The 922,746-nt window shown below is 35.3% G+C and carries 886 protein-coding genes, 29 tRNA genes, 3 rRNA genes, 2 other RNA genes, 6 pseudogenes, 1 CRISPR repeat array and 3 riboswitches (1 of these 930 only partly in view); of the genes and pseudogenes, 357 read left to right on the top strand and 569 right to left on the bottom strand.

The genetic code is table 11. From position 1 onward, the window contains the following. On the bottom strand, window positions 1-144 hold the start of the coding sequence (locus CSE_RS04550; protein WP_014453468.1) for a phospholipase D-like domain-containing protein. 894 nt of this gene lie to the left of the window's left edge; only the first 144 of its 1,038 coding nucleotides appear in the window; the start codon lies at window positions 142-144; the stop codon falls past the left edge of the window. 70 nt (window positions 145-214) lie between these two features. Between CSE_RS04550 and CSE_RS04545 the strand changes: the two genes are divergently transcribed. The 11 genes from CSE_RS04545 to CSE_RS04495 are packed head-to-tail and all read left to right on the top strand — an operon-like array spanning window position 215 to window position 9,730. Then, the gene (locus CSE_RS04545; protein ID WP_014453467.1) at window positions 215-520 is read left to right on the top strand and encodes a TIGR04076 family protein; all 306 of its coding nucleotides are present in this window, start codon (window positions 215-217) and stop codon (window positions 518-520) included. Between the two features lie 3 nt (window positions 521-523). Continuing rightward, window positions 524-2,221, top strand: coding sequence for an ABC transporter permease (locus CSE_RS04540; protein WP_014453466.1), 1,698 nt, complete (start codon window positions 524-526; stop codon window positions 2,219-2,221). Further along, entirely contained in the window at window positions 2,221-3,012 is a 792-nt protein-coding gene (locus CSE_RS04535; protein WP_014453465.1) for an ABC transporter ATP-binding protein, read from the top strand. The genes CSE_RS04540 and CSE_RS04535 overlap by 1 nt, the downstream gene beginning before the upstream one ends. Continuing rightward, a complete protein-coding gene (locus CSE_RS04530; RefSeq protein ID WP_014453464.1) occupies window positions 3,012-3,503 on the top strand; it encodes an AAA-associated domain-containing protein in 492 nt (163 codons plus the stop codon). Before CSE_RS04535 ends, CSE_RS04530 begins: the two co-directional genes overlap by 1 nt. Further along, on the top strand, window positions 3,500-3,901 hold the full coding sequence (gene ndk / locus CSE_RS04525) for a nucleoside-diphosphate kinase (RefSeq protein ID WP_014453463.1): 402 nt from the start codon (window positions 3,500-3,502) through the stop codon (window positions 3,899-3,901). Before CSE_RS04530 ends, ndk begins: the two co-directional genes overlap by 4 nt. Window positions 3,902-3,904: 3 nt before the next feature. Then, the gene (locus tag CSE_RS04520; RefSeq protein ID WP_014453462.1) at window positions 3,905-4,939 is read left to right on the top strand and encodes a M28 family peptidase; all 1,035 of its coding nucleotides are present in this window, start codon (window positions 3,905-3,907) and stop codon (window positions 4,937-4,939) included. Then, entirely contained in the window at window positions 4,926-5,942 is a 1,017-nt protein-coding gene (locus CSE_RS04515; RefSeq protein WP_014453461.1) for a M42 family metallopeptidase, read from the top strand. The genes CSE_RS04520 and CSE_RS04515 overlap by 14 nt, the downstream gene beginning before the upstream one ends. 11 nt (window positions 5,943-5,953) lie before the next feature. Then, the gene (locus CSE_RS04510) at window positions 5,954-6,946 is read left to right on the top strand and encodes a M42 family metallopeptidase (RefSeq protein WP_014453460.1); all 993 of its coding nucleotides are present in this window, start codon (window positions 5,954-5,956) and stop codon (window positions 6,944-6,946) included. Window positions 6,947-6,963: 17 nt separating this feature from the next. Further along, complete coding sequence (locus CSE_RS04505; protein ID WP_014453459.1) at window positions 6,964-8,850, top strand: aldehyde ferredoxin oxidoreductase family protein; 1,887 nt, start codon at window positions 6,964-6,966, stop codon at window positions 8,848-8,850. Between the two features lies 1 nt (window position 8,851). Further along, window positions 8,852-9,328 carry a metallophosphoesterase family protein gene (locus tag CSE_RS04500; RefSeq protein ID WP_014453458.1) on the top strand — a complete coding sequence of 159 codons (477 nt, stop codon included), beginning with the start codon at window positions 8,852-8,854 and terminating at the stop codon, window positions 9,326-9,328. Window positions 9,329-9,358: 30 nt separating this feature from the next. Beyond that, window positions 9,359-9,730 (top strand): roadblock/LC7 domain-containing protein, encoded by a 372-nt coding sequence (locus tag CSE_RS04495; protein WP_014453457.1) that lies wholly within the window; start codon window positions 9,359-9,361, stop codon window positions 9,728-9,730. A gap of 41 nt (window positions 9,731-9,771) precedes the next feature. Here CSE_RS04495 and CSE_RS04490 read toward each other — a convergent pair whose 3' ends face one another. The 8 genes from CSE_RS04490 to CSE_RS04455 all read right to left on the bottom strand — a co-directional run bounded on the left by CSE_RS04490 (window position 9,772) and on the right by CSE_RS04455 (window position 16,796). Continuing rightward, complete coding sequence (locus CSE_RS04490) at window positions 9,772-10,593, bottom strand: NAD+ synthase (protein WP_014453456.1); 822 nt, start codon at window positions 10,591-10,593, stop codon at window positions 9,772-9,774. Continuing rightward, a complete protein-coding gene (locus CSE_RS04485; protein WP_014453455.1) occupies window positions 10,586-11,434 on the bottom strand; it encodes a nitrilase-related carbon-nitrogen hydrolase in 849 nt (282 codons plus the stop codon). The genes CSE_RS04490 and CSE_RS04485 overlap by 8 nt, the downstream gene beginning before the upstream one ends. Continuing rightward, window positions 11,431-11,970: a QueT transporter family protein gene (locus tag CSE_RS04480; RefSeq protein WP_014453454.1), complete on the bottom strand. Its 540-nt coding sequence runs from the start codon at window positions 11,968-11,970 to the stop codon at window positions 11,431-11,433. The genes CSE_RS04485 and CSE_RS04480 overlap by 4 nt, the downstream gene beginning before the upstream one ends. Next, entirely contained in the window at window positions 11,967-12,263 is a 297-nt protein-coding gene (locus tag CSE_RS04475; protein ID WP_014453453.1) for a lipopolysaccharide assembly protein LapA domain-containing protein, read from the bottom strand. Before CSE_RS04475 ends, CSE_RS04480 begins: the two co-directional genes overlap by 4 nt. A gap of 66 nt (window positions 12,264-12,329) precedes the next feature. Continuing rightward, window positions 12,330-13,214 (bottom strand): ABC transporter permease, encoded by an 885-nt coding sequence (locus CSE_RS04470; RefSeq protein ID WP_014453452.1) that lies wholly within the window; start codon window positions 13,212-13,214, stop codon window positions 12,330-12,332. A gap of 9 nt (window positions 13,215-13,223) precedes the next feature. Then, window positions 13,224-14,225, bottom strand: coding sequence for an ABC transporter permease (locus tag CSE_RS04465; protein WP_014453451.1), 1,002 nt, complete (start codon window positions 14,223-14,225; stop codon window positions 13,224-13,226). A gap of 55 nt (window positions 14,226-14,280) precedes the next feature. Next, entirely contained in the window at window positions 14,281-15,864 is a 1,584-nt protein-coding gene (locus CSE_RS04460) for an ABC transporter substrate-binding protein (RefSeq protein ID WP_014453450.1), read from the bottom strand. Window positions 15,865-15,938: 74 nt separating this feature from the next. Beyond that, window positions 15,939-16,796, bottom strand: a complete 858-nt coding sequence (locus CSE_RS04455; RefSeq protein ID WP_014453449.1) for a damage-control phosphatase ARMT1 family protein — start codon at window positions 16,794-16,796, stop codon at window positions 15,939-15,941. A gap of 90 nt (window positions 16,797-16,886) precedes the next feature. Here CSE_RS04455 and CSE_RS04450 point away from each other — a divergent pair, with 90 nt between their 5' ends. Together CSE_RS04450 and CSE_RS04445 are read left to right on the top strand one after the other, a co-directional pair. After that, window positions 16,887-17,771: a dihydrodipicolinate synthase family protein gene (locus CSE_RS04450; RefSeq protein WP_014453448.1), complete on the top strand. Its 885-nt coding sequence runs from the start codon at window positions 16,887-16,889 to the stop codon at window positions 17,769-17,771. After that, entirely contained in the window at window positions 17,768-18,064 is a 297-nt protein-coding gene (locus CSE_RS04445) for an iron-sulfur cluster assembly protein (RefSeq protein WP_014453447.1), read from the top strand. Before CSE_RS04450 ends, CSE_RS04445 begins: the two co-directional genes overlap by 4 nt. Here CSE_RS04445 and CSE_RS04440 read toward each other — a convergent pair. Beyond that, a complete protein-coding gene (locus CSE_RS04440) occupies window positions 18,061-18,828 on the bottom strand; it encodes a Gmad2 immunoglobulin-like domain-containing protein (protein WP_014453446.1) in 768 nt (255 codons plus the stop codon). The genes CSE_RS04445 and CSE_RS04440 overlap by 4 nt on opposite strands. Before the next feature lie 33 nt (window positions 18,829-18,861). Next, a complete protein-coding gene (locus CSE_RS04435; protein WP_014453445.1) occupies window positions 18,862-20,061 on the bottom strand; it encodes an iron-containing alcohol dehydrogenase in 1,200 nt (399 codons plus the stop codon). Window positions 20,062-20,113: 52 nt separating this feature from the next. Between CSE_RS04435 and polA the strand changes: the two genes are divergently transcribed. From polA to CSE_RS04420, 3 genes are read left to right on the top strand one after another with little or no spacing between them, the layout of a single operon-like run. Beyond that, window positions 20,114-22,672 carry a DNA polymerase I gene (gene polA, locus CSE_RS04430; RefSeq protein WP_014453444.1) on the top strand — a complete coding sequence of 853 codons (2,559 nt, stop codon included), beginning with the start codon at window positions 20,114-20,116 and terminating at the stop codon, window positions 22,670-22,672. Continuing rightward, on the top strand, window positions 22,669-23,271 hold the full coding sequence (gene coaE / locus CSE_RS04425; protein WP_014453443.1) for a dephospho-CoA kinase: 603 nt from the start codon (window positions 22,669-22,671) through the stop codon (window positions 23,269-23,271). Before polA ends, coaE begins: the two co-directional genes overlap by 4 nt. Continuing rightward, entirely contained in the window at window positions 23,244-24,011 is a 768-nt protein-coding gene (locus CSE_RS04420; protein ID WP_014453442.1) for a RecB family exonuclease, read from the top strand. Before coaE ends, CSE_RS04420 begins: the two co-directional genes overlap by 28 nt. Here CSE_RS04420 and gmk read toward each other — a convergent pair. From gmk to CSE_RS04385, 7 genes are read right to left on the bottom strand one after another with little or no spacing between them, the layout of a single operon-like run. Next, window positions 23,956-24,519 carry a guanylate kinase gene (gmk, locus tag CSE_RS04415; protein WP_014453441.1) on the bottom strand — a complete coding sequence of 188 codons (564 nt, stop codon included), beginning with the start codon at window positions 24,517-24,519 and terminating at the stop codon, window positions 23,956-23,958. The two genes, CSE_RS04420 and gmk, sit on opposite strands and share 56 nt — an antisense overlap. Beyond that, entirely contained in the window at window positions 24,516-25,637 is a 1,122-nt protein-coding gene (locus tag CSE_RS04410) for a S41 family peptidase (protein WP_014453440.1), read from the bottom strand. The genes gmk and CSE_RS04410 overlap by 4 nt, the downstream gene beginning before the upstream one ends. 10 nt (window positions 25,638-25,647) lie before the next feature. Beyond that, entirely contained in the window at window positions 25,648-27,015 is a 1,368-nt protein-coding gene (locus CSE_RS04405; RefSeq protein ID WP_014453439.1) for a hypothetical protein, read from the bottom strand. Next, a complete protein-coding gene (locus CSE_RS04400) occupies window positions 27,005-28,435 on the bottom strand; it encodes a phosphoglucomutase/phosphomannomutase family protein (RefSeq protein WP_014453438.1) in 1,431 nt (476 codons plus the stop codon). The genes CSE_RS04405 and CSE_RS04400 overlap by 11 nt, the downstream gene beginning before the upstream one ends. Next, entirely contained in the window at window positions 28,425-29,852 is a 1,428-nt protein-coding gene (gene glgA, locus CSE_RS04395) for a glycogen synthase GlgA (RefSeq protein WP_014453437.1), read from the bottom strand. The genes CSE_RS04400 and glgA overlap by 11 nt, the downstream gene beginning before the upstream one ends. Continuing rightward, window positions 29,849-30,862 carry a galactose-1-phosphate uridylyltransferase gene (gene galT, locus CSE_RS04390; RefSeq protein WP_014453436.1) on the bottom strand — a complete coding sequence of 338 codons (1,014 nt, stop codon included), beginning with the start codon at window positions 30,860-30,862 and terminating at the stop codon, window positions 29,849-29,851. Before galT ends, glgA begins: the two co-directional genes overlap by 4 nt. A gap of 10 nt (window positions 30,863-30,872) precedes the next feature. Further along, on the bottom strand, window positions 30,873-32,312 hold the full coding sequence (locus CSE_RS04385; RefSeq protein WP_014453435.1) for a glycoside hydrolase: 1,440 nt from the start codon (window positions 32,310-32,312) through the stop codon (window positions 30,873-30,875). Between the two features lie 102 nt (window positions 32,313-32,414). On the opposite strand from CSE_RS04385, the gene CSE_RS04380 reads away from it, so the two are divergent. Genes CSE_RS04380 through allB form a run of 5 tightly spaced genes read left to right on the top strand, consistent with a single transcriptional unit; the run spans window position 32,415 to window position 38,260 of the window. After that, a complete protein-coding gene (locus CSE_RS04380) occupies window positions 32,415-33,527 on the top strand; it encodes an ABC transporter ATP-binding protein (RefSeq protein WP_014453434.1) in 1,113 nt (370 codons plus the stop codon). After that, window positions 33,527-33,805, top strand: coding sequence for a DUF503 domain-containing protein (locus CSE_RS04375; RefSeq protein WP_014453433.1), 279 nt, complete (start codon window positions 33,527-33,529; stop codon window positions 33,803-33,805). Before CSE_RS04380 ends, CSE_RS04375 begins: the two co-directional genes overlap by 1 nt. Window positions 33,806-33,818: 13 nt before the next feature. After that, window positions 33,819-35,144, top strand: coding sequence for a putative aminohydrolase SsnA (gene ssnA / locus CSE_RS04370; protein WP_014453432.1), 1,326 nt, complete (start codon window positions 33,819-33,821; stop codon window positions 35,142-35,144). A gap of 2 nt (window positions 35,145-35,146) precedes the next feature. Continuing rightward, complete coding sequence (ade, locus tag CSE_RS04365) at window positions 35,147-36,874, top strand: adenine deaminase (protein ID WP_014453431.1); 1,728 nt, start codon at window positions 35,147-35,149, stop codon at window positions 36,872-36,874. A 9-nt stretch (window positions 36,875-36,883) separates the two neighbouring features. After that, on the top strand, window positions 36,884-38,260 hold the full coding sequence (gene allB, locus CSE_RS04360; RefSeq protein ID WP_014453430.1) for an allantoinase AllB: 1,377 nt from the start codon (window positions 36,884-36,886) through the stop codon (window positions 38,258-38,260). A gap of 44 nt (window positions 38,261-38,304) precedes the next feature. Here allB and CSE_RS04355 read toward each other — a convergent pair whose 3' ends face one another. From CSE_RS04355 to CSE_RS04340, 4 genes are all read right to left on the bottom strand, one after another. Then, a complete protein-coding gene (locus tag CSE_RS04355) occupies window positions 38,305-39,225 on the bottom strand; it encodes an ABC transporter permease (protein ID WP_014453429.1) in 921 nt (306 codons plus the stop codon). 4 nt (window positions 39,226-39,229) lie between these two features. Then, on the bottom strand, window positions 39,230-40,297 hold the full coding sequence (locus CSE_RS04350) for an ABC transporter permease (RefSeq protein WP_014453428.1): 1,068 nt from the start codon (window positions 40,295-40,297) through the stop codon (window positions 39,230-39,232). Then, window positions 40,281-41,834, bottom strand: a complete 1,554-nt coding sequence (locus CSE_RS04345) for an ABC transporter ATP-binding protein (protein WP_014453427.1) — start codon at window positions 41,832-41,834, stop codon at window positions 40,281-40,283. Before CSE_RS04345 ends, CSE_RS04350 begins: the two co-directional genes overlap by 17 nt. Window positions 41,835-41,904: 70 nt before the next feature. Further along, window positions 41,905-43,107: a BMP family ABC transporter substrate-binding protein gene (locus CSE_RS04340; RefSeq protein WP_014453426.1), complete on the bottom strand. Its 1,203-nt coding sequence runs from the start codon at window positions 43,105-43,107 to the stop codon at window positions 41,905-41,907. A gap of 108 nt (window positions 43,108-43,215) precedes the next feature. Between CSE_RS04340 and CSE_RS04335 the strand changes: the two genes are divergently transcribed. Next, a complete protein-coding gene (locus CSE_RS04335) occupies window positions 43,216-44,472 on the top strand; it encodes a threonine synthase (RefSeq protein WP_014453425.1) in 1,257 nt (418 codons plus the stop codon). Here the strand turns inward: CSE_RS04335 and CSE_RS04330 are convergent. Both CSE_RS04330 and rpsU read right to left on the bottom strand, forming a co-directional pair. Then, a complete protein-coding gene (locus CSE_RS04330; protein WP_014453424.1) occupies window positions 44,455-44,709 on the bottom strand; it encodes a hypothetical protein in 255 nt (84 codons plus the stop codon). The two genes, CSE_RS04335 and CSE_RS04330, sit on opposite strands and share 18 nt — an antisense overlap. 52 nt (window positions 44,710-44,761) lie before the next feature. After that, the gene (gene rpsU, locus CSE_RS04325) at window positions 44,762-44,923 is read right to left on the bottom strand and encodes a 30S ribosomal protein S21 (protein ID WP_014453423.1); all 162 of its coding nucleotides are present in this window, start codon (window positions 44,921-44,923) and stop codon (window positions 44,762-44,764) included. Window positions 44,924-45,098: 175 nt separating this feature from the next. Here rpsU and CSE_RS04320 point away from each other — a divergent pair, with 175 nt between their 5' ends. From CSE_RS04320 to ssrA, 18 genes are all read left to right on the top strand, one after another. Then, on the top strand, window positions 45,099-46,337 hold the full coding sequence (locus CSE_RS04320; protein ID WP_014453422.1) for a DUF438 domain-containing protein: 1,239 nt from the start codon (window positions 45,099-45,101) through the stop codon (window positions 46,335-46,337). A 10-nt stretch (window positions 46,338-46,347) separates the two neighbouring features. Then, window positions 46,348-46,653: a metal-sulfur cluster assembly factor gene (locus CSE_RS04315; RefSeq protein ID WP_014453421.1), complete on the top strand. Its 306-nt coding sequence runs from the start codon at window positions 46,348-46,350 to the stop codon at window positions 46,651-46,653. Further along, the gene (locus CSE_RS04310; protein ID WP_014453420.1) at window positions 46,650-47,804 is read left to right on the top strand and encodes a cysteine desulfurase family protein; all 1,155 of its coding nucleotides are present in this window, start codon (window positions 46,650-46,652) and stop codon (window positions 47,802-47,804) included. Before CSE_RS04315 ends, CSE_RS04310 begins: the two co-directional genes overlap by 4 nt. A 1-nt stretch (window position 47,805) precedes the next feature. Continuing rightward, complete coding sequence (locus CSE_RS04305) at window positions 47,806-48,441, top strand: iron-sulfur cluster assembly scaffold protein (RefSeq protein ID WP_014453419.1); 636 nt, start codon at window positions 47,806-47,808, stop codon at window positions 48,439-48,441. A 3-nt stretch (window positions 48,442-48,444) separates the two neighbouring features. Beyond that, window positions 48,445-48,669, top strand: a complete 225-nt coding sequence (locus CSE_RS04300) for a MoaD/ThiS family protein (protein WP_014453418.1) — start codon at window positions 48,445-48,447, stop codon at window positions 48,667-48,669. Further along, window positions 48,670-48,843, top strand: coding sequence for a YHS domain-containing protein (locus CSE_RS08140; RefSeq protein ID WP_014453417.1), 174 nt, complete (start codon window positions 48,670-48,672; stop codon window positions 48,841-48,843). After that, complete coding sequence (locus tag CSE_RS04295; RefSeq protein ID WP_014453416.1) at window positions 48,844-49,608, top strand: HesA/MoeB/ThiF family protein; 765 nt, start codon at window positions 48,844-48,846, stop codon at window positions 49,606-49,608. It abuts the gene before it with no gap. A 57-nt stretch (window positions 49,609-49,665) separates the two neighbouring features. Beyond that, window positions 49,666-50,169 carry a rubrerythrin family protein gene (locus CSE_RS04290; protein ID WP_014453415.1) on the top strand — a complete coding sequence of 168 codons (504 nt, stop codon included), beginning with the start codon at window positions 49,666-49,668 and terminating at the stop codon, window positions 50,167-50,169. 16 nt (window positions 50,170-50,185) lie between these two features. Next, window positions 50,186-50,344, top strand: coding sequence for a rubredoxin (gene rd, locus CSE_RS04285; protein WP_014453414.1), 159 nt, complete (start codon window positions 50,186-50,188; stop codon window positions 50,342-50,344). A gap of 1 nt (window position 50,345) precedes the next feature. Beyond that, the gene (locus tag CSE_RS04280) at window positions 50,346-50,759 is read left to right on the top strand and encodes a ferritin family protein (protein WP_014453413.1); all 414 of its coding nucleotides are present in this window, start codon (window positions 50,346-50,348) and stop codon (window positions 50,757-50,759) included. A gap of 130 nt (window positions 50,760-50,889) precedes the next feature. Then, window positions 50,890-52,560: an IS1634 family transposase gene (locus CSE_RS04275; protein WP_014452655.1), complete on the top strand. Its 1,671-nt coding sequence runs from the start codon at window positions 50,890-50,892 to the stop codon at window positions 52,558-52,560. Window positions 52,561-52,639: 79 nt separating this feature from the next. After that, complete coding sequence (locus CSE_RS08300) at window positions 52,640-52,735, top strand: rubredoxin (protein WP_083836372.1); 96 nt, start codon at window positions 52,640-52,642, stop codon at window positions 52,733-52,735. A 1-nt stretch (window position 52,736) separates the two neighbouring features. After that, a complete protein-coding gene (locus tag CSE_RS04270) occupies window positions 52,737-53,225 on the top strand; it encodes a ferritin family protein (RefSeq protein ID WP_014453412.1) in 489 nt (162 codons plus the stop codon). Between the two features lie 18 nt (window positions 53,226-53,243). Then, window positions 53,244-54,458, top strand: a complete 1,215-nt coding sequence (locus CSE_RS04265; protein WP_014453411.1) for an NAD(P)/FAD-dependent oxidoreductase — start codon at window positions 53,244-53,246, stop codon at window positions 54,456-54,458. Window positions 54,459-54,522: 64 nt separating this feature from the next. Next, window positions 54,523-55,707: an iron-containing alcohol dehydrogenase gene (locus tag CSE_RS04260; RefSeq protein WP_014453410.1), complete on the top strand. Its 1,185-nt coding sequence runs from the start codon at window positions 54,523-54,525 to the stop codon at window positions 55,705-55,707. A gap of 58 nt (window positions 55,708-55,765) precedes the next feature. Continuing rightward, window positions 55,766-55,842 (top strand) — tRNA-Ile (locus CSE_RS04255). Between the two features lie 5 nt (window positions 55,843-55,847). After that, window positions 55,848-55,922, top strand: a tRNA-Ala gene (locus CSE_RS04250). A 563-nt stretch (window positions 55,923-56,485) separates the two neighbouring features. Beyond that, window positions 56,486-56,837: a transfer-messenger RNA gene (gene ssrA, locus CSE_RS08100) on the top strand. 5 nt (window positions 56,838-56,842) lie between these two features. Here the strand turns inward: ssrA and CSE_RS04245 are convergent. Further along, window positions 56,843-57,244 carry a hypothetical protein gene (locus CSE_RS04245; RefSeq protein ID WP_014453409.1) on the bottom strand — a complete coding sequence of 134 codons (402 nt, stop codon included), beginning with the start codon at window positions 57,242-57,244 and terminating at the stop codon, window positions 56,843-56,845. A gap of 22 nt (window positions 57,245-57,266) precedes the next feature. Next, a complete protein-coding gene (locus CSE_RS04240; RefSeq protein ID WP_014453408.1) occupies window positions 57,267-57,902 on the bottom strand; it encodes an HAD family hydrolase in 636 nt (211 codons plus the stop codon). 54 nt (window positions 57,903-57,956) lie between these two features. Here CSE_RS04240 and CSE_RS04235 point away from each other — a divergent pair, with 54 nt between their 5' ends. Both CSE_RS04235 and CSE_RS08295 read left to right on the top strand, forming a co-directional pair. Further along, the gene (locus CSE_RS04235; protein WP_083836371.1) at window positions 57,957-60,944 is read left to right on the top strand and encodes a S8 family serine peptidase; all 2,988 of its coding nucleotides are present in this window, start codon (window positions 57,957-57,959) and stop codon (window positions 60,942-60,944) included. A 9-nt stretch (window positions 60,945-60,953) separates the two neighbouring features. After that, complete coding sequence (locus tag CSE_RS08295) at window positions 60,954-64,142, top strand: stalk domain-containing protein (RefSeq protein ID WP_014453406.1); 3,189 nt, start codon at window positions 60,954-60,956, stop codon at window positions 64,140-64,142. A gap of 3 nt (window positions 64,143-64,145) precedes the next feature. Here CSE_RS08295 and CSE_RS04225 read toward each other — a convergent pair whose 3' ends face one another. The 3 genes from CSE_RS04225 to CSE_RS04215 are packed head-to-tail and all read right to left on the bottom strand — an operon-like array spanning window position 64,146 to window position 65,588. Beyond that, on the bottom strand, window positions 64,146-64,544 hold the full coding sequence (locus tag CSE_RS04225) for a ribonuclease HI family protein (RefSeq protein ID WP_014453405.1): 399 nt from the start codon (window positions 64,542-64,544) through the stop codon (window positions 64,146-64,148). Further along, window positions 64,537-65,085 carry a macro domain-containing protein gene (locus tag CSE_RS04220; protein WP_014453404.1) on the bottom strand — a complete coding sequence of 183 codons (549 nt, stop codon included), beginning with the start codon at window positions 65,083-65,085 and terminating at the stop codon, window positions 64,537-64,539. Before CSE_RS04220 ends, CSE_RS04225 begins: the two co-directional genes overlap by 8 nt. Then, window positions 65,082-65,588: a type 1 glutamine amidotransferase domain-containing protein gene (locus tag CSE_RS04215; protein WP_014453403.1), complete on the bottom strand. Its 507-nt coding sequence runs from the start codon at window positions 65,586-65,588 to the stop codon at window positions 65,082-65,084. The genes CSE_RS04220 and CSE_RS04215 overlap by 4 nt, the downstream gene beginning before the upstream one ends. 78 nt (window positions 65,589-65,666) lie before the next feature. Between CSE_RS04215 and CSE_RS04210 the strand changes: the two genes are divergently transcribed. Together CSE_RS04210 and CSE_RS04205 are read left to right on the top strand one after the other, a co-directional pair. Next, window positions 65,667-66,473, top strand: coding sequence for an undecaprenyl-diphosphate phosphatase (locus CSE_RS04210; RefSeq protein ID WP_014453402.1), 807 nt, complete (start codon window positions 65,667-65,669; stop codon window positions 66,471-66,473). Window positions 66,474-66,482: 9 nt separating this feature from the next. Further along, window positions 66,483-66,902, top strand: coding sequence for a universal stress protein (locus tag CSE_RS04205; RefSeq protein ID WP_014453401.1), 420 nt, complete (start codon window positions 66,483-66,485; stop codon window positions 66,900-66,902). Here the strand turns inward: CSE_RS04205 and CSE_RS04200 are convergent. Both CSE_RS04200 and era read right to left on the bottom strand, forming a co-directional pair. Next, a complete protein-coding gene (locus CSE_RS04200; protein ID WP_014453400.1) occupies window positions 66,894-67,352 on the bottom strand; it encodes a RidA family protein in 459 nt (152 codons plus the stop codon). The genes CSE_RS04205 and CSE_RS04200 overlap by 9 nt on opposite strands. Before the next feature lie 24 nt (window positions 67,353-67,376). After that, entirely contained in the window at window positions 67,377-68,261 is an 885-nt protein-coding gene (gene era, locus CSE_RS04195; protein WP_014453399.1) for a GTPase Era, read from the bottom strand. Window positions 68,262-68,371: 110 nt separating this feature from the next. On the opposite strand from era, the gene CSE_RS04190 reads away from it, so the two are divergent. Beyond that, the gene (locus tag CSE_RS04190) at window positions 68,372-69,172 is read left to right on the top strand and encodes a universal stress protein (RefSeq protein ID WP_014453398.1); all 801 of its coding nucleotides are present in this window, start codon (window positions 68,372-68,374) and stop codon (window positions 69,170-69,172) included. 13 nt (window positions 69,173-69,185) lie between these two features. Next, the gene (locus CSE_RS04185; protein WP_014453397.1) at window positions 69,186-70,460 is read left to right on the top strand and encodes an ArsB/NhaD family transporter; all 1,275 of its coding nucleotides are present in this window, start codon (window positions 69,186-69,188) and stop codon (window positions 70,458-70,460) included. A 19-nt stretch (window positions 70,461-70,479) separates the two neighbouring features. Here CSE_RS04185 and CSE_RS04180 read toward each other — a convergent pair whose 3' ends face one another. The 5 genes from CSE_RS04180 to tilS are packed head-to-tail and all read right to left on the bottom strand — an operon-like array spanning window position 70,480 to window position 76,000. Next, window positions 70,480-71,568, bottom strand: a complete 1,089-nt coding sequence (locus CSE_RS04180; RefSeq protein WP_014453396.1) for a DUF362 domain-containing protein — start codon at window positions 71,566-71,568, stop codon at window positions 70,480-70,482. Then, the gene (locus CSE_RS04175) at window positions 71,546-72,214 is read right to left on the bottom strand and encodes an endonuclease III domain-containing protein (protein WP_231837270.1); all 669 of its coding nucleotides are present in this window, start codon (window positions 72,212-72,214) and stop codon (window positions 71,546-71,548) included. Before CSE_RS04175 ends, CSE_RS04180 begins: the two co-directional genes overlap by 23 nt. After that, complete coding sequence (gene ftsH / locus CSE_RS04170; protein ID WP_014453394.1) at window positions 72,207-74,081, bottom strand: ATP-dependent zinc metalloprotease FtsH; 1,875 nt, start codon at window positions 74,079-74,081, stop codon at window positions 72,207-72,209. The genes CSE_RS04175 and ftsH overlap by 8 nt, the downstream gene beginning before the upstream one ends. After that, window positions 74,081-74,632, bottom strand: coding sequence for a hypoxanthine phosphoribosyltransferase (gene hpt / locus CSE_RS04165; protein WP_014453393.1), 552 nt, complete (start codon window positions 74,630-74,632; stop codon window positions 74,081-74,083). The genes ftsH and hpt overlap by 1 nt, the downstream gene beginning before the upstream one ends. Before the next feature lie 12 nt (window positions 74,633-74,644). Further along, window positions 74,645-76,000: a tRNA lysidine(34) synthetase TilS gene (gene tilS / locus CSE_RS04160; RefSeq protein WP_014453392.1), complete on the bottom strand. Its 1,356-nt coding sequence runs from the start codon at window positions 75,998-76,000 to the stop codon at window positions 74,645-74,647. A gap of 137 nt (window positions 76,001-76,137) precedes the next feature. On the opposite strand from tilS, the gene CSE_RS04155 reads away from it, so the two are divergent. The 12 genes from CSE_RS04155 to CSE_RS04100 are packed head-to-tail and all read left to right on the top strand — an operon-like array spanning window position 76,138 to window position 85,928. Beyond that, the gene (locus CSE_RS04155) at window positions 76,138-76,755 is read left to right on the top strand and encodes a cyclodeaminase/cyclohydrolase family protein (RefSeq protein WP_014453391.1); all 618 of its coding nucleotides are present in this window, start codon (window positions 76,138-76,140) and stop codon (window positions 76,753-76,755) included. 15 nt (window positions 76,756-76,770) lie between these two features. Continuing rightward, on the top strand, window positions 76,771-78,234 hold the full coding sequence (gene rho, locus CSE_RS04150; RefSeq protein ID WP_014453390.1) for a transcription termination factor Rho: 1,464 nt from the start codon (window positions 76,771-76,773) through the stop codon (window positions 78,232-78,234). Further along, entirely contained in the window at window positions 78,224-78,805 is a 582-nt protein-coding gene (locus tag CSE_RS04145) for a thymidine kinase (protein WP_014453389.1), read from the top strand. Before rho ends, CSE_RS04145 begins: the two co-directional genes overlap by 11 nt. Next, entirely contained in the window at window positions 78,798-79,871 is a 1,074-nt protein-coding gene (gene prfA / locus CSE_RS04140) for a peptide chain release factor 1 (RefSeq protein WP_014453388.1), read from the top strand. The genes CSE_RS04145 and prfA overlap by 8 nt, the downstream gene beginning before the upstream one ends. Beyond that, the gene (prmC, locus tag CSE_RS04135) at window positions 79,868-80,731 is read left to right on the top strand and encodes a peptide chain release factor N(5)-glutamine methyltransferase (protein WP_014453387.1); all 864 of its coding nucleotides are present in this window, start codon (window positions 79,868-79,870) and stop codon (window positions 80,729-80,731) included. Before prfA ends, prmC begins: the two co-directional genes overlap by 4 nt. Continuing rightward, entirely contained in the window at window positions 80,721-81,122 is a 402-nt protein-coding gene (locus tag CSE_RS04130) for a hypothetical protein (protein ID WP_014453386.1), read from the top strand. The genes prmC and CSE_RS04130 overlap by 11 nt, the downstream gene beginning before the upstream one ends. Beyond that, the gene (locus CSE_RS04125) at window positions 81,119-81,694 is read left to right on the top strand and encodes an L-threonylcarbamoyladenylate synthase (protein ID WP_014453385.1); all 576 of its coding nucleotides are present in this window, start codon (window positions 81,119-81,121) and stop codon (window positions 81,692-81,694) included. Before CSE_RS04130 ends, CSE_RS04125 begins: the two co-directional genes overlap by 4 nt. After that, on the top strand, window positions 81,691-82,200 hold the full coding sequence (gene def, locus CSE_RS04120) for a peptide deformylase (protein WP_014453384.1): 510 nt from the start codon (window positions 81,691-81,693) through the stop codon (window positions 82,198-82,200). Before CSE_RS04125 ends, def begins: the two co-directional genes overlap by 4 nt. Then, a complete protein-coding gene (gene fmt, locus CSE_RS04115) occupies window positions 82,197-83,108 on the top strand; it encodes a methionyl-tRNA formyltransferase (RefSeq protein WP_014453383.1) in 912 nt (303 codons plus the stop codon). The genes def and fmt overlap by 4 nt, the downstream gene beginning before the upstream one ends. Further along, window positions 83,105-83,872: an electron transfer flavoprotein subunit beta/FixA family protein gene (locus CSE_RS04110; protein ID WP_014453382.1), complete on the top strand. Its 768-nt coding sequence runs from the start codon at window positions 83,105-83,107 to the stop codon at window positions 83,870-83,872. The genes fmt and CSE_RS04110 overlap by 4 nt, the downstream gene beginning before the upstream one ends. Next, window positions 83,869-84,723, top strand: coding sequence for an electron transfer flavoprotein subunit alpha/FixB family protein (locus tag CSE_RS07915; RefSeq protein ID WP_014453381.1), 855 nt, complete (start codon window positions 83,869-83,871; stop codon window positions 84,721-84,723). Before CSE_RS04110 ends, CSE_RS07915 begins: the two co-directional genes overlap by 4 nt. Further along, window positions 84,705-85,928 (top strand): molybdopterin molybdotransferase MoeA, encoded by a 1,224-nt coding sequence (locus CSE_RS04100; protein WP_014453380.1) that lies wholly within the window; start codon window positions 84,705-84,707, stop codon window positions 85,926-85,928. The genes CSE_RS07915 and CSE_RS04100 overlap by 19 nt, the downstream gene beginning before the upstream one ends. 5 nt (window positions 85,929-85,933) lie before the next feature. On the opposite strand, the gene CSE_RS04095 is transcribed toward CSE_RS04100, so the two are convergent. From CSE_RS04095 to CSE_RS04080, 4 genes are all read right to left on the bottom strand, one after another. Beyond that, window positions 85,934-86,581 (bottom strand): hypothetical protein, encoded by a 648-nt coding sequence (locus CSE_RS04095; RefSeq protein WP_014453379.1) that lies wholly within the window; start codon window positions 86,579-86,581, stop codon window positions 85,934-85,936. Beyond that, on the bottom strand, window positions 86,578-87,438 hold the full coding sequence (locus tag CSE_RS04090; protein ID WP_156785895.1) for a KaiC domain-containing protein: 861 nt from the start codon (window positions 87,436-87,438) through the stop codon (window positions 86,578-86,580). The genes CSE_RS04095 and CSE_RS04090 overlap by 4 nt, the downstream gene beginning before the upstream one ends. A 448-nt stretch (window positions 87,439-87,886) precedes the next feature. Next, entirely contained in the window at window positions 87,887-88,996 is a 1,110-nt protein-coding gene (locus tag CSE_RS04085) for an amidohydrolase family protein (RefSeq protein WP_014453377.1), read from the bottom strand. Next, window positions 88,989-90,155 carry an amidohydrolase gene (locus CSE_RS04080; protein ID WP_014453376.1) on the bottom strand — a complete coding sequence of 389 codons (1,167 nt, stop codon included), beginning with the start codon at window positions 90,153-90,155 and terminating at the stop codon, window positions 88,989-88,991. Before CSE_RS04080 ends, CSE_RS04085 begins: the two co-directional genes overlap by 8 nt. 105 nt (window positions 90,156-90,260) lie before the next feature. Here CSE_RS04080 and CSE_RS04075 point away from each other — a divergent pair, with 105 nt between their 5' ends. Then, a complete protein-coding gene (locus CSE_RS04075) occupies window positions 90,261-90,617 on the top strand; it encodes an iron-sulfur cluster assembly scaffold protein (protein ID WP_014453375.1) in 357 nt (118 codons plus the stop codon). On the opposite strand, the gene CSE_RS04070 is transcribed toward CSE_RS04075, so the two are convergent. From CSE_RS04070 to dnaX, 7 genes are read right to left on the bottom strand one after another with little or no spacing between them, the layout of a single operon-like run. After that, window positions 90,604-92,430 carry a ComEC/Rec2 family competence protein gene (locus CSE_RS04070; RefSeq protein WP_014453374.1) on the bottom strand — a complete coding sequence of 609 codons (1,827 nt, stop codon included), beginning with the start codon at window positions 92,428-92,430 and terminating at the stop codon, window positions 90,604-90,606. The two genes, CSE_RS04075 and CSE_RS04070, sit on opposite strands and share 14 nt — an antisense overlap. Next, complete coding sequence (locus tag CSE_RS04065; protein ID WP_014453373.1) at window positions 92,430-93,017, bottom strand: helix-hairpin-helix domain-containing protein; 588 nt, start codon at window positions 93,015-93,017, stop codon at window positions 92,430-92,432. Before CSE_RS04065 ends, CSE_RS04070 begins: the two co-directional genes overlap by 1 nt. A gap of 3 nt (window positions 93,018-93,020) precedes the next feature. After that, window positions 93,021-93,839, bottom strand: a complete 819-nt coding sequence (locus CSE_RS04060; protein WP_014453372.1) for an Fpg/Nei family DNA glycosylase — start codon at window positions 93,837-93,839, stop codon at window positions 93,021-93,023. A 1-nt stretch (window position 93,840) separates the two neighbouring features. Further along, a complete protein-coding gene (gene eno, locus CSE_RS04055; RefSeq protein ID WP_014453371.1) occupies window positions 93,841-95,121 on the bottom strand; it encodes a phosphopyruvate hydratase in 1,281 nt (426 codons plus the stop codon). A gap of 15 nt (window positions 95,122-95,136) precedes the next feature. Further along, entirely contained in the window at window positions 95,137-95,745 is a 609-nt protein-coding gene (recR, locus tag CSE_RS04050) for a recombination mediator RecR (protein ID WP_014453370.1), read from the bottom strand. Then, window positions 95,732-96,055, bottom strand: a complete 324-nt coding sequence (locus CSE_RS04045; protein WP_014453369.1) for a YbaB/EbfC family nucleoid-associated protein — start codon at window positions 96,053-96,055, stop codon at window positions 95,732-95,734. Before CSE_RS04045 ends, recR begins: the two co-directional genes overlap by 14 nt. Next, window positions 96,052-97,647 (bottom strand): DNA polymerase III subunit gamma/tau, encoded by a 1,596-nt coding sequence (gene dnaX, locus CSE_RS07910; RefSeq protein ID WP_014453368.1) that lies wholly within the window; start codon window positions 97,645-97,647, stop codon window positions 96,052-96,054. The genes CSE_RS04045 and dnaX overlap by 4 nt, the downstream gene beginning before the upstream one ends. Window positions 97,648-98,223: 576 nt before the next feature. On the opposite strand from dnaX, the gene deoC reads away from it, so the two are divergent. From deoC to CSE_RS04000, 8 genes are all read left to right on the top strand, one after another. Further along, a complete protein-coding gene (gene deoC, locus CSE_RS04035) occupies window positions 98,224-98,880 on the top strand; it encodes a deoxyribose-phosphate aldolase (protein WP_014453367.1) in 657 nt (218 codons plus the stop codon). Further along, window positions 98,880-99,587 (top strand): DNA repair protein RecO, encoded by a 708-nt coding sequence (gene recO / locus CSE_RS04030; protein ID WP_014453366.1) that lies wholly within the window; start codon window positions 98,880-98,882, stop codon window positions 99,585-99,587. The genes deoC and recO overlap by 1 nt, the downstream gene beginning before the upstream one ends. 3 nt (window positions 99,588-99,590) lie before the next feature. Beyond that, window positions 99,591-100,454, top strand: a complete 864-nt coding sequence (locus CSE_RS04025; RefSeq protein ID WP_014453365.1) for a glycine--tRNA ligase subunit alpha — start codon at window positions 99,591-99,593, stop codon at window positions 100,452-100,454. Next, window positions 100,435-102,519: a glycine--tRNA ligase subunit beta gene (gene glyS / locus CSE_RS04020; protein WP_014453364.1), complete on the top strand. Its 2,085-nt coding sequence runs from the start codon at window positions 100,435-100,437 to the stop codon at window positions 102,517-102,519. Before CSE_RS04025 ends, glyS begins: the two co-directional genes overlap by 20 nt. A 62-nt stretch (window positions 102,520-102,581) precedes the next feature. Then, window positions 102,582-105,242 carry a pyruvate, phosphate dikinase gene (gene ppdK, locus CSE_RS04015; RefSeq protein ID WP_014453363.1) on the top strand — a complete coding sequence of 887 codons (2,661 nt, stop codon included), beginning with the start codon at window positions 102,582-102,584 and terminating at the stop codon, window positions 105,240-105,242. Continuing rightward, a complete protein-coding gene (locus tag CSE_RS04010; protein ID WP_014453362.1) occupies window positions 105,239-106,342 on the top strand; it encodes a deoxyguanosinetriphosphate triphosphohydrolase in 1,104 nt (367 codons plus the stop codon). Before ppdK ends, CSE_RS04010 begins: the two co-directional genes overlap by 4 nt. Before the next feature lie 67 nt (window positions 106,343-106,409). Beyond that, a complete protein-coding gene (dnaG, locus tag CSE_RS07905; RefSeq protein WP_014453361.1) occupies window positions 106,410-108,134 on the top strand; it encodes a DNA primase in 1,725 nt (574 codons plus the stop codon). A gap of 4 nt (window positions 108,135-108,138) precedes the next feature. After that, a complete protein-coding gene (locus CSE_RS04000; protein ID WP_014453360.1) occupies window positions 108,139-109,317 on the top strand; it encodes a sigma-70 family RNA polymerase sigma factor in 1,179 nt (392 codons plus the stop codon). A 1-nt stretch (window position 109,318) separates the two neighbouring features. Here CSE_RS04000 and pepT read toward each other — a convergent pair whose 3' ends face one another. Next, window positions 109,319-110,542: a peptidase T gene (gene pepT / locus CSE_RS03995; protein ID WP_014453359.1), complete on the bottom strand. Its 1,224-nt coding sequence runs from the start codon at window positions 110,540-110,542 to the stop codon at window positions 109,319-109,321. A gap of 71 nt (window positions 110,543-110,613) precedes the next feature. Between pepT and CSE_RS03990 the strand changes: the two genes are divergently transcribed. The 13 genes from CSE_RS03990 to CSE_RS03930 all read left to right on the top strand — a co-directional run bounded on the left by CSE_RS03990 (window position 110,614) and on the right by CSE_RS03930 (window position 123,187). Next, the gene (locus tag CSE_RS03990; RefSeq protein WP_014453358.1) at window positions 110,614-111,345 is read left to right on the top strand and encodes a nucleoside phosphorylase; all 732 of its coding nucleotides are present in this window, start codon (window positions 110,614-110,616) and stop codon (window positions 111,343-111,345) included. Next, window positions 111,342-112,244: a pseudouridine-5'-phosphate glycosidase gene (locus tag CSE_RS03985; RefSeq protein WP_014453357.1), complete on the top strand. Its 903-nt coding sequence runs from the start codon at window positions 111,342-111,344 to the stop codon at window positions 112,242-112,244. The genes CSE_RS03990 and CSE_RS03985 overlap by 4 nt, the downstream gene beginning before the upstream one ends. A gap of 22 nt (window positions 112,245-112,266) precedes the next feature. Beyond that, a complete protein-coding gene (locus CSE_RS03980) occupies window positions 112,267-112,962 on the top strand; it encodes a class I SAM-dependent methyltransferase (protein ID WP_172633862.1) in 696 nt (231 codons plus the stop codon). Between the two features lie 68 nt (window positions 112,963-113,030). Continuing rightward, window positions 113,031-113,468: an RrF2 family transcriptional regulator gene (locus tag CSE_RS03975; RefSeq protein WP_014453355.1), complete on the top strand. Its 438-nt coding sequence runs from the start codon at window positions 113,031-113,033 to the stop codon at window positions 113,466-113,468. Then, window positions 113,440-114,444 carry an Mrp/NBP35 family ATP-binding protein gene (locus CSE_RS03970; protein WP_014453354.1) on the top strand — a complete coding sequence of 335 codons (1,005 nt, stop codon included), beginning with the start codon at window positions 113,440-113,442 and terminating at the stop codon, window positions 114,442-114,444. Before CSE_RS03975 ends, CSE_RS03970 begins: the two co-directional genes overlap by 29 nt. Before the next feature lie 42 nt (window positions 114,445-114,486). Next, window positions 114,487-115,461 (top strand): PhoH family protein, encoded by a 975-nt coding sequence (locus CSE_RS03965; RefSeq protein WP_014453353.1) that lies wholly within the window; start codon window positions 114,487-114,489, stop codon window positions 115,459-115,461. Window positions 115,462-115,567: 106 nt separating this feature from the next. Next, window positions 115,568-117,472 (top strand): HD family phosphohydrolase, encoded by a 1,905-nt coding sequence (locus CSE_RS07900; RefSeq protein ID WP_172633861.1) that lies wholly within the window; start codon window positions 115,568-115,570, stop codon window positions 117,470-117,472. Continuing rightward, window positions 117,462-117,935, top strand: a complete 474-nt coding sequence (gene ybeY / locus CSE_RS03955; RefSeq protein WP_014453351.1) for an rRNA maturation RNase YbeY — start codon at window positions 117,462-117,464, stop codon at window positions 117,933-117,935. Before CSE_RS07900 ends, ybeY begins: the two co-directional genes overlap by 11 nt. Then, complete coding sequence (locus CSE_RS03950; protein WP_014453350.1) at window positions 117,923-119,212, top strand: hemolysin family protein; 1,290 nt, start codon at window positions 117,923-117,925, stop codon at window positions 119,210-119,212. Before ybeY ends, CSE_RS03950 begins: the two co-directional genes overlap by 13 nt. Continuing rightward, entirely contained in the window at window positions 119,205-119,603 is a 399-nt protein-coding gene (gene cdd, locus CSE_RS03945) for a cytidine deaminase (protein WP_014453349.1), read from the top strand. Before CSE_RS03950 ends, cdd begins: the two co-directional genes overlap by 8 nt. Before the next feature lie 2 nt (window positions 119,604-119,605). Then, window positions 119,606-120,364: a triose-phosphate isomerase gene (tpiA, locus tag CSE_RS03940; RefSeq protein ID WP_014453348.1), complete on the top strand. Its 759-nt coding sequence runs from the start codon at window positions 119,606-119,608 to the stop codon at window positions 120,362-120,364. A 1-nt stretch (window position 120,365) separates the two neighbouring features. Further along, window positions 120,366-122,606, top strand: coding sequence for a DEAD/DEAH box helicase (locus CSE_RS03935; RefSeq protein ID WP_014453347.1), 2,241 nt, complete (start codon window positions 120,366-120,368; stop codon window positions 122,604-122,606). Next, window positions 122,603-123,187, top strand: a complete 585-nt coding sequence (locus CSE_RS03930; RefSeq protein ID WP_014453346.1) for a lipoprotein intramolecular transacylase Lit — start codon at window positions 122,603-122,605, stop codon at window positions 123,185-123,187. Before CSE_RS03935 ends, CSE_RS03930 begins: the two co-directional genes overlap by 4 nt. Here the strand turns inward: CSE_RS03930 and folE2 are convergent. From folE2 to CSE_RS03910, 4 genes are all read right to left on the bottom strand, one after another. Next, window positions 123,155-123,937 carry a GTP cyclohydrolase FolE2 gene (folE2, locus tag CSE_RS03925; RefSeq protein ID WP_014453345.1) on the bottom strand — a complete coding sequence of 261 codons (783 nt, stop codon included), beginning with the start codon at window positions 123,935-123,937 and terminating at the stop codon, window positions 123,155-123,157. The genes CSE_RS03930 and folE2 overlap by 33 nt on opposite strands. Continuing rightward, window positions 123,934-124,287, bottom strand: a complete 354-nt coding sequence (gene queD / locus CSE_RS03920; RefSeq protein WP_014453344.1) for a 6-carboxytetrahydropterin synthase QueD — start codon at window positions 124,285-124,287, stop codon at window positions 123,934-123,936. Before queD ends, folE2 begins: the two co-directional genes overlap by 4 nt. A 14-nt stretch (window positions 124,288-124,301) precedes the next feature. After that, a tRNA-Ser gene (locus CSE_RS03915) sits at window positions 124,302-124,392 on the bottom strand. Window positions 124,393-124,429: 37 nt separating this feature from the next. Next, window positions 124,430-125,650 carry a DUF401 family protein gene (locus CSE_RS03910; protein WP_014453343.1) on the bottom strand — a complete coding sequence of 407 codons (1,221 nt, stop codon included), beginning with the start codon at window positions 125,648-125,650 and terminating at the stop codon, window positions 124,430-124,432. Between the two features lie 55 nt (window positions 125,651-125,705). Here CSE_RS03910 and CSE_RS03900 point away from each other — a divergent pair, with 55 nt between their 5' ends. Continuing rightward, window positions 125,706-126,803 (top strand): DNA double-strand break repair nuclease NurA, encoded by a 1,098-nt coding sequence (locus tag CSE_RS03900; protein ID WP_041726064.1) that lies wholly within the window; start codon window positions 125,706-125,708, stop codon window positions 126,801-126,803. Here the strand turns inward: CSE_RS03900 and ispG are convergent. The 15 genes from ispG to CSE_RS03825 form a co-directional block, all read right to left on the bottom strand. After that, window positions 126,800-127,843 (bottom strand): flavodoxin-dependent (E)-4-hydroxy-3-methylbut-2-enyl-diphosphate synthase, encoded by a 1,044-nt coding sequence (gene ispG / locus CSE_RS03895; RefSeq protein WP_014453341.1) that lies wholly within the window; start codon window positions 127,841-127,843, stop codon window positions 126,800-126,802. The two genes, CSE_RS03900 and ispG, sit on opposite strands and share 4 nt — an antisense overlap. Beyond that, complete coding sequence (rseP, locus tag CSE_RS03890) at window positions 127,840-128,874, bottom strand: RIP metalloprotease RseP (RefSeq protein ID WP_014453340.1); 1,035 nt, start codon at window positions 128,872-128,874, stop codon at window positions 127,840-127,842. The genes ispG and rseP overlap by 4 nt, the downstream gene beginning before the upstream one ends. After that, window positions 128,871-130,013 carry a 1-deoxy-D-xylulose-5-phosphate reductoisomerase gene (locus CSE_RS03885; RefSeq protein ID WP_014453339.1) on the bottom strand — a complete coding sequence of 381 codons (1,143 nt, stop codon included), beginning with the start codon at window positions 130,011-130,013 and terminating at the stop codon, window positions 128,871-128,873. Before CSE_RS03885 ends, rseP begins: the two co-directional genes overlap by 4 nt. Further along, entirely contained in the window at window positions 130,003-130,692 is a 690-nt protein-coding gene (locus CSE_RS03880) for an isoprenyl transferase (protein ID WP_014453338.1), read from the bottom strand. The genes CSE_RS03885 and CSE_RS03880 overlap by 11 nt, the downstream gene beginning before the upstream one ends. Continuing rightward, entirely contained in the window at window positions 130,692-131,261 is a 570-nt protein-coding gene (gene frr, locus CSE_RS03875; protein ID WP_014453337.1) for a ribosome recycling factor, read from the bottom strand. Before frr ends, CSE_RS03880 begins: the two co-directional genes overlap by 1 nt. 3 nt (window positions 131,262-131,264) lie before the next feature. Next, window positions 131,265-131,978 carry a UMP kinase gene (gene pyrH, locus CSE_RS03870; RefSeq protein ID WP_014453336.1) on the bottom strand — a complete coding sequence of 238 codons (714 nt, stop codon included), beginning with the start codon at window positions 131,976-131,978 and terminating at the stop codon, window positions 131,265-131,267. Between the two features lie 2 nt (window positions 131,979-131,980). Further along, a complete protein-coding gene (gene tsf / locus CSE_RS03865) occupies window positions 131,981-132,568 on the bottom strand; it encodes a translation elongation factor Ts (protein WP_014453335.1) in 588 nt (195 codons plus the stop codon). 20 nt (window positions 132,569-132,588) lie between these two features. Further along, window positions 132,589-133,365, bottom strand: coding sequence for a 30S ribosomal protein S2 (gene rpsB / locus CSE_RS03860; protein WP_014453334.1), 777 nt, complete (start codon window positions 133,363-133,365; stop codon window positions 132,589-132,591). 346 nt (window positions 133,366-133,711) lie between these two features. Continuing rightward, entirely contained in the window at window positions 133,712-134,869 is a 1,158-nt protein-coding gene (locus CSE_RS03855) for a WG repeat-containing protein (protein WP_014453333.1), read from the bottom strand. 138 nt (window positions 134,870-135,007) lie between these two features. Further along, a complete protein-coding gene (locus tag CSE_RS03850) occupies window positions 135,008-136,189 on the bottom strand; it encodes a M20 metallopeptidase family protein (protein WP_014453332.1) in 1,182 nt (393 codons plus the stop codon). After that, on the bottom strand, window positions 136,167-137,579 hold the full coding sequence (locus tag CSE_RS03845) for a sigma-54-dependent transcriptional regulator (RefSeq protein WP_014453331.1): 1,413 nt from the start codon (window positions 137,577-137,579) through the stop codon (window positions 136,167-136,169). Before CSE_RS03845 ends, CSE_RS03850 begins: the two co-directional genes overlap by 23 nt. After that, window positions 137,576-138,958, bottom strand: a complete 1,383-nt coding sequence (locus tag CSE_RS07895) for an ATP-binding protein (RefSeq protein ID WP_014453330.1) — start codon at window positions 138,956-138,958, stop codon at window positions 137,576-137,578. The genes CSE_RS03845 and CSE_RS07895 overlap by 4 nt, the downstream gene beginning before the upstream one ends. Then, the gene (gene pfkA / locus CSE_RS03835) at window positions 138,958-139,920 is read right to left on the bottom strand and encodes a 6-phosphofructokinase (protein ID WP_014453329.1); all 963 of its coding nucleotides are present in this window, start codon (window positions 139,918-139,920) and stop codon (window positions 138,958-138,960) included. The genes CSE_RS07895 and pfkA overlap by 1 nt, the downstream gene beginning before the upstream one ends. Next, a complete protein-coding gene (locus tag CSE_RS03830; RefSeq protein ID WP_014453328.1) occupies window positions 139,917-140,933 on the bottom strand; it encodes a 6-phosphofructokinase in 1,017 nt (338 codons plus the stop codon). Before CSE_RS03830 ends, pfkA begins: the two co-directional genes overlap by 4 nt. Window positions 140,934-140,938: 5 nt before the next feature. After that, entirely contained in the window at window positions 140,939-141,400 is a 462-nt protein-coding gene (locus CSE_RS03825) for a CinA family protein (protein WP_050981327.1), read from the bottom strand. 90 nt (window positions 141,401-141,490) lie between these two features. Between CSE_RS03825 and CSE_RS03820 the strand changes: the two genes are divergently transcribed. After that, complete coding sequence (locus tag CSE_RS03820) at window positions 141,491-143,197, top strand: proline--tRNA ligase (protein WP_014453326.1); 1,707 nt, start codon at window positions 141,491-141,493, stop codon at window positions 143,195-143,197. Between the two features lie 35 nt (window positions 143,198-143,232). On the opposite strand, the gene CSE_RS03815 is transcribed toward CSE_RS03820, so the two are convergent. The 15 genes from CSE_RS03815 to CSE_RS07890 are packed head-to-tail and all read right to left on the bottom strand — an operon-like array spanning window position 143,233 to window position 155,369. Next, window positions 143,233-143,475 (bottom strand): acyl carrier protein, encoded by a 243-nt coding sequence (locus CSE_RS03815; RefSeq protein ID WP_041726059.1) that lies wholly within the window; start codon window positions 143,473-143,475, stop codon window positions 143,233-143,235. A 13-nt stretch (window positions 143,476-143,488) separates the two neighbouring features. Next, window positions 143,489-143,932 (bottom strand): 3-hydroxyacyl-ACP dehydratase FabZ, encoded by a 444-nt coding sequence (gene fabZ, locus CSE_RS03810; RefSeq protein WP_014453324.1) that lies wholly within the window; start codon window positions 143,930-143,932, stop codon window positions 143,489-143,491. Further along, window positions 143,904-145,157, bottom strand: a complete 1,254-nt coding sequence (locus tag CSE_RS03805) for a 30S ribosomal protein S1 (protein ID WP_014453323.1) — start codon at window positions 145,155-145,157, stop codon at window positions 143,904-143,906. The genes fabZ (CSE_RS03810) and CSE_RS03805 overlap by 29 nt, the downstream gene beginning before the upstream one ends. A gap of 17 nt (window positions 145,158-145,174) precedes the next feature. Beyond that, window positions 145,175-146,089 carry a bifunctional enoyl-CoA hydratase/phosphate acetyltransferase gene (locus CSE_RS03800; RefSeq protein WP_014453322.1) on the bottom strand — a complete coding sequence of 305 codons (915 nt, stop codon included), beginning with the start codon at window positions 146,087-146,089 and terminating at the stop codon, window positions 145,175-145,177. Between the two features lie 49 nt (window positions 146,090-146,138). Then, window positions 146,139-147,203 carry a butyrate kinase gene (buk, locus tag CSE_RS03795; RefSeq protein WP_014453321.1) on the bottom strand — a complete coding sequence of 355 codons (1,065 nt, stop codon included), beginning with the start codon at window positions 147,201-147,203 and terminating at the stop codon, window positions 146,139-146,141. Then, the gene (gene recN, locus CSE_RS03790; RefSeq protein WP_014453320.1) at window positions 147,184-148,905 is read right to left on the bottom strand and encodes a DNA repair protein RecN; all 1,722 of its coding nucleotides are present in this window, start codon (window positions 148,903-148,905) and stop codon (window positions 147,184-147,186) included. Before recN ends, buk (CSE_RS03795) begins: the two co-directional genes overlap by 20 nt. Before the next feature lies 1 nt (window position 148,906). Further along, a complete protein-coding gene (locus CSE_RS03785; protein WP_014453319.1) occupies window positions 148,907-149,728 on the bottom strand; it encodes an NAD(+)/NADH kinase in 822 nt (273 codons plus the stop codon). Then, a complete protein-coding gene (locus tag CSE_RS03780) occupies window positions 149,710-150,498 on the bottom strand; it encodes a TlyA family RNA methyltransferase (protein ID WP_014453318.1) in 789 nt (262 codons plus the stop codon). The genes CSE_RS03785 and CSE_RS03780 overlap by 19 nt, the downstream gene beginning before the upstream one ends. After that, a complete protein-coding gene (gene dxs, locus CSE_RS03775) occupies window positions 150,482-152,299 on the bottom strand; it encodes a 1-deoxy-D-xylulose-5-phosphate synthase (RefSeq protein WP_014453317.1) in 1,818 nt (605 codons plus the stop codon). Before dxs ends, CSE_RS03780 begins: the two co-directional genes overlap by 17 nt. Window position 152,300: 1 nt before the next feature. Beyond that, window positions 152,301-153,197, bottom strand: a complete 897-nt coding sequence (locus CSE_RS03770) for a polyprenyl synthetase family protein (RefSeq protein WP_014453316.1) — start codon at window positions 153,195-153,197, stop codon at window positions 152,301-152,303. After that, the gene (locus tag CSE_RS03765) at window positions 153,197-153,472 is read right to left on the bottom strand and encodes an acylphosphatase (protein ID WP_014453315.1); all 276 of its coding nucleotides are present in this window, start codon (window positions 153,470-153,472) and stop codon (window positions 153,197-153,199) included. Before CSE_RS03765 ends, CSE_RS03770 begins: the two co-directional genes overlap by 1 nt. Further along, window positions 153,453-153,863 carry a transcription antitermination factor NusB gene (nusB, locus tag CSE_RS03760; protein WP_014453314.1) on the bottom strand — a complete coding sequence of 137 codons (411 nt, stop codon included), beginning with the start codon at window positions 153,861-153,863 and terminating at the stop codon, window positions 153,453-153,455. Before nusB ends, CSE_RS03765 begins: the two co-directional genes overlap by 20 nt. Further along, window positions 153,853-154,137: a hypothetical protein gene (locus tag CSE_RS03755; protein ID WP_014453313.1), complete on the bottom strand. Its 285-nt coding sequence runs from the start codon at window positions 154,135-154,137 to the stop codon at window positions 153,853-153,855. The genes nusB and CSE_RS03755 overlap by 11 nt, the downstream gene beginning before the upstream one ends. Then, complete coding sequence (gene efp, locus CSE_RS03750; protein WP_014453312.1) at window positions 154,134-154,697, bottom strand: elongation factor P; 564 nt, start codon at window positions 154,695-154,697, stop codon at window positions 154,134-154,136. Before efp ends, CSE_RS03755 begins: the two co-directional genes overlap by 4 nt. A gap of 54 nt (window positions 154,698-154,751) precedes the next feature. Next, complete coding sequence (locus CSE_RS07890; RefSeq protein ID WP_014453311.1) at window positions 154,752-155,369, bottom strand: glycerol-3-phosphate acyltransferase; 618 nt, start codon at window positions 155,367-155,369, stop codon at window positions 154,752-154,754. Window positions 155,370-155,440: 71 nt separating this feature from the next. Between CSE_RS07890 and CSE_RS03740 the strand changes: the two genes are divergently transcribed. Then, window positions 155,441-156,118: a response regulator transcription factor gene (locus CSE_RS03740; protein ID WP_014453310.1), complete on the top strand. Its 678-nt coding sequence runs from the start codon at window positions 155,441-155,443 to the stop codon at window positions 156,116-156,118. Continuing rightward, window positions 156,115-157,188: a sensor histidine kinase gene (locus CSE_RS03735; protein WP_014453309.1), complete on the top strand. Its 1,074-nt coding sequence runs from the start codon at window positions 156,115-156,117 to the stop codon at window positions 157,186-157,188. The genes CSE_RS03740 and CSE_RS03735 overlap by 4 nt, the downstream gene beginning before the upstream one ends. Here the strand turns inward: CSE_RS03735 and CSE_RS03730 are convergent. The 3 genes from CSE_RS03730 to CSE_RS03720 form a co-directional block, all read right to left on the bottom strand. After that, the gene (locus CSE_RS03730) at window positions 157,160-158,569 is read right to left on the bottom strand and encodes a hypothetical protein (RefSeq protein WP_014453308.1); all 1,410 of its coding nucleotides are present in this window, start codon (window positions 158,567-158,569) and stop codon (window positions 157,160-157,162) included. The genes CSE_RS03735 and CSE_RS03730 overlap by 29 nt on opposite strands. Next, window positions 158,570-159,664 (bottom strand): DUF58 domain-containing protein, encoded by a 1,095-nt coding sequence (locus tag CSE_RS03725; RefSeq protein ID WP_172633860.1) that lies wholly within the window; start codon window positions 159,662-159,664, stop codon window positions 158,570-158,572. Window positions 159,665-159,761: 97 nt separating this feature from the next. Further along, window positions 159,762-160,712 carry an AAA family ATPase gene (locus CSE_RS03720; RefSeq protein WP_014453306.1) on the bottom strand — a complete coding sequence of 317 codons (951 nt, stop codon included), beginning with the start codon at window positions 160,710-160,712 and terminating at the stop codon, window positions 159,762-159,764. Between the two features lie 116 nt (window positions 160,713-160,828). On the opposite strand from CSE_RS03720, the gene CSE_RS03715 reads away from it, so the two are divergent. Continuing rightward, the gene (locus CSE_RS03715) at window positions 160,829-161,995 is read left to right on the top strand and encodes a cation:proton antiporter domain-containing protein (protein ID WP_014453305.1); all 1,167 of its coding nucleotides are present in this window, start codon (window positions 160,829-160,831) and stop codon (window positions 161,993-161,995) included. On the opposite strand, the gene CSE_RS03710 is transcribed toward CSE_RS03715, so the two are convergent. The 5 genes from CSE_RS03710 to CSE_RS03685 form a co-directional block, all read right to left on the bottom strand. Then, window positions 161,972-163,120 carry an MFS transporter gene (locus CSE_RS03710; RefSeq protein WP_014453304.1) on the bottom strand — a complete coding sequence of 383 codons (1,149 nt, stop codon included), beginning with the start codon at window positions 163,118-163,120 and terminating at the stop codon, window positions 161,972-161,974. The two genes, CSE_RS03715 and CSE_RS03710, sit on opposite strands and share 24 nt — an antisense overlap. A gap of 4 nt (window positions 163,121-163,124) precedes the next feature. Further along, window positions 163,125-165,035 (bottom strand): molybdopterin biosynthesis protein, encoded by a 1,911-nt coding sequence (locus CSE_RS03705; protein ID WP_014453303.1) that lies wholly within the window; start codon window positions 165,033-165,035, stop codon window positions 163,125-163,127. 398 nt (window positions 165,036-165,433) lie between these two features. Then, window positions 165,434-165,994 carry a 16S rRNA (guanine(966)-N(2))-methyltransferase RsmD gene (gene rsmD / locus CSE_RS03695; protein ID WP_014453301.1) on the bottom strand — a complete coding sequence of 187 codons (561 nt, stop codon included), beginning with the start codon at window positions 165,992-165,994 and terminating at the stop codon, window positions 165,434-165,436. Beyond that, window positions 165,995-168,367 carry an ATP-dependent DNA helicase RecG gene (gene recG, locus CSE_RS03690; RefSeq protein WP_014453300.1) on the bottom strand — a complete coding sequence of 791 codons (2,373 nt, stop codon included), beginning with the start codon at window positions 168,365-168,367 and terminating at the stop codon, window positions 165,995-165,997. Then, window positions 168,364-169,533: a phosphopentomutase gene (locus CSE_RS03685; protein ID WP_014453299.1), complete on the bottom strand. Its 1,170-nt coding sequence runs from the start codon at window positions 169,531-169,533 to the stop codon at window positions 168,364-168,366. The genes recG and CSE_RS03685 overlap by 4 nt, the downstream gene beginning before the upstream one ends. 111 nt (window positions 169,534-169,644) lie before the next feature. On the opposite strand from CSE_RS03685, the gene CSE_RS03680 reads away from it, so the two are divergent. From CSE_RS03680 to hutU, 13 genes are all read left to right on the top strand, one after another. Next, the gene (locus CSE_RS03680) at window positions 169,645-170,445 is read left to right on the top strand and encodes a lipoate--protein ligase family protein (RefSeq protein WP_014453298.1); all 801 of its coding nucleotides are present in this window, start codon (window positions 169,645-169,647) and stop codon (window positions 170,443-170,445) included. A gap of 13 nt (window positions 170,446-170,458) precedes the next feature. Then, on the top strand, window positions 170,459-172,078 hold the full coding sequence (locus tag CSE_RS03675; RefSeq protein ID WP_014453297.1) for a peptidylprolyl isomerase: 1,620 nt from the start codon (window positions 170,459-170,461) through the stop codon (window positions 172,076-172,078). Window positions 172,079-172,080: 2 nt separating this feature from the next. Beyond that, window positions 172,081-172,932 (top strand): SurA N-terminal domain-containing protein, encoded by an 852-nt coding sequence (locus CSE_RS03670; RefSeq protein WP_014453296.1) that lies wholly within the window; start codon window positions 172,081-172,083, stop codon window positions 172,930-172,932. Continuing rightward, the gene (locus CSE_RS03665; RefSeq protein ID WP_156785893.1) at window positions 172,929-173,723 is read left to right on the top strand and encodes a hypothetical protein; all 795 of its coding nucleotides are present in this window, start codon (window positions 172,929-172,931) and stop codon (window positions 173,721-173,723) included. Before CSE_RS03670 ends, CSE_RS03665 begins: the two co-directional genes overlap by 4 nt. After that, entirely contained in the window at window positions 173,713-175,233 is a 1,521-nt protein-coding gene (locus tag CSE_RS03660) for a hypothetical protein (RefSeq protein ID WP_014453294.1), read from the top strand. The genes CSE_RS03665 and CSE_RS03660 overlap by 11 nt, the downstream gene beginning before the upstream one ends. Beyond that, a complete protein-coding gene (locus tag CSE_RS03655) occupies window positions 175,230-175,856 on the top strand; it encodes a deoxynucleoside kinase (RefSeq protein WP_014453293.1) in 627 nt (208 codons plus the stop codon). Before CSE_RS03660 ends, CSE_RS03655 begins: the two co-directional genes overlap by 4 nt. Continuing rightward, a complete protein-coding gene (locus tag CSE_RS03650; protein WP_014453292.1) occupies window positions 175,837-177,327 on the top strand; it encodes an AAA family ATPase in 1,491 nt (496 codons plus the stop codon). Before CSE_RS03655 ends, CSE_RS03650 begins: the two co-directional genes overlap by 20 nt. Next, complete coding sequence (gene tmk, locus CSE_RS03645; protein ID WP_014453291.1) at window positions 177,327-177,917, top strand: dTMP kinase; 591 nt, start codon at window positions 177,327-177,329, stop codon at window positions 177,915-177,917. The genes CSE_RS03650 and tmk overlap by 1 nt, the downstream gene beginning before the upstream one ends. Then, window positions 177,914-178,846: a PEGA domain-containing protein gene (locus tag CSE_RS03640; RefSeq protein WP_014453290.1), complete on the top strand. Its 933-nt coding sequence runs from the start codon at window positions 177,914-177,916 to the stop codon at window positions 178,844-178,846. Before tmk ends, CSE_RS03640 begins: the two co-directional genes overlap by 4 nt. A gap of 20 nt (window positions 178,847-178,866) precedes the next feature. Further along, window positions 178,867-179,132: signal recognition particle sRNA large type (gene ffs, locus CSE_RS03635), an RNA gene on the top strand. Between the two features lie 38 nt (window positions 179,133-179,170). After that, the gene (locus CSE_RS03630; protein WP_014453289.1) at window positions 179,171-179,458 is read left to right on the top strand and encodes a MoaD/ThiS family protein; all 288 of its coding nucleotides are present in this window, start codon (window positions 179,171-179,173) and stop codon (window positions 179,456-179,458) included. 19 nt (window positions 179,459-179,477) lie between these two features. Continuing rightward, entirely contained in the window at window positions 179,478-182,006 is a 2,529-nt protein-coding gene (locus CSE_RS03625) for a cation-translocating P-type ATPase (RefSeq protein ID WP_014453288.1), read from the top strand. 9 nt (window positions 182,007-182,015) lie between these two features. After that, window positions 182,016-183,668 (top strand): urocanate hydratase, encoded by a 1,653-nt coding sequence (hutU, locus tag CSE_RS03620; RefSeq protein ID WP_014453287.1) that lies wholly within the window; start codon window positions 182,016-182,018, stop codon window positions 183,666-183,668. Window positions 183,669-183,671: 3 nt separating this feature from the next. Here hutU and CSE_RS03615 read toward each other — a convergent pair. Then, window positions 183,672-183,748 (bottom strand) — tRNA-Arg (locus CSE_RS03615). Window positions 183,749-183,862: 114 nt separating this feature from the next. Between CSE_RS03615 and CSE_RS03610 the strand changes: the two genes are divergently transcribed. The 13 genes from CSE_RS03610 to CSE_RS03545 all read left to right on the top strand — a co-directional run bounded on the left by CSE_RS03610 (window position 183,863) and on the right by CSE_RS03545 (window position 196,996). Continuing rightward, the gene (locus tag CSE_RS03610) at window positions 183,863-185,155 is read left to right on the top strand and encodes a nucleotide sugar dehydrogenase (protein ID WP_014453286.1); all 1,293 of its coding nucleotides are present in this window, start codon (window positions 183,863-183,865) and stop codon (window positions 185,153-185,155) included. Continuing rightward, window positions 185,152-186,591, top strand: a complete 1,440-nt coding sequence (locus tag CSE_RS08290; RefSeq protein ID WP_014453285.1) for a WecB/TagA/CpsF family glycosyltransferase — start codon at window positions 185,152-185,154, stop codon at window positions 186,589-186,591. The genes CSE_RS03610 and CSE_RS08290 overlap by 4 nt, the downstream gene beginning before the upstream one ends. Then, window positions 186,588-187,601: a polysaccharide pyruvyl transferase CsaB gene (csaB, locus tag CSE_RS07880; RefSeq protein ID WP_014453284.1), complete on the top strand. Its 1,014-nt coding sequence runs from the start codon at window positions 186,588-186,590 to the stop codon at window positions 187,599-187,601. Before CSE_RS08290 ends, csaB begins: the two co-directional genes overlap by 4 nt. A 175-nt stretch (window positions 187,602-187,776) precedes the next feature. Then, complete coding sequence (locus CSE_RS03590) at window positions 187,777-188,226, top strand: ComF family protein (RefSeq protein ID WP_156785892.1); 450 nt, start codon at window positions 187,777-187,779, stop codon at window positions 188,224-188,226. 33 nt (window positions 188,227-188,259) lie between these two features. After that, window positions 188,260-189,486, top strand: coding sequence for a serine hydroxymethyltransferase (locus tag CSE_RS03585; RefSeq protein WP_041726397.1), 1,227 nt, complete (start codon window positions 188,260-188,262; stop codon window positions 189,484-189,486). A 10-nt stretch (window positions 189,487-189,496) separates the two neighbouring features. Continuing rightward, entirely contained in the window at window positions 189,497-190,123 is a 627-nt protein-coding gene (gene upp / locus CSE_RS03580; protein ID WP_014453281.1) for a uracil phosphoribosyltransferase, read from the top strand. Further along, window positions 190,120-191,094, top strand: a complete 975-nt coding sequence (locus CSE_RS03575) for a glycosyltransferase family 4 protein (protein WP_014453280.1) — start codon at window positions 190,120-190,122, stop codon at window positions 191,092-191,094. The genes upp and CSE_RS03575 overlap by 4 nt, the downstream gene beginning before the upstream one ends. Then, complete coding sequence (wecB, locus tag CSE_RS03570) at window positions 191,094-192,221, top strand: non-hydrolyzing UDP-N-acetylglucosamine 2-epimerase (RefSeq protein ID WP_014453279.1); 1,128 nt, start codon at window positions 191,094-191,096, stop codon at window positions 192,219-192,221. Before CSE_RS03575 ends, wecB begins: the two co-directional genes overlap by 1 nt. Beyond that, window positions 192,208-193,467, top strand: a complete 1,260-nt coding sequence (gene murA / locus CSE_RS03565; protein ID WP_014453278.1) for a UDP-N-acetylglucosamine 1-carboxyvinyltransferase — start codon at window positions 192,208-192,210, stop codon at window positions 193,465-193,467. The genes wecB and murA overlap by 14 nt, the downstream gene beginning before the upstream one ends. Next, window positions 193,445-194,260, top strand: a complete 816-nt coding sequence (gene dapF, locus CSE_RS03560; protein ID WP_014453277.1) for a diaminopimelate epimerase — start codon at window positions 193,445-193,447, stop codon at window positions 194,258-194,260. The genes murA and dapF overlap by 23 nt, the downstream gene beginning before the upstream one ends. After that, window positions 194,257-195,357 (top strand): alanyl-tRNA editing protein, encoded by a 1,101-nt coding sequence (locus tag CSE_RS03555; protein WP_014453276.1) that lies wholly within the window; start codon window positions 194,257-194,259, stop codon window positions 195,355-195,357. The genes dapF and CSE_RS03555 overlap by 4 nt, the downstream gene beginning before the upstream one ends. Window positions 195,358-195,368: 11 nt before the next feature. Next, window positions 195,369-195,680 carry a lipopolysaccharide assembly protein LapA domain-containing protein gene (locus CSE_RS03550; RefSeq protein WP_014453275.1) on the top strand — a complete coding sequence of 104 codons (312 nt, stop codon included), beginning with the start codon at window positions 195,369-195,371 and terminating at the stop codon, window positions 195,678-195,680. 65 nt (window positions 195,681-195,745) lie between these two features. After that, window positions 195,746-196,996 carry an MFS transporter gene (locus CSE_RS03545; RefSeq protein WP_331370603.1) on the top strand — a complete coding sequence of 417 codons (1,251 nt, stop codon included), beginning with the start codon at window positions 195,746-195,748 and terminating at the stop codon, window positions 196,994-196,996. Here CSE_RS03545 and CSE_RS03540 read toward each other — a convergent pair. Together CSE_RS03540 and CSE_RS03535 are read right to left on the bottom strand one after the other, a co-directional pair. Next, window positions 196,983-197,714, bottom strand: a complete 732-nt coding sequence (locus tag CSE_RS03540) for a tetratricopeptide repeat protein (protein WP_014453273.1) — start codon at window positions 197,712-197,714, stop codon at window positions 196,983-196,985. The genes CSE_RS03545 and CSE_RS03540 overlap by 14 nt on opposite strands. Before the next feature lie 17 nt (window positions 197,715-197,731). Further along, window positions 197,732-198,586, bottom strand: coding sequence for a VIT1/CCC1 transporter family protein (locus CSE_RS03535; protein WP_014453272.1), 855 nt, complete (start codon window positions 198,584-198,586; stop codon window positions 197,732-197,734). Between the two features lie 87 nt (window positions 198,587-198,673). Between CSE_RS03535 and hisS the strand changes: the two genes are divergently transcribed. The 3 genes from hisS to CSE_RS03520 are packed head-to-tail and all read left to right on the top strand — an operon-like array spanning window position 198,674 to window position 202,224. Next, window positions 198,674-199,927 (top strand): histidine--tRNA ligase, encoded by a 1,254-nt coding sequence (gene hisS / locus CSE_RS03530; RefSeq protein WP_014453271.1) that lies wholly within the window; start codon window positions 198,674-198,676, stop codon window positions 199,925-199,927. Next, a complete protein-coding gene (gene aspS / locus CSE_RS03525; RefSeq protein WP_014453270.1) occupies window positions 199,920-201,668 on the top strand; it encodes an aspartate--tRNA ligase in 1,749 nt (582 codons plus the stop codon). Before hisS ends, aspS begins: the two co-directional genes overlap by 8 nt. Beyond that, a complete protein-coding gene (locus CSE_RS03520; RefSeq protein ID WP_014453269.1) occupies window positions 201,661-202,224 on the top strand; it encodes a hypothetical protein in 564 nt (187 codons plus the stop codon). Before aspS ends, CSE_RS03520 begins: the two co-directional genes overlap by 8 nt. Here CSE_RS03520 and CSE_RS03515 read toward each other — a convergent pair. From CSE_RS03515 to CSE_RS03350, 34 genes are all read right to left on the bottom strand, one after another. Then, window positions 202,208-203,380 (bottom strand): ROK family transcriptional regulator, encoded by a 1,173-nt coding sequence (locus CSE_RS03515; protein WP_014453268.1) that lies wholly within the window; start codon window positions 203,378-203,380, stop codon window positions 202,208-202,210. The two genes, CSE_RS03520 and CSE_RS03515, sit on opposite strands and share 17 nt — an antisense overlap. Window positions 203,381-203,434: 54 nt before the next feature. Further along, window positions 203,435-207,103, bottom strand: coding sequence for a glucodextranase DOMON-like domain-containing protein (locus CSE_RS03510; RefSeq protein WP_014453267.1), 3,669 nt, complete (start codon window positions 207,101-207,103; stop codon window positions 203,435-203,437). Window positions 207,104-207,176: 73 nt separating this feature from the next. Further along, entirely contained in the window at window positions 207,177-208,304 is a 1,128-nt protein-coding gene (gene tgt / locus CSE_RS03505; RefSeq protein WP_014453266.1) for a tRNA guanosine(34) transglycosylase Tgt, read from the bottom strand. An 8-nt stretch (window positions 208,305-208,312) separates the two neighbouring features. After that, on the bottom strand, window positions 208,313-209,338 hold the full coding sequence (gene queA, locus CSE_RS03500; protein ID WP_014453265.1) for a tRNA preQ1(34) S-adenosylmethionine ribosyltransferase-isomerase QueA: 1,026 nt from the start codon (window positions 209,336-209,338) through the stop codon (window positions 208,313-208,315). Window position 209,339: 1 nt separating this feature from the next. Then, window positions 209,340-210,047 (bottom strand): CvpA family protein, encoded by a 708-nt coding sequence (locus CSE_RS03495; protein WP_014453264.1) that lies wholly within the window; start codon window positions 210,045-210,047, stop codon window positions 209,340-209,342. A gap of 32 nt (window positions 210,048-210,079) precedes the next feature. Further along, window positions 210,080-211,345: a GTPase HflX gene (gene hflX, locus CSE_RS03490; protein WP_014453263.1), complete on the bottom strand. Its 1,266-nt coding sequence runs from the start codon at window positions 211,343-211,345 to the stop codon at window positions 210,080-210,082. Beyond that, window positions 211,329-211,682, bottom strand: a complete 354-nt coding sequence (locus tag CSE_RS03485; RefSeq protein WP_014453262.1) for a phage holin family protein — start codon at window positions 211,680-211,682, stop codon at window positions 211,329-211,331. Before CSE_RS03485 ends, hflX begins: the two co-directional genes overlap by 17 nt. Continuing rightward, complete coding sequence (uvrC, locus tag CSE_RS03480) at window positions 211,672-213,309, bottom strand: excinuclease ABC subunit UvrC (RefSeq protein WP_050981321.1); 1,638 nt, start codon at window positions 213,307-213,309, stop codon at window positions 211,672-211,674. Before uvrC ends, CSE_RS03485 begins: the two co-directional genes overlap by 11 nt. Next, on the bottom strand, window positions 213,299-214,846 hold the full coding sequence (gene rny, locus CSE_RS03475) for a ribonuclease Y (RefSeq protein ID WP_014453260.1): 1,548 nt from the start codon (window positions 214,844-214,846) through the stop codon (window positions 213,299-213,301). The genes uvrC and rny overlap by 11 nt, the downstream gene beginning before the upstream one ends. A gap of 5 nt (window positions 214,847-214,851) precedes the next feature. Continuing rightward, complete coding sequence (locus CSE_RS03470) at window positions 214,852-215,295, bottom strand: regulatory protein RecX (RefSeq protein WP_014453259.1); 444 nt, start codon at window positions 215,293-215,295, stop codon at window positions 214,852-214,854. Continuing rightward, window positions 215,258-216,274, bottom strand: a complete 1,017-nt coding sequence (recA, locus tag CSE_RS03465) for a recombinase RecA (protein WP_014453258.1) — start codon at window positions 216,272-216,274, stop codon at window positions 215,258-215,260. Before recA ends, CSE_RS03470 begins: the two co-directional genes overlap by 38 nt. A 35-nt stretch (window positions 216,275-216,309) precedes the next feature. Next, on the bottom strand, window positions 216,310-216,852 hold the full coding sequence (gene thpR / locus CSE_RS03460; protein ID WP_014453257.1) for an RNA 2',3'-cyclic phosphodiesterase: 543 nt from the start codon (window positions 216,850-216,852) through the stop codon (window positions 216,310-216,312). Beyond that, on the bottom strand, window positions 216,849-218,138 hold the full coding sequence (rimO, locus tag CSE_RS03455) for a 30S ribosomal protein S12 methylthiotransferase RimO (RefSeq protein WP_014453256.1): 1,290 nt from the start codon (window positions 218,136-218,138) through the stop codon (window positions 216,849-216,851). The genes thpR and rimO overlap by 4 nt, the downstream gene beginning before the upstream one ends. After that, window positions 218,135-218,866: a helix-turn-helix domain-containing protein gene (locus CSE_RS03450; RefSeq protein WP_014453255.1), complete on the bottom strand. Its 732-nt coding sequence runs from the start codon at window positions 218,864-218,866 to the stop codon at window positions 218,135-218,137. Before CSE_RS03450 ends, rimO begins: the two co-directional genes overlap by 4 nt. Further along, window positions 218,844-221,183: an endopeptidase La gene (lon, locus tag CSE_RS03445; RefSeq protein ID WP_014453254.1), complete on the bottom strand. Its 2,340-nt coding sequence runs from the start codon at window positions 221,181-221,183 to the stop codon at window positions 218,844-218,846. The genes CSE_RS03450 and lon overlap by 23 nt, the downstream gene beginning before the upstream one ends. Before the next feature lie 15 nt (window positions 221,184-221,198). Further along, window positions 221,199-222,410, bottom strand: coding sequence for an ATP-dependent Clp protease ATP-binding subunit ClpX (gene clpX, locus CSE_RS03440; RefSeq protein ID WP_014453253.1), 1,212 nt, complete (start codon window positions 222,408-222,410; stop codon window positions 221,199-221,201). Window positions 222,411-222,417: 7 nt separating this feature from the next. After that, window positions 222,418-223,005, bottom strand: coding sequence for an ATP-dependent Clp endopeptidase proteolytic subunit ClpP (clpP, locus tag CSE_RS03435; RefSeq protein ID WP_014453252.1), 588 nt, complete (start codon window positions 223,003-223,005; stop codon window positions 222,418-222,420). Between the two features lies 1 nt (window position 223,006). Next, window positions 223,007-224,227, bottom strand: a complete 1,221-nt coding sequence (tig, locus tag CSE_RS03430) for a trigger factor (protein WP_014453251.1) — start codon at window positions 224,225-224,227, stop codon at window positions 223,007-223,009. A 59-nt stretch (window positions 224,228-224,286) separates the two neighbouring features. Then, a tRNA-Leu gene (locus CSE_RS03425) sits at window positions 224,287-224,371 on the bottom strand. Window positions 224,372-224,394: 23 nt separating this feature from the next. Beyond that, a tRNA-Lys gene (locus tag CSE_RS03420) sits at window positions 224,395-224,470 on the bottom strand. A gap of 13 nt (window positions 224,471-224,483) precedes the next feature. Beyond that, window positions 224,484-224,560 (bottom strand) — tRNA-Arg (locus CSE_RS03415). A 3-nt stretch (window positions 224,561-224,563) separates the two neighbouring features. Next, window positions 224,564-224,640, bottom strand: a tRNA-Arg gene (locus CSE_RS03410). A 2-nt stretch (window positions 224,641-224,642) separates the two neighbouring features. After that, a tRNA-His gene (locus tag CSE_RS03405) sits at window positions 224,643-224,719 on the bottom strand. A 6-nt stretch (window positions 224,720-224,725) separates the two neighbouring features. Further along, a tRNA-Arg gene (locus tag CSE_RS03400) sits at window positions 224,726-224,802 on the bottom strand. A 6-nt stretch (window positions 224,803-224,808) separates the two neighbouring features. Then, window positions 224,809-224,886 (bottom strand) — tRNA-Pro (locus tag CSE_RS03395). Window positions 224,887-225,016: 130 nt separating this feature from the next. Continuing rightward, window positions 225,017-226,411 carry a uracil-xanthine permease family protein gene (locus tag CSE_RS03390; protein WP_014453250.1) on the bottom strand — a complete coding sequence of 465 codons (1,395 nt, stop codon included), beginning with the start codon at window positions 226,409-226,411 and terminating at the stop codon, window positions 225,017-225,019. A gap of 154 nt (window positions 226,412-226,565) precedes the next feature. Next, window positions 226,566-228,908 carry a xanthine dehydrogenase family protein molybdopterin-binding subunit gene (locus tag CSE_RS03385; RefSeq protein ID WP_014453249.1) on the bottom strand — a complete coding sequence of 781 codons (2,343 nt, stop codon included), beginning with the start codon at window positions 228,906-228,908 and terminating at the stop codon, window positions 226,566-226,568. Window positions 228,909-228,917: 9 nt separating this feature from the next. Beyond that, window positions 228,918-229,382, bottom strand: a complete 465-nt coding sequence (locus tag CSE_RS03380) for a (2Fe-2S)-binding protein (RefSeq protein WP_014453248.1) — start codon at window positions 229,380-229,382, stop codon at window positions 228,918-228,920. Between the two features lie 9 nt (window positions 229,383-229,391). Further along, the gene (locus CSE_RS03375; RefSeq protein ID WP_014453247.1) at window positions 229,392-230,273 is read right to left on the bottom strand and encodes an FAD binding domain-containing protein; all 882 of its coding nucleotides are present in this window, start codon (window positions 230,271-230,273) and stop codon (window positions 229,392-229,394) included. 13 nt (window positions 230,274-230,286) lie between these two features. Continuing rightward, a complete protein-coding gene (locus CSE_RS03370) occupies window positions 230,287-231,102 on the bottom strand; it encodes a cyclase family protein (RefSeq protein ID WP_014453246.1) in 816 nt (271 codons plus the stop codon). 18 nt (window positions 231,103-231,120) lie between these two features. Continuing rightward, the gene (locus CSE_RS03365) at window positions 231,121-232,548 is read right to left on the bottom strand and encodes a YlbE family protein (RefSeq protein WP_014453245.1); all 1,428 of its coding nucleotides are present in this window, start codon (window positions 232,546-232,548) and stop codon (window positions 231,121-231,123) included. A gap of 2 nt (window positions 232,549-232,550) precedes the next feature. Next, complete coding sequence (gene fdrA / locus CSE_RS03360) at window positions 232,551-234,104, bottom strand: acyl-CoA synthetase FdrA (protein WP_014453244.1); 1,554 nt, start codon at window positions 234,102-234,104, stop codon at window positions 232,551-232,553. Then, on the bottom strand, window positions 234,095-234,910 hold the full coding sequence (locus CSE_RS03355) for an oxamate carbamoyltransferase subunit AllH family protein (protein ID WP_014453243.1): 816 nt from the start codon (window positions 234,908-234,910) through the stop codon (window positions 234,095-234,097). The genes fdrA and CSE_RS03355 overlap by 10 nt, the downstream gene beginning before the upstream one ends. Window positions 234,911-234,977: 67 nt before the next feature. Then, a complete protein-coding gene (locus CSE_RS03350) occupies window positions 234,978-235,703 on the bottom strand; it encodes a hypothetical protein (protein WP_014453242.1) in 726 nt (241 codons plus the stop codon). Window positions 235,704-235,913: 210 nt separating this feature from the next. On the opposite strand from CSE_RS03350, the gene rlmN reads away from it, so the two are divergent. After that, entirely contained in the window at window positions 235,914-236,963 is a 1,050-nt protein-coding gene (gene rlmN, locus CSE_RS03345) for a 23S rRNA (adenine(2503)-C(2))-methyltransferase RlmN (RefSeq protein ID WP_014453241.1), read from the top strand. Here rlmN and CSE_RS03340 read toward each other — a convergent pair. Genes CSE_RS03340 through CSE_RS03330 form a run of 3 tightly spaced genes read right to left on the bottom strand, consistent with a single transcriptional unit; the run spans window position 236,960 to window position 239,896 of the window. Then, window positions 236,960-237,631 carry a YggS family pyridoxal phosphate-dependent enzyme gene (locus CSE_RS03340; RefSeq protein WP_014453240.1) on the bottom strand — a complete coding sequence of 224 codons (672 nt, stop codon included), beginning with the start codon at window positions 237,629-237,631 and terminating at the stop codon, window positions 236,960-236,962. The genes rlmN and CSE_RS03340 overlap by 4 nt on opposite strands. Then, window positions 237,606-238,469 carry a deoxyribonuclease IV gene (locus tag CSE_RS03335; RefSeq protein WP_014453239.1) on the bottom strand — a complete coding sequence of 288 codons (864 nt, stop codon included), beginning with the start codon at window positions 238,467-238,469 and terminating at the stop codon, window positions 237,606-237,608. The genes CSE_RS03340 and CSE_RS03335 overlap by 26 nt, the downstream gene beginning before the upstream one ends. Further along, entirely contained in the window at window positions 238,466-239,896 is a 1,431-nt protein-coding gene (locus tag CSE_RS03330; RefSeq protein ID WP_014453238.1) for an RtcB family protein, read from the bottom strand. The genes CSE_RS03335 and CSE_RS03330 overlap by 4 nt, the downstream gene beginning before the upstream one ends. Before the next feature lie 287 nt (window positions 239,897-240,183). Between CSE_RS03330 and CSE_RS03325 the strand changes: the two genes are divergently transcribed. The 4 genes from CSE_RS03325 (at window position 240,184) to CSE_RS03310 (ending at window position 243,969) form a co-directional block, all read left to right on the top strand. Continuing rightward, a complete protein-coding gene (locus CSE_RS03325; protein WP_014453237.1) occupies window positions 240,184-241,023 on the top strand; it encodes a DegV family protein in 840 nt (279 codons plus the stop codon). A gap of 2 nt (window positions 241,024-241,025) precedes the next feature. Further along, window positions 241,026-242,021: a phosphate acyltransferase PlsX gene (gene plsX / locus CSE_RS03320; protein ID WP_014453236.1), complete on the top strand. Its 996-nt coding sequence runs from the start codon at window positions 241,026-241,028 to the stop codon at window positions 242,019-242,021. Next, window positions 242,018-242,677, top strand: a complete 660-nt coding sequence (locus CSE_RS03315; protein WP_014453235.1) for a molybdopterin-dependent oxidoreductase — start codon at window positions 242,018-242,020, stop codon at window positions 242,675-242,677. Before plsX ends, CSE_RS03315 begins: the two co-directional genes overlap by 4 nt. An 86-nt stretch (window positions 242,678-242,763) precedes the next feature. Further along, window positions 242,764-243,969 (top strand): aminotransferase-like domain-containing protein, encoded by a 1,206-nt coding sequence (locus tag CSE_RS03310; RefSeq protein WP_050981318.1) that lies wholly within the window; start codon window positions 242,764-242,766, stop codon window positions 243,967-243,969. A 25-nt stretch (window positions 243,970-243,994) separates the two neighbouring features. Here CSE_RS03310 and CSE_RS03305 read toward each other — a convergent pair whose 3' ends face one another. The 22 genes from CSE_RS03305 to CSE_RS03200 all read right to left on the bottom strand — a co-directional run bounded on the left by CSE_RS03305 (window position 243,995) and on the right by CSE_RS03200 (window position 265,189). Beyond that, window positions 243,995-244,786 carry a patatin-like phospholipase family protein gene (locus CSE_RS03305; RefSeq protein WP_014453233.1) on the bottom strand — a complete coding sequence of 264 codons (792 nt, stop codon included), beginning with the start codon at window positions 244,784-244,786 and terminating at the stop codon, window positions 243,995-243,997. After that, window positions 244,783-246,783: an excinuclease ABC subunit UvrB gene (gene uvrB, locus CSE_RS03300; RefSeq protein WP_014453232.1), complete on the bottom strand. Its 2,001-nt coding sequence runs from the start codon at window positions 246,781-246,783 to the stop codon at window positions 244,783-244,785. The genes CSE_RS03305 and uvrB overlap by 4 nt, the downstream gene beginning before the upstream one ends. A 1-nt stretch (window position 246,784) precedes the next feature. After that, on the bottom strand, window positions 246,785-247,648 hold the full coding sequence (locus tag CSE_RS03295; RefSeq protein WP_014453231.1) for a carbohydrate kinase family protein: 864 nt from the start codon (window positions 247,646-247,648) through the stop codon (window positions 246,785-246,787). After that, on the bottom strand, window positions 247,645-249,369 hold the full coding sequence (polX, locus tag CSE_RS03290) for a DNA polymerase/3'-5' exonuclease PolX (protein ID WP_014453230.1): 1,725 nt from the start codon (window positions 249,367-249,369) through the stop codon (window positions 247,645-247,647). The genes CSE_RS03295 and polX overlap by 4 nt, the downstream gene beginning before the upstream one ends. Then, on the bottom strand, window positions 249,366-250,007 hold the full coding sequence (locus CSE_RS03285; protein ID WP_014453229.1) for an HD domain-containing protein: 642 nt from the start codon (window positions 250,005-250,007) through the stop codon (window positions 249,366-249,368). Before CSE_RS03285 ends, polX begins: the two co-directional genes overlap by 4 nt. 80 nt (window positions 250,008-250,087) lie before the next feature. After that, window positions 250,088-251,509: an MATE family efflux transporter gene (locus CSE_RS03280; protein WP_014453228.1), complete on the bottom strand. Its 1,422-nt coding sequence runs from the start codon at window positions 251,507-251,509 to the stop codon at window positions 250,088-250,090. 15 nt (window positions 251,510-251,524) lie between these two features. Continuing rightward, window positions 251,525-251,908, bottom strand: a complete 384-nt coding sequence (locus CSE_RS03275; protein WP_014453227.1) for a hypothetical protein — start codon at window positions 251,906-251,908, stop codon at window positions 251,525-251,527. After that, the gene (locus tag CSE_RS03270; RefSeq protein ID WP_014453226.1) at window positions 251,905-253,212 is read right to left on the bottom strand and encodes an MFS transporter; all 1,308 of its coding nucleotides are present in this window, start codon (window positions 253,210-253,212) and stop codon (window positions 251,905-251,907) included. Before CSE_RS03270 ends, CSE_RS03275 begins: the two co-directional genes overlap by 4 nt. Next, window positions 253,190-254,014, bottom strand: coding sequence for a DUF4097 family beta strand repeat-containing protein (locus tag CSE_RS03265; protein WP_014453225.1), 825 nt, complete (start codon window positions 254,012-254,014; stop codon window positions 253,190-253,192). The genes CSE_RS03270 and CSE_RS03265 overlap by 23 nt, the downstream gene beginning before the upstream one ends. Continuing rightward, window positions 254,007-254,384, bottom strand: a complete 378-nt coding sequence (locus CSE_RS03260) for a DUF2089 domain-containing protein (RefSeq protein ID WP_014453224.1) — start codon at window positions 254,382-254,384, stop codon at window positions 254,007-254,009. The genes CSE_RS03265 and CSE_RS03260 overlap by 8 nt, the downstream gene beginning before the upstream one ends. A 137-nt stretch (window positions 254,385-254,521) precedes the next feature. Beyond that, window positions 254,522-255,955 carry a pyruvate kinase gene (gene pyk, locus CSE_RS03255; RefSeq protein WP_014453223.1) on the bottom strand — a complete coding sequence of 478 codons (1,434 nt, stop codon included), beginning with the start codon at window positions 255,953-255,955 and terminating at the stop codon, window positions 254,522-254,524. Continuing rightward, on the bottom strand, window positions 255,930-257,024 hold the full coding sequence (gene dnaJ, locus CSE_RS03250; RefSeq protein ID WP_014453222.1) for a molecular chaperone DnaJ: 1,095 nt from the start codon (window positions 257,022-257,024) through the stop codon (window positions 255,930-255,932). The genes pyk and dnaJ overlap by 26 nt, the downstream gene beginning before the upstream one ends. 17 nt (window positions 257,025-257,041) lie before the next feature. After that, window positions 257,042-258,820 (bottom strand): molecular chaperone DnaK, encoded by a 1,779-nt coding sequence (gene dnaK / locus CSE_RS03245; RefSeq protein ID WP_014453221.1) that lies wholly within the window; start codon window positions 258,818-258,820, stop codon window positions 257,042-257,044. An 11-nt stretch (window positions 258,821-258,831) separates the two neighbouring features. Then, window positions 258,832-259,440: a nucleotide exchange factor GrpE gene (locus CSE_RS03240; protein ID WP_014453220.1), complete on the bottom strand. Its 609-nt coding sequence runs from the start codon at window positions 259,438-259,440 to the stop codon at window positions 258,832-258,834. Window positions 259,441-259,540: 100 nt separating this feature from the next. Beyond that, window positions 259,541-260,338 carry a hypothetical protein gene (locus tag CSE_RS03235; protein WP_014453219.1) on the bottom strand — a complete coding sequence of 266 codons (798 nt, stop codon included), beginning with the start codon at window positions 260,336-260,338 and terminating at the stop codon, window positions 259,541-259,543. Next, window positions 260,301-260,999 (bottom strand): rhomboid family intramembrane serine protease, encoded by a 699-nt coding sequence (locus CSE_RS03230; RefSeq protein WP_014453218.1) that lies wholly within the window; start codon window positions 260,997-260,999, stop codon window positions 260,301-260,303. The genes CSE_RS03235 and CSE_RS03230 overlap by 38 nt, the downstream gene beginning before the upstream one ends. Before the next feature lie 5 nt (window positions 261,000-261,004). After that, a complete protein-coding gene (locus CSE_RS03225; protein WP_014453217.1) occupies window positions 261,005-261,814 on the bottom strand; it encodes an S-methyl-5'-thioadenosine phosphorylase in 810 nt (269 codons plus the stop codon). Between the two features lie 102 nt (window positions 261,815-261,916). Continuing rightward, window positions 261,917-262,849: a thiamine pyrophosphate-dependent enzyme gene (locus CSE_RS03220; protein ID WP_014453216.1), complete on the bottom strand. Its 933-nt coding sequence runs from the start codon at window positions 262,847-262,849 to the stop codon at window positions 261,917-261,919. A 10-nt stretch (window positions 262,850-262,859) separates the two neighbouring features. Beyond that, entirely contained in the window at window positions 262,860-264,029 is a 1,170-nt protein-coding gene (gene porA, locus CSE_RS03215) for a 2-ketoisovalerate ferredoxin oxidoreductase subunit alpha (RefSeq protein ID WP_014453215.1), read from the bottom strand. A gap of 9 nt (window positions 264,030-264,038) precedes the next feature. Continuing rightward, window positions 264,039-264,362, bottom strand: coding sequence for a 4Fe-4S binding protein (locus CSE_RS03210; protein ID WP_014453214.1), 324 nt, complete (start codon window positions 264,360-264,362; stop codon window positions 264,039-264,041). Then, window positions 264,355-264,942, bottom strand: coding sequence for a 2-oxoacid:acceptor oxidoreductase family protein (locus tag CSE_RS03205; RefSeq protein ID WP_014453213.1), 588 nt, complete (start codon window positions 264,940-264,942; stop codon window positions 264,355-264,357). The genes CSE_RS03210 and CSE_RS03205 overlap by 8 nt, the downstream gene beginning before the upstream one ends. Window positions 264,943-264,991: 49 nt before the next feature. Beyond that, on the bottom strand, window positions 264,992-265,189 hold the full coding sequence (locus CSE_RS03200) for a ferredoxin (protein WP_014453212.1): 198 nt from the start codon (window positions 265,187-265,189) through the stop codon (window positions 264,992-264,994). Between the two features lie 133 nt (window positions 265,190-265,322). Between CSE_RS03200 and CSE_RS03195 the strand changes: the two genes are divergently transcribed. From CSE_RS03195 to CSE_RS03190, 3 genes are all read left to right on the top strand, one after another. Then, window positions 265,323-265,667 (top strand): FtsB family cell division protein, encoded by a 345-nt coding sequence (locus tag CSE_RS03195; protein WP_014453210.1) that lies wholly within the window; start codon window positions 265,323-265,325, stop codon window positions 265,665-265,667. 17 nt (window positions 265,668-265,684) lie between these two features. Next, window positions 265,685-266,041 carry a S1 RNA-binding domain-containing protein gene (locus CSE_RS08130; RefSeq protein WP_014453209.1) on the top strand — a complete coding sequence of 119 codons (357 nt, stop codon included), beginning with the start codon at window positions 265,685-265,687 and terminating at the stop codon, window positions 266,039-266,041. Beyond that, window positions 266,032-266,107 (top strand) — tRNA-Met (locus CSE_RS03190). Before CSE_RS08130 ends, CSE_RS03190 begins: the two co-directional genes overlap by 10 nt. 4 nt (window positions 266,108-266,111) lie before the next feature. On the opposite strand, the gene CSE_RS03185 is transcribed toward CSE_RS03190, so the two are convergent. Next, complete coding sequence (locus CSE_RS03185; protein ID WP_014453208.1) at window positions 266,112-267,254, bottom strand: ABC transporter substrate-binding protein; 1,143 nt, start codon at window positions 267,252-267,254, stop codon at window positions 266,112-266,114. A gap of 56 nt (window positions 267,255-267,310) precedes the next feature. On the opposite strand from CSE_RS03185, the gene CSE_RS03180 reads away from it, so the two are divergent. From CSE_RS03180 to CSE_RS03170, 3 genes are read left to right on the top strand one after another with little or no spacing between them, the layout of a single operon-like run. Further along, window positions 267,311-268,153 (top strand): FAD binding domain-containing protein, encoded by an 843-nt coding sequence (locus CSE_RS03180; RefSeq protein ID WP_014453207.1) that lies wholly within the window; start codon window positions 267,311-267,313, stop codon window positions 268,151-268,153. A 2-nt stretch (window positions 268,154-268,155) separates the two neighbouring features. After that, a complete protein-coding gene (locus CSE_RS03175) occupies window positions 268,156-268,623 on the top strand; it encodes a (2Fe-2S)-binding protein (RefSeq protein WP_014453206.1) in 468 nt (155 codons plus the stop codon). Beyond that, complete coding sequence (locus CSE_RS03170) at window positions 268,623-270,932, top strand: xanthine dehydrogenase family protein molybdopterin-binding subunit (protein ID WP_014453205.1); 2,310 nt, start codon at window positions 268,623-268,625, stop codon at window positions 270,930-270,932. The genes CSE_RS03175 and CSE_RS03170 overlap by 1 nt, the downstream gene beginning before the upstream one ends. 30 nt (window positions 270,933-270,962) lie before the next feature. Here the strand turns inward: CSE_RS03170 and CSE_RS03165 are convergent, their stop codons facing one another. After that, window positions 270,963-271,376 (bottom strand): arsenate reductase ArsC, encoded by a 414-nt coding sequence (locus CSE_RS03165; RefSeq protein ID WP_014453204.1) that lies wholly within the window; start codon window positions 271,374-271,376, stop codon window positions 270,963-270,965. A gap of 101 nt (window positions 271,377-271,477) precedes the next feature. Between CSE_RS03165 and CSE_RS03160 the strand changes: the two genes are divergently transcribed. After that, window positions 271,478-273,970 (top strand): DUF3160 domain-containing protein, encoded by a 2,493-nt coding sequence (locus CSE_RS03160; RefSeq protein WP_014453203.1) that lies wholly within the window; start codon window positions 271,478-271,480, stop codon window positions 273,968-273,970. Then, window positions 273,946-275,667, top strand: a complete 1,722-nt coding sequence (amrB, locus tag CSE_RS03155) for an AmmeMemoRadiSam system protein B (RefSeq protein WP_014453202.1) — start codon at window positions 273,946-273,948, stop codon at window positions 275,665-275,667. Before CSE_RS03160 ends, amrB begins: the two co-directional genes overlap by 25 nt. 39 nt (window positions 275,668-275,706) lie before the next feature. On the opposite strand, the gene CSE_RS03150 is transcribed toward amrB, so the two are convergent. Further along, entirely contained in the window at window positions 275,707-277,581 is a 1,875-nt protein-coding gene (locus CSE_RS03150) for a phosphoenolpyruvate carboxykinase (GTP) (RefSeq protein WP_014453201.1), read from the bottom strand. 388 nt (window positions 277,582-277,969) lie between these two features. Here CSE_RS03150 and CSE_RS03145 point away from each other — a divergent pair, with 388 nt between their 5' ends. Beyond that, a complete protein-coding gene (locus CSE_RS03145) occupies window positions 277,970-280,225 on the top strand; it encodes a bifunctional alpha,alpha-trehalose-phosphate synthase (UDP-forming)/trehalose-phosphatase (RefSeq protein WP_014453200.1) in 2,256 nt (751 codons plus the stop codon). Window positions 280,226-280,318: 93 nt separating this feature from the next. Beyond that, entirely contained in the window at window positions 280,319-281,203 is an 885-nt protein-coding gene (locus CSE_RS03140; RefSeq protein ID WP_014453199.1) for a caspase family protein, read from the top strand. Window positions 281,204-281,562: 359 nt separating this feature from the next. Here CSE_RS03140 and CSE_RS03135 read toward each other — a convergent pair whose 3' ends face one another. Both CSE_RS03135 and CSE_RS03130 read right to left on the bottom strand, forming a co-directional pair. After that, window positions 281,563-282,783, bottom strand: a complete 1,221-nt coding sequence (locus CSE_RS03135) for a glycosyltransferase (RefSeq protein WP_014453198.1) — start codon at window positions 282,781-282,783, stop codon at window positions 281,563-281,565. Then, window positions 282,776-283,420: a DUF5752 family protein gene (locus tag CSE_RS03130; RefSeq protein WP_014453197.1), complete on the bottom strand. Its 645-nt coding sequence runs from the start codon at window positions 283,418-283,420 to the stop codon at window positions 282,776-282,778. Before CSE_RS03130 ends, CSE_RS03135 begins: the two co-directional genes overlap by 8 nt. Window positions 283,421-283,551: 131 nt before the next feature. Between CSE_RS03130 and CSE_RS03125 the strand changes: the two genes are divergently transcribed. The 7 genes from CSE_RS03125 (at window position 283,552) to CSE_RS03095 (ending at window position 290,780) form a co-directional block, all read left to right on the top strand. Next, window positions 283,552-283,989: a hypothetical protein gene (locus tag CSE_RS03125; protein WP_014453196.1), complete on the top strand. Its 438-nt coding sequence runs from the start codon at window positions 283,552-283,554 to the stop codon at window positions 283,987-283,989. 228 nt (window positions 283,990-284,217) lie between these two features. Then, window positions 284,218-284,817, top strand: coding sequence for a hypothetical protein (locus CSE_RS03120; protein WP_014453195.1), 600 nt, complete (start codon window positions 284,218-284,220; stop codon window positions 284,815-284,817). A 152-nt stretch (window positions 284,818-284,969) separates the two neighbouring features. Further along, on the top strand, window positions 284,970-285,200 hold the full coding sequence (locus tag CSE_RS03115) for an adenine nucleotide alpha hydrolase family protein (RefSeq protein ID WP_014453194.1): 231 nt from the start codon (window positions 284,970-284,972) through the stop codon (window positions 285,198-285,200). A gap of 43 nt (window positions 285,201-285,243) precedes the next feature. After that, window positions 285,244-285,429 (top strand): hypothetical protein, encoded by a 186-nt coding sequence (locus CSE_RS03110; protein WP_014453193.1) that lies wholly within the window; start codon window positions 285,244-285,246, stop codon window positions 285,427-285,429. Between the two features lie 322 nt (window positions 285,430-285,751). Next, window positions 285,752-289,963 carry a CARDB domain-containing protein gene (locus tag CSE_RS03105; RefSeq protein ID WP_014453192.1) on the top strand — a complete coding sequence of 1,404 codons (4,212 nt, stop codon included), beginning with the start codon at window positions 285,752-285,754 and terminating at the stop codon, window positions 289,961-289,963. A 324-nt stretch (window positions 289,964-290,287) separates the two neighbouring features. Beyond that, entirely contained in the window at window positions 290,288-290,560 is a 273-nt protein-coding gene (locus CSE_RS03100; RefSeq protein WP_014453191.1) for a hypothetical protein, read from the top strand. After that, window positions 290,523-290,780 (top strand): hypothetical protein, encoded by a 258-nt coding sequence (locus tag CSE_RS03095; RefSeq protein ID WP_014453190.1) that lies wholly within the window; start codon window positions 290,523-290,525, stop codon window positions 290,778-290,780. Before CSE_RS03100 ends, CSE_RS03095 begins: the two co-directional genes overlap by 38 nt. A gap of 71 nt (window positions 290,781-290,851) precedes the next feature. Here the strand turns inward: CSE_RS03095 and CSE_RS08555 are convergent. From CSE_RS08555 to CSE_RS08505, 3 genes and pseudogenes are all read right to left on the bottom strand, one after another. Then, window positions 290,852-291,234 (bottom strand): annotated as a pseudogene (locus tag CSE_RS08555) (chromate transporter). 55 nt (window positions 291,235-291,289) lie between these two features. Continuing rightward, window positions 291,290-291,841, bottom strand: coding sequence for a chromate transporter (locus tag CSE_RS03085; RefSeq protein ID WP_014453186.1), 552 nt, complete (start codon window positions 291,839-291,841; stop codon window positions 291,290-291,292). Between the two features lie 83 nt (window positions 291,842-291,924). After that, window positions 291,925-293,076: pseudogene (locus CSE_RS08505) on the bottom strand (MFS transporter). Between the two features lie 138 nt (window positions 293,077-293,214). Here CSE_RS08505 and CSE_RS08645 point away from each other — a divergent pair. Then, complete coding sequence (locus tag CSE_RS08645) at window positions 293,215-293,460, top strand: recombinase family protein (RefSeq protein ID WP_083836400.1); 246 nt, start codon at window positions 293,215-293,217, stop codon at window positions 293,458-293,460. 670 nt (window positions 293,461-294,130) lie between these two features. Here the strand turns inward: CSE_RS08645 and CSE_RS03075 are convergent. The 11 genes from CSE_RS03075 to rapZ all read right to left on the bottom strand — a co-directional run bounded on the left by CSE_RS03075 (window position 294,131) and on the right by rapZ (window position 301,925). Then, window positions 294,131-294,206: transfer RNA gene (locus CSE_RS03075), tRNA-Phe, on the bottom strand. A gap of 3 nt (window positions 294,207-294,209) precedes the next feature. Further along, window positions 294,210-294,284, bottom strand: a tRNA-Val gene (locus tag CSE_RS03070). Between the two features lie 3 nt (window positions 294,285-294,287). Beyond that, a tRNA-Leu gene (locus tag CSE_RS03065) sits at window positions 294,288-294,372 on the bottom strand. A 10-nt stretch (window positions 294,373-294,382) separates the two neighbouring features. After that, window positions 294,383-294,616: a preprotein translocase subunit SecG gene (gene secG, locus CSE_RS03060; protein ID WP_172633859.1), complete on the bottom strand. Its 234-nt coding sequence runs from the start codon at window positions 294,614-294,616 to the stop codon at window positions 294,383-294,385. 75 nt (window positions 294,617-294,691) lie between these two features. Continuing rightward, window positions 294,692-295,321 (bottom strand): copper amine oxidase N-terminal domain-containing protein, encoded by a 630-nt coding sequence (locus tag CSE_RS03055; protein ID WP_014453180.1) that lies wholly within the window; start codon window positions 295,319-295,321, stop codon window positions 294,692-294,694. Window positions 295,322-295,366: 45 nt separating this feature from the next. Then, entirely contained in the window at window positions 295,367-296,557 is a 1,191-nt protein-coding gene (locus CSE_RS03050) for a phosphoglycerate kinase (RefSeq protein WP_014453179.1), read from the bottom strand. Between the two features lie 15 nt (window positions 296,558-296,572). Further along, the gene (gene gap / locus CSE_RS03045) at window positions 296,573-297,583 is read right to left on the bottom strand and encodes a type I glyceraldehyde-3-phosphate dehydrogenase (RefSeq protein ID WP_014453178.1); all 1,011 of its coding nucleotides are present in this window, start codon (window positions 297,581-297,583) and stop codon (window positions 296,573-296,575) included. A 120-nt stretch (window positions 297,584-297,703) separates the two neighbouring features. After that, complete coding sequence (gene rpoN, locus CSE_RS03040) at window positions 297,704-298,942, bottom strand: RNA polymerase factor sigma-54 (protein ID WP_014453177.1); 1,239 nt, start codon at window positions 298,940-298,942, stop codon at window positions 297,704-297,706. Beyond that, window positions 298,932-299,729 (bottom strand): DNA-binding protein WhiA, encoded by a 798-nt coding sequence (whiA, locus tag CSE_RS03035; RefSeq protein ID WP_014453176.1) that lies wholly within the window; start codon window positions 299,727-299,729, stop codon window positions 298,932-298,934. Before whiA ends, rpoN begins: the two co-directional genes overlap by 11 nt. 29 nt (window positions 299,730-299,758) lie before the next feature. Beyond that, on the bottom strand, window positions 299,759-301,069 hold the full coding sequence (locus tag CSE_RS03030; RefSeq protein WP_014453175.1) for a gluconeogenesis factor YvcK family protein: 1,311 nt from the start codon (window positions 301,067-301,069) through the stop codon (window positions 299,759-299,761). Further along, window positions 301,050-301,925, bottom strand: coding sequence for an RNase adapter RapZ (gene rapZ, locus CSE_RS03025; RefSeq protein WP_041726370.1), 876 nt, complete (start codon window positions 301,923-301,925; stop codon window positions 301,050-301,052). Before rapZ ends, CSE_RS03030 begins: the two co-directional genes overlap by 20 nt. A gap of 98 nt (window positions 301,926-302,023) precedes the next feature. On the opposite strand from rapZ, the gene CSE_RS03020 reads away from it, so the two are divergent. Beyond that, on the top strand, window positions 302,024-302,788 hold the full coding sequence (locus CSE_RS03020) for a DUF4388 domain-containing protein (protein ID WP_014453173.1): 765 nt from the start codon (window positions 302,024-302,026) through the stop codon (window positions 302,786-302,788). On the opposite strand, the gene hemW is transcribed toward CSE_RS03020, so the two are convergent. From hemW to CSE_RS03005, 3 genes are read right to left on the bottom strand one after another with little or no spacing between them, the layout of a single operon-like run. Further along, window positions 302,781-303,941: a radical SAM family heme chaperone HemW gene (hemW, locus tag CSE_RS03015; protein ID WP_014453172.1), complete on the bottom strand. Its 1,161-nt coding sequence runs from the start codon at window positions 303,939-303,941 to the stop codon at window positions 302,781-302,783. The two genes, CSE_RS03020 and hemW, sit on opposite strands and share 8 nt — an antisense overlap. Continuing rightward, window positions 303,922-305,718, bottom strand: coding sequence for a translation elongation factor 4 (lepA, locus tag CSE_RS03010; protein ID WP_014453171.1), 1,797 nt, complete (start codon window positions 305,716-305,718; stop codon window positions 303,922-303,924). The genes hemW and lepA overlap by 20 nt, the downstream gene beginning before the upstream one ends. Then, the gene (locus CSE_RS03005) at window positions 305,711-308,155 is read right to left on the bottom strand and encodes an ATP-dependent Clp protease ATP-binding subunit (RefSeq protein WP_014453170.1); all 2,445 of its coding nucleotides are present in this window, start codon (window positions 308,153-308,155) and stop codon (window positions 305,711-305,713) included. The genes lepA and CSE_RS03005 overlap by 8 nt, the downstream gene beginning before the upstream one ends. Before the next feature lie 191 nt (window positions 308,156-308,346). Between CSE_RS03005 and gyrB the strand changes: the two genes are divergently transcribed. The 3 genes from gyrB to CSE_RS02990 are packed head-to-tail and all read left to right on the top strand — an operon-like array spanning window position 308,347 to window position 313,758. Then, window positions 308,347-310,296: a DNA topoisomerase (ATP-hydrolyzing) subunit B gene (gene gyrB / locus CSE_RS03000; protein WP_014453169.1), complete on the top strand. Its 1,950-nt coding sequence runs from the start codon at window positions 308,347-308,349 to the stop codon at window positions 310,294-310,296. A gap of 8 nt (window positions 310,297-310,304) precedes the next feature. Continuing rightward, a complete protein-coding gene (gyrA, locus tag CSE_RS02995; RefSeq protein ID WP_014453168.1) occupies window positions 310,305-312,740 on the top strand; it encodes a DNA gyrase subunit A in 2,436 nt (811 codons plus the stop codon). 1 nt (window position 312,741) lies between these two features. Continuing rightward, the gene (locus CSE_RS02990; RefSeq protein ID WP_014453167.1) at window positions 312,742-313,758 is read left to right on the top strand and encodes an AI-2E family transporter; all 1,017 of its coding nucleotides are present in this window, start codon (window positions 312,742-312,744) and stop codon (window positions 313,756-313,758) included. A gap of 6 nt (window positions 313,759-313,764) precedes the next feature. On the opposite strand, the gene CSE_RS02985 is transcribed toward CSE_RS02990, so the two are convergent. Continuing rightward, the gene (locus CSE_RS02985) at window positions 313,765-314,769 is read right to left on the bottom strand and encodes a DUF5666 domain-containing protein (RefSeq protein ID WP_014453166.1); all 1,005 of its coding nucleotides are present in this window, start codon (window positions 314,767-314,769) and stop codon (window positions 313,765-313,767) included. A 288-nt stretch (window positions 314,770-315,057) separates the two neighbouring features. Between CSE_RS02985 and CSE_RS02980 the strand changes: the two genes are divergently transcribed. From CSE_RS02980 to surE, 4 genes are read left to right on the top strand one after another with little or no spacing between them, the layout of a single operon-like run. Then, the gene (locus CSE_RS02980; protein WP_014453165.1) at window positions 315,058-315,939 is read left to right on the top strand and encodes an asparagine synthetase A; all 882 of its coding nucleotides are present in this window, start codon (window positions 315,058-315,060) and stop codon (window positions 315,937-315,939) included. Between the two features lie 52 nt (window positions 315,940-315,991). After that, window positions 315,992-317,317 carry a glutamine synthetase family protein gene (locus CSE_RS02975; RefSeq protein WP_014453164.1) on the top strand — a complete coding sequence of 442 codons (1,326 nt, stop codon included), beginning with the start codon at window positions 315,992-315,994 and terminating at the stop codon, window positions 317,315-317,317. A gap of 39 nt (window positions 317,318-317,356) precedes the next feature. Further along, window positions 317,357-318,076: a glycosyltransferase gene (locus CSE_RS02970; protein ID WP_014453163.1), complete on the top strand. Its 720-nt coding sequence runs from the start codon at window positions 317,357-317,359 to the stop codon at window positions 318,074-318,076. Then, window positions 318,073-318,852, top strand: coding sequence for a 5'/3'-nucleotidase SurE (gene surE / locus CSE_RS02965; protein WP_014453162.1), 780 nt, complete (start codon window positions 318,073-318,075; stop codon window positions 318,850-318,852). The genes CSE_RS02970 and surE overlap by 4 nt, the downstream gene beginning before the upstream one ends. A 64-nt stretch (window positions 318,853-318,916) precedes the next feature. On the opposite strand, the gene htpX is transcribed toward surE, so the two are convergent. From htpX to CSE_RS02925, 8 genes are read right to left on the bottom strand one after another with little or no spacing between them, the layout of a single operon-like run. Further along, entirely contained in the window at window positions 318,917-319,816 is a 900-nt protein-coding gene (gene htpX, locus CSE_RS02960; protein WP_041726044.1) for a zinc metalloprotease HtpX, read from the bottom strand. Between the two features lie 25 nt (window positions 319,817-319,841). Next, entirely contained in the window at window positions 319,842-320,390 is a 549-nt protein-coding gene (locus CSE_RS02955) for a LemA family protein (RefSeq protein WP_014453160.1), read from the bottom strand. A gap of 41 nt (window positions 320,391-320,431) precedes the next feature. Beyond that, window positions 320,432-320,944: a nitroreductase family protein gene (locus CSE_RS02950; protein ID WP_014453159.1), complete on the bottom strand. Its 513-nt coding sequence runs from the start codon at window positions 320,942-320,944 to the stop codon at window positions 320,432-320,434. Further along, complete coding sequence (gene gatB, locus CSE_RS02945; RefSeq protein ID WP_014453158.1) at window positions 320,941-322,392, bottom strand: Asp-tRNA(Asn)/Glu-tRNA(Gln) amidotransferase subunit GatB; 1,452 nt, start codon at window positions 322,390-322,392, stop codon at window positions 320,941-320,943. The genes CSE_RS02950 and gatB overlap by 4 nt, the downstream gene beginning before the upstream one ends. Continuing rightward, entirely contained in the window at window positions 322,385-323,812 is a 1,428-nt protein-coding gene (gene gatA, locus CSE_RS02940) for an Asp-tRNA(Asn)/Glu-tRNA(Gln) amidotransferase subunit GatA (protein WP_014453157.1), read from the bottom strand. The genes gatB and gatA overlap by 8 nt, the downstream gene beginning before the upstream one ends. A gap of 1 nt (window position 323,813) precedes the next feature. After that, window positions 323,814-324,095, bottom strand: coding sequence for an Asp-tRNA(Asn)/Glu-tRNA(Gln) amidotransferase subunit GatC (gatC, locus tag CSE_RS02935; RefSeq protein WP_014453156.1), 282 nt, complete (start codon window positions 324,093-324,095; stop codon window positions 323,814-323,816). Window positions 324,096-324,097: 2 nt separating this feature from the next. After that, window positions 324,098-326,134, bottom strand: a complete 2,037-nt coding sequence (gene ligA / locus CSE_RS02930) for an NAD-dependent DNA ligase LigA (RefSeq protein WP_014453155.1) — start codon at window positions 326,132-326,134, stop codon at window positions 324,098-324,100. 13 nt (window positions 326,135-326,147) lie between these two features. After that, a complete protein-coding gene (locus CSE_RS02925; RefSeq protein ID WP_014453154.1) occupies window positions 326,148-327,323 on the bottom strand; it encodes a hypothetical protein in 1,176 nt (391 codons plus the stop codon). A 134-nt stretch (window positions 327,324-327,457) separates the two neighbouring features. Between CSE_RS02925 and CSE_RS02920 the strand changes: the two genes are divergently transcribed. The 7 genes from CSE_RS02920 to CSE_RS02890 are packed head-to-tail and all read left to right on the top strand — an operon-like array spanning window position 327,458 to window position 334,366. Beyond that, the gene (locus tag CSE_RS02920) at window positions 327,458-329,029 is read left to right on the top strand and encodes an OPT/YSL family transporter (RefSeq protein WP_014453153.1); all 1,572 of its coding nucleotides are present in this window, start codon (window positions 327,458-327,460) and stop codon (window positions 329,027-329,029) included. Next, window positions 329,029-329,979, top strand: coding sequence for a P1 family peptidase (locus tag CSE_RS02915; RefSeq protein WP_014453152.1), 951 nt, complete (start codon window positions 329,029-329,031; stop codon window positions 329,977-329,979). Before CSE_RS02920 ends, CSE_RS02915 begins: the two co-directional genes overlap by 1 nt. A 23-nt stretch (window positions 329,980-330,002) precedes the next feature. Further along, a complete protein-coding gene (gene bcp, locus CSE_RS02910) occupies window positions 330,003-330,476 on the top strand; it encodes a thioredoxin-dependent thiol peroxidase (protein WP_014453151.1) in 474 nt (157 codons plus the stop codon). Then, complete coding sequence (locus tag CSE_RS02905; protein ID WP_014453150.1) at window positions 330,473-330,985, top strand: cysteine hydrolase family protein; 513 nt, start codon at window positions 330,473-330,475, stop codon at window positions 330,983-330,985. The genes bcp and CSE_RS02905 overlap by 4 nt, the downstream gene beginning before the upstream one ends. Window positions 330,986-330,994: 9 nt before the next feature. Next, window positions 330,995-331,669 (top strand): hypothetical protein, encoded by a 675-nt coding sequence (locus CSE_RS02900; protein WP_014453149.1) that lies wholly within the window; start codon window positions 330,995-330,997, stop codon window positions 331,667-331,669. After that, entirely contained in the window at window positions 331,648-333,606 is a 1,959-nt protein-coding gene (locus CSE_RS02895) for an NB-ARC domain-containing protein (RefSeq protein ID WP_014453148.1), read from the top strand. Before CSE_RS02900 ends, CSE_RS02895 begins: the two co-directional genes overlap by 22 nt. Beyond that, window positions 333,572-334,366, top strand: a complete 795-nt coding sequence (locus tag CSE_RS02890) for a RecB family exonuclease (protein WP_041726040.1) — start codon at window positions 333,572-333,574, stop codon at window positions 334,364-334,366. Before CSE_RS02895 ends, CSE_RS02890 begins: the two co-directional genes overlap by 35 nt. On the opposite strand, the gene lexA is transcribed toward CSE_RS02890, so the two are convergent. Next, window positions 334,359-334,952, bottom strand: a complete 594-nt coding sequence (gene lexA / locus CSE_RS02885) for a transcriptional repressor LexA (protein WP_014453146.1) — start codon at window positions 334,950-334,952, stop codon at window positions 334,359-334,361. The genes CSE_RS02890 and lexA overlap by 8 nt on opposite strands. A 95-nt stretch (window positions 334,953-335,047) precedes the next feature. On the opposite strand from lexA, the gene CSE_RS02880 reads away from it, so the two are divergent. After that, window positions 335,048-335,848 (top strand): metallophosphoesterase, encoded by an 801-nt coding sequence (locus tag CSE_RS02880; RefSeq protein ID WP_014453145.1) that lies wholly within the window; start codon window positions 335,048-335,050, stop codon window positions 335,846-335,848. A 2-nt stretch (window positions 335,849-335,850) separates the two neighbouring features. On the opposite strand, the gene CSE_RS02875 is transcribed toward CSE_RS02880, so the two are convergent. Continuing rightward, window positions 335,851-335,934: transfer RNA gene (locus CSE_RS02875), tRNA-Leu, on the bottom strand. A 3-nt stretch (window positions 335,935-335,937) separates the two neighbouring features. After that, entirely contained in the window at window positions 335,938-337,602 is a 1,665-nt protein-coding gene (locus CSE_RS02870) for a ribonuclease J (protein ID WP_014453144.1), read from the bottom strand. Window positions 337,603-337,643: 41 nt separating this feature from the next. Between CSE_RS02870 and CSE_RS02865 the strand changes: the two genes are divergently transcribed. Further along, window positions 337,644-337,718: transfer RNA gene (locus CSE_RS02865), tRNA-Gln, on the top strand. Here the strand turns inward: CSE_RS02865 and CSE_RS02860 are convergent. Genes CSE_RS02860 through rplS form a run of 4 tightly spaced genes read right to left on the bottom strand, consistent with a single transcriptional unit; the run spans window position 337,719 to window position 339,559 of the window. Then, window positions 337,719-338,045, bottom strand: coding sequence for a YraN family protein (locus CSE_RS02860; protein ID WP_172633858.1), 327 nt, complete (start codon window positions 338,043-338,045; stop codon window positions 337,719-337,721). It abuts the tRNA gene before it with no gap. Continuing rightward, window positions 338,038-338,646, bottom strand: coding sequence for a ribonuclease HII (locus tag CSE_RS02855; RefSeq protein ID WP_014453142.1), 609 nt, complete (start codon window positions 338,644-338,646; stop codon window positions 338,038-338,040). Before CSE_RS02855 ends, CSE_RS02860 begins: the two co-directional genes overlap by 8 nt. Beyond that, window positions 338,630-339,163, bottom strand: a complete 534-nt coding sequence (lepB, locus tag CSE_RS02850; RefSeq protein ID WP_014453141.1) for a signal peptidase I — start codon at window positions 339,161-339,163, stop codon at window positions 338,630-338,632. Before lepB ends, CSE_RS02855 begins: the two co-directional genes overlap by 17 nt. Continuing rightward, entirely contained in the window at window positions 339,164-339,559 is a 396-nt protein-coding gene (rplS, locus tag CSE_RS02845) for a 50S ribosomal protein L19 (RefSeq protein WP_014453140.1), read from the bottom strand. Window positions 339,560-339,676: 117 nt separating this feature from the next. On the opposite strand from rplS, the gene CSE_RS02840 reads away from it, so the two are divergent. Further along, window positions 339,677-340,570: a DMT family transporter gene (locus CSE_RS02840; protein ID WP_014453139.1), complete on the top strand. Its 894-nt coding sequence runs from the start codon at window positions 339,677-339,679 to the stop codon at window positions 340,568-340,570. Here CSE_RS02840 and CSE_RS02835 read toward each other — a convergent pair. The 7 genes from CSE_RS02835 to CSE_RS02805 form a co-directional block, all read right to left on the bottom strand. Further along, window positions 340,542-341,126 (bottom strand): RNA methyltransferase, encoded by a 585-nt coding sequence (locus CSE_RS02835; RefSeq protein ID WP_014453138.1) that lies wholly within the window; start codon window positions 341,124-341,126, stop codon window positions 340,542-340,544. The two genes, CSE_RS02840 and CSE_RS02835, sit on opposite strands and share 29 nt — an antisense overlap. After that, complete coding sequence (trmD, locus tag CSE_RS02830; RefSeq protein WP_014453137.1) at window positions 341,123-341,875, bottom strand: tRNA (guanosine(37)-N1)-methyltransferase TrmD; 753 nt, start codon at window positions 341,873-341,875, stop codon at window positions 341,123-341,125. Before trmD ends, CSE_RS02835 begins: the two co-directional genes overlap by 4 nt. A gap of 18 nt (window positions 341,876-341,893) precedes the next feature. Then, window positions 341,894-342,313, bottom strand: coding sequence for a YlqD family protein (locus CSE_RS02825; RefSeq protein WP_014453136.1), 420 nt, complete (start codon window positions 342,311-342,313; stop codon window positions 341,894-341,896). A gap of 17 nt (window positions 342,314-342,330) precedes the next feature. Continuing rightward, window positions 342,331-342,576, bottom strand: coding sequence for a KH domain-containing protein (locus tag CSE_RS02820; RefSeq protein ID WP_041726039.1), 246 nt, complete (start codon window positions 342,574-342,576; stop codon window positions 342,331-342,333). Beyond that, complete coding sequence (rpsP, locus tag CSE_RS02815) at window positions 342,576-342,848, bottom strand: 30S ribosomal protein S16 (protein WP_014453134.1); 273 nt, start codon at window positions 342,846-342,848, stop codon at window positions 342,576-342,578. Before rpsP ends, CSE_RS02820 begins: the two co-directional genes overlap by 1 nt. Before the next feature lie 68 nt (window positions 342,849-342,916). Then, window positions 342,917-343,507 (bottom strand): IMPACT family protein, encoded by a 591-nt coding sequence (locus tag CSE_RS02810; RefSeq protein WP_014453133.1) that lies wholly within the window; start codon window positions 343,505-343,507, stop codon window positions 342,917-342,919. Continuing rightward, window positions 343,504-344,568 carry a DUF763 domain-containing protein gene (locus CSE_RS02805; protein ID WP_014453132.1) on the bottom strand — a complete coding sequence of 355 codons (1,065 nt, stop codon included), beginning with the start codon at window positions 344,566-344,568 and terminating at the stop codon, window positions 343,504-343,506. Before CSE_RS02805 ends, CSE_RS02810 begins: the two co-directional genes overlap by 4 nt. Before the next feature lie 55 nt (window positions 344,569-344,623). On the opposite strand from CSE_RS02805, the gene CSE_RS02800 reads away from it, so the two are divergent. The 7 genes from CSE_RS02800 to phoU all read left to right on the top strand — a co-directional run bounded on the left by CSE_RS02800 (window position 344,624) and on the right by phoU (window position 350,651). After that, complete coding sequence (locus CSE_RS02800) at window positions 344,624-345,292, top strand: response regulator transcription factor (RefSeq protein ID WP_014453131.1); 669 nt, start codon at window positions 344,624-344,626, stop codon at window positions 345,290-345,292. 119 nt (window positions 345,293-345,411) lie between these two features. Beyond that, a complete protein-coding gene (locus CSE_RS02795; RefSeq protein ID WP_156785888.1) occupies window positions 345,412-346,572 on the top strand; it encodes a sensor histidine kinase in 1,161 nt (386 codons plus the stop codon). 89 nt (window positions 346,573-346,661) lie between these two features. Beyond that, window positions 346,662-347,513 (top strand): PstS family phosphate ABC transporter substrate-binding protein, encoded by an 852-nt coding sequence (locus CSE_RS02790; RefSeq protein ID WP_014453129.1) that lies wholly within the window; start codon window positions 346,662-346,664, stop codon window positions 347,511-347,513. A gap of 1 nt (window position 347,514) precedes the next feature. Then, complete coding sequence (gene pstC, locus CSE_RS02785; protein ID WP_014453128.1) at window positions 347,515-348,384, top strand: phosphate ABC transporter permease subunit PstC; 870 nt, start codon at window positions 347,515-347,517, stop codon at window positions 348,382-348,384. Further along, on the top strand, window positions 348,377-349,228 hold the full coding sequence (gene pstA, locus CSE_RS02780; RefSeq protein ID WP_014453127.1) for a phosphate ABC transporter permease PstA: 852 nt from the start codon (window positions 348,377-348,379) through the stop codon (window positions 349,226-349,228). Before pstC ends, pstA begins: the two co-directional genes overlap by 8 nt. Beyond that, window positions 349,222-349,974 carry a phosphate ABC transporter ATP-binding protein PstB gene (gene pstB / locus CSE_RS02775; RefSeq protein WP_014453126.1) on the top strand — a complete coding sequence of 251 codons (753 nt, stop codon included), beginning with the start codon at window positions 349,222-349,224 and terminating at the stop codon, window positions 349,972-349,974. The genes pstA and pstB overlap by 7 nt, the downstream gene beginning before the upstream one ends. 8 nt (window positions 349,975-349,982) lie before the next feature. Then, window positions 349,983-350,651, top strand: coding sequence for a phosphate signaling complex protein PhoU (phoU, locus tag CSE_RS02770; RefSeq protein WP_014453125.1), 669 nt, complete (start codon window positions 349,983-349,985; stop codon window positions 350,649-350,651). On the opposite strand, the gene CSE_RS07870 is transcribed toward phoU, so the two are convergent. Next, entirely contained in the window at window positions 350,648-351,613 is a 966-nt protein-coding gene (locus tag CSE_RS07870; protein WP_014453124.1) for a phospholipase C/P1 nuclease family protein, read from the bottom strand. The genes phoU and CSE_RS07870 overlap by 4 nt on opposite strands. Window positions 351,614-351,633: 20 nt before the next feature. Next, window positions 351,634-352,479 carry an isoaspartyl peptidase/L-asparaginase family protein gene (locus tag CSE_RS02760; protein WP_014453123.1) on the bottom strand — a complete coding sequence of 282 codons (846 nt, stop codon included), beginning with the start codon at window positions 352,477-352,479 and terminating at the stop codon, window positions 351,634-351,636. A 110-nt stretch (window positions 352,480-352,589) separates the two neighbouring features. Here CSE_RS02760 and CSE_RS02755 point away from each other — a divergent pair, with 110 nt between their 5' ends. Then, the gene (locus tag CSE_RS02755; RefSeq protein WP_014453122.1) at window positions 352,590-353,510 is read left to right on the top strand and encodes a 7-cyano-7-deazaguanine synthase; all 921 of its coding nucleotides are present in this window, start codon (window positions 352,590-352,592) and stop codon (window positions 353,508-353,510) included. A gap of 31 nt (window positions 353,511-353,541) precedes the next feature. Here CSE_RS02755 and CSE_RS02750 read toward each other — a convergent pair whose 3' ends face one another. Both CSE_RS02750 and CSE_RS02745 read right to left on the bottom strand, forming a co-directional pair. Further along, window positions 353,542-354,849, bottom strand: coding sequence for an aspartate aminotransferase family protein (locus CSE_RS02750; protein WP_014453121.1), 1,308 nt, complete (start codon window positions 354,847-354,849; stop codon window positions 353,542-353,544). Between the two features lie 122 nt (window positions 354,850-354,971). Further along, window positions 354,972-355,313, bottom strand: a complete 342-nt coding sequence (locus tag CSE_RS02745; protein ID WP_014453120.1) for a hypothetical protein — start codon at window positions 355,311-355,313, stop codon at window positions 354,972-354,974. Window positions 355,314-355,432: 119 nt separating this feature from the next. On the opposite strand from CSE_RS02745, the gene CSE_RS02740 reads away from it, so the two are divergent. The 3 genes from CSE_RS02740 to CSE_RS02730 are packed head-to-tail and all read left to right on the top strand — an operon-like array spanning window position 355,433 to window position 358,874. Continuing rightward, a complete protein-coding gene (locus CSE_RS02740; RefSeq protein WP_014453119.1) occupies window positions 355,433-357,028 on the top strand; it encodes an APC family permease in 1,596 nt (531 codons plus the stop codon). A gap of 58 nt (window positions 357,029-357,086) precedes the next feature. Beyond that, on the top strand, window positions 357,087-358,034 hold the full coding sequence (locus CSE_RS02735) for a metallophosphoesterase family protein (protein ID WP_014453118.1): 948 nt from the start codon (window positions 357,087-357,089) through the stop codon (window positions 358,032-358,034). 9 nt (window positions 358,035-358,043) lie between these two features. Further along, on the top strand, window positions 358,044-358,874 hold the full coding sequence (locus tag CSE_RS02730) for a hypothetical protein (RefSeq protein WP_014453117.1): 831 nt from the start codon (window positions 358,044-358,046) through the stop codon (window positions 358,872-358,874). Window positions 358,875-358,877: 3 nt separating this feature from the next. On the opposite strand, the gene CSE_RS02725 is transcribed toward CSE_RS02730, so the two are convergent. From CSE_RS02725 to CSE_RS02700, 6 genes are all read right to left on the bottom strand, one after another. Then, entirely contained in the window at window positions 358,878-359,549 is a 672-nt protein-coding gene (locus CSE_RS02725; protein WP_014453116.1) for a hypothetical protein, read from the bottom strand. 30 nt (window positions 359,550-359,579) lie between these two features. Beyond that, entirely contained in the window at window positions 359,580-360,530 is a 951-nt protein-coding gene (locus CSE_RS02720) for an ArsA family ATPase (RefSeq protein ID WP_014453115.1), read from the bottom strand. An 8-nt stretch (window positions 360,531-360,538) separates the two neighbouring features. Then, window positions 360,539-360,817 carry a hypothetical protein gene (locus CSE_RS02715; protein ID WP_014453114.1) on the bottom strand — a complete coding sequence of 93 codons (279 nt, stop codon included), beginning with the start codon at window positions 360,815-360,817 and terminating at the stop codon, window positions 360,539-360,541. Between the two features lie 6 nt (window positions 360,818-360,823). Beyond that, window positions 360,824-362,620: a carbon starvation CstA family protein gene (locus tag CSE_RS02710; RefSeq protein ID WP_014453113.1), complete on the bottom strand. Its 1,797-nt coding sequence runs from the start codon at window positions 362,618-362,620 to the stop codon at window positions 360,824-360,826. 149 nt (window positions 362,621-362,769) lie between these two features. Beyond that, window positions 362,770-363,483, bottom strand: coding sequence for a LytR/AlgR family response regulator transcription factor (locus CSE_RS02705; RefSeq protein ID WP_014453112.1), 714 nt, complete (start codon window positions 363,481-363,483; stop codon window positions 362,770-362,772). Continuing rightward, window positions 363,429-365,183: a LytS/YhcK type 5TM receptor domain-containing protein gene (locus tag CSE_RS02700; RefSeq protein WP_014453111.1), complete on the bottom strand. Its 1,755-nt coding sequence runs from the start codon at window positions 365,181-365,183 to the stop codon at window positions 363,429-363,431. The genes CSE_RS02705 and CSE_RS02700 overlap by 55 nt, the downstream gene beginning before the upstream one ends. A gap of 36 nt (window positions 365,184-365,219) precedes the next feature. Between CSE_RS02700 and CSE_RS02695 the strand changes: the two genes are divergently transcribed. The 11 genes from CSE_RS02695 (at window position 365,220) to CSE_RS02645 (ending at window position 375,540) form a co-directional block, all read left to right on the top strand. Continuing rightward, complete coding sequence (locus tag CSE_RS02695) at window positions 365,220-365,864, top strand: MBL fold metallo-hydrolase (RefSeq protein WP_014453110.1); 645 nt, start codon at window positions 365,220-365,222, stop codon at window positions 365,862-365,864. 37 nt (window positions 365,865-365,901) lie between these two features. After that, window positions 365,902-367,209, top strand: a complete 1,308-nt coding sequence (glmM, locus tag CSE_RS02690; protein WP_014453109.1) for a phosphoglucosamine mutase — start codon at window positions 365,902-365,904, stop codon at window positions 367,207-367,209. Window position 367,210: 1 nt separating this feature from the next. Next, a complete protein-coding gene (gene glmS, locus CSE_RS02685; RefSeq protein ID WP_014453108.1) occupies window positions 367,211-369,031 on the top strand; it encodes a glutamine--fructose-6-phosphate transaminase (isomerizing) in 1,821 nt (606 codons plus the stop codon). 28 nt (window positions 369,032-369,059) lie between these two features. Further along, on the top strand, window positions 369,060-369,470 hold the full coding sequence (locus CSE_RS02680) for a hypothetical protein (protein ID WP_014453107.1): 411 nt from the start codon (window positions 369,060-369,062) through the stop codon (window positions 369,468-369,470). A 74-nt stretch (window positions 369,471-369,544) separates the two neighbouring features. Then, window positions 369,545-369,620, top strand: a tRNA-Ala gene (locus CSE_RS02675). A 26-nt stretch (window positions 369,621-369,646) separates the two neighbouring features. Continuing rightward, complete coding sequence (gene leuS, locus CSE_RS02670; RefSeq protein ID WP_014453106.1) at window positions 369,647-372,106, top strand: leucine--tRNA ligase; 2,460 nt, start codon at window positions 369,647-369,649, stop codon at window positions 372,104-372,106. A 9-nt stretch (window positions 372,107-372,115) separates the two neighbouring features. After that, window positions 372,116-372,304, top strand: a complete 189-nt coding sequence (gene rpmF / locus CSE_RS02665) for a 50S ribosomal protein L32 (RefSeq protein ID WP_014453105.1) — start codon at window positions 372,116-372,118, stop codon at window positions 372,302-372,304. Window positions 372,305-372,317: 13 nt separating this feature from the next. After that, a complete protein-coding gene (gene rnc / locus CSE_RS02660; protein WP_014453104.1) occupies window positions 372,318-373,058 on the top strand; it encodes a ribonuclease III in 741 nt (246 codons plus the stop codon). Continuing rightward, window positions 373,021-373,854: a zeta toxin family protein gene (locus CSE_RS02655; protein WP_014453103.1), complete on the top strand. Its 834-nt coding sequence runs from the start codon at window positions 373,021-373,023 to the stop codon at window positions 373,852-373,854. The genes rnc and CSE_RS02655 overlap by 38 nt, the downstream gene beginning before the upstream one ends. Then, window positions 373,851-374,219, top strand: coding sequence for a sigma factor-like helix-turn-helix DNA-binding protein (locus CSE_RS02650; RefSeq protein WP_014453102.1), 369 nt, complete (start codon window positions 373,851-373,853; stop codon window positions 374,217-374,219). Before CSE_RS02655 ends, CSE_RS02650 begins: the two co-directional genes overlap by 4 nt. Before the next feature lie 10 nt (window positions 374,220-374,229). After that, window positions 374,230-375,540 (top strand): signal recognition particle protein, encoded by a 1,311-nt coding sequence (locus tag CSE_RS02645; protein ID WP_041726035.1) that lies wholly within the window; start codon window positions 374,230-374,232, stop codon window positions 375,538-375,540. Here CSE_RS02645 and CSE_RS02640 read toward each other — a convergent pair. The 5 genes from CSE_RS02640 to CSE_RS02620 form a co-directional block, all read right to left on the bottom strand. Continuing rightward, window positions 375,537-376,436 (bottom strand): DMT family transporter, encoded by a 900-nt coding sequence (locus CSE_RS02640; RefSeq protein ID WP_014453100.1) that lies wholly within the window; start codon window positions 376,434-376,436, stop codon window positions 375,537-375,539. The two genes, CSE_RS02645 and CSE_RS02640, sit on opposite strands and share 4 nt — an antisense overlap. 51 nt (window positions 376,437-376,487) lie before the next feature. Next, window positions 376,488-376,604, bottom strand: a 5S ribosomal RNA gene (rrf, locus tag CSE_RS02635). Window positions 376,605-376,637: 33 nt separating this feature from the next. After that, window positions 376,638-379,663, bottom strand: a 23S ribosomal RNA gene (locus CSE_RS02630). A 139-nt stretch (window positions 379,664-379,802) separates the two neighbouring features. After that, a 16S ribosomal RNA gene (locus CSE_RS02625) occupies window positions 379,803-381,358 on the bottom strand. Together the 16S, 23S and 5S rRNA genes form the textbook arrangement of a ribosomal RNA operon. 461 nt (window positions 381,359-381,819) lie before the next feature. Beyond that, window positions 381,820-382,446 carry an epoxyqueuosine reductase QueH gene (locus tag CSE_RS02620; RefSeq protein ID WP_014453098.1) on the bottom strand — a complete coding sequence of 209 codons (627 nt, stop codon included), beginning with the start codon at window positions 382,444-382,446 and terminating at the stop codon, window positions 381,820-381,822. 14 nt (window positions 382,447-382,460) lie between these two features. Between CSE_RS02620 and CSE_RS02615 the strand changes: the two genes are divergently transcribed. Beyond that, window positions 382,461-382,928 (top strand): divergent PAP2 family protein, encoded by a 468-nt coding sequence (locus CSE_RS02615; RefSeq protein ID WP_014453097.1) that lies wholly within the window; start codon window positions 382,461-382,463, stop codon window positions 382,926-382,928. Between the two features lie 6 nt (window positions 382,929-382,934). Here the strand turns inward: CSE_RS02615 and CSE_RS02610 are convergent, their stop codons facing one another. Both CSE_RS02610 and CSE_RS02605 read right to left on the bottom strand, forming a co-directional pair. Then, window positions 382,935-384,455: a YifB family Mg chelatase-like AAA ATPase gene (locus CSE_RS02610; protein WP_014453096.1), complete on the bottom strand. Its 1,521-nt coding sequence runs from the start codon at window positions 384,453-384,455 to the stop codon at window positions 382,935-382,937. Next, complete coding sequence (locus CSE_RS02605) at window positions 384,455-385,480, bottom strand: bis-aminopropyl spermidine synthase family protein (RefSeq protein ID WP_050981308.1); 1,026 nt, start codon at window positions 385,478-385,480, stop codon at window positions 384,455-384,457. Before CSE_RS02605 ends, CSE_RS02610 begins: the two co-directional genes overlap by 1 nt. 90 nt (window positions 385,481-385,570) lie before the next feature. Between CSE_RS02605 and acpS the strand changes: the two genes are divergently transcribed. From acpS to CSE_RS02590, 3 genes are read left to right on the top strand one after another with little or no spacing between them, the layout of a single operon-like run. Continuing rightward, window positions 385,571-385,903, top strand: coding sequence for a holo-ACP synthase (gene acpS, locus CSE_RS02600; protein WP_014453094.1), 333 nt, complete (start codon window positions 385,571-385,573; stop codon window positions 385,901-385,903). Then, on the top strand, window positions 385,900-387,456 hold the full coding sequence (locus CSE_RS02595; protein ID WP_014453093.1) for a bifunctional ADP-dependent NAD(P)H-hydrate dehydratase/NAD(P)H-hydrate epimerase: 1,557 nt from the start codon (window positions 385,900-385,902) through the stop codon (window positions 387,454-387,456). The genes acpS and CSE_RS02595 overlap by 4 nt, the downstream gene beginning before the upstream one ends. Continuing rightward, window positions 387,443-388,582 carry a tetratricopeptide repeat protein gene (locus tag CSE_RS02590; protein WP_014453092.1) on the top strand — a complete coding sequence of 380 codons (1,140 nt, stop codon included), beginning with the start codon at window positions 387,443-387,445 and terminating at the stop codon, window positions 388,580-388,582. Before CSE_RS02595 ends, CSE_RS02590 begins: the two co-directional genes overlap by 14 nt. On the opposite strand, the gene CSE_RS02585 is transcribed toward CSE_RS02590, so the two are convergent. Genes CSE_RS02585 through CSE_RS02570 form a run of 4 tightly spaced genes read right to left on the bottom strand, consistent with a single transcriptional unit; the run spans window position 388,544 to window position 392,008 of the window. Then, complete coding sequence (locus CSE_RS02585) at window positions 388,544-388,972, bottom strand: metal-dependent hydrolase (protein ID WP_014453091.1); 429 nt, start codon at window positions 388,970-388,972, stop codon at window positions 388,544-388,546. The two genes, CSE_RS02590 and CSE_RS02585, sit on opposite strands and share 39 nt — an antisense overlap. 38 nt (window positions 388,973-389,010) lie before the next feature. Next, window positions 389,011-389,319, bottom strand: coding sequence for a hypothetical protein (locus CSE_RS02580; protein ID WP_014453090.1), 309 nt, complete (start codon window positions 389,317-389,319; stop codon window positions 389,011-389,013). Between the two features lie 10 nt (window positions 389,320-389,329). After that, the gene (locus CSE_RS07865) at window positions 389,330-391,621 is read right to left on the bottom strand and encodes a copper amine oxidase N-terminal domain-containing protein (protein ID WP_014453089.1); all 2,292 of its coding nucleotides are present in this window, start codon (window positions 391,619-391,621) and stop codon (window positions 389,330-389,332) included. Window positions 391,622-391,669: 48 nt separating this feature from the next. Beyond that, the gene (locus CSE_RS02570; RefSeq protein WP_156785886.1) at window positions 391,670-392,008 is read right to left on the bottom strand and encodes a hypothetical protein; all 339 of its coding nucleotides are present in this window, start codon (window positions 392,006-392,008) and stop codon (window positions 391,670-391,672) included. A 183-nt stretch (window positions 392,009-392,191) separates the two neighbouring features. On the opposite strand from CSE_RS02570, the gene CSE_RS02565 reads away from it, so the two are divergent. Further along, the gene (locus tag CSE_RS02565) at window positions 392,192-392,821 is read left to right on the top strand and encodes an MBL fold metallo-hydrolase (protein WP_014453087.1); all 630 of its coding nucleotides are present in this window, start codon (window positions 392,192-392,194) and stop codon (window positions 392,819-392,821) included. On the opposite strand, the gene lgt is transcribed toward CSE_RS02565, so the two are convergent. From lgt to CSE_RS02550, 3 genes are read right to left on the bottom strand one after another with little or no spacing between them, the layout of a single operon-like run. Further along, on the bottom strand, window positions 392,796-393,599 hold the full coding sequence (gene lgt, locus CSE_RS02560) for a prolipoprotein diacylglyceryl transferase (protein ID WP_014453086.1): 804 nt from the start codon (window positions 393,597-393,599) through the stop codon (window positions 392,796-392,798). The genes CSE_RS02565 and lgt overlap by 26 nt on opposite strands. Window positions 393,600-393,614: 15 nt before the next feature. After that, on the bottom strand, window positions 393,615-395,174 hold the full coding sequence (locus tag CSE_RS02555) for an ATP-binding protein (RefSeq protein WP_014453085.1): 1,560 nt from the start codon (window positions 395,172-395,174) through the stop codon (window positions 393,615-393,617). After that, on the bottom strand, window positions 395,167-395,754 hold the full coding sequence (locus CSE_RS02550) for a hypothetical protein (RefSeq protein ID WP_014453084.1): 588 nt from the start codon (window positions 395,752-395,754) through the stop codon (window positions 395,167-395,169). Before CSE_RS02550 ends, CSE_RS02555 begins: the two co-directional genes overlap by 8 nt. A 73-nt stretch (window positions 395,755-395,827) precedes the next feature. On the opposite strand from CSE_RS02550, the gene CSE_RS02545 reads away from it, so the two are divergent. From CSE_RS02545 to galU, 6 genes are read left to right on the top strand one after another with little or no spacing between them, the layout of a single operon-like run. Continuing rightward, entirely contained in the window at window positions 395,828-396,670 is an 843-nt protein-coding gene (locus CSE_RS02545) for a bifunctional methylenetetrahydrofolate dehydrogenase/methenyltetrahydrofolate cyclohydrolase (RefSeq protein ID WP_014453083.1), read from the top strand. 10 nt (window positions 396,671-396,680) lie between these two features. After that, window positions 396,681-397,889: an adenosylhomocysteinase gene (locus CSE_RS02540; protein WP_014453082.1), complete on the top strand. Its 1,209-nt coding sequence runs from the start codon at window positions 396,681-396,683 to the stop codon at window positions 397,887-397,889. A gap of 10 nt (window positions 397,890-397,899) precedes the next feature. After that, window positions 397,900-398,052 carry a hypothetical protein gene (locus CSE_RS08405; protein WP_014453081.1) on the top strand — a complete coding sequence of 51 codons (153 nt, stop codon included), beginning with the start codon at window positions 397,900-397,902 and terminating at the stop codon, window positions 398,050-398,052. A gap of 26 nt (window positions 398,053-398,078) precedes the next feature. Further along, window positions 398,079-398,807: a hypothetical protein gene (locus CSE_RS02535; RefSeq protein ID WP_014453080.1), complete on the top strand. Its 729-nt coding sequence runs from the start codon at window positions 398,079-398,081 to the stop codon at window positions 398,805-398,807. Then, window positions 398,807-399,586 (top strand): metallophosphoesterase, encoded by a 780-nt coding sequence (locus CSE_RS02530; RefSeq protein WP_014453079.1) that lies wholly within the window; start codon window positions 398,807-398,809, stop codon window positions 399,584-399,586. Before CSE_RS02535 ends, CSE_RS02530 begins: the two co-directional genes overlap by 1 nt. 25 nt (window positions 399,587-399,611) lie before the next feature. Beyond that, on the top strand, window positions 399,612-400,484 hold the full coding sequence (gene galU, locus CSE_RS02525; protein ID WP_014453078.1) for a UTP--glucose-1-phosphate uridylyltransferase GalU: 873 nt from the start codon (window positions 399,612-399,614) through the stop codon (window positions 400,482-400,484). Here galU and mtaB read toward each other — a convergent pair. Together mtaB and hrcA are read right to left on the bottom strand one after the other, a co-directional pair. After that, window positions 400,467-401,711 carry a tRNA (N(6)-L-threonylcarbamoyladenosine(37)-C(2))-methylthiotransferase MtaB gene (gene mtaB / locus CSE_RS02520; protein WP_014453077.1) on the bottom strand — a complete coding sequence of 415 codons (1,245 nt, stop codon included), beginning with the start codon at window positions 401,709-401,711 and terminating at the stop codon, window positions 400,467-400,469. The genes galU and mtaB overlap by 18 nt on opposite strands. Beyond that, window positions 401,708-402,736, bottom strand: a complete 1,029-nt coding sequence (gene hrcA, locus CSE_RS02515; protein ID WP_014453076.1) for a heat-inducible transcriptional repressor HrcA — start codon at window positions 402,734-402,736, stop codon at window positions 401,708-401,710. Before hrcA ends, mtaB begins: the two co-directional genes overlap by 4 nt. Window positions 402,737-402,840: 104 nt before the next feature. Between hrcA and CSE_RS02510 the strand changes: the two genes are divergently transcribed. Next, on the top strand, window positions 402,841-404,109 hold the full coding sequence (locus CSE_RS02510; RefSeq protein WP_014453075.1) for an N-acetyltransferase: 1,269 nt from the start codon (window positions 402,841-402,843) through the stop codon (window positions 404,107-404,109). On the opposite strand, the gene CSE_RS02505 is transcribed toward CSE_RS02510, so the two are convergent. The 10 genes from CSE_RS02505 to CSE_RS07860 all read right to left on the bottom strand — a co-directional run bounded on the left by CSE_RS02505 (window position 404,106) and on the right by CSE_RS07860 (window position 414,556). After that, window positions 404,106-404,951: a metal ABC transporter permease gene (locus tag CSE_RS02505; RefSeq protein ID WP_083836362.1), complete on the bottom strand. Its 846-nt coding sequence runs from the start codon at window positions 404,949-404,951 to the stop codon at window positions 404,106-404,108. The genes CSE_RS02510 and CSE_RS02505 overlap by 4 nt on opposite strands. Continuing rightward, window positions 404,869-405,651, bottom strand: coding sequence for a metal ABC transporter ATP-binding protein (locus CSE_RS02500; RefSeq protein WP_014453073.1), 783 nt, complete (start codon window positions 405,649-405,651; stop codon window positions 404,869-404,871). Before CSE_RS02500 ends, CSE_RS02505 begins: the two co-directional genes overlap by 83 nt. Then, entirely contained in the window at window positions 405,651-406,508 is an 858-nt protein-coding gene (locus CSE_RS02495; RefSeq protein WP_014453072.1) for a metal ABC transporter substrate-binding protein, read from the bottom strand. The genes CSE_RS02500 and CSE_RS02495 overlap by 1 nt, the downstream gene beginning before the upstream one ends. Before the next feature lie 143 nt (window positions 406,509-406,651). Continuing rightward, window positions 406,652-406,783, bottom strand: a complete 132-nt coding sequence (locus CSE_RS08595; protein WP_014453071.1) for a hypothetical protein — start codon at window positions 406,781-406,783, stop codon at window positions 406,652-406,654. A 53-nt stretch (window positions 406,784-406,836) separates the two neighbouring features. Beyond that, window positions 406,837-408,036, bottom strand: a complete 1,200-nt coding sequence (locus CSE_RS02490) for a MalY/PatB family protein (RefSeq protein ID WP_014453070.1) — start codon at window positions 408,034-408,036, stop codon at window positions 406,837-406,839. A gap of 33 nt (window positions 408,037-408,069) precedes the next feature. Then, window positions 408,070-409,095, bottom strand: a complete 1,026-nt coding sequence (locus CSE_RS02485) for a hypothetical protein (RefSeq protein WP_014453069.1) — start codon at window positions 409,093-409,095, stop codon at window positions 408,070-408,072. After that, window positions 409,092-410,117: an aspartate-semialdehyde dehydrogenase gene (gene asd, locus CSE_RS02480; protein ID WP_014453068.1), complete on the bottom strand. Its 1,026-nt coding sequence runs from the start codon at window positions 410,115-410,117 to the stop codon at window positions 409,092-409,094. The genes CSE_RS02485 and asd overlap by 4 nt, the downstream gene beginning before the upstream one ends. Beyond that, window positions 410,114-412,492 carry an aspartate kinase gene (locus CSE_RS02475; RefSeq protein ID WP_014453067.1) on the bottom strand — a complete coding sequence of 793 codons (2,379 nt, stop codon included), beginning with the start codon at window positions 412,490-412,492 and terminating at the stop codon, window positions 410,114-410,116. The genes asd and CSE_RS02475 overlap by 4 nt, the downstream gene beginning before the upstream one ends. 1 nt (window position 412,493) lies before the next feature. Then, a complete protein-coding gene (thrC, locus tag CSE_RS02470; RefSeq protein ID WP_231837267.1) occupies window positions 412,494-413,675 on the bottom strand; it encodes a threonine synthase in 1,182 nt (393 codons plus the stop codon). A gap of 173 nt (window positions 413,676-413,848) precedes the next feature. Next, window positions 413,849-414,556, bottom strand: coding sequence for an SIMPL domain-containing protein (locus tag CSE_RS07860; RefSeq protein ID WP_014453065.1), 708 nt, complete (start codon window positions 414,554-414,556; stop codon window positions 413,849-413,851). A gap of 127 nt (window positions 414,557-414,683) precedes the next feature. Between CSE_RS07860 and CSE_RS02460 the strand changes: the two genes are divergently transcribed. Both CSE_RS02460 and CSE_RS02455 read left to right on the top strand, forming a co-directional pair. After that, window positions 414,684-415,016: a hypothetical protein gene (locus CSE_RS02460; protein ID WP_014453064.1), complete on the top strand. Its 333-nt coding sequence runs from the start codon at window positions 414,684-414,686 to the stop codon at window positions 415,014-415,016. A 13-nt stretch (window positions 415,017-415,029) separates the two neighbouring features. After that, entirely contained in the window at window positions 415,030-415,896 is an 867-nt protein-coding gene (locus CSE_RS02455) for an SDR family oxidoreductase (RefSeq protein WP_014453063.1), read from the top strand. A gap of 59 nt (window positions 415,897-415,955) precedes the next feature. On the opposite strand, the gene CSE_RS02450 is transcribed toward CSE_RS02455, so the two are convergent. The 4 genes from CSE_RS02450 to CSE_RS02435 all read right to left on the bottom strand — a co-directional run bounded on the left by CSE_RS02450 (window position 415,956) and on the right by CSE_RS02435 (window position 423,168). Then, window positions 415,956-417,416, bottom strand: coding sequence for a radical SAM protein (locus CSE_RS02450; protein WP_014453062.1), 1,461 nt, complete (start codon window positions 417,414-417,416; stop codon window positions 415,956-415,958). An 859-nt stretch (window positions 417,417-418,275) separates the two neighbouring features. Then, window positions 418,276-420,654, bottom strand: a complete 2,379-nt coding sequence (locus tag CSE_RS02445; RefSeq protein WP_014453059.1) for an ABC transporter ATP-binding protein — start codon at window positions 420,652-420,654, stop codon at window positions 418,276-418,278. Beyond that, on the bottom strand, window positions 420,651-422,405 hold the full coding sequence (locus CSE_RS02440) for an ABC transporter ATP-binding protein (RefSeq protein ID WP_014453058.1): 1,755 nt from the start codon (window positions 422,403-422,405) through the stop codon (window positions 420,651-420,653). The genes CSE_RS02445 and CSE_RS02440 overlap by 4 nt, the downstream gene beginning before the upstream one ends. A gap of 100 nt (window positions 422,406-422,505) precedes the next feature. Next, the gene (locus CSE_RS02435) at window positions 422,506-423,168 is read right to left on the bottom strand and encodes a glycerophosphodiester phosphodiesterase (RefSeq protein ID WP_014453057.1); all 663 of its coding nucleotides are present in this window, start codon (window positions 423,166-423,168) and stop codon (window positions 422,506-422,508) included. An 81-nt stretch (window positions 423,169-423,249) separates the two neighbouring features. Between CSE_RS02435 and CSE_RS02430 the strand changes: the two genes are divergently transcribed. Continuing rightward, entirely contained in the window at window positions 423,250-424,512 is a 1,263-nt protein-coding gene (locus CSE_RS02430) for a DUF2334 domain-containing protein (protein WP_014453056.1), read from the top strand. On the opposite strand, the gene CSE_RS02425 is transcribed toward CSE_RS02430, so the two are convergent. After that, window positions 424,509-425,465: a DNA recombination protein RmuC gene (locus CSE_RS02425; protein ID WP_014453055.1), complete on the bottom strand. Its 957-nt coding sequence runs from the start codon at window positions 425,463-425,465 to the stop codon at window positions 424,509-424,511. The two genes, CSE_RS02430 and CSE_RS02425, sit on opposite strands and share 4 nt — an antisense overlap. Before the next feature lie 776 nt (window positions 425,466-426,241). Here CSE_RS02425 and CSE_RS02420 point away from each other — a divergent pair. From CSE_RS02420 to CSE_RS02400, 5 genes are all read left to right on the top strand, one after another. Next, window positions 426,242-427,912 (top strand): IS1634 family transposase, encoded by a 1,671-nt coding sequence (locus CSE_RS02420; protein ID WP_014452655.1) that lies wholly within the window; start codon window positions 426,242-426,244, stop codon window positions 427,910-427,912. Window positions 427,913-428,298: 386 nt separating this feature from the next. Beyond that, window positions 428,299-428,874, top strand: coding sequence for a hypothetical protein (locus CSE_RS02415; RefSeq protein ID WP_014453054.1), 576 nt, complete (start codon window positions 428,299-428,301; stop codon window positions 428,872-428,874). A 19-nt stretch (window positions 428,875-428,893) separates the two neighbouring features. Beyond that, window positions 428,894-429,463, top strand: coding sequence for a hypothetical protein (locus tag CSE_RS02410; protein ID WP_014453052.1), 570 nt, complete (start codon window positions 428,894-428,896; stop codon window positions 429,461-429,463). A 592-nt stretch (window positions 429,464-430,055) separates the two neighbouring features. After that, window positions 430,056-430,652: a hypothetical protein gene (locus CSE_RS02405; protein WP_156785885.1), complete on the top strand. Its 597-nt coding sequence runs from the start codon at window positions 430,056-430,058 to the stop codon at window positions 430,650-430,652. Window positions 430,653-430,711: 59 nt separating this feature from the next. Then, a complete protein-coding gene (locus CSE_RS02400; RefSeq protein ID WP_014453048.1) occupies window positions 430,712-431,341 on the top strand; it encodes a WG repeat-containing protein in 630 nt (209 codons plus the stop codon). Here CSE_RS02400 and CSE_RS07855 read toward each other — a convergent pair. Further along, window positions 431,338-432,516 (bottom strand): glycerol-3-phosphate acyltransferase, encoded by a 1,179-nt coding sequence (locus CSE_RS07855; protein ID WP_014453047.1) that lies wholly within the window; start codon window positions 432,514-432,516, stop codon window positions 431,338-431,340. The two genes, CSE_RS02400 and CSE_RS07855, sit on opposite strands and share 4 nt — an antisense overlap. 100 nt (window positions 432,517-432,616) lie before the next feature. Between CSE_RS07855 and CSE_RS02390 the strand changes: the two genes are divergently transcribed. The 6 genes from CSE_RS02390 (at window position 432,617) to CSE_RS02365 (ending at window position 439,009) form a co-directional block, all read left to right on the top strand. Continuing rightward, entirely contained in the window at window positions 432,617-433,459 is an 843-nt protein-coding gene (locus tag CSE_RS02390; protein ID WP_014453046.1) for a DegV family protein, read from the top strand. Then, on the top strand, window positions 433,456-434,091 hold the full coding sequence (locus tag CSE_RS02385) for a phosphatase PAP2 family protein (RefSeq protein ID WP_014453045.1): 636 nt from the start codon (window positions 433,456-433,458) through the stop codon (window positions 434,089-434,091). The genes CSE_RS02390 and CSE_RS02385 overlap by 4 nt, the downstream gene beginning before the upstream one ends. 283 nt (window positions 434,092-434,374) lie before the next feature. After that, window positions 434,375-435,391 (top strand): beta-sandwich domain-containing protein, encoded by a 1,017-nt coding sequence (locus CSE_RS02380; RefSeq protein WP_014453044.1) that lies wholly within the window; start codon window positions 434,375-434,377, stop codon window positions 435,389-435,391. Window positions 435,392-435,403: 12 nt separating this feature from the next. Then, window positions 435,404-436,060 carry an amino acid ABC transporter permease gene (locus CSE_RS02375; protein WP_014453043.1) on the top strand — a complete coding sequence of 219 codons (657 nt, stop codon included), beginning with the start codon at window positions 435,404-435,406 and terminating at the stop codon, window positions 436,058-436,060. Further along, window positions 436,053-436,787 carry an amino acid ABC transporter ATP-binding protein gene (locus CSE_RS02370; RefSeq protein ID WP_014453042.1) on the top strand — a complete coding sequence of 245 codons (735 nt, stop codon included), beginning with the start codon at window positions 436,053-436,055 and terminating at the stop codon, window positions 436,785-436,787. The genes CSE_RS02375 and CSE_RS02370 overlap by 8 nt, the downstream gene beginning before the upstream one ends. 803 nt (window positions 436,788-437,590) lie before the next feature. Beyond that, window positions 437,591-439,009, top strand: coding sequence for an IS110 family transposase (locus CSE_RS02365; protein ID WP_014452577.1), 1,419 nt, complete (start codon window positions 437,591-437,593; stop codon window positions 439,007-439,009). A 710-nt stretch (window positions 439,010-439,719) separates the two neighbouring features. On the opposite strand, the gene sdaAA is transcribed toward CSE_RS02365, so the two are convergent. Beyond that, window positions 439,720-440,610 carry an L-serine ammonia-lyase, iron-sulfur-dependent, subunit alpha gene (sdaAA, locus tag CSE_RS02360; RefSeq protein WP_014453040.1) on the bottom strand — a complete coding sequence of 297 codons (891 nt, stop codon included), beginning with the start codon at window positions 440,608-440,610 and terminating at the stop codon, window positions 439,720-439,722. A gap of 9 nt (window positions 440,611-440,619) precedes the next feature. Further along, on the bottom strand, window positions 440,620-441,294 hold the full coding sequence (gene sdaAB / locus CSE_RS02355; RefSeq protein WP_014453039.1) for an L-serine ammonia-lyase, iron-sulfur-dependent subunit beta: 675 nt from the start codon (window positions 441,292-441,294) through the stop codon (window positions 440,620-440,622). An 80-nt stretch (window positions 441,295-441,374) separates the two neighbouring features. On the opposite strand from sdaAB, the gene CSE_RS02350 reads away from it, so the two are divergent. The 3 genes from CSE_RS02350 to CSE_RS02340 are packed head-to-tail and all read left to right on the top strand — an operon-like array spanning window position 441,375 to window position 443,088. Further along, window positions 441,375-442,304: an SPFH domain-containing protein gene (locus tag CSE_RS02350; RefSeq protein ID WP_014453038.1), complete on the top strand. Its 930-nt coding sequence runs from the start codon at window positions 441,375-441,377 to the stop codon at window positions 442,302-442,304. Between the two features lie 21 nt (window positions 442,305-442,325). Continuing rightward, window positions 442,326-442,778, top strand: a complete 453-nt coding sequence (locus CSE_RS02345; RefSeq protein WP_014453037.1) for an NfeD family protein — start codon at window positions 442,326-442,328, stop codon at window positions 442,776-442,778. A 25-nt stretch (window positions 442,779-442,803) separates the two neighbouring features. Beyond that, window positions 442,804-443,088, top strand: a complete 285-nt coding sequence (locus tag CSE_RS02340; protein WP_014453036.1) for an MTH1187 family thiamine-binding protein — start codon at window positions 442,804-442,806, stop codon at window positions 443,086-443,088. Here the strand turns inward: CSE_RS02340 and CSE_RS02335 are convergent, their stop codons facing one another. From CSE_RS02335 to CSE_RS02310, 6 genes are all read right to left on the bottom strand, one after another. After that, window positions 443,089-443,700, bottom strand: a complete 612-nt coding sequence (locus tag CSE_RS02335) for a class I SAM-dependent methyltransferase (RefSeq protein ID WP_014453035.1) — start codon at window positions 443,698-443,700, stop codon at window positions 443,089-443,091. An 80-nt stretch (window positions 443,701-443,780) separates the two neighbouring features. Further along, on the bottom strand, window positions 443,781-444,431 hold the full coding sequence (gene trhA, locus CSE_RS02330; RefSeq protein ID WP_014453034.1) for a PAQR family membrane homeostasis protein TrhA: 651 nt from the start codon (window positions 444,429-444,431) through the stop codon (window positions 443,781-443,783). 100 nt (window positions 444,432-444,531) lie between these two features. Beyond that, the gene (locus tag CSE_RS02325) at window positions 444,532-446,838 is read right to left on the bottom strand and encodes a transketolase-like TK C-terminal-containing protein (protein WP_014453033.1); all 2,307 of its coding nucleotides are present in this window, start codon (window positions 446,836-446,838) and stop codon (window positions 444,532-444,534) included. Window positions 446,839-446,840: 2 nt separating this feature from the next. Further along, entirely contained in the window at window positions 446,841-447,662 is an 822-nt protein-coding gene (locus CSE_RS02320) for a transaldolase family protein (protein ID WP_014453032.1), read from the bottom strand. Next, window positions 447,659-447,907, bottom strand: coding sequence for a hypothetical protein (locus tag CSE_RS02315; RefSeq protein WP_014453031.1), 249 nt, complete (start codon window positions 447,905-447,907; stop codon window positions 447,659-447,661). Before CSE_RS02315 ends, CSE_RS02320 begins: the two co-directional genes overlap by 4 nt. An 82-nt stretch (window positions 447,908-447,989) precedes the next feature. After that, complete coding sequence (locus tag CSE_RS02310; RefSeq protein ID WP_014453030.1) at window positions 447,990-449,456, bottom strand: bifunctional metallophosphatase/5'-nucleotidase; 1,467 nt, start codon at window positions 449,454-449,456, stop codon at window positions 447,990-447,992. Window positions 449,457-449,770: 314 nt separating this feature from the next. Between CSE_RS02310 and CSE_RS02305 the strand changes: the two genes are divergently transcribed. Beyond that, window positions 449,771-450,400 carry a thiamine diphosphokinase gene (locus CSE_RS02305; RefSeq protein WP_041726030.1) on the top strand — a complete coding sequence of 210 codons (630 nt, stop codon included), beginning with the start codon at window positions 449,771-449,773 and terminating at the stop codon, window positions 450,398-450,400. On the opposite strand, the gene CSE_RS02300 is transcribed toward CSE_RS02305, so the two are convergent. The 5 genes from CSE_RS02300 to miaA all read right to left on the bottom strand — a co-directional run bounded on the left by CSE_RS02300 (window position 450,401) and on the right by miaA (window position 455,429). Then, complete coding sequence (locus tag CSE_RS02300) at window positions 450,401-451,678, bottom strand: amidohydrolase (protein WP_014453028.1); 1,278 nt, start codon at window positions 451,676-451,678, stop codon at window positions 450,401-450,403. Continuing rightward, window positions 451,675-452,607, bottom strand: a complete 933-nt coding sequence (locus CSE_RS02295) for a fused MFS/spermidine synthase (RefSeq protein WP_014453027.1) — start codon at window positions 452,605-452,607, stop codon at window positions 451,675-451,677. The genes CSE_RS02300 and CSE_RS02295 overlap by 4 nt, the downstream gene beginning before the upstream one ends. Then, on the bottom strand, window positions 452,579-452,998 hold the full coding sequence (speD, locus tag CSE_RS02290; protein ID WP_014453026.1) for an adenosylmethionine decarboxylase: 420 nt from the start codon (window positions 452,996-452,998) through the stop codon (window positions 452,579-452,581). The genes CSE_RS02295 and speD overlap by 29 nt, the downstream gene beginning before the upstream one ends. 312 nt (window positions 452,999-453,310) lie before the next feature. Further along, window positions 453,311-454,531 (bottom strand): methionine gamma-lyase family protein, encoded by a 1,221-nt coding sequence (locus tag CSE_RS02285; RefSeq protein WP_014453025.1) that lies wholly within the window; start codon window positions 454,529-454,531, stop codon window positions 453,311-453,313. Then, entirely contained in the window at window positions 454,521-455,429 is a 909-nt protein-coding gene (gene miaA / locus CSE_RS02280) for a tRNA (adenosine(37)-N6)-dimethylallyltransferase MiaA (protein WP_014453024.1), read from the bottom strand. The genes CSE_RS02285 and miaA overlap by 11 nt, the downstream gene beginning before the upstream one ends. Before the next feature lie 111 nt (window positions 455,430-455,540). Between miaA and CSE_RS02275 the strand changes: the two genes are divergently transcribed. The 4 genes from CSE_RS02275 to scpB are packed head-to-tail and all read left to right on the top strand — an operon-like array spanning window position 455,541 to window position 458,258. Continuing rightward, window positions 455,541-456,182 carry a site-2 protease family protein gene (locus CSE_RS02275; RefSeq protein WP_014453023.1) on the top strand — a complete coding sequence of 214 codons (642 nt, stop codon included), beginning with the start codon at window positions 455,541-455,543 and terminating at the stop codon, window positions 456,180-456,182. 15 nt (window positions 456,183-456,197) lie between these two features. Then, window positions 456,198-457,175: a tryptophan--tRNA ligase gene (gene trpS, locus CSE_RS02270; RefSeq protein ID WP_014453022.1), complete on the top strand. Its 978-nt coding sequence runs from the start codon at window positions 456,198-456,200 to the stop codon at window positions 457,173-457,175. After that, a complete protein-coding gene (locus tag CSE_RS02265) occupies window positions 457,172-457,798 on the top strand; it encodes a segregation/condensation protein A (protein ID WP_014453021.1) in 627 nt (208 codons plus the stop codon). Before trpS ends, CSE_RS02265 begins: the two co-directional genes overlap by 4 nt. Next, entirely contained in the window at window positions 457,767-458,258 is a 492-nt protein-coding gene (gene scpB, locus CSE_RS02260) for an SMC-Scp complex subunit ScpB (RefSeq protein WP_014453020.1), read from the top strand. Before CSE_RS02265 ends, scpB begins: the two co-directional genes overlap by 32 nt. 596 nt (window positions 458,259-458,854) lie before the next feature. Here scpB and miaB read toward each other — a convergent pair. The 14 genes from miaB to alaS all read right to left on the bottom strand — a co-directional run bounded on the left by miaB (window position 458,855) and on the right by alaS (window position 472,284). Further along, a complete protein-coding gene (miaB, locus tag CSE_RS02255) occupies window positions 458,855-460,096 on the bottom strand; it encodes a tRNA (N6-isopentenyl adenosine(37)-C2)-methylthiotransferase MiaB (RefSeq protein ID WP_172633857.1) in 1,242 nt (413 codons plus the stop codon). Window positions 460,097-460,109: 13 nt separating this feature from the next. Then, a complete protein-coding gene (locus CSE_RS07850; protein ID WP_014453017.1) occupies window positions 460,110-461,192 on the bottom strand; it encodes a tRNA nucleotidyltransferase/poly(A) polymerase family protein in 1,083 nt (360 codons plus the stop codon). Then, window positions 461,177-461,953: a TIGR00282 family metallophosphoesterase gene (locus CSE_RS02245; RefSeq protein ID WP_014453016.1), complete on the bottom strand. Its 777-nt coding sequence runs from the start codon at window positions 461,951-461,953 to the stop codon at window positions 461,177-461,179. The genes CSE_RS07850 and CSE_RS02245 overlap by 16 nt, the downstream gene beginning before the upstream one ends. 66 nt (window positions 461,954-462,019) lie before the next feature. Next, on the bottom strand, window positions 462,020-462,688 hold the full coding sequence (locus tag CSE_RS02240; protein ID WP_014453015.1) for a 50S ribosomal protein L25/general stress protein Ctc: 669 nt from the start codon (window positions 462,686-462,688) through the stop codon (window positions 462,020-462,022). 47 nt (window positions 462,689-462,735) lie between these two features. After that, window positions 462,736-463,701 carry a ribose-phosphate diphosphokinase gene (locus CSE_RS02235; RefSeq protein ID WP_014453014.1) on the bottom strand — a complete coding sequence of 322 codons (966 nt, stop codon included), beginning with the start codon at window positions 463,699-463,701 and terminating at the stop codon, window positions 462,736-462,738. Beyond that, window positions 463,694-465,055 carry a bifunctional UDP-N-acetylglucosamine diphosphorylase/glucosamine-1-phosphate N-acetyltransferase GlmU gene (gene glmU / locus CSE_RS02230; protein WP_014453013.1) on the bottom strand — a complete coding sequence of 454 codons (1,362 nt, stop codon included), beginning with the start codon at window positions 465,053-465,055 and terminating at the stop codon, window positions 463,694-463,696. The genes CSE_RS02235 and glmU overlap by 8 nt, the downstream gene beginning before the upstream one ends. Continuing rightward, complete coding sequence (locus tag CSE_RS02225; RefSeq protein WP_014453012.1) at window positions 465,052-466,233, bottom strand: glycine C-acetyltransferase; 1,182 nt, start codon at window positions 466,231-466,233, stop codon at window positions 465,052-465,054. Before CSE_RS02225 ends, glmU begins: the two co-directional genes overlap by 4 nt. 17 nt (window positions 466,234-466,250) lie before the next feature. Next, window positions 466,251-467,279, bottom strand: a complete 1,029-nt coding sequence (gene tdh, locus CSE_RS02220) for an L-threonine 3-dehydrogenase (protein WP_014453011.1) — start codon at window positions 467,277-467,279, stop codon at window positions 466,251-466,253. Between the two features lie 87 nt (window positions 467,280-467,366). Next, complete coding sequence (locus CSE_RS08400; RefSeq protein ID WP_014453010.1) at window positions 467,367-467,537, bottom strand: hypothetical protein; 171 nt, start codon at window positions 467,535-467,537, stop codon at window positions 467,367-467,369. 254 nt (window positions 467,538-467,791) lie between these two features. Next, window positions 467,792-468,091 (bottom strand): radical SAM family protein, encoded by a 300-nt coding sequence (locus CSE_RS02215; RefSeq protein WP_014453007.1) that lies wholly within the window; start codon window positions 468,089-468,091, stop codon window positions 467,792-467,794. A 1-nt stretch (window position 468,092) separates the two neighbouring features. Beyond that, the gene (locus CSE_RS02210) at window positions 468,093-468,317 is read right to left on the bottom strand and encodes a hypothetical protein (RefSeq protein WP_014453006.1); all 225 of its coding nucleotides are present in this window, start codon (window positions 468,315-468,317) and stop codon (window positions 468,093-468,095) included. Continuing rightward, window positions 468,318-469,244, bottom strand: a complete 927-nt coding sequence (mltG, locus tag CSE_RS02205; protein WP_269446126.1) for an endolytic transglycosylase MltG — start codon at window positions 469,242-469,244, stop codon at window positions 468,318-468,320. It abuts the gene before it with no gap. Between the two features lie 11 nt (window positions 469,245-469,255). Further along, window positions 469,256-469,699 carry a Holliday junction resolvase RuvX gene (gene ruvX / locus CSE_RS02200; protein ID WP_014453004.1) on the bottom strand — a complete coding sequence of 148 codons (444 nt, stop codon included), beginning with the start codon at window positions 469,697-469,699 and terminating at the stop codon, window positions 469,256-469,258. 2 nt (window positions 469,700-469,701) lie between these two features. Beyond that, the gene (alaS, locus tag CSE_RS02195; RefSeq protein ID WP_014453003.1) at window positions 469,702-472,284 is read right to left on the bottom strand and encodes an alanine--tRNA ligase; all 2,583 of its coding nucleotides are present in this window, start codon (window positions 472,282-472,284) and stop codon (window positions 469,702-469,704) included. A gap of 128 nt (window positions 472,285-472,412) precedes the next feature. Here alaS and CSE_RS02190 point away from each other — a divergent pair, with 128 nt between their 5' ends. From CSE_RS02190 to CSE_RS02165, 6 genes are all read left to right on the top strand, one after another. After that, window positions 472,413-473,495 carry a carbamate kinase gene (locus tag CSE_RS02190; protein WP_014453002.1) on the top strand — a complete coding sequence of 361 codons (1,083 nt, stop codon included), beginning with the start codon at window positions 472,413-472,415 and terminating at the stop codon, window positions 473,493-473,495. Between the two features lie 4 nt (window positions 473,496-473,499). Next, window positions 473,500-474,696: a YgeY family selenium metabolism-linked hydrolase gene (locus CSE_RS02185; protein ID WP_014453001.1), complete on the top strand. Its 1,197-nt coding sequence runs from the start codon at window positions 473,500-473,502 to the stop codon at window positions 474,694-474,696. Between the two features lie 9 nt (window positions 474,697-474,705). Next, complete coding sequence (locus tag CSE_RS02180) at window positions 474,706-475,689, top strand: ornithine carbamoyltransferase (protein ID WP_014453000.1); 984 nt, start codon at window positions 474,706-474,708, stop codon at window positions 475,687-475,689. 105 nt (window positions 475,690-475,794) lie between these two features. Beyond that, window positions 475,795-476,700 carry a DUF4349 domain-containing protein gene (locus CSE_RS02175; protein ID WP_014452999.1) on the top strand — a complete coding sequence of 302 codons (906 nt, stop codon included), beginning with the start codon at window positions 475,795-475,797 and terminating at the stop codon, window positions 476,698-476,700. Window positions 476,701-476,878: 178 nt separating this feature from the next. Beyond that, window positions 476,879-477,067 carry a type I restriction-modification system subunit M N-terminal domain-containing protein gene (locus tag CSE_RS02170; RefSeq protein ID WP_014452997.1) on the top strand — a complete coding sequence of 63 codons (189 nt, stop codon included), beginning with the start codon at window positions 476,879-476,881 and terminating at the stop codon, window positions 477,065-477,067. Window positions 477,068-477,183: 116 nt separating this feature from the next. Further along, window positions 477,184-478,974: a GmrSD restriction endonuclease domain-containing protein gene (locus tag CSE_RS02165; RefSeq protein ID WP_014452995.1), complete on the top strand. Its 1,791-nt coding sequence runs from the start codon at window positions 477,184-477,186 to the stop codon at window positions 478,972-478,974. Between the two features lie 394 nt (window positions 478,975-479,368). Here the strand turns inward: CSE_RS02165 and CSE_RS02160 are convergent, their stop codons facing one another. From CSE_RS02160 to cdaA, 6 genes are read right to left on the bottom strand one after another with little or no spacing between them, the layout of a single operon-like run. Then, entirely contained in the window at window positions 479,369-480,121 is a 753-nt protein-coding gene (locus CSE_RS02160; RefSeq protein ID WP_014452994.1) for a hypothetical protein, read from the bottom strand. Between the two features lie 56 nt (window positions 480,122-480,177). Continuing rightward, complete coding sequence (locus CSE_RS02155; RefSeq protein WP_014452993.1) at window positions 480,178-481,116, bottom strand: bifunctional riboflavin kinase/FAD synthetase; 939 nt, start codon at window positions 481,114-481,116, stop codon at window positions 480,178-480,180. Next, a complete protein-coding gene (truB, locus tag CSE_RS02150; protein WP_014452992.1) occupies window positions 481,094-481,945 on the bottom strand; it encodes a tRNA pseudouridine(55) synthase TruB in 852 nt (283 codons plus the stop codon). Before truB ends, CSE_RS02155 begins: the two co-directional genes overlap by 23 nt. Next, complete coding sequence (locus CSE_RS02145) at window positions 481,908-482,381, bottom strand: MGMT family protein (RefSeq protein WP_014452991.1); 474 nt, start codon at window positions 482,379-482,381, stop codon at window positions 481,908-481,910. The genes truB and CSE_RS02145 overlap by 38 nt, the downstream gene beginning before the upstream one ends. Continuing rightward, a complete protein-coding gene (locus CSE_RS02140) occupies window positions 482,381-483,565 on the bottom strand; it encodes a CdaR family protein (protein ID WP_014452990.1) in 1,185 nt (394 codons plus the stop codon). The genes CSE_RS02145 and CSE_RS02140 overlap by 1 nt, the downstream gene beginning before the upstream one ends. Further along, window positions 483,562-484,401: a diadenylate cyclase CdaA gene (cdaA, locus tag CSE_RS02135; RefSeq protein ID WP_050981376.1), complete on the bottom strand. Its 840-nt coding sequence runs from the start codon at window positions 484,399-484,401 to the stop codon at window positions 483,562-483,564. The genes CSE_RS02140 and cdaA overlap by 4 nt, the downstream gene beginning before the upstream one ends. Window positions 484,402-485,111: 710 nt before the next feature. Between cdaA and murJ (CSE_RS02130) the strand changes: the two genes are divergently transcribed. Together murJ (CSE_RS02130) and CSE_RS02125 are read left to right on the top strand one after the other, a co-directional pair. Then, window positions 485,112-486,653: a murein biosynthesis integral membrane protein MurJ gene (gene murJ / locus CSE_RS02130; protein WP_014452987.1), complete on the top strand. Its 1,542-nt coding sequence runs from the start codon at window positions 485,112-485,114 to the stop codon at window positions 486,651-486,653. Between the two features lie 31 nt (window positions 486,654-486,684). Further along, window positions 486,685-487,008, top strand: a complete 324-nt coding sequence (locus CSE_RS02125; protein ID WP_014452986.1) for a hypothetical protein — start codon at window positions 486,685-486,687, stop codon at window positions 487,006-487,008. Here CSE_RS02125 and CSE_RS02120 read toward each other — a convergent pair. From CSE_RS02120 to modA, 6 genes are all read right to left on the bottom strand, one after another. Then, the gene (locus tag CSE_RS02120; RefSeq protein WP_014452985.1) at window positions 487,005-487,361 is read right to left on the bottom strand and encodes a Lin0512 family protein; all 357 of its coding nucleotides are present in this window, start codon (window positions 487,359-487,361) and stop codon (window positions 487,005-487,007) included. The genes CSE_RS02125 and CSE_RS02120 overlap by 4 nt on opposite strands. Before the next feature lie 123 nt (window positions 487,362-487,484). Beyond that, a complete protein-coding gene (locus CSE_RS02115) occupies window positions 487,485-488,216 on the bottom strand; it encodes a Rossmann-like domain-containing protein (RefSeq protein WP_014452984.1) in 732 nt (243 codons plus the stop codon). A gap of 18 nt (window positions 488,217-488,234) precedes the next feature. Continuing rightward, window positions 488,235-489,233, bottom strand: coding sequence for a molybdopterin-binding protein (locus CSE_RS02110; protein ID WP_014452983.1), 999 nt, complete (start codon window positions 489,231-489,233; stop codon window positions 488,235-488,237). A gap of 2 nt (window positions 489,234-489,235) precedes the next feature. Then, window positions 489,236-490,027 (bottom strand): ATP-binding cassette domain-containing protein, encoded by a 792-nt coding sequence (locus CSE_RS02105; protein ID WP_014452982.1) that lies wholly within the window; start codon window positions 490,025-490,027, stop codon window positions 489,236-489,238. Next, window positions 490,014-490,793: an ABC transporter permease gene (locus CSE_RS02100; protein WP_014452981.1), complete on the bottom strand. Its 780-nt coding sequence runs from the start codon at window positions 490,791-490,793 to the stop codon at window positions 490,014-490,016. Before CSE_RS02100 ends, CSE_RS02105 begins: the two co-directional genes overlap by 14 nt. Next, on the bottom strand, window positions 490,790-491,551 hold the full coding sequence (modA, locus tag CSE_RS02095) for a molybdate ABC transporter substrate-binding protein (protein WP_014452980.1): 762 nt from the start codon (window positions 491,549-491,551) through the stop codon (window positions 490,790-490,792). Before modA ends, CSE_RS02100 begins: the two co-directional genes overlap by 4 nt. A gap of 236 nt (window positions 491,552-491,787) precedes the next feature. Between modA and CSE_RS08590 the strand changes: the two genes are divergently transcribed. Next, window positions 491,788-491,916: a hypothetical protein gene (locus tag CSE_RS08590; RefSeq protein ID WP_014452979.1), complete on the top strand. Its 129-nt coding sequence runs from the start codon at window positions 491,788-491,790 to the stop codon at window positions 491,914-491,916. Between the two features lie 311 nt (window positions 491,917-492,227). On the opposite strand, the gene feoB is transcribed toward CSE_RS08590, so the two are convergent. The 4 genes from feoB to CSE_RS02075 are packed head-to-tail and all read right to left on the bottom strand — an operon-like array spanning window position 492,228 to window position 495,339. Next, the gene (gene feoB / locus CSE_RS02090) at window positions 492,228-494,246 is read right to left on the bottom strand and encodes a ferrous iron transport protein B (RefSeq protein WP_014452978.1); all 2,019 of its coding nucleotides are present in this window, start codon (window positions 494,244-494,246) and stop codon (window positions 492,228-492,230) included. A 16-nt stretch (window positions 494,247-494,262) separates the two neighbouring features. After that, a complete protein-coding gene (locus CSE_RS02085) occupies window positions 494,263-494,484 on the bottom strand; it encodes a FeoA family protein (RefSeq protein WP_014452977.1) in 222 nt (73 codons plus the stop codon). Beyond that, window positions 494,481-495,116, bottom strand: a complete 636-nt coding sequence (locus CSE_RS02080) for a metal-dependent transcriptional regulator (protein WP_014452976.1) — start codon at window positions 495,114-495,116, stop codon at window positions 494,481-494,483. Before CSE_RS02080 ends, CSE_RS02085 begins: the two co-directional genes overlap by 4 nt. After that, the gene (locus tag CSE_RS02075; RefSeq protein WP_014452975.1) at window positions 495,097-495,339 is read right to left on the bottom strand and encodes a hypothetical protein; all 243 of its coding nucleotides are present in this window, start codon (window positions 495,337-495,339) and stop codon (window positions 495,097-495,099) included. Before CSE_RS02075 ends, CSE_RS02080 begins: the two co-directional genes overlap by 20 nt. Window positions 495,340-495,466: 127 nt before the next feature. On the opposite strand from CSE_RS02075, the gene CSE_RS02070 reads away from it, so the two are divergent. Both CSE_RS02070 and CSE_RS02065 read left to right on the top strand, forming a co-directional pair. Next, window positions 495,467-496,597, top strand: a complete 1,131-nt coding sequence (locus tag CSE_RS02070; RefSeq protein ID WP_014452974.1) for an aldo/keto reductase — start codon at window positions 495,467-495,469, stop codon at window positions 496,595-496,597. Further along, window positions 496,594-497,049 (top strand): DUF1893 domain-containing protein, encoded by a 456-nt coding sequence (locus CSE_RS02065; RefSeq protein ID WP_014452973.1) that lies wholly within the window; start codon window positions 496,594-496,596, stop codon window positions 497,047-497,049. The genes CSE_RS02070 and CSE_RS02065 overlap by 4 nt, the downstream gene beginning before the upstream one ends. 8 nt (window positions 497,050-497,057) lie before the next feature. Here the strand turns inward: CSE_RS02065 and ispH are convergent, their stop codons facing one another. From ispH to CSE_RS01985, 16 genes are all read right to left on the bottom strand, one after another. Beyond that, complete coding sequence (gene ispH, locus CSE_RS02060) at window positions 497,058-497,912, bottom strand: 4-hydroxy-3-methylbut-2-enyl diphosphate reductase (RefSeq protein WP_014452972.1); 855 nt, start codon at window positions 497,910-497,912, stop codon at window positions 497,058-497,060. After that, window positions 497,882-498,490 carry a lysophospholipid acyltransferase family protein gene (locus tag CSE_RS02055; protein ID WP_014452971.1) on the bottom strand — a complete coding sequence of 203 codons (609 nt, stop codon included), beginning with the start codon at window positions 498,488-498,490 and terminating at the stop codon, window positions 497,882-497,884. Before CSE_RS02055 ends, ispH begins: the two co-directional genes overlap by 31 nt. Continuing rightward, the gene (cmk, locus tag CSE_RS02050; RefSeq protein ID WP_014452970.1) at window positions 498,447-499,139 is read right to left on the bottom strand and encodes a (d)CMP kinase; all 693 of its coding nucleotides are present in this window, start codon (window positions 499,137-499,139) and stop codon (window positions 498,447-498,449) included. The genes CSE_RS02055 and cmk overlap by 44 nt, the downstream gene beginning before the upstream one ends. Then, window positions 499,126-499,566, bottom strand: a complete 441-nt coding sequence (gene rpiB, locus CSE_RS02045; RefSeq protein WP_014452969.1) for a ribose 5-phosphate isomerase B — start codon at window positions 499,564-499,566, stop codon at window positions 499,126-499,128. The genes cmk and rpiB overlap by 14 nt, the downstream gene beginning before the upstream one ends. Before the next feature lie 2 nt (window positions 499,567-499,568). Further along, entirely contained in the window at window positions 499,569-501,158 is a 1,590-nt protein-coding gene (murJ, locus tag CSE_RS02040) for a murein biosynthesis integral membrane protein MurJ (protein ID WP_014452968.1), read from the bottom strand. Next, window positions 501,151-502,281 (bottom strand): glycosyltransferase, encoded by a 1,131-nt coding sequence (locus CSE_RS02035; RefSeq protein WP_014452967.1) that lies wholly within the window; start codon window positions 502,279-502,281, stop codon window positions 501,151-501,153. The genes murJ (CSE_RS02040) and CSE_RS02035 overlap by 8 nt, the downstream gene beginning before the upstream one ends. Continuing rightward, entirely contained in the window at window positions 502,274-503,476 is a 1,203-nt protein-coding gene (locus CSE_RS02030; RefSeq protein WP_014452966.1) for an O-antigen ligase family protein, read from the bottom strand. Before CSE_RS02030 ends, CSE_RS02035 begins: the two co-directional genes overlap by 8 nt. 1 nt (window position 503,477) lies before the next feature. After that, a complete protein-coding gene (locus CSE_RS02025; protein ID WP_014452965.1) occupies window positions 503,478-503,939 on the bottom strand; it encodes a DUF4330 family protein in 462 nt (153 codons plus the stop codon). Continuing rightward, a complete protein-coding gene (locus CSE_RS02020; protein ID WP_014452964.1) occupies window positions 503,932-504,846 on the bottom strand; it encodes a glycosyltransferase in 915 nt (304 codons plus the stop codon). The genes CSE_RS02025 and CSE_RS02020 overlap by 8 nt, the downstream gene beginning before the upstream one ends. Then, window positions 504,847-506,586 carry an arginine--tRNA ligase gene (gene argS / locus CSE_RS02015; protein WP_014452963.1) on the bottom strand — a complete coding sequence of 580 codons (1,740 nt, stop codon included), beginning with the start codon at window positions 506,584-506,586 and terminating at the stop codon, window positions 504,847-504,849. Further along, the gene (gcvPB, locus tag CSE_RS02010) at window positions 506,583-508,028 is read right to left on the bottom strand and encodes an aminomethyl-transferring glycine dehydrogenase subunit GcvPB (RefSeq protein WP_014452962.1); all 1,446 of its coding nucleotides are present in this window, start codon (window positions 508,026-508,028) and stop codon (window positions 506,583-506,585) included. The genes argS and gcvPB overlap by 4 nt, the downstream gene beginning before the upstream one ends. A gap of 4 nt (window positions 508,029-508,032) precedes the next feature. Continuing rightward, a complete protein-coding gene (gene gcvPA / locus CSE_RS02005; RefSeq protein ID WP_014452961.1) occupies window positions 508,033-509,367 on the bottom strand; it encodes an aminomethyl-transferring glycine dehydrogenase subunit GcvPA in 1,335 nt (444 codons plus the stop codon). A 3-nt stretch (window positions 509,368-509,370) separates the two neighbouring features. Next, window positions 509,371-509,757, bottom strand: coding sequence for a glycine cleavage system protein GcvH (gene gcvH, locus CSE_RS02000; protein ID WP_014452960.1), 387 nt, complete (start codon window positions 509,755-509,757; stop codon window positions 509,371-509,373). 86 nt (window positions 509,758-509,843) lie between these two features. Further along, on the bottom strand, window positions 509,844-510,653 hold the full coding sequence (gene rsmA, locus CSE_RS01995) for a 16S rRNA (adenine(1518)-N(6)/adenine(1519)-N(6))-dimethyltransferase RsmA (RefSeq protein ID WP_014452959.1): 810 nt from the start codon (window positions 510,651-510,653) through the stop codon (window positions 509,844-509,846). Continuing rightward, window positions 510,623-511,603: a 3D domain-containing protein gene (locus CSE_RS08585; RefSeq protein ID WP_172633856.1), complete on the bottom strand. Its 981-nt coding sequence runs from the start codon at window positions 511,601-511,603 to the stop codon at window positions 510,623-510,625. Before CSE_RS08585 ends, rsmA begins: the two co-directional genes overlap by 31 nt. Further along, complete coding sequence (locus tag CSE_RS01985) at window positions 511,587-512,249, bottom strand: hypothetical protein (RefSeq protein ID WP_014452957.1); 663 nt, start codon at window positions 512,247-512,249, stop codon at window positions 511,587-511,589. Before CSE_RS01985 ends, CSE_RS08585 begins: the two co-directional genes overlap by 17 nt. A gap of 680 nt (window positions 512,250-512,929) precedes the next feature. Between CSE_RS01985 and CSE_RS01980 the strand changes: the two genes are divergently transcribed. Further along, window positions 512,930-513,763: a DegV family protein gene (locus tag CSE_RS01980; RefSeq protein ID WP_014452956.1), complete on the top strand. Its 834-nt coding sequence runs from the start codon at window positions 512,930-512,932 to the stop codon at window positions 513,761-513,763. Here CSE_RS01980 and CSE_RS01975 read toward each other — a convergent pair. From CSE_RS01975 to folP, 5 genes are read right to left on the bottom strand one after another with little or no spacing between them, the layout of a single operon-like run. Then, window positions 513,760-514,524 carry an inositol monophosphatase family protein gene (locus CSE_RS01975; RefSeq protein WP_014452955.1) on the bottom strand — a complete coding sequence of 255 codons (765 nt, stop codon included), beginning with the start codon at window positions 514,522-514,524 and terminating at the stop codon, window positions 513,760-513,762. The two genes, CSE_RS01980 and CSE_RS01975, sit on opposite strands and share 4 nt — an antisense overlap. Window positions 514,525-514,538: 14 nt before the next feature. Then, complete coding sequence (gene xth / locus CSE_RS01970) at window positions 514,539-515,300, bottom strand: exodeoxyribonuclease III (RefSeq protein WP_014452954.1); 762 nt, start codon at window positions 515,298-515,300, stop codon at window positions 514,539-514,541. Next, a complete protein-coding gene (folK, locus tag CSE_RS01965) occupies window positions 515,300-515,779 on the bottom strand; it encodes a 2-amino-4-hydroxy-6-hydroxymethyldihydropteridine diphosphokinase (RefSeq protein ID WP_014452953.1) in 480 nt (159 codons plus the stop codon). Before folK ends, xth begins: the two co-directional genes overlap by 1 nt. Beyond that, window positions 515,763-517,571 (bottom strand): DUF2207 domain-containing protein, encoded by a 1,809-nt coding sequence (locus CSE_RS01960; protein ID WP_014452952.1) that lies wholly within the window; start codon window positions 517,569-517,571, stop codon window positions 515,763-515,765. Before CSE_RS01960 ends, folK begins: the two co-directional genes overlap by 17 nt. A 16-nt stretch (window positions 517,572-517,587) precedes the next feature. Next, window positions 517,588-518,778, bottom strand: coding sequence for a dihydropteroate synthase (gene folP, locus CSE_RS01955; RefSeq protein ID WP_014452951.1), 1,191 nt, complete (start codon window positions 518,776-518,778; stop codon window positions 517,588-517,590). Between the two features lie 44 nt (window positions 518,779-518,822). On the opposite strand from folP, the gene CSE_RS01950 reads away from it, so the two are divergent. After that, window positions 518,823-519,242, top strand: coding sequence for a 23S rRNA (pseudouridine(1915)-N(3))-methyltransferase RlmH (locus tag CSE_RS01950; protein ID WP_014452950.1), 420 nt, complete (start codon window positions 518,823-518,825; stop codon window positions 519,240-519,242). 51 nt (window positions 519,243-519,293) lie between these two features. Here CSE_RS01950 and CSE_RS01945 read toward each other — a convergent pair whose 3' ends face one another. From CSE_RS01945 to CSE_RS01880, 14 genes are read right to left on the bottom strand one after another with little or no spacing between them, the layout of a single operon-like run. Beyond that, window positions 519,294-519,851, bottom strand: a complete 558-nt coding sequence (locus tag CSE_RS01945) for a Hint domain-containing protein (protein ID WP_014452949.1) — start codon at window positions 519,849-519,851, stop codon at window positions 519,294-519,296. Further along, window positions 519,848-521,677: an FAD-dependent oxidoreductase gene (locus CSE_RS01940; RefSeq protein ID WP_014452948.1), complete on the bottom strand. Its 1,830-nt coding sequence runs from the start codon at window positions 521,675-521,677 to the stop codon at window positions 519,848-519,850. Before CSE_RS01940 ends, CSE_RS01945 begins: the two co-directional genes overlap by 4 nt. A gap of 11 nt (window positions 521,678-521,688) precedes the next feature. After that, complete coding sequence (locus tag CSE_RS01935) at window positions 521,689-522,789, bottom strand: NADH-quinone oxidoreductase subunit D (protein WP_014452947.1); 1,101 nt, start codon at window positions 522,787-522,789, stop codon at window positions 521,689-521,691. Further along, the gene (locus CSE_RS01930; RefSeq protein ID WP_014452946.1) at window positions 522,782-523,255 is read right to left on the bottom strand and encodes an NADH-quinone oxidoreductase subunit C; all 474 of its coding nucleotides are present in this window, start codon (window positions 523,253-523,255) and stop codon (window positions 522,782-522,784) included. Before CSE_RS01930 ends, CSE_RS01935 begins: the two co-directional genes overlap by 8 nt. Further along, window positions 523,249-523,770, bottom strand: coding sequence for an NADH-quinone oxidoreductase subunit B (locus CSE_RS01925; RefSeq protein ID WP_014452945.1), 522 nt, complete (start codon window positions 523,768-523,770; stop codon window positions 523,249-523,251). Before CSE_RS01925 ends, CSE_RS01930 begins: the two co-directional genes overlap by 7 nt. Before the next feature lies 1 nt (window position 523,771). After that, window positions 523,772-524,659, bottom strand: coding sequence for a respiratory chain complex I subunit 1 family protein (locus tag CSE_RS01920; protein WP_014452944.1), 888 nt, complete (start codon window positions 524,657-524,659; stop codon window positions 523,772-523,774). Next, window positions 524,653-526,533 carry a proton-conducting transporter transmembrane domain-containing protein gene (locus tag CSE_RS01915; RefSeq protein ID WP_014452943.1) on the bottom strand — a complete coding sequence of 627 codons (1,881 nt, stop codon included), beginning with the start codon at window positions 526,531-526,533 and terminating at the stop codon, window positions 524,653-524,655. Before CSE_RS01915 ends, CSE_RS01920 begins: the two co-directional genes overlap by 7 nt. Continuing rightward, entirely contained in the window at window positions 526,530-528,011 is a 1,482-nt protein-coding gene (locus CSE_RS01910) for a complex I subunit 5 family protein (RefSeq protein WP_014452942.1), read from the bottom strand. The genes CSE_RS01915 and CSE_RS01910 overlap by 4 nt, the downstream gene beginning before the upstream one ends. Then, the gene (locus CSE_RS01905; RefSeq protein WP_014452941.1) at window positions 528,005-528,346 is read right to left on the bottom strand and encodes an NADH-quinone oxidoreductase subunit K; all 342 of its coding nucleotides are present in this window, start codon (window positions 528,344-528,346) and stop codon (window positions 528,005-528,007) included. Before CSE_RS01905 ends, CSE_RS01910 begins: the two co-directional genes overlap by 7 nt. Then, window positions 528,343-529,053 carry a Na(+)/H(+) antiporter subunit B gene (locus CSE_RS01900; protein WP_014452940.1) on the bottom strand — a complete coding sequence of 237 codons (711 nt, stop codon included), beginning with the start codon at window positions 529,051-529,053 and terminating at the stop codon, window positions 528,343-528,345. Before CSE_RS01900 ends, CSE_RS01905 begins: the two co-directional genes overlap by 4 nt. Further along, window positions 529,046-529,303 carry a hydrogenase subunit MbhD domain-containing protein gene (locus CSE_RS01895; RefSeq protein WP_014452939.1) on the bottom strand — a complete coding sequence of 86 codons (258 nt, stop codon included), beginning with the start codon at window positions 529,301-529,303 and terminating at the stop codon, window positions 529,046-529,048. Before CSE_RS01895 ends, CSE_RS01900 begins: the two co-directional genes overlap by 8 nt. Before the next feature lie 2 nt (window positions 529,304-529,305). Beyond that, window positions 529,306-529,635, bottom strand: coding sequence for a monovalent cation/H(+) antiporter subunit G (gene mnhG / locus CSE_RS01890; protein WP_014452938.1), 330 nt, complete (start codon window positions 529,633-529,635; stop codon window positions 529,306-529,308). Between the two features lies 1 nt (window position 529,636). Further along, window positions 529,637-529,894 carry a monovalent cation/H+ antiporter complex subunit F gene (locus CSE_RS01885; protein ID WP_014452937.1) on the bottom strand — a complete coding sequence of 86 codons (258 nt, stop codon included), beginning with the start codon at window positions 529,892-529,894 and terminating at the stop codon, window positions 529,637-529,639. Next, on the bottom strand, window positions 529,891-530,397 hold the full coding sequence (locus CSE_RS01880; protein WP_014452936.1) for a Na+/H+ antiporter subunit E: 507 nt from the start codon (window positions 530,395-530,397) through the stop codon (window positions 529,891-529,893). Before CSE_RS01880 ends, CSE_RS01885 begins: the two co-directional genes overlap by 4 nt. A gap of 421 nt (window positions 530,398-530,818) precedes the next feature. On the opposite strand from CSE_RS01880, the gene CSE_RS01875 reads away from it, so the two are divergent. From CSE_RS01875 to lpdA, 7 genes are all read left to right on the top strand, one after another. Next, window positions 530,819-531,157 (top strand): carboxymuconolactone decarboxylase family protein, encoded by a 339-nt coding sequence (locus CSE_RS01875; RefSeq protein WP_014452934.1) that lies wholly within the window; start codon window positions 530,819-530,821, stop codon window positions 531,155-531,157. A gap of 73 nt (window positions 531,158-531,230) precedes the next feature. After that, a complete protein-coding gene (locus CSE_RS01870; protein ID WP_014452933.1) occupies window positions 531,231-531,470 on the top strand; it encodes a sulfurtransferase TusA family protein in 240 nt (79 codons plus the stop codon). Window positions 531,471-531,496: 26 nt separating this feature from the next. Next, window positions 531,497-532,513 (top strand): YeeE/YedE family protein, encoded by a 1,017-nt coding sequence (locus tag CSE_RS01865; RefSeq protein ID WP_014452932.1) that lies wholly within the window; start codon window positions 531,497-531,499, stop codon window positions 532,511-532,513. A 61-nt stretch (window positions 532,514-532,574) separates the two neighbouring features. Continuing rightward, window positions 532,575-532,928, top strand: coding sequence for a DsrE/DsrF/TusD sulfur relay family protein (locus tag CSE_RS01860; RefSeq protein ID WP_014452931.1), 354 nt, complete (start codon window positions 532,575-532,577; stop codon window positions 532,926-532,928). Between the two features lie 10 nt (window positions 532,929-532,938). Then, window positions 532,939-533,298: a DsrE family protein gene (locus CSE_RS01855; protein ID WP_014452930.1), complete on the top strand. Its 360-nt coding sequence runs from the start codon at window positions 532,939-532,941 to the stop codon at window positions 533,296-533,298. Window positions 533,299-533,307: 9 nt separating this feature from the next. After that, the gene (gene tusB, locus CSE_RS01850) at window positions 533,308-533,586 is read left to right on the top strand and encodes a sulfurtransferase complex subunit TusB (protein WP_014452929.1); all 279 of its coding nucleotides are present in this window, start codon (window positions 533,308-533,310) and stop codon (window positions 533,584-533,586) included. A gap of 55 nt (window positions 533,587-533,641) precedes the next feature. Then, on the top strand, window positions 533,642-535,033 hold the full coding sequence (lpdA, locus tag CSE_RS01845) for a dihydrolipoyl dehydrogenase (protein ID WP_014452928.1): 1,392 nt from the start codon (window positions 533,642-533,644) through the stop codon (window positions 535,031-535,033). Window positions 535,034-535,086: 53 nt separating this feature from the next. On the opposite strand, the gene CSE_RS01840 is transcribed toward lpdA, so the two are convergent. Continuing rightward, window positions 535,087-536,439 carry an acetate kinase gene (locus CSE_RS01840; protein ID WP_014452927.1) on the bottom strand — a complete coding sequence of 451 codons (1,353 nt, stop codon included), beginning with the start codon at window positions 536,437-536,439 and terminating at the stop codon, window positions 535,087-535,089. Beyond that, window positions 536,440-537,072: a redox-sensing transcriptional repressor Rex gene (locus CSE_RS01835; protein ID WP_014452926.1), complete on the bottom strand. Its 633-nt coding sequence runs from the start codon at window positions 537,070-537,072 to the stop codon at window positions 536,440-536,442. Between the two features lie 118 nt (window positions 537,073-537,190). On the opposite strand from CSE_RS01835, the gene mnmA reads away from it, so the two are divergent. The 6 genes from mnmA to CSE_RS07840 are packed head-to-tail and all read left to right on the top strand — an operon-like array spanning window position 537,191 to window position 544,614. Next, window positions 537,191-538,207 (top strand): tRNA 2-thiouridine(34) synthase MnmA, encoded by a 1,017-nt coding sequence (gene mnmA, locus CSE_RS01830; protein WP_014452925.1) that lies wholly within the window; start codon window positions 537,191-537,193, stop codon window positions 538,205-538,207. Between the two features lie 23 nt (window positions 538,208-538,230). Beyond that, window positions 538,231-539,286, top strand: a complete 1,056-nt coding sequence (locus CSE_RS01825) for a hypothetical protein (protein WP_014452924.1) — start codon at window positions 538,231-538,233, stop codon at window positions 539,284-539,286. A 4-nt stretch (window positions 539,287-539,290) separates the two neighbouring features. After that, window positions 539,291-540,265 (top strand): DNA polymerase III subunit, encoded by a 975-nt coding sequence (locus tag CSE_RS01820; RefSeq protein WP_014452923.1) that lies wholly within the window; start codon window positions 539,291-539,293, stop codon window positions 540,263-540,265. Next, window positions 540,262-541,005, top strand: a complete 744-nt coding sequence (ricT, locus tag CSE_RS01815) for a regulatory iron-sulfur-containing complex subunit RicT (protein ID WP_014452922.1) — start codon at window positions 540,262-540,264, stop codon at window positions 541,003-541,005. Before CSE_RS01820 ends, ricT begins: the two co-directional genes overlap by 4 nt. Then, window positions 540,992-541,534, top strand: coding sequence for a TIGR00725 family protein (locus CSE_RS01810; protein ID WP_014452921.1), 543 nt, complete (start codon window positions 540,992-540,994; stop codon window positions 541,532-541,534). Before ricT ends, CSE_RS01810 begins: the two co-directional genes overlap by 14 nt. Further along, window positions 541,531-544,614, top strand: a complete 3,084-nt coding sequence (locus tag CSE_RS07840; protein ID WP_014452920.1) for an AAA family ATPase — start codon at window positions 541,531-541,533, stop codon at window positions 544,612-544,614. Before CSE_RS01810 ends, CSE_RS07840 begins: the two co-directional genes overlap by 4 nt. Window positions 544,615-544,618: 4 nt before the next feature. Here CSE_RS07840 and CSE_RS01800 read toward each other — a convergent pair whose 3' ends face one another. From CSE_RS01800 to ileS, 8 genes are all read right to left on the bottom strand, one after another. Then, complete coding sequence (locus CSE_RS01800; protein WP_014452919.1) at window positions 544,619-545,476, bottom strand: sugar ABC transporter permease; 858 nt, start codon at window positions 545,474-545,476, stop codon at window positions 544,619-544,621. After that, window positions 545,473-546,441: a carbohydrate ABC transporter permease gene (locus tag CSE_RS01795; protein ID WP_014452918.1), complete on the bottom strand. Its 969-nt coding sequence runs from the start codon at window positions 546,439-546,441 to the stop codon at window positions 545,473-545,475. Before CSE_RS01795 ends, CSE_RS01800 begins: the two co-directional genes overlap by 4 nt. 54 nt (window positions 546,442-546,495) lie before the next feature. After that, window positions 546,496-547,704: a sugar ABC transporter substrate-binding protein gene (locus tag CSE_RS07835; protein WP_014452917.1), complete on the bottom strand. Its 1,209-nt coding sequence runs from the start codon at window positions 547,702-547,704 to the stop codon at window positions 546,496-546,498. Between the two features lie 1,143 nt (window positions 547,705-548,847). Next, complete coding sequence (hutH, locus tag CSE_RS01785) at window positions 548,848-550,350, bottom strand: histidine ammonia-lyase (RefSeq protein WP_014452916.1); 1,503 nt, start codon at window positions 550,348-550,350, stop codon at window positions 548,848-548,850. After that, window positions 550,334-551,053 carry an HAD family hydrolase gene (locus CSE_RS07830; RefSeq protein WP_014452915.1) on the bottom strand — a complete coding sequence of 240 codons (720 nt, stop codon included), beginning with the start codon at window positions 551,051-551,053 and terminating at the stop codon, window positions 550,334-550,336. The genes hutH and CSE_RS07830 overlap by 17 nt, the downstream gene beginning before the upstream one ends. After that, complete coding sequence (locus CSE_RS01775; protein WP_014452914.1) at window positions 551,050-551,709, bottom strand: potassium channel family protein; 660 nt, start codon at window positions 551,707-551,709, stop codon at window positions 551,050-551,052. The genes CSE_RS07830 and CSE_RS01775 overlap by 4 nt, the downstream gene beginning before the upstream one ends. A gap of 10 nt (window positions 551,710-551,719) precedes the next feature. Beyond that, on the bottom strand, window positions 551,720-553,075 hold the full coding sequence (locus tag CSE_RS01770; RefSeq protein ID WP_014452913.1) for a TrkH family potassium uptake protein: 1,356 nt from the start codon (window positions 553,073-553,075) through the stop codon (window positions 551,720-551,722). Continuing rightward, window positions 553,072-556,218, bottom strand: a complete 3,147-nt coding sequence (ileS, locus tag CSE_RS01765) for an isoleucine--tRNA ligase (RefSeq protein ID WP_014452912.1) — start codon at window positions 556,216-556,218, stop codon at window positions 553,072-553,074. The genes CSE_RS01770 and ileS overlap by 4 nt, the downstream gene beginning before the upstream one ends. Window positions 556,219-556,328: 110 nt before the next feature. On the opposite strand from ileS, the gene CSE_RS01760 reads away from it, so the two are divergent. Further along, a complete protein-coding gene (locus CSE_RS01760) occupies window positions 556,329-557,210 on the top strand; it encodes an MBL fold metallo-hydrolase (RefSeq protein WP_014452911.1) in 882 nt (293 codons plus the stop codon). A gap of 52 nt (window positions 557,211-557,262) precedes the next feature. On the opposite strand, the gene CSE_RS01755 is transcribed toward CSE_RS01760, so the two are convergent. The 5 genes from CSE_RS01755 to CSE_RS01735 all read right to left on the bottom strand — a co-directional run bounded on the left by CSE_RS01755 (window position 557,263) and on the right by CSE_RS01735 (window position 560,632). Then, window positions 557,263-557,685, bottom strand: coding sequence for an OsmC family protein (locus tag CSE_RS01755; protein WP_014452910.1), 423 nt, complete (start codon window positions 557,683-557,685; stop codon window positions 557,263-557,265). Window positions 557,686-557,765: 80 nt separating this feature from the next. Further along, window positions 557,766-559,241: a pyridoxal-phosphate dependent enzyme gene (locus CSE_RS01750; RefSeq protein ID WP_014452909.1), complete on the bottom strand. Its 1,476-nt coding sequence runs from the start codon at window positions 559,239-559,241 to the stop codon at window positions 557,766-557,768. Between the two features lie 10 nt (window positions 559,242-559,251). Further along, the gene (locus tag CSE_RS01745) at window positions 559,252-560,079 is read right to left on the bottom strand and encodes a histidinol-phosphatase HisJ family protein (RefSeq protein ID WP_014452908.1); all 828 of its coding nucleotides are present in this window, start codon (window positions 560,077-560,079) and stop codon (window positions 559,252-559,254) included. A gap of 11 nt (window positions 560,080-560,090) precedes the next feature. Next, window positions 560,091-560,369 carry a hypothetical protein gene (locus tag CSE_RS01740; RefSeq protein ID WP_014452907.1) on the bottom strand — a complete coding sequence of 93 codons (279 nt, stop codon included), beginning with the start codon at window positions 560,367-560,369 and terminating at the stop codon, window positions 560,091-560,093. Next, entirely contained in the window at window positions 560,366-560,632 is a 267-nt protein-coding gene (locus CSE_RS01735) for a sigma factor (protein ID WP_014452906.1), read from the bottom strand. The genes CSE_RS01740 and CSE_RS01735 overlap by 4 nt, the downstream gene beginning before the upstream one ends. Window positions 560,633-560,744: 112 nt before the next feature. Here CSE_RS01735 and pepV point away from each other — a divergent pair, with 112 nt between their 5' ends. The 10 genes from pepV (at window position 560,745) to CSE_RS01685 (ending at window position 568,799) form a co-directional block, all read left to right on the top strand. Further along, on the top strand, window positions 560,745-562,073 hold the full coding sequence (pepV, locus tag CSE_RS01730) for a dipeptidase PepV (RefSeq protein ID WP_014452905.1): 1,329 nt from the start codon (window positions 560,745-560,747) through the stop codon (window positions 562,071-562,073). After that, window positions 562,042-562,911: a DNA-3-methyladenine glycosylase 2 gene (locus CSE_RS01725; protein WP_014452904.1), complete on the top strand. Its 870-nt coding sequence runs from the start codon at window positions 562,042-562,044 to the stop codon at window positions 562,909-562,911. Before pepV ends, CSE_RS01725 begins: the two co-directional genes overlap by 32 nt. A 226-nt stretch (window positions 562,912-563,137) precedes the next feature. After that, window positions 563,138-563,536, top strand: coding sequence for a DUF948 domain-containing protein (locus CSE_RS01720; protein WP_014452903.1), 399 nt, complete (start codon window positions 563,138-563,140; stop codon window positions 563,534-563,536). Continuing rightward, complete coding sequence (locus tag CSE_RS01715; RefSeq protein WP_014452902.1) at window positions 563,523-563,792, top strand: YtxH domain-containing protein; 270 nt, start codon at window positions 563,523-563,525, stop codon at window positions 563,790-563,792. The genes CSE_RS01720 and CSE_RS01715 overlap by 14 nt, the downstream gene beginning before the upstream one ends. Before the next feature lie 53 nt (window positions 563,793-563,845). Beyond that, window positions 563,846-563,919: transfer RNA gene (locus tag CSE_RS01710), tRNA-Gln, on the top strand. A gap of 3 nt (window positions 563,920-563,922) precedes the next feature. Further along, window positions 563,923-563,997 (top strand) — tRNA-Glu (locus tag CSE_RS01705). Window positions 563,998-564,040: 43 nt separating this feature from the next. Next, window positions 564,041-565,081 (top strand): DUF933 domain-containing protein, encoded by a 1,041-nt coding sequence (locus tag CSE_RS01700; RefSeq protein WP_014452901.1) that lies wholly within the window; start codon window positions 564,041-564,043, stop codon window positions 565,079-565,081. Beyond that, complete coding sequence (locus tag CSE_RS07825) at window positions 565,078-566,301, top strand: HD domain-containing phosphohydrolase (RefSeq protein WP_014452900.1); 1,224 nt, start codon at window positions 565,078-565,080, stop codon at window positions 566,299-566,301. The genes CSE_RS01700 and CSE_RS07825 overlap by 4 nt, the downstream gene beginning before the upstream one ends. Next, window positions 566,273-567,835: a sensor domain-containing diguanylate cyclase gene (locus CSE_RS07820; RefSeq protein ID WP_014452899.1), complete on the top strand. Its 1,563-nt coding sequence runs from the start codon at window positions 566,273-566,275 to the stop codon at window positions 567,833-567,835. Before CSE_RS07825 ends, CSE_RS07820 begins: the two co-directional genes overlap by 29 nt. After that, complete coding sequence (locus CSE_RS01685; RefSeq protein ID WP_014452898.1) at window positions 567,825-568,799, top strand: sensor domain-containing diguanylate cyclase; 975 nt, start codon at window positions 567,825-567,827, stop codon at window positions 568,797-568,799. Before CSE_RS07820 ends, CSE_RS01685 begins: the two co-directional genes overlap by 11 nt. Here the strand turns inward: CSE_RS01685 and CSE_RS07815 are convergent. Genes CSE_RS07815 through CSE_RS01670 form a run of 3 tightly spaced genes read right to left on the bottom strand, consistent with a single transcriptional unit; the run spans window position 568,796 to window position 572,433 of the window. Continuing rightward, on the bottom strand, window positions 568,796-570,439 hold the full coding sequence (locus CSE_RS07815; protein WP_014452897.1) for a stalk domain-containing protein: 1,644 nt from the start codon (window positions 570,437-570,439) through the stop codon (window positions 568,796-568,798). The two genes, CSE_RS01685 and CSE_RS07815, sit on opposite strands and share 4 nt — an antisense overlap. Next, the gene (locus CSE_RS01675) at window positions 570,440-571,717 is read right to left on the bottom strand and encodes an ABC transporter permease (RefSeq protein ID WP_014452896.1); all 1,278 of its coding nucleotides are present in this window, start codon (window positions 571,715-571,717) and stop codon (window positions 570,440-570,442) included. Next, window positions 571,714-572,433, bottom strand: a complete 720-nt coding sequence (locus CSE_RS01670) for an ABC transporter ATP-binding protein (protein ID WP_014452895.1) — start codon at window positions 572,431-572,433, stop codon at window positions 571,714-571,716. The genes CSE_RS01675 and CSE_RS01670 overlap by 4 nt, the downstream gene beginning before the upstream one ends. 70 nt (window positions 572,434-572,503) lie before the next feature. Here CSE_RS01670 and CSE_RS01665 point away from each other — a divergent pair, with 70 nt between their 5' ends. Genes CSE_RS01665 through CSE_RS01645 form a run of 5 tightly spaced genes read left to right on the top strand, consistent with a single transcriptional unit; the run spans window position 572,504 to window position 576,672 of the window. After that, window positions 572,504-573,235, top strand: a complete 732-nt coding sequence (locus CSE_RS01665) for a hypothetical protein (RefSeq protein ID WP_014452894.1) — start codon at window positions 572,504-572,506, stop codon at window positions 573,233-573,235. Continuing rightward, window positions 573,229-574,482, top strand: a complete 1,254-nt coding sequence (locus tag CSE_RS01660; protein WP_014452893.1) for a glycosyltransferase — start codon at window positions 573,229-573,231, stop codon at window positions 574,480-574,482. The genes CSE_RS01665 and CSE_RS01660 overlap by 7 nt, the downstream gene beginning before the upstream one ends. Then, the gene (locus CSE_RS01655) at window positions 574,479-574,661 is read left to right on the top strand and encodes a hypothetical protein (protein ID WP_014452892.1); all 183 of its coding nucleotides are present in this window, start codon (window positions 574,479-574,481) and stop codon (window positions 574,659-574,661) included. Before CSE_RS01660 ends, CSE_RS01655 begins: the two co-directional genes overlap by 4 nt. Window positions 574,662-574,693: 32 nt before the next feature. Next, window positions 574,694-575,356 (top strand): bactofilin family protein, encoded by a 663-nt coding sequence (locus CSE_RS01650; protein ID WP_041726023.1) that lies wholly within the window; start codon window positions 574,694-574,696, stop codon window positions 575,354-575,356. Continuing rightward, entirely contained in the window at window positions 575,353-576,672 is a 1,320-nt protein-coding gene (locus tag CSE_RS01645) for a polysaccharide deacetylase family protein (protein WP_014452890.1), read from the top strand. The genes CSE_RS01650 and CSE_RS01645 overlap by 4 nt, the downstream gene beginning before the upstream one ends. A gap of 90 nt (window positions 576,673-576,762) precedes the next feature. On the opposite strand, the gene CSE_RS01640 is transcribed toward CSE_RS01645, so the two are convergent. Next, the gene (locus CSE_RS01640) at window positions 576,763-578,433 is read right to left on the bottom strand and encodes an IS1634 family transposase (RefSeq protein WP_014452655.1); all 1,671 of its coding nucleotides are present in this window, start codon (window positions 578,431-578,433) and stop codon (window positions 576,763-576,765) included. 147 nt (window positions 578,434-578,580) lie between these two features. On the opposite strand from CSE_RS01640, the gene CSE_RS01635 reads away from it, so the two are divergent. Together CSE_RS01635 and CSE_RS01630 are read left to right on the top strand one after the other, a co-directional pair. Then, the gene (locus CSE_RS01635; RefSeq protein WP_014452889.1) at window positions 578,581-579,291 is read left to right on the top strand and encodes a polysaccharide deacetylase family protein; all 711 of its coding nucleotides are present in this window, start codon (window positions 578,581-578,583) and stop codon (window positions 579,289-579,291) included. 45 nt (window positions 579,292-579,336) lie between these two features. Next, on the top strand, window positions 579,337-580,539 hold the full coding sequence (locus CSE_RS01630) for an aminotransferase class I/II-fold pyridoxal phosphate-dependent enzyme (RefSeq protein WP_041726021.1): 1,203 nt from the start codon (window positions 579,337-579,339) through the stop codon (window positions 580,537-580,539). A 430-nt stretch (window positions 580,540-580,969) separates the two neighbouring features. On the opposite strand, the gene CSE_RS01625 is transcribed toward CSE_RS01630, so the two are convergent. Beyond that, the gene (locus CSE_RS01625; protein ID WP_014452887.1) at window positions 580,970-581,179 is read right to left on the bottom strand and encodes a cold-shock protein; all 210 of its coding nucleotides are present in this window, start codon (window positions 581,177-581,179) and stop codon (window positions 580,970-580,972) included. 204 nt (window positions 581,180-581,383) lie between these two features. Here CSE_RS01625 and CSE_RS01620 point away from each other — a divergent pair, with 204 nt between their 5' ends. Next, window positions 581,384-582,616, top strand: coding sequence for an SLC13 family permease (locus CSE_RS01620; protein ID WP_014452886.1), 1,233 nt, complete (start codon window positions 581,384-581,386; stop codon window positions 582,614-582,616). 45 nt (window positions 582,617-582,661) lie between these two features. Here the strand turns inward: CSE_RS01620 and fba are convergent, their stop codons facing one another. Together fba and CSE_RS01610 are read right to left on the bottom strand one after the other, a co-directional pair. Beyond that, on the bottom strand, window positions 582,662-583,585 hold the full coding sequence (gene fba / locus CSE_RS01615; RefSeq protein ID WP_014452885.1) for a class II fructose-1,6-bisphosphate aldolase: 924 nt from the start codon (window positions 583,583-583,585) through the stop codon (window positions 582,662-582,664). A gap of 21 nt (window positions 583,586-583,606) precedes the next feature. Further along, window positions 583,607-584,260, bottom strand: coding sequence for an SdpI family protein (locus CSE_RS01610; RefSeq protein ID WP_014452884.1), 654 nt, complete (start codon window positions 584,258-584,260; stop codon window positions 583,607-583,609). Window positions 584,261-584,340: 80 nt separating this feature from the next. Here CSE_RS01610 and CSE_RS01605 point away from each other — a divergent pair, with 80 nt between their 5' ends. Genes CSE_RS01605 through CSE_RS01595 form a run of 3 tightly spaced genes read left to right on the top strand, consistent with a single transcriptional unit; the run spans window position 584,341 to window position 585,402 of the window. Further along, window positions 584,341-584,577 (top strand): MoaD/ThiS family protein, encoded by a 237-nt coding sequence (locus CSE_RS01605; protein ID WP_014452883.1) that lies wholly within the window; start codon window positions 584,341-584,343, stop codon window positions 584,575-584,577. Further along, entirely contained in the window at window positions 584,577-584,972 is a 396-nt protein-coding gene (locus tag CSE_RS01600; protein ID WP_014452882.1) for a molybdenum cofactor biosynthesis protein MoaE, read from the top strand. The genes CSE_RS01605 and CSE_RS01600 overlap by 1 nt, the downstream gene beginning before the upstream one ends. Further along, window positions 584,950-585,402: a SoxR reducing system RseC family protein gene (locus CSE_RS01595; protein ID WP_014452881.1), complete on the top strand. Its 453-nt coding sequence runs from the start codon at window positions 584,950-584,952 to the stop codon at window positions 585,400-585,402. Before CSE_RS01600 ends, CSE_RS01595 begins: the two co-directional genes overlap by 23 nt. Here CSE_RS01595 and CSE_RS08495 read toward each other — a convergent pair. The 3 genes from CSE_RS08495 to CSE_RS01585 are packed head-to-tail and all read right to left on the bottom strand — an operon-like array spanning window position 585,394 to window position 587,007. Next, window positions 585,394-585,897 (bottom strand): JAB domain-containing protein, encoded by a 504-nt coding sequence (locus CSE_RS08495; protein ID WP_014452880.1) that lies wholly within the window; start codon window positions 585,895-585,897, stop codon window positions 585,394-585,396. The two genes, CSE_RS01595 and CSE_RS08495, sit on opposite strands and share 9 nt — an antisense overlap. Beyond that, entirely contained in the window at window positions 585,897-586,322 is a 426-nt protein-coding gene (locus CSE_RS08490; protein ID WP_197535277.1) for a UPF0758 domain-containing protein, read from the bottom strand. The genes CSE_RS08495 and CSE_RS08490 overlap by 1 nt, the downstream gene beginning before the upstream one ends. A gap of 13 nt (window positions 586,323-586,335) precedes the next feature. Continuing rightward, window positions 586,336-587,007, bottom strand: a complete 672-nt coding sequence (locus tag CSE_RS01585) for a M48 family metallopeptidase (protein ID WP_014452878.1) — start codon at window positions 587,005-587,007, stop codon at window positions 586,336-586,338. Between the two features lie 126 nt (window positions 587,008-587,133). Here CSE_RS01585 and mnmG point away from each other — a divergent pair, with 126 nt between their 5' ends. Together mnmG and gpmA are read left to right on the top strand one after the other, a co-directional pair. Continuing rightward, on the top strand, window positions 587,134-589,017 hold the full coding sequence (gene mnmG, locus CSE_RS01580; RefSeq protein WP_014452877.1) for a tRNA uridine-5-carboxymethylaminomethyl(34) synthesis enzyme MnmG: 1,884 nt from the start codon (window positions 587,134-587,136) through the stop codon (window positions 589,015-589,017). Beyond that, window positions 589,010-589,762 carry a 2,3-diphosphoglycerate-dependent phosphoglycerate mutase gene (gene gpmA, locus CSE_RS01575; RefSeq protein WP_014452876.1) on the top strand — a complete coding sequence of 251 codons (753 nt, stop codon included), beginning with the start codon at window positions 589,010-589,012 and terminating at the stop codon, window positions 589,760-589,762. Before mnmG ends, gpmA begins: the two co-directional genes overlap by 8 nt. Window positions 589,763-590,581: 819 nt before the next feature. On the opposite strand, the gene CSE_RS01570 is transcribed toward gpmA, so the two are convergent. Next, on the bottom strand, window positions 590,582-591,265 hold the full coding sequence (locus CSE_RS01570) for a DUF554 domain-containing protein (protein WP_014452874.1): 684 nt from the start codon (window positions 591,263-591,265) through the stop codon (window positions 590,582-590,584). A 199-nt stretch (window positions 591,266-591,464) separates the two neighbouring features. Here CSE_RS01570 and CSE_RS01565 point away from each other — a divergent pair, with 199 nt between their 5' ends. Beyond that, complete coding sequence (locus CSE_RS01565; protein ID WP_041726019.1) at window positions 591,465-592,004, top strand: XylR N-terminal domain-containing protein; 540 nt, start codon at window positions 591,465-591,467, stop codon at window positions 592,002-592,004. Window positions 592,005-592,068: 64 nt separating this feature from the next. Here CSE_RS01565 and CSE_RS01560 read toward each other — a convergent pair whose 3' ends face one another. After that, a complete protein-coding gene (locus CSE_RS01560; RefSeq protein ID WP_014452872.1) occupies window positions 592,069-592,581 on the bottom strand; it encodes a gamma carbonic anhydrase family protein in 513 nt (170 codons plus the stop codon). 15 nt (window positions 592,582-592,596) lie between these two features. Then, entirely contained in the window at window positions 592,597-593,139 is a 543-nt protein-coding gene (locus tag CSE_RS01555; protein ID WP_014452871.1) for a L,D-transpeptidase, read from the bottom strand. A 501-nt stretch (window positions 593,140-593,640) separates the two neighbouring features. Here CSE_RS01555 and rpsF point away from each other — a divergent pair. The 13 genes from rpsF (at window position 593,641) to CSE_RS01490 (ending at window position 600,129) form a co-directional block, all read left to right on the top strand. Further along, a complete protein-coding gene (gene rpsF, locus CSE_RS01550; protein ID WP_014452870.1) occupies window positions 593,641-594,009 on the top strand; it encodes a 30S ribosomal protein S6 in 369 nt (122 codons plus the stop codon). Next, window positions 594,002-594,400 (top strand): single-stranded DNA-binding protein, encoded by a 399-nt coding sequence (locus CSE_RS01545; RefSeq protein WP_014452869.1) that lies wholly within the window; start codon window positions 594,002-594,004, stop codon window positions 594,398-594,400. Before rpsF ends, CSE_RS01545 begins: the two co-directional genes overlap by 8 nt. Before the next feature lie 12 nt (window positions 594,401-594,412). Beyond that, window positions 594,413-594,661 (top strand): 30S ribosomal protein S18, encoded by a 249-nt coding sequence (rpsR, locus tag CSE_RS01540; protein WP_014452868.1) that lies wholly within the window; start codon window positions 594,413-594,415, stop codon window positions 594,659-594,661. Window positions 594,662-594,665: 4 nt separating this feature from the next. After that, entirely contained in the window at window positions 594,666-595,109 is a 444-nt protein-coding gene (rplI, locus tag CSE_RS01535) for a 50S ribosomal protein L9 (protein ID WP_014452867.1), read from the top strand. Then, entirely contained in the window at window positions 595,109-596,425 is a 1,317-nt protein-coding gene (gene dnaB, locus CSE_RS01530; RefSeq protein WP_014452866.1) for a replicative DNA helicase, read from the top strand. The genes rplI and dnaB overlap by 1 nt, the downstream gene beginning before the upstream one ends. Before the next feature lie 58 nt (window positions 596,426-596,483). Then, window positions 596,484-596,559: transfer RNA gene (locus CSE_RS01525), tRNA-Lys, on the top strand. A gap of 4 nt (window positions 596,560-596,563) precedes the next feature. Beyond that, window positions 596,564-596,638: transfer RNA gene (locus CSE_RS01520), tRNA-Glu, on the top strand. A 19-nt stretch (window positions 596,639-596,657) separates the two neighbouring features. Next, window positions 596,658-596,732, top strand: a tRNA-Val gene (locus tag CSE_RS01515). 46 nt (window positions 596,733-596,778) lie between these two features. Continuing rightward, a tRNA-Asp gene (locus tag CSE_RS01510) sits at window positions 596,779-596,855 on the top strand. A gap of 23 nt (window positions 596,856-596,878) precedes the next feature. Beyond that, window positions 596,879-596,953 (top strand) — tRNA-Gly (locus CSE_RS01505). Window positions 596,954-596,979: 26 nt separating this feature from the next. After that, a tRNA-Thr gene (locus CSE_RS01500) sits at window positions 596,980-597,054 on the top strand. A gap of 26 nt (window positions 597,055-597,080) precedes the next feature. Further along, window positions 597,081-599,081: a sodium-translocating pyrophosphatase gene (locus tag CSE_RS01495; protein ID WP_014452865.1), complete on the top strand. Its 2,001-nt coding sequence runs from the start codon at window positions 597,081-597,083 to the stop codon at window positions 599,079-599,081. A gap of 100 nt (window positions 599,082-599,181) precedes the next feature. Then, entirely contained in the window at window positions 599,182-600,129 is a 948-nt protein-coding gene (locus CSE_RS01490; protein WP_014452864.1) for an LCP family protein, read from the top strand. A 771-nt stretch (window positions 600,130-600,900) separates the two neighbouring features. On the opposite strand, the gene CSE_RS01480 is transcribed toward CSE_RS01490, so the two are convergent. From CSE_RS01480 to CSE_RS01465, 4 genes are all read right to left on the bottom strand, one after another. Continuing rightward, the gene (locus CSE_RS01480) at window positions 600,901-602,061 is read right to left on the bottom strand and encodes an HD domain-containing phosphohydrolase (RefSeq protein WP_014452862.1); all 1,161 of its coding nucleotides are present in this window, start codon (window positions 602,059-602,061) and stop codon (window positions 600,901-600,903) included. A gap of 624 nt (window positions 602,062-602,685) precedes the next feature. Then, a tRNA-Leu gene (locus CSE_RS01475) sits at window positions 602,686-602,772 on the bottom strand. 8 nt (window positions 602,773-602,780) lie between these two features. Beyond that, a tRNA-Cys gene (locus CSE_RS01470) sits at window positions 602,781-602,855 on the bottom strand. Window position 602,856: 1 nt separating this feature from the next. Then, window positions 602,857-602,931, bottom strand: a tRNA-Gly gene (locus tag CSE_RS01465). Window positions 602,932-603,311: 380 nt separating this feature from the next. Between CSE_RS01465 and CSE_RS01460 the strand changes: the two genes are divergently transcribed. Both CSE_RS01460 and CSE_RS01455 read left to right on the top strand, forming a co-directional pair. Then, complete coding sequence (locus tag CSE_RS01460; RefSeq protein WP_197535276.1) at window positions 603,312-604,649, top strand: MurT ligase domain-containing protein; 1,338 nt, start codon at window positions 603,312-603,314, stop codon at window positions 604,647-604,649. Beyond that, the gene (locus CSE_RS01455; RefSeq protein WP_041726018.1) at window positions 604,649-605,389 is read left to right on the top strand and encodes a type 1 glutamine amidotransferase; all 741 of its coding nucleotides are present in this window, start codon (window positions 604,649-604,651) and stop codon (window positions 605,387-605,389) included. The genes CSE_RS01460 and CSE_RS01455 overlap by 1 nt, the downstream gene beginning before the upstream one ends. A 3-nt stretch (window positions 605,390-605,392) precedes the next feature. Here CSE_RS01455 and dtd read toward each other — a convergent pair whose 3' ends face one another. Genes dtd through rpsO form a run of 9 tightly spaced genes read right to left on the bottom strand, consistent with a single transcriptional unit; the run spans window position 605,393 to window position 614,932 of the window. Beyond that, window positions 605,393-605,857: a D-aminoacyl-tRNA deacylase gene (gene dtd / locus CSE_RS01450; protein ID WP_014452859.1), complete on the bottom strand. Its 465-nt coding sequence runs from the start codon at window positions 605,855-605,857 to the stop codon at window positions 605,393-605,395. Next, complete coding sequence (locus CSE_RS01445; RefSeq protein ID WP_156785883.1) at window positions 605,808-607,790, bottom strand: RelA/SpoT family protein; 1,983 nt, start codon at window positions 607,788-607,790, stop codon at window positions 605,808-605,810. The genes dtd and CSE_RS01445 overlap by 50 nt, the downstream gene beginning before the upstream one ends. 58 nt (window positions 607,791-607,848) lie before the next feature. After that, window positions 607,849-608,364, bottom strand: a complete 516-nt coding sequence (locus CSE_RS01440; RefSeq protein ID WP_014452857.1) for an adenine phosphoribosyltransferase — start codon at window positions 608,362-608,364, stop codon at window positions 607,849-607,851. Between the two features lie 26 nt (window positions 608,365-608,390). Then, window positions 608,391-609,455 carry a protein translocase subunit SecF gene (gene secF / locus CSE_RS01435; protein WP_014452856.1) on the bottom strand — a complete coding sequence of 355 codons (1,065 nt, stop codon included), beginning with the start codon at window positions 609,453-609,455 and terminating at the stop codon, window positions 608,391-608,393. 10 nt (window positions 609,456-609,465) lie between these two features. Further along, the gene (gene secD / locus CSE_RS01430) at window positions 609,466-610,737 is read right to left on the bottom strand and encodes a protein translocase subunit SecD (protein ID WP_014452855.1); all 1,272 of its coding nucleotides are present in this window, start codon (window positions 610,735-610,737) and stop codon (window positions 609,466-609,468) included. After that, on the bottom strand, window positions 610,738-611,316 hold the full coding sequence (locus CSE_RS01425; protein WP_014452854.1) for a uracil-DNA glycosylase: 579 nt from the start codon (window positions 611,314-611,316) through the stop codon (window positions 610,738-610,740). Beyond that, window positions 611,309-612,538, bottom strand: coding sequence for a M16 family metallopeptidase (locus CSE_RS01420; RefSeq protein ID WP_014452853.1), 1,230 nt, complete (start codon window positions 612,536-612,538; stop codon window positions 611,309-611,311). Before CSE_RS01420 ends, CSE_RS01425 begins: the two co-directional genes overlap by 8 nt. Continuing rightward, window positions 612,535-614,661 carry a polyribonucleotide nucleotidyltransferase gene (locus CSE_RS01415; RefSeq protein WP_014452852.1) on the bottom strand — a complete coding sequence of 709 codons (2,127 nt, stop codon included), beginning with the start codon at window positions 614,659-614,661 and terminating at the stop codon, window positions 612,535-612,537. The genes CSE_RS01420 and CSE_RS01415 overlap by 4 nt, the downstream gene beginning before the upstream one ends. A 4-nt stretch (window positions 614,662-614,665) precedes the next feature. Then, window positions 614,666-614,932, bottom strand: a complete 267-nt coding sequence (gene rpsO / locus CSE_RS01410; RefSeq protein WP_014452851.1) for a 30S ribosomal protein S15 — start codon at window positions 614,930-614,932, stop codon at window positions 614,666-614,668. A gap of 168 nt (window positions 614,933-615,100) precedes the next feature. Between rpsO and CSE_RS01405 the strand changes: the two genes are divergently transcribed. Further along, on the top strand, window positions 615,101-616,039 hold the full coding sequence (locus CSE_RS01405) for a bile acid:sodium symporter family protein (RefSeq protein ID WP_014452850.1): 939 nt from the start codon (window positions 615,101-615,103) through the stop codon (window positions 616,037-616,039). A gap of 15 nt (window positions 616,040-616,054) precedes the next feature. On the opposite strand, the gene CSE_RS01400 is transcribed toward CSE_RS01405, so the two are convergent. Both CSE_RS01400 and CSE_RS01395 read right to left on the bottom strand, forming a co-directional pair. Then, window positions 616,055-616,531, bottom strand: coding sequence for an Hsp20/alpha crystallin family protein (locus tag CSE_RS01400; protein WP_014452849.1), 477 nt, complete (start codon window positions 616,529-616,531; stop codon window positions 616,055-616,057). A gap of 90 nt (window positions 616,532-616,621) precedes the next feature. Then, entirely contained in the window at window positions 616,622-617,527 is a 906-nt protein-coding gene (locus CSE_RS01395) for a cation diffusion facilitator family transporter (RefSeq protein ID WP_014452848.1), read from the bottom strand. A gap of 67 nt (window positions 617,528-617,594) precedes the next feature. Between CSE_RS01395 and CSE_RS01390 the strand changes: the two genes are divergently transcribed. From CSE_RS01390 to CSE_RS01380, 3 genes are all read left to right on the top strand, one after another. Next, window positions 617,595-617,996, top strand: a complete 402-nt coding sequence (locus tag CSE_RS01390; protein WP_014452846.1) for a diguanylate cyclase domain-containing protein — start codon at window positions 617,595-617,597, stop codon at window positions 617,994-617,996. Between the two features lie 58 nt (window positions 617,997-618,054). Beyond that, window positions 618,055-618,714 carry a DUF996 domain-containing protein gene (locus tag CSE_RS01385; RefSeq protein ID WP_172633853.1) on the top strand — a complete coding sequence of 220 codons (660 nt, stop codon included), beginning with the start codon at window positions 618,055-618,057 and terminating at the stop codon, window positions 618,712-618,714. Window positions 618,715-618,804: 90 nt separating this feature from the next. Next, entirely contained in the window at window positions 618,805-619,710 is a 906-nt protein-coding gene (locus CSE_RS01380; RefSeq protein ID WP_014452844.1) for a diguanylate cyclase domain-containing protein, read from the top strand. 8 nt (window positions 619,711-619,718) lie between these two features. Here the strand turns inward: CSE_RS01380 and CSE_RS01375 are convergent, their stop codons facing one another. Beyond that, entirely contained in the window at window positions 619,719-620,396 is a 678-nt protein-coding gene (locus tag CSE_RS01375) for a TIGR03936 family radical SAM-associated protein (protein WP_014452843.1), read from the bottom strand. Window positions 620,397-620,547: 151 nt separating this feature from the next. On the opposite strand from CSE_RS01375, the gene CSE_RS01370 reads away from it, so the two are divergent. Both CSE_RS01370 and CSE_RS01365 read left to right on the top strand, forming a co-directional pair. Further along, window positions 620,548-621,300 carry an ATP-binding cassette domain-containing protein gene (locus CSE_RS01370; RefSeq protein ID WP_014452842.1) on the top strand — a complete coding sequence of 251 codons (753 nt, stop codon included), beginning with the start codon at window positions 620,548-620,550 and terminating at the stop codon, window positions 621,298-621,300. Next, window positions 621,297-622,250 (top strand): SufB/SufD family protein, encoded by a 954-nt coding sequence (locus CSE_RS01365; protein ID WP_014452841.1) that lies wholly within the window; start codon window positions 621,297-621,299, stop codon window positions 622,248-622,250. Before CSE_RS01370 ends, CSE_RS01365 begins: the two co-directional genes overlap by 4 nt. A 47-nt stretch (window positions 622,251-622,297) precedes the next feature. On the opposite strand, the gene CSE_RS01360 is transcribed toward CSE_RS01365, so the two are convergent. The 15 genes from CSE_RS01360 to CSE_RS01290 are packed head-to-tail and all read right to left on the bottom strand — an operon-like array spanning window position 622,298 to window position 637,713. Beyond that, window positions 622,298-623,047 carry an oxygen-binding di-iron domain-containing protein gene (locus CSE_RS01360; RefSeq protein WP_014452840.1) on the bottom strand — a complete coding sequence of 250 codons (750 nt, stop codon included), beginning with the start codon at window positions 623,045-623,047 and terminating at the stop codon, window positions 622,298-622,300. Window positions 623,048-623,096: 49 nt separating this feature from the next. Continuing rightward, window positions 623,097-623,768, bottom strand: a complete 672-nt coding sequence (locus CSE_RS01355) for a carotenoid biosynthesis protein (RefSeq protein WP_014452839.1) — start codon at window positions 623,766-623,768, stop codon at window positions 623,097-623,099. Continuing rightward, window positions 623,758-624,891 (bottom strand): N-acetylglucosamine-6-phosphate deacetylase, encoded by a 1,134-nt coding sequence (gene nagA, locus CSE_RS01350; RefSeq protein WP_014452838.1) that lies wholly within the window; start codon window positions 624,889-624,891, stop codon window positions 623,758-623,760. Before nagA ends, CSE_RS01355 begins: the two co-directional genes overlap by 11 nt. Next, window positions 624,881-625,903, bottom strand: a complete 1,023-nt coding sequence (locus tag CSE_RS01345) for an SIS domain-containing protein (protein ID WP_041726013.1) — start codon at window positions 625,901-625,903, stop codon at window positions 624,881-624,883. Before CSE_RS01345 ends, nagA begins: the two co-directional genes overlap by 11 nt. Continuing rightward, window positions 625,893-626,990, bottom strand: coding sequence for an anhydro-N-acetylmuramic acid kinase (locus CSE_RS01340; RefSeq protein ID WP_014452836.1), 1,098 nt, complete (start codon window positions 626,988-626,990; stop codon window positions 625,893-625,895). Before CSE_RS01340 ends, CSE_RS01345 begins: the two co-directional genes overlap by 11 nt. After that, a complete protein-coding gene (locus CSE_RS01335; protein ID WP_014452835.1) occupies window positions 626,987-628,036 on the bottom strand; it encodes a serine hydrolase domain-containing protein in 1,050 nt (349 codons plus the stop codon). The genes CSE_RS01340 and CSE_RS01335 overlap by 4 nt, the downstream gene beginning before the upstream one ends. After that, a complete protein-coding gene (locus tag CSE_RS01330) occupies window positions 628,033-629,388 on the bottom strand; it encodes a glycoside hydrolase family 3 N-terminal domain-containing protein (RefSeq protein WP_014452834.1) in 1,356 nt (451 codons plus the stop codon). Before CSE_RS01330 ends, CSE_RS01335 begins: the two co-directional genes overlap by 4 nt. Then, on the bottom strand, window positions 629,381-630,106 hold the full coding sequence (locus CSE_RS01325) for a TIM barrel protein (protein WP_014452833.1): 726 nt from the start codon (window positions 630,104-630,106) through the stop codon (window positions 629,381-629,383). Before CSE_RS01325 ends, CSE_RS01330 begins: the two co-directional genes overlap by 8 nt. Beyond that, a complete protein-coding gene (locus tag CSE_RS01320; RefSeq protein WP_014452832.1) occupies window positions 630,103-630,990 on the bottom strand; it encodes an ABC transporter permease in 888 nt (295 codons plus the stop codon). Before CSE_RS01320 ends, CSE_RS01325 begins: the two co-directional genes overlap by 4 nt. 8 nt (window positions 630,991-630,998) lie before the next feature. After that, a complete protein-coding gene (locus CSE_RS01315; RefSeq protein WP_014452831.1) occupies window positions 630,999-631,964 on the bottom strand; it encodes an ABC transporter permease in 966 nt (321 codons plus the stop codon). 54 nt (window positions 631,965-632,018) lie between these two features. After that, window positions 632,019-634,217, bottom strand: coding sequence for an ABC transporter substrate-binding protein (locus tag CSE_RS01310; RefSeq protein WP_014452830.1), 2,199 nt, complete (start codon window positions 634,215-634,217; stop codon window positions 632,019-632,021). Window positions 634,218-634,232: 15 nt separating this feature from the next. After that, window positions 634,233-635,288, bottom strand: coding sequence for an exo-beta-N-acetylmuramidase NamZ domain-containing protein (locus tag CSE_RS01305; protein WP_014452829.1), 1,056 nt, complete (start codon window positions 635,286-635,288; stop codon window positions 634,233-634,235). After that, entirely contained in the window at window positions 635,281-636,123 is an 843-nt protein-coding gene (locus CSE_RS01300) for an N-acetylmuramic acid 6-phosphate etherase (RefSeq protein WP_014452828.1), read from the bottom strand. Before CSE_RS01300 ends, CSE_RS01305 begins: the two co-directional genes overlap by 8 nt. After that, a complete protein-coding gene (locus CSE_RS01295; RefSeq protein ID WP_014452827.1) occupies window positions 636,116-636,973 on the bottom strand; it encodes a BadF/BadG/BcrA/BcrD ATPase family protein in 858 nt (285 codons plus the stop codon). Before CSE_RS01295 ends, CSE_RS01300 begins: the two co-directional genes overlap by 8 nt. Next, the gene (locus CSE_RS01290) at window positions 636,970-637,713 is read right to left on the bottom strand and encodes a GntR family transcriptional regulator (protein ID WP_014452826.1); all 744 of its coding nucleotides are present in this window, start codon (window positions 637,711-637,713) and stop codon (window positions 636,970-636,972) included. Before CSE_RS01290 ends, CSE_RS01295 begins: the two co-directional genes overlap by 4 nt. A 159-nt stretch (window positions 637,714-637,872) precedes the next feature. Between CSE_RS01290 and CSE_RS01285 the strand changes: the two genes are divergently transcribed. Next, window positions 637,873-638,904: an L-Ala-D/L-Glu epimerase gene (locus CSE_RS01285; protein ID WP_014452825.1), complete on the top strand. Its 1,032-nt coding sequence runs from the start codon at window positions 637,873-637,875 to the stop codon at window positions 638,902-638,904. Here CSE_RS01285 and lysA read toward each other — a convergent pair. From lysA to CSE_RS01110, 37 genes are all read right to left on the bottom strand, one after another. Further along, window positions 638,901-640,187, bottom strand: a complete 1,287-nt coding sequence (lysA, locus tag CSE_RS01280) for a diaminopimelate decarboxylase (RefSeq protein WP_014452824.1) — start codon at window positions 640,185-640,187, stop codon at window positions 638,901-638,903. The two genes, CSE_RS01285 and lysA, sit on opposite strands and share 4 nt — an antisense overlap. Continuing rightward, complete coding sequence (locus CSE_RS01275) at window positions 640,184-641,098, bottom strand: S66 peptidase family protein (protein WP_014452823.1); 915 nt, start codon at window positions 641,096-641,098, stop codon at window positions 640,184-640,186. The genes lysA and CSE_RS01275 overlap by 4 nt, the downstream gene beginning before the upstream one ends. Continuing rightward, the gene (locus CSE_RS01270) at window positions 641,092-641,886 is read right to left on the bottom strand and encodes a C40 family peptidase (RefSeq protein WP_014452822.1); all 795 of its coding nucleotides are present in this window, start codon (window positions 641,884-641,886) and stop codon (window positions 641,092-641,094) included. The genes CSE_RS01275 and CSE_RS01270 overlap by 7 nt, the downstream gene beginning before the upstream one ends. Window positions 641,887-642,293: 407 nt before the next feature. Continuing rightward, complete coding sequence (locus CSE_RS01265) at window positions 642,294-642,974, bottom strand: P-loop NTPase (protein ID WP_014452820.1); 681 nt, start codon at window positions 642,972-642,974, stop codon at window positions 642,294-642,296. Next, window positions 642,934-643,158 carry a nucleotide-binding protein gene (locus CSE_RS08485; RefSeq protein ID WP_014452819.1) on the bottom strand — a complete coding sequence of 75 codons (225 nt, stop codon included), beginning with the start codon at window positions 643,156-643,158 and terminating at the stop codon, window positions 642,934-642,936. Before CSE_RS08485 ends, CSE_RS01265 begins: the two co-directional genes overlap by 41 nt. Window positions 643,159-643,168: 10 nt before the next feature. Continuing rightward, complete coding sequence (locus CSE_RS08540) at window positions 643,169-643,546, bottom strand: DUF362 domain-containing protein (RefSeq protein WP_014452818.1); 378 nt, start codon at window positions 643,544-643,546, stop codon at window positions 643,169-643,171. Between the two features lie 35 nt (window positions 643,547-643,581). Continuing rightward, entirely contained in the window at window positions 643,582-643,863 is a 282-nt protein-coding gene (locus CSE_RS01255) for a NifB/NifX family molybdenum-iron cluster-binding protein (protein ID WP_014452817.1), read from the bottom strand. A gap of 49 nt (window positions 643,864-643,912) precedes the next feature. Beyond that, window positions 643,913-644,173 (bottom strand): DUF5320 domain-containing protein, encoded by a 261-nt coding sequence (locus CSE_RS01250; RefSeq protein WP_014452816.1) that lies wholly within the window; start codon window positions 644,171-644,173, stop codon window positions 643,913-643,915. 1 nt (window position 644,174) lies between these two features. Next, entirely contained in the window at window positions 644,175-644,636 is a 462-nt protein-coding gene (locus tag CSE_RS01245) for a DUF134 domain-containing protein (RefSeq protein ID WP_014452815.1), read from the bottom strand. 90 nt (window positions 644,637-644,726) lie between these two features. Continuing rightward, complete coding sequence (locus tag CSE_RS01240) at window positions 644,727-647,780, bottom strand: S-layer homology domain-containing protein (RefSeq protein WP_041726010.1); 3,054 nt, start codon at window positions 647,778-647,780, stop codon at window positions 644,727-644,729. Window positions 647,781-648,147: 367 nt separating this feature from the next. Further along, window positions 648,148-649,341: an argininosuccinate lyase gene (argH, locus tag CSE_RS01235; protein WP_014452812.1), complete on the bottom strand. Its 1,194-nt coding sequence runs from the start codon at window positions 649,339-649,341 to the stop codon at window positions 648,148-648,150. Continuing rightward, window positions 649,310-650,590 carry an argininosuccinate synthase gene (locus CSE_RS01230; RefSeq protein WP_014452811.1) on the bottom strand — a complete coding sequence of 427 codons (1,281 nt, stop codon included), beginning with the start codon at window positions 650,588-650,590 and terminating at the stop codon, window positions 649,310-649,312. The genes argH and CSE_RS01230 overlap by 32 nt, the downstream gene beginning before the upstream one ends. Window positions 650,591-650,606: 16 nt before the next feature. After that, the gene (argR, locus tag CSE_RS01225; RefSeq protein ID WP_014452810.1) at window positions 650,607-651,062 is read right to left on the bottom strand and encodes an arginine repressor; all 456 of its coding nucleotides are present in this window, start codon (window positions 651,060-651,062) and stop codon (window positions 650,607-650,609) included. Between the two features lie 292 nt (window positions 651,063-651,354). After that, entirely contained in the window at window positions 651,355-651,600 is a 246-nt protein-coding gene (locus CSE_RS01220) for a hypothetical protein (RefSeq protein ID WP_014452809.1), read from the bottom strand. Window positions 651,601-651,665: 65 nt separating this feature from the next. Beyond that, window positions 651,666-653,124: direct repeats of the CRISPR family, unit length 29 nt; unit sequence CTTTATATCCCACATGGTTCAGATAAAAC. A gap of 233 nt (window positions 653,125-653,357) precedes the next feature. Continuing rightward, window positions 653,358-653,624, bottom strand: a complete 267-nt coding sequence (cas2, locus tag CSE_RS01215; protein ID WP_014452808.1) for a CRISPR-associated endonuclease Cas2 — start codon at window positions 653,622-653,624, stop codon at window positions 653,358-653,360. A 2-nt stretch (window positions 653,625-653,626) separates the two neighbouring features. After that, on the bottom strand, window positions 653,627-654,607 hold the full coding sequence (gene cas1b / locus CSE_RS01210; RefSeq protein ID WP_014452807.1) for a type I-B CRISPR-associated endonuclease Cas1b: 981 nt from the start codon (window positions 654,605-654,607) through the stop codon (window positions 653,627-653,629). 2 nt (window positions 654,608-654,609) lie between these two features. Further along, window positions 654,610-655,119, bottom strand: coding sequence for a CRISPR-associated protein Cas4 (gene cas4 / locus CSE_RS01205; RefSeq protein ID WP_014452806.1), 510 nt, complete (start codon window positions 655,117-655,119; stop codon window positions 654,610-654,612). Then, window positions 655,119-657,365, bottom strand: a complete 2,247-nt coding sequence (locus tag CSE_RS01200; protein ID WP_014452805.1) for a CRISPR-associated helicase/endonuclease Cas3 — start codon at window positions 657,363-657,365, stop codon at window positions 655,119-655,121. Before CSE_RS01200 ends, cas4 begins: the two co-directional genes overlap by 1 nt. After that, window positions 657,352-658,071: a type I-B CRISPR-associated protein Cas5b gene (cas5b, locus tag CSE_RS01195; RefSeq protein WP_014452804.1), complete on the bottom strand. Its 720-nt coding sequence runs from the start codon at window positions 658,069-658,071 to the stop codon at window positions 657,352-657,354. Before cas5b ends, CSE_RS01200 begins: the two co-directional genes overlap by 14 nt. Further along, on the bottom strand, window positions 658,068-658,985 hold the full coding sequence (cas7i, locus tag CSE_RS01190; RefSeq protein ID WP_014452803.1) for a type I-B CRISPR-associated protein Cas7/Cst2/DevR: 918 nt from the start codon (window positions 658,983-658,985) through the stop codon (window positions 658,068-658,070). Before cas7i ends, cas5b begins: the two co-directional genes overlap by 4 nt. Next, window positions 658,978-660,633, bottom strand: coding sequence for a type I-B CRISPR-associated protein Cas8b1/Cst1 (gene cas8a1 / locus CSE_RS01185; protein ID WP_014452802.1), 1,656 nt, complete (start codon window positions 660,631-660,633; stop codon window positions 658,978-658,980). The genes cas7i and cas8a1 overlap by 8 nt, the downstream gene beginning before the upstream one ends. After that, complete coding sequence (gene cas6, locus CSE_RS01180) at window positions 660,630-661,448, bottom strand: CRISPR-associated endoribonuclease Cas6 (RefSeq protein ID WP_014452801.1); 819 nt, start codon at window positions 661,446-661,448, stop codon at window positions 660,630-660,632. Before cas6 (CSE_RS01180) ends, cas8a1 begins: the two co-directional genes overlap by 4 nt. 28 nt (window positions 661,449-661,476) lie before the next feature. Next, the gene (locus CSE_RS08580) at window positions 661,477-661,602 is read right to left on the bottom strand and encodes a hypothetical protein (protein WP_269446121.1); all 126 of its coding nucleotides are present in this window, start codon (window positions 661,600-661,602) and stop codon (window positions 661,477-661,479) included. Window positions 661,603-661,643: 41 nt separating this feature from the next. Beyond that, window positions 661,644-662,414 (bottom strand): CRISPR-associated endoribonuclease Cas6, encoded by a 771-nt coding sequence (cas6, locus tag CSE_RS01175; protein WP_014452800.1) that lies wholly within the window; start codon window positions 662,412-662,414, stop codon window positions 661,644-661,646. An 898-nt stretch (window positions 662,415-663,312) separates the two neighbouring features. Continuing rightward, the gene (locus tag CSE_RS01170; protein WP_014452799.1) at window positions 663,313-664,695 is read right to left on the bottom strand and encodes an ATP-binding protein; all 1,383 of its coding nucleotides are present in this window, start codon (window positions 664,693-664,695) and stop codon (window positions 663,313-663,315) included. Window positions 664,696-665,878: 1,183 nt separating this feature from the next. Beyond that, window positions 665,879-667,843: an ATP-binding protein gene (locus CSE_RS01165; RefSeq protein WP_014452796.1), complete on the bottom strand. Its 1,965-nt coding sequence runs from the start codon at window positions 667,841-667,843 to the stop codon at window positions 665,879-665,881. Continuing rightward, a complete protein-coding gene (locus CSE_RS01160) occupies window positions 667,840-668,439 on the bottom strand; it encodes a helix-turn-helix domain-containing protein (RefSeq protein WP_014452795.1) in 600 nt (199 codons plus the stop codon). The genes CSE_RS01165 and CSE_RS01160 overlap by 4 nt, the downstream gene beginning before the upstream one ends. Before the next feature lie 111 nt (window positions 668,440-668,550). Continuing rightward, the gene (locus tag CSE_RS07805) at window positions 668,551-671,160 is read right to left on the bottom strand and encodes a stalk domain-containing protein (RefSeq protein ID WP_014452794.1); all 2,610 of its coding nucleotides are present in this window, start codon (window positions 671,158-671,160) and stop codon (window positions 668,551-668,553) included. A gap of 194 nt (window positions 671,161-671,354) precedes the next feature. Then, a complete protein-coding gene (gene cas6, locus CSE_RS01150) occupies window positions 671,355-672,125 on the bottom strand; it encodes a CRISPR-associated endoribonuclease Cas6 (protein ID WP_014452793.1) in 771 nt (256 codons plus the stop codon). A gap of 49 nt (window positions 672,126-672,174) precedes the next feature. After that, window positions 672,175-672,975 (bottom strand): tRNA (adenine-N1)-methyltransferase, encoded by an 801-nt coding sequence (locus CSE_RS01145; RefSeq protein ID WP_014452792.1) that lies wholly within the window; start codon window positions 672,973-672,975, stop codon window positions 672,175-672,177. Next, window positions 672,968-673,882 (bottom strand): ATP-binding protein, encoded by a 915-nt coding sequence (locus CSE_RS01140; RefSeq protein WP_014452791.1) that lies wholly within the window; start codon window positions 673,880-673,882, stop codon window positions 672,968-672,970. Before CSE_RS01140 ends, CSE_RS01145 begins: the two co-directional genes overlap by 8 nt. 6 nt (window positions 673,883-673,888) lie before the next feature. Continuing rightward, a complete protein-coding gene (locus tag CSE_RS01135; RefSeq protein ID WP_014452790.1) occupies window positions 673,889-674,458 on the bottom strand; it encodes a cysteine hydrolase family protein in 570 nt (189 codons plus the stop codon). Then, entirely contained in the window at window positions 674,458-675,012 is a 555-nt protein-coding gene (locus tag CSE_RS01130; protein ID WP_014452789.1) for a nitroreductase family protein, read from the bottom strand. Before CSE_RS01130 ends, CSE_RS01135 begins: the two co-directional genes overlap by 1 nt. Window positions 675,013-675,018: 6 nt before the next feature. Continuing rightward, on the bottom strand, window positions 675,019-675,474 hold the full coding sequence (locus CSE_RS01125) for a redoxin domain-containing protein (RefSeq protein WP_014452788.1): 456 nt from the start codon (window positions 675,472-675,474) through the stop codon (window positions 675,019-675,021). A 429-nt stretch (window positions 675,475-675,903) separates the two neighbouring features. Beyond that, window positions 675,904-676,293, bottom strand: a complete 390-nt coding sequence (locus tag CSE_RS01120) for a hypothetical protein (RefSeq protein WP_014452787.1) — start codon at window positions 676,291-676,293, stop codon at window positions 675,904-675,906. 42 nt (window positions 676,294-676,335) lie between these two features. Then, window positions 676,336-676,752 carry a hypothetical protein gene (locus CSE_RS01115; RefSeq protein ID WP_014452786.1) on the bottom strand — a complete coding sequence of 139 codons (417 nt, stop codon included), beginning with the start codon at window positions 676,750-676,752 and terminating at the stop codon, window positions 676,336-676,338. Continuing rightward, a complete protein-coding gene (locus tag CSE_RS01110) occupies window positions 676,749-677,765 on the bottom strand; it encodes a hypothetical protein (protein ID WP_014452785.1) in 1,017 nt (338 codons plus the stop codon). Before CSE_RS01110 ends, CSE_RS01115 begins: the two co-directional genes overlap by 4 nt. Before the next feature lie 520 nt (window positions 677,766-678,285). Here CSE_RS01110 and CSE_RS01100 point away from each other — a divergent pair. Continuing rightward, window positions 678,286-678,957, top strand: coding sequence for a hypothetical protein (locus CSE_RS01100; protein ID WP_041726007.1), 672 nt, complete (start codon window positions 678,286-678,288; stop codon window positions 678,955-678,957). Window positions 678,958-679,294: 337 nt separating this feature from the next. Here CSE_RS01100 and CSE_RS01095 read toward each other — a convergent pair whose 3' ends face one another. The 12 genes and pseudogenes from CSE_RS01095 to CSE_RS01040 form a co-directional block, all read right to left on the bottom strand. Next, window positions 679,295-679,540, bottom strand: a complete 246-nt coding sequence (locus CSE_RS01095; protein ID WP_156785882.1) for a beta propeller repeat protein — start codon at window positions 679,538-679,540, stop codon at window positions 679,295-679,297. 247 nt (window positions 679,541-679,787) lie between these two features. Next, window positions 679,788-680,780: a hypothetical protein gene (locus tag CSE_RS07800; RefSeq protein WP_050981294.1), complete on the bottom strand. Its 993-nt coding sequence runs from the start codon at window positions 680,778-680,780 to the stop codon at window positions 679,788-679,790. A gap of 130 nt (window positions 680,781-680,910) precedes the next feature. Beyond that, a pseudogene (locus CSE_RS08640) lies at window positions 680,911-681,060 on the bottom strand (alpha/beta fold hydrolase); the annotation flags it as partial. Between the two features lie 26 nt (window positions 681,061-681,086). Then, window positions 681,087-681,449 (bottom strand): alpha/beta fold hydrolase, encoded by a 363-nt coding sequence (locus CSE_RS01080; RefSeq protein WP_014452778.1) that lies wholly within the window; start codon window positions 681,447-681,449, stop codon window positions 681,087-681,089. A gap of 56 nt (window positions 681,450-681,505) precedes the next feature. Continuing rightward, window positions 681,506-681,901, bottom strand: a complete 396-nt coding sequence (locus CSE_RS01075) for a hypothetical protein (protein ID WP_014452777.1) — start codon at window positions 681,899-681,901, stop codon at window positions 681,506-681,508. A gap of 121 nt (window positions 681,902-682,022) precedes the next feature. Further along, on the bottom strand, window positions 682,023-682,376 hold the full coding sequence (locus CSE_RS01070; RefSeq protein ID WP_269446132.1) for a putative zinc-binding protein: 354 nt from the start codon (window positions 682,374-682,376) through the stop codon (window positions 682,023-682,025). Window positions 682,377-682,475: 99 nt separating this feature from the next. Beyond that, entirely contained in the window at window positions 682,476-682,859 is a 384-nt protein-coding gene (locus tag CSE_RS07795) for an ArsR/SmtB family transcription factor (protein WP_014452775.1), read from the bottom strand. A gap of 99 nt (window positions 682,860-682,958) precedes the next feature. Then, a complete protein-coding gene (locus tag CSE_RS08385) occupies window positions 682,959-695,285 on the bottom strand; it encodes a DUF7619 domain-containing protein (RefSeq protein ID WP_014452774.1) in 12,327 nt (4,108 codons plus the stop codon). Window positions 695,286-695,350: 65 nt separating this feature from the next. Further along, entirely contained in the window at window positions 695,351-696,415 is a 1,065-nt protein-coding gene (buk, locus tag CSE_RS01055) for a butyrate kinase (RefSeq protein ID WP_014452773.1), read from the bottom strand. An 84-nt stretch (window positions 696,416-696,499) separates the two neighbouring features. Then, window positions 696,500-697,000 (bottom strand): hypothetical protein, encoded by a 501-nt coding sequence (locus CSE_RS01050; protein ID WP_014452772.1) that lies wholly within the window; start codon window positions 696,998-697,000, stop codon window positions 696,500-696,502. 388 nt (window positions 697,001-697,388) lie between these two features. Next, window positions 697,389-699,938, bottom strand: a complete 2,550-nt coding sequence (locus CSE_RS08380) for a stalk domain-containing protein (protein ID WP_014452771.1) — start codon at window positions 699,936-699,938, stop codon at window positions 697,389-697,391. A 55-nt stretch (window positions 699,939-699,993) separates the two neighbouring features. Next, a complete protein-coding gene (locus CSE_RS01040; RefSeq protein WP_014452770.1) occupies window positions 699,994-703,050 on the bottom strand; it encodes a fibronectin type III domain-containing protein in 3,057 nt (1,018 codons plus the stop codon). 62 nt (window positions 703,051-703,112) lie between these two features. Here CSE_RS01040 and CSE_RS01035 point away from each other — a divergent pair, with 62 nt between their 5' ends. The 3 genes from CSE_RS01035 to CSE_RS01025 all read left to right on the top strand — a co-directional run bounded on the left by CSE_RS01035 (window position 703,113) and on the right by CSE_RS01025 (window position 706,617). Further along, a complete protein-coding gene (locus tag CSE_RS01035) occupies window positions 703,113-703,967 on the top strand; it encodes a hypothetical protein (protein WP_014452769.1) in 855 nt (284 codons plus the stop codon). Window positions 703,968-704,245: 278 nt separating this feature from the next. Beyond that, a complete protein-coding gene (locus CSE_RS01030; protein ID WP_156785881.1) occupies window positions 704,246-705,400 on the top strand; it encodes an MSCRAMM family protein in 1,155 nt (384 codons plus the stop codon). A 164-nt stretch (window positions 705,401-705,564) separates the two neighbouring features. After that, a complete protein-coding gene (locus CSE_RS01025) occupies window positions 705,565-706,617 on the top strand; it encodes a hypothetical protein (protein WP_014452767.1) in 1,053 nt (350 codons plus the stop codon). A 472-nt stretch (window positions 706,618-707,089) separates the two neighbouring features. Here the strand turns inward: CSE_RS01025 and CSE_RS01020 are convergent, their stop codons facing one another. From CSE_RS01020 to buk (CSE_RS00915), 22 genes are all read right to left on the bottom strand, one after another. After that, on the bottom strand, window positions 707,090-707,917 hold the full coding sequence (locus CSE_RS01020; RefSeq protein WP_014452765.1) for an ABC transporter permease: 828 nt from the start codon (window positions 707,915-707,917) through the stop codon (window positions 707,090-707,092). Further along, window positions 707,908-708,726, bottom strand: a complete 819-nt coding sequence (locus tag CSE_RS01015; protein ID WP_014452764.1) for an ABC transporter permease — start codon at window positions 708,724-708,726, stop codon at window positions 707,908-707,910. Before CSE_RS01015 ends, CSE_RS01020 begins: the two co-directional genes overlap by 10 nt. After that, window positions 708,710-709,702: an ABC transporter ATP-binding protein gene (locus CSE_RS01010; RefSeq protein ID WP_014452763.1), complete on the bottom strand. Its 993-nt coding sequence runs from the start codon at window positions 709,700-709,702 to the stop codon at window positions 708,710-708,712. Before CSE_RS01010 ends, CSE_RS01015 begins: the two co-directional genes overlap by 17 nt. A 145-nt stretch (window positions 709,703-709,847) precedes the next feature. Then, complete coding sequence (locus CSE_RS01005; RefSeq protein ID WP_014452762.1) at window positions 709,848-711,212, bottom strand: 8-oxoguanine deaminase; 1,365 nt, start codon at window positions 711,210-711,212, stop codon at window positions 709,848-709,850. Continuing rightward, entirely contained in the window at window positions 711,196-713,484 is a 2,289-nt protein-coding gene (locus CSE_RS01000) for a xanthine dehydrogenase family protein molybdopterin-binding subunit (RefSeq protein WP_014452761.1), read from the bottom strand. The genes CSE_RS01005 and CSE_RS01000 overlap by 17 nt, the downstream gene beginning before the upstream one ends. 3 nt (window positions 713,485-713,487) lie before the next feature. Then, the gene (locus CSE_RS00995; protein WP_014452760.1) at window positions 713,488-714,363 is read right to left on the bottom strand and encodes an FAD binding domain-containing protein; all 876 of its coding nucleotides are present in this window, start codon (window positions 714,361-714,363) and stop codon (window positions 713,488-713,490) included. After that, the gene (locus tag CSE_RS00990; RefSeq protein WP_014452759.1) at window positions 714,350-715,174 is read right to left on the bottom strand and encodes an XdhC family protein; all 825 of its coding nucleotides are present in this window, start codon (window positions 715,172-715,174) and stop codon (window positions 714,350-714,352) included. Before CSE_RS00990 ends, CSE_RS00995 begins: the two co-directional genes overlap by 14 nt. After that, the gene (locus CSE_RS00985; protein ID WP_014452758.1) at window positions 715,171-715,773 is read right to left on the bottom strand and encodes a nucleotidyltransferase family protein; all 603 of its coding nucleotides are present in this window, start codon (window positions 715,771-715,773) and stop codon (window positions 715,171-715,173) included. Before CSE_RS00985 ends, CSE_RS00990 begins: the two co-directional genes overlap by 4 nt. Continuing rightward, window positions 715,766-716,239, bottom strand: coding sequence for a (2Fe-2S)-binding protein (locus CSE_RS00980; protein ID WP_014452757.1), 474 nt, complete (start codon window positions 716,237-716,239; stop codon window positions 715,766-715,768). The genes CSE_RS00985 and CSE_RS00980 overlap by 8 nt, the downstream gene beginning before the upstream one ends. 4 nt (window positions 716,240-716,243) lie before the next feature. After that, complete coding sequence (gene preA / locus CSE_RS00975) at window positions 716,244-717,479, bottom strand: NAD-dependent dihydropyrimidine dehydrogenase subunit PreA (protein ID WP_014452756.1); 1,236 nt, start codon at window positions 717,477-717,479, stop codon at window positions 716,244-716,246. Beyond that, the gene (locus tag CSE_RS00970) at window positions 717,472-718,734 is read right to left on the bottom strand and encodes an FAD-dependent oxidoreductase (protein ID WP_014452755.1); all 1,263 of its coding nucleotides are present in this window, start codon (window positions 718,732-718,734) and stop codon (window positions 717,472-717,474) included. Before CSE_RS00970 ends, preA begins: the two co-directional genes overlap by 8 nt. A gap of 907 nt (window positions 718,735-719,641) precedes the next feature. Next, entirely contained in the window at window positions 719,642-720,619 is a 978-nt protein-coding gene (locus CSE_RS00965) for a molybdopterin-binding protein (protein WP_014452753.1), read from the bottom strand. Window positions 720,620-720,628: 9 nt separating this feature from the next. Continuing rightward, window positions 720,629-723,505, bottom strand: coding sequence for a stalk domain-containing protein (locus tag CSE_RS07790; RefSeq protein WP_014452752.1), 2,877 nt, complete (start codon window positions 723,503-723,505; stop codon window positions 720,629-720,631). Beyond that, on the bottom strand, window positions 723,498-724,658 hold the full coding sequence (locus tag CSE_RS00955) for a metallophosphoesterase family protein (RefSeq protein ID WP_014452751.1): 1,161 nt from the start codon (window positions 724,656-724,658) through the stop codon (window positions 723,498-723,500). The genes CSE_RS07790 and CSE_RS00955 overlap by 8 nt, the downstream gene beginning before the upstream one ends. After that, window positions 724,655-725,380, bottom strand: coding sequence for an SDR family NAD(P)-dependent oxidoreductase (locus tag CSE_RS00950; protein WP_041726004.1), 726 nt, complete (start codon window positions 725,378-725,380; stop codon window positions 724,655-724,657). The genes CSE_RS00955 and CSE_RS00950 overlap by 4 nt, the downstream gene beginning before the upstream one ends. Window positions 725,381-725,390: 10 nt before the next feature. Continuing rightward, window positions 725,391-725,741 (bottom strand): cupin domain-containing protein, encoded by a 351-nt coding sequence (locus CSE_RS00945; RefSeq protein WP_014452749.1) that lies wholly within the window; start codon window positions 725,739-725,741, stop codon window positions 725,391-725,393. A gap of 1 nt (window position 725,742) precedes the next feature. After that, window positions 725,743-726,294 carry a 2-oxoacid:acceptor oxidoreductase family protein gene (locus CSE_RS00940; RefSeq protein WP_014452748.1) on the bottom strand — a complete coding sequence of 184 codons (552 nt, stop codon included), beginning with the start codon at window positions 726,292-726,294 and terminating at the stop codon, window positions 725,743-725,745. 1 nt (window position 726,295) lies between these two features. Next, on the bottom strand, window positions 726,296-727,042 hold the full coding sequence (locus tag CSE_RS00935) for a thiamine pyrophosphate-dependent enzyme (protein ID WP_014452747.1): 747 nt from the start codon (window positions 727,040-727,042) through the stop codon (window positions 726,296-726,298). Continuing rightward, window positions 727,042-728,103, bottom strand: coding sequence for a 3-methyl-2-oxobutanoate dehydrogenase subunit VorB (locus CSE_RS00930; protein WP_014452746.1), 1,062 nt, complete (start codon window positions 728,101-728,103; stop codon window positions 727,042-727,044). Before CSE_RS00930 ends, CSE_RS00935 begins: the two co-directional genes overlap by 1 nt. Before the next feature lie 11 nt (window positions 728,104-728,114). Continuing rightward, on the bottom strand, window positions 728,115-728,342 hold the full coding sequence (locus CSE_RS00925; protein ID WP_014452745.1) for an ATP-binding protein: 228 nt from the start codon (window positions 728,340-728,342) through the stop codon (window positions 728,115-728,117). 13 nt (window positions 728,343-728,355) lie between these two features. Further along, window positions 728,356-729,042 (bottom strand): nucleotide-binding protein, encoded by a 687-nt coding sequence (locus CSE_RS00920; protein WP_014452744.1) that lies wholly within the window; start codon window positions 729,040-729,042, stop codon window positions 728,356-728,358. Beyond that, window positions 729,029-730,099 (bottom strand): butyrate kinase, encoded by a 1,071-nt coding sequence (buk, locus tag CSE_RS00915; protein ID WP_014452743.1) that lies wholly within the window; start codon window positions 730,097-730,099, stop codon window positions 729,029-729,031. The genes CSE_RS00920 and buk (CSE_RS00915) overlap by 14 nt, the downstream gene beginning before the upstream one ends. 201 nt (window positions 730,100-730,300) lie before the next feature. On the opposite strand from buk (CSE_RS00915), the gene CSE_RS00910 reads away from it, so the two are divergent. Further along, window positions 730,301-730,753, top strand: a complete 453-nt coding sequence (locus CSE_RS00910; protein WP_014452742.1) for a GatB/YqeY domain-containing protein — start codon at window positions 730,301-730,303, stop codon at window positions 730,751-730,753. Between the two features lie 47 nt (window positions 730,754-730,800). On the opposite strand, the gene CSE_RS00905 is transcribed toward CSE_RS00910, so the two are convergent. From CSE_RS00905 to CSE_RS00880, 6 genes are all read right to left on the bottom strand, one after another. Next, the gene (locus tag CSE_RS00905; protein WP_014452741.1) at window positions 730,801-731,505 is read right to left on the bottom strand and encodes an ABC transporter ATP-binding protein; all 705 of its coding nucleotides are present in this window, start codon (window positions 731,503-731,505) and stop codon (window positions 730,801-730,803) included. Beyond that, entirely contained in the window at window positions 731,492-732,274 is a 783-nt protein-coding gene (locus CSE_RS00900) for an ABC transporter ATP-binding protein (RefSeq protein ID WP_014452740.1), read from the bottom strand. Before CSE_RS00900 ends, CSE_RS00905 begins: the two co-directional genes overlap by 14 nt. Then, window positions 732,255-733,295, bottom strand: coding sequence for a branched-chain amino acid ABC transporter permease (locus CSE_RS00895; RefSeq protein ID WP_014452739.1), 1,041 nt, complete (start codon window positions 733,293-733,295; stop codon window positions 732,255-732,257). Before CSE_RS00895 ends, CSE_RS00900 begins: the two co-directional genes overlap by 20 nt. Window position 733,296: 1 nt before the next feature. Beyond that, entirely contained in the window at window positions 733,297-734,205 is a 909-nt protein-coding gene (locus tag CSE_RS00890) for a branched-chain amino acid ABC transporter permease (RefSeq protein ID WP_014452738.1), read from the bottom strand. 56 nt (window positions 734,206-734,261) lie between these two features. After that, window positions 734,262-735,398, bottom strand: coding sequence for an ABC transporter substrate-binding protein (locus tag CSE_RS00885; RefSeq protein WP_014452737.1), 1,137 nt, complete (start codon window positions 735,396-735,398; stop codon window positions 734,262-734,264). A 209-nt stretch (window positions 735,399-735,607) separates the two neighbouring features. After that, complete coding sequence (locus CSE_RS00880) at window positions 735,608-735,883, bottom strand: HU family DNA-binding protein (RefSeq protein WP_014452736.1); 276 nt, start codon at window positions 735,881-735,883, stop codon at window positions 735,608-735,610. Between the two features lie 304 nt (window positions 735,884-736,187). Between CSE_RS00880 and CSE_RS00875 the strand changes: the two genes are divergently transcribed. Both CSE_RS00875 and thyX read left to right on the top strand, forming a co-directional pair. Beyond that, a complete protein-coding gene (locus CSE_RS00875; protein ID WP_014452735.1) occupies window positions 736,188-738,251 on the top strand; it encodes a ribonucleoside triphosphate reductase in 2,064 nt (687 codons plus the stop codon). 157 nt (window positions 738,252-738,408) lie between these two features. Beyond that, window positions 738,409-739,035, top strand: coding sequence for an FAD-dependent thymidylate synthase (thyX, locus tag CSE_RS00870; protein WP_014452734.1), 627 nt, complete (start codon window positions 738,409-738,411; stop codon window positions 739,033-739,035). Between the two features lie 74 nt (window positions 739,036-739,109). On the opposite strand, the gene CSE_RS00865 is transcribed toward thyX, so the two are convergent. Further along, window positions 739,110-741,194, bottom strand: a complete 2,085-nt coding sequence (locus CSE_RS00865; protein ID WP_014452733.1) for a 5'-nucleotidase C-terminal domain-containing protein — start codon at window positions 741,192-741,194, stop codon at window positions 739,110-739,112. A gap of 161 nt (window positions 741,195-741,355) precedes the next feature. On the opposite strand from CSE_RS00865, the gene nrdD reads away from it, so the two are divergent. Then, the gene (gene nrdD / locus CSE_RS00860) at window positions 741,356-741,547 is read left to right on the top strand and encodes an anaerobic ribonucleoside-triphosphate reductase (RefSeq protein WP_014452731.1); all 192 of its coding nucleotides are present in this window, start codon (window positions 741,356-741,358) and stop codon (window positions 741,545-741,547) included. 18 nt (window positions 741,548-741,565) lie between these two features. Further along, on the top strand, window positions 741,566-742,102 hold the full coding sequence (locus CSE_RS00855) for a DUF4388 domain-containing protein (protein ID WP_014452730.1): 537 nt from the start codon (window positions 741,566-741,568) through the stop codon (window positions 742,100-742,102). 31 nt (window positions 742,103-742,133) lie between these two features. Here CSE_RS00855 and CSE_RS00850 read toward each other — a convergent pair whose 3' ends face one another. From CSE_RS00850 to CSE_RS08475, 3 genes are read right to left on the bottom strand one after another with little or no spacing between them, the layout of a single operon-like run. Then, window positions 742,134-742,862 carry an SIMPL domain-containing protein gene (locus CSE_RS00850; protein WP_014452729.1) on the bottom strand — a complete coding sequence of 243 codons (729 nt, stop codon included), beginning with the start codon at window positions 742,860-742,862 and terminating at the stop codon, window positions 742,134-742,136. Between the two features lie 28 nt (window positions 742,863-742,890). Then, a complete protein-coding gene (locus CSE_RS00845) occupies window positions 742,891-743,862 on the bottom strand; it encodes an amidohydrolase family protein (protein ID WP_197535275.1) in 972 nt (323 codons plus the stop codon). A gap of 35 nt (window positions 743,863-743,897) precedes the next feature. Beyond that, entirely contained in the window at window positions 743,898-744,086 is a 189-nt protein-coding gene (locus CSE_RS08475) for a putative hydrolase (protein WP_014452727.1), read from the bottom strand. A gap of 233 nt (window positions 744,087-744,319) precedes the next feature. Between CSE_RS08475 and CSE_RS00840 the strand changes: the two genes are divergently transcribed. From CSE_RS00840 to CSE_RS00825, 4 genes are read left to right on the top strand one after another with little or no spacing between them, the layout of a single operon-like run. After that, on the top strand, window positions 744,320-744,595 hold the full coding sequence (locus CSE_RS00840; protein WP_014452726.1) for an SHOCT domain-containing protein: 276 nt from the start codon (window positions 744,320-744,322) through the stop codon (window positions 744,593-744,595). Between the two features lie 19 nt (window positions 744,596-744,614). After that, on the top strand, window positions 744,615-744,938 hold the full coding sequence (locus CSE_RS00835) for a metal-sensing transcriptional repressor (RefSeq protein ID WP_197535274.1): 324 nt from the start codon (window positions 744,615-744,617) through the stop codon (window positions 744,936-744,938). Between the two features lie 2 nt (window positions 744,939-744,940). Next, entirely contained in the window at window positions 744,941-747,118 is a 2,178-nt protein-coding gene (locus CSE_RS00830; RefSeq protein ID WP_014452724.1) for a heavy metal translocating P-type ATPase, read from the top strand. A gap of 9 nt (window positions 747,119-747,127) precedes the next feature. Beyond that, window positions 747,128-747,322: a YHS domain-containing protein gene (locus CSE_RS00825; RefSeq protein WP_014452723.1), complete on the top strand. Its 195-nt coding sequence runs from the start codon at window positions 747,128-747,130 to the stop codon at window positions 747,320-747,322. A gap of 98 nt (window positions 747,323-747,420) precedes the next feature. On the opposite strand, the gene CSE_RS00820 is transcribed toward CSE_RS00825, so the two are convergent. The 19 genes from CSE_RS00820 to CSE_RS00735 form a co-directional block, all read right to left on the bottom strand. Further along, window positions 747,421-747,723, bottom strand: a complete 303-nt coding sequence (locus tag CSE_RS00820; RefSeq protein ID WP_014452722.1) for a DUF4405 domain-containing protein — start codon at window positions 747,721-747,723, stop codon at window positions 747,421-747,423. Beyond that, window positions 747,723-747,902 carry a DUF2202 domain-containing protein gene (locus tag CSE_RS08575; protein WP_014452721.1) on the bottom strand — a complete coding sequence of 60 codons (180 nt, stop codon included), beginning with the start codon at window positions 747,900-747,902 and terminating at the stop codon, window positions 747,723-747,725. The genes CSE_RS00820 and CSE_RS08575 overlap by 1 nt, the downstream gene beginning before the upstream one ends. Further along, window positions 747,899-748,435 (bottom strand): DUF2202 domain-containing protein, encoded by a 537-nt coding sequence (locus tag CSE_RS08570; RefSeq protein ID WP_014452720.1) that lies wholly within the window; start codon window positions 748,433-748,435, stop codon window positions 747,899-747,901. The genes CSE_RS08575 and CSE_RS08570 overlap by 4 nt, the downstream gene beginning before the upstream one ends. Window positions 748,436-748,596: 161 nt before the next feature. Beyond that, entirely contained in the window at window positions 748,597-749,445 is an 849-nt protein-coding gene (locus tag CSE_RS00810) for a thiamine pyrophosphate-dependent enzyme (RefSeq protein WP_014452719.1), read from the bottom strand. Then, window positions 749,442-751,136, bottom strand: a complete 1,695-nt coding sequence (locus CSE_RS00805) for a 2-oxoacid:acceptor oxidoreductase subunit alpha (RefSeq protein WP_407919058.1) — start codon at window positions 751,134-751,136, stop codon at window positions 749,442-749,444. The genes CSE_RS00810 and CSE_RS00805 overlap by 4 nt, the downstream gene beginning before the upstream one ends. Window positions 751,137-751,252: 116 nt before the next feature. Then, window positions 751,253-752,497: a beta-ketoacyl-ACP synthase II gene (gene fabF, locus CSE_RS00800; protein ID WP_014452717.1), complete on the bottom strand. Its 1,245-nt coding sequence runs from the start codon at window positions 752,495-752,497 to the stop codon at window positions 751,253-751,255. 1 nt (window position 752,498) lies between these two features. Beyond that, a complete protein-coding gene (acpP, locus tag CSE_RS00795; RefSeq protein WP_014452716.1) occupies window positions 752,499-752,741 on the bottom strand; it encodes an acyl carrier protein in 243 nt (80 codons plus the stop codon). 26 nt (window positions 752,742-752,767) lie between these two features. Beyond that, on the bottom strand, window positions 752,768-753,514 hold the full coding sequence (gene fabG / locus CSE_RS00790) for a 3-oxoacyl-[acyl-carrier-protein] reductase (protein WP_041726218.1): 747 nt from the start codon (window positions 753,512-753,514) through the stop codon (window positions 752,768-752,770). Between the two features lies 1 nt (window position 753,515). Further along, entirely contained in the window at window positions 753,516-754,415 is a 900-nt protein-coding gene (gene fabD / locus CSE_RS00785) for an ACP S-malonyltransferase (RefSeq protein ID WP_014452714.1), read from the bottom strand. 3 nt (window positions 754,416-754,418) lie between these two features. Next, window positions 754,419-755,399: a beta-ketoacyl-ACP synthase III gene (locus CSE_RS00780; RefSeq protein WP_014452713.1), complete on the bottom strand. Its 981-nt coding sequence runs from the start codon at window positions 755,397-755,399 to the stop codon at window positions 754,419-754,421. Next, on the bottom strand, window positions 755,396-755,854 hold the full coding sequence (gene fabZ, locus CSE_RS00775) for a 3-hydroxyacyl-ACP dehydratase FabZ (protein ID WP_014452712.1): 459 nt from the start codon (window positions 755,852-755,854) through the stop codon (window positions 755,396-755,398). Before fabZ (CSE_RS00775) ends, CSE_RS00780 begins: the two co-directional genes overlap by 4 nt. 144 nt (window positions 755,855-755,998) lie before the next feature. Then, window positions 755,999-757,291, bottom strand: coding sequence for a TRAP transporter large permease (locus tag CSE_RS00770; protein WP_014452711.1), 1,293 nt, complete (start codon window positions 757,289-757,291; stop codon window positions 755,999-756,001). Next, a complete protein-coding gene (locus tag CSE_RS00765) occupies window positions 757,288-757,764 on the bottom strand; it encodes a TRAP transporter small permease (protein WP_014452710.1) in 477 nt (158 codons plus the stop codon). Before CSE_RS00765 ends, CSE_RS00770 begins: the two co-directional genes overlap by 4 nt. A gap of 48 nt (window positions 757,765-757,812) precedes the next feature. Then, a complete protein-coding gene (locus tag CSE_RS00760) occupies window positions 757,813-759,276 on the bottom strand; it encodes a DctP family TRAP transporter solute-binding subunit (protein ID WP_014452709.1) in 1,464 nt (487 codons plus the stop codon). 17 nt (window positions 759,277-759,293) lie between these two features. Then, on the bottom strand, window positions 759,294-760,454 hold the full coding sequence (locus CSE_RS00755; protein WP_014452708.1) for a dihydrolipoamide acetyltransferase family protein: 1,161 nt from the start codon (window positions 760,452-760,454) through the stop codon (window positions 759,294-759,296). After that, window positions 760,454-761,422, bottom strand: a complete 969-nt coding sequence (locus CSE_RS00750; protein WP_014452707.1) for an alpha-ketoacid dehydrogenase subunit beta — start codon at window positions 761,420-761,422, stop codon at window positions 760,454-760,456. Before CSE_RS00750 ends, CSE_RS00755 begins: the two co-directional genes overlap by 1 nt. Window positions 761,423-761,434: 12 nt before the next feature. Then, on the bottom strand, window positions 761,435-762,415 hold the full coding sequence (locus CSE_RS00745; protein ID WP_014452706.1) for a thiamine pyrophosphate-dependent dehydrogenase E1 component subunit alpha: 981 nt from the start codon (window positions 762,413-762,415) through the stop codon (window positions 761,435-761,437). A gap of 26 nt (window positions 762,416-762,441) precedes the next feature. Further along, window positions 762,442-762,723 carry a PCC domain-containing protein gene (locus CSE_RS00740; RefSeq protein WP_014452705.1) on the bottom strand — a complete coding sequence of 94 codons (282 nt, stop codon included), beginning with the start codon at window positions 762,721-762,723 and terminating at the stop codon, window positions 762,442-762,444. Window positions 762,724-762,857: 134 nt separating this feature from the next. Further along, on the bottom strand, window positions 762,858-764,669 hold the full coding sequence (locus CSE_RS00735) for a sigma-54-dependent Fis family transcriptional regulator (protein WP_014452704.1): 1,812 nt from the start codon (window positions 764,667-764,669) through the stop codon (window positions 762,858-762,860). A gap of 63 nt (window positions 764,670-764,732) precedes the next feature. On the opposite strand from CSE_RS00735, the gene CSE_RS00730 reads away from it, so the two are divergent. Together CSE_RS00730 and CSE_RS00725 are read left to right on the top strand one after the other, a co-directional pair. Further along, window positions 764,733-765,722 carry a diacylglycerol kinase family protein gene (locus CSE_RS00730; protein ID WP_041726208.1) on the top strand — a complete coding sequence of 330 codons (990 nt, stop codon included), beginning with the start codon at window positions 764,733-764,735 and terminating at the stop codon, window positions 765,720-765,722. Between the two features lie 4 nt (window positions 765,723-765,726). Continuing rightward, the gene (locus CSE_RS00725) at window positions 765,727-766,398 is read left to right on the top strand and encodes a lipoate--protein ligase family protein (RefSeq protein WP_014452702.1); all 672 of its coding nucleotides are present in this window, start codon (window positions 765,727-765,729) and stop codon (window positions 766,396-766,398) included. Between the two features lie 262 nt (window positions 766,399-766,660). On the opposite strand, the gene CSE_RS00720 is transcribed toward CSE_RS00725, so the two are convergent. From CSE_RS00720 to CSE_RS00710, 3 genes are read right to left on the bottom strand one after another with little or no spacing between them, the layout of a single operon-like run. Next, window positions 766,661-767,185 carry a chromate transporter gene (locus tag CSE_RS00720; RefSeq protein ID WP_014452701.1) on the bottom strand — a complete coding sequence of 175 codons (525 nt, stop codon included), beginning with the start codon at window positions 767,183-767,185 and terminating at the stop codon, window positions 766,661-766,663. Beyond that, window positions 767,169-767,723 (bottom strand): chromate transporter, encoded by a 555-nt coding sequence (locus CSE_RS00715; protein ID WP_014452700.1) that lies wholly within the window; start codon window positions 767,721-767,723, stop codon window positions 767,169-767,171. Before CSE_RS00715 ends, CSE_RS00720 begins: the two co-directional genes overlap by 17 nt. Then, complete coding sequence (locus CSE_RS00710) at window positions 767,720-769,045, bottom strand: MFS transporter (protein ID WP_014452699.1); 1,326 nt, start codon at window positions 769,043-769,045, stop codon at window positions 767,720-767,722. The genes CSE_RS00715 and CSE_RS00710 overlap by 4 nt, the downstream gene beginning before the upstream one ends. Window positions 769,046-769,262: 217 nt before the next feature. Here CSE_RS00710 and CSE_RS00705 point away from each other — a divergent pair, with 217 nt between their 5' ends. After that, window positions 769,263-770,045 (top strand): radical SAM protein, encoded by a 783-nt coding sequence (locus CSE_RS00705; RefSeq protein ID WP_014452698.1) that lies wholly within the window; start codon window positions 769,263-769,265, stop codon window positions 770,043-770,045. Here the strand turns inward: CSE_RS00705 and CSE_RS00700 are convergent. From CSE_RS00700 to CSE_RS00650, 11 genes are all read right to left on the bottom strand, one after another. Further along, window positions 770,042-771,217, bottom strand: a complete 1,176-nt coding sequence (locus tag CSE_RS00700) for a cytochrome c biogenesis CcdA family protein (protein WP_014452697.1) — start codon at window positions 771,215-771,217, stop codon at window positions 770,042-770,044. The genes CSE_RS00705 and CSE_RS00700 overlap by 4 nt on opposite strands. 15 nt (window positions 771,218-771,232) lie before the next feature. Next, a complete protein-coding gene (locus CSE_RS07785) occupies window positions 771,233-773,257 on the bottom strand; it encodes a copper amine oxidase N-terminal domain-containing protein (protein WP_014452696.1) in 2,025 nt (674 codons plus the stop codon). Window positions 773,258-773,266: 9 nt separating this feature from the next. After that, the gene (locus tag CSE_RS00690; protein WP_014452695.1) at window positions 773,267-774,346 is read right to left on the bottom strand and encodes a TlpA family protein disulfide reductase; all 1,080 of its coding nucleotides are present in this window, start codon (window positions 774,344-774,346) and stop codon (window positions 773,267-773,269) included. Window positions 774,347-774,374: 28 nt separating this feature from the next. Then, entirely contained in the window at window positions 774,375-775,964 is a 1,590-nt protein-coding gene (locus tag CSE_RS00685) for a copper amine oxidase N-terminal domain-containing protein (protein ID WP_172633852.1), read from the bottom strand. Window positions 775,965-776,042: 78 nt separating this feature from the next. Continuing rightward, complete coding sequence (gene mscL / locus CSE_RS00680) at window positions 776,043-776,354, bottom strand: large conductance mechanosensitive channel protein MscL (protein ID WP_014452693.1); 312 nt, start codon at window positions 776,352-776,354, stop codon at window positions 776,043-776,045. 154 nt (window positions 776,355-776,508) lie between these two features. Next, a complete protein-coding gene (locus CSE_RS00675) occupies window positions 776,509-777,726 on the bottom strand; it encodes a PIG-L deacetylase family protein (RefSeq protein ID WP_014452692.1) in 1,218 nt (405 codons plus the stop codon). Window positions 777,727-777,830: 104 nt separating this feature from the next. Then, window positions 777,831-781,406 (bottom strand): stalk domain-containing protein, encoded by a 3,576-nt coding sequence (locus CSE_RS08465; RefSeq protein WP_197535273.1) that lies wholly within the window; start codon window positions 781,404-781,406, stop codon window positions 777,831-777,833. Between the two features lie 65 nt (window positions 781,407-781,471). Beyond that, a complete protein-coding gene (locus tag CSE_RS00665; protein WP_014452690.1) occupies window positions 781,472-782,197 on the bottom strand; it encodes an ABC transporter ATP-binding protein in 726 nt (241 codons plus the stop codon). Beyond that, window positions 782,185-783,183 carry an ABC transporter substrate-binding protein gene (locus CSE_RS00660; RefSeq protein ID WP_014452689.1) on the bottom strand — a complete coding sequence of 333 codons (999 nt, stop codon included), beginning with the start codon at window positions 783,181-783,183 and terminating at the stop codon, window positions 782,185-782,187. Before CSE_RS00660 ends, CSE_RS00665 begins: the two co-directional genes overlap by 13 nt. Continuing rightward, window positions 783,180-784,055 carry an ABC transporter permease gene (locus CSE_RS00655; RefSeq protein ID WP_041726001.1) on the bottom strand — a complete coding sequence of 292 codons (876 nt, stop codon included), beginning with the start codon at window positions 784,053-784,055 and terminating at the stop codon, window positions 783,180-783,182. The genes CSE_RS00660 and CSE_RS00655 overlap by 4 nt, the downstream gene beginning before the upstream one ends. Window positions 784,056-784,091: 36 nt before the next feature. Next, window positions 784,092-784,199, bottom strand: a riboswitch (TPP riboswitch). Between the two features lie 217 nt (window positions 784,200-784,416). Continuing rightward, window positions 784,417-785,559, bottom strand: coding sequence for a glycosyltransferase (locus CSE_RS00650; RefSeq protein WP_014452687.1), 1,143 nt, complete (start codon window positions 785,557-785,559; stop codon window positions 784,417-784,419). A gap of 119 nt (window positions 785,560-785,678) precedes the next feature. Between CSE_RS00650 and CSE_RS00645 the strand changes: the two genes are divergently transcribed. Beyond that, the gene (locus CSE_RS00645) at window positions 785,679-786,188 is read left to right on the top strand and encodes an NTPase (protein WP_014452686.1); all 510 of its coding nucleotides are present in this window, start codon (window positions 785,679-785,681) and stop codon (window positions 786,186-786,188) included. A 606-nt stretch (window positions 786,189-786,794) separates the two neighbouring features. Here CSE_RS00645 and CSE_RS00640 read toward each other — a convergent pair. Further along, window positions 786,795-788,081, bottom strand: coding sequence for a hypothetical protein (locus CSE_RS00640; RefSeq protein ID WP_014452685.1), 1,287 nt, complete (start codon window positions 788,079-788,081; stop codon window positions 786,795-786,797). Further along, entirely contained in the window at window positions 788,078-789,358 is a 1,281-nt protein-coding gene (locus CSE_RS00635) for a hypothetical protein (RefSeq protein WP_014452684.1), read from the bottom strand. Before CSE_RS00635 ends, CSE_RS00640 begins: the two co-directional genes overlap by 4 nt. A 577-nt stretch (window positions 789,359-789,935) precedes the next feature. On the opposite strand from CSE_RS00635, the gene CSE_RS00630 reads away from it, so the two are divergent. The 10 genes from CSE_RS00630 (at window position 789,936) to CSE_RS00590 (ending at window position 798,444) form a co-directional block, all read left to right on the top strand. Further along, window positions 789,936-790,466: a hypothetical protein gene (locus tag CSE_RS00630; protein ID WP_014452682.1), complete on the top strand. Its 531-nt coding sequence runs from the start codon at window positions 789,936-789,938 to the stop codon at window positions 790,464-790,466. 2 nt (window positions 790,467-790,468) lie between these two features. Then, on the top strand, window positions 790,469-790,681 hold the full coding sequence (locus CSE_RS07780) for a hypothetical protein (protein WP_014452681.1): 213 nt from the start codon (window positions 790,469-790,471) through the stop codon (window positions 790,679-790,681). A gap of 144 nt (window positions 790,682-790,825) precedes the next feature. Continuing rightward, a complete protein-coding gene (locus tag CSE_RS07775) occupies window positions 790,826-791,116 on the top strand; it encodes a hypothetical protein (protein ID WP_014452680.1) in 291 nt (96 codons plus the stop codon). Window positions 791,117-791,651: 535 nt separating this feature from the next. After that, window positions 791,652-792,200 carry a PepSY domain-containing protein gene (locus CSE_RS00620; protein ID WP_014452679.1) on the top strand — a complete coding sequence of 183 codons (549 nt, stop codon included), beginning with the start codon at window positions 791,652-791,654 and terminating at the stop codon, window positions 792,198-792,200. 80 nt (window positions 792,201-792,280) lie between these two features. Then, window positions 792,281-792,823: an undecaprenyl-diphosphatase gene (locus tag CSE_RS00615; RefSeq protein ID WP_014452678.1), complete on the top strand. Its 543-nt coding sequence runs from the start codon at window positions 792,281-792,283 to the stop codon at window positions 792,821-792,823. Window positions 792,824-792,832: 9 nt separating this feature from the next. Beyond that, window positions 792,833-793,297: a COG2426 family protein gene (locus CSE_RS00610; RefSeq protein ID WP_014452677.1), complete on the top strand. Its 465-nt coding sequence runs from the start codon at window positions 792,833-792,835 to the stop codon at window positions 793,295-793,297. An 8-nt stretch (window positions 793,298-793,305) separates the two neighbouring features. Continuing rightward, window positions 793,306-793,974 (top strand): response regulator transcription factor, encoded by a 669-nt coding sequence (locus CSE_RS00605; protein WP_014452676.1) that lies wholly within the window; start codon window positions 793,306-793,308, stop codon window positions 793,972-793,974. Next, window positions 793,961-795,223 carry a sensor histidine kinase gene (locus tag CSE_RS07770; protein ID WP_014452675.1) on the top strand — a complete coding sequence of 421 codons (1,263 nt, stop codon included), beginning with the start codon at window positions 793,961-793,963 and terminating at the stop codon, window positions 795,221-795,223. The genes CSE_RS00605 and CSE_RS07770 overlap by 14 nt, the downstream gene beginning before the upstream one ends. Beyond that, entirely contained in the window at window positions 795,224-797,542 is a 2,319-nt protein-coding gene (locus tag CSE_RS00595) for a plasma-membrane proton-efflux P-type ATPase (RefSeq protein WP_014452674.1), read from the top strand. A 2-nt stretch (window positions 797,543-797,544) separates the two neighbouring features. Then, the gene (locus tag CSE_RS00590; RefSeq protein WP_014452673.1) at window positions 797,545-798,444 is read left to right on the top strand and encodes a polysaccharide deacetylase family protein; all 900 of its coding nucleotides are present in this window, start codon (window positions 797,545-797,547) and stop codon (window positions 798,442-798,444) included. Here CSE_RS00590 and CSE_RS00585 read toward each other — a convergent pair. Continuing rightward, window positions 798,441-799,955 (bottom strand): MBL fold metallo-hydrolase, encoded by a 1,515-nt coding sequence (locus CSE_RS00585; RefSeq protein ID WP_014452672.1) that lies wholly within the window; start codon window positions 799,953-799,955, stop codon window positions 798,441-798,443. The two genes, CSE_RS00590 and CSE_RS00585, sit on opposite strands and share 4 nt — an antisense overlap. A 436-nt stretch (window positions 799,956-800,391) precedes the next feature. On the opposite strand from CSE_RS00585, the gene CSE_RS00580 reads away from it, so the two are divergent. The 3 genes from CSE_RS00580 (at window position 800,392) to CSE_RS00570 (ending at window position 804,633) form a co-directional block, all read left to right on the top strand. Beyond that, window positions 800,392-800,715, top strand: a complete 324-nt coding sequence (locus CSE_RS00580; RefSeq protein WP_041726187.1) for a PAS domain-containing protein — start codon at window positions 800,392-800,394, stop codon at window positions 800,713-800,715. 19 nt (window positions 800,716-800,734) lie between these two features. Continuing rightward, window positions 800,735-800,856: riboswitch (molybdenum cofactor riboswitch) on the top strand. After that, window positions 800,847-802,211 (top strand): extracellular solute-binding protein, encoded by a 1,365-nt coding sequence (locus tag CSE_RS07765; RefSeq protein ID WP_014452670.1) that lies wholly within the window; start codon window positions 800,847-800,849, stop codon window positions 802,209-802,211. (Overlaps the previous riboswitch by 10 nt.) A gap of 82 nt (window positions 802,212-802,293) precedes the next feature. Next, a complete protein-coding gene (locus CSE_RS00570; protein WP_014452669.1) occupies window positions 802,294-804,633 on the top strand; it encodes a stalk domain-containing protein in 2,340 nt (779 codons plus the stop codon). Window positions 804,634-804,977: 344 nt separating this feature from the next. Here the strand turns inward: CSE_RS00570 and CSE_RS00565 are convergent, their stop codons facing one another. The 12 genes from CSE_RS00565 to CSE_RS00515 all read right to left on the bottom strand — a co-directional run bounded on the left by CSE_RS00565 (window position 804,978) and on the right by CSE_RS00515 (window position 813,940). Next, window positions 804,978-806,717: an ABC transporter ATP-binding protein gene (locus tag CSE_RS00565; protein WP_014452667.1), complete on the bottom strand. Its 1,740-nt coding sequence runs from the start codon at window positions 806,715-806,717 to the stop codon at window positions 804,978-804,980. Between the two features lie 37 nt (window positions 806,718-806,754). Then, entirely contained in the window at window positions 806,755-807,405 is a 651-nt protein-coding gene (locus CSE_RS00560; RefSeq protein WP_014452666.1) for an SdpI family protein, read from the bottom strand. Between the two features lie 45 nt (window positions 807,406-807,450). Then, the gene (locus tag CSE_RS00555; RefSeq protein ID WP_014452665.1) at window positions 807,451-807,663 is read right to left on the bottom strand and encodes a hypothetical protein; all 213 of its coding nucleotides are present in this window, start codon (window positions 807,661-807,663) and stop codon (window positions 807,451-807,453) included. A 112-nt stretch (window positions 807,664-807,775) separates the two neighbouring features. Then, on the bottom strand, window positions 807,776-808,531 hold the full coding sequence (locus tag CSE_RS00550) for a YhfC family intramembrane metalloprotease (protein WP_014452664.1): 756 nt from the start codon (window positions 808,529-808,531) through the stop codon (window positions 807,776-807,778). A gap of 26 nt (window positions 808,532-808,557) precedes the next feature. Then, on the bottom strand, window positions 808,558-808,989 hold the full coding sequence (locus CSE_RS00545) for a DUF3887 domain-containing protein (protein WP_014452663.1): 432 nt from the start codon (window positions 808,987-808,989) through the stop codon (window positions 808,558-808,560). A 23-nt stretch (window positions 808,990-809,012) separates the two neighbouring features. Then, window positions 809,013-809,777 (bottom strand): SdpI family protein, encoded by a 765-nt coding sequence (locus CSE_RS00540; protein WP_014452662.1) that lies wholly within the window; start codon window positions 809,775-809,777, stop codon window positions 809,013-809,015. Beyond that, on the bottom strand, window positions 809,770-810,048 hold the full coding sequence (locus CSE_RS00535) for an autorepressor SdpR family transcription factor (RefSeq protein WP_014452661.1): 279 nt from the start codon (window positions 810,046-810,048) through the stop codon (window positions 809,770-809,772). The genes CSE_RS00540 and CSE_RS00535 overlap by 8 nt, the downstream gene beginning before the upstream one ends. Before the next feature lie 100 nt (window positions 810,049-810,148). Further along, entirely contained in the window at window positions 810,149-811,360 is a 1,212-nt protein-coding gene (locus CSE_RS00530; RefSeq protein ID WP_041726000.1) for an MFS transporter, read from the bottom strand. An 18-nt stretch (window positions 811,361-811,378) separates the two neighbouring features. Next, complete coding sequence (locus CSE_RS08530) at window positions 811,379-811,579, bottom strand: hypothetical protein (protein ID WP_231837266.1); 201 nt, start codon at window positions 811,577-811,579, stop codon at window positions 811,379-811,381. Between the two features lie 185 nt (window positions 811,580-811,764). Beyond that, entirely contained in the window at window positions 811,765-812,700 is a 936-nt protein-coding gene (locus CSE_RS00520) for a radical SAM protein (protein ID WP_014452658.1), read from the bottom strand. Between the two features lie 72 nt (window positions 812,701-812,772). Then, a complete protein-coding gene (locus CSE_RS08375) occupies window positions 812,773-812,928 on the bottom strand; it encodes a hypothetical protein (protein WP_014452657.1) in 156 nt (51 codons plus the stop codon). Between the two features lie 421 nt (window positions 812,929-813,349). Beyond that, window positions 813,350-813,940: a transposase gene (locus CSE_RS00515; protein WP_014452656.1), complete on the bottom strand. Its 591-nt coding sequence runs from the start codon at window positions 813,938-813,940 to the stop codon at window positions 813,350-813,352. A gap of 147 nt (window positions 813,941-814,087) precedes the next feature. On the opposite strand from CSE_RS00515, the gene CSE_RS00510 reads away from it, so the two are divergent. Further along, a complete protein-coding gene (locus CSE_RS00510) occupies window positions 814,088-815,758 on the top strand; it encodes an IS1634 family transposase (RefSeq protein WP_014452655.1) in 1,671 nt (556 codons plus the stop codon). Between the two features lie 90 nt (window positions 815,759-815,848). Here the strand turns inward: CSE_RS00510 and CSE_RS00505 are convergent, their stop codons facing one another. The 23 genes from CSE_RS00505 to CSE_RS08455 form a co-directional block, all read right to left on the bottom strand. Continuing rightward, the gene (locus tag CSE_RS00505; RefSeq protein ID WP_172633851.1) at window positions 815,849-816,727 is read right to left on the bottom strand and encodes a transposase; all 879 of its coding nucleotides are present in this window, start codon (window positions 816,725-816,727) and stop codon (window positions 815,849-815,851) included. Then, window positions 816,666-817,013 carry a transposase gene (locus tag CSE_RS00500; RefSeq protein WP_014452653.1) on the bottom strand — a complete coding sequence of 116 codons (348 nt, stop codon included), beginning with the start codon at window positions 817,011-817,013 and terminating at the stop codon, window positions 816,666-816,668. The genes CSE_RS00505 and CSE_RS00500 overlap by 62 nt, the downstream gene beginning before the upstream one ends. 112 nt (window positions 817,014-817,125) lie before the next feature. Continuing rightward, window positions 817,126-817,527, bottom strand: a complete 402-nt coding sequence (locus CSE_RS00495; protein WP_014452652.1) for an integrase core domain-containing protein — start codon at window positions 817,525-817,527, stop codon at window positions 817,126-817,128. Between the two features lie 198 nt (window positions 817,528-817,725). Beyond that, complete coding sequence (locus CSE_RS00490; RefSeq protein WP_014452651.1) at window positions 817,726-818,433, bottom strand: CPBP family intramembrane glutamic endopeptidase; 708 nt, start codon at window positions 818,431-818,433, stop codon at window positions 817,726-817,728. 522 nt (window positions 818,434-818,955) lie between these two features. Beyond that, entirely contained in the window at window positions 818,956-819,393 is a 438-nt protein-coding gene (locus CSE_RS00480; protein ID WP_014452649.1) for a M50 family metallopeptidase, read from the bottom strand. Beyond that, window positions 819,394-820,146: an ABC transporter permease gene (locus tag CSE_RS00475; RefSeq protein WP_014452648.1), complete on the bottom strand. Its 753-nt coding sequence runs from the start codon at window positions 820,144-820,146 to the stop codon at window positions 819,394-819,396. Beyond that, window positions 820,136-821,062 carry an ABC transporter ATP-binding protein gene (locus tag CSE_RS00470; RefSeq protein ID WP_014452647.1) on the bottom strand — a complete coding sequence of 309 codons (927 nt, stop codon included), beginning with the start codon at window positions 821,060-821,062 and terminating at the stop codon, window positions 820,136-820,138. Before CSE_RS00470 ends, CSE_RS00475 begins: the two co-directional genes overlap by 11 nt. A gap of 10 nt (window positions 821,063-821,072) precedes the next feature. Beyond that, entirely contained in the window at window positions 821,073-821,894 is an 822-nt protein-coding gene (locus CSE_RS00465) for a SagB/ThcOx family dehydrogenase (protein WP_014452646.1), read from the bottom strand. Further along, a complete protein-coding gene (locus CSE_RS00460; protein ID WP_156785878.1) occupies window positions 821,884-822,654 on the bottom strand; it encodes a nitroreductase family protein in 771 nt (256 codons plus the stop codon). Before CSE_RS00460 ends, CSE_RS00465 begins: the two co-directional genes overlap by 11 nt. Before the next feature lie 13 nt (window positions 822,655-822,667). Beyond that, entirely contained in the window at window positions 822,668-823,639 is a 972-nt protein-coding gene (locus CSE_RS00455; protein WP_014452644.1) for a hypothetical protein, read from the bottom strand. A gap of 325 nt (window positions 823,640-823,964) precedes the next feature. Beyond that, window positions 823,965-825,416, bottom strand: a complete 1,452-nt coding sequence (locus tag CSE_RS00450) for a YcaO-like family protein (RefSeq protein ID WP_014452643.1) — start codon at window positions 825,414-825,416, stop codon at window positions 823,965-823,967. A gap of 389 nt (window positions 825,417-825,805) precedes the next feature. Further along, entirely contained in the window at window positions 825,806-826,780 is a 975-nt protein-coding gene (locus CSE_RS00445; RefSeq protein WP_014452642.1) for an IS3 family transposase, read from the bottom strand. A gap of 92 nt (window positions 826,781-826,872) precedes the next feature. After that, the gene (locus CSE_RS00440) at window positions 826,873-827,757 is read right to left on the bottom strand and encodes a radical SAM protein (protein WP_014452641.1); all 885 of its coding nucleotides are present in this window, start codon (window positions 827,755-827,757) and stop codon (window positions 826,873-826,875) included. Window positions 827,758-827,911: 154 nt separating this feature from the next. Then, window positions 827,912-828,100: a hypothetical protein gene (locus tag CSE_RS00435; RefSeq protein ID WP_014452640.1), complete on the bottom strand. Its 189-nt coding sequence runs from the start codon at window positions 828,098-828,100 to the stop codon at window positions 827,912-827,914. A 5-nt stretch (window positions 828,101-828,105) separates the two neighbouring features. Next, window positions 828,106-828,273, bottom strand: a complete 168-nt coding sequence (locus CSE_RS08460) for a hypothetical protein (protein WP_014452632.1) — start codon at window positions 828,271-828,273, stop codon at window positions 828,106-828,108. A 754-nt stretch (window positions 828,274-829,027) separates the two neighbouring features. Beyond that, window positions 829,028-830,272: an MFS transporter gene (locus CSE_RS00430; RefSeq protein ID WP_014452639.1), complete on the bottom strand. Its 1,245-nt coding sequence runs from the start codon at window positions 830,270-830,272 to the stop codon at window positions 829,028-829,030. Further along, window positions 830,269-831,630, bottom strand: a complete 1,362-nt coding sequence (locus tag CSE_RS00425) for a radical SAM protein (RefSeq protein ID WP_014452638.1) — start codon at window positions 831,628-831,630, stop codon at window positions 830,269-830,271. Before CSE_RS00425 ends, CSE_RS00430 begins: the two co-directional genes overlap by 4 nt. A 169-nt stretch (window positions 831,631-831,799) precedes the next feature. Continuing rightward, window positions 831,800-831,967 (bottom strand): hypothetical protein, encoded by a 168-nt coding sequence (locus CSE_RS08365; RefSeq protein ID WP_014452637.1) that lies wholly within the window; start codon window positions 831,965-831,967, stop codon window positions 831,800-831,802. A gap of 250 nt (window positions 831,968-832,217) precedes the next feature. Continuing rightward, on the bottom strand, window positions 832,218-832,568 hold the full coding sequence (locus CSE_RS08635) for an ABC transporter permease (protein ID WP_407919063.1): 351 nt from the start codon (window positions 832,566-832,568) through the stop codon (window positions 832,218-832,220). A 21-nt stretch (window positions 832,569-832,589) separates the two neighbouring features. Continuing rightward, a complete protein-coding gene (locus CSE_RS00420; protein ID WP_014452635.1) occupies window positions 832,590-832,961 on the bottom strand; it encodes a hypothetical protein in 372 nt (123 codons plus the stop codon). Then, window positions 832,948-833,874: an ABC transporter ATP-binding protein gene (locus CSE_RS00415; RefSeq protein WP_014452634.1), complete on the bottom strand. Its 927-nt coding sequence runs from the start codon at window positions 833,872-833,874 to the stop codon at window positions 832,948-832,950. Before CSE_RS00415 ends, CSE_RS00420 begins: the two co-directional genes overlap by 14 nt. Continuing rightward, a complete protein-coding gene (locus tag CSE_RS00410; RefSeq protein ID WP_156785876.1) occupies window positions 833,859-835,217 on the bottom strand; it encodes a radical SAM/SPASM domain-containing protein in 1,359 nt (452 codons plus the stop codon). The genes CSE_RS00415 and CSE_RS00410 overlap by 16 nt, the downstream gene beginning before the upstream one ends. Window positions 835,218-835,380: 163 nt before the next feature. Beyond that, window positions 835,381-835,548: a hypothetical protein gene (locus CSE_RS08455; RefSeq protein ID WP_014452632.1), complete on the bottom strand. Its 168-nt coding sequence runs from the start codon at window positions 835,546-835,548 to the stop codon at window positions 835,381-835,383. 449 nt (window positions 835,549-835,997) lie between these two features. Between CSE_RS08455 and CSE_RS00405 the strand changes: the two genes are divergently transcribed. Beyond that, complete coding sequence (locus CSE_RS00405) at window positions 835,998-836,774, top strand: ABC transporter permease (RefSeq protein ID WP_014452631.1); 777 nt, start codon at window positions 835,998-836,000, stop codon at window positions 836,772-836,774. Next, window positions 836,771-837,838: an ABC transporter ATP-binding protein gene (locus CSE_RS00400; protein WP_014452630.1), complete on the top strand. Its 1,068-nt coding sequence runs from the start codon at window positions 836,771-836,773 to the stop codon at window positions 837,836-837,838. Before CSE_RS00405 ends, CSE_RS00400 begins: the two co-directional genes overlap by 4 nt. Here the strand turns inward: CSE_RS00400 and CSE_RS00395 are convergent. The 5 genes from CSE_RS00395 to CSE_RS00375 form a co-directional block, all read right to left on the bottom strand. Then, complete coding sequence (locus CSE_RS00395; RefSeq protein ID WP_014452629.1) at window positions 837,807-838,820, bottom strand: SDR family oxidoreductase; 1,014 nt, start codon at window positions 838,818-838,820, stop codon at window positions 837,807-837,809. The genes CSE_RS00400 and CSE_RS00395 overlap by 32 nt on opposite strands. After that, window positions 838,817-839,374 carry a TetR/AcrR family transcriptional regulator gene (locus CSE_RS07760; protein WP_014452628.1) on the bottom strand — a complete coding sequence of 186 codons (558 nt, stop codon included), beginning with the start codon at window positions 839,372-839,374 and terminating at the stop codon, window positions 838,817-838,819. The genes CSE_RS00395 and CSE_RS07760 overlap by 4 nt, the downstream gene beginning before the upstream one ends. Window positions 839,375-839,636: 262 nt before the next feature. Continuing rightward, window positions 839,637-840,836 (bottom strand): ABC transporter permease, encoded by a 1,200-nt coding sequence (locus tag CSE_RS00385; protein ID WP_014452627.1) that lies wholly within the window; start codon window positions 840,834-840,836, stop codon window positions 839,637-839,639. Next, on the bottom strand, window positions 840,829-842,040 hold the full coding sequence (locus CSE_RS00380; RefSeq protein WP_014452626.1) for an ABC transporter permease: 1,212 nt from the start codon (window positions 842,038-842,040) through the stop codon (window positions 840,829-840,831). Before CSE_RS00380 ends, CSE_RS00385 begins: the two co-directional genes overlap by 8 nt. Continuing rightward, window positions 842,037-842,969, bottom strand: a complete 933-nt coding sequence (locus CSE_RS00375) for an ABC transporter ATP-binding protein (RefSeq protein WP_014452625.1) — start codon at window positions 842,967-842,969, stop codon at window positions 842,037-842,039. Before CSE_RS00375 ends, CSE_RS00380 begins: the two co-directional genes overlap by 4 nt. A 592-nt stretch (window positions 842,970-843,561) precedes the next feature. Between CSE_RS00375 and CSE_RS00370 the strand changes: the two genes are divergently transcribed. From CSE_RS00370 to CSE_RS00325, 10 genes are all read left to right on the top strand, one after another. After that, complete coding sequence (locus tag CSE_RS00370; RefSeq protein ID WP_014452624.1) at window positions 843,562-844,215, top strand: hypothetical protein; 654 nt, start codon at window positions 843,562-843,564, stop codon at window positions 844,213-844,215. A gap of 48 nt (window positions 844,216-844,263) precedes the next feature. Beyond that, the gene (locus CSE_RS00365) at window positions 844,264-845,154 is read left to right on the top strand and encodes a hypothetical protein (RefSeq protein WP_156785875.1); all 891 of its coding nucleotides are present in this window, start codon (window positions 844,264-844,266) and stop codon (window positions 845,152-845,154) included. A gap of 641 nt (window positions 845,155-845,795) precedes the next feature. Beyond that, on the top strand, window positions 845,796-846,224 hold the full coding sequence (locus CSE_RS00360; RefSeq protein WP_041725995.1) for a hypothetical protein: 429 nt from the start codon (window positions 845,796-845,798) through the stop codon (window positions 846,222-846,224). A gap of 172 nt (window positions 846,225-846,396) precedes the next feature. Further along, window positions 846,397-846,597, top strand: coding sequence for a hypothetical protein (locus tag CSE_RS00355; RefSeq protein WP_014452621.1), 201 nt, complete (start codon window positions 846,397-846,399; stop codon window positions 846,595-846,597). 54 nt (window positions 846,598-846,651) lie between these two features. Further along, on the top strand, window positions 846,652-847,611 hold the full coding sequence (locus tag CSE_RS00350; RefSeq protein ID WP_014452620.1) for a hypothetical protein: 960 nt from the start codon (window positions 846,652-846,654) through the stop codon (window positions 847,609-847,611). 444 nt (window positions 847,612-848,055) lie between these two features. After that, window positions 848,056-848,592, top strand: a complete 537-nt coding sequence (locus CSE_RS00345) for a hypothetical protein (protein WP_014452618.1) — start codon at window positions 848,056-848,058, stop codon at window positions 848,590-848,592. 286 nt (window positions 848,593-848,878) lie between these two features. Then, the gene (locus CSE_RS00340; RefSeq protein WP_014452617.1) at window positions 848,879-849,538 is read left to right on the top strand and encodes a hypothetical protein; all 660 of its coding nucleotides are present in this window, start codon (window positions 848,879-848,881) and stop codon (window positions 849,536-849,538) included. 334 nt (window positions 849,539-849,872) lie between these two features. Then, window positions 849,873-850,484 (top strand): hypothetical protein, encoded by a 612-nt coding sequence (locus tag CSE_RS00335; protein ID WP_156785874.1) that lies wholly within the window; start codon window positions 849,873-849,875, stop codon window positions 850,482-850,484. Between the two features lie 10 nt (window positions 850,485-850,494). After that, window positions 850,495-851,754: an NHL repeat-containing protein gene (locus CSE_RS00330; RefSeq protein WP_014452615.1), complete on the top strand. Its 1,260-nt coding sequence runs from the start codon at window positions 850,495-850,497 to the stop codon at window positions 851,752-851,754. Between the two features lie 11 nt (window positions 851,755-851,765). After that, window positions 851,766-852,074 carry a hypothetical protein gene (locus tag CSE_RS00325; protein WP_014452614.1) on the top strand — a complete coding sequence of 103 codons (309 nt, stop codon included), beginning with the start codon at window positions 851,766-851,768 and terminating at the stop codon, window positions 852,072-852,074. 646 nt (window positions 852,075-852,720) lie between these two features. On the opposite strand, the gene CSE_RS00320 is transcribed toward CSE_RS00325, so the two are convergent. Beyond that, a complete protein-coding gene (locus CSE_RS00320) occupies window positions 852,721-852,996 on the bottom strand; it encodes a hypothetical protein (protein ID WP_014452599.1) in 276 nt (91 codons plus the stop codon). A 434-nt stretch (window positions 852,997-853,430) separates the two neighbouring features. Between CSE_RS00320 and CSE_RS08625 the strand changes: the two are divergent. The 4 genes and pseudogenes from CSE_RS08625 to CSE_RS00305 all read left to right on the top strand — a co-directional run. After that, window positions 853,431-853,877, top strand: a pseudogene (locus CSE_RS08625) (RepB family plasmid replication initiator protein); the annotation flags it as partial. Further along, window positions 853,854-854,330 (top strand): replication initiation protein, encoded by a 477-nt coding sequence (locus CSE_RS08620; protein ID WP_331370604.1) that lies wholly within the window; start codon window positions 853,854-853,856, stop codon window positions 854,328-854,330. The pseudogene CSE_RS08625 and the gene CSE_RS08620, both read left to right, overlap by 24 nt. A 20-nt stretch (window positions 854,331-854,350) precedes the next feature. Then, complete coding sequence (locus tag CSE_RS00310) at window positions 854,351-854,650, top strand: hypothetical protein (RefSeq protein WP_156785873.1); 300 nt, start codon at window positions 854,351-854,353, stop codon at window positions 854,648-854,650. A gap of 104 nt (window positions 854,651-854,754) precedes the next feature. Further along, entirely contained in the window at window positions 854,755-854,991 is a 237-nt protein-coding gene (locus CSE_RS00305; RefSeq protein ID WP_014452610.1) for an HU family DNA-binding protein, read from the top strand. Window positions 854,992-855,311: 320 nt separating this feature from the next. Here CSE_RS00305 and CSE_RS00300 read toward each other — a convergent pair whose 3' ends face one another. Further along, window positions 855,312-855,626, bottom strand: a complete 315-nt coding sequence (locus CSE_RS00300) for a hypothetical protein (protein ID WP_014452609.1) — start codon at window positions 855,624-855,626, stop codon at window positions 855,312-855,314. Then, window positions 855,622-856,347 (bottom strand): annotated as a pseudogene (locus tag CSE_RS00295) (AAA family ATPase); the annotation flags it as partial. The pseudogene CSE_RS00295 and the gene CSE_RS00300, both read right to left, overlap by 5 nt. Window positions 856,348-856,624: 277 nt before the next feature. Between CSE_RS00295 and CSE_RS00290 the strand changes: the two are divergent. Next, a complete protein-coding gene (locus CSE_RS00290; protein WP_014452606.1) occupies window positions 856,625-856,897 on the top strand; it encodes an HU family DNA-binding protein in 273 nt (90 codons plus the stop codon). 385 nt (window positions 856,898-857,282) lie between these two features. Here the strand turns inward: CSE_RS00290 and CSE_RS00285 are convergent, their stop codons facing one another. From CSE_RS00285 to CSE_RS00265, 6 genes are all read right to left on the bottom strand, one after another. Continuing rightward, window positions 857,283-857,483, bottom strand: a complete 201-nt coding sequence (locus CSE_RS00285) for a hypothetical protein (RefSeq protein WP_014452604.1) — start codon at window positions 857,481-857,483, stop codon at window positions 857,283-857,285. Between the two features lie 189 nt (window positions 857,484-857,672). Beyond that, window positions 857,673-858,938 carry a hypothetical protein gene (locus CSE_RS00280; protein WP_014452602.1) on the bottom strand — a complete coding sequence of 422 codons (1,266 nt, stop codon included), beginning with the start codon at window positions 858,936-858,938 and terminating at the stop codon, window positions 857,673-857,675. 20 nt (window positions 858,939-858,958) lie between these two features. Next, window positions 858,959-859,606: a C39 family peptidase gene (locus CSE_RS00275; protein WP_014452601.1), complete on the bottom strand. Its 648-nt coding sequence runs from the start codon at window positions 859,604-859,606 to the stop codon at window positions 858,959-858,961. Between the two features lie 11 nt (window positions 859,607-859,617). Beyond that, window positions 859,618-859,944 carry a hypothetical protein gene (locus CSE_RS00270; RefSeq protein WP_014452600.1) on the bottom strand — a complete coding sequence of 109 codons (327 nt, stop codon included), beginning with the start codon at window positions 859,942-859,944 and terminating at the stop codon, window positions 859,618-859,620. A 52-nt stretch (window positions 859,945-859,996) separates the two neighbouring features. Beyond that, a complete protein-coding gene (locus tag CSE_RS08630; protein WP_407919062.1) occupies window positions 859,997-860,296 on the bottom strand; it encodes an integrase core domain-containing protein in 300 nt (99 codons plus the stop codon). A gap of 135 nt (window positions 860,297-860,431) precedes the next feature. Continuing rightward, window positions 860,432-860,707, bottom strand: a complete 276-nt coding sequence (locus CSE_RS00265; RefSeq protein WP_014452599.1) for a hypothetical protein — start codon at window positions 860,705-860,707, stop codon at window positions 860,432-860,434. 641 nt (window positions 860,708-861,348) lie between these two features. Here CSE_RS00265 and CSE_RS00260 point away from each other — a divergent pair. The 5 genes from CSE_RS00260 to CSE_RS00235 all read left to right on the top strand — a co-directional run bounded on the left by CSE_RS00260 (window position 861,349) and on the right by CSE_RS00235 (window position 867,075). Continuing rightward, a complete protein-coding gene (locus CSE_RS00260) occupies window positions 861,349-862,026 on the top strand; it encodes a hypothetical protein (RefSeq protein WP_014452597.1) in 678 nt (225 codons plus the stop codon). 147 nt (window positions 862,027-862,173) lie between these two features. After that, complete coding sequence (locus CSE_RS00255; protein ID WP_014452596.1) at window positions 862,174-862,707, top strand: RNA polymerase sigma factor; 534 nt, start codon at window positions 862,174-862,176, stop codon at window positions 862,705-862,707. A gap of 30 nt (window positions 862,708-862,737) precedes the next feature. Beyond that, window positions 862,738-863,439 carry a hypothetical protein gene (locus tag CSE_RS00250; RefSeq protein WP_014452595.1) on the top strand — a complete coding sequence of 234 codons (702 nt, stop codon included), beginning with the start codon at window positions 862,738-862,740 and terminating at the stop codon, window positions 863,437-863,439. Window positions 863,440-864,030: 591 nt separating this feature from the next. Further along, window positions 864,031-865,284, top strand: a complete 1,254-nt coding sequence (locus CSE_RS00240) for an amidase domain-containing protein (RefSeq protein WP_172633850.1) — start codon at window positions 864,031-864,033, stop codon at window positions 865,282-865,284. Between the two features lie 12 nt (window positions 865,285-865,296). Continuing rightward, window positions 865,297-867,075 (top strand): WD40/YVTN/BNR-like repeat-containing protein, encoded by a 1,779-nt coding sequence (locus CSE_RS00235; protein ID WP_172633849.1) that lies wholly within the window; start codon window positions 865,297-865,299, stop codon window positions 867,073-867,075. A 608-nt stretch (window positions 867,076-867,683) separates the two neighbouring features. On the opposite strand, the gene CSE_RS00230 is transcribed toward CSE_RS00235, so the two are convergent. Then, window positions 867,684-869,102, bottom strand: a complete 1,419-nt coding sequence (locus CSE_RS00230) for an IS110 family transposase (RefSeq protein WP_014452577.1) — start codon at window positions 869,100-869,102, stop codon at window positions 867,684-867,686. Between the two features lie 446 nt (window positions 869,103-869,548). On the opposite strand from CSE_RS00230, the gene CSE_RS00225 reads away from it, so the two are divergent. From CSE_RS00225 to CSE_RS08350, 8 genes are all read left to right on the top strand, one after another. Continuing rightward, window positions 869,549-870,115 carry a hypothetical protein gene (locus CSE_RS00225; protein WP_014452590.1) on the top strand — a complete coding sequence of 189 codons (567 nt, stop codon included), beginning with the start codon at window positions 869,549-869,551 and terminating at the stop codon, window positions 870,113-870,115. 57 nt (window positions 870,116-870,172) lie between these two features. Further along, window positions 870,173-870,568: a hypothetical protein gene (locus CSE_RS00220; protein ID WP_014452589.1), complete on the top strand. Its 396-nt coding sequence runs from the start codon at window positions 870,173-870,175 to the stop codon at window positions 870,566-870,568. Window positions 870,569-870,803: 235 nt separating this feature from the next. Further along, window positions 870,804-871,379 (top strand): hypothetical protein, encoded by a 576-nt coding sequence (locus tag CSE_RS00215; RefSeq protein WP_014452588.1) that lies wholly within the window; start codon window positions 870,804-870,806, stop codon window positions 871,377-871,379. Window positions 871,380-871,972: 593 nt separating this feature from the next. Then, window positions 871,973-872,272 (top strand): hypothetical protein, encoded by a 300-nt coding sequence (locus CSE_RS00210; protein WP_014452587.1) that lies wholly within the window; start codon window positions 871,973-871,975, stop codon window positions 872,270-872,272. A gap of 413 nt (window positions 872,273-872,685) precedes the next feature. Continuing rightward, window positions 872,686-873,582, top strand: a complete 897-nt coding sequence (locus tag CSE_RS00205) for an amidase domain-containing protein (protein ID WP_014452585.1) — start codon at window positions 872,686-872,688, stop codon at window positions 873,580-873,582. Between the two features lie 116 nt (window positions 873,583-873,698). Further along, entirely contained in the window at window positions 873,699-874,157 is a 459-nt protein-coding gene (locus CSE_RS00200) for a hypothetical protein (RefSeq protein WP_083836344.1), read from the top strand. Between the two features lie 728 nt (window positions 874,158-874,885). Continuing rightward, window positions 874,886-875,044 (top strand): hypothetical protein, encoded by a 159-nt coding sequence (locus tag CSE_RS08355; protein ID WP_156785870.1) that lies wholly within the window; start codon window positions 874,886-874,888, stop codon window positions 875,042-875,044. A 146-nt stretch (window positions 875,045-875,190) separates the two neighbouring features. Continuing rightward, complete coding sequence (locus CSE_RS08350; RefSeq protein WP_014452580.1) at window positions 875,191-875,340, top strand: hypothetical protein; 150 nt, start codon at window positions 875,191-875,193, stop codon at window positions 875,338-875,340. Window positions 875,341-876,679: 1,339 nt separating this feature from the next. Here the strand turns inward: CSE_RS08350 and CSE_RS00190 are convergent. From CSE_RS00190 to CSE_RS00155, 8 genes are all read right to left on the bottom strand, one after another. Continuing rightward, window positions 876,680-878,098, bottom strand: a complete 1,419-nt coding sequence (locus CSE_RS00190; protein ID WP_014452577.1) for an IS110 family transposase — start codon at window positions 878,096-878,098, stop codon at window positions 876,680-876,682. An 828-nt stretch (window positions 878,099-878,926) separates the two neighbouring features. Next, window positions 878,927-880,126 (bottom strand): MFS transporter, encoded by a 1,200-nt coding sequence (locus CSE_RS00185; RefSeq protein ID WP_014452576.1) that lies wholly within the window; start codon window positions 880,124-880,126, stop codon window positions 878,927-878,929. A gap of 16 nt (window positions 880,127-880,142) precedes the next feature. After that, window positions 880,143-880,583 carry a chromate resistance protein ChrB domain-containing protein gene (locus tag CSE_RS00180; RefSeq protein WP_014452575.1) on the bottom strand — a complete coding sequence of 147 codons (441 nt, stop codon included), beginning with the start codon at window positions 880,581-880,583 and terminating at the stop codon, window positions 880,143-880,145. A gap of 1,453 nt (window positions 880,584-882,036) precedes the next feature. Next, a complete protein-coding gene (locus CSE_RS00175) occupies window positions 882,037-883,041 on the bottom strand; it encodes a FecCD family ABC transporter permease (protein WP_014452574.1) in 1,005 nt (334 codons plus the stop codon). Further along, on the bottom strand, window positions 883,031-883,789 hold the full coding sequence (locus CSE_RS00170) for an ABC transporter ATP-binding protein (RefSeq protein ID WP_014452573.1): 759 nt from the start codon (window positions 883,787-883,789) through the stop codon (window positions 883,031-883,033). The genes CSE_RS00175 and CSE_RS00170 overlap by 11 nt, the downstream gene beginning before the upstream one ends. Window position 883,790: 1 nt before the next feature. Further along, window positions 883,791-885,161, bottom strand: a complete 1,371-nt coding sequence (locus tag CSE_RS00165; RefSeq protein ID WP_014452572.1) for an ABC transporter substrate-binding protein — start codon at window positions 885,159-885,161, stop codon at window positions 883,791-883,793. After that, window positions 885,161-885,880 (bottom strand): DUF364 domain-containing protein, encoded by a 720-nt coding sequence (locus CSE_RS00160; protein ID WP_014452571.1) that lies wholly within the window; start codon window positions 885,878-885,880, stop codon window positions 885,161-885,163. Before CSE_RS00160 ends, CSE_RS00165 begins: the two co-directional genes overlap by 1 nt. Beyond that, window positions 885,847-886,434 carry a nucleoside-triphosphatase gene (locus tag CSE_RS00155; protein WP_014452570.1) on the bottom strand — a complete coding sequence of 196 codons (588 nt, stop codon included), beginning with the start codon at window positions 886,432-886,434 and terminating at the stop codon, window positions 885,847-885,849. Before CSE_RS00155 ends, CSE_RS00160 begins: the two co-directional genes overlap by 34 nt. A gap of 112 nt (window positions 886,435-886,546) precedes the next feature. On the opposite strand from CSE_RS00155, the gene CSE_RS00150 reads away from it, so the two are divergent. After that, the gene (locus tag CSE_RS00150) at window positions 886,547-887,827 is read left to right on the top strand and encodes an MFS transporter (RefSeq protein WP_014452569.1); all 1,281 of its coding nucleotides are present in this window, start codon (window positions 886,547-886,549) and stop codon (window positions 887,825-887,827) included. Then, a complete protein-coding gene (locus tag CSE_RS00145; RefSeq protein ID WP_014452568.1) occupies window positions 887,824-888,330 on the top strand; it encodes a transcription repressor NadR in 507 nt (168 codons plus the stop codon). The genes CSE_RS00150 and CSE_RS00145 overlap by 4 nt, the downstream gene beginning before the upstream one ends. Before the next feature lie 164 nt (window positions 888,331-888,494). Here the strand turns inward: CSE_RS00145 and CSE_RS00140 are convergent, their stop codons facing one another. After that, complete coding sequence (locus CSE_RS00140; RefSeq protein WP_172633848.1) at window positions 888,495-890,918, bottom strand: cation-translocating P-type ATPase; 2,424 nt, start codon at window positions 890,916-890,918, stop codon at window positions 888,495-888,497. 649 nt (window positions 890,919-891,567) lie between these two features. Between CSE_RS00140 and CSE_RS00135 the strand changes: the two genes are divergently transcribed. Further along, window positions 891,568-892,839, top strand: a complete 1,272-nt coding sequence (locus CSE_RS00135) for an ATP-binding protein (protein WP_014452566.1) — start codon at window positions 891,568-891,570, stop codon at window positions 892,837-892,839. Window positions 892,840-893,112: 273 nt separating this feature from the next. Here CSE_RS00135 and nadE read toward each other — a convergent pair whose 3' ends face one another. The 4 genes from nadE to CSE_RS00115 all read right to left on the bottom strand — a co-directional run bounded on the left by nadE (window position 893,113) and on the right by CSE_RS00115 (window position 898,095). Further along, a complete protein-coding gene (nadE, locus tag CSE_RS00130; protein WP_014452565.1) occupies window positions 893,113-894,039 on the bottom strand; it encodes an NAD(+) synthase in 927 nt (308 codons plus the stop codon). Between the two features lie 15 nt (window positions 894,040-894,054). Continuing rightward, window positions 894,055-895,152 (bottom strand): tungsten cofactor oxidoreductase radical SAM maturase, encoded by a 1,098-nt coding sequence (locus tag CSE_RS00125; RefSeq protein ID WP_014452564.1) that lies wholly within the window; start codon window positions 895,150-895,152, stop codon window positions 894,055-894,057. Between the two features lie 62 nt (window positions 895,153-895,214). Further along, window positions 895,215-897,023 carry an aldehyde ferredoxin oxidoreductase family protein gene (locus CSE_RS00120; protein ID WP_014452563.1) on the bottom strand — a complete coding sequence of 603 codons (1,809 nt, stop codon included), beginning with the start codon at window positions 897,021-897,023 and terminating at the stop codon, window positions 895,215-895,217. A gap of 37 nt (window positions 897,024-897,060) precedes the next feature. Further along, a riboswitch (molybdenum cofactor riboswitch) is annotated at window positions 897,061-897,170 on the bottom strand. Between the two features lie 58 nt (window positions 897,171-897,228). After that, window positions 897,229-898,095, bottom strand: a complete 867-nt coding sequence (locus tag CSE_RS00115; RefSeq protein WP_014452562.1) for a cation diffusion facilitator family transporter — start codon at window positions 898,093-898,095, stop codon at window positions 897,229-897,231. Window positions 898,096-898,205: 110 nt separating this feature from the next. On the opposite strand from CSE_RS00115, the gene CSE_RS00110 reads away from it, so the two are divergent. Continuing rightward, the gene (locus tag CSE_RS00110) at window positions 898,206-899,078 is read left to right on the top strand and encodes a hypothetical protein (protein WP_014452561.1); all 873 of its coding nucleotides are present in this window, start codon (window positions 898,206-898,208) and stop codon (window positions 899,076-899,078) included. A 65-nt stretch (window positions 899,079-899,143) separates the two neighbouring features. On the opposite strand, the gene CSE_RS00105 is transcribed toward CSE_RS00110, so the two are convergent. From CSE_RS00105 to CSE_RS08110, 3 genes are all read right to left on the bottom strand, one after another. Next, entirely contained in the window at window positions 899,144-899,677 is a 534-nt protein-coding gene (locus CSE_RS00105; protein WP_014452560.1) for a hypothetical protein, read from the bottom strand. A 132-nt stretch (window positions 899,678-899,809) separates the two neighbouring features. Continuing rightward, the gene (locus CSE_RS00100; protein WP_407919061.1) at window positions 899,810-900,679 is read right to left on the bottom strand and encodes a carboxypeptidase regulatory-like domain-containing protein; all 870 of its coding nucleotides are present in this window, start codon (window positions 900,677-900,679) and stop codon (window positions 899,810-899,812) included. Window positions 900,680-900,912: 233 nt separating this feature from the next. Further along, the gene (locus CSE_RS08110) at window positions 900,913-903,456 is read right to left on the bottom strand and encodes a stalk domain-containing protein (RefSeq protein ID WP_070104775.1); all 2,544 of its coding nucleotides are present in this window, start codon (window positions 903,454-903,456) and stop codon (window positions 900,913-900,915) included. 411 nt (window positions 903,457-903,867) lie between these two features. Here CSE_RS08110 and CSE_RS00090 point away from each other — a divergent pair, with 411 nt between their 5' ends. The 3 genes and pseudogenes from CSE_RS00090 to CSE_RS08175 all read left to right on the top strand — a co-directional run. Continuing rightward, the gene (locus CSE_RS00090; protein WP_014452557.1) at window positions 903,868-904,377 is read left to right on the top strand and encodes a hypothetical protein; all 510 of its coding nucleotides are present in this window, start codon (window positions 903,868-903,870) and stop codon (window positions 904,375-904,377) included. A gap of 80 nt (window positions 904,378-904,457) precedes the next feature. Further along, on the top strand, window positions 904,458-905,057 hold the full coding sequence (locus CSE_RS00085) for a GNAT family N-acetyltransferase (protein ID WP_050981286.1): 600 nt from the start codon (window positions 904,458-904,460) through the stop codon (window positions 905,055-905,057). 271 nt (window positions 905,058-905,328) lie between these two features. After that, window positions 905,329-905,505: pseudogene (locus CSE_RS08175) on the top strand (cation transporter dimerization domain-containing protein); the annotation flags it as partial. On the opposite strand, the gene iorA reads toward CSE_RS08175, so the two are convergent. Then, a complete protein-coding gene (gene iorA / locus CSE_RS00075) occupies window positions 905,502-907,340 on the bottom strand; it encodes an indolepyruvate ferredoxin oxidoreductase subunit alpha (RefSeq protein ID WP_014452554.1) in 1,839 nt (612 codons plus the stop codon). The pseudogene CSE_RS08175 and the gene iorA overlap by 4 nt on opposite strands. Before the next feature lie 110 nt (window positions 907,341-907,450). Further along, entirely contained in the window at window positions 907,451-907,660 is a 210-nt protein-coding gene (locus CSE_RS00070) for a YgaP family membrane protein (protein WP_014452553.1), read from the bottom strand. A 560-nt stretch (window positions 907,661-908,220) separates the two neighbouring features. Between CSE_RS00070 and CSE_RS00065 the strand changes: the two genes are divergently transcribed. Beyond that, on the top strand, window positions 908,221-908,637 hold the full coding sequence (locus tag CSE_RS00065; RefSeq protein WP_014452552.1) for a HEPN domain-containing protein: 417 nt from the start codon (window positions 908,221-908,223) through the stop codon (window positions 908,635-908,637). Between the two features lie 4 nt (window positions 908,638-908,641). Then, entirely contained in the window at window positions 908,642-908,977 is a 336-nt protein-coding gene (locus CSE_RS00060; RefSeq protein WP_172633847.1) for a nucleotidyltransferase domain-containing protein, read from the top strand. Between the two features lie 494 nt (window positions 908,978-909,471). On the opposite strand, the gene CSE_RS00055 is transcribed toward CSE_RS00060, so the two are convergent. From CSE_RS00055 to CSE_RS00040, 4 genes are read right to left on the bottom strand one after another with little or no spacing between them, the layout of a single operon-like run. After that, window positions 909,472-911,250 carry a hypothetical protein gene (locus CSE_RS00055; protein ID WP_014452550.1) on the bottom strand — a complete coding sequence of 593 codons (1,779 nt, stop codon included), beginning with the start codon at window positions 911,248-911,250 and terminating at the stop codon, window positions 909,472-909,474. Next, window positions 911,232-911,924, bottom strand: coding sequence for a 16S rRNA (guanine(527)-N(7))-methyltransferase RsmG (rsmG, locus tag CSE_RS00050; protein WP_231837265.1), 693 nt, complete (start codon window positions 911,922-911,924; stop codon window positions 911,232-911,234). Before rsmG ends, CSE_RS00055 begins: the two co-directional genes overlap by 19 nt. Before the next feature lie 29 nt (window positions 911,925-911,953). Continuing rightward, window positions 911,954-914,560: an ATP-dependent chaperone ClpB gene (gene clpB / locus CSE_RS00045; protein ID WP_014452548.1), complete on the bottom strand. Its 2,607-nt coding sequence runs from the start codon at window positions 914,558-914,560 to the stop codon at window positions 911,954-911,956. Beyond that, window positions 914,547-916,103 carry a diguanylate cyclase domain-containing protein gene (locus CSE_RS00040; protein ID WP_014452547.1) on the bottom strand — a complete coding sequence of 519 codons (1,557 nt, stop codon included), beginning with the start codon at window positions 916,101-916,103 and terminating at the stop codon, window positions 914,547-914,549. The genes clpB and CSE_RS00040 overlap by 14 nt, the downstream gene beginning before the upstream one ends. A 246-nt stretch (window positions 916,104-916,349) precedes the next feature. Between CSE_RS00040 and CSE_RS00035 the strand changes: the two genes are divergently transcribed. The 3 genes from CSE_RS00035 to CSE_RS00025 all read left to right on the top strand — a co-directional run bounded on the left by CSE_RS00035 (window position 916,350) and on the right by CSE_RS00025 (window position 918,223). Then, window positions 916,350-916,589, top strand: coding sequence for a hypothetical protein (locus CSE_RS00035; RefSeq protein WP_014452545.1), 240 nt, complete (start codon window positions 916,350-916,352; stop codon window positions 916,587-916,589). Between the two features lie 13 nt (window positions 916,590-916,602). After that, complete coding sequence (locus CSE_RS00030; protein WP_014452544.1) at window positions 916,603-917,526, top strand: branched-chain amino acid transaminase; 924 nt, start codon at window positions 916,603-916,605, stop codon at window positions 917,524-917,526. 130 nt (window positions 917,527-917,656) lie between these two features. Next, complete coding sequence (locus CSE_RS00025; protein ID WP_014452543.1) at window positions 917,657-918,223, top strand: biotin transporter BioY; 567 nt, start codon at window positions 917,657-917,659, stop codon at window positions 918,221-918,223. A 246-nt stretch (window positions 918,224-918,469) separates the two neighbouring features. On the opposite strand, the gene CSE_RS00020 is transcribed toward CSE_RS00025, so the two are convergent. From CSE_RS00020 to dnaA, 4 genes are all read right to left on the bottom strand, one after another. Beyond that, complete coding sequence (locus tag CSE_RS00020) at window positions 918,470-919,039, bottom strand: DUF721 domain-containing protein (RefSeq protein ID WP_014452542.1); 570 nt, start codon at window positions 919,037-919,039, stop codon at window positions 918,470-918,472. After that, window positions 919,026-920,099: a DNA replication/repair protein RecF gene (gene recF / locus CSE_RS00015; RefSeq protein ID WP_014452541.1), complete on the bottom strand. Its 1,074-nt coding sequence runs from the start codon at window positions 920,097-920,099 to the stop codon at window positions 919,026-919,028. Before recF ends, CSE_RS00020 begins: the two co-directional genes overlap by 14 nt. Continuing rightward, a complete protein-coding gene (gene dnaN / locus CSE_RS00010) occupies window positions 920,096-921,199 on the bottom strand; it encodes a DNA polymerase III subunit beta (RefSeq protein ID WP_014452540.1) in 1,104 nt (367 codons plus the stop codon). Before dnaN ends, recF begins: the two co-directional genes overlap by 4 nt. 242 nt (window positions 921,200-921,441) lie before the next feature. Beyond that, a complete protein-coding gene (dnaA, locus tag CSE_RS00005; protein WP_014452538.1) occupies window positions 921,442-922,746 on the bottom strand; it encodes a chromosomal replication initiator protein DnaA in 1,305 nt (434 codons plus the stop codon).

Here is a 922,746-nt window from a genome sequence, read left to right as displayed (position 1 = left end):
TGCTGGTGTACTTTGCTGCGGGATTAACTTGTAATATACAAAAAGAAGGACAATGAACAAAACCGAAATAATTACATTATAGACATAAGCCTTTTTGCCAAGAACCTTTTCTTTGATACTTCTATCAATTTTCTCTTTTCCCATACTTGAATTATACACAAAATGTTCCTATTTGTATTTGGAAAAATACATATTTTTAATAAAATGAAATGATATGGCCATATACAGGATAAAGATAAGAGTTGTTGAAGTAAGAGGAACATGCTCTGCCAATTTAAAAGTTGGAGATGAGTTTGAAATAAATGAAAACGGCCAACCAGTTCCAATTAATTTCTGTGGCTGGGCCTTTGTTTCCTTGTGGCCTTTTATAACGCCGCTCCGCTATGGTGGAAGGTTACCATGGGAAAAAGACGAAAACAAGACGTATGTTTCTTGTCCGGATCCTTATAATACTGTTGTATTTGAAATTATAAGAGAAAAAGAAGATGAAATAAATGAGGAAAATCCACCCGCTTTTTAGAAGATGAAAGAGAAAAGGATACTAACACAAATAATTTCCCAATTGCTTATAATAATACTTCTTATTGGAGTTGTTTATGCCTTTTATAAAAAACAAATTAACATTGCAAGTTATGTCGAAGATTTAAGGGTTTCATCGCTTCCGTATTATATCTTTCGGTCCCTTATAAGAATGTTTACAGCATATGTTATATCTCTTCTATTTGCTTTTACCTATGGATACCTTGCAGCAACAAGTGAAAGAAGAGAAGCCTTAATGATACCAATACTTGATATCCTTCAGTCTGTGCCAATTTTAGGGTTCTTTCCTGTTGCAATTGCTTTCTTTATTTCTCTTTTTCCAAATTCAATTCTTGGTGTTGAACTTGCGTCAATATTTCTTATTTTTACTTCTCAATCGTGGAATATTGCGTTTGGTGTTTACGAAAGCATTAAAGCAATACCAAAGGATATTAAAGAAGCCTATGAATTTTTTGACCCAGTTTGTAATCTTAAACTCAGAAGGCTCTATATACCTGCATCCGTTCCAAAAATCATTTATAATAGCATTGTAAGTTGGTCCAATGGTTGGTATTTTCTCGTTGCATCTGAAATATTTGCTGTGGGAGAAAAATCTTTCAGACTTCCCGGTATTGGAAGTTTTATACTTGTTTCTGCGACTGAAAACAAAATTGGTTTAGTTCTTTTGGGAATTCTTAGCCTTGGTGTAACAATATTTTTCCTTGACATGTTTATGTGGCGACCACTGTTACAGTGGTCAAGGAAATTTAGATACTCGATAAGCCCGGGTGAAGAGGAGGAAAGAGAAGTCCTTGATATTGTAATTATCTTTTGGGAATTCGTTGGCAGTATCATTAACGCAATTAAAAAGCCTTTTGATAAAATCGAATTCGAGCGTCTTAATCTAAAAAACGTTTTCAGATTCAAAGTATTTGAGATTGTAGAGAGAATAATAAAGTATGGTTTGCTTGCGGCTTCTGTAATTGCTGTAATATACATAGTGTTCTATACGGTCAAAGGTATATATAGCATTGCGTTGTCATTTAAGCTCTCCTATATTTTGATTGTTTTGAGATCTCTATTATTTTCAACCTTACGAGTTCTTTCCTCGTATGTGTTTGCTGTATTGTGGACGGTGCCTTTTGCAATTTTTCTCTACAATAGAAAAAAGATAGCAAATTTTATTTTGCCTGTTTTTCAAATACTTTCATCAATCCCTGCTATTTCATTCTTTCCTTTACTTCTTTATTTTCTTTTGCCCTTCAAGTTTGGACTAGAGTTATCTTCAATAATACTAATTCTTACGGGAATGCAGTGGTATATTTTCTTCCTTGTTTTGGGAGGTTTAAAGGCAATACCCAATGATCTTCTTGAAGTAGTTGACTCTTACGGCGTTAAAGGAAATTTAAGACTAAGGAGATTGTTAATTCCTTCGATATTACCTTCATTTCTTACTGGCACGATTACTGCAATGGGTGGTGCCTGGAATGCTTTAGTTGTTGCAGAATACATAGACATAAAAGGACAGCCGTTTTCAGTTGAAGGTATCGGAGCACTTTTAAATACATCTTTGGCTCAGAATGAAAAAGCTCTTTTTACACTTGCTCTTGTGTCACTTGTTTTTATGGTCTACTCAATCAATCATTTTGTTTATAGACCTCTTTATGATAAAATCCTTGATAGGTATAGGATGGAGGCATAATGGACTTTTTAAGTGTTAAAAGCGTATACCAAACATTTCCTCTCAAAAATAAAGAGGTTGTGATACTTGAAGATGTAAGTTTTGATATTCAAGAAAACGAATTTGTTAGTCTTGTTGGGCCATCAGGATGCGGAAAGAGCACGCTTTTAAGAATCATTGCAGGTCTTTTAAAACCAACGTCTGGAAGCGTATTTTTTAGAGGACAAGAGATAAAAGGAATTAACCCATTTACAAGCATGGTTTTCCAGACGTTTGGACTACTTCCATGGCTTGATGTAACCGAAAACATAACACTTGGTTTGGAGGCAAGAGGGGTTCCTCTAAAGGAGCGCCTTAAGAAGGCTTTTAAATATATTGATATGGTAGGCCTTGAAGGTTTTGAAGAGGCATATCCACGGGAACTATCTGGTGGTATGAAACAAAGAGTTGGTATCGCAAGAGCTTTGGTTATGGAACCGGAACTTCTTCTAATGGACGAGCCTTTTTCTGCACTTGATGCTTTGACTGCCGAAAACTTGAGGTCTGAGATAATAGACCTATGGGAATCAAGGAAACTCTCTTTAAAGTCTATTCTTCTTGTAACGCATAATATCGAGGAAGCAGTTTATCTTTCAGACAGGATTATTATCCTTTCAACTCATCCCGGAAAAATTATTGCCGATGAAAGGATTGATTTACCTCGACCTCGTGATAGAGAAAGCAAGGAATTTTACAAAATTTATGATAAAATATATTCAATGATACTTGGTTCAAGTTTAAGTAAGGAGGTGAATCCCGGTAAGGGGAAATAATGGATGACATATCGCCATTGCCGTACGTAGAAGTTGGCAAGCTTATTGGTTTGCTTGTTTATCTTGAAGATTCAGATGGAAAAGTTGACATTTACATGATTCCCGAGGACATTGAAATCGAAGCTGATGAATTAATTTCACTTTTGCGTCTTGCCCAAATGCTCGGTTTCGTTGAAGTTAGAGAAGGAGATGTTTTTATCACAGATATTGGACGTGAACTTGTTGATGGTGATGAAAATAAGAGGAAACTCATTTTTAAGGAGTCGTTAAAAAAACTTCCCATTTTTAAGAAGGTAATAAATATTCTTATCAAAGCAACAGAAAACTCAATTGACAAAGATGACCTTCTTGAACTCCTTCAGGAAGAGATGTCAGATGTCGAAGCAGAAGAGACACTCAAAAGCATCATTGAACTTGGAAGATATGCTGAATTAATTGGTTACAACCCTGAAGACAAGGAAGTTTATCTTGATAAACTGGAGGAGATATGATAGAAGAAACTTTTGTAATGATAAAGCCGGATGGCGTTAAAAGAGGATTGATAGGCGAGATAATTTCCAGGTTTGAGCGAAAATTAATGTCAATTACTGAACTCAGAATGCTTACTCTAACAAGGGAGTTGGCAGAAGAACTTTATGCTGAACATAAAGGAAGAGACTACTTCGAAAAACTCATTAACTATAGTATATCTGGACCTGTTGTTGTAATGAAAATCGTGGGAGAAAATGCAATTATGAACTGTAGGATTCTTGTTGGAGATACCTATCCTGAAAAAAGAGTTCCTGGAAGTATTAGAGGAGATTTTTCACCGTATCTCACCGAGAATGTTGTGCATGCATCTTCAAGTAAGGAAGATGCTGAACGTGAACTTAGGATCTTTTTCGGGTGATGTATGGACGAGAATCTTTTACGAAATCTTACTGAAAACTTTGCGCCAACCGGAAGTGAAAGGTCCATTTTTCCTGTTATTGAAAGTGCGTTAAAGGGTTACATAGATGAAATTAAAGTTCATGAGCCAAGTAATTCTCTCATAGGTTTTAAAAAAGGAACAGGAAAGTGTGCCTTGATGCTTGAAGCACACGTAGATGAAGTAGTTATGGTTGTTAGCAACTTAGAGAAAAATGGTTTTTTAAAAGTTACCTCAAGATCAATTGACCCTAAAATTTTGCCAGGTTCAGAAGTCATTATTCATGGGAAGAAAAGAATAAAGGGAGTTATTGGAGTAAAACCTTATCACCTTGTGAAAGAAGGCGATGAGAATGTCGCGTATGATTTTAATAAACTATTTGTTGATACTGGTCTTTCTGAAAGCGAAATAAGAGATTTAGTTTCCGTTGGTGATTACGTGACATTTGCTCCAAACTTTGATAAAATTGGAAATTATTTCGTAAATAAGTCTTTTGATAACAGGCTTGGTGTGTATGTGCTGATTGAAACAGCGCGGGTTCTGAAAAATATTAGGCACGATGTAAATGTGTATTTTCTCTTCTCTTCGCAGGAAGAATTTACAGGGCTTGGTGCAATAACTGCTACTTTTTCGATTTTCCCGAGTGCTTCTGTTGTAATTGATGTAACATTTGGAACTCAGTACAGAATAACTTCTTCTGATGGTTTTGAATTAGGAAAAGGACCTGCGATATTTTATGGTATATCCGTGAACAGAGATTTGACAGATAAACTTTCTTCGGTTGCAAATAAGTACGGAATTCCTTATCAAAAAGAGGTGGGAGTACTTTCATCAACTGATGCAGACAAAATTTCTCTTGTAAGATCAGGAATTCCTGTTACGCTTATAAGCATACCGATAAGATACATGCATACTCCTATTGAAATGTTTGATCCTTTTGATGTAGACAAAACTGTGCAAATATTGAAACTTTTTATTGAAGAATTCAAACCTTTAGAGGATAAAAATGGCGAATATTGAACTTATAAAGAAATTGAGCAATTCGTTTGGAATTTCGGGGTTTGAGGATGAAGTAATTGAAATTTTGAAAAGTGAAGTAAGAGGTTATGTTGATAGTTTTGAAGTTGACCCACTTAAAAACTTTATTGCGGTCAAATCTCTTGAATTGGCAAAGCCTATAGTAATGCTCAATGCGCACATGGACGAAGTTGGTCTTATTGTAAAGGGATTTACTTCTGAGGGATATCTAAAGTTTAGTAAAGTTGGTGGAATTGATGATAGAGTACTTTTAGGCAAAAGAGTTGTCATCGGAAAAAACAGAGTAAAAGGAGTTATAGCAACAGTTCCGATTCATCTTCAAGAACAAAGTGAACGCAACCGTGTTGAAAAAGCAAAGGACATGGTTATTGATATCGGAGTAAAATCAAAAGAGGAAGCGGAAAAACTTGTAAGTTTAGGCGATTTTGTTGGTTTTGATGTAAAATTTGAGCAATTATCAGAGAATACCTTTGTTGGAAAAGCGCTTGACGATAGACTTGGATGTGCCCTTATAACAGAAATTTTAAAGGAAAAATTTAATTTTCCTATTGTTGCACTTTTTTCCTCACAAGAAGAAATTGGTTTGCGTGGTGCAACGGTTGGAGCCTTTAAGTATACACCGCAAATATCAATCACTATTGAGGGAACAATATCTGCAGACTTTCCAGATGTAAGCGATCACGAGAAGTGCACTACTGTGGGTAATGGCCCAGTAATTACGATTAAAGATAATTCTGTTATTACCGATCACGAGTTGAGAGGTAAACTTGTTAAGATAGCAGAAAAACTTAAAGTTCCTTATCAATTTAAACAAGTTTTTGTAGGTGGCACTGACTCTTCAAGAATTCAACTTACCAAAGCTGGAGTAAAAGTACTTGTTGTAGCAGTTCCAGTAAGGTATATTCACTCACCAATTTCTCTCTTCAATATAAATGATTATGAAAACACAAAAAAACTTATTATTGAGTTTTTGAAGTCTCTATAAAGGGGGTAATAATGGAAGAGTTAATAGAAAAATTGGTTAAGGTTTTTGGGCCTTCGTCAAGAGAAGATAAAGTTAAAAACCTAATAAAGGAAGAACTTAAAAAGTGTGAGTGCGAAATTTCGATTGATAAGTTTGGAAATCTTATTGCGCATATTCCTCAAAATGGGCCGAAACTAATGCTTGCTTCTCATCTTGACACGATTGGCTTCATAATAACTGATGTTGATAAAAACGGTTTAATAAGGTTTACTTCGATTGGTGGATTGAGGACTTCTTTTTTATTGGGTAGTCGTGTACTTTTTGAGAATGGCATTTTGGGTACAATTTATTACGATGATAGAGAAAATCTTTGGGAGCCCAAAGAGTTTAAAATTGAGAAATATTTTATAGACATAGGTGCAAAAAGCAAGAAGGATGCCTTAAATCTTGTAAGTATTGGAATGGAAGGTATTTTTTATCCGCAATTTTTTTTAAACGGTGATAGGATAATTTCACCTTCACTTGACGACAGGTCTGGCTGTGCTGTTCTTGTTGAACTTCTGAAGAACGTAAAGAAAAAAAGTCTAAAATATGACTTGTACGCGGTCTTTACCGTGCAAGAAGAAGTTGGCGTTAAAGGAGCAAGAACTTCTACTTATGAAATTACGCCAGATTTTGGAATTGCAGTTGATGTAACAACTGCGGGTGATTTTTTAGATCCCCATATTAATGCACTCGAGTTAGGAAAAGGACCTGCAATAAAGGTTATGGACGGTGGAATGATAACAAATACTGATTTGAGAAACGAACTAGTCAATATTGCAAGAAAAAATAATATTCCTTACCAGCTTGAAGTAATAACTGGTGGAACAACTGATGCGTTTGCAATGCAAATTACAAAGGAAGGTGTAAAGACTGCTGCTATTTCAATTCCAACTCGTTATGTTCATACACAAGGCGAACTGGCTGATATTAATGACATTAAAAATACAGTGGCTTTGTTAAAGAACTTCATTGAAAAATAAAAGGAGGTGATTATCGTATGCATGGAGTTTTTGGAAAGTATTTAGAAGTTGATCTTACAAAAGGAAGTTATGAAGTAAAAAATCTTCCAGAAGAAATTTTGTTAAAGTATCTTGGAGGGCTTGGGCTTGCAACAAGATTACTTTTTGATTACACAGATCCTCATGTTGATCCCCTGTCAGAAGGGAATGTTCTTATAGTAGCATCTGGCCTGCTTGTCGGAACTGGGCTTCCAACTGCATCAAAAACTGCTCTTACTTTTAAATCTCCTTTAACGAATGGTTTTGGACGAAGTGTAGCAGGCGCTTATCTTGGTGTTGCACTTAAAAAGGCAGGTTTTGACGCACTTGTGATAAAAGGTAAAAGTTCAAGGCCAGTTTACCTTTTAATTGACGATGACAAAGTTGAGATTCGTGATGCAACAAATCTCTGGGGAAAAGATGCTATTGAAACTCAGGAAATTTTAAAAAATGAGCATAGTGGTGTAAATACATGTGCGATCGGTTATTCTGGAGAAATGCTTTCGAAGATAGCTGGGATTGATTTTGAAGAGCGCCAGGCAGCCCGTGCAGGCGGTGGTGCAGTAATGGGAAGCAAACTGCTTAAGGCAATTGCCATAAAAGGCACAAAGGAAATCCCTGTTGCAAGTAATGAAAAGCTGAAAGAAGCAATCAAGAAATGGAATGGAAAAATTATTGGAAGTGAAGTTGCAAAACTTGATATGGCTTATGGCTCTGGAGAGTTCTATGAGTGGGTAAATAAAGAAATTGGCGTGTTTCCAGTTAAAAACTGGCAACAAAGTTATTTTGAGGATAGTTTTAAGGCACACCCTGATGGAAAATCACATCTCGATCCATATTATTGGTCTCCCATTTACACTGAAAAGTTACACCCATGCCCAAATTGCAATAAGCCATGTGGGAGGCATATAGTCATTAAAGAAGGTAAATATGCTGGTCTTCGTGTTGAAGGCGTTGAATATGAACTTCTGTATTCCTTAGGTGGAGTTCTCGGGATTGAGGATATAGAGGTTACAGCAAAATTGAACTCCATCTGTGATAGAGCTGGACTTGACGGGATTTCCGCAGGTGTAACTTTAGCATGGGCAATGGAAGCATATGAAAAGGGCTTGTTAACTAAAGAAGACACAGATGGCCTTGATCTCAGGTTTGGAAATGGCGATGCTGCAGTCCAGGCTATGGAAAAACTCGCAAGACGAGAAGGTAAACTTGGAGAGTTATTGTTTAACGGGGTAAAAGAAGCATCTCAAAAACTTGGCAAAGGCTCCGATAAATTTGCTCTTGAAGTAAAAGGCCTTGAGCCACCTGCTTATGATGTAAGAGGTCTTAAGGGAATGGCACTTGCAATTGCGGTATCCGTAAGAGGTGCTTGTCACCTAACAGGTGGAATCTATGCGCCAGAGTTAACTGGTAAGTTCTGGAGACTTTCAAACGTTGATAGACTTTCAACTAACTGGAAAGGTTATGAGGTAAAGACTGGTGAAGACTTCATGACTGTTTATGATACAATCGGGATGTGCAAATTCTCAAGAAGTCTTTTCTGGCTGGAAGATGAAATACGAGAAGGGATCGAGGCAGTTACTGGTGTAAAATTCGGTGTTGATTGGTTAATGACAATTGGTGAACGTATTTATAACTTACAGAAGTTGTTTAACATTCGTGAAGGCTTTGGAAGAAAAGACGACTATTTGCCTTATAGGGTAACTCACGAGCCAATTTCAAACGGCGTAAGTAAAGGACATTATGTAAATGAGGAAGAATTACAAAAGATGCTTGATGAATATTATATGGCAAGAGGTTGGTCAAAAGATGGTATTCCGACTAAAATGCACTTAAAGAGACTGGGACTTGATAAGGAATCAGAGGATTACGGCGCACCTATTTAACATGATTAAGATACTTGTTGTTTCTGATATACATTATCCCGATAGGATCTCAGTAATACCTGATTTGAGTGCTTTTGTGAGAGATGTTGATGCTATTTTTGCACTTGGGGATTTTACGTCTATTGATGTGCTAAACTATCTTAACTCATTTAAAAAAGCAGTTTATGCAGTATTTGGTAACATGGACGAGCTTATAATTAGAGAACATTTGAAGGACAAAATAATGGTTAATATTGGAGGCTTGAAAGTTTGTTTAACTCATGGGAGTGGCGGACCGAAAGGAATAGAAGAAAGAATCAGAGCTTCTTTTGAGACGAAATGCGATGCGTATGTTTTTGGTCATACACATCAGCCTATGAATAGGTATATTGATGAGATACTTTTGTTTAACCCAGGTTCACTTGCCATCCAAAATGCAAGTTTGGGGTATTTGTATGCGGAAGATAAGAATATCTGGGGTGATATTGTTTATTTGTAGATTTAATTATACAAAAATAAGGAGGCGAAAATGGTTGAAGGAAAACCAGCACAAATCGTTGAGGTTTTAAGGCAGCTAAAACAGGAAAATCCTGATGTTGAAGCACTTTCAGTGGTAAGTCTTGATGGTCTTCCAATTGCAAGTTTGTTACCACCAGATGCAGAAGAGGACAGAGTAGCTGCAATGTCCGCTGCAATTCTTGCATTGGGAGAAAGAGCGCTTGATGAACTTAAGAAAGGAACTTTGGAACAGGCTTATGTAAAAGGTGAATTCGGTTATGTTATTACAACTGGTATTAAAAACCTTGCTGCGCTAATGGTTGTTACCAATAGAGAAGCAAAACTTGGAATGGTAATGCTTACAATTAAGAAAGGGGTTGAAGAACTATCTAAATTGATCTAATTATTTTAAATACTTGTTTACCGGGCTCTTGCCCGGTATTTTTATTTGAATACATCGTGCGGGTAAAGGAAATCGTGTCCAAAAGTACGTAACGAAATTTTGCATACAGGTGGTAAAGTTCTTTTAAATTGAGTTGAGAACATCCTGTTCAAGACATTTTCTACATGCTCTTTTTTAAAGCCCATTTCCATTATCTCATCTTTTGTTTTTCTTTCTTCAAGATAGAGGTATAGAATTTGGTCAATTTCAGAATATGGAGTTCCAATTTCGTCCTCATCAGTTTGTCCTGGCCACAGATCTGCTGAGGGCTTTTTATTAAGTATACTTTCCGGCACACCTATATATTTGGAAAGACCAAAAACCTGAGTTTTATACAAATCCCCTATAGGATAAATGCCTGCAGCCATGTCCCCATACCATGTTGTGTATCCTAAAAGTATTTCACTTTTGTTACTTGTGCCAAGAACTATTGAGTCAAATTCTCTTGCTTTATCAAATATTATACTCATGCGGATACGTGCAAGAAAATTACCAATTCTAAATTTATCTTGAATCTTTTCTCTTTCAAAGTAGCAATCAGCGATGTCTGTGATTTCAATGACTTCATGTTCTATACCTAAATCTTTTACGACTTTTAGTCCGTCTTCAATTGACTCTTTTGAACTTAATTTATACGGAAGAAGAACTCCAAAAACATTTTCTTTTCCAAGCGCCTCTACTGCAAGATACGCAACAAGAGCCGAATCAATGCCACCAGAAATTCCGATTAATGCGTGCTCGAAGTTATTACTTTTTAATTCTTCCTGTATAAACTTAACTATAAATTTCTTTGTTAGTTCATAATTAAGCGAGAGGTCAATCATCGCTTCCTCCAATTATTTTTCGAAGATTTTCTTCAAAAACTTGCTTGTTTTCTTCTTTAATAAGTGGAAATGACGTCCTCTTTTTGTAAATGTCTTCCGTATCTACGGTTCCAGTAACAATTTCCTCCTCAAAAAGTCCTGCTCTAACAATTTTTTTTCCAGTAGGTGACTGTACAAAACTTCCTCCGTAAAAGCCAAGCCCATCATCAAAACCAACCCTATTTACGTAAACGATAAAAAAACTAAAGAAATTAGTATATACTGATGAAGCGTTTTCAACGGTTTCTTGGATTTGTGGTTTTTCGCCTTTAAGTCCTCTAAGTGGCATATTACTAATAGCAAAAACAAAATCCACATTATCAAAATAAGCAAGACTTAGAAGCGGTGGATGAAAGAAGTCCCTGCATATTATTACACTTATTTTTCCATAGTCAGTTTTTATTGATTTATATGTTTCTCCTCTTCCAAAGAATCTTAACTCTTCAAACATTCCGTGTGTTGGAGGAAACATTTTTCTATACAGTAATTTTATTTCTCCTTTAGAGAGATACAGTGCTGAGTTGTAGATAATTTTATCTTCACCTTTTTCCGCAAACCCAAGTACAATATCAATGTTTTTACTCATTTCTTTGATAGGTTTGAAAAAGTCTGAATTTGAAGGAAGCGCAACTTCATATGTGAGGTCTCTTAATAGATATCCTGTGATACTTAGTTCTGGAAACACTATAACTCTTGCACCTTCTAAAATTGCCTTTTCTGCAAATTCAAGATGTTTTACAAGATTTTTTTCAAGATTTCCAAGCGTTGGATTAATTTGTGCAAGAGAAATTTTGAATTTCATCTATTAAATCTCCTTTCCAATGCATATAATAGTGGCAATCCTAAAAGATATGTTGCAATTGCTTCACCTATGCCTATTGTAAGTACTCCAAATAAATATGGTTTCAAGGCAAAGTGTTTAAATGAGTATTTGAATGCGTCAATAAGTCCAAGTTTTGTATTTAAAGTTGCAAGCGTTACTACATAAGAACTAACTCCTAATGCATTAAAGATAATTGGTGGAAGTGGTGCAAAGTATTTTTTAAGTTTTTTCTTTCCAATAAAGTAGGTTAAGAGAGCAGAGATTAAGGTCAAGAATGTTCCAAAAATCCAATCAATAGGTCCAAAAGGTGAAAATAAATTCGAAAGAAAGCATCCAATTGTAACACCCAATATTGCCTCAGGGAAACTATATGGGAGCACAACTAATGCCTCAGATATCCTAACTTGAATTACACCAAATGAAATTGGTGCTAATATTGTTGTTAAGGCGAAGTAGAGCCCAGCGATGATCGCAGATCTTAAAAGAATAATTAAATCATCTCTTTCTGTTTTCATTTCCCTTCTTTATGTTCTTCCTCCCTATTAGAAGGTTGTCGTTCAATCTTTGCTTTTTGGATTTGCTCCTTAAGTTGTTGTATTTCAATGCTGTATGCAATGAATGAAATGAGCCATATTATGATTCCACCGATGATGAAAGACACAAGAACCAATGCGCCCGAAGAAACATTTTCAATCAAATAACCAAAGAGATTGATTGATGTAAAGTAACTTATATTTAGAAGTATAAACCATGTTGCAAATCCAGAGAGCAAAAGCAAAATTATAAGCAAGGCACCAATTTTTTTCATTTAAACCTCCAACTTTTATATTTGCTTTTAATTTTACAATACTTTTGGGGAATTTCAAAGAAAAATTTAGAGTTTTTTTCTGAGTCTTGGGTCAATTGCATCCCTTAAACCATCACCAAACAAATTAAAACCGAGAACAGATATAAGGATTGCAAGTCCTGGGAATGTTGCAAGCCACCAATACCCACCTGTAATATAGTGATTTGAATTGGCAAGCATTGCACCCCATTCAGGTGTGGGAGGCTGAGCACCTAACCCCAAAAAACCAAGTGCCGCTGCATCAAGAATAGCACTTCCGATACTTAACGTAGTATAAACTATTATTACAGAGAGGACATTTGGCAATACATGCACTCTTAATGTCCTTAAATTTGGTGATCCAATTGCTTTTGCTGCCTCAATGTATTCGCTATTTCTTACAACAATTGTCTCTGATCTTACAACTCTTGCAATTTGCGGTGCATATGTAATTCCAATTGCAATCATGGCTTTTGATAATCCTCTTCCTAAGACAGAAACAATAACAATAGCAAGCAAGATTGAAGGCAGTGCAAACATTATATCTGTAAGTCTCATAAGAAGATTATCAATCCACCCACCGTAAAATCCTGAAAAAATACCTGCAATACCTCCAAGGAAAACCCCAATTATAACTGCGATTACACCTACCGAAAGAGATACTCGAGCACCATATATAATTCTGCTTAAAATATCTCTACCAAATTCGTCTGTTCCCAAAATGTTTTTTGTATTTCCTGCCCAAATACCCGGTTTAAGATTGTTGTAGAGGTTTTGTTCTATGGGATCATTTGGTGATATTATTGGTGCTAAAATTGAAGTTACAATAAGGATTGAAACAATTATCAAACCAAGAATTGCGGATTTATTTTTCTTCAAACTTTTTAGCGAATCGCTTAAGAATGTCTCATGTATTTGAATTTCTTCATTCATAATCTCACCTTAGTAATGAATTCTTGGATCAATATAGGCATATAAAACATCGACAATTAAATTTACTATCGCAACAACGAACGCAACAAAAATCACTGCACCTTGAATTGCAGGATAATCTCTTGCGTTTACTGCTTGCACTATATATGTACCCAATCCAGGCCAGTAGAAAATTGTTTCAGTCAATACAGCTCCTCCCATTAGCATTGCAAACTCTGTACCGGCTGATGTAAGAATTGGAATTAGAGCGTTTCTTAATGCGTGCTTAACGATTACAGTTCTTTCGGGAAGTCCTTTTGCTCTTGCTGTTCTTATATAATCCTGGCTTATTACGTTTAGCATACTTGAACGAGTTATCCTTGCGATGAACGCCATTGGAATTGTTCCAAGGGCAATGGAAGGGAGAATTAAGTGTTTCAGTGCATCGAAGAAAGCGCCAAAATTTAGTGTTAAAAGGCTATCAATGAGATATAGATGAGTTATTGGTTTTATTGAATAGAAGACCGAAAGCCTTCCACCAGTTGGAAGTAAGTTCAGTTTAATACTAAAAAGTAGTACAAGCATTATTGCAAGCCAAAATATAGGCATTGAAACACCAAAAAGTGCCAAGAACATCGTGATATAATCAAAAAGCGTGTATCTTTTAATTGCAGAGATTATTCCTGCTGTTATTCCAAAAATACTTGCAAAAAGCATTGCAAATATTGAAAGCTCCAAAGTATTAGGAAACCTAAGTGTTATCTCTGTTAGAACACTTTCGTGTGTTAGAATTGACCTTCCAAAATCTCCTCGAATCGCATATTTGAGCCATATAAGGTATTGCTCCCAAATTGGTTTATCAAGTCCCCATTTTTTTCGCATTTCTTCAAGGATCTCTTTTGATGCATGTTCACCTGCCATTGTTCTTGCAGGATCTCCAGGAATAAAGCGGACAAGTAAGAAAATAATGATCGAAACTGCAAAAAGCATCACCAAGATGTTTATAAACCTTTTAATTATATAATTTCTCACTTTTCACACCTCTGTTTTAAGTTAAGGGGGCTTTCGCCCCCTACATAAATTCAATCTATTTGGTGATACTTACTGTTTCAAAGTGGTAATCACCCGTGGGGTATAGCACAAATCCTTGCACGTTCTTACTGAAAACCAATATCTGTTTTGCGTGTGCAAGTGGCACCCAAGGTGCATCATTATGAACTATCTCTTGGACTTGTTTGTAAAGTTCTGCTCTTTTTGCTTGGTCTGTTTCTCTTTGTGCCTTAATATTTAACTCATGCACCTTCGGATTTCTGTAAAATGCAATATTTCCTGCGCTTCCAACTGTTGCAGAATCTGAGTCAAGCAAGACATACAAAAAGTCGTCTGGATCTGCATAATCTGCTGTCCATCCAAGAAGTGCCATTGGGTGTTCTCCATTTTCTGTCTTTTGTAAGTATGTTCCCCAATCATAGGTTACGATTTCAGCGTCAATTCCAACTGCCTTTAGATCTGCCTGGATTGCTGTTGCAATCTTTTGGGGATCAAACATGTAAGGTCTTGAAACAGGCATTGCCCAAAGTTGCGTTTTAAATCCATTTGGATAACCTGCTTCTTTTAGAAGTTCTTTTGCTTTTGTTGGATTATATTCATAATCTTGAATTGAATCATTGTAACCCCAAAGTGTTGGTGGAATAGGATTCTTTGCAACGACAGCAGTTCCTTTGTAGAGCTGGTCAACAATCGCCTTCTTATTTATTGCATAGTTAATTGCCTGTCTAACCCTAACATCTGCAAATGGTTTTTGGAAACCGGGTGTATCTTCACCCATATTCATTGCAAGATAACCAACATTCAAACCTGGTTCGCTTAAAATTTGGAGATTGCTATCCTGAGAGATTTTTTGTAGGTCATCTGGGTTTGGAAATTCCATTCCTTGCACTTCACCTTTTTGTAATGAAAGAAGTCTTTGAGATGCGTCTGGGATAACCTTAAAAATGAGTTTATCAATTTTTGCTTTCTCTCCCCAATAGTCAGGATTTTTCTCAAGCGTTATGTGGTCACCTTTTATCCATTCTACGAATTTAAATGGGCCAGTACCAACTGGGTGTGCAAACCACTGATCTCCCCATTTCTCACAGTTTGTAGGGCTTACAATATAAGCAGTGAACATCGCCATAGTACTGAGGAATGGTGCAAATGGATGGTTAAGTGTAATTTTTACAGTATAGTCGTCAACCTTCTCAGTCTTGCTAATTTCACTAAAGCACCATTGCCAGTATTCCCACTTTCCATACTTGTGGAACGGGTGGTTTGGATCCCTTTGACGCTCGAAGGAGAAGACCACGGCATCCGCATTAAATGGTGTTCCGTCATGGAATTTTACGCCTTGCCTTAGGTGAAATGTCCATATAAGTCCATCGCTTGATACATCCCAACTTGTTGCAAGCCATGGTTCTACCTCAGTTGTGCCTGGCTTGTAACGGACAAGACCTTCAAAGATGTTGTTCATAACAGTTATAGATTCTCCATCTGTTACATCTGCTGGATCTAGTTCAACTGCATCTCCTGCTTTTGCAAAAACAAGGGTTGTAGGTTGTGCTGCTTGTTTACATCCCGCAAATAGGCTTACTACCATAAATACGGTAATAAGCAACACCAACACTTTCTTCATACTTTCGCCTCCTTTGGTTTAAATTTTTCTTTTCATTGTGCTTTGAGGTAATTATATGAAAAAAGTTTTTGTAGTCAAGATTTTAATTTATATTTTTTTGATTTTAGTAAAATATTCGTACCAATATTATATCCGATTGATCTTGATATTGGGGCGCATTTTATTTTGAGAAGAAAGAATATTGGCAGTTCTTCGTCAGATAGTGTTTCATAATTGGCTTGTCCTTTTGCAATAATTAGTTGAGTATTTTTTAAGATTTGAATAAAGTCTTCGCTTAATTTATACAATACAGTTCCTGCCATTTGTGAGCCTGTTTCGACAACATTTTGTATTCCAGATTTTAGTGCATCTTCCTTTGTTGCGTCATTTATTATTGCCTTACTTTTTACTGCATACTTAACTTCTTTTCCAAGGTCTAACAGAGTTTCAATTAACACTCTATCAAAAACGGTTTCGCCAGCATTATCGCCAATGAAAAGAATTTTTTTGGATCTTTCTATTGCCTTTTTAAATTCTATATAATCATTTAATTCAAAATTGTCGGTTAAAAACTTTTCAAAATCTATTTCAATCTTATCGAATGTGCTTCCAAGATCTATTGCATTACCCATCATTGCAACTTTTGTGCTTTCTAAAAGTCTATCAGACCCTTTTTCAACAAATTCTTTGAGTTTTGGGTATAGGGTAAGTGCAATTTTTATATGTTCGTCTTTTATGTTTTTATATGGATCGTCGTTTTTAGTTATTTTGTATACCAATTTGTAAAGTGGTTGTGCAAGTTCAGGTGGAGTAAGATTAAGGTTTGCATTACCAAGGTATTTTGCGCTTTCCTTTAATATAATTTCAATATCACTGCTACTTTCTGTTGCAACCTTTGAAATGCGAAGTATCTGATTATATACGCAGGTAAGGCATTCAATTTCTGATTTCATACAAAATTTTATAAGAAGTTGCAACTTTTTACAAGTTAAAGTACCTTGCAGGATATGAAATATTAAGTTAAAATGTATTAGGAGGAAAAAATGGATATAAAAAATATAGTTGCATTAATAACACCATTTAAGGAAGATGGTGCAATTGACTACCAAGGATTCGAAAAATTTTTGGATTATCTTACAACTAAGTCCCCCGATGGTCTTTTTGCAAACGCAACTACAGGTGAATTTACAAATTTAAGTTTGCAGGAAAAGAAAAATGTTGCACTTTTTGTAAAGAAAAATTCCAAAGACATTCCTGTATATGTGAATGTGCACTCGACGGTTTTTGAAGAGACTCTTGAAATGTGTGAATTTGCAAAAGAAGGAAACTTCTATGCGATAGTCTCCCCACCACCGTTTTTCCTTGTGCCTTCACAAAGGGGCTTATATGATTATTTTATTAAAATCGCAGAAACTTCTGAGTTACCTACGTTTATCTATAACATCCCAGCACTCACTGGTTACTCTCTATCGGTAGATTTAATTAAGGAACTTGCAAAGCATCCCTTAATAAAAGGTATCAAGGTAACATATGATAACATGGGATACCTTGTTAGGCTTGTGAATGAAGTAAAGGCAGTAAAAAGTGACTTTGAAATTTTTACAGGAACTGAGCAACTCTATGTGCCACTAATCGTAACAGGTGGAGATGGAGGAGTAATGGCTCTTGCAAATATAGCGCTCGATATTTTTAATGAGGTTAAGGCTGCATTTATCAGAAGAGATTTAGAAAAGGTAGTAGAGTTGCACAAAAAAATTACAAGGCTAACGTATATTTATAATCTTACAACTTCTTTTGGTTATGCGATTAAAGTTGCACTTGGTTTTATGAACATCCCTATTGAAAGGTATGTAAGAAGACCTCTTATGGAAGATTCTTTTAACGAAGAGGAGTTTAGAAATATACTTAAAGGGGTAGGTTTAATATGAATGAACTTGAAAGAAAAATAATTGAAGCATTAAAAAAGGTGAAAGACCCTGAAACAGGAAATGACATAATATCAGAAAACCTTGTTTATGGATTTACACCAAAGGAACAATACATAAAGGTTTTTGTTTCCTTCGAGGGTTCAACTCCCACTTGTAATTTTTGTAAGGCAATTTCCTGGACAATAATAGACAAAATTTCATCTGAGATCATTTCTGCTTTAAAGGAAATTGGATTTGAAACGGTTGAGGTTGTTGAAGAGTTGAACCCAAAACTTATATACAAAGCAGGTTAAGGCTGGAGCACCTCTTCCGTATTGCCATTTGCAGAAATTATAACCTCGTATCCAGGATAAAATTGCTCGAGAGTTTTAGTTATTTCTGCCCTTATTGCTGCTACTCGGCAAGAGCCACCTGCAATGACTAATAGCTCTTTACCAAAATCAATTTGCACCTTGTTGCTTGTTATTTTTTCAATTTTGTTTATCGTTAGGTTTTTCGGGGTTGTCATTAAATAGCCTTCGGATTCTTCATTTTTGGTTGGTCCCAAAAGGAATATCTTCATTGTGTCTATTGGTATATCTTGAGAGCTTGAAGCTATACGCCTCTCAACTGGGAATACCTTGGTGCAGTCAAGCATTTCAGGATTTTTCTTTGTATTACCGTAAAAAACTAAAACTGTTTTGTAGGGCATTCCATAGTTAATACTTTTTTCGTCGGAACTTGTGATTGTACCATCCTTTGGCGAAGCAATATACGCTACAACTTTGATCTTATCGGTTTGCGGAAATACTTTCAATTTTATGTCTTCTTTAAAATTTCCGAATTGACCCATATCTTTTGCATCTGTTATTGTAGAGCCCTGAAACAGAATAAAATCATTACCATCGACTACCTTAATACCAATAGTGTTTTCAAATGCGCGACCTCTGCCTTCGATACGAATTGAGCCATCGCCATTTACACTTACTTTTGACAGTGAAACTTCCCTTTCCTTAAAAATACTACAACCAGATAAAAACATTAAAACAACCAGAAACACTACCAAAATTTTTTTCATATATACCTCCTCTTTAATTAGATACTATCGGTCTTAAAAAAGTTCCAAAATTTTCTTTTCAATTTCTGAGTAATCGTATGCAAGTTCGTAAATTTTCATAATTTCATCTTTGTAAATCGGTTTCTTCGCTCTTATAAAGTCTTGGTTTCCGTCATCTCTTAAGGCAGATTCAACAAATGCTTTGAAAGATTCTTTTTTCACTCCAAGGTCTTTTAAACCATTAAGTGCGTTAATTTGCCTGAGCCAATCAACTATTCGTAAGATAGTTTCTCTTGGGTTGGTTATGCCAAAGACCATCTCCCCAAAAAGTGCAAGTCTATCTTTGTGAAGGTCATATGTGAAAATTAAGTATGCTGGAATAATTGCCGATAGCCCTCTTCCATGTGCAATACCATAGATACCAGAAATTGGATGCTCCAATCTGTGCATTGGATGAGGGCCTTTCCTTCCTGCATTCGGTATTCCAGATAGCGCAAGTGCCGCAATCCATGAAAGTGCCTCTCTTGCCTCGATGTTTTGAGGATCATGAAAAACTACTTCACCCGCTTTCATACATTCCTTTAAGAGACCTTCAGAAATTCTGTCTGAAACAGGTGCGTGTGCATTAGATGAAAGATAGCTTTCGAAGATATGAGTGAACATATCAACTACACCATCTATTGTAGACCTTTGAGGAACTGAGAGTGTAAGAAGTGGGTCGATTATTGAGATTGAGGGAAATAACTCGGGATGGAAAAGCCCTCTTTTGTCTCTTGTCTCCGAATTTGTTACAACTGCTGCGTTGTCAAGTTCTGAGCCTGTTGCTGCAAATGTTACGATAGTAAGGAGAGGGAGAGTTTTATCTTGAATAGTTTCTTTTGGTGGTCTTTCAAAGTAATCCCAACAAGACTTCTCTGTTTTTGCTATTACCTTAATAATTTTTGCTGCATCTATTACGCTTCCACCACCTATTGCAATGATAAAATCAACATTTTCATTTCTTGCAACTTCACCGCCTTTATCAACTGTCTTTGATTCTGGATTTGGTTCTATTTCTGAATACACAACATATTTAATACCTACTTCATCTAATTGTTTAAGTGCTTTATCAAGTAATCCAGACTCTTTTGCAAAACGTCTTCCCGTAACAACAAGTGCCTTCGTTCCGAGTTCTCTTGCATACTTTCCTAACGAGTTAAATTCACCTTTTCCAAATACTACTTTTGTTGGTATATGTAATACAAAGTTATCCATATTTTACCTCCTTCATTTAATTATAACCCAAAAACGTATATAATAATTGTGAATGAAGAAAATAATATTGGTTGATGGAAGTAGCGTAATTTTTAGGGCTTATTATGCCTTGCCTAAGTTTACGACCTCAAATGGTATTCCAACTTCTGCAGTTTATGGATTCCTGAGGATGCTTTTGAGAATCCTTAAAGATGAAAAACCTGAATATATTGCTGTTGCTTTTGATAAAAAAGCACCCACTTTTAGGCACATAGAGTATAAAGAATATAAATCTCAAAGACCGAAAATGCCAGACGAACTATCAGTTCAGTTTGATATAGTAAAGGAAATTCTTGATGCAATTGGGATAAGGTATTACGAGCTTGAAGGCTTTGAGGCAGATGATATAATAGCAACGTTTGTAGAGAAACTTAAAAAATTCGAACTTGAAATTTTAATACTATCTTCTGATTTTGATCTTGCCCAACTTATTCAAAAGAATGTTAAACTACTTATTACTAGAAAAGGTGTAACAAAGATTGAGGTTTACGACGAGGAAAGATTCGTCAAGGAATTTGGTTTTGAGCCCACACATCTTGTTGACTACAAGGCACTATTGGGCGATGTTTCAGATAATATTGAAGGAGTTAAGGGGATAGGAGAAAAAACTGCAAGCAAACTAATAAGTGAATTTAAAAATGTTGAAGATATACTTAAAAATGAGGAAGTTGCACTAAAATTTAGATTAAAAGATGAAGAAGAGAAGATACTTAAAAATAAATCACTTTGTATGCTTGTTAAAGATGTCCCAGTTAAATTTGAAATTGATGACCTAAAAGTACCAGATTTTAAAACGGAGAATACCCATAAGGCACTCAAAAAATATGAATTTAACTCGATATCAAAAGAATTTGGATTTAAAGAAGGAGATTTAGTTAATGATTCGCTTTTTGGAAATGCTAATAAAGAGGAGTTAAAGTCTACAAATTTAAAAATAGAAGATAGAGGGGACTCTGCTGAAAAAGCAGTTCTATATGTTTCATCTAATGAAAAGCGATTAGAGAATGTTATACTTGTATATAATGAATCTATTTATGAGTTTGATTTTGAAAACAAGCTTTTCCTTGATCACAGACATCTTCCAATTCTGAAAGATGTTCTTTTAAATGCAAATTTGGAAAAGTATACGAACAATTTGAAAATGCTTTATAAAGTTGCAGACTATATTGGAGTGCCCTTAAACAATGTTTTGCTTGATTCATCACTTGCTCTATACCTTATAGACCCAGACGGAGAAGATTTTTCTATAAAGAATTTTAAACGTTACTTAAATGCAGAAATAGAAATTGCTAATTTACATGATGAATTAAACTTTCTAAAGAACTACGGACATCATATTTTAGAGTATCTAAAGAAGGAAGGTTTGGAATTCGTATTTAGAAATATTGAATTACCGCTCGCGAAGGTCCTTTACAACATGGAAAAATTAGGTATAGCAATTGATGTAGAATATTTTGAAAGACTGAACGATGAAATTGATGCAAGAATTCAGGAGCTTGAACAGAAAATTTATAAATTAGCAGGTATCTCATTCAACATATTATCTTCAAAGCAATTGTCTTCTGTTTTGTATGAAGTATTGGGAATTGAATTTCCAAAAGGTTATTCTGGTGGCACAGGAAGTAGTATTTTAACTGAAATAAGCAATTCTCATCCGATAATCCCTCTCATTATTGAATATAGACACCTTGTAAAATTAAAAAATACATATATTGAACCAATACCACATCTTGTTTCAAAAGAAACAGGGAGATTGCATACTATATATCATCAGATTGGAACCTCAACAGGAAGATTAAGAAGCACAAATCCTAATCTACAAAACTTACCAGTGAAAGATGAATGGGGGAATAAGATCCAAAGAGGTTTTATAGCCCAAGGAGAAAATAACGTGCTTGTAAGTGCAGATTATTCTCAAATAGAACTACGCATACTTGCACATCTATCAAAGGATAAAAATCTTATTGAATCTTTCTTAAATAAAGAAGATATCCACAAAAGAACCGCAATGGAAATATTTAACTTAAAAGAAAGTGAAGTTACCAAGGAGAAACGAAATCTCGCAAAGGCTATAAATTTCGGAATTATTTACGGAATTTCTCCTTATGGCCTTTCGAAGCAGATTGGTATCTCAAAGGATGAGGCTAAAGAGTATATTGAGCGTTATTTTAATCGTTATCCAATGGTAAGAGAATATATTGAAAAAGAGATTGTCTTAGCAAAAGAAAAAGGAGAAACTCGAACGATATTTGGAAGAAGACGGTTTATACATGGGCTCGACGACAAAAATGGTGTTATAAGAGAGAGTGCAAAAAGAATTGCAATAAATAGTCCTATTCAAGGAAGCGCTGCAGATATAATAAAACTTGCAATGGTCGAGATAGAAAACAAAATAAAAGATATAAGAATTTTACTGCAGATCCACGATGAACTTGTGTTTGAGATAAAGCGAGATGCACTCATTGAAAAATTACCCTTAATTAAAAATACAATGGAAAATATTTGTAAGCTGAGTGTGCCACTTGAAGTTGATATTTCTTATGGTAGAAACCTTGGGGAGGCACGTACGTGAAGGTAATTGGGCTTACTGGAAATATAGCCTCAGGAAAAAGTTCAGTTTCAAAAATATTAAGAGACTTAGGTGCAAAAATTATTGATATGGATAGTATTGCAAAAGAAATTCAAAACACTAACTATAAGGGTGTAGTCGATAAAATTAGAGAAACTTTTGGCGTAAGCGTTTTTCAAAATGGGAAGCAGCTTGACAGACGTGCATTGGGAAACATCGTCTTTAGCGATAAAAAGATGCTTGAGAAATTGAACAACATCATGATACCTGTAATGACTGAAAGACTTTTGGAAGAATTAGAAAAAGCAAAAAATGAAAATGTCGATGTTGTTGTTGTGGATGCTGCGATTCTTATTGAGGCAAATTGGGATAGATTTACAGATGAAGTTTGGGTTGTATATACTCCTAAAGAACTACAAGTAAAAAGATTAATTGAAAGGGAGAATATAGATAAAGAGTTAGCTTTAGAAAGAGTGAATTCCCAAATGAGAATTGAGGAAAAAATGAAGCGTGCTAATGTAATTATTGACAATAGTGGAGATTTTGAAGATTTAAAGCAGAAGGTATTGGAATTATGGCGGAAAATGAAAAGTTCTACTTGAGTTATTCAAAAATCGCAACATATGTAAAATGTCCGTTAAGATATAAGTTTATTTATATTGATAATTTGGAGACAGAGATAAAACCTTATTTTAGCCTTGGGAATTCTATTCACAAAGTCCTTGAGAAATTCTATAGTCCCAATGAAAACTTTAAAGTTCTTAAGAAAGATCCTTATAAGTATCTCATTGAACTTCTCGATAAGCACTGGATAAGCGCTGGTTATAAAAACGAAATAGAAGAAATAAAAGCGAAAAATGAAGCCAAAGAAATGCTTACTGCTTATTATAGAGAAAACATTTTTGGATTTACTCCTGCTTTTGAGGTTGAATCTGAATTTTCAATTCCGTTTTTGGGGTTGGAGTTGAGAGGACGTCTTGACCGAGTTGATAGTGTAGGAAAAGATTTTGTAATAATTGATTATAAAACCAACAACTTTCTTTCAGATTCATTCAGAGAAGAGGAAATTTTACAACCAGTAATTTATAAAATTGCAGGCAATTATAAATACGGGAAAAGTATTAAAGAAATCAGTTTTCATTATCTAAGGAAAGGGAAAAAAATTAACTTTGATATTGGACTTTATCTTATTGAAAAAAGTAAAAAGAGAATTACAGAAATTACAGAGAATATATTTAAAGGGAAATTTCCACCCAATGTTAATGGAAGTTGTAACTCCTGCGAGTTTAAAGACCGATGCGAAGCTTACGCTCTTTTAAAATTATCTCGTAAATCTCTTTAACTGTATTCTCCAAGATATCGTTTACAACGACATAGTCATACAGGTATCTTTCTTCAATCTCTTCTTTGGCTCTTTTTGTTCTTTTTTCTATCTCAGATAAATTTTCGGTTCCTCTTTTGTTAAGTCTTTCGATGAGCGCTTCTATGCTTGGTGGCATTAAAAATATTAAAAGTGCTTCATCATATTTATTTTTAATTTTTTTTGCTCCTTGTACATCAATTTGAAAGATAACATCCTTTTCGTTATTTAAACCTAAGTCGACGAATCTTTGTGGTATACCATAAAGATTCCCATGGACAATAGAATACTCTGCTAATTCCCCTTCTTCTATCATTTTTCTGAAGGATTCTTCGCTTACAAAAAAATAATCTATACCATCAATTTCGTTTTCTCTTGGATGCCTTGTTGTGCAAGTTATTGCAATTTCAAAACGTGGATCAAGTTTAACAAGTTCTTTACTAACCGCACCTTTTCCAACACCTGATGGACCTGATATAACTATAATCATGGTTTTAAAAGTTCCAAGGCTTTATCTAATTGTTCATCCTGTGTAGTTTTTGGGTCATCTTGAACTTCAATGTCTGGTTTAATGCCAATTCCATTAATACTTGATTTGTCAGGAAGAAGATACTCCTCTACCGTTATCTTAAGAGAATATGACTGAGGAAGAGGGAAAATTTGCTGTATAACGCCTTTACCAAATGTTTTTTCGCCAATAATTTTTGCAACTTTATAGTATTTCAACGCGCCTGTTAAAATTTCTGAAGCACTTGCAGTGCCACCATCGACAAGAACAACCATTGGAATACTAAGTTTTTTACCACTTATATTAATTGGTGTTAGTTTTCCGCTTCTATCTTTTGTGTAAAGTAAAACTCCACTTGGAATAAACTGACTGGCAACATTTTCACATTCAGACAAAAGTCCACCGGGATTACCTCTTAAATCTAAAATGATTCCTCGTACATTTTTCTCTTTAAATTCGTTTAATGCTTTTTCAACATCTTTTCCTGCTCCTTCAGAAAACATAAAAATGCTCAAATAGCCAATCCTACCATTGTCAAGATACTTTATCTCAGTTAAAGGTATGTTTATGGTCGCTCTAATTATGTTAAATGTAAGTTCCGTGCTATTTCTTTTTATCTTTAATGTTACCTGTGTTCCAACCTTACCTTTTACCATTGATGCAACTTCATCTAAGGTGAGGCCGTATGTAGATTTTCCGTTTACCTCGACTATAATATCCCCTTTTATCAATCCACTTTTTTCAGCAGGGGAATCTTTAAAAACAGTTACAATTTCCGGGTAATTTAATTCTTTGTTTTTGTTTATAACAACTCCAATTCCAGCATATTCTCCTTTTACCTCTTCCTGAAGTGCTTTTGTTTCTTCTGGATTCATGAAAACTGTATAAGGATCATTCAAAGAGTTAACCATTCCTTTTATGAGTTCTTCTTCAGTAATGGGTTTATAGAAATTTGAAAGAAGGTAATCTGCGGTTCTCGTAAGAAGCAAGTGAGAGCTTGTTTTACTAACTCCTATTGGATATCTGAACCCTACAAAATAACCAGCGACAAACGAAACTATTAAAAGCAAAATTACTGTAAGTATGGTGTTTCTCTTCATTTATATCTCCTTAATCAAGGATTAGTTTATCAACATTTCCTAATTTTTCAAGAGTTTTAAGGTATTCAGAGTAATTTTTATCTCCCATCAAGGCGTGTGTAAATTTTTTACCAATTTCAACAGATGGTTGATCAATTGGATTTATATTTAGAATCTCTCCCAAAGCAAGCACTTCGAGTTCTAAAAAGTAAATTAATTCACCCAAGGTTTCTTCGTTTATTTTTTCGATTTCTATCGAAACGTTTGGTCTACCGTTCTGAGTTAAGGCCATCTTGGTTGCAATATATTCGTTTAATAGTAATTCTGAATAATATTTTCCACTTAAGAAGTTAATTTCATCGTGTTCTAAGCTTTTCTTAATTTCTATGTCTTTTCTAAATTTGTTTGGTGCAACGAAAATAATTAACTTGTCATACGGACCTTCCATGAAAAGTTGGAGTGTTGAATGCTGATGGTACGGTCCCCTTGCGACAACAGGTGTAATACCTGAATGAATTTCTTGTCCATCTCTTGTAAACTTTTTACCAATGCTTTCTGCAAGGAGTTGTTCATAAAACTTGCCTAAATATTCAAGACCGTCAGAATATGAGAACAAAACGTTTATGTTAACACCCTTTTCTCTAAAAAATTTGTATTGAATCAAAGCAAAAACCATCGCACTATCTTCAATTGGTTTCTTAGACAAAAATTTTTCTTTCCTTTTTTTTGCAGAAAGTAAGAGTTTTTCAATATTAACATCCTCAAACGCAGCAGAAAATAGGCCAACATGCGATAAAACAGAATATCTACCGCCCACTTTCGGATGAATAGGATATGTCTTAATCGCAAGTTCCTCTGAAAGTTTCCTTAGAAAGCCTTTTTCCGGGTCAGTTGTGAAAAGAAAATGGTCTTTCGGATTGAGCCCCTCTTTCTTAAAAAGGTCGATCAGTAAAAGTAAATTTAACAATGTCTCACTTGTTGACCCAGATTTTGTTATGATATTGAAAAACGTTTTCTTAAGGTCAAGACTTCTAAGAAGTGTAATATTTGTCTCTGGATCAATATTATCGATGAAATAGATTTTCTTAGATTTTTCTAAATTTGAATATACACCGTTAATTGAATAATGAAGAAGTTCATTACCGAGAATTGAGCCACCCATTCCAATTACTACAAGATTGTCGAATCTTTCTTTTATATTTGAAGCGTAGTCTTTAATTTCACGAACCTCATTGAGCATTGCATCTGGAAGATTTAGGGGATAGTAGTCATCATTAATTCGTGACAGTATTCTATTTTTAACGGTTTTAAGTAAATCTTCTTCTTTTAAAATTTCAGCTTTTTGTATCCCACGAATGCCTATATTTTCACTCAATATATTCGAATAATCAATTTTCACTTAATCCACCTGCCTTGTTAAGAATTTGAATCGCAAAATGCGATAATTTATTTAGTTTTTCTTCTGAATATGCTTCGAGATAAATTCTCATTTTTGGCTCTGTTCCAGAGAGTCTAAAAAGAATCGTGCTTTGATCTTCGAGGGTAATTTGCAAACCATCAAGTTCATTGATATTAGTTACAGCAAGTAGCTCTTTGTTTTGAATGATGTACTCTTTGAGGAGACCCATTAACTTAGACTGTAATTCTTTAGAAAATGAGAAGTCTATCCTTTTATTATGTACCGTGCCGTATCTTTCGAACAAATTGTTCATTAATTGCCTAAGGCTTTTCCCGTAGTGAGAGATTATTTCGAGCACAAGAGTGTCAATTAATATACCGTCTTTTTCTTGAAGCCATCCCTGTAACGAAGCACCACCACTTTCTTCTCCTCCAAAAATTGCTTTTTTCTCAAAAAGTGCTTCTCCTATGTACTTAAAACCAACAGGTGTAACAATTGCTTCAAAACCATGTGCATGGGCGATTCTATCAAGTAGTGTTGTCGTTGAAATTGTTCTAACAACATTCCCTTTAAGTTTTCTTACATCAAGAAGGTAATGGTAAATAATTGATAGGATAATATTTGGGGGAACGAAGCTACCGTCTGAATCTATAAAGCCGAAACGGTCTGCATCGCCATCTGTAGAGATTCCAATATTTGCTTGTTTTTTAAGAACGGCTTCTTGCAAAGGTTTAAGGTTTTCTTCTATCGGTTCTGGATGGAGTTTTCCAAAAAGTGGATCACGCACTCCGTGAATCATTTCAAAATCAGTAATATCTTGAATCAATGGCGGAAGAAATCTTCTTCCTGTTCCGAAAAATGGTTCATAAACAACTCTAAGACGTTTTTCTCTAATTTTTTCAAAGTCGACCATTTTTCGTAAGTTATCAAAGTAGTTTGTTTTATCAAAAATGTGAATTAAACCTTTCGAAACTGCCTCATCAAAGTTAGTTATCTGAATTTTTTCTTTATTTTCTTTTATTTGGTTGGTTATTTCCTCGATTCTCTTTGTTTCTTCTGGAAGAGCAGGTCCACCTGTTTTATTCGAAAATTTAAGGCCATTATACATGTAATCGTTATGAGACGCTGTAATATTAATTCCTCCGTCTGCATTTTTATCTAATATTTCGAAGGCAACGACAGGAGTTGGTATATCGTATTGGGAAAAATAAACTTCAATTCCGTATGCAGCAACAACCGATGCTGAAGTTTTTGCAAAATCCTCAGACATGAAACGTGTATCGTATCCTACAATAATTGATCTTGCACCAATTTCCTTAAGGTAGTAGGCTATACCCGCTGAAGCAAGCCTAACATTTTCAAAAGTAAAGTCGTCTGCAATTATTCCTCTCCAGCCTGATGTACCAAATTTAATTGGCATTTAATAGCTCCTTATAAATCTCTAAATATTTCATTGCTGATTGTTCCCATGAAAAGTTACAGCTCATGCCAATCCTAATTAATTTTAACATTAAATCTTTGTTTTTGAAAATAGAAAGCGCTCTGTTTATTGCTGAAGTTAACTCATCGCTTGAATATTCTTCGAAAGAAAAACCATTTCCACATTGTGTTATATCTGAATAGTTATCAACTGTATCCTTTAATCCACCCACTTCATGGACGATTGGAAGTGTTCCATATCTTAATGCAATCATCTGCCCTAACCCGCAAGGTTCATATTTTGAAGGCATGAGGAAGAAGTCAGATGAAGCATATATCTTATGAGCAAGCGCTTCGTCAAACGTTAAAAATAATTTGAATTTTTCTGGATAAAGGTCTGAAAGTGCCTTTAATTTTTCTTCAAGAGGTTTTTCCCCAGTTCCAAGAATTACTACATTTGCATCTTCTTTCAAAATCTCTTTTAGAGACTCTGAAAGTATATCTAAACCCTTTTGTGATGCAATTCTTGATACCATTCCAAGAAGTGGTGCATCTATACTTTTTAACCCAAGTTCTTTTACGAACTCAATTTTGTTTTCTCTTTTACCCTGTAAATTGTCTAAATCAAACTTTTTATAAATTAGTGTGTCTGTTTGCGGATTCCAAATTTCGTAATCAATACCGTTTAGTATTCCTATAAGATTGTTTTTTCTCGATTTTAAAATTCCTTCCATTCTTTCACCAAACTCCTCAGTAAGAATTTCCTTTGCATAGGTCGGACTTACAGTGCTTATTTTATCAGAGTATACAATGCCTGCCTTCATGAAACTCACTTTTCCATAAAATTCAACGCCATCAATTGAGTAATATTTTTCATCAATTTCTAATAACTTTAAAAAGTCATAGTCAAAATTTCCTTGATATGCAAGGTTGTGAATTGTATAAAGGGTTTTATATGGTAGTTGTTTATCCTTAACAAAAAGAGAAATAAGTCCTGTTTGCCAGTCGTTTAGATGTAGCACATCTACTTTGAGGTTTAAAACCTTTAAAGTTTCAAGAACAGCCTTATCAAAAAATCCGAATCTTAAAGGATTATCGGGATAATCTACCCCTTTTTCCCCGTATAGACTATCTCTGTTAAAATACTCGTTCTGTTCTATTAAGACAGCGATTCCGTTTTTGTAAAATTCAACTACATTTGCAATCCCTTCAACATCTTTTCCATAAATTTTAACTTTGAATGGAATTCTTTTTTCAAATTGTTTGAATAGTTCTTTAGTTTTCTTATAGTAAGGAGTAAACAGGTAAACTGTTTCTCCCATACTTGAAAGCACTTTAAACAATGCTCCTGCAACATCTGCAAGTCCTCCTGTTTTCGAAAATGGCACTGCTTCGCTTGAAACTATTCCTATATTCATGCCTGTTTTTCCTCCTTAGCATTTCTTAAGAATTGTGCTGCCTGTTCTGGAATCATTGGATTAATATAAAAACCTGATCCCCATTCAAACCCAGCAAGTTGTGTAAGCCTCGGGACTATGTGGATATGGAAGTGGTAGTATGAGATATTCAGATTATCAAGGGGTGATGTGTGAATATAGAAATTATAGGGAACATTTGGTACTGCTTTTTCAAGCATTTTCAAAGAATTCTGAAGAATTTCTGCAAGTTTTATAATTTCATTTGCTTTTATCTGTCCAAAGTCTGAAATGTGTTCTTTTGGAAGAATCATTATTTCAAAAGGAACGGCTGCTGCAAATGGAACAATTGAAATAAACTTTTCATTTTCGTCAATCAGTCTTTCCTTCTCTTCAAGTTCTTGCTGAACGATATCGCAGTAAATACATCTTTCCTTATACTGGTAGTATCTTAAGGCCATATCAAGTTCAAGCTTGACAACATCTGGTAAAACAGGCGTTGCAATTAACTGACAATGCGGGTGCTCTAATGATGCGCCTGCCCTTCTTCCTTTGTTCTTAAAGACGAGAATATATTTAAGTCTTACGTCCTTTCTTAAATCAAGCATCCTTTCTCTAAACATCCAAATTACTTTTTCAACTTGGTCAAGTGGAAGAGATTCAAGAGATTTATAATGATCGCCTGATTCAATAATCACTTCATGGGCTCCTATACCATTCATAACATCGTAGATGCCTTTTCCATGACGATTTAGTTCTCCTTCCACCTTTAATGCCGGAAACTTGTTTGGTACTACACGTACATCCCACCCTGGACCATTTGGAAATGATCCATCTTCTCTTATTGCAGTAATTTCAGGGGGGGTCATTGATTCATGTCCGACACAAAATGGACAGTTTTCAGGACCTTTTAAAACCTCTTCTTCGCTTTTAAAATCAGTTGGTCTTAATGCTCTTTCTGTAGCGATAATAACCCATTTTCCTGTTGTTGGATCTCTTCTTAGTTCTGGCATTTAAACCTCCTTATGGGAAACTTTTAATTGGGTAATACAAATATGGTTTGACATCGATTTTATTTTCCAAAAGTGCTTTAATTAAATGTCCTCTAAAAAGATAATCAAAATCAAAGTTAATTTCATTCTTGTGAAAATCACTGTACCACCAGAAGTGATCACTTGCTTGTGCTTTCAAAATGAATTCTTTTGCGGTATCATTGTTGACGAATTTGCGTGTCTCAATTAGGTAAGTCCAAGCAGTATTAGTTTCTTCATCTCCAATCCATGTGTCAAAATGTCCGTTTATCCAAGAGCCAGGTACAAAATAATTAATTTCTTTTATTGGTTCTGCTTCACTTCCAAGAAGAGTTTCCTTTCCACTGAAGGATTTAAATAATTCTTCCATGAAGTTTGCACCATAATTTTCAAAATACTCCCATGGATTTTCTCCATCAAGGATAAGGATAAGATTACCGTTTTTTTCAAGTTCATGTTTCAGGTCGGCTACTGCATCGCTAGGTTTCATTTTATTGTACATAAAGCCAATTTTATCAGAAACAGAATGATTTCTCAGGAATAAGGTAACATCTTTATAGTTGTAAACCCCCTGTCCTAAACCAAGTGATCTTACAAGGGTTTCGTCACTTCCGATCCATTTAATTTTTGAGTTTTTAAATAAGATGACTGTTTCTTCAGATATACTTCCCTCTGCAGGCCACATTCCATTAATTTGTATGTTAAAGGTGTCAAAACCTATACTTAGAGCCTTGTCTATGTGTATTTTTGCATCTTCATATAAATTTGATTGCAAATTAGGGATTTTTGCATCTTTTTTGCTTTTAACTGCAGAATTTAAGTCAAGAAGAAGCGGAATTATTGGATGATAATATGGTGTAACCGTTATTTCAATTTGGTTTCTTTTAATTAATTCCTTGTAAATATCGAAAAGGCTATGTATAATCTTCTTTTCAAGATTGATAAGAACTTCTTTATCTTGTTTTGTAAAATTCATACCTTTATTCCTCAATTCGATTATTTCCTCATCAATTTGAGCGAAAGCAGATAACTTAAAAATAACTTGAAAATCAAGAATTTCTTGGGATGATAATTTTTCTCCTTTAGAAAATTTTTCTTTTAAGTAATCGAAACGCTTGTTTTTAAAAGAATAAGGTGTTTTAAATCTCCTGAATATAAAATTTATTTCACTTTCACTTAAACTTTCAGGTTCTGCATCTTCATAAACTTGGTAAACGTCTTTCTCGCCATCTTGGTATTGTTTTATTTGCTCTATAAGAATTCCTGAAAAATTAATGTTTGCCTTAAACTCACTTTTTAGAAGCATTGATGGAACAGAATAATAGCCATTAAGTGCATGTCTTCTAACCCAAGGTAGAATAATTTTTCCTGTTAAGGAATCTAAATAATCTGGTTGGTGCATGTGAAGCCATAAAAATAGTTTATTTTGCATTTTTAACCTCAATTTATTTTGTATTTTTAATAAAAATATACTATAATAGTATACATAACATTGCATTTATTACAAAATGTAAAAAATAGGAGAGGTGAAACAATGGCTGACGTAAAATTGGTTAACGTTACAAAAAAATTTGGCAACGTAGTCGCAGTTGACAATGTAAACATTGATGTAAAAGATGGAGAATTCTTAGTGCTACTTGGACCTTCGGGATGTGGAAAAACAACCACACTTAGAATTGTTGCAGGACTTGAGGAAGTTACGTCCGGAGAAGTCTATATAGGAGGTAAATTAGTCAATGATATTCCACCGAAGGATCGTGACATTGCAATGGTTTTCCAAAATTATGCTCTTTATCCTCATATGAACGTGTATAGAAATATATCTTTTGGACTTGAATTGAGGAGAGTTCCAAGAGATGTAATTGACAAAAAAGTAAAAGAAGTTGCACAAATGTTAGGTCTTGAGAATCTTCTTGAAAGAAAACCTAAGGAACTTTCAGGTGGTCAGAGACAGAGGGTTGCACTTGCCCGAGCGATTGTAAGAGACCCAAAAGTTTACCTTATGGACGAGCCTCTTTCAAACCTGGATGCAAAACTCAGAGTGCAAACAAGGGGTGAACTTATCAAGTTACATGAGAGACTTGGTGTTACGACAATTTATGTGACGCACGACCAAGTTGAGGCAATGACTCTCGGCGACAGAGTTGTAGTAATGAATAAAGGAAAAGTGCAACAGATAGGGACACCTAAGGAAGTTTTCGATAAGCCAGCAAACAAATTTGTTGCAGGGTTTGTAGGCACACCTCCTATGAATTTCTTTAACGTAACTGTCGAAAAAGAGGGCGAAGACCTTATATTAAAAGGTTCTGATTTTAAACTTAAACTCTTAAAAGATCATGCAAAACTATTGGAATCTGCAAATCTAAGAAGACGTGAAGTTATCCTTGGAATAAGACCAAAAGATATTTTCCCCAAGGAGGAATTGCTCGAGAATATGAAACCTTTTGTTGAACATTTAAAGGCACCAATTGATTTTGTTGAACTTATGGGATCTGAAACTTTCTTACACTTTAAATTGAATGGTACTCTTGCAATCGCACGTGCATCTGCAAACGCAGACTATACGATGGGCGATATTGTTGAGTTATATGTTGATCTAAGAAACATTCACGTTTTTGATAAAGAGACAGAATCTGCCTATTTCTAATGCAGGTTGGTATTTGTAATATTAAGTTTGTAGTTCCTGATTCTTTTTCACTTAAAGATAAAAGGCAAGTAACTCAAAGCCTATTTAAAAAATTACGTAACAATTTTAACGTATCTATTGCAGAAGAAAGTGTTGACTCCTGGAAGGATGTTTATATAACAGTTGTTAGTGTAAACACGGAAAGGTCACATCTTTTTAGCACACTATCAAAGGTAGTGGAATTTATTAAAAGTGAGCCAAGAGTAGTACTTGAGGACTATCACATAGAAATCATATAAGGAGGAGGATTAAATGAAGGTTCTTTACAACGGAAAAATTATAACTTTAGACAAAGACCGACCATATATTGAAAATGGTGCTATCGCAATTGACGATGGTGTAATTTTCGATGTGGGAACAACCCAGCAGATCACTTCTAAGTATAAAGATGCAGAACTATACGACCTTGAAAATAGATATGTAATTCCAGGTTTTATAAACACTCACATGCACCTTTATAGCACTTTTGCACGAGGTTTCGGATTTGGCGGAGCGAGTCCCTATTCATTTAAAGAAATTCTTGAGCAGATTTGGTGGAAACTTGATAAACTCCTAATTTCTGAAGAGGAAATCTATTATAGTGCTTTAATGCCTGCAATTGAAGGACTGAAATCTGGCACGACCACTATTATTGACCATCATGCCTCATTTGGACTTATAGATGGTTCTCTTGATATTGTAGAAAATGCTTTAAGAGATGTCGGTATAAGAGGAGTGCTTGCATTCGAAACCTCAGATCGATGGGGTAAAGAATTATCTGAGCAGTCAATAAGGGAAAATGAAAGATACATTAAAAAGGAAAAAGATAGAGATTTCTTCAATGCGCTTTTTGGATTACACGCTTCCTTTACGCTTTCAGATGAAACACTTGAGAGAGTCTCAAGTATAGCAAACTCTCTAAATGTTGGGTTTCATATTCATGTTGCGGAAGGTATTGAAGATGTAGAAAGCGCCTTAAAAGTTTCAAATAAGAGAACCGTAGAAAGATTGAAAGATTTCGGAATACTTAAAAAAGATACACTCGCAATTCACTGTATTAATATAAATGATGTTGAAATTGATATTTTAAATGAAACTCATACAACTGTTATTCATAATCCAGAGTCTAATATGAACAATGGAGTAGGTGTTGCTCCAATTCTTGAAATGGATAGGAAAGGTATTTTAATAGGACTTGGAACTGATGGTTACACGCCTTCAATGATAGAATCAGTAAAAGTTGCGTATATATTGCCTAAACTTCACTATAAAGACCCGAGAGTAGGAAGTGATCTTGCAAGAAGAATGCTGTTTGAAAATAATGCTTCGGTTGCAAATCGTTTCTTTAATAAAATTGTGGGTGTCATAAAAGAAGGAGCATATGCGGATCTTGTTGTGCTTGACTACAATCCTCCAACTCCGCTAAATGAAGACAATTTCTTCTTCCATCTTATTTTCGGCATTAGGGAAAACTCTGTAAGAGACGTTTTCGTTCATGGTAGGTTATTGGTAAAAGACCAAAAACTTACACACATTGACGAGATTGAGGTATCAAGAAAATCACAAGAAATTGCAAAGAATTTCTGGAGGCGGTTTTAGTCATGGAACTTGATAGAAGAAAACTTTCAAATATTATTGATGTTGCAAGGAGAAGGAAAGCGGCAGATATACTAATTAAGAATGCAAAAATAGTGAATGTATTTAACGAAACAATTGTTGAAGGAAATGTTGCAATCGCTGAAGGAGTAATTGCCGGTATAGGTGGATACGATGAGGCTAACACCGTTTTTGATGTTGATGGTGCTTTTGTTTCCCCTTCTTTTATTGATTCTCATATGCATATTGAAAGCACCATGCTTATACCAACAGAGTTTGCAAAGGCTGTTGTGCCACTTGGGACAACCACTGCAATAGTTGACCCACATGAAATTGCAAATGTTGCTGGAATTCCAGGAATTCAATTTATGATAAATGCTTCAAAGAATTTACCAATGGATATTTATTTTATGCTTTCAAGTTGTGTGCCTGCAACAAATCTTGAAACGTCAGGAGCAACTTTATATGCCGAGGACCTTGCAGTATTAAAAAATCATGAAAAAGTGCTGGGTCTTGCAGAAATGATGAATTATCCTGGAGTTATCAATAAAGACCCAGAGATTTTGGACAAAATTTTGCTTTTTAGAAATGGAGTTATAGATGGACACTCTCCAACCCTTTCAGGATATGATTTAAATGCTTATCTTTCAGCCGGTATACTTGCAGATCACGAGTGCACAACCAAAGAGGAAGCGCTTGAAAAATTATCTAAAGGTATGTGGATAATGATGCGTGAAGGATCGGTTACAAGAGATGCAAAAAACTTGCTCCCAGTTTTAAATGATAGCACGAAACACCGTTTCTTACTTTGCACTGACGATAAACATCCCGAGGATCTTATTTCAGAAGGACACATAAACTTTGCAATTAGACTTCTTGTAGAAAATGGAATACCTTTGCCTACTGCTGTTAGACTTGCCACTCTTAACCCATCACTTTTCTTTGGATTTAGAAGAAAAGGTGGTATTGCCCCTGGCTATATTGCGGATATTGTTGTTTTTGAGAGTTTGAAAAAAATGGATCTTGTGTTCAAGGATGGACAACTTGTTGCGAAGGACGGAGTTCCTCTTTTCGATGTTGAAGAGCCACGTCACGATGATGCTGTAAAGAACACAATAAACCTCAAGACTGCAACATTTGAGAAATTAAAAGTTCCCGTAAAAGGTAAAAAAATTAGGGTAATAGGATTGCGAAATGATTCAATAGTTACGGATGAACTTGTAGTAGAACCAAAGATAGTTAACGGGTTTGTTGTATCTGATACTGTGAACGACATAATAAAAATTGCTGTTTTTGAAAGACACAAAGCAACGGGGAAAGTTGCGGTTGGATTTATCCATGGGCTTGGTCTCAAAAATGGTGCTTTTGCAACATCAATTGCTCATGATTCTCACAACATAATTGTTGCAGGGGAAAATGATAAAGATATGCTACTTTCGGTAAGTCAATTAGAGGCTATGGGTGGTGGAATTGCTCTTGCAAAAAATGGGGTTGTACTTGATTATCTTGCTTTACCTTATGGTGGGCTCATGACTAATAGATCAGTATACGAAGTTGCAGAAATATTAAAAAGGTTACATAAAGTTGCACATGAAAGCCTTGGCGTGACCTATCCTGATCCATTTATGGCTCTTGCGTTTATGCACCTTGCGGTTATTCCAAAACTTAAAATTACGGATTCTGGTCTTGTAGATGTGGAGAAATTTAGTTTTGTTGATCTGTTTGTTGAATAGGAGGATAGTGTGTTTCTAAAAAATGCAAACATTGTTACAAATGGAAATAATCTTAGAAGAGTTAATATTTTTATTGAAGATGGAAAAATAAAGGACATTTTCGAAGGCAATCTTTCCGACAATGTAAATGATAGTGAAACAATAGATTGTACAAACTATATTGTGTTTCCTGGTTTTATCGATGCACATGTTCATTTTGATGACCCTGGATATACTGAAAGAGAGGATTTTTTTACAGGCACTCAAAGTGCCGCAAAAGGTGGAGTAACTACAGTAATAGATATGCCCTGCACTTCAATTCCTGAAGTTACAACAAAGGAAAACCTTTTATACAAACTTGAAATAGTTTCTAAGAAGGCATTTGTAGATTTTGCTTTTTGGGGTGGAGTTACCCCAATGCAACTACACTCGGGCGAGTATAAAAAGACAATCAAAGATTTAAAGAAGGAAGGTGTTGTTGGCCTTAAACTTTATACAATTTCAGGAATGAAGACATACCCAAGAGTTAATACCGAAGAGATGGCATCTATTTTCGAGTATATAAAAGAATTAGGGCTTGTTGCAGGAATTCACGCTGAAGATTTTGAACTTGTTGACTACTTTTCAAGAAGGGAACAGAATTTAAATCATATCTCCCCTTTGGCGTGGACTAAAGGAAGAAATTATGAAGCAGAGGCTGTTGCAATTTTGAGAAGTATAGCGCTTGCAAGAGAATTTAAAAACAAAGTTCATATAGTTCATCTTTCAACTAAACTTGGCCTTATGATGATAGAAATGGCAAAAAGTGATGGTGTAGATATTACAGCCGAGACGTGTCCACATTATCTTATATTTAATGAGGAGGATCTCAATAGGATTGGTGCAATTCTAAAAACAGCGCCGCCTGTTCGTAAAAAAGAGGATTCTGAATATCTTTGGAACGGACTTAAAACTGGAAGTATAGATTTTATAACAACTGATCATGCAGGCGGCGTTTATCCTGAAGAAAAGAGTAGAGAAAGTATTTGGGATAACTATGCAGGAATTCCTGGTGTTCAAACACGTTTCTATATGTTGTTTACGTTTGGCTACTCGAAGGGTCGGCTTACACTTGAAGATTTAAAGCGCGTTCTTTCGGAAAATGTAGCAAAGAGGTTTGGTTTGAAAAACAAGGGACGAATAGAAGTTGGTTTTGATGCAGATTTCGTGCTTGTTAATCCTTTCCAGGATTTTAAGTTTAATGCAAAAGAAGATCTTCTTTGTAAGAATAAATACTCTCCGTTTGACGGTTTCACATTCAATGGCATTATCGAAAAAACGATTCTTAGAGGAAAAGTTGTTTATGATAAGAAAGAGGGAATACTTGCAAATCAAGGATTTGGAAAGTTCATCAAAAGTGAATATTGATATAAGTTTATTCAGTTAATAAATGGGGGCGAAAGCCCCCTATTTTATTTTTCACCTTTAACAAAAGGTTCACCCAAGGCGTTAGGTGCTCCTAAATGTTTTCTAATTACTTCTCTTGCAGTTATAAGAAGTATTATAATTGTGACAATATATGGTGTCATTTTGAGAATCGGTACAGGTATCCCAAGAGGTTGCAAAATGTACTGTAAAACATCAACACCACCAAAAATATACGCTCCAAGAATTGCACGCAATGGATTCCATTGAGCAAAAATTGTAAGTGCAATAACAATCCACCCACGTCCGCCAGTCATTCCTTCAATCCAGTTTGGCATATATGCAAGTGTAAGATATGCACCTGCAAAACCCGCAAAACAGCCACCGATAAACGTAGAGATATATCTAATTAGGCCAACATTAACTCCAAGTGCATCTGCTGCTTTTGGATTTTCTCCAACTGACCTTATGTTTATTCCCCAGCGTGTTTTAAAAAGTAAGAACCAAAAGAAAACAGCTAATATAATGCCAATGTAAAAAAGAGGGTCTCTATTAAATAGTATAGGTCCAATAAAAGGAATATTGGATAATCCCGGAATGGCTATTTCAGAAAATTTAGAAGGAAGAGCAACACCAATGTAACTTTTACCAAGCATACCCGCTAATCCTGATCCAATCATCGCAATGGCAAGACCAGATAAAGTTTGATTTCCCTTAATAGTTATTGAAACAAACGCATGAATAAGAGATAGAACTCCTCCTGCTAAAATGCCTGCAACTACACCGATAACTGGATTTTTTGTTACATAAGTGATGCTAAAGCCAACAATTGCACCTAATGCCATCATTCCTTCTATACCGAGGTTTAGGATTCCAGATCGTTCAGCAAGAATTTCTCCTACTGTTCCTAGAAGAAGTGGAGTTCCTGCAACCATTGTTCTTTGAAGAATTGAAATAATTAGGTTCATATTATCACCTTCTAATTTTAATTTTATATTCAGTAAAGAAATTGCCAACCATTACAAATATCAATATAAACCCGTTAAATGCATTGATTGTAGAAAAAGGAAAACCGAGAGATGTCTGTATTATATCTCCACCGACTAAAATTCCGCCAAAGAAAAATGCAGAAATTATTGCAAGAATCGGATTAAGTTGCGCAAGCCATGCGACAATTATGGCTGTATACCCATATCCAGAGGAAACCTGCGAAGGATAAGTTAGGTGTTTATGAATGCCTGCAACCTCTCCAACACCTGCAATTCCTGCAAGCCCACCTGAAATTAACATCATTATTATTGTTATCTTTACAAAGTTTATGCCAGAATACTTTGCTGCATGTGGATTTTCTCCTGTAACTTTTATCTCAAATCCGTATTTAGTTTTTTCTATAAAAAAGTAAATTAAAATCGCAGAGATCAATGCAACTATTAAGGTCACATAACTTATTCTTGTTCCTGGAATCTGTGCTAATGTTGCACTTGAAGGGAAGTTGTCTGTGTAGGGAAATCCATACTGAGTTTTACCTTTCCAAGGACCGTATACCAAATACTCAACAAAGTCCTCTGCTATATAGTTAAACATAAGAGTTATTATGATTTCATTAATGCCTAATTTAACTTTCATAAGCGCCGGTATAAGTCCGTATAATGCACCACCTATAAACCCTACAAGGAACATAAGAAGAAGTGTTGGAATTGTTGAGTTGGTTGGACCAAAATTCAATGCTACCCAAGTCGATAATGTTGCCCCAATTAGAAGTTGACCGTTTGCACCAATATTCCAGAATTTACCTTTAAAGGCTACAATTAGTCCTTCTGCAATAAGTAGTAACGGTATAGCCTTGGTTATCGTTTCCTTAATGCCATAAAGAGATCCGAAAGAACCTTGAAAGATTTTATAAAAAGCGTAGAATGGATTTACCCCTCTAAAGAGAAATATAAAACTTGAGACTATTACCGCGAAGAATATTGATGAAATATATATTGCAGTTGAGAAATTTTTTGATACATATCCTCTTTTTTCAATTGAGATGTGCATTATTCTCCTCCTGCTTCCTCAGTGACCCAGCCATCATCAAACCGATTTCTTCAATTGAAACTTTTTTAGGATCAACTATACCCATAAATTCTCCCATAAACATAACTGCAATTCTATCGCTTAGTTGTAGGATTTCTTCTAAATCTTCTGATACAAGAAGTATTGCTGAGCCTTCTTTTCTTTTCTTCAACAATAATTTTCGTATATATTCAGTTGCTGCGATGTCAAGACCGTAAGTTGGATGTGCTGCAACAATGAAGTCTGACTTTGTGGTGGTTTCGCGAGCAAGAATTAATTTTTGTATGTTTCCACCAGATAAAAGTTTTGTTTTGGTTTCGATAGAAGGCGTTGCAATAGAAAAATCTTTTACCAGTTTTATTGCAAAATCTTTAATTGATTTGTAGTTTAAAATGCCTTTATTCGAAAATGGTTCTTTATAATAATCTCTTAGAACTGCATTTTCGTAAACTGGAAGGTTAGGTACAATTCCGTATTTAATTCTTTCTTCTGGAATATGAGCAACTCCCATTTCACCGATTTCTCTTGCCCCACTATTTTGTATTTCTTTGCCATTTATAATGATCTTTCCTTTTTCTACGTGTCTAAGGCCCGTAAGCGCCTCAACGAGCTCTTTTTGCCCATTTCCTGAAACACCTGCAATTCCTAAAATTTCACCCGAACGCACCTCAAAGGACAAATTCTTAACAGCTTTTATTCCTTTATCGCTTAAAACTTCAAGATTTTCAACTTTAACAATAACTTTCCCTTGAGGGACTACTTCCTTCTCAAAATTGAAAATAATTTCTCTTCCAACCATCATTTTTGCAAGTTCTTCTTTTGTTGCATGCTTTGTTGTGGTGGTGCCAACTACTTTACCTTGTCGCAAAACTGTTACTATCCCACCTAGTTCGTAGACTTCCTCAAGCTTATGTGTAATGAAAATTACCGAATGTCCTTGGTTAACAAGTTTTTTAATTGTTTTAAAAAGTTCGCCTGCTTCTTGTGGTGTTAACACTGATGTGGGTTCATCAAGTATCAAAAGTTTTGCACCACGCATTAATGCTTTTAAAATTTCTACTCTCTGTTGCTCTCCTGCTGAAAGTTGCCAGATTTTTGCATCAGGATTTACATGTAAACCAATTTCGCTACTATATCTTTCTATTTCTTTTGCAATATCCTTTGTTGGATTAAAAAATTTTGCTTCTTTAAGTCCAAGGGCAACATTTTCAGCGACTGAATGATTCTCGACGAGCATAAAGTGTTGGTGAACCATTCCAATTCCATAGTTCATTGCTGTTCGTGGGGAGTCAATAAAAACTTTTTTTCCGTTTATAAATATTTCTCCTTCATCAGGTTGATAAATTCCGTAAATAATGTTCATAAGTGTTGTCTTTCCTGCACCATTTTCTCCTAAAAGCGCATGTATTTCTCCTGCATTAATTTTTAAAGAGATTCCGTTGTTTGCAACAACTCCTGGAAATTCTTTATATATATCTTTTAGTTCGATTGACTTGAATTCAATTTCTTTTCCATCCAAGGTTTCACCTCACTTAATTTAATTGAAGGGGGGAATAAATCCCCCCAAGTTGTTTACTTGTTATTTCTATTTATTTCGGGATTTCTCCTACAACGTTATCAACAAACCAATCGATACTCCAAAGAGTATCGTGTGATGCTCTTTCTCCTGGTTTAAGCCTTAAAGTTCCCTTTTGATCATAGATTGGGCCTGTAAACGGATCGAATAGTACTGTAGGTTCGCTCATTTGTTCTTTTCTCTTCATAACGAGGTCATAGATACTAATTTTTCCAAAGATCGGATCGTTTACGAATTTTGCTTTAAGTGCATCTACAAATTTCGGATTAATTGGTGTATTCATATCTGCACCAACTATGCATGATCCTTCTTTCATTAGCCACCAGTAATCTTGGTTGGTCCAAGTATTCGTGTAAACTCTTCTTATAATATCTTCATAGATTGGTTCCCAGTCTGCAAGTTGTCCAGAAACAACTGTATCAGGACCATATTGAAGCATTGGGCTATAGTGTGAGAATGTGTAAATTTGTTGTCCCTTCTTCGTATGTTCCTCTCCAACATCGATAACAGCTGTCGAGTCTTCAGTAAAGGCTAACGCATCAACACCTTCGGAAATTAGTGATTCTGCTGCTTCCTTTGCCTTTGCAGGATCATACCAAGAGAAAAGCCACCTAACATATACCTTAGCTTTGGGATTTGCTTCTTTTACGCCAATTGCGAATGCGTTAATGTGTCTTACAACCTCAGGTATTGGATGGGCAGCAACGTAACCTACTTTATTGCTTTTTGTTAACGCACCAGCCATAAGACCTGTTAAGTAGTATGCTTGGTAGAGTTCTGAGAAGTATGTTCCAAGATTAGTATCTCTTTTGTAACCTGAGCAGTGTTCAAATATTACATTCGGGTATTTCTTTGCTGCTTCTGCAGTTGCATCCATGTAACCAAAACTGGTTGTGAAGATGATGTTGCACTTTTCCTCATTTACCAACCTGTCAATGTAACGTCCCGCATCAGTTTCTGGAACTGATTCAATGTAGACAGTTTTAAGCCATGGGAATTTCTTTTCAAGTTGTTTCCTTGCTTCGTCATGTGCGGCAGTCCATCCATAGTCTCCCGTAGGTCCGACATAGATGAAACCAGCCTTAATAGTCTTCTCTTGAGTTTGAGTTTGTGTAGTTGTTTGAGATGTTTGTTGAGGCTGACATGAGACAGCAGTAAATACAAGCATTAGCATAACTAATGCAACAACTAGTGTTTTTAATTTGTTTTTTAACATACTTCACCTCCTTTAATGTATTTTATTAAAATTGCTTAAAAATTGCAATAGATTTATGAAGAATTTTTAAGATTGAATATAATAAGAAAAAGAGAAAGGAGCGTTGATATGGGTCATGTTAAAAGACTTAAGTGTTTAGTTTGCGGGACAGAATACGATGAAAACGAGGTAATGTACACTTGTCCCAAGTGTGGAGATAATGGATTGCTTGAAGTTGAATATGACTACGAATCTATAAAAAGAGAATTTACTAAAGAGTATCTTTCAAATAATAAAAGTTACTCATTATGGCGATATTTGCCTCTACTTCCAATTAATGATCCTTCAAAAATTGCGCCTCTCCAAGTTGGATTTACCCCTCTTTATCAGGTTCCCAGAATTCGGGAGGATTTAGGAGTTTCAAACCTTTTCGTTAAAGATGATGGCAGAAACCCTACCGCCTCTTTGAAGGATAGAGCTTCTGCAATAGTAGTTAGCAAGGCTCAAGAATTAGGCAAAACTGAAATTACTTGTGCATCTACCGGAAATGCTGCTTCTTCTCTTGCAGGAGCAACTGCGTCGCTTGGATTGAAGTCTTATATTTTTGTTCCTAAAAATGCTCCAAAAGCCAAATTAACTCAACTTTTAGTGTTCGGAGCAACTGTCTTTGCAGTTAATGGCACTTATGATGAAGCATTTGATCTTTCAATAAAAGCAACGAGAGAATTTGGATGGTACAATAGAAACACAGGTTTTAATCCATATACTGTTGAAGGTAAGAAAACCGTTGCACTTGAAATTGCAGAGCAGTTAAGTTTCGATGTTCCAAATTATGTTTTTGTATCCGTTGGGGATGGGAATATTATTTCAGGAGTTTATAAAGGATTTTTTGATTTGTTGAACCTTGGCTTTATAGATAGGATGCCTAAGATAGTTGCAGTCCAGGCGGAAGGTTGTTCTCCAGTTGTAGATGCTGTAAATGGGGATGGTATAATAAAACCTGTTGTGCCAAACACGATTGCAGATAGTATATCAGTTGGTATTCCTCGATCTGGAATCATGGCTGTTAAATACATTAAAAACTCGAATGGATTTGGAATAAAAGTTAGTGACGAAGAAATTCTAAAAGCAATAAAATATCTTGGAACTATGAGTGGTATTTTTGCTGAACCTGCCGCTTCTACTTCATTTGCAGGGTATTTAAAAGCTCTTAAGGAAGGTCTTATCAAAGGAAGTGATAAAGTAGTTGTTATTATCACCGGCAACGGCTTAAAGGATATTGATAGTGCCATGAAATCTGTCAAAGAACCGATTTATATCGATCCAACTATTGAAGATGTAAAGAGAAAAGTAATGGAAATAAACGAATTATTCCGAAGAAGGTGATATCACTACAATCATCTCTTTTTTGATTAGAATAAAATCTCTTTTTTCGACTATTTGATTAGAGTTAATGGCACGAATTTCAGCGTTAACTACAGGCAAAAATTGTATATCTTTTAAAAACTTATTCAACGCATCAGAAAAGCGCATGTTAGCAGGGACATAAATGAAACCTTTAATAACAAATGCATCTGTTAATATTGTAACTTCGGTTTTTTTAGTGTTTGGATTAATCGCCATTTTTATCCCCCAAAACAAATAAAGGCAGGGTAAAGCCTGCCTTTAAGTTTTTTTACTTTTTCTTTGCTTCTTTTTGTTTTTTTCTTACGCTTGGCGGAACATAATAGCGTCTTTTTTTAATTTCCGCGTAAATTCCATCCTTTGCGCATTCCCTTCTAAATCTTTTTAGCATGTCCTCTAGGGACTCATTTTGTCTTCTGTGTACTTCTGCCACTGGTTTTCTCCTAACAAATCGTTAGGATAATCGCCTCCTTTCACAATTTTCTCATTACAAGTTTACAGAATTTTGAATTATTGTCAAGAATTTTTACTAAAATTTCTAAAAATTCTTTGAATTTTCTCTTGCAAAATATTACTTTAATGGTTATAATTTATCAGAGGTGAGAAGAATGAGTGAGTTTATACAAAACAATTTAAGTAGAGAGGAAAGACTAAATTTAATGAGGAATCTTCTTATTGATATGGATAAAGGTTTAATTTCCCCTCAAGAGGTGAAAGAACGTTTTAAAAAAATTCTTGAAAATGTGCATCCTGCAGAAATAGCGATAATAGAGAATACACTTATTGTCCAAGATCATTTTCCACAAGAGAAAATCCATAAGCTATGTGATGTTCATATAGATATATTTAGGGAATCTCTTGAAAACGAAGAAATAAAAGTTCAGCCAGGGCATCCACTGTATATTCTATATGATGAGCACAAAAAAATATCGTTCGTTTTAGGAAAAGTTATGAGTATTGCGTCCAAGATTGAAAGCCTGAATAATAAAGAAGAAGTAATAAAAGTATTACTAGAAAATTTTGAAGTGTTTGATGCCTTATTAGATCTTGAAAACCACATGGTTAGGGAAGAAAATGCACTATTTCCGTTTTTGGAAAGGCATGATGTTGTTCAGCCTCCTCAGATTCTCTGGAATGAACATGATTCAGTTCGTGCAAGACTTAAAGATTTGAAAAAATACTTAGAGAAGGCCAGCAATTTGGAAGAGGCAGATTTAAAAGAAATACCGAATCTTTTGAAATACATTGTGGATCTCAAAACATCTCACATCTATAAGGAAAACAAAATTTTATTTCCAACTGCAATCGACAGACTTAATGAAGAAGAATGGAATAAAGTTTTAGAAAGTATGAGCGAGATAGGATATGCAAAGTTTACAGACAGAAATCTTATTCCGGAAGTTATTGAGTCTCAGGATAGATATGGTAAGCAAGAGGATAGGTATGTTTATCTTGGTTCTGGAAAATTCACACTAGATGAATTAAATGCATTTTTTGAGGCGCTCCCGTTCGAAGTTACATTTATCAATAAAGATGATATAGTTCAATTCTTTAATAGAGGTGAAAAAAGGATTTTTGTACGCACAAAGTCAGTATTGGGAAGAAGCGTACAAAATTGCCACCCACCTAAAAGCGTACATATAGTAAATAAGATTTTAGAGGATTTTAAAAGTGGGAAGCGTGATCTTGCAGAATTTTGGATAAATTTGCAAGGACGACTAATATATATTAGGTATTTTGCGGTGCGTGATACAAACGGAAATTATCTTGGAACACTTGAAGTAACGCAAGATGTTACTGATATTAAAAAATTAGAAGGAGAGAAAAGAATTTACTCGGAAGAGTAAGGAGGAAAAAATGGTTTCAAGAGAAGAAATAATTAATGCATTAAAAAATGTTTATGATCCTGAGATTCCCATTAACATTGTTGATCTCGGACTTATCTACAAACTTGATGTAGACGAAGAAAATGGAATTGTAAAGGTTCTAATGACAATGACTGCTCCTGGATGCCCTATGGGAAATTACATAATGAATGATGTTGAAATGGTTTTAAGATCTCTTGATGGGGTGAAAGACGTCCAAATTGAACTTACATATGATCCACCGTGGACACCTGACATGATGAGCGAAGAAGCTAAAAAGGAGTTAGGTTATTTATGATTTATTTTGATAATGCGAGTTCCACAAAGCCCGATCCTGCTGTAGTGGATGAAATGTGTGAATTTACAAGCGAGTATTATGCAATTCCTTCTTCAATTTTTTCACACACTTTGGGTTTACAAGTTGCCGATAAAATTCAAGAAGCAAGAGATTATATAGCACATAAGTTAGGCGTTTCGGGAAATGAAATTATTTTTACTTCTTCTGGAACAAAAGCAAACAACCTTGCCATAAAAGGCTATGCCTTTGCAAATAAAGATAAAGGTAAGCATATTATTGCTTCAAAGATTGAGCACATTTCGGTTTTAGAAACTGTTAAAAAACTTGCCTTATCTGGTTTTAATGTTTCATATGTTGGTGTTGATGAAAAAGGTTTTGTTGATATTGATGAATTAAGAAAGGCAATACGTAATGACACTATTTTAGTTTCAATTCAACTTGCAAATCACGAAGTTGGAACTATCCAAAACATTGAAGAAATTGCAAAAATTGTAAAAGAAAAGGGTATTATTCTGCATGTTGATGCTGCAATTGCAGTTCCATATGTTCCTGTTGATTTATCCAAATGTCAGATTGATATGCTAACTATATCTCCTCATAAGTTCTATGGTCCAAAGGGCATAGGAATTTTATTCGTAAGAAATGGAACAAAGCTTGAAAAACTAATTGATGGTGGATTTAACGAATTTAATATAAGGGCAGGACACGAAAATACACCTGCAATAATTGGCGCAAAGAAAGCCTTTGAATTGTGGAGCGAGAATATTACTGACTATCTAAGAGATCTAAAAGTTTACTTGTACGAGAAATTGATGCACGAAATTTCAGATGTTCAACTTAATGGAACTCTTGATAACTCGCTTCCGCATATTTTGAATGTTACATTTAAATATATTGAAGGTGAATCTATTGCTTTAAGGCTTGACTTTGAAGGTATTGGTGTAACAACAGGATCTGCTTGCTACAGCAGAAATTTGCAAGCAAGTCATGTGCTACTTTCGATGGGCAAAAGTCATGAAGATTCTCATGGTTCAATAAGATTCTCGTTATCTAAATATAACACAAAAGAAGAAATAGATTATACAGTTGTAAAGCTAAAGGAGATTGTAGAAGACTTACGAAGAATAAGTCCACTCTTAGGAGGAAATTAAAATGCCAATTCCATATACAAAATTAGTTATCGAACACTTTAAAAATCCGCACAATGTTGGAGAAATCCCTGATGCGGATGTAAAAGTCACCGAAGGAAGTCCTGCATGTGGTGACATGATTACACTTTATCTTAAAATTGACCCTGAAACTCAAAGAATTGTTGATGTAAAATTTAAATCTTATGGTTGTGCTTCGAATATTGCAACTGCCTCAATTATTACAGATTTAGTCAAAGGAAAAACAGTCGAGGAAGCAAAAAAAATAACATGGAAAGATGCAGCAGAGGCTTTAGGTGGACTTCCTCCAGTAAAGGTTCACTGCTCAGTTCTTGCAGCAGATGCATTGCACTCTGCAGTGGAACTCTATCTTGAAAAAAATGGTTTGATTAAAGAAAATGAACCTACAACAGTTGATAAGGTATACGAACGCTTATCTCATGTTATGAATCCTGAAACTGGCATTGATGTTGTTAAGTCGAAAATTGTAAAGTCCGTGGTTGTGGATTCCGGTATTGTTGAAATAACGTTAAATATTCCTAAAACTTCTCAGTTTGCAGATAATATAAAAGAAGAAATAGAAGAAAGACTTCAATATCTTTGGGACATTAGGGAGGTAAGAATCTTGTTTAAGGAGTAGGTTATGACTGTCAAGGTTAAACTTTATGGTGATTATTTAAAGTACGGTCCTGAAGAAACTTATATAAATATAGAGGATAACTCAACAGTTGAGGATGTTTTAAACAAATTTGGCATAGAAGAAAGAAAATATATTATAGTTTTAGTTAATCTTAAAAGAGCGTGGTTTGATGATAAGTTGAACGAAGGTGATGTAGTAAGTGTATTTTCACCAGTAGGAGGTGGGTAAATGGTGCAAGATCCTGTTTGTAAAATGATTATGGAGAAAAACGAAGCGCGTCAAAAAGTTGAATATAAAGGCGAGATTTACTATTTTTGTTCGGAGGAATGCAAAGAAGAGTTTTTAAAAAATCCAGAAAAATATCTTAAGAGACCTAATAGGATAGAAAATTCGGGGTGTTAAGTGTTATCAAAGGAAGAATTAGAAAGATACGATAGGCACATAAGAATTGATAAAATTGGCCTTGAAGGACAAAAAAAACTTAGAGACTCTAATGTGTTGGTTGTAGGTGCTGGAGGTCTTGGGAGTCCAATACTTATGTATCTTGCATCTATTGGGGTTGGAAGAGTTGGAATTGTTGATGGTGATATTGTTACGTTGAGCAACCTTAACAGACAAATTTTATATAACACCGATGACTTGGGAAAGAAAAAAGCACTTATTGCTATGGAAAAAATAAAAAAGTTAAACCCGTATCTAGTTATTGAGGCATACGATACTTGGCTTACGGATGAAAGTATTACAAGAAGAATTTTTAAAAAATACGACGCAGTAATTGATGCAACTGATAACTATGAAACTCGTTATTTAATAAATAAAATTGCGGTTGAGTTAAACAAACCTCTTTTTATAGGAGCTGTAGGAAGATTTGTAGGACAGGTTATGGTTGTCATTCCTTACGAAACTGCATGTTTCAATTGCATTTTCCCTGAAAGAGACAAGGAAATTCTGTTCAAACTAACTGTAGAAAACCGTAACCAAGGTATTATTGGAACAACTGTGGGCATTACTGGAACTTTGGTTGCAAATGAATTCATTAAGTATATATTGGGTATTGGCAGTGTATTGAAGAATAAATTACTTTTAATTGATGGGTTAACTAACGAATTTTCAATAATAAATTTAGAAAAGGATCCGAATTGTAAGATTTGTAGTAAAAAAGAATAATAAATTTATGCTATAATATAATAGCTAAATTTTAATCATTTGAAAGGAGGAACGATTATGAGACAAATGACTGAAAGAAGTTTACGAGAGGCTTTTGCAGGTGAGTCACAAGCACACATGAGGTATCTAATCTTCGCAGAACAAGCAGAAAAGGAAGGGCTACACGATGTAGCAAGGCTATTTAGGGCAATTGCATTTGCTGAGCAGGTACATGCTACAAATCACTTCAAAGCTTTGATGGATCTTAAAAAAACCTCCGAGAACCTTCAAACAGCATGGGGTGGAGAAAACTTTGAAATTGAAGAGATGTATCCGGCGTATAATGCTATAGCAACATTACAAGATGAGAAAGAAGCAGAAAGATCGATCCATTTTGCATTGTCTGCTGAAAAAATCCACAGAGAGCTTTATGCAAATACCAAGGAAATGATTGATAAGGGTGAAGAAGTTAAATTTGATAAAATCTATATTTGTCCCGTTTGTGGATACACTGTTATTGGCGAAGCGCCAGAACAGTGCCCAATTTGTGGTGCACCGAAGAGTGCTTTTAAAGAATTTTAAAAAATAGGAGGCAAAAATGAAAAAGTACAAATGTATGGTTTGTGGGTACATTTATGACCCGACAGTAGGTGATGACACTCAGGACATTCCTCCAGGAACGCCTTTTGAAGACTTACCTGAAGATTGGACTTGCCCGGTGTGTGGTGCAACAAAAGATCAATTTGAGGAGATGTAATATGAGTGATGTTTTGGAAGTGCTTAAAGCCGCAATGGAAGTTGAACTTAATGGCATAAATTTGTATAAAGTTGCAGCAGAGAAAACGGATGATAAGCAGGCAAGAGAGGTATTTCTCTTTCTTGCAAGTGAGGAAGGGAAACATTACAAATACCTGAAAGATTTGCACGATGCAATAAAAGACAAAAAAGAAATTGAAGTTAATATCCCAAAACCAAGCATATCTTTTAGAAGAATTTTTTCTGAGGATTTTTTAAACAATCTAAAGGGTAAGAATTTTGAATTTTCAGCTATTTCAACGGGAATGATTTTGGAGAAGAATTCAATTCTCTTTTATAAAGAGCAAGCAGAAAAAGCTAATGATGCAAAGGTTAGATATCTTTTCCTGACTTTATCACTTACTCTTCATTTTTGAGTATTTTTATCTAAAGAATGTAGTATTTATGTAGCTGTAATTTTTTGTTTTTTAAAATTGTAGTAGCAATATTTTATCATTTATTTCTTGTTTTTGCTTGCATTTTTTAATATTTATGATACAATAGGATATGTTTGTAAAAGTTACTAAGTCTGGAAAGCATAAGTATGTCTCCATAGTCTCGGCATACAGAGACAAAGAAAAAAGTATCATAAAGCACAAGGTGATCCTTAACCTTGGTAGATTAGATATGATTGAGAACAACCCAATGTTTGGAAGATTAGGCCTTCGCCTTGCAGAACTATCAAAGTTTAAGGATATGATTGACCTGAATACGGTAAAAGGTGGAAATGTCGTTAATACTGGCTATGCTGTCTACAAGAAACTCTGGGATAACTATGGATTAAATAAACTGCTTAATGATATGAGAGAGAAAACAAATATCCAGTTTGACTTAAACACTTCTATCTTCTTAATGGCAGCAGAACACCTTATGAATCCAAAGAGTAAGCTTGGAACATACAACAATCAACTGCACTATGCTAATCTTCCTTCTGTAGGATTAAACCACCTCTATCGTTCCCTTGACATACTATCAGAGCATAAAGAAACAATTGAAGATTACCTTTTTAACAAACAGAAGAGCCTATTCAATATGAATGTTGATGTTGTCTTCTATGATGCAACAACATTCAGGTTTGAAAGCGTAAAGAAGGATACATTAAGAGACTTTGGATTCAGCAAAGAAAATAGGGTTAATGAAGTGCAGGTTGTCTTAGGACTGCTCATTGATATGGTTGGTCGGCCAATAGGATATGAACTCTTTCCTGGCAATACCTTTGAAGGTAAGACACTTGAGTCGTCCCTTGATAAACTCAGTGGAAGGTTTGGCATACGCAGGGTAATCATCGTTGCAGACAGAGGGCTAAATTCAAAGCTCAACTTAAAGAAAATCAAAGATAAAGGGTATGATTACATTGTTTCATCACGCATAAAGAGCATGAAGAAGGATGTGCAGGAAAGTATCCTGAATGAAGAGGGGTACGTCACAATAAAAGGGAAAGATACCCTTAACCTCAATTCAGCCGATTCAAGCCAAGATGAAGAAACCTTCAGATACAAGCTGCTTGATTATGTAAATACTGTAAGAGATACAGATAACAAACTGTATGACCTCAAAGAGAAGCTCCTTGTAACTTATTCTCCCTTGAGAGCTCAAAAGGATAGAGAGGATAGGCAGAGGTTGATTGATAAAGGAGTAAAATTTCTTGATAACCCTTCTGCTATCAGTGGAAGCTTGAAGCGTGGAGGAAGAAAATACCTCAAGGAGACAAACAAGCTGAACTGGGAATTGGATAAAAATGCAATGTCAAGGGATGAGATGTTTGATGGATACTATGCAATAGAGGTAAGCAAGACTGATATGAATGTAAATGACATTCTTGATGCACACCATGCTCTATGGAAGATAGAAGAATCATTCAGGATAATGAAGAGTACGTTGGAGGTTAGGCCAATCTTCCACTGGACCGAAAAAAGAATCAAAGGCCACTTTGTTGTTTGTTTCCTCTCTTTCCTTCTTGAAAGAACGCTTGAACTAACACTTAAAGAGAATAATATCAAAGCATCACCTGAAAGAATCAAAGAAGCACTCAACTTAATGAATCTTACAGAATTTAGTGCAGAAGGACATTCATTCTATCTTAAAACAAAGTGGGATGAGCTTGGTAACAAGATTCTTAAAATACTTCATATTAAACCTCCAAAAAACATTACTCCCTTTGAAGAGTTAAGAATCTAATCAGAACAAAAAGATCAAACAGAAGTTTGTAGTAGCAAAATGAAGGTTTTTAAAAATTAATTCTTAGGATTTATGCGGGTTGGTTCAAGGTCAACTGATAAAGTCGGGAGACTTACCTGAAGATTGGACTTGCCCGGTGTGTGGTGCAACAAAAGATCAATTTGAGGAGATGTAATATGAGTGATGTTTTGGAAGTGCTTAAAGCCGCAATGGAAGTTGAACTTAATGGCATAAATTTGTATAAAGTTGCAGCAGAGAAAACGGATGATAAGCAGGCAAGAGAGGTATTTCTCTTTCTTGCAAGTGAGGAAGGGAAACATTACAAATACCTGAAAGATTTGCACGATGCAATAAAAGACAAAAAAGAAATTGAAGTTAATATCCCAAAACCAAGCATATCTTTTAGAAGAATTTTTTCTGAGGATTTTTTAAACAATCTAAAGGGTAAGAATTTTGAATTTTCAGCTATTTCAACGGGAATGATTTTGGAGAAGAATTCAATTCTCTTTTATAAAGAGCAAGCAGAAAAAGCTAATGATGCAAAGGTTAGATATCTTTTTGAAGAACTTATGAAGTGGGAAGAAGAACATTTGAACATGCTCACAAACGAATATAACGATTTGAAAGAAAGATTCTGGCAGGTAAATGATTTCTCGCCTTTTTAAACTGGAAGGTGATAGAACGTGATTTATGCAATTATAGGTTTAGGAGTTGCTGGGATTACTGCAGCAAAGACAATCAGACAACTTGATCCTAAAGGTGAAATACATATTTTTTCCGAAGAACAAACTCTTTACTATCCAAGACCTAAACTCTTTGAGGTTATTAGAGAAGAGATCAAAGCTAGGGATCTTTACTTCTATGATTCAATGTGGTACGAGGAGAGAGATTTGAAACTCCATCTCGGAGTTAAAGTAAGAAAAATCGATCCAAAGGAACATCTCCTTCTTCTTGACATGGGTGGAAGTGTAGCCTATGATAAGCTATTGATTGCTAATGGAGCCTCTTGTTTTGTACCTCAAATAGAAGGCGTGTACAATGAAGGTGTATTTACTTTAAGGAATCTTAACGATGCGTTTAAAATAAGGAGACATTCTTTTATTATAGGTAATGGAAAACCAGTTGTAGTTATTGGTGGTGGAGTTTTGGGATTGGAGGCGGCCTATTCTTTTCTTAAAAATAAGTTAAAACCAGTAGTAATTGAGGGTGGTCCCTACCTCCTTCCAAGGCAACTTGATGAGGAAGGTGCAAAAATTCTCAAAGGTATATTGATGAGTTGGGGAATAGGTATTTTAGAAAATGCAAAAACAGAAAGAATTATAGGAAATGGAAACGTAGAAAAAGTAATTTTGGCTGACGGCACCGTTGTCCCTGCAGAAATGGTTCTTCTTTCAACAGGTGTTAAACCAAATACTTCACTTCTTGAGCTTTCGAACCTCCCATTCAATAGAGGTGCTCTTGTTAACTCTTACATGCAGGTTTCTGAGGATATCTTTGCAGCGGGTGATATTGCAGAATTTAACGGTATAGTATATGGAATAATTCCACCTGCGATTGAACAAGCAACAATCGCTGCAACAAATATGGTTAAAGATGGGTCAATAGAGTATAAAGGGTCCGTTCCCTCTAATACTTTGAAGGTTGTTGGACTTGATCTTACTTCGGTAGGTCTTGTAAATCCTAAAGAAGAAGGTTTTGAAGTTATAAGGGCAAGCGATGAATCTTCGGGAAAATATCGGAAGATTGTCCTTAAAGATAACAAAGTTGTGGGAGTAATTATTCTTGGTATTAAAGAAGCAAACATCGCAACTAAACTTGTTTCAAAGCAAGTTGATGTCACCCAGTATAAAAATAAACTAAGTGATATCAACTTTTCCCTTAAAGAAATTAGTGCGTAATAAAATTTGCAATTTTCAATAAAGGGGGCTAATAGCCCCCTCAATCTTTTACAGGAGGTAAAATATGGATAACTTTGTATTACATATACCAACAAAAGTAGTATTTGGAAAAGGTGAATTTAACTCGTTAGGAAAGTATGCAAGAGAACTCGGAACGAAGGCACTTGTTGTTACGGGAAGACGTTTTGCAAAAGAGTCTGGATTACTTGATAAAGCACTTAAACAATTAGATGAAGTAGGTATTAAATATGTTGTGTATTCAGAAATAGAACCAAATCCAGAATCAAAGACAGTTGATAAAGGCGGTGAAGTTGCAAGAAATGAAAATGTTGATTTTATCATTGCAATAGGTGGTGGAAGCGTAATAGATGCAGCAAAAGGAATTGCCATTGTTGCAAAAACTGGTAATGGAATTTGGGATTATCTTGAAAGACCACCAAAAAAGAGAGTAATGAGTGATGTGCTGCCGATTTTGTCTGTGGTTACTGTTGCAGCTACAGGATCAGAACTTGATGGTGCTGCAGTTATAACAAATACAGACACAAGACACAAAAGAGGAATAATGTCTCCTTTCTTATACCCAAAAATTTCAATTGTTGACCCACTTCTTACAATTTCTATACCTCAAAAGCAAACTATTGATGGTGTTGTGGATATGTTTACTCATATTCTTGAAGGTTATTTATCCTCAAAAGTATATGCACCCGTTTCAGATGCAATTTCAGAAGCATTAATGAAGGAAGCAATACATTTTGGCGAGATAGCTTACGAAAACCCAAATGATGTCAATGCAAGAGAATCTCTTTCCTGGATATCATCACTTGCTCTTTCTCAAATTCCTTCTGCGGGACGATCAGGCCCTTTCCCAATACATAGACTTGAGCATCCTATTTCAGGACTTTATGGAATATCTCATGGCCGTGGCCTTGCAATTTTGCTTCCAGCATTCCTGTATATAACAAAAGATATTCACGAAGAAAGACTAAAGAAGCTTGGGAAAGCCATATTTTCAACAGACTCACCAACTAAAACAATCGAAAGAATTGTTCATTATCTTAAAAAAGTTGATGCTTTTGAATCACTTAAAAAATATGCTGTTAGAAGAGAAGATCTCGATAAATTTGCAAAAATGGCTTTTGAAGATGAAGGAAAAGACGTTATTCTCGCACGTGCGCCGCTAACTACGGACGTTGTTTTAAAAATTTATGAACTTGCTTATGATTACAAAGATTTATTTAAAAATGCTTAACAAGAATAATGCAAACTCTTGACAAAAAAGAATAAATTTATTAGAATATACATCGTAAGGGCTTCTAGCTCAGTAGGTTAGAGCGCGTCCCTGATAAGGACGAGGTCTCTGGTTCGAGTCCAGAGAAGCCCACCATCGGTGGGGATGTAGCTCAGCGGTAGAGCACATGGTTTGCATCCATGGGGTCAGGGGTTCAAATCCCCTCATCTCCACCAGTTTATTTTAATAGAATTTCTGTTCGTAAGTTAATCCTCTCAACAGTATTTATACAAAGAATTAAAACGCTACTTATTATATCAATATCAATTCCTCTACACCGCTTTTGATAAAACTGAAAAATATGTTAAAGAAAAAACTACAAAGAGAATTAATCAGTGGTCTTAGTTTTCTTTGAAATACAAAACAAAATCACCTCAAAATACCTTTCCGTATAAAGAAAAGTAGTTTGTCAAATAAAAATTCTTAGGAGAGTTTTATGAACATCATAAAAAGAAACATATCAAATAAAAAGAATCATAACTTTATTTATCCAAAATCTCGAAGAACTTTTTAATTACTAAAAACCAAATTCTTTTTAGAAGAAGTTATAGTGAATCTCTAATCAGGAAATGAAATATTATAAGAAAAATTCATAGACCTAAATCTCCTACTTATTACCACATACAAGTTTAAAAAGTTTGAAACAATGGATTATATTTTAAAAGTGTTAAATGCATGGAAATCATGCAAGTACTACAAAAAAGTTAAAATTTGTTATAATATAATAGGCGTTTAAAATGGGGGCGCTGGGGCTCGACGGATAGGTAAGGTATACTGGAGCAGGCGGAGGATAGCGGTTGGCCTCCTAAAAAATCCGCTAAAAAATAAACGCCGATTACAGTTATGCATTAGCAGCATAAGATAATGCTGCCGTCTTGCAAGATCTTTGCTCATGGGATTTGCAAGACGTCGGGACATGAGCCCCTTGTGTTAGGTTGTCCGAGCCTAATTCAAGGGTAATAACTCGGACTATGCGCTCTGAGTCCTGCCATTTGGAAGCAGAGCGTGAAAAACAAAAAAATGGCTAAGCCTGTAGCTGCCAGTATAGATTACCTACTCGGACGCGGGTTCGACTCCCGCCGCCTCCACCAATTTTTTAGATAATTTTTTCGATTTTCCGTTTCTCTTCGATAGCCTTTTTCTCTTCTTCTAAGGATGGTGCAAGACCAACAAAATCAATAACTGGAACAACAAACATAATTCCAGTCCCAGGCTCTTTAAAATCATTTAATTCTTCTTTTACAACACGTTGTGCTTCTCTAAGAGTTTTTTCCTCTTTTATTACAGTAAAAATTGTTTTGTTTTCTGGATATCTACCACTTCCAACGTTAAAAATTTCAAGAAGAGTCGAAAAAGTTGAGACTTCAGGTTCAAGTGTTCTTCCCATTCCGATTGAGTCAATAATTGTTGCTCCTCTTACATCGACTTCGATAAACCTCTCAAGAATACGATTAATCTTTTCTGTTTTGTTAAGTACAACTACTAGAAGATAAGCCATTTTTTTAACCTCCTTTAGTATTCTAATTTTTTTCTAATAATTTTTCAAGTTCGAAATAATTACTAAATTTCGTGTATGGATAATCAACAGTAATTTTCTTTGAAGGAATTATATAGCATTTTATTTTGGCGTTTTTGGCTGTTAGTACATCTTGGTCTGCATCGCCAATCAACGCAACTTCATCTCTTTTTGTTCCGGTTTCTTGTAAAATGATACTTACAGTTCCTGGATCTGGTTTAAAATAAGGCAAACTATCGAATCCGTAAATTTTTTCAAATTTTTCTTTTATATTAAATCTCTCAAGCACTTTTAACATCGGCTTTAAATTTTTGTTTGAAAGAATTATCTTTCTGTGTGTATCTTTTTCAATAAATGCTAAAACATCGTCAATTGGCTTAGAAAATTCACCTGAATGTTCCTCATAATATTTAAGAACATTCAGATATACAGTAGAAGTTTCTTCATCCTTTAATTCAGGAAATGACCTTATTACAGTATTTAGAAGTCCGTCCCCAGTGTAATTCCATATTACTTCTTTATCTAATATTTCCATTCCAAGTTTTCTTCTAACATGGTTAATTGCATTTGCTATGTCTAAAGACGTATCAAAAAGAGTTCCATCAAAGTCAAAAATTAATAGATTTATTTTATTTTTCATTTCAACATATTATAATTTGCTTTGGCTTACCTGTCAAAAGGTATATAATAGAATATGAAGAAATTGGATATGTCGTTAAAAAAATTATTTTCGATTATTCTAATAATTTGTTTATTGTTTGGTGTTTTTGGAAAAGCGCAAGCAAATAACACTGTTGTCACTAAAAAACACTTTGATGAAAATAGGTTTTATAACGCAATTATTGTTTTTAAAGATCCTACAGTTCTTGACTATCAAAACAGTTTTTCTTATAAACTACTCTCGTTCCTTAAAATTGATGCACTCACAAGTTTTGAAAACTCGGTAAATAGTAAACATGAAAATTACAAAAGAGCTTTTGAAAGATTGGGACTAAAACCGTCTTACGATTTTTCTTACGTTCTTAATGGGATTAGCGTTAAAGGAAGCGGTAAATTGCTTAATGAGGTTTTAAATTACGACTTTATAAAAAATATATATGAAGAAAAAACATATTCATTAGAAAGAGAGATAACCAGTAAAGTTATTAAAGCAGATCTTGTAAGTAGTAAGAAGGATCAGCTAGGAAATTATATAACTGGGAATAACATAAAAATTGGGATAATAGATACAGGTGTTGATTATACCCACAAAGAATTAGGTGGCGGAAAATTTCCCAATTTAAAAGTTGTTGGAGGCTATGATTTTGCGGACAATGACCCGGATCCTATGGATTATGATGGGCATGGTACCCATGTTGCAGGAATTGCAGCAGGTTCTGAAAAGGGAATAGCGAAAAATGCAAAGATTTATGCATATAAGGTTTTTTCTAAAAATAGTACGACGACAACAAGTTCTCTCATAATTAAGGCTCTCGATCAAGCAGTGAAAGATAAGTGTAATGTTGTTAACATTTCTATTGGTATTCAAAATGGAGGGGCCACTTCTGATGATCCAGAATCTGATGCTGTACGAAGGGCAGTTGGTTCTGGAGTAGTGGTCGTTGCTGCGGCCGGAAACAACGGCGTTCCGGGAGAGTTTTTTGACTATCCAATAAGCTCTCCTGGATCAGTTGATCTTGCTATAGGAGTTGGTGCTACTTCCGACGGAATTACTGGAGTAATAAATTGCAGCGGTAAAAGTATACTTGCTCAATATCCAAACGAATCTCCAGATTTTAAAGAGGGCACATACCAGATGGTTTATTGCGGTTTAGGAAGAAAAGAAGATTTTCAAGGTGTCGATGTTAAAGGAAAAATTGCTTTGATTGAAAGAGGGCAAATTTATTTTGGTGATAAGGATCTTAATGCAAAAGATGCAGGAGCAATTGGCGTGATTGTTTACAATAACGTAAGCGGTATGCCTAAAATCACTTTAGTCTCCCAGAATAATCCTTCAAGAAATGATTTTATACCTTTCCTTTTTGTGTCATTTACTGACGGAAAATTTTTGAAAGACCACACTAATGAAAACATAAATATTACTAACGAGTACGGACTCGGGTTAATTGCTGAATTTTCTTCTTCTGGTCCTACTAATGATTTTTATCTAAAACCCGATTTGGTTGCACCAGGTGTAAACCTAACTTCTACATATTTAAACAATTCCTATATGGAAATGAGTGGAACTTCTATGGCATCTCCCGTGGTTGCAGGATCAGTCGCGTTGGTAAAACAGGCAAAGCCAAATCTTACTCCTCAAGACATAAAATCACTGATAATGAACACTTCTGATATTTTATATAATCCTGCCTCATCACGACCTTTTCCACCAACATTGCAAGGTGCAGGAAGAGTCAATGTTTTCAATGCAGTTAATTCAAATGCCATTGTTTATCCTTCTTCTTTAATATTCGGTAATGGAGTCCAAACAAAAACTTTTAACTTAACTATACAGAATTTTTCAGATACTACAAAAACCTTTTCCACAAGTATCTTAAACGCATCAAATGATACAATCAGTATTAATATACCTTCTACAATAACTGTTAGTGGGAATTCGAGAGTTACCTTTGATATAACATTAACAGCTTCTTCAGATGTTGTGAGTGCTTATGGTTTTGTTTTCTTCGATAGTGGTTTTGAAAAGTTGCATGTCCCTTATATGTTTCTTAAAGATAATAAGCCTAAAGACCCACTTTATAATGTTAAAATAACGAACAACAATTTATCGGCAAATGGAAGTACTACCATTTATTTTTCTGTTGGAGTTGGAAGTATAGGAACTGGTGAAAATTACAAATTTAGAGAAAATATTGCAGAAGAGGTAAAAGTTTCGATTATCGATTCTAAGGGTAATTTAATTAAGAACCTTTTTGATATTGCTCCTATTTATGTAGGTGATTATTCAGTGTCGTTTTCTCCATTTAATCCTTTGCAAGGTACATATATACTTGCTAATGGTATGTATTTTTATAAAGTTTCATACATTGAAGCAAATGATAATGAAAAAGGCAAAATTGTATATCCTGTTGTTGAAACCTATTCAAAAAGCGATAAATTTAAAGTTTCTAATGTAAATGTAACTTCTTCAATTACTCTGGTCTTACCGGATAACTATGCACCGCTTATGAACAAGGGCGATATGTTAACTGTCAATTTAAATGTGTCTGTAACTAAACCATTTAAAAATTTAAGTTTGGAATTGTATTTTGATTCTACTAAAATAAGTTTATTAGATGTGAGCTCTTCTTTTGATAACGTGACTGTTGATTTTAATAGAGAGAATCCTTCAAAGATTAGAATTACTTCTAATATCTCCTTAAACAACGCGAGCTTTACGCTCACATTTAAAGCAGTGGAAAACGGCAGTGGTTTCATAGAAATTTATAATCCTATTGCAGATTCAGGTGATATTTTTTATGCTAATAGTTTAAACTTTTTGGTTTCAGATTATGCAAAAATTGCCGATTTTAATGGTGACAAACGTGTTAATTCTTTAGATCTTTCTATTTTTAAGGCAACATTTGGGTTGAAGAGTGATGACCCAAAATTTGATTCACGTTGTGATTTAAACTTTGATGGGAGTGTTGATGAAAATGACTTTTTCATTTTTGCAAAACATTATGGAGAAGTTTATCCGTAAGGAGGATTAATGAAAAGAATTATTGCTGTGTTGGTAACTATTTCAATTATAATTTCGTTATTAACAGTGAGTAACGCAAAGGCATCAGTTATCGATGCAATTGTTCCCATACAAACTATAGGAATTCCGCAGGATGATTTTATAGGGAGTGCTACGTTAGCTGAAGTAAACTTTTTTGAGAATGATTTTGATACAAGATTCCTATTTCCCATGCAGGGAATGTCTGTAACAGATGACGGTTTGATTGCAGTGATTGATAATGCTTATGGAAGAATTCATGTTTTGACTCCTTTACTTCAAGAAAAGTTTTCTTTTGGCTCTCTTAAAGAATTTACATATCCAACTGATATTGCATACGCAAATAATTGTTTCTATATCGTAGATCCATTTAGAAGGGAATTAAGGCTTTACAATAAAGATGGGATTTTCTTAAAGAGCATAAAAAATGCGCAGTTTTCTTCTCCTATTGGAATTGCTGTAACGTCTTCAAATATTTTTGTATCTGACTATTTTTCGAATTCTATACTTAAGCTTGATATGAGCGGAAAAATAATAAGTTCTACAAATGTCCAAACTCCTTTAGGTTTAACATTAGATAAGGTTGGTAACATATGTGCAGTTTCAGGCAAGGATAGAAAAATTTATGTTTTTGATTCTTCTTTTAAACTTTTGAATGCATTTGGGGACGATGTGCTTTTATTTCCATCGGACCTTGCCGTGGATTCGAAGGGCTATATTTATGTTGTAGACAGGGGATTAGATAGTGGAGGAACAAACAGACCAAAAGTCGTGGTTTTCGATAATAATTACAAACTTGTTAATACATTTGGTAGCTTTTCAAGTAGTTTAACCTCAATTCCAGATGGTGCTTTTTTAACACCTTCTGGCATTGTTGTAAGTTCAACGAATTCAGTATATGTTTTTGATTCCGGTTATTTCTTTTATTTACAATCAAATTCTGATGCGCCTTTTGGGTATCCATTAGTTACAAGGCTTTCTGTATTTAATACTTCAGGCTATTTCATAAATAAAAAAGACTTTGTAAGAGATTCTAGCAAAGGGATTCTATTGAATCCGGTTGCCGCTTCCCTTGATGAGAATGGATATACGTGGGTATTGAATAAAGGAAACTTGGATCAAAGCGAAATTGTAAGATTTAGCCCAGATGGTAGTTTATCGCTTAGAATTACCAAGATAGGTTCTCAAATGCTACCATCTTTAACTTCTATATACGCCGACAAAAGAGGGAATTTGATCGTAATTGGTAATAATCAAATAATTCTCTATAGTACATCTGGGAGTTTCAAACAAAATGTCATTAATGCAAATTTTGGTTTACTTAAGAGAATTATTTTCAGTAATGGATATTATTGGGTTACATCTCAGGACAAAAATCTTGTTTTTAAACTTGATACAAACTTTAAAGTTGTTGGAAGTTTTGGTGTATGTAACAGTCCCTCAGGGATTGCTTTTAATTCAAAAGGTTATGCTTTTATTACCTCTTTAGAAGATAATAAGGTCCATGTATATGATGCAAATTTTAAAGAGATTTCATCGTTTGGGGGTCCTGGAAAGTCTAGCTTTAAATTGTATATTCCTGAGGATGTTGGGATAGATAAAGAAGGGAATGTGTATGTTACAAACACTGAAAATGGAAGGATTTCAGTTTTTACAAATTCTTTTGCGCCTCTTTTTGAAACTGATTCAAATTATTTAGGTTTGACCTCAATTGAAATAGTAGATTCGCATATCATTACATGCGATGCCTTTCATAATGTTGTGTGGATTTTTGAGGTAAAAAAACAATATCCTGATTACTCGTTTGCCTTGGGAGTTTCTCCGGAAGTAGCAGTTATTTCTCCCAAGGATTTTGTTAACATCTATTTTACAGTTTCGAATACAGGACTAAAAGCAGATTCTTATTCTTATACTGTGAGTCTAACAAATACCAATTCTTTTAAGTTTTCTTTAGTTGATTCAAATAGTAATTTTAGTCTGGCGCCGAATTCATCAAAGAGGATAAGGGTATTTATCGAAAGCAAAGAAACCGCAATAGAAGGCGATTCAACTCAAATTATTATTAAAGTTAACTCTACAAACGAAAAAATTTCAATCTCCTCTAATGCAACTGTTAAAATTGCAACAAATCTTAAGCCTTCTATATTTATTGATGATGTAAGCTCTAAGTTGGGAGAGAATGTTTCTGTTCCAGTTTATATAAAGAACGCTCAGGGCATAAGAGGAGTATCTTTTGATCTAAATTTTGATAAAAACAAAGTGGTATTTAATGGTTTTAATCTATCAGAAAGATTAACAAATTCGGTATTGCTCACAAACGCAAACGCTTTTGGAATTTCTGTTTTGATAGAATTTCCGAAAGATAGTTTCCTTTACAATTCAACACTTATAGGCTATCTTAGTTTCAAGAGTTTAGAAATAGGAAGTACTGTGCTCCAAATTTTGAATCCAAAATATGCAACAGTTACTGATGAAATTCAGGAATTTGATTTAATTTACCCCGGTGGAATTACTATAACGCCTAGCCTTTCTGTCAATATTCCTGACAACTTTACAACTCCAAATCAAACAATAATAATTTCTGGAAAAACAACACCTGACTGTGAAGTTTTCTTAAATGGTATATCAATAAGTGTTGCCTCAGATGGAAGTTTCTCATATAAATTAACGCTTTCAAGTTATACTCAGACTCTCATTATAACATCAAAGGCAAAAACAGGGGAAGAAACAACCTTGGTAAGAATTGTTAAATTTACTGGCAAATTGAAAATAACACTTGTCCTACAAATTAATAACCCCATTATGTATGTAAATGGAATACCTGAAGAAATTGATCCGGGAAGGGGAACAAGTCCTATTATCATTTCTGGATGGAATAGAACTGTTGTCCCAATTAGGGCTATTGTGGAGAAAATTGGAGGATCTGTCTTATGGGATGCAACAAACAAGAGAGTTTTGATTTCTGTAAATAATAAAGAAATAGATCTTCAAATCGGAAATAACGTTGCAAAGGTAGACGGAAAAGAAATTCAAATTGATCCATTTAACCCACTTGTAAAACCTTTAATTATAAACGATAGAACGATGGTACCACTGAGATTTGTAGCGGAACAAATCGGTTGTACGGTTACATGGGACGAGAAGGAAAAGAAAATAACCATAGAATATATAATGCCTTAAAACTTATTTAGGGCCTAAAATAAGTGTGCATAGATAGTCGGCAATCTTTATAAATTTTGTTTCACGAGCAACATGGACAAATGATACCGACTCAAATTCTTTCTCTAAGTTTTTAACTTCCTCATAGAGAGTAAACAAATCTTTAGACTTTACCTTATAGATTCCATTCAATTGAGATACTACAAGAAGAGAATCTGAGAAAAAACTTACAGATTTGAAATTTCTTCGTCTTGCTTCCTCCATACTTTTTAGGATTGCTTTATACTCGGCAACATTGTTAGTTGCAATTCCAATACTCTCACTCATTACGTAAATAATTTTCGCGTCAAGTACAAATACAGAGGAAATCGCTGATTCTCCAGGATTTCCCCTACTTGCTCCATCTGTATAGATTTCAAGCATTTAATAAAGCCTCTTTGAAAAGTTCAGGAATTTCTTTATCAATTCCAATCAGATGAATCTCACTAAATGTGCCTTTATTTTCTTTCAAGAATTTTAATATTTCATCAACGATAATTTTTGTACCCTTGTCTTTTGGAAAACCGAAAGTCCCACAACTAATTGCTGGCAGTGAAATTGTTGTAATTCCTTTTTCTTTTGCAATAGTAAGTGCGCTTTTCACTGCGCTTCGAAGTTTAGACTCTTCGTCTCCTTCTCCCCATTGAGGTCCGACTACATGAATTACATATTTTGCCTTTAATCTGTATCCTTTTGTTATTGCTGCACTTCCTACAGGAATTGGGCCATTCTTTCTAATAATTTCATTGCTTTCTTCTTGGATTTCTATACCACCTTTTTTCACTATAGCAAGGGCAACCCCACCACCGTGTGATAGATAAGAATTTGCAGCATTAACTATTGCATCGACGTTCTCTTCTGTAATATCACCTTGAATAACTTTTATAAAGGTACTTTCAAAGGAGGTAGAAAATATCTCCTTCATTTTTTCAAAAACTTTATTATCTCCTTCATGAAATCTGGCAAGTCATTTGGCCCTCTTGAAGTTATTAAATTATTGTCAACTACTACGCTTTGATCGACATATTTTGCACCTGCGTTTTTAACGTCATCCTTTATTGAATAAAAACAAGTCATTGTTACACCATTTACAATCTTGGCTGAGATAAGTACCCAACCAGCATGGCAAATTGCCCCAACTAATTTGTTTGACTCAAACATTTTCCTTACAAATGAAAGGATTTTTTCATTTCTTCTGAGTAGATCTGGAGCATAACCTCCTGGAATAACAACTCCGTCAAATTCATCAAAGTTTATTTCATCAATTGAGAAATCTGCTTTCATTTCCAGTCCAACTTTCGAGTGATAAACTTTTGCTTGAGGTCCGACAAGAATTGATTCAAATCCTTCTTCCTTTAGCCTGTAGTAAGGATAGATTAATTCGAACTCGTTAAAATTGTCTTCAATAAGAACCGCGATTTTTTTCATGGTTTCACCTCCACTAATATTATACTCTTGTGCTTCTTTTTTTAAAAGTTTTATGATAAAATTCGAATGGAGGTAAGCATGAATGGATTAAAAGAAGCAGTAATCCTTGGTATCATACAAGGCGCAACTGAATTTCTACCAGTAAGCTCTTCCGGCCATCTTGTTGTAATCCCTGCTCTTTTTCATTTACAAATGCCGAATCTTCCTTTTACAATGGGACTTCATGCAGGGACTTTGCTTGCATTAATTGTTTATTTTTATAGAGAGGTTTTGGGACTTTTTAAAGGATTTTTTGCCATTTTTAAGGTAAAAAGAAATTCTGAAGAAGAATTTTATTTGAAACTTTTACTTATGATTGTTGTTGCCGTAATTCCCGCAGGTATTGCAGGAGTACTGCTCTCTAAGAAAGTGGATCAGTTATTCTCAAACCCAAAAGCCGTTTCTTATATGTTTTTAATTACAGGAATATTTCTTGTCATTTCAAGTGTTTTTTCCGATAAAGCGAGGAAATCAATTAAAGAAATGGGTATTACCGATGCACTTATTGTTGGGATATTTCAAATCTTTGCACTTCCACCAGGTGTTTCTAGATCTGGTTCCACAATTACAGGCGGTATTATCTCGGAATTAAATAGAGAAAGTGCCTCAAAGTTTTCCTTTCTCGTTGCAATACCAGTAATTTTAGGTGCTGCACTGTTAGAGGTTAGGAGCAGTAGTCTTATTGGCTTTACGTTTAAAGATCTTGCTGTTGGATTTATAGTATCATTTATTGTTGGGCTTTTATCGTTGCTTGCATTCTTTCCTTTAATAAAGAAAACGAAGTTTTATGTTTTTGCGGTGTATTGCTTTGTTATTGGAATTATTGGCATATTTATTTTTAAATAGGAGGAATATATGATTGGTAAAGTAGTTTTTCCATTTGATTTTTCTAAGTTTAGCGAACAAGTTATTCCTTATATTTCCAAATTGAAAAATTTTGGCTTAAAAGAAGTTGTAGTTGTAAATGTCTTAGAATATGAAGAATTTACTTCAAGGAGTTCGTCAAAACTTGAAATCGAGGAATACAGAAAAAGAAATTTTGAAAGATTGAAATATGTAAAAGAAAACTTGGAAAAAGAAGGCTTTAAAGTAACTTTAAGAGTTGAGTTCGGAATCCCTTCAAAAGTTATTGTAACAACTTCCGAAGAAGAAAAAGCCAACTTAATAATAATAGCCTCAACTGGTGCTGGATTTACTCCAACGTTAATTGGAAGCACGGTTCAAAACGTAATAAGGTTATCAAAAATTCCGGTTCTGGTAATACCTTCAGTTTAATTCAATTATTCCCGCAACTTCAAGGCACGCACCCATTGGCAAAGAATTTACGGAAATGGCAATGCGTGTATGTTTACCTTTTTCTCCAAAAATACTTACAAGTAAATTTGAGACCTCATTCATTACTTTTGGTTGTTCTTCAAAATCCTCGGTAGAATTTACATAACCTTCAATTTTTACTATTTGTTTTATGCGTGAAAAATTTTGAGTTATTTCTTTTATATTTGCAAGTATTGAAAGGACGATTAGTTGGGCAGGTTTTTTAGCGTCTTCTAATTTTAAATCCTTGCCAAACTTTCCTTTTATTACAATTCCATTTTCTACTGGGATGACTCCTGAGAAAAAAAGCAGTTTAGAGTCAGTTGTAATAACTGGTACATAACTTCCAAGAGTCTTTAATGGCTTTGGTAACTCTAAACCAAGAGACTTTAAATTGTCTTCAATGCCCATAAAATACCTCCCTTAATTAATTTTTTACTCTATAATATAGCCTAATTTTTTTAATTTTCCTTCCAGTTTTGGCCAATCCTCTTCAACCCTAACTTGCAAGTCAAGATATACTGGTTTTTTGAGAATTTCTTGTAGTTCAAGTCGCGTTGCAGTTCCAATTTTTTTTATCATTGAACCATTTGCGCCAATCACTATTCCTTTTTGGGTCTCTTTTGCAACATGTATAATAGCATTTATGTAGAGAACTCCATTTTCCCTCTCTTTTATCTCTTCAACAGTTACAGCAGTCTCATACGGTAATTCCTGTTTAAGTAGCAAGTATAATTTTTCTCTAATTAGTTCTGCAACCTGTAAATTAAAAGGTAAATCTGTTATTTCTCCCTCTCCGAAATATGCAGGTCCTTCAGGTAAATACTCAACCGTTTTTTCAATTAGTGAGTCAACGTTTTTACCTGTAAGAGCAGAAATCTTGAAAACCTCTTTGAAATCATAGAGACTTCTAAAAATTTCTTCTGTCTTTAATATGTCCTCTTCCTTATACATGTCTATTTTGTTTATTACCAAAAATACTGGAATCGTTAACCCTTTCAAATGTTTTAAAAGTTCTGGATACTCTTCTCCTATATAATCATTAACTTCTACCATTAGATAAACAAGATCTGCTCCATCAAGGCTCTTTAAAGCGACATTCACCATATATTTATTCAACGCACTTTTTGCCAAATGAAAGCCAGGAGTATCAGCGAATACTATTTGAGCATCCTTTAGGTTTTTTACGCCCAAAATTCTAAACCTTGTTGTTTGCGGTTTTGGTGTGACTATAGATATTTTTCTTTGAACTAAGTAGTTAAGTAACGTTGACTTGCCAACATTTGGTCTACCTAAAATTGTTACAATACCGCTTTTCATCTTCACCTCGTTTTAAAGATTTCGTTAATATATTATAACGGGTTTTCACAAAAATTTTGTAAAAATTCAAATAGTTGTTAAAATATTTCACGTAAGGAGGTTAAAAAGGAATGTATAAAAAGATTTTAATTCTTGTTGATAATTCCCAAGTTATGAGTAAGGTTGTGGAATATACTTATAGCCTCTTTCCAGAAGCAACGCTTTATCTTCTAAGCGTAATTAATCTGGGACCGTTTGCAGGATACTATACAAAAACAGTTTTTAGAGAAATGAAGTCTTTAGCAGAGGAAACATTGAATAGACTTGAACTTTTACTTGAAGAGAAGAAGGGGAAATTTCAGACAGAGGTTCTTGAGGGTGAGCCAGTTAATGTACTTTTAAGTTATGCAAAAAAGAAAAACATAGACCTTATAGTTTTACAAACACATGCCGGACTTAGCGTGAATAAAATAAAAATTGGAAGTACGACCTATAAACTTTTAATTAATTCTCATGTTCCAGTCCTACTTTTAAACGAAGACATAGAAGTTAAAAATTCTCCTAAGATTTTGCATCCGACATCGGGTAGTAAATACTCTGAAATCGCAACGGTCGAGGTTGGCAAACTTGCTTCTTATTGGGATTCCGAAGTTGAAGCTTTGATCTTAAGAGAACCGAAAGAAAAAATTGCAGAAAGAGTTAGAGAACTTTTAAGAAATTTTCATGTGGAATCTACGATTACTTATGCTGATGAAAGCGAAATAAACTCTATCCTTAAAAGAGCGCCTTTTTCAGACATAATCATAGGTTCAAGAGGTTCTCCAAGGCCATCTTACAAACTACACAATATTTTTAAACCTTTTTCATTAGATCCTACTTTGAAATTGCTCGTTGCATTTTTGCCAAAGCCATTACTACTAATCTGTGATTAAAGTGGAGGTAACTATGAATAGTCAGGCGCTTACTTCAGTATTAATATTTGTTTTTGTCTATGCATTGATCATTGTTGACCTTTTGCCAAGGTCAATTGTAACCTTAGGTGGTGCTGTTGTTCTTTTTATCCTCGGGATTCTAAAGGATACTCAGGTTGTTTCCCTTATAAACTGGGAAGCTATGGGTCTTATTTTGGGAATGTTTATTCTTGTTCGTGTCCTTGTAGAGAGCGGATTTTTTGATGTATTGGGTTCTTACGTTATTAAAATTTCAAAAGGAAAACCATCTATCATCTTTATGAGTTTAGCAGTTACTACGGGAATTATGGCGGCATTCATGGATAGTATTACTGTTATGCTTTTTATGGCATCGCTAAGTATGCAGGTTGCAAAACAACTTGATATGGATCCTATACCTTTTGTTCTCTCTCAAATAGCTTCTTCAAATCTTGGCGGTAGTGCAACACTTATGGGTAATCCACCGAATGTTATTCTTGGAACAGGTTTAGGAGTAACACTTGCACAATATGTAATTTATTTAGGACCAACTGTAATTTTACTCCTTATTCTTAATGCATATCTTTTTTATCTTACGAACCGAGAAAGTTTTAAGAAGGCAAAAGAGCTTAATAGTTTATACATTTCATCGATAAAGCCCTTCGAAAATGTAAAGAATCCTTATATGTTTTATTCTGGGCTTTTTAGTTTCCTTTTAACAATAGTTCTCCTCATTGTCCACGAAAAAATCGGGATAACGGTTGGCCATGTTGGAATTATTGGTGCAACAATTGCTTTGCTTCTTAATGGTCATAGGGTTTCTGACATATGGGAAAAAATAGATTGGGAAGTAATAGTATTTTTTGCAACACTTTTCATAATAATTGGTGCACTTGAGGTAACCGGAGTTATTCAAGTCCTTGCTGGTATGATTATTTCCTTTGCTAAGGGCAGTGCATTGATTACTAAAAATGTACTTCTATGGGTATCGAGCATACTCTCAGGATTTGTAGATAACGTACCTTTTGCAGCATCAATGGTTCCTCTCATTAAGTCAATTACTGGAAAAGTTCCTGTAAGTCTTATGAGTATGGGATTAATTACAACCTTTGGAACTGATGTTGGCGGAAATTTAACCCCAATAGGTGCTTCGCCCAATGTGGTTGGACTTTCAATTTTAAGAAATGCAGGTATCGAAGTTAGTTGGAAAGAATATATAAAGAAAGTTGCTCCAATTACTTTGTTTGAAATTTTAATTGCAGATGTTGTCTTTATACTCTTATATCACTGATTTTCTAAATTCGCAAAGCTTATGAACCAAAAATTTCAGGCGATAGCTCAACGCAGAAATTACAGTTGATACACTTAGATTTATCTATTTTATATTGAGAGTCTTCTTTTATGATTGCACCAGTTGGACAGAATAAACTTATAGTATCAAGTTCCTTGGTTTGTTCTAAAATTGAAGGTGTTACTTTCTTGCCGAAGAATTTGCTAAACTTCAGTTTTTTGGTTAGCTCTTTTCTGAGCTTTAGAAAATCTGCACCATCAATTACAATTTCTTTTAAAAGACCATGGCCTAAATCGTAGACTGAGCCTAATTTATTTGATTCGATATCTGAGGAGCGGAAGCCTACAAGAACAGAAATTACCGAGTCCAATGCCAATAAGTCGTTGGATGATAATAATAAACCAAAATTGTCTTCTTCTGTGTGAGTTAAATCTCCATTTACCGCGTCAACTAACCCAAAAAGTACAGACTTCTTAATTACACCATAGACGTCTAATAAGGAGTCAGCAAATTTCATTGAAAGATTTTTTAAAAGTATTTCTGAGCGTATATTCGTAGGAACAATGTAAAGAAGTGAGTTTATAAATCCGCCAATCTTGCCTACGGGAGAATCTTTTATCTTAATGATTGGTATTATATAGTCACTGTTTGCAATTGCCTCCGGTATATAAACTTTTTTTAATGTCCTTACTTTGAAAATGTCTGAATTTTCAAAAGCTTTTTCTGCTTGATATTGGGCAGGCGATAGCATCTTATATCCAAAATAGTGTTCATTTTTTTTACTTTTTAAATCAACGGCAAATTCTTCATAAGGTTCGTTCCGAAAATCATGTACAGTAATTCCGTTCTCTAATAAGTTCGATATCAACTCCCTTTGTTTGTGTGTCAAAATTGAAGTGCCAAATTCAACTTTCGCAACGCCCTTTTCTTTTAGAAAATTTTTTAATTCATAAATTACTAAATTATCAGGTGTCGGAAAGTCAAAAAAAACTAAAATATTTTTGTCTTTTATTTCGTCAAAATTTACCCAATCCAATACTTCGATTAGTTTTTTTCTCAACGATTCTTTATTATATTGAACTTCTTCAACTATTCTTACTGTACTCATTTTCTACTCCCTTCTTTAAACATAAGTTTCCTAAAGGGCAAGCACTGCAGTTTGGTTCCTTCTTACAGAAGTTTTTACCTAATTCTACAATTAAAGCATGCATTTCTTTAAATCTTATAAGTGTTTCTTTTTCATTTTCGCTTTTTAGTGCATCCTCAAACAATAATCTGATTTCGTCGTAGCTCGACATATTTTCTAAAATGCCAAAACGCACTGCAAATCGTTTGGTGTAATTATCAACTACAAAGATGGGTTTCTCCAGCGCATAAAGAATTATTGAGTCTGCTGTTTCCTTCCCAACACCTTTAATATTTAATAATTCGTTTCTAAGGTTTTCTATTTCAATATGTGTTAGATCCAGCAGCTCAAAGTTATATTTTTTAAAAAAATCCAGAAAATTTTTTAATCTTTGTGCTTTCAGTCTGTAGAAGCCAGACTCTTTTATGTAATTTGAAAGTTCTTGAATATCTAAATTATAAAGAGTACGGGGCTCAAGCAACCCATGCTCTTTTAGTCTCAAAATAACTTTTTCGACGTTTTTCCATGAGGTTTGTTGTGTCAAAATTGCACCTACAATTACTTCAAAAGGAGTTTCTGCAGGCCACCAATTTTGCTTTCCAAAATAACCGTAAAGTGTATTATACACTTTCAAGATTAAGTTCTTCTTCTTTTTTGACTCTCGATAGGTAGTTTTTGAGTTCATCACCTTGAAGAGTTTCTTTCTGCTTTAGGACGTCAACTATTTCAAATATCAATTCTTTATTTGCTTCTAATACTTTTTTTGCTTTTTCATAAGCAAGTTCAACAAAACGCTTAACTTCAGCATCAATTAGATCTGCAGTCTTTTCACTATAATTCCTTTGTTCTCCTAATTCTTTACCTAAGAAAATAAGTTCTTCTTGTTTTCCAAATGTAAGAGGTCCCAACTTTTCTGACATTCCGTATGCTCTTACCATTTTGCGAGCGATATCAGTTGCTCTCTCAAGATCATTTGCTGCGCCTGTTGAGACCTCTCCTATAAATATTTCTTCTGAAGCCCGTCCACCTAAAAGTGCTGCAATTTTATTAATAAGTTCGCTCTTTTTCTGTAAGTACTTATCTTTTTCTGGTAGTTGAACATTATAGCCTAACGCAAGGCCTCTTGAAACAACAGAAATTCTATGAACCACATCTCCTGAAGGTAGTGCAGTTGTTACTATAGCGTGCCCTGTTTCGTGGAAGCAGACGATCTTTTTTTCTTCCTCTGAAAGGACGAGTGACTTTTTTTCGGGTCCTGCAATTATTTTGTCAATTGCTTCTTCTATTTCTTTTTGTGTTATCTTTTCTTGCCCTTTTCTTACAGCAATTAGTGCTGCTTCATTCAAAAGATTTTCAAGGTCTGCCCCTGTAAAACCTGCTGTTTGCTGTGCAATGGCTGTAAGATTTACATCCTCTGAAATAGGTTTTCCTCTTGCATGCAATTTAAGAATTTCTTCTCTCTCTTTTGTATCTGGCAATCCAACAACAATTCTTCTATCAAATCTTCCCGGCCTTAAAAGTGCTGGGTCAAGAATGTCCGGTCTATTGGTTGCTGCAATGACAATGATACCAGTGTGGGGATCAAATCCATCCATTTCTACAAGAAGTTGGTTTAAAGTTTGTTCTCTCTCATCATGTCCACCACCAATTCCTGCGCCTCTGTATCTACCAACAGCATCAATTTCATCAATAAAAACTATACACGGAGCATATTTTCTTGCTTGGTCAAATAGGTCCCTAACACGTGAGGCTCCTACTCCCACAAACATCTCAACAAATTCTGATCCAGAAACAGAGAAAAACGGTACATCTGCTTCGCCTGCTATCGCCTTTGCTATAAGTGTTTTACCACACCCTGGAGGTCCAACCAACAAAACACCTTTTGGAATTTTTGCACCATATTTTGTAAACTTACGTGGATTTTTCAAAAACTCAATGATTTCTTTAACCTCTTCTTTAACTTCATCTGCTCCTGCAACATCTTTAAATGTTATTTGTGGCTTGTTTTCAAGGAATAACTTTGCCTTACTTTTCCCAAAACTGAAAGCTTGATTTGAAGAGGATGATGCTCCACCTAACATTCTTTGCATTAAGAACCACCAAAGTCCTATCATTATAATCCATGGAACTATATTCCACAGAAGGTTTACGAATGTTGAGTTTGTCTGCTGAACATCATAAGTCGTACCTGATTGCCTTAGTGTATCCTCAAGAACTGAAGAATAAGGTAGAGTTTTTGCCTGAACTTGTCTTCCATCTTTTAGAGTGCCTATCACTAAGGTCATTACATTATCCTGTGTTTTTATAACAACGTTAGTAAATTCTTTTTGTTCTATGTAGTTTAAAAATTGTGAAAACGGAATTGTCTCAACAGTAGTATTACTATTTCCAAATAGAAACTTAGAAGCGAAAAATAATACAATTATTAAAAGTATCCATCCAATTACTTCTCTTATCATTAAATTTTTAAGATTATTGTTATTTTTTGGTGCCATTAATTATTCGAACCTCCCTTATAAACTTTTTCTTTTAAGATGCCTATATAAGGCAAATTTCTGTATTTTTCTTCATAATCAAGACCATAACCAACAACAAAACTATTAGGTATTCTAAACCCATAGTAATCAACCTTAATATTTATAATTCTTCTATCAACTTTGTCCAATAATGTGCAAATTTTTATACTTTTTGGCTTTCTTGTTTTTAATAATCTTGTTACTGCATCCATCGTAAGTCCAGTATCAACAATGTCCTCCACTATTAAAACGTGCCTATCTTCAATTGGTGTATCAAGATCTTTTAATATCTTTACTTGTCCACTAGACTCAGTTTTACCACCATAACTTGAAATCGCCATGAAATCAACGGATATGGGAACATGGACTTCCCTTACTAAATCAGCAAGAAATACAAAAGCACCTCTTAGAATGCAAACAAAAAGAGGAAATTTGTCCTTGTAATCCCTTGAAATTTCCTCTCCTAATTCTTTAACTCTCTTTTTAATCTCTTCTTGCGATACGAGGATTTTTTCAATATCTTCATGCATACAGCAATTATATCACAAATTTTGAGTTAATGGAACTATCTTTAAAAAAAGAACTTTTCTTGTGTCTTTTCCGATCTTTGCAATTGTGCTTCTTCTTACACCGCACACCCAAAGTATTTTATCATCATTATCTACTACAATGGGTACTTTGTGTCTAATGTCTCTCCTAACTTTTAAGTCGACAAATAAGTCTTGCAGTTTCTTCTTTCCGTTTTCAATCTCGATTATATCACCCTCTTTTCTGAACCTAACGGAAATTGGGAATTTAAGGAAATTAAGATCAAATACGGCACTAGTCTTATCATTTAAATCGAATTCTTTTTTTGACTCTAATATTTCCGAAATTATTTTTACTTCTGCTTCAGGTATTGTAGTAATTCCCGGAATTTTTAATATATAGGACCTTTCAATGGTAAATGGGGTGCCATGTTCAATATAAAATGAATTTCCTGTTTTTGCAACGTATATATCTTTCCCTATGCTAAACTTTTTTTTGTTGCTTTCTATGAATTCTATAATCATATTTACACGTTCATAATTTGCATTCTCCCCCAATAATTCTTTTATAATGCGTCTCTTAATTGAAAGAGAAAGTGGTTTAAAAAGATTTATTGAATATTCGTTGTTTTGTCTTTTAATTCCTTCAAGTTCTATTGCGGTAATTTTATCTAATAAATTTTCGTCATTAAGTGCAATATCAGAAAAATTTAGAACATGATCCATAAAATTCGGGTATGAAGATTTGATAAGTGGTAAAATCTGGTATCTTAATCTGTTTCTTTCGTAGGAAAGGTTGTAATTACTTAAGTCTATAATATATGGAATTCCTTCATTCTTTGCATAGTTTTCGATTTCCTCACGTGTTACTCCAACTAATGGCCTAATCAAATCTTCCTCTATAGCCAACATACTTGTAATACCTTTTAATCCTGATCCTTTAAGGAGGTGCATAAAAAAAGTTTCAACGAAATCGTTTTTGTTATGAGCAAGTGCAATTTTATTGAAACTATTAGCCTCTTTTACCTCTCTTAAAAACTTTAGTCTCTGTTCCCTTGCAACATCCTCAAGATTCCTTTTTGTTTTTAGATGAACCTTTAAGGCGTTTCCTACGCCGAAAAAGAAAGGAACCTGCAACTTTTTAGAATATTCTTCGACAATCTTTATCTCGTCTTTGCTTTCACTTCTTATTCCATGGTCAAAAGTTGCAACTCCTATTTCGACCTGGATTATATCCTTTATTTTATGGAAAATTGAAAGCATTGTCATCGAGTCTATACCACCAGAGACAGCGAGTAGTACTTTTTCATTTTTTTGAATTAATTTATACTTTTCTATGGTTTTTAAAACTTTTTCTAAAATTTCTTCCATCGTAATATTTTATTCGAAAATTTAGTTTTTTTGTATCATACTTTTGGTTCTTGACTAAATTTCAATTTGTTATATTATATAAAGGAAATTCAAGGAGTTTTGTTATTTTCGTAATGTGACTCAAGGTGAGGTGGTTTATGTTTTCTGATTTACCCTTAGAAAAATTTATTGAAGAATTATCATCTTCTAACCCTACGCCTGGTGGTGGGGCTGCATCATCTCTAGTTGGTGCATTTGGTTTTGCACTTGTTTCAATGGTGCTATCTATTTACCAAAAGAAAAATCCAGAATCTTCTTTGGAACCGCTTATTGAACAAACAAAAGAAAAGTCTGATCTTCTTCTTAGGCTATCTTCAAAAGATGCTGAGGTTTTTGAGCGGTTTATAGAAGCAGTGCAACTTCCAAAAGACACTGAGGAACAAAAAGAAATAAGAAAACAAAAAATGCAAAAAGCACTTATAGATTCCACTCTTGTCCCTTTTGAAGTTATAAATATTTTGTATGATGGAAGTAAAGTTTTAGACCAAGCAAAAGCATTTTGTCCGAAATCTGCAATTTCTGATCTGTATACAGCTTTAAGTTTTTTTGAAGCTGCATTTGATGGAGCAAAAGCAAATGTTTTAATAAATCTAAAGTCGGTGAAAGATGAAAAATTCGTTACGGATACAAAGTCAAGACTCTTACACATTGAAAATGAATTTAAAAATTACATTCTTAAATTAAAAGAAGAAATACAAAATAATTTAACAATATAAGGAGGCATTAGGTAAATGGATGAAATCTTAAACTTAACTGAAAACGATTTAAATGCAATGACTGCAAGAGAACTTTATAAAATTTCTCAAATCGTTAAATTAAAGAACTATTCTCATTATAGAAAAGATGAACTTGTAAAAGAATTGTATAAGCAAATACAGAGTTTAAAACAGTCCTCAAGCAACAAAAGAGAGACTGCAAAAGAACCAACAAAGGAGACTAAAACACAAACTAAAAGAGGAACAACTGAATTCCAAGAGCAAAAGACAAAAGAGGAAAAAGTTGAAAAACAGGAAAGTCTTCAAGAGTTTCTTGATACTTCCAAAGGAACACCTGAAACTGCCTACGTGAGAGTTGACAATGAGCCACAACTTTACTTTAAGGGACTTTTTGAAGCCCATCCTGACGGATACGGATTTTTAAGAGCAAATTATTTTCCATCATTCACTGATATTTATGTCTCACCCCCGTTAATTCGTAAATTTGGACTTAGAACAGGTGATGTTGTTTCTGGTCCTGTCCAAAGACCACAAAAGGAGGGGGAAAGATATCCTGCTCTCGTTAACGTTGATACAATCAATGGAATAAAAGTTACAGGATATTTAAAGAGGCCTATATTTGAAAATCTTACACCGTATTATCCAACAGAAAGAATTATTCTTGAAACACCCGGGTGTAATATTGCCTTAAGAGTTATTGATCTCATTGCACCACTTGGAAAGGGTCAGAGAGGACTAATTGTTTCTGCACCTAAAGCTGGAAAAACAACGCTTATGAAAGAAATTGCAAAAAGTGTTGTAAAGAACCATCCAGAAATTTACCTTATGATTCTTCTCATTGATGAGCGTCCAGAAGAGGTTACAGATATGAAGAATTCAGTTGCGGCAGAAGTTGTAAGTTCGACTTTTGACCAACCTCCAGAAAATCACATAAGAGTTGTTGAACTTGCCTTAGAAAAGGCAAAGAGACTTGTCGAGATAGGAAAAGATGTGATGATACTGCTTGATGGAATAACAAGACTTACACGCGCTTATAACCTTCTAAGTTCTACAAGTGGAAAAACACTTTCCGGAGGCCTTGATCCTGCTGCAATAAGAGGACCAAAGAAGTTTTTAGGTGCTGCAAGAAGTATACTGAATGGCGGTAGTCTTACAATTCTTGCAACAGCGCTAATAGATACTGGATCAAAATTGGACCAGGTAATTTACGAAGAGTTCAAGGGGACTGGAAACATGGAGATAGTCCTTGACAGAGAATTAGCAGAAGAACGAATTTTCCCTGCGATTGATATTAAAAAGACGGGGACAAGAAGAGAGGAACTTCTGTATAATGAAGATGAATATCGAAGAATTTTGACTTTGAGAAAATTCATAGGTTCTCTTGAGCCAGGTGAAGCACTTGAAAGACTCATTGAAATGCTTAAGCAAACAAGGTCAAATGAAGAACTTTTAAGGAGTATAGTGCCAGATGAAAGGTAAAATTGGTAAAATTGAAGTAATAACTGGCTGTATGTTTTCTGGCAAAAGTGAAGAGTTAATAAGAAGAATTAAACGGGCAAAAATTGCAAGGCAAAAAGTGCAAGTTTTCAAGCCTTCAATTGATACCAGATATTCAGTTGTTGAGGTTGTCTCACATGCAGGCGAAAAGGTTGAGGCTATACCTGTATCGGGAACGAAAGAACTTTTAGAAAAAGTCGAAGAAGATACTGCAGTAGTTGGAATTGACGAAGCACAGTTCTTTGATAAGGATATAACTGATGCATTGCGAAGACTTTCAAAGTTAGGAAAGAGGGTTATTGTTGCTGGTTTGGACATGGACTTTCGAGGAGAGCCATTTGGACCAATGCCATTTATTATGGCTATTGCAGATGAAGTGTTGAAACTGCATGCAATTTGTACTGTTTGTGGTGAAGAAGCAACAATGACGCAGAGACTTATAAATGGAGAACCTGCGAAATACGATGACCCTATAATTATGATAGGTGCAAGCGAATCATATGAAGCACGTTGTAAATTGCATCACTACGTAAAGGGTGGTAAGGATGATTGACCGACTCGAGAAAACCGTTGAAAGGTATAACGAACTTTCGAGACTATTATCAGATTCTTCTGTAATCTCAAATCCTGAACTTTTTAAGAAGTATTCTATAGAATATAAGGAACTTGAACCTATAGTAAATCTTTACATTAAATACAAAAAGGTTGAGTTAGAAATAAAAGGTGTTCAGGAACTTCTTGAAACTGAAGATCCAGAATTACAAGAACTATCTCAAACAGAGTTGGAACATCTTGAAGAAGAGAAAGAACGTATTTTGAATGAAATTAAGATACTTCTAATTCCAAAGGATCCTTACGAAGGAAAAAATATAATCATGGAAATTAGAGCAGGTGTTGGTGGGGAAGAGGCAGCGCTTTTTGCTAAAGACCTGTACAAAATGTATTTAGGCTATGCCGATAAAATGGGATGGAGAGTTGAAATTCTTGATTCTCATGAAACTGATCTTGGCGGTTTTAAAGAAGTTATTTTTTCGGTTTCAGGAAAAGATGTTTATAAGCATTTGAAATACGAAAGTGGAGTTCATAGAGTTCAGCGAGTACCTGAAACAGAGGCGTCAGGAAGAATCCATACGTCCACTGCAACGGTTGCAGTATTACCCGAAGCAGAAGAAGTTGATGTGCAAATTAATCCTGATGATTTGCGCATTGATATATTCCATGCAAGTGGACACGGTGGGCAGAACGTCCAAAAGGTTGCAACAGCAATTCGAATTATTCACAAACCGACTGGAATTATGGTTACATGTCAAGACGAGCGTTCGCAACTCCAAAATAAGATAAAAGCAATGAGAATTTTACGGGCGAGACTTCTCGACTTATACGAGCAGCAAAAAGAACAAGAAATTACAAGTACACGCCGTGCTCAGATTGGTCGGGGAAATAGAAATGAGAGAATTAGAACCTATAATTTTCCGCAAGGAAGAGTAACTGATCATCGAATAAATCTTTCTCTTTATAATCTTCCTGAAATTATGGAAGGAAATTTAGATGAACTAGTAAACGCCCTTATGGAAAATGAAAGAGCACAGCTTCTTGAGGAATACTTTGGAAAGTCATGACGGTAAAAGAAGCATTCTTAGAATCAATTCGGTCATTAAGAGAAGTAAGCGAAGAATACTATCTTGAAACTCTTGTCTTGCTCTCTTATATTCTTAAAATAGAGAAGGAAAAGGTTTATTTAAAAGAAAATGAAGTTCTTTCTGACCATCAAATTAAACTTTTTAAAAGTTCTCTTGAAAAATTGAGAAATAAATATCCCTTAGCATATCTTACTAGACATAAAGAGTTCATGGGGTTGGATTTTTATATTGATGAAGGAGTATTAATTCCAAGACCAGAAACTGAAACTCTTGCGGAGCTTGCAATAAAATATGGATGCAAAAAACAGCGTTTTTTAGATATCGGTTGTGGATCTGGGGTAATTGTTTTATCAATCTTACACTACTGTAAAGAAATTACTGGTAATGCTATAGACATTTCAGAAAATGCAATTAGGATTACCAAATTAAATGCAGAACGATTAAATTTACTCGAAAGACTCGAATTAGCTTTGACAGATTTCAGAAATTACAATCCGGGTTATAAGTTTGATTTTATAGTTTCTAATCCTCCTTACGTTAGGAGTATTGATGTAAGGAATCTTCCGTTTGAGCCAGAAATAGCGCTTGACGGAGGAGTTGATGGATTTGAAATTTATCCTGCATTAATTAAAAAGGCATTCGAGTTACTGAAGGATGATGGCTTTGTAATTTTTGAAATAGATCCTTCGATACAAGATAAGGTTAAAAAAGAGATGAAAAAATATTTCAGAAAAGTTGATATAATTAAAGACCTAGCGCAATTAGACCGATTTGCTTTTGGGAGGCTAAAAACAGTTAATAAAACTGTTTTAATTAAGGATATTAAATATGAGGAATAGAGAGTTGTTAAACGTGCAAAACTTAAACAAGATTTATGGAATAATTAGAAAATTCTCAAGCACTCTAAAGCTCCAAGAACTTATAGATCTAAGAAAAGAAAAGATTAGGGAAGAGTTAAAACACTCTTTAAAACTTAGGAAAGTTATTAAGGTAGCCTTTGGTATCCCTATCTTTGGGAGGTCATTTATTAGGGACTTCTCTCCGTTAAAAACACTCTTAACGGATTGGGCAAGGTTACCAAATAGGTTAGTCCCTGTGCTTGGTGCAGGGACTATGGTTAGCCAAATTCCGCCTGTAGGCTATATGGCTAACCTGAATTGGCGGATTAAAAACAAGCCTACCAAAAGCTATCCAATTTCGGATAGTTTTTGGAACCAGGATAAAATATGAAAGAAATTTATGAAAAAGCACTTAGACATCTTAATAATAATGGTATTATAGCGTTTAAGACTGATACGGTTATGGGGCTTGGAGTAAATGGTCTTAGTAATATAGCAGTTAAAAATTTGTTTGATTTAAAGGGTAGATCCTACGATAAGCCTCTTTATCTTCTTGCATATTCAGTTGAACAAATATACGATTATGTTTACGGTATTACTGATGAGGCACTTGACCTAATGAAAAAATACTTTCCTGGAGCTCTTGCAATTATATTTAGGTCGCAAAAAAAACTTTACACGAAACCTGATGAAAAAGGAGAAACATTAGGTGTAAGAATTCCAAAATATCCTGATCTTTTAGAATTTCTTGCGTTTATCAAGATGCCGCTTCTTAATACAAGCGCAAACATCTCAGATATGCCACCTTTGGAAACAAAGGAAAGCATATTAGAAACTTTTGGATATAAAGTTCTTTACATTGAATTCGAACATGATATTGAAATGCTTGGATTACCATCTACAATTGTAGAGTTTACTTCTGGAAAACCTGTTATAATTAGGAAGGGAGCGGTTGAAATATGAAGATATATACATATGGTCATCCTGTTTTAAGGAAAACGGCAAAAAAATTGACGAAAGTTAATAAGGACATAGAGAAAATTATAAATGAGATGTTTAGGACAATGCGACAAAATACACCAAGAGGTATTGGACTTGCTGCAACTCAAGTTGGGGTTACCTATTCTTTTTTTGTCTATGAACTTGAAGATGACAAAGGGGTCGTTGTAAACCCAGAAATTTTAGAAAGAAGAAAAGAAACCGAAAAAGAAGAGGAGGGGTGTCTTTCAGTCCCAGGTGTTTATGGAATCGTTGAGAGACCTCAAGAAATTGTCGTAAGATACATGGACCTTGACGGTTCGGTCCATGAGGAAATATTAAACGGTTTGAAGGCGAGAGTTTTCCAACATGAAATTGACCACTTAAACGGAATAATTTTTACAGACTACATTGATAGTATTGAAAAATTAGAAGTTGAAGAAGGTTACGAAATACCTAAAGAGCTTATCGAAAGATACTTGAAGAAATGAGAATCGCATTTTTCAGTGGTTCTGAAATTTCAATTCCATTTGCAGAGAATTTACTCGGAGAAATTGTTTTATTCGTTACTCTTTCACCAAAAATAAGGGGACGTGGAAACAAAGTGTCTCCAAATCCTGTGAAATTATTTGCAGATGAGTACAATAAGGCTGTTTTAGAGATTGAAAACTTTTCTCAACAAATTGTAAATGAAATCTTAAGCTATAAACCTGATGCGTTGGTAGTTTTTTCTTTTGGAAAAATTATTCCCAAAAGCATACTTGAATTAACAAAATGTCCTTTAAACATTCATCCATCTGACCTTCCTATGTATAGAGGCGCAAGTCCGATTGAGAGACAACTTATGGACGGGGTAAGTAAATCTGCCGTTACAATTATAAAGATGAATGAAGAAATTGATAAAGGTGAGATACTATTAAAAAAACACTTTGATGTTTCAGTGTATGATGACTATTTTTCTTTCCTCAAAAAGGTTTATGATGTTGGAATTCCTCTTTTAAGAGAAGCGCTTGAATGCTGTCTTAAAGGTATGTGCTCTCCTGTGCCTCAGGTTGGAGAGGGAAGTTATGCAAAAAAGATAAGAAAAGAAGAAGAAAAAATTAATTGGAAAGAGGATGCATTTAGAATTCACAACAGAGTTCGCGCACTGACAAGAATTGGTGCCTATACAATTTTTAGAGAAAAAAAGTTAAAGATATTCAAAACCGATTTTTTAAATGAGTTTTTTAATAATTCTACACCCGGAACGATAGTTTATGTCCATAACGAGTACTTTCTTGTTTCTTCTTTAAAAGGATGTGTTAAAATACTTAGGGTTCAACCAGAAGGAAAAAAAATAATGGATGTAAAAGATTTTATAAATGGCTACAAACCAAAAATTGGTGAGGTGATGTTATGAAGATTGTTGTGCTTGTAAAAGTTATTCCAAAAAATATAGAATTTGATAAGCAGTTGAAACGAATAAAACGTTCATCAGAGTCCGTAATAAACCCTACCGATTTTATCACATTAAGTGCAGCAATAGAATTAAAAAATAAGTTTGGTTTTTATGTTGACGTTGTAAGTATGGCGCCTTTGAGTGCAAAGGACGTCTTAAGTAAACTTTTCGATTACGGTGTGGATAGAGTATTTCTTCTTTCTCACATGCTTTTTGCAAATTCTGATGTTTATGCAACTTCAAATGTGATTTCTAAATTTATACAAAATTTCGATAATGATTATGACTATGTGTTTGCACATAATTTTTCTTCTGACGGGCTTACTGGAGTTTTACCAGGGGAGGTTGCATCAAAACTGTCAATTTTATATATTTCGAATGTTTTACAGGTAGATTACGAGAGTAATTTTCTTGTAGTTGATAAACTCGATAAAGATGAAATAAATCGATTTAGGATAAAAAATAAGGCACTAGTGAGTTTTTCGAACGAATCAAAGAAAAAAGCTCTTCCAAGTTTGTATTATGCCTTTAATCCGAATGAAAAAACAGTGGAAATATTTTCAAACGATGTTCTAAAACTTGACGGAAGTGAAGTTGGAAGCGATGGCTCTAAAACAATAGTTAAAGATATATTTGACTTAAGATCTAATTTTCAGAGTGACCTAATAACAGAAAATGGTGATAAAATAATTGCTGAAATTTTGTCTAAAGAGGTGCAACAATGAAGGCGCTAATAGTATACGAAACAAATTTACCAAACTTAAATGATTTACACAATATTTTCGACAATATAAGAATTGCAAGCGTAAGAAATGATCGCGACGCAGACTACATCCCTTCATTTTTGATTAGGGTAAGTTCTGAAGGGCTTGAATTTCTTTCTAAGATTGAAGAAATAAATGACTTTGATGTAATAATTTTTTCAAATGAAGTATTGCCCAGAGAAATTGCTTCGTTATTTGCTGGAAAAAACGGATTTGGTATTGTCTCGCACGTTAGTGAAATAAGGGCAGAAAAAAATAACCTTTCGTTTATTGTTTATGGTTGGAAAAACCTTGGTGTTGAAATAATTTCTAAAACAAAACCTACCGTTTGTATTATAAATAACGGAGTTTACAAGGATAAGTATAATCCTTTAAATAGGGAAATAATTGAGATTTCAAAAGATCAATCGGTAGAAATAGTTGAGTCATTTCCGCAATCTATCGACGAAAAAATAAAGTCTAAAATTGTAATAGGTGTTGGCCTTGGGGTATCAAAGGATTTGTATCAACAAATATTCTTTATTGCTGAAAAGATTGGTGCAAAAGTTGTTTGTACCCGTCCTGTAGCGGATTTAGGCTACTTTCCTTACGACAGTGTAGTAGGTGATACAGGAATAGAAATAGAAACCGATATTTATATTGCATTAGGAATTTCAGGATCAATTCAGCATCTAAGTGGAATAAGTGCAAAAACAATTATTGCTGTTAACTCAGATTCGAATGCACCTATATTTTCAAAAGCACACATTAAGGTAAATGAAAATGTGGAAAAAGTTGTAGGAGGGTTATTTGAATGGGTGAAAGGTTTTTAACAGTTTATTCTCCTGAAGAAGTTATCGAGAAAATATTTGATCTTTTTGATATAGATATAAATGTTATTTCGATACCGACAGAGCACTCTTTCGGATATTATATAGCGGAAGACATTAGATCTAAGATTGATTTACCACCTTTTAGAAAATCTCTTGTCGATGGCTATGCGGTTAAATCTACGGATATAAAAGGCGCAAGTTATGAAAATCCGGTTTTTTTGAAAAATTTAGGTGAAGTAAAAATAGGTACAAAACCTGCAGTATCAATAAAAGATGGATCAACCTGTTATGTTCCTACTGGGGGAGTAGTTCCAGATGGAGCAGATGCTGTTGTAATGGTTGAAGATACGGAGATAAAGGGTGATACAGTCTTTATTTTTAAAGATGTTCAGGCAACCCAAAATATTTTTGAGAAAGGAGCTGAGCTCGTTAAAGAATCCGTTGTCTTAACAAAGGGTGTAAGAATTAATGAACTTAACATAGGACTACTAAATTTTACTGGTGTGGAATTCGTTCAAGTAATATCACCTTTAAAGGTTGGATTAATTTCTACGGGTGATGAAGTAACAGATGAGCATCCTTTACCATACGGAAAAATTTTTGACTATAACGGGATTACTTTGAAACACTTATTATTAAAAGATGGTTTTATTCCTTCATTTTACGGGGTTGTAAAAGACAATGCCGAAAGTATAAAGGAGGCGTTAAAGATTGCACTAAAAGAGAACGATTTTGTAATAATGACGGGTGGAACAAGCAAAGGAAACTTTGATTTTACTGTAAATACAATTAACTCCTTGGGCAAACCAGGAGTTATAGTGCATGGTTTGAATGCATCTCCAGGGAAACCAACAATATTCGGAATTGTTAACAGAAAATTAGTAGTGGGTCTATCGGGTAATCCGCTTGCATCAGTTATGATTTATTCAATTGTGATAAGAAACTTAATATCAAAAAAATTGAAAATTATAATTCCGGAAAAGAAGATCATTGGCAAACTGTCAAATCAAGTAAGTTCCAGAAAAGGTAGAACAGAGTTTGTTTTGGGAAGGCTAAAAATAGAAAATAATGAAAATATAATTGAACCGTTGCTTTCTGATTCATCATTTACCTTTGTATTAAATGAGTCACATGGATTTATAAAAATACCACAGGAAAAAGAAGGTTTATTAGCAAATGAATCTGTAGAGTTTTTCCTGTGGTAAATTTTTTATTCCTTCATTTTTAAATGCTCTTTAATTTCCTTTATTAATTGCGCCGGTGTACTTATTGGGTATTGTAAGTTTGGTAATAGTTCAGTCAATTTAATATCTTGGGAGACAATGTCTGACAATCTTTCCTGTAAAACTTCATATGAACTTATTGGAAAATCAATTCCTTTTATTCTTTTCAAAACCATGTATGCCCAAGGGATATCCAACGTTTTCATTATGTCTTCAAGTACGGCAGAGCTAAAATTAACCAGTACCTTTGCGTCCACTCCATCTTTTACAAGTTTATATGCTAATTTTGCAATCCCTCCTGCCGTATGGGTTTTAAGATTCTTAGACTCTTCTTTTGTGAGTTCTTCAATTTTTTGCATTTTATCAAGTGCAAGCTTCGGATCGGCTCTTACAATATTCCTTACGGTGTTTTTAGTAATCCCTACTTTGTGTGCAATCTCCTCCTCAGACCTTAGATATTCTTCTTTAAGGACAATTGCAATGGTAGCTCTAGCAAGTGAAGGAAGCCACGTTAGAGTTTTATATTCAGCAAGTTTTACAATTCCACCCAATAGATCTATTGACTTTGAGAAAACACGAGCCACAAGATCTTCAAACTCTACCTGAGGCACTTCACGGCTATTTACGATAATCATATTTCTTCACCTCCTGAAATCGGTTCCTTAATTTTTACTAAGCCAGATTCTGTTATCTCCAAAAAATGTGTTTTTGTGTCGTGTCCAGAAAGTCTACATCCATCAATTCTGAATAACCTTACAATGTCACCCAAAGGCTTCTTATATATTTTCGATTTATATTGAGAATCGATAAGTTCTTTTGCAAGAACAATCGTCCCGTCAACTATGTGACCTACAGCATATCCTCCCGCAGCTTCCGCCGTTAGCTCTTCATGGCCACTTCTTTTTTGCGAAACGATAATCGAAGTTTGGTACCAAGATTTCATAAAGTTAAACAGTCTTCTGACAATTGCTCTTGCAAACATTTCTTTACTTTCAAAGAGTCCAGTTACAGAATCAATTACTGTAAATCTAGCCTTATAAGTAGAAATAACATAAGCAAGAGTTGCAAGAAGATCAGGAATATTTTCTCTAAGGTTGTATGAAGAAGCAGCATCAATAAGAATGAAATTATCCTCAAAATCTTTAAAGTTATATCCCATTGCAGTTGCCCTAATTTGAAGAGATGCTGCGACAAAATTAGCAGGTGATTCAACTGTAACAAAGACCACTTTAGATCCTTTGTGTGCTTGTTCAATTGCAAATTGCTCTGCCATTAAGGATTTTCCAGTATCGTTTACTCCAGTTATGTTAATAACTGAATAGGCGGGAAGACCTCCCAGAGTTTTTTTAATGAGCTTTCCTTTCTCTTCTTTTACAATAAAAAACAAGTCGTCAAGTCCTTCAATTCCGGTTTGAATTCCATAAATTTTTGGTGCTTTCTCAAGTGCCTGGCTTCCGGTATATATATTTTTAAAATCTACTTTTGGTTGAATTCCTTTTTCTTCCTCGTTTTAAAGGTCTTTTTCCTCCATTTTTACCTCCTAATATATTTTATCAAGTACCAATTCTTAAACAAATATCTTATAGGTATCTAAATTTTTATTCTCGACATATTAAGCAATATGCACATATTGCTTAATAAAGCATATTGAATTTTAAAAAATTGGTTTCTATGTGACTAAACGAGCTTTAACGCAATTCAACAAAAGAGGGCTCAAATTTACGTCAAATAAAATAAAGTTATAAAAGGCATTAAGAAAGGAAATATTTTTAAGTATGAACTTAAAATTATTTTTTTTAATTAGAAACCAAAATTTAAAATTTGTTTTTAAAATTCAGCTTAAAGTATTTTACACATTTATAAGATAAAGTTAATAAGAGTTTTGTTTAAAAAAATGGCAGGGATAACACCCTGCCAACTTGAGATTATTTTATTCTTTTTTAGACTACTCGCACACCTTTAAGAAAGACATGACTTGTTACAGCATTTGTATCATACGGAACGTTATCGAAGGCAACAATGTTTGATAGACCATCTTTTTCAAGTTTTCCAAGGTGAACATTTCCTAAAATTTTAGCTGGGTTTAAGGTTATTGTTTTTAAAGCTTCAACTTCATTAAGGCCTTCTCGTACAAGAAGCCCTGCATTCAGTCTTAGATATTTACTTGGAAACATTGGATGTCCTGATGTAAGAGCTGTTAAAATTCCATTACTAATAAGTTCAACAGGAACTTTTGGAGAAAGACCCTTTAGTTCAATTGACCAGCGTGGGAACATCACGGGGCCGTATATAACTGGGACGTTACTTTCCTTAATCAAATCTTTAACCAAGTTTGCCTGCGCACCGTAAAGAATTGCAGAATTTAAGTTAAATTCCTTGGTAATTCTCAAAGAAGTTGCAATATCATCCGCCCTCAAACTTGCAAAAAGCGCAAGATCTTTTTGTGAAATTAAATCTTGTAATGACTCGTAAGAAAGATTTGGCTCTTTGTGTTCCTTTTTATATTCAATTGCTTTGTAAAGTGTGTCTCTAATAACATAGGCAATTCCCATCCTTGTAGATGGAGTCTTGTTCTTTGGTCCATATACTGACTTTGGTTCTGTATTAATTGAAAATTTTACTCCATATGAGTTCTGAATTACCATATCAAGAGCATGCTTTCCTTTGTTGTATATAAGTGTGCCTCGTCCTCCAATAGGATTTGTATTTCCCGGTAAGACCAAGCTTATAAGTGTTCCTCCTTTAATGGCTTTGTCAAAAGCTTCGTCGTAAGGGTTTATTCCATCGAGAGCAAAGAGTTCTGGTGTAACAGGATTGGTTGCTTCATTTAAATCATCACCTTCAACTCGACCAAGCGATTCTTCTTTGAGTCCAATCCCAGAACCAAGATCTATAATTGGAGGCATGACAAAATTTGCAGTATAAGTTTCTTTAACGGGTTCGTTGATATCTTCTCCAATGTGATAAATTTTATTTTCATCAAAGAAAATTACTATATCTTCTAAAATTTGTTCTCCGGTAAAGAGTTTTCTTGCGTAAAGTTTATACATATTTTCCTCCCTCAATAATGACGTTTCCTTCAAGAATGACAGTGTTAGCCTTTGCAGTTACTGAAAAAGGATTTTTGTCAAAAATAACAAGGTTTGCAATTTTCCCTTCTTCTATACTTCCATAATCGTTATCTATTTTCAAAATCTGTGCAGGATTTATTGTAATAAGCCTAAGAGTTTCGTCAAATCCCAATCCTCCTTCGTAAGCAACAAGTCCTGCCTGAATTAACGCGTAGCCAATAGATACAACTGGATGGTCAGTCATAAGGGCAACTTTTACACCAGCATCGACCAATTTCTTAGGATTTTCAAATGAATTAGATCTTGTTTCAACCTTAGGGGAAACATCAAGAATAGGTCCAAGAATTACAGGAACGTTTTCCTTTGCAAGAAAATCCCTGATTCTTGCTGAATCTGTTCCATGCTCTATTACTACCTCAAGTCCAAATTCATGCTTGGCAATTCTTATTGCTGTTATAATATCGTCAGCTCTATGAGAGTGAATTCTGAGAGGAATTTGGTGATCAAAAACAAGATAAAGACTTTCCATATTTAAATCAAAGTCAACCTTCTCGCCACTCTTTTTCTTTTCGTAATAATTTTTTCCTTTATAAAGTGTTTCTCTAAACACTTTTGCTGTGCCCATTCGAGTTGTAGGAAGTTGATTTTTTGAAGAATAAACTCTCTTTGGATTTTCGCCAAAGGCGCATTTGAGTCCAGCAGGATTTTTAATTATCATTTCGTCTACAATATTACCGTAAGTTTTAATAACAGTACTTAGTCCTCCAATTACATTACCTGAGCCAGCACCAGTAAACACAATTTCAAAGCCTGATTCAAATGCTTCTTTGAACGCAGGATCATAAGGATTTATTGAATCAATTGCTCTTAATCCAGGAGTTGCAGGATTAGTCATTTCATTGCCATCCTCATCCATTTCTGTTCCTTCAAGAGCAAACGTACCAAGATGAGTGTGAGCATCAATAAATGAAGGGAAAAGCAAGTTCCCTTGTGCGTCAATAACTTTAGTCGAATTTTCATCAACGTCAATTTTTTCTGAACTGACTTTTTTAATTCTGTTACCTTCTACGAGCACATTTCCATTTTCTAAGATGCCTTGCGTTACAGTGTAAACTTTTGCATTTTTTATTAAAAGCATTTTTTGCCTCCTTCTTTTGGTATTCTAATATATAATGGCTAATTTTTAAAGAGTTTTTCTATTTTAAGAAAAAAAGTGATATAATGGAAATGCAAGAGGTGAAAATTGTATCCAAAGATAGTTGTTGATCATTTTATGAAACCAAGGAACGTTGGAACTATTATAAATCCAACGGCGGTAGGAAGTTCAAAATCTGAAGGAGGTGGTAAGGCAATAATTTATTTGCATGTTGAAAATGGAGTAATTCTTGATTTCAAATATCAAGTTGATGGATGTCCCTTTGCAATTGCAAGTGCGTCTATACTTTCGGAAAATATAAAAGGAAAGAAACTTGAACAGATTGAACCAATTGATTACAATTTTTTTACAATTTTTTTCGACATTCCAAAAGATAAAATCAAATGTGTAGAACTTGTCGTTAACGCATTCAACGATGCATTAAGTAAGATTAAGGATAAATAGACTTCCCACCTATAAAAATTTCGAGATCGTTATTTCTACATGCGATTTTTATTTTCCCTTCTTTTAAGGTAAAGTTTTTAGGAAGTACTTCGTAACTCTGAAAGTTCAAAGCAAGGTAGTCTTTATCGACTGATTCATCTGCAAAAATACTTTTTATTGGAATCCTCTTCTCATAAAGCTCGTTAATTTGCACTCCTTCTTGAATGGTTGGATTCTTAAGAAGAATTATAGTATCTATAGAATTGATCCCATTGCCTTTGATAATGTTATAAAGTTTGTTAAATGAGTATTTTCCAGAATTACTTATAATTAAAATATTCTTAAAAGAATTCTTCACTATTATTACTTGCGAATTTTGAAAGTTCTCTATTACAATATCTGTTAAAGATGCGTTATAAAAGACAAAAGAAAACATCAAAATTATCACTATTAATGTTATAGATACCTTAAATTTTTTAGGAATATTCCCGACAAGTAGAAATGTCGATATAAGTAAGGCAAGCTCTAAAAAGAAAAACTGGGTTAAAGAAAGTGTTCCAAAAATAGAAGCACTTGGGAGCTTAGATGAGAAATTAACAAGTGAAATTAAAAGACCGTAGAAGAAATTAATCAAAGAAGAAAAAATAGAAGCAAACTTAATCGAAAAAAGAGAAATAAATGTATATAGTAAACCTATTAGAAGAAGAAAAGACATGTATGGAATAACAAACAGATTTAATGGAATAGATATTATTGGTATTGAATTAAATACAAATAAAACAAGTGGAGTCTCATATAGATTAACAAAGATAGATACATTGAGCAAATTAAAAATTTTTTGTTTAAAGTCAAATTTTAACGCTACAACAATTCCAAGAATTGCAAAACAAGACAAATAGAAACTTATTGAAAATAGTGATTGAGGAAAAGCTATAAGTATTAGAGAGATTGCAACGATAAGTGAATTTAAAAGATTTTTCCCTCTCCCAAGATAATTTCCCAAGACTAATATCGATAGCATCAAAAAGGCTCTAATTGCAGAAAACTTTAGTCCAATGAATACAATAAATAAAAAAGTTACAAAAAGTGAAAAAATCTGAACAAAAGGAATAAAAAAATTTAATAGTATGGTAAAAAATGAGTAAATTATACCGATATGCAATCCGGAAATCGCAAATATATGAGCGATACCAGACAGTTGAAAATCAGATTTTGTACTACTTTCTAATGCATTAGTTCCTATGAGAGTTGAAATAAGGAGATTACCCTCCTCACTTTTGAGAGTAGATCTTATGTTGTGTATAATTTTTGACCTTAAATTAGAAAGAAAGGTATAAAAAATCTGACTTTTAATAATTTTTACACTTTTAGGAAAAAGAGTTAATGTATCTTCAAAATTGATTAACTTTGAGGTGTTTTTATGTAATTCTCCTTGTATTTGGACTGTCGATTTTTTTGGTGGTGGCATTTCTTTCGAGTAAACTTTGACAATAATATCTTCTAAATGGTTGTCAATAGATGACACTTTTAAATAGTATATAAATTTTTCGCCACTTATTTCATAAAAATCCGTGACGATGCCACAAACTTTGACAATTGTATCCTGAACATTGTAATTTATTGTGTTGAAAACTGTTTTAAAAGAGTAATATCCACTTAAAGTTGATAGTAGGAACAAAAAAATGATACCAAATCTATAATTTTTTCTTGAAATAAGTACAATAACAATAAGGGTTAAAAAATAAGTTGGGAGTAATAAAATATTTCTTGTTTGAAAGGATATTGATATTCCTAAGCCTATTAGAGTTGAAAGAAGAACCAAAAATGAGAGCATTACACTGTAATTAGATCCTGAATTTTCTCAAACGTTTTTTCGCCTATTCCTGAGACATTTACTATATCGTGTATAGTTTTAAAAGGTCCGTTCTTTGTTCTATAATCAATTATAGCCTGTGCCTTTGCTTCTCCGATTCCGGGAAGTGTCATTAACTCTTCTTTTGTTGCTTTATTTATGTTTACTTTGTTGGTTTTAGGAGTTGTAGCTAAGGATGTAGAGTTGTTTGAATTAAGCAATGAGTTATCTTTTGAAGGAACAATTACTTCTTCACCATCCGTAAGTTTTTTTGCAAGATTAATTGAAATCAAATCTGCATTTTCTGTGACACCACCAGCAAGAGAAATTGCATCCTTAACTATTGCGTTTTCTTCTAATTCGTATACATCTGGATGTTTGACTTCTCCTGTTACGTAAACCTTAATTTTTTGTTGAGAGGAATTACCTACATTTTGGACAATCACAGGTTGCTCTTGTGCTTTATTGTTTGATAAGTATGTTTTTCCGACATATAAGCCAATCCCGAACGAAATGAAAATAAGTAAGATTAAAATTATGATTATCTTTTTCGTGTCAAGTGTATCCACGGGTCACCTCTGACATTTTGGGCAGAAGTACGATGTTCTTCCCCCTATTTTTGTTGTTTCAATCGGAGTTCCGCAAATTGGACACTTTTCTCCTTCACGCTTATGAACTAAAAAATGTTCATGGAAATGGCCTTTTGAGCCGTCAAGATGAACAAAGGAAAGCTCACTTGCACCACCGTATTTCTTTGACTTCTCCAAGACGAAAAAAATATTTTTGTATATACTTTCAATTTCATCTTCTGACAAATATCCCCCTTTTCTTTTGGGATTTACTTTTGATACAAAAAGAATTTCATCAGAATATGCGTTGCCAAGACCGGCAATAATACTCTGATCAAGAAGGATGTCCTTTATCCTTTTAGTCCCGTTTTTTAGTATAATTTTCTTAAAATTTTCAAGTGTAAATTTTTCATCAAGAACGTCTATCCCGAGTTCTTTTATTTCATCTAAATTATTAATGTTTTTAGTTTCATGTAAATGAATGAATCCATTTGACATAATACCAAAGATACCAATGGACTTACCATTATCGAACTTTAAATATGCTTGTGCTTTTTCCTTTTCCGAGTCATCTATTAACCGCAGGTATCCGGTGAGTAGAAAATGAATAAGAAGGTATTTATAGTTTGAGAATTTCAAAATTAACACTTTGCCGTGTCTTGCAACGTCTTTGAGGACCTCATCCTTTAATTCTTTTTCAAATTCATTCTTGCAGACGTTTGAAATCTTTTCATTATTTAAGATTGCCTCTACAACTTTTTTTCCGATAAAAGTAGAGGCAATCTCATCTTTTAAAAAATTAACTTCAATAACCTCTGGCATATTATTTTAGAAATTTTTTGAAGACATTAATTCCTGCAAATCGAGCGTTTTCGCCTAATTCTTCCTCAATTCTAATTAGTTCGTTATATTTTTCAACTCTTTCCATTCTTGCTGGTGCACCACTTTTAATTTGACCAGTTGTCATTCCTACTACAAGATGAGAGATAAATGCATCCGCAGTTTCTCCGGACCTATGTGAGACAATTGCGTTAAATCCATTAAATCTTGCAAACTGAATTACCTTAAGAGTTTCCGAGAGTGTCCCAATTTGGTTTAGTTTAATAAGTATTGAATTGGTTGCTTTGAGTTCAACACCCTTAGAAAATCTTTCAATATTTGTTACATACAAGTCATCGCCAATAATTTGGATTTTATCACCTAATCGTTTAGTAAATTCAATCCAGCCGTCCCAATCCTCTTCAGCAAGCCCATCTTCAATGGAGATAATGGGGAACTTACTTAAAAGATTTTCATAAAAATCAATCATTTCTTTCGATGTTAATTTTGCACCTTCGAAATTGTAGTAGCCATCTTTAAAGAATCCCGAAGAAGCAGAATCAATACCAAGGAAAATATCTTTTCCTGCAATATAATTTGCATTGGTTATCGCTTCCACAATCAAACTCAGTGCTTCTTCTGTATTTTTTACTTTAGGTGCAAAACCACCTTCATCTCCTATACCGACTGAGTATCCTTTCTTTTTTAGAATAGACTCAAGGCTTCTGTAAATTTCTGCGCCTGCTCTAATTGCTTCTTTGAATGAAGTGAAGTTTACAGGGAGGATAAGAAATTCTTGAATGTCCAAACCAGAATCTGCATGTGCACCGCCATTCAAAATGTTTAGTTGTGGTACTGGAAGAAGATTTGCATTCAATCCTCCAAGGTATTTATATAAAGATATTCCAAGTTCATTTGCCTGTGCTCGTGCAACAGCAAGGGAAACACTTAATATTGCGTTAGCCCCAAGTTTACTTTTATTTGGTGTACCGTCCAAATCAATCATCGTTTTATCGATAAGATACTGGTCTTGTGCTTCCATTCCGATTATATTTTCCGCAATTACTTCATTCACGTTCCTTACTGCATTTAAAACACCTTTACCGTTAAACCTTGACTTGTCTCCGTCTCTTAATTCAACTGCTTCAAATTTTCCAGTTGATTTGCCAGATGGTACTGCTGCAACACCAACTGCACCACTCTCAAGAACAACTTCGGTCTCAATAGTTGGGTTTCCTCTTGAATCTAAGATTTCTCTTGCTTTTACAAAAATAATCTCGCTCATTTTAACCTCCTAAATTTATTTGTATTCCTTTCTTTCTTTAATTGCCATAGACAAAGTTAAAGTATCTGCAAGTCCAATTTCTGCTTCCTTTGGTAAACCGACAGCAATTCTTGTAATCCTAATATCCATTTTAATCGAATTAATAAGTTTTGCAATGTAAGTTGCAGTCATATCACCACTAAAATCAGGATTTGTAGCAAGAATAACTTCTTTTATGTGTGAATTTTTGATTCTATCAAGCAATTCTTTCAATTTAATTTGGTCTGGTCCTTTATGGTTTATAGGATCGATATCCCCATGAAGAACATGATAAACTCCTTTGTAGGAACCCGTCTTTTCAATTGCAAGTAAATCGTTAACTTCCTCTACAACGCAAATTGATGACCTATCTCTTGATTCATCGCTGCAAATCTCGCAAATTTCTTTATCAGTAATATTAAAACAAATGGGGCATAAATGTAAATTTGCCCTTGCATCAGTTAAGGTATCTAAGAATTTTTTTATTTCTTGCTCTTCCAAAGATAAAAGGTAAAGGGCAATTCTTTCCGCAGTTTTTGGTCCAATAGAGGGTAGTTTTTCAATTTCCTCAATTAAAGATTTAAGCTTACTATTAATTGATTCCATTTGGAAAATTGGGTAATAATCCTCCTAACGCACCTAAAGAGGCAAATTTCTCTTGGGCAATGAGTTTTGCCTTGTTTTGAGCATCCTTTATTGCAACTACCACTAGATCTTCAAGCATCTCTTTATCTATATCTTCTAAATTTTCCTTTAAAATTTGAATAGAAATAATCTCAAGTTTTCCGTTAACAACTGCTTTAACTATATTCTGGGCTGTTGCCCCAATCTCCATTTGCTCGAGTTCCAAGTTTATTTGTTCTAGTTTCTTTTGCAGTTCTTGGGCCTGCCTTAGAATGTCGTTAAAATTTCTCATTTTTTATCCTCCTTAATATCAGTTATTGTTCCCTCGAATAGATCCAGTATTTCTCTAATTTCTTTTTTGTTCTCTATTTCTTTAATTCTTTCCTCTTTACTTATTTTAGGTTCTATCTTTGGTTCAATATAAACTACCTTAAACGATTTACCAGTTATTTTCTTTAAAGCTTCTTCCAAAATTTCTATGTTATCTTTTGATTTTAAAACATTTAAAGCAAAAGGTTTGTCAGGGATAATTTCAATTACGCCATCTTTTACAGAAACCGGCGCTGACTTCAAAAGCATTGTCGAGGCTGGGATGCTTTTTTGTTTTACTTCATTAACAATTGTTTCCCATAAGTATTTAATTCTTTCGATATCTATTTCCTGAGTTTGTGTTTCAGGCTCTTCTATTTTTTCAGATGATTTTTTTTCTTGAGCAAGTATAATTTTATCAACTTTTTCCTTAGAAATAAATTGAGACGCATCCTCTCTTCCAACACTTTGTTTTCCACTTAAATTATCTTCAAAATTTCCTAAGTTATCAAGAAACTCTACAAGCAATGCAAAGTAGAGATCTTTATAAATTTTTACTTTATTCAAGGCTTCTAAAAGTACTTTTGAAACTTCGATAAGTTTTCTTAAAGTTGCTACTTTTATGATCTCCTTCATATCTGAGAAAGTAGTTGCATCTCTTTTTTCTTCTACGGTATCACTTGCGCCTAGCTTAAGAGTAATTAGGTCTTCAAAGAATTCAGTCATTTCATTTATGAAGATTTTAGGATCTAATCCTGAAACTTCAAGTTGACGAATTCCATCGAATATAAAATCTACGTTACCTTGAATAAGGGCCTTTGCAAAATTAAGTACAAAATTTTCGTCGGGTATATCGAGGATATTTCTTACAATATTTTCGTCAATATTGTTTGAAACAGTTATTACCTGTTCAAGTAAACTTAAGGCATTTCGAAGTGACCCAGAAGAAGCTCTTGCAATTAATTCCGATGCAGCATCAGTTATTTGAACGTCTTCACTTTGTGCAACCTCTTTTATTTTCTTACTTAGCCTTTTTATACTGATAGGTTTGAAGTAAAGTCTTTCACACCTTGAAGAGATCGTTGGTGGAATCTTATCTGCCTCGGTTGTTGCAAGAATAAACACTACGTTCTGCGGAGGTTCTTCCAGTGTTTTCAAAAGTGCATTGAACGCTTGGGGTGTAAGCATATGCGCTTCGTCTATTATGTAGACTTTATATTTAGAATTTACTGGTACATACTGCACATGTTCCTTCAAACTTCTAATTTCATCAATACCTCTGTTTGATGCGGCATCTATCTCAATAACATCTAAACTCGTGCCATTTGTAATTGCAATACAATTATCACATTTAAGACAAGGTGTGTCGGTTGGACCATTTACACAGTTAAGACCCTTTGCGAAGATTCTTGCAATTGTAGTCTTACCAGACCCCTTCGGTCCTGCAAATAGATATGCATGAGATACTTTCTTCTGTTTCAATTCTGCCCTCAGCACTTTTACAACCGCATCTTGTTCAACTACTTCGTCAAAGGTCTGGGGCCTGTATTTCCTGTAAAGTGCAATATATTCCATACTTAAATTATAACATTAAAATTAATGTTTTACAACTGAAGGCATTAATTCCATACATTTGACACTTTGAAAGAAATATAATCCATCGTTTCAAAATTTTTGAACTTGTATGTGGTAAAAAGTAGGAGATTTAAATCTTTGAATTTTTCTTATGACATTGTGTTTCTTAATTTGAGATTAACTATAACCCTTATAAAAAAGAATTTGGTTTTTAAGTAATTAAAAAGTTCTTTGATATTTTGGATAAATTAAGTAATGTTTCTTATTTTATATGTTTCCTTCTTATGAACTCTCCAAAGGATTTAGAAATTAAAATCTTTTTTAATAACTCAATACCATCCTTTATTGGATAGACTGTTTTTCTTTATAAAGAAATACATATTGAGGTGATTTTACTTTGTATTTCAAAGAAAACTAAGAAGCACTGATTAGTTCTCTTTGTAGGTTTTTTCTTTAACATATTTTTCACTTTTATCAAAAGTTGGTGTAGAGAGTTTCATATTGATATGAAATTAGACAATAAACTGTTCTTGATTAATTGTTATAAATTCATAAAATATGTAAGAGGTGATATACATGGATGAAATTTCTAAAGATTATTTAAGAAGTATTATTGACCACACGCTTTTAAAACCAGATGCCACTCCCACAGATATTGAAAAACTTTGTAAAGAAGCAATCGAAAACAATTTTTTCGCAGTTTGCGTTAATTCCTCCTATGTTGAGTTAGCGAAGAGTTTTTTAAAAGGAACTAATATAAAGATCGCTTCGGTTGTTGGATTTCCTCTTGGTGCTTCATCAACTTACGCAAAGGTGTCAGAATCGGAAAAGGCAATTAAAGACGGTGCAGACGAGATCGACATGGTAATTCATATTGGCCTTTTAAAGGCGAAGGAATATGCAAAAGTTGAAAGTGACATAAGAGAAGTGGTTAAGACTGCAGCAAACAGAACTGTAAAAGTTATCATCGAAACATGTCTTCTTACCCAAGAGGAAAAAATAATTGCATCAACAATTTCCGTTTCAGCTGGCGCTCATTTTGTAAAAACTTCAACAGGATTTAGCACGGGAGGCGCAACAGTTGAAGATGTTCAACTGATAAGGTCTGTTGTGCCGAATTATATTGGTGTAAAAGCCTCAGGTGGTATTAGAGACTTTGAAACTGCAGTTAAATTGGTTAAGGCTGGTGCGACAAGAATAGGTGCAAGTAAGAGTGTTGAAATAGTTTCTTAATGGGCTACATAAATATTAACGGACTTACAATAACTTCGTTTGATACAAAGGAAACCGACAGGTATGTAGTGATGCTTACTGATAAATTAGGTAAAATAAATGTTAAATTTAAATCCGTTAGAACATCAACTTCAAAACGCTCAGGTTATACTGATTCGTTTGTATATGAAAAGGTTCAGTTATACAAGAAAGGAAATACTTACATTGCAACGGAAATAGAAATGCTTGATGACTTTAGAGACGCGAAAAATGATCTTTCAAAAATGGTTGTTCTTTTGTATATAAAGGAATTACTTTTGCTTTTGCTCCCTTATGAGGAAGAAAATATGGAGATTTTAGATCTTACCCTAAAAACCCTTTCTTTCTTAAGTTCTGTTGAACCCGTGTACTCGAAAGTTGCTTTGCTCTATTATATGTTTCACTTTATGAAATTGCTGGGAAGTCCGATTAATTTTCTACAAGAGCATCCAAAGGTAATTTATTTTTCTTTTGAGAACAACGGATTTAATGAAAACTCGGGTTTTACAGTTGACGCAGTTGTGTATGAAGAGTCCTTACTTTTAAATAAGATGGCTTATCCAGAGAAATTAAATATTGTTAAGTTTAACGAAATACTGGATCTATTAAACTACTATATAATCCAAAAATTTGAACTTGATGAATATAAAAAATTTTTAGAAAGTGTGAAAACTTTGAGCGTGAGGTGATGAATGTACTTTCAAGATTTAATTTTTAAATTAGAACATTTTTGGCAAAAACAAGGTTGTGTAATTTTACCACCGTTTGACCAAGAAGTTGGTGCAGGAACTTTAAGTCCTTATACATTTTTAAAAGTTTTAGGTAAAAAACCGTGGATGGTTGCTTATGTTCAACCTTCAAGACGTCCTGCCGACGGACGTTACGGTGAAAATCCTAATAGACTGTACATGCACCACCAATTTCAAGTTATCATAAAACCACCACTTGAAAACATTAAAGATATTTATCTTGAAAGCTTGAAGTATCTTGGCTTGAAACTTGCAAAACATGAGATAAAGTTTTTAGAGGACAATTGGGAAACAGCAGTACTTGGTGCACAGGGTGTTGGTTGGGAAGTGCGACTTGACGGTCTTGAAATAACTCAGTTTACGTATTTTCAACTTGCTGCAGGTATCAATCTCGATCCTGTATCTGTAGAAATTACTTACGGCCTTGAGAGACTTGCAATGTTTTTGCAGGACAAGGATAATATTTTCGATATTCAGTGGAATGAAACTACAACTTATGGTGAACTAAGAAAGCAAGAGGAAAAAGAAGAGTGCATATACGCGTTTGACGAGAGCGATATAGATTTACTATTTGATCTTTTTAACAAGTTTGAGTCTGAAGCAAAAAGAATTTTGGAACAAGGGATTCTTATGCCTGGTTATATGTATCTCTTAAAGTGCTCACATACCTTCAACTTACTTGATGCAAGAGGTGTTATAAGTGCCTCCGAAAGACAGAATATGATTGGAAGAATGAGACATCTTGCAGAACTTTCAGCAAAAATAGTCTTAGAAAGAGAGGTAGAACATGAGGGACTTTCTATTTGAGATATACACTGAGGAAATGCCTGCAAGACTACTTAATGGGGTTACTCTCCAACTAAAGGAATTAGCAGAAAAAAATTTAAGCGAGAGTACTCTTAAGCACGGAGAGATTAAAGCCTTTTCAACACCAAGAAGATTAGTTCTTTTCGTTAAGAATGTAGAAGAAAAGGAAGAAGATAGAGTCTTAGAAATAAAGGGACCGTCACACAAAATTGCTTATGATGAACAAGGAAACGCAACGCTCGTGCTTAAGAAATTTTTGGAAGCTAATAACTTAAAAGAAGATGAGATCAAAATTAAAGAGATTAAGGACAGCAAATATGTTTTTGGTTATAAAAGAATTGAAGGGAGAAATGCGAAAGATGTCCTTCGAGAAGTTGTGTTAAGTTCACTTAAAAGCTTAACATTTCCTAGAGGAATGAGATGGAATAATTCTAACGTCGTTTTTTTAAGACCGATAAGAAATTTTCTTTCACTTTTTGGAGATGAAATAGTAAATGTTGAATATGCTGGAATCAAATCGTCAAATAAATCCTTTGGTTTTTACTTTGATTCGCCGTTTGAGTTTAATTGTGAAAGCCCGGTTGATTATTTTACAAAAGTTAGAGAGCGCTATATAGTTCTTGATTACAAAGAAAGGGAAAACATTATTAGAAAAGGAGTTGAGAAAATCTCAGCCTCCGTTGGAGGAAAAGTTAAATTTGAGGAAGAGTTTTTGGAGGAAGTTGTAAATTTAACAGAGTTTCCAACGCCATTTCTGTGTGAACTTAAACTTGAGAAATTTGATATACCTGATTGCATTATAGAAAGCGTTATAAAGGATCATTTAAAGTCGTTTCCGATTTACTCTAAAGATTTTAAAAAAGTCCTGCCATATTTTATTGGTATTAGAAACGGAACTTCTGATTTTATTGAGAATGTAAAAAAAGGATATGAGAAAGTTGCAACAGCAAGGCTTTATGATGGTGCATTCTTCTTCGAAGAAGATAAGAAAGAAAGACTCGAAACAAGAGTTCCAAAGTTGAAGGACATAGTGTTCATTTCTGGTTTAGGCACACTTTTCGACAAGACAGAAAGACTTGTTAGAATTGCTGATTATCTTGGTGAATTGCTTAGGTTAGATCCAAATGAAGTGGCGCTCTTAAAAAGAGCATGTTTTCTTTCCAAGGCTGATATAACAACTCAAGTAGTAAAAGAATTCCCAGAACTTCAGGGTACAATGGGTGGTATTTACGCAAAAATACAAGGTGAAAGAGAAGAAGTTGCAAATGCAATTTCAGAGCAGTATCTTCCAAAATTTTCAGGCGATGAACTTCCGATTACTAAACTCGGAAAATACCTGAGCATTATAGATAAATTGGATACGCTTGTATTAAGCATTGGAAAGGGTATTGAATTTACAAGCTCCAAAGATCCGTTTGGATTGAGGAGAAGTGCTCTTGGAATAGTGCAAATTGCTTTTACTCTTGACGAAAATGTTTTTCCAATTTCTGATCTTATCAACTTTATACTGAGTTTGAACGCGTTTAATAAAGAAAATAGTTCAATTCAAAGCGAAGTTTTAAGTCTTATAAGGGAAAGGGCAAACTACTTAATAAGATCTAACAATATAAGTTACGATATTGCAAATGCAGTCACTACGCTTCCAATTGATTTAATGCCAACGTTTTTAGAGAGAGCGAAAACTCTTGAAAAATACTCAAAGGATGAAAAATTTAAAGAAATTGTGACTGTGCACAAAAGAATAAGAAATATATTACAAAAAGCAACTGTTGAAAGTGAATTTATTTCAGAGAATCTTTTGATTGAAGAGGCAGAAAAGGAATTATACACTGTTACAAACGAAAGCGAGAAACTTTTAAACGAAATGCTAAAATCAAGAGATTATGATGCAGTTATTCATCTTTTATACCTATATGTTCCAAGCGTAAATAAGTTTTTTGACAAAGTTCTCGTTATGGATAAAGATGAAAGAATAAGAAACAATAGACTTGCACAACTTTCAAAGGTCCTCAAACTTTTTGAAAACTTTGCTATGTTTTCGGAAGTTGTTATTGAGAAATATTAATTTCGTTCTTTTTGTGGTAAAATATAAAACTAAGGAATTTAAATTTTAAGATGGAGGTAATTATGGCTAAATGGGTTTATGATTTTGAAGAAGGTAGTGAACAAATGAGAAACCTTCTTGGTGGCAAGGGAGCTGGCTTGTCAGAAATGACACGAATAGGCTTGCCTGTACCACCAGGTTTTACAATTACAACTGAAGCGTGCAAAGATTATCAAAAAAGAGGCTATATAAGCGAAGAAATAAAGCAAGAGACCTTAGAACATCTAAGAAAATTAGAAGAAAAGACTGCGAAAAAATTTGGAGATCCTGAAAATCCTCTCCTTGTTTCAGTTAGATCTGGTGCGCCTGTCTCGATGCCTGGAATGATGGATACAATTCTTAACCTTGGATTAAACGATGAGGCAGTTGAGGGTTTAAAGAAACTTACCCAAAATGGAAGATTTGCTTATGACAGTTACCGTAGATTCATTCAGATGTTTGGAGATGTGGTTATGGGAGTTCCTCATGAGGAGTTTGAGAAAATTCTCTCATATCACAAAGAAAAGAACGGCTTTAAATCTGACGTTGAACTTACTGAAGAAGTTCTAAAAGAAGTAATAGCAGATTACAAGAAGCTTTATAGAGAACATACAGGTAAGGATTTTCCACAAGATCCAATGGAGCAACTTTTCCTTGCAATTGAAGCAGTATTTAAATCCTGGAACAATCCAAGAGCAATTACCTACAGAATGCTGAATAAAATTCCTGATGATTTGGGAACAGCAGTAAACATAGTGATGATGGTTTTTGGAAACATGGGTAATGACTCTGCAACGGGTGTAGCATTCACGAGGAATCCATCTACGGGTGAGAAAAAGTTATATGGAGAGTACCTAGTAAATGCACAAGGTGAAGATGTTGTAGCTGGTATTAGGACACCAAAACAAATTGACGAACTTAAAAACGAGATGCCTGAAACTTATAATGAACTTTTAAGGGTTGCTAATATTCTTGAGCATCACTATAGAGATATGCAAGATATGGAATTCACAATAGAGCGTGGTAAACTCTATATGCTTCAAACCCGTTCTGGTAAAAGAACCGCCCGTGCCGCCGTAAAAATCGCCGTTGATATGGTAAAAGAGGGCCTAATAACAAAGGAAGAAGCTGTTTTGAGAGTATCAACAGAACAAATTGATCAACTTTTGCATAAAATGATAGATCCAAAAGCAGAGGTTAAAGTGATCGCAAAGGGATTACCCGCATCTCCAGGTGCTGCATCTGGTAAAGTAGTCTTCGATGTAAAGGAGGCAGCCCAAAGAGGCAAAATTGGTGAGGCAGTAATTCTTGTAAGACCAGAAACAACTCCGGAAGATCTCGAAGGAATGGCACACTCTCAGGGTATTCTTACCACTCGTGGGGGAATGACAGCACATGCAGCAGTAGTTGCAAGAGGAATGGGAATTCCATGTATAGTAGGTGCAGAATCTATCAAACTTGACCTTGAAAATAAGACTTTTGTAGTAAACGGTGTTACCGTAAGAGAAAACGATATCATAACCATTGACGGAACAACAGGAAACGTAATACTTGGTGAAGTACCAATGGTTGAACCAGAATTATCTGGTGAATTTGAGGAATTCTTAAAAATTGCTGATGAATTACGTAAACTTGGCGTTAAAGCAAATGCAAATACTCCCGAAGAAGCACGTAGAGCAAGAAGTTACGGAGCAGAAGGTATTGGACTTTGTAGAACAGAGAGAATGTTTTTACAGCCAGACAGACTTCCAGTAATGCAGGACATGATAATCGCAGAGACGCCAGAAGAAAGAAGGGAACATTTGAGTAAACTTGAGCCACTTCAGAAAAAAGATTTCTATGAAATTCTTAAGGAAATGGATGGGTTTCCAGTAATAATAAGATTGCTCGATCCTCCTCTCCATGAGTTCTTACCGCAAAGAGAAAGGTTAGAGAAAGAAATCGAGGAATTAAGACAAACAGATTTTGATTCTGAGCTTCTCAAAAAGAAAGAACGTCAACTGAAAAGGTCTAAAGAACTTTCAGAATTTAATCCAATGATTGGTTTTAGGGGTTGCCGTGTTGGAATTATTTATCCCGAAATTTATGAAATGCAAACTCAAGCAATTGTAGATGCTGCAATCCAATTAAAGAAAGAGGGATTTAATCCAAAACCAAAAATTATGTTACCACTTATTGGACATGTTAACGAGATGAGAACTTTACGTGAAAAAGTTGAAAAAATTGTTAAAGATAAGTTAAATGAGGCAGGAATGAATTTAAAAATTGAAATTGGTACAATGGTAGAAGTACCGAGAGCAGCACTTACAGCTGATCAAATAGCTCAATATGCAGATTTCTTCTCCTATGGAACAAACGATTTAACGCAGACTACTTTTGCGTATAGTAGAGACGACGCAGAGGGAACTTTCTTACCATATTATCTTGAACATAAAATTCTTGAAAAAGATCCTTTTATGACGATTGATAGAGATGGGGTTGGAAAACTTGTAAGAATCGGCGTTGTCTTAGGAAGACATGCAAATCCATCACTTGAAATTGGAGTTTGCGGAGAACATGGTGGAGATCCTGAATCGATAGAGTTTTTCCACTATGCGGGCCTTGACTATGTGAGTTGTTCTCCATTCAGAGTTCCTATTGCAAGACTTGCTGCTGCTCAAGTTTCAGTAAAAGAAAAAGGAAAAACAGTTTTTGTAGATAAGTGATAAGAGAAGAATACGAGCATTTAGAAGAAAGATTGCTCTCTCCACTTGCTTGCCTTAGCAAGAACTCGGTGGGGAGAGCAATTCCTGAAAAAAAAGACCCTTATAGAACTGACTTTCAAAGGGATGTAGATAGGATAATATATTCAAAAGCATTCAGGCGTCTTCAATACAAAACACAGGTTTTCATTGCACCTAAGGGAGATCACTATAGAAATAGGCTCACGCATACTCTTGAGGTAATGGCTATTGCAAGATCAATATCGAGAGCACTTCGTTTAAATCCCGATTTAACTGAAGCAATAGCGGTTGGACACGACTTAGGACATTCTCCTTTTGGTCATGCAGGAGAAGAAGTATTAAATGAAAAAGTAAAAGAGTATTTTGAAGACATGCAATTCGTTCATACCGAGCAAAGTTTAAGAGTGGTAGACTTACTTGAAAAACGTTTGAAGTCTGATGGGACAGAGGTGTTCGGTTTAAATCTAACACATGAAGTTCGTGAAGGTATTGCAAAACATAGCAAAGGTTTGAAAGATTTAAAAGATTTCTCGGACAGTGCACTTCCTTCTACCCTTGAAGGGCAAGTTGTGAGAATTTCTGATAGAATTGCCTATTTGCACCACGACCTTGATGATGCGATAAGAGCAAAAATTATTAAGGAAAGCGATGTACCAGAAAAGGTTAAAAAAATTCTTGGGGACAATAACAGCAAGAGACTTTCTACCATAATTTTAAACGTAATAGAGGAAAGTAGGAACAAGGATAAGATTACTGTTTCAACTGATATTGAAATGGCAATGGATGAATGGAAAAATTTTCTTATGGAAAAAGTTTATATTGGTTCAGAGCCAAAAAAGGAGGAAGAAAAAGTAAAAATCATTTTAGGATTCCTTTTTGATTATTATATGAATAATATAGAGAAGCTCAGAGATTATCTCCATTCACATCCGATCATTATACATCACAAAGACCCTGTCTCATATCTCAAGGAAGATAAAAGAGAGAGGGTTAGAGCAATTGCAGACTATATTTCGTCAATGACTGATAGATTTGCTATAGAATTAGTACAATCGATAATGTTCCCAAGTCCAATATCGTAAATTGACCTATTCATAAAATTTCTATTTTAAAAAGGAAATTCACGGTAAATTTTCGTATTTATATTTGATGAGAGATTTAAGGGAAATTGTAGAAGAAATACATTCTAAAATAGATATTGTAGATTTTATTGGCAAATATGTAAAACTTAAAAAACAGGGTTCAAATTATGTAGGTTTATGTCCATTCCACCAGGAAAAAACCCCGTCATTTGTTGTAAGTCCTACAAAGCAACTGTACCATTGCTTTGGTTGTGGAGCAAGCGGGGATATTGTTACATTTTTAATGAAAATCGAGAATATGTCATTCAAGGATGCACTTAAGCAACTCGGTGATATTGCTGGAATTGAAATACCCAATAATTTACCAAAGGAAAACTTTGATAGGGAAATCCTTTATGCTATTAACGAAGAGACAAAAAATTATTTTGTTGAAAATTTAAAAGGAAAGCCTTTTGAGTACTTAGTAAAACGTGGATTAAGTGATCAAAGCATAAAGACTTATCAATTGGGGTTTATAGGAGAAGACAACAGAGGAATTTACGATTATTTACTTTCAAAAGGTTTTAAAAGAGAGGATATTTTAAAAACTGGAAATTTCAGGGTAGATAATTCTGGAAATGTTGTTTCTTATTTCTATAACAGAATTATGATTCCGATATTTGATCTAAACGGAAAAATTATTGGCTTTAGCGGGAGAAGTTTTGCGGATCAAGAACCAAAATATTTAAACTCTATTGATTCACCAATATTCAAAAAAGGCGAAGTTCTTTACCTTATGAATTTTTCAAAAGATTATATACGAGAAAAAAAAGAAGCAATTATTGTGGAAGGATATTTTGATGCTATTATTCTTTTTGAAAATGGTATCAAGAATGTTGTTTCAACTATGGGTACTGCTTTTACAGAACAACACGCAAAACTTATTAAAAGATTTGCTTCTAAGGTTTATTTCTTTTTTGACAACGATATTGGAGGACGTAACGGTGCAGAAAGAGCTGTGGAAATTTGCAATAAATTTGATCTTACATCTTTAATTGTCATAGCCGAGAACAATCTTGACCCAGACGAAATAATTTTGCATGAAGGAACTGGGGCTGTTATGAATTTGATAAAAGACGCGAAGGATCCCGTGTTTTTTATCCTTGACTTCGAATTATCAAAATCAGACGGTACCTTGCAAACAAAAAACTCAGCAATTCAAAAGGTGATAGAGGCACTTTCTAAAATAGACAGTAAAACACTTGTCTATGAATACATCAAAGAAATTTCTCTTAAAACTAAAATTGAAGAAAGATTCTTAATAGACGCATATAACAAAATAGCAGGCAAAAACAAAAGTAGCAACCCAAGCAAAGACTTGGTAAACCTCACGTCTAGGATCCGAAATAAAATTTATCAAATACAGGAGGTTTTTACTCAAGCAATTTTACAGAATTCACCACTTATAAATGAGATTTTAAAAGTTTGTCCTATAGCCGAATTCGATGAGCCCTTTAGAAAAATTGTAACCACGGCGCTTAAGGATATGGAGGATGGAAGTGTTGTCAATCCCCCAAACTGGTTTGAACTAGATCAAGAAACCTACAACAAGGCAGTAGAACTTTATATGAGAGACGAATTCCTTGTAAGGGAAGAATCTATAGAGGAGCATATTGAATCTTACAAAGATATTAAGATTTATGAAGCAAAATTAAACGCATTATATAATGAGATTCAAAATCTTGAGGGAGAGGAAAAAATCGAAAAAATGAGAGAATTCAATATACTTTTAAAACAATACAAAGGAAGGTGATACAATGCAAGAAAAAGATACATCACTACAACTAATTAAAAACTATCTTAAAAAGTTAAAGGAGCTGAATAAGGACGAAAGGGAGGTCGTAAGAAAACTTATCGAACGTGGAAGAGTAACAGGCTTCCTTTCATATGAAGAAATTGCTTCCGCTCTTGAGAGGATGCCTTTAACAGCCGATGAAATAGATGAAATGTTTATGCTTTTACAGAAACTTAGAGTAAAGTTTGGTGATAAGGAACGACTTGAGAAAATAAAAGGAAAACTAAGTAGAAAGGCAGTAGAGGAAGTTGAAATTACTGAGCTCAAAAATCCGATACAATCTTATCTTGCAACAATTGGCTCGGTAGATTTACTTACTCCTGAGGAAGAAATGGAACTTGCTAAGAAAATTGCACATGGAAGTGAAGAAGAGAAAAAATGGGCAAAAGAGAAGTTGTTAAGGGCAAATTTAAGGCTTGTTGTTAGTATTGCAAAGAGATATACAGGTCACGGCCTTTCTTTTCTTGATTTGATTCAAGAAGGTAATCTCGGCCTTATTAGAGCTGCAGAAAAGTTTGACTATAGGAAAGGTTTCAGGTTTTCGACATATGCTACCTGGTGGATTAGACAAGCAATAACAAGAGCACTTGCAGATCAGTCAAGATTAATTAGAGTTCCTGTGCACATGGTCGATAGTATCAATAAGATTGAAAAGGCGTCTAAAGAGTTAATACAAGAACTTGGTAGGGAGCCCACTTATAAAGAACTTGCGGAAAGGACCGGTATTTCTGAAAAAAAGATCAGTAAATACCTAAGACTTGCTCAACAACCACTATCACTTGAAATGCCAGTTGGCGATGAGGAAGAGAGTAGGCTCGAAAACTTCATTGAAGATAATAGACACTTAACACCAGAAGGAGAAAGCCTGAACCAGTACTACAAAGAGCAGATAGAGAAAGTTTTAAATAAACTCACACCACGTGAGAGAGAGATTCTAAAATACAGAATGGGGCTTGATGGCGAATATCCACACACACTTGAAGAAGTAGGAACGATTTTTGGTGTAACAAGGGAAAGAATTAGACAAGTCGAAGCGAAAGCAAAACGAAAACTCTCCCAATACTTAAAGCAGTTGGAAAAAGAAGAAGGGACATTAGAGGAAGAAAGCGTAGAAGAGGAAAACGAAGACTTGCCAGATTAACTTACCCTTTTTGCGTTGCTAATAAAATAATGTTTTTAACAACTTCTTTGGCTTTTTCCATTGCTTGAACTGAAACAAACTCGTATATGCTATGATAGTTATAGCCACCAGAGAAAATGTTTGGCGTAGGAATTCCCATATATGTTAATCTTGCTCCGTCAGTTCCTCCTCTTATCGGTTTTGACTTGAATTCAAGTCCTGTCCTTTCAAATGCCCTCTTTGCTAAATCAAGCACTTCTTGGTGTTTTTCAATAATTTCTCTCATGTTATAGTATTGGTCCTTTATTTCTATTGAGACTGTGCCTTCTCCATACTTATCGTTTAGAAAATTTGCTATATTTTCTGCAAAGTATTTTCTAAGTTGGAATTTTGTTTTGTCGTGATCTCTTATAATCGCTTTTAAATTAACTTCTTCTACGCCACCGTTAATTTCATAAAAATGGTAGAACCCTTCGTATCCTTGGGTTGCCTCAGGAGTTTCTAAAGGAGGAAATAAAAACATTAGTTCTTGAGAAATTTTAATTGCATTCTTCATTGCACCTTTTGCAGTCCCTGGATGTGTATTTATACCATGGATTTTATATTTAAGCAATGCCGCATTAAAGTTTTCGTATTCAAAAATGCCATAGCCTTCTCCATCAAGAGTATAAGCAAAATCTGGTTTAAAAATAGATAAGTCTATCTTGTCGACACCATGTCCTACTTCTTCGTCTGGAGTGAATGCTATGTATATATCACCGTGTGGTAGATTTTCGATTTTTATTTCTTTAATTGCTTGAATAATTTCAACAACTCCTGCTTTATCGTCTGCTCCCAGAAGAGTTGTTCCATCTGTTACAATAAGATCATTCCCAATAAACTCTTTAAGAATTGGAAATTTTTGAGGGGATAAAGTTATGTTTTTTTCCGGATTGAGCACAACATCATTCCCATCATATTTTTCAACTAATTTAGGATTAACTTTTTGTGCTGTAACCTCAGGAGAAGTATCCAGATGTGCAAGGAAACCAATTTTAGGAGAGTCTGCATCAATATTCTTAGGAATGAATACATAGACATATCCATGTTCACTCACTGATGCATCAAATCCCATTCCAATTAAATCTTCTTTTATTATATTTGCAAGCTCAAGTTGTCCGGGAGTACTTGGAAAAGTTTCAGAATCTTCCTTCGATTGGGTATTTACTTTTACGTACTTAATAAATCTTTCTATCATCTCATTCATATGGCACCTCTTAGAAATTATACCAAAAGTTGTATAATATAGAAATAAATTTGTATTGGAGGCTAAATAATATGGCACAGTTTCATATTAGATGTGAAAGCGAAGATATTTCGCCTTACGTAATCCTTGTGGGAAATCCACAAAGAGCGGAAAAGATGTCTAAACTTTTGGACAATGCAAAACTTGTTAATGAGTATAGGCTTCTTTATGTCTATACCGGACTTTACAAAGGAGAGAGGATTACTATTGCAACAACAGGTATGGGAGCTCCTTCAACTGCAATAGTATTAGAAGAACTTATCAATCTTGGAGGAAAAGTTTTCATTCGTGTTGGTTCTGCTGGTGGAATAGACCCGCAATTGAATGTGGGAGACGTTGTTATAGCGACAGGAAGCATTAGGGACGATGGAACAACACCAAATTATTTAAGACCAACATTCCCTGCTATCGCTGATTTTGATGTAACTAAAACTCTCATTGACGTAGGAAAAGAAACTAAAAGTAATATTACCTATGGTGTTGTAATTTCACAAGATGCTTTCTATGTCCCTTATCCGGATGAAGAAATGGAAAAATTTGTTAAAGCAAAGGTAAAAGCAGTCGAAATGGAAAGTGGTTGTGTTTTTATTGTTAGTCAATATCGTGGTGTAAGAGCCGGTGCCCTGTTTGCGCTTGACGGTAATGTTTATCTAAAAAAGATGAAGCCATTTGACGCAGAAGAATTATTCAAGCGTGCAGAAGAAGATGCAATAAACATAGGTCTTGAGGCAATTTATAGGTTGTCAAAGGCAGGCTTAAAATGAGAATTTCAAGCAAAGTAATAAAAGCCCTCGAGAATGGAGATCCTATTGTTGCGCTAGAGACAACTATTATAACACATGGAATGCCATATCCTCAAAACGTTGAGACGGCACTTGAAGTCGAAAGTGTAGTTAATGAATATGGTTCAATTCCTGCAACAATAGGAATCCTCGATGGGGAAATTATTATTGGATTATCGCAGGATGAAATAGAAACTCTCGGAAAAAAGAAGGATGTCTTAAAAGTCTCCACAAGAGAAATATCTGTTGCTGTTGCAAAAGGGTTATCGGCAGGAACAACAGTTTCAGCGACATCTTTCCTTGCAGAGAAAGCAAATATTAAAGTCTTTGCAACGGGAGGAATAGGGGGAGTTCACAGAGAAGTGAATGAAACATTTGATATCTCAAGAGACCTCGAAGAACTTGCTGAAAGAAATATTATAGTTGTATCAAGCGGAGTTAAGTCAATCCTTGATGTAGAAAAAACGGTTGAATATTTAGAGACTAAAGGCGTTTTGATTTTAGGATACAAGATTGATGAATTCCCTACTTTTTATTCAAGAAAAAGTGGCATAAAAATTAATCCTGTTACTGAAAATGAGGTGGCAAAAATTTTCAGAACTAAGAAATTACTTAAAGTTCCAGGTGCAATTTTAGTAGCAAATCCAATACCAGAAGAATTTGAAATAGATTACAACACTATGGAAATTTGGATTAATGAAGCACTGCAAGAAATGAAAGAAAAAGGAATAACCGGAAAAGGTGTTACTCCGTTCTTGTTGTCAAGAATTTTCGAAATAAGCAAAGGGAAATCGCTTGAAGCAAATATTGCCCTTATAAAAGATAACGCAAGAGTTGCATCCCTTATAGCGCGAGAAATTGCATCAAATGGATTGGACTAAGAATTATTTTGATGATGTCTACTTGAAATATTTCCTCCTTTCTCAGAAAGAGGAAAGAACGAAAGTACAAGTAGATTTTGTTGAAAAATTTTTAAAAAAAGGGTCTTATATTCTTGATACTGGTTGTGGTATCGGTAGGCACTCTATCGAGCTTGCAAAACGTGGATACAAATCTCTTGGAATAGATTCAAATCCTCTTTATGTAAATATAGCAAGAGAGACTAAAAACCGATTGCAACTTGAGAACGTTGAGTTCGAAGTAATGGATATGCGAGAAATTCCTTTTGAAAATACATTTGATGCAATAATAAATATGTGGTCTTCTTTTGGTTATTTTGATGATGCGACCAATGAAAATATAATATTACTTTTTTATAAAGCACTAAAAAAGGGCGGTTTTCTACTTATTGATATCGAAAATAGAGATTATATATTGAAATATTTTATACGGGAGACATTCAAAGAAAAAGAGGACGGGGTGTTTATACTCGAGAGACGTAAATTCGACCCCATAACATCAGTTGTTTCAACACATAGATACATTTTAGGACCCAATATTAGAAAGGATTATTTGAGACATATTAGGATATATTCACTTACAGAAATGATAAACATATTTAAGAGAGCTGGTTTCAATAGGTTAGAGTACTTTGGAAACTACAATTTTGAGAAATTTCATGTCGATTCCGAGAGAATTCTAATCATTGGCTTTAAGTAAACCAACTTGATTTTTTTTAGGATTGCAATATAATATTACTGCTTTAGTAATAATTGAAAGAAGGTAAAATGATTCTTACAACACTTGAAGGTTATGCTATAAAATCTTTGATTTACATTGCAAATAAAAAAGATAGGCGCGCAACAGTAAGTGAAATTGCGCAAAATAATAACGTTTCTTTTCCTTATATCTTGAGAATATGTTCAATGCTTAGAGAGCATCATATCCTTGAAAGCGAAAAGGGAAGAAGTGGCGGTTATATATTGGTTAGAGATCCAAAGGATATAAGTGTACTCGAAATTATTGAAGCGGTAAAGAGAAGTAGCATTGAGGTTAAATGTGAATTTGGGTTAAAGGATTTAAAGTGTAAACCATCAGAATGTATTTCGATGCAATCTCTCGAATATTTAAAAAATAGGTTGGACGATTTTCTACGCAAAATAACACTAAAAGATTTATTGGAAAGGAGTTTAAATTATGCCAATTTTACAAACACAAGTAATTGATGTTTTAAAGACGACATATGTCCCAAAACTTAAAAAGTTGCTTTTGAATATCGGAAGCATTGACGGAGTAGAGGTTATTGGAAACAAAGTCAATGTTGCGCTTAGATTAAATCCACTAGATGAGGAAACACTTGAACAGCTTAAGCAAATTATAATCCAGCGACTTACTCGACTTGGTGCGGAAGTTGTTGATTTTGAAATTACATTTAAAGAAACACCTAAGATAAAGCATATTATTGCAATTGGATCAGGAAAAGGTGGTGTTGGAAAATCGACTGTAACAACAAATCTGGCCGTTGCCCTTGCAAATCTTAGCTACAAGGTCGGGATAATGGATGCTGACATTTATGGACCTAACATTCCCAAAATGTTTGGCGCAGAGCAGGAACTTCCAAAGGTAACCGAAACAAGAAAAATGATACCTATTGAAAAATTTGGTGTTAAACTTATTTCAATCGGATTTTTGATTGAAGATCCTTCTACTCCTGTAATATGGAGAGGACCATTGGTTACGAAAGCACTTGAACAACTCTATGAAGATGTGGAGTGGGGAGAACTTGATTTTCTTTTTGTTGATTTACCCCCTGGAACTGGTGACGTAGCACTAACAATTGCTCAAACTCTTCCTACACAATATGGTATTATAGTAACGACACCCCAAAGTGTTTCTGTACTTGATGCCTCAAAAGCATTAAACATGTTTAAACAAATGAATATAGAAGTCTTAGGAATAATTGAAAATATGGCTTACTTCAAATGTCCTCATTGCGGTGTAAAAACAGAAATCTTCGGTGCAGGTGGGGGAAAGAAACTCGCTGAAAATAATGATGTGCCATTCTTGGGAAGTGTTCCTTTAGAGGTACAAGTTCGTGAAGGTGGAGACAACGGTATCCCGTCATTTTTTATTGAGGGAAACAGCGAAGTAAAAGATGCCTTTACAAAAATATCAAATGAAATCTTAAAATTTATCAAATGACACTTTGAGAATAATCACATTTTTGCTATTCTATATTAGATAATGGGAGAAGAAACCGAAGTAGTAAAACTTAAAAATCCGAAGAATATAATTAAAATAACTGGAGTACTTGATGAAAATTTTAGGGTAATTGAAAAAAATTTAAACGTAAAGATTACCCTAAGAGAGGAAAAATTATACGTAAGCGGAAAAAAAGAAAATGTACAGATAGCAAAAAAAATCCTAAAAGAAATTGAGCAACTCGCAGAGAAGAAATATCCTTTTTCAATTGAAGAAGTAATCTACTCAACTAAAATTAAAGATGGTAACTTTTTAAAAGAACTACCTGAAACAGTAATAATTGAGGATATTAAGGGCAGAGGAATTATACCCAAAACCTTAGGTCAGAAAAAGTTTGTAGAAGCCATAAACAACAACGATATTACATTTGTAATTGGACCAGCAGGAACGGGAAAGACTTATTTATCGGTTGCAGTAGCAGTGAAATATCTCTTATCAAATAAAGTGTCACGAATTATATTAACGAGACCTGTAGTCGAAGTGGGCGAAAAAATAGGGTATCTGCCGGGCGATATTCAACAAAAGGTAGATCCATATTTTAGACCCATATATGATGCCTTATTCGAATTTTTGGGTCAGGAAAAGACACAAAGGCTCATTAACAACAAAACAATTGAAATTGCACCGCTTGCCTTTATGAGAGGACGAACTCTTAATGATGCCTTCATTATTATGGATGAAGCTCAAAACACGACTTTCTCACAAATGAAAATGTTTCTTACAAGACTTGGGATTGGATCAAAAATGGTTGTTACAGGCGACTTAACTCAGAGCGATTTGCTTGCAGCCCAGGGCAAAAACGGGTTAGAACTATCAGTTGAAATTTTAAGAGATGTTGACGGAATCGAGTTTGTTTACTTAGATGTTAGCGACATCGTAAGACATTCATTAGTTCAAAAAATTATAAACGCATATGAAAAATTTGAAAATAAATCAAAAGATAAAAATAGATCTTAAATTTGTTTTTAGTAACTTTAAAAAAGAGATTAAACTTTTTGCTCTTATTTTTGCTTTATTGCTCATATTAAATTACACACTTCTTTTTCTCACTTTAAGGAACCAAATGAAGATTGTTGTTAATAAGCCTGCTCCTCAAGACATAGTTGTACCAGCAACAATTTCTTATATCGATGAAGCAAAAACTGAAGAGGCTATTGCAAATGCTAAGAATTCAGTAAAACCATTGTATAGATATGATTCTAATGTAGAGATAGAGGTACAAAGTAACATTGCAAACTTTATAAACAGCATTTTATCTATAAAAGAAGATTCAACAATTACAAATAATAAAAAATTGGAATTAATAAAAGAAAGATGTAATGATGACCCAGAGATTTCCAATATTTTAATGGAAATTAAAACTGATCGATTAAATGTACTAAAAAATTTTCTCACAAATGAATTAAATAGCCTATACAAAAAAGGAATAAGAGATAGCGAAGTTAGTGATGCAATTAAGTCAATACAAAGAGACGCAGAATCATTAGGTTTAACGGGCAATGATGAAGTTCTCGCTTTATGGATTTCTCAGAAGTTTGTAAAACCAAACTTTGTTTTTGATGCTGAGGCTACAAATAAAGCGATACAGGACGCTATTAAAAACGTAAAGCCAGTTCAAGTAGTTTTGCAAGAAGGGACGAAAATTATCGAAAAGGGGCACATAGTAACAGAGGATGATATCAAAATGTTACAAAAAATCGGAATCTATAAAGCATTTAATTATGCTACCGTTGGTCTTCTGTTTTTTCTATCGCTAATAGAATCTGCTCTTGCTTTTTCTATTATAGATGAGAAAAAAAAGAAATTTCAGAAAATACTTGAATATTTTGCACTTCTTACCTTAGTTCTTCTTTCCTCTTACTTTCTTGGTAATGTCTCCATTTACCTTATTCCGGTTTTATTGTTCTTAATAGTTATGAATGAATTTTTCTCATTCAAAGATGTGCTTATATCTATTATAATATTTATCTTGCTTCTTTTGCCATTCTTAACACAACCTCTCCTTTTTTTGATTCTCTTTTCTGCAATTTCAGTTCCAATTGTTTATTACATAAATATGACAAAAAAGATTTCAAGTTATTTTATTTCAGGTATCATTGGAGGAATATCAGTTACATTTACCGTATTTTTTGTTAATAAAAATTTTTATTTACCCAATCAACTGTCTTTTTCAAATTCATTTTATTCCTTTTTAAATTTCGCGTTTTCACCAATAATAGCAATAGCAGTTGTATATATTTTTGAACACATTTTCAATGAGGCAACGCTTTTAAGACTGCTTGAATTAAACGATTTAAATACCCCTCTTCTTAAAGAAATGTCTATAAAAGCACCAGGTACTTTTGCACATAGCCTTTTTGTTGCAAATATTTCATCACAAGCGGCGGAAGCCATTAATGCAAATTCAATTTTAACAAGAGTTGGTGCATTGTATCACGACATAGGCAAATTACTTTATCCTTTTTACTTTACCGAAAATCAGGCTGATGTCCCAAATATTCATAATACAATTGCTCCGAGTTTGAGTAAAGTAATTATACTCAACCATGTCAAAGACGGAATAGAACTCGCAAAGAGGTATAGGCTCCCGGACGACATAATTCACTTCATAGAAACACATCACGGTAAAAGTGTAATGATGTATTTCTATCTTAAGGCAAAAGAATCTGACACAAATGTGTCAATGGAGGATTTTAGATATCCTGGCCCTCTTCCAGATACAAAGGAAACGGTTATTGTTTCCCTTGCAGATGCAGTTGAAGCTGCCTCAAAAAGTCTTGATAAAGAAGATATAGATTACAGGAAAATTGAAGAACTTGTTAATAGGTTAATAGACGATAGAATAAAACAAGGCGAACTCTCCAATGCTGAAATTACTTTTTCTGAACTTGAAAAAGTGAAAGTGTCGTTTGTAAAAAGCCTACTTTCTATATATCATAAAAGGGAGAGATATCCAAATGGGAAATAGCGTTACTGTTGATGTATTAAGTAAAGTTAGAAAATATAAAGTTAATAAATGTGCGTTAAAGAATATTATAAGAACTATTTTTGAAGAATTGCACGTAAAAGAAAGAGGGTACATAAGCATTGCACTACTTTCTAAAAATGCGATAAGGGAATTAAATAAAAAATACAGAAATAAAGACAAACCAACAAATGTTCTTTCATTTCAAATAGATTACAAAAAAGGTAAAGATTTATATGGTGAGATTTTAATTTCCCCAGAGGTTGCTCATGAAGAGGCCAAAAAGCTTGGTAATAACTTTAACGACTATTTTATCTTCCTTATAATACATGGAGTTCTTCACCTATTAGGCTATGATCACGAAAAAGAAGAAGAAAAAGTACTTATGGAAGAAGTTGAAGAAAAGCTTTTACAAGTTATTTTGCAAGGAGAAAAAAGGCAGGTGATTGAACTTTGTCTTCGTTAGGTTTAAGCACGGTAGCGGTAATTATTTTGCTTCTTTTTTCTGCGGTTTTTACAATGCTTGAATCTGCAATGTTTAATTCGTCTTTAATACGTATTCAAACTCTTTCTAAGAAGAACTTCATATACAAACTTCTATTGGAACACAAAAAGAGACCCGAAAATTTTATAAGTGCTGTTGTAATTGGGAATAATTTTGTAAATTTCCTTATTTCAGCCGTTATTACAAATATTGCAGTTATATATTCTAATAAATATGGGCTTTCAAACGAAATAGTGGTACTCATTGCAACGATTATAACAACGCTCCTGGTAGTTATTTTTGGTGAGACTATTCCAAAGACAATAGGCAGTGCACTACCTGAAAGAAGCTTAGGACCAACATTCTCGGTATTTCTTCCTTTTTACTTTATCTTAAGACCTTTGGCCTACGTCCTTTCAAAAATTTCTCAATTTTTGCTTTTTGTTTTAGGAATCAAAACATCAGAAAAGAAGTTTTTTGAGTCAGAAGAAGAGGTGATGTCAATGATTGAATTAGGCAAAAAGGAAGGTTTAATAGAACGCGAGGAAGAAAAGATGATTTATTCCATCTTTGAATTTGGCGATACAATAGTTAAGGATATAATGACACCCCGTGTAGATATCGTTGCAATCGATATTGAGAGTAATCTTGATGAGATCCTTGATTTAATAACTAAAAGTGCACATTCGCGGTTTCCAGTTTATGAAGAAAAGATTGATAACGTAATAGGAATTCTATATGTGAAAGATTTATTGAAAGTGATAGCTAAAAAAGAAAAACCGGATATAAAAAAGATTTTACGAGCACCATTTTTTGTGCCGGAAACAAAACGTGTTGATGAACTTTTCAAAGAAATGCAGAAGAACAAAATCCAGATCGCGCTTGTTTTCGACGAGTATGGTGGAATTTCTGGATTAGTTACAATTGAAGATATACTTGAAGAGATTGTGGGAGAAATCCAAGACGAATTCGATATAGAAGAAAAGCCAGTTCAGAGACTCAGCGACCACGCTTATCTTGTTTCCGGAACCTTTAACATTGATGATTTCAATGAAATGTTTAATGTGCAACTTACAGGTGAAGAAGCATCTACAATTGGTGGGTTACTCCTGGAGCATTTTGGAAGATTGCCGAATCCTGGAGAGGAAGTTATGATTGAGAATATAAAATTCATAATAAGTAAAGTGAGAAATAGAAGGATAGTGCAGGTAAAAGCTATTTTTATAAAGGATATGAAAGAAGGTGAATCAGATGAATAGGAATGAAATAATTAAAAAAGCAATTGAGGCAATGGACAGTGCGTATGCTCCATATTCAAAATTCAAAGTGGGGGCTGCTCTTCTAACAAAAAGTGGTAAAATTTTTACTGGCTGCAATGTTGAAAATTCGAGTTATGGGGCAAGTATATGCGCAGAAAGAGTTGCAATCTTTAAAGCAATAAGTGAAGGAGAACGTGAATTTGAATTATTGATTGTTGCAACAAAAACAGAAGAACCTTCTCCTCCTTGTGGAATCTGTAGGCAAGTGATTTCGGAATTTTCAAATGATCTCCCAATTTTTCTTGTAAATGAGAAGGGAACAATCATTGAGACAAATATAAGAGAACTCTTACCATTTCCTTTTTTAAAAGAAAAACTTGAGGAGGGGTAAACATGAAAAAATATTTCCTTTTTGGTAATTGGAAGATGCACAAAACCATAAAAGAGACATTAGAATATGCAGACTGTCTAAAAGGTTATGTTGAGTATAATGAAAAATTTGAAATTGGAGTATTTCCTCCATTTACAGCGTTGGAAAGTTTTGCGAAAACTGTAAGATCTATGCCCATAACGGTAGGAGCACAGAATATGCACTATGAAGAAAAAGGCGCTTTCACAGGAGAAATTTCACCACTTATGCTTAAGGAAATTGGAGTCAAGTATGTTCTTATTGGACATTCAGAAAGACGGCATATTTTTAAGGAAGATAACGGTCTTATAAACAAGAAAGTTTTATCGGCGATAAACCACGAATTAGTACCAGTACTTTGCATAGGTGAGACATTAGAGGAAAGAAAATCAAATAAAACTGAAAGCGTTATAAAGGAGCAGATAGAACAGGGATTAAATGGAGTTAATTCGAATAATTTTATAATTGCATACGAACCTGTTTGGGCAATTGGAACAGGGGTGAATGCAACTCCGGAACAGGCAAGGGAAGTACACAAGTTTATACGGGAATTGCTATTTCATAAATTTGGAGAAAGTTCTAACGATATTTCAATACTTTATGGTGGAAGTATTAAAGTTGATAATTTTGGAAGTCTCGCAGAAGTTGAAAATATAGATGGTGGACTTGTTGGTGGTGCAAGTCTTGACTGTTCAACATTTATTGAACTTTACGAAATACTTAAAAGTAAGAAATTAAAATAAAGTGATCGATTACATCCTTAGGGAAATAAAGTATAGTGGAGAGTACAAAGGTCAAATTGTTAAAACATTTAATATTGAAAGAGAAAGCTACGAGATTTTTGACTTTCCTTCGGAAATAGACAAAGAAATAAAACAAAAACTTAAGAAAAAAGGAATATTAGGGTTCTACAAACATCAACTTGAAGCATTTAATCTTTTGAAGAAAGGCTTCAACATAATTATCACTTCTTCAACTGCTTCAGGGAAAACCCTTTCTTTTAATATTCCAATAGTTTCCGAACTTAGTAAGAATGAAATTGCAACCGCTTTATATCTTTATCCTACTAAAGCACTAGCACAAGACCAGTTAGAAAAAATATCAGAACTCACAAACATTTCGGCGTTCACTTATGATGGAGATACTGCACCACAAGACCGACAATACATTAGAAAACATGGTAGAATCGTAATAGCAAATCCGGATATACTTCACGTAGGATTGCTTCCAAATCATACATTATGGAGTAGATTTTTGATTAATCTGAAATTTGTAGTTATAGACGAAGCGCATTACTACTCAGGAGTACTTGGATCGCATTTCTCAATGGTGTTAAGAAGATTGAGAAGACTTTTGGCATATTATGGAAGCTACCCGCAATTCATTTTATCTTCTGCAACACTTGAAAATCCACTTGAATATTCAAGCAAACTTGTTGGCGAAAAATTTGAATTAATCAAAGGCCCTCTCAATCCACCATTTGGGAAACTATTTGTGATATACAACCCTCCAATTGTGAATGAAGCACTAAACCTGAGGAAGAACATCATACAAGAGGCTGTAAATTTGATCGAGGTACTATTAAAAAACAACCAAACGGTCATTGCTTTTGTTAAATCTCGTCAAGGTGTTGAGATTTTGACAAAACTTCTCCAAGAAAGAATAGGAAATACTTTTTCAGTCTCTCCATATAGGGCTGGGTACTCGAAAGAGTTAAGAAGAACCATTGAAAGAAAGCTCAAAAGTGGTGAGATAAAGTGTGTAGTTGCAACAAATGCACTTGAACTTGGAATAGATATAGGTGAATTAGACGCAACTGTTATAGTTGGGTATCCTGGAAGTATTTCTAGTCTTTTCCAACAGTCGGGAAGATCCGGAAGAACTCATGAGTCAATTACTTTTTTCCTTACAAGTAGCAATCCATTAGACCAATATTTTACAAAAGACCCAGAATACCTCTTTCGAGGAAAATTTGAAAGTCTGAATATAGATTTGAGTAACCCTTATATACTCAATCCTCATATATTATGTGCCTCGTATGAACTTCCAATCCAATGGGACGTAGACAAAGAATACTTTGGAGACAATTTAAAATGGACTCTACAAGAATTAGAAAGAGGAGGTTTACTTGTAAGAAAGGGCGACAAATATTTCTTAAACGGTCGGAAATCACCTGCTTCACAAGTAAGTCTTAGAAGTAGTGGAGAGGATAACATTAGACTTATTGATGTTGAGACAAATACAGTTATTGAAAGAATTTCAAAAAACCGTGCACTCGAAGAGGCATTTGTAGGTGCAGTATACATGCATTTAGGTGAAACATATGTCGTAAAGAATATGGATCTTGAAAATAGAGAAATTTACCTACAAAAAGAAGTAACAGATTATTACACAGATTCTCTTTCAATTGAAACAATTTGGGTAGATAACATATTAAAGGAAAAGGATGTTTTCAAAGTAAAGGCATATTTCGGAGAAGTTACAGTTGAGGAAGTAATTAGAGGATTTGTTAAGAAGCAATTTTTCACGGATAGAAAAATAGAAACCTTGCCGTTAGAATTACCGAAAATTACATTTAAAACAAAGGCATTGTGGATAACAATTGACGACAAGATAACCGACAAAATAAAAAAAGTTGAAGATTTCCTAGGAGCAATTCACGCAGCAGAACATGCTATGGTAGGTGTAACACCACTTGTAGTTCAGTGTGATCGAAACGATATAGGAGGTGTTTCGCATCCGCTTCATCCTGATACGGGAATGACAACAATTTTCTTGTACGACGGAATAGAAGGTGGTATTGGTATAACAGAAAAGGCTTATGATCGGATAGAGGATTTACTTGAAAAAGCGTTAAGGAGCGTATCTTCATGTCCTTGTAAAGATGGGTGCCCCTCGTGCATTTACTCTCCAAAATGTGGAAACGAGAATAACCCATTAAGTAAAAACGGAGCAATAATGCTTTTATATGAGATATTATCATGATTAAAAAAACAATTCTTATATCCATAACTCTTATCTTAATTCTCTTACCTTTATTTTGGATACTTTTTTTAAACCAACCAATATTTTCCCTTCTGTATGACACGTTGCATCTAAAGGATTATAATAATATGGAGAAAGAAGATTATCTAAGTAAAGTTTCTATTATTATTCATTACTTTTTTAACACAAAGCCTCTATTGGAAATAAAAGAAATGTCTGAGATAGAAAAAATTCATATGAAAGACGTAAAATTTTTGATTCTTCTTGCCTTACTTATTCTTGTCTTTGCGTTAGTTACGGTTTTGGTCTTTAGAAGAGAGCTCAAAAAAATAATTATAAGAGAGGCAGGTATTGTAACACTGGGAATTGTTGCGATAATTGTTATATTTAGTTTGATTAACTTCGATTTTGCTTTTATAATTTTTCACAGAATACTTTTTACAAACAATTTTTGGCTTTTAGATCCGTCTACTCTTCTTATTAAACTTTTTCCAGAGAAAGTTTTTATGGTCCTTGCATATATCTGGTTTGGAATAACATTATTTTTATCACTTATTATAACTGTTTTTGTCTCTGTGTAAATAAGCATACGCACTGTGGTTGTGTATGCTTTCATAACTTATTGCCTCAATTTCATAGTAAGTGATTCTTTCGTCTTTATCAAAAAGAATTGAAACATCTCTTACGATGTCTTCTACAAATTTTGGATTCATGTATGCCTTTTCAGTTATGTATTTTTCGTCAGGACGTTTAAGCAATGCATAAAGTGGAGCACTTGCAGAATTTTCAACCATCTCTACAATCTCTTCGATCCAAACAAGCCTGTCCATTTTAACTTTTACACGTATATTTGCTCGCTGATTATGTGCCCCAAAATCCGATATTTCCTTTGAACATGGGCACAAAAGATGAACTGGCACATTTACTTCAAGCACAAAATCGAACTTTTCATTTTTTGAAGCAATAAATGCACATTCGTAGTCCATGAAACTTTCCTCTTTTGTAATTGGTGCCTTCTTAAGAATGAAGTATGGAAATCTTAACACTATATGTGCAACTTTTGCCCTTAATTGCTGTTTGGTGTCATCAAGGATCTTTTCCAGGTTTGACAGTGACATGTTGTTTCTATGTTTGTTAAGAATTTCCACAAATCTACTCATGTGTGTACCTCTATATTCAGAAGGTAGGTCTACGTAAATATCCACAAGTGCAACTGTATTTTGAAAGCCATTCTGCTTATCCATAATGCGTATGGGATACTTTATAGAAGAAACACCAACTTTTTCTATGAATATATTTCTTTTATCCTTCTCGCTTTGCACATCCTTCATCTTATACTCACTCTATTATTATCTCCTTCGAAAAGTATAATCTCATAGACCTTGCAATTATATTCTTTAAAAGCATTATCTAAGGTCTTAAATATCCATTGTGCAACTATTTCTGTTGTAGGATTTTCAAAAACATCATTTAGGTATTTATGGTCGAGGAACACGATAACTTTCTCTTGAACTACTTTTTTTAAGATAGAAAAATCAAGAACCATACCATCCTCTTTTAAATCACCTGTTATGGTAACAATAAGATGATATGTGTGACCGTGTAACTTCTCACACTTGCCATTGTAGTCAATTACCCGATGTGCCGCATCAAACGAAAACTCTCTTGAAAGAAAAAACATTTAACCCCCAAAAATGGCGGAGAGGGTGGGATTTGAACCCACGGCAGGCTTTTGACCCGCACACGCTCTCCAGGCGTGCACCTTAAGCCACTCGGTCACCTCTCCAAATGCATATAAATAATATCAAATTTCACTAAAAAAATCAAGGTTTAAATTTTAGGAACAAAAACCAAGATAATGTTATTATAAGTAATAGTAAAAAGGGTTTGATCATTAATTTGTAGACCTTGCCAAACTCGGTTTTAAAGTAATCTACGCTTAGAGAAAGGCAAAGGTGCATGGGTGTAAATAGTAAAGCAGTCCAAACACCGAGATATGCAATAAGCACATTTGAAGAAACAAGCACATTATGTACCTTTAAAAGGGGCATTAAAAGTGGGTATGCAATACCTATTGAAGCAGAAGAAATGCCTGCAAGGAAGCCAATTGAGAATGGTAGAGCAAACAATATTAAATGCTCAGGCGCTCCTAATTGCTGAAGTTCGATGAAAACACTCTGTGCGAAATTTGTCGATGTAACAATTTCTCTAAGAAAGAAAATCGAATAAATGAGAAACGCATACTCAAAAACCTTCTTATACTTAAAAGATACTTTTAGCGTGTGAAGCGGAACCTTTCTCAATATCACTAAGTACAAAAGGCCAAATAACATTGCAATAAAACTTGGTAATTTTTTGAAAATTAATAGCATTACGAAAATCAAAATAATTGTTGATAAATTTTTCGCTATATCCAACGCAAGGAACAAACTTATTCGATCCTTAGGTTTTGTATCACTTTTGATCAATGGTATGATGAATACAATGCCGGAAAGAAGCATGCCTAAAGAAATTGGCCACTGAATTGAAATTACTTTACCGATTGTTGTACCAAGAATAGAAACACCTAATAAGAATTCTGGATAAAGAGGCGAAATTGGTTCCCAAACATGTCTGAACCAAAAATTTAACAACGCTTTTTCATTCGGATAAATTTCAACATCGCTTGCTCCTTCTTCGACCATCGGTGCAGAAACAAGCGCACCACCTGGCATTGGCAATAGTCCTACCACAAGGGAAAACAGTGGAAGAAAAGCCTTTGGTGAGAGTATTTTCTTGAAATCAGAGGTAATGTCCGATAATAAGTAAGAGGTCTTTAAAAGTTCCCCAAGGTAAGTAACAATGATTATAACAAAAATCATGTTTATAGTATCAACGTGCATTAAGGTCTTCAACATGAGATGTAAAACTGCGAAAAAGCCCAAACCTTTAAATAGAGATGTAATAATTGCTGTAAGGAAAATAGAAATTGCAATGTTAATCTTTAACCGGACAAAAATGCCTACTAAAACAAGCGCAAAAATCAGAAAAACTAAGTCTTTCATACAAAACGATTATATCAATTTTTGATTCTTTTGAAAAGAAATGTATAATGTGAATATGAAGTTTAATAGCCAATTTTTAAAACAGATTAGAAGTGCCGCAGAAAATTATGTAGAACAAAACAACAAAAAGAAAAAATTATTGGAAAGGCTAAGTGAGGAAATTTTCAACATAGATTTTTCTTTGCTTGATTTAATTTCATCTCCACCGGAATATAACTATGCGAAATTTGAGGAAAAATTTTCTTTGTACACCTTTAATTCTAACTTTGTAAAAGATTATTCTATACTTGCAACTGATGGTTCAAGAATTACTATAGATGAAGGTCTTCCGTTTCCTTTTTATATAATAAATGTTGCATCAGTTTTTGAAAAAGTTGGCAAATCTTCAAGTCACAAAGTAAATAGCAAGTCCGAATTTTATTTTAATAAGAATGATCTTTATGATGAAAAAGGAGATTTTTTAGCCGAGCAAGATATTAATCTAAAGATGCTTTTGAAGGAAGCAGAATTTCTTTCTGAAAGTATTGAGATGTATAATCCAGATATTGCTCTTTTTGATGGTTCTCTAATATTATGGGGCTTGAAACAGTCTAAAAAAATTGAAACAAAAAAAGCAATAAATCTATACGAAAAACCTATATTTACAGCTTTCACACTTAAAAAGCCTATTGCAGGATACATAAGCGGCACAAGATCTAAGGAAGTTATAAAAACATTGATATTATACCTTAAAAGAAAAGGTAATAACGATATTAGTAATGAGTTATTGCTAAGTTTAAATGATTCGGACTTAATGAATAGTATTATGAAAGACAATCAACGAACTTCAATTTTCTCTTCAACAGAAAAACTTCTATCGAATTATTCTCATAAAATCTATTTCTTCTTTCTAAAAATTGGTCAAGAAGTAGTAAGAGTAGAAATTCCAGACTTTGTATACGAAAGCAAAGAGATTCTTGACAGACTTATTCATTTACTGTTTACAGAAATTGAAAGAGGTAAAGGTTATCCTCTGATTCTCAAATTAGCCCATTTTGAAGCCGTGATCAACGAAAAAGATAAAAAATTCATAGAAAATATTTTACGGTCTAAAATCAAAGAATCCTCGAGTTACTCTGAAAAGTTTTTATCTAAAATTTCAAGGAGAATTTAATTCTCATTTAAAATGTTTTCAATTTCATCTTTTAGCGCAGGGTATATTTCGTTTTCTTTTAAAATTTTTTTTATTTTTCCTTTTTTAAACAATACTCCTGAGTCCTTTCCACAGGCAACTCCTACATCTGCATCTTTTGCTTCCCCTGGACCATTTACAACGCATCCCATTACTGCAACTTTGATACTCTTATTCACATTTCCGAAATCTACGTTCAGTTTTTTTACTATTTCCTCGATTTCAACTTCTGCTCTTCCGCATGTAGGACATGAAATAATTTCAATTCCGTGCTTTCTTAAACCAAGAGCCTTTAGTATGTTATACCCTGCTATCACTTCCTCTACCGGATCTCCGGTGATGGACACCCTCAAAGTATCTCCAATACCTTCATTTAGAAGAATTCCTAAACCAACACTACTTTTTACAAGAGAGTCTCTTAATGGTCCTGCCTCTGTTATTCCTATGTGAATCGGATAATCAAAAAGTTCATTTATAATTCGATTAACTTCGACTGTTAGAAGAACATCAGATGTCTTTGCAGAGATAACTATATTATCAAAATCTACAGAATTGAGTATTCTAATTTCATTTTTAACACTATTAACCAAGGCTTCAACTAAATTTTTGGGTCTTTCCTTAAATGAGCCAAGGTTAGCGCCAATTCTAATAGGTATTCCTCTCTCTTTGCAAAGCATTGCTATTTTTTTGATCCAATCTCTGTCAGTAATATTTGATGGATTTAGCCTTATTTTATCTGCGCCGTTAATAACTGATTCAATAGCAACACGAGGGTCAAAGTGAATATCCGCAATGAGCGGAATATGAATTTTTTTCTTTATTTCTTTAATTTTGGCAGCTGCTTCAAGGTCTTTTACTGCTACACGTATAAGTTCACATCCATAATCTTCAAGCATTAGGATTTGGTTTACTGTTGCCTCGACATCTCTTGTGTCAGTCTTTGACATCGATTGAACACGTATTGGGTTATTCCCACCAATTAGAATGTCTCCAATACGAACTTCTTTTTTAATCTTTCTCATTTATTGATTAATTTTAATATATCGTTAATGCTTACAACAAACATGAGAATAAGCATAAAAATAAGAGCGATACTTTGAATTTTCGCTGTAAGATCCTTAGGAATTTTTCTACCGGAAACTCCTTCTGCTATAATTATTATAAGCCAACTTCCGTCAAGCGGTGGAATTGGTAGCAAGTTAGTAAAGGCAAGAGCAATACTAATGTAGGCAATAAAGAAAAGTAAATTAAGAAAACCAGCACTTGCAGCCTCTCCAGTCATCGAAATAATTCCAATAGGCCCAGTGATAGATGTGACACCTGCTCTTGTGAAAAGCTTTGGAAGAAATGTAAACATTTGGAATAAAGTTGAGAATGTCCATTTCATGCCTTCAATGAAGGATTTACCAGTACTATAAACCTCGCCTTTTGGAGAAATACCTATCATCCATTTTTTCTGTGTGGGATCAAACTTTGGCACAACCTGAATCTTAAGTATCTCATTTTCTCTTTTAATTTCAATAGTTGCAATATTTTCCTTATTTTCTTGAATGGCATTTACCAATTCGCTCCAAGTACGAATTTTTAAATCATTTACTTTAAGAATTGTATCACCTGGTTTTAAACCTGCAATTTCTGCAGGACTACCTTTAACTACGCTTGCAATAGTTGTTGTTGGTGATAAAGGATTACCAAACGATCCAAAAACAATGCCAAAAATTATTATTGCAACTACTAAATTCATAAGTGGTCCACCTAAAATAGTAAAAAACTTTGCAAAAAAACCTCTGTTATAAAAACTTTCCGGATCATCATAATTATCTTCCATCCCCTTTATCTTAACATACCCTAATATAGGAAAAAGACCAATTTTAAACTTCATTCCATTTGTTTCTTTTGGTTTATGCTCGTAAATTGTAGGACCAAAGCCAATTGCGAATTCCTCTACAGGAATGTTTGAAATTCTTGCAATTAAAAAATGCCCAAATTCATGTGCTAAGGCAAGAAAACTGATTATTAAAATCCCATACGTTGCATAAATAATACCACTCATGTTCTTCTCCTTAATAGTTCACTAATTTTATTTTTTGACTCAAAATATACATATTCAACTTCATCAAAACTTTCAATCTTTTTATATTTTACAGTACTAAGAAATTCTATAAGGAACTTTTCAATATCAAGAAAAGAAATTTCACCTTCAATAAACTTCTCAACCAAAACCTCATCCGCTGCTACAATTGAAGGCAAGTAATTTCCACCAAGCATAGCATAATTTAATACTATATCAAAAAGCGGAAAAGTTTTCCTATCTATTTCGAAGAACGTTAACTTTCCCAATGATACCAAATCAGTTTTTTGCAATCTTGATATTGCTCTTTCGGGATAGGTTAAAGCATATTGAATGGGCAAAGACATATCTGGCTTACTTAAAAGACCTTTGATTTCCCCATCTATAAACTCAACCATTGCATGGATTACACTTTCGCGCTGGACTAATGCATCGATTTTAGAATATGGGACATTGAATAAAAAATGAGTTTCTATAATTTCGAATGCTTTATTTATAAGATTCGCAGAATCAACGGTAATCTTTTTTCCCATTTTCCAATTCGGATGTCTTAGCACATTACTTACAGTTACATTTTTCAAGTAGTCTCTGCTATATCCAAAGAAAGGTCCGCCTGACGCAGTGATATGAATTTTTTCTATGAAATTCTTTTCCTCGCCTAATAATAGCTGAAAAACGGCATTTGTTTCAGAATCAATTGGTATAATTTGATTGCTGAATTCCTTGTTTTCGAAAAGGATTTCACCAAACGCAATTATACTTTCTTTGTTTGCTATCCCGATTCTTACTCCATTATCAAGACAAACTTTTATAGATTTGGCGGAAGAAATACCTGCTGCAAGGAAAAGGACAATGTCGGGATTGGACTCAAGCACACATTCGTGAACATTTTCAAAACTACATACTTTAGTGGCGGTAGGTTCAACCTTTTCTATAAACTGGGTATCCAATGAAACAAATAAAGGTTTAGCGATTTGTATCTGTTTATTAATCTCTTCAAAATTTTTTAGAGCAGTAAGACCAACAATTGTATATCCAAGTTTTGTTGCTAAATCAAAAGCCTTTTTCCCAAGTATACCTGTAGATCCAAAAATAACAACTCTTTTATCTTTAGACTCCACCAAATCTTCTCTCCCTTTTATTATAGTCTTTAAGAATATTAAAAAATTCTTCTTTTGTAAAATCTGGCCAAAGAGTTTTCGTAAAGTAAAGTTCTGTATATGCTATCTGAAAAAGAAGAAAATTACTTAATCGCATTTCTCCGCTTGTCCTTATTAACAGATCAGGATCAGGTAAATTCCAAGTATAAAGATACTTAGAAAAATTTATTTCATTTATATCTTCTCCGCTACTGCAAATTTGTTTACAGGCTTCAATGATCTCATGTCTACCGCCATAATTTATTGCCACTGTTAAAAGAAGTTTCGTGCCTTTTTCTGTTTCTTTAAGTGCGTAATCCATTGCTTTTCTTAAAGGCATTGGAAGTGGAGAAAAATCACCAATAAAATTTAACTTTACTGAATTTTCTTTCAATTCAGGGATATAATTCTGAATTGCATCAACAAACAGATTCAGCAAAAAAGATACCTCCTCAGGACTTCTTTTCCAGTTTTCCGTGGAAAATGCAAAGAGCGTTAAATACTTTATTCCTACTTCTACTGAAGCCTCAACTATTTTTTTTACTACCTTGACACCTTCTTTATGTCCTTCAGTTCTTTTTAAACCTCTTTCAATAGCCCATCTCCCATTCCCATCCATTATTATCACAACGTGTTTAGGAACAGGAGATATTTCATCCATCAAACCTCCAGTATCTCCTTTTCTTTCTTTTCAAGTCTATCATCAATTATATCAATGTATTTCTCTGTAAGTTGTTGTATTTTTTCCTGCAATCTAAATTTATCGTCTTCAGAAATTTCTTTGTTCTTTTCCATTGTCTTTATCTTTTCTATTTCATCGCGCCTTATTGCTCTCACTTCTTCTCTGAATTCTTCTGCAAGCTTCTTTACCTGTACAACAAATCTCTGCCTTTCTTCCTCCGTTAGTTTAGGGAATGGAAGAGTAATTGTTGTTCCATCACTTTGAGGTGTAACTCCCAAATTTGCTTTTAAAATTGCTCGTTCAATTTCCTTTAAAAGTGACTTATCCCAAGGCTCAACAACCAATAACCTCGGCTTTGGTGAAACAACAGTTGCAACTTGTTTCAATGGCATCAAAGTCCCGTATGCTTCCACCTTTACAGGGTCAAGGATTTCTGGGGTAACACGGGTTGCCATAATTTTTGCAAATTCACGCTCCATCACTTCGACTGCTTTCTTCATTTTTTCTTCTGTTTCACTTAAAATTTTCTTCTCTAATTCTGCATTCATCCTTTATCCCTCCTTTATCACAGTTCCTACTTTTCCATCTATTACTGCCTTTATTAACGTATCTTTGCCTTTTATACTAAAAAGAACTATTGGTAACTTAAAGTCCCTACACAAGGAAACCGCAGTTGCATCCATTACTTTCAAATTCTTCAACAAAAATTCAGTATAAGTAATTGTCTCATACCTTACTGCTTTTTCATTTTTCATGGGATCATCGGAATAAACAGCATCGACCTTAGTTGCTTTGAAAATTGCTTCTGCCTTTAATTCAAGTGCCCTGAGTGCAGCAGTAGTATCAGTGCTAAAGAAGGGGAGACCTGTGCCTCCCCCAAAAATAATCACTCTTCTTTTTGAAAAATGAGAAAGTGCTTTTGCAAGTATATACGGCTCTGCAACCTCCGGTATAGTAAAACTTGACATTACTCTTGCGTCAATATCTCTTCTTAATAGTGCATTTTGGAGAGCAAGGGCATTAATAATTGTTGCAAGCATTCCCATATAGTCCCCAGTTGCTCTGTCAATACCCAATTTTTCAGCTTCTGCACCTCTAAGGATATTCCCACCACCGATTACTATGCCAATTTCGATCCCTTGCTGATGCAAGTACGCAATTTGTTCTGCAAGGTCATCGAGAGTATTTTTGCTTATTCCAACACCATCTATATCCGCTAATGCTTCGCCACTTAACTTTAGTATAATCCTTTTATACTGTGGCAAATCTATTCACCTACCTTGAAACGTACAAATCTTCTTACAGTTATATTTTCTCCAAACTTTGAAATATGTTCCTTAATCAATTGTTCAATAGTGATGCTTTCGTCTCTAAGATACGGCTGCTCAAGAAGGCAGTGTTCCTTATAGAAGGTTTCAATCTTTCCTTCAATAATTCTATCGATAACGTTTGCAGGTTTGCCTTCTTCTTCCAACTGCTTTCTATATATTTCTTTTTCTTTTTCAATAACATCTTCAGGTACTTCTTCGCGAGAGACATAATCTGGTGAGGAAGCAGCAATTTGGAGCGCAATTTCATCGGCCAATTTTTTAAATTCATCAGTTCTTGCAACAAAATCAGTTTCGCAGTTTACTTCTACAAGGACTCCCAGTTGATTTCCAGGATGAATATAAGAAGCAACAACACCTTCATTAGTTACTCGCCCTGCTTTTTTAACAGCCTTTGCAATTCCCTTTTCTCTTAAAATATCTATTGCCTTTTCTATATCACCATTTGCTTCCTCTAAAGCCTTTTTGCAATCTGCAATTCCTGCGCCTGTTCTTGAACGCAATTCTTTAATTAAATCTAAGCCCATATAAAATCACCCCTTTTCCATTATTTTTTATAGTCTTCGAATTCTTCAAAATCAAACTCTTTCGTGAGGAGTTCTTCTTCAGTGACTTCCTCTTGTGTCTCTTCTCTCTCAACTTTTCCTTCTCTTCCTTCAATAACTGCATTCGCAATTATAGATGTTATAAGCCTAAGAGAACGTATTGCATCATCGTTCCCTGGAATCGGATAGTCTATTTCTTCAGGATTTGAGTTAGTATCACAAATACCAATAATTGGGATTTTAATCTTTCTTGCTTCCAATATTGCACTTCTTTCTTTGTGAGTATCAGTTACAAAAATCGCCCATGGCAACGTAATCATATCCTTCAGACCACCATAGAGTTTCCTTAACTTTGCCAATTCTCTTTCAAGTTTTACTCGTTCTTTTACAGAAATAGTATCAAAGTAACCTTCTGTTTCAAGCTTTTCAAGTTCCTTTAATCTATTTATACTCTTTCTAACAGTCTGGAAGTTGGTTAATAGTCCTCCAACCCAACGTTCATTTACGTAAGGCATTCCGCATCTTTCTGCCTCTTCCTTAACGATGTCTTGAGCAGCCTTTTTTGTTCCGACGAAAATAATTTTTCCACCTTGTTTTGTAATGTCCACAACAAAGTTATAGGCTTCCTCAATTTTTTGAACGGTAAGTCTAAGGTCAAAGATATGGATCCCATTTCTCTCTGTAAAGATAAACTCTTTCATTCTGGGATCCCATCTCTTAGTCTGATGTCCAAAATGGACACCCGCTTCAAGTAGTTCTTTCATTGAAACTACACCCATAATTTAACCTCCTAATTTAGTTTTTTTCCTCCCATCCTTCATCTTTTCGGAGGCAGTTAAATTACTGCACTTTCCGAAAATCCAGATGGTGTGTAATCATTATATTTTAAGGATTTAAGCAAAAAAATCAAGTAACTTAAATTTAACTTTAACAGGCTTAAGTAATTTTACTATAGCAAAATTTACATGTCTTTACAAAAAGGTTAAATAAATTAATAAAAAACTTAATAAATGGTTTTTTATGAAATTGTCCTTTATTTTATAAGCAACTTATTTATTAAGCAATAGGTTCCTATTGCTTAAAATGAAAAACTTCAAGTTAAAATAAACATATTAATTATCGATATTATTCCTGCCAAAACTGCCTACCTGTTTTGTCTATATATACCCAATCTTTATATAATAAAACAAGCGCAATGCCTTCGTTAAAATTATTGGCAAAGTCAAAAATGTTTGGAATCACAAGGTTGCCTTTTTTATCAACGTAGCCATATTTACCATTTAGTGAAATAACGGCAAGGTCGTCGTTGAAAGAATTGGCAATGTCATATTTTGGAGAAATTACAAAAGTACCTTTACCATCAATATATCCCCACCTACTACCAACCATAATTGGTGCAAGACCTTCTCTAAATTCACCTGCCTTCTCAAATTGTGGAGCTATCGCCATATTACCTTTTGTATCGATATATCCCCATTTTCCTTTAACATTAACAGCAGCTAATCCATCGCTAAAGTTGCATGCAGCATTAAATACTTTTCCAAATAATTTTTCTCCTTTGGTGTTTATAAAAGTCCAACCATCTTCAACCTGAACACAAGCGATCCCTTTAACAAATTGATTTGCCCATTTGAATTTAGCAGGAATTACTAAATTGCCAGTTTTATTTAAAAATCCATATTGAGTTTTAGGATATTGACCAAATCCTACAACAGCATACCCTTCTTTAAAGGGATGAGCGTCATCAAAAATCTTACCAAATACATTTTTACCATCTTTATCAATATAAACCCAACTTTCGTTCCAACAAACCGCTGCCAATCCCTCGCGAAATGGGTAAACCGAAGTAAATTGTATTGGGATAACTAGGGTTCCTTTTTCATCAACATATCCCCATTTGTAGTTCTTTTCAACAGCAGCAAGTCCATCTGAAAAAGGCAGAACTTTATCATAGGACGCCGGTATCACTATGTTTTTGTTTTTGTCACAAAAACCCCAAAGTTCATTTTTTCTAATTGGAATTAGTTTTGCAGTAATTTGAGATATTTCTTTTTGTTCAGTTCCAGACTGTTCAGTAGATGTTTGTCCCTTATTAGATGTTGTCTCGTTAGTTGTTCTTGAACAAGAAAATGTCGTGGCTACAAAAGCAAAAACCAAAATGGTAATTACTACTCTTACGAACTTAGAAAAACTAAAGTAATTGTTAAAATTTTTTTTCGGAAATAAAAACTTTAGAAATTTTTGAGAAAATTTAATGAAAGATTCAAAACCCTCTGTATTCATTCCACACCTCCTCATTAAATTATATGCAGTGTGAAATTTTGTCAAGTAATATTTGCTAATATCCGAGGTACGTGAGCAAAATTATTCCTTAAAAATATAAATTAAACTTCCTTGTAAAACTTGTAAAATGATAAGTTTCTATTTGTATAGCTTCTCTAAGTTTAAAACTGTTGCAACATGCATTTTTACTCCTGTCGGAAGAATGTCCTCATCAATGTCAAATTTTGGTGAATGGTTAGGATATATTATACCTTTTTCCTCATTTAACGCACCCAACCAATAAAATGCACCAGGCCTTTCCCTTAAGAAATAAGCCATATCTTCGCCACCCATAGATATTGGTGCTTCATGAATGTTGTTTTCACCAACAATTTCTTTTGCAATACCTTTTATAAAATGTACTGATTTTTTGTCATTGACTAATGGAGGATATCCAAAATTGTACTCTAAAATAGCACTTGCTCTAAATAAATGTGCCGTGTGAATTGTTATCTGCTCTATCCTTTCTTTGATGAATTTGGAAACGTCCTCCTTTAAGGTTCTTACCGTTCCCTGAAGTTCTGCAGTTTCTGGTATAACATTAAACACATCGCCAGAAAAAATTTTCCCGAAAGATAATACCGCTGGTTCGAGAGGATCAACCTCTCTTGAAATAATTGATTGGAGGGCAAGTACAATATGTGAAGAAATCATAATTGGGTCTACTGCTTTGTGGGGATATGCTCCATGACCACCCGATCCTTTTACTTTAATTTTAAAACTGTCTGCTTCGGCCATCATTATGCCTTCTTTAACAAAGATTGTATTCGCTTTGTAAAAACCTGCGACATGTAGACCAAAAGCAAAATCTACATGAGGATTTTCGAGCACCCCTTCTCTTATCATACCAATCGCTCCTCCAGGGTCTCTCTCTTCCGAAGGTTGGAAAATAAACCTTACATTAAACTGTAAACTATCTTTTAGAAGTGTTAAAACTTTTGCTGCAACAAGAAGCATTGCAGTATGTGAGTCGTGACCACAGGCGTGCATCTTTCCATCTATTTTTGATTTATACTTAACATTATTCTCTTCTTGAATGGGCAAAGCGTCCATATCTGCCCTCAGGAGTACCGTTCCCAAGGCACTCTCAACCTTTAAGTCTGCTACAACTCCTGTTTTATTTACACCTTTTTTAACATCAAGACCAAGTTTTGAAAGATAATTGAAGACAAGATCAGAAGTCCTATACTCTTCGAATGCTGTTTCTGGATACATGTGGATTTCTCTTCGCAATTCAATTACTTCGTCCTTTAGATCATCAACTATCTTCAGATTTTCCATTTTCTTCTCCCTCTTTGATTAAATTATAATACCTTAACTTATTAAAAAGAGATTTTCTCGAAATTCCTAAAATTTGGGCAGCCTTTGTTTTATTTCCTTGTGCTCTTTCAAGTGCCTTAATAATAGCCTCTTTTTCAATTTTTTCTATGAGTTGTGGTAAATTCAAATTTTCCTCATCAATTTGCGCCTTATTTTCTTCTTTTTTTTGAATCTTACTTTGTAATGTCTGAGGTAAATCTTCTAACAAAATCAAGGGAGCAGAGGTTACAATAACCCCTCTTGCAATTGCATTCTCTAATTCCCTTACGTTTCCTGGCCAATCATATTCCATGAAAAGTTCAAGTACTTCTTTAGAAACACCACGAACGTTTTTCTTGTATTTTTCAGAATATTTACTAACAAAATAATCTACAAGCAATGGAATGTCTTCCTTTCTTTCTCTAAGAGGAGGAAGCCAAATTGTAACAACATTTAATCTATAAAATAAGTCTTCTCTAAACTCACCAGACTCAACCAGTTTCTCAAGATCTCTGTTAGTTGCAGCAAGAACTCTTGCTGTTGTAGTTATTGTTTCATTTCCGCCAACACGGTTAAAAGTCTTCTCTTGGAGAACTCGTAGAAGTTTCGCTTGTAAGTTTAAACTCATGTCACCAATTTCATCTAAAAAAATCGTTCCTTCGTTTGCTTGTTCAAACTTGCCAATTCTTTTGGTATAAGCGTCAGTAAACGCCCCTTTTTCGTGTCCAAACAATTCTGATTCTAAAAGACTTTCAGGTATTGCTGCACAGTTAACTACAACAAAAGGTTTGTTTCTTCTTGTACTGTGATGGTGTATTGCTTTTGCTACGAGTTCTTTGCCAGTTCCACTTTCTCCTCTTATCAAAACAGTTGCATCGGATTCGGCGATCTTTCCTATCTCTTTGAAAACTTCTTGCATTTTGGAAGAATTTCCAACAATTTCGTCCGATGCATATCTATTTTCTTCTTTTTCAAAACTTGGTACGTTTTCTGTAAGTTCTTTAAGTTCAATTGCCTTTCTTACCTTAATCTTCAATTCTTCAATATCAAACGGTTTTGTAAGGTAATCATATGCGCCTTTTTTCATTGCCTTAATCGCAAGATCAGAACTTCCGTACGCAGTTAAAAAAATTACGGGAAGACTATTATTTATTTCCCGTATTTTTAAAAATGCCTCCATTCCGTCTAAAACTGGCATTCTTACATCCATTAAAACGCAATCAAAATCATTTGTTTTTACTTGTTCGACGGCATCTTTCCCGTTATCAACCTCAACAACTTCATAACTTTCATCTTTTAAAGTCTCACCTAAAAGCATTCTAATATTTTCTTCGTCATCTGCAACAAGAATTTTATATTTTTTAATCTTCATTGTAGATCCCTCGTCGGTAGTACTATTATGAATTTTGTTCCAACACCTAATTTACTTTCAACAAAAATTTCACCACCATGTTCTTCTACAATTCTATGAACAATGGCAAGTCCTAGCCCTGTTCCATGCTCTTTTGTTGTATAAAAAGGTACAAATATATTCTTTAGTGTATCTTCAGTCATTCCAGATCCATTGTCCTGAACAATTATCTTTATATTTTTACCCTCACTAATACATTCTATTTCAATTATGCCTTCTTCTTTATCAATTGCTTGAATTGCATTAATAACAAGATTCAAGAATAGTTCTTCGAGTTTTCTTTCATCTGCAACTATTGTTAAATCTTCACATTTTAGGTCAAATTTAATATTTTTATTTGATTCATATTGCTTTGCAAGTTCTAAAATATGGTTGAAAAATAGTCTCAGATTAAATTTAACAAGTGTCAAAGGAGTTGGTTTTCCATACTTGAGTAGGTCATCTACAATTCGTCCAAGTCTTTCTGTTTCAGTGAGAATTGGTTTTACAAATCTTTCTTCGTCTTTTCCTTGAAGTTTTTGAGAGAGAATAGTAGCAAAACCTTTAATTGAAGTTAATGGGTTCCTTACTTCATGTACAATTCCAGCAGTAAATAATCCAAGGGACTTTAGGGCCTCGGCTTTTTGCATTTCTTCAACATTTCTTTTCAAATTTTCTGCCATAATGTTTATTGAGGTTGCAATATCGCCAATTTCTCCACCGTAATTCGGAAACCTAAAATCAAGATTTTTTTCAAGGTTTTTCAGTCCTTTGCGAATTTGGAGAATTCTCACACTAAAGAAAGAAGTAATGATAAGAACAATTAGCATGGTAATTAACGCAAGATAAAATATTATCCGGTTTATAGAATAAATAACGGCATTAACATTGTCTTTTATTATGAATTGGGGAATTGCTGAAAAAATATAACCTCCACCATATTTTTCGGGAATTGCAACCATTACAATAATTTTTTTGATTAAATTTCCTTTTGATGACTGGACGTTTACAGGATTGTTAAATATTGGTAGATAATACCCAATCTCTACATCAGAATAAGCTGAAGATATTGTTGAAAAGTAGTTATCAAACGCTGGTTTCAAAAATACATTAATATAAAGATTACGTTCCTTTTGGGAAATATGATCGTATCCTCGAAGGAGAGATTCTGCGGTGTACATCTTTTCAAAGCGTTCTTCTATCTGCTTACTTATCACTGTAAGTCTCTTAGTTTCGCTTGAAATCTCATTTTGCTCAAGATACTGGGAAATGCTTGATGAAATAGTGAAAAATGTAAATATAATAAATATCACAAGAACGAATATCAATTGAAACCTAATAGACGTAAATATTCTTCTCATTACACGGACACTTCCTCTATTATATCGTATAACTTATAGTTTATCTCCTTGAATTTCTTTACTGCGTCCTCAAAAGGAATATGGACAATACGGTTATCTTTAATACCAACCACAAATCCCGGATTTCCCTGAATAAGTAAATCAACTGCTTCAGCGCCAAACATTGTCGCTATAATTCTATCAAAACGTGTAGGTGCTCCACCCCGTTGTATATAACCGAGTACAGAATATTTTACATCAAGCTCGGGTAGTTTTTCTTTTATCCTTGTCTGAAGGTCTTGAGCACGTATCGCGCCTTCTGCCGTTACAATCATATGGTGCTTTTTCTTCTTTTCAAGTCCTCTTTGTATATTTTCAACTATCTTTTCAATATCAAATCTCCTTTCAGGAACAAGCACTATATCAGCGCCACTTGCAAGTCCTGCTTCAAGTGCTATAAAGCCTCTATTCCTACCCATTACTTCGACAATAAAGGTTCTTGAGTGTGACGTTGCGGTATCTCTAATTTTATCAATCGCTTCTATTGCAGTATTCACGGCAGTATCAAATCCAATTGTGTAGTCAGTTCCCCAAAGGTCATTGTCGATGGTTGATGCTACTCCAACTACCGGAAAGCCTTTATTGAAAAGTGAAAGACTCCCAGATTGTGAGCCGTTTCCGCCGATAACTACGAGTCCTTCAATCCCCTCTTCCTTCATATTCTTAATTGTGATTTCCTGTATTGAATCGTCCTTAAATTCCTCAGCTCTTGAGGATAAAAGAAAGGTTCCACCTTCTTCAAGTAATCCGCTTACATCACGTGGAAGAAGTTTTTTAAATTCCTTTTTAATTAATCCTTTGTATCCTTCATAAACACCGATAACCTCAACACCCCTTGAAAAGCCAATTCTTGCTACGCTTCTTATTGCAGCATTCATTCCGGGGGCATCTCCCCCGGATGTTAAAACTGCTATTCTCTTCATTTTTCAAAAACTTTCATAAATTTAATCCATTCCTCATCAACGAGTTTTTGTTTACCCGCTGCATCTTCAAGAGGAACTGCAATGACTTTGTTTCCAGAAATCGCAGCCATCTTTCCAAAGTCGCCTTCATGTACCATTTCTACAGCCTTTACACCAACACGTGTAGCAAGAATACGATCGAATACCGTCGGAGGACCTCCTCTTTGTATATGTCCTATGATTGCGCTACGCGTAGAGATTCCAAGTTTTTTAGATATTAAGTCGGCAACATATTCATGAACACCTCTCTTCTGGAGAAGTGCGTGTCCAAATTCATCTACTTCGGTAGTTGTTTCGGTTGGAATTTCAATACCCTCGGATACCACAACAAGAGCATAACCTTTTTCCTCATACTTCTTCTTTAGATGCTCACACATCTTATCGTAATCTGGCTTTTCTTCTGGAATCAAAATCCAATCGGCAGCACCAGCAATTCCTGTAAAAAGTGCAACCCAACCTGCTTCTCTTCCCATTACCTCAAGAACAATAATTCTCTTATGAGATTTTGCTGTATCTCTTAACCTATTAAGAGCATCCACCGCAACTTCAACGGAAGTAAAGAACCCAAAGGTGTAGTCGGTCTGTGATAGATCATTATCCATAGTTTTTGGAACTCCTACAACCTTAACCCCTAGTTTGTGAAGTTTTAGTGCAACAGAAAGAGTATCGTCTCCACCTATTGCAATTAATGCATCAATATTGTTTTTCTTTAGAGTTTCAATTACCTTTTCCGGACCGTGTTCTTCCTTGAAAGGATTTGTTCTTGATGTATAAAGAATCGTACCGCCGTAATTTATAATTTCCTCTACATCTTTTATGGAAAGTTGCCTTTTCTTGTCTTCAATAAGGCCTTTCCAGCCCTCTTCAAAACCAATGACTTCATCTCCAAAATCAAATGCCCTATAAACCACGCCTCTAATTGCAGGATTTAACCCTGGACAATCGCCACCACCCGTTAGAACACCAATCCTCATAGTTATCAACCTCCTTGTAAAATTTCAATTAATTTATTAATTAAAAACTCAGTGATATACTCTCTTATTATAGCACGATCACCTTCAAATTTATTTTCAAAAACAAAATTTTCATCCTTTATTACAATTCCTACGTAGCAAAGGCCAACTTGTTTTCCCTCAATTGAATCTGGTCCGGCAATCCCCGTAGTTGAAACTCCAACATCAGCTCCAAAAATTCCCTTAACGTTTCTGGCCATTATTTCCGCAATTAAAGGATCAACTGTTCCTAATTTTTTAATCAATGTTTCGTCAATCTTTAATATATTGACTTTTGCATTTGGGGAATATGCAATAATCCCGCCTAAAAATACTTTAGAACTGCCAGGGACATCGGTTATTGATTTAGCAACAAGTCCACCTGTAACTGATTCAGCAGTTGCAATAGTTAAATTTCTTTCTTTTAGAGTATTTACTAATTTTTGCAATAAATCTCTCATACTGTGTAAATTTTACACTATTTTAAAGAATATGCAAGATATATATAATATGGAAATTAAAATGAAAGGAGTTAACTTATGAGAATAAAAGACTTTTTTCTTCCTACATTACGAGAAGATCCGCAAGATGCGGAAATAGAAAGCCATAAGTTAATGATAAAAGCTGGTCTTATACGAAAAATGGCAGCAGGTGTATATTCATATCTTCCTTTTGGGTATATTGCTTTAAAGAATGTTGAGAAAATAATAAGAGAAGAAATGAATAACGCAGGTGCACTTGAACTTCTTTTCCCTGCAATTATGCCAAAGGAACTGTGGGATGAAACAGGTAGATGGGAGATTTACGGAGATGAGATGTTTAAATTAAAAGATAGAAAAGGAAGATTCTTTTGTCTTGGACCCACTCATGAGGAAGCAGTAGTTGACCTTGCAAGAAAAGAATTACGATCATATAAAGATTTACCAAAAATATTTTATCAGATACAAACTAAATACAGAGATGAAATTAGACCACGTTTCGGATTAATGAGAGCAAGAGAGTTCCTTATGAAGGATGCATATTCTTTTGATACATCAGAAGAGAACCTAGAAATAAGTTATAAAAAGATGTATGATGCCTATATTAAAATTTTCAAAAGGTGTCATCTTGATGTTATTCCTATTGAGGCAGACTCCGGAGCAATTGGGGGTAAAGTTTCACATGAATTTGTTGTGATTTCTGAGTTGGGAGGGGAAAGTGAATTTGTAATGTGTCCCAAATGTGGATATGCTGCCAACATAGAAGCAGCAAAATCTTTGGACTCGGAAACTTTGGAGACAGAAGACGAAGAGCCTCTCGAAAAAATAAACACTTTTGATAATAAAACAATTGAAGAAGTTTCAGATTTCCTAAAGGTACCCAGGCATAAGCTTGCAAAATCTCTTGTCTACAAGATAGATCACAAATATGTACTTGCGGTTATTCGTGGAGATGATGAGTTAAATGAAGTAAAGTTAAAGAACTTCTTTAATGCAAAGTCTTTGGAGTTAGCAACTGACGAAGAGGTATTGAGCATTTTTAAAGCACATACAGGTGCAATAGGTCCAGTAAATTCGCCAATTGAAACTATAGTAGATAAAAAAGTTTTGAAAATGAAGAACTTTATATGTGGGGCAAATGAAGATGGATTCCACTTAAAAAATGTTAATCTATATCGAGATTTTACGCCAAACTATGTAGAAGATATTCGAGTTGTAAAAGAAGGCGATTTCTGTCCCAAATGTGGCACACCTTTAAAAAAATACAACGGAATAGAGTTAGGGCATACATTTAAATTGGGAACAAAATATTCCGAGAAAATGAATGCCACATTCCTTGATGCAGATGGTAAAGAAAAACACTTCATCATGGGTTGCTATGGTATTGGCGTTGGAAGAACATTGCAAGCAATAATTGAAAAATTTCATGACGATAAAGGGATAATTTGGCCAATGAATATTGCACCATTTAAAGTGGAAATTCTACCTATTAACACAAGTGATGAAGAAATAAACAATGCAAGCAATCGATTGCATGAAAGTTTAGTTAAAGAAGGGATAGAAGTTCTTTTAGATGATAGAGATGATTTAAGTGCAGGGGAAAAATTTAATGATGCGGATTTAATTGGAATTCCACTTCAAGTAATTGTAGGTAGAGCATTCAAGAAAGAAGGAAAGTTTGAAATAAAAATTAGAAAAACCGGAGAACGAAAAACAATGGATTTTAATGAGATAGTAAACTTTATTAAAGAAGCGATAAAAGAATAAAAAGAGGGCCTTATGGCCCTCTAAATTTTACATTTCTACTTTAAGTGTTCTTTAATATACTGGATAGTACTTCCAACAGTAGTAATTTTCTCAATGTCTTCGTCAGGAATTTTCATTCCAAATTCATCTTCAAGAGCCATAGCAATGTCAACTAGAGCAAGAGAATCAGCACCAAGGTCTTCAACATACTTTGCTTCATCTTTAATTTTATCTTCTTCTAATCCTAACTTTTCTATAATTACCTTTTTAACTTTTTCTCTAATTTCCGTCTCTTCCATCATATACCTCCTATTATTCAACAATTTTTATTGAGATAGTCCCTTTAGCAACTAAATTGTCGTTTACAAACGCCTCTACGTAACTTTTTGCAATACCAAATTTAACATTAACCATATTTGCAATAACTTTAACCGTATCGCCTGGGCCTACTTTTTTAATAAATTTAAAATCGTCAACTCCTACAAGAAATCCAAAGGAATTTCTAAATTTATCGACCGTTAAAAGTATAAATGCAGAAACTTGGGCACACATCTCAACAAGAATAACGCCAGGTACTATTGGAAAATTTGGAAAGTGCCCTCTAAAAATTTCTTCGTCTTCTTTAAATCTCTTTAAACCTATAGCACTATTCCCTGGTGTTACTTCTATAATCTCGTCAACAAATAAAAATGGCTCTCTATGGGGAAGAAATTGTTTTATTTCCTCCTTATTTATTCTGATTTTCTCCTTGTTCATTTTCCAATATCGCCCTTCTACTCAATTTCATTTTTCTGTTTTCTTTATCAATAGACATTACCTTTGCTTGTAATTTATCTCCTATTTTCACAAAGTTTTCGATCTTATCTATTCTTTTTGTATCTAATTGAGAAATATGAATAAGACCTGTGATACCCTCATCAAGTTCAAGAACAACACCAAATGGATGTATCCTAAGAACTGTACCTTCTACAATGCTTCCAATTGGATATTTCTCTTCTACAATCTCCCATGGATGAGGTTTAGTTTGTCGTAAACTTAAGGAAACTTTCTCGTTATCAAGATTAACCGATAAAACTCTCACCTTTATTTTTTCCCCGACTTTAACTACCTCGTGCGGGTCCTTCCTTCTTCCCCACGTTAGTTCGTTAATTCTAATAAGTCCTTCTACTCCATTTCCAATATCTACAAATACTCCAAAATCTTGAATTGCTTTTACTGTGCCTTCATAAATTTCACCCTTTTTTAGATTAACGAGAGTTTGTTTTCTTAATTGTTCCTTTTCCTCTTGCAATACTTTTAATCGTGAAGCGATAACTCTCTTGACTTTTGGATCAACTTCAATAAGGTAAACTTCAATCTCCTTTCCTATGGATGAATCTAGGGATTCTCCTTTTTTTAACCCTACTTGTGATTGTGGCAAAAATGCAGAAACTCCATCAATATCAAGAAGAAGACCGCCTTTTATAAGCTTTTCTACTTTTGCTTTTACCTTCTCTTCATTTTCCATCTTCTTCTTTAAATCCTCATACTTCTTTATATTATCCGCCAATTTTTTAGATAGAACTAAATTTGGACCATCTCTTAAGACCATTACATTGATTTTATCTCCAACCCTAACAACATCTGAAGCAGAATTTACTTGCTTATTCGTAAGTCCTTTCAAAGGAATAAATACATCTTCTTTAGTGCCAGCATTAACATAAGCACCATTTGCATCGACCTTTACGACAGTTACTGTTATTATATCGCCTTTTTTAAACGACTTCATTAAAAAGGTTTCGTTTTGATTGTGATTTTGTTTTTGGACGTTATTATTTACATTTTCGTTAAAATTAATTTTTTCAGGTTTTTCTTCTTTTATGGTTTCTTCTCTTCTGACTTCTTCTTTAACACTTTGGGGTAATTTTTCTGAAGCTGCCTTGGTTAAAATTGACTCTATATCATTTGGGTTAACATTTTCATAAAAATTCTTCTCTTCCATGGTTCACCTCTTTAACTTTATTTTTCAGCGATGAGCGCTGCTAAAGCAATTGAATATAATTTCGATTTTTCGCTATCTCCACGAGATGTCAGTACAGCAGGTGCCATTGCTCCAGTTACAACTGCTGCAATTTCAGCGTTTCCAAGTTTTGTTAGTGCTTTGAAAAATGCATTTCCTGCTTCAATATTAGGCATAATTAAAATATCTGCATCACCAGCAACCTCTGACTTTACTTTTTTGATCTCTGCAGACTCTTTTGAAAGTGCAAGGTCAGTAGCAAGAGGCCCATCGACAATACAATCTTTGATTTGTCCTCGCTTATTCATAACCGATAGCAACGCAGCATCGACCGTTGCTTGCATTTTAGGCGAGACGGTTTCTACTGCCGCAATAACTGCAACTTTAGGTCTTTCAATGCCAAGCCTTTTTGCTATTTGTACGTCGTAATTTATCATCGCCTCTTTCATTGTTAAATCTGGTTGTGGAATGACAGCAACATCGGAAACAATTAAAAGTTTGTGATAATTTGGCGACTCTATCAAAGCGGCATGAGAAAGAACTTTTCCCTCGGGAAGCAAACCTTCCTGCTTATCAAGAATTCCTCTCATGTATGTTGCGCTTTGACAAAGTCCTTTCATTATGAAGTCCGCTTTCTTTTCTCTTACAAGCCTCACAGCTTGTCTTACTGCTTCCTTTTCGTCCTTTACGTCTACTACTTCAAACATTGACATATCAATATTGTTTGCCTCACACACACGTCTTACTTCTTCTTTGTCTGCAAAAATAATTGCGTTCACAATACCCTCTTTTATTGCATTAGAAACTGCCTGAAGCGTGTGAAGATCCTGGCCGTAAGCAACAGAGACAGTCCTTTTCTCTTTTAATGACCTTACTGCTTGTAGTAAATCTTCAAGTTTTTTTATAGTCTCCATATTTCCTCCTCAAAACAAATTTAACTCAATTTATTTTATTATATCACATTTATGTGTAAATTTTTGCATCTTCCTCTCTCTTTAAAACCCTAAGAGCAGCAAAAGCAAGTGCTTCCATCTCAAATTCTCCAGGATAAGAAACTACTTTCGCAATAAATGAAACTCTTTTTGTAATTTCCTGGATTACCTCTTCGTTATACGCAATACCGCCAGTGATAATTATTGCTTCAACATCACCCTTTAATACAGTTGCCATTCCTCCTATTTCTTTAGCAATTTGATAACACATTGCATCAAAAACTTCTTTTGCAACTTTGTCACCATTTTTTACTCTTTCTATAACTTCCTTTATATTATTTGTGCCAAGATATGAGTAAACACCACCCTCTTTTGTGAATAATCTCAGAAGGTCACTTCTTGTATATTTGCCTGAATATGACATGTTAACGACGTCAATTGATGGCAGAGATCCTGTTCTCTCCGGAGAGAAAGGTCCTCCCTCATTTGCATTGTTTACATCTACTATCCTTCCTTTCTTTATTGCTGCAACAGTAATTCCACCACCAAGGTGTGCAACTATGAGATTTAGATCATTAACGTTTTTGCCTTCCGACTCTGCGTATTTATACATACTTGCCCTTACATTCAACGCATGAAGAAGGGATTTTCTTCTTATTTCCTTTAAGCCTGAAATTCTTGCAATTTCTTCAAATTCATCTACACACACAGGATCAGCAATAAAAGCAGGCTTTCCTATTGCATTTGCAATTTCATAGGCAATAAGACCACCAAGAGTAGATGGATGTTCTTGTTCTTTTGAATAGACTTTTAAATCATTAATAAGTGCTTCATTAACAATGTACGTACCTGCTTCTATAGGTTTTACAATACCTCCTCTTCCTATGACAGCATCAAGTTCATTTAACGAAACTCCTTTCTGTTCAAGTAAGTCTAAGATTGCAAATTTCCTGTAATCTAACTGTTCGATAACTGTATTAAATTTTGAAAGTTCAGTCTTATCGTGTCTTATTGTTTCTTCAATAATAGGACTTTTATCCTCAAAAACTCCAATTTTTGTTGAAGTTGAACCAGGATTAATTACAAGAATTTTCACTTTTCCACCTCCCTATTAGTTCTTTTGCTTGCTTAATCGTTGTGTCGGTTATATTTGTACCAGAAATCATTCTTGCAATTTCATTAATTCGCTCAAATTCGTTTAGTTTTTTGACAGTCAGTACTGTCTCGTCGCCTCTTACAACTTTTTCAACTACAAAATGCTCAGAAGGTAGCGATGCAATTTGCGGAAGATGAGTAATACATATAACTTGCCTATACTTTGAAATTTCAAACAATTTTTCGGCAACTTTTTCTCCTGTTTTTCCACCAATACCTGCATCAACCTCATCAAATGCAAGAACTGGAATATCATCAACTTTTGCGATCACGTACTTAATTGCAAGCATCACCCTAGATAGTTCTCCGCCAGAGGCGATACTTACAAGGGGCTTAAAATCATGTGGGGGGTTAGGACTTATAAGAAACTCGCATACATCTATACCATCAGAAAACAATTTATAAGATTTCTCATTTATTGTAAGACCTTCGGGATCTTCAATCTGATTTAACTTTACCATAAATTTTGCATTTTCCATCGCAAGGTCTTTCAATTCATTTTCTACTTGTTTTTCAAATTCTTTTGCGGCTTCTTGTCTTAACTTTGAAAGTTCGACTACTTCGGCTTTAAGTTTTTCGACGAGAATCTCTTTCCTTTTTTTAAGTTCTTCAATCTCCTCAGAAACTTCGTTAAAACTTTTAACGGAATTTTTAAGTTCTGAAAGATAAGCTATTAATTCTTTTACTGACTTTTTGTATTTTAGTTTTAATTTACTAATTTCATCAAGTCTACCTTCAAGATAACTAAGCCTATCAGGATCTACAACTATGCTACTATAGAAATTTGCGATATCACGAGAAGTTTCCTTTATATCAATTAAAGTGCTCTCAAGTCTTTCCTTAAAACCCTTAATGTCTGTTGAATAATCACTTACCTTTTGTAAAAGCAAAATTACGGAATTTAGCATTTTTGAAACCGAAAAATCACCCGAGGATAAAGACTCCTGAACGCTTTCAAGAGTATTAATTAGTTCTTTTGCATTACTAAGTAATTTGTATTCGGCCTCTAATTCCTCTTCTTCTCCTTCCTTAAGATTTGCTTTTTCAAGTTCCGTTATCTCATAATTTATAAAATCTCTTTCTTGCCTAAATTTATTATCCTGATCAATCAGTTCTTTTATTTTTTGGTCTAATTTTTTATACTCTGCAATATCTGAAATAACAGTTTCTCTCAACTTTGAAATTTTTTCACCGCTAAATTTATCAAGGTAGGTAAGATGTGTTGACTTATCGAGAAGACTTTGAATTTCATGTTGCCCATGCATATCGATGAGATTTTTTCCAATTTCTGCAAGTTGTTTTAACGAAATAAGATGACCATTAACAATTACTTTGCTCCTTGTTTTTGAGATTGTTCTTGAAATTACTAAAACATCTTCACCTTCATAAATAGAATATTCCTCAAGAAGTGATTTAATTTTTTGATTTTCTCCAATAAAAAAACTTGTCTCTACCGTAGCACTTTCCTCACCTGTTCGGATTATATTTGTACTTGCGTTTCCACCACACGCATAGGCAATCGCATTCATTATTATTGTTTTTCCAGCTCCAGTTTCGCCAGTTATAATGATAAGATTATTGTCAAAAGATAGTTCAATGTCTTTTGCAATTGCCAAATTTTTTATAATAAGTCCTAATAGCATATTAATATCCCCATCCGAATTTTTTATTTAGCACATCAAAGAAATTTTTTCCCTTAAGATGAACTATTTTTAAGTTTCTTCGATTTTTCTTGAATTCCAATCTATCAAATCTTTTAATGTTCCCCACTTTAAGGCCATCTCTTAAAAATGTGTAGTAACCGTCACTTTCTATTTCAATTTCAAGAATATCACTCTCTGCTAATATAAGGGGACGCGCAGAAAGTTTATGCGGTGCAATATGATTTAACTCGAATACCTGTGCTTGAGGTACTATTATAGGACCTCCAACTGAAAGGGCATATGCAGTAGACCCGGTTGATGTTGAGACAACTATGCCATCGCTTCGAAATCTGCCTGCCTTTATTCCATTTACAGCAACTTCGTATTGTAAAATTTTGTCCTCTGCACCTTTTAACACCACAAAATCATTTACGCTACAAAAAGTATTTTCTTCGTTCCCGTTTATCTCACAGGAAAGAGTCATTCTTTCTTCAATGAAGTATTCTCCTCGTAATAATTTCTCTATTGCGATAAAAACATCCATTCCTTCAACGTCAGTCAAAAAACCAAAATTTCCTAAATTAATACCTAAAACTGATGCATTAAGTTGAATTGCTATACGCGAAGCGCCTAAAAAGGTTCCGTCTCCTCCAAGGCTCAATATAACTAATGACTCATCTTCTTTGAGATTTCCAAAATCGCTGTTCTTAAAAACATCAATATTTTTTCGCTTTAAAAATGATTCAAGTTCTCTCGCTATTTCAATCAAATAGGGATCATCTTTGTAGAATATACCAATTTTTTTCACGTTGTCTTTTCCCATGCCTCCTCTACAATTTTATCAATAATTTCTTCTTTAACAAATATCCCTTTTTTTTTAATATGGAAAAAGAACTCTATATTTCCTTTTCCACCTCTTATTGGCGAGTAAGTAATATTTTGTACTGTAAATCCTATACTCTCAACCTTTTTTAAAAGTTCTTTTAAGATTGTAATATGTATACTTTTTTCCTTAACTATGCCCTTTTTAAGATACTTTGGTTCTCCCTCAAACTGAGGCTTTATTAGTGATACAATTTCTCCTTCGTCTTTTAATATTGATAAAAGGTTTGGAAGTATTTTTATGATTGATATAAATGATACGTCAATAGTAATAAAATCTACGGGTTCATTTATTATTTCTTTTGAAAGGAAACGTGCATTAAATTCCTCAATTAGGACTACTTTTGGGTTTTGCTTTAGAGTCGGATCAAGCAAGTTTTTTCCGACATCAACTGCATAAACTTTTTTTGCACCATGTTTAAGTAAGCAATCAGTAAATCCCCCCGTTGAAGAACCAATATCTATACAGACTTTATCGGAAACATCAACCCCAAATTGTTCCAATGCAAATTCTAACTTAAAACCACCTCGACTTACATATTTCTTTTCTTCAATTATCTCTATATTATCGCTATCATTAACCAATTCACTCGGTTTTATTGCTTTCCTTGCGTTAACAAGAACTTTTCCCTCAAGAATGAAAGTTTTTGCAAGTGTTCTACTTTCGAGTAATCCTCTTTTTACAATTTCTTCATCAAGCCTTCTTTTCAATCAATCTTACCCCAACTTTTACTATGTTTTCGCTACTGATGCCATATTTTTTAAGAAGATCTTCTCTTTTTCCTTGCTCAGGCATAAAGTCATCAATTGCAATATTTGTGACTTCTACACCAAAGTCGGATAAATAGGCCTTTAAATTCTCACCGAACCCTCCTCTTTTTATTCCATCCTCTACCGTAAGTACTCTCTTGCTTCTTAAAGCTTCTTTAAGTATCAGCTCTTTGTCAAATGGTTTTGCAAAAATTGCATTTATAAGTCCAACACTGTAACCACTCTTTTCAAAATATTCCAACGCTTTAAGCGCTTCGTAAAATACAGGACCGAGCGTAACTATAGTAAGTTCTGTTCCACTTTTTATAATTTCTCCTTTTCCAATTTCAAGGAAAAATCTTTTACTGAAACCATCTTGTGCGATATCTTTTGGGTATCGAAGTGCAAATGGCACATCACTGTCAAGAGCAAGACTCATTAACCCTTTTAGTTCAAAAGCATCCTTTGGGGCAGCAATGACAAAGTTCGGAATCATGGATAAGTATGCTATATCAAATATACCTTGATGTGTAGGTCCATCGTCGGAGACTATGCCTGCTCTGTCAATTGCAAAAACTACTGGTAAAGAAAGAATAGAAACGTCGTGTATCAATTGATCAAGTGCCCTTTGCAAAAACGTAGAGTATATTGCAACAAAAGGCTTGAAGCCTTCTTTTGCAAGGGATGCACCTGTCGTAACTGCACACTGCTCAGCAATTCCAACATCAATAAACCGCTCTGGGAATCTTTCCCTTATATAACTTGTTTTTGTTCCATCAGGCATCGCGGCAGTTATAGCGACTATACGCTTATCTTTTTCTGCTAATTCAACGAGTGTTTTCCCAAAAACATCTGAAAAAGTTACATGATCCTTAGAGACTCCTTTTCCATTTTCAAAATCAAAAGGTTCGGCACTGTGGAATTTGTCAGGCTTTTCCTCAGACAGTTTGTAGCCGTAACCTTTTTTGGTAACTACGTGAACAACAACAGGACCATTTAAATTTTTAACTCTTTCAAATGTATCAATGAGTTCGGTTAAGTCGTGTCCTTCAACAGGACCAATGTATGTAAAACCGAATTCCTCAAAGAGTATATTAGGCAGCAATAATTCCTTTAAAGCAAGTTTAAATTTACGTGCAAAATTTTTTCCAAGCATTTTTTTCAGCATCACATATGACTTTGACGTTCTAAGTCTTGCAAGGTATTTCGATATTGCACCAACATTTCTCGAAATTGACATCCCATTGTCATTTAAAACAATAATAACCTTTTCTCCTAAATGCCCTAGATTGTTTAATCCCTCATATGCTTCGCCACCAGTAAGTGCACCATCTCCAATTAGCGCAACAACATCATAATCTTCATTTTTAAGTTTCCTAGCAATTACAAACCCAAGAGCAAGAGCAAGTGAAGTAGATGCGTGTCCTGCAATAAATGCATCATATGGGCTTTCTAATGGATTGGCGTAACCACTTATACCCTCAAAGGTTCTAAGAGTCTGAAAGGAATCTTTTCTGCCTGTAATTATTTTGTGGGTATACGCCTGATGGGAAACATCAAAGATTAACTTATCTCTGCTAAAATCAAACACGTAATGCAAAGCAAGGGTAAGTTCAACTACGCCTAAATTTGATGATAAATGTCCACCGTTTTTAGAAACAACATCAATTATCAATTCACGAATTTCTTCCGAAAGTTCTTTTAATTCATTAATACGAAGGCTTTTTACATCCTTCGGTGAATTAATATTTTCAAGAATCATTTTATTTGATCCTTTCTAAAGTAAATTTTGCGATGTTTTCAAGTAATTTATACTTTCCAGAATAAGCTATTAGATAACTATTTGCTTTTTCTATATACTCTTTTGCAAGTACTTTTGAACGATCCAAACCATAAAGTGAAACAAACGTTGCTTTTTTGTTTTTTCTATCCTGATGAACATCCTTTCCTAACTCTTCTACAGTTGAAGTCTCATCAAGAATGTCATCCTGAATTTGATAACTTATGCCAAAATTTTCCGCAAATTTGGTTAAATTAGCAAGCTCGTCTTCCGAAACACCTGAAAGAATTGCCCCAACTCTTACCGAAAGTATAAACAAAGATGCGGTTTTCCTTTTTTCAATATATAGTATGAGATTTTCATCTATTTCATCCATATCCATAGTAACCATATCCATCACCTGACCGCCAACTAAACCCTTAGCACCGCTTAATTCGGCAAAATCATGAACAATCCTAAGCAAAAATTTCGCTTCAAAATGCTCGAGTAACTTTCTGCTCGAGATTATTTCAAACGCAAGCGAGATAAGGGCATCACCTGCAAGCAAAGCCATATCACTACCATAAATCTTGTGGCATGTTGGCTTACCACGTCTGTAATCACTATTGTCCAAAATTGGAAGATCATCGTGGATAAGTGAATAAGTGTGTATCATTTCGACTGATGCTGCAAATGGCAAAACAACTTCATAGTCCTCAAAATTCGACTCATATGTTGCAATGAGCATTATTGGTCTGAGTCTTTTGCCACCTGCCATAAGACTGTAATTAATTGCTGCATAGAGTGGAGAGTCTTCTCTAATTTTTTCAAGTGCGATATTCAAATAATTGTCTATTACGCTTTTTCTTTCCTCAAGATACTCCTTTATACTTTCTTCCATCAGTACACCTCAAAATCTGTAAATTCTCCCTTATATTCGCTCAAGGTATATGTAACTTTATCGACACGCGCAGAACGTGGGCCTCTTTTTAGATACTCAACGAGTTTCTCCAGATTTTCTTTTTCACCTTCTGCAATAACGTGCACAGAACCGTCCCAAACGTTTTCAACATATCCAGTTATACCAAGCTTGCGTGCATTTGTGAGAACAAAGTATCTAAACCCGACACCTTGAACTATTCCGTATATAAAAGCCTCAAGTCGTAACTTCTTCATTTCTTAATCGTAGGAAACTTCTGAGTATCCCATTTACAAAATCCCCAGAGTTAAGATCGCCATACTTTTTTGCAAGTTCTACTGCCTCAAAAACTATTATTCCATAGTCCTCACCAACAACATTTTCAATTTCATAAATTGCAAGCCTCAGAATCTCCTTATCAACTGCGTTGAGTCTTTCAAAAGACCAGTTTTTCAAAAGAGACTTTATCTTTTCATCAATATCTGAAAGATTTTCAATTGTTCCTTGAACCAATTTCAATGCATATTCGAGAGAAACAGGAGACTCATACTTAAATGGCAAAAATGCATCTGGAACAGAATTTTTACCCAAGTCAACAGCAAAAAGAACACTAAGTGCAATTTCTCTTCCTTTTGTTTTAGGATTCATAAGAAATATCACCAAATATCACTATTATTTCACTCACTTTAAACGGTGTTATATTTTCGACTTCTAACTTTACAGTTTCTGCGATTAAATTGCCTAAATTTCTCAAGTCATAATCAAATCTCGCGACAACATTTACCTCAACATTAATAATTGAATCCTCAAAAACGCATTTTACAGGACTCTTGCCGTAAAGCCCTTTTACTCCTTCAATGTTTAATACTACATTTTCGATAATAGATGATAAAGCATCAATCGTTAGTATTATTTTACTCATTTATTCACCCTTTCAAGGTATTCGCCTGTTCTTGTGTCAACTCTAATTATATCCCCCTCGTTCACAAATAGAGGAACTTGCAACTTGTAGCCAGTTTCAAGTATTGCAGGTTTCATCGCAGAAGTCGCTGTATCTCCTTTTACTCCTGGCTCAGTTTGTACTACTTTAAGTTCAACAAAGTTAGGCAATTCAACAGACACTGGTTTATTTTTGTAAAATACGATTTGAATTTCTAAGTTTTCTTTTAGAAAATTTGCGCTATCTCCAACATCCTCTTCTGAAAGATAAAATTGCTCATACGTCTCTAAATCCATAAAAACAAAATTATTTCCTTCCTTATAAAGATATTGCATAGGTTTTCTTTCAAGAAATGCTTTTTTAAACTTCTCTTCTGGTCTAAAAGTTCTTTCAATTATATTGCCGGATTCAAGACTTTTCATTTTTACTCTCACAAAAGGGGAACCTTTCCCAGGCTTTATGTGCTGGTAAGATATTACTACAAATAATTCTCCGTCAAGTTCAAATGTTACGCCACTTCTTAATTCATTTGCAGAAACCATTTTTACCTCCTCTCAAAAATTTCAATAATTATAATACCAAAAAAATAATTTTAATCAACTTTTTAAAACCCTTATTTTACTTAATACATATAGTGCCTTTTGAAAGTGCCTATAAATAATTATAGCAAGCGACAAGAAAAAATATTCTTTTAAAAGAGTATTTCGTGACGACAAGATAAGAAAAATCGCAACAACAAATGTTAAGGCTTCACTTTCTTCTAAAGGTTTGAAATTAAATAAACGTATGTCGGAAAACGAAAAGAAAACAAATAATAAAGCAAACACTACAAACAGAACCACTGCAAGATTACTATTTATTGCAAAAATACCGCCAAGAAGAGAAGTAATACCGGTTCCCCCCTTCAAGCCAAATAAAACTGGGAAATCATGACCAAGAATCTCGGCTGCACCTCCCAAAGCGACAATACCGTTACCTTGATTTAACTTGATCCCAATGTATATAGGCAACACACCTTTCAAAAAATCGATTATGAATACAATCATTGCAAGAAATCGATTGATATTTTCGAACACGTTTGTAGTACCAGCATTTCCGTCACCAAATTTGCGGATATCTTTCTTATAAAAAACAAACGTAAGTATGTAAGCAGAATTTAAAGCACCTAACGAATATGAAAACAACAAATACATCAATATTTCTAATAATTTCATTACTCTATTTTACTTATGAAGTCAAAAAATTCATAATTCCTTCACAAATTATTCATATAATTTATCAGGTGATGAAAGTGAAAAAAATATTAGTTGTAGAAGATGATGAAAACATAAGAAAATTAGTAAAAATGTATTTTGAAAAATCAGAATTTCAAGTTGTTGAAGCAAAAGATGGAAGAGAAGCACTTGCAAAATTTTCCGAAGAAAAGCCCCAATTAATAATACTCGACCTAATGATTCCGTTTAAGAGTGGCGAAGAAGTTGCAAGAGAAATTCGAAAAGTTTCAAATATTCCAATTTTAATGTTAACGGCAAAGGCTGATGAGGAAAATAGAGTCCAGGGGCTTGAAATTGGTGCAGATGACTATGTTACAAAACCTTTTAGTCCTAGAGAATTAGTTCTAAGAGTGAAAAACATTTTAAGAAGAACTTATCCCGACGAACATGAAATTAAGATAAAAGACCTTGAAATAATACCCAAAGAAATGCGTGTGATTCAGAATGGGAAAGAGATTGAGCTCACGACAAAGGAATTTAAAGTCTTATATACACTTGCAAAAAAATCTCCGCTTGTCCTAAGCAGAGAAGAGTTAATGAATGAAGTTTACGATGAGTATGATGAAGTTGTTTATGATAGGACAATTGACGCTTACATAAAAAATATAAGAAAGAAACTCAACGATGATCCCAAAAATCCTAAGTACATTGAATCAGTTTATGGGGCAGGATATAGGATGCTCAAATGAAATTTAAAGAGAAATTAGTTTTAAGTCATATTATAGTAAGTATTATTTCTGTTGTTACATCAATAATACTTATAGACCAACTTGTAAGATACTTCTTTATTCGAATAATGATTGGCAGAGGTGTTTCAATTGTTATTCCTGCATCAGCTTCACGATTTCTGAACTCTGTAAGAATTGCTATTTTAATCTCAGGAGGAATATCTATAGTGGTAAGCATTTTCGTAGCGCTTTTCGTATCAAGATATATAATAAAACCAGTCATAGAAATGAAGAATTTTGCTCGCAAAATTTCGCAGGGGAATTTCGAGGCAAGAATTAATGAAGAAAGCGATGATGAAATTGGAGAACTTGCGGAATCTCTAAATTACATGGCGTTTAGACTTGGAGAAACTGAAAAATTAAGAACAAAATTAATGCAGAATGTCTCTCATGATTTAAGAACACCTCTTGCATCAATTAAAGGGTATCTTGAAGTTTTAAAAGACGAAAGTTTTTCCAAGGAGGAAAAAGAAGAAGCTTTCAAGATTATAGAGAATGAAATTGAGAGGCTTGGTAAAATGGCAAAAGACTTAACTAAACTATCCTCAGCAGATAGTAAAACCTTACCTATAGAACTTGAAAGGATAAATGTTGTCGAAATTGTCAAAGATACATTTGATAGCTTTTTAATTAAGATAAAAGAAAAAGGACTAAATCCGGTCTTAGAGATACCAAATAAACCAATATTCATAATGGGAGATTCGCTTAAACTGAGAGAAATCTTCTCAAACCTTATTGATAACTCAATTAAATTTACCAATGAAGGTTATGTTAAAATATCTTTAATCGAAGAAAAAGATAAAGTTAAAGTTATTGTAGAAGATAGCGGACAGGGTATTCACGAAAAGGATATCCCACATGTTTTCGAAAGATTTTATAAAGGCGAAAATAACAAAGGTGGCAATGAAGGAATGGGATTAGGCCTTTCAATCGTAAAAGAATATGTATATGCACATAATGGTGAGATTCACGTTGAAAGTGAGGTAGGAAAAGGAACAAAGTTTAGTGTTCAGTTTCCAAAAGTCCCTTAGGTTCCCCTATCAAAAGGATTTCATTTAATAAATCTTTTGAATTGTTCTTAATCATTTCAAACAATTCGTGATTGATTTGTTCGCTTGAATACTCTACAATGTAAAACGCGTCCGTTAAAGAAGCAAACGAATTGCTTTTTAAGAATGGCTTAACCTTTTTTAAAAATTCTTTTGGAGTCATTCCTTCACTAAGTTTAAACCCAACCTTACTGAAATTTATAAGCGATAAAAAATAAAGGTAAATTACAAATTCTCTTGGGTCATTTATAATATTTAGGTAGTCTTCTCCAAACTTTGTATAATTTTCTACCAATTTTTTTGGCTCTTTAAATATTTCATTATTTTCGAAAATAGCAATTTCTCTTCTTAGAGAAAAAACATAGAAGTATATTAGTATAAGAAACGCAATTATTGAAAGTGAAATAAACGATATTGCTGATCTTTCTCCTGACAAGATAATTACAGTTAAACCAGCGATAAGCAAGACAAAACATACTGAAAGTAAGATCATTAAGCTCCTCGGAGCTATGTAAAACTCTCTTTGGTCTTGCCTTAAGATGTATTGCCTGGAAATTCGATAAATTGTAACGATAATGGAAAAATACATGACAAGCAAAAACAAACCTTTCCATACATTCGTTGTTAATTGTACAGAAGTATTATCGTTGATATACTTAAATGATATAAATATCATTAGAAAAGACGTTATTGAAAGTAACAATGCAAGAGAAATAACCCTTTGATATTTTTTATTTTTGTAATTTTTGTGCGCCACTTCTGTTTTAAGAATTAAAATAAAAAGAAAAATGAGAATTATTAAAATAGCAAAGGAAACAAACAAGGCAAGAGTATTTGCAAAACCGAGAAAACGAACATCTGCTGGTGCTTTTTCGTTTATGATATTCTGAATACTATTGAAAATTTTGCTTGAAGTTGTGTTTTGATAATTATTAGAACTAACCTCGTTAAAAAACAAGAAAGATATTACTTCCTTTATTAAAGTTGAAACATGTTTCAGAAAAATAGTAGGGGGATTTTTGGGTATTAATCCCAAAAGAACAATCCATGCAAGCAAGAAATACAATTTTTTACTGAAAATCTCATTTTCTTTCGTTTTATCAATAATATAAAAGTAAAGAACCCCAAATGATAGTAAGTTGAACAAATTACTTGTCTTTGTTAAAAATGTTCCTAAGATAAACGAGAGGATAACAATGAATAGTTTTGAAACTTCCATTTTGTACATAAAATAAAACATAATTATGGCAAAAATAATTATAAAATAATATAAAAGAAAGCCAAAGTTAAGCGATTTTGTAATCTTTTGTATTAATAAATATCCTGCTATTACTACTTGAAAAGAAAAAATTAAATATTCCATTTATCTCTCCAACACGGTTAGATATTCATTACCAAAAATAGGGTAGAAATATATACTCTCTCTTCTTAAAACATCTTCAACAGACGCAATCCTCTTTACGTACGCTGGTTCCATAAAATAATAACTGGGAGGTTTTTCATTAGGTTTAACAAAAGTATCATCAACCAAAAGTATAATATTAATCTTAGAAAAATTTTTCTTTATTTTGAGTATTTCTTCCAGTGCATCTAAATTCATATCCTTGTCTATATAGAAAAGTTCACTTCCAAAATCTACATTATCACTAATTTTCTGAATGAATTCAAGCGTTTCAAAAGATTCATCAATTGATATGGAAAGCAATTTGAAATTTTCAAGCATATGATACTCACCTGTCTTTGGCAGACTAACAATGAGTGGTTTGCTATTAACAATAATTGCATTTGGTAGATGAAATTTGTTTGCATAGTAAATTACTGATGCTGCAATCGAAGTTGCATTGTCTTGGAAACGCTTCGATTTTTTGTGTAGATTTAACGCAACATAAATTTTTTTTGAGGCACTAAAATCAAATTCTTTTACCATAAGTTTGCCTCTATGAGCAGTTTGTTTCCAGTGAATCATTGAAACAGGATCAAACGGATTATATTCACGGACACCTGCAACATAAGAATAATCAAAATTTATTCTATATTTTGCTTTTTGCCCTTCAAAAGGGTCCGAAAGCAGTATTTTTAATTTTTCAAGCGGCACAATATTTGGAAAGACAAAAATAGTTTTTAAATTATCTGATTTTATTATTCTGTTGAAAAGAGCCAAAGGGTCAGATATTCTAAACTCAATCTCACCAACATTATATGTCCCTCTTCTGTTACCTCTACACCTGATAGTGTTTTCGACACTTATATTTCTACCAAAAAATTTACCCTTGTTTCCACTTGAAATTGGAATAAGATAATATGGCAGAAGAACCTCATATGAGATCTTTATTGGTAAAACTGAATTTCCACTAACAAAATATTTTAGGTCAAAACTACTTCCAAGCGTAAGGGTATAAGTAGAGACATCAGTAAAACTTTCAATGCTTACTTTATTAATAAAAACAGCATATAGCACGATATATATCAAACTAATAAATAACAGTGTATAAAGGGCCCCTCCGAAAATAAGTGAGAGGATAATAACTGCGAGTAAAAAAATTTTACTTCCTTTTTTAAGATACTTCATTCTTGAAATCGATATCCGTTGGAACCTTTGTAGACTTTAAAATGTCTTCAATAACATCTGTAACTCTTTTACCTCTAAGCTTAGCATCAGCTTTTAAAATTAGCCTATGATTAACAACATCTGGAAACGCTAATTTTATGTCGTCTGGTATAACAAAAGCCCTTCCGTCAATCTTTGCATATGCCTGAGAAACTTTCATTAAATGAATTGTTGCTCTTGGACTAAGCCCAAGATATACATCTCTATGTGACCTTGTAGCATTTGATAAATCTACCAAGTAATCAACCAATTTAGGATGAACATAAACGCGCCTTGTTTCTTCCTGTAACTTTAACAGATCTTCTCGTGTTGCTACAACTTTAATTTCTTCAAGAGGATCATGCACCTTTTCAACGTTAAGTATTTGCTTCTCAAATTCCTTATCTGGATAACCAATAGAGAATTTCATTAAAAATCTATCAAGTTGAGCCTCTGGTAATGGAAAAGTGCCTTCGTACTCAATAGGGTTCTGAGTTGCAAAAACAATAAAAGGTTTTTCAATATTATGTCGGACACCATCAATTGTTACGCTATACTCGGCCATTGCTTCAAGAAGTGCTGATTGAGCCTTAGGAGTGGCTCTGTTGATTTCATCTGCAAGCAATATATTAGTAAATATTGGGCCAAAACGAACATTAAAAGATTTTTTGTCCAGGTCATACACTGTTATACCAGTAATATCTGAAGGTAAGACATCAGGGGTAAATTGGATTCTTTTGAAGTCCATATTAAATGACAATGCAACAGCCTTTGCAAGGGTAGTTTTACCCGTGCCCGGTACATCTTCAAGAAGTATATGACCCGAAGCAAGAAGCCCTGCAATAACTTTGTCAATCACTTCACTTTTTCCAAGGATAACACTATTCAGATTTTTTCTTATTAAATCTATTGTGCTCATATCATTCTCCTAATAAATTTTTCTTATTATAACACATCTTCTTTTTTAAAGAAAAATTAAGCGTAAATTTGTCGATTTTCTCTTGACACGTGAGAGTTGTTTTTGTTTAATAAATTATGGGTGCACTAATAATTTTTATTTCATTGTCCATTATTGGTGGGCTTATCGCATCTTACCTTGTTTCAAAGTCAGATTTCCCAACAATAACTGGCCTAATCATTGTTGGACTTTTTGTAACGATACTACCATTTACAAAAAATCTCATATTATCATTTAGTCCAATTTTTCAGTTAATTCTCGAAATCGCCGTTACTTTGCTTCTTTTTGAAACTGGCCTCGAAGTTGTTTATCTAAAAAGAAATAAGAAGATAATATTTGCAGCATCTATTCAATCAATTTTTACGTTTATTATAGTTTTTGCGATTTCAACCTTTATTTTTAAATTGAACTTTATCGAAGGAATAGTAATTGCAACTATCTGGATGGTAACTGGATCTGATATTTCAATTACTCTTCTTAAAAAAATGGATACAAGCCCTGAACTCAAAGTTCAACTTGGCACAATGGTTGTTATTGATGACCTTCTAACTGAAATCTTCTTCTTTGCGTTTTTCCCAATTCTTAAATTTAATAAATTATTTCAAAGCAATTCTTTCAGTGTTATTTTAAGTACCATTGAAGAAGTTACACTTTCACTGATACTTGGAGTAATCATTGGACTTATCATTGATAAATTTGAGAAATACGGATATAAAAAATTCCCCCAGGTAATCGCATCCTTTGCATTCATAACGCTTATAGTGGGATTGCAATATTCTTTAAAAATCCATGCTGTTATGGTTTCTCTTGTTGCTGGTATGACTTTTACCATTACTTCGAAATTTGAAGTTGTTCGTACAGTAAGACTTGCATTAAGAGAGATTGACCAACTATTTTACACGCTTTTTGTTGTATTTTCTATCAGTTATGTTGGATTCCCAAAAATAGAGAAATACCTTCTATTGGGTCTTTTAATTTTAATTATAAGGTTGTTTGGAAAATTAGCCGGAGCAATTATAATTAAGCATCTTAAACTCGTAGAATCATCCTCGATTTTTGATATTTTAATTCCAATGCTTCCTCAATCGATTTTAAGTGCATACTTTGCTTATTTAGCCCGTGATTACTTTTCAATCTTTGGTGGCTCAGTTTTTGCTATTGTAATTGCGAGTATCATTCTCTTCGAAACCCTAGGTTATTTTCTTACTCAAAAACTTACTTTAAACAACAAGCAACAAAAGTGATGCAATAATAGCAAGTATTCCGCCAAAGTAGAAAGGCATGCTTGGAGCAATAAACTGATAAAGAATACCTGCAACCAAAGATGCAGGAAATGCCATTATGCCTACTGCAAAATTGTATATTCCAAATGCAGTGCCTCTTACCTCATTATCCGTTACTAAATCCGAAACAAATGCCTTTTGAATACCTTCAGACATTGCATAATAGACACCGTAAAGGCTAAAAACGAACCAAAGAAAATTTCCACTCTTTGTTAGTGCAAAAAATAAATAACTTATTCCATAAATTGCCATTCCAATTATCAAGGTTGTTTTTCTTCCAATTTTATCCGATAAAGTTCCCAATGGCGTTGATAAGAATGCATATATCAAACTGTGAAGTGTCCACATTAGTAGTATTGTAGTTGATGCAACTCCCAAACTGCTTGAATACATTGTAATAAAAGCATCTGAGCTGTTTCCAAGCGTAAAAATGAGAATTGCAACTAAAAACAAGTAAAACCTTTTACCAAGTTTTGCCTTCGCAAAAAATCCACTACTTTTTTTCAAATCAACAATAACCTTTTTTTCTTGAACGAAAAAGAGAATGATAACTGCAACAACTGCTGGGATCAGTGCAAATTTAAAAATTTCTCTGTAATTTGTCCGTCCAAATTTCTCGAGTACCCAGAAACCTAAAAGTGGACCAAGTGCTGCACCAAGTGTATCAAGGGCTCTGTGAAATCCAAAATAAAATCCTCTATTTGTTTCATCTGTGTAAGATGCAATTAGCGCATCACGTGGAGCAGTTCTAATGCCTTTACCAATTCGTTCGAGTGCTCTTACAATAAGAACTCCAACCGGAGTATTTACAATAAGAAGAAAAGCTTTGGCAATTGTAGATTCTGCATATCCTAAAATCGTAAGCCATTTTCTATTTCTAAATTTATCAGAAATATAGCCAGAGAAGACCTTCAAAAGAGATGCAATTGTTTCAGCGAGTCCCTCTATAACGCCGATAAATGCACCACCTGCTCCAATTGATTCCAAAAACAACGGCAAAATTTTTGTAATCATTTCGGTAGAAATATCAGTAAAGAAACTAGCAAGTCCTAAAATTATTACATTTGGATTAAGTCTTTTTTTCATTTTTTTATACCTCCCTTACTTTATTAACCCATTTGTAGCCTTCGAAACTTTTCATAAGAACTTCGAGATTTAGTGCATTAAATTGCTTCAGGACAAAATTGATTCGGTGGTCCTCAAGAAAATTCTTGCTTATTATAATTTCATACTCCTCTTCTCCCAACTTTATAAAATCAAGATCAAAAAGTCTTGCAACATATTCGATTCCCATTCCACAGTCAACAATACCTTCCTTCACCGCATTAGCAACACCCAGATGAGTTGTTTCCTCTAAATCGTAGCCTTTTACTTTTTCCTTTTCGATGCCATTTTGAGAAAGAAGGTAATCGAAATAAATTCTTGTTCCCGATCCTTTTTGTCTATTTATAAATTTCAAATCTTCTCTTTCTAAATCTTTAAGCGACCTAATATTTTTGGGATTTCCTTTTTGAACAACTAAGCCCTGATTTCTGTTAAATAGATGAATTCGTAAATACGAATTTTCTTCAAGGTACTTTTTGAGATATGGCGTATTGTAAGTTTGCGTCTCACTATCAAACAAGTGAATCGATGTAATAATAGTTTCACCTCTCGCAAGTGACAAAAGTCCTCCTAAGCTTCCAACATTTATTATACCAAATTTAAATTGAGGATTTTCTTTTCGAATCATGTTTAAAATGTATTCAAGAAGTGGATCGTTACTTCCAATAAATAAAAGTTGTGAAAGAATATCATACTCGCTTTTTAAAAGTTCAATTTCTACCTTTGAACCTGCAATAATTCCTTCACTATTTTCCTCTATTCTTAATAGCCCATCTCCCTTTACTACGCTCGTAAGGTTCGCTGCACCTCTCTTTAAGGGTACACAAATCACTTCGCCATTAATATCATTTAACTTTACTCTTACAAATTCTTCCACGCCTAAAGAAGAGGGAATATCCCTTTTAATAGTTGCTATAATTTTTCTTTTCAAATCCAAAGAAATACCAGTAAATTCTTCAATTGCAACTTTAAGAAAAATCTTTGCATCTATATAAGATGAGACCGGAAAACCTGGGGATCCAACAAGGGGAACATCACCGTAAAAACCAATCACAAGCGGTTTACCTGGTTGTATTGTAAGCCCATGGAAGAGAACTTCGGAAAAACTTTCGAAAACATCCGATATCAGGTCTTTTCTTCCCTTTGCTGATCCTCCAATTACGATAATCATGTGATAGTTCTGTGATGCTTTTTCTATTTCATTTTTAAGTACCTCAAAATTATTTGGAAGTACCTTCTCCAAAATATATGGGTCTGCTCCATACTCTTTTAATATAGAAGAAATCATGTAGGAATTTGAATCAATAACATCTCCAACTTTAAGATCTTCCCCTAATCTTTTAACTTCCTCACCTGTGGCCATAATGAGAACTTTGGGTTTTTCAAATACATAGACTTTTTCGTTGTACGAGGATATTAAGACTCCAATATGAGCAGGTGTAATTTTTTCATAAATTGGTATAACAATCTCACCTTTTGCAAAATCTTCACCAATTACTCGAACATTTTCGTATATATGCAAGGGAGAAAAAATTTTTACAAAGTCGCCATTTACTTCGACATCTTCAATCATTGCAACACAATCAAATGGAAAATTTATTGGGTCACCAGTATTTACAGGAATCGCATCGAGACCAATCTTGAAAATTTTCGGATTATTTATGGTTGAATTGGCAGTTTCATGAGATTTAAGTGCAAAACCGTCAACTGCGGAAGCATTAAAAAACGGATTGGAAATTTTTGCAATAACAGGCCTTGAAGTAATTCTTCCAAGACTTTCATAGACTGATATTTCTTCCTCTTTCAATTTCTTAAAAACCTTTTTGTTTCTTAGTGAATCTTTAAAAAGTTTTAGTGCATTTTTAAGTGTTTCTTTTTTTAAATAAATCTCACCCATATTCCTTCCTTGAAAATTAAACTATTAGAAGTATAATATATTTTGATGATTAAACAAATATTTCGGATCGTATTTTTGAGTTTTTTGGTTGCAGTCACTACAACCTCAATAACGATTCCTTTTGTATACGCTGTCAGTAGATTTAACCTTATAAACTTACTAAACATTTATTTTATGGAGGGAAGCGTTTTTATAATTGCAAGCGCCGCCCTTACTTTTGGCAATTTAGGTAGTTTAAGCCACATTTCAGGGCTCTATTCAAAAATTTTCTATTTTCTCACAAAAGGCAAAAAAGAAATACCAGAAATGAACGCTTCGTCCTTACTTTTTACAACCGGTATTTTCATTTACTTAATTATGATTTTACTGCATTTACTATTTCGGCCAACCCTTTGAAATTACGCCCTTATAAAATAAGAAACCACTATTTTGCCGTATCTTTTTTCTTTAAACTTACTTAAGAGAACTTTACCAACATATGCTTCACTTAAAAATTCTTCTTCTGAGTGTTCAGCAATGATAATTGAACCCTTTTTTACAATAGATGAATTCTTTAAAGTCTCAAGAGTTTCGCTTGCAAAGTGCGTCTTATATGGTGGATCAAGAAAAATAAAATCTACCTCTCTTTCTAATTGAGGATCAGAAAGAAATTTAAACACATCCCGAACTAAAATTTTACACTGCTCTCTTATTCCAAACTTTGCAATGTTTTTCTTTATCACATCAACTGCTTTTTTATTATTTTCTACAAAATAAACAAATTTTGCTCCTTCGCTTACTGCCTCTATACCAACGGCTCCAGATCCAGCAAACAAATCGAGAAAAACTTTATCAGTAATATCAAATCGAATAACATCAAAAATTGCTTCTCTTACTCTATCACTTGTTGGTCTAAGTTCAAGATTTCTTGGAGGTGAAATAATTTCCATTCCCTTGAATTTTCCTGATACAATTCTCATTTACGCAACCTCAATAAAGGGTATTTTTTCCTTATAGTTTATTTGAATTAACCTATGAAATTCTTGTAGTTTTTCGGGATCGTATTTTGTTTTCCCTTTTAGTAAATTAATTGCTTCTTCTCTTGCCATTTCAAGTATTCTCATATCAGTTTCCCCAATGAGCGTTGTCAATTTAAAGTCTGGTAGCCCAGATTGTCTTTTACCAAGAATTTCACCTGGACCACGTAGTTTCAGATCATACTCGGCAACTTCAAACCCATTATTTGTTTTTTCAAGAACATTCAATCTTTCAATAGCATCCTTAGATGGATTACGTGTTATAAGAAGACAATAAGATTGTAGATTACTTCTTCCCACTCTTCCTCTTAGTTGATGTAATGTTGCAAGACCAAATCGATCTGCATCTTCTACTACTATCACTGTCGCATCTTTTACGTCCACGCCAACTTCAACCACTGTCGTTGAAACAAGTACTTGCAGATCCCCATTCTTAAAATTTTCCATAATCTCCGCCTTTTCTATTGAAGACATTCCTCCATGGAGCTTTCCTATTTTGTAACCTTTAAGATGTGTTTGAGAAAGAGTTTCAAAGACAGTTTCAACTGATTGCGCATCAAGGCTTTCTGAGTCCTCAATCAAAGGACATACTACATAAGCCTTATGTCCTTTATCTAATTCCTCTCTTACAAGTTTATATGCAATATCTTCGTTCCTATAGAAAACTTTTGTTATAATTGGCAATCTTCCTTTTGGTAACTCTTTTATGGAACTAACATCAAGGTCACCATACAGTGTTAGTGCTAATGTCCTTGGAATTGGTGTTGCACTCATTACTAGTGTATGAGGTATAATTGCTTTGTCCTTCAATAAACTTCTCTGTATTACACCAAAACGGTGCTGTTCGTCTACTACAACGAGTCCGAGTTTTTTAAACTGGACACCCTCCTCAATAAGGGCATGGGTGCCGAAAATCACGTCTATATCATGGTTTATAAGTCCTTGAAGAATCTTCTTTCTTGCACTATTTTTAGTGCTCGAAGTCAATAGGGCAATCCTTATAGGAGTTCCTTTAAAAAGTGATTCAGCAGTTTTATATGTTTGTTCCGCAAGAATCTCCGTCGGACTCATCATGGCAGATTGAAAACCATTCTTATAAGAAATAAACATTGAGAAAAGTGCTACTATAGTTTTTCCAGATCCAACATCACCATGCAACAATCTATTCATTGGGTGCGAGGATTTAAGGTCGTTTAGAATCTCTCCCATAACCTTCTTTTGGTCGCTTGTAAGTTCGAATGGGAGAAGTTTATAAAATTCAGAAACATATTCCTCTTTTACATCAAAAACATAACCATCACTTTCTTCTATTACATGTTTCCTTTTACTTAATATATACTGAAGTCCAAATAATTCATCAAAAATAATCCTTTCTTTTGCTTTCTTTAATGCGTCAAAACTTTCCGGAAAGTGTACGTTTGAAATAGCATAATCTAAAGATACTAAATTTCTTCTTTTAATAATCTCCTCATCTAAATAATCAAAAATTTTCTTCCCAACATTTTCAATTAGATTAAGTGTTTTATTGCGCAATATTTTTTGGCTTAGTCCTTCTGTTAAGGGGTAAAGAGGGGTGATCCTGAGGGTATGCACAAGTTCTTTTCCATCTTGAGGAATTTCATACTCAGGTGATGGCATCTCCCATTTGCCATATGCAAATTGCACTTTTCCAAACAAAAAAACCTCCATCCCCTCTTTAAAAATATTCTTAAGATATGGCTGATTGAACCATGTTGCAGTAATGTATCCAGTTCCGTCAGTCCCTAAAACAGAAAAAATATTTAGTTTTCCTTTTCTCTCCTGGATAGAAATAATTTTAACCTTCAATAAGACAGTTTCACCATTTTTTAGAGAAAAAATTTTCCTAATGTTTCTTAGATCAAGGTATGCCTTTGGGAAATAATAAAGAAAATCATAGACAGTTTCAACTCCTATCTTCTTCAGTTTCTTAGCAAGTTCTGGACCAATGCCTTTTACAAACTGAACTGGAGTAAACAATTCAGAAAGTTTTATCCGAGTTTCATTTTTACCTGCTAAAGATTTAACTTTTTGAATCTCAGTTTGGCTTGGCTCATCTATAACTGCCATTTCATTATCATCTAAAATTTTTAAGGCACGTTCAATTATAACCTTTCTTTCCTCAGGAGTTTTCTCTCCATAATCTTTGAATAAATAAGCTAATTGTTCGTCTCCTTTTTCGAAAACTTTATTAATATAATCGATTACAAACCTGTCAAACCCACCAATTACGGAATCATTTTTATAACCTCTTCTCCCTTCAAGATAGAGAAGTTTTTTTAATTTATCAACATTCATTTATAAATAAGATTAATGAAACTTGTTCCGTTAATACGTTCAACATTGAAAATCTCTGATATAGTTGCAGAGATATCAGAGATACTTTGTCTCAAACCGAGATTAATATTTGGTCTAATGTGTTCACCGTATACAATTAGCGGAGTAAATTCTCGTGTATGGTCGGTATGCGCTTTGAAAGTTGGATCGCATCCATGATCTGCTGTAATTATTAACATATCATAAGGTTTCATTGTATTTATAATTTGTGGAAGTCTATCATCTACATCCTTTAAACCTTTTCCATAAGCCTTGAAGTCTCTCCTGTGACCCCAATTTGCATCGAACTCGACAAGATTTGTAAATATGATACCATTGTAATCTTTAGAAATCTCTTGGATTGTCTTTTCGAGACCATCTATATTATTTTCGGTGTGGATACTTTCTGTGAGTCCTACACCTGCAAAGAGATCATGAATCTTTCCGATACCAACTACATTCAATCCTTTCTCCTTTACAAGGTCAAGAACCGTTTTATTTGGTGGTTTAACTGCATAGTCTCTTCTCTCTGATGTCCTTACAAAACCAGTTTCAGGCGTTCCAATAAACGGTCTTGCAATAACTCTCGCAACCTCATGTTCTCCAACACAAACCTCATATCTTGCTATTTCGCACATCCTATATAGTTCGTCAAGTGGAATCACGTCTTTATGGGCAGCAATTTGAAAAACTGAATCTGCTGAAGTATAAACTATTGGATTTCCAGTTCTTCTGTGTTCCTCGTAATATTCTTTTATTATTTCCGTACCAGAAGCAGGCTTATTCCCAAGGGCTTTTTTACCTGTAAGTCTTTCAAACTTTTCTATTACATTCTTAGGAAAACCATTTGGATAAGTTGGAAACGCCTTTTTCAAGATTACACCAGCCATCTCCCAATGACCACTTATAGAGTCTTTCCCTTTAGAATTTTCTCTTAGTCGTCCATAAGAACCAATATAGTTTCCATCCTCATTAAAGATAACACCTCTTAAACCGAGTTTTTCGAGATTTGGCAATTGTATATCAGGATTGTATTGAAGCGTATGTAAAAGGGTATTTGCGCCCCAATCTCCATATTCAATTGCATCTTCTGCTTCTCCTGCTCCTACACTATCAAGCACTAAAATAATTACTCTTTTAATTTCCATTCTTTACCTCCATAATTAACCCAATTTTATAATATTTTAATCTAAAAAGGACTTCTTAACAACTTTTTCAAAACTTGCGTTAAATGTTAAATTCTGATAAAATTTTAAAGTATGTATAGATTTATAAACACAGGTAAAAATAACGGTGCCATGAATATGGCGATAGATGAAGCACTTCTAATTGCACAAGCAACATTTGGTACACCACCCGTTTTAAGAGTTTATGAATTTTATCCACCAACACTTTCAATAGGATATTTCCAAAGTGCAGAGAAAGAGGTTGATTTCGAAAACCTTAAAACGTTAGGATTTGACTTCGTAAGAAGACCAACGGGAGGAAGGGCGGTTCTACATGACAAGGAGCTTACCTATAGCATTACTATTGCCTATCCAAATAAAATTCTTGAAATGAATTTGCTTGAATCATTTCGTTTTCTTTCTAAAGGAATAATCAATGCAATTAAAATTCTTGGAGGAGATGCAGATTTTTCTAAAAGCGAAGACAGAGAAATATCAAGTCCTTCATGCTTTGCGTCTCCAACATTCTCTGATATATTGATGAATGGGAAAAAAGTAGTGGGTTCTGCTCAGATGAGAAATAAATTTGGCTTATTACAGCACGGCTCTATTTTATATAAAGTTAACATTGATGAAATTTTCAGATGCTTTAGATTAAGTGAAGAAGCACGTAGAAAACTTACTGAAGTTGGAAAATTAAAAATTTCGTCGCTTTCTGATGAATTAAAAAGAGAAGTAGGCTTCAATGAAATTAAGGAGGCACTTAAAAAAGGCATGGAGGAAGTTCTGGAAGAAGAAATAATTGAAAGTACATTAACAGACGATGAGTTAAAAATTGCATCCGATTTATACAAAAATAAATATAATACAGTAGATTGGAATTTTAGAAAATGAGAGGTGAAGATAAATGGGTAGACAAGGTAAAATTAGAAAATTAAGACGTGAAGGAAAACTTCCAAGAGTTGAACGCGAAAGACCTACGCCGGTTTGGGTAAAAGTTTTAGTTACGATCCTTATAGTTGTCTTTGTCTTAGGAGGTGCATCTGCCGTTTGGGGATATGCTGAGAGAAATATGGCAGCGAAAGTTGGAAGAGAAACTATTACAATTGATCAAGTAAATAACCAGCTGGATTATTACAGAAATTTGTACAGTCAATTTGGCATGACTTTGACATCTCAACAGGAAGCGCAACTTAAGGATAACATTCTTCAAAATTTAATTGAAGAATCCCTTCTTGTTCAATATGCAAAAGACCACAATTTAAAAATTGATGAAGCAGAGTATAAGAAAAAACTTGAGGACCAAATTAATCAAACTATAGAACAAGGCAAAAAAAACAATGGAGAGAAAACATTTCTTGACCTTGTAAATGCTCAGTATGGCTCGTTGGACGCTTACAAGCAACACCTTGAAAAAATCTATGGTCCATTTGTAGAAAGGCCACTTCTTGCGCAAGCGGCACTTGATGAGAAATATAAAGATATTAAGATAACCGATGAAGAAATTAAACAGTATTTTAGCTCTGTAAAACAAATTTCCGCAGAGCATATCCTCGCTATTCTTCCTAACAACCCAAGCAAAAAGGATATAGATAATGCAAAAAAACTTGCTGAAGATATATTAAAGGAAATAAATGAAAAGAAGACCTCTGATAAGAATTTCAATTTTGCAACATACGCACAGGCAAAAGTAAAAGAAATTAACGGAAAAAATAATGGAAAAGAGGTCTTGAAATACGAAAATTTGGGGTATTTCTCCAAAGGCACAATGGTTAAAGAATTTGAAAATGCTTGTTTTGATCCAAACGTTAAAGTTGGAGACATTATAGGACCTGTAAAAACACAATATGGGTACCATATAATTCACATTTTAGGAAAGAAAACTGTTCAAGAAACCTACGATGAGCCAGAAAAAGTTAATGTTAGAATAGTGCAATTTAACTTTAATGCTAACGATGAAAAATCAAAACAGAGCGCTTATACGTCAGCGAAAAGCATTTCTATACAAACAAGAAACGGTATGAGTTTTATCGAGGCAGTCAAGAGATTCTCACAAGATGAGACAACAAAGTCAAAAGACGGAGAAACTGGGTTTTTCTCAAGAGACGAAAAACCGCAAATATTTGATGCAGTAATAAATCTTAAAAAAGGTGGAATAACTGACCCAATACTTGTAGGTAATTCATACATTGTAGCCCAGCTAATAGATAAGCAACCAGCAAAGAAAGCAACCCTTACCGACAAAGATACTTACAATAAAGTTAAAGAGGAACTTACGAATAATAAAAAAGATGAAATAAAAAAACAATTCATCGAAGAACTTAAAAAGATCTATCACGTAAGAACGACAAATCCCGGTAGAATTCTTGCTAATTTCTTTAATATGTATATTGCAACACCATTTAATAATTTCAATAACTGGATTAGCAATCTTTCGAAACCATCAACAACAAATACTCAGCAAGACCAGAATAAAAATACTCCAACTCAACCACTTGAACCCGTAAATCCATCATCTGGAAGTTAAGTATGGAAAGAAAAAAGATTTTAAAGAAAAAGAATAAAACTGCAAAAAGTATAAAAAAACCCCTCATTGTAGGGGCAATATCAGTGTTTGTTATAATTCTTGTTCTCATCTTTATCTATGCGGGCATATTTCTCCCCTGGAAAGATGTATACTTAAAAGTTGGCGACAATAAAATTACTTACGATGAAATGAATTACCAAGTATACCTTGCAGCAAAAACGTTAAACTCTCCATTGCCTAACATTCAGTCTAATGATCCAAAATCACTTGCAGCAGCAAGAAATGTGCTTCAGCTTGCATACATTAATGCAATTTCTGATGCAGTGCTTTATAACAAGGCGAAAAACGACGGTCTATCAATAAGTGATAATGAAGTTGATTCATATATTTCAAATCTAACAGAAAGCGTTTCCTCTGGGTTCAACAACAAAGAACTTGCATTAGAAGACTTTCTTAATACGATCGGTGTAAAAAAATCATCTCTCAAAAATGTTATTTATAAAAAACTTCTTGCAGATAGAGAGGTGGACCTTTTAACAAGCCATATAACTGTTTCTGAAAACGAGATAAGAGATTTCTACAATGAATTTCTAAGCGCTTACGTAAAAAATGAAAATGAAAAAGAAAAATACTTTAAGGAGAATTACAATAAGATAAAAGAAGATTGCCTAAAGAACAAAAAAGACCAATACGTTGCAACAACACTTCGACGAAATCTAATAAATGAGGAAATAAATAATATTACTGTAGACAATCCCTATAAAAGGTTGATGAGGTTTTGGTACGGGACATTTCTTGGCACAGATATACCAGAAATGTATAAGAATGTTTCAGTCCAAGATTTGCTAACATGAAGAAATACTTGATTACAATTTTTGTATTTCTAATTTTAGTTGCACTCTTATTTAACATTACGGAGGTACAAGTTTTTGATGAAACACTAAATGTTCCTATAAGCGGGGTAAAAGTTAACAATTTTCTTACAAACGAACAAGGAGTTTCAAAGTTCTTGGACATATCTTTTAACCAGTTTATTACACTTGAAAGAATTGGTTATCAAACAACCAAAGTAAAAATAGGGATAAAGCCACTGTATAGAGTAGCTAAAGTAAATCTTTCAGAAGCAGATTCTAATTATATAAGAGAGCAAATTAATAATTGGGAAAACGGAATTTCGAACTACCGATACGAATTAACCACGTCTAAAACAGACTACTCCTATACTTTCATCCAAGTTATAAATGGAGATGACAAATACACTAAAACAATAACTAATCAAAACGGACAAATTACAGAAACCGAAATTTTCGTAATTTCAGGAAGAGTATATATAAGGGAAAACGGAGGACAGATTCAGGAAATTACTGAGAACAAAGAGGATTTTATTTCAAATAATCTCATTCTAATTCCACTTGCCGATGTAATAAATGAATTTTTCTCTGCAATTAACGGAAATGTTGTATTCGAAAGTCCTTCGAAATTGATTTTCGCAAGTAACAATGCACAAAGTGTACTTACCCTAATCCTTTCAAATGAGGGAACGCCTTCGAAATTTATACTTGAAAATTCAAATCAGAACTCAAAAGAGGTCATTACACTTACAATTGACCTTAGCAGCACAGAGGTGAGTTTCAGTGAAAAATGAAAACGACCTTGACTTACTCGTAGAAAATTTTTTTGATGAATACTATTATTACTTTTCTTCTTTTGCAACTCTCAGAGGAATTCATAGGTATGATTATAAACTTTCAGCATACGATAGAAATGAGTTAAACAACTTAAGAAACTTAATAAACGATACAACGATCTCTTTAAAGAGCTTTGAGGAGCGAAACAAAAATCAAAGGACTCACGACTTAAAGACATTCAAAAAAATATTGGAAAATACGTTAGGATTCATAGACGAAGGCTTTTTTGGTAATGCTCAGTTTTTTGTGTTTGATGCATTTTTGGGAATTGTTTCAGTTGCACTAACTCAAGCAAAACCAATGAGTATAAGAAGTAGAAATTTTGCAGAGAGACTTGGAACACTTAAACATATTAACGATTATATAAGGACGTATGTTATCAATATAACAGATGCAGAAAGAAAAGCAGTACTAAAAGAGATCGATTACCTCGAATATTTTATTAATCAATTTTCAACTTACTTACTAACCAAGAGCGACACTGATAAGAAGGAAAATCTAAAAGTCGAAAAAACAAATGCAATTGAAACCTTAACCGAGCTAAGGAAATTAATTAAATCAATTAAAACTTGCACTGAAATAAAATTAAAAGGATTTCTTGATTTCCATAATCTCGACAATAGCTTCGTAGATCTAAAAAGAATCCTGGAAGACACTTTAACTTCGACGTCTGAAAACTTAATAAGAAAGGCAAGAGAAATAAAAATAGCAAACCCATATAAAGAAACAATAAAAGAAATAATCTCAACCAAGGAGCAATTCGACGAAACAAGGGTCAATGATATTATAAATTCTGTAGAAAACACCTTAAGAATCCCGATTCTTCCTGAAAAAATTGAGTTCGAAAGAAGGATTTTTATAGATTCAAGCGAGTTTCCCGATATTCTTTCAAGCCTGATGGGTCATGCAATTCCTTCTGGAGAATTTGATTTAAAGAAAAATGTCCTTTTTATTATTCGAAACGAAGAAAACTATCATATGTTAGTTTATAAGATATTATCAAATTTACTCCTTGGAAAACCATTTGTCAATTTCTATAGGGTTGGAATAAAAGGAAAGAAAAAATATTTTCTGAATTACTTACTCTACAATGGACTACCGGTTTATCTTAGAAGGACAATTTTTGATGAAATAAAATCTCAGTTTGGAAGGGCTTTTGAGCTAATTTATTATTATGAAGAGTATGTTTCAACGTTAAAAGCGTACATCCAAAACGAAATTTACTTTAGAAACTGGGATATTCTTAACATTGAAAATTTTATTAACGAGGATAAAATATTAATTGATAAAGAAAGGTTTATGGAGGAATTTATATACGATATGGGTAGAAGTTTTCTTACTGCGCAGGGACTTAACGCTATTGTTGAACTCAAGAAGGAAAAAAGATTAAGGCCTAACGAATTTATCATAAAACTCTTACAGAATATGCACTATCCATTTTCTATAATAAGACAATTAATAAAATGAAGCCTAAATTTATAGTAGCAGTAGCAGGAAACATAGGCTCTGGAAAATCAACACTATCTAAATATTTAAGTGAGAAATGGGGATTTGATAGACTTGAAGAACCAGAGGCAAAAAATCCTTTCATAAAAAAATTCTACAAGGACCCAGAAAGATGGGCTTTCCACTCCCAACTTTTCTTTCTTACTGAAAGAGCAAATCTCCAATTAAAAATAGAAAAAAACTCATCAAATATTATTCTTGACAGAACAATTTATGAGGATGCAGAGATATTTGCAAAAATTCTCTTAAGCGAAAGCGAATACAAAATATACAAGAAAGTTTATGAGCAATATCTCGAAATAATTACACCTCCTAATTTTATAATATATCTGAGAACCTCTGTTGATACTCTTATGGAAAGGATAAAAATAAGGGGAAGAGGCTACGAGAAAACCATAAAGAGAAGCTATATTAAAAAACTAAACGACAGGTATGAAGAGTGGGTTGAAAACTTTAAAATTTCTCCGGTATTGACAATTGACACTGATAAATATGAAATTTATAGTTTATTTGGAGATATAGAAGAGGTAAGGAAGAATATTGAAGAATTCTTCTGGAGGATGAATGAGAGACGAACAAACTGAATTTGAAAGGCAAGCATTTTTAGAAATATTACCCAAAAATATAAAAGAAAAACTGGAAGACATTGGAGACTTTGATAACCTCATAGAAGTTGTATTAGACCTTGGTAGAAAACCTGAAGCAAGATTTACAAACAGGACAGTCTACTTGAGAGAAGATCCCGTTACAAAAGATGAAATTAATGAAACTCTTCAAAAAATTGGAGTCTTTGATAGAGACCACAGAGCTGGTATAGAAAAAACATTACACAGAATTTCAGGAGTTTTTAATAGAAGAGGAGAAGTTATTGGACTTACATGCAGAGTTGGTAGAGCAGTATATGGAACAGTTGATATCCTAAAAGATATTGTAACAAGCGACAGAAATTTACTCCTTCTTGGAAGACCCGGGGTTGGAAAAACAACTCTTTTGAGAGAAGCAGCAAGAGTCCTAAGTACAGAACTTGGAAAGCGAGTAATAGTCATAGATACTTCAAACGAAATCGGAGGAGACGGGGATATACCTCATCCAGGAATTGGCAATGCACGAAGAATGCAAGTACCATTTGGCACCGCACAAGAAGAAGTAATGATTGAGGCAGTAGAGAACCATTTTCCAGAAGTAATAATTATTGATGAAATAGGCCGTGCAGAGGAAGCAAAGGCATGTAGAACAATTGCAGAAAGAGGAGTAAGGCTTATTGCAACTGCTCATGGAACAAGTATAGAAAATTTACTTGTAAATCCAACACTCCAAGACTTGATTGGAGGAATTACTTCTGTTACATTAAGTGACGAGGAAGCTGCACGAAGAGGAACCCAAAAAACTGTCCTTGAAAGAAAATCACCTCCCACATTTGATACACTTATCGAGATAAGGGAAAGGGGAGTTTTTGCAATTTATCACGACGTTGCAGAAACGGTTGATGCGTTGCTTAGAGGATTTCCCGTATTTCCAGAAATAAGAAAGTCCGGTGAGAGTTTAAAATTTGAACAAGAAAAATTAAGAGAAGAAAAAGGAAGCACTGAACAGAAAGAGATTCATGAATTAAGAATTTTTCCCCTTGGAATAAATGCAAGTTACATAGAACGTGCACTTCACTCGATACGTCTAAAGGGTAAAACAGTGAAAAATATAGAACAATCAAATCTAATCATTTGCGACAAGAAATCACTTGAAAAGAGAAAAGAAATTCTTGAGTATGCATCAACTCTTCAGATTCCGATAAGAATAGTCGAGAGGAATTCTCTTGGAGGAATAAAAGACCTAATAAAAGAATTAAAAAATAAAGGCAAGCCAAGAACCTCTATTGATTTCAAAGAGGTAGAAAACATTGTCGAGGAAGTATTGGAGTTAGGTGTTCCTAAAGAGATTGAGGGAAATCTTGAAGAACTTCAAGAAACGGCAGATCTCATAGAAAAATATGGCCTTGTTACAGAACTTGTCGGCTTAAAACCTCACATTAGGCTCATCATTTATCCAAGGAGAAGATAATGTTTATTTCTTTTGAAGGAATTGACGGTTCTGGGAAAACAACACAAGCAAAACTTCTAAAGGTTAATCTTGAAAAACTCGGTTTTAATGTTATCTTGACAAAAGAACCAGGTGGAACAGAATTGGGAAGTTATATACGAAAAATATTGCTAAACGTTGAAATGGATCCGGTTTCCGAATTTCTGCTTTTTGCTTCTGACAGAAAAACACACGTTAAAGAAGTCATTAAACCTTTCTTATCCAAAGGATTTACTGTAATTTCTGATAGATTTCATGATAGTTCAGTTGCGTACCAAGGCTATGGAAGAGGAGTTCCACTTGATTTCATTTATTATGTCCATAATTTCATTTTAGAAGGAATTATTCCAAACATCACAGTTCTTGTGGATATAGACGAAAATCTAAGTTTTGAAAGAATTAAAGATGCTGATCGAATAGAAAGATTAGGTATCGATTTTCTTAGGAATGTAAGAAAAGGATATCTAAAAATTGCAAAAAACGAAGATAGGTTTTTTGTGATTGATGGAAGCAAAACCGTTGAAGAATTAGAAGAAATAATACTTAACAAGGTTTTGGAGAAACTAAAATGAAAAGGCTAATGCTTTTAGTAATTTTTCTTGGGATTTTTGTAATTGGTTTTGTACTGTTTAAAGTATTATCAAAAGAAACTGGTAGTATATCTATTAACTCTTATCCACAAAAAGCTTCGGTTTACATAAATGGCGAACTAAAAGGAGAAACACCCCTTACTGTGAATTCCCTTCCTTTTGGAACTTATGAAATTCTGGTAAGGCTTGAAGGATACAGAGAGTATAAAGAAGAAGTAAAACTCTCAAGTTCAAATCCAAATGCTTTAGTTAATCCAATCTTAGAACATGCTGTTTTCACGCTAAGTGTAGATTCCTCACCAACAAATTCTGATGTTTATGTTGACGGTGTTTTGAAAGGTAAAACACCGATAGTAATCGCAGATTTAATTGCAAATCAAAGCCATCTAATCGAAGTGAAGCATGAGAATTATAGAGATTGGAAACAAACAATTTCTGTTAAAGCAAATGATTCATTAAATTTATTCGCACAACTTGAACCTATTACGACAGAACTTATTGTTAGTTCTGTTCCCGATAAAGCAACTGTCTTTCTTAATAAATCTGAAGTTGGAAAAACCCCGCTTGATTTAAAAGATATACCCGAAGGCAAATATACCTTGACAGTAAGCTTATTACAATATGAAACCTATACAGAAGATATTGAAATAAAAAAAGGAGTAATTGTAAAACGTGATGTTGTCCTCAGAAAGACAAAATATTACATCTCTATCTTGAGCAACCCATCTGGAGCAAAAGTATTAATAGATGGGATTGAAGTCGGTACCACACCATATAACACATCGTCCATAACAGAAGGAAAGCATAAAATTCACGTTGAATTAGACGGTTATCTCCCATACGAAACTGAAGTTATAGTTGTCCAAAACCAACCAACTGTTATTTCAATTAATCTTTTAAAATTACCCTAAAGTTCCTATAATATATAAGGCTGTGCTAAAGCGGGGAGATAGCGGTGCCCTGTAACCCTGAACCCGCTATACAGGGGCTGATAATCTGCTGGAAGGCATGCTGTTGTAAACCGAGGCAGATTGAAAGGGCTATGAAGGCAGGACCTCAAGCAATACTTACTCTTGAACCCCGCGAGCTCCGGAAGGAAGCAACGGTAAAAGAGTCAGGTATTTGGCTTGAGAAAATCTTGCTGGAGCCTCGTAAATCTGTACAGTTTGTAACAACATGTCAACCGCAGATGCACAGCCTTAAATTTAAATGTGCATAAATAGGAGGTTCTCTTAATGGCAAGAGTTACAATCTTTTTGCACGGCGACCTAAGAGAAAAGTTAGGAATTGAAAGATTATATTTAAAAGCGGATACTGTGAAAGATTTGATAGAGCAACTCAAGGATAAATTTCCCAATCTTGAAGATGACGTTAAATTCGGAAGACTAATAATTCTCATAAATGGTAGAAATATTGAAACACTCTTAAAAGAAGCGACACAACTTGAAGATTTTGATCTAGTAAGTCTAACCCTAAAAGATGGTGGTATGATTGATTTCTTCCCACCAGACGGTGGCGGCTAAAAGATAATTGGAGGAGAAAATGATTGACCTAAAAACCATTAAGAGGGAATTGTTTGAAAAAGGACTAACAAGCGAAGAAGTAGAAGAAAGACTCAAGAAATTTGGAAAAAATGAATTGCCCGAAGGAAAAAAAGAGACTCTAATTCAAAAATTCATTAATCAATTTACGAATTTTCTTATTATTATTTTAATTTTTGCAAGTATTGTTTCGGCAGTTTTTGGTGAATTAATTGATTCTATTGTTATTCTTGCAATTGTAATATTAAACGCAATCCTTGGAGTTGTACAGGAGCGAAGAGCAGAGAATGCACTTGAAAAAGTCAAAAAACTTACAACTCCTACAAGCACAGTTTTAAGAGATGGGAAAGTCTTAAAAATTCCATCAAGTGAAATTGTGCCACTGGACATTTTACTTTTAGAAGCAGGAGACAAAATACAGGCGGACGGAATTGTAATAAAAGAAGTAAGCCTTTTTGTTGATGAATCAATGCTTACAGGCGAGTCAGTTCCTGTTAAGAAGAGTGTCTGCACCAGTGAACCTACGGAAGACTGCAAAGTTTACATGGGTACAACTGTCGTAAAAGGTAAGGCAAAAGTTCTCGTTACAGAAACGGGCATAAATACAGAACTTGGAAAAATCGCAGAGAAAATAAGTGAAACAAAAAAAGAAAAAACACCGCTTGAAGTGCAACTTGATAACATAGGTAAACTATTAGGTATACTCTTCCTTATTGTAAGTGCCGTTGTATTTTTGTTAGGTTGGATAAGAGGCGGAAAAATTTTAGATATGCTTCTTACCAGTGTTTCACTTGCAGTGGCAGCAATTCCCGAAGGGCTTCCAGCAGTTGTTACCATAGTTCTTGCGATCGGTGTTTATGAGATGGCAAAAAGAAACGCAGTTATAAGAAACCTTCCAGCTGTCGAGACCTTAGGTGCCGTTACATACATCTGCTCAGATAAGACAGGAACATTAACACAAAATAAAATGCAAATTATTGCGGTTTTTGAGGATGGAAAGATTGGTAACGATTTAAATATAAGTGAAAGATTAAAGCAGGCAATGATTCTCTGTAACGACGCAGAAAAATATAGGGGAGATCCAACAGAAATAGCCCTTATTGATTTTGTTGACGACGATTTAATTAAAGAAACAAGGGAAAAATTTGAAAGAATATCAGAAATTCCCTTTACCTCCGAAAGCAAAAGAATGACTACTATTCACAAGTTTGGAGAAAATTTCCTTGTTGTTTCTAAAGGTGCAGCTGAGGTCATTTTAGAACTGTCAAAATTTGAGAAGGTAAATTCAATAGTTTCTGAGCTCTCTTCAAAAAGAAAACAAGAACTTCTGAACATTGTAGAGGAAAATGCAGCCAAAGGGCTTAGAATCCTTGCATTTGCAGATAAGGTAATATCCAATCTAAACGAAGCAATAGAACAAGATCTTGTCTTTTTAGGATTTGTTATGATGAAAGATCCGCTACGTAGTGAAGTTAAAGAAGCAATAGACAAATGTAGAAGTGCCGGTATAAGACCCGTAATGATTACAGGAGACCACCCAATTACAGCGTACGCAATTGCAAAAGAGCTTGACTTCCCTGAGGGTGTTGTTTTAACAAGCAAAGAACTTGAAAGTATTTCAGATGAAGAACTAACAAAAATTGTTGAAAATGTTACAATTTTTGCACGAATAAATCCACTTGATAAATTAAGAATTGTCGAGGCGCTGCAAAGGAAGAACGAAGTTGTTGCAATGACTGGAGATGGTGTTAATGATGCACCTGCTCTTAAAAAGGCTGACATTGGCGTTTCAATGGGACTTACAGGAACTGAAGTTGCAAAAGAAGCATCTGATATGGTGCTTTTGGATGATAATTTTGCAACATTAGTATCAGCAGTATTCCAAGGCAGAACTATATTTGAGAATATAAGAAAATTCATCGTATACCTACTTTCATGCAACATTGCAGAAGTTATGGTAATGTTTTTTGCCCTACTTTTGGGATACCCTCCACCTCTTCTTCCGTTGCATCTTCTATGGTTAAACCTCGTAACTGACAGTTTTCCTGCACTTGCGTTAGGAATGGAAAAAGGCGAAGAAGATTTAATGAAAAGACCTCCTCGCGGTAAAAAAGAGTCAATACTTACGAAATATCACTATAGTATTATAATCACCCAGAGCATTGCAATAACAATTGCTACATTACTTGGTTTTATTCTGAGTTATAAAAGAACAGGTAATCTTAACGAGGCAAGAACAATTGCATATATGGTTCTTGTTATCTCCGAACTTTTAAGAGCATATTCTGGACGTTCTTTTGAAGGATATCTATTTAAAATTGGAATTTTCTCAAACAGTTTTATGAACTTTTCCTTTATCTTTGGAATAGTACTGTTATTTGCAACAATATACGTGCCACAGCTAAGGTTCATTTTTAAAAATACTGTCCCAACCATTATAGAGAGCTTAGATATACTTCTTCTTGCTACCCTTCCACTTGTAATATCAGAATTTTCCAAGATAATAAGAAAGGACGAATACGGTAGATAGGAGGTAGGTATGGAAAGAGTAATAAGAGCACCAAGAGGAACAGCATTAACATGTAAGAGTTGGCAAACAGAAGCACCACTACGTATGCTTATGAACAACCTTGATCCAGAAGTTGCAAAAGATCCTGCAAATCTAATCGTGTACGGTGGAACTGGTAAGGCAGCACGAAATTGGGAATGCTTTGATGCGATAATTGAGTCACTCAAGGAATTAGAAAATGATGAGACGCTTCTTATACAGTCTGGAAAACCGGTTGCTGTATTCAAGACAAACGAATGGGCTCCAAGAGTCCTAATTTCAAATTCAATGCTTGTACCAAAATGGGCAACATGGGAATATTTTAGAGAACTTGAAGAACGCGGACTAATAATGTATGGGCAGATGACCGCGGGAAGTTGGATTTACATAGGCACTCAAGGTATCCTTCAGGGCACCTATGAAACATTTTATGCAGTTGCAAAAAAATACTTTGGAAACACTTTGAGGGGAAGAATCGTTGTAACGGCAGGTTTGGGAGAAATGGGTGGTGCACAACCACTTGCAGTGACTCTCAATGACGGTGTTGTAATTGCAGTTGAAGTTGATAAAAGAATGATAGACAGACGCTTAAAAACGGGCTATCTTGATACGTGGACTGATAGCTATGAAGAGGCAATCAATATTGCGTTAACGCACAAAAAGAGAAATGAACCAATTTCAATAGGTCTTCTAGGAAACATTGTGGACGTTTTACCACGTATGCTTAAAGAAGGGTTTATACCTGATGTTATAACCGATCAAACCGCTGCACATGATCCTCTCAATGGGTATATTCCAAAGGGATTCACGGTTGAAACAGCAAACGCATTGCGTAAAGAAAAACCTAATGAATATCTTAAGAGAGTTTATGACTCCATGGTTGAACATGTAGATGCAATGGTTGAAATGCAAAAGCAAGGTGCAAAGGTATTTGAATATGGAAACAATCTCAGAAGGAATGCCTTTGACCATGGCGCTAAAGATGCTTTTGAAATAGTTGGATATGTCCCAGAATACATAAGGCCACTTTTCTCTGAAGGAAAAGGTCCATTTAGGTGGGTTGCCTTGTCTGGAGATCCTGAAGATATCTATCTTACTGACCAGGTTGTTTTAAACCTTTTCCCGAAAGACGAACATCTAAGAAAATGGATCGATCTTGCACACAAAAAGGTTCATTTCCAGGGATTACCAGCAAGAATTTGTTGGTTAGGGCAAGGTGAAAGAGAAGCCTTTGGTCTTGAGATAAACAAATTAGTTAGAGACGGAAAAATAAAAGCGCCGATTGTAATAGGAAGAGACCACCATGATACAGGATCAGTTGCATCTCCCTATAGAGAGACAGAAAAAATGCTTGATGGATCAGACGCAATTGCGGATTGGCCAATTCTTAATGCATTACTTAATGCTTCTTCAGGTGCAACATGGGTTTCTGTACATCATGGTGGAGGTGTAGGCATTGGTTATTCAATTCATGCAGGTTTCGTAATTGTAGCAGATGGAACAGACTTGGCACAACAAAAACTTGCAAGAGTACTCCATAACGACCCTGCAAGTGGTGTTGTAAGACATGCAGATGCAGGATATGAGATTGCAATTGAAACTGCAAAAAAACATAACATAAAAATGCCAATGCTTAAGAAATAATAATGGCGCGCCCAGCAGGAGTCGAACCCGCAACCGACGGTTCCGTAGACCGTTGCTCTATCCAGTTGAGCTATGGGCGCGTCTTTTAAATTATATAACGCGCTTGTATTTTTTGCAACACTCATTCCATCATTTTGCAAAATACAAGTTTTAATATAAAATACCCTTTGGAAGTTAATTTTTGGGAGGTTAAAATGGAAAAGATTGCAGTTATAGGTTTAGGGTTTGTTGGCTTACCATTATCGCTTACATACGCTCTTCATGGAGTAAAAGTTGTTGGTATCGATATAAATAAAGATTATATTGAACGACTTAAAAAAGGTCAAACACATGTTTATGAAGAATACAACGGAAAACACATTGAGACTATTCTTAAGGAAAGTCTGGAAAATGGCCTTTTTGAACCCACAGACTCTTATGAGGAAGGTTTAAGGGACGTAAAAGAAATCATTGTCACAGTTGGAATCCCAATAGAAAACGACAAAGTCAATATGAGTGTTTTTGAAAATGCAATGAAGTCAATTGGTAAAAACTTAAAAAAGGATTCAATCGTGCTTATTCGCTCAACAGTCCCTCCACTTACTACAAAAAATATTGCTAAACCCCTCATTGAAGAGACAAGTGGATTAAAAGAAGGAAAAGATTTTTACCTTGCATATTCATCGGAAAGGATCGCTGAAGGTAGAGCATTTGAAGAATTTCAGACAATGCCAGTTGCAGTTTCTGGATTAAGCATTGAGGGAACAAAGCGAGCAAAAAGACTGCTTGAACTTATAAACCCAAATGTAATCGAAGCAAGTTCACCAGAAGTAGTAGAAATTTCAAAACTCATAGAAAATGCATCAAGAGATGTTAATATTGCAATTGTAAACGAACTTGCAAACTTAACTAAGGCTTTGGGTGTTGATACAATGGAAGTCATAAAGGTTGCAAATACACACAAAAGGGTTAAGCTCCTGACACCCGGAATTGGTGTAGGCGGTCATTGCATTCCTTTTGCTTCAAAATATATTTTTTATCTAAGCGATAAGATTGGACTTGAGATGCCATTGCTACATGCAGCAAGATCCGTAAACGATAGAAGACCAAAAGACATTGCAGAAATTATTGAGAATGCGCTTCAAAAGGTTGGGAAAAATATTAATAATTCAAAAATTGGTTTCCTTGGAATTGCAATGAAGGATAATTCATCTGATATTTCTGAAAGTCCTGCAATAATGCTCAAGGAAATACTAAAGGCAAAAGGCGCGCAAGTCTCCTTCTTTGACCCTAAAGTTAAAGGCAATTTCGATGATGATGAAAGACATTTTGAGGCGTTACTAAGTGCAAAAGATGTTATAGTAATACCAATTATTCACAATGAGATTTCATACGACATTGATACATGGAAGAGCCTTCTAATGAAAGATGCAATAATTTTTGATGCAAAAGGTGTATTCAACAAGGAAAAAGTAACTAACTTAGGATTTCATTACTATACGATATGAGAATTGAAATTTTTGACATACCAGTAGACAACCTCACAAAAGAAGAAGCAATTAAATATATAGAAAATCTTCTCGAAGAGGATAAGCCTCACTTTGCCGTTGCAATTAATCCTGAGAAAGCTATGAAGGCCTACAATGATAATGAACTGCATGATATTTTAAAAAATTCTCACTTAAATTTTATTGATGGTGTGGGAATTATATTTGCCGCAAAATTATTTAAAGGCATAAAAATAAAGGAAAGGTTAACTGGTATAGATCTTTTTACAGAATTATTAAAAGTTTCTGAAGAGAAAGGTTACAAAGTCTACTTTCTTGGCACAAAAGAGGAAAGCATAAAAAAGGCAATTGAAAATATTAAAAATAGTTTTCCGAATTTGAAAATTGCAGGTTTTCATAACGGATACTTTGAAGATGAAGAAAAAATTGTCGAAACTATTGCAAAAAGTGACGCTGACATTCTTTTTGTTGGAATGGGATCTCCAAAACAAGAAAAATTTATATACAAGAACCTTGGCAAACTGAATGTTAAGTTTGCAATGGGAGTAGGCGGTACATTTAACGTATATGCAAATGAGTTTAGAAGAGCGCCACATATCATTCAAAAACTTGGATTCGAATGGCTTTATAGATTTGTACTTGACCCAAAAAGACTACCTCGCATTTTAAGTCTACCTACTTTCCTTAAAGAAGCATTTAAAAGAAGATTTACTCCAAAGAAAGTCATCGAATTTTTGGGAATAAAGGTTTCAAATAGAACTATTGAAGAGAATCTCGAGATTGTAGAACAATTCATCAAAGAAAAGAAATTTCACCTTATTGTAACGATAAATGGCGAAATGCTTTCAAGAGCAATAAGCGAAAAGGATTTTCTAAACATACTTAAAGGAGCAGATCTTGTAATACCTGATGGAATTGGAGTTGTGCTTGGTGCAAAAAGATTTGGAGAAAGAATCACACAGAGAATTCCAGGAATTGAATTTGCATGGGAGTTATTAAATCTTGCAGAAAAAAGGCAATATAAGGTATTTTTCTTAGGAGCAAAAGAAGATATACTGCAATCTGCCATAAAAACGATAAAAGAAAATTTTCCTAATTTACAAATCGTTGGCAGTCATAATGGGTATTTTACAAATGATAGAGAGATAAGAGACATAATTAGAAATTCTAAACCAGATATACTTTTTGTAGGAATGGGTGGAATAAAACAAGAGAAATGGATTGTTCAAAATAAAGATTTGGACGTCCCAGTAAATATTGGAATAGGTGGATCGTTTGATGTATGGAGCGGGAAAGTAAAGAGAGCCCCTTCTTGGGTAAGGAAACTTGGAATTGAGTGGCTCTATCGAACAGTTACTCAACCTGAGCGGATATTTAGACTTAAAAATCTAATCGTCCTTTCTTTTAAATTAATCACAGGGAGGATCGAAGATTGAGAGCAATCATTTCAGGATACTTTGGGTTTGGTAATTTAGGCGATGAAGCAATAAAAAACGTCATTGAAAAAGAACTTACGAGACTAAATATTGAACCTATTTTTTTAACAAAATCTAAAAATAAAGAAAACGAGATTATAAGAACAAATTTATTTGAAATATTGAATGAAATTAAAGTGTCAGAAATTTTTATCTCTGGTGGAGGTGGATTACTTCAAGATAAAACAAGTTCAAGAAGCCTTTATTATTACCTTTCGCTTTTGACAATTCCAAAATTCTTTAAGAAATATAGCATTGTCTTTGCTCAAGGCATTGGTCCAATCACAAAAAATATCGATAAAAAATTGCTAAAAAGTGTTCTCGAAAAAGTAGACCTCATTACAGTTAGAGACAACGAGTCTAAGGACCTTCTTAAAAGCATAGGAGTAAAAAAAGAAATACATGTAACACAGGATCTTGCATTTCTATATGAACCGCAAATTTACAAAAAATTTACATTCGATGAACCTTACAATGTGTTTCAGATAAAAGGAAATGAGCGCTTTGATGTCGAAGAACTTGCAGATATCGTACGTTTCATGCACTACAAAACAGAGTGTGAAACAATTTTAGTTCCTTTTTATAAAGACGTTGACCTTGATATAGCAAAAAAAGTAGAAGAAAAAACAAAATTTAAAGTAGTAATTCCTGAAAATATCGACGATGTATTTTCAATTTTTAGCGGTGCTCAATCCATTGTGGGGATGCGATACCACTCAGTAGTATTTTCTCTCTTACTTAAAAAACCTGTCCTTCCAATCTTTTACGACGAGAAGGTGCAAAATATCTCAAATTATTTTGAGATTGAAGGAATAGATTTGAGAGATCTAAAATTGTCAAATTTTTCAAGGATTTTTACAAAATTCCTAAAAGAAAAAGATAATTTTGAATCGAAAATTAAGGATAAGGTAATCAAAGCAAAAGAAGATGCAAAAAGAAATTTTGAACTCCTTTTACAACTCATACATTAAAGAGTTTTTCCTTGAATTGTTCGCACCAGCGCATTGTACTGTGTGCGGAAAAAAATTGTATGAAAGTAAATTTGTATGCGATGATTGTGTAAAAAATATTAAATTTAATGAATATCCTCTGATTTTACACGAAGAAATGGTATACTATTATGGAATGACTCGTTATGAAGGAGTAATGGAAGAACTGATAAAAAAGTTTAAATTTGAAGGTTATAAGGTTTTATCAAAATTTTTTTCACCTCTAATTCTCAACTTTATTGAATTAAACAATATAAAATTTGACTTCGTAAGTTTTGTACCAATGTCAAAAAAAGAATTTAGAGCACGAGGCTATAACCAGACATATCTTCTTGCAAAAGATATTTCGCTCAAAACCAAAAAACCTATTATTGAAAATCTTTATAAGATTAGGGAAACAAAAAAGCAAACAAATCTCTCCAAGAAGGAACGAATTGAAAACTTAAAAAATGCCTTTATTGTAGAAGGAGAATACTCTGGAAACATTTTAATATTTGACGATGTTTACACAACAGGAAGTACTGCAAAAGAAGTTACAAAGGCTTTTAAAAAAAGTATAAAAAACGGAAATATTTATTTTGTTGCACTATCTCAAACTTTTAATTAAGGAGGTAAAAAAGTGAAGATTAGAGATGTAGACATGGAATTAGCACAAGCGATGCAAAATGAACTTGAAAGACAAAGAACGAAACTCGAACTTATTGCATCTGAAAATTATGTTATGGAGCCTGTTCTTGAAGCTCAAGGATCCGTCTTAACAAACAAATACGCTGAAGGATATCCAAAGAGAAGGTATTATGGTGGCTGTGAGTATATTGATGTTGTAGAAACTCTTGCTATAGAAAGAGCAAAAGAACTCTTCAAAGCAGAAGGAGCAAACGTGCAACCGCACTCTGGAACTCAAGCAAATTTTGCAGTCTATTTTGCTACAATGAACCCAGGTGATACATTACTTGGCATGGATCTTTCGGCAGGCGGACATCTAAGCCACGGGAGTCCAGTAAGTGTTACTGGTAAGTACTTCAATGCTGTGCACTACGGAGTAGATAAAGAGACAGAGCTTATCGATTACAATCAGGTTGAGGACCTTGCAAAACAATACAAACCAAAAGTTATAGTTGCTGGAGCAAGTGCATATCCAAGGTTTATCGACTTTGAAAAATTTGCAACGATTGCAAAAAGTGTTGGGGCGTATCTTATGGTTGACATGGCTCATATTGCAGGCTTGGTTGCGGCAGGAGTTCATCCCTCTCCTATTCCTTATGCCGACTTTGTAACCACAACGACCCATAAAACTCTTCGAGGTCCAAGAGGTGGCATGATCCTGTTTAAAAAGGAACATGAAAAAATACTCAACAAAGCTGTCTTTCCTGGAATTCAAGGTGGCCCACTCGAGCATGTAATTGCGGCAAAGGCTGTTGCACTAAAATTAGCAATGACTGATGAATTTAAAGAATACCAAAAACAAGTCGTAGTCAACGCAAAGGCACTTGCAAATGCATTAATGAAACGTGGTTTCAGACTCATAACAAACGGAACTGACAATCATTTGCTTTCAATAGATTTAAGGTCTAAAAACATTACTGGCAAGGAAGCAGAAAGGCTTTTGGATTCCGTTTATATAACAACTAATAAAGAGTCTATTCCATTTGATCCTCTTCCACCAACAGAAACAAGTGGTTTAAGATTAGGTACCCCTGCTCTTACAACTCGAGGAATGAAAGAAACCGAAATGGAATACATAGCAGAACTCATAGACAGAGCAATCGAATCAAGAAACGACGAAAAGAAATTAGAATTAATTAGAAACGAAGTGTTAGAACTAACAAAAAAGTTTCCTATTTATCCCAACATATCGTATATATAAAGGAGGAGAAATGGAGAATGTAAATTTGATAAGACACCCACTTATACAGCACAAACTTACTTATCTTAGAAAAAAAGAAACAAATCCAAAAGAGTTTCGAGAGTTAGTAAAGGAACTTTCGGCTTTGATGGTGTATGAAATTTTTAGAGACACAAAACTTAAAGAAGTTGAAATAGAAACTCCAATTGAAAAAACAAAAAGTTATGTCATTGACGAGGATATTGCAATTGTTCCAATACTCCGTGCAGGAATTGTAATGGCAGAAGGTATTCTTGATTTAATTCCACAAGCACGTGTTGGTTACATTGGAATTTACAGAGATCCTCAGACACTTGAACCTGTTGAATACTACAGTAAATTACCTACAAACATTGAAAATTCTTCAGTTTTTGTGGTGGATCCAATGCTTGCAACGGGAGGCTCTGCCTCAAAGGCAATAACAGTTGTGAAAGAAGCACATGCAAAAAAGATTTTCTTTGTTTGTCTTATTTCTGCACCAGAAGGAATTAAAAAGATAGAGCTCGACCATCCCGATGTTAAGATCTACACAATAGCAATCGACGAAAAATTGAATTCCCACGGTTATATTGTGCCCGGTTTGGGAGATGCAGGAGACAGACTTTTTGGAACAAAATGAAAGAAATAATTGGTTTTATAAATAAAAACTTTTTTAACATTTCTTACTATTTCCTAATCGGATTTTTTGTATCCTCGTTTTCTACACCGCTTGCAATTTTTTTGGGAAATAAATTTAAGATAATAGACTTACCAAAAGCAAGTGATAGAAAAAAGATACACAAAGAGCCAGTCCCCAGGTCAGGTGGTATATCGATTTACATCTCGATTGTTATATTATTTCTTATCATTCAAAAATTTAATAAGCAGTTTCTCGGTATTATTTTAGGCGCTACAATTTTATTCTTTGGCCTTTTAATGGATGATAAATATGGATTAACTGTTAGACAAAAATTCTCCGTGCAATTTCTTTCTGCATTCATAGCAATTTTTACTGGAACTCAGTTTACTCAATTATCAATCCCATTTACTGATACCGTCATTAAAATTGGATTTCTGGGAAGCATTTTAACTGCGCTTTGGATTGTTGGGCTTATAAACGCAATAAATATTATAGATGGACTTGATGGACTAGCTTCAGGTGTCTCTGCTATTGCTTCATTCTTTCTTGCTATAACTGCTATGTATAAAGGACATTTAAATCTTGCTCTAATTCTTATAGGACTCTGCGGAAGTCTTGTTGCGTTCCTCATTTATAATTTTCATCCTGCCCGAGTATTCTTGGGCGATTCTGGAGCAGGACTTTTAGGATATATGCTATCTATCATTTCAATAGTAGGCGCCTATAAGACAACAACGCTTCTTTCAGTTGCTCTTCCAATATTTGTCCTTGGCATTCCAATAGCGGAGGTTTTTACATCCATAATAAGAAGAATTATGCACGGCGGTTCCCCTTTCAAATATGACACTGAGCATATACACTACAGGCTACTCAAGAAGGGGCTTTCGCAAAGAAAAATAGCTTTAATCTACTATATAATAACATTAGTTCTCTCAGTAACCGGAGTTATACTTACATTTGGAGTAAAATGATGAAAAAGAAAGTTTTTCTCATTTTTGGAACAAGACCAGAAGCAATAAAAATGTATCCCGTTTATAAGGCTTTGAAAGAATTTAAAGAAATTGAAACAAAGGTTATTATAACAAGTCAGCACCAAGAAATGCTACGACAAGTAATTGAACTTTTCAATATTAATGTTGATTATGACCTTAAAGTAATGGAAGAAAAGCAAACACTAACGAAGATTACAAATAAAGTTTTAACCGGGCTGAAAGACATATTTGATAGTGATCACCCTGATATTCTTCTTGTTCACGGAGACACTACTACTACGTTTGCATCAGCGCTTGCAGCGTTCTACGAAAAGATTCCTGTAGGTCATGTTGAATCAGGACTAAGAACCTATAATAAATATTCTCCTTTCCCAGAAGAAATGAACAGAAAATTAACCGATGCACTAACTGATCTGTACTTCGCGCCTACCGAAAAGGCGAAAGAAAACCTTCTAAGAGAAGGCGTGAATGAAAGTTCAATTTATGTAACGGGCAATACTGTTGTAGATGCACTAATGGAAATTATTCAAAAGAACATAAAAATTGATTTGCCAGTAAACTCAAACGAGAAATACATAGTAGTAACTGCTCATAGAAGAGAAAATTGGGGAAAGCCTATGGAAGAGATCTGCAATGCAATAAAATCTATAGCAGAAGAATTTGGAAATGAGTTTAAAATTGTGTTTTCAGTCCATAAAAACCCAATAGTGAGAGAAACCGTAAAAAGAATTTTAAGCGATACACAGAACATAATTCTCGTTGAACCTATGGACTATCTTTCTTTTGTAAAACTTCTATCAAGAGCAGATCTAATCCTTACTGACTCAGGTGGAATCCAAGAAGAGGCACCGACATTACGGAAACCAGTACTTCTAATGAGAGACACAACAGAAAGACCAGAGGCAATAGAAAGTGGAGTAGTAAGACTTGTTGGAACTAACAAAGAAAGAATTATTTCCGAAGTAGAGAAAATTCTAAAAAATAAAGAAGAATATGAGAAAATGATTTCAAACAAAAATCCATTTGGAGATGGTAAGGCAGGAATTAGAATAGCAAAAATTGTTTTTGATTATCTTTTGAACGGAGGAAACGATGGAATATCTTGAAGTAAATGGTGGTAAGGTTCTTAAAGGTGAAGTTGAGATTTCTGGATCAAAAAACGCTGCCTTTCCAGTTTTATCAGCTTGTTTACTTATTGAGGGAAAGTGCCATATAAACAATATTCCGAATATCTTGGATGTCAAAAAATTTCTCTTTCAACTTAAAAAGATTGGAGTAAATGTCTTAGAAGGAGATCATGAAGTTGAAATAGATGCAACCTCTTCCTATAAACCAGAAATTCCACCTGAAGAAACAGAAAATATACGAGGCACTCAAACTCTTTTAGGCGCTTTTATCGCAAAGCACAGAAAAGCTTCAATTGCTGGCTTAGGTGGATGTAATATTGGTAAACGTCCTATAGACCAACACATAAAAGGACTTGAGAGTCTTGGAGTTGAATTTAATTGGGACAAGGGTATCTTAAAGGCAAACTCGCCAAAAGGACTTAAAGGTAACAAGATATTTTTAGACATGCCAAGCGTAGGCGCAACCGAAAACATTATTCTGGCATCAGTGTTTGCTGAAGGAGATACAATTATTGAAAATGCGGCAAGAGAACCTGAAATAAGAGACCTAATTAATTTTCTCAAACTTGCAGGAGCAAATATAGAGGTAAATGGAACTGGAAGTACAATTATAGTCCATGGGGTAAAAAAATTAAGACCTATAGAATACTCAATAATCCCAGACCGAATTGAATCTGCAACTTACTTAATACTCTCGGGTTTAACAAAAGGAAAAATAAAAGTAAAAAAAACTATCCCAGAGCATCTTGAGGCAGTAATAATGAAATTAAAAGAAATTGGTCTTGACATTTCTGTTAAAGAAAACGAAATTGTAGCAAAATATACAGGAAAAATGTCACCAACAACGGTTAAAACTCTACCTTACCCAGGCTTTCCAACAGACGCACAATCTCAAATTTTGACCCTACTTACACTTGCTGATGGAGCAAGTGTCGTAACGGAAACTGTTTTTGAAAATAGGTTTAGAATTGTTGACGACCTCATAAAAATGGGTGCAAATATTAAAGTTGAAGGTATCTCTGCTTTCATTACCGGAGTAAAAGAACTGAAACCTTCAGTTGTGGTAGCAAAAGACCTAAGAGGAGGAATGTCGCTTCTACTTGCAACTTTATCTGCAAAAGGAATAAGTAAAGTTTTAGACCCTATACATATTGATAGAGGTTATGAAAATTACATAGAGAAAATACAAAGGCTTGGTGGAGATGTCGAAAGGAAAAATTCTTGAATTCTACAAATTCGAAGGAGCGCTTAACGATTTTGTTATTATTGACGGACGTTCCAATAAGTTAGAATATCCGTTAGAAGTAGCGAGGATGCTACTTGATAGACACGCATCAATTGGTGGTGATTCTCTTTTATATCTTGAAGAAAGCAACGTTGCAGATATCAAAATGAGAGTTCTTGAAAAAGATGGTAGCGAATCTCAAATGTGTGGAAATGGGGCTCGTTGTGTTGGATTGTATTTCGACAAATTTTTTGGTAAAAGAAGTATAAAGATTGAAACACTATCCGGTTTAAAAGAAGTTAAAAAAGTAGCCGATGGTAGATTTGTGGTATCTATGGGACCAGTCCAAAAACTTGGAAATTTTGTTATAGGTTTTAAAGAAGATTACCAAACAACACTAGACTTATTTTCTTTAAAACTATATATTGTAAATTCATCAGAACCTCACGCAGTAATCCCAATGATGAATATTAATAAAATTCCAAAAGCAAAAGGCGTCAAGATTGCAAAAAACTTCAAACTTTTCCCTTATGGAATTAATGTTGACTTTATTGAAATTGTTAATAAAAACACAATAAAAATTAGGACAATTGAGCGCGGTGTTTACGAAGAAACGCTTGCTTGTGGAACAGGTGCAGTTGCTTCTGCATACGTATTGCATGAGTTCTTCGGTGGAAATAATGTAATATCCGTAAAAGCCCTGGGAGGCGATCTTACAGTAATTATCAAAGAGTCAGAAAACCTTTTAGAAGGAGATGCACGATTTGTATTCAAAGGAGAAATTGAATTATGATAGACTACGATATATTTGAATTTAAAGGAAAAGTAAAAGACAAATTTGAAAATAATGGAAAATTTTTTGTTGAACTTGAACAAACCAATTTTTATCCTGATGGAAAAGGTGGACAGCTCGGAGATAGAAGCTACATTGGAAAAGCTAAAATACTTTCTGTAAAAGAAGGGGACTCGCGAATAATTCATGAGGTTGATACCTTAGACGTTGAAGAAAACCCTATCTGCATTATCGACAGAGAAAGAAGACTCGAAATTTCAAGAGAACACACGGCTCAGCATATTCTTTCACAAGCGTTTTTAAAATTATATAACATAGAAACAGTGAGTTTCCATATGGGCGAATATTATTCAACAATTGATTTGAACTCAATTGAAATAGATGATAAAAAAATTTATGAGGCTGAGCTTCTTGCAAACAAGATAGTTTTGGAAAATCGGGAAGTAAAAAAATATTACGTAAGTAGTCAAGATCTTGAGAAGTTGAATTTGCGAAAAAAGATTGATGTTGAAGGATCAATAAGGATAGTTGAGGTTAATGGTTTTGATATTTCAATGTGCAGTGGAACACATGTTGAAAGAACTGGTGAAATAGGAATAATTAAGGTTATCAAGGCCGAAAAGACAAAAAAAGAGTTAACACGGATCTACTTTGCATCGGGAATAAGAGCGCTTAAAATGTTCCAAGAAAAAACAAAAATAATTGAACAAATATCACAGATGCTTACGACAGGCGAATCAGAACTCATATCAAAAATTAACAAAACAATTAACGTTAATAAAATGCTTTCAAATATTAATCGAAGTCTTGAGGAGAAACTCTTGGATGAGGTTATAAAAAGGTTAAGTAGTGAAAAGATAATAAAGGAAGTATTCGAAAACATCTCAAGAAAAGGTTTCGAGGCAATGGCTCATAAGTTGAAAAATTTAGGAAAAAGTGGTTTTATTGTGTTGATGGAAAAAGAGAAATTCGTAGTTGCAACTTTTAATAGCGTTGTTACTTTGCAAGTTAAAGGTTACGATATAAATGGAGTAATTTTTTACACTTTTGATCTTAATAAAAAAGAGGAAGTATTAAGGGAATTACTTGAAAAATAGGAGGGAAGATTATGAAGAAGTTAAACGTATTTCTTGTTTTTATTCTTTTAGTTTCTCTTGCAACTGTGCTTTTAATTGCACAAAACTACAATCCAACAGTTATTAACTTTTTTACATTTAAGTTCAACACAACAGTTGGGCTATTTGGAATCATAATGCTGTTTGCGGGAGTTGTCATAATGTGGTTAATTTCCTTGATAGTGCATTACCGAGAAATTTCGGAATTAAAGCGGAAATTGTCTGATTGCGAGTCAAAGATAAGCAAAATTACTAAAGAAAACAATACAACAGAACAAACAAGAACGAACATAACTGAAAACTAAATCTTAAACTATTTTATTCGGGATTAGTTTTGATTGCAATTTAAATAAAATTTTATTATAATATTTTGTTATATAATTCATTTCGAAAAGTTGGAGGTGCGTTTATGATAAGAAAAGTTTTACTTGAAAATAAAAATGCAAGATGTTATATTTTAGCAAGTTTTATAATCTCTATAGGGACTGGAATATTTTTTCTCACTTTGAATCTATATTTGAAAAGCTTAGGAGTAAAAAATGAATTTATAGGATTTATCAATGGTATTTATTACTTAGGTATTGCAGTGCTTGCTTTACTTTCTGGATTAATTTCAAACATTGCAGGTCATAAAAGAAGTTTTGCAATAGGGACTATGCTTCAGTTTTTAGGTGAAATTGGTATGGTTTTATCTAAAAATGGATTTGCATTGATTATTTTTATATTTTTAATAGGTTTTGGTTCCTCGCTTTTCCTTGTCAACGAAGCACCATTCCTTTCAAGAAACAGTACTTCCTATGAGCAAACTCATTTATTTGGTTTAAGTTTTGGTAGTGTTGTTCTTGGAAATTTTATTGGAGAAATTTTGGGTAGTTTTTTACCAAAGATATTAAACGGCGATCAAGCCTTCGCATTGAGAAGCGCTATTATTATTGCAGCAACCTTAACAATATTAGGACTTCTATTTATTATCAGGATTGATGAGGAATGGGTTATAGAGGAAAGTGAAAGTATAATTTCTAAAATAAAAGATCCGCTAATTAAACTATTCAACTATAAGAAAAATTTTAAAATTATCGGAATTTTCGCAATAAGTGAGTTTCTAATGGGTATAGGAGCAGGTGTTATGGTTCCTTTCTTTAACCTTTACTTCATCGAGTATCAAGGTATTGGATACGAAAAACTTGGAATTATATTTGGTGCACAAAGCATTTTAATAGCACTTGCATCATTTTTTATACCATATGTAGTTAAAAAATTTAAAAAATTCTATTCCGTAATTACTCTTGAAAGCCTTTCCCTTCCATTCATCATATTACTTCTCTCAAAAAACAAAACGTTGTCTATAATTTCCTATCTTTTAAGAGGTATTTTTATAAACGCATCGATTCCAGTCTATACTTCATACTACATGGATTTAATGGAAGATGAAATAAAAGCAATCGCTTCGAGTGTGAAAGAAATATCATGGAATCTTGCATGGTTTATTGGTTCTTTGCTTTTTGCGTTTATGGGTGGGGATTACAAATCGGCAATTGTTACCTTTTTCTTATTCTATACCCTCGGGATTTTATCTTTTTCTTTTCTCACGAAGAAAAATGCAAAAATTATGATTCTTTAGAGTCATTTTCTAATAACTTTAAAATTTGTGATACGTTTCCAAATGTTGAGTTTCTTAATTCAACTCGTTCGAGATACTCTTTTGCCTTTTGTCGATCTCCTTTTTGTAAGTAGGATATGCCTAAGCCATATACAACTGCAAGCTCATCTTCATTCATTGGGGTGTATGGCGGATCATACAAAGACAAATATTTGATAGCATTATCAAAGTCTTTAAGATCATAAAACACCGAACCCAGCAATCTTACCATCTTTATTGTCAATTTATCAGTATCAATACTGACAAGCAATCTCTTTGCTTTCTCAAGATCTCCTGAAATATATTCAAGCATTGAACCAATAAATCGCAAATAAGGTGTATCATGATCCTTTATGTTATCGTAAATGAGGTTCGCAACTTTCCTAACTGTTTCCTTGAATTTTGTTTTATTGTAGAACAACTTGTAAAGCTCTTCTTCGTTTTCGTAAAGTCTTGCTGCCTTAAGAATCTCATCATATGCGTTATTTGGCATATTTTTTTCAATATATTTCGAAGCAAGCGAAAGATGTCTTGAAGATTTATACTCATTAGACATCAAAAGTATAATGTGTAGAATTGCTGCAACAACAAACGACAACAACCCAACAATTCTTTTTGTCGGATCAAATAGTGAAAAGAAGGCAAAAATATAGCCAAGAATAATTAACGAAATAAAAATTTTTGGAACTCTCTTAATCATATTCCTATTCACCTCGTCTAAATATTTACATTGAATAATTTTCTTGCAATATAACCCAAAAAGAATGTGATTACAACAACACCAATAACTACAAAAAACATTTCAGAAAAAGTTCTCTTAAACTCTGTATCATGAATAATAGAAACGTAGAAAGAAAACACTACTACTATTAAGAAGCCAAATATTATTGAAAAAATAAAACCAATTACAAAATTATTTACAAAGAAAAATGGTAAAACAAGTCCAAGGACAACAAGGAAATACGCAACAAAAGTATAAACTGCAGCTTTAAGTGGATTTCTTTGTGACAATAAATCGGTTTTTTTTGAAATATATTCTGACGCAGCCATCGATAAGGAGGCAGCAACACCTGTAATAAGTGCAGCAACTCCAATAGTTCTTGCATTTTGAAGGGCAGAGGATAAACCAGATATTGTTCCCGTAATTTCAACAAGCGCATCATTCAACCCAAGAACAACAGAACTTACGTAATATACTCTTTCCTCTTCGATTAACCCAATCAATTCCTCTTCGTGTCGTTCCTCATCTTCAAGAACAGACAAAAACTCACTATCCTTATTTGATAGTTCCTTATATAGCCTTACTGCGTCGCTTTCGCTTCTCTCCATCAATTTAACTACAAATACCACCCCAAATACATAATATAGAATTTTATAAAGTATTAATTGTAGAAAGTCCTCTTTAACATCTACTTTAGTGATCTTCTTAAGTAGCAGATAATGATTAAATTCATCTTTTGAAATTTCTTTGATTAACTCTCTGTTTTTTCCTTTTAGTTTCTCTGATAAAAATCCGTATATTTTTGCACCTGTTATTTCACTTACTTGGGCCTCTATAAATTTGTGGTTCATATCTCAATTATATTTAAAACCAACACAAATCCCAAAAACTTGATTTTTAGATAAAATTATGTAAAATTCACTATATAGGAGAGCAGAATGGAAATTAAAACAGTAAAAGGCTTCAAAGATATTTTAGGAATAGACGCAATCCTTTTTAATGAAATTCAAAAACTAAGCTATAACATTGCAAACGCCTTTGGATATAAACTGATAGTTCTTCCAACAGTAGAGTATGCCGAACTCTTTGATAGGTCTGTGGGAAATACAACAGATATAGTAGAAAAAGAAATGTTCACATTTGACGACAAAGGTGGAAGAACTCTTTCACTTAGACCAGAGATGACTGCTTCCGTTGCTCGATCTTTCATCGAGCATCACATGGAAACAAACCCAATGCCCCTTAAGTTTTTCTATTTTGGTCAATGTTTTAGATACGAAAATCCGCAGAAAGGTCGATACAGAGAATTTTATCAACTAGGTATTGAAGCACTGGGTGATATTTCACCAATACTTGATGTTGAAGTAATACAAATTGCACTTAAGATAATAGAACACTTCAACATTAAAAATCTAAAAGTTAAAATTAACAGTATCGGATGTAGAGTCTGTAGACCTAAGTATAAAGAAACGCTTACGGAAGCACTTAAGCCACATTATAATGAACTTTGTTCTGACTGCCAAAGAAGACTTTATACAAATCCTCTAAGGGTTCTTGACTGCAAAAAAGAAAAAGACTCTTTGAAAGAAAGTCTTCCAAAGATAACTGATTATCTTTGCGATGAATGTATGGAGCATTTTGAAGAAGTAAAAAAATTACTCACAGAGTTAAAAATTCCCTTTGAGGTTGATAACACTCTTGTGAGAGGCCTTGACTATTACACAAAGACTGTCTTTGAGGTAGTTTCGGAAGACCTTGGAGCACAAAATGCCTTACTTGGTGGGGGAAGATATGACTATCTTATAGAGGACCTCGGCGGAAGGAAAACTCCAGGTGTTGGTTTCGCATTGGGTGTTGAGCGGTTTATTGAAATCCTTAAAGCAAGAAATTATAAAATTCCTGACAATAAAAAAATCTATATTGCATATGATAAAAAGTTTAGCAGTACTGCATTTAAAATAAGAGATTCACTAATTCCGGATTTTATTGTGGAAATTGATCCAAAAGGAGATTCTATTAAAAAACAGATAGAAAGAGCAAGTAGAAGAGAGATAAACTTTGTATGTATTCTTGGAGAAGATGAATTTTCCGAAAATAGTGTAAGCATTAAGGATATGGAAAAAGGAAATCAAATAAAAGTGAAAATTGATGAACTTAAAGAATCGATAAAGGAGTTGATAAATAATGCTTAAAAGAACAGTTGGTGCAGGTGAAATAGATGAAAATCTAATAGGTAATGTTGTTATAGTAAACGGGTGGCTTCATAGAAAAAGAAATCTTGGTGGAATTTTATTTTTAGATGTAAGAGACCGCTCTGGCATCGTCCAGGTAGTAGTTAACCCAAACGATATTCCAAAGGAAAAATTCGAAACTATTGAAAATCTCAAGGTTGAGTCAGTTTTGGCTGTTAAAGGAACAGTAAAAAGACGTGAAACGCCAAACCCGAAATTAAAAACAGGTTTTATTGAAATACAACTTTCAGATTTTGAAATATTTTCAAAAGCTGAAGATCTTCCTTTTAATCCTTTTGTACCGCAAGATGTAGATGAGATTGTCCGCCTTAAATATAGATACCTTGACCTTAGACGTGAGGAAATGCGAAATATCTTTGAATTTAGAGCACAAATTACGCAATGCATAAGAAATTATCTTTCATCAAAGGGCTTTATTGAAGTTGAAACTCCATATTTAACAAAAAGTACCCCGGAAGGCGCAAGAGACTTTTTGGTTCCTTCAAGACTTAATAGGGGAAAATTCTACGCATTGCCTCAATCACCACAACTTTTTAAACAAATTCTTATGATAAGCGGTTTTGAAAAGTATTTTCAAATTGCAAGATGTTTTAGAGACGAAGATTTAAGGCTTGATAGACAACCAGAATTTACTCAAATTGATATGGAGATGTCATTCGTTGAACAGGACGATATAATAGCTCTTGTTGAAGATATGTATAAAACACTTTTTAAGGAAGTTATGGAAATTGAAATTCAAACTCCCTTCCCAAGAATTGATTATAAAGATGCAATAAGGTTCTATGGCTCCGATAAACCAGATACAAGATTTGATATGAAGATTATTGACTTTACAGATACATTTAAAGATACTCAAATAAAAGTTTTTCAAAACGATGGCTCTAAATTAATCTTAGGCTTAGCAATAGATGGAGTAAATAACACTTCAAGAAGTGAGGTAGACAAGTTAAAAGAACAAGTTAAGCAATTTGGTGTAAACGGTTTTATTGATTTTAAAATTAACGGAGAAGAAATTTCTTCTCAATTTAGCAAATTTTTAACCGAAAAAGAGAGAAAAGATATTTTGAAATACACTAAAGACGATTCATTAGTTACTATCTTTGTAGTTGATAAAAAGGGCGGATTTGAAAAAATCGGAAGAATTAGATTGTTTTTTGGTGAAAGATTTAATAAAATTGACAAAGAAAAATTTAATTTCCTTTGGGTTGTAAACTTCCCATTCTTCTCATATAGCGAAGAGGAAGGGAGATTTGTTGCAGAGCATCATCCGTTTACAATGCCTAATCCGGAGGATCTTGACAAGCTTGAAACTGACAAAGAAAACGTTCGAGCAATTGCATACGACCTTGTTCTCAATGGAAACGAACTCGGAGGAGGGAGTATAAGAATACATGACTCTGAATTACAAAAAAGAGTTTTTAGGGCAATCGGTTTAAGTGATGAAGAAATAGAATCAAGGTTTGGATTTCTTGTAAAAGCATTTAGATTTGGCGCACCACCTCATGGAGGAATTGCCTTTGGCCTTGATAGGCTTGTATGGATTTTGAGCAAGGCGAATAGTCTTCGTGATGTAATTGCATTCCCAAAAACTACTTCTGGCACTTGTCCATTAACAGATGCCCCAAGTGAAGTAGATAAAAAACAACTCGATGAGTTAGGTATAGATATTAAAAATGGATAGGATGCCAAAAGAGTATAAAATCGCAGTTTATATACTCTTCATAAGCCTTTCCTATTTTGTGCTGTTTTCTGCAACTCTTTTCTTTAGATTCAAAGTTGTTGAAAGTACGCTTAGTAAACCTATCCTTATGTTGTGTGCTATTGTGTTCTTAGTTTATTTAATTCCTTCAATCCTTTTACTTTTAAGAAAAGAAATTTCAAGAAAATTTTTGACAGCAATTATAACTCTCAATATATTGGTCAACATCATAATAACTTTTTTAATGCTTAATTTCAAATCTTTTGCCGCCTTCCTAATGAATAAATACAAAGTTAACGCTTTTACGCCTTATCTTGTCCTCGGCATTGCAAGACTCACACCAGAAAAAATTATTGCCATCCTTCTAATTCAAATTCCATGGCTTGTATATCTCATCTATCTTTTACTACACAGAGAAACCAAAGAATACTTAAAGAAAAAAGAATATCCACTTGTAAATAATCAGCGCTACACGTTAGGTGTAATTATCCTTCTTTTTATAACAATCACAATAGTAAGTATTATTTTTGGGCTATAAACTCATAGGGATGCTCTAAAAACTCATTCAGTACAACTGACATTGCACCAATTAGTCCTGTGTTTTCTTTCAAAGCAGAAGAAACAACTTCGATATTCTCTCCAAACCCATAGAAGGAACGTTTTTTCAAAGTCTCTTTAATTTGTGGAATAATAAAATCTGAAATCTTTACCACAGGACCTGCAATGATAATTCTTTGAGGAGCAAGTATATCTGCAACACTTACAAGCACATTTCCTACCATTCTGCTTCTTTCTTGAATTATGCTAAGTGCTATCTTATCTTTCTTTTTAAGCAGTTCGTAAAGTTTATCTAACGTAAGATTTTCTGCTTTCAACTGTTTTTGAACTGCTTTTAGCATTGCATTTGCACTCGAATACAGTTCAATACAGCCTTTATTGCCACAATCGCATTCAATTCCAAAGTCCATATCAACTGAAATATGGCCAATTTCTCCAGATACACCAAAATTTCCGTTATAAAGTTTCCTATTTAAAACAATCCCACCACCAATACCAAAGCCAATGTGCACAAGTAAGAAATCATTCACATCACGACCATATCCAAAAAACATTTCAGCAAGGGCTTCAGCATTTGCATCATTCATAACAAAAACTGGCTTATCAACTACTTTTGCTACTTCATAGACTGAGAAGTTCGAAAGATTTTTAAGATTTGGAATACTAATTATTTTCCCTTCCTTAGGATCAACTCGTCCTGGTGCAGAGATTCCTACTGCAAAAATTCTACCAAACTTATCAGCAAACTTCTTATAATGTTTAACGATCAATTCAAGAAGTTCTTTATTTGAGATATCAGTAGATGTTTCAATAGTTTCAACATGGTAAATTTTTCCATCGAAATCAATGAGAGCAAACTTTACTTGTGTGTATGACATCTCAACTGCAAAAACTCGAAAATTGTTTCCGTTAAATTTAAGATAATATGGTTTTCTTCCAACTTTACTTGACTCTCCGGGGGTTTCAGAGACAACGCCTTGTTCCAGAAGAAAACCTATAATTCTTGAAACAGTTGGAGGTGTTAGGTCAGTTTTTCTCACAACAGATATTCTTGAAATACCTGGATTATCTTTTACTAATTTAAGTACCGTTGAGGTATTTTCTTCTTTTAGATCTCTTTGATTTTTGCCTTTCAATTTTTGCCTCCTTTAAATGTTCAAGAGTGAAGGAGATTCTCCTTCACTCTAAATCTATGGGAGGTAGTAGAGATTTGCAGTTTTATTTACACTGTCTATATTATACTTAAATTTGAACGCATATGCAAGTGCTTTTATAGGGAATTTCAAGATACCGTTCTCTACGTAACTCCTTATATTCTGTTCTCCTTGAACTAATGGTATTGCACTACCATTAAGAAGTGCTTTGTTTTGCCCTACCCAGTGTTCATATTTATTATCCATAAATACAAGAGTAAGCTTGTTACCATCAAAAGAATAACTTATACCCAAAGCATTGCAAAGGTCTTCAAGAGAAGTTGTTGCATCATTAAATCTCTCTGAAAATTCAGTTTTAATATTCGCATTTTTGAATTGAATATTTGAACCATTTCTTACAAGATAATTTTTATCAAAAGGTAGACAAATTTCCAATTTATAACTCGTGTAAAAGTAAAATTCAAAAGCTGAGGATGTAGAATTTTTCCCTAATCCATCTCCATTAAAACTCAGAATACCTTTAAAGTTCTCTTTATATGCATTAGGAACGTTGCTTGCCAAACCAAAAGTAATCTTAACCTTTTCAACTTCTCCTTTTTTAACACTTCCATTGAAGGCAATTACTTTACCATTGATAACGCTTTTAAACGAACTTGTTTCTATTTTCCTAACTTTGACAAAATCAGGGATATACAATGTTAGCTCATTACCTTCAAGATCATCTTGATCACCTTTACCAATATTTTTAATCTGAATATCAAGAGAAAATTCCGAATTAGGAGGAGTAATTTCTCCAATGTTTAATTTGTAAGAAGAGATAAGATTAGGTACTTCTTTTGCTTTTTCAAGGGGAAGCATAGGAATAATTGCAAGTTTTTTACTGTTCACATCGTAAGAGGTTAGGATTTCTTTTTGAGTCTTATCCTTAGGTGTAAAGATATCCATTACTTTCGGGAGTACTCCTGCATTAAGTGCCTCAGGATCTCCCCCTCCACAGGTCCATTCGCTTGCAGTTTGCGTGATTGCCCTGAAATACCCGGCTCCGTATCCGTCTTGACTTCCCGAAATGATGCACACATAAGGAGTATAATTGGAATTAATTGAAAGATACTTTTTAGGTACTACAACGTTTATTGTATTCTTTTCATTGTCAACTGAAATTCCAAGTTCTCCTTGTGCAACTTCACCTTTTGAATTTTGTATATAGTTGCCATATGACCACCCTGCAATACGAATTGCAACATCCCAAGGATGCTTATCATCAAGCAAAGCATTTGGACCATTAACATCAATAGGCTCGGTCATTCCACCATCAATAACATCAAAGTATGTTTCAATAATTTGAAAAGAAAAACCATTAGGTCCATTCCAAGGATTTCCACCTATGGAACCCATTTCATACTGAAGTATATAATTCTCTCCTGCATCATACATCTTAAAGGAAATTAAATCAAAAAGATGACCCTTATTTTTAAACACATCGTTAAGAGGATAGGTATAAGTTCCAGGCCCGCTATCATCATTTGCTTGATCGTAAAGTTCACCTATAAGGGTTCCTCCAATGTTTAGCGGGAATTTTAATTTAATAGGTTGTGTTTCTACCTTTATATTCCCGTTTTTAACACCTACTATTACGATATATAACTTGTTCAAGTTGAGACCATTTAGATCCAAAGAATATACACTATCTTTCCCGTAAATCTCAAAATCAACGGGCATTCCAATACTTTCGTTTGTATATGGGAAATTGCTCATATTAAAGTTTCTGGGTTTTGTCTGTTCGCTTAAAAATGAATTTAAAGATTTTCCGTTATATACTGCAACAATGAAATCTTGAGAATTGAGTTTTAAAGTTAGCAAATTTTTCTTTTTGCTATAAACCATTTCCCCTATTTTCATATTCGAAAGATTACTAACAGAAACAACCTCATCATCCTTTAAGGATATTTCAGTTGATACATAAGGTTCCCCATCTGGGAAATAATTTCCATAAAGATAATCTGGAATATCACTTCCAATTTTTTTGTAAATTTCTCCCAAATGTATTTTATATAATCTATCAAATGCAGGGTCATTTCCTGAACTTTGATCACTTCCATACCACCAAAACCAATCAGATCCCTCTGCAATCATCAAATCTCGCCTAACTTCAGTTTGAATACTCAAACTGAGAGAATTTTCTTTTTCTTTGTATTTTTTATATGCGTCAATTAACCACATCCACGCAATATTTTCTTGAGGTTCACCAATCCATGTATCAAGCGTTGGATTCACCCAACTTGATTCTCCAAAATACCCATCATACTCTCTCTTTGGAAGATTTGAATAAGAGTTAATATTAGATATATCTTTATTCTCAAGATAAAGTGCTGATACTTTATGTAAAGTCACCTCATGGCCTTTAAACTTCGAAAGATATTCAGACGGTGTTACTACTTTTATAATTCCCTTCTTTTGAAGTTCCGAAAGTTTACCATAAAACGCGTTTAAGAAATCGTTTCCGTCATTTTCATAGTATTCCCACGCATTCTCTCCATCAAGAGCAATTGTATAAACAAGATCACCTGCCGTATTGAGTTTTTGTAAATTCGTAAGCGTTGTTTCAACATCAGTTATTGCCTCATTAACAGATTTTCCTGAGTATCTAAAACTAATTCCATCAGATAAATATTTGTCTCTAAAAAATACTGTAACCCCGTTAATAGTATATGGAAGATGCGCTTTTATAGGATCATTTTTGTCTATCCCGAGTTGAGGAAGGTTATCGATATCGGAGATGGTCCACTTTAAATTAAATTCGCTAAATATTTTCAAAACATCGTCGTTAAGAGCACATTCCGAAGCCCAAATTCCTGCTGGTGTTGAGCCAAACGTTTCATTAAAAAGCTTGTTAGAAGCATCCAATTGTTCTTTTAATTCAGTTGATAAACCAAAATCTACAAGAAGTGGAGAAATTGGATGCGCAAATGGCGTTGAAACAATTTCGATGAGTTTCTCATCCATTAACTTCTTGTATTCAGGCAGAATCATTGACATTATTTCCATCTGTTTTCTTAAGACAAGATTTCTTTCCTCTATAGTGAAATTTTCTTTCTTATATGCCTTATCTAAAAGAGGTGCCAATTCAGGATCGCTTTTTATGTAATTTACATCAAGCCAAAAGAGGTTAAAGAGTGTTTGTAAATTTAAATAATCTTGACTTGAATAAGCATTAACCAATTTATCTTTATCCTCTATTGAATACTGTTTGAAAATGTCTTGTCTTTTATTTAATAAATCTGTGTATAGAGGAACTTTCTTTATAATGTGATCCCAATTGATATCAAAGAACCCACCAGGGATAGATAGCATGAAAAACTTTTGGTCAATTGTAAGTTTATCTGGGTCAACTCTGGAAACAATATGATATTTATCTTCTACTCCGCTTAGATAGTCTTTTATTTGATCAATAAGGCTCCCGGAAAGATCATACGTTATGTGTATATCCTTGAATTGAGATGAAAGATAAGGCATCCTATAGTAATCTTTAGCCCCGTGAAGCCTTACCCAAGGTAGAATATATGTATTAGACTCGGGATCTTTATAAAAAGGCTGATGATTGTGAAACATTACAATGACGTTAAGTGGTTTTGCCTTTGGAGCACATCCTGCAAAAAATGGCGTAAGAATCAAAATTAGCACTAACACCGCCAATACTTTCTTCATACCTACCTCCTTTATTATTTACAATACGTAATAAATTATACAGAAAATTTCGTTATCTCAAATTCGGATTAAATTATTCTGAATTATTCCCCTCTTTATACTTACTTTTAAATTCTTGGTAAAAGTCCTTAAAATACCCTTCCTTAATTGATTTTCTTATTTCTTGTATTAACCAGTTCATGAAATAGAGATTATGAATGGTTGCAAGACGACCTGCAAGATGCTCCTTTGCTTTAAAAAGATGATTTAAATATGCCTTTGTATAATGTTTACAGGTATAACATCCACAATCATTTTCTATAGGAGTAAAATCCTCTTTATATATTGCTTTTGTTATTTTTATTGTACCAGTTTTTGTAAAAAGAGTTCTATTTCTTGCAATTCTTGTTGGAAGGACACAATCAAACATATCAACTCCAAGCCGTACATATTCAAGTATGCTTATCGGATCTCCAACTCCCATAAAGTATCTTGGTTTATATTTTGGCAAGAGAGACACCGTGTAGTCAACCATCTCGGCTGTAAGTTCTTTTTCTTCTCCAATACTTAATCCACCAAGTGTAACGCCAGGAAAATCCAATTCTAAAATTCTTTCAACAGCCTCTTTTCGGAGGTCTTTATAAAATCCTCCTTGAATTACACCAAAAAGAATTTGATCTTCTCTTTTGTGTGCTTTTAAACTTCTTTTTGCCCATTCAACTGTTATATCAAGTTCCCTTTTCGTTTCAGAGTGCGGACTTGGGTATGTTCCACATATATCGAGTGGAATTGCAATGTCAGATCCAATTTTTTCTTGTGTCTCAATTACAAGTTCAGGAGTGAAAAAGTGTTTTGACCCATCAATAAATGACTTAAATTCCACGCCATCTGAGTTAATCTTCCTCAAATCTTTCAAAGATAACACCTGGAAGCCACCGCTATCTGTAAGCACTGCTCCATCCCAATCCATAAATTTGTGGATGCCACCCGCTTTTTCAATGATTGAAGCACCTGGTTGTAAATATAGATGGTATGTGTTTGAAAGTATAATCTTAAAGCCAATTTCTCTAATTTCATCAGATGTAAGCGTCTTAACGGTTGCCTGTGTTCCAACAGGCATAAAAACAGGTGTCTCAATGGTGCCATGTGGCGTTTCGAACTGTGTAATTCGAGCCCTTGACCAACTATCTTCTGCTAAAACTTTGAACTTTATATCAAACATGTATCACCTCATAGGATAAGCATTGCATCGCCAAAACTATAAAATCTATATCTTTCTTTTACGGCAATATTATACGCCTTCAAAGTTAATTCAGTTGAAGCAAAGGCACAAACCAAAGCAAGGAGTGTAGTTTTTGGAAAATGAAAGTTTGTAATAAGTGCATCAACCATCTTAAATGGATATCCAGGTTTAATAAATAGGCGTGTCGAGCCTGAATATGGTTTCAAAATGTGGTTTCTTGTCGATGCTGTTTCAAGAGCCCTTACAACTGTTGTTCCAACAGCAATTATTCTTCCACCATTTGCTTTTACTTCATTCACAGTTTTTGCGGTGTCTTTTGAAATAAAGAATTCCTCTTCATGCATTTTGTGTTTATTTAAATCATCTTCCTTGATTGGTTTAAATGTCCCAAGGCCAACATGTAGTGTAATATATTTAACACAAACACCCATTTCTTCAATTTGCTTTAAAAGTTCTTTCGTAAAATGAAGCCCTGCAGTAGGCGATGCAACGGATCCTAAAAGATTCGCATAGACTGTTTGATATTCCTCCAAATTCACCTTTGCCTTTATATAAGGTGGAAGAGGAACTTCTCCATATTTTAAAACCTCTTCCATCTCAAGAGCACTTTCAAATTCAACTGTATTCTCTCCAAATTCGCCTTTTAATAATACCCTAACTTTGACTTCTGGATCTTTACTAACAAGTATCTCATCTCCAACATGAACTCTATCATTTGGCGATGTTAAAGCAAGCCATTTTTTATAAGATAGGTATTTTAAAAGAAAAATCTCTCTTTTGCCACCTGTTCTAATATTTGTTCCCAAAAATCGAGCCTTCAAAACCTTGCTATTATTTAAGACAAGACAATCACCTTTCTTCAAATATTCCACAATGTTGTAAAATTTCCTATGCTCAATTTCGCCTGTATCTCTGTGAACAACCATAAGACGTGCATGATCTCTTGGATAGATCGGATGTTGCGCAATAAGTTCTTTGTCAAGGTTGTAGTCAAGAAAATCTAAATTTGCCATATCATTTAAAATTCGCAATAATGGAAGTTAGGTAATTTGAGATCAATTGAAAATAAGTTTCCGAAATGTAATATGTTCTCGAACTTATGAGCATCTTGAAAAACTCGCTTTGCGATAGATCAAGATATGAGAAAACGAACCCCAGCATATGTATCACAACTGCAATTATGGTAAGTGATAATGCAACACGCAAAACGCCGCCAAGGATTATATCAATCCACCTTAAGAAAGGACTTACTCTCAAGGTTTGCCTAATTATTAACGCAACAATTCTAACTATCAAAATTACGATAACAAAAACAAGTACGTAAGAAATCGCATTTACAAGAAATTGAGATAAACGCAGAGTTATAAAATCTTTCACGCTCAAATAAGGCTCTGTTCCATTTGCGAGGATAAAATTTTCAAGCGTTTTAGGAAGATGCATATTCGTTATAGTCTTAGAAACATTTTCAAAAGTTGCTCCAAGACTTGAAAAACCTCCAGGAATATTTACAAGATTTTGAATTTTTTCAGCAATACTTTTATCAAGATGAAAACTATGATTTAGAAAAAGCGATAACTTAGGCGCAAGCAAGTTTGACAAAAAAACTCCTAAGACTATCCCAATAATATCAAATATAAAAAGAATTGCACCTCTATTTATCCCAACGAAAAACTCAGTCAACAATAAAGCAAATACAAAAATATCAACGTAGTTCGTATTCATACTAATGATTTTACCAATTTTTCAAGTATTTTTCAAGCAGTCCTTTGGGAAGAAAAATAATTTTTGAATTTACCTAAATTTGAGTAGTAGCCTTCGACGTACAATATGATATTTTCTTCTGTATCTTTTCTTGAAATGACATTCGCTACAGTGTAAATCTCATCAAGAAGATGAGCGTCTTTATAAGGCAAAACTATTTTTACTCTTACTATCAATTCGCTAAGCATGTTTGCAAGACGTTCTTTTAACTGGTCGATACCAATACTCTCCTTGGCTGAGATAAAAATGGCATCTTTGTAAATTGATTGTAGATATTTGAGAGGCTCTTCACCGATTTTGTCAATCTTATTAAATACTGTAATAATTGGAATATTAGATGCTCCTAAATCTTTAAGTGTACAAAGAACAACCTCCATTTTATCCCTAAAAAGAGGGTCTGATGCATCAACAAGATGTATAATTATCCACGAATCAAGAATTTCTTCAAGAGTTGAGTGAAATGCATAGATAAGTTGTGGCGGTAAATCTCTTATAAAACCTATTGTATCAACAAAAATAGCAGAGATATTTTGTTTTATCTCACCCACCCTCGAAAGACTGTCAAGCGTTGCAAAAAGTTTATCCTCCACATAAGCTTCACTTTGAGTCAATGTATTTAAAAGAGTTGACTTGCCTGCATTAGTATATCCTACTATTGAAATTATAGGAATACTACTTTTTGTCCTTCGTTTTCTAATTTCAACTCTGTGTTTTTTAATTTCTTCCAGTTTTTTCTCAAGTATTTGAATCCTTTTTGCAATATATCGCCTCTTTAACTCAGTTTTTCTTTCACCTGGTCCTTTTAATCCCATTTCAGAACCTGTCTGTTGATCTAAATCTACGTCTTCATGAACAATTTCAGGAAGACGCATCTTGAGTTGTGATAATTCTACCTGAAGTTTTGCTTCAGTTGTCCGTGCTCGCATAGAAAATATCATAAGAATAAGATGTGGTCTATCAACAACGGGAACGCCAAGTTCCTTAGAAAGATTTCTTAACTGGAGGAATGTTAAAGTAGTATCAATAAAAACAATTTTAGCATCTGTAAGTTGTGCAAGTTTTTTTAATTCCTCGATTTTTCCTGTTCCAAGAAAAGTTGAATAACGCGGTTCTCTCAGTGAATATGTTGTTTCTGCAACAATTTCATAGGAAAGAGTTTCTACAAGAAGTCTAAATTCTTCAAGATACTCTTCTCTTAGCTCTTTATTTTCCTTACTTATGATATGTACAAGGATTGCCTTTCTATCGATTTTTTCCAAATAAAACCCCCTTCAAAACCACCGAAATTACTGACAAAAGAAGAGATGCAAATACCGCATCCCAGAAAGAGTAGACATGAAAGCCGGGAACAAGAAGCGAAACGATTTTAAGCATTAATCCGTTAATTATAAACATAAATAGACCTAAGGTAAGAAATATTAGTGGAAGCGATAAGAACATAAAGAAAGGTCTTATGACTGAGTTCACAATACCAAAAATTAGGCTTGCAACAAGAATACTTAATGTGTTATCAAAAGATATCCCGGGAACAATTAAACTTACTAAGTAAAGGGCAATTGCGTTAACAATGAAACTCACCAAAATTTTATTCTTCATTTCCGTCCTCCGTAATTATCTTAGAATGCAACTCCTTAAAGTATGCCTTTGCAAATCTATGTGATTCATCCCTTACCTGTTGTAATAACTTAAGAACAGGTGAGTCTCTTTCAAGTCTTATCGGTTCGTTACTCTTCTCAGTAAAAACAAGTTCTTCTTTTTTTGCAAGTGAAATAAAATCAACATCAAGGTTCAATATCTCTTTTACTTTTTTCCCAACTTCAAGTTGACCTAAACCTCCGTCAATAAGGACAAGATTAGGAAGTTCTTTTGAAAAGCCTTCTTCATTATGCATAAATCTCCTTAAAAGTACCTCATAAAGCATTGCATAATCATTTGGACCTTCCACAAATTTTATTCTAAATCTACGATATTCATCTTTATCTTTTTTCCCACGAGTAAACACAACCATTGATCCCACTGCGAATTTCCCTTGTATATTTGAAATATCATAGCCTTCAATTCTTATAGGAATATGCTTTAAGGAAAGTATCTCTTTCATTTGGACAAGGACTTTTGGTGTTTCATTTTCTTTTCTTTTTAGATAATTCTCAAGGTGTAATTTTGCATTTTCTTTTGCAAATTCTAAAACTTTTTTGGAAGCTTTCCCTTTAGCTTTTACAATTTGCACTTTATGTCCTGTTTTTTCTTTCAGAAATTTTTCAAGTGCTTCTTTGTTCTCCAAAGAACAATCAACATATATCTTTTCAGATGTCGCATGTTGTGAATACGAAATCAAAAATTGCTCGATAAGCGTTGGTTTATCTTCTAAAGATTCCAAAATAAATGGATAAAGGCTTACAACCCTCCCGTTTCTTATAGTTACTTTCACAACACAACTCTTATCACCTTTTATCTCGCCTGTAATTAGGTCGAAATTCACATTTTCTTCGGTAATAACACGTTGCGAGGAGAAAATCGCATTAAGCCCATTAATTGCATCACGATATATGATTGCTCTCTCAAATTGTAATTCTCTTTTTGCTTTTTCCATTTCATTTGCAAGAGTGTTAATAATTGATTTGTCTTCGCTTCTTAAAAAAGTCTTCAAATTTTCAACTGTTTTTATATAATCTACTTTGCTTATAAGATGTGCACATGGTGCAGAGCAAAGTCCAATTTGATAAAGCATGCAGGGCTGATACTTTTTTTCTTCACTTATTTTTAGATTACACGAACGAATTGGAAATATCTTACGAAGAGTCTTAATTGTTGTATCTACTGCCTTTCCATGAGGGAATGGGCCAAAATAATTTCCCTTTTCGCCTCTAATCCTGTAGACTTTTTGAATTTTTGGATACTCTTCATCAGTTATCTTTATATATGGATAGTTCTCGTCATCTACAAGTCTTACATTGAAAGGCGGCTTGAATTTTTTAATAAGATTGTTTTCAAGAAGAAGGGCTTCATCTGGGTTTTCTGTTATGATAAATTCAATAGTTCTTATTCTTGAAAAAAGCGCTTTACCTTTTGTATCTTTAGGATTTTTGTATGAACTTACTCTCTTTTTAAGTGATTTTGCCTTTCCTACATAAATGACTTTATTTTCTTTATCTTTTAAAATATACACACCGGAAGAGTCAGGTAAAAACTCCAACTCCTCCGGAAATTTAAGACTATTTTGCATACTCTACATATCGAGTTTCTCTTACGACAGTAACCTTAATAATGCCTGGATATACCAAAGACTCTTCAATCGTCCTTGCAACATCTCTTGCAATCTTCTGCGAAGTTTCTTCGTCAACTTCCTCAGGATTTACAAGAATTCTAACTTCACGTCCCGCTTGGACTACAAACGCCTTTTTAACACCAGTTACAGAGCTTGCAATTCGCTCGAGTTCCTCCATTCTCTTTATGTAGTTTTCAAGGTCTTCTCTTCTTGCACCAGGCCTTGTTGCAGATAACGTATCAGCCACCTGGACTATAACGTCCAGAGCAGTTTCTTGTTTTATATCACCATGGTGTGACTGAACAGCATGAATAACTAATTCGTTTTCACCAAATTTTCTCAAAAGTTCCCCTCCAGTAAGCGCATGAGGGCCTTCATACTCCTGAGAAATAACTTTCCCTATGTCATGCAAAAATCCCGCCCTTTTTGCAAGTACAACGTTTTCACCAATTTCTTGAGCAATGATTCCAGCAATTGTTGCAACTTCAAGAGAATGTTTTAGAAGGTTTTGACCGTAACTTGTCCTATATTTCATTTCACCAATTATCTTCTTTAATTCAATTGGGAAGCCATACAACGAAATACTCATTAGGGCATCCTCTGCATCCTTTATTAGACTTTCTTCGAATTGTGCCTCTGCTTCGCTTACAAATTCTTCAATTCTTGCAGGATGTATTCTTCCATCAATGATCAATTTTTCAAGTGCTCGTCGTGCAATTTCCCTTCTTATTGGGTCAAAACAAGACAATGTTACTGCTTCAGGTGTATCATCAATTAAGAGGTCAACACCTGTTAGAGTTTCAAAGGTTCTAATGTTTCTTCCTTCACGACCAATAATCCTTCCCTTTAACTCATCAGAAGGAAGCGGCACTACCGATACTGTGGTTTCTGCAACATAATCAATTGCACAACTTTCCATTGCTTCGGATAATATTACTTTTGCTTTCTCTTTTGCAATTGATCTTATCTCCTCCTCAGCCTCAGAAACCTTTCTTGCTATATCTTTCTTTAAACTCTCCTCAACCTCCTTCAGAATGATCTGCCTTGCTTCCTCTCTTGTTAAGGATGCAATTTTAAAGAGCTCTGCTTCGATACTTTTCGCTTTTTCCTCGATTTGTTTATTTAAAGTTAAAATATCTTCCTCTTTTTTTAGGAGGTCTTTTTCCTTTTTATCAAGAAATTGTGCACGTCTATCAACAATTTCTTCCTTTTTTAAAAGTCTATTCTCAATTTCCTGAAGTTCTCTCTGTCTTTCCTTGTATTTGCTTTCTAACTCCTGTATCTTTCTCTCTAATTCTTCCTTCGAATGAATCTTTAATTCACGTTCCTGAACTTCTAATTTCCTTTCCAACTCTTCCTGCTTCTTCTTAACATACTCGTCGAATGAACCTATCTTAGACTTATAGATATAACCTTGAACTACCCATCCTATTATTGCACCAATAGCAAACATAAAAATAGTAACAAGGACATACAAAATGTACGGTACCGACATTATCCTCACCTCCCTAAATTATTTTTTTCGGCGAGGACTTCCTGAACGATATGAGGCCTGAAACCTTTCTGAATTAAATAGGCATAGAGTTTTTCTTTTGGTTTTTTGTGTAAAAAGTATTTTATATTTTCTTTTTCTAAATCATCCGTATATAAATTAGATAAAATATCGTTAAATTCCCTCAACCCGCGCTTTTCAAGTTCCACTTTTATTTTTAAAAAACCATATTTTTTCTTAATATATCTATCTATTAGCCTCAAAGCATATCGTTCATCTGAAAGAAGTCCTCTTTCCTTTAATTTAAATATAACTTCTTCAATACCACTATCAAAATAAGTACTTAGTTTTCCTCTTAATTCATACTCAGAATAATCTTTTCGAGAGAGTAAATTCAACGCATAGTTTAAAATACTACTGGGCTTCTTCTTTCTTTGCAAAGAGTTTTTCATCTAATTCTTTCTTTATCTTATTGAGTAGTTCTTCATTCGACTGCAACAATTTTATCGCATTATCTCTTCCTTGTCCAAGTTTGATGTCACCATATGAGAAGAAAGATCCACTTTTTTTGACAATAGCATTTTCTACTGCAACATCAAATAAATCTCCAAGTCGCGAAATACCTTCACCGAATATAAGATCAACAATTGCTTCTTTATAAGGCGGCGCAACTTTATTTTTTACAACCTTAATTCTAATTCTATTACCTTTGTCGGCACCATCGCCAGAAATTGATTCAACACGTCTTACATCAAGTCTAACTGAAGCATAGAATTTAAGCGCACGTCCACCTGGGGTTACTTCAGGATTACCAAACACAACTCCGATTTTCTCACGCAACTGGTTAATAAAAATCATGCAAGTTTTCGATTTGTTTATTGTGCCTGCAAGTTTTCTCAATGCTTGAGACATAAGTCTTGCTTGTACTCCCATAAAGGAGTCTCCCATGTCTCCCTCTAACTCCGCTTTGGGTACTAAGGCAGCAACAGAATCAAGTACTACAATGTCAACAGCACCAGACCTTACAAAAATGTCTATAATATCAAGTGCCTGTTCTGCATAATCAGGTTGCGAAACGATAAGATCGTCTATATTTACGCCAAGACTTTTCGCATATTCAGGAGAAAACGCATGTTCTACATCCACAAATAACGCCTTTCCGCCCATTCTCTGGGCATTTGCAATCGCCTCGAGAGCAAGAGTGGTTTTTCCACTTCCCTCTGGTCCAAAAATTTCAATGATACGGCCCCTCGGGAAGCCTCCTACACCTAAGGCAAGGTCAAGAGAATAAATACCGGTTGGAATTACCTCTATACTTAAACTGGCTTTTTTATCGCCAAGTCTCATTACTGAACCTTTTCCATACTCCTTCTCAACTTGCATCATTGCAAGTTTAAGGGCTTGTTCCTTGTCGTTTTCAGTATTTGCCATACGCATCAACCTCTCTTTTTTATTTATTATACTGATTAATCTTTAAAATTAAAAGTCTCAATTTCTTTGTAAATAGGGCCATTGCTCATCAATATACTTTCATATACTGTAAGCCCTAAGGCGTTTACAACAAAATCAAAATCCTCAAACTTATATTCGTTAAGATTTATATAGTTTCTCCTGCATCTTCCAAAAGTAATGTGAGGCACATAGGATTCTTCTCTTTTAAAATGATACTTTTCGAAATCTTTATCAAGTATTTTCATTATGTTTTCTATGTTTTTGTCGAAGTCGACTATTGAAAAGAATAGAACTCTTGCAAAATCCTTCTTCGGGAAGCCAGAGATCCCTTTAATTTCAAATGAAAAAGGTTTGCTAATTTTTACAGTTTCTTTAACAATTCTAAAAATTTCTTGAAGAAATGACTCCTCTACTTCCCCAAGGAACTTTGTTGTAACATGAAGGTTATCTTTAGAAACCCACTTTATATCTCCTCTAATCTTCTTCTTGAGATCACATAGAATTTTGAAAAGTTCGTCTTCATAAGGAGTTGTTTTTAAAGATATGAAAATTCTCATTTTTTTATTTCAACCACCCACTCATAAGGGTTCGCCTCTTTTACAATTCCTCTATAAATTTCACCTTGTTTTAGTTTTCCCTGTGCAATAACTACATTATCAATATCCGGAGCATCGTAAATGGATCGCCCAAATGATTTCTTTAATCTTGAATCATAAAAATCAACTATAAAAGAAATTTCCTTTCCAAGGAATGACTTGCTTCTCTTTATTGCAAGTCTTTCCTTTAATTCATTTAATCTTTTAAACCTTTCTTCTTTTGTATCTTCATCGACTTGTTCCAATGTGTAACTTTCTGTTCCAAATTCATTTGAATACTTAAAAATACCAATATGGTCGACTCCATACTTCTCTATGAATTCTTCAAGTTCCTTAAAATCATCCTCACCTTCGGTTGGAAATCCCACGATAACAGAAGTCCTAAAGGCAATGTCTGATTCCTTAATTTTAGAAACTATGCTTTCAAGTTCTTTTTTGGAATATGCACGAAGCATTGCTTTGAGTATTTTATCCGAAGCGTGTTGTATTGGCATGTCGATATATGGCACAATTTTTTTAGACTTTTGAATATATTCAATAAGCAATTGCATATAAGGATGAGGATATGTATAAAGAATTCTTATCCATTCAAGATTATCTATTTTTTCCAATTCTTTTAAAAGTTCGATAAGTTTAATTTCCTTATACAAATCTATGCCATACTGGGTGGTATCTTGCGCAATTAAAACGAGTTCTTTAACACCATTTTCCGAAAGTGCCTTCGCTTCTCTAACAAGAAAATCTATATCGTAACTGTGGGTGTTGCCTTTTATCTTTGGTATAAGGCAAAAGGCACATCTATGCGAGCAACCATCTGCAATTTTTAAATAACTGTAGTGAGGTAAGGTAACTTGGAGTCGTGGCAAATCTGCATACTCAGGTGTTTTATCGACAAAAACACCGCCATTTTCTATTGCCTTTAAAACACTTCTAAGATTGTTTGTTCCAACAAAACCATCAACAGATGGAAATTTCCTTTTAAGTCCCTCTACATCTAAAGACGGATAACATCCAAGGACAAGTAATTTGTCAATTTTACCCTTTTGCTTCTTTTCAACAAATTCACTTATTACTTCTTCAGATTCAGCTCTTGATTCTTTAAGAAAAGCACATGTATTAATTAAGACAATATCGGCATTATCAGTATCAAAAGTTATCGAATACTTCGTTGCAAGTTCACCAAGAACACGCTCAGAATCAACGAGGTTTTTAGGACAACCTAAACTAATTATTGAAACTTTTTTCATGGGAAATTAACCTTTTCTACCCCGCTCGTGGTATACCTGAGTTCAACAACGGTTTCACTACTACTTACTGGTCCAAGATCCTTGCCGTTATAGATTACCGTAACAACCTTTGCGTTTCCAAAACGAATTTGAATATAGTTTTTTGCATGTAATTCAAGTGTCTCATTTTGGTTAATAAATCTTTGTGAATAATTACCATCAATTGTCATTCCGAGCCAGCATCTCCCATTACTTTTCAAAACGAGTATAACAGGGTAGTTAGGAGACTGTTCTTGTAAGTTGTTCTGAGGTTGTGATGGGGTTTGTTCTTGAGGTGTTTGGATGGGAATTTCGGACTCCTTCGGGGAAGTTTCTGTCTGGCTAATACTCTCATTTATTGTAACTTGAGTTCCACTTTTGAATTTTCCAAGAGAAAAAACAAATCCAACAATAAAAAGCAAAATAAAAATTAAAGCTATAAATTTAAGTTTTTTATTTGTACTCCGCTTAATAACCTTTGTTTCCTTGAACAGTTCCTTATACTCGGTTAAAAGTGGCTGTGCATCAATTTCTAAAAACTCTGCATACTTCTTAATATAGGAAAGCACAAAACCATCAAACTCATTACCAAAATCATCAGCTTCAATTTTTTCAAGATAATATTCTCTTATAAGGGTCCCTTTCGAGACATCCTCGAGGGTTAAATTTCTTTTTTCACGTTCTTCCTTAAGTACTTTCCCTATGCTCATTTTCAAGTGCAATATTCAGCGCCTCTTCTACATTTTCTATAAAGTAAAACCTTATGTTATTGCGAACTCCTTCTGGTATATCTTCAATATCAATCTCGTTTGCCTTTGGAAGAATTATTGTCCTGATGTTCGCTCTATATGCACCAAGTACTTTCTCTTTAATTCCGCCAACTGGAAGCACTCTACCTCTTAGAGTAATTTCCCCGGTCATAGCGACATCCTTGTTAACAGGAACGCCTTTCAACACAGAAACAAGAGCTACAAACATTGTAATTCCAGCAGACGGCCCCTCTTTAGGCACCGCACCTTCAGGCACATGAATGTGTATATCGTACTTATCGTAAAAATCTGGTTGAACTCCAAGTTTTTCAGCATTAGCTCTTATATAACTCAATGCAGCCTGGGCAGATTCCTTCATCACCTCACCTAACTGTCCTGTAAGAATAAGGCTACCTTTACCTGGCATTTTGGTTGCCTCTATATAAACAATGTCTCCGCCTGCAAGAGTCACAACCATTCCGCAAGCAACACCAACAAGGCTCTTCTTTTCTTGGGACTCCCTTTCAAATTCTGGCTTTCCAAGATATTTGCGAAGGTTTTCTTCTGTAATTCTTCTTCGAATTTTCCCTCGTTCAGCCTTTTCTTTTGCAACCTTTCTTATTATTTTGGTAATCGATCTCTCGAGATTTCTTAGGCCTGCTTCTCTTGTATATTCATTAATAATTTTAAGAATAGCTTTGTCGGAAATCACCAAATCTTGAGACTCAAGTCCATGGGCTACAAGTTGCTTTGGAATTATAAATTTCTTTGCAATTTGTAGCTTTTCTTCATCAATGTAACCTGGCAGTGTAAGAACTTCCATTCTATCAAGTAGTGCAGGTGGAATTGTATCGACAACATTTGCGGTAGTTATGAAAAGCACTTCGGAGAGATCAAAAGGAAGTTCAATATAATGATCCGAAAACGCATTATTTTGCTCTGGATCAAGTGCTTCAAGAAGTGCTGCTGTTGGATCACCTCTAAAATCTGCTCCAACCTTGTCTATTTCATCAAGAAGGAATACTGGGTTTTTAACTCCTGCTTGCTTTATTCCCTGAATAATTCTCCCAGGTAGTGCACCGACATAGGTTCTTCTATGTCCCCTTATTTCTGCTTCATCCCTAATTCCGCCTAAAGAAACTCTTACAAATTTTCTTCCAAGCGCTTCAGCAATGGATTTTCCTAAGGAAGTTTTACCAACCCCCGGAGGACCAACAAAGCAGAGAATTGGCCCTTTAACATCACTTTTAAGTTTTTTAACTGCAATGAGTTCAAGAATTCTTTCTTTAACATCTTTTAAGTCATAATGGTTCTTATCGAGAATTTCCTGTGCTTTTTTAACGTCAATTGTATCAACAGTAGATTTATCCCAAGGTAACGCAAGAAGCCAATCAATATAATTTTGAATCACCCCACTTTCAGGACTCATTGGCGGAATTTTCTTAAGTTTTTCAAGCTCCTCGTTAATCTTATCAATTACATATTTGGGAAGTTTTCTTCCCTTCATCTTATTTTTTATTTCTGAGATTGTTCCTGCGCCTTCTCCTTCTTCACCAAGTTCTCTTTCGATCTCTTTTAATTTTTCTCTTAAAAAGTACTCTTTTTGGCTTTTCTCAATCCTGTTTCTTACTTCCTCGTCTATCTTTCTTGATATTTCAAGAATCGTGTTTTCCCTTTCAAGAATTTCATGAAGATATTTTAACTGTTCCTTTACATCGGTCGTCTCAAGAATTTTTTGTTTTTCTTCTACCGATACAAAAAGATTTGATATAACAACCATAATAAGTCGATCTGGTGAGTCAATATTTGTTAAACTGAGAATCGCATCCTGAGGAACTTTTTTGTTAAGTTCCGAATAGAGTGCAAATTTATCCGATACAAGCCTCATCAGGGCTTCTGTTTCAGTTGATGGCTCGTATACGCTTTTCAAAGGCTCAACATGTGCATGCCATATCGTAGGCGATAAATCAAATTGTTTTATTTTAACTCTTTCGATACCTTCAACAATTATTCTATATGTGCCATCAGGAAGTCTCAATACTTGAATAATTTCGCATCCAACACCAACATCATATACATCCTTTGGTTCCGGCTCCTCAATGAGGCCGTTTTTTTGCGTTGAAACTACTATTAACTTATCTGTAGAAAGGGCTTCTTCTATTGCGTTTATCGATTTTGGTCGACCAACTATTAATGGCACAACCATATGTGGAAATATTACTATCCCTCTTAGGGGAAAGTATGGTGCATAACTTTTTTGAAAGTTCCTTTCGTTCATTAGTTTACCTCCGCTTTACGCTGCCTCTTTAAGATTAATTCGTTCATTCTTTGTATTTAAAAGGATTGGTTCAACAGCATCTTCAAGGAAAGCCTTGGTAATAATACATCTTTTTATGGATTTATTCTGAGGTATCTTATACATGAGCTCAATCATAGATTGCTCAATTACAGCACGCAAGCCACGAGCACCAATATTCAATTCTAATGCTTTATCTGCAATATATTCAAGAGCGTCCTTTTCGAATTCAAGTGAGACTCCATCAATTTCGAACATTTTTTGATACTGCTTCACGAGTGCATTCTTTGGCTCGACCAAAATTCTAACGAGTTCTTCCTTGGAAAGCCTATTGAGCCTTGCAATTACTGGAAATCTCCCAACAAACTCTGGAATCATGCCGAACTTAATTAAGTCTTGTGGAAGGATTCTCAAATTATCATCGTTTGTAATCTCTTGTGCAAAGCCAATTTTCCTCTTCTTATTTCTCTCCTCAATAATTTTTTCGATGCCTTCAAAGGTACCTCCACCAATAAATAGTATATCCTTTGTATTCACTTTAATAAATTCCTGCAAAGGATGTTTTCTTCCACCCTGTGGTGGTACATTCGCAACGGTGCCTTCAAGTATTTTAAGCAGTCCTTGTTGAACACCTTCACCTGATACATCTCTTGTTATTGATGGATTCTCGCCTTTTCTTGCAATCTTATCAATCTCGTCTATGTAAGCAATTCCTTTTTCCGCTTTAGATACATCAAAATCAGAAGCAATAAGAAGCCTCTGGATAATGCTTTCTACATCCTCTCCAACGTAACCTGCCTCTGTGATGCTTGTTGCATCAGATATTGCAAGTGGGACATCAAGAACTTTAGATAGTACTTTTGCAATAAAAGTTTTACCAGATCCGGTTGGTCCAATTAGTAGAATATTGCTTTTTTCTATTTCAACTTCTTCATTTTGTTGAAAAATCCTTTTATAGTGATTATAAGCCGCAACTGAAATTACAAGTTTTGCTTCCTCTTGACCAATTATATACTCATCAAGAAACGCTTTTATTTCGCTTGGAAGAGGTATGTTTTTCCTCGACTGTTTTTTCTTTCCCTCATGCATTAAGAGATTATATGCTTTTAAAACGCACTCATTACAAATATACACACCATCTGGGCCTGTTATTAATTTGTCAACTTCACTATAAGATTTTCCACAAAAAGAACATCTTGGTTCTTCCATATAGTTCCTAAGGCTCCCTTATGGAGATAATTTGATCGATTAAACCGTATTCTTTTGCCTCTTCTGGAGACATAAAGTAGTCTCTTTCGGTATCCCTTTGTATTTTTTCAACAGGTTGTCCAGTGTGTTTTGAAAGTATTTCGTTTATCATCCTTTTTATTCTTATAAGTTCTTTTGCTTGTATTTCAATATCAGTTGCCTGTCCCTGTGCACCACCCCAAGGTTGGTGAATTAAAATCCTCGAATGAGGAAGTGCATACCGCTTTCCCTTTCTTCCTGCAGCAAGAATTACTGCAGCAAGAGATGCAGCCTGCCCTAAACATATCGTTGCAACAGGTGCTTTAATGTATTGCATTGTATCATAAATAGCCATTCCGGGAATTACCTCACCACCAGGGCTATTTATGTATAGATATATATCCTGAGTTGAGTCCAGAGATTCAAGATAGAGAAGTTCTGCAACAATCAAATCAGCATGTACGGTTTCAATCTCACCAGTTAAAAATATTATTCTGTCTTTTAAAAGTCTTGAATAAATGTCAAAACTTACTTCTCCTCTTCCTGTTGTTTCAACAACGCTTGGAATAATTGGCAACTTACTCACCTCCAAACATTATTATAGTATTTTCTTTCAATATTGAAATAGCCTTGTTTTTCAATATTTCGTTTCTTATATATCTTTCAATTTCCTCGTTCATTTTAACACTGCCCTTTTCTATATGCTCATCTTGAAGAATTCTTTCAAATTCTTTTTCAATTTCATCTTTAGAAGCCATTAAGCCCTTCTTCTTTATAATTTCTCTTAATATAAGCGTTTCTTTTAATTCTTGAATTACATCTTTTTTAATTTCCTCTTTAAATTGATCAACAGTTTTTCCTTCTTTTTCAAGTAAAGATTCAAGTTTTAGCCCGTGCTTTAGATATTCAGTTTCATACTCCTTGTAACGAGACTCTACTTCACCTTCAATATATTTCTTAGGGAGTTCAACATTTAAATCTTTAGCAACTTCATACAACGCTTCTCTTCCTCTATTCTCTTCCAATTGAAGTTTTTTATTTTCGTAAATTTCAGACTTTATTTTTTCCCTAAGCGCTTCAAGAGACTCCGATCCAATTTCCTTTGCAAAGTCATCATTAATTTCTGGGACCTTTTTTGTTTTAATAGAAATTACTCTAAATTTAACAACAGTATTTTGAGTTTCAACTTCAAACTCTTCACCTATATTCTTTCCCAAGACCAATTCATTAAAATTACCAACAACCTTGTCCTTCCCAACTTCAACAGTGATAGTCTGTTCATCTTTATCCCCAATTCTATATGCAACCTCAATTATGTCGCCATTTTCAACAGGAGAATTTTTGGGTTCAAGTTCGGTAAAAGTTTCCTGAAGTTCCTTTAGTTTTTCTTCTATTTCGCTTTCTTTCACTTCAATCGTCCTTTTTATTTCCAACTTTTTTTCAGGGTCAAATTCAATTTGCGGGAGAAACTCTACAGTAACTTCGTAAACAATCTTATCGTGAGAAAACTCTTTTACATCAACCGAAGGCTTCGTAAAAGGTTCTATATTTTCTTTTTCAAAGAATTCAACTAATGATTTATCAAGAAGCAACTCAAAGGCTTCTTCAAGCAAACGCTCAGAGCCAATATACGCAGAACCTATCTCGTAAGGCGCTTTTCCTAATCTAAATCCAGGGATTTTAATTTTTTTAGAAAGATTAGAATAAGCCTCTTTTTTAGCGTGCTCAATTTCGTCTTTAGTGTGAGCAATTTCTGCTAAAATCTTTGATTGAGTTCTCTCTTTTACTGTATAATCCATTTTTCACCTCTCTTTAAAATAATCCAACATATTTTAATGAAAACTTTAAAAATAAAAAATGGTGCGAAGGGCGGGAGTTGAACCCGCATGAGTTTCCTCACTGGATCCTAAGTCCAGCGCGTCTGCCAGTTCCGCCACCCTCGCACTTTTATCGTCCAAAATAAAAATGGTGGGTTCTGCGGGGCTCGAACCCGCAACCTACGGATTAAGAGTCCGTTGCTCTACCAGTTGAGCTAAGAACCCACATATATATAAATGGCGCGCCTAGCAGGAGTCGAACCCGCAACCAACGGATCCGAAGTCCGTTGCTCTATCCAGTTGAGCTATAGGCGCACGTGGTGCGCCCAACAGGATTCGAACCTGTGGCCTGCGGATTAGGAATCCACCGCTCTATCCTTCTGAGCTATGGGCGCCTTGGGGTGGGTGAGGAGACTCGAACTCCCAACGGCCGGATCCACAGTCCGGTACTCTAACCAGTTGAGCTACACCCACCATAAATGGCGCGCCCAGCCGGATTTGAACCAGCGACCGACGGATTAGAAATCCGTTGCTCTATCCTGCTGAGCTATGGGCGCACCTAATGGTCGGGGCGGAAGGATTTGAACCTTCGACCTTTTGGTCCCAAACCAAACGCTCTACCCAAGCTGAGCCACGCCCCGATCAGGCAATATATTGTATTGAGTTTGCAAAAAAAATCAAGAGGTAAAATCACTTATTAAGCCTAAAAAATGCAAAAAGGGGAAGCTTATGCTTCCCCTTTAAAATTAAATGATAATTTACTTGCAATAATTACCTTACGCCAATTCCTCTTTCTTTGTCTGTTCCAGGAATTATGTTGTCAAGAATACCTGCCGTAACACCACCAACTGCCATACTGGTGTGGAAAATACCATTGAGAATGTTTGCAAGCCACGTTGCACCAGGTATTGTAATAGGATGTGCAGAAATGACAGATGGCAACCCAAGACCAAAAAGGAATGCAAACCCAAGAATCATAAGATTCCTTGTTGATGTTACATCTGCACGTGCAAATACCTGAACACCAAGAGCACCAATGAGACCAAAAAGCGAGAGGTATGCTGCGCCAATTATCGGTGAAGGCATGGTTCCAATGATTGTCCCAAGCTTCCAAAGGAAGCCAAGAACAATAAGGATGACAGCGCCAGTCCTAATAACTCTTCGTGAAGCAATTCCCGTAAGGGCAACGACACCAATGTTTTCTGTGTATGATGTTGTTCCAACACCGCCAAGGATACCTGAAATGATACAGCCAAGTCCTTCTGCTCCAATTCCTTTTGATATCATTTGGGATGTTGGATCAGGAAGACCTGATGCATAAGAAACACTGTGATAATCTCCAAATGACTCAATCATTGAGGATGTATATGCAGCAAGAATTGCAGCAAATCCAAATGAGTCAAATTTGAAGATATTTCCATACCTTAATGGCTTTGGCCAAACAATCCAAGGTGCATCTGCTATTGCCTTAAAGTTAATAAACATTGGGTGTCCTTCAGGGAATAGTTTTATCGCAGTTCCAAGAACAGCAAAAAGATACAGAATTGCAACTGCAAGGAAAACTGGGAAAGAGTTAATTTTACTATTCTTTACAACAAGCGCAAATATAAAGATAAGGATAACGCCTACAATAGAAACTGGCCAATAACTTGAAGCAGTATTGACTGCAACAGACGCAAGGCTAAATCCAATAAGCATAATTGTAGGGCCAATTACAACAGGAGTAATGACTTTCTTAAGAAGCCCTATTAAACCTGAATAACCTACAACTAATTCATAGATACCACCATAGAAAAGAGCACTTCCAAGTGCTGTCATCATCTCATTTATTCCACCGCCGCCCTTTTTCACATTCTCAAAGATTGCCGTTGCAGCGGGTATGAATGAGAACGACGAGCCTTGGACAATTGGAAGTCCTGACCCAATTCTTGAATCACACTGTAAAAGTGTTGCTATACCCATTACCATGTAAACTGTAGCAATAAGGATTCCGGTTTGTTGTGGGCTCATTCCCATCGCTTGTGAGAAGAGAATTGGTACAAGAGTTGTTGCACCAAAAAGTGTAAGTACATGCTGCAAACCTGCAACAAAAGAGAATCCCCACGATGGATAAGAATCCACTGGCCATGGTACCACTCTTGTTGCTTTAAATTGTTCTTCTGCCATCTTAAACCTCCTTTTTAAATTTTTTTTAATAAACAGTCTTTTCGCTTACTGTAAGATTTAAGAACTTTTCAAACATTTTTTAAACTCTTACCACCTCCTCCTTGCTTATGTGGGTGCCTAACATAGCACCCACATTTTTAACATTATACACAAATTAACTGTTTTTTTCATTAAGAGCCTTTATAATTTTTTCTGCAGTAATAGGTGGATTCTTAATCCTTATTCCAAGTGCATTTTCAACAGCATTTGCAACAGCAGGCATTACGGGAATCATAGTATGTTCCGCAATACCTCTTGCTCCAAATGGACCATCTGGTTGAGGAACTTCAACGATAATTGGGTGCATCTCTCTTGGCACATCAAGTGCAGTTGGGATTTTATAATCTGTAAAATTAGGATTGAGAATTCTTCCATCTTCTGCGAATTTTACCTCTTCCCAAAGTGCTGTTCCTAATCCTTGAACAAAACCACCTTCGATTTGTTGCTTTACAATATCAGGATTTATAGCCTTACCTGCATCGAAAGCTTCTGCCATTCTTATAACTCGTATTCTTCCTGTTTCGGTATCAATTTCAATTTCCACAGCACCTGCACCAGTAGTATAGTGCACATTGGGATGTCCTCCTTGACCGGTTTCTGGATTCACCTTTGCCGAAGTAAATTCTGGCATGAATGATCCACGTCCAAGAATAGGCCCTCCTCGATATGTTCCGTCAGGCATTTGTACTCCATCAATGACAAAACTTTCAAATGGAACCTCGAAGTCAGGTTTAGTGTAGCATTTAACTTTTCCATTTTCAAGATAGAGATTTGCTTTTTCGATATAGTACGCTCTTGAGATAACATCAAGAATCTGTTCTTTTGCATCGATTGCTGCACGTCTCACTGCATTTCCACATGACCAAGTGACATGAGATGCAACAGTTTGCCACTCATAAGGGTTCCTGTCAGTGTCAGGAAGTTCAACTCTAATTTTTTCAAGAGGAAGCGAAAGTTCTTCTGCTGCAATTTTCGCCATTGCAGTTAAGAATCCCTGCCCAAGTTCCATTCCTGATACGAGGACGTTTATACTTCCATCTTCGGAGAACTTAATGAAAGCGGCAGAAGATTCGTTTGCAGGCATTGCTGGTGCTTTCCAAACAGCAGCAAACCCTTTTGCTCTAACTTTGTGAGACTCCTTTGGCTGCTCTGATGGTTTTCCCCATTCTATTGCCTTTGCAACTTCATCAATGCATTGAAGTATTCCTGTTGGACCCATCTCAACACCATAAGCAACCGTATCACCTTCTTGAATTGCATTTTTCTTTCTAAATTCAACTGGGTCTATACCAAGTGCCTTTGCAACCCTATCCATGTGGCTTTCAAGTCCAAAGTGAAATTCTGAGTAGCCAAAGCCTCTATATGCTCCACAAGGAGGTCTATTTGTATAAATCGCAAAGGAATCAATCCACACATTTGGAATTCTATACGGTCCAATGGCTGAAAATCCTGTTGCGTTAACAACGTTTGAACCGTATTCAGCAGAAGCACCAACGTCCCAATAGAGTTGATGCTTTAATGCCACAATTGTTCCATCCTTCTTTACACCCATCTTAATATACGCATGAAGTTCCTGACGCATTGAGGTATCATAGAATTCTTCTTTTCTCGTATACCTAATTTTCACAGGGTGACCAGGAACCTTTAATGCACATGCCGCAGCAACAACTTCCATGTTCACGCCTGCTTTTCCGCCAAATCCACCACCAACATAAGGAGCAATAACTCTTATATCCTTATGTTTCAATTTAAAGGAACGGGCGATAATGTTACGCTGAGTATGTGGAGATTGAGACGAATTCCACATTGTTAATCTTCCATCCGGTGTATAAAGAGCAGCTGAAACATGTGTTTCAATAGGGGCATGTACTACATGCGGAACTATATACCAATCTTCTAATATGTAATCTGCTTCTTTAAAGGCTTCCTCGACATTTCCCTTTCGAATTTTCCTTACATGAGCAATATTTGTGCCAGGTTGAGGATAAAGCCATGGGACAACTTCATAGTTTCCAAGTTCAGGATGAATTAATGGTGCATCTTCTTTAATTGCAACAAGAGGATCTTGGATAACAGGAAGTGGTTCATACTCAATTTCAATGAGTTTTACTGCTTCATCAGCAATTTCCTGGGTCGCCGCGATTACTGCCGCAACGTGTTGTCCAACGTATCGAACTCTGTCAAGAGGGAAAACATAATTATCCTTAAGATAAAGACCGTATCGATAAGGAAAATCTTTTCCCGTAACTACTGCATAGACACCATCAAGGGCCTCGGCCTTAGAAGTATCAATTTTCTTGATTGTTGCATGCGCATAAGGGCTTCTTAAAATTGATACATACAGAGTTGCAGGTCCAAGGTCAATGTCGTCTACGTATTTCGCAGTTCCTGTAATTTTTTCGAGGCCATCAAGTCTCGTCGCTTCATGACCAACATATTTAAGTTCTAATTCTTTCATAAGCCCCTCCTATCCCTTTTTTGCAACATCCAAAATTGCTTCGACTATTGGATTATAACCTGTACATCTGCAGAGGTTTCCTGCAATATACTCTCTAATTTCTTCTTCATCTGGGTGAGGGTTTTCATTTAAAAGTTCTGTTGCTTGAATTATCATGCCTGGTGCACAAAATCCGCATTGGAATGAGTTATGTGCAAGAAAAGATTTCTGAAGCGGTGTAAGACCATTAGCTTGGAGCCCTTCAACTGTTGTAACTTCATGCCCGTCTACCTCAATAGCATAAACTATGCAAGACCTGATTGCCTTACCATCTAATAATACGGAACAAGCACCACACTCTCCCCTTCCACAGCCATATTTAGGACTCTTTACTCCAAGTTTATCTCTTAACACATCAAGTAATTTTTCATAAGGTTTTACTTCAACCCAGACCTTTTTGCCGTTTAATATAAAGGTTATCTCTTTTTTCTGCATGTTACCCTCCTAAACCAAATTAGTTCCATAAACAGGACCACTTCCGTGGAGTCTTTCATACGATGCTTTTAAGGACCTCTTGAAAAGAACTCCACTTACATGCATTCTGTATTCTTTGCTTGCCCTCACATCTGAAATTGGAGATATAGATTTAAGTGCAATTGGAATAGCCTCCTGAATAAGGGAATCACTCAACTCTTTACCTTTTAGGAACTCTTCTACTTCAAAAGCTCTAACTGGCGTAGGAGCAACTGCACCAAATGCAATACGATATTCAAGGTCCTCAGAGATAAATGTTGCAACACCAACTTGTGCAAGATCTTCACCATCGTAACGACCCAATTTTATATAGTTTGCACCATATTTCCTCACTTCAAGGGGAATTCTAATTCCCGTGACAATCTCCGAAACTTGAAGAACAGTCTTTCTTGGACCTGTAAAAAATTCTCTAATAGGAACAAGTTTATCGCTGTCTCCTTTTATCTCAACGAGAGCGTCAAGTATAAGAAGTGTTGGTGCTGAATCAGCGGAGGGTACTGCAGAACAAATATTACCAACAAGAGTTGCCCGATTCCTTACACCAACTGAGGCGACAGTTTTTGATGCTTCAAAAAGCACAGGAAAGTGCTTTTTCACCAAATCTGAATGAATTATTTCAGAGAAAGTTGTAAGCGCACCAATCCAAAGATAGTTGTTTTCCCTAATCTCAATTCCTTTTAAGAAATCAAGTCCTTTAAGATCAATAACATAATCTGGCGCAAGCATTCCGTCATCAACCATTACTGCAACATCTGTTCCGCCTGCAAGCAATTTTGCTTTGTCGCCAAATTGTTTTAGCAATTGAAGAGTTTCGTCTACTGTCGATGGTTTAAAGTACTCAAAGGTCTTCATAAAAACCTCCCCTTTATGGAGCCCAGGCAACTATACGCGTCCAGGCCGACTCCATTTCTATTCCTTTAACGTTAAACGCTCCAACATAAACTCTCTTATTACTGAGTTTATCAATATCTCCACCAAGGTTCTCTGCGTGAACTAATCCCTTTGGGAAAAGTTTTAGATGCATAATTTGATAGAACTCTTCAGGTGGGAACATCTCATCCCAAGATTTACCATATTTTTCTTTTAACTTCTTTTCAGCCTCAAGGAATAGTTTCGGGTGCCAATTCCTAAGAATTGTATTCATTGGATGGTCGGCACTGCCACAATCTACACCAATCCACTTAAATTGCATCTTCAGAGCCCAATCAGGAAAATCTGGACTTGGCCCAGGATGCTTTACCATGTAACGCACTTCATCTGCTTCCTTTTCATACCATGCATACCTATGATAGCCAGTATTTATAATGAGAATATCCCCAGGTCTTATGTCTGCTTTTTTCATAAGCATCTCTGGGGTATAAAGGTCGTAATCACCAACTTCATCAGAAATATCAACAACAACTCCAGGACCGACCCACTCTTCGAGTGGAACAGCACCAATTGCTCTTCCTGCTCCGTAGAAATGGATCTCACCATCCATGTGAGTACCTACATGGTTGCTTGAAGTAATAATCTGTCCATTAGCGCCTTGACCTCTATCTGCGCCTGCAATTCTTTTGAAATATTGAATGCCAAGTGGCATATAACTCGGCCAAGGTGGTGTGTGAACGCTAAGCGGTTGAGTTAAGTCGTACATTTTAATTTCTTTAGTCATTAAATTAATAAATTCTTCTGTTGTCATGATGTTTTGCCTCCCTTTTTATGAATATTTTTTTACAAAAGCAATTAATGCCTTCTTAAATACTTCCATTGGTGCATCAACGAGTCCTGCACCAACCTGTCCAATTCCAGGCATCTTGTGAGCAATACCCGTGTCAATAAAAGGAGGGATTCCTTTCTCAACCACGGCCTTCACATCAATGCCCGTAGGTGTGCCTCTAAAATTAAGATAAGGAACTTGATATGTAGTGTTTTCACCAATTGTTATTTCATACATCATCTTTGTCTTGTTAATTGCTTCTTGAGGTGTACCGCCAGTGAATTGAACAATTGCAGGTGCTGCAGCAATTGCAAAGCCACCCCACCCTGCTGTTTCTGTTATAGAACTATCACCAATATCTGGATTTGCATCTTCCTTGGTAAATCCAGGGAAGTATAGTGCATTAGGTGGAACTTCTGCAGGTGCAGTAAACCATTCGTCCCCTAAGCCAGAAACCTGAATACCAAAATCTGTTCCATTCCTTGCCATTACGACAACCATTGTGGAACCTTCAATATTCCTTGCAGCGTCAAGACTTGCCTTCGCTGTTGCCATAGATAAATTGAGGAAGAAATGATCATTTCCGTCAATGAATTTAAGAACACGTTCTACAACATCTGTATCGGACGTTGTTTTCACAATTGCAGGTGCAAGTTGCCTAAATAAAATAGACGTTGCTGCCCTGTTTCTATTATGTCCTTCGTCACCCATATGAAGGGCTTGGGCAAGAATATTTTTAAGGTCAATTCCGCCAAGGTACTCGATTGCCCTTGATAAGGTTGGATATAGGACCGATTCCATCCACTTTAATCTTTCAATTACTTCTTTTGAATAAGCGCCCATTCTAAGAACTTTTCCAAGTCCTTCATTCATGTTTGTATAGGCTTTATTGCCGTAGGTCTCATTAACAATTTCAAAAACCGGCATTGAGGGGGAAACAACACCCGCCATTGGACCAACAGCCTGATGATGATGACATGGTGAAAATTCAATTTTTCCAGATTGAGCAAGCTTTTCAGCGTCTTCAAGGTTTTCTGCCCATCCTTCGTATAAAATCGCACCAAGGACTGCTCCTTTCATTGGACCGCACATTCTATCCCATGTAACAGGGGGACCAGCATGTAATAACATATTACTCTTCATGCCAGGTATAAGATCAAGAGCCTTGCCCATCCTTACAAGTTTTGGTCTTGCAGAAACAAGCCTTTTAAAAGCCTCTTCATTTGCTTTTTCTATATCCACTTTTTTAGATATTACTATTTCGTTAAATTTGTCGAGTGCCTCTCTTACATCCTCACCAAAAGCTGGTGGAGACCAGTCAACGTGGACAACTTTATAGCCCGTTGCTCTTAGGCTGTCAGCAAATGCAGTTAGTCCAATATTTATAACCTTAAGTTCACTTTTAAATAGTTCGTTCACCTTGCTCATAATTAACCTCCAATTTCCTTTATTACGTAACCTGCTACTTTAGATGCATAGGCATTTCTTTCATAGACATGTGCAGACGCATTTTTTAATGCAGTAATAAGTGCTCTTTTGTTCTGAGGATCCTTATCTGTCCCGGTAACATTAACAATTACAATTGCATCACTTGTCTTCTTAACTTCCTCAATCACAGGCACGAGGTCTTCAATGGGATGCATATTAGTTCCATAACCAATTACCACATCAAGATAAATCACAGCTACCTCTTTATCCTTTGCTTCTTCAAGAATTCTTTTATTTCTCAGCTGGAAATCAATTTGGGGGTGAGGTCTGCCTACCGTAAACTCATCTTCTCCAAGGTCAACGATTGTGTGTTTTTCGCTCTTCCAAGAATCCTTAAGTTTAAATTCAGGTCTAAGTGGAACATTAGAATACACCTCTCCTATCATATCGGTTAGTATTAGTTCCGTTTCATAAGCCAGTGTTCCGCCCTGAAAAAGCCCTCTAAAATACTTCTGACCATGTTTGAGTTGTTTTGCAAGTTCATGTGCTTCTTTCTTAATTACCTCTTCTCTTTCTTCAATTTCCTTCTTGAAAGAGTCAAAGGAAGTTCCTTTTGAAAGGCTTACTGCAAGAAGTGCCGCTTCTTCAAGAGTTGAGACAGGATACGCACCAAGATTTTCAACTAATTCATTTGGTGCACCAAGAAAACATCCAACAACAGGTTTCTTGTTATTCTTTAGAACTTCTTTGAGTTTCTGGAGGACACTTTCATGTGGCGGTTTTGAGATAAGAACAATTACCTTTGTATCTATATCTTCAATTAAGGCTTTAAGACCGGTAAGGAACGACAATCCACCATAATATTCCTTCATGTCTATTCCGCCTGTTCCGATTGCTTGGGATATGCCTCCACCAACATTTGAAATGATTGAAGAAACTTCCTGAAGACCAGTTCCCGCTGCAGATACAATCCCTATATCGCCTCTCTCAACTACGTTTGCAAATCCAAGAGGTGCACCATTTATAATTGCGGTTCCACAGTCTGGTCCCATAACGAGAAGACCTTTTTCGTAACCAATTTTCTTTGCAAGAAGTGCTTTTTCTTTTGGCACATTGTCGGAAAATATCATTACATGCAAGTCTTTTGAAAGTGCCTTAATTGCCTCATCTCCAGCGTATTTGCCTGCAACAGATATAAGCACTAAATTCGCATCTCCCATTACCTTTAAAGCACCATCCAAACTCCTTGGCACATAATCCTGAGTCTCTTCAGACTTCGATCTACTTTTCTTAAGTATTTTTTCCACTTCAGAGAGTGCCTTATTTACAGTTTCTTCATCTTTGCCCTTAATGACTATCAAAAGGTCAGAATCGGTTGCGCTTTTAAATTCTTCAAGTAACATTCCTGAATTCTCAAGAATTGATTTATTTTGTAACGTTCCCATCACAATGGCGGCATCTTCAACTCCAGGGATATTTAAAGCGTCTTTTTGAACAAGCATCAATGTTACTGAATCATAGTATTCGCCTTTTTTCAACATGCCTTTTACTGCCATAATTTTTTGCCTCCTTCTAAAAGTTTTTCAAACCCTTTAACAAAACCTGTGAGAATATCCGCACCAGAGGTTTCGCCAAAGGATAACATCTTCAAAACACTCTGCTCTAAATTTTGCCCAGTAAAAAGAGATAATAGAACATTTTTGAATCTCTCATAGAAAAATCCGAGTGATGTGAAATAAAGAAAGGTGTTAGAAACCTCATTCTGCGTTTGTGCAAGAATAAATATAGTGTTGCGAATTTCAGAAAGATCTATTTCAAACAACCTTTCATACAAATACATCGCAGACAAAAATCCCTCGATTAGGTCATCTCCTTGCGGTGTAAAACCATAGCCTAACCCTTTTAGAATATGAATCGAACTAAAATCAAAGTTTATTAAACGGTTGAAATAATTCTCTAATTTATCTACTAAATTCAAATTAAATGATCCCTTAAAATAAATCTTTCTTGACGGATCGATAAGAAAAGCTGAACTTAAAGGCTGAGAATATTGTTTTAAAATGTTTTTGACTTTAACGATGTTTTTCAGTATAAAATCAATATCTTTATGCGGTAATGAAAAAGTTGAATCATATATAACGGGGCTATGATGCAATAGTGCTTCCTTCAATTCGTTAATAAAAATCTCTTCAATTGTGTCGCTTTGAACAACAACTGAATTAGGACCAGCACCGATATCTTCTGAAACCAAAAAAACCAATCCACTATCAGTATAAAGATTGATAGCATGCGCAAATGAGGAATGGATACCTAAAATCTTAAATTCTAAATCTATTTTGTCGCCCACTGAGATTACCTTCATTCCTACCTTTTTGTAAAAAGTAATATTTTCCCCCAAGAATCCTCTTGGGGGAGCCACAATATTCCCTTTATTCCTCTAAGGTTTCTGGAACTTCAAATTTTTCAGCTGCTTTTAAAAGATCTTCGGGAACTGGTGCCTGCAATTTTGCACCAATCATATCTTCAAGATACCTTTTTACTGTTGTTTGCCAATATTCTTTTGTAATGTAGTAAACCCTTGCTCCACCTAATTCATGCTGTACATCTGGCCAAGGGTAAGATGGCTGGGCCATTCCAACGCCCCATCTCTTCCATCCGTTGTAACTTTCATAAGTTGCCCAAAACTCTCTTTGTCCAAGAATTTCAAAGGTATAATAGGCCTTCGCATAGTACATTACAGCACCAGCCTTCATTCCACGCATGAAAGCCATTGTATGTAAACTTATGTTGATATCCCTGTTCATTAATCTTCCATTACAAAACGCTGCAAGCTTTCCATCGACAATACCGACCATTTGATAAGGATCTTTTAATCTATTTCTAAGCCATCCAAGTAGTTCAGCATAAACTCTTACACCAACGATGTCGTAGAAATCGTGATCTGTGTCGATCAATTTCTTCAAAAGAGGGAAAAGAAGCGGTGCTTCATCCTTCCTCATTTCTCTAATAACCATTGTTCTTCCATTAGGAAGGGTGATATACATCGGCTCCCAACGTGGAAGATCCATTGCAGGACCACTTAACAGTGGCTCAATCTCTTCTACCTTAAAAATTACCTCATTCTGCGATACCTTCTCTGGTACCTCTTTTTTCATCTCACTACCTCCCTTTATTCAAAGATTTTTAAAAAAGATATTAAATTTTAACAAAAACAATTTTCTTTGTCAAGAGGGAGAAAAACATTTTTCTAAAATTTATGCCTATTATCAAAGTTAAAAAAGTAACTAACATAATAACTTTTATTAAATTTTCCAAAATATGCAAAATATTATTGCAAATTTTTAAATAGAGATTAAAATGGAAACATGAAAAAAGATATAAAAAACTTAACACTCAAAGAACTGGAGGGATTCTTTTCATCTTTAAATGAAAAAAAATATAGAGCAAAAGAGGTATTTAATGCAATCTATAAGGAAAAAAGAGAAAATTTTTCAGAGATCACAACACTAAGCAAGGAACTTCGTAAAACTCTTGATAATATTTTTTATATTACGACGTTCAAAGAAGTATCAAGGAAAACTTCGAAAGATGATGCAACAAAGTTTGTTTTCGAGTTAAGTGACAAAAGACTCATAGAAAGCGTTTTAATTAAAAATACGAATAACATTGGTCGCACATGGTTTACTGCATGTTTATCAACACAAGTTGGCTGTTCTATGGCTTGTCAATTCTGCGCAACAGGAAAAATGGGACTTATCAGGAATCTTGAAGCAGGAGAAATTGTTGAGCAGTTTTTACAGCTTGAGAAAATAAGTCCGGTTTCAAATATCGTTTTTATGGGAATGGGAGAGCCACTCCTCAATTACGAGAACGTAAAAAAGGCAATCGAAATTTTAACCGATGAAAACGGAAGAGAACTGGGAAAAAGACGAATAACAATTTCAACTTCAGGTATCACACCAATGATTTATAAACTTGCAGACGAAATTCCATCAGTAAAACTTGCAATATCATTACATGCAGCGATTCAAAGAAAAAGAGATTCTCTAATGCCCGGACTTAAAAATTATCCCCTGAATAAATTAAAGGAAGCGCTAATTTACTATAACGAAAGGACCGGAAATACTGTAACCTTGGAATATCTTCTAATAGATAATGTAAATGACACAAAGTCTGATGCAGAAGCACTCTTAAAATTTTCAAGGGATCTAAAATTTGTTAAAGTAAATCTCATTCACTATAACGAAATCCCTTCTATTTCCTTCAAGCCTTCAAAAAAAGAAATTGAGTTTCAAAAATTCCTTTTATCAAATGGGTTACGAACAACTTTGAGGCTTTCAAAAGGAACGGATGTTTCCGCCGCTTGCGGTCAACTTGCAACAAACTCAAAAGAAAGTCTTCAGTTTAAGATTTAAATAACTTTCTTTTTTCGCTCACCAAATACAAGAGTCCCAATTCTTACAAGATTTGCACCTTCTTCAATTGCAACTTTATACGAACTTGACATACCCATCGAAAGAATTGGTTCATCTACATCAAAAAGGCCTAAACTTTTCAGTTCCTCAAAAAGTTCGTAAGTTAAACGAAAATAAGGCCTAAGATCTTCTGGATTCGGAAGATTTGGGCCCATTGTCATAAGGCCTACAAGTCTTATATTTTTTAATTCTTTTATCGCCTTTGAAACATTTAATACATCGTCAGGCATAACACCACTCTTTTGAGGCTCTTTTCCAGAATTCACTTCTATAAGAACGGGCATTATCTTACCGTATTCTTTAGAAAACTTGTCTATAATTTTCGCAACCTCAATTGAGTCAACGCTTTCAATCACATCAAAAAGTTCTACGATCTTCTTTATTTTTCTTTTTTGAATCGAACCTATAAAATGCCATTCCACAGAATGACCTATTTGCTTTATTTTTTCCTCCGCCTCTTGCAAGTAGTTTTCTCCAAAGATTCTTGCACCTGCTTCAATAGCTTGCTGAATTTCCTGAACTGTTCTTTCTTTTGTTGCTAGCAATAATTTAGCCTTGCCCTCAAGTTCCTGAAGTAATGATTTAACGTTCGTGTAAATTGTGCCCACTTATTAACCTCCGTAAAGTAATTAAATTTCTTTTATACCCCTCTATATTTCCTGGGATTTCAAGAATACCCCCTAAATCTTTAAAAAGAGGATTATTAACAAGAAATCTAAATGCTTCAAGTCCAATTTTCCCAAGCCCAATTTCTTCATGACGGTCAACTCTTGCACCTAAATCTTTCTTTGAATCATTTAGATGAAATAGCTTAAGATATTTAAGCCCAATAACTTCATCAAATGTATGAAGCACTTTTCTAAAACTTTCTTCTGTCCTTATGTCGTATCCTGCCTGAAACACATGGCACGTATCAAAGCAAACACCAAGTCTATCTATAAAGTTTTGAGTAACATCAAAAATATCTCTAATATGTTCGAATCTATAACAAAGGTGAGTTCCTTCGCCTGCAGTTGTCTCAATAAGAAGAGTGCTCTCTTTGGAATTAGAGGTTTCGAAAACTTCTTTAATTGATTCTGCAATTGTTTTAAGTCCTTTCTCTTCACCGCTTCCAAGGTGAGCGCCAGGATGAAAGACAACATACTTTATATGAAGTAAATCTGCTCTTTCTAATTCATGAGCAAGATCTTTTATCGACTTTTTCCTTATGTTATTATCTGGGCTTGCAAGGTTAAGAAGATACGAAGCATGAATCGATATTGCCTCAATTTTTTTAGATTTTGAATTTTTAATAAATTTTTCGGCAACAAATTCACTAATAGGCGGTATAACCCATTGCATCTGGTTCTTTGAAAATATTTGAATGACATCGCAAGTTGCTTCCTCTCCGTAGAGTGGGGCCTTATCTATTCCACCGCTTATTGAAACGTGTGCACCTAATTTCATCCTTTTATCACGATAAGTGGTTTGGAACGTGCAACAAGATTTGCAAGTCCTTCATTTACAATTGGCTCAACGACAAGATCAATACTTTTGTATGCAAGAGGCGCTTCTTCTCTTGCAACAACTTTATCATTTGTATAAAGTAAAATTCCTTCTCTTTGAAGTTCTTTTTGGACGTCTTCAAAAGTAATTTGTTTTACCGCTTGGTGTCTGCTTAAAACCCTTCCTGCACCATGTGCAACGCTCCCGAATGTCTCTTTTATGGATTTTTCACTCCCAACTAGAATGTAAGAGCCTCTTTTCATGTCGCCAGGGAGAAGGACCGGTTGCCCTGTTTCTTTAAATTTGCCTTTTAATTTTGGATGCCCTTTGGGAAATGATCGAGTTGCTCCTTTTCGATGTACAAGTAATGTTTCCAACTTTCCGTTTACTTCATATTGCTCCTGTTTTGCAATATTATGCGCAACATCATAAAGTATCTCCATGCCAAGTTTCTCATAGTCCATTCCAAAAACTTTACTGAAAGCCTTCCTAACAAAATATGTAAGAACCTGTCTATTTACCCAAGCAAAATTTGCCGCACTACCCATTGCAAGAAGATACCTTTGAGATAAGTCTTCTTGAATTGGAAAATACACTGAATCTCTATCGACCAACTTAAATCCAAACTTCTCCATCTTTGGCCGCATCAAATCAAGGTAGTCGGTTGCAATTTGATGTCCAAGACCACGTGAACCCGTATGCATCCAAACAACAATTTGACCCTCATACAAGCCCCACGCATTTGCAAGATCTTTATCGTATATTTCCACCACCTTGTCCACTTCAAGGAAATGATTTCCTGCACCAAGCGTCCCAAACTCTTCACGTCCACGCTCTATTGCATGCCTGCTTACACAATCGGGATCCGCCTCGAGCCTTCCATTATCTTCAATGTTCTCAATGTCTTCTTCTTTTGCAAAACCCTTTTCAACAGCCCATTCAAGCCCTAATTTCATCGCTCTTTTTGATTCTTCTATGCTAAATGTATAGTCAGAAGTTGAGCCTAAACCTGCAGGAATCATCTTAAATAATGTTTTTCCAAGTTCTTCTAGTGAATCCTTAATGTAATCGTATTTTAAGTTCGTTTTTATGACTCTCACTCCACAATTAATATCGAAACCAACCCCACCAGGCGAAACAACTCCTCCATCATAAAAAAACGCACCAACGCCTCCAATAGGAAAAGCATATCCTTGATGAATATCAGGCATACCAATTGAATATTTAACAATACCAGGTAAAGTTGCAACCCAGAGAAGTTGTTCAAGCGCCTTATCCTTTTCCACATACTGAATTAACTTATCCGAAGAAATGAGAAGCGCATCAACCCTCATGTTTCCGTGCTTTTCAACAACAAACTTGTAAGGGCTTACTCTTTTAAATTCCATTTTTTCACCCCTAATATAATTATAAGCCTTTTTTACAATTCCTTTAACCAAACATAATAAAGATTACGAAATTTAAAGCAATACAAAAACTTGATTTTTACAATAGTTTATTTATAGCATAAATGAAAGATATCGAAATTAAAATGTAGAATTGTAAAATTTTTGATATGAAAGGGATATAACATACAAACAAATTTTTCCTTTGAACATTGGAAGGCATTTTTTATTTTGTGAAAAAAGTTATAACAGTTATAATAGATTGGATAAAAATTTTAACGGAGGAAAAAATGATTAAAATTGTAACCGATTCAACAGCATACCCCACAGAACAAGAAATTAGAGAAATGGATTTAACAATTGTTCCTCTTTATGTAACATCAAACAAAGGCATCTACAAAGAAAGGGTTAATATCTCTGATGAAGAATTCTATAAAAGGTTAAAAGATGGCGAGGAGTTTTCTCGCTCACAACCATCAACAAATGACTTTGTCGAGGCATACAAACCACTTATTGAACAAGGGCATGAAATTGTTTCGATTCACATATCTTCAATTTTATCAGGAACTGTAAATGCGGCAAATGCAGCAAAAGAAATCTTAGGTACAGACAAGATAACTGTTATTGACTCTAAATCTTCTTCGGTAGATTTACTCTATAAGGTAATGAAGGCTCACGAACTCATTAAAAATGGGGCAACGCGAGAACAAATTAAAGATGAAATTGAAAAAATGCATCCAAAAGTTCATGGTTTTTTCCTTCCAATGAACATAGATCTTCTGATAAAAGGTGGTCGCATATCGCACCTTCAAGGAACAATAACAACCGCTCTAAGACTTTATTTTATTTTATATCTTAATGAAGGACGTATTGAACTCTACAAGTTTGGCCGAACAAGAAATGGCTCAAAAGAAGAATTGATAAAAATCGTTAAAGATATCACTCAGAAGCGTGGAGGAATAGAGCGCATCGACACAATATTTAGCGCAAATGACGAAGAAGGTGAAGAATTTAGAAAAAGAGTAGAAGAAGAATTTAAATTACCGACAAAAAAATACAGAATTGGTCCTGTTCTTGGTACACACCTTGGACTTGAATCCCTTGGGATTGCATTCATTACAAAGGAGTAATCATGGTAAAGATTGCAGTTGATGGAATGGGTGGCGATTTTGCACCAAAAGAAATTGTAGAAGGTGTAAGACTTGCAATAAACGATTTCTCTGACTTATCAATTTTACTCGTCGGAAGAAGTGACGAGTTAAAAAAGGAACTTCAGGGCTTCACAAAAAATATCGAAATAGTGCACGCAGATGAAGTAATCACAATGAACGATAAGCCAAGAGAAGCGCTTCTTAAAAAGAAAGGTTCATCAATGCATAAAGCGGTTGAACTTGTAAGAGAAAGGATTGCAGATGGTTTTGTTACGGCAGGCAATACAGGTGCCTACATGGCAATATCGTTGTTTACTCTTGGAAGATTAAAAGATGTGAATCGTCCTGGTATTGGAGTTGTAATACCCTTTAAAGATGGGGATTTTGGTGTTATTATTGATGTAGGTGCAAGTGTAGACATTATGCCTCGGGATTATCTTATTCTTGCAATTCTCGGAAAGACATTTCTATATACACTTACCAAAAATGAAAATCTAACTGTAGGACTTCTAAACATTGGGGAAGAGGAAGAAAAGGGAACAAAACTTGTAAAAGAAGCCTATAAAGTCTTAAAAGAAAATCTAAAAGAGTTTAAGGGTAATATTGAGCCTCACGAGATCCTGTATCATAAGGCAGACGTTATCGTAACTGATGGTTTTACAGGTAATATTCTTGAAAAATCCTATGAAGGTGCACTTGAGTTTACAGTAGATATGCTTAAGGAAGAAATAACTAAGTCAATAGTATATAAAATAGGTGCACTCCTTTTAAAACCTGCTCTTAAAAACGCCTTTAACAAATTGAACTATGAAAATTTTGGTGGATCGCCCCTTCTGGGAGTTGATGGAATTTCTGTAAAGGCACATGGAAGGTCAAAAAGATTTGCAATAAAAAACGCTATCAAGGCTGCATATGAACTTGCAAAAAATAATCTCATTGAAAACTTTAAACAAGAATTAGAGAAGATTCCACAATGAAAAACAAAATTGTCTTGTTACTCTTTATAATTGCAAGCATACTTTCGCTATCATATATTTCTACTCTCCCAAAAGTTCACAAAGTTGAAACCCTAAATGAAGTTGAAGTAACAGAGTATAAAGGAGAAAAACTTACACCTTTGTCTGAGACTCCCGCACTTGGCATTAAGGGAAAACCAAGTGTCGATATTACAAATTACAAACTCAGTGTTTACGGTCTCGTTGAAAATCCTCTGAATCTAACATATAAAGAGGTTTTGTCAAAATACAAACGCTATGAGAAAGTTGTGAAATTAAATTGTGTTGAGGGGTGGAGTTCAAAATTACTTTTTGAAGGAGTTTTAATTGACGATATTTTAAAAGATGCAAAGATAAAAGATGAAGCAAATACAATTATCTTCCACTGTGTTGATGGTTATACCACCTCACTTCCCCTGACATATATTAGAGATGAAAAAATTTTATTGGCGTACAAAGTAAATGGAATTGTGCTACCAAAAGACTACGGATTTCCCTTTAGGGTAGTTGCAGAAGCAAAGTACGGCTACAAATGGGCAAAGTGGGTTGTAGGCATTGAAGTTTCAGAAGATACGAATTATAAAGGCTACTGGGAATCACGAGGTTTTTCAAATGAGGCCGATATTGAACATCCTTAAATTACAGAGATTTATTAAGTTTTGTAAATAAATGGAAGTTTATATAATATAATGGCATGAATAAGAAAGGAGGTCAAAACCTTAAAATGTGGGAAGAAAAATTTTCTTCAAGAAGTAAAACAATGAAGGCTTCCGCAATTAGAGAACTTCTCAAACTTGTTGAATCACCAGACATTATTTCTTTTGCGGGGGGTATGCCGGATCCAAACCTTTTCCCAAAAGAGATCTTAGGAGAAATTGCAAAAGAGGTTTTTGTGAATCACGGAGGTAAGGCGCTTCAGTATGGCCCAACAGAAGGCGTAAAACCTCTTCGTGAAACGATTGTAAAAATGATGCAAGAAGAGGGAATCAAAAACGTTGGACTTGAAAATGTCCTTGTTACCACTGCGTCACAACAGGCACTTGATTTAATAGCCAAAGTTTTTGTAGATCCAGGAGACACAGTAATTGTCGAAGCACCATCATACGTTGGCGGCCTTCAAGCCTTGCAAGCATTCCAAGCAAATTTTGTCACAGTGCCTCTTGATGAGGAAGGGATAAAAACTGACATCTTAGAAGAAAAAATTAAAGAACTTCAAGGAAAAGGCGTAAACATCAAACTTATTTATGTTATTCCAAATTTCCAAAACCCTGCTGGGGTAACGCTGAGCCTTGAAAGAAGAAAAGAACTTTTGAGAATCTCTCATACCTACGAAATCCCAATAATTGAAGATGACCCATACGGAGAAATAAGATTTGAAGGAGAAAAATTTCCATCGCTTCTTGAACTTGACCAAATTGGAAATGTAATCGGCTTAAGAACATTTAGTAAAATTTTAGCACCTGGATTTAGATTAGGATGGATTATTGCAAATGCTACTGCAATCTCTAAGCTTGCACTTGCAAAGCAAGCAGCGGATCTTTGCTCTCCATCATCCACACAGTATATTGCAGACAAATTTATAAGAGATGGGTATATGAATGATTACCTTGATAAGGTACGCAAAGTCTACAAAGAGAAAAAAGACACCATGTTGAATGCAATGGAAAAGTATTTCCCTAAGGAAGTTACGTGGACTAAGCCTCACGGCGGTATGTTTGTTTGGGTAGAAACACCAGAATATATTGATACTGACGCCCTTTTCATTGAAGCAGTAAAGGAAAAGAAAGTCGCTTATGTAATAGGAAGCGCTTTCTATCCATACGGCGAAGACAAAAGGCACATGAGACTTAATTTCACACTTTCAACTCTTGAGCAAATTGATGAAGGTATTAAACGTTTAGGGGAACTTCTACAAAGTAAAATTAGATAATTTAGGGGGGTAATACCCCCCTAAATTATTTTAAAGCATTTAACTTCTTCTTAATTTCAGGAAGTTTTTCTAAAGCAATTTTTTCTCCTCTTTCAATCACTTCCGAAGGTTTCCAAAAATAATCCCAACCTATATCTTGAACGTCAGGTGCAATTACAATATCTGCGTCTCTACAGTTCTCTCTTGCAAGATTATATTGAAGGATATCTATTGAATTTGAAAAGATTCTATAAAAATTAACTCTGCTAATTTTTCTGTATGGAGTTTCGGAAAGTTTTCCGTATAAGTTTACCGCAATTACAAAGTCTGCACCTTTTTCCTTCGCTGTGCGTACTGGTACCTGTTGAGACAAACCACCATCCATGAGCAACAAGCCATTATGCCTTACTGGTTCAAAGAAAATTGGGACTGAAATGCTTGCACGAATTCCCGTAACAAGGCTTCCTCTTTCAAATACGTATGGCTCTCCATTATTAAAATTGGTTGCAACAGGAAAAAACTTCGGTACAAGCGTTGAAATTTCTGCATCTCCTATGTTTTTTTCAATAAAATCAACCACTTTCTTTCCTCTTACCAAACCCATCTTTAATGTAGGATCGAAAAGAACTGTTAAAACAGTTTTCATATCATAAGACTTTGCAATTTTTTCAACTTCCTCAATATCTCCAAGTTTTGCATATGCCCCACCGATAAGTGCACCAATGCTTGAGCCCGTTATTATTGAAGGCAAAATTCCTTCATTCAATAAAACTTTTATGATACCAATATGCGCAAGACCTTTTGGGCCACCACTCCCCAAAGCAAGACCTATTCTCATTTTTTTCTCCTTAGATTTGGATATATTTTCTTGTACTCCTCAAGTAATTTGTTTATCTTGTCTCTAATCTTTATTGCCTCCTCGAAGTCAAGAACCTCTGCTTTAAGATGCATCTCCTCTTCAAGTTCAGTAATAAGCGCAATAAACTCTTCATAAGTAAGAGACTCAACTTTAATAACTTCTTCAAGTTCACTTTCCTTTTTCCAAGGTAGATCTATAAGATCAGTTATTGCCTTTCTTATTGTTTGAGGAGTAATACCATGCTCTTCGTTGTATTTAAGTTGTTTCTCTCGCCTCCTATTCGTCTCTTGTATTGCTTTTTTCATTGCATCTGATACCACATCTGCATACATGATAACCTTACCAGAAACATTTCGCGCAGCTCTTCCCATGAGTTGAATAAGAGAGGTTTCGCTTCTTAAAAAACCTTCCTTATCTGCATCAAGAATTGCAACAAGTGAAACTTCAGGTAAATCAAGGCCTTCGCGAAGAAGATTTACTCCAACAATACAATCAAATTCTCCGGATCTAAACCCTTTCAGTAACTCAACTCTCTCCAGTGTCTTTATATCCGAGTGAAGATATTTTGCCTTTATGCCTTTTTCAACAAGATAATTAGTCAAATCTTCTGCAAACTTTTTAGTAAGAGTGTTAACAATTACTCGCTCTCCTATTTCCGCCCTTAATTTTACCTCATTAATAAGGTCTTCAATTTGATTCTTTTGAGGTCTTACCTCAACTTCCGGGTCAACAAGACCAGTTGGTCTAATTAACTGTTCAACAACTTGTTCACTTACTGAAAGTTCGTATTCTGATGGTGTTGCTGAAACAAAAATACACTGATTTATATGTCCTAAAAATTCTTCAAATCTCAAAGGTCTATTATCCAATGCCGAAGGCAATCTAAACCCATATTTCACAAGAGTTAGTTTTCTATCATGATCCCCACGATACATACCTCGCAATTGTGGTACTGTTATATGGGATTCATCAATAAAAAGTAGATAATCCTCTGGGAAGAAATTTAAAAGTGTGTACGGTTCTTCGCCAGGTTTTCTTCCAGAGAAATACCTTGAGTAGTTTTCAATCCCTGTACAATACCCTGTATTGAGGAGCATCTCAATATCGTATTTTGTTCGTTCTTCAAGGCGCTCTGCTTCAACAAACTTGCCACGTGATTTGAAAAACTCTACTCGCATTTCAAGTTCTTTCAATATTTCATCAACATACTTTCGTATACGCTCTTGTGTTGTTATAAATTGTTGAGCAGGGAAGAATGTAAAAGAAGAATATCTTCTTATAAGTTCGTTTGTGAGGGGATCAAATTCTACTATTGAATCAACTTCATCACCAAACAGTTCGATTCTTATCGCTGTTTCAGATTCCTTAGGAAAAACATCAATAATGTCTCCACGCATTCTAAAGGTGCCACTTTTGAAGTTTATATCGTTCCTCTCGTATTGAAGTCTTGCAAGGTTCATTGCAATGTTGAGCCTGTTAATTTTCTCCCCAATTTTTATTGTAAAGAGTTGTTCCTTATACTCCTCTGGTGAGTCCCAACCATAGATGCAGGAAACAGATGCAACTACTATAACATCTCGTCTCTCAAGAAGAGCCCTTACTGTTGCATGCCTCAAGCGAGCTATATCCTCGTTTACGTCAGCATTTTTTGCAATATAAAGGTCAATTTGTGGCACATAAGCCTCCGGTTGATAAAAATCATAGTAACTCACGAAATAGTGAACTGCATTTTCGGGGAAGAATCTCCGAAATTCAGAATAAAGTTGTGCAGCAAGTGTTTTATTATGGGAGATAACAAGTGTAGGTTTTTGAACTCTTGCGATAACATTTGCCATTGTGAAAGTCTTTCCAGATCCTGTTACACCAAGAAGGGTTTGAAACCTAAATCCTTTCTTAATCCCCCAAACAAGTTTATCTATTGCCTCTGGCTGGTCACCTGTAGGTTTAAAATCCGATACGAGTTTAAATTCTTCCATACTATGAAAACCCTTTTTCTACATATCTTGTTGCAAATTCATTTGCAAATTCAAGAGATTCATTTAAACGATTCGTATTGATAAAAGACTTAATAAATGCTGCATTAAATACATCGCCAGCACCAACTACATTTACACTCTTCAAACTTACTCCTTTAACCTCATGTTCCCTGACATTTGTGATAAGTTTCGCGCCTTCCTTCCCTCTTTTTACAACTAAAACGCCTCCTCTTTCAAGGAAGTTTTCTAAAAGATCTTTCCCAAAAACAGAAATCTCCTTTTCATTTGCAAGCACAATATCTGAAAGAGGAATAATTTCCTCGCAAGTTTCAATAAAACCTGGAAGATCTTTGCCAATGCGTACTTGTGGGTCAAAGAATATAGCACGCCCCATTTCTTTAATATGCTTTATTATTTTGAAACTTTCAATTTGAGGATTTCTTTCAGTTAATAGACCTCCTGAAACATAAACATAGTCATAATGAAGATTTGCATTTAGAAAGACATTGAAAGTGATGTCAACATATGCAGTTCCTTTAATATTTGCAATCGTTATCCTTTTATCTTTCGAAATAATACTCACAACAACAGGAGTTGGCTTTTCTGAACTATAATCAAAATAGTATATGTTGTTTTGCTCCAAAAATTGTCGAATGCTTTTTCCAAAGGCATCCAAAGATATAGGAGTAAAATAGACTGGTGTTTCGGAGAGAACCTTTAACGCAAACGAAAAATTTATTCCAGTCCCTCCAAAATTTATTGAAGTCTCTTCTGGAATATGATTTTCGTCATCGGAAAGTATAAGGTCGTCAAGCCTTATTTTAACATCAACAGCATTTTCTCCTAAAACAAGAACTCTTCTCATACTTCCCTCAAAAATTCCTCAAATTCTTTCAAAGATTTTGTGTTTATAATATCCTCTTTCCGTAACCAAGCCCTTCTTGCTACACCAACGCCAAAGCGCATATTATTCATTGATTCGGTTGAGTGAGCATCAGTTCCTATAGCAATTTTAAGCCCATATTCATAAACTGCTTTTCTTGCATTGACGTCGCTTAGGTCAAGCCGTTCAAACGAAGCATTTATCTCAAAAATTTTGTTGTACTTTTTTGCCTCCCTAAAAATTTCATCAATGTTTACACTATATTCTGAACGCCCATTTATAATTCTTCCGGTAGGATGAACTATAATTTTAACCTTTGGGATTTGTAAAACCTTCTTAATTCTTTCAGTTATTGCGCTTTCACTCTGATTCATTCCGGTATGAATTCCTGCAAGACATAAATCAAAAATGTCAAGATCCTTTTCATCAAAATCAATAGAGCCATCTGAAAGGATATTCAATTCAACACCGAGAAATATCTTAAAAGGATAAAATTTTCTATTTAATCTATTAATTTCTTCTTTTTCTTTTTTAAATTCCTCTATTGAAAGACCGTGAGCAACACCAAGCGCTTTTGCGTGCTCAGTTACGACTATGTATTCATAACCAAGTGAGATAGCCTTACGTGCCATCTCTTCTATTGTATTAGCACCATCTGAATACTTCGTGTGCATATGCAAATCGCCTTTTATATCCTTGTAGTCAACAATAGTAGGAAGTTTGTGTTGCATCGCAAGTTCAATTTCACCTGTATCTTCTCGCATTTCGGGAGGAATCCAATCAAGATCAAGTGCCTCATACACATCAGTTTCCTTAACACCTGCAATTATTGCATTATCATCAAGCCTAAAAACTCCGTATTCGTTCAATTTCAAATTCTTTTTAATAGCAATTTCTCTAAGACGCACGTTATGATTTTTTGATCCCGTAAAATATTGAATCGCTGCGCCAAAAGAGTCATTCTCAACAACTCGTAAATCAACTTGAATTCCTTCCTGCGTTATAATTGAAGATTTTGTATCACCTTTTGCAAGGACTTCTTTTACAAATGGTATCTGAACAAAATAGTCCATCACAAATGATGGATTTTTAGAAGTAACAAGAATATCAATGTCGCCAATCGTATCTTTCATTCTCCTTAAACTTCCACAAATCATATGTTTTTCAATTGGCGTATTCTTGCTAAGAAGATTTACAATAGATTCAGCAATTGGAAGCGCTATACCTATCAAAAATCTATCTGTTCTTTTGTCTCTCAATGATTTGATTCCTTCAAGTATTTTTTGCTCAGTCTTTTCGCCAAAGCCTTCAAGATCCCTTATTTTATGTTCTTTTGCAGCTTTTTCAAGGTCTTCAAGATTCTTGATTCCGAGTTTTTCATATAGAATCTTCACTCTTTTTGCTCCTAATCCTTTCACCTTCTCGAGTTCAAGAAGACCTTCGGGCACAACCTTTTTTAACTCTTCAAGTTTCGTAATTTTACCTGTTTCAAGGTACTCCTTGATTTTTTCAGCAATGCTTTTACCTACGCCTTTTATTCCATCAAGTTTGTCCTCTTTTGCAAGGTCTTCAATGGGAATTGTGAGGTTTTCAATGACACGCGCCGCCTCAAGATATGCCTTCACTTTAAATGGGTTTTCACCTGCAAGTTCTGCAACTTCCGCAAGCTCATAAAATTTTTCTGCAACCTCCTTGTTTCTCATAATTCCCCCCTTACCTCTCTTTTGAGCCTTTCAAAGAATTCTTCCATGTATCTCAATCTATCTTCAGCAATTTCTTTTGCATAATCCGTATAAAGCCTATCTTTTATATAACGCAATTTTACAAGATACTCAATATTTGGAGAGTGTTCTTTAAAGTTATTAATTCTTTTAGCCTCTTTGAAATTATCTTCATTAACTTCAACATAAAGCCTTTCTCCATATTCACCTGCGATTATAAACGCACGAGCAACCCCAATTGCACCGATTGCATCGAGTTTATCTGCATCAGAAAGTATTTTTGCTTCGATGGTTTCTGGTAAAATTTTACCTCTAAAGCGATGCGCTCTTATTGCGTGAGAAACCTTTGAAATAAAATCATCCTTATATCCAAGACTTTTCAAAATTTCCTTACTCATTTCTGCGCCAAGTTCTGCATGATCAATGGTATGCGTTGGATCAGCGTCTTCTCTTACTCTTGCGATATCATGAAGAATACAACTTACCTTTAAAACTTCTAAATCTACTTCAGGATAATGCTCTACAATTTTTAAAGCAAGATTTAATACTCTCAATGTATGGTCAAAATCATGTGAAGAAGAGTTCAGTTCCTTCTTTACAATCTCAATTAAAGTTTTCATCTAAATATTATACAACCGAAATTAAAAATGGGGAAAGCGTTTTGCCTTCCCCATAAACCAAAAGAAGGAGGATAAAGTTTTTACTCACTCCCTGTGATAATTGCACTCTCCTCAATAAAAATTTCCTCTTTCTTGATAATCGGGACTTTCCACTTGCCAAAGGTATAGAAAACGTAAAGAACCACCGCTGCGATGATATTGCTTAAAGTCATTCCCCACCAAATCCCTGACGAGCCCCAAAATCTACTGAGTAAATAGGATAACGGAAGCCTTAACCCCCAAAGTCTTAAAAGATCGCCGATCATGGGTTCGACATTGTGTCCAGACCCTCTAAAGACCCCTGAAACTGCCGAGAAAAGACCAAAGAAAGGAAGCCCTAAAATAAATATGGTTAGAAATTTACTTCCTTCTTGAATGACTGCCATATTACCTGGAATAAAAACTTTGTATATTGCGTTTCGTATTACAAATATGAATGCACTTTCAATAAGCGTTATTACAAATTCAAGTTTAATTCCTTCTTTTGAGATTTTTTCTGCCCGTTCAATAAGCCCTGCTCCAAGATTCTGTCCAATCATCGTAACAATTGCAGCACCAATTCCTTCAACGACAACAAAAATTATATGAATCGCTCTATCTCCAATACCATAGGCAGAAAGTGCAATTTCTGCATTTGGAAGACGTCCAATGAGAGCCGTGAGAACAACAAACCCAAGTGATGTTCCAGAATTTCCAACCGCTGCAGGAAAACCGATCTTAAAAATCCGTAAAAACCAAGATAACTCAATCTTTAAATCACTTAAAGAAACTTTAATACCTTTTGTTCCTTTGAAAAGAAAATAAACAGCAATTATTGCTGCAACTCCCTCAGTTATAACGGTCGCAACTGCTGCTCCAACTACTGTAAGCCTTGGAAATATCCACCAACCGAAAATGAGAAAAGGATCAAGTATTATATTCATTACATTGGTTACTAACGATATCTGCATCGGAGTTACATTATCACCCTTTGCTGATAGAATATTTTGGAAGGCTGCACTTACAAATAGAAAAGGAATCCCTATAACGTAAACTTTCATATATTTTATTGCAGTAGCTGATACATTTGCTACATTCGTTATTAGATGTGCAATAATGGGCATAACAAAATAACCAAAAATAGCAACAAGAATTCCTGCAATTGTCAAGAATGAGAGCACCTGAGAGGCGGCATGATTCGCATTTTTGTGATCGTTTGCACCAGTATACTGTGAAACCAAAGCAACTCCAGCAAAACCAAAGCCCAGCGTAAATGATATAAGAAACCAAACAATGGGAAATGCAACTTGCAATCCTGCAACTGCGCTTCCAGATTCTGCCGAAGGTAAATGTCCAAGCCAAAAAGTGTCCGCCATGTTGTAAAAGGTAAAAAGTATTTGAGAAATCATAATTGGCAAACCAAGTTGAAACATAATTTTCACAGGATTTCCGCTAAGTATCTCTTCTCTTGAAACTTTTCGCATTGTGCACCTCGTAATCTACAATACCTCGATTATTACCTTCGTATTTTTACCATCCGGTTCACCATTAGCATCTACACTCATAATAGGACCTCTAAAATTAGAATCGTTTAGAATGCTTTCTAACTCTTCTATGTCAATCGGAATTCTTTCGTTCTCTATTTCAATGTAATTTCTATTTAGCAACTTAGCCGTCTTTGTAAGAAACCGTAAAATACTTAATGGCATATTAACAGAAACTTTTTTCTCTCCGTTTTCTACCACCTCAATTCTAATTTTTCGGGTTTTGGATTGATTACTCTCATCTTTCGATTCATAAAGCGCTTCAATCAAACGCATCGCCTCATCCTTTCCGATTCGACCTTCTTGGAACAAATTAAGAATTTTTTCTAATTCTTTCATGTAAGCGCCTCCTTTACTTCATAATTTTGTGCTAAATCTTCTACGCTCATAACATAAGTATTTCTAACTGCCCAAATTACAACAAATACAGACAATATTCCTGATAAAAATGCAAGAAAGCCAATTGACGCACCTTTACCAATTCCAAAAGTCTTTGAGAGTAAGTTATTACTATTAAAATACTTTGACAAAACATTATCAACGAGAGGACCGGAAACAAGCATTGGAATTGCAGATGCAAATTGTGCAATAAATTTTCTTGCTGAAAAAACTCTTCCTTGAAGATTCAATGGAACTATACTCTGCCAAATCGACTGAGAGGATGCATTTGCAAAGATGTTAGCGATACCCATAAGGAGTCCAAATAACGAAAGTACTGTGACTGAATATGATAGACCAATAAAAATTTCAGATATGCCTCCAACAAAAATCCCAAGAAGCAAAGTTTTAATCTTTTTCTTTGCTCCTCCCCAAACACTCATAATAATCCCACCTAAGATTCCACCAACGCCAAAAATCGTTTCGACTGTTCCCAAGATAACGCTACTTCCATTAAATTTACCTAAGATCATTGGAGTGAAAAGAGTATTCCAAAATCCACCAAAGAAATTTGTAAGAAGAAACACCATAAGAAGATAAAGAAGTGATCTTTTATAAAATATGTACCTAAACCCAAACACAGCATCTCTTAAAATGCTTTCACGTTTCTCTTCGATGTGTACTTGTGGGATTTCAACGAGAAAAACCATACTAATTGCAATAATAAAGGTAATTATATCTATAAGCATTATTCCATGAAGACCAATGATTGAATATAAGAATCCTGAAGCAATTGGAGATATAAGTGCAGGTGCGCTTTCCGTAAGAGAAAATAGACCATTTGCACGCCCATATTCTTCCTTCGATAGCATTGAACTTATGGTAACAGAGTAGGCAGGCCATTGAAATGTATTAAATGCACCAGAAACGAAGGATGCAATATAAAGAAAAGGCAAGTTCAACTTGTTTAGTAAAAATAGAATAAGAGTAATAATTGTAACAATACCTGCTGATAAATCGGGCAAGACTAAGGATATCTTTCTTGGTAATCTATCGACAAGGGCACCTGCAACAGTGGAAAATATCATATTAGGCACAAAAAATGCAAATGTAATAATACTAAAAGGTGTTGCATTGTGAGTTGTTTTCCAGATCCATATCCCGAGTCCAAACTGTGTCATACCAGAACCCGCAAAACTGAGAATTTGTCCGATTGTTAAAAATGTAAAACCCTTAAAGCCTTTAGGCCTTTTTATAAGACTCATCCTCTATATCTATATCTCCAAATTTTGTCTCTACTTTAAGTTCATTATCAACATTACGAGAATTTAAACGGTAGTTGCTTGATACACTACCCATGGATGAAAAGGCGTTTATCAAAACATCACCTGCAACCCCGACTGAAACATCCCCAAAATACGTGTTAATCGCACACTTATTTAAGAAACGGCTTTTTCTTAAGGTTATGTCGCCGTTAAATGTATTAAAGCGTGAATTTTTAAATTCAACAATCGATGCAATTATATCCCCAGAGTAGGTTTTTAGAATTCCTTCTATCTTACTTTCATTAATTCTTATATCCCCCGACTTTGTTGTAATGTCTAATCTGCCATAAGCATTTGTAATTTCAACGTCACCTGAAATTAAAGAGACTATAACTCTATCTGAAACGTTTTGTATTAAAACATCGGAACTTACAGATTGAATTTGTAGAAACCCTAATATTGAGGAAACAGATATATTAGAACTAACAGATTTTATGAGAATGTTGCTTTTGTATGGAACTAAAATCTTCGCAAAATCTTTTGAAACAAGGCTATCTTCAAGATATAAAGTATTGCCGTTTTTGACCATTTTAAGTGACCCTTGTCCAAATTGAGGATAATGTATATCTTCTTTTCCAACGATTTCAAGATCAGTTGCTCTTATGTTTATATTAATTTGAGAAATTTGTTCAACGTTTTTTTCCTTATCCTCTAAGGCCTTTAAAAGTGCGTTTTTTTCTTCCTCAGTAATTCTTCCCGATAAATACAGTTCTTCAATCTTTTTATAGAGGTTTTCACTCATCCTTTGCCTCCCTAAGAAGCTCTATTGCTTCATCAACAGTTATCTCACCTCTTTCCAATTTTGAAAGCACCTCACTTTTTGTAAATCTTTCCTTGGTTTCATCCTCAAACAAATCCAGGTTTTTGAGAAGTTTATCAAGCCTTGCTTTTGCAGTAGGATATGAAATATCAAGTCTTGCCTGGACTTCCTTAATATTTCCACGAGATCTTAAAAATTCAATGAGAAATTCTCTATCTTCGTCATCAAGGAGCATAAATCTGTCAAATTCAAAATTTCCTTGAATCACAGTTCCACAGTTATTGCATTTTAATTCAGTTATTGTTAGAGGACCACCGCAAACTGGACAGATACTTACAATTTTCTTTCTCATCTAAAATCACCTCTAATTAATTTTAATGTATTTTTTAATTTTGTCAAGTTGCACTTAAATAATATTAAACAATTATTTAAAAAAAATATATAAAGGCTACCTGTCGGTAGCCTGGAAACTTGTTTGATAGAAAAAAATTATACTACATCAACTTTTATGAGATTTGTTGTCCCTGAAACTCCTGTATGTGTCCCGCAAACAATGATATATCTATCACCCTTAGAAAGGAGTCCAAGAGTTGTCGCAATTGTTGGCGCTTCATTTAATATCTCATCAACGCTTGAATAATTTCTTACTTTGTATGCAAACACACCCCACTTCAAATTCAAAAATCTTAGTGTTTCATCTTTCGGAGTTAAAGCAAGGATAGGCACTTGTGGTTTATATTTTGACACAAGCGTTGCGGTTTTTCCGCTCTCAGTTGCAACAATTATAAGTTTTATATCCAAAAGTTCCGAGATATCTTTTATTGATTTTGAAAGAACTTCGGGCACATTAATTTCAAGAATTTGAGAATTTAATTTCCTTAAGTTATCTTTGAAAAGAACACTTTCTTCTATTTCTTTTATGATGCTTCTCATCATTTTTAAAGATAACGTAGGATTTTTACCTGCCGCCGTTTCGTTCGAAAGCATGAGGGCATCACTTCCATCAAAAATCGCATTTGCAACATCTGTTACTTCCGCCCTTGTTGGGAACTGCTCTTCCACCATTGAACCGAGCATTTGAGTTGCAGTAATTACAGGCTTTCCCAGATTGTTTGTAATTCTTATAATTTCTTTTTGTATTAGGGGGATTTTCTCGATAGGTAGTTCAACACCAAGATCTCCCCTTGCGACCATTACTGCTTGCGATTCTTCTACAATTGATTGAAGATTTTCCACCGCTTCCCATTTTTCAATTTTTGAAATTATTGGAACAACTCTACCAAATTTACCCATGTATGATTTGAGTTTAAGAACATCCTCTTTCGTTTTTACAAAAGATAGCGCAACCATATCAACTCCATTTTGAAGACCAAACCGAAGGTCATCGATGTCTTTTTCGGTGAGAGGATCAATAGTTAGTTTGGTTGTAGGGAAATTAACACCCTTGTGATCAGAAACTGGACCTCCCTGAATAACCTGAGTTTCAATTTCGTCATTTGCTTTTCCTGTAACCTTTAATTTGATTAGCCCATCGTTTATGTATATAAAATCACCAATATTTACTTCGTCAATTACTTCTTTATAAGTAATGGTGGAGATTCGCTCGTCACCTAAAACTTCTTTCTTAGTTATAATAAAAGAGTCTCCTTCTTTTAAGATAACTTCTCCACTCTTAAAGGTTCCAAGGCGGATTTTTGGTCCTTGAAGATCTTGAAGTATAGAAGCAGAATATCCAAATTCAGACTCAATTTCTCTTATTATTTTAATCCTTCTTAAATGATCCTCATGCGTTCCATGTGAAAAATTTAGCCTAAAAATATCAACACCTAAATTAAAAAATTCCCTTACTATTTCGGGACTTTCGCTTGAAGGCCCTATTGTTACAACAACTTTTGTTTTACCTTTTTCTATTCTTTGTTTCATAAATCTCCTTTAACTTCTCGTAATAGAATGCTTCCTCGCTTGTAAGAGTTGTGGGAATATCAATAACTATTTTAATAACATAATCGTATGGCCTTCTTACGCCAAATTTTCTTCTTAACTTAATTTCAGTCCCATGTTGCGTTCCTGGAGGAATTTTAACAACCTCCTCGCCACCTTCAATAAGAGGAACTTTTATTTCAGTTCCTAAAACAGCTTCGGGAACAGAAATATGAGCTACATAATAAATCTTATTGCCTTCTTTTATAAACCGAGGGTCCTTTTCCACTTTAACTCTTACATACAAATCACCTACAATACCGCCATGGGGTGCTGCATTACCCTCTCCTCTAATTCTTATAACTGTACCATCTTCAATGCCTGCAGGAATAGTTACTGTAACCTTTGAAAGTTTTTCAACAACACCTGTTCCACCACAATTATGACACTTTTCTTTGATGATTTTTCCTGTTCCATGGCACGTAGGGCACGTAGTCTGCACAACAAATTCACCAAACGGGGTTCTTTGCCTCTTTGTTGCAAATCCTGTGCCATTACATGTAGGGCATATTGTATATCCTGTCCCAGGTTCAGCGCCAGTTCCTTTACAAACAGGACATGTTTCCTTCTTTCTTATAGGTATCTCTTTTTCAGTACCAAGGACAGCATCCTTAAATGGTATCGTAACTTCAACCTCTATATCTTCACCACGTTCGACTCTCTCACGTGCCCCTGTTCCAAAACCAAATCCTCCAAATCCAAAATCCCTCAGGATTTCGCCAATATCTGAAAAGATATCACCTGAAAAATCGTATGAGGGACCGTAGCCCCTCTCAAATCCTCCAACATTTGGACCTACGGTCCCAAATTTATCGTACTGTGCTCTTTTCTCTGGATCGCTTAAAACTTCGTATGCTTCATTTATCTCTGCCATTTTTTTGGCAGCCTCTGGGTCATCCTTATGCAAGTCAGGATGATACTTCATTACAAGTTCTCTATACTTCTTCTTAATCTCCTCTTGACTTGCGTTTCTCGAAACCCCGAGGATTTCGTAATAGTCTTTATTTGCCATAGCCTAATTATACCACATTAACTTGGATTTTGACCGCCTGTTGTTCCTCCACCTTGTTTATACATATCCTGTCCAATCTTAGACATTAACTGGTTAACGGATTCTATTTTTGTCTTAATCATCTCAACATTTCCTTCTTTGACATATTTTTCAAGTTCATTAAGTTCATTTTCGAGCGCACTCTTATCGGTCGGATTAATCTTATCACCATACTCTCTTAAGAATTTCCTTCCAGAATAAACAAGAGCATCTCCGTCGTTCTTAATTTGAATTTCTTCTGCACGTTTTCTGTCTGCTTCAGCGTACATTTCAGCCTCTTTTTTCATCCTTTCAATTTCTTCTTTGGAAAGTTTATTAGAGTTGGTCACAGTTACTTTTTGTTCTTTACCTGTTGCAAGGTCTTTTGCAGTAACATGTAAAATACCGTTTTCATCAACAGCGTAGGTAACTTCAATTTGAGGAACTCCACGTGGCGCAGGTGGAATGCCGTCAAGGATAAATCTTCCTAATGAGAGATTGTCCTTTGCAAGAGGTCGTTCACCTTGTAAAATGTGTATCTCAACACTTGTTTGGTTGTCTGCTGCAGTTGTAAATATTTGTGTTTTGGATGTTGGAATTGGGGTATTCCTTTCGATCATCTTGGTAAATATGCCACCAAGCGTTTCAATACCCAAAGATATTGGCACAACATCAACAAGAACAACATTTTTTACTTCACCCTCGATGATACCTGCTTGAATTGCTGCACCCATAGCAACACATTCCATCGGGTCAATACCTCTTTCAGGCTGTTTACCAATGTAGTCTGCAACAAATTTTTGGACAATCGGCATTTTGGTTGGGCCACCAACAAGAATTATCTTATCAATCTGTTGGGGAGTAAGCCCAGCATCCTTAATTGCTTGTTCAAGAGGTCCCGCACATCTTTTAACAATTGGTTCAACAAGAGACTCAAGTTTTGCACGTGTAATATTCATTACAAGATGCTTTGGCCCTGTTGCATCAGCAGTGATAAAAGGTAGGTTAATTTGTGTTTCAAGGACAGACGAAAGTTCTATCTTCGCCTTTTCTGCCGCTTCACGAATACGGACCATTGCCATTTTGTCGTTTCTAAGATCAATGCCTGTATCTCTCTTGAATTCTTCAAGAATATAGTTTACCAATGCTTCATCCATATCACGGCCACCAAGTTGTGTATCGCCAGCAGTTGCTTTGACTTGGAAGACACCACCACCAAAGTCCATTATTGTAACATCAAGTGTGCCACCACCAAAGTCGAATACGAGGATCTTTAATTCTTTATCGGATCTATCAAGCCCGTAAGCAAATGCAGCAGCAGTCGGCTCATTTACAAGACGGACAACTTCAAGACCTGCAATTTCTCCTGCATTTTTCGTTGCTTGTCTCTGGTCATCGTTAAAGTATGCAGGAACTGTAATAACTGCCTTTTCAACCTTTTCACCTAAAAATGCTTCTGCGTCTTTCTTGATTTTTTGTAAGATAAACGCTGCTATCTGCTCTGGTGTATATTCTTTATCAAAAACTTTTACTTTTTCTTTCGTTCCCATTTTTCTTTTGATACCTGTAATGGTACCTTCAGGGTTAATTGTCGCTTGTCTTCTTGCTGGTTCTCCAACAAGAATTTGTCCATCTTTTGTAAAAGCAACAACAGATGGAACAGTTTTACCTGCAACGCTTGGTCCCTCTGCCGCAGGGATAATAGTAGGCTTACCACCAATCATAACTGCCGCAGCAGAGTTACTTGTTCCAAGGTCAATTCCAATAATTCTTCCCATAGTTTCACCTCCTAATTGTTATTTTGATTTGAAGTATTTTCGGTTGATTCTTTTGAAACGGCAACAACTGCCGTCCTTAAAACATCATCTCCAATATAATAACCTTTTCGAAGAATCTTAACCACCATATTAGGCTCGTGGTCCTTTGTTGCCACCACTTCGCCAATCTCTGCGATATTTGGATCGTAAGGCTTATTTAATAAGTCCATTTCCTTTATGCCGTATGAGGAAAGGAACTTCATAAGCTGCTCTTTTATTAACATTATTCCTTTTGAGTGAACCGAATCATCATTAATACTTTCAAAGGCTCTTTCGAAATTATCTAATACCTCAAGGAATTCCTTAAAAATTTCTATTCTTTCCTTGAGGAGTTTTCTTTTTAATTCCTTTTCGTAAATGTCGGAAGCCTGTCTCAAACTCTCTTTCAGTTTAATATTTTCAACCTTTAAATCAAAAATTTCGGATTCCTTTTTCTTCAATTCTTCTTCCATTTCTTTAAGTTTCTCCTCTAATGTTTTTTCCTGATTTTTACTAGATTCGTCCAAAGAAGACCTCTTTTCTTCATTTAGGTCTTCTTTAACTTCTGGTGTAGTTTTCTTTTCTTCCTCATTATTAGCCACTGTTTACCTCCTAATTAGCAATTACATCGTCCATCTGCTAATAATTTACCAAAAATTTAATTTTAGTCAAGATGTTTTAAACTGCAAAAAATAAAAAATTTTATAGAATGATTTTCTCAATCACAAATAAAACATTTGAAACTAAATCTCTCTTGGCTGTTACTATAAATGCATTTTCAAATACCTGGTAAACACCTTCTCGAATTCTTTTAGGATTAACTTCAAATAGTTTCAAAATGTTGTCAATTATGTTTCTCTTTATTGAAAGTGTGGTATCAAGAACAAAAATAAAAAGATCGGGGAAAATACTTTTGAACCTGTCAAACGTTAATTTTAAATCAGTAAGCGAAATATTATTTGGGGGACTTTCCTTCAATTCAATCATTACAAGTTCAAGTTTCCATTTCGCAAGAATATCAATGTCTCCGCCTTTTGAGAGTTCTTTGAGTTTCACATTGAGGATTGCATCAAAATCAAATTTCTTCTTTATGTTATAAGCAATGAAAGACTCAATAAGAAATGAGAAATCATGAATTTTAGGATTTCTAACAAACTTATTAGAATCTTCAACTAATATTCCTGTATTTAATAAATCATCGATAAAAGTTTTTTTAATATTCCACTTTCCCGTTAGCCTATCTAACTCTTCCTCATCAAGATTTTCATATAGGAAAAGATCTCCCAAAAATCTCCTTATGTAATATTTTGAAAGCATATTAAATAATTTAGAGCCGCCAAAGTCTAACGGCTCTAAATAAGTAAACTCTCTGAAACCACGAACTGCAAGTAAATCCGAAAAACTTACTTCTTCTTTTAAATTTTTTTCAAGCAGTTTAAATTTTCTTTCAAGGCGTTTTAATTCAGACGTAGTATAAGTATCGCCTTTTTCTTCCTGCATGTTTTCCTATAAGTAATGCATAAAAAAGTCCGAACAAAAATCCTCCAACATGAGCAAAAAATGCAACCCCTGTTGCAACTCCGAAATTCGTAAGTCCTTCAAAAAGTTGAGATAAAAACCAGATTAGAAGATACACAGGCGCAGGAACTTCTATAATGGTTATGAAAAAGAAAATAAAGACAAGCGTTCTAATTCTTGAGCGTGGAAAAAGTAAAAAGTATGCACCCATTGTCCCCGCTATTGCACCACTTGCACCAATTACCGGAACAGAACTTACGCCCATTGTTGAAAGCTGAATTAAGGAAGCAAAGATTCCCGAAAGCAAGTAAAACAATAAGAAATGTAAATGTCCAAGGTAATCCTCAACATTATTTCCAAAGATCCATAAGAATAGCATATTAAATATAAGGTGTGACCAACTCCCATGGAGAAAAATGGAAGTGATGAAGGTTAGATATTCCGAACTAAAAAAGGGTGCGGTTATTATTTTTTTGGGGACTAAGCCATATTTTAGATAAATACTTGCAAAATATGTGTCGGGGTTTGGCATTTCTAAGGCGGTAAAATACATATAGACAAATATAATGCTATTAACGATAATAAGAAAAACCGTTACAAATGGAAAAGTTTCAATTTCTTCAGTATCTCTTAATGGAAGCATTTTACTTATTCTCCAACACGGGCATCTTTAAGTGCTTCACCACACTTGCAGTGTCTTTCAGGTGGAGTATGCTCGATAATATATTTTACAACTTCCTTGAGGGTGCCGATATTCTCGTTGAATTTCTTGATTACCATTTCCTGAGTTACAGGTTGAACATTTCCTTCCGAAACAATGCCAACATCGTAATCAGTAACCACAGCAATGTTTACATAGCACATTTCAAGCTCTCTTGCAAGGACAACTTCGGGATACTGAGTCATATTGATGATGTGAAAACCCATCCTTGTAAAGAACAAACTTTCAGCCTTAGTTGAAAATCTCGGTCCTTGAATTACAACAACAGTCCCAGTCCTGTGAAATCTAACACCAAGTTTTTCAAGCGCTTCTATAGCAATTCCCCGAAGCTCCGGGCAATACGGTTCAGCCATACTTATGTGTGTTGTTATGGGACCTTCGTAAAAGGTGCATTCTCTACCTCTCGTAAAATCCACGAATTGATCTGTCACAACAAAATCACCTACTTTATATTCAGATTGAAGGCTTCCTACAGCAGTCGGTGCAATAATTCGCTTTACTCCAAGCTTCTTAAAAGCCCAGATGTTTGCTCTGTACGGAATTTTATGTGGAGGAAGTTGGTGGAGTTTACCATGTCTTGGTAAGAAAGCAACACTTCTCCCTTTGTATTCACCAATTGCAATAACGTCGGACGGTGGTCCATAAGGAGTTTCTACTTTTATTTCTTTTACATTTTCAAGAAACGAATAAAAGCCAGATCCACCAAAAACACCAAATTCTGCAGTATATTGTTCCATTTTACCTCCTTTGAAATTTTTTCTTTGTTTAATTATACTATCGCTAAGTAAAAATAAAAATAGCCCCCAAGTTTAAAGGGGGCCAAAAGAAAACAATCTTAATTAAAGTTGAACGCCTGATTCCTCAAGTTTCAAAAGTCTTTCCCACTCTTCATCAACCATCTTCTGCATTTCCTCAATTACATGTTTATTCTCCGGCTTAAAGAGATGCCTAAATCTACCCTGACCTTTCAAGAACTCTTCAATTGGCTTTCTTTCTTTAGGTTTATAATTTATTTTTACTTTGCCGTTTTCAATTTCATAAAGTGGCCAGAAGTTTGTTTCGGCGGCAAGTTTAGAATATTGTATTGTAAGAGAAGGATCATAATGCCAGTTTGTTGTGCATGGCTGGAATACCGCAAGGAATGAAGGTCCATCTACCTCAAAACCCTTCTTTGCTTTATTGTAGAGATCCAGCAAATTGTGAACTGCTGCCTGTGCAGCATAGGGAACCCTGTGTGCTGCAACAATCTCTACGATATTTTTTCTCCATTGTGGTTTTCCAATACTAACCCTACCAGAAGGAACTGTTGTTGTGCTAGCACCGAATGGAGTCGCACCGCTTCTCTGATTACCAGTATTCATATAGCCTTGGTTGTCGTAGACAACATACATGAATTTATGTCTTCTTTCAAGTGCTCCAGAGAGCGCCTGAAAACCAATATCGTAAGTTCCACCATCTCCGCCAATAGCAATTATATTTACATCAGTATCAATCTTGCCTTGCTTCCTAAATGCCCTCAAAGCAGTTTCAATACCCGCTGCAACTGCAGCAGCATTTTCGAATGTTAAATGAATCCACGGAACATTCCATGCAGTAAAAGGATATATAGTAGACGTAACTTCAAGACAACCAGTTGCATTTGCAATAACAACAGGCTTATCTGAGGCAGAAATTATTGTATTTACAATTGGTGGAATTCCACATCCTGCACACATTCTATGCCCTGAAACTAAAGGCTTTTCTTTGGATACGATCTCTTGAATAGTTGCCATATTTACCCCCTTATTCCCTTAAACCAATGTATCTCTGTGTTTGAGAGTCAACATTTCCACTTAGAAGTTCCTCAAACACCTTCTTTATGTCAGTCTTAAATATGTCTCTTCCACCTAATCCATATATATAACTCTGGAGTTTAGGTTTCTTATCAGATTCATACAATGCGTTTCTTATCTCAGAATAAACTGGTGCATATGCACCAAATGCAATGGATCTATCAAGAACACCTACAACTTTAAACCTCTCGAGTGTTTCTCTCATTTCTTTATATGGGAAAGGTCTGAAGAGTTTTGGCTTTATAAGTCCAACTTTATAACCTTGCTCTCTCATTTCATCTACAGCATCCTTTGCAGTGCCTGCGGTTGATGAAAGTGCAACAATAACTGCTTCTGCATCTTCAGTCCGATATTCTTCAAACAATGGATACTTATTTCCTGTAAGTTTCGAAAGTTCCTCACCTACTTCAAGATAAACATCTTTTGCATTATATATTGCTACTTCTTGCTGCCTCTTCACTTCAAAGTAGTAATCAGGAAGCGCAAGCGGGCCAACTGTATAAGGATTCTTTACATTAAGAAGATACCTATCAGGTTTTCTTTCGGAAATGAATTTTTTCACTTCTTCATCTTCAAGTACCTTTACGACCTCAACACCATGGCTTGTGATAAATCCATCCTGCATAACCATCACAGGAAGCAATACATTTGGATGTTCTGCAATTCTCAAAGCAAGCAGCATGTTTTCATACGCCTCTTGAGCATTCTCAGAATATATTTGTACCCAGCCAAGCGTTAACGTTCCCATTGTGTCTGAGTGATCACAGTGAATATTAATTGGTGCAGATAACGCCCTATTTACAACAGGCATAACAATTGGAAGTCTCAAGCCTGGTGCTGCTGCGACAATTTCCCACATAAGAGCAAGTCCTTGCGAAGAGGTTGCACACATTGCTCTTGCACCTGCAGCAGATGCTCCAACAACTGCTGAAAGGGCTGAGTGTTCAGATTCAATTGGAACCATTTCTGTATCTACAACGCCATCAGCAACAAACTGAGCAAAAAATTCAACAATTGGTGTTTGAGGTGTTATTGGATACGCAACAACAACATCTGGGTTTATCTGACGCATCGCCTCGGCTGTTGCCTGGGCTCCAGTTAAAGGTTTAAGCTTTGCCATAATTTCCTCCTACTCTTCCCTTACCATCGTGATACATTTTGTTGGGCACTCTACCGCACAAATTCCACAACCTTTGCAGTAGTCAAAATTTGTCTCAAGTCTTATTGTACCCTTATACACTCTTCCGTTTTTTCCGATTACCCCTTCTTCACTTTTGGTTATTGGAATCGCCATATCTGGACAGTAGGATACACAAATCATACAGTGTATGCAATTTGACGGATCCCAGACAGGTCGGAGACTTCTCCATGAGCCTGTTTTATTTTCAAGTGCAGTTGCAGGTGGTAAGTCTCCTCCACGCATTAATTCTTTCCAACCCTTTTTCTCAGCCATTTTTTGCCTCCTCAAAGCCTCTTTTAAGACCAATTATGTTTTTCTGGACTTTTTCTTCACCAATTTTGTCTAAAAATTCTTCTCTAATTACATCTTCAAGTGTTTCTAATTTGACAATGTTAGTCGCTCTTACAAGTGCACCGAGCATTGGGACATTTGGTGCATCCATCTTAAGCAAATCTAAGGAAATCCCAGTTGCATCCACCGTGTAAATCTTTCCTTTAAATCCGGTTATTTGCCTTATTTCCTCTGGAGTCTTTGTAGTGTTCACAATCAGAACCCCGTTTTCCTCGTCAAGACCTGCTGTGACCGGAATGTTTTTTGCAAGGCCAAAGTCAAATACAAGCACTGCGTCCGGTTGCACTATTGGTTCATGAGTACGGATTTCTTTATCGGAAATTCTTGTATAAGCAACAGTTGGAGCTCCACGTCGCTCAGAACCATATTCTGGGAAAGCCTGTATTGATTTACCTTCTTTGAATGCAGCAAGGGCAAGCATCTGAGAGCCAGATTTTGCACCTTGTCCTGCTCTTCCATGAAATCTTACTTCATAAACACCTTTTTTTGTTTGAACTGCCATCTTTTAACCTCCTTCATAAATTAGGGGGTGGCTTCTGCCACCCTTTACCTTAACCTACCTCCTCAACAGTGATGCTCTGAGTGGGGCAGTTTTCAGCAGCATCCTTGTTGCAATCCGCATCGGAAATTTCAGATATGAAATTTGCTTTTCCATCATCTTCCATCTTCCAGTTTTCCGGACAAATGGAAGCGCAAACTCCACAACCAATGCAGGTGTCTTTGTTAATTGCAACTTTGTACTTTGCCATGTTTCACCTCCACAGTGTAATTATAACATCGTTTGTAAAAAATAGATACATTTTTGTAATGGTTTTAACAAATTTAAGAAAATTTAAAAAATTTAAATTTTATATAGGTTGAAACTATTGTATAATAAATAAAATGAAAAAGAAAATAAATATCGTAAAAATTGCAGTTGTAATTCTTGTATTGTACTTTTTTGTTGAATCGATTTTAAATGCCTTTTATTTTGTAAATAATTATGTCTTACTTCAGAAAAAGAAGCAAGAATTAGAAAGGCTCAAACAGGCGCAACAAGAACTTAAACAAAAAATTGAATATGCAAAAACAGACGAGTTCATAGAAAAGTATGCGCGTGAAAATCTTGGCCTTGCAAAACCCAACGAAACCGTCATTTATTTTAAATTGAGTGATGATTCAAAGGAACAAACGCAAAATTTTTCTAAAAATTTCTTCGAAAACCTCTTGAATCTTTTTAAAAATTAGTTATTATATATAAGCGTATGGGGAACACGGAAGCAACCGGAAGAGTTATAAAAGTGATGCCCTATGGTGCCTTCGTAAAACTCGACGAAGGAAAGGTTGGGTTAATCCATGTTTCTCAACTTACAGAATTAGATGGGACTGCCTTAGACGACCCAATTAAAGAAGGCGACAGAGTTTTAGTAAAGGTAAACGGCAAAGATAAAAGCGGCAAACTTAACTTGATTTTTATAAGAAAGGTTAGCGAGCAGCCTAAAAAAGAAGAGCAGAAGAAAACAGATTTTGAGCATTTATTGAAAAAGTTCCTTAAGGAGTCTCAAGAATCACTTGTAGCACAAAAAAGGCGTATCAAAAGACATAGAGGAGAGGCGGCGTAGCCCAGTGGTTAGAGCATCCGGCTCATACCCGGAGTGTCGAGGGTTCGAATCCCCCCGCCGCCACCATTTTTCAATCAATTTTATCGGGGATATATTCCCACACTTTTACAGGGGTAAAATTAGAAAATCCATAAACATAAACTGGCTTTACTGGATCATTCTTGTTTTTAAACTCTATTCTTCCAGTAATTCCATCATATGAGAGATTTTTTAAGGCATCTTTAATTAGATCTTTATTAAAGGAATTTGCCTTTTTAATTGCCTCAAGAAATAACCCCATTGCATCATAAGCAAGATACGCTTCAATGTTTGGCTCAGTTTTATACATTTCATTGTATTTATTGTAAAATCTAATCCAACATTGATTATCCATTGAATAGTGACTCATATAAAATGCGTTGTATGGCCTATTTACTCTTGCCAAAAATTGTGGTGCATCAACACCATCGCCAAAGATAACAGGACCTACAAAATTTTGCTTTCTTAATTCCATATAAATCATGGACGCATCAACATACAAATCCGGATTAAAAACAAATTGCACTTTCTGTTCAAGCATCTTTTGAATTGGAAATTCAACAGTCACCGGACTTTGGGGATGCGGGTAGAAAGCTACAATTTTTCCTCCTAACTTTTTAAATTCAGTTGCAAACTTCCCCGCAAGATATGATGAATATGGGTCCGAAATATCGTAGAAAACTCCACCAATTCTTAAACCAAGATAGTCATACACAAAATGTGCTGCGGCAATCCCTTGAATGTCATCTGTAAAACAAGACCTAAAAGAGTACTCTTTATTCTTGGTAACCTTAGGGTTCGTTGCAACAGAAGTAATAAATGGTATTTTCATATCCTCGCAAACTTCACTAACAGGAATTGCAATTCGACTAAAAGGAGCACCAACGACACCTATGAAATTATTTCTTAATAAGATTGACCTCAAATCGTGACTAACCGTATCAGGATCCCCTCTATCATCAACCACGTAAATTCTAATTTTTTTACCTAAAATTCCACCACTTTTATTTACTTCCTCACTTTTCATTTTTATTGCATTTACCGTACTTATTCCAAATTCGCTTAAATCAGAACTAATTGGTGCAACAACAACAACTTTTACATAACCGATACATGAAGTAAGAAAGAATACGATAATCCACATGAAAAATACTATTATGGCAATTTTTGAAAATTTCTTTACATTCACCCTCATCTTATTTCTCTCCTTTTTGCTATAATAATTATAGTGTAAATTAAGGAGGTTAAAAAATGTTAAAACTTAAAAATGTTGCAGAATGCTTTTACCCAAAAACTATTGATGATGCAGTAAGCATTTTAAAAGAAAAAGGCGATAAAGCAAAGGTAGTAGGTGGTGGGTTGCATCTTACGGTGTTTCCGAATCCGCAAATTGAGTATCTCATTTTTCTTGACAATCTTGATTTGAATTATGTAAGGGATGAGGGAAAGTATATTTCTATAGGTGCTACAACAACCATCACAGATGCTGCAAATTCGAAAACATTAAATGAGCTTTTTGATGGGAAGTTATCACAATCTCTATCCCTTATTGCATCAGAACTTTTAAGAAATCAAATCACTTTTGGCGGGTCTGTTGCACAGCGTGAGCCTTATTCTGATATTGCTACAATTCTTTTATCACTTGATGCAGATGTAGTTTATTTTGATGGAAGCACACATACAGAAAATCTCAACGACTTTTACAAAAGCGACTTTAGAGAAAAACTAAAGACTGGAATCATAACAGAAGTAAGGATTAAAAAGTTTGATAAGTTATACAAGTTTGGGATAGAGAGACATGTAAGAAACGCAACAGATATTTCCCTGTTAAACATGGCGATGCTTGGAAAAATAGAAGATAATGTCATCGAAGAGATTATTGTTAGTTATGGTTCAAGACCAATGCCAGCAGAACGATTTAGCGCTTTGGAGGATTTTTTAAGAGGGAAAAAATTAGATGAAGTAATCACACAGGTTTACAACTTTGCAAAAGAGCATGCAGACGTAAAAGGCGATGTAAGAAAAGACGAAGCATATAGAAGAGAACTAACTGGAATCTTTGCAAAGAGATTGTTAGAATCGTTTGGGAGGTAGAAATGAAAGTCCACTACAAAATCAACGGAAAAGACTACGAATTTGACATTCATCCGGGAAAAGTACTTTTAGATGTTTTAAGAGAAAATGGCTTCACAGAAGTTAAGGGAAATTGCTATATGGGAACATGTGGAGCATGCACAGTTTTAATAAATGGCACACCAAAAACAAGCTGTACAATATTGGCAGCAAAGATAAATGGAGCAGAAATTACAACAATTAAGGGCATAGGGGACATTCTTAATCCGCATCCACTTCAGAAGGCTTTTGTTGAGAAAGGTGCAGTGCAATGTGGGTATTGCACACCCGGAACTATACTTTCTGCTTACGCTCTTTTAAAGCAAAACCCTAACCCAACTGATGAAGACATAAAAAAGGCAATCGACGGGAACCTCTGTAGATGCACAGGATACGTCCAGCAAATCGAAGCAATAAAATATGCAATCGCACTTTTAAAGGAGGGTAGATAATGGAAAGACAAATTATAGGAAAAAACGTTGAAAAAATAGATGCACTTGCCCTTGCAACAGGACAACCAGTATTCACCGATGATATTAACCTTCCTAATACTCTTCACATAAAATTCCTTTATTCACCTCATGCAAATGCAATCATTGAAGACATTGATACAAGTGAAGCAGAGAAATTGAGAGGGGTTCACATGGTCTTGACATACAAAAATACCCCACAGGTTTACCACACGACAGCAGGACAAGGATGGCCTGAACCATCTCCATATGATACATGTATGTTTAATCAGCATGTGAGGTTTGTTGGGGATAGAGTTGCAGCAGTTGCAGCAGACTCTGAGGAAATTGCGACAGAGGCATTGAAACTTATTAAGGTAAAATATAATGTTCTTCCTGCTGTTTTTACCCCGGAAGAAGCAATGAAGGAAGGGGCACCAATTCTTCACGAAGAAAACCCGCAAGGAGTTTATGACTACAAGAAGAACCTTGTTGCACATATCGAAGTAAAAGCAGGCGATATTGAAAAAGGTTTTAAAGAAGCAGACGTTGTTGTTGAACACACCTTTGAAACACAATTTGCACAGCACTCTCCCATAGAAACCCATGCAACAATCTCATATCTTGACGAGAATGGGAGAATTGTGATAAGGTCTTCAACGCAAGTGCCATTTCATGTAAGAAGAATAGTTGCACAGGTTTTAGGTATCCCTGTATCACAAATAAGAGTAATAAAACCAAGAATTGGTGGTGGCTTTGGAAGTAAGCAGGAAATTATCCTTGAAGAAGTCTGTGCATTTGTAACAATGAAAACAGGACGCCCCGCAAGAGCGGTATATTCAAGGGAAGAAGAATTCATCTCTTCAAGAACTCGACACCCAATGAAAATTACAGTTAAAATTGGTGCAAAGAAAGATGGAAAGTTTACCGCAATAAGAATGTATGCTTTAAGCAATACAGGGGCATATGGAACACACGGACTTACTGTTGCGTCAAATACAGGGTCAAAAACTCTTCCTCTATATAACAAAGCACCTAATGTTGAATTTGTTGCAGATGTAGTTTATACAAATTTACCCGTGCCAGGAGCATACCGTGGGTATGGTGCAACCCAAGGTTACGCTTGTCTTGAGCAAACAGTTGATATGGTTGCAGAAAAACTTGGTTTAGACCCTATTGCAATAAGGAAAATAAATCACATAAGAAAAGGTGAAACTTCTCCCATATTTGAGGCCCTTGGCGAAGGAAGAGAAGGCGTAGTCCAATATATTGAAAGTGAAGCAATTGATAAACTTCTTGAATTAGGTGCAAAAGAGATTGGCTTCTATGAAAAGTGGGGTAAGAAAATAAGAAATGGCTCAAAGGTTCGTGGTGTTGGAATGTCATTACATATGCAAGGCTCAGGAATACCAAAAATTGATATGGGTTCTGCAACAATGAAGTTAAACGAAGACGGTTCTGTTAACGTGTTATACGGTGGGACTGATATTGGAACAGGTCTTGACACAGTTGTTGCTCAAATTGTAGGAGAAGTACTTAGTATTGACCCCAAAAAGGTCATCGTATATCCTTCGGATACAGACATAACACCATTCGATAAAGGCGCATACGCATCATCTGGAACATTTATCTCAGGAAGTGCAGTATATAACACTGCCTTAAAACTTCGAGATCAAATTCTCGAGGTAGCAAAAGAGATGTTTGGTGAACAAGATAGCAAGGATTACATTTTAAAAGATGGATTTGTGATTTCTGAAAGAAGTGGCAAGCGTGTAAGCCTTTCGGAGATGGCATATGATACATTCTATGTAAAGAAACAAAAACAAATTATGGCAGTCGGTTCTTTTGTCTCTGAGTCGTCGCCTCCACCATTTGCAGCACATTTCGTAGAAGTTGAAGTTGACGAAGAAACGGGTATTGTAACACCAATTAAATATGTTGCAGCAGTTGATTGTGGAATTGTTATAAACCCCGAACTTACAAAAGGACAGATTATTGGTGCTATCGTAAATGGCATTGGGTATGCACTTACTGAAGAATACAAATTCGGTGAAAATGGTAAGGTGTTAAATCCAAACTTTATGGAATACAGAATTCCTTCCTCACGTGACATCCCAGAAATCGTGCCAATTCTTGTTGAAACATACGAGCCAACAGGACCGCTTGGTGCAAAATCTGTTTCTGAAATTAACATCAATGGAGCAATCCCTGCAATAGGAAATGCAATCTATGATGCAATCGGTGTAAGAATCGGAAGTTCTCCATACACTCCAGAAAAAGTTTTAAAAGCCCTAAAAGAAAAGAATAAATAAAAAAGGGGGCTTTAAGCCCCCCTAAATCCTTTATATCTTTCTAAATGTTTCCATTACCCACTGCTCAATTTCATCACGTAGTTTTCGAACACGCTCCATTATTTCCTCATCGGAGCCTGTAAATGTACTTGGATCTTCAAATCCTTTATGAATGTATTGGAGTGCCCCTGGAAAGTATGGGCATTCTTCTTTTGCTTGATCGCAAACAGTCACAACATAGTCAAATCTTTTTCCTTTAAACTCCGTAACAGACTTTGTCTTGTTATTTGATAAGTCAATCCCAATTTCTTTCATTGCTCTAACTACATATGGGTTAAGAGTACCTGGATGAGTGCCCGCTGAAAATGCCTCAAATCTTTCGCCATAAAGTGCATTCAAAAACGCCTCTGCCATTTGCGATCGTGCAGAATTGTGTGTACAAACAAAAAGTACTTTTAGTTTCATTCTTTAACCTCCCAAAAGATTTTAACAAACGTGGAACAAATCTCAAATAAAATTATCTAATATTCATAAAAATTAATAAAATATATATGGGGAGGCGTAAAATGAAAAAAGTCATAGTCTTTGCAATTATCATTACGCTTGTTTTAACAAGTTTGGTGGTCTTTTTTTATTTTACATTACAAGGGAAGAAACAAGGCACATCAAACAATGGGGGAGTAAATCAAACAGGAGAAACCAGTGAGCAAAAAATTGAATTTTTGATGGCAAAATCCTTTGAAACAGAAGAAGTAGCCATTGAGTTCCCAATAAATGCACAGGCTAAACAATACGAACTCCCACTTGATCTTACGAAGATTCAAAACCTAAAGACAATTTCAGGAAAAATTACAATACCCGAAAGTGCAATTGCCTTACTTAAAAAGAATGGTTTTGTTGTGATAGACACACCAAAAGAGATTGCAGATTTAAAACTATCTACGAGATACATTCAGTATCCAGAAACAATTTCACCAAAGGAGGACTTTTATTCATATTATCTTGCACTTGAAACAAAAGAGCTCCCTAAATATATTACGGCAGATTCGATTCTTCATTTTTACCATATTTTCTTTGAAAAAACCCTAAAGGATTTTGAGAACAATGTATTTAACCAATATATCAAAGATTTAACTCACTATTTTTACAACGAAAATTTAAAAAGATACAACAGCACTTCTGATCCAATAATTAAAGATGTTGCAAAAAGGAATCTCGCATTCTTTGGTGTTGCAGAACTTCTTCAAGATGAAAATTTCAAAGTTGATGAAAGTGTAAAAGACCAAGTTAAGCAAGAATTACAGTTAATAAATGCTCACAGAGGTTTTGACTATTCCAAAATATTCTTTTATAAGGAAGATTACTCTCAATACGTGCCAAGAGGACATTACACCGAAAACGAAGCTCTTAAATCATATTTTAAGACACTTATGTGGTATGGGAGAATGACTTTTCTTTTGAATGGCTCACGGTACATCGAACCTGGTCAATCGGAGTGCGGACCATACGATGCAATCATATCCGAATATGATGCAAAAATTCAAACCCTCCAAGGATTAATTATTGCTTACGATTTTCTAAGGTCAAACGAAGCGCAGAATAAATGGTCAACCATGTATGAAATTACATCATTCCTTGTTGGATTTTCTGATGATATTACACCTTACGAATATGCAAGCGTTTTAAACAAATTTCTTACTGAAAACTCAAAAGAAAGTGATATATTAACGAAATTTGATGAAATAAAAGGAGAACTTCAAAAATTAAAAGATCCAATGATTTATAGCGGTCTCGGTGAATGCACTATGTCTACGCCTTGCCCTCCTCTAAGTAAAGATGACTTAGACAAATTAAAAGAAATAAATTTAAGACTCCTTAAAGAAACAAAGGGAATGAGATTTCTTGGGCAGAGAAATACTATCGATTCGTATTTATTTTCAAGAATCGTATCGCCTTTTTCGGGAGAATATACAGGTCCAAAAACGCCACTTCCAACAAAAGATCTACCTTTTACCTATACGTGGTTTGATAAGTACAACGATGCAACTGAAAATCGCCCTTTTACTTGGGTAAAAACATATATTGAGTTTTGCAATAGTGGAAGAGAAGTGAAAGCCTTCCCAAGAGGCCTCGATCTTATGGCACTTCTGGGCTCAGATAGAGCTTATGAAATCTTGAAAAAAGAGGGTGACACAAATTATTCGGATTATAATAAGATGTTTAATGAACTTAAAACCTATGTCCAAAATTTACCCAAAGATGAATGGAATAAAACGCTCTACAATAAATGGCTTTCAGTTCTTACAACCCTTTTTTTAAATAACACACAAGGGCTCCCAACGTTTATGAAAACAAGCGCCTACTCTGATAAACTCCTTCAAACTGCCCTCTCCTCTTGGACAGAGCTAAGACATGATACAGTTCTCTACGTAAAACAGAGTTATACAATGGCAGAAAAAGGAGAAGGTGGTCCGGAAGAGAAACCATATCCCGGATACGTTGAGCCTATACCTGAATTTTATGTAAAACTTCTTGAATTAACCCGCCTTACAAAGAATGGGCTTATAAGAATTCAAGCACAAACAAATGACCAAAATTTAATAGATACAATAGAGCGAAAGAAATATTCTCTTGAACAATTAGACTCACTTCTCCAAAGGCTTCTTTCAGTTGTAAAGAAAGAACTTGAAAATACACCTCTTGATGATACCGATTACTACACAATTAAAGGTATTGGAGAATACTTCGATTCGTCCATGCAAATGCTTTTTTCTGGAGAAACAGATATTGACCTTATAAAGCCAACCATTGTAACTGATGTTCATACTGATGGAAATACAAAACTTGCAGTTGAGGAAGGACTTGGCTATGTTAATACAATTATCGTTGCATGTCCCGACGACAAAGGCAACATCTACCTATCAATTGGACCTGTTTTTTCTTATTACGAATTTAAGTATCCAATAGAAAATAGGCTTACAGACGAAGAATGGAGGACAATGCTTAAGAATGGGAATGTCCCTCCAAAGCCAAAATGGGTAAGCAACTTTTCAAATTAATTGTAATTTTAACAATTCTATGGGTTTTGGTTGTTGCACTAAACCCATCTAATGCTATTGCACCAGAAATTAAAGAGCCTGTTATAATAGGCGGTGTTGTTCCACACCATCTGGTTGCAGAAGATGTAATGATTGACTTCTACAAAAATGTTTCAACCAAGGTAAAGCCCGATGTAATAGTTTTACTTTCCCCAGACCACTTTGGAAAATGTGCCTCAATGGGTGCTTCTTTTATCACTGCTAACTCACAATTTCTTGAGCTAAATATAGCAACTGATAAAATTAACAAATTGAGGAGTCATTTTAATATAATTGAAGATAATGCTTCAATTTACCTTGATCATGGCATTGAAAATCACATACCTTTTTTAAATAAGTATTTCAGAAATAGCAATGTTTTGCCAATTCTTGTAAGCCAAAACGTTACATTGAATATTGCAAAAGAATTTTCCGATATTCTAAATAAGATCCTTCCATATAATTCACTTATCATCGCAAGTGTAGATTTTTCGCATTATCTTCCAAAATCAATAGAGAATGTGCACGACCAAAAAAGTTTAAGGGTACTTTTAGACTTTGAAGAAAACGAATTTCCAAAAATCGATGTTGACTCATGGCAAAGTCTCTATATTTTAAGGAGTTTTTCATTAAAAAGAGGCTATGGAAAATATGAGATTCTTTCCCACAAAAATACACAGGACTACTCAAATGATTACCTTGCAAGTTCAACCTCATACGTAAGTTGTATCTTTGAAAAAGGGGAAATTCCCACTCAAAATGATAAACCCCTAACACTTTCATTTGTGGGAGATATCATGCTTGATAGAGGTGTGTATCAAAAAATCCTATCAAATTCGTATTTTTATCCATTTTATCATATTGAACAGGCATTTCGAGGATTGGATTACGTGGTAGGCAATCTTGAAGGACCAATTACATACAAAAAGGTAAATTTTCCAAGGGATTCTCTCCGTTTTTGTTTTGATAAAGGTGCATTACAAACACTTCTTTACGCACACTTCAACGTTGTATCATTATCAAATAATCACACAGACAATATGGGAAACAAAGGCCTCCAAGAAACAAAAGAAATTTTAGAAAGCGGAAATATCGAATACTTTGGCGAGCCGTGGGATTTTAAAAATTCAAAAATTTTTAAAGGAAATGGAATTGTCATTGTTGGATTTAATGCAACATATCCATTTAAAATTGGCGAAGTTAAGGATTGGATAAGAAACACCAAAGAAACACACAAAAATGACTTCTTAATCCTGTTTATGCACTTTGGCGAAGAATATATCCAAAAGAGTACTTCTTATGACTCTTACCTTGCACATACACTTGTAGACGCAGGTGCAGACCTCATAATAGGAAGCCACCCACATGTGGTAAAGGATATTGAACTTTACACCTCGGAAAAGCGGAAAATAAAAACACTTATTTTTTACTCACTTGGCAATTTTATATTTGACCAGTACTTCTCATATGAAACACAAGTTGGCTTGATGCTCTTTATAACAAAAATAGGTAAAAATTTTCAATTTGTGTTGGAGCCTATTACACTATATCAATCACAACCAAAATTAATGAGCGAAAAAGAAAGAACAACTTTCCTTACGGAACTTGCAAATATGTCGAGTAAAGATCTCAAAGAATCAATTAAGAATGGAATTATTAATTTAACAATTAATTATTGAATCCTTGTCAAATTTAGGGGGCTTTTGCCCCCTATTAAACTATACCACCTCAAATTTGTAAGGTTCTATGTAGTTTCCGAATTTTGATTGTGCTTCTTTTAGCCTTTTTTCTTCCTCGTCATAGAGTTCAAAAACACGGGCAGGCACAAATTTTAAGTCAGAATAAATTTTTCTAAGTCTTTCAATCTTCGATAGGTTTTCATTTACTCTCAAGGTAAATTGTTTTACATACTCATCTTCGGTATAATCCTTACCAAGATATTGTTTAAAAAGCACTTTTAAGTCCTCATAAAGCGGCATAAAGCCAACAGGTGTTTTAAGCACACGAACTTCACCGTGAACTCTTTTTTCCATCCACTTTAACCACACCTTTTTATCATTCTTATCGTTGAGGAATCGCCCGTTTTCATCTTTCAAGAAGTAATTAACCCCGAAAATCTTAGGCACCTTTTTAAGCTTTTTTCCGAATTCAAGGTTAATTTCAATGTACTTTCCAATCGGGATTGAAAGAAAATCAAGGTTTGACATAGGATTAAATTCCCTTACACCAACTTTCCCTAAGGTTGCAGCGGTTGTTTCCGATTCAATCGAAGCACCTTTAAGCACAATTCCATGTTCCCAATCAAACGCTTCGCAAACAGGATTCCATGTGTCGGAATCTCTTCCACCGTAGATAATCCCCGAAACTTCAACGCCATTGGGATTGTGTAAGTTTTCATCGACATTCTCAAGGATTTCAAGATGAAGGGTAAATCTTGCATTCGGGTGCGATGGTGGAATTTCATTTCCTTTCTCATCTTTCTTTCCCCTAAACCATTCTCCAGAGTGGTTTATTCCTCTTTCAGGAATAGAGCCATCGTGCGCTACCCAATAAACAGATCCTTCATCATAAACTAAAACATTCGAGAAAATTATTTCATTTGGTGTGTGAAGCGCTTTCCATTGGATTGGATCATCCTTCGAATTTATACCCTGAATTATGCCGAACATTCCTTTTTCGACATTAACTGCCTTTGCAACACCGTTAATTTCTCTTATGTAGGAAATATCATCACCAACAATACGCTCCCCTTTAAGCATCGCAGTAGAAGTTTTACCACACATAGAGGGAAATGCACCTGCAAAGTAAGAAACCCTTCCGTTTGGACCATTTACTCCCATAAGGAGCATATGTTCTGTAAGCCATCCTTCAAGTGATGCTCTTTTTATTGCAAGACGCATTGCCAATTTTTTAAGGCCAATTGTATTGCCACCATACTGCGTATTACATGAATAGACAATTTCGTCTTTTAGGTCAATGTAGACTCTCCTTTTGTCAAGATTTTTTGAAGTCTTCCTCTCATCAAGTTCGCCTTCAGAGTGGACAAATTTAAAAAATCGCGTTAAACTTCTTCCCTTCCTTAGAAATTCATTATAGCCTTGTCTATAGAGGATATTCTCGGAGTGTGCAACATATGGTGAGTCAGTAAGTTGTATGGCAGGGATAGTAAAGGGCGAGTTTTCAGGTCCAAGTACATAAAAGAGAACATACATTGTCCTACCAAACATAATGTTTCTCAAAATCTTGTGCACTTCTTCTGTAAGAAGTTTTCTATCCCCAGTTTCAATAACTGGGTCAAGATACTCTCCTTCATCTAACAAAATCTTTGTGTTCCTTTTGTCTCTTCCCTGATCGTAATAGGAATCAAAATGAACCGTGTGCCCTTTAATTTTTAAAGGCATCTCTTCCCCATCTTCAAGTGCCTTTTTCCTAATAAAGTTAATGTCCTCAGGACTTCCATCTGAAACAAAAATGCTTTTCGGATTACATAAAGAAACATACTTTGAAATAAATTCAAGAACCGTTGGATTTTCAATTGCTTCTAACTTTTTAAGGCTTACTTCGTCTAATTTTTCCTTTAAAATGTTTTCCATCCTACCTCCTTACAGGATATTTTAGCATAAACTTACCAAATTAAAAATTTAAAAATTTAAAATAAGTCTAAAGCACTTAGTTTTAATATGCCTTCTTTAAAAATAAAATCATATTTAAGCGTAGATAAGCGAATTTTTGTTCTAAGTAGTTTAACCCATTTTAGTTTTTTTTAACGCTCTAAATCGATTAAAATGCACGGTATTAATCAAGCAATAGTGCGGCCTTAACGATACTTCCTTGATTCTTTTGCTTTCATTCCTTAGATAACTTCTGCATAAATACTTGGTTTGTTAGAGGTCCACTTTTTACAAAGACCTAAAATTTTACTTAGAAAAGTTAAAATCTATAATATTTTTCGATATTTCTTGAAATAGTGTAAAATAAAATATGAAACTTATAATTGCATCAAACAGGTTGCCAGTTTACGCAGTAAAAGAGGGTGATTCTTTAATTTTCAAGCAAAGCCCAGGTGGGCTTGTTCAAGGTCTTTCTGCTTCAATCGGCACAATCCTTGAGATTACAGAAAGTAAAGATTATTTTTGGATTGGTTGGCCTGGAGAAACAATCGAAGAAGTTAACCAAGAGCGTGTCTACGAATATCTTTTAAAAACCCTCAACGCTATACCCGTTTTTCTTTCAAAAGAAGAAATGGAAAAATTTTACCTTGGATTCTGTAATAGCACCCTATGGCCCATTTTCCACTCATTCCCGAGCTTCGCAAAATTTAAACGGGATGAATTTGAAAGATACATTGAAGTTAACAAAAAATTTGCAGAAACAGCCCTAAAAATTCTTGACGACGATGATTTACTTTGGATACACGATTACCATTTGATGCTTCTCCCATCATTCATTAAAAAGGAAAAACCAAATGTATTAGTGGGTTTTTTCTTACATATCCCTTTTCCTCCTTATGAAATATTTAAACTCATGCCCAAAAATATGAGAGAAACAATTCTTGAAGGCGTATTAAATGCAGACCTTATAGGCTTTCACACGTATCAATATCAGCAAAATTTCATAAAAACAGTTAGAAGCATTTTCTCCATAGAGCATGATATAAAAAATATCTACATAGACGGAAGACGGATTCGAACTGACGTTTTCCCGATAAGTATCGACTTTGATAAATACAACAAGGCAGAAGAACTGCCTGAAATAAAGAAAAGAGTTGCAGAACTTAAAAATCTATCACACAACTCAAAAGTTGTCCTTTCTATAGACAGACTTGATTATTCAAAAGGCATAGTAAACAGGCTCTTTGCAGTTGAACGATTCCTCGAAAAATATCCCGAGTTTCATAAAAATGTTTTATTTATCGTAGTTGTAGTACCGTCACGGATTGGTGTTGAAAAATACAATGAGACTAAGGAATATATTGATTCGCTAATAGGAAAAATAAATGGAAGGTTTAGCACTATCGATTGGTCACCAATTCAGTACTTATTTAAAAACCTTCCTTTTGAAGAACTTGTCCCGCTTTATATACTTGGAGATGCCCTTCTTGTAACTTCTCTTGCAGATGGTATGAATCTGGTTTCAAAAGAATACATTGCAGCAAATCCAAAAGGAGCACTTATCCTAAGCGAATTAACTGGTGCAGCTGAAGACCTGAGAAGAGCATTTATCATAAACCCAAACGATATTGAAGGCATTGCTGATACTTTGAAAGAAGCACTCTCTTTAAGTAAAGATGAACTTTTCGAGAGAAATAAGATTATGGTTGAATATCTTAAGAAAAACGATATAAAAAAATGGACGACAAGTTTTCTCGAAGAACTATCGCAATGTACCCCCACAAAAAAGCCCATCTACCTTGATGAGAAAAATATAGAGGAACTAAAAAATCAGTTTTTACATGCAAAAAGAAAAGCAATAATTCTCGATTACGATGGAACTCTTGTAGGTTTCGATGTTGACAGATCAAAAACATTGCCATCAAAAGAAGTTTTAGACCTTTTAGACGGAGCTTCTCGTAAGGGTATATTCGTTGCAATTTCAAGCGGAAGAACAAAAACAGACCTTGATAAATTCTTTCCTAAGGGAAATTTCACTCTCATCGCAGAGCGCGGCGCATTCATAAAAGAAAAGGATAAAGATTGGGAGAAGACCTTTGAATGGGTTGACGCATCTTTCAAAAAAGATGTTTTAAAAATCTTAACTCTATATAAAGATAGAATTCCCAACTCGTCAATTGAAGAAAAAGAATTTTCGATAGTTTTTCATGTAAGAGCATCTCCAACAGATACAGCAGAACTTGCATTGAGAGAAATGCTTGACATACTCATCCAACTTACCGCTCAGACAAACGCTTATGTAACAAAGATAAACAAAGGCATAGAAATAAAAGCACAAGAGTTAAACAAAGGTATCTTTGTTTCACGCATTGCAAAAGAGGGCTACGACTTTGCAATTATTGCAGGCGATGATTATGTTGACGAAGAAGCATTCAAGGTTGGCAACAAATATGGATATTTTACATTAAAAGTGGGAAGTGCGGTATATACCAAAGCAAAATATTTTGTAAACTCACCTGAGGAATTATTAAAAATCCTCAAATTACTTTCAAAATCGCTTGAAGAAAAACCAAAAGAGCACAAACTCTCCTTTATCGATTACATAAAAAGTCTTTTCAAAATATAGGATTTAAGGGCTTCTCAATTTTTTATTTAATCTTTCATCTTGTAAATGTTTTTTTTAAAAAAAGTGGTAAAATAAAATGAGGGGGTGATAAAAATGAAAAAATTGTTAGCCTATTTTTTGTTAATTTTGTTTATTTTTATTACAACATTCCCAACACTTGCAATAAGCTCAAACGGAGGAAAGCAAGAATTTTCAGCAACTGACATTGAGATCGTAAAGAAGTTAGAAGTTAAAGGAAAGCCTACTTCAGGAAAACCTGCAACAGCCGTTGCAACAGGTATAATTGGTGAACCTTGTGCAGGTAATAAATACGCAATAGTCATTGGCATAAATGATTACCCTGGGACATCGAATGACCTCAACTTTTGTGTTGCAGATGCGCTTAGCATGAAAGAAGCACTCACCACAAAATATGGCTATGAAACAACGAACATCTATTTAATAACTGATAGTGATGCAAATAGAACAAACATTACAAATGCAATAACTTCACTAAGATACACCGTCCAAAACAATGATGAGGTGTTCTTCTTCTTTAGCGGGCACGGAGCAAAAGGCAAGGCAAACGACGGCGATAAAGAGAATATTGATGAATCCATTGTTATTTGGGGAGATAATGGTAATTTTGACTACCTATGGGATGGGGAATTAAAAGACTTATTCAACGGTTTTAAAACTAATAGAATCATTTTTGCATTTGACTCATGCCTTTCAGGCGGAATGACCGATCTTGCAAGTGGAGGCAGGATAATCAATATGGCTTGTTCTGAATCAGGCGTAAGTTACGAATTTTCAGACCTCGGACATGGACAATTCACATATTATTTTGTAGTTCAAGGGATGCTCAACGGATTGGCGGATACCAATAAAGCCGATGGCAGTGTTACTGTTGAAGAAGCATTTGATTACACGGCTTCGAATTGCATTTATCAAAAGCCAACAATTTCAGACCAATTCACAAACGATCTACTTCCGTAATTAAAGAGCCCTGCTAAATTCAGCAGGGCTAAAAACATTTTTAAGAGAGGTATTTTAACAATCGAAATAGAGTTCAATCTCATATGAATAAGGATGTCCATTTAAATCTGCTACATCCTTAGTTTTGCTTTTGATCCACGTATTGAGAAACTAAACCCCTAAAATTCCATCTTTTATGAGGTGATTGTTATCCTTTGATATGTTTGAAAGTGCTTATTCAAGAGATCTTAGAAGTAGTATTGCACTTTCCTTGTTGTCGAGATTCCTTATTGTCGAGATTTTTTGTCGTAAGGCGCGTTATAATAGACAGACATTACGATGTGTTTATATATTGGGGTGAAATAAGTCAAAAGAAAATTCTACAATCTGACTACTTCACCTTTGGTTATAAGCGAAAGGAAGGTGAGCATGTAATCTCTTAAATGCCTTGTGATAAGGAAGTTATTTCTTATGTGTTCTCTGCCATTTCTTCCAAGATTATAGGCAAATTCTGGTGCCTGGATAAGTTGTTTTATCCAATAAGCGGTGCCTTCGACAGTTAAAGTTAGAATTCCTGAATACTTATGCGTTATTTGGAGGGGAATCCCACCAACAGCAGAGGCAATAACAGGTTTTGCTTTCCAAAGCGCCTCTGCAACTGTAAGGCCAAAACCTTCCCTTAACGATTTTTGTAGAACTACCGTTGATCCTCTTTGAAGTGCATTTATTTCAATATCCGATCCTGGTGGAAGAAGAAGCACATGTATGTCGGGATCAGAAGATGCCCTATCCATTACCTCATTTAGAACCTTCTCCCCCTCTGGGTCGTCATTTGCTCCACCTCCTGCAAGAATCAATTGGCAATCAACATGTTTCTTTACAAGTTTATATGCTTCTATTACACCAACAGGATCCTTCAAATAATCAAACCGTGAGATTTGAGTTATTATTGGCCTACTTCGGTCAATTTTAAATCGTTCAAAAACCTCATTAATTTCGTTTCCTGTTAATTCCCTATTCTTATCGCTTAGAGGATCAATCGAAGGTGAAATTAAAACTTGCGGAATTGATAGGCTTCTTGCAAAGGCAGGCGCTGAAAACACCGCTAAATCATAATTTTCAATATAATTTTTCAAAAATTGCCACACATTTTCCTTTGGATTTGAAAAGTCTATATGACATCGCCAAAGCCACTTGCTTTTAAACTCTTTCCTTTTCTCAACAAGAGCAACAGGCTGTGGATCATGGACAAATATGATGTGAGCATTACCATCCAAAATTGAAAAATTTTCCCTGTCAACTTCAAGAAAATATTCAAACTCTTCTTTGGTTATTTCTATATCTACTCCGTGTAGGGCATTATGCATTTTCTTCGTTATCGTGAAAAACCTGTCATTTCCTTTAATTACATCCCACAACGCATTTATGCCAAGCTCTTTTAAAAGTGGAACCATTCTTGTCAGGATCTCCGCAACACCGCCACCAACTGCTGTTGAATTGATATTTTGAATCACCTTCCCTTGAAGATGTTTCGAGATAGAGTATAGTTCATCCACAACCTCATTAGAAACTACGCTTCTATAATCGTCTATTTTAGCCATATACATACTCCGAAACCAATCTTATCAATTTATTTCGCAATCCTTCAAGTGTGTAGGTGTAAGGGTCAATTCTCGAAATCTCGTCTGCAAGTTCTTTTTGCCCTAAACTTTCTCTCAGCCATATTGAAAAATCGTTTTCTCCTTTTCCAAGCATAAGGCGAGACTGGAACATATGAAAGTAAACTGATCGAATGGGTATAACTCGGAGAATTTCAACAAACTCTTTAAGGTTTGATGCTTTCTTGCCTGAATTTGTGATAAATATGTGTGAATACATAAAGTGAAATTCCATTCCTGGAGGGCATGTCCTCGAATTGTTTCTACTCATGTTTTCTTCTATTACTCTAATGATTTTCTCTTTTATTTCACGAATAGACTTACACTCTATAAGGTCAATCGCCGCAAGTTTTTCGGAAACAAGTCTATCAAGTAGAATATTTGAAACCCAGTAAGCAAAATCATTTGGAGGTTCTGGAGAAATATATTGGTGTTGGATAAGGAATCTATGAGTATGATAGAAAATTGTTGCATCACTTGATGCCTTAATACCTTCAAGAAGTTCTGAAAGGTTCTTGGCCCTTCTTCCCGTAAGAAAAACAAGCTCGCTACTTGTTAAAAATTCAAAATATTCACCCATATGTTTACCTAAAAATAGTATAGCAAGAAATTTTAAATTGAGGAAAAGTCGCCTTATCTAAAAATTTTAAAAATATTTGAAAATTGTAAAATATCAATCAAAAAATTAAAAGAAAGGAGGTCCTTTACGCAATGTTCTTTTGGAAAAGAAACACTCTAACAGAAAAGGAAAAATTGGAGTATGAAACATTGGTTAGAAATAGAGAGCATGCAATTGAACAAGGAAATAACAGAATGAATTTTTTGTGGTTAATTTTAGGCGGTGCGATATATATTTTTGCAACGACATTGATAGAGTTTACTAAACAACTTAAAGAAGCAAATCCTTATTTGTTTTTTCTTGGCCTCTTACTTGTTGTCTCATCAGGAATTGCCTACTTAGTTTCAACTGACATGGATAATACAAGAAGGACAAGTCGTGCAATGAAAAATTTTTGGGAAAGCAAGCTTAACGAATTTGAAGCAAAACATTCAATCAATGCATTTTCAGATATACCTGAATTAAAATTTTCTTCAAAAATTGAAACTTATAAAAAGTATGGGATTAATGTTCCAATTAAAGATTTTTAAATTTTGTGGGGATTGAGCTCATTGTCATTTATTTTACTGGTTGCCTTTCTAGTTTCTGTGATTGGTACTTTCAAATTTATGACATTAAAACTAAAAACAACCTTTAATTTCAATTTTTTAAAAGGTTTTAATTTATATTTTTTCAAGATTTTCGAGATAGATCGTCAAACAGGTGTGAGTTATATTATAATTTTCGTTCTCGCTCATTATATTAGGAATTTACTCCATATGAATTTATCTAAAAAAATAGAATTTTTTTATGTTGGAATAGTATTACTTATCTTGCGTGCTTGTGTATATTCTTTAATATATAGTTCTCTAAATTTTCTTTTATTAGATTTTCTTGCACTTTTATTTTTTGTCTCCCAATTCCTCTCGCTCTTAGAATATAAAAAAGAAGAGGGTTTTGCACACGGAAAAATAGAAGAATACTTGAAGGATTCCATTCGATTAGAAAACTATGGTTTCAAAAACGGCACCATTACGGAAGAAAAGCCTTTTAACAGAGATGCATACTGTATCGCACAAATTGGAAATTCATGTCCCTACTTATTTGATAACCTTAAGATAACAGTAAATTTTACGAATGATGTTTTAGATCCTGAAAAAATTGCTATAATAGACTCGCAAATTGAAAAACTATTTAGAATAACAAAAATTTCATCTAATAAATTAACTATTTTAACAAATTTAGCACCTTTTGAACACAGAAGAAAAATTTTCGTCCCTAAGAATATATTCAAAGATCCCTTAAATGAGAAAGAATTAATTGAAAGTATAGAAGTAGAATACTATGATTACAAAATTAAACTATACTCCGATCTTTAGAAGGATCGGCATTTACAAATTCGAACCGCCACCTTCTATTTTTCCCACGCTCGTTTCAGGAAAAATACGTGCCTAATAAGTATAAACATTTCCAGGATGAATAGACGACCTTTTTAAAGTCGCAAAAGGGAGGAGAAGGAAGCACTGAACTTATGAGAGGAATTGACTTCCTTAGGATAAAGCACAAGCTAAGAATTATAATGTGGTATTACTATGCTGAGTTGAAAAATTATTTTGTCCTTGGCTACTGTAATAAGACTGAAAAACTAACGGGCTACTTTGGAAAATATGGAGATTCAGGTTCTGATATTGACACGATTGCTGGACTTTATAAAACTCAAGTGAGAGAAATTGAAGATTTGTTGTTGTCCCATATGAAATAATAAGCAAATCTCTTGCCCCCTGACATTATGCCAGGAATGACTGATGAATTTGCGCTTCAAATGTCTTATAAAAAATGATACTATTCTCTATGCCCTTAAAAACCAAATTGAAGAAGATAGATTGATTAAAGAAGGAATAAAAAAAGAGGAAATTGACTATATCAAGACTCTTTTTCATGTTGCGAAGCCCAGGAGAGAAATTCCGCCATTTCATTCGGTTGATACTTAATGGTTTTAAAGAGAATTTGAAAATTCGCACCAAACAACTTGACAAATTTAGCAAAAATTATGTACGTAAAATAGTAACTATCTTCTAAAAAAGGGGGTAGGCACCGCCTCTCAAAATAGTTACTTCATAAATTAATTGCTCTAGTGCCAATGTTTTCTTATATTTCAAGTAGTAATTATTTTCGGTTATTATTACCCTCCACTCTTCAAACAACTTTACATAAATTACTTGACAATTTTTAGATTTTGCCTATAATATATTTGTTTTCAAACATGACTTTCAGTAATCCTCCGAAAAGATAATAAGAAAGGAGGTGAATTTCATGAAACGGGTAGTATCAGTAGTACTTTTGTTCCTTTTCCTATTACCTAATTTTCCTGTTCCTAAACCAACAACTATCAAATCGGTTTCAACTTCTATCTTTTATGACTTCGTTTCAAATGCTTCCAGTGCAAGTTGGAGTAGTGGTGCAGGAACTCTTCCTTTTCCAGGTTCTGATTCAGACTCTCGTGGTTTTGCTCTTTTCCGAACACAAATAACTCTTGAAGATAACAAGGTATACTCTAAAGTTCTTGAAACCCACCCGCAATGGGTGGACACTGGTTGGATACAAGGCATCTATCCCCAGATTACAATTCCCAATAACTCAAAACTTAATATCAATGTTGGATTTATCAAAGGCGCAACTAATTCTGACGGAGTAATTTTCCGGGTCTACTTTCAGCAGGGGCAAACTCGCCAAACATTAATTGAGCAACGAGCATTCTACGATGGGCATCTTGATTCTGTTAGTTTCGACTTGTCTTCCCTATCTCACAAAACAGGTAACTTTATTCTCTATGTCAATGCTCTAAAAGGTTCTGGTCAGGACTGGGCTGTATGGGCAACTGCTAACATAGAACAAACTACTGTTTCTTTATCAGATCTTACAATAACAGATATTAGAAGAAGTGGTTCTACAATCTGCTATACGATTAAGAATATAGGTGATACATCAGTTGGAAGTCCAAATCAACTTGTAACTTATTACACTGCGCTTTTTATTGATGGAACATTGAAAGCACAAGATCAACTGAATGCAATTTTGCAACCAGGGCAGAGTATTGATCGTTGCTTCAATTTTCAATACTCTATGTCAGGTACAGAGGACATCATTAGGGTTTGTGCTGATTATCAGCAAAATGTGACAGAGAAGGATGAGTCAAATAACTGCAAAGAAGTAACCTGGAAACAGGAGCTTCCAGACTTAACAGTCACAAAGATTTATTGTGCAGGCGATAACCAAGTTACATTTACTATTGCAAACATAGGCACTGCCCATATACCTGCAGGCTCAGATGGGATAATAGATGTCTATGTTGATGGAACAAAGTCTACCTGGTTAAAGATATCAACCGTTCCTACTTCATCCACAGGTGGTAGCATTTATTACGCAGGCGGAACAAGCACCTTCCTTATCTCTACAAAGATTACAAAGCCCTGTGTTGTTAAAGTAGTTGTTGATTCCGGAAATACAATTGCTGAATCAAATGAAACAAATAATACAATGGAAGCAAAGGTTGAACCGTGTATCCCTAAGCCTGATCTAACGGTTTCAAAAATCTACTGTTCGGCAGATAGCAGATTGACTATCACACTTTCAAACATAGGCTCTGCTCCTATGCCAGCAGGTTCAGATGGTCTTGTTAACGTTTATATAGATGGAACAAAAGCAGCTTGGTTCAAACTTTCGGTTGTTCCTACTTTTTCTACTGGAGGAGGTATTTACAATGCAGGTGGTACAAGCACTTATGAACTTGCTACTCACATAACAAAAACAATTTCAGTGAAGGTGATTGTAGACTCCGAAAACAACATCGACGAATTCGATGAAACAAATAATACAATGGAAGCAAAGGTTGAACCTTATAAAGGTAAAATAGATTTCGCAATTGATAGCATTTTCATAAAAGGTTCTTCTATTTGCTATACATTAATAAACTTAAGCAGTAATTCCCTTGAATCGGGGAATATCTGTTGTTCGATAAGCGTTGACGACAAAATAATTGGAGAAGATTGTTTTTCAACTATCGGAGCTGCCAGTAAAATTGAACGATGCTATAGTCATGAAATGACTAATGGACAACATATTGTTAAGGTTTGTGCAGATTCTAAAAATGTTTTTTTGGAAATTAACGAAGATAATAATTGTCTTGAAAAATCACTTTACGTTGAAAACCTGCCCGATCTTGTAGTTGATACAATCGATTGCAAAGATAGTTCTATTGTTGTTTACGTGAATAATATCGGACCAGGCAAAATAAAGAGTATTGATGGAATAATTAACAATGTCTATTTTAATGGAGAATTAAAGGCGACTTTTGATTTAGGTCAGCCTTTCTTTGATGTTCAAGAAAAACCAAAAGGCAAAGGTTGGGCTTATATTGTTGAATGTCAGTTCGAAAACAGTTCGCCCTCAAACAAAATAAAAATTGTTCTTGATGTAAACAATAAACTAAAGGAACAAGACGAAAACAATAATACAAAGGAAATAAACTGCACATGCAAGAAAACTATTCCGGCGCCAACTGTATATGTTAGATATCAGCTTCCACAAGGAGTTGCTGGACCACCCACAAGCTCTCACAAAATAACCTTTATTGCAGATGCACATGGATCTAATAAAGTTAGCAGAATTGTTTTCTTTATAAACGGAAACAAGGTATACGAATGTTTGTCGCCTGAAGAGAAAAAGGGTATAAAACTACCATATTGGGAGTGTTCATATACTGGCGGTCCATATGAACCTGGAACAATTAAGTTCAAAGCAGAAGCTTATAACATTTACGGAGTAAAAGGCGTATCCGAAGAAATGACAATAAATATAGAATGTGGCAAAATAGGGTTCACATTTGGTGAAGGAGGCAGGACTCTCAAAAGCAGTATAACAATTTTTGGTAAGCCTGACAAAGACAGTGACGGGCTTTCAGATTGTTGGGAAAACCAGGCTATGGAAGAGGTAAATCCATATATTGAGTTTGATGAGGATGAGACTCAAAAAGACATTGAAAAAAATGTTGTCAATTTTGTTCGAGTAACTCCTTACAATGTATACAAAGGAAATTCTCATCAGGGATACATTCTGTTTTATTTTGTTGTATGCTGGCCACAAGACTATGGAAGATTTGGATTTGAGGCCCATTCAGGTGATACTGAACCATTTGTAATGGTATGGAGGCTTGTCGATGAATATACAATTCACTTTGAATTTCTTTATGTAGAAGGACATGGCGGATGTAACAAAAGAAAAGATGTTTGGTACACGGTTGGCACATCGTGTAATGAAAGCGGTATTTGTGACTTTCTTGAAAATAAAATTGCACAAGAAACCCTTTGCTCGGCTCTTGAATTTAAAAACAACAGACTTAAGTTATATGCTTCCCAGGATAAGCACACCATTTACCCCTCTTGTGAAGCATGTGAAAGTACTATTATAGTTATGCCTAGTTCCGAAATGTCATTTGATAAAGATAAGGCCTTGAACGATCTTGGGCAAATAATAGGGACTATTGTAAGAACAATTTGGGAATCAATAATGTGGTTTTTTGATAAGATATGGGATTTTTTTACATATACAAAAGATGACAACTTAGGTACACAAGTTGTCGTTGTTAGTTTCACAGACATTTGGAACTTATTCTGGGGAACTTATGACCCAATACCTCCAGAAGAAAGAGTAATATCAAGAGTAAAGAATGTAACTTTTGAGAAGAAAGGCGACTACAAGTATACTCTAGGATATTCCATTACAGTTTCCAACGTTAGGCCAGACTTGGCTCATGTGAAAATCATGTTTGAGTCCTTATACTGTGATGACGAAACTAACGGTTATGACCCAGAAGGGTATGATATGAACGGTAATCAAGACGAGCCATATTTGCTCATAGACGGATTTTCGCTTTACCCAGAAGGCGCTGTAACATGGGCTGCAGGTGTACCAAGGACCCAAAATATTGACTCAGGAGAGTGGTGCAGCATGCCACAGTTTGTTATTTACGAGGGGAATGTGACTCCTTTCTATTTTGTGGGGTTTTCAGCAACGTTGTTCGATGATGATGGGCGCGCTACTCAAGAGGGCGATAGAAGAAGCATGGCAGAGAGTATTGCGAAAAAACTGTACGAACTTTTAGTGGCAAATGATAATTCATGCGAGACTTGTGGTAAGAACTGCAGCACAAATGTGCTTGGAACTCTTAGACATTTATTTTCAATTAACATTGGCGAAGATTGTGGAAGTAAGGACAAAGTTTATAGACTGAAGACTTATAATGTCGGAGAGCCTGCTCATCTACTAATAAATGATCTAACTAAGTATGGCTTTCCAGGAGAGTTTGTGGATGGACATAATTGTGTTAAAAACGGGGAGGGACACTTTTGCGGATCTGGTGAATGCAATGACGACTGTGCTAGATCTATACTTGACTGGATAAGCGATGTTAGCATCCAAGATGGCAATAAGCACTTTGAAAGGATATACGAAGAATTAACAAAGTGATGACTTATGGATTTAGGAAGATTACTAAAGTATATATTTATTTGCGACAGAAAGGATGAATAGGATTTCAAGTGTCGGCACTATTAGATTTTATGGAAGGCGGGGTATGGTACCCCGCCTGAAATAACACATATTTTAAGTGCGGATTCTATTTTCTTTTGTGATATGTTAAATATTCTAGTGGCTTTGCATTAAGCGACAAAAAATAAACTCCGTCAAAATAGAATAACAAAATGGATTTTATAGAGCCTCTTTTATACATATTATTAACTCTTCTTGGAACCTTTCGTTCTTGATTATTGTCTAAAATACAGAGGTGGTGGAATGAGGCGTAACATAATTCCAACAATTCTTTTAGTTACGATTGTTGTAATTTTAGGTGCGTGTAAACCATCAATGAATGCGATTAAACAGGGTTGTATAGGTGCTGCAATTGTTGGAATTAGGCTCGATATCGAAAGACTTGAAGGCTACCTTGAACTTCCTGAACTTGACAACAGAGACAAGGTAGAAGAAGCCCTTTCTAAATTGAAAATTGACTTGCAAGCGTATCCAGTCGATGAAAACTCAAGATTATGTTCTCCCGGAACCAATTAAAATTAAAGGTTATTTGGGAGAGAAATATGTTACTGATTCGATAATTTATCTTGAGAACCAGAGCAAATCAGGCCCATTTTACCATGCAGTTAAAATACTAGGGGGCAGAGGCAATGAAATTACAGCAAACAAAATCTACACCTTTACAATTTACCCTATTTATAGAAGATATTATCCTTTTGAAGATTGGTATGTTTTTGTGAGTGATTTTGAAAAATAGATTATCTAATAACAAACACTCCGATTATTCCTGTGATGAGAAGCAAAAGAGCAGGATTCTTTCTCCAGTATTTAAAAATCAAGAAAAACTGAAACTGACATAATATAGGAAGCATATCCTGAAAACCCCCTCTGTGCAATAAGGTATATTGCATTAACCAGCAGTGCTATGATTACAGGTCGGACACCTTTCATAAATCTCTTATAGATTCTATTCTTTTTGAACTTCTCCGAGACCTTTACAACAAGGAGGATTACTATGAAGGAAGGCATGACAACCCAAGAGTTGCAAAAACAGAGCCGATTACTCCCTTAAGTTCAAAACCGATGAAAGTCGCCATATTTAAGGCAACAGGCCCAGGGGTGGCTTCCGAAACTGAAACAAAGTAGAGAAACTTATCGATATTTATCCATCCGTAGTTGTAAACAAGTTCGTGCTGAAGAATAGGAAGCATTGCCTGTCCACCACCAAATGTGACAATTCCGATTTTTAAAAATTCACCGAAAATTCTAAGAAGCATTGGCACTGTTGTCTTTCCCAAAGATGATTCCAATAAAGCCACCAAGAAGAATTACATAGATAGGGCTTATTTTGATTACAAAAAGCTTAATTAGAGATGAAGCCAATATGATCCAAAAAAGAGCAGTGTATTTCTGTTTTTTAAAGAGATCGACAGTGATATATGCAATCTCTCCAACAACTCCTGTTAATATGCCTATAAAAAGCCTTTGCACTAGCGGGATTTTTGTGAGGTTTGCAAAGAAAAATGAGATAAGAAGTATTATAATGAACGACGGCAACACTACCCCAAATGTTGCGAATGCTGAGCCTTTTGCTCCCGCTTGCTTTGAACCAATAAAAGTTGCCATGTTAATTGCAATTGGTCCAGGTGTAATTTGAGATATGGCAAAAATGTCCAGGAATTCCTCTTCATTTATGTACTTTTCTCTTCTTACAAGATGTTCTCTCATAAGAGGTATCATTGCATATCCGCCACCTATTGTAAATAAGCCTATCTGAAAGAAAATGAAAAATAGTTTCAAACACTTTTTAATTTTCATTTTTTCACAGCGTTAATAGGAGCTGAGGAAATTTCTGAAATTCCAGGTTCTTCCCTTTTGAACATGCTTCCAAAAATCTTTTTTTACCATGAGAAGTAAATGACAAGTGCCACAACAAGCACAAGTAATCCTGATAGAGGAAATGCAAAACTTGCACCAAATTTTTCGGAAACGGTGCCTGCGTAAAGAGAACCAATTGGCGTTAGACCACCAAACACAAAAGCGTAAAGGCTCATAACTCTTCCACGTATATAAGGTTCTAAGTTAATTTGAATTGTTGTGTTTATGAAGTTCAGGAAAATAATCATTATAAATCCAGAAAGCATTATAAAAATAAAAGATATTATTAAGGATTTTTGAACAGAAAACAGTATAAGAGAAACACCAAGAAGTGTTGCTCCTCCAAATATGTAGTAGTCCTTAACGCCTTTGTGACTTGTCGCTGCAAGTATTGTAGAGCCGAGGATTGCGCCTATTCCCATAACAGAAAGCATGTTTCTATATGTCTCTGCACTCCGTTTAAGAACATCTTTGACAAAAACAGGTATAAGCACATTGAAATTAAGTGCAAGTATGTTAACAATGAGGAGCAAAAATAAGGAAATTAGGATGATATTTCTCTTGAAAGCATAAACTATGCCTTCCCGAATCTCTGAAAATAGATTCTTTATAATGCTTTTTGTATTTCTCTCCCTGGATGGCAAACGTATCAAAGAAAGGCCTACTATTACAGGAATAAAGCTTGCAGCATTTGCATAGAAACAAAAAGCATAGCCAAGTTTTGCGATGGAAATTCCTGCTGCAGCAGGGCCTACTATGCGGGCAAGGTTAAATATACCTGAATTGAGTGAAATTGCGTTCATTAAAGCATCTTTTTCTACTGTTTCTGAATAAAATGCCTGTCTTGCTCACATATCTACTGCATTTGCTATTCCTGTCATGTATCCTATGATAAGCACATGCCAGAATTTTATTGCATGCATTTGGGTTAGCACTGCAAGGGCAACGGCGAGAAGCGTTAAAAAAGATTGTGTTATCAAAAGCAGTTTTTGTTTTGAGAATCTATCAGCTAAAACACCCGCAATAAATGATAGTAACGTCATAGGGAGAAATTGCACCGCGCTAAGAAGTCCTAAATGAAAGGAAGAGTTTGTCAATTCAAGTACAAGCCAGCTTTGAGCAGACGTCTGCATCGAGGTACCCATAAGAGAAATCGATTGTCCGTAGAAGAACATGTTGAAATTCCTTTACTTCAATGATGGAAAACACTTTAGAATTTTCTTAGAAATTGAGTTATTTTTAATTACCGCAGCGTCCTTTTCCATCGCATACCTTTCAGATTCCAATTATACAAAAAATTCTTTTAAAAAGAAATCCTAAACAGCGAAGGATTAAAAACCAACAAAGGGAATGTTTACTCGCCCTCGACAGTTAGGGGAATTCTGACAAATGAGGTTTACACAGGGATACTTATCTGGAACAAGTACGACAAGAAAACAAGAGAAAAGAAATACAACGATAAAAAGGATTGGGTCAAAATCGATAACAGAATCCCTAAAATAATCGACAAAAAGGACTTTGTAACCGTCCAAAAGCTTTTGAGGAAAGGAAGAAAATGAACCCTAAAAGCCTTGGAAGGGTTCATGTGTTGTCAGGGCTAATCAAGTGCGGGCTGTGTGGCTCTAATTACATTTACGCAAGAAAGAGCAAAGTGCATGCAGCCACAGATACGAGACTAGCTACTACGTTTGCGGAAAGAAGGATAAGCTTTCCAAGAACGCCTGTCACAATATCGCAATCAAAACACCTCAAATTGAAAACTACATTTTAGAGCTTGTGAAATCGAAACTCCTTTCCCCGGAGAATGTAAAAAAGATTGTTTGCGATATGCATAAAGATTATGCCGATGTCAGGGAAGAAATAAAAACAAAAGCAAAAATCTCAGGGAATCAATTAAAAGAATCGATGCAAAGATTGCCAACATTTACAAGGAAGTAGAGAGAGGCTCCAGCCAGAAGCTCCTCGAAGAACGCCTGGAAGAATTGAAAGAGAAAAAAGATGATCTGCTGAAAGAACTCGATGCGTCGAAAAAAGAAAAGGTTCACCACTATTCGAAAAAGGATGTAACCCAATTTGCAAATTCAATGAAAGAAAAAATAAGCAGATTGAATGACGAAGAACTCAATAACTATCTGAAGTTTTTCATTAAGGGCGTAAAAATGACTCCTAAAGAGATGACAGTACGCTTTACCTTTGCGCTTCCAGAGCCAACTTCGTCGTCGTTTTTGATGGTGCCGAGGGACGGAATTGAACCGCCGACACGTGGATTTTCAGTCCACTGCTCTACCGACTGAGCTACCTCGGCACATGGTGGGCGAAAGAGGATTCGAACCTCTAACTTCTTGCGTGTAAGGCAAGCGTTCTACCGTTGAACTATCCGCCCAAATGGTGCTGGGAGTGGGAGTCGAACCCACACGGGGTAGCCCACACGCCCCTCAAACGTGCGCGTCTGCCAATTCCGCCATCCCAGCACAAGTAAACTTAAAAGACTTTAAATACGTTTAAAAATATTGTAGTAAGGACGAATAGTATGCCAAATACGGTAGCCAAACGCTCCAACAAAATGTCCTTTGCAGTCTTATTATGGAAGACTGTTGCGCCACCAGAAATAGCACCAAGTCCAGCACCTTTTGGATCCATTAAGAGGATCGACAAAACCGTGCTAACTGCAAAAATCAAATCCAAAACTATTAATACAATCGCAAATGTACTCATATTCATTCCTTTCTTCCAAGTGTATTATACAGATTTCAAAAGAAATTTCAAGAGGTTTTGGAAACTTTTTTCAAATTAAGTTTGCGCTTTGGGATTTACGGCAAACGAGCCCTTATTAGCCTTATTCTGAGCGGTGTTCTGGTTCCAAAGTAGGGTAAAATTATAAGTTGGTCCTTTTGAACGCAATAGTCTTACGACTATTCTATTTGAAGCTACGTCTTCGAGAGAATACCTCGCCGAATCCTTAACATTAATTGTGAGCAGAATATCTGTTTGATCTCCCATTGCTGCAAGTTCGCTTTTTGAGAAAGTAATTGAAAAATTGCCACTTTCATCTGTCTTACATGTTTTTTTCTTAAAGATAACAACGGGCCCTGGGCATTGCTCAACGGTAATTTCTGCTCCAGGAACTGGCTCGCTTTTAATTGTCACCGTATTTGGTAACGGCTCTATATCTACCGTGTTAGTAGGCCCGTCCCATTTCACAGACATACCTAAGCTTTCGGAAATAAAGCGCAACGGCACATAAATTGAACCGTTGTATATAAATGGTTCCTGTGAAGAGAGTTTGGGCTCACCGTTTATAACTATTTTTATGTTCCTGAAAGTGACAAGTATATTTTTGCTTCCCGAGGAAGCATAGACTGCTGAAACAAGAGCAAACATTAGCAAAGATGCTACGACAATTAATACAATTTTTTTCATAAGTTTCTCCTACTTTTTATAAGATTCATTTCTTTTTATACTTCATTACTCTTTATCGTTTAGCGCATCAACTGCAGGAAGCACTTTTCCTTCGAGGAATTCGAGAAACGCTCCACCACCTGTTGAAAGATGGGTAATCTTATCCTGAAGGTTAAACTTTCTGAAAGCTGCAACCGTTTCTCCGCCACCTGCAACAGTAGTAACTCCCTCAAGTCCTCCAATGAGTTTTGCTGTTTCAAATGTACCTTGTGCGAATTTCTCAATCTCAAAGACTCCAAGAGGACCATTCCAAACAATTGTCTTTGCTTTCGAAAGTTCGTTTTCAAAAAGTTTTACTGTCTTGGGACCAATATCAACACCAACAAGGTCACTCTTCATATCCTCAATGTCAAATATGCCTGCATAACCTTCTTCCTTAACTTCAGTTGCACTGATAACATCCACAGGAAGAACAATCTTAACACCTCGCGCTTTTGCTTCCTCCAAAAGGCTCTTTGCGACATCGAGTTTGTCATCCTCACAGAGAGATCTACCAATGTTGTAGCCTTTAACCTTTAGGAAAGTAAAACACATGCCGCCACCGATGAGAATTTCATCAACCTTTGTAAGAAGATTCTTAATAAGACCGATCTTATCAGAAACTTTCGCTCCACCTAATACTGCAATATATGGGTGCTCGGGAGATTCAAGAAGTTTAGAAAGTGTTGCAATTTCTTTCTCCATTAGGATTCCTGCGACTGCCGGAAGGTATTGCGTAATACCCACAGTAGATGCAGCAACCCTGTGTGCTGTTGCGAAGGCATCATTTACGAAAATATCACCTAAACTTGCAAGTGCCTTTGCAAATTCAGGGTCATTATCTTCTTCTCCTTTATTGAATCGCAAATTTTCAAGAAGGACTACTTCGCCTGTTTTGAGAGTTTCATCAATGAATTTTTTAACGTTTTCTCCGATGCAATCGTCAAGTTTATAAACTTTAAAGCCTCCAAGTTCCTCAAGGGCTTTTGCAACAGGGTCCATTTTGAGGGATTCGTCTCTTCCTTTCGGTCTTCCAAGATGGCTCATTAAAACAACTTTTGCATTTCTTTCCCTAAGATAATTTATCGTTGGAAGGACGCTTAAAATCCTAAAATCATCAAGAACTTTACCGTCTTTTGTTATGGGCACATTAAAATCAACCCTAACAAGGACCCTTTTATTTGTAATATCAACATCCCTTAAGGTTTTTTTATTCATTTAGTCCTCCTAATATTAATATCCTGCTTTTTCAACAACAAGTTTCGTAAGATCTGCAACTCTACAAGAGTATCCCCATTCATTATCATACCAACTTACGACATTCAAAAGGTTCCCATCCACAACCATTGTTGAAAGCGCATCTACTACACCTGAATAAGTAATACCTTTAAAGTCGGATGAAACAAGCGGCTCTTCGGTATATCCAAGAATTCCCTTCATATAGGTTTCTGAGGCTTCTTTGAGGTATCCGTTAACTTCTTCTGCAGTTGCGTTTCTTTTTAAAACCGCATTGAAGACAGAAATAGAAACTGTTGGTGTTGGCACTCTCAATGCAAATCCGTGGAGTTTCCCTTTAAGTTCAGGAATCGTTAACGCTACTGCCTTTGCTGCACCAGTGGTTGTCGGGATAATGTTAGTTGCAGCAGATCTTGCCCTTCTTGGGTCCTTGTGAGGTGAGTCAAGAAGTCTTTGATCTTGAGTATAAGAGTGAGTTGTTGTTAGGAAACCTTTCTCAATGCCAATTTTATCGTGAATTACCTTTATAACTGGTGCAATACTATTCGTTGTACAAGACGCATTAGAAATAATTACATGCTTTTCCATATCAAGTAAGTTTTCGTTTACTCCAAGAACAACAGTAATGTCTTCTCCTTCTGCAGGTGCTGTAATAATAACTTTCTTTGCACCAGCTTGGATGTGAAGCATTGCCTTATCTCTCTTTGTGAATGCGCCTGAGGATTCAATTACGATATCAACGCCCAGGTCCTTCCACGGAAGATTCGTTGGATCTTTTTCTGCAAACATTTTTGTTCTTCTTCCGTCAACTACAAGTTCATTTCCTTCAAGTTTAATATCCCTTTGCCAAATTCCATAGTTAGAGTCATACTTTGCAAGAAATGCAAGTTGATCCGGTGGAAATAGATCATTAATTGCAACGACCTCAATTTCTGGGTAAACTTCTGTAAGTCTTTTGAATACCTGCCTTCCAACTCTACCAAATCCGTTAATTGCAACTTTTGCCATATTTACCTCCTAATTTTTTAACTAAATTTAAACTATGAATATTTTAGCAAAATACTAATTTATGTCAATACCAAAAATTACAACTTTGTGTAAAAAATAACTAATAAATACTTAACCAAATTAACTGACTTTTCTCTTTGATGAGTTTGGTATTTTCAACTTTTCTCTGTACTTTGAAACCGTCCTCCTCTTTATATCATAACCCTTATCTTTCAAAATTTTCTCAATTTCTTCGTCCGTGTAAGGGTTGGTTTTATCCTCGTTTTCAATAATTTCTCTTATTTCTTTAAGGACTTTTTCCTCGTTAAATTTCTCATTTTTGTGTTTAATAAAATACCTCAAAGGAAACATAGAAATGGGAGTTAATATATACTTTCCTTGAATAAGCCTTGAAATCGTTGAATAGTCCACATCCTCTGAAACAAAGTCTTCAATTGAGAGTTTATTAACTTCTCCGGTCCCTTTTAAAAAATCCACGTTTTCACTCACAATTCTCTGTGCGATTTTTTCAAGTAAATTATCTCGCTCTTCAATTGCGTGAATCGACCATTGGGCCCTGTTTAATAAATCTTCAAGTTCAACTTTTTCAATTTTATCTTGCAATCTATCAATTAATTTTGCATAGTTCTCAACGAGGCGGATGACTCTTCTTGAAGACCTATTCACGGAAACCTTAAAGTCATCACCGTCTTTTTCAACAATAATATCTGGGACATGGCTTATAAAATTAACAGTCCTAAATTCCTTTGCAGGACATGCATCCATAGAAAGCAACTTTTCCCTAAGAGAAAATAGTTCTTCTTTTGACATCTTGTATTTCTTTATAAGTTCTTTATAGTTTTCTTTCATAAGGTTTTCAAGATCATTAAATATTAACTTTTTTATTTCGGCAGGTACTTCATCTTCGTTTGAAAGTTGGATTACAAAATACTCCTGTATATTTCTTGCGGCAACTCCTATAGGCTCGAGAGTTTGGACAAATTCAAGTGCCTTCCTAAAATCACTTTTTTTTACACCGATTTCTTTTACGAGATCATTTTCGTTCTTCGTTAAAAATCCACATTCATCAAGATTATCGACAATCTTGTAAGCAATTTCTTTGAGTGTATCGTCAACGGGACAAACTTCAATCTGAGTTCTTAGAAAACTATACAGGTCGTCATCCTGAGGCGCCAACACTGTTTCAAATTCTTCGTAAACAATGGTATCACCTTCGTCAATAAAAGGATTACTCTCAATTAGATTATCTATGTACTTATTAAGTTCAAGATTAGGAAGTTCAAATATGTGTGATTTTAAGACAAGGTAGGGCAAAAACTTCTGTCTTAAAATCTGTTTTACTCTGTTCTTATTCTCCATAGGACTCGATTTTCCTCAACCTGTAATAAATTTCCTGCTTTGAGAACCGTCCCTTAGTTTTTTCAGAAAGCTCTCTTAGGGATAGAAAAGGATATTCAAGTCGTAAAATGGCAACCTCTTTAAGATCTGGATCGAGGCTCTCAAATTTGCCTTTCTCAATGAGAGATTTTATTGCCTTAATCTCTTTTGAAGCAGAGTCTGTTTGTCTTTTTAGGTTTGCGTATTCAAAGTTAGCAAGCCTATTTGCTTCATTTAAGACTGATTTTTCAACTGCGTCCTCTTCAAGTTCGGTGTAGATATGAAACGCCTTTACAGCGTAAAGGAAATCCTTTATATTTTCGCGACCTTTTATGAAAATTCTGCCGGGTTTTGTGGAATGTTTAATCTTAAACTGAGAAAGAATATGAGAGACAAAATCCCTTTCTGCATCTTTTTCAAATCTGAATTCAAGGTGATAAGAAGGCGGAGTTGAGATAATGCCACATCCAAGGTAAACGCCACGCAAAAATGCCTTCTTTTGATTTATCTTTGCGTTTGATACCCTTTCAAAAATTTCTTCAATGTCAAAATCCTCTGAAACACTTGTGAATATTATTTCATGGATTCCCCTTTCGCTTGAAATAATATCCTTTTCCCTTTTTATATTTAAATCGTTAAAAAGAGAAATTATTTTTCTGATAACAAATAACTCACGAGAAGAAAATTTAAGCATCTTTTCATTTGAAATTACGATTCGCCCATTTCCTAACACTATCCCATAAAGTTCAAAAAGGGGCTCTTCTCCCACCGAAACAAGTTCTCTTTTAAGCCTTATATTTAAACTCTCTTTTGTGCTAACTTCATTATTATTCCGCCCAGTGCCTCTGGATCGTGTCGTATGAGACCACCTCTTTCCTTTGCAAAATCCCCTACAATAGGTTTAACGCCAAGTTTCTTAACATTCTCGACATCGGGAAAAACAGGCTCAGAATTTGAAAGTCTATACCTTGCTAATGTTTCTTCTGAAAATTCTTTTGTATTTATAATAGCATAGTTTAGAACGCCATCTCCAAGAATGTGGACTATTGCCTTCACATGGTCAGATGCCTTAAAACCATCAGTCTCTCCATGTTCAGTCATTGCATTGACAATATAAATTTTGATAGCAGTCGACCTTCTTATTGTATCCACAATTGCTGGAAGTAAAAGAGGTGGCATTATGCTTGTAAACAAACTTCCCGGGCCTATCACAATAACATTCGCATTAAGGATTCTTTCTAAAGCAGGTAAATAAGGTTTAATTTCTCCATTTTTTAAAAATACTTTTTTTATTTTCTTTCCTCTTTCCGTTATTTCTGCTTCCCCCTCAACGATTTCCCCGTCTTCAAACTCAGCACACAAAATTGCTTCATCTTCAGTAAAAGGCAAGACTTCACCGTTTATATTAAGAAGTTTTGAAAGCTTGAGAACGGCATCACCAAAATCGTTTGTTACCTTTGTTAAGCCTGCAATAAGAATATTTCCAAGGTTATGTCCATCAAGACACGAGTTGGGTGCATTAAATCTGTATGAAAGAATTTTTCTTGCAAGAGAATTTTCCTCAGTTAAAGCAAGAAGACAATTCCTTATATCACCTGGTGGCGGAACATTTAATTCTCTTCTAAGTCTTCCCGACGAACCACCAGAATCCGCAACAGTTATCACAGCAGCGATTTTTAAAAACTTACCCCTCAACCCTTCAAGGACTGATGTAGTTCCGGTGCCACCACCAATATTAACAACACGCTTTTTAAGACTTTCCTTCCTACTTTCAAAAAGAAGGTCAAATATCTCCTCATACGGTTTATCAGGTACAAGTGCCTTTGCAACAGATTGGACAAGAAGAGTAATTCCTAAGTAAAGAAGTGTAAGTGAAAGTATTATTACAAGAAGTGAACCAACCTGAATATATAAATTTTCGAAACGGACATCAAAATATTTCCCAGGATAAAGATTGCTCTGCATAAGATTGTCGTTTCCTGAGATAGCGGTAGAAAATACAAAAATTCCGTACATAAGAAGAAAAATTGAAAATATAATTAGAGCAATGTATCTCTTTAATTTTAAGCCAGGTAATAAAAACCTTAATTTACTTTGTTCTATCCTCATTTTGCAAATCCTTGTGAACAACAGAAACGTTAAAGCCTTTTTCTTTAAGCTTCTCGGATAGAATTTCACCTATAGCGACAGACCTGTGATGTCCGCCTGTGCAACCAAGTGAAATTGTAAGATATGATTTACCCTCTTTTATATAATAAGGGATTAAGAATAGCAAGAAATCTATAAGTTTTTTGAGAAATTCCCTCGTCTCCTCAAAACTCAAAACAAAATCCTGTACTTCTTTATCAAGCCCTGACTTAAAAGTCAGTTCCTCCTCATAAAAAGGATTTGGAATAAAACGAACATCAATTACAATATCAGACTGAATCGGCACACCATATTTGTAGCCAAAAGTAATTATCGTAATATGTAGTGCTTTCTCTTCAGGTAATGTGAGAATTTCGATAATTTTTCTCTTAAGGTCCTGAACTTTAAAATGTGTTGTGTCAACCACAATATCTGCGATTTCCTTAATTGGAGTAAGACAGTTTATTTCCTCTTTAATTTTTTCTTCAAGAGTTACAGAAGTGCTTTCATCAAAAGGATGCTTTCTTCTTGTTTCGGAAAATCTTTTAACAAGCGCTTCAACTGATGCCTCAAGGAAAATGATCTTTAGATTTATATCCTCTCTTTTTTTCAATTCTTTAACAATTTCTGGAAATTGTTGTAAGAAATCCTTGCTCCTTATATCTATTACTGCACAAATTTTGTTAATTTTACCATCAGTACTCTGTGCAATTTTTATAAAGTCATTTATTAGAGTTGGTGGAAGATTATCAATACAGTAATAACCCAAATCTTCCATTACTCCAACGGTTTTTGTCTTTCCTGCGCCACTTAACCCAGTTATAATTACAAAATTGATTCGCTCTTTCATCGAAATATTATACATGCTATTTGACTTTTTTTAAAAATATCTATAATAAGAATAGTAAAATAAATCTTAAAAAAGGGAGGCTGAGGATGGCTTTAACGGGAGATTTAAGTGAACTTGACCTTAAAGGCTTATTGAATTTAGTTCAATCCATGAAAGGCACAGGAAAACTTGAAATCATTGGTGACTCAACGCATGTATTTCTCTATTTCAAAAACGGCATCTTAGTTAATGCAGAAGGAGACAAAGATCCAATCTCATCATTTGAAAAAGCGGCAGGCCTCAGGTCTGGAAAATTCGAGTTTATTAAAATGGATGATGTAAAAGAAAGCGACAAAGCAAAAGAACTCGAATCACTTACAAAAGATATCGATAACATTTTGAAGAGATGGGAAGAACTAAAAAAGAAATTTCCAAACTACGATATCGTTTTTGATATAGGTGAGGCAAAATCAGAAGAAGTAAAACTCACACCAGAGGAATGGAAAATACTTGCTCTTGTTAGAGAACCAACAACACTTTTGCGGTTGCTTATGAATTCTCCAATGGGAGAAATGAAAACTCTTGAAATTCTTGCTTCCCTTTTTGATAAAGGCCTCATTACGATGAGTTTTGAAACCGAGGATGTTCTAAAAGAGGAGGATCAAGTCATTCCTGTAAAAGAAACCGGATGGTATGCGGTGAACACGCCTGTCTACGGTGATAGAAACATTGCATTCTACAATAAAATTGACGGAAGAAAAGATTTTCCGACAATATGTAAAGAAATGGGAATTACACTTCGTGAAGGAAGACAAATTTTAAGATATCTTTTAAGTAACGGAAAAATCTCATTACGAAAAAAGACTAAATAAACTCTCTAAATACAACGTTTGCAAACCGCACTCCCCTTTCGGAGAGTGCAATTTTATCTTTTTCGACTTTTAATAATTTAAGGTGGCTTAATTTCTCAATCTTTTCCTTAAAGTCTTCAATGAGAAAACTTCCAAATCTATGATAGTAATCACTAAAATAAACTCCATCAAGGAGTCTAAGCCCCATGAAAATGAATTCACTTTTTAACTCTTGCACGGAAAGTTTCTTTTTCGTAGAAAAAGGTAACTCACATTTGTCAAGCCTTCTAAAATAGCTTTCAAAATCTCGGACATTCACATAACGAATGCCATTATAAAAACCGCCTGCGGATATTCCAAATCCCAAGTAGGGAAAACTCCGCCAATAAGAAATGTTATGAATGCATTCAAATGTTCTCTTTGCGTAGTTTGATATTTCATAGTGAATATAGCCGTTATCTTCGAGCAACCTTTTACCAATGGAAAATTCTTTTAGCCAAGTATCTTCATTGGGAAATGTAAACCGATTTTTCATTTTGTTTAAAGGAGTCCCCCTTTCAAGCATAAGTGCATAGTATGAGATATGCTCAGGATTTAAGGAAATCGCCTTCTTTAAAGAATTCATTTGTGCTTCAAATGACTCATTTGGAAGAGCAAAAATAAGATCAATATTTATGTTATTGAAACCAATTGAACGAAGAAGTTCAAATTTTTTCACTGCGGTTTTGCTATCATGAACTCGCCCAAGAATTCTAAGAGTTTCGTCATTAAAGGATTGCATACCAATACTAACTCTATTTGCAGAAAGCATTAAAAAGTCCTCGAATTTTTCCTTTTCTATGCTTTCAGGATTTGCTTCGATTGTAAATTCTTTAAGGTTTGAAAAATCAAAATAACGCTTCAAAAAACTCAAAAAAGCTGAAAATTCCTCAACATCCATGAGACTTGGTGTACCGCCGCCAACATAAATTGTTTGGACTCTTTTTAAAGAACTCTCGGGAAATTTTGAAACAAAAATTTCAACTTCCTTCCTAAGATAAGAAAAATACTTTTTAGAGTAAGTCTTTTGAAACTTATAAGATGCAAAGTCGCAATAGGCACACTTTCTTACACAGAAAGGGAAATGGATATAAAGACCAAAACCCTCAAAATATCTATTCTTCTTTCTCCCCACTCTTTACCGAAAGTATTGAGAAAAATGCTTCCTGCGGGATTTCAACATTACCAACCATTTTCATCTTTTTCTTTCCTTCTTTTTGCTTTTCAAGAAGTTTTCTTTTTCGAGTAACATCTCCCCCATAGCACTTTGCAAGGACATCTTTTCGATACGGTACAATACGTTCTTTCGCTATGATTTTACTTCCGATGGCAGCCTGCAAACTTATTTCAAACATTTGTCGTGGGATAACTTTTCTCATTTTTTCAAGCATTGAGCGAGCAACATAATATGCCTTTTCTTCGTGGGCCATAAAGGAAAGTGCATCTATGGGCTTTTTATTTATTAAAATATCAACTTTTACAATGTCTGCCTTTTTGAAACCTATAAATTCATAGTCAAGAGTTCCATAGCCACGTGTAACTGACTTCAATGTATCAAAAAAATCTGTAATAATCTCTTGGAGTGGCACTTCAAAACGTATAATTACTCTCTTTTCTTCAGGATAAAGCATCTCTTTATACACTGCTCTTCTTGATGTAATTAGTTCCATTACATTTCCTATATAATCTGGCGGAATCATTATTGAGGCATCAACAATGGGCTCTCTTATCTCAAGAATGTTTGATGGGTCTGGAAATTTCGCAGGGTTATCAATTGTTATAGTGCGTCCGTCTCTTAAAACAATTTCATACTCAACATTTGGGACTGTTGCTATGATATCCTGTCCAAATTCAATTCTTAATCGTTCAATCGTTATCTCCATATGAAGAAGCCCCGAGAATCCGCATCTAAAACCAAATCCAAGCGCCTCAGACGATTCTGGCTCAAAGGTGAAGGCTGGGTCATTCAAATGAAGTTTCTCGAGAGATTTTTTTAATTCCTCAAATTCATTAGTGTTAAGGGGAAAAATTCCTGCAAAAACCATTGGAACATTTTTTCTAAATCCGGGTATAGGCTCTTTTGTTGGATTGTTTGCATGCGTTACAGTATCTCCAATTTGAACATCGAGAGGATCCCGTATAAGTGCAGTAAAATACCCAACGGAACCTGCAGAAAGCACATCTTCCGGCTCCATTTTAAGCCTAAAAATACCAACCTCTTCAACTTCGAATTCTTTTCCATTGGACATAAACTTAATTTTATCGCCTTTTTTAATTGTGCCATCTTTTATACGCACATACACAACAACGCCTTTATACGTGTCAAAGTGTGAGTCAAAGACAAGAGCCTTAAGTGGGGCATTGGGATCGCCATGAGGTGCTGGAATTCTCTCTAAGATTGCCTTGATTAAATTATCGACGCCTTCACCTGTCTTTGCACTGATTTTAAGAATCTCGTCTTCTTTAAACCCCAGAATATCAACTATTTCTTTTGAAGTTCCTTCAATATCTGCATCTTTCACGTCAATTTTGTTTATAACAGGAATGATAACAAGGTCGTTTTCCAAGGCAAGATATGTATTTGCAATCGTTTGCGCTTCAACTCCTTGAGTTGCATCTACAAGAAGTATTGCCCCTTCACATGCCTTTAGGCTTCTTGATACTTCATAGGAAAAATCTACATGTCCTGGTGTATCTATGAGATTAAAAAGGTACTTAACGCCATCAACTTCAATATCAAGGCTAACTGGGTGGGCTCGGATAGTGATGCCTCGATCCCTTTCAAGTTCCATGCTGTCAAGGATCTGCTCTCCTTTAACAACTAACCCACCACGCTCCAAAAATCTATCCGCAAGTGTTGACTTCCCGTGGTCAATATGTGCAATTATTGAAAAATTACGAATTTTATCCATGCGATGGAATTTTCTCTTTTATTTCAAAAACAATACCTGAATCCTCTTTATAATCAACAACCACAAGGCTTCCTTCCTTAATTTCGCCTTGGAGGATTTTAACGGCAATTGGATCCTCTACTTCCTTTTCAATAAGTCTCTGCAATGGCCTTGCACCATATTCAGGACTGTAGCCAGTTCTTGCAAGGTATTCTTTTGCCTTTTCGGTAAGTTCAATTTCAATGTTATTTTCAGAAGCATTCTTTTCAATTCTCTTCATAATGATATCAACAATTTGCTTAATTTCTTCCAGTGTAAGTGGGTAGAATACGATAATATCGTCAAGCCTATTGAGAAATTCTGGTTTAAATAATCCTTTAAGTGATGAGAGTAATTTTTTCTTCTTTTCTTCAAAGGATTCTATTGCATTTCCTAATTCAAAACCAACACTCTTTTCCTTGAGATTTTCTGTTCCGAAGTTTGAGGTAAGGATTATAACTGTATTCTTAAAATCCACAGTTCTTCCCTGCGAGTCAGTAAGCCTTCCTTCATCCATTATCTGCAGAAGGATATCAAATACATCCGGGTGTGCTTTTTCAATTTCATCAAACAGCACAACTGAATACGGTCTTCTTCTTACGGCTTCCGTCAATTGGCCACCTTCTTCATAACCAACATAACCAGGAGGAGAACCAATAAGTCTTGAAACAGAAAACTTCTCCATGTATTCAGACATATCAAGCCTAATGAGGGCATTTTCATTTCCAAAAAGAAATTCTGCAAGTGTTTTTGCAAGTTCCGTTTTACCAACACCAGTTGGCCCAAGAAACAAGAATGTGCCAATGGGTTTGTTCGGATTTTTTAAACCGGACCGTGCACGCCTTATTGCACGAGATACAGCCCTTACTGCCTCTTCTTGCCCAACAATGCGTTTGTGGAGCTCTTCCTCCATATGAACAAGACGCTCTTTTTCATCTTTTATCATCTTTTCAGTTGGTACACCAGTCCACAAAGATATAACTTTTCTTACATCATCTTCGCTTAATATTGGAATTTCTGATTCTTTTTCGTTTGCTATGAGTCTTAAGGCATTGAGAAGATTCTTCTCTTCTTCCCTAAGGCGTTCTGCTTCAAGAAGTCTTTTTTCCCTTATCGCTTGAAACCTTCTATCCTTAATTTCTTTTATCTTTTTTTCAAGTTCTTTTATTTCCGAATTTTTAGAAAGTTGAAGTTTCAATCTTGCAGAGGCCTCATCAATGACATCAATTGCCTTATCTGGGAGAAACCTATCGTTTATATACTTCACGGACAGCTTAACTGCAAGTTCAATTGCTTCATCTGGGATTTTTACTCCATGAAACTTTTCATATCGCTCACGAATACCTTTAAGTATCTCAATTGCCTCCTCAATGGAGGGTTCTTTTACGTAGACAGGTTGGAAACGTCTCTCAAGTGCAGGATCTTTTTCAACATACTTTCTATATTCCTTAAGAGTCGTTGCACCAATTACCTGAATCTCTCCACTTGCTAAAGACGGCTTAAGGATATTTGAGGCATCGATAGCGCCTTCTGCAGCACCAGCACCTACAAGTGTATGGAATTCATCTATAAAAAGAATAACATTTCTATTTGTTTTTGCAACCTCTTTGAGAATCTTTTTCATTCGTTCCTCAAACTCGCCTCTGTATTTTGTGCCAGCAATAACAGAAGCAAGATCCAAAGATACGATTCTTTTTCCTTTAAGTAAGTCTGGCACATCGTTATCGGCAATTTTCTGCGCAAGTCCTTCAACAATTGCAGTTTTTCCAACACCAGGATCGCCAATGATTGCAGGGTTGTTTTTCTTTCTTCTCATTAAAATTTCGATTACGCGCTCAATTTCTGCTTCTCTTCCAATAACAGGGTCAAGTTCACCACGTGTTGCAAGGTATGTAAGGTCTCTTGAAAACTGGTCAAGAGTGGGAGTTTTTGTCTCTCTAAACTCAGACGTTTTCATTGTATCTTTCGTTGCCTTTTCGCCAATCATTGAATAAATCGTCTCTTCAAACTTCTGTATATCAACGCCTAAGTCTTGAAGGATTTTTACTCCAACTCCACCACCTTCGTGAAGAATTGCAAGAAGAATATGTTCAGTGCTTATATAATTGTCACCAAGATTAATCGCTTCACGCTCAGCAAGTTCAAGAACTCTTTTAGCACGTGGCGTAAGAATGACCTCATCGCTTGTTTTCCCAGTGAAATTTCTATTCTCCTTGATAAAATTTTCGATTCGCTCAACAACCTCATCTGGATCAACACCCATGCTGATAATCGCATTATATGCAATACCTTCTTCTACTTTAATAAGTCCAAGCAATAGATGTTCCGTCCCGAGATAATCATTCCCGAGATTATGAGCCTCTTCTTGCGCAATTAAAATCGCTTTTTGTGCTCTTTCTGTTAAATTGTTCCAATTCATAGAATCATCTCCTATTAATATTGTAGCGAATTTTTAAAATTTTAAAAGAGGATTTTGAAATTATATTCGTGTTTATTGAAAATGCAAGCGAATAAATGTTTGTTTGGCTCTTATTAAAAAAATTTAACTTAAATAAATTGAGATTTGGATTTTTTGCAATTTTTGATACAATAAATTGTTTGGAGGTAAATATGGACGAAAAAGAAAAGTTGAATAACAAGAATAAAAATGAAAAACCTGAAACAATTGAATATAACGCAGGAAGCTTGAAGGTCCTTGAAGGGCTTGAACATGTAAGAAAACGTCCTTCTATGTATATTGGTTCGACATCTGAATCTGGTCTTCATCACCTGGTCTTCGAAGTTGTAGATAATTCAATTGATGAAGCAATGGCAGGTTTCTGCACTGAGATAATCGTTAAGATGGGAAAAGACGGTTCAATTACTGTCATTGATAACGGACGTGGAATTCCAGTCGATGAGCACCCTGAACTTCATATATCTGGAGTTGAAGTTGCTCTTACTAAACTCAACGCAGGTGGAAAATTTGAGGGAAAGGTTTACCATGTTTCAGGAGGACTCCATGGCGTTGGTGTTTCCGTTGTTAATGCCTTATCAAAATATCTAAAAGTAAGAGTATTTAGAAACGGAAAAATTTATGAACAAGAATATGCAAAAGGAAAACCACTTTATTCTCTAAAAGAAGTTGGAAATTCTCTTTTTGAAAATACAGGCACAGAGATAACCTTCATTCCCGATGATACCATTTTTGAGACGGTAGAATTCAAGGAAGACATAATAAAAGAAAAACTAAAGGAATTGGCATATCTAAATAAGGGATTGAAAATTAAGTTCATAAATGAAAAGACAGGTGAGGAAAACATCTACGAATCAAAAGAAGGAATTGTCGAACTTGTTAAAGATATAAATAAAGGAGAACAAGTTATTCCTGAAAACCCTATTTATTTTAACTATGAAGAAGACCACTTCTTTTTAGAAATTGCGATGCAGTACAATTCTGGATTTTCTTCAGAAATACTCTCTTTTGTAAATAACATAAGGACAACAGAAGGTGGAACACACGAACTAGGGTTGAAACTTGCCTTAACAAAACTCCTCAATGACGAAGGCCTTCAACTTAAAATGATAAAAGATGAAGCATTGACATTTGATGATGTTAAAGAAGGGCTTACTGCCATAATTAATGTAAAGATGCTTGAGCCTCAATTTGAAGGACAGACAAAAACAAAATTGGGAAATGCCGAAGTAAAAAACAAAGTTTACAACATAGTAAAAACACAACTAACCCTTTACTTCGATAAGCATGTTGATGAACTCCAAAAAATTCTTAAAAAGGTTCTCCTTGCCCAATCAGCAAGAATTGCTGCAAAGAAAGCAAAAGAACTTGTTAGAAGAAAAGGGGCTTTGGATTTCTCAGGAAGGCTTCCCGGTAAACTTGCCGATTGTTCTCTTAATGATCCAGCACAAACTGAACTTTATATCGTTGAAGGAGAATCCGCTGGTGGAAGCGCGAAACAGGCAAGGGATAGGAAATTCCAAGCAGTCCTTCCCTTGAGAGGAAAGATTCTTAACGTTGAAAAAGTTAATATGGCACATGCCCTATCTTCTGAGGAGATTAAAAATCTCATAACCTCACTTGGATGCGGTGTGGGTGAAGATTTTAGAGAAGAGCATCTCAGATACCATAAAATCATAATAATGACTGATGCCGATGTTGATGGTGCGCACATAAGAACATTGCTTCTTACATTCTTCTTTAGATACATGAGACCTTTAATCGAAAAGGGGTATCTTTACATCGCACAACCACCGCTTTATAGAGTTTCTTACGATAAAGATGTAAGATATGCATATTCAGACGAAGAACTAAAGCACGTAATGGAACATATAAAAGACCCAAACAAGGCTGAAGTGCAGAGATACAAAGGTCTTGGAGAAATGGATCCTCAACAACTATGGGAAACAACAATGGACCCAACAAGAAGGATAATCAAAAGAGTAACAATAGAAGAAGCCGAACAAGCAGACAAACTCTTCGAACTTCTCATGGGAAGTGAAGTTCAACCGAGAAAAGAATTCATTATGAATCATGCAAAAGAAGTTGTTAATCTTGATATTTGAGGTGATGTATGTCAGATCTATTCCATGAAAAGGTTATAAACGTTCCGATTGAAGAAGAAGTTAAAAAATCGTATCTTGACTACTCAATGAGCGTTATCATTGGAAGAGCACTTCCAGATGTAAGAGATGGCCTTAAACCAGTTCATAGAAGAATTCTCTTTGCGATGAATGACCTTGGTTGTCTCCCAAATAAGCCATATAAGAAGAGTGCAAGAATCGTCGGAGAAGTGCTTGGTAAATACCATCCACACGGAGAATCATCTGTATATGATGCACTCGTAAGAATGGCACAGCCATTTTCCTTAAGGTACCCTCTCGTTGACGGACACGGAAACTTTGGGTCAATTGATGGAGATGTACCTGCTGCAATGCGATACACTGAGGCTCGCCTTGCTCCCATTGCGATGGAAATGCTTGAAGGCCTTGATGAAAACACGGTTGATTTTGTGCCAAACTTTGATAACACTCTTAAGGAACCTGTAGTGCTTCCTGCAAAGATACCAAATCTTCTTGTAAACGGTTCCTCTGGAATTGCAGTTGGAATGGCAACAAATATCCCACCTCACAACCTTAAAGAGGTTGTAGATGCTCTTGTTTATCTTATCGATACAGAAATTCTAAAAGGAACAGAGGTAACAACAGAAGAATTAAGACATTTCATAAAAGGCCCCGATTTTCCAACAGGTGCAACAATTCTTGATTCAAATGGAATAAAAGAATACTTCGAAACTGGAAAAGGATCAATTACAATAAGAGGAAAATACAAAATCGAAGAAGGCAAACACAAAAGAAAATATTTTGTAATTACCGAAATCCCGTACGAAGTGAACAAGGCTGAACTCGTTGAAGAGATTGCAAATCTTGCAAAAGAGAAAAAGATAAAAGGCGTTGAAGATATAAGAGACGAATCAGACAGAGAAGGTATTAGAATCGTTATAAAACTTTCAGAGGATGTAAAGCCTGAGATATTTGAAGCAGAACTCGTCAAATTTACAAGGTATGAAATAAAGTATGGCGTTATCCTTCTGGGTATTATCGATAACCAGCCAAAAATTTTTACACTCAAAGAACTGCTAAATGAGTTTTTAAGATTTAGAGGAGAGGTTTTAAGAAGGCAAACTCAGTTTAAACTCGAAAAAGCAAAGAAGAGTCTTGAAATCTTAAGTGGAATAAGAAAAGCAATTCTCAGTATTGATGTTATTATACCTCTCATAAAGGAATCAAAAGATAACGAAGAAGCAAGAAATAAACTAATGGCGTACCTTGAAATTTCTGAAGAGCAAGCAAGAGCAATTCTCGACATGAGACTTGCAAGATTAACAAGTTTAGAGGTTGAAAAAATTGATAGAGATATCAAAGAAACAGAAGAACTTATTAAGAATTTAAATGAAATACTCACAAACAAAGAGAGATTCTATAATGAAATTAAAGAAGACTTAAGGAGAATAGGAAACAAATTCGGAGATGCAAGAAAAACTGAAATTCAACGCTACTATAAATCAATCGATGAAGAGGAACTAATCCCAGATGAAAACATTATCGTAATTGTTACTCGTGGAGGATATCTCAAGAGAATGAGAGAAGATGTTTTCAAAGTGCAAAGACGTGGAGGAAAAGGCGTAATTGGACAGTCAGTTTCTCAAGAGGACTACCCAATTGAGATAATACCAACAACCCTTAAAAGCACAATGCTTTTCTTTACCAACATTGGTAAGGTGTATTCGCTTAGGGCGTTTGAAATACCCGAACTTGAGCGAACAGGTAAAGGCACACCAATTCATAGACTTCTAAAATTATTGCCTAACGAAAACATAAGCAAAGTTATATCCATTGAAAAGGACAATAAGATTAAGAGTTTGCTCTTTGTGACTCGAAAAGGCCTCGTAAAGAAGACAAAGATGGAAGAATTTGTTTATATTACGTCGGCAGGAAAAATTGCACTTAAACTTAAAGATGATGATGAACTTGAAACAGTTATACCCATTTTAGAGGAAAGCGATGTTATGATGATTTCGAACGCGGGGCTTGCAGTTAGATTTGATACAAATTCAGTTCGGGAAATGGGGCGAGCATCCTCAGGAGTAATAGGAATGAAAGTTAAGAATGGAGAATTTGTTGTCGACGCAGAGATACTTAAAGAAGAAGATAAAGTTATTCTTGTAACAGAAAAGGGATACGGAAAAATTTTAAGTGTAAAAGAAATACGGAAAACTAAAAGGGGAGCAAAAGGAGTAAAGTGCATCAAATTAAGCGAAAAAACAGGAAATCTTGTTGCAGTAAAGGTAATTCATGATGAAGAAAATTTATACTTGCTTTTAAAATCTGGAAATGTTATTAAAATAGAATTGAAAGATGTAAAAGAGTTGGGAAGAAATACAAGAGGCGTAATTCTTGTAAGATTTAAAGAAGGGGAGGACACAGTTTCAGCAATTGCATTAGAATAAAATGAACAAAGAAATTAAGAATGCACTTTTTACAAGTTTTGTTCTCGTTATCGCTGTAGTGCTTCTATATCTTTTATACCTTATTAAAGATGTAATCCCTTCGATTATTTTTGGGGCGGTGATTGCATACGTGCTTTTACCTATCACTAACACCCTCGAGAGGTTTAAACTGCCAAGGTCTCTTGCATCATTTCTAACACTTATACTTTTCTTCTTTTTGATAATGCTTCTTGGCTATTTTCTTGTGCCACTTATAGTTAAAGAACTGGTAGAATTAGCACATAAAATTCCAAACTTGCAAGAAAATATTTCTTCATTTTTTGAAAGTATCAGTAGGGCTCTTAACGCACAGGTTGAAAGCGGGCTCGTAAAAAATATAATCAACAATGCGACTTCTACACTCCAAAATGTTATACAAAATTTTATTACTAACTTTGCAAAAACTGCTGGATCAACGTTATCAAATATAGGTTCCCTTGTAATATCATTTTTGCTTGCCTATTTCTTTATGAAAGACTCAAAAGCACTCTATAGAATTACTCTCAGAAGATTTGACCCTAAGGTAAGAATAAAATTTAAACACTTCCTTGATAGAACAAATGAAGAAATGAGAGCATACTTTTCGACACTTGTTGTTATCTCTATTATTGTTGGATTTTTTATGGGACTTGGTAGTTTTATAGTGGGCGTAAAATTTTCTGTTTTTATAGGTGTAATTGATGCATTCTTAGAAATGCTACCTTATGTAGGTCCAACAATTGTTTTCTTAACTGGGGCACTATTATCACTTACTCAAGGATTTAAAACCTTCCTTGGCTTTATAATTGTTTTTTCTATAATAGAGGGGGTTTTAAGTAATGGAATTCTTCCTCACTTGGTTGGCGATAAGCTTAATGTGCCTCCAATAATAATCATTCTTATGATTACAATAGGGGGTGCAATTTTTGGACCACTTGGCGTACTCATTGCAACCCCCACTTTTCTTATCTTAAGAAATATACGATTAATTTTTAGTTAACCTGAACTATGGCTTTTTAGGTGTGGGGAATTTTATCTTAAACCTTATGATGTTTGAAATTTCAACAGTGCTTACGTCGGTATATTTTCCAAGAATAAGGATTTTATCGCCAATATTGAGATCTTCTATCTTTACTTTCCCTTTATAGTCTTCAGAAAATTTAAATGTAAGAAGTGGAACTTCTGTCAGTTTTATTGTTTTTGTTTCAAGGTCGATGAATGAAACAGTTCCAGCAATTGCAACTGCTGTATTTGGCTTAAAGGAAAGCACAACTATGGAAGTTGCAATATAATTACCCGTTGTTGAATCAAGTCTTATATGAATCTGAACTGGATCACCTACTTTTAAATCTCCTAAAGCAATTGTCCCTTTTCCGATTTTCTTTATCGAGGTCTTTTCATCTATGAAGATTTGATAATCAAAATCTTTAACTTTGACAAAGTTTGAACCAATTTCTGTTATGTAAGTGCGTATTTCGAACTCTTTTTGCCTTATTATCAGAATCTCTTTTGCAACATACACATCCTGCGAAAATGTACCGTGCACAATAACGGTGTCGTAAACTTTAAGTTCAGAAAAACTCACCAATTTTCCTCTGAGTCTTATTTTTGTAACGTTATTTACCAAAATCGTCTTTCCACTTACCACAATTGCATTCTGTGTGATTGAAGTTACGATTCCAGAAAGTGTAAAAGTCTTGGAGGGAGTCTCTCCGCTAAACAGAAGGACAAGTCTTGCAACAAGGTTCTTGTCAATTGTCTCGCACATTGCAATCGCATACATGCCTACCTTAATGTCGTTCATAGTAATCTGCTTTCCATTCAATCTTAAAACAGTATCATCTCGAATAGTAATAACCTTTTTATCAATAGTAATTGTGTTCGTTGAAATTGCGGTAATATTGCCTTTAATTACGTCAATTTTTGGTAAAGTAACCTTTGCTTCTGCCATTAGTGGTGCAAGTGTAGCAAGCAATAGCATTACTAATACAAAAATAATCAACTTTCTCATTCCCATCACCTCCACCATATAATATACTCTGCCTGTCGAAAATGTTACAAAAATAAAATTACATTAATTTTTCTTAACAATCGAAAATCCTATTGACAAAGATAAAAACTGTAATATAATACGTGCAAAATATGGAAAGGGTTAGATTAGCAGTAGCAATCAATAATAATAACATTAATAACTCGCCCGGCGCCGGTCGGTTTGGGTAGCTATTGCTAATCTTTACCCAGAGGCCGGCAAAAAAGCCGGCCTTTTTTAATTTAAAAATAAATTTTAAGGAGGTAAGCGTTGAAAAAAGAAGTTTTAGAAGTACAAAGTGAGGCAATCTTTAGAATGGGAGAGTTTTTAAGAAGTAGAGGGTTTGTCGAGATCTTACCTGTAATTATCTCTCCTTTAACAGACCCTTTGAATCATTCAGTCTACGATGCAAAAATCCCTTACAACGGTGGTTATTATTCCCTTACAAAGTCTATGATATTCCACAAGCAACTTGCCCTACGTGAGTATCCAAAAATTTTTATCTTTTCGCCAAATGTTCGCCTTGAAACTGAGGATAAGAAAAACTCAGGAAGGCATCTTATTGAGTTTGTTCAACTTGACCTTGAGGTAAAGGATGCAACTAGAGAAGATATTCTTGATTTAGTTGAAGACCTCATAATCTACACAATGCAAAAATTGGAAGAAAAATTTGGAGATTTCATAAAGAAACAAAATCCAAACTTTCACGTTCCAAAGAAGCCTTTCGAGAGAGTAAAATTTCTTGAGGCAAAAGAAAAATATGGAAATACCTTTGAAGCACAACTTTCAAAAGAAAAAACTGACCCGTTCTTCCTTATTGATATCCCTATTGAGGATAGAGAATTTTACGATAGGTTAAGCGATGACGGAAAAACGCTTGTGGATATGGATTTAATCTATCCATATGGATTTGGTGAAGGAATGTCTGGCGGAGAAAGAGAATACGAATTTGATAGGATTGTAAAAAGGATGCAGTTTAAAAACATGAATTTGCAAGATTGGGAATGGTACCTTGAAGAAGTAAAAAAAGGAATTCCAAGGTCTGCAGGTTGTGGCATTGGGATAGAAAGATTTTTAAGATTTGTGCTTAATCTTGAAAGCGTAAAGGATGCACGGCTTTTCGCAAAACTTCCAGGAGAAATCGCACTATAGTTTGAAGAATTTACAGCTTGTATATAATACTTATTAATTTATGGAGGCGCATATGACGAATATAAAAGAGATTTACAGAGAAGTTCACGAAAAGAAAATCGACCTAATTTGGCTTCAATTTACAGACATGCTTGGATTCCCAAAACTTGTTGAAATCTCATCAAAGATGCTTCCTAAGGCAATAGAAGATGGTGTTGCTTTTGATGGCTCATCAATAGAAGGCTTTGCACGAATAGAAGAATCGGATATGCTTCTTAAACTCAATCCTGAAACATTTTCAATTCTACCATGGACGATGCGTAATGATATAAAAATCGCAAAAATCGTTTGCGATGTTTATCTTGATGAGGATACCCCTTTTGATGGAGACCCGCGTTTTAGACTTAAAAAAGTCCTAAAAGAAGGCGAAGAAAAGGGATATTTCATGCAAAACGGAGTTGAAGAGGAATTTTTCCTTTTCAAACTTAAAGATGGCTCACCCTCAACAGAACTTGTAAGTATGGGAAGTTATTTTGAAATGCTTCCAGAGGACATTGGCGAAAAAACGAGAGCCTTAATTGCAAAAAATCTTGAAGAAATGGGCTTTGAAATAGAGGCATCTCACCATGAAGTATCACCCTCTCAACATGAAATTGATTTTAAATATGCAGATCCAATTTCAACTGCAGATAGAATTATAACCTTTAAAATTGCTGCAAAAACAATTGCACTGATGAACGGACTTTATGCAACCTTCATGCCAAAACCGATTTATGGAGTAAACGGCTCTGGAGCACACACAAATATATCCATCATAGATAAAAACGGAAAAAATCTTTTCTTTGATACTTCTAAAGAGTTTGGACTTTCTGACATTGCAAGGTATTTCATAGGAGGCATCTTTAAGCACATTGATGCAATTACAGCCATTGCAAATCCCACGGTTAACTCATATAAAAGAATTGTTCCTGGTTTCGAAGCACCAGTTTACGTATCGTGGGCAGTAAAAAATAGAAGTGCTCTTATTAGGGTGCCTCAAGCAGATGAAAAGACTAAACGTATTGAGTTTAGAAGCCCTGATCCCACCTCAAATCCATATTTACTTTTTGCGGTAGTTTTCAAAGCGGGTCTTGACGGAATTGAAAATAAAATAGAACCAGGAGATGCTGCAAACGACATAAATATATTTGAAGAAAATTTAAGATACCCAGGAAAATTTAAGACGCTTCCATCTACATTAAAAGAGGCAATTGAAGCACTAAAAAAAGATGAAGTAATTAAAGATGCATTAGGAAAAATAATAACAGAAAAATATATCGAAGCAAAAGAAAGAGAATGGGACGAATATAGGACAAGCGTTACAGATTGGGAAATTAAAAATATCCTGCCTCAGTACTAACGAGCTCAAAATTAATAAATTTGCTGTATAATAGAATGTATGGATGATAAAAAATTGCATAAATTCTCTATTGTAATTCCTGCGCATAATGAAGAGAACTACATTGAAGAGACGCTAAAGCATCTTCAAGATATTGACTATCCGACAGATACTTACGAAGTGATTGTCGTTGAAAATGGCTCAAACGACAGAACTTACGAGGTTGCAAAAAAATATGAGTGCAAAAATTTTAAAGTGTTTTCAATCAATCAAAAGGGAGTAGCCGTTGCAAGAAACTTTGGTGCAAAGCAGATAAGAAACGACACTGATTGGATTATATTTTTAGATGCAGATACACACCTTAAAAAAGGTTTTCTAAACGATTTAAATGATTTTCTTATTAAAAACGCCTCTAAAAATTATGTTGTTGGAACAACATCTTTGCTTCCGCAAAAAGATTCATTATATGCAAAACTATGGTTTAAGTTTTACGACATTGCTCATATATTACTTCATGCATCTCTTAGCATCCAAATAGTGAAAAAAGATGTATTTTACAAAGTTTGGTATGATGAAAATCTTCAATACACCGAAGACTGGAAAATGATGAAAAGTGCAGAGAAATTTGGAAAGTTCTTTTTCATGTGGACAAACAAGGTTTATACTTCAACAAGGCGTTTCGATAGTGTTGGATATACAAAACAACTTGTGCTATTCATATATTGGGGGATGTTGCCAGAAAAATATAAAAGGAGAATAAACTACGAGGTGATAAGATGAGAATACTCCTTGTAAATGATGATGGAATTTATGCAAAGGGGATTAGAGTGCTTGCAAATCATCTAAGAACTTTGGGGGAAGTTGTAGTTGTCGCACCGGACAGGCAAAAAAGTGCAGCAGGACATTCATTAACAATTAACGACGTTTTGCTTATTAAAGAAGTGGAAATAGAAGAAGGGTTTACAGGTATTGCAGTGGTAGATGGAACTCCAACAGATTGTGTCCTTGTGGGTGTGAAAGACTTAATGAAAGATGATCCTCCAGATTTCGTTGTTTCGGGAATAAATCATGGTGCAAACCTCGGAGGCGACATCCTTTATTCTGGCACAGTTGCAGGAGCACTTGAAGGGCTTGCAAACGGTTTTAAATCAATGGCAATTTCATTGGATGTGCATAGTGATGAAGGATATTTCGAAACAGCAGCGGTAGTTGCAACAAAAATTCTTCAAACACCAGAGTTGTTTGAAGGTATCGTAGAAGAACGTTCTATTCTCAATGTAAACGTCCCAAATGTGCCTCTTGATGAACTAAACGGATATAGAATTACACGTCAAGGAAAAACTCAGTACGAAAACTACCTTGAAAAATATGTAAATCCCCAAGGAAAAACATTCTACTGGATTGGAGGCGACAGACCACCTCATGAACTTGAAGAAGATACTGATTCTTTTGCTGTAGCAAATAAATATGTTTCAATAACTCCTATAAATATTGATTTAACAAACTATGCACTCATCGGAAAACTAAAAAAGATACTACCTAAATTGATGTTTTAAAAAACCAAAACAAGAATGGGGCTTCAAAAAGCCCCATTTAAATTTATAAAGAAACAAGTTATGATTACTGTATCACTAATGCTCTCAATCTTCTTATTCGCTCTTCGATTGGCGGGTGTGTTGCAAGAAGCTTTTCAACATTTCCAAAAGGATTTGAAATGAACATATGTGCAGTTGCATCACTTGCAACTTTCATAGGTCTCCCATATGAGCCAATTTTTTCAAGGGCACTTGCAAGAGCTTCAGGATCCCTAATAATATACGCCCCCGTTGCATCCGCAAGAAATTCTCTTTGCCTCGAAATGGCTGCCCTAATAAGAGCAACTATAATTGGTGCAAGGATTGATAATACAAGTCCAACAATTAGAATAATAGCAGAACCACTATTATCTCTATCGCGTTTTCTTCCACCAATACCCCACCACATACTTCTGAATAGCACGTCCCTTAAGATTAGGACAAGTCCTACAACGACTCCAATAACAGTCATTAGAAGAATATCTCTATTTCTAATGTGCGCCATCTCATGCGCAATAACTCCTTGTAATTCTTCTCGGTTAACCATTGAAAGAAGCCCCGTTGTTACGCATATTGCTGCATGATTTTGGTCTTTTCCTGTTGCGAATGCATTTGGTTGAGGTTCTTCCATTACGTAAACTTTTGGTTTAGCAATACCTGCAGCAAGGGCAACTTCTTCAACCACATTGTGTAGAACATAATACTCGTTAGGATCGGCAGGTCGTGCGTTAACCGAAGCAAGTGCAATTTTATCAGAATTTTCATAGGCGATCCAATTGTAGAGGAAAATAAAGGCGACAAGTATAACTATCCCAACACTTCCTCCGTTAAAATACCACACAAAGAAATAACCAATTGCAAATAAGATTAGCGAAAAAATCATCATAAACAAATATGTCTTTCTAACATTTTCAGATTGAAGATCATAAAGAGTTTTTCTTTCCATACGCATTACCTTCCAAACTTACATTCTAAAATTGGACCTTAACTGACCCTCTTGCTTCCTCCTCTATTGGGTAATATTCTTTAGGGGTTAAGTTCATAATTCTTGCAACAAACATATCAGGGATTCGTTGCTGCTTTGCATTGAACTGCATTACAATATCATTATAAAACTGTCTTGCAAATGCAATTTTATTCTCCGTGTTGGTTAGTTCTTCTTGAAGTTTAAGGAAGTTTTCATTTGCCTTTAATTGAGGATAGTTTTCAGCAACCGCAAAAAGAGTTTTTAAAGTAGCACTAATCTGGTTATTTGCATCTCCAATGTCCTTAACAGATGTTGCACCCATTGCTTTCGCTCTCAATTCACCAAGTTTCTCGAAAATTTCCTTTTCATGCGCTGCATAGCCTTTAACAGTTTCAACGAGATTTGGAATTAGATCGTATCTTCTTTTAAGTTGAACATCAATTTGAGCCCATGCATTCTCGACACGATTTTTAAGATTTATGAAACCATTGTAAGTTGCAACAAACCACAACACAAGCAAAACTACAATTGCTAAAATCACTATCAATACCATTTTGCACCTCCTAAACTATTATAACATAAATTGTGAAATTATTATGAAAATTTCTCAAAAGAAATAACCTCTTCGAAAGGCTTTCTATCCTTCTCAAAAACATTGCCGTTCTTAGGATAACCCAATGTTAAAATTGCACCAACCCTAACATTATGGGGAATATTAAGAAGTTTTTTAACTTCGCTTTCGTTAAATGCGCCAATCCAACAGGTACCCAAACCCAAATGCACCGCTTGTAAAGTCATGTGGTCAAGCGCAATACCCAAGTCAAGTATATTTGAATCATACCAACCACCCATAAGATAGCCTCTTTCGGTAATACATCCCACAATAAGAACTGGTGCTTCGCTTACAAACTTTTGATTTGCACAGTGAGAGGCCATTTTCTTTCGAGTTTCAGGGTCTCTTACTACAATAAATTTCCAGGGCTGGATATTGCACGCAGATGGTGCAAGGCGTCCTGCTTCAAGTACTTCTTTCAATTTTTCTTCTTCAACATCCTTGTTCTGATAACTTCTTACGGATCTTCTCTTTAAGATTGCTTCCAGAATCATAATTGATCACCTTGCCCCAATTTTGATAGTTCTTCATTCAAAATCTTATTAACAAGTTCTGGTTTACCTTTACCTTTAAGTTCTTTCATTGTTTGTCCCACCAAAAATCCAAAAACTTGTTTTTTCCCCGAAAGATACTGTGAAACTGGTGTTGGATTTTTCTTCAAAACTTCTATAACGACATTCCGTATCTGGTTCTCATCTGTAATTTGAATTAATCCTTTGCTTTCAACAATTTCCTTAACAGATAAACCTTTCTCAATGCTTTCTTCAATAACACCTTTTGCTATGTTTGTAGATATGAGACCGGAATCAAGATAATGGAAAAGTTCCTTAAATTCGTTTGTTCCAAATGTAAGACTATCAATATCTTTACCCCTCTTGTTTAGAAGACCAAGGATATTAACGAGGAAAAAGTTTGCAACCTCTATCGGATGGCCTACATTATCTACGATATTTTCGAAATAATCTGCATATTTTTTATTGTATGCAATTGTTCTTGCGTAATCTTCCTGAATACCCAGAGTTTCAATATACCTAATTGCCTTTTTATGAGGCAACTCTGGGATCTCCCTTTTTATTTCCGAAACAAACTCTTCGTCTAATACAAGCGGCGGAAGATCAGGCTCAGGAAAGTATCTATAATCGTTCAATTCTTCCTTCACTCTCATGGGTTTTGTTGTGCCCTCTTTTTCATCAAAATGACGGGTTTCTCTTATTATGCGTTCTCCACGTTCAATTGCATTTATTTGACGTTCAACTTCATAATCAATTGCACGTTTAACGCTTCTGAAAGAATTTAGGTTTTTAATCTCAACTTTCGTCCCTTTGTTCTCATTTTTTGATACAGATACATTTACATCACATCTGAGAGCACCTTTTTCCATATCCCCCGAGGAAACGCCAAGATACCTTACTATACTTCTCAAAAGTGTTAAGAATTCGTATGCTTCGTCTCCTGATTCAAAATCAGGATAGGTGACGATTTCCATAAGTGGGACACCTGATCTATTAAAATCAATAAAAGAATACTCAGATTCTGTTATATCGCCTATGTGGATTGATTTTCCGGAATCCTCCTCAATGTGACCTCTTTCAATTCTTATTGTTTTAATTTTTCCTTCCATTGGAATTTCAAGAAAGCCATTAAATCCAAGAGGAAGTGAATACTGCGTTATTTGGTATCCTTTCGGCAAATCAGGATAGAAGTAATTTTTTCTATAAAACGTTGAGGTAAGATTTATCTCCATATTTAGAGCATGAGCAAGTTTTATACCATATTTAACGGCTTCTTTATTAATAACTGGAAGCGCTCCTGGAAGTCCAAGGCATACAGGACACACATGGGTATTAGGCGGATCTCCAAATTCGGTTGAACAACTACAAAACATCTTGGATTTCGTTGCAAGTTGAATGTGGATTTCAAGACCTATTGTTGGCTTATACATGCTCTGCCTCCTCTTGTAGAACATAAGCAGTATTAAGAAGTTCTTCCTCTTTGAACCACTTTCCAATAATTTGGATTCCTATTGGAAGTCCCTTTTCATCCGTGCCAAATGGAACAGATATTGCAGGAAGATAAGAAAGATTTACAGGAATTGTAAACACATCACTTAGATACATTTCAAGTGGTGTTGCTTTTTCTCCAAACTTGAATGCAGTAGTAGGAGAAGTTGGCGTAAGAATTGCATCACAAATCTCAAATGCCTTCTTAAATTCTTCAAAAATTATCCGCCTTACTTTTGATGCTTTTAAGTAATACTGGTCATAATAACCCTCAGAAAGAGCAAACGTACCTATAAGTATTCTCCTTTTCACTTCACGCCCAAAACCTCTTGTACGTGTATCTTCGTAAATGTCTCTGAGATTATCACCAATGCCTTCAAAACCATATCGCACACCGTCATAACGAGCAAGGTTTGCAGATGCTTCTGATGGTGCAACAAGATAGTAAACAGAAAGTGCATACTTAATGTGTGGTATTGAAATTTCGACAATTTCTGCACCGTTTTTGTTAAATACCTCTAAAGATTCCTTAAAAGCCTTTTCTACTTCAGGTTGAACTTTAAAATCTTGTATTTCTTTTATTACACCTATCTTTTTCCCTTTTATATCTCCTGTAAGATATTTTTCGAAATTTAAAACAGGCACCTGTGCTGTCGTAGAATCATGAATATCGAATCCTGAAATAACCGACAAGGTTGTTGCAACATCCTCAACACTTTTTCCAATTGGCCCAATTACGTCAAGAGATGAGCCAAATGCAACAAGCCCATACCTTGAAACTCTTCCATAGGTTGGTTTAAGCCCAACAACACCACAGAACGATGCAGGTTGCCTAACTGAACCACCCGTATCTGATCCAAGCGCAACGGGAACCTCGTTTGCTTTAACTGCCGCAGCAGATCCTCCCGATGAACCACCAGGGACATACTCTAAATTAACAGGATTCCTGGTTTTAAAGAAGGCAGAGTTTTCGGTTGATGATCCCATTGCAAACTCGTCAAGGTTTGTTTTACCAATTATTATTGCACCTTCTTTTTCTATCTTTTCAATAACGGTTGCACTAAAAGGGGCAATGTATCCTTTTAGAATTTTAGAACCTGCTGTAAGTTCAAAGCCTTTAATAGAAATGTTGTCTTTTATAGCAACAGGAACTCCTAAAAGTAAGCCTTCTTTTTGAGGATTTTCATCGATCTTTTCGGCCTTTTTCAGCGCATAATCATAGAATACGTTTAAGAAAGCCTTAATATCACCATCAAGTTTATCGATATTACTTAGAAATACTTGGACTACTTCTTTTGCCTTCAATTCTTTTGACTTGATCTTAGAAACAATTTGAGAAACCTTTAATTCTGTTATCTCCATTCTACTCTCCTATAATTCTCTTTACTCTGAAAAAACCATCGCCAAAGAGTTCCCTTAACTGTTCAAGATCTTTTAAATGTAATCCATCTTTTACAATGTCATCTCTCAAAAATAATTCTATCTTTTCGCCATATACCATCGGTTCAACGCCTTCAGTATCTACTTCTTTCAAGTTTTCAAAGTAACCAATTATTTCTTCAAGGTCTTTGAGTATCGCTTCTTTTTCACTTTCATCAAGTTTTAGGGCTGAAAGTTTTTCAATCCTTTCAAGATCAATTTTCATAATCACTTTCCTCCGTATCCGATCATTTTTTTAAATTCATCCTCATTGATTATCTTTATGCCAAGTTTTTGAGCCTTTTCCAGTTTTGAACCTGGATCCTCTCCTACGACAAGGTAATCAACTTTCTTACTTATAGTATCAGAAACGCTTCCACCAAGGCTTTCAACAATTTTACCTGCTTCACTTCTCGTGAACTCTTTAAGTGCACCAGTAAAAACGAATGTGAGACCTTTTAACGGACCAACATTCTCCTTTTCTTTTGGTACCTCTTTTGTGTTAACGCCTGCCTTGATGAGTTTATCAATGACCATTCTATTTCCTGAAGATTCAAAAAATTCTACAATCGACTTCGCTGTTACAGGACCAATTCCCTCAATTTGTAAAATATCTTCAATTTTTGCATTCATAAGATTTTCAAGTGATTTAAAATGTTCTGCAAGGAGTTCTGCGGTTCTCTTCCCAACATTAAAAATACCAAGTGCATATATGAGATTTGCCAATGGTCTCGATTTACTTTCCTCAATGTTTCGTAAGATCTTTTCTGCAAGCACCGGTCCCATTCTTTCAAGAGTAAGAAGTTTTTCTTTTGGTATGTAGTATAGATCGCCATAATCTGTAACAAGGCCTCTATCAACCATTTGATCTACAAGTTTCTCACCAATTGATTCTATATCCATTGCATCTCTTGAAACGAAGTGAATTATACGCTCTTTAACCTGCGCAGGACATCGGACATTAGGACAACGAGTTACTGCAAAACCCTCTTCCCTTATAAGAGGACCACCGCATACAGGACATCTATCAGGCATTTTGAATGTAATTTCATCTCCTTTTCTTTTTTCTTTCACAACTCTTACAACCTCAGGGATCACAGACCCTGCCTTGTGAACAATTACATGATCGCCAACACGGATATCAAGCGCTTTTGCAATATCTTCATTATGGAGAGAGGCTCTTGAAACAATAGATCCATCAATCTCCACGGGTTCAAATATCGCAACGGGGGTTACTGCACCAGTTCTTCCAACGCTAAAAATAATATCTTTAACAATAGTTTCAGCCTCTTCTGCAGGAAACTTATATGCAATTGCCCAACGTGGCTCGTGAGATGTTGCTCCTAATCTCTTCTGCAATTCAATATCATTTACTTTCACAACAATACCATCAGCGCCAAAGGGAAATGAATCTCTAATTGCTGTGAGCCTCTTAACTTCTACAATCACGCTTTCAATATCTCTATGTACCTTTACTTCTGGACTAATTCTAAAACCGATTTTATTGAGGTATTGTAATAGTTCAAACTGAGTTTTAAATTCGACACCAACAACTTCCCCTACACCATAGGCAATCATATGGAGTTTTCTCTCTGCTGTTATCCTTGAATCAAGTTGTCTAATTGAACCTGCAGCAGCATTTCTTGGATTTGCAAAAGGAGGTTCGCCTTTTTGAATCCTTTCATTATTAAGTTTTTCAAAGTCTTCTTTATACATTATTACTTCCCCACGCACTTCAATTACAGGTGGGGGATTATCTATTAAAAGCCTTAGAGGAACGCCCCTTACCGTTTTAACATTAGGGGTAACATCCTCACCTCTTACCCCATCACCTCGAGTTGCACCCCTAACTAAGATTCCATTTTCATATCTTATTGATATTGCAAGACCATCCATCTTTAGCTCCGTCTCGTACTCAATTTTGGACAATCCAGACTCTCTTTTTACTCTTCTGTCAAACTCCATTAAATCTTCATCATTGAATGCGTTACCAAGCGAAAGCATTGGAACACTATGTATAACTTCGGGAAACTCGTCAAGAGGTGGCGCTCCAACTTTCTGTGACGGTGAATCAGGTGTAATCAAATCTGGAAATCGCTCTTCTATTGCAAGCAATTCTTGAAATAGTCTGTCATATTCTGCATCGGTAATTTCTGGAGAATCAAGCACATAATAACGATAATTATGATAGTTTATTATATCCCTTAATTCTTTAAGCCTTTTTTCTGCTTGCTCTCGTGTTAGATGAGAAACGTCAATTTTCATTCTACCCACCTCCTTATCTTGTAAGAAGCTTTATATCCACCCCCTCAATTATATAAACATTTTGTGAATTCGAAGAAACTAAAAAGACGGGATTGTCTATTGAAAAGGCTTTTATGAAACGACCTATTTCCCGATCACTTGAATCCTTAACAATTACTTGATAAAAAACTGTCCCTTGTTGATTGATATTTTTATAAACGTATGCACGAACCTGGGATCCTTCAAGATACTCAAAAGGAGTAAAGTCAACTTTTGGAACGCTATTTAAAAGGTTTCCTCTTGTATCGTAAAAGTAAAAGCCAGATGCCGCTGAAAACACCACCCTATTATTACCAACAAAAACATTATTGATACTTGAATCAAAACTCGTTTTTGTAAGCATTGAAAGTGAATTATTATAAAAATACACAGGAAGCGTTACATTAATATTTCTACTATTTTGGCTTTGATCTGTTGTTATTAATGTTTTATACCCAACAACAATATTTCCACCTGCGAAATAACCAAAAACGTTGCTTATGGAACTTGTTTGTTTTTCTGTAATTGATGTTTTTGCCGCAATTCTCGAGCCATCAAGAAGATAAATATCTCCACTTTCTAAAACGAATATTGCATTACCAGATGCATCAATTGATATTTGTGAGTTTTGCCCCATATCCGGCACTGTATCTTTCGTGAGAATCCTACCGTTCGAATCAACGGTTACAATCAAATAAGAAAGATCTTTAAGAGACTGGAAAAGAAGTTTTGTATTTCCATTATTCAAAAATGCCACATAAGGATCTCTTGGAATAAAATTATCAAAACCAAGACTATAGAGTTCTTTAAAGTTTCTATCTAACAAATGAAACTTAACGCCTGCAACACATATTGAACCATCTTTTGGATTTACTACAAGCCCAAAAATTTTATCGTCAATCTTTTTTGAGAACTTTGTATTGCCTTCGGCATCAAAAAGAGCAACATAACCTTGGGAATTACCTATGAGTACTCCATTTTGATAAGAGACAGCAGTTGTAGGTGGTTCTTGAAGAGTTTTTATAGTTTTCTCACTAAACACAATTTGTTTAATAAAAAAGAGCCTGTAGATTATTAAACCTGCGAAGACAAGGATTAAAATAACAGAAAAGATAATGAACAACTGAAATTTAGAAATCTTCTTAACTTGCTTTTTGTTTTTGTTCTTCATGTTTCAATTGTATGTGAATTTCCTTTTTAGTCAAGATGTGGACTTAATTGCTTGATAGCGTAAGGAATTTAAACGTTTTTTTGTTATAATATGGCGGGTTTGCGTGAAAAAAAATAATAGCGGAGGAAGTTTTAATGCAAGAACTAAAAGTCAGAACTATTGTTTTGGCAGCATTGGGTAGTGCCGTAATTTCTATGAGTTCTATCTACATTGCACTCCGAATTGGTGCATTACCCTGGCCTACGATTTTTGTTGCTATCTCCTCAATGGCCATTTTAAAGGCCTTTAAAAACACGAACTTAAAGGAGATAAATGTTGCACACACGGGAATGTCAGCAGGTGCAATGGTCGCAGGAGGTATTGCTTTCACGATTCCAGGTATCTGGATAATTAGTGAACAGGCAAAAGTAAGTTTCCATTATGTATTTCTTGTATCTCTAATAGGTGCGGTAATCGGAGTCTTTATGGTTGCACTCATTAGAGAATTTTTTATTGAAAAATCGAATCTTCCATATCCTGTGGGAGTCGCAACAGCACAAACGCTTGTTGCAGGCGACGAGGGTGGAAGAAAGTCAAAAATTGTCTTTACCTCGCTTGGAATTTCAGCAATTTTTACCTTCCTCAGAGATGGTTTTTCGAAAATCCCGCAGGCAATTATGATAAAAGGTCTTGCTAATTACGGAATTGGGTTGTTCATGTCTCCAATGGCCTTTGGAATTGGATACATAATCGGAATTATCTACATGGGCATTTGGTTTATAGGAAGCATTATTGGAAATATTGTTATCCCGGTTTTCTTTTCCATGCCCTTAGGTGGAGTAAATGCGGCTATCACATTTAAAAACAATTTAGGAATCGGTCTTATAATTGGCGGTGGTATTGCACTTTTAGTTAAAGACATACTACCGAAAGTTTCCACTATTTTCAAAAATGCATTTAGTAAACTTAACATCTCTTACAAAATCATCTCGTTGGTGCTCCTGATTATTCTCGGTATTGAATTCGTATTTCTAAAACTGGGAATTATTGCAAGTTTGTTAACACTAATTGGGGCAGCAGTCTCAGTGGTAATGGCCGCATATACTGACGGAGCAACAGGTATTGTGCCCATGGAAATTTTTGGGATTATAATTCTTTTATTTGTAAAACTTACAATAGGAGGAGATACACTCTCCTACCTTCCACTTTTCGCCGTGGTTGCTATCGTTGCCGTTGCAAGTGGAGTAGCAGGGGATAATCTACAAGACTTCAAAGCAGGTGCTATAATAGGCACAAATCCAAGAGCACAAATTATTTCAGAACTTGTTGGTGCAATAGTCGGTGCAGTATTTGGCACAATAGGATTGTTTATTTTACACTTAACGTATGGAAAAATGGGACCTGGAACGTTCCTCGTTGCACCTCAGGCATACGCAGTATCTCAAATGATACAAGGACTGTCAAATCCGAGAAGTTTTATATTCGGACTTATAGCAGGCTTCGTTCTCTACTTCTTCAACATCCAAACGATGATTCTTGGAATTGGTGTATACCTTCCATTTATCATTTCTCTCACTGCATTTCTTGGTGGTGTCTTAAGAGTTGTAATCGATAAGTTTTTCCCAAAACAGAGCGAAAACTTTACTCTTATTTCCTCGGGACTTTTGGGAGGAGAAGGCTTTGCAGGAACAATTGTCGCTATAATTAAGTTTATCTGGAGGCTCTAATGGGAAGTATCACTGATGTCAAAGGAATCCTCGTTGGAAATTACGAAGATTTTGAAAACTTAACAGGAGCAACTGCAATAGTCATAGAAAAAGGGGCATCTGCAAGCGTTGACGTGCGGGGCGGTGCCCCTGGCACACGTGAAACAGACCTTTTAAACCCAGAAAATTTGGTTGAATATGTTAATGCTATATATATCGGTGGTGGAAGCGCAATGGGTCTTGAAGGTGCAAGTGGAGTTTCAAGATATCTTGAAGAAAAAAATATCGGTTTTGATACAGGAGTAAAGAAAGTTCCAATTGTAAGTGGAGCAATTATCTTTGATCTTTCGGTTGGCACTCCTATTTACCCAGATATTCAAGCAGGATATATTGCCGCAAAGTCTTCAACCGATAACTTCAACTCAAATGGAAATGTTGGTGCAGGTGTTGGTGCAACTGTGGGGAAAATTAGAGGTATGGATTTTGCGATGAAGGGTGGATTAGGAACTGATAGCATAAAAGTTGGGGATATTGTAGTTGGTGCACTTGTTGTGGTCAATGCGCTTGGAGATATCTACGACTTTGATAATAAAATCATTGCAGGAGCACTGAATGATAGTAAAAATGGATTTATAAATACGGAAGAGTTTATCTTAAAGACTCAGACAAATGAAGTCCCTTTTAAAAACACAACCATAGGCGTTGTAGCAACAAACGTGAAACTTACAAAAGCAAAATTAAAACGCCTTGCAATAATTTCACATGATGCAATTGCAAGAAGGATAAGACCATCACATACAATTTTTGATGGCGATACGGTATTTACACTTTCAACAAACGAATTTGATTTTGATGATTTGCTAACTTTAGGAGTTCTTTTTGAAAATGTTTTAGAAAGAGCAATAATTAACGCAATAAAACATGCAAAGTCTCTAAAGAACATTATCGCTTTTAACGATCTTAAAGTATAATTATATTAATAAAGGAGGTCAAAATGGTTGAAGAGGGAAAAACTGCCCCAGATTTTGAATTGAGGGATTCGGAAGGAAACTTAATTAAGCTAAGCAATTTTAAAGGCAAAATTGTAATACTCTATTTTTATCCAAAGGCTCTCACATCAGGATGCACAAAGGAAGCACAAGATTTTAGGGATCACTATGAGGAGATTAAGAAATTAGGTGCAGAAGTAATTGGTATAAGTGGCGATAAGGTGGAGATAATAAAAAAATTTAAAGAGAAAGAAAGTTTGCCATTTATTCTTCTGGAAGACGAAGGATTTAAGGTTTCAGAAGAATATGGAGTTTATAAACAAAAGAGCATGTACGGAAAGAAGTACATGGGGATTGAACGCTCAACTTTCATAATCGATGAGAATGGCATTGTAAGAAAGGCTATGAGAAAGGTAAAAGTTCCAAACCATGTAAAAGAAGTAATTGAAGAAATTAAAAAAATGAGAGGTGAAAAATGAAGGCGCTAATTATCGTTGATATGCTTAAGGATTTTGTATATGATTGGGGCACATTAAGGATAAATGGAGCAAAAGACATTATTCCTTATATTCACCAATTAAAAACACAATTTAAAAAGGAGAATTTTCCAGTAATATATCTTGCTGATTCTCACGATAAGTATGATAAAGAGTTTGAAATTTGGCCACCACACTGCGTTGAAGGAACAGAAGGAGCAGAAGTGGTCGATGAACTTAAACCAGACGAAAGCGATATTATCATAAAAAAGAAAACATATTCTGGATTTTTTAAAACGGAACTTGAAGAAACACTAAAAAAACTGAATATTGACGAACTTTACATTGTTGGAGTTGCTACAAATATCTGCGTGCACTATACGGCATCTGATGCAGTTTTAAGAGGCTATAGGGTTTTGATTCCTTGGAAAGGCACAAAAGGAATAACAGAAGAAGATGAAATTTATATGAAAAAGCATTTTGAAAATGTGCTAAAGGTAAAAATTATTTAGGAGGAGAAAGTGTTTACCAAAGATGGAATTTTAAAGATTATTATAGAAAGCGGAAGTAAAGGCACTACAAGAAGCGAAATATACAAGAAAAAAACAAAGGAAAAAGAAATAGTCAATACAATTGTTCAATCACTTGTAGATGAGGGGAAAGTAATTGAAAAAGGTAAAAGGCTTTTTGCAAAAGAAAAATTGCAGGAACTCCCCGTTAAAGGATCCACTACAAAAGAGGAATTTGCCAAATTAAAAGATTTCATAGAATTCAAAACAATAGTTGAGAAAAAACTGCAAGAAATCGATGAACTTAGGGGGCTTCTATATCAGTTAAAAAACGAAATAGACCGAGCATATGATTATATAAACGATGTGTTTATTTATCTCAAGGAGCCAAGTCACAAAAAAGTAGGCAATATTGATGTCGAATCGCTAAGAATGATCTACGATAATCTAAACGCAATACATAATTTCGGAGATTCTGTGCCAATTCCAATTTTTAAGGACGAAGTCAAGAAGCAATTTGATATTTCTGATGAAGAAATCGATAAGATACTCTTGGACTTGGACAACAAAGAAATCATTTACCTTCAAACCCTTGATAATCCTAAGGACTTTAGTGATAGCAACAGAGGTATAAAGTTTGAGGGAAGGATTCTTTACTTTATAACATGGATGAAAAGAGAGTATTAATAGAAAAATTTAAGGACTTACACCCCTTTAAAGAAAGTGTAATAAAAGATCCATTTGGTAATGAAATAATTGATGTCGAGACCATTAACAAGACCGCATTTGAAAAAGTTATAGAAGAACTGAGGATAGTCAAAGATTCTAAAAAACCAAGCATTTTGGTTTTACAAGGAGAACCAGGCTCTGGAAAATCTCATCTTCTTGCAAGGATTTATAGACATGCCGAAACTGAGCGTTTTCTCTTCGCCTTATATAATCCTCTCGTCGTTAAAATTGGTGCAACATATTCATCACTTCTAAAAAGCATCTTTGATAGTTTCGAAAGGAAGCATTCGGAACTTAAAGCAAAACCAATAAATCACATAAGAGGAAAGATAATCCGCATAGGCTTACAAAATTACACAGCACAAGAGGATCCAAAAATACAAGTTCTTTTAAGAGAAATCCGAAAACCTAAAAAGAATCTCCTCCCTGCAGTTTTTTACGAAGATTTTAAATCGTTTCCAAAAAGGGTTCAGGATAGACTTAGAAAATTTATTCCAGAAGAAGTATTAAAATACATAAAAGTTGAAAGTAATTTTACGATTGGAAAAAAGTATCTTAAGGCAATAATAGAAGCACTTATTGACGAAGAAAAATACCCTATTCTAAGAGACCTTGTAAATGAAGGAAGTCTAACTGATAAAGATGCACAAATACTAAATCTCACATCTGGATTTGTCGTAAACGAGGATATTGCCTTCGAAATTATACAAGCAATATTCTTAGTTTCTCCATTTCCGATTCTCCTTTCAATCGACCAAATTGAACACTTCGACCAACATCTCGATGAGAAAGGCATAATTAATTTTCTTGAAGACCTATACAGGCTTGTATCAAACACAAAAAACGTGCTTCTACTCTTGAGTGCACAAACAGCAGTCTTTAGAAAATGGAACTCATTTTTGGGAGAGCACCTTAAAGACAGATTTTCAAATGTTGCATCTCTTGAAGGAATGAAAGCAGAAGAAGGACTTGAAATAATAAAGAAGAGAAACACCTACTACTTTTCAAAACTTGGTATCTCAATGGACGATTCTTATTTCCCATTCGATAAAAATGAAATTTTGTCGAAGATAAAAGAGCACAAACTTAAATCACCAAGAAAAGTAATTCAACTTGCAGACGAAATCCTCGAAGGAAAAAAACCTGAAGAGAAGAACCTTAAAAGCGAATTTGAAAATATCCTTAAATCTCTAATTTATAACAAGGATGAATTTGAAGAAGCGCTTGGTGAATTACTTGTAACACTACTTGGCGGAGTAAACTTATATCCAAGTGGGAAAAAACTTGTAATTCAAGTAAACAATATTTCAATTGGCATTAATAATTCCAAAAACTACTATTCAACTGTAAGAAAACTCGTAAGTTCCTTGAAGAAGAAAGGACTTAATAGAGCAATTTTCATAAGAGATGAAAAAATGCCTCTTCGAATGGAAACAAAATCTATGGAATTGATAACTCAAAATGGGATCTTGATAAAATACTACAACTTTGAAGAAGGAAAAAAACTAATGGCAGCTCAAAAAATGCTGAGCCTTACAGAATCAAAGGACTTAGATTTTGATATTAATGAGGTTTCAAACTTCGCAAAAGAATTGTTAATCCAATTTTTAGGAGATTTGCTTGATACTGAAAAATTCCTAACCCGTCCTAAAAGAATAGAATCTTTTAAGGAGAAATCCCTTGAAAAAACTGACAAAATCGTTATGGAGATTGTTTCAAAGATAAAAAGCGATTTTGCTTTAGATAAAATAAATGTTGCAAGATTATCAGGATACGTTGATAAAAAATATTCATACCTAATACCAAAAATCGTTGAAAAACTTAGGATGATGAAAACGATTCAAATAAAAGAGCAACAAAATGGAGAGATTTTTATTACAAAAAAGATTCTATGAATTTTCCGTTTCTCAAGTACTAATGCTTTCGAAGTGCAAAAAGGCGCTTGCACTAAAACTAAAAGGATACAATGTAAATTTCAAGTTTGAAAAACTGTCATACACGGGGACACTTCTGCATAAAGTTCTCAACAATTTCGCTAAGACTGTAAACCAAGGACTTTTTAACGAGTTTGATACAAAGAATATAGAGGTTGAATCGATCATTAAGAACAGACTTTATGAAATTTTCTTAAAAGAAATTGATAAAGATAAAAAATCTGCACTTGATTTGGTATGGAAATACCTTGAAGATTTTTCAGTTCTATTATCCACGTTAGTTGAAGAAAATGATGTTTCTTCAAAAGATACATTCATATTTTCTGAAAAACCATTCAAGTATAAATTAACAGATGACATAGCTATTAAAGGAAGATTCGATGTTCTATTAAGGGTTGGTGATAAAGTTAAAATAATTGATTATAAGACTGGAAAAGATGACTTCGAAAGGGATATATTTCAAATTTCTCTATATCATGAAGCAGTAAGGAATATTCTTGGAATTGAGGCAGAGCCACATGTAATTTACTTCCAGGATGGAAAAATCATGGTAGAAACTTATACTCATGAAGAAATAAAGATTACTATTGAATTTATAAAAGAACTTCTAACTTCGTTTATAAACGAATTTGAAAGTGAAGAAATTCGTCCCCCTACTAAGAACAGAGAAATTTGCAAGTTTTGTAGTATGAGAAACTACTCCTTCTGTAAATTTACTTAGAGATCCCCCTATACAACCCAATAACTTTTCCGATAATTTTTACATCACGATTTATAAAAATCGGTTTATATTTGGGATTTGCAGGTACAAGGTATAAACCATCTTTCATTTTCTCAATTTTCTTAACCGTTGCTTCATCCCCGATAACTGCAACACAGATATCACCAATCGAAGCAGGCATGTCAGGGTCAACAATTACAAGGTCTCCTTCTTCAATATGCGCATCAATCATACTATCGCCTTTCACCTTAAGAACAAACGCATGTGGATGAAGTCTTGGATCAACAGGGAACGGAAGAAATCCTTGAATATCTTCAACAGCAACAGTGGGATCTCCTGCGTGCACTGCTCCTACAAGAGGAAACTTATTCATTACAGGTGCAACAACTTTAATCGAACGAGCTTTTCCTTCGGTTTTAACGTATCCAAGGCGTTCGAGCCTTTTAACATAATCATAGACGGTTGCAATAGAACGTAAACCAAGTTTTTCTTGAAGGTCTCTATAGGTTGGGGTAATCCCTTCTCCATAAAGTCCTATTAAGGCATCAAGTACCCTTTTCTGTTTGTTTGTAAGTTTTTTATCCATATTCCACCTCAATATATTTTACGAACATTTTTTCACTTGTCAAGAGGGAACTTTTTGTAGATTTTTTCAATCTTAAAAAGTTCTATAATTAAAGTATGCGATACATAGTTATTTTGTTAATTTCCGCAATTATCATTTACGGATTTTTTATCGAACCGAACGTAATAAAGATTACAAACATTGAATATACATCTTCAAAAATTGAAGACTCACTTAATAACTTCACAATTGTTCACATTTCAGATCTTCATATAAAAGATTATGGCGTAAAAGAACAGTTCGTTGTAAAATCGCTTATTACAATAAAGCCCAACATGGTTGTTTTTACAGGAGACTTTATCGATGACAAAAAATACTTAGAAACTTTGAATCAATTTCTGAGTGCATTTAGGTTAAGTTATGAAGGTCCAGCATTTGCAGTGCTTGGAAACTGGGATTACGAAAGTTCAGCAAATGCGATTGAAAAACTTTTGAATGACTATAACATAACTTTACTCAAAAATGAAAATACTTATTACACATTTAACAGTTCAAGTTTTTATGTAATAGGTGTTGATGACCCAATTACTGGGCACGATGATCTTGATAGCGCGCTTTTCAGAGTTAACCTTAACAAATTTACACTTGTTTTATCTCATGCACCTGATATAGTCACAAAGTTTTCAAGCAATTTAAAATTTGATTTAGTTTTATGTGGCCATACCCATGGTGGGCAAATTGGCGTTCCGTTTATTTCAAAAAAACTTGCACCTACAACAACTGAATACATAAAAGGACTTTATAATACTCAATTTGGGACAATTTATGTTAATCGCGGCATTGGGACATCCGTGTTTAAATTCAGATTCCTATGCCCTCCTGAACTAACTGTCATCAAGCTTAAAAGTGAAAAATAGACTGGTGCGGGAGGAGGGATTTGAACCCTCACAGGTCGCCCTACTGGAACCTGAATCCAGCGCGTCTGCCGTTCCGCCACTCCCGCATACTACTTTTCAGTAAGTACAGAAGAAATAACCATTGGAGGTTTTACACTCTTTTTTAGTATACCTTTCACACTTCGTTCTATTTCCTTAGATATATTACCAAAATCGCCTTTCTTTGCAACAGTCTTTACTATCTTTTCTACCTCTGTCTTTATCTCACGAATAATCGCACCTTCTTCACCTCTTGGCAAAACAAATCCACGGGTTTCTATGTGAATCGGACGAGCAAATTCTCTATTCTTTTTGAGAAATACAATTATAAGAAGCACGCCTTTGGTTGCAAGTTCCTTCCTTTCACCAATATGAGTAAGATCTTCCTCGCTTTTTACAGGAAATTTCATGTTGCCTTCAACGAGAATTTCTCCGGTTGATATTCGAGGAAGTTTTCTTAATTTATGATCAGAAAGAGCAACGCCTAATCCATTTTCAACAAGGAATATATTTTGAGAGGAAATGCCTTCCTCCTCTCCAATTTTCTTTGCATATACAAGGTGTTTATATTCACCGTGAACAGGCACAAAATATTTCGGTTTTACAAGATCTATCATAAAGCGAATATCTTCCTGTGAGCAATGTCCAGAAACATGTATTCCATCTTCCTTTCTGTAGTAAACAAAAGCACCTAACTTAAATAGTTTATTCACAACTTCTGAAATCAGTCTTTCGTTTCCTGGGATCGGGTCTGCAGAAATGATAACAATGTCCCCTTTTGTTATTTTAATCCCATTGTGCTCGCCATTTGAAATTCTCACAAGCCCCGACATTGGTTCTCCCTGAGTTCCGGTTGTTATTATTGTTACCATCTTTTTTGGTATTGCATTAATATCGGATAATTCAATCTCAACATTATCCTTTATTTTAAGATAGCCGAGTTTCGAAGCGATCTTAACTGACTCAATAATACTTCTTCCATCAAAAGCAACTTTTCGCCCGAGTCTTTCAGAAATATCAATGACCTGTTGGATTCTATGGATATTTGTCGAGAATGTTGCAACAATTACTCTTCCAGGTGCAGCCTCCATTATCTTATATAGGCTTTGTCCAACAATTGATTCGGAACCTGTAAGGCCACTTTCATCAGCGTTGGTTGAATCTGAGAATAGCACATCAATGCCAGATTTTGATAATTCCTCAAGTTTTTCAATATCCATTTGTCTTCCATCTATTGGAGTTGCATCAAACTTATAGTCTCCTGTAAAAAATATCCTTCCCTCATCAGTTTTAACAATAATACCAAAACTCCCCGGAATGCTATGGGTTACAGTTAAGAATGTGAATTCAAAATTTCCCACCTTCACAGTTTGTCTCGGTTTTACAACCTCAAAATTTAAAGTGCTTTTTAATTTCGGCGGGATATTTTCTTTTACAAGTCCAAGCGTCAAATCGGAGCCTAAAATAACAGATGGTTTAACCTCCTCAAGAAGGAATCTCAAGCCACCTATATGGTCAAGATGCCCATGAGTTAACACAACTGCCTTTAACTTATTTTTATTTTTCAAAATATAGTTGTAATCGGGAATTATAAAGTCCACTCCAAATAAATCTGGTGGTGGAAATTTAAAACCGAAATCTATAAGGGCAATATCTCCCTTATATTCAAGCAGTGTTGAATTCTTGCCAATTTCACCAATTCCGCCTAACGGAATAATTTTAAATTCGTTTTTCATCTCTTGACTTCTCCTTAAAAATCAATAAAATATAAAGGCGTTGGGGCGTAGCCAAGCGGTAAGGCAACGGACTTTGGATCCGTCATCCGAAGGTTCGAATCCTTCCGCCCCAGCCATTAAAAAATATCTCTAATATAATTAATTTCAAAATCATTTCCTACTTTAAGTATATCTAAAATTCCAATTTCGTAATCAAAGTTTCTACCTTTTAGATAAAAATTAATCGAACTAACAATGTGGCTCAATTTTCGCTTATCTACGGCTTCAGCACCTCTGCCAAAATTTTCACTGCTCCTTGTTTTCACTTCAATAAAGTGCAATTTCCCATCCTTTACTGCAATAATGTCTATCTCTCCAAAAGGCGTCCTGAAATTTCGCTCAAGAATTTTGAAACCTCTTGAAATAAGGTATTTTGTTGCAAGATCTTCGCCTTCCTTACCCAAAGAGCGAAACACCGTTAATTCCTCTTACGAATTTTTTTCTATGTATTGGACTAAGTCCAAATTTTAAAATTGCCTCAATATGCTCTCTTGTCCCATAACCTTTGTTTCTTTCAAAACCATATTGAGGAAACTCTTTTGAAAAGGCAACCATTATATTGTCTCGATAAGTCTTTGCAATAATTGAAGCACAACTTATCTCATAGACAAGATTATCCCCAGAGATAATGCTCGTCTGCTTGTAAGGTAATTCTGGGATTTTTTTATTTCCATCAACTAATAATAAAATGCCTTTGGAATCAAAAGAACCGACTTTTTTCTCATAGGTTAAAAACAAATTCTCCAATGCTCTTTTCATTGAAAGAAAAGTTGCATTAAGGATATTTAGAGTATCAATTTCTTCACTGGATGCAACGCCAATCCCAAATGCAACTGCAGATTCAATAATTTGAGTAAAGAGATTTTCCCTTCTTTTTGGAGTAAGTTTCTTACTATCCTTCACACCATCTATTTTGCGATAGATTATGATAGCAGCAGATACAACAGGACCTGCCAGTGGTCCACGCCCTACTTCGTCAATTCCTATTCTAAGGATTTTCCCCACTGTACGCAAGGAGAAATTGGAAATGATTTATAGGCCAGTATATAAGAATTGCTCGGCCTATAATACTCGAAATTTTTATGGGACCAAATACCCTTGAATCAAGACTGACAGACCTATTATCACCCATAACGAATACAGAACCATCGGGAACTTTTACAGGCTCCATGTCTGCCATTGGCGAATTGAGATAAGGTTCTTTTAAAGGCTTCCCGTCAATGTATACAGTATCGTTTTTAATATAAATTGTTTCGCCTGGAAGACCTATAACTCTTTTAATGTACTTATCTTTGGGATTATTTGGGGGGATAAAAACAACAACATCCCCCCTGTGGGGCTTAGAAAACCTATATGTTATTTTTTCGACAAGTACAAGGTCGTTAGGTTCAAGGGTTGCAACCATTGAGGTCATCTGCACCCTAAATGGTTGAATAACGTATGCCCTTAGCACAAAAGATATTAAGAACGCAACTATTATTAAAATAATCCAACTTTTCAGTTCTTTTTGAAAATCACTCATTTAGTTCTCAATATTTTCCTCTTGGGTAGTTTCGCTTTGTGCTTTTGCAGCGCTTTCAACCTTTTCTTTTACATTTTGTGCCTTACCAAGTCTTTCCCTTAGGTAATATAGTTTTGCTCTTCTTACATCACCTTTTCTTTTAATTTCAATCTTCTTAATTAATGGGGAATGTAGAGGGAAAACTCTTTCTACACCAACTCCATATGAAACCTTCCTTACAGTGAAAGTTTCGTTAATGCCGCCGCCTTTTTTTGCAATGACTACTCCTTCAAAGACCTGAACTCTTTCTTTTCCGCCTTCTTTCACAATCGCATGCACTCTAATGGTATCACCAACATTAAAGTTAGGTCTTTCTTTTAAATATTCCTTCTCTACCTCTTTCAAAATGTCCTTCATATAAATCAACCCCTTTCACATTTTCAAATATACCAAAATATTATACAGATTTCAAATACTTTTGCAACAAATTTTTGAAAATTTTGCTATAATATCCATAAACTGTTTGGAGGTAATATGGAAAAGAAAACCGGCTTATGGGTCAATGTGAGCCTCTTTTTACTTTTTCTTGTGTGGGCAAATTCATACACATTTATTAAAATTGCAGAAAGACAACTTGAACCTGTTTCGCTTGTCTTAGCAAGATTTTTTATAATATTTCCTTTTTTGTTTTTGTTTAAGGATTTTTATACAGGTCTTAAGAAAATACAATCCATTGCAGACTTTTTAAAGATATTGTTTGTAGGACTTCTCATCGTTCCTTCATATCACATATTTTTAAACACAGCTGAAACAATGATTAATGCATCTGTTGCAGCACTTGTTGCAGGCTTTAGCCCAGTAATTACAGGTATACTTTCGTCAATTATTCTCAAAGAAAAACTTGAAAAGAAAAGGATAGTAGGATTAATAATTTCTCTCGTAGGAGTTATTACTCTTACATATGGTATCTCACATAAATTTGAAGTGAAAAATTCACTTGGGGTTTTACTAAGTTTATCATCTGTAACCTCCTGGGCGCTTGCAACAGTTACTTCAAAATCCCTTTACAAGAAGTTTAAGCCAATTGAGGTAAATACACTTGGATTATTTTTTGGAACTCTTGCTCTTATTCCTTTTGCAAAAGCAATGTTCGTTCAACAAATATTTACTATGAATACGCAAACTTTAATTGCAGTTCTTTATCTGGGTGTTTTATGTATTCTCATAGGCTATGCTGTTTGGTTTAAGGCACTTGAATATAAAGAGGCTTCGACAACCGCAACATTTATATATTTGAATCCTATAATTGGGAGTTTAAGCGGTGTTATCTTCCTAAAAGAGCCAATGAATTTTGTAATGATATTGGGAGGAGTAACGATAATACTGGGACTTTTCTTTGTTAATCCGTTGAAGATGGAAAAGAAATAGATTTAAAACTCGTAATTATTCTATCAAGAATAATTGAAGTGGCACTTCTTACCGAAAGGTGATTGAAATCGGTAATACCAATAATTGGTGGCAAGAAGCCATCAAAATTTTTCTCGAATTCTTCTGGTATTCCCCACCCTGTGCCAAAACATATAAGTATAGGTCTGTTATTTTTTAACTCCTTTGCAACAAACTCATACGTTACTATATTATTTCTTTCCTTTGCAGATGTCCCAATAATAAAAGGACGAACGCCTTCTTTCTCTTCGATTTCCTTAATTACATCAAAGAGGGAATCCTTTACATCAATAACTGAAATTGCTTCTAATCTATTGGGATTGTATTCGTACCCAACAGTTTGCCAAAAATGAACAATACGGGAGACAACTTTCTTCTGCTCTTCCATTGGTTGCACTATATAAAAAGTTTTCACTCCGTATGTCCGTGCTGCTCTTGACATGTCGTGCAAGTCATGAATAACTATACTTGTTGCAACAATTTCTCTGTTCTTGTTATAGGCAGGATAGTGAAGAAGTGCCATGTATAATTTAATCATGTTAGTCTCCTTATAATTTCTTCGATTTCTTTCTGTATCTCCTTAAGCAATTTTATTTCTTCATCTGTAAAATTGTGTTTTAAAAGCAAATCAGGCCTTTTAAGTAAAGTTCTTCTAAGAGACTCTTTCTTCCTAAATTTTTCTATTTCCCTATGATTACCACTCCTCAGAACATCTGGGACAGTTTCTCCTCTAAAATCATAGGGGCGTGTATATTGTGGATATTCAAGAAGATTATTCTCAAAAGTTTCTTCAGATAAAGACTCTTTGTTATGTAATAGGCCTTCCACAAGTCTCAAAGCAGCATCCAGAATTACAAGTGATGCAATTTCACCACCACTAAGCACATAATCACCAATCGAAATTTCAATATCAATGTAATCCATAACACGTTCATCTACGCCCTCATAGTGGGTAGGGATAAAGAGCAATTTTTCCTTTTGAGAAATTTCCTTAGCAAGGTTCTCATCAAGTTTTATACCTTGAGGTGATGTAAGAATTTTGAACTGTTTGCCATAAGTTCCTTCAATAGATTCTATACCTTTTACGATTGGCTCAACAAGCATAACCATACCTGCACCACCACCATAAGGCGTATCATCAGTAGTCTTGTGTTTATCTTTTGTGAAATCTCTTAGGTTGTGAACATAATACGATAAAATTGAACGATCTATTGCAACTTTAAAAAGGCCAAATGCCTTTGCACATTCAAAAAAATCAGGAAAGATGGTAAGAAAATGGACTTCCATAAACTAAAAGAGGCACCTTTAGGTGCCTTCTTTAATTTCTATAACAACGCCGTCTTTTATAAGGACCTCAACACCTGCAATTTTTTTAAATAAGTTATCACCAACATCAACATCAACTAAGCCTTCAATAACTGTATAAGGATATATGCTATCAGGAGTAAGAGACTCTACTTCCTTTATCTTTTCCCTCAAATCAGATGCAATTGCCTCTTGAAGCATTCTTTCTTCTTCAATTCTTGCTTTGAGACTTTCTACATATGTTGGATTTTGAATTCCTGCACTTTCAATAACAAGGCGCGCAAGAGAAGATTTTAACTCACGCGCCTTTCCTTCGGCTGCCTCCAACTGTCTTGAAAGCTCTCTCTTAAAATCTTCCTTAAACTTTTCGGTTACTATTACTTTAACTATTACATTTTGCTTAAGGTGAAGCACACTCATCGAGCACTCCTACGGTGTTATGCTCCTCTTGGCTTGGAGTTAATCTGAATACTTGCAGCTTTTCCAATCTTTGAGGATGCTGCTTTTACGATTGTTCTAAGTGCGTTTGCAGTTTTTCCCTGCTTTCCGATTACTTTTCCGATATCGGAATCTGCAACTTTAATTTCGTAAATAACTGCAGTTTCACCTGCAACTTCTGTAACTTTAACTTCCTCTGGCTTGTCAACCAAAGCCTTAACAATAGTTTCAATAAGTTCTTTCATCACTTACCTCCTTTGAGTTTTAGGTACTCGTCCCAAATTTTTGCACGTTTTAGAAGATTAACAACACTTTCAGTGGGCTGTGCGCCTTTTTTCAGCCAATCAAGAACCTTTTCCTTGTTGAAAACAAGTTCTTCAGGTTCAACAACAGGATTCCAGTGTCCAACAATTTCAATTACCTTACTATCAGTTGCAAAACGAGAGTCGGAAACAATAACCCTATAAAATGCTCGATGAGGTGCTCCAACTCTTGCAAGCTTAATTTTTGTAGCCAACTTTCGCCTCCTAAGTCAGTTTCATCTGTAGCAAACTTATTATAACAAAAATCAACTTTGTTTGCAAGTTAAAAACTTAAAATCTTAAAAGAAATACTTCCTTCCTTTTTAAGTAAATTTGTAAAGTCATCAAACATATCTTCGTCAACTTTTGCAATTACCAAACCTATTTCATTAAACTCTCTTTTTATAATTTCGGCTTGAACTTTGTTTAAAACATAGTTAACATAATTAAACGACTTATACGGAAATGTTATCTCAAAGGTTTTCATTGTCTTTTCCTCAACAATTTTCGCACTGCTAATCGCAAATTCTGCAGTCTTTCCATACGCCTCAATAAGTCCAGGAATTCCTAATTTAATCCCTCCAAAATACCTGGTAACAACGACACAAACATTATACACATCAAAGTGTCTTATCGCATTAAAAATTGGAAGCCCCGCCGAGCCACTCGGCTCTCCATCATCAGAGTAATGGCTTTCCCCCGAGACGAGTCTATAAGCATAAGGATTATGATTTGCATCCTTATACTGCGCTTTTATACCCCTTAATAAACTTTCAACTTCGGACATACTTGAAACCCTTTTAACAGTTGCTATAAAAGTTGATCTCTTTATTACATTTTTCACAACGACACCGTCGACTGTTTTGTATTTCATACTACAAGGCTCTTCAATTTTGAAAGAAGTTTCTCTTTTTCGAGTTCCGAAAGTTTTGCTTTTTTTATAGCCGTTTCAAACACCTCAATAGTTTTATCATAAATATCTCTCATAACAGGATAAGGATATCCATCTTTTCCGCCATGCGCAAATGAAAATGTTGCAGGATCTTTAAATGAAAGAGAAGAACCAAAAATTAAATGTGAGGAAAGTGCAAGTGCACGTAAACTCTTCTCACCAACACCTTTTACAAGAAGTAGTTCCTCAAAATCCTTGGGATTTAACTCCGAAACGGCACTAAAAATTTTGGAAAGACGCTCTTTATCAAAATCGCTTTCGTAAATTGGATGATGTGAGGGAAATTTGATGTTCCTTATTTCTTTTGAAAAGTTTTTATCGCTTGCAAGCTGAACCATTCTCTTTTGTGTTTCAACAATGCTACTATCGACAAGATTCAACGGAGTTTCAAATTTTGCGGTAATTATTCCTTTATGTGGATCATTAACTAAACTTTTGAGGCCAAAAGAGTTCCAGTGGTATCTTCTTGCATAGTGCTTGCTTTCTTTCATTCCTTGTTGAATAATTGTCCAATTTCCAAATTTATCGAAAACTAAAAAGTGATGGTAAAGTTTATAGCCATCTTGAATACACGAAGAATCAACTTTTGCAACAAGACGAGAGGTTCTTTTCAATGAATTAGCAAGCTCCAGATCTATCAAACCTTGTTCAAGTATTCTATTAATATGATTCGGTGTATCTATTGCTCTTGCACCTTTTCCACCTGCAAAAAATAGTCCTAAATTTTTACTTTCATCTGACAAGCCAGAGATAATTGCACCTGTGGTAGTGGTTGTAAGTCCCGAACTATGCCAATCAAACCCAAGAAGACAGCCAAAGGATTGAAACCATATAGGATCAGAAAGACGCTTAAGATATTCTTCTATCCCAAAAAAATCAACAATAGCAATAGATAGGTACTTTGCTAACTTCTCCATTCTTTTAAAAAGCCACGGAGGTGCATTCCCGCCATGCAAAGGTAATTCAACATATCCTTGTCTCATACTTCTAAATTATACACCCTTTGTAAAAAAACTCCATTTTACATATAATAAAAATATGAAGAGAATAGCGATTATTGATGACGAAAAGGACATCGTTGATCTTGCCTCTTTTTATGTAGAGAGAGAGGGCTTTAAGGTCGACAAGTATTACACAGGCGATAGTTTCCTCAATGCAATTGGTTCGAAAAAGTATGATTGCATTGTGCTTGACCTAATGCTACCCAATGTAGATGGCCTTACAATTCTTAAAACCCTTAAGTCACGTGAGGACACCAAGGACATTCCTGTTATTATTCTTACGGCAAAAAATTCTGAAGGAGATATGGTACTTGGTCTTGAAATGGGCGCAAATGATTACATCCCAAAGCCATTCTCACCAAGAGTGCTTGCTGCAAAAGTAAAGGCATTTGTGAGAGAAGGAAAGAAGGCATCACTTCAAGCTGGTGATCTTACCCTTGATTTTGCAAATTATCTTGTCTATTGCAAAGACAAACCTGTAAAACTTACGCCAACAGAATTTAGAATTTTAAAAGTACTTGTCGAAGGAAAGGGTAAAGTCTTCACAAGAGAAGAACTACTTAATGAAGCATTCTTGCACACTGTATCTCCCACGGAGCGAGCTGTTGACGTGCATATTAAGAGTATCAGAGACAAACTGCATGATTGCGGTAAGTACATTGCAACAATAAGGGGGGTTGGCTACAAATTCCAATTAGAAGAATAAATTCGTATATCGCAAGCGCAACAGGGCTTATATTACTTTCACTTTTTATACTTCCTTTTAAAAATCTTTTAGGTTTGTCCGTACTTTTAACCTCAATACTGATATTGCTTGTATATCTATTGAAAGAATCTGTCGAAATAAAAAATTTAGAAGACCTTTTAAAAAATGTTATAGATAAAAACGAAGTAAAAAAAACCAATGAAAATTTATATATTTTCGATCAAATTACAAGTTATACAATCAAGTTAGGTGAAGATTATTTAAACAAACTGAAAGAATTAAATGACCTCAAAACCATCTGTAATGGCATATCATCAAAAATTGACGAAGCAATTCTTATAATCGACAATAAAGGCGAGATTGTCTTCAAAAATGAAGGATCTCAGAGCTTCATTAAACTTAAAGACAAAAAACTCTACTACGAAGCAATAAGAAATAGCGAACTCATAACACTTATTAGCGATGCGTTAAAAAACGGAGAAGAAAATGTCGCTCAAATATACATAAATGAAACACCTTATGAAGTAGATATTTTTCCAATTGTGCTTAAGGAAAAGAAACACTTTCTTGCAATATTCAAGAAATTAAGCGACCTAAAAAGTGAAACTTTGCTTAAAACACAATTTCTTGAGGCAGTTTCTCATGAGATGAAAACACCTCTATCATCCATCCTTGGAACGGTTGAAATTCTCGAGAGTGAAAGTTTCATAAAGAAAAAAGGACAAAAGTTCCTAGAAATTCTTAAAGAAAACTCAGAAAGGCTAAAGAAACTAACAGAAAGAATCCTGAAACTAAGCGAAATCGAATCAGGAAGAAACACCCTTAACGAGGTTGTAGATTTTTCAAAACTCTCAAGCGAAGTTGTAGAAAAATTCGCAAACTTATTTAAAGAAAAGGGTATTGAACTTTCTTATACTATACAACAAAATTCTATAATAAGAGGAAATTATTTCCTTTTGGAAGATGTACTTATTAACCTCCTTGAAAATGCCTTGAAATATACAGAGCAAGGCAAGGTTAGCCTAAATGTGCTTAACGACGAAAAATTTGTGTATATTACTGTTGAAGATACAGGAAAGGGTATCAAAGAAGAAAATGTTGAAAAAATCTTTGAGCCATTCTATCGAGAAGACTCATCTAGAAATGAAATTGTAAAAGGGACAGGGCTTGGATTAACAATTACTAAAAGAATAGTAGATATGCATTCTGGAGAAATAAAGGTTGAAAGTAAACTGGGCATCGGAACAAAATTCACACTAAAATTCCCAAAAGCAAGTTAAAGCAATTTAACCTGAATTTAACCAAATTTTAACAAAAAATACTTTTACTTTTGGCGTTTTCCTTCTACCATAAAAGTGGAGGTGAAGGCATGGATAAGAAAGGCAAGTTCTTAGCGTATCTTGTAATCATGGGTATCGTTTTAGCAATTGCAGTAAGTCTTACAGGTTGCAAGCAGACATCACAAACTCAAGAAGTAAAAATCACAATGAATGGTTCAACAACCGTGTTTCCAATCGCCCAAAAGGCAGCAGAAATTTACATGGACAAACATCCAAATGTAAAAATCTCTGTTGAGGGAACAGGTTCAGGCAATGGTATTGCTGCACTCATTGACGGAACAACAGACATTGCAAACTCTTCAAGAGAAATAAAAACCGAAGAAATTGAGAAAGCAAAGGCAAAAGGAGTAAGTCCATACGAGATTCCAATAGCACTTGATGCTCTTTCGATTGTTGTAAACCCCGCAAATCCAATAACAAATCTTACAAGGGATCAGGTCATTGACATCTTTACTGGGAAAATTACAAACTGGAAAGATTTAGGATGGAAAGACGCTCCAATTGTTGTCGTCTCCAGAGATACTTCATCAGGCACATACGGAGCTTTCATGGAGCTTGCTCTTCCAAAAGATGCAAAAATTACAGACAAGGCGATCTATCAATCCTCTAATCAAACAGTTAAAAACACCGTTGCAACAACGGAAGGAGCAATAGGATATATAGGACTTGGATATGTTGATTCTTCCGTAAAGCCGGTTGCATATGAAGGTGTTATGCCTTCAAAAGAAAATGCAATAAATAAAACTTATAAATTATCAAGGCACCTATATATGTATACAAACGGACAACCACAAGGAGAAGTAAAAAATTTCATTGATTTCGTTCTTTCCCCGGAAGGGCAGGATATTGTAGAAAGTGTAGGATTTATTAGAATAAAGTAGAATGAAGAAAAATTTTGTAGAGTACTTATTACCGGTTTTTGGTTATATAGCAATCATCATCTTTGCAGGAATAATAACAATTATCGCTTTAGAAGGTTTACCACTACTTTCAAAGTTTTCCTTCTTTTCCCTTATATCAGGAACCGAGTGGAGGCCCACATCCTTGCCTCCACTCTTCGGTTTCCTCCCATCAATTGTATCAACATTTTTCGTTGCAATATTTTCGATGCTGATTGCAATTCCACTGTCTTTAGGTACTGCAATTTATCTTTCGAAAATCGCAACTCCCAAAATTAGAAACGTTTTAAAACCAACAATTGAACTTCTTGCAAATATTCCATCTGTAATTTATGGGGCATTTGCTCTACTATTTTTGGGACCACTCATTAAAAGACTGTTTAATCTCCCAGTAGGTCTCAATGGGCTTAATGCAAGCATTATTCTTGCAATCATGTCAATTCCAACAATAACAACCCTTTCCGATGATGCAATTTCTATGGTGCCAAAAGAAGAAGAACTCGCTTCATATGCACTTGGCGCATCAAACCTTGAAACAATCTTTGGGATTACAATTCCATCTGCATCAGCAGGTATTTTTGCTTCAATTACTGCTGGGTTTGGAAGGGCAGTTGGAGAAACAATGGCAGTCTTACTTGCATCAGGAAACTCAATTAGAATCCCTCATTCAATCTTGGAACCAATGAGACCAATAACTGCGACAATTGCGCTTGAAATGGCCGAAGCACCAGTTGGGGGAGACCACTATAGAGCATTGTTTATGCTTGCTTTAATTTTACTTATCCTTGTCTTGTCGTTTAACCTTTTAAGTAGGCATTTGAAGGCAATATACAGGCGAAAACTTTATGGATAAAACAAGAAAAGAAATTCTACTTTTTACAATTTTTAGAGTAACCGCACTTATAACGCTTGTCACCGTATTTACACTTATTTTTTATATCCTTTCCAAAGGTATGAAAGTAATTTCAATTGATTTCATTATTGATGTTCCAAGAAATAGTTTTACTGAAGGTGGGATTTACCCTGCAATCATTGGAAGTTTATACCTTGTGGGACTTGCAACAATTTTTGCAGTTCCTATTGGTGTTTTGGGAGGAATTTACCTTTCTGAGTATACAAAGGAAAACATTATAACAAACTCAATACGTCTTGCCATTGACACGCTTTCGGGTATTCCATCAATAATCTTTGGTTTGTTTGGACTTGCAGTTTTCTCAAAGATGCTTGGATTTAAGATATCACTAATCGCAGGAAGTTTAACACTATCGCTTCTTATGCTTCCAACGATAATTTCAGCAACTATTGAAAGTTTAAAACTTGTTCCTAAAGATTTCAGAGATGCTTCTTTTGCACTTGGTGCAACGAAATGGCAAACAACGACTGAAATTGTTTTAAAAACGGCAATGCCAAACATTATAACTGGAGTTTTGCTAAGTGTAGGAAGAGCAATTGGAGAGACCGCACCAATTCTTTTTACTGGAGCAACATTCTATACGAGAGGTCTTCCAAAAAGTATTCTTGAACCGGTAATGGCACTTCCATACACAATTTATGGATTACTAACTGAGGGTACTTTCCCACAAAAACAGGTTCCCATTGCGTTTGGCGCAGCATTAGTTTTGATAATTGTTGTTTTTATAATTACTTTGCCTGGTATAATAATTAGAAATAGATATAGGAGCAATAAAAAATGGTAAAAATTTCGGTAAAAAATCTTTCGGCATACACAAAAAGACAGCAAATACTAAGGAAAATCAATCTTGATATATATGAAAAATCTGTAACAGCAATTATAGGACCATCTGGTTGCGGGAAATCAACTTTCTTGAGAAGTCTAAATAGGATGAACGACTTCTTTGAAGATATAACATTAGAAGGAGAGGTTCTACTGGACAATAAAAATATTTACGATAAAGATGTAAACGTTTTTGAACTAAGAAAAAAGGTTGGAATGGTCTTTCAGAAACCGAATCCATTTCCTAAATCAATTTTTGAAAATGTTGCATATGGTTTAAAAATTCATGGGATTAAAGACAAAAAACTTATAGAGGAAAAGGTTATTTGGGCACTCAAGGAAGCAAATTTATATGAAGAGGTAAAAGATAAACTAAACGATTCTGCATTTAGCCTTTCTGGGGGGCAGCAGCAGAGACTTTGCATCGCAAGAGCAATTGCCGTAGAACCAGAAGTCCTTTTGATGGATGAACCAGCATCGGCTTTAGACCCAATCTCAACACTCCAACTTGAGCGACTTATTGAAAAACTAAAAAGAGACTTTACGATAGTAATTGTAACACACAACATCCAGCAAGCAGGAAGAGTTTCTGATTACACAGCATTTTTCTATATGGGTGAACTTGTGGAATATGATAAGACTGAAAGGCTATTTACAACTCCAAAGAAAAAACTCACTGAAGATTATCTTGAAGGTAAATTTGGATGAGGTGAACGATGTTAGAAGATAGACTAAAAGAATTAACTGAAAAGATTTTGAAAATGTCTTCAATTGCTGAAGAAATGGTGAAATTATCCGTAAGAGCCATAGTAGAAAAGAGAATGGATTGGGCAGAAAAAGTAATTAATGAACTTGAACCTCAAGTAAATGAACTTGAAATTGAGATTGATGACTTTGCAATTGAAACGCTTGCTCTTTACGCGCCACAAGCAAAAAACTTAAGAAAGGTTGCTATGATTATAAAAATGGTTAAAGACCTCGAACGTGTTGGTGATCTTTCTGTAAATATTGCGGAATTCGGAAGAGAACTCATTCCACAACCAGATGTAAAACCATACATAGACCTTCCAAGAATGACAGAGACTGCATTACAAATGCTTGACGATGCAATTACTGCTTTTGTTAACGAAGATAGTAAATTAGGAAGAGAAATCTGTATAAGAGATGATATTGTAGATCAACTAAATGACCAAATTATAAGAGAGCTAATTACATACATGCTAAGTGACCCAAGGACAATCAACAGAGCAATCCTAATCATACGGGTTTCTGAAAATGTGGAGAGAATTGCAGATCAGGCAACCAATATTGGTGAATATGTAGTTTATATTGGGGAAGGAAAAGTAATCAAGCATCACCACTTTGAAAAAGAGGAAAACAACTAAAAACCTAACTTTTTTCTTGCATATTCAAGTAGTAATCTCGAAAACCCATTAAAATACCGAAGAGAATATAGTAAAACCTGATTATATTCTGCTTCAATTGTAGGATCAAGCATTTTGATTTTATCCTCTGTTAACTTAAATTTCTCTTTTTTACTGTTAATGTCATTTCCAAATAATTTCGTTTCAAGTGGCCATAAAACTTTTACCCTTTCTCTGTTTAAGGATGCCGCAAATTTTCCTAAGTCTGTAAGTGATTTAACCTTATCCTCATTTATTGGCAGAAATCTTTCTTGAAGAGTTTTTACAAAATCAGGGTTTCCTATCTTCACCATATAGCCCTGGTAATCTTCAAGAGCATAATGGTGATTTGAACACATTATCGTAAGGCCTTTTATTCCACTAAAAATATTTCCTAAAATAATCGATGTAGGACCAGGAGTGCCGTGATATGGTTGAGTTATATCTTCCATATAATGGAGTGCTCTTGCAAGAAACCTAAAAGTCCAGTATAGATCACCCTTAGATTTTGCAATTTCAGCCATGTGAAACCAAAATTCAATTTGCGTTGGTGCAGTCCCTACAGTTATAAATCCCATCTTGTAGTACATGTGTCTATATCCTTGAGGTCCACCTGTAAGAACTTGTAAATTTGATAGTTTCATATTTTCGTCAAGTCCCCAATCAGGTTCATCTGCATAGGTTGTAAGTATCGTTACAGCGTCAGTTTTATCACCAACTTTGCCTTCAAGATACTTAACTTGAAACTCAGGATTTATAGGCTCTGTCTCGTAATTCTTATATGTGTAAGGTGTGATGATAATGCTATTATAATTCTTGAGCCAATCAATATTAGAAACAACATACGAGAGCGTTAAACCATGTGAATTCCATCCGAAAACGGAAACAAATGGCAAAAATGTAAAAAACAAAACAAGAATAATTAATCTTTTTAAATTTTTCATTTCTCCTCCTTTTTACAAGCCTAAAAACCTCCTATGACACTATCCTGGCCTTCTTTTATATATGCGAAAAACATTCCCTTCGTATTAAACGCGTATCCAATGTTACCATTTTTATCAAGTGCTATAAGACCTGCACGACCATTAATCCTGGAAAGATCATCTATACAATTCTTAACCGCTTCGTTAATTGTGTATTTAGGGTAGTATAGGGAAATTCTAAAACTTAAAACGAGTTTCATTATGTCTTCACCAATACCAGTTGAAACTGCACCAAACTCGTCATTTGCGTAGAATCCAGACCCAACAATTGGAGAATCCCCGACGCGTCCAACATGCTTTTTGGGTGTTCCACCTGTTGAAACCGCAGATACGATTTTTTTCCCGTCCAGCACAACTGCACCAACCGTATCGCCATATGTTCCTTCAAATATTTTTATAATTCGTTCAGAATAGAAATAATAAGGTGGGACAAATTCTACACCGTGTTCTTTACCAAATTTTTCTGCACCATTTCCAATGAGGATATTGTGGCTCGACTTTTCCATTACAAGGTAAGCAAGTTCAATCGGATTTTTTACGTTTCTAACACCCGCAACTGCACCAATTGATAATTTTGATCCATCCATAATGCCCGCATCCATTTCTACGAAACCCTCTTCATTTAGATACGAACCTCTACCTGCATCAAAAAGGGGATGATCTTCAAGCATCTTTACAGCTCTTACTGCAACTTCAACTGCATCAAGCCCTTCTTTTAATAACGTAAAACCTTCCTCTGCAACCTTCTTTACAAATTGGACTCTTTCGGGAATTTCGTGAGTTATTTTTGCATCGCCTGCACCACCATGTACAATTATTGCTTTCATTTTACCTCCTCTCAATATTCATGCCTTTTTATTATATCTAAAACTTAACTCATTTTGAAAACATTACTTTTTCAGTTATAATTTCATACAAATTAGAGTTGGAGGTTAATGTGGCAAAGGCATTGGTGCTATTTTCAGGTGGTTTAGACTCACAACTTGCATGCCTTATCCTTATGAAAGAGGGAATCGAAGTTGTGCCCGTCTTTTTTGAAACTTATTTTTTTAAGGCAGAAAAGGCAAAAAGATTTGCAGAAGAAATTGGACTCACGTTGAGAATTGAAAACATATCAGAAGAACACCTTAAAATTGTGCAAAACCCACCTCATGGATATGGCAAAAATATGAATCCATGTATAGACTGTCATATGCTTATGATAAAAAGGGCAAAGGAAATAATGGAAAAAGAAGGATTTGATTTTATTGCAACAGGAGAAGTACTCGATGAAAGGCCTTTTTCACAGAGAGATAAAGTTTTCGAAGAAATGGAAAAAACACTTGGGCTTGAAGGAAAAATCGTGCGACCATTATCGCAAAAACTCCTAAAAATTTCGGAAGCTGAACGCAAAGGACTCATTAAACGAGAACATATGCTTGATATTAAAGGACAATCAAGAGTGAGACAGATACAGTTAGCAAAGGATTTTGGACTTAAGGAATATGAAACCCCTGCATCAGGTTGTATTTTGACAGACCCAGAATTTGCAAAAAGACTAAAAGAACTTAAGAAAATAAACCCATGTTTTGATGGAAACGACACACAAATCTTAAGAAATGGGAGAGTTTTTTTCGAAGATAAAATTGTTTTCATTGTAGGAAGAAACGAGTTTGAAAATAAACGCCTTGAAGACCTTAGAAAATCCAATGATGTTTTGCTTGTGCCCGACTTTCCAGGTCCAAGTGTGCTTATAAGAAGTTTTAGCGATGAAATTAATGATAACATAATTTATAAGGGAAAAGAATTATTGATAAAGTACTCAAAGAAGGTAAGCGATAATCCGTTAGATTCTATTAAAGAAGTTAAGGGGGCTTAAAGCCCCCATGCAATTTTTCTAATAACTGTTATTATTTCCCCTTTGTTACAGTTTCAATCGCTTTATCAAGTACATCAAGCCCTTCCTTGAGTTGTTCATCGGTTATCACAAGAGGTATTAACAACCTTATTATGTTCTTATGTAAGCCTGCACCAGCAAGTACAACTCCGTTTTTAAGCGCTTCTTGGATTACTGCCTGGCATGTCTCTGCATCTGGTTCCCAGGTATCATGGTCTTTTACAAACTCTATTGCTTGCATTGCACCAATGCCTCTAACTTCCTTTACAACAGGATATTTTCTCTGGAATTCTTCAAATCTTTCTCTTATGATCTTCCCAAGGTGGATAGCCCTATCGAGGAGTTTCTCCCTCTCAATCATTTTAATTACTTCAATACCAGCAACACAAGCAACAGGATTCCCACCAAAAGTTGAACCGATGGATCCTTTTGGAAGTGCATCAAAAAATTTCTTACTTCCAACTACCGCTGAAAGCGGCAAACCTGCTGCAATTGACTTACCTAATGAGATGAGATCCGGCACCACACCCCAATTTTCAACTGCAAAAAACTTTCCTGTTCTTCCATAACCACTCTGGACCTCATCTGCAACAAAAAGGATGCCATATTTTTCAGTTACTCTTCTAATCTCTTCTAAGAGCCCTGGTTGTGGGATATTAAAACCACCTTCCCCTTGGATTGGTTCAATTACAACGGCTGCAACGTCATCAGGCGCAACAGTATCAAGAAGAAGTCTTTCAAAATCTTTTGGAGTATACTTATTCCTATGAATATTTGGTCTCGGAATTCTATAAACATCAGGTGCACTACCAAAGATATATTTGTATGGCATTGGTCTGTGAGTCATTGTCATTGTAAGTAAAGTCCTTCCGTGGAATGCACCATCAAAAACAACCACAGCCCTTCTCTTTGTATAACCTCGTGCAATTTTCACTGCATTTTCAACAGCCTCAGCGCCTGAGTTAAAAAAGGCAACGGCCTTTTCAAAATTACCTGGAGCTCGTTCTGCTATCATTTTCGCAAGTTCCGCGTAAGGCTCATATGGGATAGAAGTAAAATCAGTATGAATATAATTTTCTGCCTGCTTTTGAATTGCTTCAACGATCGGTTTTGGAGAATATCCTACAACAAGACAGCCCCAACCACCAGTAAAGTCAAGGAATCTATTTCCGTCAACATCTTCAACAACTGCTCCTTCACCTCTTGCTATAAAAAATGGCGCAAGTGGTTCAAGAGGTGATGCCACATAAGTCTCTTTTTTCTTCCGGATTTCTCGGCTCTTTGGCCCGGGAATCTCAGTTTTGATAACAATGCTTCCCATTGTAAAACCTCCTTTCGTTTACCAATAATATCAGATTTTACATATTAAGTCAAGAAAACTAAATTTTCTTAAAAAAAATAAAAAAGAGGGCTTTTCGCCCTCTTTAAAAAACTAAATTTTTTCTATTGCTCTATGTCTTTGTTATTTTCTTCCTCATCGTCCACAAAATCTTCAAGTTCAACATATTCATATTCTTCTTCATCGGTATTTAAGGTAAAGATAAAAGGAATTGCAAATAAAGCAGTAAGTGCGATTATTTCAAGAATAACTCTCCCAAAATCGACCGTTAATGCTTCATAATTCGAGCTAACTCCCCTTACTGACCAAATCGGTGCATAACCAATTGAGTTTACAAGGACTGTTCCTTGGGCAATTGCCTGATTAACCTTCCATGGCACTATTATTGCAACAAGCGCAAGGAAGAAAAAGTAGACTGCCAAAATAATTTTTGATGCTTTAGTCATTTTAACCTCCAAATTAATATGTTCTATTTTACCATAAAAATTAAAAATTCACATCTTAAAATATTGACTTCAAAAACGAAATGCATATAATTTTTAAAACTTAAGGAAAGGGGGCAACTATGGACGAGGAGTCGGTAGTGTTTACAAGGAAGGCATCAGGCCTTGTAAGAGAGTTGAGTTGGTGGGACGTATTGTTATTTACCATTGCAGGGCCAGCAGCATCAGGCATGACTTATTACACAGTAAAGGTTCCAGGGCTTTATCCTGGAGGAAACATGACTTTGGCATTTTTGGTTGGTCTTCTTGTGTGGCTTCCACCTGTATTAATTCTTGCAATTCTTTCAGCATCATTCCCAAGAAGCGGGTCACTTTACGTAGTTATCTCAAGAGTTTTGCATCCAATTCTTGGGTTTATCCCTAATTGGTCTTATGTCGTTGGAGGAGGCGCTTCACTTGCGGTGGGTTTCTTAAATTATCTTGGACTTATTCCTCTTGCTTCAAGTATTCAAATTGCAGGTATTGTTTCTAAAAATGCTTCGCTTATTGCACTTGGCGAAGGACTTGCAAATCCCTGGACACGTTTATGGATAGCGCTTGCTTTAACTGTTATAATGTGGATACTCGAGCTTCTTGGAATTGACAAACTCAAATGGATTTTGAGAGCAATCATTTACATTCCTTTAGCAATAACTGGTATTGCAATTATTATCTTCTTCGTAAAAAGTGGCGAACCTTCATTTAATGTAATCTTTGGCACAAACTCATACCAAGCGGTACACGATCTTGCTACAAAACTAAACATAAAAGACTCTTTCCTTTCGCCAGGACAGGCGATGCAAGGTATGCTCCTTTCGGTTTTGTGGGCTTATACCGCAGTTGAGGCTGTTTCATACGTAGGCTCCGAGGTAAAAACACCAAGATTATCTTACATGAGGGGAATGGTTTTAGGTCTTATTGCAGTTGGCATTCTCTATGTGCTAAATGCAGTTGCTGTTTATCGCTCATTTGGATACAACTTTATAACCGAATATAGCTGGCTTTATTACAACCATTTTGATGAACTAAAGGGAGTCTTAGGAACAACACCTCCTGCGCCATCAATCCCATTCTATGCTGCAATAATCGGAAAGAATACTATTTTCTCAATTATCTTGGGAATTGGCTATTTCCTCTGGTATATAAACACATCAATGATAATATGGATGGCGGGTGTTCGTGGCATATTTGCAATGGCATTTGATAGAATGCTTCCTTTGAAACTAACAGAAATTGGACGCCTTGGGTCACCTACATGGGCAAATCATCTTGTTGGAATTGTTGCAATAATTGGAGTATTCATAGGATTAGGAGACTCATTAGGTGCACAGTTATCTTCCGCAATGCTTGCACTTGAAGACTATACATGCCTCGTATTTATTTGGCCTTTGGGACTTGCTGCAATGTTTTTACCGTATGCTCGTCCCGACCTATATGAGAAATCCACATTCCAGTACAAATGGGGAAAGGTACCTGTCATATCAATTTTAGGTGCAATTGCGTTTGCAATTGGTTGGTGGATGATACTAAATGTAACAACAGAGCAAAACACACTTGCAATGGTTGTAACTACTCTTCTTATACTTGTTGGACTGCTTTTCGCTCTCTATATGTGGTCCAAGAATAGAGAGGAAGGCGTTGACCCTAATAAGATTTTCAAGGAGATTCCACCAGCATAAAACTTTATGATAAAAGGGGAGAGACTCTCTCCCCTAAAAATGTAATCGGGAGGTGAAGATGAAAGTATTCTTTGCGGTTGATGTACATGGTGCAACAACTGTATGGAGAAAATGGATTTCTGCTGTTTCAATATACGAGGCAAACGCCCTAATACTCTCGGGTGATCTTACAGGAAAAGTTCTTGTCCCTCTTATCCTTCAAGAGGATGGGTCCTACAAGGCAAGTTATTTTGGAACTACATGGATCCTCAAAAACGAAGATGAAGTTAAAAACTTTGAAGAAAAACTTTCAAATGCAGGTGCATATTATAGAAGGATAACAAAAGAACAGCTCCAGGAACTCAAAAATAACCCTGACAAGGTTAAACAAATAATGGAAGAAGAGATGGTTAAAAGAATGAGAGACTGGCTAAACCTTTTAGTAGAAAAAGTTGATACTAAAAAAATCTTTACGGTCGTTATGCCCGGAAATGATGATGAATTTGTTATTGACCCAGTTATAAAGGAGTTTGAAGATAGAGGGATCGTATATCCTCTGGATAAAATTATTGAAATTGAAGGACACGAAGTTATGAGTTTTGAATACGTAAATCCAACCCCATGGGACACGCCAAGAGAAAGAGACGATAGAGAAATCCAACATATGCTTGAAGAAAAAATTTCAAAACTAAAAGACCCCAAAAACGCAATCTTTAATATTCATGCACCACCCTTTAATACCGCAATTGATCTTGCTCCAAAATTAGACAAAAATTTGAGACTTGTAGGTGGCCTTGATGGTGTTAAGTTTGTTCATGTTGGTTCTAAAGGCGTAAGAGCAGTTATCGAAAAATACCAGCCTATATTAGGACTTCATGGGCATATTCACGAGTCATCGGGGTTTGAAAAAATTGGAAGGACTCTCTGTTTAAATCCGGGCTCAGAATACGGTGAAGGTTTGCTACGAGGGTATATCATTGATATCTCCAAAGACGGCATTGAAAATTACTTTAAAATCCAAGGTTAGAGGTGGTAAATGAGCGAAAAATTTGTAAATATGAGCGAAAGTGATTTTGTAAATTTAGCGAAGGAAATTGTTAAAAAAGCAAAAGAAAACAATGTTATTTTAAGAATATTAGGAGCACTTGCAGTTTACATTCACACAGAAGATTCAGAAATACGAAACCTTTTTTATACACTTGAAAGGCTTGGATCGGGAAAACCACTTTTTACCGATCTTGACACAGTTGCGTACTCAAGACAACAACCGTTAGTGAAAAGGTTTTTTGAAAACACTTTGAAATTCAAACCGAATATCTATGTGAATACTCTCTTTGCTTATAAAAGAAATATATTTGAGCATCCCGAAGGGCTTTTTGCAGTCGATGTGTTTTACGATAGGCTTGAGTTTTCTCATAACGTAGAATTTGGAAATACCCCAGGAAGAGGACGGCTCGAACTTGATTTTCCAACAATTAGTTTGGCAGATATCGTGCTTGAAAAACTCCAGATTCACAAAATTAATAGAAAAGATATAGTCGATCTTTTAATTCTTTTCTTACAGCATAACATAGAAGTTGCTCAATCTACCCAAACAATTGATGCATCTTACATTGCAAAGGTACTATCAGATGATTGGGGATTCTACTACGATGCGATTGTAAATCTTGAAAAGGTAAAGGAGTTTACAAAAACATTCCAAAGTGATGGAAAAATTTCAGAAAATCAGTTAAAGGATATAATCGAAAAAATCGATTTATTAAAAGAAGTTATAGAAAAAACACCAAAGACTCGAAATTTCCAAAACAGAGCAAAGAAGGGAACATCAGTTCCCTGGTATAGAGATGTTGAGGAAGTTGAAAGGTAAAAATTACTCCTCGGATTTAAAATAAGACCATTCGTCAAAAACCTTGGGGAAGTTTTCTATTAATTTTTTCAATTCTTTTGGAGTGGCGTTGATGTCTGGCTTCATTAGAATAAAAAGGGAGTTATTTTCTCTATTTAATGCAATATGCCTTACCCTTCTTGGATCTTCAAATGTATCTTCAATAAGTTTTTTTAGTTTATCGTAATCACTTTTGCTTTCGTATAAAGTATAATAATTATTGAATCTCGAAATACTTGCGGGCTCTTTTTTTAAATGTTCTCTTTCTGTTATATTTGGACCAAAAAGGTAGTAAAAATTTTGGACAATATGAGCGTCTCTTCTTATGTTGAATTTTGGATAGACCATTAAGTAAAGTCTATCTCCCCTTTTAAAGGGGTAGGAAAACGGCAACCAGAACAAACTTTGCCTTGGAATAAGAGTTAGCACCAATTCCATTCGTTTTATATTTTTATCCTGTAAGTCATATTTCGCTTTAAAACCAATATAGCCTCCAAGGTAGGTATACATTTTATCTCTTAGACTGAGATTTTCCTCAAATTTTCGGATGTAATGAATCATAATACTGGTATTAATTTTTCTTCCCTTATAAAATTGAAGTGATGCAATTCCACCAAGTACCAAAAAGATCAAAAGTAAATATGAAGATATCTGCATTATTTACCTCCAAGGTGAATTTTAAAGAAATTATACAAGATATTTTTCATATATTGAAATAAGCGCTTCAATTCCTCGTGGAGATTCTGTAAGAAGTGGCACTTCTCTAATTTCAACCTCGTTAAATTCTTTTCTCATTTTTTCAACAACTCTTTTCTGCTCCTCAATTTTACCTAAAAGTTCCCTGGGGGGATTTTCAATTTCAAGATATTTATTTAGATAAATTCTTCTTAGTTTTATATTATTCTCACGCAAGGCATCTCTTATTCTCTTTGATTCTGCAAATGCTAATTCTTCTGCCATAGTGACGACGCTTACATAATTTTCTTCTGAAGAAAACCTTTCCATAAGGTTAACCATATCTTTTTTATATGTAAACAACTCCTGCATAACAGGATCTTCACTTTCTTTTGAAGGGATCTTCACCTCTTCGCCATCTAAAACATCAGAAATCGGACCCTTTATGTTTTCCACCATTTGTCTCTTAGAAAGAATCCTCCTTCTCATATCTATAAGGCTATTGGTCCAAACTACCGAAATTCTCGGCATTGCAAAAACTCTTAACGTAATACCTGTTGGAGGCGTGTCAAAAACAATTGCACTATAGTCTGTTTCTAAAAATTTTCTAATTGCTTCAAGTGTTACGTACTCCTCAATGCCAGGAGAATTTCTCAGAACATCAAAATATCTATCAATGTTCAATACAGAAAGATATTTATATGTATTTTTCATTTTTTTCGACATTTCTGTGAGATACTCAACAATTGCTCTATCAATATCTACTTCTGTTGCATCAAGATTGTCTGAAATTTTAACAACCTTTCCAAAGACATCCTTGTTTAATGCATCACCTAAATTGTGCGCTGGATCAAGAGAAACAATAAGCGTTTTCAAACCTTTCTTTGCAAGCCCTGAAGCAAAAGAGGCAGATATTGTTGTTTTTCCAACTCCACCTTTTCCAATAAAAAAGAACGTTTGCATTTCTCCTCCTAATCTATGTCAAAATGCGATAAAGTTTGAGCAAAAATATCGTCAAGTTCCGCACTTCTTCTCGTCATTATTTGTATTTCTCTTTCCATGTAAGGAAGTATTCTTAAAATCACACCCGTTGGAGGAGAAGGAAGCCCAGAAAACATACTCATCGTGACAAGAGCAAATACATTTTCTTCTTCGACAAGTTCATGTTCGATGAGGGAGATTGCAGCCTCCCTCATCGACTTATCAAAACTCATAAAAAATTTTTTGAGAGCCTCAAGAATGTTTTTCATTTTACTTTATGCTTTTGCCTTTGCAGGCTTGTACTCTTTATTATATGTTCTGAAGAAGTTAAAGACAAGGAATAGATCGAGAATAAGCATTATTACTACAAACGCACCAAGGATACCTTTAATTGCTGAAGCCTGCACTGGTACGACTTTGAATAAGTACCAAATAAGGGCTGCAAATACGGTTATCCAGAGGAAGATTGCAGGAATAAGAACCAGCACAATTGCACCTTGTGAAGCTTTCTGAACTCTCTTTACATAGTTTGTTGCAGTAAGCATTGCAATTGATGCAAGAAGTTGGTTAGTACCTGCAAAACCTGCCCACAACGCCGTATATGCATTTCCACCGTATGCAATAAGATAAAAGCCGAGTGCTGCTGCAATAATTGAAGCAACCCATCTATTGTGAAGAACTTCATAAAGACCAACAGAGACTTTCTTGAGAGGTTCTACAAGTTCTTGGAAGGCATATCTCGCAAGACGGTTTGTTGTATCAAGTGTTGTAAGAACAAACGCAGATGCCCAAAGGCCTCCAAAGATTGTTCCAACCTTTGTAGGAATCCTTAAAGAATTATAAAGAAGCTGACCAAAGGACTTGGTAAACAAACCAAGTGCACCACCAATGATCGCTTTTCCCTCTGCTGTTTTTAAATTGATGATCGCGTTTCCATACTGTGCCATGTATGCTGGATCTGAAAGTTTCATTGCATCAAGAGTGGGTTTTGCTTGAGCAATTTTATCTGCAAATCCCTGAACTATATTAAGACCGTAAGCTGCAATTGAAGTAATAACAATAGTGGAAAGCATTCCTTCCATAAACATCGCACCATAACCTACAAAAAGACCAGAAAGTTCATTGTCAAGTTGTTTAGAAGTTGTTCCAGAACCAACGATTGAATGGAATCCAGAAAGGGCACCGCAAGCAATAACAAGCGGAACAGTCGGCCAGAAAGGTGACGGAACTGCTGGATGAACTACATTAGCAGAGAAACTTGTAAATGCAGGCCATGAGAAAGACTTAAATGAAATAATTGCTGCAATTGATCCAAGAATTACACCACCCCAAAGAATATATGAGTTGAGATAATCTCTTGGCTGAAGTAAGAACCAAACTGGAAGTGCTGCAGCAAGAATAATATAAATAAACTGACCCCAATAAAGGGCATTGAGACTAACCTTCCAAGGGAAATAAAAACCAAGTACGATTGAAAGGAGCGTTAAAATCACTCCGATTAGTGATGAGAGCCAGAAAGGAAGTTTAGTCTTATAAAGAAGTTGACCTTCAACAATTGCTGCAACCATAAAGAGTAATGATGCTGTCAAAATTTCAGGTGTACTGTTTGCAAGAGGACCAAATACTCCCATAAATGCAGCAATAACAAGAATCATAGCAAAGTAAACGTAAAGTTCGAAAATGTATTTTGTGCCTTCTCCCATCAATTCTCCTGCAACCCATTGTATCGATTTTCCATCATAACGAACTGATGCCATAAGAGAGAGATAATCATGAACAGAGCCAATAAAAAGGTTACCAAACCATACCCAAAGCAACGCAGGAAGCCAACCCCAAACTACAGCAATTGCAGGACCTACGATAGGCCCAGCGCCTGCAATGGATGCAAAGTGGTGTCCAAAGAGAACAAACTTGTTTGCAGGAACATAGTCTACATTGTCTCTCAACCTTACCGCTGGAGTCTCTCTACTTGCGTCCGCCTTTACAACATTTTTCTCAATAGATTTTCCATAGGTAAAGTAGAGAGCAATGTAGAAGATTGCACCAATCAATACGATGATTGTTGTGTACATACTTCACCTCCTTTGAGTTTTTTTTAAAATTCTTGAGGCTCTCATATACCCTCAATAATATTTTACCATGGATTTTTAGAAGTCAAGGAAAATTAAATAAAGGTAGAAAATTTAGGGATTAAAGTAAAAAATTTGAGGTTAACATTTTGTTAAAATTTAAAAATTTCTCTAAACTCCTTTTGTCTATGCGGAGAAAGTGGAAGTTTATCTCCGTTATCCATTTCAATCATATACTTTCCCTTAAACCAAGGGATAATCTTTGATATTTTTGAGATATTTATAAGATACTCTTTATTTATTCTAAAAAATCCAACTGGACTGAACCTTTCTTCTGCGCCTTGAAGGTTAAGCCCCTTAACTGGTAATTCTTCTTTTCCTTTCTTAACATAGAGTTTTCCATTTTCTGTAAAGAAATAGGTAATTTCACTTAACCTAACCAAAGTAAGTTCCTCGTCTAAACTACAAACAACAAAATCCTCTTTTCTTCTTTCTTTCGATGAAAGCACATTTTTTATTTTTAACACTGTCTTGAAAAATCTACCCTCATCAATTGGTTTTAAAATGTAATCAACAGCACCGACATCAAAAGCATCAACTGCATATTCAGAATAGGCAGTCACAAAAACAATCAGAGGAAAATTCTTAAATTCTTTTATTTCGTTTGCAAGTTTCATTCCGGAAATTCCGCTTAAATTTATATCGAGAAAAATTACATCAATTGAATTTTCGGAGACAAAGTTAAAAGCGCTTAACGCATCTTCGAATTCACCCAAGACTTTTACTTCAGGAAATTTCAGAAGAAGACTTTTTATCTCTTCCCTTGCAGGTTCTTCGTCATCGACGATAATCGCTCTAATATCCAATTTGGCACCCCTTCGTGTGGTATTCCTATAATTACTTTCGTTCCCACATTAACAGCACTTTTTATTTTAAATATGGCTTTATTTCCATATAGATTCATAATTCTGTCTCTTACATTTCTAATACCAAGTGACTTCTTATTTTCATCAAACAGAGTTTCGAGTGTTTCTTCATTAATTCCTCTTCCATTGTCCTCAATTGTAATATAGACATAGTTTCCTCTTCTATAGGCAGAAACTTTGATAGTGATATTCCTCTTTGTCAAGGAAAACCCATGCTTAACGGCATTTTCAACAACAGGCTGAAGAATGAGTGCTGGCACCTTCACATCGTAGAGGCTTGAGTCAATATTAAACTCGCAATGCAAACGATCCTTAAATCGCTCCTTCTCAATCTCAAGATAGGCTTTAACAAGGTCTATTTCTTCTTCTAAAGTTGAAAGAGTTTCTTCTGTATCAATTGTCTTTCGCAAAATAAAAGAGAGTCTTTGGATAAGTTCCCTTCCCTTATTTGGATCACTTCTTATAACATAATTTATCGTATTGAGACTATTAAAAAGAAAATGCGGATTTATTCTTGATTGTAACGCTTTTAACTGGAAAAACGTTTTCATCTTTTTTTCGGTTTCTAATTTGTTTAGTTCAACCTGTAGTGAAAGAATATTTGCTAAACCTATAGCCATTTCTACATCAAAAGGAGTCATAGTATTGCGTTCTTTTCTGTACAGTTTTAGAACCCCAAAAACATTTCCCGACGAATCCTTTAAAGGCACAACAACACCTGAAGAAAGGGGGCATTCTTTTACAGAACAACCAACATCAAATTCATTTTTCATAAGAACTATTTTTCCACTTGTAAGTGCTTTTTGTGTTGATGTTGTTAAAATTGGCGAAAGCGGTTTGTGATGGTCAGAGCCAATACCTCGAAACGCAAGGATTTTTTCAGTATCTGTTATACCCACTGCATCGAGGTTGGTATTTTCGAGGATAACCTTTACCGTTTCATCAGCCGTCTCAGGAGTAAGACCTTTGCTTAGAATCGGCAAAGTTTTCTCAGTTATCTTAAGAACCTTCTCGGAAGTTATTGCAGACACAATTTCTTTTTCAATGAAAGAAACTCTTATTACAAGTAGAAATAGCCCTACGCCAACCGCATTTGCTGAAATCATAGGCCCTGAAACTTCCTTAATAAGTTCAATAGCCTTATTAAAAGGTGGAGATATGAGAAGAACAAGAATCATGTGGAAACTTTCCGCAAGAGCCGCAAAAATAAATCCTCCTAATGGTGAGAAAAATTTCTCCTTTTTTCTTGTATAAAGGAGCCCTGCAAAAATGCCGTTTAATATTGTTGCAAGTGCACATGAATTACCTGTAAATCCACCAAGAGATGCACGATGAACCCCACCCATGAGTCCCGCGATAAGTCCAACAATAGGCCCTCCAAAAAGTCCACCTGTAATAGCACCAATATCCCTTATGTTTGCAACAGCATCATGAGTTTGAACGCCTAAAAGCGTCCCAAGAATTGATATGAATCCAAAGAATATTCCAAGGTATATTTGCTTTTTAACGGATTGTTCAAGGTTAAAAAGAGACCTTGCAATTGGAGTTTGGGTGAGTAAAAATGCTACAGTTATTATAACCGTGAGTGATTGAAACAACCACACATAGAGGGAAAATTTACTTAAATATAAATTAACCATCAATAAATTATACAAAAATATCTTATAATTGTAATAATGGAAAAAATAAAAGTAAAAACCGTTGAAATATTAAAGTTTACATTCAATCCCCTCTCAACAAACTGTTATCTTATAAACGCAAACGGATATTCAATTATTGTAGACCCATCGAATATGAGCGACTACGAAACCGAGGAACTTATACATGAAATTAAGAACACAAATCTATATATTTTTAACACTCATGGACATTTTGACCATATTGTAGGAAACGTTATCTTAAAACGCCTTTATAAGAATACAAAACTAATTATTCACAAATATGATTCTGATATGCTTTTAGATCCAATAAAAAATAAATCCTATTTGGCAGGTATTGAAATTATATCACCCAAAGCCGATATAGAAATTGAATTAGAGACCGAACTATTACTTGGTAGGTTAAATGTAAAAGTTGTGCATACTCCGGGGCACACAAGGGGAAGTATTTCAATCATTTTCGATAAATTTGTTTTTACTGGAGATACACTTTTTGCAGGAACCGTCGGTGTCGCAAAAGATTACCCAAACGCTTTTAATGAACTCATAAATTCAATAAAAGAAAAAATACTCATTTTACAAGATGATTATGTCGTTTTGCCTGGACATGGAGACATCACTAAAATTTCTGACGAAAGATCGTTTAATCCTTTCTTAAATTAGTTTTGTAAATTTAAGAAAATCCATAAAATAGTTGTGTATGAGAAAAATTTTCGGAACAGATGGCGCAAGAGGTATAGCAAATATAGAAATAACACCTGAAGTTGCACTGAGAATTGGCACTTCAATAGGCAAACTCTTTTATGGAAACGGTCCAATTCTAATTGGTGAGGACACAAGGCTTTCATCTGAAATGTTGAGACTTGCCCTTGCAACAGGAATAATAAGTGCATCAACTGATGTGACAGTAGGTTTTGTAATGCCAACACCTGCAGTATCTCTTCTTACACGTATCATGAAAAATTTTAGTGCAGGTTGCGTAATTTCTGCATCACATAATCCAATTGAATTTAACGGTATCAAGATTTTCGACAAAAATGGCTTTAAATTAAGCGACGAAGTTGAAGAACATATTGAAAAACTCATGGAAAGTAATATTGAAAGAAGTCCTGTAAATATTGGACGAGTATTCTTTGATGAAAACATACGGGACTTTTACGTAGATTATATTGCAGGACGATTCCCTTTCAACTTATCGAACCTTAAGATTGCACTTGACTTAGCAAATGGTGGAACATATTACACAACACCTCGCACACTTCAAAAACTTGGAGCCCAAATTATCCCAATTAACGATAAACCAGATGGACATAGAATTAATGTAGAGTGCGGTTCAACTCATCCACAGGTAATCGCAAAGCACACCATAAATAGTGGTGCACATATCGGCATTTCTCACGATGGAGATGGCGACAGAGTAATTCTTTCCGATGAGACAGGAAGAATTGTTGATGGTGATGAGATGATGGTTATCCTTGGAAGACACTTTAAGAAAAAAGGTCTTCTAAAAAACAATACTATCGTTGGCACAGTAATGACAAACCTTGCAATAGAAAAAACCCTTAAAAGTGAGGGAATAAATTTTGTTCGTGCGCCTGTTGGCGATAGGTATGTCCTACAAGAAATGCTAAAAACAGGAGCAATTCTTGGTGGGGAGCAATCAGGACATATCATAAACCTGATTGAAAGCGTTACGGGAGATGGTTTAATTACCGCATTAAGTGTCATCGGAGTGATGATAGAAGAAGAAAAACCTCTTTCAAAATTAGTTGAAGGGCTCGAAAGATTACCGCAAATATTGGTTAATGCAAATGTAAAAGACAAAAACATAGTAAATGATGAAAAATTTAAGCAATTTGTAAGTGAAATGGAAAAAGAACTGAAGAATGGTAGAGTTCTTATTAGACCATCTGGCACAGAGCCTGTAATACGAATAATGGTTGAAGGGGATAATGAAATAAAAATTAAAGATATAGCAAATAGAATAAAGGAATATTTGGAGGTGTAATGTGTGCGGTATTGTTGGATACATCGGTGATAAAGAGGCACTCCCTATTCTTATAGACGGTCTCAAACGACTTGAATACAGAGGTTACGACTCAGCAGGAGTTGCAATTTTAGGAGACGACTTACATGTTGTTAAAACTGCAGGGCGTATTAAAGACCTTGAAGAAAAGCTTAAAGGGACAAAACTTATAGGACACCTTGGCATTGCACATACTAGATGGGCAACTCATGGCATTCCAAACGATATTAATGCGCACCCTCACTATAGTGAAAGCAAAAACATAGTTGTAATACATAATGGCATTATTGAAAACTATCTTGAACTAAAGAAGATGCTAATGAAAGAGGGTAAAACTTTTAGAACTGAAACTGATACGGAGGTAATTGCTTATCTTATCGAAGAATTTTATGAAGGAGATTTATTAAAAGCAGTACAAAAGACAGTTTCAATGCTTGAAGGCTCATATGCACTTGCAATCCTAAGTAAAGAAGAAAAAGACCACTTTGTTGCAGTGAGAAAGGACAGCCCTCTTATTGGTGGCATTGGAAAAGGCGAAAACTTTGTTGCATCAGATATTCCCGCAGTCCTTCCCTACACGAAAGATGTAATCATATTTGAAAACGGAGATATCGTTGATGTTTTCAAGAACAAAATGGTTATCTACGATAAGAATCTTAACGTAATTGAAAGACCTATTCACAAAATCGATTGGGACATAAGCGACGCTCAAAAAGGTGGATTCAAACACTTTATGCTTAAAGAGATTTTGGAAGAGCCAGACGTAATTGTTGAAGCATTGAGAGGAAGAATTAAAAATGGCGAAATTGAAATTCCCGAACTTGACTTCGATAAAAATTATTTTAAAAATATAAACCAGGTTTATTTTGTTGCATGTGGCACTGCATATCATGCAGGACTTGTTGGCAAATATCTTGTTGAAAAATACCTCAACATACCTGCCCAAGCAGAAGTTGCATCAGAATTCAGATATAGAAATCCAGTAATTGACGAACGAACTCTTGTATTTGTTGTAAGTCAATCAGGAGAAACAGCAGATACGCTTGCTGCACTTCGTCTTGCAAAAGAAAAAAAGGCAAAAACAATAGGAATAGTTAATGTCGTTGGAAGTTCTGTTGCAAGGGAGGTAGACAAAGTCGTTTACATTCATGCTGGACCAGAAATTGCAGTTGCTTCAACTAAAGCCTATGTTGCACAGGTTGAGGTTATAACGCTTTCAATTTTACATTTAGCAAAGATTATTGATAAACTTAATGAGGCTAATGAAAAATTATTTGTTGAGGAATTTCAAAAATTAGAAGGTTTTGCAAGAGAGATTTTAGAAAACAAAGAAGAAATTGCAAGTTTTGTTTCAACAACGAAAAATATTGAGGAAACATTCTTTATAGGAAGAAACCTTGACTATGCGCTATCGTTAGAAGGAGCACTTAAACTAAAAGAAATTGCCTATGTTCATGCAGAAGGTTATCCAGCAGGAGAACTCAAACACGGTCCTCTTGCTCTCATTACACCTAATTCACTTGTTATCGCAATTGACACCTTTACACCTCTATCAGATAAAACGATTAGTAATATAAAAGAGGTAAAAGCTCGAGGCGGAAAAGTGCTTGCTATTGCAAAAAAAGACAACACAAGAATAAAAGAAGTTGCAGATTCTGTGTTTTATATTCCGAATGTTTTAGATGACCTTACACCAATCATAACCGTGATTCCATTACAACTCTTTGCATACTATATGGCAGATGCAAGAGGCCTCGATATAGACAAACCAAGAAATTTGGCAAAGTCAGTTACTGTTGAATAATCAATTACCTTAAGGGGGGTGAAGCATTATGGATTTAAAAGAACTACACGAAAAGATTGAGACAGTTGTTGAATCTGCCTTAAAGTCAGGAAAAGATGTCGAAAGGATTATTGAGACAGAAACAGAAAAAGTTGCAAAAGACTTCTTCAAAAACAGCGGAAACAAAATAGATGAAATTCAAACTGCGATTGTTTCTGTAATTAAGAGCACAGTAGACAAATCCAACAACAAGATAGTGATAGAAGGCGTTGCCAAAGGTATGTTTAAAGGCGCAATGGAAGGCGCTAAACTATCGGTAAAAACTGGAAAAGACATGGTAGAAAATGTCGTTAAAGAATGCTTTTCAGTTGGACTTGACTTAAAAGAAATTCCAAAAGTTATTTTCTCTAACTTCAAGGATTCACTAACTGGAAAAGAGAATAAAAATAGTAAGCTTTAAATTAGTAAGAGATTACGAAAATTTCTACATAAACCCTTGACAATAATCTAAAAATCTGTATTATTGTGTATAGTGGGGCTATAGCTCAGTTGGTAGAGCGCCTCCTTGGCGTGGAGGAGGTCAGGGGTTCGACTCCCCTTAGCTCCACCAATTTTTTTAATATACAGGGGTGAACGATGGAAAAAGAATACAATCCAAAAGAGTTTGAGGAAAAGTGGTATAAGTACTGGGAAGAATCTAAACTATTTAAGGCAGAGGACTTTTCAGAAAAGCCTAAGTTTTATATATTGGTCATGTTCCCATATCCATCGGGATCCGGCCTTCACGTGGGACACTGTAGAAATTACATACCTGCAGACACTTATGCACGCTACAAGAGAATGCAAGGCTTTAACGTTTTACATCCAATAGGCTACGACGCTTTCGGACTACCTGCAGAAAATTACGCAATTGAACACGGGATACACCCAAGAGAATCAACATATAGAAACATCGAAAATTTTAGAAGACAACTTAAAATGCTCGGCCTTTCGTATGACTGGGATAGAGAATTTGCAACATCAGATCCTGAATATTACAAATGGACTGAATGGTTTTTCGAACTACTCTTCAAGCGTGGACTTGCATATCAGGACAGAAGTTTCCAATGGTGGTGTCCTCATTGCAAAACAGTCCTTGCAAATGAACAGATCATTGACGGAAAGTGCTGGCGCTGTGGAACTCCTGTTGTAAAAAAGGAACTCAAGGAGTGGTTTTTTAGGATTACGCATTATGCAGATAAGCTTCTTGAAGGTTTAGATAGAATTGATTGGCCAGAACGCATAAAGTCCATGCAAAGAAACTGGATTGGACGCTCGGAAGGTGCAGAAATTACATTTAAGGGAGTTGGACCTGACGGAACGGAATATGACCTACCTGTTTTTACAACAAGGATTGATACTATTTTTGGTGTGACATTCCTTGCAATAGCACCAGAGCACCCGCTTGTAATGAAACTAACACGAGAGGACAAAGTTGAAGAAGTTAAAAAATATATCGAAGAGGCTCTTAGAAAATTTGAGACTGAGAGGCTCTCAACAGAAAAAGAAAAAACAGGTGTCTTTACAGGATGTTTTGCAAGAAATCCATTTACAGATGAACTTGTGCCAATCTATGTTGGAGACTATGTTGTATATTCCTATGGAACTGGCGCTGTAATGGGTGTGCCTGCGCATGATGAAAGAGATTTCCAATTTGCAAAGAAGCATAATCTCCCAATAAAAATTGTAATCTCAAAAGACGGAAGCCTTGTTGAAACCCTTGAAGAAGCATTTACAGAAGATGGTATTTTAATAAATTCGAATGGTTTTTCTGGTTTAAGATCAGATGAAGCAAGAAAAAAACTTACAAAATATGCAGAAGAGCACGGATTTGGAAGAGGTGTTGTAAGATACAAAATAAGAGACTGGCTCATTTCAAGACAAAGATATTGGGGAGCACCAATTCCAATAATTCATTGCCCTGAACATGGTGCAGTGCCCGTCCCTGAAGAAGATCTGCCAGTTTTACTGCCAGATGAAGTTGATTTTTCACCACGTGACACAGGAGAGTCCCCTCTTGCAAATGACCCCGATTTTGTAAATACCAGTTGTCCTATATGCGGAAAGCCCTCTCGAAGAGAAACGGATACCCAAGATGGTTTTGCATGCTCCTCCTGGTATTTTTTAAGATATGCAGACCCACATAACGACAAGGCACCATTTGATAAAGAAAAGGTAAAATACTGGCTTCCTGTTGACCTCTATATAGGTGGGGCAGAACATGCTGTAATGCACTTACTGTATGCACGCTTTTATACCATGGTAATGTATGATGCGGGGCTTATTGACTTCGACGAACCTTTCAAGAAATTACTCAATCAAGGAATGATTCTTGGAGCAGACCACCAAAAGATGAGCAAATCTAGAGGAAATGTCGTAAACCCTGATGATGTTATAAAAGAATATGGAGCAGATACTCTAAGAGCATACATACTCTTCATTGGGCCACTCGATACAGATGCACCGTGGAGCACAGAAGGTATAAATGGAGTTAACAGATTCATAAAGAGAATGTGGAACTTATTTATCCAATTAGAAGATAAGTCCACAACAAAAGAAAAACCTATCGAAAAAGAAATAGAACTAATAACTGATAAGATGATCGTTAAGGTTACCGAGCAAATAGAAAGGTTTAAATTTAATACAATGATTAGCAGTTTTATGGAATGGTTGAATTTCCTTTCAAAAATTACTCAAGAAGACGCAGAAGTAATGGAAACAAAGGCATATAGAGAAGCAGTTCAAACTTTCCTTACAATGATTGCACCTGCAACGCCATTTGTAGCTGAAGAGCTTTACCATAGGTTAGGAGGAACTGGAAGTATTCATAAAAAGGAATGGCCGAAACCAAAGGGAATTTACAAAGAAGAATATGTAACAATTATAGTGCAGGTTAACGGAAAACTGAGAGATAAGATAGAAGTTGAAGCAGGAAGCGAACTTGAAGATGTGCTTGATTTAGTTAAAAAATCTGATAAAATAACAAGGTTAGGCATTGATTTTAATAAAGCAAAATACATATTTGTAAAAGACAAATTAATAAATATTGTTGCTTAGGAGGATAAAATGGCACAACCAAAGAAAAAGACTACGCACTCAAGAAGCAGGATGAGAAAAATTAAGGAAAAACTCGATCCACTAAATCTTGTTGAGTGTCCTCATTGCCACAACCTCATTCCACCGCACAAAGTATGTCCATACTGCGGTTACTATGAAGGAAAAGAGGTTGTAAAAATAGAGACAAAAGAGAAATAATTAAACATTTCTCATGGCAGAGAAACCTTTAGATAAGGCATTCAAGGAACGCATTGATGCCTTTGAAAAGATTTTAGGACGGAAAATTCCCAAAAAATGTAGAGAAACTTTTGTAACTGCAATTACACACTCATCCTTTTCTGGGGAACATAAAAATTACCGCTCTAATGAAAGACTTGAGTTTCTGGGAGATTCCGTCCTCTCGCTTGCGATTACACATTATCTTCTTTGCACATACAAAGATCTAACTGAAGGTGAACTAAGTAGAAAAAGAGCATATCTTGTATCTGAAAAGAGTCTTTCAAAAAAGGCAGAAATCATTGGAATTGGCGATCTTATGCTTTTCGGTAAAGGAGAAAACAAGAGTGGTGGCAAATTCAAAGGAGCAATCCTTGCAGATGCCTTTGAAGCATTAATTGCTGCAATATTTTTGTGTTTTGGGTTTGAAGAAGCAGAAAAATTTATAACAAACATTTTTAAAACCGAACTTGAAAATGCAGGAAAAATTGAAACAGTTGATGCAAAAACAAAACTGCAAGAAACAATACAAAAGGTTATGCATAAAGTGCCCGAATATAGGATTATAAAGGAAGAAAAGATTGACGATACAAAATATTTCTTTGCCGAAGTAAGATTTAACGGAAAAGTTTTAGGAGTAGGAAAAGGCAAAACAAAGAAAGAAGCAGAAGAAAACGCTGCTGAGGTTGCACTTCAAGATGAATATATTCGAGAGATTGAAAAATCTGTTCAGTAAAAAAAATTTATCCATAGAAGAAGTTGAAGAATTTCTTATCTCGAAAAATTTTGGTGTTAGTTTTACAGAAGCGTTTATTGAAAAACTAAAAGAAAACAACGCTCACTACCTTGAACTTTTTGAAAAATTGATTCGAGAAACATTTGATTCAGTAGATCCAAAAGTTAACACAGACGAACCGAAACCAGTCATTTTTGTTTTTGCAGGATCAAATGGATCTGGTAAGACAACAAGCATCGCAAAGATTGCAAATTACTATAAAAATAGAGGATTCAGAAACATTTTACTTATAGCAGGTGATACATTTAGATCTGGCGCAACAGAACAACTATCAATTTGGGCAGAGAGATTGGGTGTCGAAATAGTGAAAGGGAAAACTGGCCAAGATCCCGCAAGTGTTGTATTTGATGGACTTTCAAAAGAAGGACCATATGACTTAATACTCATTGATACCTCTGGAAGGGTAGAAACAAACGAAAACCTTCTCAGGGAACTCACAAAAATAGAAAAGGTTGTATTAAATAAAAAAGGACATATAAATGAAGTGTTTCTTGTCCTTGATAGCCTTACCGGACTAAACGCTTTTAGTCAAATGGAAGCATTCGCAAAAGCAATAAATGTTACAGGTATTATACTTACCAAGTTTGATTCAAACAGTGCGCCAGGTGTTGTTGTTCCAATTGTTCAAACCTATAAAATTCCTGTGAAATTCCTTGGCACTGGCGAAGATATCGATAATTTAGAAGAATTTTCAGTTGATACTTACATCTCAAAATTAACGGGAGGTAATAAATGAAAAATATAACACCAAGAGAAAAGAAACTTATAAAAAAGGCACGAATAAAAGAACTACTTGAAGTTTACTCAAATTTACTTACAGATAAAGAACGTAAAATTTTAAGCCTTTATACAGATCCAGCCCTTACTGGTGCTGCTATTGCAAAGAAATTAAAAGTTTCAAGACAAGCAGTCCATGACCATATAAGACGTGGTGTAAATAAAATGGAAAGGTGCGAAACAAAGTCAAAACTATTAGAAAAAAGAAGAAAGAAAATAAAAATATTCTTAGAAATTGAAGGAATACTTTCAAAGAAAGAGCTTTCAAAAGAAGAAGTAGAAACCTTGAGTAAACTTTTCGAACAATTAAAGAATTTAGAGTAGGAGGCAAACCATTTTTGAGTCTTTAAAGGAGAGCATCAATACTCTTTTTAAAAAACTGCGTTCAAAAGGACATTTAAGCGAAAGCGATATTAAAGCAGCCGTAAAAGAAATAAGGCTCGCTTTACTTGAGGCGGATGTTAATTATAAACTTGTAAAGGAAATTATAGAAAAGGTAGAAGCCGAAGCGAAATCTTCTAAAGTGCTTGAAAGCCTTACTCCGGCAGAACAGGTTTTGTCTATTTTATATTCCACACTTGTTGAATATGTTGGACATGCAGAAAAACTAAAATTACACGGAGACAAAAATTTTATAATCCTCGTTGGTCTACAGGGAAACGGTAAGACAACAACTGCAGCAAAACTTGGATACTACCTTAAGAAAAAATTTAATTATAATCCGCTTCTTGTTCCTTTTGACTTCAAAAGGCCTGCAAGTTTTGATCAACTTATCCAACTTGGGAAGACTAATGATATTGCGTATCTTGATCTACGAAATGAAGAAAATGTCAAAAGTGCTCTTTCAAAAATCAAGCCATATATGGAAAAAAATGGTTTTAATGTTGCAATTATTGATACTGCAGGAAGAAAAGAAATTGATATCCCGCTTATGGAAGAATTAAAGTTAATAAATGACTATTTCGAAGATCCAGAAACACTTATGGTAATGGATGTTACTTTGGGACAGACCGCATTGGACATAGTAAAGGGATTTAAACAATATCTTAACATAACTGGTGGCATATTCACAAAGTTTGATTCGTCGGCAAAAGGTGGGAGTGTTTTATCTTTTAGATATGTAACAGGTAATCCTGTGAAGTTTGTTGGAACAGGTGAAAAAATTCAAGACCTTGAACTTTTTGACGGAGATGCTCTCATTTCAAGATTGCTTGGAAGAGGAGATCTAAAAGGCCTTTTCGAGAAGGCTCAGGAAGCAATATCTCTTGAAGAAAGTGAAAAAATAGCAAAAGATTTTGAAAGTGGAAGGTTCGACTTGAACGATCTTAAAATGCAACTTGAGAGTCTTCTTAAAATGGGTGGTATTTCAAAAGTATTCTCAATGCTTCCGAATTTTTCTAATATAAAGATCCCGAAGGAGTATATGGACGAAAAAGCACTCAAAAGGATGATTGCCATTATAAATGCAATGACAAAAGAAGAAAGAGCGCATCCTGAAATAATAAACGCATCAAGAAAAGAAAGAATTGCAAGAGGGACCCATGTAAGTAAGGCAGAAGTAAATCAACTTCTCAAAAATTTTGAAAACTTCAAAAAGTTATCAAAAAATTTAAAGAACCTTGATATCTCAAAATTTAGGTTTTAGTTCTCTTTCAAATTAACTACATTTATAAAATAACTCGAAACAATAACTAATATGCCACCAAGGACCGCATATAGTGTGAGTTTCTCTTTGAGAAAGACTGTCCCATAAAGAGTAGAAAAAAACGGAATAAGATAACCTATAAAAGAAGATTTTCCTGCACCAAATTTTGATATTGCATAAAAGAAATATACATAACCAAAACCATTAAGGACAACTGAAGCAAAAATAAGGGCAAAAATGGATTCATAAGTTATCTTAGGGGTCCCAATGTCAAAAATAGTGAATGAAACAAGCGAAAACAAGAAGCCAAAACTCATCAAATAAAATGACGATGTAAAAGCATCCATAAATTCTGAAATTCGCTTGAGAAGAATAACACCAACTGCATAAGAAATCGAAGCAATTACAATTAGAGATAAATTAAGCAAATTAACAGAAATTTTTGCATCCATAACTTCGTTAAAGAAAATAAAAAATACACCTAAAAATCCTAAAAGAAAATAGGGAATCAGTTTGTAATTTAATTTTTCTTTAGTAAATAAGATCGATAATATTAATGTAAAAATTGGTGAACTTGCAAGTAAGATCGATGCAACATAACTTGGAACAGTTCTCTCACCAAAGGATATAAGAAGTTGTGGTAAAAAGGTATCAAAAAATGCTGCACTTAGAATGAAAACTATGGCGTTTTTTACAAACAAAATCTTTTTCTTTAAAATAAATTTCAGGATAAAAAAAATAGATATTGCACCAATAAGAAGTTTTAATGATACAAATAAAATTGGATGAAAACTTTTTATGATGATCTTAATAAGAACATAATCTGAACCCCAAAGGAGTGAAAGTAAAACGATATTGAATGTAAAGTTTTCTTTAAGACTTTCGATTTTCGTCATTTTACATTATAAAGAGTTCTTAGAAATTAAAAACATGAGAAATAAAAAAAGCCCTGGCAGCGTCCTACTCTCCCGCACCGTCGCCGGTGCAGTACCATCGGCCCTGAAGGGCTTAACTTCCGTGTTCGGAATGGGAACGGGTGTTTCCCCTTCGGTATGGCCACCAGAGCAAAAGGATTGTACCTTCAAAACTGCATGGGGTATAGTAAGTCCTCGACCTATTAGTACCCGTCAGCTTAACGCATTGCTGCGCTTACACCTCGGGCCTATCAACCTCGTAGTCTACGAGGGGTCTTACTCCTTGCTTGCGCAAGGATGGGAGGTCTAATCTTGGGGTAGGCTTCGCGCTTTAGATGCTTTCAGCGCTTATCCAATAGAGACTTAGCTACCCAGCTCCTGCCCCTGGCGGGACAACTGGTCCACCAGCGGTCTCCTTCCCGGGGTCCTCTCGTACTACCGGGAAACCCCCTTCAAACCTCCTACGCCCGTAGCGGATTAGGACCGAACTGTCTCACGACGTTCTGAACCCAGCTCACGTACCGCTTTAACCGGCGAACAGCCGGACCCTTGGGACCTTATCCAGCCCCAGGATGCGATGAGCCGACATCGAGGTGCCAAACCTTCCCGTCGATGTGAACTCTCGGGAAAGATCAGCCTGTTATCCCCGGGGTAGCTTTTATCCGTTGAGCGACGGCGTTTCCACACACCACCGCCGGATCACTAAGCCCCACTTTCGTGTCTGTTCGACCTGTCGGTCTAAGCAGTCAAGCTCCCTTATGCCTTTGCACTCAACGGCTGATTTCCAACCAGCCTGAGGGAACCTTTGGGCACCTCCGTTACCTTTTAGGAGGCGACCGCCCCAGTCAAACTGCCCGCCTGACATTGTCCTCCCGCCCGATTAGGGCAAGGAGTTAGAACTTCAGCATACCAAGTGTGGTATTCCACCGTTGGCTCCCCCAGAGCTGGCGCCCTGGGTTCTCAGCCTCCCACATATCCTATACATGGTATACCGAAGTTCAGTATCAGGGTACAGTAAAGCTCCACGGGGTCTTTCCGTCCTGCTACGGGTAGGCCGCGTCTGCACGACCACCGTTATTTCACCGAATTCCTCTTCGAGACGGCGCTCAGATCGTTACGCTTTTCATGCGCGTCGGAACTTACCCGACAAGGTATTTCGCTACCTTAGGACCGTTATAGTTACGGCCGCCGTTCACCGGGGCTTAAGTTCGGAGCTTCGCGGGCTTACGCCCACTAACCCCTCCCTATAACCTTCCGGCACCGGGCAAGCGTCGGCCCCTATACGTCGTCTTTACGACTTAGCAGAGACCTGTGTTTTTGTTAAACAGTCGCCTGAGCCTGTTTACTGAGACCCGAAGACGCAGTAGGAAGCAATGTTCCTACCACCTCCTCAGGCACCCCTTCTCCCGAAGTTACGGGGCTAACTTGCCGAGTTCCTTGAAGAGGATTCTTTCGAACGCCTTGGGAGCGTGCTCCCCGTCTACCTGTGTTGGATTGCGGTACGGGCGCACATCTTCCTCGTTAGAGGTTTTTCTCGTGAGTGTGGAATCAGCCACTTCGCCTTGCGGCTCCCCATCGCTTCTCGGAGTTAACGCATCCAGGGATTTGCCTCCGGATGCCTCCTACCAGCTTGGACGCGGACGACCAGAACCGCGCTTGGCCTATCCTCCTCCGTCACCCCTTCCTGATAGCGGAAGATATGCGGTACAGGAATATTAACCTGTTGTCCATCACCTACGCCTTTCGGCCTCGGCTTAGGCCCGACTAACCCTGGGCGGACGAACCTTCCCCAGGAAACCTTAGACTTACGGCGGCAGGGATTCTCGCCCTGCTTTTCGTTACTCAACCCAAGATTCTCACTTCCAGTCGCTCCAGCACTCCTCACGGTATGCCTTCTCAGCAACTGGAACGCTCGCCTACCGCTCAAGATGTCCGAAGACACCTTGAACCCGCTGCTTCGGTAGTAGACTTAGCCCCGAACATTTTCGGCGCAGGACCGCTCGACTAGTGAGCTGTTACGCACTCTTTAAAGGATAGCTGCTTCTAAGCTAACCTCCTAGCTGTCTAAGCAGTCCCACATCCTTTGATGCACTTAGTCTACTTTAGGGACCTTAGCAGACGATCTGGGTTGTTCCCCTACTCGACGATGGACCTTAGAGCCCACCGACTCACTGGTAGGATACGGCAATGCGGTATTCGCAGTTTGGTTGGGTTCGGAAGTCTGGTAAGACCCCTAGCCCATCCAGAGCTCTACCCCCGCATGCTAATTTCCTACCGCTGCACCTAAATGCATTTCGGCGAGAACTAGCTATCTCCAGGTTCGGTTAGAATTTCTCTCCTACCCACAGCTCATCCGACGAGTTTTTTCCCCCGACCGGTTCGGGCCTCCACGGGCTCTTACACCCGTTTCACCCTGGCCATGGGTTGGCCACCTGGTTTCGAGTCTGATGACAGCGACTAACGCCCTATTCGGACTCGCTTTCGCTACGGCTCCGGGTTTCACCCCTTAGCCTTGCCACTGCCATCAACTCCTTGGGTCATACTTCAATAGGCACGCAGTCAGGCTGAAGCATTGCTGCTTCATAGCCCTCCTACCCATTGTAGGCACATGGTTTCAGGTTCTATTTCACTCCCCTCCCGGGGTTCTTTTCACCTTTCCCTCGCGGTACTATGTTCACTATCGGTCGCCGGAGTATTTAGCCTTGGAAGGTGGTCCTCCCTGATTCCCGCAGGGTTCCTCGTGTCCCGCGGTACTTGGGATCAAGCCTAGGAGTAAACTGCTTTTCGCCTACGGGACTATCACCCTCTTTGGTTGCTCTTTCCAAAGCATTCGGCTAAGCAGTTTATTTCTCACTCCATACTCTCCTCACGGGGAGAGACGGCTTGTCCCGCTACCCCGTTTGTGCAACGCCCGTGAGCTTTTACACACAAACGGTTTAGGCTGTTCCCCTTTCGCTCGCCACTACTCAGGGAATCTCTGTTGATTTCTTTTCCTCAAGGTACTAAGATGTTTCAGTTCCCTTGGTTCCCCTCCTTGCCCTATGTGTTCAGGCAAGGATGTGAGGGTTTTACCCTCACGGGTTTCCCCATTCGGACATCCACGGATCACAGCTTGTTTTGCAGCTCCCCGTGGCCTATCGCAGGCTTGCTGCGTCCTTCATCGGCTCCGTGCGCCAAGGCATCCACCATGTGCCCTTACTAACTTACTATACCCACATGCAGTTTTCAAGGTACAATCCACATTAACAGCGGAGGGACTGTGCCCTCAAAACTAAACAGCGAAAAGTAAGACCCAGAATAAGTTTCGATACGAAACTTAAACACACCGATTGTAAGGATGCTCCTTAGAAAGGAGGTGATCCAGGCGCACGTTCTCGTACACCTACCTTGTTACGACTTCACCCTCCTCATCACGCACACCTTCGTGACTCACCGAGCCACTTCGGGTGCACGCAACTCGGGTGGTGTGACGGGCGGTGTGTACAAGACCCGGGAACGTATTCATCGCCGTATAGCTGACCGGCGGTTACTAGCAACTCCAGCTTCATGAGGGTGAGTTGCAACCCTCAATCCGTACTGGGGTCGGTTTTTTGCGATTAGCTCCCCATTACTGGTTTGCAACGCATTGTCCCGACCATTGTCGCATGTGTGTAGCCCTGGGCATAAGGGCCATGAGGATTTGACGTCATCCCCACCTTCCTCCAGCTTATCGCTGGCAGTCCCCTTAGAGTGCATAGGCCGAAGCCTATTAGCAACTAAGGGCAGGGGTTGCGCTCGTTCACGGACTTAACCGTACATCTCACGACACGAGCTGACGACAACCATGCAGCACCTGTGCATGTGCCATAGGGTGTAACCCCTATGGGGGCCCGAGTTTCTTCAGGCTTTCACATGCATGTCAAGCCCAGGTAAGGTTCTTCGTGTAGCATCGAATTAAACCACATGCCTCGCTGCTTGTGCGGGTCCCCGTCAATTCCTTTGAGTTTCAACCTTGCGGCCGTACTCCCCAGGTGGGGTGCTTAACGCGTTAGCTACGGCACTGAGGGAATTACCCCCCAACACCAAGCACCCATCGTTTAGGGCGTGGACTACCAGGGTATCTAATCCTGTTTGCTCCCCACGCTTTCGTACCTGAGCGTCAGAGACAGGCCAGGGAGCCGCCTTCGCCACTGGTGTTCCTCCCGATATCTACGGATTTTACCCCTACACCGGGAATTCCACTCCCCTCTCCTGCTCTCTAGACTTGTAGTATTGAATGCAAGCTCAAGGTTGAGCCCTGAGTTTTTACATCCAACTTACAAGTCCGCCTGCGTACCCTTTACACCCAGTGATTCCGGATAACGCTCGCCCCCTACGTTTTACCGCAGCTGCTGGCACGTAGTTGGCTGGGGCTTATTCGCAAGGTACCATCAAGGATAGGGCCCTATTCGAACCCCTCCCTTTTTCCCTTGCAAAAGGAGTTTACGACCTTTCGGCCTTCGTCCTCCACGCGGCGTCGCTGGTTCAGGCTTTCGCCCATTGACCAAGATTCCCCACTGCTGCCTCCCGTAGGAGTCTGGGCCGTGTCTCAGTCCCAATGTGGCTGACCACCCTCTCAGGCCAGCTACCCGTCATAGCCTTGGTGAGCCATTACCTCACCAACTAGCTGATAGGAGATGAGCCCATCCTGAAGCGGTAGCTTGCGCCACCTTTCTTTGGAGAACCGAAGTCCTCCAACATTATCGGGTATTACCCATCCTTTCGGATGGCTATCCCCGTCTACAGGGCAGGTTACTCATCCATTACTCACCCGTTTGCCGCTAAGAAGACTCCTGTGTTGCCACAGGAAATCTTCTCCGCTCGACTTGCATGTGTAAGGCACGCCGCCAGCGTTCATCCTGAGCCAGGATCAAACTCTCCGAAAAAATATTCAAAGGGCCTTACTTTCGCTGTTTAGTTTTCAAGGTACAATCCACTGTACCAACTTGCCTATCTTCCATAGGCACACTATTATACTACTTTTTAGTCTCTTGTCAAGGGGGTAACCCCAAGACTTTCTACTTTTTTCAAGGTGCCTTGCTCAAGTTTCATTTTCTTGAGTCTCAGCGATTACAATAATACCAAAAACTATATACCATGTCAAGGGGGGATAAGAGGTTTTTCAAAAATTCTTTCAAAATTCCTTACAAACCTTGTTATAATGCTTATTAATTAACATTCTTTTCCATAGAAAACAAGAAAAATATAAGCAGATTTTATAATATCAAATTTCTATGAAAGCCTTTCAAATACAATGTTTTCCAAACTTTACAGCTAAATTCTGGGTAAAAATATTGAGCAACAAATTCTTAATATACAAAATTTTTAAACTTCAAAGGCTAGTGCATTATCTTTTTAGGTATTGCTCTTTTACTTTCCTAAAGTGGTCACTTTCTACTTTTGAGAAGATACAACCACAATAATTTTGCCTGTAAAGTCCGTAGTATTTGCTTAAAACTACACTTGCCTTAAAGCCATTCTTCTTTTTAAAATCAATTTCAAGAAATTTTACACCATATTTGTTTTCAAGATCGTAAGCGATTTCAAAAACCCAGTCAGATCTTTTATGAGGACTAATTGTTATGGTTGTTGTAAAATAATCAAAATTAAGATCGTATGCAAGTTTTGCAGTTTTTTCAAGACGTTCCTTATAGCAAAGATAACATCTTTTTCCACCTTCGTTTTCTCTTTCAAGTCCCTTGACCATATGGAACCAGTTTTTCAAAACTTCATCGCTATATTCACCCTCGATGAGAGGGAAATTTTGGTATTTTGAAAGTTTTCTTATTTCTTCAAGTCTTTTTTCATACTCTTCCTTAGGATGGATATTTGGATTGTAGAAAAATCCCGTGACATCGTAACGAAGGCCTCTAAGAAGAAGCACAGGATAGGTTGCATCCGGTGCACAACAAATATGCAAAAGCACTTTTTCAAAATTTCCCCGTGGCAGGTTTTGTTTAATTCTATCTTTCATATTACAATTATAGTATGAAAGTGATTTTGCAAATACTAAGCAATAATATATTAATAACCTCTATAATCTCAAATTTTGTTGCACAGGCGCTAAAAGTGTTATTTACATTTCTTGTCGAGAAAAAATGGGACTTACAAATGTTTATTTCAACAGGTGGTAATCCAAGCTCTCATACTGCAACAGTAACAACACTCACTATCCTTTTAGGAGTAAAATATGGGTTTGACTCTCCTTATTTTGCAATTGCATTCATATTTTCTGCAGTTGTAGTTGTAGATGCAATTTCCGTAAGAAGAGAAGTCGGAAAACATGCAAAAACAATGAACGATATATTTTTTGAAACACCTCTTGGAAAAAGATTAAGGGAATCTATAGATATTGAGGTTTTTAAGGAACTTGTAGGTCACTCTGGAATAGAGGTTTTTATAGGTTTCCTTTTGGGATTACTTATTGCAACTATCGATATAATATTTTTCCTATAACTAAATTTACATATCGAGCGAAAGATCAAATCTATACTGGAGCGCCTCTGCAATATGCGGGAGTTTTACCTCTGCACTGCCATCGAGATCTGCAATAGTTCGAGCAACTTTAAGTACCTTATCATATCCTCTACCTGTAAGACCAAGCCTTGCAGAAGCATTCTCAAGGAATATTTTCTCTTCATGACCTAACTTTATAAAGGTTTTGATTGTTCTTGGTGTAAGAGTTGCATTATTTTTAACTTTTGTGCCTTTGTACCTCTCTTGCTGAATTGCACGGGCTTTTATCACTCTGTCTCTTATCGCTTTTGACGATTCGGATTTTGTATCACCTACAAGTTCGTTAGGTAAAAGTCTTGGGACTTCAATTTGAATATCAAAGCGATCCCATATAGGGCCTGATACTCTACTTCTATAGCGTTTAATTTCAGATATAGAACAAGTGCATGCATGTTCTTTGTCGCCATACCACCCACAAGGACATGGATTCATTGCGGCAACGAGCATAAAATTTGAAGGAAACATAATTCGCTCTTTTGCTCTTGTTATAACAACAAAACCATCTTCCATTGGTTGCCTCAGAGATTCCAAAACATCTTTCCTAAATTCTGGTAGTTCATCTAAAAACAAAACACCATTATGTGCAAGACTTACCTCTCCAGGTCTTATAGGATTTCCTCCGCCAATAATTGAGGGAAGAGTAGCAGAAGAGTGAGGTGACCTAAATGGTCTTTTCTTTGCAACGCCACTTGCAAGCAAATTTGAAACACTATAAATTTTTGTTATTTCAAGAGATTCATCTTTTGATAGTGGTGGAAAAATTGAAGGGATCCTTCTTGCAAGCAAGGTTTTGCCAGATCCAGGTGAACCAATCATAACAATATTATGCCCTCCTGCAACCGCTATCTCAATTGCCCTCTTTGCTTGGTATTGACCTTTTATGTCTGAAAAGTCTTCTTCTTCTGCAAACTCACCTTGAAGAATCTCTGTTAAGTTAGTCTTTATGGGTTCAATTATTCTATCTCCATTGATGAATTCAACGACTTCCTTCAAGTGCTTTACAAAGTATATATCCACATCTTCAACAATGCTAATCTCATCTATTAAATCATATGGTGCAATTACTTTTGATCCTTTCTTAAGAGCAGAAATCATTGGTAATGCACCAACAATTTTCCGGATGCTTCCATCAAGAGAAAGTTCTCCTAAAAAATAAAAATCACTTACCTTATCAAGATTCTTTATAATTCCTACAATCGAAAGAATTCCCACTGCAATAGGTAAGTCAAAGTAGGTTCCATCTTTTCTTACGTCGGCGGGCGCAAGATTTACCGTAATTTTTCGAATTGGAAATTCAAAATTTGAATTCTTAATTGCTGCTCTAACACGTTCTTTTGATTCTTCAACACTTTCAGTGGGAAGTCCAACAATTGTAAATGATGGAAGTCCACTTCCTATGTCAACCTCAACAAGGACTTCTACCCCATCTATGCCTGTTAAAGTCATTGTTTTAACCTTGGAAAGCATTATGGCCTCACAACATACGTTTCATCATCAAAATAGAGAGAACGATCCCAACTAACGCTTTCGACTATCTTTGGTTTTGCAGTATCAATAAGTTCAACTCTTATAAATGTAGACCTATACCATGAAATCGTTGGAGGTAAAACCTCAACAGGAGACTTTTCAACTACGTAATATCCCTCGTGGAGAATTCTTTCTCCAACAAGGAGATACTCGTTAAAGTCTCTTAGCATATCCGTAATCACAAGGTTCATTTCAAGAAGATCTCTTTCAATTTCATACCACTTTTTTAGAGACGATTCAAAATGGCTTAATCCAAAATACCCTGCAGCACCTTTTCCCTTAAGCGATTGGACACATCTTGAAAGGAACAGTCTCATGCCTTTAACCGTTTCAACTGGGTCAGTTAAAAATGTATCGAATTTATTTACAAATTTTTCATCCAATTTATTTGACGCATTATATTCATACGCTTCAATATTCAAATTATATTTCTTAGAGACTTCTTTTATATACTCTATAATTCTTCGGTCAACATCAAAAACTACAACCCTTTTGGGCATTTTTGATAAAGCAAATACAATGCTTGTTAAATCATCGTCTCCAAGGAAAAATATCTCTCTCCCCTCAAGGTCGCCTCTTTCATATACAAATTCAAGTCGTCTTACTGAATTTTCTTCGCTTACAACGCCCTGATCAAACTCGGTTGTTTCCATGGGCCTATTTGCAAAAATTTCTTTGAAAACATCAAGAATTTCTTTAAAATTTTTTGGATCGTAAATTTTTCCCCTGCAGTATTCACACTTTGTATCAATATAAGGAATTGCATTTTCTTTTATTAATTCATCGATTCCCTTTTCTGTAATTTTAATTTTATTTTTACTATATTCAATTAATCCTTTATCTTTGAGGCTATTAAGTGTTTCGTATGTATTTTTTATATCATTGTCCTGCATTATTACAAGTTCCCAGACATCAAGAGGCTTTTTCCACACGGCTCTCAAAATCTGAAGGCTCGTTCTATCCATAACAACCTCCCACGTTAAAATTTTTAAATCTATCACATTTTAACATAATTGACTATTTTTAGAAAAAATTATTCGTAGTATAATTTTGTTGTGGTAAAAGGAGTCGGTATCGACATTGTAAGCGTAAAACGGATTGAGAAAATTCTTAATACTTATGGATATAGGTTTATTAAGAGAATATTAAGCGATAGCGAATTAAAAGAATTGGAGAAAAAAGGAAACACTGCCGAATTTCTTGCTGGGCGATTTGCTGTAAAAGAGGCAATAACAAAAACACTTGATAAAGCAACTCCATTTAACCAGATTGAAATTATCTACAATGAAAACTCAAAGCCTATGGTAAGAAATTTCCCAGATATTTTTATTTCGATTTCTCATGAGAAAGATTTTGCAATAGCAGTCGCTATAAGGGTAAAAATATGAAGGTTGCAACAGGCGAAGAAATTAAAAGATTGGACAAGCTTGCAGTAAGTTTAGGAGTAAAAGAAGAAATCCTTATGGAGAATGCAGGCTATTCTGTATTCTCATTTTTAAAGGAGAAATTTGGTCTTACGAAAAAATTTTTAATATTTGCAGGCTCCGGAAATAATGGCGGAGATGCATTTGTTGTTGCAAGATTGCTTGCATCATTTAATGCTTCCGTGACCCTCTTCACCGTTTCCGATTTAACAAACCTCAAGGAAAGCGCTAAGAAAAATTTTGAACTTCTTAAAAATTATCCTGTTGAAATTCTTGAATTTGAATCAGTTAACAGGGTTCTTCTCTCTGCAATAAGAGAGACAGATGTAATAGTTGATGGCATTTTTGGAACAGGATTAAATAGAAGAATTGAAGGAAAAATTGCAGAACTTATTGTTGAAATCAATAATTCAGGAAAACCAGTTGTTGCAATAGATATACCTTCGGGTATTTCCGCAAATACAGGTGCGGTTTTAGGAGTCGCAATTAAAGCAACATATACAATCACAATGGGTCTTCCAAAAAGGGGATTCTTTGCATTTCCTGGATGCGATTATGTAGGAAAAATTATTGTAAGTCATATTTCATATCCACCAGAATTAACATTTTCTAAAGACATTTCCGTGGAAATAAAAATTGTTGAACCTTATCCGGAACGTCCGACGAATGCACACAAAGGACTTCTCGGTAAGGCACTTTTTATTTCAGGATCATCTTTCTATACAGGCGCACCATATTTTAATGCACTGTCTTTTCTTAAAAGCGGAGGAGGGATTTCTTTTCTTGCTACAACCGAAAACGTTTCAAGAATCGTTTCGCAAAGATCACCGGAAATTGTGCAAATTCCATTAAAAGAAAACATGCAAGGTGCAATTGCAAAAGAAAATATTGAAAAAATATTAGAATTTTCAAAAAATGTTGATATTGTTGCAATTGGATCAGGTCTTTCGGTTGATGATGATACAGAACAATTGGTTTTAGATGTTGTAGATAAGGTTGAAAAGCCTCTTATAATTGATGGAGATGCAATAACAATTATTGCAAGGCACAAAGAAGTCCTTAAAAAAAGAAAATTTGATACCGTTCTTACACCTCATATGGGTGAATTTTCCCGCCTTACAGGAGTAAGTATCGACGAAATAAAAAAAGATAAGTTTTCTGCGCTATTTATGGCAATGGAAGAGATTCCACACACTATTGTTTTAAAGGGAGAATATACTCTCATTGGTTCTAAAGGAAACATCTATATTAACACTTCAGGAAATCCTGTGCTTGGAACTGCAGGAAGCGGCGATGTGCTCGTTGGAACAATTGCAAGTTGCATTGTGCGAAAAGCAAATACAGTTGAAGGAACTATTTTAGGGGCATATATTCATGGGCTTTCGGGAGATCTTCTTGCAAAAGAATTTAGGGAAGGACTTACTGCTGAGGACATTTTGCAAAATATTCCAAATGCAATAAGATATTATTGGATGCACTATAAAGAGTTAGAGGGGGCACTATATGAAGGATTATGAAATTGTTGAGCGTTTACAGGAAATAAAAGAAAAACTTAATGTAAGACCTTATGCCCCAATACTCAACATTTTATTTCTTACATACAACCTCTTACTTAAAAATTATGATACACTTGAATCGCATGCAGAAACACTTTCAATGGATGCACCAACGCCATCCTCCTTTTATGAACTCTTTAGAGGTATTGCATACCTTACGAAAGGGAAATACATGGATGCAAATGTTGCATTCAAATATGCCCTAAGTATTGATCCAGAAAATCATTACGGCTATCTATTTAAAGGAATAGTAAATATCAAAGAAGGGAAAATTACAAAAGAACTTTTTGCAAAAGCAGTTACACTTGCTCCAAAATATGAAAAGGAAATCCTAAAAGAAATTACTAATGTAGAGGAAGATGAAAAACTAAAAATAATCACATCTGAGGAAAATATTTCAAGGAAAGAATTTATAAATATTCTTGAAGAACTTGATAGGACAGCAAAATCTGACCCAATTCTTAAAGTAACTCTTACTGAAGCGTATTTAAGAGTAGGAGAATATAAGAATGTCTTGCCACTTCTTGAAAATATCTTAGTAAACTATCCAAACTATCCACATGCTTTGTACCTAATGGGACGTATTATTGATGAATACCTTGGGAATCACGAAAAGGCAAGCGACTACTTCAGAAAAACAGTCGAAATTAATCCCCTCTGTAGATTTGCCATTGTCCCGGTTGAGGAAGAAAGATTATTCAAAATTAGCGAATTAAACGAACTAAAGAATCTATACAGAACCGAAATGCCTATTATTAAATTCTTCAAAGAAGAATTTAATAAATTAAAAATGGAAATGGGTGAATCGCAAATACAAGGAAATCAAAGCACAACTTCCCAACCTCAAAACATACAAACTCAGAAAGAGATTTTTGACAGAACTGATAAAATTACCGCAAAAATAGACAAAACTATTGAGGAACCTTTTGAAACACCTGAGCAAAAAGTAGAGCTTTCAGAAGAAAAGGGCCAAAACAGGATTGAGGATCTTTATATTGGTATAAACCTTCTAAAAGAGAAAAAATACGAAGAAGCCCTAAAGTTTTTCTTAAATAAACTTAAAGAGTCTCAAAATAAAGAAAAATAGAAAGAAAAAAGACATACTAATATCTACCATACCTCCTGTTTTAAACCCAATAATATGGAATCTTCGTGAAGTAATTGGATATAAAATCGGTATTCCCTCAACTGTTGTAAAGTCAAGAAATATGTGTGAAAACGTCCCAACTATAAAAGGCATGATTCCAAAATTTCTAAACATAAGATAATATACGCCAAAAATTACACAATAAATAAATGGCGTATGCAAGATTCCTCTATGTTTTAAATTTCTCCCCCTACTTTTCATTGCTCTCGAAAGTATACCAAATGTGTCAATATCAGGAAAAAGACTTCCAAAAGATACAAGTGCAATATCAGGAAGACTTGTATTCCCTTCCAGAAAAAGGGCAAACGTTAAATGCGTAAATCCAAGCATAAGAATTATCTACAACAAATATTTAAAAAATTTTGTTTTCAAAATTGGCCCTTAACCAAAGATAAATTTTCGTACCTATCAATTGCAGTTGTATTGCTTATTTTCCCAGAGCTAACCACGATTCCATAGGAACCTGGATCCCAACTATACGAAAGGTTTCCATCATAGCTATATCCGCTTACACTACAAGTATAGTGGGTAGTTGTATTGACAGCGACTGTGCTACTGCCACTCAAAGAAATTGTAGCACCTTTAACTTCTTCAATTGGGAATAGCACTGCATTGGACATAAGGAGCAAAAATACTGTGAAAATTGTAATAGAGATTTTTGCATAACGCCTCACCATAAATACCTCTCTACTTATTCAAATTAAAAGCAATAATGCTTCCCACTAAAATTCCCCTAGAGATATGTGTAAATTTAGCAAACAGTGTATCATCGCTTACCTGCGTTAAAACTTGGTCTGTAATATTCAGCGCAGGAGCCCATCCTTCATCCTTTATGCCAGTTTGTATTGGAAGCTTTGTTGGAATTTGGTTAAAACCATCGTAGAAAATAATTTCTTTAGGGAAGAGAGTACCTGCATCTCTATTCCCGACGTAATTAGAGAATATCACATAAGGACGACATTCAAAATTTTCTGTTGGTTGCGATGTGTTTACAAATTCTTCAAATGTATCGTATGCTAAAAAAGTCCCATCGAAGTTAGATTTTACTCCAATAATACAATTGTTTTTAATGATAAAATCAGCATGGCTAAAAGCCCAATAAGACTTTGTTCTATTTTCCCCGTTTACATTTAACGTTATTGGCGTTCCAAAACTTTTAAGCAGTTCTATCATGGTACTTCTTTTATTAGTACCTGGTGACCCTGTATGCAACTTATGCGTCATCATCACTGTTTTCCCATCGGTAACTCTAATTCCTATGAGTTCTACTCCAAAATCTTGCACTTCAGGGTCATACATACTAACTGGTAGGTATAAAACACCGTTAACGATTGGGGGAAGAGTAAACGAATCATCTGGGAGAAAATCTGTGTTAATTTCATAGAAAAATCTTTCCCAAACAGTCTTACCAGTATTAATATCCATTGCAAGTAACCTCACAGGATATGGTCCACCTATAGCATTGTAGCTTTCTGGCTCCGGCAACCTCCCATATTGGCTTATAATTTCCTCTCTAATCTTATCTGCAATGGATTTTATGTAGAGATATTGATATGAATAATAGCTATCTCCTGGCTTTAGATTAAAGTTGCTTAAGAATGACATTGATGGTGGTTCGAGAAAAACTACATAATTCCCATACATTCGCATTGCACCATCTCTTGCTGCAACTGCATCCCATGCATCATGCAAAGTCTTCCATCTCACACTTCCATCTTTTGTGTTGATCCCCAAGAAAGCTGCAAAATCAAGCGCCGAATTCCATTCAGAACCTCTAATCTTTTTTCCGTCAAATATACCGCTTTGAAGATCCAATGTTCCAAGTGTTAGCATAATTACGCTTCCATCTTGGGAAAATTTTGGTGGGTTGAGATTAAAGGCATGATAAATCCATAGATAATGAATACGGTCATTATAAGAGAGAACCAATCTATTACCAAAAAAGGTATCTTGTATGTTGTATTTCTTTTTCCATACAACCTTTAACGTAGTAGGCTCAATTTTATATAGCACAATGTCTTCAGGATATATATTTTTCTTTTCATAATATTCGAATATTGAAGGGTATGAAAGACTGTAAACCTCCGTGTCTGCAATTCCCCCCGCATATAAATATCCATGGTCATATTCAAGGTATGCAGCTCTTAAATTTCCCACCTTTTCAAGATTGATTGGATAATCATTTGTAAAAATGTTTTGATAACTTACCAAGATACCAGTAAGTGCATCAATTTTAACAAGGTATATGTTCTTCATATACCGAAATTCTGGAAAAAGCTTATAGCCCGAAATATGTTCTTCTATGTAGCGAAATCCACCTACGCCATATGTAAGTATCGCCTTGTTTATAGGGTCATACACAAAAGGTGCCTGTTGAGGAATAATGAAACCTGAAAGAGTTTTGCTATCTTTAACTTCAACATATCTATCGAAGATAAGCCCCCATTTGGGTTCAAGAAAGCCAACTGGTTTATAAGAAAGACTTATTGTTATTTCTTTTGTTTCTCCATTCCACTGTACATCTGCTCCAACTGATTCAGAAACAAACCTAAGAGGAATCATTGTTCTTCCATTTGTTATAACTGGTGCCTGGTCCATTGTTACCTGTTTATTCACATCAAGGCCTGTATCAAAAGTTATAGGTTTTTCTGATACTTCTGCAGTATTTTTCCCAATAAACATGCCAACTTTTCTATTGCCAACAAGAACGCCAACAAACTTTTCCCTATTGTGCCAAGAAACTGCCCCACCAAGACCTTCTGCAACAAATCTTACAGGAACAAGAGTCCTATTTGTTTTAGGGTCAATGTATGGAGCAACATCGATAGTTTTAGGTTGTCCATTTACATAAACAGTATTAGAACCAATCTTTAATGTAACTGTATAAGAGACTGTGTCTTCTGCATTAGCCTTAAAAGGCAATGTCAAAAATGAATTAAAAAGCAAAACGACTAAAAGAATTGTAATTGTTTTTTTCATCTTTTTCCCTCCAATCTTTTATATTTTTTATTTTTCTATTTTTCATCTCTATTTATTTGTCTCTGGATTATACGGCCTTATCTCTGTTACAACCCTTATAACAAAGGGAAGTCCATTTTTTCCTACTCCTACTGCAGGCATAAAGGCAGGTTGAATTTTTGACCTAAATTCCATATAGATTTTCCCGTATTTTGTGTTTGCATTTTGAAACCCATCTGGAACGTAGTTATTATCTTCAGGTACAATCCAAATCTTAAGGGTAGACTCATTTTTGTATAGAACATTTGCATAGGAAGACATAGAGTTATAGAAATTTGTGAGAATGTCTTGTTCTGCGGGGTTATTGACTTTCGTTAAAGTTAGCGTATCAAATAATATAAAACTCATTGCCAATAAGTCTCTGTTTCATAATATACAAAAATTATGCTCACTTAAATTTATTTCATTCCTTTTTCTTACAAATTTTCTTTCACTATTATACACAAAAACAAACTAAAAATATACAAAAGGTGCTACAAATGAATATACAATACAACAATAAGGAGTATAATTTATAAGGAGGTGGTAAAGATGAAGATTAGGTATTACGGTCATTCGAGTTTCTTGATTGAAACAAATGGTATTAAAATCCTTACCGACCCTTATGACCCATCTATGGGATATCCTGTCAAATTTCCAGAAGTAGATGTTATAACCGTCTCCCATGAGCACTTTGACCACAATGCTATTAAATATGTACCAAAATATAAAACTGTTTTAAGAGGAAGAGTAAATGAAGAAATTAACGGCGCGAAATTTGAAAGCATCAAAGCCTACCACGACACTAAGAACGGACTTGAAAGAGGCGTAATTCATCTTTTCAAGATTACATCCGAGGGAATTTCTATAATTCATTTTGGTGACTTGGGAGATAAAAGATTTGATGAAGCACAAAAAGAATTTATAAAGGGGATTCATATATTCCTCATCCCTGTGGGTTCAGTTTACACAATTGGACCAAATGAAGCAAAGGAAATCATTTATGAATTCAAGCCTAATATTGCAATTCCTATGCACTACCGATTAAAAGGTTCTACATTAAATATTCTTCCTCTTGAAGAATTTACAAAGGGTATTAACTTTAAAACCCTAAACGAAATTGAGGTTACCAAAGAAAAACTACCTCAGAGTGAAATTATTGTTCTTGAACCTCAGTTTTAGGTGTTTTTCTGTTGTATAAGTCAAAAATGAATGCAAAAACTACAAAACCAATTGAGAACCACTGGTTAGGTGTAAGTCCTAAAAATTTGTTAGGGATATAACGGATAAACTCAATAAGGAATAACATTGGAGAAAAGATATACCCAAAATAGGCAAATAATTTACCATCGTAAAGATTCTTGTTCTTCTTTAAAATGTATATCAAAGCAAAAAATGTAAGCCATCCACTAAGGGCATTAAGAAGTTGTGCAGGATAAAGTGGAGTATTGAGAAGATCACACTGAGACTTTATGTTAGTAAAAACAAGTGAGAATGGAAAAAATTTTGGCCACCATGAAGGAACTGGCAATCCATAACAACAACCGTTGAAGAAACAAGCAAATTTACCAATTCCGTACCCTATTGCAACACCAAGCGCCCCTGCATCGAGAACTTTTTTTAGCGATATTTTATAAAAGTTTGCTACAATTACAATTGCAAGTAGTCCTCCTAAAATCATTCCTTCAAAAGACAGACCACCTTCCCAGAATGCAATAATTGTAAATGGATGTTTAAGAAACGTTGAAAGATAAGGTGAAACAAACACCCAGAAAACTCTTGCACCTAAGATTCCCCCAACGAGTGCCCATATGACTACATTAAGGAAAGTATCCTCATCGATACCTCTATCTTTCACGTAGCGAAGTGCTGTTAATATTCCTACAATCGCAGCAATTGCAACGATTACTCCATAAGTTCTCAACTCAAAATTTCCGATTCTTATTAGTACTGGATACATAATTTACCTCCTAAATTAATAAATATCGTCTTTTGCGTTTCTCTTATGTTTTTCTTCTTTCATTTCTTTAATAAACTCTTCGTCGTAAGACCTTACATTGATTGGCAATGGTAATGGCACTGCATATCCAAAAACAAGCGCCTGTTTTTGTTCTAATGTTGATAGAATTTTTATAAGCCTTTTGGCGTGCGATGCTCCTTGGAAAACTGCATTAATGTCGTTCTCATCTTTTAATTCCATTACAAGACGTGTTCCAATTTGAGAAAGAACCTCTGGATCAATTTCGCTTGGTCTTTGATCTATAATAAAAAGTGTCACATTAAATTTTCTCATTTCTCTTGCAATACGTCCAAAGATGTTGTTTGACTGATACTGTTTTGAAAGGAATTTGTGCGCCTCCTCAATTGCAATAACCACACGATTTTTCCGCATATCTTCTGTTAATTCGGAAAACTCATTAAAAATTCTTCTTGTAATGATATTTGAAACAAAATAGTATGTAAGTCTATCATCTTTGTAATCGCCAGAAAATTGCACAACAACGCTTATTCCATTTTTGAGATTTTCAATAATTCCTCTTATTGAATCATTTGACTTCACATCTTTAAGAAATTTGAGATTTTTCAACCTTTGAATATGTCTTGAAAGCGCATCGAGAGATTCCAAATTAACAGAAAGTTCATCTGCAACGCTCTTTTTATCAGACACATTTGGATATTCATCCAAGAGAAATTTAAGCCAGTCCTTCCGCTTTCTTGAAACAATTTCAAGTGTTTCATCTGACTTAGGAGAAAATTTCAGTATGTCAGACACAAGTAAAACATCTTCAGGTTCAACATCTTCATAAGAGATTTCTATGTAATTATTAGCATCTTTATTTGAAGTGGATACATCAAAAATCTTAACAGACCCTAAAAACAAACTTGCAAGAGAATCAATGCTTGTTCCATTTTCGCTTCTAATACTTCTTCCATGTTCATTGTGCATATCAAAGATAAGCAATGTAGAAATTTTATTCTTGATAAGACCTGCAAAAATTATTCTTGCAAAAAAGGATTTTCCTGATCCAGTAATGCCAAAGAGCCCAGAATTTCTCATAGAAAGTTTTTCAAGATCTATGTAAAGTTGCTCCTTGGAAGTTAAAGGTGTCCCTATGTAAAAAGCGCTCTTTTGTGGGATAATTCTCTGAAAATCTGTTGAATGCGCACTTCGAACCTTTGAAAAATGCGTAGGCATTGTTTTTACGGTTGTGCCATATAAGTAAGGATCCTTAGGAAGAGATAAATACGGAAAAATGGAAATTTCATTATACACAAACGATGAGGAAGCAAGTTTTTCAATACCATTATCGATATTTTCATCAACTGGTGGATCAAAAAACACTTCATCTGTTGTTGCCTTAAGTCTAATATCATCAACAACACAAAGGTAGTCCATATTTTTTCCTTCAACTACAACAAAATCCCCTATTCTTACATTTTCGGGATTTACATACGTGCTTAACTTAAAAGTAAGACCTTCTCCAAAGGAACCAGATGTAATATACCCAAGATAATTTTCTGAGTCCCTACTCATTAATCTTCACTCCTCTTACAATTTCCATAAGAGAAACATAATCCTTTCTGAATGCAGTTGAAAGACTCAGCGTAATATCCTTCAATTTTTCAATTTTTCCGTCTGCATCAAATTCGGAAAGGTAATTCCTCAATAGATTTATAATAGCCTTGTTTCTTTTTGGAAATCTATTGGTGTCAATCCTTGCAAGTTCAAGCATAACAAATCTATTTTCAAAAATTCTTTCCATCTCTTTATAACTTACCTCATATAGTAGTGCATTCATAACAGGTGATTTAGTGAAAGGGAAATACCGCTCTTTATCAAACTCTGCAAGTGGATATAATTTGATAAGATATCTCAGGTATTCGCCTACATGTGGGTATTCTTCGTAAAGTTTATCCTCTTCGATACCATAAGCTTCGTGGCTTCCACCAGGAATCAAATTCGCATAGAGGTCATCAAGCACAATGAAAACAAGATTATTAATCTTCGTTGTCTTCAAAAGAGTGCCAACTTGAATAGTCGCTCTTTCCCTTGGCTGTGCAAAAATTTCCAGTCCATCAATTGAGATAATTTCCGCTATGTGTTTTTCTTCCATTTTCAATATATTATATTGAATACTTGAAAAAAATAATCAAATTTGTATTATTAAAACAAAGGAGGTTTTAAAGATGATTTTGGATGGAAAAGAGATTGCATTAAGACTGCAAAATGAAATTAAAACTAACGTTGAGGAATTGAAGAAAAGACTAATTAATCCTGCCCTTGCAGTTATCCAAGTTGGCGAAGAAAAGGCATCTGAAAGTTATGCAAAAAACATAAGAAGAGAGGGAGAAAATCTTGGCATTTATGTTGAGCACCACAAACTTGCATCCGATATCTCAGAAGAAGAACTTCTCTATAACATTAAAAACCTCAACTTGAGAAAAGACATTCATGGTATTTTGATTGAACTTCCACTCCCACAACAAATAAACAAAACAAAAGTAATTGAAACAATTTCCCCAGAAAAAGATGTTGATGGTTTTCACCCAATTAACTTTGGAAAACTATTCGAAGGAACCACTCCTTTTCAACCTGCAACAGCACAAGCCATACTTACAGCAATAAAATCAGTTGTATCGATTGAAGGGAAACACGCAGTTGTAATTGGAAGAAGTAATATAGTAGGAAAACCAACAGCAGCACTCCTTTTGCAGGAAAACGCAACTGTTACAATCTGTCACTCAAAAACTCGAAACCTAAAAGACATAACAAATTTGGCAGATATTCTTGTTGTATCTGTTGGAAAGCCAAAACTCATTGACAGAAATTATGTAAAACCCGGTGCCGTTGTAATTGACGCAGGTATAAACAAAATTGATGGAAAACTCGTAGGAGATGTTGACTTTGATAGCGTAAAAGCCATTGCAAGTTATATAACACCGGTTCCAGGTGGAATTGGAGTTCTAACGACTCTTATGCTTTTTAGAAATACTGTTAAGGCTGCAAATTTACAAAGTAAAATCATTTAGAGGTGAGAAAATGAACGAAGGAGAAAAAAAGTTAGAGTGGGCATTTACCCACATGAAAATTCTTCAAAAAATAAAAGACGATTTTGAAAAAAGGAAACCTTTCAAGGGCATTAATATCGCACTTTCAATTCATCTTGAAGCAAAAACAGCAAACCTTGCAAAAGTTTTAAAGATTGGCGGAGCAAATATCTACGTTTCAGGATCAAATCCTCTTACAACACAGGACGATGTTGCAGATGCTTTAAGAAACTTTGGAATTCCCGTCTTTGCAAGAAGAGGGGAGCAAGAAAGTGAGCACCTTGAGAATATTAACAAAACTCTTGATGTAAAGCCTCACATTGTTATTGATGATGGTGGCGATTTAGTTCATCTTCTACACTACGAAAGAAAAGAACTGCTTAAAAATGTGATCGGCGCATGTGAGGAGACAACAACAGGTGTTATAAGAAACAAAGCACTTGAAAATGCAAAGCTTCTTAAATTTCCTGTAATTGCGGTAAATAATGGAAAATGTAAGCACCTCTTTGACAACAGATACGGGACAGGTCAATCCACTTGGGATGCTATAATGAGAACAACAAACCTTAATATTGCAGGAAAAAATGTTGTTGTTGTAGGATATGGATGGGTTGGAAAGGGTGTTGCAATGAGAGCGCGGGGACTGGGTGCAAGAGTTATTGTAACAGAGGTAGACCCAATAAAAGCAATCGAAGCATACATGGATGGCTTTGATGTAATGGAAATGAAAAACGCTGCAAAAGTTGGCGACATTTTTGTTACAACAACTGGCAACACAAATGTAATTGATTCAAGACATTTTGAACTTTTGAAAGACGGCGCAATTCTAACGAATGCAGGACACTTTAATGTTGAAATAGCAATGGATGAACTTGAAAAAGAAAAGGTCTCAAAACGTGAAGTAAGACAAAATATTATGGAATATACCCTCAAAAATGGAAGACATATATATGTTTTAGGCGAAGGGCGCCTTGTAAACCTTGCATGCGCAGATGGTCACCCTATTGAGATTATGGATCTTTCCTTTGCACTTCAGGCACTTTCTGCAGAATATCTTCTTACCCACCAACTTGAAAACAAGGTTTACGATGTGCCTGAAGAAATTGATATAAAGGTTGCAAATATTTTCTTGGAGGCAAATGGTATAAAGATCGACAAACTCACAAAGAAACAAATAGACTATCTTACAAAGCCACACTAAGAGGAAACTTATGAAAAAAGAAGAAATTGAGCGCATTGAATCAATTGAAAAAAGACTTTTTGAAATTGAAGAGCGTTTGTCGGACATTGAAAATGCAATTGAAAATCTTCTTGAATTTTTCCAGAATATGCTTGCAAGCGACCCTAATGCAACAAAAAATTAGTAAGACTTCAAAAATAGGAGGCAAATATGTCTTTGATTGTTACCGTGTATGTGCCCTCTGGCATAGTGATGGCGTCAGATAGTAGACAAACAGTATCCCTACAGAGGCAAGATATTCCGAATTCAACCCCAATTCCAATTGTAAGTTCTGACTATGTATATAAAACATTTCTTCTCTCAAAAAACAATGTAGGCATATCAACTTTTGGCGAAACTTTTTTGGGTGGAATTCCTATGGATTTTTACATACAGAAGTTTGAAGAAGAAATTGTCCAACCTCATGATACCGTTGAAGAAATCACAAATAAACTTTTGAATTTCTTTCGAACTTCCTTCCCAAATGCAGACACCTCCTTCCACATAGCAGGCTATGTAAAAGAGGGTAAAAGTAGTGTCCCGTATGTCTATCACATAAATATTAAAAGAAACGAAAAATTGCGTGTGAATTACTCAACTGAATTAAGAAAGGTTGTATATGGTGCAAGTTGGGGTGGCGAAGGAGATATTCTAAATGAAATTTTAAATCCCGTTTTTATAAAAAATCCAAACGGAAACTTTTTTGAGGTTCCAAAGGCACCAATCCTTTGGGATGCTATGCCGCTTCAGGACGCAATAGACTTTGCAGTGTATGCGATACAAACAACAATTGATACAATGAGATTTCAAGCACGACCAAAAACAGTTGGTGGGCCTATTGATGTGCTCCTTATAACTATGGAGGGAAGCAAATTCATCCGGAGAAAAGAAATTAGATAATGATGCTTCCAACAGTAGTCGCTGCAATAATATTCTTAATCCTCGCATATGGATATTTTGCGGAGCGTTTTTGGATTAGAAAAACAAAAATTGCGTTTGGTAATTACTTCAATATAAAGTTTGCTCATCTTTCTGATATTCACTTTTCAAGAGAAAGCATACGTGAGAAAAAAATCCTTGAAATTTTACAAGAGGAATCGATAGACCTTATCTTTATAACAGGAGACATTGTAAATTACAGGAAAAAATTCGTAGGCTACGATTACCTCAAAAAAATCGTGGAACTCAGAAAGCCTGTTTACTTTGTCTTTGGAAATTGGGATTACAAGGTAAAAGATTTGAATAAACTTCGCACAGATTTAAAAAATCTCCACATTATCGTCCTTGAAGATGAGCATGTAATTTATGAAAAGGATAATATTAAAATAAATATCGTCGGCATAAGCGACCCATATACAAAAAGGGCTAACCTTGTAAAGGCAGTTAAAGGAATTGATAAATCCTTATATACAATTCTTTTATCACACTCTCCCGATATCTTTTACGAAGGAAGAGATGAGGGTATAAACCTAATTTTGAGCGGCCATATGCATGGTGGACAAATCAAATTACCCTTTGTTAAATTTGCTCTTTATGCACCATCAAAGTATGGCTCACGATTCCTTTATGGATTATTTAAGGAAAAAAATACAACAATGTATGTTAATAAGGGCATAGGAGAAAGTCATTTTCCAATAAGAATTTGTGCAAAACCTGAAATTCTTATTGGAAAGATATAATATTGATTGGAAAGGCGGTGGTATCATGAAAGAGATTAAGAAAGTGGTAATTCCGGTAGGTGGATTTGGAACAAGGCTTCTTCCAATAACTAAATCACAACCAAAAGAAATGCTTCCCATTGTTGATAAACCGGCTGTTCAATATGTCGTAGAAGAGGCAATAGATTCGGGCATTAAGGACATCTTACTTATAACTGGAAGAGGAAAAAGAGCAATCGAGGATTACTTTGATTATGCTATTGAACTTGAACAGGAACTTGAACAAAAGGGAAAGCATGACCTTTTAAAGATAGTAAGAGAAACAAGCGAGCTTGCTTCAATTTTCTATGTAAGACAGAAACTTGCAAGAGGCTTAGGGGATGCTGTATACCATGCAAAGGGATTTATAAATGATGAATACTTTGGAGTGCTTCTTGCAGATGACATTATAGATGCAGATGTGCCTGTTTTAAAACAAATGATTGAAATTCACAAAAAGTATGGTGGGAATGTCATTGCGGTTATGAAAGTGCCTATAAGTGAAGTTAAATCATATGGAGTGATTGAAGCAAAAAAGATTGGAGATCGTATTTATGAAGTGAAAGATCTTATTGAGAAGCCAGACCCAATGGAATCACCGTCAAACCTTGCAATTGTTGGAAGATATATTTTGAACCATACAATTTTTGAAGCACTGGAAAAAACAGAACCTGGAAAAAATGGGGAAATACAACTAACTGATGCAATAAGAAAACTTCTATTAAAAGAACATGTTTATGCATATGAATTTGAAGGCACGCGTTATGATGTTGGCGAAAAGTTAGGCCTCATCAAGGCAAATATTGCCTTCTCTTTTAAAAGGGAGGACCTAAAAGAAGAATTAAAGAAGTATCTAAAAGACCTATGCAAAGGAGACTAATTCACCATACATCACTTCAGGTTCAACTCGCATAATTCTTACATTTGCAAATGAATTTATGGGTGCCTTTCCTCTAAATTCAACTTTAAGATAATAAGGCGTAAAGCCTACTAAAACACCATTTGCTTCTTCTTCAACAAGCACTTCAACTATATCTCCCACAAAATGCTCTTTAAATTCCTTTGCAATTATATTTGCAAATTCTCGCGTGCGTTCGCTTCGCACGGTTTTTGTAATCTCAGGGACGCTTTCCTTGAAGTAAAATGCTGGCGTAAAAGGTCTCTTTGAATACCTAAACACATGCACTTTCGAGAAAGTAACCTCTCTTATTATTGATAAAGAATTAAAGAATGCATGCTCTGTTTCAAAAGGAAAACCTACGATTATATCTGTTGAAATAGAAAAATTTGGATCAATACTTCGCAATTTCTCAACAATTTCTAAATACTCTTCCCTTGTGTAACCTCTGTTCATCCTCTTCAAAACTTCGTTATCACCCGATTGGAGTGATATATGCAGATGCGGTTGAAGTGCGTAAGGCTCTTTAAATTCGTAAATGAGTTCATCGCTTACGTGCTTTGGGTGTATTGAAGATATTCTAAGTCTTTTTAAACCATCAATTTTCTTTAATTCCTTTATAAGATCTACAAGAGTAATGCCAAGGTCAACGCCATACTTTCCAATCTCTGTTCCCGTAAGCACTATCTCTTTAAATCCTTTGTCAACAAGTCTTTTTACTTCATCAATTACGAGTTCTTTCTTTTTACTCCTAATCTCATAACCACGGACAAACGGCACAATACAATATGTGCAAAAGTTATTACATCCTTCTTCAATTTTAACAAAAGCACGTGAGCGCTCAAGAAAACTCTCTATTCTTTCGTCTTCTTTTGTGTGTTCTTCAACACCTGTTTTTATAAAATCTGAAATTTTACTTTTGGAGCCGCGATAAAAATAAACTCTTAAAATCCGATCTTCATTGTGGAGTTTCACATAGCAACCTGTGAGAATTACCATTGCCTTGGGATTTCTTCTAAGTGCCTCATTCAGCGCTTTTCGTGTTTCTCGCTCTGCCTTTTCGGTTACAACACACGAGTTAACGATATATATATCTGCAATATCCTTAAAATTAACTTCTGAATATCCTGCATTAAGGAGAGATTCCCTCATCAATTCGGACTCGTATTGATTTGTCTTACAACCTAATGTAAAGATTGCAAAAGTCATCCTAAGATCTTTTCCGAAAGTTGCTCAAGTTTATTTGCAATTTCCTCAAGAACGAAAATTCCCTTGATATAATCCATTCTTATTGGACCCAATAGACCAAGAGTGCCTTCAAGTTCTTTAATTGAATATTTTACAGTAATGAGACTATAGTCCCAAAGTTCTGGCAACTTATTTTCCTCTCCTATAACAAGTTGCAATTTTTCATCTTTTGAAACATCATTTAATATTTTCTCAAGTGCTTTCTTTTCTTCCAAGATGTTTAACAAAAATTTGAGTCTTTCCTCGGCGATTTGTATTTGTGTAGTAAGAAGATTTGAAATTCCTCTTATGAATATTTCTTTAGTTCGTCTTTTTTCATATTCATTTTTAAGTGCCTCATAAAATCTTCCTACGACAACTGCAAACTGTTTACCCAATTCTTCAATGTAAAAACTATTATCAAGAATATCTCTCAAGGCACTTTTAAGTGTACTATTTTTCAGTTTTTCATTTAGGAAGTTTTCAATAAACCGTAAATTTTCCTCAGTTAGTTCGTAATTACCAAGAAGGATTGCCTCTGTTGTTTGCGTAGTTGTAACAATTACCGTAAAAAGTAGATTTGTTGCTAAAAAGAAATGAATATATCGCAATTTTTCATCCTCAAAGCAGGGAGAGACAACTAACGAAATTTCATTGGTATACTTAGAAATTAGTTCTGAAATTTGAGAAAGTATTTCAGAAAGGTTTTTAATTCTTTCTGGTTCTGGAAGTTTTATCTCCGATAATTTTAAACGCCTTTTTTCTTTTAAAGATTCTTCTACAAAATACCTAAAGCCCTTTGTGGTAGGTATCCTGCCTGAAGATGCATGAACCTGTGATAGAAAGCCCATTTCTTCTAACTCTGCCATATAATTCCTCACGGTTGCAGGAGAAATAGGAAAATTAACACTACGAGAAACCCGTTCAGAAGAGACTGGCTCTCCTGTTTCAATATACTCTTTTACAACCTCTTTTAGCACTTCGGATTTTCTTTTGTCAAGTTCCATAGCATATATATTATAACACAAATTTTGATGTAATTTGATTTTAAGTATAATCATTTGATAAATAATTTTTGAAACTTTGGACTTTAAAGGAAAGGGTGATTAATATGATAAGAAAACTTATCGAAGAGCCACATTCAAGTGAGAGAGTATCGAACTTCAACATACTCTTAAAAGACTTAAAAGCGTTTGTATCCGTGCCATTCTTTATTTCTTGGTATAGAAGTGCTGAATCAAAAAAAGTTTTTCCATTGCTTCTTCAAGAACTTCAAGACTTAAACCCCGATAGAATAAGGTTAAAAAAGTTTTTACCGGGATATAACCCTTTTTTCAAACATCTTGATTACCTTCAGTACTATCTTTATGAAGAAAACGGAAAGCCTGTCGGAAGAGTTGCCTCTCTTATTGATAGAAATTATAAAGAAAAAAAATATCAAGGACGTATTGGCATCATTGGACTTTTTGAGGCAGAGACAAGAGAAATTGGGTATAAACTTCTCGATGAAGCAATAAAAGACCTCAAAAACGAAGGTTGCACAAAAATTATTGGTCCTATGAGATTTAACGCATCAGGTGAGGCTGGACTTCTAATAGATGGTTTCGAACATACACCAATGCCAATGGAACCTTACAATCCTCCATATTACAAAGAAATTTTTGACCAATATGGTGAAAAGGAAAACGACTGGTTCTCATTCATTATTGATCAAGAGAAAGCCTCGCAATATATGGAACGAGTTACAGCAATTCTAAATAACAGCCTCAATATCGAAGAAAAACTTCGGAAAGAAGGCATCGTAATTAGAGATGCAAATCTCAAAGATTACGCAAATGAAATTGAAAAGATAAGAAAAATTTATAATGCTGCATGGGATACAATTGAGCATCCACAGTTTGAAAAATTTAGTGATGAGGAGTTTAACTATATTGCAGCTTCCCTTAAACAGATTGCGCTTCCTGAACTTATCTACATTGTAGAGGAAAATGGAAATGCTATTGGTGTATCTGTAACAATTCCTAATATAAATGAAGTGATAAAAGAAGTTGATGATAAAATTTTCAAGAAATTCTATCCCAAGAGTTTCCCGCTCTCTTTAAGCGATACATACAGGGATCTTATCATATTTAGGGAAATAACGAGGCGCTTAAAAAGTAAAAAATTCAAGAGTGCAAGAATCTTTATCTTAGGTCTTCTCAAAAAACGAACTGGCCTTGATGCTCTTCTCTATAAAAGGACATTTGATGTTGGCACAAGTCTTGGTATGGAATACGCATCTGCCTCGCAAATTGCAGATACAAACCTCAATATGACAAACCCGCTTATGAAGATGGGCACAGTAGGGCTAACCTGGAGGGTTTACAACATAAGATACTAACTCTTCTTAAACATTAGACTTATAAGAAAAATCATTGATATCACAAAAACAATCGCAGGACCTGTGGGCAAATTAAATACATAAGAAGCAAGAATACCGAGAACACTTCCAGCAACACCAAATACAACGGAATAAATAAAAGTTTCTCTCATATTTTTTGAAATATTCAGTGCCGTTGCAGGTGGAATAACGACAAGTGCAGAGACAAGAATTATTCCAACAATTTTTGTAGAGATCAAGACAATTAAAGACAATACGGCCATAAAAATATAATCAATGGCAATAACGTTGTAGCCTCTAATTCTTGCAAAATCACTATCAATAGCAATAAGAATGAACCTTCTCATAAGAAACAAAGCAAGCACCAAAATCGGTATCGAAATCACAAGAATTAGTATTACATCAAATTTTGACGTTGAAAGTATATCTCCAAAAAGATAACTCATTAAGTCTGGTTTATAGCCTTTTACAAAAGAAACAAGAATAAGTCCTACACTCATTGAAAAAGGAAGGAGAATTCCAATAATTGTATCAGAGAAAAGTTGCGACTTCTCAACAAAATAGGAAACCCCGAGGCCCGTTAATAGCCCCACTCCAATTGCCCCAATAAATGGGTTTGTATTTGTAAGATATGCAAGAGCAACACCTGCAAGTGAGGCATGCGATACTGCGTGCGCAAAAAAGGACATTTTCCTTATAACTACGAAAACACCAATTAAGGCACATAAAAAACTTGTTAGAATTCCTACTAAAAGAGTTCTAATGATTATGGGATTCATCTTCTGCGTAAAATTCGCACGGCCCTCCTTCCTTGCAAATCTTATGTTTATAAGTTGAAACATCCTCTCCAAAAACAAGCACAAAGTTTTCCTCAAGAAATACACTCTCTGGCGTGCCAAAACATACAAGCCTTTTATTTACACATACAGCAACATCTGCAATTTTAGTTATGTTATAGACATCGTGCGATACAAGAAGGATTGTAACATTATAAGTTTCCTTTGTATACTGTAAGAATTCATAAAACGCACGCTCGCCGATTTTATCAACGCCTGAAAAAGGCTCATCAAAAAGCATAAGTTTTGGTTTGGATAGAAGTGCTCTTACAATTAAAACCCTTTGAAGTTCTCCGCCTGAAAGGTGGGAAATCTGTTTTGAAAGAAGGCGATTCACATCTCCAACTGTTGCAAACTCATTTATTATATCTTTTATATTTCTTTTCCCAGGTTGCATAGAAAGTGAAAGAAATTCATAAACAGTCATTGGCAAACTTTTTACACCTTCAAAACGCTGCGGTACATAGGCAATTTTCAATCTCTCTTCGGTGGTTAATTCTTCGGGATCTTTGCCGAATATCCTTATTGTGCCTTCAAATGGAATAAGTCCTAAGATTGCTTTAAGAAGTGTAGTTTTTCCTGCACCATTTGGCCCCAATATAACTGCAAACTGCCCTTCAGAAATTTTAAACGAAACATCATGTAAAACAATACTTTCATTGAACTTCACACACAAATTTTGAACTTCAAGAATTGAGTTTTCCATTATTTTAATGCATCGTAAATCACATTTACATTATACTCCATTAACTCAATATACGTCTTTATCTTAACTCCATCTCCCAATGGGTTTAAATCAACAACTTTAACACCTGTATCTGCAACAATCGATTTATAAATATCAGATGAGAGTTGTGGTTCTTTGAAGACAACCTTCACATTGTATTTTTTTATGAGATTCTCAATATCTATGATTTGCTTGGGTGTTGGCATTTTGTTTGGGTCAGGCTCAACCGAGGAAAGGATATTCAGTCCAAAATACTCTGCAAAATACGGAAAAGCATCGTGGAATGTGATTACATTTCTATTTTTAAGTGTAGTTAACTTTTGCTTCAACTCTGTTGCTTTTGAAAGAATTTCGCTTTTATATGCTTCAAAGTTTCTTTCATAGGTATCCTTGTGCGCTGGATCAAGTTCAACAAACGTATTTTTAATTGTCTCGCTCTGAACTACAAAATACTCTGGATTAAGCCACAAGTGAGGATTGCCTCCATTTGCATCAACAATACTTTTTAATGACTCCGACACATTAACAACCTTTGCGTTAAGCGATGAAATAACCGAACTTAAAAATTCCTCAAGCCCGAAATTATTTTCAAAAATTACCGAAACACCTTCAAGGTTTTTAATATCCTGTGGCGTAAGTACATATGTGTGTGGCGAACTTCCCGGCGGAACAATTACAACAACATCTGCAAGGTCTCCTGCAATCGATTTCACTGCATCATAAAAAGGATAAATCGTAACCGCAACCTTCAATTTCGAACTCTTGTTGCTAATTCCACATCCCGTAAAAAATGTCCCCAAAAGCAAAATAAGAATTAAAGCAATAACTTTTTTCATCTCAATCACCCTGTATATTATAGCACGGAGTTTAATTAAGGATAGAAGGGGGCAAAATGGCTTTTGAAGATGTTTGAAATACTAAATTTGATAAATAATGATTCATTATAAAGTCAAAAAAATCATATTATGCAAAGGGATTTTTAAATTGCTCGGTTAATACCAAAAAGTCTTTTTAGATAAAAATTGAAAGATAAAGTTTTATCTGCAAGTATAGGTAATGAATTCTCTATCCCAAGCCCATCAATTTGAAATAAGTCCGTTAAATCTTCCAATTATCTATTCTTCGAAAATTGCAAAACATACTAAAATCAAATGTTTAAGACATTCATAAAATCTCTTTTATTGCTTTTTCAATTCGTCTAAGGCCTTCTTCAAGAATTACTCTGGGAGTTGCAAAATTTAATCTTGCAAAGCCTTTGCCTGACTCACCAAAGATGTATCCATCGTCAAGACCAACCAACGCTTTCTTACGTAAAAATTCGCTTAGTTCAAATTCATTCATACCAAGCTCCCTAAAGTCAAGCCATGCAAGGTATGTGCCTTCAGGTTTTATGACTTTTACCTTTGGAATTCTTTTTTCCACAAAATCCTTAAGAAAATTTAGATTTTCTTCAAGATATTCAAGGAGTTGTGAAAGCCACTCATCACCGCATCTAAATGCCGCTTCCATCGCAACAAGCCCAAAGGCATTTGGCGTTGAAAGAATTCTCCCTTTTGCCTCTATGAAGCGCGCACGAAGTTTATCACTGGGAATTATAACGAAAGACGTTTCAAGTCCTGCAAGGTTAAAAGTTTTACTTGCAGACATACAAGTAATGGAGTTATCTCTAAACTCCTTTGAAATTGTTGCAAATGGTATATGTTTGTGCCCCTTGTAAACAATTTCACAGTGAATTTCGTCAGAAATCATAACCGCATCGTGCTTTAAAACAATTTCTCCAATTCTTTCAAGTTCCTCTTTTGTAAAAACTCTTCCAACAGGATTATGCGGATTTGACATAATCATCGCCCTAATCCTCTGAGGTGTTGGTGTAAGACCTTGCCTGGGTAAAAATTTTCTTTCAAGATCATCAAAATCAATTTCGTAGTGATCGTCCACAAGTTTCAAATCAGAACTTACAATATGCGCCCCATTGTCCCTTATTGCGTGGAAAAATGGATAATACACTGGCTCTTGAACAAGAACGCTATCGCCAATAGTTGCAAAAGCCTTAACCGCCGTGTAAAGTGCAGGAACAACTCCTGGCGTAAAAACAAGCCACTCAGGCTTCACATCCCAATCGTACTTTCTTTTAAGCCTCTCAATTACTGCTTCAATTAGCGAATCAGGAACCGTCGTATATCCATAGATTTCATGCTCTGCTCTTTTTAGAATTGCATCTGTTATTGGTTTTGCGATTTTAAAATCCATGTCCGCAACCCACATAGGAAGAACATTACTATCGCCAAATATCATCTTAACCCCATCCCACTTATAGGATGCAGTGCCAATTCTTTCTACAACCTCATCAAAGTTATATTTCATAATTCACCTCTATATCAATCTACTACTTAAATGCTATGGATAAATCTTCATAACTTTAGTAAAAATTGACTTATCTTCAGAAAATGATGCGATTTCAGGCTTGTCAGAAACTCCAAACACAATTGCACCTTTTGAAAGTACATATGTCCCTATCTCGAAAACTTCACCTGTTATAAGGATTTCTTCAGAAAAAAGTGTTTCAAGCGGCGTATCGGAAGGCAAATAATCCATTCGGGCAAGGGTTTTTTCAAGTTCTATTTTTCTAAATGTTGGGAATAGTGTCGGCGACTTTTTAATAACATTATCCTTCACTTCCTGAACAAGCCCTTGAATAAGTCCTGAAACATTAATACCTTCGATAAATTCTTCAAAGGAGATTGTGTTTGCGCGTCTTAAAAATTCATCAAAAGAAATTGCATTTGAGTAAATAATAAGCGCTACAATTGATACAATATCCTGATTATCTTGGGTAAAATGTAAAAGGTCCTTCGTGTGGATCGACTTATAGAGTTTTAAAAAATTTTCTTCTTCGGCTGTGTCAAAGTGCTTTTCAAAAATTGTCTCAGCAAGAGAAACTATAGCGTCAGTCCTTGCCTTATCAATTGGCAAATGGTTTCTTCCGTGTGCCCCAATTGCCGTTTTATCAATGTCAATAACAAGAATTGTTTTATCACTAATCTTATCGAAAACAAGATCCTTAACTTTTGACCAACTATCGTTAAAAACAACGTATCCATGCGGTGAATTTGTATTCTTTGCCTCTTCGTCTGTAATGACTCCAAAAACATCAAATCCTAATTCCTTAAGGTTTTTTATCACTGTAAGATCGGAAAGAAACGTATCGCCAAGATAAATTATATTTGAAAAATCCATTGCACTTTTTAGGATTTCCGAAAGGACAATTGCATAATCTTTGTCTTTTTTACGTGGAAGTGTTTGAAGCCCAAGTTTATCTTTGAGCATTTCAAAATTTGGAAGCGACCTTCTAACAGGATTGAGTTCTCTAAATACGATGTAATCGTTAAAAATATCGTTTAAGTTGCCTCTTTTGAACATCATATAAGCCCCTTTACGTATGCAAGTTCTGCATTAAGAATACTCCCACCTGCAGCCCCTCGAATTGTATTATGAGAAAGAACGGTGAAGGTCAAAATACCACCTTTTAGTCTTATTCTTCCAACACTTACACTCATTCCATTTCCGTTATTTACATCAAGCACAGGCTGCGGCCTTAAAGGGTCCTCAAAAATGATAATTGGTTTTAGGGGAGCAGTAGGAAGCTTTAGTTCCTGTGGAAGTCCTCTAAAATCTCTAAGAGCACTTATAATTTCAGGCAAATATGCCTCAACCTTTAAGAAAACCACTTCAGTGTGTCCTTCACGCACAGGCACTCTGTTTGTTCTTGCAAATATATTGATATCAAAATCTGTAAACTTTTGAACGAATTTTCCTAAAATCTTTTTTGTTTCGATTTCAATCTTTTCCTCTTCCTTTTCAATGTATGGTAAAACATTTCCATGGATTTCCAGAGCAGAAAGCCCATGAATGCCTGCACCAGAAATTGCTTGCATTGTCACAACAAAAAGATCACTTATCTTAAATCTATCTAATAGTGCCTTTAAAGGTATCACAAGACCGGTTGTGGAGCAATTTGCATTTGTAACAATGAAACCTTTTGTCCCTTGGAACTTTACTGCCTCGATATGGTCAGGATTTACCTCGGGAATTAAAATAGGCACAAACTCATCGTATCTGTGAGATGATGTATTTGAAAAAACAAAATGCCCACTTTTTGCAAGTTCTGTTTCAAGTGTGTTTGCAACATCCGAAGGAAGTGCTGAAAATACAATGTTTTCTTGAACAGTAGGCGAATCTTCAAAAGATTTTAAAACTATACTCTTTGCATATTCTGGTATATCTTTCTCCAAAACCCACTGAACAGCATCCTTATACTTTTTTCCCGCACTTCTTTTGCTCCCATAAAGGCTTGTAACTTCAAAAAATGGGTGGTTCTCTAAGAGGCTTACAAACCGTTGCCCCACCATTCCTGTTGCACCCATAATTGCAACTTGCTTTTTCATATATATGCCTCCAAACTTAAAATGTCTTGAAGCACACCCTCTGCTGTAATCCTAAGTCCTGCTCCAAGGCCTCTTATTGTTATTGGTATTCCTGAAAAGTTTTTTAGATAAATTTCAAAGATGTTTTCTCCCTCTTTAAGGGTTGCAAAGGTAGAGTCCTTAGGAAAACTTTTTAGCCTGATCCTCAATTTATCTTCAATTTCAACAACAGGATACACAACTCCATTTTTTGAAAGTTCTTTTATGCGTTTTTCAAAATTTAAAAGGTCATCTTCGAAAAATTCATCAAGTGTTTTTGCCTTCGTAAAACATTCAAATTCAATATCATTTTCTTTAAAATCTTTTCCTATAACATAGGAAAGAATTTTCCCCTTTCTAAGTAAATCCATACCAACAAGGTCGTCAACAGGATTTGGCTCTGTATAACCCAACTCAACTGCCTTTAAAATTGAATCTTTCAAAGATGCTCCTCTATTTACAAGCGTAAAAATGAATGATAACGTGCCAGAGGGAAGCGCAACAATTTTGTAAACTTCATCACCTGAATTTATAAAGTCCCTTATTACCTTAATTATTGGAAGGGAAGCGCCAACTGTTGTTTCAAAAAGAAATTTTCCTTTTTCGGTTGTAAATTTTTTGAAAGTTTGATAATCTGTTGCAAGGTTTTTCTTGTTTGATGTTACTACATTATATCCCAACGAAAGAAGTTCAAGGAGATCCATTCCAATTGTATCAGAATTTGTCACATCAACTATTACTGTGTTTTTGGGAAGCGTTATTATGTAATTCAAAGGTAAGCCTGTATTCTTGAAATTAAAGTCCCAATTTAATATGTGTGCGTCAACCTCATCACCTTTTGCAAAACTTCCTGACCTTGCAAGTCCAACATAACGCAAACGAAGATGAAGGTCTTTCTCAAAATGAAATTCATTTTCCTTGATAAGTTTTATGAGTTCCTTTCCAACAGAGCCTACACCAAATTGGAAGATGTTTATTGTTTTTGTATTCGGTTTTGCAAGACCAAGTTCGCTATGAAGTGCGTTTATACTTTTTGAAACGTCACCTCTTTTAACAACAAACGAAAGACTATTTTCTGATGACCCCTGCACAATAGAAAGGATTTTGAAGCCATATCCATAAGAAATTCTAAAAATCTCTTTGTGAAGTGCTTCGTCATTGTTAAGACCATCTCCTACAATTGAAATAATAGAAAGGTTTCTCTTTGAAGAGATTTTATCGATGAGTTCGAGTTGAAGTTCTCTCTCAAACTCTTTTTCAAGGCCTTTAACAAAGATATCAACATCGCTATCCTTAACGAATAGGTCAACAGTCTGCTCTGATGAGGACTGTGCAATCATTATTATATTTACATTTTCTTTGCTTGCAACATCAAAAATCCTTTTTGATACACCTTTAAGCCCCTGCATCCCCTTCCCTTCAACGGAAACAAGCGCAATATCCTTTATGGATGTAACTGCCTTTGGCCCTAAAAATGCCGTTTCGTCTGAAATAAGAGTATGCGGACCATTTGGATCAAACGTATTTAAAACTCTAATTGGAATATGCTTTTCCATTGCAGGGATAAGGGATTTCGAGTGCATGACTTTTGCACCAAAATAAGACAACTCTCTTACCTCTGCATAACTCAACTTTTCAATTGTCTTTGCATCGTGCACGATTTTTGGGTCAGCTGTTAAAACCCCATTTACATCTGTATAAATCCACACTTCCCTTGCATCAAGAATTCTTCCTAAAATTGTTGCAGAGAAATCACTTCCCCCACGCCCAAGGGTTGTTATTGATGAATCAAAAGTTGCGCCAATATATCCTGTTACAACGGGAGTAAATCCCTCTCTTAAGTATCTCCCAAAGATTTTTTCTGCTCGCTTTTTACTTTCCTCATACATTGGGTTTGCATCAAGAAAATCAGGAGTTGTTATAAGGAATGTTGTTGCATCAATAGGTGCAGACTTAAGTCCCATACTTTGAAAATACTTTGAAACAACTCGCGCATTGAGACGCTCCCCAAAGGATTGGATAAGCGCATTTGCCTTGTCAGAAAGCTCCCTTAACTTAAACACTGCAAAAAGGATTTGCTCAAGTTCACTAAGCAATTCATTAACCGATTCAAGAGTGCCCCCAAAAAGCTCAACCGAAGTATCATTGTGCTTCTTTCTTATTGCATCTAATACATCCTTGAAACCCTCATTACCTGAGACGGCAAGATTACCCGCTTTTATGAGGCTATCTGTTATACCACTCATTGCAGACACAACGACAATTTTTGATTCAGGAATATTTTTAACAATCTCATAAACCTGCTTAATCGCTTTTGCATTGCCAACGGAAGTTCCACCAAATTTTAAAACAAGCATACTAAGATACCTCCGATGTGATTTTCTTTAAAGTATTTTCAAGGTCTTTGAGTGTAATGATTTCAAAAAATCTATTTTCAATTGGGACATTTTTAATTTTTCCCGTATGCAAACTAATTGATGTGTCAGGGTCTTTCAAAATATTACCTGTAAGAATTAAAATAACTGTGTCGCTTTTTTTAATGATGCCATTCTTTCGGAGTTTTCTTAATCCTGCAAGTGTTGAAGCACTCGATGGTTCACAACCAATGCCAAGGTTATCAATGTCCTTTTTTGCTTCAAGGATTTCGTCATCAGTTACACTTTCAACAACACCATTCGTAAATTTAATGGATTGCACTGCCTTTTCGTAGTTTACGGGATTTCCAATGCGAATTGCTGTTGCAATGGTCTCCGCTTTCATTGGCTCAAATGTTTTAAAATCATTTTTGAAAGCATTATAGAATGGTGAAGCACCTTCTGCCTGAATAACTGCAAGGCGTGGAATTTTGTCAATAAAATGAAATTCATAAAGTTCTTTTAGTGCCTTTCCAAATGCAGAGGTATTTCCAAGGTTGCCACCAGGCAAAATAATCCAATCGGGGACGTTAAAATTGAGTTCTTCAAGCGTATTTATAATAATTGTCTTTTGTCCTTCAAGGCGAAGCGGGTTTAAAGAATTAAGAAGATAAAGTTTGTATTCATAACTTGCCTCTTCTACAAGTTTCATTGCATAGTCAAAATCGGATGCTATTTCCAGTACATTTGCACCATACGAAAGAGCCTGCGATAACTTGCCAAAAGCAACCTTGCCTTTAGGAATAAAAACAACACTTTTAAGTCCTGCATGTGCAGAATAACTTGAAAGAGATGCTGAAGTATTGCCCGTTGAGGCACACGCTGTAATTTTAAATCCAAGTTTCTTAGCAACAGTTACACCAACAGTCATTCCCCTATCCTTAAAAGAACCAGTGGGATTTTCTCCTTCGTGTTTAAAGTAAACTTCCATTCCATCAACGACTTTTTTGTAGAGATTTGTTCTACCCTCGGGGAGTGTAACAATTGAGTCTTCTTCAATATCAAGCACAAATTCCCTGTATCGCCAAACACCACTTTGATCATAAGGCTTAAACGACTCCCTTCTTTTAAGAAATTCATCCTTTAACGAGGGAGTTAGTTCGTCTTTTATGCTTACTTCAAGCAATCCTCCACACTCACAGCGAGTTTTGGATGAAAAAATATCATAAGTTTTTCCACACCTAATACATTTAAGTACCCTTTCCATATTGGGATAATTATAATAAAAATTGCAAATTTTGAAAAGAAAAATTAAAATAAAATTTGGTGGAAAAAAACGCCCTTTTAAATACGCTCTGGCTATTTCAAAACAAACGTCACATAGACTCTTACTTCTATTTCATTCGAGCCTATTTCAATAGGTACACCTGCACCCATCCCCTCGCCTCCGCCGCCTCCAAAGATTGGTGTAGCCGTTGGTTGTCCTATATACTCATAGGAAACAATTTTATAATCAACAACTTTCTTACCAATATTCTTTGCGATTTGTTCCGCTTTTGATTTTGCATCAAGAAGTGCCTTATCGATTAAACCATTTTTAATTTCATCTTCATTGCTTACCTTGAAATTAAGATTATAGAAGGCATTTGCGCCTGCATTTGCAGAAGCATTAATAACATCACCAATGAGATCTGACTTAACTGTAACAGTAAGATCATGTTCAACACTATATCCAGTTCGAGTTGGTGGTTGTGTGTTGTAGTCATAGGTAGGGTTAATCCAAAATGATGAAGTTTGAATATCCTCACCTTTTACACCAATGCTTTTGAGTGCATTTATAACTTTATTGATATCCGCATTGTTTTTACTCAGAGCATCCTTAACAGTTTTATCTTGAGTTGTAACACCAAGTGTGACTGTAACCAGATCCTTTGCAATGGTTGTTTTTGCAGTTCCCATAACATTAACAGTTGTTCCAATTAAAGATTCTTTTGGCATGTTCATCCATACTAAAATTGCCAAAATCAATACAAGTAAAACCATAATAAAAATATTTTCTTTTTTCATATTTTACCTCCTCTTTAATTAGATATCCAATTTCGCTAAAAAGTTCCATTAGGTGCATAAATTTTAATATTTTGTTTTATATTCAAATTGGTGTAAAATGTTTAAAAATACAAAATAGGAGGGTAATATGGAAGAGTTAAAAGATTTTGACCCAAAAGATATTGAGGAAAATAAGGTGCTTGCAAGTTTGTCCTACATTTCGATTCTCTTTATAATTCCTCTTCTTGTAAAGCGAGACAGCAAATTCTGTGTAGAGCATGCAAAACAAGGGCTTGTTTTGTTTTTAATTGAAGTTGCTTTAGGAATTATTAATTGGATTCCAATAATCGGATGGATTATAGGCTCGCTTGGTGGCATTGTCCTTTTTGTTGTTTCTCTTCTTGGCTTTATTTATGCAATTCAGGGAAAATTTTGGAAAATCCCAGGTGTCTATGACTTAGCACAAAACTTCAAATTTTAAGTGAGAAAATAATATGGAGTGGAATATTAGTTCAAAAACCGTTCTTATAACAGGGGCAACATCTGGCATTGGTAAGGCAACCTTGATGGATCTTGCAAAGTCGGGTGCAAATGTAATTTTCACCGCAAGAGATGTAAATAAGGCAGAGGCGGTTCTTAAAGAGGCAAAAGAGTTATCAAAAAATGAAAATATCGAATTCTTTGAGGTAGATCTTTCAAGTTTCAAATCAATCTCTGATTTTCTTACAAGGTTCAAAGAAAAATTCCACAACCTTGATATCCTAATAAATAACGCAGGCACGTGGAACATGAAGCTCACGTTAACAGATGATGGCATTGAAAAAACCTTTATGGTGAATTACCTTGCACCGTTTTACATAACGCATTCGCTATTGCCACTTCTCTTTGAAAACATACCTTCAAGAATAATCAATGTCTCCTCTGCAATGCATAAGGGTGGTAAGATAAATTTAGATAACCTTGAATTAAAAAATCACTACAATGGCATTCAATCTTACAGTAATTCAAAACTTATGATTCTTATGTTTACAATTGAACTTGCAAAGAGACTAAAGGACAAAGGCGTATATGTATTTGCCGTTCATCCAGGACTTGTTAGGACAGGACTCTTTTCAAATTTCCCAAAGCCTTTAAGAGATTTGTTTCTCATGGGAGCAAAAACACCAGAACAGGGAGCGCAAACAAGCATATATCTGTCAAAGGCAAAGGACATTGAATACCTTACGGGCAGTTATTTTGTAGACTCAAAACCTACAGACTACCTTTATGTTGCAGACAACGAGGAGTTGCGAAGAAAACTTTGGGATAAAACAATTGAATACATAAAGAAATATATAAAGGATTTCGAACCTTTAGTTTAATTTAATAACCCCTCGAATACGAGGGGCTTTTTTAAAGATACGTTTGCTACCACCTTTCTTTAGTAAGTTTCCCCAGAGTGGTAAAATGCTTCAATCTTTTCTTCATTTTCTTTGAGAATTTTTTCCTTCCTCTGTTTGTATTCTCGTATTCTTTTTGCAACTTCTGGATGATCGTGCTCAAAGACAGGACGAGAAATTTCTTCCCATTTCTTTGAAAGTTCATCAAGATGTTTTCCAACTTCTTTATACATATTCTCTAATGTGCCATCTGTTGAGCGAACACCTGGTAGTGACCCTATCTTTCTAAATATATCTGGATTGTCGACAAGCATACAAGGTCTAAGCAAATTATCTGAATATGGTTGAAATTTTTGAATCTCTTTAAAGAATGGAAGTTGAAGTGCTTCCTTTAAACTTATCTCATTGATGTTTCCCTGGGCAAGGTGTATGAATGCGCATGGCTCGATACCACCATCTGCTGTAATGTGAAGATAACTTCTTGCACCTGCAATACAACCATCAGTATATATGCCATCATTCCAGAAGTCTGCAGCAAAGAGAGGCTTTGTTGAGCGAATTTCATTTATTCGTTTATAGGATTTTAGGCGTTGTTCAGGTGTAAGCATGAGAGTTATATCAGGGTCTTTTCCTGTTGGTATGTATTGGAAGTACCATGCAATCTTTGCACCTTTATCAATCATGAAGTCAACAAATTCATCTGAAAGAACTTCTTCAATATTTTTGCTTGTTTCAGTTACAGAGTATCCAAATGGGACTCCTGCCTTTTTTAGATTATCCATTGCCTTTACAACCCTATCCCAGGCACCAGGTCCTCTTCTCCAGTCTGTCTTTTCTTTAAAGCCTTCAACACTTATACATGGCACTGCATTGCCAACTTCTGCAAGACGCTCTGCATACTTTTCGCTTATAAGCGAACCATTTGTATAGAACATGAATGCCATGTCGTTATGCTTTTTGAAGATGTCAAGAAGATGTGGGTATATTGTTGGTTCACCGCCAGATACAACAATAAAGTAAATACCAAGTTCTTTTGCTTCTTCCATTAATCTATCAAATCTTTCAAAAGATAATTCATGTGCTCTATCATAAGATCCAGCCCAACAACCAATACAGTTATAGTTACACTTTTCTGTTGGATCAACAAGCATAAACCAGGGGACTTTTATACCCTCTCTCACAGTTATTTTATGTTGTTTGGGCACACCATACCAACCTGCATTCACAATGAAATTCACAGCAATTTTTTGAAGGATATCCTTTCTTGTATCGGTGAATAAATTTACAATGTATCTTTTTGTCGGGGTGTCAGTGCTTACCACATCAATGATATTTTTTATTTGGTTTTTGAACATTTGGTTAAAGTTAAGCGTGTTTGAAAGTCGGTATAGTGTCTCAAATCCTTTCCTAAGATTTTTGTCCGGGTTTTTATAAACATAACCAATAAACCATTCAATGCTCTTTGATAAAGCCTTTCTCTTTATCTCTTCTCCTATACTCATCTTACGCCTCCTTTAACCAAATTTTTGGTTTTTTAGGTAATATATTATACACCCAAAAATATTTTTACAAAATTTACTTGTCAAATGATTTTGAAGAGATGCAAAAAAGCTTTAGGAGTTATAACACCACTCATTTAAAATGCGCCAATACATTTATTTCTTATTAGAGGAAGGATACTCTCCTCCAACTCCACCCAAAACAAAAAATCTTTTTATCCTTAGGGGTAAGTTAGAAAGGGGATGTGCCCCTTTCTAATTGAAGTCACCCCGAGATTGTTTTCCGAGGGGTCTCCTCCTTTCAACCTGAGGGGGAAACAACCCCCTCAGTACCCCCCAAAAAAGTCATCCCGAACGAATGTGAGGGATCTCCTCAGTTAAATCTGACGGGCAAAATACCCTCCTCAGTACTCCCCCAATAACACAATTATCTTGTAGTCATGCCGAAATGACTTTCTGAGGCATCCCCTCATTTCAATCTGAGGGGGCAAAATACCCCCCTCAGTACTCCCCCCAAAAAAAGTCATCCCGAACGAATGCGAGGGATCTCCGCCTTTCAGGGGGAGTTAGAGGGGGAGCCTTTAGGTCCCCCTCTAAATTAGGACACCCTCCTCCAACTCCACCCTAAAAATAAAAAATTTTCTTAGCCTTTCAGGGGGAGTTAGAGGGGGAGAATTGTTAATCCCCCTCTAATATAAAAAGAGGAGATTCCTCGTGGCTTCGCCACTTCGGAATGACAAACAAAAATAAAAACATTCTGTTTCAGGGAGAGTTAGAGGGGGGCCTTGTTAATCCCTCTCTAAATTAGATATGTCTTGCTTTGCTCGACATGATAAACCCACTTGAAGGGTCTAAAAAGTTTCTAACTAACTCCCTCTTCCGTCCTTAGTGCTTCTGGATTAGGAACTACGTCGCTATCAAATGCACCAACAAACTGTGCGTAGTAGAGTTCCGCATAGAAGCCCTTTTTCTTAAGAAGTTCTTCATGTGTTCCTTGCTCAATAATCTTGCCATTATTCATAACAAGGATTGTCTTTGCATCCCTAATTGTAGAAAGCCTGTGAGCAATAACAAAGGACGTCCTCCCCTGCATGAGCTTTTCCATTGCCTTTTGAATAAGTTTTTCAGTTCTTGTATCAACATTACTTGTTGCTTCATCAAGGATAAGCACAATCGGGTTAACAAGAAACGCTCTTGCGATGGTTAAAAGTTGCTTTTCCCCTGCAGAGATATTTGAAGCCTCTTCATTAATTACCGTATCATATCCTTGAGGCAAACTTCTTATAAACCTGTCAGCATGTGCTAATTTTGCAGCTTTGAAAATCTCCTCATCGGTTGCATTATCTTTACCATAAGCAATGTTCTCCTTAATAGTGCCATTGAAAAGCCATGTATCCTGTAAAACCATTCCAATTTTTGTTCTTAAGTCTCCACGTTTAATCTTTCTTGTATCAACTCCATCAAACCAAATTACACCATCTTTAATCTCATAAAATCTCATAAGTAAATTTACAAGAGTTGTTTTACCTGCTCCCGTTGGACCTACAATTGCAACCATCTCTCCAGGTTTTGCAACAAGGTTAAGGTCTTCAAAGAGTGGTTTTTCTTCTACATAACTAAAATCAACATTATCAAAAACAATTTCCCCGCGTGGATTGGTAATGAAAACTGTATCCTTTGGATCTGGAAGTTCTTCCTCTTCATCCATCACATTGAACACTCTTTCTGCACATGCCATCGTTGATTGAAGAACGTTTGAAATATTTGCAATTTGAATTATCGGTTGAGAGAAAGACCTTGAATATTGAATAAATGCAGTGATATCACCGAGATTAAGTACATTATGAGCAACATATATCCCACCAAAAACCGCTATGAATACATAAGCAATGTTACTTATGAAGTTTGTCATAGGCATCATAATACCTGTTAAGAATTGCGCTTTCCAGTTTGCAGCGTAGAGGTCTTTATTTATTTTCTCAAATTTCTCGATAGAATCTTTTTCTCTATTGTAAGTCTTTACAACAACATGGCCAGTATACATTTCTTCAGCATGCCCTAAGAGTCGCCCAAGGTGAATTTGTTGCTGTCTAAAGAAGTTCTGAGAGAATCTAATTATAAGAGACATGGTAAGTGCATAAACTGGCAAACTTAAAACAGCAATAATTGTAAGTTTACCACTTATCGTGAGCATCATAATAAGATAGCCAATAAGTTGTGTTATGGATATTATAATTTGGGTAATACTCTGTTGTAGAGTTGTTGAGATTGTATCAAGATCGTTACTCATTCGACTTAAAATATCGCCTGTTGAATGTGAGTCATAGTATCTTATAGGCAATCTCATTAGTTTCTCGAAAAGGTCTTTTCGAAGAGAGTAGGTGGTCTTCTGTGCAACGTCTGACATTATATACTGAACAAGGAATGTAAGGAATGAACTTAATACATAAAGACCTACAAGTAAAAGAAGAATTTGTCCTAAGCTGTCAAAAGGAATCCTTCCACCATTTTTCTTTATTATATCAAGTGCATTTGTAAGATCCGTTTCTGAAAATTTAAAATTCCTCATTTGAGGTGTATTTCCCGCCGTATTTCCCATGAAAGATGAAAGTTTATCAAGAGGTAAATTCTTACTCAGGTTAATTATATCTTCAACAATTTTCGCTCTTTCAGAATAATCATTTATGGTATTCACAAATGGATAATTTACAAAACTCTCTAAGGCTTTGAACTGATCCTCAGTTAAACTTGCCTTTGATAAAAATTGCGTTAGCACTTCTTTATCGGCTTTTTCCTTTGCCTTCGATACTGCTTCTTCAATTACACTTTGTGGAACCTGTTTCCCTTCGAATTGTTTTAAAACCTGAGCCTCTGCCACTTTCTCTGCTTGTGTTTTTGCTTTATTTAATGTATCAAGCATAGTTTTAACTTGAGGAAGTGTCTGCTCTTGTGCTTTTGAAACTCCGGCTACAAGATTTTGAGCAATAAACCCATTTGTTATCTCATTAATAGCATTTCCACTAATTCTTGGACCAAAAACCGTAAAAACCGTGCTTGCAATAGCAAGAAAGATTATTAAAGTTAATTTGCCAAGTTGCGGTTTTAAGTATCCCATAAGACGCTTAAATGTGCCCCAAAAATCTCTTGGCTTTTCAACAGCGCTTCTTAAACCATGAGGTCCACCGCCCATAATCATTGGGCCAATTCTTGCCTGTTGGGTCTCTGTCTTCTTTCCGTTCATGCCAAACCCTCCCTTACGAGGTCTTCCTGCGACAGTTGCGAGAAGACAATTTCGCGATAAACCTCTGAAGAATTCAAAAGTTCTTTGTGTGTTCCAATACCTACAATTCTTCCCTCATCAAGGACAACAATTTTATCTGCACTCATAACACTTGCAACCCTTTGAGCAACAAGAATAACAGTCGAACCTTTAATAACATCTTTCAAAGCCGCTCTCAATTTTGCCTCGGTTTTGAAGTCAAGCGCAGAGAAGCAATCATCAAATACAAAAATATCGCCCTTTCTTATGATTCCTCTTGCAATAGAAATTCTCTGTTTTTGTCCGCCCGAAAGGTTTGTTCCACCTTCTGAAATAATCGTATCATAACCTTGTTGTAATCTTTCAATAAAGGCGTGTGCTTGTGCAATTTTTGCTGCCTCAATAATCTCTTCATCTGTTGCATCAGGTTTACCAATTCTTATGTTTTCTTTTACAGTGCCAGTGAATATAACAGCACGCTGAGGCACATAACTTATGCGCCTCCTTAACTCTTCCTGAGGAACTTCCCTTACATCAACGCCATCGATCAGAAGTTGCCCTGAAGTTACATCGTAGAGCCTTGGTATAAGGCTTACAAGGGTTGACTTACCGCTTCCTGTTGTTCCAAGAATTCCTACGACTTCTCCTGGTTTTGCTTCAAAAGTTATATCACGAAGAACAGGTTCCTCTGCATTTGGATATTTAAAACTAACGTTGATAAATTGGATGCTTCCTTTTTTTTCATCTGGAAACGTCTTTGGTTTTTCTCTATCCTTTATTTCAATTGGAGTTTCAAGAACTTCTACGATTCTTTCGCTTGCTGCAACTGCACGGGGAAGCATAACAAAAAGAATAGTAAGAAAAACAATACTCATCAAAATCATCATTGCATATTGAATAAATGCAACCATTGATCCAAGGTTTGTGTTTCCTAAATCAATTCCCTTTGCTCCATACCAGATAATTGCAACTGTTGCAAGGTTCATCCCAATCATTAAAAGCGGCATAAGTACTGCCATTATTCTATTTGCCCTTATATAGGTATTTGTCACGTCAAGGTTTGCAACATCAAATCTTTTCTTTTCATATTCAGTTTTGTTGAATGCTCTTATTACTCTAACACCCATAATGTTTTCTCTTACGACCCTATTAATCTTATCGATCTCCTTCTGTATGAGTAAAAACAGTTTCGTTACAGGATTAATAAAAAGGACTATTATAAGCGCAACGGTTGGGATAGCAACGTAGAGGACTCTCGTAAGATATGGACTTGCATTATACGCAAGTATGAGCGCATCAATCCCCGTAAAAATAGCGTTTGAAAGCATCATTATAAGCATCTGCGTTGATTGTTGAATTTGCACAACATCGTTTGATGTTCGCGTTAAAAGTGTTGATGCGCCAAATTTATTAAACTCATAAAGAGAAAAACTTTCTACATGTTTAAAAAATTTGCTCCTTATGTCTCTTCCAAGTCCCATTGAGACATGGGATGTAAGGAAATTTGCAGCAATAGAAGCAAGTATGCCTAAACCCGCAATAAAAAGCATAAACATACCTTGTTGCCAAATGTAATTTATGTCCCCTGGTAGGATACCATTGTTTACGATTTTCGACATGATAGTGGGAAGTTCAAGGTTTGCTCGCACCTGAAGGTAGATGAGAAAAACTGCTCCAACTATTAGAAACAAGTACTTTTTTAAATTTGCATAGAGTTTTAAAAGGCTCTGCATAGATACCTCCTAAGAAATTCTACATTAAAATTTATATAATATCTTAAATGAATCATGAAATCATTATAACACCTAAAAAATTATTTGCAAGTTATCTTACCTAAGTCTTTTCTTTAAGAAATTCGATGATTTTGTCAGGATAGTCTGAGATAACAGCAAATACATTTAAATCGTAAAGTTTTTCAAAGTCTTCTTTTTCGTTTACAGTCCATGGAATTGTAATTGAAGCATAATTCCTATATTCAGGTGTTACAAATTCAATTTCAGGCTTCAAAAGATCAATTTTCTTTGCATATAGCGATACATCCTCCGGGACATGCGCATAGAGAAACGCAAATTTGATTTTTGGAAAACGCTCTTTTCCCTCAAGCATCGCTCTGTGGTAAAAAGACGAAATAAAAAATCCACCGTAATTAAAACTTTGGACTATTTTTGCAACAGCCTCAAGATCCTTCGGGTTTTTTAATTCCACATCTACCATTTTGCTTCTACTTTTTGCAATTTCAAGGACACTCTCAAGCGTAGGGACCTTTTCGCCATCCTTTGAAATACTTTCAAGTTCGAAAAGTGTATGTTCTCGAATTTTAAAATCAACTCCAAAAACACGTTTGAGATTTTCATCATGAGAAACAACAATTGTGTTATCAAGAGTTGATTGCGTATCAAGTTCAATCCCGTCTGCGCCAAGCTCAAAGGCTTTTTCAAAACTTCGAATCGTGTTTTCGATTTCGTACTTACAACCTCTATGCCCTAATACCTTCATATTTGCCTCCCCGAGATATTATAACATTCGTTTTCAAAAACCCTTTTATTTCTATATGTAAATGAGTATAATTATCAAAGCATGAAAAAGAAAATAATTATTATCTTTATTATTTTGGCTTTATTTTTAAATGTATGTGAAACAGTATTTGCAAATGAGAAAACTTATCCCAGTCTTACAGAACCTAAAATAGCACTTATAAGGCTTGAGGATGTAAGCCCGTGGTACGCAATACAAGTAAACGGCCTTGAAGTGTTAAGAAAAACTGCTGATTACCTTTATGATGAACATGTGCCATTCCATGTATCGGTTGTCCCCATTTACATAAATCCACTGGAAAATATCCACCTCGATATGAGCGATACAAACAATCCCAAGATGAAAGCATTTAGAGAAACCATTTTATATATGGCTTCTCATGGCGGTATTGTTGGAATTCATGGCTATACTCATCAACATGATAGCGGTGTTTCAACTTCTGATTTTGAATTTGGAAAATGTGCCGAGTGCTCGACAGATTCCTGCGCAGAAAGTCATATAAAAAGTGCAATTGAAACGTTTGAAAAATCAGGTATTAAATTTTGTTACTGGGAAACCCCACATTACACCGCAACACCCTCTCAATACAAAATATTTGCAAAGTATTTTACCTTATTTTATGAGCCCGACTTCCAATTCCATTGGTCAAAAACTGTTTCTGTTTATTACAATTTAAGAGATGATAAAAAACCAGTTTATTTTATCCCTGCACCCCAATTAATGGTGCAAAGTAAATTTGATGTTGAAAGAATTCTCTTTAGCGCAAGGAGTAGTCGATTCGTAAGTTTCTTTTTCCATCCATATGAAAACTTTAAAAGGCTTTACGGAGGACCAAATACCTTAAAGTTTGATATTAGCTCAAGTCTTGAATATCTTGAGACACTTATAACAGGGCTTAAGAAAATGGGTTTTACATTTAAAACGATAAATGATTTAAATTTCGTAACATTTTATCCAAGCGAAAAATTTTACACAGTAAATAACCTGTATTTAGTATTGAAAGATAAATTAGTCTTTAAGAACAAAACAGTTTATCTGCCACTCGTAGAAATTTTATCTTCTATGAATATCAAATATACAGTTTCAAATGGCTCCGTTCAATTTGAAGTAAACGGCAACAAATTTAAAATAACAAATGGTATGATTTTTACAAATGACAAGAAATATACTTCAAACAATAAAATTCCAGGCATAGTAATGCTTGCTAAAAACCAACAAATCCTTATTTCGAAAGAGTTTATATCCAAATTTCTTGCAGTTATTCAAGTAAACCCTTTTAATAAAGTAATAATTATTTTGAATTAATTTACCTTTTCCTGTGTTTCGTTTTCGGTTTCTTCCATTAAAGCCTTCTTGCTTTCGATTTCTGTTAAAACGGAGTCCAATTTGTCCTTTCGTGTTGTAACCAATTTGTTATATGTGTCTTTTAAATCGTTAATTGCTTTGTCTAATTTATCAAACTCCTTAAGGTAATTTCCCCACTCTTTCTCAAATTTTACCATCAAATCAAGGACATCTCTTACGGACTTTTCCAAAATGTAGTACTCAGTTGCTTTTCTTAAGACGGAAAGCAACGCATAAAGTGTGGTTGGAGACGTAAGAACTATTTGTTTTGACAGTGCTTCGTCAATAATACCAGGCTCTTCGCTTAAAAGAAAAGCATATGTGCCTTCATTTGCAATAAAAACTGACGCAAAGTCAACGGTGTTTTCATTTACATAATTCTTTTTTGCAACTTCATTAATTCTATTCTTCACATCCTTTATAAATTCTTTTTTAAAAGATTCTTTTTCAGCTTCACTTTGTGCTTCGATAAACTTCTTGTAGTTATCAAGTGGAAATTTTGCATCAAGGTTTATAACCTTTCCATTTGGAAGGTAAAATGTAAAGTCAGGTCTACTGTCACTATCTGTTGTTTGCTTTACATAGTTTATACCTTCTTTAAGCCCAACAATATTTATAATATCCTCAACAAGGCGCTCGCCCCAATAACCTCGTATTTTCGTATTCGTTAGATACGATTTTAAAGTCTTTGTGTCATTACTAATATCAGAAAGGGTTGAAAGCGTTGAAGTGATTTTTCCATACTCCTCTTTGAGATCTGAAATAGATGTATAGAGTTTATGGATATTTTCAAGCAAAGAATCCTTCACAGAACTTTTTAACGACTCCTGCATTTGTGAAATCTTCAAAACCATAATTAACATCGCTATTGCAAAAACCACTAAACCAATAACCAAAATAACTGTAGTATTCATAAAAACACCTCCTATTTACTATTTTACAAATAAATTTTACAACTTTGGAATTTTTTTCAAATATTTTTTCGTGCAGAAATTAAAAATTTAAAGAAAGAAGAGCTCTACGATTTCAAATACTCATTACAAAAAAGGATAATATCTATTCTTTTATATCTAAAAAGCCACCCACAAAGTTCATTTTAGTGAGTCTCCCTTATTTTAAGAAAATATTAAGGACGCTTTCTAATTATAGACACTCTTAATTAATTCTTCATAAAGAGTAAAACACGCTAAAAAAGGAAACTATTCGATTTAAGCAATGATACTGCAGAAAGTTGAATGAATATTGTTCCTAAGTTCCATTTTTAAAGTAGGAAAGAAAAATCCAAAATATGACAAAAATGCAAGAAGATTTACAGGTTTCTTTGTGAGTTCACGCTTTGAAATTTGATAAGTTAGAAAAGTTTTTAAAAATTTTTTTTCAAATTGTAGAACTTTTTTGAGAGTTTGAAAGTCTTATTATATGAGGAAGGATTTTTGCTTAAAGTAAAAAAAAGAATTTCCAAAAATCTCTTAAAAATTTATTGACAAGAGAGAGGGGGACGATAAAATACAGTAAAAGGAAAAATTTATCCTGACTTTATCACTTACTCTTCATTTTTGAGTATTTTTATCTAAAGAATGTAGTATTTATGTAGCTGTAATTTTTTGTTTTTTAAAATTGTAGTAGCAATATTTTATCATTTATTTCTTGTTTTTGCTTGCATTTTTTAATATTTATGATACAATAGGATATGTTTGTAAAAGTTACTAAGTCTGGAAAGCATAAGTATGTCTCCATAGTCTCGGCATACAGAGACAAAGAAAAAAGTATCATAAAGCACAAGGTGATCCTTAACCTTGGTAGATTAGATATGATTGAGAACAACCCAATGTTTGGAAGATTAGGCCTTCGCCTTGCAGAACTATCAAAGTTTAAGGATATGATTGACCTGAATACGGTAAAAGGTGGAAATGTCGTTAATACTGGCTATGCTGTCTACAAGAAACTCTGGGATAACTATGGATTAAATAAACTGCTTAATGATATGAGAGAGAAAACAAATATCCAGTTTGACTTAAACACTTCTATCTTCTTAATGGCAGCAGAACACCTTATGAATCCAAAGAGTAAGCTTGGAACATACAACAATCAACTGCACTATGCTAATCTTCCTTCTGTAGGATTAAACCACCTCTATCGTTCCCTTGACATACTATCAGAGCATAAAGAAACAATTGAAGATTACCTTTTTAACAAACAGAAGAGCCTATTCAATATGAATGTTGATGTTGTCTTCTATGATGCAACAACATTCAGGTTTGAAAGCGTAAAGAAGGATACATTAAGAGACTTTGGATTCAGCAAAGAAAATAGGGTTAATGAAGTGCAGGTTGTCTTAGGACTGCTCATTGATATGGTTGGTCGGCCAATAGGATATGAACTCTTTCCTGGCAATACCTTTGAAGGTAAGACACTTGAGTCGTCCCTTGATAAACTCAGTGGAAGGTTTGGCATACGCAGGGTAATCATCGTTGCAGACAGAGGGCTAAATTCAAAGCTCAACTTAAAGAAAATCAAAGATAAAGGGTATGATTACATTGTTTCATCACGCATAAAGAGCATGAAGAAGGATGTGCAGGAAAGTATCCTGAATGAAGAGGGGTACGTCACAATAAAAGGGAAAGATACCCTTAACCTCAATTCAGCCGATTCAAGCCAAGATGAAGAAACCTTCAGATACAAGCTGCTTGATTATGTAAATACTGTAAGAGATACAGATAACAAACTGTATGACCTCAAAGAGAAGCTCCTTGTAACTTATTCTCCCTTGAGAGCTCAAAAGGATAGAGAGGATAGGCAGAGGTTGATTGATAAAGGAGTAAAATTTCTTGATAACCCTTCTGCTATCAGTGGAAGCTTGAAGCGTGGAGGAAGAAAATACCTCAAGGAGACAAACAAGCTGAACTGGGAATTGGATAAAAATGCAATGTCAAGGGATGAGATGTTTGATGGATACTATGCAATAGAGGTAAGCAAGACTGATATGAATGTAAATGACATTCTTGATGCACACCATGCTCTATGGAAGATAGAAGAATCATTCAGGATAATGAAGAGTACGTTGGAGGTTAGGCCAATCTTCCACTGGACCGAAAAAAGAATCAAAGGCCACTTTGTTGTTTGTTTCCTCTCTTTCCTTCTTGAAAGAACGCTTGAACTAACACTTAAAGAGAATAATATCAAAGCATCACCTGAAAGAATCAAAGAAGCACTCAACTTAATGAATCTTACAGAATTTAGTGCAGAAGGACATTCATTCTATCTTAAAACAAAGTGGGATGAGCTTGGTAACAAGATTCTTAAAATACTTCATATTAAACCTCCAAAAAACATTACTCCCTTTGAAGAGTTAAGAATCTAATCAGAACAAAAAGATCAAACAGAAGTTTGTAGTAGCAAAATGAAGGTTTTTAAAAATTAATTCTTAGGATTTATGCGGGTTGGTTCAAGGTCAACTGATAAAGTCGGGAAAATTTATTGACAAGAGAGAGGGGGACGATAAAATACAGTAAAAGGAAAAATTTATTAATTTGATAAAAAAGGAGAAAACTCAGGGAAATGTTTGTAACATATACATCTTTGAGTAACTGCAGGAGTGAAATCTCCCTCTGAAAGGAAGGTGATGTGTTGAAGCGAGGGCAAGGCTCCGAGGAAAAGGAGGTAAAGTAGAAATAATTACAAAAAAAGTGAGTAGATAAAACTAAATTTTGAGAAAAGAAAAATAATAAAATTTTAAGGAGGCTAAAAATGGAGAGATCAAAAGTTAATAAGCTATGTATTTTATTAATTGTCATCCTAATGTCCGTCACCATGGTAGGATGGTCTCATCCATTAGAAAAAGCAAAAGCTGCAACTCTTGTAAAGCAATGGTCTTTTTATGACGCAAGTTCTAATTTAACTTATAATTGCTATGAATACTCCGATGCTTCTCTCAAAGTAGTAGAATATTTTTATGGCGGCTCAAGAACTATTTATGGTCATGCTTATTTGGACCAAAATGGATACCCAAAGGCAGCAGTTGATTTGGCAACTTCACAGTACTGGGATTTTGTGGTTAGCAACTATAAAAAACAAACAAATTTTGATTTAGTAATGTCATTAGCTTCTCTTGTGGTTTATCCATATATTCCTGCAGGAGACTATGCCGTATACAAAAGCCTTGCTTGGGCGCTTATAACAGGTATCATTCAGTCAAATATAGATAGAAATGTTACAGATGTTATAAAGATTGCATTTGAAATTGGGTGTTCGAGCCAATGCGCAATTGATTTAGCCCACACTCCTGGTGTAATCTTGCCAACTGTAATTGTTCAAAACGAGTAAAGTATTTAGGATTTTAAAAATGAACAAGAGAACATTAAGTACCTTAAATAGAGAGTTAGGCTTTGTAATTGCAATAACACTATTCCCGTTAACGATGTTTAGGTATTTTGCTCTTACTGCTGAATGGTCGCTTGCTTTATTGTTTATAATTTCTGTACCTATTATCTTAATCACCACAAAATCACTTTTAGATAAAGAATTGTCTACAAAAAATTATGGCGAAGTTTTTATCCTTGCAAGCCTGATTCTAGTTTTTGTTTTCTTCCTTGCTTTTATCTTTGCTTCTCCCTATACTAGATTTCATTTTTTTGAAGTATTGTATAAGCACAAGACTGCTATTTACTTAGCTTTAGTCATTTCTACGTTTATTTATAATCTTACTGTCATTTTTTTTGAGGGATGCAAAAAATTTACCTACATCTTACCTGTATTGATAGCAATAGCTCTTTTCTTAATGAAATTTCTATTCAATGTCTACTCTGTTTTCTTGCTTGACCTTCTTTTGCTTTTTTCGTATTCATGCATTGAATATAGATATAAAACTAAAGAAAAGACTATTAAGAATGTAGAAAAGTACCCAGGAGATTAAAGACTGAGTTTATCGAAACTCATTATTAAAGGAGCCCTTGTTAGGGCTCTTTAGATTTTATTGACTATATACTACAACCTAATCTGAGAGATTCAAAGCTTTTACTTGTATTTTTCTTTATGTAAAGGGGACCATCAACTGAAAAGGCTCAAATTTTCACAAGACTAAGAGAGTCATTTAATACAATATTTCCCGTAGCCTACACCCAAAAATACGGAAAACACTACAAAATTTAATAAGTTGTAAAGTTTCTTAAAAATTCTATCAAATTCATGGAACTTTTTTGTAAGTTTGTAGGTCTTGTATATGAGAAGAAAAAATTTATAAGAATTTTTAGAAAATTTTTTAAAACCTCTTGACAAGAGAGAGAATAAAATATGATATAACTGGGAGCGGAATCTCCCTGGGGATTGGAGGTGATGCGCTGAAACGAGGGCAAGGCTCCGGAGGAAAAGGAGGTAAAAACAGGCAAAAAGACTACGAAAAGCGATATTTTTATTAAGAATATTAAAAATTTTTAAAAAGTGCAATAATATTTTCGATAGGAGGTAAAGCAAAAATGAAAAAAGTAATCATTTTGATGCTAATTTGCATGCTTTTATCAATATTATTGGGAGTTATTCCTCAAGCGAATCAAAATACTTTAGCTTCTCATCAATTTCCTGAACTTAAAAGTAATGTAATAACACCATACATGAGCAAGGACAATCTTTCCATATTAAAAAGCACGGCAAAAGTTTACGAAGAATTATTAAAAAGCTCGCAAAACAAGACATTTGATTCATTATTGAACGTCCTTTCTAATGAGAGCAAGACATTTAACGAACTTATTAGCGGTAAAACTGTTATTGTAAATGTACCTCAAAATAGTAAGCCCCCAATTAAACCTGAATGGTGCATTTACATTCCAATGAGTGGCTCTGTCCCTAAGTACAGTCAACGGGACTACGGGCCATATTCAAATGCAGATTGGATAAATATATCGTTAAAATGCTTACCAAACTACACAATCACTTTGTATATAACTGACATAACCAATAACACCATTGTAGCAAGGGTAACAACTGCAAATGGAAGCGTCAGTTTATCATCTAATTTGAGCCTTGAGCACAGTTATGATGTCCACATATTCAACTCTGGAAGCGGAGATGTTTCTTACTCTGGACAAATAACTCTATCAATTAAGTAGCGATTTAGTAATGCAAAAAATATAGAATTTTTCTGTATAATGTAAAAAGGAGCGATAATATGCAGAAGCTATTAAATCGATTTTTAATTTTTGTAGTAATCGTTTTACTTACAATTTCCATCGGTGAAGGTATTTACATATTTAGAACAAAACAATCAAACAGTGCATCACAAATTCACCTCACAAACACTAACACTTCAAGTTTGCTTGTGCCATACCGTAAGGGCAACTTGTGGGGATTTTCGGATAGAAATGGAAAAATTGTTATCGAGCCTCAATTTGAGGATGTGTGGTTCTTTACAGATGGTCTTGCAAAGGTAAGGATAAATAATCATTATGGATTTATCAATGAAAAAGGTGATTTTGTAATTGAACCAAAATTCGAAGTGGTTCGCGCATTCAGAGATGGGCTTGCACTATTTATGAAAAACGGATTATTTGGTTATATTGATACAAAAGGAAATGTAGCGATACCACCTCAATTTGAAAATGCATCGGATTTCAAAGAAGGACTTGCCCCCGTAAAAAAGAATGGCCTTTGGGGATATATTGATAAGAGCGGAAGATTCGTAATTGCGCCAATGTATAACTTTGCTTCAACTTTTGAAAATGGCATTGCACTTGTTAGTTTCAAGGAATTTGACGGCTATATCGATAAGAATAACCACCAGTTTTTCAAGGATGATTAAAGCTCGCTAATCAGACTCATTGTGATTGCGCTCAAAAGTGGCACTGAGAAATTGTCATCCTCAAACGGAGCAAGTTCTGCAAGAGTTGCAACAATTGCCCCAGTCAAAAATACGGCAACACTTACAAGCCCAAGTTTGTAGTAAATTGATGCAATAAGAGTATTTGTTAAGAATGCAGCAATGGTCCCTTCAAGAGTCTTCCCAGCAAAGATGTGGAATTTTCCAATACTAACACCTATACTCCAAGCGGAAAGATCTCCAAAGATTGTAAACATAACTGCAAGCGAGCCAATTGAAGGCGAAAAGAAAGACAAAGTCATAAATGCACCAAGTAAAAACATAACCATAGATGATATGCGTTTTTCTTCACTTGCTTTATAAGGGATTAGCCCTTTAAAGCGTTTTTTTGAAAATCGTAATGCTTCAAAAATGATAAATGCAAGAAGCACCGCTCCAAGAAGAATAAGCGTGTATATTTTGTAGAACATAATCCCTATTGCAAATATGGATGCAAACGGCCTTAACCACTTTCTTGACAGAAGTTTTCTTTCTTCAATGGTTGCTTCTTTAAATTTTTCGCTAAGTAGATACTCTACTCTTTGTACAACACTATAAAGACCTGCGATGAGAAATGCAACACTTTCCACACGGATGCTATAGTAAAGAATAACTGCAATGACAAACAAAGGTAACACAAAAAGTGTAATGGTGTCAGCAGAGTGCCATTTATTCCGCATAAAAAATAAAAGTGCAATAATAAGAATTATCGGAATAAATACATAGGCAAAGCGTACATCATGCATAAGAAGTAGCACAAGCGAATAGCCCATAACACCAATAGATGCTGCCATTCCACGACCACCTTTAAACCGAAGATAAAATGGAGCAATATGCCCCAAAACGGCTGAAAAACCTGAGGCGAACGCAACTGGTAAAGATGCACCCAACTTTAACGCTACGAAGATAGCAAGCGGAGATTTAAAGATATCATAAATACCAACAAGAATTGCCATTTTATATCCAAAAAGATTTGCCGTGTTTGCGATACCCGGATTTTTTGAACCTGCTTTTGTTACATCAACTCCTTTTAATTTTCCTATAAAATACGCAGGTAAGAAACTTCCAATAAGATAACCAATAACAATTGGAAAAATTGCTTTTAAAAGCATTTCCATGGACGCCTCTTCACAATACTACAAATATTTTCCATTTTCATTATTTTATACGTTTTTTCACAATTTTCATATAATGTGCTATAACTACTTGGAGGAGAAAATGATAAAAATAGTCGTTGACTCAACAGCGTATCTTTCAAATGAGTTTGTAAAATCAAACGACATTAAAGTTGTTCCAATAAGGATCTTCTATAAGGAAAGAGACTTTAAGGAAGGTGAAGATATATCAATAGAGGAGTTTTATCAGTTTCTCAAAAATGCAGACGAATTCCCAAAAACTTCACAACCTTCTCCTGACGATTTCATTAATGTCTTTAAATCTGTAATTGAGAATGGAGACACCGCAATATCGATCCTTATCTCGGAGAAAGTAAGTGGCACTATAAATTCTGCAAGGCTTGCAATAGAAACTCTTAAAACAAATGCAATAAAAATTATAGATTCAAAATCTTCAATCTATGCAATAAGATATTTAACGGAACATGCGCTAAGTTTAATACAGAAGGGATTCGATTTTGAAACTGTCTATAATCAAACAAATAAAGTTGTTGAAAGACTTAGGGATAGATTTGCCTTAAGCGAAATTAAATATTTAGGCGCAAGTGGACGCATCAAAAAAGAAATCGCACTTATCGGAAGCGTTTTAAATGTAAAGCCTGTCTTCTCGTTCACGGATGGTCTCATAAAACTTGAAAGCGTATTTAGAAGTTTTAGCAAGGCAAAGGAATACCTCAAGAAATTTATCGCAAACGAATTTAATGAGTTCGGTTTAGAGAAAGTTGCAATCATGTACGGACTAAACCGAGATGAAGCAAACGAATTTGGAGAATATGTGAAACATACCTTTGGGGTAAATCCAGACCTCATTCAGGTAGGTTGCTCAATTGGGAACTACGCAGGACCAGAATGGCTTGGCGTTGGGATACTTAGGGGCGAAACATGAATATAATGGAATTTTTAAAGAAAAACTACAAACTCTATCTAATAAATACTGTTCTTGCGGTCGTTATTTATTACACGTCGAAAATTTATGATTTTACAAACCATGCAACCGCAAATGTGCATGTACTTGCAACATCATTTGATAAACTCGTGCCATTCATTCCACAGTTTATTGTTATATATAATTCACTTGAACCTGTTATTTACCTCACACTTCTTTTCTTTTTCATCTTCCATCCACGTATATTTACCCCACTTTCTCTTTCTTTTATTACTCTTTTTCTTGTAAGCAATTTTGTGTATGTAGTGTTCCAAACATACGTTCCACGACCTCAAATAACAATTGGAAATAATTATTTTGTGAATGAGGTTGTAAAATTATATTCAAGCGACAACCCATATAATTGCTTCCCAAGTTTACATTGTGGCACATCTGCATTGGCTTCTTCAGTTTGGTTTGTAAAAAAGAAATACAAGCTAATTGCATACTTAATGTCGATATGGGCAATTTTAATAATCCTTTCGACACAATTTTTAAAGCAGCATGTAATTGCTGATATTATCGGTGCACCCCTTGCAATAGGAATTTTCCTTGTGTTCTACAAAGCATTTAATCTCAAAAATGAATATTAAAGAAAAATTAATTATTTGTTAATAAACATGCTTTTAATCTTGTTTCATATAACACAAACTCAAGAGATACACCAGTAAAAGCCTATTGACATTTTTCAAAACTTCAATAAAATTCACACAAATTAAGAGGAAAATATGGAAAATACAATTTTAGTTTTGGCTACAAGAAAACATGCTAAAAAACATCCCCGCACAAGAGCGCCGGCGGGCTAATACACATTTATATTGTTTTTTATAAGCCGGCGCAAGAAGCCGGCCATTTTTAATTTATAGGAGGAAAAAGATGAGAAGATTTACAAAGGTAGTAGCGGTGGTGTTAGTGTCTCTTGTAATGTTAGGAGTATTAACAGGTTGCGCAAGTTCAGGACAGGTAAGTGGCGTTGTAAAGGACCAGGGTGGTGTTGTAGTTCAAGGAGCAACCGTGTATTTAAATGACCAACAAACCTCAACAGATGCAAATGGAAAATTTGTATTTAGTAATGTAAAAGCAGGGGATTACGTTCTAAAAGTTGAGGCAGACGGTGCAACACCTTACCAAGAAAGCATCAAGGTTTCGGGAAGTGGTGTCTCAAAAGAAGTTACTCTTACTTTTAACTCTCTTGCAAGAGTTAAAAGAGCAGGCGTAATTGTCTTTGGATCTGACACAACTTATGCACCTTTTGAGTGGATTGACCCACAAACGGGAAATGCCATTGGGTTTGACGTTGATCTTGCAAACCTTCTTGCAAGTAAAATCGGTGTAAAGGTGCAAATCGTGACGGCAGATTTTTCGGGTATAATTCCTGCCTTACAAACAGGGAAGTTTGATGCAATAATTTCAGCAATGACCATTACAGATGAAAGGAAAAAGGAAGTTGATTTTTCAGACCCTTACTACAATTCAGGACAGGTGATTGCCGTCCAATCAAGCAATAATTCAATAACAAAACCAGAGGACCTTGTCGGAAAAACCGTCGGCGTGCAGACAGGAACAACAGGTGAAGAGGCTGCAAAAAAGATTAAAGGTGCAATTGTAAAAAGTTATCCTGACATTCAACTTGCACTCTCCGATCTTGAAATTGGAAGAATCGATGCAGTAATAAATGATCTTCCTGTATCGCTCTACTATGCAAAGACTCATCCAAAGGTAAAACTTGTAGGTTCCCTTTTCACAACTGAGCAATACGGAATCGCCTTTAGAAAAGATGAGCCAGAATTGAGAGATGCAATAAATAATGCATTAAAAGAAATCAAGTCAAATGGCGAATACGTTATACTTTACAAAAAGTGGTTTGGAACAGATCCTCAATCTATCCCATAGAGGTGATCGTTTATGCAATTTAGATTGGACTTATTCATTCAAACGCTGCCATTTCTTCTCCAAGGACTAAAAACAACACTTGGTTTAACTTTTCTTGCAATGATTTTCGGTATAGTATTTGGCCTTTTTATTGCATTGTTGCGCATTTCAAAGAGCCCTCTTTTACGGGGGCTCTCTTCAATTTATGTGGACGCCTTAAGAGGCACACCTCTTCTTCTTCAAATACTCATTGTGTATTATGTTTTTCCAGGTTTTGGGCTTAAACTTGACGCATTTACCTCAGGAGTTGTGGCGCTTTCCTTCAACTCTGCTGCATACATTTCAGAGATTTTCAGAGCAGGGATTGAATCAATTTCCTTTGGGCAGTTTGAGGCAGCAAACTCGCTTGGCATGAATTATTACCAAACAATGAGACATGTAATTCTTCCTCAAACAATAAGAAGAGTAATTCCACCAATTACAAATGAAATCGTTGCGTTATTAAAGGACACCTCACTTGTTATGATCACAGGTATTGCAGAACTTACGTATAAGTCAAAGCAAATTTCATCTGCAACGGCAAATGTGCTTACACCGTACCTTGCTGCAGGCATCATTTATCTTTTACTTACGATTCCTTTAACAAGGCTTTCACAAAATCTCGAAAGGAGGTTTGCAAAAGGTGATTAAGACAGTTAATTTAACAAAGAGATTTGGGTCGGTTCCAGTTTTTGAGAACATTAACTTTGAAGTGCAAAAGGGAGAAAAGGTCGTGATTGTTGGGCCATCAGGCGCAGGGAAAAGCACATTTTTAAGATGTTTGAATGCACTTGAATTACCCACATCAGGCGAGATTTATTATGAGGGACGTCTTATAACCCCAAAGACAAACCTCAACAAATTAAGAGAGGAAATCGGAATGGTTTTTCAGCACTTTAACCTTTTCCCTCACCTTACTGCGCTTCAAAATGTTATGCTTGGACCAGTGGTTGTAAAGAAAATGGATAAAAATCTTGCAAGAGATATTGCAGTAAATTACCTAAAAAAAGTTGGACTTGGACATAGACTCAATCACTATCCAAAGGAACTTTCAGGTGGCGAAAAGCAGCGTGTTGCAATAGCAAGGGCGCTTGCCATGGAACCTAAATTAATGCTCTTTGATGAGCCAACCTCTGCACTTGATATTGAAATGATTCAGGAAGTGCTTGATGTAATGAAAGAAATTGCGGAGAATGGTATGACAATGGTTGTTGTAACACACGAAATATCTTTTGCAAAAGAGGTTGCTGATAGGGTTATTTTTATGGCCGATGGTCGGATTGTTGAGGAAGGAAATCCTCTTGAATTTTTTGAAAGCCCGCAAACAGATAGAGCAAGAAAATTCCTTAGAAGTGTGCTTAGTGTATACACTGTGTAATTTTAAAATGTAACTATGCACTATTTATAAGGGATTTTACAAGGTATTTGTAAGATACTAATATTTTACAGTTAATAAAGGCTTTGTTAGTGAGGCTTTTTTACCTTTCATTTACGTGCGTTTAGAGAGGCAAAAAACTTGTTTTAGGTACTTCAACCCATTCTATTCCAAAACGCTTCTCAAAAACGAAATTTTAATGGGGTGGTAATTTAGTATTGATGCCTACTCTACGGTACTGTGCAGGGTTTTAAGGGTGGTTTTCTTTTCCGCTAAAATTAAAAACATACTATTTATGAAGGTTTGTAGGATTGAAAGTTTCCGAAAAACTTGCGAATATTTTTACGTATAAAATAGTTGGGGGGTTCGCATTAGGCTTTTATCCATTTTATTTAACTTAGTAGATTCCTTGCCTTCCGCTTCGGAATGACTAAGTGTGCGTCATTCCGAAGGAGCATAAGCGACTGAGAAATCTCTCTTAATGGAGGAGGATTCCGCCCTCTTCCAACTCCACCCTAAAATAGCAATTAGTCATCGTATATAATAGTGTAGGTAGTGAGAATGAGGAGCATATTCTTTAACAGTGCATCGTAAGTATTGTTAGAGGTATGTGGGGAAGTGATGATTTTTATCCGGTCATTGGTTTATTAAAACCGTTCGAAATGTTAAAACCACTTCCCCTTTTCCTCAAGAACCTGCACTTGGTACATTAGGCACATTAGCCTGTATTTACGATGATAGGTCAAGAGGAAAACTCAATAATCACATACCTAAAATAACTATTACCATTATAGGAGGTTGGATAGATGGAGTCAATACTTGCTATTGGTATTGATGTTTCAAAAGAGAAACTCGATGTGTCTTTCTTTGATGGCAAAAAGAGAAAGAGTCGTGTCTTCTCAAACAAAGATGAAGGTATTGAAGATCTAATAAAAGAAATTGAAAAGAGAATTAAAAAGGAGTTTGAATTAGAGAAGAAATTAGAAGAAACGAAAAAAGGTACAAAGAAAAGCAAAAAGAAAAATGATACTAATACCAATACTAATAGTATTACTAATAGTACTACCAATAGTATTGCTAATACTACCACTACTGATAATACTCCTACTATTACCGAAGTTCATATCCTCTTTGAATCAACTGGTTCATACCATGCAAGACTTGCACTTCAGTTGCTTAAGTGGAAAAGAGGAATTGGAGAACATAAAGCAAATGAAGATAGATTATACAATATACCCATCTTCATCTATGTCATTAATCCATTGGTAATAAGAAAGTATACTGAAGAATCCCTTGATAGAGCATCAACAGATAAAATTGCATCAGAGACAATCTGTCAGTATGTGTATGAGGCAGTTTCAAGTAATAGATCAAACATATCCTCAAGACAGTATGAGACTCTTAGGTCATTTTTGTTAGATTCCTCATATGAAGATAAACTTGAGATAAAGATACTCATTAAAACCCTTGAAGGACTCAAAAGAACAAGGACAAGAATACTCAATGAGATAGAGGCATTAGAGCAATATCCAGATTCATATGCTCATGATGCAATAGAGAGTCTAAAGAGAGTATTAATTGAATTAGAGAAAGAGATAAAAGAGATAGAAAAGAAGATAGACAATGTAATTAAAAACAAGGAGAAATACAGAGAACTATTCATAAGACTCACAGGTATACCAGGTATAGGTAAAAGAACTGCCTCTGCTATCATTGCATACTTTGGCACATTTGATTCATTTAACGATGCAAAGGAGGTTTCCTCATATGTAGGACTTACACCATCAATAAAGGAATCTGGCAAGAGTGTAAAAAGAGCATCATACAACATATCAAAGATGGGAAATCCATATCTAAGACAATTACTCTACATGGCATCTCTATCTGCATCAAGATACAATACTCAGTGCAAATTGCTATACAATAGACTCCTCACTAAGGGAAAGGAGAAGAAACTCATACATATTGCAGTTGCAAATAAACTCATAAGACAGGCATTCTCAATTGTGAAGCTCAATAAGTCATATGATCCAATATATGGATTAGATGAGGATATGGGAAAAGAGATCCTTAAGGAACATGAAAGAATAAAAGAAAAGAAAGCATTAATGAAAATTCTAAAACAACAGAAAGAGAAGAAGGAAAAGATCAATACCACCATCAATAACATACCTATACCATTAGATAACACATTAAACCACTATCCAAATATTGCAGAATACTGATAACTACTATATGGAAAACAATTTTCTAAAAACTTTCAAAATTCTCATGAAAAGGTATTGACTTAACACGGTACATTTCGAAGTTGCGAAGCCACGAGAAATCTCCGCCTTTTAGGGGAAGTTAGAGGGAGGTCTTGTTAATCCTCTCTAATATTAACTGAGGAGATGTCTCGCTTCGCTCGACATGACTCAAAATCTGAGGGGGCGAAATACCCCCTCAGTACTCCCCCAATAACACAATTATCTTGTAGTCATGCCGAAATGACTTTCTGAGGCATCTCCTTCTCTCAATCTGAGGGGTAAAATACCCCCCTCAGTACCCCCCAAAAAAGTCATCCCGAACGAATGTGAGGGATCTCCGCCTTTTCAGGGGGAGTTAGAGGGGGAGTCTTGCTAATCCCCCTCTAATTAGGATACCCTCCTATAACTTCACCCAAAAAATAAAAATCCTCCTCCTTTCAGGGGGAGTTAGAGGGGGGGTCTTCTTGTCCCCCTCTAAGGTAGGTATTCCTCAGGCTAAAGCCTTCGGAATGACAAACAAAAAATCAAATGGGATTTTGAAGTTAAGGGGAATTTGAAGAGCACATCTCCCTTCAATAATTGTCATACCTAAATACTGTGAGGCATCTTCGCCTTTCAATTTAAGGAAGGTAGACCCTCCAAATATTCACTTGTATAACAGATGATATGCTTCGCTTGTAAGGAATTTTTTATTCTTGTCTTTCCTTGAATTTTTGTAAAAGACGCTTTGCAGTTTCAGTTGCAGCAATGCCACCCTCACCTGTTTCTCTCAACTCAAGAGGAAGTCGCTCTCCAATGCGCTTCATTGCGATAATAACCTCATCAAGAGGAATAATCGTATTAATCCCTGCAAGGGCCATCTGTGCTGAAGCAATGGCATTTACTGCACCCATTACATTTCTCTTGATACAAGGAATTTCAACAAATCCTCCAATTGGATCACACACAAGCCCCAATACATTTTTTAGCGCAAAAGCCGAAGCACTTTCAATTTTATCAATATCATCAGAAAAAAGTGAAACAATTGCACCTGAAGCCATGGAAGAGGCTGCTCCAACTTCTGCTTGACAGCCATGACGTGCACCAGACAAACTTGCAAGGTTCAGGAAGACTTCTCCTATGCCCCCTGCAACAAAAAGCGCTTCAATTAATTTTTGTCGTTCAACTCCCTTTAACTTTGCAATCGTTATAAGTGAACCTGGTAAAACACCACATGAGCCAGCCGTCGGTGCTGCAACAATTCGCCCCATACACGCATTCATCTCAGATACTGCGATGGTATTTAAGATAACCTCAGTAAATTCAGGCGAAAGAAGGTGAAAACTATTATTACTTATATATTCCTTTAATTGGTATGCCCAACCATTCACAAAGCCTGTCTTCGAGATGTTTTTATTTCTTAAGCCCTTTTCAATTGCTTCTTCCATTGCATAAAGCGTTTTGTCCATCCTATTTATGACAAACTCTTCATCTTTTCCCTCGTTCAAAGCCTCATAATAAATAAGAAACTTGGAAAGGCTGAGCCCAGATGAGTTTGCTTTTTCTTTCAAGTCTGCAAAACTTTTAAATTTTATCTTCATGATATCACCCTAAAGTTCCTCAAGCCTTTCAACTGTTATTGCTTCTTTTATGTTTTTGTTTTCGAGGATCAAGGGAATCATATCTTTTGGAAAATCAGCATCAAGTTTAAAAACAGAAAGCGACTCACCAATCGAGGAATCTCTTTCAATTTCTGCTTTTGCAATGTTTATGCCCGCATCTAAAATCACTTTTGAGACATGCGCAACAATACCTCTCACATCTTTTGCAACAACGATTAACACTGGGTGCCTTCCAAAAAGACTTACTCTGTAACCGTTCACATTAAAAATATGGATCAAACCACCACCAATTGATTCCCCAAAAATGTAAAAAGATGTTTCACCATTATAAAATGTTATCTTGGCCGTATTCTCAGGAAAATCTTCATCAATCCCTTTAAAGTTAATTTTGTAATTTATACCCATTTCATGTGCAATATCAAATGCCTTAAGAATACGTTCATCATCAACATTGAAACACAAAATACCCGATAGTAGCGCAAGATCAGTTCCGTGCCCTTTGCCGGATTCTGAGAATGAATTAAAAAGGTCGATTTCAACAAGGTCAAAAGGACGCTCAACACCATAAATACGCCTTGCATACTTTCCAATCCTAACTGCACCTGCCGTATGTGAACTCGATGGCCCAATCATTATTGGTCCAATTATTTCAAAAATTCCCATATTGTAATTATACAACAATTTAAATTTCTCAATTATTGAAAATAGTGTTAAAATATATTGATTAAAATAGGAGGTGAAAAATGATACAATTGATTCTTTTTGTAATTCTCATTCTTGTAGTAATTGCAATTGCTCTCCGAAGCGTTATCGTTGTGCGACAGGCAAGCGCTTCCGTTGTTGAAAGGCTTGGACAATATTCAAGAACTCTTAGACCGGGATTACATGTCCTTATCCCGTTTATTGAAAGTATAAGAAAAGTTGTTGATCTAAGGGAACAAGTATGGGATTATCCCTCGCAAGAGATAATCACAAAGGATAACGTTGTTGTGAAAATTGACAATGTTATGTACTACATGGTAACAGATCCAGTAAAGGCAGTTTACGAAGTGCAAGATGTAGACCAGGCAATACTAAAACTTACGCAAACCGCTATAAGAAATGTATGTGGAAACTTAACGCTTGATGAACTCCTCACTTCAAGAGAAAAAATTAACGAGACTTTAAGGCACGACCTCGACGTTGCAACAGACCCATGGGGTATAAAAGTTACAAGAGTTGAAATAAAGTCGATTATGCCACCCCCAGAAATTCAAGAAGCGATGACAAAGCAGATGAAGGCAGAACGTGATAAACGTGCAACAATTCTTGAGGCAGAAGGTGTAAAGCAAGCGGCAATCCTTAAAGCTGAAGGTGAAAGACAGGCAAAGATACTCACTGCAGAAGGCGACAAGCAAGCACAAATTTTAAGAGCAGAAGGTGAAGCACAGGCACTCATTACCGTTGCAAAGGCAAAAGGGGATGCAGCAGAAGTATATTTCCAGGGAATCCACAGAGGACAACCCACAAAAGATGTTATTGCGATTAATTACCTTGATACCTTAAATAAAATTGCAGATGGTAAAGCAACTAAGATATTCCTTCCTTATGAGTCATCGGCACTATTGGGCTCGCTTGGCACAATAAAAGAAATCTTTACAAAAGAGGAAGAAAAAGGCGGAAGTGAAAAGTAAAAAGCCTGAAAGAAGGCACATATGAGCAAGCTAAATTTAACGATTTTTTGGATTTTAGTTGCAGCCGTATCTTCTATTATTGAAATAAATACTTTAACATTCTTCGCAATCTGGTTTGGTGTTGCTGCAATTGTTTCGCTTATACTTAACCTGTTGGACGTAGGATTTACCGTTCAAATTGTCGTTTTCATTATAACCTCACTTTCACTAATTCTCTCTTCAGAGTTTTTGCTAAAAAAGAAGCTCAAGCTTATAGGGTATCAGTACAAGACAAATATCGATAGCATCGTAGGAAAAATTGGACTTGTAACAAAGGATGTAAAAGACTTAAGTTATGACGGAGAAGTGCTTGTAGAAGGGCGTTATTGGTCTGCACTAAGCGAAGATGGAAGTGTCATTGAAAAAGGCAAAAAAGTTGTTGTAACGAGAGTTCAAGGCGTAAAACTCATAGTAAAAGAGGCAAATAGGGATTGAAACCCTTTTTATTTAGGAGGTTTATATGGCAATTGCGGAATTTACGGTAATTCCTGCAGTTCCAGAAGACGAGATTTACGAAATTGTTGATGAAGCAATAAAAGTTGTGATTGATTCAGGTTTAAAGTATGAAGTCTCTGCAAATAGCACTACCATTGAAGGTGACCTTGATACGCTGCTTGAAGTGATAAAAAAGGCGCATATCGTTGCAAGAGACAAAGGCTCGGGAAGGGTCTTTACAGTTATAAAAATTGACGATAAGAAAAACGGAGTTACAATCGAAGAGAAGGTAAAGAAATATAGAAAATAATTAGTATTTTGAAAGGCGCACTATTTCAAAAATTGTTGAATAAGTTCTCCTTGAAATAACCTTTGCGTTAGTGCGTTCAATTAGATATTGGATGCCACCATGCTGTCTAAAATTAATGTAATTTTTAAAGTGGTTTAAGCCTGCAACGAATTCAACAAAAATTACACCAAGGTCAGAGAAAAATGTCTTGGCTTTTATCAAATAATCTGCAATGATAACTTCTCTTGCAATTCTCAATCCCTCGTTAAGAACCAAAAATCTCTCAGACTCTTCCATTTCGTGAAGAGACATTGAGAATGTTGCAAAGTCAAATTCCCCATCCTCAAAAGTTTTTAGGACGTCTATGCCACCATGAATAAAATCCACATTGGTAAGGGTCATTTCGGTCTTCGTTTTTGAAGCAATTTCAATCATTTTTGAAGATAGGTCAATGCCAATTACGCTTTTACAAATAGAACCTAACCCAATCACAAGTGCTCCTGTGCCACTTCCTATATCAATGCATTTATTACAGTTCTTAATGCACGAAAGAATTTCATTTCTAAGACCTGCTAAATTCGGATCTATTATCCTTTTGTAAATCTCTCCATCATAGTAGTGAATTTTGTCCATCTGAATGAATTGTAATCAAATTTTCGATAAAGTCAACTTTATAGCATTACACTAAATTAACAAAAATTGTAAATGATCAATTATAGATAAAGGAGAACCGCAGAAAAGTGTAAGATGCTTCCACCAAGGACAAAAAAGTGCCAAACAAAGTGATTATATCTATAACTCTGAAAGGCATAAAAAATCACGCCAAGTGTGTAGGTCAATCCTCCTGCAATAAGAAGAATTAACGCACCTTTTGAGATATTTGAAACAAGAATTTTCCAAGCAAAGAGTACAAGATATCCCATTAAGAGATACGTAGAGGTAAAAAGCACTGGATACCTTCCTACGAAAAAGATTTTAAAGATGATGCCAATTATTGCAAGCATCCAAATAAGAATAAAAATATTCCTTCCTAATGTTCCTCCGATTGCAATTAGGGAAAATGGTGTATAGGTGCCTGCAATAAGAAGATATATAGCACAGTGGTCTAAAAGTCGTAAGAGTCTTTTCAACTTTACGCTTTTAACGTTTATGTAAAGCGCATGGTAAAGGGTGGATGCCGTATAAAGAAGTGTCAAAGTTATTCCAAAAATCAAAAATGCAAAAAACTTTGTTAAATTATTGGACCTTACACCCTTTATAATAAGAAGCACAAGACCTGCAATGCTCAAGGCTATTCCGACACCATGTGTAATGCTATTGCCTATTTCTTCTTTTTTGTAAAGAGTCTTCTCCTTGATTCTCACAACTTGATTTTAGCATGATTTCATGAAATTACGAAGAAAATTTAAAATGCCCGGAAGACTTTTGTTAAAATCCCCGGGCAAAACTAACTAAAATTAAACCCTATTTAACTATCTCTGCAATTCTTGAAAGTCTCTTTTCTCGATCTCTTACGAATCTTTCAATACCTTCAAAGACATGTCTTGGATCAAGGTGAGCCTCTTCAACAACCTCATCTACTGTTCCACCTGTTCTCCATCTGTTGTCCCAATCAGAAGAGAGGGAATATTCTTTAACGATTGGGTTTGCAATCCAATGGTACATGAGTTTTATTGACTCGTTTGTGATGACCATTGAATCGTGCCAAAGTTTCCACGGGAGCACCTTATCTCTATATTCCTGTGGTTCTCTTCTGAAAAGTTCATAACTTGGCGCTGAGACAATTCTTACGTTAAGTTTTGCTTCTCTTAATTGTGGAATTACCTTTACAACTGACAATGTTGAGCTTGTCCCCTGCACAATTACAGTACCCATTGGTTCAAGACCAGGATCAAAGTCTTTTAAGATATACGCACCATGCGCTGCTTCAAAATAGGAAGCAAGTCCCATTGCTTCTCTATCGGGAATGGGGATTGCGGGTCGTGTTAAGACAAGAGCAATTATTGATGCTTCCAAAGAAAGAGCTTTACCCAAGAGGACAGGCACTTCATTTGCTTCCCATGGAACAAGGTCTATAATATGCCCTTGTGGGAAAAGATCTCTTACGCCAGGCGCAAAAATGCCAAAGTGTGTTCGTGAATCATCAGCTGTTTCAGGGCCTGAGTGTCCCATTACCCAAATTGTCTTTCCAACTTTGAGTTGGCAGTCTTGTGCCAACTGAGAGAAGAGTCTCATCATTCCATACTTGAGATATGCAAAAGAGCCATATGTGGAAGATGCAGTATAGAAGCCATTAAATTCCTTAAATGGATCTTCAGCAAAATTTACTGATGCAATACCAACAGAGATTCCTGAATTTACAAATTCCGTAATCTCTTGTGGAAGTAGCACACCTTTTTTATTGCGCGATTTATCATACCACCCAAAACCAGGAAAATCTCCATAAGGTTTTGCAAAACCTGAAATTTGCGTTGAATCTGCAAGGTCAGCAGACATCGCTATAAATAGTGGTCTTCCATATTTTTTGCCGACGTATGCGTTGACCCATGCACCCCACTTTGAGAATGCCTCTCTGTTTGCTGCATGTGAGCCTGGTTCAAAGTAGAGATCCTTTGGATAATTTTTGTAATCATAAAGGGCGTTATCCATTAATGGGTTCTCGCCACCAAGTTCAAAAGTCGAAACTTCTTCAGGGACAGTTTTTGCAATTTCAATAAGTCTATTTGCAATGAAATCAAGAAGTTCCGAATCACTATAAATAACACTCATTGCAATATCGATATTTTCCTTGAACTGCTTGTAAATTTCTTCTTGTGTTTTTGGCGCAGGTTCACCAAAGCCATAAAATTTAATACCATATTTTTCTTGGAACTCCTTCTTTGTTTCCCAGAAGAGTTCTGAGTTCATCTTGTGAGGGGCACCGTGAGATGCATTGTCATATTTTAGATATCCACGGCCTTTCCTTGTCTTAAAGTATGCTACATTGGGGACATTTGGCTGGATATTTTTTTCATCAAAGAGTTCTGCCTCTGTCCTTAAAACTTCCCTAAAGTCGTTTCCATTTTCAGTGCCAATAACACGCCACCCATGGCAGCCAAGCCACTCTTTTGGAGTGCCATAAACTGTTTCAGAAACAGGATGGTCATCAATGCCATAGTTATTCCAGTCAACAAGGAAGAATAGGTTATCAAGCCCTAATCCCCAAGCGGAATTTGCAGTTTCATGGAAGCCACCAGGTGTAAGGCCTGCATCTCCTTCAATAACTACCACCTTAACCTTATCAAGACCTGCCCTTTTTAGTGCAATTGCTTCACCTGCAGCAGCGGTTATTCCGTGCCCTGATGGGCCAGTGTTAAATTTGAGAAAGAGGGTTTTACCTTCAAATTCTGCATGCCCCGAAAGACCTTTATTTCTTCTAAAACCAAGTAAATCCTCTGGAAGAAGTGCAAATTCTCTTCTTAATTTAAATTTTTCGTCGTGAGTTTCCTCATATTTTTTTTGAAGTGCTCCATTTAAAACTGCAAGTGTTGCATAAACAAGCGGAATTGTATGTCCTGCACCTAAAATAAATCTGTCGGAAAATCGCTTTTCGGGATACCTAATGTCATAGTGCAGAAACCCTGAAAGCATTAGTGTTACAAACATGTGCATCTTTGAACGCGATCCACCTGGGTGTCCGCTTTGTCTGTAGTTAAGCATAAGGTCAATAAGTGTGTCTACAACATCGCCTACTTTCTCAAGGTGTTTGAGTTCTTTTTCGTTTATTTCCATAGTTACTCTCCTTTCCAAAAAATTTCTTTATACTCATTTTCAACATCTCTAACAAAGTTAATCATTCCCTCTTCGGTTTTCACATGCTTTATCATATCTTTAAGCACATAGAAAGGAATTGTTGCAATATCGCATCCCACTTCCAAAATTTCTCTTACCTGCCTTGCATTTCTTACAGATGCCGCAATTATTTTAGTAGAAAACCTGTAATTTTCAAAGATCTCTTTAATTATCGAAAGCATATGCACTCCACTTACTATTCCATTGTCGTTAATAACCTCATCATCGTATTCCATACCATCGGAGGGAAAATAATCTTCCTTCTTAAACTCCATTCCAACCTTTGTGCGGAGAAAATCATCAACACGTCCAACAAATGGACTTACATATTCAGCACCTGCTTTAGCAGCAAGAAGCGCTTGCTCAGGAGTCATAACAAGAGTAACATTAACGGGTATCCCAGCTGATTTTAATTCCCTAACTGCCATTATGCCATCAAAATCGTTACCCTCACCAAGATTTGGATTTATGGGAATTTTTACAACAACATTATTTGCAATGTAGTTAAACTTTTCATACAGAATGGTTGCCTCTTTTACCATTTTTTCCCTATCAGTGCTTATTACCTCTAAACTTACCGGACGGAGCCTTCCTGCAATACGCAAAATCTCCTTTATGTAATCTTCCATTGAGGAAATTCTATCACGATATTTTTGCAACGCTTTCTTAATCAGGGTTGGATTTGTTGTTATACCATCAACAATGCCCCAAGAAATTGCTGTTTTAATCTCTTCTATATCTGCCGTATCGATAAAAATCTTCATAGGTCATCATCTCCGCTTTTTATATAGTAGTGAATTGGCAATGCAACGAGGATAATTGCAAGCCCAATAGGTCCTGTTAAAAGCCCAAGGATAAACCATCCAAAGGCATTACGCCCCTTCTTATGAGCAACAACTGCAGTAATAATTGCAAAAATTAAAAGAATCACAAGGATTGCAATAGGGATTATTAGCATAAGATAAACCCGATTCATACCCATAAAATTATTAAAATAATCTATAAACATGTTTACCTCCTTTCAGACTATTTTAGCACAAGAACCCTTAAACTGCAATTATATTTTATTGAGTCAATACTTACACAAAAAATTATTTTATGTAGACAAGACGTCCCTCAATTTCTCTGTCAATGTTTTGGTGTAAATTCAAATACTCTTCTATCACATCGGATTGAGAAGTTGAGACAACCTTTGGAGGTTTTATTGTTTTTAATGCCTCTGCGCTAATCTTGAAGAATTTTTCAAAGTTATCGTAGTGAAATCCTTGAAGAGCAATTGTATAAACATTCTCAAATTTAACAGGAACACTATCTAAAGATAAAGACTCAAGTTGATCCTTTTGGGTATTAAATACAGCCTTAACACCTTTACTTACCTGATAGTGCTCTCCATCGCTAATTTTGTTTTCATTGGACATAAATGTATTGAACATTTTGAATAGTGTTTCTCCTGTAACAAAAAATTTGTGAATTGTATCTTGAAAAGGAAACGCAGATTTTAAATCTCCAAGCGTAACAACAGGCCCTAATTCCTTCGCTCTGATTGATCCACTTCCAACAAAGGCAACGTCCACATCTGCACGCTCTTTGAAGATATCTGCAAACAAATTTCCTAATTCTGTTTCTATTTTTCTATCAGGATGGGTAAGTTTATGTCCAAAACGTGTAACAATAACATTATATTTTCTTTCGACAACTTCTTTAAAAGAATCTATAAACTTCTCAAGTTCAAAGTCAGGAGGTGCAATTCCCTCTTCTATAGGTATAAGTTGCCAATTGTATTCTACAACGCTATTCGTATCATCATCAACCAGCACATCAAAACGCCCAATCTGATCTGTGCCAACACCTGCTTGTGCAATGAGGATTCCGTTAACTACTTCTGGTTTTTCAAGAATCGTGTGAGAATGTCCACCGATGATTATATCAACACCCCAATTTGGATCAAGCATGCTTGCGAGTTTCTTGTCGTTTTCAAAACCAATATGTGTAAGAAGGATAGTTAAATCAATATCCGCATCTTTATAGGCATTCGTAATACGCCCAACCTCATCTCTTGCTTCTTCAAGCGTAATAAAACTTCCAATGTCTTTATCTCTTGAAAGTGCATCAATTACTTCCTGAGTAATGATCCCAATAAAAAGGATGTCAAAACCTGCCTTGTTAATAATAGTGTAGGGTTTCATTAAACGTTTATGATATGGCTTAATGTAGAGATTTGCATTTACAATAGGAAAGTTTGCAACTTTTTCAAGAAAAAGGAGATGTGGAAGTCCATAGTCAAACTCGTGATTGCCAAGTGTTGCAACATCAGGAGCAAGGTAATTCATAAGTTCAATGGTAGAAATTCCTTTAAACTCTGTGTCAATAATTGACCCTTGAACCATATCCCCAGAAATAACATAAAGCACATTTTCTTCTTCCGATCTAACTTTGTTAATGTATCCTGAAAGAAGTGAAAGCCCTCCAACCAATTTGCCTTTCTCACCTCGCATTTCTGCCATAAAATCACCATGCATGTCATTCGAATGTAAAATAGTGAACTTTTTAGTGTTCATAAAAACTCCCCCCTTTTTGTTAAAATTTTAATTTACCCTCTACTTTCATTTTAGATAAACATAAAATTTTTCAAAAAGTAGATTTTATCAAGAATTCAATCGTGATAAAGTCTTCTAAAACCAAAACTTTTTGCAAGTCTCTTTACTTCCAAATACTCTTCATGGGTTATCCCTCTTGAAAGTAGAGGATTATTTTTGTTCTATCAACCTTGCATTCCCTTGGACAAATTGTGCAACTTTTCAAAGTTTCAAAGGCAAGCTTTTAAATTTTTGTGAAATCTGTTTCGACTGTATAATATAATGTGAAAAGGTGTTTGCTTGTTGGAAATGGCGCAAAAAATCCGCCGCAGTTTCTAAGGGACCTTGCAAAAAGTGTTGATTTTGTTATAGGAGTCGATGCTGGCGCAGAAACACTTCTTGAATCTGGTGTAAAGGTTGACCTTGCAATAGGCGACTTTGACTCCCTTAGAAACAAGGACTTACTCAAAAAGATAAACCACCTTGAATATCCAAAGGAAAAGGACTATTCAGATACAGAAATTGCAGTAACACATGCGCTTTCCCTTGGATACGACGAAATCATTCTCACAAACATGCTTGGTGGAAGAACAGATCACCTTCTCTTTAACCTTTCGATTCTATACAGGATTTTTAAAGAAGGGAAATCTGCAAAAATTCTTGAAAATAAGGAAGAAATCTACATATTTAATAGCAGTATCGAAGTCAAAACCGATATAAACGATATAATTTCGATATTTCCACTTTTAGGAAAAATCTCGTTCAAGGATTCAAGAGGTCTTTATTATCCACTTACAGGTAAAAGTGTTGAATTAGGAGAGACTTTGACACTCAGTAATTACGCAGTTTCAAACTCTGTTTTTGTCGAAATTGAAGAGAGTATTGCAATTTTGATTTTAAAGAGAGCAAAGCCAAAATACACTTAATTACTCTTTTTGAATGAGTTTATTTAAAAGATTTTTGAACTCTTTCTTTACGATTTCTTCGTCAATAGTGAGAATTTTTCGATTTTCCATTACGATTTCGCCATTTATAATGACAGTATCGGTACTTTCGGGGTACATTGAATAGATTACATTTGAGTATGGAGAGTGCATTGGAATCATCTCAACAGAGTCTTTTCTTATAAGGATTAAATCAGCCTTAAAACCTTCTTTTAGAACACCAACATCGTTAAAGCCCAACGCCTTTGCACCATTTACCGTAAGCATATCAAATGCATCTGAAACACTTAATTTTCTTGGATTTCCTGAAATGCCTTTTGCAAGCAAACTTACAATTCGCACTGCTTCAAGAACTGATAAATTGTTATTCGATGCAACTCCATCGGTACCAACTGCAAGTTTAAGGCCACTATCGACAAACCTATCAACTGGTGGAAGCCCTGAGCCAAGTTTCATATTGCTTTCGGGATTTAAAGAAACCCAAACACCATTTTTCTTTAGAATTTTAATATCGTTTTCACTTACCCAAACACAGTGAGCAGCAACCACTTTTTCATTGAGGAAACCAATTGAAGCAAGGTATTCAATGGGAGTTCTTGTGTATGATTTCATATAGTCAATAACTTCTTTTTCGGTTTCGTGCAAATGTGTTTGCACAACACAATCAAATTTCCTTTGAAGTTCCTTTGTGTATTTCAGAAGTTCCTGACTTACGGTATATGGAGCATGTGGTGCAAGGCTTACTAAAATCTTATCGTCTTTTCCAGCAATTTCTCTAAATCTTCTTTCAACCTCCTCTATAATCAACTTATCCATAAACGGCTTTGAGGCATAGGCAATACCAATATTTCCACGCATGCCAATTTCAGAAAGTGCCCGCTGTGTTGCCTGTGGATGGAAATAGAAATCTGCAACCATTGTTGTCCCTGTCTTTATTGATTCAATTGCAGCAAGAAGAGTGCCAAAATATACCATATCATATGAAAGATGCTCTTCAAGTGGAAAGATATGCTTATAAAGCCAATCCTGTAGAGTTACATCTTCGGCATAGCCACGCATAAATGTCATCGATAAGTGTGAATGGGTATTTACAAATCCTGGCATTGCAAGAAAGTTGCTTCCATCGATTATCCTTGAATAGTTATCCTCTGGTGCACTATTCCCTATAAAGGAAATTCTTGAATCTTTTATAATGATATCAACAGATTCTTTATAGGTCTTTGAATCTAAAATCGCAGAGACATTTTTTATGAGAATCATAGGTTTTCTTTTCTTTCAAGTGGAATGTAGTGCAAGTCTGTTATAACCTCGGTTTCGGTTTCTATGAGTTTTCGAATATCCTTCGGGAGATTAAAAAGCGCAATGTGGGTTTCTCCATCGTAGAAACGCAAATCTCCCGTTATGCGCTCCTTTATCATGTAATCAACATCTTCTTTTGTAAATGTCTTGGGATCGTTTTTCTTTGAGGCAATTATAAAACCCCACGTTGTATCAAACGCAGGCACGTATGCAAAATAACTTCTAACAATTGGGAACACTTGTTTAAGGGTATTTCTAATAATTGTGTGCATCTTGTAATTTGTAACCCTCAAAAGAGATGCTTGTAAAACGAAAACTCCGTCTTCTTTAAGCCTATCGAATATCGTTTTGTAGAACTCAACCGAGTAAAGTTTATATGAAGGACCACCTTCGTATGGCTCCGTCAAATCGCTTATAAATACATCAACCGAATTATTGGAAAGATTGCTTTCAACAAATGCCCTTGCATCGCTATTGATAAGTGTTGCTCTTTGGTCATCAAATGCACCCTGATGCCACTCTTTCATGTATTCTTTTGCAATATCCGTTGCATCCTTATCGATATCAACCATAATTGCCTTTGTAACACTTTTGTGCTTGAGGATTTCTCTCAAGGTTGAGCCTTCTCCACCACCGAGAATTACAACAACCTTAGGAGAATGTGCAGTAAGTAATGCAGGGTGCACAAGTGACTCGTGATAAATATACTCATCAACAAGAGAGGATTGAACATCCCCATCAATAATAAGCATCTTACCAAAGGTAGGACTCTCTACCACTTGGATAAACTGGTAGGGAGTCCTCACCTCATAAATAATTCTCCTGACGCCATGGAGATGTTCTTCTGCACCTCCAAACCTGTCATGGAAGTAGAGATAGTTCTTTTCCATACACCTTAGTTTTTACAGAACGAACTTTGTGTAGGTATTTTCCTTCGTGTTCCTCTCCACGGAAGACTTCCGTTGTCTGGACGTACTTTGCGTTGAGATGTTCTGCAACGTACTCACAGGCAATCTTTGGATCAATGTCTCCACAAGTGTAAAAATCCAACGCAGCATAGCCATACTCTGGCCATGTGTGAATGGAGAGGTGAGATTCGGAAATTACCACCACCCCACTAACTCCCTGAGGAGTAAAGTGGTGAAATGCAACGTTCAAAACTGTTGCATTAGCCTTTTTTGCCGCTTCAACAAGAAGCGACCTCAGGTAATCCAGATCATTCAGAAGCTCTGGGTTGCAACCAGAGGCATCCATAATAATGTGTTTACCTTCTGTGCGCATTTCAGCCACCCCCTTCCAAAGAATTAGTGACAGCCACCCTGCTTAACGAGGGGCTTCCTGTTTACACAGGCATAACATCCGACCAGTCCAGCCGTAGGGTTTTTTAAGGAGTTGTCCTTCTCCTTTTAAATTTCCTGCGTAGCCACTCTTTAAGCAAGAGCGCTTTTTGCAGGGAGGTGGTAAGGTGTATAACCTTATCGGTGTATTTATATCAAAAATTGTAAAAAATGCAATAGTCTTTATGCAATTTCTTTAAGAATTTTTTAAGTCAAATTTTTGTCAATAAAATTAGTATTCAAAATCAATTTTGTTTTATAAAATTTTTAAAATTTCCTGAAGTGCATATAAACTTGCATATTTAGTATGTTCGTAATATATACCACCTTGAAGGTAGCCAATATAGGGTTGAATCATCGGCGCATCGCAAGATAACTCAATCGATGACCCTTGAACAAACGTCCCTGCAGCCATAATAATTTTGTTTTCGTATCCTGGAAGCGGAGCAGACTCAATTTCGGCATCTGCATCAACAGGTGAAAATTTCTGAATTGATTGTGCAAATTTTAAAAGAAGATCAACGCGTCCAAATTTTATTGCCTGTACTATATCCGCTCTTTTTTCAAAATATCGCGGCTTTACCTCGAAACCTACATCCTCAAAAATTTTTGAAGCAAATATAGCACCTTTCACTGCATTTGACACAACAAGTGGTGAAAAGAAAATTCCCTGAAGGATATTTCGAGTAAGTCCAAGCATAGGTCCAATTTCCTTTCCAACACCAGGTGCAGTAACTCTTGCAGAAATTTTTTTAATGAGATCTCTTCTCCCAACGATATACCCACCAGTAATTGCAATTCCCGCACCTGCATTTTTAATTAAAGAGCCAACAATAATATCTGCACCTATATCACCTGGCTCTTTCTCCTCAACAAACTCGCCATAACAATTATCAACCATCACAATAGCGTTAGGATTTACTGCTTTTACAATTTTTATTGCATTTTCAAGTTCGTCTATCGATATTGAATCGGAAAAAGTATAGCCTTTTGACCGTTGAAAAACAACAACCTTTGCCTCTCTTATTAGATCCTCATTAAAGCCATCCCTAAAATTAAACTCACCGTATTTAACACCATATTCTTTAAGTGAGCCTTCAACTTCACGAATGCCAATAATCCCCTCTCCTGTTTCGTAAGGTTTTCCACTTGCATAGACAAGAAGGTCTCCCGGTCTCAATAACCCAAATAGTGTAATAGCGATTGCATGTGTGCCAGAGATTATCTGAGGACGAACTATTGCATCCTCTCCACCGAAAATTTTTGCAAAAATTAATTCTATTTTTTCACGCCCAATGTCGTTATAACCATAGCCTGATGTATAACCAAAATCTGAATCGTGTAAGTGAACGCTCTGAAATGCATTAAGCACTTTAAGAAAATTCTTTTCACGGATTAAATCTACTTCTTTAAAATACTCTTTAAGGGACGATTCTATATCCCTACCCAATTCTATAAAATGGTTTTCAATTTTCATTTATAAATTCACCTACCAATCTTTTAATTTCATCTACTACCTTTTCAAGGTTCGTTGAGTCAAACCATAAAACATTCTTCTCTTTTTTAAACCAAGTGATTTGTCTTTTTGCAAAATGGCGAGTGTTTTTCTTGATAAGTTTAATTGCATCTTCAAGCGTTATTACTCCTTCAAGATAATCAAGAATTTCCTTGTAGCCTATTGCTTGTCTTGCAGTTTTTGACCAACATGGATACATCTCTTTCAATCTTCTTACTTCATCAATAAGCCCGATTTCGACCATTCTATCGACACGATTTTCTATGTCCTTATAGAGAACCTCTCTTGGCTTTACAAGGCCAATCTTTAAAAATTGGAATTTACCTTCGGGGTTTTTTACTTCTGAAATTTTCTTACCAGTTTTATTGTAATATTCAATTATCCTTATAAGACGCTTCTTATCAAAAACCTTATTAGCAGCCTCAAAATCGATACTTTCTGCAAGTTTCTTTAACTCATCAACGGATTTTTCTGAAAGTGCCTTTCGCAATTCTGTATCAGGAGAAGGTGACTCTTCCACTGGGAAATTCTCCGTAATTGCCCTTATATAGAGCCCAGAGCCACCTACAATAAGTGGAATCTTTTTTCTACCATAGACTTCTTCGCTTAACTTTAAGAATTCTCTTTTGTACTGACTAACGCTATATTCTTCACTAACATCAATGATATCAACAAAGTGATGAGGTATTTTTTCTCTTATTTCCCTTGGCACCTTTGCGGTACCTATATCCATTCCCTTATAAAATTGCATTGAATCTGCTGAGACAATCTCAAGTGGAAATTCTTTTGCAAGTTCAATGCCAACCTCACTTTTATGTGTTGCAGTTGGCCCAAGAATTACAATAACTAAGTTTCCCATACCTTTCTATTTTACAAGATTTTTTCAAAATAAATTACCAAAGTTTTTAAAATTTTGTTTAATATGTATAATTGTTAAGTATAATATCAAAACAACTTAGGAGATGAGAAAATGGTGAATAATATGGTTCAATATATAAATGAATTGTTATACGTTATTCCAGCAGTGTTAATTGTGCTTACAATACATGAATTTGGGCACGCCTACGTTGCCTACAAAATGGGCGATGTAACAGCAAAAGAAGAAGGAAGGCTTTCGCTAAACCCACTAAAACACATAGATCCAATAGGACTACTTGCCCTTATTATTTTTAGATTTGGATGGGGAAAACCTGTGCCTGTTGATTTTACAGCCTTAAGAAACTTAAGAAAAGGTATGATTTTTGTTTCGCTTGCAGGACCTTTATCAAATATCATCATTGCGTTTTTGCTTGCCCCACTTTTTAACTGGATGAGCGTTAATCCAATAGTGCTAACAGGCTTTGGATACTTTGTTGAACTTGTAAGGTACATTATTGTTTTAAGTATTTACCTTGCAATTTTTAATCTCATACCAATTCCACCTCTTGATGGCTCAAAAATCATATTTGCTTTAACGAAAAATCCACTTAGGTTTCTTTACGACGATACATTAAATTATTATGGCATCATATTCCTTGTGCTTGTCATATCAATTCCATTTTTCAGGTTTAATTATTTCTTTATGAAGACAGTTTCACCAATGCTAAACCTCATTAGTAAAATTCACTTTTAAGATAGGAGGCAAACAATGGATGTTGTAGTTACTGGAATGCGCTCAACGGGAGAACTTCACATAGGGCACCTTGTAGGTGTTATTGACAACCTCAAAAAACTTCAGGAAACATACAAGAGCTATTTCTTTATCGCAGATTTACACGTGCTTACAACAAACTACGAGCATACGGAAGACTTTAAGAAAAATAGGGTCTCAGTAATGCTTGATTGGCTTGCTTCAGGAGTTGATCCAAACAAGGCTACCCTTTTTATCCAATCAAAGGTACCTGCACACACATACTTACATTTGCTTCTTTCAATGATAGTGCCTGTTTCATGGCTTGAAAGAAATCCAACAGTAAAAGAAATGATAAGAGACCTTGATCTAAAAGAAAATGCATCATATGGCCTTCTTGGGTATCCAGTACTCATGGCATCTGATATTATTTTATACAAGGCAAAATATGTGCCGGTTGGAAAAGACCAATTACCACACTTAGAGATGACAAGAGAAATGGTAAGAAGGTTTAATTACCTCTATGGTGAACTTTTTGTAGAGCCACAGGCCCTTCTTACGGAATTTCCATATGTCCCTGGAATTGATGGGAAGAAGATGTCAAAAAGTCTTGAAAATGATATAAAAATTTCAGACACAGAAGAAGATACAACAAAGAAAATAATGAAAGCAGTTACAGATCCGCAAAAAATTAAACTTCATGACAAAGGACACCCTGAAGTGTGCAATGTATTTACATACCATAAGATTTTTAACAAGGAGGAAGTAAACGATATTGAAAGGGAGTGTAGATCTGGCGAACTGGGTTGTGTTGCATGCAAAAGAAATCTTGCAAATAAATTGAATGAATATTTGAGGCCGATAAGAGAAAAACGAGAACAACTTAAAAATGAGATTGATAAAGTTGAGGATATTTTTGAAGAAGGTAGTAAAGCTGCATCTTTGGTTGCAAATGCAACACTTGAAGAAGCACTCACAAAGATGAACCTGAAATGAGCCTTGAGGAGATTGTTGGTGAAGCAAAAAGAAGCAAAAATTACCTTTTAAGCATCTCAATTTTAGAACTCATCGATAACGAGCTTCAAGGGTCTTACGATTTTGAATTGAGCGAAAAGATTTTACTTTTAGCAACTCTCCTTGAATTAAAATCAGAACTCCTTTTATACCTTTTGGGACTTAAAGAGCAAAGAAAGAAAACGCTTCAAGAAGAAAACATCGACGATATTATTGATGTGCTTGAAAAGTCCGTTGAAAAAACAGTAATAAAAAGAGCATTTGTTGAAAAGGTTTCAGCTAATGAGATCCCCGTTTCACGTCTTGAGAAAATTGTAAAAGAAGTTCTCCAAAGAGAAAAGTACTATGAAAATAAAACAATCCCCGTGCAGCAGGTTTCAGTTGCTGAAATCATTGAACAACTCAAGAAAAAACTTACACAATTTGTAGAAATTGATTTTAAGAAATTAATCGAGGAATGTAATTCAAAAATAGAAGTTATTGCAACATTTCTTGCCGTGCTTATCCTTGCAAAAAACAAATTTTTAAGAATATTACAGGAAGATCATTTTTCACCAATTATTTTGAGGCTCAATGAAGAGGGAAGAGTATCTTTACGCAATTGAATCAATTTTGTTCGTATCACCTAAGCCTGTAAAGATTGAGAAAATTGCATCAACCCTCGGGCTTGATAAGGGAAGCATCCTTGAACTTCTTTCAGAACTTGAAAATAACCTCAAAGGGACAGGTATAAATATTGCATTCGAAAAGAATAAAGTTCAAATGGTGCCAAATCAAACTTACCGAAGGTTTTTTGAAAAATTCATTAAAAAGAAAAAGATAACTTTATCAAGGAATCTCATTGAGGTCATTGGACTAATTCTTAAAAAGAAAAGAACTAAAGATGAAATAGATAAAATTCGAGGTGTAAATAGTACAAGAGTTATAAATGAACTTCTAAAACTGGGCTATATTGAAAAAGAATTCTTCGAAGGGAAAATCTACTATAAGGTAACCAATAAATTTATTGACACGCTCCCCGAAGACATCAGAGAAAATTTGGAGTCAAAACTATTCAAATTATAGTGAAAGTAGTCCACAGAGAAGTTTTTTTATGGACCCACCTATTCAGTGCCCCAAACAGTGTTGTATGGAAGACTTTTAAGGGAGTTTTCTACTTTTCAGGAGAAAAGTTAGAAAGAGCATCTCCACCTTCAATTGGTTATTACCTAAAATAAATGTAAAGAGTTCTAAAAATTTGAGGAAAGCATTTTCCCCTCAAAACCACCAAATAATCATTTCAATTAGTTGAAAAGGAGATGCGCCAATTTCTAATGAAACTGAGGAGATGTCTCGCTTCGCTCGACATGACTCAAAATCTGAGGAGGTAAAATACCCCCCTCAGTACTCCCCCAATAACACAATTATCTTGTAGTCATGCCGAAATGACTTTCTGAGGCATCTCCTCTTTTCAGGGGGAGTTAGAGGGGGAGCCTTGTTAATCCCCTTCTATTAAAGGAGGAGATTCCTCGTGGCTTCGCCACTTCGGAATGACTAACAAAATAAAAGTATTCTGTTTTAGGGGGAGTTAGAGGGGGAGAATCGTAAGTCCCCCTCTAATATAAACTAAGGAGATTCCTCTCATCTGGCTTTTGAATGATAAAAGTAGTGGATTTAAAACTTTACCTTTTTCCTTTGAGATGTATAAAGTCGGCATCAGTTATGAGGACGTTGACAAGGTCACCTGGGCGCACTTCAGAACTATTATCAAAGATAACAAGTTTATCCTGTGGAATTCTTCCAAAGGCTATGTTTTCCCTAACATTTTCGACGAGCACATCGTAAGTTTTGCCAATATATGTCTTATTCTTTTCAAGGCTTATCTCGTTTTGCACTTTGAGAAGATAATTGAGGCGTTCTTTTTTTACCTTTGTATCGATCTGTCCATCCATCGTTGCCGCAGGTGTGTTTGGGCGTTTTGAGTATGCAGCAATGAAACTTTTATCAAACCTAACAGTTTTTACAAGTTCAACGGTCTCAAGGAAATCTCTGTCTGTTTCTTGTGGAAAGCCAACAATAATATCCGTTGTGATTGCAGCTTCTGGGAATTCCTCTTTTATTGTTTCTATGATTCCAAGATACTGTTCTTGCGTGTATTCTCTCTTCATAAGCGAAAGTATTTTGTTTGAACCCGATTGCACTGGTAAATGGAAATGTGGCATTAAAATTTCAACTTGTCTCATCCTTTTAATAAGTTCCTTCGTAAAATACGCAGGATGTGGCGTAAGATAACGTAGTCTTTTTAAATTAGGCACACGACTAACTGCTTCAAGTAGTTCAATAAAACCATTTTTGTTTCCAAAATCATAGCCATAGTGATTAATGTTTTGCCCTAACAACACAATTTCTTTTACGCCTGAATTAACAAGATTTTTAACTTCTTCAATTATGTCTTCTAACGGTCTTGACTTTTCACGCCCTTTGGTTGCAGGCACTATACAATACGTGCAAAAACTATTGCAGCCAAAAATAACTGGCACATAAGCAAAAACTCCACCACCTTCACTAATACGCTCTGATGAAGATTGTTTTAGGTATTTCGAAAGTTCGTTTCGTAACTCTTCAACACGTTCGTAAATAAGTTCATAACCCTTCGAAAGCACAAGAAGGCTATCACGTGCAACTTCCTTGATTCGTTTTTCTCTAATTGATGCAACACATCCTGTCACAATCACATATGGTCTTCCGAATTTTTCATAAAGAGAGCGAGCGTATCCCACAGAACTTATGAGTTTTTGCTCAGATTTTTCACGCACAGCACAACTATTAAAAAGGACGATGTCTGCTTCTTCAATATTCGAAACTTCACTTAATCCAAAGTCATAGAAAACCTCTCTAAATTTTTCACTTTCGTATTCGTTCATCTGGCACCCAAAATTAACTATGGCAAATGTTCTCATATATTTTCTTAAACTCTCCCTTCAAAACTTCCTTGTAGGCATCACTAATTGAAATATTGTTTACTCTTGCAAACATTTCGACTTCACTAAACTTTATTTTTGTTTTCCTCCACGCTCTTACAACTTCAATGTATTTTTTGATCTCTTCCTCATCAAAATTTGCAACAATATTCAACAGTAAAAACTCAAACTTATTCTTCTTTCGATAAAATGCCTCAAAGAGACTTTTAAAATCTGCACCAACCATTACATCCATAAATTTTATATACTCTAATTCTTTTTCCGTTAGGCCAAATAAAAACTGTGGATATTTGCACCGCAGAAAGTAGGCTTTGAGGAGATCAATGTATTTTGAATCCTTATTTAAATTTTTTTGAAGTTCCGGAAGGTTTTCTCCATAACGGATACGGCTTGCAAACGAAAAATCAAAATCATCAAAAACTTGCATTAACGCATTTTTAATATTATCAGTATTGTTCTTTAAGAACTTCAACAATTCAACCCTTGCTCGCTCTCTTTTAACACCGAAGTATAAATCTTTAGAATCTTTGATTATATTTTTTGTATTCTCTTCAATTTTTAGCTGATACTGTGATAGAAATCTAAATGCCCTCATAAAACGGACTGGATCATCTTTTATTGAGTTTCCCGAACACACTCTTAAAAGTCCATTTTTAATATCGTCAAATGAACTTGGATGAGAGATTATCTCTAAATTCCCTAAATTTAAATAGATTGCATTTATCGTAAAATCCCTTTTTTGAACATCGCTTTCAATATCCTCATAGTAAGTAAAATCAAAAGTAAAGTGGTCAAGAAAAACTCTATACAGTGGAAACATTTCCCTATTTAAGAGAATATATTTAAGATTTTCGTTTTCAAGTTTTGCACTAACAAAGGCAAACTCATCTTTCGGGATAACAAAATCAAAGTCGAAAAACGCTTTTTGAAGCAAGAAATCCCTTATTGCACCTCCAACTAAATATGTTCTACCTAAATTAAAGAGGTTTTTTATTCTTTGGGGTATTAATAGAACAATATTCCTTAAATCTTTTTCCACTTTCCTCTTAGAATTTGTGTTGCCCTACCTGATGGCTCTATGTCAATCACAACAAAATTCAAAATGGCGTTTCCTTTTGCAGGCTCAAAATTCCAAGGCATCCCTGTAATAAATCTTTTTAAGGCAACCTCTTTATCAAGACCAATTACAGAGTCTTCAACTCCGCACATTCCTACATCAGTAATATAGGCAGTACCATTTGGAAGAATCCTTTCATCAGCCGTTTGCACATGCGTGTGCGTGCCAACAACTGCAGAAACTCTGCCATCAAAATAAAAGCCGATTGCTTCCTTCTCTGCAGTTGCTTCAGCGTGGAAGTCAACAATGATATATGGTGTTGTTTTTCTTAACTCCTCGACTATTTTGTCGCCTACTGAAAAAGGTGAGTCAATCGGTTGCATCTCAACGCGCCCCTGTAAGTTCAAAACTGCTACTTTAAAATCTTTCTTTTCGATGACAACATAACCTTTACCAAATGCACCTTGAGGAAAGTTTGCAGGACGCAACAAATAAGGAAGAAGCGAAAATTTCTCCCAGAGCACCTTTTTGTCAAAGGAGTGATTTCCACCAGTGATTACATCAATGCCATATGAATGAAGTTCAAGTGCAATTTCATATGTAATACCAGCACCATGTGCTGCATTTTCTCCGTTCGCTATAACAATATGCGGATGATACTCTTCAATAAGTTTTGGAAGGCCTTCTTTTATGGCTGTCCTTCCAGGTTCTGCAAAAATATCTCCCAAGAAAACTATCCTCATTTTTTCTCCTTAAAAAATATGGCTACCCCACAATATGGGTAGCCAATAGAATATGTCGTATAAGCCCTATTTCTCCTTGGTTCCTTCTTTGGTTCCTTCAGGCTTTGTCTCACCTTTTGCTTCAGCCTTAACAGTGGCAGGTTGCGCTTCTCCTTCAGAAGGTGTAGGTGCTGCAACTTCCTCTATCGTAGGCGTAACAACAGATACAATAACAGCATCTGGATCAGAATAAATTTTTACTTTTTCACCAAGATTCAAATCTTTCACGTAAATAACATCCTTAATGTCCAGGTTCGAGACATTAACTTCAATCTTGTCTGGAAGATCCGTAAGAAGACCTTCAACCTCAATCTCGTGGAGAGATGGCTCAAGAATGCCACCCTTCTTCACACCTACTGCTTCACCTACAAAGGTAATAGGAATAGTTGTATAAACAGGTTTCGAAAGATCAACCGCTTCAAAATCAATATGAATTACATTTCTCTTAATTGGATCAATTTGCACTTCTTTTATAATTGTAGGGTATACTTTACCATCAATATTTAAATCAAAAATTGCAGAACGGCCAACCTCACGTTCAAGTTTTGTAAATTCCTTGTAATTTACTGCAACATAAAAAGTATCAACAATTTTACCATATACTACCGCAGGGATTTTTCCATCCTGCCTTAATTTGTTGTTATTGCCCTTTGTTGTCACTTCTCTTTTTTCTGCATTTATGGAAACTCTTTTCATATCTATTCCTCCTCAATAAACAATTTAGCCATATATTATATCAAAAATTACTTTTTTTCAAAAAGTTCAGAAACAGATTCATGCATTACAATTCTTCTTATCGCTTCGCCAATGAGTGGTGCAACACTTAACACCTTTACTTTTTGAGGTAAATATGGCCTACTCAAAATAGGCAATGTATCAGTTACTACGATTTCCTTAATTGGGGATTCTTCAAGATTTTTGAGAGAATCACCTGCAAATATTCCGTGAGTCGCCGTTGCATAAACTTCTTTTGCACCACGTCTCAATACCTCTTTTGCTGCACTTATAAGGGTGTTTCCAGTGTGTATTGCATCATCAACAAGGATTACACTTTTCTCTTCCACCTCACCAATAAGCCTTGAAGTTTCAACTTCTTCAGGACTTAATCTCTTTTTCACAAAAATTGCTTGCGTTGCATGTGGTATTTCCTGTGCAAATGTAGTTGCTCTCTGTACTGCCCCCACGTCTGGAGCAACCACCACTGGGTTTTCGAGATTCTTTTCTCGAAAGTATTTTCCAAGGAGCAATACCGCTGTGAGATTGTCAGCAGGAATATCAAAAAATCCCTGAATTTGCGCTGCGTGTAAGTCTACTGAAATAACCCTTGTTGCACCTGCTGTTGTTATGAGATTCGCAACAAGTTTTGCAGAAATTGGTTCCCTTGATTTTGTTTTTCTGTCCTGTCTTGCATACCCGAAGAATGGAATTACTGCAGAAATGCTCCTTGCAGAGGCACGTCTTACAGCATCAATCATAATGAGTAATTCAAGTAAATTTTCGGCAGGCGTTTGCGTTGATTGTATTATGAAAACATCTTTACCCCTTACCGATTCAAGACATCTTACCTGTATTTCCCCGTCTGGAAATCTTGAAACAATTGCAGGACTTAACTTCATGTTTAAGTAGGAAGCAATTGCCTCTGCAAGAGGCACGTTTGAATTGCCTGTAAAAATCTTCACCTCATCCATTGAAAGGATTTCTTTAACCATTTTGCCCCTTCCTCCTCTTCACCCAACCTATTTTATTAACCTGTTGTGCTCTTGCAATAGCAAGAGAATCCTCTGGAACTTCCTGAGTTATAACTGAACCTGCAGCAGTATATGCACCTTTTCTAATTACAAGTGGTGCAACAAGAGTTGAGTGTGAACCAACAAACACATCATCCTCAATGTATGTTGGATTTTTCTTGTTGCCTTCAAGGCCTGAAAAATTACAAGTAATTGTGCCTGCTCCTATGTTAACATTTTTTCCAACAGTTGCATCTCCAATATAGGAAAGGTGAGGCACTTTTGCTCCTTCATCAAACTTGGATTTTTTCACTTCAACAAAAGTGCCAATTTTTACATTTTTAACAAGCATATTTTCAGGTCGCACATAGGCAAAAGGTCCAATGGTGCAGTTTTCTCCTACATAAGAATTAAGAACAACTGATTGTTTCACAGAACTTCCTCTTGAAATATGTGAATCAACAATTTGTGTAAATGGTCCAATAACGCAATCAGATTCAATTTTTGTTTTACCTTCGAGGATACATCCCGGAAGAATTTCTGTGTCATTTCCAATTTCAACAAAGTAATCGATTTTTTGAGTTTCGGGATTGTGTATCGTAACTCCATTAAGCATATGTTTTTTTAAAATTTTCTCTTGAATGATTTTTTCTGCAATCGTTAGTTCAAACCTATTGTTAACACCATAAATTGGAAATTTTCTCGGCAATTTGTAGACGCTAACTTTGAGTCCTTCGCTTTTTGCTAAAGAAAGTGTATCGGTAAGATAGTATTCGCCTTGTGCATTTGCATTAGAAAGTTTTTTAAGAAGACTTTTTAGATAACTAAATTTGAAGATATATACTCCTGTATTAATTTCTTTTATCGTTTTTTCATCAGAAGATGCATCAGACTCCTCTACTATTTTTATAAACTCATCTCCCTTCCTTATAACTCTCCCAAGGTTTGTTGGATCTTCTGCCTCGGCTGAAATGAATGCAATGTCGGAATTTGTTTCTTTAAAGAAATTGTAAAAACCAAGGATATCATCCTTCTCGAAAAGGGGGTTGTCTCCAGTTGTTATAAGAACAAGGTCTGTATCAAAACCATCTATTGCAACCTTTACTGCATCACCTGTTCCAAGCGGTGTCTTTTGAATTCTTACTTCAAAGCCTTCAAAAATCTCTTTTGGTATTGCTTCATTTATCACAACGATTAACCCGTTATCTACTATTTCTTTTATAGAATCAATTGCATAAAAAATCATTTCTCTTCCACAGATTTTGTGGAGCACTTTCGGCAACTTTGAGTGCATCCTTTTGCCGATTCCAGCACCTAAGACAACCCCTGTTATCATTTAACCACTCCTAATTTTCTTCCTATTTCAACAAACTTTTTTATACCAAAGTCGAGGTCATCTTTTGTGTGAGCAGCAGAAACCATAACTCTAATTCTTGCAGTTCCCTTTGGAACGGTTGGATAAACAATACCTTGTGCAAAAACTCCTTCCTCAAAGAGCATTTTGCTAAATTCCATAGCCGTTTTTTCTTCACCTATAATTACAGGTGTAATGGGTGTTTGCGAATGCCCAATGTTAAAACCATATGACTTGAATTGTTCTTTAATGTAATTTCCATTCTCCCATAGTTTTTTAACAAGTGAGTCATCTTTTGAAAGGATCTCAACAACCTTTATAAGGGCAGAAGTATCTGCAGGTGATAATGGCGTTGAGAACAGGAAAGGACGAGCCCTCTGTTTCATGTATTCGATGAGGGTGTTATTGCCTGCAACGTATCCGCCAATAACACCAAATGCCTTTGAAAGAGTGCCAACATCAATATCAATTTTGCCTTCAAGATGGAAGTAATCAACAATTCCTCTTCCATGGTCACCAAGCACGCCTTCACCGTGAGCATCGTCAACCATTGTTATTGCACCATATTTTTCTCCAAGTTCAACAATATCTGGGAGAGGGGCAATATCTCCGTCCATACTAAATACACCATCTGTAACAATGAGTTTTCGAACGTTATAGTCCTTGTAATCCTCAAGTTTTTCTTTCAAATCTGCCATATCAAGGTGTTTGTATCGAATAATTGTTGCCTTACTTAGTCTGCACCCATCAATAATTGAAGCATGGTTTAACTCATCGGAGAATATGAGATCACCTTCTCCAACAACAAGAGGTATTGTTGCAATATTTGCAAGAATTCCGGATTGAAGAAGTATTACTGCCTCTGCATGCTTAAACTCGGCAAGTTTTTTCTCAAGTTCCTCGTGGAGCGTAAGTGTTCCTGCAATTGTCCTTACGGCACCTGCACCAACTCCAAAATTTTTCACACCCTCGATTGCAGCACTCTTAACCTCTTCATTGGTAATAAGTCCAAGATAGTTATTCGCACAAAGGTTGAGCATTTTTCTCCCGTTTATTACAACCCAAGGGCCTTGTGCACTTTCGAGCACACGTATTGTGTTGTAAGTCCCTTTCTCTTTTAACTCATCAAGTTCTTTTCGCATAAATTCGAATTTATCCATTATGCTCACCTCCTAAACTATGGATGTAGTAATATTTTTCCTGATTGATGGCTTTTCATGAGTTTTATGCCTTTTTCCACTTCTTCCAATTTAAACTCGTGAGTTATTACAGGAGACACATCTAGTCTTTTGCTTCTAAGCAAATCTGAAACAATTTGCCATGTTTCAAAAATTCTTCTTCCTGTAATTCCATAGATTCGCAATTTCTTGAAAATCACATCGTCCGTAAGATTGATTTCAACATTGTTATCAAAAAGTCCTAAAAGTGAAACTCTCCCAAGAAATTTTGTAAGTTTAAGAGCATCGGAAAGTGCAGATTTCGCACCAGACATCTCAAGTGCAACATCAACTCCAAGACCGTTAGTTTCATTGAGAACAATTTCCCTAAGGTTTGCTTCCTTTGGGTTAACAACCACATCTGCACCCATCTTTTTTGCAATTTCAAGGTGATAGTTTGAAAGGTCTGATACGATTATTTTTGTTGCACCAAACACCCTTGCAACTCCAATTGCAAGAAGTCCTATTGGTCCTGCACCTGTAATAAGTACGGTTTTCCCAGAGATATCCTCTGAGAGCACTGTATCAACTGCATTACCAAGTGGTTCTTGTATTGAAGCATATTTATGTGGAATTTCCTTTGGATTCACCCATGCAACACGTTCGGGAATCTTTACATATTCTGCAAATGCACCATTTGTATCGACGCCTAAGATCTTTAGATTTCTACACACTTCCCTGTGGTTCATAAGGCACATATCACAGTGATTACAATAGATATGGGTCTCAGCGGAGACAAAGTCTCCAATATTAATACGCTTTACTTCCTTGCCCTTTTCAACAACAACACCTGCAAACTCATGTCCAACAATTAGTGGTGGGTTAATCCTATTTTGTGCCCACTCATTCCAATCGTATATATGGACATCAGTTCCACAGATCGAGGCAACCTCAACCTTCACAAGAATTTCATCATCTCCAATTTTAGGCATCGGAACATCTTCAATCACGAAACCAACATCCCTTTCCTTTTTTAATACCGCTTTCATCGAAGCCTCCTTCCTTTCATGCCACTTTTCAACATTAAAAATTAATCCCCATCTTCCCAAATTATATTCTATTATTTTTTTGATTTTTTAAAAGCATTTTGAAAGATAATGTCTATTAATCTTTAATTTAAAAGTTTTTCCTGTATAACCATGAGCAGTCGTTAAATAAGGAATTACAATCTCTTTTGTTCCGGTTTCGAATATCGCCTGTACAATCTCACGGATTTTATCGTATGAAATTGAAATTCCTGGAAGCATTGGCCCAAAAAATGCATACGTTTTAATCCTATTTTTGTTAAGAACCTCAAAGGTTTTAAGCCTCTCAAATGGACTTGATGCTCAATTCTTAAAAATTTTTGAAATTTGTTCATTCAAAGTGGTGATGGTTATGCCCAATGTGATATCTTTAAATTGCTTTAAAGTATCAAGATCTCTTAAAACAAGGCTTGATTTTGATTGAATAGTAATAGAGAACTTATCGTGAAAAAGTGTATTCTCAAGATTAAGGATGCTTAGGAGTGTTTTCTTGTAATTTGATATTTTTCTTCTATCGGTTGGTAACAATCGGTCATCAACGACATATAAATATCTGCACTTTTTTTATTTTTGAGTTCTCTAAGAATGTTTTCAGGGGTATTCATTCGCACATCTACAAATTCCCCCCATACTTCATCTTTATTGTGAAACCTCTCAATAATCATCGAAGCATAGCAATACCTACCCCCATGAGTGCAACCAAGATATGGGTTAATGTTGTACTCTGCAATCCTTGATTTCGACAAAGGTGATTTTGCATAAACAATTTTTTTCAAATTACAAATCTTCTTTTTCTAAAAACGCAAAAATTTTTGACAAATATTCGTTTATGAAGTCTTCGTTCTTTTTGTCGTAAAAAAATGTTAGACTCTCAGAGTCACCAAGGGTAATTGCAGCCATGTGAGTATCTTCAAAGATTGCCTGCACAAACCAGATCCACTCTTTTTTCATTTTTATCCTTCGAACCACTTCTCTTTTCTTTACTTCATTTAAGTCTTCCATTCATGTGCCTCCATAATACTTTCTGAGATTCGCCTCATGCTCTGCAAGTGTCTTCGAAAAAATCGCCTTTCCATCAGGTGTTGTCATAAAATAATAATAATCAGTTTTTGGTGCCTCAACTACTGCCATTATCGATTTTAGCCCCGGATTACAGATAGGAGTTGGTGGAAGCCCTGCGTACCTATACGTGTTGTATGGAGAATCAATCTGGTAATCTTCCTTTGTAAGCCACTCCTTATGTGTGCCAAGCGCATAGAGGATTGTTGAATCTGCTTGAAGTGGCATTCCAATTGAAAGTCTATTTAAAAAAACCGATGCAACAAGAAGCCTATCTTCGTCAAATTTTGCCTCTTTTTCAACAATTGATGCAAGAACTATCGCTTGTTCTTTGGTCAGGCCTTTTTTCTTTGCAAGTTCTTCATAATTTTTGGGCACAACTTCATTAAATCTATCCAAAAACTTTTTTAAGATTGCATCATACTGCATATCTTCATAAAAATTATAAGTATCAGGAAAAAGATAGCCTTCGTAAGGTTTGATGAATTTTAAAAATAAATCCTTATCCTTTACAATACCATTTTTGTTGAGGCGCTCTGCAATATCTATGGATGTAAAGCCCTCAGGAATTGTTATACTTATCTCTTTTGGTCGCCCTCCTTTTGAAAGCGCCAAAAAAAGTTCGCTCATATTTGAAACAGGCGTAAGATCATATATGCCACTCTTCAATTTTGAGTCATAATTAAGCACCTTTGACCAGAAAATAAAGGAATACGGCTCTAAAAGAACACCTTCATCCTTCAAGGTAAATGCAATTTCTTTTGGGGATAGTCCCTTATCAAGTCCGATGGTTTTAGCAGTTTTAAAAATAAAAAACGGCTCAAAAAACGAGAATGTTAATATCGTAAGAACCGCCATCGCCAAAACCAACGCAATGATTATTAACTTTCTTCTTCCCGTTTTTGCCTCCTTAAAAATTCAAGATAACTTTCAAGGATAAATAGTGCCTCAAACTTATCCTTTATCTTACGCTCTTTTTTGGAGCGAATTCCTTGAAATTTAAGCATCTTATGGGTAATAACACTCGTGTATCGCTCGTCCCATGTAACAAATTTTATATTGGGTAGTGCTTCCTTGAGTTTTTCTAAAAACTCAAGAACAATATTTGCTTGTGGTCCAATCGTGCCATTAAGGTTTTTAGGAAGACCTACAACGACTTCCTCAATACTTTTTTCCTCAATAATATTCTTTATCGCATCTATTTCCGAACCATCTCTTTTAATGATAGCCAAAGGCATTGCAAAAATATGTTCCTTATCGGAAATTGCAACACCAATATTAACGTTTCCAACATCGAGTGCTAAAATTGGTTTTAACTCCTCCAAAATCACCCACCTAATATGTTTATAACTTTTTCTATTTCTATAATACCATCAAAACTTCCCTGTGCGATACGTTCGTTTCCACCACCTTTTAAGGAAACTACTTCTTTAATCATCTCAAGAATCTCAAGACTTGATAACTTATCATCAAGGCTTCCTACAAGGATAAACGAAGTGCCATTAAATTTAGATGTAAAAATAACAGACCCTTCTTTTAAGTATTTTTTAGATAAATCGTAGGCCTTTCTTAGATCATTAAGGGTACCCTCTTTAAAGTCATAAACATAAATAGGTGTCCCTTTAAATTTTAGCGTCTCTTCGAGATTCCTGATTACGCCTTCAAGGAGTTTGGATTTAAGATTTGCAAGTTCCTTTTCAAGTTCCTTAACCTTTGATTGAATTTCTTCACTTTTACTAACGAGTTTGTCTTCCTGCGTTTTAAGTGAATTTTCAAGAACGGTTATAAGTTTTCTCTTATTTGTCAAGAAATCGTAAGCCTTAAGGCCCGTGAGGCCTTCAATTCTTTTTATTCCGGATGCAACGGTCTTTGGTTGCATAAGCACAACAAGACCAATTTCACCTGTATTTGAAACGTGCGTGCCACCGCATAATTCTTTGCTTACACCTTCAACTTCAATAACACGCACCACATCGCCATATTTTTCTTCAAAGAATGCAAGTGCACCAAATTCTTTTGCCTTATTAAAAGGCATCACATGAACATTTACCTTTTTATTTTTCAAAACAATTTCGTTAATTTCTTTTTCAATCCTGAATAGTTCTTCAGGCTCGAATGTTCCTTGGAAATTAAAGTCAAACCTAAATTCGTCATCTTTTACTTCGGAGCCTTGTTGCATTATATTTTCCCCAAAATGCTTTCTTAAAACTGCCTGCAAGATATGAGTTGAAGTATGTGCTCTCTTTATTGCTTGCCTTCGCAATGCATCAACTGAAAGTGAAGCAATATCTCCCACCTTTGTAGACCCATTGAGTTTCCCGATATGGACAGTGAGTCCCTCAACAGGTGCCTGCGTATCATAAACTTCGAATTCAAAATTTTCTCCCTTTATAATTCCCGTGTCTCCAACCTGGCCACCTTTCTCTGCATAAAATGGAGTTTTATCAAACACGAGGATTCCATCTGTGTCAGTTGCACTATTAACGATATTTCCATCAACAATAATTGACTTAAGTGTTGCAACTGTTTCAAGTGTCTCATAACCGACAAATTCAACAGACCCAACAGCATTTTTCACTGCACCAAAAGAAACTCTTTCAAGGAATGCTTCACTTCCTTTAAATGATGCTCTTGCCTTTTCTCTTTGACTTTCAAGAAGTTCCTCAAAGCGCTCTTTGTTATACGTAAAGCCAACTTCTTTGAGTGCAAGTTCTGTAATTTCAACAGGCACACCAAGAGTATCATATAGGTAAAATACAACATCTCCTGGGATTTCTTTTTCACCTTTTTTCTTGTAATCTTCTATTACATTATCAAGGTAGTAAAGACCATCTTTAAGGGTTGTATTAAATTTTGTTTCTTCCTCCTTTAAAACTGATTGAATATAAGAAAGATCTTCCTTTACCTCTGGATAAATGTCACCCATAAGGTTTGAAACAGTTTCTGAAAGTTTATAAAGGAACGGCTCTGTAAGATTTATCGAACGTCCAAAAAGCATCGCCCTTCGAATGAGCCTTCGCAAAACATAACCACGCTTTTCATTACTTGGTATAACATGATCTGCGATAAGGAAGGTAACAGCCCTTGCATGGTCTGCAATTGCACGCATCGCACGAATCGACCTATCTGAATTTTTGTATGAAACACCTGATAACTTTTCGATATGCTCAATGATCGGCATAAATAGATCCGTTTCAAAATCTGAATCAACACCCTCAATGATACTGGTAATCCTTTCAAGCCCCATTCCTGTATCGATATTTTTCCTTGGAAGAGGCTTTAATGTGCCATCAATTTGCCTGTCATATTGAGTAAAAACAAGGCTCCAAAATTCAAGAAATCGACGCTCTGATGACCCTGGAAGTTCGTGCTCTTCTTTTTCGTTTATAGCACCTCTATCGTAATAAATTTCCGAGCATGGACCACACGGACCAACAGGCCCCATCATCCAGAAGTTATCCTCTTCGCCAAGTGGAATTATTCGTTCTTCTGGAATGCCGTGCTTCTTCCAAATTTCTTTTGTTTCAAGGTCGTCTTTATAGATCGTAACCCAGAGCCTTTCTTTTGGCAATTTCAAGAAGTCAAGGATAAATTCCATCGCAAAGGCAATTGCCTCTTCTTTAAAGTAATCGCCAATAGAGAAGTTTCCAAGCATTTCAAAAAATGTGTGGTGCCTTGGAGTGTTGCCTACATTTTCAATATCGTTAGTCCTTACACACTTTTGAACTGTTGTTATACGTCTTGAAGGTGGAATTTCCTCCCCAAGAAAATACGACTTTAATGGCACCATGCCTGCCGCTGTAAAGAGAAGTGTAGGATCCTGTGGCACTAACGAAAAACTCTTGAGTCTCAAGTGCCCCTTGGTTTCAAAATATTTTAAAAAACCTTCTCTTATCTCCTTACTATTCATATTTCACCTCGCAATTCAATTTTTTTATTTTAACAGATATTCGATCTTTATCAAATACATCATTTGACTATTTTTAAAAAATCTTTACAATATTATATTGTTAAAAAAACTATGGAAAGGAGAAATCTATGGGAAAGGAAGTAAGAATTTTTGCTTTTGGTGGAAATGAGGTTTCCCCTGTTGGCTTAACTGACGAAAAAGGAAAGCCCATTATACCCGATATTGCGATGCAGTGGGCAAGAACTCACGAAACATCAAAGCACATCGCAAAGATTGTAGAAGCATTTCCAAACGACACCTACGTAATCACACACGGAAATGGACCTCAGGTTGGAAATGTGTTTTTAAGAAGCGAGTATTCAAGACCAATCCTGCCGCCAATTCCTTTGGATGTTGCAGGTTCCGACACTCAAGGTGCAATGGGCTACATGATTGCTCAAATCTTAGGAAACGAATTAAGAGCCCGAGGAATTTATAAAACAATTGTTGGAATCGTAACTCAGGTTGTTGTGGACAAAAACGATCCAGGCTTCCAAAACCCAACCAAATACATTGGCCCATCTTACACTAAGGAAGAAGCAGAAGAAAGAATGAAAAAAGACGGCTGGGTTATGAAACTCTACAAGAAAGATGACAAAGGAAACGAAATTTGGAGAAAGGTTGTCCCATCACCTGAACCGCTTGACATTGTTGAATTTGAAGCAATTGTTAATGCAATTGAGGCAGGATTTATCCCTATAACCGTTGGTGGCGGTGGTATTCCTGTTGTGGAAGTTGAGCCTGACGAAGAAGGAAACTATAGCGCTAACTACGGGATAATCTTTAAAGACGGAAAGAATGCTAAAATTTACCGTGGAGTTGAAGCGGTTATCGACAAAGATCTTGCATCGGCACTTCTTGGAACAATGCTTATTAAGTGGGCAAAAGAGCACGGAGAAGATCTTGATGTAACCTTGACGATTTTTACCGGAGAAGATGGTGCAAAACTAAACTACCAAAAACCAAACCAGGTTGATCTAAGATACCTTACACTTGAAGAAGCAAAGAAACTTTATGCGGAAGGACACTTCCCTCCCGGAAGTATGGGGCCAAAGATTCTTGCATGCATTAAGTTCCTCGAAGGTGGCGGAAAGAAAGCATACATTTCACTTACATCAAAATATCTTGAAACACTTGAAGGAAAAGCAGGAACAACAATCGTAAGGGAGTGATAAAATGAAAGAAAAAATCGAAGAACTCGTAAAAAAGTATGAGCCTGAGATTATTGCCTTTGCTCAGGACATCGTAAGGACAAAATCCTATTCAGGTGAAGAAGGTAAACTTGTAGAACTTCTCGAAAAAAAGATGAAGGAATTAGGCTTTGACGAAGTTATTATCGACGAAACAGGGAATATCATTGGAAGAGTTGGATCTGGCCCTGTAAAAATTCTCTACGATGCTCACATCGATACTGTTTGGGCTGAAGATAAGGAAAACTGGTCAGTTGATCCATTTGGGGGTGTTATAAAGGATGGAAAACTCTATGGCCGTGGTTCATCAGATGAGAAGGTTGCAATTGGTTGCATGATTTACGGTGCAAAAATCCTAAAAGAAATTGGTATTCCTGAAAATGTAAGTGTTTATGTGATGGGCTCAGTTCAGGAAGAGGATTGTGACGGACTTTCAATGTATCACACATTTACGGAGGTTTTGAAACCGGATTTTGTTGTATTAGGAGAGCCAACAAGCCTTGATGTCTACCGTGGACATAGGGGAAGAGTCGAATTAGAAGTTATCGTTAAAGGAAAATCCTCACATGCTGCACACCCAGATAAAGGTGATAATGCAATCTACAAAATGGCAAGAACAGTCCTCAATATCGAGGAACTTACAAAAACCTTCAAGGAAGATCCATTCCTTGGAAAAGGCACTGCAGTTGTTTCTCACATTGAATCAAAAGCACCATCAATTAACTCGGTTCCATATGAATCAAGGATTTTTATCGATAGAAGACTCACAGTTAACGAAACAAAAGAAACTGCACTTAAGGAAATTGAATCTGCACTTGCAGACCCAAAGAATTCCGAAGTTAGAGTCCTCACATATGAAGCAAAGTCATGGAAAGGTCGTGTAATAACTCAAGAAAAATACTTCCCAACATGGGTACTTGAGGAGTCACATCCATTAGTACAAGCAGGTTTCAAAACTGCAAAAGAAGTTAGACCGGGTGAAGAGGTAAAAATTTCTCGTTGGATTTTCTCAACAAATGGCGTAACTTCGATGGGAAGACTTAATATTCCTTCCATTGGTTTTGGACCTGGTGACGAATGGCTTGCGCATGCAGTTGATGAATACGTAAGAGTATCAGATCTTCCAAAGGCGACGGCATTTTATGCCTTATTGCCATTTAATCTAAAAGAAAAATTAGGATAGGAGGCAACTATGAATAGCAAACTCAAAGGGCGAGATTTCTTAACAACAAACGATTGGACACTTGAAGAACTCGAGCAAGCACTCAACCTTGCTTTTGAACTAAAGCAAAAATTTGCACTTGGAGAGCCAACACCATACCTTCTTTACAAAACTTTGTTTATGATCTTCAAAGACAAGTCAACAAGGACAAGAAACTCAACAGAAGCAGCGATGACACAACTTGGCGGACACGCACATTACATAACCGAAGAATCCTCCCAAATCTCCCATGGTGATACTGCAAAGGAAATTGGTATAATCCTTTCAAGATACGGTCACGGGATTGCAATTAGAGATGATATCTATCTTGGCGTAGGACAGAAATATATGGAAGAGGTTGCAAAGTGGGCATCTATCCCCGTTATAAATCTTGAATCAGATTGGGATCACCCGCTTCAAATCCTTGCAGATATAATGACAATTAAAGAAAAATTCAATAACGAACTTAGAGGAAGAAAGTTTGTTATCTCCTGGGCTTATGCGCAGAGCCACGCAAAACCACTTGCAGTTCCGCAAGGGCTCATCATGGCAATGCCAAGGTTTGGTCTTGATGTAACTCTTGCAATGCCACCTGAATTTGAACTTCTTCCTGAAGCAATGGAAATTGCAAGAAGAAACGCAGAGGAAGCAGGCGTAAAATTCGAAGTTGTCCATGATATGGATGAAGCGTTCAAAGATGCAGACATTGTCTATCCAAAGTCATGGGGTGCATATGTTTACGCTCAGAACAACTTTGAAGAGATGAAGAGAATTGCGGAAAAATACAAGGATTGGATTGCAGATGAAAGAAGAATGAGTCTTGCAAAGAAGAATGCAATTTACATGCATTGTTTACCTGCAGACAGAGGATTTGAAGTAACCGATGCAGTTATAGACGGTCCTCACTCTGTTATCTACGATGAAGCAGAAAATAGGCTTCACACGGTAAAGGCAATCCTTGCACTAACTATGTAAAAATAAAAACTTAAACTACAACCGTTTGGGGCTCACTTGAGCCCCAATTTTTAGTTTCATGGAACTTTTTAACACCTTACCGTATCTAATATGTGGAGGTGAAAGATGAAACGTAATATTATAATAATTGCAATTATAGTAATCATAACCATCCTTGTAAGCTATGTTGTCGGAAAATTTGCTTTTGGCTTGATTGATGTTCAAAAATATTCACTAATACCCCCTTCTTCAAAAAAATTTGAAGTGGAAACAAATGTAAAAGACGAATCGCTTTTGGAAAGGAAAGGACAAGCTTTTACAATTATGACAGGCACAGTCCAAAGTGGATATTCCGAAACTGCTTCCTTTGGCTTAAAGATTATAAAAAATGCAACAATTGATATATACGTTGATAAAGGCAAATTCCTCGAAACTTACAACACGATTGCATCACTTGTTTCACCAATTGGTGGGAGTGTAATTAACTCTTACTATTCAAAGGATAACGACATATATTCAGGATTTATTGAAATACTAATCCCAAAGGATAAGTTTGATTTCACAATAAACAAACTTGGGGAATTGGGCAACATATTAAATCTCAAAATCTCTTCAACTGACGTAACACAGGAATACGTAGATTTAAATTCAAGACTCAAAGTTCTTGATGCACAAAAAGAACTTCTCACATCATGGCTAAAACAAGCAAAAACAATTGATGATTTATTACGAATTCGCTCAGAGATTGAAAACGTTGAAAGCGAAATTGAACAAATTAAAGGAAGACTCAATTATATCGCACTAAACACTGACTTTTCAAAAATTGACATATACCTTAAAGAGGGCACTGCTCCAAAAACAATTACAACATCCATATTTGACAAAATAAAAGACTACCTAAAGGTACCTTTGAATGCATTTTTATATTCCGTCATTGGTTTGCTTGTAATTATTGCCTTCCTTATCCCTTGGGTCCTTTTAGGGTTTGGAATTTACTACCTTTTCAAGAAAATAAAAATTTCAAAAGTTTAGAAAGTAATAAGAATTTAGGGTTATATTTCTAAAATTGTTTTTAATATTTTCTTGAAGTCGTATAATTTTAAAAGGAGAAAATTGTGTTTGCAAAGATAATCCCTCAGAACGAAAAGATAAAGGAAAGAATCCCTTTTTAAAACTCATTTTTAGTAAAATATTTTAGAAGAAAAGCAAAATGAAAATAAAAACTTTTGAAAATTGGCTACGGAAAGCATCATGTATAATACAAGGTAAAGTAGGTGCCCTAAAACACAAAGATTATATCCTTCCCTTAATCTTCATAAATAGGCTTTCTGATGTTTTCGGAAATGAAATTGATGAACTTGTAAAAGAATATGGGAAAGACCATTCAAAAATTCATTAAGCAGGATTGCTTCCTTGAGCGTTTTTATTTTCCAAAAGAAGCCCACAAAATAAAAAGTAAAAATTTCTTTGAAAGAAAAAATAAGAGTAAAATTATAAAAATAAAATGGAGGACATATGATTATACAAAAATTTTCTGTTAACAATCACCCTATTCAAACGGTACTTTCATGGGTTTTGAGTAATGAAATTGCAGTGCCAGAAATCCAACGTCCATTTGTGTGGGATGCAATCCAAGTAAGAGACCTAATTGATTCTCTGTATCGAGGCTATCCAATTGGCTATCTTATAACATGGCAAAATCCAAACGTAAAACTGAAGGATGGTTCAACATCAAAAGGGAAAAAGATCCTTATCGATGGACAACAAAGAGTAACAGCCCTCATGGCTGCGTTGCTTGGTAGAGAAGTGCTTGATAAGGATTACAGAAAAAGAAGAATAATTATTGCATTCAATCCAATTGAACAGAGATTTGAGGTTTCCAACCCCGCAATCCAAAAAGACAAACAGTGGATACCAGATATATCAATGGTGTTTTCGCCCGAATTTAAAACACTTGAAAAGTTAAAGGAATACTGTGCAAACAATCAAGATGCAAAAGAAGATGACATTTTGAACGCTTTTGATTCACTAAAAAGTATCCAAAACATTCCTATTGGCTTAATTGAACTTAATTCGGAACTTGATATAAATGAAGTAACAGAAATTTTCATAAGGATAAACTCTTCTGGTGTTGTGCTAAGCCAAGCAGATTTTGCAATGTCAAAAATCGCAGTAGACGAAAAACATAGTGGAAATAACTTAAGAAAGGCAATAGACTATTTCTGCCACCTTGCGGTAACTCCTGAATTTTATAGTCAAATAAAAGAGAGTGATACTGAGTTTGTAAATACAGAATATTTTAGCAAGATGACATGGCTAAAGGACGATAGAGATGATTTATATGACCCATCATACACAGATATGCTAAGGACATCATTCACCTATAAGTTTAAACGTGGCAAGTTAGAAGACCTCGTTGCACTTCTTTCTGGAAGAGACTTTGAAACTCGACAGTACAAAGAAGAAATTGTTGAAACATCTTTCTTAACGCTCAAAGAAGGTATAATGAATTTCATGAATGAAAATAACTTCAAAAAATTTACGATGATTATTCGCTCTGCTGGATTTATTGATAGTTCAATGATTCGCTCTCAAACAGCACTTGACTTTGCATATGCCCTATATCTTCTTTTAAAAGAAAAAGGAATAAACCAATCAGTTGTTGAATCTTATGTAAGAAAATGGTTCGTGCTTTCTGTATTAACAAGTAGGTATTCTTCTTCACCAGAATCCGCTTTTGATTATGATATAAAAAGGATTGATTCCGATCCAATCAATTATATGGATAATGTGCTGCGTGCAGAACTTTCGGATAACTACTTTGAATTTGCATTGCCACAGCAGATGGACACATCCATAGGAAGTAGCCCAACGTTTAACGTGTTTCTTGCTGCACAGGTTAAAATGAACGATAAGGGATTTCTATCAAAAGACATTACAGTGAAGGATCTCATCTCAATAAAGGGAGATGTGCATCATATTTATCCAAGAAACTATCTAAGAAAACTCGGCTATAACAGGGGAATGTATAATCAGATTGCAAATTACGTTATGGCACAAAGCGAAATAAACATCTCAATAGGTGACAATGAACCTAAGAAGTATTTTGCAGAACTTAAAGAGCAATGCAATGGAGGAAAATTAAAGTATGGTGGGATTACAGATTTTGAAATGCTAAAAGAAAATCTTAAAATGAACTGTATTCCAATTGAATTGTTAGATACAGAGATGCGTTATGAGGACTTCCTAAATGAGAGAAGAAAACTCATGTCAAATAAGATCAGAGAATATTTCAAAACCCTATAGCATTGGAAGGTAAAAAGGAGGATAAATCCAATATGTTTGTGGAGGCTCAAAAAATATCGACCTTATAACAAACTCGTTAAGCAATACAAAGTGGGTGTGTCCCTAAATATGAATTGTGAGGATATGGTTAACAAATTATAAATTATCTTAAAAGACCTTTTACTTCAGATTACAAATCCAGTACGTATCTACATCAAAATATTCAAAAATTACCATAGCATTACTTAGAGAAAATAAATTAAGTGAATTGATTTCTATGCGTTTATTACATGGAGCAATAAAATTGGGCAAATCTACAATTTTTTAAACATCTTGTAAACTAAAAAGCCTCCTTGCCTCATCGCAAGGAGGTGAAGTATGAAGAAAGTATTGGTAGTATGCTTTTAATTATGAATTAGGGTGTTTTAACTTGTGGGACTTTTTCAACTCTTTCTTTTACTCTTGCTTCAAGATTAGAAACAATTTTGTTGTACTGATCCTGGGTGATCTTGCCGTTCTTAAGAGCAGTATCAAGGAATGCCTTTTCTTTTGTGACGATAAAGTTAATAAGATCTGCCTCAGTTTTCCCATGTTCAGTTGCAATAGTTGCAAGAGATTTGCCAGATTTAAGTTCTTCCTTAAGTTGGTCTAAGGTAAGTCCAAGGTAGTTTGCAATGTCCTCATTAAAACCAAATCTTAATCCTTTTTTGAAACCTTTCTTGAAGGCCTCCTTCAACTCTTCTTTTGTTGGAGGAGTACTTTCAACTCTTTCTTTTACTCTTGCTTCAAGATTAGAAACAATTTTGTTGTACTGGTCTTGTGTAATTTTACCACTCTTCAAGGCATCATCAAGGTATGCCTTTTCTTTTGTGACGATAAAGTTAATAAGATCTGCCTCAGTTTTCCCGTGTTCAGTTGCAATAGTTACAAGGGATTTACCAGATTTAAGTTGAGTTCTCAGTTCATCCACTGTTATTCCAAGATAATTTGCGATGTCCTGGTCAAGGTTGTACTTTACACCAAGTTTGAATCCTCTTTCAAATGCAGCCTTAAGTCTTTGAGCGAAGTTTGAGGTGCTACTTCCCGTGCCTGCACTAACAAACGCTACACTTCCCAAAACAAGCGCTAAAACAAGTGCAGAAACGATTAATACATTTTTTATTTTCATCCTTTTTCACCTCCATTGATTATTATAGACAAGATTGTGATAGAATTATGAAAAACTTAGATTAAAGCGATACTTTCAATTGGATTACTTTCAAAAAACTTTCGAGTTTCTTCGATATCGGCCATAACTTGATTTCTCAAATCTTGGACTTTTTCGTATTTTATCTCATCACGCAAGCGCTTTATAAAATAGAGACGTAAAAATTTCCCGTAAAAGTCATTTTCCACATCTAAAAAATGCGATTCAATTTTTACATTCTTTTTATCTTCAAAAGTTGGGTTAAAGCCGACATTTGTTACACCTTTCAAAAGAATGCCATTATAATTCCCTATTGTAATATAAACGCCATTTTTTGGAAGAAGTTTGTTGCCATTTTCGTAAGCAAGATTTGCCGTTGGGAATCCAAGGTGCCGCCCGAGACCTTTGCCTCTTTCAACAATACCCTGCACAAAATAAGGATGTCCCAAAAGACTATTCCCTTCCTCAATTTCACCACCCAAAATGAGGTCATGAATAAGTGAGCTTGAGACTGCAACACCATCTTTTAAAACCTTATTTACAATGATCACTTCAAAATTGAAAATTTTTCCAAGTTCTTTGAGGGTATTTACATTGCCTTCTTTTTTATGGCCAAATCGAAAATTTTCCCCAACGATAACAAGTTTACAGTTGAGAGTTTTAACAAGTTCTTTCTTCACAAATTCCTCCGGGGACATTGTCATAAGGTCCTCCTCGAGGTTTGCAATGTATATATTTTCCACGTCAAGTTTCTCAAAAATGTATAATTTTTCGTTAAGCGTTGTAAGAAGTTTTCTTTTTGCTTCTTTTATTGGGTGGTTTGAGAATGTGTAAATAACAGGGCAGAGATTTTTTTCGTCACTTTTGCCTAATAATTGAGAAATAAGTGCCTTATGCCCAAGGTGGACACCATCAAACATGCCAATTGCAATGGCAGTCTTTTTTGAAACAGGCTTATGGAATTCTATTATCTTCATCGATTACGACCCTTGGTTTCAAAGTGCCTTTTATCTCACCGATGCCAATTAAATTGTAAGTTTTATCAAGGACGATTGCGTTGTCTAATGACTCTAATTTTCCTAATTTAAAGGATGTTCCATCAATTATTATCATAGGCATATCGATTACTGCTTGCGGAGGCACAAGTCCCTTTGAAAAATCACCTCGCTTCAACCTATTTATTGTCGTTGTGAAATCAATTGAAAGGTTACCGATCTTCGTGCGTACAATTGCAGAAAGAGTTGCAGGTACACCCAACGCAAGACCAAGTTCGTATGCAAGAGAGCGCATATAAGTACCAGAACTTGAAGTAACCTTTAAAACGAGTTTATTATTTTTAAAACCCATGTATTCAATTCCAAGAATTTCAACATCTTTGAATGTTTCAATAAAGGTTTCCTTTCGTGCAAGTTTGTAAAGTTCAATACCTTTGAGTTTTCTTGCAGAGAAAAATGGTACCCGTTGTTTTATTTTTCCGGTAAATTTCGGAAGAGTTTTAAGAATATCCTCTTCTTTTACTAAAACATCTCCTTTTTTTAAAACTTTTCCTGTGATGTCCCACGTGTCTGTTTCAATTCCAAAGGTAATTTCAATTACATATTCCTTTGTTTGAAGGTTTACATATGGTAAAAGCCTTGTGTATTTTCCCAAAGCAACGAAGAGCAAACCTGTTGCCATGGGGTCAAGAGTGCCAAGGTGACCAATCCGTTTTTCTCCTAAAACCCTTGATATCTCGTTTAAAAATTTCCTTGATGTAATACCATAAGGCTTAGAGATTAATAAGAAAGCGTTTGTCAACTTTTCCATTTTTTATTTCGATTCCTTCGGCTTTAAGAAGTTTTTCTTTAAGCGTTAACCCACCTGAAAATCCGTGAAGCCTTAAATTTCTATCAATAACTCTGTGGCAGGGGATAAGGACAGGTATAGGATTTTTTGAGAGAGCAGAACCTACGAAACGCGCATAGTCATTTGTATTAAAAACTTTTTTGGAAATCTCTCCATATGTGGTAACCGTTCCATACGGGATTTTGTAAACAGTTTCAAGAATTAGGCGAATTGAAGGGTCAATTTTTTCAAAATCAATGAAAAAAACGCTTCTTCCTTCTTTAAGCAATTTCAAAAATTCAGCAAGAAAATCAATATTATTTTCCTTGCATGTCTTTAAAAACTCAATTTTGTATATCTTATTTCCGTCAGTATAAACTTTTAGAGGGATTTCTTCGTAGCAAATTTTGTAGTTCATCAGTATATTTTAACCTCAATACTTGCTGGCGTAATTGTTTGAAGAATAACATTTTGCGGCAATCCCGAAACAACAACAGGAAGTGTATAAGAGCCAGTGCTAAGGGATGATGCATCGATAGTACAACTAATCATATCAGATGTGATAGAATCAATAACATCTTTAAAGCCACTAATAACAACATTTATGTTTTCTTGAGAAGCACTATACTGTTTACCTTCAGCAACAAGCACCTTCACCTGAACTGTCAATGTCTTTGAGACAATTGGGCTTACTTCAACTGTTATTTTACAGGTATTAATAGGAAAAGTTACTTTATCAATTGGAGTAAGTTTTACAGTGAAATCTGTTTTGGCAGTTATTTGTGTTAAGTCAATCGGATCAGTTGAAACATTTTTTATGTTTGTAATTACACTAATTGGGCCTGAAATAGTGACAACAGATGGGCTTACAGATACTGATCTAACGCCAAACCCCTGAGGTGGTGCGTTTCTAATAATAGGTATTATCGGAACAGTAACTATACTATTATCCTCTGAAACTTTTACCTCAGCAACAACGGAAGACGGATTTAAATAGACATTTTTTAAGGTTGTTCCATCTATAGTTTCAACTTGGACTGGCAATATAAGAGTTGTGTTTTCTTTGATCTTTGAAACATCAATGGAAATATATACCCGCCTTATTTTTGAAAGTTCAGAGTTTGGCCCAAATGCAATAACAGAACTTGGTGAAACCAACGGAAGTGATGGGAAAAATTGTGTTGTTTGTGAAGAGTTTATGAATTCTGAAACTATTGGAAATTTTTTACTTGAAATACTTTCAAGCATTACCCTTATTTTGTCGGGAGAAAATGATTTAACTCGTATAACAGATGAAGGCGGTGAAATTTCAACATCAACTAGGAAATCGCCTTCTTTTTTGTTTGATAAGTCGACTGTTGCAATAAAATCTGAGTCTTTTAATCCAAGAATAACTTTACTTGGTCCTTCTGCAACAACGGAAATCGTTGGAAGATCATTTGATATGTATGATTCACTTGAAACATTTATAGGGACAACAGGAACATTTTTGAAGGTTTTTGTAATGACTGGACCCTGTGTTATGCTTACATAGTACCATAGTCCTACTGCAAAAAATACTGCAATCACTTTTATATTGAAAATCTTGCTTAAAAATTTCATCCTTTTTTCACCTTATCCTTTGCTTTTAAGACCGGCCTAATCATCACTAAAAGCATACCTCTTAATTCAAGAGGGCTTAGATAACGGGTAAGTTTTCCACGCACGGCAAGAGAAATTATTCCAGTCTCTTCTGATACAACGATAGCAATAGCATCACTTTCCTCTGTTATGCCACATGCTGCCCTGTGGCGAGTTCCGATATCCTCTTTTTCAAGTTCTTTGTCCATAGAAAGAGGAAGCACACATCGTGCTGCTGCAACTTTATCACCTCTTATTATCGTTGCACCATCGTGAAGAGGTGAATTTGGAAAAAAAATTGTTACAAGAGTTTCGGACTTCACCTTTGCACCAATTTCAACACCAGTCTCCATGTATTCAGAAAGAGGCACTTCTCTCTCTATTACGATAAGTGCACCAATTTTATTCAAGGACATTGTATTTACGCCTTTCACAATTTCTTCAACGATACTTCTATAATCTTCTTCCCCTTCCAATGGTTCTTGGAGTTTTATGTTCTTTCCAAGACCCGTAAACCATTTTCTTAATTCTGGTTGGAACACCACAACAAGAAGATACGGAAGAAACATAAAAGAATAGGTAATTAAATTGCTTGCAAGAAAGTGAAGTGTCGTTAAACCAATCTTATCAGATAGATAAGATACCAAAAATACACCGATAAAATACAGAGCGATACCCTCAGCAAGTTGAAGGGTCCTTGTGTTTTGTATCGCCCTTAAAATAACGTAAAAAATTAAACTTACAATCAGAATATCGATTACGCTTAGAATAATTGTCTTTGTGCCTATATCCTTAAATGTGTTTATCAATATCTCCATATCAACATATTTTCTCATAAAATTTATTTTTTGCAAGGGTATTGAGCCTATACAATTTAACGAAGCGCTTCTCATAACAAAAAGAACAATTGCATACGGAAGGACAATTAAAATAGAAGACCCGATTATTAAAAAGTAATTTATGCGAAACTCATTATGCAAGACTTCCCTTCTTTTTGTAGAAATAACTAAAAACTAAATAGAACAAATAAAATTAATTCAAAGAAGCACAAATAAACAATTGGAGTAATAAGACTTGAGGCTTATTTATCAATAAGTGTTTTGTAAAAATTGCCCTCCTTAAAAAGTTATCACAAAAGCACCCAAATTTACTAAGAAAATACCTAAAAACTTCAATGTACTAATAACCTCTGAATACCAAACGCTATCGTAATCAAGGTAATGGAAGCTGAAGAAAACGTGCAATTATATAAACAAGGGATAGATACCATAATTATATGAGATGGAAAGCGAAAACCAGTAGATATTATTTGCAATCCAGCTTAAAATAATAAAAAAGAATGCGAAGGTGTTTAGCTTGAATTTTTCAATGTAGATAAAACGAGTTTATCAATGCCTCTTTTTAAAAGAAAATTCCATATCGAGTGAAGAAACCCCGATAAAACTACAAGCAAAAACTAAAAAGACTCTCCATAAGACTATTATATAGGAGTTTACCTCAAAAGGTGACTTTTGTATATAATAACACTATGAAAAGGACTCAAACACCAGAGGTTGCTTCAATACTATTCGCTCTTGCAAATGTTTTAAGTAAGCTTTTAGGCTTTGTAAGAGACCTATTCTTGAGCAATTACTTCGGTGTTTCCAAAAGTGTTGATGCTTTATCTACAGCGTTACCTGTTAATTCAATTTTTCAGAATTTGATGTCCTCTGCAATCGTTGTATCTTTTATTCCACTTTTTCTTGAAGAGCTTGCAAATGATAGAGAAAAGGCTGAAAAAGACCTAAGCGCACTTTTCAACTTAATTTTCGTCGCATTTCTAATTTTAGCCATTGCTTTAATGGTATCTTCAAATGCTCTTGTAACTATACTTGCGCCTGGATTTAAAGAGGACACACTTAAAATCCTCACCGCAAAACTCGTAGACTTTGTTTCAATATCTGCATTCCTATGGGCTGTTGTCGGATTTCTTTTTGGTGTTGCTCAGTCAAAAAAACACTTCTTCATAACTGCAATAACACCTCTTCTTGCAAATGTGTTTACAATTTTAGGACTTGTATTCTTTCACAAAACACTTGGGATATATTCGTATGTATTGGGAATGAATATTGGCCTTCTCATACAATTCCTAATAATGGTTTATTACTCAAAAAAGTTCCTTAATTTGAAATTTGGCATATATTTCTCTGTAAGCAAAAACCTTTTAAGAAACCTTTTTGTGCTATCATTACCCCTAATTCTTTTACAACTGACAAACTACTTCGTAACGCTTTTTTCAAATAGGATTGCTTCCACCCTTTCAGAAGGAAGTATTGCATCAATCCAATATGCAAACAAATTAAGACAACTTTGGGTAAGTTTACTCACAGTGCCAATTGCAACGGCTTATTACCCATTTTTATCAGAGGCTGCAATAGCATGTGATTTTGGGAAGCTATCAAGCATTTTCAGAAGAAGCACTGAATTTGCTCTCATTCTTGGGATTCCCGTTACCGTTATTTCGTTTGCATTCGCAAATCCAATTGTACAGGTCGTTTTTAAAAGAGGCGCTTTTAACGAAGAGGCAGTAATGCTTACAACATATGCTTTCAAATACTTCTCGATAGGCATTTTTGCGTTAATGATTACAATCCTTGCTATGAGAGTACTTTACGCCCTAAAAGAAATGTATCTTGTGCTTTTTATTTCGGTTATTATTGCTGGGATTAATATTGCACTTTTTTATCCTCTTGTTAAGATGTTTGGACATGCGGGAATACCGCTTGCAATAAGCATTGGGCTTATAGTTGAAGCGATCGCTTTTTTAATTGCGCTTGAAATAAAAACTTCCATAAAACTCAAGGAATTTTTCCTCTCAATTGTAAAAATTACAATTCCAAGTTTATTAAGCGTCATTTTAATGTATTTTATTTATAGTGTAGTAATAAAATTCATTCACAATACAAAAACCTTTAATGTGCTTATTTCGTTTGTTGGAAGCGGCTTCATATTTCTCCTCTCATATGTTGCTTTACTAAAAGTTTTTAAAGTAGAAGAACTTGATACAATAATAAGGATTTTCAAAAAATAGACATATATAAAAACTTTTGGTAAAATAAAGTATGGAAAAGTTTGATATTGAAGATATTAATAAGAATAGATATGTTGCAGCCATTAGCTATGTTTCGATTCTCTTCATTCTCCCGCTTTTGCTTGTAAAAGATAGTCCATTTGTTAAGGAGCATACAAAACAAGGCTTTGTGCTTTTCCTTTTTGAAATATTAGGTTCAATAATCTACTATTTCCCAATTTATGGCAGAGTTTTAGGTGGTGTAATTCTTGTAATTTGCCTTATAATTTCGGTCGTTGGATTTTTAGTTGCTCTTACAGGTGGTTTTATAGAATTTCCGGTAATTTACGACCTTACAAGAGAAATCAAAATCTAAACCTCAACACTTACAGTAATACTCGCAACTGCCATAATAATTTCGGTGTTTTTATCGTTAAATTCCTCCATGATTGCTCCATAATCAATTAAGCCACCTTTTACAACCTTAATAGAAAGATTTTTCTTTATTGGAAACGCCTCAGTGAGCCGATTTATATCAACACTTTCTGGATAAGGCACACCCAATAAGGCATCTATTTTAAAGTCCTTTATGTTTATTTCAAGAAGTCCAATGATATAAACACGAGAAATTGCATCTTTAACGGCTTTAATGCAAGCATTCGTTGGATCCTGTCCATGAGAATCAACACCAAATCCAAATTCCATAACAAATCTTTTGTACTCTCCCATCTTCGCCTCCTTATTTAGATAATCGCCATATTATTGTATAATTAGAAAACGATTTAAAACAAAATTGTTTATTGAATGAATCAATTTATCGAAATAATTACTGTCAAACAAACTTATAGTTAATTATTTGGAGTAGGGACAGAACCTTCTGAGGTTAAGTATTTTGCAAACAGATGCACCAGTTACACCGTAGAATATCACAGGTTTACCTGCACTAATATACTTTTCAATTGTACCATTTGCCACCGTTGACCCAGTTGCAACAATCAAATCGCACCAGGAAATTATCTCTTCCTCCTTATCTTGTCCAAAAATTTCAAGACCATATTTTTTTGACCCTATGTTGTCTTCGTCAAGATCAATTACTCTAATTTCAAATTTATCCTTAAATGCGCTTATCATTGCAGGCTGAAAACCGAAAAATGCAATTTTGGGTTTTCTAAAATTTTCAGAAATATACCTCACAAAACTATAAGAACATAATTCTGGTTCGTTATTTTTGCAGTGTTTTGTTCCCTCGACAATTCCAAAATGTCGCAATATTGCATTAAGACTCGCTATAAAAAAGGCTCTGTTTTTATTATTTGTAAGAGGAAACCGCAAAAGATCTCTAACTGTTCCTTTAAAATTACCTGGTTCATCTGTAAATGCTTGCCCTTTGCTTCCTTTAAAACTTGCTTCAATCATAACTTCTTTCCCTTTCAGTATTGGAAAATCATTCCTTTCAGGATTACCAATTGCTTCTTCCTTAGTGAGTGGTCTTATACTTACAACATCGATATCTTCGTCCATGATATTATGATCCTTTGCAAATTTTTCTAAAAATTCTTTCAAAAATTCGTATATATTACTCATTCTTCTTTCCTCCTTATATTATTTCTGATCTAACATTCCGCCTATACCCCATGCGGCAATCTCACTTTTCTTTACTTTGGCACCTATAAGCAATCGAGGTAGAATAAAATCCAAAAAGGAATTTTTATAATTTATAAACCCAGCAGAAATTCCTAAAACAGGTGTATTCCCAATCCAGCTAATTATACTCATTGTTGCGGGATTCACAGGGATACCGTATTTTATAATTTTGCCACCTGCCGCTTTTATCCCTGCCCTCGTGTTATCATCAGGGTCAGGACCCATTCCTCCGGTTAAAATGACAATTTCTGCTCCTGCTTCTATTGAATACAAAATTGCGTTTTTAATGTACTCCTTGGAATCGGGAACAATCGTGTTATAAATCACTTCAACCTCAAAATTTGCCAATTTTTCCTTCACCTTAAAAGATGCTGCATCCTTTACAAGACCTGAATATATCTCGTTTCCCGTAACTATCACTCCTGCTTTTTTACATTGAGGCTTTAGAATGTCCAAGATATAGCCGTGCAACTGCTTTGTCTTTAAAACATTTTGAAGAATTCTTTTATACAAATCTTTCCTAATTTCAAGTTTTGTAATCTTAAACTTCGCTATAATTTCTCCCTTAGAAACAAGCGAATAAGTTTCCCGAGTCGTTAATATAATTTCACTATACATATTAAGTTTAGTTATGGCTTTTTCATTAACAATTAATATTCCGCTTTCTTTTGACTTGATGTAAGCCCAGCCTTCACTAGGACCATCAACATAAAGATTATTTGAAATTATAGAATTAGCGATTTCAATAGATGCGTGGTCCTGGTGTAAGTGGCGTTCATCTTCAAAATAAACCCAGATGTATTCCTTTCCGGCTTTTTTCAATTCGTTAATATCTTTTTCTTCAACTATGTGACCCTTTTTAAAAATAGGCCCTTTGTACTCATTTGGTATGATTTTTGTAATATCCGCACCGAGCATTAGCCCAACTGCTTTTTCTACCTTAACTCTTTTCAACATGATTAATCACCACCTCTAAATCTTCTTTCATTATGAAGATAAGGAATATATAAACTATAACTTAAAGGATTTGCATCTCTATTTAAAGAGTTGTTAATCATTTGGAAATCTTCAAAGATATCCCCCTTTTTCAGTATTGCTAACGCAACCTTTTCGCTTTTCGATTTCATTATCTCTGAAAAAACACCAACAGTTTCTATCTCACCATTCCTCATTATGGCAATCCTTTCTGACATATAATAAGCCTCACTTAAATCATGAGTAACATGTAAAACGGTTATTTTGAATTGTTGTTTCACCAAAAGCAAAAGATCCCAAACTGACTTCTTTATCTCCGTATCCAAAGACGATGTGGGCTCATCAAGCAAAAGTAGCTTTGGCTTTTTAACTAATGCTCGCGCAAGGGCTACTCTCTGTTTTTCTCCTCCTGAAAGAGTGCTCGGGTGTCTTTCCAGAAGTTTTTCTATGTTAAGAAATTCTATAACTTTTTTATCGAGTGGAACCTTTCCAAGCGTAATATTTTCAAGAACCGAAAGATGAGGAAAAAGTAAATAATCTTGGGGCACAAATCCAATTTCTCTATCCTTTGGCGTCATTCTCGTTATATCCCTGCTTCCAAAAATAATTTTACCAGAACTTGGAAAGTACCTCCCCGCCATTGTTTCAAGTAAAGCAGTTTTACCTGCACCTGAATTTCCTAATATGATAAAATACTCCTCGTCAAAAATTTTAAGGTTAATATTTTTAAGGTAAAAGTTCCCAATTTTCACGTTCAAGTTCTCAATATATAGCATAATTTTTAAAAACCCTCCTTACTAAAATGTGAATTAAAAAGGAAATGAGCACCATGATAATTCCTGCACTAATTGCAAGGTTCATATCGTAGGAGTTAACACCCAAGAAGACCGCAATTGGAAGTGTTTCTGTTTTCATTCTTATAGCCCCTGCAAGCATGACTGTCGCTCCAAATTCAGAAATTGCCCTACTCCAGCCCAAAATCAAACCCGCAACAATCCCCTCTTGTGCCATAGGGAAGATTATCTTCACAAAAATCTCAAAATCATTTAGTCCCATTGTTTGACCTATAAACTCATACCTTTCGCTTATTTTAGAAAAGGCAACCTCAATGTTTTTTTCGACAAAAGGAGTAATAACAATAAACTGCGCAAAGATAACACCAAGAGGAGTGAATACGAAACTTATATTAAACTTATCAAGTAATTTTCCAAACGGACCTCCAAAGAGAATTAAATACATAAGTCCTATTACAAGGGGCGATAACGAAACAGGTATATCGAGCAAATTTTGAACAAAAGGCTTTCCGAAAAAGTTTTTTCTTGCAAGAAAGTATGCAACTGGTAGGGAAAAGAAGAATGACAAAAAAAGTGATACGATGGAAGTCATTAAAGAAAATTTTATAGAAAAAATAAATTCGCGACTCTGCAATGTTTTCAAGAGCTGATATGGAGAAATTTCAATAAATAGAACAATCAAACCTGAAATAATTATTATTAAAAGTATTAGCAACAAAAATTTTTGTAAAGTCTCAAATATTTTCATTGCTTTATTATTCTGTAACCATATTTTTCAAAGACCTTTAAACCTTCATCTGACAAGACAAAATTCATGAATTTTTCAGATGCACTCTTATCTACTGTCGTTTTTAATATCGAAATAGGAACTGCCTCAATAACAAGATATTGCTTCTCAATAGGTATCTCTTGAATATTTTCACCAAATTGTGCACCTAATGTTTCCCAAACTATTGATGCATCAATATCAGTTTTGTCTACATCCAGAACAAGTTTACTCACAGAACCTTCCCATACAACGACATTTTTCTTAACTTCATTGTATATATTCGCCTTTTCGAGCATTTTCTTTGACACTATTCCTATTGGCAAAGATGATTCGTCCCCTAATGCAAGTTTTAAGCCGCTTTTTCGTAAATCAAGTAATCCCATTATATTTTTAGGATTGCCTTTCTTAACAATTATTGTAGGCACATGGTAAGCAAACTTTACGCCTTTTAATATAAGACCTTCCTCTACTGCCTTTTGATAATGACTCATCCCACCGGGTATAAAGATATCACCTTTTTGTGTGCTCTGTATCTGTGCAAGTAAAGTGCCACTTCCTGCATAAATAACGTCAAACTTTACTCCAGTTTTATTGGTGTACATTTCTGTAATTTCATCCAAAGGACCTTTAAGACCAACACCAGCGTAAATCATGATATGAGTTGTGCTTGTCTTTGTACAAGAAACAAGGACTAAACTTAAAAGCATTAGTAGAACTACTAAACTTATTTTTTTCATACTACCTCCTTAATCTATGGCATTTTTATGGTTATAATTATATACATTTTTTTGTTGGTGTCAAGATTTTTGTATTGAGACCTACTCAAAAAGAGAACAGGTTAAAAAGAATTAGTGAAGAAGTCTAAAGAAAGGCAAAGTTGGAGGTTTTATGAGTAAATCCATCAAGAGAGAAATGCTGTGATAAGAAAAGAGACAACAATATACATGAAGCAAACAAAGATTGGGAAAGCAGGATGCTTGATGAATTTGTAAAACTCACAGGATATTCAAGATGTTATGCATCATATGTGCTAAGATCGTATGGAAAGAAAGTTGTTGTTGATTTGGAAAACGGAAAAGGGAAATGTATTAATAGGAGATGACCTGTATAGTGGTAAAAGACTTAAGATAAAAAAAGGAAAAAGTATACAGTGAAGAAGTCTTCAATGCCCTTGCATATCTATGAAAGATGTCTTATTGTCTATAAGGAGAGATTATAAAATTGCTTAAAAAAGATTAGCGATTATAAATGGTTAAAATTTAGATGAGGCGACCAGATAATAATTCATATAATTTGCTGAACGGATTACAGATTACAAAGGATTAAAAAATTAAATGAAGCAATACAGAGCAATTTATAATAATCTTAACAGAGGCAATTGATTGCCTCTGTTAAGATATTTTACATCAAATATTAGAAAATAAGAGATCCTACTTGGTAAAATAAGACAGCAACAGAGTAGCCAACAATCAAACTAAAAATTATCGAAAATACCGCCCACTTTATGGAGCCTGTTTCTCTATAAATTGCGCCAATTGTTGCAAGACAAGGAATATAGAGTAAACTCATAACCATAAAAGAAAAGGAGGAAAGAGGAGTAAAAAGTTTCTGCAATACTAAAGGAATATTTTCTTCTCCTCCAAAGAGTGTTCCAAAGGTGCCAACGACAAGTTCTTTTGCTATTATACCAAAAATTAAAGCAACGCTTGCCTGATAAAAACCAAATCCCGCTGGTTTAAGAATCGGAGCAAAGAATAAGCCTATTCTCCAAAGATAGGATCCCTCAAGTCCTTCGCCATGATTAAGAGGAAACGTAGAAAGTAACCAAATAACAACTACACCTGCAAAAATAATTGTGCCTGCCTTCCTAAGAAATTCTCTACTCCTCTCCCAACTGTGAATTAAAATCCCCCTAAGGGAGGGTAATCTATACGGAGGAAGTTCCATTACAAGAGGTGAAATCGGTCCTCTAAGAGAGGGGATTGCAAATTTCAGAAATTTTGCTGAAATGATAGCAACGATAATTCCCAAGGCATAAAGAGAAAACACAACTACCCCTTGGCTTTTAGTAAAGAAAATGCTTGTGAACATAATATAAACTGGTAGCCTTGCACTACAAGACATAAATGGATTTATTAAAATGGTAAGCAGTCTGTCTCTTTCTTCTGGTATAGTCCTTGTGGACATAATGGCAGGTATATTACATCCAAAACCAAGTATTAAGGAAATAAAAGACCTTCCTGGTAAACCTATTACATACATTAATTTATCAATTACAAAGGCTGCTCTTGCCATATATCCTACATCCTCAAGGAAAGACAAAAACATAAACAGAAGAAAAATGTTCGGAAGAAACACAAGAACCGACCCAATACCGCTTATTACTCCATTTGAGATAAACGAAGAAAGTAACGGAGGGAGAGAAATCTTTTCGATTAATCCTGAAAGCAGTGAGAAAAACTGATCTAAGTAGTCAGCAAAGAACCCCCCAATTTTGAAAGTTAACTCAAATGTTAGATACATAAAAAGTGCAAAAATAGGAATACCAAGATACTTATTAGTCACTACTCTATCAATCTTATCTGATAGTGTTAATCTTTCATCTATTGATACAAGTTTTTTTGTTGATTGCTTTAGTATGCTTTCAATATAACCATAACGATATTCAATTATTTTTTCTTCAATGTCAACTTTAAAATTCCTTTCAAATTCTGATGACTTATAAGCAACAAAGTCAATTACATCACCAAAGCCATTATTTTTTATCTCTTCGATAACTTGTGGATCGCCTTGTAAGAGGCTCAGGGCGGTAAAGCGCCTATTAAGAGGTGTCGCTAATGATTTTAATTTATTTTCAACTTCAAAGATTAATTCTTCAATATCTTCACCATAGTCTATTCTAAGAGGAGTTTCACCTAATGTACTTGCCTTTAAAATTGCATTTTTAAAATCCTCAATTCCTTCATTTTTAATAGCAGATGTTAACACAACGGGAACTTTAAGAAGATTTTCCATTTGCTTATTATTTATGTCAATTTTTCCTTCAATCATATCAACCATGTTAATATCCAAGACCACGTTAGCACCAAGTTCTCTAACAAGGACAAACAAGTATAAACTTCTCAAAAGATTAGTCGCATCAGCAATAACAATAACAACGTCAGGCTTTTCTTTTATAATAAAGTCCCTTGCAATACGCTCATCAATGGAAAATGAAGTCAAACTATAAGTCCCAGGTAGATCTGTACAAATAATTTCGTAATCTTTAAATCTTAGTTTCCCTTCTTTCTTTTCGACAGTTACTCCAGGCCAATTTCCAACGTGAGCGTGTCCTCCTGTAAGTGCATTAAAAATCGTTGACTTACCCGAATTTGGATTACCCATAAGAGCAACCCTTATTGTCTTTCTTTCTTGTGCTATGGCTTCTTTCATTACATTCCTCCCTTCTTTAAATCTTCCTCACGATTATCTTTGAGGCAAGTCCTCTTCCGATAGCAAGCCTCATGTTTCCAATCCCAACAACCAAAGGACCTCCTGAATTGGAAATAAGCTTAATTTTTACACCGGGAATTATGCCCATCTCTTTCAGCCTTAAAGTGGCGTCTAAACCAGTTAAAACCCTTTCAACAATAAATTCATCTTGTGGTTTTCCGAAAATTAACGACATCATATCCTCTCAACCAAAATTTGCTCTGCTTCACTTTTTCTTAATGAAAGATGGTAGTCTAAGATAAGCACCTCAATAGGATCACCCAATGGTGCAAGTCGCTTAACCTTTACAACTGTTCCTGAAGTTGCGCCCATTGAAAGTAATTTACTTTTTAATTTACCAGCTTCATCTTTAATTGAGACTATCTTTCCACTCTCTCCAACCTTTAAATCAGCCAACGTTAAAGGCATTTTTTCCTCCTTTCCCTCTTTATTTAAATGGGTTGTTTTAACAAATTTAACTATTGCATCGAAAGTTTCGTTGGAAATATCATGCTCAATTTTATGAGCATCTCTAATTGCAATCTCTGGTTTAACGCCAAGAACATCTACTAAAAACGAAAGAAGTATCTTTTTCTTCTCGTAAATTTTTCTTGCTTGCTCCAACCCATAATCGGTAAGCACAATATAACCACGAGCCTTATGTACTAAAAAATTCTTTTCTGCAAGTGTTTTTACCGCCTCAAGTGCCGAAGGTAGAGTAACTTTTCTTTTTCTGGCTAAATCAACAAGTCTTACGATGCAATCCCTCTGCGATAACTCTAAAAGATCCACAAGATAATCTTCAAGACTCTCACTTAGTGAAAATTCCATAATTTCCTCCTTTTGCATTGAAGCTGCAATTTCCTCTTAATGGACAGTTTTTACAAGTATGGAGTTTTAAAGTTGCTAAATTCAAAAAACTAAGCCTTCCTTCTCGAGATAATTTATCAACAATCTTTTTAATCTCCCTTCCTTGAACTCCAGTTAGGAGTTCAAGTTCTCTTAAATTAAAAATTCTTTTTTTGTAAACAAGGTAATAAATAAGTTCAATCACTCTTACCTCCAAATATGCTTACCTAATTTTATTAGGCTAACCTAATTATATAGAAAAATTGAAAAAAATCAACAGCAAAATTTCTGAGTAATTCCATGTATAATATAAAATAAATAGAGGTGATATGATGAATCTTCGAAAATTTGGAAAAACTGATGAATACCTATTTCCTCTTGGATTTGGCACAATGAGATTGCCTGTAATTGGTGGCGATAATTCAAAAATCAATACAGATGAGGCAATAAAAATGATACGCTACGCAATTGACAATGGTATTAATTACATTGATACGGCGTATCCATATCATGGAGGCAATTCGGAAATTGTGGTTGGGCTTGCTTTAAAGGATGGATACAGAAAAAGGACAAATATTGCAACAAAACTTCCAACATGGCTTATAAACGAAAGGGGTGACCTTGATAAATATTTCTTTGAACAGCTTAAGAAACTTCAAACAGATTATGTAGATTTTTATTTACTCCACACCCTCGACAAAGGGCTATTCCAAAAAATGGTTGAAGTAGATGCAGTATCATGGGCAGAGAAAAAAATAAAAGAAGGATATATTCGTTACCTTGGATTTTCTTTTCATGATGAGTTTCCCGTATTTAAGAGCATTGTTGACTACTATCCAAAATGGACATTTGCACAAATTCAGTTAAATTACCTTGATACTGAATATCAGGCAGGATTAAAAGGCTTAAAATATGCACACGAAAAAGGGCTTGCAGTAATCATAATGGAGCCTTTAAGAGGTGGCGAACTTGCAAACATGCCACCCCAAGTTGAAGAAATATTCAAAAATGCAAATCCAAATCGTCCAATTGTTGAATGGGGATTTGACTTTTTGTGGAATATGAAAGAAGTTTCACTTGTTCTAAGTGGAATGAGCACAATAGAACAAGTAAAAGAAAATATCGAATTTGCAAAAAGAGCATATATAGGAATGCTTTCAGATTCAGAACTTAAAGCTTACACAAAGGCTTCTAACTTGATTCATGAATTGCGTCCTATTGGTTGCACTGGGTGTGGCTATTGTAAACCTTGCACTGTGGGGATTAATATTCCTGAGATTTTTGATATATACAACAAAGGGTATCTTTTTGGAAATATTGAACGAGCAAAAAGAAAGTATGCTTTTTCTAAAGTTAAAGTAACGGAGTGTATAGCATGTGGTAAATGTGAATCTCAGTGCCCACAAGGACTTCCAATTATAGAACTTCTTAAGAAAGTGCATAGGGAACTTGCAGAAACATGATAAAAAACTGCTCTCCTCAAAATCTCGTCAAGAAATCCATTGTTGAAGCAAACCTTAATCTTGCAATTTTTATGGATAATGAACTTATATACTCGGACACAATGACAGGAATTTCGCCCATATTTAATTTTGTAAAAGAAAACCTCAATAATCTTAAAAATCTAAAAAACCTATATATAGGGGATAGAATAGTTGGCAAGGCAGGAGCAATGCTTATTTCGCTTTTAAAGCCCAAGTATGTTTATGCACACATTTTAAGCAAAAGTGGAAAAGAAATTCTTGAAAGGTATAAAATCGACTTCGAATTTGACACCTTAACAAACTATATCATAAATCGGGATAAAACAGGTTTATGCCCTTTTGAAAATGCTGTATTAAACGTATCCGATCCGCTTACCGCAATATCAATTATTGAAGAAACTCTTAAAAAACTTAAAGAGTCAAAAACTTAGGACTCTATTTAAGGAAGGCTTTCAAGATATTCTACTATTTCCTTGATAATATATTCAGGCGTTGATGTGCCCGAAACAATGCCAATTTTTAGACACCGTGATATGTCAAACTTTCTTAGTTCGTCTACGTCCTCAACAAATAACGCATTTTCATTTATCCTTTTTGCAATTTCGTAAAGCCTGTTTGTGTTTGCAGAGTGTTTACCACCAACAACAACCACACAATCAACAGATTTTGCTAAAACCTCGGCTTCTTCTTGACGCTTTACTGTCTCTGGGCAAACTGTATCAAAAAACCTAAATTCAAAGGCGTGCTTCAGGAAAAATTGGGAAACATCAATTGAAAGTCCTCTTGAAACAGTAGATTGAGATACAAGAGCAATTTTAGAGAAGTATTCTTTTTCAAATTGTGCAAGTTCTTCCAAATCTGAAATTACAGCAAAAAGACTTTCTCCTGCAGTTTCCTTAAGTACTTTCGTTTCTCTATGACCTTTTTCTCCGACAATAACAATTTTGTAACCTTCGCTTTTAAGTTTTTTAATAATATTTACAGTCCTTATAACAAAGGGACATGTCACATCGATAATTTTTTTGAATCGACTTTTTAGATTTTCCACTTCAATGTCAGTTGCACCATGTGCAGGAAGAATTACAATTTCGCCAGAGTCGTTTGGATTTAAAATTTTCACACCTAATGCTTCTAAGCGTGCCATTTCTCTCTCGTTATGGAGGATTGAGTCAACAGTAAACACACCTTTGGATTGTCTTGCTAAATTTTCGACAATACTCACCGCTCGTTCAACACCAGAGCAAAAACCAAAAGATTTTGCGACTATGATAGTTCTTCTGCCTTTGTTATGCATTCCTGTATTTTCTCCATAAGATACCCTGTCGCCTTGTCGTAATAGTCCTTGTCTTTTGAATTGAAAATTTTGTAAGGTTCTATCGGTTCTCCAAAATATACAGCAAGTTTTGTTCTCTTTATATGTATGAACCTTCTTCCAAGCCCTACAATACCGGCAGGTACGATGGGGACTTTTGAAACAGTTGAGAAATAAACAGCGCCTCTCTTGCCTTTAAGAAGTTCGCCTGTTTTTGAACGGGTTCCTTCAGGAAAAAGAAGTAAAGGGCAACCTTTTTGAAGTACCTCTACCGAAAGTTTTATGGAGGTTAGTTCCGGTTTTTCACGATTTACAGGAATCCCACCAAGCGACCTTAAAATTATCCCAAAAATTTTATTTTCAAAAAGTTCTTTCTTTGCAAATGAATACATCCTTTTAGGTAAGGCAACCCCAATAAGCGGTATGTCAAGCCAATGTGTGTGATTTGGTGAAACAATGTATCCCCCATCCTTTGGCAGATTTTCCGTTCCTAATATTTTGAAGTTATAAAAAAGTTTAAAATAGAGAATCGCTATAATTCTTAGAATTCCGTAAAGCATATTCCTTTCCCCTGATAAATTCCATTATCAAAGTAATTACTTCATCGATTTTTAAATTCGTTGTATCGATTACATAGGCATCCTTAGGAATGGTTAAAGGCGCAACACTTCTTGAGGAGTCAATTATATCACGCATCTTCAAGTTTTCGTAAACCTCTTCAAAGGTTGTATTAACACCTTGAAGAATAAGTTCTTTAAAGCGCCTTGAAGCACGCTCTTCTAAGGTTGCAGTAAGAAATATCTTTAAAAATGCATCCGGCAAAACAACGCTTCCAATATCACGACCAACCATTACAACATTTTTTTCCTCAGAAATTCTTTGTAGCTCCTTTGTTATCACTTCACGCACAGTTGAATCCTCAGATACAGGAGAAACAAGTGCATCTATATTTTTATCTCTTAATTTTGTAAGAGGAACTTCGTCACCGTCAAGGAAAATTTTTCCATCTTTTATATCAACATTAAAATCGGTCACTGCTAACGAATACTCGCCTTTTTTAAGATCTTTCTCTAAGGCAATAAGAGTTGCAAGCCTATAAAGAAAACCACTATCAATAAATTCATAGTTCAATCGTTCTGCAAGGATTTTTCCTATGGTTGATTTACCAGAAGAAGCAACACCATCAATTGCAATTTTACGAGTTTTCATAATCTCTAATCTTATTTATCCTTCGCTCGTGTCTTCCGCCCTCAAACTTCGAATTAAGCCAAACGGAAACGATCTCCTTTGCAACTTCGTCCCCAACGACACGGCCTCCCATGCATAGAACATTTGCATTATTGTGCTCGCGTGAAGCATGTGCTGTGTAAAGGTCATTACAAAGTGATGCTCTTATTCCCTTTACCTTATTTGCTGCAATACTCATGCCAATCCCTGTTCCACAGATAAGAATGCCAAAATCAAAGTCTCCTCTCGAAACTGCCTCTCCCACTTTAAAAGCATAGTCAGGATAATCGACACTTTCTTCAGTATAAGTTCCGAAATCCTCAACATAAATTCCCTTTGTTTTTAAAAAGTTTTTTATAATTTCTTTAAGCCTAAAGCCTGCATGGTCCGAACCAATTGCTATTTTCATATTTACCTCCTTAATCTTTTAATTGTGCCATTTAAAAAACTAAAACCGTATGAAACTGCTACATCAAATATCTCACTTCTAATAAGTTTACCTATCCCAACATAAATTATAAATAGGATTGAGCCGAACCCAATACTTCTCAAAAATACGTTTAAAGCGTGTGCCTTGATAGGAATAAATCTTAAAGAAAGATATGCAAGAATTCCCATAATTACACCAACAAGAATTCCTTTAAAGAGTTCAAAGACAAGGTGTCCAATGTATTTTGATTCAAAATAATGCCTGTTGATACTATAAAGGATAAATTGTATAAGAGAGATATAAGTTACGATGGTTGTAGCAAGAGCAATCCCGGGTGCTCCCATAATTTTTGCAAGCACTATATCAAGCACAAGGTTAAGCCCAACACTTACCCAACTTATGAGCATCGGAGTTTTTGTATCCTTATAAGAGAAAAAAGCACGCCTAAAAAGATCCGCAAGTGTAATGCCCAATAGACCCAAGGAATACATAAGAACATTTGAAGTTGTCAACAACGCAGAGGATTGAGTGAAAGCACCTCTTTCAAAAAGCACCCTCACAATGGGACGTGCCCAAACAGAAAAATAAACCGTAAAAGGCACCATAATGAAAACAAGGACATAGAATGCCTTTTTAAAAAGACGTGTATATTCTTCGTCGTTATTGCTTACCGCATGAGATGAAAGCGAAGGGTAAACTGCGGTTGTTAAAGAAGCACCAATAAGAGAATAGGGAATTAGATAAACAGTCTGTGCATATGAGAGAGATGCAATTGCGCCATATGGCAAGTATGATGCAACAGTCTTGTCTATGATTTGATACAAAACGCTAAGTCCTGAGACAATCATTGCAGGTATCATAAGGTTTGTAAATTCTTTAAAGCCTGCCCAGTCGATTTCTTTTATATCGTAATGTCTAAAAAACTTCCACCTCAAGTATAAAAATGAGAAAAGAAGAAAAAAGTATACAAAACCAAATAGATCTTGGCCAACAACTCTGCTATAGATACCGATTTTAGGCGCAAGAATAACAAGGCTTACAGGGATTACAATATTTGCAACAAGTCCTGCAACTGCAGGATAGAGAAATTGTTTTTCTGCCTGAAATACACCAGTAAAAAAACCTGTCATAATATTGAGATATCCAAAAACTGCAAGCATCTTTACAAACGTTGAGGCATAGTTAAATCTATCGGAAGTTAAACCTGAGGCAACGATTTTTACAAAAATTGGACTAAATACTATAAGCAAAAGCGTTATAAGAAAAAGAATTATGCTATATATAAAGAAAAGTTGGCTTACAAAAACTTTTCCCTGCTCTCCTCCTTGTTCTCTTTTTTCTGTATACATACGCACTATGATTGTTTGCATACCTGCTGCAAAAAGACCCAAAATCATGTTAGGAATAATAAGGGCAACTTCGAAGGCATCCATCTGTGGAGACGTGCCAAAGTATTTTGCCGTGAGCATGTCCCTCACATAGCCTACAATCTTACTTAGAAACGCAACAATTGAGGTTATTATTGCCGCCTCAGTTATAGTTTGGCTTCTTAAAATTCTTCTCTTATCCATCTTGAGAATGCCCCGAAAGTAAATCTTCAACAATTCTTAAAATTTGTAGAGACCTCTTTTCCCATGAATATTCCTTTGCATCAAGAGTTCTCTTTATGCGCTTCTCAATCGAATCTTCATTAACTGCAATTTTTATTTTTTCTACAAAGTCCTCTTTTGTACTTGCAACGTAAACAGGAAGGTTACTTACATTACCTACAGGTGTAGAAACAACAGGGACACCTGCTGCAAGGTATTCGTATATCTTCAAAGGATCTATATTCTTAGTGAGGTCATTTATTTTAAAAGGTATTATTCCAACTGCGGATTCCCATAGTATTGGTGCAAATTGATCTTGAGGTAATTTCCCAAGAAATTTTATATTACGCTCTTTAAGAAGTTGAGAAATATCAACGGAATTGAAGCCAATCAATAAAACCTCAAAATCAGGGAGAGTCTCTAAAAGAAATTTGACAAGCTCAATATCAAACCATGAAGCAATTGCACCAACATAAACAATTTGTTTTTTGATTTTTAACGTATCCTTTATCTGAAGCCACTTTGAAAAAAGCGGATAATCAACGCCATTTGGAATTTGAATTGGGTCTTTCCCAAATTTCCTCAACTTATCTTTAAGAAATTTGTTACCTGTTGTAATCACAATATCTGAAACTTGTACCATCTTTTTTTCAAGTTCATTTACAAATTGACGGTTTACGAGGCCACCAAAACTTGCATGGTCATCAACGCAGTCATAGATAGTCTTTGCTTTGAAGTGCATAATTGTCTCCGGAAAAAATGGTAAATAAGAAAAAATTAATAACGGTTTAAAAGATATTTCTTTTAAAGAAGAAACAATGCTTCTAAAATATATTTCTTCATCAAGTTTATTAAATACTCGGTATTTTTTAAAAAATGGAAATATTGGAAAGCTTCTTAAAACATAAAAATTGTGAGAGATTTGTTCAATTTTACCTCTGTTTTCCACTTTAAAGCCACTTTTAAGATAAGCAAGATATGTGTGAGGAGAATCAACATACACTACCCTAAAACCATTTTCGCTTAAATATTTTGAAAATCTTGTTTTGCGTGAAGGAAAGTCACCATATCTATTCGAGGATAAAAATAAAATATCTCTATCCATCCAAAACCTCAGAGAGAGCAGAAATCACCCAAAAATTAAGAGTTATGCCCCATACATCAAATAGGTTTTCAACAAAAATGTGTATCAAAAGAGCAAAAAGAGATGCACCAAGGAAGAGATAAATAAGTTTTCTTTTTGAGAAAAACTTGTATACAAAATTTGCAAAACCGTAAGAAACAAATAGGATAAATGAAACAATACCTAAGAAACCTGTTTCTGCAAAAACATTTATATAAACGCTGTCCATCGAAGTATACGAGAAATAGCCATACTTCTGCCCTGCAGAACTTCCAAAAGTACCGAGACCTGAACCTAAAAGTGGATGTTCAAAACCATTAACAACCCCGTATTTCCACCTGAATAGTCTTCCGCCTGATTCAAGGCTTTTTTGAATGTAACTTGGATCAATCAAGGAAACAATTCTTAACCTTAAAACAGGAACAGAATAAATGGCAAATACTCCAAGGACAACAAGACCTATTGCAACCAATGGAGAGATTGCCGCAAACGATAGGAAAAGTGAGCCAAAAGCACCAAGCCATCCACCACGTGAAAAAGTTAAAAGCAACCCACCAATAATTGAAAAGGAGCCAAATAAATACAAAATTTTCCTAATATAACTCTTGCTATCAAAAATATAATAGAAAACAACAGGAAGGCCCAATTCAAGATATCCTGCAAGCACATTTGGAGAACCTACAATTGAAAATGCCCTCGTATAAATAGAGGTTCTTTCAAGGTCTTTATCTACCCACTGGGCTGGAGTAGGCACCTTTTTAATATACTGATATATGCCATGAAGTCCCAAAATAACTATAGAAAGAATAAAAGACTTTAAGTAGAAATGTATCTCATCTTTTGTTGGCTTAACGAGAAATACCGCAATAAAGACCAAAAAAGGCTCAAGGAGAAGTCTAAATTGGTGTTGAAAGGCAAGGAAAAGATAGTTATTAAATACAAAACTTAAAATTGAAACACTTGCAAAAAGCACTGCAAATAAAACGCTTGGAAGAGCAATAAGATCCTTAATTCTTTTATAGCCTACAAAAATCGAAAAGAGAAAGAATACTAAAATTAAAAGGTCATCCCAAACGCTTCCAAGTTTAGGAACTTTCCTTAAAATGTAATTTATCCAAGGATAAAATGCAATAAGGAAGAAAAAAATCCTCCTTAAAGCAGAATTAATTTTTCCCATATTACTTTACTTCTTTAACCGTAAGAACAGTAACCCACAACTTCCAGTTTTCGCCATATAGAGCAAGATGTGCTCCCGCCATTATAAGATCTTTTCCATACGGATACGCCCAGGCATATTTTTTGTCCAAGGACTTTGCTACTATATATACATCTTTAAGTTTAGAAGTATTCTCCACATAGAGAAGATTTTGATCATAGTAAACGTATTTTGCTTCACTTGGCACTACTTTAACATCTGTTACAGTGAAGCACTTTTTACCTTGAGAGTCATAAAGAGTATCTCCGATTTTAATCATGTCTGCTGTTTCAGGTCTAATTGCTTCTGCAAGGAAGGTTGCCTCAATATAGTTTCCTTTTGCTAAAACTTCCTTATTTTTAGGATTGAGGATTTTATAAAGTCCTAAAAGAATTGCAAGCACAAAAATAACCAATACAACAGATATTAAAATTTTTTTATACATTCTGCACCTCCAATTTCTCTTTCAATCCGTCAATTATACCACGGAAGAAGTTTTTAAGAAATTCTTTCTTATTATCGTAAAAGAATACAATCGAGATAAATCTTTTAAATATAAAGGCAGGAAGAAAAATAAAATAAAAGTTCCACGGCTTAAGGAATTTTTTTTGGACAGTTATGTTATTTCTTGTTCCAAGATACATTCTGTAAGGCCTTCCAGAGAGGATAGTAAAAGTCTTGCCAAGGATTTTTACCTGTTTTCGATACTCAATTGGATGATAAATTTTACTTTTTGTGATTGCAAAGCCTCTGAAACCTACTTTCTTAGAACGTAATACAAATTCAGTATCATCATACCAACCCCAAAGTTTGCCATTGAAAAAGCCGACTATATCAAATACCTCTCTTGGAATAAAAAGCCCATTCATTGGGGCAATATCATATTCAAAATAATCCCTGTGAAATTCTTCATCTCTTATCTTCTTTGTAAGGCCTGTCCTAAAGTCGTATCGAAGTAAATTATAGAAAGGCTTCTTAAATTCTTTATCTCCGTAAGTAACGGAACTCAAAAAAATTTTATTAAACTGCCTTACAAGTAAATCATAATAGTGAAGAAGTTCATAAAGTGCATCCTTTGAAACAACAACATCATCATCAAGCATCCACACAAAATCATATTTATTTTCATAGGCATATCTTTGTCCTGCCTCTGCACCTCCTGCTGGACCAAGATTATTCTCAAGCCTCACATATTTCACAGGGTAATTCTTTACCAAATCAGGGGTGTTATCAGTTGAGGCATTATCAACAACAATAACATCAGGAACAACAGTGCCGCTTAATATTGAATCAAGACATTCTTTTAAAAGTTCATGTCTATTGTAAGTTATAACAATTGCTGCAACTCTCATTTACATGTGTTCTTTCTTTTCAATCCCCATAAGGTCAAACATGAAGCCCAAAGCAACCAAAGATGCCTGCACCAAAAGGAACCGCTTTGTTCTCAGATTTGGGTTTTCCTCGCTTAGGACTCTATAATTTTGGTAAAAGAAATTTATGTCCCTTGCAAGGTCCAAAGTAAAATTGGGGATCCTATGGATAGAATAGTCAAACGCAATATCATCAAGAATTGAATTTATGTAAAAAATACTATTAAAAATTTTTCTTTCAACTGGCTCAAGAGGTTCATTAAGTACTGCATCAAAATCGACAAATTCAACGCCTCTTTTCTTTGCTTCTTCAACTATGTTATGAAGTCTTGCAAAGGTATACTGAATGTAGAAAACGGGATTATCAAGCGATTGTTTAAGTGCAAGGTCAATATCAAAATTAAGATGGGTGTCTGCACTCTTCACAAGGAAAAAGAAACGAGCCGCATCCTTTCCAATCTTTAGAACCAGATCACTTAAAGGATAAAACTTCCCAGTATGTTTTGACATCATTACTTCAGAGCCATTTTCAAAGAAGTGAACTATTTGATATAAGATCACATCAAGGAAATCCCCACCAATGCCAACTCCATTAAGAAGAGCTTTCATCGTTATAACATGCCCAAAGTGGTCTGCACCCCAAACATCAATTGCCTTTATGTTTCCTCTTCTAAACTTATCTACATGATATGCAATATCTGTAAGTGTATAGGTAGGCTCGCCTGAAGCCTTTACAAGCACTCTGTCTTTGTCATCTTTAAACTCAGTTGCCTTAAACCACCAAGCACCATCTTTCTTATACAATAGATTACGCTCCTTCAATAGAATTAGAATTTCCGCAAGTTTTTCTGGGAGTTCTAAACCCTCTTCAACTTTTACAAGTTTGCCTTCGTAAAGTGACGATTCAAAAAAGATGTTATCGTAATAAACCCCAAAAAGTTTTAAGGATTCCAAAATGCTTGGAAAGTCAAACTTTAAGTTTTTTTTAAGAATTTCGAGTTCTTCAATGTGAGAATTTGCATCACCAAGAAGAATATACTCGCCAAGAACCTTAAAAACTTCAATTTGCTTTTTATAATCATAATTTACAAATCTATTTTTAAAAACTTCTGTAATTACATCTGCAATTCTCTTAATGTAGTCTCCTGCATAACCTTCCTCGGGGAAATCCGTTTCAATGTAAAAATTTTTCAAATACCAGTATCTTATAGATTGGGCAAAAAGGTCCATTTTATTTCCTGCATCATTTACATAGTATTCTTTTTCGACTTCGAAACCACGACTCTTCAAGACATTTGAAACAACATCACCTATTACTCCACCTCGGCCGTTTCCAACATGCAACGGGCCTGTCGGATTTGCGGAGACAAATTCAACCTGAATTTTCTTATACTTGGGTTCTTTTTTGAAATATGTGTCTTTTTTATCCAGAAGCTCCTTAAGAAAATCCCTGTAAAATAAATGCCCAAGTCTTATGTTAATATAACCTTGATCATTTGAAAGAGATTCAAAATACGGAAGATTGAGATATTTTATAAGTTCATCTGAGATATCTTTTGGCGATTTCTTAAATACCTTTGCAAGTTTAAAAGCAATATTCAACGAAAAGTCGCCAAAATTAAAAGGTGCAATAAGCAACTTAAAATCTTCGTCAAATTCTATATCTTTGAGAGGCGTTGAAAGTGCCTCTAAAATTTCACCTTGAAGTTTGTATATGTTCATTTTTCCTTATACACTAAAACTGGCTCTCTGTTTGCCTTCACCTCGTCAGGTCTTGAAACATAAGTTATATGAGGTGCTTCCTTTAGAAGTTGCGGATTCGTCTTAGCTTCTTCTGAAATCTTAATCATTACATTAATAAACTCATCAATTGTTTCTTTTCCTTCAGATTCAGTTGGTTCAACCATAATTGTTTCTTGCGCATACGGTTCAAAGTGTGGGAAATATATCGTTGGTGGATGGAAACCATAATCAATTAATCTCTTTGCTATATCAAGTGTTTTAACCCCGTATTCTTTGTAATCTCTTCCCGTTAATACACACTCGTGCATGCAAAATCTGTCGTAGGCAGGTCTATAATACTTTTTGAGTTTCGCAAGAACATAATTTGCATTAATTATAGAGGTTTCTGAAACTTCCTTCAAACCTTGTGGTCCCATTGAAAGAATCCACGCATAAGCTTTCACAAGCACTGTGAAATTTCCAAAAAATGCCTTTACCCTACCAATAGATTTGCGAGGCTCCTCAAGACCAAAATATTTTCCACAGTTACAAACCAAAGGTGATGGAAGAAATTCAACAAGATTTTTCTTTACTCCAACTGCACCTGCACCTGGACCTCCAGAGCCATGCGGTGTTGAGAAAGTTTTATGAAGGTTTAAATGCACTACATCAAAACCTGCATCACCTGGACGTACTATCCCCAAAAGCGCATTAAGGTTTGCACCATCATAGTAAAGAAGGCCACCTTTTGAATGTACAACCTCTGCGATTTCCTGAATTTGACGCTCAAAGAGTCCAACCGTGTTAGGATTTGTAAGCATGATACCTGCCGTATCTTCATCCATCTTCGCCTTGAGGTCATCAAGGTCTACATTTCCAACCGCATTGGATTTTACTTCAACAACCTTAAATCCTGCCATTGCAGAGGAAGCAGGGTTCGTGCCGTGAGCAGAATCAGGTATAAGCATTTTGCTTCGGGGTTTGCCTTGATCTTCGAAATATTTTCGCATGATAAGGACACCCACAAGTTCACCATGTGCACCAGCTGAAGGCATCAGGGTAAATCTGTCCATTCCCGTTATCTCCTTGAGAGCCTCTTCAAGTTCAAACATGAGCCTCAAGTTGCCCTGTACAAATTCAATATGTGCAAAGGGATGAGCTTGTGTAAAATTATCAAGTGTCGCTAAGTATTCGTTAACTTTTGGATTATATTTCATGGTGCAACTTCCAAGAGGATAAAAGCCATCATCAACACCGTAATTGAGTTTGGAAAGTCTCGTAAAGTGCCTTACCACATCAACCTCTGAAACCTCGGGAAGTTCTTTTTTCGTTTTTGATAGGGCATATTCTGGTATAAAATCTTCAATTGAACCCTCAAATTCATCTTTCCTTAACGAATAACCAATACGACCTTTAACACTTTTTTCGTATATGAGTTTCATTGTATCACCTTCCCAGAACCTCAACAATTCTATCAAGATCGTCTTTACTAAAGACTTCGGTTACAGCAAAGAGATACGAATTTACAAGTCCTTCAAAATAGGTGCTTAATTTAAGTGGAGGTATCACGTTAATACTCTTTAATCTTTCACTCATGACGTTCTCTTCAAGATCTGTTTCAAGGACGAATTCGTTAAAGAAAGGATATTCTACACCTTTGAAATGTCCCGTTTGTAAAAGCCTTGATCTTAAATAGTGAGAAGCTTTCACATTATAAGTTGCCAAGTCGTATAGCCCCTCTTTACCAAAGAGAGATAGATAAGCATCAATTGCATATAGGTTGAGATTATGACTTGTGCAAAGGTTTGAAGTAGCCTTTTCTCTCTTTATATCTTGCTCTCTTGAACGCAACGTCATGACAAAGGCACGTTTGCCATTTCTATCAACAGTCTCGCCTGCAATTCTTCCAGGAAGTTGACGAACAAAATCCATTTTTGTAGCAAGATATCCGTTATATGGGCCACCAAAGTTTAGATCAATACCAAACGACTGTGCTTCGCCTGATACAATATCAACACCTAAATCTTTTGGTGATTTAAGGAGAGCAAGGCTCAAACTCTCGACAACAACCTGTAAGGAAAGAGCACCATACTCATGTGCTAATTTGGAAAATGCCTCAACATCCTCAATACCGCCAAAGAAATTTGGGCTCTGAATCACAAGAACTGCTGTATCGTTATTCATTAGATCCTTAACAGCATTTATATCTGTGAGATTATCATTGTATGGAATTTCAACGATTTCGGTTTTATGAGGTGCAACATAGGTTTTAATTGTCTCAATATATTGGGGGTGAAGCAACTTAGAAATAACAATACGATTTTTCCCTGAAAGTCGCATTGTCATTAACACTGCTTCCGCTGTTGCAGATGCACCATCGTAGATTGAAGGCACAATTGCATCAAATCCTGTAAGTCTTGATAAATGCGTTTGCACCTCAAACATCGTTTGAAGCGTTCCCTGGGCAAGTTCTGGTTGATAAGGGGTATATGCAGTATAGAACTCTTCTCTTGATAGGATTGTTTTAATAACTGAGGGCACAAAGTGCTTGTATGCACCTGCACCAACCAATGGCTTTAATAATGCAAAATCTGCGTTTTCTTGCTCTATACTCTTTATATAAGAGATCAATTCTTCCTCAGATAATGGCCCTTTTACTTTTAGATTGCTTTTATATCGTAAATCTTGGGGAATATCCCTTATTAGGTCTTCAAAGGAGGAAACACCAATTTCTTTAAGCATTTCCTCCAGTTGTTCTTTTGTGTTGGAAATGTATCTCATAGGTTATTCTTTTCTATATTCTTCGTATCCTTTTGCATCCATTAAATCTTTTAATTCTTCAGGATTTTCGATTTTAATTTTAAAAAGCCACCCTACACCATAGGGATCTTTATTGAGAAGTGAAGGATCCGAAATAACTTCTTTATTTACCTCAACAATTTCCCCCGAAACTGGTGCGTATATGTCTGAAGCAGCTTTTACTGATTCAACAGTAATAACCGCATCTTCTTTTTTGACTTTTTTTCCGACATTTGCCTCACCTACATAGACAACATCGCCTAATTTGTCTTGTGCGTAATCGGTGATACCAACCGTTGCAACATCGCCTTCAACCTTTACCCACTCGTCATTTTTTGAGTAATAAAGACCTTCCAAAACTTTATACGCCATTCTCTACCTCCTTAAAGTGTAGTTTAATTTACGCTACTTAGCCAAAAAATTATAATACAAATTACGTAAAATTGAAAAGTATTTACTTATGATTTTGTATTCTGTTTCGCAAACGCCATGTAAATTGTAAAAAACTCATCTACAGAAACATCTTCTGCACGCGCATTTTCAGTTAAACCAATTTCACTAAAGACTTTCGAAAAATCAAAATTGTAAGACGCCTTTAAAGTTGTTAAAAGTTTCTTTCTTCTTTGGGTAAATGCCCTGTGAACAAACTGCAAGAAATCCTCGTATACAGGATTAAACTCTCTTATTCTTTTTAACTCAATAAGTGAGGAGTAGACATCAGGCCTTGGGATAAAAAAACTTGGCGGAAAACGCTTAAGGAAACTAACCTCAAAGAAAAATTTTGTAAATACCGTTATCGAACCATATTCTTTTGTTGAAACATTTGAAATCAATCTTTTTGCAAATTCATCCTGAACAAGGAATACCGCACGCTTTAGTTTTGATTTTGCAACTTTTATAATAAGATCGGAAGTGATATAGTAAGGAATGTTTCCATAAATTTCTGTTGCATCAAACTGGTTGAAATCAATTGAAAGAGCATCGCCTAAAATAAAGGTAACATTTTGAATTGGATTTTCATTATAAAACGGTTCAAATCGCTTATCCAATTCTATTGCATAGATGTGCCTTGAAAATTGTGCAACGCTTTTTGTCAAAAAGGCAAAGCCAGGACCTACTTCTATATATGATTTATCTTTTGACGGAGTAAGTGCTTCAACAATAAAATTTAGGGCAGAAGAAGAAACAAGAAAGTTCTGCCCTAACCTTTTGGACGCCTTGAAGTTGTACTTATCAATCAGTAATTTAACTTCCCTTGAAATTTCCATTTGCCATCAAGAATGTAGACCTTTACTTTTCTTATACCCCATCTACTTGCTTCATATGGGTAATAAAAGAAAACATCAATCTTATTGCCTTTTATTGCACCACCTGTATCTCCTGCAACCGCATAACCATAACCTTCAACATAGAGAAGTGTTCCCATTGGAATCACTGTAGGATCAACCGCAACAACACCAAAGCCACTCCTTAAACCTGATGCAGTCATCCACGGATTTGAATCGGTTTCTGCTACAGTTGGAGAGTAAGCAGTTGCAATGACATAAAAAGACTTAACATAGTTATTAGGGGGCTTTGCGGTGCCTTTGACATAGGTTTCTGTTGTGGGCATCTTTGTAATTTTTTCGAAGGCAAAATCTTCTCTTATTTTATCTCCACCAAAATAGATTTCCTTATAGTGAAGTTCTTTTATACCGTCTTGTCCTGCTTGTCTTAGGTAAACCATTCCGCTTGCAACCATTGGATCCTCTACATAGACGGTCTTATACGGAATACTCTCCTTTACAACCTTTTCCCTTTCGAGGTATCTTTTAATAATAACCTGTCCTGTATTTAATTCACCATTCAAAGGAATATTTATATAATCCTTTGGCCCCAACTTCACCCCAATTTCATTGAGAAAATCTGAAACAATTACTTTTGTTGTGTAGTAAGTTTTGGTCTGCTTATCAATTGTAACTTTTATGGGACGAGAGCGCATAACAGTTATTTTTCCGGAGTCAAGAGATTCGTTTAAATCTGGTATAACAATATCTTCGCTTCGCGTTGTTAAGTTTGCCTTTGACAAAACCTCTGATACGGTAAGTTCCTTAAAAGAAAGAACCTGATAAATTTTATCATTCCCGGTATCGCTTATTGTATATACGTGTCCAAAAGAAATAAGGAAGGTGAAGGTAAGAAATATTGTTATAACCAAACTTTTAATTACCTTTTCCACCATAATCACTCCTTTTCTTAATTAAATTTTCAATTGATTCGAGTTTTTCTTCAATACTCCTTAAACTTCTTACAATCTCTCCAAGGAAATCCACATCAAAGTCCTTGAAAGATGCAGTTTGCTCCAGATCCTCAGAGTCAAAATCATCTAAAGAATTGATTTGGGAAATAAGAGATAGTTTGTCTCTGGTGCGAGTTTCTTTTTGCGTAATGTTACCCTCAATTTTCTTTAAGAATATCGTTGGAAAGAAATAGTACACACCATTCTCTTCAACTTCAAGGCGTGCAAGCTCGCAAAAGTTTACTAACGAAGATGGTGAAATTTGGTACATATCCTTTGTTGGAAGAACAATAAGAACAGAAAGTTTCTTGTGTTCAGGATTTGGTCTGTTTAAAAATTCAAGAATTATTTTTTTACTTATCTTGATGCCCTCGTCCCACATGATCTGCCTTGCAATTTCTGGAAATGCCTGTTTAAAACCCTTATCAACACCTTCAACAAAGTAGAGCAAAAATAATGAATATTTAGTCTCTAAAATTGCTACCCTTTTTTCAATTGTAGCCACCCTCAAAACTATCTCCCCAAAATATTTTTTTATTACATTTTTTGCAAACATCAAGGCTCCATTTAAAGTCTTTATTTTCATTTTCTCACCTTCCTAAACTCTTTAGTTTACCATATTTTTCGCAAATTCACAAGTTCAAAAGAACGCTTTACAAAATCATACTTTTTTTGCTCTTCACTTTTTTACCATTCTTTTATATTATTTCAATTTTGTGAATTTAGTGTGAATTTTTCCAATCTGAACAACCTCAGGGCCTTGATCACTTTTTACTTAAACAACAGGCTCACAATACAACTTATTTAAATACAACTTACTTAAGAAGTATACAAACTCTATTCAATAGTCTTAATAATCTTTCTCTATGAATCAGTCAAAAGAAATATACCAAATAAGATTACTTATAAATAGATGTTCCATAATAGTTATGAAGATATTCATTTACAATGCAACACAAAGAGAAAAATCATGTTCGAAGCCTTTCATAACTGGGAGAAGATAAACCCAACTTTACTTCGGAAAAGATATATAAAACCACTGACTATAAACAGAAGCAAAATATGTTTTCTCAAATTTTAACAAACATTCGTGTTTAAAATACATAAAGATCACAAAACTTCCTTAAAATACCACAATCACAGTTAAAATATGCAAATAGAAATATATGCCTAAAAACTTGCAAAATTTTTAAAAAGTAATAAAACTTGTTAGAGCTATAAAATTGCTCAATTTAGGATTTATATACTTGCCTTAAGGAGGTTAATATGATTAAGATTGTCGTAGATTCAACGGGTTATATCCCAAAAGATATTATAGAAAAGTACGATATAAAGGTTGTGCCACTTAAAATAAGGTTTGGAAGCGAAGAGTTCAAAGAAACAAATATATCCATAGATGAATTTTACAGAAGACTTACAACGACAAATGAACTCCCAAAGACTTCGCAACCATCACCGCAAGATTTTATTGAAGTTTACAAGCCACTTATTGAGGAAGGACATGAAATTATTTCAATTCACCTTTCACAAAAAATTTCAGGAACCATAAATTCTGCAAGAATTGCAATTGAAGCACTTAAAACTGACAAAATAAAAATTGTCGATTCGATGAGTACAACTTTTTCGATTAGATTTTTGGCAGAATATGCAATTTCACTCATAGAAAAAGGTTTTCATTTTGATGAAGTTTACAAAGAAACTCTAAATGCAACAAATAGAATATATAATAGATTTGTGCTATATCACCTAAGGTATCTTGTTGAAGGGGGAAGACTCAACAAAGCAGAAGGGCTACTTGGAGAAATCTTAAACATAAAACCTGTGCTTTCTTTTACGAATGGGGAGGTAAAAATTGAAAGCGTTGCAAGATCGTTAAACAGGGCAAAAGAAGTGCTTCTAAAATTCATAAAAGAAATCAATGAAACAAAAGGCATCGAAAGACTTGCAATAATTCACGGTATTAATAAAGATGTAGAAGAGTTTGAAGAGAAGGTAAAAGAAATCTCAAAGGTGCCGGTTGAAAAATTGCTTTGCGGTGCAGTTATTGGCGTCTATGGTGGGCCTGAGTGGATTGGCATAGGAATCCTTGGAAAAAGTTAAACACTTTTTATAAACTCGACCATCTTTTCATGCAAAAGGCCATTTGTTGCAAGAATTTCACCAGAAAATGAGAATTCTCTATTGCCTTTAAATGTCGTAACAAGCCCTCCTGCCTCTTTCACAATTAAAGAACCTGCCGCAATATCCCAAATATGGATGCCCTTTTGGTAATAGCCATCAAAAATACCCATTGCAACGTGCGCAAGGTCAAGTGCAGCACTTCCATCACATCTAACTGAAAGTGCCTCACTTAAGATTCTTTCAAAACTCTTGTAGGTATTTTCATTTCTTTCTTTATAGACAAACCCAGTTACGATAAGTGCATCTTTAAAATCGGAAGTTTTTGAAACATGTATCGCTTCACCGTTCAGCGTTGCACCCTTCCCCAATTCTCCTATAAACAATTCCTCGAGGATTGGATTATACACAACACCAAAAGTTATTTCAGAATCTTCCATTAGTGCAATAGAAACTGCAACCTGAGGATAACCTTTCACAAAATTCGTTGTCCCATCAAGAGGGTCAATTATAAACTTCCTGCTTGATAGTTCATTTAAGTCTTTGTTTTCTTCCGTAATAACTCCATACCCTGGGAAAGCCTTCAGGATACTTTCGCGCACAAAGTTATCGATGTATTTATCAACATTTGTAACAAGGTCCCTTGGTCCTTTTAATTCCACATCAAGGTGCTTTCTAAAATTCTCCTTTATTATCAATCCTGTTTTCTTTGTAAGGTCGACAATAAAATCTTTTTCGTACATATCTTTTCTCCTTTCTAAACGGAAATTTCTAAAACCACAGGCACGTGGTCTGATGGCTTTTCTAATTTTCTAAATGTTTTTTCAATATAGCAATTTTGTAATTTTGGCAGCATACTCTTTGAGACAAGGATATAATCAATGCGCATACCCCAATTTCTCCTAAAACTTCCGCTCGTATAATCCCACCAAGTAAACTCCTGAACATCAGGATTAAAATGTCTGAACGCATCAACAAGCCCAATACTCATAAGGTCAGAAATTGCTTCACGCTCTTCCTTCATAAAACCAATAGTGCCATCAAGCATCACAGGATCCCACACGTCAATTGGCTCTTTTGCAACATTAAAATCTCCCATAAGGATAAAATCAACATCCAAAAGATTATTTTTAAGGATGTAATTTTTAATCTTTTGGTAAAACTCAAGTTTGTAGAAAAATTTTTCAGAGCCGTATTCTCCTCCGTGAGGAAAATATACATTAAGGATGTGAAGTCCTTTTACAATACCTACAATTGTCCTTGCTTCAGTATCATTGAGAACGTTTTTTGTGATACTTTCAAAAGGAAATTTTGAAATAAGCGCAACACCGTTATATGCCTTTTGACCAAAGGCTTCCACATAATACCCAAGTGATTCGAAATCTTTAAAAGGAAAATTCTTTTCTTCCGTTTTCAATTCTTGAATACCCAAAATATCAACCTCATTATCTTTCAAAAGCATTAAAACGTGCTCTACCCTACTTCTGATTGAATTTACATTCCATGTTGCAATTTTCATTATTTTCCTTCCTCCAATTCATCTAAAAGTGCTTTAATAGTTTTCCTTAAAACTGGATGGACAAAATTAGGTGCAATTTCGGACAATGGCTTCAAAACAAAAATTCTATTCTGCATATCTGGATGGGGAATTTTTAAATCTGGTTCGTCAATAATCAAATCGTCATAGAATATTATATCAAGGTCAATTGTTCTTGGACCCCATCGGATAGTGCGCACACGCAACAGACGCCTTTCAATATCAAGGAGAATAAAAAGTAGTTCCCTTGGAGAAAAATTCGTAATGCCTTCAACAACGCAATTAAGAAATGAAGGTTGCTCGGTTAACCCATAGGGAGCGGTTTCAATTATTGAAGAAATTCCTATAATGTCTATACCTTCTTCAATCATGTAATTTATTGCATCGAGAATATTTTTTTCTCTATCACCTAAGTTTGAGCCAAGTGCAATAAAAACTTTGTGTTTAACCTGCTCCGCCACCTGAACCACCACCTCCTCCGCCACCTCCACCTGAGAATCCACCGCCAGAGCCAGTTGAGGCAGGTGCAGTTGAACTTAAAGCTTGCATAGCTGAATTTAAAGACGTCGTAAATACATTTATCGAAGCAAAATTAAATGTTCCCGATGTTGTTACAGCCTTCCCAAAGATATAACTTCTTGAAAATTCATCTTGAGGAATCTTATCAATGTTCATTTCGATATATTTTAAAACTTTCTCAGCAATTCCAAAGGTTGTTGCATAAACAAGGTAGTTCTCCCAAATGACGATAGAGTTAGGCGCATATTCTTTTAAATTGGAAAAGTCGGATAGAAACTTTTTAAGACCATTCCATTCTGCATACTTCTCAGCACCAAGTTGGGTACGTTTTTTGAGCGCAAGGGATAGAAGCGCAAAAACAAAGATAAATATATACCAAAAAAGCACCAAGAAAAGCAACCCATAAGAAGAAAGAATTAAAAATGAAACAATTGAAAACAATGCAAGTGCAAGAGAATATATAAGTATAATCATAGTTCTTTTTTCAAAGTAGCCCAAAGCTCTCCCTTCTTTTTGGACGGTTTTTTGGAAACGTTTAAACATATCGTAGGCAACTCTACTTCTATTTTGGGAAAATCTTTTAATTGTATCTGTTGAAACAAATCTGTTTCCCTCTGAAATCACGTTAAAAAGAAAGTCGTATGCAAACGATAGATGCCCCCCTAAAGTTGATGGATCCAAATCCGTCTTATAGAAATATGTAACAGGAACATTTTTCTTAAAGAGGATATAGTTTTTCTCCTCTTCTTTTATTTCAAGTGCGATGTAACCCTTTTTAACAAGGTAGAGAATTGTTGCTGTAAAATCCTGTGCAAGAATATTTTCAAAGCGCATAAGATAGCCAACGATTGCAGGAGGTAAATCCTCGGGAATATCACGCATATAAATAATATCTTTTTGAGGTTTAGGTTCCTTTCCGAAGGTAAAGAAAAGATATAAGTATATGGCAAGAAAAAGTGCCCACCATCCAAAGAAAATTGTTAGTCCGGTTCGAACTTTTGATTTTTCGGCCTCTGTTTGCCTTGCCCAGGCAAGTTCTTCTTCCATAATATCATTTAATTTTTCCTGTGGGATTATATTTGCGTTTGGAAGGATGTAGGAAGGAAACAATACTCGTGCTTCGATAAATGTATTGGGTGGGACATTCGTTGCGATGTAATGTGCGCCTTGCCCATCAATTCTTTCAACGGTCCCATTTAATGGGCCATGCCCAAAAACTTTGAGATCACCTTCATTTACTGTTGAAGGTAAATATACAAAACCCTCAAAACTGGAAGTCTTTTTATCCCAACCTGAACCTATTAATTTCCAGTAAAAATCTGCAACATCTTTATAAGTCTTTATACCCCCAATTACTCTATATTTAAAGACAAATGTCTTCGTTGTGTTTGTTGCATCGTAAAAGAATTTTGCATAATACGAATTCCCTTGCTCTTGAAAAGTAAATGTTCCTGGTGCGTTTGTTTCGTTTGGTGTTAATTTATAGGGACCACTTTCATCTTCAATTGAAAAATTTTCAATACGATCGAATCCTTCCTTGGGTAACATATACGTAGCCCAATGGAAGGAGCCATCAAACTTATACGTACGTGCCTCCTCAAAGTCAAAACTTCCATCGGGTCTTATATACGCCGTAACTACAACTTTTGGGAAATAGTAATCTTTTGCAAGGACAACTCCTTGTAAAGAAAAAACCAATAACAAAACTAAGAATAAAAATAGAACTTTTTTCATTTAAGTCCCCCTTTTTTTACCTTCCCTCACTTACTATTGCTTTATACATACGTATCATGTCTTTATGCGGTAAAACATCGTGAACTCTTAAAATTGATGCACCTTTAAGAAGTGCAAACATATTTGAAGCAAGTGTGCCGTATAGTCTTTCTTCAACGGGTCTATTATCAAGAGTGAGACCAATGAAAGACTTTCTTGAAAGACCTACAAGCACTGGTTTTCCAAAAATGGTAAATTCTTGAAGTTTATTTAGTATTTCAAGATTGTGTTCCCTTGTTTTTCCAAAACCAATTCCAGGGTCAATTACAATCTTATCAATACCAACAGAATTTAAAAAAGTAATTCTCTCCTCAAAGTATTGAAGAAGTTCTCTCATAAGATCCTCATAAACTGGGTTTTTCTGCATATCTTTAGGTGTGCCTTTTATATGCATTATAACAACAGGCACGTTATACCTTTTTGCAACATCAATCATTAAAGGATCAAACCTTAAACCGCTTATATCGTTAATGATATCTGCACCAGCGTTTATGGCCTCTTCTGCAACTTTAGACTTATATGTATCTATAGAAATAGGAATAGTTTGAAACTCTTTTCTTATTGCAACAATTACAGGGATAACTCGCCTCAACTCTTCATCAAGTGGAACACTTTCGGAGTAAGGTCGTGTTGACTCACCGCCAACATCAATGATATCTGCACCTTCTTTAACCATTTGTTCTGCATGTTTAAGTGCATCGTCAATATTAAGAAATTTTCCGCCATCGGAGAAAGAGTCAGGTGTTACATTTAGAATTCCCATTATTAGTTTTTCACTGTTAAAATCAAATTGTCTTCCTCTAATTTCAAAAATGGGAAGTGGTGTACTTTCCAGATATTTCTCTAAAGATACCCTAACATCCCTCAGTCCAAAATATGGCATAAAGGCAAGTTTTTCTAAAACCTTTCTGTAAACCTTCTTAGTGCCAATTAATATAGCATCTGATTTTTCTACTCTAAAACTTGCAACATCCCTTGAAAGTGCAACATCTCCACCTGCACTTAAAAATTCCTGTTTGAGAATATTTGCTCCTCTTGCATCAAGGTCGTATATCTTAAAAAGGATAAGTTCGCTTTTCTCTTTAAAAAGATTGTGCACTAAACTATCAACTTTTACTTTTTCAAGTTCGCATTCAAAATACGAAAAATCAATCTTTCTTACAATCATAAAACACTCCTTCCTTATTTTTTCTATTCCATTATACTTAAAATATGAAAATTAAAATATTTGCAGTCGATAGATTGAAAAAGGATTACAATAAAATGGCAGCATTGGATTATCTTGAAAGGATAAAATACTACATCTCAATCGAGGTTATTGAAGTAACGGAAGAGAAATTGCCCAAATTCATTTCAAAAGAAAATTACAATATTATTCTTGATGAAAAAGGGAATGAACTTACATCTGTGGAACTCTCGCAATTCATACAAAAATTGCTTTCAAGTCAAAGTAAAGATATTGCATTTTTCATAGGTGGTGCAGAAGGATTTTCAAGTGAGGTGAAGGGAAAAGGTGATTATACTTTAAGCCTTTCAAAACTTACACTTCCTCACGAACTTGCACGAGTTATACTCCTCGAGCAAATTTATCGTGCGTTTACAATAATAAATAACGAAAAATATCATAAGTAGAATTGGGGGCTTTATGCCCCCAAAAAAAACTTATTAGGAGTTAAACACCTATTAGTAAGATTTACCAAAAATACCGTTAACAAATGCGCCAAAATCTTCAGTCAAAACGCCGTAAACATGTAGGAAATCTGGCTTAATCTCTTGCACCTTAAGGACAGTTTCTATCTTAGGATTATTAGGAGAATAAGTGTAAACTTTATCACCTTCTTTAAGTTCAAAGGCTTTGGTCAAAACTTCCTCTTCATTAATAAGCTTTACAAACCGATGGCTTTTTGAGATTATTGTTTCGTGGTGTTCAGTTTCAATTTTATAGATTGGCTCATAAATTCTACGCCTTACAATTTTTACAACCTTAGAAAATCCATTCATTGAGTAGACAAACATTTCGTCTTGAATGTCTTTTATCCAGATATCCTCTGCCTTTGAAAGCATCCTTTCCGTTGCCTTTGGAACAGAGGTCTTGGTAACAACAGAAAAGAGATCTGATACAGTTATGAAACCAACCTTATTTGCAAATCTCACAAGGAGGTATTCATGTGGCGAATAACCATTAAAAAATCTATCAAGAACCGGTTCACCAAAAGTGATTTTATCCTTAAGGTCAATCATTTTTTTCCTCCTTTGACATTTCTTAAGAAGAAATCAATACCAATTGCTGCCCTATGACCATTTGCAATTGCAGAAATTGCATTTCCAAGAGAAGTTTCAACAAGGTCTCCACCTGCAAACACGCCTGAAATTGAGGTCTCACCAAACTCATCAACCCAAATACGCCTGCGTGGTGTAAATTTGAGTTGCTGCATAAGGTGTTCAGGAATAAACGAAAGGTTTGTCGCCTGTCCTACTGCTTCGACAATATAATCTCCCTCAAGGAACATCGTTTGCTCTTCATAGTAAGATGGGTTAAATCTTCCCTGCTCGTCAAAGACAGATTTAACTTTCTTTACAATGAGCCCTTTCAATTTGCCATCTTCAAAAACTGCTTCTTTAGGTCCCCATCCAGGATTAAATATCACGCCTTCTGCAAGAGCGCCCTCGATTTCTTCCTTGGAAGCAGGCATAATATCCCAGTCCTCAAGAGAGACAGTTTGAACTTTCGTATCAACTCCTCCGTAATTAATCTCGTGAAGTCTTACAACTGTTCTTGCAACATCCATTGCAACATTACCACCACCGATAACGATAACTCTCTTTGGAATGTCCCTTCTTCCTTCGACCTTAACCTGTCTTAGGAAATCAATTGCCTGAATTATATAAGGTGTATCTTCGCCATTGAGATTAATTGCTCTTCCGTATGACAAACCAACGCCAATGTAAACTGCATCATAATTCTTCAATAGATCTTCAAAAAGGACGTCTTTTCCAACTTCAGTATTAAATTTAAACTCAACGCCAAGGTCTTTAAGGTGGTCTACTTCTTTGTCAATTTCATAAACGGGAAGCCTGTACATTGGGATACCAAGTCCCAAAGCACCACCTGGAACTGAACGTTTTTCAAAAACAGTTACAGAATGTCCCATAAGTGTCAAATAATACGCAGCAGAAAGCCCTGACGGACCTGATCCAATCACTGCAACTTTATTTCCCGTCTTTGGGAACATATATGGATCAGATGCTTTGTAGTCCTTCACCATATCAGTTGCAAATCTCTTAAGCCACATAATCTGTATGGCATCACCTCTATAGTTATAGACACAATCATCCTGACACTTGTGAGTGCAAATTCTTCCGCAAATTCCAGGCAATGCGTTATCCTCAAGCATATACTTAACCGAAATTTCGTATTCCTTTTTGAAAATTGCATCGATATATTCAGGAATCTTCATGTGTGCAGGACAACCTTGCATGCAGATCCCACAGCCAAGGCAACGCTCTGCCTCTTTAATTGCAGCTTCTTCTGAGAAACCGAGAATGAGTTCCTCAAATGTTTTCTTTCTTACGTCAGGTTCAAGTTCAGGCATCTCAACTTTCTCAAGCTCCAGAGGTGTAATTTCATTTGACTGGGTAAATCCATTTTCTGCAGTTCTTCTCTCTTCCGCTGGGAACCAAACAAATGCATCACCATCTTGGGATGTAAATATGAGGTTCCTCTCCATTTTAAGAGACCCTGTTGGACACACTTCAACGCATAAGCCACAGTAAGAACATCTCCCATAATCAATCCGTGGCCTAAGGTGTGTAGAGCCTTCCTTAGGATTCACAAGGTGAAATTCTTTGGGATCGTCCATTGTGATTGCTTGGCATGGACAGATACTCATGCAATTTCCACAACCGATACATTTATCAAGATCATTAACATGGAAGCCACGATACCGCTCTGGAAGTTGAAGTTTTTCTTTTGGATACTGTACTGTTACAGGTTTTTTAAAGATGTACTTGGTTGAGGTTAAAGCACCTATAAAACTTGTTTTTTCAAAGTATTCTTTGCTTTCCATCGCTTCACCTCTTATCTATCAATTTCAGGAGGGCAAATATCAAGTGTCTCCAAAATAAAAGGAGCATCTGACAACTTTTGCCCAACCAACAACTTTTCTGCAAGAGGATACATATGAGGCATTGATACACCTCTTACTGAAACTCTGTAAGGTTTGTCTGTGCCATCTGAAACAAAATAGAATCCGTATTCTCCTCTTGAAGATTCAACTCTTGCATAGGCCTCACCTTCTGGTATCACCCACTTAAATGGGTTTGGCATCTTTTTCCACACTTCGCCTTTTGGCATTTTCTTTACGGCTTGCTCAATAAGATTCAAAGACAGTTCAAGTTCAAGACGCCTCTGTATTTCTCTTGCCCAGGCATCACCCTCATCAAGGACGGGTACATCAAAATCAAGGTATGGGTATGCTGCATAAGGCTCATCTTTCCTTACATCAACTTTTACACCGGTTGCCTTGAGATTTGGACCTGTAACACCCATTTGAAGCGCAGTCTCTTTTGTAATCCTTGCAAGTCCCTTTGCCCTATGCGCAAACATTGGGTTCTTCAGGAAGAGATTGTCGTATTCAGGAAGTCGTTCCTTAACATATTTTACCCAACCTAAGATGTCATCTTCAAATCCCGGATAAGTATCCCTTCTTACTCCGCCTGGCCAAATATACATGTGATAAACTCTTGCACCAGTGAGTTTCAGAAATATGTCAATCATAAGATCTCTATCTGCAACGGCCCAATAATTTACAGTGTAATTTCCAAGCATTGCCGCAGTGCCACCAAAGTGGAACAGAAGCGCCATTACACGAGCCGCTTCCAGTACAATTGTCCTTAAAAATTTTGCACGCTCTGGAATTTCAACACCCATTAACTCTTCAATTGCCATGGCATAAACCGCTTCGTTTATATCAGGTTCCGGAACACAAATTCTTGGAATAAGGGCAAGGTTTTGAAGATATGTTCTTTGTTCCATTAGTTTTTCAAATGCCCTGTGGAGATATCCAGAATTTCCTTTCGCTTCAATGATTGTATCCCCTTCGAGTTTTAAATGCACAGAAAAGTTTCCATGAATTCCAGGATGGTTAGGACCTATGTTCAGTTCGTATTCCCTAATCATATTTTACCTCCACATTTCTTGACTCATAGTGCTCCGTTGCATATTTAATGGAGTCAAAATCCTTTCGAAGAGGTGGAAGGTCACCCCAACCCTCAAGGACAAACGGCTTCATTGAGTCAGGATTCCCAACAACCCTAATTCCAAACATCTCACCCATCTCAACTTCGTATTTGAAGGCATTCGGATAGATATTTGTTATCGTCTCAATTTCGGGGGTTTCCCTTGGAATTCTTGTCTTTACTATTGCAAGAACCTTTCTTTCATCGGAATAGACAAGTGCAACAATCTCAAACTGATTTTCTTTTATAAAATCTACCGCCGTAAAAAGAGTTAATCTATTGAAGGATAGGCCTTTTAAGGCGTTAAGCGTAGATGAGAAAGCATCTTTTTTAACCTCGATAATAATTCTTTGTGGTCGTTTTTCAAAAATTTTACCCTTTACAACACTCTTAATTTCCTCTACCATTTGAGCACCTTCCTTTGGTTTGCCTTGTAGTAATCGTAATTTTCGATGTACTTTTTCCAGCCATTAGCCTTTCCTTCATCAATGAGCTTCATTAGAGTTCTAAATCCTTCAAGCACCGCCATAGGTGAGGGCATGCAACCTGCAATATACACATCAACTGGCAAATACAGATCGAGTCTTTTTAAAACTGCATAAGAATCCCAGTAAATACCACCATTTATCGTGCAGGAGCCAAAACCAATTACATATTTAGGTGGAAGCATCTGTTCATACACAGTTATAAGCCTTTTAAGAGTTTTTATATTTATGTATCCAGTAACAAGCAAAATATCTGATTGTCTTGAGGTAACAAATGGTGCAATACCAAACCTTTCAGCATCAAAACGAGAGGTAATTGTAGGAGGAAGTTCTATCGCACCACATGCAGTACAGTAATGAAGCATCCATAAAGAGCGCTTTCTTAAATGATCCAGTATTTCAACATAACCTTCTTCCAAAGTTTCTTGTAATTCCATACTAACCTCCAATATAGACTATAAAGAGGCCTAAAAGTGCAATTATGGTAGGCCATCTCCAGAAATATCTTACGGCATTCTCGATTTTGAATCTTGGTAAAACAGTATCAAAAAGGGTCATAACAATAATAACACCAAGTTGCTTTAGGATGAATGTAAGGATATTTGCAGCACCTCCAAGGAAGAGGACAGTGAAAAATGCTGTTTCAATATAAACCTGAATTGCGTGACCAATCATAAGTAATCCAAGATGCTTTCCACCATATTCAACCATAGGACCTGTTGCAACTTCTTGTGGAGCAACAAAAATATCAAATGGGTGTTCCCCCATCGCACCGTATGTTGCAATAAATCCAGCAATTGCAGTTAATGGAAGAAAGAATAAATTCCAGTGGAATCCTGATTGCAAAGTCATAAATTTTGTAAGATCAGTTGTCCCATATTTAAGCACAAGGGTATTTCCTGCAATAATAAGTGGAAGTTCATATCCAAGCATAAGTGTTAAAGCTCTTGCAATTCCAATAGACGCATTTGGGTTCCCAGATTCGCCTGCACCAAGTGCCATGCCAAGAGAACCAATTACCATTATGTAAAGGAAGGCTATAAGGTCTCCATGAGGAGTGAGTTGTTTAAAGCCTGGAAGCGGAAGAAATAACACTGTTAAAATTGATGCACCAACTAAAATTACTGGCCCAAGATCAAACATGACACCATGAGAAATGTTTTCCTTCTTTGAGAGAAGTTTAATGATATCAAGCAGTGGCTGATGCAGTGGTGGACCATATCTTCTGTGGATTCGAGCAACCATTTTCCTTTTGAAACCTTCAAGGAAAATGCCGACAAAGAATGCAAAAACAGGCGTCAAAACTAAAACAAGCTTTTCTACCATAACACGCCTCCTAATATGTAAATAAGGGAGAAAATCGTAAGAACAATTATCCCAAGGCTCACATACGTTTCAAGATTGCCAGTGTATACCCTCCTCAGGTAGTCTCCGATGGTCTTTACAAACCCTGTAAAGTCTTCATAAATCTTATCAACACTCCACTCATTGAATGGTCTTATGATATCATCGAAGAAACTATAGAAGCCAAAACTGTAATTATATTTTACATCCTCAGTTAGAACTTCACCTGCATAGTAGTTATCAAGTTGGTGGACTTTTCTTGCCCTTGGAAGTAAGTAGAAGATGAGGGCTGCAACAACAAAACCACCTGTAAGAGCAAGTGAAATCGCTAAAATATTTACAGCATGAAGTCCTGATTGCTCTGGAAATCCTGTAAGGTTGTATTTTATAGGTTCAAAACCCAAAAATGCCTCAGCCTTTGAAACAAAATACATGGGAATTCCAGGGAGAATTCCAAAAAGAAGCGCAAGCAATGACAAAACAAGCATTGGAATTTGCATAAGGATTGGCACTTCTTTAACACTTTCGTATTTTTTTGGAAGTTGTCCAAGGAAAATTGAGTGAATAAGCCTATAAACATACATAAATGACCCTGTTCCACCAAGAAGGGCAACCGTTAAAAGAATGGGTTCTTTATTTTGAATTAGCGCTTCGTAAATAAGATATTTTGAAGCAAATCCATTGAGCGGTGGGATACCTGCGGTTGCAATAATCGCAAAAAGCATTGCAATAAACGAAACAGGCATTTTCTTAATAAGTCCGCCAAGTTCTGAAAGGTCTTTTGTGCCTGTTCTATAAATAACGCCACCAACAACAAAGAAAAGAATACCCTTAAAAATGGAGTGATTTATGATATGTAAAAGCCCGCCTGCAACTCCGAGAGATGTCCCCAAAGAAAGCCCTAAAAGGATATAGCCACTTTGTGCAATAGAAGACCAAGCAAGGATTTTCTTTGCATCCTCTTGTACTATTGCAACAAAAGTACCCACTATAATCGTAAAGGCTCCAACCCATTGAAGAATATACAAAATAAGAGGACTTCCAAAGATTTTTGGCATAATTTTTGAGAAAAGATTAAGCCCAAAAATTGAAAAGGTGAATAACGTAAATAAGTAAAGCCCAACTTTTTTAACAACCGAAGATAGAACAACCGAAACCGAGTCTGGTGCTTCAGTATATGTAATCGGAGCCCAGACATGTAAAGGCATAGTTGAGGCCTCAACAAGGAAACCAATCGCAAAAAGGACAAATGTCGTTAAAACAATTGAAGTGGGTGCAGTTGAAAGATATCCTGCAATTTCCGAATAACCAAAACTTCCTGTCTTGAAGAATAAAAGCATAATTGCTGCAAGCATTGAATTTGCACCAATAAGAGCCCAAGTAATGTATTTTGGTTGTGCAATGTGTGCATCTTTATAACCTTTCCCGACGAGGAAGAATACAAGAACTGCAATAAGTTCAAAGAAGATAAAGAAAGATAAAATGTCCCTTGCAAAAAGCACACCAAAGACAGCACCTTCAAGGAAAGAGAATTCAAGCACTGCTAAATCGCCATCATCAGACTTGTCAAATTCGAAGAGGAGGAAAATTCCTGCGAGAAGGAAAATTAAAGCAAACAGTATAGAGAGCATAAATGAGAGAGAATTTATCCCCAGAGAAAGATTCTGTCCTAAAACAGTAAGATAATAGAAATTATCGATAGTTTTATTTGCATATTGATATAGTTCAACAAATGGGAGAAAAAGGAAAATTAAGAAGAAAATATTCCTCACACTTTTATGCAACGCAGAACCCGCATAAGCAAGAAGCCCTCCAAAAAATGGAGTAAGCAAAATCATTAGAAGTGAAAAGTTCATTTTAAACCTCCCAATACTGAGGTTAGATAAGTCGTCCTTTGTATTAATTGACCTGCCGTATCATATGTGAAGTTAATGATATTCATCGGCCTTGCACTGAGAAAGACAAGAATAAGCACAAGGATAAAAGGTGCAGCAACAAGCCATGGATTTTCTTCACCAAATGTTTTCTCACCTTTTGCAAATAGTATCTTAAATACTTTATAGAAATAGACACCTTCTACAATTGCCATGATAAGGACAAGCGCGAAAGCGAAATATCCAAGAAAGCCCGGAAAATCAAGTAGAGATTGAAGAATTGCAAGTTTCGTAAAAAATCCAAAGAATGGCGGGATTCCAATAAGAGAAAGCGCTGCAAAAACAAAGAGAATTGATGTCAAAATGTGAGATCTCCCAAAACCTTTAAGGTCATCGATATTCCTTGAAGCTGCAACTTCAATCATAATGCCTGCAACAAGGAACAATACTGCTTTTGAAACTGAATGATTAATCATCTGCGCAATTGAGGCAGATATTGATGATTGTGTTCCCACAGAGAATGCAAGAACAAACAATCCCGTTTGTCCGATTGTTGAATACGCAAGCATCCTCTTCAAATCCTTCTGGAAGAAGGCTGCAACTTCACCAAAGAAAAGAGTAAGAAGTGCAATGATAAAAAGATATGGGATAAAAGCAGAATAGTTAAAAACTGTTACCGTAACTCTTATTATTGCATAGATTGCAGTAGTTGTTACAATTCCCGAAAGCATTGCCGATACGCCTGACGGTGCTGCAGGATGTGCGTCAGGAAGCCAAGAATTTACAGGGAAAAGTGCTCCTTCAACTGCAAGTCCTAAGAATATTAATATATAAGGAATAAGTTTTTCGAGGCTTCCAATGTAATAGAGTTTTGAAGCAATGTGCGCCATGTTAAGCGTGCCTGTTTGTGCATACACAAGGACAACCCCGAGAAGGATTAGGGATCCTGCAAGGATACCAAGAACAACATATTTAAATCCCGCTTCAATTGAATCTTTGCTTCTTAAATATCCAACAAGCCCAAAGGAAGAAAGAGAAAGCACTTCAAAAGCAACAAACATATTAAATAAGTCTCCTGTTACACTTATCCAACTTGATGACATGATAAGAAGCGTAAAGAGAATGTGAAATTTATCAGTTGGCTCTTCCTTAACATAAAAGATGTTATAGAAAGATATAAGAAGCCCAAGGACATTTACCATAAGAGCAATTATAAAATTCAACTTGTCGACAGCAAGGTTTATTATGTAAGGTGGATTTAGCCCTGCAGTTGTGCCTATAACAACCGAGCCACCTAAAACTTTTACGCCAATAAAATAAATAACAACAAGGTTAATTGCACTTACAATAAATGGAACAAATTTTATGAGTTTCTTTAAAAATGAAGAAACAATAATTGAAAGGAAAGCAAAGAAAAGCGGAATAACTACCAATAATGTTGGATTAGCCAAGTTTACCATCTTAGACTCCTTATCTTTCGTACATTCAACGTGCCGTACTTCCTATAGAGAAGCACGACAAATGCCGCAGCAAGTGCAAGTTCAGAGGCACCAATAACAATAGAAGTAAGCGTAAGAGCCTGAGGTACTGGATCAACCATTAGATTTGCATCCATTACACCCTTTGAGAATATTGGCGCTGTCTTTCCATTCACATAGCCAATCGAAACGATGAGGAGGTTAATTCCAGTTTCAATTAGGTCAAGCCCGATAATAATTTTTATAAGATTCTTTTTAATAATAAGCGCATAAATACCAATACCAATTATGAGAAGTGCAGAAATATAGAAAATCATTCTTCACCTCCGGCTTCTTCACACTTCACTTCACACATAAGGTCATCAATGATATTAGATAACTCAGATCCCACCTTTAAGCCAACACCAATATAAATTGGGAGAATAATTCCACCCGAAAGAAGATTGAATAAACTTCCATTTGGCAACACATTTGCAAGGAATGAATCCTTCATAAAGAATCCTAAAAGTCCCATAATGACGTATGTAAGTCCACCAAGGCCTTCAACAAGATAGAATTTTTTTCTGTCGATTGAGGTTTCTTCATATGCAAGATAGAGTAACAAAAATCCTGTTGCAATAAGGGCACCACCCTGGAAACCTCCACCTGGTGTCAAATGTCCGTGCATGAAAATATAAGCACCTGTTAAAAGAATAAAAGGAAACACAACACGTGTCCCAATCTTCGTTACAAAATTTGATTCTTGGAGTTTTTGTTTTCTTTTCTTTTCGCCCATAAAGTAAAGCACAGCAACACCCAAGGCAGCAGTGAAAAGAACTGTTACCTCACCAAGGGTATCAAAACCTCTGTAGAAAAGTGTAACCGAAGTAACAACATTTGCAGCACCTGTTTGAGGAACTGTATTATCAAGATAGTATTTCCCTACATCCATCTTATCTACACCAAACTTGTAATTGGATATAAAAAGGGAAATTGCTGCAATAATTATGAGGATAAATACGCCATAAACAATTTTTCTAATCATCTTTATCCTCCCGCTCAGTTTTCTTTACGGCAACAATGTAAATTGCCATCGTAAGCGCTGCACCAATTGCGGCTTCAGACATTGCAACATCAGGCGCTTGCAGGAGTAAAAATACCAAAGATACAAGAAGGCTTCCGCCACCCATAAATATCACTGCCGCAAGAAGGTCCTTAACATGTATTGCAAGAACAGAAAGGATAATTGTAAGAGCAAGCAGAATATAAGAAAAGACAAGAATATACATATTCATCGTCATTCACCTTCTTTCTCTTTAAACTTATCTACGACAGTTTTGTCAGTCATTGGCGATTTAGCCTTGTATCCTGCACGAATGAGTGCTGAACCCGAAATAGGTGCAGTAAGAAGAATAAACGTAGCAAGGATAATTGACTTTATGAGAATGTCTTCTCTCATAAGTCCAATCCCAATGATTGAGGAAATTGCACCAAGCGTAGTTGATTTTGTTGCAGCCTGCATTCTTGTGTATAGATCGGGAAGCCTTAAAAGTCCTATTGCAGAAAGGAGGAAGAAAAACGCACCAATAAACATGAGAATGTAACCGATGATAATGTTAATCCCCATCTTAAAGCCCCCTTTCAATAAAGCGCGCAACAACAAGCACGCCAACAAAGGAAATGATCGCATAAACCACAGCAACATCCATGTAGAATGACCTTCCAAAGACAAATGCAAAGAATACAAATAGTGCAACAAAGAGGGTTGTAAGGGTATCCAGTGCCATTGCCCTGTTTGCCGTATCGGGACCTTTTGTTAGTCTTACAACCATAAGAATTGTTGCAAATGCAAGTAAGCCAAGATAAATCAAATCTACCACTTTCATGAGAAGATCTCCTTCAAAAATTTCTCAAAAGGCGAAACAATACTTTCTGTTGCGCCTTCCACACTTTCATCTTCCACTTTAATCCAGTGAACGAAGAGTTCGTCGTCCTGGACATCCATAGTAATAGTTCCCGGAGTGAGAGTAATCGAGTTTGCAAGAGAAAGCTTTCCAACATCCGATTTCAAATTTGTTTTAACTTTAACAATTCCTGGCTTAATTGGAAGTGAGGGACTCAAAACAATTACTGCAACTTGAATATTTGCCTTAATAACTTGATAGAGATAGTAAGGAATGTAGATAATAAGATAAAAGAGCCTTTTTGGATTTAAATGAGCAAGACCGTGTTCCGTAAAAAGGTCTGCTGTACCAATTGAAATTACAAGTGCAATAAGGAATCCAAAAATCAATTCCGAAGTTGCAAAACTTTCGGTAAGTAAGATCCATGTAAGAAATAGAACAATCGTTTCAAAGACAACCTTACTTACGTAGTTTGCCTTTTTCATTTTTCACCACCTTTCACCTAATTTTACGCCTACCTCAACTATTTTAAAATTTTTTTTATCTTAGTCAAGTAAACGAATTACCTTTTGTGAAATTGTGAAAAAGTAAAATGCACATTAATTCTTGCATTATTGTATTTTTTTTAGTCAATATTTTCATTTCACATACAGAGCAATTGGCTTAAACATTAAATTGATAATTTCATAATTACATTAGTGAAATTTTACGCAAATAGTATTGCAAAATTTTAAAATATGTATATAATATAGGTGTGTGAATGAAAACTATGAATACAAAATATTACAGATTGGTTATATTTAGCACAGTTAAATTTATAAACAATATTTCTATTAGTCATTCTTACAAGTTTTCTTCCATAATGGAAGAAGATAAAAAATAAAAATTTTAAAAGGGAGGTTGCGTATGGACGCAAAACAAATGGTTGATGATTTTATGCAGACTGCTAAACAACTTGGCGAATTTGACAAAGGTTACATTGATGCTGTAATGGGACTTATCAAGGAAGCAGAGAAACCAGGTGCACTTTCAACAAAGGAGAAGGAACTTATTTCTATCGCACTTGGTATTGCAGCACACTGTGCTTACTGCATTGCACTCCACGTTAAAAATGCAATTGATGCAGGAGCAACAAGGGCAGAGATCCTTGAAGCAGCAGAAGTTGCAGGCCTTATGGGTGGTGGCCCGTCCATTGCCTATATTAGACTCGTGCTTGACGCACTTGAACAATTCGGTGCAAAGTAGTTTTAAGGGTAATTAAGGGGGGATTATAGCCCCTCTTGGATAAATTCAAAAATTTTAAAAGGAGGTATTAAAAATGGCTGAAGTAAAACCAAATTACACCCTTGACGAAAGGGGAGAGGTTTGTCCAATTCCAGATGTTGACACAAGAAAAAAATTGAAAGAGATGAAATCTGGAGAAATTCTTGAAGTGCTAATCGATTATGCACTTTCTAAAGAAAGAATTCCCGCAGGTGTTAAGGAAATTGGCGGAGAAGTCCTTTCAATTGAAGAGATTGGACCAAGTGAATGGCGTATCCTCATTAAAAAACTATAATCTCAAATCAATAAAGGAGGTAGGATATGGATCCAAGATTACAAGGCTTATTAGTCGGTATCATTTTCGGAGTGCTATTACAGAGAGGAAGACTTTGCTTTAACTCTGCAATTAGAGATGTTAAATTGACAAAGGACAACTATCTTATGAAAATGGCACTCCTTGCGATCATGGTTGAAACAATTGGCTTTCAACTTGCAGCGCAACTTGGATGGATTAAGCTTAATCCTCTTCCATTTGTTCCTTTAGCACAAATTATTGGTGGGTTCCTTTTTGGAATGGGAATGGTACTTGCAGGAGGATGCGCAAGTGGAATTACCTATAGAGTAGGCGAAGGTTACATTACAGCATTTGTTGCGGCGGTCTTCTTTGGCATCACTGCTGCAGCAGTTAGAGGTGGACCACTTCAATTCGTAAATAAATGGTTTGGAAAGCCAATTACCACAACAAATAACCCGACAGGAGTATATGCTGCAACAGACGGAAAAATCAACCTAACAATTGCAAACCTTTTAAATATTAATCCATGGATTATAGCTATTATCTTTGCAATTATTCTCTTGGTTGTGATACTCGTGTGGAAAACAACAGAAAGGAAAACCACAGGTCTTACATGGCTTTGGGGTGGAATCCTTGTTGGAATTACAGGTATAGTTGCATACATTTCACAAAAATCCTATGCACTTGGAATTACGGGTGGCTGGGTAAATCTCTTCAGGACTACAACTGGAAACCTTGATATTTCAAAAGGTGTTCCATACAATTGGATTGGAATGGAAGTTCTTGGAATAATCATTGGTGCGTTTATCGCAGCACTTGCTACCAAAGAATTCAAGCTAAGAATGCCAAAGAATCCGCAAACCTTTGCACAAGTCGCACTTGGCGGCATTTTAATGGGATTCGGTGCAGGAGTTGCGTATGGCTGTAATATAGGACACATTCTTTCAGGTCTTCCACACCTTGCAATAAGTTCCATTCTCTTTACGATATTCGCAGTCGCAGGTAACTGGTTGATGGTTTGGTATCTTTTTGAAAGAAAGTAAATACATAAAAAATAATGGGGGGCACATTTGCCCCCAACTAAATTAAATAGGAGGTAAATGTATGCACATAACAATTCAAACAAACGTATCGCCATATACAAACGAAGATTTAGACACAGCAATTCGTATGGCAGAAATATTCTTAAATAGAGGCCATAAAGTTTCCATTTTTTTGTTTGCAGATTCTGTACTTGCTGCAAATAAACTTGTTAAGCCAATGAGAATAGATAGAAATATCCCAATGAAATTACAGGAACTTGCATCAAAAGGAGTTGAAGTACACATCTGTGGTCTTTGTGCCGAATATAGAGGATTAACTGAAGAAATGAAAATCGAAGGCGCAAAATTCTCAGGTGTACCCGAGATGGCTGCCTTGATTTTTGAATCAGATAGATACATTAATCTCATGCCGTAGGAGGTAGAAAATGAAAAAAATATTGTTCGCAGTTTATACTTCACCTGCAGGAAGTATCTGGATAAACGAAACTTTTAGAAGTATTTTTGGAATGTATGGACAAGACATTGAGCCTGTAGCCCTTCTCTTAAATGAAGCAGTTCTTGCTGTTCACACAAATTGCAAACCAGAGCTGTGTGGCGTATTGCCACTTTCAATTACATTTAGATACATCGAAAAATATGGTACAAAGGTATATGCAGTGAAAGAAGATCTTGAAAGATTTGATATTAAAGAGAATGAAATTGATACCCATTGGAATTTGCAAATACTCTCTAAGAGTGACCTTCCCGAGTTTCTCCACTCTTTCGATAATGTAATTTTCTTTTAGGAGGAAGATATGGCATTAATAATCATAAAGAAATCCCCAGACTATCAAGTTGCTCATCTTTTATTGGAAATTGCCTTACCTCAAGATAAGGTAATTTTTCTTCAAGATGGTGTCCTTTTTGCTGTTGAAAAAGACGTAAAAACACTTGTAAAAGATGGCGTTGAACTATTTGCGCTAAAAGAGGATTTTGTAGCCCGTGGATTCGATGAAAAAGAAAGTTTGGTACCCCTTATATCTTACGATGAATTTGCAGAAATTGTTGAGAAAGAGCCAAAGATTATTTCATGAAAACTTAAAGGATGGATTTTTCCCTCCTTCTTTTATAATTAATTGGAGGTGAACGATGGAAGAATTTGATGTAATTGTGATTGGATCAGGCTCTGCAGGATACGTATCAGCAATTAGATTGGGAGATTTGGGAAAGAAAGTTTTAGTTATTGAAAATAGAGTCCTTGGTGGTACATGTCTTAATAGAGGCTGTATTCCAACAAAAGCAATTTTAAAAGCAGCAGATGTATATAGGGAGGCACATGAATCCAAAATCTTTGGAATTACAGTAAATGATGTATCATATGATCCAAATGGTATAAAATCCTGGAAGGAAACAGTTGTAAAAAAACTCGTTTCAGGTGTTGAATTTCTTCTAAAGGCAAGAAAAGTAGAAATTAAATATGGGAGAGGGTACCTAATTGATGGAAATACCGTTGAGGTTGAAACTTCACAAGGAAAAGAAATTTACAAAGGTAAGGACATTGTCATAGCAACAGGTTCAGAGCCTGCAATGATTCCTGCATTCAAAATCGATCACATAAACGTGCTTACCTCAGACGATGCACTTGAACTTACAGAATATCCTAAAAATATGATCATTGTAGGTGCTGGCGCAATTGGTATGGAATTTGCAACATTCTTTAATTCATTTGGCACAAAAGTGACAGTTATTGAAATGATGGAAACAGTTGTCCCAACCCTTAAAGACAGAAAACTTACAACGCTTATCCAGAGGATTTACCAAAAAAGAGGCATTGAATTTAAATTAGGACAGAAAATTGAAAGTATCGATGTAAAAGACGATCGCGTAAATCTTACCTTAGGAAATGGCGAAGTGCTCGAAACAGAAAAGGTGCTTGTATCAATTGGAAGAAAACTCAATTCAGAGAATATTGGCCTTGAAAAGGTTGGAATCCAAACTGACAGAGGGAAAATTGTTGTTAACGAGTTTTTAAGAACAAACATTGAACATCACTATGCAATTGGAGATGTAGTTGGAGGACTTCTTCTTGCCCACAAAGCAATGAAAGAGGGAGAAGTTGTTGCAGAAATCATTGCAGGACATGAAACAAAGATGGACTATAGAGTTGTGCCTTGGGCAATATTTACAACACCTGAAATTGCCTCTGTAGGCTTGACAGAAGAGGAAGCAAAAAATCAAGGTATTGACGTTATAACAGGAGAATTTCCGTTTACGGCAAATGGAAAAGCAGTCTCAATGAATGCAACAGATGGCACTGTTAAGGTCGTTGCAAGAAGCGATACAAAAGAAATACTTGGTGCTCAAATCATAGGACCTGAGGCATCAGTGATGATTTCAGAACTTGCTCTTGCAATAAAGAATAGATTAACACTCAAAGACGTGGGCGATACCATTCACACGCATCCAACACTTCCAGAAGCAGTAATGGAAGCAGTAAAAGTACCGTTAGGAGAAGCAGTTCACATAGTTGTAAGAAGATAAAAATTTAGGGGGCTCAGTTGCCCCCTTTTTCTAATTAATACTTACGATATATACTAAAAATCAACCCCTGGAATTTTTGCTTTAATCTCTGCAAGTTCAGGCTTTTTCTCAACTTCTTTTGCAAAATTCTCTTCTCTTAACAAGTTTTTGTAATGTGGACTCTGGAAGGAATACGTAAAATTGGTGTGCACATCGTATCGCCCCTCCATTATTGCAACCGTATCTTCAGTCATTACCAGTTCCTCATCTGTGGGAATTACAAAAACTTTTATCTTAGAGCCATCGCCTGTGATATCAGTTTCTGCATTCCTTGTAAGGGAAATATTGTTTTTCCTCTTGTCAATAACGACACCAAAGTTTTCAAGTCCATCAAGCGCCTTTTCACGGAAAATCGGACCCATTTCGCCAACACCTGCAGTAAATACAATAGCATCAACACGACCTAACACACCCATATAAGAAGAAATGTATTTTTTAAGTCTATAGGTTTCAATAGCAATTGCAAGTTGTGCAAGATGATCGCCCTCATCTGCAGCAACTTCAACATCTCTTCGGTCAGTATATTTACCATTTGTAATACCAAATACGCCACTCTTCTTATTCAAGACGTCGTTCATTTCCTTCGTAGATAATCCTAACCTCTCCATCATGTAAAGATCAATTGCAGCATCATGGTCGCCTGCGCGTGTGCCCATAACAAGCCCTTCAAGAGGTGTAAAGCCCATACTTGTATCAACAGAAATACCGTTTTTAACGGCATCGATACTTGCACCATTTCCAAGGTGAGCAATAACAACATTTGTCTCAAAAGGATTTTTTCCTAATAGGACGGCGGTTCTTTTCGCAACATAGAGGAATGATGTGCCATGGAAGCCATACCTTCTTATATGATATTTTTCATACCACTCCCTTGGAAGTGCATAAATGAATGCATGTTCTGGCATTGTTTGGTGCCATGCCGTGTCCATCACTGCAACGTGCGGCACATCTGGAAGGATACTCATTGCGGCTCTTATTCCCATAATATTGGGTGGGTTGTGAAGCGGAGCAAGATCCTGAAGTTCTTCAAAAGTTTTCAACGCTTCATCAGTAACTAAAACAGATTTATTAAACTTTTCTCCACCATGCACAACTCTGTGCCCAACTGCTTTTACTTCTTTTACATCGCTAATAACACCAATTTCAGGGTCAGTAAGTGTCTTTAAGATAAGTTCAATCGCTTCTTTATGAGTAGGACACTCACTTTGAATTTTTACAGAGTCACGTCCCGGTACTTCATGCTTTATAAAGGAGCCACCAATTGTAACACGCTCCACAATTCCTTTCGCTAAAATCCTTTTTTCGCTCCATCGATAAAGTTGGTATTTAACCGAAGAGCTACCACAATTTAATGTCAATACATCCATCTATTCCTCCCATTTATTTTTGATTAGATATGAAATTATATACAACTTCTGTGTTAGGTCAACATCCAGAATTACAATTTTTCTTCGGGTTTTAAGATTTAAAGTGACTGGAGCGAAATTTAAAATTCCCTTAATTTTACTCTTTGCTAAAATTCCTTCTATATCTGAAACCGCCTCAGTCGGCACGGCAACAATAGCAATTTCTATATTTTCTTTATCTACAACTTCTCCAAATTTTTCAATGTGATATACAGGAATGCCGTTTGTTTTTTTATTTATTTTTTCTGGATCAATATCAAACAATGCTTTCACATCGTATCCAACTTCTTTAAATCCCTTATACCTTGAGAGTGCCGTACCTAAGGAACCTGCTCCTATGATTGCAACATTCCATTTTCTCTTTGTCTTCAAGATTTTATCAAGTTTCTTCAAAAGTGTTTCAACATCATAACCTTCACCAGTCTTGCCGAACTTTCCGAAATAAGAGAGGTCCTTTCTTACCTGCTCTGGAGTTGTCCTAGTGTTAATTGCCATTTCAAACGAAGAGATTTTTTTAACTCCTTTCTCTTTTAAATGTCGTAAACATCTTACGTAAATAGCAAGTCTCTCAATTGTTGCAAACGGTATATCCATTTGTACCTCCTTACAATATTTTTTTCACAATTGCAATGTAAAATCAGTTTATTTTACATCAAGATTTAAAAAAGTCAAAGCGTTTTGAAATTTTGTGAAAACGTTATAAAATCATAACATGAAAGTTTATGTCGGCGTAAGCGGTGGCGTTGATAGTTCTGTTGCATTATACCTTTTAAAAGAGCAAGGATATGATGTCATTGCAGTATTCTTCAAATTAGAAAAAGAGGAAAATTTATCAAGATGCTGTAATGTTTCAAATGCACAGATTGTTGCAAGAAAGTTTGAGGTGCCTTTTATAGAAGTTGATGTTTCGGAAGAGTTTAAAGAGCTTGTTAAAGGATATTTCTTTGAAAGTTTAAAGAGAGGTTTTACGCCAAATCCATGTACAGTTTGTAATGAAAAAATAAAGTTTGGCATTGGTTATGAAAAAACAAGATCACTTTTTGGAGAAGGTCTTTTTGCAACAGGACACTATGCCCGTATTGAAGATTTACATCTCAAAAAAGGAATCGACCAAATAAAAGATCAATCGTATATGCTTTGGCGCCTTAAAAAAGAGGACTTACAACACATCATATTCCCATTAGGAAACTACCTTAAAAGTGAAGTTAAAAGCATTGCAGAATTCTTAGGGTTGCCCCCATCTAAGGAAAGCGAAGACCTCTGCTTCATAAAAGGTAATATAAAAGACACCATTAAAGAAATTCTTAAAGATAATGAAGGAGACATTATTGATAAACATGGAAACATTTTAGGTAAGCACCGAGGTGTACAATTTTATACCATAGGACAGAGAAGTGGACTTCATGTTTCTTACAAGGAACCTTTATATGTAATAGATACCGATCCCATCAATAACACAGTAGTCCTGGGAACATACGAAGATTGTCTCTTTAAAGGAGCAGAATTAACCGAAATAAACACCCTTGAAGAGATTGAAACCAATAAAGTTTATAAAGCAAAAATAAGGTATCAGTCAAAGCCACAAGAGTGTATAGTTAAAAACAAAAACGGACAAATTGAGGTAGAATTTTTAGAAAGGCAGTTTGCAGTCACTAAAGGGCAGAGCCTCGTTGTTTATGATGAAGATATTGTAGTTTTAGGTGGTGTAATCAAAAGAGCACTAAAGTAGTAAAATATTACAAGGAGGTACATATGAAAATTGCACCGAGAGAATTAATATGGAAAGACTTCAGAAAGTTGCAAAAGGAACACGATTTATACACATCTCCAGAAGTTGAAGATTTGCTTTTCATGCAGACAATTGAAGGACATTCCCACAACGGAGACGGCGCTTTCGAAGGTAGAAAATTTGTTGATACAACAATCGATGATATCGTAATCGCACTTGGAAGAGATTCTTTCATTGTAAGAAGTTCAAGACAACTCCTTATAGACGAGATTTACGAATACGCAAGAGCAGTAATGAAAGGCCAAAAAAGAAACCACCTTGTTAACAAAAAAGGCGAGCCCCTTATGCGCTGTCCGCTATTCCTTGAAATTGAGGTTGACCCAGACTCTGTCTTGATGGGACTATATCTTGGTGGTTTTATGGATGATTTTGAAACAAGAAAACTTGCAAACCAAAAGTTTAACCTCAATATGGGCGGGGGAAAACCATACCTTGTCGATATGCATGTTATGGAAAAATTGGGACTTGATGGCGAACAACTTGCACATGGCGATCATGAAGATAAACTTGATGAATATAGAAAAGTTGGGCTAATTATTGATCCTTCAAATGTCGATTTTCTTAAGCACTCTTACATAAGATTTCAGTATATAAGACATAAAAAAGGACTTGGCGTTTCGGATGACCTTGCACTACTTGTTGCAGGCAAACTCTACAACACAAGTGTTGCATTAGGCGCATATCTTGCCGATGCAATTGATACTTTAGATAAATTTTCGCTACACTTCTTCGAGCAGGACGTAGCCCTTGCAGAAGAAATTGAAAAGAATTTTTCAAATCTTACAAAAGATGATGTCCTGAATTTTATAAGGCTTATTGCAATACCTGAAGGCATGGAAGAAGACATTCCTGATTCTTCGCAACGCTATTTCCTTGAAATAAATAAAGACGCACAAATCACTACACTTGAGTCGCACTTACGATATCTTGAAGGAGAAGCATACCCTCAGTTTAAGATTGCATATGAAAGAGTTTTAAATTCTGATTTGTATAACTATGTAGAAAAGATTTTGGGGTAGCGCATTGGGGCTTAAAAGAGTTTTGGGACAGGACAAAACAATAAATTATTTGAGGAAACTTTTAGAGAAAAGAAACCTTCCTTCAACACTTATATTCGTAGGACCAGAGGGTGTTGGAAAAAAACTTACAGCAGTTGAGTTTGCAAAAGCTTTAAATTGCAAGGTTGACCCACTTAACGGTTGCGATACTTGTAAATCTTGCATTGCTATTGAAAACCGAGTACACCCAAACTTAAAAATCATTGAAAGTGATACCATTGGTATTGATGATATCCGTGAAACTATTGATAATTCATATGTGCCTTACGAGGGAATCAAAGTAAACATCTTTGTTAATGTAGAGAATGCAACAATTCAAGCATTCAATAGTATGCTTAAATTCCTTGAGGAGCCACCCAAAAACACCTTAAATATACTAACCTGTGAAAATTTAGAAAACCTTCCAGAAACAATTGTTTCACGAGGAGTTGTCGTAAAATTTGAAAAACTACCTTTTGAAGTTATTAAAGAAATAGTAAAACAATTTGTTGAAGACGATGAAAAAGCCTCAACCATCGCACATATTTTAAATGGAACCCTAAAGAATCTTTCACAATTGACAAAGGATGAAGTATATAAAAAAAGAAAGCAACTTTTAACATCATTTTTGAACCTTATAAAGAAAAAAGAAACGGGAACGAAATTTATTGTAAAATTCAAGGATTACTACGGAGATTTTAATTACATCACAGTTAACGATTTCATAGATGAAGCAATAGACTTGCTTAGAGACATTATATTTATCATAGTTAAAAAAGAAACGGAAATTGTAAAAAACATTGACTTATTAGGTTTTATTGCAGATGAATTTCTTGCATTCAATTTAAAAAGGTTAAAAGATATATATGAACTTCTTGGTAAAGCAAAAGAGGGCCTTTTGACAAATGCAAATACAATGCATATAATATTAAGTGTGATATTTACAATTGAGAACATGTGAAAGGATTAAGAATGGAAGCGATACAAAATGGTGTGATATTAGTAGGTGTAATGTTAAGGAAAGACATGCATACGTATTTTATACCGAGAGAAGAACTCTCCCTCAAAATGAGGGACCTTGTGATAGTTGAGAAAAATGGTTCTACTATACTCGGGAAGGTTGTTCGACCTTATGTAAAGATGGATGTAAAAATGTACGACAAATTGAAAGAGAGATTTGGAATATTAAGAATTCTGCGAAAGGCAAATGAAGAGGACCTTAAATACTTCGAAAACCTTGCTAAAAAAGAAAACAACGCATTTAAAATATGCAAAGAAAAAATAAGAGCACATAGTCTTCCAATGCACCTTATTGAAGCAATTTGGGACGAAAGTGAGAAGGAATATGTGTTTTATTTTACGGCAGATTCGCGTGTTGATTTTAGAGCCCTTGTAAAAGATCTTGTTTCAACTTTCAACACGAAAATTAAGTTATGGCAAGTTGGAGCAAGAGATGCAATGAAATTCTTTGGTGGCATAGGACCATGCGGATACCCAGTGTGCTGCACTAATTTCCTTAAAGATATAGAAAGCGTTGAACTTACATACGCAAAAATGCAGAACCTTCCAATGAATGTATCTAAAATAACAGGAGCCTGTGGGAGGCTTGTTTGCTGCTTACGTTACGAACTAAAAGAAGGAGAGTCTATTAAGTTAGACCAAATAAAGTTAGAGGATATAAATTTTGATGGAGAAGAATAAGTTAAGAGTAGGGCTTATAGGCACTTCTGAAAGGCCAAACGAACCTGTAAGTGAAAATGTTAAAAAGATTGCTTACAGATTTGGGTATCTTGTAGGTATTGAAGGATTTATTCTCTTTTCAGGTGGCCGTGATGGTGTAATGGAAGCAGCATGTAAAGGAAACTTTGATGCACATGGGATAAATGTCGGCATTCTTCCGTCAAACAGTGTAACTGAGGCAAATCCATATGTAACAATTCCAATTACAACAGGTTTGGGAATGGATTTTCGTTCAATTCTTATGATCCATACAGTTGATATAACAGTCATGATCGGTGGTAAGATTGGCACTCTTCTTGAACTTGTATCAACATATCAAAACGGAAAGCCTGCAATTATAATAAGAGGAACAGGCGATTTTGCAGACTCAATTGAGAGAATCCTCATTGAAGGAAAATACTTTGATTCGCGAAGAAACTCAGAAATATTTTTTGTAGAATCTCCAGATGAAGCAATTGAAAAGATAAAAGAGATCTTTCACATCAAATGATACCAGAAGTATTGAAGATCAAAGGTTTTTTAAGTTATAGAAAAGAGACGACTATTGATTTTAACCAAATCGGAGATGTTATCCTCATCACGGGGGATAATGGCCACGGTAAATCTTCAATTATTGACGCTATCGTCTATGCGCTTTTTGGAATTGCTCGTGGCATCTCAAGAAACAAACAAGATATTGTGAATATTGACGAAAATACTCTTTCAGTTGAACTTATATTTAAAGAAAAAGGTAAGCGATATAGAATTAAGAGAACCTATAGAAAAGATAAAGAAACTTCAGGACTCATTTTAGAGGAATTCGACACACAAACGGGTAATTTTAAAAACATAAGCGAAGGAAAAATCTTAGATACAGAAGAGAAAATAAGAAAAATCTTAGGTTTCAATTATGAAACTTTCATTGGTGCATCTTTCATTTTACAAGGAGCAGCCGACTTTTTCACAACAAAGACCCCTTCAGAAAAGGCAGAATTACTTCGGGAAATGCTTGGCCTCGATATTTACGAGCAAGCAAAAGAAATCGCAAAAGTAAGAAAAAAGGAGACGCTCACCACCATAGACATTCTTGAAAACGAGATAAAAGCAAAAAGTGAGTTAGTTTCAATGGAAAAAGATATAGAACTTGCAAAAGAGAAGTTGGATAATGAAATCTTGTCTTATAACTCAAAAATAGAGACTTTAAAAACACATCTTGACGATCTTGGTAGGAAAAAAGAGGAATTGTTGAAATTGAAAGAGCGCTTTGAAAGTTTCAAGAGACTTAAAGAGGAAATCGAAAAGCGTTTGAACAATCTACTTAAAGAGAAAGAAAGTATTCAAAAAAGCCTTTCGGAATTTAGAGAATTGATAAACGAAAGAGAAGAAATTACAAATAATTTTGAACTGCTTAAAGAAATCCGCTCAAAAAAAGAGAAAGAAAGCGAAAAAGAAAGAGAATTTATTCAACTGAAAAACGAGAAAATAACAAAAGAGAAGGAAATAAAGTCAAAAGTAGAAGCAAAAAACAAAGAGTTTGAGATGCACAAAAACGCCTTAAATGAGGCTCAAAAAGAAATCGCTTTAAGTAAAGAAAAGATAAAGAAATTCGAAGAAGAAAACGTTTTACTTAGCAAGAAATATGAAAGCCTTTTGCAAAAAAAAGAAATAATTCAAAAAGAAATTGAAGAATTGACGACAAAACTAAACAATATTTTAATAAAAGAAGAACGATTAAAAAACGAAGAAAATAACATCAGAAATTTAGAAAAGAGCTTAAATGATTCCATAAAAAGATACGAAAAAGAAAAAAAGGATCTCGAAAATAAAATTTCACAAGACTCAAAAAATTTAAATCTTTTCAATAGCTCTATTAAAGAAAACGAGGGAAAATTAAGAGCACTTTTGGAGAAGAAAAATAAACTTCAGGAAAAAATTTCAAAAAGAGAAACAATTCAAAAAGAAATTGAAGAACTTTTAAGAGAAATTTCAGGGCTTGAGAAAAATCTTGAATTGGAAAACGAAAAAATAAATCTAATTTCTGAGACAACAACTGCAAAATGTCCTTTGTGTGGAAGCCCGCTTACAGAAGAGCACAAGAAAAACCTCTTAGAAGATTTCAAGAATAACACTATCATACTTTCAAGCCAAATTAAGGAGTTAAAAAGCAAAAAAGAAATTTTAGAAAACAACCTGAAAGAATTGGAAGATCTTTCTCAAAAACTCTTAGAAACAGATATTTCAATTGCAAAAGTTGAAGAATCACTTAAGAATTTTGAGGAAAAGAAAAAAAATTTAGAGGAGGAAATAAAGGAAAAAACATTAAGTCTCGAAGAAATAGAAAAAGAACTTAAAAACTTAAACGAGAATACGAATTTAGAAAATTCAAAGAAAGAACTGTTGCACCTAAAAGAAGAAATTAAGGACAAGGACACAATCCAAAATATATTAAACAAAAAGCAAGAAGAATTAAGCAAAATTGATGACCTTATCCGAAAAACTCAAAATCAACTTGTTGAAATTTCAACAAATTTGAAAAACGAAACTGCTATTCTTTCAAAACTTCAAGAAAAAGAGGCATTAGAACAAGAAATTTTATCGAACTTAAGAAAAGAAATCGACGAAAAAACTTTTATTGAAAATGAAATCAAAGAATTAAAGGTGCTTGAAGAAAGAATAAGGCTTCTAAACTTTGATGAGCAAACATATAACGATCTCAAAGAAAAAGAGAATGCTCTCAAAATTTACGAAGATAAGTTTACAAAACTTGCTATTGCAGATGCAAAGATTGAGGAATTAAAAAAACAAAACGAGAAAAACGAAGAGGAAATACATAAAGAAAAAGAAGGAATTAAAAACATACAATCGGAAATTCAGGAAACTTTTTACAATTTGAGTAATTTAGGTTATGTCGAAAAAGAGTTTGAAAAAGCTTTATCTGATCTAAGTGCATTGCAAGAAGCATTAAATGAACTTCTTGTTAAAAAGACAAGGTTAGAGGAAAACTTGAAAGAAATTGAAAATATAAAAAGAGAAATCAACGATAAAAGAGACCTTATTGAAAATAACCGCAAAAGACTTGAAGCATTAGAGGCGCTCGAAGAAATTCTTGGAAGAAACGGGGTTCAGCTTTCCATAATAAGCGACTATCTTCCGCACCTCGAAAACGAGGCAAACAGGTTTCTCCAGAGACTTACAGATGGTAAAATGTATCTTAAGTTTTTAACTGTGCGCGGCGACAAAAATTCTGAAAAGCCAACTCTTGATATTATTATCTACGATAGAGGCATTGAAAGGCGTTACGAACTATTTTCAGGTGGAGAGAAATTTAGAATTGACTTTTCTTTGCGTTTAGGAATCGCTAAGTTCCTTGCAAATATTAGAAATGCAACTTTGGAAACGCTTGTAATAGACGAGGGTTTTGGAAGCCAAGATTTAAAAGGAAGGACAAATATCCTTGAAGAAATAAACAACATAAAGAGTGACTTCAAAAAAATTCTTATAATAAGCCACCTAAACGAAATAAAAGAGAACTTCTCCAATCAAATAAGGGTTGTAAAAGACGACTACGGCTCTCATATTGAAATACCATAATTAACTACCCTTTAACTGCACCAAGCGTAAGACCTGAAACAATATACCTTTGGAGAAGATACCAAACAATCATGACGGGTAGAGAAATAATTATAGAGAACGCAGCAAATTGAGACCAGGGTGTATTCCATTGCCCTTGCATATTGTAAAGAGTCATTGCAAGCGTAAAATTCTCTGGCTTCGTTAAGAAAGTCCATGCAAGCATCCATTCCATCCAGCCATTCATAAAGCCAAACAAGAATGTAACCGCAATTGCTGGAAAAGATAGAGGTAAAATTATTTTTACAAATGCTTGATTTCTATCACAACCGTCGACAAGTGCAGCCTCCTCAAGCTCTCTTGGGACCGTATCAAAGTAGCCTTTAAGATTCCAGATTGCAAAAGGAACTGATCCTGATGCATATGCAACAATGAGTCCGTAAAGGGTATTTCTTATATGAAGAAGCGTTAAAATTACAAAAAGTGGAGCAAGCGTTGCTGTAGCAGGAAGCATTTGCGTTACAATAAAAGAAAGCAAACCAACTTCTCTCCCAGGGAACTTAAACCTTGAGAATGCGTAAGCTGCAGTCGATGCAAGTGCAACTGATAGAAGTGCAGTGCCTGCAGCAACAAACAAACTATTAAAAAGAAGTTTCCCAAACGATACTGGGTATGCTTCATACGGTCGAGTCAAGACTTTTATATATGCATCAAGTGTTGCGTTTTTTGGAATAATTTGAAGAGTCGTAGGATGAAGCACATTAATTGGGTTCAACGACATTGACACAATCCATAACATGGGAAATACAGCAGTAGCAATCCAGAAAATTATGTAAGCATGGATGTAGAGGTGTTTTAGTCTTTCAATTAATTGTCTTTTCATATTTGACTCTCCGTCGCCTTTGTAACCCTGTTTGTAAATAGGGTGATACCAAGCAAAATAAAGAATACAACAAGTCCAAATGCGCTTGCAATTCCATAAAGTCCACCAGGGTTAACAATCTTATATGCTTGTGTTACGAGAATTTCAGTTGTGCCAAGTGGACCTCCCCCTGAAACAAGATAGATAACATTAAATTGATTAAAAGTCCAAACAATTCCAAGCATTATTGCAGGAAGCATTGCCGATCTAATTAGCGGAAGCGTAATTTTGAAGAATTTTCCACGTTCATTAACCCCGTCGATTTCTGCTGCCTCGTAAATTTCGTGTGGAATGCTTTGAAGCGCACCGGTTGCAACAACCATCATAAAAGGAAACCCAAGCCATACATTCGTAATGAGATCTGCATAAAAAGCATAAGATAAAAATGGAAGAATTTTTATCGGAGCATTAGGATTTGTAAGCCATGGAATTTTTACAACATGACCAAGGATAGAACCTAAAATTTGATTTACAGCACCAAAATCTACATCAAACATATTTTTCCATATAAGAGCACTAATATATGAGGGAACTGCCCATGGGATAACAAGAAGGGTCCTATATATCTTTTTCAGTGCAAGACGGGGTGTATTCAATGCAACCGCAAGGCTTATTCCAATGGTTACGTGCAAAAAAACGTTTGCAAAAGTCCAAACAACATTAAAACCAAAAGTTCTCCAAAAATTAAAGTTCTCGAGAGGCACCTGATTTTTAAAAATTTTTATGAAATTTGCAATGCCTACAAATTGAGGATGAGGGTTTCTTAAGTGTGTTATATTAAAGTTTGTGAAAGCCATCCACATCTGATATAGAATCGGAAACGCAGTTATCAAAGCCATTACAATTGCAGACGGTAATATGTAATAGTATGCAAGTTTATGTCTTCTTATTTGTTCCCAAAGAGAAACATCTGATTTATCAGCCATTTTCTACCTCTTAAAACAAAAGGGGGCTTTCGCCCCCTTATTATATCAATTTACCTACTGTCCTCTCATTGCATTGATCTTGTCCTGAATTGTCTTCTGCGCTGTGTTAATTGCATCCTGTGGTGAAGCTTTTCCTGCAAGGACTGAATCAATGGCGGTTTGCATTGGATCCCAAACTGCGCCCATTTCCGGTGCAATTGGCATGGAAACACCAGTCTTCATCTGAGTAAGGAAGCCTGAGATAATTGGGTCAGATGAAGTATCCACTTTTACATTAGAAGGAATATGCTTTGCTTTTTGGAAAAACTCTTGCTCTATTTCTGGGCTTACCATGAATTTAATGAAATCAATTGCTGCCTTTTTCTGAGTTTCGCTTATGTTTGCGTTAACAAAGAAATCTTTTGTGTTTACAAATGGAGCAAAAGGCTTACCAGTATCAGCAAGAACGGGCATTGGTGCAACACCAACTTTATCACCAAGTGCCTTTGTGTAGTCACCAACTGCCCAAGGGCCATTAATTATCATTGCTGCTTTACCTTCTTTAAACATTGAATCAGCCTTACCATAGTCATTTGCAACAATGAAATGAGGATCAGACGCTAATTTCTTAAGGAAGTTAAGTGCAATAACGCCGCCATCACCTTGATTGACAACTGCATTGTAATTATCATCAAAAAGTTTCATACCCGCTGCAAAAAAGTATCCTGCTGTGAAATAGAAGCCAGAGTTATACACAAAACCATAAGTATCGCCTTTTGAAAGTGAATCAACAAGTGTTATTAACTCATTTGTATCCTTTGGAACATTTGGAACAAGGGATTTGTTGTAAATAAGTGCAACACACTCAGTTGATTCAGGGAATGCCATCATGTGCCCTTTAAACTTTACCTGATCTAATGCTCCTTGAACGTAATCTGCAAGGAACGTTGAATCAAAGTATGAATCAAGTGGAGCAATAAGATTTGCATTTGTGAATGCACCAATCCAGTCTGCAGGGCCAACAAGAATATCTGGTCCACCACCCGCTGCTGCCTCTGTTTGATATTTGTTTTGCAACTGATCAAATGGAACTTGAAGTTGGTTAATTGTGACCTCTGGATGTTTTTGGTTGTACTTTGCAATTGCATCATTCAGTACATCAAGTTCTGCACCACTCCATGAGTGCCAGATCGTAAGTGTTACTGGTTGCGCTTTTGGTTTGCATCCCGCAAAAACGGATGAAACGAGAGCAATCATCAATACTGCAACTAATACTTTCTTCATACCTACCTCCTTCTTTTTTAATTTTTACACTAAATAAAAAATTCTTAACATTATTATATGCAACTTTTAAATCAAGTCAACATGGAAAATGCGTTATATTTTAAAAAATACAAAAAGATTTGCTTTCCTCTCAATATTCCTCGCCTAAGCGAAAATAGGCACTAGCCAAATAGCGCAACTCTTTTGGGAAGTCATATAGAACAAACGCAATGGATTCCCAAAAATAAAATGGCAAACTACATCTTTCAACCCTTCTCTTTCAATGAAATACTTCTCTTTCAACGACTGTCATTTGGAACACAGTGAGAAATTTCCTCAATTTGAGGGGGAAAGACCCCCTCAACATCCCCCAAAAAAATCACTAAGTCACTCCGAGGAATGAAATGACGAGGAGTCTCCTCCTTTAAGGAAAGTTAGAGGGAGTCTTGTAAATCCCCCTCTATTAAAGGAGGGGATTCCTCGTAGCTTCTCCACTTCGGAACGACAAACGACGGTCATTTCGAACGTAGTGTGAAATCTCCTCATTTCAATCTGAGGGGGAAACTACCCCTCAATACTCCCCCAGTAACACAATTACCTTGTATTCATGCCGAAATGACTTTCTAAGGCATCTCCTTCTCTCAATCTGAGGGGGAAACAACCCTTAATACTCCCCCAAAACAGTCATCCCGAACGAAGTGAGGGATCTCCGCCTTTTCAGGGGGGGAGTTAGAGGGGGAGCTTTGTTAATCCCCCTCTAAGGTAGGTATTCCTCGCCTTCGGCTTCGGAATGACTTTTAATGGTCACCAAGAGAAGCCTTTTTCGGGATCTACCAACTTAAAGTAAAAACGAAAGGTTAATATTCTTAAAAACCATTAAGATAATTTTGCTACAGTGCTTATAAATGTATATTGAATAACGATTTTTAGTTATAACCATAAATTTTTAACATTAACAAAATTTAATATTTATCAAAATAATATAGATACTAAAAATGTTATTTGGCAAAAAAGTGGTCATTTTAAGGGTTTCTTTCTTCACATTTTTATCACAATTTTGCTATAATATATAGCGACGATAGATCAATCAAAGTCTATCAATCAAATTGGTCAGCAAAGGCCTGCGTTTCCCTCCTCCTTTTCGCAGGCTTTTGCTTTTTTTATTCAAAATAAATGCGCCTTCAATGCTCTTTCGACCAACTCAATGTCGTAAGAAAATATCCTATCCTTATTTGCAAATGGAACTATAGAGCGAACCTTAGTGAAAATCTCTTTTGTGCCAATGCCAACCGAATCGTAATCTTCAATTTCTTGCAACACCATCTCAAGCGCTTGTGCACCAATAATTAACTCTATTGCAAGAACTTTCCGCACATTATCAAGCACTTTCCTTGCCTTTAAAACAGCATTCATTCCCATACTTACAAAGTCTTCCTGATCAGCAGAAACTGGAATTGAATCAACGCTTGCAGGGTGTGAGAGCGTTTTATTCTCAGAAACAAGAGATGCTGCCGTATACTGCAAGATCATCATTCCTGATTCAACACCAGGATTGTTCGCTAAAAATGGCTTAAGCCCGCTTAAAACAGGATTTAAAAGCCTATTTATACGTCTTTCTATCATAGAGGACATACTTGTCAAAACAATTGAATACAAATCCATTAAAAATGAGAGAGGTTGTGCATGAAAATTGCCTCCTGAGATAATGCTACCATCCTCGAAGATCAATGGGTTATCAGTTGATGAATTAATTTCTTTCTCAAGAAAACTTTTAATGTAATTGATATTTTCAAAAACTGCACCATATACCTGTGGCATACAGCGTAAAGTGTATGCATCCTGAACTCGGTAAGAGGTGTTAACGAGTTTGCTATTCTTAATGATTCTGAGAAATTTTTCGCTTATGATTTTTTGTGAGTCTGAATTTCTTGCTACATGAATTCTATCATCAAAAGGCGCAGTTAATCCACGTAGTGCCTCAAAGGATAAAGCAAATGATTTTATAGCAATATCGAGAAGGTATTCTGCTTCACTTACAAGAAGCGAAGAAACACCTGCTTCGAAGGAAGTACCATTAATGAGGGCAAGTCCTTCTTTCGGAGCAAACTCACTTAGAGATTTAAATTCGTATAATGGTGCCACTTCTTCGAACTCAACAATTTTGTCATCTTTGAAAACTCGTCCCTTACCTAATAAAAGCAAGGCAATGTGCGCAAGTGGGGCAAGATCACCTGATGCACCAACCGAGCCATAAAGAGGCACATAGGGATAAATTTTCTTATTAAGAATTTCAACAAGTTTTTCTAAAGTTTCCTTCCGTATACCTGAATTACCTTTTGCAAGTGAATTCACTCTCACTAAAATTGCGGCACGAACTTCTCTCTCCGTAAATGACTCGCCAACACCCGATGAATGACTTAAAATTAAGTTTTGCTGAAGTTTTGAAAGTTCATCTCTACCAATTACAACATCTGCAAGTTTTCCAAATCCTGTATTTATGCCGTAAACGGGGTGATTTTCTTGGACAATTTTTTTCACGATTTCAGAGGAGTGTTCAACTTTAACTAATGCGTTATCATCAATTGAAACATTAGAATACTTATCTGCAACAAGAACTACATCATCGATCGTAAGACTATGACCATCAATACTAATTGAATTTTTCATTAAGCACTCTTTCTAGTTCTTCAAAAGATTTTACATAAGGCTCGACTTGAGGATTATCTTTTCCTTTTGCATAAAGAATTGCATTAAAACCATAAGATTTTGCACCCATAAAGTCCAGATTTACCGAATCTCCAATGTGCACTACCGCCTCTTTTTCAAGATTCAACAGATTCTTTGCATAGTCAAAAACTCTTGGATCAGGCTTTCTAACACCAATCTCATCTGAGAAAATAAAGTGAGCAAAATAATCTCTTATGCCATACATCTCAAGGATATTTAAAAGGACGTTTCCGGGTGTTCTTCCCGTATTAGAAATAAGGACAAGTGTATACTTTTTACTTAATCTCATGAGCACCTTAGGGACTGATTGCTCCGTTAAAATTGGGGGATTTTCAAGTATCACCGTTTTGTAATACTCTACAATTTTTTCAAATTGTGCATCTGTATATGGAACTTTAAGGTAATTTTCAAGAAGCATTTTCACCTGGTCTTCAGGGAGAATTGACCATGAATTTTGAGGTGATGGATGCTTAAATGCTTCAGTTAGATCTGTAAAAAATCTCATTATATCGTCTATTCGCTCATCATTAAGATTTAATTCTTTAATGATAAATCTTGCACGCTGTTTATCTCTTTCCAATTCGTTTGAGTCCTTGTCCTCAATGAGAGTTTCCCATAGATCAATTGTAAGGGCCTTTATCACTTTTCAAACGCCTCCTTAAAAGCAACAAGATCTTCTGTCCTTCCAATTATAAATATTACATCGCCGTCAAGTAATTTTTCTTGAGCACCAGGTGAAACAATTACATCTTCACCTCTTCTTATGGCGATGACAGTTACGCCAAACTTATTTCTCAATGCAAGTTCTGCAAGTGTTTTTCCGATGAGATCTTTGTGAATGACCTTATATTCAAGAAGATCAACTTCTGGTGTTATCTCTATATAATCGAGTATATTTGCTGAAGTAATTCTATTAGCAATTCTTACTCCCATATCCTCCTCTGGAAACACAACTTCTTTTACTCCAATTTTTCTTAAAACTCGACCATGGATATGAGAATTTGCCTTTGCTATTATATGATGTATTCCCAACTCTTCAAGAATTAGTGCAATTAAAACGCTTGACTCAACATCACCTACAGCAATTATTACAGTATCGCAATTCTTAATTCCAGTTTCTTCAAGTGCTTCTGGATTTGTTGCATCAACAATTTCCGCAAAAGATACCTTGTCTTTTATTGAATCGATAACAGACTCATCGTTATCAATTGCAAGAACAGGATATCCCAAACTTTCAAGGCTTAAAGCAACAGCAGTGCCAAACTTACCAAGTCCTATAACTCCAAATTGTTTTTTCATACCCACCTCCCTAACCAACGGCAATGTCCTCTTCAGGAAATTGAGGCATTGCACGAGTCTTTCTAACACTAAAACTAACCATTATGGTTAATGGTCCAACTCGCCCTATAAACATTGTAAGAATAATTATCAATCTTGAAAATATAGACAAATGAGATGTAATTCCAGTAGTAAGTCCCACTGTCCCAAAGGCTGATGTTACCTCAAATAAAACCTGCAAGAAAGAAAATTCTCTTCCCTGATTTACAAGAATGAGAAATGTAGAAATAAGAATTAGCGTCAAAGCAAAACCAAAAATGAAAATTGCCTTTCTTATTGTCTTTAGGGGTAATGTCCTCCCTGAAACTACGATTGGTGCTCTCTCCCTATACGCGTTAATAATTAGGAAAACAAGAACAGTGAATGTTGTTGTTTTTATTCCACCTGCAGTGCCACCAGGTGAACCACCTATAAACATAAGAATAATGAGGAGTAAAAGAGTCGGCTGATTAAGGCTTGCAATGTCAACTGTATTAAAACCTGCCGTCCTTGGAGTAATCGACTGGAAAAAGCTTGCAAGGACCTTACCATAAAATGGAAGTTTTGCAAGTGTATTAGGATTTCTATACTCAATAAGGAAAATTAAAAGCGCACTAAAAACAATAAGTATACCAGTTGTTCTTATGACAATTTTCGTGTGCAAAGAGAGTTTTTTAACATTGTCACCTCTTAATCGTGCCAAACTCAACTCAATAAGTTCTCTTATCGTAAGAAAACCAATACCGCCAACAACTATAAGGAGCATTACCGTAATATTGACAATTGGGTCATTAACAAATGGGGTAAGGCTTACAAAGTCACCCATCACATCAAAACCTGCATTACAAAATGCGGAAACCGAATGGAATATCGAAGCCCAAATCGCCCTATATAATGGAAACATCCTGGCAAATCTTATGAATAAAAAAATCGCACCAAGCCCTTCCATTATAATGACTGTGTAAAAAACAACTTCCGCAAAAAGAATTATTTTTCGTAAGTGAGGGACATTAAGACCTTCCTTTAAAACGACTCGCTCTCTCAGTGCAACTCTTCTTCGCAAGCCAATTAAAACAAATGTTGCAATGGTCATATATCCAAGTCCACCGACCTGAATAAGGAGAAGTATAATCAGTTGTCCAAAGAAAGACCAGTAATTGTATGTGTCAACAACAACAAGCCCTGTTACGCATGTTGCAGATGTTGCAGTAAATAATGCAGTAATTGGGTCAGTAAAAGTGTAAGATCTACTTGAAAAAGGTAACATCAAAAGCACTGCCCCCGTTAGTATTACGCCTGCAAAACTTGCAAGAACGAACTGCACGGGGGTCAGTTTAAATTTTTTCATAATTTCTTCACTTTAATTGTATATGTTTTGCTACCTACATCAAGTGAATTTGAAATATCAAATTCTTCAAGGTCTTCCTTTATTTCGGTTGAAAGTGTCTCTTCTTTTATGTAGTCCTCGAATTCTTTTATGACTTCATCTTTCGGAAGTATTGAAGTAACTATTCTATCTGCAATATCATAGTTTACTTCCTTTCGCATATTTTGTATCATATGCACAATCTCACGCGAAATTCCTTCTTTGATAAGGTTATCCGTTAATGTTGTATCAAGGAATACAAAATTCCCATTTTCAAAAGCACCAATGTAGTTTCCATGTCCTTTTACCTCCACAAAGACGTCTCCCATTGTAAGCCTTATAGGTGTATTATCAACATTTATCTCCGCAGACCCACCTTTTAGAAGTGACTCAACAACGCCTTTATCCTTTAAGTGTTCTATGATTTTTGGAAGTTTGTTTCCATATGTTTGTCCTAATGTCACCAGATTTGGTTTAAGGATAACCTCACCATATGGCTCAATAGAGGTATCAAGGACAATGTCTTTAACGTTTAATTCCTCAGCGATTACCGGGATATTTTCCTTTACAAAGTCCTTATGGGAGTTATCTTTGATTACCACTACGAGTTTTGAAAGAGGTTGCCTTACCTTAATCTTTGAATCTTTTCTAAGACTTCTTCCCATTGAGGTAATCTCGATAACAAGCTCCATATTGAGAATAAGTTCCTTATCGATTAACTCTTCATTTTCCTTGGGATAATCTGTCAAGTGGACACTTTCAGGCAAATCAGGATAAATTGGTTTTACAAGCCTTTGATAAAGTGCTTCAGAGAGGAATGGTGTAAAAGGTGCAAGGATATAAGAAAGTTTTACAAGCACTTCATAGAGCGTAAGGTAGGCAGAAATCTTATCCTCGTCATTCTCGGATTTCCAGAATCGCCTTCGAGAACGTCTTACATACCAGTTGGAAAGGTCATCCACAAATTTTTGAATATCTTTCGTGAGTGGTGTAATTTCAAATTTGTCAAACCTATCCCAAACCTCTTTGTTAATCTCCTCTACGCGCGCAATTATCCATCTATCAAGGATGTGTCTTTCTTTAACTGGGATATATTTTACCTCTTTCGGATTGAATTTATCGAGGTTCGCATACATAGAGAAGAAGGAATAAACATTTCTCAAAGGAATTATAAATTCTTTCATTGCGTCGTTTACAACGTTTGGCCCAAACCTTCTTGGAAGCCACGGTGGAGAAGCAGTGTAAATTGCCCACCTAAAGGCATCTGCACCTTGCACATTTAGGATCGTCCAAGGGTCAATAACATTTCCTTTGGACTTACTCATCTTTTGCCCTTTTTCGTCAAGAATAAGTTCAAGACACATGACAGTTTTGTATGGAGCAACACCTTTTACGAGAGTTGATATTGCAAGAAGAGAGTAAAACCATCCCCTTGTTTGGTCAATTGCTTCGGTTATAAAATCTGCAGGAAAGTTTTGTTCAAATTCTTCAACATTTTCAAATGGATAATGCAATTGCGCAAAGGGCATCGCACCAGAGTCAAACCATACATCAATTACTTCAGGTACCCTTGACATTGTGCCACCACATTTGGGACATTTCAAGTGAATTCTATCGACATACGGCTTGTGTAGTTCTATGTTATCAGGCACATCCTCAATTGCTTTCTCCTGCAATTCTTTTATACTTCCGATTGCTTCAACATGGCCACAATTTTCACATTTCCAGATATTTAAAGGTGTTCCCCAGTATCGCTCTCGCGACAAAGCCCAATCATTTATGTTTGCAAGCCAATTTCCAAAGCGACCATACTTAATTGATTCAGGGAACCAATTAACAGTTTCATTATTCTTGACAAGTTGCTCCCTCAAGGAAGACATCTTAATAAACCATGAGCCTTTTGCATAGTACAGAAGTGGTGTTCCACAACGCCAGCAGAAGGGATAATCATGTTCGTATAATTCCTTCTTAAATAAAAGCCCTCTCTTTTTGAGATCTTCGATAAGCAAAGGATCTGCATCTTTTACAAATTTTCCTTTGTATGGACCTTCTGTTAATTTTCCTTCGAGGTCAACAAGTTGAATTATGGGAAGATTATAAGTCCTACCCACATTGAGGTCATCCTCACCAAAGGCTGGTGCAATATGAACAATTCCAGAGCCATCTTCATTTGTAACAAAATCTGCAAGGACAACCCTATGTGCTTTTTCTTCATCTTCTTTCTTTAAATCAATATATCTAAAAGGTGGCTCATATTTTAGGCCTTCAAGTTCGTTTCCCTTAAGTTCCTTTAATAACTTATAATCAACACCCTCATGTCCAAGTATTGCATGTGCCCTATTTTTCTCAAGAATAAATTTCCTTCCATCAAATTCAACCAAAATGTATGTAAATTCAGGATTTACAGCAGCAGCAACGTTTGAGGGAAGAGTCCATGGAGTTGTAGTCCAAACAAGAAGGCTTGTATCGGGGAGTCGCTCATCTTTTATGGGGAAGAAAACGTAAATTGAAGGATCTTTAACCTTTTTGTAGCCTAATGCAACTTCGTGAGAAGATAGGGTTGTTCCACACCTTGGGCAATAAGGAACAACTTTGTGTCCCTCATAAAGAAGCCCTTTATTGAAGACTTCTTTTAGAATCCACCAAATTGTTTCAAGATAATAATTTTCGTAAGTCTTATAGGCATTTTTCATATCAAGCCAAAAACCAATTCTTTCGGTCATCTTTTCCCAATCATCAACATATTTCATAACAGATTCTTTGCAGAGTTGATTAAATTTTTCAATACCATATTCTTCAATTTCTCTTTTGGTGTGTATGTGAAGCATCTTTTCAACTTCTATTTCAACAGGCAAACCCTGTGTATCCCATCCTCCGCGCCTTGGCACATAATACCCAGTAAGAGATTTAAATCTTAAAACGGTATCCTTGTAAATTCTTGAAAGGCCGTGGTGAACACCCGGCTTTCCATTTGCAGTAGGTGGCCCTTCATAGAATACAAACCGAGGCTTGCCTTCTCTTATCTTGAGACTTTTTTCAAAAATCTTATTCTCTCTCCAAAACTCAATCAGTTTCTCTTCTTCTTGAGGTATGTTTTTTACATCTTCAAGTTTCTCAAATTCCATAAAAACCTCCACTCTCGTTAATTTACACTCTCATGAAATTAAATAAATTATACTAAAAATTTACTTCTATTCAAAAAGTTCTCTTCTCCACCATAAAGTGCTATAATCAAATGATGGAACTAAAAAGTGTAAAGAGTGGTATTTTTTACCTCGAGGATTCAACAAACATAGGAATAATTGAATTAAACGATGGATTTTTAATTATCGATGCAGGCATTGATAAGGATAAAGGCAAAAAGATAAAAAGAGTCTTACAGGATTCAGGAATAAAGCCAACTCATCTTCTTCTAACTCATCATCATGCAGACCATACAGGTGGAGCAAGTTTCTTAAAAGAGCAATTTGGCTTAAAAGTTATTGCAAGTATAGAGGAAAAAGTATTTATAGAAAATCCAATCCTTGAGCCAATATATTTATCTTTGGGAAGTAGCCCTAATAAAAATTTTCTTTCAAAGTGGGTTAAAAGTAGTGAAGTCAAGGTAGATTTAGCAACTTACGAATTTGATAAACTCACTTACGATGATTTTGAAATCATTAATCTTTCAGGGCATTCAATCGGAATGGTAGGCTTAAAAATTGAAAATATTTTGTTTTCAGCAGATGCATTCTTCTCAAAGGAAGTCCTTGATAAATATATAGTTCCTTATTTCCATGATCTTGAAAAGTTTGAATATTCCTTAAATCTAATACCTACCTTTAACTATGAATTTATAATACCATCGCATGGAAAAGCATACACTAAAAGTGAAGGAGATTCGATAATTCGATATAACATTGATAGGATAAACGAAATAAAAGAGAAAGTCTTTAACACTTTAATTAAGCCAAAAACCTTACAAGAAATTTTATTTAATCTCGAAGTTTTTCCCCACGATCCTGTAACCTACACACTTATTGAAAGTTCAATAAGATCTATACTTAATTACTTCATAAATAATGATGAAATTGAGCAGTTTGTGGAAAATGAAAAATTGCTTTACAGAAGAAAATAGGAAGGGCTATATCGACCCTTCCTTACACCTTTCAAAAACGAATTACAATTACTTATTTTATTATTTCATAAGAAGTTGTAATTTCTGCGGCCTTTGAAAGCATTGCCTGTGCTGAGCAATATTTTGTTTTCGAAAGCTCTATTGCAGTTACAAACTTATCCTCTGGCACATCACCGTAAACAATATACTTTATATGAATCTTTGTATAAACCTTTGGATGTTCATCTGCTTTATCTGCTTCGATTTCAATTCTAAAATCTTTATAAGGAACTTTCATCTTATCAAGGATAGAAATGACATCCTGCCCAGTACAACCTGCAAGTCCCATAAGCAAAAGTTCCATAGGTCTTGGGCCTGCATTATGCCCGTTGAAAGTTTCCGGACCATCCATCACAACCCAAGAGTTGGAATTTGCCCTTGCAATCACAGTAAGCCCATATGCCTGCTTTAATTCAACCTTAACTTTTTCTCCCATTTTTTCCTCCTAAAAATTATTACTTTACCGATTATAAATAAAAAATGGGGGAGTGTCAAGCACTCCCCTTAACGACAATACTATCGATATTTCTTTATAAGACCGACTTTCTCATTGAATTCTCTTATGTATTCATCCCATTTCTTATAAGACTCCAGACGTTCAATAAAGTAGTTATCGTTATACCATTGTTCATTTAATTCCTCAACAGTTTTCCCTTGTTGCTCCACCCATGTAAAATATTTTAGGTTGTGCATTCTCTTCTTATCGTAGTAGTTCATTTCAATCATCCAATCGGTTGTTATGCCCATAAGATACCTTTCAAAATCCTTTGCTGCTTCAATTTCGCTGTATTCACCATATTGCTCTCTTAACTCCTGAATTCTCGATTGATATAGTTCCATTGAGTCAGTTGCAACGGTAAATACTGTATCATGCTCGGTCATTTCGTAGTACTTTGCCATCTTTATTGCACCAACAATATTTGCAATGGAAGATATTCCAAGAAGGTCAAGTTTATCAACAAGTTCAGCGGGCACAAACCTCTTGAGGTACTTTCTTCCTTCTGGCTCATTAAACAACCTCAAAATGTGCATTGTGTATTCGTCGTCAATATCAACAACCATATCAAGGTTCTTTACATCGATAACCCAGGGCACATGTTTGTCTCCAATCCCTTCAATTCTGTGGGCACCATATCCATTGTAAAGAAGCGTTGGGCATTGAAGTGCTTCGCCTGCACCAATTTTGATCTTTGGGAATTTTTGTCTTAAGTAATTTCCTGAACCGAGCGTGCCACCAGATCCTTGGGTTAAGAACAATGCAGTAAATCTATCTCCTTCTCGCTTGTTATTCTCAAAAACTTCTTCCATTGCAGGACCCGTCACCGCATAGTGCCAAACAGGGTTTCCAAACTCTTCAAACTGGTTTAATACAACAACTTCATCTGGATATTTCTGCTTCAACTCTTTTGTCTTGTCGAAAACTTCCTTTACATTACTTTCAACGCCAGGGGTTGCATAAACCTCTGCTCCGATGCTTTTAAGCCATTCAAACCGTTCTTTTGACATTCCTTCGGGAAGCACTGCAATTGCCTTACAACCAAGAAGTGCTGAGTTATATGCACCACCCCTACAATAGTTTCCGGTTGATGGCCACAACGCCTTTTGTCTTGTCGGGTCAAATTCACCGCGCACAAGTTTCTCAACAAGTGGTCCAAATGTTGCGCCAACCTTGTGCGCACCTGTTGGGAAAAATTTTCCTAAAAGGATAAAAATTCTTGCCTTTACACCAGTAAGTTCTTTGGGAAGTTCAATATAATTTACTCCATCAAAACCACCACCAAATTTAACAGGTTCGTTTTTCCATGTAATTCTAAAAAGGTTTCTTGGATGTAAATCCCACAAACCAATGTTTTTTAATTCCTCTTTTATGCCCTCTGGTATCTTCTTGGGATCTCTCATTTCTTCATAGGTTGGGATAATAATGTTTTTTTCTCTTGCTCTTTCAATTGTCCTTCGAAGGACTTCTTCATTTACAACAAAATCCTTACTCATCTTTTGCCTCCTATTTTAATAAATCGCTTAGTTTAGAAACCTTTACCTTATTTCTCATTTTATATGAAACAGCATCAAAATCAAAAACACTCATTGCAAATAGGACTGACTCTTCTAAATGCGCATTAAATTGCTTTACAGAGTGAGCATCCGACCCTAAAATAACTTCATGTCCACCCAATTTTTTATAGAGTTCTAAAACTTCTCTTGAGGGGTATGGTTCCGAAAACCCCTGTCTAAAGGCAGATGCATTAATCTCGATAACTTTGCCTTTTTTAATTATCTTTTTTAATATTTCGGTTAATATATCAACGTATTTATCAATATGAAATTCGCCGTAAAAATTTTTCCCATAACGCTTAATAACATCAATATGTCCAACAATATCGTAGTAGTCAGTTTCCACAAGATTCAAAACCTCTTCAAAATATCGCATGTAAGCAGTATATTCATCAACACCATCAAAATAACCGACTCCGTGCGGGCCTGAGATGGTGTAGCCATTCACCCTGTGCACGGAGCCAATGATATAATCATAAGGTTTTGTTAATACTTCCTCCTCAATTGCGCTGTGCATGGTGCTTTGGTAAGTTAACTCTACTGCAAAAACAAATTCAAAACTATCACCTACAAAGTCCTTTAGTCTTAAGTATTCTTCATACACCTTATCAAATTTATAGTATCCAAAGTCTTTATCAAGTGGATCAAGATCTATATGCTCGGAAAAACCCAAATAAGAAAGGCCTCGTTCTTTTGCCAAATTCACATAGTTCATAGGTTCTTCTTTTGAGTCTTTTGAATATTTAGTATGTACATGCAAATCTTCAACTATTTTCATAACCTTATATTTTATTCAAAATCCTTTATTCTGAAAAACTTTTCGTTTATTCTTTGGACTCCCTCAATTCCTATTTCTTCGAGAATGAGTTTGCGCAAGTTCTCTTCAAACTTCTTCTTTCTTGAAATATAGGTTGTCCGAGGAATCCCCAACTTTCTTGCAATCGTAGAATCGTTATCATAAGGAACCCTCTCATAACGCAAATACCAATAAATTTCAAATTCCTTGCGGTTTAACTTCTTCGAAACTTTGTCAAAAATAAGTCCAATTTCATAGTCTAATAAGTTCACATTTCCTCCCAATTGTCCAAAGATATTTCTTTTCCTCTTCGCTCTAATTCGCTTTTTACGAATCTATACATTGCTCTGTTAACAATCCTCTTCATAACAAGTAAAAACTCTTCCTCTCTAAGACCTCTATAGTGCTCTATGTTCTCGTAATATGCAAGAAAGCCTTCCTGAAAGAGATCCTCAATCGGTAGGTTAAAATTCTTACCATAGTAAATAGCAAGCATTCTTACATAATCCTTCAATAAACTAAATTTATCGTCCATTTTATAACTACCTCCTGCTTTAAATATACGAAAATATTTTCGCATTATATACTATAGCAAAGGTGTCGAAAAATTTCAAAAACATGTTAAAATAACTTGAAGGAGGCTTATTATGGAAAAATTCATAGACGAAAATAAGCAAAGGCTTGTTGAAATTACACAAGAAATCATTAGGATTCCAAGTGTAGAAGATAATCCTACGGAAGGAGCTCCATTTGGAGAAAATGTGAAGAATGCACTTTTGCTTGCACTTCAAATTTCAAAAGATCTCGGTTTTAGAACAGTTAACATTGATAATATTGTGGGATATGCAGAATTTGGAGAAGGGAAAGATGTAATAAGCGTACTTGGACACCTTGATGTTGTTCCCGAGGGAACTGGTTGGACTTATCCACCGTATGGAGCAGAAATTCACGATGGAAAAATCTACGGCAGAGGCGCTATCGACGACAAAGGCCCAACAATGGCTGCACTTTTTGGTGCATATACTCTTAAAGAAACCGGGGCAAAACTTTCGAAAAGAATAAGAATCGTTTTTGGGACAAACGAGGAAACAGGCTGGAAATGTATGGCACATTTCAAGAATGTAGTCCATGACCCACTTATTGGCTTTACCCCTGATGCGGAATTTCCCTTGATTAACAGAGAAAAAGGAATTTTAAATGTAACACTACGAAGTGATTTTAATTCAAAAAACGAAGAAGTAAAAATTACTGGTGGAAACCGTCCAAATATGGTGCCCGACTACGCAAAGGCAGAGTTTAATGATGAAGTTTATTTAAAAGATCTTGAAGAAGGAGTTGAAGTAAAAGGAACGATTGTTGAGGCGCATGGAAAATCTGCGCACGGTGCTCTCCCAGAGCAGGGGGTAAATGCAATTGTTAAACTGTCAAATGCAATCGTCGATGTAGTAAAACATCCGGAAGTTAAAAAAGTTCTTGAATTTATAGTTAAACATGTTGGAACTGATGTCTACGGCGGGCTCATGGGTATTGCAAATGTTGATTCTCTTTCAGGAAAATTAACGATGAACTTAGGCGTAATTGAAATAAATGAATCTTCGGGAATATTAACTTTCAACATAAGGTATCCAATCTCTGACAATTTTGAGCGTATTATTTATGGCTTTAATAAGGTGGCAGAAGTTTACGGCTTGAAGGTTTCAGAATATAGAAATCAAAATCCTCTTTATGTAAAGGAAGACTCGGAGTTAGTAAAAATACTTCTTAACGTATTTGAAAAGACAACGGGAAGAAAAGGTTATACGCTTTCAATTGGTGGCGGTACATACGCAAGAGCGATGGATTTAGGTGTTGCCTTTGGCCCAACATTCGAGGAGATGGAGAAAGTTGAACATATGGCAAATGAATATATCGCAATAGACCATCTTGTGAATTTAGCAAAAATCTATGGGAATGCACTCTACGAACTTGCAAAATAGTTTTGAAATTAAATTAAAAGACTTCTCCTTGGAAAAAACTCTCAATTGTGGACAAACATTTAGGTTTTTTAACATAGGCGGTTACTATTATTACCCTTATGGAGATAGCGTTATAAAATTACAAGAAAGTGTTAATAACGACATTACAACCCTCAAAGTAGAAATTTACGGCACATATCTTTCAAAAGATGAATTTTCATCAATTTTTGGATTAAATCACGATATTGATTATATAAACAAAAAAATTATTCAAATTACACCAATCTTGAAGGAAGCAATTGAGTTTTCAAAGGGTATAAGACTTATACAAATGCCACCATACGAAACAACAATATCTTTCATATTTTCGATACAATCACAAATACCTGTAATTACTTCAAGACTCAATAAACTTGCGGAACTTACAAACAGACAAATTGAAATAGACAATATGAAATTCTACTTGTTTCCCAAAAGAGAAGACATTCTTGAACTTCCAATTGAAGCAGTGCATTCTTTGAAATTAGGCTTTAGAGAAAAATTCTTTCTTAATCTCATCAAAAACTATACAATGGAAGATTTCGAAAACCTTAGGGATAAACCTTACGAAGAAAAAAAGAATTTCCTAACCTCAATTCTTGGAGTCGGTGACAAAGTATCTGAGTGCATTATACTTTTTGGCTACGGAGACCTTACAGGGTTCCCAGTTGACACTTGGATTAAAAAGGGGTTAGAAAAAATTTTTAATGTAAGAGGTTCAACAAAAAAACTTACAGAGCTTGGTAGAAAAACTTTTGGAAGTCTTTCAGGTTATGCACAGCAATATATTTATTACTATATGCGCACTTTCAAACGGTAGTTGAAAATATTTGATATTGTAGTAAAATATAATGGAACTCTGGGAGGTGCGTGTTAAACTTAGCGGATTGGGGCCAACACAATAGTCTTGGGAGTGGATGCACCAGAAGGTATGAAGCCTTCGGGCTTCCCAGAAAAGTGCTTAAACTCCCACTTGTCCTTCGGGACTCCAGAATCTGCTAAGTCACGGCCTACCTGGGGTTCCCTTTTATAAGGAGGTTTAAAAAATGAGTCTCACCATAGCGGTTTGGATAATTGCAATAAGTCTTCTTTTAGGTGTAGCAGGGACTTTTATATTTCTTTTAAATTTTCAAAGAGACATAACAAAGACGCTTACAGAAGTTGAAATAACGCTTAAAACTCTTCAAAAAAATATAGATGCTATTTCATACGAACTCGAGAAAACACTTAAAAATACAACAGGCATAACTGAGGAAACCAAAAACCTCATTAGAAATATAAATACAATCACAAGTTTAAATGCAATATTTACACCTCTTACCCAAATTGGCAGTCAAAAAGATATAATTTCACGTATTTTAAATATCGGAAAAATTGCCTTGGGTGTTGTCCAGGGATACAATCTTTACAAAAAATTAACAGGAGGTAAAAATGAGCGAGAGTAAAGTTGAATCATTCATTGGCGGTTTATTCATTGGCGCATTAGTTGGATTTATAGTTGGAATACTATACGCACCGCAATCAGGAGAAGAAACAAGAAAAATAATTAAAGAAAAAGGAATTGAGATTACGGAAAAGGCAAAAGAAAAAGGCGAAGAACTAAAGGAAACGGCCACTCAAAAAGTTGAAGAAGTTAAAGAGAAGGCAAAAGAAATTTTGAAGAAAAAGGGAGTTGAAATTCAGGAAGAAGAAATAAAGTAATTCAATAAAACCTATTGAAAATTTTTCCTATTTCCTTATAATTAAACTTGCACTGGGAAGTCGTCTAATGGTAGGACAGGGGACTCTGGATCCTCTAATGATGGTTCGAATCCATCCTTCCCAGCCAGGTGGCGTAGTAGAACAACGGTTAGTTCGGGGGGCTCTCAATCCCCAGATCAGGGTTCAACTCCCTGCTACGCTACCATTTTTTATTTTTTTATTTTTCAAGAAAAGAGGTATAATTTAATATGAAAGTTGCGATTACAGGACTACCACAAAGTGGCAAAACTACCCTCTTTAAGGCCCTTGTTGGAAAAGATTTTCCTGTAAGTTTTGAAAAAGAAAACATTTCTGATGTAAAAGTTTTCGATCAAAATATCATTGAGCTTTCCAATGTTTTCAAACCAAAGAAAACAACATTTGCAACAGTGACCTTTGTAGACTTACCAGGAATTCCATCAGGGGTAGAACAGGCAAAGAGGAGAAACGAAATACTTTCGTCTATAAGGCAATTTGACGCTCTTATAACTGTCATTGATGCTTTTACGAAAGATGACTTTGAGACAGATATTAAAATCTTTGAAAATGATTTGATTCTTCTCGATCTTGATGTTGTTGAAAAAAGACTTGAAAGACTTCAAAAAGAAAAGTTAACGCAAGACAAGGTGCTTGAACAAAAAACACTTCAAAAATTTAAAGATGCACTTGACTCAGAGACACCTCTTCGATCACTTGAACTAACTGATGAAGAGCGCCTTGCAACAAAATCCTTTGGGCTTTTTACACTAAAGCCAACACTATATCTTATAAACATTTCAGAAGAAAAAATCCCTCAAAGAAGTAAGATAGAAGAAGCTTTGAGAAAAAAGTTTAATTACAAAAATACAGAGTTTGCAGTAATACCGGTTTTACTTGAAAAAGAAATTTCACAACTTACAGAAGACGAAAAGAAAGAATTTTTAAGTTCGTATAACCTTGAGAAAGAGGCAATAAATGAAGTTTTGGAACTTACTATGAAACTGCTTAACTTGGATGTATTCTACACAGTTGGTGAGGATGAGGTTAGGGCATGGCTCTTTGAGAAAGGTCTTAATGCCAAAAAAGTGGCAGGCAAAATTCACTCTGACATTGAGCGTGGATTTATAGCAGCAGAAGTTATCTCCTACGAAGACTTTAAAAGTGTAAATTTCTCTTTCAAGGACGCTAAATCCAAAGGACTTTTGAGAATTGAAGGAGCAAATTACATTGTTAAAGACAAAGAGATAGTACACTTTAGGTTTAATGTATGAATAGCATTCTAACGATAATTTCGGTTTTGTTAGTTTTATCAATTGGCTTATTAGTCTACACGGTTCTCAAATTAAGAGAGGCCAATTTAAAAATCGCAAAACAAACTTTGATTCTTAATTCAGTGCAAAAACTCTCAAGGAAAATGTACCAACTTGAAAATAGAGAATTTTTCTTCACTGAGATGTGGAGTATCCTTAAGCAAATTACAGATGCAAATGAATTTACTTATTTTAAATTCGATGGCATTGATGCACTCATTCCCGAATTCGTTGAAGGAATATACAAAGAACAAATTCTAAAGTCAAGACTTAAAATTGGTGAGGGTTTTTCAGGGAAAGTTGCTCTCGATAAAACTCCCCAATACTTAAACGGCGCAAACAAAAGTAGTATCGCAAAACATGTCCCGGGCACTCCAAATGAGGATTCAGCACTTCTTGCTGCACCTGTCATTTTCAATTCTGAACTTTATGGAGTTATACTTTTAACGAAACTTGGAGGGAAATCCTTCAATAAAGAGGAACTTAATATAACAGAAATTTTTGTGAATATGGCATCAAGCCTTATTGCAGGAAGTAGATTGGTTAGCACAATTAAATCGGGTTTTATTGACATGCTCAAGACACTTATTACTGCTGTTGAACTTAAGGACACATATACAGCAGGACATTCCCTTAGGGTCTCAAGAATTTCTGAAATTATTGCTAAGAATATGGGACTTCCCAAAAATGAAGTTACCAAATGTAAAATTGGAGGTCTCTTGCACGACATAGGTAAGATTGGCATCTCTGAAGAAATCCTCAAAAAGGATACACCTATTACCCAGGACTTACTTACTGAAATTTTTAGGCACCCAGAGTTGGGCTACAGATTGATTAAAAAACTTAAAACACTCGAAGGTGTTTCTGAAACAGTACTCTATCATCATGAATGGTATAATGGTAGAGGCTATCCGAAAGGTTTGAAGGATGGACAAATTCCAATTTCAAGTAGAATTGTACATGTTGCAGATGCAATTGATGCAATGGTATCTGGAAGGCCACACTCTAAGAAAAAAACGCTCGATGAAACATTCTCGGAACTTGTAGATTTTAGCGGTACTCAGTTTGACCCAAAAGTAGTACAGACAGTGCTTAATTCAAAAGATGAAGTAAAGTCGGTATATGCTGAAGAAATAAAAGAGACTATTTTAGATGACGAAGAGTTATTCGAGGTTTTATAGGGTTATTGCAGTAGTTTCTTCGATTGCTGTAATTTTAGTTCTGATGTATATCTTTGTGCATGCTTTAGTAAATGGAGACCAAACACTTGCAAAAGAAAACCACATACTCGAAGCATTCATAGTTGCGATTCTCTTTTTTGCCTTTGAAGAATTTTCACTTAAGCGCATTGAAATACTTGAAAATAATTATTATCAACTTGTCTCAGAAAATAGAATAAAAGACGAACTCATTAAAATGAATAATTTTGATAATTTGATCAAAACATTTAGAAACTACTTTGAATCTAAATACAATACATCCTTCTTTGTCTTCATAAAGACAGGTAATCAAATCACCTCCATATTAAGCGATTATCCTAAGGAAAATCTTATAAAAGAAATCAACAATCCAATAAGAACAGTAAAAGTAAAACTCGATGATTCAGAATGCATATTTATACTCAAAGGTGATTCAAAAGAACAGATCATAAATCTCAAATATGAACTTACAAAACTTTGGGACACGATAGAAAATAAATTTATTCTCGAAAAAAACAAAAAGGATTTGGAAAAACAAAAAGAATATATTGAAAGATTAAACAATCTCGTTGAGTTTTCTTCAAGGATAAGTGGCACTCTTGTCCTTGAGGAAACTTACATGTGGATAATAAAGGCATCAAATGCATTATTTAATGCAGATTCTGTAAGTTTACTTAACACTTCCAAAGGCAAAGGTCAATATAAATTCATCGGCTCAAGAAACGTAGATCTAAAAGAACTCTCCGAAATCGAAAATAGCATTAATTCTCCATATTTCGGAGAGCACATCGATGCGATTATAAGAACAGGAAGGATAAACTATATCCCTAATACAGATGAATTTCCTGGTTGGGCTATCACAACCTACAGTCCAAAATCGTGGATTGGAATTCCACTATTCGACTTGGAAGAATCCGTCTTCATTATCATCAATGTTGGCAAAAATGTGCCCTATTACTTTTCCGAAGAAGATATAAAATTTGCTGAAATCTTCAAGAAAAACATAAATATTGCACTTACCAAAAATCTTTTACTTGAAAGATATAGAATGGATTCAATTACTGATCCTCTAACAAAACTTTACAATAGAAGAGAATTTGAAAGTAGGCTTGCCTACGAAATTACCCAATCACAGAGATACGGAACAAAATTTGCTTTGCTTCTAATGGATCTTGATAAATTCAAGAGTTTAAATGACACATTTGGGCATCCAGTTGGAGATACTCTTTTAAAGGAATTTGCAGATGTTGTAAGAAATTCAATAAGAGCATCTGATATTCCATTTAGAATCGGAGGAGATGAGTTTGCAGTCATTCTTACGCATACCGATAAATCAAAGGCAAAAGAAATTGCAAGAAGAATTAAAAATAACCTTTCAAAAATTAATTTAGGAGTCACTTTCAAACCAGGTGTTTCGATTGGCATTAAAGAATACAATAATGAAGGGAGAAACGAATTTATTACGGAATGCGATAAACTGCTTTACATAGAAAAGTTAAAGAAAAATGAAGGATGATTTAGAACAAATTTTAAAAAGTTTTGGGGAAATTGAAAGCAGTCTCACAATAGAGGAGGCGCTTTGGAAGCTTTCAAACCTTACATTGTTTATCTTTAAAGCAGAATCAGTTACAATAATGGACGTATCAGAAATTCCATACCACTTTGTTGTTCTAAAAAACGTAGATAGCACCGCTGCAAGCGAACTTGAAGAATCGCTCTTCAAAGGAAAGAACGAAAAAAATCTTAAGATTATTAAAGAAACAAAGTCACCACTTATTTTGGAAGATACTTTGAAATACGAGTTCTGGCTTAAGGTTGGAAATTCTCCTCGCTCTTGGATTGGCATTCCAATTTTAGTTGATAATGAAGTAAAATACATAATAAACATTGATAGCTACACGCCCAACTTTTACAATGATGATTTTCAAGGGCTTGCCGAGGCATTTTCAATGTATGCATCAAGCGTAATTGAAAAAAACAAATTAATTGAACAACTTTTTAAAACAGCGGCATTCGATAAACTTACCGAAGTTCAAACAAGACAACAACTTTTTGACGAATTGAAAAGAAATATTGACAGATATAAACGATACGGAGTCAAATTTTCGTGCCTAATGCTTGATTTGGACAAATTTAAAAACATAAATGATACATATGGACATAACATAGGCGATATTGCACTTAAAAGTTTTGCAAAAGTCATTAAAGAAAACTTACGACAATCTGACTACATATTTAGATTTGGTGGGGACGAATTTATAATCAAACTCGAAGAAGCGAAGGAAAACGAAGCATACCTCATAGCAAAACGACTAAAGGAATTGATTTCTTCTGTTAAAATTACAGAAAGCCTAAATCTTTCAACATCAATAGGAGTAAAAGAATATAAAGGTGAAAGTTTAGAAGAGTTCCTTAAGAAACTTGATGAAGCACTCTATAAGGCAAAAAAGAGTAAAGAGGGTATTGTAATTTCAGACTAATCAATTCTTATAATTCCTTCAATGTCTATTTTTCTTTTGATTTCATCCCACCCTACCTTAAATCCCAATGCTTCCATTACAAAACGGAGTGGCACGTATGTTCTTGAATTTTCAATGAAAGGTGCAACATCCATAGAAAATGTATTTCCTGAAACCGTGTAATCTTTACTGCCAATCTTTAAAACAATGCAATTATCTTCAATAACAACACTTCTTGTTTTTGAAATATAAGATACTTTAAAACCAAGGGCCTCCGCTAAAAATCTTATGGGGACAAATGTCCTTGAGTCTTTAATAATAGGTGCCACATCCATCGAAAAAGGCTCGTTATTGACAAGATATGATTTATCGCCCACTGTAAATGTGAGAGCATAAAACTTGTAAAAATGGTTTACGATAACCTCTTTTGTTCCCTTTGGAATAAAAATGTCACTAAAAATTGTAGTTTCCGATCTTTCTTCTCCAAGATTATTTTTTACAGTGTAAGAAACTGCACTTCCTTCTTTTAATGTGCTTTTAAACGATATATCCCCAAAATTAAAAAGTGGATGCCTAAAAAGAACTGCACCATTTGTGCTAATATATGAATTAAAAACCTCAAGTTCCGTATCGCTATAAGAAATGCTATCAGGATTTATGCCAATAAAAACTTCAAGGTTTCCTTTTGTTAATACCTTAATTTTATTTGCAACAACCGTTGCGTAATCAGGCGTTTCCTCTAAGTTTGAAAGATAAACCATAGGTATCACAAAATCAAGAATTCCATTAAACGTATCTCCAAAATAGGCAAAATTCACCTTTTGATAGGCATATGATTTCTTGATTGAGGGCGCATTCTTTATAAGGTCAAACCTATACCCACGGGAAACAAGAAACGCGCCAAATTTAAGATTAGGCTTTAATTGTTGTGCGTAATTTTTTAATTCTGTTGCGACATCTTTAAGTACCTTTTCTCTTAAATTTACCCATTTCAAAATATCATTGTCACCTTGCTCGTAAAGGGTAAACATGGTTTTCCAGTCCGCAGGCTTAATAAATGTTTTATACGCAATATTCTTTACATAATCCATATCTATGCCTGCACTTGTCCCATACGATATGAAAGCATTAGAAAAATCATAAGACCCGTTTGGATACCTTATGTAGTCGAAAACAATCCCATCAATATCGTATTGAAGAAGTTCTGAAAGAAACAATTTGATGTAACTTATGTAGTTTTTTGAAAGAAGACTTATATAGTAAGTATTCTTCTCGTATCCAAGATTTCCCATAAGATCTTCTGGATGTATTGTTCCGTAATACTTATCCATCATTACAGGAAAGTATGCATAAACCTTTAAACTATATTTTCGTGCACTTCCAATTATTTGTGGAAGTGCATTAGTAAAGACTGGAAATTTTTTTGAAGGAAAGGTAACTTGGCCTTCTGGTGTTTTCGTTAAGACAAAAATTGCATTGTATCCATAATTGCTAATTTCTTTTAAAGAGTTATCAATCCCCCGCTTTGTTAGTTCGTCAACCCGAACACAAATCCCCTTAAGTTTATTTAATTTAGGAATTGTTTGATAACTTGAACCCAAAGAAACTGGGGCTTGAAATAAAAGTATAAAAATTAAAGTTAGAATTAAAATTCTTTTCATTTATTTCCCTAAAAGTGAAATTTTCATTCTCTTTACTTTGGTTGTAAAAATTCTATCTGACGATACAATTCTTGTTGCAACAACGATTGCAATCGATGAAAACAAAAGCAAATATAAAACACCTATATAAACGATTGAAGTTGACCCAAAAAGTATCTTTTGAGAAGCGATAAAAGGATATGAGAATGGTATAAGGTATACAAGAATTTTAAGTGGAATACTCAGTGTGTCAATATTAGTAAAAAGCGAAAGGAAATACGGAATCATTATAAGTATCATAAGAGGCGTTAAATACATCTGCGCAGATTTTGTATCCTCCGCAAACACTGCAAGAATACTTGCCAAAGCAAGAGATGCAACAATTGTAAGGAAAAGTAAAAGTCCTATATAAAAATATTGCACTGGCGTATAAACAAGGCCTAACGCTTTGAGAAGAGAGGAGCCTTGAGCAGTCGAAAACTCGCCCATAGAGATACCATTAAAATAACTTCGCATACCTACAAGGTAAAACGCAGAAATAATGAGAGCCATAATAGAGGAAGCAAGCATCTTCGAGAGGATTATAAAAGGTCGCCTTACAGGCACAGTCATCAAGGTTTCTAAGGTCTTATTTTCCTTTTCGCTTGCAATAAGACTTACAATCATCTGTGATGCAAATATTATAACAAAGGCAAGAATTATCGGAACAAAAATCACCTGAGACATAAGCAAATTCGAAACCATTTCAGGTGATGCATTGCCCAATTTTCCATTTACAACAACATATTCTTTTAGTGCAATGGGGTTTTTAATTATTGCAGGATCAATATTTGTGAAATTCTTTATGTACATATTTGAGAGGGTTTCAGAAACAGCCGAGATGACAGTTTTTACCTTTGCAGGTTGTGAGACTGACATTACCGAGATACCCCTTATCAACGAATATACTTTCATTTGAGGTTGCTTAAACGCTTTAATACTTTCTTCAAAACCAGGTGGTATTTCAATTACCACATCAATTTTCCGCATTTCTGCGTAAGCTATAGGGGGGACAAAACCTCCATAATATACTTCAGGTAGCGCAACAGATTTCAAATTCTCGATAAATTGTGATGAGATTGTGCTTTTGTCGTAATCCACAACCAATACCGGCTGTGGACTCGATGCCTTTTTTGTCTCAGTTTGCATAACATTTCCTATTAATCCATAAAAAATAACAACTATCACCAATGGCACAAGTAATTGTGGCGTGATTATTTCTTTAATATCCTTTTTCAAAAGATTTAGAAAGTTTTTCATCTTACAACCTCCATAAAGACTTCTTCAAGATTGCGTGCACTATATTTATCTTTAAGGCCAACAGGAGTCCCTATGTCAAGGATTTTTCCTTTGTCAATCAAAGCAACTCTATCAGAAAGAAACTCAACTTCAAGCATATTGTGAGATGAAAGAAGAACAGTTACACCAAGTTTCACGAAGTCTTTAATAATGTTCCTTATTTCTATAGAATTTACAACATCGAGTCCCGATGTTGGCTCATCTAAGATTGCAAGTTTTGGAAGATGCATCAATGCCCTTGCTAAAAGAAGTTTCCGTGTCATGCCCTTGCTATAAGTTGAAACTTTGTCTTTTATCCTATCACCAAGGTTTGCAATACTTTTTCCTCTTTCAATAATTTCATCAAACTCTTCTTTTGATTTCGCATAAAACCCTGCCATAAACTGAAGGTATCCTAACCCAGAAAGTGTCTTATAGGCACCTGCTTCTTCCGGAAGATATGTTATAATCTCCCGTATTTTTTCATCATCGCTACCCAATTTATAACCAAAAATACTCACACCTCCTGAATCTTTTTTTATAATTGTCGAAAGGATTCTCAAAGTAGTTGTCTTTCCTGCACCGTTAGGACCTATAAGGCCAAATATTTCACCTTCTTCAACTTCAAAATTAATTCCATCCACCGCTTTAACATCACCATAATACTTTGTAAGATTCTCCACAACAATTGCTTTCATACATACCTCCTCATTAAAACAGTTTAATATACTTTGATTTTTTTTCAACTAATTTATAATAATCAATAGTATGAAAGAAAAGTTTACACCGCATAGAGCATATAGAAAAGTCAAAATTGAGAAAAAAGAGATTTTTAGCCTCATTATTGCAACTTTATTAATAGTTTTAGTTATTTACTTTTTTCTTCCAAAGATTACTATCTTTTGGGCAAGTTTTACAATAAAATACATAAACTTAACCGAAGTAAACATTGTTAAAACACAACACTTTCATCTTTACACACTTGACATACCAGGCAAATTTCCATCAACCAAATATTCAGTTTCAGTTTTGATAGTTTCTATCGTTATGCTTTTGTTCCTCTTTCTTCTAAGACCTCATATGATAAAATACTTTTTTGTATATATAGACTTAATTTTAGTCGCTTCATCAATTTATTTTATATTTTTTAAACAACTTTTTCCGTATAACCTCACAAAACTTTTAGAGATGCTAACATATATTCAAGCATCAATTCTCATTTTAATTCCCATTATCGGTTTTATGTCAACTGTATTCTTCAAAACAAAATTCTACAAGAAGTTACTTTTCGTAGTTTCTATTCTCGTATATGCAATAGTGTTTCATACTTTAAGATTTGCAACATTTGTATATATAACAAAAAATTTTTCTTATTTATTTACTCCTTTGCTCTTTTTCGTGTTCGGTCCATACTTTGATGCCATTTATTTTGTTGCATTCTTCTCTCTGTTTGTGGCAAGTTCCGTAAAACAAATAGAAAAAGAGGCTTTCCAATGGTAGGAGTAATACTGTTTATTTCAAAAGTTTATGCGGTTGCATTAACAATAGTGCTGCTGGTTTACACTATACGACACTATATTTTTAGTTTTAATAGAATTTTTGGAAAACAAAGAATAAGCTACGGAGAAATCGTTGATTCTGACTTGCCATTTGTTACAGTTCTCATACCTATGCACAATGAAGAAAAAGTCGCAAAAGATATTCTAATATCGTTGGTTCTTTCCACCTATCCAAAAGATAAACTTGAAATTACTCCTATAGATGACAATTCTAATGACAATACTTCGAAAATTTTGAAAAATTTTGCAGAAAAGTATGAATACATAAAACCTTTATTTAGAAACAGTGAAAAACGAGGAAAACCTCACTCTTTGAACGATGCATTGAAACTTGCATCTGGAGACATAATTGTTGTATTTGATGCAGACTACCTTCCAGGAAAAGGACTTATTAGAGAATTGGTGATAAACTTTATTGATCCTGGCGTTGGCGCTGTTATGGGAAGAGTAGTTCCACTAAACATTTCAAAAAACATCCTTACCCGGCTAATAGACCTTGAAAGGATTGGTGGATATCAAGTTGATCAACAGGCACGATATAACCTTAAACTCATCGCTCAGTATGGAGGGACAGTTGGCGCATTTAGAAAAGAGCCCGTAATCTTAACAGGAGGCTTTAATGAAAATGTTCTTGCCGAAGACACAGAGTTAACCTTCAGGCTTTATTTAATGGGATATAAAGTCATTTACGCAAATAGAGCAGAATGCTACGAAGAAGTCCCAGAAAAGTGGGAAGTAAGAGCAAAGCAAATAAGAAGATGGTCTTGCGGACACAATCAGGTAATGTTTCAGTACATTACTAAAATCATCTCTTCAAACAAACTTTCATTTTTAGAAAAAATAGATGGAATCTTGCTTCTCAATGTTTATCTTGTGCCATTTTTGATTTTTTTAGGAATAATAAATTCGATATTTCTTTACTTCTCTTCAGAGTACTTTTACTTCATTATTCAAACGTTGTTTTCCGTTTCTTTATTGCAATCTTTTGGCAACTTTGCACCCTTTTTCGAAATTGCAGTTGGCGCTTATCTTGACGGAGTTTCTGAAAGAGTCAAGTTGTTGCCACTCCTTGGAATTAATTTCTTTTTTGAAATGTGGTTTTCAACTCTTGGATTTTTTGATGCATTGCGGTATGTAATTACAAAGAAAGAACTGAAATGGCAAAAGACAGAGAGGTTTAGAGAATGATTATAGTATTACTATTTTTGGTTTTGGCTTTTATTCCTTTTTTCCTTGCAATAATTGAAGTTGTATCCAAAAGAGACATTCTTCCTTTAAATATAAACTTCTCATTTACAAGAGACCCAAGATTCTTTGGAAAATCTTTTAGACATAAAATTGAAAATGTTGTAAAAATGATATCTTAGAAGACTTATTAAAAGAAAATAGAAGATTGTACTTGAAAAATGACGAGATATTGTTGCTTTATGAGTTCAGAACTGGAGATAATTTTGAAACAGAAAATATCATTTATACACTAAAAGATCTATACATTGGCAAAAATTGTAGACTTAAAGAAGTATATTCAAAAGGAACTCTTTACGTAGATGAAAACTCTGAAGTTAGGGCAATTGCATCAGACTCCGATATGTTTCTTGGAAAGAATGTTTTTATTAAAAGATGGATAGATTCTATGAAAAGTATTTTTGTTTCTGCAAAGTGCAATTTAGGAGTTGTTGCAAGCGCAGGAGAAAATATTGTATTGTCTCAAGGCGTAAAGTTCGAACGGCTTTTTGCAAAAAGGATAATGACATATAACATAGCCAAAGAAAAGGAGAAAGATTCATATATAATTGGAACAATTAAATCTGATGAAGACATTGAGATAAAGGGAAACATTGAAATTGTTGGGAATCTTATAAGTGAAGGAAAAATAAAACTTCATGATAATGTAGCAGTAAAAGGTAATGTATTTTCTCAGGTTGATATAGAACTAAACAATGGCATAAGAATAGGGATTGAGAACAAAATCAAATCTGTAGTTGCAAATGGAAAAGTAATACTTGGTGAAGATGTAATAGTATATGGTTTTATTTCCTCTAAAGAAGGCGAAACAAAATGAAATGGAAAATAACATTTCTAATTATATTTGTATTGATTTTGTCCGCTTTAATAATTGCTCTTAATAAAAAGACAGACCAATATTATAGCATTGTCCTCGCTTACAACCCAAATGAATATTCTTTTCCGATTGAAGCCTACAAAAGTGTTTTAGATGAGCTGAAAGTGCCATATAAGCTTGAGAGCGTCTTCGATCTTGTTTCAGAAAATCCAAAAAACTATTATAAAATTCACAAAGCAATTATCTTTATGGACGAAGTCAATAAGTATCTACCGAACGAAGTAGTTCCATTTCTTAAAGAATATACTAACGAGGGCGGCTCAGTGTTGGTTGCTTTTGACGTAGGGGTTCTAAATCAGGATAAAACCTATAGAAACAGAGGGATACTTTCAGAAATTCTTGGCATAAGCAACATCAATTTTGGAAAATATAAAGAAAAAACCTTTGTTGAAGGGAGTTTGTTCTTAAAATCTCATGAATCGGCAGAAATTCTTAAAATACCACCTTACAAACTTGAAAACGGAAAATTTGTTTCGGGATATATGTACGGCAAGTTGTTATATCCAAGCCCTGTTGTCGAACCAATTACCGTGAAAGATGAAGAGGTGTTAGCATATTTACAAACAACAAATGGAGAAAAATTCCCCTCGATAACTCTAAGAAAAACAAAAGGATATATAATGTATGTTTCAATTCCCCTTGGATATTTGAAGTCCTATTCTGATGACTTTCCATTAAGAACTATACTTTCATCATTTCTGTTTGAAATAGTAAAGGTGCCGCATATATTGGCAGCTCCATATGGCATTCCAGGACTTGTTATTAATCTGCATATAGATTCAAATATTGATTACAACTCAATACCATACCTTGAAAACAATGGCTTTCTAAATAAAGAGATTGAATATTCAATCCACATTTGCGCAGGTGATTTTAGAGACTATCCTGGAGATAATTTAGGTTTTGATGCTTGTGGAAAAGGAAAAAAATTCGTTTTAGAACTTACAAAATTCGGAATTATAGGTGACCACGGAGGTTGGGCTCACAATTATTTCTCTTCGCTTTTAAATCAAAACGCCCTCTCAGAAGAAGAAATAAAAAATTACATAGACAAGAATACCCAATGTCTTGAAAATATTATTGGATATAAAATTAAGGAATATTCTGCACCTAATGGAGTCCATCCAGAAGTAGTTACAAAAATTCTTGAAAGCGAAGGATTTAATTCGTATTACTATACAGGAGATAACGGATCCGTACCAAACAGGACCTTCCTAAACGGTTCAATGGTTTCTTCTCCCGACTTTATCAGTTGACCTTGAACCAACCCGCATAAATCCTAAGAATTAATTTTTAAAAACCTTCATTTTGCTACTACAAACTTCTGTTTGATCTTTTTGTTCTGATTAGATTCTTAACTCTTCAAAGGGAGTAATGTTTTTTGGAGGTTTAATATGAAGTATTTTAAGAATCTTGTTACCAAGCTCATCCCACTTTGTTTTAAGATAGAATGAATGTCCTTCTGCACTAAATTCTGTAAGATTCATTAAGTTGAGTGCTTCTTTGATTCTTTCAGGTGATGCTTTGATATTATTCTCTTTAAGTGTTAGTTCAAGCGTTCTTTCAAGAAGGAAAGAGAGGAAACAAACAACAAAGTGGCCTTTGATTCTTTTTTCGGTCCAGTGGAAGATTGGCCTAACCTCCAACGTACTCTTCATTATCCTGAATGATTCTTCTATCTTCCATAGAGCATGGTGTGCATCAAGAATGTCATTTACATTCATATCAGTCTTGCTTACCTCTATTGCATAGTATCCATCAAACATCTCATCCCTTGACATTGCATTTTTATCCAATTCCCAGTTCAGCTTGTTTGTCTCCTTGAGGTATTTTCTTCCTCCACGCTTCAAGCTTCCACTGATAGCAGAAGGGTTATCAAGAAATTTTACTCCTTTATCAATCAACCTCTGCCTATCCTCTCTATCCTTTTGAGCTCTCAAGGGAGAATAAGTTACAAGGAGCTTCTCTTTGAGGTCATACAGTTTGTTATCTGTATCTCTTACAGTATTTACATAATCAAGCAGCTTGTATCTGAAGGTTTCTTCATCTTGGCTTGAATCGGCTGAATTGAGGTTAAGGGTATCTTTCCCTTTTATTGTGACGTACCCCTCTTCATTCAGGATACTTTCCTGCACATCCTTCTTCATGCTCTTTATGCGTGATGAAACAATGTAATCATACCCTTTATCTTTGATTTTCTTTAAGTTGAGCTTTGAATTTAGCCCTCTGTCTGCAACGATGATTACCCTGCGTATGCCAAACCTTCCACTGAGTTTATCAAGGGACGACTCAAGTGTCTTACCTTCAAAGGTATTGCCAGGAAAGAGTTCATATCCTATTGGCCGACCAACCATATCAATGAGCAGTCCTAAGACAACCTGCACTTCATTAACCCTATTTTCTTTGCTGAATCCAAAGTCTCTTAATGTATCCTTCTTTACGCTTTCAAACCTGAATGTTGTTGCATCATAGAAGACAACATCAACATTCATATTGAATAGGCTCTTCTGTTTGTTAAAAAGGTAATCTTCAATTGTTTCTTTATGCTCTGATAGTATGTCAAGGGAACGATAGAGGTGGTTTAATCCTACAGAAGGAAGATTAGCATAGTGCAGTTGATTGTTGTATGTTCCAAGCTTACTCTTTGGATTCATAAGGTGTTCTGCTGCCATTAAGAAGATAGAAGTGTTTAAGTCAAACTGGATATTTGTTTTCTCTCTCATATCATTAAGCAGTTTATTTAATCCATAGTTATCCCAGAGTTTCTTGTAGACAGCATAGCCAGTATTAACGACATTTCCACCTTTTACCGTATTCAGGTCAATCATATCCTTAAACTTTGATAGTTCTGCAAGGCGAAGGCCTAATCTTCCAAACATTGGGTTGTTCTCAATCATATCTAATCTACCAAGGTTAAGGATCACCTTGTGCTTTATGATACTTTTTTCTTTGTCTCTGTATGCCGAGACTATGGAGACATACTTATGCTTTCCAGACTTAGTAACTTTTACAAACATATCCTATTGTATCATAAATATTAAAAAATGCAAGCAAAAACAAGAAATAAATGATAAAATATTGCTACTACAATTTTAAAAAACAAAAAATTACAGCTACATAAATACTACATTCTTTAGATAAAAATACTCAAAAATGAAGAGTAAGTGATAAAGTCAGGAAAAAATTACATAGACAAGAATACCCAATGTCTTGAAAATATTATTGGATATAAAATTAAGGAATATTCTGCACCTAATGGAGTCCATCCAGAAGTAGTTACAAAAATTCTTGAAAGCGAAGGATTTAATTCGTATTACTATACAGGAGATAACGGATCCGTACCAAACAGGACCTTCCTAAACGGTTCAATGGTTTCTTCTAATATAGTTGCATTCCCGATAACCTCGTATAAGAAATATGCATCTCTCTACGAGATGTATCAAGGTGGAGTAAGTAGTAAAGAAGTCGAGAAATTTTTAAATGACCTTACGAATTATGCTATTAAAACCAAAACAGTTAGGCTTTTTTATTCGCACCCATATGACTTCCCTCTATACGAAGATGCATTAAGAAAATATTTTCTAAATTTGATAAATCTTAAAAATGAAGGCAAAATCCAAATAAAACCTATGAGTTATTTTGCCGAATTCTTTCAAAATCTTTTTAGCGCAAAGTTTGAAATAGATTTAAACAAAAAAATAATTTTAGTTAATGGGAGATGTTTAAATGGATTTGTAATTGCACTCCCAAAAGAGTTTATCGCAAAACCTGAAACACCAGGAATTCAAGTCGAAGTTGACGAAAATTACACATATCTTAAAATACTTGAAAAGGATAAAACAAATGTGAAAATTCCATTCGAACTAAAAAACTAATTTGTAAAAATTTCCAAAAAATGTAAAATAGTTTGAGGTGATATGATGGATCTATTTGAAAAATGTTATAATCCTAAAGAAAATAGTGCGCTTTATGACGCAAAAGTTGCACAAGAACGTGGACTTTACCCATATTTTCTCCCTTTCGAAGGGACTGAGGGCACAGAAGTTACATACAATGGACGAAAAATCATTATGCTTGGCTCAAACAATTATCTTGGACTTACGCACCACCCAAAAGTAAAGGAAGCAGCAAAAAAGGCAATTGATGAATATGGAACCTCTGCAACAGGATCAAGATTTATGAATGGCACTCTAAAAATACATAGGGAACTTGAAGAAGCACTTGCAGAATTTTTAAATAAAGAGGCAGTTATTGTTTTTTCAACTGGATACCAGACAAATTTAGGAACAATTTCTGCACTTCTTTCTCCAAAAGATTATGCAATTATGGACAAAGAAGACCATGCATCAATTGTTGATGGATGGAGTATGTCGCATGCAAAATTTTCAAGGTTCGACCATAATGACGTTGATAGTCTTGAAAAAGTATTACAAAAAATACCAGAGGAAGCAGGAAAACTAATTGTAATTGATGGTGTCTATTCAATGGCAGGGGATATTGCACCACTTCCGCAAATTGTTGAGTTAAAAAAGAAATACGGTGCACGCCTTATGGTTGATGATGCACATTCAATTGGTGTTTTGGGTAAAAACGGACGTGGTACTGCAAATTATTTCAACATGGAAAACGATGTTGATCTTATAATGGGTACTTTCAGTAAGTCTTTTGCAAGTTTGGGGGGATTTATTGCAGGCGATAAAGAAGTGATTGATTACATAAAGCATTATGCAAGACCATTCATATTTTCTGCTGCAATGACGCCTTCATCTGCTGCGGCAGCACTTGCAGCCCTTCATGTGATGCAAGAGGAACCAGAACGAATTGAACACCTGTGGAATATTGCAAATAGAATGCGAAAAGGTCTCAAAGAATTGGGATTTGATATTGGAACAAGTAATACTCCCATAATTCCTGTGTATATAAGGGACAAATGGAAAACAGTAATGATGTGGAAAGAGTTATTTGATCTTGGAGTTTATACAAACCCGGTATTCCCACCTGCTGTGCAACCAAATGATTCGCTTCTTAGAACAAGTTATATTGCAACTCACACAGAAGAACAAATCGATAGAGCCTTAACGATTTTTGAAAAAGCAGGAAAGAAATTAGGAATAATAAAATAATTATAAGGCATACTTATGCCCTCTAATTTTAAACAGAACCAAGGCGTTTTTTTACATAAGTTCGAAATTACAAATAAAAACTCATTAAAAAAGCACAAGCAACTGAGGAATACCCTCTTTTAGTTAGAGGGGGATTAACAAAGCTCCCCCTCTAACTCCCCCTTAAAAGGCGGAGATTTCTCCTCACATTCGTTCGTCGAAATGACAAATTACTATTTTTTGGGGAGTGTTGAGGGGGTCTTTTCCCCCCTCAAGTTTTGGAGATCCCTCACATTCGTTCGGGATGACGTTCATTAGAAAGGGGCACATCCCCTTTCTAACTTACCCCTAAAAGCCATAAAAAACAGAGAGTGCTGAGAGAGTCTATTCCATCTTAAATATTAATTATGCCCGGGTTTACCCGGGCATAATCTTCAATCAATAGGTCAAACTATATGATTGTAACGTTAACCGCTTTTTCGCCTTTGTCAGTTCTTTCTACTTCGTACTCAACCTTGTCGCCTTCTTTTAAGGATCTAAAACCGTTAGCCTTAATTGAAGAGTAGTGAACAAATAAGTCTTTGCTTCCATTATCTGGGACAATGAAACCAAATCCTTTCTGTGCGTTGAACCACTTGACTGTTCCTTTGAATCTTTCCATTCTAACTTACCAACCTTCTTAAAAAATTCTATCTTTTTACGATAGTAACCTATGATACACCTTTTTCAGATATTTGCAATACACAAAAACAAATTATTTCAGGTATATTGTGCGTTGTCACACATTAACAGAAAGGCCGCTCAATTTTTATTAATTTATCTTAACACAAAGAAACACGGATAATTTTCGTTTATAATTTATCATATGATACCTTTGATAATTCTCCTACTTGTTGTAGCGGTTATCTCGATTAGAAACTTTGGACGCTTTAAAGTTGAAATGTGGCAGGCAATGGCCACAGGCGCACTTCTTTCAATTATTCTTCGGCAGATTTCCATTAAAGATGCAATTTTTTCAATAAACTTCGAGATTATATTTTTTCTTTTCTTTATGTTCGTCATTGGCAGTGCTTTTGAGTTAAGCGGCTTACTTGAATTTCTTTCATTCAAAGTATTTAAAAATGCCAAAAACGTAGATACCTTGATACTTCAGATGATATTCGTATTTGGCATTTTGTCTTCCATATTTACTAACGATACAATTGCAATTGTTGGCACAAGTCTTGGTTTGATCCTCTCACGAAATCATAAAATTAGCCCCAAATTAATACTTCTTACGGTTGCATTCTCTGTTACAATTGGCAGCACGTTTTCTCCAATAGGTAATCCTCAAAACCTTATCATTGCTGTATTAGGTAAAGTACCAAATCCATTTGTAACATTTTTTAAGTTCAATTTTATCCCAATGATTGTAAACTTGATCTTTACATATCTCATATTAAAGCTTTTCTACAAAAATGAATTCCATGAAGAGGATCTCACACATGAACTTGTTGAAATTCAAGATATTAAGCTTGCAAAAATCGTATCTTTTTCAAGTATAATTCTTATTATCCTAATACTTGCAAAGATTTCTATTGCATACATTAATCCTTCTTACGATTTTCCACTTGTGTATATTGCAGCAATTTCCGCGCTTCCAATTATCATATTTTCGAATAGACGCATTGAACTTATAAAAGAGGTTGATTATAAAACTCTCTTATTTTTCATTTCTATGTTTATCCTCATGAGAAGTGTCTTTCTTAGTGGTATAGTTCAGAATACGATAAAAAGCTTGAATTTACAAGAGATGGGACGAATTTCGATCTTTATCACAAGCATACTTGTTAGCCAACTTGTATCAAATGTCCCGGCAGCAATCCTTTTACTTCCATTTGCAGACAATTCAATACAAAGTTTGATGGCACTTTCTTCAGGAACAACTATTGCAGGAAACTTAACAATTTTAGGAGCCGCATCAAACATCATTGCAATACAAAAAAGTGAAAAAGTAGGGCATACTATAACTTTTTGGGAATTTTCCAAAGTTGGGGTTGCTTTGACACTTCAAAACATTATAACTTACTCGGTCTTTTATAAAGTTTTTCTAAAATAGAAACAAGGGGAGTTTTACCTCCCCTGTATATGACTTATCGGTTTCTCAAATCGTATTCGATGAGCCTAAGACATCTCTCATCTTATGTTTTACAAGATTCTTTATCTCATCTCTTGCAGGTCCAAGGTATTTTCTCGGATCAAATTCCTCTGGGTGGAGTGCAAAGATTTCTCTTATTGTTGCAGTCATTGCAAGTCTAAGGTCGGTATCAATGTTAATCTTCGTGATACCCATGGTTGTTGCTTTCCTTAGCATATCCTCTGGGACACCTTTTGCATCACCAATGTTTCCACCATATTTATTGATCTTCTCAACATACTGAGGAAGAACAGATGAGGCACCATGCAAAACAAGTGGAAAATTAGGCAACTTTCTTGCAATTTCCTGAAGCCTTTCAAAATCAAGTTTCGGCTCTCCCTTGAATTTGTATGCACCATGTGATGTACCAATTGCAATAGCAAGAGAGTCAACGCCTGTTCTTTCAACAAATTCTACTGCCTTATCAGGATCTGTATAAACTGCTTCGTTCGAAACGACATGCTCTTCAATTCCTTGAAGTTTTCCCAATTCACCTTCTACAACAACATTTTTTGAGTGGGCATATTCAACAACTTTTTTGGTTAAGGCAACATTTTCCTCAAAAGGCAAATGTGAACCATCAATCATAACTGAAGTAAATCCTGCATCAATTACTTCCTTACAAAGTTCAAATGAATCACCGTGATCAAGATGGACTGCAATTGGGACTTCAGGGGCATCCTGTGTTGCAGCCTCGATGAGTTTCATAAGATAAACAAGTTTTGCATAGTTTCTTGCACCTTTTGAAATTTGAAGTATTACTGGAGATCTCTCTTCTTTTGCAGCATCAATCACGCCTTGAAGAATCTCCATATTGTTTACATTGAACGCACCAATCGCATACTTGCCGTATGCCTTTTTAAATAATTCGTCTGTTCTTACTAATGGCATATTATACCTCCTATGTTTCAATTATACTGCATTTTTATTTTCTTTACTATATTCAAGATAAGAATATACGATTAAATAAACTGAAGAAATAATAATCGGCACAATAATAAAATAAATCGAATAGTTTTTAAAGAATGCGCCAATAAGAGCAAGCACTCCGCATATTTTGAAAACCTTTGCTCCAACTATATGCGTCTTTGCCCAAACTAAGTCTGAAGAAAGCGTCCAAGGAGTTCTAATCCCTATGAACCAGTTTCTCTTAGTGTGCTCCAATAATATACCGATTGCATAAAATAATATACCACTTAAAACGCTAACAGTTACATTAATGGACAATTTTAAGCCAACATTATAAAGAATTGTTTGAAAGTTTATTACCCCCAAAAACACAACAAATAAAAGGATAAACTCGTAATAAATATCTTTAAATTGCTCAATATTCTTCCTCAGGGGATCAATTCTTATTATGAAAACAAGTAGCAAAGGCAACAAAATGGTTTCAAGGATACTAAAGGCATAAAATTCAAATTTACTCATAAATCCATTTGGGTTACCTTTTTCATCAAAGTGAGTTGCAAGGGTCAAGGGAAGTTTCGGGTAAAAAACTAACATTAAAACTACGAAAATGATTACCAAAATTAAAATTGCGCTTAAAATTATCTTTTCCTTGCCCATCCCTACCTCCTTTAACACATTTTAACACAAAACATCTTTTTACACATTACAAAGTATTACTTTTTGAGTTATAATATTATGTGATTAAAGTGCTTTTTTTTGGTGAAGTAAAAAGAATTTTAAACAAAGATTTTATTGAATTTGATTTTACGGGCTCTTTAAGTGCTCTTAAGAATGAACTTGCAAATACTTTTCCTGAAGTTGCATCAGTTCTAAACACCTGCGCTTTTGCAGTCAATAAAGAATATAAAACCCTGAATTATGAATTAAAGGGCAATGAAGAAGTTGCAATCATTCCACCTGTTGGAGGAGGATAATGGTTAAATTAACTAAGGATAAGATTAACGAGTTTGAACTTACCGAACTTTTAAGAAATGATGAGGCTGGAAGCATTGTCGTATTTCTTGGCGAACCAAGAAAAGGATCTCTCGATGGTAATGTTTCTTCAATTGAATATACTGCATATGAGGAGATGGCAGTTCAAGAACTTAAAAAGATCGAAGAAGAAGCCAAAAAAAGGGAGGGTATTCTTAATGTAATAATTGTTCACAGGCTGGGCGACATTCCGTTAAAAGAAACTTCCCTTTTTGTTGGTGTCTCTTCGAGACACAGAGAAGAAGGCTTTGAAACGGCAAAGTGGATTATAGAAGAAGTTAAAAAAGTTGTGCCAATTTGGAAGGAGATAAAATATGAAGGGAACAGGAACAGTTAAAGTAATTCGTGGTGAATATATAGAAGTCGTTGCTCCACGTGAGTCTGAATGCTCTTCGTGTGCGTTGAAAGATAGTTGCTCTAATAATTCCCTAAAAGATGGACAAACAATTTGGGTAAGAAATACAATTGATGCAGAAATTGGAGATTATGTAGAATTTGAGTTTAGCGAAAAAGACTTGAATAGAGGTATGTTTATAGTTTATGGCATACCAATGATTTTTATTATAATCGGAGCAGCAATTGGTTCTATTCTTGAATTTCGCTATAATATGAGAATCTCGAACTTAAAAGATTTCACAGTATTCCTAACGACTCTTGCCTTTCTTTCAGTTGGAATTGTACTGGTAAAAATAATTGATAGAACCGTAAAACCTTACTCTTACACAACGAAGATAATTTCAAGAGAAATAATAAAACCACTAATGTAATGGCGTATAAATTAGACCATTACTTGCAAAACTAAAGTAGTCCTCGGGATTTTTACCAAGAATGATATGGCCAAGCACCTTAATATTTACAAAGTTTAGTGCCTCAATAAGCCTTTTGGTTAAAAACACATCTTCGTCCGATGGTTCCGTCTCACCGGAGGGATGATTATGCACAAGAATTAGAGCACTTGCAGAATTAACTGTGGCATGTTTTACCACATCCTTTGGATCAACAATACTTGTATCAATACTTCCTTTGCTTATCTCAACTGTCTTTATAGGTTTGTTTTTCTTATCAAGGAGAACAATTAAAAAGAATTCTTGCTTTTTATCTCTCAAGTATGGTGAAAACTCTGCAATGACATATTGTGCACCATCCCTCGGAGAGCGAATTCTCTTGATTTCAGTTGCCTTTTCCCTAATGAGGCGTTTACCAATCTCAAGCGCTGCTTTGATTTGTGTTGCCTTTGCAAGACCGACGCCATCAATCTTCATTAATTTTTCAATGGTGCTTCATCAAGTGCACGCAAACTTTTGTACTTGTTCAAAATCCTCTTCCCAAGTTCCTCAGCACTAACTCCATCAGAACCTGTCCTCAAAATTATTGCAAGTAGTTTCGATAAGGAGAGCGTTTCTGCACCATTCTTAAGAAGTGCTTCTCTTGGACGTTCACTTTCAATCCAATCCTTTATAGGAACATGTGAATTTGCTTTTTTTCTTGCATTCCTTAAATCATTTTTCACTCTTTCAAGATCTGTGGGGCTTTTAATTGAAAGAATTTCAATAATTAACTTTGCTTTTCCCTTATCAAGATTTTTTGCATTTTTCCCTGTTATATACACTTTTGAATTTTTCATCACAGGGTAAATGTTGTTTCTTGCCAAAAATTCAATTGCCGATTCATAAGAATTCAATTCCATTTTAAACCGCCTTTCAGATATCAAGTAAGTGTCCTTTTTCTCTTAGCCACCTTTTTGCCTCTTCATAATTTGGAATAATTGTTCTTACCTTGTCCCAAAAAGCCTTTGAATGGTTATGTTCAACAACATGGCACAATTCATGCACAACCACATAATCAATAATTGATAGTGGCGCCATAACAAGTTTATATGTAAAACTCAAATTGTTATCCTTAGAACAACTTCCCCACCTTTTGTTTGCACTGGTAATTTTAACGCCTTTATACTTTATTCCTGTAAGTTTCGAATAGTATTCGACCCTCTCACCGATAATACCTTTTGCAGTTTTCTTATAGAAATCGATGAATAAATCCCTTGCCTTCTCCCTATACCCTTCGTCAAGATAAAAACCTTTATCAAACTTAAGTGGAGTTTCCGCATCGCTTACAAGGAAAAGTCTGTAAGGTCTTCCAAGAAGTAAGAAACTTTCTCCTGGGACAAATTGCTTTTCCTCTTTCTTTTCAAGGTGTTTTACAATTTCGATGTGCTTTTTAATCCATCTCCTATGCTCCTTTATAACTTGGTAAATTTCTTCATCCGTTGTCTTATTAGGTGCCTTAACGATTAGCGTTGCATCATCATTAATAATAAGTGCAATCGTCTTCCTTTTTGATCGAATAATTTGCGAAATCTTAATCTCGTCCATTCACTCCTCTTTCAAAGAAGTACATTAAAACACTTACATGAAATTATATGCTGAAATCAAATTATATAAAAACCTCTTCTCAATTCAAACTTTACGAATATGGCTTAAACGTGTATAATATAAACTATGATGAAGGAAAAATATTATGGTGTAATTGTTGTTGGTGGAGGACACGCAGGCGTTGAGGCTTCACTTGCTTCAGCAAGAATGGGTGTCCCAACATTAATTATTACGATTGATAACGATAGTATTGGCTGGATGCCATGCAATCCTGCTATTGGCGGCCCTGGAAAATCACAAGTTGTAAGAGAAATTGATGCCCTTGGCGGCGCAATGGCTATGACAACAGATGAAACATTAACCCAGATTAAGATGCTTAATACCTCAAGAGGTCCTGCTGTATGGAGTTTGAGAGCGCAGGCTGACAAGTGGGCTTACTCAAGAAAAATGAAAGAGCGTCTTGAAAACCAACCAAACTTACACTTAAGACAAGGGCTTGTTGAAAAACTCATTATTGAAAACGGAAAAGTAAAAGGAGTAAAAGTTGCAGATGGAAGCATCTTTTATGCTGATGCAGTTGTACTAACCACAGGCACATATTTAAGGGGGAGAATTTACATTTCCTCATGGTCAATGGAAGCAGGAAGATGGGTCAAGCCACCTTCAAATGCACTGTCAGATCAATTGAAAGAACTTGGTTTTAAAATGTCACGATTTAACACAGGCACAACCCCAAGAGTAGACAAAAGATCAATTGATTTAAGCAAATTTGAAGAAGAGCGTGGAGATTTTATACCACTTCATTTCTCTTTCTGGAATAAGCCAAAGGTATATGAAAATCAAATTCCGTCATATCTTGGCTGGACTAATGAAAAAACAATAGAAATCACAAGAAAATACATGCACCTTTCACCATCGGTTGCGGGGCTTATGGTTAAAACAGGTCCAAGAACCTGTCCTTCAATGGAAGAGAAGGTGCGTTGGTTCCCAGATAAGACAAGACACCAATTTTTCCTCGAGCCCGAAGGTTTTAACACAAACGAAATGTACATGCAGGGAATGTACATGTCAATGCCCTACGATATGCAACTTGAGGTTTTAAGGACAATCCCCGGTCTTGAAAATGTTGAGATAATAAGACCTGCCTATGTCATTGACTACGACTACATAATACCAACTCAATTAAATCTTACATACGAAACAAAACTCATCGAAGGCCTATTTATTGCAGGACAACCAAACGGCACAACTGGATACGATGAAGCAGCAGGACAAGGACTTCTTGCAGGCATTAATGCTGCCTTAAAAGTTCAAGGGAAAGAACCATTCATATTAAGAAGAAATGAAGCGTATCTTGGCGTTATGACTGATGACTTATTGACAAAAGAACTGTTTGAACCATACAGAATTACACCATCTCATTGTGAGTATAGGCAAATTTTAAGGCAGGACAACGCCGATTTGAGACTCACAAGAAAGGGCTATGAAATTGGCGTTGTTGAAGAATGGAAATTTAGAATATTCGAGGAAAAGGAACAAAAACTTGAAGAAGTCAAAAGGATCCTTGAAGAGACAACAATATATCCAAATAAGGAAAATGTTGAAAAATTGAAAGAACTTGATGTTAAGGAAATTAACCAACCATTAACTCTCTTTGACCTTCTAAAAAGACAGGACTTCACAAAGGATACATTAAAGAAACTTGACTCAAGATTTGCAGATATTGACGATGAAATCCTCATAGAAATTGAAATTGAGGCAAAATATGCAGGGTACATACAGCGTGAGATGAACAAAGCAAAAGAATTTTTAAGGTTTGAAAGCTTTGAAATTCCTCAAGATATTGATTATAATTTAGTACCATCGCTCTCGAAAGAGGCACGGATTAGGCTATCGGAAATAAAGCCAAAATCAATTGGACAAGCAATGAGAATTACAGGTGTAAGACCGTCTGATATTCAAATGCTTCTAATGTATCTTAAGGAAAGGAAGGGTGAAGAAAATGTATAAACTCGTTTTATTAAGGCATGGTGAGAGTGAATGGAACAAAGAAAATAGATTCACTGGATGGACCGATGTAGATTTATCTGAAAGAGGAGTTGAAGAGGCTCACTTTGCTGCTAAATTATTAAAAGAACAGGGATATGTATTTGATGTAGCATTTACCTCTGTTTTGAAAAGGGCAATTAAAACCCTCTGGATTGTGCTTGAGGATATAGACTTAATGTGGATACCAGAGTACAAACATTGGAGATTAAATGAAAGGCACTATGGAGCACTCCAAGGATTAAACAAGGCAGAAATGGCAAAAAGATATGGAGAAGAGCAAGTGCTTTTGTGGAGAAGATCGTATGATGTACCACCTCCACCGCTTGAAAAAGATGACCCAAGGAATCCAAGGTTCGATCCAAAATACAAAGATTTGAAAGACGATGAAATTCCACTTTCTGAATCTTTGAAAGATACACTCAATAGAGTGCTTCCATATTATCATTCAACTATTGCACCATTAGTAAAAGAAGGAAAAAGAGTTATTATTGCTGCACACGGAAACTCTTTAAGAGCACTTGTAAAATATCTTGATAACATTTCCGACGAAGAAATTCCACACCTCAATATTCCAACAGGCATTCCGCTTGTTTATGAACTTGATGAGAACTTAAATGCAGTTAACCACTACTACCTTGCAGATGAAAAGACGCTTCAGGAAGCAATAGAAAGAGTAAAAAACCAGATAAAAGAAGACCCAAAATAAGTAAATCTACACTTTTTTTCATTTTTGTCCTCCTTTGGCTCTCTTTGCAAAGAGAGCCTTTTTAAATTAGTGTATTATCATAAATTATTCAATGTTTAGACTCAGTGTTGAACAATTGGTAAAATTTTCCAATTTTTAAGGAAAGAAAATTACATCTAAACCTTATCTTTTAAAGAAATTATAAAGGACTTTTCCACAGTTATCCACACTTATCCACAGCAAAATGTGGATAAGTTAAGAATTAGTGTCATAAATTATTACCTGAATATAATAGTATTAAGACATGCATTTAATGAGGCTTTCTTGTTTCCACAGCAATTTTCACAACGCTTAAGTGATTGTTTATAACCTGTGGAAAACCTTATATGTCATTTAAAAATGTAAAAAAACCCTTTAACTAATAGTAGAGTGTATGAACTTATACTTTTTAATTCCCTCTAAACCTTGGAGATTTCCCACTACATTTGAAATGGTGAAACGTTGTAACCAACATAAGATTTCTCAACGCGCACAAAATGACATCGTTTCGTCATTCCGAAAGAGCGTGAGCGACTGAGGAATCTCCTCTTTTAATAGAGGGGGATTAACAAGACTCCCCATCTAACTCTTCCCGAAAAACGAAGAGTATTGAAGGGTGCAGTATATTCATTAAATATTGTAAAGGTACCCTTCAGATCTCCATTTCACGGTTACTTTATTTATTACTTTAGAGGTAGAACTGAGGAAAGGATGCTTTCTCCCCAAAATTAAGGAATATTAAGTTGATTTAAAACTTTTACAAATCTTCTTGAAATTACAAATCAAAAAGCCATTATATCTTCACAACAAACTTGAAATGTAAATTACAAATGGAAGATACACAAGAGAAGGAAGCATATTAAGAATTTTAATTTTCTGAATGTTCAAAAGTTCTATCCCAATTGCAAGAATAAGTACGCCTCCAAGACCCGTAAAGTTATTTATATAAACATCCTGTGTAAGGAATAGTAATCTTGAACCCAGGAGCGTCAAACTTCCTTGAATTACAAAAACAGAAATTGCAGAAAACATAACGCCAATACCCAAACCTGAAGCAAGCGTAAGAGAGGTAATTCCATCCATTATAGATTTTGTAATGAGGAGTGTTGCATCACCAGTGAGACCTTCTTGAATTGAGCCTACAACAGTCATTGCACCAACGCAAAAGACAAGAGTTGCAGTTATGAAGCCCTCAACAAAATGTGGTGAATTTGGTGATATTTTAGATTTAATTTTCCCCATCAAATGCTCTAATCCCTCATTAAGACGAAGTAACTCTCCAGTAATACTTCCAAGAATTAGAGAAAGAAATATTTCAATAAACTTTGTTGATTTTATAATCATTGTAATACCTATTAGTATAGTAAAAAGGCCAATAGATTGGATAACAATATGTTTAACTCTCTCCGGAAACCTTTCACCAATTATAAGCCCAAGCGTACTTCCTACAAGCACAGTAATTACATTAACAATTGTGCCTTTCATATATATTCTCCTTTCGCAGGAATTTAAAGGAATTATAAGAAAAATATCATTTTAGTCAATACCAAATTAACGAAATTTAATAGACTTAGATATAAAAGACAAGAAGTCGTTTATTTAAAGAAAAATAAAACTTTGATATTGACAAGACCAAAAATCATTATAAAATTATCTCGTTTGCAAACTATACATGGAGGAAAATATGAATGAATTAAAAAAGCAATACGAAATGCTTTTAAAGCAAATTGGAATCGATACAACAAATAAAATTACAAATGAGGAAGGAAAAATTATACTTTTTAATAAGCGTTGGATATTGATGGATGTAGAGGCATTTCCCGATTACATGATTAAATCAACAGGGAACATAATGGGCGAAAGAATGGCACAAGAGTTTGTTTATTGGTTTGGATATAGTTATGGTGAGAAGGTAGCAGAAAGATACATCAAATTAGGCGCACAAAAAGAAGTTATACCCTCGATAGTGGCAGCAAAAACGGCACTTTTCACAGGCTGGGGTATTCCTGAAATTCTTGAACTGTCTTTGGAAAGAGGAAAACTTCTTGTGAAAATTTATAACGATTTTGAAAGTGAATCAGCAGTCCTGAATGGATCAAAACCAACAAACAATTTTATGAGAGGAGTCCTTGCAGGTGCATTTTCAAAACTCACTGGCTCAAAAACCCATGCAATTGCAGAATTTAAAGGCGGATTTAGTGTAATTTCGGTAGACAAAAGATAAATGATTTTCCTTGCCCGAAACATCACCAAAAATTGAAGAGCAGATTTTTATGCTTAGCAGTAAATCATTTAAATTGTGTTTTATATCTTTTTGATAATTTCACATATTCAAGCGCATGTTCTTTGAGGGCATTTATTTCTTCTTCAGTAAGTTTTCTGACTGCCTTTGCAGGAATACCCACGATAAGAGTGCCATCCTCAAATGTTGCATTCTCAAGAACAAGGGCTTGAGCTCCTACTACACAATTTTTTCCAATTTTTGCACCTGATAAAATTGTTGCACCCATCCCTATAAGAGTATTTTCACCAATTGTTGCTGAGTGAATTATTGCATTATGTCCAACTGTAACGTTTTCACCTATGAAGCACGTTGTACCTTCATCAACGTGTATGACCGTATTATCTTGTATATTTGAGTTTTTCCCTATGTAGATTTTGCCAATGTCCCCTCTCAAAACCGCACCGAACCACACATTTGCATTTTCTTCAATTTCAACATCACCGATAATTGTTGCATTATCAAATATAACAGCATCTTTTGAAATGTTTGGCTTTTTTCCTTCAAATTCAATAATCATAAGAATCCTCCTAAATCACTTTGTGCCTTTTAAAACCGTATTCACTGCATAAAGGACATTAATTGCCTCAAGGTGCTTTACAAGGTCATTGTATGAACCCTCACGCACTTCAATCTGCGTGCCTATGGGAATTGTTGTTGCAATATATAAGGCATCTTTATTTTCCATGCGAACACATCCGTGAGAATTTGCAAAGCCAATTGAAAATGGTTCATTTGTGCCATGTAGTCCATAGGATGGGAGATTCCAACCCATCCACACCATACCAAGTCCATTATTTTTATCTATTTTATAAGGTTGATATACCTTTCCTTCAAAGTACCAAACTGGATCAAAGGTTTTGTTTATAATTTTATAAACGCCAGTTGGTGTTTCATTGTCGGTTGTGTGTTCACCAACACAAACAGGAAAGACATTTACAATACTATTACCCTCGTAAAGCAAAAGTAATTTGTAGGACTTATCTACAACAATTCTATAAGTAGAAGAATTTGTAACACCTGTAAAAGAAATAAAAACAAACATCAAAACCACAAAAACCAAAAATATTTTTTTCATAACAGTTCCCGTATAAAAATTATAGCATAAAACTTATACTTACGAAAAATATTCTAAATGGAGAAAACCTCAGTAATGGACTTTAGTACGACTTTAATTATTCCTTTCCAAGCTCGAAAGGGAATCTCCTCCTTTAATTAGACGGGGACTTGCGATTTTCCCTCTAACTCCCCTTGAAAGGAGGAGATGCCTCAGAAAGTCATTTCGGCATGACTACAAGATAATTGCGTTATTGGGGGAGTACTGAGGGGGCAAAATACCCCCCTCAGATTGAAATGAGGAGTTTCTCACTGCGTTCGAAATGACTTTTTGGGAAAATCGGAGGGACATGTTTCTCCATCAAATTTTTGGGTAGTGCATTAATGAGAGCACAAATTCCAAATCTCAAATTCGTATACTTGATTAGAATATTGATTTCTGTATAATAGAGTTTGGTATAGAATACCTTCCTTGTAGGGGTTGCCTTACAAGGCATAAATTTTTAGTCCAGGAGGTAAAAAGATGAATTACTACGAAGTGCTTTACATTGTAAGCGCCAATCTTTCTGACGAAGAAAGAGCAGCGCTTGTTAGCAAGTTCCACGAATTTGTGGAAAGAAATGGTGGAAGTCTTAGAAGTGAAACCGAGTGGGGGTTAAAAACTCTTGCATACCCCATTTTAAAGCAGGACAGAGGCTATTACTTTCTTGCCTACATCAATCTTCCTGCAAGCGCTGTCAAGGATCTTTACTATTTCTTCAGAGTTACAGATGGTTTTTTGCGTGCAATGGTCGTAAAGAAGGAAGAGAAAAAAGTAGAATCTACGCCGAAGGAAACTGAAGTAAAAGAAGAACCAACTGAACAATCAGAAGAGGTACAGGAAAATGTCTGATGTAAATAGAATTTTCTTAACAGGACGTCTTGTTGCAGATCCTGATATCCGCTACACTCCAACAGGAAACGAGGTTGCTCAATTTAGGATTGCGGTAAACATGAGATACCGAAGTAAGCAAGACCCTACAAATTGGCAAGAAGAAACCTCATTTATTACCATTATTGCTTGGAACAAACTTGCCGACAAAGTCGAAAAGACATTTAAAAAAGGTGATCTTATATTTGTTGAAGGAAGACTTAGAATTCGTGAATACGAAGTTGAAGGGAACAAAAGATATGCAACGGAAGTAGTTGCAAGAGATATAAAACTCATCGTAGCAAAAGGTGCAAAGGAAATTGAAATTGAAGAGGCTACTGATGAGTCAGAACCAGATGTACCATTTGCATAGAGGGAGGTAAAAATGGAAACACCAAAAAAAGTTGCAAAGAAGGGATATTTCTTTAGGCAAAAAAAGAAGGTTTGCATTTTTTGTGCAAGAAACGAAGAGATTGACTATAAAGATGTTGCAAAACTTTCAAAATTCATAAGCGAGAAAGGTAAAATTCTCCCGAGAAGAAACACTGGGCTTTGCGCAAAACACCAGAGACAACTTGCAAGAGCAATCAAGCGTGCTCGTATTATGGCACTCCTGCCATTTGTAAGAGTGTAAGATAATGAAAGTTAAAGTCCTTTTATTGCAAAACGTAAAGGGCTTGGGAAACGCAAAGAGCATAGTCGCTGTTTCAAAGGGCTATGCTCTTAATTATTTGGTTCCCAAAGGTCTTGCAAAAATCGTTGATGAAGATACTGCCGAAACAATTGTAGATGTAAGCAAAAATGTTGAGGAGCGTCGAATTGCACAAGCACAAAAGGAGAAGGAAATTTTAGAGTCCAAAGAACTCATTTTTAAAGCCAATGCAGGTACAGAGGATAAACTTTTTGGGTCAATAACTGCTCAGGATATCGAAGAAAAGATAAAAAAGGTATTTGGTCTTGAGATTGACAGGAAAAAGATCGTATTAAATAACCCAATTAAAAAACTTGGTGAATATAAAATCCCTGTAAAACTCTATAAAGAAATTCAAGCGGAACTAAAAGTAAAAGTCGAAAAAGAATAATGGCTGAAGAAATTAAAAGGCTCCCACCTTATAGCATTGAGGCAGAGCAATCGGTAATTGGTGCAGTCCTCATAGACGAAGAGGCGGTACTCAAAGTACTTGAAATTTTACGCCCTGAAGATTTTTATCGCCCTGAGCATGAGGAAATAATGAAGGCAGTATTTGAACTGACAACAGAAAATACGCCTATTGATATAGTTTCTGTTACCGACAAACTGAAATCCACAAACAAACTCGATTTTATTGGTGGAGTAACTTACATCATGCAACTTGCATCCTCTGTTCCGAATGCTGCAAATGTTGAATACTATGCAAAGATTGTAAAAACAAAAGCGCTGTTAAGAGAACTCATCAAGGCAGGGGCTGAAATTTCTGAACTCGGCTTTAACGAGTCGATGGATATAGACGAGGTTTTAAATATTGCAGAACAAAAGATTTTTAATATATCTCAAAGAAAATCCCAGTCGTATTTTTTGAGAGTTCGCGACTTTCTCCACGAGCACTTTTCAGAAATCGAAAACAGGCACAAAAGAAAATTGGGACTCTCAGGAATCCCAAGCGGATTCCCATCCCTTGATAAAATAACGGGCGGGTTTCAAAAATCAGACCTTATTATAATTGCCGCACGTCCAAGCATAGGAAAAACTTCCCTTGCACTTAATATAACAGAGCACATCGCAATTAAAGAGGAAAAACCTGTTGGGTTTTTCTCACTCGAAATGTCAAAAGAGCAACTCATTGAAAGAATGCTTTGTGCTGAGGCAAAAGTTGATATGATGAGATTAAAGACGGGTTATCTCAGGGATGAAGACTGGCCAAAATTAACCGAGGCCTATTCAAGCCTTTATGAAGCACCAATCTACATCGATGATTCGCCAGATGTAACGCTTAACGATATAAGGACAAAGTCAAGAAGATTAAAGATCGAAGCAAAAGTTGAAGTCATTTTCATTGACTACCTTCAGTTAATTCGTTCAGAGCAAAAAGTCGAAAATAGAGTCCTTGAAATATCACAAATCACCCGTGGACTTAAAAATCTTGCAAGGGAGCTTGATATACCACTTATTGTTTTGTCCCAGCTAAGCAGAGCCGTTGAAAAACGTGAAGATAAACGCCCAGTTTTGTCTGATCTTAGGGAGTCCGGTTCAATTGAGCAGGATGCAGATGTCGTAATATTCCTGCACGTGCCCGATGAAGATAACAAAGATGAAATTGAACTTATCGTTGCAAAGCAGAGAAATGGACCTCAAGGAAGTGCACATCTCCTATTCCAGCAAGAATACACAAAGTTTGTTGAAAAAGCCGAAGGGTATTAAGTTTACCACTTGACAGAAATTAATATTTCTGTATTATATTATTGCTATACCCCTATGGGGGCCGTTAGCTCAGTAGGCAGAGCACCGGCCTTTTAAGCCGGGTGTCGCAGGTTCGAATCCTGCACGGCTCACCAGTGAGCCCTCGTAGTCTAACGGTTAGGACACCGCCCTTTCAAGGCGGCGATAGGAGTTCGACTCTCCTCGAGGGCACCATTTATTAATGGTGGGATGTGGGCGGATGGCTCAGCGGTAGAGCACTTCCCTCACACGGAAGGGGTCACAGGTTCGAATCCTGTTTCGCCCACCATTCAGGATATTGCAAAAAATTGTAAGTTCAAATATAATAAGTTAGCGGGGTCGTGGTGTAGTGGTCTAACACGCTGGCCTGTCACGCCGGAGACCGTGGGTTCGAATCCCATCGATCCCGCCAGTTTTATGAAAATGAAGATAAAAGCGGGAGTAGCTCAGGGGTAGAGCACTGCCTTGCCAAGGCAGGTGTCGCGGGTTCGAATCCCGTCTTCCGCTCCATTTTTATTTTAGGTGAATTTTAAGGCGCCGGCGTAGCTCAGCGGTAGAGCAGCTGATTCGTAATCAGCGGGTCGTCTGTTCAAATCAGATCGCCGGCTCCATAATTTAGATTACGAAGGAGGCGGAAATGGGGCTTTTACTTGCAGGTATCTTTGGAGTATTATCACTCATCTTTGCAGTCGCTTTGTCAATTTCTATCCTTAAGCGTGACCAGGGCACCGAGCGAATGAAAAAAATTGCAAAAGCAATCCAAGATGGTGCTCTTGCATTTCTTCTCGAAGAATATAGAACGATGTATCTTTGGGTAATCATCTTTGCAATCTTAATTGGTATTGTAATTTCTCCATACGTTGCTGTCTTCTTCGCTCTTGGTACAATTTTCTCGACACTATCAGGATTTTTTGGAATGTATATTGCAACAAGAGCAAGTGTGAGGACAACTAATGCCGCAACGAAAAGCACAGGTGAAGCTCTATTTGTTGCATTCTCAGGTGGCTCAGTTATGGGCCTTACAGTAACAGGACTTGGAGTTGTTGGATCGCTTTTAACATACTTTATCTCTGTTAAATTTCTACCTCAAGTTTCCCCTCTTGTTGCAGTAACAGGATATTCAATTGGAGCAAGTTTTGTTGCACTTTTTGCACGTGTAGGTGGCGGGATTTATACAAAAGCTGCTGATGTCGGCGCAGATCTTGTTGGAAAAGTTGAAGCAGGCATCCCAGAAGATGACCCAAGGAACCCTGCAGTTATTGCGGATAACGTAGGCGATAATGTAGGAGATATTGCAGGAATGGGTGCTGATCTTTACGAATCTTACGTTGGTTCAATTACTGCTGCGATAATTCTTGGGACACTTACACTTGGAAATAATGCATCAACTTACATTTACCTTATAACAGGTTATGGAATTTTATCTTCTATTGTAGGAGTAATTTCTTCTCTCGTTGCCTCCAAAATAAATATCGCACCTCAAAAGGCACTCAACATTGGTTCTGTAATAGCAAATATTTTTGCAATTATCGTGTTTTTTATCATCTCAAAAGGAATACCAAATGGAACAAACTATTTTGTTGCAATCATAACAGGCCTTCTTATAGGGCTTGCGATAGGTTTTATAACTCAATACTTTACAAGCGCAAATCCAATTGTTGAAATTGCAAAGTCATCATCTGAAGGTGGCGCTGCAACAACAATCCTTTCAGGTATGGCAGTTGGTATGGAAAGCACATTTATACCACTCCTTCTTATAGCAATCGGAATCATTATCTCATATAGATTTAGCGGACTTTTCGGAATTGCACTTGCAGGCTTAGGAATGCTTTCAACTCTTGGGATAAGTTTGAGCGTCGATGCATATGGTCCTATTGCAGATAACGCAGGTGGTATTGCAGAGATGTCTCACCTTTCTCACGAAGTAAGAGAACGAACTGACACGTTGGATGCACTTGGAAACACAACTGCTGCAATGGGAAAGGGATTTGCAATTGGTTCTGCTGCACTTACAGCCTTAGCCTTGTTTTCCTCATATATACAATCAATGCAAATGGATACGCTTAATGTAATGTCACCATATACAATTTCAGGTATGTTTGTTGGAACATCGCTTCCTTTCCTATTTTCTGCGCTTGCAATAATGGCCGTATCAAGGTCGGCAGGTTACATGGTTGAAGAGGTAAGAAGACAATTTAGAGAAATTCCTGGCCTTATGTCGGGGAAAGCAGATCCAGATTACAAAAAGTGTATCTCAATATCAACAAAAGGCGCCTTGAAAAGTATGATTCTTCCTTCGTTAATTGCAGTTGTTTCTCCATTTGCGGGTTTAATTATTTTTATGTCCTATGGAAAGGAATTTACAGGTGGGCTTTTGGCAGGAGCGCTTCTATCGGGTGTAATCCTTGCAATTTACATGGCAAATGCAGGTGCTGCATGGGATAATGCAAAGAAATTCATTGAACAAGGCAACTTTGGAGGAAAAGGATCCGAAGCACACAGAGCAAGTGTCGTAGGAGACACAGTTGGCGATCCTCTTAAAGACACTGCAGGACCTTCCATCAACATATTAATAAAACTTATGACTACAATTTCCCTACTGTTTGGACCCCACATTGTTAAATTTCTCGTAAAGTGATTTTTAATGAAAAAATTCATAATGTTTTTAAAGTTTTTGATTATAATAACACTTGTGATATATTTAGCGTCAATTTTTGATTGAAAGGAAGCTTTGTAAGATGAATGTAAATACAAAAAAACTTATAAAACAGATTATAGTTGTGATTCTTATAGCATTTCTATCGGTGCTTGGATATTACGTTTACATCACCGCAAAGAATTTGAGTTTGATTAATGAACATTCAAAAGGCGAAATTCCACTTGATACTTCAAAACCAACAAACATACTACTCTTAGGAACTGACAGGCGCACGAAAGACGAAGCAGGAAGATCTGATGTGATGATTCTTATTCACCTTGACCCAACAAACAAAAAGATAACACTACTTTCAATTCCAAGGGACTCAAGGGTAGAAATTCCAGGACACGGATATGACAAAATTAATTCAGCATTTAATTCAGATTATTTCGATGATGGAGGAATTGATCTTTCCATAAAAACCGTTGCAAACCTTCTCGGTATAGATAGTAAAGATATACCATACTACGCAATAGTAAATTTTGATGGCTTTGCTAAGGTGATAGATGCACTTGGTGGAGTTACAATTGATGTAAAAGAGCCAATGCATTACCACTCTTGGACTGGCGATGTAAAAATTGACTTAAACCCAGGAGTTCAACACCTCAATGGCACGAAGGCCCTCGAATATGCACGATTCAGATATGATGAATGGGGTGATTTTGGAGTTGATTCCGAAGGAAATATACATGGTCGTGTTGAAAGACAACAGGAACTTATTAAGGCAATTATTGACCAGACAAAAGATATTAGAAACATTTTCAAACTTCCACAGATTGCTCAGGAAATCGGCAATGCAATCGATACAAATTTAACCGTTGCACAAATTACGAAACTCGGGCTTACTTATAATGATCTTACAAGTAAAGACTTACAAATAGTAAATTTCCCTGGTGTTCCTAAAATGATTGATAGCATTTCTTATGTCGTGCCAGACTATGATAAGTTGAAAGAAATTGGAGCAACATACTTTAAGTTATCAAAATAAAAAAATTTTAGTTGGGTTATAGGCAGGTATTTCACCTGCCTTTTTTAATTTTCACAATGAACTTTCTTTTGTTACTCCGAGGAAGAATATCCTATTTAGAAAAGATTTGAAATCATGCCTCTTATTCCCATGCATTAGAAAGGAACAAAACCATTTTAATATTTAGAGGGGGATCAACAAGTCTCCTCCTCTAACTCCTCCTGAAAAACGGAGATTTCTCAGTCGCTAACGCTCCTTCGATGACGCACACTCAGTCATTCCGAAGCCGAAGGTGATGAATCTCCTCCTTTAATTAGGGGGGGACTTACGATTCCCCCCTCTAACTCCTCCTTAAAGGACAAAGAGTTTTTTATTTTTGGGTGAAGTTAGAGGAGGGTATCCTAATTTAGAGGGGGACCTAAAGTCTCCCCCTCTAACTCCCCCTGAAAGGCTAAGAAAATTTTTTATTTTTAGGGTGGAGTTGGAGGAGGGATACCCTCCTCCAATAAGAGGAGATCCCTCACTACGTTCGGGACGACTTTTTTGGGGGAGTATTGAGGGGGGTAGTTACACCTCAAACTGGGGAGATTTCTCACTACGTTTGAAATGACACTTAATAGAAAGGGAGCACGTCCCCTTTCTAACTTACCCCCAAGGATAAAAAGATTACTATTTTTTGGGTGGAGTTGGAGGAGGGTGTCCATCCTCCATTAAAAGAGATACCTCAAAAAAGAACAAAAAATTTCTTTAAAATGTTTAAACATACTAGCTTTTAACTTTTATGCAAAATGTTTAATATAAAATACCGAATTTCGAAAATTCTTCATACTCTTTGCGGACAACTGTTTGCGCACCTATCCGAACATCATTTATTCTAGCAAAATTTTTCTTTAAAAGGTAAGTCACATAAGTGTCCAAAGCGTTATTTTGTGCCATCATTTCCACGATATTCAGGGCTTTGTCCACATCCATTCCTTCTCGGTAAGGACGATCCTCTGTAAGAGCAGTGAAAACATCCGCTACAGCCATGATCCTTGATCCTAATGGAAAATCAAAGGCACTTATATGGAATGGATAACCAGAGCCGTCAAGCCTTTCATGGTGAAACGATGCCCATCGATTTATTGTTTCAAAGTTTGGGATATAAGAGAGTATTTTATAAGTATAGTAAGTGTGGCTTTTTACTATATTGAATTCTTCCAATGATAACTTACCAGGTTTCTCTAAAATCTCTTTAGGGACTGCAAGCTTTCCTAAGTCATGCAAATAACCTGCAATTTCCATTATTACTAATTCCTTTTCTGAAAAACCTGCCAATTTAGCAAGTTCTACAGCACACGCTGAAACGCCACTCGAATGAGTAGCTGTAAATCTACTTCTGAAGTCAATAATGCGCGAAAAAACTTTTGCAAAATTACGTAATAACTCAATATCAAAAGAAGCAAGCGGTAAATTATGTATCTTGTTCAATTCTTCGTCAATGTTGGAAGATACGACATCTAACCATAGATATTCTTTATTTGATATCTTTACAAATGCATCAACAAACTCTGGCACAAACACCTTACCTGAAAGACCTTTTACTCTTTCTACTATACTTCCAACTTGCCCTAATACCTCATGATCGTAGTCAATAAGTACCGAAATACGGTCTGCAAGGTGCAATATATGACTTTCAATTGGTATTCTTTCGTTATTTTTTTCTCTTCCCGCTCCGTAATCCCATGGAACATGATGGTATCGAATGATATCGGCTTCCTCTGAGACCATCTTGCAATCTTTAAAAAGCAAATATCCTAATTCTGCGTGTTTATTGTAAGAAGAATCTTCATCAAAATTTAAAATATCTATTCTTTCTTTTAAAGAAATACCTCCAATGTCGTGGAATAGGCTTGCAAAAATAGTTTTCTTCTTTGTTCTATATCTAATCCTATCTCCTTGCCAATATTCCAAGCCAAATAGGTAGTCCTTTTCTGATGATTTACCAAGGCTGGGCTAACTGCATCTACCGCACCTGACAAACTCAAGGAAAAATCAAAGAGCGAAAAATAAAACTCGTCTTTCAACATATAAACTCATCCTCCTTATTATTAGTTATAAAATGACATTAAAGAATCCCACAGATAAATTTTATCCTTTTTTAAAATTTCTGTCAAAGAGATTACAAAAAATATATGTTAGAATGCCTTAGTTTTGTATTGAGTTAATTATACAGTATGTGAGGCAAATTGTATTTTTTCTTGTGCTGTAGCTTGTTGATTTTTACTTTATTGATATATATAAAGCCTTCCGATATTAAAAACATTTTTCTAACTCTAAAAGCATTAAGAATATAAGCAATAAATTAGAAAATAGTCTTGTCGTTTATTTTTTACTACAACAATGGAACATTGGTAAAGGCTAATGGTTTGAAAAGGCTTATTTGGCTATTTAACAAAGCGTTTCAGTTTGGCATTGGTAATATATTATATTGAACAATCACAGCAAGCGTCTTAGCAACAATCAAAAGTAGAACTCTTGCAAACCATTCCAAAAAGTAAAGAAAAATACAAAGAAATCTATTGAAATGCTACTTTATGGTGCCGGGGGCCGGAGTCGAACCGGCACGGTGTCACCACCGCGGGATTTTAAGTCCCGTGCGTCTGCCTGTTCCGCCACCCCGGCAACACTGTTGGAGGCACCGGTCGGATTCGAACCGACGAATGAGGGTTTTGCAGACCCTTGCCTTACCACTTGGCTACGGCGCCATGGAGCGGAAGACGGGATTTGAACCCGCGACAACTGGCTTGGGAAGCCAGCGCTCTGCCCCTGAGCTACTCCCGCACACCTAATATTATAACTAACTTTTTCCATTCTGTCAAATATATGTTTCGACTCTTCACAAATATAGTTAAAACTGACTAAGTATATTATAAAAAACGTATTTATAAATTGAACTTAATGCAAATTTTATATGGCGCTTTGGAACTAATAAGGCTTTCAATTTAATATAAATAATCCTTTGGAAAAAGATAGATAAATAAATTCAGGTTCCGTAAATAACTAAATTTAGAATCTGCAAATTCAATAAAAATATCCCAAATTTATGTAATACCGCTTTAAATAGAACAAACTCTTATACAAAATGGCCTTAATATTTACAATCCAAAAAAGATGGTAAAATTTCAATGGTAGTAAAAAATTATTTAATTTGGTTCATAAACATGATAAAGAAAATACAGTTTTATTTAGCAATTGGATTAGGTATTATAGTAAAAAATTTGTTAAAAATATCCGGCCATATGGCAACCTCCTTACCAGGACTTATTGCATATTTTATATATCCAGATATTCTCAAAGAAATTGGAATTAGATGTAAAATAAAAATTTTCGTAACTGGTACCAATGGGAAGACAACCACTAATTATCTTATAAAGACAATTCTCTCTAAGAGTGGTTCGGTCCTATATAACGAATTTGGGGCAAATATGATAAGCGGAATAGTAAGTGCGTTTATAAGCAATCTTAAACAAACCTATGAATATTGCACTTTTGAAATAGACGAGGGAACACTCCCTAAAATTGCAAAACAACTCAAACCAGACATAGTTGTTGTGACAAATATATTTAGGGACCAGCTTGATCGATATGCTGAGATTGAAATAATTCGTAAAAAAATTTTTGAAGGAATTGGAGATTCGGTTGGATTACTAAACGGTGATGACCCAAGTCTAAATCTATTAAAAGGAGAAAATAAATTTTTTTATAGTATTGAGGTGAAAAACGAATTACATGATAGAAATATTACTTTAGATGTGCAATTCTGCCCAGTTTGTGGAACAAAATTAAACTATGAATACTACACAATTGGACATCTCGGAAAATTTATTTGCCCTCAATGTGGATTTAGTAACAATGAACCTCGTTTTTTAATAACTAATGTAAGAGAAAGTGATGACACAATTTTATTTGACTTTATAGATAAAAAGAAGGGCAAGGTTAAAGATTTGAACACAAAAAGGAGCGGTATCTATCAATTATACAATATATCTGCGGCACTTTCATGTGCAATGATTTTGGGAATTGATTTTAAACAAATAAAAGATGCTGTAAAAAATTTTTCTCACAGACTCGGCCGGTATGAAGAAATCGTATATCAAAACAAAAAAATAATTATTAATCTTGTTAAAAATCCTGTGAGTTTAAGCGAAACACTGTATACAATCGCAAGGGATACTTCAAGGAAAATAGTGGTATTTATTCTCAATGATAACTATGCAGACGGAAAAGACGTTTCTTGGATTTGGGATGCAGATTTTGAAATACTTTCAAAAATAGAAAACATAAAAAAGATTTACTGTGATGGAAAAAGAAAAGAAGAGATCAAATTGAGATTAAAATACACATCTTTTGACATAGAAAAATGTGTTCTTACAAATCTTAAGGAAAACATATTTCTGCTATTAAACGAAGACGTCGAAAAGTTATATTTTCTACCAACCTATACTGCTCTATTTGAAACTCGAAACATTATTCTAAATGCAATAAACGAGGTGGTATGATGTTTATCCAAATTTTAAATCTTTTTCCTGAACTGTTAAACCTATATGGAGACAAAGGGAACGCAATTACTCTATTTAAAAGATTGAGTTGGAGAAATATCAATGCAACAATCACAAATTTCCATTTGGGAGAAAAAATTGAGGTCCTTAAGAAAGCAGATATAATCCTTTTGGGAGGAGCATCAGATTTTGAAGAAAAAATACTATTTAAACATCTTCTTGGAATCAAAAGCATACTCCAAGAACTCATCGAAGACGGCGTTCCAGTCCTTGCCATATGTGGTGGTTATCAACTGTTGGGCAATGCATACATTACAATTGACGGACAAGAGGTAAAAGGCCTTGGAATACTGGATTTTTATACATTTGGGGAGAAAGGTAGATTAATAGGCAACCTAATCATAAAAAATAACCTCGGTTTAGAACCTAAGACTGTTGTCGGCTTCGAAAATCATGGAGGCCGTACATATCATAATTACAATACTTTTGGCACTGTTATAACTGGTTTTGGAAATAATGGAAAAGACAAAAAAGAAGGACTCATTTACAAAAATCTTATAGGAACTTATATGCATGGGCCAATTTTACCTAAAAACCCGCACATTGCAGATTATCTTATTTTTAGTGCCCTCAAAAGAAAATTTGGAATTACAAAAGAAGAATTTAAAAAGCTTGATGATACAATAGAATTGAGAGCGCATCATAAGATTGTTGCTCTTTATGGAAGAAAATTCTTTTAAAAATTAGTTATTTAACGAAATATCCCTCGGATACCGTTCGATTATGATTGTTACAGGACCATCATTTACAAGTTCAATTTCCATATGTGCCTTGAAGATTCCTGTTTTAACAGATGGATATTGATTTTTCACCATTGAAACAAATTTATCAAAATATTCTCTTGCAAGCTCTTCTTCCATTGCTTCTGAAAAACTTGGACGGTTACCTTTTTTGATATAGGCAGCGAGTGTAAATTGAGAAACCAAGAGAATTTCACCACCAATATCTTTTACAGAAAGATTCATTTTTCCTTCCGTATCCTCAAAAATTCTCAAATTTACAATTTTATTTGCAACCCACCCAACGATTTCTTCTGTATCCCATTTTTCAATTCCAACAAGTGCAAGAATTCCTTTCCCGATTTCTGAGACAACTTCATCATTCACTTTCACTTTCGACTTCTTCACTCTCTGCACTACTACCCTCATATATCCACCTCTTTGAAACACGCACTTTTACAACTTCTTCAAGGCTCTCAAGTTCTTTCACGATTTCTGGTAAATTAACCTTTGGATCTAATTTGCAGGAAAATCGCACATATGCAAGAAATCGTCCTTTAAATTTCTTTTTCTTTGACGATGAATGAAAGTTTTCAAAACTTATGTTTCTCTTTGCAAATACTCCTGAAATTTTATATATAAGACCTGGGACATCTTGCACTGTTAATTTAAAAAATGCATAAAGGTTTTTCTCTTTGCCTTTACTCCAGTGTGCTTCAACGACTTTACCACCATTTTCAATAATTCTTATTAAGTTTGGGCAATCAACCCTGTGGATTTTTACACCACGTCCCCGTGAAATGTAGCCAACAATTTCATCAAATGGTTTTGGATTACAGCACTTTGCAACAGAGATATTTATATTAGTTGCGCCGTTAATTGTAGGAAAGTATTCAGAGGTTTCAGTTTTTGGTTTTAGAGGAATAATTTTAGGAAGGTTTGGCTTAGTTGTCTCTTCTTCTTTCTCAGCCTCTTTCTTTTCTTCATAGAGTTTTCTAAAATATGCCTTTATTTTGGATTTTGCAGATGCAGTTCGCACAAATTGAAGCCAATCAAGTTTTGGTCCAGTTGCAGTTTTTGATGTAATAATCTCAACCCTATCACCCGTTTGAAGTTTATAGTTAAGCGGGACAAGAGAGCCGTTCACTTTTGCCCCAATACAGCGATACCCAATGTCCGTATGCACTCTGAATGCAAAATCAACCGGAGTTGAGCCCTGAGGAAGTTCAATAACATCACCCTTTGGCGTAAAAACCAAAACTTCATCTGAAAACAAATCAACTTTTACCCTTTCAACAAACTCTTTTGAAGAGCGCACTTCTTTTTGCCATTCAAGCATCTGCCTTAGCCATGCAATCTTTGCTTCGTAATTCTTATCAAGAGATTTTCCTTCTTTATATTTCCAATGCGCTGCTATACCCATCTCGTCAATTTCGTGCATTTCTCTTGTTCGAATTTGTATTTCAAATGGTTCTCCAGATTTTGTTATAACAGTTGTGTGAAGTGATCTATAAAAGTTTGGCTTTGGCATTGCAATATAGTCTTTGATTCTTCCTGGGACAAGTTTGTAGTAGTTATTTACGATTCCCAAAACTTGATAACATGTTGGAATATCGTCAACAATAATTCTTAAAGCAATGATATCATAAATTTCCTCAAACTGCTTTCCGTCACGTATCATCTTACGATAAATGCCGTAAAGGTTCTTTGGACGCCCTTCAACAATTCCTGAAATTCCATGTTCTTTCAAAAGATTACGCAACTCTTCCATTAGCTCATTAACATATGCCTCACGTTCTTCCCGTTTCTTCGCAACCTTTCTTGCAAGTTCATAATACTTCTCAGGCTCAAGATAACGGAAACTCAAATCTTCAAGTTCCCACTTCATAGTGTAAATTCCAAGGCGATGGGCAAGTGGGACGTAAATATCCATTGTCTCCTTGGCAATCTCTTTTTGTCTTTCGGATGGAAGATAGTTAAGTGTTCGCATATTGTGAAGTCTGTCAGCAAGTTTAATGAGGACAACACGGACATCCTGAGCCATTGCAAGAAGCATTTTCCTTAGGCTTTCAAGGTGTGCTTCTTCAGTTGATACACTTTTTATACCTCTGAGTTTCGTAACTCCATTTACGAGAAAGGCAACGGTTTCTCCAAATTGCGACTTGATATCTTCTAAAGTAACGTTTGTGTCCTCTATAACATCATGTAAAAGTGCTGCTGCATATGTTTCAGCATCAAGTTTGAGGTTTGCAAGAATTATTGCAACGTTCAGTGGATGAATAATATACTCTTCGCCTGATTCTCTCGTTTGCCCAGAGTGTTTTTCAAGTGCAAACTTGTAGGCGTCCTCTAAAAGTTTCATCCCCTCACCATCAAGGTAAGGGGACACTTTATTTTTTAATTCCTCAAAAAGGCTTTCTTTAGTCAAAGTTCACAAGGGAAAATATGTGATATTTCCCTATTTTTTCCTCTCCTTTCAGATTTTTAAGTATTACGACAAACCCCCAACCAACAATTTCTGCGCCAAGAGACTCAACAAGTTCAGATGCAGCAAGTGCAGTGCCACCAGTTGCAAGAAGATCATCAATCATAAGAACCCTTTCGCCCTTCTTGAAGGCATCTTTATGCAATTCAAGAATTGACATACCATATTCAAGCTGAAACTCTTTCCTTACAACTTCATAGGGAAGTTTCCCTGGTTTTCTTATTGGTACAAAGCCTGCTCCAAGCTCTTTTGCAATAGGAGCACCAAAGATAAATCCTCTCGCCTCAATTGCCGCAACTTTATCCACATGAAAAGTTCTAAAATGGTCAGCAATTTCTTTTACAGTGTAGTTAAATGCATCTTTATCCCCCATGAGAGGTGTTAAGTCTCTAAACAAAATCCCCTTCTGCGGAAAATCTGGAATGTCCCTAATGTATTTTCTCAAATCCATTTCTACCTCCTAACAATATATTATACTCACTTTCTCTTTTTGGAAGATTTCCCTTTCTTCTTTGATTTTGGTTTGCTTTCCTGTGGTTGTGCACTTCCAGAGGAAACTCTAACTTCTGCTTGCTCGGTTGTTTCCTCCCCTGTAGGCTCCTCAACCACTTTAACAACACTTTCCTTCTTTGCAATTTCCTCCTTTAAGGTTTCGCCTCTAAAGAGAACAAGAAGAGGAGATGCAATATAAATTGAAGAGTATGTCCCCGAGAAGAGGCCAAAAAGGAGAGTCATCGAAAAGTCCCTTAATGCAGTACCACCGAAAATAACAAGCGAAAGAGATGCAAAAAGTGTAGTAATTGATGTATTCATTGAACGCACCCAGACTTCTGTAATACTTCTGTTAACTATTTCTCTAAAAGTTTCCCTTAACTTGAATTTGAGTTTTTCCCTAATCCTGTCCATTACAACAACCGTATCTTCAACTGAGTAAGTGATGATCGCAAGGAAGGCGCCTATGAAAGGTGCATTAATCTCAACCCTAAAAAGAGCAAGCATGCCAAGCGTTACAAGGATATCATGGAACAAAGCCAAAACAGTTGCTACCGCAATTTTAAATTCAAACCTAATGGAAATATAGAAAAGAACGAACAGGAGTGCAAGTAAAAGTGCAATTGCACCATTTCTCATTAACTCGCTTCCAATAACAGGAGCAATCGAAGTAATCTGCGTTGTATCTTTATTAACTTTATAAAGTTTATCAACTCCATCTACAATTTTTGTAATATCATCGGGAGGTACACTTGTTGCATTAATCTTAATGATAACTTTGTTTCCCTGTGCTTCTTGAACAATTGCATCCTTATAGCCAATACCAGCAACAATATCCCTTACTTTTTGTGAGTCTGGTGTTGTATTACATGCAAGCGTTATTACCGAACCTCCTCTAAAATCTATACCGAGGTTCAGTGGTGATCCATATTTTACCCAGTTAAATCCCATTGCAATAAGGCCAATTACTATAATCGTAATAGAAATTGAGAACCAGAGTTTTGTGTGTCCTAAAATATCCCAGTTTTTAATTCTGTCTCTAAAACTCATCGCAAACCTCCTATATTCCCCACATCCACGGCTTCTTCACGGAAGACTGTGGAAGGAATAATTCTACAAGAAGTCTTGTCACGAATACACCTGACACAAATCCAGAAAGGATACCAATCGATGTTGTGACCGCAAATCCTTTGATGATAGTTGTTCCAAAATAAAAGAGAATTGCAGCACCTACAAGCACTGTAAGGTTAGAGTCAATTACAGTACGCAATGCGTTTGCAAATCCTGCGTTTATAATTGATTTAAGTGTTTTTCCAAGTTTGAGTTCCTCTTTCATTCTTTCGAAAACAATAACGTTAATATCAACAGCCATACCTAAGGAAAGAATTGCACCACCTATTGCAGGAAGGGAAAGTGTTGCATGTAAAAGAAATAGGACTGCAAGTTCAAGAGACACATAAAATATAAGGGAAAGTGCAGAAAGAATTCCAAGATAGCCATAGAAGATAATCATATAAATAGCCACAAGCAAAAAAGCAACGATTGCACCAATTATTGCCATTCTTATTGTATAACTTCCAAGCGACGGCCCTACCACTTCTTCCTGAATAAAGTTTAACTTAACCGGTAATGCACCAGATCTCAAAAGCGCAGCATAGTTTGCAGCCTCTTCTTTTGTGAATTTACCCTCGATGATACCTTGGCCATCGGTTATAGCACTTTTTACAGTTGGTGCCATAAGAAGTTTATCATCAAGATATATTGAAATTGTCTTGCCAATATTTTGCTGAGTAACATCTGCAAAAATCTTTGCACCTTCAGAGTCAAGTTGGAAAGCAATTACAGGCTGCCCTAAAGTTGCAGGATCCTTGCTAAACTCAAGTGTTGCATTTTTTATATGCGCACCAGTTAAAACAACTTTGCCATCTTCTGTTTTAAATTGCAATAGTGCCGTTTGTCCTATAAGTTCCTTTGCTTTCTGTGGGTCTTTCCAGCCTGGAAGCTCAACATCAATTCTCTTCCAGTTTGCACCTTTCTCTTGAACAACAATTGCTTCGGATATGCCTAAGGCATTAACTCTTTTTTGGATAACACTTATTGCAGTTTGCATTGCTTCAGAAGTAACCTTTACCTCAGGCGTATCAACTGCTTCAAGGACAAATCTTACACCGCCTTTTATATCAAGTCCAAAACGTGGCACAATGTAACTTTCAAATTTGTTTAAAGTTTCAAGTGGCTTTGAGGATGCAGTAATTGCCGTGTAATCGATGTAAACTGCAAGCACAAATACAACGAGGAAGATAATAAACCACACTAAAAGTTTTCTTTTCATCTAAGAACCTCCTACAATTTTTGTCTCGTCTAAAATTTGTTTTAACTTCAAAAAGTCATTCTTAAGCAACTCTTTATATTCACCATGGTAAAGTGCAGCAGCAGGATGAAATGTCACAAAAAATTTAAGACCGTCTTTTTCAAACACTCTCCCATGAACCGCACTCACCTTCAATGCAGGAGAAACAAGCGCATTTAAAGGTGTATTGCCAAGTGTTACAATAATTTCAGGCTCAATTACGGAAATCTGGGCATATAGATAAGGCACACATGCCTCAATTTCATTAGGCGTTGGTACTCTGTTATTCGGAGGCCTACACTTAACAATATTGCCAATAAAGACTTCCGACCTTTCTATACCAATGCTTTGAAGAAGTTGAGTCAAAAGTTTTCCAGCAGCACCAACAAAGGGAAGACCTTGGATATCTTCATCTCGCCCAGGGCCTTCTCCAACAAACATAATTTTTGCATTTGCGGGACCAACACCTGGGACGTAATGTGTTTTTGTTTTGTGTAAGTCACATTTCATGCAGTGCCTGATGTCGTCTTCTATTTCTTTGAGCATTGCTTCTTTATCCATCGATCTTTCCCACTCTTACAACCCCATAGGTATCATCAAGAAGTCCCTTAAGATACGAATCAAATTCGTCCTTTTGAATACTTTCTATCTCTTTAATGATAGAGTCAATCGTTCTAATGTATCCCTGCATGAGTCCTGAAACACCATTTTTTTGCATTCTTGAAGAAGTGCTTTCGAGACCTAAAATCATACTTCCCAAAAGATAATTTTTTGCATTTACGAATTCTTCGTCTTTGAGGCCCTTCTCTCTAATATTGCTTAACTCTTCAAGGATTATTTCTCTTGCAACATTCTCGTATTTTGGAAGAGTTGAAGCATAAATAACTGTGCCACCAGTATCAATAAGTCTTACAGGATAGGCATAGACTGTATAAACAAGGCCGTGTTCTTCACGCAACTTCTGGAATAGCCTCGAAGACATATTTCCACCCAATGCAACAGTGAAGATTGAATGTAGGTACGATTCGTGAGTAAAACTCTTCTCGCCTTTTAGAGTTATCGCAAGGTGGAGTTGCGCAGTTTCTTTCGGGTAATTTATCTCAAGGAATTTATAGGGAATAGTTTCTGTACTTGCACCGTTTTCTCCAATTCGAAAATCCTTAAAGTATTTTTCTACAAGTTTTTCTGCCTTTACTTGGTCAATGTCCCCAACTGCTGAAATAAAAATGTTTCCTTTAACAAAAAAACCTTCAAAATAGGAGACAATATCCTCGTAAGTTATTGAGCGCACACTTTCCTCTGTCCCAAGAGGGTTCCTTGAAAGAGGAGAATCTCCCCAAAGGGATCTTAAGGCTTCTGTTTGACAGATATCCTGCGGGTCATCGTAGAACTCATAGATTTCTTCAAGAATTACTTCTCTTTCTTTTTCCAAAAGGTCTTTATTGAATGTAGGATTAGTTAATATATCGGATAAGACATCAAAACCTACTTCAATGTCCTTTCCAAGAAGTTTTACATAAAAAAGAGAATATTCAGAGGAGGTATAGGCATTAATCTCTCCTCCAAGGCCCTCAATTGCCTTGGAAATCTCAAATGCAGAGCGATTTTTTGTTTCTTTAAAAACCATATGCTCAATGAAATGAGCAATACCGAGTTTATTGGTTTCGTAGCGTGAGCCTGACTTTACAAACACGCCCAGTGATACTGACGGAAATGTGTGGTTCTCCTCGACAAAATACCTTATATCGTTTTTTGAAATTGAGATTTCAAGGTTTTCGCTCATTCTTTTTGCTCCTTGGATTTGTTTTCACTTTTCGAACTTTTGCTTCCGTCATCAACTGCCTTTTTACTGAGTTGGATTTTACCGTCCTCTTCGATTTTTATAACTTTTACTTTTACCTTATCGCCTATATGGAGTTCTTTTCTAATATCCTTTATGTATTTATCTGCAATTTGTGAGATATGCAATAATCCCACATAGTTTGGAAGTATCTGAACAAGCGCACCAAAATCTTTAAGTTCAACAACAACTCCTTCGTAGATTTTACCTTCTTCAGGCTCGGCAAGAAGTTGATTTATTCGTTCAAGAATTGTATTAAGGATATTCTCATTTGGTGCGGTAATATAAACTTTTCCGTCAGGTTCAATATTTATCTCTGAATCAGTTGATCCGATGATGCTTCTTATTGTTTTACCACCAGGACCGATAAGTAAACCAATTTTATCGGATCTAATTTGCATCGTGTAAACTCTTGGTGCATAAGGAGAAATTTCTGGGCGTGGTGCAGGAATAACTTCTTTCATTTTCTCAAGTATATAAAGGCGAGCCTTACGTGCTTGTTCAAGCGCAATCCTTAAAATATCAATTGTTATACCTTTAATCTTTATATCCATCTGAAGTGCAGTGATACCTGCGTCTGTTCCTGCAACTTTAAAATCCATATCGCCAAGGTGGTCTTCTGCACCTTGAATGTCAGTTAATACAACATACTGGTCACCTTCTTTTATTAATCCCATCGCAATGCCTGCAACAGGCTTCTTAATGGGCACACCTGCATCCATAAGAGCAAGCGTTGAGCCACACGTTGAAGCCATTGACGTTGATCCATTTGATTCAAGTACTTCAGAAACAACTCTTATCGTATAGGGGAATTCCTCTTCCGGTGGTAAAACTGGAACAAGTGCTCTTTCTGCAAGAGCACCGTGACCAATCTCCCTTCGTGTTGGTCCCCTCATGGGACGCGCTTCACCAACTGAGAATGGCGGGAAGTTATAGTAGTGCATGTATCTTTTTGTAACAACTTCTTCTTCAAGGGATTCAATCAATTGCCCTTCACCTTTACCACCAAGCGTTGCAATAGAAAGTACCTGTGTCTGCCCTCTTGTGAAAAGAGCTGAACCGTGTGTCCTCTTTAAGACACCAACTTCAATTGAGATTGGCCTTATTTCATCTGGCTTCCTTCCGTCAATTCTATTCCCTTGAAGTGTCTGTGATCTTATATAATTTCTCAAAATAAGGTCAAAAATCATATTTACTTCTGAGACCTTTTCGGGATATTTTTCTTCGTACTCGGTTATTATACCCTTCTTGATCTCTTCAAGTGCTTTTTCACGAGTGAGTTTCTCTTTGTTTTCAAGGGCAAGTTTAATTTTATCAAGGATCTCAGATTCAATTTCCTGCTTCAACGCTTCATCAATGATAACTTCTTGCACTTCAACCTTTGGCTTTCCAATTTTCTTTGCAAATTCTTCCTGTACTAAAGAAATCTTCTTAATCTCCTCTAATGCAACCTGCATTGCCTGAAGCATCATTTCTTCAGATATTTCCTTTGAACCTGATTCAATCATGATGAGTGCATCTTTTGTCCCTGCAATACTCAAATCAAGAAGACTCTTTTCATCAAGATCATTTTCATCGGGATTAATGACAAATTTACCGTCAATAAGACCAACTTTAACCGCAGAAACTGCCTCGTAGAAAGGCTCATCTGAAATAAGAGATGCTAAAGATGCAGCGTTTATTCCAAGAATAGCTGGCGAAATAGAACCATCCGCAGAAAGAACGTAAACGACAATGTGAACTGGACGTCTGAATTGGATTGGAAACATCGGTCTTAAAGGACGATCAATAAGGCGAGAGCCAAGAATCTCTTCGTCGGTAGGACGCCCTTCCCTCTTATAGAACCCTCCAGGGATTTTTCCTGCTGCATACATCTTTTCGAAATAGTCAACCGTCAATGGGAAAAAGTCTGTTGGCTCTGCAGGTTCATCTCCCATTGTAGAAGTGGCAAGCACCTGAGTGCCGCCGCATGTTGCAAAAACGGCACCTCCTGCTTGCTTCGCCATCCTGCCTACTTCAAACTCTATTACCTTTCCGCCAACTTCAACACTTACTTTCTCAATCATAGCCTTATGCTCTCAAATTCAATTCTTTAATAATTCTTTCGTAACGCCCTTTGTCTGTTTCCTTAAGATACGTAAGGAGTTTTCTTCTCTCACCAACTAACTTAAATAGGCCTCTTCGAGAAGCAAAATCCTTTTTGAATTGTTTTAGATGCTCTGTAAGGTTATTAATACGCAACGTGAGAAGTGCAATTTGCACTTCTGGAGAGCCAGTGTCACCTTCGTGACGACCAAACTTCTTAAAAATTTCTTCCTTTTGTTCTTTTGTAATCATTTTTTTACCTCCTATAAAAATTTTTATTTCGCTAATAACAAAGGAAACCGTATGGAGGGTTATACGAGTTTCCCTTGCTAAAAGCAAAGATATTATACAATATTTTACATCTTTTTCAAAAACGAAGGCAATTTGGAAAATCAATCTTGTAAAATATAATTGTTAAGTATGAAAAAGATAGCTGAATTTATTGAAAATAATACATCATTTATTATAACGCTTGGAATACCGCTAGGACTTATATTTCCGCAGTTTTCTATTTTAAAACCATATCTAACTGACTTTTTGATGCTCGTTTTGTTTTTCACATTTCTCAAACTTGAATTTCAGGACTTATTGAAAATTTCAAAAAAAGTGAAACTTCTTGTCTTTGCCGTAATTTTAGATTTAATAATCCTTCCTATCATTGTTTTTTTGATTTCGAAAATATTGAAGGTAGAAGATTTTCTTCTTGTGTCCCTTTTGCTTTTTTCAGCAGTGCCAGCAGGAGTTGCCTCAGCCTCTATTACTGATATTCTTGAAGGAGACACAATACTTTCAACAACTATTATCATAATTACCCACGTAATTGCACCTATAACAATTCCAATACTTTTCTATCTACTTCTACGAAAGGTGATTCATGTTGACTATATAAACATTTCTATAACACTCATAAAACTTATTTTCATACCTTTAATACTATCTCAAATATTTAAATACACATTTAAAAAACTTACCCCTAAAATTATTTCGAAAAATAAAATCATAACAACTGTAATTCTCCTTCTGCTTGGAACAACGATTGCCGCTGTAAACTACAACTTCATCATGAGAAACCCAATAGAGGCTTTAAAGTTCATCTTAATGTCTATACCTATTTATTTTTTATTTATGATTGTGCCATTCTATCTTTCACCTTTTCTACCAATGAAAGAGCGTATCTCAATGTTTGCAACAAAGACATTTATAAATGTAACAATAGGGGTTGTGCTTGCTCTATCTTTTCTTGATGCAAAGGCATCACTTGTGTTAACGCTTGCACAAATTCCATGGTCGTTAATGATTTTTCCTTCTCAAATATTTATAAACATAAATAAAAAAGCCCCGCAAAAAAAGCGGGGGTAAAGGAAGAGTAATTTATTATTCGAGTGTGATTTCTTTTGATTTCTTGCCAGTTTCTATCTTTGGAAGAGTTATTTCAAGAACACCATTTTCAAACTTCGCCTGTGCTTTTTCGGGATCTACTTCAGCTGGAAGTGGAATTGCTCTGTAGAAACTTCCGTAAACACGTTCTTCGATAAAGTAATTTTCTTCTTTTTCCTTACGCTCCTTCTTAACTTCACCGGAGATTGTTACAGCATCAGCCTCAACCTTAATCTTCACATCTTTCTTATCAATTCCTGGAAGGTCTGCTTTTACTACGATTTCGTTGTCCTTTTCTATAACGTCAACAGAAGGAGCAAAGGCAATTTGAGTTTCTACAGGTTGAATTTCACCCCTCTCCTTTCTTGGAAGCGCTAATCTTGGTCTTGCGCTTCTCCAGAACTGAGAGAAGATTTCATCAATTTCCTGTTCAAGTCTTCTAATTTCTTCAAATGGATCGTAGATTCTCGCCATATCTATCACCTCCCGCTATATATTATATATAATTTTTTATGTTTGTCAAGAGGCAAAAAAACCTAAAAAAACTTTTTTTCAAAAAACGTTTTAGTGGTCTTTTATCAATTTATCTTCAAGGTGCTCGTTACATTCAAATTGAATATTTGTATGTGCAATACCAAAATCTTTCCTGAGAATTTCCTCAATTTTTAGACGGATGTTTTTGGTTTCTTCAACACTTGTATTTGGCAAGACATTTACATGTGCCTCAAGAAGGGTTGTCTCATCATCGAGTCGCCATATATGGACATGGTGTATATTTACAACACCTGGCACATCACAAACGCTTTTCTCCACTTCTTTTAAATCAATGGTGCTTGGTGTTGTTTCAAGAAGAATAAGGGTGCTTTCCTTAACAATTTCAAATGCCTCATATCCCATATAAATTGCAATAAGGACAGTCAAAAGAGGATCAATCCAGTAGATTCTGAATATCCACATAAAAATTGCCCCAAGAACAACCGCAACTGAAGATAAAGCATCAGAAAGAAGATGAAGATAAGCACTTCGAATATTGAGGTTATGAGCATGCGAATGCAGTAAAATTACACTAATTGAGTTTGCAATAAGACCAACGACTGCAACAGGAAGCATAAGGCTCACATTAATTACTTCGGGTGTTAAAAATCGCAAAATTGCTTCACGAATTAAAAGTGCCGCAATAACAAGAAGAACCGAACTATTTACAAACGCAGAGATTATTTGAGATCGTCTGTATCCAAAGGTAAATCTCTCATTATGCTTTCTTTCAGAAAGTCTCAAGGTCCACAAGGTTAAAATTCCTGATATTGTATCTGATAAATTATGCATTGAATCTGAAACCAAAGATAAACTTCTTGAAAGAATTCCAAAGACAACCTCAAGGACTGTTATAATAATGTTCATAAATATTGAAACAAGCACCCTACCTGATGCACTTTCAATTTCGTGGTTGTGGTTATGTTCTTTTTCCATTTTGCCTCCCAAAAATTCCCTTCTGATTATAATACATTTGTTGTAAAATTTATAAGAGAGGTGAAAAATGGGGAACATAAGAGACTTTGAAACAAATCTCTACTCGAGGGATTTTTTTGACGAGGAACTCGAGAGGCTCAGCAAAAAACGAGATGCAAACATCGGAACTATAATTATTGAAATTGAAACAGAGGACCCTCAAATAATTAAAAAGACTGCAGAAATTCTTTCAATGTCAGTAAGAAGTTACGATATAGTGGGAAGGGTAAGCAAAAACGAGTTTGGAATTATCTTAGAAAACATAAACGAAGATAATATCATCGAAATTACAAAAAGAATAAAAGAAGAGCTTCAAAATAATTTCAAAGGACTTTCAAATCTCCCAAAAGTAAATATTGCATGGAGTATAAGTGGAAGCTTCTTTGGAAATGTTAAAGAGGCATACGAAAATTTAAGAAGAAAAAAATAAAATTCATAATTCTATCACAATTAACTCCATAATGATAATTGAGGTGATTGAGATGGAAATGAAAAATATTAGATTACTTGGAGGAATTGGAGTTTTACTTGCAATCCTTTCAGTCATACCTGGAATTGGAGTTATATTAGGTTTGGCAGGATTGGTGCTTGTGTTTGTTGCAATAAATGAACTATACAAAACCACAAAAAACAAGAAAATATATGATAACTTTCTCGTAAGTTTCATCCTTGGAATAGTTGGAGCAGTTTTGGGTGGTCTTATATTCATTGGCACCACTTTTGGAAGAATTTTTAGGGGTGAAATCTACTATGGCTATATAGAACCTTTTAGAAGATACCCTAACTTCAATTTTGGTTTAAGAAGACACCCATTTCACGTATTTGAAGGACCATTGGATAATTTTAGATTAGGTAACATCAACATAGGCATTATAATTGCATTGGTTGTTTTTGCTCTTATTCTCTACGGCATTTTAGTTGCAAGAAGTTATTACCTTAAAAAATGTTATGATGAGATTGAAAAAGAAACAGGTGTTGAGTACTTCAAGACTGCAGGAAATCTTATGTTTATTGGCTCAATACTTTCAATTGTGCTTATTGGACTATTAGTCTACTTCATTGGATATATATTTGAAGTAATTGCATTCTTCTCACTTCCAGATAAGTTAGAAGTAAACGCCCAAGAGTCCCCTCCTCCACTCCCTTAATAATATTTTTACATATCTTACTTAGGGGTAGCTATATAGCTACCCTTTCTTTTTATTTACAAAATTTCTTATAATTGTTTGAGGTGATAAATGAAAAAGGCAATTAAAAAGTACTATGAAACCGCCACAGAAAATACTATCGATGGTGTTTACTTTGTTGATAGAAGAAGAAAAATTCTATACTGGAATAAGGCGGCAGAAGAAATTACAGGCTATAAGAAAGAGGAAATAATAAATAAAAGATGTTTCGATAATATTTTGAGACATGTAGACGATAATGGCACTCTTCTCTGTCAAACAAAATGTCCACTTGTAAAGGCAATGGAAAAGGGTGAAATCGTTTCTGAAAATGTATATTTGCATGATAAAAACGGTGCAAGAATCCCTATTTATGTTGAGGCAATTCCTGTAAAGAATAGAAAAGGTGAAGTTGTTGGTGCTGTTGAAAGATTCAATCAAAGTTGGGGATTGTCCTTGGTAAGAGAAAATATCCAAAAACTACAAAAAGACGCTTATATTGACCCACTAACTCAAATCCCAAATAGAAGATACCTTGAGAAAAAGATTGAGGAAGCAATAAAAGAGGTAAATGCACTAAAAAGGACGAACGGATTCCTGTTTCTCGATATAGATAACTTTAAAAGACTCAATGATACCTTCGGACATTTTGTTGGCGATAGAGTTTTAAGAGCAATTGCTCAAACCATCCTTTCTAACATAAAACCGCAAGATACTGTTGGAAGATATGGCGGAGAAGAATTTGCAGTAATCCTTAAAGATATTAATGAAGAAAACCTTCGAAAATTCACAAACACATTGAGGATTCTTATAGGAAATTCTTCTGTCGACTTTGATGGAAGTGAAATATCTGCAACTGTTTCAATCGGATGCACACTAATTAAAGAAACAGACACAGTTGAGTCACTCATTAAAAGAGCAGATACTCTTATGTACGAAGCAAAAAAGAAGGGTAAAAATACCTGCGTATTTGGTTAAAAGTATGGTTAAAAATTCAAATCAAAGGGAGAAACAAGTCTTCCTTTGTCAATAACAAGCGTATTTTTCCTTACAACGTATTCAAACTCAATAGGTACAAGGCTTGAGAGGATACTTTCAAATTCATTCATTTTGATACTTCCCTCTCGTAAATATAGTGTAGTTAGAAGTATCTCAAAATGCGGATTTGTGAAGTTATAAACTTCCAGTTTATCGATAAATTTCCTTACGTCTTTTTTCTTTCCATCTCTTTCTACAATAATTTCCTGCTTTTCCGAAATCAAACTTAACGCATTTTCAATATCAGTTTGAGCAACATCTTTAAGCAGATGTCCCACTACAATATTTGTAAATATTGCCTCAAAAGAAGTTATCGATCTTGCAGAATACGGAAGTGGTTTAATTCTTTTTATTACAAGAAGATTTGAAAACGCCTCGGTAAGTTTCTTAAAAATTTTATCAAGATCAACTTCCTCTCTTAAAAAGAAATCAAAATACTCATCCTCTCCAACCATCCCAACGCTCAACGGAAATCCCAACTCCAACTGAACTCTTTTATTAAACCCTTCGGTAAATTTAAGCGGAAGACCTGTGCGTCTTAATCCACGTTCAATAACTGTCTTCATATCAAGATGCCCCAAATAAAAAATTGCATAAGGACGCTCAAAATTAACTCTTATTCTCATATTTCTATTATATAGGATTTGGTTAGTTTAGCTATAACTTCTTCAATTCTATTTAATTTTGAATTCCATAAAAGTAGTGAAATATTACCTCCTATTCTATTGTAATATATTACTTTTTGTGTTATAATTTTCTGGAAGACGAGGTGAAAAGATGCTAAAACTTGAAAACATAAGTTACATTGCGGACAATAAGTTAATCCTGAGAGACATTTCCATGGAGTTTGAAGAAGGAAAAAAATACGCAATTCTTGGTGTAAACGGTGCTGGGAAAAGCACACTTGGATACATCATAATGGGACTTGAGGATTACAAACCAACCTCGGGAAGAATTTTCCTTGATAACGAAGATATAACAAGTCTATCAATTTATGAGCGCTCTAAAAGGGGCATAACACTTGTCTTCCAAGAGCCACCGAGATTTGAAGGAATTAGTATTAGCGCGTATTTAACTCTTGGAGGAAAACTAAAAGTTGAAAGAAAAGAAATTGAAAATATTCTTGCAACAGTAGGTTTAAATCCAAAATTATACATAGCAAGAAAAGTTAATGGAAGCCTTAGTGGCGGTGAAAGAAAAAGGGTTGAACTTGCATCTATTTTAGTTTTAAAACCAAGATACGCAATCCTTGACGAGCCAGATTCAGGAATTGACATTATGAGTCTTGAAATGGTAAATAACGTACTTAGTTATATTGCTTCATACGGCGGAACACCTATTATAATTACCCACAGAGAAGAAATGGCAACAAATGTTGATTATGCCTACCACATATGTAATGGCATAGTCCTTCATAAGGGAGATGCTTTATCAGTAATTGAGGAATACAAAAAAGAGTGTGGCATATGCAACCATCCGAATGCACCTGAAAGAAATGAACAATTAACAAAAGGGGGGGTAGCAAAATGAGTGTAAATGTTGTTAATGAATACAAACAAATCATCGACACTCTTGAAAAAAATGGGTACGATGCTTCGAAATATTTTGACAAAAAAGTTGCATCAATCATCATTAGTGGGAATAGAGTTATCGGATTGAATAATGTGCAAGGCGTAAAACTTACACCAACTCAAATAGAAAATGGTGTTAAAGTGGATATGGAAATTGAAGAAGGCGTGATACTGCCAATTCCAATACATGTATGCACTGGCTATGTGGAGAAAAAGGGACTGCAAAATATCATCTTTAATATTCGTATAAGAAAGAATGCGAAAGTGAAATTCACCGCACATTGCGTGTTTCCTCAGGCCGAAGAATTCACTCATAATGCAATCTCAAATGTCATTGTTGAAGAAGGCGCTGTGATGGAATATACAGATGAACACTTTCATTCAGATCTTGGAACGATAAGCCTTAAGACAATTACAAATGCAAAGGTTGAAAAAGGTGGGATTTATAAGAATAGTTTTACACTTACAAAAACTCGGGTAGGAAAACTATATGTAGAAATGAATCTTGATCTTGGAGAACAAGCCGCAGGAGAACTTGTATCAAAGGTAAAAGGAAGCAAAACCGATGTGATTGAAATTAAAGAAACTTTAAACCTCAATGGTGCTCATGCAAGGGGAATTGCAAAATCAACGGTTGTTGCACTTGATGAAACAAAGGCAAATATAATAAATGTAGCCTATGGGAATGCTCCATATTCGTATGGACACGTAGAGTGTAACGAAATTACAAAAGGCGATAAAGTCGATGTGAAAACCGAACCAATCCTTAAAGTTGTAAACGACCTTTCGGAACTTACTCACGAAGCATCCATAGGAAGAGTAAACAAAAGACAACTTGAAACCTTAATGGCAAAAGGCTTAAATGAGGAAGAAGCAACAGAACTTATTATAAAAGGTATATTACAATAGCAAATCTAAACAATAAAACATTTAGGGGCTTACGCCCCTTTTTTAATTTATGGAAGTTTATACCAATCTGGATTTTCCTCAAGCGTTGGTTTCAAATTTTCTGCCCAATTTAAAAAGTTGTTTACCATATCTTTCCCTACATATCTTGGGCCATGTTGAGGAACAATTTGATTAACATCAAGTTGTCGCACCATATTCACCCACGATTTAATTGCAAAAGACGAGGGCATATAACGTTTATGGAAAGGCTCCATAAATTTGAGGTGTTCTGAAAAATTCTCTACGACTTCATAATCTGCGCCAAATGAAGCACCAAAATCACCTGAAAAGAGTATTAAAGAAACTGGATCATAAATTTGGAAATTTCCCTCCGAATGTAAGAAATGTGCAGGCAAAAGCACAATTTCAGAATTTGAGAGTTTAAGACGCATTCCAGAATCTTTTACTTCAATTACCCTTCCTGCTACAAGAGACTTTGAGAGAAAGTGAGGTATAAATCTTGCCCATAATTCAGAGAGAACAATCTTTGCCTCTGTTGAAACAGCCCAAAAATTAAGCGATGCACCTACATCAGGATCCTGATGGGATAAAACTATGTATCTAATTTTTTGTGGTGGCACAACAGATGCAATTTCCGAGAAAAGAAGTGAATTTATCCTTGAACCACCCGGCTCGTATAGAAGCGCATCATCTCCATCAACAATCAAAAATTGGTTTGTCTCAACCTCGTCAGAATCTTCAAAACCTGTAAACTTGTAGACTTTGTGTGTTTCATTTTCGAAAAGAGCAATTTTCACACAGAACCTCCTTAATTAAAATTTTCTCTTAAATTATACCAAAAAAGAATTATAATTTATCAAAATTAGATTTAGAAAAAAGATATAAGGAAAAAGCAACAATAACCGAGGAAAATAGCAAACTCGAAAGCGCTAACTCAATACTATAAAACACAACCGATGAAATAAAAAAGACCGATAACAATAAAATGTAAACATAAGGTGAAAGATTTATTAATCTATTATCTAATTTTGAAGAATAAAATTTGTCAACAAATCTTAAGAGAAGCGTTGTTGTTGAGACAATTACAAACCAGCCTATAAAATTCCCGAAAGGAACCCCAAAATATCCATTATTTACATTTTCCCAACTCCACAGTCCGAATCTAACAGCAACTGGGTCTATAAAAAGGTCAAAGGTTGTAACTATAAAACCATCTAAAACAACTGCAAAAAGTATGTTTAATTTTTTTGAAATGAATTGCAAATATTTTTCCCTCAATATATTTTTAATGATACAGTTTGTAAGACCATAACCGGTGAAAATAAAAATTACCCAAAATATCCAAACAAGCATTGGCAAACCAAAAACTTTAGGACGGAAAAATTCTGCATAGTGATAGCGAACTCCAAGCGGACCTCCAAAATTCATACCTATATTTTCGTATACCAGAGGCAAAAGAAATAAAATCAAAAACTTAATAAGGGTTGCAAATCTATCTTCTGAAGTTTTACTCTTCATAAACAATTTCACCATTTATAATTGTTTTCCTCACGTTAAATCCGTTATCCACACAAACAAAATTTGCAAGTTTATTAACTTTTATTTCGCCAAAGGAAAAGTTATGAATGCTTTTAAGAGGGTTTAATGATGCGGCTCTAACAGCCTGTTCGATAGAAAAATCCCCATACATAACAAGATTTTTAAAGCCCTTATCCATTGTTAAAATAGAACCTGCAAGGGTGCCATCTGAAAGTCTTGCAGTGCCATCCTTTACAAATACTTCAAAACTGCCCAATTTATAAACTCCTTCCCTAAGATTAGTTGCTTCAATTGCATCTGTAATCAAAACGACTCTGTCAGAATATGGTTTAAGAAGTTTGAGAACATAAGGAGATGTGTGGTGAGTGTCAGCAATTATCTGAAGATAAAAATCAAAATAAAGTGCACCCCCTATGACTGAAGGCTCTCTGTGGTTAAACGGCGCCATTGCATTGAAAAGGTGAGTAATTGAATTAGCACCGTTAAGGTATGCTTCTAAAACTTCTTCAAATGTTGCATCACTATGCCCAATTGATACACTTATCTCGTTTTTAACAAGAAAATTTATAACTTCCAATGCGCCTTCAACTTCTGGTGCAACAGTCAACATCTTCACATTTTTGAATTGAATTATTTCTTTTGCCTTTTCAGTATCTCCACTTATGAAAAACCTATTATCCATTGCACCTTTTTTCTTTGGGTTAATAAAAGCACCTTCCACATGCACGCCAAGTGGCACTGCGTAAAAGCCTTTGTAATCCAACTTTATGCTTTCAAGTTTCTTCTTTAAATCCTCAAACGGAATACTTACAAATGTTGGTAGGAAAGCAACAACGCCAGTTTTTGGAAGCCTCCTTGACATTTCTATGACTGCATCCATTCCACTTTCTGAAACATCAAAACCTTCAAAACCATGAATATGAACATCAACAAAGCCAGGCATAACAATAAATTGGGACAAATCAATAAAATTTCCATCAGGTCTTTTTTTGGTAATTTCAGAAATTGTGCCGTTAACTACCTTAATATAAAATTCCCCTTCAAGATAATTTGGCGTATACATTCTTGAGACTTTAAAAATTCTTACATCTTTATATTCCATATGTCACCTTCCTTAATTTTTCAGGTTTATCTGGATTTAATTTTTTTTCAATGGAAAGGTAGAACGAGAACAACTGCAAAAAAGAAGCAATATAAACAGGATATTCAAGGGTCTTTCCTTCCTTTATATAAAAATGGAACACGTTTGAAGGTAAATCTTGAAAATCAGATACAACAAGAACATCTGCATTGTAAGAAATAAGAGTTTTAAGGACTTCTAAGTTTGATTCAAATGTCTCATCATGTGGCATTAAGAGTATCACAGGAGTCTCAGGAGTTAATGAAGCAATAGGCCCATGCAAAAAATCAACCGTAGAATACCCTACAGCATTTACAAGACAAGTTTCTCTTAGTTTCAATGCAAATTCAAGCGCATTTGGATAATTAAAACCTCTTCCAAGAATTATGAAACTTTCTGCAAATCTATAACGTGTGACAAGTTTTTGTATGTCATTGGATTTCTCAATAACATTATTCACAGATTCCTTTATGCTATCAAAATCGGAAATGCCATTTAAATTATTTGCAAGGCCGAGAAAAAACAAAAGAGTTGAAGAGTAAGTCTTTGTTGCAGCAACACTGTGTTCCTTGCCTGCCTCAAGAAGAAAACTTATCTTTGAAATCTTTGCTAAAGTCGAATCGCTTTCATTTGTTATCCCAAGTGTAAGACTTCCTTCTCTATTAAAAGTTTCAATCACTTTTACAACATCAACTGTCTCTCCTGATTGACTTATCCCTACGCCAAGGACATTTTTTAAAAATGGAAAACTTCTATACCAAAGGTATAACGAAAATGATGCAAAGGAAACAGGAATTTTAAAGATAGATTCAAGAACATATTTACCAAAAACTGCTGCATTATCAGAAGTCCCCCGTGAGGCAATTATTATTGATGCTGGATTAAATTCCAAAATCTTTTCTTTTATTTCATCAAAATCTTTACGACTTTTGTATTTATCAATTACATCTAATACTTCTCGTATTTCTTTAAGCATAAAATATTCATTCTCCATATGTTAAACTCCCCATTATGTAATCGCTTTTACTTCCTGTTGTTTGAGGAAGGTGCGATTTGAGTTTTAACTTACTTCTTATCGCATAGACTCCAAATGCAACTGCCTCTTTTGCTTCACTCGGTATTCCAAAGTTATCGGAATGTTTCACCTCAAAATCATTTAGTAATCTTTTTATATTTTCCACAAGGGTTTTGTTTTTCGCTCCACCACCAGAAAGAACCAGAAGATTAAACCGTGAGTTGATAAAATTTTTTATTGAATACGCAATGGAATATGCAACAAACATATTAAGCGTTGCAATAAAGTCAAACTTATTAATTTTACCAAATTTCTCAAGAATATCGCCAAAAAACTTGTCTCCAAACTCACTTCGCCCTGCACTCTTTGGAGGTTTTTTCAAAATATATTCGTTATTTTTCAAATAATCAAGCATTTCATCATTTATTTTTCCTTGCATAGCAAATGCACCATCTTTATCAAAATCGACACCAAACAAAACTTGTGCAGATTTATCAAGCACCATATTGCAAGGTCCCATATCAAAGGCAATCACATGTGAAGGATCATTATCGGGGACAAATGTAATATTTGAAATTCCACCTAAATTTACCAAAGCAACTGGAGAAAACTTTCGGAAATAAAGGAAATCAAAGTAAGGAATAAGTGGTGCTCCAGTTCCTCCAAGCACAATATCCTTTGACCTAAAATTTGATACAACATCAATGTGATTTCTTATTGCAATAAAAGATGGCTCACCGATTTGGAGTGTTGAAATGCCACTATTATGATATATTGTCTGTCCGTGAAGACCTATAACAAAAATTTCATTGAAATCAATGCCGAAATCAGTTAAAAATCTCGAAACTGCGTGAGAAAAAATAACACCAAGTTCGTAATTCAAATTAGAAACTTCATCTACAACCCCGTGCTCAGAGACTTCCTTTATACGATTTTTTACCTCATCACTATACGGATAAGTTTTGTAGTGTAAAATATTCAAATTTTCTGCGTTAGGATCTGCTTCAATAAGTGCAATTGTAATTCCATCAAGAGATGTTCCACTCATTATTCCAAGTGCCTTCATAGTATCTCCTTATAAATGAGGTTGCCAATGATTCTTCTAAGATGCATGTGTTTATTATTTTCCCTTCCATAATAAACTCTGTTGGTTAAGATGATAATTGCAATACTACGCTTAAAATCGAAGTAAATAGATGTTCCAGTAAAACCAGTGTGCCCAATTGATTCTACTGATGCAAAATCAGGTGCAGTGCTTAAATACTTTCCCTTTATAAATCCGATGGTCCTTTCAGGTTTTAAATCCGTAGTTGCAGTTTCTTTCATAAGCACTATGGAATCTTCTGTTAGTATCCTTTTTTCATCGATACTCCCACTGTTAAGAATAAATAGCGCATACCTTTCAAGGTCGTTTAAATTGGAAAAAAGCCCTGCATGGCCACTTATACCACCAAGTGCTCTTGCGTTTTCATCGTGGACAATCCCTTTAAGGTGTTTTCCTTGAACTATCTCAGTTGAAGCAACATCGCCTTGAACAGGTCCAAAGGTTGTGCTAAACATAGAGATTTCATCAAAAAATTCTCTTGCACACTCTTTTAAATCTTTTTTGGTTATAGTCTCAATTATAAATCCCAGAAGAATAAAACCAAGATCACTATATTCAACTTTCACATTTGGAGAAGCATCTATACCAAACTTTATTATCTTGTCTATCGCCTCTTCCTTTGTAATTTGTTTAACCTCGTAAGGCTTACTGTTATCAATATTCAGGTCGTCTGAAAATAAAGGAAGCCACGGTTTTAAACCACCAGTATGCGTTAAAAGGTTCTTCAAAGTTATGTTTTCAGGAAAACCATTTACATACAAACTCACAGGGTCATTTATCGAAAGCAAACCATCCTCTACCAATTTTAGGATATAGGGAGTCGTAAAGACAACTTTAGTTAAAGATGCAAGGTCAAAGAGTGTTGCTTTAGTTATATCTTCTCCTTCTTCTTCTGTGTGTCCTTTTGTAATTTCAAAAATCCTATTTTTTCTATCTACTATGGAAACCGCTATACCTGTTGCAATTTTATTTTCTAATGCATCATCAATTACCTTTTCTAACTTCATACAGGAAGCCTCCCCAATGCTTCATATTCTCCTTTAACTACTTTCAAAGCATAATCAACTATTCTTGGGAGTGGAGAATAAGTGAGAATTATGCAGTCAGAAAATAAGAAATATTCTCTATCAAAAGGATCACCCAACAAAATCACACAAAGTTTTTTTACTTTATTCTTTATACTCTTAACAAACTTAACTACATTTTCTTGGTCAAAGGCATTATAGACTGTTATCACTACATAATCATCTGAAGATAAAGTATCTAATATCCTTTGTTTTTCCTCATCACCTATATCCGGAGAGTAATTAAACACATGCTCTCCTTTAAAATGTTCACTCAAACTAAAAAGGACAATTAATTTGAAATTTTCGGTTCCAACAAAGTCAATATCTTTATAAAGCGTGATATAGCGCTCTTCCCTTAATGGAATCTCACTTACCTTTGAATCTTCAAATTTTCTAATGTTTTCAATCCTTTCAATATGTGGGTCAAGATTTAAATGTGCCTTTTCAACTTCGTTTACCATGAGTTTCTGCAATTCAAAAGAAGAACAAACAGAAAGCATATCATTTCCTGCAAGAAGGGCCTTTAAGGGAATTTCGTGTGGTGGAAAAACAAACGCACCTCCCATTTCAAGGTCATCTGTCATAATTGGGCCAGTGTAAAACTCCCGCAAAACAGAAATGGCATTCTTTGAAAATGTAACAGGCACATTATCAAGAAAAGGGATAATGATATGCGCAGTCATTATAAAGTCAGCGATATCTTTAACTTCCCTGAAAGGTTTTAGTGCCCTTTCGAAGTAAGGATAGTCAAGTGTAAATGTAGGGATTGTCTTATGCGGGTCAATTTTTACACCGCCATAACCTATGAAGTGTTTTGCAACTGCATACACATTTGATGCATGCAAGCCTTCTATCGCATTTATTGAAAATTCAGAAACTGCATCTTCAAAACTTCCAAAACTCCTTATACCGATTGTATTTCCATCTGATAGATACACATCAACAACAGGCGCAAGGTTCATGTTTATGCCTTTATCAAATAGAATTTTCCCCATTTTAAAATAGGTTTCCTTTGCGTAAAGAGGATCAAAAGAGGAACCTATGTTCATATTTGAAAACATAAAATCATCAAATTCACTTATTCTCCTTACAATACCACCTTCACCATCAACAGAAATAATTGGATTGTCAAACTCGTTTTTGAGAATATCAATATTTTCTTCCAGTCTTTCGATATTCCTTTTAAAGAGAATAAAATTCTTTGCGCCAACACTCTTAAAGAATTTCAACCTTTCTAAGGATATGACGGATTCTTCAAAACCAAACAGAAAAATCTTTCCTATATCATTCATTGATTATCTCCCTAAATTTTTCAACCTCTTCCATGTAGAATTTCAAAACATCTCCTTCCCTCGGAATGCTTTCAATAATTATAGAAACATCACCTCGAAGATCCTTTATAAAATCTTTTACAAGGGCAAAATTAACCTTGCCTTTACCAAGTGGCAGATGAAGGTCTTTACCTTCGACTGTATCGCTTATATGCACTTTACTAATTTTTTCTAAGTATTTTTCTTTTAAAATAATTGGCTTATTAAAAATCCCGTATTTCAAAAAGTAGTGTGAGACATCAAAACAAAACTCAACTTCAAAATCTGAGAAAAAAGAAACAAAATCGTCAAAACTCGAAAAAAGAGACCCTGTTGTGTTTTCAACAATGATGTTTTTGTATCGCTCTGTAAGGTATTCAAAGGAACTTTTCATAATATTTATCGCTTGACTTACATATCCGTTAAACCGTGTAGTTAAACTTCCCTCATGAACAACCGTTTTTAAGCCAAAATCAAGTGCCTTTGAAATTTCCTTCACGCTAAACTCATTGTGCGCTTTTGAAAGGCTTGCAAGATTTGTATAAAAATATGGTGAATGAATCGAAATAGGAACGCTTACCTTTGGAATGGAAATTTCATCAAAGTCATATACAAATTCCACTTCATCTACAAAAGAAGAGTTTAACTCAAATTTTTCTCCGTTTAATAGAAATCCAATAGTTGAAAATCCTATTCTCATCTGAAAAATTTTGGATCCATTGCGTTTCTCAATCCATCTCCTATAAAGTTAAAGAGTAATACTACCAAAAAAATCATCAATCCAGGGAATACAACAAGCCACTGGGCAGTCCAAATATAAGTCTGAGCATTCATGAGCATATTTCCCCAACTTGCAGCAGGGGGTTGGACACCAAGCCCAAAAAATGAAAGTGCTGCTTCAGAGAGGATTACACCACCTAATCTCAGCGTAGACCAAACGATAAGCACATGAAACGTATTTGGAAGTATATGCTTAAAAATGATACCTGTGTCGCTTACACCAATTGCTTTAGCAGCCTCAACATATTGTTCTTCAGATACGCTCAACGCTTCTCCTCTTACAATTCTTGCAATACCAACCCATCCAAATATAACTAAAATGATAATTAACTTCAAAATAGAACTTGGCACTATTCTTATCTTTGCAGCAACCACAAGAATTGGAAACTCTGGTATTGTCATCATAATTTCATTTATCCTCATAAGCGTTAAATCAACAAAACCTTTTTTATACGCTGCAAATATACCAATAAATGCTCCAATTAATCCGGAAGTTAAAGTTACTGCAAAAGAAATTAAAAGAGATATACGCCCACCATACATGAGACGTGCAAGTTCGTCTCTCCCATTTTCATCTGTTCCAAGCAGATGAAGTCTACTTGGCGGTTGCAAAACCTCATTTAGATTTATGTAATTCGGGTCAACTCTGTAGAAAATTGGACCAAAAATTACAAAAACAAATATAAGAATTAGAAAGAAAAGTGAAATCATCGCAAGTTTGTCTTTTTTTAATCTTTCAAATACCTTATTCCAATAGGTAGATGTTTCCTTTTTAACTACTTCCTTTCTAACCTCAATATCCATTATCCACCTCAACTAAATTTAACTCTTGGGTCAAGGAAGGCATACGCAATGTCTGCAAGAAGAAGAGAAATAACAAGCATCGTAGAATAAAATACAAGAGATGCCATCGCAACCATATAGTCGTTATTCATAACTGCGCTTATAACCAAACTTCCCATGCCAGGAATTGAAAAAATTTGTTCAACAATTGCAGAGCCACTAAAAAATCCAGGAAAAGAAAGGAAAAAGAGTGTTACAATGGGATTTAAAGAATTTCGAAAAACATGTTTCCTTAAAACAACACTCTCCGGAAGGCCTTTTGCACGGGCAGTTCTAACATAATCCTTCTTAAGCATTTCAAGGACAGAAGAACGAGTATATCTCACCCAGCCCGTAAGACCACCAAAACCTAAAACAATAAAAGGCATAACAATATATTTAAGTCTATCAATAACTCTTGGAAGAAATGACGCATTTTCCATTCCGGGAGTCATAAAGCCTCCAGGTGGAAGCCAGTGTAATTTAACCGAAAAAAGAATCATAAGCATCAAAGAAAGCCAGAAAGAAGGCATCGCAAGACCTATATAGGAAAGGACAGTGAAGAAATTATCTAAAAATGACCGCTGTCTTAATGCGGATGCAAAACCAATTAAAACTCCCACAATAAGAGAGAAAGTAAATGTAAAGATATTAATTGAGAGGGTAATGGGCATTGCTCGTTTAATTAAAGTAATTACAGGCTCACCAGTAACTGCTGAGATTCCAAAATTACCTCTTACAACCTGCGAAAGCCAAAAGAAGTACCTCACGAGGACAGGTTTATCAAAGCCATACGCTTTTTCAAGGTATTGGACATACCCCTGATTTATAAATGGATTTGCTCTCAATTCCGCAAACGGATCACCCATAAGGCTGTAAAAAATAAACGCAATGAATGTAATTACAAAAAGTTCAGGTATCAGAATTAAAACTCTTCTTGTAATATACTGCCTCATCTAAACCTCCACAAGTTTTAGAGGGCCCAAAAAGAAGGGCCCTCATCTTTTCGATTAGTTATCAAGATACCAGAAGGAGGCATTCCACGTGTATCTGTTAATACCACCTTTTGATCCGATATAGTTCTTGAATTCCTTCCTTATTGCGGAAATTCCAACTCTTTCAAGCCATGGAATTTCGGGAAGTTCTTCTGTAAAGATTTCCTGGAATTTTCCATAGTACTGTTTTGCAAGTTCTCTATCGAGTGTGGAGTATGCAAGGTTTGCGTATTTTGTTGCTTCCTCATTGCACCATCTTGACCAGTTCAGGCCTGAATAGTTATTTTCAGATGTAGGTATTTGATTGCACTTGTATGAGTCAAGTTTTCCTGGGAAGAGTGGATCTTCAATCCAACCTGCAAAGTAAAGGTCAACCTGCGCCTGAGGAATAACTCTTCCATAGTAAGTTGATATTGGATAAGATGCAATATTCACCTTAATTCCAAGTTTTTGTAATTCAGATTGAATAAATACACCTGCTTGTTTCGAAGATGTTGCAGTGGTAGTGCCCAATGTTACAACAAATTCTTTACCATCTTTTGAAACCAAAACTCCATTTGAGCCCATTGTAAAGCCTGCTTCTGCAAGGAGTTGTTTTGCCTTATTGAAATCATAGTAGTATGTCTTTGCTTTTGGGTTATATGCCCAACTGCTCTTCATAATTGGACCAGTTGCTCTTGGAACATCAAATCCGTAGTACTGTTTTCCATAGGCTTCCATGTTTATACCATATGCAATTGCCTGTCTTACTCGCTTATCTGAAAGAAGTGGATTTGTTGTAATGCAACCGATGTATGTGAGCCCACCCTCACTAAAGGAAACATACACATTAAACTTATTGCTGTTCTTTAAAACCGGCATCTGTTGTGGATCAATACTACTTGCAAGTATCGTTCCTGCCATGAGGTTTGCAAGTCTTGTGTTAGCGTCTGGAATGTATTTAATAACAATTCTATCAACAAGCGGTTGCCCCCAAGGATAGTAGGGGTTTCTCACAAAGGAAATATAGGAGTTCTTAACCCACTTCTCTAACATAAATGGTCCATTTCCAAGAGGTTGAGTATTAAAATCACATGTGTTAATAAGACTTGGATCTTTATCGTAAATTGGCTTCAAAATATGCTCTGGTAAAACACCTCTTCCCAAAATGTACTGAGGATCGACAACCTTATAGTAATAAACAAGAGTTGAACTATTTGGTGCTTCAACATGGTCAATGAAGTTTGCCCACATACTCGAAGCAGAAACAACCTTAACTTGTGGATCTTGAAGGAGCTTTTCGGTAAATATATAATCATTAACTGTGACAGGCTGTCCATCTGCCCACTTTAAACCACCCCTTAAATGGTAGGTAACCTTCATTCTCTTCTCACCATTAACCTCGTAAACACTTACAAGACCATTTTGAACTGTGGGCACTTCTTTTGCTGCAAGAGGATACACACTTTCGTTTTCATCAAGGCCAATGAGGTTTGCAAACTGCAAAAGCCAATAATCACCTGATGCACCAATTTTTGCAAGAGGAAGGAAAAGCGAATCTGCTTCTGTTCCAGATGCAAGGTTTATCGTGCCACCAACTTTAACGGGCTTAAGAATTTTATAGATTGCATTTGCAACTTCTGCTCTTGTTGCATTTGCATTTGGCGCTGCATTTCTTCCTGCCCTGTAATTAAGCAACTGATAGTGATTGTTATACGCAAGACTCATTGCACCTATTGCATACTTCGGAATGCTTGCTTCGTCATTCGAGAAAACTAAGGGTTCTTTATACTTCTGTGCTTCGCTTTCTTTACCAAGAACTCTTACAAGAAGAACTGCAAGGTCTGCTCTCTTTATGTTTTCCTTGGGTTTAAATGTACCATCTGGAAATCCTTTAATGTAACCAGATTTTACTGCCGCTTCAATAAATCCATAAGACCAAGAAGAAGGACTTACATCTTTGAAGGTTGGTTTTGCAGGCTTAAACTCAGTTATTCCTTTCGATAGACAAATGATCTTTGCAAGTTGTTCTCGTGTAACAGGATCATCAGGTTTGAAAAGTCCTTGCCCTACTCCAGAAATAATCCCTTTACCCGACAAGAATGTAATCGCCTCATACGCCCAATAGTCACCTTTTACATCAGAAAATCCCTGCGTTGCTGCATTAAGTGGAGAAACTGCAAGTCCACTTGCAAGTAGCAACACAGTAAGCAATACTGCTACTAACTTCTTCATACGCACCTCCTCGCGTTATTTATAAATTTCATTTAAAAACACACTTCCTTTAATACGCTCTTCTTCATAAAATTTGTATATATTACCCAATTCCAAATTTTCAATCAAGTTAGGATAAATTAAATCAAGATATAGATTACCCGAATCATCTTTTGAAAATTCAAAGCCATTATCAAAGAAAAATTTTACTAAGTTAAACCCAAAAAACATTTGGTCAAAATTATCTTTATCATAAACGAAAAATTCTACACCGTAAAGTATCTCTCCCCTCAATGTATCAAAACATGGTTTCTGAATTGTTTCATGAAATAGAACCCCTTTTAAATCAAGAGACTTTAAAAACTCTACAAATTCTTTTGCAATACGTTTGTCTTCCAACAGAACCATTCTAAAGGGTTTATTTGTGCCTCTTCCAACGGAAACATACTTGAAGCCTTCAAGAAGAACAAGTGAAGGATATAGTAAAACCGATTGAAAAGAGTTTAGATTTTGTGAAACATTGCTTAAAAATTTTTCCATTTCCTCGTATGTTGGATTACCTTCGGTTTCAAAAACTTCAATCTCCGCGCCAAATTTTCTTCCAAAAAACTTTGCAAGGCTCCCAACCGACACACCATACAAAAACGGAATATCTTTCGGGCATACAATACTATCAGTATGACAAGAAGAGCCAAACGCTTTTCCAACCGGGTTAAATCTATCAAATACAACTACTTTAAGATGCTTTTTTGCAGCCATCTCAATAATACTTTTTATGTTGTGTACATATGTAAAACATCTAACACCAACATCTTGGATATCAACCAAAACACCATCAACCCCATCAAGAAGGTCTTCTTTAAATGTAGGATATATGGGATATATTTTTTTCCCGCTAAAATACTCATAGTAAGACTCAAAGTCTTTTCCTCTATCAACTTCAAGATACATTCCATGCTCTCCTACAATTACAAAAAGTGGATCGAGTATTTCGATATTTCTCCTAAACATAGAATCTACGCCTGATGCATTTGTAAAAAGGGCAAAATTTTTAAAACTACTTTTAACTTTGTCAATGCCAATCTTAGCCATATGCCTTCCTGAAAGAATAGTTATTTTTTTTAAGCAACTCTTTTGCTTCTTCTAAAGTTATTCCCTTTTTAATCATAAGGAGAGCAATCCTTGGATCTTTTACGCTCTCTACAAGTTTCAAGGCATCTTTAATTGGTAATCCGCTAATTGTTGATACAATAGTTGCAGACCTCTCGATAAGTTTCTTATTTGTAGGATTTACACTTACCATGAGATTGCCGTATGTGTATCCAAGTTTCATCATAGAAATTGTTGAAATCATATTTAAAACAATTTTTTGAGAAGTGCCTGCTTTCAAGCGCGTAGAACCAATTATAAATTCCTCACCTGTGCCAAGAATCACATGATAATCAACAAAATCATAATTAACCTTGTTGTTTGCAATCAAAGAGGTCTTACTTCCAAGTGATTTAGCATATTTCAAAGCACCAATAACAAACGGTGTTTTGCCACTTGCAGAGATACCTATTAGAATATCTTTATTTGAGAAACCTTTTCTTCGTAGTGCCATAGCGCCGAGTTTTGAGTTATCTTCAAGATTTTCTTTCGCAGTAAAAACTGCCTTTATGCCTCCTGCCATTACAGGAACAAATAGATCGTTTCTCGAAAATGTTGGACCTATTTCCGAAGCATCAAGCACCGCAATTCTTCCACTTGTGCCCGCCCCTATGTAAAAAACTTTTCCGCCATTTTCAATGACACTTACAACTGCATCAATTACTTTATTTATATCGTCTAATGCATTTTCTATTGCAGAAAAAACCTTTTTATGATCTTCCAAGAAAAGTTTTGTTAGAGTTTCAACATCTTTTAAATCAAGATGCTCATCATACATGTTCTTCCTCCAAATGAGCCATTTCGAGCACTGCAACTTCGTTTGGCATTTTTCTTTCTGCTAATTCTACATTTATGCGTTTTCCAAGGATGTTTAAGAATGTTTGACGGAAATATACTGAATATTCAAATACTCCGCCTGAAAGTCCTATTCTCACATTGCTTTCAAATCCAAGTTTAAAGATTGCTTTCAAAGTCTCTCTTGCAAGAGAAATTGATGATTTCCTAACAACGGGATTTTGTGGGTCTTTTTTTAGAACAAACGCACTAAAATCGGCAATATTTTTAACAACATTCCCCGAATAAATCTTTTCTATAATAGTATTTACATTAACTTCCTTAAAGTAGTCTTCTATAAGTTTTGTTTCTTTCGAATTTTTCCCAAGTTGCATTTGCGATAGTCCTTTTGATAGATAACTTTTCCCTATATCAAAGCCAGAGCCAACATCAGAAATTGCAAAACCAAGACCACCATAAAAAAGAGACTTATTAGCTAACTTACCAAAAATTGAAGAACCCGTCCCAGAAATCACAACAACACCATCGGAATTCTCAAAGAAACTAAAATGGACCACCTGTAAATCAGAAAAGATGAATATCTGTGTTGAAAAATCCCTGAGTGCATCAAATACAATCTTCTTAAATCCTTCCTGCAGGCCACCTGCCATACCTACCGCAATAAGGTCAAATTGCAAAATATTTAGAGTGCTAACTGCTTCGTAAAGCCTCTTACTTAAATCCTTTGAAGAAGTTGGATTTGCAGGATAATCAAAGTTAATACTATTGATGGTGTTATCCTGGACAACTGCAAAACGAATTTTACTTCCTCCAAGGTCAATACCCAGTTTCACACTATTCTCCTCAGGTGTAAATTAATTCTATAAATGTCCCCACGGTATACGGACCTTACAAACTCCAATATTTCACCTGATCTATCAAACGTACGTCTTCTAATTCTAAAAACTGGCGCACCTTCCTTAATACCCAAAAGCGAAATTTCGTCGCTTTTTACAAGCGATGCTTCAACTGTTTCTTCTGCATAAAATGGTTGCACTCCAAACTTCTCAACGAATGTTGCATAAAGAGAGCTTCTTTCGTCAAAGTTATCGAGTAAGCCTTTAAAATTTTCATATTTTATGAATGCCTCTTCAATTGAAACTGGAAGGCCGTTTGAAAATCTAATTCTCTTTAGTCTGTAAACGCTATCTCCTGCCTTAATCAAAAGTTCCTCTGCAACTTCGCGTGTTGCATTCTCAACGCCAATGTGAAGAATCTTTGAAACTGGATCAAAACCCGATGATTTCATTTCTTCAGAAAAACCAAGAAGCCGATCGGAAGGGTGGTTAAAGATAACTTTTGAAACAAAAGTTCCTTTCCCTTTTTCAATGTAAAGGTATCCCATAGAAATGAGTCTTGAAATTGCCTGCCTTACAGTATTTCTGCTTACGCCAAATATCTCCATAAGTTCATTTTCAGGAGGGATTGGTTCGCCTTGTTTGAATTCTTTTGAGTCTATTAATTCTCTAATGCCTTCTGCAACTTGAAGGTAAAGAGGAACGGCACTTGTTTTATCAATTTTCTTTAAAGCCATACCAACGTCCCAACATTATTTTAGTTAATTTTTAATAAAAATCAAGTGCAATAAAAACAAAGGTTTTATCTATATTAAAGCACCTCCTTAATAAAGGCTTAACAAAACTTTAGAAAACACAAAAATCAAAACTGCATATAATATTGCAAGGAGGTTAAAATGGGAAAAATTAAAAATATATCCTTAAAACAAATTACAACAAAATTTAAAAAGCCATTCCATGTAACAAATAGCATAAGCACCGAGGCTATAAACATAAGGGTTTTTACGGAACTTGAATCTAATGTTATCGGTGTTGGTGAAGCATCACCTTCCTTTAGAGTAAATGGTGAAGAAATCAATGCACTTCTTTCAATGGAAAATTTCTTAAATACACTACTAAACGGAGAAGATGTAAAATCTTTTAGAAAGTGCTTCTTAAAAACTTCAAAACTACTTGCAACACCAAGTTTAAAGGCTGCAGTTGAGTTTTCAATAATAGATGCACTTGCTAAGGAACTGGGTACAACTCCTCACATCATTTTTGGAGGGGCAGAAACTTCTCTTGAAACAGATAAAACCGTAAGCATAGAGCCATTAGAAGAGAGAGTTTCTGATACAATCGAAATTTTTAATGAAGGTTTTAGAATTATAAAAGTGAAAGTTGGAGAAAATCTCAAAGAGGACATTGAAGCAATGCTTAGAATCTCCAAAGAAACAAAAGGTGCAAAATACATAGTAGATGCAAATATGGGATATACTCCAAAAGAAGCACTAACCTTTGAAAGAGAAATGTATAGAAATGGCGTGGATATCGCAATCTTTGAGCAACCAGTTGCATACTTTGATTTTGACGGTCTCAAATATGTGCGTTTCCATTCACACTACCCCGTCGCAGCAGATGAAAGCGTGAAAACCCCAATGGATGCCCTTCGTCTAATTCAAAACGAGGCTGTAGATTTCTTTAATATAAAGTTAATGAAATCTGGAATATCGTCAGCGCTTTCCATTGTTGAACTTGCAAAAACTTCAAATATTGGCCTTATGATTGGTGCAATGGCAGAGACAAGTATAGGAATAACTCAAAGTGTTCATTTTGCTCTTGGTGTTGGTGGATTTAAATATTTTGATCTTGATACAATCTTCTTGCTTAATGAAGAGAAATTCGAGGGAAACTTCATCGTAGAAAAACCGTTCTACAGAATTGCCTAAATATCGTTTTGGATGACTTGTTCGTAGGTTTCCCGCTTTACGATGAGTTTGTATGTGCCACTTGAAATAGCAACAACTCCTGGACGTGGAAACCTATTATAATTAGAAGCCATTGAATAAGTATATGCACCTGCTGAAAGCATAACAAGGTAATCTCCCTCTTCAACACTTTCAAGCAGCACATTTAACGAAACAATATCCCCTGATTCGCAATATTTTCCAAAGATTGAATATTCTTTAACTTCTCTTCCTAAACGTTTTAAATTTATCACGGTGTATTTTGCGCCATACAGGGGAACTCTTATGTTATCCCCCATACCGCCATCAACAAAAAGGTATTCTTTGTCTTTAACTTTCTTTTTTCTTACGACTTTATAAATTATAACACCCACATCTCCAATGAGAGATCTTCCCGGTTCTATTAAAATTTTTATGTCTTCAAGATTAGTTAAATGTTTTAAAAGGCCTCTCTTAATTGCTGATACAAAGTCGCTTTTGCTTACCGATAAGTCAGACTCTGTATATACAATTCCAAAACCACCACCTACGTTTAGTTCTTTTGGAGTATATCCAAATTTTTCCTTTACCTCTTTTAAGAATGATGAAACCTCTTCTGCACTTTCTTCAAATGAATTTACATCAAGTATCTGAGAACCAATGTGATAATGGAATCCTTTCAAATTAATATCTTTATGGTTGAGGCATTTGGAAATCAAAAGAAACGCTTCATCAAAAGTTAAACCAAATTTCGATTCAAGATGTCCTGTCATAATATAAGTATGCGTTTTTGCGGCAATACCTGGTTTTATCCGCAATAAAATATTTGCTTTCGTTTGCAAAATAGAGGCAATTTTTATAATTGATTCAAATTCGCTTTCATTGTCAACAACGATATTTATACCTTTTCGTAATGCAAACTCAATGTCTTCATCTGTTTTGCTGTTGCCATGAAAATACAAATTCTTTGGATCAAAACCAACTGAAAGTGCGGTAAGAATCTCCCCCATAGAGACAACATCGGCGCCTATATTTTCACTTTGAAGAATTCGATAAACCTCCTTAACAGAAAAAGCTTTACTTGCATATAAAATAGAAAACTCTTTGAAATTTTTGCTTAGTGCGTTCCTAAAATCGTTAATATTTTTAATAAATACATCCTCAGAAATCACATAAAGAGGCGTTCCAAATTTGTTAGCGATTTCCAAAAGGTTCACAGAGGAAAAATGAAGAAAACCCCTTTCGTCATATGTTAAATCAAAAGATTTTAAAAACTCGTCTTTCATATTACACTTCCCTCAAGGATTTTCAAAGTGCCACTTTCAGAATTAACTTCGCTTAACACACCAAGTGGCAGTGGAATAAAAATCTCTCCGTGCCCGGAAGGGAAATTTAACAACGTTGGCTTTCCTGTCTTTATAATATATTCGTCAAAGATTTCTTCAAGCGTTAAAAATTTTCTTCGTTTATCCTTTGGTGTTATGTCCACCATATCACCTATCACGAAACCATTTGCTTCTTCTAACTTTTTTGTAAGTTTAAGATGTAAAAGCATTCTATCGATATCGTGGTTATGTTCCTCTACTTCCTCCATAAAAAGAATGTTTCCTTTTGTCACAATTTCAAATTCAGTTCCCAAAAGAAGGTCTATAAGAGTAAGAGTGCCCCCAACAAGCAAACCTCTTGCGCTGCCCTTGTTTAATACTTTTACTTCGTCTCTTTTGAATATCGGCGTAAAGTCTTTATCCATAAGATATCTCATAAGGATATCTGAATTTTCGTTTTTACCAAGATCAACCATTGGCATCTGCCCGTAAAATGTTATAAGATGTGTCTTCTTTTGAATTGCAAGATGCAGTGCAGTTATATCAGAATATCCAACTAAAATCTTAGGATTTTTTTTGATTATAGAAAAATCAACATACGGAAGGATTCTTCCACTCCCATAACCACCACACGAAGAAAAAATCGCCCTTATGCTCTTGTCTTCAAAATAGGTGTTTAGTGCATTTGCTCTTTCAATATCACTACCTGCAAGATATCCATATTCATTAAATACGTTTTTATCCACAACTACTTCAAAACCAAAACTTCTTAGGTAGTTAATACCTCGTTCAAAGTGCTCCTTGAATGGAGTGCTTGCAAGAGACACAACCGCAACCCTATCTCCACTTTTTAATTTTCCTGGCTTTACCATTTGATTCTCCCTACACTGTTTAATTTTTCAATCCAATATTCATCGAAATTGGTTATTTGAACCTTAGGCACATTGAATGTTGTTGCGTGAATAAACTTTTTATTTCCCATATAAAGTCCAACATGATCAATTTTATTTTTCCCGAAAAACAGAAGATCACATGGAGAAAGTTCAATACTCGATAATTGGAAGGTCTGTAATACATTGCTTTCAGCTTGCATATAAGCATCACGTGGAAGTTTGTATCCATTCAATTTAAAAACGGTTTGGATAAATCCTGAGCAATCAAAACCAAATGGAGTTTTTCCGCCCCAAAAATATGGCACATTCAAAAACATTAAAGCAGTTTTTAGAATTTCTTTACAGTTTTTCTTTTCATATTCAAATGGAAATTTTTTTGTGGTGATTGTGTTTTTATGAATGTAGAATTTAGTACCGCTAAAATTCTCCACAATTCTATAATCTCCCTCGATAATCCCTTTATCGTATAACACACTTCCAATCGGTAACGAATAAATAACTCTTGATTTTACGGAAGGTTTTTCATATCCAAAGGCAACTTTCTCTATTATTACGACAGCAGGCATTCCAAGTATTTCAAAATCAACGAAAATATCTTTTTTAACGAACCCTGTGTAGCCATCTTCAGCCTTAATTCTAACAAAGTCCTTGAAGAAATCTAAAACTACAATCCTTTCTCCCATCAAAACTTGGGAGACAACCTCCATGTCATCTACATCTTTATACATATTAGAAAACGGTACATTAACAACGTAATATTTTTCCATTTTATCTATCGGTTTTTAGCTTATTATGGTATTTTACTAAAAAAATCCTCTTTTATAAAATTTAACTCTACAACCATTAGCGCTTCTTTTTTGAGTGATAACCGAGTGTTTGCTTCAATAACAGCAAAGAAGCAAGGCAGCAAAATTTATCGTAGACATTGAAAAAGGAAAAATAAATAAGTAGAAGGCAAAAACTTCATAACCCATTAAGCAAAGGCACTATATTTTTTAATATGCGCTCAAATTATACATTGAACCTTTGTTTTAAGTAAGAAACATATAATGAAAGCGTGTAGAATTACTCAATTTAGGTCAAGGGTAATTTACAAGGTTTTCAACATAAAAAATCCTACAAAACTGCGTTTTGAACCATTTTAAGGCATTTTTAGGAGCAAATACTTTCAAAACTAAGTCGCTAAAATTTTTGTGACCTTTTGGAAGATATCTTTTATTACAGCAACTACAGGACTATCTCTATTGTATTCAACTACAGGGACACCCTCAACCATCGCTTCTGTTACGATAGGGTCAAAGGGGATTTTACCCAGAACTAATATGTTGTTTAGCGCACAATATTTTTCTGTCCTTTGAGTATTTTCCTCATTTATGTCGTATTTATTTATTACAACAAGAGGCGTAATTGTAAAGTGCTTTAAAAGTTCTAAAAGCCTTTCGAGGTCGTGTATCCCAGATTCGGTAGGTTCTATTACAACAAGTGCGTAATTAACCTTTGTAATAGATGAGATTAAAGAGCAACCAATCCCGGGAGATCCATCAATTATAACAAGCGATTTTTTATTTTCCTGTGCGACTATGCTTGCAAAAAGTCTTGTCATTATAACCAATTTTCCAGAGTTTTCCTCTCCTGGAAAAAGGAATGCATGAACCATCGGACCATATTTTGTCTCTGACACATAGATTTCCCCTGCCTTACGTTGTGTAAATGTAATTGCAGAAACAGGACAAACAATCCCACAAACTCTACACCCTTCACAAGAAAATGGACCAACATTAAAGTCGCTATCAATTGCATCAAATCTACAACTTTCAATACAAGCGCCACACCTTACACAAAATATTTTTATCAATACTTGCAAGCTTAGAACCATAAAAATCTTTAGTCTTAAGAATCGTTGGTTTTAAAAGAAGGTATAAATCAGGTGCATCAACATCGCAATCCACAACAACCGCATCAAAAGGGAGCGCTGCAAGAGATGCTGTAAGTGTTGTTTTACCTGTGCCACCTTTACCGCTTGCAATAGATATTACCATAATCCACCCTTTAATTCAAACTGATTGCATTTCTTGGACAGACCTGCACGCATTCACCACAACCTGTGCATTTTTCTCGATCAATCTTTGCAATCCTATTTATGATACTTATCGCACCAAAATTACATACGTTTGCACAAATACCACAACCAACACATCTTGCAACATTGACGTTTGCTTTCTTTGTAGAGGTTTGAGTATTAATTGGACTATTTTCGATGTTTTTTTCTGTCATAATTCTAGGCGTCTCACTTTTAACTTCGGGTTGATTGCTTAAAAACATTCTCCCATAACCCATTCCTCTACCATGTCCTAACCGCAAACCTCTACCGTAGCCTCTTCCTTGCCTTCTTTTATGTGGACCAACACCATTCAAAATATAACGCATACTAAATTTCACCTCTCTTTAGCTTTTCTATTGTTTCATCTTACCACGCCTGAAACTCCAGTTATAATTCTAATGACACTACTTTTTAGAGCTTGTTCTGCGTTTGGTCCAGCATTTCCGCTAACCAAAATTTGAACTCCCTCATCAATGAGGAATTGTGCTGTATTCACCCCTGCACCTCCCTGACGTCCTGCGCCACTATTATCAATCGCTTTAAACTGCATAGGATCGCCAATAATAAAATACGGGCATCTCCCAAATCTTGGGTCTACCATTGAGTCAAGCGTATTTCCACTTGAGGTTATTGCAATAATCATTTTTCACCTCCCAAAATAGTCTCCGGGCTTACACCCGGGGCATAGAATCCTATCCTTCTTTTTCTAATTCTGCAAGACGAGATTTTATTGCATTAAGTTCATTTTCAAGTGCTTTCAACTCTTCAGTAAGGATTGCTTTTTCATCTGAAGGACTATATCCAAACGGGTATCCATAATAGGGAACAAATCTTCCACCCCAACCAAAACCTCGCCCGAAACCGTATCTAAAACCATATCCTACACAATAGCCAAGTCCTCTTCGTGTCCTTGGACCTAAGCCAAGTGGCCCAGTTCTATCTCCTAATGGCATACTATTCACCCCTTTTTCTTTTATTGCTTTTTATTTCAAATTCCCTTATCAAATGACTTCCGCAATTCGGACAAATCTCAAACCTGCAAGGTACACCTCTTTCGTGTATCTTGACAAACCCACAATTTGGGCAAACACAGTAATCCCCCTCAACAAACTCCCTAAGATTTTCAACAAACTCAACTGGGCCGCCTGCAATTCTTATTGCCTTTCCGTTTACAATTGCATCTGCAATCTTTTTGTGTGCAGAATCAATAATTCTTCCGAATGTTTGCCTTGAAATATTCATTCTCTTTGCGGCTTCCTCTTGGTATAGTCCCTCAAGATCCGCAAGGCGAATTGCCTCTACCTCATCAAGTGTAAGCACAACACTTTCAACTTGGCTACCCTTATCTAAAACAGGAGTAAAGTAGTCAACGCGAGGAAGCCATCCAATTCTTCTTCTAAATCTCGGTCTTGTCATATCACTTACCTTCTACAATATTATAAGCATATGCTCATAATAGTCAAGAGTTTAAAAGGACCCACTTTTGAAAAACTTTTGGGTATTTATTTAATGCGCGTTTTTGGGTACTCCTATGAATGAATCTGAAGTAGTTGTTGCATCATAGACATACGTATAAATTGTATGTGTTTTCTCATCGCAATAAGTTTTAGGGAGATTAGGTAGTGTGAAACCATTTGTATAAACTTTGAATTGCGATGGTCCAACATTTCCTACCATTCCATACAGGTTTGCAAAATCGTCCCAGTTAACAGTTGCTCCATTTGGTGCAAACGGATAATTCTTTCCCACATATTCCTTGAAATAGATACGAACAGTCGTGCTTTCATGTGGCTTAAGCGCAGGTATTGAAATGCCCCTAACAGGCTCAAATATCGGATAGTAAACAGGAAAGTACGGATATCCATTTTTGAGTCCGTTAAGAAAGTGGTTACGGTAATCCACTCCTTCTTGAAGTGCAGCATCGGGACACCCATTTGCAAAAGTAGAAAGTGGGCTTGAGAGTGTAATACTTCCACCATCAGAATTCCATTCGTGCCACTCCCATTGAACGTCTATATTCAATTTACCAGGTTGCGATGGCTTGTCATAGTTGTTAGTGATTTTAATATCCATATATGCAGGCCTGTATAAATACATTGGATTAACTTTAAGGAATGAACAGTTAAGCGGGTTTGGAGTAGCAGAATTTGCCGAGGCAGCAAGATTATCACCAATACCTTTCGCAGTTTTTTCAACTAAATCAACGGTCATATCCGTTGCAGGCACACCTGCTTCAGTTAGTGTTTCTTTTGCAAGATAGTCAAGCCCATCTTTTTCAAGTGCATCAAAATTTGGAAGTTCTGGAGGAATTCCAAGAGAAGCTAAGCCATAATCTACAAGTGCAGTAAGCGCTTTTTTCAAACTGTCACGCCAACCATCGGGGATTCCAGGAAGACTCGATACAACAAAATTAATTAGCCCTGATTTCAAATTGGCATATGCCTGTGATACCCAGTTTGTAAGTTGAGCTATAACGTTTATCAAAGACTTAAAGAATGAGACAATCCCATCCCACAATTGTCCCCAGAACGACTCGTCTTTAGGCCTATCCCAAACCTGTATTCCGTCTCCTACCGCAAGCCACTTTGAGAGAATTTCTTTTTCATAGCGGTCAGGAGTCATAGAGGGATCATTTTCAAAGTAGTACATATAAGGATGGAGAGTGTCGACTCCGTTTGTTACTTCAAAGTTTACCTCGTTCCAATGTGGATTTCGATACACCACATAGTAATGTGCCCAGTTTGGGTCTTGCCATTGAACAGGTTCGTAGTGAATTATCTTAACGGATGGAATATACGTGGGAACATTAATAGTTTTTGGTATAAAGAATGTAATGTCCTTTTGCTTGTAATAATTCACTTTTATAACATCGGATAGAGCATAATCCAAAGATCCTGCCAATGCAGATTTTGAATATGCAACAGCCCTTACATAGTACGAGATAGAATCGCCTGGTTTAAGGGTAGAAGATGCCGATGCAAAATTATGAAACTTCACGGAAACAGAATTTCCAGTTCCAGTGCATGCTACCGCAGGAATTGGTGGTATATATGAGCTTGAATAAACAAGCCCTGCTGGATTATCGACAGCATCATTTACATCAAACGGCTTTGAAGAAATCTCTAAGACAATTTTTGTTGTGTCTTCTGGAAAGTTTTTGAATTGGAACCATCTTGCGGTATCATTCGGATTCTCACAATCAAATCCAACTTCGCTTAAATGTTGGAGTTTATTTGGAAACTCACCATTGCAGGTAATGTCTCCGTCACGCTGGGTAGTCCATAATTCAAAAGACGTTTTTATTAAACTTGGCTTTCCGTTAACAGTAATTTGAGAGAGTTTTTGATTTCCCAAACTTGGCTTTCCATAAAGCACTCGCAATCCCTCACCCGGGTCTCCGATGCAATTCATATTTTTGTCTACAGGAACAGCCCTTACGTAATAAACCTGTGCACTTTCTGTTTTAGGCGTGGTATTGATTATAAGGATCGGAAATGCCTCAACGAATTTAGAAAAATCAATAACAAATTCTTTTTTTGCAGGCGATATCGTTGTTGTATAAACAAGAGCCGGCGGATTATTCCAGTTTGTCTTGAAACCAACGAAAGGCGCCTTTGAAACTTGAACAACAATTGCATAAGGAGTCAAAGTCCCATAATCTGCATAAAAATAGCGTTGCTTGTTGCCCGACATATCAATCAGAGCACCATCGTCTGCCTTTGTGTAAAGCGAGCCACTTTTTGTACCTGACGATGCTGTCGGAATGCTCAAGGGTTTTGTCGAGTCATTTGCAATATAAAGAGTCAATTTAGTATCATACACAGGCGCATTTATTAACGCATTGAAATCAAGATTTCTAAATTTTTCGGATTCGCTTGTAGGTGCAGGTGTTGGAAGAATTTGAAGTGTAGCATTAATGGAAGTTCTGAAATTTTCATAGGTCCTTTTTACAAGAATAATCCCTTGTTCTCTTGTTGTATTTGAGAGAGGGTCGATTGTATCAACTGATGTGCCCTTCATAATTCCATTTTGGAATGCAAACATCATACTTGTAAGTGCCCACGAAGCGATTTTTTCTTTATCCCTAAATGGAAAGTCGTTCTTATTAATGGTTGGAAGCGCAGGATAAGCCTTTGACAGTGCTCGATAAATCATTGTTGCAATTTCCTGTCTTGTTATGGAAAGAGTTGGTGAAAATTTTCCACCGCCTGTTCCATTAACAATACCAAGTTGATACGCCTTTACAATTTCAGGATTGCTTGTGTCGGAAAAAGGAGTTGCTCCTGCCACTACCGTTTTATTCGTAAGTTTAGTGTAGAGTTTTACAACAATAACGCAGAATTCTTCCCTTGTGATTGGTTGCTGAAATTTACCCATAATGTCAGGGTAAGTAAGCCCATAGTTGTAAGCCTGTGTGAGTTCTGAGATTGCCCACCTGCTTGCTGTTGCATCGTTAAAAATTGAGAAGTAAAATGCAACAGCATTACTTACAAACGGAAAGTTCAAAAAGAACATCATTAAAACAAGTAAGAAAGATATAAGCCTTTTAAAGATATTCATCTTTCCCTCCTTTGTGGGGTTCATAACCTCACTTTATGACCTTTCTTTAATGACATTAAGATTTTATGTTGTTAAAGATTAGCCATACTCAATTTTATGCAAAACAAAAATTAAAGCAAATAAAATTTTTTTATTTCTTAGTTTTAGTGGTTCATCGAATAAAAAGAAAAACGGCAATCAAAATTAAAACTTCGCCTATTGAAAACAAAAACCAGTTATATTCTGTTGTGACAAAATTTGAGACGACACCCCAGAAATTTTTATCACACAAAAATTGTTAACTCCATACTTAAAAATATAACTTAAAACCATCTTCGAATAATCATAGATAATAGTTAAGACCTATAGATTACTAAAAGTATTTGACTTATTCGTTTAGATATTTCTCCCCAATTATTTTATAGGCTTCTCTAAAAGGAACACCTTCTAAGACGAGTTTATAGACTTCCTCTGTTGCGTATAGTTCCTGGGTTAAAAGACTATGCGCCTTGGTTTTATCTACTTCTAACTTTGACAAAACGTTTGCTAACACTATAAGAGTTTCCTTTACGGTATCGAAGCCTTCAAAGACACACTCTTTTGTCTCCTGCAAATCCCTGTGATAGCCTGAAATAAGATTTGACGGTAAAATTTTTACCCTCATTTCAAGGGAAAGAAGTTTTGAATATTTACTTCGTGCAATTTCAAAAACATCTGGATTTTTCTTGTGTGGCATTATGGAACTTCCCGTTGTAAACTCTACTGGTATTTTTATAAATCCTAAATCATCCTCTGAAAAGAAGATAATATCAGAAACAAGTTTGTTTATATCATACATAATCATTGTAAGGAAAGAAAGAATTTCGCCTTCAAATTTACCCCTGGAGTTTTGCACGTATATGGGATTATATTGCAATGTTTTAAATCCAAGAATCTTTTTTGTATAATTTCTGTCTATTTTTAACACAGGTACTCCATATCCTGCACCAGTGCCCAAAGGCGACTTATCAATAAGTTCATACACTGATTTTCCAAATTTTAACTCATCAGTAAGTGCCTCAATAAACGAATCTGCCCACAATTTAATAGATGAAACCATTGCCTTTCTTGTGTGAGTAAAGCCCGGTATTTGAACCTTACCATACTTTCTTTTGAATATTTTAAGTGCATTAATAATTTCCACAACAATTTTTTCAATATCTTTTAGAGCACTTTTGTAATAAAGGCGTAAGGTGCAGAGTACTTGATCATTTCTTGATCGCGCAGTATGTATCTTTTTGCCAACATCACCTAATTTTTCAACAAGGTAATTTTCAATTTTTGTATGCACGTCTTCATCGTTAGGAGTAATTTGAAATTTTCCTTTTGAATCAATATGAATGATTTCTTCAAGTGTCTTTGTAATGGCGTTTACCTCGCTATCAGTTAGTATTCCAATTTTATTGAGCATCTTTGCATGTGCAATAGAGCAAAGGCAATCGTATTTCACAAGTCTTCTATCAAACAAATAGTCATTACCAACTGTAAATCTAATAATCGTATCGTTTTCTTTAATTCCCTTTTTCTTCCAGAGTTTTGCCATATAGAATTTCTCTCCAAGTGTAGGGATTCTTCCTCCTTAAAACTGCTGCATGCGCCTTTAACCTTATTGCGTTTATATTTATAAAGCCTTTTGAATCAGAAGCAGTAAAACCACCTTCAATATCCATACTCGATAGATCTTTGTCATAAAGAGAGGTTGGGGATTCTCTTCCTATTGGCATAACGTTTCCTTTATATATGGAAAGCACCACCTTCCCATCGATTGCTTCTTGACTTTTCTTTATTGCAGCAAACAAAAAGTCCATCTCAGGTGAAAACCACATACCGTTATAGATTAACTCAGAAAATTTTGGTGTAAGCATATCTCTAAGATGCATTACTTCTTTATCCATTGCAATCCCTTCAAGATCTCTATGCGCAGTCCATAAAATCGTTGCACCAGGCGTTTCGTAAATTCCACGCGATTTGATGCCAATAAATCTATTTTCTACCATATCTACTCTTCCCACTCCATTTTCACTTCCAACTTGATTTAAATATAAAAATAAATCTAATGGATCTTCTTTTACAATGTTTTCCTTTGGATTTACAACCTTCACAGGAATTCCATCTTTGAAGTAAATTTCAATTATTGTCTCTTCGTCTTTTGCCTCTTTTGGGCTTTTCGTTTTTGAGAAAATATACTCCTCTGGGCGATACATTGGGTCTTCAATTATTCCTGCCTCATGACTTATATGCATAAGGTTTTCATCTTCTGAAAATGGTTTATCCTTTGTTGCCTTTACATTTATGCCATGCTTCTTTGCATACTCAATTAAATCGCTTCTTCCCTTGAAGTTGCTCAAAAACTCCTCGTCTTTCCAAGGAGATATAACTTTTATTTCAGGATTAAGAGCATAGTAAGAAAGTTCAAACCTTACCTGATCGTTCCCTTTTGCCGTTGCACCGTGTGCAACATACTCTGCGCCTTCTTTCTCTGCAATCTCAACTTGTTTTTGTGCAAGAAGTGGACGAGCAAGCGAAGTGCCTAAAAGGTATCTTCCCTCATAGATTGCATTTCCCATAAGAGCAGGAAAGATAAATTCAACAACGAAACGCTTTCTTAAATCTTCCACGTAGACCTTACTTGCGCCTGTTTTCAGTGCCTTTTCCTTGATTTCGTCAAAATTCTCACTCTGGCCGATGTTTCCAACAAATGCAATTACCTCATACCCCTTTTCCACAAGATAGTGGAGAATAACCGAAGTATCAAGTCCTCCACTGTAGGCAAGCACCACTTTTCCTTTCATTACAAAACCTCCCTAATTATTTTTTAAAATCTTCTAATTGCTTTATTATGTCTTTGGTTGTTCCCCTTTTTGTCACGACAAGTATCGTATCATCACCTGCAACTGTTCCAAGAATTCCTTTAATTTCATACTTATCAATGAGCCACGCAACACTATTTGCATTTCCAGGTGTGGTTTTCACAAGTATAAGATTATCTTCTACTACAATTTCCCTTACAAAATTTTCAAAAGCAAATTCGATTTTTTTAAGGATACTTTCAGAGCCTTCTTCTGGAAGTGCATAGTATGATTTATTTCCCTTATTCACCTTTATCACGCCAAGCTCTTTGAGATCCTTTGCAATGGTAGGTTGAGTAATATCTATGTTGTGCTTCTTCAAATGAAGCACAAGGTCTTCTTCTGTTTCAACCTCGTAAGTCTTTAAAATCTCTTTTATTAAGGCTTGCCTTTTCTCTTTCTTATATTTATTCATATTATTGGCATAATTATAATACATTTTGAAAGTATGTCAAGACCTAAAACAAAAATCCACCCTTAAATCTTTGTAAAGATTGTTTTAATCCTCTCGAAAATTGGTTTCAATTCTTTTTAAGCACGCTAAAAAACAAAAACAGTAAACCTGACACCACCCTACATAATTATGTTTCAATCCCTCAAGGGTAGGGTAAAAAAAACATACTCTTCTAAAAATTTTTACAGCAACTATAGATGGTGATTAGAATGTATAGAAGATATTAACTTTACAAATATTATTTAAAGAAGTTTCATTTGCCATCCAACCTATTTTTAATCTCATTAATCAATTCAGCGTTTCCAACCCCATAGTCTTTAAGAATTGCAACAAGATTGTACAATTGCATTAGATGGGTTTGTAGCATAATCGTAACAAAATAATTCATCTCTTCATCTTTAACTTCATCCTTATACAACCTATCATAAAAACTGCTGTCATAAGTGTAGTTTGAAAGCAACCAATCCTTCAATTCATTTGTTAAATTTTTTTTAGACATTTTAATACCTCCTTTTTTGTTTTAAAATTTCTCCTTCGGTATTTGTATGAGAAGAAAGTTCATTAATTTACATCCCACATGGTTCAGATAAAACAAGCAATCTGATTAGCATTCTAAAAGATTATGGTGTCTTTATATCCCACATGGTTCAGATAAAACTCTGTAAAGTATAATGCTTAACTCTTCTCTTGTTAACTTTATATCCCACATGGTTCAGATAAAACAGTAAATAGTAAACCATTTAGATCAGTAATTCCTTACTTTATATCCCACATGGTTCAGATAAAACGTGGAAAAAGATTATCAATTGTTTGCCATACATAGACTCTTTATATCCCACATGGTTCAGATAAAACGGTGCATTCTTTTCCCTTCTTCGTATTTCTGAAGCCTTTATATCCCACATGGTTCAGATAAAACCAAATAGAACTTTACGAAATCTCCTCTCCAAACAAGCTTTATATCCCACATGGTTCAGATAAAACCCAGAAGTGAATTCTGTCAAAATTCGTTAAATCTATCTTTATATCCCACATGGTTCAGATAAAACTAAGGTGTATCTTATACCGCTTGGCGATTTGCATTTCTTTATATCCCACATGGTTCAGATAAAACAGGAGACTTAACGCAGATAAAGTTAGTCTGCACAAGCTTTATATCCCACATGGTTCAGATAAAACAAAGTAGGCAATGCTAATCTTGTCAATGAGATAGAACTTTATATCCCACATGGTTCAGATAAAACTCTGTCTAAAAACTCCCAGAACAACCCTATTTCTTTCTTTATATCCCACATGGTTCAGATAAAACTAAAAGCCTTACTCCTTCTGTGAATAAAGTGATGCTTTATATCCCACATGGTTCAGATAAAACTATTACACAGAAAAAATAGACACAAGCATTTACGAACTTTATATCCCACATGGTTCAGATAAAACCTTTTTTGATACACTTTATATTATGCACCATACTGACTTTATATCCCACATGGTTCAGATAAAACGCAAAATGTTGCAGTTGTGATGCGAGTTTTTTGCAACTTTATATCCCACATGGTTCAGATAAAACTGAAAGCTCCCCTATTTATTTTCAAAGCTTTTGCGACTTTATATCCCACATGGTTCAGATAAAACTATTAAATCTCTTGCTTCTACTTTTAAATTTCTTGCCTTTATATCCCACATGGTTCAGATAAAACTCAACCGTATATGCTTTTGGATAATCTTTTAAGTACTTTATATCCCACATGGTTCAGATAAAACTAATTCCATTTTCTCACCTCCTATCTTTCTTTTTGCTTTATATCCCACATGGTTCAGATAAAACTTTTTCTCTCGCCTCTGGGCCCGCAAATAATTGTTGCTTTATATCCCACATGGTTCAGATAAAACTCTCAATTTTGTTGACGACCTTGCAACACATCTTTCCTTTATATCCCACATGGTTCAGATAAAACTTCTTCAGGCTATGGGATAAAATTTAATGGTTCTGATATCTTTATATCCCACATGGTTCAGATAAAACCCCTTTTTAAAAATAGCATAATTTTCAAGGTAAGCTAAGCCTGATGGCATTAACGTTTACATATTTTTTATAATTATATCATAAAAGTAAAATTTTTGTATAAAAGTCATTTAACGGAGGTCATTTTTGCATCGACCCGCTAATCCATTTTTTTAATAGTGATAAATAACTTTAACAAGCTTGTATAAAATACAGTTCTTTTAGTTAAAAGCCAAAAAATACCTTCGATGCGATTATATAAAATTATCGGTAATCTCCTTCTCTATTCCAAGCACAACTTTCTTATAATTAAACTTATTCTCGATTCTATAAAAGTAAATCGAATCTCTTTTTAAATCGAGCACCTTTGATAATTCTATTCTACACTTTTCAAATTTACCTTCCGTAATTTCCCCTTCAAAAACGGAATTCTGAACCCACAGAAAATATTTCTTTAGAACTTTTCTTGCTTTGTTTATTCTTTCCTCTTCCACATCATACACAACAATCATATAAGACATAATTACCACCAAGCCTTAAAAGGACGATAAAGCTCGTCACCTATTAAGTGTTTAATTAGTTTATAACATTCAAGCCTAATTAAAAGTTTGTATGAAACATTTCTTCTTAATTTCCTATGCCTAATAGTCGTGTTAAGTTTTTGATCTAATTCCTTCAAGAATTTCTTCTTTCCTTGTTCTGTTAAATAGCAAAAATTCAAGTCTTGTTCAAAATCTCCAGCAGTCAACATATTATTGTTTACAAGTTTAAAGATAACTGGATCTGCAATAAGCGGCTTAAAAATTTCTGCTATATCAAGACTTAGCGAGTATCGTTTTTCCCCTGGCTCATGAAGATAACTTATAGTTGGGTTAAGTTGAGTAAGGTAAATTTGCGTTAGTACAACAGAATATATAATAGAGTTACCAAATGAAATTAATGCGTTAACTGGATTGTTTGGGGGATGTTTTTGTCTTTTCTTTATTTCAATTTTTCCATTGAAAATAGTATTAAATGCTTTATAATAAGCATCTCTTGCTCTTCCTTCACAACCCATAAGTTCACTTATTAGCTTTGCTTCGTATACATTTGCTAATTCCATGCTCATTACATCTATAAAATCCTCCGTTTCTTTGTATTCTCTCAAATTTCTTCTCATATGATGTATGGCTCCCTCAACAAATGAAATTGCAATATATCTCCTCTTTTCAAAATCAAGATAGTGCTCAACTTGTTTTACTGTAAGGTGTCCAGAGGTATTACTTTCCTTCGGCATAAAACTACCCGAATAAAAACCGTAATAATTATAAAAGTGAACTGCTATATTATGCTGTGCTAAAAAGTTTAGAACTTTACTATTTAAATCAATCTCACTAAAAATGTGGAGAACCTCAACATCCTCAATGGGGATTGCCCTTTTCTCTTCATTAGCATTTTCAACATAAAGTGTGTTTTCTTTTCTTGACAACCTACCATTTGAAAAAATATAATAAGGTCTACTCATTGTTAACTCCAGCAGAATTCAAAATAGGCACATTTTGAGCAAAATGTCTTTTTTTCAACTTTCGGAGGCTTATTAAGCGACAAAACTTTTTTTGCTTCTTCTAAATCTTTTTCTACTTCTTTCTCAAGCTCTTCAGTCAAAATAAGTTCTTCTCTTCTTTTAATCTTTGGGTAGTTCAATATACCTTTCTTGGAAACACCAAGTCTCTTAAGATAGTAAAGATAGTATAAAAGCTGTGCTTCGTCGGCTTCCTTGAGTTTATTTGAATACTTCACCTCTCTGATCGACTCGTTGTCTATTATATCTATTTGAATAAGATTATCAATTAGAATGTTTTTCCTTTCCTTCCTTTGGTAATAATAGTCTTGGAGTAATGAGCCTAATAAGACCATATTAGATGTATGCTCCATTCTAATTCCCCTATCAAAGAGCCATAGCTTCCTTTTACATACATGAAGATAATTAATTCTTAATCCAGTGATTTTTAATTCGTCAAAGTTTTTATCTTTCATTAAATTATATTAGAAAAAAGGTCATCATCATGATTACTAAAAAACAGTCCCATATTTTGGTCATAGTGTGCTTTTACTACATATACTTTGTCTTTTTTTTCAATTTGTGATCGGTTAACCTTGTATAAAGGGACACTTACAGTAAACTCATTAAAGCTTTTTATAGCCTCAACTCTTTTAGCCAAATTTTGGTTCTTGTCGTTTATTACAGAAAGTGCATCTTCTATTTTTTCTTTGTTTTCTATGTAGACATTCTCAGGAATAACAAGAAGATTTGCAATATCTCTAAATAGTTTTTGCGCTTCATCCTTTGTTTGCGATTCGAATCCACTTTCTAACAAAGCAAATGCTTCTTTAAACTTTTTGTAATATTTAGTGCCTTCAATCCTCTTCGTATCATAAACGTTTTTCATCATTTCAATTTTTATGTCTTCTGTTATTATTTTAGCATCATATTTTGATAAAACATCTTTAGTGAAACTAACAATTTCCTTATCATATATCTTAAAATTGTCCGATGGATCGACACTACTAATGAAAACATTGGGAAAATCAGATTTGCTTATATATCTACCTCTGCCCCTGTATATTCTTCCCATTCTTTGAATCAAAGAGTCTAACGAAGAAATCTCTGTAAACAATACGTCGTAATCAATATTCAGTGATGCTTCGATAATTTGGGTTGTTATCCAAATAACAGGCCCGCTTTCTTTTTGATCCTTCATTATTTCCTTTTCTTTATTTCTTCTGTCACGCTGGATAAACTGCGAATGAAGCATTTTCACATTTCCTATTTCCTTGAATTTCTTAAAAACTTCCTGTGCTTTATTTACAGTATTTACAAGCACAATAATTTTTTTGCCCTCGTCATAATATTTCTTTATTGTCAAGGTTAAATCTTCAATTTCTGAATCCTCTATCTTTAGCTTATGTCTTTCTCCATTATCTAAAACAGGTCCAATTATTTCAGGTTTGTTATTTATCCTCATTAATTGGTCCAACACAAAAGGATGATTTGTTGCACTTATAATGCAAAACTTACCTCCAAGATCTGAGATCTCTTCCAAAGACTTAATTATCATCGCGAGTATCTGAGGCGAATAACTTTGTGGCTCATCTATGATAACTTTTGAATACATTAGAGTTCCATAAATTTTTTCGTAACCTCTCCACTTAAAGACCGAAGTAAACATCTGATCCGCTGTTGTCACGGTAATTGGTAAAGATAGTTGTCTTGAGAGAAGTGTCCTGTGTATACCTTCTTCAATTCCTGAGTCTTCTTCCCAGATATCATACTTGTTTGAGAAAAAATCCAAGTTATAGAATAAACTATCGCTATGGAGAAGACCTACTTTTTCTGGACCGAAAATTTCAGCAAATCTTTCATACATCGCATTCACGGACACCCTTACAGGAAGCGTATAAAACGCCTTTTGTTCACCTATCCAGTTCAATGCAAATTCAGTTTTCCCTATCCCGGTTGAGGCAGTAAGTATTACGTTTTTATCAGAATACTTTTCCGCTTCTTTCTGAAAATCTTTTAGCGTACTACCGTTATCTTTAATATAGCTAACAAGTTTGCTTCTTGGCTCTTCAATTTTCTCTGTTTCGACAGGTAAATGTGCTGATGATGAGTGGTCTAATCTATGTAATAAACCTTTCAATAAAATAAATTCTCTATCTCTCCTTATTCTATTAAATATATTTGATGAATTAAGATCAAGAAGCTTATAGTAATTGTCCCACAAATTTTCTGATATACTTAGACCATACTTTTTAATCCAGGAAAGTTCTTCGATTTTTTTTGAGAGATCTTCATTAATAACTTTTTTTAGATCTTGTTCAGTAAAATTAATTTTCCTGTCATGATGAAATGCAATTGCATAAAATAACTTATAGTATTCTTCGTCTGCACTCAAATTAAGCAAGTTTTGATCTGGCAGAAACGCAACAGAGAGAAAATTATGAGGTATCTCTTCGCTTTGATCTTTATGAAATTCTTCATTTTTCTTTAAAAGTCTTTTTACTTTGTTTTGAAAAGCAGAAGAAACTTTTCCGAGGTCGTGAAAAATACAGGCTATTCTCAATAATTCCAAGAAATTTTTCCCTAATTCTAATCTCGACAAATCACCTTCGTATTTCGTCTTAAAATTTTCGTAGTTTTTTAATAAATTATCGGTATGTTGCTCTAAAGTCTCAATTTCGAATTGTCCATTTTCTTTAAAAAATACTTTAGCAATTGTCATTTTTGCTTTCCAAATTTATAAGCTCCACAATTCTGTTATCCTCTTTGTCAAAAAGAAAATTTCCTTTATCAATTCTACCATTATCTACATAAACCACGTCTACCTTTTCAAAATATCTTAAATTGGATTTAATTACATACTTGGTGTTCATTCTATAATTAATTCCACCAAGTCCATATTTAAGTGCCGTTTCTTTACTTAAATATATACCGTATGTCAAGTCATGGGCATTTCTCACATCAAACTTGGCTTCCTCTAAATCGACAAAATCGACAAAATCAATTCTTGCTAAATCTTCATGTCTTCCAATGCTCGGAAAATCTTCTTTTAAAATGTTATCTCTGAACGCATCTAATGATTCCTTGCTTTCAGAATAAATATAAATAATAAGATCAACGTCCAATAGGGTTGCAATAAATGTTGGGGATGAGATGAGCGCTTTTCCTATCCAATCCATTATTATTTGTTTCTCGTCTCTTCTTATCCGATCAAACTTAAGCAAGGTCTGCATATCGTAAACTATAGCAGCATAAGTTCCTTGAATACTAATTGACAAGGGGATATATTCTTTGGCCTTTATAACACTATGAAACCATCCTTTAATCGTAGATAATGGTGGTAGTGGATAGGTGTCCCATAAATTATAATTCATTGGTTTTCTGTAACAGGCAAAAGGTTGATATGCTTTAATCTTTAACACTTTCATTTCTTAAATTCTACTCCATAATTTTTAAAAACTTCATTCTCAAGATTTTCAAAAAATAAACCAATATTGGTTGGGTTGTTGACCAATTTATTAAATTCCTCTTCATTGGCCCAGTATCCTTTTAAGTAACCAACGTATGTTTTATCCCGTACAGGCTCATTGCCAAAGTTTAAGTCAAGCACTGAATTTATTATTTCAGTGTCAAGAGCGTACTTTCCACTATTCCTGTCATATTTAACCTTTATCCGGTTTAAAAAGAATGGATTTTTAATATTATAAACTCCACCTATTGCAAAAACGGGGTTTAGGTTTTCAATTCTACCTTTGATATTTCTGTTCAACACTTTAAGTACTTCAAGTAGCATTTTTACACGGTCAGCTTTTTCGCTTGTCGAAAGATCGATGTTATCGTTTTCATCTTTGCCAACTTTGTCTAAATCAATCGTAATTGTATAGGTATAAAGAGAATAATGATTTTCAAATTGGAAAGGATTGGGATCTGCTCCTACTCGATCTGCAAAATTCTTGTTAGTTCCAAACTCAATGTCGCCCAATGTGGGTTCGAGAGAGATAGCAGGACTTATTCGAACAACTGCGGGACGTGAACCCGACTTCTGCCCCTTAGCTGTTTTCATGTATCCGAACAAGTCCATTTCAACATAATCTTTGATGTTAGCATCAGGCTTGAATTGGACAACCTGCTGCTCCTTAGTAAGAGGAACCTCCTTATCATCAACAAAAAAGTTCTCTCTTAACAAACGGTAAATATCATACCTTATAGCTTGTCGTGAAACGTAAGTATATGTTTCCCCACCTTTAGTAATTTTTTTTAACTCAGAAATATTACCTGTGCCTTCTCCATAGTTCAAGCTCATCGCTTCAAAAATTGCCGTGTAAGTCAATCCCTTACTCATTTTCTTTTTCATCTCCTTTCTTGTCTAAAAAGCCGTTTAAAAATCCATAACCCAAAGGATAAAAGTTATCCTTCTTTAAAAGTACTTTTACCATATCAGATGGTATTTCCATTTCGTATGCCATAAAAGTTCTCATAATAACATCCATAAAATAATTTACATCACTTGCTTTAAGTGCATTAAGCAGCTTGTATGCAATTGTATGGATTTTGTTCTCTGCGTTTCTATCTCTCATTTTTTTAGAAAGTTCTTTTCCTTTGAAATAAATATTCCATACTTCTTTTTCTTCTAAATCCATTTTATTCCTCCCTTCGTTTTTGGTATTTTTTATAAAATTTAAAATCAATAAATTCAAAACCTGTAAATGATATGGATTGAGATTTTGTTTGTTTTTGTTAGAATTACTTAAAAACATCCGCTCAAGGCTGTAAAGGAATTCGTAGTTGATTTCGTTTCTAAGAATTTTCTCTATTGTTTCGAATAAAACATATCTTTCCTTATCTTTTATCTTATAAGAGGCTTTTGCAAGTTTTTTCAGAGTATTTGCATTTTCATTCAGGTATAATGCCTTGGCTTTGGAAATGTTAAAAGAGTATATTTTTGGAAAATTGCCATCATTAAGGTTTAACTCAATTAAAGCTATGTTTCTTAATGAAAAATATGCCTTTTCTTTCTGTAGTTCAATAATTAGTTCTGGAAAAAAATCTAAAATAGGATTCCCTTCTTTCTTAAGGACTAAAGACAAAAGTCTGTTTTTCTGGTACAAATCGATTACACTCGAATCGCTGTTAACGAAATAAAAAGTCTTATCTTTTGTGTATACGGAAGGCGTAAGTGCAGCAAAACTACAAAAATAGATGAGTTCACATATCTCACATAATGGTAGTTTGGTATTAAATTTCCATAAGAAATTGCTTGCATCTTTATTAATCCCAAAAAAGGGGGAGATACCTGTGTCGAAAGAAGTATCCTTCTTAGCAGGACGCCCGCAATTTACACAGTAAAGTTCGCTTTCTTGTTTTACAGTATTTTCAACAATTGGTTTTTCGAAATCATTATAGAATTTATTAAAAATACCTGTCCTTATTGAATTATTAAGAAAGCTCTTTTGTCCATATATATTTTTAAGGTACGATCGAACGTCATTTTCGAGGATTTTTTGATAAATTTCCTTATGTTTTTCTTCCAAAGCTGCAACTTCTTCAAAGATTTTTTCAACTTTATTTGGATCTTTTTTAATCTCTTCATCATCAGGAAGAACATTGTTTAAGAACTTAAAATAGGGAAATTTATTTTTAAAACGGTTAAATAAATACAAAGGTAGTTCTAAACCTAAATTGTTTTTATCAACCTCATACTTTCTAGAAATAGTTTCCAAGTTCTTGGAATCTCTTACATTTCTAAGATCCTCTAAAAATTCCTTTAAAGTTTGTAAAGTTCTATCGTATCTACCATATTGTTTGAAAGCGGTATTGAAATACTTCTCTGAGAAACCTTTAATAGATTCTCTTTCGAACTCAATATAATTCTCTCCAATAGTAACAATTTTTTGATCCTCAATATTATCGTTGGTCATTATTTTGAGAAAACCAATTATTCCAGCATTGAACAGCCAATCAGAAAGATAAACCTTAAATTTCTCGCTCATGTTATCACCTCTACCATCCCAAAACCTTGCCCAGTTCTTAAGCCAATACCTAATTGATAAAGCATCAATAAATCTTTAGGGTCTCCTCTGAGTTTAAAAATACCCTCAAAAGTAGTAAGTATCATATACGGCTTACCAGTTTGTTTCGTAAAATCTCTTAATGCATGTTTTACGACCTGTTTTCTAATCTTCACAGGACTGAAGAATAATTTTTCGTATAACTGAAAACCGCGAATATCTTTTAGAATTCTATTGTGTAAAGCATTAAATTCCTCGTTAAAAACCGAGAGCGATTCTTCTTTTAGTAAATCGCCACTTTCATCAAATGGTATTATAGGTTTATCATTGGCTGTTTCTATAAGAATTGGAGACATAGTTTTAAGCACAACTTCTTTAGAGTTGATTTTCCTCTCGTTCAACATATAAACTTTGGAGAGTTTCAAAGTCAGATCACTACTAAACTTGAATTCTTTTAAACTTAATAAGCCATTATATAGATTCACAAAAAATTCGTAACTACAAGAACTTATAAAAAGTGAAATTCTCTTATCATTCGAAAGATAGAAAACGATATCTTCAACTTCAAAGTCGAAAATTTTGAACTTCTCTTTTTTTAGATAATAATTTTGAGGTAACATAACACTGAATGTAAAAGGCTTAACTATTTTTCGATCTGTTTTATCTTCAGGGTAAAGAAACAATTTGTAATCTCTATTAGACTCAGCTAATGCGGAAATTATTAGGTCCATAAACCTGTGCCTATAAAGTATAGGCATCTTTTCTCCTTCGACATCAAAAATTACTTTCGCTCTCAAATCGTTCCTCCCTTCTTTCTGCAAATATTTAAGCATTTTTAAAATATAAAGTTATACAGTCTATTTGTAATATTTTACAATATTTCATTTTGCTAAAAAATCTTCCATTCAATTTCCTGGTCATCTTTCCAATTTTTGCAATCGTTTCAACCATTAGTTTCCTCCTTTCTTAAATCTTATCCTTCCACTAAATTTTCACCCTTTCTCCCACACGTCCCACATGCCGAAGCCTTCGGAGGACTTGGCACCAAGCCCTGCATCATAGGTTGTGTAGATAAGTTCGGGAGAGCCTTTCAATCTGTAGATACCTGAGAAGCATTCAACAATTGTATTTTTAAAATAAACTACTTTTTTGTTCTTTTCGATGGAAAATTTGTAAGGCTCAATATCAAGGCGAAGATCATTAACGACATCTTTCTCAATAGGTAAGCCTTGCGCTTTTTTAATCAAAATGTATTTGTTTTGTGCATTCTCTTCAATGAGCCGTTTGAATTCGCTTTCAGTTGGGCGATAGTAGTGCGTTGTGCGTTTGCCATTGTTGTTGAAGGTGCTATAGGCAGTGATGGGTGATAGTGTGCGGATAAGTATGTCGTCTGTCAATCGTGGGGGTTTTATCACTTCAACTGCTGATAAAAAAAGGTTAAAGTCATTTAGGACAATTCCTGTTTTTCTAAAGGCATTTGAGCCAAGATCTTCAACGATTTCATAAAGAGGAGATGAAAAGTAGAATGTGATATATTTACCAAAATTTAAAGTGTTGTTGAACTTTGTGCCTTTTTCGATGATATTTGAATAGGTAAAGAGTTTGAACTTTTTGCCGTCGATTGGGAAGCCTTCAAGGTATAACTTCTGTGCCATACCTTCTGAAAAAGTATTGTAGACAAGGTAATGCAAGAGATACCCGTAATGAATGGGAAGGATAATTTCACGACCCTTAATGTCCTCGAAGGTTAACTTTATTCTCATTACTCCTCCTTATATATATTATACACGAAAATAATTTTGTGTCAAGTCCCTAAACGCGCCACATACATTTGAGACTCTGCCGAATATTTTAACACATAATCAATTGGTGTCAGTTTGTGCTCTTATGTAGTCTTTGAGTATTGTGTCATATAAGGTAGTCAATAAATCTCTTGTTGAATTCATTGATGTTATCGTGAAAAAGTAAGAGATTTAAGTCTATGAATTCTTTCTTTAATGTTCTGTTTCTTTATTAGAGGGACACATTCCCAATAACTTCTTTGGAACAAATTTAGTCTTTTTACTTACTTTATATGGAAATTTAGAATTAGAGTTGTCAATGACTGATAACAAGTTCTTGGGACTTTTTAGATAAATGAAGTTGTGTTTGATATGTTTCTACTGCTTTGTGATTTAAACTCATAGAAGAAATGGAACTTAGAGGATATGCAAACACATACCTTGTGAAGTGGGTATCTCTCTAAATAACGGCTTCTCTATAACGGGATCTAATACGACCAATAAGGAGTTTTTAAAACTTACATCCTTCAATAACAATCCCTTTTTTATAATTCATTTTTCGTGCAAGTTGCCAAAAATTTACAATCGCCTTTTTGTGCCTCTATTAACATTGGAATACAAATTTAAAAGTTTCCCTTATCAAAATAGCTAAACCTTTCAATGTGTTAATTTTCTCTTTTGTGATTGCAAATTTTTTTAAGTCCGTCTTCTCTTTATTTTGTATTGTTTAATCAATAGAAACAATATAGGTTAAGACGAATACTTCATAACAGAAGATATCAAACATTTTCTCATAATATCGCATATACCCTTGAAGTAGGCATTTAGTGATAGTGGTGTTGTAATTTTTCAATTATTGTTACTTTTCATATTTTATTCCTTATATTACGTTGTCTTTTTGAAAAAGCATTACATTTCCCTTTTTTGCTATTTTTTTCATTTCATCTGTAAATCCACTTTTTGAGAATAGACAATAATATTCTTTTCTACCTTCTTTTTTCCACTCAACTAAACTTGCTTTTCTCTTTAAATTCTCATAAATGTCTACCCCTACAGGTTTATTGCTCCACTTTACCTCGCCAAATAGTATTTTATTTTCAATCTTATTCAAGGCAACAACATCGATTTCCTCGTTTCTGTCCCACCATCTTCCGATACTTTCAAAGGGAAAAAATTCTTCCTCGTGTCTTTTTAAGATATCCTGTGCTACCCTTTCATAATTCTCAGCAACAACAGTATTAAAATCTTCCATTATTTTCTTTAATACCACATCTATTTTTCCTTCTTCAATTCTACTTCTATTGGGCAATACGTATTTAAACCAAAATTTGAAGAACTGGTCTTGCAGTTTATAGATACCTTTTCTCGATTTTTGAGGATTCTTTTCTGTTATAGGAACTTCCTTCTCAATTATCTGTAAGTCTTCGAGTACAAAAAGATACTTATGAAGAATACTTTTTTCGAAGCCTGTTTCATTTATTATTTCACTTACTCTTGCTTTTCCCTGTGCAATTGCTCTTAATATTGCAAAATAGTTTCTTGGTTCTCGCAGTTCTTCATGAAGTATAAATTCCACTTCGCTATAGAGAGTTGCTTCTGGAGAAAGAAAATTATCTTTTATGTTATCTTCAAGTGATTTTTCTGGGTTTATTTTGTTTAGATAACTTGGGTTTCCTCCCACAATCGAAAAAAAGGAAAGTCTTTCATCAAAAGATAACTTTGGGAAGAATGCTGAAGCTTCATAAAAATCAAAAGGCTTCACAAGAATTTGCCCTGTTCTTCTTCCATAAAGAGGGGCTTTGTATCCAAGGACTTCTTGTTCCATCATTGCAATGCTTGAGCCACAGATGATTAAATACACTGGTGTCTCTTTTAAAAATTCATCCCAGCCTGCTTGAAAAATTGATGAAATGCCTTTGTTTGCTTCTGCAAGATAGGGAAATTCGTCAATTACAACAACAATTTTCTCCTTTATTTTTTCTTTTAAATACGCAAAAAATGTCTGCCAATTTGCAAAACCACTTGATTGAAGAATTATATCTTTGAAATATTCGCCAACTAATTTTGAAAGCATTTTTAAGTTATCATTATCGCTTATTTTCTGTGCTAAGAAGTAAATATGGGGCTTATCTTTAATAAATTGCTTGATCAATTCTGTTTTACCAACGCGTCTTTTTCCATAAATTACAACAAATTGTGGCTTATTTTCCTTCCAAAACCTTTCTAAGGCACTTAATTCTTTTTCTCTGTCTATGAATCTCATCGCAACCTCCGATAGTCTACTCTAAAGTAGTCTACTTTAAAGTAGACTTTTTGTCAAGAGAGCCAAGCAGGTATGCCTTTACGATAATTTTCGTATATTTAACATCAATTTACTTCATACTATATTTCTCCTCTGAAACCTTTATTAAGAATTGATTGATGCAATTCATTATTTGTTTCAAGTTCTTTTTCAAGTATTTTGCGCAATTTTTCTTTGGGGTTCCATAAATTTTAAGAGATTCAAGTCCGATTGATTACCTAACTTCAGGTGTATTACGTAATCCGAATAACTCTTGAAGTATTTTTATTCCTGAAACACCATTTGGAAAAGATTCAATAAAGGCTTTTCTTTTTTGAGGGTCAATCCAAATTTCCTGTAAGTGAGAAAGAATTTTTAACTTCCTCAAGTACCTTGGATGCAATTAATTTTTTTATATTCCTCAAATGTAATTTTTCCGAGTTTAAATTAATATCGGATATGCATAAACTCTAAACATAAGCTTGTTAGTTGGGTGGTATTCTTGAAACTCTTACAAGAAGCTTTTGAAAAGCAATTTGCGATTTACCACACTTAAAGAAAACCACATTTTGAAAAATTGGAACATCAACGCCCGTTGTAATTGAGTAAAACATAAATGCGGTGCACTTAAACGCATAGGAGTCCACTTACCTTGCAATTTTACGAAACCACCCTGCATACATATTATTCATTCGTTTGCAATTGCATTAGCGTAAATTCCCTTCACACAAAAGAAATAGTCTTTTGATTTTTCTTTGGACAATCCTATGGCATTCATCAATCACAATATGGCTAAAATAAATGTTTTCCGGAGCCTTTTACAAGATAAAGATGGGCTTTTTGCTTGATGCAATATGTTAAGGATAGCCTCTATCACTACATCTTGATAATTCTGAATGCTTTCTTCGCACTTTGCATATACAACAAGAATAGGTTTCGCTTGTTTATTTTCAAATGAGAAACTTAATTTTTCTTCCTCAATTCATCAACTGTAGGGGATTTCCTCATAGGTTTAATATCTAAAGTTTTACCTTATCTTTTTTGCTAAAAATATTTTATAGTTATTCACATTCTTAATAAAATTTCCCCATCAAATATCTTTTTGGTGATACTCAAAAAATATTTATAAGAGTCTGTGTTCCGATTTGATGGGAATGTTTTAAAACTAAATTTTTTTAATGTCAAACCTTATTTGGGAATCGGTTATTCTCAGATTCTTCTGATGTGCAACCTCACTTAAAACACCCATTAGATACTCGTCGCTAAAATCTTTAAAGCCTTTGCCTCTAACTTCTCTTAAAACGGTCTTTTTTAAAACGTATATCTTTTCTTCCTTCAAGAATCTATCCAGTATTTCCTCAAAAAGTGCATAAATGTTGGAAGGTTTATCTTCTTTTGGTGCCTGCAAATTAAGAATTAAATCCATATTTATGCCGCTCTGTTTCAATATCAACTCAAGGTCATTATCTTCAAATTTATCCCAACCAAAAATTTCTGGAATGTGGACAAGGTAAGAAAGATAGGCTATTTCAGTCTCTGTTAATGGAGTATCTCTTAAAATTCTTTTTTTGTCATTTCCGTCTGTGTAATCAAGTTCATGGAGTTTTGATCTCGAAATCCAATAAAGATAACGCCTCTCATTTCCTTTAATTAAGTTTATCCTTGATGAAATTTCCTCTTCACTTACTTCTGAGTCCTTTATTTTCACCTCAAATATAATTTCATAACGCATTCCTTCGTTTATTTTATTAACTGTTAGCAATACGTCTGCAAAACTTCCATTAATGTTTACTTCTTTTTCTGCTCTTATTGAAATACTCCTACTTTCGTAATATTTAATGAGTTTATTGAAAGCATCTTTTAACTTTTCGTTTATAAAATCAGAACTTTTGAATAACTTAACCTTTTCAATAAGTAAGTTTTTGAAATAGTTTAATTCAACATCTTTTAACCCAACCTTATCCACTTTAAATTTGCTAATTATCTTCTTCACATCGGAATAATCAACGATATTACCCAACGATCTCATTTCGTTTATTAAATCGTAGAGTTTCCTCAAAGTTTCCCTAATGTCTTTGTTGGTATATGTGTATAAAAAGGAAATAGAGTCACTACTAAACACACCGTACGGATTATCTGGCGGTATTACATTGTAATTCATCCAAAAATTTGAAAAGGAGCGTTTAATTAAGTCTAATACGTCCTTTGTGTCTAAACTTTCGAAGAAGATTGGATAACCCCAATTTTCAATTCTCTGCCTTTCATTCTGTGAAAGCGATTGTATAAACTCCTCGTAAAATGACACAGATCCTGAAAGGACGATGCTAAACTCTTCGACGAGGTTTGCGTTTCTAAAACTCATAAGTAATTTGTAGAGAGTTCTATACACATTTTCGTTTCTTTCAAGAATGTCGAAGTCGTCAATTGAGAATACTGTATGCTTTATACCCATGAAATCTCTAAGAAATTTTGAAAATAAATATATTTTCGAAACAGAAACTTCATTAGGTCCATGCTTTAAAAGACCCAAAAATTGATTGTTAGGTTGTTCGCCGTAGTCAATAAAAGATTGAATTTCAGGATAGTATATGTATGAGGAAATAACAAAAGTGATAATCTCCATGTTCTTTAAAAGATTTTTAGGAAGCGTTATAACTAAGTTCTTAACTTTTGTTAGAAAATCTATTACTTGGTTTTTGTCGGTGTATTCAAGGTTTAAACCTAATGTTGAGTTTAATTCATAAACAACTCTATCGCGCAATTTGTCAATTAATCCCGAGTTAACAATTTCTCCGATATATTTAGTAAAGATAAAAGAAAAGTCAAGTTCTGAAAGTTCCTGCGGAAAATGCATAGAAACGAATAACTTATCGCTATTGTCTTTTGAAGGGTAGAAGTAATTTTCTTTTATGTATTTTAAAAAAGTCGTTTTGCCCTTACCTTGATCTCCAAGAAGAAATATTAAAAAGCCTCTATGCTCAATAACTGCCTTATTTATTAGATCAAGAAACTCTTTTATCTCGTTTTCCCTGTCTAAAAAGCCAAAACTCTGTTCCAAGTTGGAATAAGGAGGTGGCGGAATTGGGCTGGGTAAACTTCTATCAAGAAGAACTTCTTTCCAGTCTTTCATTTCTTTAGTCTTACATAGTAGTATTCTTTTCCATCAGGTGCCTTAAGTGCACCTTCTTTCTTATCACCGTATTCAAGAGAGGCTTTGCCTGAAAGATACAAATCATAAATAACCTTTTCAACCTCATATTTCGGCACGTTAAACTTCTGCACAAGCGTTGAAACTAATGAAACTATGGGTACAAGCCCCTTAAGGTATGAGTAATCTTTTGTTGAAAGTTCATCATATACTCTGTGCAACAGTTCCTCCAAATTTACAGTATTTAACGAAATATTGGGAGATTTTCTTGATTGAAGCAACTTAACAAAATTTTCGAAGTTTACATTTAGTTTTTTAATTTCACTCTCAATCTCTAAGATCTTTTCTTTAACGAACTTTTGAAATTCGTCTTCCTCAGTTTTCGACAAAAATTCACTTTCACCCTTTTCCGTGATGAAAAAGCGCTCTTTTCCCTTAATTTTTTCTGAACGGATAAGCCCATTTTCAATCATTTTACTTAGAACATCTTCTTCGCCTTTTTTAATTTTTAAATCCGTTTTTGATGCTCCTTCTGATCCTTTTTCTATAAGTTTTGAAAGAATCTTTAATTCATCCATTTTACCCTCCTAAGATATAATGTCTTTTACCCAAAAACTTCATCTTGTATTCCTTTCCCACACGTCCCACATGCCGAAGCCTTCGGAGGCATTTCCGCATCAATAATGGAATTAGTAATAAAATTCTATTACATTAATATACAAAAGATACCAATTCTTAAAAGCTCCGATACTAAGTATATACTTTTTTCCATGGACAAGATAGCCCGCAATTGAAACACCGTTTAACGTTGTTGTAGTACTAAAGATCTTAACACCACTTTCTTTATCGTATATTATAACGCCATACATATCTATATCCGATAGAGAATTCCAGTAGATTGTATTCATATACAAAGTACCACCATTAGCAGGTGAGATCATAAGAGGAAGCCCACTCATTGCTACACTAAAATGAACATCGTCGCTCCACATATGATTTCCATCCGCATCAAATGCACAAACTGCTACTGTATATACTTGTGCAGGAACAAAAATAGAAGAAGGAACAGAAAAACTTGTAGTATAAATCCCACCTTGTGAGTAAATTCTTGTTGAATCCGCCCCACTTTCCCCTAAACCTATCCAAATTTGGTATGATACTGCACCTGGAACAGAAGACCAACTAAAATCAAAATATTTTGTCAAATCAGTAAATGCACCCTTTTCTTTTGGGTTTATAATAATTGGTTTACTTAAGGTTTGCTTTTGCCGTATAGTAAAACTCCATACCATTTGATTAGTCGAATCATTAAAATTACCGTAACTATCTATTGCAAAAACAGTCCAGAAATATTTATAACCATAACTTAATTTTCCATTTGGAACTGTGTATGAAGTGTTAGAAGTGTAGCTAGTTAATTCAATCGTATCTGGAGAAAGCTTATCCTTAAATATGGCAATTAAGTATTCCACGGCTCCAACCACAGGGCTCCAAGTAAACGTAGGAGTAGTAGTTAAAATTACTGAGTTATCTGGAGGTGAAATCAAAACAGGTGCTTTCAAAGAAATAGAAGATCCGCCGTATTCTTTCTGATAAACCTGTTGTAGTGTCATTTGATTTGAGAGATCTATTGATTTTAACCAGTTAACTGGTATAGAAAAGTTTAGATTTTCTCCTGCAGTATTCTTAAAGGTATTTACACCTATCACTTCTCCAAACATATTAAACAATGGTCCTCCACTATTACCGTTCGATAAAGGTGCTGTTATCTGTATTATCCCATTATCCCATATTTTACTTATGTTACCTGTAGATACAACATTTGGAAGCCCTAACGGATTTCCTATCGCAACAACATTTTCCCCAACCTTAGATGTACTAGAATCGCCAAGATTACATGTGGGTAAGTTATTAGAGGATATTTTCAAAATAGCCAAGTCAAATGGCGAATTTTTTGTTACAGCTTCATAAAATGTATTAACACCTTTTGCATACCCTAGAACATAGTCTATATTAAACTTTCTTCCATCATTTAAGGTAACAGTACCAGAGGTTGCTCCATCTATTACATGATAGTTTGTAACTATTTTACCGTCAGGTGAAATTATAAAACCACTTCCGCTTGCTTGGAAAGATTTTCCATTCTTATATCCGCTTACCTCAACATAAACAACCCTATCGACAAATTTTGCAATATCTGTCACAGAAAGTTGTTTCTTTAATGTAAATGTCGAAGGATTAGACCAAGGACCATAACCTGCCGAATTATGCGCACAAACTTGCCATGAATATGTGCCATTTGATAATTCAACTGTAATTGTATAAGAGTTAGTAGAAATAAAGTCTTGTGTATGAATAACTGCATTGTTATTAAGCACTTGAAGCTTGTAGTAATCTGCACCAGGTACAACTGTCCAAGTGAATGTTATGTTCGATGAACTAATCATTGAATTAGGCTGAGGGTAAACAAGATTCGGTGCATATGGTAACGAAATAGTTGACTGAATAGTAAAAACAAAACTAAAAGACCACTCTCCCCACCCCGCTGAGTTATGTGCGCGCACTCTCCACGAAAATGTACCGTCGCCAAGTGTGGTTTTGTTAACTGAATACGTTGATGTTTTTATTTGTTCATTTGTATGTACTGTGGAACCATTGCTTGAGATATTAATCGCATAATAGTCAGCTTCTGGTATTGGCATCCATGAGAAAGTGATATTATCGCTTGAAACAGTTGATCCGTTGGAAGGGGAAACAAGCACTGGCGCTTCAGGGGGGGTAACCGTCACATATTCTAAGGTTATCATTCTTGAGGCATTATCATAACTAACTGTTATTCCTAAGGATTCCGCAACAAACCTTAGTGGCAACATTGTCCTTCCGTTTATAATTAATGGTGCAACTTTTGGATTATTAGGATCTATTGCTGTTGAAATCCCATTCAAAGAAGCAATAGGATTATTAATCCATAACTCAAGGGTTTTATCGTTCAAGGAAATTGAAACTTTTCTTGTTGACGCATCCCACTGCACGCTTCCACCAAGCGCCTCTATTATTGCTCTAATTGGGACAAACGTTCTCGATTCAACTATAACTGGTGTTGTTCCTTGTGCATCAATTGGCTGTCTTAACCCATTAACCTCCATATAAGACTTTCCTACCCAAAGTTTAACAGTAATTGTATTTGAACCTGCGTTAACACTAAACAAATTGCCTCCAGAAGGAACGAAAGAAGAAACAAGGCTTAACACAATAAGAACTACTAAACTTGTAAAAAGTCTTGATTTGTTTCTTGGCATGCCTATAACCTCCTTTTCAATAAATTTATAGCTTAAAACCTTCACAGGTAAGCTAAAATAAAACTTTAAACAAAAAATAAAATTGCCACTATGCAGATGTTGTTTTTAAAACTTTCTTCCAATTTTTAACCCTCCATGTAAATTTTTCCTAATCTTTAAATATATCGTCTTAGCCATATCCTTCCACTAAATTTTCACCCTTTCTCCCACACGTCCCACATACCGAAGCCTTCGGAGGACTTGGCACCAAGCCCTGCATCATAGGTTGTGTAGATAAGTTCGGGAGAGCCTTTCAATCTGTAGATACCTGAGAAGCATTCAACAATTGTATTTTTAAAATAAACTACTTTTTTGTTCTTTTCGATGGAAAATTTGTAAGGCTCAATATCAAGGTGAAGGTCATTAACGATATCTTTCTCAATAGGTAAGCCTTGGGCTTTTTTAATCAAAATGTATTTGTTTTGTGCATTCTCTTCAATGAGCCGTTTGAATTCGCTTTCAGTTGGGCGATAGTAGTGCGTTGTGCGTTTGCCATTGTTGTTGAAGGTGCTATAGGCAGTGATGGGTGATAGTGTGCGGATAAGTATGTCGTCTGTCAATCGTGGGGGTTTTATCACTTCAACTGCTGATAAAAAAAGGTTAAAGTCATTTAGGACAATTCCTGTTTTTCTAAAGGCATTTGAGCCAAGATCTTCAACGATTTCATAAAGAGGAGATGAAAAGTAGAATGTGATATATTTACCAAAATTTAAAGTGTTGTTGAACTTTGTGCCTTTTTCGATGATATTTGAAAAGGTAAAGAGTTTGAACTTTTTGCCGTCGATTGGGAAGCCTTCAAGGTATAACTTCTGTGCCATACCTTCTGAAAAAGTATTGTAGACAAGGTAATGCAAGAGATATCCGTAATGAATGGGAAGGATAATTTCACGACCCTTAATGTCCTCGAAGGTTAACTTTATTCTCATTACTCCTCCTTATATATATTATACACGAAAATAATTTTGTGTCAAGTCCCTATGGCTTTTTTTTACTTAACTTTCTTGCAACAAGTATAAAGGCAGTATGTGCAACCATTCTATCAACAGGACGCGTTGAAAGTGCCTCAACTTTCCATCGCCTCTCTATAATTTCAAAAGTGCCAAGATTGTAAAATTCTTTTGAGTCATCAAGTGCTTGTTTCATCTCAGTTATCTGTTGCGTTGTTGGACTATAACTTATGAGAATTCCACCGGGGACAAGCGCATCTTTAACTGTTTTTAACGCACGCCACGGCTCCGGCACATCTAAGATCACTCTATCAAAAGGTGCGTCATTTTCTTCAACTGGTTCAGCATATATATCCTTTCTTCTTATGATAAGATTTTTGGGAATTTCTTTAAAAAAGTCATAAACATTTGCAAGGAACACATCAATAAAATCACTTCTAATTTCATAAACAATAAGTTTGCCTCTGCCATGAAGCATTTGAAGAAGAGAAATTGCAAGCGCTCCTGCTCCTCCGCCTGCTGTAAATACTCTAAGCCCTGGGTGAATATCCGCATGTATGACAATTGCTCCAACATCTTTTGGATAGATAATTTGAGAAACCCTTCGCATATGCACCGTGTAAAATGGAGTGCGCACTTTGAAAACCAAAACCTCGTCTCCCTTGAGGGATTTTACAAAACTTCCGTTAACTTTTCCTATGATTGAATCATGCTCGAGGATTCCAAAGTGGAAGTGTGATTTTTCGCCCTTTTTAAGTTTCAAGAGGAAAATTCTATCCTTTGAATCGATAACTTCAACTAAATCACCTTCTTTAAATCTATTACCCATCGCTTAGTCCTTTCGTGAGTTTACAAAATGAGCAAACACCATCTTCGCTTGCTGTAGGCATACCACAAATTTTACACTCCTTTAACTCGGCTTCATCTTTTTGAAATATGTCCTTATTGCGAAGATACCCATAATAAAAAGTGCGCTTTATGCCTTTGTAATCTTCGCTTATTTCGTCTAAAATGTCCTTTGTTTTTGATAGTGTCACTTTTCCAATTCTATAAGGGCACGCTTCCGATGTGTATTCAATACCAACAAGGTCTGCATACATTTTAATTTCTTTATCAGAAAGCCTATAGAGTGGCTTAATTTTCTTAACAAGTTTGTCCTTATAGGATGAGACGATTGGATAATTTCTTGAAAGTGTATCAAAATCCCAGTTGAGGATTGCCTTAAATGTCGTTGCAGCGCCGTCATCAAGGTTGTGGCCAGTTGCAATCACATCAACCTGTAAGTTAAGTGCAATTTTGTTTAGAAGGTATCGCTTTATGATGCCACAAACCCCGCACCTTGGACGTTTTTTTGCTCTATTAAAAACTTCCAACATATCAATGCCAAAATCATCTTTTATGTTATATACAAGAACTTTGTCGCCAATTTTCTCTGAAAATTTCTGGATCACTTCAAGGCTTTTCTCTGAAAAAACACCATAATTTAAATTAAGGTGCACTGGCACAACATTAAAATTAAATTTTCGTAAAAGATACCAGAGGACCATTGAATCCTTTCCACCTGACAAAGCAACCATTACCTGCTCTTCTCCGTTAATAAGACGAGTCCCTATTGCATGCCCTTCAATTGCGCTTTGAAATTCTTTTTCAACATGAATTTTAAAACAATCGTTGCAAAAGCGAAGTCCTTCAAGAAAAATTGTTGCAGGTTTTCCACACCGCAAGCACTTTGCCATACTAAATTATACAACCAGTTGTTTTTTTATAAACTCTATTACATCATTTACATTGAGAATTTTTATACCCATTTTTTCAAGGTCAAAGAGATTTGCTTTCTGCACCTCATCTGAACTTGATGCAGTCCCATCACTTACAACTATGACATCATAGTCATACGAAACTCCGTCAACGGCAGTTGCTCTTATGCAATTTGGCGTTTGAACCCCTGTTAAGATGAGGGTATCAATTTGAAGGCGCCTTAAAATAAGGTCAAGTTCCGTATGGAAGAATGCAGAAAACCTCTTTTTTATGACAACAATTTCTGACTCCATTGGGAAAAGTTCTTTTACAATTTTTGCACCTTCCGAATTGGGCAAAAGCACTTTGCCACCGTAAGGTATACGCGGTTTATCAATGTCTATGCTCCCGCGATGTTCTCTTTTAATAAAAATGCGATTTAGATTTTGTTTCCTAAAAAAGGAAAGAAGCATTTCAATGTTGGGGATAATTTCTCTTCCACCTTTTACAAAAAGAGGGGAGGACTCGTCTAAAAAGTCCTCCTGCATATCAATAATTAAAAGTGCTGGCTTCATTATTCAACCTTATTCATATAGCAAAACTCTTCGAATTTCTTACGCTCTGGGCGAGTGTGCTCAGTTTGAATTTGTTTTTCAGATAGCAATGGCGATATGGTTGATGAATGTTTTGCAACAACAATAAGAGCAATTACTTCAAAATTTTCTGGGATATTCAAAGCACTTTTTACAATGTTTTCATCGTATCCTGCAATAGGGTGTGCAACAAGCCCAAGTTCAGTTGCACGCAATATTAAAAATGCATTTGATAAGCCTGTGTCATAGTAAGCATAAATTCCGTTTCGCATATTACAGGCAAGGTCCTTTGAGGTAAAGACTGCTATTACCATTCCTGCTTGCCTTACCCACTGGTTCCCTTTTGGAAGTGCCTCAAACAGTTTTTCAAGCGCTTCCTTCTTGTAAACAAAAACATATCGCCAAGGTTGTGTATTGGTGCAAGATGGTGCAAGGGAAGCATGATGTGCAAGGTCTTTTATAAGGTCTTCCGTTATCTCGAATGGCTCAAGAGAGCGGTATGCTCTACGTGTCTCAATTGCCCTTGATACATCCATAAAAACTTACCTTCCTTTCAAGAATTCTATAATCTCGTTTATATCTGGCAACTCATGAATTGGGTAAACCTTTGCAAAAATGACAATTCCATTTTCGTCAACTATAATATTTGCTCTCTCTGAAAATCCGTTAAAGTGTCTAAAGACTTTTAAAAGCTCTGCAACTTTTCCATGTGGCCAAAAATCACAAAGAAGTCGTGTTTTCTTTATACCGATATGCTCTGCCCATGCCTTTTTGCACGGCACTGAGTCAACGCTTACGCCAACTGCAACGGTGTTTAAACTCTCAAAAACATCTTGGTTTACCTCAAGCGATTGCATCTGTTTTTCGCAAACAGATGTCCATGCAAGCGGGTGGAAGGATAGCAAAACCTTCTTCCCTCTAAACTCCGACAACTTAAAGGATTGCTCGTTTTGATCCTTTAACTCAAAATCTTCAACAACTGTGCCAATCTCTATCATAACTTCCTCCTTTCATTCATATTATAACTCATTTTTGCTTTTATAGGATTAAAAAGATTCAAAATTGATTGGTAAAAACTTCATTTAAAAAAGTAATAAATTTAAATTTGTTTTTGTAGAATATCTAATATGAAAATTCTTAACTGAAGTTTCGCATATGGAGTTATTAAAAATATCCTTAATAAACATTTTTACTACTGAGTCTATACTCATAAGCATCGCCAAAATGAAATTTTTAGTGGTATTGAGGCATACTTAAGCAATAGAACTCATAAAATCGGAAGTTCAAAACAAGATATTTTTTAAACCTTTTAGAAGACGCTTTTAATTTCTACTACTGCAATTTGTCTCATACATTCCGAAGAAAAAAGATGATATTTGTAGCATAAGGAAGTAATAGCCTATCTTTCGCCACTTCCTATTTTTTAATTAAACTTGCTTCACTTTTTTACCTTTCTTAAACGAAAACAAAACTTTGTGAGGCACTGTCTGTTGAAAAGCACCAACATAAGGATCTTTAAGATATGAAGAAAGATATGGTATCTTTGTCTTCATAAGAATGTCTAAGTTTGAAATCTTTTTCCAAATAAAAAGTGATATTACAAAAGAAGATACTGTAATTGCAATACACAAATACACATATCTTGGATAAAGAATAGCAACTACGATAGGCAAATAGACACCAGTATCTATAAATGTGATAAGGCCTAATAGTCTTCTTTGCAATAAAACCTCAGATTTTATTACTTGCATAACACTCTGTGGTAAGGCGTTGTACAATGCTATTTCTTTTTCTTCATCTATAATTACAAATTTCAAATCGCTCACCCCCCATATCGCGAAGGTTTAGATTTCGTAAACTCATATTAAGAAAAAAATAAGGAGTAAAAATGTAGCCATAAAAACTGCGCCAATCTTAAAAAAGAATAACTCCTTAAGGTGTCTTACAACTTCATTAATAAGAAGTATTTGGAATACAAAAAACGTTGATCCAAGCAGGATAACATACATAAATGGCGAAATTCCATTGGGGCTATATCCTCTTACTAAACAGTAGAAATAACTAAACACACTTTCAAATAAAATCTTATCTCTTGTAGAGATGTCATATGTTATACCAGTAAGTAATATTGAAACGGCAAAGAAAACGATTGTCTTTATATCAAAAGGAATATGAAATCTCTTTATAAATAACACTGGTATAATAATTGCTAAAGTGACAGTCAACAAATAATTAAAAAGAAATTGCTCTGTAAAGTATCGCTTCAATACCTTCATAAGTTATACTCCTTTTTTAAGGCTGAAATTTCAGTTTCTGTAATGTCAGGATAGTATTCTTTTGCATCTTCTAATATTTTACGAGCCTTTTCTTTATTGTTTGCCAAAGCAAGAGATTCAATGGCTCTAAAATAACACCTTTTTGAAAGATCTAATAAGAGATTAAAAACATCTTCTTTTTCTCTTTCAAGATATAATCGCGCTGCTTTCATGTAATAATTACTTGCTTCTTTGTATTCTCCCCTCTTAAACAAACCTTCTGCAAAATATTCAATATTAGACGGTTCGCTTAAAATTTCGCTTATATTTTCATACGCTTCTTTTATGAATTGGTCTGGAATGTTGTCTGTAGTTCGGTAGAAGTAATTAGTCAAAACTATCGCATACTGTTTTTTAGGTAAAACAAACTTTGCTATGCTAAGCAATTTTGTTGCAGTTTCTGTATCGAAAAATGTAAGAGAAACATTTATAGCATCAATATAAAACTTGTGTGAGAAGTTTTTGTGCTTTCGAAACATTTCATACATTAAGCGAAGTGCAGTTTCTTTGTGTCCGCCTATATAGAGGTAATGCAATGCCATTTCACCAAAATCCTTTTCATTGGTTTTCTTATAAATCGTATGTGCTTCTTTTCCTATCTGTTTTGCCGTTTCTTCATCTATTCGATCCGTGTCTTTATTCTTCTTAAGTAGATATTCAAGTTTCGCAATGGCAAATGCTAAATCATCTATATAAATTATTTTCTGTTTTTTACTTTCTTCTTTTGCTTTATCAATAAATTCTATTTTGTCTTCCAAATTTTCTACCATAAGGGATTTAAACAGATAGTAGTGGTAAGGTGAAACTCTTTCAAGTCTCTGCAAAATTTCATGCTTTTCGCTTTCAGAATAGTAATCAAAATTTACAATTACATTAGCAAGTGGATCTATTTCGATATTAATGTTTTCTGTCATTGCTTTTTTACTTTTAATAAACTCATCATAAGTAAGCTTGGCAAGTTTCTTTGCATCCATTTTATCATCTCCTATCTTTTTTGTTTTAAACTTTGTGTATGCGTTTTTTTATATGCAAATGTTTGGGTTTTTATGATTTTCCCATTTCTTTCAGAAATATATTCAACAGGGTAAAATGTTCCTATGTGTTTAATATGCACTGCATTGTGATTCTTTAGGGATTCCTCAATAACCGTCTTTAAAAAGTTAGAATTTTTGATTTGTTGCATGAAAAAATCTCCCTTTTTAATCATCTTTCTCCTTATTATTATAGTAAAAATTTTGGAAAAAGTTTGCTTAAAAATGACTGTTTTGTTTTTCTATTTATAAAATAGGAAATAATACATTGCACTAATTAACACTACTCAAAAATACTCTTATGAGTTATCAGCCGTAAAATAGAAAACTTTTACGAATATAACTGCTCAAAATTGATTTTGTAGAAAAATTCGCTATCATAATATAATTGAAAATGTGTGCTTTATATTCGTAACTATTTTTTATTGATATTGAAGAAATAATGAGTAATAGGTATAATTTTATGAATATGGAAAAAATAAATCCAAATATAGAAGTTATAATAATAAAAATAGTAATACTTATATGGGAATCACTAACATGTTACATTTTGGTCTTTTTAGGAATGTCGTTAATCTTTCTTATTCCTTCTTTGTTACCTACCAAAGATATTTCCATTTTATCACTATTACTTTATTCCATAGTTTATACTGTTTTAGCAAGCTTAGTATTCTTTGCACTCACTTTTATAAGAACAATAGGACATTCATCTTGGCCAACAATAAGAGAAGGCAACGCCACATTTGGTTTATGCTTAATTCCCTTCTTTTATAAAAAATATGACTTTGTAACATCATTAAATCTATTCCCCGACACAATAATTATTTTTAAACGTATAATACTTACACCAGGTTCAAGTTTTATAATTAAAGATAACCTTTTAATAGTAGAAGACGCAATTAACGGAACAATTGATGTAATACAGCCTGTTAATGCAAAAGACATAATCTACGCAACATTGGAACCATCGAGTGCTTATGCATGGTATGGTCAAAATGCTCATCTTCCAGCGACATATTATCTAAATGGTGATAACTTTAAGTATTCTTACAGGACAAATACAAAACTTATTACTGGAGTAGCTTTGTTCATTGAGCATTTATATAACGATAACGAAAATAGCAAATTTAACTAAAAAAATTTAGAAAACACAAGCTATTATGGAAGTTGACAACTTTGAAAATCAAGCTAAAAGATTGCGCGATTACAAAATGTTATCAAATTAAGCACAAATAAAAGAAAAATCCCAAAAATCCTCAATTTATATGACTATGTTGCCTTTGATAAGGACTTCAAATTCCTTTATTATTTTATTCTTTTTTCTTAAAAAAGCGAGTTTCCCATGTTTAACCTAATAATGAAGTATTCACCCATTTTATGCTTGTTTATTTTAAGAGAACCTACAGAAGAAAATATAACTCTATTATAGAGTTAGTCAGATTTCATCCCCATCATAGGAAACAGTAAGCCCATCAATCATTTCTTACAAAAATAACCTTAGGGTTGTCTGGACTTGCAAAAAGTATGCTTTTGAAGATATCACCACTGCTTGTCTTAACAATTTTAAACGTTTTGCCGTGATCATTTGATTTTGCAATACCTTTTTCTGTTAATAAGAAAATAAGGTTGGGGGAACTGTTAACGATTACAATAGCGTTAAAGATACCAAAAATCGCTTGTAAGAAGCGTAAAACTTTTTTCAAAGTCGTTTGATACAAAAAGCCCCTTCCATGTTGCAAAGTAAACACGGTAAGGATTCTTTGGGTCAATTGCTATTTGCTTAACAAAATTATTCGTAAGGCCGATATTGACATTCGACACATTTTCAAAGTGCGCTCCAAAATCCTTTGACACAAGAATGTATTGTGGCTTTTGCCTGCTCCATCCTAAAATAATAGCGGGGATCTCTCAATTTATTACAAGTGTATCAAGCGTTTCGCTCATTCTTTAAAAGTGTTTCCATAATCAAAACGCTTCAAGTGGATTACTTTGCATTATTTCATCAACAATTTCAAACCCCTTAGGAAAGGCATAATTATAGCGTGCAGGAAGTGCAAAAACATATTTTGAGTTTCTTCCAAGTTCTGTTGGGCCAATGGGCGCTGCACCTATGTGAAACTTTTCGTTCTCAAGGTCATTCCACTCTGAAATTGTAAAAATCATTATTGGTATATCTTGAGTTGGCTCTTTTTCTGCCCATTGAGGGTTCCTTATGAGTATCATAGGACCAGTTTCGGTAACTTCACCACCACTTGCACCAGTTTTATAACCAGTCCACTTGTCTTCAATCACCTTATAATTGCTCCAAGTCAAAGGAAGGTAAAAATTAAAACCATACTCTGTATTTGTGTATTTAAGCGTTCTAAAACATTCCTTGAAAAGTGCATTACTCTCCTCAAGAATTTTAGAAATATCTATATCTCCCACATACCCTTTAAGAGTTGAAGAGATGGAACCTTCGGAAGTTGCAGTTATCATCCAGACGCTAAAGCCAGATCCTACGATTTTCTTACCCCAATCCACATACGGACCAAAAATAGGAAGCCCAAGTCTATCCCGCATTACATAGAGCACATCGCTACATCCTACAACTATTATCGGGTAGAATTTCTGTGGTGGTTCATTAAGCCAACCCTTGGGAAGTAAATCTATTGCATCTTTGTCAATCCAAATAGGAATAATATATCTGTTTGTTAAAGTGGTAAGCGATTCAAAATCACTTACTTTAAGAATTTCTGGATGTGCTTTTAAATCAGAATTAGTCAATACGCCGTTATCCTTGGGTGCAAGATAAACTGCAACAATTCCGTTATCTTCAGGAACAACAATATTACCTTGCCCCTGCATGGGTTTTGGGTTTTTATTAGTTTTTACACCGCTACAACCCGCAAAAACCACAATAACAACTAAAACAAATACCAATACGCTTAAAATTCTTCTTCTAAAAATATTCTCCATTTTTCCATCTCCCATAATATTAGATACAAGATGTGTCGAAAAAGTTCCAAAAATTTAGAAAATAAAATGCACCTTAAAATCTTTATTAGGATTTAAACCTTAATTTGTTTACAATTTACAAACAAAAGTGCTATAATCCCAAAAATTCCTGTAATACACGGAGAAATTCTTCTGGTTTCTCCTCGTGCGGTATATGACCACAATCATTTATTTCAACAAATTTCGCTTCTTTTAACGATAAAGCAAAATTCATAATGCTATTTTTGGATATAATTTCATCATTTGAACCAACTACTACAAGCGTTTTTACATTAAAATTTTTAGTAAACTTCCACCCATAGAATGGCCAATAAGGACGATGTCTTTGAGATCGAGTTTCTCAATAAATGCCTTCAAAACTTCAACTTGACCATACCTACTGTATGGATTAATGCCATTTAAATTTTTAGGAGGCCTTTTGGAAAGTCCAAAGCCAGGTAAGTCCAACGCAACAACACGTCCAAATCTTGAAAGGTTTTCAAAAATAGGATCAAACGAAAAAGTGCCTGCACCAAATCCATGAATGAGAAGAAATATATTTTTACCAAAACCAATATCTTTGTAGTGTATTTTTATGTTAAATACATCAACGAATTTCGAATTAGGAATTACAATAAATTCTTCTTTCACTTTAAATTCTTTAATCCCCTACTATCAAGCATTTTTAAAAACTTTTTTGTAAAAGATTACTTAGACAAAAATTGCAACCCGATTACACCAAAAAAAGTAGTTATAAGAACAAGCATAATTGTGAGAATAGCATCTGCTCTGTGTGACTTCCTCAATGGGAGTTTGTTTTCTATCTGAGCCCTCGTGTAAGCTATACCACCAATAATTGTTAGAATGGCAAAAATTAATGACAAGATTGCAAAGTAGAAGTGAGGTAGATTTGGCTTTAAACTGCCTGTTGCAAGAAGTCCAATAAATCCCAAAAGGAAAATCAAAACGCCTAAAACCCCAATGGTTTTGTGTAAATTTATCTTTTTTTCTCCTACGTCCTTTGCCCCAATAACAGCACCAATTAGAACAAAAATAAACCCGACAGCCATAACCACAATGTGCAACAAAACATTGCTAATCATAATGCACCTCCTTTTTTAAGTTCTAACAATTTATAACATAAAATGTAAACAATCCATAATTGTTAATAAAAGTAAGGGGACTTGTATGTCCCCGTTTACTTTGAAAAATCAACATACGAATTTACTTCATATTGTTATTATACCCAACTGTGTCTCCTATAATTTCTGCAATTCTATCAACATTTTCTTGATTGAAATCAAGAGTTGGAATTTTCTTTACGCCCATTTCACTAATAGTGAACTCATAATCAATCTTAATGCCTCTTTGCTCCATAATTTTCGAAGCGCATTTCATTGAACATCCATTTATAACAATGACACGCTTTGCGTTTTTACCAATGTTTACATGCGTTTCTGAGCCTGCCCCAACTGCCGCAGTGCAACACATTCTTGCTCCAACACCTCTCCTCGTTAAGTCCTTTGCAACTTCGTTTCCAATCTGTCCAACACTTGCAGCACCATCACATGCAAAAATAATGTCGAGGTTTGCCGATTCCTTACCGCATGATGGTAAAAGATTCTAATTTTCAAACTGAGTTACTTCTTTCTTTTCTTCTTCCATAACTTGACCTCCTCAATTAAATTTTGATTTGATATTATCTAATTTTGCAATATTTACACATTGATCATTAGCTCTATTTGATACAACATAATTAAGCCTTATAATAGCATCTTTGATATACTCGTTTGGTATTCCATTTAAGAGTGCAAATAAGCGATTGTTAAATTCATCTCCATTTTCAAGGGAGTAAAGCACTCCACGACCAATTTTTCTTTCTTTCAAGAGTCCCGCTAATTTTAACTCCCTCAAATACTTGGAAATGTTGTATTGGTTTTCCCCCATTGCATAGGTTAGTTCACAAACATAATATTCTTTTCCACCTTTTATAATGAGAAGTAATAGTTTTAGCCGCTTTTCGTCCCCAATTGCTTTAAAAATACTATCATATTTGCTCATATGCACATTTTCGCATATATTCTAAAAAAGTCAAGGTTATTCAAGACAAAGTTTATAAGGGGGCAAAAGCCCCCTTTTTCTAATTACCGTATTTAATTATTATGGCGATTCGGTATTGATTATTTTAACAAAGACGTTTCGAGGTTGAGGCAATTTGTCGTTAACAATACCGACAACAGGCACAATGACAGAAGAAATGGTTGTGCCTATCTTAGGAAATTCTATAACTGTATTTGGCTTTGGCAGATAAACAGGAATGATTTTGGATTTAACCTTAATAACGGTGTCTATAAGGACGACGTTTTTCACAATATGAGGTTGCCATGCTTCAAGCATGATGTAGTATGCCCAATGAGCTTTTGTAATATCTTTCCAGTTTATAATGTTTTCCGTAGAGATTAAATTTTTAACTTGCGGCACATCTGTTCTATAAAGGACTCTTTCAAGCATTGCAACAAATTCTGCCCTTGTAACATTATTGTTAGGTTTGAATGTCTTATCAGGATAGCCCGTTATAAGACCAGCTTTTACTGCTGCTGTGATATATGGAGTATACCATTTTTTGGGTTCGGTATCCTTGAAGAGCGGATCGCCTGTATCTATTGAAATTCCTTTTAGTCTAACAAGAACTGCTGCAATTTCTGCCCTTGTTGCAAACCTATCCGCATTGAAATTTCCTTTTTCATCACCTTGCATTAGACCTTCAAGGTATATCTGCCTTGTGAAGTTATAGCCCCAATGAGTTATGGGAATATCTTTGAATGGAATTATGTCATCTCTTATGTTGTTAACGCTTATACCTAATGCTCTTAAAATCATTGCTGCAACTTCTACTCTTGAGACGTTCCTTTCTGGCCTTACTGTGTTATCTGGATACCCTATAATGAAGTTGTGGTGATAGATAGAAATTTCTTCAATGCAATCTTTCACCTGAATAGGGTATGATAATGTTGCTTCTTTTCCGCTCTTATCTTTAACCTTGAGGTTAATTTCGTAATTACCTGACTTTTGATAGATGTGTTCAAGTGTGATGAAGTTACCACTCTCTTCTCCTTTAATTATCATCGAATTATCGCCAAAGTCAATTTCATAAACATAAGGTGGAGTTCCATTTGTAAAGGTAAATACATACTTTTGGATAGCAGAAGCACAAATTGTTTCCGGCACATTAATGGAGAGATTGATTGAGTAAGAAGGGGTTGGTGGAGTAGGAGGTATGGGAGTAACAGGGCAAGGCGCAATAACTGTGTTATAAACAGTATTCGTTTGCACTCCTTCTGGATTCTGATCTGATTTGATTGTTGTCGTATTAGAAATTAGCGTATATCCGTTAATCGTGCTCCTTACCATTACCTTGAATGAAACTGAACCATTTTCGCCAGGTTGAATTACTGGTATATGCCATATTATCTCTCTTCTGATCGCATTATAAGTGTGGGTTGTACCAGGAATTGTGCCATCAGAAATTTGTAGTGTAGTCTCATCAAGGTTTGTATCAAGAGTATCTATGATATAGACATTAGTTGCAGGTGCATTACCTGAATTGCCAAAATAGTTCGTATAAGTAAGCCACATACCTGGAGCTACATTTCCCTTTGGGTCTACTTCTTTTCTTTGGGTCACATTCGCTGGATCCCAGAAATTAGGTGCTTTAACTTCAAATGAAGCACTTGCAGATACAGGATTTTGAACCTCAGTCGAACGGATGCTCACAGTATTTGTAACTTTAACTGGCGGAATTGTAAGGGGGATATTCTCTTTCACTTTAACGGCAACCGTAATGTAGCCTTCACTACTTGCATCCAGTTTAGGAATTACCCAAGTATTTGTATTATATGTTGGCATAGGGTTTGCATAAAAGAATTCAACTTCTGGAGGATAGCTTTCCTGAATTACTACATTCGTTGCAGGTGCATTTCCTTCGTTTACATATCTAATTGAGTAAATTATAACTCCTTTTGGTGCTTGTTCTGTTGGATATGCACTCTTGAAAATCTTAAGAATGGGTTCGCCACCCACAGTAGTTGTAGTTGAAGAAGCAATTTGCTGAGTTTGCGCAGAATCTGCATAAGCAGTATTAGTAATAACTGTGCCTGATGGAAGCGAATTGTAAGTTTTTACAACTAATTCTACAACAACAGTAGCACCAACTGGAAGTGTATTAGGATTGGGAATCCATTCGACAGTTCCACTACCCCCTACCTGAGGTGCATTTATAGCGCCAGTTGCCCCACTGACAAATCTTGCAGAGACAAATGTCGTATTTGGAGGTACTGAATCAGTTATTATAAATTGTGTTGCATCCATATTACCGACATTCTTGACGGTAATTGTATAAGTTATATTCTGACCAGCAGACACAGGATTTGGAGAACCAACCTTTGCAATTTGAAGAACTGGTGAAGAGCCTATCGTTGTAATCTCAGAGTCGGTAATGGGTGTTTGAATTTCTGAAGATTTTACAGATGCTGTATTTTGAATCTGTGTGCCGTTTGGAAGAGGTGTGTTTGTCTTGACAACAAGCTCAACCACAACTGATGTGCCAATGTCAAGGGTATTTGATAAAGTATAGGTTACAGTGCCTGTAGAACCTGGGTTAGGTGCAGTAATCGTTCCACTGCCAGTTATGAATGATGCTGAAACAAATGTTGTGTTGTTTGGCACTGTATCAGTTATGATAACATTGTGGGCATTCATATTGCCCGTATTTGAAATGGTAATTCGGTAGGTAATATTGTCTCCTGCATTTACCGGATCATGGAGATCAACTTTGTCTATCAAAAGAATGGGAGCACTTTCCACTTTTGTGTCAGTCGAGGAATCTTTACCTGAGGTATCTTCTGCACAAGATACATGTGCAGTATTATGAATAATCGTTCCGTTATCAAGAGGTTTATTAACTTTTACGATGAGTTCAACGACGAATTCTTCATTTGGGTTGAGACTTCCTGTAAGAGTCCACTTCACTGTGCCTGTTCCACCTACAGTTGGAGCATCAATTGTGCCTGCTTTTGAAATGAATCTTGCAGAGACAAATGTAGTATTTGCTGGAATTGTGTCTATAACTACGACATTTGTTGCAGGTGCATTACCAGTATTACCTACTGTTATTGTATATATGATGTTATCACCTGCTTGTACTGGGTCTTGCGTATCTACCTTTGTAATAGTTAAGATTGGTGCAGAACCAACTGTTGTATCAAATGTTGCATCTTTTGGATCAGTTTGATCTGAATCGATAGTTACTGTGTTATGGATTACAGTGCCATTAGGTAGAGGAGATTTTACCTTAACTGTTATCGTTATTGTATGGTGTGTGTTATCTACAAAAACATTACCTATTGTCCATCTGTTATTTGTACCTGTATCAGGAGATGGCGTTGCTGAAATAAATTCTACATTTGCATCGTATGTTTCTGTAATAACAACACCTGTTGCTGTCATATTACCATCGTTCCAGTATTCTACGGTGTATGTAATAGTATCGCCTGCATTAACATTTGATGGTCCTGTCTTTGTAATGTGAAGGTTAGGTGTTGAACCAACCATAAAATCATTTTGTGCGTTTACAGGATTGGTTTGATCACAATCAATAGTTGCTGTGTTTGTAATAATTGTTCCATTTGGAAGAGGAGAATTAATCTTAACCTTAAATGAAGCAGTTTGATTTGTAATATTAGGAGCAAGGCTTCCAATAGTCCATCTTATATCTGTCACATTTAGATCTGTTCCATCACCAGAGTCAACTGGAGTATAGGTCCAAGTGGTCCCATTATCATTTGAATACTCAATTGAAACTCCTTGCTCTCCTGTAACGCTTCCTACTATAAATTTTGTATTAGCAGGAATTTTATCAACAATAAATGTATTTGCTGCAGTAAGGTTTCCATTATTTCCATATGTGATTGTATAGGTTACAGTATCTCCAGGTTGTGCTGGGTTATGTGGCATTGTAGAAGTTTTATTAATTGTAAGAACAGGTGCACTTAAAACTGTTGTATCTTCAGAATCACTTACAGGATTTGTATTATCACTTGAAATGGTTGCATTATTTGTAAACACTGTTCCGTTTGTAGTATTAACTGGCACCTGAACAGTTACTGTAATTGTACCCGATGAACCTGCAGGAAGAGACCCAATATTCCAAGTAAGTGTTGCAGGAGGTCCTGAATTGTAAGTTCCAGAAGGATTTGAAGAGACATAAATAACATTAGAAGGAAGTATATCAGTAATCATAACTCCTGTTGCTGTTTGTCCACCTGTATTCTGATACTTAATTGTATAAATAATATTTTGACCAGCAGGAACTGGGTCAATATTATCTGACTTGGAAATAGTTAAATTAGCAGGTGCACCAATTGTTGTATCACAAGTTGCACTTGCACTAACCTGATCCGACGTTGCATTAACACTGTTTGTTAAGACAGTGCCGCTAGGAACATTTTGATTTACATGTACTGTAACAATAATGTTAAAAGATGAGCCTGAAGGAAGAGATCCAATATTCCAAGTTAATGTTTGACCATTTATATTCGTTGGATTAGGCGTTGCCGAAACAAATGTTATTCCATTCGGCAGAGTATCAGTAACGACAACATTTGTAAGATTCATTGTTCCGCTATTTTCGCATCTAATTGTGTATGTAAGATCTCTATCTTGTCTTACTGGATTTTCAGACGCACTCTTTGTAATAACTAAATTTGGAAGAGAAGAGACAATTGTTTGCTCTGTATCTAATAAAGGCCCTTGTTCTTCGGAATCAACAGTTGCAGTATTGTGAATTATGGTATTGTCATTTATCGGTGAATTAACTTTTACTACAAGTTGAACAATAACTGAATTTCCTGCATCAAGTGTACCTGCAAGGGCCCAGGTAACTGTGCCAGTATTACCAACGCCCGGATCTGTAATTGTCCCACTACCAGCAATGAATGATGCTGAAACAAAAGTAGTATTCGTAGGTATGGTATCAGTTATTACAACATTAGAAGCCGGGGCTGAACCGTTATTTGAAACAGTTATTGTATATGTTATATTTCCCCCTGCTTTGACAGGGTCTGGAGAATCAACTTTTGAAATCGTAAGTTTTGGTGCATTTACAGTTGTTTGAGCCGTTGCAGGACCAAACGAGTAATTGTTGCCTTGTGTGTCAGTCCCAGAGCCTGAAACAGAATTAGTAAGAATTTCTCCATCCGTAACGTTCTTTGTTATCTTTACAGAAACTGTTGCACTCCATGTTCCACCGTTTGCAGGTATAGAAACGCCGTTCCAGGTCACGGTTGCTGGAGGTCCAGCGTTATAAACTCCTCCGCCACCACTTGACACATAGGTTACGCCGTTAGGTAGAGTATCTATAATTGTTCCATTTATAAGGTTTTCATTCCCGTTGTTTGTTGCAGTTATCGTGTAAGTGATAGTGCCATTAACATTTTGAGATGTTGGATTACTTGATTTTGTTATTGTTATATCAGGTTTCCTTACATTAATACTAACACTTGCAACAGGTGAGCCAATAAGATTTCCACCAGAATCTTTCCCTTCGGCAACTGCCATATTTGTATTTATTCCATACGAAGATGCGCTTGTTGGATGTGCTTTGAATCTTAGGAATAGGGTATCGTTTTTGCTTCCAGTTGCTCCACCATTATCATCTGTTCCTTCAATAGTTATATTCAGGTAAAAGTGTAAGGTTGTGCCATCAATAGAAGGATTTGGGGCATTATTCCAACTTGAAGGAGTTGAACCATTTGTTAAAGCATATTGAGCAGAATTTAGAACAAACTGTGAACCTCCCCACAAATAATCATACACATCAACATTGAATGCATCAACAGGATTTTTGTTTGAAACCTTTATAGTAAACTCAACATCTTCATTTATCCTTGCCTCGGTTTTATTAGCACTCTTTTCTATGTCAAGTTTTGGATAACAAACACAAACATTAGTTGAAGAAGACACATCTGCCATCGTGGTGCCATAGCCATCTTCCCAACTTACAGAAACAGTATTTGTGTTAGAACACCCTAAGGAAGAATTTGTAGGAGTTGCCTGAAACTTGAGCCAAAGAGTATCGCTTGCACTACCAGAAGAACCTCCCTGATCGTCTGTTGCATCTAAGATTTGATTGACATTCCATGTAAGTGTTTGTGCTATAGATGATGGATCTACAATTGCGCTTCCCCAATTAATTGGAGTTGCACCATTATTTTTAACTAAATAGGAGGACCCTTGAACATACTCCCACCCTACGGGTAAATTATCAACGATTGCTACAATAGTTGGCTTTGCATATGAATCAAGACTTTCAATCTTTATAGTAAATGTAACCGGAGTTTGAACAGGTACATTTGAAATGGAAGCAAACTTAGAAACTCTAATTTCAGGTTTGGTAACTACAACATATGTCTTTGCAACACCTGTCCCATCCAAAGAATTCGCAGAGTAAGATCCCGTATCGAGGTCATATCCTAAGGCAGAAGCAATGTTTTCGTTTTGCCCAATGTTTGCATTTGATGTAACTTTTGCATTGAATGTAAGGATAAGAGATTCTCCAGAGTTTATAACTGCATTTATAAGATTCCATGTTAGATTTTGTCCCGAGATTGTAGGATTTGCGTTAGAACTTCCTCCTTCAGACCAAGATATAGATGACGAATTATCGATATACGAAAATCCGTAAGGTAAAGTATCATTTATTGTAATATTTTTGGCTTTTGCAAACGAAGAAGTGTTGGTAATTGTTATTTGGTAAGTAACAGTGTCGTTAGGTGCAACTCTTGTCGTGTTTGAAGCGTTTGAGTTAATTTTTGTTACAGTTTTAGTTATAAGCAAACTCGGCTTATACACAAGGAACCAGTCTGATGCATTTGATGTTTCAATTATACTTCTTTCTATAGGAGTATTCCCCAATTGGTCAGTTGTCCCAGACATGTTTGAAGTGTTAACATTATATTCTCCGGAAGGTGACCCCTGTGCATCACTTGTAACTTTTGCAACGAATTCGAGGTAAAGCGTATCAAGATTTCCACCAGTTGTACCGCCGTTATCGTCTGTTGCCAAAAGAGTTTGTTGGATATGCCACTGTAATCCGCTGAACCCCTGAGGAGGACTTGGGGGCGTGTCATACGGCGCACCATGTGGATCCGTAGTATTTGTCCATGTAGTTGGAAGACTTCCGTTTGTTAAAGCATACCTTGATGAACCTACTTGATATTGAATTCCGTTAGGCAATGTATCATAGACGTCAACATTGTAAATTGGCAAACTTCCTCTGTTTTCGACTTTTATTCTGAATCTTACAAGGTCTCCTGGCTGTGTCCTTACAGGACGACTCGTTACTGGTATACCATTTACATCAACAATTTCTTTAATAACCCTTATTGGTGTTGAAGTTATCTTTACTGTTTTTGTGCTTGTTAGTATATTACTTCCCGAGTAACAACAATTGTCTTCAAATTTTGCTTCATTTGTTATTTCACCTGAAGCGCTTCCAGAAACAAGAACTCTGAAAGATACAGTTGTTTCTGCACCATGTGGAAACTCGTAATTTGGACTCTGATTACTCTGCCATGTAATTGTATTTGTGTTTGAATCATATGTATGTGTCATCCAAGTGTAAGTTGTCCCATATCCTGGTGGTGGACCATCAGTAATTGAAGAAGAATCTAAAATAAATCCATTTGGAATTTTATCTATTATCTTAAAATGACGAGAATCTCCATCGCCTGTATTCTTTATGTGAATCATAAATAGAAGCGAATCCGAAGGTGAAGCAAAAGATTTATCAACTGTCTTTTCAATCGTTATTTTTGGTTTCAAAATATCTACTTGCTTTATCCATGGGTAATCAGGTATATAAGGCCAGTAGTCTTTTTCCCACCAGTCAAAATTCTGTTCATTTCCTGCAGGAAAATAATATTTAAAAGTACCACTACAATCGTTTCCTTCCAATCTTTGCCTGTTTATATCTACATCTTTTACATTAACACATGAATTAAGGTTCACCTTAAATCTAACATGAATCTCTTGACCTGGTGATATATTTATTGATTGTAAAATTAAGTTATTATCTTTGTTCCACTCCAAAACCGTAAATGTCCCATTCCAATCTATGTTAGTTGAGGTTATCCAATTTTGAGTTGAAATAGTTGGATCCAGCCCAGGTATCCAAATATTTTGCCCAGGCAAAAGAAATTCAGTTGAACCGGATACATATTCAAATCCTCTTGGTAAAACATCAAAAATTGTTAAAGGTCCATATATTGTTGTTGCACCTTGATAAACCTCACCGTTCTTAAATCCAACCTCAAACTGAACGTTTTGGTCACAAACATTAATGTTTGAAGGTATATCATTACTATATACTACAGCCCAAGAGTCCTTATGTCCATAAGTTCTTGCAAACTTTCCTTGGTAAATAGGACAATCCGCCGAAGAAAGAGTTCCGTCAAATCCACTCCATACAGATGGATCAGACCACAGTAGCAAATCTTTTCCGTTTCCATAAAATCCCATATCAGGCAAGTCTGAACAACCAGTCCACAACTCCGAGATTTCATGCGCTACATATTGTGTACAAGTTTCTGAAATTTTTGTCTTTACTCTAATTGTAAGCGTCTTGTTTGGTTCAATTCCATGACCTAAGGTTCCTTCAATATTGTTCCAGATGTATATCGTATTATTTGAGTCATCTGTTGAAGCGCTCCAAGGAATAGAATTATAAGTTCCACCATCATAGGAGTACTCTGCAGATTGGAGTATAAGAGGATGCCTATTGGGTGCTTTTAATACATCTGCAAAATTTGTCTTTATTGTGCTTGCTTTTCCGTTATTAGTAATTTTAATTTCAAAAATTATCTCTTTGCCAAGTTCTTGTGGAAAGTATTCAACTGGCTGTAAGATGTCGTGGTTATCAATCTGTACAACCTTCTTAGTCATTAACAAATCCGGTGCAGAAGTTTCAAAATCTTTTTCAAATATATTGGAAGATAGAGATGGGTTATTTACATCACATGGTTTTGCAAAGTTTGCATATGCCTTAACTTTCTTAAAACCACTTTTGAGAAAAGCACATGAAGAGTATTGCTGACTATTATCAGGTGCAATGTTAAACTTCAAAACAATATTGTCATTTGGGGCAAGGTCTTGAAGTTGTGAAATTTTAGTTTTATCCCAGACAAGTTCATAACCTCCATCGTAATCTCCACCTGAAATAGGAGATATCATTGGGTCTCCTGCAGATTGAGGAGGACCTCCATTATAAGAATAAGTTGTTGAATTAGCAGAATAAGAAATATACTTCGGTATTAAAACAGTTAAACTTGCATTGTATATATTTGTTATACCAGGATTGCTTATTTGAACTTCGACACTTCCTCCGCTGCACATTGTAAAATTAGCAGAGTTTACAATAACAAGAGCATATGAAGTTGGTAATTCAACTTGCCCTTCATCATGGTTTGATTCTTGGCAAGTACACCAATTTGAATAAGCTTCTACTTTTAAATTAGTAATATCACAGGTATTCACATCAGTTTTAAAGTAAACTTCAACTTGTTGCGCAGGGTCTATTGAAAGATTATTTAAGCCCCATGTTAATGTTCCTGTTGAACCATTTGAAGGCCATGTAATATTTGTGTCTCCATAATAATAGGTTGTATTTCCAATTTTTATATAAGCATCTTGAGAACTAAACGAAAGACCATTTCCTAAGATAGTTGTAAGTATAATTTCTCTTGCTGTTCCATCCCCACCGTTTATAACATAAACTTTCCAATCAACAGTATGTGCATATGCGAAGTTATATTGTGGAGTAAGCTTTGTATAAAGCACCGCAGATTTTATCAAGATAGAAGATTCACTTCCAGAAGAGGTATGAGATTTTCCGCAGTTATCAAGATAGTTTGATGAAAATACAATTGACGCATTATTAGAACAATCCTTTTTAACTTGTATAGTAATAGAGCCATTTGAGGATACTTCATTTATTTGAGAGTATGCCCATGTTAATGTCTTTCCGTCTTGAGATACAGATGGTTCTCCTTTGGTTCCAGAGCACCATAAACCTCCATCACTGTATGTTGTCGAATTCGAAATATAGGTGAAACCATTTAAAGTAAGGGTTAAATCTGCATGATCAACATTTGCATTATCCTTTGAGAAATTAATTGTAAGGTTATAGATTGCACACTTTTCAACAGTTTGAGTTAAATTTGCCGATATTGTTAAATTTGCCCTTATATCAGTTACTCTTACTCCTTCGTAATATTTAGGGTCAGTAAAACAACCTCTTGGGAACCCTGGAATTTCAAGTGTTGACCAATCAATATAATCATACGAAACTTTAGAATTGTTTAGATCATTTGTTTGCGTTGCTCTTGCAGTAAATGATATTCTTAGTTTTGCACCACTATTTGGAGGGCATGCATGACCTTCAAGTTGAGCTAAATCAATTACAAGAGGATCCCCGATATTTGCTGGATATGTAACAGTTGCATAATTTGATAAATCATTCCAAGAATTACCACCGTCACAACTTACCTCAATTTTCACATTTCCAATCTGTGCATTTGTAAACTGATTATTATTTAACTGATCTCTAAAGATAATATGCCCACCATTTCCATCAGTATTATTCCAACTTGACGGCGCATTAGTTCCTGTGTTAAAGTCGTATTCTACTGTGTATCTCCTGTCGTTATGAGAGTCTGCGTTTCCTGATGGATTAGTGTATGGGCCAACATCAGTTGAACAATCTATTTCAATAGATGAGGGACTTGCAGACTTCTTTGAATCTACAATTGCTAATGATGGATCGTTAACGTAAGTTTTCCATGTTGCACTAACATTTTGAATTGGACAGCCACAGCAGTCAGTTAAAGTTTCACCGTTTGGTCCTGTTATCTGAACTGTATTTGTATATTCTTGTCCTGCATAACAAGGCTCTGTTGAGACATTAAATGTAATTGTTAGTTTCTTTAATACACCATCTTGTAATATAATATTATCCCAGATTACTGTTTGTCCGTTTATTTGTCCAGAATCAGAAGCACTTTGAGGGATAAAAGGATTTGGCAGTGTATCTTTAATATCAACAGTAACAGTGTCGCTTGAGCAATTTCCTTTGTGATATGTGACAAAAATTGTGTATGTTTTATTAGTTTCACCAATATCTACTGGATCTGGTCCTTCTTTTGAAATTGTAAAATATGCTCCACTTCCCGAAACTGATATTGAGCCAAGAAGTGAAGGAGTTGTATAAGGATCGCCACATGGGTCAAGATACTCTGAGAAGAATTTAAGAGTTGCAGATGGAAGTGAACAAGCACCTTGTGGCATAGAAACTGTAAATGCAAGATTAACTGTTTCGTTTGGATTTATTGTCCCTTGTGGGTTCCCTCCCAAATATATAAACTCTCCAGTTTGTGAATTATAATTCCAATTTTGTCCAAAATTTGAAATTTGATAACCTGAAGGTATTGTATCTATCTTCAATTTAAAATTCTTTGCAACTCCATCACCGTTATTTGTTATAGGAATAGTAACATCTGTAGAACCGCAATAAGGCACTGAAATATTTGGTGCAGAAAATTGAATATTAGGAACTGTTGGCTTAATTTTAACAGAGGAAAGTACATGTTGTGTTTGGCAAGCACTGTTTTCTTCAACTCCCCACCACGCATCAACTACATTTTGAGCTTCTTTACAACCTAAAATAACCGTATTAAATGAGATAGTGTATTCAGTATTTGTAGGAATTTCATTATATACCCAATTTGGAAAAGTACCAGACGATGGTTGAGGATAAAAAGTGAAATTTGTTGGATAAGAAATACCAGAACCAAGCGTATCAGATATATGAACATTTCCTATTGGATTTGAACTCACATTTTTTATATGAATTGTCCATGTAACCGTGTCTCCTACCTTTGCCTCATTAGGGGAAACTTCTTCTGTAATAACAAGTATTCCTTCATTCACTGCCGTAGTTGTCAAAGTTACTGTAGCACTTCCACCACAATTTCCGTTTGTTGATGTAGCAGTAATAGTGGTTTGAAGTTGTGAACCATTGCAAACTGATGAAGATGGTCTTACATGAACATAGATATCTTTACTTTCATCTCTTTGTAAAGAACCTGTATCAGGAATTCCATCGCCATTGTGGTCAGAAAGTAGAGTTGCATTATCCGAATCGTAAAGTGCTACATTCCAGCCTGAAGAGGGAGTTGAAAAGGTAATATTTATTACATCATTTTCACTACATGGATTTGTAATAGTTACTTTATATATAGCATCTGTATTAACTTCCACTTGTTGCGAAGTTGATGGCAAAACTGATAAGCTTGGTGCTGCAATTACCTTCCCCCATGGGACAAGATTTAACACCATTATAGCCGCAACATACAAAGATAACAGCTTTTTTCTCATATTCACCTCCTTAAAAGGCCTTTAAAAATTATAAAACAAAAATAAAAAAAAACAAGATTTTTTATCTACTCGTATGTTTTTGCTTCTTCCTCACCTTTGAGTACTCGAAGTGCACCCTCCATGAGTGCTTTCATTTCAAATTCTCCAGGCACTGTGTAGACAGGTGCAATAAATCCAACATATTCTTTTATATCGGAAACAAGTTTTTCTGATTTTGCCATGCCACCTGTGAGAATAATGCCATCAACGAAGCCTTTAAGGACGACTGCCATAATCCCTATCCACTTTGCAATCTGTAAAACCATTGCGTCATAAACAAGTTTTGCGTACTCATCACCTTGTTCAATCTTCAATAAGACTTCCTTTAAGGAGTTTGTGCCAAGGTGTGATACAAAACCGCCATTTCCTGCAAGCATCTTAAGAATTTCCTCTTTTGTGTAATTTCCTGAAAAGCACATCTCAACAACGGCCACGTTGGGAAGATCACCCGCTCTTTCTGGTGAAAAAGGGCCATCGCCATTTAGAGCATTATTTACATCAACAATTTTCCCCTTTTTATGTGCTGCAACTGAAATACCACCACCAAGATGTGCAACTATAAAATTACATTCTTCGTATTTCTTTCCCAAAAATTTTGCAACCTCTCTTGAAACTGCCTTTTGATTTAATGGATGGTCTTTTGCTTGTCTTAAGATGCCTCTTAGTCCTGTAATTTTATTCACCATTTCCATCTCATCAACCACAACTGGATCAACGATAAAAGCAGGAATGCTATATTGCTTTGAAAGTTCGTATGCAATTGGTGCTCCAAGATTTGAAGGATGCGCACCATATTTAAGAGAAAGCATATCCTGAACCATCTTTTCATTTACTACATATGTACCTGATGGAACAGGGTGGATATTTCCTCCCCTTGCAGAGATACAGGCAAATTCTTTGAGGTCAAATCCTGCTTCTTTAAGAGCATTTAGAATTGTCTCTTTCCTAAATTCAAGTTGATCGGAGATTTTTTTAAATGGTGCAAGTTCTTCTTTTGAGTGCTCAATTGATTTTGAAAATAACTCTTTTTCCATATCATAGACTGCAATTTTTGTTGAAGTTGAACCTGGATTAATAACTAAAATTTTCATGGCAATTTGCCTCCTTGTTTCAATTTCTTATCATTAATTGTATAAGAATATTTTCAAAAAGAAAAGGGATTAAAAGAAATATTTTTACTTTTCGAAACTTTCAATCAAAACATACCACGCCTCAAAGGGATAATACCTTCGATAAACAGGATAAATTGTAAACTCGTATATTTCTTTAGGCTTGATGTCGTTTTCTTTATCGCCCATTACTTTTACCGCATGGTAAAAGGGCCCTGACTTTGATTGCTTTTCAAGATAAATAATGGAATCGACAACATAAGGCTCGCTTATGTATCCTCTAATTTTTAAAGGTTTTGGAAGTTCGTAATCTTTTACATTCATATTTTGATATTTCCTCAAATCTTCATAGAGTTTAGATAAAGCTTTTTCAACTTCACTTCTATTTTTTAGGTCAGGCAATTTGAGATACCCTTCAAGTCTTTCTATGTCAAGTTTTATACCTGTTATAGTTGCTTCAATACAGGATTCTTTCAACTTATCAGTATAATTTTCTTGTTTGGAAACGCATCCTATAGAAGTAATAGCAAAAAGGAGAATAAACACTATTATAATTTTCCATCTCATATCCCTCACCTCCACTTATTAGATATTACAAATTTGAGAAAAGTTCCAAAAGATTTTAGGGTTATAACTTAACGCAAGTACTTGCAATAGGATTTACCTCAAAAGGTATTTTAGTAAATGCAGTTGCGTGAGGTCCAGTTTATACTGACTTTGTTTTTTAGAGCTTTGGGAAGATGCACTAAAGAATCTTAAGAAACTTTCGCCAATTGGACGATTCACCTATCCTGAAGAAATTGCCCATGCAATAGTTTTACTCATCGAAAACGATTATGTCCTAAAAGAAGTTGTAAACACCAACGCAGGAGGATATATGAATTAAATAGAATTTTATAACAAAGTGGCTGGGAAATTCTCCCAGCCATAAATATACATAATATGTATTTAAACGTTACGGAGTATATGTTATAGTAATGGTTTTTGTTGTACCATCCCACTGTACATCTGCACCAAGAGATTCTGCGACAAATCTTAAGGGTAACATTGTCCTTGAATTGATAATCTCCGGGACAACATTGGTATTAGTAGCATCAATTGGGGTATCTTTGCCATTTAGCTTTGCAGTTGGCTTACCTATCCAGAGTTCCAATATTTTACTTCCAAGAGAGACTGTAACTTTGCGTTCAGTCCCATCCCATCCTACAGTTCCCCCTAACACCTCCACAACTGCTCTTATCGGAAGAAGTGTTCTGTTATTTTTTATTATTGGTGGGGAGTCAAGCGTCCTTTTTTCGCCGTTGACAGTAAAAATTTGATTTCCAATCTGAAGGGTAATAACGATATTTGAGGGTACTACCTTTTCAAAAACAGCTCTAAAAGTTGAGTTGTATGTAGTCCCCAAAGTAACTTTAAATATTGTAGCAGGGTTTTCGTACTTATTTGATCCTACATAAATTTCTTTTAGTTTATATCCAGGATCAGGTGATATATTAAATACTACTTCCGAACCAAATACAACTTCAAGCGTACCTGAAGGATCTACCATACCGCCTTCTGCTTGCAATACTTTTATTGTACGAGTAACCTGTTTTCTAAATAACCCGCCTTGGTAGGTACCCGCATAAAGAAAACTAATATTGTTTGGATTGAATACAAGCGAATAAACTTTAAGGTCGGTCAGGCCATCGCTCATCTTTTCCCAAGTTGTAGTATAATTTTCTAAGAAAAATACGCCTCCTTCCGTACCTGCAGCAAGTACGTTCGGATATCTGGGATTTAAGGTAATATCATAAACTTTTTTATTTTCAAGACCGCTGCTGAAATCAATCCAAGAAGCACCCGAATCAGTGCTCTTATAAACACCACCACCATTTGATGCAGCATAAATAATTTTGGGATCTTTTGGGTTTACCTCTATATCGAAAAGAAAAAGATTCGAAATTCCTTTGTTGATTTCGCTCCATGTTGTTCCACCGTTAGTACTCTTAAATGCACCAAGGCCAGTTGCGGCATATATAATTTGGGTATTTGTTGGATCAATTGAAAGTGCATACACATCTTTACTTTTTAAACCAGAATTAATCTGTTTGAAACTATTGCCCATGTCGGTAGATTTGTAAACTCCGTTATTATAAGTTGCAACATAAATGACTTTGTAATCTTTCGAGTCAATCTCTATATCCCAAAGATCCAAATTATCAAAAGCAGTAGTAAGTCTCTTCCAGGTACTACCACCATCATCAGACTTATACAATCCTTTATAATAAGTACCAGCATAGACGTAATTCGGATCAGAAGGATCAAATGATATACATGTAAAAAATACTCCTTCCGGTCCAACCTTTGAAAATACCTGTCTATCTTTTGAAAGAAATAACCCATTATCAGTTGCAATTATAAGCGACGAGTCCTTTGGGTTAAATTTTAACATCTCAACAGAATAAAATGGAAGTCCTTTATTTTTGGAGATCCAGTTCTTACCGGCATCCGTTGACTTATACAAACCAGCGTCAAATGTGCTTGTGAAAAGGATATTTTGGTCTTTTGGATTGATTAATAGGTGTGTAAGGTAGGAATTAGGTAAACCGTTGCTACTCTTCTTAAAAACCACTCCTCCGTCTTCGGACCTGAACAAGCCTTCTCCAGTTGCAACATAAATTAAGTTTGGGTTTTTGAAATCAACGACAATATCGCTTATAAATGACTCAGTAAATTTTTTATTAACCTGATTCCATGTTTCGCCATAATCGGTTGATTTGAATAATTTTCCGTAAGTGTGAGTTCCGGCATAAATTGTGCCATCGTTTATAGGATCAATAGCAAAAGATGAGATGTCTTTGTCTGATCCAGAAATGCCGTTATTGATTTCAGTCCAGTTATTTCCACAGTCATCAGATCTAAAGATACCTGCGTTATCATAAAGCACAGCATAGACAATATTACTATCTTGCGGGCTTAACACAATCTTTTTTATTCGTAAAGTAGGCAGATCTTTACTCTTTAATGAGAAGCTTTTTCCTCCGTTGACTGATTTGAAAATTCCAGAGCCATAAGTTCCAACATATATTACATTTGTGTTCTTTGGATCAATCGCTATAGTTTCAATATCTTGCGAAGTTAAACCGTTATTCATGGGTTCCCAAGAAAAACCACCATCTTTTGATAAAAATAATCCTTTTCCATATGTTCCAATGAAAACTGTTTTTTCCTCAACAGGACTCGGACATGCTGCCTTGACCCAAACTTCTTCCTGAGAAGGATCGATTGTCCTTTGCCAAAATGATTCTCCACTATCGTCAGAAACATACAAGCCAATTTTTGTACCAACATAAATTAACTTTGGATTGACAGGACTTGTCGCAATAGCACTATGGTTAATCGATGGGAGACCAGAACTAACGCCAACGAAGTCATATTTGCCCCCTTTTGTGCCTTCGTTAATAGCAAGAAAGAAGACCAACAAAGTAAGTGCCAAAATTGTAATTATAAGTTTTTTCCTCATATGTTACCTCCTATAAAATTATATACTCCTTTTAAAAATCAAATCTGAGAAAAAATTATCTACCTGGGTAGGTTATCTTAACTTCTCTTAGTTCTCCATTCCACTGAACGTCACATCCAAGGTTTTCTGCGATAAATCTTATAGGAAGCATGGTTCTTCCTGGTGGAATAATCACTGGCACAACTTTTGGATTTGCTGGATCAATGAGTTTATACTCTCCATTTACTTTTGCCAAATTTTTGTCTATCCAAAGCTCAATTATCGTCTCTTTGAATGTTATAGTCACCTTCTTTTCAATTGCATCCCAAACAACATTCGCACCTAACGCCTCAGCAACATATCTTATAGGAAGTAGTGTCCTTGATTCTTTTATAATTGGTGCTACGTCCATGTTTTTCAATGTATCATTGACATAGAAAGTAAGTTTATCAATGTAAAGTCGAATTACAACCTTTGAAACCTCTTGTAAGGTAGTTGCATTCGCTTCATTAGAATAATCAGAATCTCCTTTGGTGTTATAGGCTCTAACTCTATAGTAATATGTTGTATTTGGTTGCAAGCCTTTATCACTAAAAGTTGTAGTATTCGGAGGTAAAGTTGCTGTTTCTACGTAACTTCCCCCAAAAATTTTTCTTTCTAATCTAAAACCATCCTCGTTATCGGAAGTATCAGTAAAAGTAACCCTTATTTCATTTTGAGAGATTGCTGTTGCAATCAGATTTGTGGGTTTGCTTGGTAGAGTTGTTTCCTTTGGTGTAGTTATGCTTGATTCGTTAGAATATAAAGAAACTCCATAAGAATTGTAGGCACTTACTCTATAATAATAGATCTTGTTTTGCTGTAGATTAGAGTCTCGGTATAAAGTTAAATTTGCAGGCAGTACTACAATCAATTCATAGGTACCTCCTGGCTCTTTACGCTCAATCTTAAAACCATCTTCGTTGTCTGAATTATCCTGAAATCTAATCTGAATCTCGGTTGAAGAAGCTATTTCCAATGTAAGATTAGACGGCGCATTAGGTGGATGACCACAAGGCTGTATAACAAGGCTAACTTCATTTGAATATTCTGAATCTCCGTTACTGTTCCTTGCTTTAATCCTGTAGTAATATCTTTTACCTTCCTCAACGGTATTGTCCTTGTATGAAGTAGTATTTGGTGAAATAGAACTTGAGATTACTCCATATGTTTCTCCTTCGATTTTTCTTTCAAGAATAAAATTCTCTTCGATAACTGAATTGTCCTTCCAGTTGAGTGTAACCTCGCTACAAGATGATTGATCTATGGATAATTCTGAAGGTGCTTCTGGTTTTGCAGTTAAAGAAGGGGGTTCAACAGAAACTTCGTTTGAATAATCAGAAAAACCATAAGTGTTATGAGTTCTAATTCTATAGTAATACTTTGTACCGGGTATAAGTCCTGTATCATTTGTTTCAATAGTATTTGCACTAAGATTTTTAACAACACTATAAGAGGTACCTTCAGTTTTTCTTTCAAGAGTGAATGAGTCTTCGTCGTTAGAATTATCTTTCCAAGTAAGATGAACCTCTGCCCGAGAAACAAGATTCACCTTTAAGTCGGACGGGGGATTAGGAAGTATACCACAGGCAGGGGTTGAAACTGAAATTTCATCAGTATACACTGATTTACCAAAACTATTAAAAGCTCTTACTCTATATGTATATGTGGTTAAAGGAGATACTGTTAAATCATCAAAAGTATTAACACCCGAGGAAACTGTTGCAATTTCGCCAAAAGTTCCTGATCCTTCTTTCCTTTCAATAACGAAACCGGTTTCGTCAAGGGAATTGTCTTTCCACGAAAGTTCAACCTTACTACAAGATGAAGCGGTTGCAATAAGTTCAGAGGGTGGCGCAGGAGGTGTGCCTTGAGGAAGTGTCTTTTCTGAAACTGGATCTGAACTGTTGGACCAATTCGTCCACCTTGCTGCAATAATTTTAAACCAATATTTTGTGTCTGGAGTTAGACTCTCAACGACTATTTGAGTTCTCGGCAAAGCAAATTCTGACAAAAAATAATAAGTAATTCCATCTTTACTGTAACTAACTCTTATGGAGGTTGCATTTGGATCAATTGAACTCCATGTTAGTTTCATTGAAGTAGAAGAAAGAGGGGTCGCAACTAAACCTAAGGGCTTCATCAAGGAATAAACCTCTTGCTCAGGAGGTGATGGAGAGTCTCCACTTGAATTGTATGCAGTAACCTTAAATGAATATTGACCATACTCTGAAACGGTTAAATTGTACGATAAAGTATTTTTGTCAAGAGTTGCAATCACGCTCCACCCGATTGTAGGAAGTGTCTTCCATCGATAAATTTTATATCCATCGCAAGCTTTAGTGTGAGACCACGTCATTAAGATGTTCTTGTCTATTGCATTAGCCCTAAAGTTAGTAGGTGTTGCAGGAAGAGAAAGTTTTGAAACTACAGCCGAAGCAAGTGAGACATCGTCCTTAATATTCGTATCATCCTTGTGGATAAATTTAATATAGTAACTATAATTTGTGTTTGGATCTACATTGTCGTTAAAGGATGATAGAGCGGCACTAATAGTAGCAATTCTTCCAAAAATGATAGAACCTTGTTTGCTTCTCCAAATTTCGACACTTGAAGCATTTGAATTTGGGTTCCATTTGAGCGTAAGACCTGAACTTCCACCAGTCAAAAAAATTGGATCAGGAGGATTTACACTAACCGTAAACCCACTTGGTTGTTTTATTACATAGGCATAAAAAATTGGAGTATAATTACTCGTCAAAGTAATTAGACCATATATGAGTTTTGCTCTCATCCTATAACGATGTTCCCCGTAGGGTTGACCTGTAAATGTTTTTGTAAAAGTTGCCGCATTTTCCGTTGCAATTTTATTCCAAGCACCACTCTGGTATTCTTCTATTTCTACGAAACAAGAAAAACCACTCGGACAAACGTATTTCCAGGTTATAGTTATATTCTGATCAGAAGCATATGCGCAATAATCAACAGGCATGGGAACATCGGTTCCAATAGCACAAACTGAAGAAAGACGAACGATGATCAAAAAGAAAATAGAAATAATTACCAACAAAATACTCCCCCTTAAATTTCTCATTGTTGCCTCCTTTCATGTTTATAACCCATTCTAATTTTTTTTCAATAAATGTCAAGGATATTTTGAATCCAGAAAAATATTATAATTTTGTTGAAGAAGAAATCAAAAAAGGGGAGGGGAAAGATGAAAAAGATTTTTATTTTAATAATTCTTATTTCTATCGCAACAAACGTATTGGGATGTCAAAAAAAGAAACAATAAACACTAACGAAACAATAATAAAAATAAGCAAGAACTCATCTACAACCCTCTACAAAGGAAAAACATGTAAAGCAACGCTTGTCGAGGTAAAAGGAAATACTGCGAAAATTGTTTTTGAAAGCGATTCTAACGAAACGGAAATACTTACTAAAAATCTATGGGAGGAAATAGACATTGATAAAGATGGGATAAGCGACTTAAAAATAAACTTTTTAAAAATTGGTGAAAGTGATGCTACCTTATCAATAATGGAATTAAGCACACTTAATGAAATTGAAATTTTAGACGAAGCAATCGGAGGAGTTGCACCATTCAAAGTTAAAAATCGCATTATTGATTTCTCTCTTGTTGAAAATAAAGATGATCTTGTCTTGCTTTATAGTGGTGGAAGTTCAAGATGGATTATTTGGGAAAAGTACGATAAAAACGGCAATCAAATAAACACTCCATCATTTGGAGGCGGCAAACTTAAATGGAAAAGGTCCATTAAGAATTTGTGCGATGATGTTGAGGTTCTTGATGCAGTACAGGTGAAGGATAACACTGTCGTAGCATTTGAAAATGATAAAGGTATATATCTTGCAACTTATAATAAGAATCTTGATCAACTGAACGACCGACTTTCGCAACCAAAGGCAAAGACAACACTTTTATTGCTACAGACGGAGAAAACAAAATTTGGATTACTTCATACTTTCCTCCTGAAGGTAAAATAAGCAAAGAAGGAGGTCGAATTGGTATCCTTGAATTTAGTGGTACAACAATTCCAATACTATCGAAAATTCTATTTACAACAAATTCTTTTGAGGGTAAAAAACAGTATCCAATTGATCTTTTATATGATGAATCTACAAACTCGGTTGTTTTCGTTTATACAGTTTGTGATTCCAGTAAAAAAGACTTCTTTATCACTTCAATAAATGCTGATGGTACAGTAAGATTCAACACTAAACTTATATCGTATGCTAATTTTTATGAAATTTTAGATTTGTCTTTGGCTACTAGTAATAACAAGGCTTATGTTTTTGTATTTTCCGAAAACCAATATGAAACTCTATATACTGTCAACCTGAATTCTGGAAGATATACCGTTACCTGGAGAGAAAAATATCCAAAAGGAATCCAAAACTTTAATTTAGACCATTGCTATTCCGAGTTTATAAATATTAACAATATACCACACCTTCTTTTCATAAGCGAAAACAGAAATAATTTCATACTTCAACCTTTTAATGAAAACGGGCCCTTCGGAGAACAAATCATTTTAAAAGGAGGGCAACCAGTTTACGCTGACATACTGATAGAAAGGACTTCGCTAAAAACTAACCCCAAAAAGGCAATTTGTGGATCGCCTTTGCTAATACAGGGAACGGCTTATAATAGGGGTGGGCAAACAGCGAATAACGTTACTGCATTCTTCAAAATTGATGATACTAATATAGGATCATTAGATCTTGGTAATATTCAACCATTTGATAGCGTGAGTTTCGCAAAGATTTATAACGTAAGTGATACACTCACAAAAGACAGAATTAACGTAGAAATTTCTTTAATTACTAATTCAAAACAGTTCGCAACAAAAAATGATAAGGAAACATTTATGCTAGACGTTCTACGGAAAGGGGTAGTGTTTGGAAGAGTATCCGAGGGGAGTGGTGTAACTGATCCAACGTGGTACACTGCAGGCCTTGAAGGAGTGGAAGTTTCGTTTCAAGGAATTAAAACTTATACCGATAAGAACGGATTTTTCACGATTGAAAACGTAGAATTTGGCAAAGGAATAATAAAATTCAAAAAAAATAGCTACAATGATGTTTCATTTGAAATAGAAACGACACGGACAAAACCAATTGTAAATGCAAGTGTAAGGATGAACAATCATGGAAGACTGAAAATAATTATACAAGATGAAAAAGGAGAAAAACTTTCCAACGTAACAGTTTATCTTGTTGACCATGAATACCAAACGGATACGGACAAAAATGGCGAAATCACTTTCAATATTCCTAAAGGTACTTATAGAATCGCATTTAAGAAAGCCGGATATCAAGCGATACCGCCTTCAGTTTATTATGTAGAACTTAGTAAAGAAAAAACTGTAACGATAACATTAAAAGAATTAACAACGGCAATCTTAAGGGGGAAGTAGTTCAAAAAAGTTTCGAAGGTGCTAACAATACAAAGATTACAATAAAGAACTACAAAAGAGAGACAGTATTTGATGGATTTACAAATAACAAAGGGGAATTTGGACCTCTTGAATTATTAGTTAAACCTAGCGGATATTACGAAATTGAGGCTAAAAATGGCAATTTGAAAGTTACTGAAAACGTTCTTCTAACTGGAGGAGAAGTAAATTCAACCATCATTGAGTTGATTCCCGGAAGAGGTAAACTTGCAGAAAGATCAATAACAAATGGTTTTACTTCCTGGATGATAAAAGCAGGTTGGCCAGGTTTTTTGGATCTTGGTGGAACAACAATCTATGTTTGGTTTGGGAACTATGCGATACAAGTTTCAACACGATATTGGGATAAATCAAGAGAACTGGATGCAGTTACTGTTACAATCTGGGGTGGAACATATGAGACTCATGTTACAAAAGGTGAGATAGAACTTGATGTAGAGGGCGAAGATTTAACAGGAGGAAAAGAGAAAAAACTTCCAGAAGCAATGGGAGAAAAAAGTGATGCTAATCTTCCGTGGTGGAAAAAAGCAGGAAAAACAATATACAAATTTTATGAAGAACATAAAGATGAAATTGATTTAACTAAAGAAATAATTAAAGGTGCAAAAGATCTTAAGGAAGCTTGGACTTCCGATGACGAATGGATTGTTCTTGGACAAAGTGCCGAGGTTTTAACATGGAAACAATCACTGGAGGATTTTGTTGTTCTTCCTTCATGGGACTGGGATCATCCTTTCGACTCGGCAAAAGACTTTGTAAAATCAATTCCAACAAGTTTTGCGATACCTGCTGTAATAGGTGGACATAGTGTAGAAAACACAGTCGTAAGAGTTGATGGGATAGATATCGTGAACTGCAAAACTCATGAAATATACTACAGCAATAGGATGCAGTGGTATAACAACTTTATAACCCAAGATTCAGAAAATGCAACAAGTAGGACTTTTGGGATGAGCCGCGACGAGATACCTGTTGAGGACATACGAGTGTTCGTTTGGTTAACTATTCAAAAAGAGCGCTACGGCGAACTCTACGGAACATGTTTTTGCGATAGAGAAAAACAAGTTGTGATTTTCGATCCAGGCAGAGGGGCAATGAAAGCATTTATTTCATACGCAGATTTTTATTTAAATCCTGAACCGTGGACTGACGCATTTATAAAAAACATGTCAAACTAAACTAAATAGTTTGCCGAAATAAGCTCATCTTATAAAGAAAAGCGCTTCGTAAAATTTAACATCAATGCAGGAAAGTATATGAGTTAAGAAACAAAAAATCTTCTAAAAACTCACCGAAATGGACAAATTTAACTTTTAAGAGATTCTTTGCCTCATAAATTTATTTTAGCTGCGGATGAACTCATGAAGACTAAAAATACAAAAATAGCAAACAAAACTAAGGATATATTAAAGCAAAAAAAGCTTTTAAAAAATGGAGTTGAGTTAATCGTTGCTTTCGGTTTTTGACTATATCATGAAGTGACCGAAAAAAACAGTTATTAACTTTTCAGTTGATTTTGGTAAAAATCCCTGCATTTTCCTTCATTGAACTAACTAACTATCTTTAAAAATTATCTGGATCAATAAGTTTCAATTACTTCTCATATGTTAAATAACAACAAATGCTCTAAAATACTCCACAATTTAATTTTTAAAACGCTGTTGTTATGTCGATATAACCTTTTTTAATAGCGCTTTTGAGGGCAAAATTTAAAAGAATAAGACCTAAGACAAAATACAAAATATTAACAAGGAATGCAAAAGATACAAGAGCAGAAGTTGAATATCCACTAAAGAACGCTGTAAGATGCTTCCCGAAGAGGGCATACCTTCCAAGTTCAATTGCAGAAGAGAGAGGAAAATAAAGAGAAATAATATAGCCAAATTTTGGAAGAATCGTCGGTGGAAACATCGCACCACTTATCAAAAAGAGTGCTCCAAATAGTATGTCCATAAGACTTGTTTCTTCTCTTACAGAAAGAAGGTAATAACTTGCAAACATAAGCGCAATGCCAAATGACCCAACAAATCCTGTAATAACTGAAAAGATTAATAGCAAAAAGTTAACTGAAAGACTAACTTTAAATATGGGAATAAATAAGACAAGGACTATGGCACTGCTTGAAATCTGTAAAAGCACATACCCCAAGGCTCTTCCAAGCGCATAAATGATGTAGTTCGTTTTCGAGACAATAATGTACTTTAGCATCCTGTAATGCTCCCTATCGTCAATCACTGTAAAAGATGTGTTGAAAAATATCGAAGAAAAAACAAAGTAAAATAAAGATCCAACAAAAGCAAACCTGAAAATATCCTTATCAAAACCTCCACCAAGAAATCCATAAATAATTATCACAGGAAGTGTCGTAGAAAACGAGAAAAGCAATATATAAAGAGCATAGAGCCACTTCTTAGTCCAGTTACTTTCTATTTGTATACCAATGTAAATTGCTGCAAGCAAACCTCGTATCACTGCCATTTTAAAGTAAGCCTTCCCTCTTTTTTGGAGAGATTTTCAATAAAAACAAGCATACGTAAGGCAATAAACAAGAAGATAGAACCAAGGATAGCAAGGATTATCGTTTCGATTTTCCAATTCAAAAACAACATATTGTAGCTTGGAAGGAGTATTTGTCTCAAGGCGTCAAGTCCGAGTGTAAGAGGAATTGCTGAAACAATTGCTGCAAATGTCGTCCCCAAAACCTTTATAGGGAAATAAAAGCCAGAGATAATCGATACAGGATCTTGAATGAGAACCATCACACGCCAAAGTTCTCTTCCATAAAAAAGAAAAAGCGCAGAAAACATCATTCCAACAGAGTAAAGTGCGTATATCGAAATAAAAAATACAAAAACCAAAGTAAAAGGGCTTGAAACAACTATGGGAATCTTAAATATGACAATACCAACAAAAAGGACAAGGAGTGCTCTGAATGTTGTATGAATAAAACCTCCAATCGTAAGCCCAAGAAGGAACGCAGAAAGCGACGCAGGGGAAAGAACAATCAGTTGAAGGTTCCCCATTTCTTTTTCCCAGTAGAGTTGCGATGCAACAGACCAGAGTACATTAAGCCAATATGGTGTCATAAAACCGCCAAGAAGAACAATCCCTGAAAATTCCTCTGGTGCGTTAATACTTCTAAATACATAAATGAATGTTGCCATCGTAAGGAATGCGCCAATAACAGAACTTATTATCCAGTTAATGTCTCTTTTAAACTGAGCGAAAATTCTCACGTATGCTCTTGCCCAAACAGTCCTAAGGTACAATTCAATTTGTTTCTTCATCTTCAAGTCTTTTTCCGACAAGTTTAATAAAGACATCCTCAAGTGTCGGTTCAATCTTACGCAAACTCAAAATCTCTTTGTTAACTTCAACAATTTTTTGAATGACTTTTGCGATGTCCTTCTCTTCTTTCAAAATCACACTTAAAGTACTTACCCCACGCTCAATATGATCTTTTATTAAACAATTAATACCGAATTCTTTGAGATCATTTGTAAGAATTTGAGAAGTTTCTTTTGGAACAATGGAAGTTTCTATTTCAAAAAATATCTCATCTGAAATCGCTTTTTTAAGGTTTTCTGGCGTATCAAGTGCAACTATCCTACCTTTGTTTATTATTGCAATCCTGTCGCACAGTTCATCTGCTTCTGCCATATAATGTGTTGTAAGAAGAACGGTTCTAGTCGGCTTTTCTTTTACCCATTCTGAGACAATACTTCGGATGGTACGTGCTGCTTCAACATCAAGCCCAATGGTTGGCTCATCTAAAAACAAAATCTTTGGATCTGTTATAAGCCCTCGAACAAGATTTACCTTTTGCATCATACCAGTTGAAAGTCTGTTTAAAAGTGTATCTTTTGAGTCCCACATGCCTACAAGTTTAAGGTAATGCTCAATCCTCTTACTTGCTTCATTCGTCGGTATGCCGTAGAATTGAGAAAACATCCAGAGAGATTCTTTAACTGTTAAAATACCATATCCTGCAGATTCACCTCCTGAAACAAGATTTATAATTTCCCTTATTTTTTGAACTTCCTTTTCGACATCAAAACCTCCTACAAAGGCCTTGCCAGAGGTTGGATACAAAAGCGTGGAGAGAATTTTTATAGTTGTAGTTTTGCCTGCACCGTTCGGACCTAAAAAACCAAAAATTTCACCGTAATGAACCTCAAATGAGATACCATCAAGTGCGAAAAAACTATCTTTCCCTTTTTTATATACTCTTTTTAAATTCTCAACAACGATTGCTTTATCCATGTAAGTAATCTTTCAAGGCACAAAGATAGTTTAACGCATAAGTTTCACTTTGTCAATAAATATCAAGAGCCTCTTTTGAAAAGATTTGTATAAAGACATTAAAAGGGGGCTTTTGCCCCCCAAAAAACATGAATCTACCAAAATCTCACTCCATCGATAGCAACTTTCTTGAAATTTCGTTTTGTTTTTGGATGTATTTTTCTTCGTCAATGTGGACAAAACGCCCATCCTCGATTACCACATTTCCATTTATCATTGAAAAATCAACACCTTTTGCATCACAAAAGACAAGTGCGCGAACTGGATCTGAAAGTCCTCCTGCAAATTCAAGACGATCATCAAGTTTAAAGCCAATGATATCTGCAGCCTTACCAACTTCAATTGAACCAATTTCTTTTTCCATCCTGAGAACCGATGCACCACCAAATGTTCCCAATTTAAGTGCTTCGGAAGCAGTTAATGCACTTTCTCCAAATGCAACCCTTTGAAGAAGCATTGCATTTCTTATTTCAAGAAGGAAGTTTCCCGTGTCGTTTGAAGAACTTCCATCAACTGCAAGGCCAATACGCATATTTGTATTTTTCATTTTATAAACTGGTGAAATGCCAGAGCCAAGGCGCATGTTTGATGTGGGGCAGTGTGCCATACCAACACGAGCATCGGAAAGTTTCTTTATGTCAATATCCGTAAGGTGTACAAGATGAGCAAACCATACTCTGTCTGAAAGCCATCCTAATTCTTCCATATAGTCTACAGGGCGTTTTCCAAATTTTTCGATGCAAAATTCGTCCTCATCTTTTGTCTCTGCAAGGTGAGTATGGAGTAGAAGATCATGCTTCTCTGCAAACTCTCTTGTAAGAATCATAAGTTCTTTTGTAACAGAGAAAGGAGAGCATGGTGCAAGAGCAACTCTACTCATTGAGAATGGTTTCGGATCGTGATAGAGTTTTACCACACGTTCGTAATCCTTTAAAATTTCTTCTTCTGTTTGCACAACTGAATCTGGCGGAAGACCACCATCTTTTTTTGAAAGGGACATACTCCCCCTTGTACCGTAGAACCTTACACCAGTTAACCTTGCACCTTCAACTTCCGCATCATAGAGATTTGGGTGTCCTTTAGGGAACAAATACAAATGGTCTGTTGTGGTTGTAACGCCAGATTTCATCATCTCAAGGATTGCAACAATTGAAGAGATATAGACTGCCTCTTCATCGATGTACTTCCAACGCTCATACAGGAACACAAGCCAATCAAAGAGTTTTGCATCTTGCACCTGTCGAACCGCCCTAAAAAGTGACTGGTAAAAATGGTGATGTGTATTTACAAATCCTGGAAGCATTACCATTCCTTTTGCATCAATAACTTTACCAAACTCGCCCTGAGGAGGCGTATTAACCCCAATTTCCTTTATGATGTTATCTTCAATCTCAATCCAAGCGTTTTTTAATTCCCTTTCCTCACTATCAAAGGTTGCAAGGGTATCAATATTTTTAATCAATGTCCTCATTTTGACTCTCCTTGATTGCAAAATATACAACCTCTGGTGTTGCAGGGATTCTAAAGATTCTTGCACCTGTTGCATCATAAATTGCGTTGGTTACTGCAGGGGGTGTTGCCACCATAACGGTTTCTGCAATACCCTTAGATCTAAATGGTCCGGTATCTTCGGGATTTATCACAGGAATTGCTTCAATGCGTCTTGGTGCATCCTTTATTGTTGGGATTATGTAAGTTGAAAAGTTAGGATTCTTGACAATACCTTTTTCAATAATAGTATGTTCCATAAGGCCGTATCCCATACCCATAACAAAGCCACCTTCAACCTGTGCTTCGTATCCTTGTCTATTAATAATAACACCACCATCAACTGCTTCTGCGCCTTCAATCACAGAAACTTCACCTGTTAGTGTATTAACCTCAACATACGCTGCATGTGCTGAAAATGCAAAGATATGGTGTGGAAGCCCAAAGGCATTTTCCAATTTTATATCTGCAGTTGGCACAAGGAAGTATCCTTCAGTTTCAGGAAGAGATCCAACCTCCTTAAAGGCCTGTGCCAGTTCTTCATAGGAAACTTTGTTTCCACTATCTTTGTCAAAAACATATCCAAAGTCAAAATCAAGTCTATCAGTGCTTACTTTCAATAATTCTGCTGCCTTCTCTTTCAAAATTTCCTTCATCTTATCTGCCGCAATAACTGCAGCCTTTCCACCTGTATAAACTCCACGTGATGCACTTGTAGGTCCCGAATCTGCTGTTAAGAAACTATCGCCTAAAATAACCTTTACCTTTTCAATCGGGACATGCATTGCTTCTGCAACAATCTGCGCATAGGATGTGCCAATTCCTTGGCCGTAATCAACAGTACCAATTCTTACAGTAAATCCTCCATCTTCGTTCATATTGAGAATCGCACCACCATAATCAGGAATGCCAACACCAAGACCAGTCCCCTGATAGGTTAGAGCCATTCCAACCCCACGCCTAAGCCATGGTTTGGATTGCTCTTTCCGCAACGCATCTCTATTTTTCCAGATATACGATTCTTTTATTGCATCAAGGACAAGTTCAGTTCCAACAGATGTTGTGAGGACATTCCCAATGGAAGTTCTGTCACCTTTTCGTAGTGCATTCTTCTTTCTAAGTTCAATTGGATCGATTCCTAATTTACGAGATGCAATATCCATTATTGTCTCAATTGCAAATGCTGTTTGAGGTGCTCCAAAACCACGGAATGCGCCTGCAATACCATTATTTGTAAATACAGCATAGCCGTCAACATGTACATTATCCACCCGATAGGGGCCACAAGCATGCTCAACTGCAAGATTTAAAACAGGTCCACCCAATGAAGAATACGCACCTTTATCTTCAACAAGATATGCATCAACGCCAAGAAGTGTTCCATCTTTTTTGAATGCAACCTTATAACGCATCTTAAAAGGATGCCTTTTCCAGTAAGCAATGATTGATTCTTCTCTTGAAAGAGTTATTTTAACAGGGCGTTTTGCCTTTATTGCAAGAAGTGCAAGAATCGGTTGAATGGAAAGTTCATCTTTACGACCAAAAGCACCACCGACTGGATACGATACAACATGAATTTTCTTTGGATTCCAGTTGAGACATCTTGCAAGTTGTAGTTGGTCCCTTTGAGGATATTGAGAGCCAACATAAACATGTAAAACCCCTTCTTCATCTACAAAGGCTACACCGCCTTCGGTTTCAAGTGGCGTATGGTCTTGCCTTCCTGTAAAGAATGTCTCTTCAATTATCAAATCAGCCTCTTTAAACGCACTCTCCACATCTCCTCGGGTTATCTCAGTATGAAGATGTATGTTTCCCTCTTCGTGAATTTTCGGTGCATCCTCTTCCATTGCTTCTTCTGGATCCTCAACCACAGGCAATGGCTCGTATTCAACATCGATTAGTTTAATTGCTTTCTCTGCAATCTCTTCTGTTTCAGCTGCAACTGCTGCAACCGCATCACCAATGTATCGCACTTTATCCTTGCAGAGTACTGGCATATCAGGGACAACAATACCAAAACCATTTACACCTGGCACATCTTTGTGTGTTATTACCGCTACAACTCCTGGAAGTGCCTCAGCCTTTGAGGTATCGATTTTTAAAATTTTTGCATGGGGATATTTTGCTCTAAGGATTTTCCCAAACGCCATATTTGGGAATTTTAGATCAGACATGTATTTAATTTTCCCTGTTGCCTTTTCGAGTGCATCAATTCGAGGTATAGGCTTCCCGATATATTTCAACTCTTCCATTTCTTACCTCCTGAACCCTTTTAAAAAGAGGTCTGCAATCCCTTCATACACAATGTTTATAGAGACATCGCGCCTGTATTCAAGAGAGCCTCTTACATCAGTTATAGGAGAAACTTCTCTATAAACTAATCGTGCAATATACATAATCTTGTCAAGAGAATCAAGAATTTCACTTGTAAGAGCATTTTCAACAATTTTTGCTCTAACAACTGTTGGCGCAACTGCACCTAAGGCGACGTATGCTTTTGAGAATTTGTTGGGTATACTATCTTTTGTAAGACGTACTGCAGCATTTACAACAGAAATTGCAGTACCTTTTCTTTGACCAACTTTTCTAAAGAAACCGATATCGTTATCTTTCATCTTCTCAAATTCAACACCCATTATTATTTCGTTTTCCTTTAAGGCAGTCTTTCCAGGACCAAGGAAAAAGTCCTCGATTGGAATTTCGCGACTACCTTCAACACTTTTTACATGCAACTTTGATAGAAGCACGAAAAGTGCAGGGATTGAATCACCTGCAGGAGATGCATTTGCAATATTTCCACCAATTGTGCCAATGTTTCTTATCTGAGGTGAACCAATGGATTTAATAGCATCAAAAAGGATAGGCACAGAGTCTTTAATTAAAGTGTTTTCAAGAATTTCTGTGTGAGTTGTTCCTGCACCAATGTAAATTGTATCACCTTTATCAACAACCCCTTTTAGTTCTTCTAACCTTGATACATCAAGCAATTTATCCTCATTTACCTGATCTTGCTTTAAGTGGACAACAAGGTCAGTCCCGCCTGCGATGACCTTAATGCTTCCCTTAAGGTCATTTTTAATTTGAAGTGCTTCTTCCAATGTTTTAGGGAAAAAATAATCAAGCTCTTTCATGGGCACTCCTTTCAGTTAAAACTTTATCAATATACCCCTTTTTAAGGGCAATAATTTCTCCTAAAATTGCTATTGCAATCTCAAATGGCGTTTCGGAACCAATCGCAAGACCAACAGGTGCAAAAATCTTATCCAAAAATTCCTTTGGCACCCCTAATTCCATTGCCTTTTCAAAGCACTTATTCCTTCGATTAAGGCTTCCAATCATTCCAATGTAGGTGTAAGAAACACCTTTGTCGTATAGTCCTTTTAGAATGTATGGGTCGTTTTCGCCGCCAGGAGTAACGATAATGACCTCTGCACCATCACAAATGGGAAGTTCTGAAACTCTTTTGTAAATCCCCTCACCGTTAAATACTGTTGTATTGGGAAAATTTTCAACATTTGCAAAATCCACACGCTCATCAACAACAAGAAAGTCATAATCATTCGAAACTTTGGCAACTTCGTAAATTGCCTTCCCAAGATGTCCTGCTCCAAAAATTACCAACTGCCTTTTCGTGCCAACATATTCAAAGTACAACTCGGCCTCCCCACCGCACACCATACCCAAAGAAAGTGGATCACCTTCTTTGAGAACATATTTTTTATAGTAGGTCCCTTTTGTCTTAAAAAGTTCTTTTGCAATACTAAGTGCATCTTTTTCAAGAGTCCCACCACCAACCGTCCCGTAGAAAGAGCCATCTTTAAGAACAACCATCTTGAAGCCCTTTTTGCCTGAAGTTGATTCTTCTGCATTTACAACGACAACAAAAACAAATTCAGTGCCACTTTTTATAAGTTCTGCAATCTTTTCGTATACATTAATCATATGCTACCTCCCTCTAAATATCGGAGGATTTTTTCGTAATCCTCTTTTGTATCCATGTCAATAGTAACTTCAATTGGTGCATCGATATAAATGATTTTGTCTTTGAATGAATCAAAAACTTCCCTTAAAGTTTCGTATTTACTTGATAATATTGCGTCTTTAATAAACTTTGGAAATAAAACTGGATGTCCGCCTCTCTTGTTATAAGATGGGATAACGATGTGTTCAAAATCAAATGCTTTAAGAATCTTATTAATGATTTCGCTATTTATAAGGGGATTATCGACAAGCCCAAGAAGAATGTTATCAAAAGTGGCAGATCCAACACCTTTAACAATTGAAGAAAACATACCTTGTTCATAATCTTCGTTGTGGATAATTCTTACTTTATCAGTGGGAAACAGGCTTTTTATAACTGATTCAAGTTTTTCGCCGTTAAAACCAACTACAACAACAAGTTCGTCAATAGGAGCATTTAAATACTCTTCAATAAGTTTTTCAATAACAAGTTTATCTTTTAGGGAGAGAAGCGCCTTCATCTCCCCCATTCTTTCTGATTTGCCAGCAGACAAAAGGACTCCTGAAATTTTGTTATCCATTTAGTTCTTCCGAAGCCTTTTTAACAGCGTTTATAATCTTTATATAACCTGTGCATCTGCAGAGATTTCCAGAGAGACCCTCCCTAATATCATCTTCTGTTGGATGGGGATTTTTAGAAAGAAGGTCATATGCAGACACAACAAATCCAGGCGTACAGAAACCACACTGCACTGCTCCTTCTTCAACAAAGGCCTTTTGTATCGGGTGAGGATTTTCAAATGTTCCAATTCCTTCAACAGTTGTAATATCTGCACCATCAACCTTTGGCGCAAGGACAAGACACGATGTAACAGTTTTTCCATTAAAAATTACAGTGCATGCACCACATTCGCCTTTACCACATCCTCTTTTTGTGCCAGTTAAACCAATTTTCTCACGTATAATTTGAAGAAGCGTAAGATTTGACGGCACCGTGAGGTTATATTCTTTGCCGTTCAATTTGAAGTTAATATTTACTTCTTTCAAGTTCTCACCTTCTTTCTGCAAAATAGTGAACCTTAGAATCGAGTTTTTCTTTCATCCTTATTGCATCAACAGGACAAACCTGCATACACATTGCACAACCTGTGCACTTGTCTTCATTTACAGTTGGTTTACGTAATTCCGAATCCCAGGATATTGCCATGTGCCCTCCGTCGTTACAAGCAGCATAGCAGAGACCACAACCAATACACTTATCATAGTTAATTTCAGACCTTGTTTCCGGTTTTACAAGATCCTCTTGATTCTTTATGTTCTTCAATGCCCTACCAATAATTTCCATAGGGGATGCAAATCCCATTTCTTTAAGATAATGTTCAAGGCCGCTTCTAAGGTCTCTTATTGTCCTAAAACCATAGTGCATTGGAAGTGTGCAGAATTGAACGTTTGATGCACCAACCGCCATAAATTCAACAGCATCTCTCCAGTTAAATGCACCGCCATTTCCAGAAATGACAATATCCACGTTTCTTGCAATTTCCGCTATGGTTCTTAAGGTAATAGGCTTAATTGCAGGACCAGACAAGCCAGAGTATGCTCCTTCACCAAAGAGTGTTGGATATGGTTCGAATGTGTAGATGTCAACACCCGTTAGAGAAGGAATAGTATTTGATGCAGTAATGCCATCTGCTCCGCCGCGTTTGACTGCTTTTGCAACTTCAACGATATCAGTTACCTGTGGTGTAATCTTAATGAGAACTGGCGTTGTGTCGGCAGCTTCTTTTACCCAACGAGTGACTTTCTCTGTTGCCTCAATACTTTGTGCAAGCATTTTTCCTGGCTCTTCTCCCATACTTCCCTGCGGACAACTGAAGGAACATTCAATAAGATCTACTTGAGCTTTCTTCAATCTCCAAACAAGCGTTTGCCAATCCTCCTTTGATGCACCCATGATGGATGCTGCAATCATCTTATTGGGAAATTTCTTTTTTAGATACTTAACTCTTTCTTCAACAACATCAATGTGGTGATGAGAGATTAGGTCAATATTACCAAGGCCTACAACCTTTCTACTCATTGGTCCAAAAGAAGACATCATAGGGTTTTTGAGGTCAACGGGATTTCCCTCAACAGATGTTGTCTTAAGGATTACACCAGCCCAACCTTCCTCAAGTCCTCTCTCTGCCATTTCAAGTTCGTCAGTTGGAGGGGCAGCAGAGAGAATAAAAGGAGAATCAAGATGAATGCCTAAAAAGTCAATTGATATATCAACTTTCTTAAACATTTTTTCCTCCTTCAAGATATTTTAAAATTGACTGTGCTGCCTTCTTTCCGTCAGCAACAGACTCTACAATCGTTGAAGCACCCCTTACAATATCACCACCTGCAAAAACGCCTTTCATTGAAGTTTCAAGATCTTCATTTGTCTTAATAAGGCCGTTATTTGTCTTCTCAAGTTCCGAGAATATATCCGATGGCTTTTGTCCAATTGCAATTACAATAGTATCAAATGGGATAAAGAAATCAGAGTTCGGTACTTCTTCAAATGTGCGCCTCCCGCTTGAATCAGTTTCTCCAAGACGTGCTCTTCTGCATAATAGCCCTTCAACTTTTTCTGTTCCCTTAATTTCAAGTGGAATTGCAAGGAACTGGAATGCGACTCCTAATTCAAGTGCTTCTTCAATTTCATCCCTAAATGCCCTTAATTCCTTTAACCCCCTTCTGTAGACAACCTCAACATCTCTTGAAGGATCCTCTCGCTTCAAGGCTGCGGCAACTTCTACTGCAACATTTCCGCCACCGATAACACCAACTCTTTTTCCAAGACCTGTTTTCATACCAGACTTAATTGTCTTTAAGAGTTTTCGTGCGGTATATACATTTTGAAGGTTTACACCTTTTACATCAAGCTCGAGTTCCTCTGTCAAACCTGTTGAGATAAAAACAGCATCGAATTCCCCATGAAGTTCATTTATGCTTGTAATTTTCTTGTCCCTCACTTCGGCATTAAACAATTCGAGAATCTGTTTTGCCTCACTTCTCGATATTTCATCTGAGAGTCGCTCTTTTGAGATTTCTTGAACAGGGATTCCACCAAGTTCCTTCTTCTCGAAAATTACAGACTTAACGCCGAATCTTCTTAATTCTCTTGCACATGCAAGTCCTGCCGGCCCTCCTCCAATTATTGCAACTTTCCTTCCGTTTAGGGGAGGCAAATCAAGTTCAAGATCTTTTAGCTTCACATTGTCTGTAACAAATTTATGGAGCTCTCTAATCTTTATAGGGGTATCAATCTTTGTTCTGGTGCAAACAGATTGGCAAAATTGCTCTTCAGGACAAACTTCTCCGCAAACCTCAATTGATGGATTTGCAAGGCTTATAAGTTCTCTTGCACCTTTAAGATTACCGCTTCGAATTGATTGTATAAATTCAGGCACAGGCACATGTGCAGGACACGCCTTTTCACATGGAGCATCATAACAGTATAAACATCGTTCTGCTTCAATTAAAGCCTGCGTTTGGTCAAGTTTTCTTTCCACTTTTATACCTCCTTTGAATTTTTTCTCATACTTATATTATATTAATTCTTTGCCATTTTGTTAAAGAGGGTTAACAAAACACCTTGGTTTGAGAATTCTAATTGAAAGTATTAAAATTTATTGCGGCAGAAGTCATTAAAAACCTACCATTCCTTTATTTCTTTCTCTTTATTACAGGAAGCACCACGATGCAAATCCTAAAACAAAATGAAATCTCAGGGTTACGAACAACTATAACAGTATCCAATTCTTAAATTTGAGATAGACAAAATAAAATAGTTGAAATTGTATCTATAAGCATTTGCTTATTTTTTTCATGAAAAAATGCCTTTCCCACAATTAAAGGCTATTTTTCTCTCGGAGTATCGATAGAAAAAAAATTTAAATACCTCCTTTTTTAAGATTTTGTTCTATTTCTAAACTTTTCTTTGACTTTTTTCAATTTTTTTTAAATTTCTTACCTCTCATCAATCTGAGTGGGAAACAACCCCCCTCAGCACTCCCCCAAAGAATTAAAAATCTTTTTATCCTTAGGGGTAAGTTAGAAAGGGGATATACCCCTTTCTAATTGAAGTCATCCCGAACGAATGTGAGGGATCTCCTCAGTTAAATCTGAGGGGGCAACAACCCCCCTCAGTACTCCCCCATAAAAATTCTTTTCTCCTTTAAAGGGGAGTTAGAGAGGGGAATTGTTAATTCCCCTCTAAATTAGAGATGTCTCGCTTCGCTCGACATGACACAAAATGGAGGAGGGACACCCTCCTCCAACTCCACCGGAAAACAAAAAATCTCTTCATTTTTTAGGGGGAGTTAGAGGGAGAACTTGTAAGTCCACTATAAATGGTTGAAAAGGAATGTGTCTCCCATTAAACAAAAGAAAAGTTAGGAAAAGCCTTGATAGTTTCTCTTAACCTATGTACCCGCCGAGAGAAAATTTAATAAGGTCATCTTTCAACAATCTGTAATTTGACAATATTATTGGCATAAGAAAGTGAAAACTTGTGCCTTCTTTTGCAATGCCAGAGGAAGACGGAATACCGAGAACAACCTTATTTTCCAAATAACCTACAAGAAAGGTGAATCCTGGAAATACTGGAACACCGTATTTTATAACTTCAACTCCCATAAGTTTTATACCAGGAACCGTTCTATCGTCAGGGTCAACTGCCATTCCTCCCATGTAGATAACGATGTCTGCACCCATCTCTAATGCTTTTAATCCTGCATTTTTTATTTTTATCTCATCATCTTCAAGGATTTCTCTTAAAATAATTTCCTGGCCAAGGCTTTCAAGATATTCCTTAATCCTAAAACTTAATATCTCCTCCCTTAAGCCTTCAATAAACTCGTTTCCAACGGGGAAGAGCGCAATTTTGTGAGGAACAATCGGTCTCAAGCTGACAATTGGTTTAAACATATTTGCGATACTTTCAACTTCCAAAAGAACATCTTTTGAAATTTCTTTCGGCATAATCTTACCAATTGCAACAGACATACCACTTTTAACAAAAGTAAAAGGTCTTTTTGTTGCAACAACAACATCGTCAATTTCATTTATCTTGAAAAGCCCATCTGTATTTACGATTAAAACGCCATCGGTCTCGGCAACAATTTTTACCTTTGACTCTTCCGGCTTCGTTAAGGTAAGGTTTTCACCTTTTATTGATTCCATTAAAAAAATACCTGCATCATCCTCGTGAACAAGAGTGCTACTCTCATCTTCAATCCACACGTAGTGCCTTCCAATTGAAAGAAGTTTAGGAACATCGCTCTCAGAAATAACATAACCACGTTTGAAAAGCACACTTTTCTTGAGGCCATCAATAATTGTAACATCTGTTGCAAGCCTCTTATTCACTGCATCGTGGACATCAACTTTTTTCATAATATCACCTCAATGAGTTGAAGAATTGTATAGAATTGTAACCTTTTTTGTTGAATTATCCCAAAGTACAACTGAACCAAAATTCTCCGCAATAAATCTTAAAGGAAGCATTGTTCTCCCGTCCTTTATGAACGGTGCAACTTGAGGGTTATCTTTATCAATTGGCGTTTGAACTCCATTAACGGATGCAAGTGGATTTCCTATATAAAGTTCGATTATTTTATCTTTAAGCGCGATAATGACAGTTTTTGTTTCTGCCTTCCACACAACCTGAGCATAAAGGGGCTCCGCGATAAACCTAACAGGCACAAAAGTTCTTCCACCAATAATGATAGGAGCTGTATCCATTTTCATTTGTATGCCATTTATATAATAATTCTGAGACCCTATGTAAAACTCGAGTTTTATTGAATTTACTTTTGTATCAGAGAAAATAATTGGCTTAACAGTAAATGTATCTGATGGATCTGAAGAATTCCCTTTCTCGTCAACTGCTATTACCCAGTAGTAATAAGTCGTGTTTTGCTCAAAAGGTCCGGAATCTATAAAGTGAGTAGCAACTGTTGCTCCCACATACATTGCAGACGACAAGTCATCTTTTTTATTTCGGTATATCTCATAATCCTTTATTTTGTAGGACCCTGCCCTACTTTCGTTAAATGAAAATTCAACCTTTGAGACATTGTTCATTAGTGTTATACCTGTAACCTTCGATGGCTTTACAAATACTGGAAAAATTGTAAGTTCAAGGGGTGTTGAGTACACATTTGTGCCATTTGTTGTGCTCACGTTTGTAAAGTTTATAATCACTTTATTTGTGCTTTCCGAAATCGCCTTAAAAGTAAGCGTAAGAATTGATGAGCCATTTTGGACGTTTGACACATCACCTGTAAATGTGATTGAGTCATTTAACTTTGTAAGATAATGTGATGAGTAACTTACAAATTCAAGATTTTGCATTGGATAAGAAACCGTAAATGAAATATCTGAAAGTAGAGTATTTGTATTCAAAATGACATCGAAAGAAATTAAATCAGGCACTCTTACTGTAAGGCTTGCTGGATTCGTTGAAATGTTTGCACCGACAACCTGAACTAAAGCAGTTAAATTTATCGCATTTTTTACACCATTGTAAGAGAACGTGATACTTCCATTATTATTACCTACATTTCCCCATCTTGCATCAGCAATGAGTGTTATTACACCTTGACCCTTGACGGAAGCAGGGTAAAAGGAAAACATCTTCGAGGTTGACATGAAAAACATTGTGGTATTCATATCAGGAGCACTCACAAGCACATTTACAAATTTTGCATCACTTCCAACAAGCTTTTGGAAATCAAAATTAGTTAGGCTTGCTTGTGGCTTACTATTTGTGCTTTGCGTAAGATTTGAAAAGACATAATCAAAACCAGAGTAATTATAAGTTAAGGTGTATGGGTTATAACCGTCTCTTGTAAGAGATATTGTGTGGGTTCCCAATGTTAAAGGCACAAAGGCACGTGTAGTTAAATTTGTATTATTGCCGTCAACAGTTATCAAGGCATTGGGATAAGAATCGATAACAATACCATCAACAGGGGTAAAAGAAAGTGTGTAATTTGCCTTATAGAAATATGAGAAGGTGTTTGTTAAGTTCATTGAAGTGGAAAATACAAGATATGTTTCAAGGTTAACGCTCGGTGGAACTTTAAAGTTTGGTAGAAATGTAAAATAAATTTCTCCATTTGCATAGGTGCCTTGAATTAGGTCTGTTGACAAAACAGTGCCATTATTAGTATATTTCACAAATAAATATGGTGTGAAATTCATATTTAGATCCGCCTTGTAATTAAGATTTATCGTGTAGTTTGAAACATTTTGAGTAATGTCATTTTGGTCCAATATTGAAAAGTTTGCAAAAGTAATACTTGATTTAACTCTTTGTCCAAACGGATTGTTGCTGTTAAAAAATTCAAGCGTTAAATCATAAGTGCCTGATGTCCCAATGTTTACAACAAAATCGCACAAGTAAGTTTCGCCTGGTTGAACTCTGTTTGAAATAGGAATTGACTTTTCGACTTTAACATTTTCGCCTATAAGGGTAAGTTTCGCTGAATAAGGATTGCTAAATATTGTTCCGCTCCATGTGGATGTGCCAACATTCTGAATAAGAAATTGAAGATGCGTATCTGTATTTGTAGGCATTATAAGGTCTGTATTTGCTTGAACTATACGAGCGTTATCGGAAGGGTTTTGATACAAATCACCAAAGTGGTAAGGTGTTGGCGTATCAATGTAAGAGGGTGGATTTGTAATTTTAGATGGATCTGGCTTTGTAATACTTACTGGTGTCCACAGGGGCTGTCCATCGTCACCTATGATGAGTTTTGCAATGTTGTCGATAACTTTATCCTGATAACGCCTTCCTGTTGGGTTTGCTGGGTGGTTTATGTAGGAAAATCCGTTATAAGCCCAAATTGCGTAATACCAATTCTCGAGGATATTTCTATCAGAATCACCAATTGCAGGAGTAATTTTCCATTTTCCGTCAAGGATCTTTGCACCAACTTCAATATTGTAAAAAATATCCGTTTTTAACCTGTCAAGGTCTGATCTACCTGTAGAATTTATTTGCATAATTCCAATATCAATTGACCCATCGGTGTTCGTATGAATTATTGGATTTCCATTTGCATCAAATTGTTTCCAACCAGATTCTGTGTAAGCAATTCCCATAAGAATCACAGATGGTATATTATATTTCTTTGCAATTTCTATGAATTTTGCTCTAAGGACACTATCCGAAGGGTTTGGTGGAATTGACAGCAAAACAAGAGTATCAAAAATCATAACGGTAACCAAAAGGACAACACTTAAACTTGCAAAGCCTTTTCTTCTACTCATTTATTTGCTCCATTATATTGCGTGCCTCTTCAAGAATTTGTTCCTTTATCTTTTTATACTTTTGATTTTCGGATTTGTCAAGATATTCTTCTATAGCCTTTATTGGATCTTTTACCTCGTAGATTGACGATAAAACCGGGGTACTTTCAGACCTCTCGTCTATTACTTGGGTAAATACGTATGACACCTCTTTTAATTTATTAACGGCTGCACGTAATTTCCCCTCATCTTCAACGTTTCCTTTCACAACAACACGAACTATAGACTGTTTTGCGCGGTCAAAATCAATTTGCTCGAATGACTTATCGTCGAAAATTTCAACTGTGTAAAATTTACGCGCGAAAGGATTTTCTATGAACTCTGTATTCTTTACTGAATCTAAAACTTCCACAAAGAAAAAGCCTTTAGGATCATTTTCCTCGCTAAAATCAAGCCTGTCAAGAGATCCTGGATACACAAATTTATGCTTATATTTTTGGCTTTCCAAAACCTGATTTTTATGAAGGTGCCCCAAGGCAAAGTAGAGAATATTCTCTCTATCTAATTCGTTAATTGAAAGTGGAAGATATTTGGAAAAATTTATAAATTGCTCATAGCCAACAGTCCCTTCAGATACAGGAATATGTGCAACAAGAATGTTATTCTTATCTCTAACGCTTTCTAAAAGTTCATCAATAATTTTAAGCAATCTCTCGTTTAACTTTACTAATACCTCGTCCTCGCTTAAATCCCTAAATTCTTCTTTTGAAAGAATGTTTGTCTTAAATGGATATGGAAGTGTTAAAAAATTAAAACCTTTTATGTTTATAACTTCCGGTATCTTACTTATATTTATAAATCCAAGAGAAAGTTCAGAATAGAGATCAAGGTGAATTATGCGCTCTCTAAATGGTGCTCCTTCGTGATTGCCTGTCACGACCAAAATTTCTATACCTAAATTTGCAAGAGCATTTATAAATCTTGCAAAGAGTCTTTCGTCTTTTACTTCAGGGTCTCTTTTGTGAAAAACATCCCCTGCGATGACAACAACATCAATTTTATACTCTTTTGCCTTTTCAACAACAAAATCAAGCGTATTTTGAAAGTTAAAATTGTTTTCTCCACTTTTAAGAGGAAAACCAATGTGTAAGTCTGCAAGGTGAAAAAATCTCATGCCGTATGGTACCCTCCATCAATAAAAATACTATCACCCGTAATGTATGAGGCGTCATCAGAGAGCAAAAATGTAATGAGTTTTGCAACCTCAGTGGGACTTCCTTCACGCCCAAGAGGAACTCTCCTTAAAAATTCTTCACGCACACTATCAAATTCGCTTTTAAAAAAATCCTCTGTCATATTTGTTCTTATAAGCCCTGGCAAAATACTGTTAACTCTTATTTTATACTTTCCAAGTTCATACGCAAGGGCATTTGTTAAACCTATTATAGCCGATTTTGTTAAAGCGTAGCCAGAGGAAGGCTCTCGTTCCCCAAAAAATGCATCAATAGAGGAAACAAATACAACGCTTCCACCGTTCTTAAACAATGGAAGAAGGTCTCTTAAAATCTTAAAAGAAGACTCAACATTTATTTTCCACATACTTTCGAGTTCGTGATCTCTAAAAGTTTCAAAAGGTTCTGTAAAAATTACCCCCTGAGAAAAAACAATACCGTTGAGACTGTCTGTTTTTTCTTTCACCCAGTTTAGTAGTTCATTTATATCGTAAGGAAGATTAAACTGTCCTAAAACAATTCGAGCGCTTAATCTCAAAGTTTCATCAATGTGCTTCTTGGTTCTGCCAGTTGCAATAACCTTTGCACCAAGATTATCTAAAAGTAAGGAGGTGGCCCTCCCAATTCCAGAAGAGCCACCTACAACTAAGATAGACTTCCCCAAAAAGTCCATCTTAGATTTTTAAGTAAGGAATAAGGCAGAGCATTAAAGCCTTCGTATCACCAATGTTTTTGTAAGAGTGAGGTGCATTTGGCTTTATAAAGACTGCTGTTCCACTTTCCACAGTTCTTTCTTCGTCGCCCTCGGTTATAATGAGCTTACCTTGAAGGATAAAAATCTCATGCTCCCACTCGTGGTGGTGCTCTGGTATAACTGCACCAGGCTCCAATTCAAAATACCTCATCGCAAAACGCTCTGCCCCGTCCTCTTTTTTAATAAGCCACCGAATCGTCACGCCAGGGATGTATGCCCCATTAAATTCAACCGGTTCTGGCTTTAATTCTTCCGGTTTTATTGTTTTCACTTTAGCCTCCCAAAAACTCCCTTGCAATTTTACTTCCCTCTTCTACTGCGCGAATATTTATCTCAAGAAGTTCTGCTTTTCTTCCTGTTAGATACTTTTTAAGTGCCTCTTTTATAGATTCTAATGACACAGGTTTCTCAACTTCGACATATGCACCAAGGAGAATCATATTAACAACTCTTTCCGAACCAAGTTTACGTGCAACATCATGCGCATCAATTTGAAGAACCCTTACATCAGATCTTTTAACTTCTCTTGGGATAAGGGTCTTATTAAGAATCATGATACCATTCTCTTTCATCATCGGTTCATATTTGTCTAAGGAGGGAAGATTAAGAATTATTGCTGCTTCTGGCCTATCAATAACGGGTGATGCGATTTCTTCATCAGAGACTATTACATGACAATTTGCAGTGCCACCACGTTGTTCTGGACCATATGATGGAAGGAATGTAACAAACTTTCCTTCGTCCTTTCCTGCTTCTGCAAGAATTTCCCCTGCAAGCATTACGCCTTGACCGCCAAAACCTGCTATAACCACTCCCTTTTCCATTTTACTCAACCCCCTTTACAACCCTAAATTCACCAATAGGGAAAACGGGAAGCACTTCTTTTCTTACTCTCTCAAGTGATTCAACTGGTGTCATCTTCCAATTTGTAGGACACGTTGAAACAAGTTCAACAAGCGAATAACCAAGCCCAAGCAATTGCGCTTTAAATGCCTTCCTTATGAAGTTCTTTGCCTGATTTATGTGCTGCGGTGAATCAAGTGATGCCCGTGCAATGTAAGCAGGACCATCAAGTGTTGCAAGCATCTCTGCAACATGAATAGGAAATCCGCTTACCTCTGGTTTTCTTCCATAAGGAGATGTTGTTGTAACCTGTCCTATTAGCGTTGTAGGTGCCATTTGCCCACCTGTCATACCAAAGTTTCCGTTGTTAATAAAAATTGTTGTGATTAATTCGCCTCTTGCCGCAGCATGCACCGTCTCAGCCATTCCTATGGAAGCAAGGTCACCGTCTCCCTGATATGTAATAACAAAACTTTCTGGATGTGCTCTTTTTATACCAGTTGCCATTGCACATGCTCTTCCGTGCGCTGCAACTGCAGCGTCCGTATCAATAAAATCGTATCCAAATACGGCACATCCAACCGGCCAAATAATTACTGCCTTCTTTACCAAATCCATCTCTTCAAGCAATTCTGAAATAATACGGTGTGCTATGCCATGTGTGCATCCTGGACAATAAGTTGTAGGCTTTTTTGTAAACGTTTCCGGTGCTTTATATATGAGTTTCATTAGCAACCTCCCAAGTGCAATCTAAAAGCTTTATAAATTTCTTCCGCAGTAGGGACAACCCCACCAAATCTACCGTAGAACTGAACTGGTTTCTTGCCATTAACTCCAAGTTTAACATCTTCAAGCATCTGACCCTCGTTCATCTCCACGTCGAGGAAGAACTTTACTTTATCTGCAAATTCTTCATAAACCTTATATGGGAAAGGCCACACAGTAATCGGCCTTATCAGTCCTGCCTTAATGCCTTTTTCTCTCAACATCTTAACCGTTGTTTTCATAATTCTTGCTACAGTTCCAAAGCCAGTGAGGGCATATTCTGCATCGTCCATCATAAATAACTCGTATCTTGTTTCATTTTCTGCAATCTTCTTATACTTTTCCTGTAAGGCAAGGTTCATCTTTTCAAGGCCTTCTGGATCGAGATTAAATGAAGTTATGAGATTTCTTGGTCTATCACCTTTACCAACGATTGCCCAGTCAGGTGTTTTGAGTTTGCTGACATCAACCCAATCTTTAAACTCAACTGGTTCCATCATCTGCCCTAAAAGTCCATCTGAAAGAACAACAACCATAATTCTATATTTCTCTGCAAGTTCAAAGGCATCATACATAAGATCGCACTGCTCTTGAACTGTATGTGGTGCTAATACAATTGAGTGATAATCACCATGTCCCCCACCCTTTGTTGCCTGGAAGTAGTCAGCCTGTGCAGGGGCAATGTTTCCAAGGCCAGGGCCACCACGCATAACATTTACAACAACACATGGCACATCTGAGTTTCCAATGTAACTAAAACCTTCTTGCATAAGGCTAATGCCAGGGCTTGAGGAAGAAGTAATTACCCTTGTTCCAGTTGAGGCTGCACCATAAACCATATTAATAGAAGCAACCTCGCTTTCTGCCTGCACATACTTTCTGCCTAACTCTGGCATTCTTCTTGAAAAATACTCTGGTGTTTCGTTTTGAGGCGTAATAGGATAACCAAAGAAAATCTGGGCACCTGCTCTTATTGCTGCCTCAGCAAGTGCCTCGGCACCTTTCATTAATAGTCTTTCACCCATAATAACCTCCATTAAACCTGTGCTTTCTCAGGTCTTCTTACTTCAACGATTGCTCTGTCGGGACAGATAATGTAACAGAAGCCGCAAGAAATACATCCTTCATTGTCAAAAAGTTCCACAGGATGATACCCTTTAAGGTTAATTCTGTCAGAGATTCTCAAAACATGTTTTGGACATACACTTACACAGAGGCCGCAACTTTTGCACCTCTCTTCGTCAATAATTACCTTTGGTTCCATTAACCAAACCTCCTTATATTGGAATTGGACTAACAAATAGTTTGAGTGGAAAAACATCCACATCAAGAGAGTCCATTAACGCCAATTTAGATTCATCAACGCCTGCAAAAATAATTGGTAGTGACAATTCATAAGAAACGTTTTTTAAAACTTCATACCCTTCTTTAATGATCTCTTTTGTTGTTTCCCACCGCAAGTTCGTGTTTAATACAAGATGCGTCACCTTCAATTTTGAAGCATTTTGAATTGTTTCAAGTTCTTTTAGGATTTGTTCTTTTGTTTCCGTATAAGGCCGTTTTGTGTTTACAACAAAAAGCATGTTATATGAATCCTCAAAAAAGTTTCTAAACTGAGCAATACTTCCTGCACCATATGCATCGCCACCAACGTCGATTACATGTATTGAAGTTTTATCCATGAGTTCAGATACAACATTTGGTGGGAAAACAGGCACATCAAGTACTCTTGTTAAAGGCGGTGGTAAGATAAGGTCAAGGTTATACTCTTTTAATTTCTCTTCTACATCTCTAATCCTTACATAAGGCTTTACAATGTCAAGATCAAATAGTTTTACAGGAACTTGCAAATTGCTTAGTTTTATTGCAAGATTTATTGCAATCTCTGTTTTTCCAGAGCCAATACGTCCAGTAATAATCTGAGTCCTTTTTTCTAAAAGGGTTCTTACATCAAATTCTTTCATAAAATTTTTCTTTTTCCTCTCCTTTCAAAACACGGAGTGCACCTTCTAAAAGGGCACGCATTTCATCTTCGCCTGGATATATTAACACTTTTGCTATAAAACTTACACGCTCTTTGATCCAGTCTACAAGCATTTGGGACCTTGCAATACCGCCAGTTAAAACAATCGCATCAACTTCTCCATAAAGTACTGTCGCCATTTCTCCAATTGTTTTAGCAATCTGATATGCCATTGCTTCGTAGACAAGCTTTGCATATTCATCACCTTTATTAATACGCTCCTCAACTTCAATTGCGTTATTTGTTCCAAGGTGAGACACAAGACCTCCCTTACCTGCAAGGAGTTTTTTCATTTCTTCATACGTGTATTTACCACTCATGCAAAGATCTACAAGGCTAATCGTTGGAAGTCCTCCTGCTCTCTCTGGCGCAAAGGGCCCATCACCATTAAGAGCATTATTCACATCAATGGTTTTTCCTTTTTTGTGCGCTGCAACGGAAATTCCACCACCAAGATGGACAACAATAAGGTTAACATCTTCGTAACGCTTTCCAAGATCCTTTGCGGCCCTCCTTGCAACAGCCTTTTGGTTAAGCGCATGCCAAATGGATTTTCTTTCGATGCCTTTAAGCCCTGAATATCGAGCAAGTGGTTCCATTTCGTCGACAACGACTGGATCAACAATGTATGCAGGCTTACCTACTTTTTGCGCAAGGTTATAAGCAATTATTGCACCAAGGTTTGAGGCATGCTCCCCATATCGACATTCCTTTAGGTCTTGGAGCATATCCTCGTTAACCCTATAAGTGCCAGACTCAATTGGGTGTAATAGTCCGCCGCGCCCAACAAAAGCATCAAAATCCTTTAGGTTAAATCCACTTGCATTTAGTTCCTTTTCAACTACATTTACCCTAAAATCGTACTGTTCTATGATACTTTTAAAGTCTTTTAATTCATCTGAAGAATGTCTGATAGTTTTTTCTAAAAGCGAACTCTCATCCTCAAATACTGCAACCTTTGTTGAAGTCGAGCCTGGATTAATGACAAGAACCTTCATCAAAACCTCCCTAAAAATAAATATAGGGACTCACTAATGAGTCCCTTTTTAAAGTATGTAATGCCTATTATAAATACTATAATAATAAACAAAGCAAAAAGATAATGGAATCCAAAAATACTTTTATGTAAAGGACACAAAAAATATTCCATAACCAATATATTATAGCATAAATGGTATAATATGATATAGGAGGTAAACATGGGATTACTTGAACAAATTCAAAAAGAATACATTCAAGCAATGAAGGAAAAGGATGAAATAAAGGCAAGTGTATTAAACATGCTGAGATCACAAATTAAATACCGAGAAATAGAATTAAAAGGGCTTCAAAAAGAAATTACTGATAGTGATATTGTTGACCTCATCAGAAAGGAAATTAAGAAAAGAGAAGAAGCAATTGTAATGTATACGGAAGCAAAAAGAGAGGATCTCCTTTCAAAGGAAGAAAAAGAACTTGAAATACTCAAAAGTTATCTACCAAAAGAACCCTCAATCGAAGAGTTAAGAACTGAAATTGAGAAAATTGTTCAGGAAGTTAACGCAAAAGGGAAGCAAGATTTTGGAAAAGTTATGAAAGTTGCAATGGAGAAATTTAAAGGTGTAGTTGACGGAAATAAGATTAAAGAAATAGTTGAAAGTATTTTGAAATAAAAATGGGCACCATTCGGTGCCCATGAATATTTTCATCTTTCTATAAATTAAGCACCAAGATACGCTGCCTTTACCTTTGGATCTTCTTTTACCTCTTTTGCAGGACCTTCAAAAACAATATTTCCAACCTCAAGAACATATGCATAGTGTGCAATTTCCAAAGCCATCTCGGCATTCTGCTCAACAAGTAAAATAGTTTTTCCTTCCTTGTTTATTTTTACAATTGTATCAAAAATTTCCTCTACCAAAACTGGCGCAAGTCCCATTGATGGCTCATCCATCATAATGAGGTCTGCATCCACCATGAGCGCACGCCCAAAGGCTAACATCTGTTGTTCTCCACCTGAAAGAGTTCCTGCAAGTTGTTTTTCTCTTTCCTTGAGTCTCGGGAAAAGTTCAAAAACATCTTCAAGTTTTTCTTTAAATCTATTTTTGTCCTTTAAAGTCCATGCTGCAAGTTCAAGGTTTTCTTTTACCGTTAAGTCAGGGAAAACTCTTCTCCCTTCTGGTACATGCACAACTCCAAGTTGGACGATCATATGAGGTTCCATTTTCGTTATATCAATATCCTTAAAAAATATTGTGCCTGCCTTCGGTTTTACAAGTCCTGAGATTGTCCTCAATGTGGTGGTTTTGCCTGCACCATTCGCACCAATAAGAGTAACAATCGTGCCACTCTTAACCTCAAAACTTATGCCCTTCAAGGCTTTGATTGCACCATAATAAACTTCGAGATTATTAACCTTTAACATTTGCCCTCCTTCCAAGATACGCTTCAATTACACGAGGGTTGTTCTGGATCTCTGTAGGAGTGCCTTCGGCAATTGTTTCTCCAAAATCCATAACCTTAATTCGCTCGCAAATACCCATTACAACCTGCATATGGTGTTCAATAAGATAAACAGTAACTTTAAAATGGTTCCTAATCCAGAGAATCATTTCCATGAGTTCTGAAACTTCCTTTGGGTTCATTCCTGCTGCTGGCTCATCAAGAAGAAGCAGTTTCGGATGTGTTGCAAGAGCACGAGCAATTTCAAGCCTTCGTAGTTCCCCATAAGGAAGTGCCTTTGCAGGTAAATATGCCTTATCTTTAAGTTTAAAAAGCTCAAGGAGTTCAAGACTTTCTTCTGTAACGGACTTTTCCTCTTTGTAATAAGAAGGTGTTCTTATTATTGAATCAACAAGACCATATTTTAACCTGTAGTGACCTGCGATTCGAATGTTGTCAAGTACTGTAAGGTTTCCGAAAATTCTTAAATTCTGAAATGTTCTTGCAATACCAACCGCAACAACATCGTGCGGTTTATATGTCGTAATATCTTTATCATATAAATAGATTTTGCCCTCTGTTGGAATATAAACACCCGTAATGAGGTTAAAGATCGTTGTTTTACCTGCACCATTTGGACCAATGAGTCCCCACAATGCACCTTCTGGAAGTTCAAGATTGAAATTATGAACAGCACGAAGGCCTCCAAAGTAGTGAGTTACAGAGTCAAGTTTAAGCACTACCCGTTGCATTTTTCTCCTCCTCTTCCGGAACAAGTATCTTAAATTCTCTTTGACCCATAATTCCCTCGGTTCGGTAGAGCATTACCACAATGAGAAGCACTGCATAAACAACCATTCTCCACTCAGGACCAATTGTGAATGGGAATATATGAAGTCCGTTCAATGAGTCTATTCCAAGCCTTAAAAGCTCTGATAAAACAGTAAGAACAACAGCTGCAATTATCGAACCACTTAAACTTCCTGCACCACCAATATACACCATAACAAGGATACTTAATGGACCTGCGATACTTGGACTTGTAAAGCCAAACATCGTAGGATGTGCAAGTTGAAGAACATGCACAAGCAAGGCTCCTGCAACACCGGCAAAGAATGCACCAATTGAAAATGCCATAACCTTGTATTTTGTGGTATTTACACCAACAAGTTCTGAAGCAACTTCATCTTCTCTAATTGATTTCATCGCTCTTCCTACTGTTGAATAAACAATATTTTTCATGATAAAAATTGAAATCAATGTAAAGAAGTAAATCATAGCAAATGTTGAAAGCCTTGGGATACCCAATAGACCTCTCGGACCACCCACGTAATCAATTGCATTTATTCCGACTCTTACAATTTCTTGGAATGCAAGAGTAACTATCGCAAGATAATCGCCTCTTAACCTCAAAGAAGGAATCCCCAAAAGAATGCCGATTATTGCAGCAACTACGCCTCCAAGAAGAACCGCAATGATAAAGAGGCTAAATTTAGGGAGTGCTTGCATCTGCCCAACTTTCCAAATTAATGTTGTTAGGACACCTGCAGTATATGCACCAACTGCCATAAATCCGCCATGGCCCAAAGAGAATTGCCCCGTGAAGCCATTAATAATATTTAAACTCGTTGCAAGAATAATATTAATAAGAGCAATATCGATAATTTGCATATAGTAATTATTAAGAATGCCTACCGAATAAAGAATTTGAATAACTACAAAAAGAATTAAAGCATATATAAAAAGTAACCTGTTTTTAGTTAGCACTTTCATATTACACCTTTTCTCCTGTCTTCTTGCCAAATAATCCCTGAGGAAGGAAAATGAGAACAATTATTAGAATTGCGTATGCGATTCCTTCCCCTACGATAGAGTTTATAGCATATCCCAAAACCTCAGCAATACCAAGTATGAATGCACCAAGCATAGCACCAACTACATTCCCAATACCGCCTAAAACCGCTGCAATAAATGCTTTCAATCCTGGTACAATACCCATATAAGGCATAATTCTTGGATATGTGAGTCCTGCAAGTAATCCTGCTGCACCTGCAAGCGCACCACCAATGATAAAAGTAAGATCAATAATTCTTTCAAGGTCAATACCCATAAGTCTCAGTGCGTCCTTGTCCTGAGCTGATGCCCTCATTGCCATTCCAAGGCGTGTATAGAAAATAATGTAAGTAAGGATTATCATTAGAACAATTGCAATTGAAACATTAATTATTTGATAGTTTGTAAAATGGACTGTCCCAATGTTAAAATCCTTTATTGAGATAAATTGCGGGAATGGCCTATAGGATGGCCCAATTGCAGGAATTGCTGATGAAAAGTATTCAAGAAACATTGAAACACCAATTGCTGTAATGAGCGCAGAAAGTCTTGGTTTGTATCTTAACTTTCTATATGCAATCCTATTTGAAAGGAAAGCAACAAGTGAACCTACAGACATACTCGCAAGGAGCGCTATTACGATTAATGTATTTTGCCCCATACGCTGCGCCATTAGAAAATTAATTGTAAAATAGGCAGCATATGCACCAAGCATGTAGAAATCGCCATGAGCAAAGTTCACCAATCGTATTATTCCATAGACAAGAGTGTATCCTATTGCAATCAACGCATAGACGCTTCCAAGTTGGATACCGTTAATTAACTGCTGAAGATTAAATATCCCGCTCATTTTTCACCTTCTTTCTAAAAATGGCAGGGGTTTCACCCCTGCCTTAAAGAAGAATCTTATGGATTTACAGTTGTTACGTATACTTGCTGTCCGTTTTCGATCTTTATTATAACTGCAGATTTTACAGGATTCCTATTTTCATCAAACTTGATTACACCTGAAACACCATGGTATTCTATGTTCTTCAAAGCATCTCTAATTTTTGCGCCATCTGTTGAGCCTGCATTTTGGATTGCCTGAAGAATAAGACCCATAGCATCATATCCAAGTGCTGCAAGAGCATCTGGTGCTTGACCATACTTTTGAGTATACTTCTTTACAAACTCCTGAACTTCAGGTCTTTGGTCATCTTTAGAGAAGTGGTTTGTAAAGTAGGAGTTATTAACTGCATCTCCACCAATCTTTACCAAATCTGGTGAATCCCAACCATCGCCACCAAGGAATGGTCCTTTATAGCCAAGTTGCCTTGCCTGTTTTGCCATAAGACCGTCGTCGTTATAGTAATCTGAACAATAAATTACATCAGGGTTGCCAGCAAGAATCTTTGTTAAGAAGGGAGTAAAGTCAGTTGTTCCTGCTGGGTGACCTTCAAATGCAACAATGGTCCCACCAAGAGCATTAAACTTGTCTCTAAAGAACTCTGCGAGTCCCTTTGTGTAATCATTACTGTTATCAAAGAGGACTCCCGCTTTCTTTGCGCCAAGATTGTTGTACGCAAATAGTGCGCCAACTGTCCCTTGGAACGGGTCGATGAAGCATGCCCTGAAGATATAATCTCCAACTTGTGTAACCTTGGGGTTTGTTGATGTAGGCGAAACCATAGGTATTCCTGCACTCTGACAAATAGGTGCAATTGCAAGGGATACTTTACTCATAACTGTACCTGCAATAGCAACTACTTTGTCCTCATTAATGAGTTTCTGTGCCGCTGTTGCACCTTCTGTTGGGTCTCCTTTGTCATCTGCAAAGACCAATTCGATTTTCTTACCCAAAACTCCGCCCTTTGCGTTCCACTCCTCGATCATCATCTCATAGCCGTTTTTTGTTGAAACACCAAAAGTGGATGCTTCACCAGTTACAGGACCAATTCCTCCAATTTTGATTGTGCTTGGTCCTTTCGACGTACAACCTGTAAATGTCGTGCTTACGAGTGCTACGATAAGAAGTAGCACAACTAAAAACTTCTTTGCCATCTTTCGCCTCCTCTTCCGTTTTTTTTACCCCTACTAAATTTGTTGCAAGAATTATATGAAAAAAAATTATAAAGTCAAGAGTTTATTTTTTACATCATGTAAATTATTCTTATGGATTATACTCTGAAAGATATTAACGGTTATGTAGATTTTATTGTTTATAAATAAAGGGGCCTTAAAGGCCCCCATAACAAAAAAAGGCTTAGGAACTACTTGGAAACTGCATCTTTTAACTCTTTACCGACTTTGAAGTAAGGAACTACTTTTGCTGGAATAGAAATCTTCTTTCCGGTTCTGGGGTTAACACCATTCCTCTTTGCTCTCTCCCTTGTTGCCCAGGTGCCGAAGCCAATAAGTGCTACTTTGTCACCTTTCTTGAGGGTTTCTTTTACGACATCGATGAATGCATCAAGCATTGCTTCGACATCTTTCTTCTTCATGCCGGTTTTCTCAGCAACTGCCGTAATGAGTTCTGGCTTGTTCATCCGTTTTCACCTCCTTTCCTATATCAATTTTTCAAGTATTTATGCAGTCTCTCTTAAGGACACCGCATAAATACTTGCTTAATTTTAATATATACGAATTTTACTTTATGTCAATAGGTTTTAGGGGGATTTTTGCAATTTTTTTAATACTTTTTTGAAATCGCATCGTGTTAAAGCAGTTCCGTTTGTGGTGATTTTTTTAAAAGAGGCTTTATTAAACTTAACTTTTTAAACATTATTATTCAAATGGTATTTGATTTTAGGCTAAATTAGTTTATCCTATCCATATAAAGGAGTGATAGAGATGATAAAATTTGTCCAAAAAAGAGATGGAAGAATTGTTCCTTTCCAAAAAGAAAAGATAACTAGGGCAATTTTAAAAGCTGGGATTGCAACTCACGAATTTGGAGAAGATGTAGCAGAATATCTTACAAACATTGTATTAAATGAACTGATTGACGAATCCGAACCCATTAACATTGAGATTATTCAAAACAAAATTGAAGAAATATTAATGCGAAAAGGATTTTATCAAACAGCAAAGGCATTCATTATATATAGAGAAAAGAGAAGGGAATTAAGGGAATTAAGAAAACATTTAGATATACCTGAACTTTTTGATAAATACATAGGAGAAGAAACCTGGGAAATTCACGAAAATGCTAACATAAACTACTCAATACAAGGCTTGAAAGCATATATTACCGGTAAAGCAGAGGAGATATACTGGCTTGAGAAAGTCTATCCAAAGAAGATTTCTGATTACCACAAAGATGGATTTGTGCATATCCACAATCTCTCCTTCTTAGGAAGCTATTGCGTTGGGTGGGACTTGGAGGATCTAATTAAAAGAGGCTTCGGCGGAGTCCCCGGTAAACCTTATTCAACACCTGCAAAGCACCTTTCATCAATTTTAGGACAGATGATGAACTTCTTATTTACGCTTCAAAATGAAGCAGCAGGTGCAGTTGCATTCTCCTCTTTTGATACTCTTTTAGCACCTTTTGTGTATTTTGATAAGCTCACCTACAAAGAGGTCAAACAGCAAATTCAGGAGTTTGTCTATAATATGAACCAAACAATGAGAACAGGAGGACAGTCACCATTCTCAAACATAACCATTGATTTAACACCTCATCCTCTTTTAAAAGATAAACCAGTTGTAATCGGCGGGAAGCCCATAAAGGAATACACATATGGTATGTTCCAAAAAGAAATGGATTTAATTAACAAGGCGCTATTTGAAGTGTTTATTGAAGGCGATGGTCATGGAAGACCATTCACATTTCCAATTCCAACGATCAATGTCTCAAAAGATTTTGATTGGGATAATCCTGTGCTTGAACCAATTTGGGAATCAACAGCAAAATACGGAACGCCATATTTTGCAAACTATATAAACTCTGATTTAAGACCTGAAGATGCGAGGAGTATGTGTTGTAGGCTTCGATTAGATACAAGAGAGCTCAAAAATAAGGGCGGGGGGCTATTTGGAGCAAACCCGTTAACAGGAAGTGTGGGCGTCATCACAATTAATCTTCCTCGTATTGCCTACTTATCAAAACACAATATAAATGAGTTTTACAAAATGCTTGATGAAATTCTTGAAGCCTCAAAAGAAGGGCTTGAAAAGAAAAGAGAAACTGTAGAAAAGTTCACCGAAATGGGACTTTATCCGTATTCAAGAATTTATCTTGAACCCATAAAAGAGGAAACAGGCAAATTTTGGGACAATCACTTCTCAACAATAGGAATAATAGGCATGAACGAAGCACTGCAGATGCTTTTTGATAGGTCAATCCACATGGGAACACAAAAAGGCATTCAGAATGCAGTTGAAGTAATGTTGCACATAAGAGAATTGCTTCAAAAATTTCAGAAAGACACAGGCCATTTGTTTAATTTGGAGGCAACACCGTCTGAGTCAACTTCTTATTCTCTTGCGTTAAAAGATAAAAAAGAATTTCCTGATATAATTACGGGAGGGTCGGAAGAAAATCCATTCTACACAAACTCAACCCAACTACCAGTAAATTACACAGATGACCCATTTGAACTTGCAGAACTCCAAGAACCAGTTCAAAAATTGTATACGGGAGGAACGGTCGTCCACTTTTTCTTAGGCGAAAGACTATACAATCCAAATTCTGCAAAAGTATTCGTAAGAAAGATACTCGAGAACTATGAACTGCCCTATATTACACTTACTCCGTCTTTCTCAATTTGCCCCAAACATGGATATATCCCAGGGGAACATGAATTCTGCCCTCTGTGCGATGAAGAGTTGAAAGAGAAAGCCCGGAAAGGTGAACTTGAAAATAATAAAAAATCTGCTAAAATTAACGTGGATTTGAAAATAGACATTTAGAAAGTAGGGAAGTTAAAAGTATGCTAAAAAGAAAGTTATTTAAAAGCGAAAGAAAAATTGTTAAATTAATAAAGAAAATCACCAACCAAAAGAAAAACAAACCAAATTGTAAATAGTTTGTAGTGTATTTTTAAAACTGAATACCGAAGGGGGACAAGTGCTCGAAGGTAGTGTATTAATTACTCTTATAAACTTTACACCTAATCCAGAACTCACTGTTGCAATTGCTATGAGACAATCACGTAATCTCGGTAGTGTTAAAGATTTGAACCTTAAAGAGGAAGATATAATTCACCTTATAAACCTTGCACTTCAACTCGGGCATTATTCTGTTTTTGAGCATATAAGTTTTACATTTGCAATTGAAGGTATTTCACGATCTTGCTCGCATCAATTTGTAAGACACAGATTTTTTTCATTCACACAACAATCTCAAAGATATGTAAAATATGAAAACCCAGTGTTTATATTTCCTCCATCAGTCAAGAATAATCTTGAGGCACTTGAGGTATTCGAAAAAACATTAAAAACAATAGAAGAATCTTACAAAAAACTTCTTTCCTTAAAAATTCCAGAAGAAGATGCAAGATTTATTTTACCTAATGCAACAGAAACTAAAATAGTTGCAACAGCAAATGCAAGAGAATTAATGCACTTTTTTAAACTTCGTCTTGACCCACATGCTCAGTGGGAGATAAGGAAAATGGCGCAAGAAATGTTTAACCTTGTAAGTGTCGTTGCACCTCATATTTTTAACGAAGAAAACTTAAAATATTTTGAGTAGATGAATGAAAAATTCAAACAAAACAAAGGGGGGGGTAAAAGCCCCCCCTTTATCTATTAAATTTAGCAATTCACTTAAGGAGTTACAAAGGTTATTCTTCCGTCAACTTCTTTAAAGACTTTTGGATTTGACTTAATATAATTTACAAGGTCATCTCTCATGTAGTTTCCAGTAACTATCTTGATTGAAAGTGCATTCTTCAACACAGTATAGCCATCGCCACCTGCTGCCATGAAGTCATTTGTTGCAACTTTGTAAACCTTGTTGGGATCAAGAGGTGTGCCGTTTGCAAGTTTTACTTCAACAACTCTACTTCCAGGTTTTTTGGAAAGGTCTACTTTAACCCTAATTCCCGAAATTTGTGCAAATCTTCCAGCAGTAGCCTCAACCTGTGAGTATCCGTTTTCAAGTGCTGCAATTATATCAGAGCCCTTCAACTCCAGGAGGACAATAAGATTATCAAATGGAAGAACTGTATACACTGTTCCAACACTTATAGGTCCTTTTGGAATAGATGCCCTAATACCTCCACCGTTTGTAATTGCAATATCAGCACCTGAAATTTCTCTCATCCAATCTGCAATAAAATCGCCAAGGTTTGTTTCTTTAATTCTTATATTAGGTCTTGAACCATCAAGATCAACAAGTGCTTCGCCAATAACTTCTGACATTTTCTTTGTTACTTCATCATTGTAGGGCTTAATAATTGATAGAATTGTCTCGTCCTCTTTAACGTTGGCATTAATCGGTATCAGTTTGTAGTCAATCTTTGAAAGTCTTACAGAATTTGCCTTTGCCTCAAAGTAGAGTTTTACTTCACCAAGATTATTTCCATATGAGCCCGTTTGAACAATATACGTTCCATTAACGACTGTTGGCTTATCAAGTACTGTATGCGAATGTCCGCCAATAATAAGGTTTATACCGTTAACTTGTTTTGCAAGTTGGACATCTCCGATATCTCCAGTGTAGTAGTCTGTTGCAGTATAGCCAAGGTGAGAAAGAAGTACTACAAAGTTCGAATTATCTTTTAATGTTGAGACAACATTTGTTGCAGTTTTTACAGGGTCAAGAATTTCAAGCCCTTGAATTCCATTCGGATTTACAAGTATTGGAAGTTGAGGATTATCAAGCCCAAAAAGACCAAGTTTTACAAAACCAAACGGTTTAATTTCGTATGGTTTACTCATAAATGTAGAGTTTGTCTTTGTGTCGATAATATTTGCGCATAGATATGTGTATTTTGCCTCAGACACTCTTTGCGCAAGAAGATCCTTTCCCCAATCAAACTCATGGTTCCCAAATGTTGCATAGTTATAACCCATTGCATTGTAAACTTCAATGACGTCTTTTCCATAGAAGAATGCACCAATTGGGGGACCACCACCAATTGCGTCTCCTGCATCAACAAGAAGAGTTCTATCAGGGTTGTATGCTCTTTCTTCTTTTACGACTGTATAAATTCTTGCACTTCCACCAATTGGTTTTTTATCTTTATCGGTAGAACCAAGTAAATACATATGGAAGTCATTTGTGTGAAGAATTGTGATAACTGGGAATCGCGAGGATGCGAGCATGTGGACAAAAGTTTCCCTTGTTATTGGTTTTCCTGCACCAAGAGTATCACCAGTGGGTTTGTAAAATCCCATTTTTACAAAGTAATTTACAAAATCTTTTGCTTCAGGTAAAAGCATTGATACATCTTTGAAACTCGAAATCACATCTTCGGCTTGCGGATTTGTAATTTGTAGCGCCCTGGAGAGCACTAAAACTGCTTCATCAAGTGTGATAGGACTATTGGGCTTGAATGTGCCGTCTGGATATCCCATAAATACCTTTGCCTTTGCAAGTGTTTCAATGTAAGGAGACGCCCAAAAATCCTTTGGTGTGTCCTTAAAAGAATACTTTGGAAGATTAAACCATGGGATAAAGTCATAGGGAAAAGCCCTAACGATCATTTTTGCAAACTCTGCTCTGGTAAGCGTCCTCTCCAGATGAAGTTGACCATCGGGAAAGCCCTGTATAACCCCACGTTCAACAAGTACATCCACGTCTACATTTCCATAGGTTGTAGCATTTGCAATAGGTTGCTTTGGTAAAACGGGAATAAATGCGATTAGCAACATAACTACAACCAAAAATGATAAAAGCTTTTTCATTGTACTACCTCCTTTCTACAAAAAAATTTTAGGTTTTCAGAAATATTATATTACTCTTCTAAAAATGACAAAGTGTATTTCAAAATATTTTTTAAAAAAAGAATTAAAAGCATTGCATTTTTTATTTTTTGATTATAATTTTATTGATGAAGGAGGAAGAGATGGCAGAGAAAGTACTAAATGAAGGTGACCTTATCCTTGAAGACGGCACTGTTATCCCTAAAGAAATGAGGACTCGTTGCGAAATCTGGTCAAGGCCAGTTGGTTATCTTAGGCCTGTTCAGCACTGGAACAACGGAAAAAGGGAAGAATTTAGGGAAAGAAAAAGGTTTAAGGTAGAGGATTCTAAATAACCCCAAGAAAAGAATTTAATGAAAGGGACCCTTGAAAGTTTCTCTCTTGAAGAGATACTTCAGGCTGTAAATCAGTCAAAGAAATTTGGAAGAATTGACATTCAAGGTGCTCATGGTCAATACGGAATTTACATAAACAAGGACAACATATATCATGCATTTTCTCCTCATTACGAAAGAGGAATAAATGCTGTTTTAGAGGCTTTCATAGAGACGAAAGGCACCTTTGAGTTTAAGGAAATGTTAAATTCAAAGTTTATAACAATATCAAAGCCATTTTTTGATGTGATCACTGAGGGTATTGCTTTAAAAGAAGAATTAGCAAGTCTAAATAGCGAGATCTCTGATGATACAACATTTGACTTAGTTCAGGAAGCAAATTTTGAGAATATTTCACTCTCAGGATCCGACTTAAAATTCTTGAGAGACCTTGGCAAAGGTTTACCGGTATCTTCAGTACTCAAGGAAGAAAATATCGACTACATAACTTTTTTAAGAAAGTTAAAGTCGTTTATTGATATAAAGCTTGTTAAAATTAAAAAGGCTGGGCAATAACCCAGCCTTAAAAGAGCATTACCACAAAGTTTTAATCAAATGTAAACACAACTTGCACATTCACATTAACTTTTAGAGTTCCACCTTCAACGGGGACATTTGCTTGAGTTGCCCCTGCTGCAAATGACTTGAAAACAGGTTGAGGATAACTAATTGACTCAATAGAAATAGACTTAATACCGGTTACTTTATAGTTTGTATTCTTCAAAGACGCATCTGCCTTTGCGCGTGCATTCTTCATCGCATTCTCAATTGCCTGAAGTTTAAGATTATCTTTATTTGATGCATCAAAAGAAATACCACCAATATCGTTAACTCCTGCTTTTACAATGGCACTGAGGATTTTGCCTGCATCTAATATCTTTGTTTCCACGATGAAGTTTTCAGATGCTCTATAGCCTTCCAAAGTGGATTTCCCTGTTTGTGGATTGTAGGAATAAATTGGAGAAAGATTAAGAACACTTGTCTTGATTTTTTCCTTTGCAATGCCTTGCTTTACAAGAACATCGACTATACCGCTTGCCTTTGTTGCAAGTCCATCCATTGCCTTTGCTGGATCTAAATCCTCAAAGAAAACTCCAAAATTTAGATATGCGATATCCGGAATAACCTCTACATAGCCCTCACCTGTTACAGAAATCGTATGATTTGTAGGATCCGAATCCGCTGTGGCAACGCCTTTTGGAAGGGTTTTTCCACCAATAAAGACAACTGTCAAAATTGCAACTACCACAAATAACACTAATAACTTTTTATTCATTTCTTTCACCTCCGCTAATTAGATACCATTAATTTGAAAAAAGTTCCATCACTTTAAAGAAGTTTTCGTGACTTATTACATAAAGTGGCTTTTCATAGAATCTTAATGCCTCAAGTACATTAGGAGCATTCAGTACTACGAGATTTGCTGTTTTACCCAACTCAATCCCATAATCATTTATACGCATGGCTTTTGCAGGATTTTTGGTAATCATATCATAAAGTGCTTCCATATCCGCTGCCGTTGTCATCCATAAAATGTGCGACGCAAGGAAGGCAACTTCAAGCATATTGTTCCTTCCATAAGGATAGTATGCATCTAATATATCATCCTGTCCAAGGCTTAAAAGGATATCACTTGACAAAAGTTCTTTTACTGGCACATGCAACGGACCTGTATGGGGATCAGTAACAATTGAAATGCCACTTTTTTTAAGGAGAGCAATCAATTTCATAAGATACTGCATTGGATACATTGACATCGCCCTTGCATGATGCGCTAAAACTCTCCCCATATAACCAGTTTCTAAAGTTTTTATTGCAAGCTTTTCTAACGTTTTTAATGTAGGGTCCCCCGCATCGTCCACAAGCATCGAAATATCTTTATCAAATTCAAGTGCAATCTCAAACATTTTATCTATGTGTGTTTCTTCGTCTTTTTCGGTTAATTCAATCCACGGAATACCACCCACAACATCTGCACCCATTTTTACCGCTTCTCTTACAAGATTGTAAGCTTCGGACTCCCTTTCCACACCATCTTGAGGAAAGGCAACTACTTGAAGCTCAACAACCCCTTTAAACTCCTCTTTTGCTTTTAGAAGTGCTTTGATTCCTTCAAGTTTTGCTTTTGAATCCACGTCGGCGAATGCCCTTATATGGGTTACTCCATACTCTTTTGCAAGGTTTAGGCCAACTTTCACATTTTCAAAAATCCAGTCCAGAGAATAGCTCTCCTTAACACGAGATGCAAGTTCTATTGCAGTCATTGCTTTTCCCATTTTCTCTCCATGGTAATCCAAAAGTGAAAGTTCATCTATTTTGAAAAGTGTAAATATTTACAAAGATGCAAATGAGGATTAACAAACGATTCTGTTACGAGATTTCCTTTTACGTTGATCTCAAGCTTGTGAGTGCCATAAACTTTTCCAATTTCTTTAATTACCCCGTTTTCAATTGCAATATCGACTCTTTCATTTGTAAATCTAAGCTTTGCATTCCTCAAAACTAAATCGTACGTGTTTTACCTCCTTTTTTGAAATTAAATCCTTATAACCAGTATAAAAATGTTTTTAATTTAAAGCAAATAAATACAAGAATAAAGAGGAAACAAAATAAACAAACAGTTCGAGAAGTCATAAATCTTAAAGAAAGAATTTATTACTATTGCAAATTTTTTAATAAGTAGTAAAATATGATACCACCCCCCGTGGGGTGGAATAGATAGGAGGTAAAAATATGATGCATTGGTTTTTGTTCAGAGCCCCATTCTTTGGAGCATGTGGTTTTTTCCCTGGCTTTGGAATGTTTCTTATGCTTTTGTTCTGGGTTCTAATAGTTATTCTAATCGCCTTTGGTGTTAAAGAAATTTTGCATGGATTTGGGCATCGCGATAGTCACCTATACTCCCACCAACATGAAGACGAAGCCTTAAAAATTCTCAAGCAACTTTATGCAGAAGGAAAATTAACTGACGAAGAGTTTGAAAAGAAAAAGAGACATCTGTTAGACTAATTCAAGGAGGGCAAGGAAAATGAAAAATGATAAACACGTTTGTGATTTAGAAATGGATTCAAAAATTGTCCATTCACCAAAGCACAAAGACACCTTAAAACTAATTAAAATTGCTGAGGGACACCTTGTTGGAATTGAAAAAATGATCGAAAGTGACAGATACTGCATAGACATCTCAAAACAGATCCTTGCCCTTATTGCAATTCTCAAAAAGGCGAACACGGAAATCTTAAAAAGGCATCTGGAGACATGCGTTAAGAGTGCAGCAAAGGGTGAAAATTTCGATGAGAAGATCAAAGAACTTGAATCAATCATCGAGTATCTCTCGAAAGGAAGGGATTAGTCTTGGTTAAAACGAAAACCCTTGAAGTGAAAGGAATGCACTGTGCCTCGTGTGCGGTGAATGTAAAAAAAGCGATTGAAGGATCAGAAGGTGTCATTGATGTAAATGTAAACATTGCAACAAACAAAGCAACTATCTCATATGACCCTTCAAAAGTTAACTTCGAAGAAATCTTCAAGAATGTCGAAAAAATTGGTTATTCTCTCAGTGCTGAAATGGAGAAACAAGATAGCGACTACAAGAGAGCAAAAATTAAGATTATTTTGTCAAGTATATTAATGGTTCCCTCTTTTGTGCTAATGGTTCTTGATATGACCCACCTTCTAATGTTTCAAAGGATGATATATGTTAACTTGATCCTCTCGGCAGTAATGGTTTATGGCATCGGATTTGAAGTCCAAAGGAGAGCCTTAAAAGGATTATTTCATAATGCTTTAAACATGGATCTTCTAATTTTTCTCGGCACAACTGCGGCATTCTTTACGGGTATTTTAAATCTTATAGGAATAAATGTTGCAGACTTCTCCTATGTAGGTGCAATGATAATGTTCTTCCATCTGTTAGGAAAATACCTTGAAGAACTAGCAAAAGGAAATGCTTCTAAAGCAATCAAGAGTCTATTAGACCTCAGCGCAAAGAAGGCACATATTATAGTGGACGATACAGAAATCGAAGTTAACATTGAAGAGTTAGATGTGGATGACGTAATGGTGATAAGGCCTTTTGAAAAAATCCCCACAGATGGAGTTATAATAGAAGGTTCATCATCAATTGATGAATCTATGGTCACAGGTGAACCCCTTCCAGTTGATAAAAGTGTAGGTGACGAAGTAATTGGAGGAACTATAAACGAAAATGGTTTTATAAAAGTTAAGGTAACCAAAGTTGGAAAAGATACATTCTTAGCAAAACTAATTGACCTTGTTGAACAAGCACAGGGGAGCAAGGTGCCAATTCAGGCTTTTGCCGACAAAATAACTGCTTACTTCGTCCCAACAGTTGTTATTATTGCTACCGTTACTTTCAGTTTCTGGTATTTATTTCCTCAATTGGCAAAGAGCGTTTCATTGCATCTTTCGACCTTATTACCATGGATTAATCCAACACTCAACAGGTTAAGTGCAGCAATTTTTGCATCTGTTGCAACGCTTGTAATTGCCTGTCCATGTGCTCTTGGACTTGCAACACCTGTTGCATTGATGGTAGGAAGTGGAGTTGGTGCAAAAAATGGAATCCTTATTAGAAATGGGGCTGTAATTCAAACTGCCAAGGATATAGATACGGTTATATTTGATAAAACTGGCACTTTGACGTATGGAAAACCAAAACTTGCGGATGTTTTAGAGATAGAAAAAGGGGGTCTTGACACTTTAGTGTCAATTGAAAAGCTTTCCAGCCACCCAATAGCAAGGGCATTCCAAGATATTAAAACAAACAATTCCTACAACATTGAAGAATTTAGAGAAACAAGTGGAGTAGGCATTTCTGCAAAGGTAAATGGATTGAGTTTCACTGCAAAGAAAATTAGTAAAATAGAAAACAAGAATGAAGAAATTTTGGATACTATTAAAACTTTTGAGGAAAAGGGTGAAACTGTTTTAGGACTTTTTAAAGAAGAAAAACTTGTGGGTATCTTTGGAATAGAAGATACGATAAAAGAAACTGCAAAAAAAACGATTAATACACTTAAAACAATGGGCTTCGAAATCATTATGATTACAGGCGATAATAAAAATGTAGCATCAAATGTGGCAGAAATGCTTGGAATTAAAAGGTTTTATGCAGAGGTTCTTCCAGAAGACAAAATCAAAATTGTTAGAGAACTACAAGATGAAGGTAGAAAAGTTGCCTTTGTTGGAGATGGAGTAAATGATGCACCTGCCTTAAAGCAAGCGGATGTTGGAATAGCAATGGGGACAGGCACTGACATAGCAATCGAAGCAGGAGATATTGTGCTTGTTAAAGGAAACATTGAAAATGTGGTTAAGGCAATAGAACTTTCAAGAGAGACATTTAAAAAAATTAAACAAAATTTATTCTGGGCATTGTTCTACAATGTTATTGCAATACCAATTGCTGCGATGGGATTACTACACCCAGCAATTGCCGAAATCGCAATGGCATTTAGTTCAATAAATGTGATAACAAACTCTTTAAGACTTAATAAATTAAAACTTTAGGAGGTTTAAATGAAACACATCGATCCTGTTTGTGGGATGATTGTAAAAGAAGAAACGGCCAAAGTAACTTTTGAATACAACGGCAAAACTTATTACTTTTGTAGTGATTTTTGTTTTGAAGAGTTTAAGAAAAATCCTGAAAAGTACCTTAAAGAAGGTCCTGACAAAAACGCAATGAATAAAATGGAAAAACAAGGAATGTAAAAGGTATTAACAAAAAATTCTTTAGTTTAAGATGTGGAGTAAAAAATAGGGCTTCTTTAAAGAAGCCCTATTGCAAATAAATGTCTTGAGATTTATCGTCACTTTGTCCTTAATAAGCAAATGATTTCATTTTTGTAAATCCGAAAATTCAGTAAAAGATGAATTACAATTAACGCCGAAAATATTAAACCAGGAATGGAGTGCATTGTCTCAAGGGCGTCTTTTGAGAAACCTAAAAATGTCCAGTTAGTTAAGCGTGCTTCTCTTCCAGATGGTGCAAAATAAAGACCGATGCCAGAGAAAGCGACAGGAACAAAGAGAAGGAAGATTAAAGTTGAAATTATTCCTTTAATCTTTACAATCAACATATTGATGTTGAGTACCCTTCTCTTTTCGTTCATTAATGTCCTCCTTGATTACTAACTTTGCCTTTTCCTGTTGTTCCATTTATTATTGAATTATATTCATCTGTTGTAAGTAAGACAGGGGCATATTTAACACCATTTGCAGATAACTGACTTACAAAAGCCCTTAGGTGATTCTCAGAACCTTTCATGAGGTTTGTATAGACAGTCTTCATATCATTGTTATTTGTGTTGTTAATATAAGTTTTGAGATCAATTTGAGATCAATAATATCAGTTTCTTCAATAAGTGCACCAACTTTAAGTGCATCAACAAGAGATTTTGAACCTTGCTCAGTTAAAGTCTTGTATAACTCCTGTAAATGCGGGTCGGTAAATACGCCGGGCTCATCAAGTGTAGATGGTGCTGTAAGTCCGTACTTATCAATTAAGCTTAAAACTTCATCCATATGTGTTTGTTCTGCACTTTGGATGTTCTTAAATGTGGTTAATCCCCAAAGGTTATATAGGTATCCGTAAACATCCCTTGCAAGTTTCTCCTCTTCAACCATGTAAAGAAGTCCGTCTTTTTCAATATTTGCAAGGTCAGAAGTTGTAGTTGTTGAAGGTGAAACTACAACCTGTGTTGGGTTATCTGTAGGATTATTAGTTACAGAACCTATACTACCCAAATTTGCGCTGCTACAACCTGTAAATATAATTCCAATTGCTAATATTATTGAACCAATTGCTAATAATGTTTTTTTCATTTTTAACCTCCTAAAAATTTTTACTTCTACTCACATTATATTTTTAATTGTGAATACATTATGAAGAAATTTTGAATTTTTATAAAGTTGTAAAAATCTTTTCAAATTATTTAGGGGGCTAATTTGAAGCCCCCTTAAATTTTAAGTAAAATTGGAAGGGTTTAGATTTTCAAAAGTTCTCTAATTTTTTGAAGACGCACATCTTTAGAAGGACTTTCCCTAAAAAGATTTTTTCCTTCTAAGAGAAGTTCATGGTGCACTGGTTTAATTTCTTTGTAAAATATTCCAAGTGGAAATTTGTCTCCAATGTTTGAAATTTCAATTGCTTCTTCTTTTGATTTTGCAACACTATCCACAAAATATGTATTCTTATTGTAAAGTTCATAAGTATCGTTGAATGATACACACGGCTGAAGAACATCAATAAAAGAAAATCCCTTATGGAGTATCGCCTCAACAAAAATATTCGTTAACTCCTTGATTTTCGCAGAATAACCTCTTGCAACAAATGTTGCACCTGCATCAAGCATTAACTTAATAGGATTCAGAGGTTCCTCAACAGAGCCAAACGGTGTTGAAGGTCCTTTAAAACCTCTTGGTGAAACAGGAGTGAATTGTCCTGTGGTAAGCCCGTACACACCATTATTATGCATTATTACTGTGATGTCTGCATTTCTTTTTGCAGCAAAGAGGAGATGCTCAAGACCCTCGCCCATTGCATCTCCATCTCCGACAAAGGCAATAACGTATAAATCGGGGTTTCCAAGTTTCATTCCCTGTGCCGTTGCAACGGCACGTCCGTGGAGCGAATAAAACCCACTTAAATTTAAGTAGTCAAAAATTTTCCCGTGACAACCAATCCCTGCAGTAATTAAAACGTGAGATCTTTTAACGCCAAATTTTTCCAATTCCTTTACTGCGCTTTTAAATGCAGTAAATATTCCGAAATTACCACAGCCTGGGCACCAAGTATTTTCTTCGTATGTTGTAAGTTCATCTCTTACACTCATGCTAATACCTCCTTTATAGCCTTTGATAGGCTTTCGACTTCAAAGGGTCTTCCATCGTATTTTTTAATATGGCCGTTTACTTTGATACCTGCTTTCTCTTTGAGAAGTCTTTCAAAAGATCCCATTACGCTTTGCTCAACAACATATGACTTTACACCCTTAAATTTATCCAATTCCCAAGAAGGGAAGGGCTCAAGATAGATAGGTTGAATAACTCTTGCTTCAATTTTCCCAAATTTGAGTGCTTCAAGCACAGACATCGTTGTCGAACCATAGGTGAAAATAACAGGCGTATTTTCTCCAAGTTGTGTATTATACACGTTAACTGTTTTCATCGTTTTTAATTTTTGGACGATAGAATTGTATTTTCTAAATCTTTTATCATGCATCTTTGTTATCATTTCTGGGTCTTCTGTTGAAAGACCATATTCATCATGCTCATAACTTGAAAATTTGATTACACTTTCAGATGGGGGAAAAAGTAGTGGTGAAACACCCGAATCTGTTAGTTTGTATCGTAGGTATTCTCCGTCGGTATGTTTCATATAATCTGCAAAACTTGATTTTTCAAGGTCAATTTCAAATGTTTTTCTGCTTTCAGAAAGGTGTTTCTCTGTCAAAAGAATTGAAACTGTTTGAAATTCCCAAGCAAGTGCTAACAGGTCCGATGCAAGATAAAACGCTTCTTCATGCGTTCCAGGAGAAGCAACAATTTTAGGAAATTCTCCATGCCCCTGGTTTAATGCAAAATATAAATCACCTTGCTCTGTATATGTTGGAACACCCGTTGAAGGACCTGGCCTTGAAGATAAAACTGCTAATATTGGTGTTTCAGTCATACCTGCAAGCGATATAGCCTCTTCCATTAGCGCAAAACCGCCACCAGATGAAGCAACCATCGTTTTAAGACCAACAGAAGCGGCACCAATTGCCATATTTATAACGGCAATTTCATTTTCTGGATGCATTACGCCAATCCCAAAATCTTTCGTGTGGGATGCAAGGAAATGTAAGATTGTTGAAGCAGGAGTCATTGGATACGCAAAGAACATATCAAGACCACCCGCATAGGCACCAAGAGGAATTGCTTCGTTTCCAGAAACAACGGGGAATGTTTTGTTTCCTTTTTCTAATTCTATTCGCTTCTCTTTAAAGTGGTCAACAAAAAAATCATAAACCTCATTTGCAAAACTGATATTATTTTCAACATCTTTGAAGTTGTCTTTTATGATGTTTGCAAGTTCTTCTTTTGAAAGTCCCAAGACACCAAAGAGAACAGATATTACAGATACTCCCAGTCTTAATTCTGGATTTGGATACTTTCTTGCGAATGTTGTAAGAGGAATCCCAATATGATTTTCATCTGCATTTTTTACAAGATCTGAATTATAAACAACAACTCCATCTTGAGTTGCCTCATCTTTGTGTTTTTTGTAACTTCTCTCATCTAAAGTAACAATAATGTCTTTTTTCTCGTAATGGCTATAAATAGGCTCAATCGAAGTTGAAACAACACAAAAATTGTGGCCACCTTTTATAAGGCTCTGGTAATCTTCCATTTCAAAGGCATGTCTTCCCATAGATGCAAAGAAAGAACTTAAAACAGCACCAATTTTCTTTACACCATTTCCTGCAGAACCGCCTACAAGGACCGTAAAAACTTCCTTTTTGACAATATCCAAAATTACCACCTCCTTCCTTAATTATAACATATTTAAATCATATTGGAATCTTCTAAAAAAATAAATTAGGGGAGGAAACACCTCCCCTAATCCTCCTATTGAAAATTGGTCAGCAGCAATTGTGTTTAGCCTTCAAACTTCTTAAAGGCTAATACTACGTTATGCCCTCCAAAACCAAAAGAGTTCTTCAACGCAACTTTAATGTTTGCTTCTCTTGGTGCATTTCCCACATAATCAAGGTCACACTCAGGATCAGGCACTTGATAATTAATTGTTGGGAAAATAATACCTTTATGGATTGAAAGTACTGTTGCAACAGATTCTAAGGCTGCTGCAGCACCTAACAAATGCCCTGTTTGTGATTTTGTAGAACTTACAGGAATCTTATAGGCAAGGTCTCCAAAGAATTGCTTAATTGCAAATGTTTCATTCTTATCATTTAAGGGTGTTGACGTTCCGTGAGCATTTATATAACTTACGTCTTCTTTGTTTAACCCTGCCTTTTTAAGAGCAAGTTCCATTGCTCTTATCACTTCTTTTGCAGATGGATCTGGTGCTGTTACATGATACGCATCGTTAGTTGTACCGTAGCCTACAAGCTCTGCATAAATCTTTGCACCACGCTTTTTTGCATGCGTCAAGGATTCAAGAATAAGAATTCCTGCACCCTCTCCCATAACAAAACCGTCTCTTTCCTTATCAAATGGACGAGAGGCATGCTCTGGGTCATCGTTCCTCTTTGAGAGTGCACGCATTGATGCAAATGCAGCAACTGCAGTTGGCGTAAAAGGTGCTTCGGCGCCACCTGTTACAACCACATCGAGATCCCCTCTTTCAATTGCAAGCATAGCCTGTCCTATAGTTTTTGCAGAAGAAGCACATGCTGCAACACAAGCATTCGTTTCACCCTTAAAGCCATATTTAAGAGCAATGTATGCAGGGATTGCATCAATAATCATCTGAGTTATAAGAAATGGGCTTACTCTTGAAGGGCCTTTTTCTTTATTTACAAGAATCTGTTGTTCAAGAGAGATAACCCCACCAATTCCTGAGGTAATATATACGCCTATACGCTCAGGATCAATTGATCCATCTCCAATGCCTGCATCCTCTATTGCCTCTTTTGCTGCAGCAAATGCAAAGTGTTGAACTCTATCAAGACGCGGGATCTCTTTCTTATCAAGGTAATTTTCGGGATTGAAGTCTTTTATTTCACCACCTATTTGAACGGAAATTGCAGATGCATCAAAAGACGAAATTTTTGAAACACCAGATTTTCCTGAAAGAAGCCCATCTAAAAAGGCGTTAATACCAACTCCAATAGGAGATACAGCTCCTAAACCCGTAATAACTACTCTTTCTTTCTCCATACTACCCTAAGTGCTCCTTAATGTAGGAAATCGTTGCACCAATTGTTGTAATTTTATTGATGTCCTCGTCTGGAATCTTTACTCCAAACTCATCTTCAAGTGCCATTGCAATGTCAACAAGTGCAAGAGAATCTGCACCAAGATCCTTCACATATTCTGCAGAGTCAACAATTTTGTCGTCCTCAACACCTAATTTCTCCTTTACAACACGAGCAACTTTTTCTCTAATTTCTCTTTCTTCCATTTCTTACCTCCTTAAAATTTTATTTTTTATGTTAATGACAAACCACCATCAACAACAATAATACTTCCCGTAATATAACTTGCAAGAGGAGATGCAAGGAAGAGAACTGTATTTGCAACATCCTCTGGGGTACCTGCCCTCTTTAAAACAATTTTATTTAAATATGTATCTTTGACATTTTGTGGCAATTTTTCAGTCATCTCGGTTTCAATGTACCCTGGTGCAACAAGGTTTGAAGTAATCCCTCTTGAGCCATATTCAAGCGCAACTGCCTTCGTAAATCCAATGAGTCCTGCTTTAGAAGATACATAGTTTGCTTGTCCAACATTCCCAGTAATTCCAACGATTGAACCAATATTTATGATTCGTCCAGAATTATTTCTTATCATATATTTAAGCGCATGTTTTGTCATTAAGAATGCACCTTTAAGGTTAGTGTTCAAAACCTTGTCCCAATCTTCAGAAGACATCCTCAAAAGAAGTGTATCCCTTGTAATGCCTGCATTATTTACAAGAATATCGATCTTCCCAAATTTTTCTACGATTTGCTTTGTTGTATTTTCAACCGATGATTCAACCTCAACTTGACACTGAAAAACCTCGGCAACCCCTCCAAAAGATTCGACTTCGCTTTTCGTTTTCAGAGCGTCCTCAACTCTTGAAGCATAAATGATCGACACTTTACTTCCCGCCTTTGCAAGTGCAATTGATATTGCACGCCCTATACCTCTTCCCCCGCCTGTTACAACTGAGACAGTATCTTTGAGGTTTATCTCAAGCATTAAAAGCCTCCTCTGAAAGTTTAACAGTGGAGCCCTTAATAATGCGTTCAATGAGGCCTTTTAAAACATTTTTTGGCCCAACTTCATAGTACTCTTTTACTCCTATTGAATCCATTTTTAATACTGAGCCAACCCAGTTTACAGAGCCTGTAAGTTGCTTTTTGAGGTTTTCTTTAATGTGGTTAATATCAGTCTCAGGTTCTGCTGTAACGTTCTGAATTATAGGGATAGAAGGAGTTTTAAATTCGGCTTCGTCGATTGCTTTTGACATCTCAGGCACAACTGGTTCCATTAAAGGCGAATGGAATGCAGCAGAAACTTCAAGCGGTTTTGAAAGACGAGCTCCAAGGTCTTTTGCAATTTTTTGCGCTTCCATAATTGCTTCAACTGACCCAGAAAGGACAACTTGGTCAAATGCATTGTTGTTTGCATTTACAATCACACCAAACTTTGATGCTTCTTCCAAAAGTTTTTGTATTTTATCTTTATCAAGACCAATCACCGCAAGCATCTTCCCAGGTGCTTTATCAGACGCACTTTTCATAAGGAGTCCACGAGTTCTAACAAGTTTAAGACCTGTTTCAAAAGAGATTGCTTCCGCAGAATATAGTGCCGAATACTCCCCAAGGCTGTGCCCTGCAACAATCTGCGGCTTTATGCCTTTTTCCTTAAGGAGAACATCGTAGATTGAAGACACAGTGTAAAGGGCTGGTTGAGTAATATCTGTTGAGGTTAATAATTCCTGCGGCCCTTTTTCACAGATTTCCAATAGGTCAAAACCCAATATTTCAGATGCCTTATTAAATAATTCCTTTTTAATTGAACTTTCGGGGATTTTCGCACTCATCCCCACGTACTGCGAACCCTGTCCTGGAAAAACAAATGCAATCATACCTCACCACCTCATTAAAATTGCACCTGATGTCATCCCCGCTCCGAATGACACCATGAGTACCAAATCACCTCTTTTAAGTTTACCTTCTTTTCTTATTGTGTCAAGAGATACAGGAATAGATGCAGCAGAAGAGTTTCCAAACTTATCAATCGTTACAACGACTTTTTCCATAGGAATCCCGAGTTTTTCTGCGCCTGCTTGAATTATCCTCAAATTTGCCTGATGCGGAATAAACCAATCAATATCCTCCAATTTTGTGCCTGTTTTATCCAGTAATTTCTTTGAGATTCTTGAAATTTCTCTTACGGAAAACTTAAAAACCTCTCCTCCGTTCATTTTTGTAAAATAACTTCGCTCTTTTAAGACTTCTTCTGAGAATGGTTTTCTTGAGCCACCTGCAGGCAACGTAAGATGCTCCGCAATAGAGCCATCTGCATACAATTCAAAATCAACAATGCCACGGTTATCCTCAACCTCGCCAAGGACAACTGCACCTGCCCCATCGCCAAAAAGAACGTAGGTCCCTCTATCAGTTGGATCCATCATTCTTGTAATTACTTCGGCACCAATTACAAGCACATGCTTATACGCACCAGATTTTACGAATTGAGAGCCAACTACAGTAGCATAAATAAAGCCAGGACAACCTGCCTGAAGGTCGAATGCAGCACACTTACCAGAAGCACCAATTTTTTCCTGCACAAGGCATGCAGTTGCAGGATATAGCATATCAGGAGAGTTTGTGCCGACAATAATAAGATCAATATCTTCTGGCTTTAAATTTGCATCCTCAAGTGCTCTTTTCGCAGCAATAGAAGCAAGGTCAGATGTTGCTTCGTTTTCATTTGCTATGCGTCTTTCTACAATACCGGTACGTGTCCTTATCCACTCATCTGATGTATCAAGAAATTTTTCAAGATCATGGTTTGTTACTACTTTCTCCGGGATATAACTCCCAAGCCCAAGAACTCCAACTTTCAAAACTCACCTCCTAATGAATTTTTATTTACGAAAAACGCTTTAATGATACCCATTGCAATAAGTGTGTCATTTACAAATAATTCTACCTTGCTTTTTGCAACGCTATGCCTGAAATCAAGCATTTCGCATTTTGCAATTACTGTATCGCCCTCTTGAACTTTCTTAACAAATTTAAAGTTTTCAACGCCTGATAGATACCCAAAAAGGTTTTTGTATTCATCATGCAAAAGAATCATAGATGCAGAAACTTGCGCTGAAAATTCGATTAAAATTACACCAGGAACAATTGGAAAATTAGGAAAGTGTCCTTTAAAGAAAAAATCATTCGATGTGAATGTTCTTTTTCCAATTGCTCTCACGCCAGGCTCAACTTCTAAAATTTCGTCCACAAAGAGAAACGGCTCTCTATGTGGAAGTATTTCCTTAACCTTATCAATGCCTAAATTTCTATACACTCTCCACCACCTAATAAAATTTTTACCATTTTATACAAATTAACCAAAATTTCCAAATAATTCAGAAAATGAAGGATTTATGTAATTCAAAATAAAAATCGCCCCAAGAAAAGTCCTTGGGGCAAAACTCCAATTATGATAAGTCTATGGAGTGTAGAGTTTTGAAGCAATAGGAATTAAAAGTGAAAGTTTTGGAAGTAGTGTAATGACAAGCAATCCTATCACTGCAAAAGCAACATACGGCCAAATATCTTTAGAAGTTTGGTCAAGAGATTTCTTAATAAGATTTGAAGTTACATAAAGGTTTACTGCAACAGGAGGCGTTATCTGTCCAATTGCAAGAGCAACAGTTGCCATAACACCAAAGAAGAGTGGATCAATTTTAAATGCCTGAAGAACTGGTAAAAAGATTGGCATAATGACATATAAAATGGAAATTGCATCGAGAAAGAAACCTGCAATAAATAGCACCAAATCAACCAAAAGTAAAAATGCAATTGGACTTTTTGCAACACTAACAACAAAGTTTCCTGCCGCACCAATGATACCAAGCGTCGATTCCGTTATTGAAAAAATACCTGCAAATGTCACAACAAACATGACAACGGCAGAGGTAACAGCAGTTCCAATTAATGAATCAATAATTTCTTTCTTGCCAAGGCTCTTATAAACAAACAGCCCTACAAATAAACTGTAAAAAACTGATATGATGGCAGATTCTGTTGGTGTTGCAATACCAGCATAAATTGAACCAAGAATAATCACAGGTGCAAGAATTGCCCAGATTGCTTCTTTAAATGCATGCCAAATCTCTTTTCCACTTCCACGTTCCTGAATACCGTGATAATTTCTATTTCGCGAAATAATATAGGTGATAATTAAGAAGAAACCCATTACAACAAGACCAGGAAGAATTCCTCCCAAAAACAGTGCACCAACCGAAACACCTGTAATATTCCCATACACGATAAATGCAATACTTGGCGGAATAATTATTGCAAGACCACTTGCTGCGGCAACAACTGATGCAGCAAATGTATCATGATAACCTTGCTCAATCATTGCAGGGATAAATATAAGTCCAATTGCCGCTGCTGTTGCAGGTCCTGATCCGGAGATTGCACCCCAGAATGCTGCTGTTACAACTGCAGCCATTGCCAAGCCACCACGTGCTTTACCGACAAGAATTATAATAAAATTAGAGATCTTTTTTGCAAGACCACCCTTTGAAAGTAGCTCTCCCTCAAGCACAAAGAAAGGAATCGCAATGAGCGGAAATTTCGCAATTCCTGCACTGAAGTTTTTGGCAATCATAGTAACTCCAAGGTCATACTTTAAGATACCGAATACTCCTGCAACACCTATAGCAGTCCCAATTGGAGCACCAAGAACTATAAGAAGAATAAAAATTCCGAAGAGGATTAACGCTGCACTCATTTTGCGCCTCCAGATTGTATTTGCTTAATATTATGTAGTGTTGCAACAATGATACTTTTGAAAACAAATACCGAGAGTATCGGAGTCCATATAGTATACATCCAAACAGGTATATTTAACGCTTCTGATCTTGAGTGATACAGAGTAATATCTCTTATAACATCTTTTATAGCATAATAATCTACCATCACAAAAAGCCAAATGGCAAGAAGCGAAGACAAAATTATAGCAATCGTTTTTAAACTTTTGGGAAATTTATCAAATACGATATTCATTCCAAGATGTGAACCTCTTTCGAAAGCAATTGCAATACCAAGTATTGTAACCCACACAAACATATTAACTTCAAGTTCTTCAGTTGCAGCCAAAGACAAATGGAAAATATACCTACTTAATACATTAACAAATCCAAGCAGTGCCATCACGCTTAATATAACTACCACGAGAATTTCTTCCAATTTAAGCTTTTTCATTGAGCCTCCTTCAACTTAAACAAAGGGAGGGTTGCCCCTCCCCTATTATCACTTACCTATATCTTTTAAAGCGGCATTGTAAATATCTTTCCCTATAATTGAAATCCACTTATCATAAACAGATTGAGTTGCATTAATAAACGCTTGTCGTTCTTCTGGTGTCAAATCTATAATTTGCATTCCTTTGCTTCTTACATACCCGACCATATCAAGCAATTGAGGTGTCTCGCCAAATTTATTCTTGAGAATGTTTATAGAAGTAAATCCATCAAGACCACGCCTTACCATTGCTTTTTCCCATTCTGCTGCTTCAAGAGCACTGTCTTTAATAGCCTTCTGTATATAAGTTGGAAACTTATCCCAAGTTTGTTTGCTTACCCCGAGAATAAGTGGATCAATTACATAATTCCAGTTTGTGAGATACTTGTGGTATTGCCAAATTTGAACTGGGATCAATACACCGTAGGGGTTTTCTTGACCATCAACAGCACCTTGCTGGAATGCAGTTACCGCATCGCCCCAGTTCATAGAAACAGCATCGGCACCTAAGGCTTTGAAGATATCAATAAAAATAGGTGAGCCAACAACCCTAAATTTAAGGCCTTTCATATCATTAGGAGTTCTTATAGGGCGTTTGCTATTTGTAAGTTCTCTAAAACCATTTTCGCCCCATGCAAGATGCACTACACCCATTTTTTCCATTTGTTCAATAATCATCTTACCTGCAGTGCCATTTTCAATTTTATCTACATTCTCGTATGTGTTAATGAAGAATGGAAGCGAGAATAGGTTAAGCGATTGTACCACACCAGAAGCATTGATCGTTGAATCCATTACAAAATCAATACTTCCTTCAGACACGGCTTGGAACCAGTTAGTCTGTTTACCTTGAAGTAATGCACTTCCAAAGTAGGGCTTAATGTTAATTAATCCATTTGTTCTTTCTCTTACAAGATCAGCCCATTTTTGAGCGCCTTTTCCCCAATCAAACGCAGGGCCAACGTTAACCTGCATTGTGTATTCTGCTTTTGGCTTAAATGTAATCTTTGGGGGTATAGTGGAAGCAGTAATCGTAACAGTTTTTGTTTTTGCATCCCAATCAACTTTTGCACCGAGTGTTTCGGTCACGAATCTCACAGGAACAAGAGTTCTTCCTGCAACAATCTTTGGGGGGACATCAAGCATATTAATAACATTATTAACTACCGCTTTGTTCGAACCAATCGTAAGTTTAAGATTGATGTCGCCAAAGACATAACTTACTTCCTTCTTAGCACCATCCCAACCGATTTGGGCACCAACTGACTCACCTATAAATCTAAATGGCACAAGAGTTCTGCCTTTTTCAATGATTGGAGGAGAATCAAGTGTTACAACTTTAGAATCAACATAAGCCTTTGGATTACCAATTGTCATTTTAATCATTACCTCGCTTGCAGCAATGGCAGGAGTAAATTTTGTAACTCCCAACACCATTGTTACAATCAACAACACTGCTAATACTTTCTTCATACCTTACCTCCTTTTGTTTAAATTTTATTTATTTTTTGAAAATTGTCTGTTAACTCAAAATATTCTGCAAGCTTTCCTAAAAATCTTGCAGCATCTGCACCGTCAATTACACGATGGTCGTAAGACAAACTAAAGTAAGCAAAGTCTCTTACAACAACTTTATCCTCGGCAACGGTAGGCTCTTTTAAAGTCCTCCCTATGCCAAGAATGGCAACTTCTTTACCATTTAAAACTGGTGTAAACATATCTGTTCTCATCATACCAAGATTTGTAATTGTAAACGTTGAACCAGTTAAATCATCTACGTTCAAAGAGTTTTCTTCTACTTTTGCTTTTAGTGTTTGAAGTTCTTGCGCAATTTCTTTAAGAGATTTTTCCTGAACATTCCTTATAACTGGGACAATAAGACCGTTAGCCGTGTCAAATGCAACACCAATGTTAATTGCATCAAAAATTTCAAGTTCATTTCCATCAAAATGTGCATTAAATTTTGGAAAATCCTTTAAAACATTAGAAACTATCTTAACGAAAAACGCAGTAAGTGTAATATCAGGAAACTCCTTTTTAAAAGAAATTAAATTCGTTAAATCTATTTTAGTTATGTTTGTTACAAGAACCGACTCTTTGTAGGACTTAACAAGGTTATCCATGATTCTTTTTCTTACAGGGTCAAGAGGAATTTTTTTAGAGACTGGCTTAGTTTGTTTCATTTTCTCAACAAAAGCAATTACATCGTTCTCAACAATGCGACCCGATGGTCCTGTGCCTTTAATATTCGAAAGATCTACACCATACTCTTTTGCAAGTCTTTTAGCGGCAGGTGAAGCAAGAATAACCTCTTCCGATTTCTCTTCTCCTATTTTCGATTCGGTAAGTTTCCTTACTTTACTCTCCTCAGAAGTAATTACTCTTTTCTCTTCAGTAATTTCTTTTATCGTTTCATCTTCACTTCCAATTAGACCAATAATTTCTCCAACTTTTGCGGTTTCTCCTTCATTTACCTTAATTACTTTAAGGATACCTTCAAAAGGTGATTCAAGCGTGTTAATTATCTTTTCGGATTCAACTTCAACAAGAGGTTCGCCTTTTTTAACAAAATCCCCAACCTTCTTGTACCATTTTGTAATGGTGCCCTCTTCCATTGAAAGCCCAAATTTGGGCATTCTTATTTCGAACATTATAACACGCTCCTTACCGCCTCAATTACACTGTTCTTGTCAGGAACAACAAAATCCTGTAACGGTGGTGAAAAAGGTATATGAACATTCTTTGCACCGACTCTTCTAATTGGAGCATCAAGATAATCGAATAGTTCTTCTTGGATTGTTGCAGCAATTTCTGCACCCCATCCTGCTCTTCTCCAAGTTTCATGAGCAATGACAACCTTGTGGGTTTTTTTCACAGATTTAAAGACAGTTTCTTTGTCCCACGGCACAAGCGTTCGCAAGTCAACAACCTCAACACTTACACCTTCTTTTTCAAGTTCCTGTGCTGCTAAAAGAGATTCATGAACCATCCTTGATGTTGCAATTACTGTGACATCTTTACCCTCACGTTTTACGTCAGCAACTCCAAACGGAATATAGTATTCCTCTTCCGGGACAGGTCCTTTCATTCTGTAAAGCATTTTGTGTTCAAAGCAAATGACAGGGTCGTCAGAACGAAGTGCTGTTTTAAATAACCCTTTCATATCGTATGGTGTAGATGGAATAATCACCTTAATGCCCGGGATATGCATAAAAATAGTTTCAATTGATTCCGAATGCTGTGCGGCAGCAGATTTTGAAATACCATCAGGTCCTCTTAAGATCAGGTGAAGTTTCCCCTGCCCTCCTGTCATATACTTAAACTTCATTATCTGGTTTGCAATAGCAGCCATCCCAGTAAAAAGGAAGTCTGCAAAATGAAACTCAGCAACTGGCCTCATTCCTGCTAATGCCGCACCAAGTGCTGAACCAAAAATAACCTCCTCAGAAATTGGAGTATCTATAATTCTATCTTGATATTTGCCAAGAATTGGTTTGTATGCTCCAAAAATCCCACCTTGTTTTGCAATATCCTCTCCATATGTAAAGATTGTTGGATCCCTGGACATTTCTTCCAAAATTGCTTCGCCTAATGCCTCAGAAAAGGTAATTTCTCTCATATCAACCTCCCATCAATATAGACAATTTGTGCTGTCTTCAAAAAGGTCTTCAAGAGCTTCCTCAGGTGCAGGATATTCGTCTTGTTCCGCAAACAGGACTGCATCTTCTACTTCATTCTTTGCATCATTCCAAATTTCTTCTTTTTCTTTCTCTGTAAGATATCCACCTTCGAAGAGTTTTTTCTCAAACCTTGAAATAGGTTCGTTGGGCCATTTTAAATCAACTTCTTCCTTTGTTCTGTAAAGTTGAGGATCGCCAACAAAGTGACCTTTAAGTCTGTAGGTCTTTGCCTCAATCAGCGTCGGACCACCACCATTTCTTGCTCTTTCAACCGCCTCTTTTACTGTTTCGAATACCGCAATTACATCATTTCCATCGATTGAAACACCAGGCATGTTATAGCCAACTGCTCTATCGGAAATATTCTCAACAGATGTAGTTTCCTGCACTCTTTCAGTAGAAGCAAACTGGTTATTTTCATTAAGGAAAATCACAGGAAGTTTAAAGACCGACGCCCAGTTAAGAGCCTCGTGAAAGGCACCTCTGTTTGATGCCCCATCACCAAAGAATGAAATAACAACACTGTCTTTCTTCTGTAATTTAATTGCCATTCCTGCACCAACTGCAATAGGCAAACCACCGCCAACCTCACCATTTGCACCAAGAACACCAATTGAAACATCAGCAATGTGCATTGAGCCACCTTTACCTTTACAGTAACCGTGTTTTTTGCCATAGAGTTCAGCCATCATCTTTCTCATTGAGGCACCTTTTGCAAGCATATGACCATGCCCTCTATGAGTAGAAGTAATGTAGTCCTCAACTCTCAAATTTGCCATTGCGCCAACTGCAATCGCCTCTTCACCAATGTACAGATGTATAAACCCTGGAAGTTTCCCTTGAAGAAATAGCTCTTCAGCTTTTAGTTCAAAATTCCTGATGCGAACCATGTCTTTGTAAAATTTCAGTAACAGTTCCTTTGATAATTCCATTTTACCTCCTTTCAAACATATATTTTTTAAAAATCTAACAAAAAAAGACCATCCTTTAGAATTCTCTTTACATTAATGGGGCTCCATAAGATAGACATCTCTCCAAAGGTAAATACCTCAGAATCAAAAAGATGTCCATCTATTACCCCTTTTTGAGAATTCCCAAGATACACATGCAAATGGAGAGGTAAACTATTGTCTTTTACAATAAAACCGCTAAGTCCAATAAGTTCATTCAAATTTTTATTTAGGGTTTCCCCGCGTTCCATCTCAATAAACTCAAAGCTACCTTCCTTTTTTATTTTCATAGTTTCCCTCGCTTATTTAATGCAAAAATCGTGCCAAAAATGTAAATTAAGGAAAATTAATGATTTTATACCAGGAGAAAAAAGGATATTGTAAATTTTTTTTACACATATGTGTAAATAAGTGTAAATTGCTTTTACAGATGTTGAGTAATGTTAATATTATACTTTCTAATGAGTTTATACAGCGTGGGTCTCGATATGCCTAATTTCTTTGATGCATTAGTTATGTTAAAATTCGTTTCAAAAAGAACTTTAATTACAAGATTTTTTCTCATCTCATCAAAAGAATAATCTGGAAAATTTAAATCCGGATTTTCTTGTTTGAATATCTCCTTAGGAAGGTGTTGTGCTGTAAGCGTATCTGAATCAGCAGTTATTATGGCTCTTTCTATAATATTTTGTAGTTCCCTTACATTCCCGGGAAAACTGTAATTTAGAAGGGGTTCAATAAAACTTTTATCATACCCTTTTACTTCTTTTCCGAGGGATTTTGAAAGCCTTTCAAGAAAATGCATTGCAAGAACTTCTATGTCTTCTTTTCTTTCTCTTAAAGGTGGAATGTTTATTTGAATTACATTAAGCCGATAATATAAGTCACGTCTAAAGAGATTTTGATTAACAAGTTCTTCAAGATTTTTGTTCGTTGCAGCAATTACACGCACGTCTATCTTAATTGACTTTGTTCCTCCAACTCTTGTTATAACTTTATCTTCAAGTGCTCGTAAAATTTTAGGTTGAAGTGAAAGTGGAAGGTCTCCCACCTCGTCTAAGAACAATGTTCCACCATTGGCAAGTTCAAATTTCCCAGTTCGACCTTTTCTGTCTGCGTCTGTAAAAGAGCCACCCTCATACCCAAAGAATTCGCTTTCAGCAAGCTCTTGTGGAATGGCGGAGCAATTAATAGCAACGAAAGGACCTTTGTTTCTTGCGCTTTCAAAATGAATTGCCTGAGCAAACATTTCCTTGCCCGTTCCAGTTTCTCCAGTTATTAATACCGAGGCATTAGAATGAGCAGCAATTTTTGCAATTCTCATTGCTTCCACAAATTTTTGGGATCTTCCTTTTATATCTTCAAACGTAAAGCGTGCTTCTGCCCCAATGAATGATGTTACAAATTTTCTTACCTTCTCAATCTCCTTAAAGAAATCTACAACGCCTGCAAATTCGCCATTTTCATCGCGAAGAACTACTGCAGTTTTTATGAAATGCAATGTGCCTCTTGAAGGACTCTCAATTATAAATTCTCTATCAATATAGCCTTTATGGGTCCTAAAAACCTCAAGTATAACGGGTGTAAAGTCAACAATTTCCGTAACATTTCTACCTATTGCTTCTTGTTGGTTTATCCTTAAAATCGAGGCGCCTACAGAATTTATATATACTACATTTGCATTCTTATCGAGAATCAATACTCCATCTTTGTTCCCTTCGGCAAAAACTTGTATAAATTTTTTTGAAATATTCATTTCTTTTAGAGCACTATCAAGAAGAACTTGTTTTGTGACACTACTTGCAATGAGTTTCGCAAGTTCAATTGTAAATGGCGGATAATCTTGCAAGCGTGTAGAAACACCTATTACTCCAATTAAATTATCCTTTTCATATATTGGGACAGCACTGCATGACCATTCAAAAAATTTGGGATTTGTGTGCTCCCTCCCTTTTACTTCACACGGCACACCTGTTTGAAGTGCCTTGCCTATGGCAGTATTACCTAACCTTTCATCAAAAACAAGACCTTCAAAAATTGTCGAATCTTCAGAATTTCCTACTGTAAAAAGAACAACTCCATCTTTGTCGACAAAAGATACGGTTAGCGGTGTATCCTTAGAAAAAGAAGAAAAAATGTCTTTCAAATTGGAAATATAAGAAGCATATTGTGATTTCCTTTCCTCAAGTTCTTTATAGGAAACTGTTAAAAATTTTTCCTTTATTTTGCCATCCATAAAAATATTTTACACCTTTGCAAGTTTTTTGCAAATTGTTAATTTTTACTTATAATGTCAAATATGATTGGTAAGGTTGGAATTATTGCAAATCCACAGTCAGGGAAAGATATAAGAAGGCTTGTGTCAAAGGCTTCTGTATTTGATAACGAGGAAAAGGTAAATATCGTAGAGAGAATTCTTTCGGTTTTCAACTATTTCGGTGTTGAAGAAATTTATTATATGGATGATAGCTATGGTATTGTAAGAAAAGCACTTGCAAGAATTAAAGGAATAAACATAAAGGCAAACCCAATAGAAATTGATTACACCTTTGATGAGATAGATAGCACTAATGCCGCAAAAGTTATGCAAGAGAAAGTTGATATCATAATTGTAATAGGTGGTGATGGCACAAATAGGGCTGTTGTTAAGGGGCTAAATCTTGATGACCCTATGCCACTTGCCCCAATTTCAACAGGCACAAATAATGCATTCCCGCAGATGATTGAGAGCACAACCGTTGCACTTTCTATAATTTCATATCTTTTAACAGAAGAAAAAGAAGAACTTACAAAAAGAGAAAAATTGCTTAGAATAAAAATAAATGACATTTCTGATTTGGCACTCGTTGATATTGCAGTTTCAAAAGAGCAATTTATTGGTTCTAAGGCTGTTTGGAATGAAAAATCTATTAAAGCAATTTTTGTAACTGTAGCAGAGGTAACAAACATTGGATTTTCCTCGGTTATTGCATACGAGCACCCAATCCGGAGAAACGATCCATACGGAGGTTTTGCAATACTTTCAGATACTGGGGAAAAAATCCTTTTCCCCATTGCACCAGGAAAAATTGCAAAAGCAAATATAAAAGAATCTGGGATTTTACACGAAAACATACCTTATAAACTCCTCATGGAAAGAGGAACCATAGCGCTTGACGGAGAAAGAAAAATCGAAGTTTATAAAGAAAGTGTCGCTTCCGTATCCTTAACTCTTAATGGCCCAAAAGTGCTTGATTTTAAAAGAGCACTTGAAGAAGGAATAAAAGGAAAATTCTTTACGCAAGCATAAACATATGGAAATTGAAGTTATTGAAAGCAACTCCTTTGATCCATTTGAAAATTTGAAGATAGAGCAGGACCTTTTCGAGAGCCCATTATCCAACAAAATAATTCTGAGGTTTTGGGTCAATTCTCCATCTGTTATAATTGGTAAATTCCAAAAAGTTGAATATGAAGTTAACCTTGACCTTGCACAAAGTTTGGGAATACCAGTTTTACGGAGATTTTCAGGAGGAGGTGCCGTTTATCATGATGAAGGTGTGTTAAATATGACAATTATAAAGGAAAAGGAACTTTGGCTATTTTCAAATTACATAATCGATGAAGCAAAATATCTTACGAATTTAATTGCAGATGCAATTGAAAAAGAAACTGGAAACCCTGTTAGGGTAAACGAAAGAAACGGAATATTTATAAACTATAAAAAGATTGCAGGGTCAAGTGTTGCTGTATCAAGAAATTTTCTGTATCATATATCAATTCTTGTAAACGCAAACCAAAAGATTCTTAAAGAAATCCTTCAGGGGCACCCCTATGAAGAAAGTGAAAAGCGTTTTGTAAAAAGTGTTAAAAGTGAGGTAATAAATTTGCAAGAATTTAACCCACAGATTAATATAATAACATTAAAAGAGCATCTTAAGAGACATTTGGTTAAGAATTTACACTTAAAGATTGGGCAATTATAAACAGATTTTTAAACCCAATAAAACAAGTTGTGAAAGTGTTTCTTAACTTTTTATAAAACTCATATAAATGCGCTACAAAGGGCAAAAATTTATTCGTAAGTACTTTAACCCATTTTAGGGTAAAGTTGACGCTCTAAAACGAAATAAACGCATAGTTTTATACAAGTATTTATGCGCCTTCAACGGTACTATGCGGGTTTTTAGAGGATAGTCTTGGGAGATACAAAAAATTAAACCCGCATAAAATCAGGGTTTTGCGACACTATCTTAAAACAAACACTCCAATAACTCCCGCAACAAGAAGTATCAAAACAGGCGACTTCTTATAAAAAATGAACACAACAAGGCTTGCAATAGCCATTAGGTAAGGAATAAAACCAACAAATCCACGGCCTATAATAAGATATATTGCATTTATGAGAAGTGCTATGATAACAGGCTTTATGCCAAACATGAATCGTTTATACAAAACACTCTCTTTAAACTTCTTCTCAAAGTGTGCAATAGCAAGAATCACAAGAAATGACGGCATCACAACGCCAAGAGTTGCAAAAGCAGAACCGATAACGCCATTTAGTTCGTAACCAATGAAGGTTGCCATGTTAAGCGCAACAGGACCAGGGGTAACTTCAGAAACAGATACAAAATATAGGAAACGCTCTTGCGTAATCCAGTGAAGTTCAGTTACAAAGGAGTGTTGAAGAAGGGGAAGCATTGCTTGTCCGCCGCCAAAGGTTACAATTCCTATTTTAAAAAACTCAAAAAATAACCTAAGAAGAAGCGCCATTTTTATCCTCGAAAAATTTCCCAAAAACTATCCCCAATGCGCCACCAATAAGAATTACATAAATCGGATTTATCTTTAAAACGAAAAGTTCCACAAGAGAAAGTAAAAGTATCAAAATGTATAATATGGTTTTTTTGGCTTTCTTAAAGATATCAAATGTAATATAGATTATCTCTCCAACAACACCTGTTAGAATTCCTATGAAAAACTTCTTCACCTGAGGAATTTGAGTAAGGTTTGCAAAAAACATCGAAATAAGAAGAATGACGATAAACGAAGGAAGCACAACACCAACGGTTGCAAAGGTAGAACCCAAAAGACCTCCTTCTCTATACCCGATAAATGTTGCCATGTTAATTGCAATTGGTCCAGGGGTAATCTGTGAAATCGCAAGCATCTCTAAAAATTCGTCTTCTGTAAGATAATTTCTTGTTTTCACGAAAGTTTCCCTCATAAGGGGAATCATTGCATATCCTCCACCTATTGTAAAAAGCCCTATAATAAAAAAATCGTAAAGAAGTTGAAAATGCTTTTTCATTTTTTAGGAAAATTCCCTTCGTAAGAACCTGATACTCTTCTTATGTGTAGTCCCTCTCTTCCGAAAACTTTTCTATATCCAACAAAATATACGATAAATGTGGTTAAAATTACAATTATGCCAATAAACGAATATGTAAACTGAACTGAAATTTTTTCACTCAACGTGCCAGTAAGAAGCGCACCAAAAGGCGTAAATCCAAGGAAGATAAGAGAGTAAATGCTCATCACCCTTCCCCTAAATTTCTCTGATGATTCCATTTGAAGTAGCGTATTTGCAGTATTAAGGAATAGCACCATTGAAAATCCAGAAAATGTCGTAAGCGCAATTACAAGATAGTAATTCGGAAAAAGCCCCGTTAAAAGAAGGGTTAGCCCTAACAAAAATGCGCCACCAAACAAATAGAAATGTTTTACTCCTTTATAACTTATAACCGCAAGGAAAAGAGACCCTGTTAGAGCACCAACACCCATCATCGACATGAGGAAACCGTAATCTGTCGATTTCAATTTAAAAACCTGTTTTACAAGCGTTGGAACAAGTACATTAAAATTAAGTCCAAAGATGTTAACAACGATAAAAAGAGCAAATATGATAAGAATTATTGGGATTTTAAGAATATATTTTACGCCTTCTACCGCATCTTTGTTAACATTCTCAAGGTCTCTAAGACTAAATCTACCAGGCCTTTTTGTGCGCTCAATAATGAAGAAAATTGCAACAATAACAGGGATAAAACTTATAGCATTGAGATAAAAACTCCACGAATATCCAACTGCTGCAATAAGTACCCCAGAAATCCCAGGTCCTAAAATTCTTGCAAGGTTAAAGGCAGACGAATTCAATGAAATTGCATTCATTAAGTGCTCTTTATCTACAAGTTCTATATAAAATGACTGTCTTGCAGGCATATCTATTGTGTTTACAAGTCCTGACAAAAATGCAATTATTAAAATTTGATAGTATTGAACAACCTTTAATGTAACAAGAAGGCCTAATACAAAGGCAAGTAGTGCTAATGAACTCTGTGTGAATATGAGGATTTTCTTCTTAGAAAACTTGTCGATTATAACGCCTGCATAAAGTGATAAGAATAGGGCAGGAAGAAATTGCACAGCAGAAAGAAGTCCAAGTTTAAAAGGAGAATTTGTAATCTGTAAAACAAGCCAACTTTGTGCTGTTGATTGCATCCATGTCCCAATAACAGAAATTACCTGTCCAAAGAAAAATAATCTGAAATTCCTGTATTTAAAGGAAGGAAAATGAAGGAAAAATCTATTCCTTATCCTGTTAAAAGTGTTTCTATTCTCATAAGTTTCCATTGCAATTTTCTCCAATCCAGATTTTTATTATACTACAAAGTTATTTATCACCAAAATTTTAATTGGCAATTTCCAAAAACTTCAAAAAAATCGCTTCTAATAATGCTTTAAAGAATTTTGAAAAAAAGTGTAAAAAATGCCTCAAAACCTATTGACAGGATTGAAAAATTATATAAAATTCATATCGTTTGATGATTAATTAGAGGGAATAGAAGAATTGGCATACAGATACGTTTATGGACCTATAACTTCAAGAAGACTGGGGGTGTCGCTCGGGGTTACAACCGTGCCTCATAAGGTATGCAGTTTTAACTGTATCTACTGTGAGGTCGGAAAAACTACAGTTCTTACAAGCGAACGAAAGGAATATATCCCGGCAGAAGCAATTCTTGAAGAATTAAAGGACTTTTTAACAAACAACACAACAAAAATCGACCACATAACTTTTTCTGGTCTCGGGGAGCCTACGCTTCATATTAGGCTTGGATATATCATTAAAGAATTGAAGAAAATAACAGACATTCCTGTTGCAGTGCTTTCAAATGGATCCCTAATCTCACAAAACGATGCGAAGATGGACTTATTAAGTGCTGATATCGTAAAATTCACGCTCAACGCAACCGATAAAGAAACATACGAGAAAATCAATTTAAACCATCCCGACATAAAGGTTGAAGATGTAATTAAAGGCATTATCGAATTTAGAAAAATTTTCACGCACGAACTTTGGATTGAAGTTCTTCTTGTAAAGGGTATCAATAATACAATTGAAAATTACTTAAATTTATACGACGCCTTAACGCTTATACGACCAGATAAAATTCACATAAACACGGTTGTGCGTGCTCCAGCTTACATTGTTGAGCCATTGAGTTTTTCAGAACTACTTGAAGCATCACGCATTATAAATCATGGATCACAAGTAATATACAAAAGGGGCACAACAAGAGTTGCGCCTCAAACTGAAATTACAAATTCGTCTTTTAATAGATCTACTTAAATTCTTAAACTAATTATGTTAAAAAGACTCAGTGTCTTCAAGAAAAGGTATCCAAATAAAACCAAAAAGAGCAACCCTGTTGCAAGTTTAATTGTAGACAAATTATCCGTAAACCACTTGGAAATCTTCTCTGAGTTTGATCCCCGGTATGCAACATAGGTGATAACAATCAAAGGCAATACAAACATAAAATTGTATAGGACAAGGTAAAAAAACGCCTGTGCTTTAAGATAATCCAACCCAAAGATATAAACAATTGTTGGAAGATACGTTTGTCCCGTGCATGAAAACTCCACAATTGACACAGGGAATGCAACGAGAAACGCAAAGATAAACTCCGTAAGGACCTTGGGATTTCTCAACAATGTATGGATTGTCTTTTTCTCGGCTGTAGAAAGTTGAAGCGCCATATTCTTTATATCTCCCTTTTTTGCCTTTAAGTAATCAGAGAAGTTTAATACAACAAGCACAAAGGTAACGATTGCAGTCCCAAGATACACATACTTTGAGATATAATCAAAATATTTCCATCTTGATATTAGTTCAAAGAGTCCAATGCCCAAAAGAAGGTAGGATACACCAATGCCCAAAGTAAAAAGAATTCCAACAAGAAGAATCTCACGCCTATCTTTCTTTCTAAGCGCAAGAAGGGAAATAAAGAATATCAAAACCGTTATTGCGCACGGATTATAGCCATCAATTAGCCCTGCCCCTACAACCGTTAACACACCAAATTTTTTAAACAACTCAAGGAGTTCTGAATTTTCGCCCTGTGCTTTGATTAGCGCTTCGTTAAGAAAAGCATTGTCATCGTAGTTGAAGTTCTTAATTGTATTTTCAACATTTTTATACGCTTCTTCCCTTACAAACACGCTTTTCCCAATAAAAACTGCAGGTGTAACATTAAGTTTGTTTTCAGGAAGATTATAAATCTTTCCAAGGCTTGCAAGAAGTTCCTTATTTTTAGGTTCCGACACCGAAAACTCTTTTACCTCAATATTCGGATAAATTTCCTTAAGGGTTTCAAGGTATGACTTCGTAAGTGCACACTCAGAGCACCCAGGTGTGGAGAAGAAAAGAATTTTAATGCTAGGCGTATCTCCCTTAACAGAGGGTGCTAGAAGCAGCAATACGACTGTAACCACTAACCAGATTAACACAAATCTTTTCATGGGTATCTTACATTACTATGGGGTAATAACTATGGTCTTGGTTTCGGCGTTCCAGTCAACTTTATACCCCATTGTTTCTGAAATAAATCTTAGCGGAACAAATGTCCTTGCATCTTTTATAAGTGGTGCAACATCAAGGCTCTTCTTTACTCCATTTACGATTGCAAACCTACTTCCAATAACAAGTTCGATTCTCACATTCTCCTTTTGTAATAAGACTGTTCTTGTTTTTGAATCATATGAAACTTCAAAGCCTAATGCTTCCGAAACAAATCTCACAGGAACAAGGGTTCTTCCACTTGTTTTGTCAATAAACGGTTCTACATCCATGGTTTTCGTCTCTCCAAAGACGGAAATATTTTTACTACCCACCTGAAGTTTTACGGTATTATCAAATACATACATCACTACAAACTTTTGCTCTACTGATTTACCCGTTAGAGGATAAATGGCTTTCAGGTTCACAGGTTGCATATTATTCTTTGAGTTCGGAATAAGTTTATATTCAAAGTCACCATTTCCATTTACCTCAACCATCTTGTCATTTACAAGAACAAAACAATTTGATGGATATACATTCCCTTTTACAAGAATAAAGTTTGAGAATTTCTCGAAGTTTGATTTTGGAGATTCTATCGTAAGAACGGGTGTTGTGGTATCTAAGATTACCGTTAAAAGTTTTTCGGTTCTGTTGCCTGCAACATCAATAGCGATAAGATGGAAAAAGTTTTGTCCTTCTTTTAGGGTGTAAACGCCTTCAAATGAAAAGTCAGAAAGCACTTGCAGTTGATTTCCGTTGATATATATATCCCCACTCTCCGAAAGTCCACCTTTTATTAATATTGTATTTTCGTAAGTATAAGTTAGGTCTTTCAAGTTTAATGCTATATGAGGTGCTACCGTATCAACCTTGAACGTAAGCGATTTTTCTTCCTCTGTAAGAGTATTAGTCTTGCTGTAATACTTCACTGTATGGGTACCATCATTAATAACAATTGGATCTGTAAAAACCTTGTAGTCTCCATCATCTAACTTATAGTATGTAGTAGGTGTCTCAGACGTATTAGTTTCGGCAATCAATTTAACAATGACATTTGATATGAAATATCCGTTTTTGCCGTTAGGCTCGTTTGGCGTTGTTTCTAAAAGCGTTCGCACGAAATCTTTATCTTTGAAATCCACTTTTATTGAAACAGGCATCGGTTCTGAATCTGTAAAAACTTCTATTGTGTAGCTGCCCTGTTTTTTTGGGGAGATAATTCCAAACGATGGATAGAATTTTACCTTTACATTTGCATTTTTCCCAATTGATGAAGCAAGCGTTAAAGTAAAGGTGTTACTATTAATAGAAACCGATTTAGGGTTTTCTCCATTTATCGTAACGTAGTTTGCATCAGGCTTTTGAGGCAAAATAAATCCGTCTTGAAATCTTACATACACATTCTTGCCATTCATCACATCGCCAAGTCTTCCTGTGGTAAAGTCAAGCGATAACATTATATTTGCGTTGGTAAATTCCGGATCAGCTGAAGCACCTAAATTCTGGATTGTTGTTGAAGTTATTGTGAATGTTGCCTGCACCTTTTCAGGTTCTTGATCAGTCCAAACTTTCAATATGTAATCTCCTGGCGTTGTCGGATTTTGGAAACTTGCCGATTGTTTAATTAGAAGCTCTACTGTGTCATTTGCCTTTATTCCAGGGGACGGTACTGTGAAATAAACTGTCTTTGGCAAATCGTAAACAGGACCTGCGCCTGCTACCCTTGTTCCATTTATTAGAAAGCAATCCGAACAATGCGCATAAGCACAAGATGTACAAGGTATTGTAGATTCTTGAGGAAACTGTAGATATACTCTATCGTATCCCTGCTTAAGGTCAGAGTGCGTTACAAATGTAATTTTATATTCACCGTAAGCACCTCGATCGGAGGGACTCACAGAAATTGTCAAATTCCCAATAGAATTTGTTACTCCTCTAACAAATGTCAAGACTGAAAAAAGCATTACAAGCATTGTTAAAAAAGCAAAAAGTTTTTTCATTATATCCTCCTATTTTTGTAAGAACGCTTTTATGTTTTCAATTGTTTCTTTAATTGGCTCGCCTGGGCCTCTGTAGTAAACGGTCAGATCCTTGTCGACAAGTTCAATATATGGCGAAACATTCACTTTCAATTGAGTTGCAACAGTTCTATCAGGATCTAAAACTCCTATAACATTATCGCCGAGAGGTGCTGTAAGTCGCAAGAGTTGGTCTTTTTCTTGTGTAAATGCAAATACTATAAATTTAACATTTTCAATGTTGTATGTTTTAAAAAGATTCGCAAGTTGAGTTACACTTTCAACACAAGAGCCGCAACCAGGATTACCACCGATAATCACAATCTTGTTGTATTTAAAATCATTAATATCGTATTCTGTTCCGTTAACATCTTTAAACTTAATCTGCGGGAGTTTTGTTCCTCTCTCAGAAAATACATATCCTGAGACACCCAATGCACTAAATTTTTCCTTCCCATATTTTTCTATATAAAGAAGACTCATTGCCTCTCGTACTTTGTTTTTTATAATCGTCGCAACTGAACTATCACCGGTATAAATACCATCGGTTTGTTTTATTATCGTTTCTGCATCTTTCCCTTTGTAAGCGTTAAAGTATTTTTCAAAATCAATTCCAAGGTCAAAATACGTTGGATTAAAGGGCGTTAAGGTTTTAATTTTAAGGCCTTGATCAACGATTAAGAGCATCGCTACACTTTGTGGAATTCGTTTTTTATCCTTATTGTAAGATGGGTTATCTATAAGTATAGTAACTTCAGTTCCTACTGAATTCCCATTATCATCCACAATGTCTTCCGCTGCAAAACTATCAGAAAACTGTGCTGGGTCTGTAAGAACTCTGGGAGTAGTTAATGTGCCTTTAAAGCCAAATACCTCGGACCTTACATCCTCTTTTGGAATAACTTTTGTATACTTCTGAACTGATAGTCGATTTTTAAGATAGAACCCAAGGACTATAACAACTACAATCGAAACAATAATGCCTAAAATTAAAAAAACTCTTTTGTTTAAAATGTGTTTCCCTTCTTTTTTATTTACCTTTTTCGATTTTTTATTCTTCTTGTTAGACATAGTGTCCTCCTTCACCTATTGTAACCATTCAAAAAACAATCTTTACTTCTTTAGTTTTTGAATCCCAATAAACAGTACCTTTGAAAGTTTCAGAAATAAATCTTATAGGAACAAAAGTCCTCCCTGGGGGGAGAATTACAGGTGCAACATCCAAAGCAATACTTTTTCCATTTACAGTTGCAGTTGTTTTGTTAATGTAAAGTTTTATTTCGGTTGTATTTTCTCTATTTTTAATTGTGACTTCCTTTTTTATGCCATCCCACAATACATCAAAACCAAGCGCTTCAGATATGAATCTCACAGGGACAAGAGTCCTATTAGATATCTTGTCTATAAAAGGTGGCGCATCAAGTTTGTATTCTTTGTCATTTATATAAGCAGTAGTTGAGCCTATGTAAAGCCTTACAACTATCTCTGTATTTTCTACTACTTCAAAATTCACAAACACCTTTTCTTCGACAGAACCTTTTTTCAAAACGAGTGGCACAGAGTACTTCTCCGCCGCCAATTTTGATGAATCAAGTTTAGCACAAAAGTTTATTTTATTCCCAGAAGAAGTTTTTGTAAATTGAATAAAATTAGGACCTGAAAGACTCAATTCCTGTGTATTAAAGCTAAAATCAAAGACATCAAATGAAAAAGTGAAGACTGATCCCTTTCTCACGGTTCCTAAGTTAATTGTTTTATTAAAAAGAAGAATCGGCGTACTTAAATCAACGGAGTACAATTTGCCAGATTTCGTGCCAACGTAAATTAATTTTTTATCGCTATCAAACGCAACCGTTCTAACATCAAAGAATAGCTCAGAACTATTCAGAAAATAATTGACTGCATCACAAGACAAAAACAAACCTAAGGAATCAATCCCAACAATAACCCTATTATAATGGGCTTCAACAAACTTTATATTAGGAGATCCGGAGACGATATTAATCTTTTCAAACTTATTTTCACTTCCTGAATAGATACCTGAAGAGGTTCCCACAAGAACAACACCATTAAACTCTGATACAGAATTAACCGAAACATTATTCAAAACCTTATTCCAGACCATACCCTCGCTTATCGTTTTAGCATAATAAAACCCCTCATCAGTTCCAAGATAATAACCGCTACTTGCGATTAAAAATGCACTCGCTTTTACTGATGAAAGTCCCTTGTTTAAGTTTAAAAAAGTGGAGCCTTTATTAAAACTAGCAAAAAAACCACTACAATAGGACGCAACATAAATTCTATCACCTTCATGTTTAATAGAAGAAATTGTTGGGCAATCGACAAGGTTCCTGAGACTTATCCATTGTGCGTCTTCAAGGCTTCCCAAATAAAGCCCTCCCCCATCTGTACCAATATAATATTTTCCATTATAGTAATCTATAGCAGAGATACTTAACTCGGTCAAGCCTTCGTTCTTTTTTCGCAATGTCTTAAAATTATCAGAGGTGTAGTAAAGCCCTTCATCTGTGCCAATGAGGATAGTTGCTGAAGCTATGTATATAGTGTTGATTTGAGAATCAAAGGATCTAATGAGTTTAATGTTTAAATTTTGAGCATTAATATTACCAATAGTAAATAGATTAAGAATAAGCGCTATCAAAATTACAAATGATATTTTTTTCACACTCATCATGAAATAATTATACCACGCGAGTCTCTTTTTGCAAAACTTGGACAAAATTCTTGTAAGCCTGGAATTAATTCAATTTTTCTTTATAACTGTTTTTACTTTAGAAATACTGTTTGCCCATTTAATGAGTAAAAATACAATAAAGGCAACAATAAGAAAACTTATAATATTCGAAACGACTTTTCCGTAAAAGATACCATGCCACGATAACTCTGCTATACTTGTGAGTTTTAAAGTATTTAGCACAGGATTGAAAATAAGAGGCGTCAAAAGGTCATTTACAAGACTTGACACAAGTTCATTCAATTTTCCTCCAATGATTACCGCAACTGCAAGACCAATAACATTGTACTGCTTCAAAAATTCCATAAATTCGTTTAGCATATGTGCCTCCTTTAGTAGTTTATTTGTAGTCTAACCCAATCTTATCTTAAATCAATAGTCCACCACGGTGTTTCTGTTAAGCGTATGCCAAATTGCTCAAACGAAAACATCAAAAACGTTTTGTCTGCTTCATTAAAATACGATTTTTTTATATTTATAGAAAATCAAGTTCTTTAACAATGCCAGAAACTGTATCTTTTGTTTCAAAAATTTCTTTGTCATTATCAAACAATTTCACTTCAAGATTTGATGTAAGTCCTCTTTCGATCTCAAGTTTGTATTTAGGGAGTTTAACAAAATCTGTTTGCGTTTTTTCAGGGTATAAAAATATGTTTATTTTGGAAAGCCTCGGTGTGCCTTTAAATAAAGTGAAGTTTATTACATAACTATCACCAAAATCGCTTATTGAAGCACTTTCAACAAACGGTGTAATATCGAGTTTTTCCATGATTTTTTCACTCCACAAAGGAAGTGTATCCCCTAATTTAATAGGCTCCGGAATAAAGAACAACTCATTTTTCCTTACAAAACTTACCATGAACTTTGGCTTTGTAAGATACTGGCTTTTGTGTGCTTTTACGGCGGCTAATTTCTTTCCAATATCTTCTCTTTCAAGAGTAATATCTTCAATGTGACCTTTTGGCTCAATTAAAAAGAAACGCGGCATAGTAAGTGCTTTTGTTGGGTTATATCCCATTTGAAATGGCCAACCTTTAGCATGCACAAAATATGATAATGCCTCTACATTTTTATTATTAACCTCTTCTAAAACTGCCTGCGTTAATACTGAGACAGCCCTGTGATCTGGGTTTAAGTCATATTGAGATGGATAGAAAACTTTTGTTGGATTGATTTTCTCATATTCCGTTTTAAAGGCAGTATAAACATTATTGAAGTTAAAATTTTTACCTTTATCGTAGGCCCAACCTTCAAAAACGCTTTTTCTAAAAGTGATTCCTGAAAAATATGTCTTGTCAGGATTGGTAAGGATTTTCATCATCCCAAAATCAGGATATCCTAAAAACACAAGATGGTCTTTTGGGACTCCTAAAATTTTTGCTGCAGCAAGCGCCTCCTTATATCTTTTATAGGCAAGAAGATACGATGAAATAACAGGGAATGGGGCAAATTTAAGCATTGTGTCAGTGTTATGCTCGCCTGAAGTAATAAAGATTACATAAACATCTGCACCTTTACTTACGCTCTCCAAAATGACCTTTGCGCTTGAAAGTGCTTCATCGTCTGGATGAGGTGCAACAATCAAAATCCTATCGCCTTTTTCAATCATAATATCTCCTTTTATATTATTTGTATTCAATACCATATTTAATAAAAGCGTAAGAAGAATTGCAAATACAATTTTTATTTTCATATCATGCTATTAATATACTCATTTTTTAATAACTTCTTATACTTGAAGTAAACCTAATGATAAAGGTTTTTATAAACAATGTTTCGTGAATTAGTCTTTAAATCTCAGCCTCCATATGTTATCGTAATAGTTTTTGTTGTTCCATCCCACTGCACATCTGCTCCAAGAGATTCAGCAACAAATCTCAAGGGTATCATTGTCCTACCGTTGATTATTTCAGGGACAACCTTTGGATTAGTGGAGTCAATGGGAGTATCTGTGCCATTTACCTTTGCAATGCTTCTTCCAATCCAAAGTTCAATTGTGTTATTGCCAAGTGAAATGGTTACTTTCCTTGTTGTTGCATCCCAACTGACAGTTCCTCCAAGTGCTTCAATTATTGCTCGAATTGGTAGGAGTGTTCTACCATTTTTAATCACAGGAGGGGAGTCAAGAGTTCTTATATCACCATCTACAGTAAAAGAAGAGGAACCAATTTGGAGTGCAATAGTAGTTGTTTTCTTTTCGAAAAAGGCTTCAATTGTATGGTCAGAAGTAATGTTATTAAAGGTATATGTTGAAACTGCACCGACAGATTTACCATCAACTAAGACATCTTTAATTTTGTAGCCACTGTCTGGGGTAATTGTGAATGTTTGAGAGGAACCAAAACTAACTGAAAGAGTCTCTCCCGGTGTAATCGATCCACCTAAATGCGCATAGGTTTTAATTACAAAAGTAATCGGTTCGAAATTTACCTGAAGAGTCGAATCGTCATAGATACCCGACAATTTGAGGGTATATGTGCCGTTTCCAAGGTCTTTTGCGTTTGTTAAATATGAATTCCCATTTATTAACACGTCTTTAAGGCGAAATCCCGAATTAGGTGTTATGATAAATTCTTTTTCTTCGGTTGGAGACATTTCAAATTCACCTGAGGGTTCAACTTTTCCACCCAATGAAGCCGACACTTTCACAGTCGATCTACTTTCAAGTTTAAATAAGCCACCTCCATCTGTTCCTAAGAATATATCACCATTTTTACTTACGGTAATAGAAGTTGCATAATAACTTGTAAGCCCGTTATTTATTGAGGTATAAGATAAGTCTTTATTCAATATAAGCACACCACTATCGGTTGCAAGGTAGATAGTACCATTTTGATATACCATGTCAAAGATTACACTATCTTTAAGGATTGAATTTACACTATCTCTGTCAATAACATACAGCCCATCATTTGTACCCACAAAAAGAGAACCATCAAAAATTGCAATTGTATTAATTGTACTTCCTATATCTTTGAGTAACTCAAAGTTTTCAAAATCATTTGAGACAAGTAGCCCTCTATCAGTACCTGCATACAGTTTGCCATCATAATAGTAAAGGGCAGTACTTACACCATCGTAAATGAGTTTACCTGTATCCAAATAACCATTAATCTCAAAAATACCTGAATCCGTTCCTAAAAATATGATGTCTTTTCCATTTAAGTTAAATCCTGTAATAGCATAGACCATTCCCGAAAAATATCTTTTCCATGAAGAACCAAAATCGGTTGAGACAAGCAAACCCATTGAGGTCCCCGCGTAAATAAAATTAGGATTCGTTTTGCTTTGGAAAAGCGAAAGCACCGGAACATCAAATTTCGCATGGAATTCGAAGGTTTTACCACCGTCAAAACTCTTACCTATATTTCCAGAATTTGTTCCAACAAAAAGAGCATCATCAAAAGTTCTTACAACCCTTATGTACTCTTCAGAAAATCCCTCTGAATAGAAGTAGTATTTCATATGTGTAAAATCGTAATGAAGTATGCCAATGCCTGTTAAAAGGAGTGCGGTATTAGTTTTTTCATCATAATAGATTGCATTGTTAGACTCGATAGTATTTGGAAGATCAAGTTTTTCCCAGTGTTCTCCCGAATCAATTGTCCTAAATAATATAGGCTCATCATAGGCTATTTCAGGTAACCCAGTTACTCTATTCGTTCCGTATACAATAAAGTCACCTACAGCAAAAACAAGATTTGGATTATAAGAACTTACTAAAACATCTTTAAAGACATACCAACCGCTTGAGCCTCCCGAAATATTAAAAATCTTCGTGAGTGTTTTTCCTCCGTCACTACTTTTGTAAATACTTCCTAAAGTTGAAATATAGATAACATTAGGATTGCCTTTATAAATTGAAATTGAGGATATAACAAAGTCATCATGCCCGAGGTATTGCCAAGTTTTACCTCCATCATACGTCTTATAAAGCCCGTCTATAAAAGACGCAACATAAACGATATTTGAGTTGGTGGGATCTATTGCTATATAAAGAATAAAATCGCCTTCTTTAATCGACAAACTCTTTGTCCATGTTATGCCGTGGTCTTGTGAAACAAACACTCCTATTTCTGAACCTGCAAAAATTATTTGAGTCTGAGGCACAATTGCAACAAACGTCACAGAATATCCTGAAAATTGCTTTAATTCTACAAAACTTTCACCGTAATCGATCGAATGGTATAATCCAAGATACGTTCCAACAAACAGTTCCCTGTCATCGTTGGGATTTATCGCAACAGAAAAAACTCTATTACCAACAAACCCAAGATTTATAAAGTTAACACCACCATCAACGCTTTTGTAAAGGCCATTATCAGAGCCTACGTATATAATGTTTAAATTTTGTGGGTCAATTTGCATTTCTCCTCCTGTTATCGTAAGAGCAAATCCCTTAAAAGACTGCCCGTTATTGTCTGACCAAAGAAATGCATTTTCAGTTCCAACAAATATAGTGTCATCACTTTTTACATACAAAGAATAAATGCAATTTGCACGCACCTGCAACCTCTCAAAACTTCCCATATTCAGATCAAACCTGAAAAGAGAGCCTTTATCATTACCCACAATAACCTTGTAAGGATTATCCTTATATATGGCTACGGAGAGAAAATTCCCACTTGAAAGAAGCACGTTAATATTATTTAATGACACAAAATAAATAGGATCAATATCGCTTGCAAAGACACCGTCAGATGTCCCTATAACGATTTTTTTCTTTGAGACTGCGATACTATTCACTGTAAGATTTTGAAATCCAAGAAATTTGAAAGTTGAACTTTTTTCATCAAAAGAGTAAAGCCCATCGGAAGTACCTAAAAGAAGAGTAGAAGTATTTAATCTTGCAATTGAAAGAACGTCTTTGTCAGAAAGTCCTACTTCAATCCACTTATTATCTTTGAACTTATAAAGTCCTGCGTTTATTCCATCGTTTAGGATACCTGCATATAGAATGCCTACTCCAAATTCAACGCTTGTAACGCTTAATCTTAAATCTTGAAGAAGGTTAAAACTTGCTCCTCCATCATATGAGACAAATACGCCTGTTGCAGTCCCCGCATACACAATTTTAGGATTATTTCCATCAACTTTCACAACATATGTATTAAGTTCAGTTAGCCCGTTATTTATTGGGTCAAAGTGTTTACCTCCATCTATGCTTTTTAAAACCCCGTTCCCCCATGTTGCAAGATACACAACATTAGAGTTATTAGGATCAATCTCGATACCTTTAACAGGATTAAAGTAATTTGGAGAAGACACAAACCCGGCTTTTGAAAAAAGTGATCTCCAGTAAAGAGTTTTCCCAAATGCGATATTGGGAATAAGAAGAGACAATAAAATTATTAATACTGGTATTTTCTTCATTTCCCACCTCAGAAACATTATAGTATTGAAAAACAACAAAAAGAAATTGAAATGGGTGTGCCTATCTAAATATTTTCTCCGATTATTTTTTCAAGGACATGCTCAACTTTTGAAGAAAACTCATCAGTTGAAATTGTTTGAAGTGTTCTTGGGTGCGGTAAATTTATCTCAACAATTTCTTTTAATTCGCCGGGGTATTTGTGCATAATAACGATTATATCTGAAAGAAATACTGCCTCTTCAACATCGTGAGTAACCATTATGGTTGAAAAATTGAATTTTTGTCGCATATCTTCAAGATAAAGCCACAGTTTACGTCTATTTAAGGCATCCACTGCACCAAACGGCTCGTCTAAAAGTAATAATTCCGAATTCGTTAAAAGCGTGCGAAGGAGTGCCGCCCTTTGATACATACCCCCTGAAAGAGCATTTGGAAAGTAATTTTCAAACCCTTTAAGTCCAAATTGAGGAAGCACATCGAGCACTCTTTTTCTTGCTTCAACTTCACTTACCCCTCTTATAAGAAGGGGAATTTCAAGATTTTTCAAAAGCGAATACCAAGGGAGTAGTACTCCTTTTTGTGGCATATAGCCTAAAGGCCCCTCGGGGCGTGAAATGTATCCTTCGTAAGGCAAAAGTCCACCTATAGCCTTAAGAAGAGATGTTTTTCCACACCCAGAAGGGCCAATTATCGAAAGATAACTTCCCTTAGGTAATGCGAAACTTATACCATTTACCGCAAGGAAACCTTCGTAATAAACTTTAACACTCGAAACTTCTACTTCTTGCATGGAAGAAACTCGTTTGTAAAAAGTGTATTAACATCCTGGGGCTTACTTTTAATAATTCCAAGATTATACATGAGGTCTGTAAAATTCCTAAACACAGACTCTTTCATCACACCAAAACAACCAGATTCATCAAGATAGTATGGCGAAAGCCATTCTTGTGATTTTATAACAAGGTTTTTATCAAGTTCGGGTGCATACCTTAGAAGAATTTGGGCAGCATCCTTTGGGTTCTTATAAGCATAGGTATAGCCTTCAGAAATTGCCTCAACAAATGCCTTTACTATGTCGGGGTGATTTTCTATCATACTTTTACTTGTGATAAATATAGGAGTATAGTGATCAAAATTGGGAATATTGTCCTTCAAACTGTAAAAGTCAAAGTTCAGTCCTCGCAATTGCGCATCAATTCCTTCCCATCCATAGTAAACCCATGTGAAGTCATAGACCTTCTTTTGAAGCCCTGTAATAGCATCAAATACACCAAGTTCAACTTTCTTAATTGTTGAAGGGTTAACTCCATTCATTCTTGCAACATAATCAATAATTGCACTTTCCCAAGCGCTTCCCCAACCTCCATAGGTCTTGTTTGAAAAATCTTTTGGAGAAGTGATACCTGAATCTTTAAGCCATATTAGACCTGATGTATCATGTTGGAGAATTGCAGATATTGCAACAAGTGGCGCACCTTCATTTACCACATACTGGGTAAGCGACTCCTGAAACGAAATTCCAAAGTCGGCCTTCCCGCCTGAAACAGCAGTTTCTGGCCACACCTCAGACGGCTGAACAACTGTAACATCAAGATTCCTTTCCTTAAAATAACCTTTGTCAATTGCAACATATATGCCAGTGTGATTTGTATTTGGTGTCCAGTCAAGCATGAGTGTTACCTTTGTGAGATTTGAGAGTTTCGTCTCCTTCGGAGCACATCCAAACGAAGAAAAAAGAATTACAAAACTCAACAAAAACAGAATTACTTTTTTCATTTTTCACCTCCTAAGTAGCGTGTGAATCTTTGCCTCAGGATCGTTGCAGAGCCCCACATAAGAAGGCTGAAGATAATTATAATAATTGTTCCTGCAAAAACCTGATCCAGTCTAAAAGAGGAAAAAGACCTTCTTATGTATAGTCCCATGCCAACGGTTGTCCCCATCCACTCTGCTGTAAGGGTGCCCAAAATGGCATAGGGAGATGAAATCTCAATGCCTGTTATGATGTATGTAAATGTGTGCGGGAAAATCACATACTTGAATATATCGCTCTTCTTTGCTGAAATTGCCTTTAAAACATCAATCATGTCGGAATCGACGGTGCGTAGTCCAAGAAGCGTATTTACCGTTATGGGGAAAAATGTAGCCCAAATAACAACAACAATTTTTGGAAGCGTTCCAAAGCCAAGCCATAAGATTATAAGAGGTGCAATTGCAATGGTTGGTGTGGACTGTGTTATAACTGCAATAGGGTAAATAAGGTCTTCTATTGGCTTTGCGATGTGCATGATAAGTGCAAGAAGTATCCCAAAGAGGATTGAAAAGAAAAACCCAATAAATGTAACCTCAAGAGTTGCTATAAGATTTGGTAAAATCACATTTGATTGAGTTAAGACGATTTGAAGAGTTTCCATAGGCGAGGGAAGTATATAAGAAGGAACAAGTTTATGTATGGAGATTATTTGCCAAAGATACAAAAATAGGACAAATGAGATACCTTTTAGAATTCGTGAATTCTTAATCAACCTTACCAAAAGAACCACGAAAAGGAAAAACGCAACGATAGAAATAATTGAGGACTTTGAAAGAGTAAGTACAAAAAGTCCAAAAGCAAGTGCAATTTCAACAACCTTTAACGTTTTTTTCAAATTTAAAAACCTCCCGCATTTTGGGAGGGTGTAGGCTTTTGCCTTGCACCATCTCCCTACGCCGGCATTACCCGGATCAGGTTCGAGGGGTCGGATGTAACAGTACATCCCTCTCAGCCACAAAGGGCTCCCCCGAGGTCAATAATATTATAGCAAAAAATTTTAAAAAATAACTTTTTATTAAAAATATTTCAACTTACAATTTTTTCGCTTACTCAATGCTTTTTGAGGTAAGTTGTCATAACCTTTTTAATTCCAAATGCAATTCTATGTAAATTTTTTACACCACCTATACTACACGCCTTACAATAACTTTATTTCTTTTCCTAATATTATTGAGCAACAAAAAAGACCAAAAGATTTATACCTTTGTTTCAACAATTCCTTTATGAGGTGTTCTAAACCACTTTGTGTTCTTACACGTAAAAAGGGCAATAAAAATTACAATGAGGTTTGTAAGGTTAAAGAAAAAGAAAATAAAGATATCATAAGATTTAACCATATTTAGGTCATTTTTATCAAGAGTAAAGAAAAACAGAATTGAGTTTATTACAAAGGATGAAGCCACAGTAATAATTCGGAAATTTGTGAGAAGTGCAACAATACTTATAATCCAGAAAAGAAACGAAAGCGGAAGGAAGAGAAAATAGGGTTTACACTTAAAACTCTTGATATCAAAAAACATCTCATAAAAATAGCCTCTGATCCAACGTAACCTCTGTTTAAAAGAGGTCAAAAAATCCTCAGGTTTTTCATCGTAGATACTTACAGAACCAATGTATGTAATGTTGTATTTTATCTTGAGGCTATATTCAAAATCATCAGTTATACTTCTGCAAGTGTATGGATATTCCTTCAAAACAAAACCATAGGCACCCCATCCAAAGCCATTTAAGATTGCAGATAAACCAAGGTTATTAAGTGCTTCCTGGATTTTAAAGAAGAAGGCAGACATGATAACGAACATGCGGGAAACCCATGTTTTAAAATTTGCATTGCGAGTCCTAAATTGGATAATTGGATATGCTTTAATATATGGTAATGCTTTAAAAAGAAAATCCTTTGGTACATAATTGCCTGCATCAAAAAACATGTAGAAAGAGTTTTCTCCAACTTTATCAACTATTATTGGTATCGCCTCATTTAGCGCCTTTGATTTCGAGTGTTTATCCACTTCAATTACATTTGCACCTTTTTCTCTTGCAATCTCGATAGTTCTATCAGTGCAAGCATCCGCAACAAGATACACCTCGTCAAAGTTTGCATAAAATAATGAATCAAGAATAACACCAATTGACGATTCTTCATTGTGAGCAGTAACAATGGAGACAATTTTCTTTGGATTATACTTCTCAACCGGTGCAGAATGCTTTTTAAGTAGCCCAATTATTACAAGTAAAATGAGTCCTATAAAAGTTATTGTTGAAAGTAGGTTTATTGTATTAATTAGATAGTAAAAAATAATGTACCTTGTAAGAGGAGGATAAGAAACCTTATAATTCAAGACATACAGAGGAACCTCAAAGTGACGAATTCGCACCTCTGTGTACGTTTTAAGCAACAGTACCCAATTCTCAATTTGTTCCACAATTTAATTGTATCACAATAAATCTATAATATATTGTGGAAAAAATTTTTATAACAGGAAACCCTGCCTGTGGAAAAACTACACTAATTAAAGAAATCGGTGAACTTTTGAAAATAAAAGGAGTGGCTTTCTCGGGATTCATTACCGAAGAAATTCGGGAAAAAGGCTTTCGTAAGGGATTTACAATTGAAGACTTAAAAACCAAAGAAAAACTTATTTTTGCATCACTTGAAGGTTTTTCAAATATAAAATTCGGTAAATATTTCCTAAATATTGAAAATTTCGAAAGAATTGCACTTAAAGTATTTGATGACTCTCCTAAAATTGTTCTTATCGATGAAATAGGCAAGATGGAATTTTACTCAAATAAGTTTAGGAAATATTTTCTTGAAAATCTTCAAAGAAATAAAAATATTGTAGGGACGCTTCATAGAGACTTTGTTAAAGACTTTGAGCAATATAAAATTTATACTCTTACAAGAGAAAACTATCAAAAGATAAAACATGAAATTCTAACAGAACTTCAAAAAATGAGAATTCTTTGAAACCTAAATTGAGCATTTTTTATCACTTTAAAAAATTTTAATACTTTTTTAAAAAATTTGAAAGTTTTGAGGCATTTTTTTCACATTTTAGCCTGATTTAAATGTGTGGTGCAAGTTTGGTTTGTTTTATGTATTTTAAGCAAGTTATCCTGTCCTTAGTGTTTTGGAGAGGAAAACTCTTTTTAATATGTGCTTAAATTTATTCCTCTGTAACCTGTGTCCTTCTTAAGCGGGTTCTATATAAAGCCTATGTCTTAGCAACAAAAATACAAGGAGAATTTGGAGATTTACTTCATTTAGGCAAGAGTATTTAGACTTTATTTATATACATTCCTTTCGCATGCTTTTAACAATAGTTTAATCAATTGTTTTTAGTCATGAAGGTTGTGCAAATTTTAAAGTGAATTTCTAAAAATTTTTTCTGATTTAAGTTTTAGGTTTTCCCATTCTTAAAAGAATGTCTAAACTTATAAGTGAGTTTTTAATTAGATAGTTTCTGCATTCTCAAATATGTGTTATACAATCTGAGGGAGACATTTACCTCCCTTATTATTCCTCATAAATTTAGCAACAAATTCACGAAGAGTAGTTGCAAACTTTGCTTTCTTAACCTCCATTTTTATGTGGAAATCGAACAAAATTTTCAAAGATGAAAAAGCCTTTAATATAGGACTCTCCGTTAACATTATAAAGTTTGCTAATATTTTTTATTAGTTTATCGGTTTCTACTTTTGATAACTCCTTTCCATTCCTGTCTCTTACAACGATGAATTTGGGCTCAAGAGAACTCCACTCCAGTATCGAAGCAATCTCATTTGTTTTAGTGTTAAACGCTATCCAGAGGTGTCTGTAATTTTCTGATAGAGTTTCGTCTTTAGTTTTCTCTCCGTAATCTACAGTGCCATTAAGAATAAGAAAGTCCTTATACTCACCCGGAATTGCTGGGTATCCACCACAATAAATCGGGGCATTATAAAAAGATAAAGATTTAAATATTTCTTGCTGATCGAAAAGTTTACAAGTATAATCATCTGGATTTATAACGCCGATATAACAACCACACAAAGGAACATAGAATTTACCTTCAATAATTGATACCTCTGATTGGTTCATATATGGAATGCATCCTTTAAGGCCAGTTACTTCATTCCACTCATATGTGCCTTTCTCTAAATTAATCGTACAGATAAGAAAATGTCCCATTCCTACACTATCATAATAGAGAAGAAGTTGTTTGACCTCATTCTTATCCTTCTCATAAAGACAGGCCTCTCCTATATCGACACCTCCATGAAATACATCGTTATAGAGGGAGATTTTAATTTCTTTTTCTATAAGTTTTTTTCCATTGTTATCAAACACTCGATAAGTAAAATCGCTATATTTCTCCTTTAGATAGTTGATACCTCCAACATTTTTCATTTGCACCTGAAGATTCTGTGAATAATTAAAGAGGTCATAATCTTTAATTACCTTGCCAGAAGCGAATTTAGCAGAATCTATTGGATCATCAAACATTGTGATTTTGAAATTGAAGGAGTTTTTTACATTATGATATTGACTTGAAAGATAAATGTAGCTTTCCCCATCCCAGGATAAAGGAGGACCAAAATAGTGAACCGGCATGCTCCAATCCCAAACTCCAGGTTTATCAGTACGGTTTGGTTGAGCTTTAACTATATACAGAACCTTGTTTGTCTGTAAAATCTTTCCATTTGCGATATCCCAGTAATTTAGATATGCCTCAACATAACCTGCTTTTTGATTAACTGAGAATGTTAAAAATGGGATGGAACTCTCGGAGGGTGCCTCTATCTTATTATTGCACCCAGAAGTAGATACAAACAAAACGAGCAAAATTAAAAACAGAATAATTGTCTTTCTTGTCATCATGGTGTAAATCTCCAGCAACTAACTTTATAAAGATATTTGCTTGATGAATCGTAGTAGTGGTTTTTCACGTCATTTGTGTGCGCTGCAAAATAGTTATAATAGATTCCATAATAACCATAGGAGTAATCATCCATGGCAACGTGATACCTTTCAATTTGGCCATATTGATTATAACGCCAAAATACAGCTACATCTCCAATATCTAAGCTATTATATGAGCATGAAGACCAATCACCTCTACTTACCATATAGTCTGTAAGGTCGGGAACAAAAGTCCAACACCACTTACCACCAAATCCTGTTTTTCTAATTGAAGGGTTCCAATAATTATCTATAGCCATTCCACCGTAATACATTGCCTGGGAAACAAAGTCAGCGCAATTATTACAAGCTAACTGTTCATAGTAGCCATTAGAATACTTCGTCAAAGGGTATTGTGAATTGTTCCAATAACTCATATCTGTATATTGAGAAACTACTGGTGTATTGTTTATCCAGCAAGTAATAGTTTTACTCTGAAGAGCTTCACTCGTATACAGGTCAGCATAATTTTTAGCATTAGTTCTGTTGTAAAGATTCTGATAAACACTATTGGGAGAAATTGGATTTGCAGAAACATTTGACGAATATAATTTCTCAATTAAACCCTTAATTTCAGTGTAACCTCTCTTCTCCTCTACGTCGTATGTGAATGTAGAAGAAACAAATGAATTGTTTGTATCTTCCCATCTTGCCTCCCCTTTAACAGAAACATCATAGAAAATCTTTACACTGTTTTTATCGATTGTTCCTTCAGACGTAATACCACATACAACCTTAAAAGTCCCATTTTCTTCATGCAATTTACTAACCATGTCTTTTAATGCATCGTATTTTTCTTTAATTGCTAATTCCACAGTTTTAATTTGAGCGGGAGTAAGTTTTGTTTTATTTTCATTCAGATACCTTTGCATACCTTTTAAGAAAGGAGATTGTGATGCTTCTTCTAATGTTGCTTTTGGAATCATTGTTGCTTTTACATAAAAAACTGCTTCAGCCTTTCCATCTCCAATTTTTACAGGTTGAATATCATTCGCCTGAGAAACATTGACGGTTATGTTTTTAAAACTAGTTGAACGAACCCCATAGTACCACTCCTTTAGAACATTTGAAAGTTCTGTGACAATCAAATCCTGTTTCACTCCTTCCTGCCCACTTGTATGCACAATCTTTAAAGTTGAAAAAATGCAAACTAAAACAATAAAAACAGTCAAAAACATTCTAAACTTCGTATTCATTTTAACCTCCTTTGTTAAATTTTACTTATCTATTACAAACTTCAAAACTTTTTTGCTAAAAGTGTGTTTAAATTCTTTTCTTCTTTTTTCCTCTTTTCACCTCCATTTCTTCGGAGCCTTGCCCTCATTTAAGTGCATCACCTTCCCTTCCGAGGGAGATTCCGCTCCTAACAAATACTCAAGAAAATATTGAAACTATTTCTCTTGAGTTCTCTCTCCCTCAAATCTATAATTTTTCTTCCACTATATTTTATCGTCTCTCTCTCTCTCTCTCTCTCTCTCTCTCTCTCTCTTGTCAATACCTTTTAAGAGGATTTCAGAAAATCTGCATAAATTTTGTAAAATTTTTCCTCTCATATAATAGATACAAAAACCTTGAAAAAAGTTCCGTGAATTTGAAGAAAAACGGAAAGAATTTTTAACAACCTAAATTGAACTATTTTTTATCACTCTAAAAAATTTTAGTACTTTTTTGAAAAATTTGAAAGTTTTCGAATTGCCTCATCAAAAATCTATATGAAATTGAATCGTTGCCTCATATAAAAATCTATTCAAAAATGGAAATGGAGGTAAAATAATGAAAAAAGTAGAAGAAGTTCTAAAGAAACTGAAAGAAGGAGGCTTTATGATTCTATCCCTGAAAGAGAGAAAGGCTGTGATAAAAGAGGAGGCAGCGATATACCAAAAGGTAACGAAGAAAGAGAAAAGCAGGATGCTTGATGAATTTGTGAAACTCACAGGATACTCAAGATGTTATGCATCATATGTATTGAGAACATATGGAAGTAAAGTTGTTGTTGATTTAGAAAATGGAAAAAGAACTGTATTCATAGGCGATGATCTGTATAGTGGTAAAGGACTTAAGATAAGGAAGAGAAAAAGGGAAAGGGTATACGGTGAAGAAGTCTTCGATGCCCTTGTATATCTATGGAAGATGTCGGATTACCTATGTGGGAAAAGACTGAATGTGTATATGAAAGAAATAATACCTATCTTAGAGAACTTTAATGAGTTCCCTTACTCTAAAGAGATAAAAGAAAAGTTGCTTTCAATAAGTCCTGCTACAAGAGATTGTTGCTTAAGAAAGAAAAGGATAAGTTTAAGTTAAAGATGAAAGGAAAAACACTAACTAAACCTGGGACTCTATTAAAGCATAGCATTCCGATAAGGACATTCTCTGAATGGAATGAGAAAGAGCCAGGCTTTGTTGAAGTAGACCTTGCATGGCACAATGGAGGTAATCTAAGAGGAGAATTTCTCTATTCCCTTGATGTGACTGACATACATACTGGATGGACAGAAACAAAGGCAATAACCTGTTGAAAAAGAGCACAGGTTACAAAAGATTAAAAAAACAAAGCACAGATATGGACATTCAATGCATTAAAGGAAATTGGGAAGAGATTCCCTTTTTCAATAAAAGGTATTGATTCAGATAATGGAAGTGAATTCATCAATGCACATCTATTGAATTATTGTGAAAAAGAGCATATCACATTTACAAGGGCAAGACCTTATAGAAAGAATGATAATTGCTTTGTGGAACAGAAGAACTATTCTGTGGTAAGAAGGGCTGTAGGATACATAAGGTATGATACGGATGAGGAACTGAAGATAATGAATGAACTCTACAATACATTGAGGCTCTATACGAACTTTTTCTTACCTTCAATGAAACTAAAAGAGAAAACAAGAATTGGGAGTAAGGTATTAAAGAAGTACGACAAACCCAAGACACCCTATCAAAGGATTCTTTAATGTGAGTTAGTATCTGAAGAAATAAAGAAGAATCTCAGGAGAATGTATGAAACACTAAATCCTCTTTTACTTAAAAGAGACTTAGATATACTGATTTTTCCTTTGACTCAGAATAATTTCATATATAATTTAGATGAGGCAACCAGATAATATTTCATATAGAAAATTACGTGAGGCAACACGGTTTTGAGGCATTTTTTTCACATTTTAGCCTGATTTAAATGTGTGGTGCAAGTTTGGTTTGTTTTATGTATTTTGAGCATAGTTATCCTGTCTTTAATGTTTTGTAGAGGAAAACTCTTTTTAATATGTGCTTAAATTTATTCCTCTGTAACCTGTGTCCTTCTTAAGCGGGTTCTATATAAAGCCTATGTCTTACCAAACAAAAATACAAGGAGAATTTGGAGATTTACTTCATTTAGGTGAAACTTTAAAATGACTCCTTTTCTTCACAGATTCTTCACGGGGCCCCCTTTATAATTGTCTTAGGAAGTTTGAAAGAACTTCCAAAATCTTAGGCACAGGGAGGTGCACTATGAAAAAGAAGATTTTAGTAGCGTTGTTTGTGTTGGGGCTTTTAAGCTCCATGGCTTTTGTGGGAAAGCACTTTGTTATGGCAGGAAACACACCTACCGCAACCCAGACCCAGGCAGTTTCCTCAGGAACAGGAACTGAAACAAAAGAAGAGGCAATTGGAACCGAGACTCAGCAAGGCGCACAGGAACCAAGTTATGTTGGAAGTATTAAGGTAACTGACACAAACGCAAAAGATGAAGCAAGCGAATCGAAGGCTATTGAAGGCCTTGCAAAAATTTCACAGAGTGATGCAGAAAAAGCAGCACTTGCAAAAGTCCCAGGCACTGTAATTAAAACAACCCTTGACAACGAAAATGGCTATCTTGTCTATGCAGTTGAAGTAAAAGATGCACAAGGCAAAGTATTTGATGTAAAGGTTGATGCAGGAAATGGAACAGTCCTTGCAACTGAAGCATCTGATGGCGCTGAAGAGAAAGCATCTGCCGAAGAAACAAGCAAGACACCTGACACAGATACAGTACAAGAAGAATTTACAGGAGAACACTAATACGGATTAGTATCCTCACACCGTAGGGGGCTTATGCCCCCTATTTTTGTGGTATAATTCTTGCTATATGGAGGTAAATTATGAATAACTTAGACATAACGCTTTTTAACGCAATAAATGGACTTGCAAAAACACATTTTGAACTAAATACTTTTATGATATTCATGGCAAAATACATAGTGTTTTTGATTCCGTTGTATTTAACATATCTTTTAATAAAGAAAGACTTCAAAGGATTTTTGTTTATGGGCACATCAGTTATCTTTGCGCTTTTAATAGGATACATAACTAAAACCTTGTTTTACCATCCTCGCCCATTTGTAATGGGCTTAGGAATTGACCTTGTAAAGGACGACGCAACCTCATCCTTCCCAAGTAACCACACAACTTCAATGTTTGCGTTTGCTACATCGCTTTACCTCATGAAAAAGCATGTTTCAGGCGTAATTGCTCTCATTTTAGGAGTTTTGCTGGGTGTTGCAAGAGTATATATCGGGGTCCATTTCCCATTTGATATTTTGGGAGGTATCTTTTTTGGCACAGTATTTTCAACCGTAACCTACTATTGGATTTTCCCGTATATTGAAAAAGTTGCTCATTTTTTTGGCTTTGATATAATTTAGGGGGTATAAATGGGAAATTTAAAAACCTGGCTTTATATATTTTTAGTGACACTTTTCCCTGCAGTTGAACTGAGAGGGGCAATTCCTCTTGCAATACTAAATTACAAATTACCTGTTTTAAGCAGTGCGATTATTATAATCATTGCAAATATCCTTATAACGCCTATTGTATTTTTACTGTGGAATTTAATTATTTTTGTATTTTCAAAAATCCATACTTTAGATAGATTGCTTAAAAAGTATCTTTCAAACCTTCATAAAAGGGCAAAACCATATGTAGATAAATACGGATTTTGGGGACTTATGATCTTTGTTGCAATTCCGCTTCCTGGCACTGGTGCCTATTCTGGAGCACTTGCAGCAGAGATTCTTGGGATGGATAAAAGAAAGGCTTTTATTTCAATTTCACTTGGCGTAATTGAAGCAGGAGTCATTGTAACGCTCCTTACCACGGGAGCACTTAAATTATTTTAGAGGATATTATGAGAATACTCCTTGTTGAAGATGAAAAACCTCTTGCAAATGCAATAAAAGAAGGACTTACAGAAAATAATTTTATTGTCGATGTTGCTTATGATGGGGATTCTGCCTTATCAAAAATAGAAATTGAAGAGTCTTACGATCTTATTATCCTTGACATAATGCTTCCAAAACTCGATGGTATTACGCTTCTTAAAAAGATAAGAGAACTCAAATACACAATGCCTGTTTTGATGCTTACAGCAAAAGGCGAAATCGAAACAAAGGTTAAAACATTTGGCCTTGGGGGAGATGATTACCTTACAAAGCCATTTGACTTTAGAGAACTTTTAGCAAGGGTGCATGCACTTCTAAGAAGGACAAAGGATGTAAAAACGAGTGTTATAAAGATTGAAGACCTTGAAATAGATACCGAAAAAATGATTGTAACAAGAGGTGGAAAAATTATTAACCTAACAAAAAAGGAATACCAGATACTTCTATATCTTTGTATGAACAGGGGAAGAATTGTAGAAAAAAGAGAACTTGAAAATCATCTCTGGGATGAAAATTCAACGCCATGGTCTGACACTCTGAGGACTCACATCAAGAACATAAGAAGAAAAGTTGATTCAGGCTTTGAGCATAAACTCATAAAAACAATACCAGGGGTAGGTTATGAAATTGAGTGACGAGAATAATATAAAATTCGCAAAGATAAAACTTACACTCCAATACACACTAATTACTCTTGTTGTTTTAGTACTTCTTATAACTTCCTTTTATTTAACGTTCTCAAATTTTGCCTACAAGGATTTCGATTCAACACTCCAAAACCGTGCAATTTCAATTGCAACAACACTCTCAGGAAAAGAAGAATCCGCAATAGAAGACTTAAAATCAATTGCAGGGATTCTCAAAAACTACGACCTTGGAAATGAAAGCATCATGATTTTCGATTCAAAAGGAAACATTCTTTACGAAAATACACAGGATAAATTTGTAATGCCAACGAATGTAAAAGATGGTTTTTATACACTTGAAGGTATAGAAGGGGATGAGCAAAAAACAGTTCGAGCATACATAACAAAACTCAACAACACAAATTATTACTTACTTGTTGCAAGAAATTACGATGATCTACGTTCATCTCTAAATGAGGTCCTTATTTCGTTTTTGTTAGTAGTGCCGTTTATTTTGCTTATTATAATCTTCCTTTCATATAGGTTTGCAAGTTCAGCAATAAGGCCAATCGAAGAGTCAATGAGGATCCTTAAGCAATTCACAGGTGATGCGTCCCATGAATTAAAAACACCCATCTCAACAATTAAGGCAAACATAGAAGTTGCACTTATGAAAGAGCGAACTTCCGACTACTATAAGGAAAAACTTGCAACAATTTTAGATTCAGTAAATCGAATGTCAAAACTCATTCAAGATATGCTTTTTATATCCCGTCTCGATATGGAAACATATCCCGTTAAAGTTGAAGAAGTTTCCTTAAAAGAACTTTTAGAAAAAATAAAATCACAGTTTGAAGGCCTTGCCTTAAGCAAATCAGTCAATTTAATTATCGATGCCGATAGACACATTACAATAAAAACTGATAAAGATATCCTTTTTGAGATCATCTCAACTTTCGTTGAAAATGGCATAGAATATAACAAAATTAACGGCTTTGTAAAAATATATGTAGATAAGGTTGAAAATAATGTGAAAATAATTGTTGAAGACTCAGGCATTGGTATAAAAGAAAGCGATATCCCTTACATATTTGACAGGTTCTATAGAGGCGAAAAGTCTCGTTCAAGAGAAACAGGTGGTGTTGGTTTGGGGCTTTCAATTGCAAAAGAGTTAGCAAGTTTAATAGGTGCAAAAATCGAGGTTGAAAGTAAGGTTAACATGGGCTCTAAATTCACACTGATTCTAAAGGAGGAATAGATGGTTTACAAAGGGCTTACAACAGAAGAAGCACAAAAACTACAAAAGGAGTATGGATTTAACGAAATAAAACAAAAAGAAACTTCACCTTTCCTTGACTTTTTGAAGAGGTTTACAGGTTTAACGGCATTTGTTATAGAAGGTGCAATGATTATCTCTCTTCTAATTGGAAGTTATATTGATGCAGTCGTAATGTTGTTCTTGCTTCTCCTCAATGCAATTTTGGGGTTTTCAGAGGAGTTTAGGGCATCCAAGGCAGTAGAAGCACTTTCAAAGAAAATTTCAGTTAATGCACACGTCCTAAGGGATGGTGTATTCAAAGAAATCCCCGCAAAAGAACTTGTCCCTGGTGATGTAATAAAAATAGCAATGGGAGATATTGTACCTGCAGATTGCAAAATTGTTGAGGGAAATATTCTTGTTGACCAGTCAGTTTTAACTGGAGAATCAATTCCAAAAGAATGCAGTGTAAACGATGAAATTTATTCAGGAAGCCTCATAACAAGAGGAAGTGCTATTGCAAGCGTAGAAAAAACAGGCGCAAAAACATATTTCGGAAAAACTGCAGAACTCATTGAAAAGGCAAAGCCAAAACTCATAATAGAAGAAATAACGATGAGTGTTACACGAGGGCTCCTTGTTGTGGATGCATTATTTATAGGAGCAGTTATCCTTAAATTTGTAATCCAAAAATCTCCTTTATTAGATACACTTCCATTTATCCTAACGCTTCTTATTGCATCTATTCCTGTTGCCCTTCCTGCAATGACTGTGCTTGCACTTTCCCTTGGATCACTTCAACTTGCTTCTGTGGGAGTGCTTGTTAGAAAACTTGACGGCATAGAAAACAGTGCCATGATGGATGTACTCTGCCTTGATAAAACAGGCACCATAACCGAAAACAAAATAAGAATAGTGGATGTTGTGGTAATGAATCCAAAGTTTACCGAAGAAGATGTTGTTGAATTTGCTTATCTTTCCTCTGATTCCGTAACAAAAGACCCTATTGACTCTGCAGTTATTGAATTCGGGAAAGATAAAGTTAAAGGTCTCTATAAATTAGTTAGGTTCCGCCCTTTTGACCCTGATAAAAAATATTCCGATGGAGAAATACTCGATAAAGATGGAAATACTCTGAATGTCTATAAAGGGGCACCTCAGGTTATCCTTGGAATGTCAAGTAATATTGATTCGAGCATTAATGCGACTGTAGAAAAATTTGCATCTGTTGGAAAAAGAAGCCTTGGAGTTGCAGTAAAGAAAGGCAATGAGATAACATTTGTAGGACTTCTTACCTTCTTTGATTACCCAAGAGAAGACTCTAAAAAATTTATTCAGAAGATAAAAGAAATGGGTGTAAGGCCTGTAATGATTACAGGTGATAACAAACTCATTGCTCAATCAGTTGCAAAAGATGTTGGTATAGGCGAGAATGTTTTATCAATTAAAGAACTTAAAGAAAACGAAAGAATTGACATTGAATCTATTGATTCGTTTGCAGAGGTTATTCCTGAGGATAAATTTAATATTGTTGACATATACCAAAAGAAAGGGCACACCGTTGGAATGACGGGAGATGGCGCAAATGATGCACCTGCACTTAAGAAGGCAGATTTAGGTATTGCAGTAAAAGATGCGCTTGATATTGCAAAGCAATCAGCAAAGGTAATTTTAACAGAAGTCTGTTTGTCAAACATTGTAAACCTCATAACTGTTGGAAGGCAAATCTACAGAAGGATTATTCTATGGATACTGAATAAGATTGTAAAGACGTTCCAAATAGTTTTCTTTGTTTCCATTGCAACACTCATCATGGGCAAGCCCATTATTACACCTGTTGCGATGGTTTTAATGCTTTTCCTTTATGATTTTGTCACAATGTCAATTGCAACTGATAATGTTGTGCCTTCAAACCGCCCAGAAAAGTGGAACATTAAGAAACTCCTTTCGATGTCCTTAATTTTTGGAGTACTCAAAATTTCGGAACTCTTTGTTGCCATGTACCTTGCTCAAAAATTCTTTAAGATTACATTTTCAGAACTTCAAACACTTATGTTTTATCTTTTGCTTGTTTCAGGGCTATTTAACATCCTCAATTTTAGAGAAGAGCGATTCTTTTTCTCGTCTTTACCAAGTAAGGTTATTATTATCTCAATTACAGGCGATATAATCGTTGCAACGCTTATCTCCACATTTGGCATATTTGTTTCAAAGGCACATTTTGGGCTTCTCATGATAACGCTTCTCTATGCCATACTTGTAACTCTTGTATTTACTGATATAATTAAGCTATTCGTATATAGGTGGTTTAAATTTTAAACATGAAAAAAGAGATTGAGATTGCGTTAATAACAATTCTCGTATTTGTGCTTGTTTTGGTGTTTTCCCTTCAATATGTTTCGGAAGAAAGGGAAGAAGCACTTTATGAAAGCACCATTACATACGAAACCTATATTCACTCAAAAGACTTGTGGAAGCCTGCAATAAATACGCACAAAATTGCAAGACCGAAAACACAAAAAGAAACAGGCGTTTCTTATGTTCCAATACTCATGTTTCATAATGTTGCACCCATTCCACCAAATGCAAGCGAACTAAAAAAATCTTTGACGGTTGACCCAAAACTATTTGAAAGCATGATGGAATACTTAAAAAAGAATGGTTTTACACCTATTACACTTAAAGAATTGAATAAAATATGGGCAGGAAAAATGCCTATGCCTCTAAAACCAATTGTTCTTACATTCGATGATGGAGATAAAGGTGTTTATGAATATGCATATCCCATACTTAAGAAATATAATTTTCACTTTGTTATCTTCTTAATAACAAAATACACAGGGATGCATACACACTTTTATATGAGCAAAACCGAAGTAAAAGAAATGCATGATAGCGGTTTGTGTGAGATTGGTACACACACAAGAGACCATGTCAATTTAAAGAAAACGCCTCTTATCACGAAAATTTACGAGATAAAAACATGCACAAACGATGTAAAAAGACTTTTTAATTATACACCAACCTCTTTTTGTTATCCTTTTGGAGGTTTTGATAGAGAGTCGGTTGAATTGCTTAAGGCAAACGGATACACAATGGCAACAACCGTAATTCCAGGAGTTGCAAATTCAAAAGACAATCCACTTCTTCTTCCTCGCATAAGGATTGACGGAAGAGAAAACCTTAAAGCATTTATTATGAAGGTGAATTTAAAGCCTTAAAGTTCAAAAGACAAAATTCCCGTTGGGTCAGTATCTGTTATAATTGTATAATTATTGCCAAGTTGGTTTCTTAACAAATCTGCATAAGTATCAAGATGCTCTGTGTGAATTGGCAACACAAACCTTGGTTTTGCAAGTAAAATATGTTCTAAGAGGTCTTTTGGGTTTGCATGCCCTGAAACGTGGTATTCTCTCGTAAAAGAAGGTGTACCTTCTTTAAACTCAAGGCCGTAGGGAGTTAAATGAAAGATTTTAATCCAATTTAAAAGCCTCTCTGTATCAAACATCTGCTCTTCTGTATATGCTTCGCTTGTAGAGTAAATATAAGCGCCACCGTCAATCTCAATATCAAGGAGGTTTGGCATATCCCAGAAACTATAGCAAACAATGTAATCGCCGGGGCTTTTTCCAATTTCAGAAATCGTCACAAATCTATTTATATATTCATTATTCTCACTAATTTCTTTAATCCACTTTCTATTTTGCTCTCTTTTACTTTCAATGATAGCGATATTTTCGTCGTCTATGATATTAATGTTGTCGTCTTTTAAGAGGTGAAGTAAATATGCATCTTTCATCGTTATTGCAAGGTGCCTTTTGGTTTCCTTTGCAATTTCAAGGAATATTTCAAGGCGCTCTATATGTCTTGCACCAAAATCCGCAATGACAAGTTTTCCATCATTTTCTTTTACAACCTTAATTGCATTCTCTTTGATATTCTCTTCCTTCAACTGCGGTTCGTGAAATTTTTGAAAAGAATTTTCATCAATTCTTGTGCCTTCAATTAAAAGGACATCGACTCCATTTTTAGATAAGAATTCGAAAAATTCTTCTGTTTTGTGGGCCTTTCTCCCATGAAATCTTATATCGCCAGTATAGGCAACCTTTACACCGTCAACCTCAAAATATATAGACGATGCACCAGGGACGGAGTGGTCGACTTCAAAAACTCGATATTTAAAATCGTCTAATCCTTCTATGAAAGCAGGGCTATTTGGATATTTAAATATCCTACCAATTTGCGTTTCAGAATCCTTTTTTAACTTTTGTTCCTTTGCGCCATTTACAACTTTTGCTTCAGAAACGGTACAAAACTCATAAAGAAGGTTCTGCTGTCCTGTATCCTGAAATGCTTTCATAATATGGTAAGTGATAGAGGTTGTAATAATCGGAATATCTCCCCTTAAAAAAGACATGTACCCAAAGTGATCAATATGCCCATGAGAAATAAACACTGAAACTGGATTTACAGAGGGTGCCTCATTAACTTCTTCTTTTAAATAGTAGAGCAAATCTTCTCTATAAATACCCTTAAGGTGTGGAATGAGGTTTAACTTCCAAAAATCATAGAGCCCTGCACCAGATCTTGGAGTTAAAAATTCTTCAAAGTACTCGGAATACGCCTTAAAATTTTTCCCAAAATCAAGAATTAAAGTTTCCTTGTTTTTACTCTCGACAAAGATTTTATTTCCTCCAATTACATTGTGCCCATCAAAAATTCTTATAACCATTTCGATAAATTATAACCCAAATAAAGGAATTTTTGAATTAAGCAAGATACTCGTGAATCTAAGAAAAATTCTTCTCATATTTGTAGAGTTAATAGAAAGGACTTTGGTTTCACATTTCTACTACATTTCTACTTATTAGCCACCCTCCTCAGAACTCCCCCAAGTAGTCATCCCGAACGAATGTGAGGAGAAATCTCCGCCTTTTAGGGGGAGTTAGAGGGGGAGAATCGTAAGTCCCCCTCTAAGGTAGGTATTCCTCGCCTTCGGCTTCGAAATGACGAAACAAGGTTATTTCAACAAACGTTGTGAGGAGAAATCTCCAAAGTTTAGGAAATGGAGGCGAATACATATAATAATAACCGAATTAAGCGATAGTCTTCACTTCCTCAAAAATACAATTCATTTGCAACCTGCAACAATTGAGTATAATATCCATATGGAAGAAATACTAAAAGGAATATTGAACGCACTTCAAATTGAGATTGTGTTTGTTGACACAACACATACGATTCGTTTTATGAACAAATTTGCCATAAATAACTACAAGGATAGATTTGGGACAGACCTTGTCGGAAAATCCATTTTCAATTGCCACAACGAAAACTCAAAGAAACTAATCCTAAAAGGATTTGAAGAACTTGTTCAAGGCAAAGACAAAGTGCAAGTCTTTGAAAACGAAAAGATAAAGGAGTATATGATTGCGGTAAGAAATGAAAAGGGATCCCTTCTTGGATACTTTGAAATTATAGAAAGAATTTAAAATTTACAGAGTATTTGCTATAATGTTTTATCTCCGACCAACGATGCCTAAAAGGAAAAGCCTCATGGCACTTTGGCGGTAGGGTATAATTGGAAACGGTTATGCCTGCCATTTTTGCAAAGGAGGTATAAATGAAAAAAGTAGCAAATGTTTTCTTAGTTTTTGTGCTTCTTATTTCTCTTTGTTTTAACTACAGCATAAACTTATTACGTGCTGACTCTGACTGTGTTATAGAACTTACAATTGGAAAAAGTGTTGCAACTGTGAATTTTAAATCAGTTACTCTTGACACAAAACCAATCATTCAGAATGGAAGAACCTTAGTTCCTATAAGGTTTGTATCAGAAGCTTTCGGCGGATTTATAGATTATAATCCAAACAACAAAACTATCACAATTATTTTTGACTTACACATCATCACATTAAAATTAGGCTCAAAAATTGCAGTTGTTGATGAAAAAGAAATCGAACTTGATGTCGCACCTTTTATAGATAAGGAATCTCAAAGAACCCTTGCGCCATTGAGATTTGTTGCAGAATCAATCGGCGCAAATGTAGAATGGAACCAAACAAACAAAACAATTAAAATTACTTATAAGCAAAAACCACTCCAAACTAAAAAATCTATAACCCTCAGAGTAATCCATGCAGGAAGCCTTACACAACCTATAAGAGATGTTGAAAATTCTTTTAAAAATTACTATTCAAAACTTGGAGTTAATATAACATTTGAGGATCAATCTGCTGGAAGCGTTGACGCTGTAAAGCAAATCACGGAACTGAAGAAAGATTTTGACATAGTCCTTCTTGCAGACTCATTTCTTATTCCCCAGTATCTTATCCCACAATACACCGATTGGTACGTTAATTTTGCAACGAATAAACTTGTTTTATGTTATACAGATAAAAGCAAATATGCAAAAGATATAACTCCAAAAAATTGGTACGAAATTCTTTTAAGAAAAGATGTTGACTTCGGCTATGCTGAACCAAATTCAGATCCTGCAGGTTATAGGACCCTTCTTATGTTCCAACTTGCAGAAATTTATTACAAAAAACCAGGCCTTTACAAAAACCTCATAAATGCAACAAAGCCAAATAATATTCGCCCAAAATCCGTTGAGCTTGTCGCACTCCTTGAAGCAAACGAACTTGATTATGCATTTGAATACGAGTCAGTTGCTGTGCAAAACAATCTTAAATATATTTCGCTTCCAGATGAACTTAACCTTGGCAACCCTGCCTTAAAAGACTGGTACGCAAAAGCATCTTTAACCTTAAAGGATGGCACAGTTGTAAAAGGTGCACCAATTATTTACGGTCTTACAATACCAGACAATGCTACCGAAAAGGAATTTGCACAACGATTTGTAATGTATCTATTAAAAAATGGTGATGATGTTTTTAGAAAGGCAGGGCAACCTTTTGTGTCATTCAAAGCGTATCCAGATATCTATAAAATTCCACCTATCGTAAGAATTGGAATCATAAAATAAAATTCTCATACAACAACTTGACTTTTCAAAAATATTTTCTAAAATTTAATGTAAGGGGGATTAAAAAGAAGGAGGGATTGTTATGAAAAAAATTACAATTGCAGTAATTTTAGCAATGCTTTTTTCTTTTATAACATTTTCTTATGATGGTGCATTATCAAGAAATTTTTCATCTATTCAAACAAACTTCATAATTACACAAGACCAATTAAACATTGAAAAAGAAAACCTTATCCCCATTAATCTTCTTTCCAATACAAGCCTCTCCGTTGTTACATCTACAAATAGCTTTTTAAAAACGTTTGGGACTTCGGGATATGAAGAGGGAAACGCAATTTCACTAACAAACGATGGGGGCTATCTTATTACAGGTACCATAGAAACAACAGAGGGTTTGTCAAAAGGTGTTTTACAAAAGGATATATTCTTCACAAAATTCAACTCAAACAACCAAATAGAGCGCTTTAATCTTTTAGGAGGTGTAAAAGATGATGCTGGCGTAATGACTGTCCAAGTATCTAACGGAGATTATATTTTAATTGGCAATACAAACTCATACGGAAAAGGGGGAAGCGATATTTATGTTATTACAATGCATAAAGGCGGGTTTGTTGCAGAAACCTTTGGCGGAAGTGGAAACGATAGCGCATCATACATTAGCATAACACAAGATGGAGGCTATATTATTGCAGGCAGTACTACTTCTTTTGGTGCAGGAGGACAGGACTTTTTAATTTTAAAATTTGATTCTGATGGAAAACTCTCGTGGGCAAAGACTTTTGGGACACCTAACGAAGATACGGTAAGTTCTGTAATACAAATGAGAGATGGCGGATTTGCTATTTTAGGTTCAACTTATTCTAATGATGCTTGGAATACAATATTTATAGAGATTGACTCAAATGGCATGCCTATAATGTCAAGGGTATACTCTCAAGGGCAAATGCTTATGGGAAAGTCAATTGTTAAAACTTCAGATGGAGGATACGTGATAGGTGGAGTCGTAAGAGCCGGTTCAACTGATCCAACTTCTGCAATCATATTTAAGGTAAATAATTCAGGCTTTGTTGACTGGGCTTTTAGATTGGGAGACGCACTTTACAACGATATAAACTCAATTATTCCAACCTATGATGGGGGGGTTGTTGCTGCAGGCTCTACAACATTAGATAAGAAAACTTCATCGGATTGCTTGGTTATGAAATTCTCATCAAACGGCCTACTTCAATGGGCAAAAAGATTCGGAGGAAATAAAGTAGATTTTTCAAAAGCAGTCGTACAGGCTGTTAACGAGGATTATTTAATAGTGGGAACTACCTCATCTTTTGGTTCGGGATCAACCGATGTGCTATTAGCAAGACTTACAAAAGACGGAGACATAAAACTAAATATAAGTACAGGAAATATAAATCTCCCAGAAACCTATTTCAGTAACTGTTCTGTAAACGCATATCCGGTTGCGTTCTCGGTAAAAAGCGCAACTTTATACTCTTCTTCATTAAAACCAAATGAAATTGGTGCAAACTCTTCTATAACAATAGCATTAAACAACCCACCTATATTAGCACCTGTAATTTGCTTTGTAACATTCTACGATAGTTTTAATCCAATTCCACATGCAACACGTTATGTCCTTTACAATCATAGCATTGGTTCCGATATGCCACAAAATCCAACACGTGAGGGATATACTTTTACAGGTTGGAATACAAAAAGTGATGGAAGTGGAGCATCTTTTACATATAGCACAGTTGTAAGTTCGGAGGATCTTAAAGTTTATGCACAGTGGAAAATAAATACATATACTATTACTGCCTCTGCATCAAGTGGTGGCTCTATAACTCCCTCAGGAAGTGTTGTAGTAAATCATGGTGATTCAAAGACATTCACAATTCAACCCAATTTAGGATTTAAGATAAAGGAAGTAAAAGTTGATGGGTCTTCTGTTGGAGCAGTTTCAACATATACATTCACGAACATAACAGGTAATCACACAATAGAGGCAATATTTGAGAAGGTAGAGGATAAGATAGTTATGATTCTTCAGATTGGAAATGCACGCTTTACTGTTAATGGTGTAGCGAAAACTCTTGACTCACCACCTATCATTAAAAATTCAAGGACTTTACTTCCCATAAGAGCAGTAGTTGAATCCTTAGGTGGAACAATTGATTGGAATGGAACAGAAAGGAAAGTAACAATTTCTTTCAAAGGAAAAAATATTGAACTGTGGATTGGAAAGGCAATTGCTATGGTAGACGGAGTATCTACTCAGATTGATCCTGATAATAAAAACGTTGTGCCTGAGATAATCAATTCAAGGACAATGCTTCCTCTAAGATTTGTTGCTGAATCCCTTGGCTGTGTTGTGCAGTGGGACGGCACAACAAAGACAATTACAATAACTTACCCAAAGCCGTAGAATACTTAATACAACATGAAAATTGACAGTATTGCAAATTATAATCGACAGTATCACTTTGACTTCAAAATAGAAAATTAAAATTACAAAGGTTCCTTAAAAAAGCATTATTGCTAAACTTTGAAGAGAAACAAAGTAAACAACAAAAATAAAGAAATATTTAGAAACACCTTACACAATAAAACTTGCTAAATAAGTTATTATTTTGTTTTCGCTAATGAATTATTTGGTTGCGTAAGTGTTGTAGATGCCAAAGAAACACTCAAAACTATTAAAAAAATGGAAGGATTGAAAGCAATTGAGAAAGGGTGTTTGAGATTTCATTTCCAAATTGACCTTTTTTATTATCCACTAAAACTTTCCTTTAGTAAAATACTATTCACTCTTTTGTAGAATTCGTTTTGTGAAAGCAAATCTATATGAGTTCCTACTCCGTTAATTCTTCCGTTCTCTAACACCAGTATTTTATCTGCAATTCTTGCTGTAGAAAGCCTGTGAGCTATGATAATCACTGTACTATTCTGCTTGAGTTTAAGGAAAACTTCATTTATTTTATCTTCTGTCTCGAGGTCCACAGAGGAAGTCGGTTCGTCAAATATATAGACTTTTGGAGAAAGTATTAATGCTCTTGCAAGAGCAACCCTTTGTGCCTCTCCTGCTGAAAGATTAATTCCTCCCTCTCCAATAACTGTATTAAGGCCATAAGGGAGCTTCTGAACAAAGTCGATTGATGCCATTTTCAAAGCCCAGGCAATCCTTTCTTCTGTAACGTCCTTTGCCCCATATGTTATGTTCTCATATAGAGTCCCGTTAAAAACATAATCATTAGAAAGGAATAGTTTTACCTCTTTTCTAAGAGAAGAAACTTTTACATCTCTTATGTCGATACCATCTAATAAAATCTTACCTTTATCAGGGTCAAAAAATCTAACAAGCAGTTTTGCAAGCGTTGTTTTCCCAGAACCTGTTGGTCCTACAATCGCAGTTATTGAGTTAGGAGGAAAATCTACGAATACATTCTCTAATACAATTTTATCTCCGTAACTAAAGTATACACTTTCTACTTTAATTTCTCCTCTTTCTAGAGTAAAATCAATTGCATCAGGCTTTTCGCTTATCTGTGGCTCAATCTCGAGATATTCCTTTACTCTCATTAGATTGACTCTCGTGCTTTGAAATGAAAGGATAAGATTTGTAAGACTTGCAATTGGTTGATAAAGAATGTTAGCAAACATCATAAATGCCATTAGAGTCCCAATTGTCATCTTTCCGTAAATTGTAAGCATTCCTCCATAGAAAAGGATGGTAAGGGACCAGGCATTACTTATAAGAGTCTGTAACACACTGGAAAATTTAGAAATCATAAATGTTTTTATTTCTAATTGAATAAGATCCTGTAGTCTTTTAAAGAAACTTTTCTGTTCAAGTTCTTCCGTCGAAATAGTCTTTACTAGCTGAATCCTTCTGAAATGACCTACTGTAAATCCATTAACCTCCTGTCCTTTCATCCTTACTTTCTTCGTATAGCTCAGGATTGGCTCTCTAAATCGAGCTATTACAAAAGATTGAACTCCAAGGATTATGAATGTAAAAAGAGCAAGCATCAAATTCCACTTAACCATGAAGACAGCACTTACAAGAAGAATGAGTTGCATCGGAATCGTTACAAGAATTCCCATCCAGGAGTCTACAAGTGAATCAGTATCGGTAAGTAAGCGGTAGCTTATGCCACCACTTGTCTCTTTCTCGTAAAAACTCAATTTCGCATATTGAAGTTTTTTGAACATATCGAGTTTAAGGTTTGCAGAGATTCTTTTAAATACCTTGACTAAAACATAACTTCCTGTAACCGAAGAAAGCAAGAATATCATCAGTACAAAAATTGAAATAAGGATTAGAGATTTAAAGTATGAGTAATTCTTACCAATGATTACGAAATCCATCAAATATCTCGTAATTAATGGAGAAATTAAGGTACATATTTCTGCAACAATACCAAGGATAACGCCAAAAGTAACAGATATCCAATTACCTTTAAGGTAATGTAACAACAAAGATAAGTAACTTTTCAAATCGTCATGCATAAATCTCTTTTTATCTTTTTTAGCATTCCTTCATCCTTTACCTGAGTATGACATATGCTAAACCTACAGAGACTAAACTCCATAGAATTGTGAAAATGGTGAACCAAAGGAAGTGCTTTTCAAAATTTTTTGTTCTATCCTTATCTACCAATGAAGCATCTTTAAGGAACAAAATTGAAAAGACGATACCGAGGATAGCAACAACCATTCCACAAATTCTTACTGCAATAAAGCTGTTCAAAAATACAAAAAACACAGAAATGTTAACAAAGATCGTAAAAATTGAAATAAGAAAAATTGCATAAACAAGACTTTTTGAAATAATAAAGGGCTTGTCTGTAATGTCATTTTTCTGCAACTTAAGTCTATCGCTGTATATTAATCCAAAGATACCCAATCCTATTGGGATTACAATCATCAAACTAATTTGTATCCATATTGGCCATTTCAGCAAATATGATGTAATATTAAATGGCAGAAGGACAATCCCAACAACGATAGACCAGATAGCTGTAACTTTGTTTGCTTTATCCCAGACTTCAGGGTCAGAAAGTGTCGCAGGAGTTCTCAACCCAAACCATTCGTTTTGTTTAACTTGCAGCATCCCAATTCCACCAATGATTAGAATAAAAGGCACAAGATAATAAATAAGAAAAACGTCAAGAAACGGCAAATCTTTAAAACTCATCTTTGTCCACCTTCTTTTTCAACTACAATAATATTTTGCATTACTTCAAGATGTAACAACGGCACCAACGAGATGAACAAATACAGCAGTTTCAATGGTTACAATAGTTGTAGCCACTGTAGTGAACTCAGCCGTAGCTAAATAAAGAGCTAAGGCAATCCCAACTGCGATTACCAGTACAAGAGCAACTGTTTGTGGCTCAATCTCATTTCCTGTTCCTCCAGCACTCTCAATCGTCGGGCTTTCATAGTTTTTCATTTTAGGTTACCTCCGTTTCATTACTTATTTTGTAAACTAATCTGCTACTATGGATTTATCCTTCATTTTCAAAACAGCGCATTTTATACTATCCTTAATTTTCAGTTAATGATTACATTTGAATAGAATTGGCTTTAAAGCAATTTCTTGACTTCAAAATCCAAACAAAAGAGGCGATTGTACTCAATCCTACAAAAATTTCAGCTAACCAAACATTCTTTACAAGCATAATCCCGACAAAATCAATAATTGTATGCAAAAGAATTGCTAAAACGAAAAAGAGAAATTTATTGTTTTTAACCGCATAGAGCACAACAAGCGATAAGCCCATTTGAATAGCAAGGGCAAAGATTCTTTCAATGCCTCCAAGAAGAAATTGATAGGAAGGCGTATTTATTAGAGTTGAAGCAATTGTCTGGGCATCGCCTGGAAGGACTTTCTTTGAGTTTATCATTACTGAAATAACAAATTCATTCAGAAAGGCAGTTCCAATGAATAACGACTCAAGTCCTCCGTGACCTATACCGTAGCCAATACCATCCTCCCAGATTAAGTGATTCTTTAAGAAAACTTTGAAGCCGATGTATCTGCCTATCTCTTCAAAGAGTCCTGCAGAAAGTGCAAGCAAGAAACCAAAAAGAAGGTAATATTGCTCAGAAAATTCCACATACCAGGCATTTTTTGATAGATATACAAGTAAAGGAATTCTTGTTAAAATCTGAAAAACAACAAAAATAGATACACCAACGATAACCGATACCCAGGCAAATCGTATTCTTCTATGTAAAAGGAGTGCTAAAACAATTGGGAAAACAACACTTAATATTAAACTAACAGACATGAAAATAATTGAGGTAGTTTTTACCATTTTAGGTCTTCTTTTGCATTACTTTCTTACTTTCCTCTCAGTTTTTGCGAATCATAAAATTCGCCTGTTATTTTCTTTTTACCATTCTCATCTTTAAAGCTGAAAGTTAACTTAACCTGGTCTTCATTAGTAAACTTTGCCATATACTGAACGATAATCTTTCCACCTATTTCCTCTGCTGCTAGGAATGTTTTTGAATTAGGAATGTAGTTTCCAATTTTGTCAGTTACGGTTTTAAACATTTCATTAAACTTGTCCTTTGGAACTGCTTTTAGCATTTCTTCACTCATATCTTTTGCCCACATATCATAGTTTCCTTCATTATGAGCAATAAGCACATTTTCTACCATTGGATCCGCAAAACTTACATCGCTTTCTTTTAATACCTTTGCAGAACAGCCAGTCAATAAAACCCCCGTAATAAGCACAACTGTCAAAACAACTAAAACTTTCTTCATACTACACCTCCTTATATGAAAGATTAAAGCATAAAAATCCAGTAAGGGATATGGACAATAGTAAAAGCAAGAGATTTCAATATGTCCGCTTTTCTGTCGAAGGAAATTCCATTTGAAGTCTCTCTCATCTTGAGATAGAGGAAAAATGAATAGAAACTGCTTATGACAAGGATAACGAGCGCCCAGTCAACTGAAAGCAGGACAGATTGCAAATATTTAATGAAAATAGATAAGCTGCATACCATACCGAGAAGAAAAAGTAAGAAGCCCGCTAACCGTTGAGTCTTTTTCCATATCTCTTCGCTTATCATTGTCCATGGAGTACCTACACCTATAAACCAATTCTGTCTTATCCGAGGGAAAAAGTTGCCCGTAACAAGGTAAACTAAGGCAACAAATATGTTTGCGCTTGTTCCAATGAGAGTATTCAGCCCCGTTACTATAACTATAAGCATCACTATTTGAGATAAGCATATAAGAGCAATAAACATATTAATTATTACTGCATAAGTATCGATAAATCTTGCGTAGTTTTTTCTAAGGGGATCAATGTAAGGTAGGAGAAGTAAAAATAGAAGGAAGGCTAAAGCGGCTGTTGGAAGGAATGTTATTGCAATGCTTTTCGGAAGGTATGCATTTATATGCCCTTCTAAATCCCAGCTTGTGGGAACAAAGAATGGAAGTTTGCGGTAAATAAATAATCCTAGAAGATAGCTTACTACAATAAGGGAAATTGGAAATGCTTCCTTTCTAATAACATCTTTGTTTAATCTGTATGTTTCATCCATTTTTATCCCTCCTGCTCTTTGCATTAGCAAAGAAAACAAGTATATCTTCGAAAACAGTTGTATTTAAACTGTATACAATGTTCCTTCCCTTTCTCTCTGAAGTTATTAGTCCTGTGCTTTCAAGTATCTTTAGGTGACGGGAAATTGTAGGCCATGTTTGATTAAATGCACTTGCAATCTGCCCTGCCGTCAAGTCCTTCTCTGAAAGCATCATGAGAATTTTTCTCCTTGTTTCATCACTAAGTGCCTTAAATATATCATTTAAGCCCATATCCAATATTTAGATAATTATCTAAATATAGTTTATTCAAAACTATGATTTTTGTCAAGTAGTTTTTGAGAGAATTTGTAAGACCTTCGGAAAAGGTTTTTTAACTATTCTCAGTTTTGAGGAAGATAAAACCAAAAATCACTAAAAATAAAACTAAGAAACCTGTAGCAATTATTAAGATTTGCGGGGCAATCTTATCCGAAAGGAATCCACCCAAAGAAAGTGAAACAGGGGCCCCTAGTGATGCCATCGTGTAAATGAAACTTGAGACAATACCTAACTTATCATTAGGTATAGTTTGTTGAAGAAATGTACTTAACGGTATATTGGTAAGCGCATTCCCAAAGCCAATAAAAAATGAAACAATAATTATTAGCGGCAAAGCCTTGAAGATGCCTAAAAATATTGTGGAAATACCCATTAAAATTAGCCCATACAAAAGTAATTGTAAGGAACTATATCTCTTGGGGATTATTCCTGTGAGAAACCCAAAAAATAGAACTCCAAAAGAAATAGAACTCAAAATCAAACCATAAGCGTTGACGCCGAAATTGTCTCTGCTCAGGAAAAGCAAAAGAAATAATTCGAAAGGCGCTGTAACCAAATTTATAAGCAGCGTGAAAAAGGAAAACCTAAAGAGTAAAGGCGAGTTCTTTATGAACTTAAAACCATCTCCAATAGTTTGGTATATCCTCTGAATTTTCATTATATTTTGTAACTGACTTTTCTCATTTGATCTGTATTTAATAAGAATAATTGTGGTAACTGAGAACAAAAAAGAAAAAACATCCAGCAAAAAACAAGCGCTGTATCCAAATGCAGAAATAATTACTGCACCAACCGCAGGCGAAATAACTCCTATAAATTTTCTTATTCCCGTTATAAAACCGTTTGCCTGAAGTAGGTCTTCTCGTTCAACAATCAAAGGAAATAGCGTAAACTCCCCTGCACTAAAAAATGGGGTAACCAATGACAGAAAAAGTAAAATTACTGAGATGCTTAAAGTGTTAAGCGATCTTCTAACATAAAGAACATAAAGAAATAAAATTATAGAAGCCCTTAGTGAATCTACAATCATAAGCAACCTTTTCTTATCAAGATTGTCAGCAATTGGCCCAGAGAAGAAACCAGAAATAATATCCCCTATCGCATAGATGCTAAGAGCGCCACCAACAGCAATTCCTTTACTCCCTGTAACTTCCGAGAGCAACCAGGTGATTGCAATGAGGTACAATCCGTTACCAAGTTCTGATAACACCTGACCAATAACATAGAGGAGAAAGTCCCTATTTCTAAAAATTACATAATTCATAAACGATACCATTATTTATTATTTTACAGAGAAATCACTAATTTCGATAATACCGTAACTCCTTAGTTTACATAAAAACTCAATTACCTTATCTTCAGTTTCGGAATCACTTCTATTTTTGTCCTTAAAATGCCTTAAAATCTTTGAAACTTCCTCTAGACTAACCAACTTTAAAAAATCATCACGAGGCATTGGCACCGTTAAGGAATGTTTTTGCACAGATACCTCAAAAACACACCTATCACTAGCCTCAAAATTTGGTTGTTTTAACAATTTAATTTTCGAGTTTAAAATTTTGCGTCTAAGATCAACAGATTGTTCTTTAACCCATTCACATTCGGGGACCTTCCCAGGTGGGGTAGTTAGAGGACATGGCGAACAAGATTCATTATACTGGCAACTTTTCAAGTGGTAAATTTGATTCTTCCAAGGTTTCTCATCCTTGTGTTGAACTCAACAAAATTTTTGCTTACGAAAAGCTTAACGGTTTCCGCATTATGGGAGACCAAATTTACACCCTTTCTAACAACAATCTTACCTTGCGAATACGCATACTCAGCACATGGAAACAGATCTCCCCCAGAAGAGACCATCCCCATTGTTAATCCACTGTTACAATTTGCTTTTGTATCATTTAGGTTTAATCCTGCGTTAAAAAAGAAGTTAAGGAAATTGGCAAATAATTTTTTGGGAGTAATTGTAACATAAAAAGGTGGTTTATATCTATACATTCTACAAATTGCTTTCAGACCCTCAATGTAATCCCAATTTTTGAAATATAGTTGCGCTCGTCCACTTTGTTCGGTTATTTGTACTGCCAAAGCCTGAGCTCCAATGTCTTGGACAAAAGGGAAGACATTATATGCGTCGGCAGTGTTAAACGGTGTAATTGTGTAGCCAATTACAAACGGAATCCCAACTGCTTTACAATTTTCTATTCCTTGCATTATTAAATTGAAGGTTCCTTTTCCTCTATTTAGGTCATTAACTTCCGGTGTTGTCCCATCAATAGATATATTAAATAAATCTAATCCCGCGTTCTTTAATGACTGAGCTCTTTCGGTTGTAATTAAAGAACCGTTGGTTACAATACCAATAAACCCTTTATCTGTTTTGTTCTTAAAATATTCTATAAAACGCTCAAGATCCTTATATAAAAGTGGCTCCCCACCCAACAGGTAAATGTCCCTTATCCCCAAATCTATCACCTTGTCAATCGCTTTCCTCATATCAGAAAAATCAAGAATTCTATAGTCTGGCCTTGCATTATTGGCAGCATAGCAGGTTAAACACTTAAAATTGCAAACCTCCCCCGGTACAATATCCCAGTAAAGCGTCATAAATCACCTCCTGTGTTCCATTTTAGACAGGGAAGCGAAACCCTTCCCTGTCTTTAAGAGCAGCTAACTTTCTTAAAATTCTCCGCCGTCTTCTCCACCAAGAACAGAGGCACCACATCTTCCACAACCTGACTTAGCAGCAAATTTTACAGCCTCAGGATTAACTTCATTTAGTAAGACTGCCAATTCTGAAGAAAAAACAACTTCGTCATCTGTTTTGACCTCCATCCTCTCTCACCTCCTCTCTTTAAGAAATTTACGTTACGGTTTAGTAAATAGGTTTTTCGGCTAAAGTTGCACTTATTTGTGATAGCAAAAGACATTTGATATGGACCCCTTAAGATCCTTGCATGCTTCATCGGAACTGAGGACTCTTCTGGTATTCCTATTTCAGTAAGTCCCACATTAACCCTCCTGTGTTTACAATTTTCTCTTTTCTAAACTTTTTCATAAGTTGCTAAACATCCTTCTATAATAATTTAATCGTTTTTTTTTGTCAAGAGGTTGTATGGAGACCTCTGAAAAAGTCCTTGTATCTCCCCACTTGTATATTGAGTTTTTCAAAATTTTAGTTTGACATTCATTCTAAGACTCAACTTTCCAACTTTCTCATATTTCTTTTTTCATTTTTTTATGTTTCTCACTCTAATTATCCTTTCTCTAAAGCTAAACTGCTATAATTAAGCACTTTGTTTAAGCCTTCCTTGAGGATCTTTACCATCCTCTTTATGTTTACAACAATGAAGGTCATGAGGACCTGTATTGTTACTCTCCACTTTCCTCTATACCGAGCTCTCCGTAATCCATGCCACTTCTTCACTTCACCAAACTTTCTTTCAACATCTTTTCTCTTCTTTAAAGCTTCGTTGTAATATTCGTCTCTATCAATTGCTCTAAGTTTTAGATCATCACTTACAAACAGACGACACCTGTCGATTTTATACCATTTGCACTTATTGATACAAGTCCTGCATATCTTTGGATTAAAGTTGTACAGTGCTCCATTTTCCTGTCTGCACTTTCCACTTTTAGCAGTATTACCATAAGGACAGGTAATGATATCTTCCTTTGGGTCATAAATGAAGCCTTCTTCATCTCTTTCTTTTCTTCTTGGAGGGATATATGCCTTCAAGCCTAATCTATGTATGAATTCTCTATTCTTTGCGGAGTCATAGAGGGAATCTGCAGTAAGTGCATAACCTTCTATTCCTATGCTTTCATCTTTTCCTGACTTTATCACTTACTCTTCATTTTTGAGTATTTTTATCTAAAGAATGTAGTATTTATGTAGCTGTAATTTTTTGTTTTTTAAAATTGTAGTAGCAATATTTTATCATTTATTTCTTGTTTTTGCTTGCATTTTTTAATATTTATGATACAATAGGATATGTTTGTAAAAGTTACTAAGTCTGGAAAGCATAAGTATGTCTCCATAGTCTCGGCATACAGAGACAAAGAAAAAAGTATCATAAAGCACAAGGTGATCCTTAACCTTGGTAGATTAGATATGATTGAGAACAACCCAATGTTTGGAAGATTAGGCCTTCGCCTTGCAGAACTATCAAAGTTTAAGGATATGATTGACCTGAATACGGTAAAAGGTGGAAATGTCGTTAATACTGGCTATGCTGTCTACAAGAAACTCTGGGATAACTATGGATTAAATAAACTGCTTAATGATATGAGAGAGAAAACAAATATCCAGTTTGACTTAAACACTTCTATCTTCTTAATGGCAGCAGAACACCTTATGAATCCAAAGAGTAAGCTTGGAACATACAACAATCAACTGCACTATGCTAATCTTCCTTCTGTAGGATTAAACCACCTCTATCGTTCCCTTGACATACTATCAGAGCATAAAGAAACAATTGAAGATTACCTTTTTAACAAACAGAAGAGCCTATTCAATATGAATGTTGATGTTGTCTTCTATGATGCAACAACATTCAGGTTTGAAAGCGTAAAGAAGGATACATTAAGAGACTTTGGATTCAGCAAAGAAAATAGGGTTAATGAAGTGCAGGTTGTCTTAGGACTGCTCATTGATATGGTTGGTCGGCCAATAGGATATGAACTCTTTCCTGGCAATACCTTTGAAGGTAAGACACTTGAGTCGTCCCTTGATAAACTCAGTGGAAGGTTTGGCATACGCAGGGTAATCATCGTTGCAGACAGAGGGCTAAATTCAAAGCTCAACTTAAAGAAAATCAAAGATAAAGGGTATGATTACATTGTTTCATCACGCATAAAGAGCATGAAGAAGGATGTGCAGGAAAGTATCCTGAATGAAGAGGGGTACGTCACAATAAAAGGGAAAGATACCCTTAACCTCAATTCAGCCGATTCAAGCCAAGATGAAGAAACCTTCAGATACAAGCTGCTTGATTATGTAAATACTGTAAGAGATACAGATAACAAACTGTATGACCTCAAAGAGAAGCTCCTTGTAACTTATTCTCCCTTGAGAGCTCAAAAGGATAGAGAGGATAGGCAGAGGTTGATTGATAAAGGAGTAAAATTTCTTGATAACCCTTCTGCTATCAGTGGAAGCTTGAAGCGTGGAGGAAGAAAATACCTCAAGGAGACAAACAAGCTGAACTGGGAATTGGATAAAAATGCAATGTCAAGGGATGAGATGTTTGATGGATACTATGCAATAGAGGTAAGCAAGACTGATATGAATGTAAATGACATTCTTGATGCACACCATGCTCTATGGAAGATAGAAGAATCATTCAGGATAATGAAGAGTACGTTGGAGGTTAGGCCAATCTTCCACTGGACCGAAAAAAGAATCAAAGGCCACTTTGTTGTTTGTTTCCTCTCTTTCCTTCTTGAAAGAACGCTTGAACTAACACTTAAAGAGAATAATATCAAAGCATCACCTGAAAGAATCAAAGAAGCACTCAACTTAATGAATCTTACAGAATTTAGTGCAGAAGGACATTCATTCTATCTTAAAACAAAGTGGGATGAGCTTGGTAACAAGATTCTTAAAATACTTCATATTAAACCTCCAAAAAACATTACTCCCTTTGAAGAGTTAAGAATCTAATCAGAACAAAAAGATCAAACAGAAGTTTGTAGTAGCAAAATGAAGGTTTTTAAAAATTAATTCTTAGGATTTATGCGGGTTGGTTCAAGGTCAACTGATAAAGTCGGGAGGACAGGTAATGATATCTTCCTTTGGGTCATAAATGAAGCCTTCTTCATCTCTTTCTTTTCTTCTTGGAGGGATATATGCCTTCAAGCCTAATCTATGTATGAATTCTCTATTCTTTGCGGAGTCATAGAGGGAATCTGCAGTAAGTGCATAACCTTCTATTCCTATGCTTTCATCTTTTCTGAGGAGTGCAGGAAGATCTGTGCTTTCGCTTTCGTTTCCGTGAAGAAGATTTACAGAAGTAACGATACCGCTCTCATCCATTGCGATGTGTGCCTTGTAACCTACAAACTTCTTCTTGTCGCTCTTTGCTCCAAAACGTACATCTGTATCTGCAAAGGAAACTATGTGTTTCTCTTGAGATGAACTCTGTGATTGACAATCTTTATCACTATTTTCATCTCTTCTGCCACTATCATCTTCGTCATTATTGTTACCCTTATGTTCACAGAGCTCTTTAAGAATATTGATAAGGTCTTCCACGTCTTCTCCATACTGTCCCTTTATACTTTTAATAAACTCTTTTGTCTTCGATATCTCTTCCTTTACTTCTTGAGGCGATGGTTTTCCATGGAGTCTTTCTTCATTTATATAATCTCTGAAGTTATCGCAGGCATTTCTTTCAACTTTTGATATTCTCTTTATGACTATCTTCCTTCCTTGTCTCAGAAGATTCACTCTGTTAGGAACAGAAACGTCTCCTTCTATTGCTGTGGCATCGGCAATCTTAAGTCTTTCGCTGAGAAGGTTCTTCCTTTTACATTGCTCAATTATCTCATTAAACAACCTCTCGAAGCGTTCACTGCCGCACCTCTTTCTGAACACGACAAGCGTTGTATCGGAAGGTACATTCTTCGTCAATTGATAGATCTATGAAGTAGCGGTAGAGAATGTTAACCTGACATTCTCTAACAACTTCTACATCTGACAGGTTGTAGTAAAATTCAAGGAAGAGCATTTTAAACAAAACCTCTGGTGGATAAGCAGGCCTTCCATTTTTCGTGTCATATAGATCCCTCACTTCTTCTTCAACAAAGGAGAAATCTATCTCTTTTTTGATGTCGAGAAGTATATGCTTCTTAGGCAGAAGATTATCAAAGACATAACTATCAAAGAAATTGGCATTTTTGTTCTGTTTTCCTATCATTCTCTACCTCCAATATGTTGTCATTTATTCCTGATGTAATTCTACTATGAATACAAGAAAAATCAATACAAAATGCTTCTTTTATTGAGATTTTTGAAAGATTTTCACTCGATTAATCAAATGGGAAGGAATACTTTTTCAGAGGTCTCGTACGCGTCACATACATTTGAGACTCTGGATAATATTTTAGCACATAATCAATTGGAGTCAAATTGTTTAAACTCTTATGTGGTCTTTGAGTATTGTACCATATAAGGTAGTCAATAAGTCTTTTGTTGAATTCATTTATGTTATCGAGAAGAAGTAGAAGATTTAAATCTATGAATTCTTCCTGTAATGTTCTGTTTGCTCTTTCTATGAATCCATTTATTCTTGGACATCTTGGATAAATGAAGTTGTGTTTAATATTTTTCTTCTTGAGATATTCATCAAACTCTCCTAAGAATTCAGAGCCAAAATCTCTTTGAACTACCTTTATGGCATATTTTATTAGATAAACAGTTTCAAGTTTCATTTACTTCTTTGTAATCCATGACTCTTTTCAATGGATTCTATAGAGGTAACAGTTTTCTTTTTAACATATTTCACTCTCCCTAAAGTAAATGTAGGGAGTCTCATATGTGTCGTAGCTTATTCAGGAAGCAAATGATAGATTTTAAAAAGATTTGTGCGGGTTTACTTAATGGATTATTAAGAAGAAAAGAGGTTTTGTTTAGGCAACCATAATCATGCCAAATATAAAATATACTATTAATGGAATTGTATTAACCAAATAGTGTGCTATCCACGGAATTGTCAAATTGTTATCCGTTTTTATATATGCATAGCCTAACATTAATCCACAAATGGTTGGAGAGATGAACATAAATATCTTATAATTCGTGGGCATACTCATCACGCCCAATAAATGTGCTGAACCAAAAATTACTGCCTGTATGATATTTGCTACATTGGAGTGATATTTCAACAAAAGACGTCTTAGAATCAATCCTCTAAAAATAAACTCTTCCATAAAAGTTCCATATAAAAAATAGTTCAACAAGTTTATCATAGCTATGGGCTTAGGATACTTTTTACTTTTACCTGCCTCTAAAAATGAACGTGAAAGTTGAGCAATTCTATTCCCATCTACATTCAAAATCTTTGGCAGAATCCAGGAACAGAGGACAAAGGATATCAATATTGTTCCTAAAACGTATAAAAGGAGAGTGGTTATTTTTGCTCTCTTTATTCCCCCAATTTTTAATACTTCAGTTGGATTATACTTACCTATAAGTTTATAGAGGAAAATGGCAATAAGAAACAGAAGGCCGGAAACATCTAAGAACTCTCCCGTAGTAAGACCCCGCAAAATCCACGAAGCAACAATTAGCCATAGTGCAATTAGTTGAAATTTATTTTTTGATTCTTTCTCTTCCATCCTTTCCTCCTTTTTGAGTCGTTAGTTTGTCTCTAAATTTAGTTGAGCCTTGGGATCTCTCATCTTCTCTTTCTGAAGTCCTTACACCTTTTTTATTATCACCTAAATTGAGCGATTTTTTTATCATCATAAAAATTTTAGTGCTTTTTTGAAAAAATTGCAAGTTTTTTAAGCATATTTTTTCTATTTTTGTCCTATTTTAGATCTTTTTCTTCTTTTCCATCAAATCCTGTAGGGGATGGCTGCAAATTTTAGAGTAAAGTGGTAGTTTTATATCCCGGGATATTTTTCGTAGAACCTATGCCATTTTTTCTAAGAACTATAAAATACTTTAATATTTTTGCAAGACTAATAGAAAGATCTACCTATTCTATAGTCCCAACAGATTATACAGGGGGGTTGAAAAGATGTGTAGACTATACTTACAAAAATCTACATTCCATCAAAGAAAAAATAAGGAAACTTTAAAGAATCGCTCAGATTAGGAGATAAATATTCAAAGCAAGTATATTCATTATTCTTTTACTCTCTTAACAATTTAAGTATTTTATATCCATCACTTTGAACAAAATCTTCTCCATCTTTATTTGGAATAATGGAGATGAAAAAGTATGCCAGATTATAAATGCCCACGAATAAGTATACTTCCTGAGTTGATAAATAATATATAAATGCTAAAACTAAAAATAGCATTAAGGAAAAAATAGGTCCCATTAAATATACTAAAAGTTTACTCCGCTTGTTCTTCTTCTTGTTCTCCTCAAAAGCAATAAATCCTCCGTAGGGAATTAAACAAAGGGACAAATTTATCATTTTACTTTCCAAATACAGAAACTTTACTCCGCTTCCAATTCTGACAGAAATTTTTTCATTGCTATAAAAACATGCAGCTATCAAGTGTCCTAATTCATGCATTGATACGCTTAAGTACAATAAAAGATAAGCATACAACAATATCATTTACTCATTCTTTCTTAATAAAGATTTCCCATTTATAAATACTGCGGCAACTAAAATATATGCTAAAAGCGTGAATAAATGGTTCTTATCATTAAGAATTGATTTCCCCAACCATACATCCAATAAGAGACGATAAACAGAGCGTAGCGGAGAAAGGAATATGAATTTTGAGATGTAGGCGGGTAATTCACTCTCTTCAATTATTATCCCTGCAGTAAACATCAAAATAAAAAATAGAGCAGATGAAATAAATTGAATGGCTTTTACAGTGAGATTAATTTTGGATAGTGCAATGGAGATAAGAAGGAAACAGGCATAACCTATAGCTAATGCGACTAAAAACTCAGAAACATTCCCTCTAAAATGTATATTTGGATACATTATATAACCTGCAACTGTAATTGTAATAACAGATATAACAAAAGTAAAAGTGTACGCAAAAGATGAGATGAAACCGAAATAAAGGTTAGACTTAGGTAATATTTTGTAGAATTTAGTTATACCCAGTTCCCTTTTCGAAGCTAAGTCTACGCTGACACCCATTAATGTTAAGTTTGCCATTACAAGCGAGATATCTATTGGGATTAGGTAATTAACATAAGGTACGCCTTCCACTTCATATCTACCAAAGGCTCCACCAAATATAATTAGAAGTATCGCAGGAAAAACAAGAGCAAAAAATACAGCTGCAGGTTCTCTAAGAAAGGCCTTCATTTCCAACAAAATATGGTATGCCAGGCTTTTAATTTTCATCTTTTCCATCCTCCTTAAATTCTATTCCAGTGTAGTAAAGGAAAAGATCTTCAAAGGATATTTTCCTTATTACCATATCTTCATTTCCAACTTTAAATTCTTTTTGTAGGTAAATAAAAAAGTTTTTAATTTCTTCTTCATTTTTGCCATAACAATATAGCGTACCATATCCTTTCTGTAAAGGAATCTCATATTCGAGATTACTTGAATCTTTATGGAAATTATTTACTATACCTACGTATTTCACAGGAGTCTCACTAAAAAAGTTCTGTCTTGATGACTGAAATATAATTTTTCCCTTATTCATTAAGGCAAACCTATCACAGTTGTCGAAAGCCTCATTCAAACTATGAGTTGTAACAACAATTGTTTTTCCTTCCCCTCTTAGTTTTCTCAGATATTCCCAGATGAATCTGCGAGATTGAGGGTCTATACCACTTGTTGGCTCGTCAAGTATAATCAATTCTCTATTACCAATCAGGGATAGTAAGAGCAGCAACTTTCTTTTCGTTCCACCAGATAGATCCGTACAATATTTCTTTGCATATTCATCCAAACCAAATGTTCTTATTAGCTCATCAGGGTTCAAAATAACATTAAGTAAATAAGAATAAAGCTTAACAATTTCATAGACTGTTATTTTCTTAGGTAGGCTATTTTCTTGTAATTCCACCCCCAACCTATAGTATAATTGTTTGCCAAAGCTTTCTACACCTTTTCCAAAAATCTTGATTGTACCGTTATCAGGCTTTCTCAATCCCTCTATTGACTCTAAAAGAGTTGTTTTTCCTGCACCATTGGGCCCCGCTAAAACGAATATTTCCCCGGTTTTAATAGTGAGGGTAACTCCATCTAATGCCTTAATACCGTTATACGATTTGCTAACATTTACACACTCAATAATATTGTCTTCCATCTATACCCCCTTAAATAGTTTTGCCAATTGAGATCAATAACATGGGCTCTTCATGTTCAGTGAGATCTAGCTCTTCTTTTATGGCTTTATTATCATATGCTGCAAGCATACAACTGCCTAAACTTACCGACGTACTTAACAAACAAATGTTTTCGGCTAATATCCCTGCATCCAAATTCAAAAACCTATATGCGCGTTCTCCATATTTCCAGGTAACTCTGTTTATATTAGCAACAATAACAAATATTACAGATGCGAATACAGGAAAATACACTTTAAGTATTCTCCTTAATATTATTCTTTTATTCCCACTATCAATTAAATAAATTCCATTCTTAAGGGGATGATAATAATAGGTTCCTTGCTTCAATCCATCAACGTTATTTACAAACAAATATAAGTCAAAAGGTTGCAACCCACCAGCAGAAGGCGAATATCTAACTGGATAATTTTTCACATTATAGGCATAACTTAAGAATTTTTTAATCCCATAAGAGTAATGTATAATATAAGATAAGTCTTCAAAAGAAACATTTCTTGACAGGTATGCTCTTTCAGAGTGCCTTTTTTCTAGCGCCTCCACCAAAGTAAGATTATTATTTTCTTTTTTAAACCTCAATTCTATAAATTCTTCATGATTTTTTATCTCTTTAACTATACTTGGTGCTACCTTAGTCTCTGCTTTTAAGATGGAACTTTCGGATGTTTCTTCAAAATACCGATGTATCAAAGGAATAGCTGAACTTTCCTTGTAATCACACTTGTTAACCATTATCTTTAACCTTTCAATCTCATTAGTAGCAATATTACAAATCATTGGGTTATCTTCCATAAAGGCCTCCTAAAGCCTGAGGTTTTATAAATATCATATTTTGCAAGTAATGGTCTACGCCATCGAGACCAATCAAATTATTTAATTCTTTATCATAAAAGTTGTAGATGTTTAAATACTCAAATTTCAGACTTTCACAGATATCAGAAAGTTTTTGAGATAAGAGACCTGCTTCGAAAATACAGTTTCTATACCCCCTTTCACCAAATGAAACATAATTTCTGAGAGGCGAAGAGATTATCAATATAATTACCTTAAATTCATCCAATTTCTTCTCTTCAGAAATCACATTCTTCAAAATCTCGTTTGTATTTATTGCCCTTAAATATAGAAATTCATTATGCTTTGGGATATATCTATACAATTTGCTCATGAATAGTAGGTAAACATCATTGGAAAAAAAGATATTCTGTACATTTTTTCCTTTTAACAATTCATTAAAAATGCTTTTAAATCCTTCATTATTAAAATTTACAATTAGTCTTTGTTTTTCATCTAAAATGTTCCTTCTATAGGAGTAGGCTGTGTTAAAGAACCATTTTTTAATTTCATAGTTTTCCTTTATTTTTTCATCATAGTTATCAGGATCATATTTTGATAGATAACTTTTAATTTGATACATTTCGAAAAGTAAATTTTTTTCAAACCTTCGTAAAAAACTAGTAAGATTATCTCCCCTCATCTCAACAGAGTTGTCATAAGGAATAAAAGTTTCTTCCAGAAAATTCTTTAAAAAAGCCTCTTTTCCAATTTCTTCCATTTTTTTCACCTCTTCATAGAAAAACATGTGTGTAATCACAACTTTCAGAATTGCAAGCAGGACATTTTGGTAATCTTAGCACATCGTAATAGTCAATCACTAAATCATCAAAATTGATCACCACTCCTCTATCTTTTAGCAAAAGTTTATTAGTCAATAAAAAGTTAATCATAATATTTAAAAGTAAGTTTATCCCAATTAAAAAGTTGTAAGAGAGAATATAACTGTCTTTACCCTCTAAATTACCATTTTTAATACTTTCCTTATATACAAAATATTCGGTCCTATGAGAAAGAACCGATTCCAATTGTATCTCAGTTTCATTATAACAAACAGTTTCTCCTGGGACAAATAATGGAGTTATAACTACCTCACTTCCGTTGAAGTAACAACCTATCCACTTTAACGGTCTCTTTAAACACTGTTCATTGACCGAATGTAATAGATTTGGAGAAAACTCATCTAAGATTACTACTAAGAAGTCTAAAGGGTCAATAAATTTCTTAAGACTGTTTTCCGTCAGCTCTTCATTAAAAAAGCGCACATTATTAATAGTCAATTCGTCTTTTTTAGTTTTCCCTTCAATCCACAATGAAACTTCTTTGAAATTAAACTCACCAAGTGAGTCCAAAATTTTCTTCAGATTACTACCCCTGTATATAATACCAAGTTTTATTTCCTTCAAAAAAGAATTAACTTCTTCGAGTGTGTTGAAGTTCTCATCTACCAGCCAACCCATACTATACAGAAGTTGCAGAAAATCTAACGCATCTTTTTTTTCTTCAGGTTTCAACTGGCTTAGAAAATCTTCCACTAAGGTAGGAACTCTAAAAGTTGCATAAACTCTTCCAATAATGTTAGTTTTTGCATCGTCTCTTATAATTTTTGACTTTTTATCCCTTATTCCTTGTCTTATTAAAATTTCATTATTTGAACATTTTATAACACCCTTTCTCAATACCAACTTTTTCTTCTCAAAACCCATAAAAACCTCCCTATCTTATTAGTATTAGTGATTAATTAAATAAGTGGCTCCTGTTGCCCTTTTTATGTTAAACTTAGGCTAAAGTAAAAACTAAATTATTACCAAATTACTCACACCAACACCAACAACACCAACCATCCCCTAATGCTGCGACGTTACGTCGCGCGACGCGATCCTCGCCTGCATTAAAGAGTCTAATCTTCATAGCAGAACCCTCCTTTCTTTATCGTTTAAATTTGGCAACAGGAGCCACTCTAAAACTACAATTTTTCCTATCAAACAAAATTCTCTTCATCATTTTTATATCTATAACCTCTACAAAAATCTATGGAAAAGGTATTGGATCATTATTAAGGTCCTGATAGTTATTCATTTTATCAGAATACCCTAATTTTTTAGGTACTTCATAGAACCTTTTGTGTCCGAAGAGTGGTTTACTGCTTAAGAAAGCAGGTGTCAACTCTGGTATATATACTTTCACCAACTTTAAGCTATTGAACTGAGGAGGGGTGAAATCAAAAACTATTGGATCAATACCATATTGCTTTAAGTGGATTTTTAAGTTATCTAACCTTGATAAATTTGCTTTTCTGTCATATTTTTTCAACTCTGATAGTTTAATCTTTTTATTACCCTCAAAATACCAAACTAATTTACCGAAATTAGCCTTTGCACCATAATAAGGAACAATTTGATAAAAAAGTTTTAATTCACTTAATTCTTTTGTTTCATCGAAATCAAAAACCTCAACTGAAGATCTCGAGGCTATCCATTCTGGACAATAAAATAAAAGCTTCAGATTCGCTTCAGATTGAGCATATTCGTTTAGTGCACTTACTATTGCTCCTTCAATAGTATCAGATACTCCTGCTCCTGAACAATAAGAAAATTTTGTAATGTCTTTCTCAAATTTTACTGCTGTCACAATTGGAAAATCAAACATATCTATGTTATGATAATAAAATCTAACATTATTCAATAAACTCTTATCATATTCCATTATTTTCTTTAGCCTTATATCACTAATTTCATCTAATTCAATTTCGAATGGGGGAATTCTACTATACCACCCAATATTCAAAGCATCTCTCTCCATACATTCAGTTATTGCATGAAATAATGCCTCCTCCTCATTAATATGTAAAGATAAGCCACCGCTCGTTGAAAATCCTATTCGTGCTTCATTTTCTTGAGGTATATAATAAAGTAAAACTAATTGCGCTGGAACCCATACTTTTTCATTGTTTAAAAGTCTTTTGCCCTCTATCCAACTCAACTTAGTATCTACGGTGAATTTATCAAACCCATTTACGGTGTTGTTCAATTGCTCATCAGCGAACAAATAGGTACTATCGGGCGAAAGCAGGTTAAAACCTTTCTTTTGAAGATCTTTAAAGGAGCCAAAAACCAATTTATCCTTTACCATAAAATAAGACAAACAACCTAACATTCTTTCGACTATCTCCCCAACTGAGGAAGCAAAAACAGCCGATAAACCCGTTCCTTTCCCACCACCAAACATTCTACTCGTAAGACCTGGATTATTACTAACATCACATGTTAATTTCTGAATTATAAAATCAAGGTCACTATACACTCCGTGAGCTATTGAAAGTGGGAGTTCTCTTAAGGTTCTAAAATAAGTATTAACCTTAACAAGGGGATTGAGTGGACCATAAAATTTAGCAAGTTCTTCAAGTGCATTGTAACCATTTTCATCTAAATTATAAAAATGCCAAATCTTTAGATGATTCACATTTCTAATTACTGTTTTCATAAGAGTTATCTCCTCCTTTTCTACTTGTTGCAAAATTTGTAAAGTAGAACTTGTTCTTCACTACCTTTAAACATTCCGCTTCTCCTCCGACTTCTTTCCTAACTCACTTGCAACTCTCAAAACCTCTTCAAATAATATTCTTTACAAAAAAAATTTTTTGTCAAGAGGTTGTATGGAGACCTCTGAAAAAGTCCTTGTATCTCCCCACTTGTATATTGAGTTTTTCAAAATTTTAGTTTGACATTCATTCTAAGACTCAACCTTCCAACTTTCTCATATTTCTTTTTTCATTTTTTTATGTTTTGGCTTGGCCCCCTAAATCTGGACAATTTATTCTTAAATTTTGTACTATACCTTCTTATGTTTTCCATTAGTATAATCAGCCAGGATTAATGTGTCAATAACTTTAATGAATTCTTCATATATTCTTCATAGCATTCTTTAGGTGTCCTGTAGCCTATGGCAGAATGGATCCTTTTGTTATTATAAAATGTTACCCATTCCTTCAGTTTCTGTCTACATTCTTCAAAGGTATCAAATTCAAACCTCTCGTTGAATTCAGATTGGATTATTGAATGGAAGGATTCAATGAAACCATTCTCTTCAGGGGTTGCTACATCAATGTGCTCTTGCTCTATTCCGATGGATTCGAGATAACTTTTAACAAGACGGGAAATGAATTGAGAGCCATTGTCACTACGAACCCTCAACAAAACATTTGAGAAACTTATGTTTCTCATTTTGCAGGCTTCTTCAAGAACCCTTAACACATCTTCTTTTAGACAATGCCTTCCAAAGTGGTATGCAAGGTCTTCCCTTGTAAAGCAGTCAATTACGCTGCATAAAAAAGCATTCCTTCTTTCACCGTGGATGTACATGCATTTAACATCTATTTCCCAAACTTCATCTGGCCTTAACGCTTCAACCTTATACTCCTTGACTCTTCTTATGTTAACTCTATGTTTTACAAGCTTCGGGCGCAATAGATGGAATTCCTTCATAAGCCTATAGACCTTCTTATGGTTGATCTCATAGCCATTCCTCCTTAAAAACCATGTTACCTTACGGTATCCATAACAAATAAATTCGTTAGAGAAAAGATTCAAGATTTCATCTTCGAGAGCTTTATCATCAACACTTACTTTCTTTACACAGTTATCTGAAGCATCATTATCTGAATAGATAAATCTCCATGTGGTTCTGCTGCGCGGCCTTCCTTTAGACTTCACTACTTTAGTCTCTATTTGGTTCCCTTTATCCAATTTTAAATTGCTGTAGTATGTACTCCTTGGAAAACAAAGAACCTTTGTGGCTTTTAAAACAGATAAACCTTTAATACTGTAACGTTGAACAAGCTCTATCATTTCTTTGCCACCTATTTTCTTTTTTTTACACACTCTTCGAGCAGTTCAATCGTATATAATAGTGTAGGTAGTGAGAATGAGGAGTATATTCTTTAACAGTGCATCGTATGTTCATAAAGTACAGACTTTGACGGTTCACCAATAGGGCAAAATACTTCTGAAAACGATAATATTAAATTGTTTCCTAAATCGATTTTTACTAGATCATCTAAAAGAGGCGCTATTATTTCTACGTTAGAATTTAACCAATTTAGATTTACATTTATTATTATCTTCATGTTATTCTTTTTAATTATTTCTCTGTTCTCAGAAATATTTTTCAAAATTAGCTCGTAAGAGTTCCTTCCGCCTTTTAACGGCCTCAAGTAATCTTGCATTGTTTTCCAACCATCTAATGTTATTTGAATTGTTTTAACTTCAGCTTTTATTAATTCTAGTAAAATAATCGGTGAAAGAAGTGTTCCATTTGTTATAAGAGTAAAATTGAATTTTATATTATTTAAATTACTAAAAAGTTTTAAATCACTCGCCAAATAAACCAGTAAATCATTTCTGAGTAACGGTTCTCCACCAAAAAAGGCAATGTCAATTAAAGACGAGTTATTAAATTTTACTTCGTTTTTAATCCATTTTAGAATCTTATTTACGGTTTTCGTATCTGAATCATTCCTTTTTACATTTATGTTTCTCTCATAGCAATATAAGCATTTCATATTACAATTATAAGTTAGTAAGATATAAGATGAAAAAATGTTGGTATTATAACAAATGCTCCTAGCCCATAATTTAAGAAAGTTATCTTCGTACGAATTTAATTCATCTGGTATAACACCGTATTTTTTTAGAAGTCCAAAATTATTTACTTGTCTTATGTTTGTCTCGAATACTCCCTGACGTAATAAATCGAAGATGATAACATTATCACCATCCTGAAACAAATGGACGTAATTTGGTAATTCTCGCTTTTTAATCCTCATAATTTTTCCTTTTAATAATTTATTTTGCACGTTTCTTTATTATTTTTTCACTTTTTCATACCAAAACGAATAAAATCAACAATAATACATTAAAATCGTTTAGGTATCTCCCTTCTCTTTAAAGTGCTAAGAGAAGAGAGATACCTTTCAGCAATTATATTGCTACTTGGTCTGCCCTCTGACTTCTTGTACTGCAACCACAACCAACTAACATAAAACTTTCCTCCGGCTCGATAAGAATGTAAATCCCACAGTTTTCATAAAAATGGTTTTCCTGGTCGCTTTTTACAATAAAAGAATTCTCTAATTTAATAGTAGGATCGGCAAATTTATCTGTACCCATTTTTCTCACCTCCTTTCTTTTATTAATTTAAGCCATGGCTTACCGAATAAGTTTTTGAATGAGATGTGATTTTTTGTAACATAAAGCGATATTTGATGCATAATCTTCGATTCCCTTTTATATTTCATTGGAATTGAGGGCTTTTCTTTCATTCCTATTTCAGTAAGTCCCACATTAATCCTCCTTTTCAACATAACTTACCAATTTTCCTTTTTAAGAATGCTTCTATAAGATGATATTCATTTTTTTTTTTTTTTTTGTCAAGAGGTTTTAGGAAGAATTTGTGAAAAATTATTACATTCTGAAAAGTAACAATTGTAATGTATACAAACAGCAAATCTCTTGCACAACATAATAATGATAATGAAAAATTCAATAAATTGTGTGAGTCACATACACTTGAGGCTGCCATAAATGTTTAATTCTCTAATAATAAAGCGTTATTAAAAGGAAAATCTCACATTTAATAATTCACATCCATGCGCAGATTGGTTTAGAGGAAACCTATATAGAGTATTAAGGACGCTTGCAAGGTAAAATGATTTATCGAACTACTTAGAAAAGGTGTGTCTTAGTGTGCATTCATTAAATTAGGTAATAGCGATATACATATCAAAACAACGTTGAAATATCAAAAGTAATGAATAAACCTAATAAAGTATTAAACACAACAAAACAGAAAGATGCAAAAAAGAAACGATTCCTTTGTGCTATGAAAGAAAAAAGTTGAAAGGTAATATTCTTTTCCAAAAATTAAATAAGTTAATAGGATAGATAAGCTGAAGATTTTTGGGTTAAGATACATAAGACATAGTAAGTATGGTTAAACTACCACATACTCAACTTATCTAAATTAAATGCAAAAGCATAAAAAATATACAAAAAACGACTAATTTTAGGTTTTATTTAACTTTAGTTTTAAATTTTCTAATCACTTCTTATAAGTTTACTTTCCGTTACGTTTGGCGACGTTTTAAAAGCGGGAATAGCAAATCCAGCAAGAGAAGTAAGTAGAGCAAATAATCCTATGAAAATAAAGAGTGATGAAACTGAAAGCTTTTCCGTAAGATAACCGCTAACTACCATTGAAACTGGCTGAAGTGCTTGCGCAATTGTAAATACAAAACTTGTAACAACTCCAAGTAATTCGATTTTTACTGTTTGCTGGAAAAGCGCACTTATTGGCAAATTTGTAAGCCCGTTGCCAAGTCCAATTATAAAGAAAAGAATTAAAATTGGAATAAGCTCTTTAAATACCCCGCATAAAACCAAAGAAATACTTGTTAAAGTGAGCCCATAAAGCATAAGATGCGTTTCGGAAACTTTCTTTGGCAAAAACTCTGTTGAAAGACTCAATACCAAAAACCCTAAAGAAAAAGCGCTCATCATATAACCATAACCCTGTGAGCCAAAATTGTACTTTTCTGAAAAAATAGGAATAAGTGGCTGAAGTGCACCACCTAACAAGTTCACGATAAGTGCATAGGAAGAAAGCACCATAAGGAATTTTGAAGATAGTAAAAATTTATATCCCTCCTTAAAACTTTCAAGTAGCGAAAAAACAGTATTAGTTGCCTTTTCCTTTACTTGGCTAGTTTTAAGCCTTATAAAAATAATCGTAGTAATCGAAACTAAAAAAGAAATTGCATCGATAAGAAAACAGGTACTATAACCTAAAAGTGCTACAAGAATACCGCCTAAAGAAGGGGCTAAAATTTGTGAAATTCTAGTAAATCCAGTGAGAATGCCGTTCGCTTCGAGAAGTTCGTCTTTTTCTACCAACAGAGGAATTAGAGTAAATTGCGTTGTGCTAAAGATGGGCGAAAGTAATGAAAGAATAAAAAGAATTAAAACAATTTCAAACATATTTATTAAATTCAGAGTGTCTAAAAAGTAAAGTAAAAATACGATTATAGCTCTCAAGAAATCTGTAAATATGAGTATTTTCTTTTTATTAAAATTGTCAGCAATCGGACCTGCAATAAAGCCCGAAATGAGTTCACCAATTGAGAAGACTGAAAATGCTCCGCCGACTGCCAATCCTTTATTGTTTGTTATCTTTAAGATGAGCCACATAATTGCAATTAGATACAAGCCGTCGCCTAACACAGAAACAGTTTGCCCAAATACGTAAAGAAAAAAACTTCTCTCTTTTAACAATCTGTATTTCATATCTTTAGTATCTCCTCCTTATAAAAGTATTCAATTACTTCCTTTACAAAATTTAAAGAATCCTCAATTTTTATATTATATCTGTCTTTAAGGCGAACACAAATATCCTTAATTTGTACCTTACCATCTATCCAATTTATTACATCCTTTGCCATCGCATCTAACGTGAAGGTCTTTTTTTGAAAAAAGTTCTTTCTTTTAATCGTCACAGACAAATTATTGTCTACTAATTTCCACTCAACATCATCATAGAAGGAAGGAATACTTTCTTTTTCAATTGGTATCTCTAAAGAATCTATCTTGGGAAGATAAGGAAGACATCTCTCATTAATTGATTGCGCCTCAAACGCTTGAATTAATGGACAAATTCTGCAGTAACTCGAATTTGAACAGCTTTTACAGTAAGGATTTTTAGGGCTCGGATCATGAGCAAAGTCTAAAAAAGGCTTGAAGTATTCTATTGCCTTTTCTATAGGTTCTGAGAGCACATCCCAATACCTCAAATATTCACCTACTTCCGGGTTGGTTTCTTTAAAGAATACAAGCGAATAACATGGTAGTGCTTTACCTTGAGGATCAATATAAATCGTTGAACCTGCGGGACAGGCACCTTGGAATGTAGGCAACCGTACGGAATATTTGAGGTTCAAAAATTTTGACTCATTTGGAAATGCAGAAAGATACAACTCAAAGTTTCTCTTCTTCATTGAATAATTTTGAGAAATTAATTCGAAACTTTCCATAACTTCTTTATTGGTAATCTCAACTTCATTTTTGTTGTCAATTGCTCTTCCAACCAACCAAACATTATTTACAATCAATACATCAATTCCTAAACTATCAAAAAAATCCAACAAAAAAGGTACGTCCTTTTTGTTTTCTCCTTGTAAAGTAAAGTCTACCCCAATTTTTGCACTTAGCTTGTTTTCATTCCTATACCACACACAAAAATTGATATTCTTAAGCGTTCTATTAAAAGATCCTTTTATTCCTCGTATCTTATCATGCGTTACGCTCGATATACCGTCCAAACTAAAATGAACTTGATCAATTCCTGCATCCAATAATTCTACAAATTTCTGGGATTCTAACACTGTTCCATTAGTTAGCAAATCAACGCCTATGTTGTTTTTCTTGCAGTATTGAACTATAGACGGCAAATCTCCTCTCAGAGTTGGTTCACCACCAGTAAATGTTATCCAGTTTAATCCAAATAACAAAAGTTTGTCTATGATTGCTCTTACTTTATCGAAGGAAAGATCAGGACCTTTTAAAAGTGAGGCATAGCAGTGTTTGCATTTCAGATTGCATTGACTTGTTATATCCCATCTCGCTTCTCTAATCATTAATGTTTTCATCGAATTTCCTCCTCTTCCCAAGCTAGTCTTTGTGGGAAGGGCTGCCCTTCCCACAAACCTTATTACATTTCAACTGCTCGACTGCAGATACACAAAATCCCTCCGCCTACAGCCGTCATTAAACCAACTTCTTCCGAGGTTTTTGTAATTACTGGCTTATACATCATTTTCACCTCCTTTCTTTTATTAATTTAAGCCATGGCTTACCGAATAAGTTTTTGAATGAGATGTGATTTTTTGTAACATAAAGCGATATTTGATGCATAATCTTCGATTCCCTTTTATATTTCATTGGTACTGTGGGCTTTTCTTTCATCCATATTTCAATAAGTCCCACATTAATCCTCCTTTTCAACATAACTTACCAATTTTCCTTTTTAAGAATGCTTCTATAAGATGATATTCAATTTTTTTTGTCAATAGGTTGTAGGAAGGTCTCTACAATGTATCTTATCACCAAAAAACGAAGGCACTACCTTTTATTTGTGCTCGAAATATGCATTAAATGTGTGTTTTACCAAAGAGAAATATGATGAAAGCTTGGGGAATCACTCAGATTAGGTATTAAACATTTCGATTTCCTTATATCAAAAGATTTTTTCTAAAACATAGGTTTTCTTCACTCTTTTTGCAATATATAGGAAAAGTAATATGGACATTACAATAAGGTATAAATAAGACCATTTGATATTAAAGCCAGATGGTATCATCAAAGGACTCCTTAAAATATTCAAAATATGAGTTACGGGATTAAAAAGCAGGCAAATTTGGAAAAATTTGCTCAGGGATTGCATACTAAAGTATGATGGAGAAAAAATAATGAAAATCATAAATAGAATTTGAAACAGCCCGTTTGCCAAAAAGAGGTTACTCATAATCAAACCAAGAAAGGTAGAAAACAGTAATAAAACTAGAATAGCTATAACTATACCGGCAATAAAAACGGGGATGTTAACACTTTACAAACTAAAAATGATATATAAAAAGACAACTATAATGATTGGAAGTAAAAGCAAAGTATAAGTAATACATTGACTTACAATAATCTGCGGGAATGTTATAGAATAAGTTGAGTAAAGTTCCAGAACTTCTGGTTGCTTCGTATTTGTAATTCTCAAACTGAGCATATTAATAAACGCACTTGCCATCGTCACAATAAGGTATCCGGTTAAAAGGGTTGCAATTTGCCCTTTGCTAATATTGCGTCCGCTTGAAAGAAGCATTATGAAGAGATAAGAAAACGGAAGCAAAAAGAGAACAACAAAAAGTTGTAGCCAATAAATTCGTAGCGATTTAAACTCTATTTCTACGCCAATTTTAATTTTGTCCATTTTTTTCCTCCAGAATTTTTCTTATTGCAGTCTCAAAAGAAGGTGCTTCAAATTGTATATAATTGATGGGGGTAATGTCGTTTATTTGCTTAATGATATCAATTGCAGAATTAAGATTTCCTACTGATACAGTAAAGACCGATCCCCCTAATGAATATACAATATGGTTATCCTCTAAAAAGCTCTTTACACGTAACGCGTCAAGAGAAGAAAATATTACATTGCAAGGCAATTCGAGCAACAAAGAAATCTCTCTTGGACTTCCCTCTGCAATAATTTTCCCGTCTAAAATTACATACACCCTATCAGCTAATTTCTTTATTTCGTTCATATCATGGCTTGCAATTAAAATTGCCTTATTGTTCTTAAACTGCGAAAGTCTATCCCATAAGCGACTTTTGCTCACAATGTCAACCATAGAAGTAGGTTCATCAAGAATGAGAAGACTTCTTGCTTGAGCAAAAGCAACGCCAATAAGCATCAGTTTTATAAGTCCCGGCGAAAGCTGGTATCCATAATACTTTCTAACCTGTCCTAAATTAAGAAAATCAATAATTTCGTTTAGCTTATTTGTTAACTGTTCACCTTTAAACCCTTTCAATCGCAGGGCAAAACCGATGGTTTCTTCAACAGTTAAAGAAGGAAAATAAAGAGGGTATTGAGGGGCATATCCTACTTCTCGTTTAATTATTGAAGGTTGCAAAGATATATCTTCTCCTAAAATTGATATTGTGCCTCCTGTTGGTTTTAACAGTCCCAGAATTTGTCTTACAAGTGTTGTTTTCCCTGCACCGTTTGGACCTATTAGTCCAACAATTTCCCCCCTATTTACGTCGATGTTTATGCCATTATTTGCGTTTTTACCGTTAGGGTAAATTTTTAATAGGTTTAAAACAGTTAGGACTTTTTCCATACTTTTTCCTCCAATGCTTTCTGAATATTTACATTATTGTGCAGTGAATTTGTAAGTACTTCCATGGTCGTCCCAGCAAATAACGCCTTTTTGCATAGTTTTTTGTTATAATCCCCAAAGGTGACAAGGGATTCGTATGCACATCCTCCGCCACACAATGGAACATATGGACAGTCAAGACATTGTTCCCATCTATCCATAGTTATAAATTCAATAAACTTGCCGCTAAAATGTTCATCCTTAACGTTTCCAACACAAAATTCTTTCCTACCTACGAATCCACTACACTTGTAGATATCTCCAATAGGATCAACTACAAATTGTGACTCTGAAGTGAGAAGACATGGTCCAATTTCCACAAATCTTCTTGCAACAGAAAAGCCTAAATCTCTTGCAATCGGAAGTAATTGTTTCACGGTATCAGAAAATGTTTTATCCGGCATTATATTCGCATCACAAAAATGCGGTGCCAAACCTGATTTAATCCTCGGAGCAAAGTCCAAAAAAATCCTGGAGGCTAAATTTTCCTTATGAAGAAAGTTTAATAGTTCGCTTATACTATTTGCATTTGCTCTATCTATATTAACTCTTACGAATACTGGCACAAACTCTAAGAACTTTCTCAAATTGATAATTATATCTTTGAAAGAATCTTTTCCACTTTTATATGGTCTTCTTAAGTTATGAATAAATTCAGGTCCGTCAAGAGTTACCTGAAAGTATTTCAAACCGTAATTCTTAAGTTCTTTCATTTCTTCAGAAGATAGACTCACGCTTCCATTTGTAATAATACCAAAAGAAAAATTAAAAGCTTTCTCTGAAGCGGTTTTGAATAGTTCTTTGGATATAGTAAAAATAGGAGTTTTATTGAGGAGAGGCTCTCCGCCATAGTAAACTAATTCTACGTCGTTGGGGTGTCTCTCCTCTATGTTTCTCTCAAGCCACCAAATAATATTTTTGCTTACCTCCTCAGTCATATTCTCATTTCTAATGTCCTTTACATCGTTTTCTACACAATATTCGCATTTAAAATTACAATCAAATGTAGTCAAAATCATGGCTCCAAAAGATTTAGTACTAAATTTAGCCTTTTGAAACAAATATCTTAAATTCTGGCTTTCATTAGAAGAATCTGTTAATATTCCTTCATTTAAAAGAGGTTTGATAACCTCATCAGGTAGATCTTCTATCTTATTATTCTCAATACTGTTTAGAAATTTATCTTCCAAAAGCACTACACTCTTAGTAAGAGTGCTAAATAGTAGATTAAAACCTTCCTTTGGCCAATCTTTTTTTATTAAAACATACTTTGAAATACGCACACTTTTTTTATTGTTTTCCATGTGTTAACCCTCCTATTGTTCCACCCTCGATTACAATAGCATCGAGGGTGGAGTTTTAACTACCCGATAGAAGCTTTAACCGGTGAGATAAAACATCCACAGAAATTCGGCTCACCACCGAACAGCGGAACCATAGAACCATGCTCTATGATTATCATACTTTTCACCTCCTTTCTTTTATTAATTTAAGCCATGGCTTACCGAATAAGTTTTTGAATGAGATGTGATTTTTTGTAACATAAAGCGATATTTGATGCATAATCTTCGATTCCCTTTTATATTTCATTGGAATTGAGGGCTTTTCTTTCATTCCTATTTCAGTAAGTCCCACATTAATCCTCCTTTTCAACATAACTTACTAATTTTCCTTTTTAAGAATGCTTCTATAAGATGATATTCAATTTTTTTTTTTTTTTTTGTCAAGAGGTTTTAGGAAGAATTTGTGAAAAATTATTACATTCTGAAAAGTAACAATTGTAATGTATACGAAGGACAATATCTTGCGGCACATAATAAATGGTAATGCAAATTCAATAAATTGTGTGAGTAGTTTTAAATGATGGTCTCAATAGTTGTTTAATTTAACTTTTGTGATTGTTTTTTGTCATTCTTTGTGAAGTCATTTTATAAAAGCATTTCATATTGACAGAATGCCAGTTTTAAAAATTGAAACTAAGAATTTATGTGGAACAATTTAAATTCAACTTACAAATAAGAGGGAATTGAAAATTTATAATTTTGATTCATCACAACTTTTTTACATTTTACTATAATTAATCTATGAAACTGATTTTTAAGTGGGCGCTTGGAATAATTGCTGCAATTAGCATATTGTTTGTAGTTCTTCCGCTTTTAAGACTTATCACATATCCAAAACTTTTCTTTATTGTAGCCTCTTTAAAAGACCCGATGAACCTTAATGCGATTTTTAATAGCATATTCTTTGCATTCATTTCTTCTCTTCTCAGTGTTCTTTTTGGTATTCCACTTTCATACCTTTTGGGAAAGGGATACTTTGGGAAAATTGAGAGCATCGTTGAGGCAATCTGTGACACACCCTTAGCAACACCCCATATCGTTGCAGGCATTGCACTTCTCCTCATTTTTGGAAAAGATGGTGTAATAGGAAAACTCCTTTACAATGCATTCAATTTAAAACTTATGGGAACAGGTTTTGCTGTCATTATTGCAATGATGTATCTTTCTTTTCCATTCTTTGTGGATACCGTAAAGGAAGGTTTTAGAAATGTTGACAAGTCGCTTGAGAATGCCTCACGAGTTTTAGGCGCAAAAGAACTGCATACATTTTTTCTTATAGATATCCCTCTTGTAAAGGGGCACATTATATCGGGATTCTTGTCCGCATTTGCAAGGGCAATTTCAGAATTCGGCGCAGTTATCATTGTTGCCTATTACCCGATGACTGCACCTATTCGCATTTACGATGCATATACGCAGTATAACCTTGAAACCTCAATCTCTGTTGCAGCAACACTTCTTGCGATTTCTCTTCTCATTTTTGCGATACTAAGGATTATTGGAAGGAGAATAAAATGAGTAAAGTGCTTTTATTAGAGGAACTTTCCACACATATAGGAAACTTTTATATTAAAGATATAAACCTATATTTAAACGAAGGCGAAATCATCGCAATTCTTGGTGAAAACGGCTCTGGAAAAACAACACTTTTAAATACAATTGCAGGATTTTTGAAGGTTCTCAAAGGAAGAATTGTCTTGAATGGTGTCGATATAACAAACAGGGAACCTGAAGAAAGAAACATTGGCTATATTTTCCAAACGCTTGCACTGTTTCCACATCTAACCGTTGAGCAAAATATCAAATTTGGCCTTCGCTTTAAGAAAATAAAAGACCCTTCTAAGCGCTTTTATGACCTTGTAAAATTCTTTAAACTTGAAAACCTTTTGGGGAGATACCCAAAAGAACTAAGTGGTGGAGAAAGACAAAAAGTTGCAATTGCAAGGGCACTTATCCTTGACCCACCTTTAATTCTTTTTGATGAGCCCACATCTCAACTTTCACCCACTGAAAAGGAACGAGTTGCATTAGAAATAAAAGAAATTATAAAGACATTCGGTAAGAGTGCACTCTTTGTGACGCATAGCCTTGATGAAGCAAGTATCGTAGGGGATAGAATTGCTGTAATGAGCAATGGTAAAATACTCCAAATAGGAGAGCCATCGGATATTTTCTTCACGCCAGAGCATGAAGAAGTTGCAAACCTTATAGGGGTAAATGTGATAAAAGGGCGTGTGGTCGAGGTAGTTGATACTGTTTCAAAAGTGCAAGTCCAAGATAAATTTCTTTATGTTACAGGAAACTATAGCATAGGCGACGAAATTCTTGTTTTTATTCATCCACAAGATATAACTCTTTCAAAAGAGCTTTTAAAGTCTTCTGCACGAAATCAATTTGAAGGCATTATATCAAAAATCGTAAATAAAAACGGCCTTGTGACAATCTCATTAAAGATTGCTGAAAATGTTTTTCTTAATGCACTTATCACCAAAAGGTCTTTTGATGAACTTGATATTAAATTAGGAGAAAGAATCTTTCTAACATTTAAAATCACTGCGATACATTCGGTGAAAGTTTTTTAAAATGTGTTCCTCCTCTATAATTTTCTTTAAACCACAAATATGCATCCTTTAATGATGTTTCTAATGGCCTTGAAGTGTATCCCAATTCCTTAATCGCCTTGTCCTTTAATACATTACAGTTTGATTTGAGAACTGATAGAGAATAAAGCGTAAAAAGAGGCTTTTCTTTTGTGATTTGTGAAATAATTGGGGTAAAGAGCGCAGAAAACTTTGCAAGAGAATATGAAATTTTTATATGTGATATTCTTTTTCCTGAGATATTCCTAAGTATTTCAAGGATTTCTTTTACGGTTATTTTCTCTCCAGAAAGGATATAAATTTGACCTATCTTTCCTTTTTTCATTGCAAGAATTTCACCCATTGCAACATCCCTTACATCAACAAAGTCATAAGCACCATCAACATAGAAAAATAATTTACTGTTCATATATTTGAGAATTAGTGTCCCCATTTCTGAAACCTTAAAATCATAGGGGCCAATAATCCCTGTTGGTGCAACAATCACCGCATCAAGACCTCTTTCAACACCTCTTAAGACTTCTAAGGTTGCAAGAGCCTTAGATCTTGCATATTCGCCAAATTGAGGCTCTAACGGAATATCTTCGGTTATAGGTAAATCAAGTGGGGGCTCCTTAAATGCATGTATTGAACTTGTATAGACAAGCCTCTTTACGTTGTTTTTTATGCACGCTTCAACCACATTTCTTGTGCCCAAAACATTTACCTTATATAACTTTTCCCATTCCCCTTTGCTTATAGAGATAACACCTGCTGTGTGATATACGTAATCAACACCAAAAAGTGCTTTATTAATACTTTCAAAATCTGTAATATCGCCTGTTCTAACTTCAACGGCAAGACCACTTATGGGTGTAAGATCTTCACCCTTTGGGACAATGCAAACAACATGCTCACCTCTTTTTAACAGTTCTCTTATGAGGACATTACCAAGATGCCCTGTTCCTCCAATTACTCCAATCATTTATTCCTCCTTAATCCATCCAAGATAAGTTTTGCCATCTCTTTTTTGTTGATTTCTCTTTTAAAGAAAAACGTTTCAATCCAAATCGAAAGTGAAATACCTGTGATATACATGATACTTTCTTCGTTAGCACTACCAATGGTATTTTTAAGAAACTCTTCAATGAGTTTTTTGATACTCTCAAAAATTGTGCTTCCAAGGGCTTTTTCTCTTCCGTTTTCTAAAAACATGCCAAAGTCTCTAAGAGATATAATGATTGATGGACCATACGACTTTGCAAGTTCGATATTTAAGGAAACAAATTCCTCAAGCGACTCTTCGGCGCTTTTATGTTCCAAGGAGAACTTTGAAAGTTCTTCATAAATGTTTTTAAGAGTTCTTGAAACGATTTCTTTTAATAATTCCTCCTTTGAAGAAAAATATGTATAAAAACTGCCCTTTGCTATCCCTAAAGCATTTGTAATATCCTCAACAGATGTATTAGGGAATCCTTTTTCAAGGAAAAGTTTTTCTCCAACTTCAATTATTTGTTCTTTTTTATTTATGCCATTCACCGCTACCTCCAAAATTTAAATAACAAGCGAAACTAACTAAACTTGCTTGTGCCATTTTCAAAACTTGTATATCTATCAAACATATTTACCCAATTTTCAACCTTGTATTGACTGACTGGTCAGTCATATTATAATGCATTTTGTAGATTTTGCAAGAAAAACTGAAATTTAAAAGAATTCCCAAGCAAAAATTTACTCAAAAATATTTTTAAGATTAGCCTTTAACTAAAGGCAAATTCGTAATTGTTGAATGTTTTTAAATTTACTTAGCGGAATTTTTACTCACAAGTAGAATTATAGAAACTAAAAGCGAAACTATCCCAACAAGAAATAGAACAAGTAAATTTTTTGATACCTCATATAATCCTCTATTCAAAAAATACAAACGGTTAAATGAATCAAGTACATAAAATTGGGGTGTAAACCTTGCGATTACTTTCATAATAGGTGGCATTATTTCAACAGGCCACCAACTTCCTCCAAGAACACTCAAAACCATTGAAAGAGCAATTCCATAGACAGACACTTCGCTTGTCTTTCTTGAAAATGTAAAGACAACCATCGATAATGACGCAATACAAAATATGTATATAACAAAAGAAAATGTGATGAGTGGATTTTTAAAATAATCAACCGATAAAACAAACTGGCCAAACAGTGAGAGTATTAAAAATTGAATAAAGCCTACAATAAAAAGATACAAGAAATAACCAGTAATTATTGATACTTTACTTATTGGAAACGTTAATAATCTTTTAAATAGTCCTTTTTCTTTCTCAAATATAAGGTAGCCTGAAGCGAAGAAAATATCCATCATAAGAAACATCGATAGAAACCCAGGAGAAGTTTGGACAAATCCTTCGGGAATAATTTGTTTTGAAGATGAATTTAAGTACTCAACGGATACAGATGGGAATTCTTCAAGATAAGTGTTTGATAAAACGAATGCAATTTTTTCAAGTTTTACTTTATTTTGCTCAGGAATTCCAAGTTCTTTTACAAGAGAATCTGCTGCCAAAGTTGCCTGGACATCAATTGAAAGCCTTGTTAAGATCTTTCTAAATTTACTCTCCGCCAACTTTGAAGAGGAATTTAAAGAAGTAAATGCATAAATTTCTACACTTTTATGGGCTCTTAGATCTTCCGCCAAACTATAAGGAAAAACAAGCCCTAACTCAATATCTTCGCTCCTTACGGCACGTTTTAGGCTCTCCTCATCGCTATATGTGTAAAGTTTTACACCACTTTCCCTTGTAAGTGCTTCAATCAAAAATTGCCCATACTCGCTTTTATCAAGAGAACAAACGCCAATGTTTATAAAAGAATTCTTAGAATTTTCCTGAACAATCCCAAGAAGGAAAGTCCACAATATTGGTACAACGATAAGCCATAGGAGAAACCCGTTGTCTTTAAAACTCACGTATAGGTTTTTCTTCAATATCGCAAAAACGCTTTTAAACATAATCTCTCCTTGAAAAATTTACTAAGGAAAGCAAAAGAAAAACGCAACCAAATATAGTAAGAATAACGAGACTTTTTGAAATATACGTGAAACTATCACCATATAAAAGGGATATGTATACGTTTATTGCCCATCTATTTGGAATAATCATTGATAACTTCTTTAGGAAATCCGGAAAGAGAAATAAAGGCCACATTGACCCTCCTAAAAAACCAAACACAAGTGCAACAATAGGACCAATTGAAGAAATTTCACTTTCACTTTTTGTTAAAGAGGCAAGTAGTAGCGAAAGTGACGAAAATGTAAAAACTGTAATAATGGAAACAATTAACAGATTTAAAATGTTTCCCCAACGGACTCCGTAAACAAAATAAGAAAAAAGAATAATAAGAAGCATTTCAATAAACCCCATTAGAAACACGCCAAGCACTTTCCCCGCAAAAATTTGAATCTTGCTTATAGGTGCAGTAAGAAGCCTGTAAAGTGTGTTATAGCGCATTTCCTCAAAGAACGCTTCAGAAAACATATTTGTTGCAAACATAATGTACATAACACCAATTCCAACTGAATAATACTCAAATGAAGAGATAGACCTAGTTGTTGCAAGTTGTGTGTTTAGTTTGAGAAGATCCGTTCTTTCTTTTGATAACGCATCCGAAAGTTCTTTAAAAAACGAATTTAACGCTTCATAACTTATTTGTGATTTATCATTTATCCTATTTGAAAGTACCCCAACAAGGCCATTCAAAATTGCTCTATAACGCATTACATTAAGTGCAAAAATTTCACTCACCTCTTTTACAAAATTGGGTTTAATTGACTCATTTGGGTTTCCATAGACGTATATTTTTGCATCCTCATTTTCATATACCTTTCTTGAAAAGTCTTTATCAATATATACAAATGCAGAAACATCGCCTTCATCTAAAAGTTTCTTTCCTTCATCTACAGAGCTAACATTTTTAATTATTATTATATCTTTTAACTCTTCGCCCTTAAAGACGTCGTTCAGAAATATTTTCCCAAGATCGTTATCTTCAATTAATACCGCAATATTCACTTCAAACGGTTCATAACTAAACGAAAATGTCGAACTTATAAAGAAAATAAGTAGCAATGGTAAAAGTAAAACTGTAAAAATAAACCTAACATCACGAAAACGAATTTTTATATCTTTAAAGGCAACTGCAAGAATTTTCCTCATTCCCTAAGTGCTCTCCCAGTCAGTGCAAGGAAAACTGTTTCAAGGTCTGGCTCTTTGATAGAGATTGATCTTATCTTTGTAGTAACTGAAATAACTTTTATGAGTTCTGGAAGCACAACGTTCGTGCCGTTTACTACAATTTTTATGCTTTTCTGTGCCACCTCAACACTTTTAACGCCCTCGATCTTTAAAATTTTCTCTTTTGTTGAGTTATTCACCTCTTCTTCCAAAGAAAGTTCAATGACATCCTTTTCGGAAACAATCGCCTTAAGTTCCTGAAGTGTTCCTAATGCTTTCAGTTTACCAAAATCAATAATAGCGATCCGATTGCAAAGATACTCTACTTCGTCCATATAATGGCTTGTATAGATAACAGTAATACCTGAATCTTTATTTAGTTCCTTTATTGATTCAAGAATGTTTGCTCTCGTTTGTGCGTCTACGCCAACAGTTGGCTCATCCAAAATCAAAACCTTTGGCTCTGGAAGAAGACCAACTGCAATATTAAGTCTTCTTTTCATACCTGTTGACAAAGTATCCACTCGACTTTTTGCTCGCTCCTTAAGTTGAACGATATCCAAAACTTTTTCGATTGCACTTTTCTTGTTTTTTACGCCATATAAATCCGTAAAAAACGAAAGATTTTCATAGACAGTTAAGGTTGGGTATAGTGCTATATCCTGAGGCACAACTCCAATTAACTTCTTAACTTTGCCTTGTTCTTTTACAACAGAATGGCTAAGTATAAACGCATCGCCTTCATCTGGCTTAATAAGTGTTGATAATATCGAGATAGTTGTTGTCTTTCCTGCACCATTTGGTCCTAAAAGGCCAAAGATTTCTCCCTCTTTAACGGAAAAACTCAACTTAGAAACTGCAAGAATACTTCCGTAACTTTTTGAAATATTTTTTACCTCAACTATATCCATTTTGCTCTCCTTTATTTCAACATTATACTAAAAAACTTTTGCAATAAAACATTCAAATTTTAAACGTTCAATAAATACTATGTTATTTGATATGCATTTTGAACTTGTTTCGAAAAATTCAAATTTAAAAAATCATAATTTAAAATACTAATTTAGTATCATATAAAGCAAAGAGACATCATACTTAATTTAAATAAGTCTCCCAATTTTGGTCTAAAAAGATTTCAAATTTTTAGAGGAAATTAAGGATAAGCAGCCGAAACAAATGAATACACTTTGAAATTTGTCGAGTTAGGAACTTTTTAAAAAAATTCTTTTAAAATTACGGAACTTTTTTTAAGGTTTTTGTATCTATATTATGAGAGGAAAAATCTTTTAGGGAAATTTTTAAAAGTCTTGACGGAAGAGATTGATAAAATAAAGTGAAAAGGAAAATGACTTTTTGGGGAGTTTGAGGGGTGTAGTTTACCCCTCAATGTAAGGGCAAGGCTCCGAGGAAAAGGAGGTAAAAAGGGAAAAAAGAAAAAAGGGTAGATAAAATCAAATTTTAAGAAAAGAGAAATTAAAATAAAATTTTAACTAGGAGGTAAAAATGAAGAAAAAAAACATAGCAATTTTATTAATTGTTTTGGCAGTTGCAGGAATAGTACTTTATAGATCTATAGCAACTTACTTTACAATGAGGTATATAGACACTCATTCTTTTGCAATACCTATGCTCTTGACATCCCAATTACGTGATCCAAAGATAGCAAAAGAGTATAATACTAAGGGTTATATTGATATAAGCCTCTCTCCTAATTCTCCATTAAAGGAATATTCTCTTCCAAAACCAAAGAAGGGCGTCTACCTTTTGAAAAAAGGCGAAAAACTTACCATACCACTGCTTTTAACGTTTGTAAGTTATGATCCAACCGTAACCGAAGCCCATGTAAAGTTTGATCCCAAAGATATGTCAGGTGGACAGGTTGAAGTTTATTACCCAATAAGAGATAAAGATGGAAATGTCAAGGGAACCGATAAAGTAAATATTAACGACTACATTAGTTTTAATAAAAAGTCAGTTACGATTAAGGCGGGACAATCTGTCGATGTTGTAATGACCTTAAGCATTCCTAAAGATTTTCCTAATGATGTACAGCCCTTCACTTTAAATCCTTATGGAATAATTTGCGAAGATACAAATGTAGTCTTGATACCAAATGACTCAGAACTTGCTCCAAGTTTTAGCATTTGTACATTTTAATTAGAGGAGGAGAACATGAGCAAAGTTTTACGCATTTTTGTTTGCAGCATGTATTGCTTGTTTTTAATTTTTGTACTTCCGAGTCTCATCTGCGCTGAGCAAGCACAACCTTATGTAGGTGGTTACTTTAATAATAGCTTCACAACTACTAATAAAGTCATTGCTTCAATTAGTTATCAATCTACAAATCCACAGCTCATAGGAACTAATACGTGGCTTGGTGGTGTTATAAGTGTAGCTGGAGCTACTGGAACGGGAAACACACAAACAGGATGCATCTTCCAAAACGGAGTGGCATTATATAATAATGGAAGCACTACAGGAAACATTAATTGGGCTCCTCAGTGGTGGAAGATTGATGGTACTTATCAAATTGGGCAAAGCAACAACATAGCCTCAGTTTCTTATCCAGCTTTTTACGAGAGAATGGAAGTGAGTGGCTCGAATATTATTTATAAACTCTATGCATATCCCAATCTTTCAGCTCTTCAGTATGATGCACCAGTAATTTATTCATGGAGTAGCTCTGCTTTTTCTTCTACCACTTTCCTTGTTGGAACATCTACTGTTTATATAAACCAAATTCCTGTCACTTTTAAACATTTCCAATTTGGTGTTGAAAGCCCTAACGTTGTGAACAACACAAATTGGAGAGCACTAATAAGCAAGGTAGGTTATTATGCGACAGGAGGATGGAAATTTCAACCTGCTGAAACATGTCTTGGGAATGGCGCTTTAATTACCTATGTTATAAATGGCCAGACGCTGTACTACACGAAAGTTGGATCTCTAGACTATACAGGTGCTAACATTGACACTTCTTCTACATATAATGATAGTGTTGACTGGGAATGGAGCGGCACAACAATAACTCCTGATACTTATCTCTGGTATGGAAGTGGTAGCGTAAGTGATTCTGTAAGTAAACCATATAATTAAGAACTAATTTAAGTAATGTAGTTTTTACGAGTAAGTTCTGTAAAAATTATCCCTTTAAATCCCTCTGATTAGGCGAATTGTGGGTAGATAGAATATAAAAACTCTACTCGCCACTATATTTGAGCTCCCATGGGCACAGAGCCCGATGAGAGAGAAAATTTTACTTAAAAAGGATTTTAATACCATTAACGAGCGGTTAAACTACTTAGATAAAATTGTAAAATAGATTGATAGATTGAATGTAAAATAGCCCTGCCTTAAACAAGAAAAATTGAAAACCGTGAAACTACTGCACTCTAAAAAGGCATATGACGAGATCCGTAAATTTGCACAAAAATTCCATAAAAATTGTAGAACTTTTTTGGAGTTTGAGAGTCTTATTATATGAGGAAGGATTTTTGCTTAAAGTGCAAAATGAATTTCACTAAAACCAAAAATCTCTTAAAAATGTATTGACAAGAGAGAGTATAAAATAAGGTATAAACAGGAGCGGAATCTCCCTCGGGATTGGAGGTGATGCTTTAAACCGAGGGCAAGGCTCTGAGATAAGGAGGAAAGGCGAAGAAAGATTTTATTAGAAAAGATAGCAAATGTTGAATTTGAAAAAGAAAATAAAAAATATTGTACAAGGAGGCATTGAAATGGAAAAATACAAGTCATTAAATGCAGTTGTATTTATACTTTCTCTATCAATATGCGGACTATCGTTTTTCAATATTTATAAAGCAAGTGCTTCTGGTGGCTTAATACTTTATAGCGGCTTTGACGGCGTAGACGGGTATCAGTCGATAGGAGGTTGCAATTTTGGAGACCGTTATGGAGTTGAATATGTAAACAAATTAAAGAGTGCACTTGGTTCAGGCATCTTTATCAATTCATTTTCACATGCTGATAAATATGCATGGGAAAGTGACTTAACTGGTATTAATGCAAATTCTGTTGATTTTTTGCTTTTGCTGGACACGGAGTCAGTGCCAATTTTTTGGGTAACGGAAATGCAGCAGCACATTTTTTTACTCAAAATAGCAGCAATCCACCTTATCATCCTTCACGTTATGCCGATGCTGTAAATGCAGATTGGAGTGAAATTTCATGGGGTTCCCATGGAGGAAGCGGCTATCGTATAAAATGGGCTACAATGTATTGTTGTAATTTCCTGACAAATTTTGGTAATCAAACTTATTACAATAATCTAAAGCATATTTTTAATGGGGTACATCTTGTTATGGGTTTGCAAGTGGAATGTGGTTAGATTCGAACGAAGGTACTAAATACGGCCAGCTCATTGCACAGGACAATTCTTTTAAATATTCATTTTTTACTGCATCTTATGAGTATCAGAACGGACACTTATCAAATACAATCGCAAGAGTAATGGGAGCAAACATTTCTAAAGATGATAAATGGGATAATTATAGTTCGGACCCAGACCCTTTCTTGTAACACCCAGAGGAACATTCATACTGGGATGAGCAGATTAACTAAAGGAGGCGAGTAATGAAAAACAATATTAAAATTTTCATTATAACTGTTTTTATCATTGTAGCAAGCTTATCATTTTCTGGATGCACTAAAAATAAATATAGTGAAAACCCTGAATTACTTCCTTCACTTAAATTGCCTTCTTATGGTGGTTTCATCCCACACGATTTTGGTGTACAATTGGGTACAGATGTATCAAACCCTCCGCATGAGGCGCTTGTGTATAAAGTTGAGTCTATCAAAATTGATGAAAAAGGAACTGGAAAACTCTGCGCGATATTTGGCATAGACATAAACGCAATTTCGAAAGAAGATGAGAATACCGTAATAAGAAAACAGGCAGGCAACACTTTAACTATTTATAAAAAAACGGGCTTTTTTGAATTTGGTACACAGAATTTATACGATTATACTCCAGGCAAAGAAGTCCCAGGAGATGAAGAATGTCTTGCTTTAGCGAAATCATTTGTAGACAAATACAAGCTCTTACCAGAACTTTATCAATATAGAACCTCCATTAGCAACATAACATATCACCCTTCATTTAATGAAGAAATTATCATTGATAAAGTTATTACTTTCCACCCAACTATCGATAATAAAGAGATTACCGGTCCAAAATTTGGACTTATAATTGGAGACAAGGGCAAAGTTGAAGGTTTAGTTTCGACTTTATATACCCTTACTCCTATTGGAAATTATACTTTAAAGTCTACTGACGAAGTAGTCAAACAACTTAAAAATAACGAAGTAACAGCATGGAAAGTCGAACTTGAAAATCCCGAAGCAGAAAAAGTAATTATTGATAAAATTGAGACAGAATATTATGGAGATATTGGCACAACACTTGAGTTAGGAGAAGAATTCGTCCAGCCTGTTTACAAACTTTCTGGCGAAATCTTATACAAAAATGGGGATAAGGGAAAGTTTGAAGCTTTTATTCCTGCAGTAAGTAGTCAATTTATACAGCATTAGTTTATCACACTTGTTTTTTTAATAAATGGCCCTAACTTTTAGTTAGGGCTTTCCAATTCTATTAGTACAATTATAAATTTAACTTAGAATGGAAAGAAACTTGCAAATGTTTGCTATGATTGTCCAAAATCTTATATTGGTGCTTATAAATCTTTAGAATTCCTTAAAAGTTCATCAAACTTTTTTGAATGTCTCATATTTATTATATAAGAGGAAAAATTTTGAGGGAATTTTTTTAAAACTCTTGACGGAAGAGATTGATAAAATAAAGTGAAAAGGAAGATGACTTTTTGGGGAGTATTGAGGGGTGCAGTTCAACCCCTCAAATTGAGGCAAGGCTCCGAGGTAAAGGAGGTAGAGATAGGCAAAAAGAGGACGAAAAGTGAAAGGAAAAAGACGGAATTTTAAAAAAAGTTGAAGTAAAATTTTAATAAGGAGGTTAAGATGAAGAAAATAAAGTTAATTTTAGTTGTTTTAGTATTAACACTCTTGTTTACTAACGCAGGAGGTCTTAATGTTAAAGCATATGATGATCAACAAGCGTATATAGAGCGATACAATCTTAACCATATTCAGTATCTTTTGAATGAAGCATTTAACAAAGCAGTTTTACTGAACAAGAATAGTACATCTACAAAACCAAGTGTTTCACCAGATGGAGGAAGTTTTTATACCGAAAGGTTTGATCATTATGTATTCGGAAATGGATATAAACAATTAAGAGGATACCTTATTAATTATGTAGTTGCAAGAGGTGGCCCACAAATGATTGAGGTTTCAACAGACTATTTAAGATCGTACACGGGAAGTATCCAGGTAAATGGAGAAGTAACAACCGAGTTAAAGAATGCTATAATAGGTGCTATTCAAGCGAAACTTGGTGTAGCTACAACTTGGCAGACCACAGCACAATCAAACATTCATATAGGCTCTACTGCACAAGTGCTAGCAGAAACTGATACTTACACGCTCAGCATGTAGTATATTGCAGTTTCTTCATCTGGAATTGCATATTATCGTTGGTATACAGTTGATGGACATACCGGGATCGATGCAAGGCCCTGTGGTTCATTAGTGCCCTGCACAACTGCAAACGGAAATTATCCAATATATTTTGATTTCCATAAAGGTTCTAATCCTTAATATGTAAAAAAAAGAAAGGGGAAGAGATGAACAAACGACTATTAAACAAAAAAAGATTTTTATCTATGTTTTTGTATTAATTGCTGTTATTGTAGTTGCGTTTTTCTTTCCTCAGTATCATAGGTTGCGTTCATATGAAGATTTCTACAAAAAAGTTATTTCACTTCAACATCTTAAAACTGACTCTTTTGAAGTTGAACCACTGCAACCAATGTTTGGTGGCTGTCAGTACATTTTTACTGAAATAGACATTTCGAAAATTCGGAATACTAACATCCAAGAGTTATCAAATGATTCGTTAAAGAAATATTATTATTCATCGTTTGTTCCCCTTTTTTATTTTGGCAAAATTGACGCCAAAAATTACTTTTCCAAAAAATACAATCTTTTTCCTAATGTAAAATTAAATGGAACAGAAGGTTTTTCTGGAGCTTTTTTTGAAAGATTTTATAACCGTCCGAAACACATCTTAGCGATGATATTTCTCCAGTATACTCCTGAAATAAAAGGCAATAGATTTATAACATCAATAGTACCTTTAGATTTTGCGGTAAATGGCGTTGTTGATAATCCTCAAAACGAATTGTTCAAAAGTGAAATTATAAAACATTTTGGCAATATTCAGACAAATATTTCCGAAAATATTACGGTCTATTCTTCGGATAACCTAATTGCAACTATTTACCTTATTACACCAAAAAACAACTCAAAAAGTATATCGCTTACTCCTTCAACTTCCGTTTTAAACCTGTTAAAAAGTATCGAGGAAATAATCACACAATAGTTATCCTACTAAAATCAGCGTTTTATGTCGATGAAAATCTTCAAATTCACGGAACTTTTTTGGCAGTTTGACAGTCTTATATATGAGAGGAGAAATTTAGGAGAAGAATATTAGCACAGAAATAAATCTGCTGAGAAGAATCACAGATTATAGAGTAATAAAATAGCAGAATTATTAAAAGGTATGCTTTAAAGGAGATTGGGTAATATGAGGGTAGCATAAAAAGTAAACAGAAAGTTGAATTTTGAACAAAAATATCAAGATTTTAAGGAGGTTAATCATGGAAAAGGTAATTATTATAAGTTTAATCTTTACAACTCTTGGGTTGTTCTCGTTGCAAAATTGTTTAGCTGTCAACGGTAATTACAGTTTTGCTGGTGTACAAATTAGCGCTATGAACTATGACGGAATCAAGGCAACTATTTCTTATGCAAACCCTAATCTTGTATCAAACAATGACTTTTCGGGCGAGAATATAAGCTTAGCAGACAACAATGGTTCTTGGGTTGAAGTAGGATGGATGAAAGATCCTAACAAAGGGGCTTATTCTCCAATGGCTTTTCTTGAGAATATGGTTGTTAATGACACAATAATATTTTATTCACTAACTCCTACTACACATACATATGAATTGGTTTTCGTTGGAAGAAGGACAGACAATAGTGCTGTTTTTCGTTTCTATTTGGACGGTAATTTAATGTATGGAACAGGGATAATGGCCCCACAAGATCTATGGCCACAAGCAAAAGGTGAAGTATATAATACTACTGCATCATACTCAGATATGGGACCTGCAAGTATTTCAAACATACAATTAAGATATGCAGGTTCTTATGTGTTTTGGAAAGACCAATATCCGACTTTAAATACAACTACTTTTGCATATCTTCCATACCAGTTATTTATTTTTGATAAGTATTACAATATTGGTAATAAAAAACAATAAGGAGGCCAAAATGAAAAATATAATAAAGCTCTTTATAGTTATTATCGTAGCCTTCGCAATAATTATCTCTCCTGTATGGATTAGAACAAGAACATTGAAGATAAGAAATGCAACTCTTGATGTTTCTAATATCGAGACAGTTAAGGCAATAAATAAACAGTTCAAAATGGTTGAAGTTAATAAACCGAATATTCCACTAACAAGAGGTGTCTTTTACGATCCTTATGGTGATTATTTAAATTATCTTCATTTTAATAATGACCAGCAAAGTTGGGTCCTCACGATTACTTCTCTTGACGGAAGAATAGTAAGAACTATTGATTTAGGTGCGCATAAATCAGGCTCTAGTGGGCGTGGCAAGATCTGCTTTGATAAGAATACCATTTATGTTGGGGTTGACGAAATGATTATTTTTATTAGAAGAAATGATTACTCAGTCGAAAGAATACAACTTCCTCCTCGGAAATATGATATAAAAAGTGACCATATACCAAACACGGACACAAGCGATAGTTCAATTATAGACATAGAAAAAGTCGGCAAATATATTGCAATATCGAGGAATAATGCAAATGGGATTCTTCTCTTTGATGTTGATAGAAGAAAATTTGACGAATGGAAACTACCAGAGGAATTTGGTTCAGTGAACAAGCTCATAAAGTTTAGTGAAGATATACTCTTCGTGACAAATTTCTATTCAGGGAAAGGTAGTTATTTAATACAGGACCAATTTGGGAAATTAAATCTCGCAACAAGAGAGTTTGATATTTTCTCACAACCAGTGCAGAAGCTTTTTGTCGTGGAAAACAACGTATGGGGAGTCGATATAAAGGGTAACTTATTCGTTTTAGACAATGAATTAAGACATATAAAAACATATAACTTGGGTGTGTTTATTGTATCTGGAGTAGTACATTCAAATGGAAAAATTTGGTTTGTTGGAAGCGATGTCGATTCAATAGACGGCAAACCTCTCCTTTCAACAGTAAGTGATGATCCTCCAACAGATGCGGTAGAAGTTATAAATTTGAAAACCGATAAGCAGATTCTCTTTATTGGGTGTTTTGATCCCACAAAAGAGGATCTTGTAAAAAGCTATCTTCCAATATCTAAACCAATGCCCGTTATAGGAATACATTCTCCTAACATAAACTTAGAGAAGATCAACGGCGAATTCAAGAGTTCCATTGCTATACCAACTGGCATAATAGATGCCGAAACACACGGATTGTTCTTATTTGCCGACAAAGTGTTTCAAATTAATAGATAAAGTAACTATTAATGACAGAGGCAGTGCTTAAGCCTCCATTTTATATTGCCTGGGATGATTGGAGCCCGACATGTAGAGGTGTTTCTCCAAGCGGGAGATTCATCACGTTTGAGGGACTACCAAAGCTCTTTGATAGGGATACTAATATGTTGATTGAGTATAGAGGTGCATGGGACACATTTACTTCAGAAAATATTATAGTCTCTGAAAATAGCATAGGTGTTCCTAAAGATATTTATCGTGGGCCTGTCGAGTGGATAAATGTCACATATATTGATAAACTGCTTGAAGTATTGCACAGCCAAGAAAACAAACCTTAATACTTTCACTCGTTTACAATAATTAGATTTTAGTACAAGAAGATAAGACAAGAGCTCGGGCATTGTGGAGTAAGACTTGTTCCCCATCAGGATTTCTATCTCATAGCCCCTGAAAGTGGAGACATTGTAGGCTTGGGAGGCAATGTAGTAAAGTGGATACTGCCAAAACAAAATTAAAGCTCCCACACCGAACTTTTTTCACTCTCAAACGTTTAACCCTCCGTAATCTGCACTTTTTATGAGCGGATTCTTTGTATGAAGAAATGATTTTATGAAAAAGTTAAAAAAATTCTATAAAAATTGTGGAACTTTTTTTGGGAGTTTTTGTATCTATATTATGAGAGAAAAAATTTTTGAGGGAAATTTTTTAAAAGTCTTGACGTAAGAGATTGATAAAATAAAGTGAAAAGGAAGATGACTTTTTGGGAAGTATTGAGAGGTTTAGAATTAGAGTTGTCAATGACTGATAACAAGTTCTTAGGTATATTGGATAGATTAAGTTGTGTTTGATATTTTTCTTCTTGAGATATTCATCAAACTCTCCTAAGAACTCAGAACCAAAATCTCTTTGAACTACCTTTATGCTATCCTTTATTAAATAAACAGTTTCAAGTTTCTTAAAGAAGATTAATGTGTTTCTGCCGTTTTATGATTTAAACTCATATGCAAATTGAAACTTAGAGGATATGTCAACTGCATTGAGGATGTATCTCTTTATTCCTTCTACAAACCTGACGATTGTGTCTATCTCTATGTATCCTAATTCTTTTGGTTTAGGATAAGGCTTTACCTTTAGTTTGTAATTTTTCTTTTTCTTTGCAAATCCACTTTGAGGATTATGGTAGTTTAATCCCTTTGGATATTCTATGAGGTTATACCTTTTGATAACCTTCCTTATTGTTGATATTGAGATAGACTTCATTCATCTTTTACCACAGTAATCATCAATGAATTTCTTCAACTTTTCTTTTCCCATTCTTGGATGCTACTCTTATCTCTCTTATGAAGGATATAATCTCAGGGCTTATTTTCATCTTCCGTAGTTTCTTAGGTCTTCTTGATTTAGGAATGAGACTATCAAGTTTACCCTCTGATTCTCTTAAACACCTCCTCCACCTAAATATGGTTGCTCTTGATACTTGAAGACTTCTACGGCAAGTCTTATACCATGCTTCTTTGAGAACTCAACAACTTTTAACCTAAATTGGGCTTCATCACTTTTAGAGAACTTGGAAGCTCTTATTAATCTTTCTATAGTTTCATTATACAGAGGTAACAGTTTTTCTTTTTAACATATTTCACTCTCCTTTTTCTAAGATAGGAGTCTCATATGTATCGTAACTTGTTCAGAGTAGAAAACTTGGCCGTGTCAAAGGGAAACTCGAACGCAATCAAAGAATTGCCTACAATGTATTCCTAAAAACTGCCTATGAATCGCTCTTACAGAATACAGGTCAAGACACATTCAGGATAGACTTGCGGAAATTCCTCGACCTTGCTGGATTTGACTATGAAATTTATCACTCCCACTTGTTTGAAGATACGGATGAACAGAAAAGTTTAGCAACACTTTTAGGAGAATTACAGGAGAAAAGGTACAAGGTGGAATGGCGGGACCAAAGAAATAAGCCTTATGAAGTTTTGAGCGCATCTTTGCTCTCACAATTTAGAATGAATGAGGATAAAGATTACATTGAATTTGAGTTTCCATCATTCATTCGTGAATCTATTCTTGCTCATCAAAACTTCTACATTCTGTATCTTCCTGTGATCATTTCTATGAAAAGTTCGTACTCTATTGTTCTCTATGAACAGATTTTGCAGCGCAAGAAGTTTGGAGTTTGGTATGTGAAGCTTGAAGACCTTAGAGAGCTTATGGGTGTTGAAAAATATGAATATAAAGAAATAGCAGATTTTGAAAAGCGTATAGTTAAACCAGCTGTTAACGAGATAAACAAAATTATTAATATTTCACTCTCATATGAGAAAATCAAGAAAGGCAGAAACATCGTTGCTTATGAATTTGCATGGGACTTTAGAAATGCAAAAGAGTTGTATACTAACCATAATGAAAAATTGAAAGAAGAAAGTTCTAAAGGCCTTCATAGCGAAGAAATTCAAGAGCTTTTGCAAATTGTTCCTGATCTAGACATCACAATCTTAGAAAGCATTTTGAACCATTTTGACTTTACCAAAGTAAAAAATGCTGTTCTCATAACTGCTGAAAAAAGAAAGAAGATTAAATTGACGATTTGAATGCATATTTGCTTACGCTTTTGAAAAATGGGATCTCTGAAGATTTGCTTTCGGAACAGAAAGAGCAAGAAGAAAAGGAAGCAAAGCTTGAAAAGATGAAAAGGCTTCAAGAAGAGAAAGAAAAGAGAGTTAGAGCTTGGTGGGATCAAAGAGTAAATAAAGAAATAGAGGCAATGTCAGAGGAAGAAAAAGAGAAGATCTGGAAATTTGTTAAGGAAATAGCAGGTTCTTTGAGCCTAGAGACACAGCAAAACATTTTCAGAAGCAGAGTCAAGACTAAGCTCGAATCTCAAGGAGTTAAACCCTCAGATAAAGAATAAGGAGGCGAAAGTATGAGAAAACCAGAACTTCGGGAAGAGGTTGCTAACAAAACAGGCTTTAAAAAAAGGATGTAGAGAAAGTACTCAACGCACTTGCAGAAGTCGTGGCAGAAGCTCTTAGAAAAGGCGATAAAGTGCACCTTTTTAATGATCTTGGCACTTTTGAAATGAGAGAAAGAAAGCAAAGAAATGCTATTAATCCGAGAACAGGCGAAAGAATTATAATTCCAGCAAAGATAGTTCCTCACTTTAAGATTGGCAGAAGACTGAAAGAGGCAGTGAAAAAGGGAAAACCTTCTATTGAAGAAGAAATTCAAGATCAAGAAGATTTTTGGCTGTAGGCCTATAGAAAATTTTTTCCATCGAATCCTATACCCCTAGGAGCTTAATTTGAGGTCAGGGTGATAGTTTAATACCTATGGGGTACTTTTCGTTGAAATTTGAGAGAGTTCTGTACAAAATTATTCCTACTTTTTCATCCATGTTATGAAAAATAGTGTTCTTCCGATTTCCCTGCGAGAACTCTCCTCAATTTATTGAGGAGACAAAAGCAGGAAAAGAGTAACGCAATCTTCTCAATCCGCACTTCTTAGCGGATTTATACAAAAGAGTAAGGAGAGGATTCTTGCAGGTATGTCCTAAAAGTAACTTTAATGCCTGTTTATTCTTTTTCAAAGAACTTTTCTAATGCTTGTTGCATAATCTCATAGCTTTTTTTCTTCTGCATGGCTGCTTGTATTTTGATCTTCACAATTAATTCAGAAGGGAGATATGTAGTGTATTTTATTAGTCTGGTTTCTGTTTTGCTGATAGTTGTTGTTTCATCAGCAACTTTCAAGTTTTCACTCAGCTGGTTTACTGTTTTGTGAGCTTGCTGGCTTGCTAGCTGTGAGCCGAAGAAATCCACGGGTTTTACTGTTCCTCTTGTTATGGGACTTCTTTTTTGCATCAATTTCTCCATTTTTTCCTTATCCATTTAAGATCACCTCCGCTAATTGTTTGTACTCAATACTCCCTTGATGATTAGGACCGAACAAGACCATTGGGATGCCGGCAAGAGTAGCTTCAACATATTTGATACTAAATGGAATTTCTACAGGTAATATGAGTTCACTGTATTTTTCTCTTACTTCGGCAATAACTGATTTTGCAATATTTGTTCTGGTGTTAACCATCGTGAAAAGTATTCCCTTTATTTGGATTTTCGGGTTAAGTCCTTTTTTCACTTTAGATACGTCCTCCATAGCTTGGGTGAGTGCTTGCATTGCCAGAAAATGTGCTTGAAGAGGTATCAATATATACCTTGCGTACGTAATAGCTGCGGCACTCAAGTAGCTTTCAGAAGGTGGCGTGTCAATAATAATATAATCGTAGTTTTCTTCCAATGGTTCGAGTATGCCCTTTAGTACACCTATTTGCGTTGCCTGCATCCCTGCTTCTGTTTTTGCTAGATCAGGATGTGAAGGTAGAATATCCAATCCAAATTCTGTTTTAATAACGACGTCTTCAGGCGAAACATCTATTGAAGTGAAAAGGTCATTTATACTGTGTGACAAGCTCATAGGATTGATGCCCACACTCAATGTGCATTGGCCTGCGGATCTAAATCAACGAGAAGTACGCGTTTCTCTTTTAATCCAAGTGCAGCGGAAAGATTAACTGCAGTCGTTGTTTTACCGCAGCCGCCTTTTCTTAATGTAATTGCATAGCTTTCTGCCATTTTTCTCCTCCTACATTTACCATTTTACTGGCAAATTATACAACAATTTTTCAGAATCAATCTGTATCTGTCAAATTGTTTAAAACAGTTTACCATTTTGCTGGCAAACCAGCAAACCATTTTGCTGGCAAAATTATAATTCCTGTGCAATAAAAACGTGCAAAGCTTTAAAAACCTCTTGACAAGCAAGCAAATTCTCATATATTTAAGTGAAGCAAGCATTTATGCTAATTAAAAAAAGGAGGTGAAAAAGCATGAACAAACCAGAACTTATTTCATCTATTGCTGAAAAAACTGGGATGAAAAAGAAAGATGCTGAAGCAGCGCTTGATGCATTTGTAGCATCATTTAAGGAAGCGCTGAAAAAGGGCGATAAAGTTGCACTTATTGGCTTCGGCTCATTTGGAACAAGGGATAGAAAGAAAAGAGAAGGAGTCAATCCAAGGACCGGCAAAAAGATCTCAATCCCTGCAAAAACAGTTCCATATTTTAAGATTGGAAAAGAGCTGAAAGAAGCAGTAAAATAGAAAAAGATTTTTAAATTTTTATTTCCTAAAATTTAGTGGTAAAATAAAAAAGCGAAAAGCATTTTATCCTCCTGGTGGAGTAGTTTTGTTCTCACCCTCTAAAAACTCCTTTAAGAAGGGCAGTCTGAAAGGGCTGCCTTTTTTAATTCTTTTTCTTCTATTACTATGAAGGATATAAGAAAATAGCATTGGAATTATATTTCTTTCTCCTATTCCCTACAAGTCCTCCCCATCTTTCCCATATTTAATATTATAATATTATAAAATAATAATATTATAATATTCTACTGCTCACAGTAGTAGTATAGATATAATAATAGATAAAGAATAGATATAGGGGTCTGAGAGATAGCATTAAAATTGAGTTATAAGGGTATGCTGGTGCTCAAGTATTAGCAGTTTGGTGCTCAAGGCGTGTGCTTTTTTCAGATGCTCCGAAAAGGCGCATACTCTTTCCAGATACTCCGAAAAATGAGCACATTTCCCCTACCCTGTCAGACAGTGTATCTGATGTTTTCTCAATACTATCTATCCTTATCTCATACGTGTTCTTCTGTTTGTATTTTTTATCATTTTTGGTTATCATACTGTCACCTCGTATGATAGTGCTCAATCACTTAACGGGTGAAGGCACTATCTTTTTTAATATGTGCTTAAATTTATTCCTCTGTAACCTGTGTTCTTCTTCAGCAGGTTCTAAATTAAATCTAAGGTTTGTGAAGGAAAAATACGAGGAATATTTTGAGAATCGCTCAGATTAGGTTATTATCAATTATTAGAATCCATTTTCTTTTAGATCAAGAATTATCAATGATTTTCCTGCGCCAAATAACATGTCATCCCTTAAATAGATGTACCCCAGTGCAAGCGGGTCTTTAACAAAGCAAGTTTTAACGATACCAGTGTTTCTGTTTAGAACATTTAATGTATCGTTGTGTCTGTTTAACCAGACAACATAACCTTTTGATTCCGTCTGTGGGAAAGTAAAATAAAATTCGTCAGTTGTATCGGTAAAATATTTCATGTTTTGCATATTACTAACGGGAGCAATAACTTTAACAAATTTATTTTGGTTTGAGTCAATTGGATAATCAAAAATTATGTTATCGTCTTCAGTAAGTAAAACCTTTGTTGCGATATAGTTTGGACTTCCTGAAGCATCCTTTGCTAATGGTACACTTAAAAGGTCCGTCAGTTTGTCTGAAAGGTAGTCATAAACATATATATCTTGGACTCCATTTTTTGCATAGTTAAAAGCAAGATAAGAAGCATTTGCTGTTAATGACATAATAGAACCGTTAACCTTAAAAGAAGAATCCTTTTTAAAGATAGTCTTGATGTTACCTGAATTGAGATTTATAAGGTCAACTGAATTGTGCGCTACACCATCTATTATTTTCCCTTCTTTATCTCTTTCTGTAGGCTCAAATGAGTATCGGGCAATTGCAAGAAAATCTTTGTAAAGAACAAGGGAAGACAAGGAATTATACCGCAATACACCCTCGCAGTCAGTGCATCCATTTTCCTCATACACAATTTTCTTTTCATTTGTTTTTCTATTGATTGCATAAACTCTTACAGGTCCATCAAACTCTTCCTCTATTTCTCTATATACTATCCAGTTGTCGTTTACATTTACCCAGTCAATTTGCACAAAACTATTATCGATTTCTGCAAAAGTTTTAAGCACCTTATTCTCATAGTCATAACTGAATAATTTTTCAATATAGGTAAGACATGGTACGGTATTTTTCGAAGGTCTATCGCTTCCGGAACTAAAGAAAATCACGCTTCCGCTTACAGCAATTGAAGCAACCGAAGGATAGTCCTTGGGAATATCAATTGATTCATATTTTAATTTAGCTTGGTTTACTATTTCATTCCCTTTGACAAGATTTTGAAGAGTTACCGTGCTTTGATTTGTATTAGGCAATGCATTATTTTGGTTGTTAGATTGTGGGTTGTTGCTACACCCAGTTATAGCAAATAATACGGCCATTCCAACAAGTAATGTAATGATTCGATGTATTTTTTTCTTCATAATTCTTCTCTCCTAAAAATTTATCCTACCCCTGGATACGGATAAGCATATTGATAATAGCTATCTCTTGAAGAATAATTTAAATGGCAACTATTGTATGCGGGAAGCATGGAATAATTTACTAATCCGTCTGAACTTGTTTTTATGCCAAGATAAATATACAAACCATTTGCTGAATCCGTGTAAAAAATAGTCGGATTACCTAAGTTTGAAGAATCAAGATTATAGCCGTAGACTGCCGTATAGTGAACAGCATGATGTCCGTTCCAAGCCGGTAAATATTCGGTATAACCACAAAAAACAACACCAGCAGTATCAGCTCCTATATCAGCAGATAGTAGATTGATTAAATCCTGCATAGAATAAAAATGACAAATCTTATACCAGTAAGATGTACTCCATTGATTGAAAATATATCCATTCAAGGCATAAGCAATTGCACTCTCAGATACACCTGATGCATTACAGTCCGAAACACTTGGAACTGAAAGCCCCATGTATCCGTATTCCTTGTTGGCAATATCGGTTTGTGATGAATATTTAGCCCAGCTTGATAAAACAGACTCAGATGCTGCTACACCGCACCATGTACAGCCTTGTTGAGGGTACTGTGTCATATTTGTATATGCATAATTAGAAGCAGTTGCTTTGATTCCTTGTCTTTGCATTCCATGTTTTGCTAGAATCGCATTTTTTCAGCTATTATGGCGTTTAGAGGCAACTTTAACCAGCCTCGCATGTCTCCGTGATTGTTTATAAAATCATCCCAACTTACCTCACCATTTTGTGAAGGTTCTCCTTTTGGCGTCACATAAATTGGTTTACTGCCATCTTTGTAAGTTACAAGATGAGTCTTAATATCGTAGTTTGCAATATTTGGGTTAGCAGTTTGAAGAGTTTTTAACATTCCTTCTGCTTTGTTCTTATCTCCAATTGCTAAGGCCTTAGGCACGAGAACATTTAAAACTAAGCAAAGAACGGCAAAAATAATTAGTATCTTTTTCATTTTTTTCCTCCTTTCCTTTAATTCTTACCTAAATTAAGCGATTTTTTTATCATCATAAAAGTTTTAGTACTTTTTTGAAAAAATTGCAAGTTTTTGTATGAGTCACATACATTTGAGACTCTACAGAATATTTTAACACATAATCAATTGGTGTCAAATTGTTTAAGCTCTTATGTGGTCTTTGAGTATTGTACCATATGAGGTAGTCAATAAGTCTCTTATTGAATTCATTGATGTTATCAGGAAGAAGTAAGAGATTTAAGTCTATGAATTCTTCCTGTAATGTTCTGTTTGCTCTTTCTATGAATCCATTTATTCTTGGACATCTTGGATAAATGAAGTTGTGTTTGATATTTTTCTTCTTGAGATATTCATCAAACTCTCCTAAGAACTCAGAACCAAAATCTCTTTGAACTACCTTTATGCTATCCTTTATTAAATAAACAGTTTCAAGTTTCTTAAAGAAGATTAATGTGTTTCTGCCGTTTTATGATTTAAACTCATATGCAAATTGAAACTTAGAGGATATGTCAACTGCATTGAGGATGTATCTCTTTATTCCTTCTACAAACCTGACGATTGTGTCTATCTCTATGTATCCTAATTCTTTTGGTTTAGGATAAGGCTTTACCTTTAGTTTGTAATTTTTCTTTTTCTTTGCAAATCCACTTTGAGGATTATGGTAGTTTAATCCCTTTGGATATTCTATGAGGTTATACCTTTTGATAACCTTCCTTATTGTTGATATTGAGATAGACTTCATTCATCTTTTACCACAGTAATCATCAATGAATTTCTTCAACTTTTCTTTTCCCATTCTTGGATGCTACTCTTATCTCTCTTATGAAGGATATAATCTCAGGGCTTATTTTCATCTTCCGTAGTTTCTTAGGTCTTCTTGATTTAGGAATGAGACTATCAAGTTTACCCTCTGATTCTCTTAAACACCTCCTCCACCTAAATATGGTTGCTCTTGATACTTGAAGACTTCTACGGCAAGTCTTATACCATGCTTCTTTGAGAACTCAACAACTTTTAACCTAAATTGGGCTTCATCACTTTTAGAGAACTTGGAAGCTCTTATTAATCTTTCTATAGTTTCATTATACAGAGGTAACAGTTTTTCTTTTTAACATATTTCACTCTCCTTTTTCTAAGATAGGAGTCTCATATGTATCGTAACTTGTTCACCTGCGTTCTTCCCCAGCAGGTTCTACATTGAATCTATGTTTTATCCAAGGGAAACACGAGAAAAATTTGGAGAATCGCTCAGATTAGGATAGATATAAGAGGAAATGATCTTAAGAAAAAAGTAAAAATTCTTTCAAACTATGGGTACAAAATTTCAAAATCTCAGGTCTTATTATATGAGAAGAAAAATTCTCAGAAAGGAGATGGTGTTAAATGAAGAAATTAATTTTGGTTGCGTTAGTAATCATCATCGCAGGTTGTGTTGGTCTTGCAAAAGCGACAGATTCCACTTCTGTAAGAAACGTAAAGATTGCGGATGAAAACCTTAAACTTGTTGAAGTGCCTGAGTTTACTTCATTTGAAGAAGATATCAGGAATTTATCCAACATAGTTATTTACCAATTGGTTGATGTAAAAGAATTTGAGGAATTTACTAACTCTCCTAATAGGTTGCCTTATGCTTATGTTGTAGGAATAGATATGGAAGCAATGAAGAAAGCAGAATCTGAAAGGAAAAGCCCTAATGAATCTTTCAGTGTGAAATTTGAAAAGGTTTCCCATCCTATTGTAAAACCCGATGTTTGGCATATTGATGTACCTATAAGTGGAGCAAACCTTCAGCCAGGCTATGGTAACAGATTTGGTCCGTATTCAGGATACATTTATGTCTCTTTTTCTTTAACCTGGAATCCTTCCAATGAGCCAATTGATGTTGGCATACAGTATACTGGTTCGTCTACAATAACTGCACATAGGCTAATAGGTGGCTCTGGCTCAACAGGATTTAATGTAGATGCTTCCAAGTCTTTCTATGCATGGGTTATTAATCCAGAGGATAATAGCGCTAATATCTCTTCATATCAAGGCATGATCAGTCTTTGGGCTCAGTAATATCTGTGCAAAAATTTTTAATTGATGTCTCCCTTAATTTACTGCAAGGCTCCCTATTGTATGAGAACCTTGCAGTAATCTTAATTCTGTAAATTAAATTCGTTAAATGTATTCCTGTTCTGTTTAATGGTATAATGAAAACAAAATATGGACGAAAGAGAACTTGTCAAAAAAGCTCTCACAGACAGAGAGGCTTTTGGGAAAATTGTAGATATTTACTATAAAGAGGTGTTTGGCTACATCTACAAAAGGACAGTTGATAAGGAACTATCAAAGGATCTTACTCAGGAGACGTTTCTCAAAGCGCTTAAGTACATAGGTTCATACAAAGGACGTAGCCCTTTTATTTTCTGGCTCTTGAGGATTGCAACGAATGTAATAAATGAGCATTACAAGAAAGAAATCAAAGAAAACAAATTCATAAGTAAGTACAAAGGCACTCATTCCGAAAATACGAGTATTTCACCCTCAGATGACATTGATTACGAAGTTATTTATAAGTACATTAAAATATTACCAGTAGTTGAGCAGACAGTTTTAACGCTTGTGTTCTTTGAGCACAGGAGTCTCAAGGATGTAGCATTGATATTAAACTATCGAGAGAGTTCGGTAAGAAAAGTATACTACAGGGCTTTAAGCAATTTGAAGAAAAAAATCGAAAATGATGGGTATAAATTTTGAAAAACTTAAGTCTTATATATGGTGAGAAATATGAGAAACAAAAATAACAAAGAAATAGAAAAAATGGAGAAAATGCTTAAAAGCGTTAAGCCTCCAGAACTGATAGACGAAGAAATAGAAAGATATAAAAATGAATTTGAACAATATTTGCAAGGAGAGTTCGACAATGTTGCCCGTGAAAGAGAAAGAAGTCATCACTTACGAGTAAGACTTGCCTATGGCATTGGAATATTCGTTTTATTGCTCTTTATCCTTTCGTTTGTATACACCAAACCATATTTTGTTAAATTAGCCACTGCAAAGATTATAGAGAATAAGCTTCAGTATAAAGTTGCACTTAAAGATATCATTGTTAAGGATGGAGTAGGGATTGTCATTTACAATTATAAAGAGGTTACAGTAAACGTATTAAGTGGAAATATCGAAGTTTCTAAACCCATTGAATATGAGCCTTCTAATGAGGAAAAGGAAAAGGCAATTGAAATCGTAAGAAACAGCAAAGAAGCAAAATACTTTGTTGCAAGCGAAGGTGCCTCTCCCCAGGATATTAGTAAAAATGAAGTTGTATCTATTAAAGGTTTAATGTTCCCTAACTCAGGCAAAAAGTTAATTGAAGTACTCCTTGCATATACCCCCCAAAACTTCCACCCAGACTCACAACCTGGCTTGTACCCTCCTTTAATGACAGCGAAATTTATCGTAGACATTGAAAAAGGAAAAATTCAGCCATAAATGCATATAACCATTCCTATGATTTGGAGACACATCTATTGAAATTTCCTGAAAGAGCTTATCAAAAAAGAGCACTAATCCAATCCGATTTTTTACTTTTTGTAATCTGCGCTTTATTCAAATATTTTATCTTTGGAATCCTCTTAGAAATAGTAAAGACTCAAGAAGGTGAATCCACAGCTTTTTCATTGGGTTTGCTTTCCTGTAATCCGTCGCCCTTTTGAGTTCCATTCTAAGAGAAGAGAAAGTTTCTTAAAAATTCCCTAAAAATTATGGAACTTTTTTGAGAGTTTGAAAGTCTTATTATATGAGGAGAAAATTTCGGGAAGAAAGAATTTTGCCCTAAAAGATATTGACAAGCTGGAGAACAAAACGAAGTAAAAACAGAAGCGAAATCTCCCTCGGGATTGGAGGTGATGCTTTGAAACGAGGGCAAGGCTCCGGGGAATAAGGGAGATGAGAAAAAGAATAACAGAAGATGAAAAGGGAGTAAAAAGAAAACAAATTTTAAGAAAAGAGAAATTAAAATAAAATTTAACCAAGGAGGTTAAAATGAAGAAAGGTTTATTAGTATGTTTAGTTGTATTATTCTTGCTAACAACATTTGCATTGATCCCAAAAGGATACTCTAAGAACACTCTATCTGTTAAAGATTCCTCAATAAATACGACTGTATCCACAGACGAACTCTCTGAAATATTGAGAACATGGATTATTAAGAACGAGGCACAGTACTATAAGAATATTTCCATTGCCACGACTCCTGTTAAGGTAGAAATCAAAGATAGTAAGATAGAGGGAACATTTACTGTAACTGTAAGTGAGGTATTAAAAGCAATAACCCCAGAGGAGTTGCCAGCAATAAGAGGAATGGAAAGATTTAGGGATTTAAAAAAGGGAGAATTGTCTCCAAGTCAGAATAATGCGGTAAATAAGGAACTAACGAGTTGGATTACTGAATTAAAGGGCTACATTGGTAAAACCGAAACTTTAAATATTGATTTTAAAGTTGTAGCAGACCTTTCAGAGGCTGGAAGTATTCTTTTAGATACGGTAAACTTCTTTGCAGATAACTCTATGGGCGATTTTTATAAGATATACAGTTTGGTTCCAACTGCAGATGAAATGGAGGAAGAGGGATTTAACCATGCAAAAGAAATTGCAGATAAAGCTAAGGATGCTGCTTTTTCTCAAACTTCTCAATATTGTTACACAGTAGATGAATATCGGAGATGCGATCCTAACAATCCTCCAGATCCTGCTCATGGTGTTTATGGCGACTACAATAATTATGCTGCTAACTATGCTGATCGTTACACCAATGATCATGGTAATTTTGATACTGACAACTATAATCTTGCTAACTATGTAGCCTATCAAAATCCACCTTTCAACGGAAGTGATTGCGCAAATTTTGTTTCACAGGCAATGTTTGCTGGAGGAATCCCAATGAGTACCACACATGATGTAGAACATTGGTGGTACGATTCCTCAAACCTTCCTCCAGATTATGCTCCCTGGATATGGACAACAGCAGTTAAGGAAAACAATAATTGGGGCTTAAGAAACTATATGTATTACAATGGTTATTGGGCGGACTCAGATCTGTACTGGGCTAATGCAGGATCCGTAATGATGTGGACGAATTCCAGTGATTCCCCGGGACATGTTGCTATGATTGTACAAAATGACACTATAAATCGTGCATTAAGTGCACATACTAATAATCATCAACACCTTTTTTATAGCGAAGGAAGTTATTTCAATAATACAAATATGGATTTCTATACCGTCCATCATTATGTTACATATTGTTATGCTTCACAACCTGGGACACCAAAATAAATGAAAAAAATTATGCTAAGAAAAAAGTTAATGGTATCAATATTTGTTATACTTATTTTATCAGTTTATGCTGGATGCAGTAGGACAGAAGGAATCCTGCCACAAAATAATCCTCAGAGTGAAATACCAAACCAGGAGGTTGAAATTAAGAATAGTGAAAAAGAACAATTTGTGCCCTGGGAGATTTCTCACTGGGAGAGGATTAATGATGGTATTGTTACCGCTTTTGCAATAGACCCCAAAGATAGCAATATTTTGTATGCAGCCACATATCCGCCACAAAAAGTTGACTCCTCTTCTAAGGTTCAGGTAATAGGAAATGCTAAAACTAGCCTGTGGAAGTCTGAAGACAGTGGAAAACATTGGAGTATTCTCCTATCTTTAGAAAATCTTCGCTATGGACCTCTGACAATTGATGGAATTTATATCGATCCGGAATGTTCTAGAAAAATTTGGATATCAGAACATGGTGCTGGATTGTTATTTTCTTCTGATGGTGGCATCACCTGGAAGAAAGACCTTCAAAAAGACGAAAATGATATTTTTAGGATGTACTGGAATAGCCTCAACACAAATATAAATGATTTACCAGTTGCTTATAGTGTTCGTTTTGGAGATGTGAACAGGTGGACTGGTGCAATATATTCATCGCTTGATTCTGGAAAAACATGGAAACGCACTTCTTTGCCTCCATTAGCTTGTCCAAGCTTTACTTTAGCTGTTGACAAAAAAAATCCAAATATTTTCTATGTCTTCGGTCTAAATGGTCTTTTTAAAAGAGTTGAAGGGAAAGGGGATTATGAATACTATCCTATTGGAGACAGTCTGAATACTTCTTATATATATATTGAGCCTAAAAATCCAAATTCTCTATACGCTGTCTCTTACAGCTACTACAATTCTTTCACTGGTTTTAACAATTCTTTCGCTAGCTTTAAGTCATCCGATTATGGTAAAACATGGGAAAAAGTTGGTGACTTTTATTTTAACCCTCTTCATCCCGATATCCGTATAAAGATCGTAATTACAAAAACGACTCCACCTTCACGAAAACTACTTTATGTATCGTTGGACAACGGGAAAAGCTGGAAATTATCCGATCTTGATATTGATAAAAACGGCATTCACTCCATTTCAATAGGAGGGGAAGGCGTAATTTATGCAGACACCTATAATGGACTTTTTAGGTCTGAGGACAAGGGGTTGCATTGGTCTCAAATTACAAACTTCAAGGAGGATTATTGGGAAGTAACAGATGGAAATAGTTGTTTCAATAGTAAAGTCCTTGTTAGCCCAGATGATCCTAACACAATTTATTGGACAACCGAGTTCTTAAAATCTACTGATGGTGGAAAAACATGGCAAGAGATGGACATTATCCAACACTCTAAACGAATTCATGGTTCTGCAATTGCAATTGATCCGCATAACCATAACCTGGCTTATCTTGGAATAACAGGAACAGGATACATAGAACCACTTTCACCTGAAGAATCTGCTAAACAGGGGATATATAGAAGTAACGATGGTGGAAAAAACTGGAAAAAGATAAGTCTGGATGGATATCGTATAAGTGCTATTGTAATTAGTCCTACTACAGGAATAATATATGCAGGAACTTTCTTCAACGGGCTATTTAGGTCCAAAGATTCAGGAAAATCCTGGGAAAGAATTACCCTTGATAATGATTTACATCTTTCGGTTTCTTCTCTTGCAATTGATACAAAAAACAACATTGTTTACATAGGTGTCCTTGGAGGCGGTATCTTTAAAATCGAGGACAAAGAATAAGTAATTCACATAATTCTCTCATGTAGTTCGCATGTTTCATAACTAGTGGGAGGTTTTCCTTCCACTAGTTGCTCCTTTAATTTCATGAGAAAACTTAAAACACAAAATCTTGCAAGAAGAAGGAGTCTAAAAAACACTTTGAAATTTGGTAAGTTAGAAAAGTTTCTTGAAAATTCCCTAAAAATTATGGAACTTTTTTGAGAGTTTGAAAGTCTTATTATATGAGGAAGGATTTTTGCTTAAAGTGAAAAAAAATGAATTTCCAAAAATCTCTTAAAAATGTATTGACAAGAGAGAGATGACAAAATAAAGTGAAGGAAAAATTATAGATTTAAAAGTGAGAACTCAAGAGAAATAGTTTCAATATTTCTTGAGTGAATGCAGGAATGAAATACCTATATTAGAGGGGACAAGTAAATCTTCCCCTCTAACTCCCCCTGAAAGGACAAAAGAATTTTTAATTTTGGGGGAGTGTTGAGGTGGTAAGTTTCCCCATCAGATTGAACTAAGGAGATTTCTCACTTCGTTCGAAATGTACCGTGTTAAGTCAATACCTTTTCATGAGAATTTTGAAAGTTTTTAGAAAATTGTTTTCCATATAGTAGTTATCAGTATTCTGCAATATTTGGATAGTGGTTTAATGTGTTATCTAATGGTATAGGTATGTTATTGATGGTGGTATTGATCTTTTCCTTCTTCTCTTTCTGTTGTTTTAGAATTTTCATTAATGCTTTCTTTTCTTTTATTCTTTCATGTTCCTTAAGGATCTCTTTTCCCATATCCTCATCTAATCCATATATTGGATCATATGACTTATTGAGCTTCACAATTGAGAATGCCTGTCTTATGAGTTTATTTGCAACTGCAATATGTATGAGTTTCTTCTCCTTTCCCTTAGTGAGGAGTCTATTGTATAGCAATTTGCACTGAGTATTGTATCTTGATGCAGATAGAGATGCCATGTAGAGTAATTGTCTTAGATATGGATTTCCCATCTTTGATATGTTGTATGATGCTCTTTTTACACTCTTGCCAGATTCCTTTATTGATGGTGTAAGTCCTACATATGAGGAAACCTCCTTTGCATCGTTAAATGAATCAAATGTGCCAAAGTATGCAATGATAGCAGAGGCAGTTCTTTTACCTATACCTGGTATACCTGTGAGTCTTATGAATAGTTCTCTGTATTTCTCCTTGTTTTTAATTACATTGTCTATCTTCTTTTCTATCTCTTTTATCTCTTTCTCTAATTCAATTAATACTCTCTTTAGACTCTCTATTGCATCATGAGCATATGAATCTGGATATTGCTCTAATGCCTCTATCTCATTGAGTATTCTTGTCCTTGTTCTTTTGAGTCCTTCAAGGGTTTTAATGAGTATCTTTATCTCAAGTTTATCTTCATATGAGGAATCTAACAAAAATGACCTAAGAGTCTCATACTGTCTTGAGGATATGTTTGATCTATTGCTTGAAACTGCCTCATACACATACTGACAGATTGTCTCTGATGCAATTTTATCTGTTGATGCTCTATCAAGGGATTCTTCAGTATACTTTCTTATTACCAATGGATTAATGACATAGATGAAGATGGGTATATTGTATAATCTATCTTCATTTGCTTTATGTTCTCCAATTCCTCTTTTCCACTTAAGCAACTGAAGTGCAAGTCTTGCATGGTATGAACCAGTTGATTCAAAGAGGATATGAACTTCGGTAATAGTAGGAGTATTATCAGTAGTGGTAGTATTAGCAATACTATTGGTAGTACTATTAGTAATACTATTAGTATTGGTATTAGTATCATTTTTCTTTTTGCTTTTCTTTGTACCTTTTTTCGTTTCTTCTAATTTCTTCTCTAATTCAAACTCCTTTTTAATTCTCTTTTCAATTTCTTTTATTAGATCTTCAATACCTTCATCTTTGTTTGAGAAGACACGACTCTTTCTCTTTTTGCCATCAAAGAAAGACACATCGAGTTTCTCTTTTGAAACATCAATACCAATAGCAAGTATTGACTCCATCTATCCAACCTCCTATAATGGTAATAGTTATTTTAGGTATGTGATTATTGAGTTTTCCTCTTGACCTATCATCGTAAATACAGGCTAATGTGCCTAATGTACCAAGTGCAGGTTCTTGAGGAAAAGGGGAAGTGGTTTTAACATTTCGAACGGTTTTAATAAACCAATGACCGGATAAAAATCATCACTTCCCCACATACCTCTAACAATACTTACGATGCACTGTTAAAGAATATGCTCCTCATTCTCACTACCTACACTATTATATACGATGACTAATTATTACTTTTTGGGGAGTATTGAGGGGTGCAGTTCAACCCCTCAAATTGAGGGCAAGGCTCCGAGGTAAAGGAGATGAGAGATAGGCAAAAAGAGACGAAAAGTGAAAGGAAAAAGAGATGGAATTTTAAGAAAAGTTTGAGTAAAATTTTAATAAGCAGGTTAAGATGAAGAAAATCATAATTTTAATTGCTGTTTTCATTGTCCTTCTAAGTCTATCTTTTTGTAGCAAAGTCTTTGCTGATCAATGTAGCCCCACAGAAGACTGGGGAGAGCAAGTTGGTACATACTCACCTGATTGGGGGAGAACTGTAATGTATGAGTATAACGATAGCGAGTATAATTTATATGTCTCACCACAGGCAAGATTTAGATTTACGCAAGACGCTATTGATACAATAAAAAATTATTATTGGTGGCATTTTCCACCCCTATACTATACTTTCGATATTTCTACTTTTCCATACAATACAACTGTCTCCGCTCTTAATACTACGATGTATTACTCTACACTTCCCTCTCCTCACTTTGATAGAGACGATGACCCAGAAGAATCAGGAGGAAATGGTTATTATGATGAAACTGAAGTTACCTGTCTTAGCCCACTTTCGATGTTAGCTAATACGGATTATCGCTTTGACTCTCGGTTTAGAGTATATTTTAAAAGCCCAAAAACGACTTTCACATTTAACTCTCAGATGAGTTCATGGGCTGGTAGCGAATACGATACATAGCCAGGGATGTCCAAGGAACATAAAAGTCGGGATTATCCCTGGTATTAGGAGGTTAATATGAGAAAATTAATAATCATTGGAGTAATATTAGAATCCATTACCTTGGGGGCATTTGGCTTCCTGAAAGCATACTCACAGGATAAACCTTTCTTTGATATGTTTTCTATTGCAAAAGAATTTTCTTTAAGTAAGGATTCCCTCCTCAATTATAAGAATAAGATAGATAAAGCTCTTGATAAGGTAAAAACCGAGAAATCTCCTTTTGAAAAATATTTTGTGACGATCATATTCTCGAAATATGTAAGCGAGGAGGAACTTGAAAAACTTGTTAAGGAATATTATATTGAAGTACTTGCAATAGAGGGAAAAGTATTGAAAAAGAAACAAATCTTAATGGAACTTTCTTTGTTTCTCCCGAGAACGGAATGCTTTATGACAAAAACCTGCTCTTAGATATGTTACAAAGAAACAATGCAGAATTCAAAGGATTTATTGCTATTGTCGGAAATATCCAAAATAAGGACATGCAAAAACTAAGAAATGATAAATTAGCTTTTTTTAGTTGACCCTTCTGCCGACACTCACTTTGTAAAGAATCCAAAACATGAGAAAACAAACTCGTGGGATGGATATGCACCAAATGTGTTTGCAGAACTTGAGAAGAATAATTTATTGGAGACCTTAGATTATGAATAAAGCAATAATTATTATACTCTTAATTCTAAGAACAATTATAACTCCTTTTTGCAATCTTGCGGGTAGAGGAACTAAAACTATTGATATGAATGAAAGAGCACAACTTGGATTCACAGGAATTTACATAACTGTGTTAGATTATAAAAGAGTTTACCCACCTATTAAAGAAAAAGAACCAGGGACAAAAAAATACATCGCATTTGAGGTGCTGTTAGATGGAAGCAAGGACAGAACAGGAGGACGCTTTGGAAGTTATGTTGGTTGGGATTCGCTAGATTCGTACAATACGTGCGGAATTTATCTGGAAGGAAAAATTGGTAGAAGAGAAATCTATCAACTTAGTCTTTCTCCACCTGAAATAGTTTCCCTTTTTGGAGAAGACCATCCATCTGTAATTGGAATGGGAAAATTAGAAGGAAAAGTAGCTTCAGGATGGGTTATTTTTGAACTACCTGAAAATTTTGAGATTAATAAATTTATCTATTGCTACCATGAATATTCTGATTTAACAAAAATGCTTCTCCCTGAAGCCAAGGTTCAGATAATCTTCGAAAACCCTATAAAATAAAGATTTATTTAAGTAATTAGTTTGAGAGTGCTTAAAGGCACCCTCTTAAGAAAAAAATAGAAAAATTCTTTCAAAAATGTGGAACTTTTTTGGCAGTTTGAAAGTCTTATATATGAGAGGAGAAATTTATGCCTAATCTGAGCGATTCTCCAAATTCTCCCTGTATTTTTCTTTGGTAAAACATAGATTTAATGTATAATTTAAGCACATATTAAAAAAGATAGTGCCTTCACTTAGTGGGTGATAAGGCACTATCATACTACTGAGGTGATATTATGATATTCGCAGGAAAGGAGTAGCGAATACAAAGAAGTAAGACAAAAATGATAAAAAATGCAAGCAACAGAAGAACACGTATGAGATATTCGTAGGAAAAGAGTAACGAAACAAAGGATTAATGGATAGACAGTATTGAGAAAACATCAGATACACTATCAGATAGAGCAGGTCTTGCACTGTTTGCAAGGTACCTTTGTTACCTTGGAAAAGAAAATATATGGGAGTTTGTAGACTTCATAGACAAAAGAAAAAGTTGGGATAAAGGAAGGCGTGCTATCTACCTCAAGCCTTTCATAAACGATAGAGGAGAAACAGTGCTTCCATTTGCAAGAGAAGATAGCGAGAGGATAATCTATACGAACCTTGGTATTGACGAAGAACTTAATGATATCTTCATTAAAGCAGAAAAAGAAGAATACTTCATGGGAGAAACAATCATAGAATCATACCACAATAGAGGTAATGATGAACTTATTAACAGGGCATTGAAAGAGTTTGGGACAGAAGAGATGCCTTTCAAGAGATTTCTTCCGGGGAGCATTCTATTATTCAGTAGTCTTGTCATTCTTTCTCTACGAGTCATTCAAAAGAGATGTAGCAAAGGGTATCATTGACGTAAGAAGTTATCCCACAACATTTAGGAGAATGCTCATCGACAATGCAAATAAGATTATCCACACAGGAAGAAGAATCATTCTCAAAGTCTCTCAGTATATCTATGAAAGACTGAACATCCCATTACTTTGGGAAAGATGTAATAATCCACCTACTATTGCATAGAGACAGGTATAATCAATTTCTCAAATTTTCCTCCCAAAACATTAGGGGCAGGGTAACTATTCTTAAAATACATAAAACACATCAAAATTGCTTAGATTACCATGTGTTTGAATCATCTAAATCAGAGTAAAATGTGAAAGTAGAAAAAATATGCTTAAAAACTTTAAATTTTTCAAAAAAGCACTAAAATTTTTTAGAGTGATAAAAAAATCGCTCAATTTAGGATAAAATTATAAGGGAGAAAAGCGTGAAAAAAATAATTATTGTTTTAGTAATTGTGGCAATGGTATTAAGTTCAATGTTTTTTAATGTCTCAGCGGATGATTATACTATGGGTAAGCAGGAAATTGTAAATTACATTAACTTAAAAGGATTCAATCTAAAGGAAGGCACCTCTGAGTATTTCGATTTTTTAAATAACTTGCTATGGGGTGAGTATAATAAAGATCTGCAAAAATCCACTTATTTCAGAAAAATATTGAAATACGCTGCTTATTATTATGCACATCCAGAGATCCTTTATCCAGAACAATGTAAAAGTTGTCTAAATGATGTTATTGAAACTCATAACACTCAAAGTACTACATGGGTATATAATTCATCTTCTGCAGTGAATTACGCTTATAAGTATTCTATAAACGCCGGATACGGTCAAAATCCAAATTTTCCTGATTTTAGAAACAAGGGGGGAGATTGTACTAATTTTGCAAGTCAAGTGGTAAACGCAGGGAATGTTCCAATTGATGGAAGTGGGACTTGTTCAAGTTATTCAACTTTCACAAAATGGTATGTAAATAAGGCACAGTGGTGGTGTTTGCAATCAAGATGGGCATGGTCTACTTCTTGGTCTGTTGTAGGAGATTTCTATACATATCAAAGTCAATATAAGAATAATGCATTCCCTACGGTATTTGCAATAAGTCAGGCTAATTCTCTGAGGGCTTCCGCTGTTCCAGGAGACGTTATCCAACTTGAAACTGGTGGTAGTAAATGGCATTCAACAATTGTGACCAAAAAGGAAAATGGAGAAATATACTTAACTTATCATTCTGGTCCTAATGGATATGATTGTGTCGACAGTTCCCTACAAGAAATAATTAACAGAAATACTATTGACCACTTTTTTCTTTTGCATTTCCACTAAAGTAAAGGATTGTGATTAAAATGAGCAGAAAATTTCCTATTTTTATTACTATTATCGCCCTTTTTTCTTTAATAATTATATTGTACATTTCCCCCTGTACTGCTAAGGTTGAAAGCGTGAAGGTGCACAATTTAAATAACGATACTGAGGCACTTAATTATTGGTTAAAAGATGCTGAATGGAACTTTAATCCTCAGAAAAAGTATCTCCAGATTTCATATATAGTGTCCATTCAGCCACATTTGCCTTTTTCTTTTCAATTTGAAGAAATAATTTCCAAACCACTAAGAGGCGGCTTTAGTATAATTGCTGTTGAACCTTCAATACCGCATTATGAGAAAGCAGGGCCTTTCAGAGAAAAACGTATATACTTTAATATTGTAGTTGAAAGCTCGAAAGATATGAACCCAGAAGTAGTAATAAGGAACATTACCCTCAAAATACGAGCACATAGATGGGTTAAAAATCCAGAATGGAAAGAGGACCCAGAACGTAAAAGTTCGATTATCTCACGTCCAGGCTGGCCTATTGTAAACGTAGAGGTTCCAAAAAATCTGAACATTGAAATCAACTGATTGGTAGATAATTTATGAAGCACATTTTTTGTGATAATTGTAAAATGTATTTTCGTACATTAAGTTTAATTCTAATTTTAGTATTAGTGCTGTCAGGCTACATTATTTCTAAAAGTAATGTCGAGACAGAAATTGCAGAAACCATAAAAAAAATATAGCTCACAGTTCCCAGATTTTAATTTTATTCGCAAAGCATTTGAAGCTTTTCCTGCAGAAAACAACAGCGAAATAATAAAAGAGGCTAAAAGTGAATTCGCACAGGCGCTGAATCTTACTAAAAGAATAGACAGTGGCGAAAAGCCTTCAAATCTAACCAATCAGCACAGTAACTTAGAAATACTCGCACAAGAAATGAAAGATGCTGTATCAAAAAACGACTGGAGTAAAACGTGGCAATATGCAAAAGAAATTTTGGTTGAGGGGTACTGTATTCTGCCGTTTAATTTACCTGATAACAAATCGGCTGATTTATGCGCCGAAGCCCTGAATAATTACAATACATGCTAGTCTGAATTAGAAAAATTTGAGCAAAAAATTTAGATTACGAAAATAATAACGAAATAGATTTTGAAAGCTGGTTAAACCTCTCATATGTAGTGAATGGGATTGAAGATATTAATGGTAATCTGTTTAAGCAGGTAGAGGAAAAACTGTCATATTATAGAAGTTTAACCGGAGGGAAATTTAGAGAGAACAATACAAAGCTGCAAATTGAAAGAAGTCTGAGTGTGGCACTTTCAGATACACAGATGGCAAAGAATAGTATTGATTACAGAAAAATAATTGTTGACTCAGTAAAGAGAAGGCACTATTCTTCAAAAGATAAAAGGGCAATTCTCTCAAGGAAAGAGCAGAAAAAGAAAGGCAAGCAGTGTCTTCCAGAATAAAAAGCAAAACGTGGGGCAAGAAAATTTACGAATATTCTACTGGAAACTATGAAGACGCAGAAAAATCAGAAAACGATAACTTTTATTCGATTACCCCTGTGAAACATCAAATGTCTTAAATAGTTGCGGCACTTTGAAAAGATTGGATGGAATATCCGGATATAATAAATTATCCAGATAAAAAAGCGCGTGACGTTTCTGCAGAAGAAATTATCAGCAGCTGGAATAATAGCGTAAAAGAGCTAAATAAAATTGATAAACAACTTGCTCAGTACAAAAAGGATGGAAAAAGATAGCTGGTTTATGGTTGTCGACTTCCTTGTTAGAAGGTTCGTTGAAGAGTAAAGGAACCTCGAAGAATTAGGCAATTCTCTTATATGAACATAGGTCCTATGCCTGCGGCTTTTAAAAATAATTTAAAAGTATCTGAAAAATTTAGCAACGAATAATATCAGGAGCTCCTCCATTTCCGCATGACGAAAAGCTCCTGTTTTTATGCACTATGAATTTTGAATATTCCTCCAGAAAAGTAAAAGACAAATAGGATATTCTTCACTTCGTTCAGAAAGACAACTTTTTTGTCACTCTGAGCTGTATTTGCGAAGAGTCTCGGTTTTTGATTTGTATGTTACTATAACAGAGATGCTAAAACAAGTTCGGTATGACAAAATAGAGGTTTTTCGTCCTAAAAAGTGCTCCTCAGAAAGACCGCTTCACTCTGAAATAATTTCAGGTAAATTTTTGGATTGAGGATAGTATATTTTGTTTGCCTAGAAAGGATATAAATGAGATATCGAGCTTACTTCGTCACAACATATCGATGCGATGAAAATTTTTTAAACTTCTTATAAATTTACTGAACTTCTTTGCTTCTCAATCGCATAGTATAAAATTCAAGGAAATATTTTGAAAAATGATGGAACTTTTTTGCAAGCTTTGCATCTTATATATAGAGGCAGAAAATTTTGATGAGCAGAAAGAAAATGAAAAATAGAGATTTTAGTTTGTATATTGCTTGTGATGAGGAAGGTGATGTAGTATGAATGTAGGATGCTGGATGAGAGATGTTGGATTATAAATGTTGAATAAGAAATGAGAAATGTTGAATGAGAAGGGTAAATCGAAAAACACTTGACAGCAAAAAATGGAGATTGGAGTTTGAGAAATTTAGCATAAGCAAAATCCAAAAAAGCATGTATAAGAATTTGTATAGAGTAAAAAGAGTTATCGTATGCTTTCCTCAGAAATTATAAGCTGATTGTGTGGAAAAAACTTTTTTGAAAATTCTTCTCGAAATTCTGGAACTTTTTTGAGAGTTTTTGTATCTAATATACGAAGAAAAAATTAAAAAATATTTTGTAAATCCTTTTAAAAACCTCTTGACAAGAGAGAATATAAATGTAGTAGCTGCAGGAGCAAAATACCTATATTAGAGGGGGACTTACGAACCTCCCCCTCTAACTCCCCCTGAAAGGACAAAAAGATTTTCTTGGGGGGGAGCGCTGAGGGGGTTTTTGCCCCCTCAGATTGAACTAAGGAGATTTCTCACTACGTTCGAAATGTACCGTGTTAAGTCAATACCTTTTCATGAGAATTTTGAAAGTTTTTAGAAAATTGTTTTCCATATAGTAGTTATCAGTATTCTGCAATATTTGGATAGTGGTTTAATGTGTTATCTAATGGTATAGGTATGTTATTGATGGTGGTATTGATCTTTTCCTTCTTCTCTTTCTGTTGTTTTAGAATTTTCATTAATGCTTTCTTTTCTTTTATTCTTTCATGTTCCTTAAGGATCTCTTTTCCCATATCCTCATCTAATCCATATATTGGATCATATGACTTATTGAGCTTCACAATTGAGAATGCCTGTCTTATGAGTTTATTTGCAACTGCAATATGTATGAGTTTCTTCTCCTTTCCCTTAGTGAGGAGTCTATTGTATAGCAATTTGCACTGAGTATTGTATCTTGATGCAGATAGAGATGCCATGTAGAGTAATTGTCTTAGATATGGATTTCCCATCTTTGATATGTTGTATGATGCTCTTTTTACACTCTTGCCAGATTCCTTTATTGATGGTGTAAGTCCTACATATGAGGAAACCTCCTTTGCATCGTTAAATGAATCAAATGTGCCAAAGTATGCAATGATAGCAGAGGCAGTTCTTTTACCTATACCTGGTATACCTGTGAGTCTTATGAATAGTTCTCTGTATTTCTCCTTGTTTTTAATTACATTGTCTATCTTCTTTTCTATCTCTTTTATCTCTTTCTCTAATTCAATTAATACTCTCTTTAGACTCTCTATTGCATCATGAGCATATGAATCTGGATATTGCTCTAATGCCTCTATCTCATTGAGTATTCTTGTCCTTGTTCTTTTGAGTCCTTCAAGGGTTTTAATGAGTATCTTTATCTCAAGTTTATCTTCATATGAGGAATCTAACAAAAATGACCTAAGAGTCTCATACTGTCTTGAGGATATGTTTGATCTATTACTTGAAACTGCCTCATACACATACTGACAGATTGTCTCTGATGCAATTTTATCTGTTGATGCTCTATCAAGGGATTCTTCAGTATACTTTCTTATTACCAATGGATTAATGACATAGATGAAGATGGGTATATTGTATAATCTATCTTCATTTGCTTTATGTTCTCCAATTCCTCTTTTCCACTTAAGCAACTGAAGTGCAAGTCTTGCATGGTATGAACCAGTTGATTCAAAGAGGATATGAACTTCGGTAATAGTAGGAGTATTATCAGTAGTGGTAGTATTAGCAATACTATTGGTAGTACTATTAGTAATACTATTAGTATTGGTATTAGTATCATTTTTCTTTTTGCTTTTCTTTGTACCTTTTTTCGTTTCTTCTAATTTCTTCTCTAATTCAAACTCCTTTTTAATTCTCTTTTCAATTTCTTTTATTAGATCTTCAATACCTTCATCTTTGTTTGAGAAGACACGACTCTTTCTCTTTTTGCCATCAAAGAAAGACACATCGAGTTTCTCTTTTGAAACATCAATACCAATAGCAAGTATTGACTCCATCTATCCAACCTCCTATAATGGTAATAGTTATTTTAGGTATGTGATTATTGAGTTTTCCTCTTGACCTATCATCGTAAATACAGGCTAATGTGCCTAATGTACCAAGTGCAGGTTCTTGAGGAAAAGGGGAAGTGGTTTTAACATTTCGAACGGTTTTAATAAACCAATGACCGGATAAAAATCATCACTTCCCCACATACCTCTAACAATACTTACGATGCACTGTTAAAGAATATGCTCCTCATTCTCACTACCTACACTATTATATACGATGACTAATTACTATCTTTTGGGTGGAGTTGGAGGAGGGTATCCCTCCTCCATTATGAGTCATGTCGAGCGAAGAGAGACATCTCCTCCTTTAATTAGGGGGATTAAAAGCCTCCCCTCTAACTCCCCCCTTAAATGAGGAGATGCCTCAGAAAGTCATTTAGGCATGACAATTAAAAGTCATTCCGAAGGCTTTAGCCTGAGGAATCTCCTCTTTTTAATAGAGGGGGATTTGCGATTCTCCCCCTCTAACTCCCCCTAAACGCAAGGAAAATTTTTAATTTTTGGGTGGATTCGGAGGAAGGTAATTCCCTCATAAAGAGGAGATTGTGGTTTACATCTTCCAGCTTTTTTCCACTTTAAAATGCGTTAAATTAGAGGTATTCCAATTGGTATTTATCACTACTTTACGGTATGATATTATTCTGCTGATACCTAATATTATATCTCGTATTTCTGATAGATGGCTTTAAGTGTGATTTGTAGAATTTTGGATTGGGTAACTTCCCTACATTTTTACCCATTTTTTATCGCTTATTTACATTTTGTTTATTTCAGTTAACTTTCATTCCTATTTTCTTTACCAAATAGCAGGAAAAATAATGTCCCTGTAATGCCAAAGGCGAATGCGGTCATGAAGTTTACCTTTGGGCTAATATTCCATAAAAACCCTGCAGAGAACGCTGCCATTGACACAATAACATCGCGGATAAGATAATATGTGCCAAATGTTGATGCCTTTGCGCTGGGAGGCGCAAGGTCAAGAATCAGAGATTTTCTTGCTGGCTCCCCAAACTCTTTTAATCCTCTTATGATAAAGGCAAAAACAAGCATTTCAAAAGTTCTTGAGTAATATATAAGAAGAGGAAATATTGTAAAAAAGCCAAATGTTATAACCACAAATGGCTTTTTACCGTATCTATCAGCAAGGAATGCTATTGGAATATAAACAACCATTGCAGTTAGCATTTCAATGCCTGTAAGCACACCAAATTGAAGCGCACTGAAGTGCAGGTTGTCAACAACCCAGAGCACAACAAATGCGTAAGGTATCTGTTCTGCAAACCTTATAAGAATGTCAGAGGCAAGCAGTACCCTAAGGTCAGGATTTATGCCGGAAAAAGATTCTTTGAGACCCATCCCTTTGCCCATAATTGCTGGATCTTCCGCCATATATTTTTTTATAAAGAAAATCGACATCAAACCAAGAACAAATGCACATGCAAAAGCGATTTTAACTCCGACTATTTTTCCATACATTCCTATTAAAATTCCACCAAGGATAGGCCCAAGCCCCATAGGTATTCTCCTAACAAGGGAATGTAGCGAAACTCCTATTGTCTGTTTTTCCTTCTTTACTGATTTTGAGACAAGGCTCATAATAGCAGGGAGTGATATTGCACTCCAAGAAATAAAAAATACTGCACCCACAAGCACTGCTTTCCATCCCGGGAAGACTATTACAATAAGATACCCTATCATTGCCATTACAATGAAAGCAATCAATGATTTCTTGTAGCCGATTCTATCGCTAAGATAACCTCCTGGGAAAGAGTAAAGAGCACTTAAAAGGTTATCCATTCCATTTAAAAATGCAACGGATATTGATGAGCCACCAAGGGCAATGATATAAAGAGGCAGGAATCTTTCTGCCATTTTCTCGCCAAGACCTAAGAATACCACCATGATAAGCATAGTGAGCATTGTTTTGTTCAAACCAAGAAAGTCTATTATACCTTTTAATGGGCTTTTTTTCATAGACTCCATGTCAATTTTATTTAACATTCTCTTTTGCTAATTTCAATTTGAAAAATGCGTAAAGGGCATCATAAACTAAAAATTGGTTTTCAAGATTTTCATAATCGTCAGGGAACATAATTGAAAACCCAGAAGCAATTGCCTCAAGCCCTGGTGCATAAGGATTCTTATCAAGATTGCCAGTATCTGCAGCATTTACAATTTCTGCAATTTTATGAAGGACAGGGTCTTTCAATCCGTATTTCTCAATAATTGTAACAAAACTACAGTGTCCGTCTTTGTGACCTAATTCTACACCCTCTGCATCAAATGGAATTGCACCCGTTTCTTCTGCTACACTCTTCACCATTGAAGGTGCCACGAACAAAAACTCTGCGTGAGAATCAATGAATCTTGCGATAAGCCATGGACAGGCAACCCTGTCTACGTGTACATGCGCTCTTGTAACCCATTTCATATTTGCCTCCTTTTGAAAATAAACTCAATTAACAACATCTTTATTTAGTATCCCAAAATTACAAATTTTGTCAATAGGCAAAATATCAGAGACTTCAAAGCCTTTTAAAATTTACCTACTTGTAACTCTTTCAACTTCTCATAAGGAGTAAATCCCTTTATGCCCATGTGAGGTCAACTTGTTGTAGTATTCAACATACTTTTCCAAACATTCCTCCATATCCTCTAAGGTCAAGTAAAAATTCCTACTGTAAAACTCCTATTGAATGGCTTTATGGAATCTTTCCACTTTACCATTCATCTATTTGCGGTCTTCTTTTTCTCATGAGTTTAGGCTTGATGTTATTCTTTAGGCAAAACACATCTAAGATATAAGAATTTATCGCTTCCCTTATGTTAGCGAACTCTAAACCATTGTCCGTCAGGATAGATTGTATTCTAAAGGAAGAGAGTTACATAATCTTCTTTAAGAAAGGCAACTATTTAAAGGAGCCCTTTCTTCCATAAAGTTTAGCATAAGCAACTCTTGCCGCATCATCTGCTGCTGTAAACTGAAATACTCTTCCCTGTCCTTTAAGACTTTCTACATGCTTTACATCTATAGCACTATTTCAAATGGTTTCTTCTTATACCCTAATCCTTTGTAATCTGCACTCTTTCCCAGGAGATTAATTGCCTCTTTTTTTTCTTCTTTAAATGCTTTTAACTTATTTAAATTTCTCCTTTTTAAAACATCGGATATTTAGTGAGGAGAGATAGAAACTACTCTAATTTCCCCAAAAAGTGAGAGACCTTTTTGTAAGAGCTTCTCGGCGTGAACGCATAAAATAATTGCCTTGTTTGAAGGAGTGTTGAGAGGTGGTTTTCCCTCTGATTTAAATGAGGAGATTTCTCAGTTGCTTACGCTCCTTCGAAATGACGCATGATTAGTCGTTCCGAAGCCGAAGGCGAGGAATACCTACTTTAGAGGGGTTTAAAATATCCCCTTCGAACTACCCCTAAAAACAAAAAAGTATTCTTGGTTATTTTGGGTGGAGTTGGAGGAGGGATACCCTCCCCCATTATGAGTCATGTCGATCGAAGCGAGACATCTCCTCCTTTAATTAGGGGGATTAAAAGCCTCCCCTCTAACTCCCCCTGAAAGGCGGAGATTTCTCACATTCGTTCGGGATGACTTCAATTAGAAAGGGGCACATCCCCTTTCTAACTTACCCCTAAGGATAAAAAGATTTTTTATGTTTATGGGGGAGTACTGATGGGGGTATTTTGCCCCCTCAGATTTAAATAAGGACACTCCTCAGAAAGGCTTCTTGGAGTAAAAATTAATTGGTCATGCCGGTTTCTTTAGTCTTTAGAATCTTCTTAGTTAAAGCAGGGGTGTTTAAAAGACACACTTCGAAAAAATTGTTTTTGGATTAATTTAAAAAAGAAATTTTCAATTTTATATTGCCTTTTTACTTCTTTTTTCTTATTAAGGCAACGAATAATGGTGCACCGATGAGACCTGTTAGAATTCCAATTGGGATTTCTGAGGGGAATGCCGTTCGTGAGACTGTATCAATCAATAACAAAAATGCACTCCCAAAAAGCGCAGAGAGAGGCAACACAAACCTATTGTCATATCCTATGACAAATCTTACCATATGGGGAACTATAAGTCCAACCCAACCTATAACACCACCTAAAGACACAACTATAGCGGTTTGAAGCGTTGTTATAACTATAAGGGTGCGTTTAAGCGCCTTTGGATTTTCCCCCAGACTTATCGCCTCTTCTTCACCAAAAGAAAGAATATTTAATTTCCACCCAAAGAAAGAAACAATAACCAAAAATATAAAAAGCATAGGACCAAAGATATAAATATCCCTAAGTGTAATTTGAGCAAGGCTTCCCATAAGCCAGAAAACAATCTGTGGTAACTTTGAAAACGGATCTGCAACATACTTCAAAAACGACGTAAAAGATTGAAAAAGGCTTCCCACAACAAACCCTGCAAGAACAAGGGTGATGCTATCGTTTTTTATTCTTGCGGCACTCAACGTAAGTAAAACTGCAAGAATCCCAAAAGTAAAGGCAAGAGTTTCTACCACTACAACATTATTCGAAATAAGAATTCCCATTGCTGCACCAAACCCTGCACCAGATGAGACACCCAGAATATATGAAGAAACAAGCGGATTATTGAATATCCCTTGGTAAACGGCACCTGTCTGTGAAAGTGTTGCACCAACAAGAAGTGCTGCAATAATTCTCGGAATCCTTACATCAAGAATGACGGACTTTGATACACCTTCAAGTTTACCTACAAAAAATAAAAGTATATCCTTAAAACTTATTTTGAAACGCCCAAGCGCAATAGAAACAATTACAAGTGCTATGTTTACGATAATTGCAAGCAGTAAACTTCCCCAAAATCGACTTTCATTTTTACCGAATATAATATCGTTTTTATTTTGCATAGATGAAAGTTTTTCCGTTTATACTAATCTTTTCGACATCGATTCCGTAAACGTATTTGAGATTTTTCTCACTGAGCACTTCCTCAGGTGTACCAATCTGGACAATTTCACCCCTTTTCATAAGAAGTATGCGGTCAGCAACCGAAAGCGCTTCATTCGGGTCGTGCAAAGTTACAATAATTGTTTTCCCCCTTTTTTCTTTGAGTTCAACAATTTTTTGAAGGACTACAGATGCATTTTTAAAATCAAGGAATGCCGTAGGTTCATCTAAAAGCATTATTTTTGATTCCTGCGCTAATGCCCTTGCAATGAGGACAAGTCTTAATTCTCCGCCACTTATATCCGTATATGGCCTGTCCCTAAGGTGCAGTATCCCCAATTCTTCTAATATTGAAAGCGCAATCCTCTTATCAGATTCCCTTGGAAACATTGAATCCATCTGTGGATTTCTTCCCATTAAAACTACATCGAAAACGGTATATGGTTGATTTGCCCTGTGAATCTGCGGCACCATTGAAACAGTCTTTGCAAGTTCATTATAGGAATAGTGTCTTATATCCTTTCCAAAGATAAGGACAGTTCCACCCTTTGGCTCAAGAATTTTCGATAAAATTTTTAAAAGTGTAGTCTTACCGCTTCCGTTTGGGCCAAGGAGGGCAAGTATTTCGCCCTCCCTAACCTCTATTGAGAGACCTTTGAGTACTTCCGTATCAAAATATCCAAAATTCAGATTCTCAATCTTTATCATGTTAACTTCCAAATATATACTTTAGATCCTCATCAGTTAAATTATAGTTAAATATCTTATCGTAGAACTCCTTTGATTCATTTCTTAAATTGAAATTAACTTCGTTTGGATAAAGAACATTTGAAAGCCACATAATACCAAGCACAGACTCTAACTCAGGAAGGTCATACGAGCCAATAAACTGCGGCATCACAAAGACTTTTTTGTTTCTCACTGCATTCACATTTTGAAGGACGCTATTCGAAAGAACCGATTGCACTGTATCAGAGCAGTATGGAGCAAGTATAATATAATCAGGGTTGTAGTTTAAAATTTGCTCAACCGATACATCAACCTTTCCACCTTTAAGCGTTGATGTAACACTTATGCCGCCGGAACGTGCAATAATTTCATTCTGAATGAGTGTTGAGCCTGCCGTTTGCGTGAGTTTTCCAAGTGCAAAATACACCTTCTTTTTATTCTGTAAATACTTTGTCTTACTTTCAATGTATTGAAGTTTCGAGTTTATATACACAAGAACCTTTTTTGCATCTGCATCTTTTCCAAGAATAGTCCCCAAAAATTGCGTTGACTTAAGGATACCTGAAACTGACTCAACATCAAGTAGGGCAACAGGAATACCCGCTTCAACAAGTTTATTAATTGGCGTTGTTGCATTAGTAATAACGAGGTCTGGCTTAAAAGATAAAATTGTCTCAACATTGGGGTTTCTGTAGTCTCCACCATTTGGAACATTTTTTGCCTTAGGGAAAACTTTTGAAAAATTATCCATATTCAAAACCTTTGCAGATGGCATTGCTGAAATTTTATCCTGCATGTTTAAAGGAAACAGTAGCAAGGTTGCCATAGGATAAAGGGAAACAATTTTATTAATTTTCTTTGGCACGATTATCTTTCTTCCAGTTGTGTCATACGCAACAATAAGTTGCTTTGGAATTTCAATTGAATTTGAATTTAAACTTCCTCCAAAAAGATTTACGATATCTTTTTGAGATACAAGTGTGCGTCCATTTTTAAGAATAGGCATTTCGATATTTACACTTTTGCCATTTAAAACTGCTTCGCTTTTGTTAAGCCATAAAGTAACCTTAATGTCATTAAGAGTAATTGGAATGGATTTATCCCTTGGGTTGTATGAAATTGTGCCACCCAATTCTTCAATAACTGTCCTTATGGGGACAAAAAGTGTATCACCCTTTAAAACTGGTGCAACATCAATTTTCTTCTCAAAGCTATCAATTTTGAATGTGTTTGAACCTCCCTTAAATTCAAAAGTGCCCATTGGCACATACGATGCACCTTTAATTTGCATCTTTGGAAAAAGTGTAAAAATAAGCACAACAACAAGAATTAACGAAAATAATCTTTTCATTATATTGCCTCCTTCTTTAAAACAATATATTCAAGATGCTTTTTAAAATTAGAAAGTTTTCCACCCTGAGAGATTGCATCAAGCACAAATTGTGGATTTTTTACAATAGATGCACCAATTATATCAACACTGTAATCAAAAAGAACCGATGATGGTGGTGTTGACGGCCCGAAAACAATCGTAATTCCTTTTCTTTTAAGCGAAAGAAGACTTTCAAGGCTCTTGTTTGATAAAGTTGAGCCTGTTATTGCAACAATATCTGCATCAGGAATAATATAGTATGCGGCTGTATCAATTGTATCTCCTTCACGAGGTGTTCGCTCAAGGATAATCACTTCTTTTGCTCTTTTCCTAAGAGACTCTGAGATTGGAAAATGTCCTACAAACACAACACGTTTATTATCCGCAATGCTTTCAATGTAATCAAGCATGTTTACGTTTTCATATTTTTTAGGTTTATCAAAAAGAGAATTAAATGTTGCAACACCAATTGAAACCTTTGTAAGGTTAAACGTAAGCATATACTGAAGAAGTTCTTTTACGCTTTTCCCTACAAGATTTCCTGCATCTTCAACCTCATCATAGATATTTGAATATGTAAGAGAAATGCCAACACCTTTTGACTTCACCGCACTCCACACAACGCCAACTCTTACATCTTTTACTACCTCATTGTGGTATGTCTTTACACTTTCGATGAGGTCTTCATATAGTCCCATATATACCTCCAGATTTCGTCAGGCAATGTATCCCTATTCTCTTTATTTACTTCAAAAACACGGTTTGCCTTTTTGAGTGCACTTTCCAAAAATTCGTTTAAGTCGGATTTAACCACATAAAAGACAAGTTTATTGCTTTCAAGCACCTTAAAAACCATCTCTTTAAAATGGAGGGCATTATTTTCAAGAAATCCAAGTTCATCCATTACGATAATATTTCCATATTTAAGTGCATCTTGAAGCGCCTTTAATCCAACAGTTTCAAAAGTCTCCGTAACAGGATGAATCACGAAATTATCATCAAAATAGCCAATTATTCCCTTTTCAAGAGTTCTAAGATTTACTAACTCAAATCCAATGAGCGCGCTTCCCTCAATAACAGGCAAAGTCCTAAATCCAAAAGGAGGCTCACTTATGTAAGATAAAACTCTACTAAGGACGGTTGTTTTACCAATTCCTATAACACCTTTAAGTGCAACCTTTAAATGCGGCACATCGCTAACAAATTCAATTTTCTCCGCTTTTGGCATATTCATAGTCAATAAATTATACATTTTTTTGCCAACGTGTCAAGCATTTCGTTATGAAAATTCATAAAATTGAATAACTTTTTACATCTCTTGACATATGTATATACATATGTATAATATTACGGAGGTTGTTGAAATGGACATAGAAGAACTTTTGGAAAAAAGAGTCTCAAGAAGTGTTCAAATTAAACTTGTATTAATTTCTTCAATTTATTGGAGTATCGTTGCAGCAGGTGTAATGGTTCTTAGCCTTACACTTCCAAAGATTGCGCAAACTTATGGATTACAAAGTACTACTGCAAGCCTAATTGCATCATCCACATTTTTTGGTATGCTTACAGGTGCATTGCTTTCAGGAAACATTGCAGACATTATCGGAAGAAAACCTTTAATTGGTATTCTTGTTTCAATTATCTCAATTTTTAGCGCTTTGTCAGGATTGAAGATTAATTTTTCAACACTTCTTCTGGTTAGGTTTATCACAGGCTTTGGGCTTGGTGGACTTTTACCCGTTGTGAATGCGTATTTAACAGAGTTTTCGCCAAAAGTCGTAAGAGGTAGGCTCCTTGTAATCCTTGAAGGCAGTTGGGCAATCGGTTCAATTATCATTGGCATTGTTGCAATTACCTTGGGGAAAACCAATTACTCAGTTACATACTTTGTATTTCTCTTAGGACTATTAACGCTTGTTTTCCTAAAATTTATCCCAGAATCAATAAAGTTTCTTCTCAAAAAAGGTAGAATTGATGAAGCAAAGAAGAACCTCATACTCTTGGGAATAGATTACGATGGTGTTATCGAAATTAAAAAAGAAAGTGTTCTCAGGGTGCCTATTTTAAACTTGTTCAGAGAAAAGTACCTTGCAATAACACTTATGGTCTTTTATGTTTGGTTTGTTATCTCTTTCTCTTATTATGCATTTTTTACATGGCTTCCAAGGGTTATTTCAAGTTTGATTGGAACTGAAATCACTAAATCCATAAACTACACCTTTACGATGTTAGTGATGCAACTTCCAGGGTACTTGCTTGGCGCATACATTATTGAAACAATTGGACGAAAGAAAAGTTTGTTTATTTCACTTTTAGGGACATCCATAATGGCATTCTTCTTTGCAACATCAAGGACACCAAACCACATTTTAATCAATGGAAGCCTTCTTACGATTTTCTGCATGAGCGCATGGGGTATAATCTATGCCTACACACCAGAACTCTATCCAACAGAATTTAGGGCAACTGCAAACGGATCCGCTGGTGCGCTTGCAAGAGTTGCAGGAATACTTGCACCAATTTTCATATCCTCTCAATTCAAAAACCTGACTTTCGCAATCTCGACACTCGGTGTTATCCTTGTTATAGGTGGCATTCTTGTCCTTGTAATAGGCAGGGAAACCAAAGGTAAGAGTATAGGATGAAGGAGAAGGAAACTCGCCTCAAGGAAATTTTAAAACTACTTGAAGATAATGTGCCTATAAGTGGCACTATCCTTGCAAATAAATTAGGTGTAACCAGGCAAATAATCGTTCAGGACATTGCAGTTCTTAAAAGTAGAGGCTATAATATCATTTCAACTGCAAGAGGATATATCCTTAACAAAAAAGCGCCTAAATTTGTAAGACTTATTGCAGTAAGGCACGAAAAAGGTGATATTAGGAAGGAACTTGAAATTATTGTTTCAAATGGAGGAGAGGTGTTAGATGTGATTGTCGAGCACCCAGTTTACGGAGAAATAAAAGGATATTTAAATATAAAGACACTTGACGATATAAAATCATTTATCACTGCAATGGAAACAGCACATGCAGAACCACTTCTAACCCTCTCCCACGGTATTCACCTTCACCACATAGGTGCAGACGGAGAAGAGATTCTTGATAAAATTGAAGAGAAATTAAAAAACGAGGGGATTTTGCTTTAATCACAATCTATTTGCAACTACATACGGTCAAAAAATGGATTCACATCCTGAATTTCATATTTTGAATAGCGATGTTACCCCGAAAAAGGTATTCATTCAAGATAAATAAATATCGCGCCCTTAAATTTGGCAACATTTTTATAACTTTTTCAATTACTTTCTAATTAATAACTTCTTTTGGCAATATATTTTCTCAATTCAAGTAAGCCAATTAATACAAACATTACCAAGAAGACAAGGAATAACTCAATCGGCTTAATATACGCAAGGTTGAGCGCGTTTCCAATTGATGGGACATATATTCCCATAAGGATAAATGCAAGTGCAAGTATTGCCCAGAGATCTATAATTATATTTTTGAAAACTCCCTGAGAAAGTAGCGGCTCATGCTCAGAGCGTGAAGTAAATGCAAGAAGCACATACCCAAACATCCATGCAGAGAATGCAAAAGTCTGCATAACTTTAACATCAGTTGTTATGTGTCTTGCATAGAGATATACTCCAAGAACTCCTATGAAAAGTAAGAAGCTACTTACGGCTATATCCAATAGAGTCCTTGTGTTAAATAAATTTTCTTTTGGATCCCTTGGAGGTCTTACATAGATATCTTTTTCTGCAGGTTCTGCAACGAATCCTGCTGATGCTGCAAGGTCCATAAATAACTCGAGCACAATTATAAGAATAGGCGCAAATGGCATTGGCAAGCCCAATATTACAGGTATAAGGAAAACGAGAATTAATGCACTCTTTATTGTAAGATAATATTTTATCCCTTTTTTAAGGTTGTCGTAGAATTTTCTTCCTTCAAAGAGCCCTTTCGTAATGGTTATATAGTTGTCATCAGCAAGGACAGCATCGGCTGCTTCTTTTGCAACATCTGTCCCTTTTATCCCCATCGCAATACCAACATCTGCAGCCTTTAAAGCGATAGCATCATTAATCCCGTCGCCTGTAACCGCAACAACATCTCCATTATCCTGTAATGCCTTAACAATTCTATACTTATGTTGAGGAGTGGATCTTGCAAAAATGCAAGATTTTTTTACTTTCTCTCGTAGCACTTCGTCACTCATTTTGTCAAGCTCAACGCCTGTTATTACTTCATTGCAATTTATACCAACGGCATGCCCTATTGCACTCACCGTAAGAGGATAATCACCAGATACAATCATTGTTCTTACATGTGCTTTATTCACCTTCGAGATTGTTTCTTCAACACCTGCTCTTGGTGGATCTTCAAAACTTATCAATCCAACAAAATCCATGTCATTTTCAATTTCTTCAAAAGGCTTGTCTTTTTGAGATTCATCAATTCTTTTATATGCTACACCTACTACCATTCTGCCGAGGCTTGCTTCATTATCTAAAAACTGTTTTACATTAGATGGTGCATCCTTTGAGATATTTATTACATCCTCGGGTGCTCCAATGGTGAAAACTTCGAAAACGCCATTTGATTTTCTAATATTTGACCTTGTATTTCTTCCACCTCTAACGCCGCCTTCACGATAAATTTCAGAGTCAAGTTTTACGCCGATTTCCTTTGCCTTTTCTCCAATTGCTATTTCAATTGGATTTGTTGTATACAGAGGGGTTGCTGCAAAAGCCTTTTCAAGCAACTCTTTCTCTTGTCCAACTGGAAACAAACTTGCAACTTTCATTTTTCCCTCAGTTATTGTGCCTGTTTTGTCCGTCACGATAATCGTCACGGTTCCCAATGTTTCTGCGGCTCTAAGTCTTTTAATGAGTAAATTATTTCTTGAAAGAGTGTAAGAGCCAAGAGCAAGAACCATAGTTATGATAATTGGAAGTTCCTCAGGGATTGTTGCAAAAGAAAGAGAAAGCCCCGTTAAAACCATTTGTTTAAAGTTCTGTCCCCTGAGAATTCCCAAAAGAGGAATAAATATTGAGAAAAATATCGCAACATAAACAAGTTTTCCTGAAAGTGATTTCATCGCAAGTTGAAGTTGCGTTCGTGGAGGCTTAACTGTTTTTATGCTCTCCGCAATTTGCCCCATTTTTGTGTTTTTTCCTGTCTCAACGACCTTTGCGTGACCTTCACCACTTAAAACAACGGTTCCCGCATAAACCATGCTTCCCTTTTCTTTTTTCTGTGGAAGGGATTCACCTGTAAGAGCCGAGTCATCCGTCTCAAGGCCAAGCGAAATCTCTACAACTGCATCTGCTGCAACTTTTGTTCCAGGAGTAAGAACGAGAATATCATCTTTTACAACCTCTTCCGTATCTATTTCTGTAACTTTTCCATCTCTTATAACTTTTGCCTTCGGTGCAGAGAGTTTCTCAAGAGCATCAATAGTTTTCTTTGCCCTATATTCGTTAAAAACCTCTGTCAAGACAAGTGCAAGGATAATTGCAAATATCGTAATTGCATCAACAAGTTTCCCCCAGATGCTATAAAGCACACCAACCACTATAAGGAGAAGTATCATCGGCTCTGTCACTTCATGCTTAAATGTTTCAAAGAAACTTATTTTTGACTTTTTAAATATGATATTCCTTCCAAATTTCTCCAACCGCTCTTTTGCTTCTTGAGTGCTTAAACCAACACTCACTTCTTGTTGATCCATCATTACACCTCCTTGTTAGCCTTCAGACGTAGCCCTAAAAACAATGCATTCCTATGCCAAATTATAATCCGCTTTTGAAAATTACAAACTTTAAGCATACTGTGATTTTCTAAAATTATTAGAATGCAACCTGACTTAATTTATCCACAATGCGAGGGGTAAAAGGCGGAGATTTCTCACTGCGTTCGAAATGACAATTAAAAGTCATTCCGAAGTGGCGAAGCCACGAGGAATCTCCTCCTTTTAATAGAGGGGGACTTGCGATTCTCTCCCTCTAACTCCCCCTGAAATGAGGAGATGCCTCAGAAAGTCATTTCGGCATGACAATTAAAAGTCATTCCGAAGCCGAAGGCGAGGAATCTCCTCTTTTTAATAGAGGGGGACTTGCGATTCTCCCACTCTAACTCCCCCTGAAAGGCGTAGATCCCTAATATTTGTTCGGGATGACTTCAATTAGAAAGGGGCACATCCCCTTTCTAACTTACCCCTAAGGATAAAAAGATTTTTAATGTTTATGGGTGGAGTTAGATTAACAAGACTCCCCATTTTTCACTTCTCACTTAAAAATTTCTTACTTGACTTTTTTAAATTGACCATTATAATATGTATAGTGGTCAAAAATAACCAATTTTGACCATTTAATGATAAAATGATAAAAAATACTGTTCTAAAGCAAAAATACGAAAAGGAAGAAATTTTAAAGGGCATTTACATTGAAAGAGAAAAGATAACTACGGCAAAAAAATGGCTTGAAAGTGACATTATTAAAGTTATCATAGGGCCAAGAAGGGCAGGCAAGTCAATCTTTGCATTTATGCTTTTAAAAGAATTGCCTTTTATGTATTTTAACTTTGATGATGAATCATTAAATCTTTCGGAAGTTCTTAATACCGATGAACTTATTAAGAACCTTCATGAAGTTTACGGAAACACCAAGTTTGTGCTTTTTGATGAAATACAAAATCTTCCAAGATGGGAACTCTTCGCTAATAGATTAAAACGTGAAGGTTACAATATTACAATAACAGGCTCAAATTCAAAACTTCTTAGTAAGGAACTTTCAACCGCCCTTACAGGAAGGCATATTCCCATAGAAATCCTCCCATTCAATTTCAAGGAATTCTTAAAAGCAAAGAATTACACGTTTGAGGAAGAATATCTAAGTATACCTCAAAAGCGAGGCATATTACTACATCTTGCTGAAGAATATCTTCTTAACGGCGGATTCCCAGAAATTGCCGTAAAAGGATTTGAACCAAAGGAATACTTAAAAACACTTTTTGATTCAATAATATTTAAGGATGTTGTAAAACGATACAGAGTAAAGCATGCTTCAGAAATAGATAATATTGCAACATACCTTATAAATAACTTTTCAAACCTGCTAAGTTTTAGGTCTATCCAAAACTTCCTATCCTTAAAAAGCGTTACCACAACCGAAAAGTACGTTAAATACCTTGAAGAGTCATACATCTTCTTTGAACTTTCTCAATATTCCTCGAAGGCTTCTCAAAGAATAAAATCTCCCAGAAAAATCTATGTGGTTGACAATGGATATATAACTGCAAAATCTGTGAGAACATCCTTAGATAGAGGCAAAATGCTTGAAAATCTTATTTTTACAGAACTTATAAAAAATGGTAAGAAACCAAACACTGAATTCTTTTACTACAAAACAAGAAATGGAAGAGAAGTGGATTTTGTTATAAAAGATGGTTTACAAATTAACACATTGATTCAAGTTTCATACGATACCACGAACATCGAAACAGAAAAAAGGGAAGTTAAAAGCCTAATTGAAGCCCAGGAAGAACTCAATGCAAAAGAATTAAAAGTTATAACCTGGGACGAGGAAAAAGAAGTTAATATTAATGGAACATCAATTAAATTCGAATCAATATTGAAATTCCTTTTTGGATAATGAATTAGACGTTTTCATACCCTTTCAAAATGGCTGAAGGACAAAAAAACGCGCTTCCTGTCACCCGATGAAACCATTAAATATGATAAGATTGTGGTTGCCATTGCAAAGACAATTTAAATTCAACAAGAAATCTATGCAATTTATCCCACCTTTAGTTTAGGCAGAATTGTCAATACCTGAATCATATATCAAATTAAGAAAAATAAATATTCTTGCTTAAGAAAGTTCTTAACAATGGTTTTCGGGATTAAATTTTGAGAATTTGTTTGTTTAATTTTTAATTTCTGGATGTGGGGGGAGTTCCCGCATGTGGGATGATAATTCCTTGAGGGTTTTAATGTATTCAATTTCTTTTTCGCTTATACCCTCATTTTTGAGTTCACTTTCAAGGTTGTGCTCAAGTGCATAAAGTATAATATCAATTTTTTCATACGGCATTTGTAAGGCAAATTCATCTGTTATCCCCGGCGCAAGATCAGGTGAGGGTGGCTTTTCAATAATCTCCCGTGGAACGCCTAAAAATTCACCAAGTTCTCTTACCTGAGTTTTATATAGGTCTGCAATGGGGTCAAAGTCAGATGCAGAATCTCCATATTTTACAAAATATCCTGTGAGTTTTTCCGTTTTGTTGCAACATCCTGCAACAATGTAATTCTTTTGTTCACCATAAAAGTATAGTAGCACTGCTCTTATCCGGTGCTTTGTGTGTAGGTAAGCATTTCCTTTCATTATCTCAATACTTCCTGCCCCACCTTTGAGGGATTTCAAAAACGAAGTTTCTTTTTCATCCTGATTTGATAAATACTTATTAATCGTATAACGCTCCTGAAACTTTCTTGGAATAAATAAAGGTGATGGTTCAAGAGAATAAACACCTATACTTCTGAGAATTCCTGTGATATTTATCTCTCTTAGTTCTACGCCAAGGGTTTCGGCAACAAGGCGTGCATGCTTTAAACTGTCTGGGTGAGTGTCACGCTCACCCATGAAAAGCGTAAGAATTTTTTCTTTTGGAAGCGCTCTTCCAAGCAAAAATGCAACAAGTGCTGAATCAATCCCACCCGAAAGACCACATATCACACCATTTGCGTTGCGTTTTTCAAACTGCTCTTTGATAAATTCCACAATTTTATCTACAACATTTTTGGGGTTTCTTAACTTTAGGTAATCTTTAATACCCGTTTCTATCGCCTCCAATAATTATTATAATACCTATGGACACTGAACAATACCCCTATACCACAAACAATCTGCACATGAGGGAGTGTTATTATAGCAATCCGAATCGCTTGTAAGACAAAAGTCGCAAACATTTTCAAGAGGACAATCAGTGCACGATGGGAAAAGAGCATTCTTAACATTAAATCTAAATCTCTTATAATCATTGGAATTCCATATTTCAAAAAGGCTTTTTTCATTGAGTGAACCAAAAGAATACTTATTCACAAATTTTTCTCTTCCATAGATATATTCAGTATACGAATGAAGAAGTCTATAGCAAGGATAAACTCCCATATCAACACCTATAACGGTTGAATTATTTTCAATAAACTGGCACTTCCTCTCGGTTAAAAGTTTAAATTTTGGATAAATAATTTTAAGTCTGTATTTCCCAATTTTTGTATTAAGTTTATCAATAAAGGTGGTGTCATCAAAGGAGCCATCATAAATTATCTCTTTTGAGAGTTCTTTTGAAAATGGCATTAGGTTTGACATAAGAATAGTAGTTATGCCTAATTTATCTGCAAGAGGCAGAAGATTTTCTATAAGACCAATATTGCTTTTCATCAAAACTACTTCAAGCCATACTTCTGGATTTGATTTTCCAAGTTTTTTCTTAACAGATTGAAGATATAAAACGTTATCTTCAACTTTACTAAAATCAGTCCCTCTTATGTCCATGTAGACTTCTTTTTCTGGCGCATCAATTGAAACAGTAATTTTGTCAACACCAAGATTAACAAGATCTTCCGCATATTTGTTCAAAAGCGCCCCATTTGTTCCAAATTCTACTCGATATCCTCTTTTCTTAGTTTCCTTTATAATCTCAACTATATCTGGGTGAACAAGAGGCTCGCCAATTCCTCCAAGATAAACGGTCTCAAGTTGCGGGAAATCTTTAAAATTGTCGAGGACTTTAAGATAATCAGAAAATTGCATCTGTCTTAGTTTATCCTGCCAGAATCTTCTAAAACACATTTTACAATTCAAATTACAAAAAGTAGTTATCTCGACATATGCTTTCTTAATGTCTCTTCCATCTGGGATTTCAACTGTGTATCCTTGAAATTTAAGTGTAAGTGAACCCACTTTAGCCTCCTAATAATTAAGGGAGGGATACACCCTCCCTTTTCTTTGATAACAAGTCTAAACTATTTTAGTCCAAGTTCTCTTAGTTTCTCTTCTTTTGGGTATCCCTTTTCGTCCCAACCACGAACTTTGTAATAATCGGGCAATGTTAGGTCAAGTCTAACAACTTGTCCTTTTGAAGCACCATCTGGAAGTGGCTCTTTAATGAATCTTTCAGGAAGTTTATCTTCTTCTGGTCCAACACCGAGATCGATATTCCACAGTCTTTCAAGGTTCCATATTCTTTCACCTGCTTTCATAACTTCATCCTCTGTATAGTCAAATCCTGTTGCCGCTTTAAGCATTGCTGTATAGTCAGATAATCCCAAAGCAAACGAAGTAAACAGGCATAATCCCTCAGAGTCAATTACTGCTGTAAGATCTTGGAACGTCTTAACCCATTGCGCTTTACCATCTGTTGCAAATGGGTCAAGTTTCTCGGGTACGCCAAGGATTTCTGGCGAAATCATATAACCTCTCACATGGCAACCACCACGGTTGGAGGTAGCATATTCAAGAGCATGTCCTTGAGCGCCTCTTGGATCATATGCTGGAAGTTCTTGCTTCCTTACACTCATTGAAAGTTCTGGATGCCCATATTCTGATGCAAACTCATAAGAGCCTTTTGCAAGTTTATCACCAATGCCTATTCTTAATCCAATTGCCTTTGTGTATTCGACAATAGCACTTGCATTACCAAACTTTGGTTCTGGGAGATCACCAATATGTTCCTTAGGCACATATCCTTTTTCATAAAGTTCCATTAGGGCAGCAATTGTTGCACCTGTAGCAATTGTATCAAGGCCAAGTTTATTGCAAAGGTGGTTTGCAGTAATAACCGCTTTGAGATCTTTCACACCACAATCTGCGCTGAATGCCCAACTTGTTTCATATTCAGGCCCTTCAACTTCTTCTTCGATTTCGGGAATTCTTACAACACGCCCACAACCTATTGGACATGCAAAACAAGCCTTGTTTCTTATAAGATATGTGTCCTTCAATTTCTCTCCTGAGACCTCGTCAACATATTCAAATGTGCCTTTTTGGAAGTTGTTCGTTGGGTACAATCCATGTTCATCAATAATGTGGTTTAGAACCATTGTTCCATATGTCGGAAGCCCCTGTGAAGTTACACCATTTGTCTTTATCTTGTCCATTGCAACACGCAACGCTTCTTTGAACGCTTCATTATCTGCAATTGGAGCCCTAAGATTTCCTTTTGCAACAACTGCCTTTAACATTTTTGAACCCATTACTGCTCCAACGCCAGTCCTACCTGCAGCCCTTGCCTTATCGTTAATAACACATGCTTGCATTGAAAGTTTTTCGCCTGCAGGCCCAATGCAAGCAACCTTTGCCGTTTTATCACCAACCTCTTCAAGAAGCATATCGGTTGTCTCATAGGTATCCTTACCCCAGAGGTGTGATGCATCTCTAATTTCCACATTTCCATCATGAACCCAAAGATACACAGGCTTGTTAGACTTTCCTTCCACAATAAGCATATCAAAGCCAGCCTTCTTTAACTCAGGACCAAAAAATCCGCCAGAGTTTGATGCAGCAATAACATTATTCAATGGTGATTTTGTAACAACATCATAACGCCCACCCGTTGGCGCTGTGGTAAGTGTAAGTGGACCTGTTGCAAAAATCAGTTTATTTTCAGGACCAAGTGGATCAGCATGCCTCGGAACTTCATCAAAGATGATTTTTGCAGCATAACCCCTTGCACCGATAAATTTTTTTGCAAGTTCCTCGTTAATAGGCTCGATCTCTACAACTCCTGTTGAGAGGTTTACTCTTGCAATCTTCCCCATGTAGCCACCTAACATCATGCACCTCCTTATAAATTTTTTTAAAAAAATAAGAAGCCCTTATTTTAGGGCTTCTTTGCAAGAAGGCAGGCTTGAAGATTGCTCTTCAAACCCTATCGCCTTGCTATCCCAAAGGGACACACAAGGTCGAAGCCTTTTATGTTATTATTAACGATTTTTAACTTTTGTCAAGAGGTAAACTTACTATTTTTGTAAGAATTTTTCAATTTTTATTACATGGTTCAATATGAATGATTACTTCAGTTATACCTTTTATACTCTTTTTAATAGTATCTTCAATTTCAGTTGCAATTGAATGCGCTTCGCCTACGCACATATCTTCTGGAAATTCAAGGTGAAGATCAACAACATAATATGACCCAAGTTTTCTTACTCTTATTTGATGTGGATTACAGACACTTTCAAAGCTTGAAATAATGTTTTCAACTTCTTTTGCAACGCTTTCGTCGGTTTCTTCCATTATTTCAGAAATAGCAGGTTTTAAAATATCAAACCCCATATAAATGATGATTATCGCAACAAAAAATGATGCAATGCTATCAAAATAACTCTTTCCTGTAAATCTTATAAGAATTGCACCAAGGAGAACCGAAATAGATGAAAGAATATCACCAAAGTAATCTTTTGCATTCGCAATAAGTGCTTGGTTGGAAATTCTTTTTCCAACAATGTTCATATATGCAGACAAAAATATTTTTCCTGCAATACTGATTGAAGCACCAATCATCATAAGGGTATCAAGTGCCTCAGTTTTACCAAATCTTATAATTGCTTCATACATAACAAATGCGCCTGCAAGAGCAACAGAAACACCGATTATACTTGATGAAATGGTTTCCGCTCTTCCATGGCCATAAGGGTGGTCAAAATCTGGAGGACGTGAAGCAATTTGCGTGCCCTTATACACAATAACATTTTTTACAACATCAATAGTTGTATCAAGACCATCGCCTATAAGCGCAATAGAATTTGCAATAAAACCTAAAAGAACCTTTAATACTGCAAGGAATGTATTTACTGCCATTGCAATCTTTACAGCACGCAACCCTGTATGAGTTCGTTCGTCCACTCTTTCGCCTCAATGTTTAAATAGCAATCAATTATACATTAACAAAGCATTTTTGAAAAATTTTCTGTAAATAATTTTTGCTCATAAAATTATTTTGAGGAGGTGAAACTATGAAAAAGTTTACAGTGGTTTTGATATTGCTTATTGCAATTATCATTCCCTCGTGTGCTAAAAAGCCAAGTGAATTTAATTTTGACAGGTTTAACGCAAAGAGTGTTGTTGAAGCATACATAAAATACATAAACGATGCAAACTATGATAAGAGTTTTGCACTTGCTCTCTCAAAATCTGCAATTGTTTGGCCAGGAATAGGAATCCTTGAAGAACTTACAAATTCAAAGGTAAAAGACAAATACGTAGAAATAAATTTAGAGCACATAAGCAATCCCGTTAATCTTGGTAATAGCCCCGACGAGGTTGAAATTGTAACACAAATGCATCTAAAACCTACAAACAAAGGCGGACAATATGGAATGTATTTTCCGACAGAGAAAGATACGTTTATGATCTTTTACCTCATTAAAAGAAGCGATGGCTATAAACTCTCAAAATCTTTTGAAACCGATTCTCTTATTGCAAATTATGTTGAAACAAATCCAGAACTATTCACGAATATAAAAAGTGCAATACCAAATAAGGTGAAAAGTGGCGATGAAGTCGAAATTGTGTTTGACTTAAACCCACCAAAGGCTCTTGGAAACATTGGAGAAGTGAGTTTTATATTGTATCCAGAGCCATCTACACCAAAATACCCTTATAATTATGAAACGGTATTTTATTCGGGTGATGATGTTTCAACAATTAAAATGAGGCATTTTGCCCTAATAAAAAGTGAAAATTCAAAATTTCCTGAGGAACACCCCGAAATAAATCTTGGACCAATCCAAATTGACGAGGAGGCTCAAACAGGTAAATACCGCATCTATTTGCAAACAAATGGGATTCTTTTTCCAATTTCGCCTTACATAATCGAAGTGTCATAACACTTTTATTTAAATCAAAAAAGGCAGGCATCTTAGCCTGCCTCATATTTCCAATTTTTAAAGAGTTATGGATTTGTTTGTGTTTTAATGCAAGTGCCGTTTCCCTGGCCTCTTTTTGCTTCACTATTACCAATACCGAATCTACCTTGATTACTTCCGTTTGCGCCTCTATCAGAAAGCCTGCCTGTAGAGGTTCTCTCAACCATTGTTTTTGTCCTTTCGGTAAGGGTTTTTACTGCGTTATCATACTGGGTTTGTGTGATCTTGCCCTGTGAAAGTAAGTCATTCAAATAGGTTGTCTTTTTTGAAACGATAAACTGAATAAGTTCTTCTTCTGTTTTTCCATGCTCTACTGCAATCGTTGCTAATGATTTACCAGAAATTCTTTCCGACTGAAGGGTTTCAACTGAAATTCCAAGGTAAGTTGCGATGTCACTTTCAAAGTTTTCAAACCTTTGACCAATTGCAACACCCTGACCTTTACCAAATCCAGCTCTACTTGCCGTTCCATTTCCTGTTGCAGCACTTACCACTGCAATACTTCCAAACAAAACCGCTACTCCTAAAATTCCTACTAAAAGCCATGTAAATTTTTTCATCTTTACCTCCTAAATTAAATTTTTATTTTTTACTACTACCCAAGTATAGAAAAACAATGTGAAGAGAATATGAAAAAATCCCCCACCTTTTGAAGTGGGGGAGATTGATACTAAAAACTTTTAAAGAGTCTATTAAAGTGTTATATCAAACGATTTTCCGAAATCTTTTACGTTTATTTCTATCGTTTTTATCTCATCACTTTTTAAATTTGGCGTTTTATTTTCAATAAGAAGTCGTGTGAGAAATCCTTTGTATTCACCGCTATTTATAACCCATCCAGCAAAGGTATATTGAGCGCCACTTATGTTAACTGTATACTCAACCGAATCTGTAGAATATCCATTTTGAGTTCCCTTTGAAACCTTCACGGTCAATGTGCCACTTGGAGTTATAACAAAGTTGTCATATTCATCTTTAAATGATGAAACAAAACTCTGTCCAATACTTGCGATATTCTCAATGTATCCCTTTGCCGTATCCTTATCAACGCTCATATTATTGCCACCTCCCATCTTTATCAAGCCTTTATCACCTACAACATAAATTTCCATATCTACTTTACCATCAGGATTGTATGAAATCAATTTTTCCTTATTACCAAAGTCATCTACGTAAATTTCAATGTTAGTTTGTAATTTGCCGCTTACTTCCTTCACCTTTAATGTATAGTAATAACTCTTTGCCTTTGATAGATCCGTTAGTTTCGTAAGAGTTTGTTTACTTAAACTTATAGAAACAGTTTTTGATGAGTCAGTAATTGAAACTTCCAGTGAATTATCAGAATAGCCCTCTTTGGACGCTTTTATGGTGTAAGTTCCACTTGATAGATTTTTAATCTCAACTTTACCAGAATTATCAGTAGTGCCACTTTGTCCATCTATCGAGACTTTTACACCTTCAATTGGTGAGTTATCGCCTGCATCCACTACCTGCACAGTGAGACTATATGTCTTTGTTTGATTTTGCGAAGTTGTCCCTCCGCTACACCCGAAGGCAAACAATACTAACAAAATAATTAAAAAACCGCAAACTTTCTCATAATTACTCCCTCCTTTTAGTTTGTATAATTAAGTATAATAAAATTTCTTTTGAATGTCAACCCTAATAACTGCACTATAAAAAGTCCGTAATATCTTGTTATCGCAACCATTATTTCTTAATCCTAAAAATTATTCCACACAGAACTTGTAGGGAAGATTTTGTCTTTCCTTATTCTATCCATTGTAACTTATCCTTACGGCTTTGGGTAAGTTATTGTAATTGTCTTTGTTGTGCCGTCCCACTGCACAACACAGCCAAGGGATTCAGCAACAAACCTTAGAGGAAGCATTGTCCTTGAATTGATTATCTCAGGCACAACGTTTTTATTATCAGGATCAATCTGAGTAGATACTCCGTCTACCATAGCAATTGCCTTTCCAATCCACAGTTCAATATTTTTTCCTTTGAAAGAAATTGTTACTTTCCTTTCTGTTCCATTCCAATCAATTGTTCCACCTAAGGATTCAACTACTGCTCTTATGGGAAGTAAAGTCCTTGAATTTTTAATGATAGGCGGTGAGTCAAGAGTTTTCGCTACACCATTAACAGTAAAGCGTGCATTTCCAATCTGAAGAATCATAACTATCTTATCCTCTACCTTCTCAAATACTGCCTCTATTGTATGATTACCTGTTATGTTCGTGAATGTATATGTTGAAACTGCTCCAACAGAGGACCCATCAACTTTTACTTCCTTTATCTTAAATCCTAAATTGGGTTGAATTGTGAATGTCTTTGAATCTCCATGATTTACTACAACACTTCCTGAGGGAGTTATAGAACCACCAGTGCCTGAAGATGCCGTTATAGTGAATGCTATCGCCTCAAATACTGCCTCTATTGTGTGATTACCTGTTATGTTCGTGAATGTATATGTTGAAACTGCTCCAACAGAAGATCCATCAACTTTTACTTCCTTTATCTTAAATCCTAAATTGGGTTGAATTGTGAATGTCTTTGAATCTCCATGATTTACTACAACACTTCCTGAGGGAGTTATAGAACCACCACTTGATGCAGAGGCAGTAATAGTATATGTATTCATTTTCCATTGTGCATAAACTTTAAGATCTTCCGAAATTACAACTGTGCTATCCGTAAAAGATGCTCCACTTCCATCACTTTTTGTATTCCAACCTGTAAAAGTATATCCCTCACGTGTTGGATTTTGTGGCATATCGGAGTCGAAACTATGGTTAAAGAGAATGTAACGCGTTTTATATGGCGAAGTATTAACATTATCGTAGAAGAATATATTAACGAGCGCAGGAGCAATTGCTAAGTTTGTGAAGTTCTTTTTAAGTTCAGGAGTTGTAACAGTTATTGAAAGAGATTTTGTTTCTGTATTTGGTGTGACATCGGAAACACTTACAGAAAGACGGGATAAAGAAGCAGAATAATTGCTAAAATAGGGTTCAGGGAAAACTATACTGCCACCGCCAATGTTGTGATAAATTATCCCATCATACATAAAACGTGCTAATAATATATCTGTGATATCAAAGCCAAAAGAGTTTGTTTCTCCAACCATCACAAATTCTCCACTATCTGTTCGTTTAACGTCATATGCACTGTCGAAAACTCTACCACCAATTCTTTTTGACCATTCAATGATACCATTTGACGAAAATTTTATAACCAAACAATCACCATTATTTACATCTGTATATCCCGCCGTAATAAAACTCCCGTCTACGTTTTTAGATATTGAATTTATTCCGTTTCCATAAGAACTCAGCAGTTTTTCAGCCCATAGAAGTGAGCCATCACTTTTAACTTTGAATAAAAGCGAAGACATGGAATCGTTTACTGTTGAACGGGATTCCCCTGCAATGATAAAACCTCCGTCTGAAGTTATGTCTAATGACTTACCAATTAGTTTGTTTCCTTGGAAGTATACTTTCGCCCATGTTAAAGTGCCTGATGAGTTTATCTTTATGAGTAATGTTCCCTCATCAAGAGTCGTTGAATACTGCTTTCCTAAAACTATGTATCCTCCATCTGAGGTTTGTTTTATTGAATGTGATATATTAATATTTGAATTCTTATAAGTTTTTGCCCAAGAAAGACTACCATTCGATGTAAGTTTTATAACTAAGAATAATTTTGCACTACCCTCTCCGTAAGTCCCAGCAATAACAAAACCACCATCAGAAGTTTCTGCTATTGAAGATGCCGTATCGTCAGAATTAGTTCCAAATGCTTTTGCCCACATAATATAACCTGATGAAGAGATTTTCATAACTAAAATGTCAGTTAATCCTTTCCCAAAAGATCTTGTATTACCTAACAAAATGTAGTTTCCATCTGATGCTTTTATAATCTTAACGCTTTTCTCGTATTCAGTTCCACCAAAGACAGCCCCCCACTTTACCCTCTTATCTAAGCCAACTCTTGCAACAAAAATGTCAATATCATTAGTGCCAATCGAATTCGGGCCCCCGTAGGCTCCTGCAACAATCATATCATCATCAGAATCAAGTATGATCGATGTTCCATATTCGCCTCCTTGTGAACTTCCTAATGTTCTTATAAAACCAGGCGTATTCGAAGAAGATTGCGAAGTCAATATAAGGTCGGAATAATTTATGACCTTCTCTCCCAATTTTACAGGCATTGACGAGATTTGCACATCCGACTCAAAGAGTGATAGATTTTTTGCAGTTGTAACATTCAAGGGGAAATAAAAAAAAGAGCCAAGGATTACTAAAACTACGGTAACAGCAATTGTTTTCATAAACAACCTCCTTTTGTTTGATTTAGAGAGTGGAAACCTCCTATGTTCCATTTTAGAAAAAGAATTTAAAAAAATCAAGGGGCAAATTTTCCCGTTAAAATTCCACATGAAATTGAGCCTTCCTTATATAAAAGCCTTTCAAAAATGTAAGTAAAGGTAAAATAAAGACATTTAGAACATTAAAAAGGAAAGAGATTACCTTCGTGTATAAAAAGGTATTGATTCTAATAATGTAGGCAAATTTATATAAGCAACTATTAAAGATTGAATTTAGATAAGCAAAGTAAATATTTCATAAAACATATTTGTAAAAAGTTTCAAAAGATTAAAAACATTAGTGCGATAACACAAAAGAAATTATACTTGCAATTTTCACAAGTTTGGTTACAATAAAACAAAAAGGAGGGAAAAATGGATGAAATCATTATTGAAGTAGTACCTGTTACATGGAGGAAAAGTCTTTTTAAGAGTGAACCATGGGCAATGATAATTACGAATGAAAGGCTCATCTTTGCAAAATGGACACAAGAATTATTTAACAAAGAGGCACAAAAACGAAAAGAGCAAACAAAGGAAGAGGGTGAAGGAAAACTAAAACAGTTTTTATCGCAACTATCTGCAAGTTTCTCATACTACGACAAGTATTACCAAATGCAACCAGAAGAAATTGGTCACGAACACCCTGATAACTTCTCAATCTACTCAAAGGATGTAACGGATATCAGATTAAGAAAAGGGACAGTTAGAGGAGGCAAAACTTCTCGTATAAATGTTAAGATAAATGTTGGCTCAAACGAAGTAGAAGATCTTGAAACTCCCCACGAACTTACCATGACCGTAAACGGACAAAAGATAGTATTTCAGTTTAACAAAAACTTTGAGGAAGTTAAGCAAGCCCTAAGCGGACTTTTTAAGTTCTAACTTTTAGAAATAATCGAAAACAAGTAAAATTTTTATAGAAAGATTTTTTGTTTTCCACTATAATGTTTGTGGGTGGAAAGATGTATGAAATCTTCATAAGAAAAGCACAAAATTCTGATTTTCAAGATTTTTATAATCTTGTATATTTTGCTTCGGGTAATGTCCTTGATTCTATATTTCAAGGGCTCACGAAAGATGTTTTAAAAGCGCTTTACAAAAACGAGAAAAATCTCTATAGTTTCAAACACACAATATTTATAGAAGTAAATGGGAAAATTGCAGGACTCCTTGTGGGGTATGACTTTCGAGAATCAAAATTAGAATCGATTAGCACATTCTTTAACATTATTCATGTTACAAAAGGAAATAGATTTGCAATCCTCAAAAACCTCTTTAAGGCATACACAAAAATAGGAAAGGCGCTAAGGGATGAATATTACATATCAAATGTTGCTATATACCCAGAGTTTAGAGGAAGTGGGCTTGGCACAAAACCCATGCTTCATGCAGAGCAAACTGCATCCAAAAGAAATTTAAAATATCTGTCGCTTGATGTTGAATGCAAAAATGAAACGGCAGTAAATCTTTATAAGAAATTGGGGTACAAAATCACAGAGAAAAAAACACTCAATCTTGGAAAAGTTTTCCACTTCTACAGAATGGTAAAAGAGATTAATTAATTTGATTTTTTTAAACAAGTTAGCATAATATATTGTAAGATGCATAGTATAACAGATCTGATGCGATTGCAACGCTCTTTGTTGCTTTTGGCCTAATATTCTCAAAATTTGGAATTTATAGAGTTGATGGAATTCTTGCGCTTGGTGTTGCAGGACTCATTGGATGGGTTGCAGTTGGACTTTTATATAGTTCAACCAATGCTATTGGCAAAGCATCAGATTCAGATCTAACTAATAAGATACTGATGCTACTTTGTAAGTTCCAGGGGTTCTAAACATCCATGAGATTTATGTGCATGATTATGTCACAAACACAATCATTTCATTGCATGTGGAAGTAAAAGACAACCTAAGTGTCGAAGAAGCCCATAATATTGCAAGTTCAGTTGAAGAGGCCGTCCAAAAGAGAGAGGCATACAACATAACTGTGCACTTTGATCCAATTTAACTCTTCCTTACCTTTATGGCTTTTTCAGGGCAAGTTTGCACGCACACAGCACAGCCATCACACAGAATTTCATCAATTTGAACTTTGTGGTTTTCCGTTACATACATTGCAGGACATGCAATCTCATTTATGCAGTTCATACAACCGGTGCACTTATCAAGGTCAACAACAAATGTGTATTTTTTCTTGGGGACAATGAGTGCACATTCCCTCTTTGAGATTACAACACTTACACCTTCTGTGTTGAGTGCTTCTTTTACAGCATCCGTTGACATTTTAAGGTTGTATGGATCAACCGTTTTTACAAAATCAACACCAAGCCCTTTTACAACATTCTCGATATCAATTTCCTTTTTATCCTCTTCGTCAAGGCCAGGGTTTGGCTGTGCACCTGTCATTGCAGTAGTTCTATTATCAAGAATAACAAGCGTAAAATTGTCTTTATTATGTACTGCATTTACAAGTGCAGGAAGCCCTGCATGGAAGAAAGTTGAATCACCAATGAAGGCAATGACTTTCTTACCCGAAAATTTTGACAAACCAGATGCAGTGCCAACACTTGAACCCATCGAAAGAAGGTAATCTGCCATATTAAACGGTGCATTTATAGAAAGCGTGTAGCAACCAATATCGTTTGGATAAATTGCATCAATCCCTAACTCGTTAACTGCTCTTTTTACAGCATCATACATTCCTCTATGTGGACACCCTGGGCAAAAAACGGGAGGGCGTGCAGCAAGAGGGAGGTCTGTTTTCAACGGTCTTGGTCTTTCAAAATTCACTCCCAAAATTTGTTCAAAGGCACGTTCAATTATCTCCTGATTGTATTCGTAAGCATACGGCAAAGTTCCGTCAAGTTTTCCATAGACTTTCTTATTAAGCCCATGCCTTCCAAGAATGTAAAAGATTTCTTTTTCCATTATCGGGTCAACTTCTTCAACAACAAGAATTTTATCTTTTTCTTTCAATGCACTAACAACAAGTTCCTCTGGGAATGGATAAGTAAGTGCAAGTTTAAGTACCGTTGCCTTGAGGTTCCTTTCGTAAAGTGAATCCATAACATAATTAAAAGAAACTCCAGATACGATAATAAGAAGTCCTGTATCAATTTTCCCCTCAACTTCAATTAATTTATTAAATACACTTTCATTTGCAACGTATTTTGCCTTTTTGAGTTTTTCAATGATTTCTCCCTTCGACCTATAGGCATTTGCAGGCACAGGCACAAGTTTAGATGGATCCCTTACAAACTCGCCTTTGGGAATATTTGTGAATATTTCACCCAGTTCAACTATGCCTCGCATGTGAGCAACGCGAGTTGTAGTCCTAAATAAAACTGGAAGCCTCACCTTTTCTGAAACCATAAAGGCATAAGGCATTAAATCTTTCATTTCTTGCGGAGTTGAAGGCTCAATAAGGACTGCGTTACCAAGTCTTGCGTAGTGCCTGTTATCCTGTTCGTTTTGTGATGAAAACATCGAAGGATCATCAGCCGACAATACAACAAGCCCACCTCTAATATCCGTATAAGCAAGCGACATAAACGAGTCAGATGCAACGTTAAGCCCAACATGTTTGAACCATACAAAACTCCTTAGTCCCGATACAGAACCCGATGCTGCAACCTCAAGAGCAACTTTTTCGTTTACGGAGAATTCAAAATATATGCCTAATTCCTTGTAGATTTCATAAAATGTATCACCAATTTCAGAGGAAGGTGTACCAGGGTATGTTGCAGAAACTGCAACGCCACCCTCAATTGCACCTCTTACGACAGCCTCGTTTCCAAGCAAAAATAGTTTCTCTCCACCTTTTTTAGAAATTAATGGATGCATTTTTCCACCCCTTTCTTATCATGCCACCAAATTGTATATGAAAATCACTTTTTAAAAAAATAAAAAGAGGGTTTTAACACCCCCAAAAACATATAAAAAGAACTAAAATTTTACTTTCTCGTTGAAATTCCGAGGAGTTTGTAAGCAAGGCAAAAGCCTGTAAGTCCTGTAATAAGTGCAATTACACCAATGATAATAAAGATAACCTTCAAAGTTGGATTTATCTGCGCAAATACAGAAAGAAGAATTAACACAACTCCTATGATAATTCTTATAATTCTATCAACGTTTCCTTCATTAGGAACTGGACATCCTTTCATTTTTCACCTCCAATAAAAATTCTACTCTATGTATTATACGCTCAATATTGACTTTGTCAATGTGTCTATTATACACACAGGAAAAAAACAAAATTTTTCTCCTATAAATCTGTAAGCACACAACACTACCTCCCTAAAACCCTATTTTTACAACCTTCTGAAGGAGTTAGATGGGGAAAATTGTAAGTCCCCTTCGATTTAAAGGAGGAGATTCCTCGTGGCTTCGCCACTTCGGAATGACAAACGATGGTTATCCCGAACGAATGTGAGGGATCTCCTTAGTTAAATCTGAGGGGGCAAAATACCCCCCTCAGTACTCCCCCCAAAAAAAGTCATCCCGAACGAATGCGAGGGATCTCCGCCTTTCAGGGGGAGTTAGAGGGGGAGTCTTGCTAATCCCCCTCTATTAAAGAAGGAGATTCCTCAGTCACTTTGCTCCTTCGGAATGACTAACAAAATAAAAGCATTCTGTTTCAGGGGAAGAATTGCAAGCCCTCCTCTAAATTAGGTATTCCTATTTTGCATTTTTTAAAATCAATATTGATTGTATAATATTCACGATGGAAAACTATTTTGATACCGAAGAATTTGAAAGATGGTTCAAGGAAAGCCTTTATACATTTGAATCTGCCACACACGATAAAGATCTCAAATTTTATAACTGGGCTTGCTTTAAATTTCAGCAAGCAGGTGAATATGCACTTAAAGCACTTTTGAAGGCTTTTGGGAAAAGCGCTTTAGGACATTCTCTACTTAAACTTCTTGAAGAAATAGAAAATTTGGGAATTGAGGTCTCAGAAGATTTAAAATCATCTGCAAGAATTCTTGATATGAACTACATTGCAACTCGCTATCCTGATGCATATCCCGAAGGTTCTCCACATGAATTTTTTGATGAAAATACCACTTCACTTTCCGAAAACGCCTCAAAAAAAATTATAGAATTCGTTGAGTCATTTAAAAACAACAATGTATAAGATAGTGAAAGACAAAATCCAAAGGCAAAAGGAATACATTGAAAAGGCAAAGGTTTATATCATAAACCTTTCAAAAAGGATTGACATAATTGAAGCCTTTGTAATTGGATCAGTTTCAAGGGGAGACTTTAATGATGCTTCCGATATAGATGTGGTAATCATTGCAAAAAAATTGCCAAAGCACCCTATTGAGAGAATGAAATTATTATACGAAAATATTCCTCCACTAATTGAGCCAAAAGCATACACTGAAGAAGAATTTCAAAGACTTCTTAAAAAGCAAAATCCCATTGCCGAAGAAACAGTAAAAATAGGGATAAAGATATACCCAACATTTTGAGGCGCAAAACTCCTCCTTTCAGAAGGAGTTAGAGGGGGAGTTTTATTGATTCCTCTCTAATATAAACTGAGGAGATTCCTCAGTCGCTTTGCTCCTTCGGAATGACAAACGACGGTCATCGAACGAATGTGAGGGATCTCCTCTTATTGGAGGAGGGATACCCTCCTCCAACTCCACCCTAAAAATAAAAAATTTTCTTAGCCTTTCAGGGGGAGTTAGAGGGGGAGAATCGCAAGTCCCCCTCTATTAAAGGAGGAGATTCCTCAGGCTAAAGCCTTCGGAATGACCTTTAATTGTCACTCCGAGGAATGAAATGACGAGGAGTCTCCGCCTTTAAATCTGAGGGGACGAAATCCCCTCTCAATACTCCACCATAAAAATTATCTTTACCTTTTAGGGGTTTAGAGGGAAAATATCACAGCAAAATAAAAGGTAAGAAAAGGGAGATTCAACCCTTCCCATACAAACAGTTTAAGAGATTCTTATTCCCCAATTTATTTGTGAAAGAACATAAGGGCATCAGTGCCGTCTATTTTTAGGTTTGAGTCAAGATCACATTGAGATAAAAAACCATCGTTCATATAAGTTTTACCAAATGATTGTTTAAGCATCTCAAAATCCGTTTCATCAACAATGAAGTCAAAATTGAAGTCTTTTATGTCAAAACCAGAAAACGAAACGGGATAATGATTTTCAAAATCGTCACCTTTAACAATAACATTCCCTTGAACCTCTCCCCTCACAACCCCAATTATTACAAGTGGAGAATGAAAATTTGCTCTCACGATGTTAAAATACCAGTCAAAGATAGGAGCATTTTTAGAGTTTTCATAATAAACTCTTTTTACAAAAAGCCCTTTAGGTAGAATTACAAAATAAGGCGTATCGCTTAAAACCTTGATTATAAATTCCTTTTTGTTATCATCGTAATTGAACTCAAAAGATAAATCCTTTTGGTTGAGGCCTCCGATACTTTTTCTCTCACTTTTTACATAATTTAAAGTTATCGAAGGAAGGCCATAGATATTAAAGTCATAAATGTTAAGAAGACCACTTTCAACAGGATCCTCTAAATCGGAATATAGGAGGTTATCGTAAAAATACTTAAAAGAATCATAAAGGGCCTTGCCTATGGTTTTCCCCTTGTAAAGATTTTCAGCAAAATAATACATAATGCTCGAAGAACCACCATCCGAAGGCTCATGAAAATACGACGGGGCATACGATACTTCTCTTGAGCCAACAAACGCAACAGATCCATTTTTAAGAAATGCATTCCCAAGGTTATTATACCCTTGAAGATTCAGGCAACTTCCTGAGAATACTATCGCATTTGTTGAAAATGTATCTGAAGAAGAAATAAAAGGCATAAAAGTAAATTCGCCATTTTCAGGAATTCCATTGCCGTTTTTATCAGTCCACGTTTCACTGTATGCTCCTGTTTGAGAGCCGTGTGCATCCCACAAAATTAGTGTTGCGTTCTTTGAAGCGCTTATGAAATTTTCCCTGTTCAAAGGCATGGTGCAATCGTAAATTGATGGAAAATCCCCGCCTTTTTCGTAAAGTGTTATAGCGTCATTAAAAAACCTCTCCTTTAATAATTCCGTAAGGCGTGCACCATCGCCTGTAAGAATTTTTCCACCATCATACGTTTCATTTGGGAACGCGATAAACGATGCTGCAAGTAAAACCAAAGGCAATTTATCCCGAAATGCCTTCAAACTTTCAAAATATTTTTGAAAGTCCTTTATGCTATCAAAAGGAAGCCTCGCAACAATAAATCTAAACTTTAAACCACTTTTTAAAATATCATCATAAAATTCTCCATAATTTCCATCGTTATCAAAATCGATATCCTCAAGCCCATAAAACATATCCGATTTCACTGTCTTTGGAGAAAATGAACCCGATTGATCTATCGTCAAGGTTCCTTGCTCCAAAACATGCTCGTTTAAAGCAATAAGCAAGTATCCTGAATTAAAATGTTCAAAAATGTATTTCCTTACGCTCATAGGGTCTTGTAGGCCAATGCTTTCGACTGGAATATAAAAGTAGTTATATTGTGGAAAAAATTCTTCAATCGGTTTCAAAGCATCTATGAAATCTTTTTTAGTTAAGATAATGAAATTTTCAAGATTTGACGAATCACATAAAACATTTTTATACGAACCAACTTTTGAAAATGCATTTAATTGGAATGAAAAACCCATAAGAATGACTAAGGCGAAAATGAAAAATCGCTTTAAGGCCTTATTTATGCAAACTCTCCCCATTTTTTGAGATCTCTTAACATTGAACTATAACTTCTCGGATAGCGTTTTGGCGTGTACCATTCTTTTTTGATTGAGACAATATATCGCTCAATTGGGTCGTTTAGTTTATATGGAATTATTTTCTCTATTGAGCCGCCTAATTCTTCAATAAAAATCTTAAAAATATCCATCTTTTCAATGTCCTTTGCGCCTTTATAAAGTAAAAGACGTCCCCCCAACTTCACAAACGGAAGGCCAATCTCAAGATTTATCGGAATTTTTCCAAATTCACGCTCACACACAACATCGAAACTTTCTCTCAAATGTTCTTTCCCAAGTTCCTCTGCTCGTGTGTTATACACCTTCGCATCAGTAAATGTAAGACGCTCAAGAAGAATTTCAAGAAATGTTGCCTTTTTCTTCTGAGACTCAATGAGAGACAATGAAACATCACGCTTAACTATTTTTACAGGCACACCTGGAAATCCTGCACCACTCCCCACATCAAGCAAACTTGAAAAGTTATCCACAACCTTCAAAATCATAAGCGAATCAACGAAATGTTTATAAATAATCCCTTCTTCGTCTCGGACTGCTGTAAGGTTCATGTGTGTATTCCAATCCAAAAGAAGATTCTTGTAAACCTCAAAATAGGTCAATACTGATTCATCAAATGGAAGGGAGGCACTTAGCAAAGCCTCCCTTAATTTTTCCGTAAATTCGCTCACTTAAGTTTAAACTTAACCTCTCCTTTTTCCATAAAGGCAACAATTTCGCCTTTTTCAATATCTTCACGTAGGATAAATTCTGCAAGTGGGTTCTCGACATATTTCTGTATTGCACGCCTTAAAGGTCTTGCACCATAAACAGGATCGTATCCCTTGTTTATGATAAATGTCTTGACGTCCTCTTCAAACTCAACTATGATACCCTTTTCTTTGAGTTTTTCATTGGTTTTTGAGAGGAGTAAATCAACGATTGCCTTGAGTTCTCTAATAGTAAGAGGATTGAAAACAACGATTTCGTCAATTCTATTTAAAAATTCTGGACGGAAGATATGTCTCATTTCTTCGTAAACTCTTTCAACAACCCTTTCATACTGCTCTCTATATTCTGCCGTACCTGGAATTGCATTAATTTCGGTTATATATTTACTTCCAATATTCGAAGTCATGATGATGATTGTATTTTTAAAGTCAACGGTTCGTCCTTTCGAGTCTGTTAATCTTCCGTCATCAAGCACCTGAAGAAGGATATTAAATACATCTGGATGTGCCTTTTCAATTTCATCGAGAAGAATAACAGAGTAAGGTTGTCTTCTCACTGCTTCAGTTAGTTGCCCTCCTTCTTCATAGCCAACATATCCTGGAGGTGCGCCAATCAATCGTGAAACGGCAAATTTCTCCATATACTCAGACATATCAATTCTAATTAATGCTTTTTCTGTATCGAAAAGTGCTTCTGCAAGAGCCTTCGCAAGTTCTGTTTTTCCAACACCTGTTGGCCCAAGGAAGATGAATGAGCCAATAGGTCTATTTGGATCTGAAAGCCCTGCCCTTGCACGTCTTATTGCATTGGAGACTGCTTCAACTGCCTGGTCCTGACCTACAACACGCTTTTTAAGAGTTTCCTCAAGGTTGACGAGTTTTTCCTTTTCAGTTCTAAGCATTTTTGAAACAGGGATTCCTGTCCACTTTGAAACAACCTGTGCAACTTCTTCTTCACCAACTTCCTCTTTAAGAAGTGGATTATCTCCCTGTACCTGTTTTAACTCTTCGTATTTTCCCTCAAGTTGCTTATTAAGAGTTGGAATATCGCCGTAGAGAATTTTTGCTGCTGTATCAAGATCACCTTGGCTTTGTGCGATGTTTGCCTTTGTTTTAAGTTCTTCAATCTGCGCTTTAATTTTTCTTATCTCTTCAATAATTGATTTTTCTTTTTTCCACTTCAAAGTTAGTGCATCGACTGACTCTTTAAGATTTGCAATCTCCTTTTCAATATCTTGAAGCCTTGCCTTTGATTCTTCCTCTGTTTCTTTTTCGAGGGCTCTTTTTTCCATCTCAAGGAGTTTTAACTTTCGTGTCAGTTCATCAAGTTCAACTGGCATACTGTCAATTTGCATCCTTAAAAGCGATGCTGCCTCATCTATAAGGTCAATTGCCTTATCAGGAAGGAATCTATCAGTAATGTAGCGGTACGAAAGTTTTGCTGCTGCAACAAGTGCAGAATCCTTAATTCTAACACCATGATGCACCTCATAACGTTCCTTAAGACCCCTTAAAATTGCAATGGTTTCTTCAACCGACGGCTCTTTAACAAGGACAGGCTGAAATCTTCGTTGCAGCGCTGCGTCATTTTCAATGTATTTTCTGTATTCATCAATTGTCGTTGCACCAATTGTCCTTATCTCTCCCCTTGCGAGGGCAGGCTTTAGCATATTTGAAGCATCCATTCCGCCTTCACCCGTTGCACCAGCCCCAACAATCGTATGAATTTCATCAATGAAAAGAATTATTTGACCTTCGGAGTTTTTCAGTTCATCAAGCACGGCCTTCAACCTATCTTCAAATTCTCCTCTAAATTTTGTGCCTGCAATGAGAGCGCCCATATCAAGTTGGAAAATCGTTTTGTCTTTAAGAGTCTCAGGGACATCTCCTGAAACAATACGCTGTGCAATACCTTCGACAATTGCAGTTTTACCAACGCCTGCCTCTCCTATAAGGATAGGGTTGTTTTTAGTGCGCCTTGAAAGAATTTGAATCGTGCGCCTTATTTCTTCATCGCGCCCAATAACTGGATCAAGTTTTCCTTCTTTTGCAAGTTTTACAAGATCTCTTCCATATTTTTCAAGCACTTTAACTTTCTCTTCAGGATTTCTATCCGCCACTTTTTTACCTCCTCTAATGTTCTGTATTGCTTGTAGAACACTCTGCCTATTTATACCATATTTTGCATAAATTTGTCCCATCTCATAATCTGTTAGAGATGCTAAAAACAGGTGTTCTGTTGAAATGAACTCATCTTGCAAAGCCTTTGCTTCAGATTCAGCCCTTACAAAAAGGGAGTTAAGTCTATTTGTAATGTAAAATTGGGATTCTTCCGTAACATGAGCCTTTGGAAAACGCTCTATTTTGAAATAGAGTTCCTTAAGGATTTCATTTTTTGGTGCTCCAATATTCTCAAGAATCATTGGAACAAAACCATCTTTTTGATTGATAAGCGCAACAAGGACATGCTCAACATCAACCGCTTCGTTTCCGTAGTTTACTGCGATATTCTTTGCATCAAGTAATGCTTCCTGCACTTTCTCTGTAAATTTATTCTGATCCACTCTCCCACACCTCCTTAAACACAATTAAATAATAAGTCCTACCAAGACTTTTTAAACAACTTATGCTATATTTTAAATTATACATACCTTTACAAAACTTTACACTACTAATTTCTATTTCTTTCGAGGTCATATCCTTTTGAAGAAATTCTAAAAGTTTTTCAAATCCTTCAACTTCTACTAACTTTTTCCCATAGATTTTCCTCAAATCGATTTTGAATACCTTTTTAAAACTTTCATTTACACGAAGCACTCTGAACTCGTCGTCAATGATAATCTGAGGAAGTGGCGATTTTTCGAAGACAAGCCTAAACATGATATCCCTTGCCTTAAGGTCAGACAGTGTTTTCAATCTCTCTTCTTCGATTTCTTTTGAATAAAATACGAAATTATTTGTACCCATGACCTTTGCCTCATACATTGCAATATCACCTTTTCTTAAAAGTTCCTCAAGCGTTGCACTATCATCAGGATAAATCGCAATACCTACATTTATTCCAACATCAATTGTGTATTCATCAAATTTAAAAGGAAGAGAAAATGCATCCACTACTTTCATTGCAATTGAAACGATATCTTCAATTTCCTTTACTTCGTCAAAAACGATTACAAATTCATCTCCTCCAAAACGCACAACAGAATCGGTCGATCTTACACTACTTAAAAGTTTGTGAGCGACATATTTTATTACCCTATCTCCAATATCATGCCCATATGTATCGTTTATGTCCTTAAATCTATTTATGTCAACAAAAAATAATGCTACCTTTGAGCCAAGTCTATCTGCACGCGCTTTCTCAATATTGAAACGGTCCTCAAGAAGGTATCTGTTTGGCAATCCTGTTAAAACATCATGCGTTGCCTGATAATATAAAGCCTCCTGGACCTTTTTTATATCTCTTATATCTTCATAAACCCCTATAATCCCAATGGTTTTTTCACCAATTTTTAAAGGTGATCCTGACACAAGCACAGGAATTTCTCTCCCATTTTTAGTAAGTCTTTTCCGCTCAACTCTCACATAACCCGTATCCTTTGCAATATTATCAAGTGAATATCCATCTTTTAATTCATTTTTTGGGACAATTAATTCGTTGAGGTCCTTTCCTATAATTTCATTTCCTTTGAATCCAAAAAGGTTTTCAAATTGTGGATTTACATCAATAATTTTTGAATTGTTGTTAAGCAAAACTGTTGCAATAGGCAAATCATAATTCATTTCCCTAAAAATCGTGATAATGTCTTGTGATACAAGTCTTAGAATAATAGAATAAGGCTTATATGAATATTCTGTAATTTCAAAAATATATTCATTGTTGTTAATGTTGAAAGGATATTGCACTTTACCGTTTAAAATGGAAAATGCCTTTAATCCGCGCAATATTAAATTATTTTGTTTGGCAAGATCGTTTAGTGTTTTAACTTTCTTTAAGGATAGCGTTTTAAAAAAGTTTTTTTCCTCCTTTAATTCACCTTTTAGCAATCCTCTCATTGTTTTTACTTTTCGCTTAAATACAAACACTGCATAAGGATTTACTTCCACATAAGCACTCCTTTTTAATTTTTTGAATTTTATATCCTTTCAAGTTCATTATAAACGATTTTGCATTTCAAGAAAAATGAATATAATAGTAAAATTTTCGTGATAGGAGGTTGAAAACGGTTGACAAAAACTGTATATTGTTAAATATGGAAAATAGGAAGCTATTAACTACACAAAACTTAAAAGAAATTTATGAAATAAGTAGAGGGACTATTTTAAGTTTGGAAAGAAAAAGAGGAAGCTTTCATGATAACCTTGCAATGTGAGTTAGAACTCTCTAAAACAGATAAAGAATTACTCTTAAAACTTATGAGAAAATTCTCATCATGTATGAGATTTGCATACAACAGACTAATAGAAAAGTTAGTTCCTGTGCTTGGTGCAGGGACTATGGTTAGCCAAATTCCGCCTGTAGGCTATATGGCTAACCTGAATTGGCGGACTACAAATAAGCCTACCAAAAGTGTAAGTGTTATACACTTTTGAGAACCAGGTAATTATGGTTGAAGGAAAATTTATTTACTTTAATGGGCATTTCGTCGAATGGGACAAAGCAAAGATCCACATTTTGTCACATGTAATACAATATGGCTCAGGAGTTTTTGAAGGAATTAGAGCATATGAAACAAAATTGGGCACTGCAATTTTTAGGGCATATGACCACTACAAAAGACTTAAAGAATCAATGAAAATGTACCGAATGGAGACAAGTGAAACAATAGAAGACTACATAAATATCACAAAGGAACTTCTCATAAAAAATGGACTTAAAAGTGCATATATTAGACCTGTGGTATACAGAGGATTCGGGCCAATTTCACCAAATCCATTACATGCACCAATTGAAACAGCAATTGCCGCATTTGAAATGCCAAATTTATTTAACGAGAAAGTTGAAAAGGGAATAAATGTATGCGTTTCATCATATAGAAGATTTGCACCTGATACAATCCCTGCAGTTGCAAAAGCGACAGGAAACTATCTAAACTCACAACTTGCGATGATGGAAGCAGAATTAAATGGCTTTGACGAAGCAGTTATGCTTGATGTTTATGGATACATTTCTGAAGGACCAGGAGAAAATATTTTCCTTGTAAAAGATGGTGCACTATACACGCCGTCATTGACGAATTCGATATTAAAAGGAATTACTCGGGACTCGATTATAAAGATTGCAGGTCTTCTAAATATCCCTGTATTTGAGCAAAATCTTCCAAGAGAGATGCTTTATGCAGCAGATGAAGTGTTCTTTTGTGGCACTGCTGCAGAAATAACACCAATTGTTTCTGTCGATAGAATCCCTGTAGGAGATGGTAGTGTTGGTAAAATTACAAGAATGCTTATAGAAAAATTTAGAGAAATCGTGCATGAAGGAAAAGACCCATTTGGATGGCTTGAATTCGTAGAAGCTGAGGGGTATTAAGGAATAAATAGTAAGTATAACTCCATCTTTTAAAGTATCTTAAAAATTCTTTGTAAAATGTATTGACTTATTTATACCCATTGTGGTATAATTTATGCGTATTTTTTAAAAAATCTATGGGAGGTAGTAGATGGAGACTTTCGCTCTTTCACGGCTTGAAAAGAAAATTTTAAGCCTTGGTATCGTGGGTAAGGTTGCGTTAACACTAACCTTTGTAGTTTTAACGGCAATTTCATCTCAAGTCAAAATCTTTCTTCCATTCTCACCTGTCCCAATAACAATGCAAACATTCGCCGTAATTCTTTCGGGAATTGTTTTAAAGGAAGAAGGAGTAATTTCACAAGTTCTCTATTTGACACTTGGAATTCTTGGTGTAGGAGTATTTACTAATGGTGGTGGATTAAGCTATGTGTTCTCGGCAACTTTTGGATACATTGTTGGGTTTATACCTGCTTCATACCTTGCTGGAGTTTTTACAAGAAAATTTGTTAGCTCAAAAATGCTTATCTTAGGGCTTATTCTTGCTGATCTTTCGATTTATGTTCCAGGACTTTTGTGGCTCTATGTGATTTTATCAAGAAGTGGAAGTGTTAGTTTATTCCATATTTTATCTGTTGGATTCTTCCCATTCATTATTGGCGATATTCTTAAAATTTTTGCCTCTTTTGGTTTTGCAAAAGCAATAAAAAGAATATAAAAAATCTGAGGGGGAAAGATACCCCCTCAGTACTCCCCCATAAACATTAAAAATCTTTTTATCCTTAGGGGTAAGTTAGAAAGGGGATGTGCCCCTTTCTAATTGAAGTCATCCCGAACAAATATTAGGGATCTACGCCTTTCAGGGGGAGTTAGAGGGGAAGAATTGCAAGCCCCCCTCCAAATTAGGTATTCATCGCCTTCGGCTTCGGAATGACGAAAAACGGAAATCGGAAGAGACAAATTTTTACCTTTTTTTATCTTCAATTTCACATACGGGACAGAGTTTTCCACGACCTTTAAAAAGAGCACCACATTTAGCGCACCTTTTATAGCCAAGTTTCTCCATTTTTTTCTCGGCAATTCTATATGCGATAAGGACATTTCTAAAAGATTCTTTCAACTTATCATCACCTTTAAAACACAATAAAAGCGAATCTATCCAATCATAATCAGTCTTATCCAACTCAACTTCGACATTTTCAACAATGTTCTTTAACTTCTTTTTTGCCTTTATTTTTTCTTCTCCAAACGGAATGAGCCTAAAATTTAAATACTTAACAGGTGTATCTTCACCACTTTTTTCCTTTATCATCCTTATCAAATCGTCTTTCATTCTTTCAAGTTCTCTCTTAAAAAGCGGTGAACTTACGCCAATAAAAATAGTCTCATCCTGATATTTTAAGGGGCGAGTGTATCTTGCAAGTTGTTCTCCAACAATTTCGCCCCATTTCACTACAGGATAAAATCCTTTAATCTTTTTTAGAAGTCCTCTCCTCTCAAAAAAATCGTCAATACCTCTTTTAATTGTTTCCATTTGAACCATTCTCAAGTGTTATGATATTTGCACTATCAAGAATCTTTTTTGAAACATCGTCAATGCTAACGGATGTAAGTATAACCTGATTATTCTTTATATAGTTTAATATTTTATCCCTTTTCACTTCATCAAGATGAGAAAAAAAGTCATCGAGAAGAAGTATGGGTGCAGTGCCTTTATAACGCTCAATTAATTCACTTTCGATGAGTTTCAAAATAAAACCTATACTGTATGCCTCTCCTAATGAGGCAAATTCTCTTAAATTTATTTCTCCATCAAAAATTTCTATCTCATCAAGATGAATACCATAGAGTGTTCTTTTTTTATTTACCTCATCGGTCAGTGAATCTGTATCAAGGAGTTTTTCAAGTTTTGAGGGACGATAAATTATCGTTAAATTAGATTCCTTTTCAAATATGGTGTAAAATATATTTCTAATTCTTTCATTAAAGTCATTTATTATCTTTTCTCTCTTTTCCCTAATTTTTCTCCCATAATCATAGATCTCCTGGGATAAAAATATAAGTAAATCCATTGTGAAATTACCATTTTTAAGATATTCATTTCTTCTCTCAAGAAAAGAGTAATATCTTAAAACATTCTTGTAGTAATCCTCATCAGTAAATGTTAATACGTGGTTTATAAAATCCCTTCTCTTTGATGGTCCATCTTTAACAAGTTCAACAAGAGCATAGTCTGTTACAATTACGGGAAATTTTCCGATAATTTCAGAAAGTGCTTTAACCTTTCTTTTGTTTAGATGAACAATTTTTTTATCCCTACTAAAGAGGATTGAAAGAGTATTTGGATTTGCGTCTGCTCCTGAAACTTTATTAAAAATTCCTTCAATAAAAAAATAATCATCATTTACGTTTACGCAATTTTGCACAGCATTCGTTACAAAACTTTTTCCTGTCGAAAGTAAATATATTGCTTCAAGTAAAGTTGTTTTACCGCTTCCATTTTTTCCAATAATAATGTTAAAACCACTATCAAAGTTAAATCTTTCCTCCTTAAACCTTCTAAAATTCTGCAAAAGTAAACTTTCAATTATCATTCAATCGGCTTCTGAGGCATTATTACATAAAGATAATCTTCAGAATCAGTGCCTTTTACTAAAACAGGATGTATCGGACCCTGAATCCCAAAGAAAACAGTCTGGTCTTTAACATGTTCAATTCCATCAATAATTTTTTCAGCATAAAACTGTAGCGATACTTCAGCGTTCGTTTCGCAAGGAATTACCTTTTTGCCTTGCCCAATCTCAGAAGAACTTGACTCAATAATGAGATTCCCATGTGAGAATGTAAATATAATCCTTCCTGTTCCTTTCTTAGCAAATACTTCAATAATATCAAGTGCATCCATAAGGACATTCTTTGCAACTTTTCCGTAAAACTCAGCTTCCCCTGGAATTACGCTTTCATACTGTGGAAACTGTCCATTAATTAAAAGGCTTATAAGAGATAAATTTGGGAGAGAAAATTTAATATTAGATTCTGTAACCTCAATTTGAACGGGTGTATTATCTTCATATGATAAGTGTGTTAAGATATCAAGTGCTTTCCAGGGTACAATAAAACTTGTTTTTGGAAGTCCAGCCTCTTTGATTTTATTTAAAGCAAGTGCAGTGCTATCTGTTGCAACCAAATTTACATAATCATCTTTTATATCAAAATAGACTCCTTTAAATTCCCGTCTACTTTCTTCCTTTTTAGATGCAGCAAAGATAGTATTCTCAATAAGTTCCTTAAGTGTTCCAAATGAAAGTGAAAATTTTAGTTCTGAACTTACCTCTGGGATAATTGCAAATGCCTCAGGATTAAATGTATGAAGTGTAAACTCTCCGCTGTCTTCTTTTATTACTGCCTTCTTTTCTTTTATTTCCAACTCGATGTATTCACCTTTAAACTTTGGCGTAATATCCCTTAGAATATCATAAGGAAGAATAGTGCTTGTCTCTAATCCATTCTCTAAAATTTCAACTTCAAGTGCATATTCCATTGCCTGTTCAAGATTTGTCGTAGTTAGAGTTAATTTGTCGTTTACTTTTAATAAGATATTTTCCAAAATTAGATCTACCGATTTACCTGAAATTACTTTTCCAACATTATTTACTGCCTTTGTAAGTTCGCTTGTTTTTGCTTTTATCCTCATAATCCACCCCTTTTTTATTATTAATTATTTTAATAAATATTGAAAGAATCATAATAACCTTCATAATACATGTGAATAGCGTGGAAAGATTTAATAAAAGCAATTATTTTGTAAGTTTTCCTTGTGTAAAAACTTGTTAATAACTTTGTTTTCTTTTCCACTTTTCCACAACCCATTCTAATTTCCACAAACTATCCACATTTATCCACAAACTTATCCACATTTTGCACATATATCCACAACTATTCTTTTAACCTGTTTATAATTTCATCAACAAGTGCACGCATTGTTTCGGTTTTCTTTACTTCTTCTTTTATTTTTGCATATGCGTGCATTACAGTTGTGTGGTCTCTTCCGCCGAATGCATCGCCAATTTGTGGAAGAGAAAGATCTGTGAATTCTCTTGTAAGATACATTGCAATCTGTCTTGGAAGGACAATGTTTTGTGTTCTTCTTTTATCAGACAAACTTTCCACATCAACATTAAAATAATTAGCAACAACCTTCTTTATGCGATCAACGGTTATTGGTTCAGAAGTCTGTTTTATGATATCAGAAAGTGCATTTTTAGCAAACTCAACAGTTATATTTTCATTCAATAACGATGCCTTTGCAACGAGTCTTATAAGGGCGCCTTCAAGTTCTCTTATATTTGAGAATATGTTGTTTGCAATGTAGGCTAATACTTCATCTGAAATAGTAATATTTTCCTTTTGAGCCTTTTTCTTTAAAATGGCTATCCTTGTCTCGTAATCAGGAGGTTGAATATCGGTTATAAGTCCCCATTCAAAGCGAGAACGTAAACGCTCTTCAAGTGTTGCAAGTTCCTTAGGTGGTACATCAGAAGTAATTACAATTTGTTTACCTGTTTCATGAAGTGCATTGAATGTGTGGAAAAACTCTTCTTGCGTTCGTTCTTTTCCCACAAGAAATTGAATATCATCAATGAGAAGCACATCAGTTGTTCTGTACTTCTTGTGGAATCTATCAATGAGATCACTATTGCTCTGTGCGTTCTGTATTGCAAAGATAACTTCATTTGTAAACTTTTCGGCCGTGGTATAAATGATTTTTATGTCTTTAAAGTTTCTTATAAGTTCGTGCCCTATTGCATGCAAAAGGTGTGTTTTCCCCAAACCAACTTTCCCGTAAATGTAAAGTGGATTATACACCTTGCCGGGGTTTGATGCAACTGCTTTCGCTGCAGCATAGGAAAGCCTATTACCACTTCCAACTACGAATTCTTCAAATGTAAAGTCCTTATTTAAAGTGATGTTGTTTACGATGATAACAGGGGGAGTTTTTGGTTTTTTTTCTTCAACGATTATATTTAGTAAAATACTTTTTCCACTTACCTCTTGAAGAGTTGCATTTACCAAGCTTGCATACTTTGTTTCAAGCATCTCTTTTACAAATGTTGATGGAGCCTTCAAAATAATTTCTGAATCACTCTCTGAAACAAACTCAACAGGCCTTATAAATGTTTCAAAAGCAGGCACACTTAGGATTTCTTTTAATTGCTCCAAAACTTTTTCCCAGGTATTCAT

The sequence above is a fragment of the Caldisericum exile AZM16c01 genome (assembly GCF_000284335.1).
In the GTDB taxonomy this organism is placed as follows: Bacteria; Caldisericota; Caldisericia; order Caldisericales; family Caldisericaceae; genus Caldisericum; species Caldisericum exile.
The sequence above is the reverse complement of the archived record's forward strand: the minus strand, read 5'-3'. Positions and strand labels throughout refer to the sequence as shown.

Excerpts from the sequence above, each read along its gene's own strand:
- CSE_RS04545 (WP_014453467.1), top strand. The coding sequence starts at position 215 with ATGGCCATATACAGGATAAAGATAAGAGTTGTTGAAGTAAGAGGAACA.
- CSE_RS04540 (WP_014453466.1), top strand. The coding sequence starts at position 524 with ATGAAAGAGAAAAGGATACTAACACAAATAATTTCCCAATTGCTTATA.
- CSE_RS04535 (WP_014453465.1), top strand. The coding sequence starts at position 2,221 with ATGGACTTTTTAAGTGTTAAAAGCGTATACCAAACATTTCCTCTCAAA.
- CSE_RS04530 (WP_014453464.1), top strand. The coding sequence starts at position 3,012 with ATGGATGACATATCGCCATTGCCGTACGTAGAAGTTGGCAAGCTTATT.
- ndk (WP_014453463.1), top strand. The coding sequence starts at position 3,500 with ATGATAGAAGAAACTTTTGTAATGATAAAGCCGGATGGCGTTAAAAGA.
- CSE_RS04520 (WP_014453462.1), top strand. The coding sequence starts at position 3,905 with ATGGACGAGAATCTTTTACGAAATCTTACTGAAAACTTTGCGCCAACC.
- CSE_RS04515 (WP_014453461.1), top strand. The coding sequence starts at position 4,926 with ATGGCGAATATTGAACTTATAAAGAAATTGAGCAATTCGTTTGGAATT.
- CSE_RS04510 (WP_014453460.1), top strand. The coding sequence starts at position 5,954 with ATGGAAGAGTTAATAGAAAAATTGGTTAAGGTTTTTGGGCCTTCGTCA.
- CSE_RS04505 (WP_014453459.1), top strand. The coding sequence starts at position 6,964 with ATGCATGGAGTTTTTGGAAAGTATTTAGAAGTTGATCTTACAAAAGGA.
- CSE_RS04500 (WP_014453458.1), top strand. The coding sequence starts at position 8,852 with ATGATTAAGATACTTGTTGTTTCTGATATACATTATCCCGATAGGATC.
- CSE_RS04495 (WP_014453457.1), top strand. The coding sequence starts at position 9,359 with ATGGTTGAAGGAAAACCAGCACAAATCGTTGAGGTTTTAAGGCAGCTA.
- CSE_RS04490 (WP_014453456.1), bottom strand. The coding sequence starts at position 10,593 with ATGATTGACCTCTCGCTTAATTATGAACTAACAAAGAAATTTATAGTT.
- CSE_RS04485 (WP_014453455.1), bottom strand. The coding sequence starts at position 11,434 with ATGAAATTCAAAATTTCTCTTGCACAAATTAATCCAACGCTTGGAAAT.
- CSE_RS04480 (WP_014453454.1), bottom strand. The coding sequence starts at position 11,970 with ATGAAAACAGAAAGAGATGATTTAATTATTCTTTTAAGATCTGCGATC.
- CSE_RS04475 (WP_014453453.1), bottom strand. The coding sequence starts at position 12,263 with ATGAAAAAAATTGGTGCCTTGCTTATAATTTTGCTTTTGCTCTCTGGA.
- CSE_RS04470 (WP_014453452.1), bottom strand. The coding sequence starts at position 13,214 with ATGAATGAAGAAATTCAAATACATGAGACATTCTTAAGCGATTCGCTA.
- CSE_RS04460 (WP_014453450.1), bottom strand. The coding sequence starts at position 15,864 with ATGAAGAAAGTGTTGGTGTTGCTTATTACCGTATTTATGGTAGTAAGC.
- CSE_RS04455 (WP_014453449.1), bottom strand. The coding sequence starts at position 16,796 with ATGAAATCAGAAATTGAATGCCTTACCTGCGTATATAATCAGATACTT.
- CSE_RS04450 (WP_014453448.1), top strand. The coding sequence starts at position 16,887 with ATGGATATAAAAAATATAGTTGCATTAATAACACCATTTAAGGAAGAT.
- CSE_RS04445 (WP_014453447.1), top strand. The coding sequence starts at position 17,768 with ATGAATGAACTTGAAAGAAAAATAATTGAAGCATTAAAAAAGGTGAAA.
- CSE_RS04440 (WP_014453446.1), bottom strand. The coding sequence starts at position 18,828 with ATGAAAAAAATTTTGGTAGTGTTTCTGGTTGTTTTAATGTTTTTATCT.
- CSE_RS04435 (WP_014453445.1), bottom strand. The coding sequence starts at position 20,061 with ATGGATAACTTTGTATTACATATACCAACAAAAGTAGTATTTGGAAAA.
- polA (WP_014453444.1), top strand. The coding sequence starts at position 20,114 with ATGAAGAAAATAATATTGGTTGATGGAAGTAGCGTAATTTTTAGGGCT.
- CSE_RS04420 (WP_014453442.1), top strand. The coding sequence starts at position 23,244 with ATGGCGGAAAATGAAAAGTTCTACTTGAGTTATTCAAAAATCGCAACA.
- gmk (WP_014453441.1), bottom strand. The coding sequence starts at position 24,519 with ATGATTATAGTTATATCAGGTCCATCAGGTGTTGGAAAAGGTGCGGTT.
- CSE_RS04410 (WP_014453440.1), bottom strand. The coding sequence starts at position 25,637 with ATGAAGAGAAACACCATACTTACAGTAATTTTGCTTTTAATAGTTTCG.
- CSE_RS04400 (WP_014453438.1), bottom strand. The coding sequence starts at position 28,435 with ATGCCAATTAAATTTGGTACATCAGGCTGGAGAGGAATAATTGCAGAC.
- glgA (WP_014453437.1), bottom strand. The coding sequence starts at position 29,852 with ATGAATATAGGAATAGTTTCAAGCGAAGCAGTGCCATTTTCGAAAACA.
- galT (WP_014453436.1), bottom strand. The coding sequence starts at position 30,862 with ATGCCAGAACTAAGAAGAGATCCAACAACAGGAAAATGGGTTATTATC.
- CSE_RS04385 (WP_014453435.1), bottom strand. The coding sequence starts at position 32,312 with ATGCAAAATAAACTATTTTTATGGCTTCACATGCACCAACCAGATTAT.
- CSE_RS04380 (WP_014453434.1), top strand. The coding sequence starts at position 32,415 with ATGGCTGACGTAAAATTGGTTAACGTTACAAAAAAATTTGGCAACGTA.
- CSE_RS04375 (WP_014453433.1), top strand. The coding sequence starts at position 33,527 with ATGCAGGTTGGTATTTGTAATATTAAGTTTGTAGTTCCTGATTCTTTT.
- ssnA (WP_014453432.1), top strand. The coding sequence starts at position 33,819 with ATGAAGGTTCTTTACAACGGAAAAATTATAACTTTAGACAAAGACCGA.
- ade (WP_014453431.1), top strand. The coding sequence starts at position 35,147 with ATGGAACTTGATAGAAGAAAACTTTCAAATATTATTGATGTTGCAAGG.
- CSE_RS04355 (WP_014453429.1), bottom strand. The coding sequence starts at position 39,225 with ATGAACCTAATTATTTCAATTCTTCAAAGAACAATGGTTGCAGGAACT.
- CSE_RS04350 (WP_014453428.1), bottom strand. The coding sequence starts at position 40,297 with ATGCACATCTCAATTGAAAAAAGAGGATATGTATCAAAAAATTTCTCA.
- CSE_RS04340 (WP_014453426.1), bottom strand. The coding sequence starts at position 43,107 with ATGTTAAAAAACAAATTAAAAACACTAGTTGTTGCATTAGTTATGCTA.
- CSE_RS04335 (WP_014453425.1), top strand. The coding sequence starts at position 43,216 with ATGGGTCATGTTAAAAGACTTAAGTGTTTAGTTTGCGGGACAGAATAC.
- CSE_RS04330 (WP_014453424.1), bottom strand. The coding sequence starts at position 44,709 with ATGGCGATTAATCCAAACACTAAAAAAACCGAAGTTACAATATTAACA.
- CSE_RS04320 (WP_014453422.1), top strand. The coding sequence starts at position 45,099 with ATGAGTGAGTTTATACAAAACAATTTAAGTAGAGAGGAAAGACTAAAT.
- CSE_RS04315 (WP_014453421.1), top strand. The coding sequence starts at position 46,348 with ATGGTTTCAAGAGAAGAAATAATTAATGCATTAAAAAATGTTTATGAT.
- CSE_RS04310 (WP_014453420.1), top strand. The coding sequence starts at position 46,650 with ATGATTTATTTTGATAATGCGAGTTCCACAAAGCCCGATCCTGCTGTA.
- CSE_RS04305 (WP_014453419.1), top strand. The coding sequence starts at position 47,806 with ATGCCAATTCCATATACAAAATTAGTTATCGAACACTTTAAAAATCCG.
- CSE_RS04300 (WP_014453418.1), top strand. The coding sequence starts at position 48,445 with ATGACTGTCAAGGTTAAACTTTATGGTGATTATTTAAAGTACGGTCCT.
- CSE_RS08140 (WP_014453417.1), top strand. The coding sequence starts at position 48,670 with ATGGTGCAAGATCCTGTTTGTAAAATGATTATGGAGAAAAACGAAGCG.
- CSE_RS04290 (WP_014453415.1), top strand. The coding sequence starts at position 49,666 with ATGAGACAAATGACTGAAAGAAGTTTACGAGAGGCTTTTGCAGGTGAG.
- rd (WP_014453414.1), top strand. The coding sequence starts at position 50,186 with ATGAAAAAGTACAAATGTATGGTTTGTGGGTACATTTATGACCCGACA.
- CSE_RS04280 (WP_014453413.1), top strand. The coding sequence starts at position 50,346 with ATGAGTGATGTTTTGGAAGTGCTTAAAGCCGCAATGGAAGTTGAACTT.
- CSE_RS04275 (WP_014452655.1), top strand. The coding sequence starts at position 50,890 with ATGTTTGTAAAAGTTACTAAGTCTGGAAAGCATAAGTATGTCTCCATA.
- CSE_RS04270 (WP_014453412.1), top strand. The coding sequence starts at position 52,737 with ATGAGTGATGTTTTGGAAGTGCTTAAAGCCGCAATGGAAGTTGAACTT.
- CSE_RS04260 (WP_014453410.1), top strand. The coding sequence starts at position 54,523 with ATGGATAACTTTGTATTACATATACCAACAAAAGTAGTATTTGGAAAA.
- CSE_RS04245 (WP_014453409.1), bottom strand. The coding sequence starts at position 57,244 with ATGGCTTATCTTCTAGTAGTTGTACTTAACAAAACAGAAAAGATTAAT.
- CSE_RS04240 (WP_014453408.1), bottom strand. The coding sequence starts at position 57,902 with ATGAAAAATAAAATAAATCTATTAATTTTTGACTTTGATGGAACTCTT.
- CSE_RS04235 (WP_083836371.1), top strand. The coding sequence starts at position 57,957 with ATGAAGAAATTGGATATGTCGTTAAAAAAATTATTTTCGATTATTCTA.
- CSE_RS08295 (WP_014453406.1), top strand. The coding sequence starts at position 60,954 with ATGAAAAGAATTATTGCTGTGTTGGTAACTATTTCAATTATAATTTCG.
- CSE_RS04225 (WP_014453405.1), bottom strand. The coding sequence starts at position 64,544 with ATGCTTGAAATCTATACAGATGGAGCAAGTAGGGGAAATCCTGGAGAA.
- CSE_RS04220 (WP_014453404.1), bottom strand. The coding sequence starts at position 65,085 with ATGAAGGAGATATTTTCTACCTCCTTTGAAAGTACCTTTATAAAAGTT.
- CSE_RS04215 (WP_014453403.1), bottom strand. The coding sequence starts at position 65,588 with ATGAAAAAAATCGCGGTTCTTATTGAAGACAATTTTAACGAGTTCGAA.
- CSE_RS04210 (WP_014453402.1), top strand. The coding sequence starts at position 65,667 with ATGAATGGATTAAAAGAAGCAGTAATCCTTGGTATCATACAAGGCGCA.
- CSE_RS04205 (WP_014453401.1), top strand. The coding sequence starts at position 66,483 with ATGATTGGTAAAGTAGTTTTTCCATTTGATTTTTCTAAGTTTAGCGAA.
- CSE_RS04200 (WP_014453400.1), bottom strand. The coding sequence starts at position 67,352 with ATGGGCATTGAAGACAATTTAAAGTCTCTTGGTTTAGAGTTACCAAAG.
- era (WP_014453399.1), bottom strand. The coding sequence starts at position 68,261 with ATGAAAAGCGGTATTGTAACAATTTTAGGTAGACCAAATGTTGGCAAG.
- CSE_RS04190 (WP_014453398.1), top strand. The coding sequence starts at position 68,372 with ATGTATAAAAAGATTTTAATTCTTGTTGATAATTCCCAAGTTATGAGT.
- CSE_RS04185 (WP_014453397.1), top strand. The coding sequence starts at position 69,186 with ATGAATAGTCAGGCGCTTACTTCAGTATTAATATTTGTTTTTGTCTAT.
- CSE_RS04180 (WP_014453396.1), bottom strand. The coding sequence starts at position 71,568 with ATGAGTACAGTAAGAATAGTTGAAGAAGTTCAATATAATAAAGAATCG.
- ftsH (WP_014453394.1), bottom strand. The coding sequence starts at position 74,081 with ATGGCACCAAAAAATAACAATAATCTTAAAAATTTAATGATAAGAGAA.
- hpt (WP_014453393.1), bottom strand. The coding sequence starts at position 74,632 with ATGCATGAAGATATTGAAAAAATCCTCGTATCGCAAGAAGAGATTAAA.
- tilS (WP_014453392.1), bottom strand. The coding sequence starts at position 76,000 with ATGGAAGAAATTTTAGAAAAAGTTTTAAAAACCATAGAAAAGTATAAA.
- CSE_RS04155 (WP_014453391.1), top strand. The coding sequence starts at position 76,138 with ATGTTTTCTGATTTACCCTTAGAAAAATTTATTGAAGAATTATCATCT.
- rho (WP_014453390.1), top strand. The coding sequence starts at position 76,771 with ATGGATGAAATCTTAAACTTAACTGAAAACGATTTAAATGCAATGACT.
- CSE_RS04145 (WP_014453389.1), top strand. The coding sequence starts at position 78,224 with ATGAAAGGTAAAATTGGTAAAATTGAAGTAATAACTGGCTGTATGTTT.
- prfA (WP_014453388.1), top strand. The coding sequence starts at position 78,798 with ATGATTGACCGACTCGAGAAAACCGTTGAAAGGTATAACGAACTTTCG.
- prmC (WP_014453387.1), top strand. The coding sequence starts at position 79,868 with ATGACGGTAAAAGAAGCATTCTTAGAATCAATTCGGTCATTAAGAGAA.
- CSE_RS04130 (WP_014453386.1), top strand. The coding sequence starts at position 80,721 with ATGAGGAATAGAGAGTTGTTAAACGTGCAAAACTTAAACAAGATTTAT.
- CSE_RS04125 (WP_014453385.1), top strand. The coding sequence starts at position 81,119 with ATGAAAGAAATTTATGAAAAAGCACTTAGACATCTTAATAATAATGGT.
- def (WP_014453384.1), top strand. The coding sequence starts at position 81,691 with ATGAAGATATATACATATGGTCATCCTGTTTTAAGGAAAACGGCAAAA.
- fmt (WP_014453383.1), top strand. The coding sequence starts at position 82,197 with ATGAGAATCGCATTTTTCAGTGGTTCTGAAATTTCAATTCCATTTGCA.
- CSE_RS04110 (WP_014453382.1), top strand. The coding sequence starts at position 83,105 with ATGAAGATTGTTGTGCTTGTAAAAGTTATTCCAAAAAATATAGAATTT.
- CSE_RS07915 (WP_014453381.1), top strand. The coding sequence starts at position 83,869 with ATGAAGGCGCTAATAGTATACGAAACAAATTTACCAAACTTAAATGAT.
- CSE_RS04100 (WP_014453380.1), top strand. The coding sequence starts at position 84,705 with ATGGGTGAAAGGTTTTTAACAGTTTATTCTCCTGAAGAAGTTATCGAG.
- CSE_RS04095 (WP_014453379.1), bottom strand. The coding sequence starts at position 86,581 with ATGATTATCGTAAATAGCCGTGAAGTGCCTCAGGTAGAGTTTGAAGAT.
- CSE_RS04085 (WP_014453377.1), bottom strand. The coding sequence starts at position 88,996 with ATGTATAAACTTTACGCAAGAAAACTCTTTACCGGAGAACAAATTTTA.
- CSE_RS04080 (WP_014453376.1), bottom strand. The coding sequence starts at position 90,155 with ATGCTTTTAATAAAAAATGCAAAAGTTTACACTGTAACGCAAGGCATC.
- CSE_RS04070 (WP_014453374.1), bottom strand. The coding sequence starts at position 92,430 with ATGCTCTCATTTTTGGTTCTTCTTTCAACTCTAATAGGCTTAGGAATA.
- CSE_RS04060 (WP_014453372.1), bottom strand. The coding sequence starts at position 93,839 with ATGCCAGAGGTTATTGAAGTTAATTTTTTAAAAGATGAGATTGCCTCT.
- eno (WP_014453371.1), bottom strand. The coding sequence starts at position 95,121 with ATGAGCGAGATTATTTTTGTAAAAGCAAGAGAAATCTTAGATTCAAGA.
- recR (WP_014453370.1), bottom strand. The coding sequence starts at position 95,745 with ATGGAATCAATTAATAGTAAGCTTAAATCTTTAATTGAGGAAATTGAA.
- CSE_RS04045 (WP_014453369.1), bottom strand. The coding sequence starts at position 96,055 with ATGAGAAATTTTAACGACATTCTAAGGCAGGCCCAAGAACTGCAAAAG.
- dnaX (WP_014453368.1), bottom strand. The coding sequence starts at position 97,647 with ATGGAATATATTGCACTTTACAGGAAATACAGGCCCCAGACCTTTGAC.
- deoC (WP_014453367.1), top strand. The coding sequence starts at position 98,224 with ATGGATGAAATTTCTAAAGATTATTTAAGAAGTATTATTGACCACACG.
- recO (WP_014453366.1), top strand. The coding sequence starts at position 98,880 with ATGGGCTACATAAATATTAACGGACTTACAATAACTTCGTTTGATACA.
- CSE_RS04025 (WP_014453365.1), top strand. The coding sequence starts at position 99,591 with ATGTACTTTCAAGATTTAATTTTTAAATTAGAACATTTTTGGCAAAAA.
- glyS (WP_014453364.1), top strand. The coding sequence starts at position 100,435 with ATGAGGGACTTTCTATTTGAGATATACACTGAGGAAATGCCTGCAAGA.
- ppdK (WP_014453363.1), top strand. The coding sequence starts at position 102,582 with ATGGCTAAATGGGTTTATGATTTTGAAGAAGGTAGTGAACAAATGAGA.
- dnaG (WP_014453361.1), top strand. The coding sequence starts at position 106,410 with ATGAGAGATTTAAGGGAAATTGTAGAAGAAATACATTCTAAAATAGAT.
- CSE_RS04000 (WP_014453360.1), top strand. The coding sequence starts at position 108,139 with ATGCAAGAAAAAGATACATCACTACAACTAATTAAAAACTATCTTAAA.
- pepT (WP_014453359.1), bottom strand. The coding sequence starts at position 110,542 with ATGAATGAGATGATAGAAAGATTTATTAAGTACGTAAAAGTAAATACC.
- CSE_RS03990 (WP_014453358.1), top strand. The coding sequence starts at position 110,614 with ATGGCACAGTTTCATATTAGATGTGAAAGCGAAGATATTTCGCCTTAC.
- CSE_RS03985 (WP_014453357.1), top strand. The coding sequence starts at position 111,342 with ATGAGAATTTCAAGCAAAGTAATAAAAGCCCTCGAGAATGGAGATCCT.
- CSE_RS03975 (WP_014453355.1), top strand. The coding sequence starts at position 113,031 with ATGATTCTTACAACACTTGAAGGTTATGCTATAAAATCTTTGATTTAC.
- CSE_RS03970 (WP_014453354.1), top strand. The coding sequence starts at position 113,440 with ATGCCAATTTTACAAACACAAGTAATTGATGTTTTAAAGACGACATAT.
- CSE_RS03965 (WP_014453353.1), top strand. The coding sequence starts at position 114,487 with ATGGGAGAAGAAACCGAAGTAGTAAAACTTAAAAATCCGAAGAATATA.
- CSE_RS07900 (WP_172633861.1), top strand. The coding sequence starts at position 115,568 with ATGAAGATTGTTGTTAATAAGCCTGCTCCTCAAGACATAGTTGTACCA.
- ybeY (WP_014453351.1), top strand. The coding sequence starts at position 117,462 with ATGGGAAATAGCGTTACTGTTGATGTATTAAGTAAAGTTAGAAAATAT.
- cdd (WP_014453349.1), top strand. The coding sequence starts at position 119,205 with ATGAATAGGAATGAAATAATTAAAAAAGCAATTGAGGCAATGGACAGT.
- tpiA (WP_014453348.1), top strand. The coding sequence starts at position 119,606 with ATGAAAAAATATTTCCTTTTTGGTAATTGGAAGATGCACAAAACCATA.
- CSE_RS03930 (WP_014453346.1), top strand. The coding sequence starts at position 122,603 with ATGATTAAAAAAACAATTCTTATATCCATAACTCTTATCTTAATTCTC.
- folE2 (WP_014453345.1), bottom strand. The coding sequence starts at position 123,937 with ATGAAGGATGTGCAAAGCGAGAAGGATAAAAGAAATATATTCATAGAA.
- queD (WP_014453344.1), bottom strand. The coding sequence starts at position 124,287 with ATGTTTTTTCTTTCAAGAGAGTTTTCGTTTGATGCGGCACATCGGGTA.
- CSE_RS03910 (WP_014453343.1), bottom strand. The coding sequence starts at position 125,650 with ATGAAAGACTTAGTTTTTCTGATTTTTGCGCTTGTTTTAGTAGGCATT.
- CSE_RS03900 (WP_041726064.1), top strand. The coding sequence starts at position 125,706 with ATGAAGTTTAATAGCCAATTTTTAAAACAGATTAGAAGTGCCGCAGAA.
- ispG (WP_014453341.1), bottom strand. The coding sequence starts at position 127,843 with ATGAGAAAGATTAAAAAAGAAGTTCGTATTGGAGACATTCTAATTGGT.
- rseP (WP_014453340.1), bottom strand. The coding sequence starts at position 128,874 with ATGAGTGGTATTATTTATGCAACGTATGGGATTTTAATAATCAGTTTT.
- CSE_RS03880 (WP_014453338.1), bottom strand. The coding sequence starts at position 130,692 with ATGGATGAAATATCTCCTGTTCCTAAACACGTTGTGATAATAATGGAT.
- frr (WP_014453337.1), bottom strand. The coding sequence starts at position 131,261 with ATGAATGCAGAATTAGAGAAGAAAATTTTAAGTGAAACAGAAGAAAAA.
- tsf (WP_014453335.1), bottom strand. The coding sequence starts at position 132,568 with ATGGGCTTAGATTTAATTAAAGAATTGCGTTCAAGAACAGGCGCAGGA.
- rpsB (WP_014453334.1), bottom strand. The coding sequence starts at position 133,365 with ATGGGTGTAGTTTCAATGAAAGAACTACTTGAAGCGGGTGTCCATTTT.
- CSE_RS03855 (WP_014453333.1), bottom strand. The coding sequence starts at position 134,869 with ATGAATACAGAGGGTTTTGAATCTTTCATTAAATTTTCTCAAAAATTT.
- CSE_RS03850 (WP_014453332.1), bottom strand. The coding sequence starts at position 136,189 with ATGGAAAATCTGAAGATAGTTGATGATCTAAAGGACGAAGTAATTGAA.
- CSE_RS03845 (WP_014453331.1), bottom strand. The coding sequence starts at position 137,579 with ATGAAGATTAAAAAATATAAAATTCTTGTTGCAGATGACGAAGAAAAT.
- CSE_RS07895 (WP_014453330.1), bottom strand. The coding sequence starts at position 138,958 with ATGAGAAGAATATTTACGTCTATTAGGTTTCAATTGATATTCGTTCTT.
- pfkA (WP_014453329.1), bottom strand. The coding sequence starts at position 139,920 with ATGAAGAGAATAGCAGTTTTAACATCCGGGGGAGATGCCCCCGGAATG.
- CSE_RS03830 (WP_014453328.1), bottom strand. The coding sequence starts at position 140,933 with ATGAGGATTGGTGTTCTAACGGGTGGTGGCGATTGTCCAGGGTTAAAT.
- CSE_RS03820 (WP_014453326.1), top strand. The coding sequence starts at position 141,491 with ATGAGAATAAAAGACTTTTTTCTTCCTACATTACGAGAAGATCCGCAA.
- CSE_RS03815 (WP_041726059.1), bottom strand. The coding sequence starts at position 143,475 with ATGGAAGAGACGGAAATTAGAGAAAAAGTTAAAAAGGTAATTATAGAA.
- fabZ (WP_014453324.1), bottom strand. The coding sequence starts at position 143,932 with ATGAACAAGGAGAAAATCAGAATAAATAAGGAGGAAATAAAACAATTT.
- CSE_RS03805 (WP_014453323.1), bottom strand. The coding sequence starts at position 145,157 with ATGGAAGAGAAGAATTTTTATGAAAATGTTAACCCAAATGATATAGAG.
- CSE_RS03800 (WP_014453322.1), bottom strand. The coding sequence starts at position 146,089 with ATGGAGACTATAAAAAAACTTGAAGATTTACTACAAGCAGTAAGGTCA.
- recN (WP_014453320.1), bottom strand. The coding sequence starts at position 148,905 with ATGCTATTAGGACTTATTATAAAAAATTTGGCAATTGCAAAAGACATT.
- CSE_RS03785 (WP_014453319.1), bottom strand. The coding sequence starts at position 149,728 with ATGGGAAAAGACAACGTGAAAAAAATTGGTATATTCTACAAAGATGAT.
- dxs (WP_014453317.1), bottom strand. The coding sequence starts at position 152,299 with ATGATTCTTGAAAATATTAATTCACCGAAGGATGTAAAAAGCCTTCGT.
- CSE_RS03770 (WP_014453316.1), bottom strand. The coding sequence starts at position 153,197 with ATGGAAGAAAGTATAAAGGAGTATCTTGAGGAAAGAAAAAGCGTAATA.
- CSE_RS03765 (WP_014453315.1), bottom strand. The coding sequence starts at position 153,472 with ATGAAGAAGTTACGACTTGAGGCTTTTATATACGGAATAGTTCAAGGT.
- nusB (WP_014453314.1), bottom strand. The coding sequence starts at position 153,863 with ATGAATCCTAAAACAAAAGGAAGAGAAATTGCACTTAGTGTTCTTTTT.
- CSE_RS03755 (WP_014453313.1), bottom strand. The coding sequence starts at position 154,137 with ATGAGTAAAATAATACTAACGATTGATGCTTTATCATCTATTATCGAA.
- efp (WP_014453312.1), bottom strand. The coding sequence starts at position 154,697 with ATGGTTTCTGCAAATGAATTAAGAAGTGGCGTAACATTTGAACTTGAC.
- CSE_RS07890 (WP_014453311.1), bottom strand. The coding sequence starts at position 155,369 with ATGAAATTATTAGAAATATTGATGTATTTGTTGTTTTCATATTCGTTA.
- CSE_RS03740 (WP_014453310.1), top strand. The coding sequence starts at position 155,441 with ATGAAAGTGAAAAAAATATTAGTTGTAGAAGATGATGAAAACATAAGA.
- CSE_RS03735 (WP_014453309.1), top strand. The coding sequence starts at position 156,115 with ATGAAATTTAAAGAGAAATTAGTTTTAAGTCATATTATAGTAAGTATT.
- CSE_RS03730 (WP_014453308.1), bottom strand. The coding sequence starts at position 158,569 with ATGGAATATTTAATTTTTTCTTTTCAAGTAGTAATAGCAGGATATTTA.
- CSE_RS03720 (WP_014453306.1), bottom strand. The coding sequence starts at position 160,712 with ATGAGCACAATAGATTTAATAAGAAAAAATCTGAATAGTGTTATCCTT.
- CSE_RS03715 (WP_014453305.1), top strand. The coding sequence starts at position 160,829 with ATGGGTGCACTAATAATTTTTATTTCATTGTCCATTATTGGTGGGCTT.
- CSE_RS03710 (WP_014453304.1), bottom strand. The coding sequence starts at position 163,120 with ATGAAAAAAAGACTTAATCCAAATGTAATAATTTTAGGACTTGCTAGT.
- CSE_RS03705 (WP_014453303.1), bottom strand. The coding sequence starts at position 165,035 with ATGGGTGAGATTTATTTAAAAAAAGAAACACTTAAAAATGCACTAAAA.
- rsmD (WP_014453301.1), bottom strand. The coding sequence starts at position 165,994 with ATGAGAATTGTATCAGGAAAATTCAAGGGAATGGAAATTATTTCACCT.
- recG (WP_014453300.1), bottom strand. The coding sequence starts at position 168,367 with ATGAATGTTGATAAATTAAAAAAACTTCTCTATCTTGAAGGGAGAAGA.
- CSE_RS03685 (WP_014453299.1), bottom strand. The coding sequence starts at position 169,533 with ATGGAAATTAAAAGAGTAATTATTTTAGTGCTTGATAGTGTAGGAGCA.
- CSE_RS03680 (WP_014453298.1), top strand. The coding sequence starts at position 169,645 with ATGTATAGATTTATAAACACAGGTAAAAATAACGGTGCCATGAATATG.
- CSE_RS03675 (WP_014453297.1), top strand. The coding sequence starts at position 170,459 with ATGGGTAGACAAGGTAAAATTAGAAAATTAAGACGTGAAGGAAAACTT.
- CSE_RS03670 (WP_014453296.1), top strand. The coding sequence starts at position 172,081 with ATGGAAAGAAAAAAGATTTTAAAGAAAAAGAATAAAACTGCAAAAAGT.
- CSE_RS03665 (WP_156785893.1), top strand. The coding sequence starts at position 172,929 with ATGAAGAAATACTTGATTACAATTTTTGTATTTCTAATTTTAGTTGCA.
- CSE_RS03655 (WP_014453293.1), top strand. The coding sequence starts at position 175,230 with ATGAAGCCTAAATTTATAGTAGCAGTAGCAGGAAACATAGGCTCTGGA.
- CSE_RS03650 (WP_014453292.1), top strand. The coding sequence starts at position 175,837 with ATGAGAGACGAACAAACTGAATTTGAAAGGCAAGCATTTTTAGAAATA.
- tmk (WP_014453291.1), top strand. The coding sequence starts at position 177,327 with ATGTTTATTTCTTTTGAAGGAATTGACGGTTCTGGGAAAACAACACAA.
- CSE_RS03640 (WP_014453290.1), top strand. The coding sequence starts at position 177,914 with ATGAAAAGGCTAATGCTTTTAGTAATTTTTCTTGGGATTTTTGTAATT.
- CSE_RS03630 (WP_014453289.1), top strand. The coding sequence starts at position 179,171 with ATGGCAAGAGTTACAATCTTTTTGCACGGCGACCTAAGAGAAAAGTTA.
- CSE_RS03625 (WP_014453288.1), top strand. The coding sequence starts at position 179,478 with ATGATTGACCTAAAAACCATTAAGAGGGAATTGTTTGAAAAAGGACTA.
- hutU (WP_014453287.1), top strand. The coding sequence starts at position 182,016 with ATGGAAAGAGTAATAAGAGCACCAAGAGGAACAGCATTAACATGTAAG.
- CSE_RS03610 (WP_014453286.1), top strand. The coding sequence starts at position 183,863 with ATGGAAAAGATTGCAGTTATAGGTTTAGGGTTTGTTGGCTTACCATTA.
- CSE_RS08290 (WP_014453285.1), top strand. The coding sequence starts at position 185,152 with ATGAGAATTGAAATTTTTGACATACCAGTAGACAACCTCACAAAAGAA.
- CSE_RS03590 (WP_156785892.1), top strand. The coding sequence starts at position 187,777 with ATGGAAGAACTGATAAAAAAGTTTAAATTTGAAGGTTATAAGGTTTTA.
- CSE_RS03585 (WP_041726397.1), top strand. The coding sequence starts at position 188,260 with ATGGAATTAGCACAAGCGATGCAAAATGAACTTGAAAGACAAAGAACG.
- upp (WP_014453281.1), top strand. The coding sequence starts at position 189,497 with ATGGAGAATGTAAATTTGATAAGACACCCACTTATACAGCACAAACTT.
- CSE_RS03575 (WP_014453280.1), top strand. The coding sequence starts at position 190,120 with ATGAAAGAAATAATTGGTTTTATAAATAAAAACTTTTTTAACATTTCT.
- wecB (WP_014453279.1), top strand. The coding sequence starts at position 191,094 with ATGAAAAAGAAAGTTTTTCTCATTTTTGGAACAAGACCAGAAGCAATA.
- murA (WP_014453278.1), top strand. The coding sequence starts at position 192,208 with ATGGAATATCTTGAAGTAAATGGTGGTAAGGTTCTTAAAGGTGAAGTT.
- dapF (WP_014453277.1), top strand. The coding sequence starts at position 193,445 with ATGTCGAAAGGAAAAATTCTTGAATTCTACAAATTCGAAGGAGCGCTT.
- CSE_RS03555 (WP_014453276.1), top strand. The coding sequence starts at position 194,257 with ATGATAGACTACGATATATTTGAATTTAAAGGAAAAGTAAAAGACAAA.
- CSE_RS03550 (WP_014453275.1), top strand. The coding sequence starts at position 195,369 with ATGAAGAAGTTAAACGTATTTCTTGTTTTTATTCTTTTAGTTTCTCTT.
- CSE_RS03540 (WP_014453273.1), bottom strand. The coding sequence starts at position 197,714 with ATGATTAAGAGAGTTCCAAAAATTTTTATTTCGTTAATTATTCTTGGC.
- CSE_RS03535 (WP_014453272.1), bottom strand. The coding sequence starts at position 198,586 with ATGAACCACAAATTTATAGAGGCCCAAGTAAGTGAAATAACAGGTGCA.
- hisS (WP_014453271.1), top strand. The coding sequence starts at position 198,674 with ATGGAAATTAAAACAGTAAAAGGCTTCAAAGATATTTTAGGAATAGAC.
- aspS (WP_014453270.1), top strand. The coding sequence starts at position 199,920 with ATGCTTAAAAGAACAGTTGGTGCAGGTGAAATAGATGAAAATCTAATA.
- CSE_RS03520 (WP_014453269.1), top strand. The coding sequence starts at position 201,661 with ATGGATAGGATGCCAAAAGAGTATAAAATCGCAGTTTATATACTCTTC.
- CSE_RS03510 (WP_014453267.1), bottom strand. The coding sequence starts at position 207,103 with ATGAAGAAAGTATTGGCGGTGTTAGTGCTAATTTTGATTCTTACGCCA.
- tgt (WP_014453266.1), bottom strand. The coding sequence starts at position 208,304 with ATGTTTGATATAAAGTTCAAAGTTTTAGCAGAAGATAGTTGGTCAAGG.
- queA (WP_014453265.1), bottom strand. The coding sequence starts at position 209,338 with ATGGCAAATTTAGATTTTCTTGACTACAACCTTGACAAAGAACTTATT.
- CSE_RS03495 (WP_014453264.1), bottom strand. The coding sequence starts at position 210,047 with ATGAATACGAACTACGTTGATATTTTTGTATTTGCTTTATTGTTGACT.
- CSE_RS03485 (WP_014453262.1), bottom strand. The coding sequence starts at position 211,682 with ATGAAGAATAAAATTTTGGTGAGTTTCATTGTTAACGCAATTGCCCTT.
- uvrC (WP_050981321.1), bottom strand. The coding sequence starts at position 213,309 with ATGCAAAATAGTCTTAAATTTCCGGAGGAGTTGGAGTTTTTACCTGAC.
- rny (WP_014453260.1), bottom strand. The coding sequence starts at position 214,846 with ATGTCGGTACCGTACATTTTGTATGTCCTTGTTACTATTTTTATGTTT.
- CSE_RS03470 (WP_014453259.1), bottom strand. The coding sequence starts at position 215,295 with ATGAAAAACTCTTTGCAAAGAAAGAAGAAGCCCAGTAGTATTTTAAAC.
- recA (WP_014453258.1), bottom strand. The coding sequence starts at position 216,274 with ATGGCAAATACTGAAAACGACAAGGAACAAGCCCTTAAACTTGCAATG.
- thpR (WP_014453257.1), bottom strand. The coding sequence starts at position 216,852 with ATGAGAATTTTCATATCTTTAAAAACAACTCCTTATGAAGACGAACTT.
- rimO (WP_014453256.1), bottom strand. The coding sequence starts at position 218,138 with ATGAAAAAAGTTTCAATAATTAGTTTAGGTTGTCCTAAAAACCTCGTT.
- CSE_RS03450 (WP_014453255.1), bottom strand. The coding sequence starts at position 218,866 with ATGAGCATAGGGAAAGTACTTAAGGAAGAACGTGAAAAAAGAAATTTA.
- lon (WP_014453254.1), bottom strand. The coding sequence starts at position 221,183 with ATGAACGAAAGGAACTTTCAAAAAAGTTATGCACCATACTTTCCCCTA.
- clpX (WP_014453253.1), bottom strand. The coding sequence starts at position 222,410 with ATGGAAGAACCAAGATGTTCTTTTTGTGGAAAATCTTATAGTGAAGTT.
- tig (WP_014453251.1), bottom strand. The coding sequence starts at position 224,227 with ATGGATTATACAGTAAAAGAGAGAACTCAATCAAAGATTTTAGCAGAA.
- CSE_RS03390 (WP_014453250.1), bottom strand. The coding sequence starts at position 226,411 with ATGGCAGAAGAACAATTTAAAGCAACAAGAGTGGTACCATGGCCAGTG.
- CSE_RS03385 (WP_014453249.1), bottom strand. The coding sequence starts at position 228,908 with ATGAAAGAATTAGAACTTAAATATGTTGGTCATGAAGCGACGAGACTT.
- CSE_RS03380 (WP_014453248.1), bottom strand. The coding sequence starts at position 229,382 with ATGCAGAAAAAAGAGATAACCTTTATATTAAACGGCAAAAAGGTCTGG.
- CSE_RS03375 (WP_014453247.1), bottom strand. The coding sequence starts at position 230,273 with ATGAAGACCTTTGAGTACTTTAAACCATCGACAGTAGACGAAACTCTT.
- CSE_RS03370 (WP_014453246.1), bottom strand. The coding sequence starts at position 231,102 with ATGACAACAGAAGAATTTATTAATTTAATGACTAAAGAAATTAAAATG.
- CSE_RS03365 (WP_014453245.1), bottom strand. The coding sequence starts at position 232,548 with ATGAGCAAGGTGAACGAACTATTTAAAAGTGAACTTAAGGTTATAAAT.
- fdrA (WP_014453244.1), bottom strand. The coding sequence starts at position 234,104 with ATGGCAGTAAAAGGCATGTTGAAAAAAGGCGAATACTATGATTCAGTA.
- CSE_RS03355 (WP_014453243.1), bottom strand. The coding sequence starts at position 234,910 with ATGAAGGTAATCTCAGTGGGCGACAAAATAGATTTAGAATTTAAGATT.
- CSE_RS03350 (WP_014453242.1), bottom strand. The coding sequence starts at position 235,703 with ATGAAAAAAGAGGTACCAGAGAAGGTATCGCAGAATGAGGTAATTTTT.
- rlmN (WP_014453241.1), top strand. The coding sequence starts at position 235,914 with ATGAAAAAAGATATAAAAAACTTAACACTCAAAGAACTGGAGGGATTC.
- CSE_RS03335 (WP_014453239.1), bottom strand. The coding sequence starts at position 238,469 with ATGAAATTAGGTGCACACGTTTCAATAAGCGGTGGAATAGATAAGGCC.
- CSE_RS03330 (WP_014453238.1), bottom strand. The coding sequence starts at position 239,896 with ATGGAATTTAAAAGAGTAAGCCCTTACAAGTTTGTTGTTGAAAAGCAC.
- CSE_RS03325 (WP_014453237.1), top strand. The coding sequence starts at position 240,184 with ATGATTAAAATTGTAACCGATTCAACAGCATACCCCACAGAACAAGAA.
- plsX (WP_014453236.1), top strand. The coding sequence starts at position 241,026 with ATGGTAAAGATTGCAGTTGATGGAATGGGTGGCGATTTTGCACCAAAA.
- CSE_RS03315 (WP_014453235.1), top strand. The coding sequence starts at position 242,018 with ATGAAAAACAAAATTGTCTTGTTACTCTTTATAATTGCAAGCATACTT.
- CSE_RS03310 (WP_050981318.1), top strand. The coding sequence starts at position 242,764 with ATGTGGGAAGAAAAATTTTCTTCAAGAAGTAAAACAATGAAGGCTTCC.
- CSE_RS03305 (WP_014453233.1), bottom strand. The coding sequence starts at position 244,786 with ATGAGAATAGGTCTTGCTTTGGGGAGTGGTGGCCCAAAAGGTCTTGCG.
- uvrB (WP_014453232.1), bottom strand. The coding sequence starts at position 246,783 with ATGGAAGAATTTAAACTCGTATCGGATTTTAAACCTACAGGTGACCAG.
- CSE_RS03295 (WP_014453231.1), bottom strand. The coding sequence starts at position 247,648 with ATGAGAAGAGTTCTTGTTTTAGGAGAAAATGCTGTTGATGTTAAAATA.
- polX (WP_014453230.1), bottom strand. The coding sequence starts at position 249,369 with ATGAGAAACAAGGAGGTTGCAGAAAAATTTTATGAGCTTGCGGAAGTT.
- CSE_RS03285 (WP_014453229.1), bottom strand. The coding sequence starts at position 250,007 with ATGAAAACTTTAATTGAGATTGTAAAGAAGGAACTGAACTCTTCTTCA.
- CSE_RS03280 (WP_014453228.1), bottom strand. The coding sequence starts at position 251,509 with ATGCGAAAAGTTTCAAGAGAAGAGATACTTAGCGGAAATCCTGTGAAA.
- CSE_RS03275 (WP_014453227.1), bottom strand. The coding sequence starts at position 251,908 with ATGAAAGAATTAGAAAAAATTCTTAATTTGTTCCAAGAAGGTCGAATC.
- CSE_RS03270 (WP_014453226.1), bottom strand. The coding sequence starts at position 253,212 with ATGAGTCTTATAAAAAGGCCTAAAGGCTTTAAGGGTTTTACATTTTTA.
- CSE_RS03265 (WP_014453225.1), bottom strand. The coding sequence starts at position 254,014 with ATGAGTGAAAACCTCTATAAAAAGATTGAAGAACTGTATTTATCGGGA.
- CSE_RS03260 (WP_014453224.1), bottom strand. The coding sequence starts at position 254,384 with ATGAGAAAGAAAATTGTAAGTATCTGTCCAGTTTGCGGTGGTCCTCTA.
- pyk (WP_014453223.1), bottom strand. The coding sequence starts at position 255,955 with ATGAAACAAAGAATAGAAAAAGGTAAAACAAAAGTTGTTGTAACAATA.
- dnaJ (WP_014453222.1), bottom strand. The coding sequence starts at position 257,024 with ATGGCAAATAAAGACTATTACGAAATCCTCGGGGTTTCGAGAAACGCA.
- dnaK (WP_014453221.1), bottom strand. The coding sequence starts at position 258,820 with ATGGGAAGAATTATTGGAATTGACCTTGGAACAAGTAACTCTGCTGCG.
- CSE_RS03235 (WP_014453219.1), bottom strand. The coding sequence starts at position 260,338 with ATGCAGGAAGAAAAAGGCGATACTTATACTACGTCTGAATTAAAACGC.
- CSE_RS03230 (WP_014453218.1), bottom strand. The coding sequence starts at position 260,999 with ATGCTTCCATTAAGAGATACTGAAGAAATTGAAACTTTTCCATTTGTA.
- CSE_RS03225 (WP_014453217.1), bottom strand. The coding sequence starts at position 261,814 with ATGGAACAATATACTGCAGAATTTGGTGTTTTTGGTGGATCTGGCTTT.
- CSE_RS03220 (WP_014453216.1), bottom strand. The coding sequence starts at position 262,849 with ATGGCAACTATTCAAGAGATCGTATCCAAAGAAAAGCCTTTAGTTTCA.
- porA (WP_014453215.1), bottom strand. The coding sequence starts at position 264,029 with ATGGCAAAGCTTAAACCTTTAACTGGAGCCCAGGCAACAGCCGAGGCG.
- CSE_RS03210 (WP_014453214.1), bottom strand. The coding sequence starts at position 264,362 with ATGGCTGAGAAAAAGGGTTGGAAAGAATTAATGCGTGGAGGAGACTTA.
- CSE_RS03205 (WP_014453213.1), bottom strand. The coding sequence starts at position 264,942 with ATGGCAGTTCAAACAAAAAAAGGTGTTTATGAAGTAAGATTTCATGGA.
- CSE_RS03200 (WP_014453212.1), bottom strand. The coding sequence starts at position 265,189 with ATGGCAAAGTACAAAGTTGCAATTAACAAAGACACCTGCATTGGTTGT.
- CSE_RS03195 (WP_014453210.1), top strand. The coding sequence starts at position 265,323 with ATGAAAAAGAAAATAAATATCGTAAAAATTGCAGTTGTAATTCTTGTA.
- CSE_RS08130 (WP_014453209.1), top strand. The coding sequence starts at position 265,685 with ATGGGGAACACGGAAGCAACCGGAAGAGTTATAAAAGTGATGCCCTAT.
- CSE_RS03185 (WP_014453208.1), bottom strand. The coding sequence starts at position 267,254 with ATGAGGGTGAATGTAAAGAAATTTTCAAAAATTGCCATAATAGTATTT.
- CSE_RS03180 (WP_014453207.1), top strand. The coding sequence starts at position 267,311 with ATGTTAAAACTTAAAAATGTTGCAGAATGCTTTTACCCAAAAACTATT.
- CSE_RS03175 (WP_014453206.1), top strand. The coding sequence starts at position 268,156 with ATGAAAGTCCACTACAAAATCAACGGAAAAGACTACGAATTTGACATT.
- CSE_RS03170 (WP_014453205.1), top strand. The coding sequence starts at position 268,623 with ATGGAAAGACAAATTATAGGAAAAAACGTTGAAAAAATAGATGCACTT.
- CSE_RS03165 (WP_014453204.1), bottom strand. The coding sequence starts at position 271,376 with ATGAAACTAAAAGTACTTTTTGTTTGTACACACAATTCTGCACGATCG.
- CSE_RS03160 (WP_014453203.1), top strand. The coding sequence starts at position 271,478 with ATGAAAAAAGTCATAGTCTTTGCAATTATCATTACGCTTGTTTTAACA.
- amrB (WP_014453202.1), top strand. The coding sequence starts at position 273,946 with ATGGGTAAGCAACTTTTCAAATTAATTGTAATTTTAACAATTCTATGG.
- CSE_RS03150 (WP_014453201.1), bottom strand. The coding sequence starts at position 277,581 with ATGGAAAACATTTTAAAGGAAAAATTAGACGAAGTAAGCCTTAAAAAG.
- CSE_RS03145 (WP_014453200.1), top strand. The coding sequence starts at position 277,970 with ATGAAACTTATAATTGCATCAAACAGGTTGCCAGTTTACGCAGTAAAA.
- CSE_RS03140 (WP_014453199.1), top strand. The coding sequence starts at position 280,319 with ATGAAAAAATTGTTAGCCTATTTTTTGTTAATTTTGTTTATTTTTATT.
- CSE_RS03135 (WP_014453198.1), bottom strand. The coding sequence starts at position 282,783 with ATGGCTAAAATAGACGATTATAGAAGCGTAGTTTCTAATGAGGTTGTG.
- CSE_RS03130 (WP_014453197.1), bottom strand. The coding sequence starts at position 283,420 with ATGGGTGAATATTTTGAATTTTTAACAAGTAGCGAGCTTGTTTTTCTT.
- CSE_RS03125 (WP_014453196.1), top strand. The coding sequence starts at position 283,552 with ATGTTCTTTTGGAAAAGAAACACTCTAACAGAAAAGGAAAAATTGGAG.
- CSE_RS03120 (WP_014453195.1), top strand. The coding sequence starts at position 284,218 with ATGAATTTATCTAAAAAAATAGAATTTTTTTATGTTGGAATAGTATTA.
- CSE_RS03115 (WP_014453194.1), top strand. The coding sequence starts at position 284,970 with ATGAGAGGAATTGACTTCCTTAGGATAAAGCACAAGCTAAGAATTATA.
- CSE_RS03110 (WP_014453193.1), top strand. The coding sequence starts at position 285,244 with ATGAATTTGCGCTTCAAATGTCTTATAAAAAATGATACTATTCTCTAT.
- CSE_RS03105 (WP_014453192.1), top strand. The coding sequence starts at position 285,752 with ATGAAACGGGTAGTATCAGTAGTACTTTTGTTCCTTTTCCTATTACCT.
- CSE_RS03100 (WP_014453191.1), top strand. The coding sequence starts at position 290,288 with ATGAGGCGTAACATAATTCCAACAATTCTTTTAGTTACGATTGTTGTA.
- CSE_RS03095 (WP_014453190.1), top strand. The coding sequence starts at position 290,523 with ATGAAAACTCAAGATTATGTTCTCCCGGAACCAATTAAAATTAAAGGT.
- CSE_RS03085 (WP_014453186.1), bottom strand. The coding sequence starts at position 291,841 with ATGAAAATTAAAAAGTGTTTGAAACTATTTTTCATTTTCTTTCAGATA.
- secG (WP_172633859.1), bottom strand. The coding sequence starts at position 294,616 with ATGAGTACATTTGCGATTGTATTAATAGTTTTGGATTTGATTTTTGCA.
- CSE_RS03055 (WP_014453180.1), bottom strand. The coding sequence starts at position 295,321 with ATGAAAAAAATTGTATTAATTGTCGTAGCATCTTTGCTAATGTTTGCT.
- CSE_RS03050 (WP_014453179.1), bottom strand. The coding sequence starts at position 296,557 with ATGAATAAAAAAACCTTAAGGGATGTTGATATTACAAATAAAAGGGTC.
- gap (WP_014453178.1), bottom strand. The coding sequence starts at position 297,583 with ATGGCAAAAGTTGCAATTAACGGATTTGGTAGAGTTGGAAGGCAGGTA.
- rpoN (WP_014453177.1), bottom strand. The coding sequence starts at position 298,942 with ATGGAGAATAAGAACAGAGTAAAACAGATTTTAAGACAGAAGTTTTTG.
- CSE_RS03030 (WP_014453175.1), bottom strand. The coding sequence starts at position 301,069 with ATGAGGATAGAACAAAGTAAATTAAGGTTTTTATTACCTGGCTTAAAA.
- CSE_RS03020 (WP_014453173.1), top strand. The coding sequence starts at position 302,024 with ATGGCTTTAACGGGAGATTTAAGTGAACTTGACCTTAAAGGCTTATTG.
- lepA (WP_014453171.1), bottom strand. The coding sequence starts at position 305,718 with ATGGATAAAATTCGTAATTTTTCAATAATTGCACATATTGACCACGGG.
- CSE_RS03005 (WP_014453170.1), bottom strand. The coding sequence starts at position 308,155 with ATGAATTGGAACAATTTAACAGAAAGAGCACAAAAAGCGATTTTAATT.
- gyrB (WP_014453169.1), top strand. The coding sequence starts at position 308,347 with ATGGACGAAAAAGAAAAGTTGAATAACAAGAATAAAAATGAAAAACCT.
- gyrA (WP_014453168.1), top strand. The coding sequence starts at position 310,305 with ATGTCAGATCTATTCCATGAAAAGGTTATAAACGTTCCGATTGAAGAA.
- CSE_RS02990 (WP_014453167.1), top strand. The coding sequence starts at position 312,742 with ATGAACAAAGAAATTAAGAATGCACTTTTTACAAGTTTTGTTCTCGTT.
- CSE_RS02985 (WP_014453166.1), bottom strand. The coding sequence starts at position 314,769 with ATGAGAAAGTTGATTATTTTTGTATTAGTAATGCTATTGCTTGCTACA.
- CSE_RS02975 (WP_014453164.1), top strand. The coding sequence starts at position 315,992 with ATGACGAATATAAAAGAGATTTACAGAGAAGTTCACGAAAAGAAAATC.
- CSE_RS02970 (WP_014453163.1), top strand. The coding sequence starts at position 317,357 with ATGGATGATAAAAAATTGCATAAATTCTCTATTGTAATTCCTGCGCAT.
- surE (WP_014453162.1), top strand. The coding sequence starts at position 318,073 with ATGAGAATACTCCTTGTAAATGATGATGGAATTTATGCAAAGGGGATT.
- htpX (WP_041726044.1), bottom strand. The coding sequence starts at position 319,816 with ATGGAAAGAAAAACTCTTTATGATCTTCAATCTGAAAATGTTAGAAAG.
- CSE_RS02955 (WP_014453160.1), bottom strand. The coding sequence starts at position 320,390 with ATGGTATTGATAGTGATTTTAGCAATTGTAGTTTTGCTTGTGTTGTGG.
- CSE_RS02950 (WP_014453159.1), bottom strand. The coding sequence starts at position 320,944 with ATGATTCTGGAAGCAATCTTAAAGAGAAGATCCGTAAGAAGTTATCAG.
- gatB (WP_014453158.1), bottom strand. The coding sequence starts at position 322,392 with ATGTATAAGCCAACAATAGGTCTTGAAATCCACATTCAACTTGCAACG.
- gatA (WP_014453157.1), bottom strand. The coding sequence starts at position 323,812 with ATGGAGATAACAGAATTAAAGGTTTCTCAAATTGTTTCTAAGATCAAG.
- gatC (WP_014453156.1), bottom strand. The coding sequence starts at position 324,095 with ATGAAAATTGATCTTGAAAGGATTGAAAAACTTTCAGCCCTAAAACTT.
- ligA (WP_014453155.1), bottom strand. The coding sequence starts at position 326,134 with ATGAAAATTGACGTTTCTCATCTAACACGAGAGCAAGCAGAAAAAAGG.
- CSE_RS02925 (WP_014453154.1), bottom strand. The coding sequence starts at position 327,323 with ATGAAGAACAAAAACAAAAAGCAAGTTAAGAAGATTTCTAAATTTCAG.
- CSE_RS02920 (WP_014453153.1), top strand. The coding sequence starts at position 327,458 with ATGCAAGAACTAAAAGTCAGAACTATTGTTTTGGCAGCATTGGGTAGT.
- CSE_RS02915 (WP_014453152.1), top strand. The coding sequence starts at position 329,029 with ATGGGAAGTATCACTGATGTCAAAGGAATCCTCGTTGGAAATTACGAA.
- bcp (WP_014453151.1), top strand. The coding sequence starts at position 330,003 with ATGGTTGAAGAGGGAAAAACTGCCCCAGATTTTGAATTGAGGGATTCG.
- CSE_RS02905 (WP_014453150.1), top strand. The coding sequence starts at position 330,473 with ATGAAGGCGCTAATTATCGTTGATATGCTTAAGGATTTTGTATATGAT.
- CSE_RS02895 (WP_014453148.1), top strand. The coding sequence starts at position 331,648 with ATGGATGAAAAGAGAGTATTAATAGAAAAATTTAAGGACTTACACCCC.
- CSE_RS02890 (WP_041726040.1), top strand. The coding sequence starts at position 333,572 with ATGGAGAGATTTTTATTACAAAAAAGATTCTATGAATTTTCCGTTTCT.
- lexA (WP_014453146.1), bottom strand. The coding sequence starts at position 334,952 with ATGGATAAAAAACTTACAAACAAACAGAAAAGGGTACTTGATGCCTTA.
- CSE_RS02880 (WP_014453145.1), top strand. The coding sequence starts at position 335,048 with ATGCGATACATAGTTATTTTGTTAATTTCCGCAATTATCATTTACGGA.
- CSE_RS02870 (WP_014453144.1), bottom strand. The coding sequence starts at position 337,602 with ATGAAAAACGAATTTAAAATTATTCCGTTAGGCGGAATTGGTGAAATT.
- lepB (WP_014453141.1), bottom strand. The coding sequence starts at position 339,163 with ATGAGTGATTTTCAAAAAGAACTGAAAAGTTGGATTATTTTAATAATA.
- rplS (WP_014453140.1), bottom strand. The coding sequence starts at position 339,559 with ATGAAGGACATTTTGAAAGAGGTAGAGAAGGAATATTTAAAAGAAAGA.
- CSE_RS02840 (WP_014453139.1), top strand. The coding sequence starts at position 339,677 with ATGGAAAAGAAAACCGGCTTATGGGTCAATGTGAGCCTCTTTTTACTT.
- CSE_RS02835 (WP_014453138.1), bottom strand. The coding sequence starts at position 341,126 with ATGATTAAATTATACATGGCACTTCTTCACTATCCTGCCTATAACAAG.
- trmD (WP_014453137.1), bottom strand. The coding sequence starts at position 341,875 with ATGGAAGTCCATTTTCTTACCATCTTTCCTGATTTTTTTGAATGTGCA.
- CSE_RS02825 (WP_014453136.1), bottom strand. The coding sequence starts at position 342,313 with ATGAGTGTGCTTCACCTTAAGCAAAATGTAATAGTTAAAGTAATAGTA.
- CSE_RS02820 (WP_041726039.1), bottom strand. The coding sequence starts at position 342,576 with ATGAAAGAACTTATTGAAACTATTGTTAAGGCTTTGGTTGACAAGCCA.
- CSE_RS02810 (WP_014453133.1), bottom strand. The coding sequence starts at position 343,507 with ATGAAATACAAAACAGTCGACGGTGTCGTTGTGAAAAATGTAATAAAG.
- CSE_RS02805 (WP_014453132.1), bottom strand. The coding sequence starts at position 344,568 with ATGAGACAAGGATATGTTGAATTACCTTTGCATGGCGGGAATGCACCT.
- CSE_RS02800 (WP_014453131.1), top strand. The coding sequence starts at position 344,624 with ATGAAGAGAATAGCGATTATTGATGACGAAAAGGACATCGTTGATCTT.
- CSE_RS02790 (WP_014453129.1), top strand. The coding sequence starts at position 346,662 with ATGGATAAGAAAGGCAAGTTCTTAGCGTATCTTGTAATCATGGGTATC.
- pstC (WP_014453128.1), top strand. The coding sequence starts at position 347,515 with ATGAAGAAAAATTTTGTAGAGTACTTATTACCGGTTTTTGGTTATATA.
- pstA (WP_014453127.1), top strand. The coding sequence starts at position 348,377 with ATGGATAAAACAAGAAAAGAAATTCTACTTTTTACAATTTTTAGAGTA.
- pstB (WP_014453126.1), top strand. The coding sequence starts at position 349,222 with ATGGTAAAAATTTCGGTAAAAAATCTTTCGGCATACACAAAAAGACAG.
- phoU (WP_014453125.1), top strand. The coding sequence starts at position 349,983 with ATGTTAGAAGATAGACTAAAAGAATTAACTGAAAAGATTTTGAAAATG.
- CSE_RS07870 (WP_014453124.1), bottom strand. The coding sequence starts at position 351,613 with ATGAAAAATTTAAAAAGATTAATTATTCTTGTTTTGTTTTTTACATTT.
- CSE_RS02760 (WP_014453123.1), bottom strand. The coding sequence starts at position 352,479 with ATGAAAGCAATAATTGTACATGGTGGTGCAGGCGATGCAAAAATAACT.
- CSE_RS02750 (WP_014453121.1), bottom strand. The coding sequence starts at position 354,849 with ATGGGAAGCATTGTTATCAAAACTGAGATTCCCGGGCCAAAGAGCCGA.
- CSE_RS02745 (WP_014453120.1), bottom strand. The coding sequence starts at position 355,313 with ATGACTAAAGCATCAAAAATTATTTTGGCAGTCTACTTTTTCTTCCTT.
- CSE_RS02740 (WP_014453119.1), top strand. The coding sequence starts at position 355,433 with ATGGACGAGGAGTCGGTAGTGTTTACAAGGAAGGCATCAGGCCTTGTA.
- CSE_RS02735 (WP_014453118.1), top strand. The coding sequence starts at position 357,087 with ATGAAAGTATTCTTTGCGGTTGATGTACATGGTGCAACAACTGTATGG.
- CSE_RS02730 (WP_014453117.1), top strand. The coding sequence starts at position 358,044 with ATGAGCGAAAAATTTGTAAATATGAGCGAAAGTGATTTTGTAAATTTA.
- CSE_RS02725 (WP_014453116.1), bottom strand. The coding sequence starts at position 359,549 with ATGCAGATATCTTCATATTTACTTTTGATCTTTTTGGTACTTGGTGGA.
- CSE_RS02720 (WP_014453115.1), bottom strand. The coding sequence starts at position 360,530 with ATGCAAACGTTCTTTTTTATTGGAAAAGGTGGAGTTGGAAAAACAACA.
- CSE_RS02715 (WP_014453114.1), bottom strand. The coding sequence starts at position 360,817 with ATGAAAAACATTCTTGAGGCTCTCAAAAAATTTTTTATGAGTTTTGAT.
- CSE_RS02710 (WP_014453113.1), bottom strand. The coding sequence starts at position 362,620 with ATGTACACAACAATCATCGTATTGATTGGTGCAATCTTCTACATTGCT.
- CSE_RS02700 (WP_014453111.1), bottom strand. The coding sequence starts at position 365,183 with ATGGTTAATTTATATTTAAGTAAATTTTCCCTCTATGTGTGGTTGTTT.
- CSE_RS02695 (WP_014453110.1), top strand. The coding sequence starts at position 365,220 with ATGGAAAAAATAAAAGTAAAAACCGTTGAAATATTAAAGTTTACATTC.
- glmM (WP_014453109.1), top strand. The coding sequence starts at position 365,902 with ATGAGAAAAATTTTCGGAACAGATGGCGCAAGAGGTATAGCAAATATA.
- CSE_RS02680 (WP_014453107.1), top strand. The coding sequence starts at position 369,060 with ATGGATTTAAAAGAACTACACGAAAAGATTGAGACAGTTGTTGAATCT.
- leuS (WP_014453106.1), top strand. The coding sequence starts at position 369,647 with ATGGAAAAAGAATACAATCCAAAAGAGTTTGAGGAAAAGTGGTATAAG.
- rpmF (WP_014453105.1), top strand. The coding sequence starts at position 372,116 with ATGGCACAACCAAAGAAAAAGACTACGCACTCAAGAAGCAGGATGAGA.
- rnc (WP_014453104.1), top strand. The coding sequence starts at position 372,318 with ATGGCAGAGAAACCTTTAGATAAGGCATTCAAGGAACGCATTGATGCC.
- CSE_RS02655 (WP_014453103.1), top strand. The coding sequence starts at position 373,021 with ATGAATATATTCGAGAGATTGAAAAATCTGTTCAGTAAAAAAAATTTA.
- CSE_RS02650 (WP_014453102.1), top strand. The coding sequence starts at position 373,851 with ATGAAAAATATAACACCAAGAGAAAAGAAACTTATAAAAAAGGCACGA.
- CSE_RS02640 (WP_014453100.1), bottom strand. The coding sequence starts at position 376,436 with ATGACGAAAATCGAAAGTCTTAAAGAAAACTTTACATTCAATATCGTT.
- CSE_RS02620 (WP_014453098.1), bottom strand. The coding sequence starts at position 382,446 with ATGAAAGATAGAATTAAACAAAACCTGCCACGGGGAAATTTTGAAAAA.
- CSE_RS02615 (WP_014453097.1), top strand. The coding sequence starts at position 382,461 with ATGAAAGTGATTTTGCAAATACTAAGCAATAATATATTAATAACCTCT.
- CSE_RS02610 (WP_014453096.1), bottom strand. The coding sequence starts at position 384,455 with ATGCTTTCCAAGGTTAAAACAATGACTTTAACAGGCATAGATGGGGTA.
- CSE_RS02605 (WP_050981308.1), bottom strand. The coding sequence starts at position 385,480 with ATGGATAGAACGAGCCTTCAGATTTTGAGAGCCGTGTGGAAAAAGCCT.
- CSE_RS02595 (WP_014453093.1), top strand. The coding sequence starts at position 385,900 with ATGAAGGTTGCAACAGGCGAAGAAATTAAAAGATTGGACAAGCTTGCA.
- CSE_RS02590 (WP_014453092.1), top strand. The coding sequence starts at position 387,443 with ATGAAGGATTATGAAATTGTTGAGCGTTTACAGGAAATAAAAGAAAAA.
- CSE_RS02585 (WP_014453091.1), bottom strand. The coding sequence starts at position 388,972 with ATGCTTGGATTTACGCATTTAACGTTTGCCCTTTTTCTGGAAGGGAAT.
- CSE_RS02580 (WP_014453090.1), bottom strand. The coding sequence starts at position 389,319 with ATGGTGAGGCGTTATGCAAAAATCTCTATTACAATTTTCACAGTATTT.
- CSE_RS07865 (WP_014453089.1), bottom strand. The coding sequence starts at position 391,621 with ATGAAAAAAACAATTACAATTCTTTTAGTCGTTTTGCTTTTTAATTCA.
- CSE_RS02570 (WP_156785886.1), bottom strand. The coding sequence starts at position 392,008 with ATGAGTTTTATATTATTTGATACGCTAACTTTAACGAAAGTCAATAAC.
- CSE_RS02565 (WP_014453087.1), top strand. The coding sequence starts at position 392,192 with ATGAAGATTAGGTATTACGGTCATTCGAGTTTCTTGATTGAAACAAAT.
- lgt (WP_014453086.1), bottom strand. The coding sequence starts at position 393,599 with ATGTATCCAGTACTAATAAGAATCGGAAATTTTGAGTTGAGAACTTAT.
- CSE_RS02555 (WP_014453085.1), bottom strand. The coding sequence starts at position 395,174 with ATGAGTAGGGACTCAGAAAATTATCTTGGGTATATTACATCTGGTTCC.
- CSE_RS02550 (WP_014453084.1), bottom strand. The coding sequence starts at position 395,754 with ATGGAAGAAAAACACATAGCGGAAATTATCTCAATTGATGGACTGGAA.
- CSE_RS02545 (WP_014453083.1), top strand. The coding sequence starts at position 395,828 with ATGATTTTGGATGGAAAAGAGATTGCATTAAGACTGCAAAATGAAATT.
- CSE_RS02540 (WP_014453082.1), top strand. The coding sequence starts at position 396,681 with ATGAACGAAGGAGAAAAAAAGTTAGAGTGGGCATTTACCCACATGAAA.
- CSE_RS08405 (WP_014453081.1), top strand. The coding sequence starts at position 397,900 with ATGAAAAAAGAAGAAATTGAGCGCATTGAATCAATTGAAAAAAGACTT.
- CSE_RS02535 (WP_014453080.1), top strand. The coding sequence starts at position 398,079 with ATGTCTTTGATTGTTACCGTGTATGTGCCCTCTGGCATAGTGATGGCG.
- CSE_RS02530 (WP_014453079.1), top strand. The coding sequence starts at position 398,807 with ATGATGCTTCCAACAGTAGTCGCTGCAATAATATTCTTAATCCTCGCA.
- galU (WP_014453078.1), top strand. The coding sequence starts at position 399,612 with ATGAAAGAGATTAAGAAAGTGGTAATTCCGGTAGGTGGATTTGGAACA.
- mtaB (WP_014453077.1), bottom strand. The coding sequence starts at position 401,711 with ATGACTTTTGCAATCTTTACATTAGGTTGTAAGACAAATCAATACGAG.
- hrcA (WP_014453076.1), bottom strand. The coding sequence starts at position 402,736 with ATGGAACTTGACAAAAGAAAATCCGAAGTGCTAAAAGAGGTTGTAAAA.
- CSE_RS02510 (WP_014453075.1), top strand. The coding sequence starts at position 402,841 with ATGATAAGAAAACTTATCGAAGAGCCACATTCAAGTGAGAGAGTATCG.
- CSE_RS02505 (WP_083836362.1), bottom strand. The coding sequence starts at position 404,951 with ATGTTTCAACTTATAAACATAAGATTTGCAAGGAAGGAGGGCCGTGCG.
- CSE_RS02500 (WP_014453073.1), bottom strand. The coding sequence starts at position 405,651 with ATGGAAAACTCAATTCTTGAAGTTCAAAATTTGTGTGTGAAGTTCAAT.
- CSE_RS02495 (WP_014453072.1), bottom strand. The coding sequence starts at position 406,508 with ATGAAAAAAGTTATTGCTTTAATTCTTATTTTGCTTTTGGGGACATTT.
- CSE_RS02490 (WP_014453070.1), bottom strand. The coding sequence starts at position 408,036 with ATGAAATATAACTTTGATGAGGTTGTAGAAAGAATTGGCACTGCATCC.
- CSE_RS02485 (WP_014453069.1), bottom strand. The coding sequence starts at position 409,095 with ATGATGTTCAAAAGAGGCAACTTAAACGATATTTTTAACGATTACATC.
- asd (WP_014453068.1), bottom strand. The coding sequence starts at position 410,117 with ATGAAAAAGCAAGTTGCAATTATGGGTGCAACAGGAATGGTGGGGCAA.
- CSE_RS02475 (WP_014453067.1), bottom strand. The coding sequence starts at position 412,492 with ATGCTTGTTTTAAAATTTGGTGGAACTTCCGTTGGCAATGCAAAAGCG.
- CSE_RS07860 (WP_014453065.1), bottom strand. The coding sequence starts at position 414,556 with ATGAAAAAAGAAAATATTTTTATTATGGTTTTACTTGTATTGATTTTG.
- CSE_RS02460 (WP_014453064.1), top strand. The coding sequence starts at position 414,684 with ATGGAAGAGTTAAAAGATTTTGACCCAAAAGATATTGAGGAAAATAAG.
- CSE_RS02455 (WP_014453063.1), top strand. The coding sequence starts at position 415,030 with ATGGAGTGGAATATTAGTTCAAAAACCGTTCTTATAACAGGGGCAACA.
- CSE_RS02450 (WP_014453062.1), bottom strand. The coding sequence starts at position 417,416 with ATGAGTATAGGAGAAGAGATAAAGAGAAAGGCTTTATCAAAGAGCATT.
- CSE_RS02445 (WP_014453059.1), bottom strand. The coding sequence starts at position 420,654 with ATGAACGGAAAGAAGACAGAGACCCAACAGGCAAGAATTGGCCCAATG.
- CSE_RS02440 (WP_014453058.1), bottom strand. The coding sequence starts at position 422,405 with ATGCAGAGCCTTTTAAAACTCTATGCAAATTTAAAAAAGTACTTGTTT.
- CSE_RS02435 (WP_014453057.1), bottom strand. The coding sequence starts at position 423,168 with ATGAAGGTATTAGGGCATAGAGGTTGTAAGTACGAAATCGAAAACACG.
- CSE_RS02430 (WP_014453056.1), top strand. The coding sequence starts at position 423,250 with ATGAAAAAGAAAATAATTATTATCTTTATTATTTTGGCTTTATTTTTA.
- CSE_RS02425 (WP_014453055.1), bottom strand. The coding sequence starts at position 425,465 with ATGAATACTACAGTTATTTTGGTTATTGGTTTAGTGGTTTTTGCAATA.
- CSE_RS02420 (WP_014452655.1), top strand. The coding sequence starts at position 426,242 with ATGTTTGTAAAAGTTACTAAGTCTGGAAAGCATAAGTATGTCTCCATA.
- CSE_RS02415 (WP_014453054.1), top strand. The coding sequence starts at position 428,299 with ATGGAGAGATCAAAAGTTAATAAGCTATGTATTTTATTAATTGTCATC.
- CSE_RS02410 (WP_014453052.1), top strand. The coding sequence starts at position 428,894 with ATGAACAAGAGAACATTAAGTACCTTAAATAGAGAGTTAGGCTTTGTA.
- CSE_RS02405 (WP_156785885.1), top strand. The coding sequence starts at position 430,056 with ATGCTTTTATCAATATTATTGGGAGTTATTCCTCAAGCGAATCAAAAT.
- CSE_RS02400 (WP_014453048.1), top strand. The coding sequence starts at position 430,712 with ATGCAGAAGCTATTAAATCGATTTTTAATTTTTGTAGTAATCGTTTTA.
- CSE_RS07855 (WP_014453047.1), bottom strand. The coding sequence starts at position 432,516 with ATGGAAATGCTTTTAAAAGCAATTTTTCCAATTGTTATTGGTTATCTT.
- CSE_RS02390 (WP_014453046.1), top strand. The coding sequence starts at position 432,617 with ATGATAAAAATAGTCGTTGACTCAACAGCGTATCTTTCAAATGAGTTT.
- CSE_RS02385 (WP_014453045.1), top strand. The coding sequence starts at position 433,456 with ATGAATATAATGGAATTTTTAAAGAAAAACTACAAACTCTATCTAATA.
- CSE_RS02380 (WP_014453044.1), top strand. The coding sequence starts at position 434,375 with ATGAGAAGATTTACAAAGGTAGTAGCGGTGGTGTTAGTGTCTCTTGTA.
- CSE_RS02375 (WP_014453043.1), top strand. The coding sequence starts at position 435,404 with ATGCAATTTAGATTGGACTTATTCATTCAAACGCTGCCATTTCTTCTC.
- CSE_RS02365 (WP_014452577.1), top strand. The coding sequence starts at position 437,591 with ATGGAGTCAATACTTGCTATTGGTATTGATGTTTCAAAAGAGAAACTC.
- sdaAA (WP_014453040.1), bottom strand. The coding sequence starts at position 440,610 with ATGAAGATAAAATTTAAAAGTTTTGCAGACTTGAAAGAAAAAGCAAAC.
- sdaAB (WP_014453039.1), bottom strand. The coding sequence starts at position 441,294 with ATGGGAATTTTTGAAATAATTGGACCAATAATGATTGGGCCATCGAGT.
- CSE_RS02350 (WP_014453038.1), top strand. The coding sequence starts at position 441,375 with ATGATACAATTGATTCTTTTTGTAATTCTCATTCTTGTAGTAATTGCA.
- CSE_RS02345 (WP_014453037.1), top strand. The coding sequence starts at position 442,326 with ATGAGCAAGCTAAATTTAACGATTTTTTGGATTTTAGTTGCAGCCGTA.
- CSE_RS02340 (WP_014453036.1), top strand. The coding sequence starts at position 442,804 with ATGGCAATTGCGGAATTTACGGTAATTCCTGCAGTTCCAGAAGACGAG.
- CSE_RS02335 (WP_014453035.1), bottom strand. The coding sequence starts at position 443,700 with ATGGACAAAATTCACTACTATGATGGAGAGATTTACAAAAGGATAATA.
- CSE_RS02325 (WP_014453033.1), bottom strand. The coding sequence starts at position 446,838 with ATGGAAATAAACGAAAAAGAACTCAAACACCTTGAGAAAGTAGGCGAT.
- CSE_RS02320 (WP_014453032.1), bottom strand. The coding sequence starts at position 447,662 with ATGAAGATTTTTATCGATACGGCAGATATAGAAGAGATTAAAACAGCA.
- CSE_RS02315 (WP_014453031.1), bottom strand. The coding sequence starts at position 447,907 with ATGTTTATAGATTATTTTAATAATTTTATGGGTATGAATCGGGTTTAT.
- CSE_RS02310 (WP_014453030.1), bottom strand. The coding sequence starts at position 449,456 with ATGAACACTAAAAAGTTCACTATTTTACATTCGAATGACATGCATGGT.
- CSE_RS02300 (WP_014453028.1), bottom strand. The coding sequence starts at position 451,678 with ATGATTCTCATAAAAAATGTCTCTGCGATTTTAGATTCAAAGACCTAT.
- CSE_RS02295 (WP_014453027.1), bottom strand. The coding sequence starts at position 452,607 with ATGGAAAAGAACTATCTCTACTTCCATGACAGGTTTGGAGGTGCAGAA.
- speD (WP_014453026.1), bottom strand. The coding sequence starts at position 452,998 with ATGCGCACAGAAGGTAAACACATTATTATGGATGCCTCTGGTTGCAAC.
- CSE_RS02285 (WP_014453025.1), bottom strand. The coding sequence starts at position 454,531 with ATGAAAATTGAAAACCATTTTATAGAATTGGGTAGGGATATAGAATCG.
- miaA (WP_014453024.1), bottom strand. The coding sequence starts at position 455,429 with ATGGGAAACTTAGTTATTGTAATTCTTGGGCCAACTGCAACACATAAA.
- CSE_RS02275 (WP_014453023.1), top strand. The coding sequence starts at position 455,541 with ATGGTGAATAATATGGTTCAATATATAAATGAATTGTTATACGTTATT.
- trpS (WP_014453022.1), top strand. The coding sequence starts at position 456,198 with ATGGATGTTGTAGTTACTGGAATGCGCTCAACGGGAGAACTTCACATA.
- CSE_RS02265 (WP_014453021.1), top strand. The coding sequence starts at position 457,172 with ATGAGCCTTGAGGAGATTGTTGGTGAAGCAAAAAGAAGCAAAAATTAC.
- scpB (WP_014453020.1), top strand. The coding sequence starts at position 457,767 with ATGAAGAGGGAAGAGTATCTTTACGCAATTGAATCAATTTTGTTCGTA.
- miaB (WP_172633857.1), bottom strand. The coding sequence starts at position 460,096 with ATGAACGAATACGAAAGTGAAAAATTTAGAGAGGTTTTCTATGACTTT.
- CSE_RS02245 (WP_014453016.1), bottom strand. The coding sequence starts at position 461,953 with ATGAGGATAGTTTTCTTGGGAGATATTTTTGCAGAACCTGGAAGGACA.
- CSE_RS02240 (WP_014453015.1), bottom strand. The coding sequence starts at position 462,688 with ATGAAAAGAGTTTCCATAAATGCAGAAAAAAGAGAAGTGACAACAAAG.
- CSE_RS02235 (WP_014453014.1), bottom strand. The coding sequence starts at position 463,701 with ATGGTTAAAGAAATCCTTTCAATGGATGAGGTGAAGATTTTTACAGGC.
- glmU (WP_014453013.1), bottom strand. The coding sequence starts at position 465,055 with ATGATAACAGGGGTTGTCTTAGGTGCTGGAATCGGCAAAAGGATGCAC.
- CSE_RS02225 (WP_014453012.1), bottom strand. The coding sequence starts at position 466,233 with ATGGATAAATTCGAATTTATGCGAAAAGAACTTGATGAGTTAAAAGAG.
- tdh (WP_014453011.1), bottom strand. The coding sequence starts at position 467,279 with ATGAAAGCGGTATTAAAAAAGGAAAGGGATGTTGGTTTCGTGATTGAA.
- CSE_RS08400 (WP_014453010.1), bottom strand. The coding sequence starts at position 467,537 with ATGCTTCCAGGAATTTCAATTTCATACGATAAAATCCGTGAGATTGTA.
- CSE_RS02210 (WP_014453006.1), bottom strand. The coding sequence starts at position 468,317 with ATGGAAGACTTAAATGAAGTAAAGAAAAGAGAAGTGGTTCGAAGGATA.
- alaS (WP_014453003.1), bottom strand. The coding sequence starts at position 472,284 with ATGAATAGTAAGGAGATAAGAGAAGGTTTTTTAAAATATTTTGAAACC.
- CSE_RS02190 (WP_014453002.1), top strand. The coding sequence starts at position 472,413 with ATGGGAAAGGAAGTAAGAATTTTTGCTTTTGGTGGAAATGAGGTTTCC.
- CSE_RS02185 (WP_014453001.1), top strand. The coding sequence starts at position 473,500 with ATGAAAGAAAAAATCGAAGAACTCGTAAAAAAGTATGAGCCTGAGATT.
- CSE_RS02180 (WP_014453000.1), top strand. The coding sequence starts at position 474,706 with ATGAATAGCAAACTCAAAGGGCGAGATTTCTTAACAACAAACGATTGG.
- CSE_RS02175 (WP_014452999.1), top strand. The coding sequence starts at position 475,795 with ATGAAACGTAATATTATAATAATTGCAATTATAGTAATCATAACCATC.
- CSE_RS02170 (WP_014452997.1), top strand. The coding sequence starts at position 476,879 with ATGAAAATAAAAACTTTTGAAAATTGGCTACGGAAAGCATCATGTATA.
- CSE_RS02165 (WP_014452995.1), top strand. The coding sequence starts at position 477,184 with ATGATTATACAAAAATTTTCTGTTAACAATCACCCTATTCAAACGGTA.
- CSE_RS02160 (WP_014452994.1), bottom strand. The coding sequence starts at position 480,121 with ATGAAAATAAAAAATGTATTAATCGTTTCTGCACTTGTTTTAGCGCTT.
- CSE_RS02155 (WP_014452993.1), bottom strand. The coding sequence starts at position 481,116 with ATGAAGATAATAGAATTCCATAAGCCTGTTTCAAAAAAGACTGCCATT.
- truB (WP_014452992.1), bottom strand. The coding sequence starts at position 481,945 with ATGGAAAAGTTGACAAACGCTTTCTTATTAATCTCTAAGCCTTATGGT.
- CSE_RS02145 (WP_014452991.1), bottom strand. The coding sequence starts at position 482,381 with ATGAACTACAAAATTTGCTACGAAGAAATCCCTCTAAAAGTTTATACT.
- CSE_RS02140 (WP_014452990.1), bottom strand. The coding sequence starts at position 483,565 with ATGAAATTTTTAAGCAAGATTTTCAATATAAAAGTGATTGCAGTATTT.
- cdaA (WP_050981376.1), bottom strand. The coding sequence starts at position 484,401 with ATGGAGATATTGATAAACACATTTAAGGATATAGGCACAAAGACAATT.
- murJ (WP_014452987.1), top strand. The coding sequence starts at position 485,112 with ATGAAAAGGACTCAAACACCAGAGGTTGCTTCAATACTATTCGCTCTT.
- CSE_RS02125 (WP_014452986.1), top strand. The coding sequence starts at position 486,685 with ATGGAAAAGTTTGATATTGAAGATATTAATAAGAATAGATATGTTGCA.
- CSE_RS02120 (WP_014452985.1), bottom strand. The coding sequence starts at position 487,361 with ATGGGAGAGTACAAAAGATTTGTTATGGAATTTGGATTTGGTGTTGAT.
- CSE_RS02115 (WP_014452984.1), bottom strand. The coding sequence starts at position 488,216 with ATGAGTAATATATACGAATTTTTGAAAGAATTTTTAGAAAAATTTGCA.
- CSE_RS02110 (WP_014452983.1), bottom strand. The coding sequence starts at position 489,233 with ATGTTGAAAAGAGTTAAGGTAGAAAAAGCAGTTGGGCTAATGCTCGGT.
- CSE_RS02105 (WP_014452982.1), bottom strand. The coding sequence starts at position 490,027 with ATGCTATATATTGAGAACTTGAACGTGAAAATTGGGAACTTTTACCTT.
- CSE_RS02100 (WP_014452981.1), bottom strand. The coding sequence starts at position 490,793 with ATGAAAATATTTGAGACTTTACAAAAATTTTTGTTGCTAATACTTTTA.
- modA (WP_014452980.1), bottom strand. The coding sequence starts at position 491,551 with ATGAAAAAAATAAGTTTAGTAGTTCTACTAATGCTTTTAAGTTTAGTC.
- CSE_RS08590 (WP_014452979.1), top strand. The coding sequence starts at position 491,788 with ATGCTTGATGAATTTGTAAAACTCACAGGATATTCAAGATGTTATGCA.
- feoB (WP_014452978.1), bottom strand. The coding sequence starts at position 494,246 with ATGAAAGAAGCCATAGCACAAGAAAGAAAGACAATAAGGGTTGCTCTT.
- CSE_RS02085 (WP_014452977.1), bottom strand. The coding sequence starts at position 494,484 with ATGATGTCGTTAATTTTCGGAAAACCACAAGATGAATTTATTGTTGAA.
- CSE_RS02080 (WP_014452976.1), bottom strand. The coding sequence starts at position 495,116 with ATGGAATTTTCACTAAGTGAGAGTCTTGAAGATTATCTTGTGGATCTT.
- CSE_RS02070 (WP_014452974.1), top strand. The coding sequence starts at position 495,467 with ATGAATCTTCGAAAATTTGGAAAAACTGATGAATACCTATTTCCTCTT.
- CSE_RS02065 (WP_014452973.1), top strand. The coding sequence starts at position 496,594 with ATGATAAAAAACTGCTCTCCTCAAAATCTCGTCAAGAAATCCATTGTT.
- ispH (WP_014452972.1), bottom strand. The coding sequence starts at position 497,912 with ATGCATAACAAAGGCAGAAGAACTATCATAGTCGCAAAATCTTTTGGT.
- CSE_RS02055 (WP_014452971.1), bottom strand. The coding sequence starts at position 498,490 with ATGCTTTACGGAATTCTAAGAATTATAGCGATTCTCTATTTTAAACTT.
- cmk (WP_014452970.1), bottom strand. The coding sequence starts at position 499,139 with ATGAAAACTCGTAAAATTGCAATTGATGGTGTTGCTTCTTCTGGTAAA.
- rpiB (WP_014452969.1), bottom strand. The coding sequence starts at position 499,566 with ATGAAAATAGCAATTGGTTCGGACCATGCAGGCTTTAGGCTTAAAGAA.
- murJ (WP_014452968.1), bottom strand. The coding sequence starts at position 501,158 with ATGGATAAGAGAAGAATTTTAAGAAGCCAAACTATAACTGAGGCGGCA.
- CSE_RS02035 (WP_014452967.1), bottom strand. The coding sequence starts at position 502,281 with ATGGATAGAGATATTTTATTTTTATCCTCGAATAGATATGGTGACTTT.
- CSE_RS02030 (WP_014452966.1), bottom strand. The coding sequence starts at position 503,476 with ATGGGAAAAATTAATTCTGCTTTAAGGAGGATTTTTTTCTTCCTTATT.
- CSE_RS02025 (WP_014452965.1), bottom strand. The coding sequence starts at position 503,939 with ATGTATAAAAAAATTTTAATATCTGTTGTATTGGTTATTTTTGTGCTT.
- CSE_RS02020 (WP_014452964.1), bottom strand. The coding sequence starts at position 504,846 with ATGAGAGTTGCAGCAATTGTTATAACTTACAATAGACATGAACTTTTA.
- argS (WP_014452963.1), bottom strand. The coding sequence starts at position 506,586 with ATGAACATATACAAACTTCAAGGTGAAATTTTAGAGGCACTTTCAACG.
- gcvPB (WP_014452962.1), bottom strand. The coding sequence starts at position 508,028 with ATGAAACTCATATACGAAAAAAGTGTTAAAGGTCGTATTGGTTATTCG.
- gcvPA (WP_014452961.1), bottom strand. The coding sequence starts at position 509,367 with ATGAGATACATTTCCAACACAAAAGAACAACTGGAGGAAATGCTTAAA.
- gcvH (WP_014452960.1), bottom strand. The coding sequence starts at position 509,757 with ATGGCGTATAAAGTTTTGGAAGGTCTTTATTACTCAAAAAATGACGAG.
- rsmA (WP_014452959.1), bottom strand. The coding sequence starts at position 510,653 with ATGGAAATTTCAAGGGAAGTTAAATTACTGATTGATAAGTACAACTTC.
- CSE_RS01985 (WP_014452957.1), bottom strand. The coding sequence starts at position 512,249 with ATGAAAATAAAGACTTTAAATGGAGCCTTGATGTTTGCAAAAAATGTA.
- CSE_RS01980 (WP_014452956.1), top strand. The coding sequence starts at position 512,930 with ATGATTAAGATTGTCGTAGATTCAACGGGTTATATCCCAAAAGATATT.
- CSE_RS01975 (WP_014452955.1), bottom strand. The coding sequence starts at position 514,524 with ATGTACGAAAAAGATTTTATTGTCGACCTTACAAAGAAAACAGGATTG.
- xth (WP_014452954.1), bottom strand. The coding sequence starts at position 515,300 with ATGAAAATTGCAACATGGAATGTAAATTCAATCAGAAGTAGGGTAGAG.
- CSE_RS01960 (WP_014452952.1), bottom strand. The coding sequence starts at position 517,571 with ATGAAAAAAGTTCTATTTTTATTCTTAGTTTTGTTATTGGTTTTTTCT.
- folP (WP_014452951.1), bottom strand. The coding sequence starts at position 518,778 with ATGATTGTAAGAAAGATTGATTTTTCGTATTTTGAATGCGAACTTGAA.
- CSE_RS01950 (WP_014452950.1), top strand. The coding sequence starts at position 518,823 with ATGAAAATTAAAATATTTGCAGTCGATAGATTGAAAAAGGATTACAAT.
- CSE_RS01945 (WP_014452949.1), bottom strand. The coding sequence starts at position 519,851 with ATGATTGACCTTAAGGATAAAATCACTTTTGGTGAACCGGTTCTTGAT.
- CSE_RS01940 (WP_014452948.1), bottom strand. The coding sequence starts at position 521,677 with ATGGAAAGCAAAGAATACTTTGAAAAAACAAGTTTTATAGGTGCTTTA.
- CSE_RS01935 (WP_014452947.1), bottom strand. The coding sequence starts at position 522,789 with ATGATTAGGGAATACGAACTGAACATAGGTCCTAACCATCCTGGAATT.
- CSE_RS01930 (WP_014452946.1), bottom strand. The coding sequence starts at position 523,255 with ATGGTAGAGGAAATTAAGAGTGTTGTAAAGGGTAAAATTTTTGAAAAA.
- CSE_RS01925 (WP_014452945.1), bottom strand. The coding sequence starts at position 523,770 with ATGGAATTACAAGAAACTTTGGAAGAAGGTTATGTTGAAATACTGGAT.
- CSE_RS01920 (WP_014452944.1), bottom strand. The coding sequence starts at position 524,659 with ATGGTAGAAAAGCTTGTTTTAGTTTTGACGCCTGTTTTTGCATTCTTT.
- CSE_RS01915 (WP_014452943.1), bottom strand. The coding sequence starts at position 526,533 with ATGAACTTTTCACTTCTAATGATTTTGCTTACTCCATTTTTTGGAGGG.
- CSE_RS01910 (WP_014452942.1), bottom strand. The coding sequence starts at position 528,011 with ATGGTAAACTTGGCTAATCCAACATTATTGGTAGTTATTCCGCTTTTC.
- CSE_RS01905 (WP_014452941.1), bottom strand. The coding sequence starts at position 528,346 with ATGATTTTCTATATTTCTGCACTTCTCATAATTGGTATTGGTATTTAT.
- CSE_RS01900 (WP_014452940.1), bottom strand. The coding sequence starts at position 529,053 with ATGATTAGAAAAATTGTTTATGGCGTATTTATCCTCATAATTATTGCA.
- CSE_RS01895 (WP_014452939.1), bottom strand. The coding sequence starts at position 529,303 with ATGAATATGTATATTCTTGTCTTTTCTTATATTCTGCTTGCTCTTACA.
- mnhG (WP_014452938.1), bottom strand. The coding sequence starts at position 529,635 with ATGGGGATTAACATTATCATCGGTTACATTCTCATGTTTATTGGTGCG.
- CSE_RS01885 (WP_014452937.1), bottom strand. The coding sequence starts at position 529,894 with ATGAAAGTGGTAGATTTGATTTATCTTGGCTTACTTGCATTTGCAACA.
- CSE_RS01880 (WP_014452936.1), bottom strand. The coding sequence starts at position 530,397 with ATGAAAAAGGCAAACTACGTAAGTAAGGTTGTCTTTGAAACGATTGTT.
- CSE_RS01875 (WP_014452934.1), top strand. The coding sequence starts at position 530,819 with ATGGACGCAAAACAAATGGTTGATGATTTTATGCAGACTGCTAAACAA.
- CSE_RS01870 (WP_014452933.1), top strand. The coding sequence starts at position 531,231 with ATGGCTGAAGTAAAACCAAATTACACCCTTGACGAAAGGGGAGAGGTT.
- CSE_RS01865 (WP_014452932.1), top strand. The coding sequence starts at position 531,497 with ATGGATCCAAGATTACAAGGCTTATTAGTCGGTATCATTTTCGGAGTG.
- CSE_RS01860 (WP_014452931.1), top strand. The coding sequence starts at position 532,575 with ATGCACATAACAATTCAAACAAACGTATCGCCATATACAAACGAAGAT.
- CSE_RS01855 (WP_014452930.1), top strand. The coding sequence starts at position 532,939 with ATGAAAAAAATATTGTTCGCAGTTTATACTTCACCTGCAGGAAGTATC.
- tusB (WP_014452929.1), top strand. The coding sequence starts at position 533,308 with ATGGCATTAATAATCATAAAGAAATCCCCAGACTATCAAGTTGCTCAT.
- lpdA (WP_014452928.1), top strand. The coding sequence starts at position 533,642 with ATGGAAGAATTTGATGTAATTGTGATTGGATCAGGCTCTGCAGGATAC.
- CSE_RS01840 (WP_014452927.1), bottom strand. The coding sequence starts at position 536,439 with ATGGATGTATTGACATTAAATTGTGGTAGCTCTTCGGTTAAATACCAA.
- CSE_RS01835 (WP_014452926.1), bottom strand. The coding sequence starts at position 537,072 with ATGGATATACCGTTTGCAACAATTGAGAGACTTGCTATTTACGTAAGA.
- mnmA (WP_014452925.1), top strand. The coding sequence starts at position 537,191 with ATGAAAGTTTATGTCGGCGTAAGCGGTGGCGTTGATAGTTCTGTTGCA.
- CSE_RS01825 (WP_014452924.1), top strand. The coding sequence starts at position 538,231 with ATGAAAATTGCACCGAGAGAATTAATATGGAAAGACTTCAGAAAGTTG.
- CSE_RS01810 (WP_014452921.1), top strand. The coding sequence starts at position 540,992 with ATGGAGAAGAATAAGTTAAGAGTAGGGCTTATAGGCACTTCTGAAAGG.
- CSE_RS07840 (WP_014452920.1), top strand. The coding sequence starts at position 541,531 with ATGATACCAGAAGTATTGAAGATCAAAGGTTTTTTAAGTTATAGAAAA.
- CSE_RS01800 (WP_014452919.1), bottom strand. The coding sequence starts at position 545,476 with ATGAAAAGACAATTAATTGAAAGACTAAAACACCTCTACATCCATGCT.
- CSE_RS01795 (WP_014452918.1), bottom strand. The coding sequence starts at position 546,441 with ATGGCTGATAAATCAGATGTTTCTCTTTGGGAACAAATAAGAAGACAT.
- CSE_RS07835 (WP_014452917.1), bottom strand. The coding sequence starts at position 547,704 with ATGAAGAAAGTATTAGTTGCAGTATTGATGATTGCTCTCGTTTCATCC.
- hutH (WP_014452916.1), bottom strand. The coding sequence starts at position 550,350 with ATGAAAAATTCAATTAGTATTGATGGTCATAGTCTTACGATCGATGAT.
- CSE_RS01775 (WP_014452914.1), bottom strand. The coding sequence starts at position 551,709 with ATGAAAAAACAATTTGGAGTTATAGGACTTGGTAAGTTTGGCACTGCT.
- CSE_RS01770 (WP_014452913.1), bottom strand. The coding sequence starts at position 553,075 with ATGAAAAAATTTAAACTGACCCCCGTGCAGTTCGTTCTTGCAAGTTTT.
- ileS (WP_014452912.1), bottom strand. The coding sequence starts at position 556,218 with ATGGAATTTGAGAAACTTGAAGATGTAAAAAACATACCTCAAGAAGAA.
- CSE_RS01760 (WP_014452911.1), top strand. The coding sequence starts at position 556,329 with ATGATGGAACTAAAAAGTGTAAAGAGTGGTATTTTTTACCTCGAGGAT.
- CSE_RS01755 (WP_014452910.1), bottom strand. The coding sequence starts at position 557,685 with ATGGGAGAAAAAGTTAAGGTTGAATTAAAGCAGGCATATGGGCTTACT.
- CSE_RS01750 (WP_014452909.1), bottom strand. The coding sequence starts at position 559,241 with ATGAGTAAGGATTTTGTTGTAAATGAAGAAGTCCTTCGAAGGACAATT.
- CSE_RS01745 (WP_014452908.1), bottom strand. The coding sequence starts at position 560,079 with ATGAAAATAGTTGAAGATTTGCATGTACATACTAAATATTCAAAAGAC.
- CSE_RS01735 (WP_014452906.1), bottom strand. The coding sequence starts at position 560,632 with ATGGACGATAAATTTAGTTTATTGAAGGATTATGTAAGAATGCTTGCT.
- pepV (WP_014452905.1), top strand. The coding sequence starts at position 560,745 with ATGGAAAAATTCATAGACGAAAATAAGCAAAGGCTTGTTGAAATTACA.
- CSE_RS01725 (WP_014452904.1), top strand. The coding sequence starts at position 562,042 with ATGGGAATGCACTCTACGAACTTGCAAAATAGTTTTGAAATTAAATTA.
- CSE_RS01720 (WP_014452903.1), top strand. The coding sequence starts at position 563,138 with ATGAGTCTCACCATAGCGGTTTGGATAATTGCAATAAGTCTTCTTTTA.
- CSE_RS01715 (WP_014452902.1), top strand. The coding sequence starts at position 563,523 with ATGAGCGAGAGTAAAGTTGAATCATTCATTGGCGGTTTATTCATTGGC.
- CSE_RS01700 (WP_014452901.1), top strand. The coding sequence starts at position 564,041 with ATGAAAGTTGCGATTACAGGACTACCACAAAGTGGCAAAACTACCCTC.
- CSE_RS07825 (WP_014452900.1), top strand. The coding sequence starts at position 565,078 with ATGAATAGCATTCTAACGATAATTTCGGTTTTGTTAGTTTTATCAATT.
- CSE_RS07820 (WP_014452899.1), top strand. The coding sequence starts at position 566,273 with ATGACGAAGAGTTATTCGAGGTTTTATAGGGTTATTGCAGTAGTTTCT.
- CSE_RS01685 (WP_014452898.1), top strand. The coding sequence starts at position 567,825 with ATGAAGGATGATTTAGAACAAATTTTAAAAAGTTTTGGGGAAATTGAA.
- CSE_RS07815 (WP_014452897.1), bottom strand. The coding sequence starts at position 570,439 with ATGAAAAGAATTTTAATTCTAACTTTAATTTTTATACTTTTATTTCAA.
- CSE_RS01675 (WP_014452896.1), bottom strand. The coding sequence starts at position 571,717 with ATGAAAAACTTTCTAAATCTTTTGAAAAAGGATATTAAAGAAATAATC.
- CSE_RS01670 (WP_014452895.1), bottom strand. The coding sequence starts at position 572,433 with ATGAAAGCAATTGTTGTGGAGAATCTTACAAAGTATTATGGTGATGTT.
- CSE_RS01665 (WP_014452894.1), top strand. The coding sequence starts at position 572,504 with ATGAAAGAAAAGTTTACACCGCATAGAGCATATAGAAAAGTCAAAATT.
- CSE_RS01660 (WP_014452893.1), top strand. The coding sequence starts at position 573,229 with ATGGTAGGAGTAATACTGTTTATTTCAAAAGTTTATGCGGTTGCATTA.
- CSE_RS01655 (WP_014452892.1), top strand. The coding sequence starts at position 574,479 with ATGATTATAGTATTACTATTTTTGGTTTTGGCTTTTATTCCTTTTTTC.
- CSE_RS01645 (WP_014452890.1), top strand. The coding sequence starts at position 575,353 with ATGAAATGGAAAATAACATTTCTAATTATATTTGTATTGATTTTGTCC.
- CSE_RS01640 (WP_014452655.1), bottom strand. The coding sequence starts at position 578,433 with ATGTTTGTAAAAGTTACTAAGTCTGGAAAGCATAAGTATGTCTCCATA.
- CSE_RS01630 (WP_041726021.1), top strand. The coding sequence starts at position 579,337 with ATGGATCTATTTGAAAAATGTTATAATCCTAAAGAAAATAGTGCGCTT.
- CSE_RS01625 (WP_014452887.1), bottom strand. The coding sequence starts at position 581,179 with ATGGAAAGATTCAAAGGAACAGTCAAGTGGTTCAACGCACAGAAAGGA.
- CSE_RS01620 (WP_014452886.1), top strand. The coding sequence starts at position 581,384 with ATGATACCTTTGATAATTCTCCTACTTGTTGTAGCGGTTATCTCGATT.
- fba (WP_014452885.1), bottom strand. The coding sequence starts at position 583,585 with ATGCCATTAGTAAGAACAGACGAATTATTTAAAAAGGCATACGGCAAG.
- CSE_RS01610 (WP_014452884.1), bottom strand. The coding sequence starts at position 584,260 with ATGGGCAAGGAAAAGATAATTTTAAGCGCAATTTTAATTTTGGTAATC.
- CSE_RS01600 (WP_014452882.1), top strand. The coding sequence starts at position 584,577 with ATGGTTAAATTAACTAAGGATAAGATTAACGAGTTTGAACTTACCGAA.
- CSE_RS01595 (WP_014452881.1), top strand. The coding sequence starts at position 584,950 with ATGAAGGGAACAGGAACAGTTAAAGTAATTCGTGGTGAATATATAGAA.
- CSE_RS08495 (WP_014452880.1), bottom strand. The coding sequence starts at position 585,897 with ATGAAGATTGATGGCGTCGGTCTTGCAAAGGCAACACAAATCAAAGCA.
- CSE_RS08490 (WP_197535277.1), bottom strand. The coding sequence starts at position 586,322 with ATGGAATTGAATTCTTATGAATCGGCAATTGAATTTTTGGCAAGAAAC.
- CSE_RS01585 (WP_014452878.1), bottom strand. The coding sequence starts at position 587,007 with ATGGACGAGATTAAGATTTCGCAAATTATTCGATCAAAAAGGAAGACG.
- mnmG (WP_014452877.1), top strand. The coding sequence starts at position 587,134 with ATGATGAAGGAAAAATATTATGGTGTAATTGTTGTTGGTGGAGGACAC.
- gpmA (WP_014452876.1), top strand. The coding sequence starts at position 589,010 with ATGTATAAACTCGTTTTATTAAGGCATGGTGAGAGTGAATGGAACAAA.
- CSE_RS01570 (WP_014452874.1), bottom strand. The coding sequence starts at position 591,265 with ATGAAAGGCACAATTGTTAATGTAATTACTGTGCTTGTAGGAAGTACG.
- CSE_RS01565 (WP_041726019.1), top strand. The coding sequence starts at position 591,465 with ATGAATGAATTAAAAAAGCAATACGAAATGCTTTTAAAGCAAATTGGA.
- CSE_RS01560 (WP_014452872.1), bottom strand. The coding sequence starts at position 592,581 with ATGATTATTGAATTTGAAGGAAAAAAGCCAAACATTTCAAAAGATGCT.
- CSE_RS01555 (WP_014452871.1), bottom strand. The coding sequence starts at position 593,139 with ATGAAAAAAATATTTTTGGTTTTTGTGGTTTTGATGTTTGTTTTTATT.
- rpsF (WP_014452870.1), top strand. The coding sequence starts at position 593,641 with ATGAATTACTACGAAGTGCTTTACATTGTAAGCGCCAATCTTTCTGAC.
- CSE_RS01545 (WP_014452869.1), top strand. The coding sequence starts at position 594,002 with ATGTCTGATGTAAATAGAATTTTCTTAACAGGACGTCTTGTTGCAGAT.
- rpsR (WP_014452868.1), top strand. The coding sequence starts at position 594,413 with ATGGAAACACCAAAAAAAGTTGCAAAGAAGGGATATTTCTTTAGGCAA.
- rplI (WP_014452867.1), top strand. The coding sequence starts at position 594,666 with ATGAAAGTTAAAGTCCTTTTATTGCAAAACGTAAAGGGCTTGGGAAAC.
- dnaB (WP_014452866.1), top strand. The coding sequence starts at position 595,109 with ATGGCTGAAGAAATTAAAAGGCTCCCACCTTATAGCATTGAGGCAGAG.
- CSE_RS01495 (WP_014452865.1), top strand. The coding sequence starts at position 597,081 with ATGGGGCTTTTACTTGCAGGTATCTTTGGAGTATTATCACTCATCTTT.
- CSE_RS01490 (WP_014452864.1), top strand. The coding sequence starts at position 599,182 with ATGAATGTAAATACAAAAAAACTTATAAAACAGATTATAGTTGTGATT.
- CSE_RS01460 (WP_197535276.1), top strand. The coding sequence starts at position 603,312 with ATGATAAAGAAAATACAGTTTTATTTAGCAATTGGATTAGGTATTATA.
- CSE_RS01455 (WP_041726018.1), top strand. The coding sequence starts at position 604,649 with ATGTTTATCCAAATTTTAAATCTTTTTCCTGAACTGTTAAACCTATAT.
- dtd (WP_014452859.1), bottom strand. The coding sequence starts at position 605,857 with ATGAGGGTAGTAGTGCAGAGAGTGAAGAAGTCGAAAGTGAAAGTGAAT.
- CSE_RS01445 (WP_156785883.1), bottom strand. The coding sequence starts at position 607,790 with ATGAAACTTTTAGAGGACGCCTACAAGTTTGCACTTGAAAAACACTCT.
- CSE_RS01440 (WP_014452857.1), bottom strand. The coding sequence starts at position 608,364 with ATGGATTTGAGAAAATACATTAGGGACATTCCAGATTTTCCGCAGAAG.
- secF (WP_014452856.1), bottom strand. The coding sequence starts at position 609,455 with ATGAGTTTTAGAGACAGAATTAAAAACTGGGATATTTTAGGACACACA.
- secD (WP_014452855.1), bottom strand. The coding sequence starts at position 610,737 with ATGAAAAGAAAACTTTTAGTGTGGTTTATTATCTTCCTCGTTGTATTT.
- CSE_RS01425 (WP_014452854.1), bottom strand. The coding sequence starts at position 611,316 with ATGGATAAAGAAGCAATGCTCAAAGAAATAGAAGACGACATCAGGCAC.
- CSE_RS01420 (WP_014452853.1), bottom strand. The coding sequence starts at position 612,538 with ATGAGCGAAAACCTTGAAATCTCAATTTCAAAAAACGATATAAGGTAT.
- CSE_RS01415 (WP_014452852.1), bottom strand. The coding sequence starts at position 614,661 with ATGATTGAGAAAGTAAGTGTTGAAGTTGGCGGAAAGGTAATAGAGTTT.
- rpsO (WP_014452851.1), bottom strand. The coding sequence starts at position 614,932 with ATGATTACAAAAGAACAAAAGGAAGAAATTTTTAAGAAGTTTGGTCGT.
- CSE_RS01405 (WP_014452850.1), top strand. The coding sequence starts at position 615,101 with ATGAAAAAGATAGCTGAATTTATTGAAAATAATACATCATTTATTATA.
- CSE_RS01400 (WP_014452849.1), bottom strand. The coding sequence starts at position 616,531 with ATGGCGAGAATCTACGATCCATTTGAAGAAATTAGAAGACTTGAACAG.
- CSE_RS01395 (WP_014452848.1), bottom strand. The coding sequence starts at position 617,527 with ATGGAAAAAGAACATAACCACAACCACGAAATTGAAAGTGCATCAGGT.
- CSE_RS01390 (WP_014452846.1), top strand. The coding sequence starts at position 617,595 with ATGGGGAACATAAGAGACTTTGAAACAAATCTCTACTCGAGGGATTTT.
- CSE_RS01385 (WP_172633853.1), top strand. The coding sequence starts at position 618,055 with ATGAAAAATATTAGATTACTTGGAGGAATTGGAGTTTTACTTGCAATC.
- CSE_RS01380 (WP_014452844.1), top strand. The coding sequence starts at position 618,805 with ATGAAAAAGGCAATTAAAAAGTACTATGAAACCGCCACAGAAAATACT.
- CSE_RS01375 (WP_014452843.1), bottom strand. The coding sequence starts at position 620,396 with ATGAGAATAAGAGTTAATTTTGAGCGTCCTTATGCAATTTTTTATTTG.
- CSE_RS01370 (WP_014452842.1), top strand. The coding sequence starts at position 620,548 with ATGCTAAAACTTGAAAACATAAGTTACATTGCGGACAATAAGTTAATC.
- CSE_RS01365 (WP_014452841.1), top strand. The coding sequence starts at position 621,297 with ATGAGTGTAAATGTTGTTAATGAATACAAACAAATCATCGACACTCTT.
- CSE_RS01355 (WP_014452839.1), bottom strand. The coding sequence starts at position 623,768 with ATGAAGAGTAAAACTTCAGAAGATAGATTTGCAACCCTTATTAAGTTT.
- nagA (WP_014452838.1), bottom strand. The coding sequence starts at position 624,891 with ATGGAATATAAAGATGTAAGAATTTTTAAAGTCTCAAGAATGTATACG.
- CSE_RS01345 (WP_041726013.1), bottom strand. The coding sequence starts at position 625,903 with ATGGAGAATGAATATTTTATGCTTAAAGAAATACGAGAAGTATTAGAT.
- CSE_RS01340 (WP_014452836.1), bottom strand. The coding sequence starts at position 626,990 with ATGAAGGCACTTGGAATAATGAGTGGAACATCTCTTGATGGAATTACA.
- CSE_RS01335 (WP_014452835.1), bottom strand. The coding sequence starts at position 628,036 with ATGAAGTTAGAAAAGGTAATTGATGATGCATTAGAAAATAAAATTGCA.
- CSE_RS01330 (WP_014452834.1), bottom strand. The coding sequence starts at position 629,388 with ATGAATGATATAGGAAAGATTTTTCTGTTTGGTTTTGAAGAATCCGTC.
- CSE_RS01325 (WP_014452833.1), bottom strand. The coding sequence starts at position 630,106 with ATGAGAATAGGATTTTCAACTATTGGATTTCTATTAAACGGAGAAAAA.
- CSE_RS01320 (WP_014452832.1), bottom strand. The coding sequence starts at position 630,990 with ATGGATATTGAGGTTAGAAAGGAAGTAGTTAAAAAGGAAACATCTACC.
- CSE_RS01315 (WP_014452831.1), bottom strand. The coding sequence starts at position 631,964 with ATGAGGCAGTATATTACAAGAAGAGTTTTAATTCTGATACCTGAACTT.
- CSE_RS01310 (WP_014452830.1), bottom strand. The coding sequence starts at position 634,217 with ATGAAGAAGTTAGTAGCAGTATTGCTTACTGTGTTGCTACTTGCAAGT.
- CSE_RS01305 (WP_014452829.1), bottom strand. The coding sequence starts at position 635,288 with ATGGCTAAGATTGGCATTGACAAAGTTAAAAGTAGTTTTAAAAATTTT.
- CSE_RS01300 (WP_014452828.1), bottom strand. The coding sequence starts at position 636,123 with ATGTATGATGAGCATCTTGATTTAAAAGATGTTGAAACTCTAACAAAA.
- CSE_RS01290 (WP_014452826.1), bottom strand. The coding sequence starts at position 637,713 with ATGGCTTTAAAGAAAATTGATAAAACAAGTGCCGTTCCTCTTTACCTT.
- CSE_RS01285 (WP_014452825.1), top strand. The coding sequence starts at position 637,873 with ATGGGAAAAATTAAAAATATATCCTTAAAACAAATTACAACAAAATTT.
- lysA (WP_014452824.1), bottom strand. The coding sequence starts at position 640,187 with ATGAAAGACGAGTTTTTAAAATCTTTTGATTTAACATATGACGAAAGG.
- CSE_RS01275 (WP_014452823.1), bottom strand. The coding sequence starts at position 641,098 with ATGGTAAAGCCAGGAAAATTAAAAAGTGGAGATAGGGTTGCGGTTGTG.
- CSE_RS01270 (WP_014452822.1), bottom strand. The coding sequence starts at position 641,886 with ATGGAAAAATATTACGTTGTTAATGTACCGTTTTCTAATATGTATAAA.
- CSE_RS08485 (WP_014452819.1), bottom strand. The coding sequence starts at position 643,158 with ATGGTAATATCTATTGCAAGCGGTAAAGGTGGCACAGGTAAAACAACA.
- CSE_RS08540 (WP_014452818.1), bottom strand. The coding sequence starts at position 643,546 with ATGCGTTATATTTTGAATGGTGTTGGTCCACATAAAAGAAGGCAAGGA.
- CSE_RS01255 (WP_014452817.1), bottom strand. The coding sequence starts at position 643,863 with ATGATTATTGCAATAACCTCAAGTGGAAATACGCTTGACTCAATGGTA.
- CSE_RS01250 (WP_014452816.1), bottom strand. The coding sequence starts at position 644,173 with ATGCCATTAGGAGATAGAACTGGGCCACTTGGCTTAGGTCCAAGGACA.
- CSE_RS01245 (WP_014452815.1), bottom strand. The coding sequence starts at position 644,636 with ATGACAAGACCGAGATTTAGAAGAAGAATTGGATGGCTTCCTCGCGTT.
- CSE_RS01240 (WP_041726010.1), bottom strand. The coding sequence starts at position 647,780 with ATGAATATCTTTAAAAGGCTTATATCTTTCTTACTTGTTTTAATGATG.
- argH (WP_014452812.1), bottom strand. The coding sequence starts at position 649,341 with ATGGCAAAACTCTGGAAGAAAAAGGGAATTAAAGAAAACGATACGATT.
- CSE_RS01230 (WP_014452811.1), bottom strand. The coding sequence starts at position 650,590 with ATGAAAGGAAAAGTGGTGCTTGCCTACAGTGGAGGACTTGATACTTCG.
- argR (WP_014452810.1), bottom strand. The coding sequence starts at position 651,062 with ATGAATAAATATAAGAAAGAGAAAAGGCAAGCCTTAATAAAAGAGATT.
- CSE_RS01220 (WP_014452809.1), bottom strand. The coding sequence starts at position 651,600 with ATGTCTAAAAAAAATTTAACAAATGAATTGAAGGATTGGTTGCTTTCA.
- cas2 (WP_014452808.1), bottom strand. The coding sequence starts at position 653,624 with ATGTCTTATATGATTGTTGTGTATGATGTGGAAGAGGAAAGAATAAAC.
- cas1b (WP_014452807.1), bottom strand. The coding sequence starts at position 654,607 with ATGAGTAGACCTTATTATATTTTTTCAAATGGTAGGTTGTCAAGAAAA.
- cas4 (WP_014452806.1), bottom strand. The coding sequence starts at position 655,119 with ATGAAAGATAAAAACTTTGACGAATTAAAAATCACTGGATTAAGAATT.
- CSE_RS01200 (WP_014452805.1), bottom strand. The coding sequence starts at position 657,365 with ATGACAATTGCTAAAGTATTTTTTAAAGAAAATGGACAATTCGAAATT.
- cas5b (WP_014452804.1), bottom strand. The coding sequence starts at position 658,071 with ATGAAAGTGTTAAAGATTAAAGCATATCAACCTTTTGCCTGTTACAGA.
- cas7i (WP_014452803.1), bottom strand. The coding sequence starts at position 658,985 with ATGAGTAAGGGATTGACTTACACGGCAATTTTTGAAGCGATGAGCTTG.
- cas8a1 (WP_014452802.1), bottom strand. The coding sequence starts at position 660,633 with ATGAGCGAGAAATTTAAGGTTTATCTTTCTGATTGGCTGTTCAATGCT.
- CSE_RS08580 (WP_269446121.1), bottom strand. The coding sequence starts at position 661,602 with ATGGTTGAAACGATTGCAAAAATTGGAAAGATGACCAGGAAATTGAAT.
- cas6 (WP_014452800.1), bottom strand. The coding sequence starts at position 662,414 with ATGAGAATAAAGTTAACCTTCGAGGACATTAAGGGTCGTGAAATTATC.
- CSE_RS01170 (WP_014452799.1), bottom strand. The coding sequence starts at position 664,695 with ATGAGATTCATAGACAGAGAAAAAGAATTAAGTGCCTTAGAAAGGTTT.
- CSE_RS01165 (WP_014452796.1), bottom strand. The coding sequence starts at position 667,843 with ATGAAAGACTGGAAAGAAGTTCTTCTTGATAGAAGTTTACCCAGCCCA.
- CSE_RS01160 (WP_014452795.1), bottom strand. The coding sequence starts at position 668,439 with ATGGATGAATTAAAGATTCTTTCAAAACTTATAGAAAAAGGATCAGAA.
- CSE_RS07805 (WP_014452794.1), bottom strand. The coding sequence starts at position 671,160 with ATGCCAAGAAACAAATCAAGACTTTTTACAAGTTTAGTAGTTCTTATT.
- cas6 (WP_014452793.1), bottom strand. The coding sequence starts at position 672,125 with ATGAGAATAAAGTTAACCTTCGAGGACATTAAGGGTCGTGAAATTATC.
- CSE_RS01145 (WP_014452792.1), bottom strand. The coding sequence starts at position 672,975 with ATGGGTAATAGATTTAAAGAAGGTGATTTAGTTGAAGTTATCGATTCA.
- CSE_RS01140 (WP_014452791.1), bottom strand. The coding sequence starts at position 673,882 with ATGGCAAAGTGCTTGCGGTGTGGAAAACCTGCAACAATTTTTCTTGAA.
- CSE_RS01135 (WP_014452790.1), bottom strand. The coding sequence starts at position 674,458 with ATGAAGCCAGCACTTTTAATTATTGATATGCAGGAGGACTTTTTAGAC.
- CSE_RS01130 (WP_014452789.1), bottom strand. The coding sequence starts at position 675,012 with ATGGATGTATCAAGGGCAATTGAGACACGTAGAGCATACCGCTCTCTT.
- CSE_RS01125 (WP_014452788.1), bottom strand. The coding sequence starts at position 675,474 with ATGATAGAGATTGGCACAGTTGTTGAAGATTTTGAGTTAAAGGATCAA.
- CSE_RS01115 (WP_014452786.1), bottom strand. The coding sequence starts at position 676,752 with ATGAAGGTATTGAAGCGATACTTTACAGAGCAATTTCTTTTTAATTAT.
- CSE_RS01110 (WP_014452785.1), bottom strand. The coding sequence starts at position 677,765 with ATGGATGCAAAGAAACTTGCCAAGCTTACTTATGATGAGTTTATTAAA.
- CSE_RS01100 (WP_041726007.1), top strand. The coding sequence starts at position 678,286 with ATGAATATGGAAAAAATAAATCCAAATATAGAAGTTATAATAATAAAA.
- CSE_RS07800 (WP_050981294.1), bottom strand. The coding sequence starts at position 680,780 with ATGGAGAATATTTTTAGAAGAAGAATTTTAAGCGTATTGGTATTTGTT.
- CSE_RS01075 (WP_014452777.1), bottom strand. The coding sequence starts at position 681,901 with ATGATTAGCAATGTTTTGTTGCACATTGTGGTTATGGCTGTCGGGTTT.
- CSE_RS07795 (WP_014452775.1), bottom strand. The coding sequence starts at position 682,859 with ATGAGCAAATATGATAGTATTTTTAAAGCAATTGGGGACGAAAAGCGG.
- CSE_RS08385 (WP_014452774.1), bottom strand. The coding sequence starts at position 695,285 with ATGAGAAAAAAGCTGTTATCTTTGTATGTTGCGGCTATAATGGTGTTA.
- buk (WP_014452773.1), bottom strand. The coding sequence starts at position 696,415 with ATGAAAATTTTAGTTATTAATCCAGGTTCAACTTCAACAAAAATTGCA.
- CSE_RS01050 (WP_014452772.1), bottom strand. The coding sequence starts at position 697,000 with ATGAGATGGAAAATTATAATAGTGTTTATTCTCCTTTTTGCTATTACT.
- CSE_RS08380 (WP_014452771.1), bottom strand. The coding sequence starts at position 699,938 with ATGAGGAAAAAACTTATAATTACAATTTTGGCACTTACTTTGTTGGTC.
- CSE_RS01040 (WP_014452770.1), bottom strand. The coding sequence starts at position 703,050 with ATGAGAAATTTAAGGGGGAGTATTTTGTTGGTAATTATTTCTATTTTC.
- CSE_RS01020 (WP_014452765.1), bottom strand. The coding sequence starts at position 707,917 with ATGGCAGTGATACGAGGTTTGCTTGCAGCAATTTACATTGGTATACAA.
- CSE_RS01015 (WP_014452764.1), bottom strand. The coding sequence starts at position 708,726 with ATGAAGAAACAAATTGAATTGTACCTTAGGACTGTTTGGGCAAGAGCA.
- CSE_RS01010 (WP_014452763.1), bottom strand. The coding sequence starts at position 709,702 with ATGGATAAAGCAATCGTTGTTGAGAATTTAAAAAGAGTATATAAAAAA.
- CSE_RS01005 (WP_014452762.1), bottom strand. The coding sequence starts at position 711,212 with ATGAGGACATTGATTAAAAATATTGATACCCTTGCAACCTTTGATAGT.
- CSE_RS01000 (WP_014452761.1), bottom strand. The coding sequence starts at position 713,484 with ATGGAAGAGTTGAAATATATCGGGAAGCCTATACCTCGAATTGATGCA.
- CSE_RS00995 (WP_014452760.1), bottom strand. The coding sequence starts at position 714,363 with ATGAAAGAGCTTGATTATTTTTTCCCTAAAACATTGGAAGAAGCACTT.
- CSE_RS00990 (WP_014452759.1), bottom strand. The coding sequence starts at position 715,174 with ATGATTAATGTATACGAAAAGATTGCAGAACTTATAAAAAGTGGCACT.
- CSE_RS00985 (WP_014452758.1), bottom strand. The coding sequence starts at position 715,773 with ATGGATAACAAAATTTCAGGAGTCCTTTTGTCTGCTGGCAAATCAGAA.
- preA (WP_014452756.1), bottom strand. The coding sequence starts at position 717,479 with ATGTTTAAGAAAGTTGATATATCAATTGACTTTTTAGGCATTCATCTT.
- CSE_RS00965 (WP_014452753.1), bottom strand. The coding sequence starts at position 720,619 with ATGAAAAAAGTTGATGTCCACGATGCAGTGAATAAGAGGCTTGCAACA.
- CSE_RS07790 (WP_014452752.1), bottom strand. The coding sequence starts at position 723,505 with ATGAGTAGAAGAAAAGGCTTTGCAAGTTTAAGTGTTGTCCTTTTGGTT.
- CSE_RS00955 (WP_014452751.1), bottom strand. The coding sequence starts at position 724,658 with ATGAGATTTTTTCACCTTGCAGACTTACACATTGGTTTTCCTCTTAAA.
- CSE_RS00940 (WP_014452748.1), bottom strand. The coding sequence starts at position 726,294 with ATGGAAAAGGGAGTGGTTATAGCAGGTTTTGGCGGTCAAGGCGTAATG.
- CSE_RS00935 (WP_014452747.1), bottom strand. The coding sequence starts at position 727,042 with ATGAAACTCATATATAAAGCACCGGAAACGTTTACAAAAAAGCCTACA.
- CSE_RS00930 (WP_014452746.1), bottom strand. The coding sequence starts at position 728,103 with ATGGGTGAAAGACTATTAATGAAAGGTGCCGAGGCACTTGCTGAGGCA.
- CSE_RS00925 (WP_014452745.1), bottom strand. The coding sequence starts at position 728,342 with ATGGAACCAAAGGTAATTATTGACGAAGAGAGGTGCAAAAGTTGCGGC.
- CSE_RS00920 (WP_014452744.1), bottom strand. The coding sequence starts at position 729,042 with ATGAAAGAATTTGATGTAAGAACCCTTTTAGAAAAAAGGACTCAGATT.
- buk (WP_014452743.1), bottom strand. The coding sequence starts at position 730,099 with ATGAAGGTTCTTGTCATTAATCCAGGCTCGACTTCAACAAAGGTTGCA.
- CSE_RS00910 (WP_014452742.1), top strand. The coding sequence starts at position 730,301 with ATGGGATTACTTGAACAAATTCAAAAAGAATACATTCAAGCAATGAAG.
- CSE_RS00905 (WP_014452741.1), bottom strand. The coding sequence starts at position 731,505 with ATGTTAAAGGTTAATAATCTCGAAGTTTATTATGGTGCAATCAAAGCC.
- CSE_RS00900 (WP_014452740.1), bottom strand. The coding sequence starts at position 732,274 with ATGCAACGGGTAGTGCTTAAACTTGACTCTGTAACTCACTACTTTGGA.
- CSE_RS00895 (WP_014452739.1), bottom strand. The coding sequence starts at position 733,295 with ATGAAAGTGCTAACTAAAAACAGGTTACTTTTTATATATGCTTTAATT.
- CSE_RS00890 (WP_014452738.1), bottom strand. The coding sequence starts at position 734,205 with ATGAGCGGGATATTTAATCTTCAGCAGTTAATTAACGGTATCCAACTT.
- CSE_RS00885 (WP_014452737.1), bottom strand. The coding sequence starts at position 735,398 with ATGGCAAAGAAGTTTTTAGTTGTGCTACTTCTTATCGTAGCACTCGTA.
- CSE_RS00880 (WP_014452736.1), bottom strand. The coding sequence starts at position 735,883 with ATGAACAAGCCAGAACTCATTACGGCAGTTGCTGAGAAAACCGGCATG.
- CSE_RS00875 (WP_014452735.1), top strand. The coding sequence starts at position 736,188 with ATGATAAAATTTGTCCAAAAAAGAGATGGAAGAATTGTTCCTTTCCAA.
- CSE_RS00865 (WP_014452733.1), bottom strand. The coding sequence starts at position 741,194 with ATGAAAAAGCTTTTATCATTTTTGGTTGTAGTTATGTTGCTAATCGCA.
- nrdD (WP_014452731.1), top strand. The coding sequence starts at position 741,356 with ATGGCAGAGAAAGTACTAAATGAAGGTGACCTTATCCTTGAAGACGGC.
- CSE_RS00855 (WP_014452730.1), top strand. The coding sequence starts at position 741,566 with ATGAAAGGGACCCTTGAAAGTTTCTCTCTTGAAGAGATACTTCAGGCT.
- CSE_RS00850 (WP_014452729.1), bottom strand. The coding sequence starts at position 742,862 with ATGAATAAAAAGTTATTAGTGTTATTTGTGGTAGTTGCAATTTTGACA.
- CSE_RS00845 (WP_197535275.1), bottom strand. The coding sequence starts at position 743,862 with ATGGGAAAAGCAATGACTGCAATAGAACTTGCATCTCGTGTTAAGGAG.
- CSE_RS00840 (WP_014452726.1), top strand. The coding sequence starts at position 744,320 with ATGATGCATTGGTTTTTGTTCAGAGCCCCATTCTTTGGAGCATGTGGT.
- CSE_RS00835 (WP_197535274.1), top strand. The coding sequence starts at position 744,615 with ATGAAAAATGATAAACACGTTTGTGATTTAGAAATGGATTCAAAAATT.
- CSE_RS00825 (WP_014452723.1), top strand. The coding sequence starts at position 747,128 with ATGAAACACATCGATCCTGTTTGTGGGATGATTGTAAAAGAAGAAACG.
- CSE_RS00820 (WP_014452722.1), bottom strand. The coding sequence starts at position 747,723 with ATGAACGAAAAGAGAAGGGTACTCAACATCAATATGTTGATTGTAAAG.
- CSE_RS08575 (WP_014452721.1), bottom strand. The coding sequence starts at position 747,902 with ATGAAGACTGTCTATACAAACCTCATGAAAGGTTCTGAGAATCACCTA.
- CSE_RS08570 (WP_014452720.1), bottom strand. The coding sequence starts at position 748,435 with ATGAAAAAAACATTATTAGCAATTGGTTCAATAATATTAGCAATTGGA.
- CSE_RS00810 (WP_014452719.1), bottom strand. The coding sequence starts at position 749,445 with ATGAGTGTAAGAGATGAACTTACAACATACGAAGAAAATACTTGGTGC.
- fabF (WP_014452717.1), bottom strand. The coding sequence starts at position 752,497 with ATGGAGAAAGAAAGAGTAGTTATTACGGGTTTAGGAGCTGTATCTCCT.
- acpP (WP_014452716.1), bottom strand. The coding sequence starts at position 752,741 with ATGGAAGAAAGAGAAATTAGAGAAAAAGTTGCTCGTGTTGTAAAGGAG.
- fabD (WP_014452714.1), bottom strand. The coding sequence starts at position 754,415 with ATGATTGCATTTGTTTTTCCAGGACAGGGTTCGCAGTACGTGGGGATG.
- CSE_RS00770 (WP_014452711.1), bottom strand. The coding sequence starts at position 757,291 with ATGAGTGCAGCGTTAATCCTCTTCGGAATTTTTATTCTTCTTATAGTT.
- CSE_RS00765 (WP_014452710.1), bottom strand. The coding sequence starts at position 757,764 with ATGAAAAAGCTTAAATTGGAAGAAATTCTCGTGGTAGTTATATTAAGC.
- CSE_RS00760 (WP_014452709.1), bottom strand. The coding sequence starts at position 759,276 with ATGAAGAAAGTATTAGCAGTGTTGTTGATTGTAACAATGGTGTTGGGA.
- CSE_RS00755 (WP_014452708.1), bottom strand. The coding sequence starts at position 760,454 with ATGTTCGAAATAAGAATGCCCAAATTTGGGCTTTCAATGGAAGAGGGC.
- CSE_RS00750 (WP_014452707.1), bottom strand. The coding sequence starts at position 761,422 with ATGAGAGAAATTACCTTTTCTGAGGCATTAGGCGAAGCAATTTTGGAA.
- CSE_RS00745 (WP_014452706.1), bottom strand. The coding sequence starts at position 762,415 with ATGGAATTATCAAAGGAACTGTTACTGAAATTTTACAAAGACATGGTT.
- CSE_RS00740 (WP_014452705.1), bottom strand. The coding sequence starts at position 762,723 with ATGAAAATAAAAAAGGAAGGTAGCTTTGAGTTTATTGAGATGGAACGC.
- CSE_RS00735 (WP_014452704.1), bottom strand. The coding sequence starts at position 764,669 with ATGGATGGCAAAATAAAGGAAAAATTTTTAACAGTTTCCTATAAAGAA.
- CSE_RS00730 (WP_041726208.1), top strand. The coding sequence starts at position 764,733 with ATGATTGGTAAGGTTGGAATTATTGCAAATCCACAGTCAGGGAAAGAT.
- CSE_RS00725 (WP_014452702.1), top strand. The coding sequence starts at position 765,727 with ATGGAAATTGAAGTTATTGAAAGCAACTCCTTTGATCCATTTGAAAAT.
- CSE_RS00720 (WP_014452701.1), bottom strand. The coding sequence starts at position 767,185 with ATGGCGCTTCTTCTTAGGTTATTTTTTGAGTTTTTTAAAATAGGAATT.
- CSE_RS00715 (WP_014452700.1), bottom strand. The coding sequence starts at position 767,723 with ATGAAAAAGCATTTTCAACTTCTTTACGATTTTTTTATTATAGGGCTT.
- CSE_RS00710 (WP_014452699.1), bottom strand. The coding sequence starts at position 769,045 with ATGGAAACTTATGAGAATAGAAACACTTTTAACAGGATAAGGAATAGA.
- CSE_RS00700 (WP_014452697.1), bottom strand. The coding sequence starts at position 771,217 with ATGAAAAGATTTGTGTTAATCTGGTTAGTGGTTACAGTCGTATTGCTG.
- CSE_RS07785 (WP_014452696.1), bottom strand. The coding sequence starts at position 773,257 with ATGAAAAAACTTTTTGCTTTTTTAACAATGCTTGTAATGCTTTTTTCA.
- CSE_RS00690 (WP_014452695.1), bottom strand. The coding sequence starts at position 774,346 with ATGTCTAACAAGAAGAATAAAAAATCGAAAAAGGTAAATAAAAAAGAA.
- mscL (WP_014452693.1), bottom strand. The coding sequence starts at position 776,354 with ATGCTAAACGAATTTATGGAATTTTTGAAGCAGTACAATGTTATTGGT.
- CSE_RS00675 (WP_014452692.1), bottom strand. The coding sequence starts at position 777,726 with ATGAAAATAAAAATTGTATTTGCAATTCTTCTTACGCTTTTATTAAAT.
- CSE_RS08465 (WP_197535273.1), bottom strand. The coding sequence starts at position 781,406 with ATGAAGAAAATACCAGTATTAATAATTTTATTGTCTCTTCTTATTCCC.
- CSE_RS00665 (WP_014452690.1), bottom strand. The coding sequence starts at position 782,197 with ATGCAAGAAGTAGAAGTTTCGAGTGTTAAAGTTTATTACGAAGGTTTC.
- CSE_RS00660 (WP_014452689.1), bottom strand. The coding sequence starts at position 783,183 with ATGAAAAAAGTAATTCTGTTTTTGTTGAGTTTTGTAATTCTTTTTTCT.
- CSE_RS00640 (WP_014452685.1), bottom strand. The coding sequence starts at position 788,081 with ATGATGACAAGAAAGACAATTATTCTGTTTTTAATTTTGCTCGTTTTG.
- CSE_RS00635 (WP_014452684.1), bottom strand. The coding sequence starts at position 789,358 with ATGAATACGAAGTTTAGAATGTTTTTGACTGTTTTTATTGTTTTAGTT.
- CSE_RS00630 (WP_014452682.1), top strand. The coding sequence starts at position 789,936 with ATGAAAAAAGTAGAAGAAGTTCTAAAGAAACTGAAAGAAGGAGGCTTT.
- CSE_RS07780 (WP_014452681.1), top strand. The coding sequence starts at position 790,469 with ATGAAAGGAAAAACACTAACTAAACCTGGGACTCTATTAAAGCATAGC.
- CSE_RS00620 (WP_014452679.1), top strand. The coding sequence starts at position 791,652 with ATGAAAAAGAAGATTTTAGTAGCGTTGTTTGTGTTGGGGCTTTTAAGC.
- CSE_RS00615 (WP_014452678.1), top strand. The coding sequence starts at position 792,281 with ATGAATAACTTAGACATAACGCTTTTTAACGCAATAAATGGACTTGCA.
- CSE_RS00610 (WP_014452677.1), top strand. The coding sequence starts at position 792,833 with ATGGGAAATTTAAAAACCTGGCTTTATATATTTTTAGTGACACTTTTC.
- CSE_RS00605 (WP_014452676.1), top strand. The coding sequence starts at position 793,306 with ATGAGAATACTCCTTGTTGAAGATGAAAAACCTCTTGCAAATGCAATA.
- CSE_RS07770 (WP_014452675.1), top strand. The coding sequence starts at position 793,961 with ATGAAATTGAGTGACGAGAATAATATAAAATTCGCAAAGATAAAACTT.
- CSE_RS00595 (WP_014452674.1), top strand. The coding sequence starts at position 795,224 with ATGGTTTACAAAGGGCTTACAACAGAAGAAGCACAAAAACTACAAAAG.
- CSE_RS00590 (WP_014452673.1), top strand. The coding sequence starts at position 797,545 with ATGAAAAAAGAGATTGAGATTGCGTTAATAACAATTCTCGTATTTGTG.
- CSE_RS00585 (WP_014452672.1), bottom strand. The coding sequence starts at position 799,955 with ATGGTTATAAGAATTTTTGATGGGCACAATGTAATTGGAGGAAATAAA.
- CSE_RS00580 (WP_041726187.1), top strand. The coding sequence starts at position 800,392 with ATGGAAGAAATACTAAAAGGAATATTGAACGCACTTCAAATTGAGATT.
- CSE_RS07765 (WP_014452670.1), top strand. The coding sequence starts at position 800,847 with ATGAAAAAAGTAGCAAATGTTTTCTTAGTTTTTGTGCTTCTTATTTCT.
- CSE_RS00570 (WP_014452669.1), top strand. The coding sequence starts at position 802,294 with ATGAAAAAAATTACAATTGCAGTAATTTTAGCAATGCTTTTTTCTTTT.
- CSE_RS00565 (WP_014452667.1), bottom strand. The coding sequence starts at position 806,717 with ATGCATGACGATTTGAAAAGTTACTTATCTTTGTTGTTACATTACCTT.
- CSE_RS00560 (WP_014452666.1), bottom strand. The coding sequence starts at position 807,405 with ATGAGTTTTAAAGATTTGCCGTTTCTTGACGTTTTTCTTATTTATTAT.
- CSE_RS00555 (WP_014452665.1), bottom strand. The coding sequence starts at position 807,663 with ATGAAAAACTATGAAAGCCCGACGATTGAGAGTGCTGGAGGAACAGGA.
- CSE_RS00550 (WP_014452664.1), bottom strand. The coding sequence starts at position 808,531 with ATGGTAAAAACTACCTCAATTATTTTCATGTCTGTTAGTTTAATATTA.
- CSE_RS00545 (WP_014452663.1), bottom strand. The coding sequence starts at position 808,989 with ATGAAGAAAGTTTTAGTTGTTTTGACAGTTGTGCTTATTACGGGGGTT.
- CSE_RS00540 (WP_014452662.1), bottom strand. The coding sequence starts at position 809,777 with ATGGATGAAACATACAGATTAAACAAAGATGTTATTAGAAAGGAAGCA.
- CSE_RS00535 (WP_014452661.1), bottom strand. The coding sequence starts at position 810,048 with ATGGGCTTAAATGATATATTTAAGGCACTTAGTGATGAAACAAGGAGA.
- CSE_RS00530 (WP_041726000.1), bottom strand. The coding sequence starts at position 811,360 with ATGAATTATGTAATTTTTAGAAATAGGGACTTTCTCCTCTATGTTATT.
- CSE_RS00520 (WP_014452658.1), bottom strand. The coding sequence starts at position 812,700 with ATGACGCTTTACTGGGATATTGTACCGGGGGAGGTTTGCAATTTTAAG.
- CSE_RS08375 (WP_014452657.1), bottom strand. The coding sequence starts at position 812,928 with ATGGAGGTCAAAACAGATGACGAAGTTGTTTTTTCTTCAGAATTGGCA.
- CSE_RS00510 (WP_014452655.1), top strand. The coding sequence starts at position 814,088 with ATGTTTGTAAAAGTTACTAAGTCTGGAAAGCATAAGTATGTCTCCATA.
- CSE_RS00500 (WP_014452653.1), bottom strand. The coding sequence starts at position 817,013 with ATGATAGGAAAACAGAACAAAAATGCCAATTTCTTTGATAGTTATGTC.
- CSE_RS00495 (WP_014452652.1), bottom strand. The coding sequence starts at position 817,527 with ATGAAACTTGAAACTGTTTATCTAATAAAATATGCCATAAAGGTAGTT.
- CSE_RS00490 (WP_014452651.1), bottom strand. The coding sequence starts at position 818,433 with ATGGAAGAGAAAGAATCAAAAAATAAATTTCAACTAATTGCACTATGG.
- CSE_RS00480 (WP_014452649.1), bottom strand. The coding sequence starts at position 819,393 with ATGATATTGTTGTATGCTTATCTTTTATTGTACTTAAGCGTATCAATG.
- CSE_RS00475 (WP_014452648.1), bottom strand. The coding sequence starts at position 820,146 with ATGAAAATTAAAAGCCTGGCATACCATATTTTGTTGGAAATGAAGGCC.
- CSE_RS00470 (WP_014452647.1), bottom strand. The coding sequence starts at position 821,062 with ATGGAAGACAATATTATTGAGTGTGTAAATGTTAGCAAATCGTATAAC.
- CSE_RS00465 (WP_014452646.1), bottom strand. The coding sequence starts at position 821,894 with ATGGAAGATAACCCAATGATTTGTAATATTGCTACTAATGAGATTGAA.
- CSE_RS00460 (WP_156785878.1), bottom strand. The coding sequence starts at position 822,654 with ATGGAAGAAATTGGAAAAGAGGCTTTTTTAAAGAATTTTCTGGAAGAA.
- CSE_RS00455 (WP_014452644.1), bottom strand. The coding sequence starts at position 823,639 with ATGGGTTTTGAGAAGAAAAAGTTGGTATTGAGAAAGGGTGTTATAAAA.
- CSE_RS00450 (WP_014452643.1), bottom strand. The coding sequence starts at position 825,416 with ATGAAAACAGTAATTAGAAATGTGAATCATCTAAAGATTTGGCATTTT.
- CSE_RS00445 (WP_014452642.1), bottom strand. The coding sequence starts at position 826,780 with ATGATAGAGCTTGTTCAACGTTACAGTATTAAAGGTTTATCTGTTTTA.
- CSE_RS00440 (WP_014452641.1), bottom strand. The coding sequence starts at position 827,757 with ATGAGGATTAAAAAGCGAGAATTACCAAATTACGTCCATTTGTTTCAG.
- CSE_RS00435 (WP_014452640.1), bottom strand. The coding sequence starts at position 828,100 with ATGGGTACAGATAAATTTGCCGATCCTACTATTAAATTAGAGAATTCT.
- CSE_RS00430 (WP_014452639.1), bottom strand. The coding sequence starts at position 830,272 with ATGAAATACAGATTGTTAAAAGAGAGAAGTTTTTTTCTTTACGTATTT.
- CSE_RS00425 (WP_014452638.1), bottom strand. The coding sequence starts at position 831,630 with ATGAAAACATTAATGATTAGAGAAGCGAGATGGGATATAACAAGTCAA.
- CSE_RS00420 (WP_014452635.1), bottom strand. The coding sequence starts at position 832,961 with ATGGACAAAATTAAAATTGGCGTAGAAATAGAGTTTAAATCGCTACGA.
- CSE_RS00415 (WP_014452634.1), bottom strand. The coding sequence starts at position 833,874 with ATGGAAAAAGTCCTAACTGTTTTAAACCTATTAAAAATTTACCCTAAC.
- CSE_RS00410 (WP_156785876.1), bottom strand. The coding sequence starts at position 835,217 with ATGGAAAACAATAAAAAAAGTGTGCGTATTTCAAAGTATGTTTTAATA.
- CSE_RS00405 (WP_014452631.1), top strand. The coding sequence starts at position 835,998 with ATGAAACTGATTTTTAAGTGGGCGCTTGGAATAATTGCTGCAATTAGC.
- CSE_RS00400 (WP_014452630.1), top strand. The coding sequence starts at position 836,771 with ATGAGTAAAGTGCTTTTATTAGAGGAACTTTCCACACATATAGGAAAC.
- CSE_RS00395 (WP_014452629.1), bottom strand. The coding sequence starts at position 838,820 with ATGATTGGAGTAATTGGAGGAACAGGGCATCTTGGTAATGTCCTCATA.
- CSE_RS00385 (WP_014452627.1), bottom strand. The coding sequence starts at position 840,836 with ATGTTTAAAAGCGTTTTTGCGATATTGAAGAAAAACCTATACGTGAGT.
- CSE_RS00380 (WP_014452626.1), bottom strand. The coding sequence starts at position 842,040 with ATGAGGAAAATTCTTGCAGTTGCCTTTAAAGATATAAAAATTCGTTTT.
- CSE_RS00375 (WP_014452625.1), bottom strand. The coding sequence starts at position 842,969 with ATGGATATAGTTGAGGTAAAAAATATTTCAAAAAGTTACGGAAGTATT.
- CSE_RS00370 (WP_014452624.1), top strand. The coding sequence starts at position 843,562 with ATGAAGAAAAAAAACATAGCAATTTTATTAATTGTTTTGGCAGTTGCA.
- CSE_RS00365 (WP_156785875.1), top strand. The coding sequence starts at position 844,264 with ATGTATTGCTTGTTTTTAATTTTTGTACTTCCGAGTCTCATCTGCGCT.
- CSE_RS00360 (WP_041725995.1), top strand. The coding sequence starts at position 845,796 with ATGGAAAAATACAAGTCATTAAATGCAGTTGTATTTATACTTTCTCTA.
- CSE_RS00355 (WP_014452621.1), top strand. The coding sequence starts at position 846,397 with ATGTGGTTAGATTCGAACGAAGGTACTAAATACGGCCAGCTCATTGCA.
- CSE_RS00350 (WP_014452620.1), top strand. The coding sequence starts at position 846,652 with ATGAAAAACAATATTAAAATTTTCATTATAACTGTTTTTATCATTGTA.
- CSE_RS00345 (WP_014452618.1), top strand. The coding sequence starts at position 848,056 with ATGAAGAAAATAAAGTTAATTTTAGTTGTTTTAGTATTAACACTCTTG.
- CSE_RS00330 (WP_014452615.1), top strand. The coding sequence starts at position 850,495 with ATGAAAAATATAATAAAGCTCTTTATAGTTATTATCGTAGCCTTCGCA.
- CSE_RS00325 (WP_014452614.1), top strand. The coding sequence starts at position 851,766 with ATGACAGAGGCAGTGCTTAAGCCTCCATTTTATATTGCCTGGGATGAT.
- CSE_RS00320 (WP_014452599.1), bottom strand. The coding sequence starts at position 852,996 with ATGAAGTCTATCTCAATATCAACAATAAGGAAGGTTATCAAAAGGTAT.
- CSE_RS08620 (WP_331370604.1), top strand. The coding sequence starts at position 853,854 with ATGAAAAGTTCGTACTCTATTGTTCTCTATGAACAGATTTTGCAGCGC.
- CSE_RS00300 (WP_014452609.1), bottom strand. The coding sequence starts at position 855,626 with ATGGATAAGGAAAAAATGGAGAAATTGATGCAAAAAAGAAGTCCCATA.
- CSE_RS00290 (WP_014452606.1), top strand. The coding sequence starts at position 856,625 with ATGAACAAACCAGAACTTATTTCATCTATTGCTGAAAAAACTGGGATG.
- CSE_RS00285 (WP_014452604.1), bottom strand. The coding sequence starts at position 857,483 with ATGATAACCAAAAATGATAAAAAATACAAACAGAAGAACACGTATGAG.
- CSE_RS00280 (WP_014452602.1), bottom strand. The coding sequence starts at position 858,938 with ATGAAGAAAAAAATACATCGAATCATTACATTACTTGTTGGAATGGCC.
- CSE_RS00275 (WP_014452601.1), bottom strand. The coding sequence starts at position 859,606 with ATGCAAAGACAAGGAATCAAAGCAACTGCTTCTAATTATGCATATACA.
- CSE_RS00270 (WP_014452600.1), bottom strand. The coding sequence starts at position 859,944 with ATGAAAAAGATACTAATTATTTTTGCCGTTCTTTGCTTAGTTTTAAAT.
- CSE_RS00265 (WP_014452599.1), bottom strand. The coding sequence starts at position 860,707 with ATGAAGTCTATCTCAATATCAACAATAAGGAAGGTTATCAAAAGGTAT.
- CSE_RS00260 (WP_014452597.1), top strand. The coding sequence starts at position 861,349 with ATGAAGAAATTAATTTTGGTTGCGTTAGTAATCATCATCGCAGGTTGT.
- CSE_RS00255 (WP_014452596.1), top strand. The coding sequence starts at position 862,174 with ATGGACGAAAGAGAACTTGTCAAAAAAGCTCTCACAGACAGAGAGGCT.
- CSE_RS00250 (WP_014452595.1), top strand. The coding sequence starts at position 862,738 with ATGAGAAACAAAAATAACAAAGAAATAGAAAAAATGGAGAAAATGCTT.
- CSE_RS00235 (WP_172633849.1), top strand. The coding sequence starts at position 865,297 with ATGCTAAGAAAAAAGTTAATGGTATCAATATTTGTTATACTTATTTTA.
- CSE_RS00230 (WP_014452577.1), bottom strand. The coding sequence starts at position 869,102 with ATGGAGTCAATACTTGCTATTGGTATTGATGTTTCAAAAGAGAAACTC.
- CSE_RS00225 (WP_014452590.1), top strand. The coding sequence starts at position 869,549 with ATGAAGAAAATCATAATTTTAATTGCTGTTTTCATTGTCCTTCTAAGT.
- CSE_RS00220 (WP_014452589.1), top strand. The coding sequence starts at position 870,173 with ATGAGAAAATTAATAATCATTGGAGTAATATTAGAATCCATTACCTTG.
- CSE_RS00215 (WP_014452588.1), top strand. The coding sequence starts at position 870,804 with ATGAATAAAGCAATAATTATTATACTCTTAATTCTAAGAACAATTATA.
- CSE_RS08350 (WP_014452580.1), top strand. The coding sequence starts at position 875,191 with ATGGAATATCCGGATATAATAAATTATCCAGATAAAAAAGCGCGTGAC.
- CSE_RS00190 (WP_014452577.1), bottom strand. The coding sequence starts at position 878,098 with ATGGAGTCAATACTTGCTATTGGTATTGATGTTTCAAAAGAGAAACTC.
- CSE_RS00185 (WP_014452576.1), bottom strand. The coding sequence starts at position 880,126 with ATGAAAAAAAGCCCATTAAAAGGTATAATAGACTTTCTTGGTTTGAAC.
- CSE_RS00180 (WP_014452575.1), bottom strand. The coding sequence starts at position 880,583 with ATGAAATGGGTTACAAGAGCGCATGTACACGTAGACAGGGTTGCCTGT.
- CSE_RS00175 (WP_014452574.1), bottom strand. The coding sequence starts at position 883,041 with ATGCAAAATAAAAACGATATTATATTCGGTAAAAATGAAAGTCGATTT.
- CSE_RS00170 (WP_014452573.1), bottom strand. The coding sequence starts at position 883,789 with ATGATAAAGATTGAGAATCTGAATTTTGGATATTTTGATACGGAAGTA.
- CSE_RS00165 (WP_014452572.1), bottom strand. The coding sequence starts at position 885,161 with ATGAAAAGATTATTTTCGTTAATTCTTGTTGTTGTGCTTATTTTTACA.
- CSE_RS00160 (WP_014452571.1), bottom strand. The coding sequence starts at position 885,880 with ATGGGACTATATGAAGACCTCATCGAAAGTGTAAAGACATACCACAAT.
- CSE_RS00155 (WP_014452570.1), bottom strand. The coding sequence starts at position 886,434 with ATGTATAATTTATTGACTATGAATATGCCAAAAGCGGAGAAAATTGAA.
- CSE_RS00150 (WP_014452569.1), top strand. The coding sequence starts at position 886,547 with ATGGACATAGAAGAACTTTTGGAAAAAAGAGTCTCAAGAAGTGTTCAA.
- CSE_RS00145 (WP_014452568.1), top strand. The coding sequence starts at position 887,824 with ATGAAGGAGAAGGAAACTCGCCTCAAGGAAATTTTAAAACTACTTGAA.
- CSE_RS00140 (WP_172633848.1), bottom strand. The coding sequence starts at position 890,918 with ATGGATCAACAAGAAGTGAGTGTTGGTTTAAGCACTCAAGAAGCAAAA.
- CSE_RS00135 (WP_014452566.1), top strand. The coding sequence starts at position 891,568 with ATGATAAAAAATACTGTTCTAAAGCAAAAATACGAAAAGGAAGAAATT.
- CSE_RS00120 (WP_014452563.1), bottom strand. The coding sequence starts at position 897,023 with ATGTTAGGTGGCTACATGGGGAAGATTGCAAGAGTAAACCTCTCAACA.
- CSE_RS00110 (WP_014452561.1), top strand. The coding sequence starts at position 898,206 with ATGAAAAAGTTTACAGTGGTTTTGATATTGCTTATTGCAATTATCATT.
- CSE_RS00105 (WP_014452560.1), bottom strand. The coding sequence starts at position 899,677 with ATGAAAAAATTTACATGGCTTTTAGTAGGAATTTTAGGAGTAGCGGTT.
- CSE_RS08110 (WP_070104775.1), bottom strand. The coding sequence starts at position 903,456 with ATGAAAACAATTGCTGTTACCGTAGTTTTAGTAATCCTTGGCTCTTTT.
- CSE_RS00090 (WP_014452557.1), top strand. The coding sequence starts at position 903,868 with ATGGATGAAATCATTATTGAAGTAGTACCTGTTACATGGAGGAAAAGT.
- CSE_RS00085 (WP_050981286.1), top strand. The coding sequence starts at position 904,458 with ATGTATGAAATCTTCATAAGAAAAGCACAAAATTCTGATTTTCAAGAT.
- iorA (WP_014452554.1), bottom strand. The coding sequence starts at position 907,340 with ATGCATCCATTAATTTCTAAAAAAGGTGGAGAGAAACTATTTTTGCTT.
- CSE_RS00070 (WP_014452553.1), bottom strand. The coding sequence starts at position 907,660 with ATGAAAGGATGTCCAGTTCCTAATGAAGGAAACGTTGATAGAATTATA.
- CSE_RS00065 (WP_014452552.1), top strand. The coding sequence starts at position 908,221 with ATGGAAAACTATTTTGATACCGAAGAATTTGAAAGATGGTTCAAGGAA.
- CSE_RS00055 (WP_014452550.1), bottom strand. The coding sequence starts at position 911,250 with ATGGGGAGAGTTTGCATAAATAAGGCCTTAAAGCGATTTTTCATTTTC.
- CSE_RS00035 (WP_014452545.1), top strand. The coding sequence starts at position 916,350 with ATGATAACCTTGCAATGTGAGTTAGAACTCTCTAAAACAGATAAAGAA.
- CSE_RS00030 (WP_014452544.1), top strand. The coding sequence starts at position 916,603 with ATGGTTGAAGGAAAATTTATTTACTTTAATGGGCATTTCGTCGAATGG.
- CSE_RS00025 (WP_014452543.1), top strand. The coding sequence starts at position 917,657 with ATGGAGACTTTCGCTCTTTCACGGCTTGAAAAGAAAATTTTAAGCCTT.
- CSE_RS00020 (WP_014452542.1), bottom strand. The coding sequence starts at position 919,039 with ATGGAAACAATTAAAAGAGGTATTGACGATTTTTTTGAGAGGAGAGGA.
- recF (WP_014452541.1), bottom strand. The coding sequence starts at position 920,099 with ATGATAATTGAAAGTTTACTTTTGCAGAATTTTAGAAGGTTTAAGGAG.
- dnaN (WP_014452540.1), bottom strand. The coding sequence starts at position 921,199 with ATGAGGATAAAAGCAAAAACAAGCGAACTTACAAAGGCAGTAAATAAT.
- dnaA (WP_014452538.1), bottom strand. The coding sequence starts at position 922,746 with ATGAATACCTGGGAAAAAGTTTTGGAGCAATTAAAAGAAATCCTAAGT.